The following is a 922,746-nucleotide window of genomic DNA, read 5'->3' on the forward strand; positions in this document are numbered from 1 at the left end:
TTTTAAAATAGCAAGTCCAGAGGTTATTCGTGCTTGGTCACACGGAGAAGTAAAAAAACCTGAAACTATTAATTATAGAACATTAAAGCCTGAAAGAGATGGGCTTTTTTGTGCTAAAATTTTTGGACCTGTTCGTGATTATGAGTGCTTATGCGGTAAGTATAAAAAAATGCGTTTTAAAGGCGTTAAATGCGAAAAATGTGGAGTTGAAGTAACAACTAGCAAGGTAAGAAGAACAAGAATGGGGCATATTGATTTAGTAACCCCAGTTGCACATACTTGGTATTCAAATGCAATTCCTGCAAGAATTAGCACCTTGCTTGATATTTCAACAAAGGATTTAAATAGAGTTTTATATTATGAAGCTTATATTGTTGAAGAGGTTGGAGAAGCTGGTAATACAGTTTATGATGATAATAAAAAATTAGCAAAATATAGTGTTATAAGCGAAGAACAATATCAAAATATAAATGAAAGATATGAAGATACAGGCTTTAAAGCTAGAATGGGTGGAGAAGTAATCCGTGATTTACTAGCTGAACTTGATTTGGTAGAAATGGTAAATGAATTAAAAGAAGCTTGTGAAAATGCTCCAAAATCTAAAAAACCAGCTTTAGTAAAGAAACTAAAAGTAGTTGAAAGCTTTTTAACAAGTAATCAAAATCAAGATGGTAATCGTCCTGAATGGATGATGATAACAGTTTTACCTGTTTTACCGCCTGATTTAAGACCTTTAGTAGCTTTAGATGGTGGAAAATTTGCAGTTTCAGATGTTAATGATTTGTATCGCCGTGTAATAAATAGAAATTCTCGTTTGAAAAGATTGCTTGAGCTTGATGCGCCTGAAATTATTATTAGAAACGAAAAAAGAATGCTACAAGAAGCGGTAGATTCTTTATTTGATAATGCTAAAAAACAAAGCGGTGCAGCAAAAGGTGCAAATAAAAGAACATTAAAATCTTTAACAGAAATTATCAAAGGTAAGCAAGGTCGTTTTAGACAAAACTTACTTGGTAAAAGGGTTGATTTTTCAGGTCGTAGTGTAATTGTTGTTGGACCAAAACTTAGAATGGACCAATGTGGTTTACCAAAACAAATGGCATTAGAATTATTTAAACCACACTTATTAGCTAAACTTGAAGAAAGAGGTTTTGCAACCACAGTAAAACAAGCTAATAAAATGATTGCTGATAAAACAAATGAAGTGTGGGAATGCTTACAAGAGGTTGTAAAAGACCATCCTGTTATGCTAAACCGTGCGCCAACTTTGCATAAGCTATCAATTCAAGCTTTTCATCCAGTTTTAGTAGAAGGCAAAGCAATTCAATTACACCCTCTTGTTTGTGCAGCCTTTAACGCAGACTTTGATGGGGACCAAATGGCAGTGCATGTTCCACTTTCACAAGAAGCAATAGCAGAATGTAAAATCTTAATGTTAAGCTCAATGAATATTTTATTACCAGCTAGTGGAAAGGCTATTACTGTTCCTTCTCAAGATATGGTTTTAGGTATTTATTATCTATCATTAGAGAAAAAAGATGCTAAGGGTGCAAATAAGATTTGTACAGGTGTTGATGAAGTTTTAATAGCAATGCAAACAAATTCTCTTGATATTCACGCAAGTATTAAGACTTTAATTGATGGAAAAATCGTAAAAACAACAGCAGGTAGATTAATTATAAAATCAATTTTACCTTCTTTTGTTCCTGAACATTTATGGAATAAAACACTTAAGAAAAAAGATATCGGCGCCTTAGTTGATTATGTGTATAAAAATGGTGGTTTAGAAGTTAGCGCATCGTTTTTAGATAACTTAAAGAATTTAGGTTTTGAATATGCAACTAAAGCTGGTATTTCAATTTCAATAGCAGATATTATTGTTCCTGATGAAAAATCAATGGATATTGAAGGTGCAAAATCAAAGGTTAGAGATATTCAAAATTCTTACAATCAAGGTTTAATTACCGCTAGTGAAAGATATAATAAAATTATTGATATTTGGAAGAATACAAACAATACACTATCAAAAAATATGATTGAATTAATGAAGAATGATAAGGCGGGATTTAATTCAATTTATATGATGGCAGATAGTGGAGCAAGAGGTTCAACAGGTCAAATTTCACAGCTTGCAGCGATGAGAGGACTTATGGCTAAGCCTGATGGCTCTATTATTGAAACACCAATTACTTCAAACTTTAAAGAAGGTTTGAATGTGCTTGAATACTTTATTTCAACTCACGGAGCAAGAAAGGGTCTTGCAGATACAGCTTTAAAAACAGCTAGTGCAGGATATTTAACAAGAAAATTAATTGATGTTGCGCAAAATGTAAAAATTACAATGCACGATTGTGGCACTCACGAAGGTATTGAAGTTAGTGAAATTAACGCCGATGGTGCAGTGGTTGAGAGCTTGTATGATAGAATTATTGGTCGTGTTTTAGCTGATGATATTATTGACCCAATTAGTAATGAAATTTTATTTACTGAAGGTACTTTAATTGATGAAGAAAAAGCAAAAAGCGTAATTCAAAGCAATATTAAATCAGTTAGCATTAGAACACCAATTACTTGCAAGGCTAAAAAAGGTATTTGCTCTAAGTGTTATGGAATTTCACTTGCTGAAAGCAAATTAGTTAAAGTTGGTGAAGCAGTTGGTATTATATCAGCTCAATCAATCGGTGAACCAGGAACTCAGCTAACGCTTAGAACATTCCACAGTGGTGGTACTGCAACTACTGATATGCAAGATAGACAAATTGAAATTAAACAAGAAGGTTTTATAAGATATTACAATGTGCAAACTTATAAAAATGATGAAGGTAAAAATATAGTTGCTAATCGTAGAAATGCAAGTATTTTACTAGTTGAGCCTAAAATTAAAGCTCCATTTGATGGAGAAATTAGCTATGTATATTCTCACGAAGATGTGATTATTAGCATTAAATCAGGCAAAAAAGAAGCAAAATACACATTACGCCGCCACGATGTTGCAAAAGTTAATGAGCTTGCAGGTGTAAGTGGAAATATTCAAGGAAAATTACATTTACCATACAAAGAAGGTGAAAAAGTAATTGAAAACGAAAGTATAGTTGAAGTAATTAAAGAAGATTACAATATTCCACGCCGTATTCCATACGCAAGTGAATTATTAATTGAAGATGGTGCGCCAATAGCACAAGACATTAAAGCAGGTGCAGTAGGTAAGCTAAATTATTACATACAAAAAAGCGATGGTCTAGAAAAAATTGACAATATTAAAAAAGGACATATTATTAATGAAAAAGGTATGTTTGTGATTATTTCTGATGAGAATAATCGTGAGACAATAAGACATTACATTCCAAGAAAATCTAAAATTGAGTTCGCAAGTAAAGAAAGTGTTGATGATGTAAATACAATTATTATTAGCGATGCAAGTAAAGAAAGCAAGATTTTAGCTCAATGGGACCCATACAATAACCCTATTATCGCTGAATTTGAAGGAAAGGTTAGCTTTGTAGATATTGAAAGCGGCTTAAGTGTTGAGGAGCAAACCGATGAATTAACAGGAAAATCTTCTTTAGTTGTAAATGAATACTTAGCTGCTGGTTTAAAACCTGCTATTGTTTTAACTAAGGCAAATGGAGAAATGATTAGATATCAATTAGAATCTAAAACTGTTATTTATGTAAATGATGGAGATAAGGTTACTCAAGCACAATTATTAGCAAAAACTCCAAAAGCTGCTACAAAGTCAAAGGATATTACAGGTGGTCTTCCAAGAGTTACAGAATTGTTTGAAGTTAGAAAGGTTAAAAATCCTGCAACTTTAGCTGAAGTAGATGGAATTGTAAGAATTTCTAATAGTTCTAAATTAAAGCAAACAATCTTTATTGAAACAGCAAATGGGGATAGTATAGAGCATATCATTGACCGCCATAGCCAAATCCAAGTAAGAGATGGAGAAATGGTTCATGCTGGTGAAAAATTAACTGATGGTGTTGTTACAAGTTCTGATGTTTTAAGAATTTTAGGTGAAAAAGCATTGCATCATTATTTAATTAGTGAAATTCAACAAGTTTATTCAGGACAAGGCGTTGCAATTTCTGATAAACATATTGAAATTATTATTTCACAAATGTTAAGACAAGTAACCATTATTGATAGTGGGGATACTAAGTTTATTGCAGGTGATGTTGTATCACGCCGCCGTTTTGCTGAAGAAAATGAAAATATTATGAAATACGGTGGAGCACCTGCTATTGCTGAACCAAAACTAACTGGTGTTACAAGAGCTTCTGTAAATAGTGATAGTATAATTTCAGCTGCATCTTTCCAAGAAACAACTAAGGTTTTAACAGAAGCAAGTGTTACAGGAAGAATTGATTACTTAGAAGACCTAAAAGAAAATGTTGTTTTAGGTAGAATGATTCCAGTTGGTACAGGCTTATACGCTCGTAAAAATCTAAATATCCGCAAAAACGACTAAATAAAATTCTGCTATTTTTAGCAGAATTTTTATTATTTTTTAACTTTAACGAGTTTTTAATTTTTTATAAAAATTGCTTACATTTTATTTTAAATATAATTACAACTTTTTTACTGCTTATTTATAAAAATTAGGAATAATTTTATCCTATTTTAAAAAAGGAGTTTTTTATGAAAGTAAATTTTAAAGCTAATCCAGTAGAAATTACTGATGCAATTAAGGTTGGCGATAGTGTAAAATCAACCAAAGTAGTAGCAAAAGATTTAAGTGAAGTAGATTTAAATAAAGATGCGATTATTATTTGCTTACCAAGTATTGACACAGGCGTATGCGCAAAAGAAGCAAGAGAATTTAACGAAAGAGCAAATGCTTTAGGAATGCCTATTTATGTTGTAAGTAAAGATTTACCATTTGCAATGGGTAGATTTTGCACTGCTGAAGGTTTAGAAAACATTATTCCAGTAAGTGATTTTAGATATGCTGATTTTGCTAAAAATTACGGCTGTTTAATTACTGAAGGCGCTTTAAATGGCTTACTTGCAAGAGCGGTTTTTGTTCAAAAAGCAGGAAAAATTGTTTATAGCGAAATCTGCAGCGAGATTACAGAATTACCTAACTTTGATGCCTTAGCACAAGCATTATAATTTTAAAAGCCTTTTTAAAAAAGGCTTTTTAGTTTAATTTTATAAAGTAATTAATACATAAACTATTGAAGCAACTATAGTTGGAATGGCATTTCTTTTAGCTAGTTCAATAGGATTAACTTTAGCATATCCAGCACAAATAATAGCAGCACCAGCAATAGGGCTCATACTTCTTCCAAGACCAGCAACAGCAGTAATTGCCGAACCTAAATGCATAGGCTCAATCCCAAAATCATTTGCGTGAATTGTAACTGCTTGATTAAAGCTTAAAGCAGCAGCATCGCCACTTCCAGTAATTAATGCTAAAATAAAAGTACCTGTATTTCCTGCAAAACTAGCTATGTTTGGATTTGCCTTCATTAATTCAATAAGTTCATTAACAAAGCCAATAGCCTTAAGTCCAGCAACAAAGATTAAAGCACAAGTAATAATCCCATAAACATGAGCAAAACCTTCACCCATTCCAGCAAAGAATTTTTTTACAATATCAGCACTTTTTACATTTTTCATACAAACTAAAAAGGCTAAAAAAGAACCAAAAATCATTGCATAAGAGATTTTAATATCAGGCATTTTATTTGAAAAAATTTGTTCATAATAATCTTTTACGCCTTGAATATGGCTAATTATTAAAATAGCAACAGGTATAACAGGAATAATTGCCTTAATAGCATTTACTTTAAAATTCGCATCGTTTGCTAAATCTTGAGCTACATAGCCTTTGTGTTCTTTTAAAAATACAGCAACCAAGCTAAGCAAACTAGCACAAATTAAAGCACTAATTCCAAAATAAATTGCCTCATAATGAATAACATCAATAACGCTACTTTTTGAAACATCAGCAACGATAATTGTTTGTGCATAACCAGGGTTTAAATTCGCACTTCCATAAGTTCCTAAAAACACAGTACAAGCAGAAATAGCAGGATGAACTCCCATTCTCATTAAAAAAGGAATAATAATCGCTCCAACAGCAGCAGAGCAACCACTTGAACTTGTGATAGAAATATTAATAATAGCAGTAATTATAACAGCGCCAAATACAAGCATAGCACCATTTGCAAATTTTAAAACCTTTGAAAGCGCATAAACTAAATGCTTATCGCATTCGGTTAATTTTAAAACATAAGCAAAGCCCATAGAAGCCACAATAGGTTCAATAACTTTTGCATTTTTCATAGCGGTTGAAAAGGCATTAAAAGCATCAAAAGGCTTAAATGCAACAACGCAAAGGAAAAATCCGCAAGAAAATAAAACCATTCTACTTTCATATTTTTTAACTAATAAAACAATCATAGCAATAATTGTAATTAGCCCTAAAATGTTTTGAAATATAGACATAATATATCCTTTTTATTAATAAAATATTTAAAAAATTAAAATTTCTTAATCTTTAATTCTAACTAGAAAAGAATTAAAATGTTAAATATTAAAGCAATAAAGCAGGTAAAAGATAAAATATAAGTTAAATTATTAAATTTGTGTTACAAAAGGTAACTAAAATAGACTTATTAGCCTTTTTTACATTAGATAATATAAAAAAGGCAATAAATTAAGAGAATTTTTGTTTTGATTTATTTATACAGCGATAAATGCTTGATTCTGATAAGTTAAGCAAAGAAGCAATTTGAGTAATTGAACCTTTAATATTAAAAATACCTTTTTCATAGATTTTATCTACTATATCTTGCCTTTGCTTTGGTTTTAAATTCGTAGTTTTAATTTCATTTATACTAAGACCTGTTAGCTCTAAAATAAGTTCGTTTAAATCCAAGCTTAACACTTCTTCATAAGCGTATTCTTCATTAATGCTATCGTTGTTTAAAAGCTGGGCTGCTATGTTTTCAATCCTGCTTTTATCATAATTTATACAAAGCATTCCGCTTAGTTTGTTGTTTTCTTTTATAAAAAAAGTACTGCCTTTTATGTTTTTTCCACTAGCACTTGCTTTATAATTGCTTAAAAAGTCTCTTTCTTCATAAATTTTTTTATTTAGTAATTCTAGGGCGAATCCTGTAATAGGCGAATTAATACTTCTTCCACTGATGTGATTATTTACAATTTCAGCAATACTAACACCATCTTCTGTAATATCGTGCAAAACTATTTCATAATCTTTACCAAGCGCTTGAGCTAAAAAATGAACTAATTTTATATAATCTGCTTTTGTTTGTTTATTCATAATACACCCTTAGTTTTTACTTAAAATCTTATTGTATCACAATAAGATTTTTTATGTAAAAGTTATAATAATCCTTTAGCTGTTTTTAAATATTCATTCATTTCATCATCGGGTACCATATTTCCACCAGTTGCCCAAATTAAATGAATGGCATTTTCATTATTTAACTTTAATTCATCAGCAATGCTTAAAGCCCTTACCCCTGCTAGTGCAGATGGTTCTAGTTTTATATTTTCACTTTGTGCTAAAAGTCCTAAATATCTATACATATTTTCATCGCTTACAGTAAAGCAACCGTCAATAACACGCTCTAAAACTTTCCCAACAAGAGAAGAAGCCCTACCAACCGCAAGTCCATCAGCAGCAGTAATATTATCAAGTCCGATATCAGCAACGCAAATTTGTTCGTGCTTTTTTGTTGCAAGTCCTAAAACCATACAAGGGCTATGCGTTGGTTCAGCAAAAAAGCATTTTACATTATTAGCAAATACGCTTTTTAACCCATAAGCAACCCCGCCAGGACCACCGCCAACTCCGCAAGGAAGATAAACATAAAGTGGTCTATTTTCATTTATTGTTATATCTAAAGCTTCAAATTGAGCTTTTAATCTCTTAGCCGCAACGCTGTATCCTAAAAATAAGTTATGCGAATTTTCATCATCTATAAAATAGCAAAAAGGGTCGTTTTGTGCATTTTTTCTTCCTTGTTCAACCGCTACTCCATAATCGCTATCATAAGTAATTACATTACAACCATGCTCTTTTAGCATTCTTTTTTTCCACTCTTTTGCACAATTACTCATATGTACATCAACCTTAAATCCAAGTTTAGCACTCATAATACCAATTGATAAACCTAAATTCCCTGTTGAACCTACAGCGATTTTGTATTTACTTAAAAAATCTTTATGCTTTATTATTTTTGAATAATCATCGTTTGTATTAAGTAAATTGTTTTGAATTAGTAAATCTTCAGCGTGTTTTAAAACCTCATAAATTCCACCACGAGCCTTTATTGAACCTGATATTGGAAGGTGAGAATCTAATTTTATATATAAATCTTTGTTTATTTTGCACTTGTGTAATTTTTCTAATTCTTGTTTGAAGAAATTCGCACAATGCAAAGGGCTTTCAATGATACCATTTGTAGCATTGGTTGATGGAAAAAGAATTTTAAGCAAGGGCGCAAAGCGATTAAGCCTTGCTCTTGCTTGTTCTATTTGTTCTAGTTTTATAGCAGAATTGTTTAATTCTTCTAATACATTACTTGCTAAATTATCGTTTAGCCAACTTGTTTCTTTCATTGCTTTTAAATCATCAATTAACATCTTTTCTCCTTATAAAATTATTGATAATACATAACTTAAAATTAAACCACAAATACTTGCGATTAAAGTTGCGCCAGTAAAGTATTTAAACATAGCCTTTACACTCATTCCTAAACTTTCTTTTACTAGCCAAAACAAACTATCAGTTACAATAGTACAACCTATAGCCCCACTACCTATTGCAAGGCATAAAACTTCTTTGCTTATATTACTATCTATTTGAAGAACAATTCCAGCCGCACTAATCATAGCAACCGTCGCACTGCCAACACTAGCATGTAAAATAATTGCAATAAGCCAAGCTAAGAATACAGGATTTAGGCTAAGACTTCCTAAAACTTGCTTTAAAGCTTCACCAATTCCTGATGCGATTAAAATCTCATTAAAAGCCCCTCCAGCTCCGATTATTAACAAAATTGATGCAATTTGCGTGAATGAATTAGAGCTAAATTCCATAAGTTCTTGCATAGAGTAACCTTGCTTTAAACCCAAAGTATAATAAGCTACAAAAACACTTATTAATAAAGCAATAATAGGATTACCAATGAATGCAAATACCGCATTATCTTTAAACACTAAGGTCTTAAGCAGCATTAAAACTAAAGGCAAAAGAATGGTAAAATAAGTAAGTGCTGTGCTTGGCATATTTTTTACAGTAGAGTTTTCTTCGTTTTTAATAGCTACTTCATCATCTTGTGAAAAAACAAAAAATTTTAAAAAAAGCACCCCGCCAATAAAAGCACATATCATACCTACAACAATGCTCATTAAAATAACCTTGCCTATATCAGCACCTAAAGTTGCTACAATGCTTGTTGCAGCAGGATGAGGTGGAACCATACAATGAACACTCATTAAAGATGTTGCAAGTGCTACACCTATTTTTATTCTGCTTACGCCTATTTCTTTAGCAACAACCAAAACCAAAGGCACTAATAGTACAAAACCAACTTCAACAAAAACAGGAATTCCTGCTATAAATCCAACTAACATCATAACAACATCAGCCCTTTTTTTGCCAAGTAGATTTAATAATGACAGTGCTATTTTTTCTGCTCCACCGCTAACTTCTAACATTTTTCCTAAAATACTTCCGCAACCTATGATTACTGCTAAAAATCCTAGTGTGCCGCCTACTCCATTTTCAATAATAGAGCCTATTTTTAATAAATCCACTCCTGTAATGAGTGCTACAAAAATACTTGCTAGACTTAAGGATAAAAATGCGTGAATTTTAAGCTTTGCGATACAAAACACAACAAGAACAATAGAGGCTATTAATACCGAAATTAAAGCTAAATTGCTCATATTTTCTCCTTTATTAAAATATCACAATCACGATTATACCCCCCCCCTAGTTGAAAATTTTCTTAAAATAATAAAAAAATTTTATTTTTTTGATAAAAATTTATTAAATTAAGTAAAAAATCGCTAATTTAAGAATAAAAGTGTAAAAAAATTATTATTTAAGAAAATATTAGCAAGAAAAGAATAATTATTCTTTTCTTGAATTTTATTTGTTAGGAGTTTTAAAATTTTTTATATTTTCAATGTTTAAGATTTGCTCTTTGATACTGTTTGATAAAGCTAAATTATTTACATTTGAATAAAATTTTTCTAGTAATTCATCTTTATTTAAAGGATTTTCTGGATTACCTTTGTTTATTTTTACTTCTTTTATAAGTGTTTTTTGATTTTTTAATTTTACGCTAATTTTGCCATAAAAATATTTTGGAAAATATGTAGATTCATATTTTTCGTATTTTATTTTTTTAGCAAAGTCTGCAATTTCTTTTCGCTTTATATTTTCAAAAGATTTTAAATTTAAATAGCCATCAATAAACATTAAACTAAATAAATAAGCAAAAGAAAATTTAACTTCATAATCACTTTTTGGATTGTGTTTTTGCTCTATTGGTTCGCATATAAAAGATATAGGAACGCTATTTACATAGCATATTATTTCTTCTATATCACAAGCTTTAATGCCATCTTCTTTTAACAATTTTGCACAATCAATTAAGCCGTGTGCAAAATGGCAACTTGGGTATGGTTTTATTGATACTTGCATTATCATATAATCTTTGCCTAAGTTTTCATCTAGTTGCTTTTTATTACATTCATTTTCTATACCAAAGGCTCTAAAGATATTATCACGACCTTCAAAAATGCTAACAGGTGCAAAAAGTCCAATTTGTGCATATTTACTTGCTCTAATTCCATTTAAAACTGCATTTGCAATGTGAAGAATTTTAGAATTACTCCCATTGCTTAAAAATTCATTTATTCCACCAGCAAAAGAAGCAGCAAAGCCTAAAGCGTTAATTGTTTGCAAACTATCTAAGTCATTAATAATACAAGCTGCTGTTGTAGCTGCAAAAACTCCTGCTATAGCACTTGTGTGAAAACCTTTTTTATGAAAAGTTCCATTACTAGCAATTCCTATTCTTCCTGCAACCTCCCAACCCATAATAAAGGCTTTTAGAATTTTTTTACCATCATTTGTTTTAGAAAATCCATAACTAAGACAAAGTGGGGTTAAAATAGCACTTGCATGTAAAATAGCTTTAGTTAAAGTATCATCAAAATCAAGCACATGAGAACTCATTGCATTTAGCATAGCTGCATTAATTGGAGTAGCTTTAAAATCACTACCCCAAATGCTTACATTAGCGTTTTCATCTTTAAATGCTTTTATGCTTTTTAAAATAGCATCATTTGTACTACCTGCAATAGCTACCCCAACTGTATCAAGCATTAACTCTTTTGCTCTAGTTATTACACTAGTTGGTATATCTTCATACTTTGTATTTATTACAAAGTCAGCCAATTTTTCACTATAAAGCATAATTAATCCTTTAATATTTCAGCATTTTTTATATTGTCTAAAAAATCTTCTACAAGTAAAGGAGCGTACCCAACATAGCTTGTTGCATCAAGCAAGGCATCTATTGCTTTTTCATCTAAAGTTTCTTTTACTCTACTATCGTTTAATAAAACTTCTTTAAAGCTTTTATTGTTTTCAATACCCTTCATTGCATTTTCATAAACAATCTCGTGAGCGTGTTGTTTTCCAAAATGCTCACTTAATGCAAACATAACTCTTTCTGCTAAAACAAAACCTTGTAAGGTATTTAAATTCTTTAGCATAAAATCTTTTTTAACTTCTAATCCACCTAAGGCTGTTTTCATATTATCTAAAACCACAGAAAGCATTAAAAATATTTCAGGCAAAAGCTTCCACTCCATTTTCCAAACTTGCCCATCTCTTTCATGCTCGTGTCTTTCAATATCGCTTAAGATTGCTATATTTGCTTTTAAAGTATTACTTACAGTTACTGCATTTTCACTTATTGCAGGGTTTCTTTTATGCGGCATTGTACTTGAACCTACTTGACCTTTACCAAAAGGTTCAGCCACTTCATTTATTTCATTGTGAGCTAGTATTAAGATTTGATGAGCAATTTTATTGAATGTAGCATTTATATTTGCTAATACATATCCAAGCTCAATTAATCTATCTCTTGCTGGTTGCCAAGAAATATAAGGCACTTTTAGTCCTAAACTTTCAATCGTTAATCTTTCTACTTCTTTATGCTTATCGCTAAGACTAGCTTTTGTACCGACAGCACCAACTATTAAACCTACATAAAGTCTATTTTCGCATTCAAGTATTCTTTCATAATGTCTATTAAGCTCATCAAGCCAAATAGCAACTTTGTGTCCAAAAGTAATAGGTAGGGCTTGAAGGGCTAATGTTCTTCCCATCATTGCAGTATTTTTGTGTTCTAAGGCTAATTTTTGTAATGATTTTGCTATTATTTTTAAATCACTTTTTACAAGCTGCATTGCTTGTTTAAATTGCAAAATAAAAGCTGTATCCATAATATCTTGAGTTGTTACTCCAAAATGAACAAATTCTCCATATCCGTTTTCGCAAGCTTTTTCTAAAGCTCTTACTGTAGGAACTAAAGGGTGTTTTGTCTTTTTATATTCATTAAAAATAAAATCCATATCCATATATTTATAAAAAGATTTTTTAGCTATTTCATCGGCTGCAGCTTGAGGGATAATATTTAATTTTGCTTGAGCTTTAGCAAGTGCAGCTTCTACATCTAGCCATTTTTGAATTCTATTTTCTTCGCAAAAAACATCACGCATTGCTTTAGTACTCCAAGAATCACCTAATAATCTCATATCAAATACACTAATTGCACTCATCTTTTCTCCTTATTTTATTTTTAAAAATGCTTGTTTTAAATCATCTATTAAGTCATTTACATCTTCAAGACCTATGTGAAATCTTACAAATACTCTACTTTCATCTATTTTTGTTGCAGTTCTTGGTGGTGTTGTAACAGTTGCAAGGCTTTCATAGCCACCCCAACTAGCACCTATTGAAAAATATTTTAAACTATCTACAAAAGCAATGGCTTGTTCTTTTTTAATATTTTCATTAAATTCTATTGTTATCATTCCGTTTGTACCAACAAAATCTCTTTTAAAAATTTCATTATTTTTATGAGTTTTTAGTTTTGGATAAAAAATTGTTTTTATTTCTTGTCTGCTTTGTAAAAATTCTACTATTTTGTCTGCGTTTTCTTCATGATTTTTTAATCTTATTGCTAATGTTCTCATACCTCTTAATACTAAATAGCAATCATCAGGGCTAGTTGTAAGACCTAAGGCTTCTGGTAGCTTATCAAAGTTTTTAAATTCTTTTTCATTTACGATAACACAACCCATAACAACATCAGAATGTCCGCTAAGATATTTTGTAGCAGCGATAACAACTATATCTACCCCAAGTTTTATAGGATTTGATAAATATGCACTTGAGTAAGTGCTATCAATTGCAACAGGGATATTATTTTTATGTGCTATTTGGCATAATTTTGGTATATCTATAATTTCGTATAAAATTGAACCTGGACTTTCGCATAATATAAGCTTAGTATTAGCTTTTATTTTTTCTTCTACATCACTTGCATCAGCTTTTATAAATTCAACTTCAACACCAATTTTATTTAAAAATAAATCGCAAATTGTTCTAACAGGTCCATAAATTCCATCAGTGATTAAAAAATGTGCATCCTTACTTGCATAATTTAAAAGCACCATAGCTAATGCTGCAAGTCCTGTTGGAAAAAGATGAGCTCTATAGCCACCTTCAAGCTCACAAAGTAATTTTTCTAATTCAAAATTAGTTTCGGTACCTCTTGCACCATAGCTTAAAACCCTTTGTGTTTTTCTAAGCTCACGATATTCTTGCCAAGTTTTGTGGTCTTTAAAAAGTATAGTTGAAGCTCTCATAACACTTGGATTTACTGCTTTTACCGCTAAATCCTTACCTCTTCCAAGATGAATAATTTTCGTTTTAGTTTTCATTTTTTCTCCTTTTTAAATATAAATATAAGTACAAATAATATTAACAATACCCGCTACTATCATAGGTATTGCGGTTCTTTTAACAACAGCAAAGGGGCTAACTTTTGCAATTCCTGCGATTGCTAAAATAGCAGGAGCTATTGGACTTGCACATCTTCCAAAGCCTGTCATAATTTGAATAGGTGCTATCATAGTGATAGTTTCTACATTAAAATGTTTTGCTATGTTTGGAATAAGTGGTGCAAAAGAAAAGAATGCTGCATTTCCTGAACCCATTAAAAATGCTGATACAGATAGTAAAACTGATACAAAGATAATAATTGCAAAAACTTCAAAACCAGCACCCTTTGCAAAGTCAATCAAGGTACTAACAAATCCAACAGATAAAAGTCCAGCTGCAAAAACTTGACCACAAACTATAAGACTAACTGTTATTACAAATAAATGCCCCATACCTTTAAAAAATATCATAATTGAATTTAGAGTTTGTACAAGGCTTTTATATCTAATCATTTCAAAAATAATTGCTGTAAATGTTGATATCATCATTGCTACAGGAACATTCATTTTTATGTGACTTCCAACAACTTTTGAAAAACCTAATATTAAAATAAGTGGAATAATTGGCAATATCGCATAGATTTTTGGTGGAATTTTAGCTTTATTGTCGTCGTTTGTAGTTAATTCGTTTTCAATACTTTCTTTATCAAAGCTAAAATTATCTTTTTTATCAAAATATTTAGAAGTAAAATAAATTGCAATAGCAACAGCTATTATAATAGGTATTGTTGTTGGTAGTTGATGATGCACAAAATATGTAGCTGGGTCAATACCTGCTGTATTAGATGCCATTATTACATTTCCACTTCCAGGTCCATGGTCAATATATTGACAAGTTCCAATAACCGTTAAAGCTGATAATTTTGAAACACCTGTCCTTACTAAAATCGGATACATAGTAACCATAAGTAAAAGTCCAAGACCAGCATGAGATGGTATAAAAATTACTAAAAATTGTGTAACAAAATAAGAAATAATTAAAAGCATATATGGAGATTTTACCATACTAAGTGGTTTTTCAAATACCTTAAATAAGGCATAACTTGCACCAACATGTTCCATATAAGCAGAAAAACCAGCAATACACATAAGTGTAAGCCCCAAACCACTCAAAGTAGATGAAAGATTTTTATTAAAAACTTCAAATAAGTTAAAAAGCCAAAAATGTAAATCATTTTTATCGCTTAAAACCTTACTTGTAAAAATAGCATTACTATCATAGATTGTAGATACTAATAATAAAAATAGCCCACTTAATAATAAAGCCATATGTGCGTTAATTTTTTTCATAAGCATAAAGACTAAAAGCACTATTGCAATTAGTGAAAACAGAATGCTAAACATACTTCCTCCTTTTTTAATAAAATTTACTTATTTTTTGCAAAATTTAATAAAAAATTCTTAAAATTAGCTAAATTTAATAAAAAAAATGCAAAAAATGAGAAATTTTCTAATTATTTAATAAAATTTTGTTAATATTTTTTCAAATTTACAAAAAAAGGAGAAAAGATGAATTATCCAAAAGCAATAGGACCATATAGCGTTAGCACTAGTGCAAAAGATTTAGTTTTTGTAAGCGGGCAATTGCCTATTAATCCTAGTACAGGAGACTTTGCGAGTAATGATATTAAAGAATTAACTAAGCAAAGTCTAAAAAATATTGAAGAGATTTTAAAAGAGCAAGGCTTAAGTATGCAAGATGTTGTTAAAACCACAATATTATTAGCTGATATTAATGATTTTGCAAGTGTAAATGAAGTTTATGCTGAATTTTTTAAAGAGCCATTTCCTGCAAGAAGTGCTTATGCTGTTTTAGCCTTGCCAAAAAATGCAAGGATTGAAATAGAAGCAATAGCACTTAAAAAATCTTAAATTAATACATTAATCAAATAAGTATTTAGCGGTATAGCAAAGATATCAATAAGCACCGCACCGCATAAAGGCACTATTAAAAAGGCTTGTTTTGAATACATAGCATATTTATTACAAGCTGTGCTCATATTTGCAACTGCATTAGGAGTAGCACCCAAACCATGCCCCATTAAACCAGCACACATAATAGCACTATCGTAGTTTTTGCCACAAAGCCTAAATACTACAAAAACCGCAAATAAAAGCAAAACTATCACTTGCACAAATAAGCTAATAAACAAAGGCAGTGCAACTACGCTTAGCTCGTTTAGTTTTAAATTCATCATCGCCATTGTTAAAAATATTCCCAAACTAAGTTCGCTTATTGTATCTATTGTGTATTGATTTAACTTAAAAATATTAAAAATATCATTTATATTTCTAATAATTATCGCAATAAGCATAGCGCCAACATAGCTTGGCAACGAGTATCCGCTAATTTGAGTAAATAGCTTACTAACATAAAAACCAAAGCATAAAATAAACAAAATCAAAAACAAGGATTTTAAAAAATCTTGATAACTTGCGATATGAATTTCGTGTTTTAAAGGGTCGGTATCTTTTATGCTTTCATTTGTTTTAATTTCAAGTTTGTGTTTGTTTATTAAATATCTACAAAGAGGTCCGCCTAAAAGTGAACCTGATATTAGCCCAAAGGTTGCAGCTGCGATTGCTATTAATTTTGCATTGTGAAGTGGGCTTAATTGCTCAACCATATTAGAAAAGGCAATAGCATTAGCATGACCACCTTCTAAAGCTACAGCACCGCTTAAAATACCATAAACTTTGTGCATATTAAAAAAGCTCATCATAGATATTCCAATTGCATTTTGCATTAAAGCCATAAACCAGCAGCAAAGAAGATAAATAATAAGTATTTTTCCGCCAACTTTTAGTAATTTAAAGCTACCGCTAAGCCCTACAACGGTAAAAAACACTACCATAAAAGGTGTTTGCAAGCTTGTATCAAAGTTAATTTTTATATCTATAAAACTTAAAAGCCACACAATTATGCTAATTAAAAAGCCGCCTACAACAGGTGCAGGAATGCAGAATTTTTCTAAAAATAAAAGCTTTGTTTTTATTTTCATAGCGAATAATAATGCAGCTATGCTAATTGTTAGTACGCTTAAAGCATCAAAATTCATATTATTTCCTTTCTAAGCAATAAATAGGCTAAAAATGCTGCTAATTTTGCGGTGTGCTTATCAATATCATACTTAGGATTAAACTCACAAACATCAGACATAATTAATTTTTTGCTTTTAAAAATCATATCTAAGGCTTTTAAGGCTTGTTCTAAATTAATTCCAAAAACATTAGGCGCACTTACTGCTGGTGCTATACTTAAAGAAAATACATCAATATCAATACTCAAATAAATAAAATCATTTTTTTCTAAAAAAGCCTTGAGTTTTGTATCAAGCTCGTGCATATTGGTATTTAAGATATACTCTGCTTTCATTTGTTTTATTGTGTTAAATAAAGCTTGTGTATTGGATAATTTATTAACCCCAATACACAAATAATTATATTCGTAATTTTTACTTTTTGCATATTCATAAGCTTTATAAAAAGAATTACCAGAACTATGTAATTTTTGTTTTCTTACATCAAAATGCGCATCAAGATTGATTACTCCTATGCTTTTTTTGTAATCTAACGCTGCTTTTATTGGTGCTAGTGAGCTTTCGTGACCGCCACCTAAAATAACGCAATAATTATCATCTTTTAACAAAGTAAGGCATTTTTTATAAAGAATTTCATCGCCTTGCTCTAAGCTTGAAAAATTATCAATATTAGCAACATCATCAAAGCTAAAATCATCAAAAACAGCAAAATTTGCCATATTTTCTTTGATTATATTAGGAGCTAGTTCGCTACCAGCCCTACCTTTGTTTCTTTGCACCCCTAAGCTAGTGCAAAACGATAACAATTTTACTTTTGAATTTTTATTTAAGCATTTAAATACACGATTATGTATCTTTGCCTTGCCATCATCTCTTCCTTGCCACATTTTTACTCCTTTTTTAAATAATTTAAAATAATTTTATTAATTTGATATTTAAAATATAAAAATTATTTATTTAAAGTGTAGATTTGTAACAAAAGTATTTTTTTGTTTTTAAGTTTAGATTAAAAAAAAAAATAGAATTTTAATATCAAAAAAACAAAAGGAGAGTTTATGCAAGTAAAAAGATATGATGGTTTTTTAATAATTGTGTCTATTTTTTCTGTGTTTTTAGTGCTTTTAGCACTTTTGCTTAATCCTGCAAAATCTTTAGAATTTGCAAATGCTTTATTTTATAAATTAACTCATAGTTTTGGTTCTTTAATTCAATTTTTTGAGTTTATTTGCGTTGTTTTTGTAGCTTATTTAGCTTTCTCAAAAATAGGTAAAATTAGACTAGGCGATGAAAAAAACCAATATTCTAATTTATCTTGGATTTTTATGTTTATTTGTGCTGGTCTTGGCTCGGCTACTATGTATTGGGCTTTTATGGAATGGGCTTATTATTACATTAGCCCAGGTTTAAATATTGCTTCTTTAAGCAAAGATAGTTTAAGGGCTTCAACATCTTTTGTATTTTTTCATTGGGGCATAACACCTTGGGCAGTTTATGCTTTGGCTTCTATTGCTATGTGTTATCATTTTTATATAAATAAAAATAAAAATTTAAAATTATCTAGCCTGATTGCAAGTATATTAAATATAAAAGAAAGTGAATTTTTAAAAAAGCTTATTGATGTTATATTTTTATTTAGCACCTTTGGCGGGCTTATTTTAACCACTACATTATCTATTGTTACAATTAGCGCAGGATTTGCAGGGATTTTTAATATTAGCGATGGTTTTTATTTAAAATTTATTCTTTTAACGCTAATAACTGCTGTTTTTACTATTTCTAGTTTTGTTGGATTATCAAGCGGTATGGCAAAATTAGCTAAAATTTCTTGCATTTTATGTTTTGTTTTTGCATTATTAGTTTTAATTTTAGGAGATAGTATTTTTATAATTAATAATACTATAAATAGCATAGGGATGTTTTTTTCAAATTATGTTCAAATGTCTTTGTTTAATGATATTACTCAAGAAAGTTCTTTTAATTACGATTGGACTGTGTTTTATTGGCTTTATTGGATTACTTACACTCCTGCGGTTAGCATTTTTGTAACTAAAATTTCTAGCGGCAGGACTATTAGGCAGGTTATTTTTGGTTTAGTTTTAGGCGGTTGTGTTGGAACTTGGTTTTTCTTTGGTTGCTTAAGTTCTTATGCTATTGATATTTTTAATAATAACACAGTAAATATTGTAGAATTTTTACAAAATAATCAAGGTGAAGTAGCTGTTCTTGCACTTATAAAAACCTTACCTTTTGGCAATGCTTTTGCTATTTTTTATTTTGTATTAATGATGGTTTTTTTAGCTTCACATATGGACGCTACTGCTTTTACAATTTCTAGCGTTAGTACTAAAATTGATAGCGAAAATCCAAGCAAATATTTAAAAGTATTTTGGTGCATAATGTTAGGTCTTATACCTTTGGCTATGCTTTATATTAATGCTGATTTAAATACTTTAAAGGTGGCAGTTTGTTTAAGTGCTGCTCCTTTTTTAATCATTCTTGCTATTAGTTTTTATGGTTTAATCAAATGGATAAAGGAGATAAAATGAAAATAAGTAAAGTTGAACCTATACACTTAAGAGTAAAAGCTCTTAATGAGCCTTGCGAATGGGGAGAAGATGCTTTTATTTTAAGAATTTACACTGATACGGGATTAGTTGGCGTAGGAGAAAGCGATAGTGCTCCTGCAGTGCTAAAAGCAATGTTCTTACAAGCAGATACTCATAGCTCTTGTTTAGGGCTTAGTAAAATTCTTATAGGTCAAGACCCTAGATATATTAAAAAGATTATGGAAGATTTACTAGAAGGCAGTGCGTATTATGGAATAAGCGGAGCGGCAATTTGTGCTTTAAGTGCTATTAACATTGCTTTGTATGATTTGCTTGGAAAAATATATGGTGTAAATGTAAGTGTTATTTTGGGTGCAAAAAGGCGTGATTATTTAAAGGCTTATGCAACCTTTATTCCAAGCAAAGACTTAAAAGAAAATGAAAAAAAGGCAAAAGAATTAAAAGCAAGTGGTTTTAAGTTAATTAAATTTGGTGGAGCTTCTTTTGGTAGCGATAGCAAAAGCGATAAAGAGATTATAAAATCAATAAGAAATGCTGTTTTAGATGATGTAAAATTAAGCATAGATTTGGTTTCTTTGTGGAGAAATTATTCTTATGCAAAGCAAAGATATGAAGAAATTAAAGAATTTAATATAGAGTGGATAGAAGAACCAGTAGCAGCAACAAACACTCAAGATTATGCTAGATTAAGCGATAATTTAGACTGCAAAATAACTGGCGGAGAGAGTTTTTATACTGAAGATGAGTTTTTAAATTTCATTAAAAAATCAAAGGTTAGTATTGTACAACCTGATATTACAAGGTGCGGTGGTTTTTCTTCTATTCTTGCAATAGAACAAATGGCGTTAAAATATGGTTGTGATTTAGTACCGCACGGATTTTCAACAAGGATTTTATTAGCAGCTACTGCTTGTTTTTTAGCAAGTAGTAAAAATTATGATTTAATTGAATATTCGCAATCAACAAGCCCATTATTTACTGATTTAGTTAGCAATCCTATGCAATATAGCGATGGATATTTAAAGCTAAATGATGGTTTAGGAATAGGCGTTGAGCTTAATGAAGAAGTGATAAAAAAATATAGAATTTAAAATATTATTTTCTCCTAGTGTAAAAATTATGCTAGGAGAACAATTTTACTAAATTTAATTATTTACAGCTTTTAGTTAAAAGCTTTATTGCATAAGTTGCTAAAAATAATCTTATATTTGTAGAATAAAATAACTTATCTTATTTAAATAAGCCTTATTTTTAGTAATAGTAAAGAGCTAGTGGAAAAGAACACCTGCTTGCGTTGATTACTTGGTTGGTAGTAGGGTTATAATATTTGAAGCTACCAAATTAAAATAATTTAAAAACTATAGATTTAACGATAATTCAAAAGCAAAAATAACATTGGCATTTGATAATGATAGTAAAGGTAATGATTTCTTAGAAAAAACTAAAACTATTTTTAATAAATTAGATATTCAAATAGATAAACCAATTTTAAAAGATTTTAACGATGATTTAATTGTAATGAAAATTTTAAATCTAAACAATAATTTTAATTTAGATGATATTAATGATAAATTCAAACAATTCAATAAAAAAATTCAGTATATGTTAGATAAAAAAGATATTATAATGAATGATAGCAAAAATCAATTATTAAAAGATATTAAGAATGATTATAGTATATTAAAGCACATAACACCAAAACTACACTACTATATAAACACAAATGAATTATTTAATAAATACAGCAAAATTATTGAAAATTCAATAAGTAATAATAAAACTTATTAAGAAATTTCAAATCCTAGCATTTGAAAGCATTAAAAAGTTAGAAAAACACACAGCTCTAGTTTTACTACCTATGCGATAAACAACCATAAATAACCTTTATATTTAGTTATTTTAGTTGTATTGTATATTTTAAGTTATTCATTGTATAATTATAAAAATAATTAATTGATAATATTAAGTTATAATAACTCACAATTTCAAATCCTAGCATTTGAAAGCATTAAAAAGTTAGAAAAACACACAGCTCTAGTTTTACTACCTATGCGAAAGGAGATTAAATGTGTAGCAAAGAAGAAAAATTAAAAATAGCTGAAAATATTTTAAAAACTTGTTACTGGGGAAATACCACTATGACCCCTGAATATATTGTTGAAAATATAGAAAATGATAAAGAACTAGGAAGACAATTATTCAGTGCTATTTTTCAAAGCTCTTATGAGATGTATTATAATCTAGGTATTATGAAAGAAGAATGGGTAAAAGAATTTATAATAAATCAAAATCAAAGGCTAGGAACTTATAAAAGAGAATTTTTAGAAGCTAGAATGGACGATTTAATTAAGCATTATGATATTAAGGACGCTGGTATAAGACGACCTATGCCACAATTAATATAAAGGAAAAATTATTGAATAATATACAAGATGAAAGATTTAATAAACTGTATAAAACACAAGATAAAATATTAGATTTAGTAGCAAAAAGTCAGCTTAATTTTTATCTTACAGGTAATTTTAATTATTAAACAATATAAAATGAGATATTAAATAAAAGGGAAAAAATGCAATTTAAAAAAGTAAATAACGATATAGATAATTTTATTGAAAGTGCAACTGGAGAAACTAAAAAATAAGAAATAGAACTAAAAATTTTAAAAAGAAATTGCATATAATGGTCAATGATGAATTATTAGAATTTATAGAGAGTGAAAGGCAAAATACTTGTTCTACAAAAAGCCAATTTATAAAAAATTTCATATTTCAAAAAAACGATTACTTTACAAAAGATGAAAATATTAAAAAAGTTTTTCAAATAGCTATGTCAAATGGTATTTCAATTAGAAGTTTAATTAGAACCAAATTAGGTTTTGATAATAAAGTAGTAGAATTTGAATATTTTAAGGAAAAAGATAAAAAGCATTGTATAACTTTTTATATAAGCGATGAAGAACAAATCAAAATAAATGAGCTTACACAAGCAATTTCAACTTCTACACCTAAATATATTTACTTTAAAATATATTTATATAGAGAAACATATAAATTATTTACATTTGAAGAGCAAATGCAAATTAATCAAGATTTAAAGAAGTATGATTTAAGTTTAGAAGATTATTTAATTGCTAAAATAAATTTTTAAGGGAGTTGTAATGGAAGTGATTGAAACATACGATGAAGTAAAAACCAACGAAAATATTAACAAAGATTATATTGAAATAGGCGTTGGATTAAGTTTAGTAGATAATATTAAGCCATCGGAATATTTTAATGAAGTAGTAAATAATTCTAAAACATATACAGAATTAGAAAATAAAGTAAATCAATACTATAAAGATAAAAAACTCACTCCTAAAGAAACAAGTGAAAAAGAGTGTGATTTGGTATCTATAAACATTGCTAAATATTTAGAAACTAATGGATTTTCTTTATCACCAGCCACATTATTATCAATTCATAAAACTATTTTCAAAAATGCTTTTCCACAATTGCTTGAAAAACAAGTAGGGGTTTTTAGAAAAGTAAATATTTCCAAACTAGAAGATGTTTTAGGTGGTAAAAAAAGCGTAGAATATGCTGATTTTAACGATTTAAAAGCAACTATTGATTATGACTTTAGTATAGAAAAAGAAAAAAAATATAATTTAATGAATAAAGAAGAACAAGTTTTAAATATTGCAAAATTTATTAGTGGTATATGGCAAATTCACCCATTTCGAGAGGGTAATACTAGAACAATCGCAGTTTTTACAATTAAATATTTAAGAAATAAAGGTTTTAACTCAAATAATGATATTTTTAAAACTAATTCAAAGTATTTTAGAGACGCATTAGTGTTGGCAAATTATGAAAGTTTACAGGATAAAATTTATAGAGATTTTTCTTATTTAGAAAGTTTTTTTAATAAATTTATACTTAATAAAAAAATAGAATTAAAGCCTTTACCAAAACCAAAATTAAATAAATCAATTACGATAAAACAAGAGCAAAAATCAACTAAGAATTATGGTTTAAGCAGATAATATTTTAAATTTTTTGTATGATTAATTTTTAAATCATACAAAAATTGTAGCACCACATAAACTAGCAAAATGATTAGATGTTTTATAAGTAAAATTAACTTTGCCGTTTTCTAAGCTAATTTCATCAAAATGATTAGGATTAGTTTTTATTAATTTATTACTATAACTGCATTTTTTTATTGCAGTTTTTATTGTTGGTTTTGATTTAGTAAAAATCATAAATCCATAAGTATATTTTAAAGCCTTTGTGTTATTTTTGCTTAAACTTGCTATATATTGATTTCCAGTAAAAACTCTATAAGTTAATTTTTTAGTATTAAAAAATCTCATCAAATCAAATAAATTTAACAATAACTCATTTTCTTCATTAATTATTTCATTTTGCTTATTTTGATAGCTTATTTTATTATTATCTAAAAATTCAATGATTTCTCTAGGTAATTTTTCATAAACATTACGATTATGAACATCTTTGCATTTTAATTCTTTTCTAAATATGGTAAAATTAGAAAGTTTTTTTCAACAAGCCGCAATGGTATCAAATTGCCCATTGTATTCTTTAAATCCTGAAGTACTAGAAAATGATAAATTTTTAAAATTTTTACATAAACTATAATTTGGCAAAAAGGCTTTTTAGATGAGCCAAAAGCTCATAATAAGTTTGTAATATCTTAATATGAGCTTTGTCTAGTTTAAGGCTTTAAGTATTTTAAAACTAAGCTTATGTAATACTTTGCTGCTAATTCTAAAATATCATCATTATAATCATATTTGCTAGTGTGTAAATTAGCACTATTTGAATTATTTATAAAAGCATAAGCTCCGCTAGTTTTTAGTAAAAATGAAGAAAAATCCTCGCTACCCATCAAATGTTCGTGATTTTGTGTGCATTTATCCTTGCCAAATGCTTCACAAACAACATTAAATGCAAATTCTTGTGCCTTATCGCAATTAACAGTAGCAGGAATGTTTTCTATGCAGTTTAGTTTAATAGTTATTTCATCTTCATCTTGCAAGGTCTTTGCAATTTGCTTTAAACTATCTTGCAAGATTAAAGCATCGTCGTTATTTAAAATTCTTATACTTATTTTGCAACTTGCACTAGAGCTTATTATGTTATAAGCTTTAGAATCGCTGCTTACTCCAACCACGCTTAAAACGCTGTTTTTAAGCTTTATTTCATTAATTTTAGATATGAATTTTGCTAGGCTGTTTATTGGATTTTTGCATAAATTTGGTTGCGATGAATGTCCGCCAACGCCTATAAATTCACATTCGTAAGATAAACATCCAGCCATCATAACGCCCTTTTTTAGAAAAAATAATTCTTTATTATTTGGCATTTGCATACTAGGCATATTGTGGTATCCAAAGATAAAATCAGCATTTAAGTCTTGATAGATTTTAGAATTTACTAAATTTTGCGCTCCACTTAAACCATTTTCATCTACACATTCTTCCGCAGCTTGAAAGATTAAAATCAAAGTCCCATCAAAATTACTTTGAGCTAAATATTTTGCTGCCATTAGCAAAGATGCACTATGCCCATCGTGTCCGCAAGCGTGCATTACATCGCCCTTTGCTGAATATGAAAATGTATTTTCTTCTTTTATTAATAAAGCATCCATATCAGCTCTTAAAGCTATTTTTTTAGTAGAAGTATTTTTTTTCATACTCGCAATTAAGCTAGTGCCAACATTTATAACGCTAAATCCATATTCAATTAGCTTTTCTTTTATAAAAGCACTGGTTTTAAATTCTTTAAAACCAAGCTCTGCATTTTCGTGTAAAAAATGTCTAATTTGAATAAATTCTTTTGTTAAATCTTCTATTTTCATTAATAATAAACCTTATTTTCTTTTAAAAAGGCTCTTAAATCTTCATATTCACTGCTTGTGAAAAATCTATATTTATTTACCTTTAAATTTCCAAGCTCCAATCTACCAAAAGCTACTCTTTTTAAATCAGTTACCTCTAAGCCAAAATGCGCAAAAAACCTTCTAAGTTCTCTATTTTTGCCTTCATTAATTAACACTCTTAGCTTTGTATATCCGCCGCTTGAGCCAAATATTTCATAGTCTAAAAAAGCAGATATTTTCATATTTGTTATCTTGCTTTTTTCGTGTGCGCCCTTTGTTGAGTTTGTAATTTCTAAGCCATTTTGCATAGCTAAAATAACTTCTTTGCTAATTTGACCTTTTAGCTTTAAATAATACTCTCTTTCTAAAGAACTTTGCGCTAAAAAATCAGCTATCACAGGAGAATTTACTAAGATTAAAAGCCCAGTACTAGCATAATCAAGCCTACCTACAAAATTATAATTTTTAAAAGCACTTGGTAAAAAGTTAAAGATAGTTTTTCTATCTCTATCATCAGTGTGTGATACTAATTGACCTTTATCTTTATGATAAATCAAGGCTTCAAAATCCTTTCTTTTGTAAATCCTTTTATTTTTTACAAAAACCTTGTCTTCATCTTCTTTTACTTCGTAAAAATCATCTTTTATGATTTTTTGATTTACCTTTACAAGCCCGTTTGCTATTAGCTCATCAGCCTTTCTTCTTGAATAATCACTATTATGTGAAATAAATTTATTTAATCTCATCACTCATCCAATAATTTTAATAATCCAATAACTTTTTTATTTTCAACAACGCATAAAACGCTTATTTTATTTTCTTTCATCTTTTTAAAAGCATCGTGTGCTAGAGCGTTTTTGTCAATACATTTTGGATTTGTACTTGCATAAAATAAAGCTTTTTTTTCAAAAGAAAAATCTTCTTCTTGCATAGCCCTTCTTAAATCCCCATCGCTAAAAAACCCTACTAATTCATCATTATTGCATAGCACTACACAACCAAAAGAGCATTTACTCATAATCAAAATAGCGTCTTTTATATTTATGCTAGTGGTTGCTAAAGGAAGATTTGTTGTATGCATTAAATCAGCTACTTTTTCATAATATCTTTTACCTAAGCTGCCGCCTGGATGGTTTTTTGCAAAGTCGTTAATTTTAAAATCTTTTAATTTAACAACTAAGGCTAGTAAAGCATCGCTTAAAGCTAGGGTAAGAGTGGTTGAAGAAGTTGGCGCTGGGATATCCTTGATTGCTTCATTGCAATTTGTATTTATGTTTGCTTGGCAAAAGTTTGCTAGTGGGGAATTGTTTTGTGAAATGCTAAAAAGCGCGCATTGTCTATCTTGTAAAAAAGGTATTATTTTTAAAACTTCTTCACTTTTTCCTGAAAAAGATATCAAAATGCAAATATCATTACTATCAATATTTCCCAAATCTCCATGCATTAATTCAGCTGCGTGGATAAAAAAGCTTTTTACCCCGCAACTTGCAAAAGAAGCTGACATTTTTTTGCCAATTATTGCACTTTTACCAACGCCAATAATAATTAAATTACCCTTTATATTTGCAATTTTTGTAGCAATTTTTACAAAATCTTCATCTAATTGCTCACTTGCTTTTAGTATCGCTTGTGCTTCAGCGTAAAGAATTTGTTGTGCTAGTTCTAACATTTTTTATCCTTGTGAAATATTAATTAATAAATATGGATATTTTTTATATTTTTTGAAAAAATATTTTTTTAGCAAGGTTTTTAATGCAGCATCAAGTGCTTTTTTATCATTAAATAAATTCTCTTTGCAATCTGCTAAAAATAACTTAATTGCGTTCGCACAATCATTTGAAAATTCTTGTTGATTTTTTGCTGAAACTAGACCAAAATTGATGATATTGTAATATTTTAGCGTTCTTGCTTGTGAATTTATTGCTAGATTAAGCTGAATAATTCCATGCTCTGCTAGATTTTTTCTTGTATTTAACAAATCATCGTGTATTTGTCTATCTACTTGATTATCTATGTAGGTTTTGCCTGTTTTTACACTTCTTATTTTACGCATTTTATTCCAGCTAATTTCTATTTGGTCACCATTATTTAATAAGTAAATATTTTTTTCATGCACTCCACAAGAAATTGCACTTAATTTGTGTTTTGTAATATGAGAATACTCTCCATGCACAGGTAAAAAATATTTTGGTTTTATTAGTCTTAAAACAAGCATTTGTTCTTGTTGTGCAGCGTGTCCGCTAACATGAATTTCGCTAAATTCTTGATAAGCAACCGCCGCTCCGTGTCTCATTAATAAATCAATTACATTAGAAACACTGGCTTCATTTCCAGGTATTGCCTTTGCGCTTATTATTATTTGGTCGCTTGGTTTTATTTTTACATGCTTGTGTTCGCTAGTAGCCATTCTATAAAGTGCGCTCATATTTTCGCCTTGCGAACCTGTTGTGATAATTAAAATTTCTTCATCAGGTAATTTATCAAGCTCATCAGCCCCAACAAAGATTTTTTTATCAAGTTTTAAATACCCAAGCTCAATAGCGGTAAATAAATTTCTTTCCATTGACCTACCGATAATGCACACTTTGCGGTTGTACTTTAATGCAAAATCAATAGCTTGTGCAATTCTATGAATATTTGAGCTAAAAGTACTCATAATCACTCTGCCTTTGCATTTTGAATAAATTAAATCAAAGGTATTTCCAACCGCACTTTCGCTTTTTGTAACTCCTTCACGATAAGAATTTGTGCTATCGCTTAATAAGCATAAAACGCCTTTTTCTCCATAATAAGCTAAGCGGTGTAAATCACTTGCATAGCCATCAATTGGAGTGTGGTCAATTTTAAAATCTCCTGTGTGAATTATAGTTCCTGCAGGGGTGTTAATAGCTAAAGCACAGCTATCAATAATACTATGAGTAATATGAATAAACTCAATACTAAAAGAGCCTATTTCATAAACTTGTCTTTTAGTTACTGGTCTGAATAATTCGCATTTATCTTTTAAGCCGTGTTCGCTAAATTTATTTGAAATCATTCCAAGTGGCAAGGCGGTTGCATAAATTGGAAAATCAAATTCTTTGTAAAAATACGGCATAGCACCGATATGGTCTTCGTGAGCGTGGGTTATTATTACTGCTTTTATTTTATCTTTTATCTTTCTAATGTATGAAAAATCAGGCACTACAATATCAACTCCGTGTTGATTTGCATCAGGAAAGCTCATTCCAACATCAATAATAATCGCTTCATCTTTATACTCAATAACGCTCATATTACCACCAATAGCACCTAAACCGCCAAGTGGAGTAAAAATTACACTCTCGCTACCTTTTTTATAAAACCAAGGCTCAAGTCTTACTTTGTGTGCAATTTCATTTGCTTTCATACTCTCTTGCAGAGCTTTTTGCCAATCAGCATCGCCTTTTAATTGTGCTGGTAAAATCTTTTTCTTGCGTCTTTTTTTCTTTTTTTGACTTTTTTCTTTTTGTTCGTTTTCTTCTAATATCTCATCTTCGTTTTCAGCATTTTCATAACTTCTTGCTATTTTAATCTCATCCATTTTTTAAACCTTTCTTAAAAATCTCTAAGAATGATTTAGCCGATATTTCGTGAGCTCTTAAGTTTGTGTCTAAATTTAATTGTTTAAATATCTCTTCATAAGCATTTAAGCTTTTTAAAACTTTTTTTCTAGGATTTAAAAAAGCTTGTTTTAAAAACTTGTTAAATTCATCTAAATTAAAATCTATTTGCTTATCTTTTACAAGCTTAATTATACTAGAATTTACCTTTGGCATTGGTTCAAAAGCACTTGGCGCTACATCGCAAACTAAATGCTTTGAGCAAGTAAGCTCAATCAAAACGCTTAATGCACAATAATCATCGCCTAAAAAACGCTGAGCTAATTCTTTTTGTATCATTACAATCATTCCCTTGCAAAAAGGGTCAAAAATTAATTTTGTAATAATGCTAGAACTAACATAATAAGGCAAATTAGCACATACAAAAAAATCTTTATTAATGCTAACTTCTAAAAAATCAGCATTTATTAAATTAAATTTAAAATTACCAAAACGCTCTTTTAAAATAGGTATTAAATCCCTATCAATCTCATAAGCATCAAGGCAAAAACCTTGCTTTAAAATACATTCGGTTAAATCACCTAAGCCAGGCCCAATTTCTACGAGTTGAATATTTTCATCTAGTTTGGGTATGGCTTGGATGATTTGTGCTTTTATAAAATCATCTTTTAAAAAATTTTGTCCGAATTTCTTTTTTGCTACATACATTTTTTTAGTATAAATAATTTAGAATAATATTTGCAAATTTCATTGCAAATATTTTAAACTAACGCCTACATAATAAGCAGCACATAAGTGTAAAATCTCATCATTATAATCATAATTTGCATCGTGCAAATAAGCAGAATTTCCATTATTTATAAAAGCATAAGCTCCTTTTACTTTATCAAGCATAAAAGAAAAATCCTCACTACCCATTAAAGCCAAATGATTTTCATCGCAATTTTCTTCCTTAAATAACTCACAAGCAACGCTAAAGGCTAGTTTTTGTGCTTCATCATCATTTATTGTTGCTTCTGCTATTAGATTAAATTCTAAAGTAATTTTAACCTTTGAGCTTATCTCAATAGCTTTTGCTATATTTTCTAATTGCTCATAAATAATATTTCTATCTTCTTTGCTAAAGGTTCTAATATTTGCTAATAAAAGTGCTTCATCTTGCAAAATATTAAAAGAGCTTTCATTTCCGCAAAGTGCAGCACCAAAAGTTATTACAGCACTATTTTGTGCGGCTATATTTCTTGAGCAAATCATACTTGCTTGAAGAATAAAATTCGCCATCGCTCCCATTACATCACTAGCTTTTTCAGGCGCACTTCCATGCCCGCCAAGTCCTTTTATTGTAATTTTTAAAGAGCTAGCCCCTGCCATCATAGCGCCCTTTTTAAGTAAAAATAATTTATTATCCTTGCTAGGTAGATTGTGATATCCAAAAATATAATCACAGCTAAATCTATCAAATAAGCCATCATTAATCATAGCATTAGCACCGCCTCTGCCTTCTTCTGCTGGTTGAAAGATTAAATTAATTGTACCGTTAAAATCACAATCAGCAAGATATTTTGCAGCAAGTAATAGTGAAGCACTATGCCCATCGTGTCCGCAAGCGTGCATTAAACCTTCGTTTTTGCTTTTATATTCGCATTGATTGTTTTCGTTTATATATAAAGCATCCATATCAGCTCTAAGACTGATTTTTTTATTAGAAGAACCTTTTTTTAAAACCCCAACAACTCCTGTGTTTGCAATTCCTTCATAAACTTCATAGCCAAATTCTTTTAGCTTATCGCTTATTATTCTTGCTGTGTTAAATTCACACATTCCAATTTCAGGATTTTTGTGAATTTCGTGTCTTATTTGAATGAATTCATCTTGCATTGCTTTTAGTTTATTTAGCATTTTTTCCTCCTTGTTTCATTGCTTGAAATTCTTCTTTTAAATACTGTGCTGTATAGCTTGTTTTGTAATATTTTTTTGCTAATTCTTTAGGGCTTCCTAAAGCAATTATTTTTCCGCCGCCTTCTCCACCATTTGGACCCATATCAATTATATAATCGGCATTTTTTATTAAATCTAAATTATGCTCAATAACAAACACGCTATTGCCTAAATCAACTAAATGATGTAAGACTTTTAAAAGTTTTAAAGTATCAGCAAAATGTAAGCCTGTAGTTGGCTCGTCTAGTAAATAAAGAGTGTTTCCTGTATCGTTTTTGCTTAATTCTTTTGCTATTTTTATCCTTTGTGCTTCTCCACCACTTAGGGTTGTTGCATTTTGTCCTAAGCTAATATAATCTAAGCCAACATCCATTAAAGTTTGTAATTTTTGCTTAATTTTAGGTATTTTTTCAAAAAATAAATACGCTTGTTCAACACTCATTGCTAAAACATCAGCTATATTTTTGCCTTTGTAGGTTATTTCTAGGGTTTGATGATTGTATCTTTTACCATTACAAGCATCACAGGTTATTGTAATATCTGGTAAAAAGTGCATTGATATTTTTAATTCTCCATCTCCATTGCACTTTTCACATCTTCCACCAGCAACATTAAATGAAAATCTTCCGATTTTATAACCACGAATTTGCGCTTCGTTTGTTTGAGCAAATAGATTTCTAATTTCATCCATTAAGCCTGTGTAGGTTGCAGGATTGCTGCGTGGAGTTTTGCCTATTGGACTTTGGTCTAAATAAATTACTTTATCTAATTTATCTAAACCCTCATAGTGAATATTATTTAATTTTACTTTTTTAGCGTGGTTTAGATTTAGTTTTGCTATTGGCAATAGGCTTTGTAGCATTAATGAGCTTTTACCGCTACCACTTACTCCTGTTACACAAACTAGATTTCTAAGTGGAAATTCTACGCTTAAATTCTTTAAATTATTAATTGTAATATTGCTAAGTTTTAAAAATTCATCACTTTTTCTTTCTTTATAAATATCTATTTCTTCTTTACGAGTTATGAATTTTGCTGTTGTGCAATTGCTTTTTAATAATTTTTCATACTCACCTGCAAAAACAACCTCTCCGCCATTTACTCCTGCTTTTGGTCCAATTTCTACAATAAAATCAGCATTTTCAATGGTTTTTCTATCGTGTTCAACTACAATTAAAGTATTACCCTTGCTTTGTAAATTTTTTAAGGTATTTATTAATTTGCTTGTATCTTTTTCATGCAAACCAATGCTTGGCTCATCTAATACATAAAGCACTCCGCTAAGTCCGCTACCAATTTGCGAGGCAATGCGAATTCTTTGAGCTTCTCCACCGCTTATTGTTCTTGCATCTCTTCCAAGACTTAAATAGCCTAAGCCAACATCATTTAAAAAATATAATCTTTCACTGATTTCTTTAATTATTGGCAATGATATTTCATAATCTTGTTTGCTTAAATATTTATAATTTTTCAAATCAAAAAACTTACAAATTTGCTCAATAGGAGTGCTAATTACTTGAGCTAGAGTTTTATTATTTACATAAACGCTTAAACTTTGCTCGTTTAATCTAAAACCTTTGCAGCTTGAGCAGGTTTTTTCTGTTATGTAATCGCTAAAATCTTTATCATCTTTTAAAATTTCATAGCTTAATTTTATTGCTCCTTCAAAGGTTTTTTTTATTTTATTTTTTTGCCAAATCATTTCAAATTGATTTGCACTGCCGTATAAAATTAATTTTTGTTCATAATCTTGTAATTCGTTAAATGCTGTACTTGTGCTTATTTTTTCTTTTTCGCAAAAGGCTAAAAGTAATTTATGATAAAAGCTTTTATTATAACCACTCATTGTTCTTATAGCGCCTTCTTCAATGCTTTTGTCATAATTTATTATTTTTTCATTATCTAAACTAAGTTTTATTCCTAAGCCATCGCAGTTTAAACAAGCACCCTTTGGACTATTAAACGAAAAAGAAAGTGGCTCTAATAAATTAAAAGAAATTTTACATTTAAAACAAGCGTTATGTAAAGAATAATGTATGTTTTTTTTACTATCTAATAATTCTAATTCTAATTCTCCAAAACTTATATTTAAAGCCTTTTCTACGCTTTGAGCTAATCTTGATGAATTTTCTTTATTTATTCTTAGCCTATCTATTACTAATTTTATTGTATGTTTTTTTGTTTTTGCTAAATCTATTGGCTCGTCTAATCTTGCTAAAGTACCATTTATTTGTGCGTGAATAAAACCATCGTTTTTGTATTTTTCTAATAAGTCTTTAAAACTTCCTTTTTTTTCTTTTACTAAAGGGGCTAAAATCATTGCTTTTTCTTCGTGTTTTGATATTTCATTAATAATATCTTGTGTGGTCATTTTATTGATTTTTTCACCACATTTATAACAATGTTGAACACCGATTTTAGAATATAATAATCTTAAATAATCATATATTTCAGTAATTGTTCCAACGGTTGAGCGTGGGTTTTTAGAAGTGCTTTTTTGATCAATCGCAATAGCTGGTGTTAGACCTTGGATTTTTTCTACATTTGGTTTATTGAATTTATCTAAAAATTGTCTTGCATAAGCGCTTAGACTTTCTATATATCTTCTTTGCCCTTCTGCATAAAGAGTATCAAAAGCTAGAGTACTTTTGCCGCTGCCGCTTAAGCCTGTAAAGACAATAAGTTTATTTTTTGGTAAGCTTAGATTAATGTTTTTTAAATTATTTTCTGCTGCTTTTGTTATTATAATTTCATCGTTCATTAAAAAACTCCGTGCTGTTTTATAACTTTAATTAATGCAAGTGAAAACATTATTAAATAAAAGCAAATCATAAGTTTTTTTTGTAAAGAATTAGTAGTTTTTAAAAAACAATAATTTCCTATTTTTACACCAAACAAAGAAGCAAAGCCAATAATAGCTCCAGCAGTATAATCAATATAACCGCTATAAGACATTGAAATAAAAGCCGATGTAGCACTAAAAGCCACAAATAAACCACTAATTGCAGCTGCTTTTTTTAATTCAAAGTTACAAAAAGCAATTAAAGCAGGGGTTAAAAGCATAGCTCCACCAATTCCAGCGCTAGTTGCAATAGCTCCTACAAGAAGTCCTAAAATAAAATGTAAGAATTTATTATTGTTTTCTGCTTTATTTGAATTAGTAGGACTAAAATAAAATTTAATAATAGCCCAAGTAAGCATTATTAAAACTAAGTAAGAAATTGCAATATCATTTGCTATTTTCATTACATAACCAATGCTAAAACCACCTATTAATCCACCCAAACAAGGAAAAATACCTTGTTTTATATTTAGTTTTTTATTTTTATAATTTAAGTAAGAATTATAAAAAGCTGAAAAAACCATTTGCATAACAGAAATTCCAACAGCTACCTTAGATGAATAAGGCAAAAGAGTGCTAACAACAGGTACAACCGCAGTTCCGCCACCTATTGCAAATAAACCAGAAATAAAACCAACAAAAATTCCATCAACAGCAAGTACGGTTAAAGTGTATAAATCATAATTTTCTAACATAATTAAACTCCTTTTTTAATATTAATTAACCTTAGCTTAAATAAAACTTTTTATAATCGTAAGAATTTTCAAATTTTTTAAGTATTAATAAAAAGGATAGCTAGTGTTAGATACTATTGATTACTCGGTTAAGCATTTTTTTAAACACATTTTAAGGTCTAAATTAGAAATAACTGATAAGTTAGATGATGCAGTTTATTATGGTTCTAGTATTTGTTTAAGTGATAATGTTAAAGATTTAGAGTGTTATTTAATCTTTAAGCAAGATAGTTTAAAGCAATTAGCTACTAGATTGCTAGGCGATGAAAAAATGGATGAAGATGATTATTGTGATTTATGCAAGGAAGTTGCAAATCAAATCATAGGATATGCAAAAAGATTGTTAGCTGATGCTTATGATGATTATTCAATAAGCGTTCCTGAATATTTAGGAAGGGTTAAAGACTTTAAGCTAGGCTTTAATTACGAATTTTTTTATAAACTAGATGAACATACTTTTTGTGTGGGCATAGTAGAAAAGAAAAAATAAATGCCAACTAGCCTTAACGCAACTTACAATGAATTGCTTGATGTGAGCGTTGATTTTGTCAGCGAATTAGGCACAACGCAGCTTAGCGTTAAGGAATTTTTAGATTTAGATGTAGGTTCTGTAATTGACCTTGAAAAACCAGCAGGCGAAAGCGTTGAATTATATGTAAATAATAGGATTTTTGGTAAGGGCGAAGTTATGGTTTATGAAAGAAATTTAGCTATTCGTATAAATGAAATTTTAAGCTCAAAATCAGTAATCCAATATTTTAAAAAAGAGTTGTAGATGAGAATAGTATTATTTTTATTATTAGCAAGTTGTGTTTATGCTAGTAATCTTATAAATTACAATATTTACAAAAGAGATAATTATGTAGATATTATGCTTAGTTTTGACTCTCCTTATGAAAATAGTGAGCAGATGAGAATTTTAAATTCAAGTGATGCAACTGAAGTTGTTTTAAATGATTTAAAAATAGCAGATAAAAGCTCAATAAATATTAATTTACCTTATGTAAAAGATATTTTATTTTATCAAAAAGATACAAATACAATTATAAATATCACAGGAGATGAAAAAATTAGCATTCAACCTGCAATTACTAAGGATAGATTTGGTTTAAGGGTTAGAATTTTACCTTTAAAAAATAATGCAAATATACAAAATAATCAAATTGTATATGCCGATGATATTCAGGATTTTTCTTATTTAAGATATTTTATTGTTTTATGTGTATTATTGGTAGCCTTAATAGTATTAACATTATTAAAAAGAAAACTTGCTAAAAATAAGCATATTAGTGTTGATAAAGAGTTTAAAATAGAAGATATAAGTTCAAAAGCCTCAAGCTTTTTAAGCTTAAATAAAACTCATTGTGAAATTTTATGTATAAAAAGATTAGACGCTTATAATACCTTTGTTGTTTTAACTTGTGAAAAGAAAAAGTATCATTTAATTATTGGCAATACAAATATTTTATTAAGCTCATCAGCTGCAATAGAAGAACAACAAGATTATGAAAAGTATTTTAATGAAAATAAGCAAAAACTAGAAAGTATGTTGCAAAAAAATGCTTTTAATGAATATAAGCAAAAAGTTGGAAAAATTTAATTAAAGGAATAGTATGAATAAATATAAAAAACAAAAATTTACAGCATTTTTCATCTTTATAGTTGTATTGGTATTGTTTTTGTTTGTATTTTTTTCAAATTCTTTTGAGAGAGAAAAACCAGTAGTAAATATTGCAGATACAATTTATTGGAATACGCTAGGTAAAATTGATTTACAAATAGAAGACAATGTTGCTATTAAAAATATAAAAGTTGAATTTAGTAAAAATGATGAAAAAGAAAAAAATACTTTAATAAATCAAAGCGTAAATACAAAAAGTGCTAATTTAAATTTAGAACTTGCAAAGCCAAAATTTAATGAAAAAATAGAAAAATATGTTTTATATATTAGCGTAAGAGATGCTAGTTTGTGGAATTGGTTTATGGGTAATGAAAGCAAAAAAGTTGTAAATGTTATTATTGATAACAAACGCCCAACTGTTAATGTGCTAGCGAATTCATACAGTATTACTCAAGGTGGTGCTGCTAGTGTTGTTTTTTATGCGCAAGATGATAATTTAGAAGATTTGTACATACAAGCAAATAATCATACTTTTAAGGTTTTTCCATTTTATAAGGAAAATTATTATATTGCTTTAATTGCTTGGGATTTAAAAGATGATGATTATGAAGCAAAAATCATAGCAAGCGATAAAGCAGGAAATATTACAAAAGAACATATAAGATTGTATTTACAAAATAGAAAGTACAGGGTTTCTAATATTAAATTAAACGGTAATTTTATTGATGGAAAAATTGCTGATTTATTTAATATGTACTCAAGTCAGAATTCAGAAAGCAAAGAAGAAATCTTTGATTTTGTTAATTCAACTTTAAGACTTGATAATGAAAAAATAATTCACAAAATTACAAGCAATTTAGATTTGCAAATGATAAGCGATTTTAGCCTAAAACCTTTTGCTCCATTAAGAAATGGTAAAAAAGTAGCTGATTTTGGCGACCATAGATTTTATAGTTTTAATTCAAAAGATATATCGCAAAGTTATCATTTAGGGCTTGATTTAGCAAGTACAAAGATGGCACCTATTAACTTAAGCAATAGTGGCAAAGTAGTTTTTGCTGAAGAAAATGGAATTTATGGTTTAAATTTAATTATTGACCACGGTTTAGGCTTATTTTCTTTATACGGTCATTGCTCTAAAAAAAATGTTGAACTTGGCGATATAGTATCAGCAAATCAAAGTATTGCTAACACAGGTACTTCAGGACTTGCTTTAGGAGACCATTTGCATTTTGGAATGTTAGTACAAGGTATTGAAGTAAGACCAGAAGAATGGATGGATGCAAAATGGATGCGTGATAATGTGTTTAACATTATTAAGAGTGCAAAAGATATAATTAACGGTAAAAAAAGTAAATAGGTAATAAAAAATGTTTCAAACAACGATATTAAATGAAGTAAAAAATATAGGAATTGGCTTACACAAAGGAAGTGCTATTAATATTACGCTTAGCCCACTTGATGCTAATAGCGGGGTCGTGTTTTACAGAAGTGATTTGAATAAATATTATAAAGCAAATTATGAAAATGTAATTAACACTCAAATGGCTACAGTAATTGGAGATAAAGATGGTTTTATATCAACCATAGAGCATTTAATGAGTGCATTACACGCTTATGGGATTGATAATATTTTAATTAGTATTGATGCTAATGAAGTACCTGTTTTTGATGGTTCTTCACTAGCGTTTTGTGATATGCTAGAAAGAGCGCAAATTACTAAGCTTTCAGCAAGAAAACAAGTTTATGTACTTAAAAAGGAAGTAAAAGTAGAAGAAAACGCAAAATTCGCACTTTTATCTGCTACAAATGAACCTAGCTATGATTTCACAATTAATTTTAATCATAAATTAATTGCTAAACAAGATTATAAATTTACATTCAATAAGGTAAATTTTATAAAAGAAATAGCAAGTGCAAGAACTTTTGGATTTTTAAAAGATGTACAAGCCCTTAAATCAAAAGGTTTAGCTTTAGGTGGCTCTTTAGAAAATGCTATTGTTTTAGATGATGATAAAATTCTAAACCCTGAAGGTTTGAGATTTGAAAATGAGTTTGTTCGTCATAAAATTTTAGATGCTATTGGGGATTTATATATGCTAGGAAAACCAGTATTTGCTAATTATAAAGCTTATGCTAGTAGCCATGATTTAAATCATAAGCTTACATTAAAAATGTTAGAAAATCCAAGCTCGTACGAGCTAGTAACACTTGATAGTAATTCTAAAGAATTATTAAAGGCTTTATCATAAAAGTAGTTTTTTTGCCTATGGCAGTGCCTGCAAAAATTGGCATTTATGATAAGGATTTAAAACTAGTTAAAAGTTATGAATTAAATAATTATGTTAGCGTAGAATTAAGCTTGGTAGTTGATGAGATTTTAAAAGAATTTAAAATAGATGAGCTAATTTACGCTAACGGACCAGGCTCATTTATGAGTTTAAAAATCGCTTATGTTTTTTTTAGCACTCTTTCTTTAGTTTTAAATATTCCTTTAAAAGCTACAAGCGCTTTTGCTTTTAGCGAACAAAAATTAATTAAAGCAAATAATAATTTTTGTTTTGCTTTGGATGAAGATGAAAAAATTATTTTAAAAGCAGTTAGTGATTATAAGTGTGATTTACAATTACCAGTAAAATTACAAATAAATTATGAAAGTGATAATTTACCAAATTATTTTATTCCGGCGGTTTAGATGCAAAGTTTAAAAGTTATTTGCCCAGCAACTAGTGCGAATTTAGGTCCAGGTTTTGATTGTTTAGGACTTGCTTTAGATTTACATAATGAAATAGTAATTAAAAAAAGTGCTTATTTTAGTGTAAAAATTAAAGGCGAAGGCGAAGATAAAATTCAGCTAAAAAAGCACAATTTATTCACAAATATTTTTTGTGATTATTATTTTTATTTAAGCAATCAAAAAGATAATTTTTCTTTTGACTTTATCAATAATATCCCACTTTCAAGAGGTTTAGGCTCTTCAAGCTCTGTAATTATTGCTGCTTTAGTAGCTGCTAGTGCTTTTGCAAAAATGCAAATATCAAAATCAAGAATTTTAAGTAAAGCTTTAGAATATGAATCTCACCCTGATAATATCTCTCCAGCACTTTTAGGTGGCTTTGTTTCTTCTTTATTGGTGCAAGATGGAGTAAAATATCTAAAAACAAATATTAGCGATGAAGTAAAAGCAGTAGTTTGTATTCCAGATACGCCAATAAGCACAGAACAAAGCAGAAAAGCTTTAGCAAAAAGTTTAAAATTTAGCGATGCTTGTTTTAACATAGCTCATTCATCTTTGTTAAGTGCTGCGTTTTTTTCAAAAAATTATGAAATGTTAAGATATGCTAGTTTTGATAAACTTCATCAAAAAAATAGAATGAAAAATTTACCAATTTTATTTGAAGTTCAAAAAACAGCTTTAGAAAATAAGGCTTTAATGAGTACTTTAAGCGGCTCTGGTTCTAGTTTTTTTAATCTTTGCTATGCTGATGATGCTGAGTATCTTTTTCAGGCTTTAAGTAATAAATTTACAAATATGAGAGTATTAAAATTAAATTATGATAATTTAGGTGCAAGAATTTGCTAGTTAAAAATATGGTGTATTAAGAAAAAGCAATTAAAATTAATGAATAAAGCAAAACCAATTAGAATGTGTATAGTTTGTAAAAATAGATTTTTTAAAGAAGAGTTACATCGTTTTGCATTAAAAGATAATGAATTATCTTATATTTTTGATAAAGGTAGGACAAATTATATTTGCAATGAGTGTTTAAAAAAAGACAGTAAAGATTTACATAAAAGTTTTTGTAAATTCTATAAAAATAATTTAGATAAAATATCAATTATAAATCAACTAAAAGAAAGGTTTTTAAATGGCAGTAGATAATATAAAAATTAGTGATATAGCAAAAGAAATCGGAATAAGCTCAAAAGAACTTATTGAAAAATTAAAAGAAATAAATATAAATGTAAGCGCTCAAAAAATGGTAAATGCTATATTAGCAAATGTTTTTTATGAATACGCTGCTAGTAATCAATTAAATGATGAGCAACAAAAGGTAATTGATGAATATTTAAAAGCAAATGCTCCAAAAAAGACAAAAAGCACAAAAAGCACCAGCACTAAAGAAAAAAGTACAAAAACTAATACTAAAGAAAAAACTTTAAAAGAAAAAAAAGAAAACACTCCAAAGGTTGAAGAAAAAAAAGAAATGAAAGAAACAGTTCAAATACAAAGCACTCCAGAAGTTACAAAGCAAGAAGAACAAGTAGAAAGCAAAGCACAAGTACAAGAAAGTCTTGCACAAAGCTCTTTAGAAAAAAGAAGAGGTTTAGTGATAATTAAGAAGAAAAATGAGAATAAAAATGCAAACCAAGAGCAAAAAACAGCTCAAAAAGAAAAATCAAAAGAGCCAGTTTCTTTTGCATCAATTTTTGCAAATAGTACAGAAAAATTTGAATTAGAAAAGAAAAAGAAAGCTAAAAAGCAAATTCCAGCAGCAAAAAAAGAAAGCTCATCAAAGATGGACTTTGATACAAATTTTGTTGATTTAGATGATGATGAAGAGAATGCAAACGAATATGTAATGCCTGATTTTAGCGTAGCACAAAGCAAAGAAGAAAGACAAACAAAAAGTCAAAATGCCTTGCGTTCAGCTTTTAACAATCCAATTAATCAATACAATAATCAAAATAACTCAATTTCTCGTGGTAAAAGAAAGAAAAAAGTTTATAAAAAAGAACAAAATAACGAAGAAATCACAAGTATAAAAATCCCAAAAGAAATAAGACTTTATGAATTAGCAGAAAAATTAGGCAAAAAAGATAGCGAGCTTATTTCAAAACTTTTTATGCAAGGAATGATGACTACTAAAAATGACTTTTTAGATGAAGAAACTATTGAAATTTTAGGGCTTGAATTTGGAATTGAAATAAGCTTTTTTGATGAAACTGCAAATTTTGATTATGTGGCAGATTATGAAGAAAATCAAGAAGAATTAAAAGATATTAAAGTGCCTGTTGTAACTATTATGGGGCATGTTGATCACGGTAAAACTTCTTTACTTGATTATATTAGAAATTCTCATGTTGCAAAGGGCGAAGCAGGTGGAATCACCCAGCATGTTGGTGCTTATATGGTAAATAAAGATGGAAAAAATATTACCTTTTTAGATACACCAGGGCATGAAGCCTTTTCTGCTATGCGTGCAAGAGGTGCTAGTGTTACTGATATTGTAATTATTGTTGTAGCTGCTGATGATGGTGTAAAACCACAAACAAAAGAAGCAATTAATCACGCAAAAGCAGCAGGAGTGCCAATTATCATAGCTATTAATAAAATAGACAAAGAAAACGCAAATCCAGATAAGGTAAAAACTCAACTTGCAGAGCTTGATATTATGCCTATTGAATGGGGTGGAGCTTACGAATTTGTAAATATAAGTGCATTAAAAGGTATAGGAATAGATGATTTATTAGATTTAATCTTACTACAAGCAGAAGTTCTTGAGCTTAAGGCAAATAAAAATTCAGCAGCAAAAGCAAGTATTATTGAAAGTTCTTTACAAAAAGGGCGTGGGGTTGTAACCACAGTAATTGTTCAAAATGGTACATTAAGAGTTGGAGATACCGTTGTAGCAGGTATTTCTTATGGACGCATAAAAAGTATGCAAGATAGCAAAGCAAATGCCTTAAAAGAAATTTTACCAGGCGAGTGCGGTGTAATTATGGGTCTTAATGAAATTCCTGATGCAGGAGAGACTTTAATTAGTGTTTCAAGCGATAAGGAAGCAAGAGATTATGCGCAAAAAAGATATGAATATTTACGCCAAAAAGAGCTTAGCAAATCAACTAAGGTTAGCCTAGATGAATTAAGTGCTAAGATTAAAGAAGGAAACTTAAAATCTCTTCCAATTATTTTAAAAGCTGATGTTGGTGGAACCTTAGAAGCTATTAAAGGAAGCCTTGAAAAGTTAAGCAATGATGAAGTAAGAGTGGATATTGTAAATAGTGCAGTAGGCGGAATTACACAAAGCGATATCTCTTTAGCTTTAGCAAGTGGTGGTGTAATTTTAGGCTTTAATATTCGTCCAACTGGTGAGATTAAAGAAAAGGCAAAAGAAGCTAAGGTTGAGATTAAAACTTATAATGTAATTTATAATTTAATTGATGAAATAAAAGCACTTCTAGGTGGTTTAATGAGTCCTGTAATTAGCGAAGAGCAACTTGGTCAAGCGCAAATTAGACAGGTTATTATGGTGCCAAAGGTTGGGCAGATTGCTGGTTGTATGGTTAGTGAAGGCAGTATTGTGCGTGGTGCTAAAATCCGTGTTATTAGAGATGGAATTGTGGTTTTTGAAGGGGAAATAAGCTCTTTAAAACGCTTTAAAGATGATGCTAAAGAGGTTTCAAAAGGCTATGAATGCGGTGTTGGCATTGTAGGTTTTAACGATATGAAAGAAGGCGATTTTATTGAAAGTTACAAAGAAGTAGAAAATAAAGTGAGTTTATAATGGATAAAGCAAATATAAAAAGACTTAGAACTCAAAGTTTATTAAAAGAGCTAGTAGCCAGTGCTTTAAATAATTTTGATGATGAGCTTATTAATTCGCAAATTGTCCTTGATGCAGAGTGTAAAAAAGGCAGATACGATGCCTTTATTTATCTTGATAAACAAGATTATAATAAAGATGAACAGCAAAATATACTTTCAAAACTTCAAAGGGTTTCAAAGGTTATTGAAGCTCAATGCTTAAACGCATTGCAGATGTACCGTTGCCCAAAATTACATTTTAAATTTGATGATACTTATGAAAGAGTAAGTAGATTAGAAACATTATTTAAGCAAATTAATAAAGGATAAAAATGCAACTAGAACAACTAGAACAACTAGCAAAAGAATTAGGGCTTATAATTTATGATGAAGAACTAGTAAGAGAAAACGATAATTTAATTTATAGAATTTATCTTAAAAAAGAAAATGCAGCACTTAGTTTAAAAGATTGCGAGGAATTTAGTAAAATGCTTTCTCCTTTACTTGATTTAGATGAACCAAGTAAGGAAAAATACTTCTTAGAAGTCTCATCAGCAGGTTTAGAAAGAAAACTTAGTAAAGCAAGACATTTTATTTATAGTATAAACGAGCTTGTAAAAATCACCGATGTAAATAATGATAAATATGAAGGTAAATTAATAAATGCTGATGAAAGCCAAATACAAATAGAATACGGCAAAGAAATTCTAACATTTAAACTAGCTGATATTAAAAAAGCAAAAACATATATAAACTGGAAATAAGTTAAAATATTTGCTAGGCTAATAAAGTGCTTGTTTTAGAATAAGTATAGAGATTTATTAATCTTATTTTTATACTTATTTTAAGCTTTTGTAAAAAGTTTTTTAGCTTGTAAGATTATTAAATCTTTTTGTCTTGTTTCAAGATTGTAGTGTGTGATTAATTCTTTTATATAGCAATGTGCAATATTATTTTATACTCTTAGAATAACTTTTATTATTAAAAGTGAAAGTAGCAAACTATAATTAAAAGCAAAAACTTGCAAAGCATAATAGCAAACTAGTTAAATATAATAACACCAATAAAGAAAAAGTTTTTAGCTAAGATTGCTTAGCTTTAATTAATACAATATTTTAATAATTAGCAAAAGTAAGGCTAAAAAGCAGTTTTAAAGCGTATTATTAGAAAATTATCCATAAAAATTCACAAAAAATATAAAAATTAATATTAAGTTTAAAAAAGCCTTGTATATTACAAAACTTTTTTCAAAAAATTTAAAAAAGGTGGGGGTATTTGAGAACTTTAATTATTTTATTGACAGTATTTTTTACTAGTTTAAACGCTAATAGTTTAAAGACAATAGAAAAAACAGGAGATGCTTTGCAATTAGTTTTGCCTTTTTATGCAGTATCATTGGTGCTTTATAATGATGATTTGCAATTAGGTTTAAATCAATTTTTGCTTGGTTTAGTAAGCACACAAGCAGGTGTAGAGATTTTAAAACGCACAATCAAAGAACAAAGACCAAACAAAAGTAATAATCTTTCTTTTCCTAGCGGACACACAACAGCATCTTTTTATGTAGCTAATTTTATACATAAAAGATACAATTTTGCACAAGCGTTTTTACCATATATTTTTGCAAGTTTTGTTGCTTTTTCTCGCATAAGAACTAAAAAACATTATTTTCACGATGCCTTAGCTGGTGCTTTATTTGCTTACACAATTAATAATTTATTCACAAGTAAAAAAATAAAATGCGATGTTTTGATGAATTCAAATAAAATCAAGCTTCAATTTAATGCGAATTTTGATTGAATTTATTTAGAAAGCTTAAAAAAGCTTTCTAAAAATTAATCTTCTAGTTTGTAATTTTCAATTTCATTGAAATTTAAATAACGATAAATTTTTGCTTTATCACTTAATTTTTCATTGCTTAATGCTAGATATTCATCAAGCTTAGGCAATCTTCCTAGCAAGGCACAAACCGCTGCAAGTTCGGCACTTCCTAGATAAACTTTAGCACCAAGACCCATACGATTATCAAAATTTCTTGTTGAGGTTGAAAACACAACCGCATTATCATTAACTCTTGCTTGATTACCCATACATAAAGAACATCCTGGCACTTCTATTCTAGCACCACTAGCACCAAAAATACTGTAATAACCTTCTTTAGTAAGTTGTGCTTTATCCATTTTTGTTGGTGGTGCTATCCATAATCTAGTTTTTAGCATACCTTTACCCTTTAAGATTTCAGCTGCTGCACGGTAATGCCCAATGTTTGTCATACAAGAACCAATGAAAACTTCATCAATATTTTGCGGTCTATTGCTATTTGCTAGGACATCACTTAAAGTAGCAACATCATCAGGGTCGTTCGGGCAAGCTAAAATAGGTTCTTTAATCTCATTTAAATCAATTTCAAAAATATGCTCATAACTTGCATCTTTATCCGCTCTTAAAAGCACAGGATTATTTAACCATTCTTGCATTTTATCACGGCGTCTAATTAAGGTTTGTTTGCTTTCATAACCTGCATCTAGCATTGCATTAATTAGGGCGATATTTGATTTTAGATATTCAGCAACGCTTTCTTCGCTAAGATTTACACAACAAGCCGCAGCTGATCTTTCAGCGCTAGCGTCGCTTAATTCAAAAGCTTGTTCTACTTTTAGACTTTCTAAGCCTTCAATTTCAAGAATTTTTCCAGCAAAAATATTCTTTTTACCTTTTTTATCAACAGTTAATAAACCTTCTTTGATTGCAACTAAAGGAATGGCATTTACTAAATCTCTTAAAGTAATTCCAGCTTGAAGCTCTCCTTTAAAACGCACTAAAATACTTTTTGGAACATTAAGCGGCATAGCACCAGTAACTGCTGCAAAGGCTACTAAACCACTTCCTGCTGGAAAGGCGATTCCAAGTGGAAAACGAGTATGAGAATCCCCGCCTGTACCAACCGTATCAGGTAAAACAAAACGATTAAGCCAAGAGTGAATAACCCCATCGCCAGGTTTTAAACTAACCCCACCACGACTAGACATAAAGCTTGGCAAGGTTGCGTGAGTATTTACATCACTTGGTTTTGGATAAGCAGCAGTATGGCAAAAACTTTGTAAAACAAAATCAGCATTAAAGCCTAAAGAAGCTAATTCTTTTATTTCATCTCTTGTCATTGGTCCTGTTGTATCTTGAGAGCCAACTGTTGAGGTTTGTGGCTCAATATACATTCCAGGTACAACTCCTTCTAAACCACAAGCACGACCTAGCATTTTTTGAGCTAGAGTGTAGCCTTTTTGAGTATTTTCAGGTTGAATTGCCTTTTTAAAGATATCTTCAGCAGGCATTTTTAAAACTTCTCTAGCCTTAGCACAAAGGCTGCGACCAACAATTAATGGAATTCTACCACCTGCTTTTACTTCATCTAAGATTGTGTTAGGACTTAGTTTAAAATCGCTAATTTTTTCTTTATTTTTTATAATACATTCATTTTTAATATCAATTATAAACTCATCGCCCATTTCAAGTTTGCTTACATCAGCAATAATCGGTAAAGCACCACTATCTTGAGCTGTGTTAAAAAAGATTGGAGCTATTGTTTGACCAATCACAATACCACCTGTTTTTTTATTTGCAACTCCATTTATATCAACACCTAAATGCCATTGCACCGAGTTAATAGCAGATTTTCTACTAGAGCCAGTACCAACAACATCTCCAACATAAACAATTTGTTTATTAAGCTTTTTTAACTCTTGAATTTTTTCTAAAGAGCCTTCTTGTCTTCTTACTAGCATTGCTTGAGCGTGTAAAGGAATATCGCTTCTTGTAAATGCTTCACTTGCAGGGCTTAAATCGTCTGTATTTGTTTCTCCATTTACTTTAAAGCAAACGCACTCAATTTCATCAGCTAAATCAGCTCTTTTTTTAAACCATTGTGCGTCAGCCCAACTTTTTAAAACGCTTGTAGCATAAGAATTTCCTTGTTCATGCAATTTTACTATTTTATTAAAGCCATCATGTACAAAAATAATATCTTCTAAGGCTTGAGCGGCTTTACTTGCTAGTTTTTCATTTTCTAAAAGTTGAACTAAAATATTTACATTATATCCACCAAGCATAGTGCTAAGCATTGTAATAGCTTCATCTTTACTTATACAATCACAGGTACTTTTATCATTTAAAATTTTGTGTAAAAATTCGCATTTTACCAAAGCGCTATCATCAACGCCAACGCCAACTCTATTTATTAGCAATTGTTTTAATTCTTCTTTATCCTTTGTGTTTTGTTCTAATTCATCGCAAATTCTTTTTGTTTGCTCTGCATTTAAAACTAAAGGTGGAACACCTAATTTTGCTCTTTGTTCTACTAAAAGTTTGTATTCTTCTAAGAATGCCATTTTTTTTCTCCTTTTGTGTGTTTGCAAAAGTATAAGTAAGCAAAATTGCTTAATAATTAAAATCTTAAGAAAAATGGATTGGGTCTATGTCAATTGTAACGTTTTGTAACATTTTATAATTTAGTGCAAGGCTAGAAAGTAACATTTTGTGCCTTGAGCTGATTAAAAGCTGGTATCTGTATTTGTTTTTTATTTTTTCAATAGCACATTTTCCATAGCCTAAAAGTTCATAATCATCATCTTTTTTACTATCTAAAAGATTTTTCGCTATTGCTTGGCATAAAAGATTTGCACTATTTTCGTCTTTATCTTCTATGATTATTCTTAGCATTCTTGTAAATGGTGGGTATTTCATTCTAAAAGCTGCTTCATCTTCTAAAAATAAATCATAATCATTTAAATAGTTTTTAAAAAATTCTTCTTGTTTTGTTTGAATTAACACCTTTGATTCTTTGCTTCTTCCTGCCCTGCCGCTTACTTGAATTGCTAGTGCTAAAGTGTTTTCTCTTGCTTTAAAATCTGGGTAAAACAAATACTCATCAAGTCCTAAGATAGCACAAAAAGTTACATTTGCATAATCATGCCCTTTTGAAACCATTTGAGTGCCGATTAAAATATCAATTTTATTATCATTAAAATCATTTAAAAGTTGTTTTAATTTACTTGCACTGCTAAGCTCATCGCTATCTAATTTTGCAATTACTGCATTAGAAAATATTTTTTGTAATTCGCTCATAATTTGTGCAGTACCTTGAATTTTACTTTCTAGCATTGTGCTATTGCAGTATTCGCAATTTTGTTTTATTTTTTCTTTATGATTGCAATAATGGCATTTGTAAATATCATTATGCACACTCATAGCAATTGAGCAATTTGGACATAATTTTTTTTGTCCGCAGTCTTTGCATAAAACCTGCCTAAAATTTCCACGCACAGGTAAAAATATTATACTTTGCTCTTTTTTTTCTAAATTTTCTTTTAAATTAGATAGCAGCAAAGGGCTTAAAAGAGTGTTTGAGTTATCATAAACAAATTCTTTTTTGCTTTCTTTAAAAGAGCCTTTTAGCCTAACTTTTGCAATATTTTGATTTATGTAAGAATTAAGAGAAGGCGTAGCACTTCCTAAAACTATTTTAGCCTTTGATATTTTTGCTAAATAAAGGGCTAAATCTTTTGCATTATAGCAAGGGTAAGTGCTTGATTTATAGGAATTATCATGCTCTTCATCTACTATTATTAAGCCAAGATTTGTAAATGGTAAAAACAAAGCCGACCTAGCACCTAAGACTAATTTAACTTCACCGCTTAATAATTGTTTTAGTGATTTTTGTTTATTTGTCTTTGTGATTTTGCTGTGCCAAGTAATAAAATTGAAGTATTTTTGCATTCTTTTTTGCATTTGTGGGGTTAGGCTTATTTCAGGCATTAAAAATAAAACTTGTTTATTTTCTTTTAAACACTCATCTATTAAATGAGTATAAATTTCTGTTTTTCCGCTCCCTGTATCTCCAAAAATTAAAGAAAATTGGTTTTGCTTACAATGTTTTAAAGCATTTTCTTGCTTTGTGCTAAGCTCTGGTAATTCTTTACTTTCATAGATAAATTCTTGTTTTTCATAGCTACTTGCAAAAACAAAATCTTTTAAACATAAAGATATATTTGCTGCGTAATATTTGCTTATGAATTCACATAATTTTTTTTGCTCATCAAATAAGATTTCATTATTTATACAATTAATTTCTTTTGTATTAAAACTTGGTTTATCGCATTTATTTATTACAGCTGCATTTACAAGACCTTGAGATTTTAGCGGAACCAAAACCTTTGTAAATGCTTTTATATCTTCTTTTGAGTGATAACTTAATTTTTCTAAATTGCGATTAATTATTGCAACTTCGTAATAATTCATTAAAGTTTATTTTCACAATCAAAAGAATTATTTATTAGTTTTTTTCTACTTCCTTTTTTATCTGTGCATACTTTGCATTCTACATATTCGCATTTTAATCTTGCTGAATAATCATTGTATGAAAAATAAAAAGTTACATTTGGGTTCATTTCGTATTTAAATAAACTTGTTTTTGCCTTGTCATTTGTGCGGTTTTTTATATTTGTAACATTAATACCTGTAACCCCGCCGTCGCTGATATCGCTTTTTTTCTTATTTTCATACACAGGTGTCCATTTTTTAAAGCCAGTTTCTGATACTAAACCTGCAAAGGTATTTTTACCTTTAATAGGTGTTAATTCAGTCGTAGAGCGGTAATCTCCTTTAAATATATTTTCTGTTAATTTAGTTTGTAAGTATGTATTTACTGAATTAACTTCACTTTGAAGTTTTTTGATATCGCCTTTAAATCTAAAATCAAAAAAAGACACCAAAGCACTAGCAGAAAGCACACCGATTACAACGATTACAACTATAAGCTCTATCATACTTACAGCTTTTTTATTTTTACTATATTTTTTCATCTTTTACCAACATTCTAAAGCAGGATAATCATTTAAATCTTTGCTAGTCCAATCGCTAGGATTAACACATTCAAGCCTACCTTCTTTGTAATTATAAACAAAATAATAAGTTTTAGGTTTTTTCTTGTTTTCTGTAATATACACTATAAAGGCTGTTTGAGAACCAGCTACGCCTGATTTAAAATTTGTATCAAAAATTGCTGCTTGGTCTTTTTCTGGCTTTGTAAATGGTGCAGAGATTTTACCCCAGCCAATATTATTTGTTTTTTTATACCCGTTTGTATCTGCACCGCTTTCAAAAAGATTTGAAAAATATGTAGATTCTTTTCCTGAAAATGGTTCTGTGATTATACAAACATCCTTTGTATTTGTTCTATTAGTACAGTTAAAAATAGGAAAAGTAATAAAACCTGTTTTATACATTTGCTCTTGTCCGTGGGCAAGTAAGGCTGCATTTACCTTAGCTACTTCATCTCTTGCCTTTAGCACTAAGGCATCGCTTCTAGTTAAAAATAGTTTTGGCATTGCAATACCTGCTAAAATACCTAATATAACCAAGACAAAGACAATTTCTATCATAGTAAATGCTTTTTTCATCTCTTCTCCTTTTTACATACCTAAATCACTGCAAGGTAGTTTTTTTGTATCTGCTGAAGTACTATCGCATTTAAATTCCCCAGTATTTGGCTCATACGAAAAAGCATAATATTTATCACTATTATTTTTAGGAAAAAAAACATATTTCTTTGGATCATCCTTATAACTATCCCAACCAACATGCTTACCATTTCTTGGTACAGAAGGCGTTTGTAAGATATTTTCAAATAAAGGCTTACTTCCAGGGCAACCTGTATATGAGCCTACTTTTTTGCAAAGTCTATCAGGATATTTTTTTACACCATTGTCAATATATTCACTAGCAGCGTAAGCTTCTATACCTTTTTTTATTTCTTGGATTGTGTTTAATAATTGAGCTTTTACAGCATCATCTTTGGTTACAAAAAGTTTTGGAGCAGCAACACTTGCTAAAATTCCTATAATTACAATTACAAAAATTAGCTCCATCATAGAATAAGCTTTTTTCATTTTTTCACCTTAATTGTTCTATTATTTTGTTTATATCCTCTTCTAATTTTTGTATTTTATCAGTTAAAAGCTTATTTTCTTCTTTAATTTGCTCATATGAATAAAACAAAGCTAGATAATCTTTTATAAAATCATCAATTTTAATCGTGCTTACATCTTTGCTAATAAGCTCATCAAGTCTAGCTTTGATTTTATAGCTTCTATCGTCGTTTGGTATTTTAGCGCTATATTTTCTAGCGCCTAAAGAAATGTCAATTTGTTTCAAAAACTTGCTCTAATGATTTTTCTATATCTTCTAAAACTAATTGTTTTTCTAAAACTTCATTTTCTAATTTTTCAATTTCTATTTTTTGCTCACTTGCAAGAGCCTTTGCTTGAATTAATTCATTTCTTAAATTTTCGTTTTCTGCTTTAAGATTATTGTATTTTGCTATTAAATCAGCAATTTTTGTACTTAGTGTTGATGTGATTTCGTTCATAATATTTCCTTAGATGTTTAACCTTAATTAAAATTAAAAAAGCACAATTTTAGTAAGTAATAGTAAATATGTTAAGGAAAAAATAATGTTTGAATTAAAAAGCAATTTCACTCCATCGCCAGACCAAGCTCAAGCAATAAAAAAGATTGTTCAAGGTGTTAAAAATAATAAAAAATATCAAACCCTTTTAGGCGTAACAGGAAGTGGAAAAACTTTTACAATGGCAAATGTAATAAAAGAACTTAATATGCCAACTTTAATTATGAGCCACAACAAAAGCTTATGCGCTCAACTCTACAGTGAATTTAAGGGCTTTTTTGCAAATAATCATGTAGAGTATTTTATATCTTATTATGATTATTATCAGCCAGAAGCTTATATCCCAAGAACTGACACCTTTATTGAAAAAGATTCAAGTGTAAATGTAGATTTAGAAAGATTAAGGCTTAGTGCAAGTGCGTCTTTATTATCTTTTGATGATTGTGTTTGTATTGCTTCTGTGTCTGCAAATTACGGACTTGGTAACCCTGCTGAATATATTGGAATGGTGGAATATTTTGAGCTTGGAAAAACATATAATCAAAGAGATTTGTTGCTACATTTAGTAGCAATGGGATACACAAGAAACGATAATTTTTTTGATAGGGGTAATTTTAGAGTAAATGGCGATGTAGTTGATATTTTTCCTGCTTATTTTGAAGATGATGCAATTAGGCTAGAATTTTTTGATGATGAGCTTGAGAGAATGTACTCATTTAATAGTTTTGATGGAAAAAAAATTAAAGAATTTAACAGTTTTACCTTGTACGCTACAAGCCAATTTTTAGTAGCTAAAGATACCTTAAATGAAGCTTGTATAAAAATTGAAAAAGAGCTAGAGCAAAGGTTAAAATTCTTTAACGATAACAATAAATTACTTGAAGCACAGCGTTTAGAACAAAGGGTTGAGTTTGATTTAGAAATGCTAAGAGCTACTGGAATGTGCAAGGGTATTGAAAATTATTCAAGGCATTTAAGCGGCTTAGAAGAAGGGCAAACTCCTTATACGCTTTTTGATTATTATGCTATTAAAAATAAACCATTTTTAGTAATTGTAGATGAAAGCCATGTTAGCTTACCGCAGTTTCGTGGAATGTTTGCAGGAGATAGGGCTAGAAAAGAAGTTTTAGTTGAATATGGTTTTCGCTTACCAAGTGCTTTAGATAATCGTCCTTTAAAATTTGATGAATTTATTGAAAAAAATTGCTTTTTTTTATTTGTATCCGCAACACCTGCGCCGCTTGAATTAGAGCTTAGTAAAGACTGCGTTTATGAGCAAATTATGAGACCTACTGGTTTATTAGACCCAAAAATAGAAGTAATTGATAGTAAAAATCAAATTGAACATTTATACGATGAGATAAAAAAGGTCGTAGCTAAAGATGAAAGAGTTTTGATTACGACTTTAACAAAAAAAATGGCACAAGATTTGCAAAGTTATTATTTAGACTTAGGAATTAAGTGTAAATATATGCATTCTGATATTGACGCTATTGAAAGAAACGAGCTTATTAGGGGTTTAAGAAGTAAAGATTATGATGTTTTAATAGGAATAAATCTTTTAAGAGAAGGGCTTGATTTACCTGAAGTAAGTTTAATTGCTATTTTAGATGCTGATAAAGAAGGTTTTTTACGCTCAAGCACAAGTTTAATCCAAACAGCAGGAAGAGCAGCTAGAAATGTAAATGGCAGGGTTATTTTTTATGCACAAAAAATTACAAAATCAATGCAAGAGACAATAGATATTACAAATATGCGTAGAAAAAAACAAGAAGAATATAATAAAAAGCACAATATTACTCCAAAAAGTGTTGAAAGAAGACTAGAAAATACTTTAAAACAAGAGCAGTATCAAATGCCAAAAAAAGTAGAAAAAATGCCAGCTAAAGAAAGAGCAAAATTAGTTGATGAATTAACAAAAAAAATGAAAGCAGCAGCAAAAGAGCTTGATTTTGAACAAGCAGCTTATTTTAGAGACGAGATAAAAAAATTAAAAAAGATTTAGGATAAAAATGATTTATTTAGTAGGTTTAAAGCAAGATAAAAATATAGCACAAATTGTTGTAAATAAGATATTTTATAATACTTTTAGTGTTGATTTTTCTAAATATAATTCAGTAATTATCACTAGCAAAAATGCCGTAAAAGCATTAGAATTTAATAAAATAAAAATAGCAAAACACATAAAAATTTTTAGCATAGGTTTAAGTACTACAAAGTATTTAAATGAGCTTTCATATAATGTGTTTTATACAGGTTGCAGCGGACATTCAAGCGAATTTAAATATGAAATCTTAGACAAATTAGAAAGTAAGGTTTTATATTTAAAAGCAAAGGAGATTAAATCAAATTTAGATGAGTTTTTGCTTTCAAAAAACATTGATATTGAGATTATTAACGCTTATAAAAATATTGATTGCGAGTGTGAATTTAAGATTAATAAAGATGATATTTTAATTTTTTTAGCACCAAGTAGCGTAAGGTCGTTTTTTTGCAAAAACAAGGCTATAATTGCTGATGAGCAAAGACTTATTTGTATTGGAAGAAGTACAGAAGATGAGCTTAAAAAATACACAAAAAATAAAATTTATATCCCGCAATATCCTAATATTGATGAGTGTATAAAATTAGCAAAGGAAATGAAGTGAAATTATTAGCAATTGCTTTAGAAAATTCAGCAAATGACCATTTAAAACATATTTTAGATGGTTTAAATAATCTTAGTTTATATGGGATTTTTGATAAAAATATAAATGTGCAAAATAAGAATAATTATTGTGATTTTAGCGAATTTAACGCTATGGGTTTTGTGCAAATTCTACCATTAATTTTAAAGGCAAAAAGAGCGATTAAAGATTTATGTAATATTGCTTTAAAAGAAAATATTGATAAGATTTTATTAATTGATAGCCCAGCTTTTAATATCCCTTTTGCAAAGGAGTTAAGAAAGCAGGGCTTTAAAGGAAAAATAATTTATTTTATCTTGCCGCAAGTTTGGGCTTGGAAAGAAGGAAGAATAAAGGTTGTTGAAGCTTTATGCGATGAATTAATAGGCATTTTACCTTTTGAAAAAAATTATTTTAAAAACTCGCATTATTTTGGAAACCCAAGCTTTAATGCTTTAAAATCTTATTTTAAAAATGATGTAAATTCTAAAAAACAAATAGCCTTTTTAGCAGGTTCAAGAAAGAGCGAAATTAAGGCTTTAATGCCTATTTTTAGACAATTAAGAAAAAGATTTAGCGATTATGAATGTATTCTTTGTGTGCCTAGCTTTTTAAAAGATAGCTTAGATTATTATGGCGATATAAGTGAGTTTAAGATTAGTTTTGATACATTAGGTGTTTTAAAAGAATGCGAGTTTGCTTATATTTGTTCAGGTACAGCATCTTTACAGGCTGGTTTAATTGGAACTTGCTTTTGTTTATGTTATAAGGCTAAAATAATAGATTATCTCATTGCAAAAAATCTTGTGAAAATTAAGTACATTGGTTTATGTAATATTATTTTTGATAAAACAAACAATAAAATATTTCACAAAGAATTTATACAAAATTTTGATATTGATGAAATGTATAAAGAATTTATGCAAAGAAATAAAGAAGAATTTTTAGAAAAATCAAAACTTTTAAGAGAGCTTTTAAGCGGAGATTTTTCAAAGCAAATACAGCAAATTATCAAGGAGTGAAAATGCAGATTTTAATGACAAATGCAGGTTATGAAAAATTATACAAAGAGCTTGAGAATTTAAAGATGGTTGAGCGTCCAAATGTTGTAAAAGAAATAGATATCGCAAGGTCTCACGGAGATTTAAAAGAAAACGCTGAATACCACGCAGCAAGAGAAAGACAAAGTTTTATAGAAGGAAAAATAGCAGAATTAAGCGATATTTTAGCAAAGGCACAAATTGTTAATCCTGCAGAATTTAATCATGATAAAGTGCGTTTTGGAAGTACGGTAACCTTGCTTGATTTAGATAGCGATGAAGAAAAAACTTTAAGTGTTGTTGGTGCTTATGAAGGCGATTTAGAAAAGGGTTATATTAGTATAAATTCTCCAATTGCAAAAGCGATGCTAGGTAAAGAAGAAGGCGATGAAATAGAAGTAAATTTACCTAAAGGCAAAGCAAGTTATGAGATTTTAAGTGTAAGTTATAAAGAATTAAAATTTTAATGCTTGAGATAAAAAACGGAGCAATTTTTGTAGCTGATGTGCATTGTATGCCAGAAGATAGCAGCTTTTATGAATTTTTAGACGCAATTTTGTGTGAAAAAATAAAATGCAATCAGCTAATTTTACTAGGAGATATTTTTGCACTTTTAATAGGCAAAATCCCTAAAAGTATTCAAGATAATAAAAAAGTAATTGATAAGATTAACGAACTTGCTAATAAAATAGAGCTTATTTATTTTGCAGGAAATCATGATTTTTATTTAGACAATATTTTTACAAATGTGAAAATATATAAAAGAGAAGTGGTTTTTGCAAGACATAATAATAAAATTTTATGCCTTGCGCACGGAGATATTTTTCTACCAAAATTTACTCAATTTGCACTTAATTTACTTCAAAATAACTTTATTTTAACATTTTTATGCCTTTTAAACACTTTATGTTTTAATTTAATTTATAAAAAGATTTGCAATAGACAAAAGGTAAAAATACTTTATAAAAAGCTAGAAAATTTTAAAGAAATAGTAAGCAAGAGAATGCAAAGCTATAAGGCATTTTTAGAAAAAAATGACCTAAAAATAGATATGATTATTGAAGGGCATTTTCATCAGGGTAAATCTTATAAATTTGATAATGTAGATTATTTTAATTTAGATGCTTTTGCAAACGACCGAAGTTTTTTTATACTAGAATATGCAGAACTTAAAAAGCAATGCTTTAAAAAATAAGGAGTAAAAATGGCTGAAGATAAGATATTAAAAGCTGACTCTAACGAAATGGAGCTTGTAGATTTTCGTATTTATAAGCAAGGTATGAATAAAGTTTATGAAGGGATTTACGGCGTAAATGTTGCTAAGGTAAAAGAAATTATTAAAATCCCAGCATTAACCGAATTACCAGGCGTTCCTGAATATATTGAAGGAGTGTTTGATTTGCGTGGAGTTGTGATACCAGTAATTAATCTTGCAAAATGGATGAATATTATTGAACCAAAGGATATGGTTTTAAAACCAAGAATTATTATTGCTGAATTCTCAAATATTATGATTGGTTTTATTGTTCATGAAGCAAAAAGAATTAGAAGAATAAATGCAAGTGCAATTAGGGGTTCTGATTTTTCTACAAACACTGGCGGTTTTGATAAAAGCCAAATCACAGGAATAGCTAAAATTGAAAACGATGAAGTTTTATTAATTTTAGATTTAGAAAGAATAGTTGAAGAGCTTGGAATTTATTCTCCAAAAATTGATATTGAAGAAAAAGAAATTAAAAAAATGACAGGAACAGCAGTTGTAGTTGACGATAGCTCTACTGCTAGAAAATTAGTTCATGATGCTTTAGCTAAAATGGGATTTAAAGTAATTGAGGCTAAAGATGGAGTTGATGGGCTTAATAAAATGAATGAATTATATGCTTTATATGATAAAGATATCGCATCTCAAGTTAAGGTTATCATAAGCGATGTTGAAATGCCGCAAATGGACGGATTTCATTTTGCTGCAAAATTAAAAGAAGATGGTAGATTTAAAGGAATTCCAATTATATTTAACTCTTCTTTAAGTAATGAATTTTCAGCAGTTAAAAGTAAAGATGTTGGCGGAGACGCATTTTTAACTAAATTTGATGCAAATGTATTTTATAAAGAAGTTTCAAAAATTATTGAATCTTATATTAATAAGTAAGGAGCGAAAATGGAAGATATGCAAGAGATATTAGAAGACTTTTTAGTAGAAGCCTTTGAATTAATTGAACAAATAGACCACGATTTGGTTGAACTTGAAAGTAATCCAGAAGATTTAGAGTTGCTAAACCGCATTTTCCGTGTTGCTCATACCGTAAAGGGTTCATCAAGCTTTTTGAATTTTGATGTTTTAACAAAATTGACACATCATATGGAAGATGTATTAAATAAGGCAAGACACGGCGAATTAGTAATTAGCCCTGATATTATGGATGTAGTTTTAGAATCTATTGATATGATGAAAGATTTATTACATAGCATAAAAGATAATGGCAATGATACAGCTATAAATATGGATATTGAGCCTATTTGTGCAAGACTTACTGCTATTAGCGAAGGTAAAGAAGTTGCTAGTGTTGAAGTTGAAGATAAAAAAGATATTGAGCAAAAAATTGAAGAATTAGTAGCTCAAGATAGCGACGCAAATGATAGTAATGAAGAAGTTGATGTGAATTCTTTAAGTGCTGATGAGGTTGAAGCTGAGATTGAAAGATTATTAAAGCAAAGAAAAGCAGAAGACAAAGCAAGAAGAGAGCAAAAAAAGAACGAAGCTCCAGCAGCACAAAAAGAAAGCACTCCAGCAAGTACCCCAGCAAGCACTCCAGCGCCAAAGGCGGCTAGTGCAAGTTCTGTAAGTGCTAAAAAAGAAAGCAATTCTAAAACTCAAGCTCCAGCAGCACAAGATAAAGGCGCTTCAAATATGGACCAAACAATTCGTGTTGAAGTAAAAAGACTTGATAATTTAATGAATTTAATTGGAGAGCTAGTTTTAGGTAAAAATAGACTTTTAAAGATTTATGATGATGTGGAAGAAAGATATGAAGGTGAAAAATTCATAGAAGAATTAAACCAAGTAGTAAATCAATTAAGTGTAGTTACAACTGATATTCAATTAGCTGTAATGAAGACAAGAATGCAACCTATTGCTAAAGTATTTAACAAATTCCCAAGAGTTGTTAGAGATTTAAGCCGTGAATTAGGCAAGCAAATGGAGCTTGAATTAGAAGGTGAAGAAACAGAATTAGATAAATCAATTGTAGAAGAAATAGGCGACCCTATTATGCATATGATTAGAAATTCTTGCGACCACGGTGTTGAAGATACTCAAACTCGTATTGCCGCAGGTAAGCCAGAAAAAGGAACAGTGCAGTTAAAAGCATACAATGAAGGTAATCATATTGTTATTGAAATTGCTGATGATGGTAAAGGGCTTGACCCTGATGCTTTAAAATCTAAAGCAATTGAAAAAGGTGTAATTACTGAAAGAGAAGCAGATAATATGAGCGATAAAGAAGCTTATACGCTTATTTTTAAACCAGGTTTTTCAACTGCTGCAAAGGTTACAAATGTTAGCGGTCGTGGTGTTGGAATGGATGTTGTTAAAACAAATATTGATAAGCTAAACGGGCTTATTGAAGTTGATAGTGAGCTTGGAAAAGGAACTGTAATTAAGTTAAAAATTCCATTAACTCTAGCAATTATTCAATCACTACTTGTAAAAACTCAAGAAGAATTTTATGCAATCCCACTTGCTAGTGTTCTTGAAACGGTTAGAGTTGCTATTGATGATATTTACACAATTGAAGGTAAAAATGTATTAAGACTTAGAGATGAGGTATTGTCTTTAGTAAGACTTAGCGACTTATTTGGGGTTAAACAAGTATTGGAAAATAGCGACCAAGCTTATGTAGTTGTTGTTGGTGCAGGAGCTAGTAAATTAGGTGTAATTGTTGATACTTTAATAGGTCAAGAAGAAGTAGTTATTAAGTCAATGGGTTATTACTTACAAAATATCACAGGTATTGCGGGTTCTACAATTCGTGGCGATGGTAAGGTTACTTTAATTGTTGATGTTGGCGCTATGATGGATATGGCAAAAGATGTTAAAGTAGATATTAAAGCTAGTGAAAATTCTCAAGAAAAACGCAAGAAAGAAAAGCCAAGCGATTATAATGTGCTTGTGGTTGATGACTCACAAATTGATAGAAATATTATGAAAAAGTCTCTTGAGCCGCTAGGAATTCATACTATTGAAGCTAGTAATGGTGTAGAAGCTTTAGGCATTGTAAAAAGTGGAGAGCATGCAATTGATGCAATGCTAATTGATATTGAAATGCCAAGAATGGATGGATATACCTTAGCAGGAGAAATTAGAAAGTACGCTAAATATAGAAATCTACCACTAATTGCTGTTACAAGTAGAACAAGCAAGAGCGATAGATTAAGAGGTGTTGAAGTTGGAATGACTGAGTATATTACTAAGCCTTATTCTGCTGAATACTTAGAAAGTGTAGTAAGAAAGAATTTAAAATTAGGATAAGAATATGGAAAAGTTAAATCAAGTTTTAAATAGACAACAAGAGCAAGTTCGCTCAAATAATGCAGCAGAAGTAAAAGACGATGCTATAAGACAATTGGTTGGATTTATGATTGATGAAGAAGAGTATGCAATTCCAATTTTAAGCATTCAAGAAATAATTAAACCTATTGAATACACTAGGGTTCCTAGTGTTCCTGATTATGTATTAGGTGTATTTAATATGCGTGGAAATGTAATACCTTTAATAGATTTAGCTAAGCGTTTTGGTTTAGGCAGCTCTAAACATACAGCGCATACTCGTTATATTGTTTTAAAGGGCGAAGAAGGTAATATTGGTTTTGTTATTGATAAATTAACAGAAGCAATTAAAATAAAAGAAAGTAATATAGACCAACCACCTGAAACCTTATTAAAAGAAAAGGGAATGATTGATGGAATTGGTAAGCAAGAAAATAGTATTTTAACTATTTTAAAGGTTGAAGCCTTAATGAAAAGAGATTTTTAATGAAAGCAAAATATAGTATATGGTGTGATTTTATTGAAAACTCTTTTTTAGATAATGAATTTATTCAGCTTTTAAGAGCTGATAAATTCTGTGGTGCAACAAGTAATCCAAGCATTTTTAAAAATGCTATTAGCACGAGCGCTTACTATAAAAATAAAATATCTCAACTAAATATAAAAGATAAAAAAGAATTATTTTTATTCTTAGCTTTAGAAGATATAAAAAAAGCAGCTAAAAAAATGGCATATTTATATAAAAAAGATAATAATGATGGTTTTATTTCTTACGAGTTAGAACCAACTTTATGTGATAATGCAGCTGCTAGCATTGCTCAAGGTTTAAGAATTGCTAATTTGGTAAATATGCCTAATTTAATGATAAAAGTTCCTGCAACAAAGGCTGGTTATGAGGTTATGTATACTCTTGCAGCACACGGAATTAGCATTAATGCTACTTTGATTTTTTCACAAGAACAAGCAAAAGCTTGTAATGATGCTATTTCAAGTGGTATAAAAAAATCTAAAAGCAATAATAAAGGTGTTGTAAGTATTTTTGTAAGCAGGTTAGATGCAGCGTTAAATTATAAATATTCACAAAAAAATCAAATAGGAATTCAAAACGCAATTTACTGTGCAAATAGCGTAAAAGATGAGAATGTAAGAGCTTTATTTGCTTCAACTGGAGTTAAATCTAAAGATTTAAATAAAGATTATTATTTAGAGGAATTAGCCTTTTTAAACACCATAAATACAGCACCGCTTGATGCAATTCTTGCTTATAAAAACAAAAAATCTCCAATTGCTTTAACAAGCGAAGAAAAAGCTAAAGAATTTATTTTTAAAACGCTAAGTATTGAAGAATATAATCAAGCATGTAAAAAATTATTAAATGATGGTTTAGAGCAGTTTAATAAGGCTTATGATGATATATTAAATATTTTATAGGGGTTTTTATGTTAGAAATAGATATTGATAAATTATGCTGGGAATTAAGAGATGAGCTAGATGGTTTTTTAAATTCCTTAATTGACCAAGGTGGTAGTGATTTACACTTAACCTCAGGTGCTACTCCAAAGGCTAGAATTCACGGAGAGATTAATTCAGTCTCAGATAGAGTTTTAAGCAGAGATGATATGGTTGAGCTTTGTAAAGTGCTTACTAGAACAGATTTTAAAAGATTTGTAGAAAATAAAAATATAGACTTTTCGTATGATCCAAAAACAAACAAAGAAGGAACAAAATTTAAATATGCAAGTTCATTCCGTGTGAATTTATTTTTTACAACTCGTGGTCCTAGTGCAGTTTTTAGGGTTATACCTGATAAAATGCCTGATTTTGTTGGATTAAGACTGCCTAGCGTTTTACAAGAGATAGCTGATACTGAATCAAGAGGATTAATCTTAGTTACAGGTCCAACAGGTAGTGGTAAAACCACAACTCTAGCCTCAATGCTAAATTATATAAATCACAAGTTTAAAAGACATATAATTACAATTGAAGACCCTATTGAATTTAAATACGAACCAGCACAATCAATCGTAAATCAAAGAAACATAGGGCAAGATGCTATTAATTTTAGCGATGCTTTAAGGGCAGCACTTAGAGAAGACCCTGATATTATTTTAGTTGGTGAGATGAGAGATTTAGAAACTATTGAAGTTGCTATGCACGCAGCAGAAACAGGACACTTAGTTTTAAGTACTTTGCATACTATTAATGCACAAGAGACAATAAACCGTATTTTAGGTATGTTTCCATCAGAAGAACAAAATAGAATTAGAAGCTCGTTATCAAGTGTTTTAAGAGCAGTTGTTTCTCAAAGATTATGCAGAACCACAGACGGTAAAAGAACAGCCGCAGTAGAAATTCTTAGAGGAAATGAAAGAATTAAAAGAGCAATTTTAGATTATAAAGAAAATACAATAAGTGAAATTTTAAAAGATGGTACAATGAAGATGCAATCTTTTGACCAGCATTTATTTGTTTTATACACAGAAGGTAGAATTAGCGAAGAAGAAGCTTACGATAAAGCAAGTAACCCAAGTGATTTAAAAGTGCAAATTGATGGATATAAATTTGCAAATCAAGATGCAAATGCAAAAGTAAGTAAATTTAGATTGGTTAGCAATAATACAATTGAAGGCTAAAATTAAGTTTTAATTAAAGCAGAAGCGATATAATCATCGCTTTTTATTTTTTGAAAGGATTAATATGTTAGAAGGACAAATTAGACAGAGTATTGGTAGAAAAGCTACTAAGCAAGCAAGACAAGATGGTATGCTAATTGCTAACATTTATGGCAAAGGCACAGAAAACATTCACGCAACTTTTAAAGTAAATGAATTTATCAAAGAAGTTCGTAAAAAAGATGGACTTATTTTCCCTGTAAAAGTTGATGGAAAAGTTTATGAAGTAGTTATCGTTGATTATCAGCACCATCCAGTTACAAGTGCTATTTTGCATGTTGATTTAAAACTTGCATTAAAAGGTGTTGAAAGTTTTTATATGGTTCCTGTAAAAGTAGTAGGAAGTGCTATTGGTTTAAAAAATAAAGGTGTGTTAATTCAATCTAAACGCCGTTTAAAAGTAAAATGTAAAGCAGAAGATTTACCAAATAATTTTGAACTTGATGTTACAAATCTTGATGTTGGTGATGCTTTATTAGTTCGTGATATTAAAGTTAGTGATAAAGTTAAAATTATTGATGCAGGCAGAGTAGCGGTAGTTGGCGTAGAAAAAGCTAGATGATTTTAATAGTCGGACTAGGAAATCCAGGCGAGCGTTATTCAAACACTCGCCATAATATTGGATTTATGTTTCTTGATTTACTTATTAAAGAAAATAATCCAAGCAAGGTTAAACTATCTTGCGATGGAGAATTATACAAAGATTCAAAATATTTATATTTAAAACCACAAACATTTATGAATAATTCAGGTATTAGCGTTGCTAAGGTTGTTGATTTTTATAAGGTTGAAAGAATAATAGTTTGCCACGATGAGATGGATATTGAATTTAACAGAATAAAAATAAAAAAAGCTGGTTCAAGCGGCGGGCATAATGGGCTAAAAAGCATAGACAAACACATCGGCAACGACTACGAAAGACTTCGCATAGGCATAGGCAGACCGCAAAACAAAGAAGAAGTTATTAATTTTGTGCTTGAAGAATTTAATAAAGATGAAAAAGAAAAATTAAAAGACTTTTTAGAACACTGCAAAGAAGTCTTAAAATTCTTATTAAATAATAGCATACAAGAAAGTCAAAATAAATTTCACTAATTATTTTAAATAATAATACAAATACATTTTAATCAAAAACTCAAATTTAAAATTAATTTTTCATAAGAAAATTATAAGTTTGCAAAGCTAGAATAAAAAACATTAATTTTTATAATTAATTTATAAAATTAATATTATTTTAAGTAAAGGAGAGCTAATGAAAATATTAGTTTGTACTAAAATTGTTTATGATGAAGAACAATTGAAGTTTTCACCGTCAAATGGGGGGGGGGTATTAGATACCACAACACCATTAAAAATTTCTAACTTTGATCTTAGTGCGATTGAATGTGCATTAAAGATTAAATCCTTAAAAGCAGATTGCCAAATTATCGGACTTTACATAGGCGATTTGTTAAATTCCAAACTTTCTAAAGACCTTTTAAGCCGTGGTTTAGATGAGTTAATTCATTTAAAAACTCCTTGCAGCGATAGCATTGCAAGTGCAAATATTTTAGCTGATTATATGAATAATATTCAAGCTGATATTATTTTAGCTTCACAGGCTTCTTCTGATTTATTTCAAGGTGTTTTTGCACCATATTTAGCAGCAAAACTAGATTATGCTTATGTAAATGCCGTAAGTGATATAGAAAAAGTAGAAAATACACTTATACTAATGAGTAGCGACGCATTAAATGAGATGAAAATAAGCGTTGCAACTCCTTGCGTTTTATCCATTAATCCTGAAAGTTTTGAAGCAAAAATTCCAGGTATGAAAGCTATCTTAGCCGCTGCAAAAAAACCTGTAAAAGAAGAAAATGTTAAAGAGCAAAATTCTTTAGTAAATTGCATTGCTTTAAATTTACCAAAAGCACAAGATAGAGCAAAACAAATTTTTGATATGAAAAATATTGAAAATTTCAAAGCCGAGCTAGAAAAGTTATTTTAAAAGGAGCATATTATGAAAGTTTTTGTTTTTTCAAATGATATTGATAGCTTAAAAATAGTAAAAAAGATAAGTGAAATTGATGTGCATTTTTGCACAAAGGCAATGAGTACTTGCGCTAAAGAGCAAATCCTTTTGCAAATAGATGAGCAAACAAGTATTTTAGAAAGCGTAAATTACTTAGCAAAAGAGCTATCTTCTTGCCAAAAAGCCTTATTTATAACTTCAAGTTATTTTAAAGATATTGCTGCTTTATTAGCAGGTTATTTAAATGCTGGTGTGGTTTGTGATGTTGTAGAATTTAGCTTAGAAGATAAAGTTAAAACTAAAAATTTAGCTTATGGCGGTGCTTTAGTAAAAGAAAGCCAAATAGAATCTGATTTAGCCTTTATAAGCTTAAGTCCTAATTATATTTTTGATGATTATGAACTTGCTTTAAATGATATAGAAGCAAAAAATATTCAAATTACTAAAAATAAAATTCATATCAACGAACAAAGAAAAAAACAAAGTAACGATGTGGATTTAACCAAAGCAAAACTTATTTTAGCTGTTGGGCGTGGTTTTGCACAAAAACAAGACCTTGATTTAGCTTACCAATACGCAAATAAAATCAATGCACAAATTGCTTGCTCAAGACCAATAGCCGAAACTGAAAAATGGATTGATAAGTCAAGATATGTTGGAATTAGTGGAAATATCACTAGAGCAGATGTTTATATCGCAGTGGGTATTAGCGGACAAGTTCAGCATATGGTAGGTTGCAAAGACGCTAAAAAAATCGTTGTTATCAATAAAGATGAAAAAGCTCCAATCTTTGAACAAGCAGATTTAGCCATTGTTGGAGACTTAAAAGAAGTTTTAGCACAACTCATACAATAAAGGATAAAAGATGATTTATTTTGAAAATGAGGGATTAATTTGCGAATTAAATGATGGAATTTTGCTTTTAAAAATAAATAGAGAAAGCAAGGCAAATGCACTAAATGGCGTTACAAGTTATGCAATGGAAGAAGTTTTAAATAAAGCAGAAAATGATAAAGATGTAAGAGTGATTATCATTACAGGTGCAGGTTCTAAGGCTTTTTGCGCAGGAGAGGATTTAAGTGAGCTTAGCTCTAGTGGAGAATGCGCAACGGTTACTCCGCATGGTTTTGGTGGTATTACTAATCGCCTTAGCAAAAAACCAATCATAGCTGCTGTAAATGGTTTTGCTGTAGGTGGCGGTATGGAAATTGCAATGAGTTGCGATTTAATTGTTGCTGCAGAACATGCAAAATTTGGTTTAACTGAAGTAAAAGTTGGGCTTATTGCATCAACGGGTGGTTTGGTAAGATTAGCAAGAGATATACCTACAAAACTTGCAATGGATATGATGCTAACAGGCCGTGTGATTAAGGCTGATGAAGCTTTAAAACATAATCTTATTAATAAAGTTGTAAGTAGTGAAAATTTGCTTGATGAAGCTTATGAATTAGCAAGAACAATATGCAAAAACGCACCTCTTTCATTGGAATTTTCTAAGATGATTTTCCATAGAGCAAAGCAAATGAGCCTTGAAGACGCAACTGCTTATTGTGATATAGCTTATCGTTTTATAGAAAAGACTGCTGATGGTATTGAAGGTCCTAAGGCCTTTATGGAAAAAAGAGAAGCTAAATGGCAAGGCAAATGAGGTGCTATGATGGAAAATAAACAAAAAAATACGATTGAAGCGAAGGCGTTTTTTCCTTCTTTATTAGTCATTATACTGCTAGGCTATTTAGTAGTTAGAGACCTTGATAGTGCTAATGTTGTAATTAATAATATTTTTAATTATGTAACAAAAAATTGGGGCTTTGTGTTTGAGTGGTATATGGTTGTGATGCTGATTGCTTGGTGCTGGCTTGTTTTTGGTCCTTTAAAGGATAGAAAATTAGGAGATTCTAAGCCTGATTTTAGCACTTTAAATTGGATTTTTATGATGTTTGCAAGTTGTACTAGTGCGGCTATTATTTATTGGGCTGTGCTTGAGGTTTATTATTATGCAACTTCTTTACCTTTTGGTTATGCTCCTATGTCTAAAGAAGCAATGGGAGTGGCTTTATCTTATTCTATGTTTCACTGGGGTCCATTACCGTGGGCATCTTATGCACTTTTAGCGGTAGCTTTTGGTTATTTTATGTTTGTAAAAAAAGCAGATGTAATCCGCCCTAGCGGAATGTTAGCTCCTGCTATTGGCGAGAAACTTTCTAAGGGATTTTTGGGTGCTTTAATAGATAATGTTTATATCGTATCTTTAATCCTTGCAATGGGAACTTCTTTAGGTTTGGCAACTCCTATAGTAACAGAATGTATGCAATATCTTTTTGGTATTGAAAGAACTTTAATGCTTGATATGACTATTATTTCTTGCTGGGTTGTGTTTAATATTATTTGTGTTGTATTTGGGCTTTCAAAAGGGATTAAAATCGCTGCAGATATTAGAACTTATATGATGTTTATTATGATGGCTTATTGTTTTATTTTAGGTTCTAGCGCCTTTATTGTAAATTATTTTACAGATAGCGTAGGTGCTTTTATAAGTCATTTTGCAAGTATGATTTTTTATACAGATAGCATTAGCAATAATGGTTTTCCTCAAGCTTGGACTGTGTTTTATTGGTGCTGGTATATAGTATATGGAATACAAATGAGCATTTTCTTAGCACGCATTAGTAAAGGTAGAACGATAAGACAATTATGTATAGGAATGGTTGTAGGAATTAGTTCTTCTACTTGGTTACTTTGGGGAATTTTAGGTGGCAATACTATGAAACTAATGGTAGATAATGCTTTGGATATTGGAGCTATTATTAATCAATTTGGTGGCCCTAGAGCTATTATTGAAATTTGGTCGCATTTGCCATTTCCTACTGTAGCAATTTTTGGATTTTTTATCTTTTGTTTTATCGCAACAATTACTTTAATCAATGCAAGTTCATATACTTTAGCGATGAGCACTTGCAAGAATGTAAAAGAAGATGAAGAACCGCCTTTACTTATAAGAATTGGTTGGTGCATTTTAGTAGGCGTTGTAGGGGTAACTTTACTTGCTTTAGGAGGATTAAAACCTATACAAACAGCTATTATTGCTGGGGGTTGTCCTTTGTTTATTGTAAATATTTTATTGATAGTTGCATTTATTAAAGATGCCAAAAAAAGACAATGGTTTTAAGGAGTAAAAAATGGATTTTAGATTAAATGAAGAACAAGAGCTTTTTGTAGCTGGAATTAAAGATTATATGAGTTCAAGAAATTGGGAAAGCTATTTTGCAGAATGTGATGAAAAGCACCAATATCCTATAGAATGGGTTAAAGGTTTGGCTGAGCTTGGTGTAGATACTATGCTTTTAGATGAAGAGCATGGCGGTATGGGTGCTAATATGGTAACTCTTACGGCTATTTGGGAAGAACTTGGAAGATTAGGTGGTCCAACTTATGTTTTATATCAACTACCAGGTTTTGGAACTATTTTAAGACATGGTACAAAAGAACAAATTGATAAGGTGTTTGCTTATCGTGGAAGTGGCGAGCAAATGTTTAATTCAGCAATCACTGAACCTAGTGCAGGTAGCGATGTGGGAAGCTTAAAAAGTACCTATGAAAGAAGAAATGGCAAAATTTATCTTAATGGACAGAAATGTTTTATTACAAGTTCTTTACATTGCCCTTATTTAATAGTTATGGCAAAAGATGCAAGTAGTCAAACTCCTGTTTATTCTGAATTTTTTATAGATGTAAAAAATGTAAAGGGAGAAATTAAAATTACTCCTTTAGATAAATTAGGTTTAAGGATGGATAGTTGTTGTGAAATTACTTTTAATGAAGTGCAATTAGAAGAAAAAGACTTTTTTGGAAAAGAAGGAAAAGGTTTTGAAAGGGTAAAAGAAGAATTTGATGCGGAAAGATTTTTAGTAGCAGTGACTAATTATGCAACTGCTTATTGTGCCTTTGAAGATGCTTGCAAATATGCAAATCTTAGAGTGTAGTTTAAAGAAGCTATAGGAAGAACACAGCTTATTCAAGAAAAAATCGCTTTTATGGCAATGAAATTAAATGCTATGAAAAATATGGTTTATGAATGTGCTTGGAAGATGGATAATAATATTGCTAATTCAGGTGATAGTGCAATGTGCAAATATTTTTGTGCCAATGAAGCATTTTATGTTGTAGATACTGCTATACAAATTTTAGGGGGAATTGGAGTTACTGGGCATAGAACTTCAAGATTTTGGAGAGATTTAAGAATAGATAGATTAAGCGGCGGTAGTGATGAGATGCAAATTCTTACATTAGGACGTGCTATTTTAAAACAATACAGATAAAGGAGATAAGATGAATACACCTAAATTTGGACCTTTAAGTGGGGTTAGAGTTGTTTTTAGTGCTATTGAAATTGCAGGACCTTTTTCAGCGCAAACTTTAGCTGAATGGGGAGCTGAGGTGATTTGGATTGAACATAGTAAATATGCAGATACTATAAGAGTACAGCCTAATTATAAAGAATTAAGCAGAAGAAATTTGTATGCACTAAGTTTAAATATTTTTAGCGATGAAGGAAAAGAAGTTTTTTATGAACTTATAAAAACTGCGGACATTTTTATTGAAGCAAGTAAAGGACCTGCCTTTGCTAATAAAGGAATTACAGATGAAATTTTATGGAGTTATAAAAAAGATTTGGTTATAGCACATCTTAGTGGTTTTGGTCAATTTGGCGATAGTTATTATACTAACTTAGCTGCTTATAACACCATAGCTCAAGCATTTTCAGGATATTTGATACAAAATGGAGATATCAATCAGCCTATGCCAGCCTTTCCTTATACGGCTGATTATATGGCAGGGCTTAGTGTTGCTGCAAGTTCTTTAGCAGCTTTACATAAAGCAAAAGAAAGTGGAGTAGGTGAGAGTATTGATGTTTGTATGTATGAGGTTATGCTAAGAGCAGGGCAGTATTATATGATGGATTATTTAAATGGCGGAGAAATGTGCCCAAGAATGATTAAGGGTAAAGACCCGCTTTATGCAGGTTGTGGGCTTTATACTTGCAAAGATGGTTATATAGTATTTGAAGTTGTAGGCGGCTATCAAGTAAAAGAAATTTTTACTGAATTAGGCATAGGAGAATTAATAGGAAGTGATGAATACCCTGAAGGAACACAGCTTATTTCCAGAAAAACCAGCAAAGCAGCCTTATTTGAAGAAAAGCTAGATGAGTATTTTAAAAAATTAAGCGTTAAAGAAGCGCTAGATTATTTAGCAAGTAAGAAAATTGCTGGAGCTAAAGTTCTTGAAGTAAGTGAACTACAAAGCAATCCTCAATACATAGCAAGACAAAGTTTTATTGAGTGGGAAAAAGAAGATGGAACAAAGGTAAAAGGTCCAAATGTAATGCCAAGATTTAAAATAAATCCTGCAAAGGTTTGGAGAGCTATGCCAAAATACGGCAAAGATACAAAGGATATTTTACTTAGCTTAGGACTTAGCGAAGGTAAAATTGAAGAATTAGCAAGCAAACAAATAATTAATTGTGGCTAAAAATGCAAATCGTAAATGAAAATAATCTGGGTGAATTTTTAGAGCGTAAGGCTTTAAAGTGTAAAGAGGCAATCAAACAAAATGCCTCTTTGCTTAATAGGTTTTTAAATTTATGTTTAGTTTTTGATGAGTGCAAAGATGATTTAGATAACGCCCATATTTTAGAATGTTCTAGTTTTAAAGAATTGTTTTTAAAAAAAGCAAAAGAAGAAGATGGTTATTTTAAAATCACTCAAGATATAAAAGCGCTGGATTTTATGCAGCTTAATTTTTTAGTTAATCAGTGTGCGAATTTTTTAAAATCTCAAGGTTTAAAAGCAAATGATAAAGTAGCAAGTTTTTTGCAAAATAGCTTAGAATTTGTGATTTTGTATTTTGCTTGTTTTAAAAGCGGGATTATTTTTGTTCCTGTTAATGCCTGTTATAAAGAAGATGAACTTGCTTACATTTATGAAAAAACAAAATTTAATTACATAGTAGCTGAAGATGAGCTTTTAGCTTATGTAAAATGTGATGTTTTAAAATTAGCAAAATCTTCATTTTTAAAAAGCATTTTAAAACATAAAAAAGATTTTATTATGCCAAAGATTAATCCTTTAGATTTAGCGATGATATTATTTACTTCAGGCACTACTGCTAGGCCTAAGGGTTGTAAAATCACTCATTATAATTTGCTTTTTGCTGGTTATTTTACCTTACATCAAATAGGTTTAAGGCAAAATGAGGTTTTTTTAAGTTCTATGCCTAATTGGCATATTGATTTGCAAGCTACTGCTTTAATGCCTAGTTTAAGAGCAAATGCTTGTTTTGTGCTTTTAAAAAGATTTTCAGCAAGAAGATTTTGGCAGCAAATAGTTTTTTATGAAGCAAATATTAGTGAAGTAGTTCCTAAGATGATAGAGCTTATTAAATTGCAAAATAAATTCGCAAGAGAGAAAAAACACAAGCTTAGATTTTTGCTTTATTTTTTAAATATGAGTAATGAAAAATATTTAGAATTTAAAAAAAGATTTAAGGTGGATTTATTTACAAGCTATGGATTAAGTGAAAGCATTGTTGGTTGCATAGGGGATAATTATTATGAAAAAATGTCTTATCCTGCTATTGGTAAGGTATTTTTTGCTTATGAAGTGATAGTTGCTGATATTAAAGAAAATAAACTTATTCCTTTAAAGGCTAATGAATTAGGCACTATATGTATAAAAGGGCGTTTGGGTTATGAATTGTTTGCTGGGTATTATGAAGATGAGTTAAATACAAAAAATAGTTTTATTGATGGATATTTTATCAGTAATGATATAGGTTATTTTGATGAAAATGCTTTGTTTTATTTCTTTTCTCGCAATAAAGATTTAATTAAAATTAACGGAGAAAATATAAGCTCTTTAGAAATTGAAAATCTGCTTTCTTCTCATAAAAAAATCAATAATGCAAGTGTAATTTGCATAAGCGATGCTTTAGCTTGTGATAAAATCATAGCATTTTTAGAGCTTAAAGATTATCCTTATGAAGAAGAAGTAAATATTTTACAAAAAAATAAAGAGCTAAAACAAATTGAAAAAGAGCTTATTACGCTCAATTTACGCCTAGCGAAATTTAAACAGGTGAGTGAATTTATTTTTTTAAATCATTTGCCTCGTAATTATCTTGGAAAAGTAAGAAAAAATGTTTTAGGAGAAATTTATGGAAGAAACTGATGTAATTGTCGTTGGTGGTGGTATTAGTGGGCTTACTTGTGCTTATGTTTTAGCGCAAGAAGGCTTAAGTGTGGTTTTGCTTGAAAGAGCAGATATTGCAAGTAAAAATGTATCGGGCGGAAGACTTTATGCACACACTTTAAGAGATATTAAAGGTTTGGAAGATTTTGATAGTGCTTGTGAAAGAGTGATTACTTGTGAAAAACTAGGTTTTTTAGATGATAAAAACGCTTTAAGCATTGAAAGTCGTAAAAGTATTGATGAGGATAAATTTGCAAATTCTTATAGTATTATCCAAAGTAAATTTTTAAATTATCTTGCAAATAAATGTGAAGATTTAGGCGTCATGATAGCTAGTAATGTTTTAGTAGATACGCTTTTAATTGAAAATGAAAAGAAAGAAATTCTTTTATCTAGAGATTTAAATAGAACTTTAAATGCAAATGAAAAAGTAGTGGGTATAAAATCAGGTGAAGATGAAATGATGGCTAAAATGGTTGTTTTAGCAGAAGGTGTAAATTCTCTTTTAGCACAAAGTATCAATTTAAATGCAAGTAGTGATAAAGATTGCGGTTTTGTTGGAAAAAATTATGCTTTAGGGATTAAAGAAGTTATAGAGCTTAATGTAAATGAGCGTTTTGCACTTTCTAACAATGAAGGTTTAGCTGCTTTGTTTGCTGGGAGTGCGAGTGATTATCAAATGGGCGGAGGATTTTTATATACAAATGAAAATTCTATTAGCTTAGGTTGTGTTATAGGTTTAGGAACGGATTTTAATAAAGCAAGTTATGAAGTGTTTGAGCAATTTAAAAAACATCCTATGATTAGCGCTTTAATCAAAGATGCAAAAAGCGTAGAATATAGTGCGCACTTGGTTCCTGAAGGCGGATACAATGCTTTGAGTGATTTAGGAGCTAATGGTGTGCTTGTTGTAGGAGATGCGGCTGGATTTTGCATTAATTTAGGCTATACGGTAAGGGGAATGGATCTTTGTATTATGAGTGCAAAATGTGCAGCAAGAGCTATTGCTAAAGCATTTAAGCAAAATTCCAATGCTTTAAATGAGTACAAAAATGAACTTTTTAAACAGGACGCTTTTTTGGATATGAAAGATTTTGCTTCATTTGGAGAATTTTTAGAGCATAATCCTAGAATTTTTAACGAATATCCAAAAGCTTTAAATGAATTATTTATTGATATTTTTAAAGTAGATGGAAAAACTTTGCGTATGAAAAATAAAATAATGAAATTTGTAAAAAAAATCGGCTTTATGAATTTATTAAAAGATGTTTATAAAGGAGGAAAAAGCTTATGAATATAGATGAAAAATTAGCTTTAAATAAATTTAATGTAGATGAAGAAAATGCACATATTATAGTTGATGAAAATTTAGATAAGAATTTAGCTTTAAAATTATGTAAAGTATGTCCTGCAAATCTTTATAAAATGGAAAATGATAAATTAAAATTTGATTATGCAGGTTGTTTGGAGTGTGGAACTTGTAAAATGATTTCTTTTCATTATGGAAAAAGCAAGGATAAAACAAGTAATGCAATGGCAAGCTCAAATAATTGTGGCGCACTGCTAAAACAATGGAAACTTCCTAATGCTAGTTTTGGAATTTTATTTAAGATGAGTTAAAATAAAATTCCTAATCGTTAAGCTTTATTTAAGCTTAACAATGTATTATTTCATCTTTATGTTTTTTAACCATAGAAAGAATAAATCAAATTAACTTAATATATAAGCCATAAACAAAGCTTTATAAAAAGTTTTTAATTTTCTTTATTACTTTTATTATTGTTATTAAATATCGTTATTTTTATTTATTTTTGTTAAAACATTTTTCAACGTCAATCTTTGATATCTAAACAAGTGATCAAGAGCTAGTTACAAAAGCTATTATTTATTTAATAGCATTTCTTTTAAACACTTCATAAAATTATGGAGAGTTTGATCCTGGCTCAGAGTGAACGCTGGCGGCGTGCCTAACACATGCAAGTCGAACGATGAAGTCTAGCTTGCTAGACGGATTAGTGGCGCACGGGTGAGTAATGTATAGCTAACTTGCCCCTTACAAGAGGACAACAGCTAGAAATGGCTGCTAATACTCTATACTCCGCTTTAACATAAGTTAAGGTGGGAAAGTTTTTCGGTAAGGGATAGGGCTATATTGTATCAGCTAGTTGGTAAGGTAATGGCTTACCAAGGCTATGACGCATATCTGGTCTTAGAGGATGATCAGACACACTGGAACTGAGACACGGTCCAGACTCCTACGGGAGGCAGCAGTGGGGAATATTGCTCAATGGGCGAAAGCCTGAAGCAGCAACGCCGCGTGGAGGATGACACTTTTCGGAGCGTAAACTCCTTTTTTACAAGAAGAATACTGACTGTATTGTAAGAATAAGCACCGGCTAACTCCGTGCCAGCAGCCGCGGTAATACGGAGGGTGCAAGCGTTACTCGGAATCACTGGGCGTAAAGGGCGCGTAGGCGGATTATCAAGTCTTTTGTGAAATCTAATGGCTTAACCATTAAACTGCTTAAGAAACTGATAGTCTAGAGTAAGGGAGAGGCAGATGGAATTAGTAGTGTAGGGGTAAAATCCGTAGATATTACTAAGAATGCCAATTGCGAAAGCGATCTGCTAGAACTTAACTGACGCTAAGGCGCGAAAGCGTGGGGAGCAAACAGGATTAGATACCCTGGTAGTCCACGCCCTAAACGATGTATGCTAGTTGTTGGAATGCTAGTCATTTCAGTAATGCAGCTAACGCATTAAGCATACCGCCTGGGGAGTACGGTCGCAAGATTAAAACTCAAAGGAATAGACGGGGACCCGCACAAGCGGTGGAGCATGTGGTTTAATTCGATTCTACGCGAAGAACCTTACCTAGGCTTGATATCTATGGAACCTTTTAGAGATAAGAGGGTGCTAGCTTGCTAGAACCATAAGACAGGTGCTGCACGGCTGTCGTCAGCTCGTGTCGTGAGATGTTGGGTTAAGTCCCGCAACGAGCGCAACCCACGTATTTAGTTGCTAACAGTTTGGCTGAGCACTCTAAATAGACTGCCTTCGCAAGGAGGAGGAAGGTGTGGACGACGTCAAGTCATCATGGCCCTTATGCCTAGGGCTACACACGTGCTACAATGGCATATACAATGAGACGCAATATCGCGAGATGGAGCAAATCTATAAAATATGTCCTAGTTCGGATTGTTCTCTGCAACTCGAGAGCATGAAGCCGGAATCGCTAGTAATCGTAAATCAGCTATGTTACGGTGAATACGTTCCCGGGTCTTGTACTCACCGCCCGTCACACCATGGGAGTTGATTGTGCTTTAAGCCAGAATACTAAAATAGTTACTGTCCACAGCAAAATCAGCGACTGGGGTGAAGTCGTAACAAGGTAACCGTAGGAGAACCTGCGGTTGGATCACCTCCTTTCTAGAGTACAAATACTCTTTCTCACAAAAGAGTATTCATTTATCTCTTGTCCTTGTTTGGATATCAAAGGTTGAAATGTTGATGTTGTTTTAAGAGCTTATTAGATATTTATATCTTTAATGGGCCTATAGCTCAGCTGGTTAGAGTGCACCCCTGATAAGGGTGAGGTCACAAGTTCAAGTCTTGTTAGGCCCACCATTTTTAACTTTGTCTTATTCTCCCATTTTATTTTTATAGTATTTTAAGTGCTTGATTATTATGTATATTATTTTTGTAATAATTTTTTATTTGCTAAAAAATATAAAATATTTTTTTTGTTTGTTAGCTATTAACTTATTTAGTCAATAATTAATTCAATATTTATATAATATTAAAACTAAAGTAAGCATAAAGTAACAAGAATAATGTTAGTTTTTATTTTATTTGTTTTTTAATTTAATAATTAACATTATCTTTTACTATGTTTTTCTCTTTGTATTTTTAAATCTAACATAAATTATGATTGTTATTATGTGCTAATAATATTTGCTAGTATTTTTAATAAATATTCTAGGTTAATATTAGTAGTATATATTTATTAAGAATAAAGGAGAATAAATGTTTAAAAAAATAAGCATATCATTATTATTAATACTAAATATAAATGCAAGTGAAATTGATGATTTAAGCTTAGAATTAAATAAAATTTACAACACTCTTCCTTATATTACAAAAGAAATAAAACAAGACCAAGATGAATTTCTAAAAAGCATTAATAACTGCAAAGATGATAATAATTGCATTAAAACTTTATATGAAACTAGAATAAAAGAACTTAACACTAGTCTTGAAAACTCAAAAACTTATCCTAAAGAGCTAATAGAACATATAAAAACAATTCAAGAAAACTCAACTGAATGTTATAAATATAACTACATGAGATTTGAACATGGAAGATTTACTGATGAGCCAGAAAAATGCAGAAAATTACCAAAGCTAAATAATTTTTGGCAAGATTTTTTTAGATACAAAGATTTAAAATTTAAGCCAAAAATAGTAGATGCTAAGCCTTATTCTAGTAAAGAAGTAAAAGATACTCTTAAATATTGTTGGGACTTAGGTCTTGATAGAAGGGTTTTAAAAGTTATAGGGCGTGATAACATAAATGGTATTGACAATGATGTGGATTATCATTTTATAGAAGTGGATAAGAATGGAGAGCTTTATTTTATAAGTAAAATTAAAGGTAAAAAATATATAGAAAGACATAAAAGCATAACTATAAGTGATGTTCTTTTAGATGGCAAAAACTATCTAGCTCTTTCAGGAGAATATGGAAATATACTATTTATAGAAAAAGATTTTTGTAATTATCCTATGAAAAATAAGGATTTATTAGACCTTTTAAGAAAATCTAATAAAATGAAACTATCAAATAATTTTTATGAAGAAACAAAAGAAACTTTTATTATAGAGTATAAGGGTAGTGATTATATTTTAAAATATAAGAGACATAACAATTATTACAGTATTACTTTTATTGATATTTTAGATATGGTATCTAATATTATTTATCAAAATTATTCAGAAGAAATTGATAGATGTAATAAATTTAAAATTTTTGGTTGTTATATTTAAAAAAGGAGAATAACTAAAAATAAATAAAAACAAATAAAGCTTACAGGCTTACATTACACAGCTAACTAAAAGCTACATAAATTTATAAAAAATAACACAAAAAATAAGTAAAATTTTATTTATATTTAAAATTATCATAAAAAGTAACAAATTATAAAAAATAATAAAGATTTTTAATATTTTTATTTAAATTAATGCTATAATAAGAAAAATAACAAAGGTATGATATGAAAAAAGTATTAAAAATACTAAAAATACTTTTTATAATTTTTATAATAATTGAAATAATGATTGCTATTGGTTCAGTTGTTGTAGGCCCTACTATTGGCAGAGGAAAACCAGAAAAAGATATATTTTGGATGCTTGTTTGCTTTTTTGTGGCAAATGTTTGTATTTATGAATATTTAATTAAAATAATAGTTTTATTTTATAAAGGACTTATACTTTATCCACTAACTTATTTTAAAGTTTTTATAATCATATTTTTTACAATACTTTTCTTTAAATTAAGAAAGAAATTTAATAACAAAATAGCTTTTAAATATAGCATAATTCCTATGATAATAATGTTTATATTAGATATTTCCTTTTTAAGAGTTGTTCCTGATTACTCAAGTAAAACTCATGAAAAAACAGTAACTTTAATTGGTTATAAAAAATATCAGCAAGGCTATTGTTTAGAAGAAGATAGGATATTACCTAAAGATGAGCTTTATAAAAGAGTGGTGATTGATGATTTTACAAAGCAATTAATATTTAAAGATATTGTTTATAAAAACAAATATAATAGTATTGAGAAACACGAGTATATGATACATAAAGATATTAATTTAGATAATTACAAAGATTACTTAAGAAAAAATGCTTATTCTAAAGAATATGTTAATTACGATGAATTAGAATCGGTTGATTACACTAAATATTTAGTAGTTAAAAATAATACAGCTGGATTTACTAAGCCTATTATTTTACCTGTAGGGGGTGTTCGCGTTTCAATTACATTTTATTTAGATTTAGCATTTGAATTTAAAGATAATACATATGGAACCTATAGATTTTATCTTTTTGATGAATTTGATGAGCGTAAAGATAAAGAAAAAGAGTATAAACGTAGGCTTGAAGAGGTTGATAATGAGCTTTTATGGTATGAAAATAATATAAAAAAACAACGTATTTCTTATAATTATAAATTTGATAATTGTGGTTATTCAAACTTTGATCCAGAAAAAGAAGCAATTGAGATTTATAATGGTATTTAAAATTATAAAAAGGAGAAAACATGGCAAATTTTAGATTGGATTTAAATGGTGATTTTACAAGTGAAATATTATCATTATACCTATGGGGACAAAAAAGTTCTAAATAAGTATAAAGTAACAAATTATAAAAGTTCTAATTATTAATCAAATTCTTTTAAAAATTATGATAATTTTAAGTAAGAATTTAAAAATATCACAAAAAGTAACAAATTATAAAAAATAATAAATAATAATAAAGATTTTTAATATTTTTATTTAAATTAATGCTATAATAAGAAAAATAAAGGAGTTTAAATGCTTAAAATTTGGAATGTTGATATTTTTAGTTGTGATTTTAACTTAAGACATTGATTATATTATATAGCACCATATAATTTTATTAAAAAAAGGTTAGATGATATGCAAAGAGATTACGATAAAGAGCCGCTAATTATCAAAGATATTAATACATTTTTTGATTTTTTACCTGCTTTTGTTTGTATAATCATATGTTATATTGCGTATTTACTAACAGATAATCCCAGCTCTTCATTTTATAGAAATGCTTTTATAATTATGCCATTTTTAACACTACCTTACATAAGACCTTTTATAAAATGTAAAAGGGAAATCATAATTACTAAAAATACAATTAGTTATCTAAATAATGGCGAAGTTTTAGAAAGTATTGATTTAAATAGTCCTTTTAAGATATACAAAAGCTTTTCGGTAGCTCATCATAAATCGCAAAAACCCCATGAAGTAATTCAAATTTTATGGCTTTTTCTACTACCTGGCACTATTTTTCAATACTTTATGAATTTTATTCTTAAATTATTTTATTATATATTTGCATTTAAGCTAAAACACTATAAGGTAATGGATTCAGTAATTTTATTGCAAGATGAAAAGATTATAAATATTTTAAGCATTGAAAAATATTATGAACTTGAAAAGTATTTTAAAGATAGCCACAATATCAATATAAAAGAGCTTAAAATTTATTTTGATAAATATGGTTATGTTTATGAAAAAATTGATAATTAAGGAGTTAATGATGACAAAATAAGAATATTTGAATTATATGGATAATTTTAAAAATATTTGGACTGTAATGTAGTTATAATTAAATTCTACATAAATTTATAAAAAATAACACAAAAAATAAGTAAAATTTTATTTATATTTAAAAATATCATAAAAAGTAACAAATTATAAAAAATAATAAAGATTTTTAATATTTTTATTTAAATTAATGCTATAATAAGAAAAATAAACAAAGGAATAAAATGGAATTTTTTCTACTACATGTCGCTGTACTTGTTACACTTTTTATTGCTTTAATTAAACCAAAAGGTTTTAAAAAAAAGCTAATGTGGTTTATCATTTGGTTCTTTGTTTGTTTTGGTGATATATTTATAGGATATGTTGCTTTTTATTATAATGCTTATAAATATGCTAGAAACACATACTTTGAGCCTTTTAAAGGAGATTCATTATACTTAGGTGAGCATAAGGTTTGGTTGTCAGGTGAAAAAGTAAGCAAAATAAGTGAATATTATATTGGAGGATGGCCAAACTCTATATTGCCAGATTTTTATACGAGATTACTTTTAGATAATAAAATAAAATATATTGAATATAAAGAAGTAAGTGAGCATCCTATAAACAATGGAAAATATTTTAGATTATATTCAAGCAATGAAGATGATAAAAACTGTGTAGCATCAAAAGAGTTAAAAACTAGACTGTTTTTTTCGATAAGTTATGTTAAAAACGATGGAACTAAAGGTTTTATTGAATATGATGAATTTTTAGAACTATACAATAAATATTATAAAAAATATTTAGAAAATTATAATAAATATTATGCTTATTGGGATTATTTTTTAGATAAAAATATCTTTCATGAAAAAATTCCTACTGAAATAAAAGAATTAATAACATATTTAATTAAAATTTATAACATGAAAAATAGTAATATAATAGCGTTTATAGATTATTTGCCAAAGTATAAAAGTATAATTGCTGAGCTTGAAGAATTCTACAAAAATAAATGCATAGCAAGAGTTCAAATAGATAAAAATGAAGTATCAAGATATGAATATGTAGAATGCACTAATTCTGATTATGAATATATATGCGATTATCCTGATATAAAGGATAAAGCTTGGGCTAAATTTAAATACTTTGCTTACATAAAAGATAGGAATAATAATAAAAAAATAGCTCAGAGTATATTTACTTATAAAACCGGCAAACCTTTTCTTTTATATAGCACAATAGCTGAAGTTACTGCCCCACCTGAAGTTCTTTATGGTTCTACAAAATTATGCAATAAAAACATAAATGTTGGTGTTTATTCAGATAGCGAATGTCGCAATATATTTATAGAAAATTTTATTAATGATAAGGAGCTAAGAAATGAGTGATTTTTCTAAATTAAAAGCATATAGTGAGATAAAGTTATAAATATATTTAAGTCTTTATTTTAGATTTTATATAATTTATAAAAAATTTAACTTATTATTAAAATTAGCATAAAAAGTAACAAATTATAAAAAATAATAAAGATTTTTAATATTTTTATTTAAATTAATGCTATAATAAGAAAAATAACAAAGGAAAATAAATGTTTAAAAAACTTGGATTATCACTTATGTTAGTTTCATTATTAAGTGCTGGATTATTTGATATATTTCATAAAGATAAAATACCAAAAACTCCCATATATACTTTATTTGATTTAAGCAAAAAAGGATCTAAAATTGAAATACTCTTTAAGCCACAAAGAAAAGATATAGGAGAGCATGTAGGATTTTATGCTTTTTATCCTTTGCGTTTTAAATATGGTGAAGTAGGTAAGGATTTTTATTCAGTTGATTTATACGATAAAAAAACAGAAAGCAATATACGAGATAATCCTTATTATCCACTTGCACTTGATATTAAAATATATGAACTTACTAAAGATGGTGATGAGATATTGGTATTTGATAAAATCGCTACGCCAAATGCAAATACAAATGTAGACAGTCTTAGAACTATGAGTATAAAAAATGAAAAAGTTTTTATGGCGGTAAGATATCTTGGATTTTATTTTATACCTGAGAATAAAACTTATAAAGCAGTCATTACAAATCTAATAGATGATGATAATATAAAGGGTGATTTTACAAAAATTGCAATTACAGTTTATAGAAGAAAAGTTTAATATAAAATGATGCACCCCCCCCCATCATCTTTAACTTTTATTTTTATACAATTATTTAATTTACATTAATTTATTTTACTAATATCATATAAAATATTTAAAAAACATAAAATAAAAATAAAGGTTAAGTAACAATATCTATGCTAAGCATTAAAAAATATAATAATAATTTCATAAATTCATTTCTTATTTATTCTTTTTATACAAAAGATATCAACAAACAAGATATTAATAAACAAGATATCAACAAGCAAGATATTAATACAAAATCTATCAAAAAACTAACTATCAATACAACAAGTATCAATAAAATAAAAAACACAAATATAAGCAAAGTTTTAAACACAAACAAAGGCAAGTATAAAGACTTAAATAAGGTTTTAAATAACAAAGCAAACAACTTCACACATAACAAACAAGCATATACCCTTTTAGAATTAGTTATAGTTATTGTAATAATAGCAATCTTATCAAGTGTTGCATTATCTAAAATACATAGTATTAATAGCTTAGAAGAAAGTGCAAGAGCTTTGATGAATGATATTAAGTATGCACAAATAAATGCTTTAAGTTATGATTTTTATGATGGAGCAAATAATGATGATTATAAGAAAAAATATTTTAGACTTAGGTTTCATTGTATAGCAAATACTTATAATGCAAAATACAAAAAATATATTTGTTCTAAAAATAAAGAAATAGGCTATACAATCTTTGCAGACAAAGCTGGTAAGTCAAGTTCTAATCCTGATAAAAATGAAATAGTAAAAGATTATATAAATAAAAGCTTATTAATAGCAGCTCCTTTTAGTGGAGTTAGTATAGATAAAAGCTTATTTACCCCAAGAGCTAATTTAAGTAAAAGTGCAAATATTATTAAAGCTGCTTTTTATTATTATGATAATAAAGCAAAAATTAAAAAAACTAGTACGATTTATTTTAATGAATTTGGTAATTTATCAAGTAATATATATGATTTTAATAGTATTCAGCACTATTATATAAAACTTTCAAGCAAGGATGATTATATTTGCATAAAGCTTAATTACATAGGTTTTTCTAAAATAGTAGATAAAAGCGAATGTATTAATTTTAATTAAGCTAATTTAGATTGTTTTTAATTTATTTAACACACTGCTTAATCCGTTCTTTAATGTAAAAATACTACTTGCTAAAGAATATAGCTTTTTGCCAAACTAACAATTAAGACTTACAATAATCAATATATTTTAGATAAATAATTTGGTTAGAGAAATTAAAGAAGTGCAGTAAGCAAAAGATAAATAAGAAGAAATTGTGTTTCAAACCATGTTTTGCTAGAATTAGGTTTGAAAGATTGGCATCGTTGGCACCGATTCAGCACTCGAAACGTTTCAAACCATGTTTTGCTAGAATTAGGTTTGAAAGTCTTCTAAAATTGAAGTTTCAAGTAGCTTCATCTCGTTTCAAACCATGTTTTGCTAGAATTAGGTTTGAAAGCAAAATTTGCGATATAATGACGATAATGAACTGAAGTTTCAAACCATGTTTTGCTAGAATTAGGTTTGAAAGCGATAAACCGAATTGTCTGCATCTTTAAATGCTAGGTTTCAAACCATGTTTTGCTAGAATTAGGTTTGAAAGTATGAAGTTGGAAAAAGATGTTTAATTCGTACTACGTTTCAAACCATGTTTTGCTAGAATTAGGTTTGAAAGATCAACGTTAATTAAATATTCGTTATTAACATATGAGTTTCAAACCATGTTTTGCTAGAATTAGGTTTGAAAGCATCCTTTCTTCAAGTGGTTTATCTATTACCACAACGTTTCAAACCATGTTTTGCTAGAATTAGGTTTGAAAGAATTCTTCATTAGAGAAATCAGCATTTAAAGTATTGTTTCAAACCATGTTTTGCTAGAATTAGGTTTGAAAGCGAGCATTCTGACTGTCTTCAAAACCCCAATCTTTGTTTCAAACCATGTTTTGCTAGAATTAGGTTTGAAAGCAGCAAATCGTGGCTGGTGGTGTGCTAGAGCTTGAGTTTCAAACCATGTTTTGCTAGAATTAGGTTTGAAAGGTTTTCTTTTAAAAATTTTGGTAAGCTTTTTTTGTAGTTTCAAACCATGTTTTGCTAGAATTAGGTTTGAAAGTAAGTGCTTACATAACTTTTTGGAAAAATATTTTTAAGTTTCAAACCATGTTTTGCTAGAATTAGGTTTGAAAGCATCCTTTCTTCAAGTGGTTTATCTATTACCACAACGTTTCAAACCATGTTTTGCTAGAATTAGGTTTGAAAGCAAGATTTAATCTTGTTAATTTTTGCAGCGACTTTAGTTTCAAACCATGTTTTGCTAGAATTAGGTTTGAAAGAACAAGGAACATAAGTCTCTTGTAGTTAGCAAATCGTTTCAAACCATGTTTTGCTAGAATTAGGTTTGAAAGAAAGCTATTGGTGGTGGCATTCCTAATCCTATAAAGTTTCAAACCATGTTTTGCTAGAATTAGGTTTGAAAGAGCTATTAATAAACAAATTAATATTAAAAAAGATATGTTTCAAACCATGTTTTGCTAGAATTAGGTTTGAAAGTTCTTTACTTCTAGTTTCGCCAACAATAATTCTGTCGTTTCAAACCATGTTTTGCTAGAATTAGGTTTGAAAGCAATATCAAAGAAGACAAGGCAATGTTTGTTTGTGTGTTTCAAACCATGTTTTGCTAGAATTAGGTTTGAAAGTAGCCAATTATAGAGACTACTTCTTTAGCTGTTTGGTTTCAAACCATGTTTTGCTAGAATTAGGTTTGAAAGATTAAAACTCCGCATTCAAGACCAGCGTGAATGCTTGGTTTCAAACCATGTTTTGCTAGAATTAGGTTTGAAAGAGCTAGATAAACTTGTCTAGCTTGTAAGGATTTGAGCTAACTTAAAGTTTGCTTATTTTTCCACTTTGAAAATTTCGGCAAAAAACAGCCGTTTTGTGGAAAAATAAGAAAAATTTAAGCTTATGGTTAAGAATTTTAGCCTAATATATCAACTCAAACCTAATTCTAGCAAAATATTTAAGAGTTTGAAATCACCACAAGGTTGGTAAAATATCGGGCAACTGGCTTAGCCACCCCGATAAATCTTATTAGTTAATCTTTGCTAAATAAAATTCCATTAAAACATAAATTTAGGAGAAATCATGAAAACTCACATTAGTATAGATATGGGAGCGAAAAATAATGGGGTGTTTTTAGCTCATACAAAAGATGGCAAGATTATAGATAAAACTGCTACGAATTATATCTTTGAACCATCTTCTATAAATTTTTTAAAAAAAGATAGAACCAAGAAAAGACATCAAAGAAGAGGTTTTAAAAGAACAAGACTAGCTAGAAGGCTTTTAGATGAAATAATCAAAAAACTTAAAAAGCAAGATTTAAGTCAAGCTGAATACGAGTTATTATACGGATTGCTTAAAAATCGTGGGTTTAATTATATAAATATAGAATTTGAAAATGATTTGAGTGATGAGAGTTTGGAGATTTTAAACGAAATTGATGCTTATGAGTTTAAAAACTGCGTTAGTAAAAACGATTATGAGTTAAGGCTTTCTGAGATTGCTAATGAATATGACATAGATGAGTTTTGCGAGTTTTTGGCTAAACAAGTAGCGTTGATAACTCAAAAAGATGAAAATGACAAAGATATTTATAAGATAGCTGATAAAAAATCAATTTTACAAATGTTTGAAGCTTTAAGAAATGAAATGCTTAAAAACAATAAGCATAGAGAAAGATACCTAAAAGATATAAAAGAGCTTTGTCAAGGTGTGGAATTTAAAAGCGTAATTTCAAAGCTTAACATAAGCGTTAATGAGTTTGCTAACATTATCGGCAATATTTCAAACTATCAAACAAGGGTTTTAAGAAGGTATTTTAATAATAAATTTGATGATAATTTTGATGATGAAAAGCTAAGACTACAAAGCATAAAAAATATAAATTTTCTTAGCTATCAAGGCAAAACCGAGCTAGAAAATAAACGCATAATGCTAGAAAATCTAAAAAACTCAAGCTATGAATATCTATGCAAAAACGACCCAAAAACAAGCATTCCACCATATGAGAGAATGAATAATAAATCTTTGCAAACTTGTAATGTCTTAATCTTAAAAGATAATCTTAGCAAAAGTCTAAAAACTTGCTTAAAACATATCCTAGAAAATCCAAATTTTTCAAGCCTTACTATGGATGAAAATGGCGTTATCAAAGAATATAATGCACTTGATGAAAATGAATTAAAAGTAGTTTTTCAAAGATTTTTAGATATATCTAAAGGATATTTAGAAGATATTAAGCTTTATCCTAGGGGGTTTTATAAATACGCTAAATATTTTAAAGATACGATATGTTTAAATGATAGCGATTTTGATACCTTACAAGACTTTGCAAACAAATATTATGATGAATTGCTTTTGGCTAAAAAGGGAGTATTGTCAAACAAACTTTTAAAACCTTGTGGCTGCCATACTCCATATAAAAACAATCTTAAACATACTCATCTTAGTATTTTGTGGGCTAAACCTAGTGGATTTAGCGAAGATGATGTAAATACATTCGTAGAGTTTATAAACAATAAAGCAAATAAAATTAAAGGCAATACTACTTTAAAGGGCTTTTTAACTCATCTTAGTAAAACGGCTAAGGCTTATCAAAACGCCTTTTATAAAGCCTTGGAAGATGAAAAGGCGTTGCTAGAAAATAAAACCACAAATGATAAAGAGTTAAAAAAGATTTTAGAGCAATATGAAAAAGCCTACGAGCTAATAACAAGCCAAGAGATATTTAAAAATGTAGCTAAAAGCGATAAGTTAAAAACTATGATAAATCAGCTACTTCAGACTACAAACATAATCTTAGATGATACTAAGGGGTTTAACAAGCTTTGCAAGGAGCATTCATTACAAAGCTTGTTAAGAACAAGTGGCGAGAAAGCTATGTGTTCGGTATTTGGCTCTGATAGCGCAAGGCTTATAAATGGTAAGGTGGAGATGTATATTGATAGGCTTGCTTATGAGATTGTAAAGGATATAGACTTAAGCAAATCAAAAGAACTTCACGTAAATATAGAGCAAAATGCCTTTAATTTTGAAACAGCGGCAGAAAAGCTTAAGCTTACTAAAAGAAAACCAAAAGAGCATTTTGTGATATGCCCTTATAGTGGGGAAAAGCTAAATCTAAATAATGCTGAATATGATCATATCTTACCAAGAAGTAAATGTGAATATAATTCAGAAGCGAATTTAATACCTGTAAAATCATACGAAAATCTTAGGAAAAAAGATGCTTATATGATGTTTGATGCTTTGCATGAAAATTATAAAAACAATCTTTATAAACAATGTAAAGTAAGCAATGAAAAAGAGTTTAAAGCCTTTATAAATGATACTTTAAGCAAAATAAACCCAGATGATTATACAAACTACAAAAACCTAAAATACTATGAGCAAATCGCCTTTAGACACGCACTTTTTATGCCTGATGAGAGCTTTTATACTAAAGCCTTAGAATTATTAAAACAAGATAAATTAAAAACCACAACCAACGGCACTCAAAAACGCCTTGCTAAACTAATAGTTCAAAAGGCACTAGCTAAAAATAAAGATTTAAATATTTATGTAAAATTCGTAGATAGTAGGCTAACAAGTGCTATAAGACATGAGCTAAGCAAGAATTTACCAGAGTTAAAAAAGGAAGAAAAACAGCAAAGTCATAGCCATTGTATAGATGCTAGTGTGGTGTTTTATATAGCAAATGCTGCAAAAGATAGTAAAACTACCATTATAAACGATATATCAAATAAATTTGAGCCAAAATATGATTTTAATGAGATTTATCTACAAGAAAGCATTATGAAAAGCCCAAAAAGTAAGGTATATTTAGAGCTAGAACAAAAAGAAATCTCAAGAAAACAGCTTTTTAAGGATACGATTTATTCGCTTAGATATGAAAAAGCTGAAAGTTTGAGTGATGAGCATGTAAGTATTTTAAAAGAGCTTGATTTATTAATGGAGGTTAAAAAACTTAAATCAGTGAAAGTGCATATAAATACCAAAAAGGTTTTCGATTTAATCTTTGCAAGTTTTAAGGCAAAAGATATAAAAACGCTAGAAAAAATCAAATTTTTGGATAAATTTTTGGTATCAAGTGTGAGAAAAGATATTTTGGATATATTTTTTGATGCTAAAAACAAAGAATTAATCAAGCCAAAAGATAAGGGTGCGAATATAGAAAAATTCTATGAAATCCTAGTAAAAAATGGTGTAAAAGATAAAAGTGAAGTAGAAAAAATCCAAAAACTTTATATAGATAGTTTTTATACAGGCAATCAAAAAAATATAAAAAGAGCTAGAGATAAACGCCGTGTTACATACTCGCTAAGTGTGGCTGGTGGGGCTAATTTTGTAGTGCGTAGAAATACGGGTTATGAGGGTTTAGCAAATGAAAATATCGCTACTAAAAATTATTTTGATAAAGATAAAATAGTGGGTATAAAATATTACACCAAGAATGTTTTACCTTGCAAGATAGAGGATATTATTAAGATTTTATCGCTTAGCGATAACGCTGCTGAGATTTATAAACTTAGCATTACTAAAGACTTACCGCAAAAGATAATTAAACTTGAGTATGAAGTGAGTCAAGCTGATAGGCATACTGTTAAAGTATATTTTGATAAGGTTAAATTAGGCTATGATTTAAATATTTTTAAGGGTGATTTGAGTTTAAAAAACGAAGAATGGGTAAAGTTTTGTAATGAGTGCTTAATAAGCGAATTCGCAGAGTTTTTAGGTAAGCCAAGGGATTATAAAGCTAGTATTATTTGTGATAATTTTAGTGTTTTGGGTTTTAGCTACTCAGCAGATAGGACTTCAAAAGCAAATAGAGAGATTATGAAAGATAATATATGCTAAAACATCTAGTAGTGGATAGCTACGGGGTGTATTTAGGGTTAAAATCAGCAAGATTAATAGTCAAAAAAGATGGAGTTTTATTAAAAGAATACCCACTTAAAAACCTAAAAACCATAAGCATAAAATCTCGTGGAGTAGGGCTAAGTAGTGATTTAGCCTACGCTTGTGGGATGCGTGGAGTTAAGATATTTTTTAACGACTTTAAATCTCATTTAGCCCTACATACTTTGCACGAACATAAAAGCGTAAATGTGATAAAACATCAGATTTTAAGCGAGCAAAACGGAAAAGACCTAGCCTTAGCAAAAGAGCTAATTATAGGTAAAATCAAAAATCAACGCTCTACGATTTTATACTTTTCAAGACATAAAAACCAAGAAAAAGCTAAACTCATCTCAAACAAACTCTCGCTTTTAATAGGAGAACTTAAAAAATTTAAGCTTAGCAAAGATGAGATTTTTGGTATAGAAGGAAGTGCTGCGGCTATGTATTTTAAATATCTTAGCGAGTGTGAACTTTTAGGCGATGAATTTATAAATCGCACGGGCAGATTTGCAGAAGATAATATAAACAAAGCCTTAAACTATGGTTATGCGATACTTCAAAATCACATTTATAAATGCGTGATAAACGCTGGACTTAATCCTTATTTTGGGGTGCTTCATAGCCTAAGAAGTGCTAAACCATCGCTAGTTTTAGATATCATGGAAGAGTATAGAAGCTTTGTAGTAGATAGAAATGTAATCAAATTAAGCAATCGTCTAAAAGGCGATTTTGCCGAGCATAAAAAATTCATAGCACAACAAATCATAAATTCTTTAAGTAAAAAACTAAACTACAATCACTCCAAACTAAGCCTAGAAAGTATTATGCAAAGGCAAGTTTATAAGCTTAGTGGTTTTTTGTGTGGTGCTAATAATTATCATTCTTATGTGTTTAGGTGGTAAATGTATCTTGTAAGTTATGATATTGAAAATACAAAAAATAGAACAAAACTTTTTGAAGAATTAAAAGATTTAGGGCTTTTAAATATCCAAAAATCAGTTTTTTATGGAGAGCTTAGCAAAAGTGAGATAAAGGTGGTAAAGGAACTTTTTAAAAAGCTTTGTGGTGATGAAGACAAGGCGTTTTTATGTAGATGCAAGATAGATTTAAATGATACGCACGGATATAAAAAGGCTGATTTAGAGCAAGTGGAGTTTGATTTTGTATAAATATGTTTGCGGAATTTAAATAGGATTTTTATGGAACTTTTAAAGGCTAGTTTGATTAGGCAGTTTGTTTTTTGTCCTAGGATATTTTATTTTTATAATTTTTGTGATATTACGCCAAAGTATCCTAAACATGTGGATTTTGGTAATGAATTTCATGTAATTCAAGATGAGCTTTTTAAAAGTCGCACATTTGCTAAGTTTGGCTTAAGCGAATATAAAGCCTATAAAAATCAATATTTAGAAGATGATGAGCTTTGTGGGGTTTGCGATATGCTTTTTGTTGGAGAGAACGAAGTGGTGGTGCTGGAGTTTAAACATAGCGATAATCTAAACCTTAGCAATGGGGCAAAAATGCAGCTACTCGCATACGCAAAAATGGCTAGTAAAACTTACGCTAAACCTTGTGTAAGAATGATTTTATGCTCATCAAATCATCTAAAGCATAAGGTTTTTAAGGTTTTTCCAGATGATTTTGCTAGGCTTAATAAGATTATAAAAGATATGAAAAATCTTTTAGATAACGGAGTTTTTCCAAACAGCAGTGCCAGCCTTAACGCTTGTAATCAGTGCGAATTTTTTAATTATTGTGATGATAGGGAGTGAATTTTATTTATAATTAATAACAAAAGAGATTTTTATATTATGCGCTTGTTTTGGTATTTTGTTTTTTATTTTTTTTATTGTTTGTTTTGTTTCTTTCATAAATATTTCATGCGGACATTCGGTTATGTTTATGCTTAAACCATCTTTACTCACAATGAAATTCCCAGCAACTTTTCCTTGAATATTTAGCAATTTTGCTTTTTTAGGATATTTTTTATACTTATTTAAAAGAGCATTAATTTGCATTGCTAATTGCTGATTGTTATTACCATTACTTGCGTTGTTTGTTATATTTTCACCGTTTGTCGGACTAGGCTTTGTAATGTTGTTATTTCCTAAATCTGTTGGTTGTGATTTTGCTTCAGTTTTACTTATATTTTGTACTTTTTTAGTATGTTTTTTTACTATTTTTTTGGGCTTTATTTCTTTTTTAATACCTTCATCTTGAGGTATTTTTTTTACTACTTCTTCTACTATGGGTTCGGGTTTTATAAAGCTAAAATTACCAGCATTCATATTGATTGCATTTTGCTTACTTAATTCTTCTTTTTTATCAAGTTTAATATTTAGCACAGCATAAAGTTGTAAACAAAAAACTATTATAAAAATTATAGTAAATCTCATTTTTCAAGCCTTGTAATAATTGAGTAATTATTTATATTGTTATCTTTTAGTATTTGAATTACTTTTATGAAGTCTTTAAAAAATGTTTCTTCATCGCAGATAATATTAAGCTTTTCATTTTTATTTAAAAGATTTATTAATTCATCAAGTAAAATTGTATTTTCGTTATATTTTAGCTCTCCTAATTTATTTATTATTAAAACATTTGCATCTGTATTTGCTTTAATTTCGCTTTTGCTAATAGGTGGACTTACATCAATGGCTTTGTATTTTACAAAACTTTGTACGCTAAGAGTTATTATTATAATTACTAGCATTACATCAATTAGTGGGATTATATTTAAGGTTGGCTTATTCATTTGCTTTACTTAAAAGATTATTTATTTTTTTATATTTTACATAAAGCTTTGCGTTACATCTATCAAAAATATTAAATAAAACTAATGCAATTATTGCAACCACAAGTCCGCCCGCAGTAGCCTTTAAAGCAGCACTTAATGTACTTATTATTTTTTGAGTATCATCAATATTATTAAATCCCATCATAATGCCAAAAACAGTTCCTAATAAACCAATATATGGGGCATTTTGAGCTATTATTGAAAGAATAATAAGATTTTTACTAGTGCTTAGTTCAAATTCTTCTAAACTTTTATAATTTTCGTATTTAAAAAAACAATAAAAAACAACTCTTTCAAGCATTACAGCAATGCTTAAAGCGTTCATAATAGCTAAAATAGAAAAAACTATAATATCAACCTCGTATTCTAAATGTAATAATTCAAACATTAAAAATTCGCTCCTATTTCAAAATAAAACGCTCTTCCTTGTAAAACACTATATTTTCCTTGAGGCCTTTTTGTGTTAAATACATTTGTTATATCAATACTTGCATAAGTATCAACTTTTTTAATTTTTTGTTCGTATTTAAACTTTAGGTCGTATAAAATGCTAGATTTTTGATGTGTAACTTCATAAGCTTTCATCTTTGTTGTATCGTTTAAAATATAATCATATGAGTTTTCATAATCAAAACCTGCTTCATAATGAATAAAATTTACTAGCGTAAAATTATTGTATTTATGAGTTGTAGCAAGTCTTAAAGTCCAAGGTTTAGAAAAGTTTAATATAGGCTTATTTTCTATTTTTATAACTTTTCCTTCCCACATAATATTTTCTTTATCATATACCCTTCCATTTTTATCAGGCATTGTGCTGCTATCAAGTAAGCTAAAAAGGTCGGTTGTGTAATCTTGTATATTTTTTTTATGTATTGTGTAATTTGCTATTAGGGCAAAATCATTTTTGATACCAAAAATATCAATATTATTTGCATTTGCTAAGGTTAAACTAAAATTATGATTTTTAATTTTGCCAATATTTGCATAATATGTTTTTTCCTTTCCATCAGCTTCAATTATTCCTAATCTTTTTGACTTTGCTGTCATTATTTGCTCTTTTGAATTTCTAAAAACATATTTAAAGTCAAAATTAAAATTAGATATTTTTTGATGATATAAAAACGCTATTTCATCATCATAAGGAGTTTTTAATTTTTTATTACTCATTTTAGCTTCTTTAAAATCCGCTATTAGTTTCCAAGAATCTTGAGCTGTTTTTCTTGTGTATGTTTGATTTGATGAGGAAATCATAGAATTTAAAATATAAGCATAAGGCATTCTTCCATAATATCTTGCATAGCCAAGTTTTATTTTACTATCATCGTTAAATTCATAACTTGCTTTAATTCTAGGGGCTAGATTAAAATTATTATATAAATCATTATAATCAGCTCTAGCACCAAATCTAAAAGTAAAATCATTGTAATTAAACTCATCTTCTAAATAAAAAGCATAATAATTTTGTCTTATTTTATGCAATGTGCCATCATATTTTAGCAAGGTAGATAAAAACTGACCGCTATTATTAAAAGAATTATCCTTTAAACAAGCTTCATCATTAGCTAAACAATCACCCGTTAATTTTGTAGCTCTTGCATAAATTGCAGCACTTGGGTCTATTTGATGTTTAATGCTGGTTTTATCAAATACAAAACCGCTGTTTAAAGTGTTGTTATCAAAAAAATATTTAAAATCAAAATCTAGCGATAGGGTATTTTGCTCCTTATTTACTTTAGTAGTTGAACCTTCTTTTGCTATTTTAGAATTACTCCAATTATTTATATTAGAGCTTTGCCATATTTTCATAATGCTAGTATCAGATTTTCTATTATAATTAAGCTTAGAATAAGATATGTTTGAATCTAATTCAAAGATATCATTTGAGTAAAACAAGTTAATTTTAGAAATTAAATTGTTTTGATTTAATTCATAGTAACCATTTTTATTATCACTTGCATTGTATTGTTCAAAGCTTGGTGCGTAAAAAATGCTAGGTGTTAATATATAATCATTATTAGTTATGTAGTTTAATTTTAATAAAAGATTTTGATTAATATTTTTAATTTTATATGTATTTTTATTAAAAGTATTGCTAGGCTTTGTTTTAATACTTCTTAAATCTGAAAAATTAAATAAAATTCCCAATTTTTCATTAAATTTTCCAGATAAAGCAAAATTGCTATTATATTTTTGCCATGTCTTTGAACTTGTGTTTGATAAGTCGTTTTCATAAGTAGAAATTCTTGCTTGGCAAGATTTATCGCTATAATCACAATCAGGGTATAAGGTTTTAGTTAATTTGCTAGATGTAAAACCAAAATTAATATATCCGCTAAAATCTTTACTAGGATTTTTTGTTTTACTATTAATGATCCCGCCTGTAAAATTACCGTATCTAGCAGGGATAAAACTATCTAAAAGCTCTATATTATCAAGAATATTTGTATTTAAAAAAATCCCTTGTGATGGGGTGCTAAATTGTCCTTTATCATCTAGGGCAGTATTTGAACCAGCTGGGTCAATATCGTTTGTAATACTAATACCATCAAGAGTAAAATTATTTTGATAAAAAAGGCTTCCGTTTATGCTTATGTTATCAGGTTTTATGTTTGCGCCATCAAAGCTTGAATTATTGCTTACATCAAAACTAACATTTGGATTATATTTTAAAATTGAACTTATGTCTTTATTTGCGTTTGTTATATTGTTTAAAAATTCTTTATTGTAAATATTATTTTCAATTATCGGAGTAGAATTTGTATTAAATACTTCAATTTCTCCCACATTAATCTGTGCAAGTAAGTACTTTGATAAGAGAATAAAAATTAAGCTTTTTTTCATTAATACTCCAAAATAATTAATATGATATTATAATGTAATGAAAATTAAAATCACTTTAAAATTAAATAAATATTAATTATTTTTTTTATAAAGTCTTTGCAAATTTTTATCTCTTATGATTATGCTAGATTTTTTGATTTTATTAAAATATGTATCAATTAATACTAATTCAATATTGTTTTCATATTTAAAAATACTAAATTTTTTACAATAATTTGTAAGACAATTAGTATTTTCATCAATATCAAATTCATCGTAATTATCCATATAATAATCTTGCAAAGATATTGAACTCTCTTTTATTAGTGTATATTTTTTTGCAATTTCTTGTTTAAGAATATTGTAATCTTTGTTTATTTCATATTTTATTTGTTTTAAAGTATTGTTTTGAAACATAAGCCATAAAAAATAATTTTCATTTCTTATCACACAGGCAATACTTCTTAAATTTTTATAAGCATTTTCTTCCTTAAACATTTTTTTAAAGATACGACCTTTTTGATTATTTGGTAAGAATAAAGAGCGTAAATTACAGTTGTATGGCTTAGCTTTTGCATATTCGTAATTAAAAAAAGCTTCTACTTCACTACTATTAAATTCATTTATTTTTAAGCCAAAATCATAAGCATTTATGTTCAAAATAAAACATAAAGATAATATTATTTTCTTCATTTTTTTGCCTTTAATCTATCGTAGTTATTACAAGATGTAAATACTCGCAATTTACAAGCTTTTTTATAAAATTCTTTTGCTTTTTGCAGATTTTTTTGCCTTTCATAAATACTTGCACTCATAGCACAAGCGATATTATGATTTAATTTACAAGCTTTTAAAAAATACTTAAAGGCTAAGGATAAATCATTTAAATTGTATTTTTTAAAATAATAAAAATAAGCTAAATGATAACAAGATGCAGCGTAATTGTTGGTACAAGCTAGTTTGTGATATGAAATAATTTGTTGAAAATCACTATTTTGCATATCAAACTGCCACATAGTAGCAAGTTCATAACAAGAAGCGTAAAAGCCTTTTTTGCAAGAATAATCATAATATTTACTAGCTTTTTGAAAATTTTGTTTTGTATTAGCAAGAGCGTATTTGTAAATATTTGCAATATTATAACAACTGTTTAATTTTCCTAATTTACAAGCCTTTTTAGCATATTTTTTTGCCAAGACTGGGTCTTTAAAAACCATCATTGCATTAAAATATGTCAAGCTTAAATTATGGCAAGCTTGAGCATTATTTTTATTGCAAGCAATTTGCAAATATTCTCTTGCTTTTAATAAATTTTCTTCTTTATTGCTATTTTCTAACAGTTGTTTTGCCAATTGCAAACAAACAGAATTTTGTTTATAACAATCCTTAGCTATGTCGTTACTTGCTAATAAATAAACATAAAATAAAAAAAATATTAACTTTTTCATATTTACCACTTTTTTATTTTAAATATTAATAAATAATTATTAATATCATTATAAAAAATAAGGAAATTATTTTGAGAAAAATTATTTTAGTATTTTGTATGTTTTTTGCTTTAATAACTGATGAAATAAATATAGCAAAGATAAGAGAAAATATTTTTAATCTAAGCGATGAAGAATTAATAAAATCAGCAAAGCTATTAAATCTTGTTCCAATTCCTAGCAATAAATATGAGTTAGAAGAGTTAATTAAGAATATTAGTCCTGATTATGAAAAATACCCAACAACAGATAAAAGAATACAATTAGGAAAAAAACTTTTCTTTGACCCAAGACTTTCAAGAAGTGGAATAATATCTTGCAATACCTGCCATAATTTAGCCTTAGGCGGAGTTGATGGAATTGGTGCTAGTACAGGACATAAATGGCAAGCAAATTCATCGCATCTAAATGCTCCAAGCGTTTATAATGCTGTATTTAATGCTAGGCAATTTTGGGATGGTCGTATAAATCATTTAAAAGAACAAGCAAAAGGTCCATTACAAGCTAATGTAGAAATGGCATCTAGTAGTGATGATTTAGTAGCTAAAATTAAAAGCATACCTGAATATGTAGATGAGTTTAAAAAGGCTTATTCAAATGATATAGATATTGATTTTGATTTAATAGCAGCAAGTATTGGTATATTTGAGCGAACTTTAATTACGCCATCAAGCTTTGATGAATTTTTAGAAGGCGATATAAATGCTTTAACGAGTACGCAAAAGCAAGGTTTAAAATTATTTATAAACAAAGGTTGTGTGATGTGCCATAATGGGATAAATATTGGCGGAGCTTTTAGAGGTTTTGGCTTTAATAGATACCAATATGTAAATTATGGAGATTTTAGAGGCAATGAAAACAATAGAGTAAAGGTTCCATCGCTAAGAAATGTAGCAAAAACAGCACCTTATTTTCATAATGGCAGTGTATGGACTTTAGTAGAAGCAGTTGAATCTATGGCTAGAATTCAACTAGCTATTGAATTAAGCGAAGAAGAAATAAAAGACATAATTGCCTTTTTAAAATCACTTAGCGGTAAAATGCCACAGATTGTTTATCCAGAATTACCAGCTTCAAGCGATGAAACAATACGCCCAAGACTTGATTATTAGTTTTAAAAATAAAATTAATAATTAAGCCCAAATTCAAACATTATATTTCTACCCATAGCATAATCGTAAGAAAGTTGATTATTTACTTTGCTCGCATTGATTTTATTTTTTGTATTTAATAAATTTTCAATATTAATATTGCTAAAAAATTCTATATTATTTTTAATTTTATGTTTATATGAAATATTAATATCCCAAGTAAAATAATCATTTAGCTTAATAAGCTCATATTCTTTTATAGCTTCTATTTTATTGTAAGTACTAATTAAGGCTTTTTTGTTAGGTATAAAAGTTAATAAATTAGTAAAATTTAAATCATACTGCATAAGTTTTAAATTGTGCATAAAAACAATCTTGCATTTATCGTAATAATCAATAATAGGCAAGTCTTTTGATAAGATTATTTGATTATTGTATTTTACCTTTGTATTTCTTTGCCTTTCATCGCTTTTATAATCTTTAAAATTGGATTTTTTATTTGTATAACTAGCGCTTAAACTAAAGTCGTTTAGGAGATTTAATAGTTTAATGCTATTTATATTTGCAATATCAAAAGAAAAAATATCAGCCTTACTCTTTCCATAATTTGTATAAACTTTATAATTTGATGTTAGTCTTTCATCATTTAAATCATCTAAAGCTAAACTTTCTTTATCGCTTAATACAACTTGATTTTTTGCAAGTCTTTTTATATATTTAAAAGCTAAATTAATATTATTAATTTGCGCTCTGTAAAAAATACTAAATTCATCATTGTATGGTCGTTTTAAGTCTTTAAAATTATATCTATCCTTTACAAAGCCTGTTGCTTTAAAATCTTCATCTGGAGAATTTCTACTAAAAAATTGAGTGCGTGAGTAGATTGCATCATATAATTTGTATGCAAAAAAACTTTTTCCATAATATCTATTATACCCAGCGCCTAAAAAATTACTTTCATCTTTTAGAATATCAAATTCAGCCACTGTTCTTGGAGCTATGTTGAATTTGTTTATTAAAGCATCATAACTAGCTCTAGCGCCTAGCCTTAAGTTTAATCTTTTATATTTTATTTCATCTTCTAAGTAAAAATCAAAATCATTAGCACTAATGCTTTCTTTAAATATAGGAGTAAAGGTTAGCCCTGCTACATATTGCCCTTTAGCTTTATTGCCTTGCCTGTCAGTTACATCGCCCATTAGGCAAAACATATCATCGCTTTTACAAGTATAATCATTAGCTATAATTTTAGGGTTATAATATTCTCTTAATTCTTTAAGCGCATTATAACTTGCTTTTTTATATTTTATTTGCAAGCCTGCAATAAGATTATGCTCTAAATTTTTTAAAATATAAGCACTTTCAAAATCTAGCTTGTAATTTAATTCTTTTGTACTTTCTTTAATATCAGAATATCCACCTTTACTAGAATATATTCTTGTACCCCAATTTGCAACATCATTTGTAAAAAAAGCAATTTTTATGTTTTTATCAAAATATCTTGCATTTTCTAAAAGACTATAAGATAAACTATGGCTTAATGAAAAATTATCATATTCGCTAAATAACTCAAGATTGCTAATTATACCGCCAAATTTTGCTTTTAGATTAGAATCAATTACCCCTTCTAAAAAACCTGTATAAACGCTAGGAGCATAAATTATGCTAGGTTTTAAAATGTGATTGTCAAAAGCAAGAAAAGCTTTTAATAAAAAATTTTCATTTTTTCTACTTTGATTAGGATAAAAATAATTTTCTTTTAAAACTGTTTTTTTTGTTGGCATTTTTATTTTTGAAATGCTCTTAGAATAATTAAATAAAAATCCATAATTATCATTGATTTTGCTTTCTAAATAGATATTATAATTTTGCTTTACAAAGTTTTTATTAAGATTTTTGCCAAAGGAATTTTCATAATCGTTTTTTTTGTTTTCATCTATTATTATTTTGCTTAAATTACCATCAGTATAGCTTGTAAAAATACTTGCTGCAAATTTTTTACTAGGGTCTTTTAATTGTGCATCAATTACCCCGCCTTCAAAATTACCATATTTTGCACTCACATTACTATCATAAACATCTATGCTTTTTAATAAACTTGTATTAATTGAACTAGCTAAAGAGCCTAGCACTGGAGCTTGCCAAAGAGAAAAAGCATTTATGTTTTTATCTCCTAAAGGATTTATTATATTATCAAAAGAAGCCCCATTAATTAAGAATGAATTTTGATAAAAAGCTGCAGCGTTTATACTAAAATCTTTAGGGCTTATACTTGATACATTTGTGGAGATATTATCATTTAGATTAAAAGAAATATTAGAATTTTGTTTTATGCTTTCATCTATTCTTTGTGTTTTGCTATCTTTAAAATTATATTCTTTTGTACTTAAAAAAGAAGAATTAAAGCTATGATTTAAGTTTGTATCTATAACTTCAATTTCGCCTACATTTAATTCATTAGCTTATAATAACAAAGACATAGCAATAATAATGCTTTTTTTCATATTTAACCTTTATTTAAAAAAAGCTAATTATTACTAAAAAAACTTAAATAAAATTGATAATAACTTTAATTATTCATTTAAATAATCCTTAAGCATTAAAAATGCAGCTATGCTATCTTGTTTGCCATCCTTTTTTTTAGAATTTATGATTTTACTAGCATTAAAGCTTGTAAAACTCTCATCGTGAAAAACAATATTTTCAAATTCCAATAAAGTTGCAAAATGCTTTGCTCTTTTTTGCATTTCATCAAAAGAGCTATAGCCCATAGCAACACCAATTACAACTTTTTGAATTTTGTATGTGTTGATTATTTCTTTGATTTGATTTGCTGCTTGAGTTCTATTTTTTCTTAAAACAGCTTCCTTTGGCATACAAATTCCATTTAAGCAAAGTGCAATGCCAATTCTTTTAAGTCCTAAATCTATTGCTAAAATATTCATAAACTTCTTACTAAAACCCCATCAATTACTACTTTATTTTCAAGCTCATAATCATAAAGTACATCACCAAATTTGTTTAATACTTCATCAATATTAGCACCATTTTTACAAAATTCTAAAAGCTCATCTTGATTTTTTTCTTCATTAAAATATAAATTATATTTATCCTTTATATATTCACAAAAATCATCAATATCATAAATAATTTTTGCCTTATTGTTTTTTATAAGTTCGTTTGTGCCATTGCTTTCACCAACCCTTTGTGCTAAAACAAAAAGTTCTTTGTTTAATTTACTAGCCCAAACAGCACTGTTTAAAGAACCGCTTTTATAATCAGCTTGAGCTATTATTAAAATATCACTTAAGGCTACTACTAAGCGATTTCTAGCTAAAAAATCGTATTTTGTAGGCGAATGATTATTTTCATTTTCGCTTAAAGCTAGTGCCTTTTCGTAAATATTTTTTATTGTTGTTTCATTGGATTTTGGATATATCCTATCAAGTCCATTTGCAAAAATTGCAATGGTATTAGGCATTGCAGCTTGTGCAGCACAAATATCAACTCCAATAGCACCGCCGCTTACAATACACATTCCCATATTGCTTAATTTTTTTGCTAAAAGCAAAACACAATTTTTAGTATAAACGCTCATTTTTCTTGAGCCAACTATGCTTATTTTAGGCATTTTTAATAATTCTAAATTACCTTTGTAATTTATATTTTTAGGTGCTTTTTCAAGCTTTAAAAACTCATCTATAATCATTATAAATATCGCTAATATAAACTAGCCTAACCTTAGAAAAATCATATTCACTTATTACCTTTAAAGAAATATCATGAGGATGAGCAATTGCTATTGCAAAACCTTTTTTTAAAGCAGTTTGCACAGCTAAATCAAGTTGTTTTTTTATATCATCATATTTTAAGGAATTATCTAAAAATACATCTCTGTGAATATAAAATTGATTATTATCTTTTACTAAAGCAGGAGCTTTTGTATTTACACTTGTTCTTGAATCTAAAAAGATTAAATTATATTTTTTTAAGGCCTTAAATAACTTTTGCATTGCAGCTAAATCGCTTGTGAATTTTGAGCCTGTGTGGTTATTTATAAAAAGCAAATTAGAAAAATCTTTTTTAATATTTTTTATTCTTTTTTCTATTGTTTCATATGTGTCACTTGTTTTTAGCGTTAAAAGTTCAGGGCTATTAAATTTAATAGCTTCTAATGGAAGATGGATTAAATATTCTTTAAATTCTTTTGCATAGTCTTTTGTATGCGGGTGATTTTTATCACTTGGAAAAAAACTAGGGTTTAAAATTTTACCATTGTTAATAATATTTTTTATAGCATCACTTTCTTTTTTGCTTGCTACATCATCAATTATTATTGCTAGTTTTACTTTATTTGTGTTAGAAAAAACAGATTTTTCTTTTTTTTCTTCATCATCATTTAAGCAAGTTGGTGCTTGAACTTTACATTCATCATCGCTTTCATAATCTTTATTTTGTGAAAAGATATCGCTAAAGGATTGATTTAGATTTTTAGATTTTTCTTTTGTTTCTTCAAAATGTGTTGGAATTTTTACTTCTTTTTGTACTTTGTTTTGTGTTTTATTTTGTATTAAGTTTTGTGTTAAATTTTGTGTTTTGTTTTCATTCTTTATTATTAAATATCCTAAAGATGCAACGCATAAAATTACAAAAACCATACTTATAAAAAATAGTATGGTTTTTGCTTTATTGTTTTTTTGTGTTTTTTTCTTTTTTGCCATTAGTTTTTATCTTGGTCAATTATTTTATTTGCTTTAATCCAAGGCATCATAGCACGAAGTTTTACACCAGTTTGCTCAATTAAACTAGCTTTAGAAATATTGCGTCTTGCATTCATTTTAGGATAATTTGCACGGCTTTCTAAAATAAAATCTTTAGCAAAAGTGCCATCTTGAATGTCTTTTAATACCTTTTTCATAGCCTTTTTGCTTTCTTCAGTGATTATTTTTTCACCAGTTACATAATCTCCATATTCAGCAGTGTTTGAAATAGAATATCTCATATCAGCAATTCCGCCTTGATACATCAAATCAACAATTAATTTCATCTCATGCAAGCATTCAAAATACGCCATTTCAGGCTCATAACCAGCTTCTACTAAAGTATTAAAACCAGCCTCAATAAGTGCAGTTAATCCACCACATAAAACTGCTTGTTCGCCAAATAAATCAGTTTCAGTTTCATCTTTAAAAGTAGTTTCAATAATAGCAGTGCGTCCGCCACCAATAGCACTCGCATAACTTAATGCTAATTCTTTTGCTATTCCACTTGCATTTTGTGCTACTGCGATTAAATCAGGCACACCGCCACCATTTACAAACTCGTTTCTTACAGTATGACCTGGTGCTTTTGGTGCAATCATTATTACATCTACACCTTTTGGTGCTGCAATTTGTCCGTAATGAACATTAAATCCGTGTGCAAAAGCAATAGCTTTTCCATCGCTAAGATTTTCTTTTATTTCTTCATTAAAAATTTTTGCTTGAAATTCATCAGGTGTCAAAATCATAATTACATCAGCTTTTTTACTAGCATCTGCTACGCTTAAAACTTCAAAACCTTTAGCACGAGCTTTATTAGCTGAAGCACCTTCTCTTAAACCAATCACAACTTTAACACCGCTATCTCTTAAATTTTCTGCATGTGCGTGTCCTTGAGAGCCAAAACCAATTATTGCAACAACTTTTTTTTGAATTAAGCTTAAATCACAATCACGATCGTAATAAACATTAACTGCCATTTTTCTTCCTTTTTATTGAGATTAATTTAAATTATAACTTTTTTGGTTACAATTTTTGAAATATTTCTTAAAAAGGTTAAATAATATGCAAGAATTTATTTTAAACAAGATTAAAATGCTTCCACCTTTAAATGAAAGCACGATTCAAATCCAGCAAATTTGCAATAGTGCAGATGCTTCAATTGATGATTTATCAAAAGTGGTTGAAAAAGACCCTATGCTTACAGCAAATATTTTAAAATCAGCTAATTCTCCTTTATATGGCTTTTCAAGAGAGATTAATAATGTTAAATATGCTGTAAATTTATTTGGTATGACTACCATTAAAGGTTTTGCTTTAAATGCTGCTGTTAAGAATTCTTTTAAAATTGATTTAAGTGCATATAAATTAAATGAGGCAAAATTTTTAGAACTTTCAACTATGCAAAATTCTTTAGCTATAAACTGGCTGGCTAAAGCAGGTGAAAGTATCAAAAACACTATTATTCCAGCTTCGTTTATGCTAGAAATAGGTAAAATAATAATTTCAAGTGAATTAGCAGAAAGAAATATGGTAGCTGAGTTTTTAAGCGGTTTAGAAAATATCCAAAATCCAAGCCAACTACAAGAGTATGAAAGACAAATAATAGGTTTATCTTCATTAGAAGTTGCTGCTTTAGTGTTTGATAAATGGAATTTAGAAATTGATATGATAGATTCAATTAAATATGCGCTTGATTTAGATAATGCTCCAAACGATATAAAACAAAAAGCAAGTGCTTTAAATATAGTTTTAAATTTAGTAAATATATTTAAAGCTTTTGATGAAGAAGAAGTTAATGCTTGTATTAAATTAGCAAATGATGAGAATTTATTTAGCGAAGAATTAAATAAAGCTATAAGCATATTAAATCAAAATGCTTAATTTTTTAGAGAAATTAGAACTTGGAGTTAATTATGATGAATTAAACTCCAAGCAAAAAGAACTTGCAAAAATTTTATTAAAAGAAAAAATAATAAGCGAACACAAAAAAATCCTTTATTTAAATAATTTATTTGTGTGGGGAAAAATAGATTTAACTAAAAATGGCGATGCTTATTTGCTTTCTACTCAGACGAAAAAAGACTTGTTTATAAAGGCAAAAGATTTAAATTCTGCTTTAAATAATGATTTAGTTTTTGTAAAGCAAAAAAATCATTCTAATGCTAGTGTTGTATTGGTTTTAAAAAGACAAAGTGAATTTAGCATTGTACTTACTCAAAAGTTAAAAGGACTTATTTTCGGTAAATGCTTTAATACTGGTTTATTAAGACAGCTAAAAGCAAGTCAAAAAAGTTTAAAGCTTTTACCGGTTGGAACAGTTTTAAGAATAAACAATGAAAATAATGAAATTTTAGAAGTTTTAGGGCATATTAGCGATGATTTAGTTGATGAAAAAATATCAATGGCTTTATTTAATAAATTTGAAGAATTTGATAAAGCTAGTTTAGATGAAGCTAAGGCTTATATATTTGATATTTTACCTAGTTATTATCCAAATAGAAAAGATTTTAGCTCTTTAGCCTTTTGTACAATAGACCCAATTCACGCAAAAGACTATGATGATGCTATTTATTTTGATGAAAAAGAAAATGCTTTATATGTAGCAATTGCTGATGTTAGCGAGTATGTAAGCGCATTTAGTGCTTTAGATAATGAAGCTTTAAGAAGGGGATTTAGTATTTATTTTCCACATAAAAGTATCCCAATGTTACCTAGAATTTTAAGTGAAGGAGCTTGTTCGTTAAATCCAAATGAAAATAAATTAGTTTTAGGCTTTAAAATTATTTTTGATAGTGAATTAAATGTGCAAAGTGAAGAACTTTTTAGTGCGATAATAAATTCAAAAAGAAGATTTAATTATGATGAAGTTGATGAATATTTAAAAAACCCTATTGACTTAAAAGAATGCAATTATATTTATAAATTAAATAAAGTTACAAATAAAATAAGAGCAAAAAGGCTTAAAAATGGTTTTAATTTTGATACAAAAGAGCTTAGATTAGAATTAAATAAAGAGCAAGAAATTATAAATACATATTATGAAAGTTCAACCCCGTCTCATTCATTAATTGAAGAATGTATGCTTTTAGCAAACAAAGCAGCAGCAAAAAGATTGCAAGAAGTAGGTATTTTTAGAAATCACGAAAGTCCAAACTATCAAAAAATAGCAAAAATGTATGAAGAATTGCAAATTATTGGAATTGATTTTAGCCCTACAAATTCCTTGCACGAAAATATAATTAAAATTCAACAATTAGCTGATGAAATAGGGCTTAGAAGTGAAGTAGATAAAATAATAATTCGTTCTTTTAAAAAGGCTTGTTATCAGCATAAAAATTTAGGGCATTTTGCTTTAGGTTTTGAGCTTTATACTCATTTTACTAGTCCTATTAGAAGGTATTCTGATTTAATAGTACATAGATTGCTAAAAAGCGAAAATGAAAAAATGTATAATTATTTATGCGAAGATATTGCAAATAAAGCAAATTCAATTAGTGATTTAGAAAGAAGCGCTCAAAAAGTTGCCCTTGATTTTATTGATAGAAAATTTGCTCGTTTTGCAAATAAGCGTATAGGATATATGTTTAAAGCAATTATTGTAAATGATGAAGATAAAATGAGCATTGCTGTACTTGATGATGAAGTAAAAGGAGCTAGAGTGTTTTTATATAACAATTGCTTTCCTATTTTTTCTAATGTTATTGTGCAAATTATTGAAGTGGATTTAATGAGTGCTAGTATTTTTGCAAAGGTTATAAAAAATGTATGAAAAAGATTTTCCTAGAGTTTTAAATCAAAAAATTGATTATTTTTTTATTTACGGCAGTTGCGAATTAAGCTTATTTTTAAGATTAGAGCAATTAAAAAAGAAATTTTCTTGCGAGCAAAAATTATTTTTAAGTCAAAGTGATTGTTCTTTAAATACTGCTTATGATTTTTTATCTCAAAATTCTATTTTTTCTAATAGTAAATTATTAATAATTGAAAGCACTAAAGCTTTAAGTAGTAAAGATTTAAAAGCATTAATTAGCCTTTGCGATGATGAAAAAAAATTAATTTTTTGCTTAAGAAATATAAAAGCACAAGCAGATATAGAAAAAGTTTTTAATGGTTATTTTTTAAGAGTTTTTGATAAAAAAAATACAAATGAAAGAATGAATATTTTAAATGATTTTTGTGCTTTTTATAATATTAAAGCAAGTTATGAGGCTTTATTATTTTTAGAAAGAAATTATGAATTTGATATTTTTAAGGCAGGTTGCGAACTTTTAAAATACAAGAATTTAAGTTTAAATATAAATGATTTAAAAGAGCAAGTTAGTGAAGATGATTTTATTAATTTTGATGATTTTTTCTTTGCTTTTATTTTTAATGATGAGGTAAATAATTTAATTTATAGCATTGTAAATAGCGAAGACAGCATAGCTTTGTTAAATAAATTATATTCTCAATTTTTAAGATTATTTAGCATTATTGCTTATGTTAAAGAAAACGCAAATATTGATTTTAAGGTATGTTTAGGATATACGCCACCAATTGATGTTTGTAAAAAATTAGAACAAGCAGCAAGAATCATTGATTATAAAACAAAAGATATTTTACTTTTATTACAAGAATGTGAATTAGATTTAAAAAGGCATTCAAGTGATTACTCGCAACAAAAAATGATTTCACAGCTAATAAAATTGCATTTTTTAATAAAAAACTAAGCTTATTAAGATAGTATTTAGTTTTGCTTTTTGCAAAAAAATCCTTGCTTAAATTACAAAGAATTTAGGCTTAATATCCAAAAGGAGAAAATATGAAACATTACGAGGTTTTATTCATCTTAAAGCCAACGCTAACAGATGAAGAAGTAGCAGCAAGAGTTGAGTTTGTAAAGCAAACTTTAGAAAAAAATGGTGCAAAAATTGCTCATACAATGACAATGGGTACTAGAAAATTAGCTTATAAAATTGATAAATATGAGCGTGGAACATATTATGTAATTTATTTTGAAGCACCTACAACATTAATAGCTGAATTAGAGCGTGTTTTAAGAATTACTGAAGATATTATAAGATTTTTAATTGTTAAATACGAAAATAAAAGAGAAGTTAGCGCTTGGGAAAAGCTTGTTAAGGGCGAAAAACCAGGAAAGAAATTTAAAGAAAGAGCTGAAAAAAGCGACAAAGGCGAAAAAGCAAAAGCAGCAGCTCAAAAAGAAGAAGATAGCGAATAATTTAAGGAGTTAGCTATGAATAAAGTTTTTATAATTGGAAGACTTAGCAAAGATGTAGAGCTTAAAGTTATAAATTCAACTGGTTCTGCAGTTGTGAATAATACAATCGCCACAAGCAGATATAGAAGCAATAATGGTGAAAAAATAGAAGAAACTTTATTTATAGATGTTGTTTTTTACTCAAGAATTGCAGAAATTGTAAATCAGTATTTAAGAAAAGGCTCAAAAATTGCTGTAGAAGGCTTTTTGCAGCAACAAACTTGGACTGATCAAAATGGGCAAAATAGAAGTAAGATTCAGATTGTAGTTGAACAGATGGAAATGCTTGATACAAAACAAAATGATTCATCAAATTCTAATTCTTATTATCAGCAAAATAATATGAATGCAAATTATCAAAATCAACAAAATCAATTTGCAACAAACAATTATCAGCAAAATAATAAGTCTTTTAATAATCAAGCACCAAGAGTTCAGGAAAATAACCAATATAATTTATCAAACGCTACTTACACAAAAGATAGCGATGAATTACCATTTTAAAGGATAACCAATGGCAGAAAAAAGAAAATATTCAAGAAAGTATTGCAAATTTACAGAAGCAAAAATTGATTTTATTGATTATAAAGATACATCATTATTAAAACACGCATTATCAGAAAGATTTAAAATAATGCCACGCCGCTTAACAGGTACTAGCAAAAAACACCAAGAAATGGTTGAACTAGCAATCAAAAGAGCTAGAGCAGTAGCATTAATTCCTTATGTATGTGACCGCAAAAACGTAGTTACAAATCCATTTGAAAGTTTATAATATTAGGCTTTAAGCCTAATATTTTTTTATATTTATGAGATTTATATCTTGGAATGTAAATGGGCTAAGAGCAATTAGCCAAAAAGAAAGTTTTATAAGTGATGTAAAATCATTTAATTGTGATTTTTTAGGTATTCAAGAAATTAAAGCAAAAGAAGAGCAATTCCCAAAAATTATTAATGAGTTAGGTTTTAAGCAAATACAAGCAAATTCCGCACAAAGAGCAGGATATTCAGGAGTGATGAGCTTTTTAAATTTTGATTGTATTAGCAATAAAGCTTTATTTTGTGATGATAATGAAGGTAGAGTTTTAGAACACAGTTTTAATGATTGTGTGCTTTTTAATATTTATTTTCCAAATGGTCAAAGTTCTGATGAAAGACTTGATTATAAAATGAAATTTTATGATGATTTTTTACTTTATCTTAAAAAATTACTTGCATTGGATAAAAAAATTATTATATGTGGAGATGTAAATACAGCACACAGAGCAATAGATTTAACCCACCCAAAAGCCAATGAAAAAACTAGCGGTTTTTTGCCTATTGAAAGGGCTTGGATTGATGAGCTTTTAAAGGCAGGTTTTTGTGATAGTTTTAGATATGTTAATGGAGATATTGAAAACAAATACTCGTGGTGGAGTTATAGAGCTAATGCAAGAGTGAAGAATGTCGGTTGGAGAATTGATTACTTTTTTGTTAGTAACAATTTAAAAGATAAAATAAAAGATGCTTTTATTTTAGATAATATTTATGGTTCTGACCATTGTCCGGTCGGCATTGATATTGATTTATGAATGAAAAAATCAAGGAATTTATATTAGCAAATAGGGTTTTAACTTTAGGACTTAATGTTGAAAATAAACCTTATTGTGCTAATTTGTTTTATATTTTTGATGAAGAAGAATTAGCTTTATTATTTATTTCTCATCCAAATTCAAAACACATAAAAGAAAATGACTTTGTTTCAGTTGCTATTTACAGCCTTAATCCAATTAAAGGAATTCAGGCTCAAGCTAGATTAAATATCGCAACTAAAAGACAAAAAAAACTATTTTTATCCAAAGAAAAAAAAGCAAATTTCGCACTAGGTTACGAAATATATTCACTAAGTTTAGATTATATAAAATATACTGATAATACGCTTTTACTAGCAAAAAAGATTGAATTTAAAAGATAAATTAAGTTTTTGCAGCTTTGTTTAATTTTATAGCTTAAATATCTTTAACTTACAATTTGAATGATTGCTATTTTTAGTGTATTTAATTTAATAGTTTAAAAGAAGTAGTAGTAAATATATTAATATATTTTGCTTTAAAATCTTGTCGTATAACTAAATAAAATTTTATTGAAATTAAGCTTTTAAAAACTAAATTATTCTAGCAAGTAGGTGCTTTATAAAATTAAATAAATATTTTATTAGTTGTGTTTGTTTAAATGCTTACTAGTCGTTATTTTATTAAAAAATCAATTTAAAGTGCTATTTTAAAATAGAAATCACATTAGTATTTTTTATTTTATGCTTAATTTTATACTTAATATATTGATTAATATATAAAATATAAATACATAAAAATAAATTTTAGTAGAAAAACTACTAAAATTTGTATTTATAAATTAAAGAACTAAGCAAGTTATTGCTATCAAAAATATTTTGATTTGAACTTTGAGTTTGATAATTTACATTTAATTCTAAAGAATGCTCTTTGTTTATTTTGTAAATTAAAGAGCTATCTACTTGAAAGATAGTGTCCTTTCTTTTGCTTAAAAAAGATAAATTTTCATCTTTATAAATCACCTTGCTAATTAAAGCACTAGCATTAAAATCAAAATTGTTAGATAATATTCTTGAATAAATAAATTCAAAAGAATATTTATTGTAATTAGAATTAATTGAATCTTTTGCTTTTTGCGTATCAAATAAAAGATTAAAATAATATGTATGTTCATTTAAAGATAAAATATTTGCAATAACAAAATTATGCTCATTGTAATTTTCATCTTTTAAGCCAAAAAAATAACCTTTAGCAAAGTCGTAGCTAAGAAGTAAAGAATATAAATCACTTAAATTTTTATAATACATTATATTTAAATCAAAATCTTGATACAAGCTGCTTGATTGTAAAAAATTATATTCATAAGCAAGTCTAAATGAGAAATCTTGTATATTTTTACCAATTCCAAAATTAAATGTACTTGTATTAGGATATGCTTTTTTGAAATAAACTTTATTATTTACACTAAAATCACTAATAAAATACTCATTTTCATATTCTAAATTAAGTTTAGTTATATTACTAAAAGAACCATTTTCTTTTGTATTTTTAAATTGTTGAGCTTCCTTTTTTTCATTGTAAATAGTAATTGTTTTGTCGTTTGAAAATAAAGGGTTATTTTCATAAGTTATTGATGTGCTAAAAGCTAAAGAAAAATTAGAATTTAATTTGTTAATCATATTTTGTAATTGTTGTTTTTGTTCTTGATTAAGATTGTTTAAATGGGCTTTTAGATATTCAATTTCATCATATAAAAATTCATAATTTTGATTTTTAAAATACAAATTAGCTAAATATAATCTTGCTTTAATATTATCTTCGTTTAAAATTAAAACCCTATTAAAAGCAGCCAAAGCCTCATCATCTTTATTTAATTTATCAGCACTAATTGCTAAAACTAGATTTAAATTTTCATCATTACAATCAATCTTGCAAAGCTCTTTAGCTAAATGAAAAGATTGTTCATAATTTCCTTTTTTAAACTCATCATTAAAAGAAAGACTAGCAGCAAATAATACAACAGCATTTAATAAAATTAATATTTTTTTCATTGTTTTCCTTTATTGTTTATATTTTTAGAATAAGGATTATTTGTTTTATATTCTTTGTATTTATCTTTGTTGTAGTTGCCTTTATTATTGCTTTTATATTGATTTTTATAATATTTTTGACCTGCATATTTGCTTTTATTTTCAATACAATAAGGGTTGCCATGGCATTGTTTAGTTATATCAAATTCTAAAAAATTAGCATTATTATATTTTTTATAATTATTTTGCTTGTAGTCATAGTAATTATCTTTTATGTTATTTTTCTTGTACTCAGCCTTTTTATAATCATTTTTTTGAGTAGAATAATTTGTTTTTGAAATAGAGTAATCAGCATTATTGATTTTATTGATATTTAGCATTTTATGCTGCGTAAAGTTGATTTCTTTTCCAGCTTTAATTAAGAACTTATCTTTACCAATTTTAACATCAATAGCGCCTTTTAAACAAGCAACTTTATCGTTTTTAAGATTATTTAAATTACCCATAAAAACCGTTCCACGAATACCAATAGTAGCGGTTTTAGCTTGAAAAATAAATTTATCTCTAGCTATTTTTGAAATTTCTCCTGAAATTACTTGAAAAACACCTGAATTTACTTCTAAATTCACCTTAGAATTTGCACCGTTAATTACATAATCTTTTATATTTAAATTTGTATTTTTACCTAAAGTAATAATTGTGTTATCTATAAAGACAATTTGTGCCTTAGCATTATTTTTTGTGATGATTAAGTCATTTTGCTGTATTTCATCATTAGCTTTAGCTTTAATATCTTTATTATCTCTTTGTATAAAAACATCTCCTTTAATTGCACTAATTTTCCCAATATTTGCAAACAAAGTAAGTGTTAAAACAAATAATAAAACAATCTTTTTCATTTTAAACTCCTTTTTAAAAAAAACTTCATATTCTATTTAAATAACATTTAATATAAACTTAAAATCCTTAATTTATTTTTATAAAAGTGTTACAATTTTTCACATAATAAAAATATTTATAAAAATAATTTGTATATACAAAAAATAATTAATAATTTTTGAATATTCTTAATTAACCACATTTTAAAAAGGAGAGAATATGAAAGAATATTATTTATATATTGATGGTGAATTTGTAAAAGAAAATCGCCCTATGCAAACTGTTTATAATCCAGCAACAAAAGAAGAGATTTCACAAGTTGCAATGGCTAGCAAAGATGACGCAAAAAGAGCAATCCTAGCTGCAAAAAAAGCTCAAAAATCTTGGGAAATGCTACCTGCAATAACAAGGGCGAATTATCTTAAAAAAATAGCAACTTTAATTAGAAGAGATAGGTTGCATTTAGCAGATATTTTACAAGAAGAACAAGGCAAAATACGCTCTTTAGCTGAAGTTGAAATTGACTTTGCAGCCGATTATTTAGATTATATGGCATCATTTGCTAGAACTTATGAAGGTGAGATAATTCAAAGCGATAGAGCAAATGAAAATATTTTTTTATTTAGACAAGCAATAGGCGTTACAACAGGGATTTTACCTTGGAATTTTCCTTTCTTTTTAATAGTTAGAAAATTAGCTCCAGCCTTAGTAACAGGTAATACAATAGTTATTAAACCAAGTTCTTTAACTCCAAATAATGCTTATGAATTTGCAAAATTAGTACATGAAGCTGGCTTGCCTAAGGGGGTGTTTAATTTAGTTGGTGGTAAAGGAAGCGAGATTGGTGATGAATTAGCAAGTAATGAAAATGTAGGAATGGTAAGCGTTACTGGTAGTGTTGAGGCTGGTATTGCTGTTATGAAAGCGGCTAGTAAAAATGTAATTAAGGTTAATTTAGAGCTTGGTGGTAAAGCACCTGCTATTGTTTGTGCTGATGCTAATATGGATTTAGCAATTAATGCAATTAAGGCTAGCAGAATTTGCAATAACGGACAAGTATGTAATTGTGCTGAAAGAGTTTATGTGCATAAATCAAGATATGATGAATTTATTGAAAAAATGGCAAAAGAATTTGAAAAAATCACATTCGGAAATACAAAAAAAGCTAATTTTGATATGGGTCCGCTTATTAATCAAGCAGGTGTGGATAATGCAAATAAAATGTTAAATCAAGCATTAAAAGATGGCGCTAGATTAGAAGTTGGTGGAAAAATCACTGACACAAGCGGATATTTTTACCCAGCTACCTTGCTTTCAAATGTAAAACATGAGCATGAAATTATGCAAAAAGAAATCTTTGCACCAATCTTACCTGTAACATCTTTTGATAGTTTAGATGAAGCGATTGATATGGCAAATGATTGTGAATATGGGCTTACAAGTAGTATTTATACTGAAAATTTAAATCTTGCTATGAGAGCTTGCAAAGAAATTAAGTTTGGAGAAACTTACATAAATAGAGAAAATTTTGAAGCTATGCAAGGTTTTCATGCAGGATTTAGAAAGAGCGGAATAGGTGGAGCTGATGGAAAACACGGGCTTTACGAGTATCTAGCAACCCATGTTGTTTATCTTGACTACAATCAAAAAGCTAAATAAAAAATAACTGCATATTAATTTATGCAGTTAAAAAAATATTTATAAATATAAAATTATAATTTTTCTACTTTTCAGAGTATAAAATAATTTTGTTTTTTATTATTAATATAAAATTTATATTTCTTTAAATGAACTTAAATAAAATATATAAATTTCACTTTTAAAGGTAATATTATGAGACTAACAATTTCTAGGAAATTATTTTTATTAATTTTTGTATTTTTAGTTATTTTATTAATCTACAACCTTGCTTTAATAAATAAAAGTTACAAGACTTATAAAGACACAAAAGCAGTGGAAAATAAAGTAAGTCTTATTGACAAAAATAATGAATTAATTCACTTAGTTCAAGCTGAAAGAGGTATGAGCACAGCTTTAAAATCAGCTCAAGATGTTAAAAATCTTAACGAACACCGCTTAAAAGTAAAAGAATTCGCAAGCGATAGCGAATTGGCAAAAATTGCAGAAATTAGAAAAATAGTAGATTCAAAGCAAAGCGCAAAGCAAATCATTCAAGCTTATACTGATTTTATAGCTTTTAAGTTAAATGAAAACGCTTTAATTTTAGATGATATTAGCTCTTTATTTGCAAAGAATTCCCAAGAACTAAAAACAATTTTAAGCACAAAAGAATATTTTGGGCAATTAAGAGGAACTTTAAATGGAGTTTTTGCAAAAGATGAAGTTGATATACAAACCTTTGCAAGTGTTGTGTATTTGCATAAAAATACTCAAAGCTTAATAAAGCACCTTAAAGATAGTGCCGATATGAAAGGCATTTTAAATAGTAATTCTTATAAAAAATTAGAAGAATATATAAATATTTTTTTAAACAATAATATTAATAATAATTTTAATGTAGATAATAAAGATTTTTTTATAAATGCTAGTGATGTAATAAATCAGTTTAAAACTTATGCAAATAATGAATTATCAATCATTATAAATCTTGCAAAAGAAGAAGAAAGCGCAGCAAAAAATAGTATGTTGATACAAATTATAATTGCTATTTTTGTGCAAGGGATTAATATGCTTTTAGCTTATATTATCACTAAAAATATAGTAAATAATCTTAAAAAAATTGAACTTGGATTAAATAGCTTTTTTGACTTTTTATCTCATAAAACTAAAAATATTGAAGCTATTGTAATTACAAGCAATGATGAGTTTAAAAGTATGGCAGATAAGATAAATAAAACTTGTGAGAGTTTAGAAAAAAACTATATTCAAGATAAAGAAAGCATTAGTGAAATTACTCAAATTAGTATGCAGATTAAATCAGGGAATTTAAATTGCACACTTTATAAAGAGCCAAATAATCCAGGAATTAAAGAATTAAAAAATATTTTAAATCAAATGTTAAGTGAATTACAAAAGCTAGTAGGTAAGGATATAAATAAAATTGAAAATTTACTTTTAGAATATTCAAATATGAATTTTAGCAATAAAATAAATGACGCAAATGGCAAGGTAGAGCATAGTTTAAATAAACTGTGTGATGAAATTAGAAAAATGTTGCTTTCTCAAAGTAAGTTAAGCGATGAGTTAAAAATAAATTCAAACATCTTACAAGATAATATGCAAGAGCTTAAAAAAGGCTCTAAATTAGCTAGAGATAACATAAATCATAGTTCTGATTTAATTAGTAAAATTACTCATTCTATTGAAGAATCAAATACAAAAAGTAAGCAAATTATCTCTCAATCAGAAGAAATAGTAAATATTACAAATATCATTAAAGATATTTCTCAAGATATAGCACTTTTAGCCTTAAATGCTACCATTGAAGCAGCAAGTGCAGGAGAGCATGGAAGGGGGTTTGCTGTTGTGGCTGAAGAAGTGTCTCGTTTAGCTAATAGTACAGAGCAATCACTTAATTTAATTGACGCAAATGTAAAAATGCTTGTAGGGCAGATTTATGATATTGATAAGATTATAAATGAGCAAAATAAGGATATTAACATAATAAATGAGCAAGTAAAAACCATTGATAATCTTAGTCAAAATAATGACTTAATAGCGCAAAATACCGATGAAAGGGCAAATGCGGTTGATAGTTTGGCAAATAATATAACCCAAGACTTAGCAAGAACTAAATTTTAAAAAAAAATGGCAAAAATTTTAGGATTTGATATAGGTATAAGCTCTATTGGCTGGGCGTTTAGCGAAAATGATGAGTTAAAAGATTGCGGAGTTAGGATTTTTACAAAGGCTGAAAATCCTAAAACAGGAGAATCTCTAGCCTTGCCAAGACGCCTTGCAAGAAGTGCTAGAAAACGCCTTGCTAGACGCAAAGCAAGGCTAAATAACTTAAAACATTTAATCGCAAATGAATTTAAGTTAAATTACGAAGATTATCAAAGCTTTGATGAAAGTTTAGCTAAAGCTTATAAAGGCTCTTTAATTAGCCCTTATGAGTTAAGATTTAGAGCTTTAAACGAGCTTTTAAATAAGCAAGATTTTGCAAGAGTGATTTTACATATTGCAAAAAGGCGTGGCTATGATGATATTAAAAATAGTGATGATGAAGAAAAAGGCAAGATTTTAAAAGCTATCAAGCAAAATGAAGAAAAATTAGTAAATTATCAAAGTGTGGGCGAGTATCTTTATAAAGAGTATTTTCAAAAATTCAAAGAAAATTCCAAAGAATTTATAAATGTTAGAAATAAAAAAGAAAGTTATGAACGCTGCATAGCACAAAGCTTTTTAAAAGATGAATTAAAGCTTATTTTTCAAAAACAAAGAGAATTTGGCTTTTCTTTTTCAAAGAAATTTGAAGAAGAAGTGCTTAGCGTAGCATTTTTTAATACTTGTTTTATTGTTTTTACAATAATTTTTCTATATTCTTAATATAGCTTATAAAAGCCCAGCTTTTTTAAATGTTGAATGATATTATTTGCATTTTATTATTTAGCCATCACTTGCTTTACAAATAATATCATAGCTAAAGGCTCTTTTAACCTTAAAAACTCTAACTAGCTTAAGCTTTAAGCAGCTTAATAATCAACTTTATAATTTAGCGTAATTTGCAAGTTCTTTTAACTTTTGTTGCTGCTTAATACCTTGAGCTTTTTTGCTTGTAATTACTTTTTTACATTCAGCGATTAAGGCTTGAAATTCTACTAATTCATCAGCATTTAAGCTTTTTGCGTAGTCGCTATCAAGTTCGTTAATTGCTTGCATTAACTCATCATCATCTTGAGAAGTTAATGCAATTTTTATTTTATTTAGCATTAATGACCTTCAAGGTAAGCAATTACACCTAAAGCTGCTGTAGCACCATCAGCCGCTGCACAAACAACCTGTCTTGAAGCATCAAGTCTTAAATCTCCTGCAGCAAATAAACCAGCTACATTTGTTTTCATTTTTAAATCTACAATTACATTTCCTTGTTCGCTCATTTTGCATAAAAATTCGCCATTTTCTTGCTTTAAAACTTCATTTCTTACATCAAGTCCAACAAAGGTAAAAATACCTGGAATTGCTAAATCTTTAGTGCTTTTATCGTTAAATTCTATTTTAATTCCTGTAACGCCTGAATTATCACCATAAACTTCATCAACTTTTGCATTTAAAATAAGTTCAATATTTTCACATTTTTTTACTCTTTCAACCGTACTTGGTGCAGCACGAAAAGCATCACGACGATGAATTAAATAAACCTTTTTGCATATTTTTGATAAATATAAAGCCTCTTCTAAAGCTGTATCTCCACCACCTAAAACTGCTACTTCTTTGTTTTTATAAAAAAAGCCATCGCAAGTTGCACAAGTGCTAACACCACGACCAAAGAATTCATTCTCCCCTTTAAAACCTGCTTTTTTAGGAGCACTACCAGTGCAAACAATAACGCTTTTTGCTAAAGTGCTTGTATTATCGCTTAATAATATCTCAAACACATCATCTTTTTTGCTTACACGAACAACTTCTTTCATCTCGTGCTTTAAGCCAAAACGCATACATTGCTCACTCCAAGGTGCCATAAAGCTAATTCCATCCATAACTTGAGCTACGCCTGGATAATTTTCCATTTCACTAGAGCTTGTAATTTGTCCGCCTGGCATTGCTTTTTCAAACATAACAACATTTTTTAATCCACCACGAGTTGCGTAAAGTCCTGCGCTAAGACCTGCAGGGCCACCACCAATAATCGCTAAATCTAACATTTTTACTCCTAAATAATAATTTTTATTATTTGATAATAATATCTTTCATAAGTTAATAAAACTATTTTTCATCTTGTGCTTTTTTAATTACATTTAAAATAGTTGAAATTAAACTAAAAGCAAGTGCTGTATAAATATAAGCTTTATCAATATGAACTTCTAAGCCCTCGCAAACAAGCACCGCTCCAACTAAAACTAAAAATAACAATGCAAGAGTTTTAAATTCGTAAAATCTTTCTACCATTCGTCCAACAAAGGCACTAGCAAACATCATAAAAATAACCGCAATTATAACAGCTAAAATCATAATACTAAGCTCATTTGCAATACCAACCGCAGTAATTACGCTATCTAGTGAAAATACAATATCTATTAAAGCAATTTCAATAATTACAACAAAAAAATTCGCACTAGCTTTAAATGTGCTTTGCTCTTCTTCTTTATACATTGCAAATAATTCTTTTATTGATTTTATTACTAAAAATATTCCCCCACCAATTAATACTAAATCTCTTCCGCTAATTTCATTGCTTGCTATGCTAAATAAGGTTGTGGTTAATTTACTAAGCCAGAAAATGCTAAATAATAAAATTATTCTAGTTATCATTGCAAAGGCTAGACCTAAAATTCTTCCTTTGTTTTGTAAGTGTTTTGGTAATTTACTTACTAAGATTGTTAAAAAAATAATATTATCTATACCTAAAACAATTTCAAGCATTAAGAGTGTTACAAAACTTAACCAGCCTTGTGTAGAAAATATCCATTCAAACATAAATTTCCTTTCCTAAGTTAAAATATACATTGTAATAAATTTTATTAAAAAAAGGAGTAAAAATGAGAAAAGAACACGATTTTTTAGGTGAATTAGAAATTGATGATATGTGTTATTATGGTGTGCAAACGCTAAGAGCGGTGCAGAATTTTGATATTTCAGGCAGAAGGTTAAAAGACTTTCCACGCTTTATAATCTCTTTAGCTAAGGTAAAAAAAGCTTGTGCTTTAGCCAATGCAAAATTAGCTTTATTAGATGAAAAAATCAAAGATGCAATTTGTTTTGCTTGTGATGAAATTATTAAGGGCAAATATCACGACCAATTTATAGTAGATATGATTCAAGGTGGTGCAGGAACTAGCACAAATATGAATGCAAATGAAGTTATTGCAAATATTGCTTTAGAATATTTAGGGCATAAAAAAGGAGAATATGAATTTTGTCATCCAAACGACCATGTAAATTTATCTCAAAGCACAAATGATGCTTATCCAACCAGCATTAGAGTAGCATTATTTGAATATTTAAGCGATTTAACTAAGGCGATGGAATATTTACAAGCAGCTTATGAAAGAAAAGCAGAGGAATTTAAAGATGTAATTAAAATGGGAAGAACTCAATTGCAAGACGCAGTGCCAATGACTTTAGGAAGAGAGTTTAAAACCTTTGCCGTAATGATTAGCGAAGATATTAAAAGGGTAAAAAGCGCTAGAGAGCAAATCTTAGCAGTTAATTTAGGTGCAACTGCTATTGGAACAGGGATAAACTCTCATCCTGATTATCCACCTATTGTTGCAAAATATTTACAAGAAATAACAGGCTCTAATTTTACAATAGCAGCCGATTTAATTGAAGCAACGCAAGATACTTCAGCCTTCGTACAAATTAGCGGAGTTTTAAAAAGAGTAGCTACTAAGCTTTCAAAAGTTTGTAATGATTTAAGATTACTTTCAAGCGGTCCAAAATGCGGTTTTAACGAAATAAATCTACCAAAAATGCAGCCTGGTAGCTCAATTATGCCTGGTAAGGTAAATCCTGTTATACCTGAAGTTGTAAATCAGGTTTGTTTTTACATAATTGGAGCTGATGTTAGCGTAACTCTTGCTTGTGAGGGCGGACAATTGCAGTTAAATGTATTTGAACCACTTGCAGCTTATAGTTTAATTCATAGTATCGTAATGCTTGAAAAAGCTATGAAAACTTTAGCTGATAAATGTATTGATGGAATTAGCGCAAACGAGCAAATTTGCAAAGATTTTGTTATGAATTCAATTGGAATTGTAACCGCACTTAATCCTTACATTGGCTATGAAAATAGTGCAAAAATAGCAAAAGAAGCACTAAATACAGGAAAAAGAGTTTATGATTTAGTACTTGAAAGAAAGTTATTAAACAAAGAGCAATTAGATGAAATTCTAAGTCCTGAAAATATGTTAAAACCAACTTTAGGAATAAAAAAATAATTTTTTTTAACGCAATTTTTAAAAAAAAGTTGCGTTTTTTTACTGTTTATTTATTTTTTTTAAATAAATTCGCTTTTCACAATTTTTTCCTTGTGTAATTTTTTAAGCCTAAGAGCTTAGATTTAAATTTTTACACAAGGAGATTTTATGAAAAAATTATTTTTCATTGTTTTAATGTCGCAGGTGCTATTAGCTAAAATACTTGTTCAAGGTGCAATGACAAGTGAAACAAATGTGTTAATAGACGCTTTAAAAGATAAAAAAGAAATAAAAATTGGTAGCTACCTTTTTTATACTGGCAAGATTGGTTCTAGTGAGGTTATAGTTTCAAGAACCTTAGTTGGTATGGTAAATGCTGCTAGTGCAACTACAATAGGAATTTTAAACTTCAAACCTGATATTATTATAAATCAAGGTACAGCAGGTGCTCATAATCAAAAATTAGACACAGGCGATATTGTAATCGGAGAAAAGATTTACAACGCAGGAAGCTACTACACAGAGCAAACAGATAGCAAAAAAGTAACATACAAAACAAGAAAACAAATGCTAAGCCCTACAACCTTACTTACAAAAGATAATGAAGATGATGCTTATAAATATTTTACAAGTGATGAAAAATTAGTAAAAGATGTACTTGAATACTCAAGAGCAACAAAATTTAAAGTTATAAGCGGAGTTATTGCAACTGCTGATGCTTACAATAGAGAAACTGAAGTTATAAAGCATATAAGAAGTGTTTATAATAGCGATGCTGAAGAAATGGAAAGCTCTAGCGTAGCACAGGTTGCAAAGGCTTTTAATATCCCTTATTTAGCGATTAGAATTATCTCAAATGTTGAACCTAAAAAACAAAGTTTTGATGTAAATACTACGGTTGCTTGTCAGGAATTTGTGATTAATTTTATTAAATATTTAGATAATGTAAAATATTTAAAATAGTTACTAGCTAGGCATTTTGCCTAGTTTTTAATTTTAATTAAACATTCTTAGTAAAATCACAAAAAATAAAAAAAGGATAAAGATGAAAAAAATAAGCTTAGCTCACAGCCCTGATGCTGATGATATTTTTATGTATGCGGCTATTAAATATGGCTGGATTAGTAGTGATTTTAAATATGAAAATGATGCAAAAGATATACAAAGTTTAAATCAAGATGCGATTAATAATATTTATGATGTGTGTGCAATTTCCTTTGCTTTGTACCCTAAAATTGCAAGTGAATATGCACTTTTAAGGACGGCAACAAGCTTTGGCAATGGCTATGGACCTAAATTAATTTGCTTAAAAAACAAGCAATTAAAAGAAAATTTTAGTGTTGCTTTAAGCGGAGAGCATACAACAAACGCACTTTTATTTAGACTTGCTTATCCTAAGGCTAAGATTGTTTATATGAATTTTTTAGATATTGAAAATGCAGTTTTAGAGCAAAAGGTAGATGCAGGAGTGCTAATTCACGAAAGTATTTTAAATTATGATGAAAGCTTAGAAGTAAAAAAAGAAATATGGGATATTTGGTGTGAATATTGTTTAAAATATGAAAAAGAAATTTTGCCTTTACCACTTGGTGGAATGGCGATTAGAAGGTCTTTAGTTTTACTTGATGCAATTAAAATTGAAAAAGAATTAATGCAAGCAGTAAAAGTTGCAACGCAAAATAAAAAAAGTTTAAGTGCTATTTTATTAAGCAAAAACGAAGTTAGAGTGAATGAAAAAGATTTAGAAAAATATTTATCTTTATATGCAAACGATGATAGTATTTGCCTAAATGACAAGCAAAAAAGAGCTTTAGATTTATTGTTTAAACTAGCTAATAGCAATGTAAAATGTGAAGAGAATTTATTACCTTTAGAATATGAAGAATTAAGAAATTCTTAAAATTATTTAATTAAATCCATAGGATTTATATGAAAATTCTTTTGTGTTACTTCAAAGGTTAAATCCTGCTTAACCTTGCCTATTATATTGCCTTTTTTTACTACAGAGCCTACTTTTGCAAGTGGGCTAAATTTATCTAAATGCGCATAAATTGTATGAAGTTTATTTGCGTGTTCAACTATTACAACCTTATCAAGCACCGCAGTATCATTAGCAAAGACTACCTTTCCATCAAGCACAACTCTTACATTTGCATTAATATCATTTGAGCGTAAAATAACATTTTCATTAAAAATCTTAAGCTTGTAAATTGGGTCTTCGTATTCGCCGAATTTTTGCTTTAAAGAATAAGATTGCAAAGGAGAAATAGTTTTTGCACCACTATATTTAATAACCTTTGTATCGGTATTTAAAGTTGTTGAGTGTTTTACATTTATACTTTTGTTTGCTACATTTTGCTTTTGTTTGTTTTCTTCAATAATTTTTAATTTTTGCAAAGTTGCTCTTAATTCATCTTGCTGCTTTTGTAGATTGCTTAATCTTTCTTTGTAAATTCTTTCATCTAATTTTTGTTTTGCTACTAATTTTTCTTGCTCATTTTTTAATTTATTTAATTCTTTTTCTTTGTTTTTATAATCTTTAATATTGTTATTTATTTCATTAATTCTTCTTTGTTTGTAGTCTATTTTTTGTGATGTTTTTATATATTCACTTGCTAATAATTTATATTCATCTTTTAAAACCAAAGAAAGATTAAGCAAAATCTCTTTATTTACAATGCTATCAGCGCTTTCAATAAAATCATCAGGGCTAATTAAATCATAAGCATAATCTTTTGAAATTATATCAATAAGTTTATTTTCAAGTTTATTTTGCTCATTTACTAGCTCTTTATTTTGCAAGATGATTATATCTAGCTCGTTATTTTGCGCATTTACTAATTCTTGTAATTCCTTTGTTTTTTTACTTGCTAAATTTACTTGAGAATTAATTTGTTCTAGCTTTTTTTCTCCTTGAATTATTTCATTTGCTAAATCTTCAATTTTTTTAGAAAGCTGCTCTTGCTCTTGTTTTTTTAATTGCAATTGCTTTTCATTTTTACTTATTGAATTTGCATTTAAACATAAGGCAAAAAGCAATAAAATTGCAAATTTTTTCATCTTTTTGCCCTAAACATTACAAATAAAACGCATAAAAAAGAAAAAGCCAAAGAATAAAGACAAATTTGAATTAAACTAAGGCTAAAATCAATCTTTATTAAATCTAATTCTAAAAAATCAAATAAAGCAGTAATAAAAGAAAATTTATAAATATTATCAAATAGTAAAAATAAAATCGCAAAGCAAAATAAATTATCAATAAAAATCATTTTAAGCATTGATGAAGCTTTATAAAAAAAGGAAGCTCCAAAGATATTTAAAATATATATTTTTTCTTTGTAAAAATATAACCAAATGCTAATTTGCTTAGCAATTAAAGCAATTGATAATAAAGTAATCAATACAAAGCTTATAAAACTTATTTTTTCTATGAAAACAAGTAGTTTATAGACTTTTATATGTGTTTTTGAAAAGGTTTGAATTTTTGTAATTTGCTTGATTTTTTCTAGCTGTGTTGTTATGGTTTTTAAATCTTGCTCTGAAATAAATTTGCTGAATTTTAAATTATAAAATCTTGGAAGTCTGTTAAAAAGGTTGTTTAAATTCTTTTCTGAAATATTATTTTTTAATTGCTCTTTTACCTTTTTTAAATCAAGTTCTTCTATTGATTTTATGTATGAAATATTTTTTAAATCATCAATTCCTAGTGCTTTATTGCTTAAAATAATAACGCTATAATCTTTATTTAAAGCTTGAGCATAATTTTCATTAATGCTTTTTACAAAAAATAAACACTCATAACAAAAGCAAACAATAAACAAAGGAAAAATAAAACCAAGATGTAGTTTAAAAGAATTCATTTAAAACTCCATTTTCAATATTAAAATGCCTATAAGCAAAATTAATAGCATTTGGAATGTGGTGAGTTGTTACTAAAACACAAGAATTAAAACTTTTTTTAGCACCTTCAAGCATTTGCCAAATAATATCTGCTGAATGAATATCTAAATTCCCTGTTGGTTCATCGCAAATTATTAGCTTAGGATTATGAATAATAGCCCTTGCAACCGCAATTCTTTGCTGCTCGCCACCGCTTAACTCATAAGGGTATTTTTTTGCTTTATGAGATAATTTTATGTAATCTAAAAGCATATTTGTATGCTTTGTTACTTTAGCATTTGATAAACCAGCTATTTTTAATGGCAAGGCAATATTTTCAAATACTTTTAAATCTGAAATTAATTTATAATCTTGAAAAACAATACCTATACTTCTTCTAAGCTTTAAAAGAGAAATAGGATTAATATTTTTTAGATTTTTATAATTTACAAATAATTCTCCATTAAAATCAATCTCGCCAAACAAACTTTTAATAATAGTTGTTTTACCACTACCGCTTTTTCCTGTTATAAAAATAAATTCGCCTTCTTTTGCATCAAAAGAAGCGTTTTTTATTATTACTTCATTTTTATAAGCAATACTTAGATTTTTTGCGTGTAAAATTACACTATTCATTTAATAATTCCTTTAATTTTTCAAGAGCTTTTATATTTTCATTACTTGCACAAAAATCAAAAAATAAAAAGTTGATTTTATCTTTTACTAAAATATAAGATGAGCTTGGAGAATGAAAAGCCCCATAAGAAATTCTTGCTATTTTAAAAGCATCATCACAATCATAAATTCTATCAAGTTTTACAAAATAATCCTCTGCTTTAAAAAAGCATTTTTTTAGTTTTTTTACACTAAAGTTTAAATCGTATTCTTTTTTATTTACATCATTTGTTTTATCTTCTTTTTTATAAAAGATAAAATCATATATATCCTTGCCCATTTTTTGCCATCTAGCTTCATATTTGCTTACTATAAAAGCTTCTTTGTTTTTTAGCAATACATAATCATCATCGCTAAAAAGCTCTAAGGCATATTTTGTATAATTTAAACTATCGCTTCTTAATTCAAAAAAGGCATTAATTTTTAAAATTCTAAATAATTCTTCTTTAAATTCTTTAGAAATAACCCTTCTGCTAATCGCATCATCCCAAGGTACAGGAAAGTGTAAATAAAGCCCGTTAATACTATTGTTTTTTAATAATTTAAGCACCATTCTTGCATCAAAATCAAGTAATAAAATATTATCTAAATCCTTAGCAAGATTGCTAACTTGAATTAAGCTAGGTTTATGTATTTCAATACCAATAAAAATAGCTTCTTTATTGTTTTGTGCTTGTTTTAAAAGGTGTCTTCCGCTGCCAAAGCCAATTTCAATAAATACATCTTTTTTACAATTATTAATGTAATTTGCAGCAGCTAAAGCACTTGAGAGTATATTATTTGCTAGTTTTTTGTTTTCATTAAAATAAAAGGCTTTGTTTGTAATATCTTCACAAAAATTATTCATAAAAACTTCTAAAGCCTTTTGCATTAATTGCAAATTAGTAATTTTGCTTAATTTATCAATTTTTACTACATATTCATCTTTTTTATTAATTTGCAAAAAAAAGCTCTCATCATTAACTTTAGTAAAGATGAATTTTTTATTTTGCTCATATTTTGTTTGAAAACAAAAGCCAACGCCATCTTTACTAAAAGGCAAAGAAAGTTCTTTTATATTTTTACACTTAAAATTCGGCATTATTTTATCTTTAATTTATCGCTTATATTTGAGCTAATACCATATTCATCAATACCTATTATTTGATAAGTATCGCCTTTTGTATAAGCACTATCAGTAAAATTATTTTGGCTTACATTATTTAAAAATTCTTGAGAATTTTTAAGAATATTAAACTTTTTTACACGGTTATCAGAGGCTTTAAAGCTAATATAAATACTATTATCATTTAAAATATTATAACCTGTAAAAATAGGAGTTTTTGGCTTATCAAGGCTCATACCTGTAACATAAATTCCATCGCTTTTACTCTCAAGTCCATCAACATCAACCATAGTTACATAATAAGTTTTATTATAAGCATCTTTTTCTACTTCGTCTGTGTAATTTGTGTTTTTTGTAGTTGCTAAAAGGCTAAATGGTAAAAATTTAGAATTAGAACTATAAATTTTATAATGTGAAAAATCTTTATAAATAGGCGCATCCCAAGTTAAAATAATTTTTTTAGGCACATTGGTTGTAGCGCTTAAATTAGTAATCATAGGTGGTAAAACCTTGCTTGTAGCTTCTTTAAATTCGCTTAAATCGCTTTTAATTCCATTGTAAGTTTTTGCTATTACTGCGTATTTTGCATACTCGTTTGGTTTTGTATTATCAATGTATTCTGCGCTTAATCTATTATCTACACTTGCTATTTCTTTAAATTTATCAGAATTTGCACTTTGTTTTACTACTATGTAAGAGCTAACCCTTGCATCAGGGTGCGGTCTCCAGATTATTTTTATTTTATTTGGTAAGCCTGAAATTGCTTGTACAAAAGGCACAGGTTCTACCTTTGTGCTTGTTTTTACACTTATTACACTTTCTTTTGATAAGGCTTCTTTTGTGTAAGCAATAAAAGAATAATTATAAATTGTATTAGGCTCTAATTTTGTATGCACATAATGAGTTTTGTATTTATCTTTTATATTAGCAATTAATTTCTTTTCGCTTTCATCATTTTTACTAGCGTAAATTAAAAAGCCTTCAATATTTTCATCATAAAGCGGGTCCCATTCAAAGGCAATTTCTTGCATATCTTTTAATGTTTTTATATTTTTAATTTGAGAAATGCTATCAAGAGTAGGTAAATTTTTTACACCATTTGCTCCACAAGCTGCTAAACTAAATGCTAAAATCCCTAAGCAAGCGTAATGCGTAATCTTTGTCATAAGTCTCCTTTTTAAATTCTTGTAATTTTTCTTTAAAATTTTCATCAAAATTAGCAATAAATTGCATTCTTTTTTTACTTTGCGGATGAGTAAAAGCAATAAAAAATGAATGCAACATTAATCTTTTTTCATTTTGATTTTTTGCATAAAGTGTATCTCCTAAAATATAACGATTAACACTAGCAAGGCTTACTCTAATTTGATGAGTTCTACCGCTTTGCAGTTTTGCAGCTATTAAAGCAGCTTTATTGTTTTTATCTAAATTAATAAAATTAGTTTTTGATAATTTACCGTATTTGTCTATATTTTCTTTATATTTTTTCTTGCATTCTTCAAGGCTTAAAGCTTGCATTTTTAAGCGATTTTTTTCATTTCTTTTTATGTAGCATTCAATGTAATCTTTGTTTATAAAATCATTTGTGATTGCTAAATAAATTCTATCAACTAATCTATTTTTAATTTCATTTGCTAAAAATTCATAAGAACTATTATTTTTTGCAACTATTAAAGCTCCGCTTGTGGCTTTATCTAGCCTATGTACAATACCAGCTCTAAAATTACCATTTATATCGCATAATTTATAATTATTTTGCAATAGCCATTCAACCAAGGAAGCTTCTTTTAAAGAACTTGCTCCGTGGGTTGCTACATTAATTGGCTTATTTACAAGCAAAATATCATCATCTTCGTAAATTATTTCTACATCAAATTTTGCTTCATATTTGTTTTCTTTTTCTTTTGCTTGTATAAATTCATATTCTATTTCATCATCAATATTTAGCTTAAAAGAAGCTTTTACTATTTTAGAATTTACCTTTACTTTTTCATTTTTAATCAAAGTAGCAATTTGATTTCTTGATAAATTTAAGTAAGTTGATAAAAAAACATCAAGTCTTTGTGTGCTAGTAGAAATGATTTTACTCAATATTAACCTTTTTTATAGATATTTTATTTTTATAAGAATTTAGCAAAAGGATGTAAATTGATAAGGTTAGATGGCAAAATTTTTACTCATTTTGATTTTATTTTACCTTTTTTAGTCTTTCCTATAATAGCCTTTTCTTTTTTGCTAATTAATGAAGCAAATGAAATTTTATCTCACAAGCAAATTTTATACATAATTGTTGGATTTTTTGCTTTTTTTATATTTTTTTTATTGCCTATTAGGAAATTTTTGTGGCTTATACCTTTTTTTTATTGGTTTTGCATTTTGCTTTTATTGCTTGTGGATTTAATAGGAACTACAAAATTAGGCGCTCAAAGATGGCTTGAAATACCATTTACACCTTTTACAATACAACCAAGCGAGATTTTTAAACCAGCCTTTTTGCTAATGCTTGCTTATCAAATTAAGCTTAACCCACCGCCAAAAGAAGGTTATGGCTTAAAGATGTTTATCAAGCTTAGTTTTTTTATTTTATTGCCTTTTGTTTTGATAAAAAGTGAGCCAGATTTAGGCTCGGCTTTAATTATTTTAATTGTTGGTTATGCTACTTTATTTTTAATTGGGGTAAATTATAAAATTTGGCTTGGAATTTTTATTTCTTTAGCTATTGCCTTGCCTGTAATTTATGAAAGTTTGCATTCTTATCAAAAAAAGAGAATCAACGATTTTTTAAGCAAGGAGCCAAGCTATCAAGTAAAACAAAGCATAATCGCAATTGGTTCAGGCGGTTTAAATGGCAAAAGCAAAACCCAAGCAACACAAACTCATTTTAAATTTTTACCAATTAGTACTAGCGATTTTATTTTTGCTTATACTATTGAAAGATATGGCTTTTTTGGTGCTTGTGCTTTACTTTTTACATATTTGCTTTTAATTATGCACCTTTTAAGTATAAATCAGAAGTTGAAAAAGGACTTTTTTTCAAGAACCTTTATTTGTGCCTTAGCCTTTTTAATCTTTATTTATGTTGGAGTTAATGTTTCAATGACTATTGGCTTTGCTCCTGTGGTTGGGGTTCCGTTGCCTTTTTTTTCTTACGGTGGTAGCTCTTTTGTTACCTTTATGGTGCTTTTTGGTATTTATGAAAATTTACTTGCTTTTAGATTTGACCCTAACTATAAACTCATAAGAATTAACTTTAATTAAATATTTAAAATATTAAAGATAAATTTTGCTAAATAATAAAATTTATCTTTTGTTATTTTTTTATAAAAAAATAATTTCTTTTAAAAAGTTAGACTTAAGGAATTTATTATTTTAAGGATATTTTTATGAAAAAGAAAATTTTATTATTAACTGCTTTTTCTAGTTTTCTTTTTGCAAGTGGAACAATTTCATTTGGAGAGATAGCAGGACTTAAGGAGCTTTACGGAATTTTTGAGCAATATAATTGTAATAAAAGTGGATATGAACAAAATGGAAAATATTGCTTTAGGGCAATTTATAAAGCTGGAAGTGGAAAAGGTCCAGATGGTTTATTTATGACTTGCTCTGCGAATGAAAAGAATAATGGTTGTAGTAATTTATTAGAAATTACAAATAATATTATAAAAATTAATGGAACGCCACAGCAACAAGCAGGAGCTAGATATGGTGGTTCTAGCGGTATTGTTGGTTATACTCAACAGTATGAACATAATTCATTAAGAATGTTAAAATCAAGTGAAGATATATATTTTAGTATGTCTTTGCTTAGAGATAGATCACAAATTCATGGTTCTTATGTTAATTTAAATCAACAATCTTTAGCAGCAGCAGAACTTGGAAGATGGAATCAATTATGGACTTTGTATGATTACTTTGGTCTTCAACCTTATTATTATAATTATAAAATTAAATCATATGAAAATGATGGACATGATGGTTTTGCTTGGGAAGCACATAGATTTAAATTAACTGATGATTGGAAGAAATATGTAAAAGTAGAAGCTTACATAGAAGATTATCCAGACTCAAACAATTACATTACAAATCCAAAATTTGTTAGTGGGGTAGATTATAAATTTATGAGTATTGAAACTAAAGAGCCAATAAATAATTATTTGCCATATGAGAGAAAATATGCACCTGAAGTAGTCGCTACTAAAAATTATTTAGGTAACTATGTTTGGGATTATCTAACAACAGTTCAAAGAGCAACAGCTAATTTTGCAGTTCAAACAATACCATATTGTAAGCAAAGGGTGCTTTATAAAATTGAAGTAAAAAGAATACAAATTCCAGGTCAGTGGATGGATTATACTATTTTTGATACTTATCCAAATTCAGATAAATGCAAAGTTCTAGGTGATTGGAATTTAAAAAGAGGGCAAAATAATTTTAAGGAAAGTGAAAAAAATGAATACACTTGGTGGGGATTTTTTGATGGAGTTCATACTTGTACAGGTGATACAAGATGGGGATATTGGAACTTGTTCAAAGATGAGCCACACCCACGTAGCGAATTATTTTATTTTTATGTAATACAAGATGCTTGGGAAGGAGATAAAAAATTTGAAAAAGATTGCTTGCCTACCCCTATTGCAAATATTACAAGTGCCTTTGTAAATTCTAAAGGTGGCGGTAGCAACAATACAACATTTTCTTATAAAAACCCAACCGATGCAACAGATATTTATACTTATTTAGATGGAGAAGATGCTTATATTAAAATAGATTTTAATAATGAAGAAAATGTATTTAAGCCAAGCACAAATCCATTTACAAGCGATAACACTCGTTATATTTCTTTAGATATTGCAGAAAGTAGAAAAAATTCAGAAAATCAAGGTGTTTGGAAATATTATGTTCAAAAAGATTGCACGGATTTTAATAATAAAAATTGTAAATATGTTCAATTAGCTTATCAGTATGATTTAAATGATATTAATGTATTTAATAGCGGTTCAAATGGAATTTTATACAAAGATATGTGTAAGTTTGCAAATCAAAAAGTAAAAGAGCAAATAGGAAATAGTGCAAATATTTGTAATCCAGATGACCCTGCTAGACAAAATGAGATTTTCTTTAAATACAACAACGCAATTTTAGAATTTGATAAAATAAGCACAAATGCTAATGATAAAAATAGAAGAGAGTTTAAACTAAGATTTTATCCTTCAATTAATTCAATAGCTAGTACAGGTTTAGAGATAAAGCATTCTCCAATTACAGTTAGACCAAGATATTTTGAAGCTAAGCAAGAAAGTTGTGCAATTGGTCAAAGCTGCACTAAGCCAATTCAAGCAAATATCACAAATGGCACAATTTACGATAATAAGATTTATGCTGATAAATATTTATTAAAGGTAGATTATCCAGGAACTACATATTATTTTAATCTTGCAAAAAATTATAATATTGTAAATGATAGTAATCCTATAGTTTTAAAAAGTAGCAACGATAACAATGATAGTTTTATGCCAATAATTCCTTTTGATAGTGCAAATATTGCTAGTATCGTGTTAAAAGATGCACATATTAAAAAATATTTACAAGATTATTTTAAAAATCCTAGCTATGATTACACAAAACATTGTAGCGATAGTGATGAAGTTTTAACTATGGATAAGGCAAATATAAGAGATAGTGTTACAGGTAAAATAGCTTGCCAAACACCAATGAAAGACTTTATACCTGTTACGCCAAAAGGTGTTGAAAGTGCTATTTCTTATAAAGATAGCATTGATAAAGATGCAAGGGTGAATGTAGTTTTAAATAATATTGACCCTGATAATAAAAATTTTACCTTTGCATACCGCATTTATCCACAATTACAAGCACAAGCAAGTAATTTTAATAAGCAAAATATTGCAAAGTATTACACAGATGATATAAATATTGAAATTACTCCAAGCTTTAGCAGTGGTGTTAGTTTAGATAAATTTGTATTAGAACAAGATACAAATGCTCTAAATAGAGCTTATGCAAATGAGATTAAGCTTGAAAATGGTGTATTTAAAATTAAAGTTAGCAAAGAAGAACTAAATAAATATTTTAAAACAAAGCTAGATGAATTAAATGACAACACTAAAACAACATTTACTTTCTTAAACGAAGCAAGTAATATGAGCTATGATAATGTAAGCAGATATGAAGCTATAGTAAAAAAAGATAAAAGAATAAATTCTTTAATCATCGCAAATGAAAATGCTAATGAAATACCTTTTACATTTTACTATACAAAAAAAGCACCTATTTTTACACTAAATAATGTAAAAATAAAAGTTTTAAAAAATGCTCAACTTGCAAATGATATTGAGCAAACACAAAGTGTTGGAGTAAAATTTGTAAGTGCAAGTCCGTTTTTTAAAGATGTAAAAGTTAGTAAAGGAAGTGATAATGCAAGCATTGATGAAACACATCTTGATATAAAACCAATGCTAAATTACCTTGATAGCGACAAACAATACAAAGAATTTATTTATCAAGCTAAAACTAGTAAAGAAGAAGCTTGGAGTGCAGATTGTGCTAATGCAAATAAAGTTTGTTATAGAAAATTACCAAGCTCAAAACTACCTGGCTATGAAGCTAAGTTTTTAAGTGATTATGGTTTAGATATAACAAGTGGTACAAATGTACTTAAAATTAAAAACACAAAGCAAAAGAATTCAGCTTATATAAAAGATACAATTCACTGCTTTGGCGGGGAATTTAATTGTGATACATCTTTTACAATTGAATTTAAAAATGACTAATTTTTGCAGCTTAAACTGCAAAAATTTTTTTAATAAAAAACAAAAATTTATTAAATTTATTATTAAAAATAATAAAATCTTGCTACAATCAGCTTTTTTAGTTTTTAAAAAAGGATATAAATGCAAGTAGCAAGATATTTAAACTTATTTTTTTTATATTTTTACTTGCGTTCTATTAGCTTTAAAATTAGTAATTTGAGTATTAAACTATGTAATTTTACATACAAAAGCCTTTTTACAGCTTTTTTAAGCTTTAAAAGATTATTTTATTTTTATTGCAAATAAATCTTTTTTAAACAAGCTTAAAAAAAATATAAAAAGGAGTTGATATGAAGAAATTAAATAAAAGCGATGTTAAAACATTAATATTAAGTTCATTAGGCGGAACTTTAGAATTTTATGATTTTATTATTTTTGCAATATTTACTCCTTATTTTACCCATCATTTTTTCCCAAGTAATTTAGATAAAAATGTGCAATTATTAAATTCGTACATTGCATTTGCAGCAGGTTATTTAGCAAGACCGCTTGGAGCAATTATTATGGGGCATTTTAGTGATAAATTTGGTAGAAAAAGAATGTTTTTATTAAGCATTGTTTTAATGGTTGTGCCTACTTTTATTTTTTCAATTATGCCTACTTATAAAGATATTGGATATTTTGCAATTTTAATTTTGCTTATTATAAGATTTACTCAAGGAGTGGCAATTGGAGCAGAGCTTCCTAGTGCTTGGGTTTTTGTGTATGAGCATAGTCCTAAAAATTACAAGGCTAGATTTTTAGCCTTGCTTACTTGCGGGGTTTGTGCTGGAATTTTACTTGGAGCTTTAGCGGCTTTATTTTTACATCTTAATTTTAGCGATGAAGAGATTAAAGATTATGCTTATAGAATTCCTTTTTTCATAGGTGGTATTTTTGGCTTAATTAGTATCTATCTTAGAAAGTTTTTACAAGAAACACCTACCTTTCAAAAAATGAAAGAAAGCAAGCAAATAAGCTCTTTTCCACTAAAAGATGTAATTAAAAATTATAAAGTTGATATTGCTTTGTCTATGATGATTACTTGGGTTTTAGCAGCTTGTGTGCTTGTTTTAGTGATTTTAATGCCAAATTATACTAAAGAACTTTTTTACATAAACTCAATTACAAATTCTTTCGTGCAAATAAGCGGCTGTATTGCTATGATATTTGGTTTATTTAGTACTGGCTATTTTGCAGATAGGTTTAAAGCAGCGTCTGTGTGTAAAATTTATGCTTTTTACTTATTTACATTTAATGTTTTATGCTTTTATGAAATGTATGTTGGTAAGGATTTTGTTTTATTTTGGATTTTTTATTTATGTGCTTGTTTTTTTGCTGGTATTGTTAATTTTGCTTCTATTTTTATGTGTTCGCTTTATAAAGAAAATATTTTAGTCTCTGGTATTAGTTTTTCTTATAATTTATCTTATGCGATATCAGGCTTTATAACCCCTATTGTTGTATTTAAATTGCATAGATTAGCGATTGAAAATGGCGGATTGTTTTTATTATCAAATGGCGTTTATATGTGTTTAATTTCAATTTTAGCCTTTTTTTGTGCTGTATTGTTTGAAAAAATAAAGGAAATAAAATAATTAATATAGCTTATATTTTTGTATTATAAACTATACTTAAGATTATAAAAGCATATATATTTATTAAAATTACATAGATTAAAATAAATAAAATAGTATTTTAAAATATTTTATTCATAATGCGTTATATTTATGCTTTTATTTTCTAGGAGAGTTTTTGTATTTTGTATGCCTAGACTTTGTATTTTTTCTAACTTAGAAAAAAGATTAGCCCTTCCATAAAGTTTTACATCAATACTGCTTAAACCTTTGTCAATTTGCATTTTTAATCTTTGATAATCAGATAAAAAATCAGCAAATTTATCATAAAAAGAGCTTAGCTCTTTCATAATTTCTTCTAAGTTTTTATTACTTTTGTAATTATTCCAGCCTAAATAAATCATTTTTAATCCAATAAATAAAGTGCTTGGACTTACTAAGAATATTTTTTTCTTTTGCGCTTTTAAAAATAAGCTTTTATCGTATGTGCAAGCTTGTTCTAAAAGGCTGTTGTAGGGTACAAATAAAAGCATATATTCATTTGCACCTTTTATAGTTTTTGCATAGTCTTTTTTAGCAAGTTCATCTATTCTAGCCAAGAGATTTTTTACTAATTCTTCTTTAAAATTATTCTCATCTTCGCTAAAAGCAAGAGAAAATTTTGAATCAATCACAACGCATTTTTCAGGCTCAAAATACACAATTGCATCTGGAATTTTTCTTTTATTTTCATCATCAATAAAATGCTCTTGCAAGAAAAATTGCTCGTTTTCAATAAGCCCACTAGCAAGCAAAACTTGCCTTAAGGCTTCTTCTGCAAAATTGCCCCTTATTTTTTTATCTCCTTTTAAAATAGCTGCAAACTCATCAGCCTTTTTACCCAAATTCATACTAGCATCAAACATAGTTTTAAGATTATTTTCTATGTTTTGATTTTGAAGCTTTAGATTTACTTCATAATCATTTAATTTTTTTGCTATTGGCTCAAAAATATCATTTAGTTTTTGATTTGATTTTTCAAGTAAAATTTTTGTATTTGTTTCATAAATTAATTGAGAATTTTTTTCATAATCTTGTTTTAATTTTTCTTCTAAAAAATAAGCTAATTCTTTATAATTTTTTTCTAGCTTGTTTAAATTATTTTCATAATCTTGCTGATTTTTTAAAAGATTTTCCTTAGTGCTTTGCAAATATGCCTTTAAATTTGCATTTTCTTCTTTAATTTGCTCGTAAGTACTTAATTTTTCATTATTTTCTTGAATTTTTAAAGATAGTTCTTCGTTTTTAGCATTTAAAATACTATTTTGCGTGTTTATTTTTAAAAATTTCACAAAAACAATACTTACAGCAAGAAGTAAAAATAAAAGCCCACTAGCTAAAATAATTTCTATCATAATAATTTCATTAATCTTTCATAATCTTCTTTAGTATCAATGCCAAATGACTTTGTGTTTATTTCTAGCATTTTGATTTTTTTACCATTTTCTAAAGCTCTTAATTGCTCTAACTTCTCAATGTTTTCAAGCACTGATGTAAAGCTTACAAACTCTTTTAAAGCCTTGTACGAATAAGCATAAATTCCTAAGTGTAAATATATTAAATTACTTGTGTTATCTCTATTAAAAGGTATGTTTGCTCTAGAAAAATATAAAGCATAATTATCTTTATCAAGCACTACTTTTACTGCATTTGCATCTTTATAATCATTAATTTTACTAAAACAAGATGCCATAAAAAATTCATCTTTATATTTATTTGCAAAGTCTTTAAATAAAAGTAGATTTTGCTTTTCAAAAAGCGGCTCATCAGCTTGTAAATTAATGATTATCTCATCATCATTTAAGCCTAAAATATCTGCTGCTTCTTTTATTCTTTCTGTGCCGCTATTATGCTCTTTTATACTTTTTACACATTTAATATTGTGTTCTTTTGCTAGATTTATTACTTCATCGCTATCAGTTACAATTATTGTTTCATCTACTTTTTTTGCCTGTAAGGCTGTATAAATACACATTGCAATACCATTTATTGGTGCTAGAATTTTATTAGGAAAGCGAGTTGATTTTAATCTTGCTGGTATGATTATCATTTTTATCCTTTTATCCAATTTAAAATTTGTTCTTTTATTTCATTTACCTTAATCTCTTTTGCGTAATTTACATTTGAATTTAAAGCTTCTAAAAGATTATCACTTATTTTGCAATTTTTTTCCTTGCTTAGTTCAAAAAGTGCTTGTTTTTCTTCTTTGTTAATATCTAAAGCTTTGCAAATGCTAGGAGTAAATTTACACCACTGCGCACTAGCACAAAGCAAGGTAAAATCATCATCTAAGGCATTAAGAGTGGTTGCTGTGTGCGGGTCAAACAAATAAACATCGCTATATTTTTTTATGTTTTTTAAACACTCATCATCGCTGCATTTATAAGCAATAAAATGCTCTTTAAGTTTATTTAATTCATCTTTGCTTAATGTAAAATATTTTTTTTCATTTAAATCTTTATATAAACTAGCTGTTCTTTCATCGCCAAAAAAGTAAAAAATCAATCTTTCAAGATTAGAAGATTTTAAAATATCCATAGCAGGGCTTAAAGTGCATTTAAACTCACGCTTTCTTAAATCATAACAACCTGTATTAAAAAAATCATATAAAACACAATTTTCATTGCTAATTATTTTAATTTTATTAATATTAGCTCCCATCATCTTTGCATAAAAAGCAGCTAGAGCGTTGCCAAAATTACCGCTTGGAACTGCTATATTTATTTTATTTTCATATTTAAGCGAAGCATAATAATGATAAATTATTTGATATAAAATCCTACCAAAATTAAGAGAATTTGCAGCACTTAAGTTTAATTTTGCTTCCTTAATACTATTTTTAAAATCAGCGTCATTTAAAAGCTCTTTTAAAGCACTTTGCGCATCATCAAAATTACCATCAATTGCTAAAACTAAAGAATTATTATATTTTATTTTACCCATTTGTGCTTGTTGAACTACACTTGTTTTATTGTGTGGATAAATGCAAATTGTTCTTGCAAGATTATTAAAAGCACTTAAAGTTGCAGGTCCTGTATCTCCGCTTGTTGCACACATAATTAATAAATTATCTTCTAAAGCACTCATAAATCTTGCTAAAGGTGCTAAAGCAAGGTCTTTAAAAGCACGAGTTTTACCTAAAAATAATTCACAAATATGGGCTTTGTCGTTAAGTTTTACAATATTTATTGCTTTTTGATAATCAAATTCTAAATAAGCATCAAGACTATTTTTAAATTCATTTATAAATTCATTACTAAAAGTTTTATAAATTACTAAGGCTAAGTCGTTATAACTTATATTTTTATCTACACTAATCTTTGTTAAAACACTAGGCGAATAAAGTCCGCCATCACTGCTTAATGGGTTTAGCAAGGCTTCTTTTAGCGAAGCTTTTAATTTTGAGTTTTTGCTGCTTACAAACATTTTTTTCCTTTATTTTAAGTTAGATAATTTTGGTATTTTTTAATTAATTTTTCAAGTAATTTTACATTTATAAAAGGATTTTATATATTTTAAAATTTCTTTTTTTACATTTAAACTAAGCTCTAGTTTTTCATCAATTAAAATTGTATTAAAATTAAATTCTTTAATTTTTACATAGTCTTTTTTGCATAGTACAAAGCCTTTTGCCTTGTGTTTTGCTAATAAATCTTCTAACTTGCTCTTACTAAAATAATAATGGTCGCTAAAATAATAATACGCCTTTGCTTTTTTTGCATATTTTTCTAATCTAAAGGGCTTTGCAATAGCACTAATAAATACATAATCGCTAAAATCATCTTCTTTTACAAAAGATGTTCTAAAATAATCTTTATTTTCATATAAATTTAAATTTGCTCTTTTTTGAAAATAAAGCGGCAATCTATATTGCCCACTTGGTAGGGTAAAATTATATTTTGCCCTTTCTTTTGCATTTAGTAAAATATCAAATTTTTTTATGTGAAATTTAGAAAAAGCATCATCTAAAATAACACATTTTGCCCCTAAACTAATAGCCTTTTTAATAGCGTCTTCTCTTTTATTTGCAACGATAACATTTGCCTTTGTAAAATATGCGTGCTCTAAAGCTTCATCAGAGCTTTGAAGATAAGAAGCTAAAATTTCTTTTTTGTATTTTACTAATAAAACTCCTTTGCTTTTTCTTTTATAGCCACGCAATATTATAAAAATATCATCTTTATAAATTGGATATAAAAAATCGCTAAGAGCCTTAGTAAATGGAGTTTTACCGCTACCGCCAACGCTTAAATTTCCAACGCTAATAATAGCAATATCAAAGCTTATTCTTTTTTTTAAACTTGAGTTTAAAATAGAAAGTATCATATATAAAAATGAAAATGGCAAAAGCATAAAAATCAGTATTTTTTGAAAAAAACTTGGTTTAAAAAAGTATCTATCTAAAAAACTCATTTTAATCCTTTATAATTTGTATTTGCATATCTTTTAATTCATTAGATAAAATAATCATTTCTTCATTGCTTAAAGACATTTTTACCTTGATTAAATCGCTAAATTCTTTATCGTAAATTATATTATTTTTATCTAAAATATAAGAGATTTTATTAAATAAATTATAGTTTGTATAAAGACTGTAGTTTTGCCTTTTAATATAACTTTGTAATAAATTTTCATTTTGAGCTTTAATAATAGCTTGATTAACGCTAGTTGAATAAGCCCTAACTAGCCCACCACTACCCAAAAGCGTACCGCCAAAATACCTTACTATATAACAAGCGCAATTTATTAAATTCGCTCCACGCAAAGCATTTAAAGCACTTTGACCGCTAGTTCCTTTAGGTTCTTTATCATCGCTTTGATTTTCAACAATTTGATTAAATTCATTTAAAACCCTTAAAGCATAAACAACATGCACTGCTTTAAAATGTTCTTGCTTTAGCTCGTTTTGTCTTATGCTAGGATTATTTTCATAAATTGGCTCTAAATAGCAAATGAATTTAGAGCCTTTTACTAAATAACTTTCAGTTACTAAAGTATTTATTATAAACATAATTATGAGTTATTCTTTTCTTTTGGCAAGAATAATTCAAGCAAAATAGCACACAAACCACCAGTTGCAATAGCTGATGAGAATAAGGTTTTAAATATGCTTGGAAAATGTTCTAAGATTGCAGGTTGAGTGCTAACGCCTAAACCAAGAGCTAAAGAAATTGCTAAAATCATTAAAGCTCTTTTGTCTAAGGTTGCACGAGAGATTATTTTAATACCTGTTGCTGCTATTGTTCCAAACATTACTAAAATAGCACCGCCTAAAACTGGCTCAGGAATTCTTAATGCAAATTGTGCAACTACAGGAAAAACCCCACAAATAATAAGCATAATGCAAACAATGTAGCCAACATATCTACTAGCAACTCCGCTTAATGCAATTACTGCATTATTTTGACCAAAACAAGAATTAGGAAAGGTGTTAAAAAATCCTGAAACGCAAGAATTAAGCCCGTTAGCAAAAACCCCGCCTCTTAATCTTCTTTCAAAGTCTTTTCCTTGTGTTGGCTGGTTGCTAAGCTCACTTGTAGCGCTAATATCTCCAATAGTTTCAAGAGAAGTAACTATAAAAATAATGGCAAAAGGTAAAATAAGAGAGCTTTCAATGCTAAGCCCATAAAATAAAGGAATTGGATAAATAAATGTTGAGCTTGCATGAACATCGCTTATATCAAATCTTCCTATTAAACTAGCATAAATTATACCTATTAAAATAGCAAAAAATAAGGCACTAACTTTTATAAATGGTTGTTTTAAACTATTTAAAATCACAATAGAAAGTAAAACAATACCGCTTAAGCTAAGATTTTGAATTGACGCAAATTGTAAGTTTTCAGCAATGTTTTTATCCATTGAAGCATAGCCGCCACCTGCACTAACTAAACCTACTGAAATTAGTGTAAGTCCAATTAGCATAACAACAATCCCGCATACTAAATCAGAAATTACCCTTCTTACATATTTTAAACTCATAGAAACAATCATTTCAGCAACAGAACAAAGCATTAAAGTTCCAAAAATTGCTGCTAGAATTTCTTCATCACTTAAATTTTCATTTCTTAAAATAAGTCCGCCTGAAATAATCACAGAAACAAAGTTAAATGAAGTTCCTTGAATACTTAAAAGTCCGCTACCAATTTGAAAATTTTTAATTTTAAAGGTCATCATTTGTATAAAACCAGCAACCCCGCTAGCAAATAAAGACATACTTACAATTCTTGTTATATTCTCATCGCTAAGTCCTATGGCTTTACCAATGATTAAAGATGGCGTAATAACCGCAACAAACATCGCTAATAAATGAACTAATGCCGCAAAAATCGCACGGCTAAATGGTGGTTTATCGTTAAGTCCATAAATCAATTCGTTTTTCATAATTTCCTCTTTTTAATTAAGTCTAAATCAATTAAATATTCAAGTAGCTTTTGTGCTACAAAGTCGTACCCTTTTTTGCTTAAATGTGTGTTTTTTAAGGATAAATCGCTATTAATCCAAGCTTTTTTTCCTCCGTCTTTTTGCATAAGTAAATCAATATCAAAGACATAACAATTAAGCTCTTTTGCTAAATCATAAATAAGTTTTTTTACTACATCAGCACTTTCTCCTTTTTTATAAGATTGATTTTCATACAAGGTTGGTTCAGGGGCTATTAAAAGCACAATTTTTGAATTTTTTGTTTTAAATAAAGATATTATTTTTTTATAATTTTCTAAAAAAGTTTTTTCATTTACATATTTTACTACTCCTTCATTTGTGCCAAATGAAAAAATTAATATTGAATAATCAAGTTTTTGTGCAATTTCTTTTACAAAAGCATCATTTACTCTTAAATAATTATAAACACTAGCTCCATTTATGCCTAAATTATCAATATATTCATTATTATTACTTAAAAATCCGCCTAAGGTGTAAAAGCTTGTAAAATAAATATGTTTTGTATTATTAGATAGTTTTTTTATTTTCCATTGAGAATTTTGCAAATATAATTGCTCAAGTTTTTTTGCTTGAAAAAATAGCTTTATATCAACCAAGCAAGAATTAGTGCAAACTGCGTTAATACCACCAAAAGATAGATTATTTTTTGTATTAATCAAATAAGAAATTTTAAAATTTTTATTATTGTAAGTTGCTAGGTATTGATTGTGCCATTTAGGTAAAATAGGCGGAATAAAACCTAAGGAGCTTATATTTAATTTTTTTCTAAAATAAGCACTCATATAATCACTTGCAAGATGAGAATCGCCTATAAATGCTATTTTTAAATTTTCTTTTTTTTGAGTTGGGCTTGTTTGTACTTTTTTTTCTTTTAGTTCTTTATTTTGTTTTAGTTGTTGTTTTATGCTTGGAATTTTATGTTCTATTATTTTTTTTTCTTCTTGTTTTTGTTGTGTTGTGTTTGGGATTGTTTTTGGAATTTTACTTGAAAAAAAATCATAAGAACAAGAAGAAAAAAAGATTAAAATAATTAAAGTAAATAAAATTCTCATTCAAACTCAACCAAATCAAAAAAGTCTTGAGCTAAAAGCTCGTAACCGCTAGGGGTAAAATGCACACCGTCATTTGAGCGTAATTTTTTGCTTTTTCCATCAATTTTTAAATAATAATCAAAATGAAGTTTTAAAATTGAATTTATTTTTACAAGATTAAGCTCTTTTTCGTTAGCTAGTTTTGTAAAGATATTGTTTAGGGTTTGTACTTTTTGATTTTTATCTTCGTCTTTAAAAATAGGCAGTTCGTACCAAAATATTTTAGCTTGATAATTTTTTGCTATTTTTATTAGTTCTTTGATTCTATTTGTATAAAATTCATTCCAATCGTTTTCTCCGAATTTTAGTGTTTTTTTGTTTATTTTAATATCCCACAAATCATTAATCCCCGCTAAAACTATTATTGTTTTAAAATTATTTTGTTTTAGAATTTTTTCTAAATTATTTGCGTAATCATAATATTTTTTTCTTAAAAGTCCCGTACTTTGTTTTGCAATATTTACACAATTAATTTGCATACTTTTTGCAATTTTGCAGATTTTATCTCCTACACCTTGCATTAAACTATCGCCTATTAAAACCAAGCCATCGTTTTTTAATAAAATTATTTTGTCATTTTTATTTGTACTAAAATTAAAATTAAATTTAAAATCATGCAAATAACATTTTTTAAATTTTATTTGTTTTTCTTCTTTTTGCGCTAAGATTTCATCGTCTTTTTTGAAGTTGTTTTCTAAAAAATTTTTAAATTCATCAAATTTTTTAAAATATAAAGAGTTTAATTCTAGGCTTTTATGATATTTTTGTTCATAATATTCGCTTAATGATTGATTATACAAGCTAATAAAAAAAATAAAAACTATTAAGCTAATAAAAACAAATTCTTTCATTAAAACCCTGCATAAATAAAATTTGGAATGCCATTTGGCATAAAAATAAATACTAATGTTAAAACCAAAATTACAATAATTATTTTAACAAAAATATTAACACTTTTGAAAAACAAGCATAAAAGCGCTAAAAGATTTTTAGAATAAAAATTAAATATTAAATAAGCACAAATTATTAAAAATGTGATTAGTTCTTTATTGCTTACTTTATTATTTAAAAAAAAGCATTCATAATATTGCAAAAACTCATCAAAACTAGCAAAATAAAAAAAGCTCCAAGCCAAACTAATATAAGTAAAAGTTACAAACATTGAAAGTAAAGGAAAAAATCTAAATTTAATACTTGATACAACGCATAAAGCAAAGGCGTGGGCTAAGCCCCAAAATAAAAAATTAATAGTATTTCCATGCCACAAGCCAGATAGTGCAAAGGCAATTATTATATTTAATTTTGTCCTAAAAAAACCACATCTTGAGCCGCCAAGTTTTATATAAATAAAGTCTTTAATAAACAAAGAAAGGCTAATATGCCATCTTCTCCAAAAATCTTGAATGTTAATAGCTTTAAAAGGATTATTAAAATTCTTAGGCAATTTAATACCAAGCATTAAAGCCAAAGCACTTACTAAATTAACATAAGCACTAAAATCACAATAAAGCATAAAAGAATAAAAATAAAAACAAATTATTAAACCCAAAATACTTAAGTTTTCTTTATTTTCTAAGTAAGATAAAAAATAATCTTCAAAAATATTTCTTAAAACAAGCATTTTAACAAGTGCAAAAAGTAATAAAGACAAGATTAAATTAATTTTCATAAAGCGTTTTTTGCTTAAAAATTGCTTGTTAAAATAGCTAAATCTAAATATAGGACCGCTAGTAAAAATAGCAAAAAAACCAAGATATGTAATTAAATTAAAAAGGCTTATTGGATATTGTTTTTTATTATAAATGGCACTAAGATAAGTAAGTGCATTAAAAGTATAAAAAGATAATCCTACAACAAATAAAATTTCAACATTCATATTTAAATGTAATAAAGATAAAAGATAATCAAGGCTATCTTTAATGCTTTCATAATATTTAAAAAAACTTAAAAATAAAAGCAGGGCAAATGATGAACTTGTATAAATATAAACATTATTTCTTGTATAAATTAGCAAAGCTAAAAAATGAGTAAATAGACAAAAAATAATAAAAACACTAAAAACATAAGCTGACAATAAATAAATAAAGCTTAAAGAAAAGACGCAAAGCAAAATATTTTGAATTTTTTCATTTGCTAAATTATAAATTATTACAAAGGGTAAAAAACAAAGAAAAAATTCAATAGAAAGTAAGCTCAATGTGTTTCCTTTATATATTTTTTTATTTCAATGCTTAATTTACTTAAGCCATCTTCATCGTTGTTTAAAAATAGATTATTTGCAATTAAATAATCATAATTATCTAAAAAATTAGTAAAGAAATCTTTATTTAAATCATCTTGATTACACAAATATGCAAGTTTTTTATCAACAAAGAATTTAGCATTAAAATATTGATGATTTTTATAAGCGTATTTATAAGGTACAAACAAAGTTGGTAAAGCATTAGCACAAAGTTCAAAACAAGAACTAGCCCCAGCTCTGCTAATGCAAAAATCAGCCTGTCTTATGTAGTTAATAAGCTCCTTGCTAAAGCCAATTAGCGTTGGTTTAATGCTAAAATTTTCATATAATTTTTCATATTTTTTTAATTCTTTTTCTCCACATTGATGAATTAAATGTATATTTTTTTCAAGCAAATAAGGATAAATTAAATAAGCAAATTCATTTAAAAAACTAGCACCCTGAGAGCCGCCTAGTATTAAAATACATTTAATTTCCTTTCTTTGTCTTTTTAAATCTTTATAAATATTATTAATTGGATAAGCTAAATATTCTTTGCAAAAAGCACAAAAAAATCTTTTACTAAAAGGTTTGCAAATACGATTTGCTAAGCCCATTTTTGAGTTTTGCTCGTGAATTATTAAAGGTTTAAACATAATAATAGCAGCAATACTAGCAGGCAAACTAGAATAACCGCCAACGCTAAAAACACAAGAAATTTTATGTTTTTTAAAAATTTTTATACAAATAAAAATTGCTTGTATTAAAGCTAAAAGACTTTTTATTTTTGTAGAAATTTTAGAATTTACAAAGCCACTTGATTTTAAAAAATAGCAATTATCCCCACTAAAATAATTTTTATCTTGACCATTTACGCTACCAACATAAATATATTTTGTAATCTTTGTGCTAAGTGCTTTTGCAATGGCTAAATGACCACCCGTTCCTCCGCCAGTAATTAAAAGCATTAAGAATTCTCCTTGTAAAAAGATTTTTTATTATTTGTTTTATAAAGTGCTAAAATGATTGTAATTGCAAACACATTTGCAAACATAGAACTTCCCCCATAGCTTAAAAACGGCACCGCAATTCCTTTTAAAGGTATAAAACCTAAAATTCCAAAAATATTCATTAAAAATGAATAAGCAATGCAAAATGTGTATCCTATTATAAACAAAGAGTATTTTTTTTCTTGTACATTTGCAGAAATTTTTATTAAAGATAAAAAAAGCCAAAAATAAATAGCGCAAATAAATAATAAGCCTAAAATTCCTATTTCTTCAGTCATTCCAGCTAAAATAAAGTCAGTATGCACCTCGCTTAAAAATCCAAGCTTAAACACTCCAAGCCCAAGTCCTTCTCCAAAAATCCCGCCATTAAAAAAAGCGTTTAATCCGTGCGTTAGCTGATAGGGCGTGTTTGCGTTATAAATTCTCATTGATTCTTGAAAGCGTTCTGGTAGTAGGGGTAAAATAATATCTTGAATATTTACCCACCAATCTAAGATGCGTTGAATTCTTTTTGTATTTAATAAAATAGCTAATATTACTAATAAAACTCCGCAAGAAGAAATCAATAAAACACTCATAAATGTTCCACCAGCACACAAAGCCATACTTAGTAAAACAACAAGCATTACCACAGCTTGTCCTAAGTCGTTTTGAGTTACATAAATATAAGCAAAGATAATAAAATACAAAAATAAAGATGGGGCAATACGCATAATATCTTGTTTTAAAGATATAGCCTTGCTTCCATATTTTCTTGAATAAGTCCAAGCTAGAATATAAATAAAGCCTATTTTTAAAAATTCCGTAGGTGCAATTGAAATTGATAGTATCCTAAGCCATCTTCTAGCTCCTTTAGTCTCCACCACTAAACTAGCTGGTAAAAAAGGCAATAAAATACAAGCAATAATGCTTATTGTAATGCAAGAAATTAGTAAAAAAATAATCATTCTTTCATTACAAATTTTTAAAAAAGTAAATAAAAATACCAAAGAAACAAAGGCAAAAAGGCTTTGATAGCTTAATAAAGCTAGTGCATCTTTTTGCCCTGTGTATTGAAAAAAACCAAGTGAAAAAACAAAAAGCACACTAAAACTCATAAGTATTAGTATGCTTAAAAATACTTGTTCTTGTATTTTCAAGCTACTGCCTTTTTTCTTTAATTTGTTCTAGTGCTATTATTAATTCATCTAAATTATCGTAAGGAATGTGAATTTTCCAATCTACTTTACTTTCTTTTAAACAAATAGCAAGACTTAAAACATCATCACTTCCTATTCCATAAGGTTCTTTTAGATTTGCAATTGATAAGGTAGCATTTTTGCTATTTTTTAAAATTATAGAATTTAAACGCTCAACTTTCATCGCTTGTAATCCTTTTTAATTTTGCTTGCATTCTTAACCACTCTTTTTGCTCCATAATAGGAAAGCCTCCATAGGTTTTGCTTTCAGTTAGGCTTTTGCTAACCCCACCTCTTGCAGCAATAATACAACCATCTTTTATACTTAAATGCCCACTAGTTGCACTTTGTCCGCCCATAATTACAAAAGAGCCAAGTTTTGATGAACCTGCAAGACCTGTTTGAGAAACAATAATACAATTATTTCCTATTTCACAATTATGCCCTATTTGAACTAAATTATCAATTTTGCTACCGCTTTTAATAAGAGTTTTATCAAAAACAGCCCTATCAATACATACGCAAGAGCCTATTTCTACATTATCTTCAATCTCTACAAAGCCATTGTGATAAATTTTAGTATGACCTTTTATGCTACTTGCATAGCCAAAGCCATCGCTACCTATTACACTATTTGCATGAAAAATGCAGTTATTGCCTATTTTAGTATCGTTATAAATTACTACATTAGGATAGATTATGCACTTATTTCCTATTTTTACATTATCTCCTACAAAGGCTCCGCTCATAATAATACATTCATCGCCAATTACGCTATTTGAGCCTAAATGAACATTAGGCATAATATTGCAGTTTTTACCGACTATGGCATTTTTAGCATTGCTTAATAATTCTTTTGCAAATAATTTGCTAAGTTTTGCGAAGGCTAATTTAGCATCATCAACCACAATAGCTAAACTATTTTTTGGTACATAATCTTTTAATGCTTTATTTACAAGCACTGCAGCTGCTTTTGTGTTTGCTAATTCATCATTATTTTTTAAAGCAAAACTTAATTCTTCGTTACTTGCTAAACTTAAAGAATTAAGCGCCTTAATCGCAATATTTTTTTCACATTCAATTTCTAAATATTCGCAAAGAAATTTTAAATCCTTCATTTAATCTCCATTAATAACACCCCTGACCTTGCAATATCAATAGGGTTAAATCTTTTCATAGTTTTAATAAAATTACTAATTCTTTCATTAGTATCATTTACACAGATTGTAATAAATTCATCATTTGAATGTGCAATATTACCACCATAAGATTTTAATAAAGTATCAAGTCCGCTTAAATTTTCATTAGCGCTAATTTTAATTAAAGCACATTCACGCTCAACAAACTCACAATCTTCTAGCACCTTATAAACAGGAATAAGTTTGTGTAATTGTTTTGTTATTTGTTCAAAAGTTGCATTATCTTCACTTGTGCTTATGTTTATTCTTGAAAATTCAGTATTTACTATAGGAGCAACGGTTAAACTATCAATATTATAACCACGACCTGAAAATAAACCAACAACTCTACTTAAAACCCCATGCTCATTGCTTACTATTATACTTAATACTCTTTTCATTTATCTTCCTTTGTGATTAAGTTGCTTGGTAAAATCATATTATATAAAGCTGCTCCTGCAGGTACCATCGGCAATACATCTTCAAATCTATTTACAATTACATCTAAAACACAAGTGTTTTTACTATCTAAACACTTTTTAAAAGCTTCATCAAATTCTGTTTTTGTGCTAACTCTATAAGCATCACAACCAAAACTTTTTGCTAAGGCTACAAAATCAGGCTGTACATCTTCTAAATCCGTGCTTGAATATCTTTGCTCATAAAATCTAGTTTGCCATTGTCTTACCATACCTAAATAAGAGTTGTTTAAAATTATATTTATTACTTTTTTTCTTTGAGCGATTAAGGTCATTAGTTCTTGCACATTCATTAAAAAAGAACCATCTCCAACAAAATTAATCACAAGCTCATCTTCTTTAGCAAAAGCAACTCCAAGTGCAGCAGGAATAGAATAACCCATCGTACCTAAACCTCCGCTTGTGCTAAGTCTTCTTGGCTCATAAAAAGGATAAAATTGTGCTACCCACATTTGATGCTGACCAACATCAGTAATTATATTTGAATTTTTTGGAGCAAGGGCTGCTGTGCGAGATATTACCCATTGAGGTTTTAAAACTTCTTTGCTATCTTCATAGCTTAATGGATAAAGATTTTCATATCTATTTAAAATTTCATACCACTCATTAAATTCACATTCATTAACTTCCTTTGTTAAATCAGAAATTACTAAGCTAGCATCTCCTACTATTGGATAATCAGCTTTAATAATTTTTGAAATAGAGCAAGGGTCAATATCAATATGAGCTATTTTTGCCATTTTAGCAAATTCACTTGTTTTACCTGTGATTCTATCATCAAATCTAGCGCCTATGCTAATTAATAAATCGCACTCGCTAATTGCCATATTTGCTTTATAGCTTCCGTGCATTCCTGCCATTTTTAGATTTAATTTTTCATCATCTGGTAAAATTCCTAAAGCCATTAATGTGCAAACTGAAGGGATTTTTGCCTTTTTTATAAATTCTTTAATCTCATTTGATGCGTTCATAGCACCACCGCCAATATATAAAAGTGGTTTTTTACTCTCGTTTATGGCTTGAGCTAGTTTTTTTATTTGTTTTAAATGACCTTTGTAAGTTGGTTTATAAGTTTTAAGATTTACTTCGCTTGGATAGTTAAATTCATATTTTAAAGCGGTAATATCTTTAGGAATATCAATATGTACAGGACCTGGGCGACCACTTTTTGCTATATAAAAAGCTTCTTTTATTGTTTTTGCTAAATCTTTTATATCTTTTACTAGGTAGCTATGTTTTACACAGGGTCTACTCATACCAATAGCATCAATTTCTTGAAAAGCATCGGTTCCAATTAAACTTGTAGCAACTTGAGCTGATATTAAAACCATTGGAATACTATCACAATAAGCAGTTGCTAAGCCAGTTAGTGTATTTGTAAAACCAGGTCCGCTTGTAACCAAAGCAACGCCTACCTTAGAACTAGCTCTTGAATAAGCATCAGCCGCATGTGCAGCACTTTGCTCGTGACGAACTAAAATATGTTTAAAATCATTTTGTTTGTAAATTTCATCATAAATATTTAAAGCAGCTCCACCAGGATAACCAAAAACTACTTCAACACCTTCTTCTTTTAACGCCTTGCAGATTATTTTTGCACCACTAATCATATCTTTTCCTTTAAGTTTTTCTTATTAAAACAAGTATTCATTAATAAAAACTTAATTTTAATAAAGTAATTTTATACGCTTAATATTTACTAATAATTTTATTTTTGAAAAAAAAGTAAGAAAGAGTAGAAAAAATCAAAAATATTGAGATAATAGTGTAAATATGAAACTTACTAAGCACTAAAGCAAGTGAAAAATAAAGCATAAAAAATATAAATAAAGCAGGATATAAAAACGATTTTTCATATCTTGAGCTAATTATACTAAAGGATAAAACATATTTAAAGGCACATAAAGGTAACAAACTTAAAATAGAGTAAATTATTAATTCTTTAGATTTTGATGGGTTTTTATAATCTTTCCAGTATTCTAATACATTTTGAATATCTGTATTTTGCTTACTTACTTGTGTATTAAAATCTAAATTAGCAATTTTATTTATATAAAGTGTATTTTGAAAGATATATTGAGTAACATCGTTTAGTTTTAAACTTATACTGTTATCTTGAGCTATTATTTTTGCTGATTTTGCAAAGATTATTTGCTCATCTTCTTCTTTGCTTTTTGCTTTATAGATTGTGATATCTTTGTAAATTCCGTTTTCTTCACTATTTGTTAGATAGATTAAATTACCAATTTTTTGTCCGTAGCCGTGTGTTTTAAGATTTATTTTAGAAAAGGCTTTTTTGTAATCTAAAAAATTATCGTACAAAGAAAAAGAAATAGGAATAAAAATTAAGGTTATTAATAACAAGATAAAGCTAACAATAAAGGATAAATAACAAAAGAATTTAGAAATAATTTTAGGCGAATAACCTAAAGAAAATAACATTATTAGCTCATTTTCCTTGCTTAAATTAAGGCAAGAAATTCCACAAGCAAGTAAAAAAGAAATAGGAAAGGTAAATAAAATTAATTTTACCCCCATTAAAGAATATAATTTAAATAAATCATATAAAGATAATTCAATATATGAAGTAAATTTTGTAATTTGAAACAAAATTATTATTGATGAAATTAAAAATAAAGTTATAAAAATTGACAAAAATGAAGCAGAAAAATGCTTAAATAAATATCTATAAACCATAAAAACCAAGCATCCATTCTGCTAAATTAGGAAAAATATAAATTAAGGCAAAAGCTATGCTTAAAAAAGGAATGAAAGGTAATTCAATATTATTTTTTCCACTAAGTTTTACTACAAAAAACACAGGCAAAGAAATAATAGCCGCTAAAAAAACAGCACAAAAACCATAAGAGATTTTATCTAATATACCCATAATAGCAATAATTTCAATATCTGCTTCGCCCATTACCTGAATACAGTCTTTTTCATCTTTTTTCATATTTATAAAGGCTTCTAGTATTGATTTTAGCAAATAAGCTGCTCCTGCAAAAAACAAGATTTGATTAAATGTTTGCAATGAAAAATTAGCAACAAAAAATAAAAGTAAGGTAAAAACTAAAAGAAGATGCGGTACAGCTAAATATTTAATATCTATTATGCAAAGTGCTAATAATAAAGCAAATGCAATAGCTAAAAGGCAGGTTTTTGCTAAAAAATAAAGATTAATTTCTTCAATATTTTTAAAGCAAAAAAAGAAAATTAAAGCGCAAATAAACTCAATAACAGGGTAAATAAAACTTATTTTTTCTTTACAAAATGCGCATTTTCCACCAAGCATAATCCAACCAAAAATAGGTACATTATGATAAAACTTAAGTTGATTTTTGCATTTTACACAAGCACTTGGCGGGTAAAAAATACTCATTTTATTAGGTAATCTATAAATTAATACATTCAAAAAAGAGCCAAAACAAGCTCCAACAATACAAGCTAGAATTTGAATAAATAAAATTATATCCATTAAACACCGCCAAAAGTTCTTTTTGTATTTAAAAAATCATTAATAATTTGTTCTAATTCTAAAGAAGAAAAATCAGGAAATAAGGTTTTTGTAAAATGAATTTGTGCATAAGCACATTGCCAAAGCATAAAATTTGAAATTCTTGTACAATCTCCCGTTCTAATTAATAAATCTACATCAGTGCTAATATCAAGATTTTTTGTGATATTTTCTTCATTAATTTGTAAATTTTTTTCTTGAATTTTTTTAAAGGTTCTTACTAGTTCATCTTTTGCACCGTAATTTATAGCAAGGTTAAAGTTAATTTTATTTTCATTTTTTGTATATTCGCTAAATTCTAAAATATTATTTTGTAGTTTTTGATTAAGTTTTGTAATATCTCCAAAAACTTTAAAGCATACGCCTTCGTTTTTAAATTTTTCTTTATATTTACTAAGATAATCATCAAATAAGGAAAATATAAAATCTACTTCATTTTTAGGTCTTTGCCAGTTTTCAGTGGAAAAGGCAAATAAGCTTAAATTTTTTACATTAAATTCTAAGCAGCATTTTAAAATATTTTCAACATTATTCGCTCCAGCCTTATGCCCAAAGCTTCTTATTAAACCTTGCTTTTTTGCCCATCTTCCATTGCCATCCATAATTATAGCAATGTGTTTTAATTCATTCATACCTTACCCTTAAACTCAAGTTTAAAAAAATCATCATTAAATTCTGTGAATTGAACATTAGTAAAATCGTTTAAAAAATATTCTTTCACTTTAAAAAAACTAGTTTGTAATAAATTTGTATCAAAAAAAAGGCTTAATTTAGCAAAAACATCATAATAAACAGCAAGACAATTACTTTTTTTTCTATATTCAATTAAAATCGCAGTTTCATTTAAAACGCAAGGTAAATATAAAATATCGTTAAAATAAGCAATTAGCATTAATTTATAACACTCATACTCAGCCTTGCTAGTGCAAGTTAGCAAGCTATTTATTAAAATATTTTTATAGTCTTTACTAAATGCAAGGTCTAAAAGCTTAAAACAATCTATGTTTAAATAAGCAAATTCTTTTACTTTTTGTAGATTTTTAAATAGGCTATCGTTGTAAATTTCAGCTATATAATATGTGTTTAATTCAAGTTTTAAGCTTGATTTTGTGCTTAATTCTTTTTTGTTAATTTGTAATTTATATCTATTAAATAATAGTTTTTCTTTTACATAAAATTTAATAGGTAAAATATCATTAAACATTACTTGCCGCCTTTAAAATCTCTTTTGCAATTATTGTCTTATCTGCCACTATTTTATTAGAAAAATTTTTACCATCATATAAATAAAATTCGCTTTCGTCGTTTCCAAAATAGACATTTTTTCCTAAAATATTTAAACAAAGCAATTTTAAGTTTTTATCAAAAAAGGCATTTTGTGCTTTATTAAATGCGATATTTTCATCGCTTTCAAGTTTAAAAGCTATTTTTTTACCTTTAAAATCATAATTTTTTACTAAATCAAAATTAGCCTTAATTTTAATATTTAATTCATCTTTAAATTCATTTCTATTTAATTTATGCTCTAATTTAATAGGCACAAAATCGCTAACTGCAGCAACCATAAATAAATAATCATAATTTTTATATTCTTGCATTAAATCCCAAAGCTCTTTTGAAGAAGAAAAATTAAGGCTTTTTATCCCATCAAAAGAAAAATTAAAAGAATTTAAAAATACAACATTAGCACCGTAAAAATAAGCTTGTTTTGCTAAAGCACTAGCCATTTTTCCACTTGAATAATTGCTAATACAACGCACTCCATCAATATCTTCTTTACAAGCTCCACCTGTAATTAAAATATTTTTATTTTCAAATTCTTTTATCTTAAATAATTCTTTTTTAGCTGCATTAAAAATACTTTCAACACTGGCTAAAGCCCCAACGCCAACATCTTTACAAGCAAGTTCTTTACAAACAGGATTAATAATAATTGCATTATTTTTTCTTAACTTTTCTAAGCTTTCTTGAGTAGAAAAATGCAAATACATATTTGTGTTTGCAGCTGGAGCAATTATTAATGGTTTGTTTGCTGCAATTAGGGTTTGAATGAATAAATTATCACAAATTCCATTAGCAAGTTTGTTTATGCTATTTACGCTAGCTGGTGCAAAAATGATTAAATCGCAATCTTTACTAAAGGCAATATGGTTTAAATTATTTTGCCAATTTTGATTATTTTCATATAAAACCTCTTCGCACAAAGCTTCAAAACTAATAGGATTTACAAAATCTAATAAGCCCTTACTAAGCAAGGCTTTAACCTTTATGCCTTCTTTTTTAAACATTGAAATTAATTCATAAGATTTATAAAAAGCTATACTAGCACTAATTGCGATTAAAACCTTCATATTTTTTCCTTAAAATTGTTTAAAATTACTAATTATTCTTGCATCTGCTCTTTGTAAAAATAAATCTTTTTCTTGCATTTTACTTGCATCTTTATTGCTAATTGTGCTTCCTGCTGCTATTAGTGTATTTTTTGCAATTTCAATTGGAGCAATTAGGTTTGAATTACTGCCTATAAAACAATCTTCATTAATAACGCTTAAATGCTTTTTAACCCCATCGTAATTACAAATTATAACTCCACAGCCAATATTTACACCGCTTTTTATAACGCAGTCTCCAAGATAGCTTAAATGTCCTGCTTTTACCTTTGTTAAATCAGCATTTTTGCATTCAACGAAATTTCCAATTTTACTTTCTTTAATATCACATTTTGGGCGTATTCTTGCAAGTGGTCCTATGCTTGAGTTTGTAACTATGCTATTTTCAATGCTTGTATTTTCATAAATTACACTTTTAATAATTTTATTTTTTCCTTTAAAAACACAATTTGGATAAATCTCACACTCATCAATAAATTCACTTTTATAACTTATAAAAATACTTTCTTTATTGTGCATAATAATTCCATCTTGTAATAATTTTTCTTTTATCATTTTTTGATGCAAGGCTTGAGCTTGTTCTAAATCTTTTTTAGAATTTATGCCTAAAAATTCATTTTCATCTTTTAACATACTTTTTACTAAAAAACCATCATCAATAGCAAATTTTATAATATCAGTTAAATAATATTCTTTTTGCGCATTGTCATTTTTTAATTTTGGTAGATAATTTTCTAAGATATCTTTTTTAAATTTATAAATTCCGCCATTGCAAAGACTTATATTTTTTTCTTCTTCATTTGCGTCTTTATTTTCAACTATTTTTACTATTTTTTCATCATTAATTACTACTTTTCCATATTCATTTTTTTCATATTTATTAAAAACACTCATTGCAATATCGCAATCAAGCGTACATAATTGTTTTAAAGAATCTAAGCTAACTAATGGCATATCAGCATTTAAAACCAAAACTTCATCATATAAAGCATGATAGTTTTTTAAAGCCCCGCCTGTACCACTAAATTGCATATTTTGAAGTACGATTTTAGTATTTTTAAATTCACTTAATATTTTTTCTTGTATTTTTTCAGCCTGATTAAAAAGCACTACGCTTACATCATCGCTTAGTTTAAAAGCATTTTCTAAAGAATAAAAAATCATCTCCCAATCGCTTATTTTATGAAGTGGTTTTGCTAAAGAACTTTTCATTCTAGTTCCAAATCCTGCTGCTAGTATAACTACGCTTGTCATTTTTATCCTTTTTTTGATATTTTTTTAATTAAATTATTATAAAATAAAGCTAATATTTATTAAAAAAATTCTTTAGGAAAAAAGTGAGAAAAATACTATTTTTATTAATTGCTACTATGATTTTTGCTGCGCCGCTTAGCGTTCCTACGCTTAATTTAAATCTAAGCGCTCCAAATTCAGCTAGCCAACTTGTAACTACTTTAAATGTTGTTATTGTGCTTACTATTTTAGCCCTTGCACCTAGTATTATTTTTGTATGCACTTCTTTTTTAAGGCTTGTTATTGTTTTTTCTTTTTTAAGACAGGCAATGGGTACTCAGGCTATGCCGCCTAATACAATTTTAATTTCTCTTGCTTTAGTACTTACTTTTTTTATTATGCAACCAGCTAGCAAGCAAGCTTATGATAATGCAATAAAGCCTTATATTGATGAAAAAATTTCTTATGAAGAAGCCTTTAATTTAGGTGTAAAGCCTTTTAAAGAATTTATGTTAAGAAACACAAGGCAAAAAGATTTAGCCTTGTTTTATAGATTAAAAAATTTAGAAAATCCTACAAGTGTTGAAGAAATAGAACTTACAACCTTGGTTCCTGCTTTTATGATAAGCGAATTAAAAACCGCATTTGAAATTGGCTTTTTATTATATTTGCCATTTTTAGTAATTGATATGGTAGTATCATCGGTTTTAATGGCAATGGGTATGATGATGTTACCGCCTGTTATGATTTCTTTACCATTTAAAATACTTATTTTTGTGTTGGTAGATGGTTGGAATTTATTAATTGGAAATTTAGTAAAAAGTTTTACATAGGAATAAATATGAAAAAAATATTATTTTATACATTGTTAAGTTTAAGTTTAAATGCTAGTGATTTAAAACAAATGTTAAATTCTTTAAAAGATAGCGAGAATATAAAGGCATTAGATTTAAATTTATTGGCAAAAAATGAAGCAAAAGATGAGGTTTTTTTAAGATATTTACCTAGCCTAGATTTAAATTTAAATGCTTTTAACACTAGTAAAGATAGATTATTAATTGAGCCAAAAAATAATTTAAGTGCTAGTTTTATTATAAATGCACTGTTATATGATGGAAAAAGAAGTGCAAATATTAAGCTTGCAGATAAAAATTATCAATTACAAAAAATAAAAACAGAAAAAGATAAAAACGAAGTAGCATTTAATTTAATTAAACTTTATTATACATACTTAACTCTTGAAAAAAATATAGAATATCAAGAAAAAAATATAGATTATTTAAATGCTGAATTAAATAGATTAAATTCTTTAAAAAACGCAGGTTTAAAAAGTTTTGATGAATTAGCTATTTTTACTGCAAATGTTAGTTTAAAAAAGGCACAGGTTTTAGAATATCAAACAAAAAAAGATGAGGTTTTAAGGATGATACATTTGCTAACTAACTCAACACTAATTCCAAGCGTAGATAGTAAAATTCAGCTTTTACAAGATACAAATAATTCTTTTGATGTGGCAATAAGTGATATTCAAAGCGAATTAGCCTTATTAAATAAAGAGCTAAAAAAGGCAAATTTTTACCCTAGTATTTATTTGCAAGACAATTTAACTTTTGCAAATTCAAAATACGATTATTCAACTTTTTCGCCATACGATAGCATTGCTAAAGCAAAAATTAAAGAAAAAACTGCTAAAAATACAATTTTATTAGGTGTAAAGTTTAATTTATTTTCATTTTTTGCAGACAAAAAAGCTTTAGAATCAGCAAAGGTGCAAAGTTTAGCAGCTAAATTAAAAAATAATTTTGATAAAAAACAAAATAAAACAAATATTGAAAATATAAAAGCACAAATAAATACAAGCAAAGCTTTAATTGATGCAAATCTTGAAAGAGTAAAAGCAAGCGAACTTGCCTTTGAATCTATTAGGCAAAAATATGAAGCAGGGCTTGTATCTTATGTAGAATACTTAAATGCTTTAGAATTAAACGAAGCTGCAAATGCTGCACTAACTTTAAGTGAAAATGATTTAGAAATAAAAAAAGCAAGTTTATTAAATGAAATAGGTGTTGTCTTAGATGAAAGGATAGTAAAATGAGAAAAATCTTATTAATATTAAGTTCTATTTATTTATTTGCAAATGAAATTTATGCTTCATTTGATGTTATCGCTGATAAAAGCTCAAAATTAGCTTTAAGTGCTGGTGGAGTTGTAAGTAAGATTTATGTAGATGTTGCAAGCAAGGTAAAAAAAGGCGATTTGTTATTGGAGCTTGATAGCGATATAGAAGAAATTGCATTAAAACAAGCAAAAAGCGAATATGAATTAGCAAAAATTGGTTTTGAGCATGCTAATAATACTTTAAATAGATATTTGCAAGTAAAAAATGTAATTGATGAGCAAAGCTTAGAAAGCATAAAGGCAAAACAAGAAGAATTTCAAACAAGATTAAATACCGCACAAATTAATATTTTAAGATACGAAACAATGATAAAAAAGAAAAAACTATATGCTCCATTTAGTGGGGTTATTAGTGCAAAATTAGTTGAAGTTGCTGAAGGTGTTGGTGGAGTTATGCAGCCGTTATTTGTGCTTGATTCTTATCCAAAAGTAAAACTTTTATTAAGTTTTGATGAAAAATATAAAGATTTAGTAAAAATAGGAGATAGTTTTTCTTATCAAGTAAATGATAAAAAAATGCAAGGTAAAATTAGTAAAATATATCCTAATATTGATGTGAAAACAAGAAAGGTTTATGCAGAAGTTGATGCACAAGATTTAAGCATTGGCTTATTTGGAGAAGGTTATATAAAGGTGGGTGAATAATGCTTAAAATTGCTATTAATAGACCAATAACAACCTTAATGTGCTTTATTTCAATGTTGCTTTTTGGTTGGATTTCTATTTTTACAATGCCTGTAAATTTATATCCTAGCGTTGATATTCCTTTAATTAAAATTACAACCTATGCTAACGCTGATTTAGAATATGTTGAATCTCAAATTACAAAAAAATTAGAAAACGCAGTTTCAAGTGTTAGTCAAATAGAAAGAATTAATTCAAAAAGTTTTAACAATCTTAGCATTATTGTAGTTCAATTTAAATTAGGCAAAGATTTAGAAGTAGCAGCAAATGATATTAGAGAAAAAATTAGTAAGGTCAAATTAGAATTTAGTCCTAGTGTTGAAAAGGTTTCATCTGATGCAGGGAGTATTTTAAATATTTTTTTACAAAATAAAACAAATAATATAAGTACTTTTATGCAAGAAGTTGATGATGATATAATCCCTGATTTTCAAAGAATTGATGGGGTTGGAGAAGTAAAAAGCATAGGATTTTTAAAAAATGATATAAAGATTGAGCTTGATATTGATTTATTAAATAAATACCATTTAGATGCCCTAGATGTAAGTAAATTAATAAAAATGCAAAATTTTAAAAGCTATTTAGGGGAATTTACAAATAACAAACAAGAAATTACTCTAAAAGGTTATTTTGATGCAAATACAATATCTGAATTAGAGCAAATTAGACTAGCTCCAGGCGTGTTTTTAAAAGATGTTGCACAAATTAGCGAAAGTATTATTAAAAAAGATTCAAGTGCTGTTTTTAACTCTAAAGAAGGAGTTTTGCTTGAGATTAAAAAAGTTCAAAATTATGATACTTTAAAGGCAATTAAAAATGTAGAAAATAAGCTAAATTCAATTAATAATAAATATAAAGATGTTGAATTTAATGTAGTTTATAATAAGGCAAATAATATCACAAAACATATTAAGCAGGTTGTTTTTGATATGATTTTGGGCGTTATTTTAACTGTTATTATAGTATTTTTATTTTTAAGAAATATTAGCGCAACAATAATTGCAAGTATTGCTATACCAACTTCAATTATTTCAAGCTTTTTTTTAATAGATTTATTTGGCTATGATTTAAATAGATTAACCTTAATTGCTCTTACTTTAGCAATAGGGATTTTTGTTGATGATGCTATTGTTGTAATTGAAAATATTAGTAAAAAAATTCATAGTGAAAAAAATCCGCTTTTAGCTTCGTATGCTGGTGCTAAAGAGATTATGTTTTCAGTTTTTAGTATTAGTATTGTTTTGCTTTGTGTGTTTATTCCAATTTCTTACATGAATAGTATTCCAGGTTTGTTTTTTAATACTCTTGGAATGAGTGTTGCTTTTGGGGTTATTATTTCATTTTTAGTATGTATATTTTTAATACCAACTATTAGTGCTAGATTTTTAAATACAAATGAAAGTACTTTTTATAAAAATACAGAGCCTTTTTTTGAAAAATTAGAAGATTCTTATGTAAAAATATTAGATTTTGTATTAAGAAAAAAAGCAATAAGTATTGTTTTTGTATTGATTTTATGTTTTGGTGGATTTTTACTTGCGCCTAAAGTTGGGCTTGATTTTTTACCTATGGAAGATGATAATGAAGTGCAAGTGCTGCTTGAATCACAAAAGGATTTATCGCTAAATCATATGCAAGAACGTTCTTTAAAGGTTTTAGAAGAAATTAAAAAGAATGAAAATGTAGAATTTGCTTACTTGCTAGTAGGATACGATGATGCAAAAGATAGAAAAAAAGCAAAAATTTATGTAAAGCTTAAAAAATTAGAAGATAGAAAAATAAGACAAAATGCCGTAGTAAAAGAGCTAAGACAAACTATAAAAGCACAAGATATGAAAATAAAAGTTTTAGAGCTACCTAAATTTGAGGGTGCTGGGGTTGATGAGCCTGTGCAGTTTGTTTTATTAGGCGATGATATTAAAGATTTAAAAGAAGCAAGTTTAAGAGCGCAAAAGGTTTTAAAAGAGCTTAATGGTGTTGTTGATGTTGGAGATGATGTTGATGCTTTAATGGATGTTTTAGCGATTAATATCAACAAAGAAAAGGCAAGAAAATTAAATGTTAATTTAGTATCTTTAGCGCAGGTTTTACAATCATCTTTTGCAAATGTAAAGGTTGGAAGTATTGATGCTAGTAAGAATTCTCAAGATATTTATTTAAGTTTAAGCGAAAAAACTAATGCGCAAGTCTTAGAAAAAATAAATATAAAAACTCTTGATAATAGTTTTATTACACTTGGTTCTATTGCTGATTTTACACTTATTAAAGATAATTCAAGCATAAATAGGCTTGATAGACAAAAATCAATAAAGGTTACAAGTGGTGTTGATAGACTTTCTTTAGATGCTGTTAAAAAGCATTTAGAATCAAATATTGATTATATTTTAGGCGATAAAGTAAGTTATACTTTTACAGGTTTTATAGATTTATTAAAACAAACAATTATTGGCTTTGGTGTTGTACTTGCATTGGCGTTTTTGCTTATTTATTTAGTTTTAGCAGCGCTTTATGAGAGTTTAATAGTGCCTTTAGTAATTATGCTTACAATGCCACTTGCATTCGCAGGAGCTTGTGTTGGGCTTTATTTAACTTCGCATCCTTTTTCATTATTTGTATTAATTGCATTAATTTTGCTTTTTGGTATGGTTAGTAAAAATGCAATTTTATTAATTGATGTTGCAAATAAATTATGTGATGAAGGAATGCCTTATGAACAAGCTTTAAAAATAGCAGGAAAAAGTAGAATTCGTGCTATTTTAATGACTACAATTGCTATGATTTTTGCTATGCTTCCACTTGCACTTAGCAAAGGTAGTGGCTATGAAGGAAATTCGCCTATGGCAATAGCTATTATTAGCGGTTTAATAAGCTCAACAATTTTAACATTATTTATAATACCAGCTATTTATGGTGCTGTTTATAAAATTGATAGAGCATTAAAAAGAATTTATAAAAGAGAGCTTATATAGCAATATTTTTTGCTATATAAATTCGCAAAAAGGATTGTATGAAAAAAGCTTTTACCCCGATTGAAGTAATTATAGGAATTATTATTTTAGGCATAATTTCAGTTGTTGCTGTGCCTGCTAAAATGATGGAAATATTATTTGCAGTTATTATTTTAGGTATGCTTGCTGCAGTATCAATTCCAAGGTTAAATAAAACAAGAGAAGATGCTATTTTAACTAAGGCTAGTGCTAATATTAAAACCTTAGTTCAAGATGTACAGTCTTATCATAATTTGCATAATGATGATAAAGTAGATATTACAAAAATGAGCAATGTAGGTCTTCGCAAAGAAAATAATATTTATTATTTTGATGTTGAAAAAGAAGATTCTTGCTTAAGCGTTGAACAAAAAGAAGAAAGCTTAAAAATAAAAGCAAAAAAAGTTGATGGAAAAAAAGATAAATTATGCAAAGAATTTTTACAAAGTCAAAATGCCAAAGCCATTTTAGGAGATTTGCTTTGTGAGGATACTTGCAAAGAAGAAAAGAGTGTAGAAATAAACACAAGTGCAAATAAAATAACTTGGTAAAAGCCCTAAAATAAAACAGGGCTTGATAGTTTTAATAAAATGTAAGCTTTTTTAGTTGCCACTCTTCCTTTTGCACTCTTTTCAATATAATTATTTGCTAATAAATAAGGTTCAATCACATCTTCAATAGTTCTTTCATCTTCACTTAAAGTTGCTGCAAGAGTGTTTAAACCAACAGCCTTTTTAGCCTTGCATAAAAAATCAAGATATTTTAAATCAATCTCATCAAGCCCTAATTCATTTACGCCTAAAGCAATTAAAGACTCGTGAGCCCTTTTTTTTGTAATTATTTCTTCATTATTTACAAGAGCAAAATCTCTTACTCTTTTTAATAATCTTAAAGCTATTCTAGGAGTGCTTCTACTTCTTTTTGCAATCTCTAAAGCAGCATCTTCATTACATTTAATATTTAATTTTATAGCAGCTTTATAAATTATTAAAGCAAGTTCTTCGTCTTTATAAAATTCTAAGCGAAAATTAATTCCAAATCTATCTCTTAAAGGCGTTGAAATCCCACCACTTTTAGTTGTTGCTGCTATTAAAGTAAAGCGATTTAAATCAATTTTTACTGTTTGAGCAGCTGGCCCACTACCAATAATAATATCAAGGCGAAAATCTTCCATCGCAGGATACAAAACTTCTTCAATAGCAGGGCTTAGACGGTGAATTTCATCAATAAATAAAATATCCCCTTGCTCAAGATTAGTTAAAATTGCAGCTAAATCCCCACTTTTTTCAATCATTGGTGCTGCAGTTGTTTTTATATTTACGCCCATTTCACTCGCAATAATATTTGCTAAGGTAGTTTTACCAAGCCCAGCAGGTCCAAAAAACAAACAATGATCTAAACTTTCATTCCTTAATTTTGCAGCTTTAATAAAAACTTTTAGATTTTCTTTTATTTTTTCTTGACCTATGTAATCATCAAAATTTAATGGTCTTAAGCCTTGTTCGTAATTTTCATCAGGCTTAAATTGTTCTATTTCTACTAATCTTTGCATTTAAAAACCCTTAATATTTGTAAAACTTTTTTATAATCTTAGATAAAATAAAAAAACGAGTGAGAAATGGACAAAAAATTAGGACTTTTAGAAAAATTAGAATTAGAATTTGAATTTGACTTAGTTGATGATTTTATGACACATTTTGGAATATTTTGTGATGGGCTTGAACCTTTAATTGTATCTTTGCTAAATAAAGATAAATATAAAGAAAATGTAGCTGAATTATTTAGAATGTTTCACAGTATGAAAAGTGCTAGTGGCTTTTTAAAAATTTCTCAATTTGTAAATATTTGTTCAATTGTAGAAGATGTGCTAGATGAAGCTAGGGAATTAAACGGACCTGCTAGTGATGAACTTGTTGATTGGCTGCTTGTAATTTGCGATGAATTTTTTAAATATAAAAGAGACTTTGACAATAACAATTATTATTTAAGTGCTTTAAATACTAAGATAATTCAAGTGCCAATGAGGATTACAAAAGACGATGAATAGTAAATATTTTGTTATTGTACTAATTTGTGCTGTATTTTTTTCTTTAATTTATTTATTTAAACCTTTTTTATTAGTAATTGCGATTGCTATTTTAATGAGTGTTGCAACTGCAAATATCCATAATGCAATTTATTTAAAAATAAAAAGAAAATACTTTACACCTTTTATAATGACAGGGCTTATTTTAATGTTATTTTTTGCACCTTTAGTTTATGCAGGATTTTCTTTTGCAAACGAGTTAAAACAACTTGATATTAATACCTTACAAGCAGGTTTAATGAAGATAAAAAATATGGAATTTAATCTTCCTAATAATTTAAGTTTTATTGAGCCAAAAATAAAAGAATTTTTAAATGAAATTGATATTAACCATTTAGGAAAAGATGTTTTAAATTATGCTTCAAATTTTACAAAAAGCGGGGCAAAATTTATAATTGATTTGATTTTAATTACAATTTTTTACTTTTTTGCAAATTATTATGGCTTAGAATTACTTAATTATTTTCGCAGTTTAATGCCAATTCAAAAAGATGAAGTTGAAAATGTATTAAAAGAAGTCTCAAATGTAATGAGCGTTGTATTTTATTCAGTGATTTTTAATGCAGTTTTTCAAGGAATTTTATTTGGTTGCTTTGTAAGTTTTTATAATTATGATGGTTTATTAATGGGAATTTTATATGCTATTTCTTCATTAATTCCTATTATCGGCGGTGCTTTGCTTTGGTTGCCTGTATCTTTGCTTGAATATTCACAAGGTAATACAACAAATGCTATTGTTATTGCTTTATACACAATAATAATAATCTCAGGTATAGCAGATACTTTAATAAAGCCTTTTATTATAAAATGGATAAATGAAAAATTCTTAAAAACATCAGTAAAAATAAATGAATTATTAATTTTCTTTGCGATGATTGCAGGAATTTCTACTTTTGGATTTTGGGGAGTTATTCTTGGTCCTGCTATTTTGGCTTTATTTTTATCAGTTGTAAAGCTTTATTTACTAATAATTGAACGAGAAGTAAATACAAAAAATAGTTAAAAATATTTATCTTTTATAACTAAAATTGTTCTCATAAAGGATTAGATATGATAAAAATTATTTCAGATATAAAAATTAGTATTGTTTTGTTTTTACTATTTGCCTGTGCTAGTGCTATTGCTACTTTTATTGAAAGCAAATACACAACTCCTAGCGCTTGGGCTTTAGTTTATGGTACTTGGTGGTTTGGTTTAATTCAGTTGTTATTGGGCATAAACTTATTTTTTGCAATTTTTAGATACAAAATGTATGAAAAATTACCTTTATTTTTGTTTCATATAAGTTTTTTATTTATTTTGCTTGGCTCTATTCTTACTAGGTATTACGGCTTTGAAGGAATGCTACATTTAAGACAAAATGATACAAGCAATATAATAACTTCTCAGCAAGCACACTTTATATTAAGTGCTAAAAAAGATGATAAAATTTATAGTAATGATATTTCAAAATACATTAGTTTAGTTGGTTCAAATTCTGTTGATTTAGAGCTTAAAATTGATGAAAAAATAGCTAAATTACATTTAGATAAAATAATTTTAAATGCAAAGGCAAAATATGTTGAAAGCCCTAATGGCAAAGCACTTGTTTATTTAAATATCTCAAGCAATGATTACTCAAGCGCCCTTGCTTTAGAAAAAGGAGATTTTAGAATTTTAGGCAAAAGTGTGCTTAGCAATGATAAAGATATTAATATGAACGGGGTTGATATTTTAAATTTTAAAGATGGTGGATATATTTCAAATACCAAAACATCGGTTTTTGATACCATTACAAAAAGTACAAAAAATATAGAAAAAAATACTTTTTATAAGCTAGAAAATCCAAGCGTTATTACTTACAAAGATTATAAAATCGGTTTTATTAAAGAGTATAAAAGTGCAATTAAAACTTATGAGCAAGGCGATGATAAAAATTATCCAAATGCTTATGAATTTACTCTAAGTTATGATAATGAAAGTACGAAGTTGTATTTGTTTGAAAACGAAAGTGAGATTGTAAAATTAGCAAATCAAAGCTTTTCTTTAGCATATACTCCAAAAGCTTATGAACTACCTTTTTCTTTTACCTTAGATAAATTTGAGCTTGAAAGATACGAAGCATCAAATAGTGCAAAATCTTATGCTAGTTTTGTAAAATTAAATGATGAAAACGAAAGTAAAGAATATAAAATTTTTATGAATAATGTTTTAGACTACAAAGGTTATAGATTTTATCAAAGCTCTTATGATACAGATGAAAAAGGCACATATTTAAGCGTAAATAAAGACCCAGGTAAATTTCCAACATATATTGGTTATTTTTTACTAGGCTTAGGCTTATTTTTAAATATTTTTCATAAAAAATCTCGTTTTATGCAACTTAGAGCAAAATTAATAAAGCTTACATCTTTAGTATTGCTTTTATCTTGTATTAATTTACACTCAAATACTCTTGAAAATCAAATTCAACAAGCAGCAGCAAAGCTTGATAAGGTAAGCTTAGAAGAACACGCTAAAAATCTTTCAACTTTAGCTGTTAGAAAAGAAAACTCAAGGGTAGCTCCATTTGGAACTATGGCTTTAGAGCTTTTAGAAAAAATTCACAAAAGTACAAGTTATAAAAATCAAGATGCAAGTACAACTTTAATAAAAATTATGGGAGATTTTGATAATTTTATAAATGAGAAATTTATTTATTTAAAAGATAAAGATATAAGAAAAATGCTTGGCTTAGAAGATGGTAAATACGCATCTTTTGCTGATTTTTTTAAGGATAGAAAATATGCTTTAAAAGATGAAGTTGATAGAGCTTCAAGGTTAAATCCAAACAAAAGAGGTACATTAGAAAAAGAATTATTAAAAGTAGATGAAAGATTAAATATTTTATATTACGCATCGCTTGGTGGATACTTAACTGCTTTTTTTGATGAAAATAATGCTAAAAATTTATTAGACACAGATGATGTAAAGGCAAAAGCGTATTATGCAGCATTAGTTCAGGCAAATAAAGATGGTAATTATGCTTTAGCTGATAAAATTTTAAAGGAAATTAAACTTTCTCAAAGTAAAAAATATGATGAAAATAAATTTTTATTAGAAATTGAGTTTGATAAGATAGCTCCTTTTACAAAATTAATTCCTTTTTATCTTCTTTGTGGTTTAGCCTTATTATTATTAATTTTTACAAAAATAATAAGAACAAAAGAAATAAACTTAAAGCCAGCATTTAAAACAGTTTATTATTTAAATGTACTTGCTTTTATAATACATACAATATCTTTAGCAATTCGTGGATATATAAGCAATCACGCTCCTTGGTCAAATTCTTATGAAAGTTTGCTTTATATTGCTTGGGCTTTATCTTTAAGTGGAATAATTTTTTCAAAAAGAAGTCCAATATCTTTAAGTTTAACTTCTATTCTTGCTGCTATTGTGCTTTTTGTAGCTCAGCTTAGTTCAATTGACCCGCAAATAGGCAATCTTGCTCCTGTTTTACAAAGTTATTGGCTAACAATACATGTTAGTGTAATTACTGCAAGTTATGGATTTTTAGGGCTTTGTGCCTTACTTGGTTGTTTTGTTTTAATTTTATTTTGTATGTTTGCTAAAGATGAAAAATATAATGAAAAATTAGCAAAAAATATTCAAGAAGCAACTATGATTAATGAAATGGCTATGATTTTAGGCTTATCTTTACTTACTTTAGGAAACTTTTTAGGTGGGGTTTGGGCTAATGAAAGCTGGGGAAGATACTGGGGCTGGGATAGCAAAGAAACTTGGGCTTTAGTATCAATTTTAGTTTATGCAGCCGTAATTCATACAAGATTGGTAAAAGGTATAAATAATCAGTTTTATTTTGCTATTTTTTCAATGTTTGCATATTTAAGCATTGTAATGACTTATTTTGGGGTAAATTATTTTTTAACAGGAATGCACTCTTATGCAGCAGGCAATGCAGCTAGTGTGCCTTTATATGCTTATATTATTGTTGCAATTATGATAGTTTTAAGTATAATTGCAGCAAAAAATAAATCAAAGGCGAAATTATTATGAACCCAATAGTTTTATTATCAATTCTTGCTGCAATTATTGTTGCTTTAATTATTTTTGTAATTTTATTAAAAAGCTTTAAAAGTAATAAAAAAGTTGTTAATACTGAAAAAAAACAAAGCACTATAGCTGATTTAATAAAAGAAGTAAAAGAATGTACAAGCACAAATGAATTAAACAAAATTGTGCTTTACTTTTTGCAAAATTACAGCTTTAGTGCAAAGACTTCAAAGACAATTAACGATGATGCAAAATTAATGCTTGAATTTTTATCAAGCGTATGTGCAAATAATAATTCTGATGCAAAGATGATTTCTTTTTTAAGCACAGAGCTTAGCAAAAAAAATCCAAGTTATGCAAAAGAGATTGATATATATGAAAAAATGGGAATTGCAAAGCGTAAATTTCAATGAATAAATTATATTTTAGATATTTAGCGTCGCTTTATTTAAAGGATTTTTTAATTTTATTATTTGCAATGGTTTTAATGTTTGCTTTTATTGATATTTTAGTAAATCATTCAAAGCTAAATTTTAATTCCAATTTATTTTTACTTTATTTTTTATTTACTTGTTTTAGTGCCATTGCTTATGTTTTACCAATTTGTCAAATTCTTGCTTTTATTTGGATGAAAATAAGCCTTATTAAAAATAATGAACTAATAGCGCTTTATTCTTTAGGGCTTAGTAAAAATCAAATTCTTTTTGCTGCTTTTTTACTTTCTTTTTTTATTAGTCTTATTTCAATATGTGCTAATTTTACTTCTTTTGCTTATGCAGAAAGTTATAAAAATAACATTTTAAAAAATTCTTATGTAGAAAGTAAAAGAGATGATATTTTTTTTAAATATAAAGAGGATTTTTTTTATATTCAAAGATATGAAAATAATCAAATTTTTAATGTAAAAATATTTTCTATGAAAGATGAAAAAATAAAAAAAATAATAAAAGCTCAAAGTGCAGAATTTAAAAATAAAGAATGGAATTTTAAAAATGTAAATGTTATTGAATTTTTAGATGATGCACAGTTAGGAAAACAAGCAATTAAAACAAATAATTATTATGAAAAAATAACCTTAGATAATTTTACTCCAAGCATTTTACAAAATTTTGGAACTTCTAATATATCGTTAAAAGATGCCTATTTTTATTTAAAAAATATAAATAAACAATCAAGTGTAATAAGAGCTAATATTTATAAATTAAGTATATTTTTATTATATGCACCATTTTTAAGTATTATTTTATTTTATTATCTTCCAAGTTTAGCAAGATATGAAGATTTAAGCATAAAAGGTCTTGTTTTAACCTGTGCTAGTTTGCTTATTTATGGTGGATTTTTTTTGTTATTAAGATTAGCAACAAATGATTCTTTAAATCCTGAAATTGCTATCTTAATGCCAGTTATGTTTATTATTGTATATTCGTTAATATTATTTATTAAAAATAAGTGAGTTAAGGAGTGCTTGTGCAAGAGATTATAAAAGATATTAAAACCCCATTTTATTTATACGATTTTGATGCAATTAAAGAAAGATTTTTAAGTATAAAAAATTCTTTAAACGGCGTTAGTTCCAATATTTTTTATGCAGTAAAAGCAAATTCAAATTTATCTTTATTAAAATTTTTAAAAGAACTTGATAGCGGTTTTGATTGCGTTAGCGTAAATGAAATTAAAAGAGCTTTATTAATCGGTGCAAAGCCTTATAAGATTATTTTTAGTGGAGTTGCAAAAAGCAAAGAAGACTTAGAATTTGCTTTACAAGAAAAGATTTTATATATAAATATTGAAAATCAAGCAGAATTAGATTTATTAGAAGAATGCGCTAAGAATTTAAATACAGTTGCAAATATATCAATTCGTGTAAATCCTAATGTAGATGCAAAAACACATCCTTATATTTCTACAGGTCTTAAAGAAAATAAATTTGGCGTTAGTCTTGATGTAGCAAGAAAAATGTATTTAAAAGCACATAAAAGCGAATATTTAAATCCTATTGCTTGTCATTTTCACATAGGCTCAAATTTATTAGATTTAAGCCCTATTATTCAAAGTGCTAAAATAATTAAGGATTTTGTTACTTCGCTAAATAGTGCAGGGCTTAATATTCGCTTTTTTGATATTGGTGGCGGTATTGGAGTAAGCTATTTAAAAGATGAAATTGAACCTAATATTAAAGACTTTTTTAATCAAATAAAAGCTATAGCAAAAGATTATACAATATGCACAGAACCAGGCAGATACATAGTAGCAAATGCTGGATATTTAGTAACAAAAGTTTTATATGAAAAAATCAACGAAAATAAAAGATTTGTAATAGTTGATGCTGCTATGAGTGAGCTAATAAGACCAAGTTTATATAATGCAAAGCACGAAATAATATGCTTTAAAGATGATTTAGCAAATTCTAGCAAGGCTGATGTGGTTGGCGGGGTTTGTGAAAGTGGGGATTTTTTAGCAAAAGATGTCGTGTTACCTAGTTTAAATAGCCAAGATTATTTAATAGTTAAAAGTGCTGGTGCATATGGCTATGTAATGAGTAGCAATTATAATTCAAGAACAAAAATTGCAGAATATGCCATAATTAATGGTAAAATAAAACTTATTAATAAAGCAGAAGATTTTATGCAAATGATAAAAGGCGAAGTGGAGTGCTTATGAGCTTAGAAGATATTAGAAAAGATATTAATCAAATTGATGATGAGATAATTACTTTGCTTAAAAAAAGAATGCAATGTGTTCATAAAGTTGGTTTAATAAAGCAAAATGAAAAAAGCCCAATTTATAGACCAACAAGAGAAATGCAAATAATAAACAGACTAAGTTTGCAAGAAGATGAATTTTTAAAAAAAGAAGCCATTAGCTCTATTTATCAAGAGATTTTTTCAATATCAAGAAATTTAGAAAGACATCAAAGAGTAGCTTTTTTAGGTCCAAGTGGAACTTATACTCATCAAGCAGCTTCATCTTGGTTTGGCAATTTATGCACTTATGTTGAGCTTGCTAGTATTAATGATGTTTTTACTGCTTTAAAAAACGATGAGGTTGATTATTCAGTAGTTCCTATTGAAAATAATACAGAAGGTGTAGTTGGAAATACTTTAGATAATCTTGCTTTACATAAAGATATTTTTATTTTTGCAGAAAAGTATTTAGATATTCATCACTCTTTTGCAAGCAATTGTTATAGTTTAAGCGATATTAAATGTATTTATTCTCATCCACAAGCTTATAATCAGTGTTTGAATTTTATTGCTTCTCATAATTTGCAAAACGCAGAATTCATCGCTACAAAAAGTACTTCTCAAGCAGCATTATTTGCAAGTAAAAATGAAAATTCAGCAGCAATTTGTTCAAAAATAGCTGCAAAATTAGCAAATATTCCTTTAATGTTTGAAAAAATTGAAGATAATTTATCAAATAAAACAAGATTTTTAATCTTAAGTAAGCATAAAGCAGAATATTCTAATAATTCAAAAACATCAATAATTGCAAATACTTCTCATAAGCCAGGTGCTTTGGTAGAACTTTTAAACGAGTTTAAAAATGCAAATATAAATCTTACACAAATTCAATCTCGTCCTTTAAAAACAGATAAATTTGAGTATTCATTTTTTATTGATTTTGATGGACATGAAGATGATTTAGTAGTAAAAAATATAATTAATAAAAAGAACATAAGAATTTTAGGTTCTTATATAAAGTGTGAAGTATGAATTATAAGCAACTTTTACAGGGTATAGGTGCAATTTATGCAAAGCTTGACAAAAAACAAAAGCTAACCATTCTTGCTGCAATTATCGCAACGGTTGCTTTTATAATCTTTTTATTATTTTATAATGCTAAAGATGATAAAACTTATAGCGGATATTCTGTTTTATTTGATGAGCTAAACCCATCAAATGCAGCCAGTGTTTTATCTATTTTAGAAAAAAATCAAGTACATTATATTTTAAAAAACGAAAGCACTATTTTAGTTCCTACAAAAGATGTTTATAAACAAAGATTAGAAGTTGCATCAGCAGGTGTTATTAAAGATAATAAAGTAGGTTTTGAAATTTTTGACAAGCAAGAATTTGGAGCAACTGATGAAGAACAAAAAATAAAATTCAAAAGAGCTCTTGAAGGAGAATTAAGCAGAACAATAAGCGCTCTTAATCCTATTCAAAAAGCAAATGTTTTACTAGCTTTAGCTGAGGATAGTCTTTTTTCTAAAAATAAAAAACCAGCTAGTGCTTCAGTTCAATTAAATCTAAAACAAGGGCAAAAATTAAGCCAAAAGCAAATCACTGGTATTAAAAATCTTGTAGCAAGTGCTTTGATTGATTTAGAGCCTGAAAGAGTTAAAATTACTGACCAAAATGGCGTTATTTTAGGCGATGAAGAGCAAGATTTTGATGTAGATATGATTGCAGCACAAATTCAATATAAAAAACAATATGAAAATAACTTAGAGCAAAATATTACCAATGTTTTAGCCGTTGTTTTAGGTGGATATGATAGGGTTGTAACAAGGGTTAATGTAGATTTTGATTTTGCACAAAAAAATTATCAAAGTGAAGTTTTTGACCCAAATTCAGTAGCTAGAAGTGAAAACAATTTAGAAGAAAAAAAAGAAGGTAGAACGCAAAAAGAAGTAGGCGGAGTACCAGGGGCAATTTCAAATATAGGTCCTGTGCAAGGCATTGATGATTCAAATAATCTTAAAGAACTTTACACAAAAAATCAAAATACTATAAATTATGAAATTTCAAAAACTTTAACCAATGTAAAAGGTCAGTTTGCAACTATAAAAAGAATTAGCACTTCTGTAATTGTAGATGGCAGATACGAGCATGATGAAAACGGCAAGTTAAAATATGTTGCAATATCTAATGAAGAATTAGCAAAACTCTTAACTCAAGTAAAAAATATAGTTGGTTTTAACGAGCAAAGAGGAGATAGCGTAAGCGTTGATAATATTGAGTTTAACAAGGTTGCTACACCTGAGCTACCATCGGCAAAATTAAAAAGCTTCCTAGAGCTTTACATAATGCCATTTATTCCACCTGCAAAATATATCTTTGCTATGTTCTTAATCTTTTTATTTTACAAAAAAATCATTGTACCATTTGCACAAAAAATGCTTGAAGATAAAGCTTTTGAAGAAGAAATTGAACAAGTTGTTAAAAAAGAAGAAGTTATTGAAGAAGATGCTATTGAAAAATATCAACAAACTAGAAAGAAAGTTGAAGAACAACTTGGAATTGATTCAGGCTTTAATGAAGATACCTTACAGCATGATATTTTATTAGAAAAATTAAGAGCTATTAGCACAGAAAGAAGTGAAGAAATCGCTATGTTATTTGCTTCTTTATTGAAAAATGATGCAGAATTTAATCAATCTCAAAAGGATATGCAATGATTAATTTAAACAATGAGCAAAAAGCTGTTTATAATGAGCTTAGTATTTTAGAAAAAATTGCTATTTTTTTAATTCAAATTGGTGAAGAAGCGGCTACTTTAATATTTTCAAATATTCAAGACCCAAATATGATTACAGAAATTACAAAGCATATTACCTATGCAAGGACGGTAGATAAATCCGTTGCAACAGCAGTTTTAGAAGAATTTCACGCCCTGCTTAAATCAAATCAATACATAAAAAATGGTGGTTTAGAATACGCAAAAGAAATTTTATATAGAACTTACGGAGCTGAAGAAGCGGAAAAAATTCTTAGCAAATTAGCAAAATCAATGGATGCAAATCAAGCTTTTTCATATTTAGGCAATATAAAACCACAACAATTAGCAGATTTTATTGTAAATGAATATCCACAAACAATAGCCTTAATCATAGCTCATATGGAGCCAACAAGAGCGGCTGAAACTTTAGAATTTTTTGATGACGAATTAAGAAGCGATGTAATTCACAGAATAGCAAATTTAGGTGATATTAGTCCAAATATTATCAAAAGAGTTTCAGCAGTTTTAGAAAGTAAATTACAAGCTCTTACATCTTATAAAATTGAAGTTGGTGGCCCTCGTGCTGTTGCTGAAGTGCTTAATAGACTTGGTCAAAAATCAAGTAAATCTACAATTAGCTATTTAGAACAAACAAACGAAAAACTAGCATCAACAATCAAAGAACTTATGTTTACTTTTGATGATATTAAAAAGCTTGGAAATAATGCTATTAGAGAGATTTTAAAAGTTGTAGATAAAAAAGATTTACAAGTAGCCTTAAAAGGCAGCGCAGAAGAACTTAAACAAATGTTTTTAGCAAATATGAGCCAAAGAGCAGCAGATTCTTTTAATGAAGAAATGGGCTTTTTAGGTGCTGTTAGGGTTAAAGATGTTGAAGAAGCACAAAGAAAGGTGGTTGAAGTTGTACAAAAACTAAATGAAACAGGTGTAATTCAACTTGGTGAAAGCGATGAGATGATTGAATGATGAAGTCTATTATTAACAATAACAATAAAAATAAAGAGCATTTTATTCAGCCTTATAAGTTTAAAATTCTTAACACTTCAACAAATGAAGAAGAGCCTGTAAAAGAAGAAGAGCATATAGCGCCAGCCGTAAAAGAAGAAGAAAAAGAAGAAAATATTGTTAAAGAAGAGGCTATTGCAAATATTCAAGTAAATAATCAATTAAACGAAGATTTGCTAAAAAAACTAGATGAGTTAAGCGATAATGTAATTAAATTGCAAATGAAACTTGAAAAGCAAGAGCAAGAATTTAATACTCGCCTTTTGCAAGAAATTGAAGTAGCTAAAAAAAATGCTTACGCAGAAGGTTTAAACGCAGGTTTAGAGCAAAACGAAGCAAAACTAAATGAGCTAAGTTTAAATGTAAGCACGAGCGTAAAAAAACTAGATGCAAAGCTTAATGAAATTAGCACTTTTTTAGACAAAACACAGATAGAATTAAACGAAGCAGCATATTTAATTGCAAAAGAAGTCATTAACAAAGAATTAAGCGATAATTCAAGTAAAATAGCCCTAGCTTTTGCTAAAACGCTAATAAAGGATATAAATAAGGATTTAAAAATAAAAATCAGCGTAAATCCAAATGATTATAATTTCTTAAAGCAAGAGCTTTCAAGCAATTTAATTGAAATTCTTTCAGATGATGCAGTAAATAAAGGTTGTTTGGTTTTAAATTCTGATAATTTAAATACTCAAATTAATCTAAAAGATAGGTTAGCACACGCAAGGAGCATAGTTTTAGATGAAAACTCTAATTGAAAATATAAAAAAACTAAACATTGATGAACTTAATAATTTATGCAAATTAATAAGAGAAGAGATAATAAATCAAGTTAGCAAAAATGGCGGACATCTTTCATCTAATTTGGGCGTGGTTGAGCTTAGCGTTGCTATTCATCATTTGTTTGATTTAAAGAAAAATCCTTTAATTTTTGATGTTTCTCATCAAATTTATGCACATAAAATTTTAACAAACAGAAGTCTTGAAAATTTAAGACAATTTAAAGGTATTAGCGGTTTTAGCGAACCAAGCGAAAGTGAGTATGACTTTTTTGTAGCAGGTCATGCAAGTACATCAATTTCTTTAGCAGTAGGTGCTGCAAAGGCTTTTGCTTTACAAAAAAATGATAATTTTCCAATAGCCTTAATCGGCGATGGTTCTATGGGTTGTGGTTTAGCTTACGAAGCTTTAAATGAGCTAGGAGATAAAAAATATCCAAGTATTATTATTTTAAATGATAATAAAATGAGCATAAGCAAGCCTATTGGTGCGGTTTCAAAGTTTTTATCCTGTTCTTTATCTAGCCCTTTTTATCAAAGATTTAAAAAAGGCGTTGAGGGAATGCTTGAATATTTGCCAAATAGTGCAAGATTTGCAGCAAAAAGGTTTGAAGATGGATTTAAGCTATTAACTCCTGCAGGAATGTTTTTTGAAGAAATGGGGCTTGAATATATTGGTCCAATTGATGGGCATAATATTGAAGAATTAATTAAATCTTTAAAACTAGCTTGTAATTTAAAAAAGCCTGTTTTACTTCATGTGCAAACCATTAAAGGTTATGGATACTCGCACTCGCAAAACGATGAAGGAAGTTGGCACGGAGTAAGCCCTTTTGATATTAAAAGTGGCAAGGCGATAAAAAACTCAAATTCTAAAAGCATAACATCAATTTTTAGCGATATTTTGTATGAACTTGCAAGTAAAGATGAAAAAATAGTAGGAGTAAGCGCAGCTATGCCAAGCGGTACGGGAATGGATAAATTAATAAAATTTTATCCTGATAGATTTTTTGATGTTGGTATCGCAGAAGCTCACGCAGTAACTTCAATGGCGGCTATGAGTAAGTGTGGTTTTATGCCAGTGGTTGCTATTTATTCAACCTTTTTACAAAGAGCATATGATAGCTTAATTCACGATGCGGCAATTATGAATTTAAATATGCTTTTTGCAATTGATAGAGCAGGAATTGTTGGTAATGATGGAAAAACTCATCAAGGTGTTTTTGATATTTCTTATCTTTCTTGCATACCAAATTTTAAAATTTGTGCGCCAATAAATGAAAGTAGCCTTAGATTATTGCTTGAATACGCAACAAGCAAGGTTGGATTAATTGCTATTCGCTATGCAAGAGGCGCTTTTATGCTAGATGATAGCTTTAAAGCTAGTTTAAAAAGCCATTATTTAATTAATAATAATTCAGATATTAGCTTTTTATGTTTTGGTCAAGAAGCTTATAAGGCAATTAAATTAAGTGATGAATTTAATGCAAATGTTATTGATTTAGTTTTTGCAAAACCGCTTGATAGAGAATTTTTACTTTCATTAGCAAAAAGCTCTAAAAAGTGGTTTATTTTTTCATCAAGTTTAAAAATTGGCGGATTGTATTCTATAATTAGTGCCTTTTTGCAAGAAGAAAAAATAAATGATATTAAACTTGTAAGCTTTGAGTATGAAGATGAATTTATTACTCACGGAGATAGCAGTGTAGTAGAAGAATCGCTAGGTTTAGATATAAACAGTATTAAAGAAAAAATTAAAAAGGAGCTTAATTGATAATTTGTGCAGGTAATACAGAAAATTATGATTTTGCTAAAAGCGTTGGCGTAGGGAATATTCAAGTAGCTATTAATTTAAGCAAGATTATTTTAGAAAATAAAGTAAAAAGATTAATTTTTGTAGGCTCAATGGGGCTTTATACTAAAGAAAATGAACTTTTTTCAATTTTTGAATTTGATGATGCAAACAATATAGAACTTTCATCTTTAAATAATCAAAGCTACACTCCGCTTAATAGCACAATAAGTTCAAAATTAAACTCAAATAATTTTATTTGTAAGGATTTTTCTTTAGCTAATAAAATGTATGAAAAATATTCTTTTATTGGTGAAAATATGGAAGCTTTTGGCTTTTTTTCTTGTGCAAAATATTTTAATATAAATGCAAAAGCAATTTTAATTGCTACAAATTATTGTGATGAAAACGCACATTCAACTTATTTAAATAATTATAAAAAGGCAAATGAATTACTAGAAAATTATTTAGAAAATAAAGGATATTTGTGAAAGAAATTTTAGATTATTTGCCAGAAGAATACGGCTTAAATCCAAGTTTTAATAATAATCAATTAGCAAAATTTATTTATCAAAAATATATAAATGATTTTGATGAAGCTACAAGTCTTTCAAAGGATTTAAGAGCAAAATTAAAAAAGGAATTTAATCTTATGCCTTTAAAGCTTAAAAATAAACAAATAAGCATTGATAAAAGTATTAAATTCTTATTTGAATTAAATGATAAACACACAGTAGAAAGTGTTTTATTACCTATGAAGCAAGAGCGTGTTGAAAATGGGATTAAAAAAAGCGCAAAATATACAATTTGCATTAGCTCTCAAGTAGGTTGCAAGAGTGGTTGCAGTTTTTGTTTAACAGGAAAAAGTGGGCTTATTAGAAATCTTAGTAGTGCTGAAATTGTTGCACAGGTTTTATTTATAAAAAAATACGCACAAATTCCTTATGAGCATGGAGTAAATATAGTTTTTATGGGAATGGGAGAACCGCTTGATAATTTAAATGCAGTTGCAAAAGCAGTAAAGATACTAGCTCACAATGATACTCTTGCAATTTCTCCAAGAAGACAAACAATCTCAACTAGCGGTCTAGCAAAGCAAATTATTGAGTTAGGCAAAATGAATTTAGGTGTTTTACTTGCCATTTCTTTACATGCTGTAAATGATGAATTAAGAGATAAATTAATGCCTATTAATAAAGCTTACAATATTAAAAGCGTACTTGATGCAATAAGGCAATTTCCTATTGATGCTAGAAAAAGAGTTATGTTTGAATATTTATGCCTTGGCGGTATAAATGATGATATTAGCCACGCTAAAGCCTTAGTAAAATTATTGCACGGAATTAAGGCTAAGATTAATTTAATTTATTTTAACCCACACAAAGGTAGTGAATACAAAAGACCTAGCGAAGAAAGGGTTATTGCATTTAGAGATTACTTACAAGCACACGGACAAAATGCTACTATTAGGCAAAGCAAAGGTCTTGATATAAGCGCTGCTTGTGGGCAATTACAAGATGAGCAAAAAAGATTAGAGGAGGTACAATGAAAGAGGTTGCAAGTTTTTGGTATAGTAAAAATCTAAAATCATCACTGGGGGGGGGTATTTTAGATAAATTAGCATTTAAAAAAAATGTAAATAATTGTGGTTTAAGTAGTTTAGAAATACTTTGTATAAAAAGTTTTATTGATAATAATTTTACCTTTACCTTATATACATACGATAAAAACAATGAATTGTTTAATCGATTACAAAAAGAATTAAAAAATTTTTATGTAAAAGATGCGAATGAAATTGTAGATTTTAGTGAATATTTTGATGATAATCGTGGTGCTGGAGTTGCAGCTTTTAGTGATTATTTTCGTTTTAGAATGATAAATAAAAGTAATGTTGCTTGGGTTGATACTGATATGCTTTGCTTGAAAGAATTTGATTTGAGTGATTATGTTGTAATTACACAAGCAGGTAGTGATGGTCATTTAAGCCCTACAACTTCAATGCTAAAATACCCACAAAATAGTGAATTAGCAAATTATTTAATAGATGAAAGTAAAAAAATAATTGCAGGTAAAAAAATGGTTGAATGGGGAGTTATCGGACCAGTGTTTTTAGCAAGAGCTATAAAAGAACTAAAATTAGAGCATATTTTAAAAGAGCAAGAATATGCTTGTGCTATAAATTGGGCTGATTATCAATATTTTACAAGCGCATCATATATTGATTTTCCACAAAATAGCGTTTGTGCGCACCTTTGGACTGAAATGTGGAAGGGCTTTAGAGGTTTACCAGCAATAAATAAAGATATTAAAGCACCATTTAATAGTATTTATGAAAGATATAAAAGAAAACATAATATTTATGAATTTTTAGAAAAACTTTCGTATAAATTGTAATCTTTGTAGCCAAAAGGCTACAAAAGTTATAAAGAATATCTTGCTACAAAATTTAAGCTCAAATCTTTCTTGATATGTCCGCTTAAACTTTTATCAATATCAAAATTTAATTTTAACTTATCACTTGCTTTATAGCTAGTTGAAAGCGAGATATCAAAAGTGTTTTCTCTATCTAGCTTTATATCAAGTTTATTAATTTTCATAGGAATTAAATCAGTTGTATAAGCAAAACCACCCCTAAATGATAATTTATCATTTACATTCATTCCTGCGAATAAATTTGTTTTAAGTAAAGAACCGTAAATATTCATATTTGAACCTGATTTTGGTGAAACTATGTTTAAATATGGTAAAAGCTCAATACTAGGCTCAATGTAGTAATTATTTATATCATATCTATAACCAAGCTCGGCAATAAAGCTTAATAAAGCTTGTTTGTTATCGCTAGTAAAATTAAAATTAGCCTTAGCACTTAAATCATAAAATAAGCCATTATTTAATAAGCTTGAATAATAAGCTCCTACACCTAAATATCCATCAAAATCACTAATTTTAGAATAATTAATCATAAAACCTAAAAAATTATCTGCATTGCTAGTAGAATTAAGTTTATCATAACCTGCTTGTAAATACACACTATTAAAATTGTTATCATAAACATTGTATCTAGTATAAGATAATCTTGCCCAAGCCCCGCTTGATTTAGCATCGTCTCTTAATTCTCCCATTCTTTTATTTAAATCATTAGAACTTGCTAAAACGCTAAGATAGGTTGAGCCAATTATGTTTGAGCTTAAATATATTTCATTTTTGCTTGGAATTTTAATAGATGATATAAGATTACCTATGTAATCATTTATATTTGCATTCTCACTCGCCCAAGCAGGTAAAGTAGAATTATCTAAAACATAACTTAATGCCTCTTGTAAAACTTTATTACTAGCATTATAAAAAGCTATTAAATTTGCATAATCTTGTGTTGTTAGTTTAGATGGGTCTTCAGGTAATGTTGAATATTTTTTTCTAATTCTGTATTAATTGTATCAAATGAGCTAGAAATTTTGCTAATACGAGCAAGATTATCTAGCGTATCTTGACCTGCTAGCATATGAGTTAAAGATAATTTTGTTGATTTTTCAAGTAAAGATTGCAAAGTTTGCTTTTGCTCTTGTGTAAGATTAGTTTTATTAATATCATTTTTTATTGATTCATTTTCAGCTAATTCATCTTTTAAGATAGAATTATAGTCTTTAATAAAGTTATCATTATTTATTTTAGCTTGTTGCTTATATTGACTTAAGTCTATATAACTACTTTTGGTACTGTTACAATTAACACCTATGGTAGCTAAACATTGTTTATTTATATAATCTTTTAACGCAGCTTCATCGTTTAAAGCATTAATTTCTTTATATGTTCCTGTTTGAAAATTACTGTCTAAAGGGTTTAAATCCACTAAAGTGTAAGCGTAAGAATTTGCTAATAAAAAAGTAGCGATTAAAGAGTGTTTAAGACCCCCCCCAATTTTACAATTTTTTGTCATTTTGTATCCTTTTTGTTAATTTAAAAAGAGCAAATATTAACAAAAAAATTATCTAAATGTAATATTTTTTTATAATTTTTAACTCAATTAGAGCTAAAAATTATTTAAAAAAAGATTTTATTTTTTCAAAAAGTCCGTGCTGCTCTTCGTTTTCACTACTTCCAATTCCAAAAGATGAATTTAATTTTTCTAATAATTGTTTTTGTTCATCGTTTAACTTTTTAGGGAATTTTATACTAAGTTGCACATACTGGTCGCCAATTCTTCCTGTATGTGGGTCTTTTACACCTTCATTTGGTATTTTTATTAATTCTTTATCGCTTATTCCTAAAGGAATTTGTAAATTAGCTTCTCCACGGATTGTAGGCACTTTAATACTAGCTCCCATTGCAGCTTGTGTAAATAAAATTGGCACATCAATATAAATATCATTGTTTTTTCTAATAAATTTTGAATCTTTTTGAACTCTTAATTTTACATACAAATCACTTCTTTGTTTATTTGCTCCAATGTTTCCTTTAGCATTGCAGCGTAAAGTAACTGCATTATCTACACCTTCTGGAATATTAATTTCTATTTCATCTTCTTTTTGAGTATAGCTTAAACCATTGCAAGCCTTGCATTTTTCTTTGATAATCTTGCCTTTACCATTGCAACTTTGACAAGTGCTTTGAATGTTAAAAAAGCCTTGTCTAATAAAGATTTTACCTTTACCTTTGCAGCTTGGGCATTGATTTAGGTTTTTATCTTGAGCACCTGTACCATCGCATTTTTCGCAAAGGCATTTATATGTGTATTTAAATTTCTTTTTGCAGCCAAATACTGCTTCTTTAAATGTTAAATCCAATGTAGCAAACAAATCTTCATTAATCTCATCTTCTTCGCTCATATCATCACCAAAAAACGAAGAAAAAATATCCTCAAAAGAAGAAAAACCACCAAAACCGCCGCCAAATCCACCTTGACTTTTAAGCCCATCTTCACCGTATCTATCATACATTGCTCTTTTATTTTCATCACTTAAAACTTCATAGGCTGCATTTATTTCTTTAAATTTTTCTTCTGTTTCTTTGTTGCCTTGATTTCTATCAGGATGGTATTTTAGTGCCAATTTACGATAAGCTTTTTTTATTTCATCTGCACTAGAATTTTTGCTAACACCTAAAATCTCGTAAAAATCTCGCATTTTTTTCCTTTTGATTAATAATTGTAAATATTTAATAGTTAGAATAATAAAACTTTAATAGATAAAGGTGTAAAAATGATTAATGTAATTATGATTGAAGACGATATTGAGTTTGCTAATTTACTCACTGAGTACTTAGCTAAATTTAACATACAAGTAAAACAATACAGCGACCCTTATTTAGGATTAAGTGCAGGTATAAGCGATTTTGATTGTATGATTTTAGACCTTACTTTACCAGGACTTGATGGGCTTGAAGTTTGTAAAGAAGTTAGAAAAAAATTCGATATTCCAATTATCATTTCAAGTGCAAGAACTGATTTAAGTGATAAGGTTTTAGGTTTAGGCTTGGGGGCTGATGACTATTTACCAAAACCATATGACCCTAAAGAAATGCAAGCTAGAATTACTTCTTTAGTAAGAAGATATAAAAAAACTTTAGCACCGCAAATCGACCCTAACTCTAAGTTCAAAGTAGAGCATGAAAAACACGAAATTTTTTATGATGGACAGCTTTTAACGCTAACACCTGCAGAATATGATATTTTGCACTTTTTGATAAAAAAACACGGCTTTTCAATCTCAAGAGAAGAATTAGCAAATAACTGCAAATCTTTAAGAGAAAAAGACTCTAAGAGTTTAGATGTAATCATAGGAAGATTAAGAGCTAAAATTAATGATAATTCAAGAGAGCCAAAACATATTTTTTCAGTTCGTGGAATTGGCTATAAACTTCTTGGATAATGATTTATACACTACAAAGCAAGTTTTTGTTCTTTTTTGCATTAACTTGCTTACTTGTTGTTGCTTTATTTATAAGCATTGACCAAGTTATAAAAACAAATTCAGAAAACGAAGAATTACAAAGACAATATTTCATCTCGCATAGTGTTGCTAAACTTTATAATTTAGGTTTAGGCAATGAGGTTGATAATTATTTAATTAGTGCTAACTTATATAAAGTTAGTGAAAGTGAAAAAATTTTAAATATTATTAGTAATGCAAGAAATGTTTTTACAAGAATTTTGGATATCGGTTATATAAGATGTTATGAATTAGATGATGTATTTTATTTGCAAATTGATTTAAAAAATAGTGCAGGTGTTGCTATGTATGCAAGTAAATATACACCTAATCTAAACAGGCTTATATTAATTGCTGGTTTATTTATAGCTTTGTTAGTGTTTTTTACCTTTTATTATTTTACATTAAAAGATATTATAAAACCGCTTAAAAAGCTATCAGTTCATATTAAAAATTGGAATGTGGGCAATCATCATATTTTTAAATATACTAAAAATGATGAAATATCAACTGTTATTAAAGAAGTAAATAAATTAACTAGAAACATAAACGAGTTAATTCAATCAAGACAATTTTTTATACGCTCAATTATGCACGAGCTTAAAACCCCTATTGGAAAAGGAAAAATTCTTGTAGCACTTTTTGAAGAAAGCTCTAAAACAAGGCAACTTGATAATATTTTTGATAGATTAAATATGTTGCTTAATGAGTTTAATAAAATTGAGCAAATTTTAACAAAAAACTATACATTAAATATTCAAACTTATAGACTGCATGTTATTTACGAACAAGCTTTAGATATGCTAATGATTGAGCCAGGAGATGCTAGAATTGCAGTAAAAATTAATGCTCAAAAACAAATTGATGTGGATTTAGAATTATTTTCAATGCTTGTTAAAAATCTTTTGGATAATGCTTTAAAATATTCAAGCGATGGCAAGTGCGAATTTGTTGTTGATGAAGATAAAATAAGTGTTATTAATAATGGGGCTGCTTTAAAAGAACCCTTTGAATATTACCTTGGAACCTTTGTAAGGGGTGAAAGCACTAATAATACTCACGGATTTGGTTTAGGGCTTTATTTAATTGATTATATTTGCACATTGCATAATTTTACCTTTGCTTATCATTATGATACAAGGCATCATTTTAAGGTGATTTTTTGAAAGAATTTGAAAAATTATGCAAGAATTTTAATAAAATTCAAGGCGTAGGAAAAAAAACTGCTTTAAAAATGGCTTATCATTTATGTTATGAAAATAAAAATCTTTTAGAAGAATTAGCTCACTCTTTAAAAAGTGCAAGTTCTGCTATTAAAGAATGTGAAATTTGCGGAGCTTTGTGTGAAGATTATTTGTGCGATGAGTGTTTAAATGAAGATTTAGAAAAAAGTGTATGTTTAGTAGAAAGTGCAAAAGATATCTTTTTTTTAAAAGATTGCAATGCCTATGAAGGTAGATATTTTGTTTTTGCAAAGGCTAATGAATATTATTTAAAAAAACTAGAAAATATGATTAATAAATACAATATACAAGAAATAATTATTGCTTATACACCAAGTGTTAGCACCGATACTTTATGCTTTTATTTAGAAAATTATTTTATAAATAAAAATCTAAGTATTAGTAAAATTGCACAAGGAATTCCAAACGGAGTAAAAATTCAAGATATTGACCAAAGTTCATTAAGTAGTGCTATTTTAAATAGAGTAAAATTTACATAAGGGAATAAAATGAAAAGAGTGTTATTTTTAATATTTTTTATTTGTTTTTTTGTAAGAGCAGATATTTTAGAACCAAATCAAGCTTTTATGCCAAGTGTTAATAAAGATGAACAATTTGTGCATATCTCAATAAAATTAGCCGATGATATTTATTTATACAAAGATAGTTTTGCTTTATTTATTAATAATGTTGATGATACAAAGTTTATAGATTTTAAAAAAGCAGAAATTAAAGAAAAGCAAGAAGTGTATTTTAATGAATTTTCTTTTTCTATTCCTTTATTTAAGTTAGAGCAAAACAATTCTATTGTTATTTATTATCAAGGTTGTTCTATGCAGGGTCTATGCTACCAATCTTTAAAAAGTAAATTTAATATTAATAATAGTAAAATAAGCGTTGATTATATAAATAAACAAGCTAACAAAAAAGAAGAAAATTTATATGAAGAAAGTTTAAATTCTAAAAGCTTTTTTATAGTTATTTTTTCATTTTTTCTTGCTGGACTTTTACTTTCTTTAACACCTTGCACACTTCCTATGATTCCAATTTTATCAAGCATACTAGCAAACTTAAGCTCCAAAAGAACCTTATTAGCATCAATAATTTATGTTTTAGGAACTAGCTTAACATATACAATTAGTGGTGTTATTGCAGCCTTGCTTGGTAGTGGTTTGCAAGAAATTTTTCAAAGCAAAATTGTAATTATTATTTTCTCTTTAATTTTTGTTTTATTTGCTGTATCAATGTTTGGTTTTTTTAATATTCAAATGCCAAATTCAATGCAAAATTCACTTTTAAAAATAAATTCTAAGCAAAGTGGTTTTGTTGGTATTTTTATAATGGGTGCTTTAAGTGCTTTGATTGTAGGTCCTTGCGTAGCTGCACCGCTTGCAACTTTACTTATTTATATTGCTAATACTAAAGATGTTTTTTTAGGTGCTAGTGCTTTATTTACGATGAGTATTGCTATGTCTATTCCGCTTATTGTTATTGGTTTTGGTTTTAAATTTTTAAAAAGTGGTGCTTGGATGCAAGTTATTAATAAGATTTTTGCTTTTATTATGCTTGTTATGGCAGTTTATTTTCTTGGGAGAATTCTTAGTGAAGAAATAACAAATATTTTATATGCTCTAATTTGTTTTGCAAGTGTTATTTATTTTGGTCTATTTGATGAGATAAAAAGTAAATTTGCCTTTATTATTAAATATATTTTACTTTTAATCTTTGTTTTTGCTCTATATTTAACTTTTAGTGTTTTTATGGAAAAAAATAATGCAAAAACTTTAGAATTTAAAATAGCAAGTTCTAAAGAAGAAATGCTTTTACAAGATAAAAATTTAATTTATTTTACTGCAGACTGGTGTGAAAATTGCAAGGAGTTAGCAAAAACTACTTTTAAAGATGAAAGAGTAATAAATAAACTTTCTAAAATTAATTTAATCAAAATAGACTTAAGCGATGTAAATGATTTTGAAAAAGAATTAACGCAAAAATATCAAATTTTTGGACCTCCTGTTATGATGATTGTTGATAAAAATATGAATGTAGAAAATAAAATAATAGGCTATGTTGATGCAAATACTTTTTTGAAAAAAATTAATTTTTAAAGCTTAAATTAAACTTATTAGAATAAAATAAGCCCTTTTTATTTTAAGGAGAGTGTATGCAAAGAACTTTATCAATCATAAAGCCTGACGCTGTAAAAAAGAATGTAATTGGTGAAATTTTAAGCAGATTTGAAAAGAATGGATTAAAAATCGTTGCTATGAAATATTTACATTTAAGTAAAGATGACGCAGCAAGATTTTATATTGTTCATAAAGATAGACCATTTTATGGTGAATTAACTGATTTTATGAGCAGTGGCCCTGTTGTTGTAAGTGTTTTAGAAGGCGAAGATGCAGTTGCTAAAAATAGAAAATTAATGGGAGCAACAAATCCAAAAGAAGCTGAAAAAGGCACTATTAGAGCAGATTTTGCTGATAGCATTGATGCAAATGCGGTTCATGGCAGCGATAGCTTAGAAAACGCAAAAATTGAAATTGATTTTTTCTTTAATAAGCTTGAAATAAAATGAAAATATTATTTTCTAAAATTAGCAAAGTTAATTATCCATTTAAACTAGACTTAGATAATATGAGCTTAGTTGGCTTTTTAAAAAGAGAAAACGAGCAAATAGTAAATCTAGAAGCTAAAATGAGTGGTACTTTTATGTATCTTTGTGCTAAATGTGGTTGCGAACTTGAGCTTAATATTGATGAGGATATTAAATTAAGTCTTAGCGATGGCGTTTATAAGGATATAGATAATCAGCTTAGCGATACTATGGAATTTTTCAATTCGGAAATTGATTTGTTAGAAATTTTAGAAAGTGAATTAAATTTATATCTTAGTGATAATTTTTATTGTTTAAATTGTGAAAAGGAGTAAAAAATGGCAGTTCCAAAGAGAAGAGTTAGTAAAACAAGAGCAGCAAAAAGACGCACTCATTATAAAATTGAGCTTGTTAGACCAATTAAGGATAAAGACGGAAACTGGAAATTACCACACCGTGTAAATCCTGTAACTGGCGAATACAACACTAAAGAATAACAATGATTAGAGTTGCTGTTGATGCTATGGGTGGGGATTTTTCCTATCCACCAATTTTACAAGGCTGTATTGATGCTTTAAAAGAAAAGAAAGATTTCTCTATTATCTTAGTTGGTGATGAAGAAGCTTTAAGAAAGGGCATTCCTAGTAATCTTTTAGATAGAATTTCTTTTGTTGATACTAAAGATGTTTTTTTAATGGAAGAAAATTCTACCGATGTTTTAAAAAGAAAAGAAAGCAGCATTTATAAAGCAGTTGAACTTGTAAGAAATAAACAAGCAGATGCAGTTGTATCAGCAGGGCATAGTGGTGCTACTATGAGCCTTGCTACTATTAGATTAGGTAGGGTAAAAGGGGTTGATAGACCAGCTATTGCTACCTTGATGCCATCGGTAACTGGTAGAATTTTAGTTCTTGATGTCGGTGCTAATGTTGATTGTGAGAGTGAAAATTTATTACAATTTGCAATTATGGGAGAAGCATACGCAAAAGAAGTAATGGGCATTAAAGAGCCAAAAATCGGATTGTTATCTAATGGAGAAGAAGATTGTAAAGGCAATAAACTTACAAAAGAAAGTCATAAATTATTAAAAAATATGAAAAATTTTGTAGGCAATATTGAAGGTGGCCATATTTTTAGTGGCGAGTGTGATGTTGTTGTTTGTGATGGTTTTACAGGTAATATTTTGCTAAAAACCGCAGAAGGTACGGTGGGAATTTTTACTAAGTTGTTAAGAAGTGAAATTAGTCAATCAAATTTTGCAAAACTTGGTTATATACTTAGTAAAAAGGCTTTTAAGTCTTTAAAAAGACATCTTGATTATGACCAATACGGCGGAGCTCCATTATTAGGAGTTAATCAATGCACAATAATTTCACATGGAAAAAGTAATGAAATAGCAATAAAAAATGCTATTTTTCAAGCTTTAAAATTTGCTAAGTCAAATATAAATGAGAATATAGAAAATGAAATTAAAAGCATGTATTAAAAGTATTGGTGCTTATTTACCTAAAAATATTGTTTATAATCAGGATTTTGAAACTTTTTTAGATACTAGTGATGAGTGGATTACAAGAAGAACAGGTATTAAACAAAGATTTAAGGCTGATAAAGATGAACAAACAAGTGATTTAGCATATAAAGCAGCTTTAGTTGCTATAAAAAGAGCAAAAATTAATATTGATGATATTGATATGATTATTGTTGCTACTTTAAGTCCTGATTATTTTGCTATGCCATCTACTGCAACCTTAGTTGCTCACAAACTTGGTTTAAAGGTTAGTGCTTTTGATATTAGTGCTGCTTGTTCTGGATTTATTTATATGCTTGAATTAGCAAAATCTTTAGTTGAAAGCGCTAGTAAAAAAAATGTTTTAATAATTGGTGCTGAAAAAATCAGTTCAGTTTTAGATTATAACGACCGTTCAACTTGTGTACTATTTGGCGATGGTGCAGCAGCTTGTGTTATATCTGCTGGTTATGAAAATGAAATTTTAGATGTGCAAACAGCAACTGATGGTGAATATGCAAAATTGCTATTTACAAATAGACCAAAATATAGCAAAGATTGTACTCCAATTAGTCTTAAAATGCAAGGTAATGATGTTTTTAAAGTTGCAGTAAACACTTTAGCAAATGAAGTAAAGCATATTTTAAGTAAAAATAATTTAAGCAAAGATGATATTACACATTTTATTCCACATCAAGCTAATTTAAGAATTATTAATTATGTAAAAGAAAAATTAGAGTTAAAAGATGAGCAATGTTGTGTATGTGTAGATAAATACGGTAATACTTCAGCAGCTTCAATTCCTATTGCTATTAACGAGTTATATGAAAGTAAAAAACTTAAAAAAGGTGATTTAATGTTATTTGATGCCTTTGGTGGTGGCTTTACTTGGGGTAGTGCTTTAGCTTACTTTGATGGCGAATAAATATTTTTTATAAAATTATAAAGCAAAAAGTATTTAATAATTTTAAATTCTAAGTTTTTAACTAATACATTTTTATAAAGTTAAAATGCTATAAGTAACAAATATATTTATATATAAAAGCAGCGTTTTTAAAAAGTGCTTGATTATAAAAGTTGTTTAAAGTTTTATATAATAGTATTTAAAACTCCAATTAAATAAGCCAAAAAGAATATTTCATTGTTGTAAATCTTTCACCTTTTCTTCAAAACTATTATAGCTTTTTCACCACTTGTAACTTCTTTTGTTGCTTTTAAAAGTTCAGGGATTTTGTGTTTAGCTTATTTTCTATTTTTGTTTTTTTTTATTTGATTTTTCATTGTTTTTAAAGTATCAAGCATTATTTTTAGCTGTCTTTTGCTCTTAGTTTTTAATTTTTCTATTTAATCTAACTTATCTTTTTTTAAGCGGATATTGACTTAGCAAAATAGCTTATAACACGATTTTAAGGCTTTTCAATGCAGTTTTAAGCTATTTTCAAGTCTAAAAATAAAGCTTAAATTAAACTTAAACTAGCGTTTAAGGAAAATAAGCTAAAAATGATAAAAATTATTAAAATAAATGTAAAGCTTATATTAAACTTAAATTACTTAAAGCCTTAAAGCTTCACTTTTGCTAATTAATCTTTTTACATTATCAAGCACACGCTCTTTTTTCTTTAAACTGCTTTTTGTTTGTTACTACGATAAAGCTATTTGCAAAATACTTTTATAAATACATAATTATGAAAAAATAAGAATATGTGTTAAGAATTTGCTTTGCTTAAAGGTAAAACAGTTAATTTTTGCTATTATTAAAAATTAAATAAAGGAGAGTTTATGAAAAAGTTATTGACATTATATGTATTAGCTTTAACTTGCAGTGCAGTGGGGATTTATGATGTAGAGCCAACGCTAAATGAAGAGCAAATAAAACTTTATGATGAATGTATCAAAGAAAACAATGCTAAATCTTGTGAGGACTATTTAAGTTATAAAAAATATGATAGTAGTGCTTATTTAAAATTAAAAGAGAGTGCTGAAGTAGCTTTTAAAGGTTGCGATGAATTAAAGAACGCTATATCTTGTGAAATGTTGGCTGGTTATTATGAAGAGGGATTTCCACAAAACAAAACTATCGCAAATGATGAAAAAAAATCATTTGAGTATAATTTAAAAACTTGTGAAATTGATAATAAATATTGCTGGTATGTTGGTAATTATTACGAACGAAAATATATTAAAACTAAAGACAAAAAAGATAAAAAACAAGCTTTAAAATATTATAAAATGGCTTGTGATAATGGGTATAAACTAGATTGTGAAGATTATAAAGAATTAGATAGTTGGTGGAAATAATCCACCAATAAATTTAAAAGCCATAAAGCTTCATGGCTACTTTTGTTTTCTTCCACCAAGCAAGGCAAGCAACAGTGTAAAAAATTGATATTTATAATAAAATTGGAGTTAATTAAAAAATATTAAAGCATATTAATCAACTTAAAAAAACTTTTTATATTAATTTTTATTATTTATTTATAATTTATTAAATTATATTATCATTTTTACTTGAAATTTTATCTTACTTTAATAAAAAAAAGCATAAAATTAATTAAAATTTTTTATTTTATTTTAAGGAGGAATTATGCAAACAAATATTATTAAATTATCAGCGCCTATTTTTACGGCTTTATTTGTACTTGCTTTAGCATTTGCCTTTGCTGATTTTACAATTTTAAGCCTTAAGGCATGGATATTTGTAAGTATTTTTGCAGCTTTGGTTGTAGGTTTAATTTTAGAGCCATTACCGCCTGCTTTTATTGGAGTAATAGCGATTGCGGTTGCTGTTTTGTTTAAAGTTGGTCCTGCAAAATCAGCAGCAGCTGATGCAAATATATCTTCTGCTGCAGCTATTAATTGGGGTTTAACTGGTTTTTCAAATGCTGTTGTTTGGCTTATCTTTGCTTCATTTATGATTGGTATTGGCTACGCAAATAGTGGTCTTGGTAAAAGAATTGCATTGCTTTTAGTAAAAAAATTAGGTAAAAGTACTTTAGGCTTAGGCTATGCTATTGCCTTTGCTGATTTAATTTTAGCTCCATTTATACCATCAAATGCTGCAAGAAGTGGCGGAACTATTTATCCAATTGCAACTAGCATTCCTGCTATGTTTGATTCTTTTCCTGATAAAAACCCTAGAAAAATAGGTTCTTATTTAGCGTGGGTATCTCTTGCTACTACATGTATTTCAAGCTCTATTTTTTTAACAGGTCAAGCGCCAAATCCACTTGCTTTAAACCTTGTTAGCTCTGCTGGGGTGAAGGTTGTAGATTGGATGGGCTGGTTTTTAGCTTTTTTACCTGTAGGAATTATTTTATTTGCAATTACACCTTTGCTTACATATTTTATTTATCCACCTGAAATTAAAGGCTCACCAGAGATTACAAAATGGGCTAGTGATGAGCTTGATAAAATAGGTAAAATTACTACAAAAGAAATAATAATGCTTTGCATATCAATAGCGGCATTAATCTTATGGATAGGTTCAAAGGCTTTTAGTATCAATGCTACAACAACAGCTATCTTGGTAATTATTGCTATGATACTTTGTAAGATTATTTCTTGGCAAGATTTTTTAGCAAATAAACCTGCTTGGAATGTATTAACTTGGTTTGCAACCTTAGTTACAATGGCAGGTGGTTTAAAAAATGTCGGATTTTTAGATTATTTATCTAAAAATACAGAATCTTTATTGGTGCATTTGCAACCTACTTTAGCCTTAATGATTTTATTAGTTGTATTTTGTTTATTAAGGTATTTTTTTGCTTCAGGTACAGCTTATGTTACTGCAGTAGCAGGGGTTTTTGCAACTATGGCTACAAAAATTACTGGTTTTTCTCCTGAATTTACTATGATATTTTTACTAGCTCCAATGGGTATGATAAGTGTTTTAACACCTTATGGAACAGGACATAGTCCAATTTGGTTTGCTAGTGGTTATATTAAAGGTTCTGATTTTTGGCGTTTAGGTGCAATTTTTGGATTAATATATTTTATAATCTATGTGCTTATTGCTTACCCGTATTTAAGTTTTATGCAAAAATATATATTTTAAATTCTCATAATTTTTTATGAGAATTTTAATTTAGCAAACTAAGTTCATCATCGCAAAGTTGTTTATAATTATTACCTTCTTTGCATTTGCTTAAACTTTGTTTTGCTAAATCAATTTTATTTAAAGCTTTATAAATTTTAGCTTGTAAAAATAAAGCTCTTGTATAATCGCCATCATCTAATTTTAATTTTAGTAAGTCTTTTACAATTTCTTCAGCTTTTTTAAATTCATTTTTACTGATTAAGGCATCAAGAGTTATAAATTCTAATTCAGGGCTATAAAGATTTACACCTATTTTATTTTGAATATCTATTGCTTTTTGACCATAAGTTATTATTGATAATGGCATTTTATTTTTATTAAAATAAGCTAAAAATTCATTGTAGATTTCAACAATTTTAAAGTCATTGCTAATTTTTTCTAGCTTTTTTAAATTAAAAATAGCATTATTATAATCATTAAGTCTTAAATAAGATAAACTTAAGGTGCTGTAAATATCAAAATATTCATCTTTATAAATACTCTTTCTGCTTTTTAGCGTTTTGTTTAGTATTTTAATGCTTTCTTTGTATTCTTGTTTTTTAAATAAAATTTGTGCTTGTTTTATACTATAAAAAATATCATCTTCATTAATAAATTCGCTAGCAGCTTTAAAGGCTAAATCGTCTTCATATTTTCTAATCAAACACACAACTAAGCTTTTTTTATTATTCAATTTAGCAAATTCATTAAAATCATAGTCTTTTATTAAATCAAGGGCTATATCGCAATCTTTAGTTTTTAAACTAGAGTCAATTAGTATTTTTAAAGATTTATCAAATAAATCGCTTAAAACATCATTTTCAAGTTTTTTTATTTTTTTATCATAATTTAAAATTTGCGTGTATTCTTTTTCTTTAAAAAGTAATTTTACTTCTTCAAGCAAGGCACGGTCTGATATTTCATTATCATATTTTGCCATTAATAATTTATAATATTCGTGTAATTTAAAACTATCTGTTTCTTTGCTATGAAAATATAATAAATCAATAGCTTCATCAATAACGCTTAAATATTCTCCGTTTGAATAGAGTTTTTTATATTCGTTTAGATATTTTTGCGCTTTATCGTATTCTTTGATTTTACTTAAAGAAAGAGCTAAATTTTTTAAAGATTTTTCATAATATTGGTTTTGGCTATTTGAATTATCAAGCACGAATTCATAAATAACTGCTGCAATATCATAAAGTTTATTATTGTAAAAATCATCAGCTAAGGCTATTGTTTTTTCTTTATCTTCAAGTAAAAAAGGTTTATTTGCATTAAAAACTTTTAATACAAATTCCTTTGCCTCAGCAATTTTTTTATCACTTATATTTATTCTTGCTAAAGCTATTGCGGCTTTACTTGCTAGAGTTGTGCTATTTGAAGTAAAAAGCGTGTTATTGTACAACAGACTAGCTTGTTGTTTTTTATTATGCGCTAATAAATAATCAGCATAATCTAAATTAGCTAATTTTGTGTAATAAGAATTAGGATGTTCATTGTTTAAAATATCTATAAAATATTGTGCGTTTGAGCTTTGCTCTATTTTTAAATAAGTTTTAATTAATAATTGCAAAGTTTCAGGGTAGTTTTCACTGCTTGCAAATTTTTTAGCATAGTCTTTTACATCTTTTATGATTTCATCAGCATAGGTTGAATCTTGATGCAATAATTCTACCATAGCTCTTATTTTATATAAATAAAATTCACTTAAAAAAATACTTTTTCCATATTTATTAATTGCTTGCAAGCTTAAGTCTAATAGCTCTTTATATTTTTTGCTTTCATAAAATTTTTTTAAATCCAAATATGTGCTAATATCAGCATTATCACTAATATTTACAGGATTTTTATCTAAATCTAATCCTCCTACAAAGGGTAAGTTTAAATTAGGATATAAAACATCAAAATCTAAGCCATTTACAGCATTTTTTACCTTGTAATCTGGATAAAAAATAATACTCCAGTATTTTGACTTATCGCTTGTTTTATTTTTTATTTCTTTTTTTAAAAAATCATTTTCATCTAAGGGTAAAATTAGGCTTTGAGTTTTTGGATATATAAAAATATCTAATTTTTCTTTTTTATTTTGAAAGACAATTTTAAACAATTTTAAATCTTGATTAGCTATTAATTTTGCTCTTCCTAAAACGCTGCATTTATAATAAATATTTGTATTATTATCTTGCAAAGTAAGGCAGTTTATATCTTGCTCGTCTTTTATGTGCAAAATATCAATTTGAGTATTATTCTCTTTTCCTGTGTTTAAAAAAACTTCAAAAGCAAAAGAATTTAAAACTAGAAAAAAGAATAATATTTTTTTCATATGTAATTTAATACCAAGCTAGAAATAAAGCTAACGATTATTGAAAACGCTATTAATGCTTTTTGAGTGTTTGTAAAATAAATAAAGTATTTTGTACTTGAATCAGCAAAAATTGCTTTTATAAATTTTAAATAAGCAAAAAGCATAATTAAAGATGAAAGCGCCATACAAAGTGCTATTATGAAATTAAATTTCAAACTCGCATAGATTGCTAAAACTTTTGCAAAAAATACTCCAAATGGTGGAATTGCAGCTAAGTTTAATAATAAAACAACTAAGGCTATAGCATAAAGTGGGTATGCTTTAAAAAAGCCATTTATATCTTCATATTTAGTACTTTTAAAGCTACTTAAAATTAAAAATACAGCCAAATTTACAAAGGCAAAAGAAATAAAATAAAATAAAGCATAATTTAAATACGCCCCTTGATTGCTTATAGTAGCTATTATCAAAGCAAAAGATGAGTGCGAAATAGAACTTAAAACAAGCATTGATTTTGCATCTGTTTGCTTTAAAGACATAAAACTAGCAAAAAGCATTGAAAAAGCTGCAATTATGCAAAATGCAAAAGAATTTTGCGCATTTGCTAATAAAATATTAGCCACAATAATAATCGCACTCTTAGGAGCTACGGAAATAAATCCAGCCAATAAGGTATCGCTTTTTAAATATACATCTTTAAGCCATAAGTGAAAAGGTGCAACAGAAAGTTTAAATAAAATAGTAGCTCCTATCATAGCAAAGGCAATAATTTGCACAGGGCTTGAGAGTTCAATATATTCTATGTTTAAATCAGCACTTGAGTAATAATACATAGCACTTCCAAAAGCAAAAAATGCCGATGAAATCATACCGTAATTAAAATATTTTAAACTTGCTTTAATTGCACTCTTTTTAAAAGCTATTAAAGAATAAAGAGCCAAAGAAGAGCCTTCTAAGCATACAAAAATCATAATTAAATTCTTTGTGCTTACTAAGAAAGAAAAGCAAGTTAGCATAAATAATAATAAAGCATAAAATTCACTTTTGTATTCGTTTTTAATACTTAAAATATAATAAATATTTATACTAGCAATAAGAATTATTGCGTATTGTGATATTTTTGTAAAGCTAAGTAAGTTAAAAAAACTAGTGTTATATTCTTGATTAAATATAAAAATTATATTTAAAACTATTGATAAAATACTTACCGATTTTAAAGCACTTTGTGTAAAAAACTTTGAAAAAAGCAATAAAACACAAGCTGCAAAAGTAGGTAATAAATAAGGTAAAAGTAAGCTAAAATTTAATTCACTACTTATCATCTTTTCTCCTTATATTAATTCTAAAATTAAATTAGGCACAACGCCTAGCAACACGCATAAAAAGCATAAAAAGCCTAGAATGATTTTTTGATATAAATTTGCTTTTAAAATCAATTTATTATCTTGTCCTAAAAAGCATTCTCTAAACATTTTTAACATATAAATTGCACCTAAAACAACAATAAAAGTAGCAATAATTCCATAAATTCTTGCATTTTCAAATAAGCCATAAAGAACCATAAATTCGCCAACAAAATTAATAGTAAGCGGTAAAGAAATTGAACTAAACAATAAAATTCCAAAAACTAAGCTAAGTTTAGGATTTGCAAAGGCTAATCCTTTTAGCTTATCTAATTCATATGTTTTTGTGTTTTTATAGATTATATCAGCAAATAAAAACATAGCTCCACTTACAATAGCGTGTGCTATCATATAAAAAACTGCTCCTGTGATTGCTATTTGATTTAATGAAAAAACTCCAAGACTTAAAATACCAATGTGAGATATTGAGCTTAAAGCACATAATTCTTTATAATTTTTTGCACTTGCTGCTAATAAAGCTGCATAAAGTGCAGAAATTAGACATAAAGATAAAATAATATTATGATATTGAGCGATAACATCAGCAAATAAAGGCACTAAGAATTTTAAAAAGCCAAAGGGAGCCATTTTAAAAGCAACTAACATAACGCTAACAAAATTAGGTGCTTTATCATAGGTTTTAATCGCCCAACTATGCATTGGAAAAATAGGGGCTTTTATTATAAAAGCTAGAAAAAATCCTAAAAATAATAAAGTTTTTTCTTTCATAGTAAATGATGAGGTTGAAAAATAAACCATATTAAAATTCATAATACTTGAATTAAAAGAATTTAAAGCAAGATAAATAATGCTAAGCAACATTAAAATTGAACCTAAAAATGCAAAAATAAAAAATCTTTTTGCTAATACAGCTTGATTGTGCTTTAACATTAAATATAGTAAAGGCAGTAATGATACTTCCCAGAAAATATAAAACAATAAAGCATCATTTGTAAAAAATAAGCCATTCATACAAGAGCTTAAAATCATAGCGCAAATTAAAAAGTCTTTTTTGTAATCATCAAAAAAGCACATTGAAATAAAAAGCATAAAATTAGCAACTAAAGCTAACAATAAAGCAATATTATTTGCATCTAAGATAATGCCAAAATTAATTGTATTTATTAAAGTATAGGCAAACCTTAAATCATTTGAAATAAAAGCATAAATGTTTAAAATAACAATTATTAATGAAAAAATTACAGCATTAATTTTTACACTTTTATCGTTTAAAAAATAAGCAAAAATAGCAAAAAGTAATGGTAAAAAAACTAAATAACTAAGCATACATCACCACCAATATAGATAAAATTAAAAGCACAAAAAAGGCAAATATAAACATTATATGTTGAGTTAAATGCCCATCTTTGCAATCTTTTGAGGATAAAGATAAAATAAATTTTTTAGAATCTTCAAAAATCAAACTATAAAGATTTTCTTCAAATGAACGCATAAAATTAGAGAATTTTAAATAAGGATTTATAAAAATAAGCTCATAAAATGCAGCTATGTAATATTCATTTTCTAAAAGTTTTCTTATTTTACAAGAACATTGTTTTTCTTTTTTTCTAAATTTAAATATAGCAAGTACAATCGCACTAAGCGCAACAAGTAAGGATATTGCTATTAAAAGATAATCACTTTTTAACTCTTGAGCATTTGTAAATGCAAAGAATTTAGTATGGAAAAACCCAGCAATAATAGCCAAAATAACTAAAGGCAGCATAGCAAAAAGTGCTACAAAATTAGCTTCGTGAGCGTGATTTTTATCAGTACTTGGTGCAAAAAATACTAGCATTAATAATCTAAAAGAATAAAAAGCAGTTAAAAAAGCAGTAAAGAGCAATACAGCATATAAAATATAATGCTCTGTATGCATTGAATAATCTAAAATTAAATCCTTGCTAAAAAAACCTGCAAAAGGATAAATACCGCTTAAGGCTAAAGAAGCAATTATCATAAAAATAGCAGTTATTTTCATCTTTTTAAATAAAGCACCCATTTTATGAATATTTAACTCATCATTCATAGCGTGCATTACATTACCAGCACCTAAAAATAATAAAGCCTTAAAAAAAGCATGTGTAATTAAATGAAATAAGGCTATTTTATAAGCTCCTAAACCACAAGCTACAAACATATAACCTAATTGAGATAGGGTAGAAAAGGCAATAATTCTTTTTAAATCACTTGCAACAACAGCCATACTTGCAGCAAAAATAGCAACAAAGGCTCCTAAACAAGCTATAAAATAGCTAACTTGAGTTGTTAAAGTATAAAGCGGCTCTAATCTTATTAGTAAATAAACTCCAGCAGTAACCATAGTTGCAGCATGAATTAGCGCTGAAACAGGTGTAGGGCCTGCCATAGCATTTGCTAACCAAGTATGAAAAGGAAATTGTGCTGATTTTCCCATTGCTCCAACAAATAATAAAGCTGCAATCAAAGTTAATGTATTATCTTCGTTTAATAATTCAATATAAGAAAGCATACTACTTAAGTGGAAAAATGAAAAAGTTTGAAAATTTAAATATATTAAAAATATTCCAAGCAGCATTGCAAAATCGCTTATTCTATTCATAATAAATGCTTCATTTGCTGCTTTTGAATATTTTGTATTTGTATGCCAAAAGCCAATTAATAGCCAAGAGCATAAGCCAACTCCCTCCCAGCCAACAAACATAAATAAGATATTATCACTTAGAACAAGAATTAGCATACAAAATACAAATAAACCTAAAAATGAAAAGAATTTATTAAATTTTTCATCATTTTGCATATAGTAAATACTATAAAAATGCACACAAGTAGCAACTAAACTTACAACACAAATCATTGCTAAGCTTGTACTATCAACATAAATCCCAAAATTAGCATTTATAGTACTAATCCAAGGAGCAAGCACAAAAGCACCTTCAATATTTGCATATAAATACAAAGAAATAAGAGCAAAAACAAAGGATAAAAACAATAAATACGAGCAAAAATATCCTAAAAGCTTATTTTTAGGAGAAAAACTATAAAAAGCAGCTACAAGTGCTGAAAATAAAGGTAAAAATAAGGTATAAATTAAACTCATTTGCTTTCTCCTAAATCAAAATCCAAGCTCTTATCTTGTCTAAATTTAATAACACAAAGACTAAGTCCAACAACGATTTCACAAGCAGCAATAGCCATTATAAAAATTGCAAATATTTGCCCATTTAAGTCATTGTGAATTTTAGAAATACTTACAAAGGCTAAATTAGCAGCATTTAGCATAATTTCAGTGCTAATAAAAAACATTATTAAATTCTGTCTTTTTAAAATCCCAATAATGCCTATTACAAAAAGTATAAATGATAAAATAAGGTAATTATTCATTGTTCTTCCTTTATTTTTTTAGCAACTAAGGCAATAGCACATACTAAAACAATAAGCATAACTAAGGCTATTAATTCAAAGGCTAATAAATATTTTGTAAATAATACAACGCCTATATTTTGAGTATTATTAAAATCGTTATCTATAGGCACGCTAGCGGTTTTATTGCTTATTTTTGGCATACAAAGCATAAAAATTAGCATAAGAATACTTAAAATACTAAGCGTAAAAAAACTTTTTTTATGTTTTAATTTTTCATTTAATTCTTTATTTAAATCAAAAAACATCATTGCAAAACTATAAAGCCCTAAAACAGCTCCGCTATAAACTATAATTTGTGCTGCACCTATAAATTCAGCATCAAGTAAAAAATAATGCGCACTTAAAAGCACCATACCGCAAGCAAGAGAGCTTATAGAATATAAAACATTTTTTGAGCTAATTGCAATTATAAAAAATGCAATTACAAGTACTGCAAAAATATAAAAGCCAATAAGTTCAAACATTTTCTTCTCCTTTAGCTGCTAGTTCAATTTCATAATAATTAGGCGTTTTTTTAACAAAAGCACTAGCATCTTTTCTTAAAGCTCCTGCACCTTCAAATTCTACTTGTTCTTTGAGTTTATCAATTGGAGTAAGAATATCTTTTTTGTGTGCAAAATAAGCTCTTTGCTCACAAGCATTTTCATACTCAACTCCATGTACAATTGCAAGTTCAGGACAAACTTCAGCACAAAAACCACAATAAATACATCTTCCAAGATTAATAGAATAATTACTAACTAATTTTCTTCCATCGCTTCCTAGCTCTGTTTGCATTCTAATGCAATTACTAATGCAAATCTTTTCACATAATCCACAGCCAATACAACGCTCGCTTTCACTTTCTATAAATCTTTGTAATCTATGCACAGCACGATAGCGATTATCTAATTTTATTTTCTCAAAAGGATATTTAATAGTAGCGGTGTTAAACTTAAATGTTTCATTTATTACTGAAAATACCCCTACTAATAATTCGGTATTTAAACATCTTTTAACGCTTTTAATAAATTTTTCATAAGGACTTAAGAGTAGCTTTCTATTTTCATCTACTTTTTTGTATCTTTGCATTTTTTCTCCTTATAAAGCACAAATAGCAGTTATAATTAAATTAATTGCTGCTAAAGGTAATAATATTAAATAACAAGTTCTCATAACTTGGTCAGCTCTTAAGTGCGGATAAGCGCCCCTTGCCCAAAAGTACCAAGAAAAAACAAAGCATATTTTTAAAATCATAGCAATAAAACCTGGTATGAAATAAAAATCATTAAAACCACCCAAGAAAATTAAGCTAATTAAAATTGAGCCTAAAATCATACTTGCATATTCACCGATAAAAAACATACCCCAGCGAAGTCCGCTATATTCAGTACCATAACCAGCAACTAATTCAGCATCATTTTCACTTAAACAAAGTGGAGTTCTATTTGTTTCAATAAAGATTGCTATTGTAAATAATACAAAGGCTATTGGCTGCTTAAATATTAGCCAAGAAAAAATTCCACCTTCTTGATAATTATTTATGTCAATAAAACTCATAGAACCAGTTAGTAAAACAATTGCTAATAAGCAAAGTCCGCTAACGCCTTCATAAGAAATTATAGTTACTAAAGCTCTTGCTCCACCTATTAATGCCCATTTATTATTACTTGCCATACCACCTAAAAAGATTGCGTAAAAACACAAAGATGAACAACCAGCAACATAAAGCACAGCAATGTTAATATCAGCTACAATAGGCTTAATTGTATGACCAAAAAGGCTAAATTCAGGAAAAATAGGAACAGCAGCAAAGGCTAAAAAAGCACAAATAGCAGATATTAAAGGTGCAATTTTAAACACAATACTATTGCTCATATAAGGAATAATATCTTCTTTTGTAAAAAGTTTTATCATATCAGGAACTATTTGTAAAACACCAGCAGGTCCTAGCATATCAGGTCCTAAACGGCGATGAACATAACCTAAAACCTTTCTTTCTAAATAAGTAGCAAAACCAGCTAAGGCTGCAAAAATTGCTATTATTAAAAGACATTTTATTAAGGTAATGATTATAAAAAACAAAGTTTGGCTCATACAATCTCCTTTACATTTAAGCTGCAATAACGATGAGTTTTAAAGAATTTAAAAGGATTGATTTTATCATCGTAAGTTGGTAAATAAGCTGAATTTTCTATGTTTTCATCAAGTACTACTTTTACAATTAGTTCTTCATTTTCATTGCTGATTTTAACCATTGAATTTTCTTTTAAATTATGTTTAGTTAGATAGTTTTTACTTGCGTATAAACATGCACATTCATTAAAAGAGCTTGATTTATTTGTATATTTACTAAAATTAGCAATTGGATTTGCTAAAACAATTACATCATCATTGTTTAATTCAAATTTTTTATATTCTTTTATACTTGCTTGAAAATCAAGATTTTTTACATATTCTTGAGTGTTTAGTAAGTAGCCTCTGTGGTTATTTCCAGCATTGTCATAATAATTGCTTAAATTATCAAAATCTATATTTTTAAAGCCTTTATTTAAAGGTAATTTTTTTGTATATTCAATTGTATATTCAGCATTTAAACCTAAAGCATTTGCTAAGTCATTTAAAAAATAACCATCAAATTTAAGGGCTGCATTCGTAGGCACTAATCTTTTATCATAGTTTGTAAAAGTACCTTCTTGCTGATTTAGCATTGAGCTTAAAAGGTTATTATGCTCATCATTAGAAAAAGAAAAATCTCCCCTTTCATTGTAACCTAAAGTAAATCCATCTTCTTCTTTGCTTAGTTTGCATAACAAGCTAACCCCTAAGGTGTTTGTGCGTGGTGGGATTATAAATACTTTAAAATTTGTGTATTTTTGAACACAAGCACATAAATAAGCGATATAACTAGCGTTTGGATTATAAATACAATCAGCACCAATTATTAAGGTAAAGTTATTTTTTTTGATTAATAAATCTTTTAATTTATCTTCATCAAAATTAATCATTTTTGCTAGGCTTGATTTTTTAATTATTTCGCTTTGAATTTGCTTTACTTCGTTGCCTTGTTCATCTTTTGTTTTTACTTCAACTTCTTTTGTGCATTCTTCATATTCATTTGCTAAATGTGAAAGTTCGCTTGGCAAGTCTTTTGCAAAATATTGTAAAATAAATTCTAAAACCTTAGCCTCATCGCTAAAATTATAATTAACATTAATAAAATTCTTAGATATTTTATCAATTTTCTTATCTTTAATAGGATAAAAATTAAGCCCAGCACCCTTATTCATAACAATAGCATTATTTATATTGTAATATAAAGAAATATGGTCATTTCTTAAAAAAGAACCAAGGCTAATAATAAAATCAGACTTTTTAATATCATTGCTACTTGCGTTATAAAATTCTTTTGCGTGATAGATAAAATTATTTATAAAATTCTGAAAACATAAAGCTTCATTATTTACTAAGTTAAATGAATATTTTTGTCTTAAAAGCTCTAAAATATAAGCTTCTTCGTTTGTTATGTAGCTATTAAATTTTACATTTTTAATCTTGCCATCTTTAAATAAAGATACTAAATGATTAAATTCTTTTTCATCTTTAAACTTGCATTCATTAGCAATATCAAAGGCAAAACGAGCAGCTTTGCTTAATGAAGCAAAATGAAAATCATTTGATACTCTATAAATCATTTTAGAATTATCATTTATGCTTTTTTGCTTTACATCATAATACATTAATTCACAATCGCTACTATGTGGATTGCTAGCAGGTATTTTACTTAATTCCCAAGCGTTTGAGCGATATTGAAAATTTTTGTTAATTAAAGCGCCAGTAGGGCAAACGCTAACGCATTCAGCACATTCTTGACACTGCAAACTTTCTTCATTTTGTGGTGCAATAAGGCTTTTTTGAAACTTAGCCCAAACAGCATTTGCGTCCTTGCTCATTGTTTCTTTAAATTCTTTTGCAGGTGCCTCGCCCCCTCTTGCTACTGTTTTTAACTCGTTATCGCCTATTTTATCCTTGCAAACAGTAATACATCTTTCACAAACAATACATAAACTTGGGTCATACTGCAACATTCCCCAATCTTTATGCCTTCTATCAATATCCTTTATGTAAAAACTTTGAGTATCAACCTTTGCTTTATGTGTGAAATTTTGCAATTCGCATTCGCCGCTCTTATCACAAACTCCACATTGTAAAGGGTGATTAATGCAATAAGTTTGCATAATTGCATTTCTTTCATCCCATAATTCTTTTGTATTTGTAAGTATTTGCATACCTTCTTTTACCTTTGTGTTACAAGCGTATGAGCGTTTTGAATCAACCTCAATCATACACATTCTACACGCTAAAGTAGGTGAGCAATCATTTAAATAACAAATCGCAGGTATGAAAATATCATTTGCTCTAGCAACTTGTAAAACATAATCTCCATCATTTGCATTAACAACCTTGCCATTTATTGTAATTTTCATTAAGCTTCTCCTATCTTAGTAACAACGCAATCACTAAAAGCATAACCTTTTGCTTTTTTACTTAAAGCTATAATCGCACTTAAATTATTATCTATACTAACTTTTGATTTAAATTCTTTATCTTTTGTTTTGACTAAAACTTCATCATTTTCTTTAACAGAACATAATTTTGCAAAAGATGAAGAAATAATAAATTTATCTTCTTCTAAGCATTCATAAATTCTTAAATTATTATTTTCTTGCACTTCTTCATATCTTAATTCGTGCAATTCATTATCAAAAACAAGTTTTAAATCATAATGACTTGCTAATTTTTTTGCTAAAGGGTAAATATTTTTATCAGGATGAGCTAATAAATTTGAGTCTAATAAAAGTACAGTAGCACCTTGAGCCATATGCAAAATTTCTTGAGCTTCTTCTTCGCCTAGGCAAGATTCTGCTGCAAGCTCTGCATTATCAAATTCGCATAAATCACTCATAGAGCATAATAAGGCTAAAACATAAGCTTCATAACCTTGTTCTATTTTATAAAAGCGTTGATTTAGTCTTTCATCTTTTATAGAACCAATATTTATAAATTCTTTATTTGAATAAGTTTGTAAAACTTCTTTACTAGCGTAATTTAAAAAACTAATTATCATTTTTTTTCCTTACACAAATTGTCCAATCGCATTGATTAAATTTTAAAGAATTTAATAATTCACAATTGTTTTCATATACAAAAGAAAAAGATTTTTCAACATTAGAAAAATCTCCAATCTCAAATAAAACAACAAGCACATCATTGCACGCTAAGTTGTCTAAATGTATTTTTAAATCAGCAAAAAAATCTTTGCTTTTTCTAAGGTCAATCCTTTTCATCTATCAATCTCCCCTAAAACAATATTAGTTGAACCCATAATAGCAACAACATCAGCTATATAAGTGCCTACTAACAATTCTTCATAAAATGCACAATGCCAAAAGCTAGGCGTTCTAGCTTTAAGACGATAAGGTCTTGTAGAACCATCACTTTTAATAAAATATCCAAGCTCTCCTTTAGGACTTTCTGTTGGTACATAACAATCTCCTTTTGGAGGGCGAAGACCTTGAGTAATTAAAACAAAATGCTGCATTAAAGAATAGTTTTGAGTTAAAATTTGCTCTTTACTTGCGCTTACAAATTCTTTATCGTTGCATAATAATTCTGGTGAGCTTTCTTTATACATAGGCACTAATTGTCTTAAGATTTTAAGACTTTGGCGAAATTCTTCCATATAACATTTATATCTTGCATAAGAATCACCTGCCTTTGCCACAGGAATTTCAAATTGAACTTCATCGTATAATAAATAAGGTTCTTCTTTTCTAATATCCCATTTAACCCCACTTCCTCTTAGCATTACTCCGCTACAACCCCAATTAAGTGCATTATCAGCGCTTACTACTCCAACGCCTTCTGTTCTAAGACGCCAAATTCTATTATCATCAAGCAAGGTTTCATAGTCTTTTATATCGTTTATAAATTTATCGCAAAATGCAAGTACTTTCGTACAGTAATCATCAGGTAAATCTAAATAACATCCGCCAATTCTCATAGATGAGTGAGTAAGTCTAGCACCACAGTACATCTCAATTAAATCCATTACATATTCACGCTCTCTAAAGCAGTATAAAAATACAGTCATTGCGCCAATATCAAGTGCGTGAGTTGCAAGCCAAAGCAAATGAGATGCTATGCGATTTAGCTCTAAAATCATCATTCTAATAATTTGCGCTCTTCTTGGTATTTTTAAGCCACATAATTTTTCTACACAGGCTACATAAGCATAATTATTTGCACTTGCTGCAACATAATCCATTCTATCAGTGGTTGGAATAAATTCTTGGTAAATCATATTTTCAGCCATTTTTTCCATACCACGGTGCATATAGCCAATCATAGGAGTACATTTTGTAACTTTTTCTCCATCAAGCTCTAAGCATAATCTAAGGTTACCGTGAGAGCTAGGGTGTTGTGGCCCTAGATTTATAATCATTTGAGAACCTTCTTTTTCAAAGGCTATATTTTCATAATATGGTTTTAATTTTGAAGGTATTTGCATTATCTTCTCCCTTCAATAAATTTACTATCATTTCTTTTAATTTTCTTGACAAACATCACGCCTTCTTCTTCTTGATATTCTTGCTTATATGCTATTTCAATTGGTTGAGCGCCATTTGCAACTTCGTGATAAATTCTTCCGAATTTTGTAGTATCTTTATCATCTACAAAAGCTGGGTCTCTGTTTTCTTCTTTTACTACGCTTCTGTATTCTTTTCCAAAAATTCTATCAATCTCATACCATTGTGCGTGTTCATCACCTTGTAAAGGGTATGATTTTTTAAGAGGATGCTCAAACCAATCATCAGGCATTAATAACCTTTTTAAATTTGGATGATTTATAATTTTAATTCCAAGCATATCATAAGCTTCTCTTTCACTCCAGTTAAGCCCCTTATAAACACTAACGCCGCTATTTAAGCATTCATTTATATTGCAAGTTGTTTGTATTTGCAGCCTTAGCTTTTCTTCTAAATTTAATAATAAATATTGAATTAAATAATAACCATCTTTTATATAGTCGCTAACTACCAATTCAGTAAAACTTAAAAAATTTAAATCTTTAGCTAGATTAAGTGCTTTTAAATTATCATCTTTATTTATTTTTATAACTAAAAAATCATTTTCAATAAAGGCTTCATTTATTTGCATTAGAGCTTTAAATTCATTAAGAATTTTTTGAAAATTTGTAGAACTTACTTCGCTTTTTTTAGTCTCAGGAGCATGGTAAAATCTATCTTTATAATAATCTTGTTTTTGAGCGTTTATTTTATCTTTATATTCTCTCATTATATCAACCTTTTAGCAGCTATTTTTTTACTTGCTTTTTGAGTTCTAATTTTCTTTTGTAAAATCATTAGGGCAAATTGAAAAGTCTCAGGGCGTGGAGCACAACCAGGTACATAAATATCTACAGGTATAATTCTATCAACGCCTTGAACTGTTGAATAAGTATTAAACATACCGCCTGTATTAGCGCAAGAACCAACTGAAATAACCCATTTAGGATCAGGCATCATATCATAAAGCCTTCTTGTAAATTCTGCATGTTTTTTACTTAAAGTTCCTGCAACTAACATTACATCGCTATGTCTTGGACTAGCTCTAAAAATAGTACCAAATCTATCAAAATCATATCTTGAACCGCCGCCAGCCATCATTTCAATCGCACAACAGGCAAGTCCGTATGAAAAAGCCCATAAAGAATTACTTCTACCCCAACTTACTAATTTATCAACCGATGTTAAAACAATAGGCATTCCTTTGCTTAATTGATGCTCTGCCATTGTAAAGCTCCTTTTTTAAACGCATAAATAAAACCAACTAATAATAAAATAAAAAAGCACAGCATTTCAATAAGTGCAAATAGCCCTAAATGCTTATACATAAGCGCCCAAGGATACATAAAAATAACTTCTATATCAAACAATATAAAAATAAGTGCAAAAATGAAAAATTGTGAATTTATTTTATTAGCTTGTTTTTGTGGTAAAGGACCACACTCATAAGATGATAAGCCTAATTTTTTTCTATTTTTTGCTGCATAATTATTACCTATTGTTTTTGCTAAAAATACAAGAGCAAAAAACAAAGCAGTAGCTATAACAAGCATTGCAAATACACCAAAATACTGCCCTTCTAATGTAGAATGCGACATTTTTTCTCCTTTCTAAGAAAAGTTTAAAGCTAATAAAATCTAAAGAATTTTATTATGCTAATAAAATTAACTTAATGCTTTTTTAATGCTAAATTATTTGCAAAATTAAATATAGATTAAGTATTTTCTAATAAAATATCACCTTTTTTAAATTTTATTACAGAAAGGATACATCGTGCCTACCATTAATCAATTGGTTAGAAAAGAACGCAAAAAAGTGATTGTAAAATCAAAATCACCAGCGTTAAAAGATTGCCCTCAAAGAAGAGGCGTTTGTACAAGAGTTTATACTACAACTCCTAAAAAACCTAACTCAGCTTTAAGAAAGGTTGCAAAAGTTAGATTAACAACAGGATTTGAAGTTATTAGTTATATTGGTGGTGAAGGACACAACCTGCAAGAGCACAGCATTGTTTTAGTGCGTGGCGGAAGGGTTAAGGACTTACCAGGTGTTAAATATCATATCGTGCGTGGAGCATTAGATACTGCAGGTGTTGCAAAAAGAACAGTTTCTCGTTCTAAATACGGTGCTAAAAGACCAAAACCAGGTCAAGCAGCAGCTCCTACAAAAGGTAAAAAATAATTTTTTATTAAACAGGTGTATTGCTTAGATTTATGCAATGCTATTTGAGTAAATTTTTAATTTGAAGAGGAAAAAATGAGAAGAAGAAGAGCACAAGTTAGAGAAGTTCTAGCTGACCCTATTTATGGTAGTAAAGTGATTACAAAGTTTATAAATTCACTTATGTATGATGGTAAAAAATCAGTAGCAACTCAAATTATGTATGGTGCTATTGATTACATTGGTAATAAAAATAAAGAAGTTAAAGGTATTGATGTTTTTAATGATGCTATTGAAAATGTTAAGCCTGTTTTAGAAATTAAAGCTCGTCGTGTTGGTGGAGCTACTTATCAAGTTCCAGTTGAAGTTCGCCCAGCTAGACAACAAGCTTTAGCAATCCGCTGGATTATTTTAAATGCTAGAAAAAGAAGTGAAAGAACTATGATTGAAAAACTAGCAGGTGAGTTAATGGATGCAGCAAATAGTAAAGGTGCAGCATTCAAGAAAAAAGAAGATACTTATAAAATGGCAGAAGCTAACAAAGCATTTGCACACTATAGATGGTAATAAGGAGATAAAATGTCAAGAAAAACTCCTTTATCTAAAGTTAGAAATATCGGTATTGCAGCGCATATTGATGCTGGTAAAACAACTACATCTGAAAGAATTTTATTCTTTACAGGTGTTTCTCATAAAATTGGTGAAACACACGAAGGTACAGCAACAATGGACTGGATGGCACAAGAGCAAGAGCGTGGTATTACAATTACTTCAGCTGCTACAACTTGCTTTTGGAAAGAACATCAAATTAACTTAATTGACACCCCAGGCCACGTTGATTTTACTATTGAAGTTGAAAGATCAATGCGTGTTTTAGATGGTGCAGTTGCGGTATTTTGTTCTGTTGGTGGGGTTCAACCACAAAGTGAAACAGTTTGGAGACAAGCAAATAAATACGGAGTTCCAAGAATAGTATTTGTAAATAAAATGGATAGAGTTGGAGCAAATTTTTATAATGTTGAAAGTCAAATTAAAAATCGCTTAAAAGCAAACCCTATTCCAATTCAAATTCCAATTGGTGCTGAAGATACATTCCGTGGTGTTGTAGATTTAGTAAAAATGGTTGCTTATGTTTGGGAAGATGATAAAACTCCTACAAACTATACAGAAATAGAAATTCCAGCTGAAGTAATGGAAAAAGCACAAGAATATCGCACAAAATTAGTTGAAGCAGTTGCTGAAACTAGTGAAGAATTAATGGAAAAATACCTAGGCGGAGAAGAATTAAGCATAGAGGAAATTAAAAAGGGTATTAAGGCTGGTTGTTTAGATTTATCTATGATTCCAATGTGCTGCGGTACAGCGTTTAAAAATAAAGGTGTTCAACCTTTACTTGATGCGGTTGTTGATTACTTACCAGCTCCAGACGAAGTTGCTGACATTCGTGGTGAGTATGAAGATGGTAGTGAAATTAGTGTTAAATCAACTGATGATGGTGAATTTGCAGGACTTGCATTTAAAATTATGACAGACCCATTTGTTGGACAACTTACTTTCGTGCGTGTTTATCGTGGTAAGCTTGAAAGCGGTTCTTATGTTTATAATTCAACTAAAGATAAGAAAGAAAGAATTGGTCGTTTATTAAAAATGCACTCTAATAAAAGAGAAGAAATTAAAGAACTTTATGCAGGTGAAATTGGCGCTATAGTTGGGCTTAAAGATACATTAACAGGAGATACACTAGCAAGTGAAGAAGATAAAGTAATTCTTGAAAGAATGGAATTCCCTGACCCAGTTATTTCAGTTGCAGTTGAGCCAAAAACTAAGGCTGACCAAGAAAAAATGGGTATTGCTTTAAATAAACTTGCACAAGAAGACCCAAGCTTTAGAGTTTCAACTGATGAAGAAAGCGGACAAACTATTATTTCAGGTATGGGAGAATTACACCTTGAAATTATTGTTGATAGAATGCTTCGTGAATTTAAAGTTGAAGCAGAAGTAGGTAAGCCGCAAGTTGCATATCGTGAAACTATTAGAAAAGCAGTTGAACAAGAATATAAATATGCAAAACAATCAGGTGGTCGTGGTCAGTACGGACATGTATTCTTACGCCTTGAGCCAATGGAAGCAGGTAGTGGATACGAATTTGTTAATGATATTAAAGGTGGGGTTGTTCCAAAAGAATATATTCCAGCAGTTGATAAAGGTATTCAAGAAGCATTACAAAGCGGTGTTTTAGCTGGTTATCCTGTTGAAGATGTTAAAGTTACACTTTTTGATGGAAGTTACCACGAAGTGGATTCATCTGAAATGGCATTTAAACTTGCTGCATCAATGGGCTTTAAAGAAGGTGCAAGAAAAGCAGGAGCGGTTATACTTGAGCCTATTATGAAGGTTGAAGTTGAAACTCCTGAAGATTATATGGGTGATGTTATTGGTGATTTAAATAAACGCCGTGGTCAGGTAAATAGTATGGATGAGCGTGGCGGAAATAAAATTATTGCAGCATTTTGCCCTTTAGCTGAAATGTTTGGCTATTCAACTGACCTTAGAAGTCAAACTCAAGGTCGTGCAACTTATTCAATGGAATTTGACCATTATAGTGAAGTTCCAAAAAATGTTTCTGAAGAAATTATTAAACAAAGAAATATGTAAAACTTATAGGCAAGAAAATCTTGCCTATACTTTCTAAATAAATAATCTTTTATCTAATATCTTAAAATGTAATTTATAATTTTTAAAATTATTTATTGCTATGTACAAATATAAAAATTGAATAAAAATTAAAACAAAATTTATAGTTAATTTTATAATGAATTTTATTGTGTTAATAAGTATAAAAGCACGCTGCAAATTTTTAGAATTTAATGTACTTATTTAAAAAGAGTTCAAATTAAAAATAAGATATAAATTTGTAATATAAAAATATATAAATTAATAGCACTAAAGTGTTTCAAGCTAGTGTTTAATGGTTTAAAATTATATTAATATCATCTTAAAAATAATTTCAAAATGCTATTAAAGCACAATTATAAAACATCATAAAAAATAAAATAAATTTCATAATTTTAATATACACCTTAGTTTATACAATATTTTAGACTTAAGCATTATCTTAAAATCTTTAATTTTTTGATGGAGGTTAATTATTTTTAGAAAAAGAGTGCTAAGTAAATTTATATAAAGCAGCAAATTACTAAAATAAATAATTGCAAATAGCACATTAATAATATAAATAAAAAAATTTTAATTATTTTTAATTTCAAGTGATAGTGAAATTTTATTTATCTTATTTTTTAAAAAAAAAATATAAATACGCTAAAAATATTGTTAATAAGCATTTTAAGCAAGTTTAAAAGCTTTAAGGCCTTTAAACTTTTATGTGAAATTCTTGTGAAATTTATTTAGAAAATATATGCTCTACGCATTCAAGTGGAGTATTAAATACTAGCACACCTTCATCTTTCATAACATCACTTGGCGCATATTCAAAAAGAGTTACTAAAGCATTTACCCCAGCGTTTTTTGCAGCCTTTGTATCGTTTGTGGTATCGCCTATCATATAAATTTTGTTAAAATCAAATTCTTTTTGTAGCTCTTCTTTACTTAAATAATTCTCACAACGCAAATCATTTAATTTTAATCTTGTTAAGGCCTTTAAAATAGGTTCTGCATTAGGTTTGCATTTGCTAACTTCATCTCCGCCAACAATAACGCTAAAATACTTATCTAAGCCGTAATTTTCTAATATTTTCTTAGAAAAATCATAAGATTTAGTTGTTACTAAACCTATTGTGGCATTATTTTTATGAGCTAACAAAACAGCTTCTTTAGCACCATTTAAAATATGAGTATGACTTACATAAAATTTAGCATAATGCGTTCTATAGGCACTTACGATATTTTTAATATCTTCATCTTTAACTCCAAGTGTGCTAAACATATCTTCGGTTGAAATTCCAATTAATCTTTTTGCTTCTTTGCTATCTACAAAAGAATATCCGTAATCTTTTAAAGCAAGTTCAAGGCTATTTATTATAGCTTGAGTTGAATCAATTAATGTGCCATCTAAATCAAAAAAAATAATCATTTTATCTCCTTTTATAATTTTATTTCTTGTATAAGTTCTGATTTATTTATATTGTTTGAAACTATAATTTTTATCTTATCTCCTACTTTTAAGGAATTATTTAAAGCATATTCACTATAAGGAGTTGCGCCAATGCTAATTAAAATATGCTTTGGTTGATTTTTAAAATAAGGCAATAGCTCTTCTAAAGAGGCTTCATTTTTTTGCTCATTTACATTCTTACAAATCCATTCTAGCAATTCATCAGCATAGCATAAATAATCTTTTACACTCTCTTTACTTCCATATTCGTATTCATTATTATCTTTATATACAAAAGAGCTAATGTTGTATTTTGCTAAATCATCAAAATTTGTAAATTCTATGAAATTTCCACAAGCCTTTGAGCTAGTTGAGAAATTCTTTTTTTTGCTAATAAAATTTTCGTCTATTCTTAAACTAGCATCGTTAAATGCACAAAAATGTGTAACCTTTAATGAAGATAATAAATTGTTTTTATACTCTGCTTCGCATAAAAGCGCTAATTCTGCTTCTGCTTGGAGATTATCTTTATATGTAAGATAAGTGTTATCTACACAAAATCTATTTAAAAAACTATTACAATCTTTTGAATATATTACAAAAATTCCTTTTGGTTTATTTTTATCAACTTTTAAACTTTTAAAAAATTCTTCTTCTTTTGCTTGTTCTAAATGTTTTGCATAATTGCCAACTACGCCTAAAATTAAGCATTCTTTTAAATCAATCATCACAAATCCTTTATAATTTGTGATGATTATAACTAAACTTTGTTTTTTATTTGCTTATTAATTTTATTAATTCTTCATAAACTTTAATTTTTTCAAGCTCTTTATCTAACTCAAGTCCAGCTTTACCTTTTTTGCTAAGTTCTTGTGCGATTTTATTCCCATCATTTACTAGGTCTTTAATTAGATTTGAAATATTGCTTGTAGCGTTATTTACATCAAGCATATTTTTTGAAGTTGCTTTTATGTTATGGTTAATATTTTGAACAGTTTGTTCAACCAACATAACAGCACTTTTTGTTTCTTTTAAAGAACTTTGTGTTTTTTCAGCAAGATTTCTAACCTCATCAGCCACAACAGCAAATCCACGCCCAAATTCTCCAGCTCTAGCTGCTTCAATAGCTGCGTTTAAGGCTAGTAAATTAGTTTGGTCGGCAACATCAGAAATAATTTCAAAAATTCTCGTAAGATTATCAATATTTTTAAGCAGTTGTTCAATATCTTGCTCAACATTCATACTATCGCTACCATCTTGTAAGCTTTTGCTTAAATAATTTGAAAAAGTATTAAAATTATCACCAACCTGACTTAATTTGTTTTGAACTAAAGCAAATTCATTTGTTGCGCCTTGCAGTGTTTGAGATACACTAGAAATAACAGGAATAGATGATTTTAATTGGTTTAACATAGTTGTGTTTATACTATTTAGTAGTTGCATTTGCTTTAATTGCCTTGATAAAAAATATGCAACAAAGGCACTATATCTTTGCACGAAAGTATCTTTAAAATAATCGCTTACTTCTTTTTCACTTTTATAAAAAAAGACTGCTGTTAGTGTTTCATTGATATTAATTCCTAAAAGTTCTCCAAAGGTTGAAAAACCAACAGTAGGAAAAGAATTAAAATAATTCATATTTTGTAAATTATCAATATTGTGTAATCTTCTTAAAATGCAATCATTAAATATTGCTCCTAGTGGTTCTGGTTTGTTTCTTTTAAAGTTTTCATAATCTTTTAATGTGCTTTGTAAAAAGTCAGTTCTTTGAATTAAAATTAATTCTTCAGCACTAGCAACATCGCAATATAAATATATAATTTTATTTGTATAATCAATATTTGCAATCGCTCTTGTGTAAATTTCGTTATTAACTTTAATACCAAAAGAATAATTTTGCATTATTTTTTCAAGATTAGAAATATCACATTTAAAGTGATTGCATAAAGCATCAATAACATTTATTGCTCTATTATTGCTTTCATCTAAAAATTCTTTTATACTTCTTTTTGAAACATCTGCTTGTAAAACAATGAATTTTTTATTTGTAGTATTAAAATTTTGTGATTTAAAAATTCCATAGTGATAATTTTTACTAAGTTTAATATAAACGCTAACTGCACAAGCTTGAACCACTCTTTGATTGTTGTAAATATAGGTATTTTTAAAATCAAGCTTTCCGCCAGCAGAACCACCTACAAATAAGCAAGGAATATTAGCTGCATTATAAACTGCTTGCATAAAAAAGCTCTCACTTGCACTAAGCCCATCAATTAATGTATATGCAATAGTATTTGCAGAAGATATTTTAAATGGAAAATGTATTTTTTTTAATTGCTCTTCAATATAGTTTATTCTTTCATTTACATTGTTTTTATTTAATCCTAAATCTATTGTGCTTACAAAGCAATCTTCAATCATTTTGCTAGAAAAAATCATCATAGCAACTTCATCGCCTTGCTCACTATTTGCATAAAAATGCTTAGTAGCAATGTTGTTATCCATAGAGCATAAAACACCAGCAGAAGAAGCAATTAATAAAACACAATTATTTGGTAGTAAAGATTTTAATTTTGAGCTTAATAAATGTACATCAACATTAGGTTTAGAATAAGCTAAAACAAGTTTTGCATCAATTATTTTATTAAGGTCTTTTAAATTAAAATCTAAAGAAGAAACTTTAGAATACAAGCTTAAAATATCTTGTTTATTATCTATGTTTATATTTTTATCTTTTTTAAAAAACATTTTCACTCCTATTTTAAAAAAGATATAATTTTATTGTGCTTTTTTTTATAAAAACACAATAAAAAATATATAAAAACTAATAATACTTTTTAATAAATTCCAAGAAATTTAAGCCATAAAAGTCCAGCACTTGCAAAGATGATTTGATTTATTAAACTTACAAAAAAACCAACCTTCCACCAAGTTGCAGTAGGAACATATCCAGAACCATACAAAATAGGAGCTTTTGCGTGAGTGTATTGAGTTAGCGAACAAGATAAATGACAAGAAAATGCAAACATAAATGCAGCTGCTAAAGGTGGTACATTTAAAGATATTGCAACCGTTAAAAACACGCTATAAGTTGCTAAAACTTTAGCATTTCCACTAGCAAAAAAGTAGTGAATATAAATAAAAATAGCATTTAAAATAATTAAAATCACACTCCAATGTACCCCAGTTAATGATTCTTTTAAAACAGAACTAATACAAAAACCAAGATAATCAACAAAACCTGTATTTTTTACTTGCGCTGCTAGCATTAATAAGGCTGCAAACCAAATTAATGTATCATAAGCACTGCTTTCTTTTTTTACATCATCCCAGCTTAAAACCTTAGTTAATAATAATATACTAAGCCCTAATAATGCCGTTGTAGTAGCATCTACACCCAAGCTTTTTCCAAAAATCCAAAGTATTAATAAAAAAATCATAGTAGCGCATAAAATTAATTCATCTTTTGTAATTTTTCCTAATTTTATTAATTCTTCTTTTGCATATTGAGAAGCTAGTGGAGTTTTTTTAAGTTCTGGTTTTGCTAACACATATACAACAAAAGGTAATAAAATAAGCCCAATAATAGTTGGAACACTAGCTGCTTTAAACCACTCAAGCCAAGAAATATGATGCCCTGTAATTCCAGCTGCAAGTCCTATTACAACTAAGTTAATACTGCTTGCTGTAACAAACAAATTCGCCGTTAGGTCGTTTGAATTACCAATAAAACTCATAAGATAAGTACCTAATTTTTTAGGGTTATTTTCAGGTGTACTTTCGTATTGTCTTGCTAAAGAATTTGCAATAGGATACACAATACCACCGCATCTTGCTGTGTTTGATGGTGTTCCAGGTGCTATTATTAAATCACTAAACATAAGTCCATAAGCAAGTCCTATTGGGCTTTTTCCAAAGATTTTTATCATATACAAAGCAATTCTTTTGCCAAGTCCTGTTTTTAAAAAGCCTCTAGCTATTAAATAAGCAACAACAATTAACCAAATAGTAGAGTTATTTATATTTGATAAAGCTAATTTTATACTTTCTTTTGAACTTGCAACATTGGTTGGATTTATTAACGCAAATAAGGCAATACTAATAAGCCCAATAGCGCCAATTGGCATAACACCAGCAATAATACAAGCAATAACACTAATAAAAAATACTGCTGTGTGATAAGCTTGAATACTTAAAGTATTTGAACCTTTAACATAATTTGCATCTATTGTTAGCACAGGAAATAAGTATAAAATACTTGCTATTATTAGTATGATGAATAATCTTGTATATTTAATATTCATAATATAGCCCTTATAAAATTACTTTTTGTATAAATAAAGCCTTTCATTAATCTTCTTGCCGTTCTTGTTATTTTTACTTCATTATCTAAAACTTCACATTCAATAATTCCGCTTGGATGAGATATTTTTAAAATATTTGACTCGCAATTTTTTAGATGTTTATAAACTAAAGTATCTTTTAATTTGCTAGCCATTGCAATGCACACTGTGCCAGTAATAGCTATTGCTTGATGGGGCTTTTGCATACTCATCATTCTTATTGCTACATTACTATCGTGTTTTGTTATTAATTGCCCGTTCATATCTAAATAATCATAAGAAAAATCAACTAAGGCTGCTTTTGGTACAGCAGGATTTTTATAAGTTGCTTCTTTGCGGTTTGCTAAGCCTAAAATTTCACTTGCAATTGAGCGTATTTCTTCAATTTTATCTAATTCTTCTTGAGAAATTTCATCATAAAGCATATTTTTTAAGACATCTCTTGCTTGGATAAATACAAGTGCAGCCCCAGCATCAATTATGCTAATTTGTATTTGACCAAATGAAGTTTGTATTGTTTGAATTTGTTTTTTAGTAGGTAATAAACCTTTACCTAATGAGCCTTCAGGGTTTAAAAAAGATATTTCTATTTTACTAGCACTTCCTGGTACGCCTGCTATTTGATGATTTCCTTCTTCATCAAAAAGATTATCTTTGATTTTAAAACGAGACTTAATGTATTTTTTCGTATTTGTATTAAAAATTCTAAGGCAAATATGATTTTCATCGCATTCATCTTTAAAAAGCATTTCATCTTTTATTAAACCGCTATCGTAAGCAAAAGGTCCAACGCAAGATGAGATATTGCCACAATTGCTTTTGTAATCTACTACATTTTTATCAATTGCAACTTGTGCAAAAGTATAATTTATACAATCATCTGCAGCGCTAATTATGGCTACTTTTGAAGTAAGCGAATTTGCTCCACCCATTCCATCAATTTGTTTTGTATATCCGCCCATTGCTTCACATAAAAAATCATCCCATCTTGATTTTTCAGGCAAATCTCTTTCTAAAAAGCATAAGGCCTTTGAAGTACCACCTCTATACACGCTACAATTAAATTCTTTCATATTCTCCTCCTTAAAATATTAAAAAGTTAGCATTTATTATATATTTTATAAATATAAAATTATTGTTATCTTAATAAAAGCTAAGAAAAGTGTTACATTTTTACACATTTTTAAAAAAATCCATTAAAAAACAAGTTATAAAAAGAAAAATCAAATATCATTTTACAAAGAATATAAGGAGTGAAAATGGATATCTTTTTAGCCTTGCTAGGCTTTATTGGTTTAGGACTTATTGTGTATTTGCTTTTAAAAGAATACACAAGCCCTGCATTAGCTTTTATTAGCGTTAGTCTTATTTGTGCTTGTATTTTATTGCTTATGCAAAAACTTGGTTTTAATGTAGGCGAAAGTTTGGGTGTAAAGGGTGGGGAATTTAATTTAAAAATATTAAAAACTCTTATAAAAGATGGGGTAAAAAGCGTTAGCGATACGGCAGCTTTATTTGTTTTTTCAATATTGTTTTTTTCTGTTTTAAATGCGAGTGGTTTTTTTACAAGGATTATTAATTTTTTACTTTCTAAAATGAGTGCAAATGTTTATAAAGTAACAATATTAACAGTTTTTATAGCAAGTTTAGTGCATTTAGATGGAAGTGGAGCGGCCACATTTTTAATTGTAGTTCCTGCATTATTACCTATTTATGAAAGATTAAATATGAAAGCTTCATCTTTATTGTTAATTTGTGCTGCTTCAATGGGTATTATGAATGTTTTGCCATGGGGCGGACCTACGCTAAGAGCAGCAAGTAATATTCAAATGGAAGCAAATACTCTTTATTTTATGCTTTATCCTATTCAAATTATTGGACTTATTTTAGCACTAGCATTAGCAATAATCATTGCAAGGATTGAGATTAAAAGAGGCGCAGGAAATGTTAATTTAGATAATATAAATCTAAGCGTAAAAGAAAGTGAATTTGAAAACAATAAATTCTTTTTTGCAAATATGTTTATTTTATTTTTTGTTATTGGACTTTTAATTAGTGGAGCTTTACCAAGTTATGTGTGTTTTATGGTTGGGCTTTGCATTATTTTACCACTTAATTATCCTAATTTAAAAATAGCAAAAAAAGTTTTAGATTCATCAAGTTCTAGTGCTATTATGATGTATATTACCTTGCTTGGAGCGGGGATTTTAATAGGAATTTTTGAAAAAAGTGGCATTATGAATAAAATGGGCGCTTTAATACTTAATTATCTACCATCTTATATGGGTGCTTACATTCCTATGATGGTTGGTATTTTGGCTGTACCTATGGCGATTATTTTTTGTACAGATTCTTATTTTTATGGCGTAATGCCTATCGTTTTAAGCGTTACAAAGGCTTTTGGTATTGAGCCTAGCGTTATTGCTATAATAATGGTTGTTGCTAGAAATTGTGCTACTTTTATAAGTCCTGTTGTACCTGCAACCTTGCTTGGTTGTGGCTTGGCAAATGTTAGCATTAAAGAGCATATTAAAACTAGCTTTTTTTATATTTGGGGAATTAGTATTATTTGTTTAGTTTTTGCAAAATTTATTAATATAATTTAATTTTATCTCTTTAATAGAGATAAAATTATAAAAGTTCTTTTGCTAATTTAGCAGCAATTGTACTTGCTTTATGATTTTTATATTCTTTAATTATTTGACCTTTTTCATCTATTACAAAGCTGCTTCTAATTAGCCCTTCGTATTCTTTGCCATAATTTTTCTTAATACCCCAAGCGTTAAATTGCTTAGCTACTTCTTTATTGATATCACTTAGTAATATTTGATTTAACTTGTATTCTTCTTTAAATTTTGCTAATTTTTCAACACTATCAGGGCTAATTCCTATTAAAACATAGCCTTTTTTTAAAAATTCATCATAATTTTGGCTTAATTCACAGTTTTGTTTAGTGCAACCTGGTGTAAAAGCTCTTGGATAAAAAAATAAAATTACTTTTTTTCCTAAAAAATCACTTAAATTAATATTAACTCCATCTTGATTTTGCAATGTAAAATCCATTTAAACTCCTAATTTTGATTTGTTTAATGATAATATTTATTGCTTAATCTTTACACTACACACCCTTGAAAAAGTATCATTTTTAAATAAGCTTAATCTTATTATTGAATTATCTTTTGCTATTAAACTATGAGCGATATTTGCTTTTACTCTAATGCAATCAAATTCTTTTAAATTATTTGCTTTATTATCTATTATGAAATCAATTTCACCTTTTAAAACTTGTACTATTATAGGTGCTGGTGCGCTATGTTCTTGCATCATTGAGCCTTTTGGCATTAGAATTTGTATTTCTTTAGAATAAGAATCATTAAAAATTGCTTGAACCTTAAATTCATTAATATCTGCATTAAAACTTGTTACTTCGTATTTATTTTCAAACGACATATTTTCTCCTTTTTTTTATTTTTTCTAAAAAAGAATAATTATTTTTTGATTAAGGTCAAAAATATAAAAAAAATTTAAATTTAAAAAATATTTTAAAAATACTTAAAAAGCAAAAATATAATGAATTAAATAAGTTTAAAGGAAAAATATGTTTAAACAATATTTTTTATTATTTGCAATTATTTTTAATTTACATGCATTATCTTTAATATATCCAACAACGCAAAGTATTGAAGATATAGATATTTCAGAATATTTAGCTAGTGAAAAATTAGTTGGTTTAAGAGGCTATTGGGATGGTGAAAAATTACTTGATTCAAATGGTTTAGCTTATAGCGTTCCAAAAGAATTTATAAAAGATTTTCCACCTTTTGAACTTGATGGTGAGCTTTATTGTCATACTCGTTTTGATAATATTATGAAAGATGTTTATTCTTCTAAATTCAATTGTGTTAAATTGTATGTTTTTGAAGTGCCAAATCAAAAAGGTTCTTTAATTGATAGATTAAAGGTTTTAGATAATTATTTAAAAGAGCATCCAAATGATAATATAGTAATTTTAAAACAAAAGCGTTTTAAAGATAAATCAGCGTTAATGCAATATTACAATGAATTAATTGCTTCTGGCTCAAGGGGTATTATTTTGCACAAGATTGATGAAAATTACACAACAACAATGGGTGATGTAATGATAAAATTAGAACCTGATTATGAAAGTTATTGCATATTATCTAATTATATTTTTGATAAAGATAATAACTTAAAAGCCTATGTATGTAAATTCTTTTTACACAATGCAGTTAGAGGGGTTAGGGGTAAAGAGCAATTTCAACCCTTTAGTGAAAGTGAAAAAAATTATATAAATATTGTTATTGATAATAATATTCCACAAGAATATTTACAAAATCCACCTAGCATAGGTACAAAAATTAGATTTTCTTATAAAAAATTAGATGATAGTGCCTATCCTATTGATAGCAAGTTTTTAAGATTTGAAGCTTTTTATTAATTTAAAAAGCTCATTTTCTTTTTATTTTTTTAAAGAAGGTGGATATTTTTTTACATTTATATTTAAAAAATATTATAGCGATTGCAAGTATTATAAAAAGCCCAGCAATCATAAATGTAATTTCTTTTTGCTTTACATCAAAAATTGTATTAAAAGAATCAACAGCAGGAATAAGAGAAAATATCGTAATTATTATTATTAGCCATTCAAATAATGTGCTATGATTTATTTTATTTTCTTCAATATTAATTTGTGCCATTTTTGCTATGTCTTTAATTTGTTCTTTTAATTCATTTTTAATTTCTTTTACTTTATAAAAAGTTGCAATCATTTCATAAATATCATAAAGTTCGTATCTATTATATTTAACTGGATTATTAAAAAAATGTTTAATTTCAAATTCTAAAACCTTTGTTCTAATTTTTAAATAATCTTTATCTTTATTACAATTTGCAGCTTCGTTTATAAAATTTATACATTTGTTTAAGTAAGTAAGAACTAATAAATAATTAATTAGTATTTTTTTCTTTGTGCTGCAAAAGGAGAAAAGCAATAAATTCCTCTTTTAGAAACGATAAATTCTAAGCTTTGATTAATTAATTTTTGTTCATCTTGTAAATTATCTAATGTATGACTTCCTCTTAAAGCATAAGAAATAGCTAATAAAACATCGTTATGATTTTTTTTATTTAATATTCTTTCTTCGCTAAAAAGCATATAATTATTTTCATATCTTATTGCTTGTTTGTAAGAAAAAATATCCATTATTTTTGTATTTTTTTCAATAATCTCATCTAAAGTTATAATTTTTTCTTCTATTAAATAATAAATATCAATTATTTTTACATAAAAAATGTTTTCATTATTATTTAAAGGATGATAAACATCAATTTCCTTTTCTAAATTACCTAAAAAGTGATAAAGATTTTTTTCATTATTTTTACTTAATAAATCTTTATCATTATGCACTAAATCTATTTTTGATATTTGTTTTATTAAATAATATTTTAATTTATTCATTTTTTTCCTTTATTTAATTATATATTTTTTTTAAAGAAAAATAAAATTTTATTTTTTAAGTATTCTTAATAAAAACTAAATTTATTTAAATAGCTATTATTAAGGTATATTATCTCTTTTTTGTAATAGTTTTTGGAATTAATTTTGCTTAAAATCTTTAATATTTTTATGTATTTAAAAATATTAATTTTCATATAAGGATTGTTTTATGCAACAACAAAGAAGAGACTTTTTAAAGTGGAGTTCTTTATTTGGTGGCTTAGCTTTAAGCCCTGTAAATCTTAGTGCAAATATGCTAAAAACTTCTCCTATTGTAAGCAAATGGGCAGGTTGCAATGTAAATTGCGGTACAAAATGCCCTGTTAAAGTGCATACTCAAGATGGTGTAATTAAGTATGTAAGCACTGATGATGAAGGCGATGATAGTTTTGATAATCGCCAAGCAAGAGCCTGTATTAGAGGGCGTAGCTCAAGATATAAAGTTTATAATGCAAACCGCTTAAAAAGACCACTAAAAAGAGTGGGAAAAAGAGGCGAAGGTAAATTTATGCCTATTTCTTGGGAGCAAGCTTTTGATGAAATTGCTGCTAAAATGAAAGAAGTAAAAGCAAAATACGGCAACGAAGCCTTTTTTATTACATACGCAACAGGTACAACAGGAACAATTATTAATCGTTGCACAAAAGGACCTTGGGCTAGACTTTTAAGCCTTTATGGTGGTTATTTAAATTATCATAATTCTTATTCTACAGCTCAAATTTCAAATGCTATGAATTTTTTCTATGGTGGATCTTTTGCTAGCGATATTGCTACTTTACGCTCGGCAAAATTAGCTATATTTTTTGGAGCAAATCATGTTGAAACTAGAATGGGAGGCGGTGGAGTAGGCTATGCTTATCAAAAAGCCTTAGAAGAAAGTGGGTGCAAAATAATTCACATTGACCCAAGATATAATGATTCTATGATAGGGCATTGCGATGAGTGGATACCTATAGCAGCAGGAACTGACGCTGCTTTAATTGCTGGGCTTATTTATGTGATGATAAAAGAAGATTTGCTTGATAGAGCTTTTATTGATAAATATACCATAGGTTTTAGTGAAAACACTTTGCCACAAGATGCAGCTAAAAACTCAAGCTATGAAAGTTATGTTTTAGGCTTAAGTGATGGGGTAGAAAAAACTCCTGCTTGGGCAAGTAAAATTACAAAAATTCCAGAGCGTCGCATTATTCAACTTGCAAGAGAAATAGCAACAATTAAGCCTTGTTTTATTGAGCAAGGTTGGGGAGTACAAAGGCATTCAAATGGAGAGCAGGGCGCAAGAGCAATAGCAACCCTAGCCTGTGTTACAGCAAATATTGGCATAGAAGGCACAAATACAGGAGCAAGAACAGGCTCAAGTAAAACATATGATATTATGGGAATGCCTTGTGATAATCCTATAAAAGATTCTATTCCTTGTTTTTTATTTACTGATGCTATTTATCGTGGTAAGCAAATGAGTGATATTAGTGATGGGGTGCGTGGTACAACACAATTAAAACAAAATATTAAATTTATTTTCAATACAGCAGGAAATTGTCTTACAAATCAGCATAGCACCATTAAAGAAGTGCATGATATTTTAAGCGATGAAAGTTTGTGTGAGTGTATAGTAGATATTAATGTAACAAGAACTCCATCAAATAATTATGCTGATTATATCTTACCTGATGCAACTATGCTAGAGCAAGAAGATTTTATAAGACCTAGCGCAGGATATTATAGCAATAAGCCTTATATTATTTATTGTCAAAAAGCCATTAATCCAGTTGGCGAAGCAAAACCTATTTATGAAATGTGTCTTGAACTTGCTAAAAGACTTGGCATAGAAAAAGAATTTAGCGAAGGAAGAACGCAAAAAGATTGGTTAAAATACCTTTATGAAGAAAGTATGAAAAAAAATCCACTTTTGCCTAGTTTTGATAAAATGTGCGAAAAAGGACTTGTAAAATTTGAGCCTGTAAAAGCTGCAGTTGCACTAGAAAATTTTATAAAAGACCCTATTAAGTATCCTTTAAAAACTCCTAGTAAAAAGATAGAAATTTATAGTATTGAATTAGCTAAAATGCAAAAAACTTGGAAATTAAAAGAAGGACAACAAATAGTGCCTATTCCTGTTTTTGAAAGTCAAAGAGAAGGTATTTTAGACCCACTAAAACAAAAGTATCCTTTACAATTTTTTGGCTATCACTACAAAGGCAGAACGCATTCTAGCTTTTGGGAAATTCCACAAATTAGAGAAGCTAATCCGCAAGAAATTTGGATAAATACCATAGATGCAGAACAAAGAAATATTAAAACGGGCGATGTGGTGCAAGTAAGAAACGATTTAGGAATAATTCAAGGCATAGCAAAAGTTACTCCAAAAATCATACCAGGTTGTGCAGTAACTCCACAAGGTGCTTGGGCTAAGTTTAAAAATGGTATTGATGTTGGAACTTGTGTAAATTCTTTAGCAAGTTTGCTGCCAACGGCTATTTCTAAAGGAAACGCTCAACATTCTATTTTAGTTGAAATTGCAAAAGTTTAAGGAGAAAAAGATGAAATTAGAAGAAAATTCACAATTTGGCTTTATGCTAGACCAAAGCAAATGCGTAGGTTGTAGGACTTGCTTGCTTTCTTGCAAGGATTATAAAGATATGCCTGTGGGAGTTAATTTTCGCCGTGTGTTTGAAACTGAAGGGGGAAATTGGACAGCTAAAGAAGATGGAAGTTTTGAGCAAAATGTTTTTGCTTATTACACTTCTATATCTTGTAATCATTGTTCTAATCCATCTTGTCTTAAAGCTTGTCCAACTGGTGCAACGATGAAGGTAAAATGGGGCGTAGTGATAGTAGAAGAAAGTATGTGCATAGGCTGCAAGGCTTGTGCTATGGCTTGTCCTTATGGTGCACCACAATTTAATGAAAAAACAGGACATATGAGCAAATGTAATGGGTGTTATGAAAGATTAAAAGAAGGTAAAAATCCAATTTGCGTAGATTCTTGCCCTTTTAGAGCTTTAAAAGCAGGTGATATAGCAAAACTAAGAGAAGAATATGGAAATTTAGCCTCTATCACACCTTTACCTAATGCAAACATAACAAGACCTAATTTATGTATAGTGCCTGAAAAACATAGTTTGCCTTCAGGTAATAAAAGTGCAATTTTTCACCTACCGCAAAATATTCAAGGAGTAAATTATGACATCGTTTAATCATATTTTTAGCGAAATGCCTTTAGTGTTTTTTACAATTTTTGCTCAAGCGGTTGTTGGGCTTAGTTTAGTTTATGCACCTGCGTTTATAAATGGTTATAAAAATAATGCGAATTTAAAATCTTTTGGACTTTGCTTAACTTTAGCAATGTTTGTTGCATTTATACCTTCATTTTTTCATTTAAATGATATTACGCATATTTTTAATGTGCTAAATAGAATGGGTGTTTTTTATGCAAATAATGAATGGCACATAGGCTGGATGAATAATGAAATCTTATTTTTAGGCTTATTTTGTATTTTGTCTTTTTTACTTTATTTTAAAACAAATACTTTTTTATTTTTCTTTGTTTTACTAAGTGGAATTTTAGGACTTTTTTTTATGAGTGGAGCGTATGGTGCTATGCAAGAAAGCGTGCCTACTTGGGATTTTAAAATCACTTTGCTTTATTTTTTTGCTAGTGCTATATTTTTAGGTGCTATTGTTTATTATTGCTTTTTTGAAAATGGCGAACACGAAAGAAAAATGTCTTTTTTTGCAGGACTTATAGGAATAGGGCTTTTAAGCACAGCTATAGTTTTACAAACCTTGCATGTAGGGCAAACTTGGATTATGGGGCTTGTTAATCCTTTTGAACTTTTAAGCGGAGCTTATATTTGGTTTATATCGCTTTCATTTTTCTTTTTAGGGCTTAGTATTGTTACTTGGTATTTGCATAATTATTTGCAAGAAAAATTTAAAAGCAAATTCTTTGCTTATTTTGCTTTATTTAGCGCTTTTTTAGGTGTTTTTATAACAAGAATGCTATTTTATGGCTTAATTAACACTCAAATAATGTTAGGGCAGTTTTAATGAAAAATTTAGCAATAGATATTTTTATTAATTTTTTGCAAAATCCGCCAAAAAATATTTTGTTAAAAAAGCTTAAAAAAGAAGAGTTTTGGCAAAATTGGTTTTTAAAAAATAATACTAAATTGCAATATGCTGCTTTAAAGCTTTTATCATCTTCAAACGAAGATGATAAATTAATAGCGAGTGATTTTACTTCTTTGTTTTTAAGCGATGTTGATTATGTAAAAGCACCGCCTTTTGCTTCTTTTTATCTTGATGAAAATAAAGAAATTTATTCAGATAATTCCGATAAAGTTAAGCAAATTTTTATGCAAAATAACTTTTTTTCTTTTTTAAACGAAGAACCTGCAGATAGCTTGATAAATGAATTATTATTCATTAGCTTTTTAATCAAAAAACAAGATGATATAACTTTGCAAAAATTCTTAAAAGAAGAATTTTTTACTTGGTTTAATATGTGGAGTTTTGATGTTTATAATAAAGCAAAATCTAATTTTTACAAAGCTTTAATAATGCTAATGAAAGATTTTTTTAAAAGAGAAAATAAACCTTGCTTGTTCTAGCAAGGTTTTTAAGCATCTTGTAAAAAAGAATTATTTAAAAATATTTTTAAAAGCATAAAAAATTGAATAATAAATGATAAAAAAAGGCAAATTATAGCAAAGTCATTAATATTTAAATATCGTAATAGCAAAGTTAAAAATAATAATATAAAGGATAAATATGTCCTTTTAAAAAATCTTAAAACTAAGCCATTATGCCTTAAACCTGCTATATTAAAAACCAGTAAAATATTTATGCAAATTGAACTAAGAAAAATAAGGTGCAAACTAGCACTAGTAGTATTTAATCCATAAATTAAGTAAGCAAGTCCTAAAATAAATATGCTTATGTATAAAAATAATACATAATGAGTTTTTAAAAGCTCTTTATGATGAAAATCCTTAAGCCTTGCAAAAATCATAAATGCACTTGCAATATATAAAAATTTTAAATCTATATTGCTAAAAATAACACTAAAAATACTAAGTAAAATCAAAGTAAATACGCTAAGATTTTTATAATAAACATTGGGTATAAAATGATAATCTTTATAATTTTTTTCATCTAAAGCACTTCTTGAGACTGCTATAGAAATTTTAAAATTTATAAGCATAATAGCAGCTGAATTAAGATGAATTAGTGCTTTTAAAAAATCAGTATTTAATGTAAAAAAATAAGCGAATTTTAAAAAGCAAAATCCAAATAAAATTAATATTAAGCTATTAAAATTTTTAGTCTTAAAACACATAAAAGAACAAATAAAACTAAGGCTAAGCCAAAAAATACACATAAAAAACATCGCAAAAAAAGTATTTATAAAATAAGTTAAAGCTGATGTTAAAAATAAAAAAAGTAAAAATATATTTATATTTTTAAGAGTTTTATTAAAACCTAGCCAAGCTGGTAAGGCAGTTAAAATAAAGCCTGTGTATGCAGCACTTAAAGCAATATCAAAAAATAAAAAAATATGATTATTATAAAAATCATCACTAAAAAAATATACAAAAATACCCAAACTAAAAGAAATGCTACATAATAAAAAAAATGATTTCATAGGGATAAAAAATATTTCTTTATTCATAATAAAGCTCAAAATTATTTAAGTATTGTTTATAAAAATCATCATTTCTTTTGCTTTGTGCGGTATCTAATTTGATGATTTTTTTCACGTAAGAGTTTTTACCTAAAAAATATATATAATCAGCTATTTTTAAGGCTTCTAATCTATCGTGAGTTACCATAATTGCACTTTTATTGTTATTTTTTATAAAAGTGATTAAAAAATTAATCAAAAAGTCTTTTAATTCATAATTAATTCCATTAAAAGGCTCATCTAATAATAACAATGTAGGATTGGCTAATATTGCTCTTGCAAAATTAATTCTAGTTTTCATTCCACCGCTAAGCTCATTTGGATATTTTAAAGCGTCGTTTTTGTTTAAATTCAGCAATGAAAGTATTTTATATATTTCTTCATCATTAAGTTTATTATTTGCTAATTTTATATTTTTAAAAGCATTATAAAAAGGTATTAAATTTGCTTCTTGAAAGACATAAGAAATATTTATTTTTTGCATAAAAAATTTATCAAAATAAGCCTTGTTAATTCCTGCAATGGTGTTTAAAATACTAGTTTTTCCACAACCACTTGCCCCAAGTAAAACAATAATTTCTCCTAAATGCACTTTTAAAGAAAAATTATTTACAATATTTATATTTGCAATATCGTAATTTAGCTTATGAATATCTAAGATGAGGGGTTTAAACATTTGTTTTATCCTTGTAAATTATTAGCTCTAAATTTTTAATTATTAAAAACTCAAAAGCTGCTAAAAAAACTACACATATTAATAAATAAGCCAAAACCACATCATTTTCCAAAAAGCTTCTTGCATCGGCTATTTTTGAACCTATGCCGTTATTTGCACCTAATAATTCAGCCATTATTGTAAGCTTGAAAGCATTGCTAATTGAAATTAAACTTGCTGGTAAAAGATGAGCTAGGCTAAAGGGTAAATATAAATTTATAAAAAGTGATTTTTTAGAGAATTTATATATTTTTGCCATATCTTTAAGTCCTTTAGGAATATCATTTAAAGCGTTTAGCGTGCAAGAAAATGTATAAGCATAAGTGCAAATAATCACAACAAAAATTACACTAAAATCACTAAAGCCAAACCAAAATAAGGCTAAAACCACCCAAGCAATAGGCGCAATGCTAAGATTTATTGAAATTATTGGCTTTATAAATAATAAAAAAGTTTTAAATTTATATGAAATTATACCTAAAACAATACCTAAACAAAGACTTATAAAAGAGCCAATAAAAGCTCTTTTTAAGCTAATTATTAAATCAAATTCATCATAGTTTTTAATAATTTCTAAAGCTTTTAATATTACATTTTGTGGATTTGCTAAAATAAAATCGCTTGTGTAATAATTAGCAATTTGCCAAAGGCTTAAAAAAATAAAAAAAACGCCAATGCTAATAAAACTAGAAAAGCAATAATCAAGCATTCTAGTAAAATATGAGCGATTAATGCTTTTATTATTAGTAATTAACATAACTTATCCTAAAAATATATCATCATGCACTTTGCCACCCACTAAGGCAGGATTGTATTCATGGATTATTTTTAAAAATTCTAAAACTTCTTTTTTTACATCTTTTGCATTTTCTACGCATAAATTTGCATTATTAATTGATAATTCAATTGCTTTTTGCGGAGCATTTAATAAATTTGCACCGATTAATGCTGCTTCGCTTTTATTTTGCAAAATCCACTTTAATGATGCTTTTAAATCATTTTCTAAACTTATAAAATACGATTTATTTTCTTCATAAAATTTATGATTTGCTATTATTCCTGCTTGATATATAGACTCATTAAAGCATTCTTTCCATAATTTATCACTTGAAATTCCATCATAAATATTAATTGATTTTAATTTTGCTTTTAGCTTAGCTGCACTTGCCATTGGCTCTGGCAAATAGGCTGCATCAATTTCATTCTTGCTTAAAAATAAGGCTAAGGCTTCGGGTGGAGTATTTGTGTAAATAAAATTAATTTTATTAAAATCAATCCCTAAATGTTTTAATAAAGTTCTTAAGATAATATCAGGCATATCGTTTTTAAAAGGTAAAATTATACTTTTGCCTACTAATTGTTTTAATTCATTTATAGCCTTGTTTTTGCTTATTAATGAAGTTTGCAGTGTGGTTAGAAAATTAACATATCCAACATCAAAACCTTTATTATAAAGCATAGTGCATACATTTGTAGGGCTCATCATTATTTGCATTTTATTACTTGCTACACCTACTCTTAATTCATCAGGGTTTTTCCATACTTTTACACTTGTATCTACTCTATTTAAAGCAGCTTTTGCTATTGTTATGCTTGGAATTGATGGTGCTACAAATATTTTATAATGATTGTTTGCAAATAAATTTGGTGCATTTAAAACACATAATCCTGCTGCACAAATATTTAAAAATTCTCTTCTTTTCATAAAATCTCCTTAAAAACTAGCGTTAAATTTTGCATAAATTGCTCTTGCTGGTGCATTTATATTTAAATATTTAAAAGATTCCACATGATATGGACTTATAAATTCTTGATATTTTTTATTAAGTAGGTTGTTAATTGCAAAAGTTATGCTAAAAGTATCTTTAAATTTGATATTAGAATACAAATCAAGCACCCCAAATCCACCTAGCTTTTTATCAATTCCAAGTCCATTACTTTTTTCAAAATCTCCTCTATTTTGAGAAAACGCATATCTATAAGCAGCACCTATTGTATAAAGCCCATTGCTAAAATAGTTTTTATAATCAATTTTTGCATTTATTTCAAATGGTCTTATTTGATATAAAGCTCTTTTATCGCTTGTGTTTTGTCCGTAATTATAAGTTAATGCGATTTTAGTACCAAAATGATTTAAAAAATTATAATTTAAGCTAAGCTTAGAGCTAAATAAATAAGCATTTACATTTCTTGAAATAACCGCTCCATCGCCTTTATTAGAATTATTAGCTCTTGCTCTATCAAAGATTATTAAATCTTGCACCTTATCAAAACTAATTTTAGCATTTATTAAATAGCCATTTTCAAAAAGTGAATTTAAATAATCTTTATAAGCTTCATTTTTAAAGGCAAAATCTAATTTAATCAAATTATGAATTTCTGGCTTTATAAAAGGATTAGATACATTTATATTAGTTGAAATTGGAGCAAAAATACTTGTAAATCTTTCTAAATTATTAGGCATTCTTGAAAGTCTTTTATAATCAATTAAGGCTTTGTTTAGTCCATCATCATATTCATATCCTATAGCGTAATTTAAAGCATTTTGAGTAATTTTACCATTAAAAGTTTTTGCATAATACATCTGCCATAAATTATTTGAATTAGGAAAAAATGCTGACTTAGCACTAGGATTACTTAATTTAATATCTTGTTTTGTGGTCTTTGCAATATTTTTTGTGTAATTTAATGCAAAATTAATTTTACTAAAATCGCTAATTTTATAATAATTATTTATATAAAAAACATATTCATTTGTCTTTACATCTGGATATTTGTAAGCATTTAAAATATCATTGGCAAATCTTTTTGCAATATGAGTATCGTAAAAATAAGATAATCCTAATTGGGTATGAAAATTATTAAAATCTTTATCATAACTAATATCAGTATTAAAGCTATTTTTATCAACTTGCATTCTCATTTTTTGCATTGCAGTTCTTAATTTATAATTATTAGCCTTTCTTAAAAAATCAATATATTTAAAACTAATATTTAAGGTGTTGCTTAAATCGCTTTGTCCTAATCTATGGCTTAGCATATATATTGTTCTTGTAGTTTTTACAGGGTCCATTTGATAGTGTGCTTGTTTATCATCTTTTATATCATCTTGTAAAAATACAAATTTTGTATCATTTAATTCATTTGGTGTAAAGCCTAAAATTGCAGCTAAATTAAATCTTTTATAAGCAAAATCAATTTTTTTACCACCTGCATCTTTGTATGAATTTGCTTTAGTGTTTGCTATATTAAATATAGAATAATATTTTGCTTCTTTTGTTTTAAACAAAAATGAATTGTAAAAACTATTGTGAAATAAGGCTGTAGTAAAATTATAAGTTTTATTAAGCTCATCATCTAAATAATTTACCCTATTCGTTAAATCATATTGATTTTCTAAATAATATTTATCAAGTGGTTTAATTAGTGGCGGCGGGGAAAATGTTTTTAAGGGATTTATTGTTTCATTTAAAATAACATCTGCCTTTAAACTAGCTATAAATAAGCACAATAATGATAATTTTTTCATAAGTAATCCTCCTTTTTAAATGAAAGCATAACTAATAATCATTTTCAAATTAATGATTCAAATCAATAAAATTTAAATACTTTCTAAAAATATAAAACTTTGATTATTGAATCATTTTTAAAATTTCTTATAAATATCTTAATTTTAACACAAGTCAATTTTTTTCTCCTTTTTAGGATATAAAATATCTTTTTTACATTACAAAGGAGAAATTATGACAAAAGAACAAATTCAAATCATTAAAGATTGTGTACCTATTTTGCAAAAAAATGGAGTAGATTTAAGCAATGAGTTTTATAAAATAATGTTTAATGATTATCCTGAGGTAAAGCCTATGTTTAATATGGAAAAACAAATTTCAGGAGAGCAACCAAAAGCTTTAGCGATGGCGATTTTAATGGCGGCTAAAAATATAGAAAATTTAGAAAATATGAGAAGCTTTGTTGATAAAGTTGCCATAACTCATGTTAATTTAGGGGTTAAAGAAGAGCATTATCCTATAGTTGGAGCTTGCCTTTTAAAGGCTATTAAAAATCTTTTAAATCCTGACGAAGACACTCTTAAAGCTTGGGAAGTTGCTTATAGCAAAATTGCTGAATTTTATATCAATATAGAAAAAAAACTTTATTAATGATATGATAAACCTTTTAAAATAAATACTAAAAGGTTTGTTGTGAAAGAAAGATATTTATTAATTTTACTTATTATTGCTATGTTTTTGTGGGGTAGTTCTTGGCCTAGTTCAAAGATTTTAACTACTTATGCTGATGCTAGTGTGGTAGCGTTTTGGAGATTTTTTTTCGTATTTTTAGGAACACTATTTGTTATTATCGCTTTAAAAATTCCTTTAAAAATAAATAAATCAGCCTTAAAATGGGTTTTAATCGCCGCATTTTTAAATGCACTTTATACCTTTATTTTTTTTATAGCCTTAAGATATGGATTTGCTGGTAAAGGCGGGGTTTTAGTAACTACTATGATTCCTATGTTTTCTTATTTAATTTTTATTGTTGTATTGCTTTTTAGTAAGAATAAATTAAGAGATAAAATTAGCAAATACGAACTTTTAGGATTATTTTTAGGTTTATTATCAGGTCTTTGTTTGCTTAATTTAAATTCCATAGACGAGCTTTTTGGAAGATTTAATATTTTATTTTTATCTTGTGCTTTTATTTGGGCTTTAATTGGTGTTTTTACAAAAAAAGCAGGGAAAATTCATCCTTTAAGCATTAGTTTTTATATAAATCTTATTAGTCTTTTACTTTTTTCTTGGGTGCTTTTTGATGAAAAAAGCCTTTTAGTTTTTACTTATGATTTTAAATTCTGGGCAAATCTTTTAAGCGTAGCCTTTTTATCAACCGTAATTGGAACTAGCATTTATTATTATGCTATTTTTGTTTTAGGCAGCATAAAGGCTAATTCTTTTATATTAATTACACCTGCAAGTGCTTTAATTTGTAGCTATTTTTTACTTAACGAAAAGCCAAATTTTATTACCTTGATTGGTTGTTGTTTGTCTATTTTAGCGATATTTTTTATGAATATTTATTCTAAAAAATAATTATTTTCTTTTATAGTTAATGTGAAGTTCAAATTCTTTCAAACGCTTGTAAATACTTCTTAGCTGGGTTATGCTTGTGTAATTTGTAATAAAAACGCTAAAAGAACTACGAACTTGAGAAAAAGCATTATTAATTTGCATAAGAATTCCTAAGCTAATTATACCTGCAAAAAGACTTGGTGCCATAACTAAAAATGGTATTATTACTATAATTTGCTCAAATAAAATAAGCCAAATGTTAAAATACCCATAATGCAAAAATAACCTTTTGTAGTTTAATTTCAAGCCCGTAAAAAGCTCTAATATGGTTTTAGAATCAGCATAAAGAGTGCGATTATCTTCAGCATAAACTAATTCTTTTCTAAATGCTGCTTCTGCTTTTTGGTTGTTGTATTCAAGATTTGGTAATTTAAAGCCAACAAACCAAGAAATAATAAGTCCGCCAATAGATATAAATAAAGCTACATAAACTAATAAGCCTTTTATATCTTTTAAAAAATAAAAAGAACTTTGGCTATCTTTAAACAAGCTTTGAGTAATGCTGTCGCTTAAATTCCACAAAATAGGAATAAAGGCGATTAAAATCATCAAGGCTTTTATAAAAGATAAGCCTAAGCTTTCTACTAATTTTGAAAAATTATAACAATCTTCTTGAATTCTTTGAGAGCTACCTTCTATATTATCATCTTTATTTTTCCAATATTTTAAATATTCATAAGTCATTGCTTCACGCCATTTAAAAGCATAAACACTAGCAAAATAATTATTTATAGTAGCTATTAAAACATAAGGGATTGCTATAAATAAAAAAACCCATATAAGAAAATAAAAGTCATTAATATCATAAAAAGTTTTTAAGCTTATATTCTTTGTTTGAAAAAAATAATTTATTAAGCTCTGATAATAAAATAAAGAAAATTTATTTATTAAATTTGCGTTGTTTAATTCTTCTTGAGCAATTTTTTGCGCTTGTTCTAATGAAAATTCCACACTTTGATTACTTAAATTTGGCTTTTGCAAAAGGTTGTAAAAATCTTTATACCATTCATTAATAGCTACATTTAAGCTAGTTTGCAAATATAAAAAAAATAATAATAAAAACAAGCCAAAATACGCAAAAACAAAGTATTTTTTATTGCAAAAAAAAGCTTTAAACATTAAAACATAAGCCCTTCTTCTTCAATTTGCTCTAAGGTAATATCAGAATTATTTATTTTAGGTAATAAAGAAGTATTTGTATAATACCAAGTTTTACCATCAATTTGTCTTTTAAAAACCCCATCTGGTATATCAAAGGTGCGTTTTGTATCAGGGTGTAATTTTATGTAATTTTGCATAAAATATTTAAAAGCAGGTACAGCTGTTCTAGCACCACCTTCGTATTTTTTCATAGGCTTATTGTTATCGTTTCCAAACCAAGTTACAACTTGAATTTCAGGACTAAAGCCTACAAACCAAGCATCAATACTTTTATTTGAAGTACCTGTTTTTCCTGCTAATTCAATATCAGCTAACTTAGCTCCACGCCCACTTCCATTATTTACAACATCCATAAGCATATCAATCATCAAAAATGCTTGTTCTGCTTTTACAATCTCTTTAGGGCTTTTATCTGCTATGCTAATTTCATTACCATCTTTATCATAAATATGAGATATTAAATAAATAGGCTGTTTTAAGCCGTAATTTGAAATTATACTATACAATTCTGCATATTCATAAGGGCTAACACCAAAGCTACCAAGCCCAATTGATAGATTTTTAGGCACCGAGTGAAAGCCAAAATCACTAATGCTAGAATGAATTACATTAAGTCCGCAATCAAGCATAAGATTGATAGTAGCTAGGTTTCTGCTTTTTGATAAGGCTTCTTTTAAGGTTATTAAACCGCTAAAATTTTTAGTAATATTACTTGGTTTCCAAATTAGCTTTTCTCCTTTTGCATCAACGGTTTCAAAAACTCTAGCAATATCAGCTATTTTACTAGCTGGAGAATAGCCTAAATCAAGCGCACTAAGATATACAAAAGGTTTAAAGCTTGAACCAAGCTGCCTATTACTCATTGTGGCTCTATTAAATTTAGATGCTTCATAATCAATCCCGCCAACTAAGGCTAATACCTCTCCTGTATGTGGATTAGTTACAACCATAGCACCGTTTATTTGATTTAAATCAATATTAGCATCTCTTTTAACAATTGCATCCCAAGCGAATTTCAAAGCATCTTGTGCAAGTTGCTGGGTGTTTAAATCTATGCTAAGCTCAATTTTATATCCACCTGTTTTTACATCTTCAATGCCTGCATTTTTTAGTTGTCTTATCACTTCATCAACTATGTAAGGTGCTTGATTTTTGCTAAGGCTTTCATCATAAATTACTGGTTTGTAATTTAAGTTTTGTTCATATTCATCTTTGCTAATCCAGCCTAAAGAATACATTCTTTTAATAACAGCATTTGCTCTTGAAAGAGATAAATCCAGTCTTTTTGTTGGGTCGTATGTGCTAGGTGCTTTTGGTAAGCCAACTAAAATTGCCATTTCTTTTAGGTTTAATTCATCTAAATTCTTATGAAAATATCCTTGTGCTGCAGTTTTAATGCCGTAATATCCGTGTCCTAAAAATATTGTATTTAGATATCTTTCTAAGATTTCTTCCTTGCTTAAATTATCTTCTATTTCATAGCTAATTATTGCTTCTTTTAGTTTTCTTTGTAAGCTTTTTTCATTGGTTAAATAAACATTTTTTACTAATTGTTGAGTAAGAGTTGATGCTCCTTCTGCTAAGCGACCTTTTTGAATATCTTTAATTATTGCTCTAAAAATAGCATCAATATTTATTCCTCCGTGTTCAAAAAAGCTTGTATCTTCTATAGCAACTAAGGCTTCAATTAATTTTGGTGGAATTTCATCAAATTTTGCATAAAGTCTATTTTCATCAAAAACATTTGCAATTAAAACTCCATTTCTATCATAGATTTGAGTGCTAAGTTTTACTTTGTAATTATTTATATCTATATCAGTTGAATGAACAAAAAAATATAAAGCAATAAAAGCAACAGCAAGGCTAAGTAAACAAAAGCTTAAAAAATATATTAGCACTCTCATAATAACTCCTTAAATAATCACACTTATAATTAAAGCAAATAAAATTCCAATGCAAGAAACAAGTAAATTCAAAGGAACAAAATAATATAAAATAAGAGTAAGTTTTTCGTTTATAAATAATGTTTCTTTGTTTTTATAACAAGCTAAAAATTGATAATACATATAAGCTAAATTAAGTCCAATAAAAGCATAAAGCAACCATTGTGTAAATGCTAAAGAATGAAAAATAGGATTTTTAACAGCATAATCAAACATAAAAATAGCACTAAGTGCAAGTATTATCATAAGAATAATAATAGAATAAAATTGTATTTTTATATGCTCTAAAACCTTTTTTAAATACTCTTTATTATCTTGCAAATAAAATTTTGCATTTATCCTTAAAGATAAATGCAATCCTACAAAACAAACACCAGCAATTATGTGTATAAAAGGTAAAATAACTTGATTAATTTGCATTAATCTCCTTAGAATTTATTTTAATAAATTCTATTACTTCTTTTATATTTGTATTTTTCAAAGCTCCACTAGAAAAATCATCTCTACCGCCGCCACCGCCGCCAAATTCTTTTCCTAAAAGTTTAATAAAATCATTAGCCTTAATATTGCAGTTTTTAGAGCCAATTACTACTTGGGTTTTATCTTCATTAGAACTTAGTAAAACTATAAAAGAATTATTATGTTTATTTTTAAAATCATCTACGCTGCTTTTTAAATCAAAACCATTAAATTCACTTATGCAAACTTCAACATTATTTATTTTAGAACTTGTTAAATCTTCTTTAGAATTTTTTAAAGCATTTTTTAATTCTTTAATTTCATTTTTTAAATTTGCAAAGCTTTTTACTAAATTATCGCTTTTTAATTCTTGTTTAACTAAATTAAACTCATCAGCTTGATTTTTAAGATATAAATAAGCATATTTGCTAGTAAGTGCTTCTATTCTTCTTACGCCAGAACTTAAAGCACTTTCTTTAGTGATTACAAATAAGCCTATATCAGCACTATTTCTTACATGCGTTCCACCGCAAAGCTCAATACTTTTTCCTAATTTTAAAACTCTTACATTTTCTTTATATTTTGTATCAAATAAAGCCATAGCTCCCATTTGTTTTGCTTGTTCAATTGACATTGTTTTGATATCTGCTTCGTAAGAAGCATAAATCATATCATTTACCATAGTTTGAATTTTTTCTAATTCTTCTTTGTTTAAAACTCTTGTATAGTTAAAATCAAATCTTAAACGGTTGTAATCTACAAAAGAACCAGCTTGAGTTGCAGTAGGTCCTAAAACCTCTCTTAAAGCATAATGCAATAAGTGGGTTGCTGAGTGGTTTTTTGCTATGCTAAATCTTCTTTCTTCATCAATTTTAATTAAAACTTCATCGTTAATCTTAACTTCTTCATTTAGTTGTAAATAAGCTAAATTTAAATCATAAAATTTTTCTACTTCTTTTACTTCAGCTATTTTTTTATTATCTTTAAAAATACTTCCTAAATCATAGTTTTGACCACCGCTTGTAGCATATAAAACACTATTATCAAATAAAACCCAAGCATTATTTTTTGCAGAAGAAATTTGTTTAAAATCATCATCTAAAAGAGCAAGAATTTTAGCTTTACATTCTGTTTTTTCATAGCCAAGAAAATTATTTTCGCCGAATTTTTCAAGCAAAAGTTTAAAATCTCCGCTAACATCTTTATCTCCACTTCCTTTCCAAGAAGCTTTTGCAAGCATTTTTTGCTTATTCATAAGTTCGTTAAATTCATCTTCATTTAAAGATATATTTTTTTCTCTTAGCATATCAATAGTTAAATCAAGTGGAAAACCATAAGTATCATAAAGTTTAAAAGCAACATTAGCGCTAAATACATCCTTTGTATTTTTTAATTCTTCATTAAAAATTACAATTCCTTTTTCAATTGTGCTTAAGAATTTTTCCTCTTCATTAAATAATTGCTCTTTTATAAAGTCTTTTTTTTCATTTAAATAAGTGTAATGTTTGCCCATTAAATCACACACAACATCAACTAATTTATACATAAAAGCTTGTTTAAAACCTAGTAAATATCCGTGTCTTAAAGCTCTTCTTACTATTCTTCTTAATACATAACCTCTACCTTCTTTATCAAAACTAAGACCTTGTGCAAGTAAAAATACACTTGTTCTAATATGATCAGCTATCACTCTAAAACTTGCTCCGCTTTCATAAACATAAGTTTTGTTACAAAGCTTTGAAATTTCATTGATAATTGGCATAAAAAGCGAGCTATCAAAATTGCTAAATTTGCCTTCTTTAATTGCAGTTACTCTTTCAAGCCCCATTCCTGTATCAATACTTGGTTTTGGCAGTGGGCTAAGCACTCCATCAGCACTTCTTTCATATTGCATAAAAACAAGATTCCAGATTTCTAAAAATCTATCTCCATCTCCGCCCATATAATCTTCGCTTGAGTTAAAATGCTCTTGCCCTTGATCATAAAAAATCTCACTACAAGGACCACAAGGACCTGTATCGCCCATTTGCCAGAAGTTATCTTTATCGCCAAATTTGTAAATTCTTTCTTTTTGAATGTGTTTTTGCCATAGATTAAAAGCTTCATCATCATTTTCATGCACGGTTACATAAAGTCTATCTTTAGGTAGTTTTAAAACTTCAGTTACAAATTCCCAAGCATAAGCTATGGCTTGTTCTTTAAAATAATCTCCAAAGCTAAAATTTCCAAGCATTTCAAAAAAGGTATGATGGCGTGCGGTATAGCCAACATTATCTAAGTCATTGTGCTTTCCACCCGCTCTTATGCAGGTTTGACAGCTTGTTTTGCGTGGAGGGTTTGGGATTTGCTCGTTGCCTGTAAAAATACCCTTAAAAGGTACCATTCCTGCGTTTGCAAAAAGTAAAGTAGCATCGCTTGGCACAAGCGGACTTGATGGTGTTACTTCGTGATTTTTTGATGCAAAAAAATCTAAATAAGCTTTTCTAATATCCATTTTTTTTCCTTGAATTTTTTATTAGTTAAATGATAAAAAAAATTTTATAAATATTCAAGGCTTTTTAATCGCCTTGATAATAATTTTTTTCTACTTCATCATCTTCTATTATTGTTGTATTTTGTTTTGCATATTCGCACATTGCATCTCTTAAAAGTTGATATTTTTTGTAACTTAATTGCTCTTTTTCATTTAAATCATCTTTATTTAAAAGCTTGATTTTAAAATAAGTATCATCGCTTTTTGAGTATTTTAAAAAAAATTCTACAAAATCAAAATACTCTTTTTCGCTTTCATATTCAACTATTTCTTCTACATAAATCGTTGGTCCAAAACCTAAGTGATTGTGCTCGTTAAAACCAAAACCAGCTTTATATTCAACCTTATAAATCATTTGTTTGCCTTTGTTCTAAAAATTCTTCATAACTTCCTTGAAAATCAATTAATTTTGAATCTTCAATGCACCAAATACGATTAGCGTAAGAATTAATCAATTCTCTATCGTGGCTAATGCAAATAACTACTCCGCTAAATTCGTACAAGGCCTCGCCAAGTGCAATTATGCTTTCTAAATCTAAATGGTTATTTGGCTCATCAAGTAATAAAAAGTTTGCCCTTTCAAGCATTATTTTACTTAGCATAAGTCTATGTTTTTCTCCACCGCTTAAATCTTTTGCCTTTTTTTCTTGATCAGCCCCGCTAAAAAGCATTCTTCCAAGACATTTTCTAATTTCATCAATATCTTTGTGTTTTTGTGTGATTAAATAATCATATAATTTTGCATCTTCATTTATAATGCTTGAAGTATCTTGTGCAAAATAGCTAAGCTCAATTGTTGCACCTAGTTTTACATCTCCGCTATCTGGCTTAACTTCATTCATTATTATTTTTGCTAATGTACTTTTGCCAACACCACTTGCACCAATAATAGCTATTTTATCGCCCTTATTTACTTTAAGATTTAGATTTTCAAAAAGGCTTTTATCGTATTTTTTACTTATATTATTTAATTCTAAAACCTCATTTCCAATCTCACGATTTGCCCTAAATAAAATAGAAGGGTCACGCCTACTTGAAATCTCAATCTCACTTACATCAAGTTTTGCTAAGTTTTTTGCTCTACTTGTTGCTTGTCTTGCCTTTGAAGCGTTTGCACTAAAACGAGCGATGAATTTTTCAAGCGCTTCTTTTTCTTTTAAGTTTTTAGCTAGGCTTGCTTCTTTTTGTCTTTTAATAAGCGTACTTTGCATATACCAATCATCGTAATTTCCAGCAAATTCACGAATTTGTTTAAAATCAACATCAAGCATTCTTGTGCAAATACTATTTAAGAAAAATCTATCGTGAGAGATAATAACCATTGTTCCTTCGTGGCGTTTAAGTTCATTTTCTAGCCAATTTATTGCTTCTAAATCAAGGTTGTTTGTAGGCTCATCTAAAAATAATACATCAGGTTTTAAAAATAAAACTTGAGCAATTAAAACTTTAAATTTATCAGCATTTTGAATATTTTTCATAAGCTCATCATAATTATTTAATTTTAAAGAGCTAAGAATTTTTTCTATTCTTGTTTCATATTCATAATTTGGGTCTTCTTCAGCACAAATCATCTCAAGTTCGCTTAGTTTATTGTTTATTTCATCAGTATAATCAGTGCAAGTTGCATAAATATTTTCTTTTTCTTTTACAGCATTATAAAGTCTTGCATTTCCCATTAAAACAGCATCTTTTATGCTAAATTCTTCATATTTAAATTGATTTTGTTCTAATACTCCAAATCTAACACCATTTTCAAAACTAACCTCTCCACTAGTTGCTTCAAGCTGTCCTGCTAAGATTTTTAAAAAAGTAGATTTTCCAGCGCCATTTGCACCGATAAGTCCGTATTTTTCGCCCCTTTTTAAACTTAAATTTACATTTTCAAATAAAACACCAGTTGGGTATCTCATTGTGATTTGTTTAATTTCTACCATTTTTTTAATCCTTTTTTGTAATATTATTAAAAATTATATATAAAAGGCAAAAAATTGCAAACATCATTTATAAATGACTTATTAAATTCTTTACCAGTTGCAACATTTATTTTAGAAATACTAGCTTTTATTGCGGCTTTGTATTTTAAAAAATATAAAGAAAGCGTAATAATACTTTTATTTTTTTGCACTAGATTAATAAGCTTATTTACAAACATATATCAATTTCATAATTTTATATCAATTTTTAATCCTTTGTTTTATGTTATCTTAGCTTGTATTAATGTAAAATTAATTAATTATAAATCTTACGCAAGTTTATCTTTGCTAGGTATTTTATATTTTGTTTTAGCTTTTAGCTTGCAAAATAATACCCAGTTTAACATCTTAGCTAGTAAGCCAATATTTTTGCAGCATTATGCTATTACTGATTTGTTTTGCATTATTTTTGTTTTTTTCTTTTTTTATATTCTTTTTGCTTATTTTGTGCAAAAATTTAGTTTTAGTATAGTTTTAGCTTATATTTTTGCTTTTATACAATTTGTATTTTATAAAAAAATTGAAGATTATAATGCAAATTATTTTGAATTTTCTTCTTTAATTTTTATTATTTTTATTGCTTATGAAAGTAAAAAAATGGTTTATTATGATGCTTTAACAGGGGTTTTAAACCGTAGAGCCTTTGATATGCTTGCTACAAAAGAAAATTCTATAATAGCAATTTGCGATATTGATTTTTTTAAAAAGGTTAATGATACTTATGGTCATGATGCTGGAGATTTAGTTTTAAAAGAGGTGGCAAAAGTACTTAAAAAAAATGCACAAGCTTATAGATTTGGTGGGGAAGAATTTATACTTTTATTTTATGATATGAACTATAAAGATTGTATAAATAAGCTAAATGATATAAGATTGCAAGTACAAGCTTTGAAAATTCAAGTAAAAAAGAATATAATTAATGTTACAATAAGTATGGGGGCTTGCCTTGTAAATAATTTCAAAAATGATGCTTTAAAAATAGCTGATGAAAGGCTATATAAAGCAAAACAAAATGGAAGGAATAGGGTAGTATATGAATGATAGTTTAAATAAAAAAATACAAGAAGCAGTATGGAGTAGCGATTTAGATATAGGCTTAGAAGAAGTTGATAGCGAACATAGAATTTTTATGGATTTAATAAAAAAAGCTTATATTTCAATTAACAATAGCTATGTAGAATTTGATAAAAATTTTAAAGAAATAATACAGCATTTATTAATACATTTTAGAAATGAAGAAGCTTTTATGAAGGCTCAAGGAATTTATTCTAAATATATTGAAGAACACCAAGTTATACATTCAGATTTTATTATTCAAATACAAAATTTACAAAGAAATTTCATCAAAGTTAATTCAGATTCAGAGGTAAATTACCAAGTCGCTTTTGCAATTAATGCTATTGATTTTATTAAAGAATGGCTTATTTTTCATATTGTAGGACAAGATAGCGACATAGCAAAGCAAATAGAATTAATACAAGATAAACATATGAGCGCAGAAGAAGCTTATAAAACAATGCAAGAAAGTAAAAATAAAAATGTATCAATCCTAATAAAAACAATTAATTCCTTACTAAAAATCTTAGAAATAAGGAATTCTAAGCTAAATGAAATAGAGCAAGATGTTGAAAATAGACTTAAAAAATCTCAAGAAGAAAACGAAAGAATAATTTCTGATAATAAAATGAAGTCTTTAACAGACCAATTAACAGGTATTTTTAACCGCCGCTACGCAATGGAGCTTTTAGAAGATATTTCAAAAAATGAGAATTTAATTTATTCTATTATTTCTTTTGACCTTGATGGTTTTAAGGGGGTAAATGATACTTATGGGCATGAAGCAGGAGATAAGGTATTAAAGGTATTTTCAAATACAGTTGAAGATTATTTAATAAGAGCAAATTATCGTGGAAAAGACCCAATGTTTCATGAAAATAAAGCGTTTTTTTGCCGTTTTGGTGGCGATGAATTTGCTATTATTTTACCAAATACAAATATTGATGATGCTTTAAAATTAGCAAATGGAATTCACGCAGCAATAAATAACATTACCGTTTATACTGACGCTGGTGTTGTGCTTTGGAAGGGTAAATCATCTTTAGGTGTTGCTTCTAAAAGCTTAGAGCATACAACTTATAATGATGTTATTAAAGAAGCTGATGAATATTTATATGAAGTAAAAAATAGTGGTAAAAATCGTGTTGGCTCAAGAAATACAAAAATGCAGCAAGGGGGGGGGGTGAGCCTATAAAAGCTTAATTTTATTTAGTATATAGGCACAAAAATCATCGCTATCATTTAAGCATTCGCATAAATTATATTTATGTTTGTATTGGTGTTTGTATTCAATAGCAAGTTCAAAGACTGTTTCAGAGCAATCAATACAAAAAGATAAAGGATAAATTAAAACCGATAAGCCTTTTTTATCGTACTGCGTTAAAACATCACTAATGCTAGGCTCTAGCCATTTTACAGGGCCTAGTTTTGATTGGTATGCTAATTCAATATATTTAAAATCATATTTTAATCTTTCTTTTAGTAGTGAAAATTGTTTTAAAATATGCTTTTCATAAGCATCGCCCTTGTTAATAATTTTTTGCGGTAAAGAATGAGCGCTTAATATTAAAACATTTGCCTTAGCTTCTTCTTGTTTTGCTAGAATTTGTTTTATTATTAAATCATTATAATCCATATCATCGTAAAAAACATCAACTATTTTTACCTTTGCTAAAGCTTTATAATGCTTTTTAAAATCATTTAAAGCAGATTTTACGGTAGTTTGAGAATAATGCGGATATAAAGGAAATAAAATTACTTCATCATCATCGCTAAATTGATATTTTGCTAAAACATCTTTTGCAAAAGGCGGAACATAAGTTGATATATAATCAAATAAATATTCGCTTTGCATTTGATTTAATTTATCACATAAAGAGCTTTGAATATCGCTTAATGGGCTTTTTGAGCCAATTTGAATATAATTTTTTTTCATTTGTTTTATTCTTGATTTTCTTATAAAAAATGAAATCATCTTTCTTAAAAAAGTTGATTTTATATCTAAAATATTTTCATCATTAAACATATTTTTTAAAAATAATTCACATTCATCAAGTTTATTTACTCCGCCCATATTTAAAAAATAAACTACCTTCATTCTTCATTCTCCAAGTTTAAAATTGCTTGTGTAATTGCATAACGCATATTGTTTTTTTCTAAAATATTTAAAGAATTTATGATTTTATTATTTTGTATTAATTCTTCTTTAAGTTCGTTTGGATGATTGAAATTACAAAATAATTCATTAAAAATTGTAGAATTTTGTTTTAGTAATTTTAAAGCTAAATCTTTATTTAAACCAGCACTAAAAGCAGCATTTAAAGTAGATTCAAAAACAAAAGAAAGCAAGGCTATGTGATTATTTGTAAAATTTTTTATTTTTTGTAATTCTTCTTCACTTTTAGATCTTATTAAGTTACAGTGAAAATATTTATTAAGCAAGTTATTAAATTCTTCATCATCAAAAGGTGAATAAAAGCTAGTAAAACTCAAATTTTCTTTATTAAAATTTATACTTAAATAATATTTTGCATCAATAATTCTTGCTAAATTTAGCTTATTATTCATACAAATTAACATCTTTGCTTTAGCATTATTTGTTGTTTGCTCTTTTAAAGAATAAATATTTTTTATAAATTCTTCTTCTTTAAAAGATAAAAGTATAACTTTTTCTTCTAGTGTAAAATCTTTTAAGCTAATGCAAGCAAAATTATCAAAATCATTTAAATTATTTGTAACAATTGCATAATCTATGTGCATTTTTTTAAATGAAGAAGCAATATCTTTTGAAACTTCTTCATCTGCTATTATGTATATTTTATTCTGCATTATTTTCCAGCTGTTTTAAAAAGGTAATAATTTTTTCTGTTGGATTGTAAAAAGGGTATTGGCTAGGGTCAAGGATGATTTGAGCCATAGTTTTATTATCGTAATTTAAAATTACAGGAGCTAACATATTAATAGTTGTTTCTTCAATTTTAGAATTTAGCATTAAAATATTGTATATTTCAATATTTGAACTCATAGTTACATCTAAAAGTGCTTTATACGAAATAGGTAAATCAAATTCATAATTTTTGCAAATTACATAAGGATTTAGCATAGTAAAAACAAATTTTTTACCATCTTCGCTTTTTAATTTTGCAAAACCATCTTCTAGTTTTTCAATACTAACCTTGCTTACATCTTCAAAGCCGTAAATTGGGAATTTAACATCAAAAATCATTTTTAATCTCCTTAATAAAGTTAAGAAAATTATATTAATTAATGTTAAATATTAATATCTATAATTTGCTATTTTTAGAAAGGTTTGAATGAAAAAAAATATTATTTTAGCTTTAATTTTTAGCTTTTTTTTAATTTCTTGTGCTGGTAAGAAAGATTTGTTTGATGATTATAACTTAAGTGATAAAGCTTGGCTTGAAAGAATTATTAATAATATTAAAAAAGATAGACTTGATGATGCAGATAATGATTATATATCTTTATATAGCGAGCATATTAATAGTGAGCTTTTAAAAAGCGCAATGCTAATTTTAGCAAATGCACACTCAAACGAAGGAGAGTATTTATTAGCAAATTATTATTTAGATGAATATTTAAAACTGTTTGGCTCTAAACAAAATTACGAATGGATAAAATATTTAAAGATTAAAAATGCTTATTCATCTTTAAAATTACCAAATAGAAATCAGTATTTTTTACTTGATGTAATAAAATTAATCCAAGATTTTAAGTTTGAATATCCAAATTCTCAATACATTTTTCTAATTAGACATTATGAAAGTAAGCTTGAATTAGCAAATTATATTCTAAATAAGGATATTTTAAAATTATATAAAAGAATGGGCTATGAGCAAAGTGTTGAGGTTTATAAACAAAGACTTGAAAATAGTAATTTTAATGATATAAAAGTTATTAAAGGCTATTTGCCTTGGTATAGAAAAATCTTTGAATAAGGAAAAAAATGAGCGTTACAATGGATTTTTGTATTTTTTCTATGAGCGATGATTCTAAAAGTGATGAGATTGCACCAATTATTAAGTATTTAAAAGATAAAAATATTCCTTACAAATTAGGCGCAATGGGAACAAGCGTAGAATGTGATAATTTAAAAAAGGCTTTAAAGATTTTAAATAAAGCAAATAAATTAATTGATAAACAAAGAGTTTATTTAGTGGCAAAATTTGATATTCATAAAAATAGAGAAGATAATTTAACTTACAAGGTTAAAAGTGTAAAAGAAAAGCTTAAAAAATTAGAAAAATAATTTAAGCTTTTTAAATAATTACACTTTTATGTTTTCTTTTTAATATTAATTCTTTTAAGATTATTAGTCCTACACCAATATTTATACACACATCAGCTATATTAAAAACTGCAAAGTTAAAATAATAATGCCAAGCAAAAAAATCAATCACTCCAACATAAAAAAACCTATCAATAATATTAGCCACTCCACCAGAAAAAATAATGCAAAGTGAGTATAAATGCGTATTTAAAATCTTTTTTTCTCTTAGTAAAAATACAAAGGCTATTAATAAAATAGCAATTTGTATATATTTTAGGTATTCATCTAAGAAAGAAAACATTGAAAATGCTACTCCTTTATTAAATACTAAATATAAAGAAAAAAACTCGCATTCCCAAGTAAATCCATTTAAAAAAATATTTTTGCTTATTCTATCAAGTGCAAAAACTAAAATAAATAAAATAATACATATAAAATATTTTTTATTCATTTTTTAACCTAGCTTCAAAAAATTCAATACACTCTTTTTTAGCCTTGATTAATTCCTTTTCATTTTTGCATTCAAGTAAAATTCTTAGTAGTTTTTCAGTACCTGAATATCTAAATAAATAAGATATTTTTCTTGCTTCTAAATCTTTTTTTAATTCATTTATTCCCTTTATTTTTTCTAAAGGAATTTTTTCTTTTATTTCTAAATTACACAATACCTGTGGAAATAATTTTATATCAGCAAAAATTTCACTAGCTTTTTTATTATTTATAAGCATACTTGCAACTTGTAAAGCAGCCACAATTCCATCTCCTGTTTTTGCAAATTCGCTAAAAATAATATGCCCACTTTGTTCAGCACCAAAAATAAAATCATTTTCTTGCATAGCTTTTAAAATATATTTATCTCCAACATCTGTGCTAATGTAATTAATATTATTTTCTTGTAAAAATTCAAGCAAGCCAGCATTAGACATTTTTGTAAGAGCTATGCCTTTTATTTTTTTATATTTATTTAAATGTTTTGCTAAAACACCTATTAAAACATCACCATTAATAATATCTCCTTTTTCATCAACAACCACCAATCTATCAGCATCTCCATCAAAAGCAAAGCCAATATCAGCCCTTAATCTTTTTACTTCTTTAGCTAAAGTATTTGCATGTAAAGCACCGCAATTGTCATTAATATTTACTCCATTTGGCTCACATCCGATACAAAAAACATCAGCTCCAAGCTCATTAAATACAAGTGGCGCAACCTTATAAGCAGCACCATTAGCACAATCAATTACTATTCTAAGATTTTTTAAAGTATGATTTTTTAAAAATGAATTTTTAATATGTACAACATATCTTCCAATAACATCATCAATTCTTTTTGCAAAACCAATGTTTGCATCGGTTGCAAGGGCGGATAATAGCTCTTTTTCATCGTTATATAATTTATTGATTTCTTTTTCTGCTTCTTCACTTAATTTAAGTCCATTTGCATCAAAAACCTTAATCCCATTATCGTAATAAGGATTATGTGAAGCACTAATCATAATTGCAAAATCACATCTTAAATCTTCGCTTAAAAAAGCAACCGCAGGTGTAGGCATAGGTCCTATTTGATAAACATTAAAACCTATTGAATTTAATGCGCTAACAATTGCATTTTCAATCATATAACCACTTTTTCTTGTATCTTTTCCGACTATTACTTTATTAGTATTTGCACTTTTTTTAAAATAAATTCCAATAGCTAAAGCTGATTTTATTACTTTAAAAATATTTAAATCTTCTCCAGCTTTTCCACGAATTCCATCAGTTCCAAAAATCATTTTTAATCCTTAAAAAAATATTTTTTTAAGAATATTTTAACCAAAATAGATTAAAATTATTGCTTTTTATTTTTTACAAAAGGAAGAAAAATGGCAAATCATAAGTCATCTGAAAAAAGAGCAAGACAAACAATTAAAAAGACTATTAGAAATAGATTTTACAAAACAAGATTAAAAAATGTAACTCGTGCAGTGCGTGAAGCTGCTGCTAGTAATGATGCTGCAAAAGCTGCTGAAGCTTTAAAAATAGCTAACAAAAAAATTCACGAAATGGTAAGTCGTGGTGTTCTTAAAAAACAAACCGCTTCAAGAAAGGTAAGCCGCTTAGCACTTTTAGTAAATAAAATTGGTGCATAATTTTTAATGCTTGTAGATAAACTTGAGCCATTTTTAAAACGCTATGAAGAAATTCAAGCGTTTTTAAGTGATATAAATAATAGTAAAGATTTAGAGCAGGTTACAAAGCTTTCTAAAGAACAAAAAAATATTGAAGATATTGTTTATAAAGCAAGAGAGTATAAAGAAGTATTAAAACAAATTCTTGAAAACAAAGAGCTTTTATCAAATAGTGAATTTTCAGAACTCGCAAAAGAAGAATTAAAAGAGTTAGAAAATTTAAAAGAAAAAATTGAAGAAGAAATCAGGATTTTATTATTACCAAAAGACCCAAACGATGATAAAAATATCTTTTTAGAACTCCGTGCAGGTACTGGTGGAGATGAGGCTGCATTATTTGTTGGAGATTTATTTAAAACTTATGTTAGATATGCTGAGAACAAAGGTTTTAAAGTTGAGATTGTAAGTCAAAGCGAAGGCAGTATGGGTGGTTTTAAAGAAATCATTTTGCTTGTAAAGGGTGATAAAGCTTATTCAAGATTAAAATTTGAAGGTGGCACTCACAGAGTTCAAAGAATTCCACAAACAGAATCTCAAGGAAGAGTACATACAAGTGCAATTACTGTTGCTGTTATGCCAGAGGTTGAAGATAGTGATATACAAATTAACCCAAATGATTTAAAAATTGATGTAATGAGAAGTAGTGGTCATGGTGGGCAAAGTGTTAATACTACTGATTCTGCAGTAAGAATTACTCATATTCCTACAGGCTTAGTTGTTGTTAATCAAGATGGCAAGTCTCAACACAAAAATAAAGAAAATGCGTTAAAAGTTTTAAAATCTCGTTTATATGAAATACAAGAAAACGAAAGATTAGCTCAACAAAGAGAACAAAGAAAATCTCAAGTTGGAAGCGGAGATAGAAGTGAGCGTATTAGAACTTATAATTATCCGCAAAATAGAATTAGCGAGCATAGAATTAATTTAACCTTACATAGATTAGATTACATAATGCAAGATGGTTTGTTAGATGAAATAATAGAGCCATTAATCGCACACTATCAAGCACAAAATCTTAGTGAATGTGAGTGATGAAAAAGGCATTTATTCTTATTCTTTTTTTTAGCTTGTTCCTTTGCTTAATATATATTTTTATTGAGCAAGATGGTAAAACTCAAAAAGATATAAAGATAAAAAAAGAAGAAATAATTACAAAAGAGCAGCTAGAAGAAAGAGCTATTGATTTTTTATTAAAATCTCATATGAGCGGTAAGGTTGAATGCCAACAGGGAGAATTTTGTAAATTTAGTAATGTTGTAGCAAATAATTTTTCTTTTGATACTCTTAGTGTAGATAATTATGAAGATATGATGGATTTTTTAAATCTTTTAACTTTTGAATTAAAAGAAAATTTAAAAGATTTAATAGCTACAAAAGAGCTTTCAAGAATTAGCTCAGACCCAATTTTTGATGCTTTAATTAAACAATACCCAGATGATTTTAATAAAAAAGCAGATTTTACATTAAAAATAACTAATTTTAAACCAAATAAAAAATTAGAATTTGATTTTGCTTTTTTATCTTGGTTTGTAAGCGAAAAAACCTATGATTTAATAGTAAAAAATGCAAAGAAAATGGATATTTTCTTAAATTTAAATTATAATATTGAAAATTCTAAAATTTCTCTTTTACAAAGTAATTTTTTATTAAAAGTTAATCTTGCAAAAGAAAGTGTAATAACAATCAATAAACAAAATAAAACAATACTTATTAATATTGAAAATTACAAAAATATAAAACCAATTTTTGAAGAAATAAACCCATTTTTACTTAGTTTTTTTAAGACAAAAAATTCTTCACTAAAACAAAGTATGATGAATTTTTTAAAAATTATAAATAAAACAAATGCATCAAATTTATTAATAAAATCTAGTGATTTACTTGATATAAATTCATATTCTATAAGCGAATTTTAACTATAAAAAAATATAATCTATGCTCTTATAAACTTAAAAGGATTTACTATGGCAAAGATTATGAAAACAATGGACGGCAATGAAGCCGCTGCATACGCTGCGTATGCTTTTACAGAAGTCGCAGGAATTTTCCCAATCACACCAAGCTCACCAATGGCTGATTATACAGATATGTGGGCTGCTGCAGGCAAAAAAAATATTTTTGGAATGCCTGTTAAAATTGTTGAAATGCAAAGTGAAGCAGGTGCTGCAGGAACTGTGCATGGTTCGCTTCAAGCAGGTGCTTTAACTACAACCTACACAGCTTCACAAGGTTTGTTACTTAAAATACCTAATATGTATAAAATTGCAGGTCAAATGTTACCTTGTGTTATTCATGTTGCTGCAAGAGCTATTGCTGCTCAAGCCTTATCAATTTTTGGAGACCATCAAGATGTTTATGCTGCAAGACAAACAGGTTTTGCAATGCTATGTTCAAACAGTGTTCAAGAAGCTATGGATTTAGCTGGTGTTGCTCACTTAAGTGCTATTAAAGGTCGTGTTCCATTTATGCACTTTTTTGATGGTTTTAGAACTTCTCATGAAATTCAAAAAATTGAAGTGATGGATTATGAAGTATTTAAAAACTTAATTGATATGGACGCAGTGCAAGAATTCCGCAATACCTGTTTAAACCCAGAGCATCCAAAAACTCGTGGAACAGCGCAAAATGATGATATATATTTTCAAACAAGAGAATTATCAAATAAATATTATGATGCCCTGCCAGATGTTGTAAATGAATATATGCAAGAGATTTCAAAAGTAACAGGAAGAACTTATAAACCTTTTGTGTATTATGGAGCAAGCGATGCTACTAAGGTTATTGTAGCTATGGGTAGCGTAAATGAGGCTTTAAAAGAAGTTGTTGATTATTTAAATTCTCAAGGCGAAAAAGTAGGGGTTATGATGGTTCATTTATATAGACCATTTAGCTTAAAATACTTCTTTAATGAAATGCCAAAAAGTGTAGAAAAAATCGCAGTTTTAGATAGAACAAAAGAGCCAGGTAGTATAGGCGAACCACTTTATTTAGATATTAAAGCTGCATATTATGGTATGCAAAAGCAACCTTTAATTATTGGTGGTAGATACGGTCTTTCTTCAAAAGATGTTGACCCAGCACAATTAATAGCAGTATTTAAAAACTTAGATTCACAAAATCCAAAATCTCCATTTACAATAGGTATTAATGATGATGTTACTCATCTTAGTTTAGAAGTTGCAGAAAAGATTTCTTTAGGCGATGCTAGTACAAAAGAATGCTTATTTTATGGACTTGGTGCTGATGGAACAGTAGGTGCAAATAAAAATTCAATTAAAATTATCGGTGATAAAACTGAATTTTATGCACAAGCTTATTTTGCTTATGATTCTAAAAAATCAGGTGGATATACAAGAAGCCACTTAAGATTTTCTAAAAAACCGATTACTTCAACTTATTTAGTAAGCACTCCTCACTTTATTGCTTGCAGTGTTGCAGCGTATTTAGATATTTATGATGTTTTAGCAGGAATTAGAAAAGGTGGAACATTCTTACTAAACTCAATTTGGGATGCAAAAACAACTGTAGAAAAAATTCCAAATAAGGTAAAAAAAGTTTTAGCGCAAAAAGAAGTAAAATTTTATATTATTAATGCTACAAAACTAGCAAGAGAAATAGGCTTAGGCAATCGTACTAATACAATTATGCAAAGTGCATTCTTTAAACTTGCAGATATTATTCCTTACGAAGATGCACAAAAATATATGAAAGAATTTGCATATAAAAGCTATATTAAAAAAGGCGAAAAAATCGTTGAAATGAATTATAAGGCTATTGATGTTGGTGCTGATGGTTTAGAACAAATTAGTGTTGATCCTAGCTGGGCTAATTTAAGCGTAGAAGAAAATAAAGCTGATGACAAATATAAAGGCACAGAATTTGTTGAAAAAATCGTAAAACCAATGAATGCTGCAAAGGGCGATGATTTACCAGTTTCAGCATTTTTAGGTTACGAAGATGGAAGTTTTGAACACGGTACAACTACTTTTGAAAAAAGAGGCGTTGGTGTGATGGTTCCAAAATGGATTGAAGAAAATTGTATTCAATGTAATCAATGTGCTTCAGTTTGTCCGCACGCAGTAATTAGACCTTTCTTAATTAATGATGAAGAAATGCAAAATGCACCTGCAGGTGTAAAAGAGCATAGCCTAGATGCAAAAGGCGTAAAAGGCGAAAGCTTGAAATTTAAAATCCAAGTATCATCGCTAGATTGTACAGGTTGTGAGCTTTGTGTAACTGAATGTCCAAGCAAAGAAAAATCACTTGTTATGGTTCCACTTGAAGAAGAACTTGAAAGAGGTGAGCAAGAAAATGCTGATTATTTATTCTATAAAGTTACCTATAAAGACCAATTTATGGCAAAAGATAGCACAAAAGGTGCTCAATTTGCACAACCTTTATTTGAATTCCACGGTGCATGCCCTGGTTGTGGAGAAACTCCATATATTACATTAACAACCCGTATGTTCGGCGAAAATATGATGATTGCAAATGCTACAGGTTGTAGTTCAATTTATGGTGGTTCAGCTCCATCAACTCCATATCGCAAAAACGATAAAGGTCATGGTCCTGCTTGGGGTAATTCATTATTTGAAGACAATGCTGAATTTGGTATGGGTATGAGAGTTGCAACAGAAACTCTTCGCCATAGAATTGAAGATATTATGATTAATACTAAAGACAAAGCGCCTAATGCGATTGCAGGTCTTTATGATTATTGGTTAGCTAATAAGAAAAATACAGATATTACAGCAGATGTAAGAGATAAATTAATACCATTATTAATGCAACATTCAGAGCTTGAAGGTGCTAAAGAAATTCTTGGCTTAAAAAATTTCATTGCTAAAAAATCTCAATGGATTTTTGGTGGCGATGGCTGGGCTTATGATATTGGTTATGGCGGACTTGACCATGTTTTAGCTAGTGGAGAAGATGTAAATGTTTTAGTACTTGATACTGAGGTTTATTCAAATACAGGTGGTCAAAGTTCTAAATCTACAAGAACAGGTGCGGTAGCACAGTTTGCAGCAGCAGGTAAGCCAACACAGAAAAAAGACTTAGGTCAAATTGCTATGACTTATGGCAATATCTTTGTTGCGCAAGTAAATTCAAATGCAAACTACAATCATTTTATAAAAGCTTTAATAGCAGCAGAAGCTTATGATGGACCAAGCTTAATTATTTGCTACAGCCCTTGTATTGCACACGGAATTAAAGGTGGTATGGGTGCTAGTGGTGACCATGCAGAAGTTGCTACAAAGTGTGGATACTGGCCGCTTTACACCTTTGACCCAAGATTAGAAAAAGAAGGCAAAAATCCATTAAAAATCACATCTAAAGAGCCTGATTGGTCTTTATATGAAGAGTTTTTAATGGCAGAAGTTCGCTACAATTCACTTAAAAAGTCTAATCCAAACGAAGCAGCAGCTTTATTTGAATTAAATAAAAAAGATGCTCAAAGAAGATATAGACAATTAAAAAGACTAGCAAACGCTGATTACAGCGATGAAGTAAATTCATAAAACAATTATGGCTATTTTTATAGCCATAATTTTTCCATTTAAGAATAATCCTAATTATTAGCTTTTAACTTAAGTTTAGTAAGTATTAAAAAGTAAGTTATATTTTTAGCAAATAATGTTTTTTAATTTAGTTAATTTCATACACTATCCAAAAGCACAAAAAACATCATTTACAAAGTTGTTTAATTTAAGATTGCATCTAAAGGCTATAAAAAAAGCTTTTTAGTAAAGCTTAATTAGCAAGCTCTTTTTATTTTAGGTAGCAGGGTAGGGGGTAATAAGGTTTTTACTATTTTTGTATAGTTTAAAACCTTATTTATCAATATAATATGCAAATAATTTTTTAACTTTAGTAAATATCACAGCTTAAAATATCATCAAAACTATCTTCTCTTCTAATTAAAAAATCATTTTTATTTTCATCAATTAATATAACCGCACTTCTTGGTCTATTGTTATAAGTCGTTTGAGATTCAATCGTGTAAGCACCAGCATCTAAAAATACTATTAAATCATCAATATTGCTATCTTTTGGTAACAAGAATTCCTTATTTGAATTAGTGCCTATTTTAAACCAATCTCCACCATCGCAAAGCGGACCTGCAAGTCTAAAGCTAGTATCATGCTTTTTAGTAATTTTACTTGCATTATAAACATAGTAAAACCAATCAAAATGCTGAGAATCAGATAAAATAGAATACCCAGCATTAAGAAATTTCCATTCAATTTGTATTGCTTTATCATCTTTTGTTAAAGGATGTAATGTTTTTTGCTTGTAAGCTGCAATTTTGCTAAGTAAAATTCCTGCTGATGAAACTATTTTTCTTCCAGGTTCAATGCAAATTGTAATATCTCCTAATCTTTTTACTTCATTTATAATTGCCTTAGCGTAGTCATTTGCATTAAAGTGTATTTTCATATTTTCTTGCTTTGTTTTAATATTATCTTTTTCATACTTATAAGCTGTGCTAATACCACCGCCTACATTAATAAGTTCAAATTTTATATTTAAAGCATTTTGAATTTTTATACACTCATCAACCAAAACCTTAGCAGCATTTGCAAAAGGTTCTACAATTGGTAATTGGTCGCCTACATGCATATGCAATCCTTTTAGTTTTACATAAGGCATATTTAGCATTCTTTTACACAAAGCAAGTGCTTGTTCTTTATCAACCCCAGCCTTAGCGTGAAAACTTGTATCAAGTTGTTCGTGAGTTCCTTTTGCTTTTACGCTAGGCTCAATTCTTAAAGCAAGATTAGCAACTTTTTTTAACTTAGTACTTATTTGCTCAATTAAATCAAGCTCATATTCGCTATCAACATTTATTAAAAATAAATCATTTTCAATAGCAAATTCAAGCTCTTCTTTGCTTTTTACAACCCCATTAAATATAATTTGTTCAGGCTTAAAACCAATTTTTAAAGCCTTTTTAACTTCATATATTGAGTTTGCTTCAATGTCAATTGAGTTATCTTTAATACATTTTAAAATTCCCATAACCGAACAAGCCTTACTAGCATAAAAAATCCTAGTTTTATGTTCTTTAAAAGCTTGTTTTATTTCATTTATATTATTGCTAATTTCTTCTTTTGAATAAACATAGGCTGGAGAAGGGTATTTATTGCTAAGCTCAACTAAATCTACACCAAAAAAAGCCAAATGTTCATTTACACAAGAAAATCTTCTATCATTGCTTAGTAAATCTTGTCTTAATTCTTCATAATTTGCAATTATTTGCATATTTTTTCCTATTATTTACAACTTGCTATTGCTTCTATTTCAATTCTTGCATTTTTAGGTAAGGCAGCAACAGCAAAGCAAGACCTTGCAGGATAAGGTGCGCTAAAAAACTCAGCATAAGCTTCATTTACACTAGCAAAATCATTAATATCAGCTAACAAAATCGTAGTTTTAATAACATCTTTCATACTTAAACCTTGCTCTTTTAAAATAGCTTCAATATTTCTTAAACTTTGTCTTGTTAATTCTTTAATATCATTACTTGCAAAGTCTCCTGTGCTTGGGTTAATTGGTAATTGCCCACTTACAAAAACTAAATTACAACCTTTAGCGCAAACACTATAAGGTCCTATTGCTTTTGGATAATTCATATTTTCTCCTTTTTTAAAATTTAAGTTAATTGTAAAATAAATTTTTTATATTAGAATGAATAAAAATCACAAAAAGGCATAATTTGAATATATTTTTAATTGCTCTTGGCGGTGCTATTGGTGCAGTGCTTAGATATTTATGTAGTACTTTTTTAAACAAAATTACAAGCATAAATTCCATAATAGTTGGCACTTTGTTTGTTAATGTTTTAGGTTGTTTATTAATTGGACTTTTTTATGCACTTCTAAAACAATTTGAGAGCTTAAGTTCATATCGTTTATTTTTTGTGGTTGGATTTTTAGGTGCATTTACTACATTTTCAAGTATTTCTTATGAAAGTTTAGTATTGCTAAAAACTCAAGGCTTTTTTGCATTTAGTTTAAATATTATTCTTAATTTAATATTTGGACTAAGTGCAACTTACCTTGCATTAAATTATATTAAATAGGAGAAAAAATGGAATTTAAAACAGAAGTAAATCAATTATTAAATTTAATGATTCATTCGCTTTATTCAAATAAAGAAATTTTTTTAAGAGAACTTGTATCTAACGCATCTGATGCTATTGATAAGCTAAATTATTTATATTTAAGTGATGATGCTTACAAAAATCTTAATTTTACACCAGCTATTAACATTTATGTAAATAAAGATGCAAAAACATTAATCATTGAAGATAATGGAATTGGTATGGATAAAGAAGATTTACATAACAATCTAGGTACAATCGCATCAAGTGGAACTAAAAAATTCTTAGAAAATATTAGCGAAGATGCTAAAAAAAATAGTGATTTAATAGGGCAATTTGGTGTTGGATTTTATTCAGCCTTTATGGTTGCAAGTAAAATTGAAGTTTATACAAAAAAAGCTTTAAGCAATGAAGCCTTTTTATGGACAAGCGATGCTAGCGGTTATGAAATTAACTCAACTACAAAAGAAAGTTTTGGAACAAAAATAGTTTTACATTTAAAAGATGAAGAATTTGCAAACGCCTATACAATAGAAAATTTAGTAAGCAAATATTCAAATCATATCTCATATCCAATATTTTTAGAAAAAGAAGTTAGCACAAAAGAAGATGATAAAGAAGTTAAAGAAATAAAATTAGAGCAAATCAACAAAGCAAAAGCTTTATGGCGTGAAAATAAAGCAAGTTTAAAAGAGCAAGATTATTTTAAATTCTATGAAAGCATAAGCTATGATTCAAAAGAACCTTTAACTTATGTACATACAAACAGTGAAGGTAGTTTAAATTATTCAAGTTTATTTTTCATTCCAGCTAGTGCGCCTTTTGATTTATACAGAGTAGATTATGAAAAGCAATGCAAATTATATGTAAAAAGAGTTTTAATCAGCGAAAAAGAAGAACTTTTACCATCTTATTTAAGATTTGTAAAAGGTATAATTGATGTAGAAGATTTACCGCTTAATGTTAGTCGTGAAATTTTGCAAGAAAATACAATTTTAAAGAAAATTAAAGAAGTAAGCACAAAAAAAATTCTTTCTCAAATATCAAAATTAAAAGAAAATGATAAAGAGAAATTTAAAGAATTTTCTAATCTTTTTGGAGCAGTAATAAAAGAAGCCTTGTTTGAGCACAACACAAATAAAGATGAAATTTTATCATTATGTTTATTTAATAATACAAAAAGCGATGAAGCTTTAAGCATAGATGAATTAATAAGCGATGATAATAAAATATATTATTTATTAGGCGAAAACTTATCTTTATTAAAAAATTCTCCTTTGCTTGAAAAATATAAAGATAAAACTGTAATTTTCTTAAGCGATAAAGTAGATGAAATAGTAATGCCAAATGTAACAAAATATAAAGAATACGACCTTATAAATATAAAAGAAACACAATCAGGTATTAAAAGTGATTTAAGCGAAGAAGAGAGTAAGCTAAAAGATAAAATAAAAGAAAGTTTAAAAGATGAGGTAAAAGATGTAAATTATGCCGAATTAGGCAGTAGTTTAAGTGCTTTAAGCTTTGATAAAAATGACCAAGAATATCAAATGGCAAAAATGATGGCTCAGTTTGGTGGGCAAAAATTTAATGCCAAACCTATTTTAGAAATAAATCCAAATCACGAAACTTATCTTGCTTTAAAAGATAAATTTGATGATGAAAAAATCTTTAATGATTTTTGTTTAATTGCTTATGGATTAGCAGCCTTATCTCAAGGTTTATCTTTTGATAAGGTAAGTGAATTTAACAAAGCAATTTTAAGAATGATTAAGTAAAAAACTCATATTTTTTATGTGCAAGGTGTGGCAGGGTTAAAACCTGCTAAAAAACCTTGCATATAAGTATTTAAAATCTTTATTGATAATACTACTTCATTTAACGGGCAAAAATTATTAAGCGGAAACTTCTCAAACAAAGAATTCCAAATCGGTGCATATTCAAACGAAACAGTAAAAGCAAGTATCGGTGCAACAACATCAGATAAAATCGGCTTAACAAGATTTGAAACAGGGCATAATGTAAGAGCAAAAGATATGCCTATTGATGGTAAAATCACACTTACTTTTAAAAACGTTGATGGGATTAACGATGTTACTTTAGAGCCAGTACAAGTTGCAAAGGGTGGTTCTACATTTGCAGGTGGCGGACTTGGTGCTTTAGCTGAAGCTATTAATAAATCAACCGATAAAACAGGTATTAAAGCTTCTGTATCAGCTATAAGTGTATTTGAATCTCCAATTAGAGCAGGTAAAACATCAGATGATTTTTCAATTAATGGTGTAAAAATCGGCTCAATAGAAGTAAAAGACAAAGATGGAAACGGTGCTTTAGTAGCTGCAATTAACGCAGTAACCGACCAAACAGGAGTAGAAGCATCAGTTGATAGCAAAGGTAGATTAGTATTAAACAACCGTGATGGTCGTGGTATTAAGATTACTGATGGTGTTGATAAGAGTTTTGATAAAGATGGTAAAGCCTATACTAAAACTACTTCCGCAGCAGCTGCAGACAAACATTTGTTTTTTACTAATAAAGTAGCAGAAGTTGATGATGGCACAAAAAACACTGGGCAAATTGCTGTAGATTTTTCAAAATCAAATACTTGGGGTGGCGGTGGAGAAGATGCTGATACCAATGGAAGTAATGATGCCAAAGATTCTATTTTAAACAAAAATAATATGTTTGATGATGTTAAAAAAGCATATTATGAGCAAGCTGCTAGACATGCTGCGGATGGTTATGAAAGAGCCAAAAATATCACTATCACAGAAGGTACAGGAATTGATTTATCTAAAATACATGCAAATATACAAGGTGCTTTACATTTAGCAATGGTTGCTGGAGGCAATACAGATGAAACAGCTGGTACAACAACAGCGGCTGGAGATAATGGTAAAGATACCTATAAGCAGTGGGTTGCTGATGCAAATGATGCAATAAAAAAAGTAGCAGGACAAGAAACTTCAAAACATAATAGCCTACAAGATTTAAACGCTGCAATTGATGATGCAGTAAATAAACTTACAAAAGTTATTGATGCGGCTGCAGGTAAAACTATGGCAGATAATGAAGGGGAAAATGGTATTGTCGCATACGCTGCATTAAATTTCTTAAAAGGTTTAAAAGAAGGTTTAAATGAGCCTAATAGAAGTGGTTTAACTGATATTATTGGTTTAACTGATGAAAATAAAACTAATTTTGGAAGATTAAGCCTTAGCTCAAATAACGGAAGAGACATAGTTGTACAAGCAACAACTTCAGCTGTAGATGATAAAGGTAAACCAAAAGAAATTGATGTTACAAGCGCTTTAGGCTTTGATAAAAATGTTGTAGAAAAAACAATATCTTTAAGAGAAACAAACGCAACTATTTCTAAAGAAGACGCAGACGCAATGGGCTTTAACACAGAAGAATGGCAAGCAGGAGAGAGTGGCGACAACCAAAATGGTTACGCTGCAGGTGTAATGACCTTAAAAGGAGCAATGGCAATGATGAACATAGCAGAAAACGCTATTAAAGCACTAGAAGCTGTAAGAAGCGACCTTGGTTCTGTTCAAAACCAATTAGTTTCTACAATCAATAACATTAGCGTAACTCAAGTTAATGTTAAATCAGCAGAAAGCCAAATAAGAGACCTAGACTTTGCTAGTGAAAGTTCTAACTTTAGTAAGCAACAAATCCTAGCTCAAAGTGGTGTTTATGCGTTAAGCCAATCAAATGCAGTTCAACAAAATGTTATGAAGTTGTTACAATAGTAAAAGAATATAATCTTAGCTTAGTAACAAAAGCTTATAATGTTAGCTTAGTAACAAAAGCTTATAATGTTAGCTTAGTAACAAAAGCTTATAATCTTATCTTAGAAGTTAGCCTAAAGCTAACTTCTTTTTGTTTTATTATATCCCCACATCACAACCATCAACAACCCCACGCAACCATTTTTGTTTTTCTAAATTCTTTTAATTTTCTTTTGCTTTTTTTAACTTTATTTACACTGTTTTTAATTCTTTTTAATTTTTTTATTTCTTTTTATTTCTTTTTGTTTCTTTTAACTTTTTCAATTCTTTTTATTTCTTTTCAATTTTTTAGCTTTCTTTTACTTTTTCTAAACTTTTTTCGCTTTCTTATTTACCCCCCCCCAACCAAAAAACAATCAACAACCCTAACTACAAGCTTAAATAAAACTTAATTTAATGTATCTTTAAGCTATTAATTAAAACACAAGATTAATTTTGTAGTATTTAGAGAAGTTAGGAAAGCTCTTTTAATGTCTTTTTATTTTCTTATCTACCCCCACCACCTACCTTCAAGCTATCAACTACAAACTTAAATAAAACTTAATTTAATGTATTTTTAAGTTTGTAGTAAAAAGTACAAGATTAAAATTGTAATATTTATAGAAATTGCAGAAACCACCAATATTTAACCCTACAATATAAAAAAGCATTTTTAAAAACTATCTAATCACTCAAAATATTTATAACCCCAACACCATTTTTATCACAACAAATCATCATTCAACCCTACCAATTTTCAGTCCCACTGCCACCAACAATCAATCCTTACTCTACTTATCAATACTCTAAAATATTTTTACACTATCCAACCACTCAAACTTTACCCCCCCCAAAAAAACAATCAACAACACTAACTACAAGCTTAAATAAAACTGAATTTAATGTATCTTTAAGCTAAATTATCAATTCTTCTTATTTATATTACAATCTAAGTTAAAAAATACTAATTCCCACTAATAAAATAACTAAAGCAACAAAATATAGAAAAACACCCCCTAATAAATATCTAATTTTATTTGTTATCAACCAAGCTAACTATAAAAACCAACTAACTACTACTAACAATATTACTTAATTTTTACAATCAAATTAAGTATTTTTATTTTACATATTCATTAATCCTTAAACTCCCAACTACAAACTTAAATAAAACTTAATTTAATACAATATTAAGTTTATAGTAAAAAAACATAAGATTAAAATTGCATCATTTAGGGAAATTCTTTTAAATTTTTTAGTTTATTTTGCTTTTTTAAATTCTTTTGATTTTCTTTTAGTCTCTTTTGTTTTCTTTTGCTTTTTTAACTTTATTTACACTGTTTTCAATTCTTTTTAATTTCTTTTACTTTTTCTAAACTCTTTTTGCTTTCTTATTTGTCCCCTAACTAAAAATCACTATTCCATCCCCACCACCAAAAAAAACAATCAACAACCCTAACTATAAGCTTAAATAAAACTGAATTTAATGTATTTTTAAGTTTATAGTAAAAATATGTGATTAAAATTACAGCACTATACGAAGATTACGAAGATTACGAAGATTACGAAGATTACGAAGATTACGAAGATTACGAAGATTACGAAGATTACGAAGATTACGAAGATTACGAAGATTACGAAGATTGCAGCTTAAATAAAACTTAATTTAATGTGTTCTTAAGTTTGCAGTAAAAAGCACAAGATTAAATTAGCAGTATTACTAAGGTTTGGAATAGTTGGAATAGTTGTAAGAGTTAGAAAAAAGCAGCTTCAATCAAACCTAACTTAATATATTTATAAGTTTATTATTTGTTATTATGTATTTTTACTAAATGTTATTATCTTTATTTATTTATCTTACTTATTAACACAAAAAAAGCATCTTTAAAAGTACTAAATAATCAACTTTAATTAGTAATCTTAAAGCTTAAAAAAAGCTAAAAAGTTATGTATTAAAATATAAGCTAAAGCTATAAAAGTATTTATACATAATAATTTAAAACCAAGTACTTATTTTAATTTCTTGCACAAAAAGTAAAAAGATAAATTATTTTTTACAAGGAGTTATTATGAAAAAAGGTTTTACAATGATTGAACTAATCTTTGTTATTGTTATTTTAGGTATATTAGCTGCTGTGGCTATTCCTAAGATTAATGCTACTAGAGATGATGCGGAGAAGGTTAAGTCAGCTCAAAATATTGTTACTTTAATTGGGGATTTAGGGTCTTATTATACGGCTCAGGGGGAATTTGCTACTAAGACTGGTGGTACTGATATTGATTTTGCAAAAATGACTAATGTGGCTTTTAGTAGCACCGCTACAGATACTGCACAATTAAAGATTGGCTCAGATAGTGATTGTTTAAAGATTAAGGTTGATTCTGCAAATGGTAAAGTTACTTTTACAGGAAAAACAACTTCACCTAGTAAAGCTTGTGAAGAAACTTTAAAATTATCAACAGTTAAAGCAGCTTTTGGTGGTAATGATTTATCAACTGGTAGTGGTACAGCAACAATCGATTTCGCCGCTTCAAGTGTAAATTTTGATTTCTAATTAATAAAAACAAAACAAAAAGGTAGCCTAAAAACTACCTTTTTACTTACACTTCTCAAACCTTCAAACAAATAAAACAAACAAAGTCAAAATAACAAAACATAACAAAACAAATTTAAAGTATCTTCATTCTATAATAATTTATTTTATTTTTCTTAATCTTTTTTCTTATTTTTTATCTTATTTAAAGCCAATTCTAAAGCTTAAAAAAGCTAAAAAGCTATGTATTAATATAAGCAAAACTATAATAAATTAAATTATCTTTACTACCAAAACATGCAACTACAACTATCAAATAAACAAAACAATTTTAAATCCTTCTAATAAATCCAAGCAAATACAAAAATACTACTAATTAAAAAGCAAATAAATTTAAAAAGATTAAAAAATTAAAAAAAGCTGAAAGAATTTAGAGACAGTAAAAATGAGTAAAAAGGCAAAAAGAAAGTAAAAGATTTTTCCTAATTTTCCTAAATACTACTAATTTAATCTTGTACTTTTTGCTATAAGCTTAAGAATAGATTAAATTAAGTTTTATTTAAGCTGCTAACTTCTTCATTTTATTCATTTTATTCATTTTATTCATTTTATTCATTTTATTCATTTTATTCATTTTATTCATTTTATTCATTTTATTCATTTTCCTAGTACTGTAAATTTATTCTTGTGTTTTAACTATTGTCTTAAAAATACATTAAATTCAGTTTTATTTAAGCTGCACCCTTCCAAATCTTCCAAATCTTCCAAATCTTCCAAATCTTCCAAATCTTCCAAATCTTCCAAATCTTCCAAATCTTCCAAACCTTCCAAACCTTCCAAACCTTCAAATCTTCCAAACCTTCCAAACCTTCCAAACCTTCAAATCTTCCAAACCTTCCAAACCTTCAAATCTTCCAAACCTTCCAAACCTTCCAAACCTTCAAATCTTCCAAACCTTCCAAACCTTCAAATCTTCAAATCTTCGCAATCTTTGTATAGTGCTGTAATTTTAATCGCATATTTTTTACTACAAACTTAAGAATATATTAAATTAAGTTTTATTTAAGTTTATAGTTGGAGTTGTTGATTGTTTTTTGGTGGGGTAAAGTTTGAGTGGTTGGATAGCGTAAAAATATTTTAGGGTATTGATAAGCGGAGTAAGGATTGATGGCTGTGCAGGGTTGAATGATGGTTGGGGGGGGGATGGAATAGTGATTTTTAGTTAGAGAGGCATAAGAAAGCAAAAAGAGTTTAGAAAAAGTAAAAGAAAGTAAAAGAATTGAAAACAGTGTAAATAAAGTTAAAAAAGCAAAATAAACTAAAAAATTTAAAAGAATTTCCATAAATATTGCTAATTTAATCTTGTGTTTTTTTTACTACAAACTTAAGAACACATTAAATTAAGTTTTATTTAAGTGTATAGTTGATAGCTTGAAGGTAGGTTGTGAGTAGTTGTTTTTTTTGGGGGGGGGGTAGAGTAAAGTTTTAGTAATTAGATAGTGTGTAAATATTATTTATAGTGTAAGAATGGTTGGTTTAATTGATAGTATTTTTGTGTTTGTTTGTAGTAAAGGAGAATAGATAATAAAACCAAAAGAAAGTAAAAGAATTAAAAACAGTATAAATAAAGTTAAAAAAGCATAATAAACTAAAAAATTTAAAAGAATTTCCCTAAATGTTGCTAATTTAATCTTATGTTTTTTATATAAACTTAAAAATACATTAAATTAAGTTTTATTTAAGCTTATAGTTTGAGCTTGAAGGTAGGTAGTGGATAGTTGTTTTTTTGGTGGGGTAAAGTTTGAGTGGTTGGATAATTGTGCGGGGATAAAAACTGATTATGAGATGTTGTAAAAAGAAGATTTGTGGGCTAAGCGGAGTAAGGATTGGTAGCTGTGCAGGGTTGAATGATGGTTGGGGGGGGGTGTTGATTGTTTTTTGATGGGGGTGGGGTTAATGAGTTAAGTTGTGTGTTTGTTTTTTTACTTGTTTGAAGGTTTGAGAAGTGTAAGTAAAAAGGTAGTTTTTAGGCTACCTTTTTTTTGTAAAAATAATTATTATTTAGATTTAGTTTTTTATTTAGCTTTTGTAGAAGACACTCCATCAAAATTTATTCCACTTGCAGAGTAATCAATTGTTATTTCATTATTATCATCTAACTGTTTTCCATCAGCAGTATTTCTTAATAATGTAGAAGCTGCTACAATTTTTGAACATAACTTCTTACCACTATTACCACTTGAAGAACCTGAAGAAGTAATTTTAATACTTGAATCGTCAGCTATTTCAAATTTTAAGCAAACTTCATTTTTAATCTTTAAATTACCATTACTATCTAAAGCAACATTTGTTATTTTATGAAAAGGGATATTACTTCCACTTGAATCCCTAAACCCACCTTGAGAAGTATAAAAAGACGCAAAGTCACCCATTAATGTTGCAATATTTTGTGTAGCCTTTACTTGTTCTGCATCATCTCTAGTAGCATTAATCTTAGGAATAGCCACAGCAGCTAATATACCTAAAATAACAATAACAAAGATTAGTTCAATCATTGTAAAACCTTTTTTCATAATAACTCCTTGTAAAAAATAATTTATCTTTTTACTTTTTGTGCAAGAAATTAAAATAAGTACTTGGTTTTAAATTATTATGTATAAATACTTTTATAGCTTTAGCTTATATTTTAATACATAACTTTTTAGCTTTTTTTAAGCTTTAAGATTACTAATTAAAGTTGATTATTTAGTACTTTTAAAGATGCTTTTTTTGTGTTAGTAAGTAAGATAAATAAATAAAGATAATAACATTTAGTAAAAATACATAATAACAAATAATAAACTTATAAATATATTAAGTTAGGTTTGATTGAAGTTGCTTTCTTCTAACTCTTACAACTATTCCAATCATTCCAACTATACCAACTATTCTAACTATTCTAAACCTTCGAACCCTTCCAAATCTTCGTAATACTGCTAATTTAATCTTGTGTTTTTACTGCAAACTTAAAAATACATTAAATTCAGTTTTATTTAAGCTTGTAGTTAGTGTTGTTGATTGTTTTTTTTGGGGGGGGCGTAGATAAGAAAATAAAAAAAATTAAAAAGAATTGAAAAACTAAAAGAAAGCTAAAAGAATTGAAAACAGTGTAAGTAAAACTAAAAAATTGAAAAGAAACAAAAAGAAATAAAAAGAAATAAAAAGAAATAAAAAGAAATAAAAAGAAATAAAAAGAAATAAAAAGAAATAAAAAGAATTGAAAACAGTATAAATAAAGTTAAAAAAGCAAAAGAAAATTAAAAGAGACTAAAAGAAAATCAAATGAATTTAAAAAAGCAAAAGAAAATTAAAAGAATTTAGAAAAACAAAAATGGTTGCATGTGGTTGTTGATGGTTGTGATGTGGGGATATAATAAAACAAAAAGAAGTTAGCTTTAGGCTAACTTCTAAGATAAGATTATAAGCTTTTGTTACTAAGATAACATTATAAGCTTTTGTTACTAAGCTAACATTATCAGCTTTTGTTACTAAGCTAACATTATCAGCTTTTGTTACTAAGCTAAGATTATATTCTTTTACTATTGTAACAACTTCATAACATTTTGTTGAACTGCATTTGATTGGCTTAACGCATAAACACCACTTTGAGCTAGGATTTGTTGCTTACTAAAGTTAGAACTTTCACTAGCAAAGTCTAGGTCTCTTATTTGGCTTTCTGCTGATTTAACATTAACTTGAGTTACGCTAATGTTATTGATTGTAGAAACTAATTGGTTTTGAACAGAACCAAGGTCGCTTCTTACAGCTTCTAGTGCTTTAATAGCGTTTTCTGCTATGTTCATCATTGCCATTGCTCCTTTTAAGGTCATTACACCTGCAGCGTAACCATTTTGGTTGTCGCCACTCTCTCCTGCTTGCCATTCTTCTGTGTTAAAGCCCATTGCGTCTGCGTCTTCTTTAGAAATAGTTGCGTTTGTTTCTCTTAAAGATATTGTTTTTTCTACAACATTTTTATCAAAGCCTAAAGCACTTGTAACATCAATTTCTTTTAATTTTCCATCTGCACCTACAACTGAAGTTGTTGCTTGTACAACTATGTCTCTTCCGTTATTTGAGCTAAGGCTTAATCTTCCAAAATTAGTTTTATTTTCATCAGTTAAACCAATAATATCAGTTAAACCACTTCTATTAGGCTCGTTTATGCTTTCTTTTACACCTTTTAAGAATTGTATAAATGAATGAGCTACCATAGCATCTTCACCTTCAGTAGTTGCCATAGTTTTACCTGCAGCACTATCAACTATTTTTGACATTGCATTTATTGCAGCATCTATTTTAGCATTTGCATCAGCTACGCTAGCATGTTCTGTTTTAACTGCAGCTAAAGCAACTTTAGCTTCTTCTAATATACCACTAGGTTCTGCGCCTCCATTTGGACCAGTAGGTCCTTGTTTAGCATTAGCTAAATTTAATGCACCGATAGCTTTTGCAGCTAAATCTGTTAATGTTACCTTACCATCTTCTGCTACTTTACCTTTAGCTTGATCATAACCATCTTTTGCAATTCTTGCATCTTGTTCATAATGTGCTTTTTGTACATCTTCAAATTTATTATTTTCATTTAAAATTGAACCTTTATTACCATTTCCTGCTGTACCAGTTACTCCATCGCCTTTCCAAGTATCAACTGCACCCAAATCAACTGCTACTTGACCATTACCAAGTTTTGCATTACCTGTATCAGCTGCTTTATTATCACCTTTTGTTGTATATAGTAAATGTTTATCTGCTACACGACCATTTGTTATATCTTTATCACCTGTTTGTTTTGTAACATCTAAATTACTCTTATCAACACCATCAGTAATCTTAATACCACGACCATCACGGTTGTTTAATACTAATCTACCTTTGCTATCAACTGATGCTTCTACTCCTGTTTGGTCTTTAACGGCATTAATTGCAGACCTTAAAGCACCGTTTCCATCTTTGTCTTTTACTTCTATTGAACCTATTGTAACACCGTTGATTGAAAAGCCTTCAAGTGTTGTTCCTGCTTTAATTGGTTGTGCAAAAACTGTTTGAGCTGTTAAAGAAGCTTTAATACCTGTTTTATCGCTAGATTTATTAATAGCTTCAGCTAAAACACCTAAACCATTACCTGCTTTAATATTGTTACCATCAACTATACTTACTGGTTCAAAAGTAAAATCATTAATTCCATCAACATTTTTAAAAGTAACTGTTACTTTATCTCCACCTATTGCTAGGTCGCTTTGGCGTACATTATGTCCTGTTTCAAATCTTGTTAAGCCGATTTTATCTGATGTTGTTGCACCAATACTTGCTTTTACTGTTTCGTTTGAATATGCACCGATTTGGAATTCTTTGTTTGAGAAGTTTCCACTTAATAATTTTTGCCCGTTAAATGAAGTAGTATTATCAATAAAGATTTTAAATACTTATATGCAAGGTTTTTTAGCAGGTTTTAGCCCTGCCACACCTTGCACAATTTTTACAAGGTTTTTTATAAAAAAAGTAAAAATTGGTTATTTTTTATAGTTTTCTACAGCCTTATTCCACATTAATTTGTATTTTCTTTTTAAAAATTCAATTTCTTCTCTAGAAGCTGTCAATTCAGCATTTAAACTCTCAATCACCTTTCTATCAGCGTCGTATAGTTCTTGTACTGAATACAATGCTTCTTTTAAAAAAGCATTTTCGTTTTTTAAGACTTCTAAGGTCTCATCTTTTGCATCTAAAACCTTTTCGTGTAAATTTAAAATTGTACCTATTGTTTTTTCTACAAAATTTCCTGTTATTTGCTGTTGAGATGTTTGAATGGAGTTTGTATTTGGCATTAAAGCAAAAGTTCCTGTACTAGCTTCAATTAAGATTTTATCGTCTTCTTTTTTATGTTTTAATGAGCCTTTTTCTATCATCGTTAAAACCACTTCTTCATCTAAATGAACCAATTTACAGAATTCTTTTAGCTCTAAATAAGTTTGCATCTTAACTCCTTAAAAATACAAATTCACAAAGTTTTACAGGGCTTTTACATAAATTTATATTACCACTGTGTAATTCATTAAATTCTTTGTTTTTTTCATTGATTAGTTTTTTAAATTCTAAAAAATATTTACCATCTTTGCAAAATATTTTACCTATTTCATTGTCACATTGTGGTATTAAAATATCATTTGGGGCAAATATTTCATAACTTTCATTAACTCTTAAAATGCCTTTTGATGCAAAAAATTCTCCATCTTCGCTAATAGCTTGAACTTGCATTGTACCTTGCATTATTGAGGTAATATGGTTTTGAGTATCATCTTTTTCATAAGGTCTATTTATTAAATAGCCATCTGTAAAGCCACGAGATTTTAATGTGTTTAATTCAGCTTCATATTCACTTGGGTTAAAAGTGTTATTTAAAGCATCTTTAAGTGCTTTAGCATAAGTTCTAACAGCACAAGCAACATAATATTCGCTTTTTGTTCTTCCTTCTATTTTAAGTGCAGAAATTGCTTTACTTTGCACTATTTTGTCAATATATTTAGCTAAATTTAAATCTTTTGAATTAAAAATATGAGTTCCACTTTCATTTTCTTCTATACGAAAAAGTGCGTTATTTTCTGGATTTTTAGCATATAATTCATAAGGAAAACGGCAGTCATTAGCACAAGAGCCTAAATTACTTCTTCTACCACTTTGAACCGCTGATATTAAACATCTTCCACTATATGCAAAACACATTGAACCATGCACAAAAGCCTCAAGTTCCACATCGCAATTATTAGCAATATCACAGGCATCTTTTAAACTCAACTCTCTTGCTAAAACTACTCTTTTTGCACCTAATTCTTTATATACCTGCGCATCAGCGTAGTTTAAGACATTTGCTTGAGTACTAACATGGATTGGAATGTTAGGTGCAAATTCTTTTGCTAATTTCATAGCACCTACGCTTGCAATTATTAAAGCATCAGGCTTTAAACGCTCTAGTGTTTTTAAATGTCTTTTTAAGCCATCAAGTTGAGCTGATGTGTGAAAACCATTTACGGTAGCATAAACTTTGACATTTTTTGAATGTGCATAATTTATACCTTCTAAAAAACTTTCTTCATTGAATTCTTTGGCTGAACGAGAACGCAATGAAAATTGAGAAAGCCCTGCATAAACTGCATTTGCACCATAATTAACCGCTATTTTTAATTTTTTTAAATTTCCTGCTGGAGCTACTATTTCTATCATTTTTTTCCTAGTGATGCGATTAAGGCTTCGATATCATCGTTACTTACTAAATCTGCTGTATTATCGCCTTCAATATGAACAGCTGAGCTTACACGCTTTTCATCATCAATTTTACCTTCAAATAAGGAATTCATATATTTTGATAAGGCACGCATAACATTTATAACTCTTTCAATCTTTTGTCTATGTATATCTTGATATTGCATAGCATCCATTGCCATCATAGCTTCATCTTGTCCCATAGCTAAAGCATCGTTTAATTCATCATAATCAGCTTTTAAATTATTTAATTGTTCTAATTCTTCATTAAACCTATTTACATTAGGGAATTTTTCATTTAACAATTTAAATAATTCTTCTAAGTTTGAATGATGTTTTTTTAATTTTTTTACTATAGCTTCTGCATTTGCAAAATAATCCATAATCATTTCTATTTTGCCAAGTAATTCAGTAGCTTTTATTTCGCTATCTCTTGTAACATCATCTAATTGATGAACTACTTTATGGTCTTGAGTTGGCGGTGGCGGCGGCCAAGATTTAGTAGAATCTGGACGGTATGATTTATAGCTTTCATCCAATTCTTCTTCACTTGTTTGTGCTTTTTCTTCTTTTACTTCTTGCTCTTCTTGCACAAGTTCTTCATCATCAAGCCCACCAGCCATTAAAGCATCTAATTCTTCTTGTGTCATATCTCTTCCTAATTATTAAAAAAAAATTGTTAATATCATACATAATCAAATCTAACTTAAGGTAAAAAAATGGCTAAATTCGTAAAAGACTTAAAAGAGTTTTATAGTTTTTGTGAAAAAAATGAGGTTGAATTTGTAGATTTTAGATTTACTTCTTTTGATGGTGCTTGGAATCATCTTACTTATACACTTCATTCTGTTACAAATGAATTGTTAGAAAATGGAATTCCTTTTGATGCAAGCTCATATAAAGGTTGGCAGCCAATTGAAAAAAGCGATATGATTTTAAAACCAGATATCACAACTGCTTTTTTAGACCCATTTACTAGCGATAATACGATAATTGTAATTTGTGATATTTATGATGTTTATAAAAATGATTTTTATGAAAAATGTCCAAGAACAATTGCAAAAAAAGCTCAAGAATTTTTAAAACAAAGTGGCATTGCTGATGAAATTTTTATAGGTGCTGAAAATGAGTTTTTTGTTTTTGATGATGTGAAAATAATTGATTCTATGCATTATGCAATGTATCAAATAGATAGTGAAGAAGGCGAATGGAATGACGCTAAAAACTATGATGATTCATACAATAGCGCTCATCGTCCTAGAAGAAAAGGTGGTTATACTGCAATTATGCCTGTTGATAGTATGCAAGATTTAAGAGCTGAAATGGTACAAGTTTTGCAAAGGGTTGGGCTTGAATGCTTTGTACATCATCACGAAGGAGCGCAAGGGCAAGGCGAAATTGGTGTAAAATTTGATAATTTAGTTCAAGCAGCTGATAATGTGCAAATATATAAATATGTTGTAAAAATGGTTGCGCATTTAAATGGAAAAACAGCTACATTTATGCCAAAACCACTGCATTTAGATAATGGTAGCGGTATGCATGTGCATATGAGCTTATTTAAAGACGGGGTAAATTTATTTTATGATGAAAAAGGCTATTCAAAATTAAGCCAAACAGCAATTCATTTTATAGGCGGAGTATTAAGACACGCTAAAAGTGTAGCAGCATTTTCAAATGCAACAACCAATTCTTACAAAAGGCTAATACCTGGTTTTGAAGCGCCTAGCATTCTTACATACTCATGTCAAAATCGCTCTGCAAGTTGCCGTGTGCCTTATGGAATAGGTAAAAATAGCGCAAGGGTTGAAATGCGTTTTCCTGATTCAAGTTCAAATGTGTATTTATGCTTTGCTAGTTTATTATTAGCTGGTATTGATGGTGTTAAAAATAAACTTTTAGCAGCAGGTCCGATGGATGAAAACTTATTTAAATTAAGTCTTGATGAAATTAGAGAAAAAGGTATTGAGCAAATGCCACATACTTTAAGGTCTGCTTTAGAAAATATGCTAAAAGATAATGCTTATTTAAGACCAATTTTTAGTGAGGTTTGCATTCAAGATTATCAGCGTATGAAATTTAAAAATCAAGTATGGCCGATAGAGCAAAGACCAACTGCTTATGAATTTAAAACTACATATTCGTGCTAAATTTTTAATTTTTTTGATATAATGCATATTTTAGTATTTTTAAAGGAGAATATTTGGACCCCAGTTATACGGCATTAATGCTATTTTTAGCATTGTTTTGTGTATTTTTAAATGCGTTTTTTGTGTTGTCTGAATTTAGTATTGTAAAGGTTAGAAAAAGCAAGTTAGAAGAATTAGCAAATTCTGGTAATTCTTCAGCTAAACTTGCTTTAAATATGTATAATCATTTAGATACATATTTATCAGCAACTCAATTAGGTATTACTTTAAGCTCTCTTGCTTTAGGTTGGCTTGGTGAAAGTTCTGTAGCAACTATTTTAAGTAAATTGCTTTCATCTTTTAATGTTAATCCTGTTGCAATTCATAGCATTAGCGTTGTAATTTCTTTTATTTTTATTACATTAATGCATGTTGTTTTAGGAGAAATCGTTCCAAAAAGTATTGCAATAGCAAAGACAGAAAAGGTTGTTTTAATAATTTCAAGACCACTTTATTATTTTAGAATTTTATTTGCTCCATTTATTATTTCTTTTGATTATTTATCCATTGGAATTTTAAAGATTTTTGGCATTAAAACAAATATAGAAAATGCCCACACAGAAGAAGAAATAAAAATCATAGCAAGCGAAAGTCAAAGAAGCGGTGTGCTTGATGAATTTGAAACAGAAATCATACAAAATGCAGTTGATTTTAGTGATATTGTTGCTAAAGAGATTATGACACCAAGAAGAGATATGATTTGCTTAAATAAAATCTCAAATTATGAAGAAAATTTAAAAATCGTAAAAGAATTTAAACACACTAGATTCCCTTACATAGACGCTAGTAAAGATAATATTTTAGGTATGATTCATATTAGAGATTTGCTTGATAATAGCGACTTAAATTCTTGTGTTAGAAATGTGTTATTTGTACCTGAAAATCTAAGTATTTCAAAAATACTTTTGCAAATGAATAAAGAACAAATTCACACAGCAATCGTAGTTGATGAATATGGCGGTACAGCAGGACTTTTAACTATGGAAGATATTATTGAAGAATTAGTCGGCGAAATAAGCGATGAGCACGATATAAAATCACAAGAAATTAAAAAAATAAGTGATAATGTTTATATAGTAAATGGGCGTTTAGATATTGAAAGTGTTGAAGAATTACTAGGTATTAAATTTGATGATGACTTAGAAGAGCTTACAATTGGGGGGTATGTATTTAATCGCTTGGGTCATATGCCTAGTGAAAAAGAAAGATGCGAAGATGAATTTTGCTACTACGAAGTAAAATCAATGCACGCAAACAGTATAAAACTATTAAAAATTATAAAGAAAGGTTAAAAAATGCAAAAATATAGATTAATAACAAGAAGTGATATGGATGGTTTAGTATGTGCAGTGCTACTAAAGCATATGGATTTAATAAATGATATAAAATTTGTTCATCCAAAGGATATGCAAGATGGAACTATTGAAATTACAAATAACGATATTGTAACAAATTTACCATATTGTGAAAATGCTTATTTAGTATTTGACCATCACGAAAGCGAAAGTATTAGAAATGGTAAAAAAGATAATCACATAATTATCCCAGATGCTCCATCAGCAGCTAGAGTTGTATATGATTATTACACAAAGCAAGGTGTTAAATTTCCTGAAGATTGGCACGATATGATGGTTGCTGTTGATAAAGCAGACAGCGCTCAATTTAATAAAGAAGATGTTTTAAATCCACAAGGTTGGGAATTTTTAAGCTTTTTAATGGATAGTAGAACAGGGCTTGGAAGGTTTCACGATTTTAGAATAAGCAATTATAATTTAATGATGGATTTAATTGATTATTGCAAAAATCATAAAATTGATGAAATTATGAAATTACCTGATGTTGTTGAAAGAAGCGATTTGTATAAAAAATACGAAAAAGAATTTAAAGACCAATTATTAAGATGTTCAAAAGTTTATAAAAACCTAGTTGTACTTGATTTAAGCAAAGAAGAAATAATCTATCCAGGCAATCGTTTTATGATTTATGCGCTTTTCCCGCAATGTAATATCTCAATTCATAAAATATTAGGTTTTAGGGGTCAAAATATGGTTTATGCAACAGGCAAAAGTATATTTGACCGTTCAAGTAAAACAAACATTGGCGAGTTAATGCTTAAATACGGTGGTGGCGGTCACGAAGCAGCAGGCACTTGTCAAGTTTCACACGAAAAAGCAGAAGAAGTACTAAACGAGTTAATCACAAAAATCAATGCAGATGGTTAAAATTTTAGCTAGGCTTATGCTTAGCTAAAATATATTTTTTATTAATCTATAATTATTAGCTACAAAATATTTTAAATTACTTGAAAATTTTATTAAAAAATTAGTTTTGAAGAATGGCTCCGGATGTAGGATTCGAACCTACGACCAAGCGGTTAACAGCCGCCTACTCTACCGCTGAGCTAATCCGGAACTAAGCAGTAAAAAAAAGACTAATTATAATTAATTTTTTTTTCTTTGTCAAGATTTTTTTTACTTTTTTTATAAAAAAACCTTGTAAAAATTGTGCAAGGTGTGGCAGGGCTAAAACCTGCTAAAAAACCTTGCATATAAGTATTTAAAATCTTTATTGATAATACTACTTCATTTAACGGGCAAAAATTATTAAGTGGAAACTTCTCAAACAAAGAATTCCAAATCGGTGCATATTCAAACGAAACAGTAAAAGCAAGTATTGGTGCAACAACATCAGATAAAATCGGCTTAACAAGATTTGAAACAGGACATAATGTACGCCAAAGCGACCTAGCAATAGGTGGAGATAAAGTAACAGTTACTTTTAAAAATGTTGATGGAATTAATGATTTTACTTTTGAACCAGTAAGTATAGTTGATGGTAACAATATTAAAGCAGGTAATGGTTTAGGTGTTTTAGCTGAAGCTATTAATAAATCTAGCGATAAAACAGGTATTAAAGCTTCTTTAACAGCTCAAACAGTTTTTGCACAACCAATTAAAGCAGGAACAACACTTGAAGGCTTTTCAATCAACGGTGTTACAATAGGTTCAATAGAAGTAAAAGACAAAGATGGAAACGGTGCTTTAAGGTCTGCAATTAATGCCGTTAAAGACCAAACAGGAGTAGAAGCATCAGTTGATAGCAAAGGTAGATTAGTATTAAACAACCGTGATGGTCGTGGTATTAAGATTACTGATGGTGTTGATAAGAGTAATTTAGATGTTACAAAACAAACAGGTGATAAAGATATAACAAATGGTCGTGTAGCAGATAAACATTTACTATATACAACAAAAGGTGATAATAAAGCAGCTGATACAGGTAATGCAAAACTTGGTAATGGTCAAGTAGCAGTTGATTTGGGTGCAGTTGATACTTGGAAAGGCGATGGAGTAACTGGTACAGCAGGAAATGGTAATAAAGGTTCAATTTTAAATGAAAATAATAAATTTGAAGATGTACAAAAAGCACATTATGAACAAGATGCAAGAATTGCAAAAGATGGTTATGATCAAGCTAAAGGTAAAGTAGCAGAAGATGGTAAGGTAACATTAACAGATTTAGCTGCAAAAGCTATCGGTGCATTAAATTTAGCTAATGCTAAACAAGGACCTACTGGTCCAAATGGAGGCGCAGAACCTAGTGGTATATTAGAAGAAGCTAAAGTTGCTTTAGCTGCAGTTAAAACAGAACATGCTAGCGTAGCTGATGCAAATGCTAAAATAGATGCTGCAATAAATGCAATGTCAAAAATAGTTGATAGTGCTGCAGGTAAAACTATGGCAACTACTGAAGGTGAAGATGCTATGGTAGCTCATTCATTTATACAATTCTTAAAAGGTGTAAAAGAAAGCATAAACGAGCCTAATAGAAGTGGTTTAACTGATATTATTGGTTTAACTGATGAAAATAAAACTAATTTTGGAAGATTAAGCCTTAGCTCAAATAACGGAAGAGACATAGTTGTACAAGCAACAACTTCAGTTGTAGGTGCAGATGGAAAATTAAAAGAAATTGATGTTACAAGTGCTTTAGGCTTTGATAAAAATGTTGTAGAAAAAACAATATCTTTAAGAGAAACAAACGCAACTATTTCTAAAGAAGACGCAGACGCAATGGGCTTTAACACAGAAGAATGGCAAGCAGGAGAGAGTGGCGACAACCAAAATGGTTACGCTGCAGGTGTAATGACCTTAAAAGGAGCAATGGCAATGATGAACATAGCAGAAAACGCTATTAAAGCACTAGAAGCTGTAAGAAGCGACCTTGGTTCTGTTCAAAACCAATTAGTTTCTACAATCAATAACATTAGCGTAACTCAAGTTAATGTTAAATCAGCAGAAAGCCAAATAAGAGACCTAGACTTTGCTAGTGAAAGTTCTAACTTTAGTAAGCAACAAATCCTAGCTCAAAGTGGTGTTTATGCGTTAAGCCAATCAAATGCAGTTCAACAAAATGTTATGAAGTTGTTACAATAGTAAAAGAATATAATCTTAGCTTAGTAACAAAAGCTGATAATGTTAGCTTAGTAACAAAAGCTGATAATGTTAGCTTAGTAACAAAAGCTTATAATGTTATCTTAGTAACAAAAGCTTATAATCTTATCTTAGAAGTTAGCCTAAAGCTAACTTCTTTTTGTTTTATTATATCCCCACATCACAACCATCAACAACCACATGCAACCATTTTTGTTTTTCTAAATTCTTTTAATTTTCTTTTGCTTTTTTAAATTCATTTGATTTTCTTTTAGTCTCTTTTAATTTTCTTTTGCTTTTTTAACTTTATTTATACTGTTTTCAATTCTTTTTATTTCTTTTTATTTCTTTTTATTTCTTTTTATTTCTTTTTATTTCTTTTTATTTCTTTTTATTTCTTTTTGTTTCTTTTCAATTTTTTAGTTTTACTTACACTGTTTTCAATTCTTTTAGCTTTCTTTTAGTTTTTCAATTCTTTTTAATTTTTTTTATTTTCTTATCTACGCCCCCCCCCAAAAAAAACAATCAACAACACTAACTACAAGCTTAAATAAAACTGAATTTAATGTATTTTTAAGTTTGCAGTAAAAACACAAGATTAAATTAGCAGTATTACGAAGATTTGGAAGGGTTCGAAGGTTTAGAATAGTTAGAATAGTTGGTATAGTTGGAATGATTGGAATAGTTGTAAGAGTTAGAAGAAAGCAACTTCAATCAAACCTAACTTAATATATTTATAAGTTTATTATTTGTTATTATGTATTTTTACTAAATGTTATTATCTTTATTTATTTATCTTACTTACTAACACAAAAAAAGCATCTTTAAAAGTACTAAATAATCAACTTTAATTAGTAATCTTAAAGCTTAAAAAAAGCTAAAAAGTTATGTATTAAAATATAAGCTAAAGCTATAAAAGTATTTATACATAATAATTTAAAACCAAGTACTTATTTTAATTTCTTGCACAAAAAGTAAAAAGATAAATTATTTTTTACAAGGAGTTATTATGAAAAAAGGTTTTACAATGATTGAACTAATCTTTGTTATTGTTATTTTAGGTATATTAGCTGCTGTGGCTATTCCTAAGATTAATGCTACTAGAGATGATGCAGAACAAGTAAAGGCTACACAAAATATTGCAACATTAATGGGTGACTTTGCGTCTTTTTATACTTCTCAAGGTGGGTTTAGGGATTCAAGTGGAAGTAATATCCCTTTTCATAAAATAACAAATGTTGCTTTAGATAGTAATGGTAATTTAAAGATTAAAAATGAAGTTTGCTTAAAATTTGAAATAGCTGACGATTCAAGTATTAAAATTACTTCTTCAGGTTCTTCAAGTGGTAATAGTGGTAAGAAGTTATGTTCAAAAATTGTAGCAGCTTCTACATTATTAAGAAATACTGCTGATGGAAAACAGTTAGATGATAATAATGAAATAACAATTGATTACTCTGCAAGTGGAATAAATTTTGATGGAGTGTCTTCTACAAAAGCTAAATAAAAAACTAAATCTAAATAATAATTATTTTTACAAAAAAAAGGTAGCCTAAAAACTACCTTTTTACTTACACTTCTCAAACCTTCAAACAAGTAAAAAAACAAACACACAACTTAACTCATTAACCCCACCCCCATCAAAAAACAATCAACACCCCCCCCCCAACCATCATTCAACCCTGCACAGCTACCAATCCTTACTCCGCTTAGCCCACAAATCTTCTTTTTACAACATCTCATAATCAGTTTTTATCCCCGCACAATTATCCAACCACTCAAACTTTACCCCACCAAAAAAACAACTATCCACTACCTACCTTCAAGCTCAAACTATAAGCTTAAATAAAACTTAATTTAATGTATTTTTAAGTTTATATAAAAAACATAAGATTAAATTAGCAACATTTAGGGAAATTCTTTTAAATTTTTTAGTTTATTATGCTTTTTTAACTTTATTTATACTGTTTTTAATTCTTTTACTTTCTTTTGGTTTTATTATCTATTCTCCTTTACTACAAACAAACACAAAAATACTATCAATTAAACCAACCATTCTTACACTATAAATAATATTTACACACTATCTAATTACTAAAACTTTACTCTACCCCCCCCCCCAAAAAAAACAACTACTCACAACCTACCTTCAAGCTATCAACTATACACTTAAATAAAACTTAATTTAATGTGTTCTTAAGTTTGTAGTAAAAAAAACACAAGATTAAATTAGCAATATTTATGGAAATTCTTTTAAATTTTTTAGTTTATTTTGCTTTTTTAACTTTATTTACACTGTTTTCAATTCTTTTACTTTCTTTTACTTTTTCTAAACTCTTTTTGCTTTCTTATGCCTCTCTAACTAAAAATCACTATTCCATCCCCCCCCCAACCATCATTCAACCCTGCACAGCCATCAATCCTTACTCCGCTTATCAATACCCTAAAATATTTTTACGCTATCCAACCACTCAAACTTTACCCCACCAAAAAACAATCAACAACTCCAACTATAAACTTAAATAAAACTTAATTTAATATATTCTTAAGTTTGTAGTAAAAAATATGCGATTAAAATTACAGCACTATACAAAGATTGCGAAGATTTGAAGATTTGAAGGTTTGGAAGGTTTGGAAGGTTTGAAGATTTGAAGGTTTGGAAGGTTTGGAAGATTTGAAGGTTTGGAAGGTTTGGAAGATTTGAAGGTTTGGAAGGTTTGGAAGGTTTGGAAGATTTGAAGGTTTGGAAGGTTTGGAAGGTTTGGAAGATTTGGAAGATTTGGAAGATTTGGAAGATTTGGAAGATTTGGAAGATTTGGAAGATTTGGAAGATTTGGAAGGGTGCAGCTTAAATAAAACTGAATTTAATGTATTTTTAAGACAATAGTTAAAACACAAGAATAAATTTACAGTACTAGGAAAATGAATAAAATGAATAAAATGAATAAAATGAATAAAATGAATAAAATGAATAAAATGAATAAAATGAATAAAATGAATAAAATGAAGAAGTTAGCAGCTTAAATAAAACTTAATTTAATCTATTCTTAAGCTTATAGCAAAAAGTACAAGATTAAATTAGTAGTATTTAGGAAAATTAGGAAAAATCTTTTACTTTCTTTTTGCCTTTTTACTCATTTTTACTGTCTCTAAATTCTTTCAGCTTTTTTTAATTTTTTAATCTTTTTAAATTTATTTGCTTTTTAATTAGTAGTATTTTTGTATTTGCTTGGATTTATTAGAAGGATTTAAAATTGTTTTGTTTATTTGATAGTTGTAGTTGCATGTTTTGGTAGTAAAGATAATTTAATTTATTATAGTTTTGCTTATATTAATACATAGCTTTTTAGCTTTTTTAAGCTTTAGAATTGGCTTTAAATAAGATAAAAAATAAGAAAAAAGATTAAGAAAAATAAAATAAATTATTATAGAATGAAGATACTTTAAATTTGTTTTGTTATGTTTTGTTATTTTGACTTTGTTTGTTTTATTTGTTTGAAGGTTTGAGAAGTGTAAGTAAAAAGGTAGTTTTTAGGCTACCTTTTTGTTTTGTTTTTATTAATTAGAAATCAAAATTTACACTTGAAGCGGCGAAATCGATTGTTGCTGTACCACTACCAGTTGATAAATCATTACCACCAAAAGCTGCTTTAACTGTTGATAATTTTAAAGTTTCTTCACAAGCTTTACTAGGTGAAGTTGTTTTTCCTGTAAAAGTAACTTTACCATTTGCAGAATCAACCTTAATCTTTAAACAATCACTATCTGAGCCAATCTTTAATTGTGCAGTATCTGTAGCGGTGCTACTAAAAGCCACATTAGTCATTTTTGCAAAATCAATATCAGTACCACCAGTCTTAGTAGCAAATTCCCCCTGAGCCGTATAATAAGACCCTAAATCCCCAATTAAAGTAACAATATTTTGAGCTGACTTAACCTTCTCCGCATCATCTCTAGTAGCATTAATCTTAGGAATAGCCACAGCAGCTAATATACCTAAAATAACAATAACAAAGATTAGTTCAATCATTGTAAAACCTTTTTTCATAATAACTCCTTGTAAAAAATAATTTATCTTTTTACTTTTTGTGCAAGAAATTAAAATAAGTACTTGGTTTTAAATTATTATGCATAAATACTTTTATAGCTTTAGCTTATATTTTAATACATAACTTTTTAGCTTTTTTTAAGCTTTAAAATTACTAATTAAAGTTGATTATTTAGTACTTTTAAAGATGCTTTTTTGTGTTAGTAAGTAAGATAAATAAATAAAGATAATAACATTTAGTAAAAATACATAATAACAAATAATAAACTTATAAATATATTAAGTTAGGTTTGATTGAAGCTTGTAGTTGATAGCTTGAAGGTAGGTGGTGGGTAGTTGTTTTTTTTGGTGGGGGGGGGTGGGGTATGAAAATAAAAAGAAATAAAAAGAAATAAAAAGAAATAAAAAGAAATAAAAAGAAATAAAAAGAAATAAAAAGAAATAAAAAGAAATAAAAAGAAATAAAAAGAATTGAAAACAGTATAAATAAAGTTAAAAAAGCAAAAGAAAATTAAAAGAGACTAAAAGAAAATCAAATGAATTTAAAAAAGCAAAAGAAAATTAAAAGAATTTAGAAAAACAAAAATGGTTGCATGTGGTTGTTGATGGTTGTGATGTGGGGATATAATAAAACAAAAAGAAGTTAGCTTTAGGCTAACTTCTAAGATAAGATTATAAGCTTTTGTTACTAAGCTAACATTATCAGCTTTTGTTACTAAGCTAAGATTATATTCTTTTACTATTGTAACAACTTCATAACATTTTGTTGAACTGCATTTGATTGGCTTAACGCATAAACACCACTTTGAGCTAGGATTTGTTGCTTACTAAAGTTAGAACTTTCACTAGCAAAGTCTAGGTCTCTTATTTGGCTTTCTGCTGATTTAACATTAACTTGAGTTACGCTAATGTTATTGATTGTAGAAACTAATTGGTTTTGAACAGAACCAAGGTCGCTTCTTACAGCTTCTAGTGCTTTAATAGCGTTTTCTGCTATGTTCATCATTGCCATTGCTCCTTTTAAGGTCATTACACCTGCAGCGTAACCATTTTGGTTGTCGCCACTCTCTCCTGCTTGCCATTCTTCTGTGTTAAAGCCCATTGCGTCTGCGTCTTCTTTAGAAATAGTTGCGTTTGTTTCTCTTAAAGATATTGTTTTTTCTACAACATTTTTATCAAAGCCTAAAGCACTTGTAACATCAATTTCTTTTAATTTTCCATCTGCACCTACAACTGAAGTTGTTGCTTGTACAACTATGTCTCTTCCGTTATTTGAGCTAAGGCTTAATCTTCCAAAATTAGTTTTATTTTCATCAGTTAAACCAATAATATCAGTTAAACCACTTCTATTAGGCTCGTTTATGCTTTCTTTTACACCTTTTAAGAATTGTATAAATGAATGAGCTACCATAGCATCTTCACCTTCAGTAGTTGCCATAGTTTTACCTGCAGCACTATCAACTATTTTTGACATTGCATTTATTGCAGCATCTATTTTAGCATTTGCATCAGCTACGCTAGCATGTTCTGTTTTAACTGCAGCTAAAGCAACTTTAGCTTCTTCTAATATACCACTAGGTTCTGCGTTTTCATTTGGACCAGTAGGTCCTTTTTTAGCATTAGCTAAATTTAATGCACCGATAGCTTTTGCAGCTAAATTTGTTAATGTTACCTTACCATCTTCTGCTACTTTACCTTTAGCTTGATCATAACCATCTTTTGCAATTCTTGCATCTTGTTCATAATGTGCTTTTTGTACATCTTCAAATTTATTATTTTCATTTAAAATTGAACCTTTATTACCATTTCCTGCTGTACCAGTTACTCCATCGCCTTTCCAAGTATCAACTGCACCCAAATCAACTGCTACTTGACCATTACCAAGTTTTGCATTACCTGTATCAGCTGCTTTATTATCACCTTTTGTTGTATATAGTAAATGTTTATCTGCTACACGACCATTTGTTATATCTTTATCACCTGTTTGTTTTGTAACATCTAAATTACTCTTATCAACACCATCAGTAATCTTAATACCACGACCATCACGGTTGTTTAATACTAATCTACCTTTGCTATCAACTGATGCTTCTACTCCTGTTTGGTCTTTAACGGCATTAATTGCAGACCTTAAAGCACCGTTTCCATCTTTGTCTTTTACTTCTATTGAACCTATTGTAACACCGTTGATTGAAAAGCCTTCAAGTGTTGTTCCTGCTTTAATTGGTTGTGCAAAAACTGTTTGAGCTGTTAAAGAAGCTTTAATACCTGTTTTATCGCTAGATTTATTAATAGCTTCAGCTAAAACACCTAAACCATTACCTGCTTTAATATTGTTACCATCAACTATACTTACTGGTTCAAAAGTAAAATCATTAATTCCATCAACATTTTTAAAAGTAACTGTTACTTTATCTCCACCTATTGCTAGGTCGCTTTGGCGTACATTATGTCCTGTTTCAAATCTTGTTAAGCCGATTTTATCTGATGTTGTTGCACCAATACTTGCTTTTACTGTTTCGTTTGAATATGCACCGATTTGGAATTCTTTGTTTGAGAAGTTTCCACTTAATAATTTTTGCCCGTTAAATGAAGTAGTATTATCAATAAAGATTTTAAATACTTATATGCAAGGTTTTTTAGCAGGTTTTAGCCCTGCCACACCTTGCACAATTTTTACAAGGTTTTTTTATAAATTAAAAATAATTATTATCAATTTTCAACTAACTTATAACCTAAATATTTTACATTTTTTATAAGTTCAATACCTAATTTGTCTCTTAGTCTTTTTATAAAAATTCTTACACTTCCATCGCTAACTTCGGAATTTATCCAGCAAAGTTGTTTAATTTGTGTTGTGTTTAAAACCTTTTTTTGTGATAAATATTCTAAAAAAATCAACTCTTTTTGACTTAACTGTATTATTTTACCATTAATTGTAATTGTTGCATTTTGTGTATTTAAAACATTATTAGCGATAATAATTTCACTTATTACATTTGGCTTTAAAGAATTGATAGTTTTTATTAGCTCTTCAGGGATAATTGGTTTTATTAAATATTTGTTTATATTTATGTTAATTGCATTTAGTAATTTATCTCTATCTGAATATGCAGAGATAACAATTATTTTAGTATTATTATTTATTTGTCTTATTTGTTTTGCTAAATCTAAACCATTCATTCTTGGCATTAAAACATCGCATAATACAAAATCAGGGTTATATTTTTTAAAAAGAAGAAGAGCGCTTGCACCATCTGTTGCACTTATAATCTCTTTAAAATAAGGTTTTAAAATATCACTCATTAAATTTAAACTGTCTTTTTCATCTTCTGCAATTAGTAATTTCATTCTTTTTCCTTAATAAAAACTATTTCAAAACAAGCACCATCTTTATGATTATAGCAATTTAGAGTAGCTGAAATTTTATTTAAAATTTGTTTGCAAATAAACAAACCTAATCCAACACCTTTTGATTTATGTTTTGTAGTAAAATACGGGTCAAAGATATCGTTTATAATATTCTCATCAACACCTGTTGCGTTATCAAAAAATGATAATGTTATATTTTGCTTGTTGTTTTTTAGTACTATTTTTAAATATTTATCATTTTTATTACTTTGTTCTAAAGCATCTTTTGCATTATTAATTAAATTTAAAAAAACCTGTATTAGCTCATTAGCATAAGCTTCTATAGATAAATTCAAATTGCATTGTTTTATATCAAATATTAATTTTATATTATTCTTTTTTAAACTTTGGTATGTAATTTGCAAGGCTTTTTTTATTAAAAAAACAACTTTTGTTTTTTCTTTATTTTCTTTAACTTTGATAAAATCATTAAAATCATTTATCGTTTGGGACATATTTAAGATTAATTTTTGTGCTTGTTTGTAATATTTTTTATCATTATTTTGTTGTAATAAAAATAAATTCATTGATAGTTCATTAAGCGGTTGTCGCCATTGATGTGCAATATTTTCAAGCATTTGCCCTAAAATAACTTGTCTATTTTGCATAAAGATTATATTTTGTTGTTTTGCATTTTTTTGAACTTCTTCTTTTACTTTTTTTATTAAATTATTATTTAATGTTTGTAATTTTTTTGTCTGTTTTTGTACTTCTTTGCTTAGATTATTGTTTAATTTTTCTAGTTTATCTTTTGTAATAAATAACTCTGTTACATCATGTCTTATAGCAATAAATTCCATTATTTCATCATTAAAAATTATTGGAATTATAGTTGTTTGAGCCCAAAACGCTTTGCCGTTTTTTGCTTTATTTTTTACTATTCCCTTATGCACTTTTTTACTTAAAATGGTATCCCATAACTTTTTAAAATCACTTTGTGGGGTATCTGGGTGCCTTATTATGTTATGATTTTTTCCTATTAATTCTTCTTTAGTATAGCCACATAATTTACAAAATTCATCATTTACAAATGTTATAATGCCGTTAATATCGGTTTTTGAAACGATATTTGTATTTTCAATAGCCTTTTTGTATTCATCATACATTTTTACTCAACCTTAAAGCAAGATAACAAAAATAAATACCATCAATAACAATCAATGAATAAAAAAAGTTTTGAAGATAACGAATTTTTTCTAAATATTTAGGTAAAAAACTTGTAAAAATCATAGCAGGTAAGGTCGCAAGAGCAAAACTTATTATAATTATAAGTGCTTCATTTATATTTTTAGCTAACATTGTTTTTGCAATAAAAAAATACACTAAACCACAAGGAAAAAGCCCATTAGCACAACCAATAATAACACTTTTTGCTTTAAAACGCATAATGCTATTAAATAAGGAAATTATTTTTGTATATAAAAAATTATTCTCAAAAAAAGCTAGTAATTTACCACGCACAATTAACGCAATACCAATTAGTACACAAAAAATTCCAATTAAAAAATATAAAAGCGATTGTAAAAATACCGAAGTAAAAAAAGAGCCAATACTAAAAGCTATTAAACCTAAGATAACATAAATTAAAATTCTAAAAAAATTATAAACATATATTTGTATTTTATTAGTATTTTTGCTTAATAAAAAAACAACCGCCCCACACATAAAAAAACAATGTGTAAGGCTAAGCAAAAAAGCAAGAACAAAATTTTCTAAAAAGGTGAAAATCATCACCTTAGAGCATCCCTCTACGCTTTAATTCTTCTTCGTAAAGTTTTTCATAAACAAGGTCAAATTCTTCGCTACCAGGCACTAATTTTCTTTTATAATTGCTGATTTTTTCATAAACATCATCTTCTATTTTTTCATAACTTTTCAAATATGAGTTTAAACTAGCAAAAATTACATTCCTAACCTTATTTTCAGATACGCTAAAATTAATCAAATCTTCATCAATCAACTTGTCTAAAATATCGTGAGATAAGGCATTATATCTATCTTCATAATTCATTAAAATACCATACTCATCAGCTAATTTTTTCTTAAGTAGCCAAAACATATTTTTTCTATCAATTTGCATTAAATCAATCTCTGTTTCTTGCTCATTAATAATATCATTTACTTTTTCATCTAATTGCTTTTCTTTTTTAACTAAAGCACTAATTAGCTCAGTAACTAGGGCTTTTATAGGTTCAATTCCATTTACTGCTTTTAAAAATTTTGAATTTACTAAATCAAGTGCAATTTTATTAGAAATATAAGGAATATGTGGTTGTTTAATACGCATTTTCAGTCCTTTTTTTCTTTTAATTATAAATTAGCAAAGATAATAAATTGATTTAAAAAGGACTAAAATATTTTAAAATTAAGTATTTTATTTATAAATATGTAAAAATTTTCTCTGCTCTTTTTCATAAATCTTATAATTTTTAATCTTATCTAGCTCATTTTGCAAAAAAGACCCCTTATAAAATATAAATTCACAGTCTTTTTTACAAATATTTTCGCATAATTTAATAATTATATCAGCCCTAGCAAAAGCCCTAGAAGTAATATAATCAGCCTTTATTAAGCTTTCATCTTCTACCTTCTTTGCACAAATATGTATATTAGGTAACGATAAGTTAATTTTAATTAAATTTAAAAAAGCAGCCTTTTTATAATTTGGCTCAAACAAATAAAACTCACAATCTTTTTTAACAAAGGCTAAAAATACAGCAGGAAACCCAGCCCCAGAGCCAATATCAGCAATCAGCGACCCATCTTTAAAATCAACAAATTCCAAAATACTAATGCTATCATAAGCTTGATTTTTAATATCTTTAAAGCGAGAAATATTATGAACTTTGTTATATTTATTAAACAAATCTTCATAACTTTTTATAAACTCATTCAAAGCATATGCCCCATTTTGCATTCTTTTACTTTCAAATAATTTTTATTAAACTCATTTTCTTTCATAATAATCGGCACCCTTTTTACATCTTTACTAATAGCCTTAAGTTTTTGCGGATTATTCGTAAGCAACGACACTTCCTTAATATTATAATATTCTAAAATAAACTCAACCAAGCTATATTCTCTTTCATCATCTTTAAAACCAAGCTTTAAATTAGCCTCAAGCGTATCAAAGCCCTCATCTTGCAAAGCATAAGCATTAATTTTATTAAATAAACCAATGCCCCTACCTTCTTGCCTTAAATATATCACCATTCCACCATTTTCATTAATATATTTTAAAGCATACTCAAGCTGTTCTCTACAATCACATTTTAACGAGCCAAGCGCATCTCCGGTTAAGCATTCAGAATGAATTCTAATATTCATTTTTTCCTTTATTTCACCTTTTATAATACATAAATGGTCTTTATCTTTATAATTAAACGATTGAATTATAAAATCGCCAAATCTAGTAGGCAATTTTGCTTTTTTTGATACTTTTACTTCCATTTTTTTACTTTCTTTTGATTTAATTTTTATAAAAATTATAAAAGGAGTGGTTTAATGAAAAGGTTTAGACGACTAAGAAAAAACAACATAATAAGACAAATGGTGCAAGAAAACAGGCTAGATATAAACGAGCTAATATACCCGCTTTTTGTAGTAGATAAAGCAAGTTTTAAAAAAGAAATCAGCTCAATGCCAAATGTTTTTCAACTAGGTTTTAAAGAACTGCTTGAAGAATGCCGTGAATGCTTAAAATTAGGTATAAATAAAATCTTACTTTTTGGTGTTTTAGAAGATGATAAAAAAGACGCCTGTGGTAGCGACGCCTACAACGAAAATGGCTTAATCTCTCGTGCAATAAAAGCAATAAAGCAAGAATTCAAAGACGATATTTATCTAATAGCAGATTTATGCTTTTGCGAATACACAAATCACGGACACTGCGGTATTTTAGATGAAAACGGCTATTTAGATAACGACAAATCCTTGCAAATAAGCGTAAAACAAGCCCTAGTAATGGCACAAGCAGGAGTGGATATGATAGCTCCAAGTTCAATGCTAGATGGAATAATTTACACCCTTAGAAAAGCGCTTGATGAAAACTCTTATTACAATATTCCAATTATGGCATATTCAACCAAATTCGCATCAGCCTTCTACGGACCTTTTAGAGAAGTAGCACAATCAACGCCAAAGCAAGGCGACAGAAAAAGCTACCAAATGGATGTAGCAAACTCAAAAGAAGCCTTACTAGAAAGCCTAGAAGATGAAAAGCAAGGCGCTGATATCTTAATGGTAAAACCAGCCTTAGCCTTCTTAGATGTTGTAAAAGATATAAGCAATCATTCAAAACTCCCAATCGCAGTTTATAATGTAAGCGGCGAATACGCAATGCTAAAAAACGCAGCCAAGCAAAATCTAATTGATTATGATAGAATGCTAATTGAAATAATGCTATCTTTTAAAAGAGCTGGTGCAAGCATAATAATCACTTACCACGCAAAAGAATTAGCCTTAATTTTAGGAGCAAAATAATGGATTTTTCAGTCTTATCAAAATTTCAAAAAGCAGGTCCAAGATACACCTCATATCCCACAGCCATAGAGTTTAACACAAATTATACCTATGATGAATATATAAAAGACCTCTCAAGCAACAAAGAGCAAAACCTATCTTTATATTTTCATCTTCCCTTTTGCCGTTCCGCTTGTTATTTTTGTGGCTGCAATGTAATTTACACAGCAAACGAAGACAAAAAAGAAAGATATTTAAAATACCTTTTAAAAGAAATAGATTTAATAAAAGACTTTTTGCCAAACAAAAATATCCTTCAAATGCACTTTGGCGGCGGTACTCCAACCTTTTTTAACGCTAAGCAACTAGAGCTTTTATTAAACAAAATCTCAAAAGAATTTAGCTTTTTAAACGATGCAGAGCTAAGTTGCGAAATAGACCCAAGATTTTTAGTTCAAGAGCAAATGCAAGTTTTTGCAGACTACAAAATAAACAGGATTTCCTTTGGCGTACAAGACTTTGATGAAACAGTGCAAAAGCAAATCCACAGAATCCAACCATACGAAGTAACACAAAAAGCCGTCTTACTAGCTAGAAAATACGGCGTAAAAAGCATAAACACAGACCTAATTTACGGCTTACCATTTCAAAGCGTAAATTCTTTTAACAAAACCCTAGAGCAAATCCTAACCCTAAACCCAGATAGACTTGCAGTATTTAATTACGCTCACGTTCCTTGGATTAAAAAAAATATGAGAAAATTTGATGAAAGCACCATTCCAAACGCCAACATTAAACTAGAAATTCTAAAAAACACAGCAAGTTTTCTAACCCAAAACGGCTACGAAATGATAGGAATGGACCATTTTGCAAAGCCAAGCGATGAGCTATTTAAAGCCCTAAAAGATGGCACCCTTCATCGCAATTTTCAAGGCTACACCACAAAAGGCGGTGCAAAGTTAGTTGGCATAGGGCTTACAAGCATAGGCGAAGGGCTTAATTACTATGCGCAAAATCACAAAGAATTAAGCGAGTATGAAAACGCTATTGATAACAATCTTTTACCTTATCACAAAGGCGTAAAACTAAGCCAAGATGACCTAATAAGAAAATATGTAATAATGCAACTAATGGCAAATTACAAGCTAGATATAAAGCAAACTCAAGAAAAGTTCAATATAAACTTTTGGGACTATTTTAGCCAAGCAAAGCAAGATTTACTCTTATACAAAGACTACATAAATATAAGTGATGAAGCAATCACTATCAATCAAACAGGCACACTTTTAATAAGAAATATCTGTATGAGCTTTGATGCCTATATGAAAAACAAAGTAGGCAAAATATTTTCTAAAACACTCTAAGGAAAAAAAATGTACGAATATCTAAAAAAAATACTTTTTAAACTAGACCCAGAAAACGCCCACGACCTAGCCATAACCCTTTTAAAAAGTCAAAACTACCTAAAATGCTTTGACTTTTCATACAATAACGACAAATTAAAAGTAAGCACACTAGGCATAGATTTTAAAAACCCAATCGGCTTAGCCGCAGGATTTGACAAAAACGCAAATATCCTAAACGCCCTAGCATATTTAGGCTTCGGCTTTATAGAAATAGGTGCTATAACTCCCCTAGCGCAAAGCGGTAATCCAAAACCAAGATTATGGCGTTTAAAAGAAGAGCAATCATTACAAAACGCTTTTGGCTTTAACAACGATGGAGTAAAAGTTGTAAAAAACAGGCTAAGCAAGTACAATTTCAACAAACTTCCACCAATCTTTATAAATGTAGGCAAAAACAAATTCACAAAAAACGAAGATGCAATAAACGACTACGAAAGCGTTATTAAAGAGCTAGACTGCTATGCCGATGCCTTTGTAATCAACATCTCATCGCCAAACACCCCAAACCTACGTAGCCTACAAAACAAAGATTTTATAAACGAGCTTTTCACAAGGCTAACAAACATAAGCAAAAAGCCTATTTTACTAAAACTCTCTCCAGATATGAACATAGATGAAGCAAATCTTCTTATAAGCACCGCAAAGCAAAGCGGAGCAAAAGGGCTGATTTTAACAAACACAAGCACAGACTATTCTTTAAGCCCTAACGCAAAAAATATCGGTGGAATAAGCGGCGCCTTGCTTAAAGAAAAATCCCTAACAATGCTAAAAAATATCCAAAAATACGATGATTTTTGCATTATCTCAAGTGGCGGAATTTCTACAGCCGATGATGTTTATGAAAGGCTAGAACTTGGAGCAAAACTAGTACAAATCTACACATCTTTTATCTACAACGGTCCAAAATCTATTTACAATATAAACAAAAATCTTTGCCAAAAAATCTAAAATTCTATTTTTTTTTAAAATCGTTGCACCATTGCCACGCAACGATTTGCTAATTTTTTTAAAATTTTTTTTCAAAAAACTATAAAAATTTTTTTACCACCACCGATATAGTTTTTGCTGACAAGGATGCCAGCAATTATTTTTTTAAGGAGAAAATTATGGGATTTCGTATTAACACAAATATAGATGCGCTAAGCGCTCACGTTTCAGCTTCTGCAACAAACAGAAACATCACAAGTTCATTAAACAAACTTAACTCAGGTTTAAGAATTAACTCAGCAGCAGATGATGCTTCAGGTCTTGCTATCGCAGACAGCTTAAGAGTACAATCAGAGTCATTAACTCAAGCAATTTCAAACGCAAATGATGCAATCGGTATTATCCAAACAGCTGACAAAGCAATGGATGAGCAAATCAAAATCTTAACAACAATTAAGACAAAAGCAGTTCAAGCAGCTCAAGATGGTCAAACCACAGAGACAAGACGCTCACTTCAAGCAGACATCAGTCGTTTAATGGAAGAACTAGACAATATCGGTAATACTACTTCATTTAACGGGCAAAAATTATTAAGTGGAAACTTCTCAAACAAAGAATTCCAAATCGGTGCATATTCAAACGAAACAGTAAAAGCAAGTATTGGTGCAACAACATCAGATAAAATCGGCTTAACAAGATTTGAAACAGGACATAATGTACGCCAAAGCGACCTAGCAATAGGTGGAGATAAAGTAACAGTTACTTTTAAAAATGTTGATGGAATTAATGATTTTACTTTTGAACCAGTAAGTATAGTTGATGGTAACAATATTAAAGCAGGTAATGGTTTAGGTGTTTTAGCTGAAGCTATTAATAAATCTAGCGATAAAACAGGTATTAAAGCTTCTTTAACAGCTCAAACAGTTTTTGCACAACCAATTAAAGCAGGAACAACACTTGAAGGCTTTTCAATCAACGGTGTTACAATAGGTTCAATAGAAGTAAAAGACAAAGATGGAAACGGTGCTTTAAGGTCTGCAATTAATGCCGTTAAAGACCAAACAGGAGTAGAAGCATCAGTTGATAGCAAAGGTAGATTAGTATTAAACAACCGTGATGGTCGTGGTATTAAGATTACTGATGGTGTTGATAAGAGTTTTGATAAAGATGGTAAAGCCTATACTAAAACTACTTCCGCAGCAGCTGCAGACAAACATTTGTTTTTTACTAATAAAGTAGCAGAAGTTGATGATGGCACAAAAAACACTGGGCAAATTGCTGTAGATTTTTCAAAATCAAATACTTGGGGTGGCGGTGGAGAAGATGCTGATACCAATGGAAAAAATGATGCCAAAGATTCTATTTTAAACAAAAATAATATGTTTGATGATGTTAAAAAAGCATATTATGAGCAAGCTGCTAGACATGCTGCGGATGGTTATGAAAGAGCCAAAAATATCACTATCACAGAAGGTACAGGAATTGATTTATCTAAAATACATGCAAATATACAAGGTGCTTTACATTTAGCAATGGTTGCTGGAGGCAATACAGATGAAACAGCTGGTACAACAACAGCGGCTGGAGATAATGGTAAAGATACCTATAAGCAGTGGGTTGCTGATGCAAATGATGCAATAAAAAAAGTAGCAGGACAAGAAACTTCAAAACATAATAGCCTACAAGATTTAAACGCTGCAATTGATGATGCAGTAAATAAACTTACAAAAGTTATTGATGCGGCTGCAGGTAAAACTATGGCAGATAATGAAGGGGAAAATGGTATTGTCGCATACGCTGCATTAAATTTCTTAAAAGGTTTAAAAGAAGGTTTAAATGAGCCTAATAGAAGTGGTTTAACTGATATTATTGGTTTAACTGATGAAAATAAAACTAATTTTGGAAGATTAAGCCTTAGCTCAAATAACGGAAGAGACATAGTTGTACAAGCAACAACTTCAGCTGTAGATGATAAAGGTAAACCAAAAGAAATTGATGTTACAAGCGCTTTAGGCTTTGATAAAAATGTTGTAGAAAAAACAATATCTTTAAGAGAAACAAACGCAACTATTTCTAAAGAAGACGCAGACGCAATGGGCTTTAACACAGAAGAATGGCAAGCAGGAGAGAGTGGCGACAACCAAAATGGTTACGCTGCAGGTGTAATGACCTTAAAAGGAGCAATGGCAATGATGAACATAGCAGAAAACGCTATTAAAGCACTAGAAGCTGTAAGAAGCGACCTTGGTTCTGTTCAAAACCAATTAGTTTCTACAATCAATAACATTAGCGTAACTCAAGTTAATGTTAAATCAGCAGAAAGCCAAATAAGAGACCTAGACTTTGCTAGTGAAAGTTCTAACTTTAGTAAGCAACAAATCCTAGCTCAAAGTGGTGTTTATGCGTTAAGCCAATCAAATGCAGTTCAACAAAATGTTATGAAGTTGTTACAATAGTAAAAGAATATAATCTTAGCTTAGTAACAAAAGCTTATAATGTTAGCTTAGTAACAAAAGCTTATAATGTTAGCTTAGTAACAAAAGCTTATAATCTTATCTTAGAAGTTAGCCTAAAGCTAACTTCTTTTTGTTTTATTATATCCCCACATCACAACCATCAACAACCCCACGCAACCATTTTTGTTTTTCTAAATTCTTTTAATTTTCTTTTGCTTTTTTTAACTTTATTTACACTGTTTTTAATTCTTTTTAATTTTTTTATTTTTTCAATTCTTTTTAATTTTTTTATTTTCTTATCTGCGCCCCCACAAAAAAACAATCAACAACCCCAACTACAAACTTAAATAAAACTTAATTTAATGTATCTTTAAGCTAATAGTTAAAACACAAGATTAAAATTGTAATATTTATAGAAATTGCAGAAACTACCAATATTTAACCCTACAATATAAAAAAGTATTTTTAAAAACTATCTAATCACTCAAAATATTTATAACCCCAACACCATTTTTATCACAATAAATCATCATTCAATCCTACCAATTTTCAGTCCCACTTCCACCAACAATCAATCCTTACTCTACTTATCAATACCCTAAAATATTTTTACACCGCCCAACCACTCAAACTTTACCCCACAACCAAAAAAACAATCAACAACCCTAACTATAAGCTTAAATAAAACTGAATTTAATGTATCTTTAAGTTTATAGTAAAAAGTACAAGATTAAATTCACAATATTACGAAGGTTTAGAAAGTTTTGAGAATACCCAACTTTACCCACTCCATTTTTTAACAACAAACCATCATTCAACCCTAAAAAACAATCAACAACCCCAACTACAAACTTAAATAAAACTTAATTTAATGCGTTCTTAAGTTTATAGTAAAAAGCACAAGATTAAATTTGCAACATTTAGGGAAATTCTTTTAAATTTTTTAGTTTATTTTGCTTTTTTAAATTCTTTTGATTTTCTTTTAGTCTCTTTTGTTTTCTTTTGCTTTTTTAACTTTATTTACACTGTTTTCAATTCTTTTTAATTTCTTTTACTTTTTCTAAACTCTTTTTGCTTTCTTATTTGTCCCCTAACTAAAAATCACTATTCCATCCCCACCACCAAAAAAAACAATCAACAACCCTAACTATAAGCTTAAATAAAACTGAATTTAATGTATTTTTAAGTTTATAGTAAAAATATGTGATTAAAATTACAGCACTATACGAAGATTACGAAGATTACGAAGATTACGAAGATTACGAAGATTACGAAGATTACGAAGATTACGAAGATTGCAGCTTAAATAAAACTTAATTTAATGTGTTCTTAAGTTTGCAGTAAAAAGCACAAGATTAAATTAGCAGTATTACTAAGGTTTGGAATAGTTGGAATAGTTGGAATAGTTGTAAGAGTTAGAAAAAAGCAACTTCAATCAAACCTAACTTAATATATTTATAAGTTTATTATTTGTTATTATGTATTTTTACTAAATGTTATTATCTTTATTTATTTATCTTACTTACTAACACAAAAAAGCATCTTTAAAAGTACTAAATAATCAACTTTAATTAGTAATTTTAAAGCTTAAAAAAAGCTAAAAAGTTATGTATTAAAATATAAGCTAAAGCTATAAAAGTATTTATACATAATAATTTAAAACCAAGTACTTATTTTAATTTCTTGCACAAAAAGTAAAAAGATAAATTATTTTTTACAAGGAGTTATTATGAAAAAAGGTTTTACAATGATTGAACTAATCTTTGTTATTGTTATTTTAGGTATATTAGCTGCTGTGGCTATTCCTAAGATTAATGCTACTAGAGATGATGCGGAGAAGGTTAAGTCAGCTCAAAATATTGTTACTTTAATTGGGGATTTAGGGTCTTATTATACGGCTCAGGGGGAATTTGCTACTAAGACTGGTGGTACTGATATTGATTTTGCAAAAATGACTAATGTGGCTTTTAGTAGCACCGCTAAAGATACTGCAAAATTAAAAATCGGTAAAGATGATAATTGTTTAACAATTAAGGTTGATTCTGCAAGTGGTAAAGTTACTTTTACAGGTAAAGCTTCTGCAAGTAAAGCATGCACTGAAACTTTAAAATTATCAACAGTAAAAGCAGCATTGGGCGGGAACGATATTATAGGTAAAGATTATATTATTGATTTTGCTGCAACTAGTGTAAATTTAAACTTCTAATAACAAATCCAAAAAAAGGTAGTCTAAAAACTACCTTTTTACTTACACTTCTCAAACCTTCAAACAAGTAAAAAACAAACATACAACTTAACTCATTCACCACCATCAACAACCCCACGCAACCATCAATCAACCCTGCACAGCTACAATCATCCTTACTCCGCTTATCCCACAAATCTTCTTTTTACAACATCTCATCATCAGTTTTTATCCCCGCACAATTATCCAACCACTCAAACTTTACCCCACCAAAAAAAACAACTATCCACTACCTACCTTTAAGCTCAAACTATAAGCTTAAATAAAACTTAATTTAATGTATCTTTAAGTTTATAGTAAAAAGTACAAGATTAAAATTGTAATATTTATAGAAATTGCAGAAACTACCAATATTTAACCCTACAATATAAAAAAGCATTTTTAAAAACTATCTAATCACTCAAAATATTTATAACCCCAACACCATTTTTATTACAACAAATCATCATTCAACCATGCACAGCTACCAATTCTTACTCTACTTATCAATACTCTAAAATATTTTTACACTATCCAACCACTCAAACTTTACCCCCCCCCAAAAAAAACAATCAACAACACTAACTACAAGCTTAAATAAAACTGAATTTAATGTATTTTTAAGTTTGCAGTAAAAACACAAGATTAAATTAGCAGTATTACGAAGATTTGGAAGGGTTCGAAGGTTTAGAATAGTTAGAATAGTTGGTATAGTTGGAATGATTGGAATAGTTGTAAGAGTTAGAAGAAAGCAACTTCAATCAAACCTAACTTAATATATTTATAAGTTTATTATTTGTTATTATGTATTTTTACTAAATGTTATTATCTTTATTTATTTATCTTACTTACTAACACAAAAAAAGCATCTTTAAAAGTACTAAATAATCAACTTTAATTAGTAATCTTAAAGCTTAAAAAAAGCTAAAAAGTTATGTATTAAAATATAAGCTAAAGCTATAAAAGTATTTATACATAATAATTTAAAACCAAGTACTTATTTTAATTTCTTGCACAAAAAGTAAAAAGATAAATTATTTTTTACAAGGAGTTATTATGAAAAAAGGTTTTACAATGATTGAACTAATCTTTGTTATTGTTATTTTAGGTATATTAGCTGCTGTGGCTATTCCTAAGATTAATGCTACTAGAGATGATGCGGAGAAGGTTAAGTCAGCTCAAAATATTGTTACTTTAATTGGGGATTTAGGGTCTTATTATACGGCTCAGGGGAAATTTGCTACTAAGACTGGTGGTACTGATATTGATTTTGCAAAAATGACTAATGTGGCTTTTAGTAGCACCGCTAAAGATACTGCAAAATTAAAAATCGGTAAAGATGATAATTGTTTAACAATTAAGGTTGATTCTGCAAATGGTAAAGTTACTTTTACAGGAAAAACAACTTCACCTAGTAAAGCTTGTGAAGAAACTTTAAAATTATCAACAGTAAAAGCAGCTTTTGGTAATAAAGATTTAACAGATAGTAGCGCAAATACTCACACAATCGACTATTCAGCTTCAGGTGTTAAATTAGATTTCTAATAAAAACAAAAACAAAAAGGTAGCCTAAAAACTACCTTTTTACTTACACTTTTTAAACATTAAAACAAACACACAACTTAGCTCATTACCCCCCCCCCACCCATCATCAACAACCCCACGCAACCATCAATCAACCCTGCACAGCTACAATCATCCTTACTCCGCTTATCCCACAAATCTTCTTTTTACAACATCTCATCATCAGTTTTTATCCCCGCACAATTATCCAACCACTCAAACTTTACCCCACCAAAAAAAACAACTATCCACTACCTACCTTTAAGCTCAAACTATAAGCTTAAATAAAACTTAATTTAATGTATCTTTAAGTTTATAGTAAAAAGTACAAGATTAAAATTGTAATATTTATAGAAATTGCAGAAACTACCAATATTTAACCCTACAATATAAAAAAGCATTTTTAAAAACTATCTAATCACTCAAAATATTTATAACCCCAACACCATTTTTATTACAACAAATCATCATTCAACCATGCACAGCTACCAATTCTTACTCTACTTATCAATACTCTAAAATATTTTTACACTATCCAACCACTCAAACTTTACCCCCCCCCAAAAAAAACAATCAACAACACTAACTACAAGCTTAAATAAAACTGAATTTAATGTATTTTTAAGTTTGCAGTAAAAACACAAGATTAAATTAGCAGTATTACGAAGATTTGGAAGGGTTCGAAGGTTTAGAATAGTTAGAATAGTTGGTATAGTTGGAATGATTGGAATAGTTGTAAGAGTTAGAAGAAAGCAACTTCAATCAAACCTAACTTAATATATTTATAAGTTTATTATTTGTTATTATGTATTTTTACTAAATGTTATTATCTTTATTTATTTATCTTACTTACTAACACAAAAAAAGCATCTTTAAAAGTACTAAATAATCAACTTTAATTAGTAATCTTAAAGCTTAAAAAAAGCTAAAAAGTTATGTATTAAAATATAAGCTAAAGCTATAAAAGTATTTATACATAATAATTTAAAACCAAGTACTTATTTTAATTTCTTGCACAAAAAGTAAAAAGATAAATTATTTTTTACAAGGAGTTATTATGAAAAAAGGTTTTACAATGATTGAACTAATCTTTGTTATTGTTATTTTAGGTATATTAGCTGCTGTGGCTATTCCTAAGATTAATGCTACTAGAGATGATGCGGAGAAGGTTAAGTCAGCTCAAAATATTGTTACTTTAATTGGGGATTTAGGGTCTTATTATACGGCTCAGGGGGAATTTAATGCAGATATTACAAAAATGACTAATGTGGCTTTTAGTAGCACCGCTAAAGATACTGCAAAATTAAAAATCGGTAAAGATGATAATTGTTTAACAATTAAGGTTGATTCTGCAAGTGGTAAAGTTACTTTTACAGGTAAAGCTTCTGCAAGTAAAGCATGCACTGAAACTTTAAAATTATCAACAGTAAAAGCAGCTTTTGGTAATAAAGATTTAACAGATAGTAGCGCAAATACTCACACAATCGACTATTCAGCTTCAGGTGTTAAATTAGATTTCTAATAAAAACAAAAACAAAAAGGTAGCCTAAAAACTACCTTTTTACTTACACTTTTTAAACATTAAAACAAACACACAACTTAGCTCATTACCCCCCCCACCCATCATCAACAACCCCACGCAACCATCAATCAACCCTGCACAGCTACAATCATCCTTACTCCGCTTATCCCACAAATCTTCTTTTTACAACATCTCATCATCAGTTTTTATCCCCGCACAATTATCCAACCACTCAAACTTTACCCCACCAAAAAAAACAACTATCCACTACCTACCTTTAAGCTCAAACTATAAGCTTAAATAAAACTTAATTTAATGTATCTTTAAGTTTATAGTAAAAAGTACAAGATTAAAATTGTAATATTTATAGAAATTGCAGAAACTACCAATATTTAACCCTACAATATAAAAAAGCATTTTTAAAAACTATCTAATCACTCAAAATATTTATAACCCCAACACCATTTTTATTACAACAAATCATCATTCAACCATGCACAGCTACCAATTCTTACTCTACTTATCAATACTCTAAAATATTTTTACACTATCCAACCACTCAAACTTTACCCCCCCCCCAAAAAAAACAATCAACAACACTAACTACAAGCTTAAATAAAACTGAATTTAATGTATTTTTAAGTTTGCAGTAAAAACACAAGATTAAATTAGCAGTATTACGAAGATTTGGAAGGGTTCGAAGGTTTAGAATAGTTAGAATAGTTGGTATAGTTGGAATGATTGGAATAGTTGTAAGAGTTAGAAGAAAGCAACTTCAATCAAACCTAACTTAATATATTTATAAGTTTATTATTTGTTATTATGTATTTTTACTAAATGTTATTATCTTTATTTATTTATCTTACTTATTAACACAAAAAAAGCATCTTTAAAAGTACTAAATAATCAACTTTAATTAGTAATCTTAAAGCTTAAAAAAAGCTAAAAAGTTATGTATTAAAATATAAGCTAAAGCTATAAAAGTATTTATACATAATAATTTAAAACCAAGTACTTATTTTAATTTCTTGCACAAAAAGTAAAAAGATAAATTATTTTTTACAAGGAGTTATTATGAAAAAAGGTTTTACAATGATTGAACTAATCTTTGTTATTGTTATTTTAGGTATATTAGCTGCTGTGGCTATTCCTAAGATTAATGCTACTAGAGATGATGCGGAGAAGGTTAAGTCAGCTCAAAATATTGTTACTTTAATTGGGGATTTAGGGTCTTATTATACGGCTCAGGGGAGTTTTACAGGAAAAAAAATACAAGAATTAACAAATGTTGCTTTAGGTGGTACTGATACAGAAGGAACTATGAAAATCGGTAAAGATGATAATTGTTTAACAATTAAGGTTGATTCTGCAAATGGTAAAGTTACTTTTACAGGTAAAGCTTCTGCAAGTAAAGCATGCACTGAAACTTTACAGTTAGAGACAGTTAAAGCAGCATTGGGCGGGAACGATATTATAGGTAAAGATTATATTATTGATTTTGCTGCAACTAGTGTAAATTTAAACTTCTAATAACAAATCCAAAAAAAGGTAGTCTAAAAACTACCTTTTTACTTACACTTCTCAAACCTTCAAACAAGTAAAAAACAAACATACAACTTAACTCATTCACCACCATCAACAACCCCACGCAACCATCAATCAACCCTGCACAGCTACAATCATCCTTACTCCGCTTATCCCACAAATCTTCTTTTTACAACATATCATCATCAGTTTTTATCCCCGCACAATTATCCAACCACTCAAACTTTACCCCACCAAAAAAAACAACTATCCACTACCTACCTTTAAGCTCAAACTATAAGCTTAAATAAAACTTAATTTAATGTATCTTTAAGTTTATAGTAAAAAGTACAAGATTAAAATTGTAATATTTATAGAAATTGCAGAAACTACCAATATTTAACCCTACAATATAAAAAAGCATTTTTAAAAACTATCTAATCACTCAAAATATTTATAACCCCAACACCATTTTTATTACAACAAATCATCATTCAACCATGCACAGCTACCAATTCTTACTCTACTTATCAATACTCTAAAATATTTTTACACTATCCAACCACTCAAACTTTACCCCCCCCCAAAAAAAACAATCAACAACACTAACTACAAGCTTAAATAAAACTGAATTTAATGTATTTTTAAGTTTGCAGTAAAAACACAAGATTAAATTAGCAGTATTACGAAGATTTGGAAGGGTTCGAAGGTTTAGAATAGTTAGAATAGTTGGTATAGTTGGAATGATTGGAATAGTTGTAAGAGTTAGAAGAAAGCAACTTCAATCAAACCTAACTTAATATATTTATAAGTTTATTATTTGTTATTATGTATTTTTACTAAATGTTATTATCTTTATTTATTTATCTTACTTACTAACACAAAAAAAGCATCTTTAAAAGTACTAAATAATCAACTTTAATTAGTAATCTTAAAGCTTAAAAAAAGCTAAAAAGTTATGTATTAAAATATAAGCTAAAGCTATAAAAGTATTTATACATAATAATTTAAAACCAAGTACTTATTTTAATTTCTTGCACAAAAAGTAAAAAGATAAATTATTTTTTACAAGGAGTTATTATGAAAAAAGGTTTTACAATGATTGAACTAATCTTTGTTATTGTTATTTTAGGTATATTAGCTGCTGTGGCTATTCCTAAGATTAATGCTACTAGAGATGATGCGGAGAAGGTTAAGTCAGCTCAAAATATTGTTACTTTAATTGGGGATTTAGGGTCTTATTATACGGCTCAGGGGAAATTTGCTACTAAGACTGGTGGTACTGATATTGATTTTGCAAAAATGACTAATGTGGCTTTTAGTAGCACCGCTAAAGATACTGCAAAATTAAAAATCGGTAAAGATGATAATTGTTTAACAATTAAGGTTGATTCTGCAAATGGTAAAGTTACTTTTACAGGAAAAACAACTTCACCTAGTAAAGCTTGTGAAGAAACTTTAAAATTATCAACAGTAAAAGCAGCTTTTGGTAATAAAGATTTAACAGATAGTGGCGCAAATACTCACACAATCGACTATTCAGCTTCAGGTGTTAAATTAGATTTCTAATAAAAACAAAAACAAAAAGGTAGCCTAAAAACTACCTTTTTACTTACACTTTTTAAACATTAAAACAAACACACAACTTAGCTCATTACCCCCCCCCTCAACCAAAAAACAATCAACAACTCCAACTACAAGCTTAAATAAAACTGAATTTAATGTATCTTTAAGCTAAATTATCAATTCTTCTTATTTATATTACAATCTAAGTTAAAAAATACTAATTCCCACTAATAAAATAACTAAAGCAACAAAATATAGAAAAACACCCCCTAATAAATATCTAATTTTATTTGTTATCAACCAAGCTAACTATAAAAACCAACTAACTACTACTAACAATATTACTTAATTTTTACAATCAAATTAAGTATTTTTATTTTACATATTCATTAATCCTTAAACTCCCAACTACAAACTTAAATAAAACTTAATTTAATACAATATTAAGTTTATAGTAAAAAAACATAAGATTAAAATTGCATCATTTAGGGAAATTGCAGAAACCGCCAATCATTCAACCCTGAACAACCATCAATCTTTACTCTACTTATCAATACTTTATCTAATACACAAGCAATCATTCTTACACTACATCTCATCAGTTTTTACCACTCCCTATACAATACAACAAATCATCATCTCTCACTCATCAAAATCCCAACCATAAACTTAAATAAAACTTAATTTAATATATTTTTAAGCTAGTAATTAAAGCACAAGATTAAATTAGCAGTATTACGAAGATTTGGAATAGTTGGAAGGGTTGGAAGGGTGCAGCTTAAATAAAACTGAATTTAATGTATTTTTAAGACAATAGTTAAAACACAAGAATAAATTTACAGTACTAGGAAAATGAATAAAATGAATAAAATGAATAAAATGAAGAAAATGAAGAAAATGAAGAAAATGAAGAAAATGAAGAAAATGAAGAAAATGAAGAAAATGAAGAAAATGAAGAAAATGAAGAAAATGAAGAAAATGAAGAAGTTAGCAGCTTAAATAAAACTGAATTTAATTTATTTTTAAACTAATAGTAAAAAGTATGAGATTAATTTTATAGTACTAGAAAGCTAGAGAAGTTAGAGAAGTTGCAGATGTTAGAGAAGTTGCAGATGTTAGAGAAGTTGCAGATGTTAGAGAAGTTGCAGATGTTAGAGAAGATGGCAGCTTAAATAAAACTGAATTTAATGTATTTTTAAGACAATAGTTAAAACACAAGATTAAATTTACAGCACTAGGAAAATAAAAAAAATAAAAAAATATACAAATATATTAGCAAGTATGTGTTTATATGAAATTTTTAAATAAGATTATAAATAATTATATAACAAAATAAATTGAAGTAAAAATTGTGTATTTTCACTTTGTATATTACTTAAATTGTAAAAAATGTATAAAAACTATACATTCTCTACTTCAGGATTAATATTAAGGTCGTTTTTATATAAAGCAATAAGTTCTTTTACTCTTGATGGATTTAAGCAAAATTTATCAGCAATTATTTCTTTTAATATAGCTAAAGTAAATTTACGACTAATTCTTATTGGAGCAATATTTTTATTACCGCCAGCAGTTGGATAAGGTATGCTATCATTATCGTGCTTAGTATTTGACCAAAATAAGCCAATATCTCTACCTTGACCTAAACCATCAGTATAATCAGCTACAACAATTCCTAATTTACCATCATCATATAATAATTCAAAGTCTTTTTGCCATTTTTGGATAAAGTCATTTTTTGTTAAAGTTTTCATATTTTCTCCTTTGTTTTATAACCCAGTATAAACTGGGTTAGTGTTATTTATTAAAAATTAAAATTTACGCTTGAAGCAGCATAATCAATTTCAGCTTTATGATCTGTTTCGGTAACTAAATCTTTCCCTCCAAAAGCTGCTTTAACTGTCTCTAACTGTAAAGTTTCAGTGCATGCTTTACTTGCAGAAGCTTTACCTGTAAAAGTAACTTTACCATTTGCAGAATCAACCTTAATCTTTAAACAATCACTATCTGAGCCAATCTTTAATTGACCTGTTAAACCAGTTACAGTATTTAAAGCCACATTTGTTAACTCATTTAATTTTTTAGCTGATGCAAATTCCCCCTGAGCCGTATAATAAGACCCTAAATCCCCAATTAAAGTAACAATATTTTGAGCTGACTTAACCTTCTCCGCATCATCTCTAGTAGCATTAATCTTAGGAATAGCCACAGCAGCTAATATACCTAAAATAACAATAACAAAGATTAGTTCAATCATTGTAAAACCTTTTTTCATAATAACTCCTTGTAAAAAATAATTTATCTTTTTACTTTTTGTGCAATAAAGTAAAAACGGTGTAATTTTATGATTAAAATCTTAAAATTTTCTTAAATTGAATATTTTTTTTAACTTTTGCTGTTCTGCCCTTGAATAAATATTATGTGAATAAACTTTGCTTAACATTGATATATCTTTATGCCCTAATAACTTTGCTATTAAGGGGAGATTTACATTTTTATTTGTCAATAAACTTGCGTAGGTGTGCCTTGTTGAGTGTAGGGATTTTTGCTTAATATTATGTTTTTTAAGTAACTTTTTAAAAGAATAATAAATTGAATGATAACTTTGTGTGAATGATTTGAATTTTATTTTTTGTAAATGCTCTTTTAAAAGCTCTGGCATATATATTTTACGAGATTGATTATTTTTAGGAGTGCTTATGCCGTAGCGAGTTTTATTTAGGGTTATTAAAATATAATTTTGCTTGTAATTAATGCTAGAATTCGTTAGGGCTAGGATTTCTCCTGCTCTTGCACCTGTGAAAAATGCAAAATATAAAAAGGTTTGAAGTTCGCTTGCGGAAGTTAGTAAAAGGGATTTTATTTGGCTTAGTTTAAAAGTTTTTTTGTTATTTTGGATTGATGGTTTAAGCTTTTTTATGGTTTTTGTGGTTGGGTTTTGACTTATTATATTTAAATCTATTGCTAGGTTAAAGGCGCTTGATGCATAGGAGATGATTTGCTTTATGCTGCTTTGTTTTAAGCCTTTATTTAAAAGAGAATTTAAAAGGGAGTAAAAGTCTAGGTTTGTGTATGTGCTGATGGCTTTATCTTCAAGATAGCTAAAAAGTGTTTTGTGAAGAAAAAATCTTGTGCTTTTGGTGGTTTGCTTGATATGGCTTAGCTTTGTATTTAGCTTGCAAAGTTGTGAAAGCTTTGAGTGTTTAGCGATTTTGCTTGGTTTTGCGATGGCAAAAAATAATTTTTTTATTTTTTTAAATATGTTTAAAAAATAATTTAAAAACATTGTGTCTCCTTTGTGTAAAATTAATTCATACAAATATTATCCTTTATTTGATATATTTTTAGTGCAATTTTAAAAATAAGGAGAAAAAATGTTTAGTTTAAGAACTTTAAAATACGATATTAAAGACTTTTCAGGCTTTTTAAGTGAGGAAACTTTTAATTACCACTATTCAAAACATCATCAAACTTATGTGAATAATTTAAATAATTTAATTAAAGGAAGTGAGTTTGAGGGTAAGGATTTAGTAAGCATAATTAGGGGCTCTAAAGATGGTATTTTCAATAATGCTGCGCAGGTTTATAACCACGATTTTTACTTTGATTGCATTGCACCTAGCAAAGATGTAGGGGCGATGAGCGATGAGCTAAAGGCGGCTATTGAAAGAGATTTTGGCACCTGTGAGAAGTTTAAAGATGAGTTTATAAAAGGTGCTACAGGACTTTTTGGTAGTGGGTGGTTTTGGCTTGTGCTAAACCTTGATAGTAAGAAATTAGAGCTTGTAAAAACACAAAATGCACAAACTCCAATCGTAGAAAATAAGGTGCCTTTGCTTGTGGTTGATGTGTGGGAGCATGCTTATTATGTTGATTATAGAAACGCTAGAGCTGGTTATTTAGAGAAATTTTATGAGCATATTTGTTGGCATTTTGTGTCGGCTTGTTATGAATGGGCGTTAAAAGAAGGTATGAATTCTGTTAGCTTTTATGCTAATGAGTTACATAACAATAAGTAAATATTATATAAAAATGGGTGCTATATTTTACAAATATACGCCCATTTATGAAATATATTTTTCTTTGAAAAATCTGCACTTAATTGGTAAATGCGTTCTTGCTTAGAAAATACACACTTGATTAATAGTAAAAAATCGTTATAAATGTAGTTAAATATTATAAAAAAACCTTGTAAAAATTGTGCAAGGTGTGGCAGGGTTAAAACCTGCTAAAAGACCTTGCATATAAGTATTTAAAATCTTTATTGATAATACTACTTCATTTAACGGGCAAAAATTATTAAGTGGAAACTTCTCAAACAAAGAATTCCAAATCGGTGCATATTCAAACGAAACAGTAAAAGCAAGTATTGGTGCAACAACATCAGATAAAATCGGCTTAACAAGATTTGAAACAGGACATAATGTACGCCAAAGCGACCTAGCAATAGGTGGAGATAAAGTAACAGTTACTTTTAAAAATGTTGATGGAATTAATGATTTTACTTTTGAACCAGTAAGTATAGTTGATGGTAACAATATTAAAGCAGGTAATGGTTTAGGTGTTTTAGCTGAAGCTATTAATAAATCTAGCGATAAAACAGGTATTAAAGCTTCTTTAACAGCTCAAACAGTTTTTGCACAACCAATTAAAGCAGGAACAACACTTGAAGGCTTTTCAATCAACGGTGTTACAATAGGTTCAATAGAAGTAAAAGACAAAGATGGAAACGGTGCTTTAAGGTCTGCAATTAATGCCGTTAAAGACCAAACAGGAGTAGAAGCATCAGTTGATAGCAAAGGTAGATTAGTATTAAACAACCGTGATGGTCGTGGTATTAAGATTACTGATGGTGTTGATAAGAGTAATTTAGATGTTACAAAACAAACAGGTGATAAAGATATAACAGATGGTCGTGTAGCAGATAAACATTTACTATATACAACAAAAGGTGATAATAAAGCAGCTGATACAGGTAATGCAAAACTTGGTAATGGTCAAGTAGCAGTTGATTTGGGTGCAGTTGATACTTGGAAAGGCGATGGAGTAACTGGTACAGCAGGAAATGGTAATAAAGGTTCAATTTTAAATGAAAATAATAAATTTGAAGATGTACAAAAAGCACATTATGAACAAGATGCAAGAATTGCAAAAGATGGTTATGATCAAGCTAAAGGTAAAGTAGCAGAAGATGGTAAGGTAACATTAACAGATTTAGCTGCAAAAGCTATCGGTGCATTAAATTTAGCTAATGCTAAACAAGGACCTACTGGTCCAAATGAAGGCGCAGAACCTAGTGGTATATTAGAAGAAGCTAAAGTTGCTTTAGCTGCAGTTAAAACAGAACATGCTAGCGTAGCTGATGCAAATGCTAAAATAGATGCTGCAATAAATGCAATGTCAAAAATAGTTGATAGTGCTGCAGGTAAAACTATGGCAGATAATGAAGGGGAAAATGGTATTGTCGCATACGCTGCATTAAATTTCTTAAAAGGTTTAAAAGAAGGTTTAAATGAGCCTAATAGAAGTGGTTTAACTGATATTATTGGTTTAACTGATGAAAATAAAACTAATTTTGGAAGATTAAGCCTTAGCTCAAATAACGGAAGAGACATAGTTGTACAAGCAACAACTTCAGTTGTAGGTGCAGATGGAAAATTAAAAGAAATTGATGTTACAAGTGCTTTAGGCTTTGATAAAAATGTTGTAGAAAAAACAATATCTTTAAGAGAAACAAACGCAACTATTTCTAAAGAAGACGCAGACGCAATGGGCTTTAACACAGAAGAATGGCAAGCAGGAGAGAGTGGCGACAACCAAAATGGTTACGCTGCAGGTGTAATGACCTTAAAAGGAGCAATGGCAATGATGAACATAGCAGAAAACGCTATTAAAGCACTAGAAGCTGTAAGAAGCGACCTTGGTTCTGTTCAAAACCAATTAGTTTCTACAATCAATAACATTAGCGTAACTCAAGTTAATGTTAAATCAGCAGAAAGCCAAATAAGAGACCTAGACTTTGCTAGTGAAAGTTCTAACTTTAGTAAGCAACAAATCCTAGCTCAAAGTGGTGTTTATGCGTTAAGCCAATCAAATGCAGTTCAACAAAATGTTATGAAGTTGTTACAATAGTAAAAGAATATAATCTTAGCTTAGTAACAAAAGCTTATAATGTTAGCTTAGTAACAAAAGCTTATAATGTTAGCTTAGTAACAAAAGCTTATAATCTTATCTTAGAAGTTAGCCTAAAGCTAACTTCTTTTTGTTTTATTATATCCCCACATCACAACCATCAACAACCCCACGCAACCATTTTTGTTTTTCTAAATTCTTTTAATTTTCTTTTGCTTTTTTTAACTTTATTTACACTGTTTTTAATTCTTTTTAATTTTTTTATTTCTTTTTATTTCTTTTTGTTTCTTTTAACTTTTTCAATTCTTTTTATTTCTTTTCAATTTTTTAGCTTTCTTTTACTTTTTCTAAACTTTTTTCGCTTTCTTATTTACCCCCCCCCAACCAAAAAACAATCAACAACCCTAACTACAAGCTTAAATAAAACTTAATTTAATGTATCTTTAAGCTATTAATTAAAACACAAGATTAATTTTGTAGTATTTAGAGAAGTTAGGAAAGCTCTTTTAATGTCTTTTTATTTTCTTATCTACCCCCACCACCTACCTTCAAGCTATCAACTACAAACTTAAATAAAACTTAATTTAATGTATTTTTAAGTTTGTAGTAAAAAGTACAAGATTAAAATTGTAATATTTATAGAAATTGCAGAAACCACCAATATTTAACCCTACAATATAAAAAAGCATTTTTAAAAACTATCTAATCACTCAAAATATTTATAACCCCAACACCATTTTTATCACAACAAATCATCATTCAACCCTACCAATTTTCAGTCCCACTGCCACCAACAATCAATCCTTACTCTACTTATCAATACTCTAAAATATTTTTACACTATCCAACCACTCAAACTTTACCCCCCCCCAAAAAAACAATCAACAACACTAACTACAAGCTTAAATAAAACTGAATTTAATGTATCTTTAAGCTAAATTATCAATTCTTCTTATTTATATTACAATCTAAGTTAAAAAATACTAATTCCCACTAATAAAATAACTAAAGCAACAAAATATAGAAAAACACCCCCTAATAAATATCTAATTTTATTTGTTATCAACCAAGCTAACTATAAAAACCAACTAACTACTACTAACAATATTACTTAATTTTTACAATCAAATTAAGTATTTTTATTTTACATATTCATTAATCCTTAAACTCCCAACTACAAACTTAAATAAAACTTAATTTAATACAATATTAAGTTTATAGTAAAAAAACATAAGATTAAAATTGCATCATTTAGGGAAATTCTTTTAAATTTTTTAGTTTATTTTGCTTTTTTAAATTCTTTTGATTTTCTTTTAGTCTCTTTTGTTTTCTTTTGCTTTTTTAACTTTATTTACACTGTTTTCAATTCTTTTTAATTTCTTTTACTTTTTCTAAACTCTTTTTGCTTTCTTATTTGTCCCCTAACTAAAAATCACTATTCCATCCCCACCACCAAAAAAAACAATCAACAACCCTAACTATAAGCTTAAATAAAACTGAATTTAATGTATTTTTAAGTTTATAGTAAAAATATGTGATTAAAATTACAGCACTATACGAAGATTACGAAGATTACGAAGATTACGAAGATTACGAAGATTACGAAGATTACGAAGATTACGAAGATTACGAAGATTACGAAGATTACGAAGATTGCAGCTTAAATAAAACTTAATTTAATGTGTTCTTAAGTTTGCAGTAAAAAGCACAAGATTAAATTAGCAGTATTACTAAGGTTTGGAATAGTTGGAATAGTTGTAAGAGTTAGAAGAAAGCAACTTCAATCAAACCTAACTTAATATATTTATAAGTTTATTATTTGTTATTATGTATTTTTACTAAATGTTATTATCTTTATTTATTTATCTTACTTACTAACACAAAAAAAGCATCTTTAAAAGTACTAAATAATCAACTTTAATTAGTAATCTTAAAGCTTAAAAAAAGCTAAAAAGTTATGTATTAAAATATAAGCTAAAGCTATAAAAGTATTTATACATAATAATTTAAAACCAAGTACTTATTTTAATTTCTTGCACAAAAAGTAAAAAGATAAATTATTTTTTACAAGGAGTTATTATGAAAAAAGGTTTTACAATGATTGAACTAATCTTTGTTATTGTTATTTTAGGTATATTAGCTGCTGTGGCTATTCCTAAGATTAATGCTACTAGAGATGATGCGGAGAAGGTTAAGTCAGCTCAAAATATTGTTACTTTAATTGGGGATTTAGGGTCTTATTATACGGCTCAGGGGGAATTTGCATCAGCTAAAAAATTAAATGAGTTAACAAATGTGGCTTTAAATACTGTAACTGGTTTAACAGGTCAATTAAAGATTGGCTCAGATAGTGATTGTTTAAAGATTAAGGTTGATTCTGCAAATGGTAAAGTTACTTTTACAGGTAAAGCTTCTGCAAGTAAAGCATGCACTGAAACTTTACAGTTAGAGACAGTTAAAGCAGCTTTTGGAGGGAAAGATTTAGTTACCGAAACAGATCATAAAGCTGAAATTGATTATGCTGCTTCAAGCGTAAATTTTAATTTTTAATAAATAACACTAACCCAGTTTATACTGGGTTATAAAACAAAGGAGAAAATATGAAAACTTTAACAAAAAATGACTTTATCCAAAAATGGCAAAAAGACTTTGAATTATTATATGATGATGGTAAATTAGGAATTGTTGTAGCTGATTATACTGATGGTTTAGGTCAAGGTAGAGATATTGGCTTATTTTGGTCAAATACTAAGCACGATAATGATAGCATACCTTATCCAACTGCTGGCGGTAATAAAAATATTGCTCCAATAAGAATTAGTCGTAAATTTACTTTAGCTATATTAAAAGAAATAATTGCTGATAAATTTTGCTTAAATCCATCAAGAGTAAAAGAACTTATTGCTTTATATAAAAACGACCTTAATATTAATCCTGAAGTAGAGAATGTATAGTTTTTATACATTTTTTACAATTTAAGTAATATACAAAGTGAAAATACACAATTTTTACTTCAATTTATTTTGTTATATAATTATTTATAATCTTATTTAAAAATTTCATATAAACACATACTTGCTAATATATTTGTATATTTTTTTATTTTTTTTATTTTCCTAGTGCTGTAAATTTAATCTTGTGTTTTAACTATTGTCTTAAAAATACATTAAATTCAGTTTTATTTAAGCTGCCATCTTCTCTAACATCTGCAACTTCTCTAACATCTGCAACTTCTCTAACATCTGCAACTTCTCTAACATCTGCAACTTCTCTAACTTCTCTAGCTTTCTAGTACTATAAAATTAATCTCATACTTTTTACTATTAGTTTAAAAATAAATTAAATTCAGTTTTATTTAAGCTGCTAACTTCTTCATTTTCTTCATTTTCTTCATTTTCTTCATTTTCTTCATTTTCTTCATTTTCTTCATTTTCTTCATTTTCTTCATTTTCTTCATTTTCTTCATTTTCTTCATTTTATTCATTTTATTCATTTTATTCATTTTCCTAGTACTGTAAATTTATTCTTGTGTTTTAACTATTGTCTTAAAAATACATTAAATTCAGTTTTATTTAAGCTGCACCCTTCCAACCCTTCCAACTATTCCAAATCTTCGTAATACTGCTAATTTAATCTTGTGCTTTAATTACTAGCTTAAAAATATATTAAATTAAGTTTTATTTAAGTTTATGGTTGGGATTTTGATGAGTGAGAGATGATGATTTGTTGTATTGTATAGGGAGTGGTAAAAACTGATGAGATGTAGTGTAAGAATGATTGCTTGTGTATTAGATAAAGTATTGATAAGTAGAGTAAAGATTGATGGTTGTTCAGGGTTGAATGATTGGCGGTTTCTGCAATTTCCCTAAATGATGCAATTTTAATCTTATGTTTTTTTACTATAAACTTAATATTGTATTAAATTAAGTTTTATTTAAGTTTGTAGTTGGGAGTTTAAGGATTAATGAATATGTAAAATAAAAATACTTAATTTGATTGTAAAAATTAAGTAATATTGTTAGTAGTAGTTAGTTGGTTTTTATAGTTAGCTTGGTTGATAACAAATAAAATTAGATATTTATTAGGGGGTGTTTTTCTATATTTTGTTGCTTTAGTTATTTTATTAGTGGGAATTAGTATTTTTTAACTTAGATTGTAATATAAATAAGAAGAATTGATAATTTAGCTTAAAGATACATTAAATTCAGTTTTATTTAAGCTTGTAGTTGGAGTTGTTGATTGTTTTTTGGTTGAGGGGGGGGGTAATGAGCTAAGTTGTGTGTTTGTTTTAATGTTTAAAAAGTGTAAGTAAAAAGGTAGTTTTTAGGCTACCTTTTTGTTTTTGTTTTTATTAGAAATCTAATTTAACACCTGAAGCTGAATAGTCGATTGTGTGAGTATTTGCGCCACTATCTGTTAAATCTTTATTACCAAAAGCTGCTTTTACTGTTGATAATTTTAAAGTTTCTTCACAAGCTTTACTAGGTGAAGTTGTTTTTCCTGTAAAAGTAACTTTACCATTTGCAGAATCAACCTTAATTGTTAAACAATTATCATCTTTACCGATTTTTAATTTTGCAGTATCTTTAGCGGTGCTACTAAAAGCCACATTAGTCATTTTTGCAAAATCAATATCAGTACCACCAGTCTTAGTAGCAAATTTCCCCTGAGCCGTATAATAAGACCCTAAATCCCCAATTAAAGTAACAATATTTTGAGCTGACTTAACCTTCTCCGCATCATCTCTAGTAGCATTAATCTTAGGAATAGCCACAGCAGCTAATATACCTAAAATAACAATAACAAAGATTAGTTCAATCATTGTAAAACCTTTTTTCATAATAACTCCTTGTAAAAAATAATTTATCTTTTTACTTTTTGTGCAAGAAATTAAAATAAGTACTTGGTTTTAAATTATTATGTATAAATACTTTTATAGCTTTAGCTTATATTTTAATACATAACTTTTTAGCTTTTTTTAAGCTTTAAGATTACTAATTAAAGTTGATTATTTAGTACTTTTAAAGATGCTTTTTTTGTGTTAATAAGTAAGATAAATAAATAAAGATAATAACATTTAGTAAAAATACATAATAACAAATAATAAACTTATAAATATATTAAGTTAGGTTTGATTGAAGCTTGTAGTTGATAGCTTGAAGGTAGGTGGTGGGTAGTTGTTTTTTTTTTTTGGGGGGGGGGATATAATAAAACAAAAAGAAGTTAGCTTTAGGCTAACTTCTAAGATAAGATTATAAGCTTTTGTTACTAAGATAACATTATAAGCTTTTGTTACTAAGCTAACATTATCAGCTTTTGTTACTAAGCTAACATTATCAGCTTTTGTTACTAAGCTAAGATTATATTCTTTTACTATTGTAACAACTTCATAACATTTTGTTGAACTGCATTTGATTGGCTTAACGCATAAACACCACTTTGAGCTAGGATTTGTTGCTTACTAAAGTTAGAACTTTCACTAGCAAAGTCTAGGTCTCTTATTTGGCTTTCTGCTGATTTAACATTAACTTGAGTTACGCTAATGTTATTGATTGTAGAAACTAATTGGTTTTGAACAGAACCAAGGTCGCTTCTTACAGCTTCTAGTGCTTTAATAGCGTTTTCTGCTATGTTCATCATTGCCATTGCTCCTTTTAAGGTCATTACACCTGCAGCGTAACCATTTTGGTTGTCGCCACTCTCTCCTGCTTGCCATTCTTCTGTGTTAAAGCCCATTGCGTCTGCGTCTTCTTTAGAAATAGTTGCGTTTGTTTCTCTTAAAGATATTGTTTTTTCTACAACATTTTTATCAAAGCCTAAAGCACTTGTAACATCAATTTCTTTTAATTTTCCATCTGCACCTACAACTGAAGTTGTTGCTTGTACAACTATGTCTCTTCCGTTATTTGAGCTAAGGCTTAATCTTCCAAAATTAGTTTTATTTTCATCAGTTAAACCAATAATATCAGTTAAACCACTTCTATTAGGCTCGTTTATGCTTTCTTTTACACCTTTTAAGAATTGTATAAATGAATGAGCTACCATAGCATCTTCACCTTCAGTAGTTGCCATAGTTTTACCTGCAGCACTATCAACTATTTTTGACATTGCATTTATTGCAGCATCTATTTTAGCATTTGCATCAGCTACGCTAGCATGTTCTGTTTTAACTGCAGCTAAAGCAACTTTAGCTTCTTCTAATATACCACTAGGTTCTGCGCCTTCATTTGGACCAGTAGGTCCTTGTTTAGCATTAGCTAAATTTAATGCACCGATAGCTTTTGCAGCTAAATCTGTTAATGTTACCTTACCATCTTCTGCTACTTTACCTTTAGCTTGATCATAACCATCTTTTGCAATTCTTGCATCTTGTTCATAATGTGCTTTTTGTACATCTTCAAATTTATTATTTTCATTTAAAATTGAACCTTTATTACCATTTCCTGCTGTACCAGTTACTCCATCGCCTTTCCAAGTATCAACTGCACCCAAATCAACTGCTACTTGACCATTACCAAGTTTTGCATTACCTGTATCAGCTGCTTTATTATCACCTTTTGTTGTATATAGTAAATGTTTATCTGCTACACGACCATTTGTTATATCTTTATCACCTGTTTGTTTTGTAACATCTAAATTACTCTTATCAACACCATCAGTAATCTTAATACCACGACCATCACGGTTGTTTAATACTAATCTACCTTTGCTATCAACTGATGCTTCTACTCCTGTTTGGTCTTTAACGGCATTAATTGCAGACCTTAAAGCACCGTTTCCATCTTTGTCTTTTACTTCTATTGAACCTATTGTAACACCGTTGATTGAAAAGCCTTCAAGTGTTGTTCCTGCTTTAATTGGTTGTGCAAAAACTGTTTGAGCTGTTAAAGAAGCTTTAATACCTGTTTTATCGCTAGATTTATTAATAGCTTCAGCTAAAACACCTAAACCATTACCTGCTTTAATATTGTTACCATCAACTATACTTACTGGTTCAAAAGTAAAATCATTAATTCCATCAACATTTTTAAAAGTAACTGTTACTTTATCTCCACCTATTGCTAGGTCGCTTTGGCGTACATTATGTCCTGTTTCAAATCTTGTTAAGCCGATTTTATCTGATGTTGTTGCACCAATACTTGCTTTTACTGTTTCGTTTGAATATGCACCGATTTGGAATTCTTTGTTTGAGAAGTTTCCACTTAATAATTTTTGCCCGTTAAATGAAGTAGTATTATCAATAAAGATTTTAAATACTTATATGCAAGGTTTTTTAGCAGGTTTTAGCCCTGCCACACCTTGCACAATTTTTACAAGGTTTTTTTATAAAAAAAGTAAAACTTATATTTAAATAAAAATAATTTTATAATTTGTTTAGAGAAGTTTATATTTATGCTAGTAAAATGTAATTTGAAGGAGAAAATATGGAATTTTTATTAACACATTATGATTATGTAAAGTGGTTACACTACTTGGCGTTTATTTCTTGGATGGCGGAGCTTTTTTATCTACCTAGATTATTTGTTTATCATGCAGAAAATAATGATAACAAAGATTTTGTAAAAGTTATAAAAATTCAAGAAGATAAATTATTTTATTTCATTGGGCAACCTGCCTTTATAGTTACTTTGCTAACAGGTGCTTTAATGTTATTTTTAAATCCAACTTTGTTTTCTTTAGGTTATATTCATTTAAAGTTACTTAGTGTTGTGTTACTTATAATTTATCATTTTGATAACTTAAGACATCTTAAAAACTTAAAAAATGATAAATCTAATAAAAGCGGTAAATTTTTTAGATTTTATAATGAAGTGCCAACTATAATTATGATTAGTATAATTACTGCAATGATTTTAAGACCATTTTAAAAAAATTTGCAAGCAATTAAGCTTGCAAAATATTAATCACAAAGAACTTTTACTTCTACTCTTCTTGATTTAGCGTAGTCTTTTTTGTCTTTTGTATTTGTTTCGCCACTTGCGATTGATTTTATTTTATTAGCATCAAAACCTGCTTGAACTAGGATATTTTTTACTGCATCTGCACGGCGTTTTGATAATTTTTCATTATATTTTGCATTTCCGCTTGGGTCTGCATAGCCATACACAGAAATGTTATACTCTTGTTAGTTAGCTTTTGAAACTAAGTATTTTAAATTTTCATTATATTTTGGTTCCACATTAGCTTTATTAACCGCAAAATATACATATTCGGTTGGTAAATCATAACATGCTTGTTTGATTTCTTCAACGCTTGGCACTACTTCTTCTTTAACTTCTTGTTTTACTTCTTCTTTAACTTCTTGTTTTACTTCTTCTTGTACAGGAAGAACGCTTTTTTTATTAGTATCAAAGTTAAATACAAAACCTAAAGTACTAATTAAATGATGGTTTGCTCTATTGAATGCTAGTTCATCTCTAACTTCTGCTCTTAAGCCAAAATAATCACTAATTTTATATTTTAATCCAAGACCATAGTGTCCAAAGCCACCATTTTTGTTGCCGTAAAGATTTTTTCCAAAGTTTTCATAACCAGCACCAATTAAACCATATAAATCAAACTTGCTATCGCCTAAAGAAAAAGGTAATAATAAGTTTAAAAATCCACGATGAACATTAAAGCTTGATGATGAGTTTTTAAATTTTGCTTTTGCAAATTCGTAGCCTAATTCTGTTCCTACATATTCATACATTTGTCCGATACGAATTCCGTAATTTGCTTTAGATTTTAAATCTAAATTACCTTCAGGAACAACCCAACCAATTGTAGGTGTGATTTCTAACCCACTAAAATTTTGTGCATATAAAGCACTTGAGCAGCATAAAGCTGCTAGTGCATAACTTAATTTTTTCATAATTCCCCCAAAAAATAAATTAACGTTTAGAAAATTGTGGTTTTCTTCTTGCTTTGCGGCGACCGTATTTTTTACGCTCAACTACACGGCTATCTCTTGTTAATAAGCCTTGTGGTTTTAATAAAGCTCTAAAATCAGCACTCATTGCAGCTAATGCTCTTGAAATACCGTGTCTTAAAGCTTCTGCTTGTGCGTTATAACCACCACCTAAAGTTGTAGCTGTAATATCAACTAATTGCTCTTGCTTTGTTACTAATAAAGGCTGAACAACTTTTAACTTAATAGCTTCGTGTCCGCCTAACCAAGTATTTAAATCACTGCCATTTACTATAATCTTACCACTTCCTGCTTTTACCCATACTTTAGCAATAGCGGTTTTTCTTTTACCTGTTGCGTAAAATTTTTCCATATTATTTTCCTTTTACTTGTGCTGTATGAGGATGCTCGCTACCTGCATAAACTTTTAACTTTTTAAGCATTGCACGACCTAAAGTAGTTTTAGGAAGCATACCACGAACTGCTAATTTGTATAATTTAGCTGGATTTTTTTCTAATAAATCACCGAATTTTTCACTTTTTGTACTTCCAAAATAGCCTGAATGGCGATGATATAGCTTATCTTCAGCTTTATTTGTACCTGTAAAGTCTGCTTTAGATGCGTTGATTATTACAACGAAATCTCCACAATCAACATTTGGTGTATAGCAAGGTTTATGCTTGCCTTTTAAAATTGTTGCAACTTCTGTTAAAAGACGACCAAAACGCTTACCTTCAGCGTCTAGCACAATCCAATCTCTTTTAACTTCTGTTGGCTTTGTAATCTTTGTCATTTTAATACCTTTGCCAATGAATTTAATAAAAGCGGTGATTATATGATTTTTAGCTTAAAATTTACTTAATTTAAGCTAACTTTAATTTTACTCAGTAAAAAATTGCTGAGTAAAATTATACTTTTTTTATTTGAAAATCATTGTTTTCGTAAAAAATAACATAAGAAGAAATAGTAGAATTTGGGTATTGTTTTTTTATAAATTCTTCATAATTTTTTATTTGTTTTTCATATTCTTTTTTAAAGAATGAGCTTTTGTAATCAATTATATTTATTTGTTCGTTGTTAATTGCTAATAAGTCTATTCTACTTACTTTTCCTTGATGAAGGTAATTGCTTTCTTTTATTAAATAGCTATTTTTTATTAGTTGCAAAAAATCTTTATTTAAAAGTAGTTTGTTACATAAGATATTTAATTTATTTTTATCAACTTGAGTAAATTTATTGCATACAATTTCAAAGCATTTATCATAACTATCTTGTGTAAAATCGCTTAATTCACAAAAATAGTGAAAGGCATTTCCAAGCATAATTTCATCTGAGTAAAATTGTTTTGTTGTTATGTTTTGTAGTGGAATGTTGTTTTTAAATTCATATTGTTTTTCTTGTGTTATTTGTTTGTTATTTTCTATTTTATAAGTAAGTAAATCATCGCTTAAAATTTCATCTTCAATTGCTTCATAATTGATATTATTTAAACCTGCACCTTTTTCTAAAATTATACAAAGTGAAGATATTGCCCTTGTGTAAGCGACATAATAAGTATTTATTTCATCTAAAATTTTTGTATTTTCATAAAGTTGAATTTTTTCTAAATAATCTTTTTGATATTTTTTTCTAAGTTCTAAGTTTTCTTTTTTTTCTTTTTTAAAGCCATACCAAGTTGCGTTTTTAAAATCGTATTCAATTTTTAAGCCAGTATCGTGAAGTGCTTTTTTATCAATATGAATACAAATTAAATGTTCAAACTGCAAACCCTTACTTTTGTGTATGGTCATAATGTTTAAACCATTGTTATCTTTATTGCTGGTTTTAGTAGTGTTTTTGTTATAAAGCGTACTTAAAAAATCACTACAATTGCTAATATCATTTAAAAATTCTAAAATGTATTCATCTTTTTGTATATTTAAATGCTCAATAATTTCATTGTATATTTCATAAGCATTTTTTCTTATATCTATTTTGATTTTTTCATAACTTTTATTTAAAACTGATTTAACAAAAAAAGAATATATTTCATCTTCAAAAATACAATATTTAGCAAACTCAATAAGCACTCTAACACTCATTTTTGAGACTAGTAAGGTGCTGTTATTTACATTTGTGTTTATATTGTGTGAGTTTAAAAATTCAGCTATTTCATTTGCATTTTTATTATCTCTTGTAAGAATGCAAATATCTTCTAAATTTACATTATTTTTTAACAAAGAAATAAGCTTTTTATAAGTATCAATTAGATAATCTTCAGTAAATATTTTACTTACCTTTCCTTCTTCGTTGCTTGCTGTAAGTTGAGGATAATATTCATCATAAAGCTTACTAAAAGTATTATTTACAAAGCTTACTATTGCTTTTTTGCTACGATAATTTGTATCAAGATTTTGTAATGTTATATTATATGCTGGATTTTTATAAAATAAATCAAATACTTCTTGTTTAGCACCTCTAAAAGAGTAAATAGATTGTTTTTTATCTCCTACATAAAAAAAACTTTTTTCTTTGTCGTTAATGCCAATGCCTGATACTATTTCTTCTACAATTGGTTTAATAATTTCGTATTGAATTACTGATGTATCTTGAAATTCATCAATTAATAAATGAGATAAATTAGAATTTAATCTAAAATAAAACAATTCTTTTAAATCTTTGTTTTGCAATATTTTATGCACATATAAAGCAACATCGCTAAAGCTTAAAATATTTTCTTCTTTATGAATTTTTTTTGCAATTTGAGTGAATTTGTCAAGATAAGAAAAGCAATGGTTTAATTGTTCTTGCTCTAAGTAAGCATAATAATTTGCAACGCTTTTTGATAATTCGTTATGATAAGTAGCAAAAATTTCATTTTCTAAAGCTTTAAGTAGGTTTTTCTTTGTTGTATCAAGAATAGAGCTTTTTAAAAGTTCGTTTAAAGAATTAATTTCATTTAGCCATTCATCAACTTTTTTATTAATATTGAATAAATATTGTTTAATATTTAAAAAAACTTCATAGGGATTTACAAAAGTAATTTTTGTTATATTTTTTTTACCTGTATAGTTTAAATATAAATTTTCAAGCCAGTTTAAAAAATCATCTAAACTCATATTAAAATTTTTTAAATCTTTTATAAGTTGCACTGCTTCTTGATGATTTAATGAATTTATAAATTCTTTTTTGATATCTAAATAATCAATTAATTCGCTATCTACACTAAGTCCTTCGTAGCTTGCAAATAATCTTAAAATTTTAGAAAAAAAGCTATCAAAGGTATAAATTCTAAGCTCATCTTCTTTAAAATTTTTTAAATATTTGTTGCGTAGTTTGAGAATTTCTTCTTTATTTAGTTTTAACAATTGTTCTAATTGTTTTAATTCGGCTTCTTTATTCTCTAAGTTTAAAAATACATTTGTAATACGCTCTTTCATCTCATTTACAGCTTTTTTTGTGAATGTTAAAGCTACGATGTCGTTTATATTGACGTTATTTAAAACAAGAGCAATGTAACGAACACTTAATGTAAAAGTTTTACCACTTCCTGCACTTGCTAATAAGGCTATGTGTTTCATTTTGCATCCTTTTTGTTTATTATTAAATGATAGTAACCATAGGAATTTTCAGCTTTATTTAAAATAAAACCTTGTTCTTTAATATCATTTATATTTTGAATAATTTCATCTGCTAGTTTTTTAATATTTTTACATTCGTAAATGCTTTGTTTTATATCTTTTAGATAAATAAGGGTGTTGTTTAGCTCAAAATTATCTAAAAGTAGGGTATAAAATGCTAGTTGCTTTTCGTGATTTTTATTTGAGCTTGGTTTTTGTGTGGTTTTATAATCAATTATACTCTCATCGCTAAGTCTATCAATTATACCGTAAGCGTTAATATTGGCGATTTTTGAGTATATTTTTTCTTCACATTTTGCATTTGAGGATTTAGCTTGAATATAGGCTTTTATTTCATCTAAGTTATTGTAAATTAAGGCAAAATCAATAGGGCTTAATAAATCTTTTAATTTATCGCTAAAATCTTTTTTAAGATTAGTAAAATCAGCATTTTCAAAAAAACTATGTACTAATTGCCCAATACTTGCCTTATCATTATTTTCTAAACTTCTTGGTTCGTTTAATTTTTTAATATATTTTAAATAATATTCATAAGGTGAATTTAAATAAGTATTTAATCTTGAAAAGCTAAGCTCATTTTCAAAAAAATTATGATTTTTTATTTCATTTTCATCAATTTGCAATAATTCATCATTTGCTTTTATGTTGCCATTTTTTGCATTTAAAAATGATGATATTAGGTCTTTTGTATTTACTTTTTCTTCTATTAATTTGTAATCTTTTAGCATTCTTGCTGGGCTTTTTTCTTCATTTTCTATGTATAAAACAAAGACTTCTTTGGCGTTAAAAAGCTCTTTGTAATAATGCCTTTGTAAATTTTCTCTATCTTGGTAACTGATTAAACCTGCCTTTGTGCGAACGGTGTTGTTTAAAAACATTTCATTTATACTTCTTTGTGGTATCAAATCATCGTTAAAATCAAGTACAATAGCTACATCAAGCTCTAATCCACGACTTTCTAAAAGCCCTAAAACACTTACATCTCCGCCATTTTTATGAGATATTTTAATATTATTTATATCAAGTAAATTTATAATTTCACTTGCACTTAGCTTAAATTCGTTATTTAAAAGCAAGATATCATTCATTCTATTTTTAAGAATTTCTTTTATTTCATCATCTTGACTAAGGCTTAAAATTTGCTCTTTAAGCTCGTTTAAATCGTTAAAATTCAAGCTTTTTTTCTTGGTTTTTAGTAGTTTTTCTTGAATTTTATTTTTAGATAATTCGTATTCACAATCGTTCATAATTGCATCAATTTTTTGTGCAATTTCATTTGAATGTAGCCCGCTTGCAATGTTTAAATAATTATAAATATCTAGTGCTTTTAAAGGCATTGCTTGTTTTTCATCTGGCAAAATTATTGCTATATTTTTATTGCTGTCATAGTGTTTTGAGACTAAATGAAGTGCGTAAATATATTGATAAAGAGCTGATGAAAATGAAAAAGTTTTTAAAGTATTATTATATTTTATAGCTTGTTTTTGCTCTATTTGCCAAGTTTTATCAAAGCTTAGTGTGTAGGAAAAATTTTCTTCAAAATCAATATTAAATGATTTTGTTAAAATATTTTTATTGTAATTGCTTATGTTTATTATGATTTTAACTTCAAGTAACTTTGATAAATCTTGAAAAAATTCAAGCTCGTATTTTTTTATAAAACCGTTTAGCAAAAAGGATATTTTACTGTATTGTTTTAGTAAAAAATGATTTGGTAAAAGCCTTGTGAGTGTGATTTCATCAACTAAATTAAGCTTGTTTAATTCATCTTTGTAATGTTTTAAGCATTCTTCTAAGATATCTAAATATTCATCAAAAAAACTGTATATATCATTGTTTCTTAAATCATCTATGCTTACTTTTTGAGTAGCTAGTTCGCTAAAAAAAGAAAATAAGTATTCTTTATTTTTTAAAAAGGATAAAAAATCGCTTGAAAAGTTAAGCTTATTATAGTTTTTTGTTTTTGCACAAGCTTTATTCATTGCTATTATTTGCTCTATTTGACTAGCTCTTTTTTTATCGCAAAGTGCGTAATCATTTAAGAATTCTTGAATGCTAATTGTATTTGCAAAAAAGCCTTCTGTTTTTAGATTTTTTATATATTCTTTAATTTGCCTTAAATTAGAAAAAATTAATAATTCTTTTTTATACATAATAATCCTTTAACTAAAGGCTTTAATTTTATTAAATAAAATTAACTTTTACAACTAGCACCTTTTTTAAATACCTCTGCTTAATCATTTTTTAAATCAGGTTTTTTTAAATTATCATTTTTTGATTTTTTAGGCTTTTATCCATTTGCCAAGCATTCCAGCCGCCATCATAAACATAAATATTTTCCCAATCATCAAAAAGTCAGTACTAACTCTTTAGCCAGCACCACAATAAAATGTTAGGAATTTCTCCTGCTGTTTTAATATAATTATAAGCACTTTTGAAGCTATTATAATAAGCATTAGTTTTTGTATTTGTTATTGAGTACTTATAACATTTACATTATCAGCGTTAAAAAATAAACTTTAAAAAATAATAGAAAAAACAATTCCAATAAAAAATGTACTCATTAACTAATGACCTAAATTGAATTTTTATTATTTTAATGCAAAAAAGCAGCCTTATTTATTAGATGAACATTGTTTTTTACAAAATTCAATTTTGTAAAACTTACTCGTATCATCATTTAAGCTTAATTGTAAAAGCAGGTTCCATCTACCTTCTGCAAGCTCTTTTGTATTAAGAATAATTGAATTATTTTTAAGTTCTAAATTTAAGTTTGCATCTTCTTTTTTTGTGTGTGGTCTTGTTAATTTAGCCTTTATTTTTATATCATCATTACTTGTTTTTAGATTTTGTAAAGTTATATTTAAACTATCATCAACTATGTAGGCTTTTTTGTAATTTACCTTTAATTTTGTTGATGGATTTGTTATTTGTAAATTATAATACTTATCAAAATTTGCAGCTTTTTGCTTTAATTCTTCATAATTTCTTTCAACATCTTGATATGGCATAAAAAAGCTCTCATCATTATCAGCAGGATAATCTAGCGACAAATACACTGTATAAATTGCAGCAATTATGTTTAAAATAATTGCACCTATTATTATGTATGGCCATGAGCTTTTTTTCTTCATTTATTTCCTTTTTTTATTTTTTTAAGTATGAATTTTATTAATACTAAAAGCAAAATAAAATAAAATGCAAATCTTAAAATACTAATAAAATTATCATTTGCATCACCAAAAGAATTTTCTAATTTTACCCCTTTAAAATCAGCAATAATATCGCATAGTTGGCTAAAACCATTGATAATAGCAGCATTTATAGTATCGCTACCTTTTGGCTGTGTTAGCAAAGGTAAAATAGTACCTTGAGTTGGTAAAAATCCATATTTAAGATAATAAAAATCACTAACAGAGCTAAAATTAAGTTTTAAGTCACTTTTAACAAGCAATCTTTTATCTTTTAAACTAATGATTATAAAAGCATAATCTTTTTCATCTTTTATTTTATTAAGTAATTCTTGTAAGTTTTCTTTGTCGCTTATTAATAAATCAGCTTTTATTTTTGTTTTTGAATATAATTCATCTTTTAAAATTTGAATTTCATTTAAAACCTTAGTGCTTAAAAGCTCTTGCCCTTGTAAAACAAGAGCAAGAATAAAAATTATTAAGTATCTCATCCAATACCTAAGTGATTTGGAGTAAGAACAGCCCAAGCAGTAACTATGGCTAAAACAATCATACCTATAACTAAGATAGGTTCAAAAATCTTAGAATTCATTTTACATCCTTTCTAAAATCATCTAAAGATTTACTTTCACGCATTTTAACTTGTTCAATATTTTCTAATTTGTAAGGTTTTCTAATTTGTTCTTGTTGAACATTTAAGCCCCAAATTGTAAGCCCTACTAAGATTGATAATAATAATACAGTAGCAATTAACATACCTGTAATGCCGTGAATGCTAAAAACGCTTCTATTTTGATTATCCATTTTTTACTCCTTTGATAAGGTGCTAACATAGCGGCTTAAAGCGTCTATTTGATTAGCACTTAAAGCGTGAATAAAGCTAGGCATTCTTCCTATAACTTTTACACTAGCATCGCTAGGTGCATCTTTTCCGCTTCTTAAAACATTTGCAATAAATTCAGCTTTTCCATATACATTTAAAGCAGGTGCTACATCTTCAATACCTTCAGCATTATCTCCGTGGCATGAAGCACAGTTTTCAGCAAATAATTCTTTGCCTTTTTCATTGCCTTTAACAATAAATTCTGCAATTAATTTTGCATCTTCACCCTCAACTAAACCAGCAGGCATTTCACCATATCCTAAACCAGTTGAACCGTGTTCTAGAGTATTTAAAATTCCATCAACACTGCCCCAAACTGTTAAATCTTGAGCTTTTCCATTAATTCCATCTCCTGTTAAACCGTGACAAGGAGCGCAGTGAAGAGTGAATAATCTTTCTCCCATTTGTATTTTTTTATCATCATCTAAGCTAGAATATTTTGCATCATATTTTGCATTAAATTCTTGAACGCTTTCATTGTATTCACCTATTGATGAATATTTATTTAAAGGGTAACCTATTAAAAAATACCATAAAGCAAATAAAATTAAAAGCACAAACATTAAAGCCCAACCTAGTGGAAGTGGGTTTTTATATTCTCCAATTCCATCCCAAGTGTGTTCTGCAAGTTCTGCATTTGATTTATTTTTTTTCATTTGATTAAAGGCATTACCTGCAACTATAAACACTGTTAATACTATTACAATAGCACCAATTATTGAGAGTAAATTGACATTATCAGACAAATTAAACCAATTCATTTTGCTCTCCTTTCAAGTAATTCAGAATCTAAATCATCATTTAGTGCAAGATTTGCATATTTTTCATAATCTTTTTTTCCACTTTTTTGTGTTTTATAAAGATGAAAAATATAAGCATAAAGCACAATTGTTAAAAAGAAAATAAGGAAAAAATAAAAATGTCCTTGAAGTTGTGCAAATTCATCAAAACTCATTTTATACTCCTTATTTTAAGCTGTTTAAATAAGCTATTAAAGCAACAATTTCTTTTATTTCACAATTACTTGCTGATGGGTCTTTTTTGCAAGGTTCAAACGCAGCTTTAACGCTTGCATCATTCATTGCATCTACTATTGGTGTAGCTTGTTCAACCATCATTTTTAAAGCTTCTTCATAACTGCCTAGCTTTGTTTGTCCTTCTTCATCATAAGGAACATTAAATACTTTTTTTACCGTTAATGCTTCAGCGTAAGCTGTTTGTAAATCTGCATCTTTATTAAATAAATGCGGATAGCTTGGCATAATTGAATTTGGTACAACGCTTGTAGGCAATTTCATATGGTTTTCATGCCAATCTGTAGTTCTATAATTTCCTACACGCATTAAATCAGGACCTGTTCTTTTTGAACCCCATAAAAATGGTCTATCATAAGCATATTCACCACTTTTTGAATATTCACCATATCTATCAGTTTCAGCCTTAAATGGGCGAATTAATTGTGAGTGACAAGCATTACAACTTTCTTTTATATAAACTTGTCTTCCAGCGATTTCTAAAGCAGTGTATGGTTTGCGATTTTCAATAGGTCTTGCATTAGGTGCAAATGCAGGTAAAATTTCAACCAAACCAGCATAAGCAATTACTACAAATACAAAAACTGCAAAAAAGAAAGGATTTTTTTCTAACCAACTAAACATATTTTACCTCCTTAAGCTTGCATTGGAGAAGCTGATTTTGGCTCAACTTCAATACTTCTGTTTGAAGTAATTGACTTATAAATATTGTAAGCGAACATAAAAAATCCGATTAAATATAATAAACCACCAATAGCCTTAATCCAATAATATGGTTTAAGCGCATCTACTGTATCCATAAAGCTATAAAGCAAGGTTCCATTATCATCAACTGCACGCCACATCATACCTTGTGTAATACCTGCAATCCACATTGATGAGAAGTAAAATACAATACCAATTGTTTGAATCCAAAATTGCATTTCCATAATTTTTTTAGAATAAATTTCTTTTTTAAATACTCTTGGAGTCATATGATAAAGTGCTGCCATAGTCATAAATCCTACCCAGCCAAGTGTTCCATCATGAACATGCCCTGGAATCCAGTCTGTAAAGTGTGCTAAAGCATTGATTGATTTTACTGATTGAATTGAGCCTTCAAGAGTTGAGAACATATAAAATGTTGATGCAAAAATCATAAATTTAATCAACGGACTTTCTTTTAATTGGTGCCATTCACCTTTCATTGTTAGCAAGATATTTATTGCTGAACCCCAAGAAGGTAAGATTAATACAACAGAAAATATTGAACCCATTGTTTGCATCCAATCAGGCACAGTTGAGTAAATTAAATGGTGTCCGCCTGCCCATAAATAAATAAACATTAAAGACCAGAATGAAAATAATGATAATTTATAAGAAAAGATTGGCTGACCACTTTCTTTTGGAAGAAAATAATATATTTCTGCAATAATAGCAACAGTAAATACGAAAGCAACAGCATTATGCCCCCACCACCATTGAATTAAAGCATCATTACTTCCTGCATACATTGATACTGAATGTAGCCAAGAACCCATACCTGTAACTAATCTAGTAGGCACTTCCATATTGTTGAATAAATAAAGCATTGCAACACCTAAGAAAGTTGCTATGTAATACCAAATAGAAATGTATAAGCTTTTTTCACGGCGAATTCCAATAAGACCAAAAATTCCCATTCCCCATAATACCCAAATAACTACAACAGCTATATCAAAAGGCCATTCAAGTTCAGCGTATTCTTTTGAGGTTGTAACACCTGCAAATAAGCTTACAACTGCTAATAAAATAGTAATCATAAAGATAACAAAATGTGCTTTACCTAAAAACATTAAGAGTTTTGATTCACGCATAGATACCTTTAAAACTCTTTGTCCTACATAATACCAAGTAGCCCAAATACCTGAAAGCATAAAACCATAAACAACCCCATTTGTATGAAGCGGTCTTAATCTTCCAAACTTTGAATATTCTCCAGCAAAATCGTTAAGGCTTGGTTCAGCTAATTGAAATGCTATTAAAGTCCCAATCCCCATACCGATAATACCAAAGACAATACATGCGAACATAAACCATTTAGCTATGGTGTAATCATAGCTAATGTGCTGTGATGGATTTGCCATTGCCTCTCCTTAAATTAAAATAAAATTGACGGATTAATTATAGACTATAAAAAAATAAATTATCCTTAAAGTTGAAACTTTTTTGTAATTTTTTACAATATTGAGTAAAAAATAGTGTTTTATTTGTAAAAGAATAAATTATTTATTAGATTATTTGTGTAACATTTTTTTAATAAAAATAAGGATGAAAACATGAAAAATATAGTTTTAAAGGTTGTAATTTTACTTGTTTTATTTGCATTTTTTGCTTATAAAGTTTATTTTTCTTTTGATTTTGTAAAACAAATATATAAAAGCAGTGGAATAATATGTTTAGCATTGTTTTTTACAAGTGCTATTTTTAATTATTTTTCGCATTATTGGGCAAAATTTTTAGGTAAAAGTGCTTTTTTGTTTGCTCTTATTCATTTTTTAAATTTTATTATTGTTGATAATCAGTTATTTTTTGCTGATATATATAAAAATCTTTTAAAATATAATAATTTATTAGGTTTTTTTGCTTTTATTATTATGCTATCTTTATTTTATTTAAGTAAAAAATTTGTATTTTTAGCAAAATATGCTTTATTATTAGCAAGTTTGCATTATTATTTTAGTGTAAAAATTCCACAATTTTGGCATTATTTTGCACTTGTTGCAGCTTTAATTTTACTTATTAATTGGAGAAAAAATGATATTCGCAAAAATGGATTATTTAAATAATATACCTTTAAATTATTTTTTAAAATCATCTTCTTTGCCAAGCTATGTAAAAAAAACATTAGATTATAAAAAAGATGTACCTGCAAAATTAAATAAAGCTTTAGAAAGAAGAAAAATTGATGCAGCAATTATATCTAGCATTAAAAGTTCTCATAAAAAATATAAGAATTTAAATATTGGTATTTGTGCTAATAAAAAAGTTTTAAGTGTTTTAGTTGATACAAAAGAACAAAGTTCTTTGGATATAGAAAGTGCTACTTCAAATGCGCTTGCAAAGGTATTAAAGCAAAAAGGTAAAGTTATTATGGGGGATAAGGCATTAAAATATTATTTAGATTCAGAAAATAAAGAACATTTAGTAGATTTATGCCAAGAATGGTATAAAAAAACATCATTGCCTTTTATGTTTGCAAGATTTTCATACACAAAATGCAATAAAAAAACACTATCTTTATTAAAGTTATTTATTAAAAAAAATACTTTTAAAAATCAAAGAGTAAAAATACCAAATTATATTTTAGATTATTATTCAAAAAGCAGGAAAATTCACAAAAAAGATATTAAAAAATATCTAGAACTTATCTATTATAAAATAGGTAAAAAAGAATTAAAAGCCTTTAGATTGTATGAAAAATACAATAAATATTATTCTTAAAAATATTATTAGAGATATTTTTTCTCTTTTTATTTGTAATTAAATTTCACTAATATTTTGTTTCATTTTTAATTTAAATCAAGTGCCTTGCAATGCAAGGTTTTTAAAATTATTCAATTTTTATAAAAGGAGAATGAATGCAAAGAAGAGACTTTTTAAAAAGTACTGCAATAGCTTCTGCTGCTGCGTGTATTAATCCTGCTTTAGCAAGTGCTAAAGAAAACACTCAAGATTGGGTTTGGGATAAAGCAGTTTGTAGATTTTGCGGAACGGGCTGTGGAATTATGGTTGCAACTAAAAATGGTAAAATCGTTGCGACTAAAGGCGACCCTGAAGCACCTGTAAATCGTGGATTAAATTGTATTAAAGGTTATTTTAATGCAAAAATTATGTATGGAGAAGATAGATTAGTAACTCCTTTAATGCGTGTAAATGCTAAAGGCGAGTTTGATAAAAATGGAAAATTTGCACCAATTTCTTGGCAAAGAGCTTTTGATGAAATGCAAAAGCGTATGAAAAAAGCTTTAAAAGAGCAAGGTGTAAATGGTATTGGAATGTTTGCAAGTGGTCAGCATACAATACAAGAAGGTTATGCGGCTGCAAAATTATTTAAAGCTGGTTTTAGAAGTAATAATATTGACCCAAATGCTAGACATTGTATGGCGAGTGCGGTTTTAGGCTTTATGCAAACTTTTGGAATTGATGAGCCTGCAGGTTGCTATGATGATATTGAACTTACTGATACTATTGTATGCTGGGGTTCAAATATGGCAGAAATGCACCCGATTTTATGGAGCAGGGTAAGTGATAGAAAATTATCAAACCCTGAAAAAGTAAAAATAGTAAATCTTTCAACATACAGCACAAGAACAAGTGATATTGCTGATATTGAGATTATTTTTACACCAAATAGCGATTTAGCAATATGGAACTACATAGCAAGAGAGATTGTTTATAATCATCCAGAAGCAATTGATGAAAAATTCATAAAAGAACATTGTGTTTTTGCAACAGGTTTTACTGATATTGGTTATGGTATGAGAAATAATCCTAAACATCCAAGCTTTAGCGATAGTGAAAAAGACACAGTAGAAAAAGAATTAAGTATTACTTTAGATGAAGATGAAGCAAGAGCTTTAAGCTATCTAGGAGTAAAAGCAGGCGATAAATTTGCTATGAAAAATGCAGCTAAAGCGGCATTAAACTGGGAGATTTCATTTAACGAATTTAAAAAAGGTTTAGAGCCTTATACTCTTGATTATGTTTGCAAAGTAGCAAAGGGTAATAAAGATGAAAGCGATGAAGAATTTAAAAAGAAATTACAAGCTTTAGCAAATCTTTATATAGAACAAAATCGCAAAGTTGTTAGTTTTTGGACAATGGGCTTTAATCAACATACTCGTGGTACTTGGGTAAATGAACTTGCTTATACGGTGCATTTTTTACTAGGAAAACAAAGCAAACCAGGTAGCGGTGCGTTTAGTTTAACAGGTCAGCCAAGTGCTTGTGGAACAGCAAGAGAGGTTGGAACTTTTGCACACCGCTTACCAGCTGATATGGTTGTTGCAAATCCTAAGCACAGAGCAAAAGCAGAAAAAATATGGAATTTACCTGCAGGTACAATAAATGGCGTTATGGGTAATCACTTTGTGCAAATGATGAGAAACCTAGAAGACAATAAACAAAAATTTGTATGGGTAATGGTAAATAACCCTTGGCAAAATACTGCAAATGCAAATCACTGGATAAAAGCAGCTAGAAAAAATGATAATTTTATAGTTGTAAGTGATTGCTATCCTGGAATTAGTGCTAAGGTTGCGGATTTAATTTTACCAACAGCTATGATTTATGAAAAATGGGGAGCTTATGGTAATGCTGAAAGAAGAACTCAACATTGGAGACAACAAGTTGTTCCAGTAGGCGAGGCTATGAGTGATACTTGGCAAATGCTAGAACTTGCAAAAAGATTTACATTAAGCGAGGTTTGGGGCGAAGTAAAAATTGATGAAAACACTAAACTTCCAAGTGTATTAGAAGAAGCAAAGAAAATGGGTTATAAAGAAAGTGATACCTTATTTGATGTGTTATTTGCTAATAAAAAATGTCGTGAAATTGATATTGTTTCTGATAGCTCAAAAGATTGGATTAATACCGATGTTAAAGGTGATAACAGAAAAATAAAAGACGGCAGTGGTAATATTTTTAAAGGTTATGGCTTTTTTATTCAAAAATATTTATGGGAAGAATATAGAGAATTTGGTGCAGGTCACGGACACGATTTAGCAAGTTTTGAAACTTATCATAAGGTTAGAGGTTTAAGATGGCCTGTTGTTGATGGTAGAGAAACTCAATGGAGATTTAATACAAAATATGATTTTTACGCTAAAAAAGCAAATCCAAATTCTGATTTTGCATTTTATGGAGATTTTGATAAAAGCATACAAAAAGGTGATTTAAAAGCTCCAGAAGGAGAAGAAAAAACAACCATTACAAATAAGGCAAAAATTTTCTTTAGACCATTTATGAAAGCACCTGAACGCCCAAGTAAGGAATATCCATTCTGGTTATGTACAGGTAGGGTTTTAGAGCATTGGCACAGCGGTACAATGACTATGCGTGTTCCTGAATTGTTTAAAGCAGTTCCTGAGGCAATGTGCTACATTCACCCTGAAGATGCAGCAATGCTTGGTCTAAATCAAAGAGATTTAGTTTGGGTTGAATCACGCCGTGGAAAAGTAAAAGCAAGAATTGATATGCGTGGAAGAAATAAGCCACCTCGTGGTCTTGTTTATGTACCTTGGTTTGATGAGAATGTTTATATAAATAAAGTTACATTAGATGCAACTTGCCCTATATCAAAACAAACTGATTACAAAAAATGTGCAGTAAAATTAACTAAAGCGTAAAAAATGAGAAGAAAGTTCTTAGTAAGCGTTGCAAAACTTGTAGCAATTTTTGCGGGTATTTTTAGTTTTTTGTATCTAAAAAAAGATGAAAATGTAAGCTCTAGTAAAAAAAGGCTTACAACATCATTTTACTTACGCCCGCCAGGAGTGCTAAATGAAAAGCATTTTTTAAGCTCATGTATTCGTTGTGGTGCTTGTGTAAAAGCTTGTCCATACAATACTTTAAAACTTGCTTCATTTAATGACAATGCTTCTAATGGAACACCTATTTTTTATGCAAGTAAAATACCTTGCTATTTGTGCGATACTCTTCCTTGCATAGCAAAATGTCCTAGCGATGCTTTAAGTAAAGATATTTTAAAGCAAGGAATAAAATCAGTAAATATTGGTAGAGCTATTGTTGATGAAAGTTCTTGTGTAGCACATTTTGGAATTCAATGCGATGCTTGTTATCGTGCTTGTCCTTTTTTAGACAAGGCTATTTATTTAGAATATAAAAGAAATGAAAGAACAAACAAACACGCAATGCTTGTGCCAAAGGTAAATTATGATTATTGTGTAGGTTGTGGTATGTGCGAAAGAGCTTGTATTACTAAAATACCTGCAATTAGCGTTTTACCAAGTGATTTTATTTTAGGACAAAGAAATGATAATTATGTTAAAGGCTGGGTAGAAGGCGATGATAGCATTTTAAAAGATGTGAATACTAATAAAAAGTTAGATAAAAATAAGGCTATGGATTATTTAAATGGTGCAGAATTTTAAAATTGGTAAATATTTAATATTAAGAAGAATTACTCAAATAGGCATTCTTTTGCTTTTTACTTTTAAAAGCACGGAATTTATTTTATTTGGTAATTTAAGCTCTTCTGTATTGTTAAATTCAATTAAATTAAGCGACCCGTTTGCTTACTTGCAAATATTTTTAGCATCTTTTACTTTAAATTTTGAATTTTTTCTTTCAGCATTGGTAATATTTTTACTTTATGCTGTGTTTTTAGGAAGGGCTTTTTGTGCTTGGGTTTGCCCTGTGAATTTAATTACTAATTTTGCAGAGCTAATTAGAAGATATTTAAAACCAGCAAAGCTAACTAATTTTAAAGCTAATACTAGATATTTTTTATTATTTAGTTTTTTATTAGCCTCGTTTTTATTTAGTGAGCCAAGTTTTGAAAAGATATCTCATATTGCAATTATTACAAGAGGGATAATTTTTATGCAAAGTTCGGCGATTTTTGTTGGAATTTTGATTTTTTTAGCTGATTTATTTTTGCAAAGAAATTTAGTATGTTCTCATTTATGCCCTTTAGGTGCTTTTTATAGCTTGATAAGTAGATATTCTTTACTTAAGATAACATACAATTTAGATAAATGCACAAAATGTGCAAAATGTATTAATATTTGCCCAGAACCGCAAGTTTTAAACCTAGTAACAAAGTATTCAGGAAAGGTTTTAAACCCTGAGTGTATTAAATGTGCTAGATGTGTTGATGTTTGCGATGATGATGCAATTAATTTTAATTTAATTAATTTTGTGAAAGGAAAAAAATGAAAAAGTTAATACTTAGTTTAAGTGCTTGTTTGTGCTTAAGTGCTGCAAGCGTTAGCGATACTCAAATTGGACTTAGAAAACATTCTTTAGAAGATGAAAAAAGTTTGAATATTAATAATTTTTCATATTCAGATAAAGAACCAGGAGAAGCGCAAAGATTTGAAAGAGCTTACCAAAATGCTCCACCACAAATTCCACATAGTGTTGAAGATTTATTGCCAATTACTCAAGAGCTAAATATGTGTCTTAGCTGTCATGATTTAGGCAAAGATAATGAAAGAAAGGTGCTTGAAGAAAGTGAAGCAACTCCTATTCCAGCATCTCATTATTATGATTTAAGAAATGATAAATCTTTAGCAGAAGTATCACCTTCAAGATACAATTGTGTTCAATGCCACGCACCACAAGCTAATCTTGATCCTGCTGTAAAAAATACTTTTAAACCAGATTTTAAAAATGATTTAGATAAGCACAGGTCAAATCTTTTAGATGTGTTAAATGAAGGTTTATAAGCTTTTTTTTATTTTACTTGCGAATGTTTTATTCGCAAGTGAGCTTTCTTTGGATAAATTACAATATTTGCAATTACCTTGCAATTTAAATGCAATTAGTGATGATTATTTAGCTTGTGATAATGGTTATGTTTTAGATAAAAATGCAAATATTATTAAAGATTTAAAGGAAAAAATTGTTTTTATTGATAATTTTGAAGATAATTTATTAATATTAACTCAAGCCAATGATTATAAAAAACTTTATTTAAATGATAAGGTTGTAAAGCTTTCTAATGCTATAAATTATGCGTATTTAGGTAAAAATGAGATATATTTAAGTTCTTTAGCTAGTGAATTATTTATATTTGATTTTTCGTTAAAGGAGCTTTTTAAGCTGCATTTTTCTAATGCAAGCATAGGAGCAATGGCGATTAATGAAAATAGAAACAAGCTTGTCTTAGGTTTAGAAAGCGGTGCATTAATATTGTTTGATACTTTAGATAAAAGTTACAAAATAAAAGAAGTTCATAAAGATAATATTTACTCGCTCTCATTTAAAAAACATAGAATTTTAAGTTCAAGTACCGATAGAAAAGTGCTTTTAAGCGATGAGAATTTAAATGAGATTAGTAGTTTAACGAGTGATAATTTAATTTATTTTTGTGTGCTTACTGATAAATCTTTTGCTTATTCTTGTGATGTTGAAAATAATATTTGCATTGATGATATAAAAATTAATATAGGAAATTTATATTTAAATTCTTTGTATTTTTATGATAATAAGCTATATTTAAATTCTTATTCAAATAAACTTTATTACAAGGAAATAAAATGATTTCATCTTTAGTAGTTAGTGCAAAGAGTGAATTTAAAGAAGAGATAAAAAATATAAAAAAAGCAAGTTTAGAGCAAGAGCTTGATAATAAATTTATAGTTATTATTGAAGCTTTAAATTTAGATGAAACTTTAAATATTTTTAATCAAATTAAAAAATTAGCAAGTGTAATAGATTTAAATATGGTGTTTTGCGAAGAAGAAGAAAATAATTTAGATTTTAATGCTCAAGAGATTGCAGATAAAGTAAATAATTTACAAGATGCAAAAGATATCGAATATTACGGAAGTATTTATAAAAAATATTAATTTGCCCAAAAAAGGGCAAAAATTAAAATTTATAAGCTAAGCCTAAACCAAATTTAACAGACGAATTAAGACAATTATCATAAGCTAAATACGCATTTGCACTTATATTATTTGCAAATTCATATCCTGTATGAAGCTTTAATTCTATACCATCAGCATTATATGAATTAATAGAGCTTGTATAAAAATTATAAGCTAAACTAAGCCCATAATTAAACTGATTATAAAAAGCAAGGGCATTAGCACCAAGATAAAGATTTAACAAGCTTTTAGAATTGCTAAAATTAAAAATAGATATTTTGTAATTTGCAAGTCCTAATCCAGCTAAGGCATTAATATGTATTTTTGTATTAAATAATTCATTTGTTACTAAGCCATATCCTGCTAAAACTCTTGCTCCTAAAAGCTTTGCATTAATATTAGTTGATATATCTTCTTTTTTATAATAAAGATTAGCACCATACACAAAATCAGCATTATTTTCTTGATAATTTTGCATATTTATATTAAATTCAAAGGCAGAATTTGAGCCAACATAAATACTAGTATCAGCATAATTAAATGCAAAAGCACTTGTGCTAATTGCACAAAGGCTAAGCACAGAAAGAAGGTTTTTTTTCATTTTTATCCTTTTAATTTGTAGTTGTTTTTAAATAAGCTGCAGCACAATCTTTGCTTAATTCTCTTATTTTTAGCATATAATCTTGTCTTTGAGTTACTGAAATAGCCCCTCTTGCATCAAGAGTATTAAATAAATGTGCGCAAAGCATACAAAAATCATAAGCAGGCAAACTAAGCCCTTTATCTAAAATAGCTCTTGCTTCTTTAAAGCTTTCATCAAACATAGCATTTAAACTACTTGCATTTGCTAGTTCAAAATTATATTTTGAATATTCAAATTCTCCTAATTTATGCACATCAGCATAACTTAATCCACCGCCCCATTCAATATCATAAACGCTATTTTTATCTTGCAAATACATAGCAATTCTTTCTAAGCCATAAGTAATTTCAGCGCTTATTAACTCACAAGCAAAACCGCCAACTTGTTGAAAATATGTAAATTGTGTTACTTCCATTCCATCAAGCCATACTTCCCAACCAAGTCCATTTGCTCCAAGAGATGGGCTTTCCCAGTTATCTTCAATAAAGCGAATATCGTGTTTGCTTAAATCAAGCCCTAAAGCCTTTAACGAATTTAAATATAAATCTTGAATATTTAAAGGACTTGGTTTCATTAAAACTTGAAATTGATAATAAGCCCCTAAGCGGTTAGGGTTTTCACCATATCTTCCATCGGTCGGTCTTCTTGATGGTGCTACATAGCAAACATTATGCTCTTTTCTTCCAAGTGATTTTAAAAATGTTTGCGGATGAAATGTTCCTGCACCTGCAGGAAAATCATAAGGTTGAATTAATGCACAACCATTATCGCACCAATATTTTTGTAAATTTAAGATAATTTGCGAGAAAGTCATTTTTATCCTTTTTTTAAAGTCTTTTGCACATTTTAATAAGTCTTTTTTAATTGCTGTTAATTTAAAGGCAGTTTTATGCAAAATGCCTTAGGATTGTTTTTGTAAAAAAGCTCACCTTTATGTGCATTTATTATTTGTTTGCTTAGTGCTAAACCAAGTCCATTACCTTTTAATTTAGTTGTGCTAAAGGCGTTAAAGAGATTTTTTGTATTTGTAATTTCTTTAGCACTATCAAAGACACTAATTAAATAAAAATCTTTATTTTTTTTAGCATTTATTTTTATTTGTCCTTTATTTTCTGCTAATTCATCACAAGCATTGTAAATTAGATTTGATAATACAATTAGCATTAAGGCTTTATCTGCTTTAATCATCACATTTGAAAAATTACAAGAAAATTCTAATTCTTTGTTTTGATTATATGAAAAAAATATTTTAAAACATTCAGCACTTAATTCTTTAGCGTTAAATATACTTGTTGAAAGCTTTAATTCTTTTGTAAATAACAAAATACTAGTTATATTTCTTTCTACTCTTTTAATAGCATCTTTCATTTGTATAACTATATGCTTTTGTTCATAAGATATTTTTGCTGCTAAAACATCAGCTAATAAAGAAATTGAACCTATTGGGTTTCTTATTTCATGGGCTAAAGAAGCTGCAACCTGACCCATACTTACTAGCCTTTCGTTTCTTTTTTCTGTTGTTATATTTGTTGCTAAAATAAGTGTTTTTTGATGATATTTAATACATTTAATTTGATAAAAATCATCATTAAATTCTAATTCGTAATGCTCGTTATTTGTGTTTATTTGTTTAAATAATTCTTCGTTTGCTAAATTATTTTTAAAGACTATTTCATCATTATTTAAAAGCCAAATAGCACTAGGGATAATCTCAATAACTTCATTTAAAATTAGTATTAAATCATCATAAGATTTTCTTAGATTTTTATATTCATTTTCAACGCTATAAGTTTGCTCAATTAAAAGTTGTAAATTATTTAATAAATCTTGTTTGTCGTTAATTTCACTCATAAAAATTCCTTAAAAGAAAAAATATCCTTACATAAAACATTATTATTTTTATTTGCTAATAAATTATTAGAAAAGCCGCTATTTGAAAATAATAAATAATAATCAACCTTTAAATTAAGAAGTTTTGCCTTATTTATTAGCTCATTTAATGTTTTAAGGCATATTTTTTTGCCTTTATATTTTACTTCTCCTAATAAACAAAAATCATCATTATTGTAGTAAATATCGCATTCATAGTCCTTTCCCCAAATACTACTAACATTAAAAATGTTAAATTTATTTTGAGCGTATTCACAAGCTACAAGCTCATAAATAAAGGATAAATATTCGCTAAAATTGTTGATTATTTTATTAAAGGCTCTTTCTTTGTCGTTTAAAATAAGTTTTTCATTAGGTTTTAAAAAATAAAAATAAAATCTAGTGTAATTTGATGTAAAAATAACCTTATTTTGCTGGTAAAATCTTTTATGAATTTTTATTAAATCTTGATTTTTTTCAATTTTTAAAATATTTTTTTTAATTAAATTATGAAAAATTCCTCTTGCTTTAAAACGGGAAATATTTTTATTTATGCTAAATTCTAAGCGAGATTTTTTTGCATATTGGCAAAGTGCTTTTATGTAATCATTGCTAAAGTCATATTCTTTAGGATTGTAATTATTTATTATTTGCTTGATATAAAAATTTATATCATTTAAACTTTTTTCATATTTTTTTTCATCAAATACTGCCCAAAATAAAAAAGCTTCATCTAAATTTAAATGCTTGTTTGCTTTGCAAAAGTCTAAAAATTTTATAATTCATCCTTTGTTTTTGATTTATTTTATTAATAAAAGGTGATTTTATGCAAATACAAGAGCTAAAAAATGATGTTATTTTAGATAAAAATTGCAAATATTTTGATTTTACAGCGAGTGCATTGGCTTTAAATAGCATTGAAAAGCAAATGCAAGAACTTTTAAAATTTTATGCAAATATTCATTCAGATAGTGCAAAACATTCTAAGTTAATGGCAAAAATGTATAAAGAAGCAAAAGATTATCTAAGACAAAGTTTAAAAATCAAAAACGATTATTCAATAATAGCTTGTGGCTTTGGCTCTAGTGCTGCTATTAAAAAATTTCAAGAATTATTAGGAATTTATATTTCACCTGCGGTAAAAGAACAGTATTTTGTAAATATTGATTATGAAAAATTACCACTTGTAATAGTTGGTGCTATGGAGCATCATTCAAATGAGATTAGTTATAGACAAGGTTTATGCAAAACCCATCGCTTAAGTTTAAGAGAGCAAAATAATGACTTGTTTGAATTAGAGCGAATTTGTAAAAGAAATAAGGGTAAAAAAATAATAATAAGCATAAGCGCAGCAAGTAATATAACAGGAATTAGAGCTAACTTAGAAGAAATTAGCAAAATAGCAAAAAAATACAATGCAATCTTAGCGGTTGATGCTAGTGCTTGTATTGCTTATGAAAATATTAATTGTGATTATGATGCGATGTTTTTTTCAGGACATAAAGTTTTAGGTGGGGTTGGAACTTGCGGAATTTTAGTTATTCGTAATAGTTTAATAAAAAACGAAGCTAGTTTTGCAGCAGGTGGAACGGTAAAATATGTTAGTAAAAGCAAAATTGAATTTATTGAAAATAAAGAAGATTTAGAAGAAGGTGGAACTCCTGCTATTACTCAAGTAATAAAACTAGCAAAGGCTTTTAAAATAAGAGATGAAATAAGCTTAAATGTAATTGCAAATAAGGAAAAAGAATTACTAACTTATTTTTTTAGTAAAATAAATCCTTATATTTATAAATATTTTATTGATATTTATGCACAAAATGAAAAAAATCGCATAGCTATAATTTCTTTAAATGTAGCAAATATAAGTCCTTATGTATTAGCAGAATGCTTAAGTAATGATTTTGGTATTGAAAGTAGGGCTGGTTGTGCTTGTGCAGGACCTTATGCGCATGATTTAATGCATTATGTAGATGGGCAAAATTTTTATAATAAACCTGGATTTTTAAGATTATCTTTGCATTATTTGCATGAAAAAGAAGATATTGATTATTTAATTAATGCTTTAATAAGCAGTATTAAAAAAATAAAAGGAGAATAAATGGACTTTTTAACTTCATTAGAAAATATAAAAGAACAAATAAAAGACGACAAAGAAAAAGAAGAGCAAAGAAAAATTATGCAAAAACAAAAGAATTTAGAAGATGAGTTTGCTAACTTTATAAATAATAATTAAATATTTTTATACTATATTTTTAATTTATAATTTTTGTTTTTATTTAAAAATTAATATTATTTTTTAAGCTTAAAATATATTTTTAATCTATAAAAGCAAAAATTATACTACTTTTTTATACTACTTTTTATTAATCAAATTTAACTTAAAATCATTTTTATACTTTAAAAAATAAGGAGAACTTATGAAATTCTTAAAAAAATTATCTACTTCTTTAGTTTTAGCTTCAATGCTTTTAACAAGTGCAAATGCAATTACAGAAGGAGTTGAATACATTACTTTAACTCAAGAAATTCCAAATGCACAAAATAGTGTAATTGAAGTTTGGTCTTATCGTTGCACACATTGTTATGACCACCATAAATTTGGTACTATGACAAAAATTGCTCAAGCTTATCCTGATGCAAAAATGGGATATTTAATTGTACAAAGTATGGGAGATTATGGCGTGCAAGCTGCACATATTTTTGCTTATGCACAAATGCTTGATGAAAAGGCAAATATTTCTTTAAGTGATTCAAACAGTATGTATCATAAGCTTGCTGATGCTTATTTTAAAGCGTATTTTAATAAAAAACAAAGATGGGGTAATGGTGCTGAACCTGATAAATTTTATGCACTTGGTTTAAAAGTGCTTGGAATTACTAAAGCAAATTTAGATGAATTTATAAATTCAAATGAAGGTAAAGCCTTAGTTGAAGCAACATTAATAGCAGACCCAATAAGTAAAAATTTCGGAACACCAGGCTTTGTTGTAAATGGAAAGTATGAAGTAAATGTTGCAAAAATACCATCACCACAGGCTTTAATTGATGTAATTGGAGAATTGTTAAAAAAATAAGGATTAATTATGTTAAAAACAATAAATAGGTGGCAAAACGCTAAATTCTTATGGATTTTAATGATAATTGTAACCGTAGGTTTAACAGCGATTGCACATTATTTTTTTCAAGATTATTTATTTATGGAGCCTTGTGAGCAATGCGTTTATATTAGATTTGCAATGCTTACTATGGCACTTGGTGGAGTAATAGCAATTATTTATCCGCATAATGCAACAAAAATTCTAGCATACAGCCTAGCTTTTTATGGTTGCATTGTTGGTATTGAATTTTGTCTTACTTTAAATCAAATTCATACAGCCGTACATTCTGAAAATCCTTTTGGTGGTGTTGAAGGTTGTAGAGAAATTCCTATTTATCCTTTTGCACTACCTTTGCACGAACTAGCACCTTCTTGGTTTTTACCAACAGGAGAATGCGGACTTGATGCACCTGTAATACCTGAGGATATGTACTCAAGCTTATCAAAATTACAACAAATTTTTGTTGGAAGTGAGCAAAATGATTTTGAAGATGGGCTTTATTCAAATGGTTGGTATTTAATTCCTAGTATGAAGTTTATGAATATGGCAATAGCTTGTTTATTATGTTTTGTTTGTTGCTTAATTGCTTTAGTAATAATGTTTTTAGGCTTTGTTTTTGGTAGTGATTGTAAGTGGGCAAAAATAGGAGGCGGTCTTGTCTTATTACTCGTAATTACACTTTATTTCACAGGCAATATTACTAAACAAAAACACATAGAGCAAATGTCAAACGAAAATACAATTGAGCAAAGACTATAAAGGAGAAAATATGAAAAATCTTATATCTATTATGGCAGCTAGTGTGATTTTTTCACAAGCTGCTTTTGCTATTGGTGGAGCAAGTGGAACAAAATCATACGCAGCACAAGGTAAAATTGGTGCTGTTATTATGAATCCATATAAAGTTGCACCACTTAGTGCAGTTATTTTAAATGGCGGATATGATATTAAAAATGTAAGTGTAAGTGTAAAAGGTAAGCCAAATGGCGGGATTGATATAAATTATAATCCAAGCAATAATTCTATTTTAACTTATGGCGGTATTCCTATTTTTGGGCTTTATGCTGATTATGTAAATAAGGTTGTAGTAAGTTATGAAAGAAGTATTGCAAATTCTAAAAGTGAAAAAATAAGCGAAGAGTATGAAATCTATGCACCGCCAATTTATACTGAAGGCACAGGCACAAACCAACTTGGTGTTTTACCGAAGGCTGTTGTTAGTGTAAAGGCTGATGAGAAGTTTAAAAACAATCTTTATTTAATAAATCATTTAATTAGAGCACCGTTAGCAAATAGCGCACAAGCAGTATGGAATAACCCTGTTGGTGGTGCTATGGAATGGGATTTACAAAGCTATAATTGGATGGTAGATACAAATGGCGATGTTCGCTGGTATTTAAAAAATGATGAAATAAGAAATCCTGATGATATCTATAAAAAAGGTAATATGATGGGCTTTACTCAAGATAAAGATGGAGCTTTATTTTGGGGAATGGGTCAAAGATATATGAAATATGATTTATTAGGAAGAGAGATTTTTAATAAAAGATTACCATCAGCTTATATTGATTTTTCTCATCACATTGAGCATACAAGCAAGGATACTTATTTATTGCGTGTTGCTAGTGCTAATCAAAAAAGAAAAGATAATTCTAATGTAAGAAGCGTAAGAGATGTAATAATTGAAGTTGATAATAATGGCAAGGTTATTGATGAATGGAAATTATATGATATTTTAGACCCTTATAGGGATACAAATTTATTAGTACTTGACCAAGGTGCAGTTTGTCTTAATGTAGATAAAGATAAAGCTGGGCAAACAGTAAATAAAGAAGACTTAGAAGATAAAAATTCTCCATTTGGCGATGTAACAGGCGTTGGAGTTGGTAGAAACTGGGCGCATGTAAATAGTGTAAGTTATGATGATAAAGATGATAGTATTATTATTTCAGTAAGACATCAAAGCGCTATTGTAAAAATAGGTAGAGATAAGAAAATAAAATGGATTTTAGGCGCTCACAAAGGCTGGAGTAAAGAATTTCAAAAATATTTATTACAGCCAGTTGATAGCAAGGGTAAAAAAATAGTTTGTGAAGACGAATACACAAAATGCCCAGGATATGAAAACGATGAAGGTGGATTTGACTTTACTTGGACTCAGCACACTGCTTATTATGTTCCTAGTATGAGTAAAAAGAATGAAATCGTAATAAGTGTATTTGATAATGGCGATACAAGAGGAATGCACCAACCAGCTTTTGCTACAAGCAAATACTCAAGAGCAGTTTTTTATAAAATCAATGAAAAAACAATGAAAGTAGAGCAAATTTGGGAGTATGGTAAGGAGCGTGGTTTTGATTATTATAGTCCTGTAACATCTATTACAGAATATTTTGATAAGACTAAGAGTGTGTTTGTGTATTCAGCCACAGCAGGTCTTGGAAAATATATGCTAAATATAGGAAAAACAGAGCCAATCTTAGATGAAATTGATTATAAAACAAAAAAAGTTTTATTTGAGATGAAGTTTGAAAATATGGGCGGTCAAATAGGTTATAGAGCTTATCCTATTGATGTAAAAAAAGCTTTTGAATAAATTTTATTAAAGGAGGATTATATGAAAAAGTTTATTTCTATTGTTGCAGCTAGTATGATTTTTTCACAGGCTGCTTTTGCTATTGGTGGAGCTAGTGGAGCTAGGATTGATTGGCAAACTCAAGGAAAAATAGGTGCATTAGTGCTTGATGCTTATGGAATTTCGCCTTTAAGTGCGGTTATTTTAAATGGTGGTTATGAATTAAGCGATATTAGTGTAAGTATAGTTCCTAAAAAAGATGGTCAAGAGCTTTCTTATAAAGTTAGCGAAAAAATGGCAAAAACTTATGGAGGAATACCTATTTTTGGTTTATATCCAGCATATTTAAACACCGTTAAAGTAAGTTATACTAAAACAGCAAATAATAAAAGCGAAAAAGTAAAAGATGAGCTTTATAAAATAAGTACTTCAGGTATTAGTATTAAAGCAAGTGGTAATTTACATCAAAGAGGAGTACCTTTTGAGAGTGTAAAGGTATTAAAGGTTGATGATGAATTTAAAAACAGGCTTTATTTAGTAAATAACGCACCAGGAAAAATGCCAGGTATTAGCTCAAAGTCAATTTGGAATAATCCAGCAGGTGGTGCTATGGAATGGGATGAAAATTCAAATGTGTTTATTATAGATACTAAAGGAGAAATTCGTTGGTATTTAAATCATGATAAATTGATGGATTGGGATAATATTTATAAAAGAGGAATTATGATGGGCTTTCATCAAAATGATGATGGTGCTTTAACTTTTGGCTACGGACAAAGATATGCAAAATATGATGTTTTAGGAAGAGAAATTTTTAATAAAAGATTACCAGCTGCTTATATTGATTTTTCACACGCAATGGATAATATGCAAAATGGACATTATCTTTTAAGAGTTGCATCAGCAAATACCTTAAGAGCAGATGGAAAAAATGTAAGAACGGTAAGAGATGTTATAGTTGAGGTTGATAATAACGGCAATGTAGTTGATGAATGGAAATTATATGAAATTTTAGACCCTTATAGAAGCGATATCATTAAAGCACTTGATCAGGGTGCGGTTTGTCTTAATGTTGATGCTGCTAATGCAGGAAAAACTTTAAGCGATGAAGAATTAGCTAAGATGGATTCAAGCGATAAATTTGGAGATATTGCAGGTACTGGAATTGGTAGAAACTGGGCTCATGTAAATAGCGTTGATTATGACCCAAGTGATGATAGTATTATCATTTCTTCAAGACATCAAAGCGCTATTGTAAAAATAGGTAGAGATAAGAAAATAAAATGGATTTTAGGCGCTCACAAAGGTTGGAGCAAAGAATTTCAAAAATATTTATTACAGCCAGTTGATAGCAAGGGTAAAAAAATAGTTTGTGAAGATGGGTACAGTAAATGCCCAGGATATGAAAACGAAGAAGGCGGATTTGACTTTACTTGGACTCAGCACACTGCTTGGAGAATTGATAGCAAATCAAACAAGCGTTATATTTATGTAAGCGTATTTGATAATGGAGATGCAAGAGGAGCTGAACAACCTGCCTTTGCTTCTATGAAGTATTCAAGAGCTGTTATTTATAAAATTGACCAAAAAAATATGAAAGTAGAGCAAATTTGGGAGTACGGTAAGCAAAGAGGTAATGAGTGGTATAGCCCAGTTACATCTTTAACTGAATATCACGCTGATACCAATTCGCTTGTAGTTTATAGTGCTACAGCGGGAATGAGTTTTGATTTAAGTAAAGGTGTTGCGGTAGGAGAACCTAAGCCTGAATTAGATGAATTTAAATGGGGTGCAAAAACACCATCAGTGCAAATTCAATTTAGCGGAGCAGGGCTTGGATATCAAGCTATGCCTTTTGATGTAAATAAGGCTTTTAATCAATAACTTCATTTAAAATTTACAATACCCGTTACATTTTGTAACGGGTGTTAAAAAAAATACTTATTTTTTTATACATCTTCTTATATTTTTTACTATATTTTAATTTTATCCCAACACAAGGAAAAATAGTGAAAGATTTAGATAAAAGTTTTTTAGGGCATCCAAAGGTCTTATTTTCTCTTTCTATGGTAGAAGTTTGGGAGAGATTTTCGTATTATGGAATAAGACCGCTTTTAGTTTTATTTATGAGTTTAAGCATCTTTGAAGGTGGATTTAATATGAGTACGCAGCAAGCTTCTAGCGTTGTTGGAGTATTTGCTGGTATGATTTATATTTTCACTATTCCAGGCGGATATTTAGCGGATAATTTTTTAGGACAAAAAAGAGCGGTTTTGCTCGGCTCTTTATTTATTGCTTTAGGGCATTTATGTATTGCTTTATCTTATTATATTAAGCCTATGTTTTTTGCAGGATTGTGCTTTATTGTAATTGGCTCAGGTTTGTTTAAAACCTGTATTAGTGTTATGGTTGGAATGCTTTATGCAAAAAATGATATTAGAAGGGATAGTGCTTTTACTATTTTTTATTCAGGAATTAATATAGGAGCTTTTTTTGCACCTTTATTAGTTGGTATTGTGCTTGATAATTATGGTTATCATTTAGGCTTTGCAGTTGGTGGTGTAGCAATGCTTATAGCACTTATTATTTTTTATTTTGTAAGTATGAAACATTATGATGAATTTATAAAATATAAAAAATTAGATAATTTTGATAGTTGTAAAATTAGCAATAAAACTATATGTTTTTATATGTTTTTAACTATTGTTATTGTTTTTATCTTTATTGCTTTAGTGCATTTTAAAATAATTAATTTTTCTATTGTTAGTCTTTCTGTAAATCTTGTTAGTATTATTTTGCTTTTTAGTACGCTTTATTTTTTATATTTATTTTTCTTTAAAAAATTAAACAAAGACGAAAAAAAGAATTTAATTTTATTTGTTATTTTATTTTTTGCTGCAGCTTTATTTTGGTCAATTTTTGAGCAAATGGCTACAACGCTTAATTTATTTGCTGATAAATTAGTAGATAAAAAAATATTTTCTTATGAAATTCCTACTTTATTTTTTCAATCACTTGACCCGCTTTATATAATTGTTTTTGCCCCACTTATTAGCTTGTTGTGGATAAAATTAAATAAACATAATTTAAACATATCTTCATTAAGTAAATTCGCACTTGGTTTAATTGGTGCGGCTATTGGTTTTTATATTATGTATTTAGCTGCTAGTAGCATAGTAGAAAATAATGCTAAGGTAAGTTATTGGTATTTAGTAATTAGTATATTATTTTTAGCACTTGGAGAGCTTTGTTTGTCTCCTGTTGGGCTTTCAATAATGAGTAAAATAGCACCTAAAAGTATTAAATCTCAAGTTATGGGATTATGGTTTGTTGCTAGTTCTTTGGGCAATGTTATTGCAGGTTATATTGGTGGTAAGGTTGATACAAATAATGTAAGCCAATTACCTAATTTATTTCTTTATTGTGTTTATGCTTTATTATTTGTAGCTTTTATACTATTTGTAATAAAAAGATTTGTAAAGGAGAGTGAATGAGCGTTTATAAAAAAAGAATTTCTTTAATTCAAAATAGTTTAAATAATTTAGATGGGTATTTGATTTTAAGTGCTGATTGTCATTTAAACGAATACCTGCCAGAGCATTTTAAAATAAGAGAATTTTTAAGTGGTTTTGATGGTTCTTATGCAGTTTTGCTTATTTTAAAGCATAAGGCTTATTTATGGACTGATGGAAGATATTATTTACAAGCTGAAAAGCAGCTTAAAGACAGTGGAATTATTTTGCAAAAACAAAATAAAGAAAACACTTATTTATCCTTTTTAAAAGAGCAAAAAAACTTTGTTTTAGGGATTGATTTTAGGCTTTTAGCAATTAATATAAAAGAAGAATTAGAAAAAATAAATATAAAGCTAGTAGATATTGATTTGATTTCTAATATTTGGGAAAATAGAGCAACTTTACCTAAGCAAAAGGTATTTATTCACGATATAAAATACGCAATAAATTCAACTAAAGAAAAACTTACTTTAATTAAAGAAGCTTTAAAAAATAAAAATTGTACATCTACTTTTATCTCAAGCCTTGATGATATTGCTTATATTCTTAATTTAAGAGGTAGCGATATTGCTTATAACCCTGTATTTTTATCTCATTTATTAATTACAAATGAAAAAAGTATTTTATTTATAGATGAAGATAAAATTAATGAAGAGATAAAAGAGCTTTTATTAAAGGATAATATTTTTATTATGCCTTATGAAAGTGCATTTAATGAATTAAGCTTATTAAGACAAGAAAATATTTTAATTGATAGTGCAAAATGTGTAGCTTATTTTTTAAAAGCCTTTCATTCTAGTGTAAAAATAACTTATAATATAAATATAAGTACTTTATTAAAAGCTTGCAAAAATGATGAGCAAATAAAGCATATTAAGGATGCTATGCTTTTTGATGCTATTGCTTTAAGTAAATTTTATTTTTGGCTTGAAAATGAATATTTAAATAATAATTTTTATGATGAAAACGAACTAAGTGATAAATTAACCCAGTTTAGAGCGCAAAATGATTTATATCTTCAAGATAGTTTTACAAATATAATTGCAATGAATGAAAATGCAGCCTTGCCACATTATAAAGCAAAAGATAATCCTAAAAAAATGCAAAAAAACACACTTTTATTAATTGATTCAGGCGCACAGTATTTAAATGGTACAACTGATATTACAAGGGTTAGTATTTATGGGCAAAGTACAAAAGAGCAAAGAATTGATTACACTTTAGTTTTAAAAGCGCATATTGCAATATCAAGTACAATTTTTCCAAAAGATATCGCCTTGCCTTTGCTAGATAGCATAACAAGAGCGCCTTTGTGGAAAGAAGGTATTGACTTTATGCATGGAACTGGGCATGGGGTTGGATACTGCTTAAATGTGCATGAAGGACCTAATGTGCTTTCGTATTATGCCAATATTAATGAAAATATGAAAGCCAAACTAGGAATGATAAGCTCCATTGAACCAGGGATTTATAGAGTAAATAAATGGGGGATTAGACTTGAGAATTTAGTTTATATCAAAGAGGCTTTTAAAAGTGAGTTTGCGCAATTTTATAAATTTGAAAATCTTACTTTATTTTTCTTTGAAAAAGATTGCATTGAAATATCTTTGTTAAATGAAGCTGAAAAAGAATGGATAAATAATTATCATAAAGAAGTGTTTTTAAAATTGAAAAATCATTTTGAAGATGAAAAAATCTTAAAATGGCTTGAAAAAAAATGTGAAAAGATTTAATTTTATTTAGCTTATCTGTGTAAATTTTACACCTTTTAAAAAAAAATGTGTAAAAAAATACACAGAATTTATTATCTTTATATGATAATAAAAAATATTTTATTTTTAAGGATTAAGATGCAAAAGAATAATTACTTTTCACTTTCTATTTTAACTTCGTTATTTTTTATGATGGGACTTTTAACCGTTTTAAACGATACTTTAATCCCACATTTAAAAGAATTATTTGAATTAACTTATTTTCAATCGTCTTTAATTCAGTTTTGTTTTTTCGGTGCTTATTTTATAACATCTAGTTTTTTTGGTAAATTGATACAAAAAATAGGTTATCAAGCTTCTGTGTCTTTAGGTTTTTTTATTGCTGCTTGTGGGTGTTTATTGTTTTACCCTGCTGCAAAAACTCAAGTTTATACAATCTTTTTAGCAGCTTTATTTGTTTTAGCTAGTGGGGTTGTGCTTTTACAAGTAACGGGAAATCCTTTTGTAACTTTATTATCAAAAAAAGAAGATACCGCAAGAAATCTAGCCTTAGTACAAGCTTTTAATTCTTTAGGAACTACAGTTGGACCTATTATTGGTTTTTATTTGATTTTAGAAAATGCAAATACAATTGATGAGAAAATATGGTCAATTCAACAACCTTATTTAATAATAGCAATATTTTTAATTTTTCTTGCTTTATTTGTAAAATTCGTAGTTAAATTACCTGATACAAGGGTGATTGCAGAAGAAATCAGTCAAACAAATAACGATACAAGAACAAGTGCTTGGCAATATGCTAAATTAAGATTTGGCGCTTTAGGAATTTTTTGTTATGTTGGAGCTGAGGTTGCTATTGGCTCATTTTTAATGCTTTATTTAATGGAAATAGCAAATTACACAAAAAGCGAAGCGGCTCATTATTTATCGTATTATTGGGGTCTTGCTATGTGTGGGCGTTTTGTTGGAGGTGCTCTTTTAAATAAATGCAAAGCTTCAGCCTTACTTGCTATTTGCGCTCTTATGAATGTTTTAGTTATTTTATTAATCGTGTGTGTGAATTTAAATGCTGGTTGTATGATTTTTATAGGATTGTTTAATTCAATTATGTTTCCAACTATTTTTTCACTAGCTACTAAGGATTTAGGACGCAATACTTCTCAAGCAAGTGGAATTATATGTATAGCAATTTTTGGCGGGGCAATTATTCCACCTGTACAAGCTTTGATTATGGATTATTGTGATATGAATTTATCTTATATTGTTCCTGCGCTTTGTTATTTATATATTTTATTCTTTGCAAGAAAGGCAGATAATTTAGATTAAATCCATAGAATTTTTCTATGGATTATATTTTTTTATAATAAGTACAAGAGCTAGAATACTCCTTTTGCAATGATGAATGCGATGGAACCAAATCAGCATGTCCTGCAAAAAACAAACCATTAAAATTAAGCATTTTAGAAAAATTATCCACAAGGCGAAATTTGTATTCTTCGTTAAAATAAATCATCATATTTCTTGAAAGTATAATATCAAACTTACCAAGCTCTAAAAATTCTTTTGAAAATACATTTACAACTTTAAAAGTTGGAGAAAATAAGTGTTTTTTAATTTTATATTCATCATTTTCTTCATCAAAATATTTATTTATTAAATACGAATCAAGATTATACAAAGAGCGTTTTGAATATGTTGCACTTTTTGCCTTTTGTATTATTTGAGTATTAATATCAATTCCTGTTATATTTAAATTAAAAAGCCCTTCTTCACTTGCAAGCATTAAAATAGAATAAACTTCTTCTCCGCTAGAACAAGGAGCTACTAGAATATTTCTTAAGCTAGGATTAAGTTTTATCATATAAATTAATTCTTTTAATTGTTTTAATTCTCTGTAAAAATATGTTTCACAAACGGTTATTAAATCAAATAATTCTTGCTTTAAATTTTGATTAAAATCTATTTGTCTTTCAAGCTCTTTAAAAGATGAAATATTATTTGAACAAGCAAATTTTATTAATTTTGATGAAATGGTATTTTTTTTAACTTCTAAATCAATTCCGCAAATTATTCTAATTTTATTTATTAAAGAATCAAATTCAGCAGCATTATTTATAAATTCAACACTTTTTTCTTCATTATTTGTATTATTTTTATTTTTATTAAACATATTAAACATTAAAAATCCTTTAAAAAAGAGATTAATTCTTTTTGCATATCTTGTATATTTAATTGTGTTAATTGATTATTAAGCTCGTAAGCTCTTTTTGGCATTCCATACACTATACAAGATTCTTCACTTTCCCCAATACATTTTACACCTTTTTTGTATAACTCAAAAAGCCCTTTAGCCCCATCATCACCAATACCAGTTAGCAAAATTGCCATCATTTTATAATCTCTTGCAATTTTACTAGCGCTTAAAAATAATAAATCTACATTAGGCACAAAGGGAAAAGTACCATTGTTAAACGAGGCTCTTAAATTTAGATTTAATTCTGTATTATGTTGGCAAATATATATTTTATCTTCTAAAAAACAAGGGCTATCAAGTAAAACAACCTCGCTTTTACACTCTTTATTTAATTGATTTGCATAACTTGGTAAAAAATTTGCTTGCATATGTTGAGCAATAATTATGCTTGTATTTTTTAATTCTAAATCTTTTATTAAAAATTTAATTTGAGAAGGTCCGCCTGTGCTAGCACCTATTAAAACTACTTTTTTCATAAATATTTCCTTGTAAAATAAAGCCAATAAAAGGCTGCAAATATAAAAATACTCCCCATAAAAATACTAATATTAGCTAAGCTAATTGCAAGGTTGTTAAACAAATAACCAACTAAAATTGTAAGCAATAGACTAAAGGCAACATAGACCATATCAACATAAGCAATTACTCTTCCATAATATTTTTTATCACAAGAATTTTGTATTTGAGTATAAGTATAAGACCATATTGTGCTAGTGCAAAAACCAGCTACAAGCATTCCAACTAGTGATAAATAAAAAGAAAATTGAAAAATCGCCCATATAATAATGCCAAAGCCTTGTGCTAAATATAAATAAAATAAGCTATTTTTATTAGCAATCTTACTTAAAATAAGTGGTCCAATTACTAAAGAACAAGCCCTAAAGGTATTGCTAAGCCCTATTAACAAAGCTACACTTAAGGTTTGTTTTAAAAAATATACCTTATTTAAATACTCATAACTTGCAAGATAGTTAATTATCGCATCGTAAGTTGTAGCGCCTATAACCCCGTGTAATAACATAAGATGGATTATTTTTTTGTTTAACTTAATGTAAGCAATTCCTTGCAACAACATAATATAAGCTTTTTTAAAGCTTAACTTTTTTGTTTCTTTGTTTAGCTTTAAAAAAAATAGCAAATAAAGCGCAATACAAAAAAGAATACAATCTAAAATAAAAGCAGCCTTAATTCCAAAATAATGGCAAAACACTCCAGCAGCAGCCATTCCCGTTGTATATGATACAGCCCAAATTATTGAAAATAATTCGTTTGCTAGTTTTAATTCTTCCTTAGAAAATATATGCGGAATAACACTCATTTCGGTTTGAAAATAAATACTAGCAACGGTTATTCTTACAAAAATTAAGAAAAATAAAAAATAAATATAACTAGCATCCTTTATAAAAAGTAACAAAAATACAGAAATTAATTCTACAATAACCATTGTCATCATCAGTTTTTTAGAATTGAAATTATCAATTAAAATTCCGCTAAAAGGTGCTAATAATATAGGCGGCAAAAAAGCACACATAACACTAGCACTAATTGCCCAATTTTTTACACTTTTTGATGAAAAGTCTCCCCAATCTACTAGGCTAAAATCAAAACCAATAAGCATAGTATAAACACCAACTTGTGAAAACCATGCACCAAAATAAGTTATAAATTGTACTAAAACTAAAATCGCATAATTTTTATTATTTTTTATTAATTTTGCATAGGATTTAAACATTGTTAAATTCCACTAATACCACAGCCATTGCAATACCAGCATCATGTGAAATGCTAAGGCTTGCATTTTTTATATTAAATTCTTTTATTGTTTTATTGCTAAAGCTAATTAGCGGTTGGCCTAAATTATCTTTACTTAGTAAAACATCTTTAAAAGTACAAGTAGGGCTAATGCCTACACCTAAAGCCTTTAAAGCAGCTTCTTTAGCAGCAAAATAACCCGCTAAAGAATTTGCATTTAATTTTAAATGTTGTATTTCTGTAGTTGATAAGATTTTGTTTATAAAGCTATTTTTAATTTTAGAATTTAAAATTTTTTCAATTCTTTTTACATCAACTACATCACAACCAATTTTCATATAATTTTATTCCGAAATAACAAAGTCCGTAAAATAAAGATTTTTAATAAAACCATCATTTAAATTGTTATTGATTTTATTAATTATTTCTTCTTTTAATCTTTCTTTTCCTTTCGTTGTGCTTATTTCTTCTTTACTTTTTGAGCTAAGAATAGCCAAAATAGCATCTTTTATTACAGGTTTTTTCTTGTCAAGCTCCATTGTTAGAGTTGGTACATTTTGTTCTAATTCTAACCTGCATTTAAGGTATTTATTTCCACCATCGCTATTTAGATTAACGGTAAATGATTCTAATGGATACATAACACCAATTTCACTTGCACTTGCATCTTGCTTTTTCTTGTTGTCTTTTTTGTTTTCTTGTTGGCTTACTTCATCAGTTTTTTCATCATCACCGCCTGAAAAAGCAGCATAAATTACTAAACCACCAAGTGCTAAAACAACAACTAATAAAACACTAACTAGTATTAATACTAAGTTTGAACCTTTTGATTTTTTAACTACTTCTTCTTTTTCTTCTGCCATTGATTAACCTTATTAAATAGAATTTAGCTTCATTCTACAAAAGTATATTTAATTAAGGATAATTTTATGATTAAAAAGGTGTTTTTAGGGCTTGTAGTTTTAGTATTGATTATTATTTGTTTTTTTATTTTTTCAAAAGAAGAAAAAGAAGAATTGGTTAAAATTAAGCCAAGCATACAGGATTTAAAAATAAGTGTTGAAGCAGTTGGCAAGGTTTATACTGATTCTTTGGTTGAGGTTGCAACATTAGCAAACGGAGAGATAAAGGATTTTAGAGTAAAACTAGGAGATAAGTTAAAAAAAGGCGATATTATAGCGATTTTAGATGATGAAACAGAAAAAAATCAATTAGCAAGTGAAGAAAGCAAATTAGTAAATTTGCTTGATGAAAAAAATTCAGCAAATGTAAGTTTAGAAGAAGCAAAAAACAAATTTACTTCTCAAGAAACACTTTATAACAAAGGTGCAAGTTCAAAGGATAGCTATTTGAGTGCAAAGAGTAATTATTATGCTGCAATTGCAAAATTAAGCAGTATAGAAGCATCAATCAAGCAAACAAAAGCAAATATAGCAAGTTATAAAAATAATCTTGATTTAACTGTGGTAAAAGCACCAATTGATGGTGTTGTAATTAGTGTTTATGCGTCTTTGGGTCAAACTATTAACTCAAGAACATCATCTCCAACCCTGATTAAAATGGCAAATTTAGATGAATTAAAAGTAAAAATGCAAATTCCACAAAATGATGTAGCAAAATTAAAAGCAGGGCAGGTCGTAGAATACATACCTTTAAGTGATGGAGCGGTAAAAAAAAGTACTTATTTAAGCAGTGTTGATGATGCAGATGTAACCGTGGTTGCAAATTCTAGCACTGATGGAGCTGTGTATTATTATGCTAGATTTGATGCTTACAATGATAAAGACTTAAAAATAGGTATGGATGTGCAAAATACTATAATTATTCAAGATATTAAAGACGCACTTACAATACCTATTAATTACCTTAGCAAGGATAAGGGTGGATATTATGTAAATATAGCTGATTTAAGCGAGCAAGGATATAAAAAAAGTTATGTAAAATTAGGTTTGAGTGATGATTTTAATATACAAATTTTAAGCGGATTAAATAAAGATGATGAAATTGTTTTATTAAACAAGAGTTTAGGTGCAAGCAATGATAAAGTTAAAATGCGTTAATAAATTTTATGGCAGCACGCAGGTTTTAAAAGATATAAATCTTAGTATTAGTGCAGGAGAATTTGTAATTTTACTTGGAAAAAGTGGAAGTGGCAAATCAACCTTACTTAATATGATAGGTTTAATTGATGAGCCAAATAGTGGAGAGTATTATTTTAAAGATAAGAATTTATATAAATTAAATAAAGAAGAAAAATCAGCTTTTAGGTCTATGAATTTTGGTTTTATCTTTCAAAGATACAATTTAATGCCAAGTTCTAGCGTGCTTGATAATGTTATTTTAAGTGCTTTATATGCTAAAAAAAATAAAGAAGAATCTATAAAAAGAGCTAAAGAATTGTTAAATAATTTAGAATTAGCCGAGCATATTAATAAAAAAGCAGCACATTTAAGTGGTGGTCAGCAACAAAGAGTAAGTGTTGCAAGAGCATTGATTAATAAAGCATCTTTTATCTTAGCTGATGAACCAACAGGAGCCTTAGATAGTTTAAACGGTATTAAACTTATGGAAATTTTAAAAGAGTTAAACGAAAAAGAAGGCGTTGGGGTTATTTTAGTTACTCACGATGAAACTTTATGTAAATATGCAAGTCGTGTAATTAAAATGAAAGATGGAAATATAATTAGCGATGAAATTCTTAAAGAAAAAAGCAAAGTAGAATTTAAAAAAACAGAAGAAAAACCAAGTACATTTAAAGATAAATTCATAGCAAGTTCATCATTTTTCTTACAAAATGTAAGCCTTGCTTTAAATAATCTAATAACCCATAAAATGCGTTCATTTTTAACTATGCTTGGTTTAATAATAGCCACTGCTTCAGTAATTAGCACAATAGCCTTAGGAAATGGCGGAAAAGCCGATGTTTTAGCAGAGATAAGCTTTTTAGGTAATAATCAAATTATAGTACATAAAGGTGCAAGAGATGGAGATAGAAACACAGCAAGATTAAGGGATTTAAAGCTTAGCGATTTAGAGCTTATAAAAAAACTTGATTATGTAAAAGATGTTGGTATAGAAAGTTCTTTTCCTGGTGCTTATGTTACTTATAAAGATAAAGAAATTAATGTTGGAGCTACTGGGGTCTTTGCAAATTTTTTAGAAATTAATAATAAACAAATGCTTGAAGGTAGATTTTTTAATGATGATGAAGAAGCACAAGCTAAAAATATTTGTGTTTTATCTCAAAGTGTAAAAGAAACTCTTTTTAAGAATAATGAAGACCCTATAGGAAAGATAATTTATCTAAAAGGCAAACCTTTAAAGGTAATTGGTGTGATTAAAAAAGATAACCAAGATAGAGATTTTGATATAAAAGTATATCTACCAAACAACACCTTATCTAAAAAGTTTGATGGTAGAAGAGATATTAGACAAATAATAGTACTTGTAAAAGATGGAGTAGATAGTACTTTTGCAGAAAGTAATTTAAAACAAGTTTTAGAAGTAAAAAAAGGTGAGAATTCAATAAGAACATTTAACCTAGATGCCATTAAAAAGACTATTGAAAAAACAGCACAAAAGCTAAGCTTATTAATATTTGGTGTTGCCTTTATTGCAATGATTGTTGGTGGAATTGGGGTTATGAATATTATGCTTGTTGTTGTTAAAGAACGAACAAAAGAAATAGGTATTAAATTAGCCATAGGCGCAAGCCCATCGTACATTAGTACAGGCTTTTTAATAGAAGCAGTTGTTTTATGCTCGGTTGCTGCTATTTTAGGAGTATTATTTTCTTTAGCTATTATTTTTACAATAAACAATCTTAATTTTATTGATATTAATATGATGATAGATTATAAGGCTATTTTATTAGGCTTTTTTTCTTCTGTTATTGTTGGCTTGTTTTTTGGATATTTTCCTGCAAAAAGTGCTTCAAAATTAATTCCTGCACAAGCTTTATCTGATGAATAAATACAATTAAACACAAAAGTCTATTTGTTTTAGCAAGTAGGCTTTTTGCCAACTAGTACTTATTGCAAAATCAATTTATAATAAATTATTTTTACAATTATTTTAGCTGCTAAAAAACTAAATACTAATATAAAATAATTTTTACCAGCAGTACTTAAAAGACATTAGAAATTTTGCTAAAAACACAAAGAATAAAAGCACTTAAAAACTCAAATATTTTGTAAAATATTTTAAGCCTATTTAGTATTACGCTATTTATACATAGCCCAACAAAGCACCTAGCCTAAAAAGTGCGTAATGAAAAAATTAGCCTTAGTGTAAAAATATACAATATAATTATAAAACTTTTAAATATTTATAAGAACTATAAAAATGCTTACTTTTATTGATATTAAACTAAAATACTCTTGTAAATAAAGATTAAAAGATGATAAATATTTTTAATATTAACCAAATAAATATGATTTTAACAAGAATAATTTTTTATTAATTTACTATATATTAATTTTAATACATAAAATATCAGGCTTACTTTATAAGAAATTATAAAGTAATGTTTTAGACAAAACACCTTTTAAAGTAGTTAAATTACAATCTAATATTTTTTATCCCCCAAACCCTCTTTGTTTAGATTGTAATTTACTTTTTCATTTTTTTTCATAGTTTTTGATTTAGAAATATATAGGCTAGGAGAACCTAGCCTATTGTAGTATTTTATTTGAAGTTTAGATTTTTGATATTCTCATCAACTTTTTTCATCTCATCAGTTGGTAAAGATGCAGTTGGATAGTGATGGTCTAGCTTAGCAGGAGCATTAGGAATTTTAGCTTCTTTTGTGAATGTAATTTTTACATTAAATGGAGCTAATTCGTTAGCTAAAGTGCTTTGTCCTTCTCTTGCAATTTCTTTACATTGAGAAATAATTCTCATAAATTCTTGCGGAGAATGAAAACCATAAGAGTTTTCACTAAATGCAACATCCCAGCGAATTTGTGCTTTTCTATGTGCGTATAATGATTTATCTAAAGCTTTTGAAATTGCTTCTTCTCTTGCTTTTTCATCTAAGTTTGCAAATTGTGGTAATTTTGCAAGTTCAGCACGAGCAGTTTTAATATCAGCAATTAAAGCTAAAAGATTGTTTTCACATTTTCTTAATTCATAAGCGTGGCGATTTTGAATAAAGGCAATTCTATCTTTTAACACTTGTTCGCTTTGTGGGTGGCAAGTTTTACAAGAAGCATTTATATCAGCATAAGGAGTTAAGATATTGTGATTTGTAACCTTATTTGCCCCATATCTTTTGTAAGGCATATGACAATCAACGCAAGTTACACCACTTCTATAGTGTAATGAGCTTGAGTACATTTCAGCCTCAGGGTGTTGCATTTTAATAATTTTAGCCTTAGTGTCTTTATTTATAAAATCATAAGGGAATTCGCCATTTGCAAATTTTTCATCATAATATTCATCAAAATTTTCAATCTTAAAGGCTTCATCTTTTTTCCACTTAGTCCAAGGGAAGGTTAAAACGCTATCTTTTCCTTCAAAATAGTATTCAACATGGCATTGCATACAAACATAATTTCTCATTTCTTTTCTGCTACCTTTAATACCGTGTTTTGCATCAGCTTCATAACCTCTTAAAACCATCGCATTAACAAAAGCAGGGCGAGTTACTCTTAAGCTCATATCATCAGGGTTATGGCAATCTGCACAAGTTGAACCCATATGAGAGCCGTGAATTCCTTCACCATAAACGCTTTTTACCTTATCCATTACATCAAAATATGGAATAGAATTCATCTTAGTCCAAGCTTCTTTCATCATTTGTCCGTTTTCTTGAACATCAAAAAATCCCATTGCTTTTTTACTTGATTCTACAGGATTATCTAAGAATAGTCCTTGTAATTTAGAGCTTGAATAAATAGCTTTTAAATAACCAGTGTGGCAATTTACACAAGCACCAGGCTGTCCTTTAAAAGCAGGTAAGCCGTGAGAATTTAAGAATTCTTTGTTATTTCTTTTTGTTTCTAATTGGTCTATTTGTGAATAATAGTGCGTTCTTGGTTTGCTATAATCAACCGCAAAAGCATAACCATTCCAAAATGTCGTAGCAGCAGGCCAGCGAATGATTTTACTATATGGTAAAGAACCACCAAATGGAGTTTGTATATACTCATCTTTCATTTGCAAATAGCCATCAAGTTGTGCAGGGAAATTGCGTCCCCATAAAGCAAAATCAGGCTCATCATCGCTTTGAGCAAAAGTTTTTAAAGGTTGTGTTTTACTCTCGCCTTTATGCTCTGCAATATTTGTATTTAGAGCAAAAAGTCCAACCCCACCAAGTGCAGCTATAACACAGGCAGCTACATAAATTGATTTTGACATATTCTATCTCCTTAATTGTGTAAATGTCCTACACTTGTATGACAGTGTAAGCAGTCAAGTTTTTCGCCATTAAAATTAATCGCATTGTGTGCATAATCTTTGTGACAAGTTGCACAATTATTATTTACATCTTCATGCGTCATTTGTGCTGGCTCTAAATTAGGTGGATTACCTCCTACTGTAAAATAATAGCCGTGCTTTAAGCCGTGATAAGCTTTTTTAGTCCAATAGGCAAAAAAGTCATTTTGAGGTAAATGACAATCTACGCAACCTGCATTAGAGCTATGATCACCTTTAAGCCAAGAATCATATACATCAGTCATAATGTGGCATTTTGCACAGGCTTCTGGTTTATGCGTCATCATTAAAAAGCCATCAGCTATTATAAAAGTATAAATTCCACCACCAAAAACAATCCCGAACAGAATACAACAGGCTAATAAAAGTTTGTTTATTGGTTTTTTCATTTATACACCTTGTAAAAAAAAATTAAGCTTTTATTCTACACTTTTAGCCTTAAAAATACTTGATGGTTATTAATTATTTTTTTTAAATTTGTTTTAAGTAATTTATATTTAAAAAACTATAAAATAAGGATTTTATAAAAAAGGATAATTTTAATATTTTTTAACACTATGTAATTATTTTTCTTTTTAGAAGTATTTTCTTATATAAAAATAAAAAATAATTATCAAAAAATATATTTTATCTAAAAAAATCTATTTGAATTTAAATTTGGAACGGCTTTTGCTTTAAAGTGAAAATATTAAACTTTTAGTTAAAGGATAAATTATGATGAGATCACTTTGGGCTGGCGTTACAGGTATTCAAGCCCACCAAATAGCAATGGATACAGAAGGTAACAATATAGCAAATGTTAATACAGTTGGTTTTAAATATTCAAGAGCAAATTTTAGTGATTTGATTTCTCAAACACAAAAGGTAGCAACAGCACCACAAGGAGAGTTAGGCGGTAAAAACCCAATGCAAGTTGGTTTAGGAACGCAAATTAACTCAATTACAAAAATCTTTAAACAAGGTTCTTTGCAAACAACCGATAAGCAAACAGACTTAGCTATTCAAGGAGATGGATTTTTTGTAGTTAGCCCTGATGGTGGTAAAACTTATAAATATACAAGAAGTGGAGACTTTGTGCGTGATGCAAAAGGTAATTTTGTTGATAATAATGGCTACATAGTTCAAGGTTGGTTAAGAGATGAGCTAACAGGAGCAGTAGATACAACAAGTCCTATTAGAAATATAGTTATTAAACCAGGTCTTACAACTCCTGCAAACCCAACTTCTTATGTTTCAATTAAGGCTAACTTAAACTCAGGTAATAGTGTTGGCGATAAAAAAACACCAATTTACCAATTAGATAGCAACCACGATTGGACTGATGTAAATGGTAATGGCATTAAATCAGACGCAGGTGTGCATAAAGAAAACGATACAGCAGTTAATTCTTTTATTACAAATAGCAATAAAGAATTACGCTTAAATGAGCGTGGCGTTGATATGGGTGTTTTATTTAATAAAGCAGGAGAAAGCTTTGGACTTAGAAAGGGTCAAGGTATTTGGGTTAGCTATGCTGAGGCAAAAACAAAGAATTTAACTTTAGGTAACGGTCCAAACGGTCAGCCAACTATTGATAATGATGGAAAATTCAACACTGCAGCTACATTAAATATTGAAATTAACGGCACAAGAGCAAATGCTACTGTAAATACGGTTGGAGAATTAGCAGCAGCAATTAATGCAGTAACTAGTAAAACAGGGGTTCAAGCAAATATAGTAAATGGTAATCAAATCGTTTTAGTAAATTCAAACAAAGATGGCACAACAGCAAGTATGAAAAACATTATTGTAAAGGCTGCTGATGGAGCTGTTGATACTACAGGTATTTTAAGCAACAATGGTATAGACCATAGTGCTGCACAAGGAAATGGTCAAAATGATAACAATAAAAGTATTGAAGTAATCACAGCTTATCAATACACCTACGACCCAAGCCCAGTAAATACCGAGCATAATCTAAATCCAAGCACAGCAAGAGCTTTTAGAACCACAGAAGATTTAAGAGAGGCTATGCAAAAAGATGCAAGATTGTATGTAAATTACGATGGAAGACAAATTACAACCGCAAATTGGGCAACACAAGGCACAAAAAACGATGGAGTGCAAGTAGAAGTAAATGCAAAGGGAGAATTTGTAATTAAAAATCCAAAAGGTGATGCTTTCAATGAAGATGATGGCGATTTAATTGATATGAGTACAGAAGCAATTTATAATCGTGCAGAAAAATTATGGGAAGAACGAAGAAAAGCAGACCCTGATATAGACGGTTTACCACCAGAATTTGGAGAGCAAACAAATGTGGCTTGGAATGAGCTAACTGATGCACAAAAAGCTATGTATATTGAGGCAAGACCTGAATTAACAACACCTGCAAATTCTAATGATAACGAAGACGATTTTAATATGTATTTAAGCATTAGCAATCTTACAAATCCTGCTAATAATATTAACGAAAATGATAAATTTATGAAAACAATGCAAGGTATGCAAGGTGCTTTAACAAGCGGAGAAAGTACTCGCCAAACTCAAGGATTATATTTAAGCGCTCATTCATCAAGTATTGATATTTATGATTCTTTAGGTACAAAACATTCAATCAAATACGATTTTACAAAAATCGGTTATACAGATGATGGGGGTACTGAATGGGGCATAGTTATTCAAGTGCCAGAACCTTGTGAGATAAATATAAGTGGAGAAGGTCCTAAAAATGTTTTAACAGGTTCAATTAGATTTAATTCCGATGGTTCTTTACAAGGTTATAGCCCTAGCTCTATTTCTTTTACAGCAAATAACGGCTCAACCCCTAATCAAAACATAGATTTTAATTTCGGTAATCCAAATGATTTTGATGGAATTACAAGTTATGATAGAGAAAGTAATACAAGTGGTATTTCTCAAGATGGTTTTAGTGGTGGAGATTTAAGCGGTCTTAGAGTTGATGAGAGTGGTACTATAATTGGTTCATTTACAAATGGTCGTTCTTTTGCTTTAGCTCAAGTTGCTATGGCTACATTTACAAATAATGAAGGTTTAGAAGCAGAAGGCGGTAATGTATTTACTCAAACAAGTAATAGTGGAGAGCCAGTAATTGGTGCTGCTACAACGGGTGGTCGTGGTGCTATTCAAGCTAGTAACCTTGAAATGTCTAACGTGGATTTAAGCCGTTCTTTAACTCAATTAATAGTTGTTCAAAGGGGTTATCAAGCAAACTCAAAAACAATCACAACAAGCGACCAAATGCTAAACACCCTTTTACAATTAAAACAATAATTTTTACTTTCCCTTGTAGCTTTACAAGGGAAAAAGTATCTTTAAAGTTACTTAAATTTACAATATCACTTAACTTTACTAAGCTTAGTTGTAAAAGGAATATAATTTAAATTAATGATAAAGCTTGCTTATGATAAAAAAATAAGAAAAATTTTTAAAAGAATGTTTTTATTTTAGAAGATAAAAAAATAATTAAGCGTATTTTTGAAAGATTTTAAGAAATTAAAAACATATAACCCAAAACCACGCTTTTTGTACTAAAGCGTGGAAGTATTTTAAAAACTTGTTAAATGCAAGTTTTCTGGGTTAAAAAAGTTTAGTCTTAAGTTAAAACTAAGCAATACAAGTTTAAAATACTTTTTAAGTTTTTTGAGATTTGCTTTGCTATAGACTTTTTAAAGTTTGTAGTAAAGCTATGAGCAATACTAAAATAATGATTAATTCATACATTTTATACCGCCTTTCTTACCAAAAAACAAAGTAAAAAAATACTTTTTTCACTTTTAGCTTCAGCAAAAGACACTAGGATTTTAGCACTTTTTACCTTAAAATAAATTTAAATTTATATTAAATTAATTGTTTATTAACTTTTATATGATATAGGGCGTGAAAATACTAAAAGGAATTTAAAACTCATTGCTGCAAATAGCTTTAGTTGTGGAAGTTGATTGCTTTTTTCAAGGAATATAATTTAAATTAATGATAAAATTTGCTTATGATAAAAAAATAAGAAAAATTTTTTAAAAGAATGTTTTTATTTTAGAAGATAAAAAATAATTAAGCGTATTTTTGAAAGATTTTAAGAAAATATAAAACTACACGGCGAGTTTTATTATTTTTAAGCTAAAGCTATTAGCAAAATATAACATACTCCCTTGTATTTATGCGCCGAAAGTATGTGATTAATTAAAATACTTATATAAGTAGCAAAGTGTAGCTAAAATAACCCCACATTTAGCGGGGCTATTTATATTAATTTAATAAACCGTGAATTGCTGCAGAGATAGCAACAAGTCCCATTATTAAAATAAAAATATCAAAAGACTTATTTCTATATTTTTTAAACACATCAAATTTATAAATGCAAAATAAAGGCATTAAAAATAATAAAATAGCTAAAATAGGTCCGCCAATTGATTCAATAATGCCAATAACGCTAGGGTTTTTGTAAGCTACATACCAGCTTATTAAAAAGGTAAAAATTGCTGTTATGCTTTTTGCTAGTTTGCCTTGAATTTTACCAGAACTAGCCTTGTATAAAATACCATTTAAACCTTCGCAAGAGCCTAAATAATGCCCTAAAAAGCTTTTACTCATAGCAACAAGTGCAACTATTGGTGCAACATAAGCTAAGAAAGTAGCTGATGGATATACTTTTGAAATATAGGTTAAAATATTTACATTACTTGCTTTTGCGTTTTGAAAATCTTCAGGGCTTAGTGCAAGTGCGCAAGAAAATACAAAAAACATTACAACAACAACCATCATAATAACACTAGCTGAAATTATCTTTTTAGCCTTTGCTTCTGCAAGTTCGTTGTATTCTTTTTTGCAATGGCAAGCTAAAGAAGAAATTATAGGCGAATGATTAAATGCAAAAACCATAATAGGAATTACTAGCCATAATGTTGTATAAAATTTAGGATTTGTAACGCTAGAAAAATCTACATTATAAAATAAAGCAAGATTCCAATGTGGTATTAAAAATAAAGCGATGATTACTAAAATCGCTATAAATGGAAATACTAAAAAGCTCATAACCTTAGTAATAACATCTTCTCCTAAAACCGATACAAGCATTAAAATAAAAACTATTAAAAAAGAAATAACTAAACGCATAGCTTGAATATTTTGAGCATCAAAATGTAATTGATTTATTAAAAACTCAATTAGTGTAGTTGTAAGATTAGCGCTATAAACTAATAAAATAGGCAAAATTGCAAAAAAGTACAGCACAGTTACTAAAAAACCACCAAATTTTCCAAAATAATCTTGTGCTACCATTGTAATATCGTTGTTTGCATTAGGATTGCTTAAAACAAATCTACATAAATTTCTATGTGCTAAATATGTCATAGGATAGGCAAGCAGTAAAATTACAAGCAAAGGTATTAAGCCGTCTAAACCAGCATTAATAGGTAAAAACAACACCCCCGCACCAATAGCTGTTCCAAATAATGATAAAACCCACTTAAAATCAGTGGTGCTTAATTTTACTTTATTCTTCTCATCTTTCATAAAGCTTCCTTAAAATTAAATTAAAATTATATTTTAATATTTTAAAATTAATTTTTTAGTTATCTTAAGGGCTATTTTTTAGATAATTTTTGATTAATTTTTCTTTATATAAAGATTAATTTTTGCTTGTTAAAAGATTTATTTTTTATCTTTTAACATTTCATAAGCCTGATTAATTTGTCTAAATTTTTCTATGCTTTTTTCGTATTCTTCTTTGCTCATATTTTCTACATTTAGCATATCAGGATGGTATTTTTTTGCTAATCTTCTATAAGCTTTTTTAATCTCATCAGCACTTGCATTAGGGCTTAGCTCAAGCACTTTATAAGGGTCAAAATTACTTTCTTTTGTATAAGAATTTCTTTTATTAAATATTGTATCTTTTATATTTTTAAAGAAAAATTCTTGATTAAAAATAATACTAATTTTATGCACAGCATTAAGTTTATTTTCACTTAAACCATCAATACTAATAAAATAAAAAAACATTTGAATGATATTTTGCTTAGCAAAATCGCTCAAAAAGCATTCATCAATGAAATTCTTTGCTACTTCTTCGTAGTTTTGCGGATTTTCTTTAGCCTTGTTAAAAACGCTTTTTAAATGCTCTCTTGTAATTCCATTAAGTCTATTTTTATTTAGCAAATCGCTTACAAAATTAGCCTCATTTTTTGATACAGCCCCATCAAGTTTTGCTAGTTTTGCTAATAAACTTATTATGTATTCTAGTTGATTTATACCGTTATTTGAATATTGTTTTGCGGAATTAAAATATTGTTCATTTAAAACATTATCCATTTTAAACATTTTAAAAAGCCAAATTGCTAAAACGCCAAAAATGCCTAAAAAAGATGCAAATAAGGTAAGAAATAAAGCAAGTAAGAATTTAAAAATTCTAGGTGCAAAAAGTAATAAAATAATTATAGCAATTAATATATACATAAATTTTCCTTCTTTTAAATTATTTAAAATTCTACTAATAAAAGTTTTCTTAGTCGTAACTAATAATTTTTATTATTTAATAAAATTATTTATTAGTAATTTTGTTTTATAATAATTTTGCAAAAGAAATTCAAAATTAAAGGAGAAAAAATGTCAGTAGAAAAACAACTACTTCAATTACAAGCAGACGCTCATGCGTTTTTTTTAAAATTCCATAACTATCACTGGAATGTAAAAGGATTACAATTTTTTGCACTTCACTCATATACTCAAAGTGCGTATGAAAGTATGGCAGATATTTTTGATGATTGTGCAGAAAGATTATTACAATTAGGTTTTAAAGCCCTTGTATGTCCTAAGGCTTTAATGGATTTAGCAAAAGCTCCAAAAACAGATAAAACTTGCTTTGACGCAGTAGAATTAGTTACATTATTAATTGCTGATTATGAATACTTGCTAAAAGAATTTAAAGCATTAAATGAAGCAAGTGAAAAAGAAGGCGATACAACAACAGCAGCTTATGCTCAAGAAAAAATCGCAGAATATGAAAAATCTTTATGGATGTTAAAAAATACAGGCGTTCAAGCTTGCGATATTAAAAAATAATTTTTTACCCCTTTTTTGTAAGAAGGGGTAATACAAATTACACTTAGTAAGAACTTTTCTTACTAATTTTAAACTCTTTTTAAATAATTCTTAAAAAATTTCATTAAAAATATCTATTTTTTTGTAAAATAAAGTTTGCTTTAAGTTTTCTTTTGATAGTATTTAGCTACATTTTTAAATTATGACAAGGAGAACAAAATGAAATTAGTAAAATTATCTCTTGCAGCAGTAGTTGCAGCAGGTTCATTTTCATTTGCAAACGCAGCAGTGTCTTTAGATGATGCTATTAAAAACGTTGATTTATCAGGATTTTTAAGATACAGATATGATATGACACATGATAAAACAGGTGATGTAAAAAATTCAGGTGCAGCTCACAAATATAGAGCAAAAGTTGGCGTAAGCACAGAAATCGCTGACAATTTTAAAGCAGTAGCAGTTATTGATTACAATAATGGTGATAAATCTTATGGTTCAAAAGCTGGTTTAAATGATGAAGCAAGCTTTAACTTAAGAGATGCTTATTTAGCATACACAAATTATGAAACTACATTCACACTAGGTAGAATGGAAATTGGTTCAATCTGGACTGATGACTTGCTAGGAACAGGATTAAAAGTAGTAAATAACAGCATTGAAGGTTTAACTTTAGCTGCTTATATGTTTGATAACTACAATAAAGATGGTGATTTTTCACTTTACAATGTAGTAAATAATAAAAACCTTTATGGTGTAGCTGCTATTGGTAGTATTGATCCTGTATCATACCAAGTATGGGCTGCTTACTTAGCAGCAAAAGGTACATTCTACGCTGTAGATTTAGCATTTGATGGTGGCGAAGATTTAGCAGGATTAAATGCTCAAGTACAAGTAGCAGGAACAAGCTTAAAAGGTAAGCTTAAAGAAAAACATGGTGTAGATAACGGTTTATTCTATGCAGTAAATGTTGGAGCTAATGTAGCTGGTTTTGATGCTAACGTAGGTTACATTGGTTTTGGTAAAAAAGATAAAACAACTTTCACAGCTATTGAAGATAAAGGACAATTTATTGACGCTGGTGAAATCATCATTGATTCTTATTCAGAAACTTTAGCAGGTTCACACTCTTATGAATTCTTAACATTAGGTTATTCATTTGATGATGTAAGAGTAGGACTTGATGCAGTATTTGGACAAGTAAATAAAGCAGGTGCAAAAACTGATGCATTTGAAATTACTCCAAGAGTAGCTTACAAATATAGCGATAAATTAAAATTCTCAGCTTACTACGCTTTTGCTAATGTAAAACCAAAAGGCGGAGAAAAAACTGAAGCAACAAAAGTTAGATTTGAAGCTAAATACTCATTCTAATTTTATGCAAGGCTAAAAGCCTTGCTTTTTAATATAACAATTATTTATTCAAAGAACTTTTTTAATTCACACAAAAATATAATTTAATTTTTACTTTTAATTCTAAATAAAGTATTGAATATAAAAATCTAGTATAGCGTATTTAAAATATCATATTAATTTCAGTTTGTAATATGCTAAGCAAAAGAAGTAGAAAATTACAAATAAAGGCGAAGAAAATTAAATTTGAAGAAGAGCTTGTCAAAGATGTTTTAGAGATAATCACCGTCTATTTTGCTAAACTTGCTTATAATTGGAATTAACTAAATGTCAAGTGTATTATAAACACATCTTAAGTCGGAAAAATTTACCCCCTTACTATTTAGCCAAAAAGCAGATAGATTTTAAGTTTTGTTTTTAATGCAAATTTCACAAATACAACAAAACATATAAAATAACTGTTAGAAATAATCAATCAGTAGGAATTAATTTAGGGATAAAAGAATTTATTGTTTATCTAAAAACTTATAGATAAAAACACCTAAGCCTTTAAATAAGCTAAATAGATTTTTTACTAAAAGAGCTAGATAACTAAGTAAGAAATAACACGCAAAAACCAGAAGTATATTAAAAAGTCTAATAAACTTACACTCTAAAATTGTAAATATTAGGGCTGATTTTACATAAATTATCAAGTGTAATCATAAGAAATTTTAACTACATAAATACTTAAGAAAAAAATCATAAATTAGCTAAATATTTAAGTGATGTAAGTTTTTGTGAATTTAATATATAACTAGAGTATAAAGCAAAATATCATAAAAAAGAAATTTATGGATTGGATAAATTTTATCCTAGCTTTAAAACTTGCTGTATTGCAAATAAATTAGTAGAATTAGCTCAATTAGAATTTACGCTTATGAGCTTTATTATAATGCAAGATTATTTAGCAATAAATCAAATTATAACCAGCAAGATAGAAATAAGAATACAATAGAAATTTTATTTATAGAATTTTATAGGTTTGTATGAACGATATCATTATAAATAATTCATATAAAAACAAAACATTTTTTACTTGCTAAATCTTGGTTAATTTTTATTATATTATATTTATATGATTTTGTCTTAGCATATTTAATGCTTCTTCGTGGTTTTTTAGTGAAGTTGCTCTTGTTAGCTCTTTATGAACATAAATTTCTGTATTGTTTAAAAAGGCTTTTAGTAAAATAGCATTACTTAAGACGCAAATATCTGTGCATATTCCTATTATTTCTATGCTTAAAATCTCTTTTTCTATGCTTTTTAAATAATTAGCAAGTTCTAAGCTACAAAAAGAATTCTTTTCAAATATTTTTGCATTTTCTTTTAAAAGTTCTTTTGGGATTTGCCAAGCTTTTGAGTTTTTAATACAATGAGTAATTGGCAAATGCTTACCTTCATTTGTGTCTAAATAATCATCATAGTGGGTATCTTGAGTATAGATTACCTCCCCATCAAAAGAAAAAATTTTTTGCTTAGCTGCTTGTATTAGGCTTTTTTCTTTATCACAGGCTAAGGCACCATCTAAAAAATCATTTTGTATATCAATTACAATTAATATTTTCTTCATCAATAGCCTTTAGTATATTTTTGCAACTATGCTTTATTATCATATAAACTTCTTCAAAATTACCGCTATACCAAGGGTCTGGCACATTTTTATAACCTAAATTACAATAAGTACAAAAGCTTTGAATTTTATTTTTGTGTTCTTGAAATCTATTTTGAAGAGTATTAAGTATTTCATCATCTAAGGCAAAAATAATATCATGGTATTTAACATCTTCTAAACTTATTTGCCTGCAAATAAAATTATCGCATTTTATATTGTTTTTTATTAAAAGCTCTTTAGTACCTTTGTGCATATCTTCGCCGATGTGATATGCACTTGTAGCAAAAGAATTTATAATGTGCTTATTTGTCATATCTTTCATTACAAATTCAGCCATCGGTGACCTGCAAATATTACCTAAACAAATAAAGGCTATTTTCATAATTCACACGCTTTTTTAAAGCCTAAAAAACAAGCTCTTTTAAAATAACTTTGTGCTTTTTTGCTATCTTGTTTTACATACTCTTTATCAGCACTTAAGCCATTTTTATATAAATATGCTAGTTTTGAACACGAGTAAGCGTCATTTAAATCACAAGCTTTTTTACTATATTCAAAAACTAAATCTAGTTCATTTTTTGCTTGTAAATTATTTGCCAACATTATACAAGCTTCAGCATCATTTAAATCACAAGCTTTTTTTAAATATTCATCTCCTAAACCAAGCATTCCAGCAGCTTTACAAGCTTTTATATTGTTTAAATTGCATTCTTCAATACTTTGTTTATTAAAATTATTCATAAAAGTATTTAATTTATCAATATAATTTTTTACTTCAAGTAAATTTGCACAACCTACTTCATTAGCTAAAGCACAAGAATGTGCAGAAAAATCAATACTTTGAATATTGTTTGTGTATAAGGCTAAATCATTACAAGCGGCTGCGTAATTATTATTACAAGCTTTTATTAATTCATCGCTTTTTATTTCATTATATTCGTTTTTATAAAGCCAAGCATAGTTTAAACAAGCACTATCGCTATTTTTATCACAAGAATCTTTTAGTAGTTTTTCAGCTTTTTTTATATCTTTATTTGTACCTAAACCCAAATAATATAAATTACCAAGAGCTGCACAAGCATCGTTATTGTTTAAATCACAAGCTTGTTTATAATATTTAAAAGCATACTCATAAGAAGCCTTTGTGCCTAAGCCATCTTCGTTCATTTTACCAAGATAATAGCAAGATAAAGCATCATTTTTTAAGCAAGTTTTTTTAAATTCTTTGTAGGCTTTATCGTATTTTGCACTATTAAAAAGCTCAACATTAGCAAAAGTAAAAGTAAGTAAAATAGACATTAATAATATTTTTTTCATTCGTTTTCCCCTAGATTTTTTGAAAATATATCATAATTTTCTTCATAATCTTTTGTTTGTATGTTAAAAAATCCTAATAAAGATGAAAATAAATTATCTTGAGATAAAGAATAATTTAACTTATCTTTATTTATATAATCATAATTTGTCCATAATAAAGCAGGGATATGTTTTTGTTCATCAGGAGCAATAGAGTATGGAAAACCGTGTAAATACAAACCAGCTTCTCCTAAACTTTCTCCGTGGTCGCTTAAATAAAATAAGCTTTTAACATCAGCTTTGCTTTCTTTTAGAAGTTGTATTAATTGATAAATTATGTAATCTGTGTAATAAATTGTGTTATCGTAAGTATTTATTAGTTCTTCTTTGCTGCATTTTTCAAAATCACTTGTTTTGCAAGTTGGTGTAAATTTTTCAAATTCTTTTGGATATCTAAGATAATAGCTTGGTCCATGCGAACCTTGTAAATGTAGTACTATTAAAAGATTTTTTGCTTTATTGTTATTTAAGCTTTCTTTGGCTTTATCAACTAGCCAATAATCATAATCAAGACTTTGTTGCAACTCTTTTAAGCCATTACAAACACCTTTGCAGCCGCCAGAATTATTATCAAACCAATACACATCAATAAAACGGTTTAATACACTTAAAACATTTTCATATCTTTCTTTTTTGCTAAATTCCTCTCTTTTGCTTATTGAAAACATACAAGGCAAAGAAGTTGCAGTTGCAGTACCGCAAGAATAAAAGTTATTAAAAAAGTATGGACTTTCTTGTTTTGTATAAAAATTTGTATCGTTTTTTGTATATTTGCCTAAAGAATAATTTGCCCATCTTGCAGTTTCCCCTACAACTAGAATGAGAATTTTACTTTTATCATCATCTTTTATTAGAGCATCTTCGCTTATTTTTTCTAGCGGTTTTGATGATTGTAGTTTAAAATCTGCAAGCTTATATGCTGCATAAATTTGGTAAAATGGTACATTATAATATCTTATATTGTCATTTGCTCTTAAAAAAGGCAAAATTGCTCTAGAATTTAAGAAAAATATAACACAAACAATGATTAAAGGTAAAATTATATTTAAAATTTTAACACTAAAAGTATTTTTTTTAACTTTGAATGCAAAAAGAAAAATAATAACAAAGATAAAATTTACACTAAAATAAGCAAACATTTTAAACGATAGTAAGTCTTTAATCTCTCTACTATCAGTAGAAATTACATTATTTAGCATATCAAAATCAATTACAACTGAATAATTATTCATAAAATAATTGCTAGAAATTGCAGCCAAGGTTAAAATTATTGTAAAAATTATTCTAGAAATTTTACATACACATAAGATACTAACCGCAGATAAAATAAGAAAAAAGTACATAAATAATAATGCAAAAATGCTTAAATTATCATCTACTTTATTAATTATAAAGCCAAGCATTGTTTCATTTATGCAAAATAAATATAAACTTAGTAAGAAGTTAAATAAAAAAGCACTGATTTTCATTAGTTTAAACTTTAAATTTTATAGTTGGTTCTGATTTGAATTTACTTTCATATCCATTCATTTGTATATTATCTTGTAACATTGTTTCTAATAGATTATCGTAAAATTCTTTTACACTTATTATGTATTTTGCAAATTCTTTATTTTTTGCATTAAGAGTGTTTAAATTAAATCTTAATTGTTTTAATAAATCATTTATTTCATCACTTAATAATTCTTGCAAACTTACATCAGGCTTTGAGTTTGCAAGAGCAAGCAAGGCCTCATCAAGTTCGCTTTTAGCTTGTAAAAAATTAGCTATTAATTCATTTTTTTCTTTATTTTGCTTATCTAGTCTATCTTTTCTAGCTTTTTTTATATCATCAATACCTTCTTGAGTAAGCTCAATTAATTTTAATAAATATGAATTAGCTAATTTTAGTTTATTTTCTATCATACAAGCTCATCTAATAGTGCTTTTGCACAGTTTTTCATATCTAATTTATATTCACCATTTGCTATCTTTTCAGCTATTTGAGCAGCTTTTGGACTTAAAGATGAAGATTTATTTTCGTTATTATCTTTTACACTTTGAGTTTTATTGTTTTGATTATTAATGTTTATGCTTTGTGCATTTACATAAGATGTATTAATCATCATTTTATCTTCCTTAAAAATTATATTTCAAACAATATCGGTAAAAAAATAATTTTTTAAACCCTTTCTTTTAAAAAATTATAAAGCATATTAGAAATTCCTAAACCACCGCTTAAAGACTTACTAATTGCGTCATTATACATAGAATTATAAATATCATCTCCTGCATCTTTTCCAAAAAGAGAATTTGATGTTTTTAAACTTAAATCAAGTACGCTTTTAATCATTAAAGCTTCATATTCATCAGTTTGTTCTTTTAATAATTTATCTTCATTACTTTTAGCTTGGATTTCTTTATTTAAAAAGTTATCAAATTCGTTTTTTGCACTCATATTTGCTAAATTACGATTTATATTGTGAGTACTATTATATGTGTTGTTAAAATTATTAATTTTCATATTATCTCCAATTGTGCATCTATTGCACCTGCTTTTTTTAGATTTTTTATTATTGTTATTAAATCATCTGGTTTAACGCCTAATTTATTTAATGCTCTTGCTATATTTGCAAGAGTTATTTTTTCATTTGTGATTCTTAATTGATTTGTTGCAGTATCTATTACACTACCATCTTTTAAATCAATTTCATTTTCATTTAATTCATAAGGCATTTTAGGCTCTATTTTTATAGTTATATTTCCTTGAGAAATTAAAACAGGCTCTACTTCAACATCAATACCGCTTATTATTGTTCCTGTTTTTTCATTTATTATTATTTTTTTACTTGTGTCAATTTTACCTACATCTAAAGCTAAAATTTGTGCTAAAAAATCAACCGTGCTAAGCTCTTCTGGTCTTTGTAAATATATACTTTTTGAATCTTTAGCAAAGGCTATTTGCATATCAAATTTATCGTTTATTATATTTTGAATTCTACTTGCTAAAGAAAAGTCATTATTTTTTAAACTTAAAGTAAGATTTTCTTGTGAATTAAAATCAAAGCTTACCTCTCTTTCAATACTAGCACCATTTACTATATTTGCACTTGTATTACTAGCACCTTTTGCATTAGCATCCATACTTAAAGCACCTTGTGCTAAAGCATAAATTTCTCCATCAACGCCTTTTAATGCGCTTAAAAGTAAGGTACCGCCTTTTAAGCTTTTAGCGTCTCCTAAACTAGCTACATTTACATCAATTTTATCTCCGCTTTTTGCAAAGGCTGGTATTTTTGCACTTATCATAACAGCTGCTGTATTTTTGCTTTTTATATCTTCAGGATTAATTTTAACATTCATAGAACCAAGCATATTTGCTATACTTTGAATTGTAAATTCACTGCTACTACCATCTCCTGTACCGTTAAGACCAACCACAAGTCCATAGCCAATTAATTCATTATCTCTAACCCCTACAACACTTGCAACATCTTTTAATAAAGTAGCATTTAAAAAAAGTGAAAAAATAAAAAAAGCAGCTATTTTTTTCATAAAATCTCCTAAAGTTTAAAGAATTATAAAGCAAAACTTATTCCAAAGATTTTACATATTTTTTATTAATTTTTAACAAAAATAAGTTAGAATGTAGGCTTTTATTTTAAGATTTTTACTTTTTAAAGGTTAGTTATGCACGATAGTTTATTTTTATTTACGCACTTTATTACACATAATTTAGCTACAGGGTATCTACTGCATTTAGTTTTAGTGTGTTGTATAATTACTTTAATTGCAATTATGGCAACAAGAAATCTGCAATTAGTTCCTCGTGGTATGCAAAATATTATGGAAATGTTTTTAGAGCTTGTAATGTATTTATTAAATGAAAATATTCAAGATAAGGCTAAGGTAAAAAAATATTTACCATTAATTGCAACTCTTGGTTTAATAATTTTAATTAGTAATCTTATTGGTATTATACCTGGTTTTGAAGCACCTACTGCTAGCTTAAATTTAACATTATCTTTAGCTCTTATTGTGTGTTTATATTATCATTATGAAGGTATTCGCTCTCAAGGTTTTGTGAAATATTTTGCACATTTTTGCGGACCTGTTAAAGTAATTGCACCTTTTATGTTTATAATTGAAATTATTTCTCATATTTCTCGTATAATTTCATTATCTTTTCGTCTTTTTGGTAATATTAAAGGTGATGATTTATTCTTAGCAGTTATTTTATCTTTAGTGCCTTATATTGCACCACTTCCACCTTATTTTCTACTAACATTTATGGCATTTTTACAAACCTTTGTATTTATGTTATTAGCTTGTATTTATATTTCAGGTGCTATTGCACTAGAAGAGGAGCATTAATGGAATTTGAAACAGTCATAGGACTTGAGGTACATACTCAATTAAACACAAACACTAAGATTTTTTGCTCTTGTGCAACTAGCTTTGGAGATAGTGCTAATGCTAATACTTGCCCTGTATGTTTAGCTTTACCTGGTGCTTTACCTGTTTTAAATAAAGAAGCTTTACAAAAGGCTATTTATTTTGGAAAGGCAATTAAGGCTAAGTTAAATCAGGTTAGTATTTTTAATCGTAAAAATTATTTTTATCCTGATTTACCAAAGGCTTATCAAATTTCTCAATTTGATGTTGCAATTGTTGAAAATGGCAGCCTTGAAATTGAAGGGGAATTTGGTAAAAAAACAATAGGAATAACAAGGGCGCATTTAGAAGAAGATGCAGGGAAAAATATTCACGAAAATGATTATTCAAAAGTAGATTTAAATCGTGCAGGAACTCCACTTTTAGAAATTGTTAGTGAGCCTGATATTAGAAGTAGCGATGAAGCTGTTGCTTACCTTAAGAAGTTACACTCTATTATTCGCTTTTTAAATATATCTGATGCAAATATGCAAGAAGGTTCTTTTCGCTGTGATGTAAATATTTCTATTCGCCCAAAAGGAGAAGAAAAATTTTACACTAGAGTTGAAATTAAAAACTTAAATTCATTTAAATTTATCCAAAAAGCAATTGAATATGAAAAAGATAGACAAATAGCAGCTTTTAAAGATGGTACTTATGAAAAAGAAGTAGTGCAAGAAACAAGATTATTTGATACAAATAAATTAATTACAAAAGCTATGAGAAGTAAAGAACAAGCAGCTGAATATCGTTATTTTGCTGACCCTGATTTATTACCTGTTTTCGCAAGTGATGAGATGCTTAATGTTAGTATTCCTGAATTAGCCGATGAGAAAATACAAAGGTATATGCAAGAATATTCAATAAAAGAAGATGATGCAAAGGTTTTAGTTAGCTCTTTAGAAATGGCTCAATTTTTTGAATATTTGATTGATAATAAATGTAATCCAAAACTTGCTACAACTTGGTTAAGTGTAGAGCTGATGGGACTTTTAAAAGGAGAATTAAATATCACGAATTCTCCAGTAAGCAAAGAACAACTAGCTGATTTGATTAAGGCAATTGAAAGTGCTGAAATATCAAATAAAGCAGCAAAAGATGTTTTAGCTTATTTATTTGAAAATAAAGTAGAAGTTTCTAAGGCTATTGAGACTTTAGGTTTAAAACAAGTTAGCGATGATGGTGCTATTAATGAAATTATTGTTAAAGTACTTGAGCAAAACAAAGATAAGGTAGAAGAATATAAAGCTGGTAAGGATAAGCTATTTGGCTTTTTTGTAGGTCAGGTTATGAAAGAAGGTAAAGGAGCTTTTAATCCTGCAAAGGTTAATGAGCTTTTAAAGGCAAAACTTTAATGATTGCTATCATAGGTGCTGGTAAATGGGGGCAAGCTATTGCCTATGCTATTGGTAAAAATAATAAAGTAAGCTTATATAGTGCTAGAGAATTTAGTGCTTTTAATGAAGAATGCACACATTTAATTTTTGTTGTGCGTTCTGATAAAACTAGCGAAATTTTAGAAAAATTCTTTAAAAAAAACAATGATAAAACAAAGGTTTTAATAGCCACAAAAGGACTTTATGATGATAAATTTATGCATGAAATCTTTAGTCCTTATTTTAGTAATATTTGTGTTTTAAGCGGACCATCTTTTGCTAGTGAGGTAATGCAAGACTTACCAACAGCTTTGGTAATTAGTTCTAGTAATTTAGAAGTAGCAAAAGAATTTGCAAGTTTTTTTCCTGATAATATTAAAACTTATACGAATGATGATGTTATTGGTGCTGAAATTTGTGGTTCGTATAAAAATGTTTTAGCTATAGCTAGTGGAATTTGCGATGGTTTAAATTTAGGTAATAATGCAAGAGCAGCTTTGATTTCAAGAGGTTTGATTGAAATGGCTAGGTTTGGAGAATTTTTTCAAGCTAAAGAAAATACCTTTTTAGGTCTTAGTGGGGCAGGGGATTTATTTTTAACTGCAAGTAGCACACTTTCAAGAAATTATCGTGCTGGTTTTTTACTAGCTAATAATAAAAGTTTAAGCGATATAAAAGATGAACTAAAAGAAGTTGTAGAAGGCATTAATACAGCTAAATTTATTAGCAAATTATCTGCTAAAAACAATATTTATTGTCCTATTGCTAATGAAATTACTAATATTTTAAATGGCAAAAATATAAAAGAAAGCATACAAGATTTACTTAGAAAATGAAAAAAATATTTTTATTATTAGTTACAATTTATTCTTTATTTTCTTATGATTTAGAAAGTATTAGCAATGCAAGATTAGCAGGGCAAATGATTTTTATTGGAGTAAAAGGCAAAGCGGTAAATGAGTATAGCGTTAAAAAACTAGGTCAAGAAGCTTCGCTTGGAAGACTTGGCGGAGTGGTTTTTAATAAAGATAATTTTACAGATTTTTTGCAAGCAAAAAAATTAGTAGATAGATTTAAACATATCGCCTTAGTTAATCCTTTATTTTTATCCTATGAAGAAAATAATGAAGAAAAACAAGATTTTGCAATTTTAAAAATGCCTAATTTTAATCCATTGATAAATATAAACCAATCAAGATTAGCTTACACAAAACAAGCTTTATTTTTAAATAATCTAGGTCTTAATTTGTATCTTAGCGTTGATTTAAATCTAAACTTAAACAAAGATTTTTATAAGCAAATTATTTATTCTCAAGAATTTGCAAATTCTTTAAAGCAAAATAATATTTTTGTTAGTGTAGCTAATTTTCCAAGTAATTTTGCTGCAAAAGACTTTGTTGTAGAAAGTTACAATATAAATTCTTTAAAACCTTTTTATGATTTTATTCAACTTGATTTGATTGATTTTGTAGAGTTATCTCATTTAAAATTTTTAAACTTTGATAATACTCAAGCGCTTTTTTCTAAAAAAATAATTTCTATTTTAAGAAATGATTTATCTTTTAATAAGGTAATCATAAGTGATGATATTTTAGGTGGTAGCTTAGATGAGGTAGATTTTAAAGATAGGATTATAAAGGCTATTAATGCTGGAGTTGATGTTTTATATTTTTCTATGCCGCAAATTAAATATGGAGATACTGCTACTTATGTTGTTTCAGTAATTACAAAGGCAGTTGATGATGGGCTTATTAGTAGAAAAAGACTTGAGGAGTCTTATCTTAGAATAATTAATTTAAAAGACAAAATAAAATGAAAGAGCTATTAGACAAATTAGCCAATGAAAAAAATAGTTTTTATGCGTTAAACGAGCATCCTGACCCTTTGCAAGTAGCAAAAAAATATCAAAATGATAAGAATTTTTATATTATAGCTTTGCTTTGCGCCTTGTTTGCTTATGGTAATGCTAGGGCTATTGTTAAATTTTTAAATTCTTTTGATTTTTCTTTGCTAGATAAGAACGATTTAGCAAATGTAGATTATGTATATAGATTTCAAAACAAAGAAGATATAAAACAGATATTATTAACTATGCAGAATTTTAAAAACAAGCATTGTTTAAAAGAATTTTGTGAAAATTCTTATAAAAAAAATTATAAAAAAGAAAATGTTTTACTTTATGTTATTTTTGATTTAATTAAAGAAATATATTCTTTAAATGATTATAACTCTAATGGATATTCTTTTTATTTTTCAAAGATTAATAATAGTAGTGCTTATAAAAGATATTGTATGTTTTTTCGCTGGATGGTTAGAAAAGACGAGCTTGATTTTGGCTGTTTTAATCAAATTAGTACTAAGGATTTATTAATTCCACTTGATACTCATACTCATAAAATGGGCTTAAAGCTACAGCTTATTAAAAGCAAACAAGCAAATCAAAAAGCAATGCTAGAATTTAGTAAAAAACTAAAAGAATTTGATAAAAACGACCCTATAAAATATGATTTTGCACTTTATAGAATTTCTCAATTAAAAGATTATCATTTATTGTAAAATAATATAAAGTTAAGCATATTATTAGCTTTATTTTTAGCATTTATATTATTTTGTGCAAGAATTAAAGCTAAAAAATTAGTAATTATTTTGTAAAATAAATTAAGTTTTTAATATAAAGCTATTTTAAAATATAATCTTTTAAAAATCTTAAGATAGAATAAAAGCCAACTAAAGAATATGCACTCAAATAAATAATTAAATAAATATTATCTAACTTTAAGATTGCTTGTAAGACTAAGTAATAAAATCTATGTGAAAATATAAACTAGCTTTAAAAGATATAAATTATCAAATCTTGGATTAAAGCACTTTTGATTATAAATTAGCTTATTAGAATATAAATAAAAGTACTTTATTGGCTAAGATTGCTTGGCTTTGCTTAAAAAGTATAATTAATTTTTTATCTTTAAAAACAGTTTGAAAACTTGTTAAAAGCATATTCAAATATTTTTAATTTAAGTTTTAATTGAAACAAGAAAGTAATTTATTTCTTGCTTAAAATAATAAAATTGTGTTTTAAAATAAAAGCTCTTAAGTTGTTTTTTATTAGTAAAAATCTAATAAGCATAAATATATGCAAATATTTATACTTATTAAAAAAAGTAAAAATTAGCATTTTTTAAAAGCCTAGATTTACTCCGCCGCCTTCTTGGGTTTGATAATTTATATCACGACCTATAGTGTAGCCATTTTCGCTATTACTATTAATTAAAGGTCTACAAATATCTCCTACCTTTACCTTGCCTTCTGTGATTTTTGCATAAGAAAGTTTAGGGCTTGTGCGAGTGATTTCGATACTTGCTGTTTTACTTTCTACTCTTCCTGTATTTTCTTTTGTATAAGCATCTTTTATAGCCTTGCCAAGAGCAAAACATTCATAAACATCACCTTGATTTAAGCTTTGAGAAAATACCACTTCATTATTTTCAACAGCTGCAACCTTTAAAGGATAAATTGCATTTAAAATATCTCCTGAAATGCGGTTTGCAATTTGTTTAAGTGCAGCTTCATTGGCACTAAGGCTATTATCTTTAATATTAACTTTCATGCTTAAAGTATTAGAAAATTTAATTTGTCTTGTAGCAAATAAAAGTACACGATAATCTACGATAACTTCAATTTCAGTTTTGCTTTTTCCTGTTAGATTGCTTGTTTTTTGTTTGCCTTCAAGCTCTGAAATAGTAAATAATAAAATATAATCAGTTGCTAGTACATTTTTAAGTTTATAAACTTCATCACTAGCTGCGTCGCTACTTTTGATTAAGGCTTTTTCCATTTCATAATAGCCGCTAGTTTCACGGTCTAAAACATTAAATTTACGACTTTGCAATAAAGCAGAAATGATTTTTTGTTGTAAAGCTGATCCTATACCACTTTTTGTAGGATCTGGGGTAGAATCAAAAACGCTAATACTTCTTCTATTATCTGTATTTGGAGTTTTATACTTTTTTGTTGTTGTGGTTTTAAAAATCGTTACATTAGCTAGATATTTACCGTTTTCATCTTGTTCAATGCTATTTATTTCATAAGTATCGGCTCTGCCTTTGGTAGCTGTTGAAATTTGTTTATTGTAATTATCTTGTATATTTGAGCCTGAATTATCAGTTGAAACGCTAGTATTAGATTTTTTAATAGAATTAATGCTTACACCATTCATTTTTCCTATGGCTTCTATGATAGCATTGTTTATTGCATCTTCCCTAGTTAAGCCTGTACCTTCACCTGTGCTTGATTTTGTTGAACTTGTACTTATAACTTTTGCATTAAGACTTAGGCTTAAAAATAAGCCTAAAAAAATAATTTTAATTATTTTCATTTTTTGTCCTTAAAAATCATCAATATCATTTATTATATTTGAATTTCTTTGTATGTTAGAAGACTTTTTTACTTCGTTTTTTTGTGTATTTGTTTTAGGCTTTAAGGCTTCGTTTGCATTGGCTAAATTTTCATAAGAATAAAATCTCACAGCACCTACATGTTCAATACCATTTTCGCTTGTATAACTCCATTTTTTAAGAGTGCGAATACCACGGATTTTACCACTTGCACTTGCTTTTATTTTACTATTTACTTTATCAATGATATTTGTTATGTTTTGAGTTTGCACTTGGGTAGAATTATCGTTAAGATTAATGCTTTGTTTGATTATATCTTCGTAACTTTCTCCTGTTGTTCTTTCATCTTTAAGGCTTATGCTTGTATTAATAAATTCAACAATAGCAGCATCAGCCATAGTAAGTGCTGTTTCTTTAGCGCTATCTTCTAAAATATTTGTTTTTTTAGCATTGCTAGAATCTGCTACGTAGCCCCAGTTTCCGTAACTTAAAATAACAGGCGCTCCATTTTCATCATAAATTAAACGAATTCCATATTCATTTAAAAAGCCTTTTTTATCTTTTGGTAAATATTCGCTTATTGCTTTGCCTTTACCTTTAATGTTGCTTTTTCTACTTAATGCCATATCTTTTGCTAATTGGCGAGTTTTATTAGATATAACAGCAATAACACCTACATCATATTCGCCTCTTCTTTGTGTAACTATAGTTTGTACAGGGACAAGTCCGCTCATAGAACCTAGTGCGCTTGTTATAGTTTTGCTAAGAAATTCTTGCTTTAATAAAGTCTTTTTTCTATCTTCACTTAAAGATTTTGTATCTATACCTAAGTCATTTAAGGCTTTATCAAGTTTAGCACCAGCTAATTGAGATAATTTATTTAATATTTGTTTAATTGCGCCACCTTTTGGTAATTCTTCAAATTCCCTTGCATTAGTAGAATTATCTGCTTCGTAGCTTTGAATTTTACTTGTAGCAATTCTTCCAAAAGCGTCTTTTACAAATTCGCTTTGTAGATTAAGCATAGCCTTTTGATAAGCATTTTGTAAAGCTTGTGCAAATTGTGGGTCAGTATCATTTATAATTACAGTACTTTTACCTGTATAAAAGGTTTTTGCATTTTTACTTACACCATATTCTATATCAAATTTATCTGCAAATTCTTCAAAAAAATCTTCAATTGATTTTGGGCTAATATCTTTAGTGCTTGCATTAGACATTTCATTTTGAGTATTTATATCTTGTTGAGAAATTTGTGTGTTTTGTATATCTTGCGCATAAAGCAAACTAGCCACAACTAAAGAGCCAATAAACAATATTTTTTTCATTTTTATCCTTTTAAAAGTTATAAAAAAAGCTCAAGCTAAATGCTTGAGCAGGGTTAAAAAAGTTAAGTTTTACCAAGTAACTGATTTGCTAGAACCTGTTTTATCAATAGTTTGCTCATCTTCCCAATAAACTAAACCTGATGTTAAATCAGTAAGTCTTAGTAAGAAAAAGTATTCAACTTGAGTTTTGCCATTGCTAAGTTTTACATTATCTTGTCTAATTTTACCCGCAAGAGAAAAATCAGGCGATACTAATGTGCCTTTTTTAGCTATGGTTTTTTGATTAAACTCATCATTATCTCTTAGCTCTCTTACATCTTCACTCATACTATCAAGCGCTCCACCTGCAGCAACTGCTGAAGTTAGAATAAATTTACCTGATTTTCTTAAGGCTGTAGTGATTTTTGCAGTTAGTTTTTCAGTATCGATTCTTTGTGGGGTATCATTTACAACTCTACCAATAGCAATAACCTTTCTTGTACCTGCTTTGATATTTGCAAAAGCAGGGTCGCTTAACATACTATTTATCATAGTTTCAGCTGCATTCTCGTAATCTTGTCTATCAAGACCTAAGGTTAAAGCATCACCTTGTTTTACCTGACTTGCTTTGCCATCTGTGTAGCTTGGAGTTGCACAAGAATTTAACATTAAAGCCGTTAAAATACTTAGTCCTAAAAGTTTAGTTTTAATCATTATATTTATCCTTTCTTGTTGTAGTTTTTGAATTTGATTTTATATCTATTTTTACATCTTTTGCTCTTATATCAGCTGCTATTTTTTTAATTACAATTTCATCTTTTGCATTTAGTCTTAAGCTTTGATAATTATCGCTAAGAGCATCTTTTAATACAAAACCATCATTGTCAAGCCAAGTAATTTTATACATAATATCCTTTGTACTTGAACTTTGTAATGTTAATTCAACTTCCAATAAATTGTTATCATTTATGCGTGTTTTCATATTTTTTATTAAAGTGTTATTTTGTTTTAGATTGTTATTTGTATTTGTATTAACATTATTTGAATTATTTGTGCAAGATATTAAAAATAATGTTAAAGTAAATAATAATATTTTTTTCATTTTTATTCTCCTTATCTTTCTATTATGCTAGTATTTAGCGGTAAATATGGGGCAAAAGAACGCAATATTAAAATAACATTTTTATTTTTATTTATTTCTTGTTCAAACAATAAATTATTATTTTCATCATTTACTGTAATAAAGCCCTTGTTATCTAAAACAGCAACACTCACACTTTTAGCTAAACCTCTCCAAGAGCGTACATCTGCATTGTTATTTGCATCGTTTATTAATGCGGTTGCAAAGCTTAACAGGCCAGAGTCTGAATCGTTCTTAGCAACAGCAATATTTATTGTTGTTTTTACTATTGCTCTAGCCAATGCTTTTGTAATCATTTGAGGGCTATTTATTTTAAATTCTGTTGCAATAATATCATCTAAATTAACAAATTCATCAGTTTTTACATTATTTACTAGCAAGTAAGGGTATGAACTTGCATTCTTTTTTAAAGTTTGTAATGCTATGCTTGAAAAAATTATTTTTCCATCAATAGTAAATGGAATAGGTAATTTAAACTCATCTATGCTAAGAGAAAAACCATTTTCATAAAGCACAAAAATATATTTTTTTTCATTTTTAATTTTAAATTTATTTGCATATTCATTAAATATTTTTGCTTGTTTTTTAATACTTAGATTTTTTGGATAAATTACACTTACTTCTTTGAATAAATCAGCAGCCTTTCTATAGTCTTTATCCATAAAGAAAAATATTGATGCAAGGTAGGTTGCATAAGGATTTATAAATTCTTTTGTAGTGTTAAATTCTTTAAATAAAGAATTATATTTTTCTTCTATATCTTTTTTGTTTTCTAGCATATTTTTATCATAATTTTTATCTTCTTTTGCTTTGTCTAAATCAGCACGGTTTTTCTCAATTTCTTTAGCAAAATATTCTTTTGCCTTATCTTGACGCATTAAAGCACGATTAAATTCAACTCTTGCATTTTCATAATCATTTAAACTCATAAAATTTAAAGCCTTATAAGTATTAAGCATAATTCTTTCATATAAAGAACCATCATAATCTAAAATATTATCATCAAAAAATGTAGAACCAATTAAATTAATAGCCTTTTTTCCTGTGCTTTTTAAATCTACATCATATTTATAAGCATTTTCAGCAGCATCAAAAAATACATTACTTAAATTAAAATCGCCACAATTTCTAGCAATCAAACCTACATTTAAACCTGTATAAATTACATCATCATTTTGTTTGATTTTTTTTAAATTATCACTAAAGAATTGCTCATCGCATTTTTTTTCAATTAGAGCTTTTTCATAATTAGCATTTACATTTACATAGTTTGCACAAGAGCTAAAAAATAATGCAAAGATAATAAATGTTAATATTTTACTTTTCATTTTAATCCCTGTTTAAGTTTTTTATAGTTTTTAAATAAGTTTTAATTAATAAAACTTATTTAAATGCAAAGTGGTGCAATAAAAAATGCTAAAGATACTGCAATTACAATTGCTAAAACTCCTGGCAAGAAGAAAGAGTGATTAAATATAAATTTACCAATTCTAGTTGTTCCTGTATCATCCATTTGCACAGCACCAAGCAAGGTTGGATAAGTTGGAAGTACAAAAAGTGCTGAAACCGCTGCAAAACAAGCTACAAGCATATAAGAATCATGCGGATTTGTTGCTGAAATTCCTAAAGCAGTAATGATTACGGGTACAATAGCCTTTGCGGTTGCTGCTTGAGAATACAAAAGCATACTTGCAAAGAAAAAGGCAACTGCTAACATAGCAGGAGCTTGTTTTACCCAATTACCCGCTACTTCTTTAATAGCACTTTCATGTCCTGCAACAAAGGTATTTCCAAGCCACGCCACACCAAAAACACAAACACAAGCTGTCATACCGCTTTTAAATACACTTGTTTCAAGAATTTTACTTGTTTCAACTTTGCAAAGCCAAGTAATCAAAGTTGCTGCGGTAAGTAAAAAGCTCATAATAGCTGCATCTCTTGGAACTATAACAGGGTCAATCCATTTAATATTGCTTGAAATTGCAGTTGCATAAAGCACAACCGCTAAAACAGTAAGTAAGAAAATTCCTACTGAAAGTTTAGCACCTTTTTTATCTTCGCCATGTAAAATAGCCCCTGCATCTTTAACAAGTCCTGCTTTTAAGCGTTCTTGATAAACACTATCTTTGCTTAAATCCATAGGAGTGATTAAACTTATTATAAAAGCTGTAAGCATACAAGCAATAAAGGTAGTGCTAATCCAAATAGCTAATAAGGTTGGATAATTCCATCCAAGTGGTTCTAAAACCCCGCTCATATAAACCACAGCTGCACTCACAGGAGAAGCAGTAATTCCAATTTGCGAAGAAACTACCATTAATGAAAGTGGGACGCTAGGTTTTATGTTTTGAGATTTTGCAACATCAACTACAACAGGCATCAAAGAAAATACTGCGTTTCCTGTACCTGCTAAGATTGTAAGCAACCATCCACAAGCTGGAGAAAGATAGTTTATAAATTTTGGATTTACTCTTAAAATTTTTTCTGTTACCCTTACCATGTAATCAAGCCCGCCAGCTTGTTGCATAGCAGAAATTGCTGCAATAGCTGCAGCAATGATTAAAATAACATCCCAAGGAATATTACCAGGTTTCATACCAAAAACAAGCCCCAAAACTACTACTCCAAGCCCACCTGCATAGCCTATTGCTATGCCACCTAAACGAATTCCAATAAAAATAGCAGACAATAATACTGCAAATTGTAAGATAGTATATAGCATTTTAATACTTCCCCTTTTTTAAATTATCTCTTCATTAAAACAAATTCCAAAACTTTTTGGCTTTGATAATTTTTTAATAGCGTCAATTATAATAAAATTATTTGTACTTTTTTGTATATGTAAAGTTTTTTGTTTGTAAATAAATTCACATTTTTCATCATTAATACTTAAAATTTTAGCAAGAGCTAAAATATAATTTAGCCAAGCGATTGTATTTTCATCTGGAAGTAATTCTTTTAGTTTTAAATTATTAAAATTAAATTTTTTTCCTTTTAATTCTAAAATTGTTGAAACAATGGCTTTTTCTTCGTGCCAAACACAAAAATTTAAAGCACTTAAGGCAAAATAAGCTGAATGCTTGTGCTTTGAGTAATAAGATAAGCGGTTTCCTGCTGCATCAATTTTTGCCGCATAAATTAATAGTTTTTTGTATTTTTCATCTAAATAATTGATTTCTTTTAATTGCTCAAACAATTTAGAGCAATTGTTGGCTAAAGTATTTTTTGAATTTTGTAAAAATCTATCTTGGATTGATTTTAAGCTAGGATTAAAATTTGCTGCAAAGCCTTTATGCCTTGCAAATAAATCTTTTAAAAATACTCCTTCTCTAACTCCAGCACCGCTAGTAATTATTTGTTTTGCATTTATTTTTTTAGCAATTTTTAAGAAAACTAAAGCACCTATTTTTATTGTATCGTGCCTTTCTTTTTTTATTCCTAAGGACGATAGGTCGTTATTATTTGCATTGATTATTTTTTGAATAAAATCTATTTCATTATTTAATTTGTAGCTAAAAGAATGCACTTGGTTTAAGCAATAATTATTTTTTTCCATAATAGCATTTGAGATTGCCCTTAAGCTACCGCCAATTGTAATTAAAGTAGGACTGTTAAAGTCGTTTGGTAGGGTTGAAAGCACATAATCTACATAATTTTCAAGTTTTGAAACTTTGTCTTTATAGCTATCTTTTAATCTTACCGTTCCAATATCTAAAGAAAATGTTTTTATAATTTTATTTTCAGCAATTAAGCAAAGTTCAGCCGAGCCACCGCCTATATCAAGAGCTAGTGCGTTTTGAATTTTTGGTAATAAATTAATAGCTCCAAAACCGCTTAAATAGGCTTCTTCTTCTCCACTGATAATTTTTATATTAAGCTTGATCTTGTCTTTAATAAGCTTTAAAAACTCATTTTTATTACTAGCACTTCTTATTGCTGATGTGCCTATACATTTTATTTTTTTGCATTTATAACTTTTTGCTTGAGTATAAAAATGCTCTAAAATTTGTGCTGCTTTTTGCATTTGTTTGTTTGAAATTGCTAAGTTTTCATCCATACCTTGAGCTAAGCGAAATTTAACCTTTTGTTCGTTTAAAATAAAAAAAGCAAATCTTGATGTTTTTTCATAAATTGCCATTCTAATGCCGTTAGAACCAAGGTCAATGATTGCTGTTCTTGTTGCCATATAATACCTTTTACCTATTTTACATTCATTATTAATTTTGCGATAGCACCTTTGCTATCTTTTCTATTTTCTAAAGAAATTTTTGCTTTTAAAGCGGTTGCTGCTTGTTTGCTTAAGAATAAACCTAAGCCTACTCCATCTTTTTTGCCATATCTTTTAAAAGGTGCAAAATAATCGTTATTTTCATCAACCCCATCGCCGTTATCTAAAACTTCTAAAATAAATTGTTTATCTTCAACATAAGTATTTAAGTAAATTGTAGAATTTGCAGGTGAAAATTTAAAGGCATTTTGTATAAAATTTGATAAAATTTGTATAAAAAGGGTGCTTTGAATTTTCATATTTAATGAGCTAAGCTCGTGTTTGCATTGCAGTTTTTGCCCATTTTTAATACCTAATAAGGCATAGTTTTTGCATTCTTTTTCTATTAATTTAATAATATCAAGCTCTTTGCTTTCTTCAAATTGAGCGCCTTCTTGTCTGCCTATTTTTAGTACGCTAGAAATTATATTATTCATATTATTTACACTATTATTTGTTTGATTTATAGTGTCTTTATAATATTGTATATCCCTATCTTTCATAAGAGTAACATCATTTTTTGTTTTAATTACTGCTAATGGGGTTTTTAATTCGTGTGCTATTCCTATGAATAATTCTTTTTGAGTTAGATTATAATTTTGTATTCTTTTTACAAGATGGTTTATATTAATTATTAGTTCTTTTAGCTCATAAGGATATTCTTTTTGTTCTAAAAGATTTGATACATTATCATCAAATTTTGAAATCTTTAAACTTAAGTGATGAAGATAGGTTGCAAAAATCTTTGATATAAAAAAAGAATAAAAAATTATAAGACTAAGCGCACATAAACCTAAAGCAACAAAGGATAAAAATATAGTATTTAAAAAGTTATAAACTTGAGTTATATCTTCTTTTGCAATAATGTATTTTTCTTTATAAGGATAGATTATGTTTATTATTTTTTTATCTTTTTCTTCTGTGAAAGTAAAAGAAATTTTATTAATATTTTCATCTAAATCAACCAATTTAGCATTATTGTTTTGAATTAAAAGCTCTATTTTTTGTATTAGTCTTTCTTGTTCATTTTGCAATATGTTTATCTTTATGATTTGATATGCAATTATTGAAAAAACTACAATTAGTATCCCGACAGTAGATACTAATTGTAAAAAGAATTTACTTCTTATGCTTTTTTTGGAAAGCAAAATCTATAACCTCTACGTCTGATTGTTTCAATTGTATTGATATTTAGTGGTTTGTCTAATTTTTGTCTTATTTGATTTATTGCTACTTCAATTACATTTGGAGTAACAAGTTCAGGCTCTTCCCAAATTGCATCTAATAACTGCTCTTTTGATACTATCTGGTCAATATGTCTTGCTAAATGCGTTAAAACCTCAAAAGGCTTTCCTTTTAATTCTAATTCTTTGTTTTTATAAACAATTTTTTCTTCATCAGGGTCTATTTCTAAATCACCAATTTTGATTATATTGTTGTTGCCAAATCTAAGTCTAGCACCAATTCTTGCTAATAAGATATCAAAATCAAAAGGCTTTTTAATATAATCATCAGCACCCATTTTTAAAGCTTTAATTTCACTTTCTTTATCGTCTTTTGCTGAAAGTATTATAATGCTTGCTTTGTTATTTCTTTGCTTTAATACATTGATTAAATCAACTCCATCACCATCAGGTAACATCCAATCAGCTAAAACTAAATCATAGTTTCTAATTCCAATTAAGTATTCAGCATCGCTAAAGCTTTCTGAACAATCCACCTGATAACCATATTCCATAAGCCCTTCATTTAGGGTTTTATTGAGAGAAATTTCATCTTCAACTACTAGAATTCTCATTGCTTTATCCTTAAACTAAAATTAAGTTAATATTATCACACTTTAAGCAAATATTCAACTAACTTAAAAAATTTTTAATATTTTTCCTTAAAAAAAACGCTAACCTTTGTGTTTTTAATTATTTGCAGCTTTGTGATTTGTATTTTAATTTTTTTTATATGTTGAAATTTTTCTTTTAAATAAGCAATTAATTTTTTTATTGCTTCTTCAAGAGTATAAAATTTAGATTTTTTTATAAATTTTTTTGCTTTTTTACATAATTTTGCGTAGTCTAAAAATTCATTGGAGCTTGCTTTGATTTTTAGACATATTTTTTGTTTTGTATGCCTTTCAAAGTCAAGCAAACCAATTATACATTTAAACTTAGTTTTTATCTTTATATTACTTTGCATTCGTCTTTTTTAATAAGTCTTATAATATTTGGAATATGTTGGTAAAACACAATAAAAAGTATTATATATAAAGGTGCATGTGAGCCAATTTCAGTTTGTGTATATAAAAATTCAGCACTAAAAACACCTATGCTAAAGCCAATTAATGATGCTAAGCTAGATATTTTAAAGACCTTTCCTATTATAAGCCAGCAAAATAAACCTATTAAAACAGAATAAGGGATTAATAAAAGCAAAGAACCAGCACCGCAAGCAACACCTTTTCCACCATTAAATTTTAAAAAAGCACTATAACAATGCCCAAATACAAGCATAATCGCCATTGCCCAGTAAATATTTGCAGGAACAGCTAGTAATTTAGCAACTAAAATACAAAGCGTACCTTTTAATAAATCACTTAACATAGTTGCAATGGCAAGTTTTTTAGCTAATTTAGGATTATTTTGTTTTACAACTCTTAAGACATTTGTAGCACCAATGCTTTTGCTACCTTCTTTTGTAATATCAACCCTAGCAAATATTTTTGCGTAAATAAGACCAAAAGGTATAGAACCTATTAAATAAGCTGCAAGCAAACAAAGTAAGTTGCTTTTTGTAAAAATATCAATTATAAAAGTTAAAAACGGCATTTGTTAATCTCTTTTGTAAAGTGATAATTTGTCTTTTAATTCTCTTAAGGTTTCTTGTTCTCTTAGAGTTGCAAATTCTTGAATTTTACTTGCATCAGCTTGGTTTGGCAATATTTCAAGACAGTATCTAAAAGCATTTTGATAAACAATTAAAACAACTAATTTAAAATTAAGTTTTAGTTCAACACTTTCATTTGTGCTTGGCATATGCAATACAATTTGTGAGCTTAAAATATCTCCATTTTTAAAACCAATATCTTCATTTGATACAACACCAATACCGCCTTCAGAAATATCAAATAATTTACCATTAACCACTCTTCCATCTTCGTGTTTTAAAGCAATTTTTGTAAATTCATTTGGATGAACTCTTGGATATTTTCTTTTTAAAGCGTGCATAAATGGTTGGGTTTCAAAAGAATTTAAAGTAACTTCGCATTTTACAAAATCAGTTGCTACTATGTTTGCTTTTATATTTTTTTGTAGATATTGATTTGCGATTATATAAGCATTACCTTCTTCTTTCATAGAAAGTATTTGCATTAAATCTAATTTGACTGTAACTTGATTATCTTCTATTTTTATAATATCTCCAAATGTTCTTACAGGAACACCATCAAATAGGTTTAAAAATTCTAATTTTTCGCCAATTTGCTCTATTTTTTTAAAGGTATCAATAAAGTTTTCGTGAATAAAAAAGCCACTATTGCTATTTGCTGAAAATACATTTATTGAGCTAGGAGTTTGTGTTTTATTGTAATGAATGTTGCAAAAAATCCCTGCATATCTTTCTATTGCAAATGATAAATAAGCACCGTATTTAAAATCAAGATTTTTTTGCATTAAATATTTATTAAAATCAATCTGTGCAACAATTAAAGATTCAAAAAAAGTAGCCTTATTAAAATCTTTGTGTTTAATTATTTCTTTTGCTTTTTGTGTATCAAAATCTTTAGTAAGTAGCATATTATATAATTCTTCATATACTTCTATTGCATCATTATCTAAGAATACTCCTGAACATCTACAAGTATCTTCAATATTTGTTAAAAACTTTTTAGAATATTTTTCAAAATAATCAATATGATTTACTAATTCTTCTCTTCCTGTAAAACTCATAACAAAATCCTTTAAAAATAATTTAAGTTTGTTTATTATAGCAAAAAAAGTTTTTTTTATTTTTAATTTTTTTTTAAATTTTAATTAAAGTTATTTAGATATGATTTTTGCTTTTTTAACTCATCTAAGCTTTTTAAACATTTTTCAATGTGCTTAATGAGAACACTTTAAATAAAAGGATTAGATTATGTATGCTATTTTTAAACATAGTGGCAAGCAGTATAAAGTAAGTGTTGGCGATATTTTAAAATTAGATCGCTTTAGTGCTCAAGCAAAGAGTACAGTAGAAGTAAATGAGGTTTTAGCAGTATGTGATAAGGAATTAAAAGTTGGTAGTCCTTATGTTGCTAATGCTAAAGTTGTTTTAGAAGTAATTAATGATGGTAAAGATAAAAAGGTAATTATCTTTAAAAAAAGACGCAGAAAAGATTCTAAATTAAAGCGTGGTTTTAGAAGACAATTTACACGCGTAGTAGTAAAAGATATCAAAGCTTAAGGAGTAAATAATGGCACACAAAAAAGGTCAAGGTTCAACACAGAATAATAGAGATTCTATAGGAAGACGCCTAGGCGTTAAAAAATTCGGTGGGGAGTTCGTTAGAGCAGGTAATATCATAATCCGCCAAAGAGGAACTGCTACTCACGCAGGTAATAATGTTGGTATTGGTAAAGACCACACTATTTTTGCTTTAATTGATGGTTTTGTAAAATTTGAAAGAAAAGATAAAAATAGAAAAAAAGTTTCTGTTTATCCTGCATAATTTTTAGAGCCAATTTTTGGCTCTTTATTCTTAAATCCTTTTTTAGATTTTCACTTTTTATTTTAATATTAAAGTTATAATTTACTTAAAAAATACAAGGTAACGCAATGTTTGTAGATAATGTAAAAATAAAATTAAGTTCTGGTAATGGTGGCGCTGGTGCTAAATCTTTTCGCCGTGAAAAACATGTTCCACTTGGTGGTCCTGATGGTGGAGATGGTGGTAATGGCGGAGATGTAGTTATTGTTTGCGATAATAATTTACATACTTTAGCACATTTTAAAGGTAAAAATCATTTAAAAGCACAAAATGGTGCAGGTGGAGAAGGTAGAAATAAAAATGGAAAAAAAGGAGAAGATTTAGAATTAAAAGTACCAATTGGAACTTTAGTAATTAATGTTGAAAATAACGAAGTTTTATGTGATTTTACTCATATTGGTCAAAAAGAAGTTTTACTAAAGGGCGGTAAGGGAGGTCTTGGAAATAGACATTTTAAAAATTCAATCAATCAAGCACCAACCTACGCTCAACCTGGTATTAAAGGTGAGAGTTTAGAAGTAAAATTAGAATTAAAATTAATAGCTGATGTAGGTTTAGTAGGTTTTCCTAATGTTGGTAAATCAACTTTAATTAGTGTAGTTTCAAATGCAAAACCAGAAATAGCAAACTATGAATTTACAACTTTAACTCCTAAACTTGGTTTGGTTGATGTTGATGAGTTTAATTCTTTTGTAATGGCTGATATTCCTGGTATTATTGAAGGAGCAAGTGATGGAAAAGGCTTGGGGCTTGAGTTTTTAAAGCATATTGAAAGAACAAGTTTTTTACTTTTTGTGCTTGATCCAATAAGAGAATTAAGTTTAAAAGAGCAATTTATTATATTAAGAAAAGAGCTTGAAAAATTCTCAGTTGAGTTATTTAAGCGTAATTATGCAATTATGATTTCTAAAAGCGATAGCGTAAATTTAGGCGATGATTTTGCAGAGCAAATGGCAACAAATATAAAAGATTTAAAAGATTTTTTAAAAGATATTAAAGACAAAGAGAGTTTTTTAATTGAAGTTTCAAGTCTTGAAAAAAAAGGTTTAAAAGAGTTAAAATTTAAACTTTTAGAAGAAATTAAAAAAATAAGGTAAATGTAATAAATTTGGATAAAAAGATGAATTCTAGCTTATTTTTAATGGGGCGTATAAAGGAATTAGCAAACGAGATGATTTTAGAAGAAATATCTAAAAGAGTGGAGTTTGATTTATCCTTTTCTCATGCGGATATTTTAAATTTGCTTTTTACAAATAAAGAATTTTGCATGGTTGAGATTGCGCAAAAAATTCATAGAAGTAAGGCTACGGTTAGCGTTTTAATAGATAAGCTTGAAAGTAATGGATATATTTTAAAAAGACAAAGTTCTAGCGATAATAGAATGTATTTAATAAGAGCAAGTGAAAAAACTATAAAATTAAAAAAACATTTTGAAGAAGTTTCTAAAACAGTTTTTGCTAAGCTTTTTGCTGATTTTTCAAAAGCTCAGGAATTAATGATAGAAGAATTACTTGAAAAAATGTTAAATAATATTTCTAACAATAAGTAGCTTTATTTATTTTTTTATTCTAAAATAGTTTTATATCTAACTATTTAAAGGAGAAAAAATGAATTATCAAATTAAAAGTATGGGTGATTTTGCTTCAATTAAAAGAGCAGATTTAAAAGAGCAATTAGGCTTTACTTCCTGTGAAATAAGTATAAATACTTTAGAGGCTAATAGTAGCGTTCCCTTTGTTCATCATCACAAAGAAAACGAAGAAGTTTATCTTATCCTAGATGGAGAAGGTAAAATAAAGTTAGATAATGAACTAATTAATATTAAAAAAGGAGATGTTTTAAGACTTGCTCCTAGCGTAAAAAGACAAATTTTTGCTACAAGTAAATTAAATTATATTTGTATTCAAGCAAAAGAAAATTCTTTACAAAATTATACTTTTACAGATGGAGTTGTAGAAGAATAAATTTTTTTAAATCTTATAAATATGAAAGATATTTATAAGATTTTTTAAATTATTTTTGTCTAATTACATCAATTACGCTACCATCACGGTATTCAACAACTGCTACTATTTTTTTATTTGATTTTTCAAATTCGCAAACTCCGCAAATATTATTTGCTAGTTTTGCTAAGTCTTTAATATCAATGATTTTTAGCTTTGAGTTTTTTAGAATTTTTGCTAAAGTTTTATCATTTAGCGCAACTCCGTATTCACAAACTAGTGCGTTAATACTTTCTCCTGGAGTTGTGATTGAGTTTATTTTTTCTTTTACGATAGCCTTTCTAGTTCTAATTAAATTAGTAGTAATTATTGCTAGTTTTGCTCCAGCTGCAGCATCGCTATGACCGCCACTTCCACCCATAATATACCCATTTGAGCTTGTAATTACATTGGTGTTAAAATTAGTATCTACTTCGGTTGCCCCTAAAACAACGCAATCAAGCTTATTTACAATAGGAGAGCTTGTGTGAATATTTGCGTATAAGCTTGAACTAACTTCATAATGCTTTTTGTTTTCTCTTAAAGATTTTACAGCTTCTAAATCAAAGTCTTGAACATCAAAAATATTACTAAAATATCCATCATTATATAAATTAACTAAGTATGCAGTTATTCCACCCATAATAAATGAGCCTTTAATGTTCTTTTCTTTCATAATTTCTTTTACATAATGAGCGCTTGCAAGGCTTATTCCACCAGCTCCCGTTTGAAAGGAAAAACCATCTTTTAAAAGCCCGCTTTCATAAATTAAATTAGCTGTTGTTTTAGCAATTTTGAGCTGAATTGGGTCTTTTGTGATATCTGTTGTGCCTGATTTAATGCCATTTGGATCACCTATTTCATCAACCATTAAAACATAATCAATCTTATCTTGAGTAATGCTAGGATTGCTTAGCGGATAAGGGTACATTGTATCACTTACCGCAACGCTAATCTTAGCACAATCAGCATCAGGCATAGCATAGCCAATTGAACCAAAGGCGTTTTTGCCCATTATGCCATTTATATTTCCTGCTTCATCACTTGCACTTGCTGCAATAAACGCTACATCAATTTTTAAATCTCCTGCATAAATAGCTCTAGCACGACCACCATGAGTTCTAAAAATAGCAACTTTTTTAAACAAGCCACGAGTAATCGCATTTGCAACTTCTCCTACACAATAATTTGTATCAATTTGACTTACTATTCCTTTTTTTGCAAAATCTACTATGAAATTATGAACTGGAAATATCGCACTAATTGCTAGTTTTAAATCATTTATACCTAATTCTTCACAAGCTTTTAAAATAATTCTTGTAACCTTATCGCCATTTCTTAGATGATGATGAAATGATATTGTATCACCACTTTTTAAGCCTATTTTTTTGATTAATTCTTGTATACTTGTATAGACTTTATTATCATTTTGCTTTGATAATTTTATTTGCTTTTTTACTGTTTTTTCTTTAGGTTTTAAATTAAAAGCTCCATTAAAAGGTATTACTTCTCCATAATCTTTTATATAATCAATATTCATAAGCTCTTCCTTATAATATTTTTAGCACGATTAACAATCGGTGCATCAATCATTTTGCCATTTAGTGAAATCACTCCACTTTTTTTATTTTCTGCTTTTTTTATAGCCTCTAAAACATTATTAGCCCAAATAATTTCAGCCAAACTTGGATTAAAACAATTATGTATTACATCAATATGTCTTGGACTAATTACCATTTTTCCATCAAAACCTAAGTTTTTAATGTATGTAGTATCTTTTATTAGCCCAGCTTCGTTATTTGTATCTGTGTAAGGAGTATCAATTGCATCAATATTTGCAGCCTTGCATACATTTAATAAATAATTTCTTGCATACTCTATTTCTTTATTATCATCACTTCTTGTTGCACCCATTTGGCTAGTGTAATCTTCTGCTCCAAAACAAAGAGCGCTAACCCCTTTTAAAAAGGCTAATTCTTTAGAATTTAATAAACCAAGTGCTGTTTCTATTAAAAGCAAGATTTTTATTTTTGCTTTTAGGCTTTTTGCATATTTGATTAATTTACTTATTTCTTTTACATCTTCAGCCTTTGGGATTAGTATGCTATCAATTTTAGTTTTTGATAGTGCTAAAATTTCATTTTTTGCATTGTCTAAATTAATTCTAACTATTTTTTCGCATTCGTAATTTAGCATATTTAAAGCATTGCAAACTAAGTTTAAAGCACTATCTTTTTGTGTTAAGCTAACAGCATCTTCAAGGTCAAATATAACTCCATCAGCTCCAAACAAACCTGCATTTTGAATGTTTCCTGCATTATTTCCTGGAATAAATAATAATGTTCTTCTCATTTTTCTAGCCTTTCTAGGGCTGTTTTAAGTCTTGCTAAAATGCAAAAATCTAAAGCTCCTTTATCATTTATCTCTATAAAAACATTTGAATGATTATTGTCTAAACAATAATCATTTATTAATTTTTTAATATGATTTGCATAAGGGTTTTCTTCTTCATTGATAAAAAATATTTCTAACTTTTTGTGTTTTTTTACACTGATTAAACAATCATTTGATTCAGTAGTTCCAACGCTAATCATCTTATACTCCAAAATATGAAAATAAAAATGTAGCTGCAATTACTGTGCAAGCTCCACCAATTCTAGTTGAAATCTGTGCAAAAGGCATAAGCTCCATTCTATTACAAGAGCCTAAAATCGCAACATCTCCAGTCCCGCCAAGCCCTGAATGACAAAGCATAACGCAAGAGCATTCAATCTCAAACATATTTAAAATTCTTGCACAAAAATATCCAGTAAGTACCATTGTTGTAACAACGCTAAAGCAAATTACAATAAAGGCAATATTAATTGCAGCGATTACATCTTTCCAAGGCGTGTAAATAACCCCAACCCCTACTAAAAGAGCCCAAGTTAGGTTTTTGCTTACAAATTGATAAATTAAATTAGCGCCATATTCTAAGCTTTTTGGCATTATGTTTAAAAGCTTTGTAATAGCCGCCATAATAATCATAATAATTGGAGCAGGAATAGCAATTATCATATTTAATAATTTTCCTATTAAAAAATAGCACACTGCAACAAGCAAACCAGCACCCATTAATTTAATATCAAAAGCTAAAGTATCATCGTTTAATAAATTAATATTTTCTTCTTTGCTTTTTACTAAAAGTCCATTTCCACTTAAATATGGCTTTTTTAAAGCTAGATTTTTTAAATATCCTGCATAGGCAATTGCAAATAAGTTTCCTAGCATTGCAGATGGTGCAAGAAGGGCTATTATATTAGTTGAATTAGCATTTGCCAAAATCTCTGAATAAGCAACGCTTAGTGGGATAATTCCTTCACCAACTCCACCACTTAAAATTGGAATTGCTATATAAAATACAGCATATTTTCCACCAAGATTAGTAAATGAGCCTATTAAATAAGCTACTATAATTGCTAAAAAAGTTCCTATAAATAAAGGAATAAACATTTTTAAAAATCCTGCAATTAAAATTGCTCTTTTCATACTAAGAATACTTCCAACTACTAAAATGCTTATATAAAGATATAAAAAATTTGATTGCTTAATAAAAAATGTTATAGCATCTACTGAATTTTGATTTAATAAACCATAATAAAGCATACAAGATGGAACAAAAATGCTTAATATTGCAGGTCCGCCTATGTTTTTTAAAATAGGACTTTTTATGCCAATTTCTCCTAATAATATTCCTAAAATCATAGTAATAGCAAGTCCGCCAAGCATATCTTTAGGAAGTTTTTCAAAATAGCAAGTTAAAAATACAATCAGTGCAAATACACAAAAAGCGTATAAATTAACACCGCCAATACTCCTTTCTTTCATAAAAATCTCCTTAAAATAAAATTACATTTTTATTCTAAGTTCTTTTTAAGGACTGTAAATATTATGAAATTAAAATAAGCATTAAAGTAATTATTTATAAGATTTTATAATAAATTTGCGGTCTTCCTTTTGCTTTATATTCTAGTTTTGATGCTAAAAAATTTGTATTTTCTAAATATTTTAAATATTTTCTAAGAGAAATTCTTGATATTTTTGTTATTTCACTTAGTTTGTTGGTGCTAAAGTATCCATTTATATCTAAAATCGCATTTTTTATTAACTCTAATGTATTTTCATCTATGCCTTTTGGTAGGTCGTAGGTATTGTTTAAAAATATAACTTTATCAATTTTTTCTTGATTTATATCTTGATTTAACAATTCTTTTCTTAATTTATATTGATTTAAAGATATGTGCAGTCTTTGAATTTTAAATGGTTTTAAAATATAATCAATCACTCCTAAATTAAGCGCTTTTTGCAAGCTTAAATTGTCATTTCTTGCAGAAACTATAATTACATCAGTTTTATTAAATTCACTTTTAATTCTTCTTAATAATTCAATTCCATCAATGCTAGGCAGTGTTAAATCTAATAAAATTAAATCAATTTTATGATTTATTAAAGTATCAAAAATTATTTTTTCATCATCGCAAATTTTTACTATATTAAATTCTTTTATACTTAAGACGCAATTTTTATTAATTTCTTGCACCATTAAATCATCTTCAACTATTAAAACATCAATCATTTTCTTCCTTTAAAGTTATAAAAATTGAAAAAACTGTATCTTTGTTATGAGATTTTACACTTATAAAACCATTATTTTTATTTGCAATTTCAGAGCAAATAAATAAACCATAACCTCTATTTTCTCCTTTGCTTGAATAGCCTTTAGTAAATATTTTTTCACAGTCTTTTAACTTATTTGCATTGTCGCTTACTTTTATGCAAAGATATTTTTTATTGTTTTTTATAAAAACCTTTATTTTTTTATTATTAGTATGTTGTAAAGCATCTAGTGCATTGTCTATGGTATTTGATAAAATGCTTATTATGTCATTTTGAAGCAAGACATTATTTATTGGGTTTAAAAAAGAGTTTTTATCTAAAATAATATCTACTTTAAATTCTTTTATGAAATTAAATTTACTTTCTAAAAAGGTTAAGATTATTTTATCTTTTATAAAACATTCTAATGATTTTGTGTTTGTGCTTTGCTTGTAGCTTATTTCTTCTAAATATTTTTTACATTGCTTAATATTATTATTTTCTAAAAGAGCGTTGATTATGTGTAATTTATTTTTAAATTCGTGATGATTTGCGCTTAAAATATCTAAATATTTTTTTGTATTTACTAATTTATTTGCTATTTTCTCTACATCTTTTAAGTTTTTAAAACTAGCTACAACTCCAGCTATTTTACCATCAATAAAATATGGAATTCTATTTGTTAAAATGGTAATATCATTTAATTTTTGTTTTTTATTTATTTGTGCTTTTTTTGTTTTTAAAACTTCACTCATATTTGAATGTGGGATTTTTTCATCAACATTTTTTCCTATTAAATCATCTTCTAATAAGGCAAGTTTAAAAATCTTTTTTGCTTCATCATTTATAAGAGTGATTGTATTTTTATTATCAATTGCAATTATGCCTTCATTTAGTGATTTTAAAATAGCATTTTGTCTTTGCAAAAGAAGTCTAAATTGCTTTGGTTCATAACCTAAGAGTATATTTTTAATATTTTTGTTTAAAAGCACAGATAAAAGCAAAATGAGTAGAATAAAAAATATACTTAAATATAAATTAATTTTATTTTCATTGAATGTTAAAATATCTAAATAATCACTAAAAACCCCTACAATAACAGCTCCTACTATTTTTTCATCTTTATAAATCGGACTAAAGCTTCTAATTGAACGCTTAAGTGAGCCTTTTGCAATTGAGATATAGTGTTTGCCATTTAATGCTTCATCACTATCTTCTCCTTCTACTAATTTTCCTATTAGCTCTTTATTTGGGTGGCTTAGTCTTTTTTTATCTTTATCAATAATTACTATAAAGGCTAGGTCTAGGTCTTTACATAATTTATTTATATTTTCATTTAAATTTTTCTTAGTTAAATTGATATTTTGAGCTAAGGTCTTTGAAATAGCGCTTATTTTATTGCTAATTTCCTTTTCTACTAAATTTCTTGTGTGAATAAAATTAACAATACTTATACTACAAATAATTATAAAAGAAATTAAAAAAAAGCTTAAAGTAATTTTTGTAAATAGTCGCATTTAATAACTTTCATTTTTGTTTTGTTAGAGTAATACTATAAAAGGATAATAAATGATTTTTAAAATTAATTTAAATGATAATAAACAAAAATTGCTTTTAATAGATTTTATAAAGGCTAATTCTTTGGAATTTAGCGATGAAATTGATTTAGCCTTTGTAGTTTTTTATAAAGATAAAATTATTGCTTGTATTTGTAAATTTAAACTAATGATAAAATATGTAATAATTGATAAAGAGCATCAAAAAGAAAATATTTTTTCACTTTTATTAAACACAATGATTACTTATGCAAAAGAGCAAAATATAAATACTTTAAGGCTTTGTACTTGCAAACATAATGCTATAAAATTTCAAAATTTTTCTTTTAGATTATTATGTACTAGCAAAGAGCTTTGTCTTTTAGAATATGGATATAGTTTATTTGATGAATTTATAAATAATATAAGAGCAAAACTTGATACAAATAAAAGCTATACAAGCATAGTAATGAATGCAAATCCTTTTACCTTAGGTCATAAATATTTAATTGATTGTGCTTTAAAACATAATGAAAATCTTATATTATTTATTGTAAGCGAAGATAAATCTTTTTTTACTTTCAAAGAAAGGTTTATGATTGTAAAAGAAAATTTAAAAAAATATAAAAATATTTTAATTTTTCCAAGCGGCGATTATATAATATCAAATGCTACTTTTTCTACTTATTTTTTAAAACAAGATATTAATTTAGCTAAATCTTATTTAGATGCTAAGATTTTTTCAAGCTTAATTGCACCTTGTTTAAACATAAAATCCAGATTTGTAGGAAGTGAGCCAAATTGCAAGGTAACAAATGCTTATAATATGGCTTTAAAAGAATGCTTTAAAGAAGATAATTTGGATTTGTTTGAACTTAGCCGAATTAGTATAAATAATAAAATAATAAGTGCAAGTTTAATAAGAAAATATATTGCTGAAAATAATTTTAATGAAATAAAAAAATATCTAAGCGATACTAGCTTAAAATTGATAAAAAAATGCAAGAACTTTTAAAAATAGTTTTAGACAAAAAAGAAAGAATTTATAAAGCAAGACAAGAATTTAAGAGTGATTTTGCTGTGCTTTGCTTTAGTTTAAATCTTTCTTATTTGTTTATAAAAAACAATAAAAATGAAGTAAAAATTCTTTTTGAATTTGCATTAAATTTATTAAAAGATAATTTTATAATTGATAATATTTATATAAATTATAATGATTTTTTTGCTTTATTTAGTATAAAAGAAGATGCTTTTATTTTAAAAAACAAGGCTATGCTTTTAGAAAATGAGCATAGCTTTTCAAGACTGTTTGATTTTGATGTATATTTTAAAAACAATGTAATTAAAATAAGAAAACAAGCTAGAAAATGCTTTATATGTGATGAATTAGCATTAACTTGTATGCGTAATAACACTCATTCAAAACAAGAAATATATGCAAAAATTGATGAGTTTTTTGATGATTTTTTTGTTTATCTTTCATATAAATATCCTATTAAAAACGACTTTTCAACAAAGGCTTTAAGAGCGCTTTTGTATGAGCTTAGTATAAGTCCAAAACTTGGTTTAGTTGATAGCTTAAGCTCAAATTCTCACAAAGATATGAATTTTTTTACATTTATAGATAGTGCAAGCGAGCTTAAATGGTATTTTGATTGTTTTTATACTTTAGCTTATAAATCTAGTAAAAATGATTTTTCAAGACTTAAAAAGTTAGGAATATTAGCTGAAAATGCAATGTTTAAGGCAACAAAAAATATAAATACTCACAAAGGTGCATTATTTTTATTTGCAATTATGATTTTTGTTTGTGCAAGGTGTAAAAAAGATTTAAACTTTGAAAATATTTCTAAAATTAGTAAAAAATTATGCGCTAATTTATGTAGCAATGAGCTTAATAAAAATCTTAACAGCATAGGTGGAATTTGCTTTAAAAAATATGGAATAAAAGGTATTAGAGATGAGGTAGAGCAGGGCTTTATAAATACTTTTAAAGCTTACAATTTTTATAAAAAGCAAGATGATTTTAAAGAATTAAGAACTCTTTTTTATATTAGCTCAATAATTGATGATACATGCCTTTTAAAACGCTGCAATTACGATATAAATAAATATTATCATATAAAAAATACTTGCAAAAAATTAAGTCTTTTAAAAAGTAAAAATTATGTAAAAATTATAAAAAAACTAAATTATTTTTATGTAAAAGATAATTTAAGCTTTGGCGGGAGTGCTGATATTTTATCACTTGTGTTATTTTTAAAATTCATTAATTTTTAATTTATTTTTGATAAGTATTATAAAATTAGATTTAAAAAAAGGAGAGATTATGTTTAAAAAAATTTTATTAATTACTTTATTTTTATTAACAACTTATGCAAGTGAGCTTACTGATATTTTGGGCAGAAAAGTAAGCGTAAAAGATGATGTTAAAAAGGTTGCTCTTACTTTTTATTTTGAAGAATATTTTAGCGTAACAGGTGATGAGGGAGCTAGTAAAATAGTTGCTTGGTCGCAAAAATATTGGCTTGGTAGAAGACAATCAAGCTGGGATGCTTTTATTAAAAGATTTCCTGAATTAGAAAAGGTAGCTGATATTGGCTATGGACCTAAAAAAACAATATCTTTTGAAAAAATAATTTCTTTAAAACCTGATGTAGTTATCTTTGCTAAGATTGATTATAACTTTGTAAAAAATAATCTAGAAAAGCTAGAAAAGGCAGGCATTGCTTCTGTGTTTATTGATTTTCACGATGAGAATTTGCAAAATCACATTGACAGTATGAGAATTTTAGGAAAAATCTTTAAAAAAGAAGATAAAGTTGAAAAAATAGTAGATTTTTACACAGCAAAATTTAAATTAGTGCAAGATAGACTTGCTGCACAAAAAGATTTAAAAAAACCAAAAGTTTATGCAGAATTTAGCGAAAAGGCTGGAGCTAAACAAATAGGTGTAACTTGGGATGATAAAATGTGGGGAGCTTTTATTACATTAGCAGGTGGGCAAAATATAGCTAGTGGTCTTGTAAAAGGAAATAGTGCGGTATTAAATCCAGAATTAATCATTGCTAAAAATCCTGATGTTATTATTTTTGCAGGTAATTACTTTTTAAATAGTTTTAATAATATTCCTTTAGGCTATGAAATTAGCCAAGATGTAGCAAGAAAAAATTTAAAAGCTTATGAAAATAGAATGGGTTGGAAAAATCTAAATGCGGTAAAAAACAAAAGAATGTATGCTTTATACCACGATTTAAGCCGCCATATTTTTGATTTTGCAGGTATTTTATTTATAGCAAAGGCTATTCATCCTGAACTATTTAGCGATATTGACCCAGAAGCCGAGTTAAAATACTTTTTTGATGAATTTTATCCTGTAAAATTTAGCGGGACTTGGATGGTAAAGTTTTAATGCAAGAGAATTTTTATCAAAAATTAGTTTTTAAAAGACTAAGTGTGCTATTAATTGCACTTTTGTTATTGTTAGTGATTTTTGTAATTGATATTGGGCTTGGACCAGCAAAATATAGCCCATTAGAAATAGCAAATGCAATTTTTTCTACAAATAACGATGATAGTTTGAAGGTGATTTTATTTGAAATTAGAATTCCACAAGCTTTAATGGCAATAGCAGCAGGTGCTTGTCTTGGTTTAAGCGGTGCTGTAATGCAAACTGTTTTAGCAAATGCTTTAGCATCTCCATACACTCTTGGCATAGGTTCGGCTGCTTCTTTTGGAGCAGCTTTGGCTATTGTGTTGTTTGATGCAGCCTTTTTAGCAATATCAGCTTTTGCTTTTTTCTTTTCTACATTAAGTATTTTAGCTATTTATTTTTTAAGCAAAAGAATTTTTTTAGGCGGTCAAACAATAGTGTTAATTGGTATTGTTATGGTGTTTATTTATCAAAGTTTGCAAGCTTTTGTAATTTATTTAGCAAATGAAATTGAAGTTTCTAGCATAGTGTTTTGGACATTTGGCTCTTTAGCAAGAGCTAATTATTTAAATTCTTGCGCTTTATTTGTAGCCTTGTTTTGTGTTTTAGTGCTTGTGATGTTTAAATCTTGGGAGTTAAACGCTTTAATGTTAGGAGATGAAAAGGCTCAAAGTTTAGGCGTACAAACATTTAAGATAAAAATTTTTATGCTTTTATTAGTTTCATTTTTAACAACAATTTGTGTTTGTTTTGTAGGAACGATTGGCTTTGTAGGGCTTGTTGGAGCGCATATTGCAAGATTGATTATTGGAGCTGAACAAAGATTTTATTTATTATTTTCTGCTTTAACTGGTAGTTTGATTTTGCTTATTTCATCATCTCTTAGCAAGAGTGTAATAAGTGGAGTTGTTTTTCCTATTGGAATAATTACTTCTTTAATAGGAGCGGTATTTTTCTTATTTATCCTATTAAATAAGGGGATAAAATGAAGGTTAGTAATTTATCTTTTTCTTATAAAAATAATGAAATTTTAAAAAATATTAATTTTGAAATTCAAAATGGCGAAATACTTATGGTTTTAGGGGTAAATGGCATTGGAAAAAGCACTTTAATGAAATGCCTAGCAGGAGTATTAAAGCACGATGGTAAAGTAGAATTAGACGGTATTAAAAGAACAAAAATAGGCTATATGACACAAAATATTATTCCTAATGATTGTCTTAGTGTATTTGAGTTTATCTTGCTTGGTAGAATAGGCGAGCTTAAATTTAAAGTTAGTAAAGAAGATTTAAAAAGAGTTGAGCATGTTATTTCTCATCTTGGCATAGAAAAGTATGCTGCTAGGAATTTTAATGAATTAAGTGGTGGTCAGCAAAGGCTAGTAATAGTTGCACAAATGCTTGCTAAAGAGCCAAAATTAATGTTTTTAGACGAACCAACTGCTAATCTTGACATTGCTAGAGAAAGTGAAATTATGCAGCTTGTAAAAGAATATTGTAAATATTACAATGTAGCTGCGATTATTAATATGCATAATCTAAATCACGCTTTAAGATATGCTGATAAAATATTATTATTAAAGCAAGATTATTCACATTTTTGCGATGTAAAAGATTTAAAGATACAAATGCTTGAGCATTGTTTTGATGTTGAGTTTGATATTTTTACAAATGAAAAAGGGCAAAGGATTATTTTTGAAAAATTTTAATCTTTGCTTATTTTGATTAAAACTATCTCACTTGGTGCTAATAATCTTGCACTAGCTCCCCAAAAACCAGCACCGCTGCTAACATACATTAAACTATTTTTAATTTTATATAAGCCGTGCAAATAGCCTTGCTCTAATTTTACAAAAAAATTAAATGGAAATATTTGTCCAGCGTGAGTATGCCCAGCTAAAATTAAATCAAAATTGCTTAAATCATATTTTTTAGCAATTTTAGGCTGATGAGAGATTAAAATATTAAATTTATTTTCATCATAACTTAATTTGCTTAAGTCGGGTTTGAATTTTTTAAATTTTTCTCCTATTAAATCGTTTATTCCAGAAATTGTAAAATCATCAAAATGTATGCTTTTATTGTTTAAAATATTTATATTATATTGCTTTAAGCTTTTGTAAATTAAGCTTACATTATGGTAATATTCGTGATTGCCTAAAACATAAAAAGTAGAATATTTTGCCTTTAGCTTGTTTAGTAAATGTAAGTAATCTATCTTTTTAATATTTGTATCAATTAAATCCACTGCAATTACTATTGCATCAGCATTTAAGTCGTTTAATTGCTTTATTATTTTTTCAAAAAAATCTTTATTAAGATTAGCTTTTAGATGAATATCGCTAACTAAGGCTATGTTTAGCTCATTTTTAATTTTAGAATTTTTTATATTTATATGTTTTATTGTTGGTTTATTTATTGCGTTTATGGTGCTTTTGTAAAAAATAGTAAAGCTTAAAAATATTATAAAAATATCAACAAAATCACTAATTTTTGTAAAAAACATCATTATAAAAATTAAAGAAAAATATAAAGGCATAAAGCAAATAAATTCCCAAACTTCAATTATATTTGCTAGATATTGAGTGTAAATTCTTTTTGTAAAAATAAGTAAAAACAATAAAAAAATCAAGAATAAAACACAACAAATTGTAAAATAAATAAAAATATAATTTGCTATTTTGTAGTCTATATTTTTTATAAAAAGAGCAAATAATAAACTACAAATAAGCAAAAAGATATTTTTATATTTGTAAAAAATATCATTAAAAATTACTTTTAAAAATATATTTTGCACACAAAATAAAATAATTAAATAAGAGCTAAATACTAATATAATTTCAATCATATTAGCATTATATCATTTTACTTTAACAGGATAAAGCGAAGGATATTCATAAATCTTCCACTCGTTGTTTTCTTTGTGTAAAATAATATTTTTTGAAAATTTATGTTGCTGAATTTTATAATTTGTTTCAAGTAAAACTATTGCAATTTCATCACTTTTATTTACTCTACTTGTATTAATTTCTAGCACATCATCATTGCCTTTATAATCATAATCAATAAAAAGCATATCTTTTTTACGCTCTTTAAATTTTTTAAAATAATCAACATTATTTTTACTAGCTAGTAATTTTTGCGCTTCATCAACTTTGCCTTCTTCACATAGTTTAATAAAGCTCATTACAACTTCTTCAGGCTCTTGTATTTTTTTTGAACAAGCTATAAAACTTGCAAGTAAAAATATACTTGCAAGTAAGCTTAAAAATAAATTAATCTTTTTTAACTTCATTTTTTATCCTAATAAATAATCTGCATAAGCAAAGATTATTAAAAATAAAAATACCAAACCAGTAAATAGCATTAAAAAGCCTATTACTCTAGCAAGATAAAAATATTTTGCAAAGCTATCATTTTCATTTTTTAATTGCTCTAATTTACCGCTTTGTTTTAATCTTAAATACCAATTGTATCTATCGTGTTTTAACTCACTTTCACTTAACTCTCCACTAAATATTACCATATCCATAGGGAATCTATCTGCTCTAAAATGTGTATTGAAAAAATGCACAGCAAATATAAAGCCAGTAGCAAGTAAGGCTTCATCAGAATGCACTAAATATGCAAGATTTAGCATAAAACCAGGTAGAATTTTAGTCCAAAATACAGGATACCAAAGCACAAGTCCGCTAAAGCCAATTACAAACATACCCCAAAATACTGCTAAATAATCAAATTTTTCCCAATAAGTAAATCTATCAAAATGTGGGCGTTGAGCTTTACCTATAAACCATAAAAAGTGATTTTTAATATCTTTAAAATCTTGCCATCTAGGCATTAAACTATCAGGTCCAAAAAGTTTATTTAAGAAAATTTTAAAGCTCATCTTACCATTTTCATCTTTAATAGCATCTTTATTTTTATAAGCATTATAAATTATTTCTAAAATATGACTTATAAATACAACAATCATAATAAAGGCACTAATGTGATGTATTGCAACTGCAACACTAATTCCACCCATTAAATCAACCATAGATTTAGCCCAAGCTGCGGTGTAGAATTTTTGTGGTAAGCCAGAAAATGATAAACCTAAAAAGCTTGCCGCCATAAAAAAGTGTTGAATTTTATGTAGGGTTGAAAATCTTTTGATTTTTACTTTATCATCATGCATTAGTTTTTTACTTGCTAAAAATTCTTCTTTGTATTTTATTCTTACATAAATTAATTTCATAGACCATAAAAATGTATGCAATCCAAAAAAGGCAAAAACACTAATCACAAGAGTACTCATAAATACATAAGCCCAATATAAAAGCGGGAAATTTTCTTTATCTTTGTGGTCAGCGTGTGCTATAAAATCAGCAAAATTTTCATTAGCACCTTCGTGGCATTTTTCACAGGTTTGAACTCTATTGTCTTTTGATAAAGTTGAATGTGCTTCATTTACTTTTGCAATATTATGTGTGCCATGACAATCATAACAAGCTGCTATTTTTTTACTCTCTTTATCATTCGCTAATAATATCGCCTTTCCGTGAAAGGTTTCATGGTAATGACTTTGCTCTTTTTGGTGGCAGCTACCGCATTTTGCATCAGCTAACTTTTTTACTGCTAAAGATGTTAAAATTTCTTTATCGTGTGTATTGTGGCAGTCGCTACAATTTGGAGTATTTTCTCTTGGATTTTTTTCTTTATTATGTACACTAAGAGCAAATTCTTTTTTAACTTCTTTGTGGCAATCTTTGCAGTTATTATTTACCACATCTTTATCGTTTGCATATTCGTTAATTTCACCTTTTACACCGTGGCAATCTCTACAAGATGGTGTATTTGCAAAGCGTAAATTCTTGTGCAATTCATCAGTAAAGCTTTTTATCTCACTAGCACTTTTCCAAGAACTAATATCATGAGATTTTAAAAGCGGTTTAGAATTTGATTTTTCAACCACTCTTGCTGATAATATCCAACTTTGAATTCCATCAAGCATTACAAAAACATTTTTATAACCTAACTCTTGTGCTTGCATAGCCGCATCGCTACTCGCATAGCACATTCTATTTAAGCAATAAAAAATAAGTGTTGCTTCTTTATTTTCAGGTAATAAACTTTTCCATTCAGGAGTGTTTATAAAAATCGCATTTGGTAAATATCCGTATTCAAGTCTTTCTTGCTTTTCATTTGCATCGTAAATATAAACATCTTTTTTATTTAGTAGCTTTTCAACATCAGCCATTGAAATTGGTACAACTCCATCAACAACAGCAAAAGAGCCTTCAGATGCAAATATATTTAAAGATAAAAATACAGCTATTAAAAATCTAATAATCATTGTTTATCCTTTTTGCAAGGAGAGAAAAATCTCTCCTTAATTTTTACCATCTAGTAATTCTTGTGCTCTTTGTGTGTAAATTAATGCTTCATTTAGTATCTTTAAAGCATATTTTGGACCATGCACTCCATAGCTATTATCTGCTTTTATTTTGTCATAAATTGCTCTTGCTTCTTTTGTTAATAAGATAATATCTGATTTAGTTTTTGCACTTAAATTATCCATTTTTGCTTGGTCTCTGTCTATTTGTCTAATAGCAAGTTCAAGTTTAGCAAAGGCATCTTTTACAGGTATTTGCCATTTTTGTACTTCATCATAAATTTGTTCTTGAGAAGTAAAATGCAATTCTTTTGGCAAGGTTGATTGTACTGCACTGTGGCATCCACTTGCTCCTGGTCCAACTAAATTTATATCTTCAAAAGAAGTTCTTCCGCAGCTCCACATTAAATCAACAAAATACTTACCATCAACTCTTGCAAAGGTCCAACCTTTAACAGTTTTAGGGTCTCTTGGTTTTCCTGCAGGTGGATTTACACTTTTTGCATCTTTATCTACATATATTTTCCAAATATGAGAAGCTCTAACATTATCAAATCCTGCCTTATCAGGGTTTTGGATACTTGCAAAGTTTTCACAACTCATCATATTAGGCATATGGCATCCTGTACAATTATCTTTTGCATGAGGGCCACCATATTTAAACATACTAGCTTGAGTTTCGTGGCAGTCACTACAAGTTTTTTTAAGACCTGCTTTAGTAAATGGGTCTTTCCAGTCATTTGCTGTTACTTCGTGTGGGTCGTGGCAGGTTGCACAACGCATACCTTTATCATAGTGTGCTGAATTGTAAAGTTGTGAGCCTTCAGTACCACAAGCAGGACAAGAAGATTTAAAATAAGTATTAAATGGTTTTCTTGGGTCTATTTTTGCATCTTCGCTATCATAAGCAAATCTTTGGTGGCATCTTTCACAATTACTTGGCATACCAGTTCCTCTTGCACCGTATAAATGTCCACCAGCCCCGTGGCATTCTTCACAAGAAATTCCTTTTGAAATAGTGTGTTTTCTAAGCTCGTCTTTGTTTCCAATTGCAGCTAAAAATTCTTCTTTTGATTTAAAATCAAATTTAAAGCTATGGCAAACTTCACAATAAGCTGATGCTGGTTGAAATAGCATTTTTCCTTTATAAGTTGAACCATAAGAGTTAATACCCCATACGCTTGAAGTTTGAGCGCCAAAATCTTTTAAAGTTGTTGGAAAACCAGGTGAAAATGTAGCTATTTTTTGTGCTACTTCTGGAGTAATAAATTGTGTCCATAATCTTGAAAATTGGTTACCACCAGCAGTTAAAGTACCTGTACCATCAGCAAGTTTTCCATCTACAATATGATAAGTTCCACGCACTAGCCATTTATCAATAAAGCCATATTTTGTTCTAGGGGTTCCTATAATTGCAAAAACATCATCAGCTTCAACACCCTTAGGTAAGATTGTTGCTTCTTTTGTACCATACATTGGTTTTTTCATATCGCCATTTGCTTCTTCAATTTCATCAGGAAAACGCACTACTTTAGCGTGTCTTGAGCGTTGCCAAGCTTCATATTGAGCAGGGTGGCATTCGCCGCATTTTTTAGGACCTACGAATTTATTTGGATAATCTAAAATACTTTCAACACCTAAACGATATGTTATTGCTCCTTGTCTTCCAGTATCTTTTGTAAAATTGATACCACCGCCTTCTTCTATAAATTCTTCTTCACGATTTGATATAGAATAATGTCCATCTAAACGACCTTCTTTTTCGTATTTAAAAATAGGGTGTTTTTGTTTTAAGAATTCTATAAAATCATCTTCTTGCTCTACATAATCATGCAGAGTTCTTGGCTTTACACCATCGTTTTGGAAAGTTTTTACTTCGTTTGCCGTTAAAAGACCAATACAGGCAAAAAGCAATAGTATTTTTTTCATAACAATCTCCTTCTTTGATAAGTTTATGAATAATAATAAAAGTTAAATTAAAACAAACTTAATTTTTTATAAAAAAAAATTATTAGTTTTCATACTTAATTTATCTTATTTTAAATATTGAAAAATACTATCATTTAGCTTAAAATTTTAAAATAAATTTTCTTTATGGAGTTTTTGTTATATTTTTTGCTGTGTTATCTTAGAAAAATAATTATAAATATTAGGTAAATTATTTGCTAGAGCTTAGGGTAAAAGAAAAATAGCTTGAGAAAAAGCCATTATTGATTTTTTCAAGTTGAGAAATAGCTGCATCATAATTTCTTGCTTGAAGATATAATAAAGCTAAAGCAAAACGACTTTCTAAATTCTGTGGATTTTTCACTCTTGAAAGTTCTAATAATGCTATTGCTGAGTTTGGATGGTTTGCACCAATTGCTGCAACACTTGCTAAAAAGAAGGTTTGCGAATCTTGTATTTGATAATCATCTATTAAACTATTATAAATAGTGTAGCTTTCTTCAAATTCATTTGCATAAATATCTAAATAAGCTAATGCTTTTAAAATTCCAACTTCATTGCTTGTTTTTAATAATTCTTTTAGTTTTTCTCTTTCACTTGCTAAAAGTCCTGAAATTTGCATTAATTTTACATAATTTAAGCTTACTATTCTAGCTCCACCAAATAATGCTCTATAATCAAGATTTTTATTTAAAAAATATATTTGTATATCTCTTGCGTATTTTTTTATGTCTTTATTTGTATTTTTTAATGAAAAATACAAAATATTAGCGATTATATCATTATTGCTAATATCATTTAAAACCTTTGCATCATTTACTAAATTGTCTGTATTAAGATTTACAAAATCACAAATTATTTTTAAAATAATATTAAAAGGATTTTTTTCATATTTTGAATTTAAAAAATCTTGCATTTGCACATAATCTTTAGTTTTTACCGCTAAAAGTGCTTTTGTATAAGCTTTATTTTGATTTTTTACATTTTCACTTACATCTTGTTCTAATCTTATATCTTCATCAAGCAAAATATCAGCACAATATAAAGCGTAAATACCTGCTTGAGTGTTATTTGGGTCAAGGTGATAACTTGCTATAAAGTGTTTTTTAGCTAAATCGTATTTATTTAATAAAGCATAGGTTAAAGCTAAATCGTATTGTAAAATACTATGTTGTGGATATTGTTTAACTAAGTCTTGAAAGATTTCTGAAGCCTTTTCAATATTATAATTAAAAGCAAGATTTAATGCTTTTGAAATTTGTATATCTATATTTGAGATTGTATTGCTATCTTGCAAAAATGCATTTGCACTTGAATAATCGTCTAAAAAAATATTAACATTAGCTTTGTTTATAAGTTTCATAGCATTTTTTGCATTAAAAACTAAAAATGGAGAATAATAAAAAATTAAATCATATTGTTGTTGTTTTGAACTTAAGAAATTTTTATCATATAAGCTTTGAGCATAGTCTATATCTGATAATCTTTTATTTATAATTGTTTGAACATAATATTTGTTTTCAAGCAAGTCCTTATTATTTTTAAGTAAATACGCAAACAACTCACTGCTTTCTTTATAATCAGCAACTTTTAAATCAACAAAGGCTAGGCTTAATCTCACCAAATCACTTTCTTTTTTCCTTTCTAGTGCGTTTGTTAAATAAAACTTTGCTTTGTTAAATTCTGCATTTTTTGCATAAAGCAAGCCTAGTGTGAGTGAATTATCATAATTTGATACTTCTTGCAGTTTTGTGATTGCTCTTTTTTCGTCGTTTAAAATTGAATAAATTTTTGCTTGTAGGTAGCTTGAATCATCTTGATACACTTTATTTTTATTTTTACTTAGTGCTTGTAAGGCTTCAGGATAAAAACCTTTATAGTAATTTATAAGCCCTAAGTAATAATAATATAAAGCACTTTCTTGCTCGTTATTTAAATATGAATATGCTAAATCTATATAATAATTAAATTCTTTTTTGTTATTTAAATACAATGCACAAACAGCAGCATTTAGTGCAGCTACGGTATTGTTTTCGTTGTTTTCTAGTGCTTTTTTAAAACTTGTTAAAGCATCTTTATAATTTTCTTGTTTCATTCTTGATACACCAAGATTGTAATTTGAAAAACTTTCATTGTATTTTGCAATATTTTCATAAAGCTTTAAAGCTTCATTTTTATCCCCGCTTTCATATAAAGAATTAGCTTTAGCAATCATAATATCTAGTTTTTTACTTTGAAATTGCTCTATGCTAACGGGACTTTCTTTTATAAGCTGCGTTAAACTTTCTTGTTTATTTTCTGAATTTTTTTTACTTTTTATTATAAAAAAAAGGCTTAAAAGTAATAGTATAAGTACAAATAGCAAGGCTATGATTAAAATTAAATTCTTTTTATTAAAAGGACTTTTTTTAACCTCGCTAAGCTCTGTGCTTTCTTCTTCTATTACTATTACTTTTTCTTCAGCCATTTTTTACATGTACTTTCTTAATACTTCAGGAATTGCTATACTTCCATCTTTTCTTTGATAATTTTCCATAATAGCAACTAAGGTTCTACCAACTGCAAGGCTAGAACCATTTAGAGTATGAGCTAGTTGGTTTTTACCGTTTTCATCTTTATATCTAATCTTTGCTCTTCTTGCTTGAAAATCATAGCAATTACTTACAGAACTTATTTCTCTATATTTGTTTTGACCTGGTAACCACACTTCTAAATCTACAGTTTTACCAGCACTAAAACCTAAATCTCCGCTACAAAGCATAAGATGTCTATGAGCTAAACCTAAAGAAGTTAGCAAATCACTAGCACAATCAAGCATTTCATTAAATACTTTATCGCTATTTTGAGCATCGCTAATACTAACTAGCTCAACTTTTCCAAACTGATGTTGTCTAATTATGCCTTTAGTATCTTTTCCTGCGCTTCCTGCTTCTTTTCTAAAACATGGAGAGTAACAAGTCATTTTAATAGGTAGGTCGTTTTTATTAATAATTTCATCAGCATATAAATTTGTAACGCTCACTTCGCTAGTAGGTATTAAATATAATTCTTCATCTTCAATTTTAAATAAGTCTTCTTTAAATTTAGGTAATTGTCCTGTACCATACATTGTAGTAGTATTTACAATATAAGGTGTATTTACAAATTCAAAGCCTCTTTTTTGATTAAAATCAATCATATAATTATACAAAGCTCTTTCTAATCTAGCACCTTCTCCTCTTAAAGCTACAAAACGGCTTTTTGCTACTTTAACCCCTCTTGTAAAGTCAAGCCAACCAAGATTAACTCCTAAGTCGTAATGGTCTTTTGGACTAAAATCAAATGTAGGTGGTGTTAAAACCTTTTTAATTTCAACATTATCTTCTTCATCTTCTCCAATAGGAACAACATCAGCGATTAAGTTAGGTAAAGAACTAGCTATATTCTCTACTTCTTCTTCTAGCATTCTTACTCTTTCTTGAGCGTTTGTTATATTTTGCTTATTTTCATTTAGGCTATTTTTTAAAGCGCTTGTATCTTCTTTTTTACTAGCTAAAAGTGCAAGCTGCTTAGAATTTGCATTTTGAAAAGCTTGTAATTCTTCAAGTTTTGCTTTTTCTTTTTTACATTCGTTATATTTGTCTAATAAGTTTTTTAAAACACCATCATCAACTTTTTTTGCTTTTAATTTACGATTAAATTCTTCGTAATTTGTTTCAATTAATTTTAAATTAATCATTTTACATCCTTTTAAATATTCATTGCTTGTTTAATTTTATCTAAATTTTGCTTAGCTAGGACTTTAGCTTTATCTTTTCCTATATTTAAAATATCATAAATTTCATTTGTGCTTAATAATCTTTCATATTCAGCTCTAGCTTTTGAAAAATATTCCCAAATAACATCACATAAATATAGTTTAAAATGCCCATAGCCTTCTTTACCACTAGCATATCTTTGCTTTAAACTATTTTGCTCATCTTCGTTTAAAAATAAAGATGCTATTTTAAAAATATTACAATTTTGCCAATCTTTAGGCTCTTCAAGCGGTGTGCTATCACTTGCTATTTTATTAACTTGTTTTTTTAAACTTTTATAATCAGTAAAAATATCAATAGTATTAGAATAGCTTTTGCTCATCTTAGCCCCATCAGTACCTACTATTGTTTGCATATTTTCATCAATTAAAGCTTCAGGAAGGCTAAAAATTTGTCCAAATTCATTATTTATTTTAATAGCAATATCTCTTGCGATTTCAATGTGTTGAATTTGGTCTTTTCCAACTGGAACTTTATTTGCATCAAATAATAAAATATCAGCTGCCATTAAAACAGGGTAAGAAAATAAACTATGATTTGGGCTTATTCCTTTTGCTATTTTATCTTTATATGAATGTGCTCTTTCAAGTAGTCCCATAGGTGTGAAATTAGATAAAATCCAATATAATTCTAAAACTTCTTTAACATCACTTTGTAAGTAAAAAATATTATTTTTATAATCAAGCCCTAAAGATACAAAAGCAGCAGCAGCTTTTTTTATATTTTCTTTTAAAAGATTATTTTTTTTAAGCACCGAAGTCATTGCATGATAATCAGCAATAAACATAATTAAATTATTTTTTTGCTCAAGCATAGGCTTTATTGCACCAAAATAATTTCCAATGTGTAAATCACCACTTGGTTGAATTCCTGTAAAAATTTTCATTATTGCTCCGTTTTTAACTCGTAATTTAAAATTTATGCTTAATATAAGTAAAAAAAATTAATATAAGGATTTAAAATGATTTATGATTTAATAGTAATTGGAGCAGGTCCTGCTGGAATTGCAGCTGCTTTTGAAGCAAAGAAAAATGGTGCAAAGAATGTTTTGTTATTAGAAAAAGCAAAAGAAAATTGCCAAACTTTTAGAGTTTATTATAAAGACGGAAAAAGGGTTGATAAAGTTTATAAAGGCATAGATGTTGCTAATAAAGGTAATTTAAATTTTGTTGATGGAACAAAAGAAAGCACATTAGAATTATTTGATAATGCGATTAAGCAATCAGATTTTGAATACAAAACATCTTGTGAAGTTGAAAAGGTTAAAAAAGAAGCAGATAATTACAAAGTTGTAACTTCAAATGGCGATTTTTTAACCAAATATGTTGTAGTTGCTATTGGTAGAATGGGTAAGCCTAATAAACCAGATTACAAACTTCCATCAAAATTTTCAAAAGTTATTAATTTTAATGCAAATGATGCAAAAGAAAATGAAAAAATCTTAGTAGTAGGCGGTGGAAATTCAGCTGCTGAATACGCTGTTGATTTAAGTTTAAAAGCTGATGTAACAATGTGTTATAGAAAGGCTGAATTTACAAGATTAAACGATATAAATTTACAAAATGTAAAAAATGCTAAAATTAATCTTTTAATGGCTACTGATATTGTTGAAGTTAGCGATAGTTTAGATAAACCAAGTGTAAAATTTACAAATGGTACAACTATGGAATTTGATAGAATAATTTATGGAATTGGTGGTTCAACTCCAGTTGATTTTTTAAATAATTGCTCAATTAATATTGATGATAAAGGCGTGCCTAGCTTTGATGCAAATACAATGCAAACAAATATGCAAGGAATTTTTGTTGCAGGCGATATTGCTTCAAAAAATGGTGAAAGTATTATGATTGCGTTAAATGCTGCTAAAAGTATTGCTGATTTTTGTTTTAAGGCTTAATTTTGATGCTTATTGATAAAGTTAAAGAGTATAAGATTTATTTATTTGTTGCCATAGCTATTTTATTAGCTGTGGTATATTTTTCTATTCCTGCTAAGGCTAGCGAATCAAAAGAAAATATTGTAGCAAGTGTGCAAATTAAGAAAGAAAATAAAGAAGAAAAAACACCTTTAAGTGATTTGGATGCGCAAAATTATAAAATTTTAAATGAAAAAATTATTTATTTAAATAAGCAATTAAATAGCTATAAAAGTTTGCAAAACAATGGAAAAGATGAGCTAGAAAAATTATATTCAGAAAATGAAAAGTTAAAATCACAAAGCGATAGTTTGCTTGAAAAAATTAATGAATTAGAGCATAAAATAAGCAATGAAGAACTTTTAGTTAATAATAAAAATAAAGAATTTTTTGAAGAAGCTATTAATAAATTAAACAACGATTTAGCCGAGTATAAAAGTGAAAATGATTCTTTAAAATTAAGTTTAAATGATAAAGAAAATCAAATAAAAAATTTAAATAATTTAATGCAGACATTAAGCAATCAAAGACAAATGGAAGAATTTGAAAAAGATAATAATAAAAAACAAGTTGAAAATAAAATAAATGAATATGAAGCAAAACTTCAAGCTAGTTTAAAAAATAATAAGGATTTAAATAAAGAAAATGATGTTTTAAAAGAAAGAATAAAAAATCTTTCAAAATTAGAAAATGTTAATGTTGATTTAAATAAAAAAATAAATGAAATTAATTTACAAAATTTAGAATATGTAAAAGAAATTTCCGCTGCTAATAAATTAAATAAAGATTTAAATGATAAATTTAATGCAGATGTAGCAAAACTTAACTTAGAAAATAAAGATTTATCAAATAAATTAAATGAAAGTAAAGCACAGATTGTAAAATTAACTCAAGCAAATGAAAATTTACAAAATAATGCCAATAAAAATGATATTTTATTAAGTCAAAACGAAGGCTTAAAAAATGATTTATTTCAAAGTAAATTAAGCTTAGAAAATTACAAAAACGAGCAGGGTAAAAAAATACAAAAAATTAATGAAGAACACCAAAAAGCACTGTTAAAAATACAAAGTGAATTAAATGCTCTTTCAAAAGATAATAATCAATTAAAAGCTGAAAATTCAAAACTCTTAATTAGTATTAAAAATGCTGAAGTAAAAAATAAAGAACTTGATGAAAAGCTAAATATGCAAAGTAAAAATAATTTAGCAAATAATGATGCTTTAAATAACCAAAACGATAAAATTCAAGAATATTTAAGTCAAATTGATGGGCTTAAAAAAGACATTGAAAAAGAAAAAAATGATAAATTTAATTTAGCAAAACAAATTACAAATCTAAATGAAGAATTATTAAAATATAAAAAAGGTTTAGATACTAATTCAAAAGTTGCTTTACTTCAAGAACAAAATACTAGCCTTCAAAAACAACTTGAAAATTTGCAAAACAATGAATTTAAACTAAATACAACCTCAATTACAAAATACGCTCAAATGCAGTGTGATAACTTGCCTACAGGAAAAGTTAAGCTTGATGATGATTGCGAAAGAAGATTAAAAGACTTTTTAGCAAAATATAAGCAAGATTATATTTATGAGATAACAGCAATTATTAATAATGGTGGGTTTAGAAGTTTAAATGCAGCCCTAGACAATAAACAAATTAGCGAACAAGAAGTAGCTAGACTTACAAAGTTAGCAAATATAGGTTTAGCAAAGGATAGAATAGCCTTAGCTGCTGATTATATTAAAAATAATGTAAAAAATGCAATTATTAGCTCTAATGTTGAACCTGTTTATTCTAAAGATAAAAAAGGCTTTATTTTAAGAGTGTATAAATGATAATTTATCAATATAAAAATGGCTATCGATACAATAGTGATAGCCTTATTTTGTATGATTTTTCAAAACAGTATTTAAAGCGTGGTTATGGGCTTGATATTGGTTGTGGTAGTGGTATTTTAGCCTTACTTTTAAGTCAAAATAATAAGATTAAAATGAATGCCATTGATATTCAAGAGCAAAATACTAATTTAGCTAGTTTTAATTTTAAAAATAATAATTTAAATATACAAAGTTTTACCTCGGATATTAATACTTTTACAAATGCTCAAAAATACGATTTTGCTATTTGTAATCCACCTTTTTACACTAAAGAATTTGCACAAAATGAACATATAAATATTAGCAGACACCATAGTTATATGCGTTTAGATGATTTGTTAAAACATTGCTCAAGATTATTAAAGCCAATGGGGGAATTTTGTTTTTGTTATGATGCAAAAAAACTTGATTATGTTTTTTCTAAAATTAGTTTGAGTTCTTTTAAATGCCTTGCTTTAAAACTTGTATTTTCAAAAACTAATAAGGATGCATATTTAGCACTTTTTTATCTTAAAAAGTCTAGCAAAAGTGATTTAAAAATTTTAAAACCCTTTGTATGCTATGATGAAAACAATCAAGTAAGCAGTGAATTTAAAAGAATTTATGATGAGATAAAGGTAAATAGTTGTGATTTATAATAAAGATTTTTCTTATTCTTTTGATGAAAACAAGTGCAAAGAGTGTGGTGGAAAATGTTGCACAGGAGAGAGCGGGTATATTTTTTTAGATGATATAGAACTTAATAATTTAGCTGAATTTTTTAAAATGCAAAAAGATGAATTTATAAAAAATTACTGTATAAAAATCAAAAATCGCTATTCTTTAAGAGAAAAATTGTATTTAGATGGATATGCTTGTATTTTTTTTAATGAAGATGAAAAAAACTGCGGAATTTATAATTTACGCCCAAAACAGTGTAGAACTTTTCCTTTTTGGGAGTATTTTAAAAAAAATGTTGATGAGGTGAAAAAAGAATGTATAGGTATTTGTTTTTAATTGTATTGGTATTTTCTTCTTTGTTTGCAGATAATTTATCTATTCAAGAAACTAAAGATAAATTAATTTTAGATGCCTTAATTAACGAAGATGATAAAGAAAAGGCTTTTGAATCTTACAAGCAACTTTTTTTACTTACAAATGAACAAGTATATTTAGAAGAAGCTTTAAATTATGCAGTAAATAATGAAAGTTTAAATTTCTTAAAAAATAATGTAGAAAATAAAGATTTGTTAGAGCAAATTGATATTAGATTTTTATTTTTAAATAAAAAATATGATGAATGCTTAAAAAAGGTTGTAGCGTACACAAATAAGAAAGAATCAAGATTGTTTGCTTTTTTTTACATTAGAATATCATTTTTATTAAATAAAGATATTGAAAGTATGAAAAAATATGTAGAAGGATATTTTAAAAAATATAATGATGTTGAAGTAATAACATTTTTTGTTGCCTTTTTAGCTAACGAAGAAAATGTTGATTCAAAAGCTTTACTTGCTTTTGTAAAAAAATATGAAGAAGATATTTATGATAAGCTTTTTTTGCTTAAAGTATATGTTAATTTTTCTGATTTAAAAGTAGCAGAAGAATTAGTAAATAAAATGGAAGATGAATACAAAGACAATAAAGAATTTATTTATGTTAAAAATTGTTTATATTACGAGCTTAGTAAAGAAAAAAAAGATTATAAAAAAGCAGTTGAGTATTTAGACCTTATAAACGATTATGAACAAGATAAAATTGCATACTATAGTAGAATTTTTAAATTAGTTAGTCAGTGTGTAGAAAACAAAGAACTTTCTAGCGCAGCAATGATTTTAGAAAAATATAAAATCCGAAATAGTATTTTAGCAGATATTTATGTAAGCTTAAATGAATTTAGCAAGGCTAGCGAGCTTTATTATGAATTATCTCTTAAATCAGATGATAATAAAATGAATTATTTAGCTTTATCTTATCTTTTTTCTTATTATGATAACAAAGATACTTATAAGGATTATTTTAAACTTGATGAAATTATCGCAAAGGGCGGGGTAAGTGCTGAACTTATAAATAATTATGCTTATTATTTAGTTGATGAAAAAATTGATATTGAGAAAGCTTATAAGTTGATATCTAAAATTATGCAAGATGAGCAAAATCAAAAGAACCCTTATTATTTAGATACTTATGCTTGGGTTTTATATCATAAAAAAGACTGCAAAAAAGCTTATGAAATTATTCAAAAAGCCATATCATTAGATGAAAAATATGCAAATGAAGATGAGGCAAAAGAACATCTTTTAAGGATTGAAAATTGCAAGAATTAGATATGAATACTCTTTTAAAAAGTACTTCTTTTAATATTTTTTATCCTCGTATAATTAATGAAAAAGAAGTAAATTTTTCTTACGATTTAAACGATTTATCTTCACAAGCTTTTATTTCAAAAGATTTTGATGAATTAGGCTATGCAAGAAGATACACAAATAAATATTTATTTTATAAAGCTAACAATCTTACTCAAGAGCTTATTATTAAAGCAAATATTTATGGTTGTGATGGTATTGTTTTAGATAAAATTAAGAATAAAAATCTTTTACAAGCTGCAAAAAATAATGGACTTTATTTAGCTTATATTATTGATACTAATTTTAAGGCTTTAAAAGCTAGTTTATTGGATATTGATATTTGCATTTGCAGTAAAGATATAAATATAAATCATAGTAAAATTAAAGGTATTTTATGAAATATTTAAACGCCCCATGGAGAAAAAAATATCACGAAAGCAAGCAAACAAGTTGCCCTTTTTGTAATGAAAACGACTTATTGGTTAAAGAAGGTAGCTTTTCTAAGATTATTTTAAATAAATATCCTTATAGCCCAGCACATTTTTTAATAATTCCAAAAGAACATAAAAAATTTTTAAACGAGCTTAGCAAAGAATGCCTTATTGAAATGTGGGAATTTACAGCACTTTGTGAAGATTTTTTATTAAATATAATAAAAGCACAAGGAGTTAATGTAGGTATAAATTTAGGTGCGGCAGCAGGTGCAGGAATACAAGAACATTTGCATATTCACGCTCTTGCAAGATGGCATCGTGATACTAATTTTATCACTACAATAGCTAAAACAAGAGTTTTAAGTGATGATAGTGGTGATATTTTGCAAAAGGCAAGAGAATATTTATGCAAGAAATAAGTGCAAGAGATTTTTTACAACAATATAAAACACAAATAACAATTGATGCAAGAAGCCCAAACGAACATAAACACTCAAGAATAAATTCGCTTAATTTATTTGCATTAGATAATTTACAAAGAGAAGAAGTAGGAACTATTTATAAACATAATAAATTTAATGCTAATCTTTTAGGCGCTTCTTTAATTTGTAAAAATACACACAGACATTTAAAATTTATTAAAAAAAATATAAAAGCTTATTCAAAAATTTATATTTATTGTGCTAGAGGCGGTCAAAGAAGTTCTTCAATAGCCCATATTTTAAGCGAAATCGGCTTTGATGTTTATAAATGTAAGGGCGGTTTTAAAGAAATTAGACAAGAAGTTATAAATTATTTAGATAATTTTTGCGATAAAAAATTTGTACTTTTATGTGGTATGAGCGGGGTTGGTAAAAGCAGAATTTTAAGAGAACTTGATAATAATATTGATTTAGAAGCAATGGCACATCATTTAGGTTCAACCTTTGGTCTAAGAAATGCAAAACAGCCAAGCCAAGCACAGTTTGATATAAATTTATATGAAAAATTGCATACTTTTAATAATGAATTAATCTTTTGCGAGGCAGAAAGTAAAAATATTGGGGTTTTAACTCTTAGTAATAACTTTTATGAGCAGATTAATAAGGGTATTAAAATTTTATGCACGGCAAGTGATGAGATAAGAGTAAATAATTGTGTAAATGATTACAAAAATATAAGTAAAGATTTTTTTATGTTATGTTTAAAAAGATTAAATAAATATTTAGGTAATGCAAATTGTATTTACTATGAAAAATTATTTAATAATAAAGATTTTAACACTTTAGCTTATGAATTATTAACTAATTATTATGATAAAGTTTATAAAAAACCAAGCAATATTGATTATGAGCTAAGCCTTGATGATATGAAGAAAGCAAAAGAATTTCTTATGCAAATTTCAACTTTATAATGAAAGGAATAAATGTCTAAAAATATAATTGTATTTGGCAGTATGAATGTTGATTTTTCTATTGCCTGTAGTAAGATGCCAAAAGAAGGCGAGACAGTCTTAGGAGATGATTTATTAATCACTCAAGGTGGTAAGGGTGCAAACCAAGCTTTAGCAGCAGCAAAGCTAGGAGCAAATGTTAAAATGCTTGCTAGTGTTGCAGACGATAATTTTAGCAATTTTTTAATTGATAACTTAAAAAATAATAACATTTGTGTAAAAAACATAATTAAAGCTAAAAATTCTAACAGTTCAATCGCCTTTATTTTAAGGTCAAATAACGATAATAGAATTATTATTAATAAAGGTGCAAATGTTTATATACAAGCAGATGATATTAAAAAAACATTAAATTCTTTAGCTAAAAATAAAGAAATAAAAGAAAATGATATTTTTATTACTCAGCTAGAATGCGATATTAAAGCTAGTTTAGAAGCCTTAAAATATGCTAAAGAATTAAATCTTTATACTATTTTTAACCCTGCACCAGCTTTAAAAATAGATAAGTCTTATTTAAAATATGTTGATTTATTTATTTTAAATCAAAGCGAATGCGAGTTTTATACAAAAGAAAATTTAAATGAAAATAATTTAATAACCAATATTGATAAATTATTATCTTTAGGTATCAAAGAACTTATTTTAACTCTATCAAGCAAGGGTTGTATTTACAAAAAGCAAGGGCAAAAAGAACTTAGATTTTTAGCTAATAAGGTAAAAAGTATTGACACAACAGCAGCAGGTGATTGTTTTATAGGTGCTTTAGCTGCAAGTTTTAGCAAAAATAATGATATAGCAAAATCAATAGAATTTGCAAGCAAGGCCGCAGCGCTTAGCACTTTAAAACTTGGTGCTCAAAGTTCTATTCCTAGTTTAGAAGAAGTAAATAATTTTTTTAAGGAGAATAAATGAGACCAATAATTATTGACACAGACCCAGGTATTGATGATGCTATAGCCATTGCAATTGCAGCTTTTTCTAATGAGCTTGATATAAAGCTAATTAGTACTGTTGCAGGTAATGTTAGTTTAGAAAAAGTTACTCAAAATGCTTTAAAACTACTTGCATTGTTTAAAAAAGATATTCCAGTTGCAATGGGAGCAAAAGCAGCTTTGATTGAAGAATTTGTTGATGCTGCAAATGTTCATGGGCTAAGCGGAATGGATGGTTATGATTTTCCTGAAGCTAAAGAAGAATTATTATTAAAAGAACACGCAGTTATCGCTTTAAGAGATTGTATTTTAAATTCAAAAGAAAAAATAACTTTAGTACCAATTGCACCCTTAACAAATATTGCATTATTATTTACTATCTTTCCTGAAGTAAAGCAAAACATTAAAGAAATAGTTTTAATGGGCGGTTCTTTAAGTCGTGGAAATAAAGGTGTAATGAGTGAATTTAATTTTGCAAGCGATCCTGAAGCAGCAAAAATTGTTTTTAATTCAAAGTTACCAATTGTGATGGCAGGTTTAGATGTTGGCTTAAAAGCACTTGTTATGCCAAGCGATATGCAAGAAATTCAAAATTTTGGTGAAGTTGGAAAAATGGCTTATGCTTTATTTAAAAAATATCGTGGCGGTTCTTTTAATACAGGGCTTAAAATGTATGATAGTTGTGCTATTGCTTATTTACTAAAGCCTGAATTATTTAGCATTAGTGAATGTTTTGTTGATATAGAATTAAATAACGGTCTTACTCGTGGTTGCAGCGTTGTGGATTTGAAAAATTATTTAAACAAACAAGCAAATGCAAAAGTTTGTGTAGATATTAATCAAGATGAATTTCGCAAATGGTTTTTAGCTGCAATGAAAAAATGTATTTAAGGGGTTTTAGTGTCAAATTTTATTATGTATTTTAGTGCTATTGTATCTATTTGTGTTGTATTTTATATGCTTATTAAGAAAATGGATATAAAAATTACTTTATTTTTTATAGGAATTGTTTTAATGTTTATTGCTCTTGCTAGCAATCATCAAATAGCAATTAAGAATTTTTCATCAAGCGGACTTTTAATGCTTGACCCAATTAAGGCAATTAGTGAAAAATTCAGATTTATAATTTCAAATTCAGGTTTTATTATTTTAATTTTAGGCGGTTATGCAGCTTATATGAATCATATTAGGGCAAATGATGCTACTGTGTATTTGCTTTTAAAGCCAATTAAGGCTATAAAATCAGCTTATTTGTTAATTCCAGCTGTATTTTTCATAGGGCATTTTTTATCAATTGTTATTCCTAGTGCTGCTAATTTAGCAATTATTTTACTAGCAACTATTTATCCAATTATGAGAAAGGCAGGACTTTCAGCGCTTAGTGCTGGTGGAGTTATTGCAACTACTGCAACTATTATGCCAACTCCATTAGGCGGAGATAATATAGCCTTAGTTGAACAATTACAAAAAGTAGCACATTTATCGCATTTAAGCGTTAGTGAATATGTGTTTAATTACCACGCAAGAGTTTCAATACCGACTTTAATTTTAATGGCGATAATACATCTTTTTTGGCAAAAGTATTGTGATAAAAAAGCAAATTATAATGAAGTTGTAGAGATAAACGAAGAAGAAAAGAATTTAGATTTTTCTTTATTTACAAAGATTATTTATGCGATATTGCCTTTATTTCCAATATTTTTGCTTGTGGGAATTTATATTTTTAGTGAAAATAAAAATATAAGAGTAGAAATAATAGTATTATTTTCTTTTGTACTTGCTATTATTTGTGAATTAATAAGAAGTAAAAGCATTAAAAAAACACTAGATGATACAAAAGAATTCTTCAAAGGTATGGGAAATGCTATGCCTATTGTTGCTTTATTAGTTGCTGGAACTACCTTTGTTTTGGGCTTGCAATCAATTGGAATAATAGCAGAACTTCAATCAAGTATGACTACTTTACAAGCAAATGGCTTTGGCTTTGTGTTACCACTTGTTTTAGTGGCTTTAAGTGCGGTTATTGTCTTATTAAGCGGTAGTGGTGTTGCTTTATTTTTTGCTATGATACCTTTATTAGTACCGCTTTCAGAAGCTGCAAATATAGATGTTTTAGCACTTTGTATTCCTATGGAATTAACAGGAAATTTATTAAGAGGAGTTTCTCCTGTATCGGCTGTTGTTATGATAGTTGCAGGTACAATCAATAAAGAGCCACTTGAAGTTGTAAAAAGAACAAGTGTGCCTATGATAAGCGGAGTTATTTTTATGTTTTGCTTATCTATGTTTTATTACTTATAAAAATAATAAATAAATTTTATATTATAAAATAACAAAAAGTAAAAATGTTTAGTTTTGTAGCAAAATTTAAAAAAAATTATTTTTTTTTGCACAAAACTGCATTTTTAAGGATAAGATAAAAATTTTTAAAATTAATTTAAGAAAGGATTTTATGAAAGAAACACAGTTTGGTAAAAAAGAGTTTTTTATAATCTCTTTAATGTTATTTTCTATGTTTTTTGGTGCTGGAAACTTTATATTTTCACCTATGGTTGCAAAAGATTCGGGGGAATTTTTTTATTTTACAATATTGTATTTTTGTTTAACCGCAGTTGCTTTACCTGTTTTAGGTGTTGCAGCAGTTGCAAAAGCAGGTACTCTAAAAGAATTAGCAAGTAGAGTAAATCCATTATTTGCTAGTATTTTTGTAATAGTAATTTATGTTTCAATTGGTCCATTACTTGCTATTCCAAGAGCTTCAATTATGCCTTATGAAATTGCTATTGCTCCATTTGTTGATGAAAAATATAATCTTTATACAACTTTAATTTATAGTGCTATTTATTTTATTTTAAATTATTATATTTGCTTAAATCCATCAAAGATGGTAGAAACATTAGGAAAATACCTAACGCCAATCCTTTTAGTATTAATTTTAATTATGTTTATTACAGCTTATTTTAGTGCAGATTTACAGATTGCTAATGCTCAAGGTAAGTATTTAAAACATCCAATCTCTTCAGCCTTCATTGATGGCTATCAAACTATGGATGCACTTGCTGCTTTAGTTTTTGGAATTAGTGTTGTAGCTGCTTTAAAAGGCTATGGGGTACAACACAAAAGTGTATTATCAATATTAACAGTTAAAACAGGCTTATGCGCTGGTGTTATTTTAATGATTGTTTATGTATTTTTGGGTTATTTAGGTTATAAATTTGGTTTAATGTTTAACGACGCTACAAACGGAGCAAGATTACTTTCAAGTATTAGTGATTATTTATTTGGAAAAGCAGGGATTATAATCTTAGGTTTAGCTTGTTTTTTAGCTTGTTTTACAACAACAATAGGTTTAATTGGTTCTGCAGGGGTTTATTTTGAAAGCATAAGCAAAATTAAATATAAGTATTGGATTATGCTTTGGTGTTTTGCAGGATTTTTAGTAGCAAATTTAGGTTTAACTCAAATATTAAAATTTAGCGTTCCTATTTTAATTGCTATTTATCCGATTGCTATTATCTTAATAATATTATCTTTTTTAAATACAATTATTGATGAAAGTAAGATTGTTTATTGTTTTTGTATTTACACTGCTGCTTTTATTGGAATAGTAAATGCTTTAGAAATGAATCAAATTATTATTCCTTTTGTAACAGAATATATAGTTAAATTACCGTTTTATGATGCAATGTTAGGCTGGATAACTCCTAGCGCTGCTGCATTTGTAATTTCTTATTTAATTCACTTTTTTTATAGAGATAAAGCATAAATAGATTGTTTGCGTATTTATTTACGCAAACATTTAATTAATACTATTTTTACCCTTTATGTTACAAACTTTGAAAAATTAGTAGTAAAATTAATAAATTTTTATTTTAAGGAGAAAATATGGACTTTTCTGCTAGATTAAAAGAGCTTGAAAGCTTTGAAAGAAAGGATAATAAAGCTAGTTTATCCTCTATGCTAAAACAAAATGGTTTTACTAGAAGAGATTTTTTAAAATACTCAAGTGCAATGGCAGCAATGCTAGGGCTTAGTTCAACTTTTGCACCAACTATTGCAAAGGCTATTGAATTAGCTGATAGATTGCCAGTAATATGGCTTCATATGGCAGAATGTACAGGCTGTAGCGAGAGTTTGCTTCGCTCTGATGCACCTACTATTGATAGCTTAATTTTTGATTATATTAATCTTGAATACCATGAAACTATTATGGCTGCAAGTGGTTTTCAAGCTGAAAGCAATTTAGAAAATGCTATGAAAAAACACAAAGGAAAATATATTTTAATGGTTGAAGGTGCTATTCCTGCGGGTCAAAGTAGTTTTTATTTAACGCTAGGAGCGCATGCAAAAAAAGGTGAAGAAATAGCAAAGCAAGCCTGTAACAATGCTGCTGCTATTTTTGCTATAGGAGCTTGTTCTTCTTTTGGTGGTATTCAAGCAGCAGCACCAAATCCAACTAATGCAATGCCTTTATCTAAAATTACAAACAAAGCAGTAATTAATGTGCCAGGTTGCCCACCAAGTGAAAAAAATATAGTAGGAAATGTTTTACACTATGTTTTATATGGTACATTACCTGCTTTAGATAATTATAATAGACCAAAATGGGCTTATGAAAATAGAATTCACGATTTATGTGAAAGAAGAGGGCATTTTGATGCAGGAGAATTTGTACAAAGCTTTGGCGACGAAGGTGCTAAAAAAGGATACTGTTTATACAAAGTAGGCTGCAAAGGTCCATATACATTTAATAATTGTTCTAAGTTAAGATTTAACCAACATACAAATTGGCCAATTGGTGCAGGGCATGGCTGCATAGGTTGTTCTGAACCTGATTTTTGGGATAATATGGGGCCTTTTGAAGAACCACTTAAATCTCATTTATTTAAAAGTATAAGCGCTGATGCAACTAGTGATAAAATAGGCATTGGGGTTTTAACTTTAACAGGGCTTACTATTGCAGCTCACGCAGTTATTTCAAGTGTAAAAAAAGACTAATTTAAAGGAAGAATATGCAAAAAATAGTAGTAGATCCAATTACAAGAATAGAAGGACATTTAAGAGTAGAAGTTGTTGTTGATGATAATAATGTTGTAAAAGAAGCATACACAGGCTCAACTTTATGGCGTGGAATTGAGACAATAGTAAAAAATAGAGACCCAAGAGATGTTGGTTTTATGACACAAAGAATTTGTGGCGTTTGTACATATTCACATTATCGTGCAGGTATTGAAGCGGTTGAGAATGCTTTAGGAATAATTCCACCTAAAAATGCAAAATTAGTTAGAACTCTTATGAATGCTGCTTTATATTTACATGATCATTGTGTGCATTTTTATCAATTACACGGCTTAGATTTTGTTGATGTTGTAAGTGCTTTAAGTGCTGATGTTAAAAAGGCTGAAGAAGAAGCACTAAAATGGTGCGATAAACCACTTGCTTGTGGGGTTGGCGATTTACAAGCAGTAAAAGAAAAACTAAAAAACTTTGTTGATAAGGGAGATTTAGGACCTTTTGCAAATGCTTACTGGGGGCATAAAACATATCGCTTTAGCCCAGAACAAAACTTAATTGCATTAAGCCACTATTTAGAATGTTTAAAAATTCAAAGAACAGCAGCACAATTAACAGCTATTTTTGGCGCAAAACAACCTCACCCGCAAAGCTTAACAGTTGGTGGTGTAACTTGCGTTATGGATATTTTAGACCCAAGTAGAATTGGTGAATTTAAAACTAAATTTTTAGAAGTAAGCGATTTTGTACATCGTGCTTATTTAGCTGATATTAAAATGGCTGCTAGTGTTTATAAAAATGAAGCTAGTGTTATGAATGATATTGGTGTTGATAATTTTATGTGTGCTAAGGAATTTTATTTAGGAGATGAGTATTTATTTGAAGGTGGAGTACTTTTAAATGTTTTAAGCAATCCTACTTTAAGTGAAATTGATGAAAGCGCCATAACAGAAGAAGCAACTCATTCTTGGTATAAAAACGATGCTGCTCTTCATCCTTATGATGGCGAACAAGAGCCGCATTATACTGGCTTTAAAGATGAAAAAACTCTTGATGAAAATGCAAAATTAGTAGATACTAAGGTTTTTGATACTGAAGGAAAATACAGTTGGATAAAAGCACCAAGATACAAAGGCTTACCAGTGCAAGTAGGTCCAATTGCTACAATTTTAATAAATTATTTTAAGAAAAATCCAATTGTTGTAAAAGAAGTTGATGCTTTATTAAAAGAGTTAAATATTGAACTAAAAGACCTTTTAAGTACTTTAGGAAGAACAGCAGCAAGAATGATTGAAGCAAAAATTGTTAGTGAAAATGCCTTAAAAGCACTTGATAGCTTGGTTGAAAATTTAAAAGTAGATGACAGTACTTGCGCAGCTTATGTTATTGATAAAAACAAAGAGTATAAAGGTAGATTTATAGGAAACGCACCTCGTGGAATGCTAAGCCATTGGGTTAGAATTAAAGATGGTGTTGTTAGTAATTACCAAGCAGTTGTTCCATCAACTTGGAATGCTTCTCCAAAAGATGCTAAAAAGCAAATGGGTAGCTATGAAGCCTGCATAATAGGTCTTAAGATTGCAGATTTAACAAAGCCACTTGAGATTATTCGTAAAATACATTCATACGACCCTTGCATTGCTTGTGCGGTACATGTTTTTGATAAAAAAGGAAATGAGTTAGGACGTTATAAAGTAGGCGTTTAAGGAGTTTATTATGAAAGAATATGAATTTAGTATTGGGCTTAGATTAGCTCACTGGATTAGGGCTTTTTGTATTTTAGCTTTATGCATTAGCGGTTTTTATATCGCTAGTGTTTTTGTAAGTCCTGAAGTAAATGCAGAACCTACTAATTTTTTACAAGCTAAGTTTCGTTTAGCTCATAATATTGCAGGTTTTATTCTTTTAGCTTGTTTTATTTTTAAAATATATTTATTTTTTATTGATAAACGTTCTAAAAAAGAATTAAGTTCAATTAAAGATGTATGTAATTTAAAAACTTGGATAGAGCAAATAAAATTTTATTTATTTTTAGGCAAACATCCACATTTAAATGGCGTTTATAATCCTTTGCAATTTGTAACGTATTTTGTTTTTTATATACTTATTGCTTTTTTACTATTAACAGGTTTTATTATGTACATTAATGTTTATCATGAAGGTTTTGCTGCTTTTATTACTCCAGTCTTAAAGCCTTTTGAAGAAATGATGGGCGGACTTGCTATGGTTAGAATAATCCATCATATTTTAACTTGGTGTATTATTATTTTTGTATGTGTGCATATTTATATGGCTACTTTTAATGCAGTAAAATCAAAAGATGGTTCAATGGACGCTATTTTTAGCGGATATAAATACAAATGAAAATTCTAGTTCTTGGCATCGGCAATGTTTTAATTGCCGATGAGGGGGCTGGGGTTTATTTTAGCTCTTGGTTTAATAAAAATCTAAAAAATAAAAATCAAAATATAGATTTTTTAGACGGTGGTACAATGGCAATGCACTTAGCACATATCATTGCTAAGTACGATAAGGTTTATGTAGTTGATTGTATTAATGCTGATGATTTAAAAATAGGTGATGTTGTCTTTTTTGATTACAAGGCAATACCAAATAATGTAAATTATCAAGGTAGCGCACATGAACTTGAGATGATGATGACACTTAATTTTATGGATATGCTAGGAGATTTACCGCAATGCTTTATTTTAGGCATAGTACCTACAAGATTAATGCCTATGGAATTTTCTTTAAGTGCTGATGTAAAAAAAGCTTTTTATTTGATGAAAGATACACTATTAAAAGCATTAAAACAAGATTATAAAGATTTAGAATTTGAAGAAAAAGTTAGCATTGATGAAGTAATTTTAGAATACAAAAATTTAGGACGATAATGATTTTTACTTATGAATTTAAAAGCAAATTAGATGATTTTGGACTTTTCTTACAAAGATTATGCGAAAAAGTTAAGATTGATTATAAATTAAATTATGATGCTTTAGTTTTTACTTTAGAATTAGATGCTAAAGAAGAAAAAATTTTAGAATTTAATGAAGAAGTAAAAAAGCTTCCTTATTTTATGTTTTTAGAAGATTTTTCTTTTAATCAAAATAAAGTTATAGAAAATAATTATAAAGCTAAGAATATTTTAAGCTTAAATTTATGTGATGAAATATTTTTAGATTTAAAATTAAAAAAACAAATTTTTAAAGAATGTAAAAAATCAAATTTTTGCATAGTTGCTAATTATGAACTTTTTAAAAAAGCTTTTATTTGCGATAAAAACACTCAAATATTATTAAATTCTTACGAAAAACCCTTTGTAAAATTAGCCCTAAAAAGCCTTTATCAAAAAGCACATAATTTAGATGATTATTTATATGTTTGCTTTGCACCAAGCAAAGAATTGAGTGAGAAATTAAAGAATACTAACGAGCTTTATTTTGTAGAAGATTCAAAAGATTTTTTAATTATTAGCACTTTTGATGATGATTTTTGCATTATAAATAATCCTTATTGTGATGAAAAAATTAAAGCTTATAATATTGATAATTTTATTTTTAATGCGCCAAGTACTTTAGCTGATTTTAAAAAAATGCTTTATACTTTAGAAAATGGAGAAAAGCTATTAAATAATTACGAAAAAGAGTTTAAGCTAAAAGAATTTAAACAAGAAAATAAATTAAACTTACTTGAGTTTATAAATTTTATTTTTGATTTTTTTGAGCTTGATATAAAAAGTATTCCAAATAAATACACTAAGGGTTTAAGAATTGATTTTATTGATGATATTAATTCGCAATTATTACTAGCTAAGACTTTTTCTAGCATAATGAGTTTTAAATTAGCTGGTGCTAAGATGATTGAAATTGGCGTGTTTGAAAGTTTAATTGCATATTTAGGCAAAAAAATTCCAAAAGGAGTTATTTATTCAACTATGTGCGAAAACGCAAGTTTTTTAAGCTACAACGCCTTTTTAAATAAGCATTTAAAGCTTAGTAGATGGCAAAATTATGAGTGTATTAATTAGTATTAAAGGTAGCGTTCAAGGTGTTGGCTTTAGACCTGAAGTTTGCGCACTTGCAAAAGATGAAAAATTAAATGGTTATATTTTAAACGATACCTTAGGTGTTAAATTAGCGCTTGATTGTACAAGACAAAGGGCGATTAGCTTTATAAATCTTCTTAAAAAAAAACTTAAAAAAAATCGTCCTTTAGCAAACATTCAAAGTTATAAAATCACAAATATAAATGAAAAATTTAATGATTTTACAATAAAAAAGGCAGGTAAAAATAAAGAAAATATAGCAGTTATCTTGCCAGATTACGCACCTTGTAAAGATTGCATTAAAGAATTAAACAATAAAAATCTTAAAAGAAGGTTTAATCACGCTTTTATAAATTGCACAAATTGTGGTACAAGATACAGCGTTATAAAAAAAATACCATATGATAGAAAAAATACAAGTATGAAAAAATTTTTAATGTGTAAAGAATGCACAAAAGAATATAATGATATTGATAATAGAAGATTTTATTCTGAAGTAATTGCTTGTAATGATTGCGGAGCAAAACTTAGTGCTGATATCAATAAGGCTATTAAATATCTTAAAGAAGGCAAAATTGTAGCTATTAAAGGAGTTGGCGGATACAATTTGCTTTGTAATGCAGAAAATAATGAAAGCGTAAAAAGATTAAGAATGCTTAAAAATCGTCCTAAAAAGCCACTTGCAATTATGTGTAAAGATATTAAAATGGCAAAAAAATACGCTTATATTTCTAAAGTAGAAGAAAGAATTTTACTTAAACAAAGTAGAAGTATTTTATTATTAAAAAGCCTTAATAAAACAGCTTTTAGTGTACATTTTGATTTTAAAAATATTGGCATTTTTTTGCCTAGTGCGCCTATATTTTATTTATTGTTTAAAGAGCTTGATTTTGCCCTTGTTGCAAGCAGTGCTAATATTAGCTCTGAAATGATTTATTCAAAAAGGGCTGAATTTAAATATTTAAAGGCTGATTTTATACTTTCTCATAATAGAAATATAGTAAATAAAATAGACGATAGCGTAGGGCAAGTAATTCATAATAAATATTTGCATTTGCGTAGTGCTAGAGGTTTTAGACCTTTATTTAAAGAGCATAAAATTAAAAAAGATTTATGTATTTTAGCTTTAGGAATGGAAGAAAAAAACGAATTTTTAATTTATAAAAATGGTCTTTGTATTTTTTCAGCTTACATAGGAGATATAAAAAATCTTAGCGTTTTTAATCATTTTATAAACACGCTTAGTTTTTTTGTAAAAAATTATAAGCTTAAATTTGATTATATTTTAGCTGATTTACACCCACATTTTTTACACACAAATTATTTTAAGAAACTAATTAGCGATAAAAATTATATTTTAGGAGTAAATAAAAATACAAAGCTAATACAAATCTATCATCACGCAGCACACGCAATGAGCTATGTAAAAGATAATATTTTAGCCTTTTGTTTTGATGGGACAGGATATAAAAATAATTCTTATATTAGCGGTTCTGAAATTATTGAAATTAAGCAAAAAGAACTTAAAACAAAATATTGTTTTGATGAGTTTAAATTATTAAATGTAAAAAATAATAAACTTTTAGCTTATTCTATTTTTAAAAAATATAATATTAATTGCGATTTTGAAGAAAAAAATTATGAAATTTTATATAATAACTGCTCATTGCTTACTTCTTCACTCGGAAGAATTTTTGATGCTTTTAGTTTTGTTGTTTTAGCTTTAGAAAAAAATGAATTTGAAGCACATAGTGCAATGATGATTGAGCAATATTATGATAAAAATATAAAAGATGAATATAATTTACTTTATGAAAATGGAAAAATAATTTTTAAAGATATTTTTATATCTTGCTTAAAGGAAGATAAAACTACAGCTTGTTCAAAATTTTTAAACACTATTGTAAGTTTAATTAAAACTTTAAGCATTGATAAAAAAGCTATTTTAAGCGGTGGTATATTTTGTAATAATACAATTATGCACAACTTATTAGAAGATAAAAATTATAAATTTTACTATGAAAAAGATTTAGCTTTAAATGATGCTTGCATTGCCTTAGGACAGCTAAATTATTTTTTATATGAAAAAGAATTTATAGAATAATTTTAAAAAGGAGTAAAAATGAAAGTTATAGTAGAAGCAAAAGCAAAAATTATGCAAGAAAACGAAACTCAAGCAAAGAAAAATCAAGAATTTTTTAAGCAAAATAATATTTTTTGTCTTAATTTTATGAGTTCTCCTGGAAGTGGAAAAACTACTCTTTTAGAAGCTATGATTAAAAAAAATATTTTTAAATTAGCTGTAATTGAAGGGGATTTAGAAACAAATAATGATGCAAATAGAATTATAAAAGCAGGAGCAAAAGCTTATCAAATAAGCACAGGGCAAAGTTGTCATTTAGACGCAATAATGATTAAAAAAGCCTTAGATGAATTTGATGTAAAAGATTGTAATTTAGTTGTAATTGAAAATATAGGAAACCTTGTTTGCCCTGCTTCTTATCTTTTAGGAGAAAATCTTAATGTGGTTTTACTTTCAGCTACTGAAGGTGCTGATAAAGTTGAAAAATACCCTGTAATGTTTAAAAGAGCTGATATTTTAGTTCTTAGTAAAATGGATATAGCGCAGTATTTTGATTTTGATACAAAACATATTTATGAAGAAGCAAAAAAACTTAATCCTAATGTAGTTATTTTTGAACTTTCTGCTAAAGATGATACAAATATAGATAAATTTTGTGCTTATATTAAAGAAAAAATGGAGAATAAATAATGTGTCTTTCAATTCCATCGCAAATAATTAGTATTGATGAAAACAATTACGCAATAGTAGATACTTTAGGGGTAAGAAGAGGTGTTAGTCTTGATTTAGTTAGTGATAGTGTTGAGGTTGGAGATTATGTCTTAATTCATGTTGGTTTTGCAATGCAAAAAATAAATACACAACAAGCTAAAGAAAGTTTAAAAATTTACAAGCAAATTGTAGATGAAATAGGCGAAGAAGAAGTATTTACTCATTTTAGCAAGGAATAAGAATGAATTTAATAAAAGATTATAAAGATGCTAGTATTGTAAAAAAATTAATCTCTTTAGCAAATCAAATAGAGCTTGATAGGGTTTATAATGTAATGGAAATATGCGGCGGACATACACATTCGCTTGTAAAATATGGCTTGATTAATGCTGTAAAAAATATTAATTTTATTCACGGGCCTGGTTGTCCTGTGTGCGTAATGCCAAAGCAAAGGCTTGATGAAGCAGTGTTTTTAGCAAGTATGCCTAATACTATTTTTTGTACTTTAGCTGATTTAATAAAGGTGCCTGCAAGTAATACAAGTCTTGAAAAATTAAGAGCAAATGGTTGTGATATAAAGGCTTTATATTCTCCTTTAGAAGTTTTAAAAATAGCTAGTGAAAATAAGGATAAAAATATAATCTTTTTTGCAATAGGTTTTGAAACTACAGCACCAATGAGTGCGGTTTTATTAGAAAAAATAATACAAAATAATATAAAAAATGTTTTTTTTCATATAAACCATGTAAAAGTTCCCGAGCCAGTTTGTGCCTTGCTTGATGATAAAGAGTGTAATATTGATGGTTTTTTAGCTCCATCTCATGTAAGTGTAATAATAGGAAAAAATGCTTATTTGCCTTTGGCGAAAAAATATAAAAAACCTTTTACAATTAGTGGTTTTGAACCCGTTGATTTAATGCATTCAATTATTAATTTATGTCTTCAATTTAAAGATAAAAGTTATGAAGTTTATAATGAATATTCAAGAATTGTGCAAGATGAAGGTAATATTCAGGCTTTAAATCTTATTAATAAGTATTTTAAATCTTGCGATTTTTTATTTCGTGGAGTAGGTGTTATAAAAGATGGCGGTATGGATTTAAAAGACGAATATGCTAAATATGATGCTAAAAAGGTTTTTGATATTAAGGTTCAAACTAAAGCTGAAAATAAATTATGCAAATGCCCAAGCATTTTAAAAGGTATCGCAAAGCCAAGTGATTGCGAAATTTTTGCAAAGGCTTGTACTCCTGCTCATCCTGTTGGTAGTTGTATGGTAAGTAGTGAAGGAGCTTGTGCTGCTTATTATAAATATATAAAAGCATAAAAGTAGCCAAAAAAGGCTACTTAAAAATTAGTTTTTAAATCTAAGTCTTTATATAAAAATGCTACTTCTTCTTCATAGCCATTAAAAAGTTCTGTGTCTTCTTTAAAAAATGAACCTAGCACTCTATGCCTTGCTTGAGACCATCTTGGATGGGCTACATTAGGATTAACATTAGCATAAAATCCATATTCTTTTGGATTATATTTTTGCCAAGTTGAGATTGGCTGGGTATTTGTAAATTCAATTTTTACAATGCTTTTAATATACTTAAATCCATATTTCCAAGGCACTACTAAGCGAATTGGAGCACCATTTTGAGCTAATAAAGGCTTGTTATATAAATGTGTTGCTAAAATAGTTAGTGGGTGCATTGCTTCATCTAGCCTTAATCCTTCTACATAAGGGTATTCAATCACCCCAAAAGAACTAGCCTGATCAGGAAAAATGCTAGGGTCATAAAGTGAAGTAAATTTTATGTATTTTGCTTCTTTTGTCGGTTTTGCTAAGGCTATTAAATCCTTTAGCATAAAGCCACCCCAAGGTAAATTCATACTCCAAGCCTCAACGCATCTTAATTTATAAACCCTATCTACTCTTTTAAATTGAGATATATCATTTAAAGTCATTGGATTTTCACAAAGTCCGCTAATTTCAATATTAATTGCTCTTTTTTCTAAGTTACTTTTTTTTGCGTATTCTACACAATCACTTTTATTTGTGCTAAATTCATAAAAATTTACATAATTAAAAGCGTATTCGCTATCGCTAGGTACTAATTCTTTTAATTTTAATAATTCTTCTGCTATTGCTTCATTTGCCACTAAAGCACCAGCACCTAATTTTAAAAAATTTCTTCTATTTTTATAAAATTTTTCTTCTGTTATCATAATAATAATCCTTATTGAAATTTTGGACATATATTATAAGCTTTTATTATTTTTCTTTTGTTAAACTGAAAGTAAATTTTTAAAATAAAGGATAGGCTATGTCTATAAAAGCAGATTTTATTTGGCTAGATGGTCAGTTGGTGAAATTTGAAGATGCTAAAGTTCATTTTTTAACTCATTCGTTACATTATGCAAATGCGGTTTTTGAAGGAACTAGAGCTTATTTAGGTGAAAACGGTATGGCAATTTTTAGATTACAAGACCATACAAAAAGATTACTTGAAAGTGCAAAAATCACTGCAATTACTCCAAGTTTTTCTCAAGAAGAATTAGAAAATGCTCAAATTGAATTATTAAGAGCGAATAATTTTAAAAGCAATGTTTATATCCGCCCTTTAATATTCTTAGGCGATGGAATAATGGGAATTTATCATACAAAAGCTCCTGTTAGAGTTGGTATTGCAGCTTGGGAATGGGGTGCTTATTTAGGCGAAGAAGGTCTAAATAAAGGTATAAAAGTATGCTGTTCGTCTTTAATGAGAAATTCTGCTAAGGCTAATTTTAATAAAGCAAAAGCTAGTGCAAATTATTTAAATTCAATGATGGCAAAATATGAAGCAATAAATAGTGGCTATGAAGAAGCTTTAATGATTGATGAAGAAGGTTTTATTGCTGAAGGTACTGGAGAATGCTTTTTTATGGTTAAAAATGGAGTATTAATTAGCCCACCAAATGATTATAGTCTAAAATCAATCACTCAAGATACTGTTTTAAAACTTGCAAAAGATTTAGGCATAGAAGTAAAACGCCAAAGAATTAGTAGAGATGAGGTTTATGTTTGCGATGAAGCATTTTTAGTAGGAACCGCTGCAGAAATAACTCCTGTTAATTCACTTGATAATAGAATTATTGCAGACGGCTTAAGAGGTAAAATGACTAAAAAAATTCAAGACGCTTTCTTTGATGTTGTTTATGGCAAAAATGAAAAATACGCATCAATGCTAACTTATATTTAATTTTTTTGAGAATTTTATGAAAATAAAATTCTCACTTTCTTTTATATTTTACTTTTAAAAACTATTACTAGGTAAAATGAAAATGCTATATGCGAATAATTTTTAAAAGGAGAAATATGCCAGCTGATTTAAATAGTTATTTTAATAAAAATAAAAAAGAAAAGCAGCAAATGAATTTTGATTTCAATTTTAAAGGTTTTGGTAAATTTAACGGACTTGTAATTAGTATTATTATAGTTTTTTTACTTGTAGTTATTACTAGACCTTTTGTGGTTATTAATTCAGGACAAGTAGGGATTAAAGCAACCGCAGGAGAATATAGCCCAATAGCACTTGAGCCTGGTTTTCACTTTTTAATACCTTTTATACAAAAAGTTTTTATAGTTGATACCACTGTAAGACAGATAAATTATGCTAGTGTTGAAGGGGTTGATGAAAGAAGATTTCAAAACACAAGTATTACAAATAAAAAATCAATTGAAGTAGTTGATGCTAGAAATTTACCTGTTTCAATAGATATTACCGTTCAGTATCGCTTAGACCCATTTAATGCACCACAAACAATTGCAGTGTGGGGGCTTGGCTGGGAAGATAAAATTATTGACCCAGTTATTAGAGAGGTTGTAAGGAGTGTAGTTGGAAAATATACAGCAGAAGAATTACCAACAAAAAGAAATGAAATCGCAACTTCAATAGAACTTGATGCTAGAAAAAGTATTGACTCACAAGCAAATAAGCCTGTTAGCTTAGAAAGTGTTAAATTAAGAGGAATTATTTTACCTGCTAAAGTTAAAGAGCAAATTGAAAGAGTGCAAATAGCAAAACAAGAAGCAGAAAGAACAAAATACGAAGTTGAAAGAGCAAATCAAGAAGCGTTAAAGCAAGCAGCTTTAGCAGAAGGGGTTGCAAAAGCAGCTATTATTGAAGCGCAAGGAAGAGCTGATGCTAAGAAAATTGAAGCAGATGCACAAGCTTATGCAAATAAAGAAGTAGCAAAAAGTGTAACAAAAGAATTACTTGAGTTAAAACAAATTGAAACTCAAAAAGAATTCAACGAAGCATTAAAAGTAAATAAAGATGCTAAGATTTTCTTAACGCCTGGCGGTGCTGTGCCTAATATTTGGGTTGATTTAAAAAACGATAAGCAAGTAAGTTCATATAATCGCTAATGAATAATTTAAAAGAATTTATATTTTTTCACTTGCAAAATTTCTACACTCAAGACTGGCTTATTCTTGGGTGTAGTTTTTTAATTTTTATATTTTTTATTTTACTTATTATTTTACTTTTAAGGTTTGCTAGTCTTTGTGTGTTGCTGATTATTATTTGTATTTTTACAGATATAGCCTTTTTTTATTACGCAAAAGATTTAGTAGATAAAAAATACAGAAATAGAGAATTCGTAGTTTTAAAAGACTATAAGATGATGTATTCTGATAATTTATATATTTTGTATAAATTAAGTAATAATTCAAAGCATAATTTTTCTATTTGTAAGTTAAATTATACAATTAACACTCCTAGTAAAAATTATCTTGAAAAAATTAAAAAAATCTTTAAACCTTTTAAAAGTGAAACAATAATAATAAAAGATTTAAAGAAAAATGAATATGTAGAAAAGGAATTAATTATAAAAAATATAAAAATTAATAATTATAAATTAAGCTACAATAGTGTTTGTTATTAAGGGGATAAAATGTATTTTGGGGCTTTGCATATTTTTAGTATTTTTGCTTGTATTGTTCTTTTTGCCTTTGTTGTTTTTTTGTTTTTTTACTTTTTAAAGGATAAAAAATTAATTTATTTATTTTCTTTTTGTTCTTTTATAATCTTTTTTATTCTTTGTTATTCTATTTTGTTGAGTATTGACGCTGCTTTTAAAAAGGTTGCGCTAAAAAATGAAGAAAATTATCTTTCAAGCAGCGATGTTATGTACCTTGCTTATATAAGTAACATAGGAAAATATCCAGTAAAATCTTGCACCCTAACAGTAAGAATAATAAATCAAAAGGTGCAAAAAGTAGATGGAAGTATTTTTGATACTAGCAAAAGTTTTGAATCAAATAGACTTGCAAAGCCAAAAAATTCTTATACTTATGAATATGATTATGATGTTTTAATAAGTCCAAATTCTCAAAGTATAATCAGGGCTAAAATACCTTATCCAAAGCATTTTAGCTCTTATAAACTCAATACTAAAATATCTTGCAAATGATTATTCATCAATATGTTCTTTAAAAGAAGTAAGCTCTTGCATATTGATTTTTGAAAATTGAGTAGGAAGTCTTGTTTGAAAGGGCTTTTTTTCCATTGATAAGGCTATGTAATTTTTCTTTACGCTAGGTGCGCTTAGGCTATAATGAAGCCTTTCAATATCTACTAAATAATCAATAATTTTTGCAATATGAGCGAATAAAATTGAGCTTTTATGCTCTTTTAAAGCTTGGCTAAATTCATTAATAACACAGTTTATCACATCAGCAAATAATTCTTTAGCAAACTCATCTTGATTGTGCTTGCAAAAATAAGCTTGTGCAAAAAACAATACATTAAAACTATCTTCGTTATCGCTTATACTCTTGCTAATACTTGCTTTATTAAATATTTTTATTGTTTTAATTTTTAATTGCCCATTATCCCTACCTTCATCATAAAAAGAAGCATCAAAAGGCACATTAACATAAGAAAAATCATAAAACACAGCATTTTGTTCTTTTTTGTATTCATCAAAACTACAATCTAAAATTGCTTTAAATTCTTCTTTTAAATCTTCTAAGTTATCATAAAAAAATCTTGCTTGTTCAAGAATTATTTTATATTCATCATTATTAGCAAAACTTAAAATTCTAGCTAAAAATTCATAAAAATAAGCCCTAACTTTGTTTAATTGCATTTTTAATCTCCTTAAAATTTTTTAATCTTTGTTTTATGCCATCTTCATATTTAACACTATCATCAACAAAAGAAGCGTGTTTTAACATCATTATTTTTGCCTTACAATCAGCACAGCAGTATAAAGAATATTCTTTTAAATAATCGCTACTAAATTGCAAGGCTAAAATTGATGCAATTTTTTCAATTGATTTTTTTGTAGCAAATTCTTTTTTGCATTCTAAACAGGCAAATAATTCATCTTGCGCTAGTTGTTGATAAGTAAAAAAGCTCTTATTTAATTTCATAATATCATTTTGCATAAAAATTGTATCTTCTTCAGGGCAACTTTGCACGCAATATCCACAAGATGTGCATAATGAAGCGTTAAAAATAATAGAATTTGTTTTCGTATCTGCTTTGATTGCTGATACATTACAAGCTCCAGCACAACTTGCACAAAGAGTACAGCTTTTTTGATTTATATTAATAAGTGCATAATTTTTTGCTTTTATTGTGCCATAATCATTTTCTTTAATCATATCTAGCATTTTTAAAGAAAATAACTCTCTTTTGTTTAAAATAAAATTTGATTGTTTTATATTTGTGCTTGTAAATTCATTAATATTTACTTGTTGCAAGGTATTTAAATCTGTAATTAAACAAATAAAATCTTTATTTTCTATGTTATTTGCTATTTGATTTATTAAAGATATTTTTTCTATTAAAAGTTCGCTTGGGTTTTTAGAATACACAAAGACAGTTTTATTTGATGTATTTACTAAATGTAATAATTTTAACTCATCTAATAAATTAACATTCATAACAAAGGGTAAAAATCCGCTAATATCAGCATCAACACTAAAATCATCAAGCACAAGAATTTGCTCGTTTTCATATAATTTTGATATTTGCCAAAAGCTTTCTTTGTTAAAAGCAGCTAAGCTAAGAGCATTAGTAGGGCAAATATTAACGCATTTTGCACAGCTAATACAATCAATATCATTAATTAATAATTTATTTTCATCCTTAACTATTGCTAAAGTAGGGCAAATTTCAGCACACCAACCACAATGAGAAGTTCTTCTATCTTGTAGCTGACAGGAATTTGCATCAAAAATTATTTTTAAATTGTACTCATAATAGCCTGTATTGTTGTTTAAAAATTCTAATATCTCTTCTTTGCTTAAATTTGTTATGTTTTTTACAGCGTTTATTTTACTTTCGTTTTTACATAAGGCTAAAGAAGCGTTTTTAATTTCACCATCAAAAATAGCATTTAATTCCCCAATAAAGCCATAAAATTCTGCATTGCTAGGTACATTTATACATTTATAGCCTTTGTTTTCTAAAAATAGCTTTAATTCATCATCTTCAAAATTTAAAAAAAGTTCCTTTTTTATTTGAGTGCTTTTTTTAATTTCTTTTGAATAATCATAAGCTAAAGCTCTTGCTTCGTATAATTTTTCAATTTTTTCTAAATTATTTTTTGAGTTTTTTAGGTAAAAATCAATTTCAGGAGCAATTATGTAAGCTCTTGCTTGATTATTATTTGCCACTAAATATAAATGTTTATTATCAACAAAATCAATCACATTGCTATTAAAAGAAAAATTTTCATTTAAGCAAATAAATTCTTTCATTTTTACTTCCTTTTGATAGTATTTTTTAAAAATGTAAGGATAGGTTATGTTACCACAAGTTTCAAAATTGATTAATCATTTTCCAAAAGAACCAGCTTTTTTAGTTAGTGCCTTAGCAAAACAATTGTTAAATGAACTAAGAACTGAAAAAAATATAGCAGACGAACAAACCATAAAACAATTATTAGCAAAAAAGATTAATGAATATAAAAATAAGCAATTTCATACTTTAATAAATGCAACAGGCGTTGTTTTACACACTAATTTAGGTAGAGCATTAAGCTCTAAAAAAGATGCTTTAAAATTAGCAAAATTATTAAGTGAAAATATCAATTTAGAATTCAATGTAAATGATAATTCAAGAGGTAAAAGAGATGAGCTTATAATTTTTTATTTAAAAACTTTATTTAATGCTCAAGATGCCTTAGTAGTAAATAATAATGCTGCTGCAGTTTTTTTAATATTAAATACCTTAGCTAAAGATAAAGCCGTTTTAACTTCTTGTGGAGAATTGGTTGAAATTGGTGGCGGTTTTAGAATTAGCGAGGTTATGAAACAAAGCGGAGCAAATCTAATAACAGTAGGAACAACAAATAAAACAAAGTTAAAAGATTATGAAGAAAGACTTAATGAAGCTAGTATGATTTTAAAAACTCATAAATCTAATTTTTTTATGCAAGGTTTTTGTGAAGAAGTTGATGTTTTAAGTTTAAATAAATTAGCAAAAGATAATGAAAAAATCTTTTATTATGATTTAGGTAGTGGCTATGTAGATAAAATTCATCCTATCTTGCAAGATGAAATGAGTGTTAAAAATCTTATTAAAAACGAAGTTTCTTTGCTTAGTTTTAGTGCAGATAAATTATTTGCATCTACTCAAGCAGGTATAATCTTAGGAGAAAAAAAACTCATTGAACAGTTAAGAAATAGCCATCTTTTAAGAATGTTTAGATTATCAAAAGCTTCTTTAATACTTTTAGAGCTTAGTTTAAAAAGTTATTTAGAAAAAGATTATAAAAATCTTGTTTCTTTACAATTAATTTTAGATGATAAAAATGAAGTTTTAACTAAGGCAAAAGAGCTTTTATCTCTAATAAATATTGGAGAAATAATAGAGCTTAAATCCTTAGTTGGAGCTGGTAGTACGCCTAATAAACTACTTCCTAGTTATGGAATAAAAATTCCTTGTTCTAAGGATAAATATTACAAACTTTTAGAATTAAAAGTAGTTAGTAATTGGCAAAAAGATTGTGTTATTTTAGATTTACGCTCGGTTTTAAAAGAGCAAATTAAAAAAATAGCAAGAATAATTAATATAGTTTTTAAAGGATAAAAATGAAGTTTATTGTAGGTATTTTACTTTTATTTGTAAATTTATATTCTCTTGATTGCACTTATATTTTTGAAGAAAAAAAGCAAGAAATGAATAAAAAAATTCAAGAATTAGACGAAGCAAAACAAGCTTTAGAAAGCTATCAAGCAGCATTTAATGCCTTGCAAGATGAAAAGATTAAAAAAAATGAAAATATATTAGAGCAAATACAAAAAGAAAAAGAAGAAATTTTAAAAACAAAAGAAGAAAATAAAAAAATATTAGAACAAGCGCAAAAATTACAAAATGATATTTTAAAGCTAAAAGAAGATAAAATTTCTCAAAGTTATGCAAAGATGAAAGACGCATCAGCAGCAGAGATTTTAAGCGCATTAGATGAAAATGAAGCAGTAAAAATATTGCTAAGTTTAGAAGCGAAAAAAATAGCTACAATCTTAGCAAAAATGGATGCAAACAAAGCTGCTAGTCTTACTCACTTAATTAAAGAGAAAAAAGAAAATAAAAAAGAAAGCAAAGAAGAAAATAAAGACTAATTTTTAGTCTTTATAAAGATTTAAATTTTCTCCTTTAAAGCCAAGACATTTATATAGTTTTGTGCTATTTTGTTTTCCTTTTAGTTTAATCTCATCAACAAAAACTAATTCATATTTTAAGCTATCTTTTAATGCATTTTTTGTTTCTTCGCTTATTAAAATATTTGCCTTGTAATTTTTACACATACTTTCTATTCTACTTGCAATATTTACACTATCTCCTATGCAAGTATAATCACTTCTTTGTAAGCTGCCCATTTCCCCAACTATGCAAATGCCTGTATTAATACCAATGCCTATATTTATGTAAGGTTTATTTATTAATTCTTTATTTAATTTATCAAGTGCTTTAATCTGCAAAATTGCACTACTTAAAGCAGCATCAGCGTGATAGTCTATAGAATTTGGCGCATTAAAATAAGCCATAATAGCATCGCCTATATATTTATCAATAGTTCCATCATTTTGCAAGATAATATCACTCATTTTTGTCATATACAAATTTAATAAATTAATAAGTTCTTCTGTTTGCATTTGTTCGCTAATGCTTGTAAAATTTCTAATATCACTAAAGAAAATACTAATTTCTTTTTTACTGGTTGAAAACACATTTGCATCAGTATTAATTAAAGCTTCAGCAACATTTTTAGAAACCTTTCTTTCTAGCTTTGATTTGATAAATTCTTTTTGTTTATTTTCTAAAAAGAAATTAATAGTTGTAGCACTAAAATAACAAAGCAAAATAATAAATAATACATCAAAGGTTGTAAGTAAAATATGCTCATAAATTAGTAAATAATAGTGCAAAAACAATATAGTGCAAATTAAGGTCATAATAAGTAAAACTTGAGAAAAAATATTTTTAAAACTCATAAAAACAAGGCTTAAAACAATACAAATAAGCATTTGTAAAAAATTAATTTCATAAGCATAATGTAAGGGTTTTAAGAATGTTTTATTTATCATATTATCAAGTACATTTGCATGGATTTCAACACCAGGTAAGTTTTCATCTAAAGGATTGCTTCTAATATCATTTAATCCTATTGTGCTAGTGCCTATTAAAACAAGCTTATCTTTAAAAAATGATAAATCAATATTTTCATCAATCACATCAATAGCACTTATATATTTATAATTAGGGCTTTTACCGCTAAAATAAATTCCCATTAAAGCTTGTTCATTTAAAGGTATTATTTCATTATTTACTTTTATGTTTATGTAAGAAAATTCATCTTTATAAACGCTAATATCATCAGTATTTAAGTATTTTGCATACATAGCTAACGATAGTGATGGCAATAGTTCTTTAAAAGCACCATCATCATAATAAATAAGCATAAAAGCTTGTCTAATAACGCTATCAAGATAAGAATAAGAATTAACAAAACCACTAGCGTATGAATTCTCACTTAAAATATCAATATTACCTGTGATATTTTTACCTTTTTCTAAAAGAGAAATATCAATATTTTCTGTGCTAATATTTTGATTTGTAACTGGACTTTGAGCCTTTACATCGTCGTTTTTATAATTGCCTAGACTAAGTGCGTAAGCTAAAATACTTGGAGTTTTACTTAAAGAATTTGCAAAAGCTAAATCAGGATTTTTATATCTTTTACAATTTTTAAGCTTTTTTATATTTAAATTATTAAATTGTTTATCACTCATAAAAATACTTATTTCACCTCTATTATCAGGTTCTGCAAAATAAATATCATATCCTATTACTTTAGCTTCTTTTAATTTATCATTTAAACAAGCTAATACATCTCTATCCCAAGGCCATTGCCCTAATGCTTTTAAGCTTTTTTCATCAATATCAATGATTACTATTTTATCATCGCCTTTAGTTTTTTTAATACTATTAGAAAAAAACATATCGTGCAAAATATTATCAAGTCTTGTAAAAACAGGAAGTTCTTTTACACTTAAAATAAAGGCTAAAATTGTTAAAAAAATAGCTAAAATGATAAAAAGTTTTGTTTTTTTGCTTAACAATTTTTAAGCCTTAAGCTTTATGTAAATTTGTAAAATATCAATAGCAGCAGGTGTAATGCCACTTATTTTACTTGCTTCAAATAGATTTTCTGGTTTATTTTTTTGTAATTTTTCAATTACTTCTGCGCTTAGTCCGCTAATATTAAAATTAAAATCTTTTGGAATTTTAATTTCTAATAATTCTTTCATATCTTTTATATTTTGCTCTTGTAATTTTACATAATGAAAATATTTTGCTTCAAGTAAAATTTCATCCAATTCAAACTCGCTTAAAGTACTAAATTGTGGGCATAAAGCTAATAATTTTTGCCTTGTCATACTAGACCTTGCTATTATTTTTTGCAAGCTGGTTGGTTGAGAGATATTTTCTTCTTCAATGCTATTTAATAACTCATTAAATACCTTGCTAGGAACTACATTTGTATTGCATAATTGATTTAAAGCACTTTTAATATTTGCTTGTAAATTTAAATAATATTTATATTCTTCTTCGTTTCTTAAAGCACATTCATAAGCGTATTTATTTAATCTAAAAATAGCATTACTTTCTCTAAGTAATAATCTAAACTCAGCCCTACTAGTAAACATTCTATAAGGTTCATTTGTACCCTTTGTAACCAAATCATCAATTAAAACACCAATATAAGCTTCATCTCTTCTTAAAATTAAAGGCTCTTTATTATCAATAGCTAAGGCTGCATTAATTGAAGCCATAAGTCCTTGTGCTGCTGCTTCTTCATAGCCTGTTGTACCATTTACTTGCCCTGCTAGATATAAATTTTTAATAATTTTGCTTTCAAGGCTATGGAATAAATCTTGTGGGTTAAAAAAATCATACTCAATTGCATAGCCAAAACGAGTAATTTTTGCATTTTCAAAGCCTTTTACACTTCTTATCATATCTTCTTGTACGCTAAAAGGTAGAGAGGTTGAAAAGCCATTTATGTAATATTCGTTTGCCTCTTTTGTTTGAGGTTCTATGAATAGATGATGAGATTCTTTGCTTGCAAAACGATTAATTTTATCTTCAATGCTAGGACAATATCTTGGACCAACACCCTTTATTTGCCCTGTAAAAAGCGGTGCTTTATCAAAATTTGAACGGATTATTGTATGAGTATTTGTATTTGTGTGTGCTATGTAGCAAGGAAGTTGCTTTATGCGTGGTAAGGCTTTTAAATTAAATCCCTTTACACTTTCATCACTTTCTTGAATTTCAAGTAGGCTAAAATTTATGCTTTTTGCATTAATCCTAGGGCAGGTTCCTGTTTTTAATCTTTTACGATTTAAGCCTAAATTTTCAAGATTATCGCCTAATTTACTAGCGCTAATTTCTCCTACTCTTCCGCTTTTAATTTGAGACAAGCCAACATGAATTAAACCGTTTAAAAATGTTCCTGCGCAAAGAATTATTTTTTTAGCATAATAGCTTTTATCAAGCTCGGTTTTAACACCTATTGCAGCATTATCTTTTACTAAAATCTCATCAACTAATTCTTGAGAAATATCTAAATTATCCATATTTAATAAAATATTTTTTGCATTAAGATTGTATTCATCCATATCAATTTGCACTCTAGTGCCTTGAACGGCTGCGCCTTTGCTTTCATTAAGCATTTTAAAATTAATCGCACTAGTATCGGCTAAAATAGGCATTAAACCATTAAATGCCGCTATTTCTTTTACTAAATGCCCCTTTGCCAAACCTCCTATTGCAGGATTACAAGAAGTTGCTGCTATTCTATCAACTAGCATTGTTAAAAGTAGGGTTTTTTTACCCATTCTTGCTGAATTATAAGCTGCTTCAGCCCCAGCATGACCTGCACCAATTACAATAATATCATACATCGTTATCCTTTTTTTTTATAATATTCTAAAGGAAAAAAATGTTTAATGGTTTAATAAAAGAATTTGCTAAAGTAAAAAGTTACTCAAATTACAGTTTATGTTTAAGTGCAAAATATAAGCCAAATATTGGCGATAGCATTGCAATCAATGGTGCTTGTCTTAGTGCAGTAAAAATTAATGATGATGGTTTTTGTGTTGAATTAAGCAGTGAAAGTGCAAAAAAATTAAAAGAATTTAAAATAGGTCAAAGAGTACATCTTGAACCTGCTATTAAGCTTGGAGATAGAATTGATGGGCATTTAATTCAAGGACATATTGATGCAGTTGCAAAGATAGTTGATATTAAAAAAATGCCTAGTGGAAGTGATTTTTACATACAATTACCAAAAGAAATTTTAAAATATGTAGCTAATAAAGGCAGTATTGCAGTTGATGGGGTTAGCCTTACAATAAGTGATATTAATAAAGATATTATAAGGCTTAGCATTATTCCAATTACTTTAAAAGATACTTTATTTAGTGAGTATAAGATTAATGATTTAGTAAATATTGAAAGTGATTTATTAGCAAGATATGCAGCTAGAATACTTGAATTTAAAGAAGATAAATTAAGCTGGAGCGATGTTGATAAAATTACTTATTTGTATTAGGAAGAGTTATGATAGATGAAATTATGCAAAAAGCAAGAGAATTTGATGATGAGTATTTCCAAAATGAGAATTTTTTAAGAATGATTTTATCTAAAGAAAATTCTTTTGAAAATAAAGAAAAAATTCAAGATTTTTTAGAATTTTTAGCAAATAGTAAAAATAAAGCAAGAAAGAGTGGAGAATAAAATGAAAATAGCAATTACTGGAGCAGCAGGTTTTATTGGTTCAAATTTAGCACAAAGTTTATGCAAAGAGCATGAAGTTTTAGCACTAGATAATTTTGATAATACTCAAAGATTTGAAAATGGCAAGAAAAAATATTTTGGTACATTTAAAAATTTGCTTGATTATAACGGGGATTTATATTGTGCTAATTTATTAGATGATGAATTTTATAAAGTTTTAGATGAGTTTAAGCCTGATGTAATTTATCATCTTGCAGCTATTTCTGACACTACTGTTTATAATGAAGAAATAATTTTAAAAAGCAATGTAAATAGCTTTAAAAAGATTATAAATATTGCAAATAAATATGATGCAAAATTGATTTATGCAAGTAGTGCTAGTGTTTATGGAGACGCAAAAAGCCCACAAACAGTAGGTAAAGATGAAAGACCTAAAAATCCTTATGCTTTTTCAAAATTAATGATGGAAAAAATAGCTAATTTGTATTGTAAAAATGCAGTTGGTCTTAGGTATTTTAATGTTTATGGAAAAAACGAAAGCAATAAAGAGCAAACTTCTTCAATGATTTTACAATTTGCTAATCAAATTCTTGATAAAAATGAAGCAAGATTATTTGAAGGTAGCGAAAATATTTTTAGAGATTTTGTTTATATAAAAGATGTTACAAAGGCAAATATTGCTGCTTTAAATGCTAAGGGTGGCGTTTATAATGTTGGCTCATTTAAAGCAAGAAGCTTTTTAGATATCGTGCTTATTTTAGAAAAAGAATTACTTAATTTAGGCTTAATCAAAGATGAGGTTAAAAAGATTTATATTAAAAATCCTTATGAAAAAGCTTATCAATTTTTTACTGAAGCTGCAGCTAATAAGGATTTTAATTATGAAGCTGATTACAGCCTTGAAGAAGGTATAAAAGATTATTTACCATATATTTTAAAGGAGAGATTATGAATAAAATATTGTTGTGTGTAGATAGTATGCAAAATGCGCTTGCTTTATGCAATGCAGCTATATTTTTTGCAAAAAGATATGAAGCTAGTATTACTTTTTTTAATGTTTTAGAAGAAGAAATAATTGTTGATGCTGCCTTTGTTGGAGATTTGGGTTTTGGTGTTAATGCTGCCTTTGTTGAACGCTCTTTAGAACAAAGTGAAGAAAAAAATGCAGAAAACAAAGAATATTCAAACACCTTAGAATTTATTTGTAAAAATCATTGTTTAAAACAAGCAATCAAGCTTGAAAGTTTAAAAGTAAGTGGAGATTTTGTTCAAGAACTACAAGAGCATTCAAAAGATTATAAATTAGTAGTTTTAGGTAAGATGGGCAAAGAAAAAATGGGGCAAAATATAAAAAGCGCTTTAAAGCAGCTTAATACCCCAATTTTTTTATGCCAAGATGAATTTAAGCAAATTAATCATCTTTTATTTGCCTACGATGGTTCAGATTTTTTAGATGAAAACCTAAAAAAAGCCCTAAAAGAGCCAATTTTTTCAAATATCAAAAGAAGCCTACTTACTTTAAACAGTGATAGACAAAAAGCTATTGATAATTTAAATAAAGCAAAAGAACTTTTTAAAGAATTTAATATTGAAATAAAAAGCGATTATTTACTAGAAGAAAATTCGCAAGCTTTATTAGACTATGCTAAGAAAAATAATTGCGATGCAATTGCTATGGGGGCTTATTCAAGTGGGGCTTTAAAGCACTTATTTTTTGGCTCTTTTACTGATGAGATTATTCAAAATTCACATTTAGCTCTACTTATTTTAAAATAATTAATTTTAGTATATTTGTTACAAATCGTTACAAATATACTAAAAAAATAAATATTTTTTTAATTAAAATTCTAAAAATTCTATTTTTTTAAGTAGTATTTAATTTTTATTTTATAGGAGGTCTTTATGAATAAGCGTTTGTATGCTATTTTAAACAAGATTGAATATTATGGAAATAAACTGCCTGATATTACAATTATGTTTTTAATCGCTTTTTTTATTGTTATGGTTTTGTCATTTTTTCTTAGTTTTATAGATTTTTCTTATATTCATCCAGTTAGCAAAGAACAAATTGTTGTAAAAAATATGTTTGCTCCGACTAATTTTGCAGAGCTTATTTCAAGACTTATGATAAATTTTATTAGCTTTCCTGCTTTGGGTTTGGTTTTAGTAGCTACTTTAGGAGTTAGCATTGCAGAAGGTAGTGGATACATTAGAGCAATTTTAATTAAACTTACAAAGATTGTGCCAGATAAACTTGTGGTGCCTGTGGTGATTTTTATTTCTATTATGTGCCATATTGTTTCTGATAGTGCTTATGTGTTTTTAATGCCAATTGCAGCTGCAATGTATTACAGCGCAGGTCGTCATCCAATAGCTGGAATTCTTACTTCTTTTGCTGCTTTAGCTGGTGGATTTAGCGCTTCATATATTCCTAGCGTTGTTGACCCGCTAATGCAAGAATTTACACAAAATGCAGCAAGAACAATAGATGTAAATTACAATGTAAATGTTCTTTGTAATTATTTTTTAAGTATTTTTTCAACCTTTAGCGTTATTGCTGCTTGTTGGTTTGTAAGTGCAAAAATTATTGAACCTTTACTTGAAAAAACTATGCCAATTGATAAAGACGCAAAATTAGTAAATATGCAAACGCAAAGTCTAAATGAAATAGAAAATAAAGCATTTTATAAGGCTACTTTTAGCTTTATTTTAATGGCTGTTTTGTTGTTTGTTGCCTGTTATCCTGATGATTCTGTTATGCGTGCAAAGGATGGCTCTTTAACTTCAGGAAGTAGCAATTTAATGAAGGCTTTAGTTCCGTTAGTATTTTTATTTTTAGCTATTCCTGGTTATGTTTATGGAAAAGCTAGTAAAAGCATAAAAAGCTCAAAAGACCTAAGCACAATGGCAGCAAGTAGTTTAAATACGCTTACAACCTTTATTGTTTTTTGTTTTGTATGCGGTCAGTTTTTATATGTTTTTAATGCTTCAAACATATCAACTCTTTTAGCAATAAGTGGTGCAACTTTATTAAAAGCTATGAATATGCCATCAACTTTAACTATTTTTGGTGTTATCATTTTTACTTCTTTTTTAAATATTTTCGTAACAAGTGCAACATCAAAATGGGCGATTTTATCAGTTGTTTTTGTACCTATGTTAATGCTTTTAGATATAAGCCCAGAGCTAACTCAAGCAGCTTATCGTACAAGCGATAGTGCGGTAAATGTTATGACTCCACTTTTTCCTTTTTATCCATTAGTGATTGGATATTGTCAAAGGTATTACAAAAATACAGGAGTTGGAACCTTAGTTTCATTAATGTTACCTTATGGGATTGGATTATTTGTTGCTTTGGTTGGCTCTTTATTTTTCTTTTGGGCTTTAGGAATTCCTTTAGGTTTTGATACAGGATATGATTACAAAGGAGAATTTTAATGAAAGATATTTTAGTTAATAATTTTTTAAGATATGTAAAGATTTCATCACAAAGCGATGCAAGTAAAAAAACTTTACCAACAAGCAGCGGTCAGCTTGAACTTGCAAAACTTTTAAAAGAAGAGCTAGAAGAACTTAAATTAAGCAATATAAAGCTTGATGAAAACGGCATATTAACTGCTTGTATAAAGGCAGATGAAAGTAAAAAAAGTATAGGATTTGTAGCACACTTAGATACTATTGATGTTGGTTTAAGCCCTAATGTAAATGCACAAATTTTAAAATTTACAGGCGATGATTTAGATTTAGGCAAGGCTATTTTGAAGGTTGAGCAAAGACCTGAAATTAAAAAATATTTAAACGAAGAGATTATTTTTAGCGACGGTAGCAGTGTTTTAGGTGCTGATAACAAAGCTAGTGTAGCGATTTTGATGACACTTGCAAAAGAATTTGCAAAAAATAAAGATATTCCTAATGTCTATTTTGCCTTTGTTCCTGATGAAGAAATAGGGCTTTTAGGTTCAAAAGTGCTTAATTTAGATGATTTTTGCCCTGATTATGCTTATACGATTGATTGTTGTGAGCTTGGAGAGTTAATGTATGAAACCTTTAATGCAGCTAGTGCAAAACTTTTTATTAAAGGAGTTAGTGCTCATCCTATGAATGCTTATAATGTAATGCTTAATCCTAGTATTTTAGCTAGTGAATTTACACTTTTATTTGATAGATTGCAAAGTCCTGAAAATACAAAGGATAAACAAGGATATATTTGGATAAATGAACTTTTTGCAAATCAAAATGAAGCTATTGTAGGATTAAATATTAGAGACCATGATAAGAATTTATTTGAAGAAAAGAAAGAATTTATACGAAAAGCTGTATATTTTATGCAAGAAAAATATAAAAGAGCAGAATTTAAATTAGAAATAAGCGATACATATTCAAATATAAAAGATGCTATGAATGATAAGAACAAAATAGCACTTGATAAACTAAAACAAGCGTTTAAGCTTTGTAATATTGAGCCAAAAATAATTGCAATGCGTGGCGGAACTGATGGAAGTGCGCTTAGTAAAAGAGGGCTTTTTGTGCCAAATTTTTTTACAGGTGCTTATAATTTTCATTCACAATTTGAATTTTTGCCTATTTCATCATTTCTTAAAAGTTATGAAGTTGCAAAAACTCTAATAACAAATTCTTAATATTTTTTTCTTTTTTTTAAAAAAATGATATAATTTGCCTTTTTTTTATTTTAAAAAAGGGTAAGTTATATGAAAAAGCATATTGTTTTATTATTAAGCAATGCCTTTATTTACGCAGGAAGTGTTGATTCAAAGTTTTTTTATCAAGATTATTTAGATTTTGCTAATAACAAAGGAAAATTTCAAGTAAATGATTCTTTTAGTATTTTTTCAATAGATAAAAGCAAAGAAATTAAGATTGAAAAAATGATAGATTTTTCTGTTAATAATAAAAGCGGACTTTTACTTGGTGAATTTGCAAATGTTGGTGGGTCTTATTCTGCAACAGCAGCACATATGATAGGAGATGATTATATTAAAAAAGGCTCTTATTTAGAATTTGGTGGAGTAAGAAATATAGTAATTTCATCTAGTAATAATCTTGCTAATTATTGGGGGCAAGGAAATCATGGAGCATTTAACGATAATTTAAGAGATTTTGTGATTTTAAGAACAAATAAATTAAATATAAACAACGCAGCAAGTTTAATCAATAAAGATTTTTTTGCAAAGGATAGCTCAGCAAGAGAAGGTTATAAATATTTAAATAATGTAAATGAGCTTTTAAAGGACAAAAGATATTCTTTAATTGTCCGTGCTGGAACAGGTTATCAAGGCATTAATAAAGCAAGTGAAAATGAAGAAGTTGCGTTATATACAAAATATTTTACAGGCGGAATTTTAGATTCTCTTAGTGATTTTGTTAGCACTTGGTATGATGGTGAGCTTTATCATAACGCTTATGATAACAAAACTAACTCATATAAAGATTTTAATATAAGTGCAGCAAGTGGAGATAGTGGAAGTGCGCTTTATATTTATGATAATGTAGATAAAAAATATTATTTACTTGCAGTTGCTTCTTATGTTACTAATGGTTGTTATACATCAAATGATAGCTATAAATGCACTGGAACTCATTATTCATTAGTAAATAATGATTTAGTAAATGATTTTATTAATAAAAATACGCAAAAAAGCGATTTAAATTCTTTTACTTTTGAAAATAATCTTTTTAAAGATACGCAAAATAATACTCTTGCAAATAATATAACAAGCAAAGATGCTGCAAGACTTGATGATTTAGCAAAAAGTAAGGATTATTATTTTTCTAAGGATGCAAATCTTACATTAAAGCAAGATTTTGATTTAGGAGCAAGTGCTTTATACTTTGCCGATAATACAAAAAATACAATTAGTGGAAATTATAATTTTATAAATGCAGGAGTGGTGGTTGGAAAAAACTCAAGCCTTGATTATTATGCAAAAACACAGTCTAAGGATGCTTTGGTTAAAATGGGCGAAGGGCTTTTAAATATTAAAAACTCATCTTCTACTGGTAAATTAAGAATAGGTGATGGCAGCGTTGTTTTTGAAAATAATGATAATTTTTACACTTTTGGTTCAATTTATGCAATAAATGGTGCAAATATTAAAATAACAAAGAATACTCAAATAAACCCAACTTATTTATATTTTGCTACAAATGGCGCAAACTTAGATTTAAATGCACAAAAAGTAGATTTTCACGCACTAAATGCAAATGATGAAAAAGCACATATTTATTCAAGTGCAAATACAAGCACTATAAATATTTTACCTTTAACAACTTTAGACACTACTAGATTTTATCATGGTAGTTTTGGAAAAAATCTTGATATAAATATAAAAAGTTCTTATATTTTTGATGGAAATTTTGATGTAAATAATGTTAGCATTGATAATAAAAATGTTAGCTTTCAAGGTAGTTTATTAACTCATAATTACATAAAAAATCTTAAAAATCCTAGTGCTTTAGAAGGACAAAATTATTATATTAATCCAATTGAAAGAAAGGATAATAGCATTAATGAAGATGAGTTTATAAATAGAAATTTCAATATAAATAAACTTAGTTTAAGTAATAATGCCGAACTTAATTTAGCAAGCGATGTTAGCCTAAATGCAAAAGAGATAATTTTGCAAAATTCTAGCTTAAATGCAGGAAAAACAAGCATAGAATTAGATTTAAAGCAAGGAGAAAATATAAGCTCAAGCCAAGCTTGTGGAAGTAAATATACAAAAGATTGTACTTATGATGAATATTATGCTGAATTTAAATATGAAGAAAACAAAAAAGAATTTAAAATAACACCAAAAAATATAAATATTAACTCAAATATTAGCCTTGAAAATTCAAAATTAAATTTTTTAAATACTAATTTTTATGGAAGTATAAAAGATATTAATAATTCTACTTTAGATACTACCAATTCAATTATTAATGCAAATGTCAATGTAGCAAATTTAATCTCAAAAAATAGTATTTTTAATCTTAATTTAGAAAAAAATGAGCAAATAAAAGCAAGCAATAGTGCAAATATTTTAACAACAAAGGTTAATTTTTCTAATATTAATTTTACTTCTACTCTTGATAAAATATTATTAGTTTCTTTAAAAAATGCACAAAATGCTAATGAGAATTTACTTAGTTTTAATGAGATAAAAGAAGCTTTTAGTATTTTAAAACCAAATATTGTTTATGAAAACAAAGATAATGTATCAAATTGGTATTTAGCAAGTATAAAAGATGAAATTTTACCTGAAGAAAAACCAAATCTTCCTGAAACAAAGCCTGAAGAAAAACCAAGCCTTCCAACAGAGCCAAGTATTCCAAATACTCCTAATGAGCCTGATGTGCCAAATATTCCAAACGAGCCAAGTCTTCCTGAAGAAAAACCAAGCCTTCCTGAAACAAAGCCTGAAGAAAAACCAAGTATTCCTGAAGAAAATATCCCTGATACTCCAAGCTTTAAACAGTATTTTACAAGCACTAAAAATACTCCTGCAATTACAAGTGCAAGTAATGCTTTAGATAGTGCTTTTACATCTTTTGTATTAGAGTGGAATAACCTTTTTAAAAGATTAGGCGAAGTGCGTTATTTAAACGAATATGATAATGCCTTGTGGGCAAAATATTATGTTGGAGAAAGTAGATATTTACATTCTTTTAAAACTAATTTTTATGAAATTCAATTAGGTGCTGATAAAAAAGTAAGCTTTAATGATATAGATTTTTTAAGCGGGATAATGCTTTCAAAATCTTATTATAAACTTGATAATAAAGATTATATTAAGGGTAATATTGATGGCTATTCTTTAGGTTTTTATGCTAGTTATTTATTTAATAATGACTTTTTTATTGATGCGGTACTTAAGTATTTTAAATATAAAAACGATTTTTCAATCTTATTAGCAAACAATGATAATAAAATACAACTTTTTGCAAATAATTCTTATGCGAATTTAATTTATAGCTTGGAATTTGGAAAGAGATTTAGCTTTGAAAATTATTATTTAGAGCCAATAATTGAGCTAATAGGTGCAAGGATTGCAAAACAAGAAATTAAAAAAGATAACATAAAAATAACCCAAGAAGCCTTTAATGCTTTAAGCTTAAAATCAGCTCTTTATTTTGCCTTTTTAGATGATAATAAATATTTGCGTTTTGGTAGTGGAATTAATGCTGATTTATTAAATGCAGGTAAAAAAATACTTAAAGATTATCATACACAAAATAACCCTATTGTTTTAAATTCTAAAAAAGATAAAAGATTGTTTATAAACCTTAGTGCAGGTTATAAACTAAGTTTAAAGCAAGTAATTAATTTAGAATTTGAAAAAAGCTTTTTAGGCGATTTAAATACAAATTATAGTTTTAATTTAACTTATCGTTACTCATTTTAATTTATTAAAGATGTAAATTTTACAAAAATTTTACATCTTTTAGAATTTTACTTTTCAAGTCTTTTTTATAATTTTTTCAATTTTTTAAAAAAGGAGAAAAAATGAAAAAGACTTTGTTTTTATTATGCAGCGCTTTTAGTCTATGTGCTAATAATATTAATGCAATTACAAGAGAGAGTGCTTCTGGAACTAGGGCTTCTTTTGTACAAATATTTGATATTACAAAGCAAATTAATAATAAAAAATTAGACAATATTAATCCAAAAATTGCCATTACAAACTCAAGCGGAGTAATGCTTACAAGTGTAATGAATGATATAAATGCAATTGGTTATGTTTCTTACGGAAGTTTAAATAATAAAATAAAGGCTTTAAACATTGATAATATAACTATAAATTATGAAAATATTAAAAATAAAAATTATCAAATAAGCAGGAATTTTAACTTAATTTATAAAGAAGAAAATGCTTTAATTAAAGACTTTTTAGCCTTTTTAAATTCAAACTATGCTTGTAAGATAATTAATGATTTAAAATACATTTGTTTAAACGAAAAAGATTATACAAGTATGAATATTAAAGGTAAATTAACAATTTCAGGCTCAAGCTCAATCTCGCCTTTAATGCAGGTTTTAATAAAAGAGTATGAAAAAATAAACCCTAATGCAAATATTGATTTATTAAGCACTGATTCAACGATGGGATATGTGTCTTTAATGAATAATATTAGCGATATTGCAATGCTTTCAAGAGAACTTAAAACAAGTGAAAAAATAAATAATATAAAGAGTTTTGTTCTTGCAAAAGATGCAATTGCAATCATAGTAAATATAAATAACAAGCTTAATAATATAAGTAAAGATGATGTAAAAAAGATTTATGAAGGCAAGATTACAAAATGGCAAGAAATAAAGTGAGTAAATCAATATATTTTTTAAGTGCAGCGTTTAATTTAATGCTGCTTTTTGTAATATTTTTCTTTTTATTTAAATCTTCATTTGATTTTTTTAGCCAATATGATATTTTTGCTTTTTTGCTTAGTAGTAATTGGTATCCTGAAGAAGAAATTTTTGGAATTTTTGCAATGCTTGTTAATACCTTAGTTACTAGCTTTGTGTCTTTATTTATAGCTGGTATTTTTGGAGTATTGATTGCCTTTTATATTCGTTTTTATGCTGGTAAAAAAATGCAGTCTTTTTTATTTTTTGTATTGTGTTTTTTAAGCTTTATTCCATCTATTTTATATGGTTTTTTTGCATTAAATACAATAAGCCCTTTAATAGCAAAGCTAAGTAATACTTCAGGCAAAGGTTTTTTAAGTGTAGTTATTGTGCTTAGTATTATGATTTTGCCTACTATAAGTTTGCTTACTTATAGTTTTTTAAAAGAACAAAAAAACGATTATTACAAAAGTGCATTAGCCTTAGGGCTTAGCAAAGAAGCAAGTATTTTTGTGGTTTTTAAAGCTAGTTTAAATGGAATTTATAGTGCTTTAATTTTAGCTTATGCAAGAGCTATTGCAGAAGCAATGGCGGTGGTTATGGTTGCAGGAAATCAAGTAATGATTGCTTTAGGGCTTTTTGATGGACTTAGAACTCTTAGTGCGAATATAGTTTTAGAAATGGCTTACGCACAAGATATACACAAGCTTGCACTAAGTGCTTGTGCTTTTATTTTATTTATCTTAGTTTTATTTATTAATTTAATTTTAATTGTGCTTAGGGGTAAAAATGTCTAGTTTTATTTTTAAAATCACTATGAAAATTAGTATTTTTTTAATTATATTTTTATTTTTAAGTATTATTGCTTTTGTATTTTTAAAAGGGGCTTTTTATATTGATTTATCTTATTTTACATTAAATGAGGAAAAAAGCATTTTAATACCATTAATTAATACTTTTAATATTGTTTTTTGTGCTATTTTGCTTTCTAGTATTTTTTCTATTAGTACGGCTATTTTTTTATGTTTTTATGTAAAAGATAATTCTATTTTTAAAAAGATAATCTTACTTTGTGCAAACACTCTTGCTGCTATTCCATCAATAGTTTATGGGCTTTTTGCTTATTTATTTTTTGTGATATTTTTTAATTTTAAAATATCATTTTTATCAGGAATGCTTACTTTAAGCATTATGGCTTTGCCTATTATTTTAGTAAATACTATTGCTGCTATTAAAAGTGTTGAAAGTGATTATATTAAAGCAGCTTATGCTTTAGCATTTAGTAAAAACACAGTTATTTATTTAGTATTAAAAAGGGCAAAAAAGATTATTTTTTCAGGCATTATTTTAGCTACAGCTAAACTTTGCGCTGAAAGTGCTGCTTTAATTTACACCTTTGGTAGCTTAATAAATATTGCAAATATTTTTGAAAGCGGAAGAACTATGGCGGTGCATTTATATGTTTTAGCAAGCGAGGGTTTATTTTTAGAACAAAGCTATGCAAGTGCTTTTGTGCTTTTGCTTTTTATAAGCTTAATATGTATTTTATTTAATTATTTAATAAGGAAAGAAATATGAATATTTTTGAAGTAAAAAATTTACAACTTTTTTATAAAAATTATTTAGCATTAGATAATATTAATATTGATTTACAACAAGGCTTAATACACGCTTTAATTGGACCAAGCGGGTGCGGAAAATCATCTTTTTTAAGCACTTTAAATAAGATGGTTTTATTAAATGATGATGTGTTAATTAATGCACAAATTAAATATAAAAATATAGATATTTATAAAGATTATGATGATACTTTATTAAGAAAAGAAGTGGCATTAATCTTTCAAAAACCTTGTGTTTTTGCTATGAGTGTTTATGATAATATAGCTTATGCTTTAAGGGTTTTTGGTATAAAAAATAAAAGTTTGCTTGATGAATTAGTAATTAATGCTTTAAAAAAAGCAGCTTTATTTGATGAATTAAAAGATAGATTAAAGCAAAATGCTTTACTTTTAAGCGGCGGACAACAACAAAGGCTTTGTATAGCAAGAGCTTTAGCTTGCGAGCCTAGCGTTATTTTATTTGATGAGCCAACTAGTGCGCTTGACCCTATTTCTAGTGCTAAGATTGAAGAATTAATCTTAAAATTAAAAAAAGAAAAAACAATAATTATAGTAACTCACAATATGCAACAAGCAAAAAGAATATCAGATAAAACTGCATTTTTTTTAAATAAACAAATAGTAGAATATGATGATAGTAATATCATATTCAATAATGCAAAGGATATAAGGACTAAAGATTATGTTAATGGAAAATTCGGCTAGAATTTATATTTTAGAAGATGAAAAAAGTGTAAATGAGCTTATAAATTATGCACTTAGTAATATAAATTTAAATGTTTTTAGCTTTTATAATTCTAAAGAGTTATTTAAAGCGTTAAATGAACAAAAGTGCGATATTTTAGTGCTTGATATTATGCTTCCTAATCAAGATGGTTTTAGCGTTTTAAAAGAACTGAAAGAAAATGCTAATACAAAGGATATTGAAGTTATTTTATTATCTGCTTTAGATAGTGAGTTTAATAAGGTAAAAGGTCTTGATTTGGGTGCAAGTGATTACATTACAAAGCCTTTTTCTATGCTTGAGTTTATAGCTAGAATTAAAGGTATTTTAAGAAGGATAAATAAAGATGATGTTCTTGTGTTTAAGAATTTGCACATTGATTTTAAAACAAGACAAGTAATGCTTCATAATGAAGACATTAAACTTACTTTAAAGGAATTTGAGCTTTTAGCCTTGCTTATTAAAAATCCTAAAAAATGTTTTTCTAAAGAAGAGCTTTTAGATTGTATTTGGAAAGAAAATTTTAAAACAAGAACAATAGATATTCATATAAACACATTAAGAGCTAAGTTAAAAGATTATGCAAAATACATAAAAACAATACATTGTGTTGGTTATAGGTTTGATTTAAATGCGTAAAAAAATTTTTTTAGCTATATTTTTTACTAGTTTTAGCTTTATTTTTTTAAGTTTAGTTTTTTTACTTTTTTTATTTGATAAAACCTTGCAAAAACAAGCATTTTATGAGCTTGAAGAAGAATTTGTTTTTGTGGAAAATAATTTAGAAAAAATACTAAAAAAAGAGTTTTTTATCAATAATTATAGAATTACTTTGCTTTTAAATAATGGAGAGGTTGTGTTTGATAATTTTGCAAATTCTTTAGATAATCATTTAAATAGATTTGAAATACAAAATGCTTTAAAAAATGATTATGCAATATCTAGCAGGTTTTCTAATTCTCTTAAAAAAGATAGTTTTTATTTGGCAAAAAAAATTATTTTTAAGCAAAAAGAATTTATTTTAAGACTTTCAAGTGATAAAGAAAATATAAATACTCTTATAAAAAATACAGCTTTATTTTTGCTTATAATATTTATTTTTAGTGTTTGTGTTTGTATTTTGATTGCTAATTTTTTAAGTAAGCAAATTCTAAAACCTTTAAAGAATTTAGATTTAAATAATCCTAGCAAAGATAGAGTGTATAAAGAATTGCACGATTTTATAGACAAAATAGAAGAAAATAATGAAAATACAAAAAGACTAAGAGTTGAATTTACTCATAATGTAACTCACGAGCTTAAAACCCCGCTAACATCAATTATGTTAAGTTCTGAAATGCTTAAAAATAATATGGTAAAAAAAGAAGATGAAAGTAATTTTATAAATCTAATTTACAATCAATCTTGCGCTTTGCTTGTAATGATTGATGAAATTATTAAAATATCTTTTTTAGAACAAAATAAAGATATAAAAAAGTTAAATATTAGAATTGATTTATTGCTTTTAAAAATCATAAAAGACTTAGAATTTAAGCTAAAAGAAAAAAATATAAATATAAAAACAAAACTTATAAAATATTCTTTTTTATGTAATGAAAGCTTGCTTTATACTATGCTTTTTAATCTTATTGAAAATGCTATTAAATACAATAATGACAATGGTATTATTGATATAAAAATGTATGAAAGAAAAGACATTTTATTTTTAAGCATAAAAGATAGCGGAATAGGTATTAAAAAAGAGTTTTTTGATAGAATTTATGAAAGATTTTTTAGAATTTGCAGTAGTAGAAGTAAAGAGATTGAAGGAACTGGTCTTGGTTTATCCATAGTAAAAAAAATAGCAAAAATTCACAAAATTAAAATAAAACTTATAAGTGCTGAAAATGAAGGTAGTGAATTTATTTTAAGATTTAAAAAATTTTAATTTTGCTACTATGATTGCTAAGAAAATAAAGCTAAAAGCAAGAAGACTAATAAAAAGCATCGTTTGATTTAAACCATTAGTAATTAAGCTTATAACAATATAATTTAAAATGGCAAAATAAAAAATAGAAGAAAGAGTGTAAGCTAAAGAAAAATTAATTGTTATTTGACTTTTATAATCAACTTTTAGCAATTTTAATAATAAAATTCCTGTTAAAAACACTCCGCACAAACAGCCAAAAGTAGCCATCATATAAGCAAAATAATCTTCTTTAATTAAATATTTGCACATAAAATATAAAGCACTAGCAGTAAGTATGTATCCAATAATAATCATATACAAAATTGCCTGCCAATAATAAGCTACTATTTTAAATTCCATAGAGCTAATCGCACAAATAATTGCAAATTCGCTAAAAATTGAAGATATTTTTGACTTTATTTGATTATTTATTAAATGAGCTTTTTTTGCTTTTATAATGATTAGCCAAGCAAAAAGCATAATTATCATTGTATAAGCCCAAATAGAAATATTTTTTAAAATAAAAACATCATAAAATTTTATTATTTTTAGTACAAAATATGCAATAAAGCAAATAAATAAAATAAAGATTAGGTGTAGGATAAAAGTGCTTAAATGTATTTTAAGTTTTTCTTCTTTTTCTTCTAAATCGTTAAAACATATTTTGTATTTTTTTGCTATGTTTATAAATAAAATTCCTAATACAATAGCTCCAAGTAAGCCAAAAGTTGCTAATGTAATTGCTACTGATTGAGCTTGTTCATAATAATTTATGTTTAATTGTCTTAAAATACTAGCTAAAACTCCAGCACTTGCATGCCCGCCTGCATAGGCTATGCTAAGTTCTAAACCAAAACTTTTATAAAAATCATAATCAAAAATATATTGACTAAATAAACCAGCTATAAACTGCAACACAGATACAGCACTAATTATAAGAGCTAAAATCAATATATTTTTACTTGTTTTAATTACTAGATTAAATTTTATTCCAAGTGCTGCACAAGCTAATACAGGAATAATTAAAATTGATGGTAAAAATCTATAAAATTCTATATATTCTTGTTTTATTTTGATAATAGCAAAAGAATTGATAAATAAAAATAAAAATCCGCCTATTATACTAGAGTTAATATAGCTATATTTAAAAAATTTTATTTTTTCCTTAATTAAGTAGCCTAGGAATAAAAAAACACACATTAATATAATAGCGTAAAATAAATCAAGAATATTATTCATACTTTTTTAACCTTTAAAGATTTTAAAGTGCAAAATAATATAACAAAAACTTAAAAAAATTATTTTTCTAGTATAAAAACTAGAAAAATAATATATTAAAATTTATTTTTATTGACTTCATTTACAGCATTACTCGCTATTAAATCAACCTCATTTGAGATTTCATTTGTTGTAGCGGCAATTTCTACATTAATATTTGTAAGTTCATCTATTGTGCTTATTGCTTCATTTATTTGAGTGATTGCTTGAGTTTGTTCATTTATGCTTGAGTTCATATTATTAATTGCTTGAATAAGAATATTTACATTTGCTTCAATTTCACTCAAGCTCATTTGTGTATTTTCAGCTAATTTTCTAACTTCATCAGCTACAACAGCAAAACCACGCCCGTGTTCTTTAGCTCTAGCTGCTTCAATAGCAGCATTTAATGCTAATAAATTAATCTGCTCTGCTATATTTTTTATAATAATAATAACATTTTTAATATCTTCTGTATTTTGAATAACTTCACGAGATTGCTGATTAAGTGAATGCATACTAGCGCTCATTTGTTCAATTGCAGCTGCGCTTTCTTGCAAATTATTAGCTTGTTTTATTGCTCCGTCGTTAATTTCTTTTACATTATTTTTTAAGATATTTGATTTATTTTTTAATTCTTGTGCTATTAAAAGATTATCTTTTAGTATTTGTTTAATTTGCTCTCCTAGCATATTGCTAGCTAGCTCTACAGCACCTTTTGCATTTGCTATTTTGCTTGTGAAATTTTTGTTTGAATACTCTTTGAATATTTTTTCTATTGTGTTTATGTCTTTACCTATTTTATTTTCAAGAGTTTGTAGCATAGAATTTAGCACATCTTTTAGTTTTTTTAATTGTGGATTTGCAGGATTTAAGTTAATTCTTACACTTAAATCTCCCATTTCAATTTTTTTAGCATTTTGTAAGGCTTCTTCTAGGGCTTTAAAATCTTGTTTTAAAGCATCTTGTGTAGTGTTTATATTATTATTAATTAGTGTTGCCATTTGAAAAAATTCGTCTTTTGTATTTATGTTTATTTTGCTTGGATTTGTAATTTTGTAATTTAAAAAGGCAAAGAAATCATCTAAAGCCTTATTTATAATTGCAAATGGTTTTAAAAAGTAATTAACAATGAAGGTTAAAAAACTAATAACAATTATTGTAAAAATTAAAAAATATAACAAAGTAGTATTTCTTGCACTGCTTAAAGTATTATTAATTACTTCATTTAAAATTGTTGAACAAATGTGATATTGAGCTAGTGTATTAAATACACAATGTGCATTATAATCTTTGTTATCTTTTGTAAAGGTAAAAAACAAATCATTATTACTTAATGTTATATTATCAAGCCAGCTTGTCTTAGTTAAGTCTTTTTCATCGTTACTTGCTATTACTTTTTTATTCTTGTCAATTATAATTGTGTTGATATGTTCGCTTGATTTAATATTTGTTATTGTATGAGCAAAATCTTTTATAAGTATATTTGCGCCAATTACAGCTTTTAACTTATCGTTAATTATAATTGGAGCATAGATTGTACTAGTTTGTTCTTTTGTGGAAATATCTAAATAAACAGATGATATTCCTGCCTTTTTGCTTAATAAAGCCTCTTTATACCAAGCCCTTGTTCTACCATCAAAATTTTGCAATAATTTAAATGTTTTATCTATTTCAGCTTTATAAGTGTTACCATTATTTAAACCAATAAATATGCCTTTAAAATCAAGAATTTCATTGTTACTTTTAATGATTTCTTGAATTTTTTCTATTGAAAAATCCTTTTCAATTTGAAATTTGTTTGCTATATTTTGTATTTGTTTTATGCGACTTTGTAAATATTCATTTATATACGCATTTTTTAATTTTAATTCTTGTTTTATAGATGAATTATAATCATTTAAAATAATTTTTTTTGTGTTGTTATTTTCAATAAAGGATAAAATAAGTAACAAAATTATTATTAATGAAGCCATTGATAGTGAGATTTTTTGTGCTAATTTCATAAAGTACTCCTTTTTGTTTTTAAATAATGATAAATATTATTATCATAATTGTAACAAAAAATAAAATTTAAGTTAATAAGAAAAAAAATCATAGCTTGAGTTTTAATGAGTATAAAAATATTCAAAATTATTCATTAAATTTATAAAAAGACTGATAAAGCATTAAATTAATTTAATAATTTTTTTAAATATAAAGTATTAAATAAAAATAAAAAGAAAATATTAATTAATAATTTAAAGAAAATTAAAATGCAGCTTATTAGGCTGCATTTATTATTGTTATTCTACTTCAGCATCTTGAGCATTGTCTTTTGCTTTAGCATTATCATCTTTTTTGTAAAGATTTTCTGCTAATTTGTGAGAAATTTCACTTAGTTTTTTCATTTTTTCATCTAGTTCTTCTTTACTTGCATTATCGTTATTTACTGATGAATTTAATTCATTAATTGCATTTTCAATATCACTTTTTGTATTAGCATCAACTTTATCACCTAATTCATTTAAACTTTTTTGAACTTGGTGGATTAATGCTTGTGCTTGATTTTTAGTATCTACAACTTCACGACGCTTTTGGTCTGCTGCTTTATTCGCTTCTGCTTCTTTTACCATTTTTTCAATTTCTTCATCGCTTAATCCGCTTGAGCCTGTAATTTTGATTTCTTGTTGTTTTCCACTAGCTTTATCAACTGCACTAACGGTTAAAATTCCGTTTGCATCAATATCAAAAGTTACTTCAATTTGTGGCACTCCACGAGGTGCTGCTGGAATTCCTTCAAGGTTGAAATTACCAAGAGATTTATTATCACGGCTAAATTCTCTTTCACCTTGTAAAACATTAATTGTAACAGCATTTTGATTGTCTTCTGCGGTAGAGAATGTTTGTTGTTTTTTAGTAGGAATTGTTGCTCCTTTTTCAATAATTTTTGTCATAACTCCACCTAAAGTTTCAATACCAAGGCTAAGCGGTGTTACATCAAGCAATAAAACATCTTTTACATCACCTTTGATGATACCAGCTTGAGTAGCAGCACCCATTGCCACAACTTCATCAGGATTTACACTCTTGTTTAATTCTTTACCAAATACCTTTTTTACCTCTTCTTGAACTAATGGAACACGAGTTGAACCACCAACCATTACTACTTCTTTAATTTCGCTTTTACTAATTCCTGCTTCTTTAATTACTTGGTCAATTTTTTTAATTGTTTCTTGAACTAGGCTATCAATCATAGTTTCAAATTGAGCTCTTGTAATGGTTTTCACCAAGTGTTTTGGACCTGTTGAATCTGCTGTAATGTATGGAATATTTATATCTGTTTGATTTGTACTTGATAGTTCTTTTTTAGCATTTTCAGCTGCTTCTTTTAGTCTTTGTAAAGCCATTTTATCTTGTTTTAAATCCACGCCTTGTTCTTTTTTAAAATCCTCAGCTAAAAAATCAATTAATTTATTATCAAAATCATCTCCACCTAAAAATGCGTTACCGCCAGTTGCTAAAACTTCCACAACTCCATCACCTGTTTCAAGTACGGTAACATCAAATGTACCACCACCTAGATCATAAACTGCGATTTTTTCAGCATTAGCTTTATCTAAACCATAAGCAAGAGCTGCTGCAGTAGGCTCGTTTATAATTCTTAAAACATTAAGTCCTGCTATAGTTCCTGCTTCTTTTGTTGCCTTTCTTTGAGCATCGTTAAAATATGCTGGAACTGTAATTACAGCATCGCTTACTTTTTCTCCTAAAAAGCTTTCAGCATCTTCTTTTAATTTCATAAGAACTTTTGCTGATATTTCTTGTGGTGTGTAAGTTTTTCCTGCAACTTCAATAGCACAAGCACCATTTCTATCTACTATTTTATAAGGTAGGTGTTTTGCTGCTTCTTTTGCATTGTCTTCATTCATCATTAAACCCATAATTCTTTTTATAGAATAAATTGTTTTTTCTGGGTTTGCTACTGCTTGACGTTTTGCACTATCTCCTACTAAAACTTCGCCTTTATCAGTAAATGCTACTATTGAAGGAGTTGTGTTTTTACCTTCTTTATTAGGTATAACTTTTTTTTCTCCTCTTTCAAAAATTGCTACACATGAGTTTGTTGTTCCTAAATCTATTCCTATTGCTTTTGACATTTTTTTCTCCTTAAAATTATTTTGATACGCTTACTTTACAAGCACGAATTGTTCTATCTTTTAACAAATAGCCTTTTGCAAATACAGCTGCAATTTGTTGTGATGGCATTCCTTCAACTTCACTAAACATCATCGCTTCGTGAATTTCAGGATTAAATTCATCACCAATATTTGGATTAATTTCAACTATTGAATGCTTTTTGAGCATATTTTTAAATAAGTCTAATGTTAAACTAATTCCTTCAAGTAATTTTTTACTAAATTCATCATCTGCTTCAAAATTGCTAGCATTTTCTAATGCATCAAGTACTGGTAATAATTCTTTTAAAAAGCCCTCTTGTGCAAATTCCACTGCTGAAAGTTTTTCTTTTTCTAATCTTTTTTTGATATTTTCAAAATCAGCATTAGCTCTTAAAAAACTATCTTTTAAAGCATCAAATTCCTTAGTTTTATTTTCAAGTTCAGCTTTTAAATTAATTATTTCATTTTCATAATTTAAAGCTTCTTCATTAACACATTCATCTTGAATGCATTCATCTTGAACACATTCGTTTGGTTTTAATTTTTCTTCGCTCACATTGCCTCCTTCAAAGAATTTAAAACTTCTTCATAATTGGTATAAATACTACCTGCTAATATTAATTTACATTTTTTATTTAGATAAAAACAATCTAAACTAACTCCCATATTTTCAGGTAAAAATAATTCTGAAAAAACTAAATCATTATTAAAATAATCTAGTAAATTAGAATTTAAAATTGAATTAAAAGAATTTAATTTTACAATATTTGCGAATTTTTTTTCTCCGCATAGATAATAAATACCATCATTTTGCATTTTATTTATTTGTTTTAATTCATAATTTAATGCTAATTTATTTAAAATTATTTTTATACTAGCTAAATTAAGATTTAAAAATTGTGAAAAGAAGTTAAATCTATCTTCACTATAGTCTAAAATAGCTTGCATAGCATTAAAATTTAATAAAATAAATTGCTCGTTGATATTTAATACCTCTTTTAATTCATAATCAAAATTATCAATTAACATTGCAAAAAGCTCATAATCTTTATTAATATTTAATAGTGTATAAGTGTTTTTTAAAGTTATTTCTTTTTGTTTAGAAAAATAGTTTTGCCAATATTGTTGCATAGCTTTTTGTGTAGGAATTCTACCGCCGCTTGCATGTAGTTTGCAAATATAACCTTCTAAATCAAGTCTTTTAAAATAAACTCTAATAGTACTTGCAGGTACATTTAAGTTATCTTGCAAAAGCATTGAACCTATTGGGTTTTGCTCTTCTAAGTATGTTTTAATAATTGACTTTAAAATATATTCACTTTTATTAATCATTATCACTCTTTGTATTAAATTGACAATGTAATTTTATCACTTGAGTTGTTAATTGTCAATTTACCATTTAGTCTATTTCACTAAAGCTATATTTTTATACGATAAATTGTATAATAAAATAATAAAAAAGTATAAAAAATACTAATTTATTAATATATAAAAGGTATAATTGTATTTTTTTAACAAAAAAACTAATTTTTTCTACGTTTAAACGAAAATTAATTTTTATTTTCGTATAATTAGAAAATGTTAGAGACGAATGATATTTTTAATTTATTACATAATGCAATTGAGAGTAAAGAAAATGGTAAAAAAATTTCCTTACAAAAAATGTCACAAAGGCTTGATGTGCCTATGAGAACATATCAAGATTGGCGTTTAGGAAATTCAAAACCACAAGCTGTTATGGCAGTTTTTACTATGTTATGTGAATTAGATGATGATGAATTATTATTTTTGATGTCAAAAATAAAAAAACAATTAAAGGATAAGAATTGATAAGTGATAAAGAGCGTTTAGAATTAGATTTAATCATTGCTAATATTAAATTAAGTAAAAAAGCTATGATAAAAAAATATTTAAAAAAAATATATTCTAAGATACTTATTAATATAAAACATAATAGTGATATTGTTGAAAAAAAAATAAGCTAGTGTGTTTTACACTAATGAAAATAGTTTAAAATCTATAAAGAATTTAATAAATGGTTATATTTTGTAACTATATGATAATTAGCTTAATCCACCGTTTATTATTAATATAACTTATCAAAGAACATAATTTCTTATTAAACTAATAATTAGATACTTAAAACAATTAATATTTTTTTAGATAAATAATTTAGCTAAGAGAATTTAAGAAAGTACAATTAAACAAATTAAGCAAACATAAAATTTAAGCCAATTCATATTTATCTAAAACAAATGATAAATCCAATAAATAAAATAATCTAACTAAACCTAAGCAATTTAACCAAAGCAAATCTAGTCAATTCACTAATCAACTCCCAAAAGTACCCCCCGCCAAAAAAACACCTCCAAAAATAAAACACCATAAAACACTATAAAAATATTTTTTATTTTTTATATATTTAAGTATTTTTTAAGCTTAAAAATGTATTATTTCATCTTTATGTTTTTTAACGATAAAGAAATTAAATAAAAAATCCAATTTTATTAATACTTTAAATGTTATAAAATAAGTTATTTTACATATCAATGTTAAGAGTCACAAGCAAGTAAAACAATTTCATATTCTTGTTAAAGACTTAATCACTTTTAATCTTTATTAATAAGTTTTAAAAGTTTATAACTTTTGCTGACACGATTTTATATATTCTTTTACTAGTATATAAAATAGCAAATGCTTTCCGTCTTGGATTAAGAAAACTTTAGCAAGGAAGTAATGCGTTTTAGAATAAAAAATAACAATAATGCATGCAAATATATTTCTTATGAAAAATATTTAAACATTATATAAAGGTAAGCTATAAAGAGCGAATGGTGGATGCCTTGGCAAATAGAGGCGATGAAAGACGTACTAGACTGCGATAAGCTACGAGGAGCCGTCAAGAGGCTTTGATTCGTAGATTTCTGAATGGGGCAACCCAATATATAGAGATATATATTACCACTAATGGAGCTAACGTAGGGAATTGAAACATCTTAGTACCTACAGGAAAAGAAATCAATAGAGATTACGCTAGTAGCGGCGAGCGAAAGCGTAAGAGGGCAAACCCAGTGCTTGCACTGGGGGTTGTAGGACTGCAATATGGACTTAAAAGAGATAGTAGAATTTGCTGGAAAGCAAAAGCGTAGAGGGTGATACTCCCGTATATGAAATCTTTTTTATACCTAGCAGTATCCTGAGTAGGGCGAGACACGTGAAATCTTGTCTGAAGCTGGGTAGACCACTATCCAACCCTAAATACTACTATTTGACCGATAGTGCACAAGTACCGTGAGGGAAAGGTGAAAAGAACTGAGGTGATCAGAGTGAAATAGAACCTGAAACCATTTGCTTACAATCATTCAGAGCACTATGTAGCAATACAGTGTGATGGACTGCCTTTTGCATAATGAGCCTGCGAGTTGTGGTGTCTGGCAAGGTTAAGCAAACGCGAAGCCGTAGCGAAAGCGAGTTTTAATAGAGCATTAAGTCAGATGCTGCAGACCCGAAACGAAGTGATCTATCCATGAGCAGGTTGAAGCTAGTGTAAGAGCTAGTGGAGGACCCAACCGACGGCCATTGAAACGGCTCCGGATGACTTGTGGATAGGGGTGAAAGGCCAATCAAACTTCGTGATAGCTGGTTCTCTCCGAAATATATTTAGGTATAGCGTTGTGTAGTAGCTATAAGGGGTAGAGCACTGAATGGGCTAGGGCATACACCAATGTACCAAACCCTATCAAACTCCGAATACTTATAGTGTAATCACAGCAGTCAGGCGGCGAGTGATAAAATCCGTCGTCAAGAGGGGAACAACCCAGACTACCAGCTAAGGTCCCTAAATCTTATTTGAGTGGAAAACGATGTGAAGTTACTTTAACAACCAGGAGGTTGGCTTAGAAGCAGCCATCCTTTAAAGAAAGCGTAATAGCTCACTGGTCTAGTGATTTTGCGCGGAAAATATAACGGGGCTAAAATAAGTACCGAAGCTGTAGACTTGCACTTAACTCTAATTATTTAATAAAAAGCTTTACTTTAAAGTCTTATTCTTTAAAATACTAAGAGCTAGAATAAATAAAAAGTACTTAGAGTTAAGTGCAAGTGGTAGGAGAGCGTTCTATATGCGTTGAAGATGTACCGGTAAGGAGCGTTGGAGCGTATAGAAGTGAGCATGCAGGCATGAGTAGCGATAATTAATGTGAGAATCATTAACGCCGTAAACCCAAGGTTTCCTACGCGATGCTCGTCATCGTAGGGTTAGTCGGGTCCTAAGCAAAGTCCGAAAGGGGTATGCGATGGAAAATTGGTTAATATTCCAATACCAACATTATTGTGCGATGGAAGGACGCTTAGGGCTAAGCAAGCTAGCTGATGGAAGTGCTAGTCTAAGGTCGTAGGTGCTTATACAGGAAAATCCGTATAAGAATACACCGAGAACTGATGGGATTTTTGAAGTCTTCGGATGGAAGAAAGATTTGCTGATGCCGTCGAGCCAAGAAAAGTTTCTAAGTTTAGATAATGTTGCCCGTACCGTAAACCGACACAGGTGGGTGGGATGAGTATTCTAAGGCGCGTGGAAGAACTCTCTTTAAGGAACTCTGCAAAATAGCACCGTATCTTCGGTATAAGGTGTGGTTAGCCTTGTATTAGGATTTACTCCGAAAGCAAGGAAACTTACAATAAAGAGTCCCTCCCGACTGTTTACCAAAAACACAGCACTCTGCTAACTCGTAAGAGGATGTATAGGGTGTGACGCCTGCCCGGTGCTCGAAGGTTAATTGATGGGGTTAGCATTAGCGAAGCTCTTGATCGAAGCCCGAGTAAACGGCGGCCGTAACTATAACGGTCCTAAGGTAGCGAAATTCCTTGTCGGTTAAATACCGACCTGCATGAATGGCGTAACGAGATGGGAGCTGTCTCAAAGAGGGATCCAGTGAAATTGTAGTGGAGGTGAAAATTCCTCCTACCCGCGGCAAGACGGAAAGACCCCGTGGACCTTTACTATAGCTTGACACTGCTACTTGGATAAGAATGTGCAGGATAGGTGGGAGGCTTTGAGTAATAGACGCCAGTTTATTATGAGCCACTGTTGAGATACCACTCTTTCTTATTTGGGTAGCTAACTAGTATGAGTTATCCTCATATAGGACAATGTCTGGTGGGTAGTTTGACTGGGGCGGTCGCCTCCCAAAAAATAACGGAGGCTTACAAAGGTTGGTTCAAAACGGTTGGAAATCGTTTGTAGAGTATAAAGGCATAAACCAGCTTAACTGCAAGATAAACACATCAAGCAGAGACGAAAGTCGGTCTTAGTGATCCGGTGGTTCTGTGTGGAAGGGCCATCGCTCAAAGGATAAAAGGTACCCCGGGGATAACAGGCTGATCTCCCCCAAGAGCTCACATCGACGGGGAGGTTTGGCACCTCGATGTCGGCTCATCGCATCCTGGGGCTGGAGCAGGTCCCAAGGGTATGGCTGTTCGCCATTTAAAGCGGTACGCGAGCTGGGTTCAGAACGTCGTGAGACAGTTCGGTCCCTATCTGCCGTGGGCGTAAGAAGATTGAAGAGATTTGACCCTAGTACGAGAGGACCGGGTTGAACAAACCACTGGTGTAGCTGTTGTTCTGCCAAGAGCATCGCAGCGTAGCTAAGTTTGGAAGTGATAAGAGCTGAAAGCATCTAAGCTCGAAGCCAACTCTAAGATGAATCTTCTCTTAAGGTCGCAGCAAGACTAGCTGCTTGATAGGTTGGGTGTGTAAGTGCTGAAAGGCATTTAGCTGACCAATACTAATAGACCGTCCGCTTATCTTTATAAGCATTACTTCCTTGCTAAGGTTTTAATTGACTTGTTTTTTAAACGATAGCGTCGTTGAACTCCTTTGGCAGACACAAAGTCTAGTCTTAGTCGTTCTTTTAGCTCTCCTTTAAAATAACTGCATCACTTTTAGCTTTAAAAAGTTTAGTAAGAAGTTGATTACTTGCTCTTACATTGTTATTTAAGTTTATTACTTGTGAATAGATTTAAATAACAATGTCTGTGATTATACAAATGTGGAAACGCCTTGTCCCATCCCGAACCAAGAAGCTAAGCACATTGTGGGTGATGATACTACGCCTTACTGGCATGGGGAAAGTAACTCGTTGCAGACTTGTTAATATTCTTTTTTTTATTTTTAGACTTTATTATTTATCTACTTTTTATAATCGTTTTTATTTGTTTTTATTGTTAATAGCTTTAATAATTTTATCTTTGTCTTATTGTTTTATTTTTATCTTTATTCCTTGTATAATTTTACTTGTTTTTATTGGATTAAATATCTTGGTTAATTTTATTGTGAAATTACAAAATTATTAAATTATCTTTAGTAATTTTATCTTTGTCTTATTGTTTTATTTTTATCTTTATCATTTTTATTATTTTTATTATTTTTATTATTTTTATTATTTTTATTATTTTTATTATTTTTATTATTTTTATTATTTTTATTATTTTTATTATTTTTATTATTTAAGCTCTTAATTTTTATACTTTATTTATGTTTATTAAAGTGTATAAGAATTTACTTTGTTTTTTATTATTAATAAGCTAAGCTATTAAAGTTTTTAAAGTTATTAAGTATATTAAAAGATATTAAGTACATTAAAAGTATTAAAAGATGAATTATTATGTATTAAAAAGTAGATATTAATAGGACAATATATAAATAGCTCTTTATCAAGTTTAGATTATTTAATGAAAACAAAGACTATTAAATACAAAAATTATAAATAGTCATATTAGCTTAACTTCTTTACTTAATTTAAGGATTAATATAAGGTTTTTTACTTAGCTTAATTATGTGTTTTTATATTTATATGCTAAATGTTTTTGTATGAGATTGTATGAGATTGTATGAGATTGTATGAGATTGTATGAGATTGTATGAGATTGTATGAGATTGTATGAGATTGCTTAAATAAAATTCATATTATTTTAGCTTTTTAATTAAAGGTTAAGATATATATTTTTTATAATCTCTTTTTTTTAAAGATTATAGCACTAAAACTAAATTTTACAAAAGGCTAAACTCTTTTAAAAATTAAAGGAGTATAGAGCGTGAATAATGATGAGTTAATAAAATTCTTAGATGAAAATCCAACCTATAAAGATGAAATCATTAAAAAAACACAATAGCAGTAAGTAAAATCTCATACTAATATAAAAAGCTAATTTATAAAGATAATATAATCAAAAAAGTAAAACTTACAAAATCAAGTACAAAATATAATAAATGATATATATGCAAGTAATAACGAGTATTTAAAGGAAATAATCTTATCGCAAAAGCAAATACCTAGACAAACACCTACATAAATGCTACAAACAAAAAAACAAACAACAAACAAAAACAAACACTACAAATAAAAAAACAAAAGCAAATAATAAATAAAAATAAAGGAGCAAAGTTTAAATAAAAATCCAAAAAACATAGCAAATAAACTTAATATAACAGATGTAATGCTTATTAATAATAAAATAAACAAGCTATTTTTTATCTTTTAGAATTTATATAAAAAAATACTTTTTTTATTACAATAAATTTATAAATTATAAATATAATATAATTTATTTTAAACAAAAGGAAGACAAGATGAAAAAAATATTAAGTATTTTTTGCTTAAGTTACATAACTTTATTTGCTGCAGAATGTAATGTAGAATTAACTAAAATAGATAATCAAATCACAAAGGCTAAATCAGCTAAAAAGATAAATCAAGAAAAGCTTACTTATTTAAATTCTTTAAAAGAAAGAATACAAAGTAATTGTAATAATGGCTTAATAGATAACACAAGTTTAAGACAAATAAAAGAAGAAGAAAAACATTCTTATGAAATGCAAAAGATAACTAAGGCTAAAGATAAACTAAAAGCACAAGAAGCTAAGCTAGAAGAAAAAGAAAGAAAAATAAAGCAAAAGCATCAAGATAATATAAATAAGATTAATGCTAAAAAAGATAAGAAAAAATAAAAGATTAATGCTAAAAAGATAAGAAAAAATAAAAGATTAGTACTAAAAAAGATAAGAAAAATAAATAGTTTTTAGTGTTTTTAATAAGTTTGATTATTAGTCTTTTACGTAAGGAGTAAAGCTATTGCTTATTGATATTTTTTAATAAGCTTGATTATTACATAAGTTAGGGTATTTCACTTTTAATAAAGGTAATAAGCTTGATTGTTGCTAAATTGTTGCTAACAGTTTTACTTGTTACTTTAAGGTTCTTTTAGGTGGTGGTTAGTAGTTTTTATATTAATTAACAAGGGCAGTAGTGTGGGGTTTAAATTGTAACTTCTAAGATTTACTCAAGCCTTTATAAGCTTTGAGTAAAATATTAACTAGCTCTACATAAACTTGCTCTTTATCATCAATGTAATAAGCTTTATATTTTATTGTAGTTTTACTTACTCCATCATTTATAATTACACCTTTTATTTACCTTCAGTTATTTTACTGCTTAATTCATTTGGCATTGTTAGATAAACAAAGTTCAAATTAGCGTTACAATATCTTACTCTATCATCTTCGTTTTTTAGTATTACAAAGCTAGAAAACCCATCTTAACCTTAGTGCTTATTTATTATTTAATAAATCAATTATAGCTTTATTAATACGCAACTTTTATCAATATTGCCAATAATAGTCTTTAAGTTCTTACACTTTAATCATCGTATCTTCTACTTAATCTTAAAATATTTTAATAACACCATATTGATATTGCTTGCATTTTTCTTATAAGCTCTTTTAGTACTATTTCATCATTGCATTTTTATGTATTATCAAAAAATTAAAAGTACCTAAATATGTGCTTAAAACTAAACTATTAATTTTTTCATTTCTACTCCCATTGTTTTTATATATTTTTACAATTGCTTGAGAGATGTTTTTATTATTTAGATTATTATCTAAGATAAATAATTTTAAAAACTCAATTTTAAAATATTATGAGAAAATAACAATCATTGTAAAAGCTATCTTTAAGAAAATGATTTATTTTTGATAATTCACCCTTATTTGTCTGTGCTTTGCCAATTACTACTTTAAAATATTTATCTTTATAACTTTGTTTAAAATGATAGCTTTTGCTATTAATAAAAGAACTTTTTAATTTGCATTTACCACATTTTAAGCTTAATTTATGCTGAATTTAAGCTAAAACAAAGTGAATTTTGCTAATTATTATAATTTAATATTTACATTTGCTACTTTTTTGCTTTTTGTATTTATAAAAGTATTAATAAATAATGCCTTTTAATATTAAAATAATCTTAAAACAAGCAAATGATTAAAAAATTAAAATTCTTAATAGCAAAATAGATATTTAAAGCTTATATTTTTTAATTTCCTTAGCATTTGCTAATATTTGTTTTTATTAAATCTTAAAATATTATTTTACAGATTAATTAAAAATAATTATAATATCTTTTTTATGAGTTATTTTACTTAACATTGTTAAAAATAATGGGTTTAAGAAGATTGCCCCGCTTTAGGGGATTGAAACTAAATAACTTTCTAATAATTGCAATTCACTAATTAGTTTAAGAAGATTGCCCCGCTTTAGGGGATTGAAACTATGGTGTATCGTTTACAACGATACATACTCCATAAGGTTTAAGAAGATTGCCCCGCTTTAGGGGATTGAAACCTCTTGTTTAAGACAACAAAAGCAAATGAACAAATGTTTAAGAAGATTGCCCCGCTTTAGGGGATTGAAACTCATAACCTAAACTATTAAAATAAAAATCAGAGGTTTAAGAAGATTGCCCCGCTTTAGGGGATTGAAACAAAAAATATTTGGAATTCATTTTTTACATTTACGTTTAAGAAGATTGCCCCGCTTTAGGGGATTGAAACACATTGTTCGCTTCGTCGTTCTCCAGCCTTGAAAAGTTTAAGAAGATTGCCCCGCTTTAGGGGATTGAAACTGAAATCTTTTTTAAGACCGATATAGTGACTTGTGTTTAAGAAGATTGCCCCGCTTTAGGGGATTGAAACTTATCTAACACTTTGCTGAAAAGTTCTTGTAAGTTTAAGAAGATTGCCCCGCTTTAGGGGATTGAAACAACATTATTTCTTTTTTTATGAAATCTTTTTTTGTTTAAGAAGATTGCCCCGCTTTAGGGGATTGAAACATTTATATTTAAATCAGCTTTGAAAATATAAGTTTAAGAAGATTGCCCCGCTTTAGGGGATTGAAACGGCATTCGCCACCACAGAAATATATTTGTTTCCGTTTAAGAAGATTGCCCCGCTTTAGGGGATTGAAACTTTGATAAACCTATACCTTTTATCACTTTGTCTACTTGTCTAAGAATATTACCCCGCTTTAGGGGATTGAAACATTCGCCAAATTATTTTCAAAACTTTCATCAGCTTTTGTGCAAGAAAATTACTATTTATTAGATTAGTAAAAAGAAGTAGCAAAAATGATTAAGCTATCTAAATACGAAAACGCAAGTAAAAATGAGATTGCAAAAGTAATTGATAAATATTTTGCTAAACTTAAAGAATAAAAAAATCAAAAAAACACAAAAAGCTATAAAGCAATTACAAAAGTTTTTAATCAAAGCTTGAAAGCTAACAAAACTAAAAATTATAAGTGGCTAAAAGAATATTAAAAGTAATGAATTTATAGAAGCACTAAAAGAAGCTGAAGAATTAAAATAGCTTATTTGCGTGAAGAAGTGCAGTATTTAGAAGTTAAAGAATTTGTTAAGGAAAGTATGAAATGATAAAGCTAATTATTAAAGAACAATAGCATATAAAATAGCTTTAAAAAAATTAGGTAAATATAATAAAAAACCAGCATACAAAATCATTCATTGTTTAGCTAATGCTGAAAGTTTAAAACAAAATGTAATGATATTTAAGAAGATTGCTCTGCATTAAAATAATAAAACCCTATCAAAAAGATATTAAAGTAAGTTAATTTTGTTTATATTAAAGAAGTAGAAAATGTAACAAAAAGTTTTTGATTATTTACAATAAATAGAGTAGCTATAAATATAAAATACTTTATATAAAATCAATAAAACTAGCAAATATTATAATTTTGCTAGTTTGCACTAGTAGAATTTATTGTTTTAAATAGTTTTCAAGCTCTTTTTTTGATAGGTAATGAAAACAAGCAAATAACACTACAGCTGAAATATCTATACTAACAAGCACAGCAAAACCTAAGCCAATAAATAATGACGCTACAACGCTAATTAGATAATAAGCTAAATAAATAGCACTAATAATTTTTCCTGCATAAAAAATAGCAAATTTAACTTTGTGAATTTCTTTCATTTTATCTCCTTTTTAATATTTGTGTGAATATTATTCTTTTTTAGTCCAATAAAATTTTACTCAAAAAAAATATTTAAAAAATTTATTTATAAATATTGTTTTATTTGTTATTTTTTCACTATACAAAATAATGCAGTTGTATTAAATATAAGTTTAATTAAACACAAAAAGTAATTAATATTAAATAATCTTTAAAATGTTGATTTGATAATTTTTGATTTAGCTTAGGTTTTTACAAATAATATTAAAACAAATTTAAAAATGTTGATTTGATAAAATAGCTTTAAGCTGCTAATTCAAGATAATTTTAAATAATTTACAAGATAAAATATTAATTTAACTAGCATTAGCACTAAACATTGAACTTAAAAGCTCGTTATACTGCTTTTCGTTAGCCTTTTTAGTGTTTTTAAGTCTTTTAAAAAATAAATCTAAGGTAGCTTTAGGGTCTATTTTCATACCGATTTCAATTTGTTGTGTATTTATGCCAATATTTGTAAGGCTGAATTTTAGATTATCGCCAAGACTTGTGATATTTAAAAGCTTTTCATTTAGGCTATTTATTGAGTTTTCCGCAGTTTCTTCATCTTTTGCAACTTGCAAAAACGCTGCACTAAGCACTGCACTTTCTTTAGCGTTTAAGCTAAACATCTTAGCATTAGCACTAATTTTGCTCGTTAGATTTGCTATGCTTTTACTGCTTGCATTAAACTTATTGCTAAGTGTAAAAATCTCATCTCCAAAACTCAAAGCATCTTTACTATTTAGCTTAAAATGAGTATTTAAAGTATTTAGCATTCGGCTTGTTTCATCTGTGCTAAATCCTAATGCCATTTGTAATTTAGATGCTGTGCTTAAATAATTTAAGTTAATTTCATATAAAAATAAAGCTTATTATTTAATTTTTGAAGTTATTGCTTGTTGTTTTTTTATAATTTTATAGTTTTTAGAGATTACTTAATAATTGTTTTAAAACACAAGATTTAAATTTAAATATTTTTACAAAAACTTTTCCTATGCAAAGAGCTAAGTCCAAATTTTTGTATTAATTCTTTGTGTAGTTTTGTGCCATATCCTTTGTGTTTATAAAAGCAATATTCATTAATAATATTTTTCATAAATCTATCACGACTAACTTTAGCTAAAATACTTGCAGCCATAACACAAGGATAAATTTCATCAGCATTAATTTGAGTTTTAATACCGCTCTTATAATCTGTGTTACCATCAAATAATAACTCATCATTATAATCTTTAAAATGTTCTTTAAATTCAGTTAATGCTTTTTTGTAAGATAGGCTAATTCCAAGTTCATCAATGGTAAAATTATCAATAAATATAATGTGATAGGTGCTATTTTGAATAATTTCTTCAAATAATTTTTCACGCTTTTTTTCACTTAGTTTTTTACTATCGTTTAAATTATTAATTGCGTTATTTAACTTACAAGCAGCAAGAACCATAGGTCCAGCTAATGCGCCACGCCCAGCTTCATCAATTCCAATCATTATTATCCTTTGTAAGTAGCCATTCATCTAATTTTAGACAAATTATATTTACATTGTCATATTTAAAAGTAAAGTTTTCATTTAAACTAAGTAATAAAATATTAGAAATATTATTTTTTTTTGCTAGAAAAGATAACTTTTTTTGTTTTACACTTATTAAGTCTTTATAAATGAAAGCATCAGCAATTATTGCTATATTTGCATTTGGAATAATAAAGTCAAAATCATCACTAAAAAAAATTTCATCATAACTCATTATTAATTCGTTAGCTATTAAGTTTTCATAAATTTTTTTAAATTCTTTCTTTATTGAAATTGCATTTTTAATTGCAAAATCAGTAAAATATGGTTTTTTTACATTTTTATTTATATGCTTAATCCAATATAAGATAAAATTATTTTCAAATTCTTTTAAGCAAGCAAAAAAATCATTTTTACCAATTTTTATTTGATAATCATTAAAAATTTTTAAGATACTGCACTGATAACCAATATAATCTGCAATTTTACAAAGAATTTGCATTTTACTTAAAGAATAGTGTTGCCTTAAAATATTTTGTATATTTTTATGTGCTTCATAAGGCGTTTTACCAATATTAACAGGATTTTGTCCTAAAAGTAAATATTCTGAAATATGATTATTTTGATTTTGCTTAGAAAAGCTTATAAACTCTTCATAATCAAGATAATTTAATTTTGTACTAATAAAGTTATCTTGTGAAAAATCATTGTTATTTGTAGTAATAAAACATTTTTTTATATTTGTTGGTAGAGAAAAATTTTTATTAGCATTAAAGCAAACTAGATTGTAAATATTATTTTTTTCCACAAATTCATAAATATTTAAATTGCTTAATCTGATATCGCTAAGGTCTAAAAAAACAAAGTCATCTTTAACTAAGTTTAGGCAAAGTGATTTTTTGCCACAAGAAAAAGCACCTTTTATAACGCAAAAATTCGGTAAGGTGTCAATTTTTCTTGCTTTTAAGCCGATTTTACTCGGCTTGTTTTCTAAAAAATAATCATAATTTTGGATTTGCATCTTCAAATTCTTTTGCACTATTTGCATAGCGTTTGAAATTTTCAATAAACATAGATGCAAGTTTATTTCTAGCTTTTATAAATTCAGCTTCATTTTCCCAAGTTTTATTTGGATAAAGTAGTTTTGTATCAACACCTTTTAGTTCTTTTGGCGTTGCAAGATTAAAAACATCAAAATTATAAAATTCGCAATTATTAATGCTGCCATCTAAGATTGCATTTACACAAGCACGAGTGGCTTTAATGCTCATTCTAGCACCAACACCAAAGCCACCACCACTCCAACCTGTATTAACTAAATATACATTTACATTATGTTCTTTTATTTTCTTTCCAAGTAATTCTGCGTAAAGTGTTGGGTTTAAAGGCATAAAAGGTTCTCCAAAGCAAGCTGAAAATGTAGCTATTGGTTCTTTAACGCCTCTTTCAGTCCCTGCAACCTTAGCTGTGTATCCGCTTAAAAAATAATACATTGCTTGTTTATTTGTAAGTTTGCTAACAGGAGGTAAAACACCAAAAGCATCAGCACACAAAAAGATAATATTACTAGGATGTCCTGCTTGTAAAGATTTTTGATGATTTTCTATATGCTCAATCGGGTAACTAACTCTTGTATTTTCAGTCTTTGACGCATCGCAAAAATCAACATCACCGCTGCAAGTAATTACAACATTTTCTAATAAAGCATTGCGACGAATAGCGTTATAAATTTCTGGTTCATTTTCTTCGCTTAAATTTATACATTTTGCATAGCAGCCACCTTCAAAATTAAAAACACCATTTTCATCCCAACCATGCTCATCATCACCGATTAAAGCACGGTTAGCATCAGTGCTAAGTGTTGTTTTACCTGTACCGCTTAAGCCAAAAAATAAGCACACATCATTATTTTTTCCAACATTTGCACTGCAGTGCATTGACATTTTTCCTTGTAATGGTAACCAATAATTCATCATAGAAAAAATACCTTTTTTCATCTCTCCACCATACCAAGTACCCAATATTAATCCTATGTTATTTTCTATATCAAAACCAACAAAAACATCAGAATTTAAATCATGCATTTTGTAAAGTTCATTTTTTAACTTACAAGCGTTAATTATTGTAAAATCTGGTTTAAAATCTTTTAGCTCTTCTTCGCTTGGACGAATAAACATATTTTTCACAAAATGCGCTTGCCAAGCTATTTGAGTAATAAACCTAACTTTTTTTCTTGAAGCAAGTGAAGCACCGCAAAAAACATCCATAACATATAAACTTTTATCATTTAAGAATTCTTTCGCTCTTCTTAAATTATCGTTAAAAATTTCTTTAGTGCAAGCTCTATTAACATTACCCCAAGCAATTTTTTCATTTGACGGATAAGAATTTACAAAATATTTATCTTTTGGACTTCTACCAGTAAAAACACCTGTATCAACCGCAAAGGTGTCGTTTTGACAAACTTCACCTTCGTGGCATTTGATTTCATGCTCTCTTAATTCATCGTAACTTAGATTATAAAAAATCTCTTTTGCCTTAATACCAATACTTTCTAACATAAACACTCCTTTAATTTAACAATTTGCTTAGTGGATAAAAATTGTTAATAAATACTAAAATAATAATGATAGGACAAATATATTTAACAAAGGTAAAATATAAAAAAATTAACCTTTTTTTCATAAATTTTCTTAAAATTTTTATAAAAATTATTTTATTTGCAAAAAATCCTAAAAATATGCTGGTAAAGAAAACCCCAACAGGTAACATAATATTACTTGTTAAAAAGTCTAGTATGTAAAAAACATCAATTTTAATAATATTGCACATACTAAAAATACAAGATAAGCCTAATATAAAAACAATAATTCCAATATATAATATAGACTTATTTCTACCAATTTTTTTTTCAAGATAAAAAGTAAATGGCTCAATCATAGATACAGCACTTGTTATTCCAGCAAAAAATAATGCCAAAAAGAATAAAAAAGCTAAAATGTTACCTATTAAACCAAGTTTTGAAAATAAAACATTTAAACTAACAAAAACCAAAGCCGCATCATTTAGCAAATTTTCATCACTTAAAAAAGCAAAAGCAAAGACAACAACTGCCATTAATAAGCCTATTGTTATATTTAAAAAGATAACTAATAAACTTGCTTTTAATATATTTGTGTCTTCTTGAGAATTTGCAGCATAGGTGCTAATACAACCTATACCAAGACATAAAGTAAATAAGCTAAGTCCTAAAGCATCTAAAATACTTTTAAAATTTAATTTTGAAAAATCAGGATAAAAAATAAATTTTATTGCTTTTACAAAGGCGCCTTCAGATATTGAGTAAAATAGTAAAAAAATCATTATTAAACACAATAAAGGCATTAAAACTACATTAAGCCTTTCTATACCTAAAACTATTCCTTTTTTTACAAAATAAAGTGTGCAAAATAAACAAAATAAAAAACATAAAATATTTATTTTAACATTTGATGAAACAGCATTTTTAAATAATTCTAAAGCTTTATCATTTGTATTTGGCAATGAAAAAGAATAAAATAAATATTGAAAAACCCATGAAAGAATTATCAAATAAAAAGATAAAACAAAAATTCCGCTAAGCATAGCAATAGCACCAAATTTCATATATTTTGGATAAAATTTAGCCGTTTTAAAATAAGAATTTGCTAGATTATCCCTTGTGCTTTTTCCAAGCATCATTTCAGCTAAAAATAGCACCAAACCAATACTTAAACAAAACAAAATAAAGATTAATATAAAAGCGCTTCCGCCGTTTTGACCTACCATTGTAGGAAATTTCCAAGCGTTACCAAGACCGATTGCGCCGCCTGTAAGAGAAAGAATAAATCCTATTTTTGAAAATGTGCTCCTAGTTGAGCCAAAGTAAACTCCTCATAATTTTCTCCTTTTTTAAAAAATAAGAGCGTATAATATAATATTTTTTTGCAAAAAGCAAGAAAAAATCTTACTTTTTGCTAAGAACAATTTTAAGCCATATAAAACCAAGAATGGCACTACAAAAAGATGCCATAACAACGGCTAATCTTGCGCTATCAAACAATAATTGATGCTCTTCAAAAACTAAGGTATTTATAAAAAAGCTCATTGTAAAACCAATACCTGTTAGTATGCACACTCCATATAATTCTGCTAAACTGGCATTTATAATTATATTTAATTTTTTTGCTAGTAAGCAAAAAGCAAATACACCAAATTGCTTACCAAAAAATAAAGCTAAAAATATTCCAAAAAATACAGAATTAAAATTTTCTAAACCTATACCGTTAATTACTACTCCAGCATTAAATAGGGCAAAAATTGGTAATATTAAATACTGAATAAATGGAGTTAATTCGTGCATAATATGTTCTAAAAAATGTTCATCTTCTTTAGATTTTAACGGGATAAAAAATGCACAAAGCATTCCAGCTAAAGTTGTATGCACTCCGCTTTTTAATACACATAGCCAAATAAAGGTTCCAACTAAAATATAAAAGAATTTAATTGTTACATTTAAAAAATTTAACACAAATAATAATACAACTCCAATTCCAGCCAAGCTTAAAGCTAAAATAGACAAATCATTGGTATAAAATAACGCAATTATAACAATAGCAGCTATATCATCAAAAATTGCTAAACTTAATAAAAATGTGTAAAGACTTTTATTAACTTTTTTTCCTAATAAAAGTAATATGCCTAAAGCAAAGGCTGTATCGGTTGCAGTTGGTATTGCAAAACCTAGTTTTCTAATATCATCACTAAAATTAAAAACATAATAAACCAAAGCAGGTACAACAACTCCACCGCAAGCAGCAAATAGTGGTAATAGTGCAGCTTTTATTTCTTTTAATTCTCCGCACATAAATTCTTTTTTTACTTCAAGTCCAACCCAAAAAAAGAAAATTGCCATAAGTCCATCATTAACCCACAATAACATAGGTTTTATTAATTCTAAATCTCCAAAAATAATGCCGAATTTATAATTTACACATAAATTATAAAGTTCGCTTAAAGGCGAGTTGTTGAGACAAATAGCAATAAAGCTTACAAATAGTAACAAAATTGGTGCGAATAGTTCGCTTTTAAAAAATTTAACCATTATTTCTCCGTATTGATAATTATTGTAATATAATAAAAATAGCATTAAAAAATTAATTTTTATTAATATAGGTTATATTTTTTTAGTAAAATAAAATAAAAATATTTTTTTTAAAAAAAACTTGACAAAATAAAAAAAATAACATATAATTTTGCCTTTTTTAAAAATCTACTTAATTCCGGATTAGCTCAGCGGTAGAGTAGGCGGCTGTTAACCGCTTGGTCGTAGGTTCGAATCCTACATCCGGAGCCATTAAGTGCGTCCATAGCTCAGCTGGATAGAGCAACGGCCTTCTAAGCCGTAGGTCAGAGGTTCGAATCCTCTTGGGCGTACCACTTTTTTTGCGGATGTGGTGAAATTGGCAGACACGCCAGACTTAGGATCTGGTGCAGCGATGCGTGAAGGTTCAAGTCCTTTCATCCGCACCACTTTTCTTTAAAGCACAAAAGGTGTACTTTGATAAACATCATAATTTAGCCAATTAGAAAAAATCGTATTCGCACTAGAACGCCAAGTAAATAAAATTTCATTATTTTCATCATAATAATTTTTTGCTTTTTGTGTTTTAGTATTGTTTGCTAAATCTCTTTTATATTCTAAATCTAAAGTATCTTTATCATATTCTAAATGCCCTAAAATAAAAATATCCTTTTTATCACGCAGCAAAGCAACTCCTGCTTCATCACTTTTTAATAAAATTTTTAACTCTTTACAAGCATTAAGCTCTGTTTCATCAATATAAGAATACCTTGAATGCGGCATTTTAATGATTTCATCTGTATTGCTTAAAATTAAATCTTTATTGTGAATTTTATGCGTAAAAACTCCAAAGCATTTTTCGGTCAAATTGTGTTTTTTGATATTATAAAAATGATACAAAGCAGCCATCGCACCCCAACAAATATAAATTGTACTTGTTACGTTATTTTTTAAATATGTAAAAATTTCTTTTAATTCTTCCCAGTATTTTACATCTTCAAATTCCATTTGCTCAACAGGCGCACCAGTAACAATAGCTCCATCAAATCTTTTATTTTTAAAATCATCTAAGCCTTGATAAAATTTTTCAATATGGCTAATAGGCGTATTTTTACCCACATAGCTTTGAGTGCTAAGAAAGCTAAGATTAATTTGCAAAGCAGAATTAGCCAAAAGCGATAAAAGCTGATTTTCAGTTTGAATTTTCGTAGGCATTAAATTAATAATTAAAATTTCAAGTGTTCTAATATCTTGAGTGAAAGCCCTTTTTGTATCCATAACAAAAACGTTTTGCTTTAAAATTTTAAAGGCAGGAATTTCTTTAGGAATAACAAGTGGCATTTATTCTCCTTTTAAAGCTTGAGCTAAATCTGCAATTAAATCATCAGCATCTTCAATTCCTATGCTAAGCCTTAAGCTTGCAGGGCTAATTCCTGCTTTTTTAAGCTCATCTTGACTTAATTGAGAATGAGTTGTGCTTGCAGGATGAATGATTAAAGATTTGCTATCGCCTAAATTTGCAGCTAAAATAAATAATTTTAATCTTTCACATATTCTTTTTGCAGCCTCAAAATTTTTTGCTTCAAAACTCAAAAGCCCACTTGCATTATTATCTTTAAAATATTTTTTAAATAAAGAATTATAGAAATTATCTTTTAAAGCAGGATAATTTACACTAAGTACATTTTCGTTTTTATTTAAAAATTCAGCTACTAAAAGAGCGTTTGGCTATGCTTTTTAATGCGTAAAGATAGCGTTTCAAGTCCTTGTAATAATATCCAAGCACTATTTGCACTTAAACTTGCGCCAGTGTTTCTTAGCCATTCTAAGATAATTCTAATACTAAAATTTGGTAAAGCAAGTTCGCTGTAAATTAAACCGTGATAGCTTTCATCAGGGCTATTAAAAGCTAAATATCTTTCATTGTTTTTTATAAATTCATTTAAATTTTTTCTTTCAATAATCGCTCCGCCTAAGGTACTTCCTTGACCGTTTGTGTATTTGCTAAGGCTATAAATTACAATATCTACTCCATATTCAAAAGGACGCAACAAATAAGGCGTAGCAACAGTATTATCACAAATTGTAATGATTTTATGTTTTTTAGCAATTTTTGTGATTTTTTCTATATCAGCAATTGCTAATTGTGGGTTTGAAAGGCTTTCAAAAAATATTGCTTTTACATTTTTATCAATGAGCTTTTCTAAATTATCTAAATCATCAATATCAAATTCTATTGCATTAATTGCAAAACGCTTTAAAGTATGAGAAATAAGGGTGTTTGAGCCACCGTAAATTTTATTTGAATATAAAATACAATCTCCTGCTTGAGCGCAATTTAATAATGCGTAAAAAAGAGCAGCACTTCCACTAGCAACGCAAACTGCAAATTCTCCGCCTTCAATCTTGCTTAAGCGTCTTTGTAAAATATCAACAGTTGGATTGGTAAGTCTTGAATAAATATTTCCTAATTCTTCTAAGGCAAACCTTGCAGCAGCTTGATTTAAACTTTCAAAACTGTAAGCTGTGTTTTGATAAATAGGCACACTAATTGTTCTTTGTAAATCATAATCATAACCAAAATGTAGGGCTAGGGTTTCTTGTTTCATTATTCTTCCTTTAATATTATATTTTTGTATTGGGTAAATTTATAAAATAATAAGAGATTAAGCACGCATAAAAGCGTGCATTAGTGAAGAATAATTTAAAAAGAAGCTAATTAAAACAATATTAATATGTCTCATAATTGCTCCTTTTTTGAAATTTTGTTTTAGTTTATCGTATTTTTTTAAATTTTATTCAATTTTTTTGAATAAATATGAACAAAAAATGCACATAAAATACATAAAATACAAGAGCTTAATAAAATATACAAACCAGCATTCCAGCCAAAAACTTCTACCATTTTACCAATTAACATAGTTCCTAATGCAGCACCAACCACATAAGACATAAAACCTCTAAGCCCAACGCAAGAACCAACTGCAAAAGAAGGTACTACTTCCATAGTTTGTACAGAGCATAAAAATTGAGGTACATAAATTAAGCAACCAGTCATAGCAGCATAAAAAATAACTAAATTTAAATTATTGCTTGTAAAATAACCTAAAATCATAAAAAATATTATTATCATAGCGATTATTGCAGGTGGCATTCTAGCCCCTTTAAATATTTTATCAGACAAGTATCCTGCAAATAAGGTTGAAGGAATTGCAGCCCATTCAAAGAATAAAAATGCTGTGTGCATTTGACCCTTTGTAAAACCTTTTGCTTCAAGCAAATAAATAGGTAACCAACTAATTACTCCAAATCTAACTAAATATACAAAGGTATCCATAAGTGCAACACCCCAAGCGCCAGGATTTTTAATTACATAAGATTTAAAAATTTCTAGTGAAGATAAATCGCTTTTTGCTTTTTGTGTGCTTAAAACATCTTCATAGCCACGCATTGCATTTATTTCTTTTATGCTTGGTAAGCCTTCGTTTTCAGGAGAGCCTTTTATAGCATAAAGTACATATAAACTAATTAAAATAGCTAAAACAGCTGGTACATAACAATGTGATATTTGCCAATATTTTTCGTTTAAATCAGCCACTGTTATTCCTAAAACGGGGCTTAAAACAAAAACAGATTTTGAAATTATAGGAGATACAATTCCACCTCCTAAGTTATGAGAAATATTCCAAATTGCAGTATATATTCCTCTTTCTTTTTTAGGATACCAATTTGCTAAGGTGATAAATGAGGGTCCAACACCCATACCCTGAAATACTCCAAGCATTATTACACAAGCAATATAAGCATGAAGTGAATTACAAAAGCCTAAAATAATATTTATTAAAGCACATAAAATAAGTCCTAAAGCCATATATCTTTTAGGGTCAGCCTTATCGCTTAAAGCACTCATAAGCCCTTTGCTAACTCCATAAGCAATTAGCATTGAGCCTGTTATTAGACCAATTTCTGCTTTGCTAACTTCTAATTGATTTTGTATTAGTGGAGTTGATAAGTTTATATTATTTCTAACTAAATAATAACCCATATAACCTACAAAGGCACCACTTAAAGACAAAGTTCTATATGATTTGTAAGTTTGTAAAACTTTATCTTCAGGAATTTTAATATCTTTTTTTGTTGGTTTTAAAAAATTTAACATTTTTTTCCTTTCTTTAAATTTTCTTAATTTTTATATTTAATTTTTAAATTAAGCTTAAAAAATACTATTTTTATTGAAAAATATTTTCATTATTTTATTATTAAAATAATAATAAATTTTTTATAAATTTATATTATTAAAAGTAAAATATGCTACAAATATTTTAAGGAGAATATATGCTAATATTTATAGTTTTTTGTATTTTTGCGTCAATATTTTTAGGTTATAAATTTAAGATTAATATAGGTTTATTCGCTCTAGCATTTTCGTATATCATTGCTTGTTTTGGAATGAATTTAAGCGTTAAAGAGCTACTTAATATGTGGCCACTTTCAATATTTTTTGTAATTTTAAGCGTTTGTATGTTTTATAACATTGCTAGTGCGAATTTAACTTTGGAAAAATTAGCAAATTTAATTTTAATAAAATTTCAAAACCATCAACGATTTTTACCCTTTGTAATTTATTTTATTGCTAGTTTAATTGCTGCTTTGGGTGCTGGATTTTACAGTGTATTAGCTTTTATGGCACCGCTTAGCTTTGTTTTATGCGATAAATTAAAATTAAACAAATTAATATGTGCTATGGCTATTAATTATGGAGCTCTTAGTGGGGCAAATTTTGTAAGTTCTCAAAGTGGAATTATTTTTAGAAATTTAATGCAAGATGCAGGTTTAAGTCAAAATGAAGCCTTTATAAACGCTTTTTGGATTTTTTTTGCTAGTTTTATTTTACCTATTTTTGTACTTGGAATTTATACATTATTTGCAAAAACACAGAGCGTAAAAATAACTTTACACTTAAACAATATAAGTTTTGATTTTAAGCAAAAAATAACTTTAATTCTTATGGGCTTACTGATTTTTATAATATTATTATTTCCGATTTTAAACATCATTTTTCAAGATAATAAAACAATCGCATTTTTAAATAAAAAAATTGATATTGCTTTTATTTGTATAATTTTTGTAATCATTGCTTTAATGCTTAATTTAGCAGAGCAAAATAAGATTATAAATCTTATTCCTTGGCAAACTCTTTTAATGATTGTTGGTGTTGGAATGCTTATTTCTTTAGCTATAAAAGCAGGAATGACAAATGAATTAAAAAGCTTTGTATCAAATAATATTAATAAAAATTTTATACCTTTAATTATGATGATTATTGCGGCTTTTATGTCTTTATTTTCTTCTACTTTAGGAGTAGTTGCACCAGCTCTTTTTGTGCTTGTGCCTGATATAGCTAGTGCTAGCGGGGTTAATGCTTGTATTATTTTTGTTTGTATAATAATTGGTGCACAAGCTAGTGCTATAAGCCCATTTTCTTCAGGCGGCTCACTAATTTTAGGTTCAATTAAGCAAGAACAAAAGGATTTAATGCTAAAAGAGTTAATGTTTAAAGCAGTTCCAATAGGTTTTTTTGCAGCCTTTATTTTGTGTTTTGTATTAACTTTATTTATTTAAGGAGATGTTATGAAAATAGATAGCCACGCTCATATTTTTAATGCCAATGAAAGTTATGTTTTAAATGCTAGATATATTCCAAACTATACAATTAGTATTGAGCAATACAAAGAAGTTTTAAAGCGTAATTCTTTTAGCAAGGCTGTTTTAATTCAGCCTAGTTTTTTAGGCGATAACAATGAGCTTTTAATTAAAAATTTAAATAATGATATAAAGGGTGTAATAGTTTGCAAGCAAGATGATATTAAAAAATATATAAAAAATAAAAATATTTGTGGGCTAAGGTTTAACCTAATCAATGAAGATAAAAAAATTGATTTTAGTAAAGAGTTTTTAAATATTGTAAAAGACAATAATTTGCATATTGAATTACATCAAAATGCAAAATTTTTAGAGCAAAATATAAATTCTTTAGCAAATGCTGATGTAAAAATAGTAATTGACCATTTAGCAAGGGCTAGTAGTATTAGTGAGCTTGAATTTTTAAAAAAATATAAAAATTGCAAAATATATTTTAAAATTAGTGGCTTTTATAGAAATGGTGATTTAGAATTTAATAAAAAATTATATATGAAACTAAAAGAGATTTTTAGCATTAATAATTTCGTATTTGGAAGTGATTATCCGCATACAAATTATGAAAATCAATGCTCATTTACAAAGCTTTATAATGAATTTTTGCAGATTATTGACGAGAGCGAGTTTGTATTTTATAAAAATGCAAAAGAATTATTTTTATTTTAAGAGGTTTATTTGATGAAAAAAAATATAGTTTTTATGGGGACTCCAAGTTATGCTGTTAGAATTTTAGAAGAATTGCTAAATGATAATTTTAATATTTTAGCAATTTTTACTCAAGCTGATAAGGCTGTAGGAAGAAAGCAGATTTTAACTCCTAGTAAGGTTAAAGAATTTGCTATTAATAATAATTTAGAAGATAAGGTTCATACTCCAAAAAGTTTAAAGGGCGAAGAAATAAGCAATTTTATAAGTAGTTTAAAGCCTGATTATATTGTTGTTGCTGCTTATGGAAAAATATTGCCAAAAAGTATTTTAGATATAGCACCTTGCATTAATTTACATGCATCACTTTTGCCAAAATATCGTGGTGCTAGCCCTATTCAAAGTGCAATTTTAAATCAAGAAAAAGAAAGCGGAGTATGTACTATGCTTATGGATGTTGGACTTGATACTGGTGATGTGCTTGAATGTGTTAAGGCTAATATTGAGAATAAAAATAGTAAAGAAGTGTTTGAGCTTTTTTCTAATTTAGCTGCTAATTTATGCGTAAAAACTTTAAATAATTTTGAACAAATACAAGCGCAAAAGCAAGATGAAAGTAAAGCAAGTCATTGTGTAAAACTAAAAAAAGAAGATGGTTTGCTTAATTTAGATGATGCAAGAAGTGTTTATGCAAAATATTTAGCTTTTTATGAGTGGCCAGAAGTTTTTTTAGAAAATAATATAAAATTAAAAGAAATAAAATTAGTTGATACAAGTAGCAAAAATAAGGAAAAAGGTGTTATTAGTAAGATTAATAAAAATAGCTTTATTTTAACTTGTTTAATTGGTAGCATAGAGGTTTTTAGATTACAAGCTGCTGGTAAAAAAGAGCTTGATGCTAAGAGCTTTTTAAACGGTGCAAGATTAAAGCAAGGAGATAAACTTGTTTGATTTTGCACTTTGTAAGCAAATAAGCTCAACTCAATTAAGACTTATTGATAAGGTAAAAGAAGGTTTTAATAAAAAAAATTTTGCCTTAGCTAGTATTAATCAAAACGCAGGTATTGGGACAAATTCTCGTATTTGGCTAGGTGAAAAAAACGATATGTATAATAACCTTGATAGCTTTAAAAATGAAGAATTTTCTGATTTAGATTTTATTTATTATGGGGATTATAAAAGATTTAACGAAAAAATTTATACTAATTTATATATATCATTTTTTTGTGATTTTATTCCTAGTGATTTAGCTTTGCAAAGTATAAGTATTTATTATGCTAGTATTTTAAAATATGTTTTAAAAGCATTTAATTCAAAATTATTTGTAAAATGGCCAAATGATTTGTACTTAAATAATAAAAAAATTGGTGGTGTTTTATGTAATAAAATTAATGATAAAATCATTTGCGGCATAGGTTTAAACATAGTTTCATCTCCAAAAGAAAATGATATTTTAGATAAAAAAATTTCTTTAGAAATTTTAATTAAAGCTTTTTTGGATACACTAAGTTCTAAATTATCTTGGGAAGAAATTTTTAAAGAGTATAAACAAGATTTTGAGTTGAGTCGTCATTTTTATTTTAAGTATAACGATGAGGTATTATCTTTAGAAAATGCTAAACTTTATAAAGATGGCTCTATTTTAGTTGATGATAAAAGGATATATAGTTTAAGATGAGTGAAATAATTACAATAGCTAATCAAAAAGGTGGAGTTGGCAAAACCACTACGGCAGTTAATCTAGCAGCTTCTTTAGCAGTGGCTGAAAAGCGTGTTTTATTAATTGATTTAGACCCTCAAGCAAATGCTACAACTGGCTTTGGTTTTAAAAGAAGTGATTATGAATTTAATATTTATCACGCATTAATTGGCAAAAAAAACATTAGTGAAATTATTTTAAAAACACAGTTACAAAGCCTTGATTTAGCACCATCAAATATTAACCTAATCGCTATTGAGCAGTTAAATGTTAATAGTAATGAGTCTAAGACCATATTTTTAAAATGTATAAATGAAATAAAAAATAATTATGATTTTATAATTATTGATACACCTCCAACTATGGGAAACATAACTACAAATGCTTTAGTAGCAAGCACAAGCGTGATTGTGCCAATACAGTGTCAATATTATGCTTTAGAGGGTTTAACTATGATTTTAAACACCATTAAAGTTATTAAAAAAAGTATCAATCCTAATTTAAAAATTAGAGGATTTTTACCAACTATGTATAATGCGCAAACTAATTTGGCAAAAGAAGTACTTGAAGACTTAAAAAGACATTGTGGCAATAATTTATTTAAATTAGATGAAGAAATTATTTTAATACCTCAAAATATTAAATTAGCAGAAAGCCCAAGTTTTGGAAAACCTGTGATTTTATATGATATAAAATCTGTTGGTAGTGTAGCCTATCAAAATCTAGCACACGCTTTAATAGGATAAAAAATGGCAAAAAAATCATTAGGCATAGATTTAGGCGCTTTATTAGACGACAATGTAAGCGATTTGTATGAAAATCAACTTGAAGATTTATTAAGCACTTCAAGTGAAGAGATTGTAAAAAATATTTCTTTAGATGATATATCAGCAAATCCTTATCAGCCAAGAAAACATTTTGATGAAGCAAGTATAATTGAACTTGCAAATTCTATAAAAAATCATGGATTAATTCAGCCTATTATTTTAGTTGATGCCGATGAGCTTTGCAAAAAAGCTAAAGAAAATAATCAAAATATCACAAAAACAAGTAAATATTTTTTAGTAGCTGGTGAAAGAAGATTTAGAGCCTTTAAATATTTAAAAGAAAATAAAATTAAGGCAATAGTAGCAAATATAAATGCACAAAATTCAAGAGAATTAGCTTTGATTGAAAATATTCAAAGACAAGACTTAAATCCAATAGAACTAGCTTTAGCTTATAAAGAAATTCTTGATGAAAAAAATATTACTCAAGAGCAATTAGCACAAAGTATTCAAAAAAGTAGAGCAAACATTGCAAACACTTTAAGATTGCTAAATTTAAGTAAGCAAACTCAAGATTTAATAATAGAAGGAAAAATTAGTGCAGGTCATGCTAAGGTTATTGCTGGGCAAATTGAAGATGAGCATACTCTTGTACAAACAATAATTGGGCAAAAATTAAATGTAAGAGATTGTGAAAAATTAGCACAAAAAATAAAAAATAAACAAGCAGATTTAAAAATTGATTACGCAAGTGAAAGTCTTAAAACTAACTTAAAAAAATTAAAATTAAAATATAATTTAAATAAAAATAAGTTAATTTTTGATTTATCAGATGAAAATACTAAAAAATTTATTGAAAAAGTATTTAATAATTAAAAATTTAAAAGCACTTATTAAGTGTATTTTGCTATATTAATACTTTTTAAGGAGTAATTATGTTTGATGATTTTAGTCTGGAAATGATGGCTATTAGCATTGGGGTATTTTTAATTATGATTATTGTGTTGCAGTATATTTTATACAAACCATTAACCGATTTTATGGAAAAAAGAGATGAATTAATTCAATCTAACGAGGATAAAATCAAGCAGGTTAGTAATGATGCTCAAAACAATGAAATATTAATTAATAAAATATATACAGATGCTAAAAATACTATGCAGAGTATTAGGCAAGAACAAATTACAAAGTCTAATGAAGAAGCAAAAGAACTGATTTTAAATGCTACAAAGCAATTAGATGATGAGATTAATTTGTTTAAAAAGAACCTAGAAGAGCAAAAAGTAGAATTTAAAAAACAACTACTTGCGAATTCTAATTCTTATGCAGCTATTTTGCAAAGTTTTGTTAAAAGTATTTAAGGAGTAAAGTTGAGAAAAATTTTATTGGTTTTTATGAGTATGTGTTTATTTGCATCAGAAGACGCTAATAATTATGATATAGTACCAAGAGCAATTAACTTTGTTATTTTTATTGCAATTGCTTATTATTTAGGTGCAAATTTTATTAAACATCTATATTCTTCAAGAATATCTAAAATTAAAGATAAGCTAGAAAGTATTCAAAATGAATTAGAAAAATCTAGCGCTAAAAAAAATGAAGTAATGCGTTTAGTAAATGTTGCGCACGAAGAAGCTAATGCTTTAATTCAAGATGCAAAAGAACAAGCCTTAGTTTTACATGAGCAAATTATTGCAAATGCACATAAAGATATAGAAATATTAAAAAATCGTTACAACGAACAAAAAGAATTTTTAATAAAAAGTGCAAAAGAAGAAGTTGTAAATGAGATTATTGAAGATATTTTAAATAAAGAAATTAATTTAAAACAAAGCGAAATATTAGATATAATCACTAAGAAGGTTGGATAATGATAAAGTATGCTAAAGAAATAATTAGTAGAAATGATAGAGAATTATTTATTGAGAATTTATCTGTTTTAAATGAACTTTATAAAGACAAAAAAATTACAGAACTTTTGTTTAATCCAATAGTAAATAAAGATAAAAAATTAGAATTTATGCTGAGTTTTTGCAAAAATAATTCTAAAGAATTTACTAACTTTTTAAAATTATTGATGTTAAATAAAAGAATTTCTTATATTCCAAATATTTATACAGAAGTGCTTAAATTAAAAGCTTTAGAGGAAAATAAATTTTTAGCAAAAATTATGTTAAAAAATGATATTGATGAAGATAAAAAAATACAAATCCAAAATAAATTATCACAATATTTTAAAGTTAATATTGTTTTAGAAACAATAATTACAAACAGTGATGAGGTTTCAATTTATATTGAGGATTTAGGCTATGAAATAAGATTTTCAAATAATATGTTAAAAGACAAATTAAAAGAATATATATTAAAAGCAATTTAAGGAGTAATAGTGAGTTTTAATGCTAATGAAATAAGTTCAATAATCAAAGAAAGAATAGATAACTTTGATTTAAATCTTGAAATTGAAGAAACTGGCAAGGTGATTTCAGTTGCTGATGGTGTTGCTAATGTTTTTGGGCTTAAAAACATTATGGCAGGTGAAATGGTTGAATTTGAAAATAATGTAAAAGGTATGGCTTTAAACCTTGAAGAAAGCAGCGTTGGTATTGTTGTTTTAGGAAATTGTGAAGATATTAAAGAAGGTTCAAGTGTTAAAAGATTAAAACAATTATTAAAAGTACCAGTTGGAGAAGAACTTGTTGGTAGAGTTGTTAATGCTTTAGGTGAACCTATTGATGGTAAAGGTGCTATTAATACTAGCAAAACTGCCTTTGTTGAAGAAAAAGCAAAAGGTATTATGGCTAGAAAAAGCGTTCATGAGCCTTTACAAACAGGTATCAAGGCTATTGATGCTTTAGTTCCAATTGGTCGTGGTCAAAGAGAGCTTATTATTGGAGATAGGCAAACAGGTAAAACTACAGTTGCTATTGATACAATTATTAATCAAAAAGGTCAAGGTGTAACTTGTATATATGTTGCTATAGGTCAAAAACAAAGCACAATAGCACAGGTTGTAAAAAAACTTGAAGAACACGGAGCTATGGAATATACAATTATAGTTAGCGCTAGCGCTAGTTCGCCTGCTGCATTACAATATTTAGCACCATACACAGGTGTAACTATGGGAGAATTTTTCAGAGATAATGCAAAACATGCTTTAATTGTTTATGATGATTTAAGCAAGCACGCAGTAGCTTATCGTGAAATGTCTTTGATTTTACGCCGCCCACCAGGTCGTGAAGCTTATCCTGGAGATGTTTTTTATCTTCATTCAAGATTACTTGAAAGAGCTAGTAAGTTAAATGATGAATTAGGTGCTGGTTCTTTAACTGCATTACCAATCATTGAAACACAAGCAGGTGATGTTTCAGCCTATATTCCAACCAATGTTATTTCAATTACAGATGGGCAGATTTTCTTAGAAACTGATTTATTCAACTCAGGAATTCGTCCTGCAATTAACGTTGGTTTATCAGTATCTCGTGTTGGTGGTGCTGCACAAATTAAGGCTACAAAGCAGGTTTCAGGTACATTAAGACTTGACCTTGCACAATATAGAGAATTACAAGCTTTTGCACAATTTGCTAGTGATTTAGATGAAGCAAGTAGAAAACAACTTGAGCGTGGTCAAAGAATGGTAGAAGTTTTAAAACAAGCTCCTTATTCACCTTTAGCAATTGAAAAACAAGTTTTATTAATTTTTGCTGGTACTAAAGGATTTTTAGATGATTTAGCAGTATCTGCGATTTCTAAATTTGAACAAGAATTGTATCCATTCGTAGAAGTTAAAGCACCTGAGATTTTTGAGCAAATTAGAAGTAAAAAAGCAATTGATAAAGAATTAGAAGAAAAAATTATTAAAGTTTTAAATGAGTTTAAAACAACACAAGCGTAGGTTTTAAAATGGCAAATTTAAAAGAGATAAAAAGAAAAATTAAAAGTGTGCATAACACTCAAAAAACAACTAATGCTATGAAGTTAGTTTCTACTGCTAAATTAAAAAAAGCAGAAGAACTAGCAAAGCAATCAAGAGTGTATGCAAACAAGGTTGAAGCTGTTATGCAAGAAATTGCATACAAGCTTAATCAGTTTGACTTAGCTAAAGAAAGTCGTTTTTTTACAAAGCTTGATAAGGTTGCTACTGTAGATATTATTTTTGTTACATCTGATAAGGGTTTATGTGGTGGATTTAATATTAAAACCTTAAAGGAAGTAATTAGGCTCGTTAATGAATATAAAAGTAAAGGTAGTAATGTTAGATTAAGAGCTATTGGTAAAGTAGGTTATGAATTTTGTAAATTTCAAAAAATGGATATCTTAGAAAAATATATAGGGATTAGCTCAAACCCTGATTACGATAAGGCAAAAAATATTATAAATCCAGCCATTGTGGATTTTACAAATGGAATAACTGATGAAATTATATTGGTTCATAATGGATATAAAAATATGATTTCACAAGAATTATTTACTCAAAATTTATTACCTGTTTCTTACGAGCAAAATTATGAGAATTTAAATTCTTTATTGGAAATTGAACCAGAAGAAACAGAGGTTATAGAAGAATTATTAAAAAGATACATAGAATACAGTATGTATTATGCTTTAATAGACTCTTTAGCAGCAGAGCATAGCGCAAGAATGCAGGCTATGGATAATGCAACTAATAATGCAAAAGAAAGAGTAAGACAATTAAATTTAGCTTACAATAAAGCAAGACAAGAAAATATTACAACTGAACTAATTGAGATAATTAGTGGTGTTGAATCAATGAAAGGTTAGGAGTATAAATGAAAGGATATATATCACAAGTTTTAGGTCCTGTTGTTGATGTTGATTTTAATGGTTACTTACCAAAAATTAATGAAGCAATAGAAGTTAATTACGAAATTGAAGGCAAAAAAGCTCGTTTGATTTTAGAAGTAGCAGCACACTTAGGAGATAATAGGGTAAGAACTATTGCTATGGATATGACAGATGGTTTAACAAGAGGTGTTGAAGCAAATGCTCTAGGTGCTCCTATTAGCGTTCCCGTTGGTGAAAAAGTTTTAGGAAGAATTTTCAATGTTACTGGAGATTTAATAGATGAAGGTGAAGAAATAGCATTTGATACAAAATGGGCTATTCATAGACAAGCACCAAAATTTGAAGACCAAAGTACAAAAAGTGAAATTTTTGAAACAGGAATTAAAGTTGTAGATTTACTTGCTCCTTATGCAAAAGGTGGTAAAGTAGGTCTTTTTGGTGGTGCAGGTGTTGGTAAGACTGTTATTATTATGGAGCTTATTCACAATGTTGCATTTAAACATAGCGGTTATTCAGTATTTGCAGGTGTGGGCGAGAGAACTCGTGAAGGAAATGACCTTTATAATGAAATGAAAGAAAGCAATGTTTTAGACAAAGTTGCTCTATGCTATGGTCAAATGAATGAACCACCAGGGGCAAGAAATCGTATTGCTTTAACAGGTTTAACAATGGCTGAATATTTTAGAGATGAAATGGGTCTTGATGTACTTATGTTTATTGATAATATCTTTAGATTTTCACAATCAGGTTCTGAAATGTCAGCACTTTTAGGAAGAATTCCATCAGCTGTTGGTTATCAACCAACCCTAGCAAGTGAAATGGGTAAATTCCAAGAAAGAATTACTTCAACTAAAAAAGGCTCAATTACTTCAGTTCAAGCTGTTTATGTTCCAGCTGATGACTTAACCGACCCAGCTCCAGCGACTGTTTTTGCTCACTTAGATGCTACAACGGTTTTAAATAGAGCTATTGCTGAAAAGGGTATTTATCCTGCAGTTGACCCACTTGACTCAACTTCAAGAATGCTTGATCCAAATATCATTGGAGAAGAACATTATAAAGTTGCTCGTGGTGTTCAATCAGTTCTTCAAAAATACAAAGATTTACAAGATATCATCGCTATTTTAGGTATGGATGAGCTTAGCGAAGAGGATAAACTTGTAGTTGAAAGAGCAAGAAAGATTGAAAAATTCTTATCACAACCATTTTTCGTTGCAGAAGTTTTCACAGGCAGTCCAGGAAAATATATAAGCCTTGAAGATACAATAGCAGGCTTTAAAGGAATTTTAGAAGGTAAATATGACCATTTACCAGAAAATGCTTTTTATATGGTTGGAGATATCAAAGAAGCTGAAGAAAAGGCTGAAAAGTTAAAGGCTTAAGATGAATAAATTAAAGTTAGAAATTGTTACACCTAGTGGAGAAATTTTTAATGATTTTATAAAATCAGTCTTGTTGCCAGGAAAAGAAGGTGAATTTGGTGTTTTACCAAATCACGCTTCTTTAATTGCTTTGTTACAAGCTGGTATTATTAAAGTTGAAAACACTAATGGTAAAAGTGAATTAATAGCTATTGATTCAGGGCATGCTAAAGTTGATGAGAATGAAATTATAGTTTTAGCTCAAGGTGCTGTTTATTTAGGTGGAGATGAAAATTCAATTAGCAAACAAAAAATTGAAGCAGCAAAAGAGCTATTAAAATCAGCTAGTGCAAATTCAAGTGCTTTAGCTGCTACTTTAGGTAATTTGGATTCAAAATGATAGCTTTTTTAAAAGAATTTGATATAGCAACTATGGTTGCTATATTTGTATTAATTTTTTATATGATTATTTCTTTAGCTATTTTTTTATATAAAATTGTTAATTTAAATTCTTTTTTTTCTTGTGAGGCAAAGGCTTTAAATTCTCTTGTAAAAAATAAAGAATTAAGTTTTGATGCTTACTTAAAACCTTGTGAAGATTCAAAAAGTAAATTGCAAGTTTATAAAAATACAGCTACTAGAAAATTAAGTGAAGGACTTACTTGGCTTGGTATAATAGCTACGACATCGCCATTTATTGGTTTATTTGGAACAGTGGTATCTATATATATAACTTTAACTAATTTAACTTCAACTAATGATATCAGCAAAATTGCTAATCCTATAGGTCATGCTTTAATAGCGACGGCAGCAGGAATTATTTGTGCAGTTTTAGCATATACTTTTCATTTATTAGTTAAAAGAAAAATTTTTGATTGTATGAATGTTATTGATAGTCAGGTAAAGATTTTAGAAGATGAATGATAATGATTTTTTAAACTCAACTCCAGAGTTGAATATAACTCCTTTAGTTGATGTTATGCTTGTTTTATTGGTTATTTTTATGCTTATTTTCCCTAGTATTAGATATGATGAAAATATTAATATTCCAGACGGTTCTAAACAAAACCCAACAAAGGCGTTAAAAGGAGATATTTTTGTAAGCATTAGTAATAATGAAATTACTATAAATTCAACAAAATATAATTTTAATAGTTTTTTTGATAATTTTATTTTAAATATTAACAAGTTTGATAAAAGCAAGGTTGTTTATATTTCAGGTGATAAAAATATTAGTTATGAAAAACTAATGCAAGTATTAAGTGTATTTGCTAAATCAGGATTTACAAAAATTTCTTTACAGACAAAATGATGAGTAAAATACAAGCATTTTTTCTTTCTTGTTTGATATATTTTTGTATTTTATTTGCTTTTTTTGTCTTTTTAAATAATGCAAAAAAAGAAATAAAAAATATACAATATGGCAATTTTGAGATTAGCATTATTACTCAAGATTTTTCTACAAATTCTAATGCAAAAAAAGCTACAGAAGATAAAAAACAACTCGATTCGCAAATAAGTACAAATACAAATAATACCCAAGAAGAAAAAAAAGAACAAATACAAAATAAGAATAACGATGTAAGTTCATTATTTGATAGTTTAAATACAAATAAACCAGTAGTGCAAAATAAAAATGTAGAAAATAATATTGCAAAAAAAACTGTAGATGTAAGTAAAGTAAGTAGTATTTTAAATAGTATAAAGTCAAATAAAGATTCAAATCAAGAAAAAACAAGCACAAAGATTAAAGGCGTTTATGATGAGTATTTAAGTGCTATAAATATTTATCTTACTAGTATTTGGAATTTAATATTGGCAAATTCCCCTTTAATTGATGATAAAAATAGTATTAAATTAAATTATTATATTGATGAAGAAGGTTATATTAGTATTGAAGATATAAATAAAACATCAGATGATATTTTTTACCAATGTGTAAGAGAATTTATAAAAAAAATTAATAATGATAAAAAAAATTTAGGCATACCACCTTTATCAAAACCTTATAAAGGTATAATAAGATTAAGTAAAAAATTAGTTGTTAAGGAGATTTTATGAAAAAATTTTTACTTGTGTTTTTATTAAATTCTTTTTTATTTGCTGATTTAATTATGGATGTGGTTGGTGAGCAAGAGGTTTTACCTAAAATCCAAATTTTAACCAATACTCAAGCAAATGCCGAATTTGATAATATATTAAGAAACGATGTTTTAGTAAGTGCAATTTTTGATATTAGCACCGACAGTAATGCGGATTATTTTTTATATTATTCTTTAAAAGATAGTGATGATAAATACGATTTAGAGCTAACTTTAAAAGATGCAAAATTGCAAACTAAATATTATACAAAATTAAAATATCCAAAGGATATGTATGCTTTTTTATCTCATAAAGCAATATCAAATATGGTAAAAGAGCTTAATTTAACAAATGTTGATTGGATGAATAAAAAAATTCTATTAACAAGAAAGGTAGCTGCAAAGCAAAGTCAAATAGTGTTAGCTGATTACACGTTGTCTTATCAAAAAGTTATTTTACAAGGCGGTTTGAATTTATTTGCAAAATGGGCTGATGATGAAGAAAAAGCATTTTATTACAGTGATTATTCGCAAGATGAGCTAAAAATTTATAAATATAATATAGCAAATAATACAAAAAATTTAATAGTTAGTGGCAATGGAATGCTTGCTTTAAGTGATGTTAAAGCCGATAAAGCTTTAATTACTATGACAAACAGCGACCAGCCTGATGTATTTTTATTTGATTTGAATACAAAAAATGCAAAAAGACTAACTTCTTATAAAGGAATTGATGTTGGGGCTAAATTTATTGGAGATAATTCATTTGTGTTTATAAGCGACCGTAGTTCATATCCAAATATATATATGCAAGCTTTAAATTCAAATAATGCATCACAATTAGTTTATCATGGAAAAAACAATTCAGCTTTTGATGTTTTTAATGAATATGTAGTTTATTCAAGTAGAGAAAGCGAAGGAGATTTTAATTTATATTTAATGAGTGTTAATAACCAATTTGTAAGACAATTAACATTAAATGGTAGAAATATTTTCCCTATTTTTAGCAAAGATGGCGAAACTATTATGTTTATAAAGTTATTAGGCAATCAAAGTTCTTTAGGAATTTTAAGACTTAAAGAGAATAAAGTATTTCATTTTCCACTAAAAATTGGAAAAATTTCTACTTTAGATTGGTAAAAACTTATATTTTTTAATTTTTTATTGTATAATAATTTGTTTATTTTATTTTGAAAGGTTTAAGATGAAAAAAATCGTTTATGCAGCTGCATTAGCAGCACTATTTGTAGGTTGCTCTCAAAAAGCACCAGTTGAAGCTCCAAAGTCAATTGACCAACAAGCAACAGTAAATGTTGATGTAAAAGAAGATGTTGATTCAAAAATCCAAAGAATTAATTCTTCATTAGCAAGAATTTATTTTGATTTTGACAAGTATGATATTCGTTCAGATATGTATTCAGCAGTTTCAAGCAATGCTAATATTTTAAAAGATGATGCTAAAGAATTTAATGTATTAGTTGAAGGTAACTGCGATGAGTGGGGTAGTGAAGAGTATAACCAAGCTTTAGGTTTAAAAAGAGCAAAAGCTGTTAAAGATGCTTTAGAATCTCAAGGCGTTTATGGTTCAAGAATTGTTTTAAAGAGCAATGGAGAAAACAATCCAGTTTGTACAGATAAAACAAAGGCTTGCGATGCTCAAAACAGAAGAGCAGAATTAAAAGTTCAATTTTAATTAAATGCTAAAAAAAATATTTTTTGCAGGGATTTTTATTCCTGCTTTATCTTTTGCTAATCAGCAATCAGCTTTTGAAGCTGGTAATTTAAATTCAGAAAATCCCTACGGATTAACTGATACTGAAAAGGCATTATTGGATAATAAAAAAAAGGTTGATACCTTAAAACAAGATTATACAGGTGTTGATTTTAAAACAAATAAAGCATTAGAGCAGATTGAAGGTTTGCAAGGCATAGTAGATGATATATCTACAAAAACTTACAATCAAAATAATAAAATACTACAAATTGAAAATACTGTTAATACAAATAATATAAATATTAATACTCAAATTGAAAGTATAAACAAAGAATTAGCAAGTCAAAAGATAGCTATAGCTCAGCTAAAAAAAGCAATAAATGAGCTTGTGAAGTTAATACAAAATGCTAATGAAAATATTAATGATAATAAAAAAGAAATTGAGCAACAAGAAAGTAAAAAAACTCCTAATCAGCAAATGAATGAAGCGATTGAACTTTTTCAAGCTAAAAAATATGACCCAGCAAAGTCAATTTTTTATAGTTTAGCTCAAATGAGACATAAACCTGCTTTAAGTAATTTTTATTTAGGGCAAATAGCTTTTGAAAAAAAAGAATACAATGATGCGGTTTATTTTTATAAAAACAGTGTTAATTTATATAAAGCACAAGGCGTAAAAGCAAACAATATGCCTGAAATTTTATTCAAAACTGCTAAAAGTTTAGAATATTTAGGTCAAAAGGAAAACGCTCAAGTTTTTTATGAAGCTTTAAAGCAAGAATTTCCAAATTCTAAAGAAGCAAAAAGCGTTAAATTTTAAAGAAAGGACATAAAATGGCAATAGAAAAAGATAAAGTTGTTAGCTTAAATTTTATTTTAAGAGATGCAAAAACAAATGAAGTTTTAGAAGATAATTCAGATTTTAACCCAATTTCATTTTTATTGGGTCGTGGTCAAATATTAGAAAGTTTAGAAGAAGAAATCGCAAAACTAAATGAAGGCGATGAAAGTGATATCTTAATTACTAGCGATAAAGCTTGGAAATCTTATGATGATAGTTTAATCCAAGAATTACCAAAAGAGCAATTTGCAGGAATTGACTTAAATGTTGGTATGGAATTATTTGGAGAAAACGAAGATGGTTCTAGTGTTCGTGTTGTAGTAAAAGAAATTAAAAATGATAGTGTTGTTATTGATTATAACCATCCTTATGCAGGAAAAGATTTATTATTTACAATAAATATTAAAGAAGTTCGTGATGCAAGCGAAGAAGAGCTTGCAAGTGGAGCTGCTATGCAAGCAGGTGGTTGCGGTTGCGGCGGTCACGGACACGGACACGATCACGGACACGGCGGTGGTTGTTGCGGCGGACACGGTGGCGGTGGTTGCGGTTGCCATGATGAAGAAGAAGAGCACCATCATCATCATCATCACGGACACGGCGGCTGAGGACGCTAATTTTAGGGCTAAGGTTTAGCCAAATATTTTCAAGGATATCTTTATCCTTGATTTAAATTAGTATTAATAAATACTTCGTTTAATTTGTTATATTTATTTATAGTAATTTAAAATTATGAAAAGGAATATTTATGAATTATGCTTTTATATATGCAGGTCAAGGCTCGCAAAAAGCTTTTATGGCAAAGGATTTATTTGATAATTTTGATTTTATAAAAACTATGTTTAAAGAAGCAAGTGATTTTTGCAAAATAGATTTTAACAACTTAATTTTTAGTGAAAATTCAAAACTAAATGAAAGTGAATTTACTCAACCAGCAATAGTTTTAAGCTCAATTGCACACTATGAGGTTTTAAAATATTTACTAGCTCAAGAAGGCATTAAGATTAGAGAAGAAAATAATGAAGATAAATTTATTTGTAAAAAAAACACAGCTTCTTTAGGACATTCTTTAGGCGAATTTAGTGCTTTGGTTGCAAATGGTGCAATTTCTTTAAATGAAGCTTTGAAATTGGTTAATCTAAGAGGCAAATTTATGCAAGAATGTGTAAGTAGCAACAACCCTGCTTCTATGATGGTTATTTTAGGTTTAGATGATGCTAAAGTAGAAGAGCTTTGTGCTAAGGCGCAAAAAAATAATAAGCATATTTATGCAGCAAATTATAATTGCGATGGACAGATTGTTGTTGCTGGTTTAAAGGCTGATTTAGAAGAATATCAAGAAGAATTTAAAACCTTAGGTGCAAAAAGAGCAATGTTACTTAATATGAGTGTAGCAAGTCATTGTGTATTAATACAAAGTGCTGCTATAAAATTAAGTGAATTTTTAAATTTTAAAGATAGTTTTATACCTGTTGTTTCAAATGCAACAAATAAAAAATATTCAAGCAATATTGAGGCTAAAACAATGCTGCAAGAACAATTAATTAAACCTGTTTTATATAAGCAAAATATAAAAGTACTTGAAGATGAAGTTGATGGTTTTATAGAATTTTCAAGCAATATTTTATGTGGTTTAAATAAAAAAATTAGTACAAAAGAGAGCATAAGCTTAGCTAATTTAGAACAAATTAAAGATTTTGTAAAAGTAATAAAGGAAAAATTATGATAGTAGCAATTTTAGGTGCAATGCGTGAAGAGATTGAGCCAATCTTAGAAAGATTTCAATATACAAGTGTTGAATACGCAAATAACACATTTTATTTAATTGATTATGCTCAAGGAAAAATGGTGGTTGCTTATTCAAAGATTGGTAAAGTAAATTCTGCAATTACAGCTAGTGTTATGATAGAGCATTTTAAGGCTGATTATTTGATTTTTACTGGAGTTGCAGGTTCGCTCAATGCTGATTTAAAAATAGGGGATTTATTACTTGCTACTTCTTTAGTTCAACACGATGTTGATATTTGTGCTTTTGGGCATAAAGCTGGTTTTATTCCTGAAACAAGTCATTATATAAAAACTAATGAAGATTTAAACAAAATAGCATTAAAATCAGCAAAAGACTTAAAGCTTAGTGTAAAAGAAGGAATTATTGCTACTTCAGACCAATTTATCTGCTCAAGTGATAAAAAAGAATGGATTAAAAACACCTTTAATGCTGATGCTTGTGAGATGGAAGGGGCTAGTGTTGCCTTAGTTTGCGAAGCTTTTAAAATTCCTTGTGTTATTTTAAGAGCTATTAGTGATGAAGCTGGTAAAGAAGCAGAAATTAGTTTTGATACATTTTTAAAAATTGCAGCAACAAATAGTGCTAATTTAGCATTAAAAATTTGTGAAAATTTAAAAAAAAAACTTTAAGCAAGAGATTAATTAAAGAAGTTGCTAGAGCGTGCGAAAAATATTCTTTAGTTGAAGAAAACGATAGAATTTTAATTGCTTTAAGCGGTGGAAAAGATAGCATTACAATGTTGCAGCTTTTATTACATATGCAAAGAGCAGTTGCATTTGATTTTCATATTGAAGCAGCTACTTTAAGCTATGGAATGGGAGAAGATTATAAATATTTAAGTAATTTTTGTACTTTAAATGGAATAAAACATCATATTATTGACTCAAATATATTTGAAATTTCTAATGATAAAATTCGTCGCAACTCATCATTTTGTTCATTTTTTTCAAGAATGAGAAGGGGGTATTTATACACCTTTGCTTTAGAAAATAAGTTTAATAAATTAGCATTAGGTCATCATTTAGATGATGCTATTGAGAGCTTTTTTATGAATTTTACTTACAATGGTAAATTAAGAACCCTAGCACCAAAATTTGTAAGTGAAAAAGGAATTTGTGTTATTAGACCGCTTATTTTTGTAAGAGAAAGAATGTTAAAAGAAAGTGCTTTGGCAAATGAAATTAAGGTTATTGGCGATGAAGCTTGTCCTGCTATGAGATTTGATGTTAAAATGCCACATGCAAGGTATGAAACAAAGCAATTATTAAACAGCCTTGAAGTTAAAAATCCTAAATTATTTAAGAATATTGAAAATGCTTTTTCAAATATAGATTTGGATACTTTTTTTCAATGCAAGGAATAATTCTTAATACTAAAACAATTAATTTTAAAGATTTGATTGTGAGCATTTTAACTAAGGATTCTTATTTAAAATGCTATAGATTTTATGGAGTAAAGCATTCTATTGTTAGTATTGGAAATTATATTGATTTTGAACTTAGTAAAAGAGCTATGTTTTTGCCTATTTTGCATTCTACAATGCAATATTATTGTAAATGGCAAAATGACTATTTAAAATTAAAATATTGGATAGATTATTGTGCGTTTTTGCACAGGATTTTACAACAAAATGGAAGTTGTGATGAGATTTATTTCAAACAAAGTCTTAGCTTGATGACTAAATTAAATTCACAAGATGCAAAAAGAGCTATTTTAGATAGCATAATTAGTATTTTAGATTATGAGGGAATGTTGCAAAGGGAGTATTTTTGCTCTTTATGTGAAAAAGAGCTTACAAATTATGTAAGTCTTGATGAAAACTATATGCTTTATTGTAGCTCTTGTAAAAAAGATAAATTAATTAATTTTGACAAGGTTAAAAAATTATTTTTACTTAAAAGTTCAGCTTTTTTTAGCGATGAAGAAATAGATGATTTTTTAGAGCTTTTAAATGTGTAAATTATTCTAATATTATGCGTTACTTGCTTTATAATTTATATTTTATACAACTTATAAAGGGGATTATTTGCTAAAGTTATGAAGTAAAATAAGCATTATAAAACAAGTTTTGAAAAATTAAAAAATTTATTTCAAAAAACATTAATCTTTAGTATTTTTAAACTTGCCTTTTTTTTAAAAATACTATTACTAAGGAACAACTTATTACAATATAAACTTTTAAAATAAAGCTCATACTTTTAAAACAATTTATTTTTATAAGATTTTGCTATATACTCATTAAACATTTCATCGTTTTTCTCGCTTTCAAGCCTTTCTTCAATACTAGGCTCTACGCTATTAAACCCATCTATACAGTTTTAATAAATAAAATCTATCATATCTTTTATTTTCTTTGTTTCGTAGTATTTAATCAGTCTTTCTTTAAACTCGCTGATTAGTTCTACAGGGATATTTATCAAACCTGCTCCGTTACTAATTAAAACCTTATTAGCACACAAAATTGCTGTTCTTTTATTACCATCGTTAAATATTTGTCTTCTCATTAAATACAACATTAATGTTATTGCTCTTTGTGTAGTGTTTGTTATTTTTTCTATCTCTTTTAATTCTTCTATAATTTCTTCTTTATATGGCATTTTAGGTATCCAAGTTGTTCTGCTGATAGTAACACCAAATTGCCTTATATAACCTGATTGGTGAATTAAATTAGAACCTGTTGTTTTATTTATTTTACAAATATAAGCAAAATCAACATTAGGGTAATCAATAGTATCAAAAAGAAAATTTCAAGCGTGTTTAAGGTTATTTATAGTTACAATATCATCTACTTTTAGGTTACTCACACTTGCTTCATTAAAAATTGCATAAATTTGTGGAAAGGTTACGGAGATGCCTTCAAGTCTAGCACCTTTGTAAATATTGTCTATAATGTTTCTTTTTGCTAAAAATATATTTTCTTCTAAGCTCATTGAAAATTTATATAGTCGTTAATCTCTTTTTTTTAATTTATATAATTGATGAAATTATATTAAAAAAATTATTTTATATAAAAATAATAAGCATAAAAAATAAAATAGATTTTTACTTAAAAAAATTAAGTAAAAATCTTAAGTTTAAATTAAATATAACCTTGGTCAATCATAGCATCAGCAACTTTTCTAAATCCAGCAATATTTGCTCCTGCAAGCAAATTATGCTCAAAGCCAAATTCTTTTGCTGTATCAGAAGTTCTTAAATAAATATCCTTCATAATTTTGTGTAATTTTTCATCTACTTCATCAAAAGTCCAAGAAGTCATATTTGCATTTTGTTGCATTTCCAAAGCACTTGTTGCTACGCCACCAGCATTTGCAGCCTTAGCAGGCGCATAAAGAATTTTATTTTCTAAAATATATTTTTGTGCATCAAGAGTACAAGGCATATTTGCACCTTCGGCAATTAATTTACAACCATTTTTATGTAAATTCTTTGCATCTTCAAGGCTTAATTCATTTTGTGTTGCACTAGGAAAAGCGTAATCGCAAGGAACACTCCAAATTCCATTTGTACCTTTTTCATAATTTACTTTTGAAACAAAAACCGCACCTTTTTTACGAGCAGCATAATCACTTACTCTTAATCTTAAATTTTCTTTAATATCTTTTAAGAGTGCTAAATCTATTCCATCTTTGTCATAAACATAACCATCGCTATCGCTTACTGCTACTACTTTTGCACCTAATTGTTGTAGTTTTTCAATGGTATAAATTGCTACATTTCCGCTACCTGAAACTACGCATATTCTATTATGAAAATCCATACCTTTTTCTCTTAATAATTCTTCTGAAAAATATACTGTTCCATATCCTGTAGCTTCTTTTCTTGCTAATGAACCACCCCAAGTGATTTTTTTACCAGTTAAAGTTCCATCAAATTTTGATGTGATTTTTTTATAAGCTCCAAACATATATCCAATTTCTCTAGCACCAACACCAATATCTCCTGCAGGAACATCGGTTGAGTAGCCAATATGCTTACTAAGCTCACTCATAAACGCTTGGCAAAATCTCATAATTTCAGCATCGCTTTTTCCTTTAGGGTCAAAGTTTGCACCACCTTTACCACCGCCTATATAAAGTCCTGTTAATGAGTTTTTAAATATTTGTTCAAAGGCTAAAAATTTTAAAATATCTAAATTTACTGATGGATGAAATCTAAGACCGCCTTTATAAGGTCCTAAAGCACTTGAAAACTGCACACGATAACCAAAATGTGTTTGTGCTTTACCTTTATCATCAATATAAACTACTCTAAAAATAATAGTTCTTTCAGGCATAACAAGGCGTTCTAAAACCGAATGTTTTTCATAGGTTTTATTAACTTCTAAAAGCGGTGTAACTGATTTTAAAACCTCTGTTGCACATTGTAAAAAAATCGGTTGTCTTGAAGAATATTTTTTAATAAGCTCAAGTGTATCATTTACATAAGATTTTGCACTCATTTTCTCTCCTTTTTGTATTTAAAAAAATAAGAAAAATTATAAAAAAAAATCCTTAAAAAATTTTGATAAAAAATTAATTTTTTTTTATAATTTTTACTTAAGAAAATTATCATAGAATTTGCGTTTTTTATTTTAAGCTAAGTTTTAGCTATACAAGGGAATATTATGGATAAATTGTTAAATTCTACTTTTTATAAAAAGTATTTATCTTCTTTTTATAACAATTCAGCTGCTGTTATGATTTTATCATTATTTTGTGTTTTATATTTTGCTATTTTTGGTGGAGTTTTTGCTGTTACTGGTGAATTTACACGAATTGGCGGAGAAATTTTAGAGCTTTTTGGTATGGATTTAAGCTCGTATTCTTATTATCAAAAGCAAAATTTAAATGGAACTATTTTAACTAGAGTTGATGGAGTTATGATTATAGGAATGTGTTTTGGTTGTTTGATGGCTGCTGCTTTTTCTAATAAAATAGCCTTTAGAAAAATAGCTTCAAAAACTAGATTTTTTCAAGCATTAATCGGCGGAATTTTAGCAGGTTTTGGAGCTAGATTAGCTTGGGGCTGTAATTTAGCAAATTTTTTTACAGGTTTGCCGTATTTTTCACTACATACTTGGGTTTTTGCTATTTTTATGTGTCTTGGTGTTTATGCTGCAATTTTACTTGTAAAACTACCTATTTTTGCACCAAAAGCTAAAATGATAAAGGTAAGCTCAGCAAGTTTAAAAATTGATGAAAATAGACAAAAAAAGAGCTTTATTTTTGCTTGTATTTTAAGCTTTATTTTTGCACTTGTTTTTATTTTATTTTTGCTTTTTGCTGTAAAGGTTAATTTAGCTATTGCATTATTATTTGGAGCTATTTTTGGCTGGCTTATTCAAAAAGGGCAAATCTGCTTTACATCTTGTTTTAGAGATTTATTTTTGTTTAAAAGAGCTAATTTTGCTATTGCTTTATTTTTTTCTATGTTTATTGCTAGTTTTTTTGTATATGCCTTGCTTAATAATGGCTTAAATGTAAAGGTTTTAGAAATATCAATAGGGCTTTGTGTGGGTGCTTTTTTATTTGGTTTTGGTATCGTTTTTGCTGGTGGTTGTGAGTGCGGATTTTTTTATAGAATGCTTGAAGGTCAAAGTCATTTTTTTGTAGTTGGTGTAGGAAATATTTTAGGCACAATGTTAATAGCTTTAAATTATGATAAATTACCAAAATGGTTTTTAAATGGAGAAAAAATTAAGCTTAGCGGAGCTAATTCTTTATTAATAGAAAGTGCTTTGTTTTTAATTAGTATTTGTTTAATTTACTTATATTCAAGGAGAAAAAATGTCTAAAAAAGTAGATTATTTATTAGATTGCACTGGCGAGCCTTGCCCTTTTCCTGCTATTGCAACAAAACAAGCAATTAAGAATTTAAAAGCAAAAGAAGTTTTAGAAGTAATAAGCGATTGTCCGCAAAGTATTAATTCAATTCCTAAAGATATGAGTAATTTAGGTTTTAATTGCGAAGTTAATCAAAGTGGTCCAATTTTAGCTTTTTATATTTGGAAGGATTAAAAAATATAGCCTTATTTAGAATTTTTTGTTAAAAAGAAAAAAAGGAAAATTTATGGTAAATATAATAAAAGTAAATGCAATTTTTGATTTTTCTACAAAAGATTTTTATAAAAAGGATTTAGTGCTTGTTTTTGATGAGAAAATTATTGAAATAAGCACTTTTAATAAGGCTATTAGCAAATATAAAAATGCAAAGATTTTAGATTATAATGAATATAATTTATGTCCTGTTTTTTGCAATATTCATTCTCATTTAGAATTTTGTACTTCTTTACTTGATTATGGAGATTTTATACTTTGGCTTAAGAGTATTATTAAAAATCGTAGTCAAATCAACAAAGAAGAATTAAATAAAAATATAAAAGAAAATCTTTTAATTATGTTAAAAAGCGGAGTTGGTTATTTAGGTGAGATTTCAAGTTTTGCTGCACAGTTAGAAGAATTAGAAAAATCTCCAATAAAGGCTATTATTTTTCATGAAATTTTAGGGGCAAATAAAGAAGTAGCAAATAAAAATATTGATTTTTTCTTGCAAAGATTTTATACAAAAACAAAGCATAAAAATTCTATTTCTTTACATAGCCCTTACTCTGCTTGTGATGAAATTTACGATTTTGCTTTATCTTTTGCTAAAAAGAATGATTTATTGATTTCTACTCATTATTTAGAAAGTAAATATGAAAAAGCTTATTTAAATCATAAAAAAAATGCACTTTATAAATATTTAAATTCAAATTTTAAAGCTAGTGTTTTAAATAGAGAATTTTTAAAGGGTTTTAAAGATTTAAGAGCTTTATTTACGCATTGTAATTATGTGAATGATTTTTCTTGTTTTAATGAAAATCATTATATAACTCACTGCCTACGCTCAAATACTTATTTAAATTCACGATTATTTAATATACAACAAGCTTTAAAGGATAAAATTACTCTTTCATTAGGAACAGATGGGCTTAGTTCTAATGATAGTTTGAATTTTTTTGATGAATTAAGGGCTAATTTATTAATACACGGGCAAAAAATGCCTTTAAAAGATTTAGCTTATGAATTATTTAAAGCAGCGTGTTTTAATCTTTCGCCTTTATTTTTAGATGGTTTAAAAGCATTAAGTATTAATGCAAAAGCAGATTTTATCTTGCTTAAAAATTATAATTACGATAAAGAACAAATATTAATTCAAACTATTTTAAGAACAAAAGAAGTAAAAAATATATTTTTAGATGGGAAAAAAATTATATGAAAAACATTGTTGTAGCTTTAAGTGGTGGAGTTGATAGTTCTTATACTGCTTATACTTTAAAAAATTTAGGTTTTAATGTAAGCGGAGTGTATATGAAATTACATAATAGAGAAAACTATCATGATAAAAATATTGAAAATGTAAAAAGGGTTGCAGATTTTTTAGGGATTGAAGCTGATGTTTTAGATTTTAGCGATAAATTTAATGAAGCAGTTTTTACACCTTTTATTAATACTTATAAAAGTGGTAAAACTCCAAATCCCTGTGCTTTGTGTAATAGATATATTAAGCTTGGAGCTTTGTTAGATTATGCAAAAAGCAAAAATGCAATGCTTGCAAGCGGTCATTATGCACAAATTGAAAATAATATGTTAAAAAAAGCGCTTGATTTAAGTAAGGACCAAACTTATTTTTTAGCAAATGTTGATAAGCAAAGTTTAAATAGTGTTATTTTTCCTTTAGGTAATAAATATAAAAAAGATATAAAAGAACAAGCTTTAAAAATACCGCAATTAAAAGCAATAAGTGAGCAAAAAGAAAGTAGCGAAATATGTTTTGTAAGCACTACTTATACTGATATTTTAAAAGATTATGTAAAGGTAAATAATCCTGGTGTTGTAAAAGATGTGGATGGAAAAATTGTAGGAAAGCATGATGGGTATATGCACTATACAATAGGTAAAAGAAGAGGTTTTAGTGTAAATGGAGCGCACGAAGCGCATTTTGTTTTAAAAATTGATGCTGAAAAAAACGAATTAATAGTTGGAAAAAAGCAAGATTTAGAAGTAAGCGAATTTAAATTAGAAAATATAAATTCCTTTGTTGATTTTAACGATAGTATAGAATGCGAAGTAAAAATAAGATACAACACAACAGCGGTAAAATGTAGATTGTATAAAGATAAAAGTGTAAAATTAGAACAAAAGGTTTTTGCCTTAGCAGCTGGGCAATTAGCGGTATTTTATCAAGGAGATTTTGTAGTAGCAAGTGGTTTTATAAAGGAGTAAATATGAAAAGACAAATGGTGTTTAACAGAGAACTTTCTTGGCTTAGATTTAATTCTAGGGTGCTTGAGCAATGCAGTAAAAAAATGCCTATTTTAGATAGATTGAGATTTATATCAATTTATTGTACTAATTTAGATGAGTTTTATATGATTAGAGTAGCAGGGCTTAAGCAACTTTTTGCTTCAGGTGTTGTAGTACAAGATGAAATGCCACCATTAGAGCAATTAAACGCCATTAGAGAATATTTGCATAATGAAAAAGAACTACTAGAAAAGTATTATTTTGAGATTTTAAAAGAGCTAAATGAAAACTCAATTTATATTAAAAATTACGATGAGCTAAGTAGGAATTTAAAAGGTAAGGCTAAAGAGTATTTTTTTAGTACTATTATGCCTGTAATTGTACCTATTGCAGTGGATTCTACTCATCCTTTTCCGCCGCTTAATAATCTTTCTTTTTCACTAGCTGTGAAGTTAAAAAGTGATGATGATAAACATTCTCGTTTTGCAATGGTTAGAATTCCTAGAGTTTTACCACGCTTTTTTGAGGCTGATAATGGGGTGTTTGTACCGATTGAAAGCATAGTAAAAGAACACGCTGAAGATATTTTTCCTGGTTATAAATTAGAATTATGCACTGCTTTTAGAGTTACAAGAAATGCTGATATTGTAATTGAAGAAGAAGAAGCTGATGATTTTATGATGTTGCTAGAGCAAGGTTTAAAGCTTAGAAGAAAAGGAGCTTATGTAAGAATACAAATTGAAAATGGCGCTGATATTGAGTTAAAAGATTTTTTAAGTAGTCATTTAAAGGTCTTTAATAAAGATATTTATGAGTATAAAACATTATTATCTCTATCAAGCATAATGCAAATTGTAAATCACAAACAATTAAGCCATTTATGTGCACCTTCTTATGTGCCAAAAATACTACCTCCTTTTGATGAAAATGTAAATATTTTTGATGTTATTGAAAAGCAAGATATTCTTTGTTATCAACCTTACGAAAGCTTTGACCCAGTTGCATCTTTTATAAAAGAAGCTGCTAAAGATACAAAGACAATTTCAATTAGAATGACGCTTTATAGACTAGAAAAAAATTCTCAAATAATAAAAGCCTTAATGGACGCAGCAAATGATGGAAAACAAGTAACCGTGATGGTTGAGCTTAAGGCAAGATTTGACGAAGAAAATAATTTATATTGGGCAAAAGAATTAGAAAACGCAGGAGCTCATGTTGTTTATGGTATTGCAGGTTTTAAAGTGCATGCAAAAATTACTCAAATTATTAGACAAATGGACGATGGCACTTTGAAATTTTATGCACATCTTGGAACTGGAAATTATAATTCCGTTAGTGCAAAGGTTTATACAGATATTAGCTTTTTTACCAGCAATAAAGATATTGCAAATACTGATATTACAGCTTTTTTTAACATTCTTACAGGATATTGTAAAAACAAAAGATTAAAAACCTTAGCAATGAGTCCATTTCAAATAAAAGAACAAATTTTAAGAATGATAAAAACAGAAAGCTTAGCAGGAAAAAAAGGTGAAATAATTATGAAAATGAATTCATTAGTTGATACAGATATTATTAAAGCCTTGTACGAAGCTTCTAATAAAGGTGTTAGCATTAATTTAATTGTTCGTGGAATTTGCTGCTTAAGACCAAATGTAAAAGGTTTTAGTGAAAATATTAGAGTTATTAGCATTGTTGGTAAATATCTTGAACATGCTAGAATTTTTTATTTTAAACACGCAAACCCACAATACTTTATAAGTAGTGCTGATATGATGCCAAGAAATTTAGAAAGAAGATTAGAGCTAATGACACCAATATTTAATGAGAGTTTAAGTGCGAAATTAGCAGAAATTTTAAGATTGCAATTAAGTGATAATCAACTTGCTTATATTTTAAATGAAGATGGCGTTTATAAAAAGATTGAAAATGATGAAAAAGCAGTGGATTCTCAAGCAATTTTTGAAAATTATATAAGCGGTATTTATAAAAGCTACAAAAAAGGTAGAGATAAAGCAAAAGCAGACCAAATGGCGCAAAAATTCTTTAGAGAAAATTGATGTATTGTGATTTATTTTATTTATAATGCTTAATTTTAGGAGATAAAATGAAAGCAAAATATTCTTTTTTTAAAAATACATCATACGCATTAGCAGGTCTAAAAAGAGCTTGGCAAGAAAGTGCTTTTAGAATAGAATTTTGCATAATCTTGCCTTTAGTGCTTTTTGCTTTTTTTTATGATTTTAATTTTTATGATAGATTGTTTTTAATATCAGTTTTAATATTGATTTTAATTGTTGAGTGTATAAATACCGCTATTGAATGTGCTATTGACCTGATTACAAAAGATTATGCTTTGCTTGCAAAATATGCTAAAGACCTTGCTTCTGCTGGAGTTTTTTTTAGCATTGTGTTAGCTGTTTTTGTATGGGTAATGATATTAAGTAAGGAATTTTTATGAAAGTTAGTCAAATTTATGAATATTTAAATTCAATAAGCCCTTTTGACACTCAAGAAGATTGGGATAATTCAGGCTTATTAGTAAGCAATGATGATACTTGTAAAAAAATATATTTAAGCTTAGATTTAGATTTAGATTTACTTGAAAGCTTAGAAGATGATAGTCTTATAATCACACACCATCCTTTAATTTTTAAAGGCTTAAGAAAAATTGATAATTCTTATGTTTCTAATGCAATAAAAGCTTTAATTAAAAAAAATTGTGCATTAATTGCTATGCATACAAATTATGATTTATCACATTTAAATACTTATTTTATTGAAGAAATTTTAGGAAAAAAAATTGTTTTAAAGGAAGGTTTTTTAGCTTATTTTAAAAATGATTTTCAAAGCATTGAAGACTTAGCTGATTTTTTAAAGCAAAGATTAAAAGTAAAAAATATAAATATAAGTTATGCAAGAAAAAATATACAAAGCGAGTTAATAGCTGTTTGCACTGGTAGTGGAGTTTCACTAGCAAAGAACTTAAAATCTAATATTTTTCTAACAGGAGATATTAAATATCACGATGCCTTTATTTTAAGTGAGGAAAATATTAATTTAATTGATATTAAGCACTATAATAGTGAAGAGTGTTTTGCTAAAAGCTTAGCGCTTTTATTGCAAAAATTACCAAAGGAAATTATAATAAAAGTTTCTAAAAATCCATTTTCAAATTATTAAGGAATAACTTATGAATAAACATTTAAGCCAACTTGTAGAATTAGTAAAAATAGATAGTAAAATTGATAGTTTTTTACCTGAAATTGAAAAGGCTAAAAAAAATTCAGAACAAATTAAACACGATTTAGAACATTCTAAAAAAATAATAGAAAAGATAAAAACAAGTATTAAAGAAATAAACGAAAGTAAAGTAAAAACAGACAATCAAATAGCAAAATTTAGCGCTAAACTTGAAGAAAACGCAAAAAAAATTGCAAGCGTAAAAACAGAAAAAGAATCTAGCGCACTTAGATTAGAAGATGAAATTGCAAGAGAGCAACTTGATAGTTTAAATAGCGATATTGAAAGATTTGAAAAACAACAAGCAAGCAAAAAAGATGAAATAAAAGAAGTAGAAGCAAAAATTAAAAGCTTAGAAACAGATTTTAGCAAGGCTCAACTTGAAGAAGAAGAAAAGCTAAATGAAATAGAAAAACAAAGAAGTGTGATTTATACAGAAAAAGAAAATCTAACTTCAAACATTGATAAAAAAGTTTTAGGCTTTTATGAAAAAATTAGAAAATGGGCAAGAAATAGTGCAGTTGTTCCTGTAAAAAAACAAGCTTGTTATGGTTGTTTTATGCAATTAAATTCTAAAGTATTTTCACAAGTTGTAAAGGGCGATGAGATTATTAACTGCCCACATTGTGGAAGAATTTTATACTATGAAGCATAAAAGCTTTGTATGTATTTTATTTATATTTTATTAAATATTTTTCTTTACTTTTTATGCTTAATTGCTTTGCCTTTTTTAAGCTTAAAAAGTAAGTACAATAAATTTTATTTAAAATTATTTCCACTTAAGTTAGCAAAAAAGGCTGATATTCATTTTCATTACGCATCTTTTGGAGAAATTAACGCTTTAAGTCCTTTAATTAAAGAGCTAAAAAAACAAGGTTATACGGTATTATTAACTTGTGCTAGCAAAACAGGCTATGAAGCAGGAAAAAAAATTGATGATAATTGCTTTTTTTTGCCTTTTGAAATTTTATTATTCTTTTGGCTTAAAAAAGCAAAAAAACTTGTAGTTTTTGAAGCAGAACTTTGGCTTATTTTAAGTAGAATTTATAAAAATTCTTGTATTTTATTAAATGCAAGAATTAGCAAAAAAAGTTTTAGAAAATACTATAGATTCAAATTTTTATATGAAAAAATTTTTGAAAATTATACAATGATTTATGCGCAAAGCAACAGCGATGCAAGAAGGTTAAAAAAACTAGGCGCAAAAAATATTAGTGTTTTTACAAATATAAAAATTATTAATCCTATTAAGTTAAAAGAAAAATTGAAAAAAAATAAAGAACTTATAATAATAGCAAGTACTCATAAGGGTGAAGAAGAAATTATTTTAAATAAACTAGATAAGGGATTTTTAAAAAACAAAGCTTTAATAATTGCCCCAAGACATCCAGAGCGTTTTAAACAAGTATATGAATTAATAAAAGATTATGCTAAGAAAAATAATTTAAGCTTTTCTTCTTTTAGTGTAAATAAAGAAGCTTATTTAGAAAAAGATATTTTTTTACTTGATGTTTTAGGTAAATTAGTTGATTTTTACGCAATTAGTGATTATGTAATTTTAGGTGGTTCTTATATTGATAATATTGGTGGACATAATTTTTATGAAGCAGCATATTTTAACAATAAAATTATTAGTGGAAATTATATTTTTAATCAAATTCAAATGTTAAAATATATAAAAAATATAAAAATTAGTGATGATATTGATTTTTCTGATGTAAAAAATGCTTTTATAAAAAGCGATTTTACTTTTGTTGATTTAGTAAATATTGTAAAGGGATAAAATGAAACAAGAAAAAGCTTATAAAATTTTAGCAAAACAAGAAAATATTTCAAACAATGCCGCAAAAGAATTAATTGATTCGGGCTTGGTAATGTATGCAGGAAAAAGGCTAGAAATAGCAAGAGGGTTAATGCCAATAAATGCTACTTTAAAGTTAGCAAAGATTGAAGTGCAAAAGATTTTTGAAGATGAAAATATCTTAGCTATAAATAAACCAATTGGAATTCAAAGCGATATGATAAAAAATAATTATATTTTATTAAATCGTTTAGATAAGGATACAAGCGGTATTGTATTATTTGCAAAAAACGAAGAATTTTACAAAAAAGCCATAGAAGAATACAAAGCATTAAGAGTAAAAAAACTATATTTAGCAATAGTAAGCGGCAAAGTAATTGATGAGATGATTATTGATGATAATATTCTTAGCATTAAAAACAAACAAGCTTTTAGTAAGTTAAGTAATTCTAAAAATTCAAAAGAAGCTTATACAAAGGTGTCTCCGCTTTTGATTGAAGGTAAAAAAAGTTTAGTAAAGGTGCAAATTTTAACAGGAAGAACTCATCAAATAAGAGTGCATTTAAATTCTAAAAATTATGGAATTTTAGGAGATGTAAAATATAGCCGCATCCCATCAAATAGACTTATGCTGCATTGTGCTAGAACTAGTATTTTAAATTACGATTTTAAAAGTGCTATGCCAAATGATTTTTTAAAAGAATTTAATTTAAATGGACTTAATTTAGATTTTATAATTTAATTAGCCAAAAAGGCTAATTATTTTTAAATAAGCTACTATGATTTATAAGCAAATTAGACTTTTTTAAATAAATATATGCTGCATTGAAATATTTTTAGTAAAATGTTTCAATCTAATGTTTATCATAGCCTTTTGGGTATGGTTTTAAAATAGCATTTGAAAGTTTTATTCCAATATCGCTAGTTAGTTTTAAATCTTTTGTAAGTATTTGTCGTTCAGCTATAATGCCATTATCAAGCACAATCACCTCATCGCAAAATAGTTTTACAAGACGCAAATCGTGAGTTATAACTATATATGAAAACTCATTTTGCAAAGACTTAAACATTTTTAAAATCTCAGCTGCCACAACAACATCAAGGCTAGAAGTTGCCTCATCTAAGATTATAATTTTTGGTTTTAAAGCCATAGCTCTTGCTATGCTTAAGCGTTGAAGCATTCCACCACTTAGCATTGAGCATTTTTTATAAAGAATGCTTTCATCTAAACATACCCTTTTAAAAAGCTCTTTTATTTTTTCATCTATCTTTTTATTATTAAAACCAGCATTTACCATAGGCTCGCTTATAGCGTCATACACGCTAAAATCAGGGTTAAATGAAGCACGGGAATCTTGAAAAACAATTTGAATATCTTGTTTTTTACCATCAAATACAACTTCTCCGCTATCCATCTTATAAATCCCTGCAATAATCTTTGCTAAGGTGCTTTTTCCGCTTCCACTAATCCCTAAAACACCAAGACTTTTTCCACTTTTTAAGCTAATGCTTATATTATTTAAGACCTTTTGTTGCTTTTTAGAAAACAAAGCACCACTTTTATAAGAAAAACAAATATTTTTTAATTCAAGCATTAAATTCTCCATACAAAGCAAGATGAGCTTTAATAAGATTTGATGATAAAGAAGTTTTTGGATTTAAAAACAATTTTAAACAATCATTTTGCTCAATAATCTTGCCTTCTTCTATGATATAAACATAATCAGCAAGCCTAGCTACAACACCAAAATCATGAGTAATTAATAAAATTCCCATATTTTTTTCCTGCTTTAATTTTTCTAAAATATCAAGCACTGCAGCTTGAGATAACAAATCTAAATCACTTGTAGGTTCATCAGCTATAATAAAACTTGCATTGCTTAAAAGCGCTATTGCTATCATAACCCTTTGAAGCATTCCACCGCTACATTCATGAGGGTACAAACTAAGGATGTTTTCTTCTAAACCTACGCTATTAAATACATTTTTAATTCTTTCAATATCTTTTTTTAGTCCCCAAGCTTGCAAACTCTCATAAACACAATTTCTTATACTAAAAAGCGGATTAAAAGCTGTGCGTGGGTTTTGCATAATAAAAGCTAATTTATTTTTTAAAGCCTCGCCACTTTTTAAACTAATATTCCCGCTTAATTTAAGATTATTTGCTAAATATCCCATAATTGTAGTAGCTAATAAGCTTTTACCACTTCCGCTTGAGCCAAGCAAGGCTATGATTTTACCTGATGAAACTTTTATATTAATTTCATCAAGCAATTTAATATCACCATAATTTACATTTAAATCTTTTACAATTATTTCATCCATGTGCATCTTCTTTAATATTATTATCAAATTTATCTCTTAAGATATCTCCTAAGATGTTAAAAGCAACGATTACAACGAGCATAGCAATACCAGGATAAAGCACAAGCTCATAATGAGTTAAAATATAATCTTTTGTATCTGCTATCATTATTCCCCACTCGCTTTGCGGTGCTTTTACACCAAGTCCAAGTAAGCTAAGACCTGAAATGTGAAGCATTATATGCCCTATATCAAGGCTTGATAAAACCAAAAGTTGCATTAATATTGGTTTTGCAAAATGTTTTTTAAAAATCCAAAAATTACTAGAACCACAAAGCTTACTAACAAGAACATATTCTGTGTTTTTTAGTTTTAAAACAATACTTCTAATAATCCTTGCATACCAAGCCCAATGTGTCATAGCTATGGCAATGATTACATTAACAAGCCCAGTTCCTAAAATTCCCACAAAAAATAAAGCCAAAACAATAGTAGGAAAACACATAAAAACATCACAAATTCTCATTAGCAAATTATCTAATTTAGCATTTCCAAAACCAGCTATAAAACCAACAATAGTCCCAAGAACTATAATTAAAACAATCGTTGCAAATGTAGATAAAATAGATATTTTAGCTCCAGCTAAAATTCTTGAGAAAATATCTCTTCCTAAATGGTCAGTTCCAAAAATATTTAAAGCACTATTTTGTGCAAATTTATTTGCTAAATCAATTTCATTTGGGTCATAGGGTGTAAAATAAGAGCCAAAAACTGCCACAAACACGATAAAAAAGCATAAAGCGTAAATAAAATACTCAAAATATTTCTTATTCATATTTAATCCTAGGGTCTATTATTACATAAACAATATCTGTAATTAAATTAATCAAAATAAAAACAAAGCACATCATTAAAATAAAAGCTTGAATAACAGGGTAATCACTATTATAAATAGCCCCAACAGCATATCTTCCAACACCAGGATATGCAAAGATATTTTCAATTACCAATGCTCCACCAAAAAGCTCTCCAATATGCATTCCAAATGCTGTTATAAGTGGTAGCAACGAGTTTGTTAAGATATGTTTTATATAAATTTTACTTTTGCTAACTCTACGCATTTTTGCATAAGTTATATATCTTTCATTAGAAGATTCTAAAAAATTTACCCTTATAAATCTAGCATTGATTGCTATTGACATAAAAGATATCGCAAGTGCAGGCATAATTATATGGCTAAATCCGCCTATGCCAAATGGTGGCAACCACCCAAGTTTAACAGAAAAGAAAAGTATAAACAAAAGTCCAAGCCAAAAGTTAGGTGTGCTTACCCCTAAAAACGAAAACGCTCTTACAAAATAATCAAAAAATCTATTTTTATAAATTGCTGAAAGTATCCCAAAAGGAAATGATATAGCAAGTGTTAGCAAAAACGCAAAAGAGGTAAGTTTTAAAGTGTTTATAAGATATTCAAACAAGTCAGGGCCAATCGCTCTATTTGTAAAATAAGAATATCCAAAATCAAATCTTAATGCACCACTAATCCACTTAATATACTGAGAATAAATACTTTCATTAAGCCCTAGCATTATTCTAGCATTATTAATAGCTTCATCAGTTGGTGCTATGCCGCTTACATATAAGTAATTTAAAACCGCATCAGTTCCATTTAATCTAAGCAATAAAAAAATAAAAATAGATGCTAAAAATAAACACAAAATTGCATACAAAATACGCTTAATTATAAATTTAGCCATCTTATTTCTCAAACTCTATATCATCAAAAGGAATAGCGTATTTTAAAATACTACTTTTATATCCTTTTATTTTTGGACTTGCAACACCTTTGTTTGTAGTATAAACAATAGGTATATAAACTGCTTCATCATGAAGTATTGTTAAAATCTCTTTTGCAAGTTTTATTTTTTCTTCATTGTCCATAGTTTGAGCAATTTTTTCTATATTGCTATCAATTAAAGCTTTTTGTTTAAGACCTTTTTGAGCCATATAATCAGCATGAGATGGAGCAATCATAGAAGCCATAAAAATTTCAGGCTCATACGGAGCTCCCCAAGTTTCATTAAAGGTCATATCAAATTCGCCTGTTCTTTGGCGTTTATAAAATATAGTGCTTTCATCTGCATTTAAAATAAGATTAATTCCAATTTGTCTAAGTTGCGACTGCATAACCTCAGCTATTGCTTTATGCTCTGCATTAGTTCCAATAAATGATAATCTTATTTCAAGTGGCTTATTATCTTTATAAAGCATTTTGTCTTTTCCTAGTTTATAGCCATTATCAATTAGCATTTTTTGAGCTTTTTTTGGATTATATTCATATGCTTTTCTATCAATTTTCCCATTTGGCACATTTTCAGGATAGAAAAAATCAGCTCTTTTTTGAGTTCCATAAAATACATATTTACTAATAGCATCTTTATCAATAGCCATATTTAAAGCTTTTCTAAGCTTTATATCTTTAGTAACATTTGCACCTGTATTTAAAGCAATTAAAACCGTACTAAGTGGTTCTGAAATAATTGTTTTAAATTCTGTATCTTTAAAATTTACAAAATCTTCTAAACCAATAGCTCCCATACCATAAACATAATCAATTTCGCCTGTTTTAAGAGCTATAACTCTAGTACTAGGATCAGGAATTACCTTGCATAAAATATCATCTACCTTAGCTTTTTCTCCCCAATAATTTTCATTTTTCTTAAATTTATCATAAACTCCAAGCTTTGTATCAACAAAAATCCATTTACCTGTTCCAATAGCAGCTTTTATACCGTCTTTTGTATTGCCATCAATCATAGCACTTGGAGCTATAAATCTAAATGGTCTTATAAGGCTAAGCTCTCTAAGTGTTGGCTCATAAATATGCTTTAAGTGAATTTTTACAGTGTAATCATCAACCACTTCAAGTCTATCAAAGGCTCTTACAAGTGCGAAAGAAATATGCCTTTGTTTATTTGCAAAAATAGCATCAAAATTTGCTTTTACAGCATTTGCGTTAAAGTCTTCGCCATTTGAAAACTTCACGCCTTTTCTTAAATAAAATGTATAAACTAAGCCATCTTTGCTAATATCCCAAGAAGTAGCAAGTGCGGGTATGATTTTGTTATCTTCTGAATAAGCTACAAAACCTTCATATACCATATTTTGAGCAAACATTTCATTAGGAGAATATAAATGTGGATTTAATTCTCCTACATTTTTTTGTGTTGCAAATTTTAATTCGCTTGCATTTAATAATGCAAATATTAAATTTAATAAAACCAAAACTTTTTTCATTTTTTAACCTTTATATTTTCAAATGGCACTCTATAGCCAATAATACTTCCTTTTACATCATCAAATTTTGAACTTACAATACCTTTATTTGTGTTAAATACAATAGGTATATAAATTGCTTCATCATGCAGTATTTCTAATACTTCTTTTACTAATTTTGCTTTTTCTTTGCTATTTGTAGATGAACTAATTTTATCAATATTGCTATCAATTAATGCTTTTTCTTTAATTCCACTTTGAGCTACAAAATCTGCGTGTGCTGGCACTTTAAATGAAGCCATAAAAATTTCAGGTTCATACGGAGCTCCCCAAGTAGAATGAAAAATCATATCAAATTCAGCTGTTTTTTGACGCTTATAAAAAGTACTCATCTCATCAGCGTGAAGAGTTAATTTAATACCTGTTTTTTTAAGTTGAGCTTGAATAACTTCTGCTATTGCTTTTTGTTCTGCATCGCTTCCTATGTAAAATAAATTTAATTCAAGTATTTTTCCATCTTTTTCAAAGATTTTATTTTTATTTAATTTATACCCGCTATCGCTTAATAATTTTTGAGCTTGTTTTATATTAAAATCATAAGGCTTTTTATTTATCTTAGCATTTGGTACATCATCAGGATAGAAAAAATCCGCCTTAGGTTGAGTTTTATAATAAACATATTTACTAATAGCATCTTTATCAATAGCCATATTTAAAGCTATTCTTACATTTTTATCTTTTGTAAAACCTGAACTTGAATTTAATGCGATTAAAGTTGTATTTATTGGTTTTGTTACAATTATTTTAAAATTTTTATCGTATTTAAAGTCTTCAAAAGAATCCAAACTTACAGTTGAGTTAAGATATGATGGATTTCCATAGACATAATCAACTTCTCCTGTTTTTAAAGCTATTACTCTAGTATTTGCATCAGGAATTACCTTGCATAATATTTCATCTAAAAATGGCTTTTTGCCCCAATAATTTTCATTTCTTACAAATCTATCAAATTCACCAAGTTTTGTATCAACAAAAACCCACTTACCTGTGCCAATAGCATTTGTGTTATTTTGCAATGAGCTTAAAGACTGAAATCTATAAGGTCTTACAAGGCTTAATTCTCTTAAAGTTGGTTCGTAGCTATGGCTTAAATATATTTTTACAGTATAATCATTAACTATTTTAACTTCTTTTAAAGCATTCATAAAAGCTGACCAACTATGTGTATTTTTATCTTTTAAAAGTGCATCAAAATTAGCTTTTACAACATTTGCGTTAAAGTCTTCGCCATTTGAAAACTTCACACCTTTTCTTAAATAAAATGTATAAACTAAGCCATCTTTGCTAATATCCCAAGAAGTAGCAAGTGCGGGTATAATTTTACTATCCTCGGAAAAATCAACCAAACCTTCAAAAACCATATCCTGAGCGAACATTTCCCCACTATATCTATGTGGATTTAAATCTCCTACATTGTTTGGTATTGCATATTTTAATTCATAAGAATTTAATGTGAATAAAAAAATAGTAAATAAAAAAATAATTTTTTTCATACAAACTCCTTAAAAATAATAAATAGTTATTATTTTATTATCTTATCGTTTTTTTTTTTTTTGTTAAACAAAAATAAAAAAAATAATTTTTTTCATACAAACTCCTAAAAAATAATAATAGTTATTATTTTATATAGTTATTTTTAAATTTAGCTAAAAACAAATAAATAATAACCTTAGCATATAAAAAAGATTAAATATATACTTTTTTTTAATAAAATCAAATATCTAAATTTAAAAGGAGCAATTATGAAAGTTTTACTTATAAAAGATGTAAAAGGCTTAGGCAAGGCTGGAGAGGTAAAAGAAGTAAAAGATGGATATGGGCAAAATTTTTTAATAGGAAAGGGTTTTGCAAAGCTTGCTAGTACAGAAGTTTTAAGAAAACACGCAAGTGATTTAAAGAAAAAAGAAGAACAAAATAGATATGAACTTGAACTTATGAATAAATTAAAAGAAAGTTTAAGCGATAAAACAGTAATTGTTAAAAAGCAAATTGGAGCTAATGGACATTTATTTGGCGGAGTTACAAAAGATGAAATTTCAAATGCTTTAAAAGAACAGTTTCATTTAGAAGTTGATAAAAAATGTATTCAAGAACTAAATGCAAAAGAACTTGGAATTTTTAATGTTACAGCAAAGCTTGGTCATGGAATTAATGCTGAATTTAAAATTGAAATAAAGGCGCTTTAATGTTTTGTGCTACAACTATTTTAGCTTACAAAGGAAAAGATGCTTCTGTTATAGGTGGTGATGGACAAGTTACTTTTGGAAATGCTGTTTTAAAATCAAATGCAGTAAAGCTTAGAAAATTGTACGATGGTAAAATTCTAGCTGGTTTTGCAGGAAGTACAGCTGATGCTTTTACATTATTTGATATGTTTGAAAAAATGCTTGAAAATAAAAAAGGTGATTTAGAAAGAGCTGTAATTGATTTTTCTAAAGAATGGAGAAAAGATAAATATTTAAGAAAACTTGAAGCGATGATGATAGTTTTAAATAGAAAGCATATATTTTTATTAAGTGGTACAGGAGATGTTGTGGTACCACAAGATGAGTGTATTTGTGCTATTGGAAGTGGTGGAATGTATGCTTTAAGTGCTGCAAGAGCTTTACACGCACATGCAAATTTAGATGAATTAAGCCTAGTAAAAGAAAGCTTAAAAATTGCTGGAGAAATATGTATTTATACTAATACAAATATTACAACTTATGAATTGAGGGATTAAAATGCAAATGTTACCAAAGGATATTGTTAGTTTTTTAGATGAATATATTATCGGTCAAAATAAGGCAAAAAAACAAATAGCTATTGCCTTAAGAAACCGTTATAGAAGATTGCAACTTGATAGTGCTATGCAAGATGATATTATGCCAAAAAATATTCTTATGATTGGTAGTACTGGGGTTGGAAAAACAGAAATCGCTAGAAGAATAGCAAAATTAATGGGCTTGCCTTTTGTAAAAGTAGAAGCTAGTAAATATACTGAAGTTGGCTTTGTTGGTCGTGATGTAGAAAGTATGGTAAGGGACTTAGCGAATGCAGCATTAACTTTAGTTAAAAATGAACATTTAGAAAAAAATAAAGCAAGATTACAAGACGTGGTTGAAAGTAAGATTTTAGAAAAACTATTACCACCTTTACCAAAAGGTGTTAGCGAAGAAAAACAAGTTGAATTTGAAAGCAGTCTTGAAAAAATGAAAGAGCGTTTAAGAGCAGGTGAATTTGATGAAAAAATGATTGAAATTCAAGTAACACAGCGTTCTTTTGAACAAAATGCTAACCTACCACCTGAATTAGCAGGAATGCAAGAAATGGTAAAAGTAATTGGAATTGCTGATAAAAAAGTAAAAAAAGAAGTAAAAATTAAAGATGCAAAAAAAATTTTAGAAAATGAATTAATGGACAGTATCTTAGATAATGAGAGTATAAAAGATGAAGCTGCAAGAAGAATGCAAGATGAAGGTATAATCTTTATAGATGAGATTGATAAGGTAGCTGTTAGTTCATCAAATTCAAATCGCCAAGACCCAAGCAAAGAAGGTGTGCAAAGAGATTTATTACCTATTGTTGAAGGTAGTGTTGTTAATACAAAACTAGGAAATGTAAAAACTGACCATATTTTATTTATAGCAGCAGGCGCTTTTCATCTTAGCAAACCAAGCGATTTAATACCTGAATTACAAGGTCGTTTCCCAATTAGAGTTGAGCTTGATAGTTTAGGCGCTGATGAATTAAAACTTATTTTAACCACTCCAAAAAATTCTTTATTAAAGCAATATACAGCTTTATTAAGTACAGAAGGTGTTAAACTTGAATTTAGTGATGAAGCGGTTAATAAAATAGCACAAATCGCTGCTTTAGCAAATGAAAAAATGGAAGATATAGGCGCTAGAAGATTGCACACTGTAATTGAAAAATTACTTGAAGATATTTCTTTTGAATGTGAAAAATATGAAAATAAAGAATGCTTAGTTGATGAAGCTTTAGTTGAAGAAAAACTAGGCAAAATAGTAGAAAATAACGATATAGCAAGATACATTTTATGATAAAAAGTGGTTTTGTTAGTGTAATTGGTCGTACCAATTCAGGAAAAAGTTCTTTGATTAATGCTTTATTAGGCGAAGAACTTTGCTTTATTTCAAGAAAAGAAAATGCAACTCGCCGTAAAATGAATGTAATCATTATGCACGGCGATAATCAAGTAATTTTAGTAGATACTCCAGGTTTACATGAAAGTAATAAAACTTTTAATCAACTTCTAATTGAAGCGGCAAAAAAAAGTATTAATGAATGTGATTTAATTTTATTTGTAATGAGCGTAAAAGATGATTTTAGCGAATATGAAAAATTTTTATCATTAAATCCAAAAGTAGAGCATATAGTAGTTTTAAATAAAATTGATTTAGTAAAAGATGAATATTTGTTAAAAAAGTTAGCTGAATTTAATTTTAATGCTAAAATTATTCCTTTTACAAATAAAAATAATTTTTATAAAAAAATATTACTTGATGAGATTTGTAAATATCTACCAGTTCATCCACATTTTTTTGATGCTGAACATACTACCGATAAAACTTTAAAAGAAGTAGCAGCGGAGTTAATTTTAGAAAGCATTTATGATAATCTTAGCGATGAAGTACCATATTTTTGTGAAGTTGTTGTGCAAAAAGTTATAGAAAAAGATAATGAAACAACTTTTTTTGCAGATATTATCACGGATACAAATTCTCATAAAGCAATGCTAATTGGTAAAGAAGCTAACACTATTAAAAGAATTGGTATAAAGGCAAGAAAGCGTTTGCAAGACTTGCTGGGAATAAAAATTAATGTAAAATTACTTGTCAAACAAAAAAAACATTGGTATAATGATGAGATTTTTTTAAAACAAATCAAGTTAAGTAATTAAAAAAAGGGTATTGTAAATGTCTAGAAAAAATAACAAAAGAGATATTATTGCTTATGATATAAATTCAAATAAGCTTTATAGACTTGCTAACAATATATTAAATGAAATTACTATTAAGGATAAGACCAAAACCGCTTATAATATTTCTTATATGCCAGGTTTAGAGGTTAAGTATTCTTCTGTTGATGTGTCAAACGAGTCTGATGAAGATGAAATCAATGTTATTACAAATAAGATTTATGAATCATTAGGCTTAGATATTGATAAGGATTATAATATAACTTATGGTATTTCAAATGCAAGTATGGGGGTGAATACAATTTATAATGTATTCGTTGTTGATAATGAAAAAATAGCAGAAACATTTGATGAGGTTGCAAAAAAGATAAATTATATTGATTATCTTGATATGGAGCCTTTGCTTTATAAAACATATTATTCAAATCAAATACTAGACAGTATGGGATTGCAAATGTTTATATATCTACATAAAACTTATGCAACACTTACTTTTTATAAAGATGGTGAATTAATTTACTATCGTGTTTTGAATAAATTAAGTATTGATATGCTTCATGCTGCTTACTGCAATGATTTAAGCGAAAGAATTAGTGAAAGAATTTTTATTGACGATTTAAATAGATATGGATTTGACCATATTGAAGAAGCAAAAAAGATTTCTTTAAATAAAGTTTTAGCTGATGCGTTTAAACTACTTGTAAGTAATATAAGTTTTGGAATTAAAACACTATCTTTAGCAGATATGGGTATTAGTAGAGTTATAGTTGGGACTGATATTGGTTTAAGTGATAATTTTTTAAGAAAAATAGAAACTATGTTTTCTTGCTTTAGAAGCATAGACCCAGATGAGCTTATAGATAGATTGCTTGAAAATAATACAGAAATTAATAGCAACACATTAAGAGTAAATCAATTTTTAAATATTCACAAGTTTAAATATGACCTATTTAAAAATACTAAGGAATTTATTCCAAATATAAAAGCACAAGAAAATACACTAGAAAATGTTGAGCATGAATTAAATATCAATCCTTTTGTTTTAATGAGCTTTTTAAAGGCACAAGAACAATTAAAAGAGCCTATGCCAACTTTTAATATCTCAACATATCTTAGACCTTTACCGCTATTAAAAAGAAGATCAGGTCAGCTTATTTTAACCGCAGTGCTTGCTTTATTGCTTGCTATTTTGTACCCTATCTTTAACTATTCTTATGGGTATTATTTATCGTTCAAGAGTGATACTTTAAGTCAGCAATTACCTAGTGTAAAAGAAACTCACGATAAGTTAAGTCAGCAAATAAGTGGTCTTAAATCTCAAATAGATTCGCTTAATCAAAATATAAATCAAAGCAAACAACGCTATAGCTATATTGCTAACTTATTAGATGAAATTTACAATAAAAAGCAACATTATTATGCAAGAGCAAAAATGGTAAAAGATTTAACAGGCTTTTTAAATGTTAGTAATGTAAAGATAACTACACTAGAAGCTAATGCGAACACGATTGAATTAGGTTTAAAAGGTGGAAACATAGAAGTAGCTAATTTTTTAAATTCTATTTCTTCTGTTGATAAGTACTCAATTGATTCTAAAGATATAAATATTCAAAATATTATAAATCCTGATGGAAGTAGTGAGTATGTAAGTAAAGTTGTTATAAGGGTTGTAAAATGAATAAGGGTGTAAATTATTTAGATAAGATTGATGATTATTTTTCATTAAAACCAAACAATGTTTTTTATGCTTGTGCAGTGTTATTGTTTGTAGCTGTTTTTTATTTAGTTTATGATTATACTTATGAAGATTCAGAAGTATATGTAAATGAAATTGTTGAAAAAACTAATGAAATGACTAAAACTATTGAAAGCTTGCAAGCTTTTATTGATGATAATAATAGTAGGGCTGCAGTGCCTAATATGCAAAAAAGATTGCAAGATTTAAGAAAAGAAGAGAAGACTATAAACGATGATACAGCTTTTTTTGATAATAAATTAAAAGAAATATCTCCTTTATTGTTTAATCAAAAAAATTGGTCAAAATTTATTACAAAAATTAATTCTCAAGCTATGAAAAATAATTTAATTATTGGCGATATACAAAGTAGATTAAATGATGCTCATAGCAGAAAAGTTGAAGAAATTTTCAATATTTCTTTTAGCATTAAAGGTAAATTTCAAGATATTTTAAGATTTATTAATTCATTAGAAGAATCAGAAGATATTGTAGATATTACAAGCATAAAGATGTATTCTAATAAAAAATATCTTAATCTAGAAAACAATCAAAATAATAATCAAAATAATAATCAAAATAATAACTCAAATAATGTAGAAGAAGATGATGGCAGTATTAAAACTGAATTAAAAATTTCAATTTGGGGGATTAAGTACTAATGAAAAATATATTTTTAATGATTTTATTAACAATAAATGTGCTTGCTATTGACAAAGAAGCTATAGAGCAAAAGATTAAAGCTTTATCAGATGCAAGAGTGATTTTAAACAGTAGTGATATTGATATGTTAAATAATCCATTTTATCAAGTTGTTACGAATAAATCTCAGCAAAATACAGAACCAGTACTTACTTTTACATTATCAGCTATAGTTGAAAAAAGAGCTAAAATTAACAATAAGTGGTATGAGGTTAATGAAGAAATTGATGGAAGTAACGGCTATAAAGTTGTTTCAATAAAAAATGATATTGTTGGAATATCAAATTCTAATAATTATAAAGAATTAAATTTAAAGGATTTTCAAAATGTTCAAATCAATTAATAAAAAACTTTTCTTATCTATTTGTTTAGTTGGTTCTTTAGCTGCAAATTCTTATGCAGCAAGTTGTTCAAAAAGAGCTTTTGATATTAAGGTAAAAGAAGAAACATCAGCAAATGAGATTATCAATCAATTATCAAATATCTGTTCATTTAGCGTAGTGTATAAAGACTCTTATGCAAAGACTGCTTTAACACAAAAGCAAAATGGTATTAATATGAAAAAGATGCACCTTAAAGATATTTTTGATTTCTTAATTAAAGAACAAGGTTTAACTTATGAATTTGAAAATAATATTTTAAGAGTTGTTGGATTAGAAACTAAAACTTTTAAATTAGATTATATTACTTCAATTCGTGAAGGTAGCGCTATTACAAAGGCTAATGTTGATTCATCTTCAAGTTCATCATCTTCAAGTTCATCATCTTCAAGTTCATCATCTTCAAGTTCATCATCTGATGATGATAATATAATTAAAACATCAGAAAAGTTTGATTTTTGGAAGGATATAGGTAAAGAAATTATTGATATTATGCAAAATTCAGGTAAGGGTACTCCAGTGATTGCACCTACTATTAACTCAAATGCAGGTTTAATTACAGTTACTTCAAATGAGGCTACTCTTGATAAAATTCAAGCATATTTAAATAGAGTTGAAGAATCTCTTAAAAAACAAGTTATTATTGATGTATCTATTATTGAGGTTAGCTTAGACAAATCTCATAAAACAGGTGTTGATTGGTCTAAATTTAATTTAGGTTTTGATACTACAAATTCTCAGGATGCAAAGGACGCAGGTATTATTAACGATGCTTCAAATATTTTATTTGGTAAGCTAATTACAGGTACAGGTATTAGAAATGAAAGTTTAGCAGACCAAGGAGTAAAATCATCTTTTGAAGGTAGATTATCTTTTAACTTAACAGGTATGCTTAATTTCTTAAAACAAAGCGGAGATGCTAAGGTTGTTTCTAGTCCAAAAATTGCAACTTTAAATAACCAACAAGCTTTAATAACAGTTGGAGATACAATTAATTATAAATTAAAAAGCTCTTCAACAAGTTCAAGTGGTGATAGCACATCGCAAAGTGAAGAAATGCAATCGATTTTTGTGGGTATTTTATTGAATATTTTACCTGAAATATCAGACGATAATAAAATTATGCTAAGAATTAATCCAAGTATTTCATCACTTAGAAATGCAGAAGATGGTAATTCAACTTCAAATGCAGATAGAACAATAGCTCCTGATACAAAACAAAAGAAAATATCAACAGTTGTTCAGGTAAGAGATGGTGAATCTATAGTTTTAGGTGGCTTGATTAATGAAGTTGATGGTTATACTAAAAATGGTATTCCAGTATTACAAGACATTCCATTACTTGGAAAGTTATTTGGTTCAACTGCTAAAACAAAAAATAAGAGCGAATTAGTGTTTGTAATTACTCCGCATATTGTTGATTTTAGTAAAAATAAAGAAGATATTAAAAATTCTTTAGAAGATTTAGGTTATACACTTGCGCTTGATTATAAAGATGAGCTTAAGCCAAATGCAACTAAAGACGAGATATTAAAAAAGTAATATGAGTAATAAATATACTTATGCAAAGGAGCTATTTATTGATAATTTAGCTTCTTTTAATTTTATAAACTTAGATAAATCTAAGATTACTTATCATAGAATAATTAGTGCTTTGTCAAAACCATTAAAGCTTATTTTATTTTATGGAAAACCAGGTAGTGGAAAGACTTTTATACTTACCAAAGTTGAAAATGATTTAAAAAAACAAGATAAAAAAATAATTTTCTTTCCACAACCTTTTTATTCTGAGAAAGAATTTTTTTCAACCTTATTTTATGAAATAAATAAGGAAGAAAAAGAAATACTATCTTATGAATCTTTTTTAAAAAACTACAAAGAGCTTTTAGTTGTTAGCGAAGAAGAAGCAAAAAAAGAACCATTTTTAATAATGCTAGATGAAGCTCAACTTTATCCGCAGATTTTAATTGAGAAAATTAGATTATTAGCTGATACAAAATTGTTTAGATTTTTATTTACAGTGCATAAAACAAGTGTAGGGGAAGAAGATGTATTAGCACAAGAGCATTTTACAACTCGTATTTGGGAAAGCATTGAGCTAGTTGAATCTACACAAAGTGAAGTTATAACTTATATTGAAAAAAAGCTTGATAGTTTAAGTGATAAATTAGGGAATAATTTTTTTGTAAAAAAAGATTATGATTTTATCTATAAGCTAACTAAAGGAAACTTAAGAACTGTAAATTTATTACTTTATAAGGCTTTTGAAATATACGAATTTTATGAGCAAGAAAAATCAAGTGAATTTGCAAATGCTAACATTAATGAAAAGGTTCTTACAATGTCAGCTATTTCACAAAGGCTTATAAATGCTTAATATGTACGAAATTATTGAATTAGAAAGCAAGTATTTAGAATATACTAAAAAAAATAAAAAAAAGAAGAATTTTTTATATTTAAGTATCGGTTTTTGTAGTATTTTAGTTGTTTTATTTGTGCTTATTTTTATTAACTTTTTTTTCAATCAAAGCAATCAACAAAGTCAAGTAGCTTCTACAAATAAAGCTATTATTCAAGATGAAGTAACAAAAAGTATTGTTTTAAAAGAAAAAGAAAAAATTCTACAAAGTAAAATTTCAAATTTAAATTCAAAAAAAGCTAATGAAAATTTAAATAATAGTATAGCAAAGGTTGAAGAAAAGCAACAAAATAATATACAAGAAATAGAAAGTAAAAAAAGTCAATCTTTAGAAGAAAACGCAATATTTAAAAAAGATGATATTGTAAATAACCTAGCAAATAATTTACCAACATTTGAAATAAAATCAATTGGTGTAAAAAATAGTACTATTGAGAAAAATAAAAAAGATATTAGCAACAATAATTCTTCAAATAAACAAAATGTATTAAAACAAATACAAGCGCCTAAAGAAGTATTTGTAAATTCAAATATGCAAATTGTACAAAGTGAGCAAGAAGATAAAGAAGAAGAGCTAAATCCTAATATAATAATAACAGATTCTCAAAGTAAAACTAAGCTAAAAACAAATAAAAATAGTGATATTAAAGAATTACAAAGTAATTATAATGAAACAGGTAGTATTTATTTTGCGATTGAGCTTAGCAAACAATATTATTTAATGGCTGATTATTCTAATGCTAGAAAATGGTCTATTATTGCTAATCAAAAAGATAAAGCAAATGAAGAAACTTGGATTTTATTTGCAAAAGCTAGTTATAAATTAGGGCAAAAAGAACAGGCTTTAAATGCTTTAACAAATTATAATAAAGATGTAAATTCTACAAAGGTAAATAAATTAATTGAGCAAATTAAAGGAAATACATTATGAGATATTTTTTAATATTTACTTTTTTATTTTTGCAATTAAATGCACTTGATATTGATAAATTAGAAGATTATATCATTAAAGAACAATATGCAAAAGTATGTAATAACAATATTTACAATATTGCAATGAAAAATCAAGACGATGGTTTATTAAATTTATATGCTATAGCTTGCTTAAGGTCTGATTTTATTAATAAATTAGCCCCTGTTATTATTACAATGAGAAAGAGTAAAGAAGCAAGAGATAATGCAATTTATTATTCAACTATTTTATATAAAAAGAAATTATTATATTCAGCAATAGTTGATGGAGTTGATATAAGTGCTATTAAATTGCCAAAGTGTGATTATGTATTATCAGACATTTACGATGATTATGTAAGTGGTAATTATGAAAAAAAAGGCGATAATTATTATTTTAAAAAAGATGGTAAGTATAAGTATTTAGTTAATACTAAATATGATTTACCTTATGTTAAGTTAATAGTTAATGTATTAGGCGATAATCTAAATATTATTGAAAAGAAAGAGTACTGGTGAAATGAAAATAGAAGCTTTAAGTATATTAATAGGCAGAAGAGTGCCACAAATTAAAGAAAATCTTTTAGCAATTGAAGATTTAAATGAAAGATTGGAATTTATTAAATCTAATGTAGATGAAGAAGCTTTAAATTGGGCTTTATTTGAAATGTACAAAGAAGAAAACATAAGTTTAGATGAAATAAGTGCCAATTTTAATATAAGTGATAACGATTTTTTAAAGGCTTTAGCTGCAAGGCTAAAATTTGATTTTATTGATTTGGATAATGTTGATGTAGATTATAGAATAATAGAAAAACTACAATACAATATGCTAAAAAATACAGGTATTATTCCTTTTAAAGAAGATGAAATTAATGTTTATATTGCTTATTTAAGACCATTTTCTTTTGATGACCAAGAGCAAGCACAGCATTTATTTAATCGTAAGCTAGTTAAAAATTTTGTTGCAAACCCAGCACAAATTGAAAGAATTTTAAGAAAAATAGAGCAAAATGAAACAATTAAAGATTTAGTTGCAGAAATTAGAAGAGAGTTAAACTCAGACCCAACTTTAGCTAATGATGCTGATAATAATTCTTCAGGTATTTTAAAATTAATTGAAACAATTCTTAGAACTTGTATTGTAAGCCGTGTTAGTGATATTCATATTGAACCAACTGAAGTTAATTGTGTTGTGCGTGGTCGTATAGATGGTATGCTTGCAGAAATTTTTATTTTTGATAAAGATATTTACCCGCCTATGGTTTCTCGTATGAAACTTTTATCAAATATGGATATTGCAGAGCGTAGAAAACCGCAAGATGGTCGTTTTTCAGCTACAGTAAATAATGTTGAATACGATTTTCGTATCTCAACTCTACCAATTATTAATGGCGAAAGTATAGTTTTAAGGATTTTAGATAAGTCAAAAGTTGTTATTTCGCTTGATAAATTAGGTATGCACCCTGTTAATTTAGAGCGTTTTAAAGCAGCAATGCATGCTCCTTATGGAATTATCCTTGTAACTGGTCCAACTGGTTCTGGTAAAACAACTACACTTTATGCAGCCTTAAATGATATGAAAAGTGTTGAAACAAAGATTATTACTGTTGAAGACCCAGTTGAGTACCAACTTAACTTAATACAACAAGTGCATGTTAATGAAAAAGCAGGTCTTACATTTGCTGCGGCACTTAGGTCTATTCTTCGTCAAGACCCTGATATTATCATGATTGGGGAGATTAGAGATGCTGAAACCTTAAGAATAGCAATTCAAGCAGCATTAACAGGACACTTAGTGTTTTCAACCCTGCATACAAACGATGCAGTTTCTGCAGTTACTAGGATTGCTGATATGGGGGTTGAGCCTTATATGATTAGTGGTGCATTAACAGCTATTGAAGCACAAAGACTTATTAGAAAATTATGCCCAAATTGTAAAAAACCTGCAGTTTTATCAAAAGACTTTTTAGAAAAAATTGAAAAATACACAAAAGAAGTAGAGAATTTCCAATTTTACAAACCAGTAGGTTGTCATAAATGTTCTCAAACAGGTTACGCAGGGCGTGAGATGATTAGTGAAATTTTACCAATAAGCGATAGATTATCTTCTATGGTTGCAGCAGGGGCTAGTAAAGATGAAATTAGAACAGTTGCTTATGAAGAAGGATTTGTTGATATGTACCATGATGGTATTGTAAGAGCTGCTCGTGGAATTACGAGTATTGATGAAGTATTAAGAGTTGCTAAAGAATAATAAGGATTTATTATGAAAAAATTTAATGTTGAGTATATGAATCAAGGGCAAAAGAAAGTAGTTACTTTTACAGCCCAAACTAAAGCAGGAGCTGTTGAACTTGCAAGACAAAGAAATATAGGAAAAATTGTTAAAACAAGTGAGGTTCAAACCAAGTTTGATTTTAATGCTTATGTTAGTAATTTTAAGCCTAGCAAAATGTTTGCACCTAAGTTGAAATTACCTGATTTAATCGCTTCAATAGCGCAGTTAAGTGTTATGGCTGGTGCTGGTATTTCAATCCATGATAGTGTAAGAGAGGTTGCAAATTCTACTCAAAATAAAAGATTAAAAGAGATATTTACAAAATGTTATGAGGACTTAAACTCTGGTCTTTCTTTGTCTTTATCTTTAGAAGTTTATAGAAAAGAATTAGGCGATATTGTTTTAGCTATGATTAAATTGGGAGAAAGTACGGGTAATTTAGGCGATAGTTTAAAAAAGCTTGCATCAATGTTGCAAGAACTTTATGATAATAACCTAAAATTTAAAAAAGCAATGAGATACCCACAAGTAGTTGTTACAGCAATTGCTATTGCCTTTACAATACTTATGCTTTATGTTGTGCCGAAATTTAAAGAAATTTTTGAACAATTGGGTGCAAATTTACCTTTAGCAACTAGAGCGCTTTTATTTATTGAAAGTGCGCTTAGAAATTACGGACTTTATATGCTTTTAGCCTTAGTTGTAATTATTATTGGTGGTAAAAAAATGTATGTAAATAATAGACATTTTAAAGACCAAGTTGATAAATATGTTTTAAAAATATATTTAATTGGTAAGGTAGTAAGATACGCTTCAATGTCAAGATTTAATTTAATTTTTACAGAGCTTGTAAGAAGTGGTATTCCAATTGCTGATGCACTTGATACTTCACTAAGAACTATTACAAATACAACTATGAAAGCAAGATTAAATGCCACTAAAATTGCTATTTCAAGAGGTATGAGTTTAACAGAAGCTTTTAAAGAAACAAATTTATATGAAAATATGCTTATTCAAATGATTAAAGCAGGTGAGGCCAGCGGTCAGCTTGATGCTATGTTAGAAAAAGTAACAGATTATTACAAAGAAAGATTTAACACCATCATTGATAATATGTCAAGTTACATTGAGCCAATTTTAATGCTTTTTATTGCTGCTATGGTTTTATTCTTAGCGCTTGGAATTTTCTTACCGATGTGGGATTTAGGAAGTGCTGCTAGAGCTTAATTATTAATTTTTATTATCTATACTTTTTTCTTTAATAACCAAAACAAGGAGATTAAGTGAAAAAAGTATTGTTATCTTTTGCTTGTTCTATTTATATTTTTGCAATTAATATTCAAGATGCCCCAAAGGCAAATAGAGTTGATGCTTCTAATAATCAAGTGATTTTATCTTATAATAATTCTATTAAAAAGGCTAGACAAAGTGTAGTTAATATAACCGCTACATATAAATCACAAGGTAGTAGTAAGTATTTTGAAGAGATTTTAGATGACCCGTTTTTTAAACATTTCTTTTCTATACCAAATAAAGAAAATCAAATAAATGAAATGGATAAAAAAATCGGTTCAGGAGTAATAATTAGTAAAGATGGCTATATAATTACAAATAGTCATGTGGTTTTGGATGCTACAAAAATACAGGTTTTAATAGATTCAAATGAAGTGCCAGCAAAATTAATAGGAGCCGACCCAAAAAGCGATATTGCAATCATTAAGGTTGATATGAAAGATTTAAATGCAATTGCGTTTGCTGATTCAAATGAAGTTTTAGAAGGTGATGTTGTTTTTGCTATTGGAAACCCTTTTGGAGTGGGTGAAACCATCACTCAAGGTATTGTTTCAGCTTTGAATAAAAATAATATTGGCTTAAATGATTATGAAAATTTTATTCAAACCGATGCTGCAATTAATCCTGGTAATTCAGGCGGAGCTTTAGTAGATAGTAGAGGAGCTTTAATCGGTATAAATTCAGCTATTATTACAAGAGGTGGTGGAGCGAATGGAATTGGCTTTGCAATACCTTCAAATATGGCAAAACAAATAGCTAATGAGCTTATTAATAATGGAAAAATTGAAAGAGGATATTTAGGTGTTTATTTAGCACAATTAAACCAAGATTTAAAAAAGACATACAATTCTCAAAAAGGAGCTTTAGTTACGCAAATTGACCCAAATTCAGCAGCTGATATCGCAGGTCTTAAAAGAGGAGATTTGATTATTAAAGTTAATGATAAAGAAGTTAGTAATGTTATGGATTTAAAAAATCACATTGGCTCTTGCAAACCTAATGATAAAATAATCATAGAATTTGAAAGAGATAAAAAAATATTAAAAAAAGAAATTGTATTAAAAAGTGATTCAAAGGAAAATAATTTATCTTATGATGAACTTGGTTTAGAATTAGAAAACTTGAACATTAAAGCAGCACAAAAATTAAATGTTGGAGAAAATGGTGTTCTTGTAAAAAATGTAAAAAAAGATTCTAAAGCACAAAAAGCAGGAATTATGATAATGGATGTTATTGTAGGGGTTGAAGATAGTGATGTAAATAATTTAGAAGAATTTTACGAGCAAATGCAAAAAAATAAAAATAAAGAATACATTAAAATATGGGTAAAAAGAAACGGCATAACAAATGTATTTGTATTAAAATAAGGAGTAAAAAATGATTAATATTTTAATGATTGAAGATGATTTAGAATTAGCAGAAATTTTAAGCGAGTACCTAACTCAATATGATATGAAAGTAGATATCGCTGATGAGCCTTATATTGGTTTATCAAAATTAAATTTAAAAAAATATGATTTAATAATTTTAGATTTATCACTACCAGGAATGGATGGACTTGAAGTTTGCAAAGAAATTCGTAAAAAACATACAAGCCCGATTATTATTTCATCAGCTCGTCATGATATAAACGACAAGGTTGAAGCTTTAGAAATTGGAGCGGATGATTATTTACCAAAACCATACGACCCAAAAGAGTTAAAAGCAAGAATAATATCTCATTTACGCAGATTTGAACAAATTCAAATTAGTGCAAGTGAGCATTCAAATAAAACTTTAGAATATGATGAATTTAAACACGCAATTTTTTATAAAGGAAAAGAGCTTGTTTTAACTAATGCTGAATTTGATATTTTAAGCTATCTAATAAAAAAAGAAGGTGGCGTGGTAAGCCGTGAAGAATTAATTTATAATTGTTCATCAATAAATGAAGAAAGCTCTAATAAAAGCATTGATGTTATTATTTCAAGAATACGCCAAAAAATTAGCGATGATAGTAAAACACCAACTCATATTCACGCAATTAGAGGTATAGGATATAAGCTAACTCAATGAAATCAAGTATTTTTTATGTAATTACTTTTATTTTTGCCTTAGCATCAATTACTATAGCTGTTGCATTTATATGGCTAATTAATTTTGATAAGATTAATTATTCAAGTGAATTGAATGCTAAGTACGCTTATTTAGCTAATTTAAAGCTTCAGGAGTTATATTCAAATAATAAAGGTGAGTTTGAATACAAAAGTAGCAAATATAAATTAAAAGAAATTACAGGAAAAGAAAAAGAAGAAATTATTAAAAATTCTTTAGTTTTAGATGAAGATAATAATTATATAGGCTCGGGTAAAATCTTAAATTATAAAAATGATAATTATTTGTATATTAGATATTTAGATAAGGATTTTTTATATAAAGATGGAGATTATAATTTTTATCGTTACATAAGCATTCAGCTTATTTTATCCTTTGTTATTTTAGTATTGCTTGTGTGTTATATTTTCGTAATTACAAGATTAAGACCGCTTGGTAAATTAAAAAGACAAATTACAAAATTTGCTAATAATGATTTAGAAAATATAGAAAATATAAGTACAGGAAATGATGAGATTTCACAAGTGTCCGATGCTTTTTATCAAGCAATTTGTAAAATTAAAGATATGAATAGCTCAAGGCAGTTTTTTTTAAGAAATATTATGCACGAACTCAAAACACCAATTACAAAAGGTAGAATAACAGCAGAGATGCTAGAAGATACCAAATTCAAACAAAGACTAATCGGTGTTTTTGATAGAATGGTTATTTTAATTGACGAATTTGCAGCAATAGAGCAAATAACAAGCAGAGTAGAAAAAAATAAAAAAAGAGTTTTAATTTCTCATATTTTTGATGAGGCAAAATCTATGTTGCTTTTAGAAATAGATAATGTGCATATTATTTTAGAAAATAATTTTTTAGTTCAAGTTGATTTTAAATTATTTACAACGGCAGTAAAAAATCTTTTAGATAATGCCTTAAAATATTCAATTGATAACACTGTAAGAGTTGTAATTTGCGCTAGTTGTATTAGGTTTTACAATAAAGGAGAAAAGCTTGATAAAAGCTTACAATATTATACAGAGCCTTTTACTCAAGGTAATAGAAATATAAATTCTTTTGGTTTAGGGCTTTATGTTGTAAAAACAATTTTAGAAGAACATAAATTAGGTTTAGAATATTCATACGAGCAAGGCTTTAATATTTTTTCTATTACAAAATTAGAAAATATTGCTGTAATTTAAATTAATATTAATATTTTTTTTATATAATCTCGCCTTTTATTTCACACACACTATCCTAAATTGTTGCATTTTAATGCTGAAGGTGTGGAGGTAAAACAATTTTTTTAAGGAGAAACCTATGGTTACAATGAGAGATTTATTAGAATGTGGTGTGCATTTTGGGCATCAAACAAGACGCTGGAATCCAAAAATGAAAAAATTTATTTTTGGTGAAAGAAAAGGTATTTATGTAATTGATTTACAAAAAACAATTAGATATTTTAGATATACATATAATGTAGTTCGTGATGCAGCTGCTGAAGGTAAAACAATTTTATTTGTTGGTACAAAAAAACAAGCAAGTGCAACTTTAAAAGAATATGCAGAAAAATGTGGAATGCCATATGTAAATCACAGATGGTTAGGCGGTATGATGACAAATTTTGATACTATTCGCCAATCAATTAGAAAACTAGAAGTTATTGAAAGCATGCAAGAAGATGGAAGCATTAACTTATTAACTAAAAAAGAAGCTCTAATGCTAAATCGTAAAAAAGAAAAATTATTAGATTATTTAGGCGGAATTAGACATTTAAAAACTCGCCCAGATATGATTTTTGTTATTGATACAGTTAAAGAAAAAATTGCAGTTGCTGAAGCTAATCGTTTAAAAATCCCAGTTGTTGCACCAATTGATACAAACTGCGATCCTGATGTAATTGATTACCCAATTCCAGGAAATGATGATGCTATTCGTTCAGTACAACTTTTCTGCCAAGAAATGGCTGAAGCGATTAACGAAGGTAAGGCTTTAAGAGAGCAAGACGGAGAAATTCCAGCAAGTAAAGAAGAAGAAATTACTGAAGATGAAAAGCAAGATGTGCTTGAAGAAGCTATGAAAGAAGGAGAGGAATAATGGCTGAAATTACTGCTGCAATGGTAAAAGAACTGCGTGAAAGTACAGGCGCAGGAATGATGGATTGTAAAAATGCTTTAAGTGAATGCAATGGTGATATGCAAAAAGCAGTTGAATATCTAAGAGAAAAAGGTTTAGGTAAGGCTGCTAAAAAAGCTGATAGACTTGCAGCTGAAGGCTTAGTTGGAGTTTATGTTAGTGAAAATGCAGCATCTTTAGTTGAAATAAATTCAGAAACAGACTTTGTTGCAAAAAATGATAAATTTATTGAATTAGTAAATACAAGCGTAAAACACATACAAGCAAGTAAAGTTAGCAGTGTAGAAGATTTACAAAATAGTAATATTGATGGTATGAAATATGAAGATTATTTAAAAAACCAAATCGCAACTATTGGAGAAAATTTAGTAGTTCGTCGTTTTGCAACTTTAAATGCAGCTAATAATGAAGCTTTAAATGGTTATATACATACAAATGGTCGTGTTGGTGTAATTATTAAAGCTAAATTTAACAATGCAGCAAATAAAGAAAAAGTTGAAGAATTCTTAAAACATCTTTGTATGCATATTGCTGCTATGAAACCTAGTGTTTTATCATATAAAGACTTAGATAAAGATTTTGTAGAAGCAGAATATAGAGCTTTATGTGCTGAGCTTGAAAAGGAAAACGAAGAATTAGTTCGCTTGAAAAAACCTTTACACAAGATTCCAGCATTTGCAAGTAGATTACAAATTACAGATGATATTTTAAAAAATGCTCGTGAAAATATTGAAAATGAATTAAAAGCACAAAACAAACCAGAAAAAATTTGGGATAAAATTATTCCAGGTCAAATGGCAAGATTTATTTCAGATAATTCAATCTTAGATAGCAGACTTACACTTATGGGACAATTTTATGTAATGGATGATAAAAAAACAGTTGAAGAAGTTATAGCTGATAAATCAAAAGAAATGAATGATGAAATTGTAATTGAGTCATTTACAAGATATGAAGTAGGCGAAGGCCTAGAGAAAAAAGCCGATGATTTTGCAGCAGAAGTTGCAGCTCAAATAGGTAAATAATGTTAAAATTGCAAGGTATTACCCATAGCTTTGATACCTTGCTTTTTAATAATTTTAATTGTGAATTCAAAGAAGGTACAAGTACAGCAATAGTTGGTAAAAGCGGTAGCGGAAAGAGTACCTTACTACACATTGCATCAAGTTTATTAAAACCACAATCAGGACAAGTTCTTTACAAAGGTAATGACCTTTATGCTTTAAGTGAAGATGAAAGATTAAAAATAAGAAGAAATGAATTTGGTATTATCTTTCAACAGCATTATCTTTTTAAAGGTTTTAGCGCCTATGAAAATATAGAACTAGCAAGTATTTTAAGTAAAGAGAAAATAGATTTTGATATTTTAAAATTTTTAAATATTGAACATGTTCTTAATAAAAAAACGCATTTACTAAGCGGTGGTGAGCAGCAAAGAGTGAGTATTGCCAGAGTTTTATGTAAAAAACCAAAGCTTATTTTTGCAGATGAACCAAGTGGAAATTTAGACCCAAAAAATGCAAAAAATGCCATAAAATTATTATGTGATTATACAAAAAATAACAATAGTGCTTTATTTTTAATTACTCACGATATGGAACTTGCTTTAATGTGTGATTTTAGGATAGAAATTGGCTAAGATAGTTTTTTTAAGCGGTGCTGGTCTTAGCGCTCCATCAGGTCTTAGTACTTTTAGAGATAATAATGGGCTTTGGGATGAGTATGATTTAGATGTGGTTTGTAATTATCAAACTTGGAAGAAAAATTTTTCTATAGTGCATGAATTTTACAATAAAAGAAGAATGCAGTTAAAAGAAGTAAAAGTAAATAAAATGCATGAAAAAATTGCAGAAATATCACAAAAATATGAAGTGCTTAATTTTACTCAAAATGTTGATGATTTGCTTGAGCGTGCAGGGTGTAAGAATGTAATTCATTTGCACGGAGAATTATTAAAACTTCATTGTACTAATTGTGATTATAAAATTAATTTTACTTTAGATGATGATTTAGAATTTAAAATTGCAAAATGCCCTAAATGTAATGATAATTTTATAAAACCTAGCATTGTATTTTTTGGAGAAATTGCACCGCTTTATGATATGTTATATACTGAGTTTGCTAATTTACAAAAAGATGATTTAGTGTTTATTATAGGTACAAGTGGAGCTGTTATAAATATTAATTATTTATTAAGATATAGCAGAGCAAAGGCGATTTTGATTAACCTTGAAAAAAATCAATATATTGATGAAAGTTTATTTGATAAAATAATTTACAAATCCTGCGATGAATGTGTTGATGAAATAGAGCAAATAATAAAACAATGGAAATCTTAAATTTTTATAATGAGCATAATGTAGTTATTTTTGTTTTGTTATTAACTAGATTAAGTGCTTTATTTTTATTCTTTCCTTTTTATTCGCACGCACAAATTCCTGTTGTTATAAAATCATCTTTAGTTTTAATTTTTACATTTTATTTTTTTCCATTAGCGCATTCAAACGAAGCAAGTTATAATAATTTAATTTTTGCAATTTTAAGCGAATTTTTAATGGGTTTTATAGTTGGTTTATGTTTGCAGCTTAGTTTTACTATTTTGCAAATGGCAGGCGAACATATGTCTTTTATTATGGGTTTTTCTATGGCTAGCGTGCTTGACCCTAGTACAGGAACGCAAACTCCAATTATAGGGCAGGTAATAAGTTTTTTAGCCTTATTATTATTTTTAGCATACGATGGGCATCATTTGTGCTTAATTTTAATATCAAAGAGCATAAATTCCATTGATTTAGGTGCTTTTTATTTAGATGATAAATGGTATTTGTATATAATGCAAAGAGTAAAAGATATTTATTTAATAGGTCTTAGCTTAGCCTTTCCTATTGTTGCTATGTCTGTGCTTTGCGACTTTGTTTTTGGTTTGCTTATGAAGACAATGCCGCAATTTAATTTATTGGTAGTTGGCTATCCTATAAAAATTACTATTTCTTTTACAATTTTAATTGTAATTTTAGGCACTATTTTGTATTATTTCAAAGAATTAGTGCTAAAAAATTTTTATTATTTAGATTTATTAGTAAATAAGGTTTAATATATGTTATATGGAGTTTTATAATGAGAGTAATTTTAATAAATAATAACCCTATTATTTCAAGATTAGTTGAACGCAGTATGCAAAAATTAAATTATGCCTTTGTAGAATACGATAACACTAGTTCTTTAGAAGAGTGTGATTTGATTATTATTGATAGCAGTGTTGAAGTTAGTGTTGATGAATGTAAAAATTTTGCAAAAGAATTACTATTTATTATTGATAAAAACACAAGTATTGATGGTTATAAATATATTTTTAAACCATTTTTGCCTACTGATTTTGTAAGTTTAGTACAAGATATGTTAGAACCAAAAGAAGAAACAGATAATAAAGCAGCTCAAGAAGATATTAAAGAAGAAATTACTAATCTTGATGAAAGTAATGAAGAACTAAATATTGATGAATTAAGCGAAGAAAATTTAAATACTGATTTTGAGAATTTAGAAGAAATTACAAATCTTGATGAAATAAACGAAGATGAACAATTACAAGAAGAAATTACTAATCTTGATGAAAGTAATGAAGAACTAAATATTGATGAATTAAGCGAAGAAAATTTAAATACTGATTTTGAGAATTTAGAAGAAATTACTAATCTTGATGAAATAAACGAAGATGAACAATTACAAGAAGAAATTACTAATCTTGATGAAATAAACGAAGATGAACAATTACAAGAAGAAATTACTAATCTTGATGAAAGTAATGAAGAGCTAAATATTGATGAATTAAGCGAAGAAAATTTAAATACTGATTTTGAGAATTTAGAAGAAATTACTAATCTTGATGAAATAAACGAAGATGAACAATTACAAGAAGAAATTACTAATCTTGATGAAATAAACGAAGATGAACAATTACAAGAAGAAATTACTAATCTTGATGAAAGTAATGAAGAGCTAAATATTGATGAATTAAGCGAAGAAAATTTAAATACTGATTTTGAGAATTTAGAAGAAATTACTAATCTTGATGAAATAAACGAAGATGAACAATTACAAGAAGAAATTACAAATCTTGATGAAATAAACGAAGATGAACAAGTACAAGAAGAAATTACTAATCTTGATGAAATAAACGAAGATGAACAAGTACAAGAAGAAAATAATCAAGATAAGCTAGATATCTTAGATAAAGAACTTGATTTTAATAACATTCCTGATAGTTTTGAAGAGCTCAGTAAGGATTTTGAAGATATTCTTAACGAGCAAGACAGTAATGAAGATAAAAAAGAAGAAAGCATAGAAGAAACTATAGAAGAAAATATAGAAGAGAGTATAGAAGAAAAAGCCGAAGAAGATTTTTCAATAAATAATTTAGATGAAGAGAATGATTTATTATTAGATGAAGAGAATGATTTATTATTAAATGAAGAAGAAAATAATTTAGAAGAATTGCAAGAGTTAAGCAATGTAGATGAATTGGTACAAAAAGAAGATGTAAAAGAGTTAAATATGGCTGATAATTTTGAAGATATTAAAGAAAGAGATATAAAAATAGCTTTAGGCGAAGAAGTTGAAGAAGAAGTTGAAGAAATATCACAAGAAGATACACAATCAAGCAGTAACTTAGCAAATGAATGCGTAAGAATAACAAGAGGGGATTTTGCTGATGATTTAGAAGAAAGTAATACAAGTAATCATATTGATTTATCAGTAGATGAAAGTAGTGAGCTTGATGAAGTAAGTAAAAATGTAACTTCAGCAGTAAATGAAGCTATTGTTAATAGTACAAAAAACAATAAAAACCGCATAAAAGATATAAATATATCAATAAATATTAGTTTTAAGGATTAAGAAAGTAGTAATTAATGGCAGGAATTTTATTAATAAGTGGACCAAGTGGAGCAGGAAAAAGTACTTTGTTAGAGAAGTTAGCAAGCGAATTTGATGATTTTTATTTTTCTATTTCATCAACAACAAGAAAGATTAGAGCAGGTGAAAAAGAAGGTGTAAATTATTATTATTTAAGCCAAGAAGAATTTGAAAATGGTATAAAAAATGATGAATTTTTAGAATATGCAAATGTACATGGAAATTATTATGGCACCCCAGTAAAACCAATTTACGATGCTTTAACTAACGGAAAAAATGTAATTTTAGATATAGATGTGCAAGGTTTTAGAATAGTAAAAGATAAATTAGGAAAAGATTTTTTATCGGTATTTATAACACCACAAAGTGAAAAAGTATTAAAAGAAAGATTATATAATCGTGGTACAGAAAACGAAGAGGTTATCGCTAAAAGACTGCATAATGCAACAGCTGAAGTACAAGCGATAGGTAGGTATGATTTTTTCATTATTAATGATGATTTAGATAAAGCCTACGAACAATTAAAATTGCTTTATAAAGCAGCAAGTTTAAAAGTGTTAAACTCAAATATTAAAGAATTTATATCAAATTGGAAAAAAGGAGAATAATATGGGTTTTGGAAGTATGAGCCATTGGATTGTTATTTTAATTATTGTTATACTTTTATTTGGTGCAAAAAAATTGCCAGAATTAGCAAAGGGTGTTGGAAAAAGTATTAAGACTTTTAAAAAAGAAATGGCAGATGATGCTGATATAAAAACTATTACTCAAGATGAAAAAAGCGAGCAGAAAATAGAAGAAATAAGCGAGAAAAAAGCATAATGTTAAAGGCTATAGCTAAGGATTATATAAGTAAGGTTTTATCAATTGATATTGAGCTTGAAAGCCCTAAAAATAGAGCATTAGCTCATTTTGCTTTGCCTTGTTTTACTTTTGCAAAAGAGCAAAAAAAGGCTCCAAATATAATTGCACAGGAATTTGCTAGTAAGTTTGATAATTTAAATGATGTTTTTAGCAGCGTGCAAGCTGTAAATGCTTATGTTAATTTTAAATTCTCAGCAAATTTTTTAAATGATTTAGTGAAAAAAAGCATAGAAAATCCTAAAGATTTTGCTAAAGCAAATGATAAAAATGAAAGTTTTTTATTAGAATATGTTAGTGCAAACCCAACAGGACCTTTACATATAGGACATGCAAGAGGTGCTATTTATGGAGATAGTTTAAAAAGAGTTGCAAGGCATTTAGGCTATAAATTTGATACTGAATATTATGTAAATGATGCAGGTAAGCAAATTGATTTATTAAAAGAAAGTGTAATTTTAGCTATTAAAGATTATGTTTTAAAAGAGGAAGTAAGTTATCCTGAAGTATTTTATGGCGGAGAATATATGCAAGAATTAGCACAACTTGCTTATGAAAAATTTGCAGATAATTACCTTAATGCTGATTTGGCTAATTTTGCAAAAGATGAGATTTTAAAAGAAATCAAACAGACTTTAGCAAATGCAGGAATAGTTATTGATACTTATGTAAATGAAAGCTCTTATTATAAAAAATTACCAGAGGTTTTAGAAAAATTAAAAGTTTTAAATATGACTTATGAAAAAGACAATAAGTTATTTTTAGCATCAACAAAATTTGATGATGATTTAGATAGGGTTATAATCAAAGAAGATAAAAAAGGCACTTATTTAGCTGCTGATATTGTTTATCACGATGATAAATTAAGTCGTGGTTATGATAAAGTTATTAACATTTGGGGTGCTGACCATCATGGATACATAGCAAGAGTTAGTGCTGCTATGCAGGCTTTAGGACATAAAAAAGATTCTTTAGAAGTTATTCTTGCTCAAATGGTTAATTTATTAAAAGATGGTGTGCCTTACAAAATGAGTAAAAGAAAGGGTAATGTTATTTTATTTTCTGATGTTTTAGAATTTATAGGAAAGGATGCATTAAGATATATTTTTATTTCAAAAAGATGTGATAGCCCTTTAGAATTTGATTTAAATGATTTAAATAAACAAGATAGTTCAAATCCGATTTTTTATATCAATTATGCACACGCTAGAATACATCAACTTTTTGCTAAAGCAAATAAAAGTTTTTTAGATGTTAAAGATATTGATTTATCAAGATTAAAAGATGAAAATGCTTATGATTTATTGTTTGAAGCTTTAAGTTTGCAAGATGTTTTAGAAGATGCTTTTAATAGTAGAACTTTAAGTAAAATTTGTGATTATTTAAAACAACTTGCAGCAAATTTTCATAAACTTTATAATGAAACAAGAGTTGTTGGTAGTGAATTTGAAAATGAGTATTTAAAGATATATGCACAAATTGCAATTAGTATTAAAAGTGCTTTTTCTCTGCTTGGCATAGAGGCTTTAAATAAGATGGAAAATAAATAACTGGTTTAATAAATGAGTAATATAAAAAAAATTTATAAGAGTAAAAAGGTAGAAAGCTATGTTGTTTTAGTAGTTTTAGCGTTTTGTTCTTATGCTATTGCTGAACTATCAATGTTTAAAACATTAGGTATTTCTGCTTTAATTATCGCTGTTGTTTTAGGTGCTGTTGTTGGTAATTTTGCCTATCATAATGTTTCTTTATTAAAGAAAACAGGAGCCTTAGCAGTTTGTACTAAACAGGTGCTAAGGCTTGGGATTATTTTATATGGTTTTAGAATATCTTTGCAAGATATACAAGGCGTTGGTTTAAACGGGGTAGCTTTAGCAGCCTTTATTGTATTTTCAACATTTTTTTTAGGATTACTTTTAGGTAAGATATTAAAAATAGATTTTTTACAATCAGCACTTATTGCAAGCGGTTCGGCTATTTGCGGAGCAGCAGCTGTTTTAGCTAGTGAGAGTGTGCTTAAAGCTGGTTCAAGTAAGGTGGCGGTTGCTGTTTGTACTGTGGTTGTTTTTGGCAGTATTGGAATGTTTTTATTTCCTTTATTAAATAATATTTTTAATATGCCAAGTTATTATTTTGGTTATTTTATAGGTGCTAGTTTGCATGAGGTTGCGCATGTTGTTGGAGCTGGTTTTAGCATAGGAAGTGATGGAGCTAATACTAGTATTGTTATTAAAATGATTAGAGTTTTAATGCTTGTACCATTTTTAATAATGCTTTCTTTTTGTTTTCAAAAATCAGACTCAAATACTTCTTTAATTAAGCAAATTCCTTGGTTTGCAATAATGTTTTTAGTGGTTGTATTTATTTCTTCTACACCTTTATTAAATACAAGTTTTTCGTTAAATTTTATTAAGCCAAATATTGAGATATTAGATACATTTTTATTATCATTGAGTATGGTTGCTTTAGGAGTAAATATTAGAAAAGATATGCTCTCTCAGGCTGGTTTTAAACCCTTTTTAATGGCTATTATTTTAATGTTATGGTTGATAATAGCATCGTTTTTATATATTAAATTTTTTATTATTTAGGAAGACAATGTTTGCAGAATGGAATGAAACAAAATTTATTTTAGTGTCTTTGCCACACAAATATAGTGATTGGAATAAGTATTTAGAAGATATTACTCTTTCGTATTATAACTTTGTAAAAACTCTAGCAGAGTATGTAAAAGTAGTTTTAATACATCATTCAAGCACTGATATAAGTGAGTTTAAAAAGATTAAAAATTGTGAGTTTTTTTGTTTTGATACTAATGATACTTGGATTAGGGATTATGGTGCTATTAGTACAAAAAATGCTTATTTAGATTTTAAATTTAATGCTTGGGGAGACAAGTTTAAAAGCGAACTTGATAATTCTTTTAATAAAGAATTCTTTTCAAAATATTTTAAAAAAGATTTAAAAAGTGTTGATTTTATTCTTGAAGGCGGCAGTATTGATACTAATGAAGAATATTTGCTGACTACTTCGAAATGTCTTTTAAACGATAATCGCAATAAAAAATCTCGTTATGAAATAGAGCAAGTTTTAAAGCAAAATCTAAATATAAAAGAAGTAATATGGCTTGAACATGGAGAAATAAAAGGCGATGATACTGATTGCCATATTGATACTTTAGCAAGATTTATTAATAAAGATACTATTGTTTATAGTGCTTGTGAAGATGAAAATGATATAAATTATTTAGAGCTTAAAAAAATGGAAGAAGAGCTTAAAAAACTTCCTTTTAAATTAATTGCCTTAAATATCCCAAAAGCAAAGTATTATGAAGGTAGAAGACTAGGTTGTACTTATGTAAATTTTGTTTATGCAAACGATGCTATTATTATGCCAAGTTATGATGATGAAAACGATGAAATTAATCTTAATAAACTACAACTAGCCTTGCCAGATAAAAAAATAATAGCCTTAAATTCATTAAATTTTGTGCGTGAAAATGGCTCTTTACACTGTTCGTGTATGAATATTTTTTAAGGAGAATAGATGTTAAAAGTAGGTTTAATCTCACAAGCTTATAGTTCTGATATGAAAGCACATACAAGCAAAAAAATATCACAATTAAAAGCTGATTTAATAGTATTACAAGAATTACACCAAAGTGCTTATTTTTGTCAGGTTGAAAATGTAAATAATTTTGATTTAGCAAATGATTTTGATAAAGATTGTGAGTACTGGAGTAAGATTGCAAAAGAAAATAATGTAGTTTTAGTTACATCTTTATTTGAAAAAAGAGCTTGTGGGCTTTATCACAATAGTGCGGTTGTATTTGAAAAAGATGGCTCAATCGCAGGAAAATATCGCAAAATGCATATTCCTGATGACCCACATTTTTATGAAAAATTTTATTTTACACCTGGTGATTTAGGTTTTAATCCTATTAAAACTAGTGTTGGTTCTTTAGGTGTTTTAGTTTGTTGGGACCAGTGGTTTTGTGAAGCAGCTAGAATTATGGCTTTAAAAGGTGCTGATATTTTAATTTATCCAACGGCAATTGGTTGGCTTTATGAAAATAAATTAAGCGATAATGAAGAAATCAAACAAGCACAGCTAAATGCTTGGTTAAGCGTACAAAGAGCACACGCAATTAGTAATGGTTTGCCTGTTGTTGGAGTAAATCGTGTTGGTTTTGAGAGTGTAAAATTAAGTGGAAATTCAAGCATTTTACAAGATGAAAAAATACAAAATAATGCAAAAAATGATGATTTAGATAATGGAATTTTATTTTGGGGAAATTCTTTTGTTTATGATGCACAAGGAAAAGAACTTTTTAAGAGCAATGAAGATGATGAAGTATGTGCTTGTGTTGATGTTGATTTAGAGCATTCAAAAGAAGTTAGAACTTGGTGGCCTTTTTTAAGAGATAGAAGAATTGAGCATTATTCTGATTTATTAAAATTATATTGTGATTAAGGAGTTAATATGAAAGATAGTAACAATACACCATTACAAGCAGGAGATAATGTAACTATAATTAAAGATTTAAAGGTAAAAGGAGCTTCAAATCCTTTAAAAAGAGGAACCCTTGTAAAGAATATTAAAGAAGGTAAAAGTGAAAATGAACTAGAAGCAAAAATACCTGGCTTTGGTGTTATAGTTATTAAAACTGAATTTGTAAAAAAAGCTTAATTTTTAAGATAAAAGTCTTATTTTTAAGACTTTTTAATTTTAAATTCTTATTTTTTAGATTTTTATATTTTTAAAAAATATTTAAAAAAAAATTATTTAGAAATTATATAATTTTTTTCCTTAGCGTATTTTAAAGCTTATTTTATTTTCAATCATTTTTTTAAGGAGATATGTATGAAGAATAATCTATCATCATATTATTTGCCAACACAAATGCCTATGTTTGCTGGTTCTCCTGGTTTTCCAAACATTTCTAATGCTAAGAAAAGATTGTATTTTATTGCTTGGCTTATTATTGGAACTTGTGCTGGAGTATTAGCTAACTTTATCCCTGCAAACACAGCCGCATTTGCATCATTTTTACATTTAAATTCTATGCAAAGTGCATTATTAGTTGGGATATATTTTATGTTTAGCACTTGGGCTTCTTTACTGCTTTTTAAACTAAGGCAGCATTTTGGAGTGCAGTTTTTTGTAAAATTTGTTATATTTTTTTTAAGTATTAGCGTTTTAATGCGTATTTTTTTAGAAGATAGTTTTGCTAATGAGCTTGTTATTAGAGCTATTTATGGTTTTGTATGCACATCTTTAAGTGTTATTAGTATTTTTTATGCAGGGCAGTTTTTGCCAAGGGAAAAAAGAATGCTAATGCTTTTGCTAGGTTTGGGCTTAATTCAGCTTGGCTTACCATTAGATAGGCTTATTAGCTCTTATTTGATTTCTGATTTTGATTTAACTTATATTTTTATTTTGGAATTAGTACTTAGTATTTTGTGTATTTTTATGCTTAAAATTACTTCTTTGCCACCTAGTTTTATGGCTTACGAATTGCATTTGAAAAATCTTTTTACATTAATTATTTTTGCTTTATCTTGTATGTGTTTTACCTTAGCTTTATCGCTTATAAATACTATTTGGTGGGATAATGAGCTTGTTTTTAAACTCTTTAGTTTGGCTTTATTTTTCTTAGCATTGTTTATTTTTTTAGAATTCATAAAAAAAGAACCTATGGTAAATGTGAAATTTTTAAGCAAGGTTGATATTATTAAAATTATTATTTTAGCAGCTTGTATGAGGATTTTTTTAGCAGAACAAAATATTAGCACTAGCGGTTTTTTTATAAATACGCTTTCTTATTCTGATTATCAATTAAGATTTTTATATTTATATATTTTCTTAGGTTCATTAAGCGGATTTATTGCTTCGTATTATACTTTAAAGGGTTTTAATAGGTTTTCTTTGCTAGTTTTTATTTCTTTTTTAATTTTAAGTCTTGCTTCATTTTTGTGTGCAAATTTAAACCCATATTCAAAGCCTAGTGATGTTTATTTAGGGCAATTTTTAATATCTTTTGCAGGAATATATTTTATGACCCCGCTTTTAATTGATGGAATTATTAAGGCTATGGCAAGGGGAGTTACTTATTTAGTATCTTTTTCTTGTATTTTTTCCTTTGCGCAAAATATCTTTGGCTTGCTTGGTTCATCTTTTGTAAATTATTTTTTAATTTATAAAAGTAAAATTATTTCAAGCAATATAATTACAAATTCAAGTAATTTTAATCAAGATTACATAAATAAATTTGCAAATGCAAATGCTTATAATGAAATGTTTTTAATTATTAGCGTATTTTCTTTTTTGGTTTTTTTGTTTTTATTTTTAGAATGGTTATTTTTTAAGCTTAAAAAGAAAAATCCAAATGCAAGAGAATTGCAAATAATTATGCAAAAAGTACAAAAAAGAGTAGTAGAAGAACAAAAATTATTAGGAGAAAAGAATGAAAAAATATAATTTATTAGTAATATTAGTTTTAGTTGCATTTATTGCGCTTAGCATTATATTTGTGCTTTTTTCTTTTGATGTTTTAGAAGTTAAAAAAATTAGTACGCAAAATGCTTATGTAAAATCAAATAGCGTTGATATTTACTCAGCCTTAAATGAAAAAATTGTAAAAATAAATGTTAAAGATTTTCAAAAAGTAAAAAAAGATGAACTTTTATTTGTGCTTGATTGCAGCGATTATCTTGAAAAACAAAATATAGCAGAAGCAAAAATGAATATAAAAAATGAAAGCTTAAATAAAATTGCACAAGATAAAAAGTCAATGCAAATACAAATTCAAGAAAAAGAAATTAATTACAAAGTGCAACAATCAGTGTTTAATAATGTTAAAAATGAGTATGAAAGAGAAAGTAATTTATTTATAAAAGGCGCTATATCAAAACAGCAATTTGATAATCAAGAATTATTGTATGAAAAAGCAAAACTATCTTTAGAGCAAGCAAAACTTGCTTTAGAACAAAGCAAGATTGATTTTGAAAGTTTTATTTTAAGTGAAAATATTGCAAAGCAAGAATTTTTAAGCGCAAGAGCTGAATTTGAAATTAGTAAAAATTTAAGTTCAAAATGTGAGATAAAAGCACCTTTTGATGGTACTTTAGGAGAAATAAATTTAAGCATTGGAGATTATGCAAATAAAAAATTCTCAAGAATAATTAGCGATGAAAAATATATTATTGCAAATATCAAAGAAACAAATATAAGCAATTTAAAAGTAGGACAAGAAGTTAGCTTTAGTGTAGATAGTTTAAAAGGTCTTCATTTTAGTGGTGTTATAGCTGATATTGCACCAGCTACAGGCAGTGCATTTTCTGATACTAAAATAGACAATTCAATAGGAAATTTTATAAAAATAACTCAAAGAATTCCAGTAAAAATTAATATTACATCAAAGGATACCACTTTATTAAAATCAGGAATGAGTGTTAATGTAAAAGCCAATAAATCTTAGCTATTAGCTAAGATTGGCTGCATTGTAATATGCCCTATATTAAATTTTTCTAAAAGCTCTTTTGAAAGTTCTTTGTAAAGCTCGTTAAATTCAGCAATGCTTGTTATATTTACTTTTATATGTAAAGTTGCAACAAACATCTTATTTGTAATTTCTATAATATGCAAATCAATCACATCTTGTACTTGCTCGTGAGATAAAATCAGTTCTTTAATGCTTTTTACATCTACAGGAGAGCTTTCAAGTAAGATATTTACACTTTGTTTTAATAATTTTATTGCCCATCTTAAAAGTAAAAAAGAAAGTATTAAAGCCAAAATTGTATCAATATAATAAATCTTAGTAAAATACACAATCACTCCGCCAATAATAACAACCAAAGAACCAAGCAAATCGCTCATCATATGCAAAAATGCCGATTTCATATTAACATTATCTAAATTAGCTCCTTTAAACATCATAAAAGCATTAATAGCATTAACAAAAAAGCCCATAATTGCAACAATAATCATAGCCTTTACATCAATATTTTCAGGGTTAAAGAGCTTGTAAATACCTTCATAAATAATAAAAAGTGCAGATAAAATAATAGTTAAAGCATTGATAAAAGCTACTAAAACCTCAAGACGAAAATAGCCAAAAGTCTTTTGCTCATCTTGAAATTTTTGCGTTGCGATAATAGCTAAAAAACTAAGCCCTAATGCAAAAACATCAGAAAACATATGTAAAGTATCACTTAAAAGCGCTAAAGAATTTGAAAGAATTGAATAAATAAATTGCACAAGCATCATCAAAAAAGTCATCGTTAAAGAGATTTTTAAAATCTTTTTATCCATACTCCTTGCATCTGCGTGATGATGGTGTTCGTGATGATGTTCGTGAGTATGCTCGTGATGGTGTTCGTGATGATGACAGCTATGTTTATTAGCTAATAAAGGCTGATGTGATAAAAAACTATGCATTTTTCTTCCTTTTTTCTTTTTATATTATAAATGATAATTAAATAAATGATAATAATTTTTATGATTATACTAATTTTAGCCTTTTACCATATATAAATATTTATGCCCGTGAAATTCTTTGTATTTATTAAAAACAAAGCCTAAATTTTCATAAAGTTTTTTAGCTTTGTGATTATTTTCTTCTACAATAAGGCTAAGTTTTTTATTATCTTTTTTTGCAAGATTGTAAGCATAGAGTATAAGTTTTGTTGCAATGCCCTTGCCTCTAGCACTAGGGCAAACACCTATGCTATCAATATAATAATCATTTTCGCATTCTTTTAAAATAGCAGCTTTTTTGCGTTTTTTTGCATTTTCATTTAAGGCTTTATCTAAAAAATCAGCCTTAGCTCCATCGTAAAGACAAAGTGCTGCTAGTATTTGATTTTCTTCTTCATAAACAAAGATATTTTCATAACTTAAGCGATTATTTTTTTTAAGAAAAAAATCACTTAAAAGCTCTAAAGCTTCGCTTTCATTATCAGCAGCGCTAAGATTTAAAATAAATTCATTCATAGCAAGAGCTAATAAGCTAATAACTATTTTTACATCTTCTTTTCTTGCTTTTCGTATCATTTTTATCCTTTTTATTATTATAAATAAAGATTACTATATTTTTATATGTATTTATTATTAGTTATTATTTTTATTTTTTTATATAATTATTATTTTATTATTATTTAATATATAAATTCAAAATATTTATAAATAAAATATTTACTTAAATTCATTTAGTTAATATAAAATAACACTTTTACATCAAATTAATTAAAGGATTGTTAATGTTAAGAAAGTTTTGCTTAGCTATTAGCTGTTTAACTAGCTTGTTTGCTAGTGGTACTTGGTCTTTTGGTGAGATAGCTGGTTTAAGAGAGCTTTACGGAGTTAGTGGTGATCGTATGCGTGGCGTTTTTGCTATAAATTGGAAATCTGATTGGAATGTAACTGCTTTTCCAAATTACTACCCAAATCCTACAGGAGCTTTAAGAACTAATCTTATGGAATATAAAATAAATGGTCTAGAATTAAGAAACCCACATATTGGCGGTGCTGCAGGTATTGTTGGTATAAGTGATTATGCTATGAAAAATTCTCATCACGCTGATAATATAAATTATGATGAAGATATATTTTTTACTATGACGCTAGGAAGAGATAGAATTCAGCGTAATGAAAATGGTACTTTAAAAATGCAGTATGAATCAACCTTTGGTCAAGGAACAGTTGGCCCTGAAATATCAAGGCAATGCCGTGCTTTAGGTAGGCTTTATAATTATTTTGGTTTAGAGCCTTATGCAAAGCTTGAAAATGGTGAAGGGGATTTAGGTTGTACTAGTATTTATAGATTTAATTTAACTAATGATTGGAAAGAATATGTACATGTTGAAGCCTTTGTAGAATTGGGGCATTTTTCTAATAATTTTGTAAAATCTGATGTGGTTAAATTTAGCAAAGATGATAGTGCTTTAAAAGATAGTAAAACTTATGGATTTAAAAATTACAAGCACCCAAATTCTAAAGCGGAAATGAGAAAATACAATGAAGTTGATAGGATTTCTCCTGAACTTTATACATATTTTACTACAGATGCTTTTTCAACTCTTGATAGAGCGCAAGCTTCTTTTTATGTAAAAACATTGCACAAATGTAAGCAAAGGGTTTTATACAAAATAGAAGTAAAAAGAATTAGCATTCCTGGTAGCAATAGAGATTATACTATTTTTGATTCTTATCCTAGTGCAGGTAAGCAAAGATGTGAAAAAGCTTGGTATGATTTTACTTGTACTGGAGAAAAATCAGACTACGGTAACGGCAATGACCAAAGTGATTATTGTGCTAGTAAAAAATACCTAAATAAATACAAGGTAGATAAAGAACAAACTTGGTGGGACTTAACTAAATCTTGTTTTGATATGGATGGAAAATATTGCGATGAAAGAAAACAAGCTTGCAATTGTGTAAGGGCAACTTGTACTGGAGATACTTTAAGCTGGGTAAATGATTCTTTAGTTTATGATAATCATCCATTTGATGCTTATGTAATTCCTGATTATAGACACGGAAGAAGTGAATTATTTTACTTTTATGTACTGCAAGATAGAAAAATAGGTGGCGATGATTGCTTACCAAGCCCTGAAACTATGATTACAAGTAGCTTTATTAGCGAAAGCCCAAGAGATAATCAAAATGTAAATTATACATACGGTGCAAAAGAAGATGATAAAATTGAAGATATTTATACCTATGTTGATGATGGTAAAGATAACAAAGATATATATTTAAAAATATATGCAAACAAGGGTGGGAGCAAAACTTTTAAAACAAGCAAAGACCCATTTACAGTAAAAAATGAAAGTTATTTTTCAATAGATATGGGAGAAAATGCAAATTACAATTATTACATTCAAAAAGATTGTACAGATTTTAAAGATAAAGATTGTAAGTATGTTGATGCTACAAAATCTAGTGAATATAATCCTAGTTTGCAATCAACTCAAGGCTTAACTTATAAACAAATATGCAAAATGGCACAAAAATCTTATGGTTTAAAAGAAGGAAGCAGCGAGGCTTTATCGCTTTGCGACCCTGATGATGCAAGTAGAATTTATGAGATATTTTTTAAATACAATAATGCAATTTTACATATTCCTGATTTAAAATTACCTACAGAAAAAAATAAAAGAGTGGTTGATGAAGATTTTAATAGAAGGAATTTTAAAATACGCTTTTATCGTTCATATAAATATGTAAATACTCAAGCAGATGAAATAAAGCATAGACCAATTACCATAAGACCAGCAAGTTATGAAGCAAATGCTTCTGTTTGTGAAGTCTTTAATACTAGTAATTGTGGCGGTAAAGAAAGTAAAAAGCTACAAACAACTATATATGATAATGGAAACTACTATGTAAGTGCATTTAAATATAGAGTACTAGATAGCAGCTCTAAAACACCGTATTATTTTGACGCAAATGCTGATGATGTAGCGGTTAGCTTTGAAAATCCTATTATTGTTGATTATAGATTTTCTTTTGTAACTCAAAATGCGGTAATTCCTTTTGTAAGTGCAAATTCTGCAGCTTTAGCAATAAAAGATGACCATATTAAAAAATATCTTCTTGATAATAATTACGAAGATGCGAATGCAAGTTGTATAGACAATGATGATTATTTAGCCGTATCTTTAGATAAAGATAATATTACAAAAGCAAATACAAGAACAAAGGCGAATAATTATAAATTATATTTTGTCAAACTCCTATGAGTAATATTTTAAATTTTAAATATTCTAATGTTAAATATGATTTAAATCAGCCTAAAGATAATGTTGATAAGAATGCAAAGGTTAATGTAGTAATTATTAGCAATATAAAAAAAGATGATACAAGTAAATATAATGATTATAGATTACACCCAAAAATAAAAATAAGTACTAATAATAACAATGTTGTTAAGTATTTTAATAAAGATTTAAAAGCAAAATTAACCTTGAATTTTAATAAAAACATTGATTATTCTAAACTAAAAGTTGTTTCAAATAGCAATAATGATTTTAGTGAAGATATGGGCGCAGGTGTAAAAACTGAATTTTCAATTGCAAAATATATTGTAAATGCAAGTGAAATTGAGACTAAGGCAGGAGATGATGCTAACTCGGTTGTGGTTTTATTTAAGTTAAGTGCTAATGATTTAAATAAGCCTTATGATAATATGTTAAATGACATTGCAAAAGATAAAACAACATATTATTTAATAAATCACAATGAATTAAAACCTTATGCAAGAATAGAAAAATATGCAAATGTTATTAGTTTAGAGGATTTTATTCCTTATGCAGCAGCTAATGAAAATTCTTATGAAATTCCATTAGCAATAAATTACAAAGAAACTCAAGCAAAGCCATTTATTTTAGAAAATGCTAAATTAGAACTTTTTAATGAAGATGGCAGTGAAGTGAAATTTGATAATGTTGCTTTAGAAAGTTCAAAAAATATTACCTTAAATACAATGTTTGCACAAGCAACACCTGTTTTTAAAGACCAAAAATCGTTAGGAAATACTATTTTTGTGCAAACAGGCGATGTAAAATTAAGATGGCTTGATGGTGTTTATAAAGATTTTTTATATATTATAAACAACGATAAGGATTTTAACTTTGTAAGTTACGCTAAGTGCATTGGTGCTAAAAATATGGTAGCTACACCTTGCTTTAGAGTTGTAAATGGAGAATATCCAGGTTTATCTTATGATACAGAGTTTATTTCTGATTATGGTATGAAAATAACAAAATGCAAAAGCTTAGCAGGAAGTAATTGTGTAAAGGCTAGCAAGGGTGATAATTTAGAAGGTATAAAGCTAGAGCTTGTAAATTCTAATACAAAAGATGCTGCTTATGTAAAAGATACAGTACATTGCTATGGCGGCGAGTATAATTGTAATACTAATTTTACAATTGAAAGAATTAAAAACTAACAATTATTAAAAGAAAGTTATTATTATGACTTTCTTTTAATTAATAAAATTAAAAAGGCTTATTTTGAAAACAGTAATAATAGCAGGCAACGCTCCAAGTTTAAAAAATATAGATTATGCTAAATTACCAAAAGAATATGATGTTTTTAGATGTAATCAATTTTATTTTGAAGAAAAATATTATTTAGGTAAAAATATAAAGGCGGCGTTTTTTAACCCCTTTGTATTTTTTGAACAATATTATACCTGTTATCATTTAAAGCAAAGACAAGAATATAATATTGAAAATATATTTTGCACCTTATTTAATTTGATTAATATTGAAAATGAGCATTTTATAAATAATTTTTATTCTTGTTTTCCTGATGCGATAAATGCTTATGATTATTTTAAAAAACTAAAGAATTTTGATGCTTTTTGCAAATTTAACGAACTTTATTTAAACAATAGAATAACACAGGGGATTTATATGTGTGCTATTGCTATTGCTTTAGGATATAGTGAAATTTATCTAGCAGGAATTGACTTATATGCAAATGGGGGGGGGTATGCTTTTAATACAAAAAAAGATAATTTATTAAAACTCGCTCCTAGTTTTAATGATGAAAATTCTTTATATCTATCTCATAATGCTAATTTTGATATTTTAGCTTTAGAATTTTTAAAAAAAGAATATAATGTTAATTTTTATTCTATATGTAATGACAGTCCTATTAACGATTTTGTAATAAAAGCTAGTGTTAATAATAATAGTTTTAATTTAGAAAACAAAAAAGAAGCTTATATAAATGATATTATTTTGCCAAGTAAAGAAGCTTATGATAATTTTTATGTGATATTAAAGAAAAATAAAGAAGAAGTCGTAAGTAATATTAAGTTAAAAGATAATATTTATTACAAAATATTTAATGATTTTTTTAGATTACCAAGCGATATTAAGCACTACATAAAAAGCAAGAAAATTAAGTAAATAAAAAGCTTGTTTTTTATATACTTCTTTGCTTAAAGGAGTTTTGATATGAAAAATCATATTTACTATTTTGGACTAGCTTATGCCTAAAATATCAATAATTATGCCAACTTTTAATGTAGAAAAATATATAGCAAGAGCTATAAAAAGCTGCATTAATCAGACTTTTAAAGATATAGAAATAATAATAGTAGATGACTTAGTAAGTGATAATAGTATAAACATAGCTAAAGAATATGCCAAAAAAGATGAAAGAATAAAAATAATTCATAATGAAAAAAACTTAGGCACCTTTGCAGCAAGAAATGCTGGAGTAAAAGCCGCTGGGGGGGGGTATTTACTATTTTTAGATCCTGATGATTATTTAGAGCTTGATATTTGTAAAATCGCCTTAGAAAATATTTGTGATTGTAATTTGTTATCTTTTTCTTATGTAAAAATTGATAATAATAATTACGAAATATTTTCAGCTAAATGGAAAGATTATAATTCTTATTTAAAACTTATAAAAAAGAAAAAATTTACACCTTGGAATTTATGCAATTTAATTGTAAAAAAAGATTTTTATATACAAAAAATAAACTCTTTTAGCAGTGAAAGATTACTATTAGCTGAAGATATGCTTGTGTTTTCATTTTTAGTTGATTGCAAGATGAAGGCAATTGAATATGTAGGTTATTATTATGTGATTAATTCAAATTCAATTACTTGCCTTAATAAAATAGAAGATAATCTTAAGCAGTATGAAAAAATTTTAGAGCTTATTAATAATTCTAATATTGAGCAAAAAATTAAAAAATACTATTCTTATTTTCTAAATAACTCAATTTTAGATTGTAAATATAAGCTAAATTTAATAAATATAATACATTATAAGCTAGTTAAATTTGTATTTTATTTACAAAAAAAATTAAGATTTTAAATTAGCAAAATTAAAGAGTTTGTATTTATTTAAAATCTCTTCTTCATTTAGCATTCTTTCATCAATCTTTGTACCTAAAAGCTCTTTATGCCTTTCTTTAAATTCATCTAGGCTAAGCCAAGTATCATCTTTTTGTATTTGTCTTGATTTTTTTATAAATGGAAAATGTAAATTAGTTAATTCGCTTGAGAAGATGCGTTTATCCTTTAAACGCAAAATTTCATAAGAATAAATATTTTCATACTTATCTTTATCGCTAGGATTAATTTCTGTCCAATTACCAACATTACTAAGCATTGCTTCTTCCCATTCTAAGTTATTGTTTTTTATAAGCCAGTGATCAAGCACATCAATGTAATAATTAGGCACCACATAAACTTTATTTTCATAAACAGCCACATTTAGCCTTGCAATACTTACAAGGTCGTTATCTTTTTTAGCTAAATAAAAAGAAGAAAAAAGCTTTTTAGCATCATAAATATGATCTACATCAATCTTAACAAGCCACTGCCCTTTAGGAATAAAAGAAGCCGCCCAGTTATAATAAGAATAAAGTTTGTTTTCTTCATTTTTAGGGTTTTGTATTTGTACATTGTAAGGATATTTTTTAGGAATAAAGCTTGGATATTGTTTGCAAAATTCTAAGATTATTTCTTCGCTTTTATCATCACAATCGTTGTAGGCTATAATGCCCCTTTGAATGGCAGGTAAAATACTTTCAAGCGACGCTCTTAGCGTAATATCTTCGTTTTTAACCCTAATATACGCCCAAGGATTTAAGGCTGAATTTTCATTTTTAGCCTTTTTATCATAATCAAAATATCCTTTATGCCCCCCCCCATAGATATTTTTATTAATATTTATAAAATATTCGTTACTTAAGTCTTTTATAAAATTATGTACATATTTTGGTAGATATTTATTAACTTCATCGCAAGTGATTTGAATAGAGAAAATTTTTTCTCTAACTTTTCTTCTTATTTTTTTTGAAGGTATAAAACAACAAAAAAATTTAACAATATAAGTTTTCAATTTTAATCCTAAGATATTTTTATAAAAATTATATCTTGTTTATTTTAAATAAATAATATATAGAGGAAAAAAATGCCTAAAATATCAATAATTATGCCAATTTTTAATGTAGAAAAATATATAGCAAGAGCTATAAAAGCTGTAAAGATATAGAAATAATAATAGTATAAACATAGCTAAAGAATATGCCAAAAAAGATGAAAGAATAAAAATAATTCATAATGAAAAAACTTAGGCACCTTTGCAGCAAGAAATGCCGTAATAAAAGCCACTAGGGTATATATTTAACAGTATTTATAAAATATTTTTTAATAAAATTAGACAAAAATTATTTAAATTTAGATTAAAGATAATTGAGTTTCAAAGATTTTTTTATTTAAAGTTATAAATTAATACTTATAAAATATAATTTTCTTATTTTTGAAAGGAAAATAATGCAAACTGAAATTTCAAGTTTTTGGTACACCCCTAAAGGTTATAAAGGTGTAGGTTTAATGGAAATTCTTACTATTAAATCTTGGCTTGATAATGGCTATAAATTTTATTTATACACTTATAATTTAGATGATAAAATTTTTTTAAAATTACAAGAATTATTTAGCAATTTTATACTAAAAGATGCAAATGAGATTGTGCCTTTTAGCGAATATTTTAGCGACGATAGAGGAGCTGGGGTGGCTGGTTTTTCTGATTATTTTAGATATATATTACTGTATAAAAAAGATGCTCTTTGGGTGGATTTGGATATGGTGTGTTTAAAATATTTTAACTATGATGAAAAAGGATATATTTTTTCAAAAGAAATTGATGATAATCCTAATATTTCAAGAGTAACAACTTCTTTATTAAAAGTACCAAAACAAAGTGCTTTTGCAAAACTGCTTATTGATGAAGCAAAAAAGATTATTGCTGATAAAAAAATCATTCCTTGGGGAATAATAGGACCTAATTTTTTAGCGCAATTAGTAAAAGAAAATAAATTAGAAGATTATGCAATTGATTATAAAGAAAGCTGCCAAATTCCTTGGTACAAAGCAGCTGATTTTGTAAAAAATAATATAAGTTTTGATGAAAATAGATTATGTTTACACTTATTTTCTGAAATGTGGAGAACAAATAATATAAACAAAAACTGTTTTTATAAACACGGTATTTATGCTGATTTGTTAAAAAAACATAATATAAAAGAGTTTTTAAAAAAACTAGATTATAAAATAAGTTTTTACGATAAAAATTATATTTTTATATCTTTATTAATTAATATAAAAAATAAAATTAGATTTTATTTTCGTCATCCAAAAAAGATTTTTAGGATTAATAATGAGTAAAGTATCTATCATAATCCCAATTTATAATGTAGAAAAATATTTAGATGAATGCTTAAAAAGTGTTATAAATCAAAGTTATAAAGATTTAGATATTATCTTAGTAGATGATGGAAGTAGCGATAATAGCTTAAATATTGCTAAAGAATATGCTAAAAAAGATGAAAGAATTTTCCTTATTACAAAAGAAAACGGTGGTTTAAGTTCAGCAAGAAATGCTGGTTTAGAATTTATAAAAGGCACTAAATTAAGAGAATTTTTTGAAAATGAAAGTAATATTACAAGCTATGAAAATATAAATACTTTTAATACAGCTTCTAAGGAGCTTGCAAAAGAAGATATTAATAAAAATTTTACAAAGCTTAGTAAAAATATAATCCAAACAAAGCTTAAAAATCTTAATGATTTTATCATTCAGGATTTGCCTGATAATATAATTCACTTTTTAGATTCTGATGATTATTTAGAGCTTGATTGCATTGAAAAATGCGTAAATGAGATAGAAGAAAGTAATGCAGATATTTGTGTGCATAATATTAAAGAATTTCTTGAGCAAGAACAAGCTTTTAGACAAAAAGCAGAATGTGATATTTATTTACATTGTAAATACACTAAAAATATCAGTGGAGTTGAATTTTTTAAAAAAAATGATATTTGTGAGTTTTATTTTGCTTGGCAAGGAGCTTTTAGAGCAAAGTTATTAAATGCTTACAAACTTCGTTTTACTTATGCTATTTATCATGAAGACCACGATTTTGGAACTATTTTATTTTTAAATGCTAAAAAGATAACTTGCATTAAAGAAGAGTTATTAATTTATAGAATTAGAGCTAATTCTATAATAAAAAGCGAAAAAGAAAAAATAATTCCAAAAATTATGCCTTTTTATTTAGAGCCTTTAAGACATTATTTTGATGATTATTCTAAACTAAGAGCTTATTTTAAAGCTTATTGTATGTGTGTAATTGGGCTTAATATTTATCGTTTTTGCAAAGAAGCTAAGTTTATAGATGAAAAACTACAAAATACTTTATTTTTGTATTATATTAATTACTACCTTGAGCGATACTATCCTTTAGATTATTTAAACATAAAAACTTTATTTGCCTTAGTAGGCATTAATTTGAAGTTTTTTAGACTTAAACTAATGTTAAGATTTTATTTTCGTCATCCAAAAAAGCTTTTTAGGAAAAAAAATGCCTAAAATATCAATAATTATGCCAACTTTTAATGTAGAAAAATATATAGCAAGAGCTATAAAAAGCTGCATTAATCAGACTTTTAAAGATATAGAAATAATAATAGTAGATGACTTAGTAAGTGATAATAGTATAAACATAGCTAAAGAATATGCCAAAAAAGATGAAAGAATAAAAATAATTCATAATGAAAAAAACTTAGGCACCTTTGCAGCAAGAAATGCTGGAGTAAAAGCCGCTGGGGGGGGGTATTTACTATTTTTAGATCCTGATGATTATTTAGAGCTTAATGCTTGCGAACTTGTTATAAATGAAATTCAAGATTATGATTTGCTATGTTTTAATGCGATTATTATAAATAATGAAGATAAAAATTATAAAAAAAATTATGATAATGCAATTTTTAATTTAAGAGATTTTTGTTCTTTTTTAGACAATAAAAACCTTGCATTATTTGTATGTAATAAAATTTATAAAAAAAGCCTTTTAATAGATAAAATAAAGGAGATTGATTTTAAAGAAAGATTGATATATGCAGAAGACCATTTGTTTAATGCTTTTTATTTATCCCAATGCAAAAAAATAAAATGTATAGATAATTTTTTATATAATTATTACCAGCACTCGCAGAGTATAACAAATAATTTTGCTAATAATCACAAAAATATTTTTTTACAATTAGATTTATTGTTATTAAAATTACAAAGCATTTTAATAGATGATTATGTAAAAGAATTTATATTAAAAAGAACAAAAAAATTATATTATAATATCTCTTTAGAACTTTATTTATTAGACATAAAAAATAAATATAATTTAATTGATAAAAAATATTTTTTTCTTAGATTTTTATATAGATTAAAAATGAGTATAAAGAAAAAAATTTTTAGTTTAAAATATAAAAAAGGAAAAACTAATAATGCAAACTGAAATTTCAAGTTTTTGGTACACCCCTAAAGGTTATAAAGGTGTAGGTTTAATGGAAATTCTTACTATTAAATCTTGGCTTGATAATGGCTATAAATTTTATTTATACACTTATAATTTAGATGATAAAATTTTTTTAAAATTACAAGAATTATTTAGCAATTTTATACTAAAAGATGCAAATGAGATTGTGCCTTTTAGCGAATATTTTAGCGACGATAGAGGAGCTGGGGTGGCTAGTTTTTCTGATTATTTTAGATATATATTACTGTATAAAAAAGATGCTCTTTGGGTGGATTTGGATATGGTGTGTTTAAAATATTTTAACTATGATGAAAAAGGATATATTTTTTCAAAAGAGCTAGATAATAATACAAAAGAATCTAGAATTACTAATTCTTTGCTTAAAATTCCAAAAAAAAGTGCTTTTGCAAAACTGCTTATTGATGAAGCAAAAAAGATTATTGCTGATAAAAAAATCATTCCTTGGGGAATAATAGGACCTAATTTTTTAGCGCAATTAGTAAAAGAAAATAAATTAGAAGATTATGCAATTGATTATAAAGAAAGCTGCCAAGTGCCTTATTATGAAGTTTTTAATTTTATTAATAAAGATAAAAATATTGATGAAAATAGATTATGTTTGCACTTATTTTCTGAAATGTGGAAAAAAGAGTATTTAAACAAAAATTATTTTTATAAAAGTGGTATTTATGCTAGTCTTTTACAAAAACATAATATTAAGAATTTAAGTATTGAATTAGGCTTTAAAAATAGTTTTTTTGATATGTTTTATACAAGAATGCTATTTATAAAATATTATCTTCGCTGCTTAAAGAGAAAAATAAAAAAGAAATAAAAGATTTTGGAGTGTTTATGAAGGTTTTTGTTATCAATTTAGCGCAAGCAGAAGAAAGAAGAAATTATATTAGCAATTTGTGTCAAAAATATGAACTTGATTATGAAATTATCCAAGCAGTAGAAGGAAAGGCTATAAGCAAACAAGAATATTTAAATATAGTTGATTATGACAAAATGATACAATTTCATAAAAGAGAATTAGGGCTTGGAGAGCTTGGTTGTTCTTTATCTCATAAAAAATGTTATGAGAAAATATTAGAAGAAAATTTAAAATATGCTGTTATTTTAGAAGACGATGCGTATTTTGATGAAAATTTGCTTGAATTTTTACAATATCTTAATGAATTTCCTAAGGATTTAGAACTTTTATTATTAGGTCATCAAAGACAGGTTTATAATGATGATGGTTTTAGGATAGAAAGTCCTTACTCAAGAAGATTTGCAAAAAAAATCTTAAATTATAAAATTCGTCGTTTGATAGCTAGAGGCAATGGTACTTATGGCTATTTTATAAGTAAAAACGGAGCTTTAAAACTACTTTCTCATTTAGAAAAAATTTATTTACCAATAGATGCTCTTACTTGTAATGAAAAAGTTTTAAACACTTATGCTTTATTTCCTGTACTTATTCATACTCACGAAAATTTTATGCTTGAAAGTTCGACTCAAGATGATAAAAAATTTCTTAAAAAGAAAAGTAAAATAAGTAAGTATATGAAAAAAATTCATATTTTTATAAAATATTTTTTACCTAGCTTAAAAAAGCTTGAGCCTTATGAAAATACTAATTATTAATAAGAATTTTAGCAAAGGAAATTTATTAGTATTAAACTTTAACACTAATTTGTTTTTAAGTTTTTGCAGCTTATATAAAAGATTTATAATACAAGATGAAAGCTTAAGATAAAAAAAATTGTAAAAATAACAAAAAAACTAAGTTAAGCAAAGTATATAACTTGAAATTTGTAAGTGTTAATGGTCTTTTTAGATAAAAGTTTTGAAATCTTATTTAAATTTTAAAGATTTACTTTTTAACACCGTATGGATACTTATTAGTTTATTAAAAATAAAAATTAAAATTAGATCATGCAAAATTAATTCAATATTATTTTTCTTATGTAACAAATTCAAGAAAAAAATACGCAAAAACAAATAATATCTAAAATTTATAAACTCACAAATGCTTGATAGAAATTCACAATAAAAGAATAAAGTAAAATTAAATTTCAGATTTAATATATTTCCAAAAAGTATATTGAGCATAAAGCTTTGCAATGATAAAACCTTTTTTACCTTCTAAAAAGCCCAATTTAATAAAATACAGCTTAAAAAAAGTCCAATAAGGATTTATTAAAGCCTTTAAAAGATTGTTTTTTTTAGGATTTAGGCTTGAATATTTGTTTTGTTTATCTATGAATTGCTCAATATTTTCATAAGCATAATGTAAAAAATGATGCTTTAATTTTCCTATTTTTTCTTGGCAAATTATAGCTTCATGTACTTCTCTATCATCAAATTTAGCATAATTTTTGTTAAAAAGCCTTATGTTGTAATCAGGATAAAGCCCCATTCTTTTAATAGCTTTACCAAAGAAAAAATTTAATCTTGCTACTTTGTAAGCTTTATATTCTGCTTTAATTAAAGTATTTTTAATTTCTTCTTCAAGCTCTTTTGTAATAATCTCATCACTATCAAGAACAAAAACCCATTCGTTTTTAGCTTGATTTACCCCAAATTGTTTTTGTTTTCCAAATCCAAGCCAAGCTTGATGAAAAAGTTTTACATTTTTAAAAGTACTAGCTATTTTTATGCTATTATCTTTACTACCGCTATCAACTACTATAACTTCATCGGCAAAAGCAGCACTTTGTAAAACTTCTTTTAAATATTTTTCGCTGTTAAATGTAAGAATTATTATTGAAATATTCATAATATTTACTTCCTTTATTGCAAAAGCTCTTTAACTATTTTAAAGATATCATTTTCATCAATATTTGTTATACAAAAATCATTTTTGTCTAGTCTTTTTGCATTGTTTATTTGTATATTTGCATCTATTGTTTTATTTATCTTAGTTGTAAGTGCGTTTCTCTTACTTGGAGTTGCTCCAAATATTGTAATTGAAGCTATATTTTGAGCAAAGGCTAAATGTGTTGTGCCGCTATCGTTTCCTATAATTAAATTCATAGTATTGCTAAGCTGTATTAAATCTTGTAAAGATAGCTTGTCTAAAATATACATTCTTTTGCTTTGAATATTTGAGCAGATATATTGTGCATTTTGCCTTTCATCTTCACTACCCCAAGCAAAAAATATATTTATTTTTTCATAAGTGCTTAAGATTAGTTTGCATAATTTTAAAATTTTTTCTTTTGGATAATTTTTATTTGCTTGGCTAGAGCCAGTATAAAATAAAATATTTTTTTCGTTTAATTTTAGATATTCTAATTTTTTATTATCAAAAATAGCTTCTTTTTGATAAATTAAAGTGAAATCTAAATTAAGATTTAAAGCAAAATTCATAAGCGAAAAATATCTTTTAAATACATTTTCATCATAAGAACAATTTAGTTTATGTTTATAAAAAATACTTGCAAAATCTTCTTTTAGGCTATTTTTATCAAAACCAAAATTATTTTTTGAAAGCATTTTACTAACGAAGGCAGATTTAATTAAGCCTTGAAAGTCAATTACTAAATCATAATTATTTTTTTTAGCATTTTTTAATATATTAAAACATTCTTTGTATTTTTTATCTTTTAAGGGCAGTGCATAAAGATTATCTATGTAATGATGTTTTTCTAAGATATTTTTAAATCTTACATCAACAAACCAGTCAATACTAGCATTATTTACATATTTTTTTATAAACTGCAGCACCACAGCAGTTTGAATAATATCGCCTAGTGCTGAAAGTCTAATAATAGCAATCTTCATAAAAGCCCTTAAAATAAAGGCTTTTTACGCTTTAGGCGTAATCATTTTGCTAGGAACGACAAATTTATCAAAATCCTCTTCACTAACTAAACCAAGCTCCATAGCACTTTGTTTTAATGATAAACCTTTTTTGTGTGCATTTTTTGCAACCTTTGCAGCGTTTTCATAACCAATATGTGGATTTAAAGCTGTTACAAGCATTAATGAATTATTTAAGTTATGCTCAATTCTTTCTTTATTAGCTTCTATTCCAACTGCACAATGAATATCAAAACTAATCATTGCATCAGCAAGCAATCTTAAACTTTGTAAAAAATTATAAATAATTACAGGTTTAAATACATTTAATTCAAAATTACCTTGAGATGCAGCTATTTTAATAGCGCTATCATTTCCAAAAACTTGCACACAAACCATAGTTAAAGCTTCGCATTGAGTAGGATTTACCTTGCCTGGCATAATTGAGCTACCTGGTTCATTTTCTGGGATATTTATCTCTGCAAGACCGCATCTAGGACCTGATGCTAACCATCTAATATCATTTGCAATTTTCATTAAATTTGCTGCTAATGCACTTAAAGCACCGTGTAAAAAGCATAAAGCATCATGGCTTGTTAAACCGTGGAATTTATTTGGGCTAGAAACAAAGCTTGTATTTAGCATTGAGCTTAGTTTTTCGCTAACTCTTTGCCCTAATTCAGGATGAGCGTTAATTCCAGTACCAACAGCAGTTCCACCTATTGTAAGCTCTCTTGTGCTATTTAAAGCTAATTTTATATGATTTAATGAGCTTTCAAGCATATAAGCGTAGCCTGAAAATTCTTGACCTAAGGTAAGCGGAGTTGCATCTTGTAAATGCGTTCTACCTATTTTAATAATTTGCATAAATTCATTTGCTTTTTTTTCTAAGGTATTTTTAAGTTGTGTTAGTGCAGGAATTAGGGTTTTTTCTACTTCTAGCACAGCAACTATGTGCATTGCAGTTGGAAAGGTATCATTTGAGCTTTGAGACATATTTACATCATCATTAGGATGTACTACTTTTTCTTTTGTAAAATCTTTATTGCTTAGTTTAGTTGCAAGATTAGCAATAACTTCATTCACATTCATATTTGATTGAGTGCCAGAGCCTGTTTGCCAAATTGCAAGTGGAAATTCATCATCATATTTATGAGTTAAAATTTCATCGCAGGCTTTTACAATAGCATCTTTTTTCTCATCGCTTAATTTTTTTAAATCATTATTTACTAAAGCAAGCGCCTTTTTTAAATATACAAAAGAATGTATTAATTCAACTGGCATTTTTTCAGTGCCGATTTTAAAATTCTCAAAACTTCTTTGAGTTTGTGCTGCCCACAATTTGTCTGCAGGAACTTTTACTTCGCCCATTGTGTCGTGTTCTATACGATAATTCATTTTATTCTCCTTTATAAGATTTAATTAGATTAAATACACAATTAGTTATTTTTTCAATACTTTTAATCTCACATCTTTCATAAATACTATGTGGATTAAGTATATTTGGACCAATGCTTGCGCATTTTAATTTAGGATTTTTTTGCATTAAAACTCCGCATTCAAGACCAGCGTGAATGCTTGTCATTTTTGCATTAGGTACAAATTCTTGCAAATGCTTTAACACATCTTTTGTAAAATCATTTGCTATTGGCTGCCAAGGCTCATCTTTGCTTAGAAGTTTAACTTCGTAATTTAAAAAATGTGCCTTTGTTTTATAAAAAATTTCATCTAATTCTTTATCATCTTCGCTTCTTGCAAATATTTCTATATGAAATTCATCGCCTTCTTGCTTTACTATAGCTAGATTAACGCTTGTTTTTACTATTTGTAACTCTTGATTGTAAGATAAAACACCTTGTTTAAAACTAGCAAGTTTTGCTAAAAAATCATCATCAAAACATTTATAATCTTTATATTCAAGCTTGTTAATTATAAAATTTTCATTTGAATGCAATTCTTCATCACAATAAAATAAAGCTTTTGCATTTACACTAATGCTATTTGTTCTTTCTCCACCATTAAATGAGATTAATCTTGCATTGTGTTTAAATAAAAATAAGGCTAAATCGCTAATAGCACTAGGTATGTTTTTTATGATATCAATGCCGCTATGTCCGCCCTTATAACCCTTTGTTTGTATTTCATAAAGGAATTTTTTCTTTTCTTTATTTTCTTTAACTTTGCAGCTAACTTTTAGCATTAAAGATGCTGCACAGCCTATTATTACATAGTTTTCATTTTCGCTATCAATATTTAAAAGATTTGTAGAGCTAATATCTAAATTTAAATTGTTTGCTCCAAGTAATCCTACTTCTTCATTTGCAGTAAATAAACATTCTATATTATTAAATTTGTTTAATGCTTCAAGCATAATACAAAGTCCAATACCGTTATCAGCCCCTAAGGTTGAATTATCAGCCTTAATAAAACCATCTTCATTAATTATTTTAATATCAGGTGCATTGCCAACGCAAACCATATCATAATGGCTTTGCAAGCATAAATTAGGCTTTCCTTTTTTGCATAAAATATTTTCAGCCTCATCGCATAAAACTTCACAACCTTGTTCTTTTGCATAATTTATTATGTAGTCTTTTAATTTTTGCGCTTCAAAAGAACAGTGTGGGATTTTTGTGATATTTTCAAAATGCTTTAAAACTTGCATTTTATCTCCTTTTTTATTGTTTTCTTAGCTTATAATTACTTTTTAAACACTTGTAAAAAATTTGTATAAAAAATAATTTTTTGTTACTTTTTGATACAAATTTTATATTTTTATGTAAATTTTATATCTAAATCAAAACCGCTTAATGCTTTTAGTTGTGTTTGATTATTGCTTAAAAGAGAAAAGCTTTTTACTCCTAAGTATTTTAAAATTTGAGCGCCTATGCCATAGTTTTTATCATCGCTTTTTTCGCCTTGCATTAAGATTAAAATCCCACCATTTTTGCAAAGTTCATTTATTGCATTTATGCTATCTTCAAATTTAATTGCATCTTGAGAACTTTTATAAAATTTAACCAAAGAATTTTTATATTTACCATCAAAGATAAAAACAAAATGACTTCTATTTAAAAAATCACTAAATTCTAATTTTAAAACCGCCTTATCTAGTATATTTGTATTTTCTTTACTTACAAGATTTATTAAAGTTTGAGTTTTTAGTCTAAATTTAATTAAATCTTCTATTGTTACTAATTTTATATTGTGTTTTTCTCCGAATTTAATTAAATCATCTTGTCTTGCCATTGTGCCATCTTCATTCATAATTTCACAAATAACACAAGCAGGGGTTAGATTTGCTAATTTACACATATCCACAGTACCTTCAGTATGTCCAGTGCGAACTAAAACACCACCATCTTTTGCAATAAGAGGATTAATATGACCAGGTCTTACAAAATCACTCTCACTGGCATTTTTATCAGCAAAAATTTTAATAGTATCACACCTTTCTTGTGCGCTAACACCAGTAGTTGCGGTCTTTGCATCAACAGTTATTGTAAATGCAGTTTCGTGATTTGAAGTATTTTTTGGAACCATCAAAGGTAGGTTAAACTTATTTGTAAGATTGCTATCAAGTGCAACGCATACAACGCCTCTTGCCTTTGAAAGAGTAAAATTTATTTTTTCTGCAGTGCAAAATTGTGCTGCAAAGATTAAGTCTCCTTCGTTTTCTCTATCAGGGGCATCAAGCATAATTAGCATTTGACCATTTTGTAATTGTTTTATACCTTCTTCTATACTTATAAATGACATTTGTTTTCCTTGAATATTTTTTAAGTATTATTTTCAAGCTAAATTAATACTTAAAAAATAAAGAGCAAAAAATGCTCTTTATATTATTTATAATTTTTAATTGCAGCGTGTAAGATAGCGCTTGCTTCTTGTTTATCTTTGTATTCTTTTACCTTTACCCACTTGTTTGGTTCAAGCATTTTGTAAGTTTCAAAGAAATTTTTAATTTTATCAAGCTTGTGTTTTGCTAAATCATCAAGACTATTTATATTATCATAGCTTGGGTCAAGCTTGCTAACAGGCACAGCTAGTAATTTTTCATCCATTCCGCTTTCATCTTCCATAATTAAAACTCCGATTAAACGGCATTTAATCACACTACCAGCTACTAATGGATACTCGTTTAATACAAGTACATCAACAGGATCCCCGTCATCAGCTAAAGTATTTGGCACAAAACCATAATTTGCAGGGTAGAACATAGCAGAATACATTACTCTATCAACAAATAAAGCACCACTTTGTTTATCTACTTCATATTTTACATTTGAGCCATAAGGTATTTCTATTACAACATTTAAAGCATTTTCATCGCCACATTTAATCTTACTTAAATCCATTTTCTCTCCTATTTTATATAATGTTCTCTTATATATTTATATATTTTTTCAATTGCATCTTGAAGCATTACTTTAGCATCACCTCCAAAGGCACCACCAGTTAATTTAGCATTTACTTCAAAACTTTGCACTTCATTGTTATTGCTATCAATTAAAGCAACTTTAATAATAGCACTTGCCGTTCCTGCTCCAAATGGCCCTGCCATATATCTAGCAAAACGGTCGCCTTCATCATAGTCTAAAATCGCACAAGATATTTTTAAATCTTTACCTAAAATATTTTGTTGTCTTAGCTTGTCATTTAAGCCTTTTTCTAAATACTCACCGAAATTTTCTTTTTTGCAATCTGCATAAGCGCTTAAATAATCTCTTTTTGTTTCATTGTAATTTACCTTAGTTATGTTTGCACTAGAAAAATTACATCCTGTAAGTAATACCCCCCCCATAGCCATCGCTACGATTAATTTTGTTGTTTTCATTTTGTCTCCTTATTAAAAATTAAATTCTATTTTTTATTTCTCTATTCATATCGGCTACTATTTGCTCTATTGTTCTTTCGCCGTTTATTTTAATATGTAGATTTTTTTCTTTATAAAAAGTTGTGATTTGCTCTAGTGGTTCTGTATAAACCTTCATTCTATTATTAAATACTTCTTCGTTATCATCAGCTCCTCTAGCTCTGCCTAAAACTCTTTCTTTAGCAGTATTTTCTCCTACATAAACTTCAATAACTGCTGCTAATTTTACTAAATTTTGTTTTTTTAGCTCTTCATCTAAAGCTTTCATTTGCTCTACACTTCTTGGGTAGCCATCAATTAAAATAACATCATTTTCGCATTTTGCTATAGCACTTAAAATAGTATTAACAACTATTTTTAATGGAACTAAATTCCCTTTAGAAATAAGTGCATCAATTTCTTTTCCAAGCTCACTACCACTTGCTACTTCTTCTCTTAGCAAATCTCCTGTTGAGTAGTGTGTGTAGTTTTCTTCTTTTGCAATAATGCTTGCATCGGTGGTTTTACCACTTCCTGGAGCACCGATTATTAAAAATAATTTTTTCATATTTTTCCTTTCAAAAAATGTTAATTTTAACTAAAAAGTTAAATCTAAAGATAATTTTTTTAATTCTTTTTGTAAAAAGATTTGAAATTCTTTTAATCTTTCTTTACTTTTTGCTTCTAATCTTGTTATTAAATAAGGGCTTGTATTGCTTGCTCTTAGCAAGATAAAACCATCATCATAATTAATTCTAACTCCATCAATAAGAATAATACTAGCATTAAGATTAAGACTGTTTATATTATTTATAAAATCTTGCATTAGTTTAAATTTATTATTTTCATCTACTTTTATTTTTATTTCATCGCTCTTAAATGATTTAGGTAAATTATCTAAAAGTTCGTTGAAATTTGGGTTTTTGTTATAAATCCTTAAAATTCTAAGCATTGCATAAATTGCATCATCGTAGCCAAAATAAATATCGTTAAAGAAAATATGTCCGCTAAGTTCGGCTGCTAGATTAAAATTATGCTCTTTTATTGCTTTTTTTATATTTGAATGCCCAGTTTTACACATTTTGCACTCACCAAGCTTATTTATTTCATCATATATAATTTTTGAGCATTTAACCTCGCATAAAATCTTAGGATTTTGCATATTTTTAGCAAAAATATAGCAAAGTTCATCACCTTTTATAATTTTATCTTTTAATAAGCACACAACCCTATCAGCATCGCCATCAAATGCAAAGGCTATGCTTGAATTATCCTTTTGCATTTGTGTTTTTAGCATTTGTAGATTTTCTTCTTCAGTTGGGTCAGGTTCGTGAGTTTTAAATTCTCCATCAAATTCATCTAAAATGCAAGTATTTTTAATATTTAATCTATTTAAAATTTCTTTTGCAACATATGAAGCTGCACCATTTGCTAAATCACAACTTATATTAAAATTAAGATTTTTTAAATCTTTGAATTCTTCTTGTAAAAATTGCAAATACTCTTCTTTAGCATCTAAAAATTCATATTCAACATCTTCAATTTTATTATCAAAATTATCCATTTGAGCTTTTACTTCATTATAAATATTAGCAAGCTCATCTCCAAAAAAACTTTCTTTATTGATTGTGATTTTAAAGCCGTTGTATTCTTTTGGATTATGCGATGCGCTTATTATTATATTTGCATCAATATTGCATTTATAAGTGCTAAAATATCCAACAGGAGTCGGAACAAGCCCTAGTGAATAAACCTTTATTTTGCTTTTATTTAAGCCATAAATTAAGGCATTATGCAAGATATTATTAGATAATCTTGCATCATAGCCAACACTTACGCTTTTTGCATTTTTACTAAGCATAATTTTACCTAAAACATAGCCTAAAGCCTTTGTAAATTGCGCAGTTATTTCACTAGCATAAATGCCTCTTATATCGTATTCTCTAAAAATATGTTTCATCTTTTCTCCTTTATTTGCATGTATTTTTTATAAATTCTTTTAGCTCTTCACTATTTATTGAACTTTTTAATTCTAAGATTAAAATTTCATCAATATTTATGGAGTATTTTTTAGCTAAATATTTTATTAATGTTTTTTTAAAATTTGCTTTACCAAGCTCTGTAAATAAATCCTCATAAAAATAACTTGCTATAACACTATTTAAAGAATCTAGCAAGTAAGAATTTTTTTCATTTAAGTCATCAGCAATAAATTCTAAGCTTAATTTTATTTGTTTTAGTGAATTATCTTTTGAATAAACATCGCTTATAAAATCACTTATTTTAACACTATTAGCATATAAATTACAAAATAATAATAAAAAAATTATAAGTTTTTTCATTCAACATAACCTTTTAAAGTAGAATAAAAATCATCCACTGCCTTATTGGCCTTTGCCTTTGTTTTTAGCATTAAAGCAAAGAAATTATATGAACTGTTAAAAGAAATTTTAAATGTATTTGGATTTTTAGCCCTTGAAAAAGCTACATATAATTGACCTTTTGCAAAAATATTATCGCATTTACATAAAAGCTTTTCAATGCTCATTCCTTGTGATTTGTGTATGGTGATTGCATAAGCTAATTTTAAAGCATAAGCTTTTATTATTGCATCTGCTTCAATATTGCTTGTGTTGTACTCTTCGTAATATTCAAAAGTAGTTTTTTCTACACTAAAAATAAGATTATTTGATTTTACACAAATTACTTCTTGCTCTTCATTATAAGATATGATTTCTCCTTGCATTCCGTTGTAAAAACCGTGTGCATTGTAGGTAAAAATCACTTTTGCTCCTATTTTAAATTCAAAATCTTCTTCAATAGGCAAGGTTTTAATCCATTGTTCAATTTTATTGCTTGGAGAAAATTTATTTTTAATTATGTCTATTTTTGCCTTGTAGCTTTTTGCTTCTATCTTTGCAAGTTTATTTTGATTTATAAATTTTGCTTCTTTATTGGTACCGCAAATTATTGTATAATCATCAAATTCATTAGAATTTAAATCTTGGTCTGTAATGTAGTTGTAAAAATAATCAACACAACAATCATCAACATTAGCAAGGCGGATTTTTAATAAATTTTTATAAAATTCTTCATCATTCATTCTATGTTGTTTATTTAAAATTACAGAATAAAAATCAAATTCCTTCCAAAATTGTGATAAAAAAGCATATTTTCCATCGCTTAATACTGGTTCTAATTGATAAAAATCTCCTACTACTAATAATTTGATATTGTAATTTTGAATTCTATGATGAATCATATCAAATAAATCAGCACTTACCATTGATATTTCATCAATTAAAACCACATCAATATTTTTTAGAATTTTGTTTAATTCAAGCAAGTCTTCTTTGCTAGTTTTAAGTTCTGATATGTTTTTTGCTATTTTGAATTTAAAAAATTTATGTATTGTTAGTGCTTTAATGTTTATTGCTGCTAGAGCAGTACTTGCTAATGGTATGATTTTTAATTCTTTATTTTCTAAGATTTTTTTGATGGTGTAGGATTTACCAACCCCAGCACCACCTGTTAAAAAAACATTTCTTCCTTCTTTTAGTTTTTGTATTATTAAACTTGCATTATCTTTCATTACAAAATCTTAAAATTATAATTTTTAAGCGTTAGCTCATTTAACCTATCTCTTAATTCTTCATAACTTCTTCCATCGTATGGATAATATGCTATAATTTGAGTTTTCTTTTCATTTAAAAAATCATTAATTTCATTTAAAAGTGTTTCAGTATTTGAAGAATCAGTTCCTGATAATAATAAAATAACGCCCCTTTCAAAGGTGAAATAACAATCAGTATTTCTTAACATTTCCCCAATTGTTTTTTGATGCTCAATATTGTGCGTATTTACATAAGCTAGACAAAACTCAAAATTATCATTTTGTAAATGTCTTTTAATATTTGCTATAAAAAAATTCATAGCAACTTGAAAATGTTCTTTGTTAAAAGCTTTCATTACTCGTTCCTTAAAGTAGTTAAAATATCTATTTTACTAGCTTTATAAGCAGGATAAAGTGCTGATAAAAATACTATTAAAATAGAGCCAAACACAATGCTAAGAAAATCAAAAATACTTAAATCAATCGGTAGCTTTGATGTTCCATAAACATCAGCTGGAAGTGTTATTATATCAAAGCTATTTAAAATAAACATAGAACAAAAACCTAACAATATCCCAAAAATTATTCCACAAAAACCTATAAAAAAGCCTAGCATAAAAAATGAATTTCTTACTTCTTTTTTACTTGCGCCTAAGGCTAAAAGTAGGGCGATTTCATTTTTTCTATTTAAAACTATCATAAATAAAGAACTTATGATATTTAAGCTTGCAATGATTATTATCATTAATAAAATAAAAAATAAGGCTTTTTTTTCTAATTCAAGTGCGTTTAAAAAGTTACCATTTTGTTCCCACCAGCCTATTATAAAATAATCATCTTTGTATTTTTCTTTTAGTATTTTAATATCGTCTTGAGCGTTTTTTGAATAAAGATGAATTCCTGTGTAGTTTTGGTTTTTAAGCACTTTTTTTAAATCATTAATATCAACATAAGCATAAGATTCATCATAAGCCTTTAAACCAGATGAAAAAGAGCTTTGATAATTAAATCTTTTTATGGTTGGGCTAAAGGCTAAGGCGTTAGGACTTAGATTAGTAAAAATTAAATTAATTTTAAAATCATCAATTAAAAAGCCAGAACCTAAAATAATAGGAAAACTTTCTTGAATATTTGTATTTTTATAAGCTTTGTTAAAAATTTCATTTATCTTTGCTTCTTGTTTAAAATCAACTCCGAAAATCACAGCTGCTTGAAGAGAATTTGCACTTTTAATTACTGCTTGAGATTGGATAAAAGGAGAGATTAAATAAGTTTTTTGCAGCTCTTGAATTAATTTTTCATTAATTATTTTATTTTTTGAATAAATAGAAATTGGGTAATTCATAACTAATAATTTATCTAAAAAATTTTTATTCATACCATTCATAACAGCCATAGATACAATAAGAACGCAAACTCCTAAAGCAACACCAATAAAAGCAAGTAGCTTTGTAATCATAATAAAAGGCATTGATTTATCAAAGCGTAAATATTTAAAGAGTAAATATTTAATCATAAATGTTTTTTTATCACTTCAATTAATTGTGGTTGGGTTGCATCTTTTATAATCAAGTCTGCAAAATCAACATTTCTTTTTATGCTATCAGGGCTAAAAATTATTATAAAGGTATTTGGTTCTTTAAGTTTTATATTATTTAAAACATTTTTTATATTATCAAAATCATATAAAATTGATAAATACCCAACAATAATTATTTTATAATTATTTTTTACTTCTTCTAAAAAAGCACTAATGCTATTTACTTTCGCACAAATACTTGCACTTTTATTTACAATGTGTAATAAGTGTGAGCTTTGAATATCATTATCTAAAAATATCAAAACATCATTTTTAATATTTTCTTTATTTGCTTTTATTGTTTTATCTTTTAAAATATTATCTAATAAATTTTTTAGCATTAATCTATCAAAAGGTCTTTTTAGGTAGTTATCATTATTTTTATTTCCTAAAATAATATAATTTTCCTTTGCATTAGTTAGCATACTTTCATCAACAATCACACAATCATAAGTACTAAAATCAGTCGCATTAGAGCAAATAAAAGATTTTATATTATATTGATTTAAATAATTGCTTAAAATAAAATTCTCTAAAGAATCGTTATTTAAAATAGCAACTTTTGCATTATCAAATTGCAAGCCTTCATCTTGAGCATAATCATTGTAGTGAGTTTTATAATAATGAGTATATTTGCATAATTCCGCTAGTGTTTGAATGTATGAGCTATTGTATTGCTTGATTAAACTTGCAATTTCAGTAGTATTGTTAGGGTTTAAAAAAGAAAGTACTTTATCAATATTTTTAAGAGTAAAAATAACTTTAAAAAATTCATTATTTAAGTATTGATTGTGCGTGTGGGTTGATATATTTTTTTGTTTTATTTTTTGAATTTCTTCTATTAGTGCTTTGTAATTTTCAATTTTTGTTGGTTGGATAGTGTTTATATTTAGTGTTTTTAACAAATCATATAAAACTTCATTTTCTAAATTCATTTTGCGTTTTTTTATAAAATAAGCAAAAAAAGCAAAAATATTTATTAGCAAAATAAGTGCTAAAACTATTAATACAGGAATATTTTGCGTATTAATATAATCCATATAATAAGCAAAGTAAGAAACAAAAATTATAAAAATAAGATTTAAAACACTAACAATCACAAAAATCCTTTTTTTCTTTGTATTATCTTTTTTAAGATTTAACATTTGTTAAATTAAATATTTTATCAGCCACACTTTTATTGCTTACTTTTTTTATTTCATCATAGCTTGCTTTATAAATTGCTTCATAAGTACCAAAATATCTAAGTAGCTTATTTATACTAGCAGAGCTTATATTTAGCTGTTCTAGCTTGCTTGATTGCATTGCTTTTTTTGTTCTTTGTTTTTTATGCGTTGAGATTGCAAAACGATGTGCTTCATCTCTTAATTTTTGAAAAAATAATAAAATTTCATCGTTTGCTTTTAAAATATATTCTTTATCTTTGTAATATAATTTATCTTTAGCATTACCTTTTGCTCTATGTGCTAGGTGGTTTATTTTTTCTTTTGCAATTGCTATAACTTCAATATTTAAGCCATTTTCTTCTAGTAAAGAATTAGCTAAATCAAGCAAGGCTTTGCCTCCATCAATTAGCCATAAATCAGGTGCGTTTATCTTATCAAAAGATAAAATTCTCCTACTTAACACCTCTTTCATTTGTTCATAATCGTTGTTAGCATTTAGATTGTAGGTTCTATATAATTCTTTTTGAAATTCTTCACTCATTGCATCATAGCTTATCATAGCACCAATGCAGCTATCAGCTTGAAAGTGAGAATTATCAAAAGCTTCAATCTTAGCACAAAGACTAGAAAGATTAAATAAATTTTGTATTTTTAGTAATATTTCTTCGTTTTTATTTTCTTTTAAATTAAACTGAGCATTTTTGATTGCTAAATCAAGTAATTTCTTTTTTTGTCCTATTTTTACTGAATGTATATTTACACTTTTTTTTGCCTTATTACTTAGATATTCTTTTAGAATTTCTATATTATCAATATCATCTTGAATTATTATTTCATTTATATCAATACTATCTTTATAAGTTAGCATAATAAGCTGGGTTAGAAATTCATTAGCATTAAAATATTTTGTAGCTATTTTTTTATTTATAACGCTTATTAATTTACCGCCTTTTATAATAAATCTTACATAAGAGCAAAAATTTTCATTATTAGCATAGGCAAAAAGGTCAAAATCTATATCCTTTGCTAAATCTGTTTGAATATCTAAGGTTATATTATTAATACCCTTTATAATATCTCTTATACTTGCTGCTTGTTCATATTCTTCATTTTCTGCATAAAAAGACATTTTTTCATTTAAAGCGGTTAATAAAATACTTGGTTTTAAAATAGCCTTAATTACTTGCTCTAATTGTTTATTATATTCGTCTTTTACATCAAATTCGCAAGGTGCTAAACATTTTTTTAAATCATAAAACAAACATCTACTTTTACAAGATTTTTTTTGTCTAATTTGAAACAATAAATATATAGCCTTTAAAAGTTCGTTTGCCCCCTTTGCAAAAGGACCATAATATTTAATTTTGCTATTGTTTATAATTCTTCTACTTAAAAGAACTTGCGGAAATTCTTCATTGTAGTCAATGTATAAATATGGATATGTCTTATCATCTCTTAATAAGATATTATATTTTGGTTTTAGTTGTTTTATTAAAGAATTTTCAAGTATTAAAGCATCTAACTCGCTTTTAGTTTGAGTAAATTTTATATTAGTTGTTTGCTCTAATAATATCTTAATTCTTTGCGAATTTTTAGGATTTGGAGCAAGTTTTGGCGTAAAGGTAAAATAAGAACGCACTCTTTTTTTTAAATTTTTAGCCTTACCAACATAAAGCAATTTTGCATTGTCAAAATACATATAAATTCCTGCAGAATCAGGCAATGTTTTAATAGTTTTTAATAAGCTCTCTTGCATAAATATTTCTCTTTTTTATATTTTTTTTAATTTTATCAACTAAAAGTGCGTGTTCTGATTTTGTAGCTATGTTTTTAAATTCACCTTCGCTTTTAATAGGACTTATTATCACTTGATGGCTAATTTTATCATAGCTTTTTTTTAGTGTTAATGAAGTTTGAATTATAAGCTCTTCATCGCTAATTTCTTTTATATATTTATCTTGTCCATATTTTTTATATATTTTAAGCACTTGTAATATTTGCTTTTTATTAGAATCTAATTTTAGTTGCTGTGTTATTGCAGGGTGTTTTGTTCTAATTCTTAAAATTTTTTTATTATTTTTAAAAAAAATATCACAAACAACACCACTTTGAGTTAATAATGATTTAATATCAATAGGCATAATCTTGATTAAATCTTGCAAACGCTGATTAAATTTTAAAAATAGGAATTTTTTATTATGCTCACAAAGAATATTTGTAATATTTTTAATTTCTTTAAATTTCATTTTTTTTTAATACTTTCTACAATAATTTTTACATCTTGTGGATACAAAACAGACCCAAGCTTTTATAATACAGAGCAAAAGCAAACACAACAAATACCATTTATTGATAATAATTTAAGTGATTTAAAGGAGAACTAATGCAGCTTACTTTTACTTGGGCAGGGATTGCTTGTTTAATAATATTCATTATTGGATATTATTTTATTGCAGCTGAAGATAAGTACCATTTAAATAAGACAAAACCAGCTATTTTTATCGGTACGCTAATGTTTATAATCTTAGGTGCTTATTTATTTTTAAATAATCAAGATTTAAAGCTATTAGAAGAAGAGGTAAAGTCTTTAATTGAAGAAATAGCAGAAATAATATTTTTCTTAATGGTTGCTATGACTTATATTGAAGCATTAATAGAAAGAAATGTGTTTAATGCTTTAAAATATAAATTAGTAAGTAAAGGTTATACCTATCGTAAATTATTTTGGCTTACAGGGCTTTTAGCGTTTTTTATTTCTCCGGTTGCAGACAATCTAACAACGGCTTTAATACTTTCAACAGTGCTTTTAACGATTGATAATAAAACTCCAAATTTTTTAGTTCCAGGTGCAATAAATATAGTAGTAGCAGCTAATGCAGGTGGTGCTTTTTCTCCTTTTGGAGATATTACAACTCTTATGGTATGGACGGCTAATAAAAGCCCATTTATAGACTTTTTTGCATTATTCCCTGCAGCTTTTTTAGGTTGGCTTGTAAATGCTTATTTATTAAGTCGTTTTGTGCCTAATATAGCTCCTAGTTTTGATGCAAGCAAGCAAAAAGAAGAAAAAATTTATGAAGGTGGAAAATTAGTAATATTTTTAGGAATTTTTACAATTTTTTGTGCTGTAATAATGCATTCTTTATTTGAATTACCAGCTATGTGGGGTATGATTTTTGGCTTATCTTTACTTAGTTTATGGACATATTTTTATAATAGAAAAAAAGGAAAAAAAGATATAAATGTGTTTTTTTATATGAGTAAAATAGAAATGGATACATTATTATTTTTCTTTGGAATTTTAGCTGCGGTTGGGGCTTTACATTTTGCAGGTTGGTTAAATTATGCTGCAAAATTATACGATATTGCAGGTGCTAGTGTAAGCAATATTGGGGTAGGCTTTTTAAGTGCTATTGTTGATAATGTGCCTGTTATGAGTGCTGTTTTAAAGGCTAATCCTAATATGAATATGGATGAATGGTTGCTTGTAACATTAACTGCAGGAATAGGTGGCTCATTAATATCATTTGGTTCTGCAGCAGGAGTTGGAGTAATGGGAAAAATGCGTGGAATTTACACTTTTAGCTCACATATGAAATATGCTTGGACAATTTTAGTTGGTTATATTATATCCGTTATTGTTTGGTGGTTACAATTTGAATATTTTGATTTTTATTGAAAGGATTTAATTTTATGGAAAAAGCCGATATTTTAGTGCTTGACTTTGGCTCTCAATATACACAGCTTATCGCAAGACGCTTAAGAGAGCAAGGCGTTTATGCTCTTATTTTACCATTTAATATAAGTGCAAAAGAGATTAAAAATTATGATGCAAAGGGGATTATTTTAAGTGGTGGTCCTGCAAGCGTTTATGCAAACGACGCTTATTTTTGTGATAAAGAAATATTTAATTTAGGTTTGCCTATTTTAGGAATTTGTTATGGTATGCAGCTAATTGCTCATCATTTTGGAGCTAGTGTTGTTGCAGCTTCGCATAAAGAATATGGAAAAGCAAAAATTAATGTTAAATACGATTGTGCTTTATTTAATAATTTACCTAAATCTCAAGTTGTTTGGATGAGCCATTCTGATAGAGTTGAGAATTTACCAGAAGGTTTTATAACAACAGCAATTAGCGAAAATAGCCCATTTTGTGCCATTGCAAACGAAGAAAAAAAGATTTATGCACTACAATTTCATCCAGAAGTTCAACATAGTGAGTTTGGAAAAAATATCTTAAAGAATTTTGCAAAATTTGCTTGCAATTGTGAAAGTGTATGGAATATGGGTTCTTTTGCAAAAACTCAAATCGCAAAAATTAAAGAACAAGTAGGAGATAAAAAGGTTTTATGTGCTATTAGCGGTGGAGTTGATAGCTCTGTGGTAGCTGCTTTACTTGCTAGCTCTATTAAAGAGCAAACTATTTTAGTCTTTGTTGATACAGGATTATTAAGAAAGAATGAAAAAGAGCAAGTAGAAAATGCTTTAAAATTAAAATTTGGTATAGAATTAAATACGATTGATGCAAGAGAAATCTTTTTAACTAAGTTAAAAGGTGTAATTGACCCTGAACAAAAAAGAAAGATTATTGGTAATACTTTCATAGAAATCTTTGAAGAATTTGCAAAAAAACAAAGTGGTGTTGAGTTTTTAGCACAAGGAACTTTATATACTGACATTATTGAAAGTAGTGTAGCAGGAAGTTCTAAGACAATTAAATCTCATCATAATGTTGGCGGTTTGCCTGAAAAAATGAATTTAAAATTAGTTGAACCTTTAAAAGAAATTTTTAAAGATGAGGTAAGATTATTAGGTCTTGAACTTGGACTTAGTAAAGATTTAGTGTATCGTCATCCATTCCCTGGTCCAGGACTTGCGATTAGAATTATGGGCGAAGTAAATGAAGAAAGCTTAAATATCTTAAAAGAAGCGGATGATATCTTTATTCAAGAACTTAAAGCAAATGGATATTATGATAAAACTTGGCAAGCATTTTGTGTATTATTAAATGTAAAAAGCGTTGGAGTTATGGGAGATAATAGAACTTACGATAATGCAATCGCTCTTCGTGCTGTTGATGCTAGTGATGGTATGACAGCAACATTTTCACACTTGCCTTATGAATTGCTTGAAAATGTAAGCCGCAGAATAATAAATGAAGTACAAGGTATTAACCGTGTGGTTTATGATATTTCAAGTAAGCCACCTGCAACTATTGAATGGGAGTAATATTTTAAAGAATGGTTAAAATACCATTCTTTATTTTTGGAGATTAAAAATGGCATTTGATTTTAAGAAAGCTTATAAAGAATTCTATCAAGCAAAAAAAATACAAATTTTAAATATCCCACCTATAAATTATGTAGCCGTTCGTGGTAAAGGCGACCCAAATGAGCCTAACGGAGCTTATCAAAAAGCAATTTCTAAGTTATATGCTATATCTTATACGCTTAAAATGAGCTACAAGAGTGATTATAAAATTAAAAACTTTTTTGAATATGTTGTTCCTCCACTTGAAGGATTTTGGTGGCAAGATAATTTAAGTGATGTTGATTATTCTAAAAAGTATGAGTTTAATTTTATTAGCCTTATTAGATTGCCAGATTTTATAAGCGAAGATGATTTTAAGTGGGCTGTTAAAACTGCGTCGCAAAAGAAAAAGATTGATTGTTCATTGGTGGAGTTTTTAAATATCAATGAAGGGCTTTGCGTTCAAACGATGCACATTGGTTCATACGATGAAGAGCCGCAAACAATTTTAAAGATGAAAGAATTTACTAATATTAATGGCTATGAGTTTGATGTAAATAATGTTAGAAAACACCATGAAATTTATTTAAGCGACCCTAGAAAAGTAGCAAAAGAAAAGCTAAAAACAATTATTAGAATTCCTATAAAAGCTAAATGATTTTAAATCAGTAAATTTCTAGGAATTTTTTATTTTATTTGAATATTTTGTAAAAAATGTAAAGATAATAAGTAAAAAAATAAAAATATATTTGTATGTTATACTCTAAAAATTATAAAACTTATTCTAACAATTTTTACTTAGTTATGAATTTTTAGCTTTATTGCAGCCTTAATTTTTAGATAAATTACAAACAATAGAATATTTATGCTAAATAATATTATTTTATAAACACTTTATAAAACTTTTAAAAGAATTTTAAAAGCTAAAGAATGCTCTTTTAAAATACTCAATAATACATCATAATATTTTAAAATTTCACTTTCTAAATTAATGTTTTATTCGTGAAGGCATTTTACTTTATGTTGTGTTAGCTTCTTTTATTTCATCTTGCTTGGTTAAAAGATAGTGTTTTTAGGAAGTGTTTAAAATGTAAATAGCCTTGATTAAAACACAAATCTTTAGAAAGTATCATAATTTAAACATTATTTTAAATATTTGCTTTTGTATTTTCAAAAAAACATATATTATCATTTAAGTTTTTTAACTTAGAGGCATTTATAAAATAACTTAAATTAATATCTAAAATTTTTGTAATGAAAGGCAAAATATGTTTTAAGCTTTTAAAAATAGCTAAAAACAAAATCTAAAAGTAATTTTACCAATAACTAGTACTCTTATTTTTAAATTTATTTGTAAATTTAGATATTTATAAGAAGTTGGTGTTTAATGCAAGTTTTAAACCTTAGTAAGAAAAGTTTAAGAACATTAAATAAAGCAAAGAAAATTAACTAAAAATAACATAAGTAAAATAAAGCTAGATTTAAACAAATAAGATTTTTTAAAAATAGCAAAAAGTTTATAATTTGAAAAATAGCTTTTAACTACTTCATTTATTTAAAATAATATTATTAAGATTAATGTTTTATTTTTGAGTGATTTTGGTAAAAGTTTTTAAGCCTTTAATTATATTTAAGTTTAACATCTACAAAGCTAAGCTATATTTATTGATTTTGATTTATGTAAATAATTAATTTGCAAAATAAATTAGCCAATTTATAATTTTATTGAGGTGAAGTTTGGCTAAATGTTTTTAATTTTTCTTTTAAAATATTGCAAAATTCATCAATATTTTTAGTGTAATCTTTTAAAATATCACTTTGCTTTTTTCCCCACATACATTCAGGATAAAAGCCATCATCACTAAATCTAGCCATTATATGCCAGTGTGCTTGTGTTAAGTAGTTTGCAAATGAAGCGTGATTAATCTTAGTAGGTTTAAAAAAATCAATCATTTCTTTTTCAATAAAAATAGCAAGATTAAAAATATGCTTGCTTACTTGTATATTATCGCTAAGTTCTTTTTGTTTTTCTTTTGCATAAATAATTAGCCAAGGAATATTAGAATCATTAAGTTTAATATAGCAAAAATTATCTTCATAAATATTCATTATTTTCCTTTAATAAGTATTAAGCAAAAAGCTTAATACTTGTGGTGTTTTATACTTCGTAATCCCAAAAGAATTCAATCCATTCTTTTGCTTCTTTTATATAAAAATCAGGTTGAATAATAGCTGTTTTTTTATTAAAAATTACAGCCATTTTTACTTCTAGTGATGGATAAAGTCTTTTTATTTCCTTACTTATTGCATCAAGACTTTCTCCGCTATCAACGATATCATCAATTAATAAAACTTTTTTGTGTTTGCTTAAATCTGGGATATTGCTTATTAAAATTGTATCAAGCTTTGTTTGCCCATCATAATGAATACTATTTAAACTATAAGCAGCACGGCTTTTTAAAGCAGTTGCTAAAGCGTGAGTTAGTGTTAATCCACCTCTTGCAATGCCTACGAAAGCATCAGGGTTAAATTCTTCTTTGATTTTTTTTGCAAATGGCAAAATATCATCGTTAAATTCACTAAAAGTATATTTATACATATTTTTCCTTTAATTTTAAAATTTAATAAATTGTAATAAAAACACAGCAAGGCAAATTATAGTAATTACAATTATACCTTTGTTTAATTTGTCAAATTCTTTGCGTAAAAGTCTTACTAATACATAAGAAATAAAACCAAAAGCAATACCAGTTGTAATAGAATATGTAAATGGCATCATAATTACAACAAAAAATGTTGCAACACAGTTTGCAGGGTCTTTAAAATCTACTCTGCTAACTTCCATAAACATTAAAATACCAACCATAATTAAAATAGGGTATATTGCATTTGCAGGTATAGCTTTAAAAAATGGAACAAAGAAAATACATAAGCAAAATAATAAAGCCACAAAAATACTTGTAAGCCCAGTTCTACCACCAGCTTCAATACCAGCAGTACTCTCAACAAAGGCAGTAGCAGTGCTAGTACCAATAACAGCTCCAACGCAAGTTCCAGCAGCATCAGCTATCATTGTTTTACCTAGTTTTTTATCTCCTTCTTTTTCTTCGCTTTTATTTTCAAATAAATTCCCACGAAGACCAGCACCGGTAATAGTACCAATGCTATCAAATAATTGAGTTACAAAAAGTGTCATAATAGCAGGTAAAATAGCAATTTTTAATGCAGCAAATATATCTAGTTTTGCAAAAATACTCATTAAACCATGCTCACTTGAAAAATCAGGTAGAGCTATAAAATTTTCAGGTAATTTAGCATCGTTAATTCCAAAAGCCCAAGCAATCACAGAGCCTATTAAAACTGCTAAAATAAAACCAGCACGCACATTCCAAGCCCAAAAGCAAACTATTAAAAACAATACAAATAAAGCAAATTGAACATTTGCATCAGCAAAATTTCCAATTTTTATCAATGTTACAGGGTCAGCTTGAATAATATGCGCTTGATTCATACCCATAAATGCTAAAAAACAACCAATACCAGCAGAAATTGCCTTCCTAAAATCTTCAGGTATGCTTTTTAGTATAAAAACACGAAAATTCGTAAAAGATAATACTAAAAAGATGAAACCACTAATAAATACAGCACCCAAAGCAGTTGGCCAAGGAATGTTTTGTCCTAAGCACATTGAATATGTGAAAAATACATTAAGCCCCATACCAGTACTCATAGCAATCGGAGTATTGGCAAATAAGCCAACCATAGCAGTTGTAATAATGGTTACAAGTGTTGTAGCAATAATTAATGCATCATAGCTCATTCCAGTAGCGCTTAAAATGCTTGCGTTAGTTGGAACGATATAAAGCATTGATAAAAAAATCGCCATTGCGGCGTTAAACTCGGTTTTTACATTTGTTTTGTTTTCTTTTAATTTAAAAAAATCCATAAATTTCCTTTAAAACATCAATCCCGCTTAAAGCAACTAAAAACTAAAAAATCAAATGCCAAATAATATTTATTTTTAAACCATATATTTTCCTTGTGTTGAGATGAATTAATATTCTTTAATTTCATTGTATAAGCTATCTCTTTCAATTGCTCTTAAATTAGAGCTTTTAATATTTTCAACAAAATCATTTAAGCTTAAGCCATTTTTAGATGCTGCTCCACCAGCACTTTGAATGCTTTCTTTTTCTATTGTTCCATCTAAATCGTTTGCTCCATATTCTTGAGCAACCATAGCAAGATTTAATCCTAATGTCGCCCAATAAGCTTTAATATTTGCAACATTATCTAAAATTATTCTAGCTATTGCTATTGTTTTTAAAATTTCCACACTTCCAAGTGGTGCTAAATTTTTTAAAAAAGAATTATCTTTTTGCCAAAGAAGAGGTATAAAAGCATTAAATCCACCACTAATATCTTGTTGTTTTCTAATTCTTAGCATATGTTCAATTCTGTGTTCTTGTTTTTCAATATGCCCAAAAAGCATTGTGGCGTTAGATTTTTTTCCTTTTTTATGCCAAAGTCCGTGAATGTGTAGCCATTCATCACTTTTAACCTTATCTTTGCAAAGTTTATTTCTAATTTCTTCATTAAAAATTTCAGCCCCACCACCAGGCATAGAATCAACTTTATATTCAAGCATTTTATCAATTACAGCGTTAAAATCTCCGTTAAAATATGTTTTTGCAATAAAATTAATTTCTGCTGCAGTCATTGCTTTTATATGTATTTGTGGGTATTTATCTTTAATCTTTTTAAAAATTTCAAAATACCATTGCCAACCACCTTTTTTATTGTGAGCTGAAACAATGTGAATTTCTTTTGTACCATTTTTTACAGTATTATCAACAATTTGCATAATTTCTTCATGTGTTAAATGATAAGGGTTAGGATTAAATTTATTAGCGCTAAAAGCACAAAATGCACAAGAATCAACGCACATATTAGTTGGATTTATATGGCGGTTACAATTAAAATAAACCTTATTTGAGTGTAATTTTTGTCTAATTTTATTTGCGTAAAAACCTAAAGTATGTAAATCTAAATCGTATAATTTATAACAATCTTCATCACTTAGGCGTTCATTGTTGTTTAATTTTTCTAACATCTTTCTTCCTTAAAGTGTGCAATTATATTTACATTTTTGTAACAAATTGTAAAACAAAAAATATAAATTAATTTTAAGATATCAATAAAATATTTTTTTTAAACTTTGTTTAAAAATTGCTAGTATATTTTAATTTTATTTATTTTAATAAAAAGGTTTATAATGTGCGGAATAGTAGGATATTTAGGAAATAAAGAAAAAAAAGAAATAATATTAAATGGTTTAAAAGAGTTAGAATATAGAGGTTATGATAGTGCAGGAATGGCAATTTTATGCAATGACGAATTAAAATTTTATAAAAAAGCAGGAAAATTGCAAAATCTAAGTGATTTTATGAATGATTTAAGTTTTAAAGAGCTTGGCGTTGCAATAGGTCATACAAGATGGGCAACTCACGGCAAACCAGATGATATCAATTCGCATCCACATTATGGCGAATTTTCTTGTGTTATTCATAATGGTATTATAGAAAATTATAAAGAATTAAAAGAAGAATTAAAAAATGTTAATTTTAATAGCCAAACAGATACAGAAGTAATAGTTCATCTATTTGAAGAATATACAAAAAAATTTGATGTTTATACAGCCTTTAGTGAGGTTGTAAAAAAATTACAAGGAGCTTATGCTATTTTATTAATTACAAAAAAAGCTAAAAATACTATATTTTTTGCAAAAAATAATGCACCTTTAATAATCGCTAAAGGGGATAACGATAAAGAATTTTATCTTGCTTCTTGTGATGCACCTTTAGTTGGAATTAGTAAAGAAGTAGCCTATTTAAACGATGGTGATTACGGTTATATCAGTGAAGATAAAATTACTTTATTAAATGGAAAAATTGAATTTAAACAGCTTTCATCAGATAGACAAAGCGCACAAAAAGATGGTTTTTCTACCTTTATGGAAAAAGAAATTTATGAGCAAGCTCAAATAGTAAAAAATGTGATTTTAGGAAGAATTAAAAATGATAAAATATGTTTTGATGAATTAAGCAGCTTGGAAAATAATTTTTCAAAAATCATTATTTGTGCGTGTGGTACTAGCTATCACGCTGCTTTAGCTAGTGCTTATTTATTTGAAAGAGAAGCAAAGATTGAAGTTAGAATTGAAATTGCTAGTGAATTTAGATACAAAGATGCTTATTTAGATAAAAATGCCTTATTTATTTGTATATCTCAAAGTGGGGAAACAGCTGATACTCTTGAAGCTTTAAAGATTGCTAAAGAAAATAATCTTAAAACCTTAGCCTTATGCAATGTTGATAATTCTAGCATTGCAAGACTTGCTGATTATTGTGTTTTAATTCGTGCTGGTATTGAAAAAAGCGTAGCAAGTACGAAGGCTTTTTGTGCTCAAATGGTTAATTTATGGCTTTTATCTTTATATTTTAATAAAAATGAAAAAAGAGCTTTAAAAGACGAAATTTTTGTTTTAAAAAATCTTGATTTAAGTGTAAATAAAACTCAACACGAAAAAATAAAAAGACTTAGTAAAAGATATTTACATGGGCATGGGTTTTTCTTTATTTCAAGAGATATTTTTTATCCACTAGCTCTTGAAGCTTCACTAAAATTAAAAGAAATTTCATATTTACACGCAGAAGGCTATGCAGCAGGAGAGATGAAACACGGACCAATCGCTTTAGCTGATAGCGAATTATTTTGTGTTGCATTTATGCCAAAAAATATGCTTTATGAAAAAACAAAGAGTAATGTTTTAGAATTAAGCGCTAGGGATGCAAATATTTTAGTTATTTCACCTATTGAATTTGATATGGCAGATGATTTCATAAAAACAAAAGATTGCAATCATTATATGATTGAATTTTTTGAAATGATGGTAATTATGCAGCTTTTTGCATTAGAAATTGCAAATAAAGTGGGTGCAAATGTAGATATGCCAAGAAATTTAGCAAAAAGTGTTACTGTTGAGTAAAATTGTAACAAAATAAAAAAATAAATTCTTTTTTAATTTTTATTTAATAAATTAAGTCTTATATTAAAAAATATTTATTAAAAAGGAGAAAATATGAAAAAGAATTTACTCGTTTTGTGCCTAGCAAGCACCTGTTTATTTGCAATTCAACCGCAAGTAAATAAAATTAAAAGTCAAACAGGTATTAAGCCTTTAGAAGTTGATTGGTTTGTGCCAGAGGCGATTGAGGATGATGGGTATATTGATGAAAGTAAATTACCAAAAGATTCAAAATATATTCAAGCAGTTGTTTATGGTAACAAAATTATGAATGAAACAGCTTATATTATAGGACCACAAGCAAAAGATGAAAAAATGCGTTATGCAGGAAATAATCTTTCTTGTAGTTCTTGCCATGCAAAAGGCGGAACTATTCCATACGAAGCAGGTTATGTTGGAATACATGCAAGATTTCCACAATATTTAGCAAGGGGCGATGTTGTCGCTACTATTGAAAATAGAATTAATGGTTGTATGGAGCGTAGTATGAACGGTAAGCCTTTACCGATTAATTCTAAAGAAATGAAGGCTATGGTTACTTATTTTCACTTTTTATCTCAAGGAGTGCCAGTTGGAGCAAATGTTAAAGGGCAGGGCTTGGGTAAAGTTGCAACACTAACAAGAAAAGCAGATATCAATAAAGGTAAGGTAATTTATGAAGAGCAATGTGTTGCTTGTCATGGAGAAAATGGAGAAGGCTTAAAAAATGATGAGCAAAAAGGTGGATATTATATTTATCCTGCATTATGGGGAAATGATAGCTACAATACAGGTGCTGGGATGTATCGCTTAATAAAAGCAGCTCAATATATAAAACATAATATGCCAAAAGATGCAGCAAATTTAAGCGATGAAGAAGCGTATGATGTAGCAGCTTACATTAATTCTCAACCTCGTCCAATCAAAAAAGATAGACAAAAAGATTTTCCAGATAGAAGAACAAAACCGCTTGATATGGATGTAGGGCCTTATGATGATGATTTTAGCACAGACCAACACAGATACGGACCTTATGATATTATGAAAAATGTTAGTAAAGAGCCTATTGTAAAATAAAGAAAATCCTACTTTTTAGTAGGATTTTATTGCTTTGAAACATATTTTTTTTATACTATTTGTAATTTATTGTAAGGATTTGTTTTGAGCAATATTAATAAATTAAAAGAAATTATCAATATAAAAGATGTAATAAGTAATTATATTCAAGTTATTAGCAAAGGTCATAATAGTGTTTGTGTATGCCCTTTTCATGCTGATAAAAACCCTAGTATGCAAATTAGCGAAGAAAAAGGATTATTTCATTGTTTTGGCTGCGGTGCTAGTGGAGATGCTTTTAGCTTTGTGCAAAAATATAAAAATGTAGATTTTTTAGAAGCTTTAAAAGAAATTGCTGCTATGTATAATTTTAATCTTGATATGAATAAAAATACCCCTAGAATTCAAAATGAAGCCTTAGTAGTTTTAAACGAATATTATGTAAATGAGCTTAATGTAAGAACTCAAATGCTAAATTATTTAACTTCTCGTAAAATTAATAGAGATTTAAGGGTTAAATTTTGTTTAGGTTATGCACCAAGCACTAAAGACACAAAAAGAATTTTACAAAAAGCAAATATAAGCGAAGAACAAGCTTTTAAACAAGGGGTTTTAAAAAAATCAGAACATGGTTATTTTGCGTCTTTTATTGAAAGAATAACCTTTCCAATTTATGATGCAAACGGTGTTTTAATAGCATTTGGAGCAAGGACGCTAAATGCAGACAATCCTGCAAAATATGTAAATTCTCCTGCTTCAAAATTATTTAATAAAAAAGAAATCTTTTACGCTTATCATCTTGCAAAAAGTAGTATAAATAAAGAAAAAAAGATAATAATTTGCGAAGGATATATGGATGTAATTAGCTTACACGCAGCAGGATTTACTTATGCTGTAGCGGTTTTAGGTACAGCGCTTACAGCTTATCATTTAAGATTAATTAAAAAAGATTGCTTTGTTCAGCTTTGCTTTGATAAAGATAACGCAGGGCAAAATGCTGCTTTTAAATCAGCATTATTATTTACTCAAAATAATTATAACGGCGAGGTAATTACCTTAAAAGAGTTTAAAGACCCAGCAGAATTTGTTGAAAATGATAAAATCCTATCTTTGCATAAAGAGTTTAAAACAGGGCAAAATTTAATTAGTTTTTGTATTGAATATATTTTTAAAAATTCTTTAAAACTTGCATCAATGCAAGATTTTGCCTTAATGAAATTTGAACCATTTGCTATAAAAGAAGCTTATGCTTTAGTGCTAGATTACACAAAAAAATTAGAACCTTATTTAGCAAGCGAGCATTTAAGTATGTTTTGTAAAAAATATAATTTAAATTATGAATTGTTAAATAACATAAAAATTCCAAAAGTACTTGCAAAAGCAAATACAAAGTTAAGTTCAGTTGAAGCTTGTGTTTTGTATTTTTTAGCAATTTCAAAAACAGATTTAAATGAATTAATTATAAAGGATAATTTCACTCAAAAAAATTTAATTGAGAAAATATGCAATTTAGAATTTTCAGACCCTATGCTTTTAGATTTTGTAAATAATGCACATTATAGTTGGAAAATTAATGATATGTGTGCTTTTTTATGTAATTTAGCAGTTTTATATAAAAATAATAGCGACCTAGTAAAACAAATATTATTTAAAGAATTTATAAATGCTTTAAACATCAATACAAGCATAATTTACAGTAAAGAAAAATTATTTACTGCTTATAAAATATTTTTAGATATTTTGCATTTTTCAAATAGCTATGAAGATGAAAAAAATATAATAAGAATGCAAATAAAAAAATTAGGAGAAGATAAATAATGAAAGCCTTAGCCTTATTTAGTGGCGGACTTGATAGTATGCTTTCTATTGCAACTATCGTAAAGCAAAATATAGAAGTAGAAGCCTTATTTTTTTACACAGGTTTTGGACCTAGCAATTTTGAATTATTAGAAAAAAGAGCAAAAATGGCTGGAGCTAGTTTTAGTGTAGTAGATATTACAAATTCATATTTGCAAGAAGTGCTTTTTAATCCAAAATACGGTTATGGCAAGGCTATAAATCCTTGTATTGATTGCCATGCTTTTATGTTTAAGTGTGCTTTGATGATGCTTAAAGAAAAAAATGCTTCTTTTGTGATAAGCGGAGAAGTTTTAGGGCAAAGACCAATGAGTCAAAGAAGCAGTGCTTTAAAGAGTGTAAAGAATTTAAGTGGAGATGAAAATAATCTTATTTTAAGACCACTTAGCGCTAAATTACTTGAAGAGAGCATACCAGAAAGCAAAGGCTGGGTTGATAGAAACAAATTATTAGATTTTAGCGGTAGAAGTAGAACAAGGCAAATGCAACTTGCAAAAGAGTATGGCTTTAACGATTATGAAAGCCCTGCAGGTGGGTGTTTATTAACCTTACAAGCTTACAAAAATAAAATTCTTGATTTTAATAAATACGATAGCTTAAAAGCAAGTGATATTGCTATGCTTAAACTAGGTAGGCATTTAAGATTGCCTAATGGAGCTAAGATGGTTATTTCTCGTAATGAAGAAGAAGGTAATAAAATGCTTGAAGCAAAAAAAGATACTAATTTAATAGAAATTTTTACAAATAAATTAGGAGCTATTTCTTTGCTTAGTAAAGATGCTTGCAAGGAAGATATTTTACTTGCTTGTTCTTTAGCCTTAGCATATTCAAAAAATACTGATATAGAAAATGAGTGTTTGTTTAACGAACAAAAATATATTTGCAAAGCAGCAAATAAAGAAGAAGCTAGTAAATATTTTATAGTTTAAGAAAAATTGGAACACATTTTGCTATTTTATTCTTATAAAATATTTTTTTAGGAAGTAAAATGCAAAATGGTTATTATCAAGCAACCGCAGGTATGGTTACACAGCTTAATCGTTTAAATGTAATTTCAAACAATTTAGCAAATTTAAATACAGCTGGTTTTAAAAGTGATGATGTTGTAATTGCTGATTATAAACGCTTATTTGAAGAGCATATGAAGCAAACTCCAATAAAAGATAACACAAAAGATGCAGCAAAATACATAAATCAAACCCTAACTCGTATGCCAAATATTGATATTACTTATTCTGATTTTTCACAAGGCGCTTTAAAATATACAAATAATTCATTAGATTTAGCATTACAAAAAAGTGATTTGTTTTTTATGGTTCAAGCTAGTGATGGCAGTGTGAAATTTACTAAAAATGGTTCTTTTTCTATTGATGATGAAGGTTTTTTAGTTACAAAAAACGGAGAAAGAATTTTATCAAATTCTTATTTTGATGACCCAGCAAATTCAGCAATTGCAATTGATGATAATGCCTTAATTACAGTTGATAGTAATGGAAATATTTATCAAGACGGACAATTAGCTAATTCTTTATTTATCGCAAAGGTAGATGATGTTAGAGCCTTAAGAAAGGTTGGAGATAATTTATATAAATTAGATGATTTAACCACAATGCAAAATACAAATGAATCAAATAGTGTAAGAAGCGGATATTTAGAAATGAGTAATGTAAATGCAGTTACTCAAATGAGTGAATTAATTGAAACTCATCGTTTAGTAGAAGCGTATCAAAAGGTTATGACATCTCATATGGATGATTTAAATCAAGAAGCAATTAATAAATTAGCAAGTACAAAATAATAGGAGTAAATAATGTTAAGAAGTCTTTATACAGCAGCAACAGGAATGATAGCACAGCAAACTCAAATAGATACAACATCTCATAATATTGCCAATGTTAATACAATGGGATATAAAAAAAATAGGGCAGAATTTGCTGATTTAATGTATCAAGTAATGGACTATGCAGGAACAAGCACAAGTACAACCACAAAAAGCCCAACAGGTATAGAAGTTGGTTTAGGTGCAAGACCAAATGCAATTACAAAAATATTTACTCAAGGTTATTTTAAAGAAACAGGCAATGATTTAGATATGGTTATTGCAGGTAATGGTTTTTTTCAAGTTCAGCTTCCTGATGGAACAACAGCTTATACTAGAAATGGAGCTTTTAAGCTAGATAGTGATGGGGCTATTGTAAATAGTGATGGATATAGGCTTTTACCAGAAATGAATGTACCAGAAGATGCGCTTAGTATTTCAGTTGGTGTTGATGGAACGGTAAGCGTTATTCAAGCAGGAAATACAGAAGCAACTCAAATAGGTCAAATTGAATTAGTAAATTTTATAAACCCTAGTGGCTTACACGCTTTAGGAGATAATAACTTTTTAGAAACAGGCTCAAGTGGAGCTCCTATTGCAGGAGTTGCAGGGCAAAATGGTTTAGGGCAAATTAAACAGCATTTTGTTGAGATGAGTAATGTTCAATTAGTTGAAGAAATGACAGATTTAATCACAGGTCAGCGTGCTTATGAGGCAAATTCAAAGGCGATTACAACAAGTGATGAAATGTTAAGCATTGTAAATGGGTTAAAACGCTAATGAAAAAAATTATATTTATTTTTAGCTCTTGCCTTGCTTTGATTATGATTGCAAGGTGTGCTTTAGCTTATGATTTAGATTATCCAGGAGATAGCATTCCACTTAGTGAGCAAGAAAATTGGAGCGACCCAACTGTACCTGATGATTTATTAGGCGTAAAACAAAGATTAGAAGAATTACAAAAACAACTAAATATTAATGAAGAAAATATGCAAAAAGCACCAATAGAGCAAAAAAAACAAAATAATTCTAATATTAATAATACAAATAAAAAGGGTGTTTTTGAAATTAATGTTTATGATGAAAAAGGCAGAGCTATAAAAGAAAATAAAGAAAAAAATCCTAAGCAAGAAAAAAAAGAAAAAGAAGAAAAACAAAATAAAGCTTTTGAAATAAAAATTTACTAGTTTAAATACTAGTAAATTTCATAAAATTAAATTATTAATTAATTTTTAATGTGAAGTTTAAATTCAATTTTTTTATTTATAATCCCTAATTTTTAAGCAAAAAATAAAAAAAAGGGAAAATATGCAAGAATTTTTTAAATTTAAAGAATTAAATACAAATTATAAAACAGAAATAATAGGTGGTCTTACAACCTTTGTTACTATGGCTTATGTTTTAGCAGTTGTGCCTAAAATGCTTACTAATGCTGGTTTTGATATACATACAGCCTTAGTTTTAGTTAGTATTAGCATAATTATTAGTACTCTTGCTATGGGTATTTTTACAAACCGTCCTTTTGCAATAGCGCCTGGTCTTGGGTCGGTTGCAGTTGCGGTATCTATGGTGAGCGAAAATTCTTTTAGTACTGGAGTTATGGCAGGGGCTATTTTTTTAAGTGGGATTATTTTTATGCTTGTAACTTTTTTAGGTTTAAGACAGCTTTTAATTAATGCAATTCCACCTGCTTTAAAATATGCAATAAGTGCTAGTGTTGGTTTATATATTGCTTTTATTGGCGCTAGAAGTGCTGGACTTATTGTAGCGGGCAAAAAATCTTTAGTTTGGGGAGATTTAGCGAGTAAGGGAGTGTTAGTTTGTGTTTTTGGTTTTATAATCTTACTTATTTTGCAAGCAAAAAAAGTGCCTGCAAGTATAATAATTAGCATTATTTTATCTACTATTTTATCTATTTTAATAGGTCATAGTCAAATGCCAAGTTCATTTTTTGCTTTACCGATGAATCCAATTAGTGCTATTTCACAAAGAATATCTGAATTTGATTTTTTAAATTCTTTATCTTTTAGCATTATTCCTTTTGTTATTGCACTTTTTATTCCTGATTTTTTTAGCACCTTTGGGACAATTTTAGGTGTTGGAACTAAGGCAGGATTTTTTGACAAAAATGCAAATATGCAAGGTATTGATAAATGTTTTAAAATTGATGCAAGTGCTACTGCTGCAGCTGGAGTTGTTGGGGTGCCTTGTTTATGTACTTATCTTGAAAGTAGTGCAGGGGTGGTTGCTGGGGCAAGAAGCGGCTTTTCAATGCTTGTTGTTAGTTTTTGTTTTTTACTTGCTATGTTTTTTACACCTTTAGCTATTATGGTGCCAAGTGCTGCTAGTGCACCTGCTATTATTTATATTGGCATTTGTATGTTTATGGGTATTAATAAGATAAATAATGATGATTTTACAGAGATGTTTCCTGTTTTTGTTTGCGTTGTTTTTACTATTCTTGCTAGTAATATTGCTAATGGAATTTGTGTTGCAATACCTGTTTATGTATTGCTTAAAATTGCTAAAAAAGATTTTTCTTTTTCACCACTTTTATATGTGATGTGTTTTATTAGTTTTATGTATTTTTATACATTGATAGCAAGATAAAATTAAAAAATAATTAATTTTACTTTAATTTTATTTTAAATATAATGTAGCATTTTAAAAAAAGGATAAGAATGAAGAAGGTTTTTTATTCAAAAATTGCTTTATTGTTTTTAAGCACTTATTTATATGCAGCAAGTTGTGTTAATGGAAATCCTGTTAAAGGCGGAACTGATGATTATTTATCAGGAACTTGTGCTTTTGGAGAATTTATAGATATTAAAGAAGTTGCAGGCTATAAAAATGGGCAGATTAATTTAATTTATGATGTTTCAGCTTGGAATTCTTCTAAGGCTATGAATAATGTTTGGGGTGGTATTATTCCTTATAATAATTTAGATATAAGAAATATTATAAAAGACAATAGAGAGTATGACGATATTTGGCTTAATAATAAAAAATATATACAAAAAGGTGGTATAGGATATATACAAACAAGCAACGATATAATTTCATCAGGTCTAATTGGTAAAAAATTAGCTATTGCTAATGATGAAGATATTTTATTTTCTTTAATTCCTTATAGGGATAGGTCACAGCCAAGAAATGAATTTCATTGTACAGGCGACAAGTCAAAAAAATGTATGATGGTGGATAAGTGGGACGTTTCAAATATTTATTATCAAACCGCTAAGGTTACTCCTGTTGTAGGAGTGATAGGAGAAACTGGTGGAATTGCAACAGCTTTTGGACTTTATCCTTATGCTTTAGAATTTAAAAATAAATGGGATTCTCCAACCAAAAGAGCCTATAAGTTAATAGATGCTATTCATGATAGTGCAATTAGTGTTTATGTGCAAACTTCTAGTGGTAGATATGTAAGTTTAAACAAAACACTAATAGATAATAATGGAAATACTATTTTACCTTATGATTACACAAACAATCATACTTATGATACCATTAGAATGCTTGATACTAGAAATAAGGTTGCGGATATTCCATACAATAATGCTTACTATTTTGGCTATATAAGAAATGAAGTAAATAGTGTTTCTCATCCACATGAAATTATTATCCCATCATTATTCGCACTTGAAAATTCGAGAACACTTTTAAATTATGGTGTTAGAACATTTAAAAAATGTAAGCAAAATTTACTTTATAAAATACAAATTCACTCAGCAAAAATAAATGGAAAATATGGACAATATAATATTTATAACGATGGACATGCACATGATAGTTTTAAAGCACAAACATTATATTTACCAACAAATTGTACTAATGGTGATAAATCAGATGGCAGTCCTACAGGTTGTGGTACTTATGAATTTGCTATTAATAGTGAATCAGAACCAGCAATCTTTTTCGTATTACAAGATGGTTCAAAAGATGCTGATGCAATTGATTGCTTATCAGCTCCAAATGTAAAAATAAACACAGCTTGGATAGATAATAACTCAACTGATAATTTTAAATTTGGCAAAGAAAACACATCAGCAGGTAAGGGTGTTTATACTATTTTAAATGGTGATACTACTTATGTTCGTTTAGATTTTTCTTCTTTAAACAATAATGATGAAACCAATGAGCTTGATAAGGTTTTAGACCCTAATGATACATTCAGTGAAAGAGAAGCAAGATATATTTCTATTGATGTTGGTAATATAAAAAGCAATCAAGAAATGCAAGAGCATTGTAAACGATATGGAATTTCTTGTGATAATAACACTACATATTTTACTTATTCTTATGCACAAGCACCAAATGGTACTTTAGCAAATTATGATTTAGGAGCTTATATTGGTGATGAAGAAATTGCTAAAGGTTTACACGGTTATACATATAAGGCGATGTGTGAGTATGTAAATAGAAAAAATAAAGGCAAAGATGGTTATACACCTTGTAACAGCGAACAACATTCAAATGAGATTTTTTATAAATATACAGATGCTACAATAAGATTTAATGCTTTAACTACAGCAGAAAGCGATTTAGCAAGAAGAGAATTTAAAATTAAATTTTATAGAGATATTAATAATCTTGCTGATGGTGGGAAGATAATTAAGCATATTCCAATTACTGTTAGACCAAAAAGTATGAATATAAAAGACATTCACTCTTGTGCTATTTTTACAAATTGTTTTCCAAACGAAAATATTGGCTCTCAAACAGAACAATTATCAAGCAATAATACAATTTATCATGATGGTGTGAGTTATGTTTTTGTAATCGGTGAATATAAATTAAAAGTCTTTGATAGCAAGGGTAATCCTTATTATTTTAACATAGCTCAAGGCTCAAAAAATGCTAATGCGATTTCTTATCCAAATAATACAAGAAATATTCCAGCAACAGGCCGTTCTCATAATTTAACTATCATTAATCCTTTTGCTACAACCAATGCTAATGTTATTGTTAAAGAAGAGCATATTAGAAAATTTTTAGATGAATTTAAAGCTAAAAATAATGAATTTAAAGATTATAAATATACTGATTCTTGCATTGATAATAACGAGTATGTAGATAAAATTACAGCAAATACAGCAATAGAGCATAAAATTTATTGTCAAACTCCGCTAGAAAGAGAAATAAGCCCAAAAATAACAGGTGTTACAAATAAATTTATTATTAAAGATAATATTGATAAAGATGCAAGAGCTAATGTATTTATTACAAGTAATCCTGAAGAATTTAAGTATAGAATTTATCCTCAAATACAAAGCTTAGCAGCAAATGATATTAATGTTTCAAGATATTTTCCAAAAGCATTAAATATTGAGTTAAAATTAAATTTTAACGATAGTGTTAAAGATGAGAATAAATTAAATTTAGATTTTGATAACGAAACTTTTATTGGAAACGAATATAGAGCATTTAGCACATCAAGCAAGGTAGAAAAAAATAATTTTTCTTTTAATGTAGAGCTTGATAGCGAAGCATTAAATCAAAATTATGATACAGCTTTAAAAGAAGCTAGTGATATTTGTAAAGATGACTGCACTACAAGTTGGTTAATAGATAAAACAACAAATAAAAAATATGCTCATATTGAAAAAAATAAAGCTATTACAGAAGAGCTTAGATATAACGCAAGATTGGCTCAAGCAAATGATAATGCAGTTGAAATTCCACTTGCATTAACTTATACAAAAAAGCAAAATGCGCTTAGGTTAGATTCGCTAGATTTTATAATTGATGAAACAAAGAATAATAATTCAAGTTTTACATCAACAAAAATTAAAGAAAACATTCCTGTTAATACTCTTTTTGTTAGCGCAGTTGCAATGTTTAAAGATAAAAAAGCTGATACAGGTGCAAAAAAAGCAAATATGAATACAAATGATGTGTGGTTGCATTATATTGATAAGGGCGGTATATTTAGACCTTTTGCCTACTTAAAGACTGATAATAAAAGTGATGATTGGAAAATAACTAAAGCAGAACTTGATAATAAAAAGCAGGTTGATTGCGATGATAATACGCCTTGTTATAGAATTTTAAATTCTAGTAATGAGGTTCCAGGACTTGAAGATAAAATTAAATATAGTTCAGATTATCAATCTAGTGTTAAATTATTAAAAGTTGGCGCAAAGGTTAGCGGCTTGGAGATTGAGCTAAATAACGATATGAAAAAATTACAATATGTAAAAGATACAATTCACTGCTATGGTGGTTTATTTAACTGCGATTCAAGATGGACTGTTGAATTTGTAAAATAAGTTTAGAGCATTAAAGCTTTAGGCTTATTTTTTAGCTTAAATATAAATTATATTTAAGCTAATTTATTTATTCTTAACTTTAAAAGTAAAATAATAATTCATTCTTTATTGTTTAACTAAACAAAGATTTTTTGTAACTTAAAGCCAATTTATAAATCAAATTTATATTTTTGTGTATTTTATTAGTGTATTTATTCTTAAGAATAATAGTGTTTTTTAAATCTTTAATTTTGATTATTTAAATTCTTGCATTTGTTTTAAAACCTATCATTTATAATCTTTAAAAGGTTAAATTAATTTCTATTTTAAAAATATTTTTTTAAGTAAATTAAGTTTTTTTACTGTAAAAAGATAAAAATTTAAAACTAGCAAATCGTTGTAAATTAGAAGAAAGGATTTATATTAGCTATTGTATAAAGACAAATAATTTTATTTAAGTATGTAAAAATGAAGTTATTTTAAATGTACTTTATAAATAAAGCACATTTAAATATATCTTATTTATTTTTTAGCAAATCAATACTTATTTTTGTATTATGCAAATTAAGATTTAAGAAAAATTCGCATATTTTTGCAAATTCTTTAAATTTTAACTTTGAATTATCAATTTTAATATCAGCGTTTTTTTCATATAAAGCTAATCTTTTATTATAAAGTTTTTTTGCTTTGTCATCAAAAAGTGGTCTTTTGCCATTATTTTTTACTCTTTTTTTAATTATAAAAAATGGCAAGTAAATATAAACTACAAAGCCCATTGTTTTTATATTTTCTAAGTTAGCAAAGCCACCACCACAAGAAATAATCAAATTGTTTTTTAAGCTTAATTCATCTTTTAACTCACATTCAAGTTTTCTAAAATATTCTTCTCCATAAGTTGCAAAGATATCTTTAATACTCATTTGCATTCTTTCTTCAATCAAAATATCAGTATCAACAAGTTGTCTTTTAAAAATCTTTGCTAATTTTCTAGCTATTGTGCTTTTACCACAACCCATAAAACCTATTAAAACTATATTTTTATTCATTTTTCATTCATTAATTCAGCTATTAAGAATGCTAATTCTAAAGCTTGGTCAGCATTTAATCTTGGGTCGCATTGAGTTTCATAGCGTTTTTGTAAATCAGTACTTTTAATATTTACACTACCGCCAAGACATTCAGTAACATTTTGTCCTGTCATTTCAAAATGCACCCCACCTGGAATGATATTATTTACTTTTGCAATATGCCAAAAGCTTTTTACTTCTTGTAAAATATCATCAAATTTTCTTGTTTTGTACCCATCAATGCTTTGTGTATTACCGTGCATTGGGTCTATGCTATAAACTAGATTTAAGCCTTCTTTTGATAAATCTTTTAAGATATGTTCTAAATTAGAAATTTTATTTGCGCCCATTCTAAAGATTATATTTAATCTTCCTGCTTCATTGTTTGGATTTAACACTTCGCATAATTTTAAAATATCACTAGAATTTGCATTTGCACCAATTTTTACTCCAATAGGATTGCAAACCCTGCTTAGCATTTGCACATGAGCATCATTTACATTTCTTGTTCTTTCTCCAATCCAAAGCATATGAGCGCTGCAGTTGTAATAATTATCGCTTAAACTATCCTTTCTTGTAAGAGCTGTTTCATAAGGCAATAATAAAGCTTCGTGGCTTGTATAAATTTTAGTTTCGTGTAATCTTGAATCATTTTTAGAACTAATGCCATAACTTTCAAAAAATTTAATAGCTTCATTTACTTTATGGCATAAACTTTCATATTTGCTATCAATATCATCTCTTCTAACAAAACCAAGATTTAATTTGTTAATTAAAGCTAAATCAGCAAGACCGCCAACACTAAAGGCTCTTAAAAGATTAAGCGTTGCTGCACTTTGCAAATAAGCTTTTAGCATTCTTTTTGCATCAGCCTTTCTTGCAAAGTCGTTAAATTCACAGGAATTTATAATATCTCCACGATAGCTAGGTAATTTTATATTATTTTTTTCTTCATAATCGCTTGAGCGAGGTTTTGCAAATTGCCCTGCCATTCTTGCAATTTTTACAACTTGCTTTCCACTGCCAAAACTTAAAACAAGTGCCATTTGTAAAAATAGCTTAAACATATCTCTTATATTATTTGCGTTAAAATCATTAAAGCTTTCAGCACAATCTCCACCTTGTAATAAAAAAGCTTCGCCTTTGCAAACTTTAGCTAAATCTTTTTTAAGTTCATTTGCTTCCATTGCAAAAATTAGTGGTGGATATGAGCTTAATTCTTTTATAACTTCTTGTAATTCTTCTTTGTTTTCATATTCTGGCTGTTGCGCAGCATTGTACTTAGTATAATCAAAAAACATTTTCACTCCTTTTTTAGTTGAATAATAATAATAAAATACTAATATTCGTTATAAAAATTTATTTTTTAAAGGTTTTTAAAGTGCATATTTTATTAGCTGCTTTTGTTTTTGCTTTTTGGGGCTTAGTGCCTATTTATTACAAACAACTTTCTTTGGTAAGTGCTGAGGTGGTTATGGCGCATCGTATTATTTGGTCTGTTGTTTTGCTTGGAATTTTTTTATTTACAATTAAAAAATTAAGCCTAGCTTTAAAAGAACTAAAATCATTTAAAATGATGTTTATTTTATTTATATGCGGAGCTTTAATTAGTGCTGATTGGGGACTTTATATTTATATGATAGAATCTAATTTAATCTTAGAAACATCGCTAGGATATTTTATAGCACCTTTAATTGGTATTGTATTTTCAAGAATTTTTTTAAAAGAAAAGATGAGTTTTTTAGCTTGTATTAGTGTTTTATTAGTAGCAATAGCTTGTTTTATTGAAATTCTTTATTTTAAAAAGCTTCCTATTTTATCGGTAACTTTAGCCTTGTTAGTTAATTTTTATACTTTAATTAGAAAAAAAGTTTTTGTTAGTGCTATTTATGGATTTTTTTTAGAAACATTATTAATTTGTCCTTTTGCTATTGCATTTTTATTGTTTTTACCTAGTGCTAATAGACATTTTTCTTTTGATTATACTTTTATTTTACTTATTTTAAGTGGTTTGGTAACGCTGCTGCCTATGTTAGGATTTAATTATGCTACAAATAAATTAAAATTATCTTTACTTTCTTATTTGCAATATATTTGCCCGATAATTTCTTTTTTAGTTGCTATTTTTATATACAATGAAAGTTTAGAATTTCATAAAATAATTTCATTTTCAATAATATTAATAGCTGTTGTGCTAAGTATAATTGATAGTTTAAGGGGTAAAAATAATGAATAGTGAAACTACTTTTTACATATTTGCTACAATAGTTGTAGTTTTGATATTTTTTAATATTTTAAAAAAAGTTTTTGCCGAGCTTGATAGAGCAAATTCTTTTAAGACGCAAGATAATGTTGAAGACAAAAATTCTACCTTAACTAGGCTAGAAGTAATAGCAAAGCAAAATGAGCAAGCCTTAGGCTTTGTAAATGAATTAAAAGAATTATTTAATTTTTACATACAAGAATTTAATAATAAAGAAAAAGCTAATGCTTTATTTAGTGTTTTATGTACATTTGAAAACAAAGACAGTGCAGAAATAACTGAAAAACTAGGCGAACTTTTAGAAGAATTTGAAGAAGAAATAAGAAAGAATTTAAGTGAAGAAAAAGCAATTGAATTTAAAGAAAAAGCATATCAAAAATATCAGGAATATTTTCAATGAGAGAATTTTTAATTAATAAATTATTTAAGTTTTCAAATGAGCCAATTAAATTTTTAGATTTAATTGAAGCAAATGCCTTATTTAATGAAGGAATGTTAATTGACCCTGCAAAATTACATTTTAAGTTTAAGAATTTTAATACTTATTTTATTTATTTTTGCCTTTGTTTTTGCGTTTTAATGCCGCTTTTAGCTTTAAGTCATTTTATTTTTGAAAAGATTGATTTTCATATTAGCATTTTATCTAGTGTGTTTGTAACTTCTGCTGTGTTCATTTGTTTTGATATTTTTAAAATAAATATAAGAAAAGTCGCATCAAAAAGACAAATTCTTTGTGCTTGGAAAATACATTTTGCTTATTTTGAATACGAAAAATATAATTTAAAAGTAAATGAGATTTATTCAAAAGCAAAACAGCTTCAAATTCCAAACTCAAAATTAGAGCAATTTATTTTAGAAAATCTTGTAAAGGAGAGTGTATGAAAATAATTAGATTTATGCACGAAAATAAGTGTTTTTATGGAAAATTAAATGAAGATTTAAGCATTGATAGGATTTTAATTAATGATTATTTAGAGCTTTTTTCAGATTTTAAGTGCGAAAAAACTAAGTTTAGTTTAAATGATGTTAAGCTTTTAAGCCCTATTGATGCACCTAAACAAGATGTAATTTGCTTAGGAATTAATTATTTAGAACACGCAAAAGAAAGTTATAAATTCAAAGGCATTGATTTTGATGGGCAAAGGCAAGATGCGGTGTATTTTGCAAAAAGAGTAAATGAATTTAAAAATCCTAATGATGAATTAGTATTAAATGGACTTAAGCTTGATTATGAATGTGAATTAGCTTTGATTTTAAAAAAAGATGCTTATAAAATTAGTGCTAATTTTGATGATTATATTTTTGGTTATACGATTTTAAATGATGTTAGCGAAAGAGCTATTCAAAATAAACACAAACAATGGTATATGGGAAAAAGCTTAGAAAATTCTTGCCCTTTTGGACCTTTTATAAATACAGATTTAACTATAAAACAAGCAAGTAATTTAGAAATTAAATGTTATGTAAATGATGAATTAAGGCAAAATTCAAATACAAATTTATTAATTTTTGATATTGAATATATCTTAAAAGAATTAAGCTCATACACAAAATTAAAAGCAGGAACGATAATTAGTACAGGAACTCCAAGCGGAGTTGCAATGGGCTTTACTCCGCCAAAATTCTTAAAATCACAAGATAAGATTGAATGCAAAATAGAGAATTTAGGTTCTTTAATTAATTATATAAAGGTAGAAAATGAATGCAGCATTAATTAGTAAAAAAATTAATACAAATTACATAAAAGACGCTTTTAGTGTTCATAAAGATTGGCAAAATCCTTACGCACCTAAAGGGCTTTTAAAACGCATTAGCAAAGAACAAGCATTAGATTTATTAAAAAATGAAAGCTTAGCAAAATTAGGAGAACTTGCCTTTGAAGCTAAATTAAAACTACACCCAGAAAAAATTACAAGCTTTGTTGTTGATAGAAATATAAATTACACTAATGTTTGCTTAGTTGATTGTAAATTTTGTGCTTTTTACCGCCATGCAAAAGATAGTGATTCTTATGTTTTAAGCTTTGAAGAAATAGGAAAAAAAATAGAAGAATTAATAGCAATAGGCGGAACTCAGATATTATTTCAAGGTGGAGTGCATCCTAAACTTGATATTACTTGGTATGAAGAATTACTTAGTTATATTAGCACTAATTATCCAAGTATTACAATTCATGGTTTTAGCGCAGTAGAGATTTATTACATTGCTAAAATTAGTAAAATTAGCACTCAAGAAGTTTTGCAAAGAATGAGTGCAAAGGGGCTTTATTCTATTCCAGGAGCTGGTGCTGAAATATTAAGCGATAGGGTAAGAGATATAGTTGCACCAAGTAAATGTGATAGCAAAACTTGGATAGATATTCATAGACAAGCACATAATTTAGGCTTACTTTCATCGGCTACAATGATGTTTGGACATATTGAAAGTGATGAAGAAATTATTGAGCATTTAGATTTATTAAGAAAGTTACAAGATGAAACAGGCGGATTTAGAGCCTTCATTTTATGGAGCTTTCAAGGAAAAAATACAAAATTAAAAGAGCAAAGACCAGATATCTTACACGCATCAAGTAATAGATATTTAAGATTATTAGCTATTGCAAGATTGTATCTTGATAACTTTGCAAATATTCAAAGCTCTTGGGTTACTCAAGGCTCTTATGTAGGGCAATTAGCATTAAAATTTGGAGCAAATGACCTTGGTTCAACAATGATGGAAGAAAATGTAGTTGCTGCTGCAGGAGCAAAGTTTAGAATGAATGAAGAGCAAATGATACATTTAATAAAAGACATAGGCGAAAAAGCAGTAAAAAGAGATACAGCTTACAATATTTTGGAAGAATTTTATGAGTAATTTTTATTATTTAGAAAATAAGCAAAATGATTTATGTTATATTAGTTTAAATTATGCTTTAGCAGGTAGAATTTATGCAAATGAAAATGCTATTTATGCTCAATATTTATACAATGAAGGCTTAAGCGATAGTTTTTTAAAAAAGTTACAAATTAGGGCTATTGAAATGTATGCTGATATTGGCTTTTTTGACTTTGGTATTAATATGCTTTGTTTAAAAAAGGAGCTTGATTATGCCTTAAAAGCGTTAGAAGAAAGTTTAAATAATTTAAATTATGATAATTTAGATTTAGTTGCTTTTAAAATAAAATCAGATTTTGCCTTAGAAAACGATAATAATAATTCATTATCAGCTATGAATTTAATGCAAAATTATTTTAAAAATGGTTTTAAAAATGGTTATTTTGCTGATTATCAAAATTATAAGCTAAATGATATAAAAAATTATTTTGATAGTTTAAAAACTAAGCCTTTAAGAATAGTAGCTAGTGCGAATTTAAATGCAGTGCAAGAAGAAAAATTAAAGAATTTAAGTAAAGAAATTAGTTTTGATTATGAAAAATTAGAAATTAATGCAAGTTTTGATTATGGCTTAAATAAGGATATTTCTCAAAGTTTTATTACCTTTGTTTGCCCTTTAATAATGCATACTTTAAAAGACAGTGCTTGTGCTAAGATTTTAAGTTTTATTTTAGGCGGTGGTTTTGGCTCTTTACTTATGGAAGAAATTAGAGTAAAAAAAGGTCTAGCCTATAGTGTTTATGCGCATACTCTTTCTTATAAAAACAACCATACTTTAAAAGGTGCAGTTCAAACAAAAAATGAGAGTAAAGAAGAAGTAAAAAAAATAATTTTAGATATCTTAAATAATAATGAATTAATTACAAAAGAGCATTTTTTAAAAGCCAAAGAATATATTATTGGAAGCGAAGTTTTACAGTATCAAACAATAGCAAAACGCCATACAATAGCACAAAGTGAGATTTTTTCAAATAAAAAGCTTTCATACAACAAAGAGCTTTTAGAATGTATTAAAAATACTGATTTTGATGATTTTAAAGAAAATATTAAAAAACAAGATTTAAGTAAAGTTTGTTTTTTTACAGTTGGTAAAAATGGATGAAATATTAGCTCAGCTATCTTGTAAAAATATTGTTGATTTAGCACTTTTAATGCCTAAAAGGATTGAGAATTTAAATTTCGCATCAACATATACTTTAAATGCAAATAATTGTGCCTTAGTTGAGATTTTAGAGCAAAAATTTGCCTTTAATAAACTTTATTGCAATTGTTATTGTAAAAACTGGGATTTACCATGCCAAATAACTATTTTTAACGCAAAACCCTTTCACAAGGCATTATTTGCAAAAGGCAAGGAAGTTATTGTTTATTCAAAGGTAAGTGAATATGCAGGAATAGCCCAATTTATAAATCCAAAAATTTTAAAAAATAGCGGAAATATTAATTTTATTTACTCAATTAAGGGCGTAAAAGATGAGGTAATTACAAAGGCAAAAAAAGAATTTATAAATGAAAATATCTTAAAAGAATATAAAATTCCAAAAAGATATATTGATATTTTACTTGCTATGTGTGATGAAGAAAGTGCTTTAAAATATTTTGAAAGTGAAGAATTAAAACATTGTTTAAAATATGTAGAATTGCTTGTTCATTTGCAAGAATTAAGCAAGGTTTATCAAAATAAAAATTTAAATGAGAAAATCAAAACTCAAAATATTGATTCTTGGATAAAAACTTTACCATTTAAACCAACTAACGACCAAATAAATGCAATAAATGATATAAAGCAAGACCTAGCAAAAACAAGCACAAAAACAAGAATAGTAATGGGCGATGTTGGTTCTGGAAAAAGTTTAGTAATGTTTGCAGCAGCTTTAATGTGCTATCCAAAAAAAGTTTTACTTATGGCTCCAACTTCAATACTAGCTACTCAACTTTACAATGAGGCTAAAAGGTTATTGCCAGGTTATGTAAAAATTATGCTTTTGCAAAAAAGCCCCAGTAAAAGTATGATAAAACAAGCATTGGAGTGTAATTTTATTATAGGAACTCATTCTTTGCTTTATCAAGATTTTGATGATATTGCCCTTGTTATGGTTGATGAGCAACAAAGATTTAGCACAAAACAAAGAGAAAAATTAAGTAAGGCAAATTATGAAAATATTCAACCGCATTACATTGAATTTAGTGCAACTCCTATTCCAAGAACAACAGCTTTAATTCATAAAAATATCTTTTCTTATTCTTTTATAAAACAAATGCCTTTTAAAAAAGACATTCAAACAATCTTAATGAATGTAAAAGATAGTAATAATTTATTTTTACATATGGATGAAGAGATTAAAAAAAATAATCAAATAATTATAGTCTATCCACTTATTGAAGAAAGCAAAAATAGTATTTATAAACCACTTGAGAGCGTGCAAGAATTTTATATTAATAGATTTAGCAATGTTTATTCAACGCACGGAAAAGATAAAAATAAAGAAGAAATTATGAAAGAATTTTCTCAAAATGGCTCTGTGCTGCTTAGTACAACTATAGTTGAGGTTGGTATTTCTTTACCAAGACTTAGCATTATTGTAATAGTTGCACCTGAAAGATACGGGCTTTCAACCCTGCACCAGTTAAGGGGTAGGATAGGAAGAAATGGGGTTAAATCATATTGTTACTTACTTAGCAAAAATGAATTTTCTAATAGGCTTTGTGAATTTGCTAATACTCTTGATGGTTTTGAGATTGCACAAATTGATTTAAAAAATAGAAAAAGCGGAGATTTAATAGAAGGGCAAAATCAACACGGAGAACAGTTTAAGTATTTTGATGAATATAGCGATAGAGCGATAATTGAAGAAGTTTTAGCTAATAAATTATAATAAAAAAATATAAAAATATGCAGCTTTAATAATATTTATAAAGGTGATTATAAAAAATAAAAAAATTTTTATAAGGAGTAATAAGTATACGGGTTTTATATATTATAAAAGGAGACTAAAAATAAAAAATCAAGCTTCGTTGTAACATTTTTTAGTAATGATTTAGAAAGCTTTGCATATTTAAGTATAAAAACACTAATTATTAATGCTACAAGGATAATTCCTATACCTTATAAAAAATCAAGTGAATTATTTTTTTCATATTCATTATGAATTAGAATTATTTATAATGGCTTAAAAAATCTTGGTTTTAAACTATTTATGAGCTAAAACATACAAAAATAAATTCTAGAATTTATTTTTGTAATTTTAAAGGCATAATTAATCTATAAAAGCAATTAAAAAGATTTATTATCTATATTTGTCATAAAATCAGTATAAAATTTAGGTAGCTTTTCTAAACTATTACAATTTTTAACATTGAAGTTATTGCTAAAACACTACTAGCATCAGAATCTAACTCTTGATTAAACTTTTCACACCCTGAAAACATAGTTTGCATTAATTACATTTTTTATATCAAAATTGCAAGTTTTATTAAATTTCTTGCAAGCTCTAAACATAAACGATATATCAACAACATTAGAAGTATCAAAACTAAGACTTTCATTAAAATCTTTACAATCCATAAACATACTACTCATACTAACAACATTTTTTGTATTCTATTCATTTATATCCTTATAATCTTTCTACATACCATAAAAAAGCATATTCATATTTTTTATAAAGTAGTATCAATGTCGCCTAGATGAATACTCTTGCCAACTACAAGCTATTTTAACTCGGCTTTTGTAGTTGGTTTATATTTTTTCATCTTTTATCCTTGAAATTTTTTGTAGTTATATCATAAGCAGGTGCCTGAACTTGTCCATATAAAAATATTTTGAAAAATATTTGGAATTTATATCCGTAATTTCGTTTTCAATTTGCTCTTGGAATTTTTACTTTCATTCTCGTAAAATTATCTAAATTAGATTAAAAATACACGAAATAAATTCTATCTCGTGTATTTTTAGCATTAGTTATTTTTTACTTGCTCTTGTGAATTAAAAAAAGAATCTTTTAAGACTCCTAACATTGCATTTTGGTGTTTTTCAATTTGGGTTTTTTGCCAAATTTTGTTATTTAAGATGTTGCCTTTATCATCTTTTTGATATTCTTCATTTTTATATATATCTAAAAGTTTTAAGCTAATTACTAAGCCTTTTTTTAAGTAACTATCAAATTGTGATTGTTTCTCATTAAACGGCTTATTGCTAAATCCTGAATTTTCTCCATCAGTTATCAAAACTAGATTTCCAAAATTATCCAACACTTCTTGATTTTCTTCTTGCTTAGCCAAACCACTTACATCATTTTGCGCTAAAACATGTTCAACTGAATTAACATACCTAAAACGATATTTTTCAATATCATCTTTATGTTTTTTCTTAAAATTTTCATCAGTTAATAAGTAATATTCCAAGCGATAAAACCAATAATGTAGGGTATTTGTGCCTTTGTTTAAAAAATTAAAGCAATTATCTTTTAATTCATAGTTTTTATTTTCATTTTTAAAATTATCTGTAATATCTAATAATGAGTTTGTGCTATCCTCTTCCAATGATTTATAAGCCAAAGCTGTATCAAGATTTTTTAGATAATTTTTAAGTTCTTCTGCTTTATTTTGCAATGTTCCTAAATAAGTTTTACTTTCTAAAATTCGTTTTTTACAAAATTCTAAATAGTGCGTTAAAAAGTGGTGGTAGTTGGTGTTATCTCCACGCCTTGCTACTCTTAGATAGTTTTGGATTAGTTTTAATTCAGTAGTATTATCAACTTCATGCCAATCATCGTTTTTGTTACTATTCTTACTAAATCTATTCCATAACTTATACACATTTTCATCATCATCAGCTTTTCTTTTTATCACAAAGGTATCAAAGATTATTCTATATTCTTTTAAAGCTTCTATGATTTTTTTTACTTGTTCTGCGTTCAAATTATCATTTAATTTATCCCAAGTATTTTCAAGGAATTTATCTTTTTTTATTGATATTTGTGTTCCTTCTTTGAAAATTTTTTCAGACGATTTTGATAAAATCTTAAAAACATGTAAAATAAAAGTTGGAAAATCAATAATACTCTCAAACTCGGCTCGTTCTTTTTTCTTATCTTCTTTTTTACTTATTTTATGCCCTTGAATTATTTTTTCAATTTTTTGGCTCTCACCTATCATGTTGTTGTTCTCACTATTATTTACAAAACCAAAATCTGAAAAATAATTCATCTGCGAACATTCATCAAATATCCTAGCGTATTCTGTAACTTCGCTTTTATCATTATCGCTTATTAGCTTTAATAACCTTGCCTTTAAAATATCTGTGCCATTAAGCTGAACGCCTGTATTATTCATCCTTACGAAATATTTATTTAGCTCTACTTGATCGCCTAAAATCACTAGATTGAACCTAACATTAGTAAAGATAAAATTGCAAAAACTTTTTAGCTCATTATCTTCAAAATACTCATCAAAATAATCAAAAGCTAATTTGATATTTGTATTTGTTCTGTCAAAATCATAATTCCAAATGGCATTTTCATCATCTTCTCTAATAGGCATACGGATTCTGCATTTATGGTTATTAGAGTTTTTATCCTCACTATTTACAAAAGCAAATTTATAAGCTTTTTCAAATTCTCCTTTTGCTTCTTGCATTTTGTTATTTTTAAAGCACATATACACACATAAGAAAAATATCGTGCTAAGTCTTTGTTGCCCATCTACAAGCTCAAAATTATCTTCGTTGTTAGCCACTACAACATTTCCTATAAAATGAGTTTTGCTATTATCATTTATACAATTCTTAAAATCATCTAAAAGAATTTTTATCTGTTCTTTATCCCAAGTATAAAGCCTTTGATAAGGTGGAATTATAAATATTTTATTAAATTCACTCTCTAAAATATCGCCCAATTTACAAATCTGTGAAATTGTTTTAATTTGCTCCATTTTGTTCTCCTAAAAAATGACCTAAAATTCCGTATTTTTTAAATTCTTCATTTAAATAATCTTTACATAGCTCTTTATAGTCTCCACGCTTTCCACCATCGATTGGATTTTTTGCAATCTCAATTTGCTCATACAAATAACATTCCCTAGCTATTTCATCTAATATCTCGTAAATTCTGCTCTCATAATTATTTAAAAATATAGTTTTTATGATTTTTTCACTACTACCCATAGTGCTTTCCCATCGCACACTTTGATAGGTAAGTCTATTTGCATAAATAATCCTTGTAGCAAATCTCATCATCTTATCAAAATTACCACTCTTAAACCTATCCATAAATACCACCATACACATACATAAGGCTTTTTGTAAATACCCTGTCCCATCTAAATGATTTAGCTTTTGATAAAAATCTGTTTGCCTTATAATTTTCAGTATTTCATAAAATTTTCTAAAATAATCAAAAAACTCAACCCCATTTGCAAAATCGCTAATAATTCCATAATCACACGAACTTTGTCCTAATAAATTCTCTTTACAAAACTCATCAAATATCAAATCATCACTCCGCCATTTAGTTCTTTCGTGCTCTTGTTTTATGATTTTTCTAGTAAAATTTAGTATTTTATTTAAAAAATCATTAATATTGTATTTATCGGCATTTATAACGCTCTCAAAATATCTAGCATTAGCATTTTGCAAATCTTTATGACGCTCTTGCATGGCTTGTAAATGAAAGGCTTTTATAAGGTCATAATTTTCTATCTTTTTGCCTTTTGAGTTAGTGTTATCAAAAAAGATAAAAGCATCATCGGCATTTGTTGTAGCTACTATTATAAATTGAGTTTTTTCTAGCTTTTCTAAAAATTTACTAGCCTTATCTTCATTGCTCAGATAGTTTTTAATATACTCGTAATTAGTCTTGATATTATCTTGAGAAATTTTATGAAAAAAGCTTACATCTTTTAAATAGTTATTATATTTTTCTAAAAGTTCTTTTAAATTATTATGGTTGTTTAAAGAAGCCATTAAAATAAGCTTAATTGTAGTTAGTCTTTGCTGTCCGTCTATTACTTCATAAATTGTTTTGCCATCATCTGCTTTATTTTCAGTTTTATGCAAAATAATAGAGCCTAACAAGGCTCCATCTTTAGTATTTTCAATATCTTTTAAAAGCATTCTTGTTTGCTTTATCTCCCATACATAAGGGCGTTGATAATCAGGTATGCTAAGCTCTAATTCACTCGCTAAAGCACTAAAACTTGCGACATTAGAACTTACTGGATTTTCATCACTTAAATCAAATTTAATCTCATTCATCTTTACTCCTTACTAATCGCTATTATCTTTAAACCACTTTTAGGATTATAATGGGTATTGTAATACATTTTATCATCTTGCAACCTTTCTTGGAATTCTAAGAGTTCAAACATTCCCAAATCATCGTTATGTATGATATGTAATATCGTTTGGGTGCTAAAGCCTTGTATCTCATCAAAACTCTTATATATCCTAACCTTTCCACCATCTTTACATACCTTACAAATCTCATCTAAAAGGCTTATGATTTCATTTGTTGGTTGGCATTCTTCTTCAATAGTCATTTCATCTTTTATGCTTTCTACTAGCTCTCGTGCAGTATTGTAACCTATGCCTAATTTTTTATATATACACTATACTAGATATTTGCTTATAAAGTACTTTTGCTTTTTCTATCATTACTTTTAGCTCTAGTTTCATAGCTTATACTATAAGTTTTTTTAACCTCTAAAACCTTAGCCAAGATATAAAATGTAGTTAGCCTTTGTCGTGCATCTAACACTTCGTATTTATTATCGCCCTTATTTGCTAATATGATAGGTTGCATATAATAACAATTGCTACCTTTTAAGCTTTTGCTAAAAAACTCACTTAAATCATCTAGCGATGTCTTAGCCTCAAGCTCTTTTCATCTATGTCCACGCTGATAGTTTGGGATATAAAAGTTATATTTGTTTTTTAAAAGTCTTTTATAATTTTTTAATTTGCTTATTTTTTCTTTTAATTATTTTGAGAATTTTATTTGTATTTTTTAAATATAAAAAAGCTCCGCAAAAGCAGAGCTTTAATTTTACTCGCCTAGTGCCTTTTTAGCATAAGCAATGCCTAAATCATAAGCTTTAGCATTTGCATCACGAGTTTTTGCAGGAACATGGCTTAACATAACTTCTTTTACATCATTAACATCCATACATTTACTCATATAAACAGCAATTGCAAGTGCTACAACTGATTGAGTAGCAACATTACCAACTTCATCTTTAGCAATACTAATAATAGGTATTTCAAAGATACGATATTTTTTATAATCTTCTTCACTAGGTGTTACAAGATTTGGTTCAACAACAATTATACCGCCATCGCACACCCCATCTTTAAAACCTTTATAACCTTTTTGTGCAGTTGAAAGCATAAAGCTAATTTCACCTTCAACCGCATAAGGAAATAAAATTTCGCTATCATCTAAAATAATATCAACCTTAGTTGGACCACCACGCACTTGTGAGGTATAAGTAGAAGCTTTTATAGCATAACCGCCTTTTTCAATCCAAGCAGCAGCTAAAATTTCTCCAGCGGTAATTACGCCTTGTCCGCCTTCTCCACCAAATCTTAATTGATGTTTCATTTTACACCTCCTAAAGATTGTAAATTTACCATTCTATTTTCTTGTGCTGCACGGCGAACTTCTTCGTAAGCTTTGCAGTATTCTGGCTTTGTTTTATCTTCGTGTAAAATTCCAAGCGGGAATTTATCTTGCTTTTCTTCATCGCTAAGTGTTTCAAATTTTGCTTTATCAACTACTCTATTTTGAATCCATTCTAGAGTTTGAACAGCTTCTCCCATTTTGTTTTTTCTACCTAGATTAATATGACAATTGCTAAAGCAATCAACAAAAGCATAACCTTCATGCTGCATAGCCTTATAAATCATATTTTCTAATTTTACTGCATCAATTACATTTCCTCTAGCTATAAATGTAGCTCCAGCACCTTTTATTAACTCACAAGCGTCAAAATTTGGGTCAATATTTCCATATTGTGCTGTTACTGTATAAAAACCTTTTGGAGTTGTTGGCGAAGTTTGTGAATTTGTAAGACCATAAATAAAGTTATTAATCATAATATGAGTTAAATCAATATTGCGTCTTGCAGCGTGTATAAAATGGTTTCCGCCAATTGCAGTTGTATCGCCATCTCCAGTTACAACTATTACATGTTTTGTAGGATTTGCTAATTTTACACCAGTTGCATAAGCTAAAGCACGACCGTGAGTTGTATGAACTGTATTGCAATTTACATAAGAACTCATTCTACCACTACAGCCAATACCGCTAATTAAACATACATCATCCATATTCCAACCCATTTTTGCAATAGCACGGATAATACATTTTAATACAACACCATCACCACATCCCCAGCACCATTGAGTAGGCATTTTATCTACTCTTAGATATTCATCATAATTAAAAGCCATCTTAAAAATTCTCCTTTACTTTAGCTACTAACTCACTTGGAGTTATTGGTCTTCCGTTAGCTCTGTGTAAGCTAGCAAAATCATCTCTTTTACTTACTCTTTGAATTTCTTCTAAATATTGTCCCATATTTAATTCACTTACTAATACTTTTTTAAATTTAGCACATACTTCTTTTATCTTAGTTTCATTTACAGGATATAAAGTTATTGGTCTAAATAAGCCTACTTTAATACCTTCATTTCTAAGTCTAGAAATTGCTTCTTTAGCAGCACGAGAAACGCTACCATAAGCAATAATGCAAATATCAGCATCATCAAGCATATATTCTTCATATAAAGATATTTCATCTACTTTATTTTTTATTTTTCCAATTAAACGACGCATATTATAATCAACTATTTTACCATCTTCAGTAGGAAAGCCAATATCTCCATGATGAAGTCCAGTTATGTGATATCTATAACCTTTAAAGAATGGATTTAATGTCGCAGGTTCGTTTATATCAGCTTTGTAAGGTTTATAATCTTTAGCATCTCCTGTAAATTCACGACGAGGTTCTATTTTTAAATCTTTTATTTCAGGTAAAACAGCCTTACCATTCATATGCCCAACAGTTTCATCCATTAATAAAAACACAGGAGTTGAATATTTATTAGCATAATTAAAAGCAGTAACTGTTAAATTATAACTTTCTTCAAGACTTGCAGGGGCAATAGCAATACTTGCCATATCTCCATGTGAAGGGCTTTTTGCTTGAAATAAATCACCTTGTGCTACACGAGTTGGAAGACCAGTTGAAGGACCACCTCTCATAACATTTACAATAACAAGTGGAATTTCTGCAATGTATCCTAAACCAATTTGTTCTGCCTTTAGTGAAATTCCAGGACCACTACTTGCAGTCATTGCCTTTGCACCACTCATTGCAGCACCAAGTGCAACACTAATACCGCTTATTTCATCTTCCATTTGAATAAAAGTTCCACCAGCCTTTGGTAATAGATGGCTTAACTCGTGAGCTATCTCACTACTAGGTGTAATAGGATAACCACCAAAAAATGTACAGCCACAATCAACTGCAGCCTGTGCTATTAGCATATTTCCTGTTGATATTACTTCTCTCATCGCAAATCCTTTAATTTATTTTTTGAAAATTATTAGCTTTAATTTTTTGTGCTAAAGCTTTAGATTCTTCGCTTAATTTAGCAAACTTAAATTCTTTTGGATTTGCCACAAAAATAGCAAAATCAGGGCAATGTAATTCACAATCTCTACAACCAATGCAATATTCAGGATGAATTACTTCTATCATTTTTCCTAGCACTGCATGCGGCTCATCACGCATTGCAATAGCACCACTTGGGCAGTAACTTACGCATAAATTACAGGCCTTACATCTTTTCTCATCTACCCAAACTCCAACATCTGTTCTCATTTGCATTTTGTTTTCCTTTCTTTAAATTTAGGCTTTTATAAACCTAAATTTGTGTTTATTTAAGTAATTTTTTAATTTCGTTTCCAATATCAGCTGGAGAATCTACAACATAAATTCCATAGCTTTTTAAAGCTTCTTTTTTAGCTGCAGCACTCTCATCAGCACTTCCAACGATAGCACCTGCATGTCCCATTCTTTTGCCTTTAGGAGCGGTTGCACCAGCAATAAATGCCACAACAGGTTTTTTAATATTTTCTTTAATAAATTTAGCCGCTTCTACTTCTAAACTACCGCCAATTTCTCCTATCATTACGATAGCTTTTGTGTCATTGTCTTTTTCAAATTCTGCTAATAATTCTTTATAAGCAAGACCGATAATAGGGTCTCCACCAATACCAACAGCAGTGGTAATTCCATACCCTGCTAAAACAACTTGATTTGCTGCTTCATAAGTTAAAGTACCGCTTTTTGAAATTACTCCTACATTACCTTTTTTAAAGATAAAACCAGGCATAATTCCTAATTTACATTCTTCGGCTGTAATAATTCCAGGGCAGTTTGGACCAATAATTTTCATACCTTTTTTATTTGCATATTGCTTAGCAAACATCATATCTTTTACAGGAGTATGCTCTGTGATTACAACTGCAAGTTTAATCCCTGCATCAGCAGCTTCAATGATACTATCTCCAACTGCAAAAGGTGGAACAAAAATCAAACTCGTATCAGCACCAATTTTATTAACTGCATCTTTTACAGTATCAAATACAGGTCTATCAAGATGGGTTGTACCACCTTTAAAAGGAGTAACACCGCCAACTATATTTGTGCCATAAGCAATACATTGTTCAGCGTGAAAAGTCGCTTCTTTACCTGTAAAACCTTGAACTATTACTTTTGTATTTTTATTTACTAATATACTCATCGCTACTCCTTATTTAACCAAACTTTTTACAAGTCTTGCACCATCAGCAAAATCACTTGCTGCGTGGATATTTTTAATACCTGAATTATCTAAAATTTCTTTTGCTTCTTTTGCATTGGTTCCATCAAGTCTTACAACAACAGGAATATCAACTTTAGTTGTTTTAGTTGCTTCTAAAACCCCATTTGCAATTCTATCGCAGCGAACAATACCACCAAAGATATTAATAAAAATAACTTTTACATTTTTATCTCTTAAAATAATTTCAAAAGCTTTAGCAACAGTTTCAGCACTTGCTCCACCACCAACATCTAAGAAGTTTGCAGGTTTGCAGCCGCTATAATTAATAATATCCATAGTTGCCATCGCTAAACCAGCACCATTTACCATACAAGCTACATCGCCATCAAGTTTTACATAACTTAAACCATAATTACTTGCTTCAAGCTCTGCTGGATTTTCTTCTGTTTCATCTTTTAATTCTGCAATATCATGATTTCTATATAAAGAACTATCATCAAAACTCATTTTTGCATCAAGCGCATAAAAATCGCCTTCTTTTGTTCTAATTAAAGGATTTATTTCAACTAAATTTGCATCTTTTGCTAAATAAAGTTTATAAAGTTTGTCTATAAAAGAAATAAGTTTTTTAGCTTCATCTTTGTTTAAGCCTAATTTGTTTGCTACTTCAACTCCGTGAAACATTTTAAAACCAACTGCTGGGTCAATATTTACCTTAGCAATTTTTTCAGGATTTTTTGCTGCAACTTCTTCAATACTCATACCGCCTTCACTTGAAGCAATAATTGTAATTTGCTCTTGCATTCTATTAAAAAGCAATGCTAAATAATATTCTTTTTCAATATTTGCACCACTTTCAATATATAATTTTCTAACTAATTTTCCTTCAGGCCCTGTTTGATGAGTTACTAGATTCATTCCTAGAATTTTACTTGCATAATCTTTTACTTCATCTAAATTCTTAGCAATTTTAACACCGCCGCCAAGACCACGACCACCTGCGTGAATTTGAGCTTTTACAGCCCAAACATTCCCGCCTAATTCTTTAGCGTTATTTACCGCTTCTTCTACACTAAAAGCTACCTTACCTTTTAAGGTTGGTACACCAAATTTAGCAAAGATTTCTTTTGCTTGATACTCGTGTATATTCATTTGCTCTCCTTAATAAAATTAATAATATCATTTAAAGTCTTGCTAGGACGCATAATCTCTTGTGCTTTTTGTCCTAAAACATAATATCCGCCTAAATCAACTTTTTTACCTTCTTCTTGCATAAATTCATTAAAAATTGTATCTACATTTTTATTTAATTTATCAGCAACTTCTTTAAAAAAGCTTTGTAATTGCATATCTTGATTTTGCTTTGCTAATGCATTTGCTAAATATAGTGCAAAATAAAAATGACTTGTTCTATTATCATTTTCTTTTGCCTTTCTGCTTGGTGCTTTATTTTCTTCTAAATAATTTGAAATTGCTTCATCAAAAGCTTGTGCTAATACATTTGCTTTTTGGTTTTTATTATGAATATATTCATATTCAAGTGAGCTTTGAAGAGCTAAAAATTCGCCCAAACTATCCCAGCGTAAATGGTTTTCTTCTATTACTTGCTCTACTTGTTTTGGCGCTGAACCACCAGCTCCTGTTTCAAACATAGCTCCACCATTTAGCATAGGAACTATTGAAAGCATTTTTGCACTTGTTCCAAGTTCTAAAATAGGGAATAAATCAGTTAAATAATCTCTTAAAACATTACCAGTAGCACTTATGCAGTTTTTTCCACTTCTAATTATTCTTAAACTTTCTTTGCAAGCATCGTAAGGCTTTAGAATTTTAAATTTATTTGCTAATTCAGCCTTAATGATATCAATCATAATTTTATTGCTAGGGCGTTTTTCATCTAGCCAAAAAATTACTTCTTCCTTGCTTTGTTCAAATCTTTGTTCTGCTAATTTTATCCAGTTTTTAATTGCATCCATTTTTGCAAGATTTATTCTATAAATATCGCCTTTTTTAACTTCATGACGCATAATTTCTTTACCATCAAGCTCTATTACATAGTTTGCATCTTTGTTTGCTATGAAGGTTTTATCATGTGAGCCATATTCTTGAGCTTTTTTAGCCATTAAACCAACATTGCTAACTGAACCTATTTTGCTTGGGTTTAAGGTGCCATTTTGTCTTAAATCATCAATTACAGCTTCGTAAATAGTAGCATAAGTTTTATCAGGAATTACGGCATTTGTATCTTTTTCTTTTCCTTCTTTATCCCATAATTTTGCACCGTTTTTAAGCATTGCAGGCATAGAAGCATCAACGATAACATCGCTTGGAACATGAAGATTTGTAATACCTTTATCTGAATTTACCATTGAAATTGGTGTTTTTTCTAAAATTTCGTTGTACTTTTTTAAAATTTCATCTTTTTTATTTGAGTTTTCAATTTTACTTAAAAGCTCACTTAAACCATTATTTGGATTGATTTGTAATTTTTCAAATTCATCTTTAAATTCAGTAAATAATTCTTTAAAAAATACCTTTAAAGCGTGTGCAAATAATACAGGGTCGCTTATTTTCATCATAGTTGCTTTTAAATGTAATGAAAATAAAATATCTTCTTCTTTGCAAATTTTAATTTGCTCATCGTAAAATTTATCAAGTTTTTCTACATTCATAAAAGTTGCATCTAAAATTTCATCTTTAGAAACTGCAAAACTTTTTAATTCATTTTTTTCTTGATTTACAACTTCATAGAGTTTTATTGTACCATCGTTTGGAATTAAAACTGCTTTTTCATTGTCAAAGAAATCTCCATCATTCATGTAAGAAACTCTTGTTTTTGAATCTTTGCTAAATTCTTTTACTTTATAAGGATTTGCTTTTGCATATTCTTTTACTGCATTTGTACTTCTTCTATCTGAATTTCCTTGTCTTAATACAGGATTAACTGCAGAGCCTAAAACTTTTGCATAATTTTCTTTAATTTGCTCTTCTTCAGCATTGCTTGGATTATCAGGATAATTTGGAACATTAAAACCCTTTTCTTGCAATTCTTTAATAGCAGCTTTAAGTTGTGGGATTGAAGCTGATATGTTTGGGGTTTTTATTAGATTTGTTCCATCTTTTTTTACTAGTTCTCCTAATTTTGCTAAAGCATCCTCTACCTTTTGCTCTTCTTTTAAATAAGAATTTTGAGCAGCTAAAATTCTTGCAGCTAGTGAAATATCACTAACATCAATTTTAATATTTGCCTTACTTAAAAATGCTTGTGCAATAGGCAAAAAACTAAGTGTTGCCAACGCAGGTGATTCATCTGTGAATGTGTAAATAATACCCACTTTGTCTCCTTTAGGTATGAAATTTACAGAGATTATCAAAGCAAATAGTTACACAAAAGTTAATAACAAAATTTAAGATTAATTTAATTTTTGTTTGTTAATTTCTTTTTGATGTTCGCTTAAAGTCTTGCTAAATTTATGTTTTTGTGTTTTTTTATCTCTTACAAAATATAAAAATTCACTCTTTGCAGGTGCTATTGCAGCCAGTATTGCATCATCAGAAGTGTTACAAATCGCAACACTTGGCAAATTTTTATTTTTATAAGAATTAAATTCGCTATTGTCTTCTCTTATCATTTGAGCTGTAATTTTTGTATGCGAATTTAACCCATAATTTAGCATTCCATCCATTTGCAAATACATATTTTTATTTAATCTATTATAAATTACGCTTGCAACTATTGGCATTTCGTCTTTATTTGCTGCTTCTTTTTGAATAATACTTGCAACAATTATAAATCTATAAAATTTTTTTTCATTATATTCGCCAAAGATTTTTTTTGCTATTTTTTCATAATGTTTGTTTGCATAGGCTAAAAGATAGTTAATGAATAACTTTTCATCAATACCTAAAGGAATAGAATAGGTTTGTGGTATAAAAACCCCGTTTGTATATTTGCTTTGAGCGTTTAATTCTTCTAAAAGTTTTTCATAACTTAGATTTAACTTTGTTGCTACTATATTTTTTAAAAAATACTCGCTTGTTTCTCCTGGAATTAAGGTAATATTTACTAAGGCTGCTTTATTGCTTGTAAATTCTTTTAAAGCTTCGTATCTACTTAATTTTATAGCACTCATATTTATCCAACCACTTTGAGCTTTGCCAAAAAAAAGTAATAAATATTGGTCTAATTTTGAAAATTGCACTTTAGATTTATTTAAGCTGTTTATAATTTGTAAATTAGAGCCTTTAGGGATATATACAACTGATTGTAAATATACAGGCTGATTTAAATATATAAAAATGGTAAAGAAAATGATAAAAAAAACTTCAAAAATAATTGATATACTCATAAAGATATTTTTAATATTCATAGCTTTGTTTATAACCTTTTTATTTGTATTAGTAAATGGTATAAAAATTTCTCATTTTAGCTTATATAATATCACTTTTGATAATTTATTTGTTAAACTAGATAAAAAACTAACCATCAACGCTGAAAAAATTACAATATTAACCAATCAAAAACAACAAGAGCAAAATGAGGAATTTAATAATAAAAAAGTAGAACAGATATTTTTGGATATTAAAAACTATAAGGCTTTATTTTTATTTTTTGAACAAATTAATATAAAAAACTTAGAGCTTGATAATAACGCCTTAAGTATTATGTATAATAAAGAAAGGTTAAAAATAAATTCAAGTTATTTTTCTTTAGATTTAAATATTGATTTAAATAAAAATGAAGTTTATGCTAGTATTAATCAATTTAATTTTAAAGATTTTGTAATTAGTGGAAAATTATTTTATGCTGATACTATTTCTTTTCAAGGTACTATTAGTAATAAAAGTAAAAATATTCAAGCAAATTTTGACATTGAACTTATAAAGAATAAAAGTGTTATAAAAATAAGCAAGGCTTTTATTAAAAATCAAGATGAATTATATGAATATTTAAAGGATTATATAAGTCCTACAATTAAAGAATGGGCCTTTGTTAGAAGTAGATTTAGTGAAGCTATTTTTAGTGCTGAATTTATATTAATTAATAATAATATTAACAGTAGCAAGGTAGTTGGTAATTTTGTTGAAGTTGTAGAAAGCTATCATGATAAAGCTCCAAAAGCTTATGCTAAAAATATGGAATTTTCATATATAAATAATAAATTAGAATTAAAAGCAAAAGATGTAATAGATAGCGAAAAAAATAATGTTAAAGAATTTAAATTAGTAATTGATGAAATAGGGTATTCGCCTACAAATATTGATATTTTAGTAGAAAATATACTTTTTACAAAAAGCATATATCCTATTATAAATGCTTATGGAGTTGAACTTAATTTAGAGCAACTTAGTGGTAGTACTAATGCTAAAATCGCTATTGTTTTAGACCACGGAGCAAAAATAAATATTGATGTTGATTTAAATGGAAAAATGCAATTTAAAAATATAGTTTTTGATGCAAATAATGTAAAAATAAATATTGATAATAATTATACAAAAATAAATGGAGATTTTACATACGAAAATATTGCAAGTAAAAATACGAGTATTATTGCAGATAATCACACAAAATTAGTACAAATAAAAAGCAAGGAATTAAATATAAATTATGATAAATATTTTTATTTTAATCAAGAAGCGAATTTTAATTTTGATTTAAATACACAAATTCTTGATTTTAAAGAACTAGGAATAAAAATAGATTTTAATAATAAAATTTATTTTGAAAGTGATTTAAATAATATTTTAGCTTATTCAAAACTTTTCCAAAAATATAAATTTAATGGCGGAAAGATTATTTTTAATTCTAATTATGATGATATTAAAATTTCAATTATAAATTCAGATTTTTTTATGAATTTATACGAGTATGAAGATTTTTCAAATATTGCTAAAAATCAAGTAAAAGATTATATTTTAAATAGAGCAAAAGCTTATAAAAACGATGATTTTTATATTAATATTAAAGCAAAAGATATAAGCTTAAATACAAAAAGTCAGAAAATAAAAATACTTACTGAAAACAATGAACAAAAGTTATATATAAAAGATTTGCTTTATAATTATGTTGAAGATACAAATAATGATAGCGGCGAAGACTTTAACATTTTTGCAAAGCGATTTGCCATTGTTTATGATGAATATTTATTTGAATTTCAAAAATTGCATCTAGTAAAAAAATTAGAAGATATTTATTTATTAGCTAATGTAGGAAGCGAAGATAGTATTTATTTAAACAAAAATAAAGATTCTTTTAATTTTCATATTTTTCATTTAAAAGCTGATGATTTAAATAAAATAGCAAGAACTAAGATTTTAACAGGTGGAGAACTTGCCCTTACTGCTAGTGGGAAAAATTTTAATGATTATAGCGGGGTAATAAATATTATTGAATCTTCAATAGCAAATACTAAATTTTATGATTCTTTAATAGCATTTTTTGATGGAATTTCTTCAGCTGTCAAATTAAAAAGTCAGCGAAGAAATAAAGATGGTTTAAAGGTTAAGCTAGCTTCAGCTGATTTTCTTAAACAAAATACAACAATTAAGCTAAATAATATAAACATAAATGGTTATAAATTTGATGCCTTAGGCAGTGGAAATATTGATTTTATCAATAATAATATTGATATTTTTTTAAATATTTACACTTTAAAAGATACTAATTCTCTTTTATCACAAATTCCATTAGTAAAGCAGATAGTTTTAGGCGATAGCAAGTCTCGCTTAGCAACGGGTTTAAAAATTTATGGAAAATTAGATGATATTAAATTCTCAAATACCTTAGCGCAAGATATTATTACAGCACCAGTAAATTTAATAAAAAATATTTTTATGTTACCAGTAAATATTTTTAAATAAATTTTAAATTTATCATTCCTTTAAGTTATTTTTAAAGTAATTATTTTTATAATAATCACTTTCAATTTTAATTTAAAGGATATAAAATGAAATTTTCAAAGATTGCATTTTTAGGTTTATTTGTTGCTAGTTCGGCTTTTGCTCATCAATTTTTTCCTATGAAGACTGATAATGGATATAAGGTTGGTTTTTGGGCGGATGACCATTGGGGTCAATATCAGCCTGATAGAGTTTTTGGCATTAGTGCTAAGGATTCAAAAGGAAAAAATTTAAAAGCAGGTTATGATTATCAAAACAATACTATTTTTATAGAAGGAAATCCTTCAGTAGCTAGTTTAAATTATGATTTTGGTTATTATACTTTTACAAAAAATGGTAAGCATTATGCACAAATTCGTTCTGATTTAACTGATGTTGGGGGTGCAAATGAAGTAACTCAAACAAGAAAAATTTACAAAATGGGTAAAAGTATTTTTGCTTGGGATGAGGCAGCTAAAAAACCTTTAGGATTAAAATTTGAAATTATTCCTTTACAAAATCCATTAGTTTTAAAAGAAGGAGATAAGCTAAAAGTTCAAGTGCTTCTTGATTCAAAACCTGTAAGCGGAGTTGAATTTGAAGACCAAAATGATGATATTGATGGTGTTGTAACAGATTCAAAAGGTATAGCAACCTTAACATTAACTAAAGCAAAAGATGGTTTACAAATTATTGCAGCAGGAATTAAATTGCCTTATAATTTAGACAGATACGGCGATACTTTACAGCTTACCGCTACTTTAAGTTTTAAATCAAAATAAAATTCTAGGCTATTTTTAGCCTAGATTGATATTAATTTATTTTTTTATGTTTTAATTAAGCTTTAGATAAATTTTTAAAGGAAGTTTAGATGATTAAAACTTGTATATTTCCTGCTGCAGGGTATGGAACTAGATTTTTACCAGCTACAAAAACCTTACCAAAAGAAATGCTACCTATTTTAAATAAACCACTTATTCATTATGGATTAGACGAAGCTATTAGTGCAGGTATGACAAATATTGGTATTGTAAGCGGAAGAACTAAAAGAGCTTTAGAAGATTATTTTGATATTTCTTACGAGATTGAAGATGCGATTGCAGGCAGTTCTAAAGAAGAATTATTAAACGATGTTAGAGAACAGATGAAAGTATGCGAATTTATGTTTGTAAGACAGCGTAAAATGAATGGTTTAGGAGATGCAATTCATTGTGCTAAAAACATAGTAAATAATGAAGCTTTTGGAGTTATTTTAGCAGATGATTTGTGTGTGAATGATAAAAAAAGTGTAATGCAACAAATGGCGGAAGTTTATGAAAAATATAAATGTAGCGTAGTTGCATTAATGCAGGTTGAAAAAGAAGATGTAAATAAATATGGTATTATTGAAGGAGATAAAATTGAAGATAATATTTATCAAATAACAAATATGGTTGAAAAACCAGAGCCAAAAGATGCAAAATCTAATTTAGCAATTATTGGTAGATATATTTTAACTCCTGACATCTTTGAAAAAATAGAAAATACTAGTGCGGGTAAGGGTGGAGAAATACAAATTACAGATGCTTTAAATAAACAAGCAAAATTAGGAAAATGTGTAGGTTTAGTTTTTGATGGTTTGAGATTTGATTGTGGTAATGTTAAAGGTTTTTTTGAAGCAACAAAGTATTTTTACAATAAATTATATACATAATTTTAAGTTAAACACATCTTGTTAATTTTATTTAATACTAAGTTTAATTGAATATTTTAAATTGATTTTTAAAGCAAGATATATTAAGAATAATATTTTTATAAATTTTATTAGTGCTTAAGCTTATAATTTTAAGCTTAAGACTTTAATTTACAAGAATAATTTTAAAACATTCTTTTGCAATCTTGCACTTTTTTATTTGAATTTTTATATTTAATAAAGATACAAGATTAATTTTTTAGTTATTTTGTTACAAATATTGATATTTATTAAGCAAATGCTTTTTTATTATTTTTAAATAAAATAATTATCTTTTAAATTACTGAAAATATATTTTTATTTATTTTTCTTTTTTTCTTGTAATTTATTTAATAATTCTTCTTGTTCTTTTATTTTTTCTTGTAATTTATTTATGTTTTCTTCTTTCATATTTTTATGAACCATAAGAAGTAAAACAACCAAAGTTGGTAAAAAAGCAGCTATATTGCTAGCATTAATCCCGTTTTTATAAGGGTCAATGCTAATATACAAACATAAAAATAAAAAGAAAGATACATCAACCATATTTAAAAATTTAAAACTTTTTTTATTATTCATTTTAACTCCTTAAAAATATATTAACTAAATATAATTGTTTTTAGGTAAAAAATTTTCATACTATAAATAAATATAATTAGAAAAATTAAAATAAAGGAAGTTTAATGAATATAAAAAGATTTTTTACAAATATTTTTTCTTTTAATGATAAAAATACTTCTATTGATTTAGTTGATATTATAAATAATCCTGCTAATATTTATCATAATACAAGTTTAAACCCACTATATGAAGTAAGAAAAAATAATTACACAAATACTAATATTAACGCAGTAAGTAATACTATAGGTGCTAATTTTAATTCAGATTTTGATGATTTAAATACAAATAATGATTATTCTTTAAATTATAACGATACTTTCAGTGATGATAATTTCTAAGTCTAAAAATAATCTTAATTAAAAAAACAACCCAGCCTAAGCACTTATTGCCTAAGCTAGGTTTTTAGAATTTAAAATCAAGTTCTAAATTCATTTAGCTTTTTGTTAAGATTTTCAGTCATTTCACTTAAATGGTTTGCAGCTCCTGCTATTTCTTCAACGCTTCTTGCGTTTTCATTTGTAATTGTGTTCATATTATTTACACCATCTAAGATTAAGCTCATATCTTTACTTGTGTTAATATAATCACTTACAGTTCCTTCGCTTATCTTAACAGCTTCGCTCATTATCTTACCCATTTCATTGATTGTGTTTTGAGTATTTGATGCAACGCTTGTTAGATTGCTAATTTCTTTAGAATTATTACTCATTTGCTCACTTGCATCTTTAATACCTTGAACAATTACGCTAATAGTTGCATTAATTTCACTTAAGCTTTTTTGTGTTCTTTCTGCAAGACTTCTTACTTCATCAGCCACAACTGCAAAGCCACGACCATGTTCTCCTGCACGAGCTGCTTCAATAGCTGCATTTAAAGCTAATAAATTAGTCTGATCAGCCACATCATTAATAATTTCTAAAATAGATTTTACATTATCAGCATCACGGCTAAGTTGTTCTATCTTACTTGCTAATTCACTTTCAGTTGAAGCACTGTGATTGATTTGATTTGTAAGTTGGTTAATAGCATTGTTTGCTTCAATGATATATTTAGAAGCGTTTTGTAATTCTTCTTTACCTTTTTGAGCTTGTTTTACGCCTACATCAAGATTGCCCTTAGTATTTGCTCCTTTGCTTGCTACTTCATTAATAGTAATTGAGCCTTCTTCAGCACGCTTTCCTGTTTGCATAGAAGTATGGCTTAATTCATTTGCAATTGATGCGTTTTCATTTGAGATATCTTTTGCTTGTGCTATTAATACTCTTACTTTTTCTAAGAATTCATTAATTGCCATTGAAGCTTGTGCTATTTCATCTTTGCCTTTTACTTCTAGTTTTTTGGTTAAATCCCCATCTCCGCTGCTTAGTTCAATTGATTTGTTTGTAAGTGCGTTTAGTGGGTTTGAAACTTGCTTGATTACAAAGATAATCATAGCTATTAGGATTATTATTGAAAGGATTATTGCTGAAGATATAAATAATATATTTGAGCTTTCAATTGTATCTAATGTTTCTTTTGATAGTTCTTCTATATGCTGCAATGTAGCATTCATATCAATAGTGCAACCATAAATTAAATCAAAATTATCATCTTTTTTTGTAAAAGTTATGATATTTCTAGTTTTTTTAGCAATATCATCAAAAAAACTAACTTCTGTAAAGCTAGTATCATCTTTTGCGTTATCTATAAATTTTTGCATATAGCTTTCATTTTTATCATCTTTTGCTGAAAGATAATTTTTACCAACTTTTTCTGGTTGATAGTGTACAATGTAATCACCTTTAGAATTTATTGCAAAAAATCTAATTGTTGGATTATGTAGATTTACATTTCTTAAATATTCTACAATGCTTTCATAGGCATCTTCTTTACTATCACCGCTTTTTACAAAGTCTTTATATAAAGCTTGTGAAAAAGTATAAAAACCTAAAACAACACTTTTTGCAGTTGATTTAGCATCATCTTGCGCCATTGTGCTAATAGTATTGTGTGATATATAGCTTATCTTTTTTAATCCTGAATTTGAAATTAAAACAAGACACAAAGATAAGATAAATAAACCAATTAAAATACAAAGCGATAGCTTGTTTGAAATTTTCATTATATCTCCTTAGTTTTTGCTTGATTAAATCACAAATAATAGTAAATATCTACTTAAAAATAACTTAAAATTTATGCAAACAAATACAAGATTGATGTTAATAAAAAGCCTATTACACCGATTAATGTTTCAAGTATTGTCCAAGTTTTTAAAGTTGTTTTTTCATCTAAATTAAACAAACCTTTTACAAGCCAAAAACCAGAATCATTAAAGTGCGAACAGACAACACTACCACTAGCGATTGCTAATACTATACACACATTTTGCAATTCACTTAATTCAAGCGATAAAACAGTAGGTGCGATTAAACTTGCTGTAGTTGTAAGAGCAACAGTTGCTGAACCTTGAGCAATACGAATACAAGCAGCTATTAAAAATGATGCTAATAAAATAGGAATAGATAATTCGTTTAATTTATCAGCTAAAGCTTGTCCAATTCCAGAGTATTTTAGTATAGAGCCAAACATACCACCAGCACCAGTAACTAAAACTACTGAGCAGATAGCAGGTAGGCTTTTTTCACATAAGTTTTCTAATTTTTTTGCACCAAAATCTTTATAAAAAATGACAATACATAAAATTAGTGTAATCAATAATGCTATTTGAGTTTGACCTATTAAAAGTAAAATATTTAAAAATTCGTTTGCTTGTACAATTTTTAATTTTATTAAGCTAGAAATTGTTGCATTTATAAAAATTAAAATCACAGGAGTTAATAATATGCAAGTAATTGTAAAAAATTTAGGTTTAATATTTAAATGTTCTTCATCGCTAAATAATGTAGGAATTTGAATATTAAATTTTGCTCCAACTATTGTTCCAAACAAATATGAAGAAAAATACCAAGTAATTAAAGCAATGATTAATCCAACTATAACAACATAACCTATGTTTGCTCCAATTAATTGGGCTGCAGCTACAGGACCTGGGTGTGGTGGCAGATAAATATGCATAACAGAAAAAGCACCAATGCTAGGAAGTGCATAAACTAATAAATTTGCTTTTAATTTTTTTGCAATGCTTATAATTATTGGTAACATAACAATAAGCCCTGCATCAAAAAATATAGGAAAGGCGAATATTAAAGAAGCTACGCCTAAAGCAAGTGGAGCTTTATCTTCTCCAAATTTATTGATTAAGGTATTTGCTAAGACTAAAGCACCACCTGAGCTTTCAATAATCTTACCTATCATAGCGCCTAAACCAACTAATAATGCTACTGAAGCAAGAGTATTACCAAAACCACTAAGAATAATTTCTAAGATTTTATCTGTTGGAATTCTTGTTGCAAATGCTGTAAATAAACTAACAATTATTAATGAAATAAAAGAATGAATTTTAAATTTCATTATTAAAATTAATAAAATAATAACAGCAATTAAAGCTATTGATAATAAATAAAAAGTACTTGCCATATTTTCTCCTTTATTGCATAATACAATTTTTAAAATTAATTTAAAATAAATTTTAGGAATTATTAATGAAAGAATATTGTATTGTAGTAATGGGTGTTTGTGGCAGTGGAAAAAGCACGATATCAAAGCTTTTAGCACAAAATATTGGTAGTAATTTTATTGATGCTGATGATTTGCATCCTAGAGCAAATATTGAAAAAATGCAAAATGCAATTGCATTAAACGATGATGATAGAATGCCTTGGCTAGAAAGAATTAATGATGTTTTTTATTCTATTCAAAGAAGGCATACTTCTATGGTAATTGCCTGTTCTGCTTTAAAGAAAAAATATAGAGATTATATTCGTTCATCGTGTAAAAATGTAATCTTTGTGCATTTGTATGGAGATATAGATTTGATAAAACAAAGAATGAGTAAAAGAAGTGGTCATTATATGAAAGAAAATATGATTCAATCTCAATTTGATACTTTAGAATTTCCTAAAGACGAAGATAGGGTTATAAATATTGAAATTTCAGCACCAATTGGAGAAATTCTTGATAAAGCTTTAATTGAGATTGAAAAAATTAATTAACCCTTTTTGGTTAGTATTTTCAATTCAATTTTTTTTAGGAATTTATAATTTATGAATAAAAAGTCAATATGTTTATCTTTATTATGTTTTAATTTATTTGCTACGGATATTATTAAAGAGGTAGAATTTAATGGGCTTATGCACCTTTCTAGCGAACAAGCTTTAAGTAATAGTGGTATAAAAATCGGTGATGAAGTTGATGAAAATAATATAAATAATGCTGTAAAAAAATTATTTTCTTATGGTTTTTTTGACAACATTAGTGTAAAATTTAGTGATTCAAAGTTGATTTTTGATGTTTTAGAAAAGCCATTTATAGCAAAAATAGATATAAAAGGTGTCCCGTCAAACGACAAAAAGCAAATTCAAAATCTAATAAATATTAAAAAAGGTCAAGCTTACGATGAAAAAAATATAGAAGAAGCTAAAGAAAGAATTTCTTTGTATTATCAATCAAGAAGCTTTTATGATACAGTGATTGAGGTTGATAATAAAAAGCTTGAAAATAACGCCTTAGTTTTAGAATTTAATATAAATAGAGGTGAAAAAATAGTAATTAATAAAATCAATTTAGTTGGTGCAAAAAAATTAAAATATTCTAACTTTGAACCTGTAATTGCTAATAAAGAAAAAGAATTTTTAGGTTGGTTTTGGGGCTTTAATGATGGGGAATTAAAGACTTTAGAATTAATAAACGACCCACTAAGAATAAAAGAAGAATATTTAAAAAAAGGTTATTTAGACGCACAGGTTTCAAATGCTTTTTTGCTTGCTAGTATGCAAAATTATACAGCACAATTAAGTTATTATATTAAAGAAGGTAATAGATATAAAATTGATGATATTAAAATAAATAACCCTTTAAAAGAAGTAAAAATTGATATTTCAGATTTAAAAAGTACTAAGGGTAAATATGTAAATTCTGAAAAAGTAAGAATAGATATTGAATATATTAAAAAGATATATCAAGACTTAGGTTATGCTTTTGCACAGGTTGAGCCTAAATTTAATAAAAATGATGATGCGCAAACTTTATCTTTGGTTTTTGATATTGAGCTTGGTAACAAATATAAAATAAAAAATGTTATTATAAGTGGAAATGATAAGTCTTTAGATAAAATAATTAGAAGAGAACTTTATTTAACAGAAGGTATGCAGTTTAATAAAACAGACTTAGATGATAGTGTAATTTCTCTTAAAAAAACAGGTTATTTTGAAAATGTAAATATAACACCAAGCGCTGTAAGTTCAAATGAGCTTGATTTATTAGTAGAAGTAAAAGAGCAATCAACAGGCTCAATATCAGGCGGGATAGGATATAGCACTTCTGATGGATTTTTAGTAAATGCTAGTGTTAGTGATAGAAATATTTTAGGTTCTGGACTTTATGGTGGTATTAATCTTGAGCGTAGTAACAAAGAATTAACAGGAAGAATTTTCTTAAAAAACCCTAGAATTTTTGATAGTAGATTTGCTTTAGGTGGTAGTTTATATAGCTACACTCACGATTGGCTTTCGTATGAAGAAAAAAGTAAGGGTTTTGATTTAGATTTAAGTAGAGATATTACAAGACATTTAGGTGCTGGTATTGCATATAATTTAGAGCAAACTTCTTTAAAATTATATGAGAATGTTTTTTTACCTGAAGAAACAGAAGGAAGAAAATTATATTCAACAATAACACCATATATTTACTATGATAGCACTGATGATTATTATTTACCTAGAAGAGGTATTTTTGCAAAATTAGCTTTTTCATATACAGGTCTTGGCGGAGATGCAAAATATCAAAGATTAAGCACAGATTTTAAAGCTTTTTATGGCTTTTTAGATAATTATGATATTGATGTTATTTTAAGATATAGAGCTTCATTTAAGAAATTATTTAATACAAAAGAAGTTCCAATAAACTCAAGATTATATTTAGGCGGAGTAAGCAGTATTAGAGGTTATGAAAGCAGTACAGTAAGCCCTAAGGGCAGGTATAGTTGCTCATCTGGTCTTTGTACTTATGATAGTGGCGGTAATATAAGTTTTAATAATAGTGTTGAGATTAATTTTCCTATTAGTGATAAACTAAAGCTTAGAGCATCGATTTTTTATGATTTTGGTATGATAGGTAAAAAGAATTTAAGTGAGATTAAAAGGCAAAGTACAGGTATAAGTCTTGATTGGAATACGCCTTTAGGGCCGCTTAATTTCATATTCTCTAAGCCAATTAAGAAAAAAGCAGGCGATGAAACAAATGTATTTGAATTTAGTATCGGAAGTCAATTTTAAGGAGTAAAAAATGAGTTTTGCTGACATATTTAAAATTAGAAAAACACAAAGCAAACCAAATGAAGCACCAAACCATTGGGTAAAATGTGATAATTGTCATTCACTTATGTATTATAAAGAAGTTACAGTTTGTTTTAATGTATGCCCTAAATGTGGTTTGCATATGAAACTTAGTCCGCAAGAAAGAATAAATATGCTTGTTGATGAAGGTAGTTTTGTAGAATTTGATAATAATTTAAGAGCAAATGACCCACTTAAATTTGTTGATTCTAAAAGCTACAAAAAGCGTTTAAGCGAAAGTGAAGAAAAAACAGGAAGATATTCAGCAATTATTAGTGGAGAGTGTAAAATAAACGGAATAGGCGCACAATTATGTGTATTTGATTTTTCTTTTATGGGTGGCTCTTTAGGTTCTGTTGAAGGTGAAAAGATTAATCGTGCCGTGCAAAGAGCGATTATGAAAAAAGAAGGTTTAATAATAATTAGTGCAAGTGGTGGAGCTAGAATGCAAGAAAGTACATATTCTTTAATGCAAATGGCAAAAACATCAGCAGCTTTAAAACTTTTAGCGCAAGAAAGATTACCTTATATTTCTTTACTTACAAATCCTACTTTTGGTGGAGTAAGTGCTTCTTTTGCTTGGCTTGGTGATTTAGTTATTGCTGAACCTATGGCGCAAATTGGATTTGCTGGGGCTAGGGTTATTAAGCAAACTATTGGTGCTGAATTACCAGAAGGCTTTCAAAGTGCTGAATTTTTACTTGAACACGGGTTATTAGATGCAATAGTAAAAAGAAGTGAGCAAAAAGATTTTATAGCTAATTTCTTAGAATATTTTAAATGAAAATAAATATTTTTTATATTCAAAAGGATAAAAATAAAAGTGAGTTGGAAAAGAAGTATGAAAAACTTCTTTTAACACTTGTAGCTTTTTCGTCAAATAATTGTTTTAATAAAAAAATCGCTAATGCACAAAGTCAAAATGAAAAAATAGCGCAAAGTGAATATGAAAACATTTATTTACAATCAAGCAAAAAATCTTTTAGCATAGCACTTAGCGAAGAAGCTAAAGAGCTTAATAGTTTTGAATTTGCAAAATTATTAAGCGATAAACAAGAGTGTAGTTTTTTTATTGGCGGTGCTTATGGCCTTAGTGATAGTTTTAAAGATAAATGTGATGTTTGCATAAGTTTAAGTAAGCTTACAACTACTCACGAATTAGCTAGAATTTTTTTGCTAGAACAAATTTATCGTGCTTTGTGTATAAATAGCAATCACCCATATCATAAATAAAGGAGAATTATGAAAACAAAACAATTTATTGTTTATTCTTGTATGTATTTAATCATTGTTGTAGCTTGTTTATTTTTATTTTTTCATAGTACTTTTACTGATGTTATAAGTATAAATATAGATTTGTATTTTTATTCTAAAGAACTATCTTATCCTATTGCTGCATTTGTTTTAGCACCTCAGATTGTGTTTATTATGCTTGTAATTATTTTTACTTTTTTTGCAAACTTAACAGATGGCTTTGAAAAAAGAAGGTTAAAAAAAGATAGTGAAAAATTTGAACTTTTAATGCAAGATTTATTGTTAAATAAAGAAAGTAAAATTAATTTTTCAACAAATATTTTTAAAGAAAATGCTAGAAAATTAAAAAAAGTTTTTTTACAACAAAATGATTTAAGTAGCGATAAAATAAGTGAAATTCTAGCAACAATAGCAAATATCAAGCAAGGTAAAGTAGTTGATTTAAAAGTTTATAAACTAGCAAAGAATAATCCACTTTATGTAAGCAATCAAATAAATGTTGTAAATAGTGATTTAAATTATGCTAATAATTACTTAAGAGCTAAAAATGAAATTGATGATGAAATAACATTAGCAGCTTATAAAAATGTAATTTTGCACGATACTTACGCAAGCATTAAACAATTAAGAATTCAAAAAAGCGCTGAAGATATTTTAAATATCATTCAAAGATTTGCTAATGATGATATTAAGCTTAGTAATGCAGAATTTGAAGTTTTAATCAATAATACTAATTTAAGTAGCGATGATTATTTAAAGATTGCTAAACAAAGTATAAATTTAATTGAGCCAGAAAGTATAAAGGCTATATTTTTTAAACTTTATAATGATAATGATAAGCTTAAAAGAGCTTATTTTTACATACTTGCTAAATTATCATTATACGAGGAATTAAGAGAAAAATTGCATTATGAAGATGAGTGCGAAGATTTTAAAATTTTAGTATTTTTAAAGGATAATAATAAAAAGTATGAAGTGGATAGAATCATTTACTAATCCATTGTTTTTAGCTCCAATGGCGGGTTTTAGCGACCTTGCTTTTAGGAGCGTGGTTAAGAAATTTGGTTGTGATGTTACTACATCTGAAATGATAAGCTCAAATGCTTTAGTGTATGAATGTAAAAAGACACTTACAATGCTTAAAAAATCAGAGAGCGAAAAACCTTTTGTAGTACAAATTGCAGGTAGCGATGAAGAAATTATTAAAAAAGCAGTTTTGCTTATTAATGAGCTTGATTATGTTGATGGGATTGATTTAAACTGTGGCTGTCCTGTTAATAAAGTTATAAAACAAAATGCAGGTTCAGCACTTTTAAACGATTTAGAAAAGTTAAAAAAAATTCTATCAGCAATTAAAGAAAATAACAAAAAAGCAAGTACAAGTATAAAAATCAGAATAGGTTTTAATAAAGATGAAATTGAAACTATTATTCCTGTTTTAAATGATTTTGAGCTTGATTATATAAGTATTCACGCAAGAACTAGAAAGGATTTATACAATAATAATTTAAATTATAATGCGATAAAAAAAGCAAAAGAATTATCAAATACAAAAATAATTGCAAATGGAAATATAAATTACGATAACCACAAGCAAATACTTGAAATTACAAAAGCAGATGGACTTATGATTGGTCGTGCTTGTATCGGTGAGCCGTGGATTTTTTCACAAATTAAACAAAATAAAAAAGATGTTAGTAAAAAAGAAATTATTTTATATCATTTTGAAAAAATGCGTGAAATCTATAATGATAAAGCAAGTTCTATTTTTAGAAAACATTTGCATGAGTATTCAAAAGCAATGCCAAACGCTAGTGAATTTAGAAATGCAATAAATAAAATAAGTGATGAAAAAGTAATGATAAATAAAATTAGTGAGTTTTTTAATGAATAAGTTAAAACTAGATTTAGACGATTATTTAGAAGAATTTTATTCTTTTTTTTCAAGAGACGCACAATTATTCTTGCAAGGAGATAGCTCTTTGCATTATAAAAGAATAAATGAATTATGCGAGTTAGATTTAAAATATCCTAAAAAAACAAAACTTTTAAATACAGCGATTTTGCATCTTGAAAAAAAAGGAATTTTACACCTTGAAGAGCTTGCTGAATTTGTAAAAATTATTTCTTATATTAAATATTTAAAATCAAGTTGTGTTAGTTTTGAATTAAAAAAATATTTTGATAAATTTGTCATTGCTAAAGAAGTTGAAGATATTTTAAAATATTTTAAAGACGATGAATTTAACAGCGAATGCGATGAAAGATTACTTAATATTGATGAAAAAATAAAACAACTAAATCAAGATATTAATCAGCAATTAAGATTGCTTATGCAAAGTAAAAATTTAAGTGAATATTTAGTTGATACTCAAATTCATTACATTAATAATCAAGAATGCTTATTGTTAAGAGGTGGTTTTGCTAAATTCTTAAAAGCAAGCATTATTGCAAGAAGCAGTGGCGGTGGATTTTATGTTGTGCCTTTGGAAATTGATAATTTAAAAAAGGGTATTAAAAGATTGCAAGAACAAGAAGATGAAATTAAATATGAATATGCTTGCAAATTCTCTACAATTTTGAGTAAATTTACGCTATTTTTAAGGTTTATTGACAAGGAGTATTCTTTAATTGATGGATATTTAGCAAGGGTATTTTTTGCTAAGAGTAAGGATTTAGAATTTATTGAATGTAAAAATGATAAAAAAATTAAAATATCATCATTTTATCATCCTGCAATTAAAAATGCAAAGCCAATTAGTGTAGATTTTTCTAAGCAGGTTTTAATTATTACTGGAGTTAATGCTGGTGGAAAATCTATGCTTTTAAAAAGTATTATGAGTGCATCGTTTTTAGCAAAATATTTAATTCCTATGAAAATTGATACTCATAATTCTAGTATTAGTTCTTTTAAAAGCTATGAAAGCATTATTGAAGACCCACAAAATTCTAAAAACGATATATCAACTTTTGCTGGTAGAATGCAATCTTTTGCTGCTTTATTTTCTCAAAAAGATTATCTTTTAGGCATTGATGAGATTGAGTTAGGAACAGATTTTGAAGAAGCTTCAAATTTATTTTATGTTTTAATAAATGAATTAAAAAAGAATGCAAAAATAATAATTACAACCCATCATAAAAGACTAGCTGCTATGCTTGCAAGTTGTGATGATGTAGAATTATTAGCTGCTTTATATGATATTAAAGAGCAAAGACCAAAATATGAATTTTTAGAAGGAATTATAGGTAAATCTTATGCTTATGAAAGTGCTTTAAGGTATAAGATTTCTCCAAATATTGTAAATGAAGCTAGAAAGCTACAAAGCGAAAATGAAAATAATTTAAATGATTTATTAAATAAAAATCTTGAACTAGATGCAAAATTAAAATTTAAATTAACACAAACAAAGAAAAAGGAAGAAAAATTACAAAGCATTTTAGATAGGTTAAAAGACAAGGAAGAAAAACTGCAAAATGATTATTTAAAAAGAAAAAAAGAGCTTGAAAATGAATATTTTTTAGCTATTAATGCTGCTAAAAAGACTTTAGACTTTTCTTCTTTAAAAGATAAACAAAGGCAAATTAATAAAGCAAACGAGCTTAAAAATAATATAAAAGAAGAAAAAATAAAATCTAAAGAATATAAAATAGGAGATTATGTAAAGTATGAAAATATAGAAGGTAAAATAATTGCAATTAATAAAAATATTGCAAGTGTTGAAAATGATTTTTTAACATTAAAGATTGATTTAAACAAATTAAGCCATCATACAAAAAGTCCAAGTAAAAAAGAAAGCACAGTTAAATATGAAAGAGCGGTTAAAAATGCTAGTGTAAAATTAGATTTGCACGGGTTAAGAAGTGAAGAAGCTATTGAGCAGCTTGATAAGTTTATAAGCGATGCTTTAATCAGCGGATTTGATGAAGTTATGGTGTATCACGGTATTGGTACAGGTAAATTAGCTTATGCTGTTAAAGAGTTTTTAAAATCTCATAAAAGCATAAAGTCTTTTAGCGACGCACCAGCAAATATGGGTGGTTTTGGTGCAAAAATTATTAAATTATAGGTGAAATTATGGAAGCAAAAAAGTTTAATAATATAAAAAATATTTTACTATCCTTGATAGTTGTTATTGTTTTATTAAATATATATTTATTTTTTGGTGCAAAGAATTCAATTAGAATTTTTTCTGAAAGTTTTTTTTACTCTCTTGAAAATAGATATAATCAAGCAAATCTTAGCAATGAAATAGAGCTTAGTACTTTTAAGCTTAGTGATGGTAAAGTAAAAATTATAAATGGTCAAAACCCAGATTTAAATGAACAAGAAATGACAATTCTTAAGAAAAATAAAGAATTATTTGATTATTTAAAACTTGATGCGCATTTATTTCAAATAAAATTTTATAAATTAAGAGATAATGAAATTTATGCAGGTTTTAGTACGCAAATTCATCTTAGCGATTCAAGACTTTATCAAATATATATTCCTTTAATTTTAAATATAATATTTTTTATACTTATTTTTATTTTATATAAACAAAAACAAGAATTAGAAGAGCTTTATTCAAAAACATTAAATACCTTTAATAAAAAAATGCAAAAGCTAGAATCTGAAGCAAATGTTGATAATATAACAGGTTTAAAAAACAAACATTGTTTAGAAAAAAATATTTCATCTATGCAAAATCCAAAATTAATTTTAATTAAGATTGATGAAATTAGAAAAATAAGCGATTATTTTTCAGAAGATACGCTAATTAGCTTAATTAAACAAATTACAATCTTATTTAATGAATACGCTAAGGAAAATAACTTATTGCTATTTAAAACAGAACTTGATGTTTATGCTTTTATTGAAGATAACGACCAAGATGAGCAAAGATATGAGGAATTAATAGCAGAACTAATGCAACTTGTAAAAACAAAGGATATAAGCATTGAGTATAATAGCAGTATAATTTCAATGGTTTTAACAACGACAATAGGTCTTAGTTTAGAAAAAGAAAACATAATTCAAAAAGCCTACATAGCATTAAAAAGAGCAGAAAAAGATAATAAAAATTTTGTTTCATATTCTCAATTTTTAATGGAAGAACAATCGTATATTGAAGAGTTAAACACAGCAAAATTAATACAAAGTGCAATTAGCGGAGATAATATTTTTACATTTTATCAGCCGATTTTTGATAGCAATAAAAATATTACCAAATATGAATCTTTAGTTAGAATTATCAATAAAACAAGTGAAGGTACGCAAATTATTACTCCAGGTATGTTTTTAGCTACTTCAATTAAAACAAAGCAATATGAAATAATTGAGGAATTTATTATAAATAAGGTTATTAAAAGTCTTGAAGAAAACCCAAATATTAGCTTAAGCGTAAATCTTGCAGGTAGAGATATGAAAGATGTCGCTAAAAATAACAAAATTATAAATTTATTAAGAAGAACCAAGGTAGCAGATAGGCTGGTAATTGAAGTTTTAGAAGATGAAAATATAGCAAACGATAAAAAGATTATGGAATTTTTATTAAAGGCAAGGGCTTTAGGCTGTAAGATTGCTATTGATGATTTTGGTAGTGGTTTTTCTAATTTTGCTTATGTTTTAGAATTAATGCCTGATTATATTAAAATTGATGGAAGCATTATTAAAGATATTATTGATAATGAAAAATCAGTGCAGATTGTAAAAACCATAGTTTTATTTACAAAAAGTTTAGGCATTAAAACAGTTGCAGAATTTGTTAGTAGTGAAGAAATATTTAATAAATGTTTAGAGCTCGGAGTGGATGAATTTCAGGGCTTTTATTTAGGAAAACCAAGTCCTTCTTTTAGCGAAGAAGAAATTGATTTAGAATATTATAATTTTAAGGAAAATAATGCTTAAAGACTTATTTTTACGCTTATTAAGTGAAGAGAGCGTTACTCCAAATGCAGCAAATTGTTTAAAAATTGCACAAGAATTTCTTAGTGATTTTAATGTTCAGTATTTTAATAAAAATGATGTTAGTAATTTGCTTTTAAGCAAGGAAGTAAATTCTAGTGGTGTGCATTTAGCCTTTTGTGGGCATATTGATGTTGTGCCAGCAGGAAACGGTTGGGAATATGATGCTTTTAAGCCTACTATAAAAGATGATTTAATAATAGCAAGAGGTACTCAAGATATGAAAAGCGGAGTAGCTGCATTTTTGTGCGCTATTAAAGAATGTAAAGATTTTAGCAAGGATATAAGAAAAATAAGTGTTATTTTAACCTCTGATGAAGAAGGCGATGCTATTTATGGAACAAAATATGTTTTAGAAAATATAAAAGATATGCCAGATATTGCAATAGTTGCCGAGCCAACTAGTGAAAATGTTTTTGCTGATACAATTAAAGTTGGAAGAAGGGGAAGCATACACGCTTACATTAAAATAAAAGGCACTCAAGGGCATGCAGCATATCCTAGTAAATGTATAAATCCTGTGCATTTAGGAGCTAGTTTTTTAGAAAAAATTGCAGCATATGATTTAGATAAGGGTAATGAATTTTTTGAACCTAGCAAGATTGTTGTATTAAATCTTAGTGCTGGAATAGGGGCGCAAAATGTTACTCCTAGTGAATTTAATATTCATTGCAATGTAAGAAATTCTACTCTTAGTACAAAGCAGGATTTTGAAAATTATTTATTAAAACACTTAAAGGGTCTTGATTATGAATTAAAAATAACTCAAGGTTCAATACCTTTTTTTACTGATACTAATAATTCTTTGATTAAAAATTTAGTAAAAAGTGTAGAAAAAGTCGCAAATATAAAAGCAGCTTTAAATACAAAGGGTGGAACAAGCGATGCTAGATTTTTAGCTCAATACGGTGTAAAAGTGTGTGAATTAGGAGTAATAAATAATAAAATTCACGCAGCAAATGAAAGTGTTAATTTTAAAGAAGTGCTTGAACTTAAAAATATTTTTTTAGATTTTTTAAGGAGTTATAAAAATGATTGAAAGCGAAATTGAGCTTGTTAAAAAAGAACTAGCTATTGATTTAGGAAGAGGGGATTTATTTTCTAAATTAGAGCTTTTTGATGATGTAATTAGTGTTGATATAAAGAGTAAAAGTGATGGAATTTTTGCAGGAGAGAAGTATTTTAAATATATTTGTAATATGTATAATATTAAATATGAACTTTTTGTAAAAGATAAAGATACTATTAAAAAAGGACAAAAATTAGCAAATCTTAAAGCTAATAAATCAGTAATTTTAAAAACAGAAAGAAGTATTTTAAATTTTATTCAACACGCAAGTGGGATTGCAAGCAAAACGCACAATATGATGTCTTTAATTAAAGATTATAATGTAGTTTTATTAGATACTAGAAAAACAAGACCAGGCTTAAGGGTGCTAGAAAAATATGCAGTTCGTTGCGGCGGAGCTAGTAACCATAGAATGGGTCTTGATGATTGCATTATGCTAAAAGATACTCATTTTTTAGGGGTGAGTAATTGGCAAGAATATGTAAAAGAGCTTAGAAAAAAAATACCATTTTATACACCAATTGAAATTGAATGTGATACTATTGATGAAGTAAAAAAAGCACTTGAATGTGATATAAATGCTATTTTACTTGATAATATGGATTATGAAACTTGCAAAAATGCAGTTTTATTAAGAAATGAAAAAGCAAGGCATATTAAATTAGAAGCTAGTGGAAATATTAATGAAAATAACATAATTTTTTATGCTAAAACAGGAGTTGATGCTATATCTAGTGGTTGCATTATTTATGATGCAATTTGGCTTGATTTTTCAATGAGACCTAGCAATGGCTGATGATGCAGAAAAAACCGAAGAACCCACCGACAAAAAAATAGAAGACGCCAGAAAAGAAGGTAATGTTGCTAAAAGCCAAGATGTAGCAGCTTTGATAACTCTTTGCGTTGCTTTTGGAGCGATTTTATTGTTCTTGGGTTTTTTTAAAGAAAGAATTACATCTTTATATATTTATTATCAAAGTTTTATCGGGCAGGAACTAGATATAAAACTTTTGTATAAAATTTCTATAAAAACCTTATTAGAAATGTGTTTTATGATTTTACCAATTGCTTTAGCAGTAGCAATTAGCGGTATTATTGCTAATGTATTGCAATTTGGATTTAATTTTACCTTAAAGCCAATAATGCCTAATTTTGGGAAATTAAACCCAATAAAGGGGATTAAAAATATTATTTCTATGAAAAAACTTATTGAGCTTGTTAAGATTGTTTTAAAAGTATCTGTGGTTTTTGCTATTGTTGGATTTTTTATTTATAGTTTTTTACCAGAATTAAAGCATATTAGTATTTTACCATTATTTAAACAACTAGCTTGGATAAAAGACAAGTTTATAATTTTATTTGCTGCTGTGATTATTTCTTTTTTAGTATTTGCTATTTTTGATTTTTTTATTGTGCGTTTTCAATATTTTAAAGGGCTTAGAATGAGTAAGCAAGAAATTAAAGATGAATACAAGCAAATGGAAGGAGACCCAAAAATAAAGGCAAAAATTAGACAATTGCAAATGCAAGCAGCAAAAAATCGTATGATGAGCGATGTGCCGAACGCTGATGTTGTAATTACTAATCCTACGCACTATTCCATAGCAATTGCTTACGATTCATCAAAGCATGATGCACCTATTATTTTAGCAAAAGGTGTTGATAATATTGCCTTTAAAATTAGACAAATAGCACAAGAGCATAATATACCTATTTATGAAGATAGGCAATTAGCAAGAGCCTTATATAAAGAGTGCGAGTTAGGAGATTTAGTTCCTAGAACGCTGTGGAGTGCTGTTGCACAAGTATTTAAATTTATTTTAGAACAAAGGAATAAAAAATGATTAAAATAAAAGAAGCTAATGTAAATGATGTATCAATAATTTTAGATTTTATAAAAGATTTAGCCGAATATGAAAATATGAGCCATTTAGTAAGTGCTAATGAAGATTTATTAAGAAAAAATATTTTTGAAAACAAATATGCTAAAGTTTTGCTTGCTTATTATGACAATAAAATAGCTGCTATGGCATTGTATTTTTATAATTTTTCTACTTTTTTAGCAAAGGGCGGAATTTATTTAGAAGATTTGTTTGTAAAAAAGGAATTTAGAAATAAAAAAATCGCTAGTCATTTATTTAGACGCTTAGCACAAATTGCAGTAGAAAATGACTTAGCAAGGATTGATTTTGTATGCTTAAAAGATAATGATTTAGCACTTAATTATTATGATAGAATTGGTGCAAAAATACAAGATGAATGGCATTTGCTTAGGTTAAATAGCGATGATATTTTAAAGCTTAGTAAAAAAGAATTTTAACTAAAATTCTTTTAAAGCTTGATTTTATTTTCTTGCTTTGCAATCACTTTGCAGTATTAATTTAATTTTGTGCGTTTTGTGAGAATTATATTTATGCTTTTTATAGATATTTTATACTTCTAAAAGCTGTTTAAAATACTAATATATAAAGTTTTAAGCGTTTTTTCAAATCAAGTATTTTAAAAAATAGCGATATTTTGAGTGCAATATATACATTATTATTTAAAGTTCTGCCTTAGTTCTGCCTTAGTTGTGCCTTAGTTGTGCTTGAGTTGTGCCTTAGTTGTGCCTTAGTTGTGCTTGAGTTGTGCTTGAGTTGTGCTTGAGTTGTGCTTGAGTTGTGCCTTAGTTCTGCCTTAGTTGTGCCTTAGTTGTGCTTGAGTTGTGCCTTAGTTGTGCCTTAGTTGTGCCTTAGTTGTGCTTGAGTTGTGCTTGAGTTGTGCTTGAGTTGTGCCTTAGTTGTGCCTTAGTTGTGCTTGAGTTGTGCTTGAGTTGTGCTTGAGTTGTGCTTGAGTTGTGCCTTAGTTGTGCCTTAGTTGTGCTTGAGTTGTGCTTGAGTTGTGCTTGAGTTGTGCTTGAGTTGTGCTTGAGTTGTGCTTAGTTGTGCTTGAGTTGTGCTTGAGTTGTGCTTGAGTTGTGCTTGAGTTGTGCTTGAGTTGTGCTTGAGTTGTGCTTGAGTTGTGCTTGAGTTGTGCTTGAGTTGTGCTTGAGTTGTGCTTGAGTTGTGCTTGAGTTGTGCTTGAGTTGTGCTTGAGTTGTGCTTGAGTTGTGCTTGAGTTGTGCTTGAGTTGTGCTTGAGTTGTGCTTGAGTTGTGCTTGAGTTGTGCTTGAGTTGTGCTTGAGTTGTGCTTGAGTTGTGCTTGAGTTGTGCTTGAGTTGTGCTTGAGTTGTGCTTGAGTTGTGCTTGAGTTGTGCTTGAGTTGTGCTTGAGTTGTGCTTGAGTTGTGCTTGAGTTGTGCTTGAGTTGTGCTTGAGTTGTGCTTGAGTTGTGCTTGAGTTGTGCTTGAGTGGCTGAAACTTAAAATAAAATAAAATTAAGTTATTTCTAAGTTTAGTTTTTGGAATTTAGCTTTTAGTATTGAAAATCACTTTATTATTTTTAAGTAAAATTTATACTTTTTATTACTTGTATTTTATTAGTATTTTCTTGCTTTATGGTTGTTTTTAGCTTACAAATACTTGCAGTAATACAAATAGTTTTTGTTTCAATACAGCTTTAATAAATTATTTTTAATATGATTTTATCTTAAATATAAGCTTTAATAGAATTTTTTACACTTTAAAGTTTAAGATTTAAAACAAATAAAAAGTTTTAAAAAAATTAAGCTTTGTTTTAGACTATTTTTTATAGCAAGTAAAATTCTATAAGTTAAAATATTAATTTAACATAAAATTAATTTTTATAGACTTTAAGAAAGTCAAATATAGATGTAGATGAAATATTTTTAGTTAAAAGCTATGCTTAAACTAAGCTTGTTTGTGGCAATTTAATAATTCACAAGCAAGAATTTAATATTTTTTAAAATACTTAAAACAAGTATGAAATTAGAGCTTGCAAAAGATTTTTAAATAATAAAACATAAGACTATAAAATAATATTATAAAAAAATTTTAATATTTTTTAAAAATAGAATAAAAGAATAAAAATTTTAATTATGTTAGTAATTTTCGTATTTGTGTAATTATTTTAATATTAAAAGTAGAATTTTTAATTAAAAATAAATAACTCCAAAGGAATTATTTATTTTCACAAGATATCCCTAAAACTTTGCAGTATTCGCAATAAACACAGCTTACTGACCTTTTTGCACATACTAAAGGAATATTTCTTTTTTTTGCTTGAGATTTAATTTTTTTCATAGTATTGTGGTTTAAAAAACTAGTTAGCATTACAACACAATTTGTATCTTGAGGAATGCTTTGACGATTAACTCTATTTTCATTTCTAGCATCCCAATGTGTAATACTTTTTGCACCTAAATTATGCAACACAGCTTTTATAGGGGTAATTTCATCAGCGCCTATTACTAAAACTGACATAAGTTTCTCCTTGTAAAAAATTTGTTAATATTTTACACTTAGAAACTTAAATAAAACTGATAATAATTATTACTATGTAAAAAATCTATAAATTTTAATAAAATAAATAATTAGTAAATTTTTTATAAAAATTAAAGTATTTTTTATAAAAAGTGTAAAAAAGTAACATTATTTACAAATTAGAGCTGGTTTTTCTTGTAAAAATGCTAAAATTCCACCTTCTAAATTCTTTACATTTACCCCATCGCTAAGTAGAATTTGCGTTAAATATTCACTTCTACCCCCACTTCTACACATTAGTAATATCTCTTTATTATCTTCTTTAAAGGATAAAAGTTTATCTTTTATATAAGCTAAATCTAAATTACTAAAATCTAATGCTAAAAGTTTTGAATTTTTTACATAAAATTCATTTATTTCTGCTTGTGTTCTAATATCAACTAGGGTAAAATTATTTTCATTGTAATCTTTTATACTAACATTGTAACTCATATTTGTCCTTTATTGTGTAAATTTGTAACAAGATTTGATTTTTATTGTATTTTATTTTAAATAATCTTTGATTTTTTGCCTTAGATTTTTAAAATAAAATAAATTTTAACACACAAAGGAAACAATATGAAAACTTCTATCTATAAAAGTTTAGTATTTTGGGTAATTATAGGTCTCATTTTAGGTGTAATTGTTGGTGCTTGTAATCCTATTAAAATTGGTGCGATAGATAATTTAGCAATATGGTCTAAAGTATTTATTGATATTTTTATTAAGGCATTAAAATTACTTATTGGACCTATTATTTTTGTAATGATTATTTTAGGAATTCTTGGTTTAGGTGATATTAAAAAAGTAGGCTCAATTGGTCTTAAAGCAGTGATTTATTTTGAAGTTGTAAGCACCTTAGCTCTTGCGATAGGTATTTTTATGGCAAGGGTTTTACAGCCTGGAGCTGGACTTAATCTTGACCCTACAAGTTTAGATGCAAAAAGTGTTGAAAAATATGTAAGCGCTGCAAGTTCTGATAGTGCTTCATTTTTAGGAGTATTAAAATCTGCTATTCCTAGTGATATTTTAAGCCCATTTACTGAAGGTAAAACACTGCAAGTTTTATTTATAGCTTTAATAACAGCTTTTATAGTTGTGACTTTAAAAGAAGATGATAGAAATTACATTAAAAGAGCCTTAGAAGTTTTACAAGCTTTTGTGTTTAAAATCTTAACTATTGTAATGTATTTTAGCCCGCTTGCAACATTTGGTGCAATGGCATTTTTGGTGCAAAAATACGGAATTTCTTCTTTGCAAAATATGGTTTATTTATTAGTTGTAATGCTTATTTCTTGCTTAGTTTTTATTTTTGGAATTTTAGGATTAATTTGTTTTTTTGCTAAAATTAATATTTTTAAATTTATGCGTTTTATTGCTAAGGAGCTTTTAATTGTATTTACAACTTCTTCAAGTGAAAGTGCTTTACTACCATTAATGAAAAAACTTGAAAAAGCAGGAGTTGATAAGGCCTGTGTTGGACTTGTATTGCCTACTGGTTATAGTTTTAATCTTGATTGTACTAATATATATTTAGCTTTATGTGTAATCTTTTTAGCACAAGCTTTTAATATTGATTTATCTTTGTGGCAAGAAATTACTATTTTACTTATATTAATGGTTACTTCAAAAGGTGCAGTAGGGGTTACTGGCAGCGGTTTTATAGTTTTAGCAGGAACGCTATCTTCGTTAGGTAATGATTTAATTCCAGTTGCTACTGTATCTATTTTATTAGGAGTTGATAAGTTTATGAGTGAAATGAGAGCTTGTGGAAATTTATGTGGCAATTCAGTAGCTTGTGTTATTGTTGCTGTATGGAATAAGCAAATTGATATGGATAAATTTAGATACGCCCTAGATCACCCAAATGAATATAGGATACAAGATTAATGAAAAGATTATTTTTACTATTTAGTGCAATGTTTTTATACGCTAATTCTCCAGCTAATGAAGCTTTAGAATTAGCTAAGGTTGATGATTTTCTTAAGTCTTTAAACAAATGTTCAAATTATGATTACAAAGCTTGTAGTAATTTAGAAAATTATACTTTTAATTTAGAATCAAAAATTATAAATTCTTATATGCAAACATTGTGCGATAGTAAAAATAAAGCAGCTTGTTATTTTATTAGTGCTTCAAAAGCCGATGCAAAGAGCGATTTATTTTCTTTATGTAAGGATAATTTTCATTTAGCTTGTACTAGTGTTGTAATTAGATATTCTAAAGATATAAACGACGCTTTATCAGTATTAAATGCTCAATGTTTAAGCGATAAAAATTACCATTCTTGTTATGAAAGTGCTAAAATTTATAGTAGTATTTTAGATTCGGAAAATACAATAAAATATTCAAGTAAATCTTGTGTTAAAAATTCTTTTGCAGCTTGTAGATTGCAAGCACAAGCTTTAGAACAAGCAAATAAAGATAAAGATTCTTTAAGGCTTTATGATAAAACTTGCTCTAAAAAAGATTTTTATTCTTGCATAAAACTTTTTAATTTTTACAAAGCACAAAATAATACTAAATATATGGTGAAATATTTAAAAGAAGCTTGTAATATAAAAGATTTTCAAGCTTGTTCGTTATTAAAATAGGGTAGGTGTCTGAGTGGCTAAAAGAGCACGCCTGGAACGCGTGTAAGGCAAAAACCTTCGTGGGTTCAAATCCCACTCTACCCGCCAAAGGAAAAATATGAAAGATATAATAAGTATTTATGAATTTTTAAAAAATAATCATATACAAATTCTAAGCACTAGCATAGATAATACTCCTATTTCAAGACCAATTGCGAGTGCTTTATTGTATGAAGAAAAAATATTTTACTGTATGAATAAAGACAAAAAAATGTATGAGCAGTTAAAAATAAATTCTAAAATTAGCATTTGTGTTTGTGCTAGTGATTTTTCTTGGATAAGAATTAATGCAGATGCAATTTTTAGCGATGATTTAAGGGTTAAGCAAGAATATATTAATCAAGGTAGAACAAGGTTTAAAAACGCAAATGATGATAATTTTGCTGTGTTTTATTTAAAAAATATAAAGGCTCAAATTCATAAAAAAGCCGAAGTTGTAAATATTAATTCATAACCTTTTAAAGGTTATGAGTTTTATTTTTGAGCATTTCTCCACTCATTTAGTATTTTTAATTCATCTTCATTTAACATAGAAGAAAAAGCACTAAAACCGCTTAAGCTAAAACATTCACAATTATTTTTTGCAAAATTTTCTTTTGCTTGATTTAATTCATAAGAAAAAATACTAAATATTTTATCTACATTAAGTCCGTGGGCTCTAGCTGCTAACAGTGCATTTATACTTGATTGTCCACTTGAGATTAAATCTTCAATAATAACGCATTTTTGACCTAATTCAAATACCCCTTCAATCATTTTAGCTCTACCATGAGTTTTATTTTTGCTTAGAATATAAACAAGAGGTTTATTTAAAATCTGTGCAACCCAAGCACCGTGAGCAATAGCACCAGTAGCAGTTGCAGCGATTATTTCACAATCAGGTGCTTTTTGCATTATTAATTTTGCTAATTCGTTTGCTATAAATGTTCTTTGAGTTGGGTATGAAATTAATACTCTATTATCGCAATATATCGGACTTTTAATTCCACTTGAATAAGTGAAAAATTCTTTAGTATTAATAAAAATAGCACCACAATCTTTTAAAACCTTTACAACTTCATTTCTAACATCACTCATATTCTTCTCCTTTTATACAATTAAAATAAGCCCTAATTGGGTCTTTTGAATTTGTTATCATTCTACCAGCTACAATATAATCTATATTGTTTTCTTTAGCAAATTTTGGACTAGCAACCCTTTCTTGGTCGTTACTTTCTTGATTTTTAAATCTTATACCAGGGCAAAGTGCTTTTAGCTTAGTATCTTTTAGCAAATGTGCTTCATAAGCACTGCAAACAACTCCGTCAAAATTTGCTTTATTTAAAATATTTATTCTTTGTTTAACGCTTTCTTGCATATTAGTTTTTAGCATTAAATCATTTTTTAAATCATCTTCATTTAAGCTTGTAAGAATGCTAATTCCAAATAATTCACATTTACTGTTTAATTCTTCTTTTGCTTTTCTTGCAGCCTTAAGCGAATTTAAACCAGCAAAAGAATGTATGCTTAAAATATCAATATTTTTTTGCATTAGGCTTAAAGATGCGTTGTAGATTGTGTTTGGAATATCAATTAATTTTAAATCTAAAAAGATTTTATACTCTTGTAAGTATTTTAATATTTCATCACCTGCTGTATAATAAAGCCACATTCCAACCTTAAAATAAGGTTTTTCATACTCTAAGTTATTTTCTTTAGCATAGTTTTGTAATTTTTCATTTTGAAATTTTATAAGAAAATTTTTTACTTCATCTACGCTTTTAAAATCTAATGCTACAATTGTTTTCATATTTCTGCCTTAAATTTATTATAATTTTTTGATTTTAGCTGAGATAAATTTATCATTACTAAAAAAGAGATTATATATAAAGAGCTTAAAAAACACATAACAAAATAAACACTATTGTATTTATCAAGTATAGCTCCGATTACAAAAGGGCTCATACCACCTATTGCTCTACCTACATTTACTATTATGTTGTTTGCACTTGCACTAACGCTTTTATCGTATAAAATATTTACTAAAGCTCCATATCCAGCAAACATACCATTGCTAAAAAATCCTATTATAAAACCAATTAAAATTAATTGATTGTAGTTTTGAATTAATGTAAATAAAAATACACAAACACTTGAACCAATTAAAAATATAGAAAAGGAAATTCTAGCTCCAAACTTATCAAAAAACTTACCAAAAACCCACATTCCAATACTCATACCAAGAATAGTGCTAATCATCCAATAAGAAGCATTTGCGTTAGATAAATCTAAAGTCTTTTTAGCAATAGTTGGAAGCCAATTCATAAGTCCAAAATATCCAGCTATTTGAATACTTGACATAATGCAAAGACAAATACTTAAAAGAATTTTACCTTTAAAAGCACTTTTGTAATTAATTTTCATTATTTGTTCGTTGCTTTCTTCTTTTAAACTAAACCTAATCCAAACAGCTAGTAAAACAGGGATAATTCCTATTAAAAATAAATATCTCCAACCATAATCTAGTAATAAAGCAGCTAAAATAGCAGCCAAAGCAACCCCAACTTGCCCAAAAATAGCAATTATGCTAGATAGTTTTCCCATATTTTCTTTTTTAAATTCACAGGCTAATAAACCCATTCCAACACCATATTCTCCGCCAGCTCCAAGCCCTGCTAAAACACGAAAAAATACAAGCCAAAAATATGTATTTGCATAATAAATAAAAGCAGTTCCAATTGCAAATAAAATTATAGAATATGAAAAAATCTTAATTTTACCATAGCGATCAGCTAAAAAACCAAAGAATAAACCGCCAACTAACATAGCAATATTTGTAGCCGATGAAATAAACCCAGCTTCTTTACCGCTTAGGGAAAATTCGTTAATAATTGAGCTTAAAGCATAAGCAATAAACATAATATCCATCATCTCAAGACACATACCAAGTGCGCTTGAAAGAAGAATTTTCTTTTGTCTTTTTGTGTAATTGAAAAACATTTTTTACCTTTAAAAAAAATAATTTTTAGAAAAGTAAAAGGCCTTAAGTTTTCTAATTTTTTGTTTGAGTTTTTTAAGCACAAACTCTTAATTTTATTCTTTTTGATTTAATAAATTAGTAAATAAAGTAATTTTTTTAAAAAAATTTATAAAAATAATTAAAAAAAAGATAATTAAATATAAATATTAATAAAACTAGCCCAAAAAAGGGCTAGAAATTAATAAAAGCCTAGAATTTTCCACCAAACTAAACCAACGAGGCAAATTACAACAATATCAACAACACTCACAACAAAGCCGACCGCCCACCATCTATTCATACTTACATAGCCATTACCAAATATTACAGGCGCAGTTCCAGTTGCATAATGAGTTAATGCCATCATAATATTACCAGCGGCTGCAAGCATAAAAGCATAAAGCATTGGTGGTGCTCCTAATGCTAAACCAGTACTATAAAATACAAAAAACATTGCTGAAATGTGCGCAGTTGTACTTGCGAAAAAATAATGTGAATATAAAAATGCAAGCATAAAAAATATCATAACCGTTGTGGTGCTAAAATTTGAAGCTATGTCTTTTAATAAAATTCCAAGATAGCTAGTAATTCCTACCTTATCAAGCATAGTTGCAAGCATAATTAAAGCACTAAACCAAATTAAAGTATCCCAAGCGCTTTTTTGCTCTAATAGTTCTTGGTATTTTAAAACTCCAGTTAATAAAGCAGTTGCCAAACCAAGAGCAGCCACAGTAGCAGGGTCAACCTTTAAAACACTAACAGTAGTTAAAAAGCCTAGTAAATGTGCTAATTTTAAAATTAAAGACATACCACCAGCCCATAAAAATAAACAGCCAATAAAAATTGAAAGCATAATTTTTTCATCTTTTGAAAATGCCCCCATTTTTTGTAGTTCTTCTTTAGCAATTTTTGTTGCATCAGGAGTTTTTGTAAGCTCTGGTTTGCTTATAAAATAAATTACTAAAGGCATTAAAAGCATAGCGCAAATGCAAGGAATAAACATTCCTAAAGCCCACTGACCCCAAGTTATGCTTATTTGCATATTTGTTGCTTTTGCTATTAAATCAACTACTAATGGATTTGGTGCAGTTGCAGTAATAAACATAGCCGATGAGATAGGATTTGATTGATAATTTACTAAATTTAAATAAGTACCTACTTTATTTTGAGTGTTATTTGCAGGGTCTGAACCTAGTGCTTTTGAAATTGATTGTACTATAGGGTTGATTATAGCCCCACCTCTTGCAGTATTAGAAGGAGTAATTGGTGCTAAAATAACTTCACTAAGTGCTATTGAATAGCCGATTCCTAAAGTATTTTTGCCAAAAATAGATAAAAAATAAAAGGCTAGTCTTTTTCCTAAACCTGTTTTAATAATCCCTCTTGCAAGTAAAACAGAGATTACAATTAACCAAATTAAAGAATTTGAAAATGCACTTAAAGCTTGATTTATCGCTATTTTGCTTCTACTTGCAGCAGCCACATCAGCACCAACGCTAATTGTTGTAAATGCAACAAAGGCAATAGCAATAAGTGAAACTGCACCAAGTGGCATTACTTTTAAAATGATACATAAAATTGTTGCAATAAAAGCACCTAAATAAATAAAGGCTAATCTAGCATCTTCTAAAGCTAAGCTTTGTAGTTGTGTTAATTCGTAGTTTGGATGAGCTTTTTGCAATAGTTGTAATTTTAAATCAATTAAGCCTTGCGGTAAGGGTAAAAAGCAAAAGGCTAAGGATATTAAAATACAAAGTGCAGCCAAAGGAATTTTGTCTTTTTGCATATTTTCTCCTTAAAATAAAATAATTAATTTATTTTAATTAAAAAATGTAAGAAATTAGACTTTATTAATTAAATTTTTTAAAATTAAGTAAAGTCTTAAAAATTATGAATATAAGTGTAAATGCTCGTTATCTTCTATGCTAATTAATTTTACATCGCTTATGTTATTTTCATAACTAATATTCTTTGAATTTGAAGTGTTGTTATCAAAAAGCATTTTTAATTTTTAAGACTAGTAAAGTCTTAAAAATTATGAATATTGGTGTAAATGCTCGTTATCTTCTATGCTAATTAATTTTACATCGCTTATGTTATTTTCATAACTAATATTCTTTGAATTTGAAGTGTTATTATCAAAAAGCATTTTTAATTTTTAAGACTAGTAAAGTCTTAAAAATTATGAATATTGGTGTAAATGCTCGTTATCTTCTATGCTAATTAATTTTACATCGCTTATGTTATTTTCATAACTAATATTCTTTGAATTTGAAGTGTTATTATCAAAAAGCATTTTTTCTATATCTAAAATATCATTTTTGTTTAAAAGTTTTTCAAAATCATTCAAAATACTTGCTTTAGCATTTAAGCTAATACTAAATTCATAAGAACTTATTTTACCATCGTTAAAACTAGCGTAAATAGTATATTTATGACCTTTTTCTAATTCGTTTGCAAAGTTATAAATATTAAATTGAGCATCTTTTGAATTTTTAATGAATTCTTCATTGTTTATTTGAATTATTTTGTTTTCAGTATTATCAAAAATGCTAAAATCATTTACTTTTCCATAGAATTTAAAAGTAGGACTACTATTTTTTAATTCGTAATTTTCTAAAATACTTTCATCTGCTAGGCTTATTTTGTTTTCGTTATCTGAAATATTTATTATATTATTTATAAAATTTTTACTTAAATTAAGATTATACACGAAATTATTCTCATAAACTATACTTATTTTATAATTTTGAGTGTTATCTAAAATATCTTTGCTGTTTATATTTAAATGCCAAATGTCATTATCTTTTACAAAACTTGCCTTAATAAAATCTTGCTCTTGTAAATAAATATTTGTAATTTTACCAGCCTTATTTGCATTAAATGCGAATTTTATATTCTCCTCTTGTTTTATTAAACTAAAATTATCTTTTGTAAAAAATTCCTCTGCATTTAAGTTAATATTTGTTGCTTTGTAATTAATATCACTAGGGGTATCAACCTTGTTTCTAATAGGATAATCAATGCTAAATTTTTGTTCGTAATTGCTATTATCCTTATAATTAACACTTATTATATATTCTCCTTTGTGTAAAGGATTAAAATTATCAATTGAATAAATACCACCAGCTTTATTTTCATTACTTCTTACAAAGCTTAAATCATCAATATTTAAATCAATTTTTTTACCATTAATTATTTCATAAATTTTAAAACTATTTATCTCTTTTTCAAATTTAAATTTAGGGCTTGTATCTTGAATATTTATTCCAACAGGACTTAATAATCCATCTTTAGCATCTTCAAAAACAATATTATTCATTATGCTATTTTTATGTTCAAAAATATCACTAACTTTGTAATAAATAATCTTATTGCTTTGCGTATCATAAAGCTTTAAATAATCATTATAATTTGTGTAATCAAGCTCTAATCTAAAATTATTTGTTTTATTAACTTGTAATTTGTTTAAGAATTTTTCATCACATAAATATAGTTCAATGTTATCTTTTAAAACTCCATCTATAATTAAATTCCTTCCACTTTCATCACTAAATTCGTGTATTTGTTTAAAATCTATTCTTAAATCATTTTGATTTTTATTAAATACTAATTGATGATTTTCTACTTCATCAATATTTATAGCTTCACTATAATTTATTTCGCTACTTATTTTATTTGCATTTAAATTAGTTAATTCCGTCCAATCACTTGCAATTATTTTATCGCCTACTTTTTCGTTATAAACAATTTTTATTTTATAATTGTGCTCGTCTTTTAGATTTAACAAAATTGTATTTTTATTAAAAGTACCATTTTTAGAAAAATCATTTTTGCCCAAAGAATAAATATATTCTTTACCAGTTTCATCTTTTATTATTACAGAGCAGTTATTTGCAGGAATTTTATTTGATATTATATTTACTTGTAGGTAACTAGAATCATTTGTTTTTACACAAGATTCTACAAAGGCTTTTAAATACTTATCATTTGGGTTGCTTGAGTATGTTTTGCTTACATTTTCATCAGAATAAAAGGCTTTATAAATCTCGTTGTCGCTTAAGAAATTATCATTTACTTTAACATTATCTGTGCTAAAATTTTTTTCATAAAAACTACCATCTTTAAAAGCTACTTGCACTTTATATTCGTTATTTGGCATTAAATTTTTACTTAATTCAAATATGAATTTATTATCTTGAATTGTAGAACTTTGATTGTAAAAATAATCATTTATAAATTTATTATTTGTTACATCAAATAATAATATGCTTTTTACTTCTTTGTCAAATACAAAACTAGGGCTTAAATCACTTGTTTTATCTGTAATTTTGTTTGTAATTAATATGCCATTACTTTCAAAAATATATTCTGAGCTTTTATCTATGATTGGGTTTTCGTTATTTTCTTTGTTATCGTTTGCATTATTATCGTCTTGTTTATTATTGTTATCTTTATTGTTTTCTATGTTTTCACTACTTTCATTACTTTCAGTGTTTCCAGTGTTTTCACTATTTCCATTATTTTCACTACTTTCATTACTTTCCGTATTTTCACTGCTTTCAGTGTTTTGTAATCCATCTTCTTTATTGATATCATTTATTGCATTAATAAAAGTACTTAATTTAGCATAATTTAGTTTTATATCTTGTTGCTCATTATGCTTTTGTGTATTTAATATATTTGTTATTTTTTCTACATCAGCATTTACTTTTAATTGCTCTTTTTCTATATTAGAATAAGTATTTTTATTTAAAAAAAGCGAAGTAGCAACGCTATTTTCACCAGCATTAGTTGCTTCTAGGTAATCATTATTTAATAAATTTTTTATTTTTTCATCAATAAAAACCTCATTTAAAATTTTATCATCAATCTTTACTTTATTTTCACCACCAATATGTATTGTTGTTCCATTTTTTAAAAAAACATCAAGACCAGAATTTGTATCAGTTGTTGTTATAATATCTCCTAGATTTATTAAATCATTTTCTTGTAGAATTTTTTCTTTATTATTACTAAGGCAAAGAACCTTTCCTGTAATATTTTTTGCAATTGCAATAGATATCATTTATACCCCTAATTTTTTGATTTTTATAAATTATAATAAAAGAAAATGTATTTAATTTCACTTTGGTGCAAAAAATATTTTTTTTCTTACTCAAAACTTGCAAATTAGTAGTATTATTCGCTGCATTATTTTCAAGGGAGAAAAAATGAAAGAGCAATTTTTTTATTTATTATCTGCTTATTTAGCAGGTGTTAGATGAGACTTGTTGATATTATTATTATGAATTTAATTGGAATTTTTTCATTAAGACAAATTCCTTATGTTGCTTCTTATGGTGCAGCTTCAATTATTTTATGGTTTATTGCTGCTTTTTGCTTTTTTATACCTTTAGCTTTAGTGTGTGGAGAGCTTGGTTCAAAATATAGTAAAAGTGGTGGAATTTTTTTGTGGATAAATAAGGCTTTTGGCGTTAAAATTGCGTATTTTTGCCTTATTTGTTATTTACTTTCTTGTCTTGCTTATTTTCCAACTTTGCTTTATTTTGCAGCAAACTCTTTAGTTTATGTTTTGCATATTAAAGAAAAAAGTTTGTTTATTGGTTGTTTTAGTATTTTTTCATTTTGCCTTTTAACTTATATTAATTTTAAAGGAATTGCTTTTACGCAATTTATAAATAAAATTTTTGTGTTTTTAGGAATTGTGGTTGCTTTTAGTGTTTTGATTGCTGTTTGTTTTGTTTATTATTTTAAAGGCTTTAGTATGCAAAGTGATTACTCAAAAGGATATTTGCCAAGTTTTGACTTAGATACAATTTCTTTTGCATCTTCAATGATGTTTGCCTTTGCTGGACTTGAGCTTAGTGGTATGATTATTTCTAAAATAAAAAATCCACAAAAAACATATCCTAAAGCTATTTTAATTTCAGCTTTTTTAATAGTTGCTATTTATATTTGTGGAACTTTTTGTGTAAATTATATTTTTCCTGCAAAACAAACTAATATTTTAGATGGGATTTTACAAGCCTTAGATTTTGCAGGTGATTTAATAGGGGTTAATTATCTACCGCAAATTATGGCCATTTGCTTATTTTTTGGCACCTTAGGTCAGATTAATTCTTGGCTAATTGCACCAATTTATATGCTAGCAACTGCTTCAAAAGAAGGAATTATAAATATATATGAAGCAAAATTACACCCAAAATACAATACGCCTTATAGAGCTTTATTTACTCAAGCTGTAATTGTAAGTATTTTATGCCTTTCTTGTTTTTTTGTAAGTAATATACAAAACATATATTGGACTTTAAGTGCTTTTACAACTGTGTGTTATTTTTTACCATATATTGCTATGTTTTTAGCATATTTAAAACTAAAAAAGGAGCAAAAAGATAATAATGATGAAGGCTTTGAATTAAAAAATAAATTCATAAGTATTTTTGTTGCTTTAATTGGCTTTAGCTCTGTTGTTTTTGCTCTTGTTTTAAGTTTTATTGCACCAGAAGGTACAAATAAGTTAATTCATTTTTTACAAATTTTAAGCGCACCAATAATTGCTATTTTAATAGTATCATTTACATTCAAGCAAAATTGTAAAAACAAGGAGAGTAGATGAAAAATTTCTTAAAAGGATTGTCTTTAGGGATATTACTATTAGTATTTTTCCTTTTTGGTTTAGTTAGCACTAAGGCGATTGAGTATTTTACAAAGGATAATTCAAGTAGCATTGAAAGCGAAATTGAAGTTTTAAAAGAAATAGAATTTGATTTATTTAGTGCAAAAATTAAAATAAGTGAAAGTGCTTTTTTAAGTAAAGATAAAGATTATAACGATAAAGAAAAGATTGAAGATATTTTTTCTAATATTTCAGCATTGTTAAAAGAAAGCAAAATATGTTATGGTGGAAGTTATGAATTAAACCCTAATTATTCATATAAAGATGGTTTAAGAAGTAAAGAAGGTTATAAAATAAACTCAATTATTTCTTGTACTTTTGCAAAAAATGACCTAGAAAAGTATAGAAATTTATTAAATAATTTAGACGAACTTGCAAATAAAGATAATTTAATTGTAATAAATTCTCCGCTTCTTGAGCCAAATTTATCAGCAGCTAAAATTAAAGAAAGTGAAGAAATATTAAATCAAATGTTAAAGGAAAAATTGGATGAAAAGCTTGTGTTTTATTCAGAATTTAGCAAAAAAACTTGTAAATTTGCAAAAATTAGTATTTTTTCTGATTTAAATATTAACAATACTCCTGTTATGCTTTTAAAGGCTAGCGCAGATGTAAATGCTCAACCAGCATTAAAATCAATGAGTAAAAAAATGCAAGCGCAATTTGTGTTAAAATGTATATAGATTAAAGTCTTTTGTTATTAATTGAAATTAAATATACTAATTTTTTTGTAAATTTATTAGAAAGGATTGTTTATGTCTAGTAGAAGAAGCTTTATGGGTTTTGCCTTAGGAGCTACCGCAGCAGTTGGCGGTGTTTTTACGCTAGTGGGTATGAAAAAAACTTGGGATCCACTTCCTAGCGTAAAAGCAGCGGGCTTTACTACTGTTGATTTATCGGTGCTTAGTGAGGGCGAGTTAAGAACTGTTGAATGGAGAAAAAAACCTATTTTTATTCTTAAAAAAACAGAACAAATGGGACAAAGCCCAACTGATATAGTTGCTGATGGTAGTAGATATACGGTTGTAATTGGTCTTTGTACGCATTTAGGTTGTATTCCTGCATTTCATAAGGATGAACAAAAATTTGTTTGTGCCTGTCATGGGGGTCAGTTTGATATAAATGGTAAAAATATTTCAGGGCCACCACCAAGACCTTTAGAAATTCCTCCGTTTGCGGTTGATGGTACTAAGTTGGTTTTAGGTGAAGAAGGACCTGAATATAAGAAAATGATTGAAAAGGCGTAGTTATGGCAGAGTTTAAAAAAGCAGATGGTATAGTTGATTGGTTAGATCAGCGTCTTGCGGTTAAGAGTTTTATGAAGGTTATGATGACACAATATTGGATTCCAAAAAAGATTAACTTTTTATGGGCAATGGGTGTTATCTTACTTACTATGTTTGCAATTTTATTTATTACTGGCTTATTGCTTGTGATGTATTATAAGCCTGATGTTGCTTTAGCCTTTGATAGTGTAAATAAAACTATTATGCAAGAAGTTGAGTATGGTTGGTTGTGGCGTCATATGCACGGTGTTGCTGCATCGGTTGTATTTTTAGTAATGTATATTCATATGTTTACAGGAATTTATTATGGCTCTTATAAAAGAGGGCGTGAAATGATATGGATTAGCGGTATGCTATTATTTGTATTATTTTCTGCTGAGGCTTTTAGTGGTTATATGCTTCCTTGGGGGCAAATGAGCTATTGGGCTGCTATGGTTATTACTAATCTTTTTGGTGGAATTCCTTTTATTGGACCTGAATTAGTTGAATGGATTAGAGGTGATTATGCTGTTGGTGATGCTACATTAAATAGATTTTTTATGTTGCATGTTTGTTTATTGCCAATAGTTGTTATTGCAGTTATTGCTTTTCACTTTTATTCTTTAAGATTTCCACATGTAAATAATGAAATTTCTGAAGAATTAGACTTTGATTTAGAAGCAGAAAAATACTTAGCAGGACAGAAAAAAGAATCAAAAGTAATTGCTTTTTGGCCTGATTTTTTATGCAAAGATATTTTTTATATTTGCTTATTTATGATTTTTTATTTTTATTTAGTATGTTTTCATTACGATTTTGCTATGGACCCAATCAATTTTGACCCAGCAAACGCATTAAAAACACCACCGCATATTTATCCAGAATGGTACTTTTTATGGAGTTATGAAATTTTAAGAGGTTTTTCTTATGAAATCGGACTTGCTTGTTTTGGTATTGCACAGGTTATTTTCTTTGTGTTACCTTTCTTAGATAGGTCAGATGTAGTTGCACCTGCACACAAAAGAGGTGCTTTTATGGTATGGTTTTGGGTTTTATTGCTTGATATGATAATTCTTACTATTTATGGTAAATTACCACCTGTTGGTATAAATAATAATATTGCAACTATTGCATCTGTATTATTTTTATTATTATTAATTGTAATTTTACCTGTTATAACAATTATGGAAAGAAAGGCTAAAAAATGAGAGAATTTAAAATATTTTTAGTCCTAGTTATTTTTACTGGTATAGTTTATTGGGGTGTTGAGCCTTATGCACATTCGCAAATGAATGAGCATACAAGTGCTGTTAATTTTGATTTTAAAGCAGAAGATATTAATCAAGCTAAAGTTGAACTAGAAAAAGCAATGAATAGTGATAAAACTGGTGCTGAAAAAGAAAAAGATATTGAATTTGCAAAAATGCAATTAAAAGATTATGAACAACTTTGGGCTAATGTTGATAAAATTGCTAGCTTAAAAGCTGATGTAAGCAATGGAAAAGAAGCTTTTGAATTAAATTGTGCAAGTTGCCATAGAGCTAGTTTTGATGGTTTTAACGATGCTGATGATTCTATTTCAGCTTATGGTATAATTTATCCTGATTTAAGTACTGCTGGTGCTATTTATGATGATAAGTTTTTAATGGCTATTAGCTTAAATCCTGCTTTAGCTATGAAAAATCACAAAAAATACAACGAGCAAAATCCGCATCCTATGCTAACAGCATTTTTAGAAGAAGATGGAAGTATTAGCGAAGAAAATGCTCAAAGTGTTGCTGATATTGTTGCTTATTTAAAGAGTATAGGCAATAAAGCACTTTTAAGTGAGCAAGAAAAACTTGCTAAAGAAATAAATGCAAGTAAAATGAGCGACGAAGATAAGCAAAAAGCAATTGAGTTATCTAAACATAGATTAGTGTTTGAACACGCATGTGCTAGATGCCATGATGTAAAATATGATAAATTATTTGCAAAAATTAACGCTAATGATTTAGCTGCTTATATGGGTTCAATTCCACCAGATTTATCAATGGTAATTCGTGCAAAAGGTGAAGAGTATTTAAATAAATTCTTAAATGATACTCAAAAACAATTAGCAGGAACTGCTATGCCAAGAGTTGGTTTAAATGCACATTCTCAAGAAGAAGTAATTTCGTATTTAAGTGCAGTTGGAGATAGTAAAAAGGCTGAAAGAGAATCTCTTGGTATAAAAATTATGATTTATTTTGCTGTAATGGCTGTTTTAGCATTCTTGTGGAAAAAAGCAATCTGGAAAGATTTACATTAAAATTTTTTTAACGGAACTTTAATATAGTTCCGTTTTTACTCATTTTTATATTTTTTTTCTTTTTTTTCTTCTCATATAAATAAAAATATGCAATAATTTTTATTATATTTTACTTTAAGGATAATGTATGAAAGAAAATGTTTATGAATTATCTATTCTAACAGCAAGGATAACTAGCGATTATTCTCGTATCGAACTTAATTTTTATGGGACATTTTTATGTATGCTAATTGTTCTATTAGTGGGTAGGGTTGTTACTAGAAAAGTTAATTTTTTAAATCACTATGATATTCCTGAACCTGTTACTGGTGGTATAATTTTTGCCTTTATTTTTTTCATTTTAAACTTTTTTTATGGAATTATTTTTAGTTTTACAAATGCTATAAAAGACCCTTTGTTATTAATTTTTTACTCAACTATTGGTCTTAGTGCTGATTTTAATAGTATTAAAAAGGGTGGTAAGTTACTATATTTATTTGCAATAAGTGTTTTTGGGCTTTTATTTGTACAAAATGCTGTTGGTGTTGGTATAATGAAAATGCTTGGAGAAAATCCGCTTATTGGTCTTTTAGGCGGTTCTATTACCTTAAGTGGTGGTCATGGAACTGGAGCTGCTTGGGGTGATACTTTTGCTAAACCTCCTTATTTTTTTGAACAAGCAACTGATATTGCTATTGCATGTGCAACTTATGGCTTAATTGCTGGTGGTGTTATCGGTGGTCCTATGGCACATTACTTAATTAAAAAATTTAATTTAAAAGCAAATGATGAAAATGAAAATGAAGTAAAAAATGAAACTTTTGAATCTCCACAAAAGGTGAGATTAATTACTAGCGATAGTTTTATTACGAGTTTAATTTTAATTTCTATTAGTCTTGCCGTTGGTGTTAGCATTGAAGCAATTACCCATAATACCCCAATCGCAATGCCAACCTTTGTTTGGTGCTTATTTACAGGTATTTTTATAAGAAATACTTTTGGAAAAAAAGGGGTTTATACAGTTTTTGATAGAGAAATTGGCGTTATTGGTAATGTTGCTTTATCTTTATTTTTATCAATGGCTATTATGAGTTTAAATATTGTAGATTTAGTAAAATTAGCAGTTCCAATTACTATTTTATTAGTTATTCAAACAATAGTAATTATAATTTATGTAAGATATGTAACCTTTGTTCTTTGCGGGAAAAACTACGATTCAGCTTGTTTAGTTGCAGGGCATTGTGGTTTTGGAATGGGTGCAACGCCAACGGCTATTGCTAATCTTCAAGTAGTAACAAACCATTTTGGAATGAGCCATATCGCCTTTATTTTAGTTCCAATTATGGGTGGTTTTTTAGTAGATATTGCAAATGCCTTTACAATTAAATCCTTTCTTAGTTTATTCTTTTTATTTTTTTAATATTTTAGCCTATTTTAGGCTAAAATTTCTTTTTTGTTATCTTCTTATTATATTATTTGCTTACACTAAAAGTGTAATTTATATTCTAGGAGAAAAGAATGAAAAAGTTTATGTTGGGCTGTGTTTTGGCAGCTTCTTTATTTGCTGATACTGTTATAAGTCCTGATGCTTTACCACAAGCTGCTAAAGATTTTGTAAAAACACATTTTTCAAATGCAACAATTGCTTATGCTGAAAAAGATTGGACTTCTTTTGATGTTAAATTAAGCACAGGTGCAAAACTTGAATTTACATCAAGTGGAAAAATAAAAGAAATTGATACAAAATACAGCGAATTCCCTGATAGTATTTTACCAGATATTTTAGCTAAAGCTAAAGCTTCTCAAGCTAATGCTAAGTTAAGAAAATTAGAAAAAAATATAAACGGATATGAGTTAAAATTCACAAATGGAATGGAAGTTTATATTAACGAAAAAGGTGATGTAATAGCTACTAAATTTGATGATTAATATTGTGCTAGTTTTTAAAAAACTAGCATTAAAACAATTCTTCTTTGTGATTTACACTAAATTTTGCTTCTAAATGTTCTAGCAAATCTTGTGCATTATCAGAATCTAAAGGAAAATTTACTATACAAATTTTATTATCTCCATCAACAAATTTACTAAAATCATTTATTAAAGCATAGGCGTGTTCGTAAGGCGTACCTGATAGTAATATAACTATGCCATTTTTTGTAGCAAAGACTAAATCAGTATTTCTTAAAGCATTTTTTATACTTGCTGCACAAGAAATATTTTTTGTTTTAATAAAGGCAAGGCAAAATTCAAAACCATCATTTCTAAAATATCTTTTAATATTAGAAATAAAAAATACTAAAACATTGTTTATATCTTCCTTTGTATAAATTTTCATCTTAACCTCAAAAAATAAATTTCTAAAATTATACTTAATATTTATAAAAATTTAATATTTTATTTGCAAATATATACTTAAACTTAAAATTAAATTTACTAGTAAAATAATTTTACTAGTAAAAAGTATTATTTTTCAATAAATTCTTTAATTTTCTTAAAACATTCTTCTTTATTTTCTAAAGATATTTGTAAGCTTTCTTTGCTTTTTCTATCTTTCAGTTCTATTAAATTTTCTTGAATTTTCTTACCTATTATGATTGCACTTGGAATTCCTATTAATTCATAGTCGTTTATTTTTACCCCAAATCTTTCATTTCTATCATCAAATAAAACATTTATATTATTTTTTTTCAAATAAGCATATATTTCATTTGCTATATTCATTTGTTCTTCGTTTTTTACATCAGAAAGTATTATATAAGTATCAAAAGGACTTAAGCTTTTATCCCAGCATAAACCAAATTCATCATTTTTACATTCAGCTAGCACGGCTAATAATCTGCTTATACCAACTCCATAGCAACCCATAATAAAAGCTTGAGCCTTGCCATTTTCATCAAGATAAGTAGCGTTCATAGCTTTAGAATATTTATCACCAAGTTTAAAAATATGCCCAACTTCAATGCCTTTTACAAAATCAAGCTCGCTAGAGCAATTAGGGCATTTATCTCCTTGTTTTACTAAGCTTAAATCTTTAAATCTTTCATCTAAAAAATTAGTTATTTTTACACCAACTAGGTGATAATCTACTTCATTTGCTCCACAAATTAAATTATCTTCATTTTTTAATTCTTCATCAATAAAGAATTTTATATCTAAATTAAATGGTCCTATAAAACCAGCACATAAAGAATTATTAAGCAAATCTTCATCATTTGCATCAACTATCTCAATAGCATTAGCAGCATTTTTAGCTTTTACTTCGTTTAATTCATCGTTTCCTCTTATAAAATATACTATTAATTCTTCTTTATCTTTATAAATTGCTTTTTTAACAACAGCTTTAATTAAATTATGCTTTTCGCACTTAAAGAAATTTGCTAAATCATCTATGCTTTTAATATTCGGTGTTTTAAATTTACTTAAATTAGCTTCTATTTTGTTTTCATAGTTTATTTTTTGTCTTTTTGCAGCTTCAACATTAGCACAATATCCACATTTACATATTGCTAAATCATCTTCTCCGCTAGGTGCAATAACCATAAATTCTTTACTACCACTTCCACCAATAGCACCGCTATCAGCATCAACTATTGCATAATTTAGTTTTAAATCATCTAAGATTTTACAATAAGCATTTTGTACTTTTAAAAATTCTTCATCTAAACTCTCATAGCTTGAATGAAAACTATAAGCATCTTTCATTATAAACTCACGACCTCTAAGCAAACCAAATCTAGGTCTTGCCTCGTCTCTAAACTTGCTTTGAATTTGAAATAAATTAATAGGTAATTGTTTATAACTTGTGATTTTTCCACGAACTAGTGCCACAATTGCTTCTTCTGCTGTTGGGCTTAAGATAAAATCATTATCTTTTCTATCTTTAAATCTTAATAATTCCTTGCCAAAAACAAAGCTTCTACCACTTTCATCCCAATAAGATAATGGGCATACAAAACTAAGATTTAAATAATTTGCATCAATTTCTTGCATTCTTTTTATTACAATGTTTTTAATTTTTTCTATCATTGTATTTGCTAAAGGTAGATAATTATAAAGACCAGAACCAAGTTGCTCAATATAACCTGCACGAGACAATAAAATATGTGATGTAAGTTGAGCATCTTTTGGTGCATTTTTGCTTGTTGGAGCGTAGAATTTAGTGAATTTCATCGTTTTGCCTTTCTAAAAATAAATAATTTATGCTTTCTATATCATATAAATGTTCATCGTAGTTTTTAATTTTAATTGTAAGTTCGTGTAAATAAGCATTCATAACTTGTTTTGCAAATTTATATACTTCTTCTTCGTTTGAATTTTTAATATAACCTTTTTTAATAGCCTTTTTTAATTCATTTTCTATACATACATTTGCCTTTAAACGCATAGATTTTATTATTGGGGTTATTTTTGTTTTGCTTTGAGTGTTATAAAATTCATAAACCATATTTGCAATTATTGAATATGCAATTTTTGCTTGCTCATCTTTAAAGCTCATATTTTTTTTCACGATTTCATTTAAATCATCAACGCTAAAAACTTCAATATTATGATAAGTGCTTATATTAATATCTCTTGGAATTGCAATATCAAAGTAAAATCTTTTATAATCTTTTTGAATAATCATTTCATCATTAATAATTGCTTCGTTTGAGCTTGTAGCACTAAAAATAATTTTAAAGTCATTTAAAAAATTTTTTAAATCTTTATAATCAAGATAATTTACTTTTAATTCTTGAGCTAGATTTTTTGCATTTTGTAAGGTTCTTGAACAAATAAAAAGATTATTGCTATGATTTAACAAATGTTTTGCTGCAAGATTAATCATTTGCCCACTACCAATTAATAAAATCTTTTCATTTTTAATATCTATACATTCTTTTGCTTTATTTACTGCGACCGAGCTTACTGAAACAGGATTTTTAGAAATTTGGGTTTGATTTCTAACTAAAGCAGCACATTTAAAGGCATAGTTGATAACATTTTCAAGATTGCTAATATCGTTTTGATAATTTTTAGCTAATAAAAGAGCGTTTTTTAATTGTCCTACTATTTGTGTTTCTCCTATTACAAGGCTATCAAGAGAACTTGCAACGCTAAAAAGATGGTGTAAAAAACCACTATCTTCATAAATATCAGGTAAATTTTTAATCAAGCTTTCATCTATTTTGCAAATTAAACACAGGCATTTTATTATATAATCGTTTATTCCTATAAAATCATTTACATAGCACATAATTTCTATTCTATTGCAGGTGCTAAGTATAACACATTCATTAATTTTATTATTTGCTAAGATTAATTTTAAGCATTCGCTCGTTCTTATATCGCTATTAAATGCTAGTTTTTCTCTAATATCAATGCTAGTGTTTTTATGCGTATATGAAATGCTAAAAAAATTCATTAAAATTCCCTAAAAATCATTTTTTTAACAATATCTTGCAAATCAGGATTATCAACACATTTTAAAGCTTTTTCTCCATATTCTTGTGCGATTTTAATGCTTTTATTTATAATATCATATTTTGCAAATTGTTCTTTTATCCAACTTTGCTCTTCTTTATTTAAAGTTTGTGCAAAATATGCTCTTAATCTTTTTTTATCTTCATCTTTTAAAGCTCTATCAAGCATAATGTATGGAAGTGTAACCTTACCTTCTTTATAATCATTTAAATTTGGTTTTCCTAAAGTAGCTTCATCTTGAGTTATATCTAAAATATCATCAACTATTTGAAAAGCAATTCCAAGATTTTTGCCAAATTCTTTATAATTTAAAGCATCTTTTTTATCAACCAATAAAGCGGCTGCATAAGCACTTGCTTCAATTAATGAAGAAGTTTTTTTATAAATCATTTCATAATATTTATTTTCATCTTCATTAAAACTTTCTCCTAATTCAACATCAAGTAATTCCCCACTACTAAGCAAGGCAACTGCTAAACCTACACAAGCTGAAATCTCTTGCTTAAAAGAAGTAAGATTGTAAAAGGCGATTGAATACAAAATATCTCCTAGCATAATTGCAGTTTTATCTCCATAAATTGCATTTATACTAGGTGTATTTCTTCTAGTTAAGGCTTCATCAATAACATCATCGTGCATTAAAGAAGCTAGGTGAATGCACTCAATTACCGCACATAATTTATAAGCTTCGTCGCTTGGCTGTGCTATTTTTAAGATTAATTTAGACCTTAGTCTTTTACCTTGATTAACATTTTTTAAGTATTCAAAGATACTTTTATGTTTTAAATCTTTAACAAATTCATTCATATAAAAATCAATTTTATCCATCATTTTCCTTTTTTATTAAAATCTACTTCAAGTAAAGAGTTTTCATCATAAATTCTTGCAATTATTTTAGCCTTATTATCCTTAAAATCAGCAAATTGTAAAAAAACTTCTGCTGTATTTAGATTATAATTATTATATGATTTTGTAATTTCATCTTTTATATAATCTAATCTCCTTCTAAGACTTATTACATACTGCTTTGTAAAACCATTAAATTTTGTAAATAATATTAAATTATTTTTATCATACAAAGTCCAAGAAAAATAATAAGGTATAAATTTTTCCTTGCCGCGAATATTTATATAAAAATAATCCCACTCATCTTTTTTTAAATTAAATTCTTTTTGAGCAGAAAAATTAGGCGCACTAGCAAATAAAAAAGTATTTAAAAATAAAATAATTAAAAATTTATAATATTGTTTGGACATTCTTTGTGATAAACTCCACTCGCATCATAAAATTCATTGCAATCTTCATAATATTTTAGCCTAATACCATTTTCGCTAGCACAAGCCGTAAAAAAAATAAATATAAAAGTAAAAATTATACATTTAGGCATTTTTAAATATCCTTGAAAAAATCTTCATTATTTCTTCGCTTTCACTTCTTTTATGCTTATTTCTTTTTCTAAATTTATATGGGTTTTCAGGATTATTTTCTATCCATAAACCAACTTTTTGCCTTCTTGCATTTTGCTCTAATGCTTGATATTTTTTTGTATAATGAGTATAAGCCCAAGCACAACCACTTTTAACCATATAAGCGTTAATGTCTTCGTTATTTAAATACACAATAGCAATTTGTCTTTTGTAAGTATCAACACCTTTTTTTTCTAAACTAACAAATTTTCCTAGAATTTTTTGTTTTAAAACATTTGTACAAAATTTCCCAAAATTTTGTTTGCTTTCAGGAGCATCTATGCCATAAAATCTAATCTTTAGTTTCTTTTTTCCATCAAGAACATTTATTGTATCGCCATCGCTTACCTTAACAACCTTGTATTCTTTTGCGTAAAGACTTGTAAGTAAAATAAAAATTAAAAAAAACTGTTTCATTATTTTGCCTGAACTATTTTTTGTAAAAATGAGTAATTTTCTTTTATATTTTCATTATTTTTGATGCTATTTGCTAAAGAATTTAGCTCTTTTTCAAAATCATCAAATAAATAATTTGCATAAGAACCTGGATTAGGATTTATTTCGTTTAAAAAAATCTCATTATCTTTTATAAAAAAATCACATCTAATTAAAGCACCTTTAAAAAGCGGCATATAAATTTTACTAAAGGCGTCTTTTAATTTATTTTGTATTTCTTCGCTTAGTTTTACTTCTTGAATTTCTTTTTGTTTAAATACTAAATATTTTTGTGAAAAATCTAAATGCCCATTTTTTTTAGGCTCTTCAAATTTAGAAAAAACAATTTTTTCTCCATCAAAATAGCCAGCTAAATTAATCTCTTGTATATTTTCAAAATAAGGCTCTGCTATTATTTTATCATCATATTCTTTAGCGCTATCAAGTGCATAAGCAAATTCACTTGAATTATTTGCAATCGCAATACCTATGCTTGAACCAAGATTAGCAGGTTTTAAAATAAGTGGAAATTCTAAACCTTGGGTGCTAGTTGGATTTAGATAATATTTTAAGCTTTTAACTCCAACTTCATTTGCATATAATTTTGTTAGGTGTTTATCTATGCTAATAGAACTTGCATTAATTCTAGGGCCAATATATTTTATATTAAAAAAATCAAGCAAGGCAGCCATAGTTCCATCTTCACCTATTTTTCCATGAATTGTATTGATAATTAAATCAATATCAATTTTATTTTGTGAAAATAGACTTTTTTCATAAAAACCACCATTGCTAATATAAATTCTTTTTTGTTTTTTAAAGTCTTTTTTTGCAAAAAATTGTGCATTCATATTTTTTTTATCAATAAGATAAAAATTATGTTCAAAATCAACATAAATAAATTTTACATCTTCTAATATATTTGAAAGAGTAATAGCACTTACTATGCTAATTTCGTGTTCGTATGAATTTGCTCCAAAGATTATTGCTTTTTTCATTTTTTTCCTTTAACTTAATTTTTTTAATGCGTTTTTTACAAGTTCGCCAACATTATCTCCATTTACATCTTTTAAAGCTTTTTGTACATTATCGTTTTTAAAACCTAAGGCTAAAAGAGCTTGTGCTGCTTCATAAAGTGCATTGCTTTGAGTGCTAAATCCTAATTTTAAAACCTTGTCTTTTAATTCTAAAATAAGCCTTTGAGCTGTTTTTGCACCTATGCCAGGAGCCTTTATTATTATACTTATATTTTCATTACTAATTGCCCTGCATAGCTCCTCAACACTTAAATTTGATAATAATGCAAGAGCGGTGCTAGGACCTATGCCGTTTATTTTAATTAATTCTTCAAAAAAAATTCTTTCATTATCATCTAAAAAACCATATAATTTATTAGAATCTTCTTTGATAATTTGTGTTATAAAAAGTGCTATTTCATCATTTAAAGCAATTTTACTTGAGCTTTGTAAGCTAGTGTTTATAGCATAACCAATTCCATTATTTTTTACTATTAAATAAGTTGGGCTTTTTTTAATTACTTTACCTTCAATATAAGCTATCATCTTCACTTCCTTGATTGTTTTCTATTTTTACTATTTTTATTGACTTTTCTTCATCATCAATTGATGGGTCTTTTTCTAATTTAATACAATAAATTTTTTCATCTTTGCTGGTATTATAACTTAATTCAATTTTAGGCTGGGTTAATTTAAATCTTATTTCATTTAAATTTGCCCAAGTATTTAGGTTTATAACCCTAGCATCAAAAACCTTATCTTGTAAAATTGCAAATTCATCTAAAATATATTTTTTCTTTTCATTAGCATCGTTAAATTGCTCTTTTAAATCATTGTATTCTTGAGATATGTTTTGAAATTCTTTTAATTTATTAAAAAAAGCTGCAGGAATAGGGGTGTTGCTTTCTTGCATTTGCGCTATTCTTTGTTTAATTTGAATAATGCTTTCTTTGTTTGAATTTATTATTGCTAATTTGCTTTGAATTAGTTTTGGTAGATTTTTTAATAAATCATTATTTTCTTTTAATTTTTCTGCATTTTGAGTTAGGCTTTTTGCTATTATTGGAGATGAATTTGCTGTAATTAAAAATTTATTATTTTCTCCTATACAATTTGTAATTACAGCTAAGTCGCTGATTTCAAACATTGTGTTAGTTGTAAGAGTTTGCACATAAACTTTATTTGCAATTACTTTTCCGCCAAGACATTGATTAATTCTTACAATTTTACCTTCAACTACTCCATTTTCTAATCTTTCAATAAAAATTTCATCACCTTTGCAATAACCACGATGAGAGTTAATGCTTATTTTTTTAGCAAAAATTTTACTTTTTGAATGAGTTTGTGCGCCTATTGTTACATCTTGAGCATTAATTGTTGAATGCTGAGCTACACAACCTTTTACATTTACAATACTAGCTTCAATGCTTAAATTAGGTCCAATAGCATCTTTTAAATAATCAGCTTCAAATACATTCAATGTTACATCTTTATTAACTCCTGCTTCTATTGAGCCTGTTGTTTTAAAAGTTATTTTTTCAATATCAATACTATCTTTTATATCATAAGTATTATTACTAAAATACACATAGCCATTTGCATTAGCATAATATTTAATGCTTTTATCATTTTCCATTTGAGAAATATTTTCACTAATTTTAAAATCAGGTTCATTTTTTAAATTTGAACGCTTTGCTTTTATGCTTTCGCATTTTAGATTTTTACCATCTTTTGCTTCTATGCTTTTTACAAATTCAATAATCAAATCTCCGCCATTAACCGCACTAACAAAGCCCCTTTTTGAATAATCAATATTTTCTTGATTTTCTTTCTTTTCTTTATAATAAAGTTTTAATTCTGGGTCGTTTGAATCGATTGCATCAACTCCTAAAGCTAAAATTATATTTTTTTCTTCTATTTTTTCATCTTTAAAATCTTTTATCATTTGCATTAAAATAGCATTTGTTTTCTTTTGTCTTAAGCCTAAATAAAGCCCTGAATTTATAAATTTTTTATTTATAGCATTTTGTATATATTTTAAAGCAACATCATCTAATAAATCATAATCAAAGCAAAAAGCTTTAAAATTAGCTACAATTTTTGTCAAAGAAGAATTTGCAGCTATTTTAAAATCAACTAAGGATTGAGTTTTATTAACTATATTTATTTCATAATTTTGCACTATTTTAAAATCTTGCAAAAATAAAGCATCATCTAAAAATTCGCTAACTTCATCGCCTTCATAATGCTTACTTTTATCTTTGCTAAAAACGATATCGGTTGAATAGCTTACGATTTCATAATCTAAACTATCAGGATTTTTATCGTGCTTTTGAGCATATTTTTTTATTTCTTCTAATGGTTTAGTTGTAATTAATCTCAATTTTATTCCTAGTTGCTTATTTTCTTTTTTTATTTAAAATATTAGATTAAAAAAGAAAATACAAATTAAAGAATAATGATGAATTTAAAAATAATAAAAAAATATTTAAGTAATTTATTTGGAATACTTTTTTCAAGGATTAGTGGTTTTTTAAGGGATTTATGCTTAGCAAATTATTTAGGAGCAGGGTATTTTTCTGATTTATTTTTTGTTATGATTAGACTACCTAGCATTTTTAGAGCGCTTTTTACTGAAGGTGTTTTTAATCAATCCTTTTTACCAAATTTAGCAGCTTCGCAAAAAAAGGGTGCATTTTGCATACAAATTCTTTGTATATTTTGTACTTTTTTAGCGATTTTATGTCTTATTATTAGTGTTTTTTCAAAGTTTTTTATATCTTTGATTTTTTTTGGTTTTGATGATAATTTTATAAAAGAAGCAGCCAGTTTAAATGCTATTAATATTTGGTATTTACTACTTATTTTTATCGCTTGTTTTTTTGCTTCTTTGCTTAATTATTCTAATAGATTTTTTATAAGTAGCATTAGCGCATCTTTTTTTAATCTTGCTTGTGTTTTTGCTTTAATTTATGCTAAAGAATATGATAAGTTAGAAAAATTGTATTTTGTAAGTTATTTTATAATTTGCAGTTCTTTTGTGCAAATTATTTTATTGCTTCTTGCATTAAAATCAAATAAAATTTTAAAAGCAATGTTTTTATCTTTTAGAAAAAAATCTAAAATATCTTTAAAAAATTTTTTTAAGAATTTCTTTTCTTCTTTACTCGGTGCAAGTTCAACGCAAATTAATTCTTTAGTAGAAATCTCATTAGCAAGTACTTTAGTTAGCGCAAGTATTTCTTATATGAATTATGCAACAAGAATTTATCAACTCCCACTAGCCTTAATCGCAATTGCATTTACTCAAGTATTTTTCCCAACCCTAATAAGACTTATTAAAGCAAATGAAAAAGAGCAAATGCTAAATAGTATGAGTATGATTTTTCATTTAATGTTATTTTTATTACTTTTTGCTTGTCTTGGTGGCTTTATTTTATCAGAAGAAATAATTAAGCTTTTATTTTTTCGTGGTGCTTTTACATATTTAAATGTGCTTGAATGCGCTAAGGTGCTTAGAATTTATATTTTATGTATAGTGCCACTTGGCTTATCAAGATTATTTTTAGCTTATATTAATGCAAATTATTTACATTCTTATGCAGCAAAAATTGCTTTAATTTCTTGTGTTATTTGCATAATATCTTCTTTAACTCTTATTAAATTTTTTGGTGTTTTAGCTTTTTGTATTAGTGCTAATATTAGTGCTTGGTTTATATTTTTTGCTTATTTAAAGTGTTTTAAAATTAGTAATTTTGTTGCTATTTTAAAACTTAAATATTGTTTAATAATATTTTTAAGTGCAATTATTTTTAGCTTTGCGCTTATTTATCTTAAAGGATTTATAAATGCTTTTATTTGATAGTGTGAAAAAAGAAAAAATTGAATTTAATGAAGATACTGTAAATATTTATGTTTGCGGTCCAACAGTTTATGATGATGCGCATTTAGGACACGCAAGAAGTAGTATTAGCTTTGATTTATTAAGAAGGGTTTTATTAGCAAATAATAAAAAAGTATGCTTTGCAAAAAACTACACTGATATTGATGATAAAATACTTTTAAAAATGCAAAATGAAAACAAAAGTTTAAAAGAAATTACAGAATTTTACATAAAAAGCTATGAAGAAGATATGCAAGCTTTAAATATTTTAAAACCTGATTTTAGCCCAAAAGCTACTGATTATATTGCTAAAATGATTGAATTTATTACTTGCTTGCTAGAAAAAAATTATGCGTATACTTTAGACGATGGTATTTATCTTGATACAAGCAAGGATAGTAAATATTTATCATTAAGCAAAAAAGCTCAAGATGATACAAAAACAAGACTAGATAGTATTGTAAATAAAAAGAATGCTAGTGATTTTGTATTGTGGAAGTTTGATGAGAAATACTATAAAGCTAATTTTGGTACAGGAAGACCTGGTTGGCATACTGAATGTGTGTGTATGATTTTAGATATTTTTACAAAATTGCATATTCATTGCGGTGGTGCGGATTTGTTTTTTCCACATCATGAAAACGAGGCTTGTCAATGTAGATTAAATCAAAATACAGAACTAGCAGATATATGGCTACATAATGGTTTTGTAAATATAAACAATACGAAAATGAGTAAAAGTTTAAACAATAGCTTTTTTGTAAAAGATGCCTTAAAAGAAATTAATGCAGAAGTGCTTAGATTTTATTTGCAAAGTATTTATTACAGAGCTGATTTTAATTATAATTTTATTGATTTAAAGGCTAGTAAAAAGCGCCTTGATAAAATTTATAGAGTAAAAAAATTACTTAATTTAGATGAGATTAAAGATGATTTTAATATTAAGTCTTCTTTAAAAGATGAGCTTTTAAGCGCTTTAAATGATGATTTAAATATTTCTTTAGCTCTTGCTTGTGTTGATGAATGGATAAATAAGGTAAATTCTAATCCAAAAAATGAAGAATTTATAAATGATTTTATTGCTTTAAGTTCAATTTTAGGCATTGCAAAATTAAACCCTAAAGCATATTTTCAAGATTGCAGCAAAGAGCTTAAAGATGAAATTATTGATTTAATTAATAAAAGAACTAATGCAAAGGCAAATAAAGATTATAAACTTGCTGATGAGATAAGAGAAAAATTAAGTAAAATGGGGGTTAGTTTGCAAGATAATAAAGATGGTGTTGAGTGGGAGCTTGTATGAACGAAAATATAAATTTATGGTATGTTTTAAAAAGATTTAAGCATTATTATAAAGATTATAAATTATCTTTTTTTATTGCTATAGTTGGTATGCTTTTAGCTGGTAGTGCTACGGCTGCTAGTGCTAAGATTATTGAACCTATTTTAAATAAAATATTTTTAGAAAAAGATACTTCCTTGCTTTATATTTTACCTGCTGGTGTTATTTTGATTTATTTTTTAAAGAATTTTGGACTTTATTTGCAAACTACTAGAATGAGTTTTATTGGTATTGATATGATTAATAGATTAAGAATTTTAATAGTATCAAAAGTAGTGCATATGGATATGGAGTTTTTTTCTAAGCATTCAAGTGGAGAATTAATATCAAGGTCGCTTAATGATTTAGGCAGTGTAAAGTCTATTTTAACTGATTTTTTACCAAATATGATAAGAGAATTAATAACTACTATAGGTTTATTGGCTGTTGTCTTTTATCAAAGTTTAACCTTAGCATTTTTTGCCTTTGTTGTTTTACCTGCTGCTATTTTTCCTATTAGATATTTTGTTAAAAAATTAAGAGTTTTAGGCACAAAAAACCAGCAATCTTATGCTATTTTAACTTCAAATTTAAGTGAAATATTTTCAAATATTGAACTTATTAAATCTTTTAATTCCGAAAAATACGAAATAAATAAATTTAAAAATAATAGCGATGAGGTTAGCAAATTATCTTATAAAGCAACAAGATTTGATGCTTTAACTTCTCCGATAATGGAAACCTTTGGCTCTATTGGTGTTGCTACTGTTATTATTGTTGGTGGAAATGAGGTTATAAATGGAAATATGCTTCCAGGAAATTTCTTTTCATTTTTAACTGCTTTGTTTATGGTTTATACTCCTGTAAGAAGAATATCAAGTCTTTATTCGCAACTTCAAGTAAATCTTAGTGCTAGTGCTAGAACTTTTTATTTGCTTGATTTACAATCAAAAATTCAAAGCGGCGATAAAACAATTGATGAAGAAATAAAAAAATTAAGCTTTAGTAATGTTTGTATGTCTTATAAAGAAAATAAACTTGCTCTTGATGATATAAATATTGATTTTATTAAAGGGCAAACTACTGCAATAGTTGGTAAAAGTGGTAGCGGAAAAAGTACTTTGGTTAATTTAATTTTAAAATTTTATAATCCAAGTGCTGGAGATATTACAGTAAATAGCATTAATTACAAGGATTTAGATAATTCATCATTGATGAAAGAAATTGCAATTGTTAGTCAAAATATTTATTTATTTGCTGATAGTATTGCAAATAATATAGCTTATGCTAGTGAATTTGATGAATTAAGAGTAATTGATGCTTTAAAAATGGCAAATGCTTATGAATTTGTAAGTGCAATGAGTGAAGGAATTTACACTAAGCTTAGTGAAAAAGGAAACAATTTAAGCGGAGGGCAAAAGCAAAGACTAGCTCTAGCAAGAGCTTTTTATAAAAATCCACAAATTATTATTTTTGATGAGGCAACTTCAGCGCTTGATAATGAAAGCCAAAATTTAATCTCAAGTAGCTTAATGCAAATTAAAAAAGATAAGATTATAATCTTAATTGCACATAGATTAAATTCAATTGCAAGTGCTGATAAAATACTGGTTTTACATAATTCAAAAGTCGTTGGCTATGGCAATGAAGAGGATTTAAAAGATAATCGTTATTATTTAAAATTAAAAGAAGAATTTAAAAAAGAAAGTAAAAAATGAAATATAAAAATTTAAAATTAGAAAATGGCTTAACTATTTACGCTATTGATTTTGAAGATTCTTCAAATGTAGCAAGTGTAAATGTTTTTTACAAGGTTGGTTCTAAAGATGAATACATGCCAAAAAGCGGTATAGCTCATTTTTTAGAGCATTTATCTTTTAAAAGTACAAAAAAACATAAAGCAGGTGAATTTGATGCTATTTTAAAAAGTTTTGGTGCTAGTAATAATGCTTGTACATCTTTTGATTACACGCAATATTACGCACTTAGCAAAAGTGATAAAATTGAAAAAATCTTATCACTTTATGCTGATATGATGGATTTATTAGAGTTTAAAGAAGAAGAATTTTATTCTGAAAGAGATGTAATTTGTGAAGAAGAAAGATTAAGGGTAAAAAATGACCCCTTTGGTAAAGCGTATTTTACTCTGTACAATAATGCTTTTATAAATCATCCTTATCACTGGACGCCAATTGGTTTTAGTGATGATATTGCAAATTTAAGCATAGAAGATGTAAGGCAGTTTTATAATACTTTTTATGCTCCAAATAATGCTTATGTAGTTATTTGTGGAGATATTGATATAGATTATTGTTTAAAAATAACAAAGGAATTATTTAAAGACAAAAAAAGTAAAGAAATTCCTACAAAAAATGTAGATACTTCATATTCAAATTATTCAAAAAAAATAGAACTTGATTACAAAGAAAGTAATACAAATATACTTTTACAAGGCTATAAACTGCCTTCAATTAATAGTAAAGATGTAATTTATATGAGCGCTTTAGCTACTTTTTTAAATATGCCAAAAATGTCTAAAATTCAAAATGATTTGCTTGATAAAAAAAGAATTTTTAGCGAGATTGAGTTTTACTCAAGTTTAAATAAATTTGATAATTTATTTATTGTAATTGCTTGTAACCAAGAAGCAATTAAAGAAAAAGATACAGAGCTTTTATATAAATACTTAAAAAATATTAAGTTGAATAAAAATGATATTTTATGTATAAATAATCATTTTAATTTAAAAATTAATGAAGTTAAAAGCAATTGTTCGTCTTTTGCAAAACATTTTGGAATGTATTTGTGTTTAGATAGATTAGATATTTTTGAAGAATTTTTAAGTTCTTTTTGTTATGATTTAGCTTATTTTAATGATATTATTTCAAAATATTTTGTTGATAATAATTTAACACAAGTACTTTTAAGGAGGCAAGATGAAAAATGAAATTGTTGGTGCAATGACTGCTTTAATTACACCGTTTAAAAATGATAAAATTGATGAGCAAAGTTATGAAAAACTTATCAAAAGACAAATTGCCAATGGAATTGACGCAGTTGTTCCTGTTGGAACTACAGGAGAAAGCTCAACTTTAACTCACGATGAACATAGAAGATGTATTGAAATTGCGGTTAGTGTTTGTAAAAATACAAATACAAAGGTTTTAGCAGGTGCAGGCTCAAATGCTACTCACGAAGCAGTTTCTTTAGCGAAATTCGCACAAGAGTGCGGAGCTGATGGGATTTTAAGCATTACTCCATATTATAATAAACCTATGCAAAGTGGTTTGTTTAAACACTATGAAGCGATTTCTAATGCTATTTCAATCCCTGTTTTGCTTTATAATGTTCCTGGCAGAACTGGTTGTGAGATTGCAAGTAACACCATAATTGAGTTATTTAGAAAATGTAAAAATATTTATGGTGTAAAAGAAGCAAGTGGAAATATTGATAAATGTGTAGATTTGTTAGCAAATGAACCAAGGCTTAGATTAATTAGCGGAGAAGATAGTATAAATTATCCTATTTTAAGTAACGGTGGAAGCGGGGTAATTAGCGTTACTTCAAATCTTTTACCAAATGAAATTGCTAATTTAACACACGAAGCGTTAAAAGAAAATTATAAAAATGCGAAATCTATTAACGATAAACTTTATAATATAAATAAAATTCTTTTTTGTGAAAGCAACCCAATTCCAATTAAAGCAGCGATGTTTATTGCAGGACTTATTCCTAATCTTGAATATCGTTTGCCTTTAGAAGCGCCTAGCAAAGAGAATTTAAAAAAGATTGAAGAAGTTATGAAAAATTATGATATAAAAGGATTTTAATGCAAGAAATTAATTTTAAAGACAAGGTTTTAGTAATTAGTGGTGGAACTCGTGGTATCGGCAAGGCAATTGTTTACGAATTTGCAAAAGCTGGCTGTAATGTTGCTTTTACATATAATTCAAACGAAGAAATAGCAAATGAAATTGTAAAAGATTTAGAGCAAAATTATAATGTTAAAGCAAGATGTTATGCTTTTAATATTTTAGAGCCTGAAACTTATGCTGAATTGTTTGAAAAGATTGATGCTGATTTTGATAGGGTGGATTTTTTCATCTCTAATGCTATTATTACAGGTCGTGCAGTAGTTGGTGGTTATACTAAATTTATGAAACTTAAGCCAAGAGGTATTAATAATATTTTTACCGCTACTGTAAATGCCTTTGTTTGTGGTGCTCAACAAGCTGCAAAAAGAATGGAAAAAGTAGGCGGTGGAAGCATTATTTCAATTTCAAGCACAGGCAATTTAGTACATATTGAAAACTATGCAGGACACGGAACAGCAAAAGCAGCAGTAGAAGCTATGGCAAGATATGCGGCTACTGAATTAGGTCATTTAAATATTAGAGTAAATGTTGTAAGTGGTGGTTCAATTGATACTGATGCTCTAAAAGCATTTACAAATTATGAAGAAGTAAGAGATAAAACAAAGGCTTTAAGTCCATTAAATCGTATGGGCGAAGCTCAAGATTTAGCAGGTGCGTGTTTGTTTTTATGCTGCGATAAGGCAAGTTGGGTAACTGGTCATACCTTTATTGTTGATGGTGGAACTACATTTAAATAATGAATTTACCTAATTTTTTAGCTTTAATTAGAATTATTTTAGCTCCAATCTTATTTGTATTAGTTACTAATATAAATAAGATTAATATTGATTATAATTGGCATATTTCTTGGCTTAATTATTATGCTGCACTTATTTTTACAATAGCTAGTATTACTGATTTTTTTGATGGTTACATAGCAAGAATGTGGAATCAAAAAACACTTTTAGGAGAAATTCTTGACCCTTTAGCTGATAAAATGCTAACTTTAGCAGCCTTTTTAGGATTAATGCTTTTAGGAAGAGTTGAGGCTATTTTAGTTTATTTTATCTTAGTTCGTGAATTTTTTATAACAGGTTTAAGAGTAATGATAGTTGCAGATGGATTAAAGGTTGCTGCTAGTATGAGCGGTAAAATAAAAACAACATTCCAAATGCTTGCAATAGGCTTTTTGCTAATGGATTGGTGGGGAGCAAACTATTTGTTTTATTTATGCTTTTTCTTTACTATTTACTCTGGAATTGAATATGTTATATCTTATGCAAGGGTGTTAAAATGCTCTCGTTAGTTGCTACTTTAGTTGTTTTATCTTTATGTTTTGCTTATTGGGGTGTGCATTTTTTAGCTACTATTTTAGTTCTTTCTTTTTTGATTTTTTTTCATGAATTAGGGCATTTTTTAGCAGCAAAATACTTTAAAGTAAGAGTTTTAACTTTTAGTATTGGCTTTGGAAAAGAAATATTTTCAAAAGAATACAAAGGCACAAAGTATCAAATTAGCTCAATTTTTTTAGGTGGTTATGTAAAAATGAAAGGGCAAGATGATAGCAACCCCGCTTGTAAAAATTACGATAGTGATAGTTACAGTGTTTTACACCCATTTAAAAAAATTATTATACTTTTTGCAGGACCGTTTTTTAATTTTATACTAGCTTTTTTTTGCTATTTAATAATTGCACACTTAGGTCAAAAGCAATTAGCTGCTGTTATTGGAGCAAAAAGTGATTTTGCTAGTGAAAAATTGCTAGTAAATGACAAAATTGTAAGTATAAATTCGCAAAAAATTACTTCTTGGTTTGATATCTCGCCTTTACTTAAAGAAAATAATGAAGTAGTACTTGTAAGAGATGGTAAAGAGCTTGTTTTAAATGTAAAAGCACAGTACAAAGATGCTTATAATGAATTTGGTCAAAAAATAAAAAAATATGTTTTAGGAATTTCTCCTAGTAATGAGATTGTTGAAGTTTATTATAGAGGTTTTAACTCTTTTTCTTACGCATTTAATGAATGTATTAATGCTTCAACATTAATTTTTAAAGGTATTTACAAATTAATATCAATGCAAATCTCGCCTGATAATTTAAGCGGAGTTATAACGATGGGCGATATTACAACAAAGGCTTCTGAGCTTGGTTTGAGTACTTTGCTGTTAATAGCTGCATTGATTTCTATTAATCTTGGTATTATGAATTTATTACCAATACCTGTTTTAGATGGCGGGCATATTATTTTTAATTTTTATGAATTAATCTTTAAAAAAGAAGTTAATGAAAAGACTTTTGAATATTTAAGTTATATAGGAATGGCTTTTTTATTAAGTTTAATGCTATTTGCAACTTATAATGATGTAAAAAGGATATTTTTACCTAATTTATGGTAATTATAAAATATCCTTTTGAAATTTAAGCAAATAGCTTAATATTTCTTCTTTTTTACTGTTTTTATTTACTTTAATTTCTTTTACAATACTAGTTTTATTATTTACATTTGCCAAGATTAAAATTCTATTTGCAAGACTTAAAGCATCGTTAATATCGTGAGTGATAAAAATTGCATTTTTAATATAATGTTTTAAAATTCTATGTAAAAATATTTTATTTATACTATCTAAAGCACTAAAAGGTTCATCTAATAAATAAAGATCTGCTTGTTGTATTATTGCTCTTATTAATGCTATTTTTTGTCTTTGACCACCGCTTAATTGATATGTGTAATAATCTTTGTATTCAAGCATTTTAAATTCTTTTAATAAAAAAATAGCCTTTTTATAAGCATTTTTTTTATCTTCTTTAGCTATTAAAAGTGGTAAGGCAATATTTTCTAATACAGTTTTATGAGCAAATAACAAATCTTTTTGCTGCATATAGGCTAATTTTATATTTTCTTTATAAAAGCTAATTTCTTCTTTATTATTCATTATTTGATTTAGCAAGGTGCTTTTTCCTATACCGCTGCTTCCTATTATTGCTAGGTATTCGTTTTCTTCTAGGTTAAGATTGATATCGTTTAAAATTTGCTTATTCTTATATGAAAAATTTAAATTTTTTATTTTTAAAATACTCATTTTAAATACTCGTTTGTAAAACCTACATTTAAAGGTATTTTATTTTTTAAAATCTCTTTTTTATTTAACCAAGAATAAAATTCATTCCATCTATTTGCATCAATAAAGCCCCATTCTTCAGGTTTATCAGCAAATTGTTTTGATAGATAAATAAGAGAATTAAGTATAAATTCTTTGTTTTTTGCAAGATTTGGAGCATATTTAATCAAGATTTTTGCACTTTCTTGTGGATTTTTCATAGCAAAAATATAACCTTTTTTAATTGCTTGTAAAACCTTTTTTGCTAGTTCTTTATTTTCTTTTAACCAATCGTTATTTGCGATTATGATTGGCGAGTAATAATCAAGCTCTTTTATGTAATCTTTAAGATAAAAAAAGTTATATTCTAGCTTTAATGTTTTAGCCAATACTCCATCCCAAGCATAATAAACCCAGCAAAAATCAAAAATATTATTTTTTAATGAACTTATTGAATTTGAATCTTGGTTTGGTACAAAATTTACATCTTTTATAAGATTTTCTTTAAAAATCTCTTTTATCATTGCTTGTTCAACTGGGTCATTCCAGCTACCATATTTTTTTCCTTGCATTTTATCAATACTGTTAATGTCTTTTGTGCTTAAAATCCCACTTGTATTATGTTTAATAATTGCAGCAACAGCACTAATGTTTGCTCCTTTAGCTAATTTTGCAGCAAGGCTTTCTTGAAAATAAATTCCAAATTGAACTTTTTTGTGTATTACCATATCGCTTGTACTATCTTCAAGTGCAGATAAGATATTAAGCTTTATATTATTTTCTTTAAAATAACCCTTTTCAAGGGCTACAAATAAACCAATATGGTTTGTATTAATAGTATAATCAAGCATAAAATCTACTTCTTTTTCGTTTTTATTTGAACAAGAAAATAAGAAAAATAATGTAAATAATAAAATTATCTTTTCCATTTTATAACCTTTTTTTCTAATAGTGTTATTAAATAAATACTAAGCATTGATAGTAAAGATATTAGTATAATAACTACATACATAGCACTATAATCAAATAGCTTTTTATATTGAATTAATAGCACTCCAAGCCCTTTAAATCCTCCAAGCCATTCGGCACTTATTGCGCTTAAATAAGCATAAGAAACGCTGATTTTTAAAGCTGCAAAAAAATAAGGTAAAGAATGGGCAAAAAGATAGTGTTTTAATATTTGATATTTGCTTGCCTTTAGTGATTTTAAATAAATTATATAATCTATATCGCTATTTTTATATGCTTGTAAAAGATTAATTAAAATAGGAAAAAGTGTGCTTAAAACAATTAGCACAATTTTTGGTGCTAAACCATAACCTAAATATAAAATTAATAAAGGTGCAAGTGCGATACTGGGTGTATTTTGAGTAAAAAGTAATATAGGATAAACAATATTGTAAAGAAATTTTATTTTATACATAAAATAAGATAAAAAAACAGCAAGTATAATTGCAATTAATAAAGAAAAAAAGCTTATAAAAAAAGTGTGTTTTAAATTAGACATTAAAGTATCAAATTCATTAGTAAAACTCAAAACAATTTCAGCAAGTGATGGAAATAAAAACTGTGGAAGCATATTAAAATAACTTAGCATTTGCCAAGTAAAAATTATAAAAAGCCAAAACAATACAGCATAAATCTTATCTTTCATATCAAGTCCCTACGTTAGCATTATCTATATCAGGTATGGTCGAATTTTATTCCTCTCAGGCTTTTGCATAAAATGCTTTTGCCTCCCATTTGATAATTTTGCAGTATAAGTAAAATTAGTAAATGTTTTTCTTATAATATTAATCTTAACTAGAATGAAAAAAGTTAATAAGTGTTATTGATAATTTTTAAAATTTGTTATATAAAAATGATAATTTTTATGATAATAGCTATTTTTTCAAATAAAAATTTTATGGAAAAATCATATTTTAAACGATTTTTTTTAAAAAAAAATATATTTTTTTTAAAAAAATACAAAAAAAGTCTTTTAATTAAATGAAAATTTTATTAGAATGCGACATTGTATTTAATACAAAAACACAAGGAGATAACTTGAACACTTCAAAAACTAAAAAATTTACAAGCATCACCCTTAGTTTAGCGTTAATAAACGCTTTGTTTATCAATAATCTTGCAGCAGCAGATTTAAGAATAAGAAATATTAACAACATTAAAACAGATGTTAATATGGCAAAATCAGAAAACTTAACAGATGTTATTAATATCAACAAAGCTAATGGCAATGGAATTTCTCACAATGTTTTTAGCAATTTTGATATTTATGATGGTGTAATTTTTAACAACTCATTAAAAGATGGTAATTCGGTTACTGGAGGTTTTGTTCAAAAAAATCCTAATTTAAGCACAAGTGCAAATACTATTATAAATGAAATTACAAGCAAAAGTGCAAGTAATATAAGCGGTGCCTTAGAAATCTTTGGAAATAAAGCAAATTTAATCATCGCAAATGAAAATGGGCTTAATGTAAATAATGCTTCATTTATTAATACAAAAGGCGTTAGCTTAAGTACAGGGCTTTTTAATAATGCAAATATCAATGTAAATTCAAATGCGGCGATTAATCTAAGCAATGATATTAAAGTAGATGGGGATTATTTTAATGTAATTGCAAGAAGTATGCAAGTTGCTGCAAATATAAAACACTTTGATGATAACAAAATTTTAAATAATATTAATTTAATAGCAGGAAACAACGAAGTAAGCCTTAGCGATATGGCAAATCCAAAAATAACAGCAACAAAGCAAAAAGAAAAAAGCGATGCGGAATTTGCTATTGATGCTAAGCTAGTTGGCTCTATGTATGCAAATAATATTAATTTTATAAGCACTGAAGAAGGACTTGGGGTAAGACACCAAGGTGTGATTAAAAGTGCTAAAGATGTTATGATTAAAGCAAATGCAAAAGTGCAAACAAATATAATTGATGCAGCAAATCAGGCAAATATTGATGCAAATAGCATTGAAAGTAATATTTTAAATGCAAAAAATATAAAATTAAATGCTAAAGATGATATTACAAATTATGGTTTAATCCTTGCAGATGATGTAAAAATTAATGCAAATGATTATATTAACTCAAATGAAGTAAAAGCAAAAGATGTTAATGAAGTAAAGTTAGCAGCGGATAATATAAGCATAAATACAAAAAATAATTTTATTAATAAGGCAAATATTAACTCTACTCAAAATATCAACATTAACACTAAGAATTTTGACAATAAAGCAAATATCAGCGCAAATGAAAATGTAAATATTAATCTAAACGATAATAGCTTTAAAAATTCAGGCAAAATTACAAGCCAAAACAATATTAATTTAAATGCGCTTTCTTCAAATTTAGATATTAATGACAATAACGCTTATGCAAAAAATTCATTAAATATCAATGCAAAGCAAGACTTAAATATTAATTCTAAGCTTGAAAATCCATACAATATAAGCTTAGTTGCTAAAAATATCAATATAAATAATCTTTTAGCAAGTAATAAAACCTTAAGCTTGGTTGCAAGTAATGCAATTTACAATAAAGCTTATATTTTTGCTAATGATAGCTTAGATTTTAGTGCTTTTAGTGTAAAAAATGATGGTACTTTTGATAGTGCAAAAGATATATTTATTAGAACAAATATTTTAAATAACAATGCTTATATTTTTGCTGAAAATAACTTAAATATAAACGCAAGTGTTATTAGCAATAACGCAAGTTTGACAGGAGATATTACTAAAAAATATCAAATGATAAATGGAACAGGCTGGGTAAATTACGGAGATACAGCATTTAAAAGATGGAAAATGCAAACAGGAGTTTATGTTCCAGTATTTAATAACTCTTTAGGCGCAAACCAAGCTTTAATGCAAGCAAAAAATATTTATATCAATAACGATACAAAAGAAATTGGCTTATTAAACAATAGCGGAAAAATCATTGCAAATAATGATTTAAAAATCTATGCTGATATAAATAACATAACTTTAAATAAAGAAATAGGCATTAAAGAAATTTTAGAGCAAATTAAAGTTAATGGTTTTTATGCTTATGAATATTTAGGTTCTTGGAATACAAACTGGACTGATTATTTTAAAAATGGTATTAGTCTTTATGATGCTTTAGTATATTTTGCAAGCAACAAAGCAAAAAATCACCAAAGAGGTTCAGCTTGGAATGCTTTAAAAGATGTTGCTTCAAAAAATAAAGCATTAGATGAGTATTTTAAACTATTATTTGGCAATGATTATGCTTATACAAGTTATGTTCCAAGCTTTAACAAGTGGAATTTAAATGCAAAGGTAGTATTTAATGCTAAAGATGCAGCTTTAATTAGCGCAAACAATGCGAATTTGGTTTCAAATGTAAATAATCAAGGTTTAAATAAAGATTTAAAAGATAGCTTTAAAATGATTAATTCAACGCTAAATCAAGCAATCAATGATAAGGCTTTAATTTTAAAATCTTTACCTAAGAATTTTGATATTTTTAAAGCAGGTAGTTCTAAAGATGGAATTAATTATGAATACAAAAGTGATGAGAATTTAATCAATGCAAATAATTATTATGGCTTTGCAAATATTGCAAAAGATTTAAATGCTAAAGATGTATTGCTTTTAGGCGATGCTTATTTTGATTACAGACTTATTAATTCTATGCTAAGTAATTCTTTGGGTTTTTCTTTAGATAATAATGAAATTAAAGCTCTTATTGATAATGGTGTAGAATATTTTAAAAATAATGATTTAAAAATAGGTGAAAGTTTAAATAAAAGCAGTATTGATAATTTAGATAAAGATATGATTGTTTATGTAAATGTAAGATACAAAAACAAAGAAGTTTTAGCTCCAATGCTTTACTTATCAAAACAAAGTCTAGCTAAAGTTAAAGCAAACAATCAGCTTTCAAGTATTTTAGCTAAAAATGAAGTAAATATTAATACAAATGAACTTCACTTTGCTTTTTCATCTTTAAATGCTGATAAAGTAAATATTAGTACAAATGAAGCTAATTTAAATAGTGCAAAAATTAATGCTAATAAAGATGTAAATATTAATGCGCAAAATGTAAATCTTACTTCAAACAAAAGTGTTGATAATACATTTAATTTAGAAAATAAAGCTGAAATTAATGCAAATAATATAAACATTGAAAGCGATAAAAATATAGAGCTTAGCAATGCGAATTTAAATGCAAAAAATGATATTAATTTAACTTCAAATAATGAAAGTGTTAATATTAAAAATGATGTTATTGATAATTCAAAATTTACTCTTAAAGAAGGTTTGGAAAACACAATTTCTTTTAGTAAAAATGAAGAAATTTTAAGCTCTAATTTAAATGCAAACAATATTAACATTAACGCAAATAAAAATGTTGATATTACAGCTTCAAATGTAAAGGCTAAAGATAATATAAATGTAAATGCTAATGATATTAATGTAAGTAGTGCAAACGCAAGTTCAAATGCAAATTTATCTGTTTATTTTTCAGGTCAAAAAGAAGGTCAAATGGCAGAAGATACTTACACTAATATAGAAGTTAATAAAAGCAATGCCGTATCAAGCAATTTAAATGCAAATAATATAATTTTAAATGCAAATAATAATGCAAAAATTGTAGCTTCAAATATTAATGCAGAAAATAATGCAAAAATTACTGCAGAAAATGTAAATATTGCAAATGCAAACAATACAAGCTCTAGCAAAGAAAGCCTTAGCAGTATGCAAGTTTTAGGCTACAAGCAAAGCCACACAAATACTGAAGAAAGCTTAGTTGCTAGCTCAAATATTAAAGCAGGTAATCTTGAAATTAATGCAAATGATAACTTTAGTTTAAAAGGTTCAAATATTGACGCTAAAGAAAGTAGTATTAATGCAAATAGCGCTGATTTTATTGCAGCAAGCAATTCTTATAAACAAACAAAAGATTACATAGGAATTGGAGTTTTTGCTAATGCTGGTTTAGAATTAGCACAAAAAGGCGTAAATGCTTCTTATAGCTTTAATAAAGATGTAAATCAAAGTGGGCTAACTACAGCAGCAAATAGTATAACAAGTTCAAACTTGTATTCAAATACCTTTGCAAATGTTGATGTAGGTTTAGAATTTGCAAACACAAAATCAAGTGAAGAGAAAAATTATTACACCCACAATAAGTTAAATGTTGATAATTTAAATATTAATGCTAAAAATAATCTTGATATAGGCTCAATGAATATTGAAGCTAAAAAAGATGTAAATATAAGTGCAGCTGATATTAATAGCACGGTTTATACTGATACAAGCTCTAAAGAGCAAAGCGGTTCTAGCATTTTCTTAAGACAAAGAGTAAAAGCAACTAGTGCAATTGCTTCAGCAATCAATCAAGCAGCGCAAAATGTTTATGCAGAACAAGCAAATAAAGGTGTAAATGGTGCAATTGCAGCAGCTCAAGCTGTGGCAAATAGTATTAATATTGCTACTAATAAATTAGCAGGAATAACTTCTATGCAAAGTGTTGGAATTTCACATTCAAATAGTGAAAGTAAAAATACAAGCGATAATATAAATAAAATTAATGCTAATAATATAAATATCACTAGCACAAAAGGAGATATTACGCTTAATGGTTATGAACTTGCTGCAAATGATAGTGTTAAAATTAACGCTAAAAAAGACTTTAATCTTAATGCGGTAAAAAATACAGAAGATAGCAAATCATCAAATTTCACCTTACTTGCAAGTGTAACTGAAAATGTGGGTATTGATGTTAAAAACGGTGCTTCATTATCAGGCGGACTTGATGGATATGCTGAAGGTTCGTATAAAAGTACTCAAGCTACAAATTATAAAAATTCAAGCATTAATGCAAAAAATAATTTTACGCTTACAACAGGCAATGATGCAAATTTAGATGGAGCAAATATTAGCGCAAAAAGTGCTGATTTAAATGTAGCAAATGATTTAAATATAAATTCTAAGGTTGATACTCTTAAATCTAATTCTTATTTTGCAATGCTTGATGCAAGTGCTTCTGCAGGGCTTTCTAGTTCACACATTGTTGCAGGAGATGCTTCAGGCGGTATTGGATTTGGTTATGCAAAAACCGATAATAAAGAAGTTAAAAATCAAAGTTCAATCAGCGTAAGAGACGAGCTTAATGCTAATATTAATAAAGATTTAAATCTAAATGCAGCAGTTTTAAACTCAAATACTCAAGAAGGTAAAATAAATATAGCAGGTAAGCTAAATAATAACGATTTAGATTTATACAAAAAAAGCGATGGTGCTAAGGTTATTATTAATGCTGGACAAGATGGAAGCTTTGGTGGCACAATACAAATTAATGACCACATTGAAAGTGATACAAAATTAAATTCAGCAATCAATGTAAAAACTAATACCAATACAGATATTAGCACAAATACACACAATACTAGCACTACAACTGATAAATCTTGGGCTGGTGGAAGTATTAATTTAAATACAGCTATTTCAAAAGTAAAAGATGGAATTTCAAAACTTAAGGATGGCTATAACGCATTAACAGGTAAAACAGGAAGCTATGATGTTAGCAAAGAAATTCCTGTTCATATTAATGAAGAAACAAATGACACTAGATTATGAGAAAAACACTTATTTTATTTATTCTTGCTGGGCTTTTAAATGCTCAGCAAGATAATATGTTTGATATATTAAATAAACAAGAGCAAAGATATTTAATAAAGCAAGAAATAAATGAATTAAAAAATAAAAAAATAATAAAAGAAGAAGTTTTAAAACAAGAGCAAATCAAAGAAGATAAGGTCTTTTTCTTTAAAAAAACCTTTGCTATTAATGAAGATTCTTTGGCTAAGGATTTAAATAAATATTTAAAAAAATACGATAATTCCTTTTTAACTTATAATTTAATTTTTGAACTTATCAAAGACGCAAATAATTATATTATTAAAAAAGGTTTTAGCAATTCAATAGTTGATATTGCTGAATTTTCAAATCAAGAGCTAAAACTCGTTATTCGTTATGCTTACATAAATGATATTTATTTAAATGAAAAAAAATATCCCCTACAAATTAAACTTGCAAGTCCTTTAGCTAAAAATGATATTTTTAATATTTATGATTTTGATACAGCAATAGAAAATCTAAAAAACGGCACAAAGGAATTTTCTTCAAGTATAAAAGCAAGTTCTAAAGATGGATATTCAGATATTTTTATTACAAGAAAGATTAAAAAACTTGCCTTTATTGCTTCTTTAGACAATAGTGCAGATAAAAATACAGGAGAATATAAAGCAAATACTCATTTAATTATCAACAACCCCTTTAATTTAAACGATACTTTAAGGTTTTCCTTTATAAAAACTTTGCTTAAAAAAAGCAGCGACAAAGCAAATTTATATGTTGCAGGTTATAATATTGCTTTGCAAAATTATAAATTATCTTATTCTTTGCAATATAGCGATAATAAAAATATGCTTAATGATGATTTAGCAAATAAAAGCAAAAGTTTAAAACACAAAATTTCTCTTTCAAGAATTATTTATAGAAATAATATTGACAAGCTTTCAGCCTATGTTGATTTAAATTTAAAAGACAATACAAATAAAATTAACGATATTAAACTTGAATTGTCAAGCAAAAAATACAGTAATATAGCAACAGGAATAAATTATTCAAGCATAATTTTTAATGGTTATTTGTTTTTTAATTTAGAGTATCAAAAAGGCTTAGCAATATTTGGTGCTAAAAAAGATTATGATAGTTTATATACAAGCTTGTTTAATAAAATAAATACAAATATTTCTTACCAAAAAAACTATTTTTTAAGTGAAAATAATTCACTTTCTTTTGAATCAAATTTTTATGCGAGTTATTCTAAGGATTCTTTGCTTAATGCTGATAAAATGCTAGTGGGCGATGAATACAGTGTGCGTGGTTTTAAGCAAAGTCAGGCTGCTTGGGATTTAGGTTTTTATCACAATAACACCGTTTATCTTAATTCAAATTATTTATTTAACAATTTCTTACCCTTTCTTGGTTTAGATTATGCTTATGGAAGAGATTATTATTTAGACAATAACGATTTTTTAGTAGGTTTAGCCTTTGGTTTTAAATACAGTATTAAAAATTTTAGTTTTGATTTAACTATGTCAAAAGCCTTGCATAAATCTTACAATATGCCAAAAGAAAATATGCCTATTTATCTTAAATTCTCTGCTAATTTATAACTCATTTTAAACAATATTATTGTATAAACAAATATTTATTATTTATTAGGAGTTATTTTGAATAAAAAATTAAATTTTTCTATTTTAAAAACAGAGGCCTTAGCAGGGCTTGTTGTTGGTTTTGCTATTATACCAGAAGCTATTGCTTTTAGTTTAATAGCTGGTGTTAGCCCGCAGGTTGGAATTTATGCTAGTATTTGTATTTTGCTTGTTAATTCAATTGCTGGTGGAAGAAGGGCTTTGATTTCTGCTGCTACTGGAGCTATGGCTTTAGTTATGGTTACTTTGGTAAAAAATTACGGTATTGATTATTTGCTATTAGCAGGTATCTTAGCAGGACTAATACAAATTCTTTTTGCTTTTTTTAAAATAGCTAAATTAATGAGTTACATCCCACGCTCTGTTATGATAGCCTTTGTAAATGCCTTAGCTATTTTGATTTTTGCTGCACAGCTTGATGAGATAAGATTATTTAATTTAAACGCACTTATTGTTTTTATTGTTGCTTTAGCTATTATTTACTTATTTCCTTTAGTGCCAAAGATTGGCAAAATACTTCCTAGCTCTTTACTTGCCATTGTTCTTTTAACTATTTTAAGTATTTGTTTTGATTTTGATGTAAGAAGTATAAAAGATTTAGGAGAATTGCCAAGCTCTTTGCCTAGTTTTTTACTACCTAATGTGTCTTTAAATCTTGAAACTTTAAAAATAATATTCCCTTATTCATTAAGTTTAGCAATTGTTGGAATTGTTGAAAGTTTAATGACTTCAAGTGTATTAGATGAGATTACAGCAAGTAAAAGCAATAAAAATCGTGAATGTATAGGGCAGGGCATTTCAAATATTGTTGCAAATTTATTTGGTGGAATGGCAGGTTGTGGAATGATAGGGCAATCAATTATAAATGTAAAATCTGGCGCTAGAACTAGAATTTCCACTTTTTTAGCTGGTTTTTATTTATGTTTAATTATTTTATTTTTTGCTGATTTTGTAAATGAAATTCCTATGGCAGTTTTAGTAGCAATTATGACTATGGTTTCAATAGGAACCTTTGATTTTTCTAGTATTAAAAAACTAAAAAGTAATCCTTTTAGTTATAATTTTGTTATGTTATCTTCAATGTTTATTACATTGTATTCGCATAATCTTGCTTTAGGCGTTGTAACGGGAGTTATTTTAGAAGCATTATTTTTTGTAAATAAACTTTCTTCTTTTTTATATTGTAAAAAAATTATTAACAATGATATAATAACTTATGAGTTTTCAGGTCAAATATTTTTTAAAAGCACTGAAAAACTTTATAGCGAGTTTGATTTTGTAAATATTTATAAAAGCGTTATTATTGATGTTAGCAAGGCTCATATTTGGGATTTAAGTGCTATTTATAACCTTGATAAAATTATTTTAAAATTAAGACAAAATGGTAGCAAGGTACAATTGCTTGGTTTAAACGAAGCAAGTGCTAGTATGCTAGATAAATTTAGTGTAATTAATAATGAAAAAGAAAGTAAAAAATTATTAGGAGGTCATTGATGGAAAAAGAAATTTTAGTTTGTATTGACAACGAGCAAAACATAGAAAAAATATGCAACAATGCTATTTATTGTGCTAAAAAATTAAATACAAATCTTAGTTTTTTACACGCTTTAGAAGGGCTTAGTGTAGATAAAAATGATTTTTCAGCTACTTTACAAGCAAATGATATTGATAAAATTTTAAAAGAATTTTATGAAAAGGAAATTTCTTATGCTGAAGAAAAAATTAGTATTAATAAAGATTTATTAGCAAAATGCCAAGAAATTTGTGAAAAACAAGGAGTAAAAAGTAATACTTTGTATTTAAAAGCAGATTTAAAAGAAAGTATTTTAAAACTTGAAAAAGACTATAAGTTATTAATTTTAGGTCATTTTAACGAAAATGATAAAAGCAAACATTTATTAAGAATATTAAAGGCTACAAATATTGCTATTATGCTTGCTGGAAATAAAACAAATGATATTAAAAAGGTGCTGATTGCTTATAATGGTGATGAAAAATTTATCATAGCCTTAAAAAAATATTTAAATACCAATTTATTTAAAAATTTACAAATTGAACTAGCTTATATTGGGCATAATTTAGATATGCTAAATAATGGTAGAAAATTATTTTTAGAGCATAATATTAGCGTTGGCGTTAAAGAACTTAAAGATGTGCAAGAATTTTTAAATTATTCAAATAATTTTGATGCTATTTTTATGGGTGCTTATAGAGATTTTATTTTTAGGAATTTATTTAGCACTGCAATTAGCAAGGAGATTATCACTAATTATAAAAAATCAATTTTTATTTTAAAATAATTATTGTAAAAGAATAATCTCTTTTTTATTTTGTTTTATGAGTTTATCTTTTTGCATATTCTTTAAAAGGCGAGAGATAAGCTCTCTTGAACTACCCAAATGCAAAGCAATTTCTTCATGCGAAAGGCTAATTATTTTATTTTTAGCCTTTGCTTTTAAAAACTCATTTAATCTTACACTAAGCGGAGTAAAAAGGGCTTGTTTTAAAATATTTACCAAAGCATTAAAACGCATAGCCATAAGCTTTAAAACATAATCATAACTTTTAGGATATTTATCTTTTAACATAGTAAAAAGCTCTTTTGCTATTATTTCGCATTCTTGACTACTTTGAATAAAAATATTATAAGCAATTTTTTCAAAAACACAATCTTGGCACATCATACAAGCATCATCTTTATTTAATTCAAAAATAGTAATCTCTTTAGCCGTATTTGACATAATAAAGGCCCTAAAATTTCCACTTAAAACAATCACAAAGCCCAAACATTCATCTGCTAAGACATTTACATCTTTAGGAAGCTTTTTAAAATATGCTTGTTGTATTATTAAATTTAAATCTTCTTGATTTAAGTTATAATCTTTAAAAAAATGCTAATAATTTTTTTACCCATAAAAACTCCTAAAAATTCTTAAGTAATTTTATTACTTAAATAAAAAGAAGTTTAAGAATTATTATAGCCTTGCTTATTTTTGCTGCGGGAATTTATTATTCATCATTTTTTGCATTAATAGGGCTTATTCTATTGCTTACGAGGATATTTAAAGTTTGTCCTATTAGGGTTTTAACAGGCAAACAAGCTTGCCCGCTAGGAGTTTGCCCTATATCAAAAAAGAAAAATTAATCTTTTAAAGCTTCATTAGCAGCATCAAGGGCGTGAATAAGGCTTGTATCAAAAATCTTGATATTTGTATCGTTTTTGGATATTAATAAACCAATTTCAGTACAAGCTAAAAGCACTCCCTTTGCCCCTTTTTCTTGTAGTTTTTTTATAATATTTAAATATTTTTCTTTAGAATCTTGTTTGATTTCACCCTTGCAAAGCTCATTAAAAATAATATCATTAACGATTTTTATATCTTCATCGCTAGGAATAATAACGCTAATATTTTCTTCAATAAGCACTTTTTTATAAAAATCCTGAGTCATTGTGTATTTAGTACCCAATAAACCAATTTTTTGTATGTTTTCTTGTTTTAAAGCCTTAGCAGAACTTTTTGCAATATGCAAAATAGGGATATTTATGTTTTGTTGAATTTCATTAAAAACCTTATGCATAGTATTAGTTGCAATTATTATAAAACTAGCCCCTGCAAGTTCTAATTTTTTAGCACATTGAGTTAAAATTTGTGCAGCTTCTTGCCATTTATCTTGGCTTTGTAAATTTTCTATTTCTTCAAAATTAACACTATAAAGTAAAATTTTTGCAGAATTTAAAGATTTTAATTTATCATTTATAGCTTGATTTATTGTTTTATAATAAGTAATAGTGCTTTCAAAACTCATTCCGCCTATAATACCAATAGTTTTCATTATCTTCCTTAATCTATTTTCCAATCTATGGTAATTTTACCAACTTTTTTTAAAAATTCATTAGCTTTTGAAAAATGCTTACAAGCTAAAAATCCTGTTCTAGCTAAAGGGCTTGGGTGGGCTGCTTTTAAAATCAAATGCTTAGTATTATCAATCAAAATCTCCTTGCTTTTTGCGTAATTTCCCCAAAGCATAAAAACAAGCCCTGATTTTTCATTGCTTAATTTATGTATTATAGCATCACTAAATTCTTGCCAACCCCACGAACTATGGCTAGCTGCTTTATTTGCTTCAACACTAAGAATAGAATTTAAAAGCAAAACTCCTTGTTTTGCCCAAGGGCTTAAATCTCCGCTTTTTGCTGGAGTGATGTTTAAATCATTTTGTAATTCTTTAAAAATATTCTTAAGACTTGGTGGGATTTTTACATTTTTTGGAACCGAAAAACTAAGCCCCATTGCTTGATTTTCTTGATGATAAGGGTCTTGTCCTAGGATAATAATTTTAATTTCTTTTAAAGGACATAAATTAAAAGCATTAAAAATTAAATCCTTTGGCGGATAGATAATTTTGCCTTCTTTTAATGCTTTTTCATAGTGTTTTTTTATATTTATAAAATATTCTTTTTTAAATTCATCTTGTAAAAACTCTTGCCAATCATCATTTAGTTTTATAATCATATATTATCCTTTTTCAAATAATATCTAAAAAAGTTTTAAAAGGAGTGAGAATGAAAAATATACTAATTCCATTTGCAAATGGCAATGAGGATATAGAGCTAATAAGTATTGTTGATATTTTAACAAGGGCAAAAAATGGTGGTGCAAAACTCAATATTATTTGTGCAGCTTTAAACGATAGCTTAGAAGTAAAGCTTGATAGCGGACTTGTTGTAAAAGCACATACAACGCTTAATCAAGTAGATTTTTCAACTCTTGATGGTATTGTTTTAGCGGGTGGTTTTGATGGAATGAATAATCTTAAAAATGATGAAAGAATTATAAATATCATTAAAGATTTAAATTCAAAGAAAAAACTCGTAGCAGCGCTTTGTGCATCGCCTATGGTGTTAGATAAAGCAGGTGTTATTAAGGGTGATTTTACTTGTTATCCAGGTTGTCAAAATGGCATTAACGCAAATCATAAAAGCAATAAATTTGTAGTGGTAAATGAAAACGTAATTACAGGAATTGGCCCTATTGCATCAAGCTTTTTTGCTTTAACTATTTTAAAAGAGCTTGGTTTTAAAGAAGCTTATGAAGGTGTAAAAGAAGGTTTTTTAATTAATCATTTTAATATCGAGTTTTAATGATTTATCTTGCACAAACTGATACTACAGCAGGTTTTTTAAGTAAGGATTTAAAAAAAATAAACGCTTTAAAAAATAGAGATGAAAATCAACCTTGCTTAATAACCACTGCTAAATTTAGCGAATTAAAAACTCTTGCTAGAATTCCAAATGCTTTTAAAAACTATGTAAGAAGGGCAAAAAAAACTACCTTTATTTATGCAAATAAAAAGGCTATTCGTGTTGTAAGAGATTGTAAGCATGCAGAATTTTTAAGAGAGAATGGATATTTTTATTCTTCATCAGCAAATAAGCACGGATGTAAATTTGATGAAAAGTGGGCAAGAAGTGTTGCTGATATTATTGTAGATGAGAATTTTTTTGAAAGCAGTCCTTCAAGTATAAAAAAATTCTCAAAAAAAAGAATGTTTAAGATTCGCTAAACTTACTCGCTAAGTAGATTTATAAAAAAATTTTCTTTTTCTAAATAATTATTGTGATGTATTTTTAACCTTTGATAATTTTCATTAGGCATAAAAATTTTATTGAAGATATCAGAGCTTAATTTTTGCAAAAAAGAATACGCCAAGTATTGTTCAAATAAGTTTATTTTATTATTTTTATCATTATTAAAGAAATTAACACAATTTTTTGCTGATTTTATAGCTAATATTAATCTTTTTTCCTTTTTTTCTTTTATATTTATTTTATTCATAGCATTTAAGATATTTAAATATGAAGAATATATGTTTTCATCACATTTTCTATAAGAAATTGTGCTTAATTTATCAAATTCTTCTTGAGCTTTTTTTAAATCTTTTTTGTTGTAATTAAGTATTGCATTGTGGCAATATAATAAAATTTTCTTTTTTAAAATTAAAGAATAATATACACAATTTTGCGCATTATTTTTACAGTGTTGTAAATATTCATTTTCATATTTTAATAAGTCTTTTAAGTTATCAATATTATTTATACAAGCTTGGATTATATTGTTTTTACAGTATTTTTCATTGATATCTTTAATTAAAGTTGGATTAAAATAAGCTTTAATTGCTTGTAATTTATACTCGTTTTCTAAGTTATTTATTTGAGCTGAGTACAGCAAGGTAGTAGCAAGGTAAAATAATATAAATTTTCTTAACATAGCCTCTCCTTTATGCTTTAATTTAAATTTAATTAATAATATTAAATATTAAATTAATATATTTTATAATAGCTTTGTAATTATTTGTAAGAAAGTTTAAAATAATATTCTAATTTTTAAAAAAAGTAAAAATCACAAAGAGTGATTTTTACAATCAAGACATAAATAACCTAAAATCAAGTTTTTCGTGTGCAAACATAGCAATATCTAGCTCATGATGTGTGCTAAATAATCTATAATCACAATTATTTAAACTAAAGGAATTATTTTTTAAAGAATTATCAGCTATTTGCTTAGCCTTTAATGCACACTTTTTTGCTAAATCTATGTTTTTATAAAGCAATTCGCTTGATTTTCTATAAGATAGTGGTATAGCACGAGTTGCATTTTGTGTAAGAGTTTTTATACAAGCATAAGCATAACTTTCAACTTTATCATCAGCTAAAACGCTAAAAGCAATAGCAGGATGAGTATAGTTGTCGTTATCGCAGATTTTAAAATACCATTTTGCTAAGTCATTATGCATAAATTCAGTATTTTTCAAAGTTGCCCTTGCCATATTTATTGCACCAGTTCTTGATTCAAAACTTGCTATTGAAGCATTTGCAATTCTTGCTAGTTTTAAAAGGCTAAGTCTTTTTTCTTTTAATTTGCAAGCAAGTATATATACAGCAGCATCAGCAGGGGCAAAAACATCAAGCATATAACTTTCTAGCCATACTTGATAACTTTGCTCATTTTTTATCTTACCCCAAGAAATATAGCTTTCAAGACCAAAGCTATGTGAGTATGCACCATTAGCAAAGGTGCTATCAAATAAAAATTGCCCTAACATTAGTGGTGATGACTCGCATGTTTTAAAGCGTGGCGTAACACTTTTGAAGTTCTTTCGTACTCAACCTTATTTTCATCTAGCCATTGTGCAATTAAATAATCATCTTCAACTATCATCATACCATCTTCAAATACAGCTGGAGTATGTCTATTTCCAATAGAGTGAGCAACAAAACCCATTTGCATCATATCCTTAGCTTTAATCACAATAACATTTTGTGGTAGGCAATCTACCACAAAAATTCTTGTATCATCTTCTGCTAATACATCACCATTATGAAAATGACCACCATCTAGACTAACGCCTATTTCAATTCCACTATCACTTTTTAATCTAAGTATATGTTTTAATCTATCATCAGGCGATACTTTTACTTTATCTATGCTTTTGCCTTTTGTATCATAGTCTTTTATATTGCCTAGTATGGTTTTAACTATCATTTTTTCTCCTAGAATAAGTAATATCTTTGTGCTAATGGTAATTCATTTAATGGTTCGCTATAAGCTTCTTTACCATCAACTGTAACCACATAAGTTTGTGGGTCTACTTCAATTTTAGGAGTAGCATTATTTAGCTTCATATCAGATTTTTTAGCACTTGCTGCACCTTTAATAGCTAGAACTTGTTTTTTAATACCATATTCTTTAGCTACATTTGCATCAACTGCCATTTTGCACATAAAGCTATAGCAAGTTTCGTGTAATGCTACACCATAAGCACCGAACATATTTCTATGCATTACTGGTTGTGGGGTAGGGATTGATGCGTTGCTATCGCCCATTACTGAATGTAAGCAAAATCCACCTTTGATAATCATTTTTGGTTTTGTTCCAAATGTTTTTGGGTCCCATAAAACTAGGTCAGCAATTTTACCAACTTCAACGCTACCAATATATTCACTAACACCTGCAGCTATTGCTGGGTTGATTGTATATTTTGCTACATAGCGTTTAATACGATTATTATCATCGTGTTCTGCATCACCTTCTAAAACACCTCTTTGCATTTTCATTTTATGAGCTGTTTGCCAAGTTCTACTTACAACTTCGCCAATTCTTCCCATAGCTTGAGAGTCAGAACTCATAATAGAAATTACACCCATATCGTGTAATACGTCTTCAGCACCTATTGTTTCTTTTCTAATACGGCTATCAGCAAAAGCAACGTCTTCTTTAACATTTTTGCTTAAGTGGTGGCATACCATTAGCATATCTAAATGCTCTTCAATAGTATTTACTGTAAATGGCATAGTTGGGTTAGTTGATGCTGGTAAAATATTTGGTTCGCCTGCTAGTTTGATAATATCAGGAGCGTGTCCTCCACCTGCACCTTCTGTGTGGAAAGTATGGATTGTTCTACCTGCAATAGCAGCTTTTGTATCTTCAACGCAACCATATTCGTTTAGTGTATCAGTGTGAATTCCAACAGAAACATCAGCAATTTCAGCAGCTTTTAAAGCATTGTCAATCGCACTCTTAGTTGTTCCCCAGTCTTCGTGGATTTTAAGACCAGCAGCACCAGCTCTTAATTGCTCAAGGTTAGCTTCAACATTTGAACCATGTCCTTTTGCGTATAAACCGATATTAATTGGTAAATCATCAGTTCCTTGTAACATTCTTTTAATATTAAAAATTCCTGGTGTGCAAGTAGTAGCTTTTGAACCATCGTTTGGACCAGTACCACCACCAAATAATGTTGTAATACCGTTACTTAAAGCTTCATCAACTTGTTCAGGGTTAATAAAGTGAATATGTGTATCAACACCACCTGCAGTAACAATCATACCTTCACCAGCAAGAGCTTCAGTACCAACACCTGTAACAAAGTCAATATCATCAGTAATATCAGGGTTACCACCTTTACCAATAGCGTGGATTTTACCATTTTTAATACCAATATCAGCTTTGTAAATTCCTGTATAGTCAATAATAAGAGCGTTAGTAATAACTAAATCAACTACATCTTTATCTAGTAAGCGTGAGTTTTGTCCCATGCCATCACGAAGTGTTTTACCACCACCAAATTTACATTCTTCACCATATTTAGTGTAATCTTTTTCAACTTTAGCAAAAAGGTTTGTATCTGCTAGTCTTATACTGTCCCCTGTTGTAGGACCAAAATGTGATGCATATTCTGCTCTAGTAATTTTAAACATAGCTTCTCCTTATAATTTTCCATTAATTTTGCAGTTTTGTCCCCATACTTCACGAGCACCTGCTAAATCAATTAATTTAACCGTTTTCTTTACACCTGGTTCAAAACGAACTGCAGTACCGCTTATGATATCTAAGCGTTTTCCACGAGCTTTTTCTCTATCAAAAACTAAAAGTGCATTTGTTTCATAAAAATGAAAGTGAGAGCCAACTTGAACAGGTCTATCACCACTGTTTGTAACTTCTAATTCTATTGCTTCACGACCTTCGTTGCAAACGATATCGCCTTGTGCATAAATAATTTCACCAAGTTTCATAATTAACTCCTTAATTTATTGGATTATGGATGGTAACTAGTTTTGTTCCATCTTTAAATGTTGCTTCTACTTGAACTTCATTAACTACATCAGCAACACCTTCCATTACTTGGTCTTTGCGTATAACATTTTTACCTTCGTTCATTAAATCGCTTACGCTTTTACCTTCTCTAGCACCTTCTAAAACATAATCACTAATAATTGCGATTGCTTCAGGACAATTTAATTTTACTCCACGCTCTAAACGTTTGCGTGCTACAACTGCTGCATAGCTTAACAAGAGTTTTTCTTGTTCTTTTTTTGTTAAAGTCATATTTGCTCCTTTAATAAAATGATTAAATTTGTATTTTTTGTTTTAAAATTATTATTATCTAGTAATGACGACATTCATATCAACTCCTTGTAAGAATTTAAGTTTTATTTCATTTATATGTTTTAATGCAATATCATTATCTTTAGCTAATATACGCACGATTTGATTATCGTTTATTGTACTTGTATGCATAATAATCTCATCATTATGTAAAGATTCTATTTGTATATTTGCTCTTATTATGATGGTGTAAAAATATTCATAAGAGTAAAGTGAAAGTAGGTTTGTTTTATCTTCGTATGAAAAAACATCATTTAATGCTAGTTTGTTATTTATATAAAGTCTAAAAAGCATACTTGCTTTAAAATCTCCATTTGCATAACCTAAATACCCACCATCTAAATAAAATAATTTAGAATTTTCTTGTGCAAAAACACAAGCTTTACTTTTAAAATCAGAATTTTTATAAAAAATATTTGCATCATTATGAAAAACTAAAACAGAATTATCATCTACTTTAATTTCTGTATTTAAAGTAGAAGCTCCTTTGTATATTTTTTGATTTGACTGAGATTGTAAAGTAGCCTTTGTATTTTCAACTTCAAAACATTGAAAATAATTATCTCCACCAACCAAACCACCGCCTAAAGTGCTTAAATACGCAAAAAACTCATTATGCTTATTTTGCGAACAGTCTTCACCAAACTTAATAGGTAATTCAAGTAATCTTTGCATACCTTTTTGGTAGTGCTTAACTAAATGAGCATTTTGTAGTTTTATGTGTAAAACGCTCATTACAAGCCCTTAAGTAAGCAGTTTTTTTCTATCCACTCAATTACTTTATCTAAACCTTCATCTTTTTTAAGATTTGTAAAGAAAAATTCTTTATCTTTTCTAAATTGCTTAGTATCGCTTTCCATTACACTAAGATTTGCCCCAACATAAGGCGCTAAGTCCGTTTTATTAATAACAAATAAATCAGATTTAATCATACCAGCACCTGCTTTACGAGGAATTTTTTCACCTTGTGCAACATCAATTACATAAATACTAAAATCAACTAAATCAGGGCTAAATGTTGCAGCTAGGTTATCTCCGCCACTTTCTAAAAATAATAAATCAAGATTAAATTTTTTTTCTAATTCATTTAACGCAGCTTCATTCATTGAAGCATCTTCTCTAATTGCTGTGTGTGGACATCCGCCTGTTTCAACTCCTATAATACGCTCGGTTGCTAAAACGCTATTTTTAGCTAAAAACAAAGCATCTTCTTTTGTATAAATATCGTTTGTAACTACGCCTATTTCATATTTAGAACTCATAGCACGAACCAATCTTTCAATTAAAAGAGTTTTTCCTGCTCCAACAGGACCGCCAACGCCTATTCTTACTGGTTTTTTCATTTTATATTTCCTAAAATAAATTTTTAATAAATGTTATTTAAGTTTATGTGATATTAGCTTAAATTTTACTTAAAAAAATTAAATAATTTTTTAAACAACTAAATAACGTGATAAAAGATATTCATTTTCAATAAACAAAGCATTAATAAGTAAAAAAATAAATATTTAATCAATATCTATTAAAAAGTTTATTTACCAGTTATATAGATATTTAAAAAAATTTTAAAAAAATTATTTTTTATAAATTTTTTAATAAAAAAAAAAAAAACAGAATTTTTTAAGAATATTTTAATGTTAATCATCTATGATTGCTAATTTATTTACAAAATAAATAGAAATATTTATCATTTATTAAGGAGTTTGTATGAACAACAATGACTTAAGAGGTAACGCTACGGCAATGACCTATGTCATATTCTTAGTGGGAATTTTATTCCTATCATTTACTGCACCTTGGCAAAAGTTATCTAACTTTGACCCTGCTACTGGTGCGTTTATGCGTTGTTTAATTGGAACAGTTTGCCTTATTCCATTTGCAATTATGGAAGCTAAGAAAATTGGCAAATTAACCAAAAAAGGTGTTATGCTATCTATTTTAGCTGGACTTGTTTTAGGTATCGACTTTACTGCGTGGAACTACTCAATTTATTTTGTTGGTTCAGGTATTGCTTCAATTTTATTAAATATTCAAGTAATTATGTTACCTGCACTAGCTTTCATTACAGATAGAGAAAGAATTCCATTTAGTTACTATTTTATTGCACCTATTATGTTAGCTGGTGTTATCTTAGCTGGTGGTGCTTTAGAAAATGGTATTGTTGATCCAAATGGTCCTCAAACAGTATTTGGTTTTGGAATTATGGCAGTTGGAACAGTTTGTGGTCTTACTTCAGGTTTTTGCTATGGTATATATTTATTCGCAAGTAGAAGAGCGGGTAGAATTGGTAATGGACAAGTGGTTCAACCGATTTTAATATCAAGTGCTGCACAATTAGTTGCTCCTACAATTTGGGCTTTCTTAATCACAGGAAATGGCTTTATATTTGACCAAGGTGTTATGGTTGATACTGCTTTAGGAATTAAAGCAATGCACTTAGACCAAGGTTCTATGGAAGCTCTAACAAGCGTATTTGCTAATGTTGCTGTTGGTGATGCTATTACTGCAACAAACTGGATGTGGATGATTGTTTTAGGTACAGCTGGACAAGCTGCTGCTTGGACATTTGCACAACACGGTTCAGTAAAATTAAACCCAACTTTAGGTGCTGGTTTATTAATCTTAAGCCCAATTGCAACTGTTGCACTTATTGGACCACTTATGTTTGGCGAAAGTTCATCTTTACTACAAAAAGTAGGGGTTATTATTGCTTTATTAGCTGTTGCTTACCAAAACGGACTTGTAACTGCTTTATTAAACAAACTAAAAGGTAAATAATTTATATATTTGGCTCTAATATTTAGAGCCAAATCTTTTAAAAAAACTTAAAAATTCTTTTTAATATAAAAAATATCTTATTTTCTAAGTGCATACTTTTTATAATTCCATAAAATTTTATGGAGGAATTATGAAAAAGTTTTTATTTTTGTCTTTTGTTGTAATATCATATCTTAATGCTAAAAATATTAGCGAATATAAAATTGGTGATGAGTTAAGCGATAAAGAGGGCGTTTTATATTTTAAAGAGTTATCTAAAAGAGCTAAACAAGAATGGCCTAAGAAGGTGCTAAGTATTGATGATATTCCTAACACAGAAGAAGGAGAATTAATACGCTATGGCATAGAACTTTTAACTAATACAGAAAAACTTTTAGGACCATATAGTAAATTAAAAATGACAAGCAATGAAGTAAATTGTATATCTTGCCATATGGACAATGATGCTAATGGCTTGCCAGGTACAAAAAAGTATGTTATTCCATTTTTAAATGTTATAAATAATTATCCAAAACTTGATATTGAAACTATGAAAATTATATCTTTAGAAGATAGAATTCGTGGAATGAGTGGTAGTGATGCAAAAAGATTTCCTGATGATTCTAAACAAATGAAAGCAATTATTGCTTATTTTAAATGGTTAAAAGAAAGTTATGGAATTAAAGATGGAGTAGGGCTTGAGGGAGATTTTTTTGCTAAGATGAATTTTGCTAATCGCCCTGCAGACCCTGTGCGTGGTAAAGAACTTTTTAAGGAATATTGTGTTGTTTGCCATCAAGAAGATGGGCGTGGGGTAAAAAATGATAATTATGAGCAAGGAGAAGGGCATTTATATCCATCTTTACTTATTTATCCTGATGGTGGTCATATGTCTATGATACCTTTTTTAGCAAGATTTTTAAAATCATCTATGCCTTTTGGCGCAAGTGCTGATAATCCTATATTAAGTGATGATGAAGCACTTGATATAGCAGCTTATGTAAATACAGGATTTTTAAGGCTACCTATATTAACAACCGAAAATCGTGCAGGGCTTGATACAGCGTACAGTAAATCGCCATCGTTAAAACCTGAATATTTTGCATCGCCACAACAAATTCTTGACCCGCAAGAATATATAAAAGTAAAGTATGGCCCTTGGAAAAATCCTAATTATTTTGCAGGTGAATAACATTTATTTACCTCAAAATTAATATAAATCAATATTATTAAGCCTTTTTAAAGGTTGCGTATGAGTGTATATAACATTGCTTGGTTTTATGTATTAATTGGTGGTTTAGTTGAATGCGTGTGGGTAAGTGGATTAAAACATTCAAGTGAATTATGGCATTATGCTTTGACAGTTATTGGAATTTGTATTTCTTTTACTTGTATGATAAAGGCTTGTAAAAAGATAGAAGTAAGCATTGCTTATAGTGTATTTGTTGGAATTGGCACAGCAGGAGTTGTTTTAGCAGAAATTTTTATTTTTAATGAAACTTTTTCTTTCTTAAAGGTATTTTTTGTATTTTTATTACTTTTTGCGGTAATTGGTTTAAAGCTTAGCACAAAGGAAGCTTAATGTCTTGGATTTTTTTACTTATCGCAGGTATATTTGAAATTGTTGGTGTATTTATTATGAAAAAATATACACAAAGTAATAACATAAAGTATTTGTTGTTACTTATGCTTTGTTTTGCTTGTTCGTTTGCTATGCTTAGCCTTAGTATGAAAGAAATTGCTATGAGCATTGCTTATGCAATTTGGACAGGTATTGGTGCTGGAGGCGGAGTTTTAGTCGCAATTATATTCTTTAAAGAAAGCAAAAACTTTTTAAAACTCTTTTTTATTTTTATAATTTTATTTTCAAGTATTGCTTTAAAATTACTTATTTAGGAAAAATAATGCAAATTTATGTAAGTGGAATACATACTGATGTAGGAAAAACACATTTTAGTGCAGCTTTTTGTGCGAATTTTAACTATGATTATTTTAAACTCATTCAAGCAGGAAGTCCAACAGATAGCGAGTTGATTGCAAAATTTAGCCCAAAAACAAAGATTTTTAAAGAAGGTATTTTTTTACAAACCCCAGCTTCTCCTCATCTTGGAAAAATCAAAGAAAAACTTGATTATAAAGCCTTAGATATTATTTTACCAAAAAGCAAGAACCTGCTTATTGAGCTTGCGGGTGGGCTTTTTTCTCCTATGGATGAAAATTACACTATGATTGATTTTATGGCTTTAAATAAAAGAGCAAGTATTTTAGTAGCAAAATACTATCTTGGAAGTATTAATCATATTTTACTTAGCATTGAAGCTTTAAAGCAAAGAAATATCAATATTTTAGCCCTTGTGATGATGGGTAAAAAAGATATCTTACAAGATGATTTTATAAAAAATTATGCAAAAATTCCTATAATTAATCTTGATTTTTTTGATGAAAATAGCATTTTAAATGAAGATTTTAAAGAGCAAATGCAAAGAATTTTGTAAGTTTGCATACAATTAATCTATTGTATGCAAAATATGGTCATTTAAGTTTGTATAATATTCGTTATCTTGTAAAGTTTGCACACTTTTAAACATTCTTTCCCAACGAAAATTATAATCATCATCCCAACTAAGATACACAAACCAAGGCTTACCTTCAATATATTTATAATCAACAGAACCCCAAAAGCGACTATCGTTTGAATGGTCTCTATTATCTCCCATCATAAAATATTTTTCACTAGGTACTTTGTAATAATAAATAGGTAGATTATTATCTATCCCTGATATTTTAGGCAATAAAACCATAGGAGATTTAGAGCTATTAACAGCCATAAAAAGCTCTTTATCAAAATCAATTTCGCCATTATTTAGTTGTCTATTTTTTTGGTCATAGCTTATACCAGGAAATTTATAAGGTTCTTTTACAAAAAGTCTATTATTTAACATAACTAAATCTTCTTTTGCATAATTGTTTTTCATATATTCATCGCCTTCTTTCATTCTTACATAAAGAGTTTTATCGTTAAATATGATTTCATCATCTCCTAATGCAACGCATCTTTTTACAAAATGAATTTTATTATTATAAGGAAAGCGAAAAACTACTATATCGCCTCTTTTTGGACCATCAGAGCTTATTAAATGCCCATTTTTATTAAAATCAGGCAGAAGTGGGATTTCTAAGAAAGGAATATGTGGAATTGGAATTCCGTATGAAAATTTTTTTACAAATAAATGGTCGCCTATTAAAAGTGTTCTCATCATAGAACCGCTTGGTATTGTAAATGCTTGTGCTATAAAAGCCATAAACAATAATACAAATATTATTGTCCCAGTCCAAGAATTATAAAATTTTATAAATTTTTGAAATTTAGTCATTGTTTTTTTCCTTATATGATTTTAAAGTATTAAACATCAAAGCAGCAATTGTCATAGGTCCTACGCCGCCAGGAACAGGGCTAATTGCTTTAATTTTATTAGCTACTTTTTCATAATTTATATCACCACTAATTAATTTATTGTTTTCTTTTTTGCAAATTCCAACATCAATTGCAATAGCATTTTCATTAAAAAAACTATCATCTAGCAAGTGTAAAACCCCAGTAGCGCTTATTATTATATCAGCATTTAAAGTATAATCTTTTAAATTCTTTGTTAATTTATGACAAATGCTAACACTAGCACCTTTATTTAAAAGCATTGCTGCTAGCGGTCTACCCACTATAATACTATCGTTTATAATACAAATATTTTTAGCTTTTACTTCAATATTATAATGCTCAAGTAGCATCATTATGCCTAAAGGTGTTGCAGGGTAAAAATAAGGAGTATCATTAGAAAGCAACAAGCCAAGATTAGTGGGACTAAAGCCATCTACATCTTTTTTAGCACTGATTTTTTTAATAATTTTTTTTGTATCAATATGTGCTGGTAAGGGTAGTTGTACTAAAATTCCATTAACTTCATCGTTAGAATTTAATTCATCAATTAGTTTTAATAAATCCTCTTCTTTGTAGTTTTTATCTAGCTTATAATCAATACTTTTTATATCCACTTCATTGCAAGTTTTTATTTTTTTATTAACATAAACACTGCTTGCATAATCATCTCCTACTAAAATTACAGCCAAGCAAGGCTTGTTTTTTAAAGTTTTTATTTCTAGTGATATATTATTTAAAATATTTTTGCTTAATTTTTTTCCATCTAATATCAATTCTTAACCTTTATAAAAATAAAAAGTGTATTATATTTTTAAAAAACAACGGATAATCAAATGAAATATATTTTAATATTTTTTTGCTTTTATTTATTTGCTGATACTGATTTTTTAAGCAAAGAAGAATATCAATTAAGTTTATATAAAAATCCAAGAGGTATTGGTTGTGATAAATGCCACGGTTTAGATGGAAGTGAGCAGGTTTTTTCAAGTTATATAGAAAATAAAGTAAAAAAAGAAGTTGTTATTCCAAGTATAAAAGATATTTCATATAATAGATTTTATGATACTCTTACAAAAAAAAATAAGAGCAAATTAATGCCAAATTATTATTTAACAGATAATGAGATAAAAAATTTATATTTATATTTACAAAAAAGGATAAAAAATGACGAATAAACAAGCATTCAAAGAAGCACAAGAACTAATAGCAGGTGGGGTTAATTCTCCTGTGAGAGCTTTTAAAAGCGTTGGCAGTGAGCCGATTTTTATACAAAAAGCAAAAGATGCTTATGTGTATGATATCGAGGGTAAAAAATATTTAGACTTTGTTCAAAGCTATGGCCCTTGTATTTTTGGTCATGCTGATAATGATATTACAAATGCAATTTATGAAGCAGCAAAAAATGGTACAAGTTATGGTGCGCCAACTCTTTTAGAAAGTGAGTTAGCAAGTATGATAATTGATATTTATCCAATAGAGCAAATTCGTTTTGTAAATAGTGGCACTGAAGCAACTATGAGTGCTATTAGACTTGCTCGTGCATTTAGCAAGCGTGATGGACTTATTAAATTTGATGGTTGCTATCACGGACACGCTGATATGCTGCTTGTAAATGCTGGTAGCGGTTTAGCTACTTTTAATACACCTAGCTCAAGCGGTGTTAGTAAAAATGCGGTAAAAGATACTTACACAGCAGTTTATAACGATATAAATAGTGTAAAAGAGCAAATTAATTTAGCAAGAAAAAATAACAGCGATATAGGTGTAATCATCATTGAACCAATTGCAGGAAATATGGGTTTTATTCCTGCTAAAAAAGAATTTTTACAGGATTTAAGAAAATTATGTGATGAAGAAAAAATTGTCTTAATTTTTGATGAGGTTATGAGTGGTTTTAGGGCTGCTTATGGTGGAGCTTGCGAAATTTATGATATTAAACCTGATATGATTTGTTTTGGAAAGGTTATTGGTGGTGGCTTACCTGTTGGTGCTTATGCTGCTAGCAAAGAAATTATGCAGTTATTAAGTCCAATAGGCAGCGTATATCAAGCTGGTACTTTAAGTGGAAATCCTTTGGCAATGTCAGCTGGTATTGCTACTTTTAAAAAGTTAAAAAAGCAAGATTATAAAACACTAGCTGCAGTGGCTAAAGAATTATGTGATTTTATGAATGAATATGCTAAAGAAAATAATATTAGCCTATGCGCTAAAAATATTGGCTCAATGTTTGGCTTTTTCTTTTTAGATGAATATCCAAATAATTATGACGAGGCTAAAAAAAGTGATACAAATAAATTTGCAAGATTTCATAAAAAAATGCTTGAAAATGGAATTAATTTAGCACCTTCAACCTACGAAACAGCCTTTGTTTGCCTTAGTATGAAAGAAGAACAAATTAAGGAATTTAAAGAAGCATTTAAAAAGGCTATTTGTGAATAATAAAAAAGATAAAGATTTAAATATTTTTGTGCTTTTTCTTAAAGAATCTAGCTTAGGAATTAGTATTGTAGTTGCTATTTTATTAGGAATAGGGCTAGGAATGCTTTTAGCAAAAATTCACAAAGCATTATTTATTGTAGGAGTATTTTTTGGGCTTTGTGCTGCAGGGCTTAATATTTATAGAGCTTATAAAGATATTACGAAGGATTAAAATAATCCTTCATTGTTTTCATCAACCTTCGGTATAAAAAGCTTTAAGCCACCAAGCATATGAAAATGTAAATGAAATACTTCTTGTCCAGCATCAGCACCATTATTTGTAAGTAGCTTATAACCGCTTTTATCTAAGCCAAGTTTTACCGCAACTTCTTGAATAAAAGTTGTCATCTTTGCCATTGTTTGCGCATCAACTTCTTGAAAATTAGTAAATCTTTTTTTAGGGATTATTAAAATATGAACAGGAGCTTTTGGATTAATATCGTGAAAAGCTAAAAATTCTTCATTTTCTAAAACCTTATTTGATGGTAAAATACCAGCAACAATTTTTTCAAAAACATTTAAATTACTCATTTTTATTCCTTTTTGTTTTCAATTTGTAAAAAATTTACATTAAAATTGTTAAAAATCAAACAAAAAGGTTATAAATTGGAAGATTTATTAAAAAGTATAGAGTTATGTAAAAATACAGATGAGCTTGAAAAGCTAAAAGTATTTGTATTTGGAAAAAAAGGTGCAATTACTGCAGAATTTGCTAAATTAAAAGATTTAGAAGGTGATGAAAAAAAAGAAAAAGCTAAAATTTTAAATGAATTTAAAGAAAAATTCAATTTAGAATTTGATGCAAAATTTGCAGAGCTTAAAGAAAAAGAAATCAAAGAAGCGGAATTAAAAGACGCTTTTAATTTTACTTATTTTGATTTAAACGCTACTAAGGGTGCTTTTCATCCTATTATGAGTACTATGGATAAGATAATTGATTATTTTACAAGAATGAATTTTAGTCTTGAAGAAGGTCCTATTATTGAAGATGATTTTCATAATTTTGAAGCTTTAAATCTTCCAAAATTTCACCCAGCTAGAGATATGCAAGATACTTTTTATTTTGCAAATTCATTATTGCTTAGAACTCAAACTAGTCCAGTTCAAATAAGAACAATGCAAAATACAAAGCCACCTATTAGAATGATAGCGCCTGGTGCTGTTTTTAGAAGAGATTTTGATATGACGCACACACCAATGTTTCATCAAATTGAAATGCTTGTTGTAGAGCCAAATAATAATGTATCTTTTGCTAATTTAAAATCAATTTTAGAAGAATTTTTAAAATATATGTTTGGTGATGTTAAAGTACGCTTTCGTCCTAGTTTTTTTCCTTTTACAGAACCTAGTGCTGAGGTAGATATTTCTTGTGTGTTTTGTAATTGCAAAGGTTGTAGAGTTTGTAAAAATACAGGTTATATTGAAGTTATGGGCTGTGGTATGGTGCATCCTGCTGTATTTAATAATGTTGGTTATAAAAATTGCAGTGGTTATGCTTTTGGACTTGGGGTTGAAAGATTTGCAATGTTAATACATAAAATACCTGATTTAAGGTCTTTATTTGAAGGCGATAAAAGATTATTGGAGCAGTTTAAATGATAATAAGTAGAAATTGGTTAAATGAATTTATAGATTTAAAAGAAATTAGCACTGATGAGCTTGTAAAAACCCTTAATTCTATAGGTTTAGAGGTTGATAGTGTTAAAAAAATTACAGTTCCAAAAGATGTTGTTGTCGCAAAGGTTTTAAGTAAAGAAAAGCACCCTGATGCTGATAAATTAAGTATTTGTATGCTTGATATTGGAACAGAAAGCTTACAAGTTGTTTGCGGTGCAAAAAATGTTGCTGAAGGAGAGTTTGTAGCATTAAGCAAAATAGGTGCTTGTGTTAATGATATGCTTATAAAACAATCAAAGTTAAGAGGTGTTGATAGTTATGGAATGATTTGTTCATCAACAGAACTTGGCTTGGCTAAAATTAATGATGGTATAATGATTTTAGATGATAGTATAGGTGAGCTTGTTTTAGGAAAACAATTATGTGAATATGAAATTTTTAATGATGAATTAATAGAAATAGAGCTTACTCCAAATCGTGGAGACTGCTTAAGTATCAACGGTATCGCAAGAGACTTAAGTGCAGCTTTAGAAATAAATTTAAAAGAAAAGCTTGTATTTAAAGATGGAGAAAAAACAGAAGGGATAAAAAGAATTTTAAATGTGCATTTTGATGGCGAGGTAAATTCACATTTTAATATAAAGGCATTTGAGCTTGAAGAAGAAATAAATCCATCGTTTAAAATATTATTTAGACTAGCTTGCGTTGATGCTTTAAAAGATAATTCTATACTTAATTTATTAGAATATGCAATACACGCTAGTGGGGTTGTGATTAATGCTTATGATTTTGCTAAAATTTCAAAAAATGATGAACAAACAACAAAAATAAGCGTAATAAAAAAAGAAAATGATGAATGCGCTATTTTAACCGAAGATAAAAAAGAAATAGGTGTTGCTGGTATTTATCAAAATAAAGATTTTACTATTAGTAACGAAAGTAAAAAAATTCTAATTGTGGCTAGTCATACAAATCCTAATATTATTGCAAATTCATATAAAAAATATAAAGATTGTGATATTTACAGAAGTTTTAGGGGTAGTGAGCCAGATTTAAATATAGGTGTTGATTATTTATTTAATATTTTACAAAATATACCTAAGCTTAAATTATATGGTTCATCTTGTCAAAATAATTTTGCTAAGGAAAAAATCTCAATTAGTTTTAATTTAAGTGAAATTAATAATAAAATAGGGCATATTTTTGAAAGAAACTATGTAGCTGATTTATTAAAAAGATTAAATTATGAATTAAATAGTGCTGAAGATAATATTTTTGTTAAAGTTCCATATTATCGTCATGATATTAAAAATAGTGCAGATATTAGCGAAGAAATTGTAAGAATTTTTGGTATTGATAATGTAAAGGCAAAAGCTTTAACTTACACAGAAAGCAATAAAACAAATAATACCTATTTAGCTTATAAAAAAGCATTAGCTTTAAGACAAAATGCGGTTAATTGTGGTTATTTTGAAAGTGTTTCTTATGTATTTGAAAGTAAAGAATTTTTAGATAAATTAAATATGCCATATATTAAAAATGAAATAATTAATCCAATATCAAATGAATTTAACACATTGCGTTCTAGTGTTGTAAGTAGTTTAATTAAACAAGCGATTTTTAATTTTAATAATGCTTATAAGGGTATAAAATTATTTGAGTTAGGCATAGCAGTTGATGAAAATTCAAAAGAAAATAAATATTTTGCCTTAATTAATTCAGGTTTATATCAAAGTGCAAATCTTAAAAATAATGCAAAAGGGCTTTTAATAGACTTTTTTACATTTTTACAAGATTTAAAAAATATCTTAGGTGATTTTGAATTAAGAACTAGCACTAATTTTTTATTAAGCGAAGCAGAAAGATGTGATATTTATAAAAACGGTAAAAATATTGGTTTTGCAGGAAGATTGAACGCAACTTTATGCGATGAATTTAAATTGCCAAGAACTTATGTGGCACAAATTAATGTAAACGAATATACAAAAGAACATATTGAAGCTAAAGCTTATTCTAAATTCCCAGGAACAAGTAGAGATTTAAGTATTTTAGTGCCTAAAAATTATGATTATAATATTTTAAAGAATTTCTTATTATCTTTAAAAATCAATAATTTAAAAGAATTTAAAATTATTGATTTATACAAAGATTCTAGCTTGGGAGAATTTGAAAGTTTAAGCATTAATTTTGAGTTTATTTCTTTTAATGGTGCTTTAAAAAATGAAGATATTAATAACGAAATGAATTTAATTATTGAAAAACTTCAAGAATTAGGATTAAAATTAAGATGAAAATTAAATTAGATAATAAAGCCTTTAATGTTAGCTTAGAAAATATTGCAGCGGATAAATCAATATCTCATCGTTGTGCTATTTTTTCTTTACTTTGTAAAGAAAGTTCTTATGTTAAAAATTATCTTTTTGCACAAGATTGTATGCATACTTTAGAGATTATCAAGCAACTTGGAGCAGTTGTTGAGAATGAAAATGGGGTATTAAAAATAACCCCACCTAAGCAAATAAAAATTCCAGATTCTATTTTAGAATGCGGTAATTCAGGTACGCTAATGCGTCTTATGATAGGTTTTTTATCTTGTATTGATGGTGTTTTTGTTTTAAGTGGAGATAAGTATTTAAATGCAAGACCTATGAAAAGAGTAAGTGCATTATTAAATAAACTTGGAGCTAATATTTATGGAAGAGATGATGCTAACTTAGCTCCATTATTTATAAAAGGCTCTAAATTAGATTATTTTGAGTACGATAATGTTTTAAAATCTGCTCAAGTAAAAAGTGCTTTAATATTAGCAGCATTATTTTCTAAAGGTTGTATTATTAATGAAGATGAAAAAACAAGAGACCATAGTGAAAATTTATTAAAATTAATGCAAGCACCAATTAAGATTGATGGTAATAAAATTATTGTAGAAGCTTTAAATGATAAAAAACTAAAAGCATTTAATGTAACAGTTCCAAACGACCCATCATCAGCATTTTTCTACGCAGTTTTGTGTGCTATTAGTAAAGATAGTACTTTAGTTTTAAAAAATATGCTTTTAAATAAAACTAGGATTGAAGCGTATAAGGTATTAGAGAAAATGGGTGCTAATATAAAATATGAACTTTGCGAAGAAGGAGCTGAACAAATAGGCACAATAACAATAAAAAGCGCTCCGTTAAAAGCGGTTTGTGTTGATGAGAATATATCTTGGTTAATAGATGAAATTCCTGCTTTATCAATTGCATTTGCCTATGCAAAAGGAACAAGTATTGTAAAAAATGCAAAAGAATTAAGAGTTAAAGAAAGTGATAGGATTAAAGCTATTTTATATAATTTAAATTCCTTAGGTTTTGAAACTAATGAATTTGAAGATGGCTTTAGTGTTATTGGTTTTTCAAGTACAAAAAAAGAAAGTCTTATTAATACTTTTGGCGACCATAGAATTGCTATGAGTTTTTCTTTGCTTGCAAGAGATTTTGATATAAAAATTGATGATGTTGAGTGTGTAAAAAGTTCTTTTGTAAATTTTTATGATATATTAAAAGAATTTGGAGCAAAATATGCAGATTAAACTAGCTAGTAGTTATGGTTTTTGTTTTGGAGTAAAAAGAGCAATTAAACAAGCAGAAAAAACAAAAGATGCAGCTACTATTGGACCTTTAATTCACAATAATGATGAAATTAAAAGATTAAAAAGTGATTTTAATGTAAGTACACTTGAAAATATTTCAGAATTAAGCAATGAATCAAAGGCTATTATTAGAACTCACGGTATTACAAAAAGTGATTTAGAACTTTTAAAAAAAAGTAATAGGCAAATAATTGATGCAACTTGCCCTTTTGTAAAAAAACCACAAGAAATTGTTGAAAAAATGAGTAATGAAGGCTATGAAATAGTGATTTTTGGAGATAAAAATCATCCTGAAGTAAAAAGTGTGCGTTCTTATGCAAGTACAAATACTTATGTAGTTTTAGATGAAGAAGAATTAAAAGATGTGCTTATTAAAAATAAAGTCGTTTTAGTTTCACAAACAACTAAAAAAGTAGAGAATTTTATGAAAATTGCAAATTATTTAATTGCAAATGTAAAAGAAGTGCGTATTTTTAATACTATTTGCGACGCAACTTTTAAAAATCAAGAAGCAGTTAGACAGCTATCAAAAGAAAGCGATGTAATGATAATCATCGGTGGAAAAAGCAGCTCAAATACAAAACAACTTTATGTTATTGCTAAAGAAAATTGCAATGATAGTTATTTAATTGAAAATGAAAGCGAGATTGATTATTCTTGGTTTAATAACAAAACTTTATGCGGTATTAGTGCTGGTGCTAGTACTCCAAATTGGATTATAGAAAAAGTTATTGAAAAAATTAAAAAAAATATTACAAATTAATGCTTTTGTAATTTTTTTTTACTATCATCATAGGACAAATCACTAATATTTGTTTAATTTTAATTAAAAGGACCAAAATGGCGAAGGTAAATGGAGCAGAGCAAATGGAAGATTTTGCAAAATTGCTAGAAGAATTTGATAATGGAGGAGATGAAAATACTTCTATAATTGATGGAATTATTGTAGATATTGTAAATGATGAGGTTTTAGTTGATATTAAAGATAAAACTGAAGGTGTTTTAAATATTGATGAGATTACAAAAGACAATAAATTAATTTTTAATAAAGGCGATAGTATTAAAGTTGCTATTATTGGAAGCAGTGCAGGTAGAAAAAGACTATCTTACAAAAAAGCAATAAGAAAAGAAAAAACATTAAATTTTATTGCACAATATGATGAGAACACTGATTATCCTGCTTTTGAAGTAAGGTGTATTTCTTCAAATTCTAATGGATTTAATGTTATTGATGCAAATGAAGTTGAATATTTTTTACCAAAATCACAAAATATTACAAAAGATAGAAATTTAAATGGTAAAAAATTTAAAGTTAAAATTCTAAAAGTTAATTCAGATAACGTAATTGTTTCAAGAAAAAAAGTTAGCGATGAAGAAAGAAAACGCAAAAAAGAATTAATTGATTCAATAATTAATGGCGAACAAATTAAAGATGGTGTAGTAAGAAAAATCACTAGTTACGGTATGTTTGTTGATATTGGCGGAATTGATGGTTTAGTACATTATAGTGAAATCTCTTACAAAGGACCAGTAAATCCTAGCTCTTTATATAAAGAAGGAGATAGTGTTAAAGTTAAAATTGTAAATTACGATGAAAATAAAAAACATATTTCTTTATCTATAAAATCTGCTTTAAATGACCCTTGGGAAGAAATTAAAGACAATCTTGAAGTAGGAGATGTATTAAAAGTTGTAGTTTCAAATATTGAAAATTACGGAGCTTTTGTAGATTTAGGTAATGATATTGAAGGCTTTTTACATATTAGTGAAATTTCTTGGGATAAGAATATAAAAAATCCTAAAGAATATTTAAAAGAAGGTCAAGAAATTGAAGTTGAAGTAATTGAAATTGACTTTGAGCAAAGAAGATTAAGGGTATCATTAAGAACACTTTTACCAAAACCATTTGATGAATTTACTACTAATTTTAATGAAGGTGATGTGGTTGAAGGTGTTGTTAGCACTATAACTAACTTTGGTGCTTTTGTAAAAATTGGTAATATTGATGGCTTGTTGCATAATGATGATATTAGCTGGGAAAGAGCTGTTAGTGCTAAAGATAGTTTTAAAGTTGGCGATAGTCTTAAAGTTAAAATTAGAAAAATTGACCCAATAAACAGCAAAATCTCTTTAAGCATTAAACACTTAGAAGAAAGCCCTGTAAGTTTATATTTAAAAGAGCATAAAATAGGAGATATTGTTGAAGGTAAGGTAAGTGATATTAAAGATTTTGGTATCTTTGTAAGCTTAAGCGATAATGTTGATGGTTTTATAAAAAAAGAAGATTTAAGCGATACAGATGTTCAAGTAGGTGATAGCATAAAAGCTGCTTTAGTTAATGCTAAAAATGGTAAAATTCGCCTTAGTGTTAAAAGAATGGATATTCTTAAAACAAGAGAAGATTTAGATAAAATTAATTCTAATGATAAAATTACTATAGGTGATATTATTAAAGACCAACTGAACTAATAAAATATTATGAAAAAAAATATTTTATTTTCAGTATTTATTGGCATTTTATTTTTACTTATAATTATTTTAATGTTTGTTGGCAAGAGCGATTTAAGCCAGCAAACATTTACTTTTGATGATACAAATTTTTTTAATCAAAGTGAAAGCCAGAATAAAAAAAATACAAGTTGGTACAATACAACAAAAAATAATTCTAAAAAAGATTATTCAATTTTTGCAAATGAATTATATATGCACTTTGATTTAAAAAATTCTGATGATTTAGAAAAAAAGAAATTCTATCAAATTTTAATAGATAGAAATGACCCTTATTCTTTATTTTGTGTAAAACAAAATATTGACTCTTTAAAACTTAAATTTTTTTTATTAAATGCAAAAAATAATACTCAAATTTTTGTAGATTCTAGTGATATTTCTATTATTTATGTTTTAATAGAAAATTTAAAAGCGCAAAATATAAAATCAAGTTTTAAAGAAATATGGCTTTAGGAAGATAAATGAAAAAAATATTATTAGTAGATACATTTAATTTATTATTTCGCTCTTATTATAGTTTAAGCAATTTAAAAAACGCCAAATCTTTTCCAACAGGAATGATTTATGGCTTGGTAAATTTTATTGATAAATTAAGATTAGATAAAGATATTAGCAATGTGGTTTTTGCCTTAGAAAGCAACACCCCAACTTTTAGAAAACTTTTATTGCAAGAATATAAAGAAAATAGAAAAGAGTTAGATGAGGCATTAAGAGTGCAAATTCAGCCTTGTTTAGATATTTTGCAAAAGCTTGGTTTTTGTTGTGCTAGGATTGACGGCTTTGAGGCCGATGATGTTATTGCTAGTGTTTGCAAATATTCTCTTAGCAATAATTGTAAGGTTGAGATTTATTCTACTGATAAAGATTTATATCAATTATTAGTTAGCGATGATGTTTTAATGATAGGCAAAAACAATGAAAGTATAAAAGCAGCAGAATGTATTGAAAAATTTGGAGTAAAACCAGAGCAAATAGTTGATTATTTAGCTTTAGTTGGCGATAGTGCTGATAATTTTAAAGGAGTTAGCGGGGTTGGTCCTGCTGCTGCAAAAAGATTGCTTAATGAATTTAAAAGTTTAGATGGAATTTATTCTAATTTAAATGTTGTAGGTACAAAAGGTCTTATTACAAAACTAAGCAATGATAAAGATAGTGCTTATTTATCGCAAAAATTAGCAAAGCTAAAAGATGATTTAGATGTGAAAGATTTTTTTGAAAATTCTAAAAAACCTGAAGGTAATTTTTTAGTAAAAATTATTGATGAACTTGAAGAATATCAATTGTTTAAACATTTTAAAATTGCAAATGAGGCTTTAAAATCTCAAGATAAAATAGTTACGGCAAATAATGCAAATACAATAAATAATACAGATTATCCTATAAAAAATGCACTTTTATTGAACAATGATGAAAAGTTATTAGAAACTATAAACAATATTAAAGATGAGCTAATTGGTTTTGATACTGAAACTGATGGCTTGCAAAGCGATTGTAAAATTATTGGATTTTCTTTTTGTTATTTAAATAATTCTTTTTATGTTCCGATTAATCATAAAAACACTCAAAATATTTCACTAGCAGCAGCTAAAGAAGCTATTGCAAAGCTTTTTGAAAAAACTATTATAGGTCATAATTTAAAATTTGATTTTAAAGTAATAAAAAATAATTTTTCTATAAATTATCCTGCAAAGTATTATGATACTATGATTTTAGCTTGGTTGTTTAATCCTGAACAAAAACTAAGCTTAGATTATTTAAGTATGCAACTTTTTAATTATTCAACAACAGAATTTGAAAGTTTAGTTTCAAAAAATGAAAGCTTTGCTGATGTTGATATTAATGCAGCTTTGTCTTATGCTAGCGATGATGCTTATTTAACTTTAAGGATTTTTAACACCTTAAAAAATAAGATTGGTGTTGAACTTTTTAAGCAGTTTGAAAACGAATGCGAATTTATAAAAATTCTTATTTTAATGGAAGAAAATGGCATATATTTAAAAAAAGAAAAATTGTTATCTTTAGAAAATGAATTAAAAAAAGAACTAGAAGAATTGCAAAAGCATATTTTTAATATCGCAAAAAAAGAATTTAATCTTAATTCTCCAAAACAATTAGCACAAGTACTTTTTGAAGATTTAGGCATTGAAAGAGTAGCTAAAGATTCCACAAATGAAGCAGTATTAAATAAAATAAAACATCCAATAGCAGAATATCTAATTAATTATAGAAAATCGGTAAAAATTCTAAATACCTATGTAAAACCATTATTAGAATTGAATGTAAATAATTTAGATATTTATAATATTAAAACTAATTTTTTACAATGTGTAACAGCCACAGGAAGATTAGCTTCAAATAATCCAAATTTGCAAAATATTCCAGCAAGGGGTAAATGGGCTAAGGAATTAAAATCAGCCTTTATTGCAAAAGATGGATATAGTTTTTTAAGTCTTGATTATTCTCAAATTGAACTTAGAATGCTTGCACATTTTAGTAAAGATTACGCTTTATTAGATGCTTTTGCAAACAACGAAGATATTCACAAAAAAACAGCAATGCAAATTTTTTCTTATGTTGATGATGAAAAAAGAGCCTTTGCTAAAAGTATTAATTTTGGATTAATTTATGGAATGGGAGCTAAAAGATTAAGTGTAGAACTTGGCATTAGCTATTCGCAGGCAGCAGAGTATATAGAAAAATATTTTCAAGCCTTTCCTAGTGTTAAAGATTTTTTTGCTAGGGTAAAAAATGATGCTAAACAAAAAGGCTACATTCAAACCTTATTAAATAGAAAAAGATTTTTTACTTATGCAAATAGCGTTAGAGAAAATAACGCCTTTGATAGAGAAAGTGTAAATAGTATATTGCAAGGTTCAGCAGCGGATTTGATTAAATTTGCAATGATTAAGATTTATCCTTTATTAAATGATGATAAAAGATTATTATTGCAAATTCACGATGAGTTGATTTTTGAAGTAAAAGATGAGTTAATCCAAGATTTTTCTCAACAAATACAAAATATTATGCAAACTTGTATTAAACTTAATGTAGAATTAAAAACTAGTTTAAGTATAGCAAAGGATTGGGCGAATTTAAAATAAAGGAGTAAGTAATGCTAAGCTTGTTTAATTGGGGGAGAGAATATGAAACAAATTTAGAAAATGTTGATGCACAGCATTTTTATTTAGTAAATTTAATTAATGATATTATTGCTAAAAGTAGCGAAAAAACATTAAGTAAAATAGAATTAAATGAAGCTTTTGAAGGTATTTTAGAATATACAAATTATCATTTTTCTGAAGAAGAAAAATTAATGAAAGAAAAAAAGATTTATGATGATTTTTATAAAGAACATAAAAACAATCATAAGTTATTCATAGAGCAGGTAAAGCAATTTTATGCAGAAATTGGTGACAATGTTAGCTCAAACGCTCTTCAAAATTTGGTGGAATTTTTAATTTCTTGGCTTGGTTTTCATATACTTGGTCAAGATAAGATGATGGCAAAACAAATTGAACTTATTGATAAAGGTTTTGATGCACAAAGCGCTTATTATGAAGTTGCAAATTCTCAAAGTTCTCAAACTAGTCCATTAATAAAAGCTTTAAATGGCTTGTTAAATGTAGTGATTAAACGCAATAACGAGCTTTTAGAGTTAAAAAGAAATCTAGAGTTAAAAGTGCAAGAAAGAACAAGAGAATTATCAGAAAGTAACGATAAATTACAAGTTTTAGCCTTAAGCGATTCTCTTACAAAAATCGCAAATAGAAGGCAATTGTTTAATATAATGAAAATTATTTTAAAAGAAGCACAAACTCATAATTTTGTTACAAGCGGCGTTATGATTGATTTAGATAATTTTAAAGAAGTTAATGATAATTTTGGTCATGATATGGGCGATAAAGTCTTAATTGAATTTACAAATTTAATTAAAGAAAGTATAAGAACAGACGATATATTTGCTAGGCTAGGTGGAGATGAATTTTTTATTTTGCTTCCAAATACAGATTCAAAAGGTGCCTTTGTGCTAATGCAAAATATTTTAAATAAGATAATTAAAATGCGTGTTAGAGTTGGCGATGGAGAAAATGATTTTTGGAAATCTAGTGCAAGTATGGGAATAGCTACTATTTATGCGGATAATATAAAAGATGAAAATACTTTTATAAAGATGACTGATATAGCAGTTTATGAAGCTAAAAAAAGTGGTAAAAAATGTATTAAGATTTATAAAGATTAGATATTATTTAAAAAATTATTACTAAGGATAGAAATTGGATTTAACAACGATATTAGGTATGGTTCTTGCTATTACTTCTATTTCAGTAGGAGATATTTTAGAAGGCGGTAACCCTTTACATATTATTCACTTATCATCAGTTTTAATTGTTTTGCCTACGGCATTTTTTTCAGCTATGACTTCAACTAATAAGCACTTTGTAAAAGGTGCAATAAAGGAATTAAAGATTGTTTTTAAAGGTAGCGGAGTTCATATGCCGCATAGGATTGCACAGATTGTAGAATTTGCAATGATTGCAAGAAAAGATGGTCTTTTAGCTCTAGAAAGCAAGGTTGCTGAAATTGACAACGAGTATTTTAAAGGCGCTTTAATGATGCTTGTTGATGGTAAAGAAATTGAAGAAATTAAAGAAAGTATGGAATTACAAATAGAACTAAGCGAAGAATACTATCAAGAATGTTCAGAATTTTTTATTCGTGTTGGTGAAAGCTGCCCAACATTTGGTCTTGTTGGTGCGGTGTGTGGTCTTATGCTAGCTTTGCAATTACTTGATGACCCACAAGCTATGGCACAAGGTATTGCTGGTGCTTTTACAGCGACGGTTACTGGTATTTTTGGTGCTTATGCTTGTTTTGGTCCTTGGGGTAATAAAATAAAGGGAAATTCTCACGATATAGTTTTAGAGCAAAAAATGATTTTAGAAGGTGTTGTTGGCATTGCTCAAGGTGCAAATCCAAGAGATTTAGAAGCAAAGTTATTTTTATTCTTGCCTAAAGGTGAGAAGGTTAAATCTCAATTTGGTGAATAAAAATGGCTAAAAAGAAAAAATGCCCACCAAAACCGCCTTGTGAAAAATGGGCGGTTCCTTTAGCGGATTTCTTTTCATTATTGCTTGCATTATTTATTGCACTTTATGCTATTGCATCTGTTAATACAGATAAAGCAAAAGCTTTAACAAAAGAATTTGTTAAGATTTTTGATTTTCCAAGCACACAGGTTATGGATAAGCAAAGCAAAGATAGTAGCAAATACAAACAACAAAATGCTAGTGAGAATACTTCAAATAATACTCAAAGTATTAATCAGCAAGAAAGTATGGAAAAGCTAAAAGCCTTGCTTGACCAAAAAGAAAATCAATTTTATATGGAACTTCCTTCTATGATACTTTTTGCTAAAGGTTCAACTCAAGTTACAAATAGCGATGATTTGCTTTATTTAAAAAGAATAAAAATGATTTTACAAACTTTAGGAGAAGGCGTAAAACTTGAAATTCGTGGCTTTAGCGATAGTGATGATAGTTATTTAGCAAGTTTTGATTTAGCAACACAAAGAGCTAGAAATGTATTAGAATTATTAATAAAAAATGGTGTAAATCCAAGTAAATTAAGTATAAAAAGCCTTGGTTCAAATGACCCAAGATTTAGTAATGATAGCACTCAGGCTATAAAAAATAATAGGGTTGAATTGTTTTTTAGAACAGATGTAAATGATATTAAATCACAAAAAACAATTTTAGATGCAATAGGAAATATGAATTAAAATAGTGTAAAAAAAATTTATTTTTTTATTTTTTTTTAAGTTTAAAAGTATAGAATACGCTCTTTTAATTCAGTTCGGATTCATAGCTCAGTTGGTTAGAGCAACCGGCTCATAACCGGTTGGTCCCAGGTTCGAGTCCTGGTGAATCCACCACTTCTTATAAAAAGGGGTTGAGATGCAACCTAAATCAGATAAATCAGTTTTATTTAATATTTGTTATATTGAAGCCTTTGAAAGATTTGCTTATCTTGGCTTTAGCATTGTTTTTACCTTATATTTAATTGATGTTTTTCATATCAACAAAGGAATTGCAGGTACATATAGCGCTGCTTTTGGAGCTAGTATATATTTGTTTGGTATGATTGGCGCTTATTTAGGCAATTTTTTTCTAGGTTCTAAAAGATGTGTGTTTTATGGCTTATTGTTTTTATATTCTGGATATTTATTTTTATTGCTAGAAGAAGTATCTTATACAATAATAGCTTTAATGTTTTTATTGCTTGGTAGCTCGTTAATAAAAACAAATATTACAGCACTATTAGCAAAATATTATAGTATAAATACCCAATACGCCTTTAGTCTTTTTTATGTTTTTGTAAATATTGGCTGCTTTTTAGGTGTTTTACTAATAGGCTATATATCTCAAGTTTTATCTTATTTGTTTGCTTTTATATTAGCTGCAATTTCAATGCTAATTTGTATTTTAATTTATTTTAAAGCAGATAAAAACTTAGATAATGAAGAATTAAGCTTCGCATTTATAAAAGATTATAAAACATATATTTTGTTGGCTTTTATTGCATTTGCATGTACATTTGACATTTTTATTATTTCACAAATAATTAGTGTTTTAGCAATTTGTACTCCTATTTTTATTTATATTGGTATTTATAAAAAAAGTGAAAATAAAGCAAATTATAAAAAATTTGCAATTTTATGCCTTTGTGCTATATTTTTCTTTATGCTAATATTTCAGTGCTTTAACACATTAAGCATACTAAGCAGAGATAAAATCGATGCAAATTATTTTAATATTCAAATTCCAAGTACAACTTATATTTCGGCAATGTTTTTTACAGGTATTATTTTTGGTGGATTTTTTTCTAATCTTGTAAAAAAATATAATATTAATAATTATATTTTAATTTCTTTAAGTATGATGGTTGCAGCTTTTGTTTTTATTTTTATTGCATTTTTGAGCAAACAAAATAGTATAAATCCAATAATATTTTTAATTATCTATATGCTTCTTGGTATGGGTAATGTTGTTTTTGGGGCAATAGGATTAGATTTAAGTACAAAATTAAGCGATGAAAAATATAAAACAAGCTCATTAGGTTTATGGTTTTTATGTTCTGCTGCAGCACAAGGTATTGAAGGCATTATAGTTAAGTATTATGATAAATTTTCTAGTGAAGTTTATTTTGGCACTCAAGGTTTTTTTGTTTTCTTATGTGCTGTTATAATATTAGTATTTTCTAAAAAACTAAGTAAAGGATATAAATGTTAAATAATTTATTAGTATTTGATTATGAAGATGTGCAGCTAATTCCTGCAAAATGTATTGTAAATTCTAGGGCTGAATGCGATACAAGTGTTTGTTTAGGTAAAAGAAAATTTAAATTACCAGTTGTACCTGCAAATATGCAAACTATTATTGATGAAAAACTTGCAAAAGAATTAGCTAGTAAAGATTATTTTTATATTATGCACAGATTTAACCCAGATAGCAGAAAAAACTTTATTGCTGATATGAAAAATTCAAATCTATTTTCATCAATTTCAGTTGGTGTAAAAGAAGACGAATACGAATTTATTTTAGAATTATCAAAAGAAAAATTACTTCCTGATTATATAACAATTGATATAGCACACGGACATAGCGATAATGTAATAAAAATGATTAAACATATAAAAAAACATTTAAAAAATTCTTTTGTAATAGCAGGAAATGTAGGAACTCCAAATGCAGTAAGAGATTTAGAAAATGCAGGAGCTGATGCAACTAAGGTTGGTATTGGTCCAGGTAAGGTTTGTATTACAAAGCTTAAAACAGGTTTTGGTACAGGTGGATGGCAATTAGCAGCTTTAAGATGGTGCGCAAAAAGTGCAAAAAAACCAATTATTGCTGATGGTGGCATTAGAAATCATGGCGATGTTGCAAAAAGTATTCGTTTTGGAGCGAGTTTTGTGATGATTGGCTCTTTATTTAGTGGGCATTCTCAAAGCCCAGGAGAATGTATAGAAGTAGATGGCAAATTAATGAAAGAATATTATGGCTCAGCAAGCGAATTTCAAAAGGGTGAGAAAAAAAATGTAGAGGGTAAAAAAATGTATGTGCCTTTTAGAGGGGATATTTTTGAAACCTTATCTCATATGCAACAAGACTTGCAAAGTTCAATTTCTTATGCAGGTGGAAATAAATTAAGTGATATTTGCAAGGTTGATTATGTAGTAGTTAAAAATTCAATTTTTAATGGCGATAGCATTTAAAAAAATTATGTAATATAAAAACAAGGAGTTTAAATATGAAATTTACAGGAAAAAATGTATTAATTACAGGTGCAAGTAAGGGAATTGGTGCTCAAATAGCTAGAACATTAGCGGAATTTGGTTTAAAGGTATGGATAAATTATCGTTCAAAGCCAGAATTAGCAGAAGCTTTAATGCAAGAAATAAATAATAACGGTGGTAAAGCAGCTATTATTTGTTTTGATGCTAGTGATGAAAATGCTTTTGCTCAAGCAATAAAGTCTATTGTAGATAGCGATGGAGAATTAAGCTATTTGGTAAATAATGCAGGCATAACTAAAGATAAACTTGTGTTGCGTATGAGTACTCAAGATTTTAATGATGTTATAAATGCAAATTTAAATTCAGCTTTTATTGGTTGCAAAGAAGCATTTAAAGTTATGAGTAAGCAAAGATTTGGAAGTGTTGTAAATATTAGTTCAATTATTGGTGAAATAGGCAATGCTGGTCAAGTAAATTATGCAGCAAGCAAGGGTGCAATTATTGCAATGAGCAAATCATTTGCAAAAGAAGCAGCAAGTAGAAATGTAAGATATAATTCAATTACACCAGGCTTTATTGCAAGCGATATGACAGATGTTTTAAGTGATGAAATAAAGCAAACTTATTATAAATCAATTCCACTAGCAAGATTTGGTGATGCAAAAGAAGTTGCAAATGCAGTTGCATTCTTATTAAGTGATTATTCTAGCTATATTACAGGAGAAGTTTTAAAAGTAAATGGTGGATTGTTTATGTAAATTATGTTGATTTATTAACAATTTTTTGTAAATATTACCATCTATTTTAATTTTTTAAGGAGTAAATTATGTATTTTGACAGCGTAAAAAAATTAATCGCTAAAGAACTTGGAGTTGAAGAAGAAAGCATTAAGCCAGAATCAAAAATTAGTGAAGATTTAGGTGCTGATTCTTTAGATGTTGTTGAGTTAATTTTAGGAATTGAAGAAGAATTTCAAATTAGCATTCCTGATGAAGATGCACAAAAAATTTCAACAGTACAAGATATTGTAGATTATATAAAAGAACACAAATAAGAATAAAAGGATAGATATTGAAAAGAGTAGTAGTAACTGGCATTGGAATGATAAATGCATTAGGGCTTGACAAGGAAAGTTCATTTAAGGCGATTTGTGATGGAGTTAGTGGTGTTGGTAAAATTACTCTTTTTGATACCAGTGATTTTAGTGTGCAAATTGCAGCAGAAGTTAAAAATTTTGACCCACTAAGTGTTTTAAGCGTAAAAGAAGTTAAAAAAACTGATAGATTTATTCAACTTGGTTTAGCAGCTGCTAAAGAAGCAATTAACGATGCAAAATTTAATGAACTTACAGAAGAAGAAAAAGAAAATTTTGGTATTGTTAGCGCAGCAGGTATAGGTGGATTGCCTAATATAGAAAAAAATTCAAATGTTTGTCTACAAAAGGGTGCTAGCAAAATATCACCTTTTTTTATACCATCAGCTTTGGTTAATATGTTAGGTGGTTTTACTTCAATTGAGTATGGCTTAAAGGGTCCTAATTTATCTTGTGTTACAGCTTGCGCAGCAGGAACTCACGCCTTAGGAGAAGCTTATAAAACTATAGTTTGCGAACAGGCTAATAGAATGCTTGTAATAGGTGCAGAGTCGGCTATTTGCCCAGTTGGAATAGGTGGTTTTGCCGCTATGAAGGCTTTATCAACTAAAAATGATAATCCAGAATTAGCATCTAGTCCTTTTGACGCTAGTAGAGATGGTTTTGTTATGGGAGAAGGTGCAGCAGCTTTAGTTTTAGAAGACTATGAAAGTGCTAAACAAAGAAACGCAACTATTTATGCAGAGTTAATCGGTTTTGGAGAAAGTGCTGATGCTCATCATATTACTTCTCCTAGCTTAGATGGACCATTAAGAGCTATGAAAAAAGCTTTAGATATGGCTAAAAAAACTAATCCTGATATTAAAATTGACTATATTAACGCACACGGAACATCAACTCCAGCAAATGATAAGAATGAAACAGCGGCAGTAAAAGAGCTATTTAAAGATAATATTCCTCTAATGAGTTCTACAAAAGGTCAAATCGGGCATTGCTTAGGTGCAGCTGGTGCTATTGAAGCTGTTATTTCAATTATGGCAATGAGAGATGGCATAATTCCACCTACTATTAATTTAAGAAATCAAGATGCAGATTGTGATTTAGATTATGTTGCTAATTCTGCAAGAAAGCAAGAGATTAACACGGTTATGAGTAATTCTTTTGGCTTTGGTGGAACTAACGGTAGTGTTATTTTTAAAAGGATTTAATTATGGCTGCATATTTAGATTTTGAAAAAAATATCAAGCAGCTTGATGAAGATATCGTAAATGCTAATATTAAAGGCGATACCGATGCTGTTAATATTTTAAAAAAGAATTTAGATAAGGAGCTAGTTAAAACATATAAAAATTTAAGTGATTTTCAAAAGTTGCAACTAGCAAGACATCCTGATAGACCTTATGCCTTAGATTATGTTAGACTTATTTTGCAAAATTCTTATGAATTACATGGAGATAGAGCTTTTAGAGACGACCCTGCTATAGTGTGTTTTGCAGGATATATTGCAGATAAAAAAGTAATGCTAATAGGTGAGCAAAAAGGTAGAGGTACAAAGTATAAGTTACATAGAAATTTTGGTATGCCACATCCTGAAGGTTATCGTAAGGTTTTAAGATTTGCTAAATTAGCAGAAAAATTTCAAATACCTGTTGTGTTTTTGGTTGATACCCCTGGTGCTTATCCTGGTATTGGTGCTGAAGAGCGTGGGCAAAGCGAAGCTATTGCTAAGAATTTATATGAATTAAGTAATTTAAAAACTATTACAATCTCAATTGTTATTGGAGAAGGTGGTAGTGGTGGTGCATTGGCTTTAGGTGTAGCAGATAAATTAGCTATGCTAAAAAATTCTGTTTTTTCTGTTATATCTCCTGAAGGTTGCGCAGCTATTTTATGGAATGACCCTAGTAAAAGCGAAGCGGCAACGAAGGCTATGAAGATTAGTGCTGATGATTTATTAGAACAAAGATTAATTGATGATATTATTGAAGAAGGTATTGCTCATAGAAATAAAGAAGTAGCAGCAAGCAATATTCAAAATTATATTCTTTCTAAAATTGATGAACTGTCAAAATATGATGTAAATGAATTAGTTGCATTAAGAATGCAAAAAATCTTAAAATTAGGCTCTTATGACGAAAAATAAATGCTATAAAACGCATTTATTTTTTATATTTGTTTATATTATTTTAAGCATCAAGGAGAGAAAATGAAGCTTTTGCACGAAGATTTTGCAAGTAAAATGGATATTTTAAAAGAACATTTTGCAGGATTTTTTGATAAAAATAATAATTTTGATTTAGAAAAATTTAAAAACGAAATCCTTTCTAACGGGGGGGGGGTTAAGGAAAATTATAGTTTAAATTTTGTAGGTAAAAAATACGCAAAAAGCCTAGAAAGTACAAAAATCTCAAGCTATCTTAAACAAAATGGCACATTTAACGAAAACTTAAAACAAAACATACTCATAAAAGGCGATAATTTAGAAGTCTTAAAACACCTACAAAATAGTTATTATAAAAAAATCAAAATGATTTATATTGACCCGCCTTACAATACTGCTCATGGAGATTTTATTTATAATGATACTAGAACTTATGATTTAGACAAACTTGTAAAAATGGGAATTAGCGAAGATGAGGCAAAAAGAGTGCTAGAATTTAGCACTAGAAATTCAAGCTCGCATTCAGCTTGGCTTAGCTTTATGTACCCAAGACTTTCTCTTGCTAGAAAGCTTTTAAAAGATGATGGGGTGATATTTATTTCCATTGATGATAACGAAGCAGCACAACTAAAACTGCTTTGTGATGAAATTTTTGGCGAAGAGAATTTTATTGAAACTTTTTTGTGGAATAAAACACAAACTCCACCTTCGGCTTCATATAAAACTAGAAAAACCCATGAATACATATTGTGTTATCAAAAAATTAAGAATAATTCTAAGTTCGTTTCAAGAATTACAAGTGGTGGTGATGCTCCATTATGGAATGAAACAAATAGTGAAAGAATTTTAACTTTTCCTGCTAATTATGTTGTTACAACCTTAAAAGATGGTTTATATAAAAAAGGTTTAAAAGATAATATTGAGTTACTAGATGATGTTTTGGTAAAAAATCAAAAGATATGTAATGAGTTTAGATTACGTGGGCACTTCAGATGGAAACAAGATAGTTTGAATGATGAAATTCGCAATAATGTCTATTTGATAATAAAAAGTGAAAAATTTTCTATTAGATATTGTAGGGATGGTGATAGAATTGTATTACCAACAAATGAAATTTCTAAAAAAGATAACGTTGGAACCAATGAAAATGCAAGTGAAGAATTGAAAACAATATTTTCTAATACTAAATTGTTTTCATTTAATAAACCTGTTAGTTTAATAAAATATTTAGTATCTTTGTGTTGTAATCTAAAACAAGACGACATTATTTTAGACTTTTTTGCAGGAAGTGGGACTACAGGGCATGCGGTTATGCAATTAAATGCCGAAGATGGCGGAAATAGAAAGTTTATTTTAGTGCAACTTGATGAAAAAATAGATGAAAAAAAGAGCAAAATAGCTTATGATTTTGTAAAAAACGAACTTAAATGTGAGCCAACAATCTATGAAATCACCAAAGAAAGACTGCTAAGAGCAGCAAAGAAAATTAGTCATGATTATGCTAATGCTAGTAATTTAGATTTTAGCGAATATGAAATAGTAGCCAAAGATGAAAAAGAGCTAGAAAAACTTGAAAAATTAGAGCTAAGCTTAAGCGATAATCTTTTTAGCGATTTTGATATAAATAAAATCAACGAAATCCTAACTAGCTACAAACTAGCCGATGGTATAGCCTTAGATGCAGCATTTAAAATCATAGCATTTAACGAATACAAAGCTTATTATTTAAATAAAAATCTTTATTTAGTTTATCCAAATTTTAATGCTGAATGCACAAAGCTTTTAATGCAAAATTTACAAAATAAAGACTTAATTTGTGAGCGTGTAATCTTATATAACGCTAGTTTTACAAGCAGTGAGCATAAAACATTAAAAGATGCCCTAAATCAAATAGGAATTAAATTGCAAGTGAGATTTTAAGATGAGTAATTTTAATTTTACAAATGATTTAATACATCAAAATAAAGCAGTTGAAAGTGTTTTAGAGCTTTTTAGCACAAATGATTTAAAAGCAAATGTAAAAAGGGTGCAAGAAAATAATAATATCAAAAATCAAAATTTTAAAGATGATAATATTTATGATATTTGTATGCAAACAGGCACAGGTAAAACCTACACATACACAAAAACTATGTTTATGCTAAATAATGCTTATAATTATGATAGTTTTATCGTACTCGTGCCAACCTTAGCGATAAAATCAGGTACTAAAAACTTTTTTGAGCTTTCACGCCAACATTTTATTGATGAGTTTGGCAAAAGCCTAAGTTTTTATGAAGTTAAAAGCGAAAAATCAAATAAAAAAGGACAAATGCCACAAAGCATAAAAGATTTTTGCAAACACGATGATAAAAATTCTATAAGAGTGCTTTTAATTAATGCTGGTATGCTTAATTCTGATACTTTTAAAAATGATTATGAAAGCAATCTTTTTGATGAGTTTTTTAATATTTTTGATGCCTTAGCACATACAAAAAGTGTTTTAATCATAGATGAGCCGCATAAATTTGCTAAAGAAAATAGCACTTGGCAAAATATTTTAAAGCTTAAAGCAAGATTTATTTTAAGATACGGAGCTACTTTTAAAGAGTACTCAAACTTGCTTTATAATCTTACCCCACTTCAAGCTTTTAATGATAATTTAGTAAAGGGTGTAAGAGCCTTTGTACAGGATTTTAAAATAGGGCAAAAAGCTTATATAAAATTAAAAGATTTAAATAAAAATGAGCCTATTTTTTGTGATGATAAAAACAATCAATTTAGTTTAAAAAAGGGGCAGAATTTTTCTTGTTTTTATGATTTTTTGAATGAGCTTTTTGTAGAAGATTTTAACACAAAAAGAGTGCTTTTATCAAACGGAGTTGAGCTTAGTAAAAATGATAAATTTAATCCTTTTAGCTTTAATGATGATTTGGCTAAGCAAATGATTAATGCTTGTTTAAATGAACATTTTAAACTTGAAAAAGACTTTTTAAGCAAAAAGGTAAAAATAAAACCCTTAAGCTTGTTTTTCATAGATGATATTAGCTCTTATCGTGGAGAAAATGCAAGGCTAAAAGAGTATTTTGAAAAGGCTTTAAAGGCTAAAATAGAAGAAGAGTTAAAACATTGTGATGAAGGCTTTTATAAAGAATATTTAAAAAAATCTTTAGAAGATATTAGTCTTACACACGGGGGATATTTTTCTAAAGATAATAGTGATAAAGATGAAAAAATCGAGCAAGAAATCAATGAAATTTTACACGATAAAATAAAACTTTTAAGTTTGGATAATATAAGGAGATTTATTTTTTGTAAATGGACACTTAAAGAAGGTTGGGATAATCCAAATGTTTTTAATATTTGCAAATTAAGAAATAGTGCAAGTGAAATTAGCAAACTTCAAGAAGTTGGCCGTGGGCTTAGACTGCCTGTTGATGAGCATAAAAATAGGCTAAATGATGATGGGTTTTATTTAAATTATTTTGTTGATGCTAGTGAGAGTGATTTTATAAAAAAATTAATAAGCGAAATTGAAATTCAAGAAAATGAAAACGAACTGAAGCTAGGAGATATTTTAGATGAAAAATTTTATAAGCTAATTTTAAGCGAATATAATTTAAATGAAGATATTATTTATGATGAACTTTTCAAATGCGAAGCGATAAATAAAAGAAGTGTAATTATAAATATAGAAAAACTACAAGAAAAATATCCCTTAGCTTTTAATAAAAATCATCTTAAAAAAGACAAGGTAAAAAATGCTAAAGATAAGGAAAAAAAGGTAAAAATAAAAAAGCACTTATATAAAGATATTAAAATTTTATGGGAAGAGATTAATAAAAAAGTATTTTTAAAATACAGTGCAAATGAAGATGTATTTTTAGCAAATTTTAAAAATTTTTTAAAAGAATATCAAGAGAATTTGCAAGAAAATAAAAGCTATTTAACAAGCACGAGCATAAGCGTAAAAGAAGGAAAAATACAAGCAAAAACTAGTGTAGAAAATAATTATTGCACTATTAAAATGCTAAATTATAAAGAGTTTTTATTAAATCTTAGCGCTAAACTTGGACTTAATGCAAATACCTTGCATAAAGCATTTTATGAGCTTTTAAAAGAAGAAAGTTTTAATGTAAATGAGTATTTAAACGAGCTTAGCTTAAATCAGCTTTGCAAGGAGTTTAATTTATATCTTTTAAATAATTCAAACAAGATTTTTACAATATCTTATGAAGAGTTTTCAAGCACCATCCACCCAACAAAAATAACGGATAATAAAGGTAGTATTTTAGATGAAATAAAGGCTAGTGATGTAGGCGTTTTAAGCGATAAAGAAGCTAGCAATGAAAGCTTTTTATATGAAGAAATTTTTTACGATAGTAATATTGAAAGTGAAAATATTAAGGCAAATATTAAAGAAGTTTGCGTTTATATGAAAATACCTAAAAACTCGCTTAAAATCCCTGTTGCTGGTGGTTTTACATATTCGCCTGATTTTGCATATGTGCTAAAAGATAATCTTGGTAAGGTGCATTATTTTGTGCTTGAGAGTAAGGGTGTTGATAGTAAATTAAATTTAAGAAATGATGAAAATGAAAAGATTAATCACGCAGCAAGTCTTTTTAAAGGGCTTAAAATTAGCTTTATTAAACAATTAAAAAATAATGAAATTAAAAAAATAGTTCAACAAGTGCTAGATGCTTAGATATCTAGCATTAATATTTTTGTGTAAAAACAACGCAATTAAAATAAATATAATTTTTATACTAATATTAAGTAAGTAATTATATTTTGATTTTCATTTAGAAATTTTTCAACCCCGTAATCTTTTTGCTCGCAACTTGTAACAAAAATTTTTTTTATAATTTTATTTTTTAATTTATTTTCATTATTTTTTATATAAAGTTCGCAATCTCCTATAAATTTTCTTAACAATTCTTGTTTTGGTGGATTTTTATAGCATTTGCATTGTACTAGACTTACTTCATTGTTTTTATAAGCTATTAAATCAATACCGCCATCTTTTTTTCCTAGTAAATAACCGTTTGGATATACTTTATAATCCATACTTTCAAAGTGCTTTTTAATTTTTAATTCGTAATCTTGACCTTTTTTAAAAGAATTTTCTTTATTTTTTAAATAGTTTTTATAATTATCTTTTTGTTTTTTTATTTTATATTTTAAAATATTATTTTCTGTATTGAGCTTTTCAATTGTTTTGTTTAATTTTATAATTTGTGCGTTATTTTTTTTATATTTTGATTGCATAATAAGAATAATTATTAATAAAATAATAGTTATTATAAACAAGATCTTTTTCCTTTAAATATTTTAAAAAGATTTTACTTGATTTTGCTAAATTATAGAATATTTGGTTGCGAAAGGTGGATTTGAACCACCGACCTTCGGGTTATGAGCCCGACGAGCTAACCACTGCTCTATTTCGCGATAGAAAAAAGTGGATGGGGTAAAGGGATTCGAACCCCTGAATGACAGGACCAAAACCTGTTGCCTTACCGCTTGGCGATACCCCAACAAAAATAAAGAAAGCATTATATATTTTTTTTAAATACTTGTCAAGAGATTTTTTTATTTTTTTTTGAAAAATTATGTATTTTGTATATTTTTGCAACAAAAATTAAAAAAATTATTGATTTTTGTATAAAATTAATGTACTTAGCTATTATGGAAAAAATATAAAAAAAGGTAAAGCATTATGAAAAAGTTAATTGCTAGTAGAATAGGAGCTTTTTATTATGATGATGGCAAAGTAAGTCCATTTGAATTTGATGAAAAAGCAAGCCATATGATAAATTCATATCCTAGTAGGATAAATAGTGCTAGTAGAATTAAATATCCTATGATTAGAAAATCTTTTTTAGCCAATAAAGATAAAAGCTTAAGAGGAAAGGATGAATTTATAAGAGTTTCTTGGCAAGAAGCAATAAATATAATTCATGAAGAAATAATTAAAGCAAAAGGACATATTTATGCAGAAAGCTACGAGTGGGGAGGAATAGGGCAAGTTAGCTGGGGTAGAATGTGTGTGCAAAGATTAATGAGAGTTTTAGGTGGAGCTATTTTTGAGGAAAATGATTATTCAACAGGTGCAGCTTTAGCTATGATGCCTTATGTGTTTTCTTCAAAAGTTGTTTATGAAAGACCAACTGATTTAAAAGCAATTTGCAATAATGCTGAACTTGTTTTATTTATTGGGGCTAATCCTTTAGTAACTAATTTAATATCTCACGATGTACCACTACATGAGCATTATAAATATTATGAAATCTTAAAAAATAAAAATAATATTTTTATTGATGTATATGCAAACGAAAGTTCAAAATTTTTAAATGCAAAAAATATTATCATTAATCCAAATACTGATAGTGCTTTACTTATATCAATTTGTACTTTTTTATATGAAAACAATTTGTACAATAAAGAATTTATAAAAAAATATTGCACTGGTTTTGATGAATTTAAGGATTATTTTTTAGGAAATAATGATGGGGTAAAAAAAGATTTTGCTTGGGCTAGTGAAATTTGCAAAATAGAGCAATCTGTTATAAAAAATCTTGCTTTACAATTGGCAAATAAAAAATCAATTTTAATTTTAGGTAGATCAATCCAAAGGCAAGCAAATGGAGAATTTAACTATCTAGCAGCAATAAGTTTAGCTGCGATGCTAGGACATATTGGTAAAGATGGGCTTGGTATTGAGTTTAATTTAATAAGTGGTTGTAAGGGTGAAAGCGTAAAAAATGTTAAGAAAATTAAGGATTTAAATTCTATCTTTCCAAAAATCACTTCTAATGATATTTTTATTCCTACTTCAAGATTACAAGAAGCTTTGTTAAATCCCAATAAAGCTATTAAATATAAAGAAGAAGAAATAATCTTACCTGATATTAAACTTTTAATAAATGCAAGTTCATCTTTTTTTACACATCAGCCAAATACAAATAAAAGTATTAAAGCTTATACTAAAGCAGACTGCATAATATGCTTAGAGCCTTTTTTTACTTATGATGCTAAAATGAGTGATATTATTTTGCCTGTTGCTCTTGAAGGAGAAAGAGAAGATATTGCAATATCATCAAATAAAGAAATAATTTTTGCTCTAAAAAAGATAAAAGATGATTTTTATGAAGCAAAAAGTGATTTTCAAATATGTAAGATGATAGCAAAAAGTTTTAATAAATCTTATGAGTTTTGTAAAGACTTAGATGAGCTTGATATTGTAGAATTAATTTATGATGATTTAAAAAATGAATACAAAAAAGATAACATTTATTTGCCTAATTTTAATGAATTTTATGAAAAATCTTTTGTAAAAATTCCATCTTTAAAAGAGCAAGAAAGTTATACAAGATTTAAAGATTTAAAAAATATAAATCTTGCAAACGAAAAAATAAGTAAAATGGGTTTAAATGCTTATGCGCATTATAAAAAAGCAGATGAATTTTGCAATAACTATCCTTATTTTTTAGTAAGTCCGCACTCAAAATATAGATTACATTCTCAGCTTGATAATAGTGATATTGCTTTTAAGATTAACAATAAAGAGCCTGTGTATTTAAATTCTAAATTAGCTAAAAAACATAAGATAAAAAATAACGATATTGTTAAAATATTTAATCATCGTGGAGCAGTTTTATGCGGAGTTGTTATTGATGAAAGCGTAAAGGATAATGTTTTAATTCTTCATCAAGGTGCTTGGTTTATGCCAGATGAAAATGGAATTTGTCAAAACGGGAATGCTAATGTATTAACATCATCTAAAATAAGCTCTATTATTTCTTGTTCAAATATAGCACATACTTGCAAGGTTGATTTATCTTTATTTAAAAGTGCTGAATAAATAAACTAAGAATATAAAATGTTATATTCTTAGTATTTTAATTTTGTTATTTATAATATTAGTTAAATTAATTTACTAACATCACATTCATAAATATAATTTAAAATATTGTTATCTATTTTATTTAATTTTTCTATTTGTGAATTTTTTAATAAATATATATCGCAATTAAGATATAAAGCGTGTTTAATATTATGTGTGCTAAAAAAAATTATTTTATTTAAAGAAGTAAAAAAGTCTAATAAAAATTTAGTATTTGCAAGATCTAAAGCAGCAAAAGGCTCATCTAAGATTAAAATTTTACTATCATTGCAAAGTAGGGCAATTATACTTATTAGTTGTTGTTGTCCGCCGCTAAGTTCATTAAAATAAGAATTTCTTAGGTGAAAGAGTTTAAATTTTTTTAAAATATTGTTAATTTTTATAATATCTTCTTGTTTTGCTTTTGCAAAATAATTATTTAAATTACAAGAGAACAAACAAAATTCAAAAACCGTTAATTTTATTGATAATTCAATATTTTGCGGCAAATATGAAAGCTCTTTTGCAAGTTCTTTAATGCTCATTTTTTGAATATCATTATTATTTATATATATTTGTGCATTATTTTTAATATTATTTGTAATACAATTAAATAATGTGCTTTTTCCAGCACCATTTAAGGCTATCAAGGCTGAGTTTTTTGTGATTTCTAAATTAATATTATTTAAGATTTGTTTATTTTTATAAGAAAAATTAAGGTTTTTTATCTTTAACATTTTTTCTCTTTTATTAATATAAAAATTAAAATAACTACACCAATTATAGATGTAAAAACACCAATTGGTAATTCAACATCACTTATTGCTCTTGCAAAATCATCAATTATTATTAAATAAATTCCACCGTATATAAAACTATAAAATAATAATTTTGAGTAATTATAAACACCAAAAAATCTTACAAAATGTGCAATTATAACCCCAACAAAGGCTATAATTCCACACAAACAAACAGCACAAGCACTAAGTAAAGTGCATAAAAAAATAACTAAAATTCTTAATTTTTTATTATCGCTTGCAAAGCTTTTTGCAAAATTATCATTTACGCAAAGAATATTTATCTTAAATCTTAAAAGAAATAAAAAAACTAGCGAAAAAATATATAAAGGTAAAATTAATATTATATCTTCAAATCTTACAGCGCTAAATGAGCCAAGTAGCCAAAATACAATTTGTGGTAATTTTAAAAAAGGGTCAGCTATAAATTTAATCAAAGCAATTAAAGATTGAAAAAATGCAGCAATTAAAATCCCTGCTAGGATTATTGAATTTTTATCCTTTACAAAAATACAAAACAGTAGTGATATTAAAGCGCTTAACACTGCAAATATTTGAGTAAAAATACTTGGAAGTGATAATAATATAGCAACGCTAGCACCAAAACAAGCCGCACTATTTAAACCTAAGGTGTATGATGAAGCCATATTATTAGCAAAAATTCCTTGAAAAATTGCACCACAAAGACTTAATGCGCCTCCTACTAAAAAGGCAGCTATTATTCTTATTAGTCTTAATTTTATAAAAATCATAAAAGCTAAATAATCATTTTCATTTAGTATATTTTTATTAAAAATTGCATAAATAAATTTTAAATTTTGTGTTATGTTTATATCGTAGTTACCTATGCTAAGTGATATTAGAGCAACAAATAATAATAAAATAACACTAATTAATTTCATCATTAAAATCTAGCCCGTAAAAATGTTTATAAAAATATTCTATTCTCTTTTTTAATAAATCTTTACTAATTAAATCAGGATAAAATTTATATGCTAAATAAAGTTCTCCAAGTGCTATTGAATCTGTATTAGGATTTCCCCATTGTTTTGTATAATAAGGTAATAATAGCACTTTGTTATTTTTTACCGCATTTAACACCTTGTATTGTTCATCATTTGTTATTTTTATATATTCATTTTTATATCTATCTGAAACCAAAATTACATCTGGGTTTATTTTTGCTAAAAGTTCAAAACTATAAGTTTTATATCCTTGAAAATATTTTGCTGCTGTATTTATCGCTTTTGCATTTTCTAAAGCAACACCCACATATTTATCATTTCCATAAGTTTTATTATTTTCATTAGCAACAAAAACTCTTAGTTTTGTTTTAACATTTTTTAATTTTTCATTTAAAATTCTTCTTGATTCTTTGCAAAAATCAATTAATTCTTTAGCAACATCTTCTTTAGCTACTAAATTAGCTAAGATATTAATAGCATCATATAAACCATTCGTATAAGCTAAATTTGCGTTTTTTAATACAGGTTCTTGTGGATTTTCTTGTTTGCCTTCTAATCTAAGTGAGATAACAGCGGTTTTAATACCTAGTTCTTCTAAAAGTTGCAGCTGCTTTAAATTAGCTTGTGAGGCTGCTATTACGATATCTGGTTTTAGTTTTATAATCTCTTCTAAATTGTAATTTTGTAAATCACCAGGCTTAGGAAGTTTATCAATATTAGGATACATCATTTTAATATAATCTCCTAAATCTGATAAAATATTTTTTTCAGTAGCAATAACCTTATCTTGAGACTTTAATTGAGCTAAAATATCTAAGCTATGATGCTGCATAACAACTATTTTTTTTACTGGCACTTCTATGCTAACTTCTCTACCAATTTGGTCAGTAAAAGTAAAATTTTTTGCTTGCAAGGAAGTAATTATTAAAAGTAAAAGTAATAATTCTTTCATTAAAAATCCTTTTTATATATTATTTTATATAATATAATACATTAATTATTATTAATATAATAATTTATTATAAAATAATTTATATAAAAAAATTCAAACAATACCAAATCCTTTATAATTAAAGATGAAAGCAGCAAAACAATATAATATTTTTCTTATAAATAAATATATAAAATAATATTTGACTTATACTGAAATTTAGAATAATATTTTAATATTAATTTTTTAATTTAAGAAATAATTAAGAAATTAATACTTTAAAATCTTAACTTAAAGGGGTTTTTATGAATAAAGAAAGTTTTAATAGGCGAGATTTTTTAAAATCTAGCACTATTGGAGTAGGTGTTCTTGCAGCTAGTTCAAGCCCTGTGTCTATTATGGCTAAAGAATTAAAAAAAGATTCTACAAAAAATTCACTTCCAGCAATTGATGTTTTAGTTATTGGTTCTGGCGGTGCTGGGCTTAGAGCAGCTGTTGCTGTTAGAAAAAAATATCCAAATTTAAGCGTTGTTGTAGTAAATAAAGGTATGCCATCACGCAATGCAACCTGTATGGCTGAAGGCGGAATTAACGGTGTTATAGACTTTGAAAACGGAGATTCAAATAAACTTCACGCTTACGATACTGTTAAAGGTAGCGATTTTTTAGGTGATCAGGATGCTATTATTAAATTTGCTAAAAAAGCTACAGAAGCAATACACGAGCTTGATTATGCTGGAATGCCTTTTAATAGACAAAAAGATAAAAGCGTAGCAAGGCGTTTTGCCGGTGGTGCAAAATACGAACGCTGCAATTATGCTGCTGATAAAACAGGTTCAATAATGATGCACACCTGTCTTGATGAGGCTATTACTTATGGAGTACAATTTTTGCTAGATCATTATTTGCTTGATATTGCAACTAATGAAGGCGAATGCGAAGGGGTTGTGCTTTTAAATATACAAAATGGAAAGGTCTTGCCTGTTTTAGCAAAATCAGTGATTTTAGCTACAGGTGGTTACACTCGTGTATTTTATAATCGTACTTCAACTCCGTTTAATGCAAGTGGAGATGGAATAGCAGCCGCACTTAGAGCAGGACTTGCTTTTAAAGACCCTGAAATGTTGCAGTTTCACCCAACAGGGGTTAGAAATGGTGGCGCATTAATTACCGAAGCAGCAAGAGGGCTTGGTGGAAAATTAATCAACAACAAAGGCGAACGCTTTATGAGTAAATATTCAACTCGCTTAGAACTTGCTCCAAGGGATATAGTTTCACGCTCAATAGAAACTGAAATTCGTCTTGGAAATGGTTTTAGCAAAGGAATGGATGCTTATGTGCTTTTAGATGTTACACACTTAGGCGAAGAAAAAATTATGAATGAATTGCCGCAAATTCGCCATGTTGGATTGTTGTTTGAAGGTATGGATTTAGTTAAAGAGCCAATTAAAATCCGCCCAACGGCTCATTATTCTATGGGTGGAATTGAAATTGCAAAATTTGATGATATGAGTACTCATTTAGCTGGTCTTTACGCAGCTGGAGAGACTAGTTGTGCTTCTATTCACGGTGCAAATCGTTTAGGTGGAAATAGTTTAGCTGATGCTGCAGTTACTGGAAAACTTGCAGGCGAAGGCGCAGGAGAATATGCAAGTAAAAAGAAAAACTTTTCTTCTGGAAAACACGCAAAAGAACTTGCTAAACAATGGAGAGCAAAAATAAAAGATATTACAAACTCTTCTTCAAATACTAGCGAATTTTATGATTTAAGAGAAGAATTTGGGCAATACAACTGGGATAATATGGGTATTTTTAGAACAGGAGAGAAATTACAAAAACATATAAAAATACTAGATGATATTTGGGCTAAATATAATAATATAAAAATCGCAAATCCTAATATGTTTTACAATACTGCTTTAATTGAATACTTAGAATTTGGAAATCTCATACTTTTAGCAAGATGTGCTTGTTTGGCTGCGTTAAATAGAAAAGAAAGTCGTGGAGCGCATACTAGAGAAGATTATCCAAAAAGAGATGATGTGAATTTCTTAAAGCATAGCTTGGTTACTTTAAAAGATGATAAGTTGCATATTGCTTATAAAGATGTTGTTATTACTGAATTTGCAGTTGAAGAGAGGAAATACTAATGAAAATTATAATTGATAGATTTGATGGGGTAAAAAAATATATTCAAGCATATATTTTAGATATAAATGAAGTAAAAGGTAAAACACTTTTAGCCTTATTGCAGCACATAAAACGCACTCAAGATATTTCTTTAAATTTCACATCAGCCTGTCGTATGGCAATTTGCGGTGCTTGTGGTGTAAGAGTAAATGGGCATTCTTATCTTGCTTGTGATACAAAAATGGATGACTTACTTGCTGAATATGATTATCCTGATACATTTAGAATTTCTCCTTTAGCAAATTTTAAAGTGCTTTCTGATTTGGTTGTAGATTGGGAGCCAAGTATTGAAAATTTAAGAAAAGTAAAGCCAACTATTACAGCTAAAGATGAATTTTCTGAAAAAAACGGCTGCACTCAAACACAAGAAGAAGTTGATACTATTAAAAAACAATGGGATTGTATTTTATGCGGTTGTTGTGCAAGTGAATGTAATAAGCTTGAAGCTGATTCAAGCGATTATATGCAACCATTTGTATATACTCACGCATTTCGTGCTGCTTATGATTCACGCTCAAAAGATTCTTTAAAGCACTTAAAACCTGCTATTAATAATGGGCTTTGGAATTGTGTGCATTGTCAAGAATGTGCTGACCGTTGTCCTAAAGGAATTAGCGCTGCTGATGATATTTCAAATTTGCGTGTATTAGCTATGAAAAAAGGCTTAAAAAAAGGTACAGGACCAGCTCATGCTGAAGCCTTTTTATTAGACTTAGAAAATACAGGAAGGCTAAATGAGATTTATTTAGCATTACGCTCTGAAGGTGTTTTAGCAAATACTACTAAAATAGATATAGCTTACAATCTAATGAAGGCTGGAAAAATGAATCCATTACATATTTTTGGAGATGACAAAATTGAAGGTCATGAAGATTTAATTAAAATGATTAAAGCAGCAAGAGCTGCAAACAAGGAGTGATTATGCAAGAAAAAAATTTTGCTTTTTTCCCTGGCTGTGTTTTAAGCCAAGCAGCTAAAGAATCAAAAATGTCGCTAGAAGCAATTGCACCTATTTTAGGTTTAAAACTGCATGAAATTAAGGGCTGGAGCTGCTGTGGGGCTTCTCAAGCTCAAGATGTTGACCCTATTGCAACATTAGTAGCAAATGCAAGAAATATAGCACTTAGCGAAGCTATGAATATGCCTATGCTAACAACCTGTAGTACCTGTATGCTAACTCTTACTCGTGCAAAAGATTCCTTAGACAAAGGTGCTAAAAATCGTATAAATGAATTTTTAGCAAAAGGAAATATGAAATATCAAGGAAGTAATGAAATTACAAGTCTTTTATGGGTGCTTTATGAAAATTTAGATACTTTAAAATCAAAAGTTATTAAACCGCTTTCAAATTTAAATGTGGCTTTATTTTATGGTTGCCATAGCATTCGCCCTGAAAAAGCATACAATAAAAAAGAAAGCTCAACAAATCCAAAAAGCTTTGAAGCAGTAGTTAGTGCATTAGGTGCAAATATAGTACCTTTTGAAAAACGCCTTGATTGCTGTGGTTTTCACGCAAGCTATCCAGCTGAAAAATCGGTTAAAAAAATGTCATCGCAAATCGTAGGAAATGCTGATAAAAATGGGGCCGATTGTCTTGTAACACCTTGTCCACTTTGTCAAATGCAGCTTGATATTTATCAAGAACGCTACCAGGATGCTATGAAATCTAAAATTAGAAAGCCAATTATTCATCTTTCACAATTAGTTGGTTTAGCATTAGGTCTTGGAAATAAAGAATTAGGCTTAGATTTAAATATAATTGATGCTACAAAATTAATATAATTTAGGGGTTTAACTCCCCTAAATTCTTTGCCATTTTTATAAATTCTAATTCCAAACTAGAAAGCTTTTTATCTGCTTTATAAACAATAGCTATTGTTTTATTTAAGGTATTATTACCTATATCAAATAGTTTTATTTTATCTTTTTGGTCTTTTTTAATTAATTCGCTTATAGTAAAAGTTGCTCCAACCCCGCTTGCAACTAGAGAATTTGCAATATCAAAACTTTCTGTTTCACACAAAATATTAGGTGTAAATCCTAATTTATTAAATATAAAATCAAGCTCTATTCTGCTTCTTTGTGTATTTCTTGGTAGAATGAATTTTTCATTTTTTAATTCTGAAATTGAAATTTTAGGTAAATTTTGATTTTTATATTTTAAGGATAGTTCATGCAGTGATGGTAGGGCTAAAAAGATATTAGAGCTTTTAATAAGTTCATATTTTAAATTTTTAGTTTCAAGCGGCAAGATTAAAACTCCAAGATTTATTTCATCATCATAAATCATTTGTTTTATTTTTAATGTTGATGAAATTTGTAAAATTTTAATATCAGCATCGCCAAAACGCTTGCAAAATTGCGGTAAAAGAGTAGGTAACATATTATAAGCATTTTGTGAAAGTGCTATGCGAATTTGACCACTTTTTGCTCTATTTAAAGCTAAAATTTCGTTGTCTAATTCCGTTATCATATCATTAATTAAACTTGCTTTTTTTAAATACAACTTGCCACTTTCTGTTAAAGATATTGGATTTGTACTTCTATTAAAAAGTGTTGTTTTTAATTCTTTTTCTAAGGCAAAAATACTTTGTGATAATGACGGTTGAGGTATTTTAAGCTCGTTTGCCGCCTTTGTAAAACTTTGCAATTTTGCTATTTTTAAAAATAATTGCATATGTCTAAAATTCATTTTTAATCCTATTAACTTTTATAAAGTCTAACAAAAATTGATTTTTACTTAATAATTTTATAAATTCTAATAATGAAGAAATTAAGATTTTTTATTTTAAAATAATAAGAAAAATTATTAATTTAAGCCATTAAGGCTTAAATTATTTTAGTTACTAGCACCTTTTAATTGTTTGCCGTATTTTGGGAATTTTAATTTTTTAATAGCGGTGCTTTCAATTTGTCTTACTCTTTCTCTAGTGATTCCAAGTTCAGCTCCAATTTCTTCTAAGGTTCTATCGCTTTCATCTTCGGTTAAGCCAAAGCGTAGTTTGATTACCGTTCTTTCTCTTTCGTTTAATAAATCAAGCACTTGTTCAATTTGCTTTTTTAAATCTTCTTTTAAAATACTATCTAATGGACTAACGCTTAATCTATCTTCAACGCTATCACCAAACTTACCATCATCATCGCTACCAACAGGAGCATCAAGACTTACAGGCTCTTTTGCTATTTTCATAACCTGCTTAACCTTATCAACGCTCATTCCAATTTCTTGCGCTACTTCTTCTATGCTTGGCTCTTTGCCTGTTTCTTGTATTCTTCTTTTATTAAATTTATTTATTTTATTGATTGTATCAATCATATGAATTGGAATTCTAATTGTTCTTGCTTGATCAGCCACCGCACGGCTAATTGCTTGTCTAATCCACCAAGTTGCATAGGTTGAAAATTTATATCCACGCTTATATTCAAATTTATCAACTGCCTTCATAAGACCAATATTTCCCTCTTGAATTAAGTCTAAGAATGCTAAACCACGATTAGTGTAGCGTTTTGCAATACTTACAACTAATCTTAAATTTGACCTAGCCATTTTTCCTTTTGCCTCGTCGCTTATATTTTTTCCACGCTTAATTTGTTCTAAAATTTCTTTTAATTTTTCTTTATCCATATCAAAAGAATTTTCACTAGCTTCTTTAGTTTGGAATAATTTTTTAATTTCCATATAAGTACTAACCATAGTATTTTCTAATGCTAGTTCGGTTATTTCTTCTTTGCTTAGTTTTGTTATGTCTTTTAGAATTTTTTTATGTCTTTTTTTAAGCTCATCGCTAAACATTGGAAGTCTATATTCTAATCTTTTTAATTCTTTTTCAAAATCAGTATCGCTTTTTAAAACTGCTTCCATAGATTTTACAATCTCATTAATTAGCTTTGAAGTTGGACCTAAAGCCATTAATTTTTCTTTTAAAATATTCTTTTTAAAAGCAATATTTAATTTATTTGTAAGCTCATCTTTGCTTAATTCGGTTTTTGAAGATGATTTAAGCCATTCTTTTTTTGCCTTTTCAAGCTCTTTAAAACTTTCAATAACCTTTGTTGTTCTTTTATCTTCTTTTAAAGATTTGCTTGGTTTTTTAGTGTTTTCTTCTTCGTCTAAATCTAAATCCTCGTCTAAATCTTCATCTAAATCGCTTTCTTCTTCATCTTCTTCGTTGTCAAAATTTTTAAATAATTCTTTTACTCTTCTTTCTCTATTAATAAGAGCGTCTTTGTAGTCTAAAATAAAATCAATTAAGTAAGGTACAGAGCAAAAAGCATCAATTATAATATCTTCTCCTAGCTCTATTCTTTTGCTTATTTCTACTTCTTCATCTTTGTTTAATAAATCAATTTGTCCCATTTCTCTTAAATACATTCTTACAGGACTTTCACTTCTGCTTAATTCGCCTAAATCGTAGTCTTTCATTAAGTCATTGTTATCAGTTTCGCTTTCTCTAAGCTGTGCTCTTTCTTTTGCTCTTTGTTGTGCTTCTTTTATATTTTTCATTTTAGCAATTTCAGCCGAGCTAAGTAGATTTACATTATAATCTTTTACATAATTTTTTATATTTTTAACACAAGTTGCACTAGGAGCTTTTTTAAGATATTTAACAATCATTTCATAAGTTAAATAATCATCCTGATTGCTCTTAAATAATTCTTTTAAAACAGTATCTTCAGTATTCGCCATTTAAAAATCCTTGATTATAGAAGTAATCTATTATAATAGCTTATTTTACTTAATAAAGAATTTTTATAAATATCTATTTAATACTATTTCTATTGGTGCGTTGTTTTCTTCTTCGTCGTTAAAAGAATTTCTTTTAGTATTTTGATTGTGTTGCCTTTGTTGTTGTTCTTGTTCTTTTTTATCGCCAAAATTCATATTAATTCCTGTAAAACCCATATTTACCATACTATTTTTAAATTCTTGCTGGTTTTGAATGAATAAATTAAGAGTATTTTGATTTTGTGAATTTAAATTAATATGTAAATTATTGCCCCTTGCAATCATAGTTACATTAATTTCTCCAAGTTCTTTTGGGTTAAGATTAATATCTACTTTATGAATTGGTGCTTTAAATTTAGCTAATTCATCTTTAAAATCTTGAGCAAAGGTATTTATGGTGCTTTTAATTTGCTCTTTATCTAATTTTATATTATTTATAATTAAATTATCATTTTTTAAAATACTTGCTTTGCTCTCTATATTTTCTACTGTGCTTTCATCACTTTTGCTTTCTTGAGTATTTAAAAGAAAAGTTGTGTTTTTGTTTTCTTGAGTGTTTAAATTTTCTTCGTTTTCTTTTGTAATATTTTGCATTTTTATATTAATTTCATTTTTTTCATTATTTTGTTTTACTTGATTTTGAATATTTTGTGTATGAGTTTGTGTGTTTGCTGTTTGATTTTTTACTTCTTTATTTTCTTTAATATCTTTAATGTCTTTATTTTCTTTTATTTCTTTATTTTCTTCTTTATTAATGTTTTTATTTTCATTTATAAGTTCAAATAATTTTCCTTGCTTTAAATTTTGTGTATTTTGTTTATTTGCAATAATGTTTTCTTCTTGTGTTTTTTCATTTGGAATTTTACTTTTTTCTTGAATAATATTTTTAACCTGCTCATTAATATTATTTACATTTTTTGCAAAAAATGATTGTTGGGCTAAGATAGGGAATTTATTATTTAAAATATTTTCATTATATTCTTGATTTTTTATTATTTCATAACTTATATTTTTAATATTTAGTTTATTTTCTTTTGCAAGATTATATAATTCATTTAGGTTTTTGCAGTCTTTAAAATCACTTATTTTATTTTGTTTTATTATATCTTTAAAAGAGCTAAATTCCGTTAAAGATACATCCTTTGTATTTTGCTTTAAAAGGCTAATAAATTGCAAGGTTTCAGTAAAGCTAATATCAGATAATAAGGTATTTGTATTTTCTTTAAACAATTCTTCTTTAATATCTTCAAGTAATTCTTCTTTGCCTATTTTTAATCTATCTGGCAATTTTTCATTTAATTCTTTTGCGTTATCTACTATTTTTTGAATTTTATTTGCTTTTACATCTTTATTTGATAATAATTGAGAAAGAATATTTGAGTTTTCTTGTTTTTTTTGAGAATTCAAAATTAAATTACTATTGGTAATTAGAGTATTTAGTTTTATATCGTTTATAGTTTTTTCATTTTTAGCTATTTTTGTATTATTTAAAGTATTTGTTGTAATTAAGCTTAAAGGAGTGCTTGTTTTTATATTTTTACTATTTGCTAAAATTGAGCTTAATTCTTTGCTAAAAGAACTATCCTTGCCTAGTTTAAATAAAAAATTCATCTTATTTTTTGCTTGAACAACAGCTTTTTTATCTAAAATTACTTCTTGCATAAATACACCTTAAATTAAATATTAATATAAATATATAGCAATTTTTATTCCAAAATTAGTTAAAAGTAATTAACTAAAATTTATTACACTTTTCGTCTATAAAATCAAGGAGAAATAGTTTGGAAATTAGAAATATAGCAGTTATTGCACACGTTGACCACGGTAAAACTACAATGGTTGATCAGCTTTTAAGGCAATCAGGAACATTTAATGAGCGTGACCAAATAGATGAACGCGTAATGGATAGTAATGATATTGAAAAAGAAAGAGGTATTACAATTCTTTCAAAAAATACAGCTATTAATTACAAGGGCACAAGAATTAACATTATTGACACTCCAGGCCACGCTGATTTTGGTGGAGAAGTAGAGCGTGTTTTAAAAATGATTGATGGGGTTTTACTTATTGTTGATGCCCAAGAAGGTGTTATGCCGCAAACAAAATTCGTGGTAAAAAAAGCACTAGCTTTAGGGCTATGTCCTATTGTTGTTGTAAATAAAATTGATAAACCAGCAGCAGAGCCTGATAGAGTTGTTGATGAGGTATTTGATTTATTTGCTGCTTTAGGCGCAAACGATAAACAATTAGATTTTCCTATAATTTATGCAATAGGTAAAGAAGGTGTTGCAAAAAATGAAATAGATGATGATAATAAAGATATGCAACCATTGTTTGACAAAATCATAAGCCATGTGCCAGCTCCAAGCGGAGATATTAAAAATCCACTTCAACTACAAGTATTTACACTTGGTTATGATAACTTTGTTGGTAAAATAGGTATTGCTAGAATTTTTAATGGTGAAATTAAGAAAAATCAAAATGTAATGCTTGCAAAGGCTGATGGAAGTAAGATTAATGGAAGAATTAGTAAATTAATCGGCTTTTTAGGTTTAGAAAAAATGGATATAGAACAAGCTAGTGTTGGAGATATTGTTGCTATTGCAGGTTTTGATGCTTTAGATGTTGGAGACAGTGTTGTTGACCCATCAAATCCTATGCCGCTTGACCCTTTATTTATTGAAGAACCTACTTTAAGTGTTGTATTTAGTGTAAATGATGGACCACTAGCAGGAACAGAAGGTAAGCATGTTACTAGCAATAAAATCGCTGAAAGATTAGAAAGCGAGATGAAAACAAATATTGCAATGCGTTATGAAAACATAGGCGAAGGTAAATTTAAAGTTAGCGGTAGGGGCGAATTGCAAATTACAATTTTAGCAGAAAATATGAGAAGAGAAGGTTTTGAATTTTGTCTTGGAAGACCTGAAGTTATTGTTAGGGTTGAAAATGGCGTAAAAACAGAACCATTTGAAAGCTTAGTAATTGATGTGCCTGATGAATTTAGTGGTGCAGTTATTGAAAAACTAGGAAGAAGAAGAGCAGAAATGACCTCAATGACCCCAACAGGAGATGGGCAAACAAGATTAGAATTTGAAATCCCTGCTAGAGGGCTTATTGGTTTTAGGTCTCAATTTTTAACTGATACTAAGGGCGAAGGAGTAATGAACCATAGCTTTTTAGAATTTAGACCATATTCAGGCAGTGTTGAACGCCGTCAAAATGGTGCTTTAGTTAGTATGGAAAATGGTGTAGCACTTGCTTATTCTTTATGGAATCTACAAGATAGAGGTGTATTATTTATTGAACCACAAGCTAAAACTTATATTGGTATGATAATAGGTGAGCATTCACGCCCAAATGATTTAGATGTAAATCCTATTAAAGGCAAGAATTTAACCAATGTTCGTGCTAGTGGTAGCGATGATGCTATTAAATTAGTACCACCAAGAAAATTAAATCTTGAAAGAGCAATGGAGTGGATAGAAGAAGATGAGCTTGTAGAAGTTACTCCACTTACAATTAGAATTCGCAAAAGATATCTTGACCCAACTCAAAGAAGAAGAATGGAAAAAAATAAATCATAATCTAATAGGCTTTTTAAAAAGCCTATTTTTTATGTTTAGCGTTATTTATTAAAACAGAGCTGCTAAGTTTTAATTTATTTATTGTTAAGCTTAAAATAAACTTTAAATTAATTTAAAATTTTTATAGGTAAAATATAAAGTAATAAACTTCTTATTTAGAATAATTTTAGACTTAAAATTATACTTAATTATTTTTTGATATTAAAAATTTATATAAAGTATCTTGTCTTTTACCAATTTGCTCTAAAAAATATTTAATTTTGCTATCAGTGGATAAAAATTTATCACTAACATCTTCATAAAAGTAAAAAGGCAAATCATCACTAGCCTTTCTTAGCATTTCAAATCTAGTAATTAAGATTTTTATATCAGTATCAAGCTTTAAATCTACTTTTGAATGTTTATTATATATGTAATCATTTAAGTTAATACATAAATTATTAATTTCTATAATAGCTTCAAAGATTAAAGAATTTTTATTTTTACTTTCATCTAATAAATTTCTTAGTTTTTTTATGCTTAAAAGTACTGAATTTTCAGCTTCAAAATATTTACTCCTATTTATTATTGAGGTTAAAAAATTTTGTATATTTTTTGTTGTTTCTTGTATTGTTGGTTTTATATCATTTTCACTTTTAATAGGCCAAATATAAGAAAAAACATACACAATCACAAAGGCAGCAATAAAATCAGCTAATCTAAATAATATCAATCTTTCAAAATCAAGCCCTAAATAAGCAAAAAATATAACTAAATTAAACATAATTAAAACTGTAGATAAAAAATAAGGAAAGTGCTTAAAATAAATACAAGCAAAATAAGATATAAATAAAATAAATTCTAAAATATGTTTATTCGCAGTTAGATTAAAAATTAATAAAAAGCCTAAAGCAAAACCAAGCATAGAAGCATAAATTGTACTTTTGTTTATTATTGCAGTTGAGTTTATGCTTTCTTTAAAAAGAGTAAAAACCCCCATTGCAATCCAAATTCCATGGTCAATTTTAAAAAAAATAGCTAAAAACATTGAAAAAGAAGTAGCCAACGCAACTTTAAATGAAAAGCGAAAATATTTATTTTTTAAATTAAAATTATCTTTTAAAGCTTTAAAACTGATTTTAGTTGAATTTTCTTTAAATTCAAGTTTTTTCATACCACCAAGCTTAAACATATTAAATTTATAATACAAGACATCTAAGCATTCGCATAAAATTGGAAAGGTATTTAAATCTTTAAATCTTGTAAAATTAATGGTTTTTAGATTTACAGTTTTATCTAAAAAAATATTTTTTAATTCATTTAGATTAAAAATTATTTCTTCTTGAATGTTTGAAATATATTTATTGTGTTGGTTTTTTCTAAAATAAAGTCTTAAAGAAAGCAGGGTAAAAGCAATTTCTTCGCATTTTAAAAGGTAAAAAACAGCCATTTCTTGATTTTTAATTAAGCTTGTATCTTTAATATTTGCACTTTTACTTGCAAAAAGTTTTTTTATTTCATCAACCCTGCTTACAAAAATACTTTGCCAGTGATTGTAATTATCGTTTGTGATATTTTCACTCATATAAATAAGATTATTTAAAAGCATTAAAAAACTTCTTCTAGTATAAGAACCATAAGTGTATAAAGTAAAAGTTCTAAATGCTATTGCAATTACTGAGCCGTGCAAAATAGCTAAAGCGCTTTGAGTAGGATAAAAAGTGTTTAAACTAGCACTAATCATCATCGCCATTACCAATAAAGTTATATAAATTCCTATTTTTTGCAAATCAGAATTAAAAGCTGCAATAAAATTTACAATAAACACCCAAATAAAACAAGGTATAAAAACATATAATTTTATATCAATTAAAAATGGTATCAATAAAGCACAAAGAGCGCTAATAATTGCAAAAATACTTAAAATTATTATTTTTTGCATATTTTTTGCATTAAAAGTATTCATATAAAAAATAAAAACACAAGCAAAAAGACTAAAAATTATCACCTTAGAATCAAGCATTAAGTAAGCACTAAGCATACAAATTAATAAAGCAATCGCAGCCTTAATTGAATAAAGCAAAGCAAAATTGCTAGGGTCGTACATATGAAAAAAAGCCTGTAGATTATTCTTTAATTGTCTAAAATCATTTTTATTTATCATAATTCACTTCAAAATAGTTAGTAATTTTATTTTTAAATTGTAATGCTTCTATTTTTCTTTTTAATTCTTTGTTTTCTTCATTTAAGATATTTTTTTTGCTAACAAGCTCGCTATATTCTTTTGAACCTTGATAAATCATATATCTAACAAAAATAAAAGAACCAAACAAAAACACAAAAAAAACACACAAGATAAAATATTTTAGCACAAAGCTAAAATCAAGTCCATAATCTTCATCTTGAAAAAATAATTCTTCTTTTTCTTTAGAATTTAAACTAGTATTATTCATTTTATATAAAACACCCTTAATTTTGCACAACTTGAGCGAGAATTGCTTTTTATTTCTTCCTTGCTAGGAATTATAGGTTTTTTTGTGATAATTTTGCCTAAAGCATTGTTATTTGAGCATTCACACCTAATTGCATATTCAGGACAAATGCAATTTAAGCTCCATTTTTTAAAATATTCTTTTACAATTTTATCTTCTAAAGAATGAAAGCTTATTATTAAAACATAGCAATTTTGTAATTTTTCTAAAGATTTTAAAAAGTTTTTTAAAACATCTAATTCTTTATTAACTTCAATTCTTATTGCTTGAAAAACTAATGTTTTTAAACTAACACTTCTTGAATTTAACTTAGCATCTCCTATTATGTTACTAAGCTCAAGTGCTGAATTTATAGGTCTTTTAGTGATTATATTTTTTGCTATATCACTTGCTAACTTTTCGTTAAATTCTGCATAGTTTATTAAAATATTTGTTAGTTCTTTTAAAGAATAGTTATTAACAACATAAAAAGCATCAAGTTCTTGATTTTTATTCATTCTCATATCTAATTTTGAAGAAGTAAAAGAAAAACCCCTTTCATCATAATCAAGTTGCACACTTGAAACGCCAATATCTGCTAATATAGCACGAGTGTTTTTTACTTCATCTTCACTTAAATAATTAATGATATTTTCATAATTTGTATGAAAAATTTTAAACCTATTTTCGTATTCACTCAAATTTTTTTTAGAATTTAAAATAGCAAATTCATCTTGGTCGCAAGCTATTAATTTAAGAGCGTTATTTTGTTCTAAAATAGCTTTAGAATGCCCTGCATAACCCAAAGTAGCATCAATAAAAATTCCAGAATTTATATTTTTAAATATTTCTAAAACTTCATTTTTTAAAACAGGTATATGCATTTTTATCCTTTAAATTGCTATTTTTATAATGCTTATCATACTAAAATATTATTATATTGTAAAAAATAATTCTAAAAATAATTTTTCATTAATGCTTGTTAGTTAGTATTTTCAAATACTTAAAATACTTAAAAATAGGATAAAAATGATTACTTGGATGCAGCGTCATAAAAAATATTTAGTTGTTACTATTTGGATTAGTGTAATTGGCTTTGTTGGTGCAGGTTTTGCTGGTTGGGGTAGTGTTGATTTTAATTTCAACAGGGGTAATAATGTTGCTAAAGTAGGGAATTTATATATCTCAAATAAAGAATTTAATTCACAATATGCGCAAATATTTGCCTTGCACAATCAGTTAAGCAACGGAACATTAACTAATGAAGATGCAATTAATCTTGGTTTAAATAAACAAGCTTTGTATGAGCTAATTAGAAGTAAATTGCTATTAAATTATGCCTTAGATTTAGGTTTTAGAGTTAGCGAAGAAGAGGTTTTAGCAAAGATTGCAAATACTCAAGAATTTTATATTGATGGAAAATTTGATAAAAATAGATATGTTTCATTGTTAAAGCAAATTGGTCTAAGTCCAAAAGATTATGAAGAGAGTGTAAAAAACGATATTTTACTTTCAAAATTATTTTTTACAATTCAAAATAAAACAATAAATAACATAAATCCATTTACATCAGAATATATAGTAGATAATGTAAAGTTAAAAAGTATTAAACTAAATGAAAAAATAAATATTACAGAACAGCAAATGCAAGATTATTGGCAAGAGCATAGACACGATTATTTAAGTGAAAAAAGTTATGATATTTCTATATTTAGCATAGCTGCAAGCAAGAAATACGATGATGATAGCTTAAAAGAATTTTGGCAAGAAAATAAACAAAATTATACAAATGATGACGGTAGTTTAAAAGAGTTTAAAGATATTAAAGAACAGCTAAATACAGACCTAGCTTTAAAAAATTTAGAACTTGATGCGAAAAAAATATATGTGGATTTAAAAAATAATAAAAAAGATTTTCAATATAAAAGCAATATAAAAGAAGATGATGATAGTGAAGGCTTTTTAGAATATGTTTCTCAGCTTAAAGTTAATGAAATTGTATTTCCATTTTTAAAAGACAATAAATACTATATTTTAAGACTAGACGCAATCAATGAGCCAAAAGAATTAAGTTTTAATGAAGCAAAAAGCGAAGTTCAAAGCGATTTACTAAACCAAATTAAAGAACAAAAATTAGAAGATTTAGCAAAAAATGCTTTAAATTCCGATATTAAAAATCCTGATTTTTCTGGAGAAATTTCATTAGGTAGCGATAATAAAACAAAATTTAGCGATTCAGAATATTTAGCAATCGTAAATGATATTTATTCAAAAGATGTAAAAAAATCTTATATAGTATTTGAAGATAAAGCAGTTATTTATGAAATAGTTTCTCAAAAACTATTAGATGAAAGCAAGTTACAAGCAAGTAAAAGTAGCTTAGAAAATATAGTTTTTAAAAAAGAATTTAGTGCATTAATAAATGAATTATTATCGCAATTAAGTAAAAAATATCAAACCATTGAGTATGTAAAGGTTGATTAATGAATATTTTAGCAGTTGATTTAGGTTCAAATGAAATTAAGGTAGCAATCAGTTCTTTTGATGGTGTTAATATTGAAATTATAAAAATTGCTAGTGTAAAATCTTGCGGCATTAAATCAGGCAAAATTACTAGCATAGAAGATGCAAGTGATGCTGTTAAACAGGCTATTGCAAAGGCGAAGGAAAAATTAAGCATTAAGATAGATAAATTTGTAATTTCAGTTAGTAATGCATACACAGAATCTTTTTATGGAAATTCAGAATTAATGCTTGAAAAAGGTGCGCAAATAAGCATTAACGATATTACAAGAGCACTTGAAAACGCAAAAAGTACAGCAAATCTTCCAAAAGATTATACCGCTATTCATGTTTTACCTTATAAATTTAGGGTAAATAACAACGATACAGTTGATGACCCGCTTGGAATGTGTGCATCAAAAATTCAGCTTGAAGCAAATGTTATAGCGATAAATATTGATGATTTAAACAATATTAAACGCATTTTAGAACTAGCTCAAATTAGTAATTATGAACTAGTTTCATCTATTTATGCAAATTGCCTTTATTGTTTAGGTAAAAATGATTTAGAAAATGGAGTTTTAATTATTGATGGTGGTGCTTTAGTTTGCGATATTGGAATTTATTCTAAAAATTCTTTAGTTTTAAGCACTGCTATTCCTATTGGCTCTATGCATGTTTCAAAGGATGTTGCTAGTTTATTAAATTCAAATCTTGATTCGGCTGATAAAATAAAAACACAGATTACAAAGTATGATAAAGATGCTATTTTAGAATACACCCCTGATTCAACTTGTGTAGTAGAAAGAACTTCAGTAGAAGTTGTAAAAAAATGTATTGATATGAGAATAAAAGAAAGCTTAGATTTAATTGCAGCCGCAGTTCAAAAGCAAATTTATAAACTTTTTACAGACAAGCAAGAAGAAAGTATATGTGCTTATTCAAGTGTATTATTTACTGGCGGCTATTTTAAAATTTATGATATTAGCGAGATGGCTTATCCAATCTTTGGTAATAAACCAATTAGAACAAAGATTGCAAAAAATAAGGTTTTTTTAGATATAAATTCAAACGATGAAGACGCTAACAAAATTTTTACAAACCCTGAATTTACTTGTATTTTAGGTTTGCTTATGTATGCAAATGGTTTGCATACTAACTACGAGTTAGCACTAGGCGATAAGATTAAAATAAAACATAAAGCAAAGGATTATAATACAATAAAACCTTTTGCTAACAATATTGAAAAAAATGTTAGCGAAAACACTGAAAAAAAATCTAACACTGCCGATATAGCTACTAACAAACAAGAACTTATAAATGAGATGCGTTTAGAAGTAGTGCAAAAAGAGCATAGTGATGGCGGATTTTTTAAAACTACATGGAATAAATTTATAGGTTTCCTTGAGAAATTTTTTTAACTATAAGGTGATTAGGAGTGAATATGCAAAATTATAATTTTGAAGTAAGTGAAAATACATTAGATTGTGGAGCAAAGATAAAAGTAATAGGCGTAGGCGGTTGCGGTGGCAATATGATTAACCATTTAATTAATACATACGAACTATCTCAAAGGGTTGATATTGTTGCAGCAAACACAGATGCGCAAGATATTTATAAATCAAAAGCACAAAATAAAATTCAACTCGGTATTAAAGAGACAAATGGTCGTGGAGCTGGAGCTAAGCCTGAAGTTGGTAGAAAATCAGCTGAAGAATCAATAGAGCAAATAAGACAAACTCTAGAAGGGGTTGAGCTTTTATTATTAGTTTCTGGTTTAGGCGGTGGTACTGGTACTGGTGCTGCACCTGTGATTGCTAATTTGGCAAAAAGTATGGGAATTTTAGTTGTATCCGTGGTTACTATGCCTTTTAAATACGAAGGTGGAAAAAAACTTGCATTAGCAAAAGAAGGCTTAAAAGAACTTAAAAAAGAAAGCGATGCTATCATTGAAATTCACAATCAAAAATTATTAGAAATTACTTCAAAAACAGCTAAAATGCACGAAGCTATGGCTATGGTTGATAATATTTTAGTTAGAGCTATTAGTGGTATTATTACAATCTTACTTACAAAAAGTGATATTAATGTTGATTTTGCTGATGTTAAAACTGTTATGGAATATAGAGGCACTGCTTTAATGAGTTATGGTAAAGGTAACGGGGAAAATGGTATAAGTGATGCTTATAGAAATGCTATTGAAACCCCACTTTTAGGCGAGTTAAATTCAAGCCTTTCTGGTGCAAAAGGTTTAATAGTATTTGTTAAACACGGTGTTGATATTGCCTTTCATGCAGCAATGGAAACTTTAGAAGAAATATCTTCTTCAGCTTCAAGCGATGTTATGTTTATACCTGGTGTAACTTGCGATGAAAGTTTAGCTCCTGATGAAGTTGAGATGATTATAATTGCAACAGGTTTTGATGAAAGCCGTGCAGAAGAAGCACAAAGACAAGAAGAGCTTAAAAAGAAAGAAGAAGAAAGTAGAATTCAATTAGAGCAATTAAATGCTATTAATGCAAACAAAAGAGTAAGTAATGGCTATGATATTAGTAAAAAAACTATTGATATTAATAGCTTTGATTTTGAAACTCCAACCTACAAAAGAATGGGCTTAGATTAAGATTTATCCTGCTCTTGCAGGATTTTTCTAAGTCTTTAATTGTTATCTAAATATTATTTTACAAAAGTTTATATAGTTTGTACGCAAAAAGCTGATTTTTAATTTTATAAGTTTATTTTTGCTAATTTTTTACAAAAAATACTTAAAACTCAAATCTTTTATTTAAAAACCATTTATCGTTATAACAAAAACTATTTCTAAAGGCTAGTTAAAATATAAAATTTTAAAAGCATTTAAGTGTAAAAGCTAAGCTTACTTTAACAAATAAACTTTTTACTAGCTAGTATAAAAAATAAGTTTTTTTGATTTTATGTATTTTTTTATTTTTTTAGCTTAGTAAAAATCAATCAAGCCAAAAAGTCTTTTTTAGACAATATTTTTAAAAAAAATATCTTAAAGCTAATATCTTTTTAAAGATGAAAAACTACTATTTATTTTATTGTTTAAATAATATGTTATTAAATACTGTGTTTTTGCTTTTTGTAGTTAAAGTTATTAATCTTGTATTTTTATTTATCTTATAAATTTTAGCTCTGATAAAATATATAAACTTATATAAAGTATGTAAGTGATATCAGTGTGATTGAAAGCTTTATGCGATCTTATTTGAGCTTGATTTTTGTAAAATGTAAGTGCTTTATAAAGTGTATAAAATAAGAGTTTTTGCTTTACAAATTGTAAAATGCTTTTAAATAATCTTTACAACATGCTTTACAAAAGCCTATTTAATCGGTTTTAAAATCCTTTTAAAATCTTTTTCAATAAATATAAGTATAAAAAATTGCGGGGGGACATTTGGGGGGGGGCAAAATAACCTACATTAGCTTTTTATACTAATACATTTACAATACTAACAATAAAAACAAGCAATATTAGCCAAGTACTATAAAATAAATCCACAATAAGTTATCTTTGCAATTATTTTAATTTATCTAAGCAATGAAAATAAAGGCTTAAAACTCACAAATTAAAGCTTTAAGCCCTTACAAGATAGCTTAGCTTATAATCTCAAACGCCTTAGTAAAACAAGCATTACTAACATCAACAAGCCCCTTATCGCTTAGTTTATAAAAAGGACTGCAAACTAAATTAAGCGTACCAAAACTCATAATCTCGTTATAATGCTCATATCCAAGCTGCTTAAAGGCCTCTCTTACTTTTTTTAGTTTCAAAGCCGTATTTTCTACATTATCACTGCTTAAAATCCCTGCAATTTCAAGTTCTAGCAAGGCCAGTACTTTTCCATCAAGCACAGCCACAATCCCGCCACCGCACTTTTTAAGAGTATTATAAGCTATTTTCATATCTTCTTTATTTTTTCCTAAAACAAATAAATTATGGCTATCGTGCATCCAAGTTGAAGCAATTGCACCTTTTTTAATGCAATTTCCATTAAATAAAGCCCTAGCATACGAGTTTTTTCCATATCTATTAAAGCACACTCCTAGTAGATTTTCAGTATTTAATATACCGTTTTCCGTATGTAATACTTCTTCTTTCATTTTTATTTGAGTGGTATTATCGCTTACTAATAAAACCTTAGCTAAAATTTGTTTAGCATCAAAGCTTAAAGTAAAAATCTCATCTAAATTATATTCAGCCAAATCAAGACTATTTTTAAATTCATCGCTAAAATTATCCTTAAAATGCTCTTTTCTTTCAACTCTTTTACCGTTTTTATAAACGCAATTAATCTTAAATTCGTTCACATCATCAAAGATTACAATATCAGCCTTTTTACCAACGCTAAGCTCACCCCTATCGCTTAATTTCATTCTCCTTGCAGGAGTTGTACTTGCACAATATAAAGTATTTTCTACACCAAAACCCTTTTTGATTGCCTGTTTTAAGACATAATCTAAATGCCCCTTTTCATATAATTCATCGCACATCACATCATCGGTTACAAAACAAGTATTTTCATATAAATTATGCTTTTTAATGTAGTTAAAATTTTCTTCTTTTAGCATTTTTCCTTGCAGTTCTATAAACATTCCTAGTAAATATCTATGCTCTAATTCTTCTAAATTATGCTCGGTGTGATCAGCATTTATGCCAAGATATATAAACTTAGCCAAATCAATATCCTTTAGTCTAGGACAATGCCCTTCTATTACATAAAAGGGGTCTTTTTCTTTTAAGAATTTTAAAAATTTGCTTATTTCAAGATTATTATCATCTTTTATTATTTGCGTGTAGTTCATAATCTCTCCAACACAAAGTGCATTTTTTTCTTCATACATTTTTATCATTTCTTCGCAGTTTATGTTAGCGCCATTTCCTTCTAAATATTCATTAGTGCTTGGCACAGAGCTAGGAATTGCAAAAAATACATCGCATTCAGTATCGTTTTTAATCATAGCCTTAATTCCTTTTAAGCCAAAGACATTTGCAATCTCGTGCGGTTCAGCAACTATGCTTGTAACCCCATTTGCTAAAATATGATTACAAAAATAATTCGTACTAAGCATAGAGCTTTCAATATGCATATGAATATCAATAAATCCAGCACTAGCTTTCTTCCCATCAAAATCAATCTCATCACACTCAATATTAAGTGGCTTATTAAAATAATCAATGTAATAAATTAAATCATCTTTAATATAAATATCTGCTTTTATAAATTTTTTATAAGTTGAATTAAATACTTCTAAATTTTTTAATTTAATCATTTTTTACCTTTTTGTCTTTTTTTTAATTATAAAATTTTATTATTAATTGCTAATTTTTAAAAAATTTGTTACTTTCTTATTTATTTTTAAGTTTATTTTTGTTATAAAACGCAGATAATAAAATTTATCAATTGGGGGGGGGTAATTAATGATTACTTCAAACAATTTAAAACCTATATTTATTTCTATTATTTGTGCTACAGTGCTTGCTAGCTCGGCAAATGCAGCTTGGAGTGGCGGTGGTTGCAACAGTGATGATTGCAATATAACTTCTAAGGTAACAAATAAAGTTTCAGCAACAAGTGGAGATAATTTAAACTTAACAATTAGTGAAAATGGTTCAGTAAATGTAGCTGATGCTATTAATATTCAAAATAATGTTAAGGTAAATAAAATTGAAAATAATGGCACAATAACTTCTACTAATGGAAATGCAATTAGAGTTGTGCAAGGTGGAACAACTAATATAGATACGATTATTAATAATAAAGATATTAATGCAAAACAAATAGCATATATTGGGATTTGGAGTCCAAACGATAGTTCAAAAATTAATATAAATTCATTTATAAACAACGGTACTTTTACAGCAAGTGCTAATGCTATAACTATAGAGAATAAAGGTAACAATTCTGATATAAGTATTAATTCAATTAAAAACAATACTAATGCAAAAGTTTCAGCTGTTAATAATGTTTTTAATGCTACTATAGGTAAGGTTAAAATTCAGGATTTTTACAATGATGGTGAATTAAAATCCAGCAAAGGAGCAGTTGCAAGTTTTCAGGACGACACTACTATTACTAAATTTACAAATGACACAAATGGAGTTATTAGTGGCTCAAAAAATAGTGCAGCTATTACTTTTGGTGCAAGTGATAAAGCAAGAAAGACAACTAGCATAGAAGAATTCACAAACAACGGCAGTATTAAAGATTCAAAATTTGGTGTTACGCTTTGGGGTGCTAGTGCTTCTAATTCTAAAATAAGTAATTTTACAAACAATGGCTCAATAAGTACTACAAACGATAGTTTGTATATTTCAAATGCTAGTATTGATAATTTTGTAAATAGCGAAAATGCAACTATTAGTTCAAATACAATTGGAGTAAGCATTGTAGGAGAAGGAAATACCGATATAAATGTAAAAAAATTTACAAATAAAGGCAAAATTTTAACACAAAATGACAATGCTATAAATATTCAAGCTTCAAATAATTACACAGGAAATTTTACAATAGGAGATATTGTAAATGATGGAGAAATAGATGGAGCTAGAGGGGCTTATATTGGCTTGTGGCACGGTAAAGGAAAGCTAAATATAAATTCTATTGTAAATAATGGAAGCATTAATGCAAAAAAATCAGAAGGCTTATCTATTCAAGGCAAAGGCGAAGAAGTTAGCATAAGTAAAATTGAAAATAATGGAAAAATACAAGCTGAAAATACTGGAATTAAGCTTTTTGATAAAATCAAAGTTAGTGAATTGGTAAATAATGCTGATATTAATTCTAATAAGGGTGCTGCTGTAAGCTTATCTTCTAATAGCTATGTTACTACCTTTATAAACAATAAAAATATTTCTAGTACAAACTATCAAGGCTTAAATGTTTCTGGTTCTAAGGTAGATAAAATAATAAATTATGCAAATATACTTGGCGGTGGAGGAGAAGGCGGCAACCCACCTTGGGGTAAAAATGGTATGGTGTTTAGTACTTCTAGCATTGGTAGCATTGATAATTATGGTACTGTTTATGGTGCTTATGGAATGACATTTTTATCTGTTTTTGTTGATAGTATTCGTAATTATGGCACAATAGAGGCTACAAAAACTAGTGGTACTGGTTCTGCAATTATGTTTACACCTTGGGCTGAATATCCTGATTATTATGAAGCAAAAGAAGTAATAAATTATGGAAAGATAATTTCTGCAAATGATGGGATTTCTTTTGAACCAAATACTCGTATAGGAAAGATAGATAATAATGGCTTAATTGAGGTTAAAAATAATGCTATTACGGATTATAACGAGTCTTCAGCTAAGAAAATAAGCACTGAAATAAAGGAAATTAATTTAAATAGCGGTAGCACAATTAAGGCTGGTAATAATGGTATTAATTTTACTGGCGATAGAGATATAAGCTTGGGTTCAATTAATGTTAAAGAAAATGCGAATTTACTTGCTGAAGAAGGTAATGGCATTAATTTTGGTAAAATAGATGATAATAGGGTAAAAAGCCTAGAAGAATTAAACATACAAGGTCTTGTACAAGGAAATGTAGGTATTTATAACGCAGGAAATATTGGTGGAGAAAATTCTACAACAGCAATTAATATTGATGGTGGTAGTGTAGTTAGCACAGCTAGTGATAATGCTAATGCTATTGTTAATGCTGGTAATATAAAAAATGATATAAGCCTAAGTAATAATGCTACTTTAGTGGGTAATTTTATAAATACCGCTAATTCAAGCATTGAAGGAAATATTAATATTGATAATTCTAAGCTTGATGGCTCTTTAGTGTTTAGCGATAGTGCTAAAATTCAAGGAGATATAAGCTTAAATAATAATTCAAGCATTAGCAAAGATTTTATTACAAGCGGTAATTCAAGCATAAATGGTAGAATAGATATAAATAATTCAAGCTTAGATAATATCATAAGTGCAGGTTCATCTACAATTAACGGTAAAATAAATGTTACAAATAATTCAAAAATAAATAATATTAATTTTGAAAATGACGCTATTTTAAGGGGAGATATTAGCGTAAATGAAGGCTCAAAACTTACTAGCATAAGCACAAATAATAATTCAAGCATAGATGGAGATATAAAAATTTCAAGCAATGCAAAGCTTGATAAAATTATAAATAAATCTACAAATAAAAATGCAATTAATGGCTCTATTATTAATAAACAAAACAATGCCTTAGAAATTGTAAATGATAATAATTCAAGCATAAATGGCGGTATTGTAAATGAAGGCTCATCAGTAATTAGCATTACAAATAAAGGGCATATTGGCAAAAACGATGATGGCTTTAATGTAAGCAATAACAAAAATGGAAGCATTGTTATTAAAGATTGGCAAGTAAATGCAGATAGCAGCGGTAAGCTAGAAAGCATAAATATAGGTGGTAATACAAATAAGGTTTATGTAGATAAGATTACGGTAAATCAAAGCGGTATGGATATTACAAAGCTTGATAATCTTTCACAAGTTATTAATGGGGTTGATATTTCAAAAATAGGTAGCATTCAAACAGCAGGAAGCGATTTAGAGCTAACAATAAATCCAATCACAAACAAGCTTCAAGCAAAGCCAGAAGTAGTAAAAACAATAGCAAGTGCTCAAGTGCAAAGCCTAGTAGAAACTACTTCAAAAAGAACAACTTTTGCAAATAGTTTAATGAGTAATATTATGCAAGATTACACTATGCCAACAAACATAAATACTCAAAGAATTTCATTAAAAGATTTAGAGAATTTACGCTTTGCAAGTGCAGGAAATATTGTAAGTGATGTTAGTTATGATTATTTAATGCGTTATGTTGGTGCTGATAGTGCCTTTTTAAATCAAATGAAATTAGATTATATTAGCAATAAAAAAAGAAATTCTATTTTTATTTTGCCTTATCATTCATATCAATATGTTGATTTAGGTGCGCAAGGCGTAAGCAAGGGTCATACAACAGGTGTTATTGCAGGATATTCAAGAGCTAGTACTTATGGGATTTTTGGTGTGTATGCTGGGTATGAAGATGTAAGAATGAGTACAGGCTATTATGAAGTAAATAATATTGCTTATTATGCTGGTTTAAAATACTATAATGATATTTATTCATTAAGCGATAATTCTTCGCTTTATGTAAAAACACATGCAAAATTTGCATATTTAAATAACAGTCTTGTTAAATACATTGCAGCAAATACTGCTAAGGCTAATCCTACAAGTTATACTTATGGTTTGAGTGCTGATTTAGGAATAAATTATGAATATAAAAAACATAGTTTTTCTCCTGAAATCGGTTTAGATTACGAAGGTTCATATACTAAAGCTTATAGTATGGTTGGTAAAGCTGCACTTAAGGTAGAAGATTATTTATCAAGCTCGTTAAATTTATTTAGCATCAAAACGGCTGCAACTTGGTATGCGCAATGGTTACCGACTTTAAAAACAACTATTTCTGTAGGTGCAAAAGCTCGTTTAAATGACAACATTAAAACTAGTGTAAATTTTGGAGAAGGCGTTGTGTCTAAAAATTATTCAATTAATAAATACAGTGCATTTACGAGTGCTTCTCTTATATTACCGACAACTGATTCATTTACCTTGTCATTAAATTATAACGGTAATTTTGCTAAAAAAGAGCAAACTCATACAGCATATTTACAAGCAAGTTTTAATTGGTAACAAAAGCCCTTTTTTGGGCTTTTTTATTATTTTATAAAATAAATAAAGCTATTAAAAAGCACTTATTTATATTCTAAAATAGGGCTAAATATAAGCTTTTAATTAATGTAATAATAACTCACATAATTTAGTGTAAATTAACAAAGATTATTAGAGTTTATTATTTTAAATCTTGTAATTTACATAGTTTTAGGCTTGCTAAAAAATAATTTTAAACCTAATAAATTATTTTTCTTATTAAAAAATAATTTATTTTTTGCTTTATTATTTTTTAGTTTTTTTATATAAAATTGTTTCAAGCGGATTGTTTTTATTGCTTAGATTTTTAGTGGGGACTAGTTTATCTTAAACCTTAAATAATCCGCAATAAATGTTTTTAAAATATGAAAGATATGAATAGAAGAAAATTGGTAAGGAAATCTTACCAATTTAATAAATTACTTTTTCTTTTTGCAAGCTGATTTTTTGCAGTCTTTTTTAGCTGCTGCTACGCTTTCTTTTAAAACGCTGCTAACTTTGAATTTAACAACATTTGTTTCAGGAACTTGAATAGTTTTACCTGTGCTTGGTACTCTTGCAACTCTTGCTGCTCTTGTAGTTGTACTAAATGTACCAAAACCATTAAAGCTAATTGATTCACCTTTTTCTAATACTGATGAAAGTACTTCAAAAACTGAATTAACAGCAACACCTGCGTCTTTTTTTGTCATTTCTGCTTTTTCAGCAACTAATGAAACGAAATCTGCTTTAGTCATAAAAACTCCTTAAAATTAAATAAATAGCTTATATTTTACACAAAAAATATCAATATATGCAAGTAAAATTATCTTTTTTTACAAAAATTTTATGTAAAAATAGCACTTTTATGAATTTTTTGTGTAAAAATAGCAAAATTCAAGGATAAAATTAGAATTTTTCTTTTATTTCATTTAGAGTTTTAACATCTAAGAGTATTTGTTCTTTTAATTTTTCTAGCTGATTAAAGCTTTTATTTTCTCTTAGGTAATATAAAAATTCAATATTGCAATTTGAAAAATCATTTGTTTTTATTTCATCTAAAATATGGCATTCTAAGGCGCTTTTTAAATCGGTTGAGCGTTTGCCTAAAAAAACAGCACTTTTATATACTGTGTTTGTAATGTATAAATTCGCAAGATAAACCCCATCTTTTGGTAAAAAATATTCATCATAATCAAAATTAATTGTAGCTAGTAAAAACTTAGAGCCTAAACCTTGACCTTTAATTTGTTTTAAAGCATAAAGAGTGTAGTTTCTACCTAAAAGCTTTTTGCTAAGATTTAATTGTGCTTTTTGTAATAGCTCTTTTATTAAAGTTGTATGTACGCTTAGATTGTCAATTTTAAATTCATTCACGATATGGCATTTTAATTTAGAATATTCTTCTAATTTATAGACATTTGAACTAGCATTTATGCCAAAACAAAAATCATATCCAGCCACAAAATATTCTAAGTTGCTAAAAGAAGCTAGTAGTTTTTGTACAAAATCTTTGCCATCAAGATTGCAAACTTCGTTTAATTTTATAAAAAAAACTTTCTTTTTTGCTATTTTTTCTTTCATAAAATTAGGCACTAATTGTTTAATATTGTCTTTGTAGATGATAAGCAAAGCACCTTTGCTACATAATTTATTTATTAATTCAAAATGTGCTAAATGCAAAGCATCAAAACAGCCAATTGCAAGGCTTTTAATCTCTTTTAGCTCTTTTTCATCTGCTAAGCAAAAATCATTTTTTAAAAGCGAAAAAATATTCATAATTACCTTCCTTACCGCTTAAAAGCGATTTTTGTTTTGCAATATTTATAAGTGCTAATTGAGAGTAAAATTTCTCAAAATCACAAAGGGCTTTTTGTATGTCTTTTTCATTTTTTATAACGCCATTTTTGCTGCGTTTTATGCTTTTGTCTAGCTCAAATTGAGGTTTAAAAAGTATGATTAAATACTCTAAAAACAAGTCTTTTAAATGTTCTAAAATCTTTTTAACAGAAATAAAGCTTACATCACACACTACAATTTGTGCTTTTTGCGTATAGTTTTTAATGTCGGTATTTTCAAAAAGCATAATTCTTTTATCTTTTATTAAACTTTCGTGTAATTGCTTTGTGCCAACATCAACACAGCTAACACTCTTTGCCCCGTTTAAAAGCAAAATTTGTGTAAATCCACCAGTGCTAGAGCCAACATCAAGGCAGCTTTTATCCTTAATATCAATAGGAAAAAATTCTAAAAAACCTTTTAATTTATAAGCAGCTCTTGATACATAAAAATCTTGCAAAAGGCTTACTTTATCATCTTCTTTTACATTATCATTTGGCTTTTTTAATAAATCATTTATTAAAACCATTTCATTTTTTAATAATTCTTGTGCTTTATTTCTACTAATATTAAGTTTATTTGCTACTAATAAATCAGCTCTCAAAGTGCTTCAAACTCGCTTTCATTTATGATTTTAATATTTAGTTGTTTTGCTTTATCTAATTTGCTCCCTGCATTTTGTCCGCACAGTAGATAAGTGGTTTTTTTGCTAACGCTTGAGCTTATTTTGCCACCATTTTCTAAAATGATATTTTCATAAAAAGTTCTTTCTTTGCTAAGAGTGCCTGTTATTACAAAGCTTTGATTTGAGAATTTTAAACTGCTATTTTCATCAATTTTAACATTTAAAATCTCGTAAAGTGTGTTTATTAGCTCTATGTTTATTTTAATAAATTCCACAACGCTACTTGCCATCGCTTCGCCAAAGCCATCTAATTTTATATAATCATCATAAGATTTATTTATCCATTCATTTTTAAATTCACTCGCTATTTTATAAGCCGCTACTTCGCCTATATGCTCAATGCCTAAGGAATTTATAAAGCTTGATAATTTTACATCTTTTGCCTTGTTTATTGAGTTTAAAATATTGCTTATTTTTTTATCGGCAAAACCCGCTAAAGCAAAAAAAGAATTTTCATCTAAGCTAAAAATATCTAAAAGAGATTTTATTTTGCCTTCGTTAAACAAAAGTGTAATTATACTTTCGCCTAAACCATCAATATTTAAGCATTTTTTAGAAGTAAAATAAATTATTTGATTGAGTAATTTTGCCTTGCAATTTAAATTAACACATTTAAGCAATGCGCCTTCATCGTGCAAACTTTCATTGCAAGATGGGCAGTGTTGTGGTTTTAAGATTGGCTTTTGAGTGTTATCTCTTCTTTGTTTATAAACACTGGTTAGCTTTGGTATTACATCTCCACTTCTAATTATGCTAACGCTATCATTTAGCATTAAATCAAGTCTTTTAATTTCATCAAAATTATGCAAGGTAACAAAACGCACATTAACTCCATCAATATTTACGCTTTGTACTTCTCCAACAGGTGTTATAACCCCAGTCCTTCCTACTTGAAAGCTAACATTTATTAATTTTGTAATTTGCTCGTAAGGGCTAAATTTATAAGCAGCCATAAATTTTGGAAATTTGCTTGTAAATTCAGTACATTTACTTAAATCATTTAGCCTTAAAACAAAGCCATCAAGCATCATTTTTTTACTATCTCTTAAATTTTGTAATTTTAAATATTCAGCTTGCAATTCACTAGCTTTTACAACTTTGCAAAAATCATCTTTTAAAAAGCCTAAACTTCTTATAAAGTCCATACACTCTTTATGGGTTTTAAATGAAAGCTCATTTACTCCTATGCCGTGTGGATAAAATTGCAAATTTCTTTCTTTAATAAGTGAGCTATCTTTAAGCCTTAAAGAACCGCTTGCAGCGTTGCGTGGGTTTGAAAAAAGACTTTCATTGTTTTGTAATTTTATTTCGTTTAATTTTAAAAAATCTTCCTTATAAATTACAATTTCTCCACGAATTTCAATTTTTTTATCGTAATTAATATTTTTAGGAATACTTGCAATTTGCATAGCATTTAATGTAACATCATCTCCTATCTCGCCATCTCCACGAGTTGCAGCTACTATTAATTTACCGTTTTCGTAAAGTAAATTCAAACTAGCCCCATCAAACTTAGGCTCAATAAAAAATTCTTCATCTTCGGCGTTATTTTTTTTAATCCAAGCTTTTAATTCATTTTCATCAAAAACATCTTCCATTGAATACATCTTGCTTAAATGTTTTACTTTATTAAAGCCATCGTTTATTTTGTCTAATTTTAACGGTAGCACATTTAAAGTAGGTGAGTTTTTAGCTATTTTATCTGGATTGTTTTTTTCAAATTCTTTGATTTTTTTCATAAGTTCATCATACTCAGCATCACTTGCTAAAGGAGTTTCATCTAAATAATATGCTTTTGCCCAAGTATTTGCTAATTCAATATTTTTTAAATATTCATTCATATTTGCTCTACCTTCTTTATATAATTTATTAATTCATTTTGTTCTTTTACATTATGCACTCTTATATAATCAGCTTTGCAAATGGCGTGCAGATACAAAGAAACATTTGTGTTCTTATTTATAAAACCTTTATTTGAAGCAGCTAATAAAAGTTCTTTATTTAAACTTTTAAAATGTTCTAAATATTTTACTAAAACCAAATTTTCAAATTCATTTTTGCCAAAACCAATTCCAACATCAATAATACACTTAGAATTAATTTCTTCTAGCTTTTTTTTAAAAAAATCAAATACATAATTTAAATAAGCAAATTTATCATCAAAATGTATATTGCTTAATTCTTCATTATTTAAATAAGCATTTATGTAATTATTTTGAGAGTGCATTAAAATATAAGTAGCATCGTATTCTTTACAAAGATTGCTTAAATTTGTGTTAGCACTAATATCATTGATTATTTTAAATCCGTTATCAAGAGCAGTTTTTGCAATTTCATAAACAAAGGTATCTATGCTTAAAATACATTTTTCATAAAGTTTTTCAGACTTTATGAGTTTAAAAATATCTTTTAATCTTGCCATTTCAGTTTCTTGCCCTTGGTATTTGCTTTTTGGTCTTGAAGACATAGCGCCAATATCTAAAATACAAGCATTGTTTTCAAGCATTTCGTAGGCTTTGTCTAAAAAATTATTTTTACTTGTGCGTGAATTTTCATACAAACTATCATCGTTTATATTTAAAATTCCCATTATTTTTGGGAAAGTTTCTTGTATTTTTATTGTGCTTAAAAAATTTGCAAGTTTTTTTAGATGAAAATCTTGTAATTTTAATCTTTGCTGAAGTTGCCCGATTTGTTTTTGATTTATGTTTAAAATACAATTTACTTTTTTTGTGGTGTTTATTATGCTTTCTTCATCATTTAATAAATTTGCACCGATTGCAATACATTCTTGCTTTAAAATATTAGCAGCAATTGAGCTTAAATTTTTTATATAAATATTTGTGTGTTTTGCCTTTTGAAAATAATTGTTCTTTGCAAAATTATGTGCATTTATTTTTTGCAAATCTTTATAATCACATAGAAAAAAATCAGCTTCTTTCATACATAATTCCCAATAATAAAGAGCAAATTATTGCTTTTGGATTTGAATTAAGCAAGGCAAGTTCATAGGCTGTATAAAATTCATCAAGCATTTTTTCGCTTAAATGGATTTTTTGTTTAATACACTCTTTAAAAAGTGCGCTAATAAAATCTAATAAATCTTCTTTGCTAACATCAAATTCTGCTATTTGACAAAGGCTTAGTTTTTTAAGATTAATATTTATTTGATAATCGTTGCGTTTTTTAGAAATTAATGTTGTAATTAGCCTTGATTTTATGGTCGGTAGTAAAAGATTTTTTGAACTAACTAAAATATGAAAAAAAACATTAAAAGGTGGCTCTTCAAGTAATTTTAGCATATAATTTTGTGCTATTACTGAATAATGCTTATAGTGCAAGATGAATAAAACTGCTTTTTCTTCTTTTACATAGGCTTTTTGCATTATTTTTTGAGCGTCGCTTAATAAAAATTCATCAGCACTAAAGGTATAAACAATGCAATTTTTATTTTCTTCTTTATATTCGCTAAAGTCTTGCAAAATAATAATTTTACTATTCAAATATTTACCTTATTAAACACTATAGCATCAAGACAAGCATTTATTAAGTTTGCTAAAGAAATTAATTTTATATCAAGGTTTTCATCTTTAGAATTTAAATAAAATGCGTTGCTGTATTCTTCATCAAAGATAAATAAAATGCTATCGTTTTTATTTTTTGCTATTTTTGCTAATTTGTCGTTATCTTTTCCAAAATAAATATAAGTATGCCCATTTTGAAAACTTAAAGAAAATAAATCATTGATTAAATCTTCATTGCTAGTTGCCGAATAAAAATCTCTTAAAGAAAAAATAGGCAATAAAGGGCGATTATTTTTGCTTGAATTTAGCAAATTGGTTAGATAGTGTAAATACCACTCTCTTTCCTTATCGCATAAAATTATTATAGCTCTTGCATCTAGCAAGTATTTTAATCTTTTTAGCAATTCGCTTAATTCAAGACTTTTTTGGTCAAGCCAACTATAATCATAGCGTTTTGACCTTATGTAGTTTCTAATAAAATTATTAAATTCTTGCATTTTACTTGTCTAAATTATATGTTTTATGTAAAGTTCTTACAGCAAGTTCGGCATATTTACTAGCAACAATTAATGATATTTTTATCTCACTTGTAGAAATCATTTGAATATTTATTCCTTCATTTGCTAAAGCAAGAAAGGCACTACTAGCAACACCAGCATGAGTTTTCATACCAACTCCAACTACAGAAACTTTTACAATCTCGCTATCGCTTTCTATTAAAGCGTTTGCTCCTAGTAATTCTCTCATTGCATCTAAAGCTTGATTTAATGAGCTTTGAGGAACGGTAAAACCTATATTTGTAGTACCATCTCTTCCTACATTTTGAATAATCATATCAACATTAATTTCATTTTTTGCTAGGGTTGTAAAGACTTTAGCTGCTATGCCAGGTTTATCTTCTACTTGTCTTAAAGTAATTCTTGCTTGATTTTTATCTAATGCTATTCCACTAACTAATGCTTGTTCCATTTTTTCCTCACTTGTAATAATTGTTCCTTCATTTTCATTAAAGCTACTTCTAGTAACTAATTTTACATTTAATTTTTTTGCTAATTCTACACTTCTATTTTGAAGAACCTTTGCACCTAAACTAGCAAGTTCTAACATTTCTTCATAAGAAATTTTATCTAATTTTTTTGCTTTTGGTTCTATTCTTGGGTCTGTTGTATAAACCCCATCAACATCAGTGTAAATTTCACACAAATCAGCATTTAAAGCACCAGCAAAAGCAACAGCACTTAAATCGCTCCCACCTCTGCCTAAGGTTGTTTCAAAACCATTTTCATCAGCCCCTTGAAAACCTGCTATGATTACTATTTTGCCTTTTTGTAATTCTTGCTTTACTCTTGAATTATCAATGCTAATAATTTTAGCATTTGTATAATCACTGCTTGTTAGCATTAAGGCATCTTTACCGCTTAAAGATACCGCATCATAGCCTTTTGAAATAAGCGCTATTGCAAGTAAAGCAGCACTTTCTTTTTCTCCACAATTTAATAACTTATCCATTTCTAATTTGCTTGGATTATCTGAATAATATTGCGCTCTTTCAATAAGCTCATTTGTTCTTCCGCTCATTGCTGAAACTATTACAACTAAATCTTTATAAAGTTGTTTTGATTTTATTATTCTATTTGCTACATTTTCAATTCTTTCTAAATTGCCTACACTTGTTCCGCCGTATTTTTGAACTACAATCATCCTAGGTATCCTTCTTTTTCAAAATATTGTAACACTTTTTTATAAATTGTTTTTTTAAAATGATTTATATATTTATCAATTTCTTTAAAATCAACAAATTTAAATTCTACAAACTCAGGTTCAAGAGTTTGTAAATTAATTTCATTTAAATTATTAATTTTTACTAAAAAATATTTTTGTGTTTGTCCATCAAAATCATATTTTTTCTTAATTGCTTCACTTGGGAATTCATAACTTAACCATTCAGGATATTCAGCGATTATGCTTATGTTATTGCTTCCTATTTCTTCTTTTAATTCTCTTTTTAATGCTTGTTTTAGGCTTTCATTATCATCAATTCCGCCTTGTGGAAATTGCCAAATATCCATATCAATTCTTTTACCTAAAAATATCTTGCAATCATACGGATAGCTAGGAGATAATATAATAGCAGCTACATTTTTTCTATATTTTTTCATACCCTTAAACCTATTTTTTAACTTATTTTGATACTATCAAATTAAAATAAATTTTAAGCAATATTTGACGATATAGTTTTTAAATTTTTATTTAAGGAGTAAAAATGCAAATTCAAGCTAGTAATGTAACAATGAGTTTTAATGCTCAAGGAAAGATTGACAGTAAAGAAAAAGCTCAAGAATTTATAAAAGATAGCTTTAAAAAAGCAGGTATTGAAGTAAATGAAAAAGACTTAAATAATATAACTGGTAAAGATATTTCAAATATGTTTTTTGCTCAAAGTTTACAAATAAGTGTAACACAAATTAGCATTCAAGGTAGTCTTGGCGAGTTATCAGCTCACAAGGGTGATATTAGTGAATTTTTAAATAATTTTAAAAATTTAACTACTTCTAATCTTGGTTTTAATCCATCAAAACTTGATGCAAATAAGGCTAAAGAGCTTATTAGTGAAGATGGCTACTGGGGTGCAAAACAAACTGCACAAAGAATTTCTGATTTTGTTTTAAATGCTGCAGGAGATGACCCTAAAAAACTACAAGAAGGCAGAAGAGGTATTTTAAATGGCTTTAATGAGGCTAAGGGCTTGTTGGGTAAAAATTTCCAAGGTGGTTTAAGTGATTTAGCAAATAATACAATAGAACAAGCTATAAAAGCTATAGATGAAAAACTGCAAAAACTTGGCGAAAATTTATTAAATGTAAATGCTTAATTTATGAGAATTTACATTCACATTCCTTTTTGCGAGAGCAAATGTGCTTATTGTGCATTTGCTTCTTTTACAAATTTAAAAAAAATTGATGATTATTTTGATGCGCTTAAAAAAGATTTATTAAGGTTTTTACCTTTAAAAAAAAGTATAAAAAGTATTTATTTTGGTGGTGGAACGCCTAGTGTTGTTTTAGCACAAAAATATGAAGATATTTTTGCTTGTTTAAAAGAATATTTTCATAAAAATATAGAAATTAGCATAGAAGCAAATCCAAATTCTTTTAGTCTTGAATGGATTAAAAGTATGAAAAAATTAGGAGTTAATAGACTTTCTTTTGGAGCGCAAAGTTTTGATGAAAAAAAATTAAAATTTTTAAATAGAATTCATAGCAAAGATGAAGTTTTAAAAGCCATAAATATTGCTAAAAATGAAATAGAAAATTATAGCATTGATATAATTTATGGAACTTATTTAGATGATAAAACAATGCTTGATTATGAATTAGAAAATATTGATAAATTAAAATTAAATCACCTAAGTGCTTATACTTTGATATTAGAAGAAAATACAAGTTTTTATAATAAAGATGAATATTTACAAAAAGATGATGAACTTAATGTTTATTTTTATAATAGCTTGCACAAAATTGGTTTAAAAGCTTATGAAGTAAGTAATTTTGCAAGAAGTAAAAAATATATTTGCAAGCATAATTTAGCCTATTGGCAAAAAAAAGATTATATAGGAATAGGGCTTTCTAGTGTTGGGTCTAAGGCTAATAAAAGGTATTATGCTAGTAGTAATTTTAGTGAATATGTAAAAAATCCTTGTAAAAGGCAAATAGAACTTTTAAGTAAAGAAGATATTAGATTAGAAAAGATTTTTTTATCTTTACGCTCTTGCGTTGGACTTAATGTTAAAGAAATTTCACAAAAGAAAATAAAAGAATTATTAGAAGAAAATAAAATTACTTTAAAATCAAATAAAATATACAATAACAACTTTTTAATAAGTGATGAAATTGCCTTATATTTAGAGTAATTTTTATCTTTTATTTTAAAAAATATTTAAACTAATGATTTAAAATGATTTGATAAATTCAAAAGAAATTTGTTATAAAGAAGTTAATATGAGTTTTATGGAAATTATTATTATTGCTATTGTTGCAGTGCTTGTTTTAGGACCTGATAAATTGCCAAGCACAATGTTAGAACTTGCTAAGTTAATTAAGGCGGTAAAAAAACAAATTAATGATGCAAAAACAAGTATAGAAAATGAAATAAATATAAGTGAATTAAAAGACGAGGCAAGAAGATACAAAGAAGAAATAACAAAGGCAAATGATAGCATTAGAAAAAAATTAAGTTTTGAAGAATTTGATGAAATAAAAAATTCTATAAATGATTTTGAGAAAGAAGCAAGAGCAAGTGTAGAAAATACTCTTGATACTATTGCAAATGATGATAATTTAAGCAAAAGAGAGCAATTTAAGCAAAAAGTAATAGAAGAAGAAAATAAAAAGGAAAGCAATGTTTGAAGATTTAAAACCACATTTAATAGAGCTTAGAAAAAGGCTATTTATAAGTGTTTTAGCAATTATTGTTTGCTTTTTTGTATGTTTTTCTTTTTGGAAGATTATTTTAGAATTTATTTGTATTCCTTTAAATAATGTTTTACCTCAGGGTTCAAAAATTATATTTACAAAAATACAAGAACCTTTTTTTACAGCAATGAAGGTTGCACTTTTTGCAGGTTTTTTACTTGCTTTACCTATTGTTTTTTGGCAGTTTTGGCGTTTTGTTGAGCCTGGACTTTATGAAAATGAAAAAAAGCTTGTAATACCCTTTGTTTTAAGTGCTACTTGTATGTTTTTATTAGGTGCTGCTTTTTGTTATTATTTTGTTACACCTATTGCTTTTGGGTTTTTAGTAAATTTTAGTGAAGGTGCCTTTGAGGCTTTGCCTAGCATTGCTGAATATGTAAGCTTTTTTACCAAGCTTGTATTAGCCTTTGGCGTTGGATATGAATTACCTGTTGTTATATTTTTTCTTGCAAAGCTTGGCTTGGTTGATGATAAAATGCTAATGAATAACTTAAGGGTGGCTATTTTAATAATATTTATTTTTGCAGCTATTATGACCCCGCCTGATGTTTTTTCTCAATTTTTAATGGCAATTCCTTTGATTGGACTATATTTAGCTTCTATTTTAATTGCTAAAAAGGTAAATCCTGCAGCCAAAGATGAAGAAGATAGCGAAAGTGATGACGATGAATAAAGAAGATGAGTTATTAAATTCTTATGATTATTTTTTACCACCAGAATTAATAGCGCAATATCCAAGCAAGATTGCAAGTGATGCAAGATTGCTAGTTTATGATAGAAAGAAAAATGCAGTTATTCACGATTATTTTTATAATCTTGCAAAATTTTTACCGCAATGTGCAATTATTTTTAATGATACAAAGGTGTTTAAAGCTAGAATTTTTGGTAATAAAAAAAGTGGGGCAAAAATTGAACTTTTTATAAACAAGATTTTAGCTAATGATGAATTTTTAGTGCAAATTAGAGGTAAAGTAAGGCTTGATGATGAGCTTTGTTTTGATGAAGATATTAAAGCAAAGGTAAAACAAATTTATGATGATGGTAAAAAAATTGTTTGTTTTTTTAAAAATGATAGAAAGTTAAATACAAAAGAGCTTTTAGAATTCTTAGAAAAAATAGGGCATATTCCTTTACCGCCTTATATGAAAAGAGCTGATACTAAAGAAGATGAAAACACATATCAAAGCATTTTTGCTAAAAATATAGGAGCGGTTGCTGCGCCTACTGCTTCATTACACTTTGATAAAAGATTGCTTGATAGTTTAAATGAATACAAAAAAGCTTTTATTACCTTGCATGTTGGAGCAGGTACCTTTGCTGGAGTTGAGTGTGATAATATAAAAGAGCATAAAATGCATAGTGAGTATTATTCTTTGAGCAAAGAAGCAATTAGTATTATTAACTCAAATACTCCTATTTTAGGTGTTGGTACAACTGTTACAAGAACAATTGAATTTTATGCTAGAAATAAAAAAGAATATGGAGAATGTGATTTATTTTTAAATCCTTTTAATAAACCTATTAGGCAAGAATATTTGCTTACTAATTTTCATTTACCAAAATCAACTTTAATTATGCTTGTGGCTGCTTTTATTGGCAGGGAGCAAACCTTAAAACTTTATGATATTGCTATTAAAGAAAAATATAAATTTTATTCTTATGGCGATGGAATGCTTATTATTTAGGAGAAGAACTTGAAGAAGATATTATTAATTATTTTTTTGATTAATTATGTTTTTGCAAATGAAGATGCAGAATTAGAAAAAAGTCAATTAATCTTTGCTATTTTGCTTTGTTTTATTTTCTTGCTTAGTGCTTATTTGCTTACCTTAAAACGCAAATTTAAGTATAGAAAGAATAACGTAAAAGAAGATACAATTACTTTAAAAAATTATGAATATATCAATAAAACTAATTTAACCTTTGATATGCAAGAAGTCTTTTTGTATTTTTTTAAAACAATAAATAATATAGTTAGTGCAAATAATAATATTGTTGTATTTAGTCAAAAAATGTTTGATGTTGATAAGAATAATAAAATTATTAATACTCATAGAAGTTTTTTTGGCGATTATTCAGTGCTTATTAATGCTTTGTTATATTCAATTACCATTTTAAATACTTTTTTTAAAAATGAAGTTTTTGTCGTTAAATTAAGGGTTGCTCCGTCTGAATATGAAGAATATATGTTATTTTTTGATATATATTTAGCAAGGCATGATGACGAAGAAAGTAATGTTTTATTTAATTCATTAAACGAGTATTATAAAAGTTCAAAAATAAACCCAGCTTTAAATCAAGAAATTTTTGAAAAGATGGAATTATTAAAAATTGAATCAAGTAAAAAAGACTATTATATAGGTATTAAAAATTCAAGCAACAGTATGAAAAATATGCTTTCAATTAATATGTCTTTTCAAGCAAAAGAACAAGATTATTTATTTCATTTAAACACAGATGAAAGTTTAGATGCCTTGCTTGTTTGCCCAAATAGTGAGATTTCTAAAATTATTGAAGATAATTTATTAGAATTTAATATAAAAAGCATTGTAAATAAATCATATACAAATTTATTAGAGATTTTAGAAGATGGCGTAAAATGCCCTTTTAGAGCGGTATTTATTAATGCTGATATATTTAATCATTTTAAAGATGAAGAAATAGAAAAATTAATAAAAGCACAAAAAAATAATATTTTTAAAATATTTGTTATTTTAAACAATGCGAATATCCCAACTAATGTTTATAAGGTTATAAATGAAGTTGAGTTTTTAGCCTTGCCATATACTATTGATAATATAAGAGCGGTTGTTAATTCTATTTATGAAATAGCAAGTGTTTATAAAAATCAGTAATTATTGATTGAATTTTCAATAATTGCTTTATATTTGTTAAGGCAAGATAATATTTGCTCTTGTATTTTTTCATTATAATGAAATTTTAAAATAGTTACACTTAGGGCTGCTATTATTTTATTTGCCTTGCATATTGCTACTGCAATACAGGCAAAATCTTCATCAAATTCGCCGATTTCATAAGTAAAATTAAGCTTTTTTAATTCTTTCATATTTTTAATAAAATCGTCAATATTTGAAATTGTCTTTTCAGTATTTTTAACAAAGTCTGTATTTAAGATATTTTTAATTTCACTTTCACTGCTATTAAGCAATAAAGCCTTGCCTAAGGCGGTTGCGTATAAATTTGCACTATCTCCTATGGTTGTTTTTAAAATAATTTTTGAATTACCATTGCACTTATGTAAATAATAAACCTTATTGTTTTTTAAAATTCCAAGCTGAACGCTTTGTTTTAATTCTTGAGCTATTTTATTCATATTGCTTTTTATGATTTCAAAATCGCTATTTATTGATAAATTAATATTTAAAATATAATTTTTATTGTCTAATTTTAAATATTCTAATTTTAATAAAGTTTGCAAAATAGGGTGCAAGGTGCCAACACTTATTTTGCTTAATAAAGAAATATTTGTAATATTTAAACCGTCTTTATGCTCTTGTAAAAGCTCTAGAATTTTTATAACTCTTAAGGTAGGTTTATGTAGCACCTTGTACTCCTTTTAATCTAAATGATAAAGTTCTTGCATATCAATCCATTTGCATCCTGCGTATCCTAGCGAAATTTGGCAAGGGTCGGTTAATGCCCACCATTTACGAGTATTCTCATCTGCTGCCATTTTTGCCATATCAGCTTCATAATCTGTTCCAATATATTCAAAATATGCAAATAAATATTCTCCAAAATTATAAATTGAATAATTGCGAATATTGCATTCTTTAATCATCTCATTTACACCTTTTAAAGGATTTGCGTGCAGTCTTTTGTATTCTTCTAGTTTTTCAGGAATTACCTTTATTATTTGTCCGTATCTTTTCATAATTTCTCCTTATAAATTCTTTTTGCATTTAAATAAAAAATCTTTTCTTTTAAGGCATCGTTTTTAAAATAATTACTAATTTGCTTTATCCATTGACTTGGTTTTAACTCGCTTACTGGGTAATTTGAGCCAAAGCAAATTCTATCTTCTCCAAAAATATTAAAAGCCATTTCAAGCAATTTTGAATAATCTTGCCCTAAGATAAAATCATCTTGAGCTGATAATTTCATATAAACTTGCTCGTTTTTTGCAATTTGTTTTAGGCTATCAATCTCATTAAAATTTTTAATATTTGCAAAATGATTAAAAATTATTCCACTTTTAAATTCTTTTGCTATTTTGCAAAAATTATTTAATTCTTTTTCATTTATGCAAACTTCAAAAAGCAGCTTATTTTCATTTACCAACTTTATAGTTTTTTTAAAATCGCTGCTTAAGCAATAGCCACTATTTTTTGTGTGTAAAACTTCTCTAAAACTATTACCGCCAACAGTTGCAAGGCATAAAGCAAGTAATTTTTTATGTTTAAAATTAAGCATTTTAAGACTTTCAAGCTCTATATTATCTGCATTTATTTCAACATAAATTCCACCCAAAAAATCATAATCTTGAAATTCTTTTAAATAATCATCAAAGCTAAAGTTTTTTTGTAATCTTGCAGGTGAATTTAAAATCCACCTAGCATCATTTTTATCCCAAATATGAAAATGCGTATCTATAATCATTTTTTTGTCCATAAAAAGCTATAAAGTGCAACATATAAAAAGCAAGGAACTAAGGCTAAAAATCCTGCTCCCGTGCCATAAGTATCGTTTATAGCACCCATAATTGTAGGCATTATCGCACCCCCGCAAATACTCATTACTAAAATTGAACCACCAAGTTTTACTTGATTTAAAGCTAAATCTTTTGTAGCAAGAGCAAAAATAGTTGGAAAGCTAATGCTCATAAAGAAAAATACTAAAATTAAAGCATAAACGCTAATCATACCATCAGCAAAATATAAATATACACATAAGCAAACATTTATTAAAGAATAAAGACCTAAAATATTTTCAGCCTTTATTATTTTCATAATTGGAGTTGTAAGAATTCTTCCTATCATAAATGCAACAAGTGCAGCCGAGAAAAAATATGCGGATTCTTTATCGCTTAAAGCAGTGTCGCCTAAATTTGCTGTGTGTTCTACTGCATAATTTATAAAAAACGCTCCTGCTCCAACTTGAGCTGCAACATATAAAAATTGAGCTAAAACTCCTAAATTAAAATGTTTATGTTTAAACACATCGCTTGATTTTGAGTTATCATAAAATTCATTTTCGCCGTTAACTTCATTGCCTTCTGGAATTTTATTAAAAACAAAGGCAAGTAAAATTAAAAATACTACTAAAGCAATACCTACATAAACCATTTGCACATTAAACATATTATCAAGCAAGGCTTGTTCTTTTTCAGCCGCACTTGCATTTTCTCCGCTGTGTGTAATTGATAAAAACAAGCTACCGCCAATAATAGGTCCAACAAATTGCCCAAAACCATTGAAGCTTTGAGCGGCATTTATTCTAAATGAAGAATTTTTTTCATCTCCAAGTTTTGTCATATAAGGGTTTGCATTAGTTTCAAGCGTTCCAAGTCCACAAGCAAGAACAAAAAATGCAAATAAAAACATAGAAAAACTAGCCATATTAGTTGCAGGAATTATAAGCAAACAACCAATTGCATAAAGTGCAAGTCCTGTAATAATACCTATTTTGTAAGAAAATCTTGAAGCGATAAAACCAGCTGGAAGTGCCATTACAAAATAAGCACCAAAATACGCCATTTGCAAATAACCACTGTTTTGTTGAGTAATTCCTAGATGGTTTTGAAAATTTTTATTCATTACATCAACAAGCCCATAACTAACACCCCACAAGAAAAATAAAGATGTTACTAAGCCTATTGCAATTTTTACATTTTTATTCATTTTTTCTCCTTTAGTTTTCCCAATTTAAAGCTCTATCAAGATGGATATACCCACCATCAGGGGTTAAAATTTGTCCTGTTGTATGTGATGCTCTTGGGCTTATTGTAAATACAGCAGTATCTGCGATTTCTTCGCAAGTTGTAAAGCGATGCCCTAGCGGAATAAATTGTGCAATTTTTTTATATTGTTCTTGCGGATTTTCAAAATTCTTAATCCATTTTTCATAAAGTGGAGTCCAAACCTCAGCAGGGCAAATGCAATTTACACGGACATTATCAGGTGCAAAAGCGCAAGCTAATTCTCTTGTCATTGCTATTTGAGCGCCTTTTGCACTTGCGTATGCTGTAGTTCTTCCTTGCCCTGTGATACCTGTTTTGCTTGAAATATTTAAAATACTTCCTTGCTCTTTTTTAATGTAAGGAAGGCAGCATTTTGTCATTTCATAATAATGAAATAAATTATTTTCATAGCTTTTTATAAGTTCTTGTGTGCTTGTATTTTCAATATGAAGATTATCATTCATTCCTGCATTATTAACAAGGGCGTAAATTGAATTATATTTATTTGCAATTTGTTCTACAACCGTGCTAATTTCTTGCCATTTTGATAAATCTAATTGATAAAAACCATAATTTGGACAAAGTGCTTTTAATTTGTTTTCAAATTCGCTATCAAGTTTAGAGCGAGACACTATAACAGGAATTGCTCCTTCATTAGCCAAACACATACTAATTGCAGCACCAATTCCTTTACCACCACCTGTAACAACTACAACTTTTCCTTTTAATCCTAAATCCATAATTTTCTCCTTATTTAATATTTTTATAAGATATTTTTAAGTGTATTAACATAAGCACTCCTAAGAATGCAACTAAACATAAGAGTATTAAGCCTGAATAAGTATTGTTAAAATATTCTTCTGCTAAAGTTTTAATATTAGGTGCCACAAAGCCACCAAGATTTCCTAAAGCTCCAATTAATGCAATACCAGCAGCTGCAGCACTTCCTTTTAAGACTTGAGTTGGTAAATTCCAAAAAATAGGCTGTATGGCGATAAATCCAATAGCTGCCATTGAAATTAATATTATAAAAAGCACTAAAGAATTTAGTAATACTGATAAAAACATACAAATAACAGCAAGGCTTAATAAAGCTATGCTAAAGCTAGTCCAAGCCCTTAATTTATCAGCATAATTTGTAATAATAGGCAAAGCAATCAATACAGCAAGCCAAGGAATAGCACTTATAAAACCAACCTTAATTCCAACATTGGTTCCTAAAAAATAAGCAATTTGTGTTGGTAAATAAAATAAAACTCCATAAACGCTAAGCTGTATTGTAAAATACACTAATACAAATTTCCATACAAGTGCTGATGATAAAGCTTTGCTAACGCTTTTTTCTTCTTTTTTATTTTCTTCTTTGGCTAATTCTTCAAGCAGCATTTGCTTTTCCTCTTTATTTAAGTATTTAGCATCTTCAATCTTGCTAGCAAGTTTAAAAAAAGCATAAATTCCTACAATTACAGTAGCAGCACCCTGAATAATAAAAACCCATTGCCAATTTTTAAAATAAAAAGTAGGGGCATAATCTAAAATTGCTCCTGTAATAACCCCACCTAACATAAGTGCTAAAGGTGCTCCTAGTTGATAAAAACCATAAGCTTTAGCTCTAAATTTTGTTGGAAAAAAATAACTAAGATACAAAATTACACCAGGGCTAAATCCTGCCTCGCTAAGCCCTAATAAAAATCTTAAAATATAAAAGCTTGTCTCATCTTTTATAAAAATCATAGCCATACAAACAAGACCCCAAGTTATCATAATCCTACTAAGCCAAATTTTTGCTCCAAGCTTATGTAAAAGTAAATTAGATGGAAGTTCAAAAATAGCATAACCTATAAAAAACACCCCAGCCCCTAAAGCATAAGCACTCTTGCTAATACCAGCATCAATTTCAATATAGTCTTTTACATAAGATATATTTGCTCTATCAAGCATTGCTAGGCAAAACATTAAAAGTATTAAAGGCATAATATTTTTATAATTTTTATTTATAATTTTTTGCACAAATCCTCCTTGTTATGCCTTTAGCAAGTTGTTGCAAGTCGCCACACGCTAAAATCATTTTGTTTATTAATTTCTGCTTTTGTTAATTTGCCTTCGCTTATTTGTTTAATTAACTCTATTAGCTCATCTTTAATGTCTTCTTTTGATTTATTGCCATCTATAATTTCACCTGCGTTTAAATCAATTACGTCTGCCATATTTTTTGCACAAAAATTATTTGTACTTAGTTTAATTGTTGGAGTAATAGGGCTTCCTGTTGGAGTTCCACGACCTGTTGTAAATACAACTATATTTGCTCCACCTGCTACCATCGCACTAAGCTGCTCTATATCATTTCCTGGAGTATCCATAAATGTAAGACCTTTTTTTGTAACTGGCATTGCATAATCAATTACATCTACAACCTTGCTAGTTCCTGCTTTATAAACACAACCAAGGCTTTTTTCTTCAATACTTGTTAAGCCACCTGCAATATTTCCTGGACTTGGATTTGCACCACGAATATCAGAACCACTATTTTTAACATTTTCTTCAAAGCCGTATATTTTTTCATAGATTTTTTGCTTAACTTCATCATTAATCGCACGCCTAGCTAGTATATTTTCAGCTCCTATTAGCTCAGTTGTTTCAGCTAAGATTACTGCTCCATTATTTGCTACTACATAATCACTTAGACAACCTAGTGATGGATTTGCACTAAGTCCGCTATAAGCATCACTTCCGCCACATTCAGTTCCTAAAACAATATCGCTAAAATCCCCATCGCTTAATTTGCAATTGCTAGCATTTTCTAGCATTTGTTTAACTATTTTTATGCCTTCATTAGTTGTGTTTGTAATGCCGCCTAGCTCTTGAATATTAATCGCTCTTACATCTTTATAAGGTGTTAGACTAAGACTTAATTCTTTTACTGAATTTGAGCTAATACTCTCACAGCCAAGACCAACAATAAGTGCTGCATAAACATTAGGATTTGAACAATTTCCAGCAATAAGCATCCTTGTTTGTTCTGCATCAAAATCAAGTTGGCTACATCCGTGCTGGTGAGTTACATATACAGCCTCTGGACACGCACGAGCTATATTTTCTACAACCTTATTAGCACATACAACGCTTGGAATTATTAAGACTTTATTTCTTAAGCCAAACTTACCATCTTCTCTTCTATAGCCTTTTAAGATTATCTTTTCTTGCTTTACATATTCATCTTTTTGCTCTTTATTTTTTGCATTTTCATAGCTTAATTTTAGAGCATCTTTAAGCATTGAGTTATTGCAATTATCTCCTCTGCCACGAACTCCTTGTGTATTGTGAGTATGCACCCATTCGCCTTCTTTAATATCACTAGCAGCTGCTCCTATTACTTCACCATATTTAATTACAAATTCGTCTTTTTTAATATCTTTTAAAGCAAATTTATGTCCGCTTTTAATATCGTTTTGTAAGACTACGCCGTTAAATTCTTCTTTGCATTTTAAATCACTAATGGCGGTTGCTACATTGTCAATTTTATTTACGATTAAAAATTTATTTTTCATAATACGCCTTCAATTTTTTTTACCAATTCTTTTGCATAGTCAAATTTATTAGATAGGGCTTGTTGTGTTTCTTCGCTTAATGGATGAATGCTTGTGTTTGCAAAAGCAAAGCCACGAACTTTAAGCAAAAGTGCAAAACCCATAGGAAAAGATAAACTCATTCCAAATCTAATTGCAGGAAGTAGGGCTTTTTGAATACTTATTGCTCTTTCATAATTTTTTTCATTATATGCTTTATAAATCGCACTCATTGCATCAGGAAAAACACATCCTGCACTTGTCATTGAGCCTTTTGCACCCATCATTAATGCTCCAAAATAATGCTCTTCACGACCAACAAATACATCAAAATCGCTCGGCACAACATCTAAAATATGATTTAGTAACAATGCATCTCCACTACTATCTTTCATACCTACAATATTTGGTAATTTGCTTAATTTTTCAATTAGATTTAAACTCATTGCAGGCGCAAAAAGTGGAATATTGTAAATATAAATTGGAAGTTTTACCTTAGCTTGCAAGTCTTTTACATAAGCATAAAGGGTATCATCGTTAAACTTATAATAATACGGCATCATAAGTAAAAGCGCATCAGCACCTTTAGAATAAGCTTCATTTGCAAGGTCTAGACTTTCTTGGTAGATACAACTTCCTATTCCGCAAATAACAGGCACTTTTTTATTAGCTGCTTTAATGCTAAGCTCTAGCATTTTTATTTTCATCTCATAAGGCATTGCTTGAGAATCTCCTGCACTTCCGTTGCAAAATAAGCCATTAAGCCCATTTGCAATACCCCATTCACATAGCCTTAAAAATTCAGCCTCATTTATACTTTTATCATCTTTATACGGAGTGTATAAAGCTGGTAAAGTTCCTTTAAGTATTTGCATTTTTTCTCCTTTTTTTTGTATTTACAAAAAAATATAAATATTTATTTGTATTAACAAAAATATAAGATAAAAAATGTAAATATATGCAGAAAAAAATAATTTTTTTAATAAACTATTACTTTTTGTAACAATTTATTAAAAAAAGATAAAAAATAATATTAATATAATCTATTTGAAGAGATTGAAAAGTCAAGTAATTCTTGAGTAGTTTTTGTTTTAAAAGCAAGTTTATTAATACAAAAAATAAGCACCATTGCACAAGCTAAAGCATCGCTTAATGCACGATGATGAATTGAGCTTATGTTTAGCATTTCTTTTAGACTATTTAAGCCATATTTTTCTAATTTTATACATCTTCTTGATAGCATAATAGTGCATAATTTTTGATTTAGCAAAGGAGCGTTTAAGTATTTTATGCTTTCTTTTGCTAAAAATGAATAATCAAAATTAACATTGTGTGCTACAAAAACACTATTTTCAATAAATTTTCTAAATTTATACAAAGCTTCTTCAATTTGTGGGGCGTTTTCAAGCATTTTTGTGTTGATGCCTGTAAGTTCAGTTATTTCACTTGGTACATTGTCGTTATAAATTAGAGTGCTAAATTCGTCAATAATTTTATTATTTTTTATTTTTACTGCAGCTATTTCTATAATTTCTCCACTTTTGCAAGAACCTGTAGTTTCAATATCAACCGCACAAAAAACCTGCTGTTTTAGGCTTTTTGTTCTTGAATTTAAAAATAAATCATTGTTTTTGTTAATTTCACAATCAAGCCCTAGTTCATTTATCATAAAAATATCAAAAGGTAGATGAAAAATATGCTCTAATTCATTATTAAACGAATTAAAATTATGTGTTTTTTTAGTGTATTTATCTAGTAGGCGATTATATTTTTCTAGTTTTAGTTTTACTTCTTCATAATTATTCATTAAAAATTCATCTTTAAAGAATTAATTGCTGTTTTATAATCATTTGAACTAAAAATATAATTTCCTGCTACTAAAATATCAGCTCCTGCTTGTTCTAAATTAGCAGCATTTAAGCCATTTATTCCACCATCTACTTCAATAAAAATCTTATAGTTATTTTCATCAATTTTTTTTCTAAGTTCAGTAATTTTTTTTAGACTAGAATTTATAAAAGACTGCCCGCCAAAACCAGGATTTACAGACATAATCAAAACCATATCAATTTCGCTTAAAATATATTCAATATTGCTTAAATCTTGATGCGGGTTTAAAACTATTGATGGGCTAACTCCGTGTTTTTTTATATATTCAATTAATCTTAGTGGATGTTTGCAAGAATCAATATGAAAACTAAGAAACTTTGGCTTAAATTCTAAGAATAAATCAATCATTTTATCAACTTCATTTACCATTAAATGAATATCAAGCGGAATTTTTGCACACTGCTTTATTGCTTTTATTGTACAAGTTCCTATGCTTAAATTTGGCACATAATGCCCATCCATAACATCAATATGTAATAAATCAGCTCCTGCTTCTTCAACTTTTTTAATATCATTTGCTAAATCTAAAAAATTAGCAGATAATAAACTAGGTGCAACATACATAAATAAATTCCTTAATAAGAAAATAAAAGAAATTTTTATAATATCTTTAAAAGTTAAAAAAAAAATTAAGTTTTTTATAGTATGATATAAATTTTTTATTAAATTACAAAGGAAAAAAGATGTCAAAATTTTGTCAAATAAGCGGAAAAGGCCCTATGGTGGGAAATAATGTAAGCCACGCTAACAACAAGACTAAAAGAAGATTTTTACCAAATTTAAGAACAATTAGAGTTGATTTAGGCGATGGAACTACAAGAAAAATTCGTGTTGCAGCTTCTACTTTAAGAACATTAAGAAAGAAAAGAGCAAACTAATAATTTTAAAGTTTAACAAATGAGCTTTTTAAAAAAGCTAAGAATTTTTTTTACAAATACTGATAATAAGCCTAAAGTTGATTTAAGTGTTGAGTTATATACGCAGTTAAAGCCATTTAGGTTTCCACTCATAGCAGTTGTGGTTATGATGCTTGTGGGTGCTTTAGGCTATATGGTAACTAGTGATTTTTCTTTAATTGATGGTATTTATCAAGCTGGTATGACCTTTACTACTTTAGGTTATACAGAAGTAGCGCATATTAGCACCGCAGGAAGATTTTTTACTATTGCTTATGTATTGATGGCGTATGTTACCTTTATGTTTTGTGCTGGTTTGGTTATTGAAATACTAAAAAAAGGTGAATTAGTTAGAATTTTAAAGGAAAGAAAAATGCTTTACAGGATTGCAAGATTAAAAAATCATTTTGTAATTTGCTACCACAATGAATTTACAAAAGAGTTAGCAAAACAATTTAAAGAAAGCTACACACCTTTTGTGATTGTTGATAATAAAGAAGATTTTCTTGAGGTTGCAGAACAAGAAAAATACCCTTATTTTATAAAATGCGCTCCGCATACTGAACTTGCATTTTTAAAAACTTGTCTTGCAAGTGCAAAAGGAGTTATTACTTTAAGTCAAAATTCAGCGGATAATATTGCAATTATTGCTAGTGTTCGTTTATATGAAAAAGAAATAAAAAGAATTAGCCCTTATTCAATAATAACAATCGCAGATACCAATGATAGCGCCGAAAGACTAAAAAAATTAGGTGCAAATACGGTTATTTTAGCTACTAAAATTGCTGCACAAAGGCTAAGTGCAGTTAGCTTAAGACCAGATATGGAAAATTTATTAGAGCAATATTTATATAAAAAAGATAAAAGTATTGATATTGAAGAAATAAAAGTGCCTGATGAAAGCTGGATAAGATTTAGAAGATTAAAAGATGTTCAATTAAGAAATTTAGCAAATGTAAGCATTGTTGGAATTAAAGATATTAATAATAATTTTTTACCTATGCCAAAAGGAGACGCAGTTATTTCTACAGGTGCAAAACTACTAGTAATAGGCACACCTGAAAGCATTACAGAAGTAAAAAAAATAGTAAAAAATAAGCAAGAGCCAGAATATTTTGAAAATAAAAATTAATTATTTATAATAATTAGTTAAAATTCATTACAATTTTAATTATTTTAAAAAAGGAGTTTATATGTTAAGAGAACATAGAGAGTTAATAAGTAAGCTAAAAGGCAATGATGCACATTTTGATAAATTGTTCGAAGCGCATAATGAATTAGACCATAAAATTAAAGATGCTGAAGAAGGTAGAATTCACCTTGATGATTTAGAAGTTTCAAAAATGAAAAAAGAAAAACTTAGATTAAAAGATGAATTAAATGAATATTTAACAAGTAAAAGTAAATAAATAAAAGGAGATACTAATGTTTGGCAAGAAAGAAAATACCTTTCATATTCAACAACTAGAAGAAGAAAATAATACTTTAAAGAATGAAAATGCTGAATTAAAACACAGGATTGAAATGTTAGAAAGAGAATTAAAAGAAAGCAATTCTTGCTCTACAACTAGTAATAAATTATCATTATTTGAAATTATGACAAATGGTGCTAGAGATAGTGTTGGTTTTGTTCAAAAAGATATGGAAGGCAATTTAAAATATGCTGAAAATATTGAAGAATTAGCGCATAATTGCATTGATATTATTTCTGAATTGAAAAAAGTTAGTTCTGGAATTATTAATTCATTAAATAATATTACTGAATCTTCATCAAAGTCAAGGGATACAGCGCATAATTTACATAGAAGCGTTGATGAGATTACAAATGTTATTAATTTAATCAAGGATGTGTCTGACCAAACAAACTTATTGGCTTTAAATGCAGCTATTGAAGCAGCTCGTGCAGGAGAGCATGGTCGTGGCTTTGCGGTTGTTGCTGATGAAGTTAGAAAATTAGCAGAAAAAACTCAAAAAGCAACTGCTGAAGTTGAAATGAATATAAATTTATTAAAACAAAATGCTAATGAGATGTTTACTCAAAGCGAACAAGTTGAGCAAATTTCGCAAGATTCAAACGCACATGTAAATGAATTTACTTATAAATTTGATGAACTTAGTGAAATTTCTAATAAAGTTGCAATTAGTGGAACAGCAATTAAAAGCGAAGTATTTACCTCTTTAGTGAAACTTGACCATATTTTATTTAAAATCAATGGTTATAACAAAGTTATGAATGATAATTTAGAAAAAATGAGCGACCATTTAAGTTGTCGTTTAGGTAAATGGTATAATACAGATGGTAGAGAGTTGTTTGGTAGAAATGCTCTATATTCTAAAATTGAGACCCCGCACAAGCAAGTGCATGAGTATATCAATAACGCTCTTGAAAAGTGTGCTAATAATGGAATTAATACAAATCATCGCGAGATTATGGAGCTATTTAAAGAAGCTGAAAAATCAAGTATGGAACTATTCAATATTTTTAGAAATCTTTTAGCTGAACATAATAAGTAATTTATAAGCTGTTGAGTAATTCTCAACAGCTTTTATTAATTAATCTTTGAAAATATTTTAATTCATTCTTAAAATAGAACTTGCTAATATTTTTTTATCGCTATCATTTTTTTAATATAAATCGCAGTTAGAAAATGCTAATTTTATAAATTATTAAAAGAGATATTAACTTATTATTAAAAATATCATAAAAAGTAACAAATTATAAAAAATAATAAAGATTTTTAATATTTTTATTTAAATTAATGCTATAATAAGAAAAATAAACAAAGGAATAAAATGGAATTTTTTCTACTACATGTCGCTGTACTTGTTACACTTTTTATTGCTTTAATTAAACCAAAAGGTTTTAAAAAAAAGCTAATGTGGTTTATCATTTGGTTCTTTGTTTGTTTTGGTGATATATTTATAGGATATGTTGCTTTTTATTATAATGCTTATAAATATGCTAGAAACACATACTTTGAGCCTTTTAAAGGAGATTCATTATACTTAGGTGAGCATAAGGTTTGGTTGTCAGGTGAAAAAGTAAGCAAAATAAGTGAATATTATATTGGAGGATGGCCAAACTCTATATTGCCAGATTTTTATACGAGATTACTTTTAGATAATAAAATAAAATATATTGAATATAAAGAAGTAAGTGAGCATCCTATAAACAATGGAAAATATTTTAGATTATATTCAAGCAATGAAGATGATAAAAACTGTGTAGCATCAAAAGAGTTAAAAACTAGACTGTTTTTTTCGATAAGTTATGTTAAAAACGATGGAACTAAAGGTTTTATTGAATATGATGAATTTTTAGAACTGTACAATAAATATTATAAAAAATATTTAGAAAATTATAATAAATATTATGCTTATTGGGATTATTTTTTAGATAACAATATCTTTCATGAAAAAATTCCTACTGAAATAAAAGAATTAATAACATATTTAATACAAAAACATAATATGCCATTAGATAGAGTACGATATTTAATTAAAACAATGAAAATAGATTATATAAGGATGATAACAAAATTTGAAGAATTCTACAAAAATAAATGCATAGCAAGAGTTCAAATAGATAAAAATGAAGTATCAAGATATGAATATGTAGAATGCACTAATTCTGATTATGAATATATATGCGATTATCCTGATATAAAGGATAAAGCTTGGGCTAAATTTAAATACTTTGCTTACATAAAAGATAGGAATAATAATAAAAAAATAGCTCAGAGTATATTTACTTATAAAACCGGCAAACCTTTTCTTTTATATAGCACAATAGCTGAAGTTACTGCCCCACCTGAAGTTCTTTATGGTTCTACAAAATTATGCAATAAAAACATAAATGTTGGTGTTTATTCAGATAGCGAATGTCGCAATATATTTATAGAAAATTTTATTAATGATAAGGAGCTAAGAAATGAGTGATTTTTCTAAATTAAAAGCATATAGTGAGATAAAGTTATAAATATATTTAAGTCTTTATTTTAGATTTTATATAATTTATAAAAAATTTAACTTATTATTAAAATTAGCATAAAAAGTAACAAATTATAAAAAATAATAAAGATTTTTAATATTTTTATTTAAATTAATGCTATAATAAGAAAAATAACAAAGGTATGATATGAAAAAAGTATTAAAAATACTAAAAATACTTTTTATAATTTTTATAATAATTGAAATAATGATTGCTATTGGTTCAGTTGTTGTAGGCCCTACTATTGGCAGAGGAAAACCAGAAAAAGATATATTTTGGATGCTTGTTTGCTTTTTTGTGGCAAATGTTTGTATTTATGAATATTTAATTAAAATAATAGTTTTATTTTATAAAGGACTTATACTTTATCCACTAACTTATTTTAAAGTTTTTATAATCATATTTTTTATAATACTTTTCTTTAAATTAAGAAAGAAATTTAATAACAAAATAGCTTTTAAATATAGCATAATTCCTATGATAATAATGTTTATATTAGATATTTCCTTTTTAAGAGTTGTTCCTGATTACTCAAGTAAAACTCATGAAAAAACAGTAACTTTAATTGGTTATAAAAAATATCAGCAAGGCTATTGTTTAGAAGAAGATAGGATATTACCTAAAGATGAGCTTTATAAAAGAGTGGTGATTGATGATTTTACAAAGTTATTAGTATGTCAAGATAATCTTTATAAAATGATTTATAATAGCATTACAAGTCATAAATACGAGATACATAAAGATATTAATCTAGATAATTACAAAGATTACTTAAGAAAAAATGTTTATTCTAAAGAATATGTTAATTATAAAGAATTAGAACCGGTTGATTACACTAAATATTTAGTAGTTAAAAATAATACAGCTGGATTTACTAAGCCTATTATTTTACCTGTAGGGGGTGTTCGCGTTTCAATTACATTTTATTTAGATTTAGCATTTGAATTTAAAGATAATACATATGGAACCTATAGATTTTATCTTTTTGATGAATTTGATGAGCGTGAAGATAAAGAAAAAGAGTATAAACGTAGGCTTGAAGAGGTTGATAATGAGCTTTTATGGTATGAAAATAATATAAAAAAACAACGTATTTCTTATAATTATAAATTTGATAATTGTGGTTATTCAAACTTTGATCCAGAAAAAGAAGCAATCGATTAATAAAAATTATAAAAAGGAGAAAACATGGCAAATTTTAGATTGGATTTAAATGGTGATTTTACAAGTGAAATATTATCATTATACCTATGGGGACAAAAAAGTTCTAAATAAGTATAAAGTAACAAATTATAAAAGTTCTAATTATTAATCAAATTCTTTTAAAAATTATGATAATTTTAAGTAAGAATTTAAAAATATCACAAAAAGTAACAAATTATAAAAAATAATAAATAATAATAAAGATTTTTAATATTTTTATTTAAATTAATGCTATAATAAGAAAAATAACAAAGGTATGATATGAAAAAAGTATTAAAAATACTAAAAATACTTTTTATAATTTTTATAATAATTGAAATAATGATTGCTATTGGTTCAGTTGTTGTAGGCCCTACTATTGGCAGAGGAAAACCAGAAAAAGATATATTTTGGATGCTTGTTTGCTTTTTTGTGGCAAATGTTTGTATTTATGAATATTTAATTAAAATAATAGTTTTATTTTATAAAGGACTTATACTTTATCCACTAACTTATTTTAAAGTTTTTATAATCATATTTTTTACAATACTTTTCTTTAAATTAAGAAAGAAATTTAATAACAAAATAGCTTTTAAATATAGCATAATTCCTATGATAATAATGTTTATATTAGATATTTCCTTTTTAAGAGTTGTTCCTGATTACTCAAGTAAAACTCATGAAAAAACAGTAACTTTAATTGGTTATAAAAAATATCAGCAAGGCTATTGTTTAGAAGAAGATAGGATACTACCTAAAGATGAGCTTTATAAAAGAGTAGTGATTGATGATTTTACAAAGTTATTAGTATGTCAAGATAATCTTTATAAAATGATTTATAATAGCATTACAAGTCATAAATACGAGATACATAAAGATATTAATCTAGATAATTACAAAGATTACTTAAGAAAAAATGTTTATTCTAAAGAATATGTTAATTATAAAGAATTAGAACCGGTTGATTACACTAAATATTTAGTAGTTAAAAATAATACAGCTGGATTTACTAAGCCTATTATTTTACTTGGATGGGGTGCTTCTGTTTCAATTACAGTTTATACGGATATAGCCTTTGAATTTAAAGATAATACATATAGAACCTATAGCTTTTATCTTATTGATAAATTTGATGAGCGTGAAGATAAAGAAAAAGAGTATAAATATAGACTTAGAGTTTTTAATCATCAGCTTTTATCATACGAAGCTGATATAAAGGAAAAACGTAGTTATATACGCAAATTTGATAATTGTGGTTATTCAAACTTTGATCCAGAAAAAGAAGCAATTGAGATTTATAATGGTATTTAAAATTATAAAAAGGAGAAAACATGGCAAATTTTAGATTAGATTTAAATGGTGATTTTACAAGCGAAATATTATCATTATACTTATGGGGACAAAAAGCTCTAAATAAATATAAAGTTACAAATTATAAAAGTTCTAATTATTAATCAAATTCTTTTAAAAATTATGATAATTTTAAGTAAGAATTTAAAAATATCACAAAAAGTAACAAATTATAAAAAATAATAAAGATTTTTAATATTTTTATTTAAATTAATGCTATAATATTAAAAATAACAAAGGTATGGTATGAAAAAAACATTAGAAATCTTAAAAATACTTTTTATAATTTTTATAATAATTGAATTACACATTGCTGTTGTTTCAGTTTTAGTTGGTGTTATTTCTGGTATTGGTTCAGAATTCAATATATTTGGCGCAATTCTTTTTTGCTTTTTTGTAGCCAATGGTTTTATTTGTGAAATTTTAAGTCAAATAATAGTTTTATTTTATAAAGGACTTATACTTTATCCACTAACTTATTTTAAAGTTTTTATAATCATATTTTTTACAATACTTTTCTTTAAATTAAGAAAGAAATTTAATAACAAAATAGCTTTTAAATATAGCATAATTCCTATGATAATAATGTTTATATTAGATATTTACTTTTTAAGAGTTGTTCCTGATTACTCAAGTAAAACTCATGAAAAAACAGTAACTCTAATTGGTTATAAAAAATATCAGCAAGGCTATTGTTTAGAAGAAGATAGGATACTACCTAAAGATGAGCTTTATAAAAGAGTGGTAATTGATCACTTTATAAAACAACAAGAATACAAAAAGATATATATGAAAATACACTATAATGAAACTTGTGAGTGTGGATACTATATACATAAAGATATTAATTTAGATAATTACAAAGATTACTTAAGAAAAAATGCTTATTCTAAAGAATATGTTAATTATAAAGAATTAGAACCGGTTGATTACACTAAATATTTAGTAGTTAAAAATAATATAGCAGGATTTACTAAGCCTATTATTCTTGTGAGTGATAGTTTAATTCCAATTGCATTTTATACGGACATAGCCTTTGAATTTAAAGATAATACATATAGAACCTATAGTTTTTATTTTCTTGATAAATTTGATGAACATGAAGATAAAGAAAAAGAATATAAACGTAGGCTTGAAGAATTTGATTATAGGCTTTTATTATACGAAGCTGATATAAAGGAAAAAAGTAGTTATAGACGTAAATTTGATAATTGTGGTTATTCAAACTTTGATCCAGAAAAAGAAGCAATTGAATTTTACAATAGTATTTAAAATTATAAAAAGGAGAAAACATGGCAAATTTTAGATTAGATTTAAATGATGATTTTACAAGTGAAATATTATCATTGTATTTATGGGGACAAAAAAGAGCTCCTAGCAAATATGAGATAGCAAGTAGTAAATGGATAGGTAGAAAAGCAGAAAGCATTACCGCTATAGTAAGTGGAGAGCAGTTTTTAAATAAAGCAGGTGATTTTGTAAATGCTAAGGATTTTAAACTATTTGATGTATTTTTTAGTGGAAAGATGAGAGATGGTAAAAAATTAAACATAAACAATATTAAGTCTAAAGTAGAGATTAATAGTGAAGAGCTTATTTTAAATCACGATCAATTTGTAGAATTGTTTTATAAAGACACACAACAAGAAGAAGATGCAAAAGATGCAATTAGCCCAGTAAGCTTATATAGCAGAAATATATATGGTGAAAACTTTGCAAAACTTGCCTTTATGTTTGGAACTATAAGTGTTGGTTTAGATACTGAAAATATAAGATATGTATTAGATAAAGATTTAAACCCAATAAGAGTTGAGAATGTAAGCTATATAGTAAAAGATGAATGGGAAGATAGAGAAAATAATGATATTAAAAAAGAAAATTTTGATTTTGATGGCGGAGAAGGAAGTGGTATTGTCAATGGAATTTTAAAACAAGTTGCTGACCCATCAAATATAGGTAAAAAGGTTATAATAAAATTTGATGGAACACCTACATTAAAAGCTGGAACTATAAATAAAAAAGATTTTAATAATTTAGATAATTTAGATAATAAAAAACATCCAAACATTGGTTCATGTGATATGTTCATAAATGAAGATAAATATTTGTGTGAAGTTAATTTAGAAATACAGCTATACTTTGATAAGTATCATAAATTTTATGAAGAATATAAGCGTATTAGAGGGACTGGTGTTATTAATTTTAGAGCAGAAGATAATAGATTAGTAATTTTTGGAACTGAGAATAGTGATACTTTAAAAGGAACAAAGGCTAAAAATTTTGATTTTACAAATACTATACCACTTTTAAACCACTACAAACAAGATATTAAAAATGGTATAGTTTATGTAGGTGGCGATGGAGCTGATAATATATTAGGAACTGAATATAATGACATATTATATGCAAGTGATAGCAGCTTATATGATGATAACTCTAATAATATTTTAAATGGAGGTGAGGGTGAAGATGTTCTTTATGGAAGTAATGGTGATGATGTATTAATAGGAAATCAAAAAATATATTTTAATATATCTTTTGAAGAAAAAGATAAAGATATATTAATCGGTGGCAACGGCTTTGATACCTACTATGCAGGAGATAAAGATGAGATAATAGATAGTGACGGAAAAGGTCAAGTGATATTTAATGGCTCTACATTAGAAGGTGGCTCTTATGATGAAGATAAAAAAGCATATGTAGATGCAAAAGATACAAGTATTACATATGAGCTTAAAGACAATAATGATTTAATAGTAAGAAAAGATAACAGCAGTATAACTATAAGTAATTTTAATAAAAATGAAGATGGTTTTTTAAACATTAATTTAAAAGATAAGCCTGGTAAAGAAGTAGCTATAATAATAGATACAACAGGTTCTATGGGAGATGATATAGCAACCTGCAAAGCAAATGCAAAGATTATTGCTAGTAATATTTTTAAAGAAAATTTTTATTCTAAAATATCAATAGTTACTTATAATGATAATGATATAAAAACAATAGGAACATATACAAATTATCAAAGCTTCTTAAGCGGAATAAATAGTGTTAATTTGCAATATGGCGGCACAGAATACACAATGGCAGCTATCTTAGAAGGAATGAGTAATTTTAGTCCAAACAATCATCTAAGCAAAGAAGTATATGTAATGACAGATGAGAGCGGAGATGACAATCATAGAAGAGATGAAGTACAAAGAATGGCTAAAAACCTTTCAGTAGGCTTTAGAAGTATTAATAATACTAATAAATACGAAGATACTTCAGTAAAAATTAATTTTATTGCTATTCGTGATGAGTTTGAGCATTTTAAAGAATTAGCTATTAGCACTAATGGAATGTATTTTACTTCAAATTCAAGCGAAGAACTTAGTGATGCTTTATTTGAATTAAGCAATATAGGAACCTCAAGTAATGATGTAATAGAAGGTAATGATAAGGATAATAATCTTAATGGCTTTGGTGGAGATGATACATTAATAGGTAAAGCAGGAAGTGATACTTATACATTTATAGGAAATAATTTTGGTAATGATACAATAATAGAAAGCAATTTAAATAATATTGATAATAATAAAATCATTTTTAAAAATCTAAGTTATAAAGATGTAAGATTTAAAAAAGACTTTAACAGCTTAAAAATCATTCTTAATAAAGATAATAGCGTAACAATAAAAGATTTTTATAATACCAATAATGAAAGTAAAATTAGTAGTATAAGCTTTAGTGATGTTACATTAGATGAACTAGCTATTAAAAGAAGTGCTAGTATGCAAACAAATAAAGATGAAATAGTATTTTTAAAAGAAAAAGATTTTACTTTTTTAAATTTTGCTACATCAACATTTGTAGTAGCTCATCAAGACAACGCAAGCAATATAAGCACATCTTATAAAGATGATGTAATAATAGGAAGTAATAAAAACGATGTTATATCAAGTAAATTAGGAAATGATACCTTAATAGGTGGTAAAGGAGATGATAAGCTATATGGTGGATTTGGAAATGATATATATGTTTATAAAAAAGGCGATGGAAATGATTTAATATATGATGATGGTGGAGAGGATGCTTTAAAATTACAAGATTTAAAAGCGGATGAAATATTTTTCATAAAAGATAATAAGGATTTATTAATTAAGTTTAAAGAAGATAACGCAAATAGCATAAGAGTAAAAGACCACTTTGCTTGGAAGTTTGGTTACCATAATCAAATAAATACAATTGAACTTGATGATAACAAATTTATAAACTCAAAAACCATAGATAAACTAATAGAACAAACAAATGCCTTTGCAAAAGATAATGGCATAAATATGCAAAATATAAACAATATAAATGATGAAAGACTAAATCAAATCTATATGAACGCTTGGAATTAAATCGCTTACCCTAAATTAACTTAGGGTAATTATTATTTATAAAAAATTTAATTAGGTAAATTATGTTAAAAATATTTAAAAAATTTGATGATGATACACACGAATTTAAACCACTTTTAGTAGAGTTAGAAGATAGACCGCAAAATCCATTAGGTAAAAGCATTTTATATATAGTTTTATTTATAATTGTATTTAGTGTTGCTTGGTTGATTTTTGCTAAGGTTGATATTGTTGTTAGTGCTAATGGAAAGGTTGTTCCTGATGGTGAAATAAAAATTTTAAAACCATTAGAAAGTGGAGTTATTCATAAAATTTTAGTAAAAGAAGGCGATAAAATTAAGGCAAACGAACCTTTAATATTGGTTGACCCTAGTGTTTCAAAGGTTAATTTACAAAGTAAAAAAGAAAATCTAATAAGCCTTGAAGATAGTGTAAAAAGATTAAATGCTTTATGTACTCAAAGTAAATTAGAAGATAATATTAGTACAATTGAATATAATTTATACAAAAATCAGTTAAATTCTTTTATGCAAAGCGTAGAAGTTTATGAATTTAAAATAAAGCAAACAAAGAATTTAATACAAGCAAATAATGAAGAATTAAAAAGATTAGAAAATGAATATAAATTTAACAATGACAAAACACAAAGATTATATAAAGTAAGAGATATTATCGCATATAAAGATTATGAGAATTTGTTAAAAACTAATAATGATTTAAAACATCAAATACTAATTAATAAAAATAAAGACTTAGAGTTAAATAACAAATTAAAAGAATTGGTTAAAGAATTGGCTAGTTTTAAAGCTGAATTTGTTGCTAAGAATTATGATGAGCTTTTGAAAATAAAAAATGAAATTGCTTTATTAAAGGCTGAAATAAATGCAATAGAAGTACAAAGTTTAAGGCAAGTTATTGTTTCTCCAGTTGATGGTTATGTTGGCAAACTTTATGTACATACTGAAGGTAGTTCAGTATTAAGTAATGAAGAGTTAATTTCAATAATACCTATTGATAAACCATTAATAATTAAGGCTAATGTATTAAACCAAGATATAGGTTATTTAAAAAAAGAGCAGAAAGTGGCTATTAAAATAAGCACATTTAATTTTCAAAAATACGGTAAATTAGATGGAATTTTAATCCATATTGCAAACGATGCTATAAAGGATGAAAAGCTAGGAGAAATTTTTGAAATCAAGGTAAAACCTTTAAAAAACTATCTTTTAGTAGATGGAGAAATTAAAGAGATTGAACCAGGTATGCAGGTGGTTGCTGAAGTTAAGGTTGGCTATAGAAGAGTGATTGAATTTTTCATTTATCCTATTATTAAATATCTTGATGAAGGACTTAGCGTTAGATGAAGAAAATTTTATTTTTGTTATTTTATAAGAGCTTGTTTTGTCAAGATTTTTATTATTTATTAGATTACACTTTAAAAAAATCACAAATTATAAATATGGCAAAGATTGATATTCAAAGTGCAATATTTAATTATGATTTTTATAAATCATATTTGTATCCTGAAGTTTATATTAGTGCTGATTATAAATTTTCTAACACAAAAAGCAATGAATATAAAAATGAATTATTCAACGAATATAACAACCACCAAAACACAGTTTCTGTGATATTAAAGTATGATATTTTTAAATTTGGAAGTGATTATTACAAAATGCAATCAAGCAAGGAAAATATAAAATCACTAACATACACAAAATGCAAACAAGAATTAAAAATATCTTTAGAATTATTAGATTATTATAAACAAGCCTTACTTATTAAAAATAGAATAAATATTTATAAAAAACTTAAATTAGCTTATGAAGCTTTATATAACTATTCTATAAGATTAAATGAAATAGGGGAGATTGATAAGCTTGATGTTAATTCATATTTTTTAGAATTAAACAATATGCAAGCACAATTAATTAAATTTGAATTTGATTTAAATGATATTTTACTTTATATTTCATATTTGTCTAGTTTATCTGTTGATGATGTTGAAAATTTTAGCAATATTGATGAAGAGCTTATAACTTTTTTATCATTTGAAAAAAGCAATCAGTATTTTGAAATACAATCAAAAATTAAAGAAAATGAATATATTTTAAAGTCTTTAAAAAGTCAAAAATATCCTACTTTTACTTTGTATGCAAGATATGATTTTTATGATAAAAGTAAATATTATTACGAACATTTTATAAATTCAAGTACAAAACACGGTTATATTGTAGGCTTAAATTTTACTTATTATATTTATGATGCAAAGAAGCTTGATTCGCAAATACAATTAAAAAAATTGGAGATTAAAAAAAAGTAACGAAGAGCTTTCTTTGGCAAGGTTAGAATATAACAAACAAATAAATGAGTTGATTTTTTTTATTAAAAATAAAGATAAAATTCTTTCAACACTTGAGCTTATAGATAAAGAAAGCAAAATCGCTAGTGAATATGTAAATAAACTAAATTCTAGTGGTGAAAAAACAAAAATTGATGTTTTAAATATGAGCGTTGATAACTTAAAAAAATTACTTGATTTAAATGAATATATAATAAATATTAATGCAAATAAAATTAAAATTAAATTAATAAATACACAAAATAAATTATGTTAGTAAAGGATTATAATGCAAACAGCTTTAGGTAGTTTATCAATATGTGCAAATTTTGCAAATATTTATATTGATATTAATGCTCTTTGTAAAAAGTACGCACTAGATGATAAAGAGCCAAATATTTATGAATTAGCTAAAATTGCTAAAGATAATGATTTTAAGGTAAAAATTAAGAAATTAAATTTACAAAATTTACATATTTATAAAGCTCCGTTTATTTTTCAAAAAGATGATTTTACTTATTTTGTTGTTTTAAAACTTGATAACAGCAATAAAAAAGCACTAATTTTTGAAGGTGGAAAAGAAGCAAAAGAGATTAGCTATGAAGAATTAGAAAAATTATCAAAGAATAAGATATTAATTTTAGCTCATAAATTATTAAATGATGGTGTTAAATTTGGGTTTTCGTGGTTTTATAAGAGAATGTTAAGCTTTAAAAGTATTGTCTTACAGATATTGTTAGCTAGTTTTGTTATGCAATTATTTGGTTTGGTTACTCCTTTATTTACTCAAGTTATTCTTGATAAAGTTTTGCTACATCACAGTATTAGTACACTTAATGTTATTGCTTTTGCTTTTTTAAGTGTTATTATTTTTGAAACTTTGTTAAGTCTTAGTAGAAATTATATTTTTGCACATACAACTACAAAAATTGATGCAAAATTAGGCAGTGAGTTATTTACACATTTGTTATTGTTACCTATGGTGTATTTTGAGAATAGAAAAGTAGGTAACATAGCAGCTAGAATAAGAGAACTTGATAATATAAGAGATTTCATAGCCAATAAATCAGTAAGCGTGATTTTAGATTTATTATTTAGTATTGTATTTATTTTAATGATGCTTTTATATAGCATTAAATTAACTTTTGTTTCATTAATATTTGTAATATGTATAGCTTTAATTTATTTTTTTATAACACCTATTTTAAGAGCAAGGCTTGAAGATAAATTCCAAATGGGAGCAGCGTCTAATTCATATTTAGTAGAAAGTATTACAGGAATGCAAACTATAAAATCCCTATCAATAGAAGGAAGTATGAGAAAATACTGGGAAGATTATCTAGCTAAATATTTAAAATCATCATTTAATTTGAGTAATTTAAGTAATGTTGCTAGTGCTTTTGCCAGTGCTTTACAAAAGCTTATGACTTTAGCGATTTTGTATTTTGGAGTAGCGTTGGTTATTGATGGTAGTTTGAGTGTAGGGCAGTTAATTGCTTTTCAAATGTTTGCTAATCAATTTAGTGCTCCTATTATGCGACTTGCAAGCTTGTGGAATGAATTACAACAAGCTATTTTAAGTGTAGATAGATTAGGCGATATTTTAAATACACCACAAGAGCAAAGCACCAATAAGCCTATATCATTAAATCAAGTATCAGGGAATATTAAATTTGATAATGTAAGTTTTAAATATAGTCCAAATTCTAATTATATTTTAAATAATTTAAGCTTTAATTTACAAGCAAATAAAAGCATAGGCATAGTAGGCAGAAGTGGTAGTGGTAAAAGCACTATAACAAAATTAATAGAAAGACTTTATATACCAAATGATGGTGCTATTTATATAGATGGAATAGACTTAAGACATTTAAATCCTTATGTTTTAAGGAGTAATTTAGGTGTAGTTTTGCAAGAAAATTATTTATTTAGCGGTAGTATTAAAGAAAATATATCTTTATCAAAGCCAAGCGCATCAATGCAAGAAATAATAAATGTATGCAAAATAGCAGGAGCGCATGAATTTATAAGCGAACTTAGTGCAGGTTATGATACTTTAGTGGGAGAAAGAGGTTCTGCATTAAGTGGTGGTCAAAGACAAAGAATAGCAATAGCAAGAGCCTTGCTGCATAATCCAAGAGTTTTAATATTTGATGAAGCTACTTCAGCGCTTGATTATGAAAGCGAAAAAATCATTACATCAAATCTATCATTAATTAAGCAAAATAAAACCTTTATAATAATAGCACATAGATTAAGCACGGTTAAAGATTGTGATGAGATATTAGTCCTTGATAAAGGCAATTTGGTTGAGTGTGGAAACCACGCAAAATTAATGGAGCTTAATGGATACTACGCACACTTATACAAACAGCAAAATTTATAAATACTAAAATCATAAATAGTTTAATAAATATTATTTATTTTTTTAAAAGAATTTTTTAAATTAAATTAAAAACATTTTTAATATTATTTATTATAAAAAGTAACATATATTAATAATTATTTTTAAATTTTATAAATTTTTATTCTTTGTTTGGTATAATTAATTTTATTTTTAAAGGTAGGATATGAACGAGTTTTTAATATATCTAGCATATTTTTTAGATAATTTACACGATTTAGCTGGTGGAATTATTAGTATTTTAATTCCTATACCATATGCAAGTTTTATTACTTATCCTATTGTTTTTACCCTTACATTTTTTATAGGATTAAAGCTATATCCTAGATTTATAATAGCTTTATATATTTTATTTTTATATTTGGTTATAAGAGCTGGACTTATTAATCAAGGTATCGGTGCGGGATTTACAATTTTACAACTAATACTACCTGTTGTATTTTCATTATTAATTTGGTGGTTTTATAAGTTAATAATGAAACAAAATCAAAAATTTATTAAAGGTATCTTTTATTTTTTCTCATTTTTAATGATTGCTTTTCACGGAATATTATTAATAAGTCATTTTAATTTACAGCAAACTCCAAGACACGAAGTAACAGAACTTAAAAAACCAAATACCTTATTATTAAGCACAATTAAAAAGCAAAACTATACGATAGATGGAAAGTTTTTTAAAAGTGTAAATTTAATAGTTGATAAAGAAGTGCAATTATATGAAGATTATAAAAAATTTGAAAAAAGTTTTGAAGAAGAAGCTTCAAAATTACCAACTAGACTTAGTAAAGATAAGCTAATAAATTATGATATTTATGGTTATTTTGTGGATTGTAGTTACGCAAAATCATATATGTCTTTTAGAGGACTAAAAATCCCAGAACATCCTGATTTTGATAGAATTTCTAATTCTTTTGCTAGGATATTTGTTGATAATTATTATCTTAAATTAGGTAATTACGATAATAATAGAGGTAGTTGCTCTAATGATGTTTATAAAAATTATTTAAATAAATTAAAAGGAGAATTAAAATGAAAACAAGTTATAATGAATTGTTAAAATATGCAAAGGTTTCAGATGCTGTTTATGGTGATACAAAAATAACGAATGGTAAAATTGAGATCAATACAGAAACTTGTGATAATAAAAGTAGTTGTGTTTTTGTGAATAACAATTATGAAATAATTGCTGCTGATACTAGTCACAATATTAGTGGCGCTCAAGCTATGTTGTTTAAAGATGGTAAAAGTGGAGAATATGTTTTATCTATTAGGGGAACAGAATTTGGTAAAGAATTTTTTGATGATGCAATTAAAGCCGATGGTAGAATACTAACCGGACAAGTTCCTATGGGACAATTTATGTATATTGTTAATTTCATAGAAAAAGAAGTAAAGCCTATAGTTAAAGATGCACCTATTGTTATTACAGGTCATTCGCTTGGTGGAACATTAGCAGAGTTAGTAGGTAAAGCAAATAATGGTTTAAATATAAAACAAGTCATAAGTTATAATTCACCAAGTGCTAACAAATTATCCTTGCCAATGATAAGCTCTACAACAGATGGTAGTAAGGATATTGTTGAAATGTATTTTTTAAAAGATGATGTTGCTGTCATTAGAAAAACTACTGCAGAACTTAATTCAAATTTTACATATGAGGATATACCTATAGATGATAAAAATATGGCTATTTGGCTAGGAAATATATTAAAAAATCAACCAAATAGAGATAATTTTCTAGCAATTAGAGCAAATGATGTGATTAGTCCTATAGCTAATTTATGGGATTATGAAAGAATTGGAGAATTAATAGAAATTCCTGGAATTAGCCATAGTATAGTTGATGTTATTGATACTTTAAAAACTTTAGCAGAAATTGAAAATGGCTTAAAAGAAAAAGGATATTCACAAGATGAAATTAATAATAATTTATCACATTTATCAAATAAAACAACAAATTATTTAATGCATAATTTTTATGTTGATTTTATGGTTTATTTATATAAAATGAAAATTATTTCAAATTTACATAATATGTATGCAAAGCCATTAACCTACGACCCGCTAGTGCTTGATTTAAACAATAACGGCAGAATAGATACAATAACTCTTAATAATTCTAAAGCATTCTTTGACCATAACAATGATAATATAGCTTATAAATCATCTTGGATTAGTAAAGATGATGGATTATTAGTATTAGATAAAAACAATAATAATCTAATAGATAATGGCAATGAATTATTTGGAAATTTTACCGAAATAAATCTAAATTATAAAGATACAAATCAAAAGCTTGATAATGATAATATTATAACTCAAACTAAAGAAAGCTTAACTAAACTAAAACCAATACAACTTAAATCTGCTTAAACAATAATTCAACTTCTAAAATATTTTTAATATTATTTATTACAAAAAATAATATATATTAATAATTATTTTTAAATTTTATAAATTTTTGATTATTATTTTAGTATTAGTTATACTATTAATTTAAGGAGTATTAGATGGTTTTTTACAAAAAATGTGAGATTTGCAGTAGTAAAATTTCAAAATTAAATTCTTATATTTTTAATGAAGAATTTGATATATATACATTAAAATGTGAAAGCTGCGGTGCCAATTATCAATTAAGAGAAAGATTTTTTAGTGGTATTTTTAGTGATATTACTGGTATATTATATTTTATTCTTTGTTTTGGTGCTGGATTTTATTATGCTAATAAAATAAGTAGTAACACAACAATTCAAGTGTTGTTTATTATTTTTGTTTTTATTGTTTTGTTTATTATTATTGATTTTATTGAAGAATTAATTATTAGATTTATTACTGGAAAATATATCTTAATAAAAGAAAAAAAAGAAGTAAAACCTGAATTAAATTTAGTTAAACAGATAAGAATACGTATAAAAAATATAATACAAAGGAATAGATATGAAAAATAACATGATAAATGATTTTGCTGAAGGTTTTTGTTAATATACTTATTAAAGCTCCATTTCAATTTGGCATGTTTATTGGCAATATTTCAGGATTGGCAGGTAAAGAGCAACAAGAAAAAGCTCAATTGGAATATAATTTAGCTAAAAAAACATTATCAACGATTTATGAAATTTTAGTTTATAATGAATGTGGATGCAGGGAAATTTTATTGACAGAAGTAGGTAGTATGTTTTTAAATAGCGTTAAAGAAAGACCAACCTATTTTATTGGTTCTTTAGCCGCTGGTTTTATTGGAGGAATTGAAAAATATAAAAGTGTAATTGAAAAATTAGCAATTAAAACAAATAAATTTATAATAACCCCTACCGGTAAGGGTATTATGGCATTTCAAGAATTACAAAATATAATAAATGAAAAATCAAAAGATATTAAAATTGATTTAGATACAAATAAGAATGAGTTTCATTTTATAAATAATCTAAATGATGCTAAAACAAAAATAGAAATTCATTCTCATTCTCAAACAAATACTAAACTCTACGACCCACTAGTCCTAGACCTAAACAACAACGGCAGAATAGATACAATAACTCTTAATAATTCTAAAGCATTCTTTGACCATAACAATGATAATATAGCCTATAAATCATCTTGGATTAGTAAAGATGATGGATTATTAGTATTAGATAAAAACAATAATAATCTAATAGATGATGGCAATGAATTATTTGGAAATTTTACCGAAATTCCAAGTAGTGATTTTAAAACTTTAGATACTAATAATAATCAAACCTTAAATCACACTCAAGCTAAATTTGCTATAAACGGCTTTGAGGCTTTAAAACTTTTAGATAGCAATGAAGATGGAGTAATTGATATAAACGATAAAGAGTTTAACAATCTTAAAATTTGGCAAGACTTAAACGAAGATGGTATAACACAAACAAATGAGCTAAAAACATTAAAAGATTTAAACATAACTAGTATAAATCTAAATTATAAAGATACAAATCAAAAGCTTGATAATGATAATACCATCACTCAAACAGCTAGTTTTATTAAGGATAATAAAGAAAGTTTATTAGCTGATATTAATTTTAGCGTTAGTAGTATAGAAAGGGTATTTAAAGATAAGATAGAATATTCAGAAGATGATTTAAATCTAGCAAATCTTAAAGGCTATGGAGTATTAAGAGATTTAAGAGATGCTGCTTGTTTAGATGAAGAATTAAAAGCAATACTTAAAGATTATTCATCAGCACATAGCAAAGAAGAGCAATTAAACAAGCTTGATAAACTAATCTATGCTTGGGCTAATACTAACAAAGCTTTAAACAAAGATTTCAACCTATCTAAAACCAAAGAATTTAATAGCAATAACCCTAATAATAACACTGATAATGTAAGGGATTTATGGCTTACGCCATCACAAGCTAGAGAATACGCTAATTTTACAATTAGCGAAAGTTTAAAAAATGAGTTTAATGAGCTTAAACAAAGAATATCAATTATTAATTCATTTTTAGGTATCAATAATCAAGATTTTTATATAGCTAGTTTAAACGAATTTAATGAACTTAAAAATAGTTTTAATAATACTTATAATAGTCTAAGAACTTATGTTTATAAAGGATTATTATTTCAAACAAGACTAAAAGAATATTATAATGAAATAAGTATTACTAGCTATGAAAACAATGGCTCTTACGAGCTTAAATTAGATTTTTCTAAAAGTATAGAGAAATTTAAGGCTATTAATGAAATAAATCCTAAAAAAGCTTTTGTTGATTTAGCTGAGTTTATAACAAGCTTTAAAGATATAAATTCTTTAAATGATTGTGTAATATTGCTAGGTGGTTTTATAAAAACAATTGATAGTAATACTTTAAGCGATTATTTAAAACTTTTAGATGAAGATACTATCAATGCACTATCAACTCAAACAGGAACAAGTGGTAATGATACATTAGTAGGGACAAATTTATTAAACGGCAAGGATGTTTTATATGGACTTGATGGTGATGATACTTTAATCGGTGGAATTGGAGATGATACTTTAGTGGGTGGCAATGGTAATGATACTTATGTTTATGGTAAAGATTTCGGGCATGATATTATCATAAACTATAAATCAAATCTAAATGATAAAGATATCATTAAATTTAACGATGCAAGTATAAATGCTGATAATTTAAAATATGTAAGAAATTATAATGATTTAATGCTAATTAAAGATGATAATAATAGTATTAGAGTTAAAGACTTTTTTGCATATGAAGACTTAAGAAATACTATTGATGAAATCAAATTCGCTAATAATACAAGTATAAATAAGGATGAAATAATTAATAGAGTTTATACACCTACGAATGGTGATGATAACTTTACAATGTTTTTTACAAATAAAGATTATGTGATAACTATGCTAGATGGAAACGACACCATAATTACACATAACGGAGATGATGTTATTGATGGTGGAGATGGAGATGATATTATAAGAAGTGGAGCAGGAAATGATATCATAAACGGTGGTAATGGTAATGATGATATTTATGCAGGAGATGGTGATGATATTATAATAGGCGGAGCAGGAGATGATATCTTGCAAGGCGGTATGGGGAATGATAAATATATTTATAAAGGAGTTTGGGGACATGACACTATAATTAATCTTAGAAATGATAATGCTTATGATGAAATAATCCTAGATGTTAGCTCATCATTTGTAAAAATCACTAGAGATAATGATGATTTAATAATAAACAAGCTAAAAAGTGCTGGTTGGTTTAAAAAAGTAGTTGATGATAGTTCATCTATAAAAGTGGTAGATTTTTTCAAAAAAGATTATGATATATCTGCTTTAGTGTTAAAAGATAAGACTTTAAGCGCTGATGATTTAAGACAAATGGTGTTAACTCCTACTTGGGGCAATGATACTTTAATAGGAAGCGAATATAGCGATAAAATATATGGCTTATTTGGTAACGATACTATAATTGGCGGTAAAGCAGATGATTATTTAAATGGTGGTGCTGGAAATGATACTTATATTTTTAATAGAGGCGATGGTAATGATTATATAAAAGATGCTTTAGGATATGATACTATTAAATTTAACGATGTTAGCTTTAGTGAAGTTGTGTTAAAAAAAGATGTAGATAACCTAATCATTAAATATAACAATAATAAAGATAGTGTTACTGTATTAGGTAATTTTACAATAGGGTTTAATAAGATTGAAAAATTTGTTTTTAGTGATAAAACTTTATGCTATGATGATTTTATAAATACAGCTAAAAAAGAGTTACCAAGTTATGAGGATTTAGTAGATAAAGTAACTAAACCTGATTTATCATCTTATTTAGAAAATGTAGAAAAACTAATCCAAGATACAAACGCTTTTGCACCTAATTCATCAGGATTCATTTCATATACAGATGATAAAAATAATTCTATTCAAGTATATTTATAATCTAAATCCAAATTCTTAAAGAATTTGGATTAGAAATTCGGAATTGAAAAAAGGTATATATTTAGAGGTGCTTTCATAAGAAAGCTAGTAAAAAAAATCACTCACAAAAAAATAAAAAAAGCTAAAAAAAACTTCAAAAATGCTTATCTTGTTTCATAAAAAAAATTCATAAAAAAATTAGTTGGCAAGTTAAAAACTTGCCTTGTATTTTTAAATTAAAAAAGGCAAATAATGAATATTGATGTTTGTTTGTATATTGCTATGGTTTTAATGTGTTTTTTTAGTGCCATTTTGACCTATAAAGACTATAAAGAAGCCTTAGCTAGTGGCGATGAAAGAAAGATTAATAAAGACAAAAAAGATTTAAAAAAAGCAATGGCTATATTTTTTGTAGCGATAGTTTGTTTTATTTTAGGAGTTTTTGTTTTTTGATAGGTGCTTGGTGAGAGCTAGAAAATTGATGTAATGATTATGTATTTATTAAGTGGCTTAGGTTGTTTTTATGCAGCTTTTAGATGTCGTAAGGATAAGATAGATTTTTTAGTTTTGCTTGTATTTGCGATACTGTTTATCGCTACAGAAATTAAAGAAATATTAGCTGCTTATTGATTAGTTTTGAACTAGCGAGGAATGCTCGGTGGTTGCTTATTTTGTAATTCTCCCCTTTGTTTTAATGTTTTTTAAAAATCACAAAGGGGAGAGTGTTGTCTAAAAATTAAAGGTTTTTTATGAAGGTAGAAGAAATGATTAATAAATTAGAGATATTAAAAAATGCCTATGGAGATTAATATGCAAAAATTTATTATTTTAGTTCTTTATTACATAGCAACTTCTATGTATAAAAAATATACAGAAGTACTAGCTAGTAGTGATATTAGAGAAAGAATTAATAAAACTAATAAAAAACTATTTTTTACGAAGTATTACCCATCATCTTAGGAATATTATGTATTTATGTATATATGAAGTTAAAGGAAAAATTATGAGAGTAGAGGAATTGATAAAAAAATTAAAAGCATTACAAGATATGCACGGAAACTACAAGGTGTTTTTAAAAGAAAACGAGTTTGATATAAAAATAGTAGAAGATGCTTTTTACGAAGAAGCGTTAATGCTTGATGATACAAAAAATAAAAAGCATAGATATTTTTTGATTAGTTAAGGATGAGTGATGAATTATGAATTAGATTGTCTTGTGACAGAGAGGGAAGGTATATTTAAGTTTTTAATTGATTTAGAAGGTAAGAGCTTTATTCAAGCACTTGATTTTATAGAAGATAGAGTGTTAGCTTATGCAATAAAAAATGAACTAGGACGCTATATAGATAATGAAAGTGTTTTTGAAATTATTAAAAGAAAATTTTTAAGTCTAGAGCAAGAGCAACAAAAAAATGTGATTAACATTGTCTTGGAACGGGCAAAAACAGAGCTTATACCGCATAAGAAAAAAATAATCTTGCTTAGTAAAAGCGAGATAAAAAAAGCACTAGAATTAGCTTATGAATTAAAAAAGCTATATCTTAATAACAAAGTTAAGCTAGAGCTTTTAAAAGAACAAAAAATTTATTTAAAGTCCTTAACGAAAGACTTAGAAAAAGATTTAATTGAAAGTAAAATATTTAACTTAGAGCTTGTAATAGATGCTAAAACAACAACGCTTTTTTGTAGAATGCTTGGTTTTTTTGATAGCTGCCATACTACTAAAAAAGAAATTTATGAGTTCGTCTTGAAAAAGATAGACGAGCTAAATAAAAAACAAAATTATTTTGAGTTTGAGTTTAGTCAGGATGAAGAAGTTTAAAAGGAGAATAATATGGAGCTTAAAGAATTTATAAAACAACTTAAAGCCGAGGAAGGGGCGAGTATTGTTTTAAAAGAAAAGGAGATATTAAATGTTAGTAAATGAAAAAATAAAAGAGGCAAATAGATTATTTCAAAAATTAAAACAAGCAGGATTTGAAAGCCCTTTTTTTAGGTACATCAATAAGGTGGAAAACCATTTGATAATAAGACCGCTATATAAAAAAATAGCAGAATTAATAGGCATAGAATTGCTAAGTAATAATGATACAGAACTAAGCTATTATAAACTTGCAAAAGAAGAACAAAAAAAAGTCTTTGAAGAATTGTTAAAGTATTTTAAATCTACTTATATTGATTTTAAAAAAGAAAAAATCAAGCTAATAAGTAAGAAAGATTTAAAAAAGCTATTAAGCTATAGCAGAAAAATAACAGATTTGTATGAAAAAAAAGACTACGAAGTGAAATTGTTAAAAACAGGAAGTACTGTAGAAGAATTTAAAAATAAAGAATTAGTTAATATATTATTTTATGACTACACAACGATTTATTTTAAAGAGAGTTCTAAACAAGAACTGAAATTCTTTTGCGAAGAAGAATATATAACGAAGGAAAAAAGAAAAAATGAAAGTACTTATAAATTTATTTTAAGAGCAGTAGAAGAAATAAATCAAGAAATACCTTTTTTTATCTTTGTTTGGGACGGTGAAGAATGAAACACGAAGAAGAAGAAAAAGACTTAAACCCAAGTGCAAAAGAGCTTATTATAATGTGCTTAATTTTATCTTTAGTATATTGGTTTTTTGGCTAAAAAAATAAGAAATTAAAAAAGGATAAAAGATGAATTTTATAAACAATTTTGAACAAAAACAGAATATGTTAAAACTTCAAAGCGATATAAATAGCGTAAAATCGCTTTTGAAAAATGAAACAAATCAAATCAATATAAAAATTAATAGTCTAGAAAAAAAACTAGATGAGATAATAACAATTTTAAAATCAAAGGAAAAACAATGAAAGTTTTAAGAGAAATTTTTTATGCTAAGCAAGACATCTTGCAAAAGCATAAGGACAGAAAAAGACAATTACTAAAAGCAGTTTCAGTTTTAAATGCTGAAATAGAAAAAATAGAAGAAATAATTAATATAAAAGAAAAGCTAAAAAAAGAAAGTCAAAATAAAGAATTAATAAAATCATTAATAAATAATGATTTAGAAGAGCTAAAATTATTTATATTGCATTCAAAACGCAATTTTGAATATAAAAACAAGAAACAAGCAAGAAATTTTAAATATATTTTAAATAAAGAAGATTTTTCTAACTTAGAATTATTACTTAAATTTTAATTCCATTCTCTTTTTAACAAATAAAGTCAAATAACAAATTTACATAATTATTTAAAAAAAGGATAAAAGATGTATGTAGATTATATTGATTTTGGAGATAAAGAAGTAGTAAGAGTATATCAAAATAATAAATTACGGATAGATTTTGTTTTCCCATTTATTAGTAAAGATGAAATCATAGACGATTTTGGAAAAATCGTTTCTTATAAGAGCAAGGCAATTGATTTTTATAAAAAAGTTAAAAAACAAAATGATATAGAACAAATGAAAGCTTTATATCAAAAATATATTTTGTAAAATTTTTTGTATTTTTTTACAAAAAATTTTTATAAAAGGAGAGAAAGTGAAAAAAGAAATTGGCGTTAAAGATATTGCCTTATATATTGAATTGTTGAATAACGCAAAAATAAAAATAAAAAATAAGGATTATGTAAATTTACACTGCTTAATTGTAAATTTATGGATAATCTACAATAAAAAAGAGTACTTAAAAAAATACTCTTTTTATTTTAAGTTTGAAGCTGCTCTAAAAATAATAGCAAAAACAAATTCTAAGCTATTGCAAGTACCAGCAGGAAAAGAAAAAACAATTTTAACAAAAAAAATCATTGCAACCATTAAAATTGCAATAGAGCTATTAGAGTTTGAGAGAAAATGCTTAACTGATTTTAAGGACACAAAATATGAGTAGTAGTGAAAAAGAAAAATTGTTTGCGATACTCATTTGTGAAATGAAAATGCAAAAAAAAGCAATTTTGCATAGCGAGTTTTATACAGTTATGCAAAATAAAATTTTTAATAAAAAAAAGTGCCAATTTATTAATGAAAATGAAATTAGCTTTTTAGAACTAGCAAGATTATTTTTAGCATTAAATTCTCGTGCTAGTTACACTCAAGCTTTAAATATAGCAATTCAAACTATAAGCTATGAATACAAAGAGCAAAGATTGCTAATTCATAAAATAATTAAACTAGCACAAGAAAGCAATTATTTTAATGAAGAAGAAATTATAAAACTAACTTTAAGAGCTAAGCCAAAATGTGACTTGCTATTAAGAAAGGAAAATAAAAAATGAATAATGAAGAAGTTGTTTTAAATGCGTGCATACAAATACAGCACGCTTTCATTCAAGTTAGACAAATGATAAATGAAAAAGCTTTTTCAAACACCAATAATAAAGAGATTTTTACCCTACTTGGTAAAATCATAGATGATGGCAAAAGCATAGATTTAGCTACGCTAATTTTATATGCTGAAAATGAAAAAAAAGACTTTGTGATAAACCATATCTTAAACATTGTAAGTAAGGAGCCAAGTTTTAACTATTTAGATTTTGCTAAGAGGATTAATATTGATGAATGCTTAAAAGCTCAACAGGCTTTAGCATTGAAGTTATTAGATGCTAGTAAAAATGGAAATTTAATAAATTATGATGATATTATAAATAGCATTAAAGTGCCGCGCAAACAAATATACAAAAGCGCTTCACAGTTATACAAAGAAATGAAAGAGGAAATCATAAATATTAAACATTACAAAAGCGGTATATCCGTAGTAGATAATGCTTTAAAGGGTGGTTTTCAAACAGGTTCCTTTGTTTTAGTGAGCGGTGAGCCTGAAGCAGGCAAGTCTATGTTTGCTTTACAAGTGATTGAAAACATCGCTAATCAAAAAATTAAAGCGGCATATTTTTGCTTTGAATTTTTAGCAAGAGACTATATAAAACTAAAAATGAATATTGATGATAATATGAGATATCTAACACCATTTTATGAAAAGGAAAATTTCCAAAATCTTACTGTAATAAGTGATGATTATGGATTGAATGAAGTAGCGAATAAAATTAGAGACTTATCAAGTCTTGGGACTAAATTCTTCTTGATTGATAGTCAAATGAGAATAGAGAACAAAGAAGGCAGAAGCCTAGAAGAAGAAGAAAGCAGAAAATTTAGCACCTTAGCTAAACTAGCACACTCGCTAGATATTTGTATAATTTTAATAGTACAGACTAATAAAACAGACACGCAAACTCCATCAGGGACAAAAAAAGGGGCTCACGAAGCTAATGTAATAATTCGCATAGAAACAGAAAAAACAAATGGGATAATAAAGCCAACAGAACGCTATATTATCATTCAAAAGAATAAGCAAAGTGGTACTCACGATAAGTACCACGTGGAGTTTAATCCCATATCTTGTCAATTTGGCAACAGGATAATAAATAATAAAATTACTCAGGAGATTTTATGAAATTAAATGAGCTAAAGGATATTGTTAATTTAACAGATATTGCAGATGCTTTAGGCTGCAAGATTGAAAAAATTGGAGCAAGGCTTTGGATACCTTGCCCCTTTCATAGTGATAAAAATCCAAGCTTTTTATTAAATGAAAAGTTTGGCTATTGTTTTACCTGCAAAGAAAGTGCAGACGCTTTTAAACTAACAATGAAGGTTAGACAATGTGAATTTATTGAAGCAGCTACTTTTATAGCTGATTATTACAATGTAACATTAGATAAAAAAGATGAACACTCAAGTGAGCGTAGAGTTAGCTTACAAGAGCGTTTAGATGAAGCGTTAATCAGTTATCAAAACGCACTTAATGATGAGTGTAAAGAGTATTTAGCAAAACGGGGCATAAATGAAGAGTCTATAAGAAATTTTAGGCTAGGTTATGGAATAAGTTACGTAAAAAAAGAAGACGAATTAAAATTACATTTATTTAATGAGCGTCTTACCATTCCAATTTTTAATAATAAAAAATTAGTTGGCTTTGGTGGTAGAAGCCTTGAAAAAAATCCAAAAATAAAATATATCAATTCGCCCGAGAGTGAAATTTTTCATAAGTCTAATTTACTTTTTGGCTTTGATAATTATCATATCAAAAAGCAAAATTGCGTAATAATCGTAGAGGGCTATTTTGATGTAATACTAGCTCATCAATATGGATATAAAAATGTAGTTGCGACCTTAGGCACTGCATTAAATGATTTTCATATAAAAAAATTAAGCAAAATAACAAATAACATTTATTTTTTATTTGATAATGATAATGCTGGATTACAAACTAGCTTAAAAGCCGCAAGAACTTATATAAATAATGAGTTTTGCAAAATTGGAGTAATTGATTTTAAAGGCTATAAAGATTTAGGAGAATTGCTCTTAAAAGATAGCGAAAGCTTAAAACGCATAAAAACAAAAGAATTAGCATTGTTTTTATGCGAAAACGAAATGCTAAATTATAAAGAAGGAAATAATAATATACAAGTTATTAATAATATTGTAAGTATTTTAAACTTACTAAATTCTAATTACCTAAAAAGCTATTTTAGGACTAAAATATGCGAAATTTATAATTTAGATATAAGTTATTTTAGTCTTAGTGTAAAAAACGAGCAACCTATAATCGCTCCTAATATGGAGCAAAAAAGCCAGATAGAGGCAAGTATTTTAATTAAATGCCTAGAGAGTAAAAAAAATTTACAATATGTAAAAACTTATTTGGAAGAAAAAAATTTTATAGATTTTTATGATATTGCAAAAAAAATATTTGAAAATATTGCCTTAGATGAAAATGAAATTAATCTCATTAAAATCTATGCAAATGATAATATCAACTTAATGCATTGTGTTGCTTACAAAATAAGACACTATGCTTTATATATGATAAGCCAAGTATCAAAAGATGATAAAATAAATAATCTTGCAAAAGCTCAAAAAATAAAGGAGTTACAAGAAAATTTATCAAAAATAAACCAAAAGGCGGGGCTAAATGCTAGATAATAATTATAATATCATAAATGCAGAACTCATTAAAAGAGAACTTGCAAAAAAAAATCTAGTGGATTTTATGCGATATAAGTTTGAAAAATACTACAACGCTACTTTTAATGATAATTGGCATTATGACTATATCGCAGAGCATTTGGAAAGTTGTTTAAAAGGAGATATTACAAGATTAATTATCAATGAACCGCCTAGCTATGGAAAAACAGAACAAATCGTAAAGTGTTTTATGCCTTATGCGTGGATTAATCATCCACACCTAAAGTTTATATATACAACCTATGGTGGAGATTTAACGAAGGAGAACGCGCAAACCACAAGAGATTTTATAAAAAGTAAGGCTTATATTAATTTGGGAATTAATTTTAAGCTAATAAATGATGAAATTTATAATTTTTCAAACGACAAAGGCGGTAGGGTGTTTAGCACTACGGTTGGAAGTGCTGTAACAGGCATACATTGCAATGGGCTAATAATTGATGACCCGTTAAAAGCCATTGAAAGCTTTAGCAAAGCTGCTAAGGATAAAGTAGAAGATTATTACAAAGGCTCACTACTTTCAAGATTACTTGATAGCAAAAGCTTTGTAATAATTATTATGCAAAGACTTGCGACCGATGATTTGGTCGGACGCCTTGAAGACACTGGCTTTACTAAAATATGTTTAAAAGCTATAAATGAGAAAAAAGAATATTATTATTTTAACAATGAGCTTTATTATGAAAGAGAGGCTAACGAGCCTTTATTTGCTACAAAGCACGATTTAGCCACACTTGAGCGAATTAAGACAGAAATGGGAGAGCTAGAATTTTCTACCCAAATGCTTCAAGAACCCTATGTAAGCGAAGTAGGGTTTTTTGAAAAAGAAAAGCTCTCTTTTATAAATGATTATGAGATACCTAGCCAAAATGATTATATTATAATAGATAGTGCAGAAAGCACAAGTAAAACGGCTGATGATAGAGCGATAGTGGCAAGTGGCATAAGCATAAATGAAGATAATCAAACGCTTTTAATAGTTAAAGATATTCTTCACGGCAAGTGGGAGCTAGAAGACTTTTGCGAAAACGCAATTACTATGATGTTACGCTATCCAAATGCACCTGTTTTTATAGAACTTGCAGGCGGTGGAATAACCTTTCACAGAGAATTATTAAAATACATTAACAAAAAAAACACCGAGTTTAGAAGAGATGGTAAAGCTATTTTAACAAATATCGTGCAAGGCTTTAAACCGATTATAAAAGAAAGTAAAAATCATCAAATTCAAGCTTTAGCACCATTATACAACACAGGCTTTTTAAAGTTTAAACACACTTGTTTAAACAAAGAACAAGCTATAAAAGAATTACTAGCATTTGACCCAGCTAAGAAAAATAATACAGATAATGTAATTGACTGTATTGCAAAAATGCTAATTTTAGATGGAGTTTATCCACTAGACAACAATAATTCAAAAAATACCTTGAGCAATATAAGCTTTAGGTTTAAAAAAGGAGGATGGAGAATATGAGTAAAAAAGAGTTAAAAATACAAGCAAGGACATATTATGAAACGCATTTATGCAGCGTAAAAGATGTAGCAAAAGAGTTTAATATAAATGAAAAAACTCTTTATCATTGGATAAAGAGTGAAAATTGGCAACAAGGTAGCATAAGTGTAAATTTAGATAAAAATGAATTGGTTCAAGGTGCAATAATGAGCCAAATAGACGCAGCAAAAGAAAATGTAAAGAATGAATTAAAAGCACAATTTAATAACAAAAAATGTTTATTTGATGAAAGTATTATTGATACTACAAGCGATGAGATATTATTAACTGCTATGAGTTCAAAGATGATAGATAAAACATTAGTTGAATATATGTATATGAGTAAAGCAAGTGCAGTGAAGTTATATAAACACGCAACTAGCCCAAAGGAACAAAAAGAAGTAATAAATGCACTCTCAGCTGCTGCGAGTATAGCTGAGAGTGTTAAAAAGAGCATTCACGGAAAAGATGTTCCAAGTATTGCGTTGCAAATAAATAATAACAATGTTTTAAGTTCTGAAAACTTAGCTGAGCTTAGTAGCGATGAGCTTAGAAGGATGCTAAATGAAATTAAGAAGCCCTAGATTTTATTTAGATACAAAACTTTTAAATGAATTAAAAATTGCAGCTAATTATTACAAAGTTAGCCCGTCTTTTTTATGCGAATTAGCAATTGAATTTTACAAAGGAAAAAGATATGAAAAAAAACTGCAAGCAAGGATATGTCTTTTATCTACAAAAAAACACAATAAGAAAAATAAAAAATATTGCAAAAAACAAAAAAACTTCACAAAGCAAAGCCTTAGAGGAGTTATTAAAGAGTTATTTAGATGAATTAGCTAAGAATGATATTTATTTAGCTAATTCATTAAAAAAATTATGGCACTAAAATAAAATTCATCTTTTGCTACTCTTTTTTAAAAATTTTAAAAAGGAGAGCAAATGCAAGGACAAATACAAAACGCCGAAGCAACTCAAGAAAAGGCTACAGGCGAAAATAATACACCTAGCACTAAAGAGCAGATTATGGCTTTAGAGCAAGAAATTGCAGAAAGTAGAACCGCAATTGATAAAGATTTTGCGAAAAAATTTGCTTCAAGCATTAGTGAAGAACAACAACAGCTAATGTTTAATGATTTAGCTGCTTTTTTAGAAAGCTACGAACAAGCAAAGCTAGAAAATTTAAAAACACAACTAGAGCCTAAAATCACAAAACACAATGAACTTAAAGCAAAACTAGAAAATGAAGGAATAGAAAGCAAGGTAAAAGAAGCAAAAGAAAAGCTTTTGGCAAAATATCCAAAGGCAAATCCTGATGAAGTAATAAATTATCTACAAGAAGATTTAAGCCCAAAACAACTAAGAGAGATAGACAAATTAGACCCAAGTGATGTGCTGATAAGGGTCTATGAATTAATGCCACAAAGTAAGGGTAAAGAATTACCTCAAGAGCTAAACGACCTACACGATGATGGTCGTCTAGACAACGAAGAAAACGAATTTATGAATAGGAGATAAAAATGAATATAGATAGAATTAAAAATTGGGCAGCCGAGCCATTAGTTGCAGTTGAAATTGCAAAAGAAATAGAGCGTGAATATGTAAAACAAAATCGTTTCCTAGCCTTAGCTGGAACAGGAAACGATAGGGCTATTAGATTAAAAACTATTAAAGACCTATCACCTTTTAGGGCTAGAATGAGAGCTGCTTTGCGTGGCAAGGGTGTGCTTGGAAACACTAACATTGATACAAACTTGGATAAAAGAAATTATTTTACAACAGAGATTAGACCATTTGAGATAGGTAACGGACTTGTATCAAATAACCTAACCTATGAAAAGACACAAGATATTGATTTTATCAAAGAATGCACGGAAGAATTACCTGAATGGTTAGGGCGTGAAACTTATAAATATATAATTACTTCATTGACCCACGATTTAACGAATGTTTGCGTTGCAGACGCTACAAATGGTTTTAAAAAGCATAATAAAGGTACAAGTGTAGAAAAAGCTTGTAAAGAATGCACTAAAGGCGATGTATTAAAAGTATCTACAATTAGACACGCTATTAAAATGGCGAAAAACGGAGATAGATTTAATGGAGAGCCAACATTTGCTATCCCACCACTGGCAATTAGAAGCACTACTAAGCAAGGTATAGAAATAACGCAAGAACAATACGCATTATTTATATCAAGCACACAAGCAGAACAATTAAAAGCCGACTCTGAATGGAAGGAGTTGCAAAAGAAAAATATAGATGGAGAATTAAATCCATTATTTACAGGACTCATAGGCGTAATTGATAATTGCGTGGTGGTTGAACTTCCTGAGTGGAACTTAAGTGTTGATGGTGGAATAATTACAAGTGATTTTAGCGAAAGCGAGTTTAAGCATTATGTAACTAGAACTTTAGGTGGTGTAAAAGAGTTTAAATCAAATGCTATGTATAAAGGCAAAGATACTGAAACTTGCATAGGTTTTTTAATTGGTGCAGGTGCATTGCAATACGCTGCAAGTAATGATACAAAAATCGTAATTGAAAGAAAGGATTACGACAGAAAAGTCGGCGTTGCTATTACAAAGCTACTCGGAGTTGCAAAATCAAGATTTGAAAATACTAATTACGAAGATGATTTAATGAATGCTTATAATGATTTAGATTATGGCGTTATTGGAATAATTTCAAGTAAGGAGTAAGAATATGAGAGTTTATAGCAAAATACAAGCAGTAATTAAAAAGATTGAAACAAAAGAATTAGTAAATGACAAAATATATTTAGGATGTTTTCCAAAAGACTATTTTATAAAATCAATAAAAGCGATTACAACACAAGCAAGTGAAGCTACAACATCGGCTAAAATAGTTGATGGTGATAATAAGGATGTGTTATGTGATATTGATTTAGCAACAAAAGACACTATTAAAGAAATAGGTCTTTATCAGTATCAAACAAATAATATAAAAGACCTTTATTTAGAGCTTAGCAAAGGCAAACCTACTAAAGGCGAAGTTATTATTTATTATGAAATGATAGCACCAAGCACACAGATGGTAGAGTTTTCATAAAATGATAAAAGCAAAACATTTTATAGGCCTGATTTTGAATCAATTAGTTGCTAAAGATGAGAGCAATTATGATGAAGATAAAATATTGTTTTATTTAAATATGTCTTTGAAAGTTCTTGTTAGCGAACTTGATTTAAATATAAAAACTATTGAATGTGAGCTAATTAAAGGGGTTCAATACCCCTTTCCTTCAGATTTAGTAAAATTATTAGCAGTTAAAAATGATAATGAAAACATAAATATATATTCGTATGAATATTATGCGAATAAAAAAATAAATGAAAAAGCAGTTATTTTAAGTGCTAATGAGTTTTTTTCAACATTTAATTTCAAAGCTAAGATAAGCTATTCTTATTTTAAAGAAGTATTATTAAGTGATACTTTTATAAATGTGCCTATAGTATGCGAAAAGGCACTTTACTATCATACGCTTATGTTAGCTAAAGAAATGCTACTAAGCACAGGCAAAAGCTTAGAACAAGCTGAACTTTTTAAGCAAAAGTACGAGTACGAATTAATTAAATGTAAAAACTTATTAAACAATAAACATAGATTATTAAAAACGAGGTACAAGAATGTATGAAACTGATATTTTTATAAAACGCTTTAAGGCTATAGAAAAAGCTATTAGCGAAAGTAAGCTCATAGAATTGGGCAAGAAAGCATTCTTAGAAGAAATTGCAGCTGATGAGTTAGGCGAAGCAGAAAAAGCACAAGCTGCTGCGAACTTCTTAAGTCAAATGATGTCTAATGCCTTAAGTATCACTGCAGAAAGTGCTTTAAGAGTGGGTATATCTTATGAAGAAGAAAAGGCAAAAAAAGAGGCTACATTTCATCAAAATGAATTAATGAAAGAGCAAATTTCTAAGTTGTCCTTAGAAAAACAACTCACAAAAGCGCAGGTTGATTTAACCAACCTACAAGAAGATATAGAAAAAAATAAATTAAAAATAACGCTTTTGGATGTTGAGAGCAAACTTAAACAGGTTGAACTGTTAAAAGTTCAAATATTTAGTGAAATAGAAAAGATAAAAACACTAAATAAAACTGCTGATGATAATTTAAAAATCAAAGTAGGAGAATTATTAATTCAATTTATGCAAATTGCCTTAAGCAAAGATTGGGTAAAATTAGAAGGTAAAAACGGTGCAAGTTTATACACTTATATCTTAAACAGTATTCAAGACATTTTAAATAAAAGCAAAAATATAGCTCTTGATACGAATAAATTCAATAGTATAATTGAGCAAACTTTAAAAGCAAATGTTAATATTAATAATTCTTCAAAAACTAATAAAAGTGATAGCTACAATGTATTAATAAGCAATTACAACCCTAGCTTGAATGAACAAGTAAACATAATAGCATTCAGTTCTGATAGTGATTTAACCCCAAAAATATTTATTGATAATAAATTAATCTTTATTGGTTTTGCAACTAGCTTTATTGCTAGTGAAAAAAAAGAATATGTTGTAAAAGTAGAATTTACAACAAATATCGTAAAAGAATATAAGTTAAATGTTATATCGTAAAAGGTTTTTACAGTGGGTTTTGGTTCTGTTTTTAGGTCAATAAAAAAAGCAGTTAAAGAAGTTACCCATGCTGTTACAAAAACTTTTACTGCACCACTTAAGTGGGCGGGTAAAGCTTTTAGATGGGTAGGTAAAAAAATAGGCGGCGATGTCGGTAAAATTATTAGCGGAATTGGAGATGTTGGTGTAGGTTTAAGTAATTACATAAATTTCTATGCCGAAAAAGTCGTCTCAGACGTCTTAGATGGAAATTTAAAAGGATTGGGTAGAGATATTTTAGAAGTAGGCTCTACCGCAGTTATTTTTATTGCTGCTGCTTATACAGGGCAATGGTGGATGATTGCCTCTGCTATTACTTATGCTGATATGAAATTTGGCTCTGGGAATATAATAGCAAAACCCGCAGTAAATATAGTTACTGGGTTTTTAGCTGATTCTGGCATTGTAAAAAATGCAAGAGAATACAGAGATGAAGCTTATATTGCTCTTGGCATTGTCGCAGGAATGGTTGCAGGTTTTGGTGCAGGTGCTTACATAGGCGCGTTAGGTTTTTCTTCTAATATTGTAAGTGCATACAACGCATTAAATGCTTTATATTCAGGTTATCTTGGATATAAATCTTATAGAGATTATAAAGAATTAAAAGAGAATTTAAATAATAGTTTAAGAGAGTTAGAAAACTATTATTTGCAATTAGAACAAGAAAAAAAAGCGGCAAATGATTTATTTTTAAATCAAGCACTTAATTTTTCTTTGTACGAATGGTTTGCCGGCGGCGAGAATTATAATATGTATAGCATCGGTAATAGTGGGTATGATTACTTAAACACTAAAAATCCGTGGTTTGTAATATTAAATGAAAGTGAAGAAAAAGCTAAGAATTATGAAGATTTAAAGCCTTATCTATCTTATAAGTCTTTAAATGTTTATGATGATTTTTTTGAAAAAACCTTAAAAATTGACAATGTTTTTGGAGTTGCTAGTGTAAAAAAAATTTCCAATCAAGATATGTATTTAAATATAGCAAATGAGTACAATCTTTTAGTGGATAAATTTCATAGAATAGAAGACAATAAAGACCAATTCATAAAAAGCAGAATAAACGAACATAGAAAAAACAAAAAAATGTTATCTGCATTTATGGAAGCTATAAAAGACTATGGCGAATTAACAGTGCCTATAGAAAAATCACTTACATTAAAAGAAAAGGAGTTAAAATATTATGAACGATACCTACACTGATTTTACAAAAAAATTTTTTGGCTCAAAAATGCCAAAAACAACTAATAATTATCAATTTGATAATTTTTATGATAGTCTTGGATATTCTCCAATCGGGGATAATAATAATTCTTTATTTGGTATAAATAATTTAAGCAATCAAGCTAATCTTAAGAATAACAATTTAAGCAATCAAGCTAATGCTAACAGTGGTTTTTTTGGCTCAAAAGCATTTTCTAATGCTATTGGTGCAGTTGGTGCAGTTGGTGGGCTAATTGGAGGTGTTGGCACCTTCCTAGCAGCAAGAGAGCAAAAAAAATATAATAAAAAAATTTTAGCTTTAGAAGAACAACAAAGAAATAGAATAATGGCAAGAGAAGATAGCAACAATAAAGCATTAAATGATGGATTAAATGATTTTTTTAACAAACAAAAAAAATAATTTATAGCACTAAATAAAATTTGCATTTTTGCTACATTTTAGCTAAGGAGCAAAAATGCAAAGAGAAGTAGTAACTAAAGCCAAAAAATTAAAACTAAAAAATCCTTTTTTTAAAGAAACTATCAATGTAGAAAATAACCTTGTTAAGTTAAGGGTTGATGAGTTTTACACTGATGAGTTTAACAATGTATATTATTGCTACGACGGTAATGGTACATTTACAACTTTTGATAATTACATAAATATTCCTTTATTTAATATAAATTCTTTAGATTTTTTCTTAGTAGATAAAGAACTACTAAAAGAGAACTCTTCTTACTTGCTCCTTTTTAACGATGAAATAGATGATAAATACAAAAAAGACTTGGAAGAATTTTTGCTAGAAAGGATAAATAATGACAAATAATCCAACAAGTTTAAGCGAAATGTTAAAAAGTATTGTTATAGGATATGATGAGATTAAAAACATACATAATCAAAGTATGTTGATAGAAAAAAATATATTATCAGTGCAAATTACACTAGAAAACGAGCTAAAAACAAGTGCAAGTTACAATGAAAGAACTAAGCTTAATTTAGATGATATAAACGAAAAATTAGCTAACGCAAGAGTGTTTTTTGATGAGATAGAACAAAATCAAGCCGAAGTAAAAGCACTATTTAAAAGCATTAATAATATAGCAGCAAAAGAAGCAGCACTTATAAAAAATGTAGATAGTAAAATCTCAAATTATACTGAGCTAAATACTAAAAATACCGAATTATTAGCCGAGATTAACGCTATTAAAGAAGCTGTAATTTTAGCTACTAAAGCATATAAAAATGATTGCGATTTAGCTCTAAAAGGGCTTACGCAAAGCTTAGCAAGAGCAAATACACTAAATGAGAGCTTAGCAAGTAAGCAAATAGAACTAAACAATACTTTAGAAAGTATTGAAGCTGCTAAAACAAGATGTTTGCAGATAGCAAACGAAATTAAAGAAATGAGAAAAAGAAGCCAGTGTTTAATGTCTAAGGCTGAAGAGATTTTCAATAAAGCTACTTGGTTTGAAAATACACTTAATGAATACATTGCTAAGATGCAAACACTAGAAAATAATTATAATCTAGCATTTACTAAAAACGAAGAACTAGAACTAAAGATAAGAAACAACATTGCTACACTTGATAAGATGCTAATCGCTCTCAATGGCAGAAGTATTGAAGAAGTACTAGCAGCATTAAAAACAACTAATAACACCTTAAAAATTGCAATCAATACAAAAGCCGAAATTGATACAATCAAGGCTAATTTAGAAGCTCTCTTAACAGAGCAAAACGCAAAGCTTGATAATTATTATACAAAGCTTGAAAGCGATGAATTACTAAGCTTAGCAAATAATGAGATTGAAAAGCTACAAACAAACAAGGCTAATAAGTTAGAGCTTGAGCCACTAAAAACAGATATTTTAAATCTAGCTAATACTAAAGCAAATAATTTAGATTTAGAGCCACTAAAAACAGATATTTTAAATCTAGCTAATACTAAAGCAAATAATTTAGATTTAGAGCCACTAAAAACAGATATTTTAAATCTAGCTAATACTAAAGCAAATAATACGGATTTAGAGCAATACTATCTAAATTCTAAAGGCGAAGAATTGAACGATAGACTTATAAAAACCGAAGCATATTGCAATGATTTAAATGATAAGAAAGCTAGTAAAGATGATTTAAGTGCTTATTACACAAAAAAAGAAAATAATAATTTATTAAATACAAAGGCAGAAATTAGCCAAACACCAATTCTAGCTAATGCTAGAATTGTAAAAACTGTTGGTGTTAATGGAGACTTTACTGATTTAAATTCGGCATTCAAATACGCAGCTAAATTAAGCGCTACTTGTGCTGGTGATTGGCAAGATTATTACTTACAATTAAATTTAGTAAGTGATATAACTATTGTAAGACAAACAAACTATTGCAATCCAAATTGTACCATTATTATAAATGGAAAAAAAGCCAATGGAAAACATACTATAAATTATGACTGTAAGGCTTGGGGAAATGGAACTGAAGAGATAATACCTATAAATATTATAAAATCAAATGTAATTATAAGAGATGTAATTTTTAAATCACACCTTGCAACAACAAAAAAAATAAATTTATTGCATAGTTGTCAAAATTCATATATAGAAATAACAAATTGTGATTTTTTAGGTAATCAAATTGCCTATCGCGCCCTTAAAACTTATCATTCTCATATAAGAATACTTAGTTCAAGTTTTGATGGTTTTTTATGGGAAGCTATCTTATTTAATGGAGTAAGCTCAGCAATGTGTTGGAATACTAGTTATAGTAATTGTACTAACAATTGCATATACCTTCAAGAAGGTTCAAATTGTGAAATAAGCAATATCAGCTTGAGTAAAAATAATCCTGCTCGTTTTATCTATCTTAATAGAGGCTCTTATGCTAGTCTTAATGGAACTATAAATCTTAATCAGTGTGCTGTTTCAAATGTTATAGCAAATAAACCCAGCTCGAAAGGGCTTTTGTTATATGGAGCAAGTACGACTACTCCATATAAAAAGATAGGTAGTAAAGGAGGTCTTGGTGATTGGACACTTGCACCTGTAGAGATTAACAAGCCTATTTTCCTAACTCATCAAATGGCAGGTGAGCGGAATACTTATATTAACTTTTATGTCAAATCAGGCTCTGATGATTATAGAATTAATTTATCAAGACAAAGACCTGATAGATACTGTTTAGGTGCTACAGCTGATGCTGGTCCTTGTGCCGTAATAATACCGACCGCAACAAGTGTAATTATAAACATCTCAAGAAATGATGATATGGTTTTTGCGTACCAATAATAAAAAAAATAAAGAAAGGATAAAAATGAAAATTTTTGTTTTAGAGCTTGATGGCGAATATGTAATTTTAAACACTACTTGTGAAGAAGAAATTAAAAGAATGCAAGAATTAAACGCTTATGAATTAAACAAAAACGAAATGCTGCAATTTAGCGGAGTAGAGCATTTAGTTAGCAATGCAAGTTGCAAGGTAAGTAAAATAGATGGTAAATTTTCTTTTGATTTTCATATTGATAAAAATGAAATATTAAATGAAAAGAAACAAACGCTCTTAATACTTTTAGAGCGTAAAAAACAAGAGATTGAAAACGCTGATATTTTGTATAAAGATAAATATTATCAAGCGGATAATAAAGCAAAAGAATTACTTACTCAAAGCTTGGTTATTTTTTCTAGCGTTGGTACAGTGCCTGAAAACTTTGTTTGGAAAAGCAGTGATAATTCACTTAATGCTTTTAGTCTAGATGATTTAAAAGCATTATCGTTACTAATCGCACAAAGAACGCAAGAATTTACATCTAAATATTGGGCTTACAAAGAACAAATTAAAAACGCTAACACTGTTGATGAGCTTCAAGAAATGGAGTTTATCTTATGAAAAGGGTGATAATAAAACCTATATGCAAAGACAAGTTTGAATTAGTACAAGAATACATTTACCAAAGCAAAAAAGGGAGTATTTGTGTGCCGAGTGGTTATAAAACAAATGGTGCAAATATTCCACGTTTTTTATGGAGTTTTTATCCGCCTAACTCACCAGAGTATTTAAGTGCAGTAATCATCCACGATTATTTGTGCGATATTGCAAGAAAGAAAAAAAGCTATGTATTTTATAAAGAAGCCGATAAGGTCTTTTATGAAGCTCTTTTAGAGCTTGAGGTAAGTAAAAGCAAAGCAAAGATTTTTTATTTTGCTTGCAGTTTTTTTCATTGGATAAAAAAATGTTTAAAAATTATCCAATAAGTTATTACCTTATAGCAATTTTACTTGTGTTGTTGCTTTATAGTAACAATGAAATAAAGCTATTAAAAAACGAAAATAAAAATCTTGCATTAATTAATGAAAATAATGCAATAACAATAAAAAAGCTTGAAGATGAAATTAAAAAACAAGAAAAAATCAATAATGATTTAAATGTTTTTAAGCAAAAGCAAAGCGAACAAAAAAATATAAATGTAAAAAGGATTACAAATGATAAAAATGCGAAAAATACTCTTGATACCTATTTTATTGATGTTTTTTGCGGGTTGCAGTCCGCAAAAAAAAATAATATATGTAAAGCAGTTAATTCCAAAGCAACTAACTGATGTAAAAAGCGTTGAATACGCAAAATACAGTATGCAAACTAATGCTGATTTTGCACTTTTTATTTTAGATTTAAACGAAGCTTATACAGAGTGCGTGTATAAAATAAATTTAATTAGGAATGAGTATGGAAAGTGATATATTACATTTAGTATCAATAGTGCAAAGCTTTGAAAAATTTGGCATTGTTGGTATTTTAGGCTTTTTACTTTTAATTAGGGAATATCAATTCTTTAAAACCAATAAATCGCAAATTGTCAATAATGAAAGACAAATTGCATTGATTGATAAACTCAAAGAAGAAATACAAGTTAATAATGATACGGATAAAGATATCGTTTTAATTTTACAAGAAATTAAAATAAATTTGGAAAAAAACAACGAGGTAAATTCGCAAAGTCTTTCTTTTGTCAAAGACACTTGCGTAGGCGTAAAGGTACGCATTGATAAGATAGATGATAAATTAAATAATTTAGAAAAAATTATTATTTCAAATAAATAAGGATAAAAAATGATAAAAATTAAATTAAATAGATATAAGCTCAACTCACACGGAAGATTTGGTGCGTTTAGCTTGTATGATGATGATAAATTAATATATAAATGCAATTCACTTGAAAAATTGATTGTAGGAACTAAAGCAGGTTGTGATATGGCAATTCCTGTTGGTGTGTATGAATGCGATTTACATTATAGCCCAAGTAAAAAAAACGGCTCAAAAAAATATCCAAATAATTTATTAATTAGAGTAAGCAATATAAATGTAGGCAAAGAACGCTACATTTTAATACATATCGGAAATACTTTAGGTGATACGTCTGGTTGTATTCTGCTTGGCGTAGTAGATAAAGACTATACAGGAGTATATAACTCCACAAAAACTACTCAAGAGTTTTACGATAATCTTTATGATTTATGCAAAAAGTATGATTATGAGCTAAAACAAGGGCAAGTGGTGGCAACGCTAGAAATTACTAGCGAACTTGAAGATGAATTAGTATGTATTTAAAAAGGAGAATATTATGGGACAATATGTAGATAGCTCTTTATTACAATTAGCTAACCCTGCTAATTATAAAAACGAATGGCAGGCAATCGGAGATAGCTTTCAAAAAATGTATAGCGATTATGTAAGAAATCGCTTAAGTCAAAATGAAATAGATTTAAGTGATTTGAGACTAGGGTACGAAAGAGCTACCCAAGATGATAAAATAAGAGCTTTTAAGCTTGGCACGGAGAACCTAGCAAATCAAGTAGAAAAAGGTGCGATTGATTTAGATATAGCTAAACAAACAAAAGATGATAAAATCGCACAAGAGCAAATAAAAACTGCAAACAACAAAGAAGCTCTAAAACAAAATCAAACTACATCTTATTTTATGCCTAAAAAGTATCAAGCAGATATTAATCAAACAAATGCAGGTGCTAGTAATTTATGGGCGAATGCAAGACACACTAATCAAACAGCTATGATGGAATATGATAATTATATAATGGATAAAGCTTTTAAAGGCGTTAGAGGTGATTTAAATGAGTTAAATATAATGAGAAGCGATTTTTCTAGTATGAATACATTAGAAAGAAATAATGTTTATTTAAAAATGTTAGATGATGAAATTAACAATTCAACCGATAAAAAAACTAAAAACGAATTATTATTTAAAAAAAGAATAGCTAATCAATATTTTAGTAAATCAGCTAAATTAGATACACAAAATTTACAACACATTAATTTGCAAGGACAATTACTTGGAGATAAATCTTATTCCAATCAAAAACAACTAAAAGAAGCAGAGATTTATGATACACAAAATCAAATAAGTAAAATTACAAATTTAATAAGTCAAAAAAAACAAGAATTAGAAAAAACAAATCTAACACCTAACCAAGTCAAAACAATACACAATCATATTAAAGCACTTGAATATAACTTACAAAAACAACAAGAAAAACTGCTAATGTTAGAGAATACCCCTATTGGTAATTTTAATGTAAAAAATATAAAATCTAATATAGGTTTTGATACTTCAAAATTAAGTGCTGTAGAAAAAAATCTTTTTCAAGATGTAGAAGAAAATTTATCTAATGCAGCAGGATTAATAAAAGATATTGAAGAGTTACAGCAATGGATAAAAAAAACAAATGTAAATGGAGGTAAGGTTTCTTATTATGGTAGTTATATATTTGGTAAAGGTAATGCTTATGAATTTAGAAAAAAGATGGATTTATTAAAATCAAATCTTTTTAGTGATAGAGGAAAAAAACTTAGATTGCCTGTTGATTATTTAAATAAAGCACTTGATGACACTAGCGAATTTTGGCTAAGTATAGAAAATGTAAATAATCAATTAAACAATATCAAAACTATGCTTATTAATTCACAAACAAATGAATTAAATAGAGCTAAAGAGTTAAACTTTAATATGTATGATTATTTAAGTAATGCTTATAAAGTTTCAAATAAACAAGAAAATAAAATTATCAAAGATTATAAAAAATAGACTTTATAGTTAATCTATAAAGTCTTTTGTTAGAAAAAATATTATAGCCATAAATACAAGTGTAATAGCAAAAGCTTTTGCTATTTTATACAATTCTTTATTACTTTCCTTATTTTTTATTAAAATATCAGTACTTATCTTTGTATAAAGGTATTTATTTTTATTAAACATAGGAACTAATTTTTCATAAGTTCCTATGTTTTGATGTAAAAAATGTTTATACTCTTCATCATATTTCGCTCTACTTGTTTCATCGCTAAGAGTAGCATAAGCTTTAAAAAATAATTCGCCTTTTTCGTTAAGAACTGTACCATATTTATTAATCAACATTTCCTTTTTATTCTCATAAGCATTTATAATTTCATCTAAATTAGCTGTCTTACTAACAGCTAACAGTTCGTAATAATTAGGCATTATTGTATTAGTATCTTCTTCTTTTATTGTTTTTTTACATTCTTCTTGTTTTTTTTCTTTATGTGTAAAACTTTTTATAATTGGAATAAAGAACAAAGCACAACCTAAACCTATAAGATAGTGCATTTTAACACCAGAGTTATAAAAAAAAGCGTACATAGCAAAACAAAGAGAAGCATTAATAAAACCTACAAATATACTAGGAAATAATTTATAACTAGGATTTGTTAGTTCATTAAAATAAAAAACAGGAACACCTATAATAAAGATAAATAAATAAAAAAAAGCTCCGATTATAATTTCAAAAAAACCTGGTATAAAAAGAATTAACAAAAGTAAAATCCACATACAAATTCCTTTTTAATAACATTATAAATTAATTTTTATTAAAAAGATTTTAAGTAAAAATATTTTTATTTTGGAAATTATAATAATTAAAAATAATCAATTCCCTTCACTCTACAAGTTACACAACCATTAATGTCTTTAAAACTTTTATTGTGATAATCACTCATAGCTATTAAAATATTATCCATAGTTTTTACATCAATAGCAAAAATAGCAGCTAATAGTCCTGATATACCTGTGTTTTTAAATTTGATATATTTTTTAGCAAGTTCATCAATTTCACTATATCGTGAGATTAACTCTCTACATATTTTTTCTTTAATGAAAGTGATTTCTTGTCTTTTATCTGAGCTTGTTATTTCCTTAGATTTTTCTTGCATAAAATCCTTAATAATCTTAAATTGAGTGCTATTCATTATTAGCCTTTAAACAAGCTTTTGCATATTCAACAATATCAAATTCATCAGACAATATATATTCTTCATCAATAGCTCCAAAAATATTGAATGATGGGTCCAATCTATCTAATATGGCTTGTCTTACTGCTATTGTTATATAATAAATATCTTCTAGCTTTTTGTATAATTCTTTATCATCTTTTAGTATTTCTAAATTGTTTTTCATATTATATATATTTGCATTCAATAAATTAATAAATTGGTTAGCTCTTATTTTTTCTTTTTCATTAGGAGCAATATCATTTGTAGAAACTACATAAAAAGTTAGTTTTCCTGATTCAATAGCAATATCAGAAAGTTTATATAATTCTTCTAGCTCTTTTACATATGAGCTATCTTTTTCTATATAAAAAATTGTACTTATTTTTTCCAATATCATTTCTTTTAAATCACTAAATATATTAAAATTTGGATTTAGTGCATAAGTAGGTGCATAGCCCATAATAACTCCTTTCATAAAATTAAAATTGATTATTTAAAAATGCAGTTTTAAAAGAACTTTATAAAAAATTTTGCAAATTATACATAAAATGATTAACTTTTCAATAAAATTTATAGCACCAATTAACTTTTAGCAAATAGTTATTCTAAAAATAAAAAGGATGATAAATGTTAAAAGTTGCAGGGTTTTTTGCAGGTGCTGGCGGTATAGAATTAGCTTTTAAAGAAGCAGGATTTAATATAATTTATGCGAATGAAATAAATCCACAAGCTGCTAAAATATACGAAGCAAACTTTTTTAAGCATAAAGTTGATGTTAAAGATATAAAAGATGTAAGCGATGTTCCTGATTGTGATATTATCGTGGGTGGTTTTCCTTGTCAAAGCTTTAGCCTTGCAGGTAAAAAGCTTGGATTTAGTGATAAGGTTAATGGTTCTTGCTTTTTTGAATTAGCTAGAATAATAAAGCTTAAAAATCCAAAGGCTTTTATGCTTGAAAATGTAAAAGGTTTAGTAAATCACGATAAGGGTAAAACGCTAGATATTATTAAGAATACTTTAAAAGAATTGGGCTATCACTTACATATAAATATTTATAATGCAAAGGAATACGCAAACATTCCGCAAAATAGAGAAAGAATATTTATCATTGGCTTTAAAGATGAAAAGGCTTATAAACAATATAAGTCTTTAAAAAAAATACCTTTAACTAAAAGTATTAAAGATTTCGTAGATTTTTCTGCTTTAGTGGATGAAAAATATTATAAAGATGAAACTTATGTAAAATATGAACTAATAAAAGATATAAAAAAAGATAAAATCTATACGATATCTTTTAAAGATGTTAGATGTAGCGTTGATGACGTTTGTCCTTGCTTGCTTGCGAGTGTGGGTAAAGGTGGTGGAAAAACGCCTTTTATAAAAACAAGCGATGAAAAAATTAGAGTATTAACTCCACAAGAATGCTTTAAACTACAAGGCTATCCAAGTGATTTTATCTACCCGCAAGATGTATCTAAAACACAGCTTTATGTAGCTGCAGGAAATAGCGTAGTAGTGCCGCTTGTAAAAGCAATTGCATTAAGCATAAAAGAAGCTTTAGAATATTAATTTTTTATAAGTTCTAAAACTTGTTTTATTATTTTTGGGTGCAAGTTTTTGCCGCTATGAAAAGGCAAAACCATTCTTAAATTGTCTTTATAATATATCTTATGACTACCTTTTTGTCTATCAAAAATAAAGCCATTTTTTAAAAGCAATTTCTCACATTCTTTAGCGGTTAAAATTGGCAATTCAGGCATAATTACCAACTTGCAAAGGTACTATTGAAATAAAAGCATTTAAAAGTTTTAATCTTTCTTCATTACTTAAACTCTCTAAATATAATTCTGTCGCTTCTTTTATGTTTTTTAATGCTTCTTCGTAAGTATCGCCTTGTGAAACACATCCTTTTAGGTTTGGTACATAAGCATAATATCCGTTTTCATCTTTTTCTATAATTGCATTCATTCTTACTCCTTTTTTAAAATTATAGCACTAAAACTAAATTTTACAAAAGGCTAAACTCTTTTAAAAATTAAAGGAGTGTAGAGCGTGAATAATGATGAGTTAATAAAATTCTTAGATGAAAATCCAACCTATAAAGATGAAATAATTAAAAAAGCAAAAAATCAAAACTTACAAAATCAAGTAGAAAATATAATAAATGATATGGATACAAGCAATAACGAGTATTTAAAGAATATAATCCCATCGCAAGAAAAAATCCCGCAAGAAAAAATACAAGAGCCAACAACACCTACGCAAATACCTACACAAGAAAGCAATTCACAAGCACAAATAGGACTAAAAGAAAAAGATGTATTGCCGAACAATGATAGTGTTAAGGGGGTTAATAATTATGATGAATATTACAACAAGCTATCAGAAAAATACAATATAAGTATAGGTGATTTAAGAAATCTACATAAAGAAAACGATTATAAGGATTTAGAAAAAATACCTGGCTTATTAGATAATGTAGTTTTAGAGCAAGGAAAAAATGATTTTAAGCCTATAAAAGAAGTTTTATTTAGTGAAGTGGGAAGAGTAAGACAATCAACAAATAATCAAGAATTTTATGGGCTTAACCAAAATGAAACTAAAAAAATTTTAAATAATTTATCATCTAATTATGAAGTTGATGAGAGTGAAGTAATACAACTATACAACAATTATGTAGAAAAAAAAGTTTTAAACGAGCAAAAATATTTAGGTGTTAAGGATTTTTTAAAAGAACAAAACAATATAGATGAAGATGAAATTCAAGATATTAGGGCAAAAACTGATTTAGTAGTTCAAGAAACATTTAAGGATTTTGTAAATATTGGCAATGCTTTTTTAAATGATGATAAGTCTAGCATAAATGAATTAAACGAAAAAAAAGAAAAATCTATACAAATGCTATCGCAACATTTACAAGATAATTATGGCTATTCGGTAGTGCAGTTTGAAAATGGAGAATATGGAGTAAGAAACTTAATAACAGGTAAAATAACGCAGATGGATATTGATGCTGGGTTTTGGAAAAAAACTAATGCTAATAAGTATGAGATTTTGGGTTCAATCGGCGGTGCTTTTGCAGGTGCTCATCTTGGTGGTGGAGTTGGTCTTTATGCAGTAGCAAATGCAGCTGCATTAGCAGGTGCTAATTTAGATTTAAATAGTGCATTGAATTATTTAAATATTAATATGAGTTCAGCTGAACGCATTTGGCATTTAAGCAATACCTTAGCTGCTAATCTAACTTTAGACTTAGCAACAATGGGTGCGGGTAAAGGATTAAAAGTTGTATCAAAAAAAGTTATACTGGGTGCGGGTAAAGGATTAAAAGTTGTATCAAAAAAAGTTATACCTAGTAGTGCTTTATTTACTAAGGCAAAAAAGTTTGTTGGTGGTAGAGCTATCGGTTCAGCAAAAACATACGCAAAAGATTTACAAATAGATGATGATGTGTATGAAGTATTGCTTAATGCTAATGAAAAATATAAATTTGCTGATTTAAGCAATTTACAACACAATCAAAAAACAAGAGAAAGAATGGCTGATGTAGTACTTACAAATACTTTAGGTAGAATTGGAAAAAGAGAAATCACACAAGAGCAAAAAGAAATTCTATTAAAAGCATTAATAAGTGAGCAAGGCGTAGATAATTTAATTGAAGCAGTACAAAAAAATATAAGCTATGCACCGCTTTTAGAAAAAAATATTATAGGAGCGCACACAAGAGCTCTTCATAATTTTTTAGGGCAAATAAAAGATAGTACTAGTGAAGAAGAAATAAGCAAGATAATTTTTAATAATATTAACGAGATTAAAAACAACTATACAAAAGTTTATGAAAAAATAAAGAAAATTGATAAAAATGAAAATCATAAAGTTGATATAAAAGAATTTTCAAAGCTATTAAATAATTTTTTAGAAAGCGATACAAATATAGCACACTTAACAAGTAAGCAAAAACAAAAAAAGTTTTTTAGGGGATTTGAAAATATCGTTTTTGATGATAAGCATAATTTAAAAAGTTTTAATGCTAATGAATTAATAGAAATTAGAAAAGAACTTTATAATTATTATTATTCAAATACAAATAAAGGTGCTTTAAAAAAAGATTATAAAGCTTTAAAAGATATTTTAGATAGTAAAATATATGATTATTTAGAAAAGCTTGAAACAAGTGGACACAAAGAATTAGCAAAAGAATTTAAAGCAGTAAATGATGATTATCACTTTTATAAATCAGTATTATTAGATGATACCATAGGTTTAAAAAAGACAATAAATGATGAAGTGCTAGATAATAATGCTTTTTTAAATGCTTATGAAAACTTATTAAAAAATGATATAAGAGATAAAAGTGGAGTAAATTATTTTCATAATTTTATATCAAAACTAAGTGATGAGCAAAGAGCAAAGATTGAATTTGCGATAATTGAACGCAATTTAAGTAAGAATGTTTTTACGCAAAGACTTAGCGAAGTGCAAAGTTATGCGTATGATAAAATAGCAGATAGTTTAAAAGGTTATAACTTTTTATCGCAAACTAGCAAAGACGCAGTAGAACTAATTGATGTTTATTCAAAGTTTTTTGCAAATGATATAAAGATATTAAAAGCAATTAGTAAAGATGCTACAGAACAATTATCGCAAGGTATTAGCCAAAATCCTAAACATAGATTTTTTACTATGCTAAGTAATTTATTTATGCAATCTATGAAAAAATATATGTTTTGGACTGACGCAGGAAAAAAGGCTGCGTTTCAATATCATATCTTACAAGGCATTAAACATTCTAAAAGCATAAATGATTTTAACGAATATTTAAAAACGAGCTATAATTTAGCAAAAGATAGCAAATTAGCTTATTCAAACATTTTAAAAGAAATGGTTGATGATACAGAAAAAATGTTGGATATAAAAGAAGAAATCATAAAAGAAAGCACAAAAGGAAGACTAAAAAAAGCAAAAGAAAAAAAAATAAACTTAGATAATGTTAATCACAATTCAGATAAAGTTGATTTAATAAATGCAGGTTTTACTAAAGAAGAAGCTAGTAAAATGACCCTAAAACCGTTTGATGAATTAGGTGCTTTGGGTTCAAATAATGAAATATTTAAAATGGATTTTAAGAAATTTATAAATAAAATAAATGATAATGAAGAAGAATTTTACAAAAGGAGATATTTATTAGATGAAAGAACAAATTCAACAAGTGTTAAATTCAGTGCAGATGATAGATTTAACGAATTATCGCAAGTTAATGGCGTTAAAAGAGATGATATTATCACTACCGAAGGAAGAACAGCAGAGCCTAACAGTGGAACTTTGGGGGATACAAGAAAAGAGCCTTTTAAAACAGATACTAGAATACGAGAAAATACAGATGAGCGATTGGCAAATACAGTATCTAAGCAGTTACCTGATACCGACTTGGCTAGATTATCAGAGCAACGAAATGCTAATAGCGTTAATGCAACAAAAGCTATGGATGATACTAGATACGATAACGCAGAATTGGCAAGTGATAACAGAGGAGATTTATCCACCGCAACAAACACAAGAGCAGCAAAATCGCAGAAGAATGGTAATGAGCGATTTAGAGCGACTACTGATACTAATAGACTTGAACGAGATAGAAGAGTACGACAACAATATGCAAGAAGCCAAAAGAATATTATCTACAGCGTTAAGCTAGAAAAAGAAGAAATAATAAATCATCTAGCTAACAAAAAAGCTAAGCAGAAAATAACAAAAGATTTAAGCGATGAAAATACATTAAACGAAAGCATAAAAGAAGCAAAAGAGCAAAGGACTTTAAGCGAAGTTGCTAAAAATTATGATGGTGGTATTAATAAAGCAAATATTAATACAAATATACAAAGCTTAAAATTATTAAAAGAGCTTGAAGACACAAATAGACTTGCTAATGAAGAAGAGCAAAGATTGTTAGCTTCTTTTAGTGGATTTGGCAAAGACGCACAAAAAGTATTTAGCGAAGATAGTAAATATCTAAAAGAATTAAAAGAGTTTTTAGATGATAGCGAGATAGAAGAGCTTAAAAGAGCTACGCTAGATGCGTATTTTACCCCTACTGCAATTGTAAATAATATGTATGAGATAATGAAAAAACAAGGCTTAAATAAGGGTGATTTAATCCTTGAGCCTAGCGTCGGATTAGGTGCATTCGTTAGGGGAAAAAGTGAATATAGCTTTAATCTAGTAGAATTAAATCCACTCATCGCAAAATTTACAAAACAACTTTATCCATCATCAAAATTAATAAATGATGATTATATAAAAACTACTGCTAAGGCTAATTTTATCTTAGCAAATCCACCCTATGGCAATATAAAGACCTTTTATAAAAACGAAGAGCTAAATATACATAATGCTTTTGTTAAAAAAATGATTGATGATTTAAACGATGGTGGAACGCTAGGTATGATAATAACTCATTCATTCGTTGATAATATGGATAATGCTATGAAAGAGTTTTTATACAAAAATGCTGATTTTGTTACGATGATGAAAGTGCCAAATAAAGCTTTTAAAGACACCGAAGTAAATACTGATATTATTTTTCTAAAAAAAGGCACAGGACAAAATATAGATGATATGCTAAATAATTTTTATGAAAAATACCCACAAAACTTACTAGGTGCAAGTAAAAGCCAAAAAACAAATCAATATGGTAAGCTTGAAGACTATTTTAGTGGTGGTGCATTAGACAAAGCTTATGCAAATGATGGTATAAAAATTAATTTAGATGATGTTAAAATCTATGAATATGAAAAAAATCCTATCATAAATAAAGAATTAGACCAACCACTACTAAAAGCTAGAGAATACTATAATAAAAACGCCGATGAAGTAAGAAGTGGCGAAGTGTATGTAAAGGATAATAAAGTATATTTTAATGATAGCGAAATAAAGCTAAATGAACTTGATAAAACAAGAAAAAGTGCTTATAAAAAATTTATTGAACTTTATCCGCAAATAAAAGCTTTAAGAACTACATTAAATTCTTTAAGAGAAGCAGAGTTAAGCGACGCTAAATTAGATACTATAAATCTACTTAGAACTAAACTAAATCACGATTATGATGTTTTAGCAAAAAAGCTAAAAAATGATAATATATTTAACTCTCACGCACTTAAATACGGACTTGAAAACGACGCTTATGCTTATGAGCTAAAAGCATTAATTAGCTATGATGAAAAAACAAAAAAATACTATAAAAACGACATTTTTCACAAAAGAGTGTTTAATCCAATAAGAGCAGAAAGTAAGCCTGAAACAATAGTAGATGCTTTTTATTATAATCAAAATAAAAATTATGCTTTTTCTTCAAAAAGCTTAAGCGAGTTGCTAGATAATAAATTTAGTGCAAACGAGATTGAAAAAGAGCTTTTAGATAAAGAATTAATTCTTAAAAATCACAAAGGCGAATTAATAGACACAAATGAATTATTAAGTGGTGATTTGTTAGAAAAAATAGCAGATTTTAAAAACGCTAAAACATTAGATGAATATCAAGCAAAAACACTTGAAAAACTAGAAAATGCTTTGCCTGAAAGAATTAAAATAGATGATATTAGCTTTTCTATGAACTCAAATATAATAAAAGAAAAATATATAAAAGACTTTTTTAGCGATACTTATAAAGCTAATATAAAAGAAATTATAAAAGAGCCAAATACGAGTAAGATTGATATAATTTTTAGTGAGCTTGGAGAACACAAGCTTTTTGTAGATGATTTATATAAAACTTATGATATTAGCGATTTTGCTGATATTATTTTAAATAATAAACAAGTAATAGCACAAAAATACATAAATAAAGAGCTAGTAGTTAGCGATACAGGAACACAGGCCTTAAAAGGGATAATAAGCGATATTAAGCTGAAGTTTGATAGCTACATAAGAAGTAATTATGCAAATGAAATTGAAGAAAGCGTATATAAGCTAAATGCTAAGATAAATAAATCTTATGAAAACTCACATATTAGCATAGCTGGAATGAATGCTGATATTAGTTTGTACGAGCATCAAAAAAGTGCAGTAGCACGTGTGCTTGATAATAAAGCAACTTTTATTGCTCACGAAATGGGCTTAGGTAAAACTATGAGTATTGCAAGTAGTGTAATGAAGCTAAAAGAAGTTGGCAAAGCAAATAGGAGTATGATAATAACTCCAAAAGCAGTGGTAGGGCAATTTGCTAATGAGTTTAAGTTTTTGTATCCAAATAGCAAAATCTTAATGATAGATAAGTTTGATAAAGCAAATCGCTTAAGAACTCTTAATATGATGAAATATAATGATTTTGATGTATGTATCATAAGTCACGATAATTTTAAAAATATAAAAATCAATGCTGAATATGAAGCTAGTTTTATAAGAAATGAAATACAAGAGCTAAAAGATACAATTGAGCGAATTAAAAAAAGAGATAATGAAAACATAAATATAAAGAACTTGCAGTTAAGAATGGAAAATGCCGAAGCTAAGCTAAAAAATAGACTTGAAATCGCAAATAATGAAAAAGATAATGTATTTTTTGATGATTTAGGCATAGATGCACTTTTTGTAGATGAAGCACATAAGTTTAAGAATATGAGCTTTTATTCAAGTTTTAAAAACTTAAAAGGACTAGGTAGCGAAAAAGCAAGTGATATAGCTTATGATATGTATATAAAAACTAGCTTTTTAAGAGATAATGATAAAAATATCGTTTTTGCAACAGGAACGCCACTAAGTAACAGCATAACAGAACTTTACTCATATATGAGAATGCTAAAACCTGAATTGCTTGGCGAATACAATATACATTCGCTAGATGATTTTGTAAATACTTTTGCTAAAGTTGAAACTGTGCTAGAACCTAACGCAAAAAATGAGCTAGTAGAAGCAACTAGAATAACTGATATTGTAAATATAAAAACTCTTAAAAATATGCTTTTTAACGTAATGGATTATGTGAGCAATAAAGAATTAAAAGAGTTTTGGCAAGAAAGAGCTAAAAACGGTGATTTGATAGCTCACGATAAGCTAAGACGCTTAGCACCTAATATTGAGCATATAGAGGTGGCAATAGAGCCAACAAGCGAACATAAAGCTAGAAATAGATTATATGCTAGTTTTTATAATGACTTACAAAACGGCAAAGACCACGCACTTGCAGGATTAGAACATTATAAAAAAATGTATGAAGAAAATAGACTTAATGAAAAATATGAAGGTAAATTTTCAAGCGATAAAGTGTATGTGAGAAAACTTGCTGCTAATGGAGAATTAAACGCAGCAAGGATGAATGATAGTATTGATATAAGAATTAATGGTGGAACGCTAGATGATGAAAATTCTAAAATCAATACAGCAGTAAAAAATATAATAAATACTGCTAAAGAGTGGCAAAAAGATAAGGGAACTCAAATAGTATTTTTAGATAAATCAAATGCTATGCAAGATGAGATAAGACAAAAACTAATAAAAAGCAGTGAGTTTAAAGAAAGCGAGATTATAAATATTAGAGATTTTGACAAAATCACAAATGAAAACAAAAGAAATGAAGAAATAGCAAAAGCTTTACAAAAAATGCAAGATGGAGAAGTCCGTGTCCTAATAGGCAGTAGACAAAAACTTGGTGCTGGAGTGAATGTGCAAAAGCGTATAGTAGCATTACACAATATAGACGCTCCGTGGAACGCGGCTGATTATATGCAAGCGTTAGGTAGAGCTGAAAGACAAGGAAATGAACTAAATCAAATCTATGATAATTTTAGTGTAAAAAGCTATAACTATGTACTTAAAGAAAGTTTTGACGCTAAAGTTTATGATATATTAAAACATAAACAAAATATATCAAGAACCTTTTTTACAAAAGATAGCAATTTAAATAGTGCTGAAAACTTTGCAGGAGATATACCATTTGAAACAATGTCAAACCTTGCTAATGGAAATGAATTAGCAACTAAAATGCACGAGCTGATGAAACAAAGAGCTACTCTATTAGAAAATAAAGCTGCAATTGAAGCTGCAAATACTAATAACGAGCAAATGCTAAGCAAAAATCAAGCACTTTTTAGCAAGGCAAACAAAACGCAAAAACTAATAAAAAGCCTTGATGTTAAAGAAGACGAGAATGTATTAATTGGTAGTAAAGAATATCCTAAAAATAGTGATACAAATAAGCTTATAAAAGAGCATTTAAGGAGCAATCAACATTCGCACGATTTTTTATTAAGTTACGATGGAGTAAATATAAATTATCAAAGAAAAAGCTTTAATAAATATGAGCTTTTTATATATGATAAAATCGATAGAGTTGATACAAGATTTGATTTAGTAAAAGAGTTTAGCTTAGATGATAATACAAATATACTGCAAAGATTAAAAAATAGTTTTGCTAAGTTTGATGATATAGTAAAAGAGCAAGGAGAAATGAAATACAATGCACTTAAAAAAATCAACGAAGCAAAAGAATATAAAGTGCAAGTATTTAATGATGATGAAAAAATTACAAAGCTAAACAATGAAATCGCAGAGCTTAAAGCAGAAATTGAAAGACAAGTAAAAGCAGCAAAAGAACAAGCGTTTAATGAGTCTGCAAAAGAAGAAGTTAAGTCTAAATTAAGCGATGATTTAAAGTGATTATGTAAAAAATAATGCTAGAGATTATTTATACTCTAGCATAGCATTTATTTTCCTAATTCTAGCTTTTTGTTTGAAATATTTTGCAGAGCGCCTACGAAAAAATAAAATAAGAGATAAAAAAAGACTTGAATATTTAAAAATATAAGATATAATTATTTTGTTTAAATGCAAGTTTTGCAACTTTGATTGCAAAATCATTTAAAAGGACAAGTAAAAAAAGGGTTCTGTGATTTAATCACACCCCTTTTCATATAAAATTTATTGTAATTCTTGCAATAGATACTCATATAAAATCTCTGTACCTTGCAAAATGATAAATTCTTTTGCTTCTTTTATTTGCTCTAATGTATCATTCTTTAAAGTATTTTTAATTTTTTCTTCTAAATCATATAAAAGTTCATCAATGATTTTATTATCTATATTATGCTCTTTAGTCCAGCAAAAATCTTCATAAAGACTTGTTTCATCTCTATTTATATCATATCTGTAATAAAAATCTTCATAGATAACTATTTCATCTCCTGAATTAAAAGCTTCATCTCTAAAAGTATCTTTTGCTCTTTCTTTAAGTAATTTTTTCGTTTCATCATCTAAATAAGCTATGTCTAAAAAATCATCTGCACTATCAAAATCTGCATAAGTATATTTAGCGTATAGATTTAAGACTAACTTTTCGTTTTGTATTGAAAATTTTGGATAATCAATGTCTATAAGCTCTATATAATCTTTTTTATATTTGCACTTTAATTCATCTTCTATAGCACTGTCGTCTATAGTTTTTGATGAATAATCATCATCTAATAACTTGTTTAAGATGTCTTTTGCATCTTGTATATTTTTGTCTAGTATTTGTTGCTCTGCTATATCTGTAAGATATAAGTTTTCGTTCAAATCTTCAAAAACTATTTCTAATTTATCTTCATAGTTCAAACTATTTTTAAAATATTTTGAATATTTGTTTTTATAAAAATAATAGCTAGTATTTATTTCTTCATTTATAAGCTCAAACAAGATTTCATCTTCTCTATTTGCATTATCTTCTTTGTATCTTGCTAAAACTAAACGATTATATTCATCATCATTGATTATTAAATCGGTTGGATGAAAAGTTTTTTTATCTTTTAAATACTCTGTTACTTTTTGTTCTACTGACTTTAATGTAATTTTTTTCATTTTTCACTCCTTAAAAATTAATATAATTGTATTTTTTAAAATTAATTTTTTGTTTTTTTGCTTTGTTTTGGTGGTTGATGAGTTTTTTTAAAATCTCATCATTTTTTAACAATTCTAAAAATATTAAATAATTCATATTATCTCCTTCTTGAATGAATAAGTAAGTTTTTTAGTAGCGCTATTAGCACTTTCGTATCTAATTAGCGTTGCTGTATTTTTCATATCATCTATAATTAGATTTGATAAATTCTCTTTATTAATTAAATCTGAATGTAAAATTTCTTCTTTTAGCTCTTTTGTATAAGCTAGATTTATCAATTCATCAATTTTTATTTTGTCTTCTTCTACAATTAAGCTTTTTGTTGTGTCGTTTAAAAAACTTATTATGATTTTTTCTTTTTTCTTTGACTCTTTATAATCTTTGATTATTTCTTTTACTTGCGTTTTAAGACTAACTAATTCTTGTGCTTGTTCGTTTGAAAGCTCTAAAAAAAGCTCATTATTTTTAAAATAATTTATAACTGTATCTGCGATATTTATTTGCATAGTTCTTTTTAAAAAATTAAAACTTTGTTTAAAAAGTTTTTGAATTGATGATGCTTTTACAATATATTTAGTTAAAAAATCTTTAAATTCATCATCGCTTAAACTAGAAAATTCACTTAAAACTAATTCATAATAAGTCTTTTTTAGCTCTTCATTTTTATTTAAAATAATTTTTTTGTATTTTTGTGTGTCGCTTAAAATATCTTTTAAAGATAGATTTTGTTTTAATTTAAATCTTTCTTTATTGTAAGCATAGATTTCTATGCTATTTGATGTAAAGCACTCTAAAAGCTTTTCATTATAATTTTGATTTGCTTTAAAATTTTTTAATACTGAATTAAAATGATTATTAATTTTTGATGATTTTTTATAATGCTCATTTGTACTTATTAATCGCTCTTTTTCTGCTTTTATATATTGTTTTAAAAAATCAAAATCATATTTTAGCTTTTCACATAAATATCTAAAGCCTAAACAACTGTTATTTAAGATGAAGTCCTTGTATTTTATTTGTATTTTACTTGAAAACGCTTGCATATACATTGCATTCTTTTGTAGTAATTCTTGTATTAAATCATCATTTAATGTTAGTTTAATATTTAATTTAAAAAGCTTTTTGTGTAATTCTTCATTTTTAAATATCTGCTCGCTTAAATTAATATCAACTATCTCGTATTTATCTAGCTTTGTATTCTGCAACTGCAAAGGTGAAAGCTCATTAATGCTTTCATCTTTTACAAGGGTGATAATTTCATCTAAATTCATATTTTTTATGATTTCTTGATTTTTGTATTTTTTTAAGATTTCTTGTGAATTCATTCTTTTCTCCTTTTCATTGTAAATATTACAAAATATTTTGTAATTTATCCAAAATTGAGTGAATAGTAACGCATTAAACTTAAAATAAACTTAAATTACTAAATTTTTTACAAAAAATATTGTAAATTTAACAAAGATATGCTAAAATGCTCTCTTAATTAAAAAAAAGGAGAAAAAAATGAGCGGAAAAGAATTTAATGAAAGAATAAAAAAACTAGGCTTAAGTGTAAGCGAGTTTGCAGAACTTACAGGACTTACAAAAGACGCTGTTTATGCTTGGAGTAGAAACAGTAAAACAACGCCTGATTGGGTAAAATCTTGGCTAGATAATTATGAAAAAGCACTACTTTTAGAAAATATAAAAAATGCTTTTTCACAAGCGTTTTTAATAGATAAAAAATAATTTCTAAAAGTTTTTGAATGTGTATTTAAAGAATAAAAGAAAAAATCTTAAAAAGCTATCAATTATTTGTGTTAATTGATAGCAAATATTTTTAATTATACAAAGCGTAAGTATCTGTAAAAATAATTTTTTCTACACTGCAACCAACTCTCCTTTTTAAATCATCACAAAATTACAACATAATAAACTTAAAATAAACTTAAATTATTAAATTTTTTACAAAAAGTATTGTAAATATAACAAATATATGCTAAAATTAATATTGTTAAAAAATGTTATTTTTTTATAGCTTTCTTAAAATCTTTCAAAAATACGCTTAAAATCAAAAATCTTTATACAGAACATACTTAGATACTACTTTTTTATTTAAAACGATTTTTGATATGTTTTTGTTAATTTAAAAGCATAATTTTTAAAACTCGCCGCCCCATTTTTTTTAAGATTTTATTTTTTTTAAGCTTTTTAGCATTAAAAATAAGAACTTTTGCAAATTTTTGCAAGGTTTTTAGACAATTGTCTATATTTTTTTAAAAAATTCTAATTTTTTCTAAAAATATTTTTTTGTTTTTTTACTGATTTTTTTTGCTTGTTTTATATTGAAAACTTTTTTCAAAAAAAATATTTTTTAGCACATTTAGCACAAATTGCAACGCAAAACTTTTTTTAACATTGCTAAAACTACTATTATGTAGATAAATTAACGATTATGTACTGATTTTTAACACAAATTCGGATTTGCAAAAATGAAATTTTTTCACAAAAAAAATACAAATTAAAGCACAAACAAGAAAAATTGCAGAAGTGAAAAATCATAAAATTACAGAGGGCTACTTTGCCCATCGTAATCATTACCCCTAGCTATGCAAATAATCAATTCTTTTAAAAATTAGTTAATTTGCTTTAAAGCCAACTAATCATAAAAACAAAAATATTTTTTAAGTGGGGCGACTTGAATTTATTTTGTGTATTTTTGGGGCGATTTATGGCACTAAAATAAGTTTTTAGTTTTGGTTAATCTTTTGAAAAAGATTAAAAGGCTTAAAATGAACCTAAATAAACTCAAAAAAATGTTTAAAGAAGCAAAAGAACTAAAATACGCTGAGCGTAAAGAATACGAACAAAGCTGCGAGTATTATCACAATAATCAACTCAGCGATGAAGTCTTAGCAATTCTTAAAGAAAGAGGACAGCCACCGCAAAGCGAAAATATATTTGCAATGCTTGTAAATAAAGTACTTGGATATAAAAATCAAGAGCAATTAGATATCCAAGTATTGCCTACGCAAGAGCATAACAAGGACCTAGCGATTTTGCTTAGTAATATTTTAGAGAGCCTATTTGATTATGAATGGCAAAAAGAGAGTAAGAAACTATTCCTAGATTTAGCAAATGGGGTGGCAATAGCCAAGATATGGTGCGTGGCTAGTAAAACTACGAATAAATGGGGCGAACCCAACAAAGAATTACACATAAAACGCATTGACCCAAAATGCTTTTATATAGACCCTTATAGCAAAGGGTATGCTGCAAAAGATAGCAGATATTTTCATCATATACAACTAATTAGCCTTGATGAGGCTAAAAAGTTTTTTAAAGGAAAAATTACTCCTAGCTGTGTGATAACCAACAGCTACGGAAGCGAGTTTATCCGTGTGGTGGAAACTTGGTATAAAGAAAACGACGCTTGGCATAGGGTCTTTTGGAATAATGAAACGATTTTTAAAAGTGAAAAAAATGTGTTGAGTTTTAATAAAACGCCTTATGTGGTGCAAAAGTTTAACATAGATGAGAAAAATAACTTTTATGGCTTTTTAAGAACTCTTAAACCTGTATTAGACTTTATAAACTATGCAGAGAATAGAATGGCAAATATGCTAAATAGCACAAAGATTTTTTATGAAAAAAGTGCAGTGGATAATCCTGAAGAGTTTGAGCGTGGGGCTAGTATGGATAATGTGATTTTACCTGTGCGTGATGGAGCATTATCAGGTAATAAAATCCGTGTAGATAATCAAGCACAAGAAATTAGCCAAATAGCTGCAAAAGTGAATGAAAAGAGAAATACGGCTCAGTTTCTCGTAGGATTTAATAGCGAGATGTTAGGTTTTACAAATGCTCGTGTGAGCACAGAAACCGTAATGCAAAGAAATAAAGCAGGTGTAATTAGTCTTGAACTTTATATGCAAAGCACGATAGCATTGCAAAAAAATATGGCAAGAATGATGTTAGACTATATACAGCATTATTTTGATACCGAGCAAGTATTTAGACTTGTGGATAAAGAAAATTATGAAATGTACTATCAGACAATAAATGAAGTAGTGCAAGAAAATGGTGTGGCAATTTATGAAAACGGAAAGCCTAAAATAAATAATGCCATATCCTTTGATAGATATGATATTCAACTAAGCACTAGAACAGATACAGACGCAAGCGAATTAAAATTCGCCACTTGGGGCGAAATCTTAAAAACCATTGCAACAATAGACCTGCAACTAGTCTATAAGTTGATACCAATGATGTTCAGCGATGCATCAAATGCAACTTATAGAAAAGTTGCAAATATTATGCAAGAGCATATAGAGCAAATGCAACAAAATCCAAAACAAGACCCTAACGCTAACTTTAATCAAGCTATGCAGCAGTTGATGTTGGAAGAAAAACAAGCTGATATAAATGTCAAAAAATCAAAAACAGCAGAGAACGTGGCAAAAAGCCAATATCACCTTAAAAAAACAGACAATCAAGGGGAGCGAAACGACCTTTAAAAAAATTCGCTCCTAAATCATATTTTTTAAGTTTTTTTTAAGCAAAACTTACTATTTTATTTATAGTTAAATTTAATAAATTTATACAAAAAAAATAAATAAAAAAAAATAAAAAAAATATTTTTATTTTTTCTAAATTACTACTACTACAGCATTTAAGCATTTTTCAAATTACAATTAAGGTAATCTTAAGGTATTTTTTTATAATTTTATTATTTTTTTTAATTGCTTATTTGCTTTATTGCCTAGCATTTTAACACTTTATAAAAAATTATTTAAGCTGAATTTTATTTTTTTAGTATTTTTTAAGTTTAAAACTTTATAATGCTTTTTATGTAAATTTAATTCATATAAGATGAATTAAAAGTTCTTTGACATATCATTGTTAAAAAAGAGGAGAAAATATTTTTTATGTGAGCTGATTTTATTTTTTTTAAAAACAAAAGGATAAAAGATGCAAAAAAGCGACTATATTCGTTTATCAGAAAAAATAAACAATGCCGAAAAACTTTTAATGTTAGAAGCGTTTTATCAAATCGGCAGCAAAAAAAAGACATTTGACTTTGCCTATATTGAAAAGCTTATTGGTGTTAAAAAAATAAGTACTTTAAAATACTTGAAACATCTAGAAAACCTAGAATTTGTTGAAAAGGTAAATTCTAGTGAAAGCGATGTTAGTTTTTATTTAATACAAAAACACGATTTAACACTAGAAAAAATCAAAGAAACTGCTAATTTTAGTTTTGAGCTATTTCTTGATTTTATAGATTACAAGAAACGCTTATTAAAAAAACACAACAAAAAAAGAGCTTTTGAAGATACGCAATTTGTAAAAACCGCAAAAGCTTTAAACGATTTAAAGGATTATGATTTAGCAAATGCAACTATGGAGCTAACAATGGAGCGTGGTTGGCTTGGGTTATTTCCTGAACAAGCTAAAAAACAACTAATGCAAAAAAGAAGAGCTGCAAATTTTAATAATTTGCAAAATATAAGTATTAGTGAGTTAATTAAAGCACCTGATAATACAATAGTTAAAGACGGCGTTAAATACACAGCTATTTTAACAGCAAATGGTTGGGAGATAAGCAAATGTGTAGCGAGTTAAAAGAATTATTAGATACTGCAATTATTCGTGCAGGATTATGCAGACAAGAGGTGCTAAGGCTTGAAAAAGCATTAAAAAATGTTTGCTATGTAGATGAGTTTATAGATAATATTTATAGTGATAGCGATGAAGTTGTTAGTTATAATATAAAAGCATACTCATATGTCTATTTCTTGCACTATCTTAAAAAAGACAGCGAAAAAGCAAAACTTTTTAAAGCAGAAGATATGTTTAAAAATGAAAAATTACTAAGCAGTAGTGAAAAAAACTTAATAGCATTTGCAAAAAATTGCTATACAAACAAGACTGAACAAATTATGTTCGTTTCTCAATATCTTTAAAAAAGGAGAAACGATGAAAATTGTAAGCAGAAACAATAAGCTATATATTCATTATATAAATAATGAAAATAAGCTAATTCGCTTTAGCACTAAACTTAGTGCAAATAAGAGCAATTTAACTTATGTAAAGGCAAATATCTTTAAGTTAATAAAGGATTATGAGCTTGATTTGAAACTTTCAAAGGAAAGCTTTGAAGGGTATGCTTTAAAATTTTTAAAGCACAATGAGGTTGGTAAAAAAGATATTACTAATAAAAATAATAAAAGAATATTTAAAAACCACATCTCCCCATACTTTAAAACTTTAAAAGACCTAAATTATAAAAATGTGCAAAGCTTTATTTCTAAGCTAAATGAAAACAACAGCCTATGTGCTGAGTTTAAAAAAGATATAGCAAATAGGTTGAAAGCTTTATGTACTGAAGCAATTGAAAGCGAAAGCATAAAAACTTTTGCTTTTCCAAAAACAAATTTTAAAGATAATAAAGTTAAACTAAATATCAGCGACAAAGTTTTAACCATTGAAGAGCTAAGAAATTTAATTGAAAGCTGCAAAGATGATTTTTTGAAGCAGGTAATAATTATTAAGTGCTTTACGGGTATTAGAAATAGTGAGTTAATAGCACTCACTTGGGATTGTATTGATTATGAAAATGAGAAAATCACAATCAAATACAATATTTCAGATGGCAAAATCACCACAACCAAAACAAACAGAGTGAGGGTGATTGATATGCTCCCTCAAGTCAAAACAGCTTTGCAAGAGATAGAAAACAATCATAAGCACAACGATACTTATGTTTTATCAAGTGCTAAAAATAAAACACGCTACACAAATAGTAGCGCATTGGTAAAACGCTTTAAAGATTATTTAAAAGCTAATGATTTTAAAGAATTAAAATTTTATTGGACGCGACATATTTTCGCAACTCTATGTCTAAGCAAAAATATTCCTATCGATTGGATATCATCTACTTTAGGGCACCATAAAATTAATACGACATTAACATACTATGCAACATACATTGAAGACAAAGAAAAGATAGACGCAATTAAAAATGAGTTTAAAACGATATGCTAGAGTTTTAAGAAAATTGTGTCAAATTGTGCTAAATTGTGTTTTTTAATCTTATTTGCCTAGTTAGTAGGTAAATAAACATTTTAATTTTAGCACAATTTTAAATTTAAAAAAAAATTAACTCTCTTTTTTTTCAATATTTCCGAGTTTGCTTAGAATTTGGATTAGAAATTTTAAATTAAATTAAAAATATTTTTAATATTATTTATTACAAAAAATAACATAATTTTAATAATTATTTTAAATTTTATAAATTTTTATTGTTTGTTTGGTATAATTAACTTTATTTTTATATAGCTAAAAATTATTATGGTGAAGGTAAAAAGCTCTTGCCAGATGATAGTATTGAAGATGTTATGTGGTGGGTTTTGTATTATAAACGCATGTACGGCTTAACTAATAAAACACAAGATTATATTATGTTAGACAAGCTAAGCTACGATGATTATCAAGAAATCTATGAAATGATAAAAAGAGTGCCTTATGGCAATATTTATATGATATAGATATTATGACAGAATATAGACTATCTAATATGCTTGGTTTGGTTATGCTATATACAAATTATACATCAAATAGAGCTTATGAATATTATATAAAAGATTATGATAAAGCAAGTGAAATTTATGAGCTTTTAAATGTAGCTTTTAATAAATACTATACATATCAAGCAGAGAAAAAATTGAATTACGCACTATATTTAGATGTCATGATAGATCTTTTAAGCATTTCGGCATTTAAATATTATAGTAAAAACAATTACTACGATGGAACTTCAAAAATAGATGTTACTAATATACCTTTACCTGATTATATTTGTAATGCTACAGATACAATAAAAATTAATGAATATTTTAAAAAAGCTATTTTATTTACAGACGAAAGTAAGTTATTTATAAGGAGTATATATAAAGGCTCTGTTAATTATTTACATGCTTTACATAAATATTGCCCAGAAGATAAGGAAATAAGATATAGAATGCTTAATGTTATTGTTAATAAATTTCAACCAATGTATAAAAAAGGAGAATTAAATGATAGATAAAGAAAAGAAAGTTATAGCAGATTTTTTATATGATTCTATAAAAGAATCATCTGAAGTATTAAAAGATACTAATGATTCAATGAGAATTGTTAATAAATGTTCTAATCATTACGAAAAATTGAAACAATATATTAGCACTTATGTATATCTTAATACTATTCTAATAATATTTTTTAAGATAATAAACTTAATAACAATTGAAACATTTTCACTTTTATATAATGAATTATTTATTTTTTTTACGCTTTTTGCTTTCTTTGTAATGTTTTTCAAATTTTTTCTTAGCATTAAAAGAAATCTTTTCAATAAATAAATGTCCATCAAGATGGTCATTTTCATGTTGAATAGCTACTGCAAGTAGCCCGTTAGCTTCTAATGTTTTTTTGTTGTTAAATCTATCGTAATACTCAACCTTTATGCTATCATACCTAGTTACTTCTTCAAAAAAACCAGGCACGCTAAGACAACCTTCTTCATAAATTTGCTTGGCATCGCCAATAGGGGTTATAACAGGATTAATAAACTCAATTAAATCTTTTTTATCTTGAATCGATTCTTCGTTTAAAAGATTAATAATAAAAATTCTTTTATTTACTCCAACTTGAATTGCTGCAAGGCCAATACCATTAGATGCAATCATGGTATCATACATATCATCTAAAAATTTTCTTAAATCATCGTCAATTACACTAACCTCATTGCATTTTTGAAATAAAATAGGATTAGGGTAGGTTAGTATATCTAATTTCATTCGCTATCTTCCACAACTGCAAAATATTCACTATCTTTACCAGTGCTTGATAATATATTAATAGCTTTTGCAAACTGTTCATCTAAATTACCATCTTTTAAAGCACATACACTCATTTCAATATCCATATTAATTTCTTTTTCATCTATAAAAAATGTAGTATTATAAAATAAATCACTAATTCTTTCACAAGCTTTTTTAGCACTTACAATATCAGTATGTTTCATTTCCATAATAAAAATTCCATCACCATAATGTGCAACAACATCACTTCTTCTTGAAGTTTTTAGTAGGAGCTTTGCTGCATTTCTCATAAGTAAAGTTTTATCTTTTTGTAATTGAATACTTTCTAATAAATTTTCCTTGATTCTTAAAAATAATAAAGATACGGAATAACCATATTTATTTATATCATCTAAATCTTTTTTTACACTTTTTAATAAATAGCGTTTATTAAATACGCCAAATTTATCATCAAATTCGCTTTGCTCATCAACTCTTTTATAAATAGTTGTTATTTCTTCATAGCCTTGTTTTATACTATTTAATTGAGCATCTAAGGCTACTGTTAATTTATTTATATCATTATCAAGCGTTTTTAAAACACTCTGAACAGCTAATGAACTATTTGATATTTTTAAATCTTGAGTTTTATTTTTAATCAAAGTTTTTATGGTAACAATATTTTTATAAATCATCGATATTGTACCAACAAGCTGTTTAATACTGCTAAATGTTAATTTTATGTCTTGTTCTATGTTTGCTATTTTATTATTTTGATCATCTTTTTCAAACGACATCATTTCATTAACACGCTTTTTAAATGCCATAGCTTTTGTTTCTAATAATTTTTCAAAATATATTGAATAATTATTAGGTGTAGGTGCTACATTATCATCAATTAACTGTTTTACAACCTGCTGCGCAAATTTCTCAAATTCTCCTCCCCCAAGTTTTTGAATTTTTACACCCTCAGCATTTAAATCTAATTCTTCACTCAAGACTTCTTTCCTATTATTTAAAACTTTTTTCTAATATTTTATCAATTAAACCATATTTTAAAGCTTCTTGCGAACTCATAAAATTATCTCTTTCAGTATCTTTTTCAATAGTTTTTAGAGATTTACCTGTGTTTTTTGCTAGAGTTTGATTTAATAAAAGCTTTAATCTCAATATTTCTTTGGTATGTATTTCAATATCAGTTGCCTGTCCTCTTGCTCCACCTAAAGGTTGATGAATCATAATTCTAGCATTTGGTAGAGCAAACCTTTTACCCTTAGTACCGCTACTTAGCAAAAATGCGCCCATTGAAGCAGCTTGACCTATGCAAATAGTGCTAATATCTGGCTTAATGTAATTCATTGTATCATATATGCTAAGACCACTAGTTACTACACCACCTGGACTATTTATGTATAAATATATATCTTTGCTAGCATCTTGCGCTTCTAAAAAAAGTAATTGAGCAACAATTGATGAAGCAACTTCATCATTAATTTCGCCACTTAAAAGGACAATTCTGTCCTTTAAAAGTCTTGAATATATATCATAGCTTCTTTCACCCTTGCTTGTTTTTTCAATTACATATGGGATATAGCTCATTTATCTTTTCCTAAAAAAATATCAGCAAATAGTTTTTCTTCTAATAAACTCATTCTAATAGCTGGTATTGTGCCATTTTGTTGATAATTTTCCATAAGTTTTTTAGGTTCAACACCATAACGCATAGCTTCAAAGTAAATAGCCTGTGCTACTTCTTGGTCATTTACAATTACATTTCTTAATCTTGCTAATTCATCTACAATAAAGGTTAGTTTTACGCTTTTTGCAGCTTCAACTTCAAATTCTTTTCTTTTTTCTTCAAGTTTTTTATCGTCTTTTAGTTCTTCTAATTGCTCTTTTGTAAATGTTCTTGCTGCTTGATTTAATTGTAAATTTGTTTCTTGCTCTAAAATATTTTGAGGAAGCTCAAAATCATATTTTTCTAGCATTTTGTCTATAAATTCTATTTTTAATTTTTCGTCAATTAGCTTAAATTTCGCCTCATTTTGCATTTGTTCTTTAATTTTTTCGTCTAATAATTCTTCGCTAACTTTTTCTTCATTTGGTAAAAGTTTTTTTAGAAGTTCTTCATTTATTTCAGGTATTTTTTTACCATGAATTTCATGTAATTTTATTTTAAATACAACTTCCTTGCCTGCTAAATTTGCTGCTTGATAATTTTCTGGGAAAGTTACATTAATATCTTTTTCTTCGCCAACTTTCATATCAATCATAGAATCTTCAAAACCTGGAATGAATTGATTTGAACCGATTTCTAACATATAGTCGTTTGCTTTTCCACCTTCAAATGCAACACCATCTAAAAAGCCTTCAAAGTCAAATTTAGCATAATCACCTTTTTTTAGGATTTGTTTTTTTGTTTTTTCTAAAGGAGCGTATTGCTTTAACATTGCTTCTTTTCTTGCTTTTAAGTCTTTATCTTTTATTTCTTCTACTTTAACTTCTGGGATTAATTTTTCATAACCATCTAAATTAATAGTTGGTCTAAAGCTTATTAAAAATTCAACTTCAATTCCATTATCATTTCTATTAAATTTTTTAAATACAGGTTCGCCTATTAAATCTTTTTCATCTTTGCCTATTTCTTTAATAGCTTCTTTGTAAGCAATACCGATTAATTCTTGTTCTGAATCTTTAGTTAAAGAATCTTTATATCTATCAAGAACAACATTTAAAGGAACTTTACCTTTTCTAAAACCTTTTATCTCAATATTTTTACTAGCTTTTACAGCAATTTCTTTAATTTTTTCATCTATAGATGCTTTTTCAATTACTCCACTTGCTGTGTAATTGATTGAATTAATTTGTTTTGTTGAAAGTTTCATTAAACTACCTTTTGTAAAATATTTCACATAATTTTTAACAAATAAAATTAATAAATGGCAAAATTAGGAAAATTAATGCAAAAAATTATTGAAAATTTATTAGAAAAAATAGGCGAAAATCCGCAAAGAGAAGGGCTAATTAAAACTCCAAAAAGAGTTAGTGATGCGTATGAATTCTTATGCAGTGGATACAAAATGAATGCTGATGAAATTTTAAATCAAGCCTTATTTAAAACAGATAATAGTGAAATGGTCTTAGTTAAAGATATTGACTTTTTTTCATTATGTGAGCATCATTTGTTACCTTTTTTTGGAGTTGTGCATATTGCCTACATTCCAAATGGAACTGTAGTTGGTCTTTCAAAGTTACCTCGTTTGGTAGAAGTTTTTTCAAGAAGATTGCAAATACAAGAGCAATTATGTGAGCAAATTAGTTCTGCTTTATTTGATATTTTAAAACCTAAAGGCGTTGCTGTTACGATACAAGCACAACATATGTGTATGCAAATGCGTGGTGTTCAAAAAGTTGGTTCAAAAACAATAACTTCATCTTTAAAAGGAATATTTTTAAGCGATGAAAGAACTAGAAAGGAATTTTACTCTTTAATTAAATGAATTTAGAAAAATTAAAATCAAATATAAAAAATATTCCTTTATCAAAAAATTTTGGTTATATATATAAAATAAGCTCAATAAGTATTGAAATTAAAGGTATTAGCACTAGTGTTGGAGATTTAATAAGACTTGAAAATAGTGAAAAAACAGCCTATGCAATGGTTGTAAAGGTTGAAGAATATTCAAGTTTTTTAAGCCCTTTTGATTTTGTAGAAGGTTTTAAAATTGGAGATAAAGCTTATATTGAAGAAGCAAATATGCAAATACCTTGCTCTATGCAGTTGCTTGGAAGGGTGGTTGATCCTTTTATGAGACCAAAAGATGGTAAAGAAAAAATAACTCCAGATAAAATGATGCCAATTTTAAGAGCACCAATCGATGCTTTAAAAAGAGGTCTTATAAGCAAACCTTTTCCTGTGGGTATAAAAAGCATTGATGGCTTACTAACTTGTGGAGTAGGGCAAAAATTAGGTATTTTTGCTGGTTCGGGGGTTGGTAAATCAACACTTATGGGTATGATAGTTAAAAACGCCCCAACAGCAGTAAAAGTTGTTGCATTAATAGGTGAGCGTGGAAGAGAAATTCCTGAATTTATTCATAAAAATTTGGGCGGAAATATGGATGATACGGTTATGATTGTGGCAACCAGCGATGATAGTGCTTTAATGCGTAAATATGGGGCATTTTGCGCTATGAGTGTTGCAGAATATTTTAAAGAACAAGGAATGGATGTGCTTTTTATTATGGATAGCGTTACTCGTTTTGCTATGGCTCAAAGAGAAATCGGACTTGCTCTTGGTGAGCCACCTACTGCTAAAGGCTATCCGCCAAGTGTTTTTAACCTGTTACCACAACTAATGGAGCGAGCTGGTAAAGAAGAGGGAAAGGGGACTATAACTGCTTTTTTTACAGTGCTTGTAGATGGTGATGATATGAGTGACCCTATTGCTGATCAAAGTCGTTCAATTTTAGATGGGCATATAGTATTAGATAGAAAACTTACTGATTTTGGAATATATCCACCTATAAATATCCAAAATTCAGCAAGTAGGGTTATGGGAGATGTAGTTACAGCTGAACACAAAGCTAATGCAGCTAAGTTTAAAAGACTTAATTCTGTTTTAAAAGAAAATGAAACATTAATAAGAATAGGTGCTTATGTAAAAGGTAGTGATAAAGAGCTTGATTTAGCAATTAGCAAAAAAGATTATATGAATGATTTTTTAAGACAGGGCAATGAAGATAGCTTTAGTTTTGAAGAAGTTTTAGAGCTTTTAGATAAAATCAATTAAATGCTTATTTTAATACGGGAAAAATACTTAATTTAGTTTTATAAAGTTGTTAATTTTATAAATTATAAAATCAAAAAAAAAGCACAAAAACAGATAATATTGATATAACTTATAAACAATTATCCGATGTAATAGCACTTTTTGCAAGCGATAATGTACCTACAAAAAGTTATGAGTTGCAAGATAAATATCCAAACCAAGCAAATTCCCCAAAGATTTTAAGCGATGATGATAATAAAGAATACCAACAATTGCTTCAAAACGCTAAAAATACTTTAAAAGTAGGTTTAAACGATGAAGGTAAATTGCAAATTATTGACAAAGCAAGTACAAATACTCCAATTGATATTGCAATTTATGATAAAAATGCTATGAGCGAAAATGAATTTGATTTTGGAACTGATGCTGATGGTAATAAAATAAGCACAGGGGTAAAAAAAGGAAATATTTTCAATTTTAATACAAATTCAAGCTTGATTGTAGATGAAAATCATGTTGATATTATAAAAGATTTACAAACTATGATTGACGCAGTTAGAAACGGTAATTATAGAGCAGATAATAATAATCTTAATTATTTATTTAAGTATACAAAAAATACGCATTAATAAAATTAATATTAAACCCTATTTTAAAAAGAATAGTAATAAAAGACTATTCTTTTTTATTTTTATTCATCGTTTTTACTTAGCGTAGAAGCTATATTAGCAGCTAATTTTAGTTTTTCATTATCAAAATGAGTATAAATTCTTGAAGTGTTTAAAGAAGCATGTCCTAAAGCTTCTTGAACTAAAACTAGGTCTTTTTCTTTTTTGTAAAGTAGGGTAGCAAAACTATGCCTTAACATATGTGCTCCATTTTTTTCTTTTCGTATTCCTGCTTTTATTAAAAGATTTTCAATGAGTCTAGAAATATAAGCTTGAGTGAGTAATTTATTGTTTTTGCTTGTAAAAATATACTCATCTTTTGTTTTGTTTATATTTAATAAATGTTTTTCAATACTATTTTTATTTAATAAAACTATTCTATGTTTGTTACCTTTACCTTTAATTCTAATACAATAAATATCATTTTCTATATAAATATCTTTAGGTTTTAATCTTAACATCTCACTAACTCTAATTCCTGTAAATAAAATAATTTTTATTGCTAACTTATTTCTATCAGAAAAATTTTTATATTCAAATTCCTCTAAGGTTTGTAAAAACAACTTCATTTGCTCTTCGTTCATATATTCTGGCAATTTTGTATTTGTATAGCTAGAAACTCCACCCCACCTTTTTAATTCAATATTATACGAATATGAATTTTCATTTTCATCTTCGTTTTGCTTGCTTATAAAGTTAAAAAAATTAATTAAACACATTCTATAATTTTTTTTACTAGCATCACTTAAACCAGAAGTTATTATGTTTAAAATTTCAGACACTAATTCTTCGTCAATTTGCCTTAAAGAATAAAGTTTATAAGTAATTATTATTTTATAAAATTTTTCTAAAGGTAAAAAATAGGTATTTATGCCGATAAGTCCAATATTTCTTGCTTGTTTGCTTAGCTGCTTAATTTTTTTTAAATTTAACTCATTATTAGATAGCTCCTGATTAATTAAAGTAAATGTATCTTTATCATCAACTAAAGAATTTGATAAAGAATTTATCTTATATTTTATAAATTTCTTAATCCAAAACAATAATGATAAAGAAAAATTATCTTCACAATCTAGTGGATATTTCATATATTAACCCTTTTTTACAAATAATTTTTTGTAAAAAAATACATAAAATTATTTGTATTATTTTTTGTAAAAAAATATGTAATTTTTTTTTTGTAAAAAATATTGGAAAATTATATAAAAATTTAGTAATATATAAAAAATATAATTTATTAAAAAGGAAACAAATGGCATCTTATTCAATGGGTGATTTAAAAAAAGGTTTAAAGATTGAGATTGAAGGAGTTCCATATAAAATTGTGGAATATCAACATGTAAAGCCAGGTAAAGGACCAGCTTTTGTTAGAATTAAAATTAAGTCTTTTGTTAATGGTAAAGTTTTAGAAAAAACATTCCACGCAGGTGATAAGTGTGAAGCCCCTAATTTAGTTGAAAAGCAAATGCAATATTTATATGATGATGGTGAATTTTGCCAATTTATGGACACTGAAAGCTATGAGCAAGTTGCAATTAGTGAAGAAGATGTTGGAGAGAGTAAAAAATGGATGATTGATGGAATGGGGGTTAGTGTTTTATTCCACAATGGTAAAGCAATTGGGGTTGAAGTGCCGCAAGTTGTTGAATTAAAAATTGTTGAAACTCAACCAAATTTTAAAGGCGACACACAAGGTTCAAATAAAAAACCAGCAACTTTAGAAAGCGGAGCAGTTGTGCAAATACCTTTCCATGTTTTAGAAGGTGAAGTTATTAGAGTAGATACTGTTCGTGGCGAATACATTGAAAGAGCAAATAAATAATGCAAGAAAAAGCACTAAGAATTAAATACATTAGAACGCTTGAAAGGTGTTCTAAGCGTTTTGCTAGTGCTTTAAAAAATTCTAATTTTAATGAAGAATTGTTTGTTGTTTGTAGAGAACAAAATATAAAATTGTTAGAAAAATGTGAAAAAATTTTTTTAGATTCTACTTATTCAAAGGAATTAGAAAAATTTGTAAACGACTGTTGTTATAAAAACTATGCTTTTAATGAATTGATCGCAAAATATAATTTTTTAGAAAAATTAAAAAATGCAAATCAATATAAAAAAGAAAAGCATAAATTAAAAATTTACGAGTATTAAAAATGATAAATTTAGATTATGATATTTTTGAATCAAGTCCTATGGAAAAATTATTAGATATTTTGCAAAATGCTCCAAAAAGTACAATAGAAAGGGCTATGCAAAGACTGTTTATTGAGCATATTGCTATGCTAGAATTATTAGAAAAGCAAGAAATTAGTGAAGATAAAATAAAAGAATATATTTTTAATAATGAAAATTCCCTTTTAGAGCAAGTTCCAAATATGTGTATTGATTTAGGTGCAAAAGTTTTAGGTCAGGAAGGTTAATGAAGAAAATATATTTTAATGAAGCAGTTGAAATATATGATGATTCTTTAAATATGCAAGAAGTATATTCTAAAGCCAAAGAACTTGTACCTTGGAGAAAGGGTCCATTTAAGATTAATGATTTATTTATAGATAGTGAGTGGCGTAGTAATATTAAATTTGATTTATTAAAAGAGCATTTTAAGGATTTATTAAAAGATAAAATTGTAGCTGATATTGGCTGTAATAATGGTTATTATATGTTTAAAATGCTTGAATATGGTGCAAAAAAGATTATAGGCTTTGACCCAAGTGAGCATTGTTATAAACAATTTTGTTTTTTAAATTCTTTAATTAATAGTGATATTGTGTTTGAAAGATTAGGGGTAGAGAATTTAATAAATTACAAACATCGTTTTGATGTGATTTTTTGTTTAGGTGTTTTATATCACAGAAGTGACCCAATAAATACTTTAAAACAATTAAAACAAAGTTTAAACCCTAGCGGTGTATTATTTTTAGATACTATTTATGTTGAAAGTGATGAAGAAATTGCTTTGTGCCCAAAAAATTCTTATGCGAAAATGAGTAATGTTTATTTCTTGCCAAGTATTAAGGCCTTGCAAAATTGGTGCGAAAGGGCAAAATTTAAAAATTTTACAATATTATCAAAAAAATCAACCGATACTGATGAGCAAAGAAAAACAGAGTGGATAAATTCTCATTCTTTAGAAGACTTTTTAAGCAAAGATGGGCAAAAAACTATAGAAGGCTATGAAAGCCCAAAAAGAATTTATGTTAAATTGGAAATATAAAAATGCAAGAAGAAAAAGTAGAAAATCAAGTTATAGATGAATTAGTACCAAAATCAAAAATTTTAGCTTGTCCGCAAATTAATCCAAATTTAGTTGGAAATATAACTAGTATTAGTGAAAATAAAGCTAGTATGAGTTTTATGATTAGCAATGAGTTTATAACTGATAGTTTAGGCTTGGCACATAGCGGATTTATCTACAGTGCAGCTGCTTATTTAGCTCAAGTTGCAATTAATAATGCTAATACTTGTATTTTAAGTTCTAAAAGCTCGTTTTTTACACCTTGTAAGGTTGGGGAAGAATTATTTTTTGAAGCTAGTGCAAAGTTTGATAATGCTAAAAAAAGAGAAGTTTTTGTTGAAGCTTTTACTAGAGAAATTAAAGTTTTTGAAGCGCATTTTTATATTTTGGTTACAGATGAGCATATTTTGAAAATGCAGCAAAGCGAATTAAGTAAATATCAAAATAAAAAGAGTTCTAAGTAAAATAAAAATTTTAAATTTAGTAATTTTAAGCAATACAAATATTAGCAAAACATAGCGGATTTATCTACAATACAGGTGCTTATAATACTAAAAAATAAAATTTTGAAAATTGCAGTTTTCAATACTAAAAAATATAAAATTTTTATTCAATTATTTGATTAAACCTAATTAAACCTAGCTTAATTAAAATTTGTTAATTTTAAGTCATCAAATTGAAATCCCATTTTTTTCATTTATTACTTCAATTAATCTTATTAATTCTAAGATTTTATACATTTTAATTCAATGTAAATTAAAGGCATTATCTTTAAAATAATTGAACTTAAAAACTTGATGATGTCTAAATACTAAACAGTTTTTATGATTATAATCATCTTCTACAATTTGAAAGTTATGGTCGTTTTTGTAAATATATAGTATTTATATATTAACAGCTAGTTTGGGCTTAAACTTGTAATACATTAATAATTAAGCTTTTTTTTAGATTTGAAAATAACATAAAACTGCGTTAAAAGCCCTTTAAATTGCTGGATTTATAAAATTTTTTAAGACTTAATTTTTCAACATTATTTGTAGCCTTAAGTAAAAGCAAAATCTTGCATAATAACCTTTCTTGTTTTATAATTAGAGTATGAAAACAACCTGTTTAAAAAGAATAAAACAACTATTATCAGAGCTTTGGCTAGTTAGTAAACTTGCTTTTTTTATATCTATAATACTATCAGCATTTTTATCGCTTTTTATAGATGCAACTACTTATGAAATAGCTAAGCAAATAAGCCCTTTATTTATATTGTTTTTAAATGTTTTTAGCATAGTTGTTCGCTTTACAAAGTGCTAATTTCTCTTTTTAAAAGTTCTTTAATTTTTTCTTCTTGAAGTTGAAAAATATCTTCTTTAGACTTACAATTCGAATAATCAATATTTATTTTATCTTCAAAAATTCCAAGCTTAATCGCCCTATTTTTAATATTATTATTTAATCCTATAAAAGATTTAATTGGAATTTTTAATGCCAACTTACACAAAGTATAATCATTACTCACTAAAAACTCTTCTTTGATTATTTTTGAAGATAGTTTTTTGTAATTATTAAAAATATCAATATTAAAAAAGTATTTTGTGTAAAATAAAAACAAGGCAGCTCTTTTTTCTTGACAAACAAGATTTTTATTCTTTTTTATAGTTTGTAAAATTTTAAAGAAGTTTTTTTTATCAATATTACAATGAAAAACCTTGTTTAATTTTTCAATTTTATACAGGTAATACAGTCCAATTTCTGGATAAGTTGAATTAAAAATTTTCATAATTTCTAAATCAATTCTCATCTTACTTAAATATGAAATATCCATTTTTTTCATATAATTAATATCATTTTTAGAAATTTTAAGTTTAAATCTGGCAATAAAAGCACAAGCTCTAAGTACTCTTAGCGCATCTTCACTAAAAGTATCATAATTTAATATGCGTAAATATTGATTTTTACAGTCATTAATTCCACCGTAAAAATCTAAATACTGCTTCGTAAAAATATTTTGCAAAATAGCATTCATTGTAAAATCTCTTCTTTTGCAAGCAATTTTTTCATCTTGTTCAATACTTACACTAAAATCTCTATGTTTGTTACCTATTTTATTTTCTTTTCTAGCTAGAGCTATATCATAATTTTTATATTTATAAACAAAAAAATCTTTTCCAACGCCATTTGCGCCCAGCTCCTTTGCAAGTTTATGAAAATCATCTAAACTCAAATCATACAACTCAATATCAAAATCATTACTAGAAAAATTATCGTTTTTTAAAAAATGACTTCTTGTAAAACCACCTACAAAATATGCTCTATTTGTATATTTTAATATGCTTTTAAATAAAAATTCATCATTCTTTATCAAGTTGTTCATCTATATGTGCTAGTAAAAATTGAATAAATTCTATTGTTAAATCAAGTCTTTTATTTAAATCATTTTCATTATCGGCATTTTTCAAGGCTTCAAATAGTACTAAAATTCTTTCTTTTATTTTATTTAAATAAAGCTTATCTACTGTTTTTAAAACACTTTGTGTAGTTGATTTTTCTTGAAATTCTTCTTTTTTTTCTTCAATAAAATCTTTTTGACCTTGCATAAGAAAGTTATTACTTTCTTCTAATCTTTCTTCTTTTAATCTTTCTTCTTTTAATCTTTCTTCTTTTAACTCTTCTTCTTGCACCATCTTTAACGCAAGTTTTGAAATATCATCTATATTCATATATTTATAAGCCACCTTTTAAATTCATTTTCTTCTTGCTCACTTTGCATATTTACAAAAAAATCATACATATAATTATTCAATTCTAAGCTACGAATTTTAGCACCACTTAATCTCAAAATAGCATCTTTTGCTGCTTGATTATTTTTGTCTTTTAACAAAATATTTTTGTAAATTTCCAAGGCTTCATCTTTTAAGCCTTGTTGTTCATAAATTTTTGCTTCAGTTATTGTACGCATAATTTTGCTATTAAATCTCCCATTTCTTTAGTATTTAATTTGTGTTTTACAAAACTCATATCAGCACATCCATAACCATCTTTAATTACTCTAGCTACTGCATTTTCAATCTTTAAAGCATTGTCTTCATCGTTTAAAGAATATCTAAGCATTAAAGCAGCGCTTAAAATTGTAGCTATTGGGTTTGCAATAAATTTACCTGCAATATCAGGTGCTGAACCATGTATTGGCTCATAAAGCCCTACTTTTCCACCTATTGACGCACTTGCTAATAAACCAATAGAACCAACAACCATACTTGCTTCATCGCTTAAAATATCTCCAAATAAATTTTCTGTTAATATTACATCAAACTGTCTTGGATTTTTTATAAGTTGCATTGCAGCGTTATCAACATACATAAAGCTAAGCTCTACGCTAGGATATTCTTTTGAAAGCTCAGAGCAAAGCTCTCTCCAAAGAGCTGAAGTTTCTAAAACATTTGCCTTATCTACCATACAAAGCCTTTTTCTTCTTTTTAATGCACATTCAAAAGCGATTTTTGCAATTCTATAAATCTCTTCTTTTGTGTATTTCATTGTATTGCAAGCTTCGTTTTCGTTTTTGTATCTTGGTTGTGAAAAATAAATTCCACCCGTTAGCTCCCTAACTACTAATAAATCTACATCTTTTACTATTTCATCTTTTAACGAGCTTAATGCCAATAAATCATTATAAACCTTAGCTGGGCGTAAATTTGCAAAAACACCTAACGAGCTTCTAAGCTTTAATAAAGCACTTTCTGGTCTTTTTTCTCTTGCTAAATTATCCCACTTTTCTCCACCAATGGCTCCAAATAAAACAGCATCAGAGCTTAAAGCACAATCAAGCGTTGCTTGTGGTAAGCATTCTCCAACCGTATCAATAGCAATTCCACCCATTAAACATTCATTAAATTCTAAATCATTTCTTACTACTTTTAAAACCTTTAAAGCCTCATCAATAATTTCAGGCCCAATGCCATCGCCCTTAATTACACATATTTTTTTCATTTAATCTCCTTGCTTGCATATTCTATTAAACCACCTGCTTTTAATAATTCTTGCATAAATTCAGGTATTGGGCTAAAATTATATTTTTCTTTTTTGCTAATATTTTTTATTTCGCCTTTATTTAAATCAATTTCAATTTCATCATTTTCATCAATCTTATCGCAATCAGCACATTCTAATATTAAAAGCCCAGTATTAAAGGCATTGCGATAGAAAATTCTTGCAAAAGATTTTGCAATAACACATTTAATATTAGCAGCTTTTAATGCTATTGGTGCATGCTCTCTGCTAGAGCCACAGCCAAAATTTTCTCCTGCTACAATGCAATCATTTTCTTTTATTTCATTAAAAAAACCAGTCCTTGCATCTTCCATTACATATTTTGCTAAAATTTTTTCATCGCTTGTATTTAAATATCTTGCGGCAATTATTAAATCTGTATCAATATTATCAGCAAATTTAAAAACTCTCATTATCTCTCCTTATTAAAATTTATAATTTAATCCAAGCATTATTGAATAAATACTATAACGCTTTGATAATTCTGTATTAAACAAAGTATTTATGCTGCTATTGTCACTAATTTTATAATTAATATTTAAATCTGATTTAAACTTAGTTTTTGGACTTCTTCTTTCTTTAATAAGAATACTTGCAGATTCAAGATTTACAAAATTAGCTGATAAAATCTTTTTAGGACTAAAATCTCTACTTAAGGCAAAATTTAAATTAAAGTAAAAATCATCTATTTTAAACTCATTTTCTAAGCCAAGTTGAGTGCTAAAATGGTTGTAATTAAATTTATTTACATTTAAAGCATATAAAGAATTATTATCTTCGCTAAAAGAATTATTAAAAGAATAAATATAATTTAGCGATAAGAAAGGTTTAAATAAAATAAAATTAAATTCATAAGTAAGATAAGGTTTTAAATTTAAAGCTAAAAAATTATTTGAAAATTCTGAATATAAATTATCTAATTTTACTAGTCTATTTACTTCGTTATTAACATTAAAATATGCGATTTTTGATTCTAAATTAAATAAATCATTGTTAAAATCAAAGCCTAAAATAAAACCTAAACTTATTGCTTTATTTGTAAAGTTATAATTTTTATTTTCAATATCTGCGTAATTTAGCATAAATTTAGCAAAATAATCAAAATAATAAGAATCTTTATATGAGATACTTAAAGTGCTTGAGTTTTCTTTATATGAATTTAAATTAGCATATTGAAAGCTTTGTTTTACATTAAAACCATAGGTATTTACATTATCATTAAATAAAAAATTAACTCTAGCAAGATTTAAATAATAATTACCAGCAAAAGATTTCGCAAAAAGATTATTACTAAATGCTTTTAAGTCATCATTATTTGTATTTACAATATCATTTGCTAAAACCACTGCTTTATTTGCATCTTGCATACCTAATAAATAATCTTTATTATTGTATTTTGCCTCATTTGGTATTTCTTGCGCTTTTGAATTTTCATAAGCAAAAAATTCATTAACGCTTTTAAAAATACTTTCATAGTTTCTTCTTGCAAGCTCATCAATACTTGCAAGTTGCTCTGTGTTTTTTAAGCTAATATTTAATAATATTTTATTTTTTAAATATGAAACTTTATTTATTTTTAAAAAAGCACTTTGTATGGAGTCAATTTTTTTAAATTTACCTTGAATATTTCCTGCATTTAAAATTGTTTCATCATAGTTTGAACCCTTTGGTACATATTTATAAGCTAGTCCAACTAAGCTGTAATTTCCATCTAATTTAGCAGTATTTTTTACATTTAATATATTTCCTAAATTAGCATAAATATGGCTATTTTCTCCTAAATATAAATTATCAAGGCTTAAATTTTCATTTATTAAAATATTATTATTATAAAGGTCTTTTACGCTAGCATTACTAGCTCTTAAAATAGAATTATTTTCAAAACTAGCATTATTTTTATTCTTTAACCACAATACACCTTGATTTATGTAGCTTTTTTGATTAAAACTATTTTGAGCGCTTAAAATTAATGTTCCTTCTCCGTTTTTAACAAGATTAGAGCTTGAATTTATACTATTTGAAAAATCACTAAAGGTATTTGTATCTACATTAGCAACAAAACTTTTTGTAAGATTTGCAGGCCCATTTAATGCTTTTGCAGCGTTTAAAACGCCTTGACCAAAATATTCTTTTTCTTTTGCATCGCTTGAATAAACCTTATAAGCAGTAGAAAATAAAATATCTTTTATATTTTCATTACTAAGCCAAGGATATTTTTTATAAAGTAATGCTGCTGTGCTTAATATTGCTGGAGTGCTAAAGCTTGTACCACTATTGTTATTTATAGTAAATGGCGCACTAAGGCAATCAGCATAACTTTGCTTGCAAGAATTTCCTTTTGGATTAAGATAGATTTTTTTACCATTATCAATAACCCAATAATTAGTAGTTTTATTTAAAAAAGATTTTTCATAACCTAAGGCTATTATCCAACCCTTTCTTAAATCGCTATTAAGCGGTAATGCGTGAGCGGCTATAGGAGAATTATCATAAATATTGCCAGCAGCACTAACAACTAAGGCATTTTGATAAATTACGCTAGGAATATACATTCCTGTATTAACCTCTGTTTTATCAATGTAGGCATTTGGAGCAAAGGATTGATTAAAAAATCTTACACCTTTGTTTGAAAGTGCGTCAATACTAGGCATCATATTTGCATTTCCGCTAGTATTTTGCAAGCCGTCTGCTAAAATATTTGCAAAAGAAACATTAGGGGCTAGTAAGCTTGCTGTACTTGCTACTAATTCTCCATGATTTAAATATTTTTTTTCTTTTGTATCGTATAAAACACTATTTTTATATGCACTTTGAGTAAAGTTATTATCATTTAATCTATAAGAAAGCGAATGAAAAATATTATTATTTTTATCTTTATATGAATAGCTTTGATTTATTAAGGCGTTTTTCATGCCAGAATCAATAACTGCAATTACAACACCTTTTGCATCTAAACCTTGATTGTAATCTTTTTTAAAGCTTAAATTATCATAATATGTACTTTTTGTATTTGTTTTTTCTACATAACTTTGAGTACTATGTAAATTATTTGCTAAAGAAAAATTAGTATTTATAAGTCTTTTTTTTCTAATTTGCGTAGATTGTTTTGCGCTACTTGATTGATTGTTAGCTCCAGCACCGCCACAAGAAACTAGCATAAATGTTAATAAGCTTAAAGATATTATTTTTTTCATCGCTAAACCTTAAAAATGATTTCTTTTAAAATATAAAATATTATTGTAGCAGTAATTATACTAAAATAAGATTTTTTAAATAAAATTTGAATAATTAAAGCACTAAAACCAGCTATAATGTATGATAGACTTGATAATTTTGCATATTCTAAATCTTTATATAAATAAAAAACTAAAACAACCATTATTAAAAGTGGCATATGTTTTTGTAAAAATTCTAAATTTTCATTATTTTTATTAAATAAAAAATAAGCAAGTAGTTTTATAACAATAGCGCTAACTCCCGCCATAAATAATATATTCATCGTATAAGACATAGTTTCTTTCCAATTAATAAAATAATTAAAGCTGAAAAAATACAACTTAAAATCATTAAATCTTTATCAATAAAAATTAAGCCTAAAAAAGATATTACAATAGCTATTAAAAAGACTAATTTTTCTTTATTTTTTATATATAATTCATAAGCTAAAACTATAAATAACGCATTTAAGCTAAAGCTTAAAGCACTGTAATCTGATTTTAAAACACTAGCTAATAAATAGCCTAAAACACAGCCGCTAATCCAATATAAGTGATTAAAAAATAAAATTAATAAGGCTATTTGCTTTGAATATTGTTTTGAGCCTAAAATTGCAAAACTTTCATCAGTAAGTGCAAAAATTGCATAGAATTTTATAAAACCCATAGTTTTAAAATAATTTAAAGTACCTAAAACATAAAAAAAATGCCTTGTATTGATTAAAATACAAGCTAAAAGAATTTCAAAAATTCCTGCATTATTTGCAAGTAAATTTAATAATAAAAATTGTAAAGAACCAGAAAACACAAAAACAGCAGAAAATAAAACTTCAATAAAGCTAAAAGAATTAGAATAAGCTAAAATTCCAAAAGCTATTCCCATTACCACATAGGCTATTAAAACGCCAAAAGTATCAATTAATGCTATTTTAATATTTTTTATCATTGTTTATTTTGCGTATATATTCATCAATTTTTTCTTGATTAATTTTTTTGTTTTGACTGCTTTTTTCAAAAAGAATTTGCTTTGCATTTGCATCTTCTTTTTGAAAATAAGCATAATCAATCCCAAATAAAATTGCAATAAAAATAATTAAAGGTATTAAAAAAATCATTCAACCTCCATTTTGTTGTTTGAGTATATTTTTAGATTAAAAATAGCATTTATTTTTCCATCTTTTTCATACATATTTATTGGAAAATCAAGTTTTATAACATTTTTATAATTTTTTAACTCTAAAATAAAATCATAAAAAACTGTAGGGCTCGTGATTTTAGAACTCACATTTAGATTATAGTTTAAATATTCTTGTTTTTCATTTTCAATTTTTTCTATACTAACTTCATCAAAAAATTCTTTTGAAAATCTTATAAAATCTTCTTCATTAAATTTATTTTCAAATTTATCAAAATACATTTTATTATTTGATAGCAAGGTGTTTAAATCGTTGCTCAATTTATCTTGTTGTTGCTGTAATTGTAGTGTTTTTTGCTCTAAAATAGCGTTATTTTTCTTTGTTTTTTTGATATTGTTTGTGCTTGGAATTATCATTAATGCTATTAAAATAAAAGCACTAAATAATATTAAACATACCCAAAGAATCAATTTTGTAAAACTATAATTATTTAAACTATTGTCTTTATTCATTTAAATTCTCATCACTTAAATTTACACTTACGAAATTATACCAGCCATTAGGTTTTTGCACAAAATTTGTGGTTGATGCGTTAAAAATACTTTTTAATGGCGCATAAAATAAAGTATTAAATAATTCTTTAGTTGGCGTATCCCCTTTTATAACAACTTCATTTTTATCCATTCTTACCTCGCTTAGTGTGATATTATCAGGAACTAAATCAAATAAGTTTTTTATATTTTGTTGCATAATTTCATTGTTTGCTATGCTGTCTTTTATTAAAAATAATTGTTTGTTTTTTAAATTAATATCTTCTCTTAATTGAGTGATTTTTTCTTGAATTTGAATACTTTGCTGATTATAATCGCTTTCTAAATTTTTGTAATAAATATTTTTATAAAACAAATAAATATTAAAAAAAGAAATAAATGCCACAAAAGATAAAAAAACAATCAAGCATAACTTATTAAATTTATTTAATATGGGCTTTAAATTTGGTGTTTTTAAACTATAAATCATATTTAATTCCTAAATCCATAATAGACATATAAAGTATTTGCTCAAAAATATTTATATTGTAAGAATTGATTTTTATCATTAAATCATCTTCCATTAAACTAATTAAAGACTTACTTATTTTATCTTGCTCAAATAAATTAATTTGAGTTATAAACTCACCATTATAAGCATTATTTGTGTAAAATTCTTGCACTGCTGATTTTACATAATCTAAAACGCTTAAATCTAATTTGACATTATCACTTGATGAATTATTATCTTCTTCTAATTGAATTTGCAATTGTTCATCTACTTTTTCTAATTGGTCAAAATCAATTTCTAAATCAATACTATCTTCAACCATCATACTATCATCAATAATATTATCATTTTGAATATCTATAACTTGATTTTTTAATTCAAAATATCCACCAAAAAGAATTTTAGAATCTTTACTAATAATAACACAAATAAAAGCTTCATATCTTAATATATTTAAACAAGCTTGATTTGTATTAAAAATATTTCTATCCTTTAGTAATTTTAACAAAATTACAAAAGGAGAATAAATTAAATCAATTTGTAAATCATCTAAAATACAATTTGATTTTTGTAATTCACTTATTGCAACATATAAATAGCAATCTTGTAAATTTTTTAAATACACGCTTGAGCTATCAATTCCAAATTTTGATAAATTATTTTTACTAACACTAGGTAAAACCCCCTGCCCTATGCTACTAAAAAATAAACTAACATAAGCAAAATAATTCATATTGATTAATGTATTTAAATAATCTTTTAGGTTTTTTATATCATCTTTATTAAATTCTTTAAAAAATTTTCTTTTTTGTTTTTTGTTTTTAAATTCATAAGCATAAACTACATAAGAAGCTTCTTTTATAGCGATGATTATATAAGTCGTAGATAAAAATGAACGCAAAAAATCACGCATAAAAACCTTCCTTATTTAATTCTTTGTCTAAAATATCAAAATTGTTTAATATATCGTTTAACGCATTTTCTTCTTTTAATTTTATAGGTTTTGAAATTATAAAGGCAATTTTAGAAAATGGCTTTGCTAAAATCATTTTATCCCAGCTTTTTGCTTGATAAAATCTATTTGCAGAATTACTCATCAAAACAACATTTAGATTTTTTTTAACAGCTAATTTGTATGAACCTAGCGAAACACTATGATAAGGACCTCTTGGACCATCAGGAGTTATATAAACATCGTTTCCTGATTTTATAATTTCTTGAATTTGTTTTAGGGCTTTAATTGGCTCATCATAAGTGCTACCTCTAACAGCTTTAATATTAAAAAACTCCATAACACTAGCTATCAATTCGCCATCTTTATGATTACTTATTAATACATAAGGTGTTTTTTTATAACCATTTTTCTTTAAAAAATGAAATATAAAAGCCATCATAGCTAATTTTCCATGCCAAAACAATACAACACAAGGTTCGCTAGGTAAATATTTTTGCCCAAAATACTTTTTTTTACAAGTTAAAAATAGCATTTTTAGTATTATAAAAATTAAAAATGCTAATAATTTAATCTTGAATTTCGCCATAAAGAGTTGTCCTTGATGTTTTGTTTATCTTTACTTTTTTAAAACAACCTAATAATTCTTCACTACCATTTACATTAATTAAAAAATTGTTATCACTTCTACCTACTATTTGATTATTTTCTTTTAATTCTTCAAAAAATACTTCAAAAACTTTACCATCTTGCTTTTTACTAATTTTATCAAGAATGCTATTATATAAATCTTGCAAGGTTTTTAACCTTTTTGATGCAGTAAGTTCATCAATTTGATTAGGCATACTTGCTGCTAAAGTAAGCGGTCTTTTTGAATACTTAAATGAAAAAATTTGCTCAAATTCTAATTCTTTCATCACTTCTAAAGTTTCATTAAAATCCTCATCGCTTTCTCCAGGAAAAGCAACAATAATATCAGTAGAAATGCTAACATCGCTACACATTTTTCTAAGCTTTAAAGCTCTATTTAAAAACCATTCTTTTGTATATCCTCTTTTCATAGCTTTTAAAATTTGTGTTGAACCGCTTTGTAATGGCATATGCATACTCTTACAGATTACAGGATTAGATGTAAAAGTTTCTAAAAACTTATCATCCATGTGCAATGGATGCGGACTTGTAAATCTAATTCTTTTTAATCCAGATATTAAACTAAGTTCATTTAATAAATCAGAAAAATCCATTTTTCTATGCTCTTTAGAAAATCTTTTTCCATAATTATTAACATTTTGTCCTAGCAAAAATACCTCTTTAGCACCACTTAAAACCGCCTTAGTTACTTCATTTTTAATAATTTCAAATGGAATGCTAAGTTCATCTCCACGAGTATGTGGCACAATACAATAAGCACATTTTTTATCACAACCTGCCATAATATTTATGTATGATTTATAAATACTATTTCTAAATTCAGCAAAAGCAAATTCACTTTCGTCGTGATTAATATCATTACTTATAAATTTAGGTGTTTTAATTGCTTGAGTAATTTTACTTACATTTCTAGCGCCTAAAACAAAATCAACTTGAGGTGCCTTTTTAAAAATTTCACTACCTAAGTGTGAAGCCGTACAACCGCAAACGCCAATCTTAGCACCTTCTTTTTTATTTTTTACAAAACCGCCTACTTCACTAAATAATTTATGTACAGGTTTTTCTCTAACAGAACAAGTGTTTATTAAAATTAAATCCGCCTCAGCTTCGTTATTAGTAAGCTCATAGCCTTCTTTTTGCGTAAGTTCAGCTATCATTCTTTCGCTATCTCTTACATTCATAGCGCAGCCTAGGGTTTGTATAAATAATTTTTTACTCAAAGTGTATGAACCTCGTAAATATATTCATCTTCTAAAAGACCATATTTAACAGTATTTACATACACTTTTTTGTCTTTTAATTTATCAACCAATTTTGAAATTTCTTCTTTTGTGTTTGAACAATCTAAAAATATAACCCTATCAGTATTTAAAATTTCTAATGCTTCTTCAATATTTATTTCTTTTGCTTTTGATTGCAAAGTTTGTTTTGCTAATTTTAATTTCATCTTAAAAACCTTTTTAATAAAATAAAATTTGAATAATACCAAATTTCTGCTTTTATTAAACTTATTAAAAGTTAATTTTTGTAAAATAATTTTATTCTACAAAAAATAAAGGTAAAAAATTGGAAAGAATTATTGACATAATTGAATCAATTGCTAATGAAAAATCATTGCCTATTGATGAAGTAAAGCAAAAAGTTATTGAGGCTGTAATTAACACAGCTAAAAGATTATTTGGTGAAAATAAAAATTTTAGTGTTGATGTTAAAAAAAGTCTTAGTGTGTATCAAAATTTAATTGTTGTTGCTGATAATGATGAATTAGCAAGCGATGAAGATAAATATATTAGTTTAAGCAAGGCTAGAAAAGAATCAAGCGATGTTGAAATATCTGATGTTTTAAACTATGAAATTTCATTTTTAAATTTAGATAGAACAGCTATTAATTGGCTTTATAAAGAATTAGAAGAAAATATTCAAAGATTGCTTGAAGAAAAGCTATTTGAAAAATACCAAGCTATGATAGATAAAATGATTTTTGGTAGTGTTGTTTTTATTGATGATGATGAAAACACCTTCATTGAATTTGATGAAATTAGAGCAGTTTTACCAAGAAGATACAGAATTAAAGGTGAAAAATTTAAAATAGGTGATGTTTTAAAAGCTGTGATAAAGAGTGTTAGAGTTGATAAAAAACAAGGATTAAGATTAGAAATATCAAGAACATCTCCAAAATTTTTAAACGCCTTGCTTGCTTTAGAAGTTCCTGAGATTAAAGATGGTGCTATTGAGATTGTAAATAGCGCTAGAATTCCAGGAGAAAGAGCTAAGGTTTTATTAAGAGCAAATAGTACAAGTGTTGATGCAGTTGGTGCTTGTGTTGGCTCTAAAGGTGTTAGAATTAATGCAATTTCAAAAGAATTAAATGGAGAAAATATTGATTGTATTGAATATTCAAATGAAGCTGCTTTAGTTGTTTCAAGAGCTTTAGCTCCAGCAATAATTAATTCTGTTAATATTCAAGATGATATTGCTCATGTACATATTAACACCGAGCAAAGAAATAAGGCTATTGGAAAACAAGGAATTAATATTAGATTATGCAGTATGATAACAGGTTTGCAAATTCAGCTTAATGAAAATAAAAATGAAGAAAATGGCATAAGTGCTGAAGAAGCAAAAGCGAATTTAGAAAATTTATTTAAGAATATATGATGATTGATTTAAGTAAAAACGAAAATACTAGTTACAAACTAGACATAAGTGGGATTTTTAAGCAAATAGATTCAAATAGGTACTCTTTTTTAAAAAATTATCTTTTAAATGAAAAATTAGCGCAATTTTACAATCTAAGTGAAGATAACTTTTTGTTAGGGGTTGGTTCAGGAGAATGTATTTGCCTTTGTTTTTTATATTTTAAAACTTTAGCACAAGAATTAAATAAAGAATTTCAAATTATTAGCACTAGCCCTACTTTTGAAGTTGTTTTAGATTATGCTAAAGCTATGAATATAGATATTAAAAGAATTAATTTTGATGAAAATTTTTCTTTAGATATTAAAAAAATTAGAGCAGATAAAAATAAACTTAATTTAATTTATATTACAAATCCAAACAATCCAAGCGCTTATGTTTTATCAAAAGATGAAGTTGATTACTTAGCAAGCTTGGTAAATGATGAATGTTATTTACTTTTAGATGAAGCTTATGCTGAATTTGTTGAAGATTTTTATACATTGGATTTTGCAAAAAGTGATTATATTATTCATACAAGAACATTTTCAAAGATTTTTTCACTAGCTGCGTTAAGAATTGGTTACATAATTGCAAGTAAAAATTTTATAAAAAACATAAGCAAATTTTATAATCCTGATAAAATAAATTCTTTAGCGCTATTTTCAGCTATTTATGCCTTAGAACAAAAAGATTTTATAAAAGAAGCAAGAAAACAAATTAGTAAAAATCGTGATATTTTAATAAGCGAATTAAAAAGATTACAAATTCCTTATATTGATTCTAAAACTAATTTTTTACTTCATAAAATTAAAAGTTTAAAATATAATGAATTTATGCTTAGTAAGGGCATATTAACTGGAAATAACTTTTTTAATTACAACAGAGTTAGCATTGGAAATGAAGAAGAAATAAAAATTTTTATAAAAGCCTTAAACGAAGCGAAAAAGCTAGATTTAGTATAAAAGCCTTTTTGTAATTTAAAAAGGCCAAGCTCCTTCAACAGCCTTTGTCCCCCAATTTTTCTTGGTTGCTTTATCAAGCTCACCTTGAGTAGAATAAAGAATTTTTGCATCAGCAATATATTTGCTTTCAATAGTGTTTTGACCGCTAATATCATAAGGTCTTATAACTCCGCTTATTTGTACTATTTGCTTTTCGCCATTTATTAAAATTTGTTTTTTTCCTTCAATAAAATAATTGCCATTTTCTAATACTTTAATTATTCTTGCACTTATTGTTGTTTGAAAATTATCATTTCTACTTGCTTGTCCGCTACCGCTAAAATCACTGCCACCTTGAGTTTTAAAAGACATATCAGTATTTTTATTTATAGAAGCTAATAAACCTCCAAAAACACCAGCATTTAAGTTTGAATTTGTACTTTTACTTGTGCTTTTTGAAGCTTTTGAGCTTTGAATTGTATCTTCTTTAATAATAATTGTAACAATATCATTTACATTCATAGCCTTATTATCTCCAAAAATTGGATTACTGCCCTTGCCAAATAAAGAGCCAGGGTTGCTAATATCTGCTTTAGCTTTAGGTTCTAATTGCTCAACATAAACTGGAGCTTTCATATCTATACTTGGCTCTGTATATGAACAAGCACAAAATGCTAATAGGCTAAGTGTAAAAATACTTTTTTTCATTAAAAAACCTTTAATTAAATTTTTTTATACTTTATGCAAAAATTATCAACAAGGAGTTAAAATGTTTTACTACATTAGAAACGACAAAGATGGCTTAAATGAAGCCTATGAATTTATAAAAACATTAAAAAATGATTATGAAGATTTAGCTATTTTTCAGCCTAGTGCTTGTGCTTTAGGTTGCGATAGATTAGCTGAATACGAAAGTAAATTAGGTGTTAAAACTTATTATCTATTTAAAGATGATGAAGCTTGTAAAGCATATTTAGAAGATGAAAATGAATTTTTTAAAAAAATAATTTTAAAGCATCAAGAATTGCTACAAGAACATAAGCATATTTTTGTTATGAATTTTAATGCTTTTGGTGTTATTGATGCGCTTTTAGTTAATTTGCAAATTAGCAAACACTTAAATCTAAATGTGCTTACAAATTCAACAACAATTAGTCAGTATGCACAAAAAATTAATATAAAAACACAAAGTTTAAGTGAATATAAAAATTTAAAAGAAAGTAACTTTTTAACTCCAATTGCTTTTAAAATTAAGCTTGAAAATCTTGCAAAAAAAGATATAAAAACAATAGTTTTACCAGAAGGTGATGATGATAGAATTTTACTTGCTGCTAGCAAACTTTTAGAAAGTAAGGCTGTTAAGTTAATAATTTTAGGCAACAATCAAGAAATAGCAAAAAAAGCAAGCGAATTAGATATTAATTTAGATGACATAAGAACAATCAATCCAGGAAATTCTCAATACGATGAAGAATTTGCAAATGCACTTTATGAAGCAAGAAAAGCAAAAGGATTAGAGTTGCAAAAAGCAAAAGAGTTAATTAAAGATAGAAATTATTTTGGTACTATGCTTGTTCATTTAGGTTATGCTGATGCAATGGTAAGCGGTGCTGCTTGTACTACTGCTGATACTATTCGCCCTGCTTTACAAATTGTAAAAACAAAGCCTAATGTAAGCTCTGTTAGTGGCGGATTTTTTATGTGTTTAGAAGATAGGGTATTATATTTTGCTGATTGTGCAGTTACACCTAATCCAAGTCCAGAGAATTTAGCTCAAATAGCAAAAATTAGTGCTGATACTGCTCAAAATTTTGGTTTTAAAGCAAATGTGGCTATGCTTTCATATTCAAGTGCAAATAGTGGTAGTGGTCCAAGCGTTGATGCTACAAAACAAGCTTGTGAATTAGCTAAGGCTATTGATGGTTTAAATGTTGATGGTCCAATGCAATTTGATTGTGCAGTAGATTTAAAAACAGCAAAATCAAAAATGCCAGATAGTAAAGTAGCAGCAAATGCAAATGTTTTTATCTTTCCTGATTTAAACGCTGCAAATATTTGCTATAAAGCCGTGCAAAGATGTGCGAACGCTGTTGCGATTGGCCCTATTTTGCAAGGTTTAAATAAACCAATTAACGATTTAAGTCGTGGTTGTTTAGTTGAAGATATTATAAATACATGCTTAATTAGCGCAATTCAAGCTCAATAAAATGAAAGGAAAAAAATGAAAAAAATATTAGTTTTAAACTCGGGTTCAAGCTCTTTAAAGTTTCAGTTGTTTTTAGATGAAGAAAGTGTTGCTAGTGGTTTGGTTGAACAAATTGGCGAGAAAATTTCAAATGCGCAATTAAAATTCGCAGATAAAAAAATAGAAAAAAAAGAAGAATTAAAAAATCATGAAGAAGCTCTTAAAATAGTATCTTTAATGCTAAAAGAAGCAGGATTTTTAAATGAATTTAGCGAACTTAATGCTGTTGGACATCGTGTTGTTCATGGTGGAGAAGATTTTATAAAAGCAACCAAAATTGATAATTCTAATATAGAAAAACTAGAATCAATAAGCTCTTTAGCACCTTTGCATAATCCAGCAAATATTGCAGGTATTAAAACAATCTTAAATCTAGCTCCAAATGTAATTAATGTTGCTGTTTTTGATACAGCATTTCATCAAACTATGCCTGAATATGCTTATCGCTATGCAATTGCTGATGAGTTTTATACAAAAGACAGCATTAGAAGATACGGCTTTCACGGAACCTCTCACGAATATGTAAGTCAAAAGGCTGCAGAATTTTTAGGTGTAAAACAATTAAATGCAATTAGCGCTCATCTTGGAAATGGTGCTAGTATTAGTGCTATTAAAGATGGTAAATGCGTTGATACTTCTATGGGTCTTACTCCACTTGAGGGATTAATTATGGGAACTAGATGTGGCGATATTGATGGTGGTGCTTTATTTTTTATGGCAAGAAAGCATAATTTAAGCATTGATGAGCTAGATAAAATCTGCAATAAAAAAAGCGGTATGTTAGCTTTATGCGGTGCTAATGATATGAGAGATATTGAAGATAATATGCAAAAAGGCGATGAAAAATCAAAATTAGCATTTGAAATGTTTTGCTATCGCATAACAAAATACATAGGTTCTTATTTAGCAGTAACTCCTGCTAGTGCGTTAATTTTTACTGCTGGTATAGGAGAAAATGATAATTTAGTTAGAGAAAAAGTATGCGAAAATCTTTCTCACTTAGGTTTTGAAATTGATAAAGAAAAAAATAATATTCGCTCAAAAGAAATTAGAAACATAGCAACAAGCAACTCTAAATACGCAATTTTAGTTATTCCAACAAACGAAGAATTAAGCATTGCAAAGCAAACAATGGCATTTTGCTAAAACAATTTAAGCTCGCAAAGAGCTTAAATATTTAATTAGCATAAAAAGTATTTTTTAGACTTGTTATGTTTTTTAAATAATTTATATTATTTAAGTATTATGCTTAAATAAGTTATTTTTCTTTATTTTTTTAATTGTTTTTTACATCAAATCTGCGTTTATATATACAAGCTAAGCAACTTTCATTTTGTACTATTGGGTAATTAAAATCACAAAAATATGTACTAATTAATATTGGTATTTGTTTATTTCCCCAACTATTTGGTCTAAAAGAAAGCACTTGAGCATCTTTACAATTTGGTTCAATATCAGAAAAAACGCTATCATCTATAACGCAAACTTCGTTTTTATATTCATTTGAACAAGCACAAAAAAATAATGCTAAAGTAATTAAAGTTAATATATTCTTTTTCATTCTTTATCCTTTTTTTATGTAATAAATTTTTAATTAAAATTTTTGATTTATTAATTCTTTATATAGATTACAAGCTTTTTCTATACCTAATTTACAAGATTTTGCGTAATATTGCTTTGCTAATTCAATATCAAAATCTACACCAAGTCCACTATTGTGCAGTAATCCAACATTTAAGCAGCCATTAGCGTTATTGTTATCACAAGCTAATTTATAAAGATTTTTTGCTTTAATATAGTCTTTTTCTACACCAAAACCATTAAAATACATATTACCTAAATTTGAGCAAGCGCCAAATTCACCACCATTACAAGCTTTATTTAAAAAATATGCTGCTTTATTGTAATCTTTTACATTATCATCATAAATACTATATAAATTTCCTAAATTAGAACAACCTTTTATATCTCCTTTATTGCAAGTATGTGTAAAATATTCTATTGCCTTAGGGTAATTTACATTCATCATAATACCTTCTGCATATAAAATACCTAGATTATTGCAAGCAGTATCCGAACCACCATTACAAGCTTTTTCGTAGAGTTCTTTTGCCTTATTAATATCTTGTTTTACACCAAGTTTATTTTGATATAAGTAGCCTAAATCATTACAAGCTGCAGCATAATCATTATTACAAGCCTTAGTGTAATATTCTTTTGCCTTAGCATAATCTTGCATTCCTTTTGCATTAAAATATAAAATTCCTAAATTATTGCAAGCAATGGTGTGATTTTTATCACAAGCCTTAGTAAGATATTCTTTTGATTTATTATAATCTTTTTTTACCCCAAGTGCTTCATAATATAAAATTCCTAAATTAGCACAAGCATTAATATGATTATTTTTACAAGCTTTAAGCCACACATTTTTTGCTTTTAAATAGTTTTTCTTCTCAGCATACGAAACTCCTAAATCAACACAAGCTCCATAATTGCCCTTGTTACATTTTTTCTCTAAGTCATTTGCTGCTACAAAACTAAGACTTACAGCCATCAAGCATAATGTTTTTTTCATACTAGATCCTTTATCTTAAAATAAAGTTGTAGTATATTTATTTATTGTCCAGTAATGCGTTACTCAAAAAAAATTAAATACTAATTGTATTTTGTGGGCTATTGTCAAATTGAATTTGTCTAAATCTTGATTTTGCTGCATCAAATTCTAAAAACATTTGCTTTAAATCTCCAGAACGATTTTTTGCAATATCTAAGGTGATTTTTCTTGATGATGAGCTTTGTTCGGAATTTTCTTCTTTGCTTTGAGTTTCATATAAAAACATTATCGCATCAGCATCTTGTTCAATGCTACCACTTTCTCTAATATCAGATAAAAATAGTTTTTTATCCGTTCTTGAATCAACACCTCTATTTACCTGAGAAAGTGCTAAAATAGGAATTTTTAGCTCTAAGGCAAGCAGTTTTAAACCTCTTGAAATCTCACTTACTTGAATATGTCTTGGAGCATTTACATTCAAAGAAGTCATTAATTGAATATAATCAATAATACATAAAGAAATTTGCGGATTTTCTTCTTTTAACCTTCTTAAACTTGAGCGTAAAATTTCAATATTTAGCTCTCCTCTATCAAAGGTAAAAAATGTTTTTGAGCTTAAATAATTTGCACTTTCTTGCAGCTCAACTTGTTGAATATCATCAAGCTGAGCTGTAATAATATCTTGTAGTAAAATTGAACTATGTGAAGAAATAAGCTTTGTCATAATTTTATAAGCTTCCGTTTCTAAACTATAAAAAACCACTCCACAATCTTTTTTAAGGGCATTTAGAGCAAGATTTAATGCAAAAGTTGTTTTTCCAACACCTGGTCTTGCTGCAAGTATTATTAACTCCCCTGCTTTAAAGCCCTTTGTAAGCCTATTTAACTCGCTAAAACCAGTATCAACCCCTATTATATTTTTATCAATTAAGCTTGATACTCTTGCTAATTCTTCATAAAATTCACTAATTGCAACACTGGCTGATTTTAAACTAGTATTTGAAACTCCTGATAAGATATTATAAATTCTAGCGCTCAAGGAATTTGTAAATTCAACCGTATTTTGAGTATTTGCTAATTCTCCTAAAGTTGTGCTTAAGAGTGCGTTTAATTGGTCTTTAATACTTAAATCTTTTAGAGTTTTGCAGTAATCTAGGACATTAATCATACTGTTTTTGATTTCAAATTCATTCCAAAAATCGTCTTTAATATCTAAAAAATTAAGTTTTAGTTGTTTTAAATCTGTATTTTCGCCTAATCTTCTTTTATTTTTTAAAAAAGTAAAAATTCTTGCATTTAAACTAAGGGCAAAATCGCTTTCTTTTAAAATAGAAGCTGCAGTATCAATGTGTTCATTGTTATAAACACAAGCTAATAAAATACTTTGTTCTAGTTCAATATCACTGAATTTACTCATTTATTCTCCCATAAAGCAGCTTCAATCTTTACTTCTTCTAAAAATCTATCTACTAATTTATCGTATTTGCATTTTGCAACAATTTCTCCACGCTTAATAACCAAGCCTTCATTTTTACCAAAAGCAATAGCAACATCAGCCCCCTTTGCTTCGCCTAAAGCATTTACCGCACAGCCCATTACGCTGATATTTAACGGAGCTTTAATATCTTTTGTTTTCTCTTCAACAATTTTTATTGCACTTAATAAATCGCTTTGAATTCTTCCACAGGTTGGGCAAGATATTATATTAACACCGCTTTTTTGCACCCCGCTATCTTGTAAAATTGCCTTTGCTACTTTTATTTCTTCGCAAAGTTCTCCTGTCATTGAAACTCTTAAAGTATCTCCAATTCCATTTAATAATAAATTCCCTAAAGCAATTGAAGATTTTATAGTGCTATGAAATTTTGTCCCTGCTTCTGTTACCCCTAAATGAAACGGATATTCGCATAAATTTCTTAATTTTGTGTAAGCTTCGATTGTGCTTTGAACATCTGAAGTTTTTATACTAATTTTAATTTCTGTATAATCTAAGTCCTCTAATAATTTAATATTATATAAAGCACTTTGAATTAAAGCTTCAACGCTTCTTCCGTGCTTGATTTCAAACTGCTTTTCTAAACTACCGTGATTTACTCCAATTCTTATTGGAATTTTTCTTTGTTTGCAAGCATCAACAACAGCTTTTATATTTTCTTTTCCGCCTATATTTCCAGGGTTAATTCTAATACCATCAATAAATTCAGCACAATAAAGAGCTAAATTGTGATTAAAATGAATATCAACAATCAAAGGCAAAGGGCTTTGCTCTTTAATTTGCCTTAAAGCCCTTGCATCTTTTATATCCAAACAAGCAAGTCTTACAATATCAGCTCCAGCGAATTTAAGCTGCATAAGTTGTTCTAAACAACCTTGAATATCTTGCGTTTTTGTAAATAACATTGATTGCACGCTAATTGGTGCATCGCCACCTATTTTTACACCGCCAACACTTATTTGTTTGGTTTTAAATCTTTTATATTCGCTCATTTTATTCCATATTTATCACATAAATCTTTAAATTCTTGAGTGTTTTTAAACTCAGCTAAAGCTTGGTTTAGTTTGCTTAATAATTCTTGATTTTTACCTTTATTAACAGCAAATTGCATACCCTCTTCTTCGTTTGCGACACTAGCAAATTCTACTAAATTTTCATTCTTTTTTATAAATTCACTTGCTACTAAAGCATCAAGTGCAACTGCATCGAGTTTGTTGTTATTTAGCATTAAGATTAAAGCTATTGGGTCTTGATTAGATACAATTTTTGCACCTAATTTTTTTGCATCAAATTCTTGAATTGTGCCTAGCTGAACGCCTACTTTTTTATCTTTTATTTCATCAATACTACTTAAAGAACTTTCTTTATTTTTTATATATGAAGTCTTTGCAAGATAGTAAGTATCACTAAAATCAACACTTTTTTTTCTTTGCTCATTAGAAGTCATTCCAGAAGCAATAACATCAATCTTACCAGCCTTTAAAGCAGGAATTAAGGCATCGAAACTTAAAGTGCTAAAACTTATTTTAATATTTTGCATTTTTGCTAAAGCACTTATTAATTCAACATCAAAACCACTTAGCTTGCCATCAACAATCATATCAAAAGGTGGATAATCAGGAGATATGCCAACCTTATACACTTTTTCATCAGCACAAGCACTCAAAATAAATACAAATAAAGCTAAAAATATTTTTTTCATCATAATCCTTTTTTAAAAAATTATACTAAATTAGCATAAGCTAATCAACTAATTTTAAACCTCCTTTCCCCCTAAATTAATGATTTAATACCTTATTTAAAAATTCATTTAATCTTTCATCTTTATTGTTTTTAAATATATTTTCTGGGCTATCATCAATGCTAATAACCCCGCTATGCATAAAAAATATTCTATTAGCTACATTTTTAGCAAAACCCATTTCGTGAGTTACTAAAATCATTGTTACATCGCTTTCTTTGGCTATTTCTTTTATTAGATTTAATACCTCTCCAACCATCTCAGGGTCAAGTGCGCTTGTAGGTTCATCAAATAAAATAACTTCAGGCTTCATCATAAGACTTCTTGCTATTGCAATTCTTTGCTTTTGTCCTCCGCTTAATTTATGAGGATAAAAATTTTCTTTATCAGCTAAACCAACCTTTTTTAGTAGTTCTTTTGCATAAGAAATAGCTTCTTCTTTATTCATTAAAGAAAGTTTTACTGGTGCTAAAATAAGATTTTCTAAAACATTTTTATTTGCAAATAAATTAAAATGCTGAAAAACCATTGAAACTTTTTGTCTTAAAATATTGATATCACATTTTTTATCTAGGATATTTTGATTGTTTATAATAATACTTCCTGAGCTTGGTTCTTCTAGTCTGTTTAAACATCTTAAAAAAGTGCTTTTTCCACCACCACTTGGACCAATAATAGCTATAATATCACCTTTTTTAATATCAACACTAATATTTTTTAATACTTCTAAATCTTCGTAATTTTTGCATAAATTTTTTATTTTAATCATTTTTTTTCAACCTTGCTTCAAGTATTCTTACACAAACAGTAAATATTTTTACACTAGCATAATACACAACACCAGCAAAAATATAAGGTTTAGGGTCGTATAAAATTCCTTGAAAAATTTTACTTTGAAATGTAAGGTCAATAACGCTAATAAAAGAAACAACGGAAGTTTCTTTAAATAAAGAAATAAATTCATTAGCTAAAGCAGGAATAATATTTTTTAATGCTTGTGGAAAAATAATCATTCTCATAGCTTGTAAATTACTAAGTCCCATTGCTCTTGCTGCTTCCATTTGCCCCTTATCAACACTTTGAATTCCGCTTCTAATTATTTCGGTTACATAGGCAGTTGAGTTTAAACCAATAGCAATAATTGCAACATACAAAGCATTGTCTATATTCATAATTCCTTGTTCTGTAAAAATATAAAAAGCAAAAATCATTAATAATAATACAATAGGAATACCTCTTATAAAATCCAAGTATTCATTTATGAGTGCTGTTAAAATATTATTTTTCAAACATAATAAAAAAGCTAAAATAAAACCACCAGCAAGACCAATCACAAGCCCACTAGAAGTTAGCAATAAGGTTGTTCCATAGCTTTTTAAATAATCAAGATTTTCTTGCTTGCTAAGCTCAAATGGATAAAAATAATTTGTAATTAAAATTACAATTGCCAATGGAATTAGCGTTTTAATAGCATAAACAATAACTTTTTCTGTTTTCAATATTTTTCCTTTTATTAAATTGCAATTTTTTTAATTTTTTCAATAATTTCATCATTTACTAATAGTTTTTTTGTTCTATAAACATTTACACAAGACTGCGAATAAAGCTCTAAAATTATTTCTTTTTTTGCTTCTTCATAGCTAATATTATGTATCATTTCTCCCATTAGCTTTATTGCTTCAGGCTCTAAGTTTAAAATGTCAATTTTAATAACTTCGCACTCAAAAGCTTTTTCATCGCTTAAAAATTCCTGTGCTTTTTTCTCATAAATATTGTTAAAATAAACAAGGTTTAATTCATTTAAATCGCCTTTTGCTGGGCTTAAATTTGTTTCATAATCAACCTTAATTATTTTGTTTAAAAATAAAACCTCTTGCGAGTTTTCTTTTTTAAGACTTATTGAAAAAGCGTATAGGGTATCATCTTTTCCTTGTTTTTGCTTAAAATCACTAATAATTTTTTCATTAAAACATAATATTTTTGTACTTGCTGTGCTATCGCTTATTTTAATACTTGCATATTCTTTTTGTTTTTTACTTAGTCTAATTTCTACTCCATCAATAATCCCAAGCATACAAATTTCGTATTCTCCATCTTCTAAACTTGGAATTTGAGAAGCTTTAAAATGCTTAATTTTATTTAAAATCTCATTATAAATTTCTAATTTTTTATTATTTGATTTTGATTTTGCCTTTTGGCAAATTATTAAATTAAGCTCATTTTTATCTTCACTTGCATTTATTAAATTTTCTTCTTTAACTTCTAAAAATTGATTTAAAAATAAGGTTACTTGAGAATTATCTTTTTTTAAAGATACACCAAAGGCGTATAATTTAATATGTTTACTTTCATTATGTTTAAAGGTTGAGTGTAGTTGCTCAATAATATCTTCATTAAAGCAAAGCATTTTTAAGTTTCCATTAAAGTCTAAAACCTTTAAATCAGCATAAGCTCTGCCGCTTTTACTCATTTTAAAATCAACCTCTTCAACTGCACCAAGAATACAAGCATTATATTCTGCATCATCTAAATTAGCAATTTGAGAGCTTTTTAAATGTTGTATTTGTTTAATTAGATTTTTGTACTCATCAAGTGGATGCGTGCCTAAATAAACACCTAAAAATTCTTTATCATATTGAGCTATTTCTTGCTGAGTAAATTCATCTTGAGCGCTAAGATCAACATTACAAACATAAGCACTTTCAAAGGCTGCAAAAAGACTATCTTGTAGTTTTTTTTCTTGTTCTTTTTTTGTCTTAATTTGATTTAAAGTACTATCAATGGCATTAATTATTGTTTTTCTACCAATATTAAAACAAGAAAAGCAACCACTGTAAGCAAGAGATTCTAAAGTTTTTTTATTTAATATTGCATAATCAGCTCTATTTATAAAATCATTATAATCTTTAAACTCGGTATCTGCTCTACTTTGCACAAGGGCTTCAATAACAGGAATTCCTACTCCTTTAACACTACCAAGACCATAAATAATAGCTACTTTTTCATCTCTATTTACAACGCTAAATTCTCTTGAGCTTTCATTTATATTTGGCGGAAGTAATTCTATGCCTAATCTATCAAGTTCATCTTTGTATCTTTCTATTTTAGTTGTATTTCCTTCTTCACTAGTTAAAAGCGCAGCCATAAACTCAGCTTCATAATATGTTTTTAAATAAGCAGTTTGAAAAGCAATTAAAGCATAAGCAGCAGAGTGAGATTTATTAAAACCATATTCAGCAAATTTTAAAATTAATTCCCACAAATCATCTGCTTTTTTTTCATCAAAGCCTTGTTTTTTAGCACCTTCTAAGTACTGACCTTTTAGCTTAATCATTTCTTCAAGTTTTTTCTTACCCATTGCACGGCGAACTAAATCAGCTCCCCCTAAGCTAAATCCACCTATTGTTTGTACTATTTGCATAACTTGCTCTTGATATACAATAACCCCATAAGTTGGTTCTAAAATCGGTATTAATTCATTAAAAGCATAGCTTGCTGGCTTTCTTCCGTGTTTTATATCAATAAAATCATCAACCATTCCACTATCAAGCGGACCTGGGCGATACAGTGCTAAAACCGCAATTAAGTCTTCAAATCTACTAGGTTTTAATCTAGCATTTAAATCCTGCATTCCCGAACTTTCAATTTGAAAAATTCCAAGAGTGTTTCCTGTTTGAATTAAATCATAAACTTTTTTATCATTTACATCAATTTTATTCCAATCAATATCAATATTGTGCCTTTTTTTTATTAGCTTAATGGCATTATCAATTACCGTTAGTGTTTTTAAGCCTAAGAAGTCAAATTTAATTAAATCAACATCTTCAAGATAGTCTTTAGCATATTGAGTTACTAAGGCATCTGATTTTGTTTGTTTAAATAAAGGTACTTTTTTCCATAATTCTTCATTAGAAATTACAACTCCAGCAGCGTGCATTCCAGCATTTCTATTTAAACCTTCAAGTGCTAAAGCGTATTCCCAAATTCTAGTACCAATTTTGCTTTGCCCTCTTACATCATCAGGATGGCAAACTATATTTTTGTATTCTGCTTTATTGTCTAAATCACTTATAAATTCTTTTATTTCAGGGTTTTTATCATAAGCATCTTTTAGCTTTATATTTAATTCATCAGGGATTAATTTTGCTAAATAATCAGCATCTTTTATTTTTAAATCACAAACCCTTGCAACATCTCTAATAACACCTTTTGCTAATAATTTACCAAAGGTAATAACCTGCGCAACATTGTATCTACCGTATTTTTCTACAACATAATCAATAACCTCAGCTCTTCTATCTTGACAAAAATCCACATCAATATCTGGCATTGAAACACGCTCTGGATTTAAAAATCTTTCAAAAAGTAAATTATAAGGAAGCGGGTCAAGGTCGGTAATCTCAAGTGAATAAGCCACTAAACTTCCAGCAGCAGAACCCCTTCCAGGCCCAACAGGAATAGATTTATTTTTTGCAGCCTTAATAAAATCACAAACAATTAGCATATAACCACTAAATTTCATAGATTTTATAATATCTATTTCCATTTTTAATCTTTGATGATATTCTTCGTGTTTGCTTTCATCAATGTGTTTTAATCTTTTATTTAAACCATCTTTACACATAAATTCAAATAAAACATCATCGTTTTCAAAAGAAAATTCTTCATTGCTTGGCAATTTTAAATTAAAATTTTGAGCATACTCAAGTGCGAATTTAAAATTAGGCGGAGTTGGATTACCTAATTTTAATTCTAAATTACATTTATCAACTATTTCTTGCGTATTGGCTACTACTTCAGGAACATCTAAAAATAACTCTTGCATTTCTTCAGGACTTTTTAAATAGATTTCAGCCATTGTGTGCCTTAAACCAGCCTTTTTATTCGCTTGCTCGCTAAGCGGGTCTATGCCAATTATGTCTCCTGTATTTATAGCCATAAAAATATTTTGAGCTTGTGCTCTATCTTTGTAAGTGTAATGCGAATCGTTTGTAGCTATTACTTTTATGTTTAATTCTTTTCCTAGTTTTAATATTTGTTTATCAATATTTAATTGAGATTTAATACCCATTCTCATAATTTCAAGATAAAAATCATCTTTAAAAACTTCTTTATACCATAATGCTGCTTTTTTTGCACCTTCATAGCCTTTAGCACCAAAATCAGCGTTAGTTTTTCCATTCCATCTTACTTCTTTATCATTTAAATGCCAATTAATCTCTCCTGCTAAACAAGCAGATGAGCAAACTATTCCTTCGCTATGTTCTTGTAATAATTTTTTATTAATTCTTGGGCGTCTATAAAAACCTTTAATATAAGCTTGAGAAGCAAGATACATTAAATTCTCGTAGCCTTTTTGATTTTTTGCAAATAAGCATAAATGCCATCTATGATTTGTTTGTGTATTTTCAATATCTTCTTCTTCGTGCAAATAACCTTCCATACCAATAATTGGTTTTATGCCATTTGCTTTCATAGTTTTATAAAAATCAATAGCACCAAACATATTTCCATGGTCAGTAATAGCACAAGATTTAAAACCTAATTCTTTTAATCTTGCTGCTAGTTCTTTAATCTTATTTGCTCCATCAAGCAAGGAATATTCAGTATGTAAATGTAAATGCGTAAAATCCATAATAAATACCTTGAAAAATAATTTTTTTTAATAATAACAAGCAGTAATTAATGTATAAAATTTTTTGCATTAAATCTAAATTGTTATATTATCTAATCTCAAATTTTTATATTAAGGAAAAATATGTTATTTACAAGAGCAAGTGAATACGCTTTACTTAGCTTAATTTATATTGCAAAGCAAAAAAGTCCAATTGATGTTGATACTTTAGCCAATGAACTAAATATCCCACGCTCATTTTTAGCAAAAATTTTGCAGAATTTAGCAAAAGATGGTTTGTTAAAATCTTTTAAAGGAATTAAGGGTGGTTTTATTTTATCAAAAGAGGCAAAAGATATTAATGTCAAAGAAATAATTATTTCAGCTGAAAAAAAAGAACCCTTAGTTTTTGAATGTGCATCAACTTGCGGATGCCCCAATAATAAAGATGAAGATTGTAAAATCTTTCCTATGATTACAAAACTACAAGATAAAATTAATAATTTTTTAGAAGATATTAGCCTAGAACAAATTATAAATGAAAATTAATCAATTTTTAAGGGTTTAAAAAATGGCAAAGAATAAATTAGTTGATTTTGTTTTTCCATTTTTAGCACCTATTATTAAGTTTAAAAGTCTAAGTATGGTACTTTTAGTAGTTGCTATTTTAGCAATTATTATTGTGCCTTTACCTAGTGCAATTTTAGACTTTTGCTTAGCGCTTAGTATTTGCATATCGGTATTGATGATACTTATTTCAATGTATATTGCAAAACCTACTGATTTAACAACCTTTCCAACATTAATTTTATTAATTACTCTTTTTCGTTTAAGTTTAAATATAGCAACAACAAGAATGATTTTAAGCAAAGGACACGAAGGCCCTAGTGCTGTAAGTGATATAATTGCTTCTTTTGGTGAATTTGTTGTTGGAGGTAATTTTGTAATTGGTGTTGTTGTTTTTTGTATTTTAGTTTTAATTAATTTTATGGTTGTAACAAAGGGTTCAACTCGTGTTAGTGAGGTACAAGCAAGATTTACTCTTGATGCTATGCCAGGAAAGCAAATGGCAATTGATGCAGATTTAAATGCAGGATTAATCACAGAAGAACAAGCAAGGGTAAGAAGACAAGAAATTATCTCAGAAGCTAATTTTTATGGAGCAATGGATGGTTCGTCTAAATTCATAAAAGGTGATGCAGTTGCAGGGATTATAATTACTATTGTAAATATTATTGGTGGTTTGTTAATTGGAATGTTTCAGCATGATTTAGATATAAACACAGCTGCAAATCATTACACAATTTTAACAATCGGAGATGGCTTAGTTTCACAAATACCAGGTTTAATAACATCAACAGCAACCGCTATTATTATCACTCGTGCTTCAAAAGAAGAAAAGAATTTTGCCGAAGGGGCATTAGAGCAATTATTGGGCGATTATAAAACACTTTTAATAGTTGGTTTTATTATTTTTATTTTTGCGCTTGTTCCTGGTTTACCACATCTTTCATTGGGTTTTATGGCTTTAGTTTTTCTTGCAATTGGGTATTTGATGATGAATGTTGATAAAGAAAGACAAGATTCAAAAGTAAAAAATAAAACTCAAGGCGCTCCAGCAGGTACTAGTGCTCCAGCAGCTGATGGTACACAAAGTGCACAAAGACCACAAAAATCAGAAGAACAAATTGCAAAAGAAGAAGAAGAAAAAATAAATAACATTTTAAAGCAAGAAATTTTAGAATTAGAGCTTGGCTATTCTTTAATCAAGATTGCTGAAAGTGATTTGGTTGAAAGAATTCGCTCAATGCGTAAAACAATAGCAAGTACTTTAGGTTTTTTAATGCCTAAGATTAGATTATGCGATAATCTTTCAATAGACCAAAATGAATATATTTTTAAATTAAAAGGCAATAGTATCGCTAAAGATAAAGTTTATCCTGATAAATTTTTAGCTATTGATAATGGTTTTGATGAAACTGATGAAATTGATGGCATTGAAGTTATTGAACCTGCTTTTGGAAGCAAGGCTGTTTGGATAGAGCAAAATCAAAAAAATCAAGCTACTATTAGTGGTTATGTAGTTGTGCATCCTGCTGCAGTAATTAGCACTCATATGAGTGAGCTTGTAAAACAATATGCAAGTGAATTGCTGACAATGCAAGAAGTAAATAATTTATTAAATAAGATGAAGCAAGAGCAAGGTGTATTAGTAGATGAATGTTTAAAAGTAGCTAGTATTAGCTTAATTCAAAATGTTTTAAAAGAATTATTAGCAGAGCAAATCCCTATTAAAGATATGATTTCTATTTTAGAAAGCATATTAAATCTTGCTGCTATAACAAAAGATGTTGATATAATTACAGACCATACAAGAGCAGCACTTAGTAGAACAATTACTAATATGTACTTAGACGAAAATAATGTTTTGCAATTTTATACCTTTGATATTGCTTTAAATAAAAGATTATTAGAATTATTAACCACAAAAAATAATCAAAGCACTTTAGCTATTAATTTAGAACAAACTAATACTTTATATAATGCAATAAAGTCCAAACTAGAAGAGCATTTATCAAGTAGAGCAAATGCTTTTGTAATAGTTGTTGAGCCAAGTTTAAGAAGAGTTATAAAACAAATATGCCTTAAATTTGGTTTGAAAAAGGTTGTTATTTTAGCCTTTAGTGAGCTTGCAACTAATGTTGAGTTTGATAGTTTAGGCAGTATTTCAGCACAAATTTAGGAGAATAAATGAAATTATACCACTTAAGCCATACTGATTTAGATGGTTATTCTTGTCAGTATGTAACAAGATTTTATTTTAAAGATTATGAATTTTTTAATTCAAATTACGGAAAAGAAATTGAAGAAAAATTTGATTTAATAATAGATAAAATTAAGCAAAATCCAGAACAAAAGGCGATGATATTAATTACTGATTTAAATCCAATTGAAAGCGTATGCGAAAAATTTGATTTAAAAGTAAAAGAATTTAACAATGTAAAATTACTTTTATTAGACCATCATCAAACAGGATTAGATTGTATGCAAAAATACCCTTGGTATTTTTTAGACAGTAAAAGATGTGCTACTAAAATTACATATGATTTTTTCTCAAATATTTTTTATAAAGATGAAAAATTAAGCAAATTAGTTGATATTGTTAATGCTATTGATATTTGGCTTAGTGATAGTGAATATTTTGAACTTGCAAAAAGTTTAATGCAATTAGTCTCAAGTGCAAAAGAGCTAAATAGAACCCTTTTTAGCAAAGAACAAAATGAATATATTATGTTTTTAATTGAAAAAGCACAAGATTATTTTGAATATGAAGATGCAAATATTAAACTTGAAGATAATATTCATTTTATAAAAAAAGATTTTTTTAAACAAGAAAAAAATAATACCTTGTGTAATTTAATTAGTGCAAAAATAGTAAAACTTCTTGAAACAAACAAAGACGAATACACTATTTTTTATAAAGATAAAAAAGGTTTATTAGCTTATGATATTGGAAATGTAAGTGTAATAGGAAATGATTTTTTAGTAAAAAATCCTGATTATGATTTTTTCTTAGAAATTAATCCTGGAAAAAAGGTTTCACTAAGAGCTAATAATAAAATTGATGTGAGTGAGTTTGCTAAAATTGCTTTTAATGGTGGTGGGCATGCAAATGCTAGTGGAGGAGTACTTTTAACTTATAAAGATAGTAGTATTTATTCAAAAATTAAAGAACAAGTTAAAACACATTTGGAGAAATTTAATGAAAAATGATGAAAATTTAAACGAAGAATTGATGTATGAATTAGCTTTAATACATAAAGCAATGCTTTTTTATGCTGGGGTTAAAAAAGATTGTTTAGAAAAGGCTGCTTTTGCTTATATGGATTTAATTGATGAGATTGATTGTGAAGATGATTTTGAAGCAGTATTAAAAACAGTAAAAAAACTAAAAGAAAAGCACCCTGAATTCTTTTAAAACAAATGTTACTTACAATACTCTACATAATCGGTATCGCAAGTGAGGGAATGAGCGCTGCACTTGCTGCAGGAAGATATAAAATGGATTTATTTGGAGTGATGTTTATAGCTTTAGTTACGGCAATTGGTGGCGGTTCTTTAAGAGATGTATTATTAGGTCATTATCCGCTAACTTGGGTAAAGCACCCTGAATATGTGATTTTAATATGCTGCTTTGCCCTACTTGCAACAAAAATTCCAAAATTAGTAAAAAGGCTTGATAAGGTATTTTTAAGTCTTGATGCTATTGGATTGGTTGTCTTTAGCATTTTAGGAGCACAAATTGCAATTGAAATGAAACTAGGTTTTATTATCGCTCTTTGTGCTGCTGTAATTACAGGAGTTAGTGGTGGAATTTTAAGAGATATTTTATGCAATAAAATTCCCCTTGTTTTTCAAAAAGAAGTTTATGCAGGAATTAGTATTATCGTTGCAATTTTATACTACATACTTTCTTATATTTTGGAAATAAATAATCAATTTTGTGTAATTTTTACCCTTTTTATTGGAGTAAGTTTAAGATTGCTTGCTATTAAATATAAGTGGTCCTTGCCTGTTTTTTCATATAGATAATTTATTTTTTAATTTAATTAGTTACAAAAAGTAACATTAAAGAAAAATAAAAAATAAAATCTAATTTTTTTCCTTAAAAATTAATTTTTATGCAATATGCTTAGGATTAATTTTTTTAAAAGGAGCAAGTGATGAAAAAAATCATTTGGGTTTTAGTATCCATTGTAGCTGCCTTTTGTATGGGTGTAATAGCCTTAAACAAAGGAGAAAGTATAAATGCTGCTTGGATTGTAATAGCTAGTATTTGTATTTACACGCTTGGCTATAGATTTTATGCTTTATTTATTGAGCAAAAATTATGTTCTATTGATGCAAATAGAATAACTCCTGCTGTAGCAATTAATGATGGAAAAGACTTTGTACCAACAAATAAATATGTTTTATTTGGACACCATTTTGCAGCTATTGCTGGAGCTGGACCTTTAGTTGGACCTATTTTAGCAGCGCAAATGGGCTATTTACCTAGCGTACTTTGGATTTTAATTGGTGGTGTTTTTGTTGGAGCAACACACGATTTTGTTGTACTTTTTGTCTCAAGCAGAAGAGGAGCAAAAAGTTTAGGTGAAATGATAAAAGATGAAATGGGTAGTGTTGTTGGCAGTATTTCAATGCTTGGAGTGTTTTTAATTATGCTTATTATAATTGCAATTTTAGCAATGGTTGTTGTAAAAGCATTAGCACATTCTCCTTGGGGTACTTTTACGATATTTTGTACAATTCCTATTGCAATTTTTATGGGAATTTATATGAGATATTTAAGACCAGCAAATGTTTTAGAAGCATCAATTATTGGCTTTGTATTATTGCTTTTAGCTCTTTATTTTGGTAAGGATATTGCACAAAACCCTAGCCTAGCAAGATATTTTGATTTTAGCGTTTTAGAACTTAGTTTTATTATGATGGCTTATGGAATTATTGCTTCAATATTGCCTGTTTGGTTTTTACTTGCACCAAGAGATTATCTATCAACATTTTTAAAAATTGGTGTAATTGTAGCTATGGCTTTATGTGTTATTTTTGCCTTACCTGATATTAAAATGGCAAAAATTACACATTTTATTGATGGTACAGGTCCTGTTTTTGCTGGAGGACTTTTTCCATTTTTATTTATAAATATTGCTTGTGGAGCAATTTCAGGTTTTCACGCATTAATTTCAAGCGGAACAAGCCCTAAAATGCTTGAAAGTGAAAAAGAAGCAAAAATGGTAGGCTACGGCTCAATGTTAATGGAAAGTGCTGTAGCTATTATGGCATTAATTGCTGCTTGTATCTTAGAGCCTGGTATTTATTTTGCAATAAATAGTGCCCCTGCAATAATTGGTAATAGTGTTGAAAGTGCAGCTAGTATTATTTCATCTTGGGGTTTTAGCATTTCTCCTAGTGATATAAATGCTTTAGCAAAGGATATTGGTGAAAATACAATTTTAAGTAGAACGGGTGGTGCGCCTACCTTTGCTATTGGTTTATCTTTGATAATTCATGAAATAATTGGTGGAAAAGAAATGATGGCATTTTGGTATCATTTTGCAATTTTATTTGAAGCCTTATTTATTTTAACTGCTGTTGATGCTGGTACTAGAACTTGTCGTTTTATGGTACAAGATATGCTTGGTAATGTTTATAAACCTTTAGCAAATACAGCAAATTTTGCAGCAAATTTATTTGCTACATTGCTTTGCGTTGCTGGCTGGGGCTGGTTTTTGTACGGAGGTGCTATTGACCCTCTTGGTGGAATTTATTCACTTTGGTCTTTATTTGGAGTAAGTAATCAATTATTAGCAGTAATTGCAATGTTTTTATGTGCAAGTGTTTTTGTAAAAATGAATAAAAGAAAATATATTTTAGCAATCATTTTACCTGCTTTATTTGTAATATCAACCACCTTTAGTGCAGGAGTTGCAAAAATTTTGCCAATGAGTGATGATAAAATTGCAAATTCAATTTCTCATGTTGCGACTGCACAAATAAATTATGCAAAAGCAAATAATCTTAAAGATAAAATTGTTGATGAAAAAAGCAAAAAAGAATACGATAAGGCAATTCAAGTTGCAAATTCAAATGTAATTAACGCTATTTTAACGGTGTTTTTCTTGCTTGTAACTATTATTGTTGGAATAAAATTCTGCGTAATTTTAAGACAAAGTTACAAAGGAAGTTTTGACATTCCACTAAAAGAAGTTATTTATGAAAAAGCAGCTTCGTGATTTTTTCTATGCTCTTTTAAATGCTCCTAATTATCCTTTATATTTGGAGCATTTTAAAAAACACCATCCAAACAAAGAGCCTTTGAGTAAAAAAGAATTTTATCTTGAACATATAAATAAAAAAAACATAAAATGCTGATAAGACAAAGTAAGCAGTTGCTTAGTACAAAAAGCCCTTTTTAAGGGCTAATTAAAATTTATGCTTAAATAAAAGTAAAGAATTTGCAACTACAATCAAAGAAGACATGCTCATTAAAAAAGCACACAAAGCTGGATTTAAATGTAAAGAAAAAGAACTAAGCAAACCACTAGCTAAAATTAAGCCAAAAAAATTATAAAAAAATGAGAAAATAAGATTTTCTTTAATTTTTCTATTTGACTTTTTAAATAAAGAAAAAATATTTTTTATATTCTCAAGATTTTTTTCAATCAAAATAACATCACTTTTACTTTTAGCAACTGCACTTGCTTCATTAAAAGATACTGAAAAATCTGCATTTACAATACTTAAAATATCATTTGCTCCATCTCCAACATATAAAACTTTTTCATTAAGTTCTTTTATAATTTGTGCTTTTTGCTCTGCACTTAGTCTGTAATAAAACTCATTTATATTTAATTCTTTTGCGCATTGCTCTACCCTTGTTTTACTATCGCCGCTTAAAATGATTATTCTTTTATTTTGCTTTTTTAAAAAGCTAATTAATTCTTTTGCATCCTTGCTTAATTTATTTTCTAAAAAGATTTTTCCAACTTCTTTATCGTTTATAAAGCAAGTAAGTTCATTTTCGCTTGGGATAATTTTTACATCATAGTCTTTATTTTTAAAAGATAAGATGTTATCTTTAAGCTCTATTTGTCCGTCAATTTGCATTAAATTCGTACATGAGTTTGCTATGCTTTTTGCTATTGGGTGATTTATTAAACTTTCAACACTAGCAATAATTTTAAAATCATCATCGCTTAAATTATGTTTAATACTTTGAATATTACTTGTAAGTGTGCCAGTTTTATCAAAAGCAAAGGTGTTAATATTATAAAATTCACTTAAAATTTCTGGATTTTTTAATATAATTTTATTTTTAAAACAAATATTAACACTAATTGCTACAACCATTGGTACACAAAGTCCTAAAGCACAAGGGCAAGATATTAAAAACACACTGCTTGTATAAAAAAATGCCGTATTTAAATCACTTAAATAATACCAAATACTAAAACAAAAAGCAGCAATTACACTTATAATTAATACAAATTTTGAAGCAATTTTATCTGTTAAATTTAGTAATTTTATTTTTTGATTCATAGCTTTTTGCGCTTCATCTTTTAATTTTTGCAAGGAGCTATCATAATAATTTGAACTAGCTTTGATTATTATTTGCTCATTTAAATTAATACTACCTTGATAAAGTTTATCGCCTTGTTTTTTTACAATGATTTTACTTTCTCCGCTTAATACACTTTCATCTAAATAGGCTATTTTGCTTTCTAAAATTCCATCAATTTTAATTTCTTCTTGAGCTTTTATTATTATTTCATCGCCTATTTTTACATCTTGTGCTTTGATTTTTGTATTATTTTTAAGCAAAATAAAAGCTTCATCTTTGTAATTTAAATTTTTATTTGCTTTATTTTTTGCAAATTCTTCAATAAATTTTCCAAAACTTACAATAAAAATTGTAAAAGAACTCTCAAAAAAATAAGTATGAGAAATAGAAAAAAATGAATAAATATAATTTATACCAACTCCAAGACTAACAAGCAAATCCATTCCAAAAGATTTTTTAAAAAAAGCTTTATAAAAAAATGAACTAGCGCTAAAAAACACAGCAAAAGAACAAGCAATGCTAGTTAATAAAAAATCATTATTAAAATAACAAAAAATACTAGCAAATAAAGCCACTAACATTTTTTCTAATTTATAATTTTTTTTGTTTTTTATATTTTTATCTAAAATGCTAAAACCTAAGTTTTTAATTATGAATTCTAATTTTTCTAAAGAAAAATCATCATCAACCATAAATATTGCATCTTTGCTAATTACATTAATATTTGCTTGTATAACTCCATTTTTAAGACATTCGTTTTTAATTTTATTTGCACAATTAATACAATTCATTCCATCAATTTTTAGTCTAACTTCTTTCATAAAGCCTCCTTTTGTATTCTATGTAATAAATCTTTTTGATTTTTATCTAAAACAAGTTTTATTTTTTCATTAAAAAGTTGATTTTTAAAATCATTTTGCATTAGATATAAAATATATTCTTTTACCTTTAAAAAATCATTATAATTTTGTTTTAATCTAAGCTTTGATTCATAAATTCCATCTTCACTAAACTCATATTGATAAATGATTTTTTTAGATGTTTTAATTGTTTTTGCTAAATTAAAAGCACAAAAACAAAGTAAAAAATCTTCAAAATAGCACAAATGTTCATTAATTTTTAAATATTTTAAAGCATTAAACAAAAGCTCTTTTTTAAATAATTTTGCCCAAACCGACCAGCAAAAATGCCTTTGTTTTAGTAAAAATAATAAATGCTCATCTTTTTTAAAAAAAGCATTTTCGTAAGAATAAAATTCTTTAGTCTTAACCCTATGCACAAAGGCGTTAAAACATACAATATCAGCTTCGTTTATACTATTTTTTAAATGTAAAAAAGCATCTTTTAAAAAATAATCATCAGGGTCTAAAAAACAAATAAAATCATTTTTAGCATTAAGTAGCCCATAATTTCTACTTGCAAAAGTACCTTTGTTTTCTTTATTTTTAATAATTTTTATTCTTTTATCTTTAAATTCATTTAGAATTTGCAGTGATAAATCGCAACTATTATCATCAATTACAATTATTTCATAATCGCTAAAAGATTGATTTAAGCAGCTTAAAATTGCTCTTTTTATATATTGCTGCTTATTAAATAAGGGGATAATTACGCTAAACATTATCTTTAAAAGCTTTATCTAGCGTTCTTTTGCTAACTTCATTTTTAATATTATGAAAATTAAGCCATTCTTTAATTAAGTTATCGTTTTGAGTTATTAAAAGGTTATTATCAATGTGTAAAAAATACTTTTTTAAAGCTAAAAAATGCCCTACTTTTGCAGCCTCACTAATATCTTTTGGAAAAATTAAAAGTAATTCTTGCAAAGGAAATTTTACTAAAATATTTTTTTCTTTATTGCTAATAATATCGTGGTTTTTTAGGCTGCTTTGCAATGAAATTTCAATTTCTTTTCCACTTATGCAAAGAGCCTTAAAATTTTTTTTGTTTAAATTAAATTCATCAAGCAGTAAAATATCATCAATCTTACTAAAAGCACTTTCATCAAAATTGCCAATAATATCAGTAAAAAGCATTTTAAATCCTTCTAAAATCAGTTGGAACTGGGCTTATTAATTCGGTGTTTAAATTAGCAAATTCAGCTCTTTTGTATTTAAGCACAGCAGCTCTTGCTATCATTAAAGCATTATCAGAGCAGTATTTTAAAGGTGCAAGTTTTAAAGAAAAATTATATTTATTGCACAAAAGCTCAATTTCTTTTCTAAGAGCTAAATTAGCACTAGCCCCACCAACAATTCCAAGCATTTTACATTCGCTATCTTTCATAAAAAGTTCTATTTTATCACAAATATGATTAATAGCAGTTGCTTGAAAAGAAGCACAAATATCATTTTTGCTAAAATCATTTAAAGCTAATCTAACTTGATTTTTTAAGCCAGAAAAAGAATACTCAAGCCTTGTTTTATCTTTTAAAGGGGTTGTAAAATTGCAAATATTTTTACCCTTTTTTGCTAATTCTTCAACTATTGGACCACCAGGATATGATAAATCAAGCATTTTTGCAACCTTATCAAAACTTTCTCCAAAACTATCATCATTTGTTTTTGCAAGAATTTGTATTTCATAATTTTTATTTATTTTTAATATTTGAGTATGCCCACCGCTTACTAATAAGCATAAAAAATTATTTTGAATATCTTCATTTAAAAACAAAGAACAAATATGCCCTACTAAATGATTTACAGTAATTAAAGGCAATTTAAGGCTTAAAGCAAGTGCTTTTGCCATAGCAACACCACTTTGTAGCGAAACACTAAGACCAGGCTCATTTGTAACCGCTATTGCCTTTAAATTAGGAAAGTACTGCTTAGTTTGTTTTAAAATATTTGGTAAGGCGATTGTGTGTAATCTACTTGCAAGTTCAGGCACTACTCCACCAAATGCACTATGCTCGTTTTGAGAAATTTTTTCATAAAAAACTTCTTTTAAATCTTTAGTATCAATTATTGCTATTGATGAATCATCGCAAGAGCTTTCAATTGCTAAAATCATTTTTATCCTTTAAATATAACTTACGCTTTTTAAATACAAACCACCAGCATTTGCTAAAGTTCTTGAATGTGTTTTGATATTTAAAAGTTGTTGCTTAAAATCTTCTAAACTTAGTTTATTTTCATTAATTTTTAGTAAAAAATCAACAATTAGTCTAATCTGACCCCTTAAAAAACCATTAGCAAAAAAATTAATTACAGTATAGTCTTTATAATTATATATCCTGCATTTATACATTTTTCTTATTTTATTTTTTTTGTCATTACTTAGGCTAAATGATGAAAAATCATACTCATTTTGCAATATATTTAAAGCTTGTTTTAGCAATTTTATATTAATTTTTTTGTCATAATAACAAAGATATTTTTTATTAAAAGCATTAAAATTATTTGAGATTATATATCTATAAGCCCTTGTTTTTACATCAAATCTAACTTCAAAATTAGAGCTTACTTCTTTAATGCTTTTAATGTAAATTCCATCAAGAATTTTATTTAATTTATTTTTTGCAAAAGTCAAATTAAGCTTATAAACACTCTTAATGCAAGCAACATTGCATAAAGCATGCACACCTTTATCCGTTCTTGAAGCAAATAAAGCCTCGCTAAAAACTCCTATGGTTTTTAAAGCTTCATTAAATCTATTTTGAACACAGTTTAAATTAGGCTGCTTTGCAGAACCAAAAAACATCGAACCATCATAAGAAAATATAATTTTGTAACAAAAAATCAATTTTTTTACCTTTTTTTACCTAAAAATCGCAAAAATTATTATAGAATGCAAACTTTATCAAAAATTTTTAAAAAAAGGCAAACATTTTGAATACTACATTTTCTAAAATCGGTTTTATTTTAGCAGTTGCAGGTTCAGCAGTTGGGCTTGGAAATGCTTGGAAATTCCCAACAATGGTTGGGCAAAATGGTGGTGGTGCTTTTATAATGCTTTTTATTGCACTTACTTTAGCGGTTGGCTTTGTAATATTTTTATGTGAATTATATATTGGTAAAAAATCACAACTTGACCCAGTAGGCGCTTATTATAAACTTGCATCAAAAAATAAAAAACTATGGAGCTTAGTTGGCTTTACAATGATTGGAGCGCTTTTAATAGTAAGTTTTTATAGTGTTATTATTGGTTGGATAGTTTATTATATTTATTTTTCAATAAAAACTTTATTTTCTTTTGCCTCTTTTAATACTGATATTAAACAAAATGAGCTTATTTTTAATAATTTATTATCAAATGATTTAACTAGTGTTATTATTTGCTTTAGTATAGTGTTTTTTATGTCTTTTTACATCGTAAGTAAAGGAGTAAAAAATGGTATTGAAAAAATGAATGTTTTTATGATGCCAGCTTTATTTATTTTACTTTTATTAATGCTTATTTATTCTATGAATATTGATGGTTTTTTTAAAGCTTGTGAATTTTTATTTTACCCTGATTTTTCAAAATTAAATGAAAATTCAATTTTAAATGCACTTGGACTTGCTTGTTTTTCACTTAGCATTGGTGCAGGAAGTATAATTACATATTCAGCATCATTGCCTAAAAAAACAAATTTCATAAGCTCAACTTTATATATTGTTTTTATTAATCTTTTAGTTGGGCTTATGATGGGGCTTATTGTTTTTTCTTTTATTTTTGAATTTGGTGCAAATTCAAACGAACAAGGCGCTGGTTTAATCTTTATTTCCCTTACAAGCTTATTTGCAAAACTTGGAATTTTAGGTTCAATCTTAGCAATTTTATTTTTTATAGCATTATTTTTTGCAGGAATTACAAGTGCGGTTTCTATGATTGAGCCTTTTTGCTTTTTTTTAATAAACCGCTTTTCTTTTTCAAGAAAAAAAGCCTTAATTTTAATAGGATTTATTGTTTATTTTTTAGGAATTTGCTGTATTTTACAAGGAAGAATTTTTGATATTTTAGATTACATTAGCTCAAATATTATTATGCCGTTTGGAGCATTTTTTGCCACAATTTTTGTTGGATATTTTATAAAAAAAGAAGATTTATATGCTGAGTTTTCTCCATATTTAAAAAAATCTTTATTTGAACTTTGGTATTTTTTTGCAAGAGTTATAGCACCACTTGCTGTAATTATTATTGCTTTTTTTAATTTTTATAAAGGATAAAAAATGAAAGAACATTTTTCAAAAATAGGCTTTGTTTTAGCAATGGCAGGTTCAGCAGTTGGGCTTGGAAATGCTTGGAAATTCCCAACGATGGTTGGACAAAACGGCGGTAGTGCTTTTATTTTACTTTATTTACTTCTTACTATTTTAGTTGCATTTATGGTTTTTTTAGCTGAACTTAGCATTGGAAGATTAAGCAGAAAAGATTCAGTAAATGCCTTTTATTTGCTTGCAAATAATAATAAAAAAGCTTGGTCGTTTGCGGGTTTTTTTATGATAGGTGCAATTTTAATTGTGTGTTTTTATAGTGTTGTAATTGGTTGGATTGTTTATTATATTTATAAAAGTTTTTTTACCTTGCCACAAAATATTAATGAAAGTGCTGCTTTATTCAGTAATTTATTACAAGCAGATATATTTTCACAAATCATTTGTTTTAGTATTGTTTTTATTTTTATTTTTTTAATTGTAAATAAGGGCATTAAAAACGGTATTGAAAAAATGAATGTTTTTATGATGCCAGCTTTATTTATTTTACTTTTATTGATGCTTATTTATTCTTTTAGCTTTGATGGTTTTTTAAAAGCTTGTGAATTTTTATTTTACCCTGATTTTTCAAAATTAAATGAAAATTCAATTTTAAATGCGCTTGGGCTTAGCTTTTTTTCAATGTCTATTGGAGTTTGTGCTGTTTTAACCTACGCTGCTTCGCTTCCTGATAAAATAAATGTAATTAAATCAACCTTATCAATAATTTTAATTAATGTATTAATAGGAATTATGATGGGGCTTATTATTTTTACCTTTGTTTTTGAATTTGGTGCTGATAGCTCTAGTAGTGGTCCTGGACTTATTTTTGTTTCGCTTACAAATTTATTTTCAAAACTTGGAATTTTAGGAAATATTTTAGCTTTTGCCTTTTTTGTTTCTTTATTTTTCGCTGGTGTTACTAGTGCGGTTTCTATGATTGAGCCATTTTGCTTTTATTTAATTAATCGCTTTAATATAAAAAGAAGTTTAGCTTTATTTTACATTGGAATCTTTGTTTATATAATTGGAATTTTATGTATTTTAAGCTCTGCTGTTAAAACAAATTACAATTTTAATATTTTTTCTTACGATTTATTTTCTTTACTTGATTTTTTAACAAGCAATATTTTAATGCCACTTAGTGCAATTATTATTTGTATTTTCGTTGCTTTTTGTATTAATCAAGAAAAATTAAAAAACTTTTTTATACCTTATATGGGGCATACATTTTTCTTAATTTGGATTAACTTTTTAAGATTTATATGCCCTATTGCTATTGCTATTATTGCAATTTCTAATTTTATATGAGTTTGTATATTTTTATAAACTCATTATAAAATTCTTTAAAGCGTTTTTGCTTAATTGCTTCTTGAATATCCTTCATTAATGTTAAATAATAATGTAAATTATGCAAAGATGCTAAGCGAAAAAATGTAATTTCTTTTGCTTTAAATAAGTGATGTAAATATGCTCTTGAATAATTTTTACAAGTATAACAAGAGCAATTATTATCAATTGCATTTTCGTCATCTTTCATACTTGCTGCTTTTATATTTAACTTTCCAAAGCTTGTAAATAAGGTTGCGTTTCTTGCATTTCTTGTTGGCATAACACAATCAAACATATCCACACCATTTTTTACGCCTACAACTAAATCAAGCGGTGTTCCAACTCCCATTAAATATCTTGGTCTATCTTTTGGCATTAAAGGACAAAGATTTTCTAAGGTTTCATACATTAAAATGTTTTCTTCTCCAACGCTAAGTCCTCCAATAGCAAGACCATCAAATTTGTGCTTATTTTCACAAGATAAAATTCCCTCAAGGCACTCTTTTCTATAATTTTTATCAGTTGCACCCTGCACTATTGCAAAGATGTTTTGCTCTCTTTTTTGTGCCTTAATTTTTTGTTTAAAATCACTTTTATAAAGCTCGTAAGAATATTTTTTTAATAAGGCATCTTCATCAATATTTAAAAATTCATCTTTCATTTTCAAAGACTCCTTTGCCCATAAAATTGTTCTTTTTAAAGAAGCCTTTATTCTTTCTTCGCTAGCTGGTAAAGCACATAAATCATCAAGCACCATACAAATATCACTATTTAATAAATATTGAGTTTTAAGTACCGAAAAAGGAGTGAATTTGTGTTTTGAGCCGTCAATATGACTTTTAAAAATAATCCCATCTTCTTCGTGTTTTGTATTTGAATTTAAAGAAAAAGCTTGAAAACCGCCGCTATCTGTTAAAAAAGATAAATCATATTTTGTGTAATTATGCAAACCACCAAATTCTGCTATTAAATTAGCGCCTGGTCTTAAATAAGTATGATATGTGTTTGCAAGGATTATTTTTGCTCCAAGACTTTCTTTCATATCAATAGCATCAAGGGCTTTTACACAAGCTTGAGTACCAACTGGCATAAAGCAAGGTGTGCTAAAAGTGCTATGTGCTGTAGTTATTTGAGCGCATCTTGCATTTTCATCTGTAAATTGTAACTTAAATTCCATTATAATTCTTCCTTTAATTTTGGAGTAAATATGAAAAAAATACTAATATTAGCACAAAAAAGCATAGCAAATGATTTTTTAAACGAAATTGATAATTTAAAAGATAAAAAAGAATACATTTTAATTTCTCAAGATGAGTTTAATTTAAAATCAAATTTTACTTATAAAAAGCTTGACCCAACAAATATAGCAAGAATAAAACCACTTTTAATAAATGAAAATATTGAACAAGCGTATATTTTATTAGAAGATGAAGAAGAAATAAGATTAGCTTATGATGGAGTAAGAAGTATATTTTTGCATTTGCATATAATTTTATGTTCTAGTTTAGATTATTATGCAAACGATTCTTTTTGCACATTAATTCAACCAAATAAAATGCTTTGCAACCACTTAATAGACCTTTTACCAAATGTTCCTATGATTGCAAGATACATTGGGCTTGCAAAAGGCGAAATTATGCAAGTTAGAGTACCAGATGGCTCAATTTACGCAAATAAGCACATAAGCTCAATTTCTCAAGAATTTTATAAAATTGCACTAATTTATAGAAATAATGAATATATTTTACCAAGCGCAAACACTCAAATACTACAAAATGATAAATTACTTTTAGTTGGTGATCCTAATTTTTTAAATCTTGTTTTTAGCCGTATTAAAGGACAAGTTGGGCAGTTTCCAAGCCCTTATGCGGATATGATTTGTTGTATTATTGATATGAATTTAAAAGAAGATGAAGTTATAAAATTAATTAATACAAGTTTATTGCTGCACGCAAAAAGTAATTCTAGTAATTTATTATTTTATGTATTAAATCCTACTTTAAATAAAGCATTAGATAAATTAAATAACCTTAATACATCTTCAATTAAGGTTAAATTCTTTTATGAAAAAACAAGCTTAAAAAATATTGTTATGGATTTTACAAATAATTATTCAGGTATTTTTGTCTTAAATAAAGATATGTTTTATAAAAATATGACTTTATTTTATAAAAGTGCTTTACCTATTTTAAAAATTGGTAAAAAAGATTTTTCTCAATTAAAACAAATAGCTTGTATTTCTAGCGGAAGTTTAGGGGTGGAAAATTTAAGCTCTGTTATTTTAGATTTTTCTTTATTATTTTCTTTAGAAGCAAGTATTTTTTATTTTGACCAGCAAAGAATGCCAAGCAAGAATTTAATTGAACATATTAACACTCAATCAAGTTTTTTTAATGCCAAATTAGATTTAATTGAGTTTAAGAATTTAAATCCGATTTTTCATTTTAAAAACAATTTAGATATTTTACAATGTTTAGGTTTTGATAAAAGTATGCTAAAAAATAGTACATTCAAATATTTTAAAAATGATTTTTCAAAGCTACATAAAAGCTTAGAAGATAATTACCAGTTATATATTCCTTATTTTTAACTTGTTTTTTTTAAAAAAATTTAATATGATTATGCAAATTTTTTACTTAAGGATAACAAAATGAATAAAAATATTTTATTTTCTACTCTTTGCGCTGCATTTTTATTTAGCACCTTCGCAAACGCACAAGAAGTTGCTAACGGTGCTAACGATGAAAACGGCGTAGTTAATGAAGAAACAAATGTAGATGAAAATGCTTGGAATTCAATCGCAGCTACAAATGAATTAAGAAATAAGTATAAAAATAAAATAAATAAGGCAAATGCTGCTCTTTCACAAAACATAATAGCTATTGAATTGGAAAAAAACAATATGACTAAGCGTTTAGGTGAAATTAGAAATCTAAATGGGCAAACAGGCTACTGGGCTAGAGCATACGGTGGTTTAGCTAAATACGAAAATTATAAAGATAGATATGCAGCAATTCAAATTGGTGCTGACAAAAGCCCTGATAATGAAAGATTTTATGGATTTTTACTTGGATATTTACACCAAAAAACTACTCAAAGTCTCAGCTCTGATAGTTTTTCAGCTGGATTTTATTATTCAAGATTATTTAATAGTGGAGTTTTTGTTGATATGGTTGCAAAATATATTCGTACAACAACTAAACTTAGCAATGACCCTACTTTAGAAGTAGATAATTTAAAATTTTCTTCAAATAGCTTTTTATCATCATTTGAGCTTGGATATAGATACGAACAAAGTGAAAATTTCTACATAGAACCTAGCGCTGAAGTTATTTTAGGCTATGCAGGGGAAAATAATATTAATACAAACAATGTAAGACTGCACTCAGATAGTTATGCTATTTTTGATTTAAAACCACAGCTTTTCTTTGGAAACAAAATAAATGAAGATTTTTCTTTTAGATTAGGCGGCGGAGCTTACTTTTCTTTAGCAAATAACAAAACCCTAATTGGCTTAAATAATAAAATTGATAATGTAGATACAAAAATAAAATCAAACTCAAGATATTTTACTAGCGCTCAAATAGCTTACAATGATGGAAATGATGGTAGATGGAGTTTTGAATTTGAAAAAGGTTTTAGTGGAAAAACTATTAAGCAAGATTACGGAGTAAATCTAAATTATAGACTTACATTTAATTAATAAAGAAAAGGATAAAAATTGGAGCTTATATTAGATTATTATAGGAATCCAATTTTTAGTATTATTTTACTTTTTTGTGTTGTTATTATAATTTCTATTTGGTTTATGGTTTTTACTGCTATAAAAGACAATAGAGTTTCAAAAAACATAGAAAAGTATATTAGTACTTTTGATGAAAATAGCGATTATTTATTAAGCTTATCTCAAGAAAAAATTGAAGACATAATAAATAGTTATTTTAAAGCTAATATGTTTTTTGAGTGTAAGAATTTAATAATTTACAATATAAAAAATCATATTAGTAAAAAATATAACTATCTTTACACTCTTGCTTACTGCAATACAAAACTAGGTTTAATTAATGAGGCAAAAGACAATCTTTTAGAATTATTACAAATTGTAGCAAGAGATGAAAAGGCCTTAAGATTACTTGCTTATATATACTACAAATTAAATGATTTAGATAAGACAAAAGAGGTGTTTAAATGTTTAAATGAATTATGCAATGTTGAAAATGAGCTTATTTTTTTAAATAAAAATAAAGATATTAACAAAGATAACACATTTAATATTAAAATAAACAACGAAGAAATTGCGAATTATAGCATTGAATATGTATGTAAAAAATGCTCTTGTACGCATATTTTTTATACTGAATTTTGCTCAAATTGTTTTAATTGTGCTTGTTTGGAACAAAATATAAGGATAAAGCTATGAAAAAGGTAACGATTTACACAGATGGAAGCTGTTTGGATAATCCTGGAATTGGAGCTTGGGCTTACATTGTTATTGATGAGAATGGTAAAATCAATAAAGAAGTTAAAGCCTATGCTCAAACAACTAATAATATTATGGAACTTAGTGCTTGTATTTATGCTATAAAAAGTTTAAAGCAAGCCTGTGATATAAAAATATTTTCAGATAGTAAGTATGTTGTTGATGGTGTTAATAAGTGGTTGCAAAATTGGATTAAAAGCGATTTTAAAGGTAAAAAAAATGTGCAATTGTGGAAAGAATACCTTGAATGCTCAAAAAATCATAAGATAAGTATTTCTTGGGTAAAAGCTCATAATGGTGATGAATATAATGAACTTTGCGATAAATTAGCAAATGACTGCGCTAAAGAACTTGCAAATAAATTAAATAAAGACAATATAAGCATTAAAGAAGATAGGATTTATGCTGAGATTGAAGAAAAACTTGGCTATAGTTTTAAAAATCAAAATTTATTGCAAAGAGCATTAACACATAAAAGTTTTAACAAAGATAACAATGAAAGATTGGAATTTTTAGGTGATGCTGTGCTTGATTTAGTTGTAGCAAATACCTTGTATGTAGATTTTTTACACTACAGCGAAGGAGACTTAAGCAAATTAAGAGCAGCCTTAGTTAATGAAAAATCTTTAGCAAAAATTGCACAATATTTAAATTTGGGTAAATATTTAAACCTATCAAACTCAGAAGTAAATAATGGTGGAAGACAAAAACCAAGCTTGTTATCAAATGCTTTTGAGGCGATTTTGGGTGCAATTTATCTTGAAAGTGGTTACGAAAAAGCACAAAACATTGCAGAAAAAATAATAAATAAAATTTACCCTAATATTGATATTGACATAATAAAAGATTATAAAACAAAGTTGCAAGAAATTACCCAAGCAAAACTTGCTAAAACACCTGAATATAAAGTTTTATCATCAAACGGGCCAGACCACAAAAAAGAATTTACAATAGGATTGTTTTTAAACGATGAATTAATAGCTCAAGCAGTTGGTAAAAGCAAAAAAGAAGCTGAACAAATAGCAGCAAAAATAACATTAAAGAAGTTTGAAGATGAATAGTTTTGGAAGACATTTAAAATTTACAAGTTTTGGAGAAAGTCACGGCAAGGCAATAGGAGTAGTTATAGATAATTACCCTTCAGGTATAAAAATTGATTATGAATATATAAATTTTTTATTAAAACAAAGACAGGGTGGAAGTGCATTTAGCACACCAAGAAAAGAAGAAGAAAAAATAAATATAATAAGCGGAGTGTTTAATGATATTAGCACAGGTGCTCCAATTTGTGTAATGGTTGAAAATACAAATATAAAAAGCAAAGACTACGACAAAATTCTAAGACCATCTCATGCTGATATATCTTATTTTGCGAAATATGAAATTTATGATTATCTTGGTGGCGGTAGAAGCTCTGCTAGAGAAAGTCTTGCAAGGGTGATTGCTGGTGCTTTTGCTGATTTTATTTTAAAAGAAGTTAATATTAGAACTTACGCAAGTTTATGTGCAGTTGGAAAAATTAGTGTTGATGGCTTTGCTTTTAGCGAAGAAGAATACATAAATGCTCAAAAAAGACAAATAAATGCTCTAAACCACGATATTATGTGTGAAGCTTTTAAAGATGAAATTTTAAAAGCAAAAGCAAATAATGACAGCATTGGTAGCATTGTTAGTGTTGGTGCATTTGGTGTAATGGCAGGTCTTGGAGAACCTTTATATGATAAGCTTGATGCAAGAATTGCTAGTGCTTTTATGGGCTTTAATGCAGTTAAGGCAGTAGAAATCGGACTTGGTAGCAAAATAAGCACCTTAAATGCTAGTTATGCTAATGAAAAATTTGAAAAAATATATAATGAAAAAATTATTAAGCAAAAAAGTTCTATTTTTAATAATAACAAAAATAGCAATTTCATAAGTTTTAGCAAAATTGATAAAAATAAGAATTTATATTTAAAAACTCGCAATAATTTTAGTGGTGGTATAAACGGTGGTATTAGTAATGGCGAAACAATTTATGTTAAAAGCTATTTTAAACCTACTCCATCAATATTTAAAGAACAAAATGTTTTTGATTTTGATTTAAAATTAAAAAAACACAGCCTAGTTGGAAGACACGACCCTTGTGTAGGAGTTAGAGCTTGTGTGGTTTTAAAAGCGATGATGAGTTTTATTTTAGCTGATTATCTTTTATTAAATACAAGTGCTAAAATATCAAATATTAAAAAAATTTACAAAGGAGAATAAATGCCGATAATTAATGTAAAATTAGCAAGCCCTATGCCATCAAATGAAAAATGTGAAGAAATTATTTCTGATTTAACAAAATATTTTGAAGAAAAATTAGGCAAAAAAAGAGAAAGAATAGTAGTGTGCTTAGAAGAAGTAAATCCAAACCATATTGGTTTTGCAGGAAATAGTGTAGAAAAAATAAAGCAAAACGAATTTTTGCATGCCTACAAAGAATGAGCTTTGGAATGAAAAATCCTTAGATTATCCTAGATATTCTAAGGATTTAACATATTTGCAAAAAGAACTTTTAAACAATTTAAAAGACATTGATTTTGCGAATAAAACTCTATTAGATATTGGTTGTGCTAATGGTGTTTTTACCCTGCACTTAGCAAAAAAAGTAAAAGAAATTTGTGCTATTGATATAGCTAGTAATATGCTTGATATTTTATCTTGCGATGCACAAAAAAATAAAATCACAAATATAAAAACTGAATGTATTAACTTTAAGGATTTTAATACAAAAAATCATTTTGATATAGCACTTTTAACCCTTTGCCCTGCTTTAGAAAATGATGAAGATTTTTTAAAATTTTTAAATATTGCAGATACAAAGATATATTTTAATTTTGCAAGCAAAAGAAAAAATTCCTTTTTAGATGTTATTTTTAAAGAATTTAACACAGAATGTAAAGCTTATAATGAAAGTGATATTGAGGTGTTTTTATTAAAAAATAATCTTAAATTCAAAAAAAATATTATTTATGAAAATAGACAAGTGATTAAAAGTAAAAATGAATGTATAAAAAATGCTCTTTGGCATTTAAAAATGAATGGAATTTTTGTAAAGCAAATAGAAGTTGAAAATATTATAAATAAATATTTTAAAAATGAAAAAATCATTCAAAATATTAACACAAGTTTTAAATTATTAATAATAGATTAAGTAATAATAAATATCATTAATAAAAATTCCAAAAGGAGATTAAAATGAAATTTTTAAAAATTTTATTATTTATTTTTCTTTCTACTAATTTATTTGCAAAAATAGTTGAAGTTGAAGATGTTTTGGGTAATAAAGTACAAATAAATACACCTGTAAAAAAAATGGTTTTAGGTTTTTATTATACTGATTATTTAGCTGTTGGCGGAAAAGATGCTTTTAAAAATGTTATTGGTTTTTCAAGAGCAGTTTGGGAAAGTTGGAGTCCTATTAGCTGGAATATGTATTTAGAAAAAATGCCTGAATTAGACAAAATTAGCGATTTTGGAGAAGTTGAAGCTGGTAGTGTTGCAGTTGAAAAAATACTTGCATTAGAACCTGAAGTACTTGTGTTAGGATTGTGGCAATATGAAGCTATTAAGGACACTTTAGCACCAATCAAAGAAGCTAATATTCCTATTATTGTTGTAGATTATCATAAAGGCGATTTGAAAAATCACGAATTAAGCACAAAAATTTTTGGAATTTTAAGCTCTAATGAAGCAAGAGCTAATGAAATTTGGCAAGACTATATTAAAAGAGTAAATCTAATTCAAGAAAGAACAAAAAATATTAAAGAAAAAGCAAAAGTTTTCATTGAATATGGAATAAATGGTCCAAAAGATAATGGTGCAACTTATTCACATTATATGTGGGGTGCTTTAATTGATAAAGCAAACGCACAAAGTATTGCAGATGGTCTTGTTAAAACTTGGGGTCCAATTAACCCTGAAAGCGTTTTGTTAAAAGACCCTGATGTAATTATTATAGCAGGAAGAGAAAGCGAGCTTACAAAGAATAATTATTCAATGGTAATGGGTAATAAAATAAAAAAAGATGAAGCAAACAAAAGATTACAAGGTTTTAAAAATCGTGCTGGTTGGGATGAGCTTAAAGCTATTAAAAATGGTAGTTTGTATGGCGGTTATCACAGTATGTTAAGAACATTAAGCGATGTTTTTATGCTTGAATTTATTGCAAAAGCTGCTTATCCTGATTTATTTAGTGATATTGACCCGCTTAATGATTATTTAGAATTTAATAAAAAATATCTACCAATAGTTCCTGATGGTACTTTTATGTTTAAGGCATATTAATGGATATTAAAAAAGAACAATTTACTCAATATGTAAAGGTTCAAAAAAGAAGAATTACAATAATTCTTCTTAGTATTGTACTTTGCTTTGCATTTTTTTTATTAGATATCGCAACTGGTCCTGCTTTATTAAATATTAGCGATGTATTAAAGGCCTTATTGTCAAAAATTATTAGTGTTGATATTAAAAGCTCTTATGTTTCAATTGTGTATTCTATTAGATTACCAAGTGCTTTAATGGCACTTGCAACTGGTGCTGCTCTTGGACTTGGAGGTGCTTTAATGCAAACTATTTTAAACAACCATTTAGCAAGCCCTTACACCTTAGGGTTAAGCGCAGCAGCTGGGCTTGGTGCATCAATTGTTTTAGCCTTTGAACTTAGTGGAATTTTTGCATTAATTGGTGTTAGTGCAGGTGCTTTTATAATGAGTTTAATTAGCTCTAGTATTTTATTTTTCTTTGCAATGAATCAAAGGTTTAATACAGAAAGTTTAGTTTTAATTGGAATTGCATTGTTATTTTTATTTCAATCTTGTTTATCTTTAGTGCAGTTTTTAGTAAGCCCTGAAACTTCTCAGCAAATATTATTTTGGTTATTTGGTTCTTTACAAAAAGCAAGTTATACAAAAATATTAATTGTCTTTATTGCAACTATAATTTGTTTTATTTGGATG

General features: G+C 27.6%; 857 protein-coding genes, 9 tRNA genes, 3 rRNA genes, 20 pseudogenes, 2 CRISPR repeat arrays and 1 riboswitch (2 of these 892 running past the window's edge). Of the genes and pseudogenes, 507 read left to right on the plus strand and 382 right to left on the minus strand.

The window, feature by feature from the left end:
• On the plus strand, positions 1–4,471 hold the 3' portion of the coding sequence (gene rpoC / locus CCANL266_RS00280; protein WP_172229706.1) for a DNA-directed RNA polymerase subunit beta'. 68 nt of this gene lie to the left of the window's left edge; the window shows 4,471 of its 4,539 coding nt (coding positions 69–4,539); its start codon lies off the left edge, out of view; the stop codon is at positions 4,469–4,471.
• Positions 4,472–4,641: 170 nt separating this feature from the next.
• Complete coding sequence (gene tpx, locus CCANL266_RS00285) at positions 4,642–5,115, plus strand: thiol peroxidase (protein WP_172229709.1); 474 nt, start codon at positions 4,642–4,644, stop codon at positions 5,113–5,115.
• 39 nt (positions 5,116–5,154) lie between these two features.
• Here tpx and dcuC (CCANL266_RS00290) read toward each other — a convergent pair whose 3' ends face one another.
• The 8 genes from dcuC (CCANL266_RS00290) to dcuC (CCANL266_RS00325) form a co-directional block, all read right to left on the minus strand.
• Positions 5,155–6,456, minus strand: a complete 1,302-nt coding sequence (gene dcuC, locus CCANL266_RS00290) for a C4-dicarboxylate transporter DcuC (protein ID WP_172229714.1) — start codon at positions 6,454–6,456, stop codon at positions 5,155–5,157.
• 211 nt (positions 6,457–6,667) lie between these two features.
• Entirely contained in the window at positions 6,668–7,297 is a 630-nt protein-coding gene (locus CCANL266_RS00295; RefSeq protein ID WP_172229717.1) for a helix-turn-helix transcriptional regulator, read from the minus strand.
• A gap of 62 nt (positions 7,298–7,359) precedes the next feature.
• Entirely contained in the window at positions 7,360–8,625 is a 1,266-nt protein-coding gene (locus tag CCANL266_RS00300; protein ID WP_172229720.1) for a D-serine ammonia-lyase, read from the minus strand.
• Between the two features lie 9 nt (positions 8,626–8,634).
• Positions 8,635–9,933: a GntT/GntP/DsdX family permease gene (locus tag CCANL266_RS00305; protein ID WP_172229723.1), complete on the minus strand. Its 1,299-nt coding sequence runs from the start codon at positions 9,931–9,933 to the stop codon at positions 8,635–8,637.
• Between the two features lie 205 nt (positions 9,934–10,138).
• Positions 10,139–11,473 carry an MmgE/PrpD family protein gene (locus tag CCANL266_RS00310; RefSeq protein ID WP_172229765.1) on the minus strand — a complete coding sequence of 445 codons (1,335 nt, stop codon included), beginning with the start codon at positions 11,471–11,473 and terminating at the stop codon, positions 10,139–10,141.
• A gap of 2 nt (positions 11,474–11,475) precedes the next feature.
• Complete coding sequence (gene purB, locus CCANL266_RS00315) at positions 11,476–12,846, minus strand: adenylosuccinate lyase (protein WP_172229768.1); 1,371 nt, start codon at positions 12,844–12,846, stop codon at positions 11,476–11,478.
• 9 nt (positions 12,847–12,855) lie between these two features.
• On the minus strand, positions 12,856–14,013 hold the full coding sequence (locus tag CCANL266_RS00320) for a trans-sulfuration enzyme family protein (protein ID WP_172229771.1): 1,158 nt from the start codon (positions 14,011–14,013) through the stop codon (positions 12,856–12,858).
• 12 nt (positions 14,014–14,025) lie between these two features.
• Positions 14,026–15,417, minus strand: a complete 1,392-nt coding sequence (gene dcuC / locus CCANL266_RS00325) for a C4-dicarboxylate transporter DcuC (RefSeq protein ID WP_172229774.1) — start codon at positions 15,415–15,417, stop codon at positions 14,026–14,028.
• A gap of 165 nt (positions 15,418–15,582) precedes the next feature.
• Between dcuC (CCANL266_RS00325) and CCANL266_RS00330 the strand changes: the two genes are divergently transcribed.
• Positions 15,583–15,945 (plus strand): RidA family protein, encoded by a 363-nt coding sequence (locus CCANL266_RS00330; RefSeq protein ID WP_172229777.1) that lies wholly within the window; start codon positions 15,583–15,585, stop codon positions 15,943–15,945.
• On the opposite strand, the gene gltS (CCANL266_RS00335) is transcribed toward CCANL266_RS00330, so the two are convergent.
• Both gltS (CCANL266_RS00335) and CCANL266_RS00340 read right to left on the minus strand, forming a co-directional pair.
• Positions 15,942–17,132: a sodium/glutamate symporter gene (gene gltS, locus CCANL266_RS00335; protein WP_172229780.1), complete on the minus strand. Its 1,191-nt coding sequence runs from the start codon at positions 17,130–17,132 to the stop codon at positions 15,942–15,944. The two genes, CCANL266_RS00330 and gltS (CCANL266_RS00335), sit on opposite strands and share 4 nt — an antisense overlap.
• Positions 17,129–18,001: a formimidoylglutamase gene (locus CCANL266_RS00340; RefSeq protein WP_172229783.1), complete on the minus strand. Its 873-nt coding sequence runs from the start codon at positions 17,999–18,001 to the stop codon at positions 17,129–17,131. Before CCANL266_RS00340 ends, gltS (CCANL266_RS00335) begins: the two co-directional genes overlap by 4 nt.
• Positions 18,002–18,169: 168 nt before the next feature.
• On the opposite strand from CCANL266_RS00340, the gene CCANL266_RS00345 reads away from it, so the two are divergent.
• The 6 genes from CCANL266_RS00345 (at position 18,170) to CCANL266_RS00370 (ending at position 23,708) form a co-directional block, all read left to right on the plus strand.
• Positions 18,170–19,660, plus strand: a complete 1,491-nt coding sequence (locus CCANL266_RS00345; RefSeq protein WP_172229786.1) for a BCCT family transporter — start codon at positions 18,170–18,172, stop codon at positions 19,658–19,660.
• Positions 19,657–20,772 (plus strand): mandelate racemase/muconate lactonizing enzyme family protein, encoded by a 1,116-nt coding sequence (locus tag CCANL266_RS00350; protein WP_172229789.1) that lies wholly within the window; start codon positions 19,657–19,659, stop codon positions 20,770–20,772. Before CCANL266_RS00345 ends, CCANL266_RS00350 begins: the two co-directional genes overlap by 4 nt.
• 304 nt (positions 20,773–21,076) lie before the next feature.
• Positions 21,077–21,469, plus strand: coding sequence for a hypothetical protein (locus CCANL266_RS00355; protein WP_172229792.1), 393 nt, complete (start codon positions 21,077–21,079; stop codon positions 21,467–21,469).
• Between the two features lie 278 nt (positions 21,470–21,747).
• Positions 21,748–22,086, plus strand: a complete 339-nt coding sequence (locus tag CCANL266_RS00360) for a hypothetical protein (protein WP_224315981.1) — start codon at positions 21,748–21,750, stop codon at positions 22,084–22,086.
• Positions 22,087–22,360: 274 nt separating this feature from the next.
• Positions 22,361–22,828: a hypothetical protein gene (locus tag CCANL266_RS00365; RefSeq protein ID WP_172229795.1), complete on the plus strand. Its 468-nt coding sequence runs from the start codon at positions 22,361–22,363 to the stop codon at positions 22,826–22,828.
• Positions 22,829–22,838: 10 nt separating this feature from the next.
• Complete coding sequence (locus CCANL266_RS00370) at positions 22,839–23,708, plus strand: Fic family protein (RefSeq protein ID WP_224315979.1); 870 nt, start codon at positions 22,839–22,841, stop codon at positions 23,706–23,708.
• Between the two features lie 33 nt (positions 23,709–23,741).
• Here CCANL266_RS00370 and CCANL266_RS00375 read toward each other — a convergent pair whose 3' ends face one another.
• The 9 genes from CCANL266_RS00375 to CCANL266_RS00415 form a co-directional block, all read right to left on the minus strand.
• Complete coding sequence (locus CCANL266_RS00375) at positions 23,742–24,059, minus strand: hypothetical protein (protein WP_172229798.1); 318 nt, start codon at positions 24,057–24,059, stop codon at positions 23,742–23,744.
• A gap of 341 nt (positions 24,060–24,400) precedes the next feature.
• Positions 24,401–25,546 carry a M20 metallopeptidase family protein gene (locus CCANL266_RS00380; protein WP_172229801.1) on the minus strand — a complete coding sequence of 382 codons (1,146 nt, stop codon included), beginning with the start codon at positions 25,544–25,546 and terminating at the stop codon, positions 24,401–24,403.
• On the minus strand, positions 25,546–26,313 hold the full coding sequence (locus CCANL266_RS00385; protein ID WP_172229804.1) for a pseudouridine synthase: 768 nt from the start codon (positions 26,311–26,313) through the stop codon (positions 25,546–25,548). The genes CCANL266_RS00380 and CCANL266_RS00385 overlap by 1 nt, the downstream gene beginning before the upstream one ends.
• Positions 26,313–27,236, minus strand: coding sequence for a KpsF/GutQ family sugar-phosphate isomerase (locus CCANL266_RS00390; protein ID WP_172229807.1), 924 nt, complete (start codon positions 27,234–27,236; stop codon positions 26,313–26,315). The genes CCANL266_RS00385 and CCANL266_RS00390 overlap by 1 nt, the downstream gene beginning before the upstream one ends.
• Before the next feature lie 3 nt (positions 27,237–27,239).
• Complete coding sequence (locus tag CCANL266_RS00395) at positions 27,240–29,129, minus strand: ribonuclease J (protein ID WP_172229810.1); 1,890 nt, start codon at positions 29,127–29,129, stop codon at positions 27,240–27,242.
• On the minus strand, positions 29,122–29,856 hold the full coding sequence (gene rsmA, locus CCANL266_RS00400) for a 16S rRNA (adenine(1518)-N(6)/adenine(1519)-N(6))-dimethyltransferase RsmA (RefSeq protein WP_172229813.1): 735 nt from the start codon (positions 29,854–29,856) through the stop codon (positions 29,122–29,124). The genes CCANL266_RS00395 and rsmA overlap by 8 nt, the downstream gene beginning before the upstream one ends.
• Positions 29,857–29,895: 39 nt before the next feature.
• On the minus strand, positions 29,896–31,047 hold the full coding sequence (locus CCANL266_RS00405) for an amidohydrolase (RefSeq protein WP_172229816.1): 1,152 nt from the start codon (positions 31,045–31,047) through the stop codon (positions 29,896–29,898).
• Positions 31,037–33,847: an excinuclease ABC subunit UvrA gene (gene uvrA, locus CCANL266_RS00410; RefSeq protein WP_172229819.1), complete on the minus strand. Its 2,811-nt coding sequence runs from the start codon at positions 33,845–33,847 to the stop codon at positions 31,037–31,039. The genes CCANL266_RS00405 and uvrA overlap by 11 nt, the downstream gene beginning before the upstream one ends.
• Complete coding sequence (locus CCANL266_RS00415; protein ID WP_172229822.1) at positions 33,847–34,623, minus strand: sulfite exporter TauE/SafE family protein; 777 nt, start codon at positions 34,621–34,623, stop codon at positions 33,847–33,849. Before CCANL266_RS00415 ends, uvrA begins: the two co-directional genes overlap by 1 nt.
• A gap of 103 nt (positions 34,624–34,726) precedes the next feature.
• On the opposite strand from CCANL266_RS00415, the gene CCANL266_RS00420 reads away from it, so the two are divergent.
• From CCANL266_RS00420 to CCANL266_RS00475, 12 genes are all read left to right on the plus strand, one after another.
• A complete protein-coding gene (locus tag CCANL266_RS00420) occupies positions 34,727–35,152 on the plus strand; it encodes a chemotaxis protein CheX (RefSeq protein ID WP_172229825.1) in 426 nt (141 codons plus the stop codon).
• On the plus strand, positions 35,153–35,437 hold the full coding sequence (gene fliN, locus CCANL266_RS00425; protein WP_172229828.1) for a flagellar motor switch protein FliN: 285 nt from the start codon (positions 35,153–35,155) through the stop codon (positions 35,435–35,437). It abuts the gene before it with no gap.
• Positions 35,438–36,262 (plus strand): hypothetical protein, encoded by an 825-nt coding sequence (locus tag CCANL266_RS00430; protein WP_172229831.1) that lies wholly within the window; start codon positions 35,438–35,440, stop codon positions 36,260–36,262.
• Positions 36,263–36,275: 13 nt separating this feature from the next.
• Entirely contained in the window at positions 36,276–37,643 is a 1,368-nt protein-coding gene (gene pgp6 / locus CCANL266_RS00435) for a peptidoglycan metallopeptidase Pgp6 (RefSeq protein WP_172229834.1), read from the plus strand.
• Between the two features lie 10 nt (positions 37,644–37,653).
• Positions 37,654–38,535, plus strand: coding sequence for a UDP-3-O-acyl-N-acetylglucosamine deacetylase (lpxC, locus tag CCANL266_RS00440; RefSeq protein WP_172229837.1), 882 nt, complete (start codon positions 37,654–37,656; stop codon positions 38,533–38,535).
• A gap of 17 nt (positions 38,536–38,552) precedes the next feature.
• Positions 38,553–38,978, plus strand: coding sequence for a tRNA threonylcarbamoyladenosine biosynthesis protein TsaB (locus CCANL266_RS00445; protein WP_172229840.1), 426 nt, complete (start codon positions 38,553–38,555; stop codon positions 38,976–38,978).
• A complete protein-coding gene (gene thrB, locus CCANL266_RS00450; RefSeq protein WP_172229843.1) occupies positions 38,979–39,866 on the plus strand; it encodes a homoserine kinase in 888 nt (295 codons plus the stop codon).
• Positions 39,867–39,905: 39 nt separating this feature from the next.
• Complete coding sequence (locus CCANL266_RS00455) at positions 39,906–40,166, plus strand: DUF448 domain-containing protein (protein WP_172229846.1); 261 nt, start codon at positions 39,906–39,908, stop codon at positions 40,164–40,166.
• On the plus strand, positions 40,153–42,792 hold the full coding sequence (gene infB / locus CCANL266_RS00460; protein ID WP_172229849.1) for a translation initiation factor IF-2: 2,640 nt from the start codon (positions 40,153–40,155) through the stop codon (positions 42,790–42,792). Before CCANL266_RS00455 ends, infB begins: the two co-directional genes overlap by 14 nt.
• Positions 42,792–43,142, plus strand: a complete 351-nt coding sequence (rbfA, locus tag CCANL266_RS00465) for a 30S ribosome-binding factor RbfA (RefSeq protein WP_172229852.1) — start codon at positions 42,792–42,794, stop codon at positions 43,140–43,142. Before infB ends, rbfA begins: the two co-directional genes overlap by 1 nt.
• Positions 43,143–43,144: 2 nt before the next feature.
• Entirely contained in the window at positions 43,145–43,576 is a 432-nt protein-coding gene (locus CCANL266_RS00470) for an LSm family protein (protein ID WP_172229855.1), read from the plus strand.
• A gap of 511 nt (positions 43,577–44,087) precedes the next feature.
• Positions 44,088–44,612, plus strand: a complete 525-nt coding sequence (locus CCANL266_RS00475; protein ID WP_172229858.1) for a phosphatase PAP2 family protein — start codon at positions 44,088–44,090, stop codon at positions 44,610–44,612.
• A gap of 35 nt (positions 44,613–44,647) precedes the next feature.
• On the opposite strand, the gene CCANL266_RS00480 is transcribed toward CCANL266_RS00475, so the two are convergent.
• The 7 genes from CCANL266_RS00480 to CCANL266_RS00510 all read right to left on the minus strand — a co-directional run bounded on the left by CCANL266_RS00480 (position 44,648) and on the right by CCANL266_RS00510 (position 51,234).
• A complete protein-coding gene (locus tag CCANL266_RS00480) occupies positions 44,648–47,197 on the minus strand; it encodes a bifunctional aconitate hydratase 2/2-methylisocitrate dehydratase (RefSeq protein ID WP_172229861.1) in 2,550 nt (849 codons plus the stop codon).
• Positions 47,198–47,261: 64 nt separating this feature from the next.
• The gene (locus CCANL266_RS00485) at positions 47,262–49,106 is read right to left on the minus strand and encodes a primosomal protein N' (protein ID WP_172229865.1); all 1,845 of its coding nucleotides are present in this window, start codon (positions 49,104–49,106) and stop codon (positions 47,262–47,264) included.
• Positions 49,106–49,669 (minus strand): prepilin-type N-terminal cleavage/methylation domain-containing protein, encoded by a 564-nt coding sequence (locus CCANL266_RS00490; RefSeq protein WP_172229868.1) that lies wholly within the window; start codon positions 49,667–49,669, stop codon positions 49,106–49,108. Before CCANL266_RS00490 ends, CCANL266_RS00485 begins: the two co-directional genes overlap by 1 nt.
• Positions 49,670–49,672: 3 nt before the next feature.
• Positions 49,673–50,266, minus strand: coding sequence for a type II secretion system protein (locus tag CCANL266_RS00495; protein WP_172229871.1), 594 nt, complete (start codon positions 50,264–50,266; stop codon positions 49,673–49,675).
• A gap of 12 nt (positions 50,267–50,278) precedes the next feature.
• Positions 50,279–50,755 carry a type II secretion system protein gene (locus tag CCANL266_RS00500; protein WP_172229874.1) on the minus strand — a complete coding sequence of 159 codons (477 nt, stop codon included), beginning with the start codon at positions 50,753–50,755 and terminating at the stop codon, positions 50,279–50,281.
• A gap of 4 nt (positions 50,756–50,759) precedes the next feature.
• Positions 50,760–51,020 carry a hypothetical protein gene (locus CCANL266_RS00505; RefSeq protein ID WP_172229877.1) on the minus strand — a complete coding sequence of 87 codons (261 nt, stop codon included), beginning with the start codon at positions 51,018–51,020 and terminating at the stop codon, positions 50,760–50,762.
• Positions 51,007–51,234 carry a hypothetical protein gene (locus CCANL266_RS00510; protein ID WP_172229880.1) on the minus strand — a complete coding sequence of 76 codons (228 nt, stop codon included), beginning with the start codon at positions 51,232–51,234 and terminating at the stop codon, positions 51,007–51,009. Before CCANL266_RS00510 ends, CCANL266_RS00505 begins: the two co-directional genes overlap by 14 nt.
• Before the next feature lie 85 nt (positions 51,235–51,319).
• On the opposite strand from CCANL266_RS00510, the gene uvrB reads away from it, so the two are divergent.
• The 34 genes from uvrB to cas4 all read left to right on the plus strand — a co-directional run bounded on the left by uvrB (position 51,320) and on the right by cas4 (position 89,708).
• Complete coding sequence (uvrB, locus tag CCANL266_RS00515) at positions 51,320–53,278, plus strand: excinuclease ABC subunit UvrB (protein ID WP_172229883.1); 1,959 nt, start codon at positions 51,320–51,322, stop codon at positions 53,276–53,278.
• 7 nt (positions 53,279–53,285) lie between these two features.
• Positions 53,286–53,921 carry a uroporphyrinogen-III synthase gene (locus CCANL266_RS00520; protein ID WP_172229886.1) on the plus strand — a complete coding sequence of 212 codons (636 nt, stop codon included), beginning with the start codon at positions 53,286–53,288 and terminating at the stop codon, positions 53,919–53,921.
• Positions 53,918–54,961: a glycosyltransferase family protein gene (locus CCANL266_RS00525; RefSeq protein WP_172229889.1), complete on the plus strand. Its 1,044-nt coding sequence runs from the start codon at positions 53,918–53,920 to the stop codon at positions 54,959–54,961. The genes CCANL266_RS00520 and CCANL266_RS00525 overlap by 4 nt, the downstream gene beginning before the upstream one ends.
• Before the next feature lie 2 nt (positions 54,962–54,963).
• Complete coding sequence (gene greA, locus CCANL266_RS00530) at positions 54,964–55,446, plus strand: transcription elongation factor GreA (RefSeq protein ID WP_224315973.1); 483 nt, start codon at positions 54,964–54,966, stop codon at positions 55,444–55,446.
• Positions 55,446–56,174: a UDP-2,3-diacylglucosamine diphosphatase gene (locus CCANL266_RS00535; RefSeq protein ID WP_172229892.1), complete on the plus strand. Its 729-nt coding sequence runs from the start codon at positions 55,446–55,448 to the stop codon at positions 56,172–56,174. Before greA ends, CCANL266_RS00535 begins: the two co-directional genes overlap by 1 nt.
• A gap of 9 nt (positions 56,175–56,183) precedes the next feature.
• Complete coding sequence (locus tag CCANL266_RS00540; protein WP_172229895.1) at positions 56,184–57,128, plus strand: chemotaxis protein; 945 nt, start codon at positions 56,184–56,186, stop codon at positions 57,126–57,128.
• A 9-nt stretch (positions 57,129–57,137) separates the two neighbouring features.
• On the plus strand, positions 57,138–59,507 hold the full coding sequence (locus CCANL266_RS00545; RefSeq protein WP_172229898.1) for a hybrid sensor histidine kinase/response regulator: 2,370 nt from the start codon (positions 57,138–57,140) through the stop codon (positions 59,505–59,507).
• A gap of 4 nt (positions 59,508–59,511) precedes the next feature.
• Entirely contained in the window at positions 59,512–60,012 is a 501-nt protein-coding gene (locus CCANL266_RS00550) for a chemotaxis protein CheW (RefSeq protein ID WP_172229901.1), read from the plus strand.
• Positions 60,012–60,956, plus strand: coding sequence for a transaldolase (locus tag CCANL266_RS00555; RefSeq protein WP_172229904.1), 945 nt, complete (start codon positions 60,012–60,014; stop codon positions 60,954–60,956). Before CCANL266_RS00550 ends, CCANL266_RS00555 begins: the two co-directional genes overlap by 1 nt.
• Positions 60,957–60,964: 8 nt before the next feature.
• The gene (locus tag CCANL266_RS00560; protein ID WP_172229907.1) at positions 60,965–62,158 is read left to right on the plus strand and encodes a type IV pilus twitching motility protein PilT; all 1,194 of its coding nucleotides are present in this window, start codon (positions 60,965–60,967) and stop codon (positions 62,156–62,158) included.
• Between the two features lie 64 nt (positions 62,159–62,222).
• Entirely contained in the window at positions 62,223–62,759 is a 537-nt protein-coding gene (locus CCANL266_RS00565) for a 50S ribosomal protein L25/general stress protein Ctc (protein ID WP_172229910.1), read from the plus strand.
• Entirely contained in the window at positions 62,756–63,292 is a 537-nt protein-coding gene (pth, locus tag CCANL266_RS00570; RefSeq protein ID WP_172229913.1) for an aminoacyl-tRNA hydrolase, read from the plus strand. The genes CCANL266_RS00565 and pth overlap by 4 nt, the downstream gene beginning before the upstream one ends.
• A 157-nt stretch (positions 63,293–63,449) precedes the next feature.
• On the plus strand, positions 63,450–64,184 hold the full coding sequence (locus CCANL266_RS00575; protein WP_172229916.1) for an adenine nucleotide alpha hydrolase family protein: 735 nt from the start codon (positions 63,450–63,452) through the stop codon (positions 64,182–64,184).
• Positions 64,185–64,196: 12 nt separating this feature from the next.
• Positions 64,197–65,063, plus strand: a complete 867-nt coding sequence (locus CCANL266_RS00580) for an electron transfer flavoprotein subunit alpha/FixB family protein (protein ID WP_172229919.1) — start codon at positions 64,197–64,199, stop codon at positions 65,061–65,063.
• Between the two features lie 10 nt (positions 65,064–65,073).
• The gene (locus CCANL266_RS00585; RefSeq protein ID WP_126213574.1) at positions 65,074–65,856 is read left to right on the plus strand and encodes an enoyl-CoA hydratase-related protein; all 783 of its coding nucleotides are present in this window, start codon (positions 65,074–65,076) and stop codon (positions 65,854–65,856) included.
• A gap of 9 nt (positions 65,857–65,865) precedes the next feature.
• Positions 65,866–67,377: an L-carnitine/gamma-butyrobetaine antiporter gene (gene caiT, locus CCANL266_RS00590; protein ID WP_216657294.1), complete on the plus strand. Its 1,512-nt coding sequence runs from the start codon at positions 65,866–65,868 to the stop codon at positions 67,375–67,377.
• A 10-nt stretch (positions 67,378–67,387) separates the two neighbouring features.
• On the plus strand, positions 67,388–68,191 hold the full coding sequence (locus CCANL266_RS00595) for an acyl-CoA dehydrogenase family protein (protein ID WP_216657295.1): 804 nt from the start codon (positions 67,388–67,390) through the stop codon (positions 68,189–68,191).
• Between the two features lie 12 nt (positions 68,192–68,203).
• Positions 68,204–68,527 carry an acyl-CoA dehydrogenase family protein gene (locus CCANL266_RS09410; RefSeq protein WP_280525488.1) on the plus strand — a complete coding sequence of 108 codons (324 nt, stop codon included), beginning with the start codon at positions 68,204–68,206 and terminating at the stop codon, positions 68,525–68,527.
• 10 nt (positions 68,528–68,537) lie between these two features.
• Entirely contained in the window at positions 68,538–69,740 is a 1,203-nt protein-coding gene (gene caiB, locus CCANL266_RS00600) for an L-carnitine CoA-transferase (protein ID WP_172229925.1), read from the plus strand.
• A 2-nt stretch (positions 69,741–69,742) separates the two neighbouring features.
• A complete protein-coding gene (locus tag CCANL266_RS00605; RefSeq protein WP_172229928.1) occupies positions 69,743–71,437 on the plus strand; it encodes an AMP-binding protein in 1,695 nt (564 codons plus the stop codon).
• Complete coding sequence (locus CCANL266_RS00610) at positions 71,424–72,752, plus strand: FAD-dependent oxidoreductase (protein WP_172229931.1); 1,329 nt, start codon at positions 71,424–71,426, stop codon at positions 72,750–72,752. The genes CCANL266_RS00605 and CCANL266_RS00610 overlap by 14 nt, the downstream gene beginning before the upstream one ends.
• Entirely contained in the window at positions 72,749–73,078 is a 330-nt protein-coding gene (locus tag CCANL266_RS00615; protein WP_070314832.1) for a ferredoxin family protein, read from the plus strand. The genes CCANL266_RS00610 and CCANL266_RS00615 overlap by 4 nt, the downstream gene beginning before the upstream one ends.
• Before the next feature lie 300 nt (positions 73,079–73,378).
• Positions 73,379–74,887, plus strand: a 16S ribosomal RNA gene (locus CCANL266_RS00620).
• A gap of 121 nt (positions 74,888–75,008) precedes the next feature.
• Positions 75,009–75,085 (plus strand) — tRNA-Ile (locus tag CCANL266_RS00625).
• A 399-nt stretch (positions 75,086–75,484) separates the two neighbouring features.
• Positions 75,485–76,504 carry a lysozyme inhibitor LprI family protein gene (locus CCANL266_RS00630; RefSeq protein ID WP_172229934.1) on the plus strand — a complete coding sequence of 340 codons (1,020 nt, stop codon included), beginning with the start codon at positions 75,485–75,487 and terminating at the stop codon, positions 76,502–76,504.
• Positions 76,505–76,731: 227 nt separating this feature from the next.
• Positions 76,732–77,763, plus strand: coding sequence for a hypothetical protein (locus CCANL266_RS00635; protein ID WP_172229937.1), 1,032 nt, complete (start codon positions 76,732–76,734; stop codon positions 77,761–77,763).
• A 399-nt stretch (positions 77,764–78,162) separates the two neighbouring features.
• On the plus strand, positions 78,163–78,789 hold the full coding sequence (locus CCANL266_RS00640) for a hypothetical protein (RefSeq protein ID WP_172229940.1): 627 nt from the start codon (positions 78,163–78,165) through the stop codon (positions 78,787–78,789).
• Positions 78,790–79,115: 326 nt separating this feature from the next.
• Positions 79,116–80,174, plus strand: coding sequence for a hypothetical protein (locus CCANL266_RS00645; RefSeq protein ID WP_172229943.1), 1,059 nt, complete (start codon positions 79,116–79,118; stop codon positions 80,172–80,174).
• Positions 80,175–80,374: 200 nt separating this feature from the next.
• Entirely contained in the window at positions 80,375–80,956 is a 582-nt protein-coding gene (locus CCANL266_RS00650) for a hypothetical protein (protein ID WP_172229946.1), read from the plus strand.
• A 140-nt stretch (positions 80,957–81,096) separates the two neighbouring features.
• Positions 81,097–82,056, plus strand: a complete 960-nt coding sequence (locus CCANL266_RS00655) for a prepilin-type N-terminal cleavage/methylation domain-containing protein (RefSeq protein WP_172229949.1) — start codon at positions 81,097–81,099, stop codon at positions 82,054–82,056.
• Positions 82,057–82,254: 198 nt separating this feature from the next.
• Positions 82,255–83,815: direct repeats of the CRISPR family, unit length 37 nt; unit sequence GTTTCAAACCATGTTTTGCTAGAATTAGGTTTGAAAG.
• A 302-nt stretch (positions 83,816–84,117) separates the two neighbouring features.
• Positions 84,118–87,891: an HNH endonuclease domain-containing protein gene (locus tag CCANL266_RS00660; RefSeq protein WP_172229952.1), complete on the plus strand. Its 3,774-nt coding sequence runs from the start codon at positions 84,118–84,120 to the stop codon at positions 87,889–87,891.
• Positions 87,885–88,838 carry a CRISPR-associated endonuclease Cas1 gene (gene cas1, locus CCANL266_RS00665; protein ID WP_172229955.1) on the plus strand — a complete coding sequence of 318 codons (954 nt, stop codon included), beginning with the start codon at positions 87,885–87,887 and terminating at the stop codon, positions 88,836–88,838. Before CCANL266_RS00660 ends, cas1 begins: the two co-directional genes overlap by 7 nt.
• Positions 88,839–89,105 (plus strand): CRISPR-associated endonuclease Cas2, encoded by a 267-nt coding sequence (gene cas2 / locus CCANL266_RS00670; protein WP_172229958.1) that lies wholly within the window; start codon positions 88,839–88,841, stop codon positions 89,103–89,105.
• A gap of 30 nt (positions 89,106–89,135) precedes the next feature.
• On the plus strand, positions 89,136–89,708 hold the full coding sequence (gene cas4 / locus CCANL266_RS00675) for a CRISPR-associated protein Cas4 (protein WP_172229961.1): 573 nt from the start codon (positions 89,136–89,138) through the stop codon (positions 89,706–89,708).
• A gap of 3 nt (positions 89,709–89,711) precedes the next feature.
• On the opposite strand, the gene CCANL266_RS00680 is transcribed toward cas4, so the two are convergent.
• From CCANL266_RS00680 to CCANL266_RS00705, 6 genes are all read right to left on the minus strand, one after another.
• Positions 89,712–90,332, minus strand: a complete 621-nt coding sequence (locus CCANL266_RS00680) for an energy transducer TonB (protein WP_172229964.1) — start codon at positions 90,330–90,332, stop codon at positions 89,712–89,714.
• Positions 90,329–90,691 (minus strand): ExbD/TolR family protein, encoded by a 363-nt coding sequence (locus CCANL266_RS00685; RefSeq protein WP_172229967.1) that lies wholly within the window; start codon positions 90,689–90,691, stop codon positions 90,329–90,331. The genes CCANL266_RS00680 and CCANL266_RS00685 overlap by 4 nt, the downstream gene beginning before the upstream one ends.
• Positions 90,684–91,121, minus strand: coding sequence for a MotA/TolQ/ExbB proton channel family protein (locus tag CCANL266_RS00690; RefSeq protein WP_172229970.1), 438 nt, complete (start codon positions 91,119–91,121; stop codon positions 90,684–90,686). Before CCANL266_RS00690 ends, CCANL266_RS00685 begins: the two co-directional genes overlap by 8 nt.
• On the minus strand, positions 91,121–93,574 hold the full coding sequence (locus CCANL266_RS00695; protein WP_172229973.1) for a TonB-dependent receptor plug domain-containing protein: 2,454 nt from the start codon (positions 93,572–93,574) through the stop codon (positions 91,121–91,123). Before CCANL266_RS00695 ends, CCANL266_RS00690 begins: the two co-directional genes overlap by 1 nt.
• A 72-nt stretch (positions 93,575–93,646) precedes the next feature.
• Positions 93,647–94,246 carry a hypothetical protein gene (locus CCANL266_RS00700; protein ID WP_172229976.1) on the minus strand — a complete coding sequence of 200 codons (600 nt, stop codon included), beginning with the start codon at positions 94,244–94,246 and terminating at the stop codon, positions 93,647–93,649.
• Positions 94,243–95,001 carry a tetratricopeptide repeat protein gene (locus CCANL266_RS00705; RefSeq protein WP_172229979.1) on the minus strand — a complete coding sequence of 253 codons (759 nt, stop codon included), beginning with the start codon at positions 94,999–95,001 and terminating at the stop codon, positions 94,243–94,245. Before CCANL266_RS00705 ends, CCANL266_RS00700 begins: the two co-directional genes overlap by 4 nt.
• Positions 95,002–95,099: 98 nt before the next feature.
• On the opposite strand from CCANL266_RS00705, the gene CCANL266_RS00710 reads away from it, so the two are divergent.
• Entirely contained in the window at positions 95,100–96,152 is a 1,053-nt protein-coding gene (locus CCANL266_RS00710) for a cytochrome-c peroxidase (RefSeq protein WP_172234331.1), read from the plus strand.
• Positions 96,153–96,166: 14 nt separating this feature from the next.
• Here CCANL266_RS00710 and CCANL266_RS00715 read toward each other — a convergent pair whose 3' ends face one another.
• From CCANL266_RS00715 to ilvC, 5 genes are all read right to left on the minus strand, one after another.
• Positions 96,167–98,263: a TonB-dependent receptor gene (locus tag CCANL266_RS00715; protein WP_172229982.1), complete on the minus strand. Its 2,097-nt coding sequence runs from the start codon at positions 98,261–98,263 to the stop codon at positions 96,167–96,169.
• Between the two features lie 441 nt (positions 98,264–98,704).
• On the minus strand, positions 98,705–99,076 hold the full coding sequence (gene ruvX, locus CCANL266_RS00720; RefSeq protein WP_172229985.1) for a Holliday junction resolvase RuvX: 372 nt from the start codon (positions 99,074–99,076) through the stop codon (positions 98,705–98,707).
• Positions 99,073–99,840: a DNA-processing protein DprA gene (locus CCANL266_RS00725; protein WP_172229988.1), complete on the minus strand. Its 768-nt coding sequence runs from the start codon at positions 99,838–99,840 to the stop codon at positions 99,073–99,075. The genes ruvX and CCANL266_RS00725 overlap by 4 nt, the downstream gene beginning before the upstream one ends.
• Entirely contained in the window at positions 99,827–100,852 is a 1,026-nt protein-coding gene (locus CCANL266_RS00730; protein WP_172229991.1) for a divergent polysaccharide deacetylase family protein, read from the minus strand. The genes CCANL266_RS00725 and CCANL266_RS00730 overlap by 14 nt, the downstream gene beginning before the upstream one ends.
• Positions 100,852–101,871: a ketol-acid reductoisomerase gene (ilvC, locus tag CCANL266_RS00735; RefSeq protein ID WP_172229994.1), complete on the minus strand. Its 1,020-nt coding sequence runs from the start codon at positions 101,869–101,871 to the stop codon at positions 100,852–100,854. Before ilvC ends, CCANL266_RS00730 begins: the two co-directional genes overlap by 1 nt.
• A gap of 85 nt (positions 101,872–101,956) precedes the next feature.
• Between ilvC and CCANL266_RS00740 the strand changes: the two genes are divergently transcribed.
• The 8 genes from CCANL266_RS00740 (at position 101,957) to CCANL266_RS00775 (ending at position 108,108) form a co-directional block, all read left to right on the plus strand.
• Positions 101,957–102,775, plus strand: coding sequence for an HDOD domain-containing protein (locus CCANL266_RS00740; protein ID WP_172229997.1), 819 nt, complete (start codon positions 101,957–101,959; stop codon positions 102,773–102,775).
• Entirely contained in the window at positions 102,768–104,663 is a 1,896-nt protein-coding gene (locus tag CCANL266_RS00745) for an RNB domain-containing ribonuclease (RefSeq protein ID WP_172230000.1), read from the plus strand. Before CCANL266_RS00740 ends, CCANL266_RS00745 begins: the two co-directional genes overlap by 8 nt.
• Entirely contained in the window at positions 104,656–105,603 is a 948-nt protein-coding gene (locus tag CCANL266_RS00750; RefSeq protein ID WP_172230003.1) for a hypothetical protein, read from the plus strand. Before CCANL266_RS00745 ends, CCANL266_RS00750 begins: the two co-directional genes overlap by 8 nt.
• A gap of 92 nt (positions 105,604–105,695) precedes the next feature.
• Positions 105,696–106,115 carry a 30S ribosomal protein S6 gene (gene rpsF / locus CCANL266_RS00755; protein WP_172230006.1) on the plus strand — a complete coding sequence of 140 codons (420 nt, stop codon included), beginning with the start codon at positions 105,696–105,698 and terminating at the stop codon, positions 106,113–106,115.
• A 15-nt stretch (positions 106,116–106,130) separates the two neighbouring features.
• Positions 106,131–106,658 carry a single-stranded DNA-binding protein gene (locus CCANL266_RS00760; protein ID WP_172230009.1) on the plus strand — a complete coding sequence of 176 codons (528 nt, stop codon included), beginning with the start codon at positions 106,131–106,133 and terminating at the stop codon, positions 106,656–106,658.
• A 10-nt stretch (positions 106,659–106,668) separates the two neighbouring features.
• The gene (gene rpsR, locus CCANL266_RS00765; protein ID WP_172230012.1) at positions 106,669–106,929 is read left to right on the plus strand and encodes a 30S ribosomal protein S18; all 261 of its coding nucleotides are present in this window, start codon (positions 106,669–106,671) and stop codon (positions 106,927–106,929) included.
• Between the two features lie 34 nt (positions 106,930–106,963).
• On the plus strand, positions 106,964–107,725 hold the full coding sequence (locus CCANL266_RS00770; protein WP_172230015.1) for an exodeoxyribonuclease III: 762 nt from the start codon (positions 106,964–106,966) through the stop codon (positions 107,723–107,725).
• Positions 107,722–108,108, plus strand: coding sequence for a hypothetical protein (locus tag CCANL266_RS00775; protein ID WP_172230018.1), 387 nt, complete (start codon positions 107,722–107,724; stop codon positions 108,106–108,108). The genes CCANL266_RS00770 and CCANL266_RS00775 overlap by 4 nt, the downstream gene beginning before the upstream one ends.
• A 417-nt stretch (positions 108,109–108,525) precedes the next feature.
• On the opposite strand, the gene CCANL266_RS00780 is transcribed toward CCANL266_RS00775, so the two are convergent.
• Positions 108,526–109,755 carry a tetratricopeptide repeat protein gene (locus CCANL266_RS00780; RefSeq protein WP_172230021.1) on the minus strand — a complete coding sequence of 410 codons (1,230 nt, stop codon included), beginning with the start codon at positions 109,753–109,755 and terminating at the stop codon, positions 108,526–108,528.
• Complete coding sequence (locus CCANL266_RS00785; protein ID WP_172230024.1) at positions 109,752–110,633, minus strand: FecR family protein; 882 nt, start codon at positions 110,631–110,633, stop codon at positions 109,752–109,754. Before CCANL266_RS00785 ends, CCANL266_RS00780 begins: the two co-directional genes overlap by 4 nt.
• Before the next feature lie 199 nt (positions 110,634–110,832).
• Here CCANL266_RS00785 and aldA point away from each other — a divergent pair, with 199 nt between their 5' ends.
• From aldA to cas9, 3 genes and pseudogenes are all read left to right on the plus strand, one after another.
• A complete protein-coding gene (aldA, locus tag CCANL266_RS00790; RefSeq protein ID WP_172230027.1) occupies positions 110,833–112,272 on the plus strand; it encodes an aldehyde dehydrogenase in 1,440 nt (479 codons plus the stop codon).
• A gap of 174 nt (positions 112,273–112,446) precedes the next feature.
• Positions 112,447–114,375, plus strand: coding sequence for a methyl-accepting chemotaxis protein (locus CCANL266_RS00795; RefSeq protein WP_172230030.1), 1,929 nt, complete (start codon positions 112,447–112,449; stop codon positions 114,373–114,375).
• 6 nt (positions 114,376–114,381) lie between these two features.
• A pseudogene (cas9, locus tag CCANL266_RS00800) lies at positions 114,382–115,077 on the plus strand (type II CRISPR RNA-guided endonuclease Cas9); the annotation flags it as partial.
• A gap of 204 nt (positions 115,078–115,281) precedes the next feature.
• Here cas9 and CCANL266_RS00805 read toward each other — a convergent pair.
• The 3 genes from CCANL266_RS00805 to CCANL266_RS00815 form a co-directional block, all read right to left on the minus strand.
• Positions 115,282–115,506 carry a hypothetical protein gene (locus CCANL266_RS00805; protein ID WP_172230033.1) on the minus strand — a complete coding sequence of 75 codons (225 nt, stop codon included), beginning with the start codon at positions 115,504–115,506 and terminating at the stop codon, positions 115,282–115,284.
• Complete coding sequence (trxB, locus tag CCANL266_RS00810) at positions 115,506–116,438, minus strand: thioredoxin-disulfide reductase (RefSeq protein WP_172230036.1); 933 nt, start codon at positions 116,436–116,438, stop codon at positions 115,506–115,508. The genes CCANL266_RS00805 and trxB overlap by 1 nt, the downstream gene beginning before the upstream one ends.
• Positions 116,439–116,499: 61 nt before the next feature.
• Positions 116,500–117,210, minus strand: a complete 711-nt coding sequence (locus CCANL266_RS00815; protein ID WP_172230039.1) for a TerC family protein — start codon at positions 117,208–117,210, stop codon at positions 116,500–116,502.
• Between the two features lie 62 nt (positions 117,211–117,272).
• On the opposite strand from CCANL266_RS00815, the gene aspA reads away from it, so the two are divergent.
• From aspA to CCANL266_RS00830, 3 genes are all read left to right on the plus strand, one after another.
• Complete coding sequence (gene aspA / locus CCANL266_RS00820; protein WP_172230042.1) at positions 117,273–118,673, plus strand: aspartate ammonia-lyase; 1,401 nt, start codon at positions 117,273–117,275, stop codon at positions 118,671–118,673.
• 147 nt (positions 118,674–118,820) lie between these two features.
• On the plus strand, positions 118,821–119,615 hold the full coding sequence (locus tag CCANL266_RS00825; RefSeq protein ID WP_172230045.1) for a 5'-methylthioadenosine/S-adenosylhomocysteine nucleosidase: 795 nt from the start codon (positions 118,821–118,823) through the stop codon (positions 119,613–119,615).
• 82 nt (positions 119,616–119,697) lie between these two features.
• On the plus strand, positions 119,698–120,552 hold the full coding sequence (locus CCANL266_RS00830) for a menaquinone biosynthesis family protein (RefSeq protein ID WP_172230048.1): 855 nt from the start codon (positions 119,698–119,700) through the stop codon (positions 120,550–120,552).
• Positions 120,553–120,554: 2 nt separating this feature from the next.
• On the opposite strand, the gene CCANL266_RS00835 is transcribed toward CCANL266_RS00830, so the two are convergent.
• Genes CCANL266_RS00835 through CCANL266_RS00860 form a run of 6 tightly spaced genes read right to left on the minus strand, consistent with a single transcriptional unit; the run spans position 120,555 to position 126,402 of the window.
• Positions 120,555–121,712: a murein hydrolase activator EnvC family protein gene (locus CCANL266_RS00835; protein WP_172230051.1), complete on the minus strand. Its 1,158-nt coding sequence runs from the start codon at positions 121,710–121,712 to the stop codon at positions 120,555–120,557.
• Positions 121,709–122,512, minus strand: coding sequence for a hypothetical protein (locus tag CCANL266_RS00840; protein WP_172230055.1), 804 nt, complete (start codon positions 122,510–122,512; stop codon positions 121,709–121,711). Before CCANL266_RS00840 ends, CCANL266_RS00835 begins: the two co-directional genes overlap by 4 nt.
• A complete protein-coding gene (locus CCANL266_RS00845; RefSeq protein WP_172230058.1) occupies positions 122,499–123,167 on the minus strand; it encodes a cell division ATP-binding protein FtsE in 669 nt (222 codons plus the stop codon). Before CCANL266_RS00845 ends, CCANL266_RS00840 begins: the two co-directional genes overlap by 14 nt.
• On the minus strand, positions 123,160–124,287 hold the full coding sequence (trmB, locus tag CCANL266_RS00850) for a tRNA (guanosine(46)-N7)-methyltransferase TrmB (protein ID WP_172230061.1): 1,128 nt from the start codon (positions 124,285–124,287) through the stop codon (positions 123,160–123,162). The genes CCANL266_RS00845 and trmB overlap by 8 nt, the downstream gene beginning before the upstream one ends.
• Entirely contained in the window at positions 124,287–125,477 is a 1,191-nt protein-coding gene (locus CCANL266_RS00855) for a fibronectin type III domain-containing protein (RefSeq protein ID WP_172230064.1), read from the minus strand. Before CCANL266_RS00855 ends, trmB begins: the two co-directional genes overlap by 1 nt.
• Positions 125,431–126,402 (minus strand): RluA family pseudouridine synthase, encoded by a 972-nt coding sequence (locus tag CCANL266_RS00860; RefSeq protein ID WP_172230067.1) that lies wholly within the window; start codon positions 126,400–126,402, stop codon positions 125,431–125,433. The genes CCANL266_RS00855 and CCANL266_RS00860 overlap by 47 nt, the downstream gene beginning before the upstream one ends.
• A gap of 57 nt (positions 126,403–126,459) precedes the next feature.
• Between CCANL266_RS00860 and CCANL266_RS00865 the strand changes: the two genes are divergently transcribed.
• From CCANL266_RS00865 to CCANL266_RS00875, 3 genes are all read left to right on the plus strand, one after another.
• On the plus strand, positions 126,460–127,569 hold the full coding sequence (locus CCANL266_RS00865) for an FtsW/RodA/SpoVE family cell cycle protein (RefSeq protein ID WP_172230070.1): 1,110 nt from the start codon (positions 126,460–126,462) through the stop codon (positions 127,567–127,569).
• 125 nt (positions 127,570–127,694) lie between these two features.
• Positions 127,695–131,099 carry a hypothetical protein gene (locus tag CCANL266_RS00870; RefSeq protein WP_172230073.1) on the plus strand — a complete coding sequence of 1,135 codons (3,405 nt, stop codon included), beginning with the start codon at positions 127,695–127,697 and terminating at the stop codon, positions 131,097–131,099.
• Between the two features lie 329 nt (positions 131,100–131,428).
• Positions 131,429–132,715 (plus strand): MFS transporter, encoded by a 1,287-nt coding sequence (locus CCANL266_RS00875; protein ID WP_172230076.1) that lies wholly within the window; start codon positions 131,429–131,431, stop codon positions 132,713–132,715.
• A 110-nt stretch (positions 132,716–132,825) separates the two neighbouring features.
• Here CCANL266_RS00875 and CCANL266_RS00880 read toward each other — a convergent pair whose 3' ends face one another.
• The 21 genes from CCANL266_RS00880 to glmU all read right to left on the minus strand — a co-directional run bounded on the left by CCANL266_RS00880 (position 132,826) and on the right by glmU (position 153,495).
• A complete protein-coding gene (locus tag CCANL266_RS00880) occupies positions 132,826–134,088 on the minus strand; it encodes a DNA recombination protein RmuC (RefSeq protein ID WP_172230078.1) in 1,263 nt (420 codons plus the stop codon).
• Positions 134,085–134,783, minus strand: coding sequence for a 3-deoxy-manno-octulosonate cytidylyltransferase (gene kdsB / locus CCANL266_RS00885; RefSeq protein ID WP_172230080.1), 699 nt, complete (start codon positions 134,781–134,783; stop codon positions 134,085–134,087). The genes CCANL266_RS00880 and kdsB overlap by 4 nt, the downstream gene beginning before the upstream one ends.
• Before the next feature lie 2 nt (positions 134,784–134,785).
• The gene (gene thrC / locus CCANL266_RS00890) at positions 134,786–136,159 is read right to left on the minus strand and encodes a threonine synthase (protein ID WP_172230082.1); all 1,374 of its coding nucleotides are present in this window, start codon (positions 136,157–136,159) and stop codon (positions 134,786–134,788) included.
• A 51-nt stretch (positions 136,160–136,210) separates the two neighbouring features.
• Positions 136,211–137,146 carry a tetraacyldisaccharide 4'-kinase gene (locus tag CCANL266_RS00895; RefSeq protein ID WP_172230084.1) on the minus strand — a complete coding sequence of 312 codons (936 nt, stop codon included), beginning with the start codon at positions 137,144–137,146 and terminating at the stop codon, positions 136,211–136,213.
• A 1-nt stretch (position 137,147) separates the two neighbouring features.
• Positions 137,148–137,744 (minus strand): YigZ family protein, encoded by a 597-nt coding sequence (locus CCANL266_RS00900; protein WP_172230086.1) that lies wholly within the window; start codon positions 137,742–137,744, stop codon positions 137,148–137,150.
• Positions 137,745–137,746: 2 nt separating this feature from the next.
• The gene (locus CCANL266_RS00905) at positions 137,747–139,117 is read right to left on the minus strand and encodes a uracil-xanthine permease family protein (protein WP_172230088.1); all 1,371 of its coding nucleotides are present in this window, start codon (positions 139,115–139,117) and stop codon (positions 137,747–137,749) included.
• Complete coding sequence (locus CCANL266_RS00910) at positions 139,114–140,229, minus strand: GDSL-type esterase/lipase family protein (protein WP_172230090.1); 1,116 nt, start codon at positions 140,227–140,229, stop codon at positions 139,114–139,116. Before CCANL266_RS00910 ends, CCANL266_RS00905 begins: the two co-directional genes overlap by 4 nt.
• The gene (locus tag CCANL266_RS00915) at positions 140,226–141,119 is read right to left on the minus strand and encodes a DUF459 domain-containing protein (RefSeq protein ID WP_172230093.1); all 894 of its coding nucleotides are present in this window, start codon (positions 141,117–141,119) and stop codon (positions 140,226–140,228) included. Before CCANL266_RS00915 ends, CCANL266_RS00910 begins: the two co-directional genes overlap by 4 nt.
• Positions 141,119–142,465, minus strand: coding sequence for an MBOAT family protein (locus CCANL266_RS00920; protein WP_172230096.1), 1,347 nt, complete (start codon positions 142,463–142,465; stop codon positions 141,119–141,121). The genes CCANL266_RS00915 and CCANL266_RS00920 overlap by 1 nt, the downstream gene beginning before the upstream one ends.
• Positions 142,462–143,457: a UDP-N-acetylglucosamine--N-acetylmuramyl-(pentapeptide) pyrophosphoryl-undecaprenol N-acetylglucosamine transferase gene (locus tag CCANL266_RS00925; protein ID WP_172230099.1), complete on the minus strand. Its 996-nt coding sequence runs from the start codon at positions 143,455–143,457 to the stop codon at positions 142,462–142,464. Before CCANL266_RS00925 ends, CCANL266_RS00920 begins: the two co-directional genes overlap by 4 nt.
• Positions 143,457–144,638 (minus strand): FtsW/RodA/SpoVE family cell cycle protein, encoded by a 1,182-nt coding sequence (locus CCANL266_RS00930; protein WP_172230102.1) that lies wholly within the window; start codon positions 144,636–144,638, stop codon positions 143,457–143,459. The genes CCANL266_RS00925 and CCANL266_RS00930 overlap by 1 nt, the downstream gene beginning before the upstream one ends.
• Position 144,639: 1 nt before the next feature.
• Positions 144,640–144,861: a hypothetical protein gene (locus tag CCANL266_RS00935; protein WP_172230105.1), complete on the minus strand. Its 222-nt coding sequence runs from the start codon at positions 144,859–144,861 to the stop codon at positions 144,640–144,642.
• Positions 144,851–145,795: a UDP-3-O-(3-hydroxymyristoyl)glucosamine N-acyltransferase gene (gene lpxD, locus CCANL266_RS00940; RefSeq protein WP_172230108.1), complete on the minus strand. Its 945-nt coding sequence runs from the start codon at positions 145,793–145,795 to the stop codon at positions 144,851–144,853. The genes CCANL266_RS00935 and lpxD overlap by 11 nt, the downstream gene beginning before the upstream one ends.
• Entirely contained in the window at positions 145,792–146,256 is a 465-nt protein-coding gene (gene ilvN, locus CCANL266_RS00945; protein ID WP_172230111.1) for an acetolactate synthase small subunit, read from the minus strand. The genes lpxD and ilvN overlap by 4 nt, the downstream gene beginning before the upstream one ends.
• The gene (locus tag CCANL266_RS00950; RefSeq protein WP_172230114.1) at positions 146,253–147,944 is read right to left on the minus strand and encodes an acetolactate synthase large subunit; all 1,692 of its coding nucleotides are present in this window, start codon (positions 147,942–147,944) and stop codon (positions 146,253–146,255) included. The genes ilvN and CCANL266_RS00950 overlap by 4 nt, the downstream gene beginning before the upstream one ends.
• 79 nt (positions 147,945–148,023) lie before the next feature.
• Positions 148,024–149,031, minus strand: coding sequence for an LptF/LptG family permease (locus CCANL266_RS00955; RefSeq protein WP_172230117.1), 1,008 nt, complete (start codon positions 149,029–149,031; stop codon positions 148,024–148,026).
• Positions 149,021–149,812, minus strand: coding sequence for a prepilin peptidase (locus tag CCANL266_RS00960; RefSeq protein WP_172230120.1), 792 nt, complete (start codon positions 149,810–149,812; stop codon positions 149,021–149,023). Before CCANL266_RS00960 ends, CCANL266_RS00955 begins: the two co-directional genes overlap by 11 nt.
• Complete coding sequence (gene uppS, locus CCANL266_RS00965; RefSeq protein ID WP_172230123.1) at positions 149,812–150,483, minus strand: polyprenyl diphosphate synthase; 672 nt, start codon at positions 150,481–150,483, stop codon at positions 149,812–149,814. Before uppS ends, CCANL266_RS00960 begins: the two co-directional genes overlap by 1 nt.
• On the minus strand, positions 150,480–151,055 hold the full coding sequence (locus CCANL266_RS00970) for a hypothetical protein (RefSeq protein ID WP_172230126.1): 576 nt from the start codon (positions 151,053–151,055) through the stop codon (positions 150,480–150,482). Before CCANL266_RS00970 ends, uppS begins: the two co-directional genes overlap by 4 nt.
• A complete protein-coding gene (coaBC, locus tag CCANL266_RS00975; protein ID WP_172230129.1) occupies positions 151,048–152,202 on the minus strand; it encodes a bifunctional phosphopantothenoylcysteine decarboxylase/phosphopantothenate--cysteine ligase CoaBC in 1,155 nt (384 codons plus the stop codon). Before coaBC ends, CCANL266_RS00970 begins: the two co-directional genes overlap by 8 nt.
• A gap of 9 nt (positions 152,203–152,211) precedes the next feature.
• The gene (glmU, locus tag CCANL266_RS00980) at positions 152,212–153,495 is read right to left on the minus strand and encodes a bifunctional UDP-N-acetylglucosamine diphosphorylase/glucosamine-1-phosphate N-acetyltransferase GlmU (protein ID WP_172230131.1); all 1,284 of its coding nucleotides are present in this window, start codon (positions 153,493–153,495) and stop codon (positions 152,212–152,214) included.
• An 83-nt stretch (positions 153,496–153,578) separates the two neighbouring features.
• Between glmU and fliP the strand changes: the two genes are divergently transcribed.
• From fliP to CCANL266_RS01005, 5 genes are read left to right on the plus strand one after another with little or no spacing between them, the layout of a single operon-like run.
• Complete coding sequence (gene fliP / locus CCANL266_RS00985) at positions 153,579–154,307, plus strand: flagellar type III secretion system pore protein FliP (protein ID WP_396021581.1); 729 nt, start codon at positions 153,579–153,581, stop codon at positions 154,305–154,307.
• Between the two features lie 8 nt (positions 154,308–154,315).
• Positions 154,316–155,569 (plus strand): TolC family protein, encoded by a 1,254-nt coding sequence (locus tag CCANL266_RS00990; protein WP_172230134.1) that lies wholly within the window; start codon positions 154,316–154,318, stop codon positions 155,567–155,569.
• Positions 155,566–156,297: an efflux RND transporter periplasmic adaptor subunit gene (locus tag CCANL266_RS00995; RefSeq protein WP_172230137.1), complete on the plus strand. Its 732-nt coding sequence runs from the start codon at positions 155,566–155,568 to the stop codon at positions 156,295–156,297. The genes CCANL266_RS00990 and CCANL266_RS00995 overlap by 4 nt, the downstream gene beginning before the upstream one ends.
• On the plus strand, positions 156,297–159,305 hold the full coding sequence (locus tag CCANL266_RS01000) for an efflux RND transporter permease subunit (protein ID WP_172230140.1): 3,009 nt from the start codon (positions 156,297–156,299) through the stop codon (positions 159,303–159,305). Before CCANL266_RS00995 ends, CCANL266_RS01000 begins: the two co-directional genes overlap by 1 nt.
• A gap of 38 nt (positions 159,306–159,343) precedes the next feature.
• Complete coding sequence (locus tag CCANL266_RS01005; RefSeq protein ID WP_172230143.1) at positions 159,344–159,874, plus strand: type II secretion system protein; 531 nt, start codon at positions 159,344–159,346, stop codon at positions 159,872–159,874.
• 5 nt (positions 159,875–159,879) lie between these two features.
• On the opposite strand, the gene ruvB is transcribed toward CCANL266_RS01005, so the two are convergent.
• Positions 159,880–160,875: a Holliday junction branch migration DNA helicase RuvB gene (gene ruvB / locus CCANL266_RS01010; protein WP_172230146.1), complete on the minus strand. Its 996-nt coding sequence runs from the start codon at positions 160,873–160,875 to the stop codon at positions 159,880–159,882.
• 66 nt (positions 160,876–160,941) lie between these two features.
• Here ruvB and CCANL266_RS01015 point away from each other — a divergent pair, with 66 nt between their 5' ends.
• Genes CCANL266_RS01015 through CCANL266_RS09415 form a run of 14 tightly spaced genes read left to right on the plus strand, consistent with a single transcriptional unit; the run spans position 160,942 to position 176,877 of the window.
• Positions 160,942–161,370 carry an Hpt domain-containing protein gene (locus tag CCANL266_RS01015; protein WP_172230149.1) on the plus strand — a complete coding sequence of 143 codons (429 nt, stop codon included), beginning with the start codon at positions 160,942–160,944 and terminating at the stop codon, positions 161,368–161,370.
• Positions 161,363–162,412 carry an AI-2E family transporter gene (locus CCANL266_RS01020; protein WP_172230152.1) on the plus strand — a complete coding sequence of 350 codons (1,050 nt, stop codon included), beginning with the start codon at positions 161,363–161,365 and terminating at the stop codon, positions 162,410–162,412. The genes CCANL266_RS01015 and CCANL266_RS01020 overlap by 8 nt, the downstream gene beginning before the upstream one ends.
• A gap of 47 nt (positions 162,413–162,459) precedes the next feature.
• Positions 162,460–165,444: a cytochrome c biogenesis protein CcsA gene (locus CCANL266_RS01025; protein WP_172230155.1), complete on the plus strand. Its 2,985-nt coding sequence runs from the start codon at positions 162,460–162,462 to the stop codon at positions 165,442–165,444.
• On the plus strand, positions 165,441–165,854 hold the full coding sequence (locus CCANL266_RS01030; protein WP_172230158.1) for a hypothetical protein: 414 nt from the start codon (positions 165,441–165,443) through the stop codon (positions 165,852–165,854). The genes CCANL266_RS01025 and CCANL266_RS01030 overlap by 4 nt, the downstream gene beginning before the upstream one ends.
• Positions 165,851–166,894: an LptF/LptG family permease gene (locus CCANL266_RS01035; protein WP_172230161.1), complete on the plus strand. Its 1,044-nt coding sequence runs from the start codon at positions 165,851–165,853 to the stop codon at positions 166,892–166,894. Before CCANL266_RS01030 ends, CCANL266_RS01035 begins: the two co-directional genes overlap by 4 nt.
• Before the next feature lie 8 nt (positions 166,895–166,902).
• The gene (lysA, locus tag CCANL266_RS01040; RefSeq protein WP_172230163.1) at positions 166,903–168,102 is read left to right on the plus strand and encodes a diaminopimelate decarboxylase; all 1,200 of its coding nucleotides are present in this window, start codon (positions 166,903–166,905) and stop codon (positions 168,100–168,102) included.
• Positions 168,099–169,157: a prephenate dehydratase gene (gene pheA, locus CCANL266_RS01045; protein ID WP_172230165.1), complete on the plus strand. Its 1,059-nt coding sequence runs from the start codon at positions 168,099–168,101 to the stop codon at positions 169,155–169,157. Before lysA ends, pheA begins: the two co-directional genes overlap by 4 nt.
• Positions 169,154–170,845, plus strand: a complete 1,692-nt coding sequence (fliF, locus tag CCANL266_RS01050; RefSeq protein ID WP_172230167.1) for a flagellar basal-body MS-ring/collar protein FliF — start codon at positions 169,154–169,156, stop codon at positions 170,843–170,845. Before pheA ends, fliF begins: the two co-directional genes overlap by 4 nt.
• Positions 170,842–171,873 carry a flagellar motor switch protein FliG gene (gene fliG, locus CCANL266_RS01055; RefSeq protein WP_172230169.1) on the plus strand — a complete coding sequence of 344 codons (1,032 nt, stop codon included), beginning with the start codon at positions 170,842–170,844 and terminating at the stop codon, positions 171,871–171,873. The genes fliF and fliG overlap by 4 nt, the downstream gene beginning before the upstream one ends.
• Complete coding sequence (locus tag CCANL266_RS01060; protein WP_172230171.1) at positions 171,873–172,670, plus strand: FliH/SctL family protein; 798 nt, start codon at positions 171,873–171,875, stop codon at positions 172,668–172,670. The genes fliG and CCANL266_RS01060 overlap by 1 nt, the downstream gene beginning before the upstream one ends.
• Complete coding sequence (dxs, locus tag CCANL266_RS01065) at positions 172,654–174,465, plus strand: 1-deoxy-D-xylulose-5-phosphate synthase (RefSeq protein WP_172230173.1); 1,812 nt, start codon at positions 172,654–172,656, stop codon at positions 174,463–174,465. Before CCANL266_RS01060 ends, dxs begins: the two co-directional genes overlap by 17 nt.
• The gene (locus CCANL266_RS01070; RefSeq protein ID WP_172230175.1) at positions 174,462–174,974 is read left to right on the plus strand and encodes a purine-nucleoside phosphorylase; all 513 of its coding nucleotides are present in this window, start codon (positions 174,462–174,464) and stop codon (positions 174,972–174,974) included. The genes dxs and CCANL266_RS01070 overlap by 4 nt, the downstream gene beginning before the upstream one ends.
• Positions 174,971–176,032 carry a dual-specificity RNA methyltransferase RlmN gene (rlmN, locus tag CCANL266_RS01075; RefSeq protein WP_172230177.1) on the plus strand — a complete coding sequence of 354 codons (1,062 nt, stop codon included), beginning with the start codon at positions 174,971–174,973 and terminating at the stop codon, positions 176,030–176,032. Before CCANL266_RS01070 ends, rlmN begins: the two co-directional genes overlap by 4 nt.
• Positions 176,029–176,877: a hypothetical protein gene (locus CCANL266_RS09415; protein WP_216657297.1), complete on the plus strand. Its 849-nt coding sequence runs from the start codon at positions 176,029–176,031 to the stop codon at positions 176,875–176,877. Before rlmN ends, CCANL266_RS09415 begins: the two co-directional genes overlap by 4 nt.
• A gap of 26 nt (positions 176,878–176,903) precedes the next feature.
• Here the strand turns inward: CCANL266_RS09415 and CCANL266_RS01085 are convergent, their stop codons facing one another.
• The 3 genes from CCANL266_RS01085 to dnaJ form a co-directional block, all read right to left on the minus strand.
• Positions 176,904–177,905: an autotransporter outer membrane beta-barrel domain-containing protein gene (locus CCANL266_RS01085; RefSeq protein WP_172234335.1), complete on the minus strand. Its 1,002-nt coding sequence runs from the start codon at positions 177,903–177,905 to the stop codon at positions 176,904–176,906.
• A complete protein-coding gene (locus CCANL266_RS01090) occupies positions 177,860–178,420 on the minus strand; it encodes a hypothetical protein (protein WP_172230179.1) in 561 nt (186 codons plus the stop codon). The genes CCANL266_RS01085 and CCANL266_RS01090 overlap by 46 nt, the downstream gene beginning before the upstream one ends.
• A gap of 100 nt (positions 178,421–178,520) precedes the next feature.
• Complete coding sequence (gene dnaJ / locus CCANL266_RS01095; RefSeq protein ID WP_172230181.1) at positions 178,521–179,606, minus strand: molecular chaperone DnaJ; 1,086 nt, start codon at positions 179,604–179,606, stop codon at positions 178,521–178,523.
• Positions 179,607–179,681: 75 nt separating this feature from the next.
• On the opposite strand from dnaJ, the gene CCANL266_RS01100 reads away from it, so the two are divergent.
• The 11 genes from CCANL266_RS01100 (at position 179,682) to CCANL266_RS01150 (ending at position 189,790) form a co-directional block, all read left to right on the plus strand.
• Positions 179,682–180,350 carry a response regulator transcription factor gene (locus CCANL266_RS01100; protein WP_172230183.1) on the plus strand — a complete coding sequence of 223 codons (669 nt, stop codon included), beginning with the start codon at positions 179,682–179,684 and terminating at the stop codon, positions 180,348–180,350.
• Positions 180,350–181,576 carry an ArsS family sensor histidine kinase gene (locus CCANL266_RS01105; protein WP_172230185.1) on the plus strand — a complete coding sequence of 409 codons (1,227 nt, stop codon included), beginning with the start codon at positions 180,350–180,352 and terminating at the stop codon, positions 181,574–181,576. The genes CCANL266_RS01100 and CCANL266_RS01105 overlap by 1 nt, the downstream gene beginning before the upstream one ends.
• Complete coding sequence (locus CCANL266_RS01110; RefSeq protein ID WP_172230187.1) at positions 181,573–182,133, plus strand: recombination protein RecR; 561 nt, start codon at positions 181,573–181,575, stop codon at positions 182,131–182,133. Before CCANL266_RS01105 ends, CCANL266_RS01110 begins: the two co-directional genes overlap by 4 nt.
• Positions 182,134–182,142: 9 nt before the next feature.
• Entirely contained in the window at positions 182,143–183,741 is a 1,599-nt protein-coding gene (gene dsbD / locus CCANL266_RS01115) for a protein-disulfide reductase DsbD (RefSeq protein WP_172230190.1), read from the plus strand.
• 56 nt (positions 183,742–183,797) lie between these two features.
• Positions 183,798–184,211: a nucleoside-diphosphate kinase gene (gene ndk / locus CCANL266_RS01120; protein ID WP_172230192.1), complete on the plus strand. Its 414-nt coding sequence runs from the start codon at positions 183,798–183,800 to the stop codon at positions 184,209–184,211.
• A complete protein-coding gene (locus CCANL266_RS01125; RefSeq protein WP_172230194.1) occupies positions 184,208–184,564 on the plus strand; it encodes a hypothetical protein in 357 nt (118 codons plus the stop codon). The genes ndk and CCANL266_RS01125 overlap by 4 nt, the downstream gene beginning before the upstream one ends.
• Before the next feature lie 3 nt (positions 184,565–184,567).
• Complete coding sequence (rpmF, locus tag CCANL266_RS01130; protein ID WP_172230196.1) at positions 184,568–184,726, plus strand: 50S ribosomal protein L32; 159 nt, start codon at positions 184,568–184,570, stop codon at positions 184,724–184,726.
• A 2-nt stretch (positions 184,727–184,728) separates the two neighbouring features.
• A complete protein-coding gene (gene plsX, locus CCANL266_RS01135; RefSeq protein WP_172230198.1) occupies positions 184,729–185,715 on the plus strand; it encodes a phosphate acyltransferase PlsX in 987 nt (328 codons plus the stop codon).
• Positions 185,693–186,661: a beta-ketoacyl-ACP synthase III gene (locus tag CCANL266_RS01140; RefSeq protein WP_172230201.1), complete on the plus strand. Its 969-nt coding sequence runs from the start codon at positions 185,693–185,695 to the stop codon at positions 186,659–186,661. Before plsX ends, CCANL266_RS01140 begins: the two co-directional genes overlap by 23 nt.
• Positions 186,662–187,515: 854 nt before the next feature.
• Positions 187,516–188,034, plus strand: coding sequence for a hypothetical protein (locus CCANL266_RS01145; RefSeq protein ID WP_172230203.1), 519 nt, complete (start codon positions 187,516–187,518; stop codon positions 188,032–188,034).
• A 286-nt stretch (positions 188,035–188,320) separates the two neighbouring features.
• Positions 188,321–189,790, plus strand: coding sequence for a DASS family sodium-coupled anion symporter (locus CCANL266_RS01150; RefSeq protein ID WP_172230205.1), 1,470 nt, complete (start codon positions 188,321–188,323; stop codon positions 189,788–189,790).
• Positions 189,791–189,815: 25 nt separating this feature from the next.
• On the opposite strand, the gene CCANL266_RS01155 is transcribed toward CCANL266_RS01150, so the two are convergent.
• The 15 genes from CCANL266_RS01155 to CCANL266_RS01225 are packed head-to-tail and all read right to left on the minus strand — an operon-like array spanning position 189,816 to position 205,136.
• On the minus strand, positions 189,816–192,140 hold the full coding sequence (locus tag CCANL266_RS01155) for a tetratricopeptide repeat protein (protein WP_172230207.1): 2,325 nt from the start codon (positions 192,138–192,140) through the stop codon (positions 189,816–189,818).
• A complete protein-coding gene (locus tag CCANL266_RS01160) occupies positions 192,137–193,444 on the minus strand; it encodes an NADH-quinone oxidoreductase subunit N (protein WP_172230209.1) in 1,308 nt (435 codons plus the stop codon). Before CCANL266_RS01160 ends, CCANL266_RS01155 begins: the two co-directional genes overlap by 4 nt.
• 9 nt (positions 193,445–193,453) lie before the next feature.
• Positions 193,454–194,812, minus strand: a complete 1,359-nt coding sequence (locus CCANL266_RS01165; protein ID WP_172230211.1) for a complex I subunit 4 family protein — start codon at positions 194,810–194,812, stop codon at positions 193,454–193,456.
• Positions 194,805–196,604: an NADH-quinone oxidoreductase subunit L gene (nuoL, locus tag CCANL266_RS01170; protein WP_172230214.1), complete on the minus strand. Its 1,800-nt coding sequence runs from the start codon at positions 196,602–196,604 to the stop codon at positions 194,805–194,807. Before nuoL ends, CCANL266_RS01165 begins: the two co-directional genes overlap by 8 nt.
• The gene (nuoK, locus tag CCANL266_RS01175; protein ID WP_172230217.1) at positions 196,601–196,888 is read right to left on the minus strand and encodes an NADH-quinone oxidoreductase subunit NuoK; all 288 of its coding nucleotides are present in this window, start codon (positions 196,886–196,888) and stop codon (positions 196,601–196,603) included. The genes nuoL and nuoK overlap by 4 nt, the downstream gene beginning before the upstream one ends.
• Entirely contained in the window at positions 196,885–197,394 is a 510-nt protein-coding gene (locus tag CCANL266_RS01180; RefSeq protein WP_172230220.1) for an NADH-quinone oxidoreductase subunit J, read from the minus strand. Before CCANL266_RS01180 ends, nuoK begins: the two co-directional genes overlap by 4 nt.
• Positions 197,387–198,001, minus strand: coding sequence for an NADH-quinone oxidoreductase subunit NuoI (gene nuoI / locus CCANL266_RS01185; protein ID WP_172230223.1), 615 nt, complete (start codon positions 197,999–198,001; stop codon positions 197,387–197,389). Before nuoI ends, CCANL266_RS01180 begins: the two co-directional genes overlap by 8 nt.
• Positions 198,002–198,010: 9 nt before the next feature.
• A complete protein-coding gene (gene nuoH, locus CCANL266_RS01190; protein WP_172230226.1) occupies positions 198,011–199,006 on the minus strand; it encodes an NADH-quinone oxidoreductase subunit NuoH in 996 nt (331 codons plus the stop codon).
• Positions 199,003–201,396 carry an NADH-quinone oxidoreductase subunit G gene (locus CCANL266_RS01195; protein WP_172230229.1) on the minus strand — a complete coding sequence of 798 codons (2,394 nt, stop codon included), beginning with the start codon at positions 201,394–201,396 and terminating at the stop codon, positions 199,003–199,005. The genes nuoH and CCANL266_RS01195 overlap by 4 nt, the downstream gene beginning before the upstream one ends.
• On the minus strand, positions 201,396–202,037 hold the full coding sequence (locus tag CCANL266_RS01200) for a hypothetical protein (protein ID WP_172230232.1): 642 nt from the start codon (positions 202,035–202,037) through the stop codon (positions 201,396–201,398). The genes CCANL266_RS01195 and CCANL266_RS01200 overlap by 1 nt, the downstream gene beginning before the upstream one ends.
• Positions 202,027–202,257 (minus strand): NADH-ubiquinone oxidoreductase subunit E family protein, encoded by a 231-nt coding sequence (locus tag CCANL266_RS01205; protein WP_172230235.1) that lies wholly within the window; start codon positions 202,255–202,257, stop codon positions 202,027–202,029. Before CCANL266_RS01205 ends, CCANL266_RS01200 begins: the two co-directional genes overlap by 11 nt.
• Positions 202,254–203,480, minus strand: coding sequence for an NADH dehydrogenase (quinone) subunit D (nuoD, locus tag CCANL266_RS01210; protein ID WP_172230238.1), 1,227 nt, complete (start codon positions 203,478–203,480; stop codon positions 202,254–202,256). The genes CCANL266_RS01205 and nuoD overlap by 4 nt, the downstream gene beginning before the upstream one ends.
• A complete protein-coding gene (locus CCANL266_RS01215) occupies positions 203,480–204,268 on the minus strand; it encodes an NADH-quinone oxidoreductase subunit C (protein ID WP_172230241.1) in 789 nt (262 codons plus the stop codon). The genes nuoD and CCANL266_RS01215 overlap by 1 nt, the downstream gene beginning before the upstream one ends.
• Positions 204,268–204,765, minus strand: coding sequence for a NuoB/complex I 20 kDa subunit family protein (locus CCANL266_RS01220; RefSeq protein ID WP_172230244.1), 498 nt, complete (start codon positions 204,763–204,765; stop codon positions 204,268–204,270). Before CCANL266_RS01220 ends, CCANL266_RS01215 begins: the two co-directional genes overlap by 1 nt.
• The gene (locus CCANL266_RS01225) at positions 204,747–205,136 is read right to left on the minus strand and encodes an NAD(P)H-quinone oxidoreductase subunit 3 (protein WP_172230247.1); all 390 of its coding nucleotides are present in this window, start codon (positions 205,134–205,136) and stop codon (positions 204,747–204,749) included. Before CCANL266_RS01225 ends, CCANL266_RS01220 begins: the two co-directional genes overlap by 19 nt.
• Positions 205,137–205,311: 175 nt before the next feature.
• Here CCANL266_RS01225 and rpsL point away from each other — a divergent pair, with 175 nt between their 5' ends.
• The 3 genes from rpsL to fusA all read left to right on the plus strand — a co-directional run bounded on the left by rpsL (position 205,312) and on the right by fusA (position 208,353).
• Positions 205,312–205,719 carry a 30S ribosomal protein S12 gene (gene rpsL, locus CCANL266_RS01230; RefSeq protein WP_172230251.1) on the plus strand — a complete coding sequence of 136 codons (408 nt, stop codon included), beginning with the start codon at positions 205,312–205,314 and terminating at the stop codon, positions 205,717–205,719.
• 75 nt (positions 205,720–205,794) lie between these two features.
• The gene (gene rpsG / locus CCANL266_RS01235) at positions 205,795–206,265 is read left to right on the plus strand and encodes a 30S ribosomal protein S7 (RefSeq protein WP_172230254.1); all 471 of its coding nucleotides are present in this window, start codon (positions 205,795–205,797) and stop codon (positions 206,263–206,265) included.
• A 12-nt stretch (positions 206,266–206,277) separates the two neighbouring features.
• Positions 206,278–208,353, plus strand: a complete 2,076-nt coding sequence (gene fusA / locus CCANL266_RS01240) for an elongation factor G (RefSeq protein ID WP_172230257.1) — start codon at positions 206,278–206,280, stop codon at positions 208,351–208,353.
• Positions 208,354–209,098: 745 nt separating this feature from the next.
• On the opposite strand, the gene CCANL266_RS01245 is transcribed toward fusA, so the two are convergent.
• From CCANL266_RS01245 to CCANL266_RS01265, 5 genes are all read right to left on the minus strand, one after another.
• Entirely contained in the window at positions 209,099–209,788 is a 690-nt protein-coding gene (locus CCANL266_RS01245; protein ID WP_172230260.1) for an HAD family hydrolase, read from the minus strand.
• Positions 209,789–209,799: 11 nt separating this feature from the next.
• A complete protein-coding gene (locus CCANL266_RS01250) occupies positions 209,800–210,537 on the minus strand; it encodes a DUF5718 family protein (protein ID WP_172230263.1) in 738 nt (245 codons plus the stop codon).
• A gap of 46 nt (positions 210,538–210,583) precedes the next feature.
• Positions 210,584–212,557, minus strand: a complete 1,974-nt coding sequence (locus CCANL266_RS09640) for a methyl-accepting chemotaxis protein (protein WP_172230266.1) — start codon at positions 212,555–212,557, stop codon at positions 210,584–210,586.
• A gap of 89 nt (positions 212,558–212,646) precedes the next feature.
• The gene (locus CCANL266_RS01260) at positions 212,647–214,113 is read right to left on the minus strand and encodes a DASS family sodium-coupled anion symporter (RefSeq protein WP_172230269.1); all 1,467 of its coding nucleotides are present in this window, start codon (positions 214,111–214,113) and stop codon (positions 212,647–212,649) included.
• Complete coding sequence (locus CCANL266_RS01265) at positions 214,110–215,225, minus strand: PrpF domain-containing protein (RefSeq protein ID WP_172230271.1); 1,116 nt, start codon at positions 215,223–215,225, stop codon at positions 214,110–214,112. Before CCANL266_RS01265 ends, CCANL266_RS01260 begins: the two co-directional genes overlap by 4 nt.
• A 186-nt stretch (positions 215,226–215,411) precedes the next feature.
• Here CCANL266_RS01265 and CCANL266_RS01270 point away from each other — a divergent pair, with 186 nt between their 5' ends.
• A complete protein-coding gene (locus tag CCANL266_RS01270) occupies positions 215,412–216,758 on the plus strand; it encodes an SLC13 family permease (RefSeq protein ID WP_172230273.1) in 1,347 nt (448 codons plus the stop codon).
• Positions 216,759–216,783: 25 nt separating this feature from the next.
• Here CCANL266_RS01270 and bcp read toward each other — a convergent pair whose 3' ends face one another.
• Both bcp and CCANL266_RS01280 read right to left on the minus strand, forming a co-directional pair.
• Positions 216,784–217,215: a thioredoxin-dependent thiol peroxidase gene (gene bcp, locus CCANL266_RS01275; protein ID WP_172230275.1), complete on the minus strand. Its 432-nt coding sequence runs from the start codon at positions 217,213–217,215 to the stop codon at positions 216,784–216,786.
• Between the two features lie 36 nt (positions 217,216–217,251).
• Positions 217,252–217,602 carry a cupin domain-containing protein gene (locus CCANL266_RS01280; protein ID WP_224316142.1) on the minus strand — a complete coding sequence of 117 codons (351 nt, stop codon included), beginning with the start codon at positions 217,600–217,602 and terminating at the stop codon, positions 217,252–217,254.
• A 148-nt stretch (positions 217,603–217,750) separates the two neighbouring features.
• On the opposite strand from CCANL266_RS01280, the gene CCANL266_RS01285 reads away from it, so the two are divergent.
• Positions 217,751–218,611 carry a hypothetical protein gene (locus tag CCANL266_RS01285; RefSeq protein ID WP_172230277.1) on the plus strand — a complete coding sequence of 287 codons (861 nt, stop codon included), beginning with the start codon at positions 217,751–217,753 and terminating at the stop codon, positions 218,609–218,611.
• A gap of 10 nt (positions 218,612–218,621) precedes the next feature.
• Here CCANL266_RS01285 and CCANL266_RS01290 read toward each other — a convergent pair whose 3' ends face one another.
• On the minus strand, positions 218,622–219,164 hold the full coding sequence (locus CCANL266_RS01290) for a hypothetical protein (protein WP_172230279.1): 543 nt from the start codon (positions 219,162–219,164) through the stop codon (positions 218,622–218,624).
• The gene (locus CCANL266_RS01295) at positions 219,125–219,631 is read right to left on the minus strand and encodes a hypothetical protein (RefSeq protein ID WP_172230281.1); all 507 of its coding nucleotides are present in this window, start codon (positions 219,629–219,631) and stop codon (positions 219,125–219,127) included. Before CCANL266_RS01295 ends, CCANL266_RS01290 begins: the two co-directional genes overlap by 40 nt.
• Before the next feature lie 208 nt (positions 219,632–219,839).
• Between CCANL266_RS01295 and CCANL266_RS01300 the strand changes: the two genes are divergently transcribed.
• Genes CCANL266_RS01300 through CCANL266_RS01315 form a run of 4 tightly spaced genes read left to right on the plus strand, consistent with a single transcriptional unit; the run spans position 219,840 to position 224,286 of the window.
• Positions 219,840–222,203 (plus strand): DMSO/selenate family reductase complex A subunit, encoded by a 2,364-nt coding sequence (locus tag CCANL266_RS01300; RefSeq protein WP_172230283.1) that lies wholly within the window; start codon positions 219,840–219,842, stop codon positions 222,201–222,203.
• Between the two features lie 10 nt (positions 222,204–222,213).
• Entirely contained in the window at positions 222,214–222,870 is a 657-nt protein-coding gene (locus tag CCANL266_RS01305; RefSeq protein ID WP_172230286.1) for a DMSO/selenate family reductase complex B subunit, read from the plus strand.
• A complete protein-coding gene (locus CCANL266_RS01310; RefSeq protein WP_172230289.1) occupies positions 222,857–223,723 on the plus strand; it encodes a dimethyl sulfoxide reductase anchor subunit family protein in 867 nt (288 codons plus the stop codon). The genes CCANL266_RS01305 and CCANL266_RS01310 overlap by 14 nt, the downstream gene beginning before the upstream one ends.
• The gene (locus CCANL266_RS01315; RefSeq protein WP_172230292.1) at positions 223,723–224,286 is read left to right on the plus strand and encodes a TorD/DmsD family molecular chaperone; all 564 of its coding nucleotides are present in this window, start codon (positions 223,723–223,725) and stop codon (positions 224,284–224,286) included. The genes CCANL266_RS01310 and CCANL266_RS01315 overlap by 1 nt, the downstream gene beginning before the upstream one ends.
• Positions 224,287–224,294: 8 nt before the next feature.
• On the opposite strand, the gene CCANL266_RS01320 is transcribed toward CCANL266_RS01315, so the two are convergent.
• The 5 genes from CCANL266_RS01320 to CCANL266_RS01340 are packed head-to-tail and all read right to left on the minus strand — an operon-like array spanning position 224,295 to position 229,603.
• Complete coding sequence (locus CCANL266_RS01320; RefSeq protein WP_172230295.1) at positions 224,295–225,347, minus strand: NnrS family protein; 1,053 nt, start codon at positions 225,345–225,347, stop codon at positions 224,295–224,297.
• Positions 225,340–226,035, minus strand: a complete 696-nt coding sequence (locus CCANL266_RS01325) for an ATP-binding cassette domain-containing protein (RefSeq protein WP_172230298.1) — start codon at positions 226,033–226,035, stop codon at positions 225,340–225,342. Before CCANL266_RS01325 ends, CCANL266_RS01320 begins: the two co-directional genes overlap by 8 nt.
• Entirely contained in the window at positions 226,028–226,831 is an 804-nt protein-coding gene (locus CCANL266_RS01330; protein ID WP_172230301.1) for an ABC transporter permease, read from the minus strand. Before CCANL266_RS01330 ends, CCANL266_RS01325 begins: the two co-directional genes overlap by 8 nt.
• A 3-nt stretch (positions 226,832–226,834) precedes the next feature.
• A complete protein-coding gene (locus tag CCANL266_RS01335) occupies positions 226,835–227,779 on the minus strand; it encodes an ABC transporter substrate-binding protein (protein ID WP_172230304.1) in 945 nt (314 codons plus the stop codon).
• Positions 227,780–227,788: 9 nt separating this feature from the next.
• Positions 227,789–229,603 carry a TonB-dependent receptor domain-containing protein gene (locus CCANL266_RS01340; protein ID WP_172230307.1) on the minus strand — a complete coding sequence of 605 codons (1,815 nt, stop codon included), beginning with the start codon at positions 229,601–229,603 and terminating at the stop codon, positions 227,789–227,791.
• A gap of 214 nt (positions 229,604–229,817) precedes the next feature.
• Between CCANL266_RS01340 and cgb the strand changes: the two genes are divergently transcribed.
• Both cgb and CCANL266_RS01350 read left to right on the plus strand, forming a co-directional pair.
• Positions 229,818–230,234, plus strand: a complete 417-nt coding sequence (cgb, locus tag CCANL266_RS01345) for a single-domain globin Cgb (RefSeq protein ID WP_172230310.1) — start codon at positions 229,818–229,820, stop codon at positions 230,232–230,234.
• 42 nt (positions 230,235–230,276) lie between these two features.
• The gene (locus CCANL266_RS01350; RefSeq protein ID WP_172230313.1) at positions 230,277–231,164 is read left to right on the plus strand and encodes a DMT family transporter; all 888 of its coding nucleotides are present in this window, start codon (positions 230,277–230,279) and stop codon (positions 231,162–231,164) included.
• Here the strand turns inward: CCANL266_RS01350 and CCANL266_RS01355 are convergent, their stop codons facing one another.
• The 6 genes from CCANL266_RS01355 to CCANL266_RS01380 form a co-directional block, all read right to left on the minus strand.
• Positions 231,165–232,322: a putative transporter gene (locus CCANL266_RS01355; protein ID WP_172230316.1), complete on the minus strand. Its 1,158-nt coding sequence runs from the start codon at positions 232,320–232,322 to the stop codon at positions 231,165–231,167.
• Positions 232,322–234,268, minus strand: coding sequence for a transglycosylase domain-containing protein (locus tag CCANL266_RS01360; RefSeq protein ID WP_172230319.1), 1,947 nt, complete (start codon positions 234,266–234,268; stop codon positions 232,322–232,324). The genes CCANL266_RS01355 and CCANL266_RS01360 overlap by 1 nt, the downstream gene beginning before the upstream one ends.
• Before the next feature lie 9 nt (positions 234,269–234,277).
• Positions 234,278–234,727, minus strand: coding sequence for a hypothetical protein (locus CCANL266_RS01365; RefSeq protein WP_172230322.1), 450 nt, complete (start codon positions 234,725–234,727; stop codon positions 234,278–234,280).
• Entirely contained in the window at positions 234,717–237,260 is a 2,544-nt protein-coding gene (alaS, locus tag CCANL266_RS01370) for an alanine--tRNA ligase (protein WP_172230325.1), read from the minus strand. Before alaS ends, CCANL266_RS01365 begins: the two co-directional genes overlap by 11 nt.
• Before the next feature lie 64 nt (positions 237,261–237,324).
• A complete protein-coding gene (locus CCANL266_RS01375) occupies positions 237,325–237,654 on the minus strand; it encodes a hypothetical protein (RefSeq protein ID WP_172230328.1) in 330 nt (109 codons plus the stop codon).
• Positions 237,644–239,233, minus strand: a complete 1,590-nt coding sequence (locus CCANL266_RS01380; protein WP_172230331.1) for an ABC-F family ATP-binding cassette domain-containing protein — start codon at positions 239,231–239,233, stop codon at positions 237,644–237,646. Before CCANL266_RS01380 ends, CCANL266_RS01375 begins: the two co-directional genes overlap by 11 nt.
• A gap of 54 nt (positions 239,234–239,287) precedes the next feature.
• On the opposite strand from CCANL266_RS01380, the gene CCANL266_RS01385 reads away from it, so the two are divergent.
• Together CCANL266_RS01385 and CCANL266_RS01390 are read left to right on the plus strand one after the other, a co-directional pair.
• Positions 239,288–240,313, plus strand: coding sequence for a GGDEF domain-containing protein (locus tag CCANL266_RS01385; RefSeq protein ID WP_172230334.1), 1,026 nt, complete (start codon positions 239,288–239,290; stop codon positions 240,311–240,313).
• Positions 240,306–241,523: a diguanylate cyclase gene (locus CCANL266_RS01390; protein WP_172230337.1), complete on the plus strand. Its 1,218-nt coding sequence runs from the start codon at positions 240,306–240,308 to the stop codon at positions 241,521–241,523. The genes CCANL266_RS01385 and CCANL266_RS01390 overlap by 8 nt, the downstream gene beginning before the upstream one ends.
• Here CCANL266_RS01390 and hemH read toward each other — a convergent pair.
• The 3 genes from hemH to fliW are packed head-to-tail and all read right to left on the minus strand — an operon-like array spanning position 241,518 to position 243,554.
• Complete coding sequence (gene hemH, locus CCANL266_RS01395) at positions 241,518–242,426, minus strand: ferrochelatase (protein WP_172230340.1); 909 nt, start codon at positions 242,424–242,426, stop codon at positions 241,518–241,520. The genes CCANL266_RS01390 and hemH overlap by 6 nt on opposite strands.
• Positions 242,423–243,157 (minus strand): hypothetical protein, encoded by a 735-nt coding sequence (locus tag CCANL266_RS01400; protein ID WP_172230343.1) that lies wholly within the window; start codon positions 243,155–243,157, stop codon positions 242,423–242,425. Before CCANL266_RS01400 ends, hemH begins: the two co-directional genes overlap by 4 nt.
• Positions 243,147–243,554, minus strand: a complete 408-nt coding sequence (gene fliW, locus CCANL266_RS01405) for a flagellar assembly protein FliW (RefSeq protein WP_172230357.1) — start codon at positions 243,552–243,554, stop codon at positions 243,147–243,149. Before fliW ends, CCANL266_RS01400 begins: the two co-directional genes overlap by 11 nt.
• Before the next feature lie 88 nt (positions 243,555–243,642).
• Between fliW and bamD the strand changes: the two genes are divergently transcribed.
• Positions 243,643–244,287 (plus strand): outer membrane protein assembly factor BamD, encoded by a 645-nt coding sequence (bamD, locus tag CCANL266_RS01410; protein ID WP_172230359.1) that lies wholly within the window; start codon positions 243,643–243,645, stop codon positions 244,285–244,287.
• Between the two features lie 8 nt (positions 244,288–244,295).
• Positions 244,296–244,598, plus strand: a complete 303-nt coding sequence (locus CCANL266_RS01415) for a thiamine-binding protein (protein ID WP_172230361.1) — start codon at positions 244,296–244,298, stop codon at positions 244,596–244,598.
• A gap of 10 nt (positions 244,599–244,608) precedes the next feature.
• Here the strand turns inward: CCANL266_RS01415 and lspA are convergent, their stop codons facing one another.
• Both lspA and glmM read right to left on the minus strand, forming a co-directional pair.
• Positions 244,609–245,070 (minus strand): signal peptidase II, encoded by a 462-nt coding sequence (gene lspA, locus CCANL266_RS01420; RefSeq protein WP_172230363.1) that lies wholly within the window; start codon positions 245,068–245,070, stop codon positions 244,609–244,611.
• Positions 245,063–246,394, minus strand: a complete 1,332-nt coding sequence (gene glmM / locus CCANL266_RS01425; protein ID WP_172230365.1) for a phosphoglucosamine mutase — start codon at positions 246,392–246,394, stop codon at positions 245,063–245,065. The genes lspA and glmM overlap by 8 nt, the downstream gene beginning before the upstream one ends.
• A gap of 90 nt (positions 246,395–246,484) precedes the next feature.
• Between glmM and rpsT the strand changes: the two genes are divergently transcribed.
• From rpsT to nifJ, 4 genes are read left to right on the plus strand one after another with little or no spacing between them, the layout of a single operon-like run.
• The gene (gene rpsT, locus CCANL266_RS01430; RefSeq protein ID WP_172230367.1) at positions 246,485–246,751 is read left to right on the plus strand and encodes a 30S ribosomal protein S20; all 267 of its coding nucleotides are present in this window, start codon (positions 246,485–246,487) and stop codon (positions 246,749–246,751) included.
• A 6-nt stretch (positions 246,752–246,757) separates the two neighbouring features.
• The gene (gene prfA / locus CCANL266_RS01435) at positions 246,758–247,822 is read left to right on the plus strand and encodes a peptide chain release factor 1 (RefSeq protein ID WP_172230369.1); all 1,065 of its coding nucleotides are present in this window, start codon (positions 246,758–246,760) and stop codon (positions 247,820–247,822) included.
• A complete protein-coding gene (locus tag CCANL266_RS01440; protein ID WP_172230371.1) occupies positions 247,822–248,706 on the plus strand; it encodes a hypothetical protein in 885 nt (294 codons plus the stop codon). The genes prfA and CCANL266_RS01440 overlap by 1 nt, the downstream gene beginning before the upstream one ends.
• A 48-nt stretch (positions 248,707–248,754) precedes the next feature.
• Positions 248,755–252,312, plus strand: coding sequence for a pyruvate:ferredoxin (flavodoxin) oxidoreductase (gene nifJ, locus CCANL266_RS01445; protein ID WP_172230373.1), 3,558 nt, complete (start codon positions 248,755–248,757; stop codon positions 252,310–252,312).
• A 349-nt stretch (positions 252,313–252,661) separates the two neighbouring features.
• Here the strand turns inward: nifJ and dokD are convergent, their stop codons facing one another.
• Both dokD and CCANL266_RS01455 read right to left on the minus strand, forming a co-directional pair.
• Positions 252,662–254,056, minus strand: coding sequence for an ornithine/lysine decarboxylase DokD (gene dokD / locus CCANL266_RS01450; protein WP_172230375.1), 1,395 nt, complete (start codon positions 254,054–254,056; stop codon positions 252,662–252,664).
• Between the two features lie 11 nt (positions 254,057–254,067).
• Positions 254,068–254,427, minus strand: coding sequence for a RidA family protein (locus CCANL266_RS01455; protein ID WP_172230377.1), 360 nt, complete (start codon positions 254,425–254,427; stop codon positions 254,068–254,070).
• A gap of 83 nt (positions 254,428–254,510) precedes the next feature.
• Between CCANL266_RS01455 and crcB the strand changes: the two genes are divergently transcribed.
• A complete protein-coding gene (gene crcB, locus CCANL266_RS01460; RefSeq protein WP_172230379.1) occupies positions 254,511–254,876 on the plus strand; it encodes a fluoride efflux transporter CrcB in 366 nt (121 codons plus the stop codon).
• An 8-nt stretch (positions 254,877–254,884) separates the two neighbouring features.
• Positions 254,885–256,675 (plus strand): molecular chaperone HtpG, encoded by a 1,791-nt coding sequence (gene htpG, locus CCANL266_RS01465; protein WP_172230381.1) that lies wholly within the window; start codon positions 254,885–254,887, stop codon positions 256,673–256,675.
• A 14-nt stretch (positions 256,676–256,689) separates the two neighbouring features.
• Here htpG and CCANL266_RS09460 read toward each other — a convergent pair whose 3' ends face one another.
• Positions 256,690–256,956 carry a hypothetical protein gene (locus CCANL266_RS09460; protein ID WP_224331548.1) on the minus strand — a complete coding sequence of 89 codons (267 nt, stop codon included), beginning with the start codon at positions 256,954–256,956 and terminating at the stop codon, positions 256,690–256,692.
• Here CCANL266_RS09460 and CCANL266_RS09465 point away from each other — a divergent pair.
• The 3 genes from CCANL266_RS09465 (at position 256,934) to CCANL266_RS01485 (ending at position 261,228) form a co-directional block, all read left to right on the plus strand.
• Positions 256,934–258,655 (plus strand): flagellin, encoded by a 1,722-nt coding sequence (locus tag CCANL266_RS09465; protein ID WP_244948138.1) that lies wholly within the window; start codon positions 256,934–256,936, stop codon positions 258,653–258,655. The genes CCANL266_RS09460 and CCANL266_RS09465 overlap by 23 nt on opposite strands.
• Before the next feature lie 1,533 nt (positions 258,656–260,188).
• Complete coding sequence (locus CCANL266_RS01480; RefSeq protein WP_172230383.1) at positions 260,189–260,338, plus strand: hypothetical protein; 150 nt, start codon at positions 260,189–260,191, stop codon at positions 260,336–260,338.
• 404 nt (positions 260,339–260,742) lie between these two features.
• The gene (locus CCANL266_RS01485; protein WP_172230385.1) at positions 260,743–261,228 is read left to right on the plus strand and encodes a prepilin-type N-terminal cleavage/methylation domain-containing protein; all 486 of its coding nucleotides are present in this window, start codon (positions 260,743–260,745) and stop codon (positions 261,226–261,228) included.
• Between the two features lie 675 nt (positions 261,229–261,903).
• Here CCANL266_RS01485 and CCANL266_RS01490 read toward each other — a convergent pair.
• The 4 genes and pseudogenes from CCANL266_RS01490 to CCANL266_RS09720 form a co-directional block, all read right to left on the minus strand.
• Complete coding sequence (locus CCANL266_RS01490; protein WP_172230387.1) at positions 261,904–262,047, minus strand: hypothetical protein; 144 nt, start codon at positions 262,045–262,047, stop codon at positions 261,904–261,906.
• A gap of 1,235 nt (positions 262,048–263,282) precedes the next feature.
• Positions 263,283–263,780 carry a type II secretion system protein gene (locus CCANL266_RS09470; protein ID WP_244948139.1) on the minus strand — a complete coding sequence of 166 codons (498 nt, stop codon included), beginning with the start codon at positions 263,778–263,780 and terminating at the stop codon, positions 263,283–263,285.
• 1,005 nt (positions 263,781–264,785) lie between these two features.
• Positions 264,786–265,085, minus strand: a pseudogene (locus CCANL266_RS09475) (flagellin); the annotation flags it as partial.
• A 1,071-nt stretch (positions 265,086–266,156) separates the two neighbouring features.
• Positions 266,157–266,471 (minus strand): annotated as a pseudogene (locus CCANL266_RS09720) (flagellin hook IN motif-containing protein); the annotation flags it as partial.
• On the opposite strand from CCANL266_RS09720, the gene CCANL266_RS09725 reads away from it, so the two are divergent.
• Positions 266,380–266,769 carry a hypothetical protein gene (locus tag CCANL266_RS09725; protein WP_342354094.1) on the plus strand — a complete coding sequence of 130 codons (390 nt, stop codon included), beginning with the start codon at positions 266,380–266,382 and terminating at the stop codon, positions 266,767–266,769. The pseudogene CCANL266_RS09720 and the gene CCANL266_RS09725 sit on opposite strands and share 92 nt — an antisense overlap.
• Here the strand turns inward: CCANL266_RS09725 and CCANL266_RS01515 are convergent.
• The 3 genes from CCANL266_RS01515 to CCANL266_RS01525 are packed head-to-tail and all read right to left on the minus strand — an operon-like array spanning position 266,757 to position 269,150.
• Positions 266,757–267,218 carry a DUF3972 domain-containing protein gene (locus CCANL266_RS01515; protein ID WP_172230391.1) on the minus strand — a complete coding sequence of 154 codons (462 nt, stop codon included), beginning with the start codon at positions 267,216–267,218 and terminating at the stop codon, positions 266,757–266,759. The two genes, CCANL266_RS09725 and CCANL266_RS01515, sit on opposite strands and share 13 nt — an antisense overlap.
• A 1-nt stretch (position 267,219) precedes the next feature.
• Complete coding sequence (locus CCANL266_RS01520; RefSeq protein ID WP_172230393.1) at positions 267,220–268,461, minus strand: peptidase U32 family protein; 1,242 nt, start codon at positions 268,459–268,461, stop codon at positions 267,220–267,222.
• Positions 268,458–269,150, minus strand: a complete 693-nt coding sequence (locus CCANL266_RS01525) for a chemotaxis protein (protein ID WP_172230395.1) — start codon at positions 269,148–269,150, stop codon at positions 268,458–268,460. The genes CCANL266_RS01520 and CCANL266_RS01525 overlap by 4 nt, the downstream gene beginning before the upstream one ends.
• 69 nt (positions 269,151–269,219) lie before the next feature.
• On the opposite strand from CCANL266_RS01525, the gene glnA reads away from it, so the two are divergent.
• The 3 genes from glnA to CCANL266_RS01540 all read left to right on the plus strand — a co-directional run bounded on the left by glnA (position 269,220) and on the right by CCANL266_RS01540 (position 272,911).
• Positions 269,220–270,650 carry a type I glutamate--ammonia ligase gene (gene glnA / locus CCANL266_RS01530; protein ID WP_172230398.1) on the plus strand — a complete coding sequence of 477 codons (1,431 nt, stop codon included), beginning with the start codon at positions 269,220–269,222 and terminating at the stop codon, positions 270,648–270,650.
• Between the two features lie 77 nt (positions 270,651–270,727).
• Positions 270,728–271,981, plus strand: coding sequence for a hemolysin family protein (locus CCANL266_RS01535; protein WP_172234343.1), 1,254 nt, complete (start codon positions 270,728–270,730; stop codon positions 271,979–271,981).
• 3 nt (positions 271,982–271,984) lie between these two features.
• Entirely contained in the window at positions 271,985–272,911 is a 927-nt protein-coding gene (locus CCANL266_RS01540) for a DHH family phosphoesterase (RefSeq protein ID WP_172230401.1), read from the plus strand.
• A 114-nt stretch (positions 272,912–273,025) separates the two neighbouring features.
• Here CCANL266_RS01540 and CCANL266_RS01545 read toward each other — a convergent pair.
• Both CCANL266_RS01545 and CCANL266_RS09730 read right to left on the minus strand, forming a co-directional pair.
• Positions 273,026–273,100: transfer RNA gene (locus CCANL266_RS01545), tRNA-Asn, on the minus strand.
• Positions 273,101–273,120: 20 nt separating this feature from the next.
• Positions 273,121–273,531 carry a hypothetical protein gene (locus CCANL266_RS09730; RefSeq protein ID WP_342354095.1) on the minus strand — a complete coding sequence of 137 codons (411 nt, stop codon included), beginning with the start codon at positions 273,529–273,531 and terminating at the stop codon, positions 273,121–273,123.
• Here CCANL266_RS09730 and CCANL266_RS09735 point away from each other — a divergent pair.
• The 4 genes and pseudogenes from CCANL266_RS09735 to CCANL266_RS01570 form a co-directional block, all read left to right on the plus strand.
• A pseudogene (locus CCANL266_RS09735) lies at positions 273,515–273,754 on the plus strand (flagellin hook IN motif-containing protein); the annotation flags it as partial. The gene CCANL266_RS09730 and the pseudogene CCANL266_RS09735 overlap by 17 nt on opposite strands.
• A gap of 1,071 nt (positions 273,755–274,825) precedes the next feature.
• Positions 274,826–275,125, plus strand: a pseudogene (locus CCANL266_RS09480) (flagellin); the annotation flags it as partial.
• A gap of 1,006 nt (positions 275,126–276,131) precedes the next feature.
• Complete coding sequence (locus CCANL266_RS09485; protein ID WP_244948139.1) at positions 276,132–276,629, plus strand: type II secretion system protein; 498 nt, start codon at positions 276,132–276,134, stop codon at positions 276,627–276,629.
• Positions 276,630–277,865: 1,236 nt separating this feature from the next.
• Complete coding sequence (locus CCANL266_RS01570) at positions 277,866–278,009, plus strand: hypothetical protein (RefSeq protein ID WP_172230387.1); 144 nt, start codon at positions 277,866–277,868, stop codon at positions 278,007–278,009.
• 675 nt (positions 278,010–278,684) lie between these two features.
• On the opposite strand, the gene CCANL266_RS01575 is transcribed toward CCANL266_RS01570, so the two are convergent.
• From CCANL266_RS01575 to CCANL266_RS09755, 3 genes and pseudogenes are all read right to left on the minus strand, one after another.
• Complete coding sequence (locus CCANL266_RS01575) at positions 278,685–279,170, minus strand: prepilin-type N-terminal cleavage/methylation domain-containing protein (protein ID WP_172230385.1); 486 nt, start codon at positions 279,168–279,170, stop codon at positions 278,685–278,687.
• 739 nt (positions 279,171–279,909) lie between these two features.
• Positions 279,910–280,209, minus strand: a pseudogene (locus tag CCANL266_RS09490) (flagellin); the annotation flags it as partial.
• 1,071 nt (positions 280,210–281,280) lie between these two features.
• Positions 281,281–281,595: pseudogene (locus CCANL266_RS09755) on the minus strand (flagellin hook IN motif-containing protein); the annotation flags it as partial.
• Between CCANL266_RS09755 and CCANL266_RS09760 the strand changes: the two are divergent.
• The gene (locus tag CCANL266_RS09760; RefSeq protein WP_425321179.1) at positions 281,504–281,929 is read left to right on the plus strand and encodes a hypothetical protein; all 426 of its coding nucleotides are present in this window, start codon (positions 281,504–281,506) and stop codon (positions 281,927–281,929) included. The pseudogene CCANL266_RS09755 and the gene CCANL266_RS09760 sit on opposite strands and share 92 nt — an antisense overlap.
• Here CCANL266_RS09760 and CCANL266_RS01590 read toward each other — a convergent pair.
• The 6 genes from CCANL266_RS01590 to ribA all read right to left on the minus strand — a co-directional run bounded on the left by CCANL266_RS01590 (position 281,883) and on the right by ribA (position 286,031).
• Positions 281,883–282,521, minus strand: coding sequence for a response regulator transcription factor (locus CCANL266_RS01590; RefSeq protein ID WP_172230404.1), 639 nt, complete (start codon positions 282,519–282,521; stop codon positions 281,883–281,885). The genes CCANL266_RS09760 and CCANL266_RS01590 overlap by 47 nt on opposite strands.
• On the minus strand, positions 282,518–283,687 hold the full coding sequence (locus tag CCANL266_RS01595; RefSeq protein WP_172230406.1) for a PAS domain-containing sensor histidine kinase: 1,170 nt from the start codon (positions 283,685–283,687) through the stop codon (positions 282,518–282,520). The genes CCANL266_RS01590 and CCANL266_RS01595 overlap by 4 nt, the downstream gene beginning before the upstream one ends.
• Positions 283,680–284,312 (minus strand): sulfite exporter TauE/SafE family protein, encoded by a 633-nt coding sequence (locus CCANL266_RS01600; RefSeq protein WP_172230409.1) that lies wholly within the window; start codon positions 284,310–284,312, stop codon positions 283,680–283,682. Before CCANL266_RS01600 ends, CCANL266_RS01595 begins: the two co-directional genes overlap by 8 nt.
• Positions 284,313–284,316: 4 nt before the next feature.
• Positions 284,317–284,868, minus strand: a complete 552-nt coding sequence (locus tag CCANL266_RS01605) for a DUF507 family protein (RefSeq protein WP_172230412.1) — start codon at positions 284,866–284,868, stop codon at positions 284,317–284,319.
• Positions 284,869–284,955: 87 nt separating this feature from the next.
• Positions 284,956–285,498 carry a 16S rRNA (guanine(527)-N(7))-methyltransferase RsmG gene (gene rsmG / locus CCANL266_RS01610; protein WP_172230415.1) on the minus strand — a complete coding sequence of 181 codons (543 nt, stop codon included), beginning with the start codon at positions 285,496–285,498 and terminating at the stop codon, positions 284,956–284,958.
• Positions 285,474–286,031: a GTP cyclohydrolase II gene (ribA, locus tag CCANL266_RS01615; RefSeq protein ID WP_172230418.1), complete on the minus strand. Its 558-nt coding sequence runs from the start codon at positions 286,029–286,031 to the stop codon at positions 285,474–285,476. The genes rsmG and ribA overlap by 25 nt, the downstream gene beginning before the upstream one ends.
• Before the next feature lie 54 nt (positions 286,032–286,085).
• On the opposite strand from ribA, the gene hemB reads away from it, so the two are divergent.
• From hemB to CCANL266_RS01665, 9 genes are all read left to right on the plus strand, one after another.
• A complete protein-coding gene (gene hemB / locus CCANL266_RS01620; RefSeq protein WP_172230421.1) occupies positions 286,086–287,063 on the plus strand; it encodes a porphobilinogen synthase in 978 nt (325 codons plus the stop codon).
• A complete protein-coding gene (gene hemN, locus CCANL266_RS01625; protein ID WP_396021594.1) occupies positions 287,060–288,406 on the plus strand; it encodes an oxygen-independent coproporphyrinogen III oxidase in 1,347 nt (448 codons plus the stop codon). Before hemB ends, hemN begins: the two co-directional genes overlap by 4 nt.
• A 9-nt stretch (positions 288,407–288,415) precedes the next feature.
• On the plus strand, positions 288,416–289,396 hold the full coding sequence (locus CCANL266_RS01630; protein WP_172230427.1) for a quinone-dependent dihydroorotate dehydrogenase: 981 nt from the start codon (positions 288,416–288,418) through the stop codon (positions 289,394–289,396).
• Between the two features lie 158 nt (positions 289,397–289,554).
• Positions 289,555–291,831 (plus strand): flagellin N-terminal helical domain-containing protein, encoded by a 2,277-nt coding sequence (locus CCANL266_RS09495; RefSeq protein ID WP_244948140.1) that lies wholly within the window; start codon positions 289,555–289,557, stop codon positions 291,829–291,831.
• 1,729 nt (positions 291,832–293,560) lie between these two features.
• Positions 293,561–294,037: a type II secretion system protein gene (locus CCANL266_RS01645; protein WP_172230430.1), complete on the plus strand. Its 477-nt coding sequence runs from the start codon at positions 293,561–293,563 to the stop codon at positions 294,035–294,037.
• A gap of 1,074 nt (positions 294,038–295,111) precedes the next feature.
• Complete coding sequence (locus CCANL266_RS01650; RefSeq protein ID WP_172230433.1) at positions 295,112–295,600, plus strand: type II secretion system protein; 489 nt, start codon at positions 295,112–295,114, stop codon at positions 295,598–295,600.
• 1,075 nt (positions 295,601–296,675) lie between these two features.
• Complete coding sequence (locus CCANL266_RS01655; RefSeq protein ID WP_172230436.1) at positions 296,676–297,140, plus strand: type II secretion system protein; 465 nt, start codon at positions 296,676–296,678, stop codon at positions 297,138–297,140.
• Between the two features lie 1,074 nt (positions 297,141–298,214).
• Positions 298,215–298,670: a type II secretion system protein gene (locus tag CCANL266_RS01660; RefSeq protein WP_172230439.1), complete on the plus strand. Its 456-nt coding sequence runs from the start codon at positions 298,215–298,217 to the stop codon at positions 298,668–298,670.
• A 1,074-nt stretch (positions 298,671–299,744) separates the two neighbouring features.
• On the plus strand, positions 299,745–300,233 hold the full coding sequence (locus tag CCANL266_RS01665) for a type II secretion system protein (RefSeq protein WP_172230442.1): 489 nt from the start codon (positions 299,745–299,747) through the stop codon (positions 300,231–300,233).
• Positions 300,234–301,630: 1,397 nt separating this feature from the next.
• Here CCANL266_RS01665 and CCANL266_RS01675 read toward each other — a convergent pair.
• The 3 genes from CCANL266_RS01675 to CCANL266_RS01685 all read right to left on the minus strand — a co-directional run bounded on the left by CCANL266_RS01675 (position 301,631) and on the right by CCANL266_RS01685 (position 303,516).
• On the minus strand, positions 301,631–301,984 hold the full coding sequence (locus CCANL266_RS01675) for a hypothetical protein (protein WP_172230448.1): 354 nt from the start codon (positions 301,982–301,984) through the stop codon (positions 301,631–301,633).
• Between the two features lie 50 nt (positions 301,985–302,034).
• Positions 302,035–302,505, minus strand: a complete 471-nt coding sequence (locus CCANL266_RS01680; RefSeq protein ID WP_172230451.1) for a type II secretion system protein — start codon at positions 302,503–302,505, stop codon at positions 302,035–302,037.
• Between the two features lie 81 nt (positions 302,506–302,586).
• Positions 302,587–303,516 carry a site-specific integrase gene (locus tag CCANL266_RS01685; protein WP_172230454.1) on the minus strand — a complete coding sequence of 310 codons (930 nt, stop codon included), beginning with the start codon at positions 303,514–303,516 and terminating at the stop codon, positions 302,587–302,589.
• An 88-nt stretch (positions 303,517–303,604) separates the two neighbouring features.
• On the opposite strand from CCANL266_RS01685, the gene CCANL266_RS01690 reads away from it, so the two are divergent.
• Positions 303,605–304,249, plus strand: coding sequence for a superoxide dismutase (locus CCANL266_RS01690; protein WP_172230457.1), 645 nt, complete (start codon positions 303,605–303,607; stop codon positions 304,247–304,249).
• A 150-nt stretch (positions 304,250–304,399) separates the two neighbouring features.
• Here the strand turns inward: CCANL266_RS01690 and CCANL266_RS09765 are convergent, their stop codons facing one another.
• Complete coding sequence (locus CCANL266_RS09765) at positions 304,400–304,768, minus strand: hypothetical protein (protein WP_425321180.1); 369 nt, start codon at positions 304,766–304,768, stop codon at positions 304,400–304,402.
• Between CCANL266_RS09765 and CCANL266_RS09770 the strand changes: the two are divergent.
• The 5 genes and pseudogenes from CCANL266_RS09770 to CCANL266_RS01715 form a co-directional block, all read left to right on the plus strand.
• Positions 304,752–304,991, plus strand: a pseudogene (locus CCANL266_RS09770) (flagellin hook IN motif-containing protein); the annotation flags it as partial. The gene CCANL266_RS09765 and the pseudogene CCANL266_RS09770 sit on opposite strands and share 17 nt — an antisense overlap.
• Positions 304,992–306,062: 1,071 nt before the next feature.
• A pseudogene (locus tag CCANL266_RS09500) lies at positions 306,063–306,362 on the plus strand (flagellin); the annotation flags it as partial.
• Positions 306,363–307,896: 1,534 nt separating this feature from the next.
• Complete coding sequence (locus CCANL266_RS01705; RefSeq protein WP_172230460.1) at positions 307,897–308,037, plus strand: hypothetical protein; 141 nt, start codon at positions 307,897–307,899, stop codon at positions 308,035–308,037.
• 404 nt (positions 308,038–308,441) lie between these two features.
• Positions 308,442–308,912, plus strand: coding sequence for a type II secretion system protein (locus CCANL266_RS01710; protein ID WP_172230451.1), 471 nt, complete (start codon positions 308,442–308,444; stop codon positions 308,910–308,912).
• A gap of 50 nt (positions 308,913–308,962) precedes the next feature.
• Entirely contained in the window at positions 308,963–309,316 is a 354-nt protein-coding gene (locus CCANL266_RS01715) for a hypothetical protein (RefSeq protein ID WP_172230448.1), read from the plus strand.
• A gap of 1,397 nt (positions 309,317–310,713) precedes the next feature.
• Here the strand turns inward: CCANL266_RS01715 and CCANL266_RS01725 are convergent.
• From CCANL266_RS01725 to CCANL266_RS09775, 3 genes and pseudogenes are all read right to left on the minus strand, one after another.
• Positions 310,714–311,202, minus strand: a complete 489-nt coding sequence (locus tag CCANL266_RS01725) for a type II secretion system protein (RefSeq protein ID WP_172230442.1) — start codon at positions 311,200–311,202, stop codon at positions 310,714–310,716.
• A 533-nt stretch (positions 311,203–311,735) separates the two neighbouring features.
• Positions 311,736–312,035 (minus strand): annotated as a pseudogene (locus tag CCANL266_RS09505) (flagellin); the annotation flags it as partial.
• A gap of 1,071 nt (positions 312,036–313,106) precedes the next feature.
• A pseudogene (locus CCANL266_RS09775) lies at positions 313,107–313,421 on the minus strand (flagellin hook IN motif-containing protein); the annotation flags it as partial.
• Between CCANL266_RS09775 and CCANL266_RS09780 the strand changes: the two are divergent.
• Together CCANL266_RS09780 and hemJ are read left to right on the plus strand one after the other, a co-directional pair.
• The gene (locus CCANL266_RS09780; protein WP_425321181.1) at positions 313,330–313,713 is read left to right on the plus strand and encodes a hypothetical protein; all 384 of its coding nucleotides are present in this window, start codon (positions 313,330–313,332) and stop codon (positions 313,711–313,713) included. The pseudogene CCANL266_RS09775 and the gene CCANL266_RS09780 overlap by 92 nt on opposite strands.
• Positions 313,714–313,786: 73 nt before the next feature.
• Positions 313,787–314,230 (plus strand): protoporphyrinogen oxidase HemJ, encoded by a 444-nt coding sequence (hemJ, locus tag CCANL266_RS01740; RefSeq protein ID WP_172230463.1) that lies wholly within the window; start codon positions 313,787–313,789, stop codon positions 314,228–314,230.
• Between the two features lie 32 nt (positions 314,231–314,262).
• On the opposite strand, the gene CCANL266_RS01745 is transcribed toward hemJ, so the two are convergent.
• The 13 genes from CCANL266_RS01745 to ccoN form a co-directional block, all read right to left on the minus strand.
• Entirely contained in the window at positions 314,263–314,475 is a 213-nt protein-coding gene (locus CCANL266_RS01745; RefSeq protein ID WP_342354096.1) for an OmpA family protein, read from the minus strand.
• Positions 314,476–314,487: 12 nt separating this feature from the next.
• Positions 314,488–315,216 carry an outer membrane beta-barrel protein gene (locus tag CCANL266_RS01750; protein ID WP_172230469.1) on the minus strand — a complete coding sequence of 243 codons (729 nt, stop codon included), beginning with the start codon at positions 315,214–315,216 and terminating at the stop codon, positions 314,488–314,490.
• Between the two features lie 19 nt (positions 315,217–315,235).
• Positions 315,236–315,625 (minus strand): 30S ribosomal protein S9, encoded by a 390-nt coding sequence (gene rpsI, locus CCANL266_RS01755; protein WP_172230472.1) that lies wholly within the window; start codon positions 315,623–315,625, stop codon positions 315,236–315,238.
• 1 nt (position 315,626) lies between these two features.
• Positions 315,627–316,046, minus strand: a complete 420-nt coding sequence (gene rplM / locus CCANL266_RS01760; protein WP_172230475.1) for a 50S ribosomal protein L13 — start codon at positions 316,044–316,046, stop codon at positions 315,627–315,629.
• A 115-nt stretch (positions 316,047–316,161) separates the two neighbouring features.
• Positions 316,162–318,813: a UvrD-helicase domain-containing protein gene (locus tag CCANL266_RS01765; protein WP_172230478.1), complete on the minus strand. Its 2,652-nt coding sequence runs from the start codon at positions 318,811–318,813 to the stop codon at positions 316,162–316,164.
• Positions 318,810–321,026, minus strand: a complete 2,217-nt coding sequence (locus CCANL266_RS01770; protein ID WP_172230481.1) for a PD-(D/E)XK nuclease family protein — start codon at positions 321,024–321,026, stop codon at positions 318,810–318,812. The genes CCANL266_RS01765 and CCANL266_RS01770 overlap by 4 nt, the downstream gene beginning before the upstream one ends.
• A gap of 462 nt (positions 321,027–321,488) precedes the next feature.
• A complete protein-coding gene (locus tag CCANL266_RS01775; RefSeq protein ID WP_172230484.1) occupies positions 321,489–322,007 on the minus strand; it encodes a FixH family protein in 519 nt (172 codons plus the stop codon).
• Positions 322,004–322,555, minus strand: coding sequence for a hypothetical protein (locus CCANL266_RS01780; protein WP_172230487.1), 552 nt, complete (start codon positions 322,553–322,555; stop codon positions 322,004–322,006). The genes CCANL266_RS01775 and CCANL266_RS01780 overlap by 4 nt, the downstream gene beginning before the upstream one ends.
• A 97-nt stretch (positions 322,556–322,652) precedes the next feature.
• On the minus strand, positions 322,653–322,868 hold the full coding sequence (locus CCANL266_RS01785) for a DUF4006 family protein (protein WP_172230490.1): 216 nt from the start codon (positions 322,866–322,868) through the stop codon (positions 322,653–322,655).
• 3 nt (positions 322,869–322,871) lie between these two features.
• Positions 322,872–323,708, minus strand: coding sequence for a c-type cytochrome (locus CCANL266_RS01790; protein ID WP_172230492.1), 837 nt, complete (start codon positions 323,706–323,708; stop codon positions 322,872–322,874).
• Positions 323,705–323,902 (minus strand): cytochrome c oxidase, cbb3-type, CcoQ subunit, encoded by a 198-nt coding sequence (locus CCANL266_RS01795; protein ID WP_172230495.1) that lies wholly within the window; start codon positions 323,900–323,902, stop codon positions 323,705–323,707. Before CCANL266_RS01795 ends, CCANL266_RS01790 begins: the two co-directional genes overlap by 4 nt.
• 10 nt (positions 323,903–323,912) lie before the next feature.
• Positions 323,913–324,605: a cytochrome-c oxidase, cbb3-type subunit II gene (gene ccoO / locus CCANL266_RS01800; RefSeq protein WP_172230498.1), complete on the minus strand. Its 693-nt coding sequence runs from the start codon at positions 324,603–324,605 to the stop codon at positions 323,913–323,915.
• A gap of 11 nt (positions 324,606–324,616) precedes the next feature.
• Complete coding sequence (gene ccoN, locus CCANL266_RS01805; RefSeq protein WP_172230501.1) at positions 324,617–326,086, minus strand: cytochrome-c oxidase, cbb3-type subunit I; 1,470 nt, start codon at positions 326,084–326,086, stop codon at positions 324,617–324,619.
• Positions 326,087–326,278: 192 nt separating this feature from the next.
• Between ccoN and CCANL266_RS01810 the strand changes: the two genes are divergently transcribed.
• The 8 genes from CCANL266_RS01810 (at position 326,279) to CCANL266_RS01845 (ending at position 333,538) form a co-directional block, all read left to right on the plus strand.
• A complete protein-coding gene (locus CCANL266_RS01810; RefSeq protein WP_172230504.1) occupies positions 326,279–326,788 on the plus strand; it encodes a cytochrome b family protein in 510 nt (169 codons plus the stop codon).
• Positions 326,757–327,443, plus strand: coding sequence for an MqnA/MqnD/SBP family protein (locus tag CCANL266_RS01815; RefSeq protein ID WP_172230507.1), 687 nt, complete (start codon positions 326,757–326,759; stop codon positions 327,441–327,443). Before CCANL266_RS01810 ends, CCANL266_RS01815 begins: the two co-directional genes overlap by 32 nt.
• Before the next feature lie 137 nt (positions 327,444–327,580).
• Positions 327,581–330,349 carry a periplasmic nitrate reductase subunit alpha gene (gene napA / locus CCANL266_RS01820; RefSeq protein ID WP_172230510.1) on the plus strand — a complete coding sequence of 923 codons (2,769 nt, stop codon included), beginning with the start codon at positions 327,581–327,583 and terminating at the stop codon, positions 330,347–330,349.
• 3 nt (positions 330,350–330,352) lie between these two features.
• Complete coding sequence (napG, locus tag CCANL266_RS01825; protein ID WP_172230513.1) at positions 330,353–331,114, plus strand: ferredoxin-type protein NapG; 762 nt, start codon at positions 330,353–330,355, stop codon at positions 331,112–331,114.
• Entirely contained in the window at positions 331,098–331,901 is an 804-nt protein-coding gene (gene napH / locus CCANL266_RS01830; RefSeq protein ID WP_172230516.1) for a quinol dehydrogenase ferredoxin subunit NapH, read from the plus strand. Before napG ends, napH begins: the two co-directional genes overlap by 17 nt.
• Positions 331,898–332,413: a nitrate reductase cytochrome c-type subunit gene (locus tag CCANL266_RS01835; RefSeq protein WP_172230519.1), complete on the plus strand. Its 516-nt coding sequence runs from the start codon at positions 331,898–331,900 to the stop codon at positions 332,411–332,413. The genes napH and CCANL266_RS01835 overlap by 4 nt, the downstream gene beginning before the upstream one ends.
• A complete protein-coding gene (locus tag CCANL266_RS01840) occupies positions 332,400–333,230 on the plus strand; it encodes a WD40 repeat domain-containing protein (protein WP_172230522.1) in 831 nt (276 codons plus the stop codon). The genes CCANL266_RS01835 and CCANL266_RS01840 overlap by 14 nt, the downstream gene beginning before the upstream one ends.
• The gene (locus tag CCANL266_RS01845; RefSeq protein WP_172230525.1) at positions 333,227–333,538 is read left to right on the plus strand and encodes a chaperone NapD; all 312 of its coding nucleotides are present in this window, start codon (positions 333,227–333,229) and stop codon (positions 333,536–333,538) included. Before CCANL266_RS01840 ends, CCANL266_RS01845 begins: the two co-directional genes overlap by 4 nt.
• 22 nt (positions 333,539–333,560) lie before the next feature.
• Here the strand turns inward: CCANL266_RS01845 and CCANL266_RS01850 are convergent, their stop codons facing one another.
• From CCANL266_RS01850 to CCANL266_RS09785, 4 genes are read right to left on the minus strand one after another with little or no spacing between them, the layout of a single operon-like run.
• The gene (locus tag CCANL266_RS01850) at positions 333,561–334,160 is read right to left on the minus strand and encodes a hypothetical protein (RefSeq protein WP_172230528.1); all 600 of its coding nucleotides are present in this window, start codon (positions 334,158–334,160) and stop codon (positions 333,561–333,563) included.
• Positions 334,161–334,170: 10 nt separating this feature from the next.
• Entirely contained in the window at positions 334,171–335,016 is an 846-nt protein-coding gene (gene glyQ, locus CCANL266_RS01855) for a glycine--tRNA ligase subunit alpha (protein WP_172230531.1), read from the minus strand.
• Between the two features lie 56 nt (positions 335,017–335,072).
• Positions 335,073–336,053, minus strand: coding sequence for a sensor histidine kinase (locus tag CCANL266_RS01860; protein WP_172230534.1), 981 nt, complete (start codon positions 336,051–336,053; stop codon positions 335,073–335,075).
• Positions 336,050–336,853, minus strand: coding sequence for a DUF234 domain-containing protein (locus tag CCANL266_RS09785; RefSeq protein ID WP_172234347.1), 804 nt, complete (start codon positions 336,851–336,853; stop codon positions 336,050–336,052). The genes CCANL266_RS01860 and CCANL266_RS09785 overlap by 4 nt, the downstream gene beginning before the upstream one ends.
• A gap of 44 nt (positions 336,854–336,897) precedes the next feature.
• On the opposite strand from CCANL266_RS09785, the gene CCANL266_RS01870 reads away from it, so the two are divergent.
• From CCANL266_RS01870 to CCANL266_RS01905, 9 genes are all read left to right on the plus strand, one after another.
• Positions 336,898–338,172, plus strand: a complete 1,275-nt coding sequence (locus CCANL266_RS01870; protein ID WP_172230537.1) for an aminotransferase class V-fold PLP-dependent enzyme — start codon at positions 336,898–336,900, stop codon at positions 338,170–338,172.
• Complete coding sequence (locus tag CCANL266_RS09645) at positions 338,173–338,307, plus strand: hypothetical protein (protein WP_263449548.1); 135 nt, start codon at positions 338,173–338,175, stop codon at positions 338,305–338,307.
• Between the two features lie 184 nt (positions 338,308–338,491).
• Positions 338,492–339,148, plus strand: coding sequence for a thiol:disulfide interchange protein DsbA/DsbL (locus CCANL266_RS09420; protein WP_216657298.1), 657 nt, complete (start codon positions 338,492–338,494; stop codon positions 339,146–339,148).
• Between the two features lie 9 nt (positions 339,149–339,157).
• The gene (gene dsbI / locus CCANL266_RS01880; protein ID WP_172230540.1) at positions 339,158–339,931 is read left to right on the plus strand and encodes a protein-disulfide oxidoreductase DsbI; all 774 of its coding nucleotides are present in this window, start codon (positions 339,158–339,160) and stop codon (positions 339,929–339,931) included.
• A gap of 10 nt (positions 339,932–339,941) precedes the next feature.
• Entirely contained in the window at positions 339,942–341,768 is a 1,827-nt protein-coding gene (locus CCANL266_RS01885) for an aryl-sulfate sulfotransferase (protein WP_172230543.1), read from the plus strand.
• 21 nt (positions 341,769–341,789) lie between these two features.
• Complete coding sequence (locus tag CCANL266_RS01890; protein WP_172230546.1) at positions 341,790–343,631, plus strand: aryl-sulfate sulfotransferase; 1,842 nt, start codon at positions 341,790–341,792, stop codon at positions 343,629–343,631.
• 125 nt (positions 343,632–343,756) lie between these two features.
• Complete coding sequence (locus CCANL266_RS01895; protein ID WP_224315930.1) at positions 343,757–345,241, plus strand: peptide MFS transporter; 1,485 nt, start codon at positions 343,757–343,759, stop codon at positions 345,239–345,241.
• The gene (locus CCANL266_RS01900; RefSeq protein WP_172230549.1) at positions 345,238–346,995 is read left to right on the plus strand and encodes an aminopeptidase P family protein; all 1,758 of its coding nucleotides are present in this window, start codon (positions 345,238–345,240) and stop codon (positions 346,993–346,995) included. Before CCANL266_RS01895 ends, CCANL266_RS01900 begins: the two co-directional genes overlap by 4 nt.
• A gap of 117 nt (positions 346,996–347,112) precedes the next feature.
• Entirely contained in the window at positions 347,113–348,300 is a 1,188-nt protein-coding gene (locus tag CCANL266_RS01905; protein WP_172230552.1) for a sugar MFS transporter, read from the plus strand.
• Positions 348,301–348,322: 22 nt separating this feature from the next.
• Here CCANL266_RS01905 and CCANL266_RS01910 read toward each other — a convergent pair whose 3' ends face one another.
• The 5 genes from CCANL266_RS01910 to fliL are packed head-to-tail and all read right to left on the minus strand — an operon-like array spanning position 348,323 to position 351,843.
• Positions 348,323–349,153 (minus strand): CheR family methyltransferase, encoded by an 831-nt coding sequence (locus CCANL266_RS01910; protein ID WP_172230555.1) that lies wholly within the window; start codon positions 349,151–349,153, stop codon positions 348,323–348,325.
• Complete coding sequence (locus CCANL266_RS01915) at positions 349,153–349,704, minus strand: CheB methylesterase domain-containing protein (protein WP_172230558.1); 552 nt, start codon at positions 349,702–349,704, stop codon at positions 349,153–349,155. Before CCANL266_RS01915 ends, CCANL266_RS01910 begins: the two co-directional genes overlap by 1 nt.
• Positions 349,701–350,960 carry an MFS transporter gene (locus tag CCANL266_RS01920; RefSeq protein WP_172230561.1) on the minus strand — a complete coding sequence of 420 codons (1,260 nt, stop codon included), beginning with the start codon at positions 350,958–350,960 and terminating at the stop codon, positions 349,701–349,703. The genes CCANL266_RS01915 and CCANL266_RS01920 overlap by 4 nt, the downstream gene beginning before the upstream one ends.
• Positions 350,953–351,318 carry a holo-ACP synthase gene (acpS, locus tag CCANL266_RS01925; protein WP_172230564.1) on the minus strand — a complete coding sequence of 122 codons (366 nt, stop codon included), beginning with the start codon at positions 351,316–351,318 and terminating at the stop codon, positions 350,953–350,955. The genes CCANL266_RS01920 and acpS overlap by 8 nt, the downstream gene beginning before the upstream one ends.
• 6 nt (positions 351,319–351,324) lie before the next feature.
• Positions 351,325–351,843 carry a flagellar basal body-associated protein FliL gene (gene fliL / locus CCANL266_RS01930; RefSeq protein WP_172230567.1) on the minus strand — a complete coding sequence of 173 codons (519 nt, stop codon included), beginning with the start codon at positions 351,841–351,843 and terminating at the stop codon, positions 351,325–351,327.
• Positions 351,844–351,909: 66 nt separating this feature from the next.
• Between fliL and CCANL266_RS01935 the strand changes: the two genes are divergently transcribed.
• The gene (locus tag CCANL266_RS01935; protein ID WP_172230570.1) at positions 351,910–353,040 is read left to right on the plus strand and encodes an efflux RND transporter periplasmic adaptor subunit; all 1,131 of its coding nucleotides are present in this window, start codon (positions 351,910–351,912) and stop codon (positions 353,038–353,040) included.
• Positions 353,018–354,952, plus strand: a complete 1,935-nt coding sequence (locus tag CCANL266_RS01940; RefSeq protein WP_172230573.1) for an ABC transporter permease — start codon at positions 353,018–353,020, stop codon at positions 354,950–354,952. The genes CCANL266_RS01935 and CCANL266_RS01940 overlap by 23 nt, the downstream gene beginning before the upstream one ends.
• Positions 354,953–355,666: 714 nt before the next feature.
• On the opposite strand, the gene CCANL266_RS01945 is transcribed toward CCANL266_RS01940, so the two are convergent.
• Positions 355,667–357,340 (minus strand): ammonia-forming cytochrome c nitrite reductase subunit c552, encoded by a 1,674-nt coding sequence (locus CCANL266_RS01945; RefSeq protein ID WP_172230576.1) that lies wholly within the window; start codon positions 357,338–357,340, stop codon positions 355,667–355,669.
• Between the two features lie 11 nt (positions 357,341–357,351).
• Entirely contained in the window at positions 357,352–357,807 is a 456-nt protein-coding gene (locus CCANL266_RS01950) for a NapC/NirT family cytochrome c (protein WP_172230579.1), read from the minus strand.
• Between the two features lie 325 nt (positions 357,808–358,132).
• On the opposite strand from CCANL266_RS01950, the gene flgE reads away from it, so the two are divergent.
• Positions 358,133–360,691, plus strand: coding sequence for a flagellar hook protein FlgE (gene flgE, locus CCANL266_RS01955; RefSeq protein WP_172230582.1), 2,559 nt, complete (start codon positions 358,133–358,135; stop codon positions 360,689–360,691).
• Positions 360,692–361,663: 972 nt separating this feature from the next.
• Here the strand turns inward: flgE and CCANL266_RS01960 are convergent.
• Both CCANL266_RS01960 and CCANL266_RS09650 read right to left on the minus strand, forming a co-directional pair.
• Entirely contained in the window at positions 361,664–362,929 is a 1,266-nt protein-coding gene (locus CCANL266_RS01960) for an SLC5/6 family protein (protein ID WP_172230585.1), read from the minus strand.
• Positions 362,930–363,067: 138 nt separating this feature from the next.
• Positions 363,068–363,871 (minus strand): J domain-containing protein, encoded by an 804-nt coding sequence (locus CCANL266_RS09650; protein ID WP_172230588.1) that lies wholly within the window; start codon positions 363,869–363,871, stop codon positions 363,068–363,070.
• Between the two features lie 150 nt (positions 363,872–364,021).
• Between CCANL266_RS09650 and CCANL266_RS01970 the strand changes: the two genes are divergently transcribed.
• The 3 genes from CCANL266_RS01970 to CCANL266_RS09525 all read left to right on the plus strand — a co-directional run bounded on the left by CCANL266_RS01970 (position 364,022) and on the right by CCANL266_RS09525 (position 366,803).
• Positions 364,022–364,477 (plus strand): Dps family protein, encoded by a 456-nt coding sequence (locus tag CCANL266_RS01970; protein WP_172230591.1) that lies wholly within the window; start codon positions 364,022–364,024, stop codon positions 364,475–364,477.
• A 198-nt stretch (positions 364,478–364,675) separates the two neighbouring features.
• Positions 364,676–365,827: a major outer membrane protein gene (locus tag CCANL266_RS01975; protein ID WP_172230594.1), complete on the plus strand. Its 1,152-nt coding sequence runs from the start codon at positions 364,676–364,678 to the stop codon at positions 365,825–365,827.
• An 817-nt stretch (positions 365,828–366,644) separates the two neighbouring features.
• A complete protein-coding gene (locus tag CCANL266_RS09525; protein WP_224315925.1) occupies positions 366,645–366,803 on the plus strand; it encodes a hypothetical protein in 159 nt (52 codons plus the stop codon).
• A gap of 105 nt (positions 366,804–366,908) precedes the next feature.
• Here the strand turns inward: CCANL266_RS09525 and CCANL266_RS01985 are convergent, their stop codons facing one another.
• The 8 genes from CCANL266_RS01985 to CCANL266_RS02020 all read right to left on the minus strand — a co-directional run bounded on the left by CCANL266_RS01985 (position 366,909) and on the right by CCANL266_RS02020 (position 372,350).
• On the minus strand, positions 366,909–367,418 hold the full coding sequence (locus tag CCANL266_RS01985; RefSeq protein WP_172230597.1) for a cysteine hydrolase family protein: 510 nt from the start codon (positions 367,416–367,418) through the stop codon (positions 366,909–366,911).
• On the minus strand, positions 367,393–367,842 hold the full coding sequence (locus CCANL266_RS01990; protein WP_172230600.1) for a low molecular weight protein-tyrosine-phosphatase: 450 nt from the start codon (positions 367,840–367,842) through the stop codon (positions 367,393–367,395). The genes CCANL266_RS01985 and CCANL266_RS01990 overlap by 26 nt, the downstream gene beginning before the upstream one ends.
• Complete coding sequence (locus CCANL266_RS01995; RefSeq protein ID WP_172230603.1) at positions 367,839–368,777, minus strand: tetratricopeptide repeat protein; 939 nt, start codon at positions 368,775–368,777, stop codon at positions 367,839–367,841. Before CCANL266_RS01995 ends, CCANL266_RS01990 begins: the two co-directional genes overlap by 4 nt.
• A complete protein-coding gene (locus tag CCANL266_RS02000; RefSeq protein WP_172230606.1) occupies positions 368,774–370,285 on the minus strand; it encodes a phosphoethanolamine transferase in 1,512 nt (503 codons plus the stop codon). The genes CCANL266_RS01995 and CCANL266_RS02000 overlap by 4 nt, the downstream gene beginning before the upstream one ends.
• Before the next feature lie 4 nt (positions 370,286–370,289).
• Positions 370,290–370,721: a flagellar protein FlgN gene (locus tag CCANL266_RS02005; RefSeq protein ID WP_172230609.1), complete on the minus strand. Its 432-nt coding sequence runs from the start codon at positions 370,719–370,721 to the stop codon at positions 370,290–370,292.
• On the minus strand, positions 370,718–370,924 hold the full coding sequence (locus tag CCANL266_RS02010; protein ID WP_172230612.1) for a flagellar biosynthesis anti-sigma factor FlgM: 207 nt from the start codon (positions 370,922–370,924) through the stop codon (positions 370,718–370,720). Before CCANL266_RS02010 ends, CCANL266_RS02005 begins: the two co-directional genes overlap by 4 nt.
• 53 nt (positions 370,925–370,977) lie before the next feature.
• Positions 370,978–371,253, minus strand: a complete 276-nt coding sequence (locus CCANL266_RS02015; protein WP_396021578.1) for a rod-binding protein — start codon at positions 371,251–371,253, stop codon at positions 370,978–370,980.
• 62 nt (positions 371,254–371,315) lie between these two features.
• Positions 371,316–372,350 (minus strand): flagellar basal body P-ring protein FlgI, encoded by a 1,035-nt coding sequence (locus tag CCANL266_RS02020; protein ID WP_172230618.1) that lies wholly within the window; start codon positions 372,348–372,350, stop codon positions 371,316–371,318.
• Positions 372,351–372,485: 135 nt separating this feature from the next.
• On the opposite strand from CCANL266_RS02020, the gene CCANL266_RS02025 reads away from it, so the two are divergent.
• From CCANL266_RS02025 to CCANL266_RS02045, 5 genes are read left to right on the plus strand one after another with little or no spacing between them, the layout of a single operon-like run.
• Entirely contained in the window at positions 372,486–373,169 is a 684-nt protein-coding gene (locus tag CCANL266_RS02025; RefSeq protein ID WP_172230621.1) for a F0F1 ATP synthase subunit A, read from the plus strand.
• Positions 373,169–374,584, plus strand: coding sequence for an Asp-tRNA(Asn)/Glu-tRNA(Gln) amidotransferase subunit GatB (gatB, locus tag CCANL266_RS02030; protein WP_172230623.1), 1,416 nt, complete (start codon positions 373,169–373,171; stop codon positions 374,582–374,584). Before CCANL266_RS02025 ends, gatB begins: the two co-directional genes overlap by 1 nt.
• Positions 374,584–375,441, plus strand: a complete 858-nt coding sequence (locus CCANL266_RS02035) for an NAD(P)H-dependent glycerol-3-phosphate dehydrogenase (protein WP_172230626.1) — start codon at positions 374,584–374,586, stop codon at positions 375,439–375,441. The genes gatB and CCANL266_RS02035 overlap by 1 nt, the downstream gene beginning before the upstream one ends.
• Positions 375,438–376,421, plus strand: a complete 984-nt coding sequence (locus tag CCANL266_RS02040) for a glycoside hydrolase family 3 N-terminal domain-containing protein (RefSeq protein ID WP_172230629.1) — start codon at positions 375,438–375,440, stop codon at positions 376,419–376,421. Before CCANL266_RS02035 ends, CCANL266_RS02040 begins: the two co-directional genes overlap by 4 nt.
• A complete protein-coding gene (locus CCANL266_RS02045) occupies positions 376,418–377,161 on the plus strand; it encodes a TIGR02757 family protein (RefSeq protein ID WP_172230632.1) in 744 nt (247 codons plus the stop codon). The genes CCANL266_RS02040 and CCANL266_RS02045 overlap by 4 nt, the downstream gene beginning before the upstream one ends.
• A 622-nt stretch (positions 377,162–377,783) precedes the next feature.
• Here CCANL266_RS02045 and CCANL266_RS02050 read toward each other — a convergent pair.
• The 12 genes from CCANL266_RS02050 to CCANL266_RS02105 form a co-directional block, all read right to left on the minus strand.
• The gene (locus CCANL266_RS02050; protein ID WP_172230635.1) at positions 377,784–378,980 is read right to left on the minus strand and encodes a CsgG/HfaB family protein; all 1,197 of its coding nucleotides are present in this window, start codon (positions 378,978–378,980) and stop codon (positions 377,784–377,786) included.
• Between the two features lie 9 nt (positions 378,981–378,989).
• Entirely contained in the window at positions 378,990–380,327 is a 1,338-nt protein-coding gene (locus CCANL266_RS02055; protein ID WP_172230638.1) for a DUF6844 domain-containing protein, read from the minus strand.
• Positions 380,328–380,396: 69 nt separating this feature from the next.
• A complete protein-coding gene (lpoB, locus tag CCANL266_RS02060; RefSeq protein WP_172230641.1) occupies positions 380,397–381,020 on the minus strand; it encodes a penicillin-binding protein activator LpoB in 624 nt (207 codons plus the stop codon).
• On the minus strand, positions 381,013–381,408 hold the full coding sequence (locus CCANL266_RS02065) for a YcfL family putative periplasmic lipoprotein (RefSeq protein WP_172230644.1): 396 nt from the start codon (positions 381,406–381,408) through the stop codon (positions 381,013–381,015). The genes lpoB and CCANL266_RS02065 overlap by 8 nt, the downstream gene beginning before the upstream one ends.
• An 11-nt stretch (positions 381,409–381,419) precedes the next feature.
• Positions 381,420–382,781, minus strand: a complete 1,362-nt coding sequence (locus tag CCANL266_RS02070; protein ID WP_172234351.1) for a COG3014 family protein — start codon at positions 382,779–382,781, stop codon at positions 381,420–381,422.
• A gap of 53 nt (positions 382,782–382,834) precedes the next feature.
• Positions 382,835–384,169 carry an anaerobic C4-dicarboxylate transporter gene (locus tag CCANL266_RS02075; protein ID WP_172230647.1) on the minus strand — a complete coding sequence of 445 codons (1,335 nt, stop codon included), beginning with the start codon at positions 384,167–384,169 and terminating at the stop codon, positions 382,835–382,837.
• 18 nt (positions 384,170–384,187) lie between these two features.
• Positions 384,188–385,633, minus strand: coding sequence for a Ppx/GppA phosphatase family protein (locus CCANL266_RS02080; protein WP_172230650.1), 1,446 nt, complete (start codon positions 385,631–385,633; stop codon positions 384,188–384,190).
• Between the two features lie 14 nt (positions 385,634–385,647).
• Positions 385,648–386,748, minus strand: coding sequence for a sensor histidine kinase (locus tag CCANL266_RS02085; protein WP_172230653.1), 1,101 nt, complete (start codon positions 386,746–386,748; stop codon positions 385,648–385,650).
• Between the two features lie 92 nt (positions 386,749–386,840).
• Complete coding sequence (gene hsrA / locus CCANL266_RS02090; protein WP_172230656.1) at positions 386,841–387,512, minus strand: homeostatic response regulator transcription factor HsrA; 672 nt, start codon at positions 387,510–387,512, stop codon at positions 386,841–386,843.
• Between the two features lie 74 nt (positions 387,513–387,586).
• Entirely contained in the window at positions 387,587–387,904 is a 318-nt protein-coding gene (locus tag CCANL266_RS02095; protein ID WP_172230659.1) for a dihydroneopterin aldolase, read from the minus strand.
• A complete protein-coding gene (gene plsY / locus CCANL266_RS02100; protein ID WP_172230662.1) occupies positions 387,889–388,533 on the minus strand; it encodes a glycerol-3-phosphate 1-O-acyltransferase PlsY in 645 nt (214 codons plus the stop codon). Before plsY ends, CCANL266_RS02095 begins: the two co-directional genes overlap by 16 nt.
• Before the next feature lie 3 nt (positions 388,534–388,536).
• Positions 388,537–389,652 carry a PilZ domain-containing protein gene (locus CCANL266_RS02105; protein WP_172230665.1) on the minus strand — a complete coding sequence of 372 codons (1,116 nt, stop codon included), beginning with the start codon at positions 389,650–389,652 and terminating at the stop codon, positions 388,537–388,539.
• A gap of 187 nt (positions 389,653–389,839) precedes the next feature.
• Between CCANL266_RS02105 and rplU the strand changes: the two genes are divergently transcribed.
• The 5 genes from rplU to CCANL266_RS02130 all read left to right on the plus strand — a co-directional run bounded on the left by rplU (position 389,840) and on the right by CCANL266_RS02130 (position 392,416).
• Complete coding sequence (rplU, locus tag CCANL266_RS02110) at positions 389,840–390,148, plus strand: 50S ribosomal protein L21 (RefSeq protein WP_172230667.1); 309 nt, start codon at positions 389,840–389,842, stop codon at positions 390,146–390,148.
• A gap of 10 nt (positions 390,149–390,158) precedes the next feature.
• Entirely contained in the window at positions 390,159–390,413 is a 255-nt protein-coding gene (gene rpmA / locus CCANL266_RS02115; protein ID WP_039649045.1) for a 50S ribosomal protein L27, read from the plus strand.
• Positions 390,414–390,520: 107 nt separating this feature from the next.
• The gene (gene obgE / locus CCANL266_RS02120; protein ID WP_172230670.1) at positions 390,521–391,549 is read left to right on the plus strand and encodes a GTPase ObgE; all 1,029 of its coding nucleotides are present in this window, start codon (positions 390,521–390,523) and stop codon (positions 391,547–391,549) included.
• A 23-nt stretch (positions 391,550–391,572) separates the two neighbouring features.
• Entirely contained in the window at positions 391,573–392,001 is a 429-nt protein-coding gene (locus tag CCANL266_RS02125) for a MarR family winged helix-turn-helix transcriptional regulator (RefSeq protein ID WP_172230673.1), read from the plus strand.
• A gap of 58 nt (positions 392,002–392,059) precedes the next feature.
• Positions 392,060–392,416 carry a cupin domain-containing protein gene (locus CCANL266_RS02130; protein WP_216657299.1) on the plus strand — a complete coding sequence of 119 codons (357 nt, stop codon included), beginning with the start codon at positions 392,060–392,062 and terminating at the stop codon, positions 392,414–392,416.
• 49 nt (positions 392,417–392,465) lie between these two features.
• On the opposite strand, the gene citF is transcribed toward CCANL266_RS02130, so the two are convergent.
• The 6 genes from citF to CCANL266_RS02160 form a co-directional block, all read right to left on the minus strand.
• Positions 392,466–393,974, minus strand: coding sequence for a citrate lyase subunit alpha (gene citF / locus CCANL266_RS02135; protein ID WP_172230676.1), 1,509 nt, complete (start codon positions 393,972–393,974; stop codon positions 392,466–392,468).
• A complete protein-coding gene (locus CCANL266_RS02140) occupies positions 393,971–394,786 on the minus strand; it encodes an HpcH/HpaI aldolase/citrate lyase family protein (protein WP_172230679.1) in 816 nt (271 codons plus the stop codon). The genes citF and CCANL266_RS02140 overlap by 4 nt, the downstream gene beginning before the upstream one ends.
• Positions 394,783–395,028 carry a citrate lyase acyl carrier protein gene (locus CCANL266_RS02145; protein ID WP_172230682.1) on the minus strand — a complete coding sequence of 82 codons (246 nt, stop codon included), beginning with the start codon at positions 395,026–395,028 and terminating at the stop codon, positions 394,783–394,785. The genes CCANL266_RS02140 and CCANL266_RS02145 overlap by 4 nt, the downstream gene beginning before the upstream one ends.
• Position 395,029: 1 nt before the next feature.
• The gene (locus CCANL266_RS02150) at positions 395,030–396,301 is read right to left on the minus strand and encodes a 2-hydroxycarboxylate transporter family protein (RefSeq protein ID WP_172230685.1); all 1,272 of its coding nucleotides are present in this window, start codon (positions 396,299–396,301) and stop codon (positions 395,030–395,032) included.
• A gap of 94 nt (positions 396,302–396,395) precedes the next feature.
• The gene (locus tag CCANL266_RS02155) at positions 396,396–397,049 is read right to left on the minus strand and encodes a response regulator (RefSeq protein ID WP_172230688.1); all 654 of its coding nucleotides are present in this window, start codon (positions 397,047–397,049) and stop codon (positions 396,396–396,398) included.
• Complete coding sequence (locus CCANL266_RS02160; protein ID WP_172230691.1) at positions 397,042–398,586, minus strand: GHKL domain-containing protein; 1,545 nt, start codon at positions 398,584–398,586, stop codon at positions 397,042–397,044. The genes CCANL266_RS02155 and CCANL266_RS02160 overlap by 8 nt, the downstream gene beginning before the upstream one ends.
• Before the next feature lie 52 nt (positions 398,587–398,638).
• Between CCANL266_RS02160 and CCANL266_RS02165 the strand changes: the two genes are divergently transcribed.
• The 5 genes from CCANL266_RS02165 to CCANL266_RS02185 are packed head-to-tail and all read left to right on the plus strand — an operon-like array spanning position 398,639 to position 403,745.
• Positions 398,639–399,619 carry a GNAT family N-acetyltransferase gene (locus CCANL266_RS02165; protein WP_172230694.1) on the plus strand — a complete coding sequence of 327 codons (981 nt, stop codon included), beginning with the start codon at positions 398,639–398,641 and terminating at the stop codon, positions 399,617–399,619.
• Positions 399,604–400,884 carry a triphosphoribosyl-dephospho-CoA synthase gene (locus tag CCANL266_RS02170; RefSeq protein ID WP_172230697.1) on the plus strand — a complete coding sequence of 427 codons (1,281 nt, stop codon included), beginning with the start codon at positions 399,604–399,606 and terminating at the stop codon, positions 400,882–400,884. The genes CCANL266_RS02165 and CCANL266_RS02170 overlap by 16 nt, the downstream gene beginning before the upstream one ends.
• Positions 400,885–400,933: 49 nt before the next feature.
• Positions 400,934–402,016: an ABC transporter substrate-binding protein gene (locus tag CCANL266_RS02175; RefSeq protein ID WP_172230700.1), complete on the plus strand. Its 1,083-nt coding sequence runs from the start codon at positions 400,934–400,936 to the stop codon at positions 402,014–402,016.
• A complete protein-coding gene (locus CCANL266_RS02180; protein WP_172230703.1) occupies positions 402,016–403,026 on the plus strand; it encodes a FecCD family ABC transporter permease in 1,011 nt (336 codons plus the stop codon). The genes CCANL266_RS02175 and CCANL266_RS02180 overlap by 1 nt, the downstream gene beginning before the upstream one ends.
• The gene (locus CCANL266_RS02185; RefSeq protein WP_172230706.1) at positions 403,023–403,745 is read left to right on the plus strand and encodes an ABC transporter ATP-binding protein; all 723 of its coding nucleotides are present in this window, start codon (positions 403,023–403,025) and stop codon (positions 403,743–403,745) included. The genes CCANL266_RS02180 and CCANL266_RS02185 overlap by 4 nt, the downstream gene beginning before the upstream one ends.
• On the opposite strand, the gene CCANL266_RS02190 is transcribed toward CCANL266_RS02185, so the two are convergent.
• The 7 genes from CCANL266_RS02190 to trpS form a co-directional block, all read right to left on the minus strand.
• On the minus strand, positions 403,742–404,884 hold the full coding sequence (locus tag CCANL266_RS02190; protein ID WP_172230709.1) for a metallophosphoesterase: 1,143 nt from the start codon (positions 404,882–404,884) through the stop codon (positions 403,742–403,744). The genes CCANL266_RS02185 and CCANL266_RS02190 overlap by 4 nt on opposite strands.
• Before the next feature lie 12 nt (positions 404,885–404,896).
• Entirely contained in the window at positions 404,897–405,331 is a 435-nt protein-coding gene (locus CCANL266_RS02195) for a DUF4878 domain-containing protein (RefSeq protein WP_172230712.1), read from the minus strand.
• A gap of 3 nt (positions 405,332–405,334) precedes the next feature.
• A complete protein-coding gene (locus CCANL266_RS02200) occupies positions 405,335–407,371 on the minus strand; it encodes a rhodanese-like domain-containing protein (protein WP_172230715.1) in 2,037 nt (678 codons plus the stop codon).
• A 36-nt stretch (positions 407,372–407,407) separates the two neighbouring features.
• A complete protein-coding gene (locus CCANL266_RS02205; protein WP_172230718.1) occupies positions 407,408–409,339 on the minus strand; it encodes an ammonia-forming cytochrome c nitrite reductase subunit c552 in 1,932 nt (643 codons plus the stop codon).
• A 229-nt stretch (positions 409,340–409,568) separates the two neighbouring features.
• Positions 409,569–411,824 carry a tetratricopeptide repeat protein gene (locus CCANL266_RS02210; RefSeq protein ID WP_172230721.1) on the minus strand — a complete coding sequence of 752 codons (2,256 nt, stop codon included), beginning with the start codon at positions 411,822–411,824 and terminating at the stop codon, positions 409,569–409,571.
• A 3-nt stretch (positions 411,825–411,827) separates the two neighbouring features.
• On the minus strand, positions 411,828–413,075 hold the full coding sequence (gene serS / locus CCANL266_RS02215; protein ID WP_172230724.1) for a serine--tRNA ligase: 1,248 nt from the start codon (positions 413,073–413,075) through the stop codon (positions 411,828–411,830).
• An 11-nt stretch (positions 413,076–413,086) separates the two neighbouring features.
• Positions 413,087–414,040 carry a tryptophan--tRNA ligase gene (gene trpS / locus CCANL266_RS02220; RefSeq protein WP_172230727.1) on the minus strand — a complete coding sequence of 318 codons (954 nt, stop codon included), beginning with the start codon at positions 414,038–414,040 and terminating at the stop codon, positions 413,087–413,089.
• Positions 414,041–414,115: 75 nt separating this feature from the next.
• On the opposite strand from trpS, the gene CCANL266_RS02225 reads away from it, so the two are divergent.
• The 21 genes from CCANL266_RS02225 (at position 414,116) to hypD (ending at position 435,259) form a co-directional block, all read left to right on the plus strand.
• Entirely contained in the window at positions 414,116–415,051 is a 936-nt protein-coding gene (locus tag CCANL266_RS02225) for an NAD(P)-binding domain-containing protein (RefSeq protein ID WP_172230730.1), read from the plus strand.
• A 5-nt stretch (positions 415,052–415,056) separates the two neighbouring features.
• Complete coding sequence (locus CCANL266_RS02230; protein WP_172230733.1) at positions 415,057–416,910, plus strand: coiled-coil domain-containing protein; 1,854 nt, start codon at positions 415,057–415,059, stop codon at positions 416,908–416,910.
• Positions 416,907–417,590, plus strand: a complete 684-nt coding sequence (locus tag CCANL266_RS02235) for a tRNA1(Val) (adenine(37)-N6)-methyltransferase (protein ID WP_172230736.1) — start codon at positions 416,907–416,909, stop codon at positions 417,588–417,590. Before CCANL266_RS02230 ends, CCANL266_RS02235 begins: the two co-directional genes overlap by 4 nt.
• Entirely contained in the window at positions 417,580–417,948 is a 369-nt protein-coding gene (locus tag CCANL266_RS02240; RefSeq protein WP_172230739.1) for a YkgJ family cysteine cluster protein, read from the plus strand. Before CCANL266_RS02235 ends, CCANL266_RS02240 begins: the two co-directional genes overlap by 11 nt.
• Positions 417,927–419,258: a tetratricopeptide repeat protein gene (locus CCANL266_RS02245; RefSeq protein WP_172230742.1), complete on the plus strand. Its 1,332-nt coding sequence runs from the start codon at positions 417,927–417,929 to the stop codon at positions 419,256–419,258. The genes CCANL266_RS02240 and CCANL266_RS02245 overlap by 22 nt, the downstream gene beginning before the upstream one ends.
• A complete protein-coding gene (locus tag CCANL266_RS02250) occupies positions 419,246–419,677 on the plus strand; it encodes a hypothetical protein (RefSeq protein ID WP_172230745.1) in 432 nt (143 codons plus the stop codon). Before CCANL266_RS02245 ends, CCANL266_RS02250 begins: the two co-directional genes overlap by 13 nt.
• Complete coding sequence (locus tag CCANL266_RS02255; RefSeq protein ID WP_172230748.1) at positions 419,674–420,132, plus strand: HIT family protein; 459 nt, start codon at positions 419,674–419,676, stop codon at positions 420,130–420,132. The genes CCANL266_RS02250 and CCANL266_RS02255 overlap by 4 nt, the downstream gene beginning before the upstream one ends.
• Positions 420,120–421,106, plus strand: coding sequence for a tRNA 2-selenouridine(34) synthase MnmH (gene mnmH / locus CCANL266_RS02260; protein WP_172230751.1), 987 nt, complete (start codon positions 420,120–420,122; stop codon positions 421,104–421,106). Before CCANL266_RS02255 ends, mnmH begins: the two co-directional genes overlap by 13 nt.
• Before the next feature lie 12 nt (positions 421,107–421,118).
• The gene (locus tag CCANL266_RS02265) at positions 421,119–422,057 is read left to right on the plus strand and encodes a ribokinase (RefSeq protein ID WP_172230754.1); all 939 of its coding nucleotides are present in this window, start codon (positions 421,119–421,121) and stop codon (positions 422,055–422,057) included.
• Positions 422,054–422,968, plus strand: a complete 915-nt coding sequence (gene rihC / locus CCANL266_RS02270; RefSeq protein ID WP_172230757.1) for a ribonucleoside hydrolase RihC — start codon at positions 422,054–422,056, stop codon at positions 422,966–422,968. The genes CCANL266_RS02265 and rihC overlap by 4 nt, the downstream gene beginning before the upstream one ends.
• Before the next feature lie 9 nt (positions 422,969–422,977).
• Positions 422,978–424,378: a C4-dicarboxylate transporter DcuC gene (gene dcuC / locus CCANL266_RS02275; RefSeq protein WP_172230760.1), complete on the plus strand. Its 1,401-nt coding sequence runs from the start codon at positions 422,978–422,980 to the stop codon at positions 424,376–424,378.
• 151 nt (positions 424,379–424,529) lie between these two features.
• Positions 424,530–425,843 carry a branched-chain amino acid transport system II carrier protein gene (gene brnQ / locus CCANL266_RS02280; RefSeq protein ID WP_172230763.1) on the plus strand — a complete coding sequence of 438 codons (1,314 nt, stop codon included), beginning with the start codon at positions 424,530–424,532 and terminating at the stop codon, positions 425,841–425,843.
• A 119-nt stretch (positions 425,844–425,962) separates the two neighbouring features.
• The gene (locus CCANL266_RS02285; RefSeq protein WP_172230766.1) at positions 425,963–427,075 is read left to right on the plus strand and encodes a hydrogenase small subunit; all 1,113 of its coding nucleotides are present in this window, start codon (positions 425,963–425,965) and stop codon (positions 427,073–427,075) included.
• Positions 427,076–427,089: 14 nt separating this feature from the next.
• Positions 427,090–428,796: a nickel-dependent hydrogenase large subunit gene (locus CCANL266_RS02290; protein ID WP_172230769.1), complete on the plus strand. Its 1,707-nt coding sequence runs from the start codon at positions 427,090–427,092 to the stop codon at positions 428,794–428,796.
• Positions 428,797–428,806: 10 nt separating this feature from the next.
• A complete protein-coding gene (gene cybH / locus CCANL266_RS02295; protein ID WP_172230772.1) occupies positions 428,807–429,454 on the plus strand; it encodes a Ni/Fe-hydrogenase, b-type cytochrome subunit in 648 nt (215 codons plus the stop codon).
• Positions 429,451–429,984, plus strand: a complete 534-nt coding sequence (locus CCANL266_RS02300) for a hydrogenase maturation protease (RefSeq protein WP_172230775.1) — start codon at positions 429,451–429,453, stop codon at positions 429,982–429,984. The genes cybH and CCANL266_RS02300 overlap by 4 nt, the downstream gene beginning before the upstream one ends.
• Positions 429,984–431,120, plus strand: a complete 1,137-nt coding sequence (locus CCANL266_RS02305) for a hypothetical protein (protein ID WP_172230778.1) — start codon at positions 429,984–429,986, stop codon at positions 431,118–431,120. The genes CCANL266_RS02300 and CCANL266_RS02305 overlap by 1 nt, the downstream gene beginning before the upstream one ends.
• Positions 431,104–433,242 (plus strand): carbamoyltransferase HypF, encoded by a 2,139-nt coding sequence (gene hypF, locus CCANL266_RS02310; RefSeq protein WP_172230781.1) that lies wholly within the window; start codon positions 431,104–431,106, stop codon positions 433,240–433,242. The genes CCANL266_RS02305 and hypF overlap by 17 nt, the downstream gene beginning before the upstream one ends.
• A gap of 18 nt (positions 433,243–433,260) precedes the next feature.
• Complete coding sequence (hypB, locus tag CCANL266_RS02315) at positions 433,261–433,911, plus strand: hydrogenase nickel incorporation protein HypB (RefSeq protein WP_172230784.1); 651 nt, start codon at positions 433,261–433,263, stop codon at positions 433,909–433,911.
• The gene (locus CCANL266_RS02320; protein ID WP_172230787.1) at positions 433,911–434,171 is read left to right on the plus strand and encodes a HypC/HybG/HupF family hydrogenase formation chaperone; all 261 of its coding nucleotides are present in this window, start codon (positions 433,911–433,913) and stop codon (positions 434,169–434,171) included. The genes hypB and CCANL266_RS02320 overlap by 1 nt, the downstream gene beginning before the upstream one ends.
• 2 nt (positions 434,172–434,173) lie before the next feature.
• A complete protein-coding gene (hypD, locus tag CCANL266_RS02325; RefSeq protein WP_172230789.1) occupies positions 434,174–435,259 on the plus strand; it encodes a hydrogenase formation protein HypD in 1,086 nt (361 codons plus the stop codon).
• Positions 435,260–435,279: 20 nt separating this feature from the next.
• Here the strand turns inward: hypD and msrP are convergent, their stop codons facing one another.
• Positions 435,280–436,149 (minus strand): protein-methionine-sulfoxide reductase catalytic subunit MsrP, encoded by an 870-nt coding sequence (msrP, locus tag CCANL266_RS02330; RefSeq protein WP_172234355.1) that lies wholly within the window; start codon positions 436,147–436,149, stop codon positions 435,280–435,282.
• A gap of 95 nt (positions 436,150–436,244) precedes the next feature.
• On the opposite strand from msrP, the gene ilvE reads away from it, so the two are divergent.
• From ilvE to CCANL266_RS02350, 4 genes are all read left to right on the plus strand, one after another.
• Positions 436,245–437,162 (plus strand): branched-chain-amino-acid transaminase, encoded by a 918-nt coding sequence (gene ilvE, locus CCANL266_RS02335; RefSeq protein ID WP_172230792.1) that lies wholly within the window; start codon positions 436,245–436,247, stop codon positions 437,160–437,162.
• A 116-nt stretch (positions 437,163–437,278) separates the two neighbouring features.
• Positions 437,279–438,331, plus strand: coding sequence for a prohibitin family protein (locus CCANL266_RS02340; RefSeq protein ID WP_172230795.1), 1,053 nt, complete (start codon positions 437,279–437,281; stop codon positions 438,329–438,331).
• Positions 438,331–438,849 (plus strand): DUF2393 family protein, encoded by a 519-nt coding sequence (locus CCANL266_RS02345; RefSeq protein WP_172230798.1) that lies wholly within the window; start codon positions 438,331–438,333, stop codon positions 438,847–438,849. The genes CCANL266_RS02340 and CCANL266_RS02345 overlap by 1 nt, the downstream gene beginning before the upstream one ends.
• 9 nt (positions 438,850–438,858) lie before the next feature.
• Entirely contained in the window at positions 438,859–439,377 is a 519-nt protein-coding gene (locus CCANL266_RS02350) for a DUF2393 family protein (RefSeq protein WP_172230801.1), read from the plus strand.
• Here CCANL266_RS02350 and CCANL266_RS02355 read toward each other — a convergent pair whose 3' ends face one another.
• Positions 439,378–440,055 carry a hypothetical protein gene (locus tag CCANL266_RS02355; RefSeq protein ID WP_172230804.1) on the minus strand — a complete coding sequence of 226 codons (678 nt, stop codon included), beginning with the start codon at positions 440,053–440,055 and terminating at the stop codon, positions 439,378–439,380.
• Positions 440,036–441,676 (minus strand): 4Fe-4S binding protein, encoded by a 1,641-nt coding sequence (locus CCANL266_RS02360; protein ID WP_172230807.1) that lies wholly within the window; start codon positions 441,674–441,676, stop codon positions 440,036–440,038. The genes CCANL266_RS02355 and CCANL266_RS02360 overlap by 20 nt, the downstream gene beginning before the upstream one ends.
• A 46-nt stretch (positions 441,677–441,722) precedes the next feature.
• Between CCANL266_RS02360 and selA the strand changes: the two genes are divergently transcribed.
• Both selA and CCANL266_RS02370 read left to right on the plus strand, forming a co-directional pair.
• A complete protein-coding gene (gene selA, locus CCANL266_RS02365) occupies positions 441,723–443,009 on the plus strand; it encodes an L-seryl-tRNA(Sec) selenium transferase (protein ID WP_172230810.1) in 1,287 nt (428 codons plus the stop codon).
• 2 nt (positions 443,010–443,011) lie between these two features.
• Complete coding sequence (locus CCANL266_RS02370; protein WP_172230813.1) at positions 443,012–443,542, plus strand: MotE family protein; 531 nt, start codon at positions 443,012–443,014, stop codon at positions 443,540–443,542.
• Positions 443,543–443,545: 3 nt separating this feature from the next.
• Here the strand turns inward: CCANL266_RS02370 and CCANL266_RS02375 are convergent, their stop codons facing one another.
• Positions 443,546–445,543 (minus strand): CHASE2 domain-containing protein, encoded by a 1,998-nt coding sequence (locus CCANL266_RS02375; RefSeq protein WP_172230816.1) that lies wholly within the window; start codon positions 445,541–445,543, stop codon positions 443,546–443,548.
• A 3-nt stretch (positions 445,544–445,546) separates the two neighbouring features.
• Complete coding sequence (mnmG, locus tag CCANL266_RS02380) at positions 445,547–447,391, minus strand: tRNA uridine-5-carboxymethylaminomethyl(34) synthesis enzyme MnmG (protein ID WP_172230819.1); 1,845 nt, start codon at positions 447,389–447,391, stop codon at positions 445,547–445,549.
• A 38-nt stretch (positions 447,392–447,429) separates the two neighbouring features.
• Here mnmG and CCANL266_RS02385 point away from each other — a divergent pair, with 38 nt between their 5' ends.
• The 13 genes from CCANL266_RS02385 (at position 447,430) to CCANL266_RS02445 (ending at position 461,842) form a co-directional block, all read left to right on the plus strand.
• Complete coding sequence (locus CCANL266_RS02385; RefSeq protein WP_172230822.1) at positions 447,430–448,041, plus strand: riboflavin synthase; 612 nt, start codon at positions 447,430–447,432, stop codon at positions 448,039–448,041.
• 8 nt (positions 448,042–448,049) lie between these two features.
• Entirely contained in the window at positions 448,050–448,226 is a 177-nt protein-coding gene (locus tag CCANL266_RS02390) for a hypothetical protein (protein WP_172230825.1), read from the plus strand.
• Position 448,227: 1 nt separating this feature from the next.
• Positions 448,228–449,178: an NAD-dependent epimerase/dehydratase family protein gene (locus CCANL266_RS02395; protein ID WP_172230828.1), complete on the plus strand. Its 951-nt coding sequence runs from the start codon at positions 448,228–448,230 to the stop codon at positions 449,176–449,178.
• Positions 449,175–450,002: a universal stress protein gene (locus CCANL266_RS02400; protein WP_172230831.1), complete on the plus strand. Its 828-nt coding sequence runs from the start codon at positions 449,175–449,177 to the stop codon at positions 450,000–450,002. Before CCANL266_RS02395 ends, CCANL266_RS02400 begins: the two co-directional genes overlap by 4 nt.
• 126 nt (positions 450,003–450,128) lie before the next feature.
• The gene (locus CCANL266_RS02405; protein WP_172230834.1) at positions 450,129–451,664 is read left to right on the plus strand and encodes an AbgT family transporter; all 1,536 of its coding nucleotides are present in this window, start codon (positions 450,129–450,131) and stop codon (positions 451,662–451,664) included.
• Positions 451,664–452,866 carry a peptidase T gene (gene pepT, locus CCANL266_RS02410; RefSeq protein WP_172230837.1) on the plus strand — a complete coding sequence of 401 codons (1,203 nt, stop codon included), beginning with the start codon at positions 451,664–451,666 and terminating at the stop codon, positions 452,864–452,866. The genes CCANL266_RS02405 and pepT overlap by 1 nt, the downstream gene beginning before the upstream one ends.
• Before the next feature lie 69 nt (positions 452,867–452,935).
• Entirely contained in the window at positions 452,936–456,631 is a 3,696-nt protein-coding gene (locus CCANL266_RS02415; protein ID WP_172230840.1) for an autotransporter outer membrane beta-barrel domain-containing protein, read from the plus strand.
• A gap of 101 nt (positions 456,632–456,732) precedes the next feature.
• Positions 456,733–457,548 (plus strand): substrate-binding domain-containing protein, encoded by an 816-nt coding sequence (locus CCANL266_RS02420; protein WP_172230843.1) that lies wholly within the window; start codon positions 456,733–456,735, stop codon positions 457,546–457,548.
• Complete coding sequence (locus CCANL266_RS02425; RefSeq protein WP_172230846.1) at positions 457,530–458,369, plus strand: PstC family ABC transporter permease; 840 nt, start codon at positions 457,530–457,532, stop codon at positions 458,367–458,369. The genes CCANL266_RS02420 and CCANL266_RS02425 overlap by 19 nt, the downstream gene beginning before the upstream one ends.
• Complete coding sequence (locus CCANL266_RS02430; RefSeq protein WP_172230849.1) at positions 458,362–459,150, plus strand: PstA family ABC transporter permease; 789 nt, start codon at positions 458,362–458,364, stop codon at positions 459,148–459,150. Before CCANL266_RS02425 ends, CCANL266_RS02430 begins: the two co-directional genes overlap by 8 nt.
• Entirely contained in the window at positions 459,147–459,896 is a 750-nt protein-coding gene (locus CCANL266_RS02435) for a phosphate ABC transporter ATP-binding protein (protein WP_172230852.1), read from the plus strand. Before CCANL266_RS02430 ends, CCANL266_RS02435 begins: the two co-directional genes overlap by 4 nt.
• The gene (locus tag CCANL266_RS02440; protein WP_172230855.1) at positions 459,880–460,554 is read left to right on the plus strand and encodes a response regulator transcription factor; all 675 of its coding nucleotides are present in this window, start codon (positions 459,880–459,882) and stop codon (positions 460,552–460,554) included. Before CCANL266_RS02435 ends, CCANL266_RS02440 begins: the two co-directional genes overlap by 17 nt.
• Entirely contained in the window at positions 460,547–461,842 is a 1,296-nt protein-coding gene (locus CCANL266_RS02445) for a sensor histidine kinase (protein ID WP_172230858.1), read from the plus strand. Before CCANL266_RS02440 ends, CCANL266_RS02445 begins: the two co-directional genes overlap by 8 nt.
• On the opposite strand, the gene CCANL266_RS02450 is transcribed toward CCANL266_RS02445, so the two are convergent.
• The 6 genes and pseudogenes from CCANL266_RS02450 to CCANL266_RS02470 form a co-directional block, all read right to left on the minus strand.
• Positions 461,822–463,102, minus strand: a complete 1,281-nt coding sequence (locus CCANL266_RS02450) for a sodium/glutamate symporter (protein ID WP_172230861.1) — start codon at positions 463,100–463,102, stop codon at positions 461,822–461,824. The two genes, CCANL266_RS02445 and CCANL266_RS02450, sit on opposite strands and share 21 nt — an antisense overlap.
• Positions 463,103–463,197: 95 nt before the next feature.
• On the minus strand, positions 463,198–464,124 hold the full coding sequence (locus tag CCANL266_RS09790) for a methyl-accepting chemotaxis protein (protein ID WP_396021605.1): 927 nt from the start codon (positions 464,122–464,124) through the stop codon (positions 463,198–463,200).
• A gap of 366 nt (positions 464,125–464,490) precedes the next feature.
• Positions 464,491–465,126 (minus strand): annotated as a pseudogene (locus CCANL266_RS09795) (cache domain-containing protein); the annotation flags it as partial.
• Between the two features lie 279 nt (positions 465,127–465,405).
• A complete protein-coding gene (gene dnaK / locus CCANL266_RS02460; protein WP_172230867.1) occupies positions 465,406–467,259 on the minus strand; it encodes a molecular chaperone DnaK in 1,854 nt (617 codons plus the stop codon).
• Between the two features lie 16 nt (positions 467,260–467,275).
• The gene (locus CCANL266_RS02465; RefSeq protein ID WP_224315908.1) at positions 467,276–467,836 is read right to left on the minus strand and encodes a nucleotide exchange factor GrpE; all 561 of its coding nucleotides are present in this window, start codon (positions 467,834–467,836) and stop codon (positions 467,276–467,278) included.
• Positions 467,833–468,612, minus strand: coding sequence for a hypothetical protein (locus tag CCANL266_RS02470; RefSeq protein WP_172230870.1), 780 nt, complete (start codon positions 468,610–468,612; stop codon positions 467,833–467,835). Before CCANL266_RS02470 ends, CCANL266_RS02465 begins: the two co-directional genes overlap by 4 nt.
• A 246-nt stretch (positions 468,613–468,858) precedes the next feature.
• On the opposite strand from CCANL266_RS02470, the gene CCANL266_RS02475 reads away from it, so the two are divergent.
• The 5 genes from CCANL266_RS02475 (at position 468,859) to CCANL266_RS02495 (ending at position 475,288) form a co-directional block, all read left to right on the plus strand.
• Entirely contained in the window at positions 468,859–469,110 is a 252-nt protein-coding gene (locus CCANL266_RS02475; protein ID WP_172230873.1) for an XRE family transcriptional regulator, read from the plus strand.
• Positions 469,107–469,265 (plus strand): hypothetical protein, encoded by a 159-nt coding sequence (locus CCANL266_RS02480; RefSeq protein WP_172230876.1) that lies wholly within the window; start codon positions 469,107–469,109, stop codon positions 469,263–469,265. The genes CCANL266_RS02475 and CCANL266_RS02480 overlap by 4 nt, the downstream gene beginning before the upstream one ends.
• A gap of 826 nt (positions 469,266–470,091) precedes the next feature.
• Positions 470,092–473,090, plus strand: a 23S ribosomal RNA gene (locus CCANL266_RS02485).
• Between the two features lie 222 nt (positions 473,091–473,312).
• A 5S ribosomal RNA gene (gene rrf, locus CCANL266_RS02490) occupies positions 473,313–473,429 on the plus strand.
• A 1,481-nt stretch (positions 473,430–474,910) separates the two neighbouring features.
• The gene (locus CCANL266_RS02495; RefSeq protein WP_172230878.1) at positions 474,911–475,288 is read left to right on the plus strand and encodes a hypothetical protein; all 378 of its coding nucleotides are present in this window, start codon (positions 474,911–474,913) and stop codon (positions 475,286–475,288) included.
• Between the two features lie 1,492 nt (positions 475,289–476,780).
• Positions 476,781–477,656: a CRISPR direct-repeat array (repeat unit 36 nt; unit sequence GTTTAAGAAGATTGCCCCGCTTTAGGGGATTGAAAC).
• A gap of 734 nt (positions 477,657–478,390) precedes the next feature.
• Here the strand turns inward: CCANL266_RS02495 and CCANL266_RS02500 are convergent.
• From CCANL266_RS02500 to nhaA, 7 genes are all read right to left on the minus strand, one after another.
• The gene (locus CCANL266_RS02500; RefSeq protein WP_172230880.1) at positions 478,391–478,606 is read right to left on the minus strand and encodes a hypothetical protein; all 216 of its coding nucleotides are present in this window, start codon (positions 478,604–478,606) and stop codon (positions 478,391–478,393) included.
• A 336-nt stretch (positions 478,607–478,942) separates the two neighbouring features.
• Positions 478,943–479,479, minus strand: a complete 537-nt coding sequence (locus CCANL266_RS02505) for a phage tail tape measure protein (RefSeq protein ID WP_224316035.1) — start codon at positions 479,477–479,479, stop codon at positions 478,943–478,945.
• A gap of 116 nt (positions 479,480–479,595) precedes the next feature.
• Entirely contained in the window at positions 479,596–480,141 is a 546-nt protein-coding gene (locus tag CCANL266_RS02510) for a ribonuclease HII (RefSeq protein WP_172230884.1), read from the minus strand.
• On the minus strand, positions 480,101–481,156 hold the full coding sequence (locus CCANL266_RS02515; protein ID WP_172230886.1) for an ATP-binding protein: 1,056 nt from the start codon (positions 481,154–481,156) through the stop codon (positions 480,101–480,103). Before CCANL266_RS02515 ends, CCANL266_RS02510 begins: the two co-directional genes overlap by 41 nt.
• The gene (gene pckA / locus CCANL266_RS02520) at positions 481,137–482,702 is read right to left on the minus strand and encodes a phosphoenolpyruvate carboxykinase (ATP) (RefSeq protein WP_224316025.1); all 1,566 of its coding nucleotides are present in this window, start codon (positions 482,700–482,702) and stop codon (positions 481,137–481,139) included. Before pckA ends, CCANL266_RS02515 begins: the two co-directional genes overlap by 20 nt.
• 4 nt (positions 482,703–482,706) lie before the next feature.
• Positions 482,707–484,008 carry a sodium-dependent transporter gene (locus tag CCANL266_RS02525; protein ID WP_172234359.1) on the minus strand — a complete coding sequence of 434 codons (1,302 nt, stop codon included), beginning with the start codon at positions 484,006–484,008 and terminating at the stop codon, positions 482,707–482,709.
• 112 nt (positions 484,009–484,120) lie between these two features.
• Complete coding sequence (nhaA, locus tag CCANL266_RS02530; RefSeq protein WP_172230890.1) at positions 484,121–485,257, minus strand: Na+/H+ antiporter NhaA; 1,137 nt, start codon at positions 485,255–485,257, stop codon at positions 484,121–484,123.
• A 177-nt stretch (positions 485,258–485,434) separates the two neighbouring features.
• Here nhaA and CCANL266_RS02535 point away from each other — a divergent pair.
• From CCANL266_RS02535 to CCANL266_RS02545, 3 genes are all read left to right on the plus strand, one after another.
• A tRNA-Asn gene (locus CCANL266_RS02535) sits at positions 485,435–485,509 on the plus strand.
• A 6-nt stretch (positions 485,510–485,515) separates the two neighbouring features.
• A tRNA-Arg gene (locus tag CCANL266_RS02540) sits at positions 485,516–485,592 on the plus strand.
• A gap of 8 nt (positions 485,593–485,600) precedes the next feature.
• Positions 485,601–485,685: transfer RNA gene (locus CCANL266_RS02545), tRNA-Leu, on the plus strand.
• A gap of 7 nt (positions 485,686–485,692) precedes the next feature.
• Here CCANL266_RS02545 and CCANL266_RS02550 read toward each other — a convergent pair.
• The 3 genes and pseudogenes from CCANL266_RS02550 to CCANL266_RS02560 all read right to left on the minus strand — a co-directional run bounded on the left by CCANL266_RS02550 (position 485,693) and on the right by CCANL266_RS02560 (position 489,395).
• On the minus strand, positions 485,693–486,577 hold the full coding sequence (locus CCANL266_RS02550) for a homoserine O-succinyltransferase (RefSeq protein WP_172230892.1): 885 nt from the start codon (positions 486,575–486,577) through the stop codon (positions 485,693–485,695).
• A pseudogene (locus CCANL266_RS02555) lies at positions 486,578–487,845 on the minus strand (O-acetylhomoserine aminocarboxypropyltransferase/cysteine synthase family protein). It lies immediately after the preceding gene.
• Positions 487,846–488,024: 179 nt separating this feature from the next.
• Positions 488,025–489,395 carry an MFS transporter gene (locus CCANL266_RS02560; protein ID WP_172230895.1) on the minus strand — a complete coding sequence of 457 codons (1,371 nt, stop codon included), beginning with the start codon at positions 489,393–489,395 and terminating at the stop codon, positions 488,025–488,027.
• A 176-nt stretch (positions 489,396–489,571) separates the two neighbouring features.
• On the opposite strand from CCANL266_RS02560, the gene CCANL266_RS02565 reads away from it, so the two are divergent.
• The 24 genes from CCANL266_RS02565 to recO all read left to right on the plus strand — a co-directional run bounded on the left by CCANL266_RS02565 (position 489,572) and on the right by recO (position 508,595).
• Positions 489,572–490,858, plus strand: a complete 1,287-nt coding sequence (locus CCANL266_RS02565) for an SLC13 family permease (protein WP_172230898.1) — start codon at positions 489,572–489,574, stop codon at positions 490,856–490,858.
• Between the two features lie 9 nt (positions 490,859–490,867).
• The gene (locus CCANL266_RS02570; protein WP_172230901.1) at positions 490,868–491,602 is read left to right on the plus strand and encodes an amidohydrolase family protein; all 735 of its coding nucleotides are present in this window, start codon (positions 490,868–490,870) and stop codon (positions 491,600–491,602) included.
• Between the two features lie 12 nt (positions 491,603–491,614).
• Positions 491,615–492,532, plus strand: coding sequence for a methionyl-tRNA formyltransferase (fmt, locus tag CCANL266_RS02575; protein ID WP_172230904.1), 918 nt, complete (start codon positions 491,615–491,617; stop codon positions 492,530–492,532).
• A complete protein-coding gene (locus CCANL266_RS02580; protein WP_172230907.1) occupies positions 492,525–493,259 on the plus strand; it encodes a biotin--[acetyl-CoA-carboxylase] ligase in 735 nt (244 codons plus the stop codon). The genes fmt and CCANL266_RS02580 overlap by 8 nt, the downstream gene beginning before the upstream one ends.
• Positions 493,256–494,026, plus strand: coding sequence for a ParA family protein (locus CCANL266_RS02585; RefSeq protein WP_172230910.1), 771 nt, complete (start codon positions 493,256–493,258; stop codon positions 494,024–494,026). Before CCANL266_RS02580 ends, CCANL266_RS02585 begins: the two co-directional genes overlap by 4 nt.
• 3 nt (positions 494,027–494,029) lie before the next feature.
• Positions 494,030–494,923 (plus strand): ParB/RepB/Spo0J family partition protein, encoded by an 894-nt coding sequence (locus CCANL266_RS02590; RefSeq protein WP_172230913.1) that lies wholly within the window; start codon positions 494,030–494,032, stop codon positions 494,921–494,923.
• A gap of 59 nt (positions 494,924–494,982) precedes the next feature.
• A complete protein-coding gene (locus CCANL266_RS02595; RefSeq protein WP_172230916.1) occupies positions 494,983–495,408 on the plus strand; it encodes an ATP synthase subunit B family protein in 426 nt (141 codons plus the stop codon).
• Positions 495,409–495,417: 9 nt separating this feature from the next.
• Positions 495,418–495,918: a F0F1 ATP synthase subunit B family protein gene (locus CCANL266_RS02600; RefSeq protein WP_172230919.1), complete on the plus strand. Its 501-nt coding sequence runs from the start codon at positions 495,418–495,420 to the stop codon at positions 495,916–495,918.
• A complete protein-coding gene (locus CCANL266_RS02605; RefSeq protein WP_172230922.1) occupies positions 495,918–496,424 on the plus strand; it encodes a F0F1 ATP synthase subunit delta in 507 nt (168 codons plus the stop codon). The genes CCANL266_RS02600 and CCANL266_RS02605 overlap by 1 nt, the downstream gene beginning before the upstream one ends.
• 9 nt (positions 496,425–496,433) lie before the next feature.
• Positions 496,434–497,939 (plus strand): F0F1 ATP synthase subunit alpha, encoded by a 1,506-nt coding sequence (gene atpA / locus CCANL266_RS02610; protein WP_172230925.1) that lies wholly within the window; start codon positions 496,434–496,436, stop codon positions 497,937–497,939.
• An 8-nt stretch (positions 497,940–497,947) separates the two neighbouring features.
• The gene (gene atpG, locus CCANL266_RS02615) at positions 497,948–498,826 is read left to right on the plus strand and encodes an ATP synthase F1 subunit gamma (protein WP_172230928.1); all 879 of its coding nucleotides are present in this window, start codon (positions 497,948–497,950) and stop codon (positions 498,824–498,826) included.
• An 8-nt stretch (positions 498,827–498,834) separates the two neighbouring features.
• Positions 498,835–500,232: a F0F1 ATP synthase subunit beta gene (atpD, locus tag CCANL266_RS02620; protein ID WP_172230931.1), complete on the plus strand. Its 1,398-nt coding sequence runs from the start codon at positions 498,835–498,837 to the stop codon at positions 500,230–500,232.
• Position 500,233: 1 nt separating this feature from the next.
• On the plus strand, positions 500,234–500,611 hold the full coding sequence (gene atpC, locus CCANL266_RS02625) for an ATP synthase F1 subunit epsilon (protein WP_172230934.1): 378 nt from the start codon (positions 500,234–500,236) through the stop codon (positions 500,609–500,611).
• Positions 500,608–501,135, plus strand: coding sequence for a MotA/TolQ/ExbB proton channel family protein (locus CCANL266_RS02630; RefSeq protein WP_172230937.1), 528 nt, complete (start codon positions 500,608–500,610; stop codon positions 501,133–501,135). Before atpC ends, CCANL266_RS02630 begins: the two co-directional genes overlap by 4 nt.
• A complete protein-coding gene (locus tag CCANL266_RS02635) occupies positions 501,128–501,523 on the plus strand; it encodes a biopolymer transporter ExbD (RefSeq protein ID WP_172230941.1) in 396 nt (131 codons plus the stop codon). The genes CCANL266_RS02630 and CCANL266_RS02635 overlap by 8 nt, the downstream gene beginning before the upstream one ends.
• Positions 501,520–502,272, plus strand: a complete 753-nt coding sequence (locus CCANL266_RS02640; RefSeq protein WP_172230945.1) for a hypothetical protein — start codon at positions 501,520–501,522, stop codon at positions 502,270–502,272. Before CCANL266_RS02635 ends, CCANL266_RS02640 begins: the two co-directional genes overlap by 4 nt.
• Positions 502,269–503,432 carry a PD40 domain-containing protein gene (locus CCANL266_RS02645; protein ID WP_172230948.1) on the plus strand — a complete coding sequence of 388 codons (1,164 nt, stop codon included), beginning with the start codon at positions 502,269–502,271 and terminating at the stop codon, positions 503,430–503,432. Before CCANL266_RS02640 ends, CCANL266_RS02645 begins: the two co-directional genes overlap by 4 nt.
• A gap of 64 nt (positions 503,433–503,496) precedes the next feature.
• Positions 503,497–503,985, plus strand: a complete 489-nt coding sequence (locus CCANL266_RS02650; protein ID WP_172230951.1) for an OmpA family protein — start codon at positions 503,497–503,499, stop codon at positions 503,983–503,985.
• Between the two features lie 4 nt (positions 503,986–503,989).
• Complete coding sequence (locus CCANL266_RS02655) at positions 503,990–504,826, plus strand: tetratricopeptide repeat protein (protein ID WP_172230954.1); 837 nt, start codon at positions 503,990–503,992, stop codon at positions 504,824–504,826.
• 14 nt (positions 504,827–504,840) lie between these two features.
• Positions 504,841–505,455: an FKBP-type peptidyl-prolyl cis-trans isomerase gene (locus CCANL266_RS02660; RefSeq protein ID WP_172230957.1), complete on the plus strand. Its 615-nt coding sequence runs from the start codon at positions 504,841–504,843 to the stop codon at positions 505,453–505,455.
• Between the two features lie 140 nt (positions 505,456–505,595).
• Positions 505,596–506,573, plus strand: a complete 978-nt coding sequence (locus CCANL266_RS02665; RefSeq protein ID WP_172230960.1) for an ACP S-malonyltransferase — start codon at positions 505,596–505,598, stop codon at positions 506,571–506,573.
• Positions 506,570–507,265: a 5'-methylthioadenosine/adenosylhomocysteine nucleosidase gene (locus CCANL266_RS02670; protein ID WP_224316029.1), complete on the plus strand. Its 696-nt coding sequence runs from the start codon at positions 506,570–506,572 to the stop codon at positions 507,263–507,265. Before CCANL266_RS02665 ends, CCANL266_RS02670 begins: the two co-directional genes overlap by 4 nt.
• A gap of 11 nt (positions 507,266–507,276) precedes the next feature.
• Entirely contained in the window at positions 507,277–507,999 is a 723-nt protein-coding gene (locus CCANL266_RS02675) for a tRNA 2-thiocytidine biosynthesis TtcA family protein (RefSeq protein ID WP_172234363.1), read from the plus strand.
• Positions 507,987–508,595 carry a recombination protein RecO gene (gene recO / locus CCANL266_RS02680; RefSeq protein WP_172230963.1) on the plus strand — a complete coding sequence of 203 codons (609 nt, stop codon included), beginning with the start codon at positions 507,987–507,989 and terminating at the stop codon, positions 508,593–508,595. The genes CCANL266_RS02675 and recO overlap by 13 nt, the downstream gene beginning before the upstream one ends.
• Before the next feature lie 359 nt (positions 508,596–508,954).
• Here recO and CCANL266_RS02685 read toward each other — a convergent pair whose 3' ends face one another.
• From CCANL266_RS02685 to gdhA, 3 genes are all read right to left on the minus strand, one after another.
• Positions 508,955–509,365, minus strand: coding sequence for a Fic family protein (locus CCANL266_RS02685; protein ID WP_216657307.1), 411 nt, complete (start codon positions 509,363–509,365; stop codon positions 508,955–508,957).
• An 18-nt stretch (positions 509,366–509,383) separates the two neighbouring features.
• Positions 509,384–509,566 (minus strand): hypothetical protein, encoded by a 183-nt coding sequence (locus tag CCANL266_RS09425; RefSeq protein WP_216657300.1) that lies wholly within the window; start codon positions 509,564–509,566, stop codon positions 509,384–509,386.
• A 149-nt stretch (positions 509,567–509,715) separates the two neighbouring features.
• Entirely contained in the window at positions 509,716–511,077 is a 1,362-nt protein-coding gene (gdhA, locus tag CCANL266_RS02690) for an NADP-specific glutamate dehydrogenase (RefSeq protein ID WP_172230966.1), read from the minus strand.
• A 165-nt stretch (positions 511,078–511,242) separates the two neighbouring features.
• On the opposite strand from gdhA, the gene yedE reads away from it, so the two are divergent.
• Genes yedE through CCANL266_RS02740 form a run of 10 tightly spaced genes read left to right on the plus strand, consistent with a single transcriptional unit; the run spans position 511,243 to position 520,689 of the window.
• Positions 511,243–512,412 (plus strand): selenium metabolism membrane protein YedE/FdhT, encoded by a 1,170-nt coding sequence (gene yedE / locus CCANL266_RS02695; protein WP_172230969.1) that lies wholly within the window; start codon positions 511,243–511,245, stop codon positions 512,410–512,412.
• The gene (gene yedF / locus CCANL266_RS02700) at positions 512,405–512,635 is read left to right on the plus strand and encodes a sulfurtransferase-like selenium metabolism protein YedF (RefSeq protein WP_172230972.1); all 231 of its coding nucleotides are present in this window, start codon (positions 512,405–512,407) and stop codon (positions 512,633–512,635) included. Before yedE ends, yedF begins: the two co-directional genes overlap by 8 nt.
• A 52-nt stretch (positions 512,636–512,687) precedes the next feature.
• Complete coding sequence (gene mqnF, locus CCANL266_RS02705) at positions 512,688–513,875, plus strand: aminofutalosine deaminase family hydrolase (protein WP_172230975.1); 1,188 nt, start codon at positions 512,688–512,690, stop codon at positions 513,873–513,875.
• Positions 513,872–514,882, plus strand: coding sequence for a tRNA 2-thiouridine(34) synthase MnmA (mnmA, locus tag CCANL266_RS02710; protein ID WP_172230978.1), 1,011 nt, complete (start codon positions 513,872–513,874; stop codon positions 514,880–514,882). Before mqnF ends, mnmA begins: the two co-directional genes overlap by 4 nt.
• A gap of 2 nt (positions 514,883–514,884) precedes the next feature.
• The gene (locus CCANL266_RS02715) at positions 514,885–516,963 is read left to right on the plus strand and encodes an RNA degradosome polyphosphate kinase (protein WP_172230981.1); all 2,079 of its coding nucleotides are present in this window, start codon (positions 514,885–514,887) and stop codon (positions 516,961–516,963) included.
• Between the two features lie 47 nt (positions 516,964–517,010).
• Positions 517,011–517,364: a diacylglycerol kinase gene (locus CCANL266_RS02720; RefSeq protein WP_172230984.1), complete on the plus strand. Its 354-nt coding sequence runs from the start codon at positions 517,011–517,013 to the stop codon at positions 517,362–517,364.
• On the plus strand, positions 517,361–518,086 hold the full coding sequence (locus CCANL266_RS02725) for a Nif3-like dinuclear metal center hexameric protein (protein WP_172230987.1): 726 nt from the start codon (positions 517,361–517,363) through the stop codon (positions 518,084–518,086). Before CCANL266_RS02720 ends, CCANL266_RS02725 begins: the two co-directional genes overlap by 4 nt.
• A gap of 10 nt (positions 518,087–518,096) precedes the next feature.
• Entirely contained in the window at positions 518,097–518,801 is a 705-nt protein-coding gene (locus CCANL266_RS02730) for a zinc ribbon domain-containing protein (RefSeq protein WP_172230990.1), read from the plus strand.
• Positions 518,802–518,810: 9 nt separating this feature from the next.
• The gene (locus tag CCANL266_RS02735; protein WP_172230993.1) at positions 518,811–519,929 is read left to right on the plus strand and encodes a glycosyltransferase N-terminal domain-containing protein; all 1,119 of its coding nucleotides are present in this window, start codon (positions 518,811–518,813) and stop codon (positions 519,927–519,929) included.
• Position 519,930: 1 nt separating this feature from the next.
• Positions 519,931–520,689 carry a pseudouridine synthase family protein gene (locus tag CCANL266_RS02740; protein WP_172230996.1) on the plus strand — a complete coding sequence of 253 codons (759 nt, stop codon included), beginning with the start codon at positions 519,931–519,933 and terminating at the stop codon, positions 520,687–520,689.
• A gap of 112 nt (positions 520,690–520,801) precedes the next feature.
• Here CCANL266_RS02740 and CCANL266_RS02745 read toward each other — a convergent pair whose 3' ends face one another.
• The 6 genes from CCANL266_RS02745 to nikA (CCANL266_RS02770) are packed head-to-tail and all read right to left on the minus strand — an operon-like array spanning position 520,802 to position 527,080.
• Positions 520,802–521,542: an ABC transporter ATP-binding protein gene (locus CCANL266_RS02745; protein ID WP_172230999.1), complete on the minus strand. Its 741-nt coding sequence runs from the start codon at positions 521,540–521,542 to the stop codon at positions 520,802–520,804.
• Positions 521,535–522,272 (minus strand): ABC transporter ATP-binding protein, encoded by a 738-nt coding sequence (locus CCANL266_RS02750; RefSeq protein WP_172231002.1) that lies wholly within the window; start codon positions 522,270–522,272, stop codon positions 521,535–521,537. The genes CCANL266_RS02745 and CCANL266_RS02750 overlap by 8 nt, the downstream gene beginning before the upstream one ends.
• Positions 522,265–523,086: a nickel ABC transporter permease subunit NikC gene (nikC, locus tag CCANL266_RS02755; RefSeq protein WP_172231005.1), complete on the minus strand. Its 822-nt coding sequence runs from the start codon at positions 523,084–523,086 to the stop codon at positions 522,265–522,267. The genes CCANL266_RS02750 and nikC overlap by 8 nt, the downstream gene beginning before the upstream one ends.
• The gene (locus CCANL266_RS02760) at positions 523,079–524,008 is read right to left on the minus strand and encodes an ABC transporter permease subunit (RefSeq protein ID WP_172231008.1); all 930 of its coding nucleotides are present in this window, start codon (positions 524,006–524,008) and stop codon (positions 523,079–523,081) included. The genes nikC and CCANL266_RS02760 overlap by 8 nt, the downstream gene beginning before the upstream one ends.
• A 1-nt stretch (position 524,009) precedes the next feature.
• Entirely contained in the window at positions 524,010–525,548 is a 1,539-nt protein-coding gene (gene nikA, locus CCANL266_RS02765) for a nickel ABC transporter substrate-binding protein (protein WP_172231011.1), read from the minus strand.
• The gene (nikA, locus tag CCANL266_RS02770; RefSeq protein ID WP_172231014.1) at positions 525,545–527,080 is read right to left on the minus strand and encodes a nickel ABC transporter substrate-binding protein; all 1,536 of its coding nucleotides are present in this window, start codon (positions 527,078–527,080) and stop codon (positions 525,545–525,547) included. Before nikA (CCANL266_RS02770) ends, nikA (CCANL266_RS02765) begins: the two co-directional genes overlap by 4 nt.
• Positions 527,081–527,329: 249 nt before the next feature.
• Here nikA (CCANL266_RS02770) and rplI point away from each other — a divergent pair, with 249 nt between their 5' ends.
• From rplI to CCANL266_RS02925, 31 genes are all read left to right on the plus strand, one after another.
• Positions 527,330–527,773: a 50S ribosomal protein L9 gene (gene rplI, locus CCANL266_RS02775; protein WP_172231017.1), complete on the plus strand. Its 444-nt coding sequence runs from the start codon at positions 527,330–527,332 to the stop codon at positions 527,771–527,773.
• Entirely contained in the window at positions 527,773–528,309 is a 537-nt protein-coding gene (hslV, locus tag CCANL266_RS02780) for an ATP-dependent protease subunit HslV (protein WP_172231020.1), read from the plus strand. Before rplI ends, hslV begins: the two co-directional genes overlap by 1 nt.
• 1 nt (position 528,310) lies before the next feature.
• The gene (gene hslU / locus CCANL266_RS02785) at positions 528,311–529,630 is read left to right on the plus strand and encodes an ATP-dependent protease ATPase subunit HslU (RefSeq protein ID WP_172231023.1); all 1,320 of its coding nucleotides are present in this window, start codon (positions 528,311–528,313) and stop codon (positions 529,628–529,630) included.
• Positions 529,630–530,490: a GTPase Era gene (gene era / locus CCANL266_RS02790; RefSeq protein ID WP_172234365.1), complete on the plus strand. Its 861-nt coding sequence runs from the start codon at positions 529,630–529,632 to the stop codon at positions 530,488–530,490. Before hslU ends, era begins: the two co-directional genes overlap by 1 nt.
• Positions 530,491–530,506: 16 nt before the next feature.
• A complete protein-coding gene (locus tag CCANL266_RS02795; protein ID WP_172231026.1) occupies positions 530,507–532,186 on the plus strand; it encodes a hypothetical protein in 1,680 nt (559 codons plus the stop codon).
• On the plus strand, positions 532,183–532,905 hold the full coding sequence (gene pilO / locus CCANL266_RS02800) for a type 4a pilus biogenesis protein PilO (RefSeq protein ID WP_172231029.1): 723 nt from the start codon (positions 532,183–532,185) through the stop codon (positions 532,903–532,905). Before CCANL266_RS02795 ends, pilO begins: the two co-directional genes overlap by 4 nt.
• Positions 532,905–533,288: a stage V sporulation protein S gene (locus tag CCANL266_RS02805; protein ID WP_172231032.1), complete on the plus strand. Its 384-nt coding sequence runs from the start codon at positions 532,905–532,907 to the stop codon at positions 533,286–533,288. Before pilO ends, CCANL266_RS02805 begins: the two co-directional genes overlap by 1 nt.
• Entirely contained in the window at positions 533,272–534,867 is a 1,596-nt protein-coding gene (gene mshL / locus CCANL266_RS02810; RefSeq protein WP_172231035.1) for a pilus (MSHA type) biogenesis protein MshL, read from the plus strand. The genes CCANL266_RS02805 and mshL overlap by 17 nt, the downstream gene beginning before the upstream one ends.
• A gap of 1 nt (position 534,868) precedes the next feature.
• Positions 534,869–535,702: an ATP-binding protein gene (locus CCANL266_RS02815; protein ID WP_172231038.1), complete on the plus strand. Its 834-nt coding sequence runs from the start codon at positions 534,869–534,871 to the stop codon at positions 535,700–535,702.
• Positions 535,695–536,675 (plus strand): hypothetical protein, encoded by a 981-nt coding sequence (locus CCANL266_RS02820; protein WP_172231041.1) that lies wholly within the window; start codon positions 535,695–535,697, stop codon positions 536,673–536,675. The genes CCANL266_RS02815 and CCANL266_RS02820 overlap by 8 nt, the downstream gene beginning before the upstream one ends.
• Entirely contained in the window at positions 536,672–537,214 is a 543-nt protein-coding gene (locus tag CCANL266_RS02825) for a hypothetical protein (protein WP_172231044.1), read from the plus strand. Before CCANL266_RS02820 ends, CCANL266_RS02825 begins: the two co-directional genes overlap by 4 nt.
• Position 537,215: 1 nt before the next feature.
• Entirely contained in the window at positions 537,216–538,952 is a 1,737-nt protein-coding gene (locus tag CCANL266_RS02830; RefSeq protein WP_172231047.1) for a GspE/PulE family protein, read from the plus strand.
• A 12-nt stretch (positions 538,953–538,964) separates the two neighbouring features.
• Positions 538,965–540,203, plus strand: a complete 1,239-nt coding sequence (locus tag CCANL266_RS02835; protein WP_172231050.1) for a type II secretion system F family protein — start codon at positions 538,965–538,967, stop codon at positions 540,201–540,203.
• A 56-nt stretch (positions 540,204–540,259) separates the two neighbouring features.
• Positions 540,260–541,636: a Do family serine endopeptidase gene (locus CCANL266_RS02840; protein WP_172231053.1), complete on the plus strand. Its 1,377-nt coding sequence runs from the start codon at positions 540,260–540,262 to the stop codon at positions 541,634–541,636.
• Between the two features lie 10 nt (positions 541,637–541,646).
• Positions 541,647–542,324, plus strand: a complete 678-nt coding sequence (locus tag CCANL266_RS02845) for a response regulator transcription factor (protein WP_172231056.1) — start codon at positions 541,647–541,649, stop codon at positions 542,322–542,324.
• Entirely contained in the window at positions 542,321–543,550 is a 1,230-nt protein-coding gene (locus tag CCANL266_RS02850) for an ArsS family sensor histidine kinase (protein WP_172231059.1), read from the plus strand. The genes CCANL266_RS02845 and CCANL266_RS02850 overlap by 4 nt, the downstream gene beginning before the upstream one ends.
• A 118-nt stretch (positions 543,551–543,668) precedes the next feature.
• A complete protein-coding gene (gene rpsB, locus CCANL266_RS02855; protein WP_172231062.1) occupies positions 543,669–544,445 on the plus strand; it encodes a 30S ribosomal protein S2 in 777 nt (258 codons plus the stop codon).
• Positions 544,445–545,509 (plus strand): translation elongation factor Ts, encoded by a 1,065-nt coding sequence (gene tsf / locus CCANL266_RS02860; protein WP_172231065.1) that lies wholly within the window; start codon positions 544,445–544,447, stop codon positions 545,507–545,509. Before rpsB ends, tsf begins: the two co-directional genes overlap by 1 nt.
• Positions 545,509–546,123 (plus strand): ABC transporter ATP-binding protein, encoded by a 615-nt coding sequence (locus tag CCANL266_RS02865; protein ID WP_172231068.1) that lies wholly within the window; start codon positions 545,509–545,511, stop codon positions 546,121–546,123. The genes tsf and CCANL266_RS02865 overlap by 1 nt, the downstream gene beginning before the upstream one ends.
• The gene (locus CCANL266_RS02870; RefSeq protein ID WP_172231071.1) at positions 546,116–546,823 is read left to right on the plus strand and encodes a Sir2 family NAD-dependent protein deacetylase; all 708 of its coding nucleotides are present in this window, start codon (positions 546,116–546,118) and stop codon (positions 546,821–546,823) included. The genes CCANL266_RS02865 and CCANL266_RS02870 overlap by 8 nt, the downstream gene beginning before the upstream one ends.
• Positions 546,811–547,578 (plus strand): flagellar biosynthetic protein FliR, encoded by a 768-nt coding sequence (gene fliR / locus CCANL266_RS02875; protein WP_172231074.1) that lies wholly within the window; start codon positions 546,811–546,813, stop codon positions 547,576–547,578. The genes CCANL266_RS02870 and fliR overlap by 13 nt, the downstream gene beginning before the upstream one ends.
• 23 nt (positions 547,579–547,601) lie before the next feature.
• Positions 547,602–549,377 carry a hypothetical protein gene (locus CCANL266_RS02880; RefSeq protein ID WP_172231077.1) on the plus strand — a complete coding sequence of 592 codons (1,776 nt, stop codon included), beginning with the start codon at positions 547,602–547,604 and terminating at the stop codon, positions 549,375–549,377.
• 14 nt (positions 549,378–549,391) lie between these two features.
• Positions 549,392–550,003, plus strand: coding sequence for a guanylate kinase (gmk, locus tag CCANL266_RS02885; protein WP_172231080.1), 612 nt, complete (start codon positions 549,392–549,394; stop codon positions 550,001–550,003).
• A gap of 1 nt (position 550,004) precedes the next feature.
• A complete protein-coding gene (gene tatA, locus CCANL266_RS02890) occupies positions 550,005–550,217 on the plus strand; it encodes a twin-arginine translocase TatA/TatE family subunit (protein ID WP_172231083.1) in 213 nt (70 codons plus the stop codon).
• Positions 550,217–551,806: an arginine--tRNA ligase gene (argS, locus tag CCANL266_RS02895; protein WP_172231086.1), complete on the plus strand. Its 1,590-nt coding sequence runs from the start codon at positions 550,217–550,219 to the stop codon at positions 551,804–551,806. Before tatA ends, argS begins: the two co-directional genes overlap by 1 nt.
• Positions 551,807–551,818: 12 nt before the next feature.
• Positions 551,819–552,847 (plus strand): YeiH family protein, encoded by a 1,029-nt coding sequence (locus CCANL266_RS02900; RefSeq protein ID WP_172231089.1) that lies wholly within the window; start codon positions 551,819–551,821, stop codon positions 552,845–552,847.
• Between the two features lie 7 nt (positions 552,848–552,854).
• Positions 552,855–553,793 (plus strand): agmatine deiminase family protein, encoded by a 939-nt coding sequence (locus CCANL266_RS02905; RefSeq protein WP_172231092.1) that lies wholly within the window; start codon positions 552,855–552,857, stop codon positions 553,791–553,793.
• Positions 553,794–553,802: 9 nt separating this feature from the next.
• Positions 553,803–554,729: a carbon-nitrogen hydrolase gene (locus tag CCANL266_RS02910; protein ID WP_172231095.1), complete on the plus strand. Its 927-nt coding sequence runs from the start codon at positions 553,803–553,805 to the stop codon at positions 554,727–554,729.
• A gap of 9 nt (positions 554,730–554,738) precedes the next feature.
• Positions 554,739–554,945 (plus strand): alkylphosphonate utilization protein, encoded by a 207-nt coding sequence (locus CCANL266_RS02915; RefSeq protein ID WP_172231098.1) that lies wholly within the window; start codon positions 554,739–554,741, stop codon positions 554,943–554,945.
• Positions 554,946–555,119: 174 nt separating this feature from the next.
• On the plus strand, positions 555,120–556,736 hold the full coding sequence (locus tag CCANL266_RS02920; RefSeq protein WP_172231101.1) for an MFS transporter: 1,617 nt from the start codon (positions 555,120–555,122) through the stop codon (positions 556,734–556,736).
• Positions 556,723–557,736, plus strand: coding sequence for an HlyD family secretion protein (locus tag CCANL266_RS02925; RefSeq protein ID WP_172231103.1), 1,014 nt, complete (start codon positions 556,723–556,725; stop codon positions 557,734–557,736). Before CCANL266_RS02920 ends, CCANL266_RS02925 begins: the two co-directional genes overlap by 14 nt.
• Here the strand turns inward: CCANL266_RS02925 and CCANL266_RS02930 are convergent.
• Positions 557,733–558,698 (minus strand): cation diffusion facilitator family transporter, encoded by a 966-nt coding sequence (locus CCANL266_RS02930; protein ID WP_172231106.1) that lies wholly within the window; start codon positions 558,696–558,698, stop codon positions 557,733–557,735. The two genes, CCANL266_RS02925 and CCANL266_RS02930, sit on opposite strands and share 4 nt — an antisense overlap.
• 75 nt (positions 558,699–558,773) lie before the next feature.
• Positions 558,774–559,313 carry a GNAT family N-acetyltransferase gene (locus CCANL266_RS02935; RefSeq protein ID WP_172231109.1) on the minus strand — a complete coding sequence of 180 codons (540 nt, stop codon included), beginning with the start codon at positions 559,311–559,313 and terminating at the stop codon, positions 558,774–558,776.
• Positions 559,314–559,519: 206 nt separating this feature from the next.
• Here CCANL266_RS02935 and CCANL266_RS02940 point away from each other — a divergent pair, with 206 nt between their 5' ends.
• The 4 genes from CCANL266_RS02940 (at position 559,520) to CCANL266_RS02955 (ending at position 565,103) form a co-directional block, all read left to right on the plus strand.
• Entirely contained in the window at positions 559,520–562,003 is a 2,484-nt protein-coding gene (locus CCANL266_RS02940; RefSeq protein WP_172231111.1) for a hypothetical protein, read from the plus strand.
• Positions 562,000–563,211 carry a hypothetical protein gene (locus tag CCANL266_RS02945; RefSeq protein ID WP_172231113.1) on the plus strand — a complete coding sequence of 404 codons (1,212 nt, stop codon included), beginning with the start codon at positions 562,000–562,002 and terminating at the stop codon, positions 563,209–563,211. The genes CCANL266_RS02940 and CCANL266_RS02945 overlap by 4 nt, the downstream gene beginning before the upstream one ends.
• Positions 563,212–563,275: 64 nt before the next feature.
• Positions 563,276–564,181 carry an alpha-2,3-sialyltransferase gene (locus CCANL266_RS02950; protein ID WP_172231115.1) on the plus strand — a complete coding sequence of 302 codons (906 nt, stop codon included), beginning with the start codon at positions 563,276–563,278 and terminating at the stop codon, positions 564,179–564,181.
• 82 nt (positions 564,182–564,263) lie between these two features.
• Positions 564,264–565,103, plus strand: coding sequence for a glycosyltransferase family 2 protein (locus CCANL266_RS02955; protein WP_172231117.1), 840 nt, complete (start codon positions 564,264–564,266; stop codon positions 565,101–565,103).
• Here the strand turns inward: CCANL266_RS02955 and CCANL266_RS02960 are convergent.
• Complete coding sequence (locus CCANL266_RS02960) at positions 565,092–566,135, minus strand: beta-1,4-N-acetylgalactosaminyltransferase (RefSeq protein WP_244948142.1); 1,044 nt, start codon at positions 566,133–566,135, stop codon at positions 565,092–565,094. The genes CCANL266_RS02955 and CCANL266_RS02960 overlap by 12 nt on opposite strands.
• Before the next feature lie 434 nt (positions 566,136–566,569).
• Between CCANL266_RS02960 and CCANL266_RS02965 the strand changes: the two genes are divergently transcribed.
• The 5 genes from CCANL266_RS02965 to CCANL266_RS02985 are packed head-to-tail and all read left to right on the plus strand — an operon-like array spanning position 566,570 to position 571,242.
• A complete protein-coding gene (locus tag CCANL266_RS02965) occupies positions 566,570–567,463 on the plus strand; it encodes a glycosyltransferase family 32 protein (RefSeq protein WP_172231119.1) in 894 nt (297 codons plus the stop codon).
• The gene (locus CCANL266_RS02970) at positions 567,456–568,664 is read left to right on the plus strand and encodes a glycosyltransferase family 2 protein (protein WP_172231121.1); all 1,209 of its coding nucleotides are present in this window, start codon (positions 567,456–567,458) and stop codon (positions 568,662–568,664) included. The genes CCANL266_RS02965 and CCANL266_RS02970 overlap by 8 nt, the downstream gene beginning before the upstream one ends.
• Positions 568,657–569,589, plus strand: coding sequence for a glycosyltransferase family 2 protein (locus tag CCANL266_RS02975; RefSeq protein WP_172231123.1), 933 nt, complete (start codon positions 568,657–568,659; stop codon positions 569,587–569,589). Before CCANL266_RS02970 ends, CCANL266_RS02975 begins: the two co-directional genes overlap by 8 nt.
• Positions 569,579–570,445 carry a glycosyltransferase family 32 protein gene (locus CCANL266_RS02980; protein WP_172231125.1) on the plus strand — a complete coding sequence of 289 codons (867 nt, stop codon included), beginning with the start codon at positions 569,579–569,581 and terminating at the stop codon, positions 570,443–570,445. Before CCANL266_RS02975 ends, CCANL266_RS02980 begins: the two co-directional genes overlap by 11 nt.
• A gap of 17 nt (positions 570,446–570,462) precedes the next feature.
• Positions 570,463–571,242: a glycosyltransferase family 25 protein gene (locus CCANL266_RS02985; RefSeq protein WP_172231128.1), complete on the plus strand. Its 780-nt coding sequence runs from the start codon at positions 570,463–570,465 to the stop codon at positions 571,240–571,242.
• A 424-nt stretch (positions 571,243–571,666) separates the two neighbouring features.
• On the opposite strand, the gene CCANL266_RS02990 is transcribed toward CCANL266_RS02985, so the two are convergent.
• The 16 genes from CCANL266_RS02990 to CCANL266_RS03065 form a co-directional block, all read right to left on the minus strand.
• Complete coding sequence (locus tag CCANL266_RS02990) at positions 571,667–572,377, minus strand: glycosyltransferase family 2 protein (protein ID WP_172231131.1); 711 nt, start codon at positions 572,375–572,377, stop codon at positions 571,667–571,669.
• 14 nt (positions 572,378–572,391) lie between these two features.
• Positions 572,392–573,384: a lipopolysaccharide heptosyltransferase I gene (gene waaC, locus CCANL266_RS02995; protein WP_172231134.1), complete on the minus strand. Its 993-nt coding sequence runs from the start codon at positions 573,382–573,384 to the stop codon at positions 572,392–572,394.
• Positions 573,385–573,408: 24 nt separating this feature from the next.
• On the minus strand, positions 573,409–574,800 hold the full coding sequence (gene fumC, locus CCANL266_RS03000; RefSeq protein WP_172231137.1) for a class II fumarate hydratase: 1,392 nt from the start codon (positions 574,798–574,800) through the stop codon (positions 573,409–573,411).
• A gap of 1 nt (position 574,801) precedes the next feature.
• Positions 574,802–576,067 (minus strand): M20/M25/M40 family metallo-hydrolase, encoded by a 1,266-nt coding sequence (locus CCANL266_RS03005; protein ID WP_172231140.1) that lies wholly within the window; start codon positions 576,065–576,067, stop codon positions 574,802–574,804.
• Positions 576,068–576,177: 110 nt separating this feature from the next.
• Entirely contained in the window at positions 576,178–577,161 is a 984-nt protein-coding gene (locus CCANL266_RS03010; protein ID WP_172231143.1) for a bifunctional 3,4-dihydroxy-2-butanone 4-phosphate synthase/GTP cyclohydrolase II, read from the minus strand.
• A gap of 83 nt (positions 577,162–577,244) precedes the next feature.
• Positions 577,245–577,760, minus strand: coding sequence for an inorganic diphosphatase (ppa, locus tag CCANL266_RS03015; RefSeq protein ID WP_172231146.1), 516 nt, complete (start codon positions 577,758–577,760; stop codon positions 577,245–577,247).
• 8 nt (positions 577,761–577,768) lie between these two features.
• On the minus strand, positions 577,769–578,239 hold the full coding sequence (locus CCANL266_RS03020) for a DUF4410 domain-containing protein (protein ID WP_172231149.1): 471 nt from the start codon (positions 578,237–578,239) through the stop codon (positions 577,769–577,771).
• Positions 578,240–578,258: 19 nt separating this feature from the next.
• Complete coding sequence (locus tag CCANL266_RS03025; protein ID WP_172231152.1) at positions 578,259–578,825, minus strand: adenylate kinase; 567 nt, start codon at positions 578,823–578,825, stop codon at positions 578,259–578,261.
• A gap of 30 nt (positions 578,826–578,855) precedes the next feature.
• A complete protein-coding gene (locus tag CCANL266_RS03030) occupies positions 578,856–580,217 on the minus strand; it encodes a phosphomannomutase/phosphoglucomutase (RefSeq protein ID WP_172231154.1) in 1,362 nt (453 codons plus the stop codon).
• Between the two features lie 10 nt (positions 580,218–580,227).
• On the minus strand, positions 580,228–580,599 hold the full coding sequence (locus tag CCANL266_RS03035) for a hypothetical protein (RefSeq protein ID WP_172231157.1): 372 nt from the start codon (positions 580,597–580,599) through the stop codon (positions 580,228–580,230).
• Positions 580,596–581,849, minus strand: a complete 1,254-nt coding sequence (locus tag CCANL266_RS03040; RefSeq protein WP_172231160.1) for an ATP-dependent DNA helicase — start codon at positions 581,847–581,849, stop codon at positions 580,596–580,598. Before CCANL266_RS03040 ends, CCANL266_RS03035 begins: the two co-directional genes overlap by 4 nt.
• Positions 581,849–582,226 (minus strand): hypothetical protein, encoded by a 378-nt coding sequence (locus CCANL266_RS03045; RefSeq protein ID WP_172231163.1) that lies wholly within the window; start codon positions 582,224–582,226, stop codon positions 581,849–581,851. The genes CCANL266_RS03040 and CCANL266_RS03045 overlap by 1 nt, the downstream gene beginning before the upstream one ends.
• Positions 582,226–583,386, minus strand: a complete 1,161-nt coding sequence (locus CCANL266_RS03050) for an ABC transporter permease (protein WP_172231166.1) — start codon at positions 583,384–583,386, stop codon at positions 582,226–582,228. The genes CCANL266_RS03045 and CCANL266_RS03050 overlap by 1 nt, the downstream gene beginning before the upstream one ends.
• Positions 583,383–584,594: a hypothetical protein gene (locus tag CCANL266_RS03055; protein ID WP_172231169.1), complete on the minus strand. Its 1,212-nt coding sequence runs from the start codon at positions 584,592–584,594 to the stop codon at positions 583,383–583,385. The genes CCANL266_RS03050 and CCANL266_RS03055 overlap by 4 nt, the downstream gene beginning before the upstream one ends.
• Positions 584,581–586,371 carry an excinuclease ABC subunit UvrC gene (gene uvrC, locus CCANL266_RS03060; protein ID WP_172231172.1) on the minus strand — a complete coding sequence of 597 codons (1,791 nt, stop codon included), beginning with the start codon at positions 586,369–586,371 and terminating at the stop codon, positions 584,581–584,583. Before uvrC ends, CCANL266_RS03055 begins: the two co-directional genes overlap by 14 nt.
• Positions 586,343–586,861, minus strand: coding sequence for a hypothetical protein (locus tag CCANL266_RS03065; RefSeq protein WP_172231175.1), 519 nt, complete (start codon positions 586,859–586,861; stop codon positions 586,343–586,345). Before CCANL266_RS03065 ends, uvrC begins: the two co-directional genes overlap by 29 nt.
• A gap of 137 nt (positions 586,862–586,998) precedes the next feature.
• Here CCANL266_RS03065 and nhaD point away from each other — a divergent pair, with 137 nt between their 5' ends.
• From nhaD to CCANL266_RS03080, 3 genes are read left to right on the plus strand one after another with little or no spacing between them, the layout of a single operon-like run.
• Positions 586,999–588,294 carry a sodium:proton antiporter NhaD gene (gene nhaD / locus CCANL266_RS03070; RefSeq protein WP_172231178.1) on the plus strand — a complete coding sequence of 432 codons (1,296 nt, stop codon included), beginning with the start codon at positions 586,999–587,001 and terminating at the stop codon, positions 588,292–588,294.
• 14 nt (positions 588,295–588,308) lie between these two features.
• Positions 588,309–589,844 (plus strand): glutamine-hydrolyzing GMP synthase, encoded by a 1,536-nt coding sequence (guaA, locus tag CCANL266_RS03075; RefSeq protein WP_172231181.1) that lies wholly within the window; start codon positions 588,309–588,311, stop codon positions 589,842–589,844.
• Positions 589,845–589,893: 49 nt separating this feature from the next.
• Positions 589,894–590,523, plus strand: a complete 630-nt coding sequence (locus CCANL266_RS03080; protein WP_172231184.1) for a GyrI-like domain-containing protein — start codon at positions 589,894–589,896, stop codon at positions 590,521–590,523.
• 1,064 nt (positions 590,524–591,587) lie between these two features.
• On the opposite strand, the gene CCANL266_RS03085 is transcribed toward CCANL266_RS03080, so the two are convergent.
• The 4 genes from CCANL266_RS03085 to mqnE form a co-directional block, all read right to left on the minus strand.
• Positions 591,588–591,974 carry an HIT family protein gene (locus tag CCANL266_RS03085; protein WP_216657301.1) on the minus strand — a complete coding sequence of 129 codons (387 nt, stop codon included), beginning with the start codon at positions 591,972–591,974 and terminating at the stop codon, positions 591,588–591,590.
• 49 nt (positions 591,975–592,023) lie between these two features.
• Complete coding sequence (locus CCANL266_RS03090; RefSeq protein WP_172231187.1) at positions 592,024–592,464, minus strand: phosphoribosyltransferase; 441 nt, start codon at positions 592,462–592,464, stop codon at positions 592,024–592,026.
• Between the two features lie 15 nt (positions 592,465–592,479).
• Complete coding sequence (locus CCANL266_RS03095) at positions 592,480–593,811, minus strand: NCS2 family permease (protein WP_172231190.1); 1,332 nt, start codon at positions 593,809–593,811, stop codon at positions 592,480–592,482.
• Positions 593,812–593,919: 108 nt separating this feature from the next.
• Positions 593,920–594,978, minus strand: coding sequence for an aminofutalosine synthase MqnE (gene mqnE / locus CCANL266_RS03100; protein WP_172231193.1), 1,059 nt, complete (start codon positions 594,976–594,978; stop codon positions 593,920–593,922).
• Between the two features lie 162 nt (positions 594,979–595,140).
• On the opposite strand from mqnE, the gene glmS reads away from it, so the two are divergent.
• The 9 genes from glmS to CCANL266_RS03145 all read left to right on the plus strand — a co-directional run bounded on the left by glmS (position 595,141) and on the right by CCANL266_RS03145 (position 607,935).
• Positions 595,141–596,913, plus strand: coding sequence for a glutamine--fructose-6-phosphate transaminase (isomerizing) (gene glmS, locus CCANL266_RS03105; RefSeq protein ID WP_172231196.1), 1,773 nt, complete (start codon positions 595,141–595,143; stop codon positions 596,911–596,913).
• Positions 596,914–597,006: 93 nt separating this feature from the next.
• A complete protein-coding gene (locus CCANL266_RS03110) occupies positions 597,007–598,008 on the plus strand; it encodes a c-type cytochrome (RefSeq protein ID WP_172231199.1) in 1,002 nt (333 codons plus the stop codon).
• A gap of 84 nt (positions 598,009–598,092) precedes the next feature.
• A complete protein-coding gene (gene dnaG, locus CCANL266_RS03115) occupies positions 598,093–599,805 on the plus strand; it encodes a DNA primase (protein ID WP_172231202.1) in 1,713 nt (570 codons plus the stop codon).
• Entirely contained in the window at positions 599,805–600,773 is a 969-nt protein-coding gene (locus CCANL266_RS03120; RefSeq protein WP_172231205.1) for an ATP-binding protein, read from the plus strand. The genes dnaG and CCANL266_RS03120 overlap by 1 nt, the downstream gene beginning before the upstream one ends.
• A gap of 59 nt (positions 600,774–600,832) precedes the next feature.
• Positions 600,833–601,642: a flagellar hook-basal body protein gene (locus tag CCANL266_RS03125; RefSeq protein ID WP_172231208.1), complete on the plus strand. Its 810-nt coding sequence runs from the start codon at positions 600,833–600,835 to the stop codon at positions 601,640–601,642.
• A 12-nt stretch (positions 601,643–601,654) separates the two neighbouring features.
• Positions 601,655–602,443 carry a flagellar basal-body rod protein FlgG gene (flgG, locus tag CCANL266_RS03130; RefSeq protein ID WP_172231211.1) on the plus strand — a complete coding sequence of 263 codons (789 nt, stop codon included), beginning with the start codon at positions 601,655–601,657 and terminating at the stop codon, positions 602,441–602,443.
• On the plus strand, positions 602,443–602,850 hold the full coding sequence (locus CCANL266_RS03135; RefSeq protein ID WP_172231214.1) for a hypothetical protein: 408 nt from the start codon (positions 602,443–602,445) through the stop codon (positions 602,848–602,850). Before flgG ends, CCANL266_RS03135 begins: the two co-directional genes overlap by 1 nt.
• 121 nt (positions 602,851–602,971) lie before the next feature.
• A complete protein-coding gene (locus tag CCANL266_RS03140) occupies positions 602,972–604,273 on the plus strand; it encodes an NCS2 family permease (RefSeq protein ID WP_172231217.1) in 1,302 nt (433 codons plus the stop codon).
• 71 nt (positions 604,274–604,344) lie between these two features.
• Positions 604,345–607,935 carry a hypothetical protein gene (locus CCANL266_RS03145; RefSeq protein WP_172231220.1) on the plus strand — a complete coding sequence of 1,197 codons (3,591 nt, stop codon included), beginning with the start codon at positions 604,345–604,347 and terminating at the stop codon, positions 607,933–607,935.
• A gap of 497 nt (positions 607,936–608,432) precedes the next feature.
• Here CCANL266_RS03145 and CCANL266_RS03150 read toward each other — a convergent pair whose 3' ends face one another.
• Positions 608,433–608,960 (minus strand): shikimate kinase, encoded by a 528-nt coding sequence (locus CCANL266_RS03150; protein WP_172231223.1) that lies wholly within the window; start codon positions 608,958–608,960, stop codon positions 608,433–608,435.
• On the minus strand, positions 608,957–610,282 hold the full coding sequence (locus tag CCANL266_RS03155) for a 3-deoxy-7-phosphoheptulonate synthase class II (protein WP_172231228.1): 1,326 nt from the start codon (positions 610,280–610,282) through the stop codon (positions 608,957–608,959). The genes CCANL266_RS03150 and CCANL266_RS03155 overlap by 4 nt, the downstream gene beginning before the upstream one ends.
• An 80-nt stretch (positions 610,283–610,362) precedes the next feature.
• On the opposite strand from CCANL266_RS03155, the gene rarD reads away from it, so the two are divergent.
• Genes rarD through recG form a run of 7 tightly spaced genes read left to right on the plus strand, consistent with a single transcriptional unit; the run spans position 610,363 to position 616,994 of the window.
• Positions 610,363–611,217 carry an EamA family transporter RarD gene (gene rarD / locus CCANL266_RS03160; protein WP_172231231.1) on the plus strand — a complete coding sequence of 285 codons (855 nt, stop codon included), beginning with the start codon at positions 610,363–610,365 and terminating at the stop codon, positions 611,215–611,217.
• Positions 611,210–611,644 (plus strand): hypothetical protein, encoded by a 435-nt coding sequence (locus CCANL266_RS03165; protein ID WP_172231234.1) that lies wholly within the window; start codon positions 611,210–611,212, stop codon positions 611,642–611,644. Before rarD ends, CCANL266_RS03165 begins: the two co-directional genes overlap by 8 nt.
• Positions 611,641–612,126, plus strand: coding sequence for a hypothetical protein (locus tag CCANL266_RS03170; protein WP_172231237.1), 486 nt, complete (start codon positions 611,641–611,643; stop codon positions 612,124–612,126). Before CCANL266_RS03165 ends, CCANL266_RS03170 begins: the two co-directional genes overlap by 4 nt.
• Complete coding sequence (locus CCANL266_RS03175; protein WP_172231240.1) at positions 612,123–612,962, plus strand: fumarylacetoacetate hydrolase family protein; 840 nt, start codon at positions 612,123–612,125, stop codon at positions 612,960–612,962. The genes CCANL266_RS03170 and CCANL266_RS03175 overlap by 4 nt, the downstream gene beginning before the upstream one ends.
• Positions 612,943–614,097, plus strand: a complete 1,155-nt coding sequence (locus tag CCANL266_RS03180; RefSeq protein WP_172231243.1) for a dehypoxanthine futalosine cyclase — start codon at positions 612,943–612,945, stop codon at positions 614,095–614,097. The genes CCANL266_RS03175 and CCANL266_RS03180 overlap by 20 nt, the downstream gene beginning before the upstream one ends.
• Positions 614,090–615,220, plus strand: a complete 1,131-nt coding sequence (locus CCANL266_RS03185; protein WP_172231246.1) for a M16 family metallopeptidase — start codon at positions 614,090–614,092, stop codon at positions 615,218–615,220. The genes CCANL266_RS03180 and CCANL266_RS03185 overlap by 8 nt, the downstream gene beginning before the upstream one ends.
• The gene (gene recG, locus CCANL266_RS03190; protein WP_172231249.1) at positions 615,213–616,994 is read left to right on the plus strand and encodes an ATP-dependent DNA helicase RecG; all 1,782 of its coding nucleotides are present in this window, start codon (positions 615,213–615,215) and stop codon (positions 616,992–616,994) included. Before CCANL266_RS03185 ends, recG begins: the two co-directional genes overlap by 8 nt.
• Before the next feature lie 536 nt (positions 616,995–617,530).
• Here the strand turns inward: recG and CCANL266_RS03195 are convergent.
• From CCANL266_RS03195 to mltG, 13 genes and pseudogenes are all read right to left on the minus strand, one after another.
• Positions 617,531–617,707 (minus strand): annotated as a pseudogene (locus CCANL266_RS03195) (BspA family leucine-rich repeat surface protein); the annotation flags it as partial.
• A 368-nt stretch (positions 617,708–618,075) separates the two neighbouring features.
• On the minus strand, positions 618,076–620,049 hold the full coding sequence (locus CCANL266_RS03200; RefSeq protein ID WP_172231255.1) for a DUF262 domain-containing protein: 1,974 nt from the start codon (positions 620,047–620,049) through the stop codon (positions 618,076–618,078).
• Entirely contained in the window at positions 620,036–621,370 is a 1,335-nt protein-coding gene (locus CCANL266_RS03205) for a DUF262 domain-containing protein (RefSeq protein ID WP_172231258.1), read from the minus strand. Before CCANL266_RS03205 ends, CCANL266_RS03200 begins: the two co-directional genes overlap by 14 nt.
• A gap of 2 nt (positions 621,371–621,372) precedes the next feature.
• Positions 621,373–621,654, minus strand: coding sequence for a hypothetical protein (locus tag CCANL266_RS03210; RefSeq protein ID WP_172231261.1), 282 nt, complete (start codon positions 621,652–621,654; stop codon positions 621,373–621,375).
• A gap of 86 nt (positions 621,655–621,740) precedes the next feature.
• Positions 621,741–621,959: pseudogene (locus tag CCANL266_RS03215) on the minus strand (DUF262 domain-containing protein); the annotation flags it as partial.
• Between the two features lie 201 nt (positions 621,960–622,160).
• Positions 622,161–622,715 (minus strand): 2-oxoglutarate:acceptor oxidoreductase subunit OorC, encoded by a 555-nt coding sequence (locus tag CCANL266_RS03220; RefSeq protein WP_172231264.1) that lies wholly within the window; start codon positions 622,713–622,715, stop codon positions 622,161–622,163.
• Positions 622,712–623,566, minus strand: coding sequence for a 2-oxoglutarate ferredoxin oxidoreductase subunit beta (locus CCANL266_RS03225; protein ID WP_172231267.1), 855 nt, complete (start codon positions 623,564–623,566; stop codon positions 622,712–622,714). The genes CCANL266_RS03220 and CCANL266_RS03225 overlap by 4 nt, the downstream gene beginning before the upstream one ends.
• Position 623,567: 1 nt before the next feature.
• Complete coding sequence (locus tag CCANL266_RS03230; RefSeq protein ID WP_172231270.1) at positions 623,568–624,692, minus strand: 2-oxoglutarate synthase subunit alpha; 1,125 nt, start codon at positions 624,690–624,692, stop codon at positions 623,568–623,570.
• A 10-nt stretch (positions 624,693–624,702) separates the two neighbouring features.
• Positions 624,703–625,008, minus strand: a complete 306-nt coding sequence (locus CCANL266_RS03235; protein ID WP_172231273.1) for a 4Fe-4S binding protein — start codon at positions 625,006–625,008, stop codon at positions 624,703–624,705.
• 49 nt (positions 625,009–625,057) lie between these two features.
• On the minus strand, positions 625,058–625,927 hold the full coding sequence (sucD, locus tag CCANL266_RS03240; RefSeq protein ID WP_172231276.1) for a succinate--CoA ligase subunit alpha: 870 nt from the start codon (positions 625,925–625,927) through the stop codon (positions 625,058–625,060).
• 9 nt (positions 625,928–625,936) lie between these two features.
• Complete coding sequence (gene sucC, locus CCANL266_RS03245; RefSeq protein WP_172231279.1) at positions 625,937–627,100, minus strand: ADP-forming succinate--CoA ligase subunit beta; 1,164 nt, start codon at positions 627,098–627,100, stop codon at positions 625,937–625,939.
• Positions 627,097–629,283 carry an NADP-dependent isocitrate dehydrogenase gene (locus CCANL266_RS03250; RefSeq protein ID WP_172231282.1) on the minus strand — a complete coding sequence of 729 codons (2,187 nt, stop codon included), beginning with the start codon at positions 629,281–629,283 and terminating at the stop codon, positions 627,097–627,099. The genes sucC and CCANL266_RS03250 overlap by 4 nt, the downstream gene beginning before the upstream one ends.
• Before the next feature lie 78 nt (positions 629,284–629,361).
• Entirely contained in the window at positions 629,362–630,318 is a 957-nt protein-coding gene (gene mltG / locus CCANL266_RS03255) for an endolytic transglycosylase MltG (RefSeq protein ID WP_172231285.1), read from the minus strand.
• On the opposite strand from mltG, the gene CCANL266_RS03260 reads away from it, so the two are divergent.
• The 3 genes from CCANL266_RS03260 to galU all read left to right on the plus strand — a co-directional run bounded on the left by CCANL266_RS03260 (position 630,260) and on the right by galU (position 634,520).
• A complete protein-coding gene (locus CCANL266_RS03260) occupies positions 630,260–632,809 on the plus strand; it encodes an AsmA-like C-terminal domain-containing protein (protein WP_216657302.1) in 2,550 nt (849 codons plus the stop codon). The two genes, mltG and CCANL266_RS03260, sit on opposite strands and share 59 nt — an antisense overlap.
• Positions 632,810–632,895: 86 nt before the next feature.
• Positions 632,896–633,609: a DUF4198 domain-containing protein gene (locus CCANL266_RS03265; protein WP_172231291.1), complete on the plus strand. Its 714-nt coding sequence runs from the start codon at positions 632,896–632,898 to the stop codon at positions 633,607–633,609.
• Positions 633,610–633,698: 89 nt separating this feature from the next.
• Entirely contained in the window at positions 633,699–634,520 is an 822-nt protein-coding gene (galU, locus tag CCANL266_RS03270) for a UTP--glucose-1-phosphate uridylyltransferase GalU (protein WP_172231294.1), read from the plus strand.
• Positions 634,521–634,856: 336 nt separating this feature from the next.
• Here galU and CCANL266_RS03275 read toward each other — a convergent pair whose 3' ends face one another.
• Positions 634,857–635,117 (minus strand): hypothetical protein, encoded by a 261-nt coding sequence (locus CCANL266_RS03275; protein WP_172231297.1) that lies wholly within the window; start codon positions 635,115–635,117, stop codon positions 634,857–634,859.
• A gap of 104 nt (positions 635,118–635,221) precedes the next feature.
• On the opposite strand from CCANL266_RS03275, the gene CCANL266_RS03280 reads away from it, so the two are divergent.
• Positions 635,222–635,497, plus strand: a complete 276-nt coding sequence (locus tag CCANL266_RS03280) for a hypothetical protein (protein WP_172231300.1) — start codon at positions 635,222–635,224, stop codon at positions 635,495–635,497.
• Between the two features lie 77 nt (positions 635,498–635,574).
• Here CCANL266_RS03280 and CCANL266_RS09800 read toward each other — a convergent pair.
• The 3 genes and pseudogenes from CCANL266_RS09800 to CCANL266_RS03290 all read right to left on the minus strand — a co-directional run.
• A pseudogene (locus tag CCANL266_RS09800) lies at positions 635,575–636,078 on the minus strand (methyl-accepting chemotaxis protein); the annotation flags it as partial.
• A gap of 402 nt (positions 636,079–636,480) precedes the next feature.
• Positions 636,481–637,260 (minus strand): annotated as a pseudogene (locus tag CCANL266_RS09805) (cache domain-containing protein); the annotation flags it as partial.
• 71 nt (positions 637,261–637,331) lie between these two features.
• Complete coding sequence (locus CCANL266_RS03290) at positions 637,332–638,675, minus strand: GntP family permease (RefSeq protein ID WP_172231306.1); 1,344 nt, start codon at positions 638,673–638,675, stop codon at positions 637,332–637,334.
• 65 nt (positions 638,676–638,740) lie between these two features.
• On the opposite strand from CCANL266_RS03290, the gene CCANL266_RS03295 reads away from it, so the two are divergent.
• The 12 genes from CCANL266_RS03295 to CCANL266_RS03350 are packed head-to-tail and all read left to right on the plus strand — an operon-like array spanning position 638,741 to position 652,180.
• The gene (locus tag CCANL266_RS03295) at positions 638,741–639,250 is read left to right on the plus strand and encodes a gluconokinase (protein ID WP_172231309.1); all 510 of its coding nucleotides are present in this window, start codon (positions 638,741–638,743) and stop codon (positions 639,248–639,250) included.
• Between the two features lie 51 nt (positions 639,251–639,301).
• Entirely contained in the window at positions 639,302–641,530 is a 2,229-nt protein-coding gene (bamA, locus tag CCANL266_RS03300; RefSeq protein ID WP_172231312.1) for an outer membrane protein assembly factor BamA, read from the plus strand.
• Between the two features lie 10 nt (positions 641,531–641,540).
• The gene (gene accD / locus CCANL266_RS03305; protein WP_172231315.1) at positions 641,541–642,374 is read left to right on the plus strand and encodes an acetyl-CoA carboxylase, carboxyltransferase subunit beta; all 834 of its coding nucleotides are present in this window, start codon (positions 641,541–641,543) and stop codon (positions 642,372–642,374) included.
• Complete coding sequence (locus tag CCANL266_RS03310) at positions 642,371–642,823, plus strand: 23S rRNA (pseudouridine(1915)-N(3))-methyltransferase RlmH (protein WP_172231318.1); 453 nt, start codon at positions 642,371–642,373, stop codon at positions 642,821–642,823. Before accD ends, CCANL266_RS03310 begins: the two co-directional genes overlap by 4 nt.
• A gap of 9 nt (positions 642,824–642,832) precedes the next feature.
• Complete coding sequence (locus CCANL266_RS03315) at positions 642,833–643,840, plus strand: hypothetical protein (RefSeq protein ID WP_172231321.1); 1,008 nt, start codon at positions 642,833–642,835, stop codon at positions 643,838–643,840.
• Complete coding sequence (locus CCANL266_RS03320) at positions 643,815–644,738, plus strand: tRNA dihydrouridine synthase (protein ID WP_172231324.1); 924 nt, start codon at positions 643,815–643,817, stop codon at positions 644,736–644,738. Before CCANL266_RS03315 ends, CCANL266_RS03320 begins: the two co-directional genes overlap by 26 nt.
• Positions 644,731–646,911, plus strand: a complete 2,181-nt coding sequence (locus CCANL266_RS03325) for an endonuclease MutS2 (RefSeq protein ID WP_172231327.1) — start codon at positions 644,731–644,733, stop codon at positions 646,909–646,911. The genes CCANL266_RS03320 and CCANL266_RS03325 overlap by 8 nt, the downstream gene beginning before the upstream one ends.
• 8 nt (positions 646,912–646,919) lie before the next feature.
• Positions 646,920–648,734: an EAL domain-containing protein gene (locus CCANL266_RS03330; protein WP_172231330.1), complete on the plus strand. Its 1,815-nt coding sequence runs from the start codon at positions 646,920–646,922 to the stop codon at positions 648,732–648,734.
• A complete protein-coding gene (dapE, locus tag CCANL266_RS03335; RefSeq protein ID WP_172231333.1) occupies positions 648,727–649,830 on the plus strand; it encodes a succinyl-diaminopimelate desuccinylase in 1,104 nt (367 codons plus the stop codon). Before CCANL266_RS03330 ends, dapE begins: the two co-directional genes overlap by 8 nt.
• Positions 649,823–650,656 carry a carboxylating nicotinate-nucleotide diphosphorylase gene (nadC, locus tag CCANL266_RS03340; protein WP_172231336.1) on the plus strand — a complete coding sequence of 278 codons (834 nt, stop codon included), beginning with the start codon at positions 649,823–649,825 and terminating at the stop codon, positions 650,654–650,656. The genes dapE and nadC overlap by 8 nt, the downstream gene beginning before the upstream one ends.
• Complete coding sequence (gene flhB / locus CCANL266_RS03345; RefSeq protein ID WP_172231339.1) at positions 650,649–651,704, plus strand: flagellar biosynthesis protein FlhB; 1,056 nt, start codon at positions 650,649–650,651, stop codon at positions 651,702–651,704. Before nadC ends, flhB begins: the two co-directional genes overlap by 8 nt.
• Positions 651,701–652,180: a GNAT family N-acetyltransferase gene (locus CCANL266_RS03350; RefSeq protein ID WP_172231342.1), complete on the plus strand. Its 480-nt coding sequence runs from the start codon at positions 651,701–651,703 to the stop codon at positions 652,178–652,180. Before flhB ends, CCANL266_RS03350 begins: the two co-directional genes overlap by 4 nt.
• Before the next feature lie 1,737 nt (positions 652,181–653,917).
• Here CCANL266_RS03350 and CCANL266_RS03355 read toward each other — a convergent pair.
• Together CCANL266_RS03355 and CCANL266_RS03360 are read right to left on the minus strand one after the other, a co-directional pair.
• Entirely contained in the window at positions 653,918–654,220 is a 303-nt protein-coding gene (locus CCANL266_RS03355) for a DUF2325 domain-containing protein (RefSeq protein WP_172231345.1), read from the minus strand.
• 168 nt (positions 654,221–654,388) lie between these two features.
• The gene (locus CCANL266_RS03360) at positions 654,389–654,712 is read right to left on the minus strand and encodes a rhodanese-like domain-containing protein (protein ID WP_172231347.1); all 324 of its coding nucleotides are present in this window, start codon (positions 654,710–654,712) and stop codon (positions 654,389–654,391) included.
• Between the two features lie 126 nt (positions 654,713–654,838).
• Between CCANL266_RS03360 and CCANL266_RS03365 the strand changes: the two genes are divergently transcribed.
• The 4 genes from CCANL266_RS03365 (at position 654,839) to CCANL266_RS03380 (ending at position 657,346) form a co-directional block, all read left to right on the plus strand.
• Positions 654,839–656,149 carry a cation:dicarboxylate symporter family transporter gene (locus tag CCANL266_RS03365; protein WP_172231350.1) on the plus strand — a complete coding sequence of 437 codons (1,311 nt, stop codon included), beginning with the start codon at positions 654,839–654,841 and terminating at the stop codon, positions 656,147–656,149.
• Positions 656,149–656,853, plus strand: coding sequence for a hypothetical protein (locus CCANL266_RS03370; RefSeq protein ID WP_172231353.1), 705 nt, complete (start codon positions 656,149–656,151; stop codon positions 656,851–656,853). The genes CCANL266_RS03365 and CCANL266_RS03370 overlap by 1 nt, the downstream gene beginning before the upstream one ends.
• Positions 656,853–656,940, plus strand: a tRNA-Ser gene (locus CCANL266_RS03375). Before CCANL266_RS03370 ends, CCANL266_RS03375 begins: the two co-directional genes overlap by 1 nt.
• A 10-nt stretch (positions 656,941–656,950) precedes the next feature.
• On the plus strand, positions 656,951–657,346 hold the full coding sequence (locus CCANL266_RS03380; RefSeq protein ID WP_172231356.1) for a pyridoxamine 5'-phosphate oxidase family protein: 396 nt from the start codon (positions 656,951–656,953) through the stop codon (positions 657,344–657,346).
• A gap of 20 nt (positions 657,347–657,366) precedes the next feature.
• Here CCANL266_RS03380 and pyrE read toward each other — a convergent pair whose 3' ends face one another.
• From pyrE to CCANL266_RS03405, 5 genes are all read right to left on the minus strand, one after another.
• Positions 657,367–657,969 carry an orotate phosphoribosyltransferase gene (pyrE, locus tag CCANL266_RS03385; protein ID WP_172231359.1) on the minus strand — a complete coding sequence of 201 codons (603 nt, stop codon included), beginning with the start codon at positions 657,967–657,969 and terminating at the stop codon, positions 657,367–657,369.
• Positions 657,962–658,681: an orotidine-5'-phosphate decarboxylase gene (pyrF, locus tag CCANL266_RS03390; protein WP_172231362.1), complete on the minus strand. Its 720-nt coding sequence runs from the start codon at positions 658,679–658,681 to the stop codon at positions 657,962–657,964. Before pyrF ends, pyrE begins: the two co-directional genes overlap by 8 nt.
• Complete coding sequence (locus CCANL266_RS03395; protein WP_172231365.1) at positions 658,678–659,871, minus strand: MFS transporter; 1,194 nt, start codon at positions 659,869–659,871, stop codon at positions 658,678–658,680. The genes pyrF and CCANL266_RS03395 overlap by 4 nt, the downstream gene beginning before the upstream one ends.
• Before the next feature lie 218 nt (positions 659,872–660,089).
• Positions 660,090–661,676 carry a DASS family sodium-coupled anion symporter gene (locus CCANL266_RS03400; protein ID WP_172231369.1) on the minus strand — a complete coding sequence of 529 codons (1,587 nt, stop codon included), beginning with the start codon at positions 661,674–661,676 and terminating at the stop codon, positions 660,090–660,092.
• A gap of 396 nt (positions 661,677–662,072) precedes the next feature.
• Positions 662,073–664,958, minus strand: a complete 2,886-nt coding sequence (locus tag CCANL266_RS03405) for a hypothetical protein (RefSeq protein WP_172231372.1) — start codon at positions 664,956–664,958, stop codon at positions 662,073–662,075.
• Positions 664,959–665,153: 195 nt separating this feature from the next.
• On the opposite strand from CCANL266_RS03405, the gene CCANL266_RS03410 reads away from it, so the two are divergent.
• The 7 genes from CCANL266_RS03410 to CCANL266_RS03440 all read left to right on the plus strand — a co-directional run bounded on the left by CCANL266_RS03410 (position 665,154) and on the right by CCANL266_RS03440 (position 672,032).
• Entirely contained in the window at positions 665,154–666,509 is a 1,356-nt protein-coding gene (locus CCANL266_RS03410; protein ID WP_172231375.1) for an APC family permease, read from the plus strand.
• Positions 666,506–667,252 (plus strand): hypothetical protein, encoded by a 747-nt coding sequence (locus CCANL266_RS03415; protein ID WP_172231378.1) that lies wholly within the window; start codon positions 666,506–666,508, stop codon positions 667,250–667,252. The genes CCANL266_RS03410 and CCANL266_RS03415 overlap by 4 nt, the downstream gene beginning before the upstream one ends.
• A 72-nt stretch (positions 667,253–667,324) precedes the next feature.
• Positions 667,325–667,816 (plus strand): Rieske 2Fe-2S domain-containing protein, encoded by a 492-nt coding sequence (locus CCANL266_RS03420; protein WP_224315945.1) that lies wholly within the window; start codon positions 667,325–667,327, stop codon positions 667,814–667,816.
• A gap of 2 nt (positions 667,817–667,818) precedes the next feature.
• Positions 667,819–669,042, plus strand: coding sequence for a cytochrome b (locus CCANL266_RS03425; RefSeq protein ID WP_172231381.1), 1,224 nt, complete (start codon positions 667,819–667,821; stop codon positions 669,040–669,042).
• Positions 669,039–670,124, plus strand: a complete 1,086-nt coding sequence (locus tag CCANL266_RS03430) for a c-type cytochrome (RefSeq protein WP_172231384.1) — start codon at positions 669,039–669,041, stop codon at positions 670,122–670,124. The genes CCANL266_RS03425 and CCANL266_RS03430 overlap by 4 nt, the downstream gene beginning before the upstream one ends.
• 127 nt (positions 670,125–670,251) lie before the next feature.
• Entirely contained in the window at positions 670,252–671,523 is a 1,272-nt protein-coding gene (gene gltS / locus CCANL266_RS03435; RefSeq protein WP_172231387.1) for a sodium/glutamate symporter, read from the plus strand.
• Between the two features lie 98 nt (positions 671,524–671,621).
• Entirely contained in the window at positions 671,622–672,032 is a 411-nt protein-coding gene (locus tag CCANL266_RS03440; protein ID WP_172231390.1) for a PepSY-like domain-containing protein, read from the plus strand.
• Positions 672,033–672,060: 28 nt separating this feature from the next.
• Here the strand turns inward: CCANL266_RS03440 and CCANL266_RS03445 are convergent, their stop codons facing one another.
• From CCANL266_RS03445 to CCANL266_RS03490, 10 genes are all read right to left on the minus strand, one after another.
• The gene (locus CCANL266_RS03445) at positions 672,061–672,438 is read right to left on the minus strand and encodes a hypothetical protein (protein ID WP_172231393.1); all 378 of its coding nucleotides are present in this window, start codon (positions 672,436–672,438) and stop codon (positions 672,061–672,063) included.
• A gap of 128 nt (positions 672,439–672,566) precedes the next feature.
• Positions 672,567–674,273 carry a proline--tRNA ligase gene (locus CCANL266_RS03450; protein WP_172231396.1) on the minus strand — a complete coding sequence of 569 codons (1,707 nt, stop codon included), beginning with the start codon at positions 674,271–674,273 and terminating at the stop codon, positions 672,567–672,569.
• Positions 674,260–675,504: a glutamyl-tRNA reductase gene (hemA, locus tag CCANL266_RS03455; RefSeq protein WP_172231399.1), complete on the minus strand. Its 1,245-nt coding sequence runs from the start codon at positions 675,502–675,504 to the stop codon at positions 674,260–674,262. The genes CCANL266_RS03450 and hemA overlap by 14 nt, the downstream gene beginning before the upstream one ends.
• Positions 675,504–676,391: a polyprenyl synthetase family protein gene (locus CCANL266_RS03460; protein ID WP_172231402.1), complete on the minus strand. Its 888-nt coding sequence runs from the start codon at positions 676,389–676,391 to the stop codon at positions 675,504–675,506. Before CCANL266_RS03460 ends, hemA begins: the two co-directional genes overlap by 1 nt.
• Positions 676,391–676,819 carry a hypothetical protein gene (locus tag CCANL266_RS03465; RefSeq protein WP_172231404.1) on the minus strand — a complete coding sequence of 143 codons (429 nt, stop codon included), beginning with the start codon at positions 676,817–676,819 and terminating at the stop codon, positions 676,391–676,393. Before CCANL266_RS03465 ends, CCANL266_RS03460 begins: the two co-directional genes overlap by 1 nt.
• A complete protein-coding gene (locus CCANL266_RS03470) occupies positions 676,792–676,950 on the minus strand; it encodes a hypothetical protein (protein WP_172231407.1) in 159 nt (52 codons plus the stop codon). Before CCANL266_RS03470 ends, CCANL266_RS03465 begins: the two co-directional genes overlap by 28 nt.
• Positions 676,943–677,446 (minus strand): thermonuclease family protein, encoded by a 504-nt coding sequence (locus CCANL266_RS03475; RefSeq protein ID WP_172231410.1) that lies wholly within the window; start codon positions 677,444–677,446, stop codon positions 676,943–676,945. Before CCANL266_RS03475 ends, CCANL266_RS03470 begins: the two co-directional genes overlap by 8 nt.
• Positions 677,446–678,462, minus strand: coding sequence for a D-alanine--D-alanine ligase (locus CCANL266_RS03480; RefSeq protein ID WP_172231413.1), 1,017 nt, complete (start codon positions 678,460–678,462; stop codon positions 677,446–677,448). The genes CCANL266_RS03475 and CCANL266_RS03480 overlap by 1 nt, the downstream gene beginning before the upstream one ends.
• A gap of 9 nt (positions 678,463–678,471) precedes the next feature.
• Complete coding sequence (gene ruvA / locus CCANL266_RS03485) at positions 678,472–679,026, minus strand: Holliday junction branch migration protein RuvA (RefSeq protein ID WP_172231416.1); 555 nt, start codon at positions 679,024–679,026, stop codon at positions 678,472–678,474.
• Complete coding sequence (locus CCANL266_RS03490) at positions 679,010–680,863, minus strand: flagellar assembly protein A (RefSeq protein WP_172231419.1); 1,854 nt, start codon at positions 680,861–680,863, stop codon at positions 679,010–679,012. The genes ruvA and CCANL266_RS03490 overlap by 17 nt, the downstream gene beginning before the upstream one ends.
• A 78-nt stretch (positions 680,864–680,941) precedes the next feature.
• On the opposite strand from CCANL266_RS03490, the gene murJ reads away from it, so the two are divergent.
• From murJ to rseP, 8 genes are read left to right on the plus strand one after another with little or no spacing between them, the layout of a single operon-like run.
• Positions 680,942–682,342 carry a murein biosynthesis integral membrane protein MurJ gene (murJ, locus tag CCANL266_RS03495; protein WP_172231422.1) on the plus strand — a complete coding sequence of 467 codons (1,401 nt, stop codon included), beginning with the start codon at positions 680,942–680,944 and terminating at the stop codon, positions 682,340–682,342.
• Positions 682,329–683,666, plus strand: coding sequence for a cysteine--tRNA ligase (gene cysS / locus CCANL266_RS03500; protein WP_172231425.1), 1,338 nt, complete (start codon positions 682,329–682,331; stop codon positions 683,664–683,666). Before murJ ends, cysS begins: the two co-directional genes overlap by 14 nt.
• Positions 683,663–685,402 carry an ABC transporter ATP-binding protein gene (locus CCANL266_RS03505; protein WP_172231428.1) on the plus strand — a complete coding sequence of 580 codons (1,740 nt, stop codon included), beginning with the start codon at positions 683,663–683,665 and terminating at the stop codon, positions 685,400–685,402. Before cysS ends, CCANL266_RS03505 begins: the two co-directional genes overlap by 4 nt.
• A complete protein-coding gene (locus tag CCANL266_RS03510) occupies positions 685,399–686,631 on the plus strand; it encodes a M16 family metallopeptidase (RefSeq protein ID WP_172231431.1) in 1,233 nt (410 codons plus the stop codon). Before CCANL266_RS03505 ends, CCANL266_RS03510 begins: the two co-directional genes overlap by 4 nt.
• The gene (gene dapA / locus CCANL266_RS03515) at positions 686,621–687,514 is read left to right on the plus strand and encodes a 4-hydroxy-tetrahydrodipicolinate synthase (protein WP_172231434.1); all 894 of its coding nucleotides are present in this window, start codon (positions 686,621–686,623) and stop codon (positions 687,512–687,514) included. The genes CCANL266_RS03510 and dapA overlap by 11 nt, the downstream gene beginning before the upstream one ends.
• Entirely contained in the window at positions 687,514–688,296 is a 783-nt protein-coding gene (locus CCANL266_RS03520; RefSeq protein WP_172231437.1) for an enoyl-ACP reductase, read from the plus strand. Before dapA ends, CCANL266_RS03520 begins: the two co-directional genes overlap by 1 nt.
• Entirely contained in the window at positions 688,296–688,844 is a 549-nt protein-coding gene (pgsA, locus tag CCANL266_RS03525) for a CDP-diacylglycerol--glycerol-3-phosphate 3-phosphatidyltransferase (protein WP_172231440.1), read from the plus strand. Before CCANL266_RS03520 ends, pgsA begins: the two co-directional genes overlap by 1 nt.
• Positions 688,832–689,935, plus strand: a complete 1,104-nt coding sequence (gene rseP / locus CCANL266_RS03530; RefSeq protein WP_172231443.1) for an RIP metalloprotease RseP — start codon at positions 688,832–688,834, stop codon at positions 689,933–689,935. Before pgsA ends, rseP begins: the two co-directional genes overlap by 13 nt.
• Here the strand turns inward: rseP and CCANL266_RS03535 are convergent, their stop codons facing one another.
• The 3 genes from CCANL266_RS03535 to CCANL266_RS03545 form a co-directional block, all read right to left on the minus strand.
• Positions 689,936–690,619 carry an ATP-binding cassette domain-containing protein gene (locus tag CCANL266_RS03535; protein ID WP_172231446.1) on the minus strand — a complete coding sequence of 228 codons (684 nt, stop codon included), beginning with the start codon at positions 690,617–690,619 and terminating at the stop codon, positions 689,936–689,938.
• The gene (locus CCANL266_RS03540; protein WP_172231449.1) at positions 690,616–691,566 is read right to left on the minus strand and encodes an ABC transporter substrate-binding protein; all 951 of its coding nucleotides are present in this window, start codon (positions 691,564–691,566) and stop codon (positions 690,616–690,618) included. The genes CCANL266_RS03535 and CCANL266_RS03540 overlap by 4 nt, the downstream gene beginning before the upstream one ends.
• A complete protein-coding gene (locus CCANL266_RS03545) occupies positions 691,554–692,291 on the minus strand; it encodes an ABC transporter permease (RefSeq protein ID WP_172231452.1) in 738 nt (245 codons plus the stop codon). Before CCANL266_RS03545 ends, CCANL266_RS03540 begins: the two co-directional genes overlap by 13 nt.
• Positions 692,280–692,390, minus strand: a riboswitch (TPP riboswitch). It overlaps the preceding gene by 12 nt.
• A 236-nt stretch (positions 692,391–692,626) precedes the next feature.
• On the opposite strand from CCANL266_RS03545, the gene CCANL266_RS03550 reads away from it, so the two are divergent.
• The 4 genes from CCANL266_RS03550 to CCANL266_RS03565 are packed head-to-tail and all read left to right on the plus strand — an operon-like array spanning position 692,627 to position 702,188.
• Positions 692,627–698,245, plus strand: coding sequence for a two-partner secretion domain-containing protein (locus tag CCANL266_RS03550; RefSeq protein ID WP_172231455.1), 5,619 nt, complete (start codon positions 692,627–692,629; stop codon positions 698,243–698,245).
• Positions 698,242–699,849 (plus strand): ShlB/FhaC/HecB family hemolysin secretion/activation protein, encoded by a 1,608-nt coding sequence (locus tag CCANL266_RS03555; protein WP_224315949.1) that lies wholly within the window; start codon positions 698,242–698,244, stop codon positions 699,847–699,849. Before CCANL266_RS03550 ends, CCANL266_RS03555 begins: the two co-directional genes overlap by 4 nt.
• A 57-nt stretch (positions 699,850–699,906) precedes the next feature.
• On the plus strand, positions 699,907–701,382 hold the full coding sequence (locus CCANL266_RS03560) for a SulP family inorganic anion transporter (RefSeq protein WP_244948143.1): 1,476 nt from the start codon (positions 699,907–699,909) through the stop codon (positions 701,380–701,382).
• A complete protein-coding gene (locus CCANL266_RS03565) occupies positions 701,382–702,188 on the plus strand; it encodes a universal stress protein (RefSeq protein WP_172231458.1) in 807 nt (268 codons plus the stop codon). The genes CCANL266_RS03560 and CCANL266_RS03565 overlap by 1 nt, the downstream gene beginning before the upstream one ends.
• Here CCANL266_RS03565 and CCANL266_RS03570 read toward each other — a convergent pair whose 3' ends face one another.
• Positions 702,189–702,629, minus strand: a complete 441-nt coding sequence (locus CCANL266_RS03570) for a Crp/Fnr family transcriptional regulator (RefSeq protein ID WP_224315950.1) — start codon at positions 702,627–702,629, stop codon at positions 702,189–702,191.
• 212 nt (positions 702,630–702,841) lie between these two features.
• Here CCANL266_RS03570 and CCANL266_RS09535 point away from each other — a divergent pair, with 212 nt between their 5' ends.
• Positions 702,842–703,033 (plus strand): YgaP family membrane protein, encoded by a 192-nt coding sequence (locus CCANL266_RS09535; protein WP_224315956.1) that lies wholly within the window; start codon positions 702,842–702,844, stop codon positions 703,031–703,033.
• Here the strand turns inward: CCANL266_RS09535 and CCANL266_RS03575 are convergent.
• Both CCANL266_RS03575 and ung read right to left on the minus strand, forming a co-directional pair.
• Positions 703,030–703,722 (minus strand): aspartate/glutamate racemase family protein, encoded by a 693-nt coding sequence (locus tag CCANL266_RS03575; protein WP_172231461.1) that lies wholly within the window; start codon positions 703,720–703,722, stop codon positions 703,030–703,032. The two genes, CCANL266_RS09535 and CCANL266_RS03575, sit on opposite strands and share 4 nt — an antisense overlap.
• Positions 703,723–703,730: 8 nt before the next feature.
• Entirely contained in the window at positions 703,731–704,402 is a 672-nt protein-coding gene (gene ung, locus CCANL266_RS03580) for a uracil-DNA glycosylase (protein WP_172231464.1), read from the minus strand.
• A 50-nt stretch (positions 704,403–704,452) separates the two neighbouring features.
• Here ung and CCANL266_RS03585 point away from each other — a divergent pair, with 50 nt between their 5' ends.
• Together CCANL266_RS03585 and CCANL266_RS03590 are read left to right on the plus strand one after the other, a co-directional pair.
• Positions 704,453–705,031, plus strand: coding sequence for a DJ-1 family glyoxalase III (locus CCANL266_RS03585; RefSeq protein WP_172231467.1), 579 nt, complete (start codon positions 704,453–704,455; stop codon positions 705,029–705,031).
• A complete protein-coding gene (locus tag CCANL266_RS03590; RefSeq protein ID WP_172231470.1) occupies positions 705,031–705,453 on the plus strand; it encodes a Sua5 YciO YrdC YwlC family protein in 423 nt (140 codons plus the stop codon). The genes CCANL266_RS03585 and CCANL266_RS03590 overlap by 1 nt, the downstream gene beginning before the upstream one ends.
• A gap of 2 nt (positions 705,454–705,455) precedes the next feature.
• On the opposite strand, the gene CCANL266_RS03595 is transcribed toward CCANL266_RS03590, so the two are convergent.
• From CCANL266_RS03595 to ureG, 8 genes are all read right to left on the minus strand, one after another.
• Positions 705,456–706,157, minus strand: coding sequence for a hypothetical protein (locus CCANL266_RS03595; protein WP_172231473.1), 702 nt, complete (start codon positions 706,155–706,157; stop codon positions 705,456–705,458).
• Between the two features lie 154 nt (positions 706,158–706,311).
• The gene (locus tag CCANL266_RS03600) at positions 706,312–706,992 is read right to left on the minus strand and encodes an urease accessory protein UreF (RefSeq protein ID WP_172231476.1); all 681 of its coding nucleotides are present in this window, start codon (positions 706,990–706,992) and stop codon (positions 706,312–706,314) included.
• Positions 706,992–707,432: an urease accessory protein UreE gene (locus CCANL266_RS03605; RefSeq protein WP_172231479.1), complete on the minus strand. Its 441-nt coding sequence runs from the start codon at positions 707,430–707,432 to the stop codon at positions 706,992–706,994. The genes CCANL266_RS03600 and CCANL266_RS03605 overlap by 1 nt, the downstream gene beginning before the upstream one ends.
• Before the next feature lie 8 nt (positions 707,433–707,440).
• Positions 707,441–709,147 (minus strand): urease subunit alpha, encoded by a 1,707-nt coding sequence (ureC, locus tag CCANL266_RS03610; RefSeq protein WP_172231482.1) that lies wholly within the window; start codon positions 709,145–709,147, stop codon positions 707,441–707,443.
• Between the two features lie 9 nt (positions 709,148–709,156).
• The gene (gene ureB / locus CCANL266_RS03615; protein ID WP_172231485.1) at positions 709,157–709,462 is read right to left on the minus strand and encodes an urease subunit beta; all 306 of its coding nucleotides are present in this window, start codon (positions 709,460–709,462) and stop codon (positions 709,157–709,159) included.
• 10 nt (positions 709,463–709,472) lie between these two features.
• On the minus strand, positions 709,473–709,775 hold the full coding sequence (locus CCANL266_RS03620) for an urease subunit gamma (protein ID WP_172231488.1): 303 nt from the start codon (positions 709,773–709,775) through the stop codon (positions 709,473–709,475).
• Positions 709,776–709,829: 54 nt separating this feature from the next.
• Positions 709,830–710,570: an urease accessory protein UreD gene (locus CCANL266_RS03625; protein ID WP_172231491.1), complete on the minus strand. Its 741-nt coding sequence runs from the start codon at positions 710,568–710,570 to the stop codon at positions 709,830–709,832.
• Complete coding sequence (ureG, locus tag CCANL266_RS03630; protein ID WP_172231494.1) at positions 710,570–711,178, minus strand: urease accessory protein UreG; 609 nt, start codon at positions 711,176–711,178, stop codon at positions 710,570–710,572. The genes CCANL266_RS03625 and ureG overlap by 1 nt, the downstream gene beginning before the upstream one ends.
• Before the next feature lie 364 nt (positions 711,179–711,542).
• On the opposite strand from ureG, the gene CCANL266_RS03635 reads away from it, so the two are divergent.
• From CCANL266_RS03635 to CCANL266_RS03655, 5 genes are all read left to right on the plus strand, one after another.
• A complete protein-coding gene (locus tag CCANL266_RS03635) occupies positions 711,543–712,613 on the plus strand; it encodes a DMT family transporter (protein WP_172231497.1) in 1,071 nt (356 codons plus the stop codon).
• A gap of 130 nt (positions 712,614–712,743) precedes the next feature.
• A complete protein-coding gene (locus tag CCANL266_RS03640; protein ID WP_172231500.1) occupies positions 712,744–713,784 on the plus strand; it encodes a c-type cytochrome in 1,041 nt (346 codons plus the stop codon).
• Between the two features lie 60 nt (positions 713,785–713,844).
• A complete protein-coding gene (locus CCANL266_RS03645; RefSeq protein WP_172231503.1) occupies positions 713,845–714,174 on the plus strand; it encodes a DMT family transporter in 330 nt (109 codons plus the stop codon).
• On the plus strand, positions 714,174–714,488 hold the full coding sequence (locus CCANL266_RS03650) for a DMT family transporter (protein WP_172231506.1): 315 nt from the start codon (positions 714,174–714,176) through the stop codon (positions 714,486–714,488). The genes CCANL266_RS03645 and CCANL266_RS03650 overlap by 1 nt, the downstream gene beginning before the upstream one ends.
• 8 nt (positions 714,489–714,496) lie before the next feature.
• On the plus strand, positions 714,497–715,087 hold the full coding sequence (locus tag CCANL266_RS03655; protein WP_172231509.1) for a dethiobiotin synthase: 591 nt from the start codon (positions 714,497–714,499) through the stop codon (positions 715,085–715,087).
• Between the two features lie 12 nt (positions 715,088–715,099).
• On the opposite strand, the gene lepB is transcribed toward CCANL266_RS03655, so the two are convergent.
• Together lepB and CCANL266_RS03665 are read right to left on the minus strand one after the other, a co-directional pair.
• Positions 715,100–715,966 carry a signal peptidase I gene (gene lepB, locus CCANL266_RS03660; protein WP_172231512.1) on the minus strand — a complete coding sequence of 289 codons (867 nt, stop codon included), beginning with the start codon at positions 715,964–715,966 and terminating at the stop codon, positions 715,100–715,102.
• On the minus strand, positions 715,959–716,801 hold the full coding sequence (locus tag CCANL266_RS03665) for a bifunctional 5,10-methylenetetrahydrofolate dehydrogenase/5,10-methenyltetrahydrofolate cyclohydrolase (RefSeq protein WP_172231515.1): 843 nt from the start codon (positions 716,799–716,801) through the stop codon (positions 715,959–715,961). Before CCANL266_RS03665 ends, lepB begins: the two co-directional genes overlap by 8 nt.
• Before the next feature lie 60 nt (positions 716,802–716,861).
• On the opposite strand from CCANL266_RS03665, the gene CCANL266_RS03670 reads away from it, so the two are divergent.
• The 3 genes from CCANL266_RS03670 to CCANL266_RS03680 are packed head-to-tail and all read left to right on the plus strand — an operon-like array spanning position 716,862 to position 718,678.
• Positions 716,862–717,203, plus strand: a complete 342-nt coding sequence (locus CCANL266_RS03670) for a c-type cytochrome (RefSeq protein WP_172231517.1) — start codon at positions 716,862–716,864, stop codon at positions 717,201–717,203.
• Positions 717,193–718,467 carry a glutamate-1-semialdehyde 2,1-aminomutase gene (gene hemL, locus CCANL266_RS03675; RefSeq protein ID WP_172231520.1) on the plus strand — a complete coding sequence of 425 codons (1,275 nt, stop codon included), beginning with the start codon at positions 717,193–717,195 and terminating at the stop codon, positions 718,465–718,467. Before CCANL266_RS03670 ends, hemL begins: the two co-directional genes overlap by 11 nt.
• Positions 718,460–718,678 (plus strand): AtpZ/AtpI family protein, encoded by a 219-nt coding sequence (locus tag CCANL266_RS03680; RefSeq protein ID WP_172231523.1) that lies wholly within the window; start codon positions 718,460–718,462, stop codon positions 718,676–718,678. Before hemL ends, CCANL266_RS03680 begins: the two co-directional genes overlap by 8 nt.
• On the opposite strand, the gene CCANL266_RS03685 is transcribed toward CCANL266_RS03680, so the two are convergent.
• On the minus strand, positions 718,675–719,037 hold the full coding sequence (locus tag CCANL266_RS03685; protein ID WP_172231526.1) for a histidine triad nucleotide-binding protein: 363 nt from the start codon (positions 719,035–719,037) through the stop codon (positions 718,675–718,677). The genes CCANL266_RS03680 and CCANL266_RS03685 overlap by 4 nt on opposite strands.
• Before the next feature lie 75 nt (positions 719,038–719,112).
• Between CCANL266_RS03685 and CCANL266_RS03690 the strand changes: the two genes are divergently transcribed.
• From CCANL266_RS03690 to CCANL266_RS03780, 20 genes and pseudogenes are all read left to right on the plus strand, one after another.
• Complete coding sequence (locus CCANL266_RS03690) at positions 719,113–720,105, plus strand: phenylalanine--tRNA ligase subunit alpha (RefSeq protein WP_172231529.1); 993 nt, start codon at positions 719,113–719,115, stop codon at positions 720,103–720,105.
• Positions 720,102–722,414, plus strand: coding sequence for a phenylalanine--tRNA ligase subunit beta (gene pheT / locus CCANL266_RS03695; RefSeq protein WP_172231532.1), 2,313 nt, complete (start codon positions 720,102–720,104; stop codon positions 722,412–722,414). Before CCANL266_RS03690 ends, pheT begins: the two co-directional genes overlap by 4 nt.
• Positions 722,411–723,694 carry a 3-phosphoshikimate 1-carboxyvinyltransferase gene (gene aroA, locus CCANL266_RS03700; RefSeq protein ID WP_172231535.1) on the plus strand — a complete coding sequence of 428 codons (1,284 nt, stop codon included), beginning with the start codon at positions 722,411–722,413 and terminating at the stop codon, positions 723,692–723,694. Before pheT ends, aroA begins: the two co-directional genes overlap by 4 nt.
• Entirely contained in the window at positions 723,684–724,517 is an 834-nt protein-coding gene (locus tag CCANL266_RS03705; RefSeq protein WP_172231538.1) for a 4-hydroxy-3-methylbut-2-enyl diphosphate reductase, read from the plus strand. The genes aroA and CCANL266_RS03705 overlap by 11 nt, the downstream gene beginning before the upstream one ends.
• Before the next feature lie 77 nt (positions 724,518–724,594).
• Positions 724,595–726,223: a 30S ribosomal protein S1 gene (locus CCANL266_RS03710; protein WP_172231541.1), complete on the plus strand. Its 1,629-nt coding sequence runs from the start codon at positions 724,595–724,597 to the stop codon at positions 726,221–726,223.
• A gap of 9 nt (positions 726,224–726,232) precedes the next feature.
• Entirely contained in the window at positions 726,233–726,715 is a 483-nt protein-coding gene (locus tag CCANL266_RS03715) for a hypothetical protein (RefSeq protein ID WP_172231544.1), read from the plus strand.
• An 8-nt stretch (positions 726,716–726,723) separates the two neighbouring features.
• Positions 726,724–729,363, plus strand: a complete 2,640-nt coding sequence (gene polA / locus CCANL266_RS03720) for a DNA polymerase I (RefSeq protein WP_172231547.1) — start codon at positions 726,724–726,726, stop codon at positions 729,361–729,363.
• Between the two features lie 11 nt (positions 729,364–729,374).
• A complete protein-coding gene (locus CCANL266_RS03725) occupies positions 729,375–730,502 on the plus strand; it encodes a GGDEF domain-containing protein (RefSeq protein ID WP_172231550.1) in 1,128 nt (375 codons plus the stop codon).
• A gap of 34 nt (positions 730,503–730,536) precedes the next feature.
• Positions 730,537–731,310: a flagellar motor stator protein MotA gene (gene motA, locus CCANL266_RS03730; protein WP_172231553.1), complete on the plus strand. Its 774-nt coding sequence runs from the start codon at positions 730,537–730,539 to the stop codon at positions 731,308–731,310.
• A 2-nt stretch (positions 731,311–731,312) separates the two neighbouring features.
• Complete coding sequence (gene motB / locus CCANL266_RS03735) at positions 731,313–732,041, plus strand: flagellar motor protein MotB (RefSeq protein ID WP_172231556.1); 729 nt, start codon at positions 731,313–731,315, stop codon at positions 732,039–732,041.
• 76 nt (positions 732,042–732,117) lie between these two features.
• A tRNA-Ile gene (locus CCANL266_RS03740) sits at positions 732,118–732,194 on the plus strand.
• Positions 732,195–732,216: 22 nt separating this feature from the next.
• Positions 732,217–733,551, plus strand: coding sequence for an oligopeptide:H+ symporter (locus tag CCANL266_RS03745; protein WP_172231559.1), 1,335 nt, complete (start codon positions 732,217–732,219; stop codon positions 733,549–733,551).
• Complete coding sequence (gene guaC / locus CCANL266_RS03750; RefSeq protein WP_172231562.1) at positions 733,545–734,534, plus strand: GMP reductase; 990 nt, start codon at positions 733,545–733,547, stop codon at positions 734,532–734,534. Before CCANL266_RS03745 ends, guaC begins: the two co-directional genes overlap by 7 nt.
• Before the next feature lie 35 nt (positions 734,535–734,569).
• Entirely contained in the window at positions 734,570–735,313 is a 744-nt protein-coding gene (gene fabG, locus CCANL266_RS03755; protein WP_172231565.1) for a 3-oxoacyl-ACP reductase FabG, read from the plus strand.
• 65 nt (positions 735,314–735,378) lie between these two features.
• Entirely contained in the window at positions 735,379–735,609 is a 231-nt protein-coding gene (acpP, locus tag CCANL266_RS03760; RefSeq protein WP_280525482.1) for an acyl carrier protein, read from the plus strand.
• A 17-nt stretch (positions 735,610–735,626) separates the two neighbouring features.
• Positions 735,627–736,856: a beta-ketoacyl-ACP synthase II gene (locus CCANL266_RS03765; protein WP_172231571.1), complete on the plus strand. Its 1,230-nt coding sequence runs from the start codon at positions 735,627–735,629 to the stop codon at positions 736,854–736,856.
• A 2-nt stretch (positions 736,857–736,858) separates the two neighbouring features.
• Positions 736,859–737,791 carry an acetyl-CoA carboxylase carboxyl transferase subunit alpha gene (gene accA, locus CCANL266_RS03770; protein ID WP_172231574.1) on the plus strand — a complete coding sequence of 311 codons (933 nt, stop codon included), beginning with the start codon at positions 736,859–736,861 and terminating at the stop codon, positions 737,789–737,791.
• A 315-nt stretch (positions 737,792–738,106) separates the two neighbouring features.
• A pseudogene (locus tag CCANL266_RS03775) lies at positions 738,107–739,141 on the plus strand (site-specific DNA-methyltransferase); the annotation flags it as partial.
• Positions 739,121–739,729: a hypothetical protein gene (locus tag CCANL266_RS09540; protein ID WP_224315958.1), complete on the plus strand. Its 609-nt coding sequence runs from the start codon at positions 739,121–739,123 to the stop codon at positions 739,727–739,729. The pseudogene CCANL266_RS03775 and the gene CCANL266_RS09540, both read left to right, overlap by 21 nt.
• Before the next feature lies 1 nt (position 739,730).
• Positions 739,731–742,496, plus strand: a complete 2,766-nt coding sequence (locus tag CCANL266_RS03780; protein WP_172231580.1) for a type III restriction-modification system endonuclease — start codon at positions 739,731–739,733, stop codon at positions 742,494–742,496.
• Between the two features lie 56 nt (positions 742,497–742,552).
• Here the strand turns inward: CCANL266_RS03780 and CCANL266_RS03785 are convergent, their stop codons facing one another.
• From CCANL266_RS03785 to CCANL266_RS03795, 3 genes are all read right to left on the minus strand, one after another.
• Positions 742,553–743,101, minus strand: coding sequence for a restriction endonuclease (locus tag CCANL266_RS03785; RefSeq protein ID WP_224315952.1), 549 nt, complete (start codon positions 743,099–743,101; stop codon positions 742,553–742,555).
• A 62-nt stretch (positions 743,102–743,163) separates the two neighbouring features.
• A tRNA-Met gene (locus tag CCANL266_RS03790) sits at positions 743,164–743,239 on the minus strand.
• Between the two features lie 11 nt (positions 743,240–743,250).
• A tRNA-Gln gene (locus CCANL266_RS03795) sits at positions 743,251–743,325 on the minus strand.
• A 182-nt stretch (positions 743,326–743,507) separates the two neighbouring features.
• Here CCANL266_RS03795 and CCANL266_RS03800 point away from each other — a divergent pair.
• Positions 743,508–745,652 (plus strand): molybdopterin-dependent oxidoreductase, encoded by a 2,145-nt coding sequence (locus CCANL266_RS03800; RefSeq protein WP_172231583.1) that lies wholly within the window; start codon positions 743,508–743,510, stop codon positions 745,650–745,652.
• 62 nt (positions 745,653–745,714) lie between these two features.
• Here CCANL266_RS03800 and CCANL266_RS03805 read toward each other — a convergent pair whose 3' ends face one another.
• From CCANL266_RS03805 to CCANL266_RS03815, 3 genes are read right to left on the minus strand one after another with little or no spacing between them, the layout of a single operon-like run.
• Positions 745,715–746,410, minus strand: coding sequence for an ABC transporter ATP-binding protein (locus tag CCANL266_RS03805; protein ID WP_172231586.1), 696 nt, complete (start codon positions 746,408–746,410; stop codon positions 745,715–745,717).
• Positions 746,404–747,375 (minus strand): FecCD family ABC transporter permease, encoded by a 972-nt coding sequence (locus CCANL266_RS03810; protein WP_172231589.1) that lies wholly within the window; start codon positions 747,373–747,375, stop codon positions 746,404–746,406. Before CCANL266_RS03810 ends, CCANL266_RS03805 begins: the two co-directional genes overlap by 7 nt.
• Positions 747,359–748,387, minus strand: a complete 1,029-nt coding sequence (locus tag CCANL266_RS03815) for an ABC transporter substrate-binding protein (RefSeq protein ID WP_172231592.1) — start codon at positions 748,385–748,387, stop codon at positions 747,359–747,361. The genes CCANL266_RS03810 and CCANL266_RS03815 overlap by 17 nt, the downstream gene beginning before the upstream one ends.
• A 284-nt stretch (positions 748,388–748,671) precedes the next feature.
• On the opposite strand from CCANL266_RS03815, the gene sdhA reads away from it, so the two are divergent.
• The 3 genes from sdhA to sdhE are packed head-to-tail and all read left to right on the plus strand — an operon-like array spanning position 748,672 to position 752,338.
• A complete protein-coding gene (sdhA, locus tag CCANL266_RS03820; RefSeq protein WP_172231595.1) occupies positions 748,672–750,516 on the plus strand; it encodes an 8-methylmenaquinol:fumarate reductase flavoprotein subunit in 1,845 nt (614 codons plus the stop codon).
• Positions 750,516–751,475, plus strand: coding sequence for an 8-methylmenaquinol:fumarate reductase iron-sulfur subunit (gene sdhB, locus CCANL266_RS03825; RefSeq protein WP_172231598.1), 960 nt, complete (start codon positions 750,516–750,518; stop codon positions 751,473–751,475). Before sdhA ends, sdhB begins: the two co-directional genes overlap by 1 nt.
• Positions 751,476–751,477: 2 nt before the next feature.
• Positions 751,478–752,338, plus strand: coding sequence for an 8-methylmenaquinol:fumarate reductase membrane anchor subunit (gene sdhE / locus CCANL266_RS03830; RefSeq protein WP_172231601.1), 861 nt, complete (start codon positions 751,478–751,480; stop codon positions 752,336–752,338).
• Between the two features lies 1 nt (position 752,339).
• Here sdhE and CCANL266_RS03835 read toward each other — a convergent pair whose 3' ends face one another.
• From CCANL266_RS03835 to fliK, 3 genes are all read right to left on the minus strand, one after another.
• On the minus strand, positions 752,340–753,248 hold the full coding sequence (locus tag CCANL266_RS03835; protein WP_172231604.1) for a LysR family transcriptional regulator: 909 nt from the start codon (positions 753,246–753,248) through the stop codon (positions 752,340–752,342).
• Between the two features lie 147 nt (positions 753,249–753,395).
• The gene (gene rpoD, locus CCANL266_RS03840; RefSeq protein WP_172231607.1) at positions 753,396–755,243 is read right to left on the minus strand and encodes an RNA polymerase sigma factor RpoD; all 1,848 of its coding nucleotides are present in this window, start codon (positions 755,241–755,243) and stop codon (positions 753,396–753,398) included.
• Positions 755,244–755,306: 63 nt separating this feature from the next.
• Positions 755,307–756,944 (minus strand): flagellar hook-length control protein FliK, encoded by a 1,638-nt coding sequence (gene fliK, locus CCANL266_RS03845; protein WP_172231610.1) that lies wholly within the window; start codon positions 756,942–756,944, stop codon positions 755,307–755,309.
• 119 nt (positions 756,945–757,063) lie between these two features.
• On the opposite strand from fliK, the gene typA reads away from it, so the two are divergent.
• On the plus strand, positions 757,064–758,869 hold the full coding sequence (gene typA / locus CCANL266_RS03850; RefSeq protein WP_172231613.1) for a translational GTPase TypA: 1,806 nt from the start codon (positions 757,064–757,066) through the stop codon (positions 758,867–758,869).
• Positions 758,870–759,053: 184 nt separating this feature from the next.
• On the opposite strand, the gene CCANL266_RS03855 is transcribed toward typA, so the two are convergent.
• The 3 genes from CCANL266_RS03855 to rsmH are packed head-to-tail and all read right to left on the minus strand — an operon-like array spanning position 759,054 to position 762,203.
• Positions 759,054–761,012, minus strand: coding sequence for an FUSC family protein (locus tag CCANL266_RS03855; protein ID WP_172231616.1), 1,959 nt, complete (start codon positions 761,010–761,012; stop codon positions 759,054–759,056).
• On the minus strand, positions 761,002–761,301 hold the full coding sequence (locus tag CCANL266_RS03860) for a hypothetical protein (protein WP_172231619.1): 300 nt from the start codon (positions 761,299–761,301) through the stop codon (positions 761,002–761,004). Before CCANL266_RS03860 ends, CCANL266_RS03855 begins: the two co-directional genes overlap by 11 nt.
• Positions 761,298–762,203, minus strand: a complete 906-nt coding sequence (gene rsmH / locus CCANL266_RS03865; protein WP_172231622.1) for a 16S rRNA (cytosine(1402)-N(4))-methyltransferase RsmH — start codon at positions 762,201–762,203, stop codon at positions 761,298–761,300. Before rsmH ends, CCANL266_RS03860 begins: the two co-directional genes overlap by 4 nt.
• A 145-nt stretch (positions 762,204–762,348) precedes the next feature.
• On the opposite strand from rsmH, the gene CCANL266_RS03870 reads away from it, so the two are divergent.
• The 3 genes from CCANL266_RS03870 to ftsZ are packed head-to-tail and all read left to right on the plus strand — an operon-like array spanning position 762,349 to position 766,444.
• Positions 762,349–763,803 carry a peptidylprolyl isomerase gene (locus tag CCANL266_RS03870; RefSeq protein WP_172231625.1) on the plus strand — a complete coding sequence of 485 codons (1,455 nt, stop codon included), beginning with the start codon at positions 762,349–762,351 and terminating at the stop codon, positions 763,801–763,803.
• On the plus strand, positions 763,803–765,242 hold the full coding sequence (gene ftsA / locus CCANL266_RS03875; protein ID WP_172231628.1) for a cell division protein FtsA: 1,440 nt from the start codon (positions 763,803–763,805) through the stop codon (positions 765,240–765,242). The genes CCANL266_RS03870 and ftsA overlap by 1 nt, the downstream gene beginning before the upstream one ends.
• 23 nt (positions 765,243–765,265) lie before the next feature.
• The gene (gene ftsZ, locus CCANL266_RS03880; protein WP_172231631.1) at positions 765,266–766,444 is read left to right on the plus strand and encodes a cell division protein FtsZ; all 1,179 of its coding nucleotides are present in this window, start codon (positions 765,266–765,268) and stop codon (positions 766,442–766,444) included.
• A gap of 995 nt (positions 766,445–767,439) precedes the next feature.
• Here the strand turns inward: ftsZ and CCANL266_RS03885 are convergent.
• A complete protein-coding gene (locus CCANL266_RS03885; protein WP_172231634.1) occupies positions 767,440–769,116 on the minus strand; it encodes an adenine deaminase C-terminal domain-containing protein in 1,677 nt (558 codons plus the stop codon).
• Positions 769,117–769,264: 148 nt separating this feature from the next.
• Here CCANL266_RS03885 and CCANL266_RS03890 point away from each other — a divergent pair, with 148 nt between their 5' ends.
• A complete protein-coding gene (locus tag CCANL266_RS03890; protein WP_172231637.1) occupies positions 769,265–773,530 on the plus strand; it encodes an autotransporter outer membrane beta-barrel domain-containing protein in 4,266 nt (1,421 codons plus the stop codon).
• A 437-nt stretch (positions 773,531–773,967) separates the two neighbouring features.
• Here CCANL266_RS03890 and CCANL266_RS03895 read toward each other — a convergent pair whose 3' ends face one another.
• The 9 genes from CCANL266_RS03895 to CCANL266_RS03935 form a co-directional block, all read right to left on the minus strand.
• Positions 773,968–774,285 (minus strand): HU family DNA-binding protein, encoded by a 318-nt coding sequence (locus CCANL266_RS03895; RefSeq protein WP_172231640.1) that lies wholly within the window; start codon positions 774,283–774,285, stop codon positions 773,968–773,970.
• Positions 774,286–774,436: 151 nt separating this feature from the next.
• Positions 774,437–775,306 carry a riboflavin kinase gene (locus tag CCANL266_RS03900; RefSeq protein ID WP_172231643.1) on the minus strand — a complete coding sequence of 290 codons (870 nt, stop codon included), beginning with the start codon at positions 775,304–775,306 and terminating at the stop codon, positions 774,437–774,439.
• Positions 775,278–775,970: a 23S rRNA (cytidine-2'-O)-methyltransferase TlyA gene (tlyA, locus tag CCANL266_RS03905; RefSeq protein WP_172231646.1), complete on the minus strand. Its 693-nt coding sequence runs from the start codon at positions 775,968–775,970 to the stop codon at positions 775,278–775,280. Before tlyA ends, CCANL266_RS03900 begins: the two co-directional genes overlap by 29 nt.
• A complete protein-coding gene (gene ligA / locus CCANL266_RS03910; RefSeq protein ID WP_172231649.1) occupies positions 775,967–777,892 on the minus strand; it encodes an NAD-dependent DNA ligase LigA in 1,926 nt (641 codons plus the stop codon). The genes tlyA and ligA overlap by 4 nt, the downstream gene beginning before the upstream one ends.
• Complete coding sequence (folP, locus tag CCANL266_RS03915; protein ID WP_172231652.1) at positions 777,889–778,995, minus strand: dihydropteroate synthase; 1,107 nt, start codon at positions 778,993–778,995, stop codon at positions 777,889–777,891. Before folP ends, ligA begins: the two co-directional genes overlap by 4 nt.
• A complete protein-coding gene (locus tag CCANL266_RS03920; RefSeq protein ID WP_172231655.1) occupies positions 778,982–779,554 on the minus strand; it encodes a DNA polymerase III subunit delta' in 573 nt (190 codons plus the stop codon). The genes folP and CCANL266_RS03920 overlap by 14 nt, the downstream gene beginning before the upstream one ends.
• The gene (locus tag CCANL266_RS03925; RefSeq protein WP_172231658.1) at positions 779,551–780,072 is read right to left on the minus strand and encodes a HobA family DNA replication regulator; all 522 of its coding nucleotides are present in this window, start codon (positions 780,070–780,072) and stop codon (positions 779,551–779,553) included. The genes CCANL266_RS03920 and CCANL266_RS03925 overlap by 4 nt, the downstream gene beginning before the upstream one ends.
• A 1-nt stretch (position 780,073) precedes the next feature.
• Complete coding sequence (locus CCANL266_RS03930) at positions 780,074–781,276, minus strand: aspartate kinase (protein ID WP_172231661.1); 1,203 nt, start codon at positions 781,274–781,276, stop codon at positions 780,074–780,076.
• Positions 781,273–781,734 (minus strand): RNA pyrophosphohydrolase, encoded by a 462-nt coding sequence (locus CCANL266_RS03935; protein WP_172231664.1) that lies wholly within the window; start codon positions 781,732–781,734, stop codon positions 781,273–781,275. Before CCANL266_RS03935 ends, CCANL266_RS03930 begins: the two co-directional genes overlap by 4 nt.
• 104 nt (positions 781,735–781,838) lie before the next feature.
• Here CCANL266_RS03935 and CCANL266_RS03940 point away from each other — a divergent pair, with 104 nt between their 5' ends.
• The 6 genes from CCANL266_RS03940 to CCANL266_RS03965 are packed head-to-tail and all read left to right on the plus strand — an operon-like array spanning position 781,839 to position 786,902.
• On the plus strand, positions 781,839–782,447 hold the full coding sequence (locus CCANL266_RS03940; protein WP_172231667.1) for a hypothetical protein: 609 nt from the start codon (positions 781,839–781,841) through the stop codon (positions 782,445–782,447).
• A gap of 3 nt (positions 782,448–782,450) precedes the next feature.
• Positions 782,451–783,485 carry a radical SAM family heme chaperone HemW gene (hemW, locus tag CCANL266_RS03945; protein ID WP_172231670.1) on the plus strand — a complete coding sequence of 345 codons (1,035 nt, stop codon included), beginning with the start codon at positions 782,451–782,453 and terminating at the stop codon, positions 783,483–783,485.
• A gap of 49 nt (positions 783,486–783,534) precedes the next feature.
• Positions 783,535–783,981, plus strand: a complete 447-nt coding sequence (gene tatB / locus CCANL266_RS09740; RefSeq protein ID WP_425321183.1) for a Sec-independent protein translocase protein TatB — start codon at positions 783,535–783,537, stop codon at positions 783,979–783,981.
• Entirely contained in the window at positions 783,974–784,720 is a 747-nt protein-coding gene (tatC, locus tag CCANL266_RS03955; protein WP_172231673.1) for a twin-arginine translocase subunit TatC, read from the plus strand. Before tatB ends, tatC begins: the two co-directional genes overlap by 8 nt.
• Positions 784,713–785,732 carry a tRNA preQ1(34) S-adenosylmethionine ribosyltransferase-isomerase QueA gene (queA, locus tag CCANL266_RS03960; RefSeq protein WP_172234379.1) on the plus strand — a complete coding sequence of 340 codons (1,020 nt, stop codon included), beginning with the start codon at positions 784,713–784,715 and terminating at the stop codon, positions 785,730–785,732. The genes tatC and queA overlap by 8 nt, the downstream gene beginning before the upstream one ends.
• Before the next feature lie 9 nt (positions 785,733–785,741).
• Entirely contained in the window at positions 785,742–786,902 is a 1,161-nt protein-coding gene (locus CCANL266_RS03965) for a hypothetical protein (RefSeq protein ID WP_172231676.1), read from the plus strand.
• Here CCANL266_RS03965 and CCANL266_RS03970 read toward each other — a convergent pair.
• From CCANL266_RS03970 to rpe, 11 genes and pseudogenes are all read right to left on the minus strand, one after another.
• Complete coding sequence (locus CCANL266_RS03970) at positions 786,896–787,612, minus strand: IclR family transcriptional regulator (RefSeq protein WP_172231679.1); 717 nt, start codon at positions 787,610–787,612, stop codon at positions 786,896–786,898. The genes CCANL266_RS03965 and CCANL266_RS03970 overlap by 7 nt on opposite strands.
• A 12-nt stretch (positions 787,613–787,624) precedes the next feature.
• Positions 787,625–787,942, minus strand: coding sequence for an L-rhamnose mutarotase (locus CCANL266_RS03975; protein ID WP_172231682.1), 318 nt, complete (start codon positions 787,940–787,942; stop codon positions 787,625–787,627).
• Positions 787,939–788,667, minus strand: a complete 729-nt coding sequence (locus tag CCANL266_RS03980) for an amidohydrolase family protein (RefSeq protein WP_172231685.1) — start codon at positions 788,665–788,667, stop codon at positions 787,939–787,941. The genes CCANL266_RS03975 and CCANL266_RS03980 overlap by 4 nt, the downstream gene beginning before the upstream one ends.
• The gene (gene fucP / locus CCANL266_RS03985) at positions 788,664–789,908 is read right to left on the minus strand and encodes an L-fucose:H+ symporter permease (protein WP_172231688.1); all 1,245 of its coding nucleotides are present in this window, start codon (positions 789,906–789,908) and stop codon (positions 788,664–788,666) included. The genes CCANL266_RS03980 and fucP overlap by 4 nt, the downstream gene beginning before the upstream one ends.
• A 10-nt stretch (positions 789,909–789,918) precedes the next feature.
• The gene (locus CCANL266_RS03990; RefSeq protein WP_172231691.1) at positions 789,919–790,707 is read right to left on the minus strand and encodes an SDR family oxidoreductase; all 789 of its coding nucleotides are present in this window, start codon (positions 790,705–790,707) and stop codon (positions 789,919–789,921) included.
• A gap of 10 nt (positions 790,708–790,717) precedes the next feature.
• Entirely contained in the window at positions 790,718–791,941 is a 1,224-nt protein-coding gene (locus CCANL266_RS03995; protein WP_172234381.1) for an MFS transporter, read from the minus strand.
• Positions 791,942–791,997: 56 nt separating this feature from the next.
• Positions 791,998–793,161, minus strand: a complete 1,164-nt coding sequence (locus tag CCANL266_RS04000) for a UxaA family hydrolase (RefSeq protein ID WP_224315962.1) — start codon at positions 793,159–793,161, stop codon at positions 791,998–792,000.
• Positions 793,162–793,257: 96 nt separating this feature from the next.
• Positions 793,258–793,515: pseudogene (locus CCANL266_RS09550) on the minus strand (UxaA family hydrolase); the annotation flags it as partial.
• Positions 793,512–794,408: a dihydrodipicolinate synthase family protein gene (locus tag CCANL266_RS04005; RefSeq protein WP_172231697.1), complete on the minus strand. Its 897-nt coding sequence runs from the start codon at positions 794,406–794,408 to the stop codon at positions 793,512–793,514. The gene CCANL266_RS04005 and the pseudogene CCANL266_RS09550, both read right to left, overlap by 4 nt.
• A 158-nt stretch (positions 794,409–794,566) precedes the next feature.
• Positions 794,567–795,340: a 3'-5' exonuclease gene (locus tag CCANL266_RS04010; RefSeq protein ID WP_172231700.1), complete on the minus strand. Its 774-nt coding sequence runs from the start codon at positions 795,338–795,340 to the stop codon at positions 794,567–794,569.
• The gene (rpe, locus tag CCANL266_RS04015) at positions 795,340–795,987 is read right to left on the minus strand and encodes a ribulose-phosphate 3-epimerase (protein WP_172231703.1); all 648 of its coding nucleotides are present in this window, start codon (positions 795,985–795,987) and stop codon (positions 795,340–795,342) included. Before rpe ends, CCANL266_RS04010 begins: the two co-directional genes overlap by 1 nt.
• Before the next feature lie 119 nt (positions 795,988–796,106).
• Here rpe and rpmB point away from each other — a divergent pair, with 119 nt between their 5' ends.
• From rpmB to CCANL266_RS04255, 49 genes are all read left to right on the plus strand, one after another.
• A complete protein-coding gene (gene rpmB / locus CCANL266_RS04020) occupies positions 796,107–796,301 on the plus strand; it encodes a 50S ribosomal protein L28 (protein WP_172231706.1) in 195 nt (64 codons plus the stop codon).
• A gap of 19 nt (positions 796,302–796,320) precedes the next feature.
• A complete protein-coding gene (locus CCANL266_RS04025; protein ID WP_172231709.1) occupies positions 796,321–797,451 on the plus strand; it encodes a potassium channel family protein in 1,131 nt (376 codons plus the stop codon).
• 61 nt (positions 797,452–797,512) lie between these two features.
• Positions 797,513–797,728, plus strand: a complete 216-nt coding sequence (locus tag CCANL266_RS04030; protein WP_172231712.1) for an HP1242/YdcH family protein — start codon at positions 797,513–797,515, stop codon at positions 797,726–797,728.
• 16 nt (positions 797,729–797,744) lie between these two features.
• A complete protein-coding gene (locus tag CCANL266_RS09655; protein ID WP_172231715.1) occupies positions 797,745–798,833 on the plus strand; it encodes a methyl-accepting chemotaxis protein in 1,089 nt (362 codons plus the stop codon).
• A gap of 363 nt (positions 798,834–799,196) precedes the next feature.
• Positions 799,197–800,258, plus strand: coding sequence for a hypothetical protein (locus CCANL266_RS04040; RefSeq protein ID WP_172231718.1), 1,062 nt, complete (start codon positions 799,197–799,199; stop codon positions 800,256–800,258).
• Between the two features lie 199 nt (positions 800,259–800,457).
• Positions 800,458–801,474 carry a hypothetical protein gene (locus tag CCANL266_RS04045; RefSeq protein WP_172231721.1) on the plus strand — a complete coding sequence of 339 codons (1,017 nt, stop codon included), beginning with the start codon at positions 800,458–800,460 and terminating at the stop codon, positions 801,472–801,474.
• A gap of 300 nt (positions 801,475–801,774) precedes the next feature.
• A complete protein-coding gene (locus tag CCANL266_RS04050; RefSeq protein ID WP_172231725.1) occupies positions 801,775–802,803 on the plus strand; it encodes a hypothetical protein in 1,029 nt (342 codons plus the stop codon).
• A gap of 20 nt (positions 802,804–802,823) precedes the next feature.
• The gene (locus tag CCANL266_RS09660; RefSeq protein WP_263450553.1) at positions 802,824–802,946 is read left to right on the plus strand and encodes a hypothetical protein; all 123 of its coding nucleotides are present in this window, start codon (positions 802,824–802,826) and stop codon (positions 802,944–802,946) included.
• A gap of 142 nt (positions 802,947–803,088) precedes the next feature.
• Positions 803,089–804,114: a hypothetical protein gene (locus CCANL266_RS04055; protein ID WP_172231728.1), complete on the plus strand. Its 1,026-nt coding sequence runs from the start codon at positions 803,089–803,091 to the stop codon at positions 804,112–804,114.
• 20 nt (positions 804,115–804,134) lie between these two features.
• A complete protein-coding gene (locus CCANL266_RS04060) occupies positions 804,135–807,227 on the plus strand; it encodes a VWA domain-containing protein (RefSeq protein ID WP_172231731.1) in 3,093 nt (1,030 codons plus the stop codon).
• A gap of 62 nt (positions 807,228–807,289) precedes the next feature.
• Positions 807,290–808,591 (plus strand): HlyD family type I secretion periplasmic adaptor subunit, encoded by a 1,302-nt coding sequence (locus CCANL266_RS04065; RefSeq protein WP_172231734.1) that lies wholly within the window; start codon positions 807,290–807,292, stop codon positions 808,589–808,591.
• The gene (locus tag CCANL266_RS04070) at positions 808,588–809,550 is read left to right on the plus strand and encodes a TolC family protein (RefSeq protein ID WP_172231737.1); all 963 of its coding nucleotides are present in this window, start codon (positions 808,588–808,590) and stop codon (positions 809,548–809,550) included. Before CCANL266_RS04065 ends, CCANL266_RS04070 begins: the two co-directional genes overlap by 4 nt.
• 13 nt (positions 809,551–809,563) lie before the next feature.
• Complete coding sequence (locus CCANL266_RS04075; protein ID WP_172231740.1) at positions 809,564–809,845, plus strand: hypothetical protein; 282 nt, start codon at positions 809,564–809,566, stop codon at positions 809,843–809,845.
• Positions 809,846–809,857: 12 nt separating this feature from the next.
• On the plus strand, positions 809,858–811,954 hold the full coding sequence (locus CCANL266_RS04080) for a peptidase domain-containing ABC transporter (RefSeq protein ID WP_172231743.1): 2,097 nt from the start codon (positions 809,858–809,860) through the stop codon (positions 811,952–811,954).
• Positions 811,955–812,138: 184 nt separating this feature from the next.
• Positions 812,139–813,005, plus strand: coding sequence for a hypothetical protein (locus CCANL266_RS04085; RefSeq protein WP_172231746.1), 867 nt, complete (start codon positions 812,139–812,141; stop codon positions 813,003–813,005).
• A complete protein-coding gene (locus CCANL266_RS04090) occupies positions 813,002–814,345 on the plus strand; it encodes a lipase family protein (protein WP_172231749.1) in 1,344 nt (447 codons plus the stop codon). Before CCANL266_RS04085 ends, CCANL266_RS04090 begins: the two co-directional genes overlap by 4 nt.
• A 137-nt stretch (positions 814,346–814,482) precedes the next feature.
• Positions 814,483–814,920 carry a hypothetical protein gene (locus CCANL266_RS04095; protein ID WP_172231752.1) on the plus strand — a complete coding sequence of 146 codons (438 nt, stop codon included), beginning with the start codon at positions 814,483–814,485 and terminating at the stop codon, positions 814,918–814,920.
• Between the two features lie 8 nt (positions 814,921–814,928).
• Positions 814,929–818,393, plus strand: a complete 3,465-nt coding sequence (locus CCANL266_RS04100) for a calcium-binding protein (protein ID WP_216657303.1) — start codon at positions 814,929–814,931, stop codon at positions 818,391–818,393.
• Between the two features lie 231 nt (positions 818,394–818,624).
• On the plus strand, positions 818,625–818,825 hold the full coding sequence (locus tag CCANL266_RS04105; protein WP_172231758.1) for a hypothetical protein: 201 nt from the start codon (positions 818,625–818,627) through the stop codon (positions 818,823–818,825).
• Between the two features lie 33 nt (positions 818,826–818,858).
• Positions 818,859–819,002 (plus strand): hypothetical protein, encoded by a 144-nt coding sequence (locus CCANL266_RS04110; protein WP_172231761.1) that lies wholly within the window; start codon positions 818,859–818,861, stop codon positions 819,000–819,002.
• A 180-nt stretch (positions 819,003–819,182) separates the two neighbouring features.
• The gene (locus CCANL266_RS04115; RefSeq protein ID WP_172231764.1) at positions 819,183–819,332 is read left to right on the plus strand and encodes a hypothetical protein; all 150 of its coding nucleotides are present in this window, start codon (positions 819,183–819,185) and stop codon (positions 819,330–819,332) included.
• Between the two features lie 43 nt (positions 819,333–819,375).
• On the plus strand, positions 819,376–819,555 hold the full coding sequence (locus tag CCANL266_RS04120; RefSeq protein WP_172231767.1) for a hypothetical protein: 180 nt from the start codon (positions 819,376–819,378) through the stop codon (positions 819,553–819,555).
• Between the two features lie 9 nt (positions 819,556–819,564).
• Complete coding sequence (locus CCANL266_RS04125; protein WP_172231770.1) at positions 819,565–820,194, plus strand: hypothetical protein; 630 nt, start codon at positions 819,565–819,567, stop codon at positions 820,192–820,194.
• Between the two features lie 91 nt (positions 820,195–820,285).
• The gene (locus CCANL266_RS04130) at positions 820,286–820,909 is read left to right on the plus strand and encodes a hypothetical protein (protein WP_172231773.1); all 624 of its coding nucleotides are present in this window, start codon (positions 820,286–820,288) and stop codon (positions 820,907–820,909) included.
• Positions 820,910–821,033: 124 nt separating this feature from the next.
• Positions 821,034–821,210: a hypothetical protein gene (locus CCANL266_RS04135; protein WP_172231776.1), complete on the plus strand. Its 177-nt coding sequence runs from the start codon at positions 821,034–821,036 to the stop codon at positions 821,208–821,210.
• Positions 821,207–821,539 carry a hypothetical protein gene (locus CCANL266_RS04140; protein WP_172231779.1) on the plus strand — a complete coding sequence of 111 codons (333 nt, stop codon included), beginning with the start codon at positions 821,207–821,209 and terminating at the stop codon, positions 821,537–821,539. Before CCANL266_RS04135 ends, CCANL266_RS04140 begins: the two co-directional genes overlap by 4 nt.
• 69 nt (positions 821,540–821,608) lie before the next feature.
• Positions 821,609–821,836, plus strand: a complete 228-nt coding sequence (locus tag CCANL266_RS04145) for a hypothetical protein (protein ID WP_172231782.1) — start codon at positions 821,609–821,611, stop codon at positions 821,834–821,836.
• Between the two features lie 46 nt (positions 821,837–821,882).
• Complete coding sequence (locus tag CCANL266_RS04150; protein WP_172231785.1) at positions 821,883–822,230, plus strand: hypothetical protein; 348 nt, start codon at positions 821,883–821,885, stop codon at positions 822,228–822,230.
• On the plus strand, positions 822,223–822,615 hold the full coding sequence (locus CCANL266_RS04155; RefSeq protein WP_172231788.1) for a hypothetical protein: 393 nt from the start codon (positions 822,223–822,225) through the stop codon (positions 822,613–822,615). The genes CCANL266_RS04150 and CCANL266_RS04155 overlap by 8 nt, the downstream gene beginning before the upstream one ends.
• Positions 822,612–823,790, plus strand: a complete 1,179-nt coding sequence (locus CCANL266_RS04160) for a DnaB-like helicase C-terminal domain-containing protein (RefSeq protein ID WP_172231791.1) — start codon at positions 822,612–822,614, stop codon at positions 823,788–823,790. Before CCANL266_RS04155 ends, CCANL266_RS04160 begins: the two co-directional genes overlap by 4 nt.
• Positions 823,787–825,322 carry a toprim domain-containing protein gene (locus CCANL266_RS04165; protein WP_172231794.1) on the plus strand — a complete coding sequence of 512 codons (1,536 nt, stop codon included), beginning with the start codon at positions 823,787–823,789 and terminating at the stop codon, positions 825,320–825,322. The genes CCANL266_RS04160 and CCANL266_RS04165 overlap by 4 nt, the downstream gene beginning before the upstream one ends.
• On the plus strand, positions 825,312–826,838 hold the full coding sequence (locus CCANL266_RS04170) for a hypothetical protein (protein ID WP_172231797.1): 1,527 nt from the start codon (positions 825,312–825,314) through the stop codon (positions 826,836–826,838). Before CCANL266_RS04165 ends, CCANL266_RS04170 begins: the two co-directional genes overlap by 11 nt.
• On the plus strand, positions 826,835–827,440 hold the full coding sequence (locus CCANL266_RS04175; protein ID WP_172231800.1) for a helix-turn-helix domain-containing protein: 606 nt from the start codon (positions 826,835–826,837) through the stop codon (positions 827,438–827,440). The genes CCANL266_RS04170 and CCANL266_RS04175 overlap by 4 nt, the downstream gene beginning before the upstream one ends.
• A complete protein-coding gene (locus tag CCANL266_RS04180; RefSeq protein WP_172231803.1) occupies positions 827,421–827,690 on the plus strand; it encodes a hypothetical protein in 270 nt (89 codons plus the stop codon). The genes CCANL266_RS04175 and CCANL266_RS04180 overlap by 20 nt, the downstream gene beginning before the upstream one ends.
• 108 nt (positions 827,691–827,798) lie before the next feature.
• Complete coding sequence (locus CCANL266_RS04185; RefSeq protein ID WP_172231806.1) at positions 827,799–828,374, plus strand: hypothetical protein; 576 nt, start codon at positions 827,799–827,801, stop codon at positions 828,372–828,374.
• Positions 828,375–828,376: 2 nt separating this feature from the next.
• Positions 828,377–829,558 carry a phage capsid family protein gene (locus CCANL266_RS04190; RefSeq protein WP_172231809.1) on the plus strand — a complete coding sequence of 394 codons (1,182 nt, stop codon included), beginning with the start codon at positions 828,377–828,379 and terminating at the stop codon, positions 829,556–829,558.
• A gap of 4 nt (positions 829,559–829,562) precedes the next feature.
• On the plus strand, positions 829,563–829,928 hold the full coding sequence (locus tag CCANL266_RS04195; protein ID WP_172231812.1) for a hypothetical protein: 366 nt from the start codon (positions 829,563–829,565) through the stop codon (positions 829,926–829,928).
• Position 829,929: 1 nt separating this feature from the next.
• Positions 829,930–830,511, plus strand: coding sequence for a hypothetical protein (locus tag CCANL266_RS04200; protein WP_172231815.1), 582 nt, complete (start codon positions 829,930–829,932; stop codon positions 830,509–830,511).
• Positions 830,504–831,460: a hypothetical protein gene (locus CCANL266_RS04205; RefSeq protein ID WP_172231818.1), complete on the plus strand. Its 957-nt coding sequence runs from the start codon at positions 830,504–830,506 to the stop codon at positions 831,458–831,460. The genes CCANL266_RS04200 and CCANL266_RS04205 overlap by 8 nt, the downstream gene beginning before the upstream one ends.
• A gap of 12 nt (positions 831,461–831,472) precedes the next feature.
• On the plus strand, positions 831,473–832,702 hold the full coding sequence (locus CCANL266_RS04210) for a hypothetical protein (RefSeq protein ID WP_172231821.1): 1,230 nt from the start codon (positions 831,473–831,475) through the stop codon (positions 832,700–832,702).
• Positions 832,683–833,123, plus strand: coding sequence for a hypothetical protein (locus CCANL266_RS04215; protein ID WP_172231824.1), 441 nt, complete (start codon positions 832,683–832,685; stop codon positions 833,121–833,123). Before CCANL266_RS04210 ends, CCANL266_RS04215 begins: the two co-directional genes overlap by 20 nt.
• Before the next feature lie 55 nt (positions 833,124–833,178).
• The gene (locus CCANL266_RS04220) at positions 833,179–833,529 is read left to right on the plus strand and encodes a hypothetical protein (RefSeq protein ID WP_172231827.1); all 351 of its coding nucleotides are present in this window, start codon (positions 833,179–833,181) and stop codon (positions 833,527–833,529) included.
• Positions 833,519–835,984: a coiled-coil domain-containing protein gene (locus CCANL266_RS04225; protein WP_172231830.1), complete on the plus strand. Its 2,466-nt coding sequence runs from the start codon at positions 833,519–833,521 to the stop codon at positions 835,982–835,984. Before CCANL266_RS04220 ends, CCANL266_RS04225 begins: the two co-directional genes overlap by 11 nt.
• Positions 835,985–836,009: 25 nt before the next feature.
• Complete coding sequence (locus CCANL266_RS04230; protein ID WP_172231833.1) at positions 836,010–836,582, plus strand: DUF4376 domain-containing protein; 573 nt, start codon at positions 836,010–836,012, stop codon at positions 836,580–836,582.
• A complete protein-coding gene (locus tag CCANL266_RS04235) occupies positions 836,579–836,947 on the plus strand; it encodes a DUF1353 domain-containing protein (RefSeq protein ID WP_172231836.1) in 369 nt (122 codons plus the stop codon). Before CCANL266_RS04230 ends, CCANL266_RS04235 begins: the two co-directional genes overlap by 4 nt.
• Positions 836,926–837,291 (plus strand): hypothetical protein, encoded by a 366-nt coding sequence (locus tag CCANL266_RS04240; protein ID WP_172231839.1) that lies wholly within the window; start codon positions 836,926–836,928, stop codon positions 837,289–837,291. Before CCANL266_RS04235 ends, CCANL266_RS04240 begins: the two co-directional genes overlap by 22 nt.
• A 125-nt stretch (positions 837,292–837,416) precedes the next feature.
• Positions 837,417–837,791, plus strand: a complete 375-nt coding sequence (locus CCANL266_RS04245) for a hypothetical protein (protein ID WP_172231842.1) — start codon at positions 837,417–837,419, stop codon at positions 837,789–837,791.
• Between the two features lie 9 nt (positions 837,792–837,800).
• Complete coding sequence (locus CCANL266_RS04250; RefSeq protein ID WP_172231845.1) at positions 837,801–838,298, plus strand: DUF5675 family protein; 498 nt, start codon at positions 837,801–837,803, stop codon at positions 838,296–838,298.
• A gap of 13 nt (positions 838,299–838,311) precedes the next feature.
• Positions 838,312–839,790, plus strand: a complete 1,479-nt coding sequence (locus tag CCANL266_RS04255; RefSeq protein WP_172231848.1) for a hypothetical protein — start codon at positions 838,312–838,314, stop codon at positions 839,788–839,790.
• 9 nt (positions 839,791–839,799) lie between these two features.
• Here CCANL266_RS04255 and CCANL266_RS04260 read toward each other — a convergent pair whose 3' ends face one another.
• The 3 genes from CCANL266_RS04260 to CCANL266_RS04270 all read right to left on the minus strand — a co-directional run bounded on the left by CCANL266_RS04260 (position 839,800) and on the right by CCANL266_RS04270 (position 841,467).
• Entirely contained in the window at positions 839,800–840,552 is a 753-nt protein-coding gene (locus CCANL266_RS04260; RefSeq protein WP_172231851.1) for a hypothetical protein, read from the minus strand.
• Positions 840,553–840,638: 86 nt separating this feature from the next.
• Positions 840,639–840,968: a hypothetical protein gene (locus CCANL266_RS04265; RefSeq protein WP_172231854.1), complete on the minus strand. Its 330-nt coding sequence runs from the start codon at positions 840,966–840,968 to the stop codon at positions 840,639–840,641.
• Entirely contained in the window at positions 840,961–841,467 is a 507-nt protein-coding gene (locus CCANL266_RS04270; RefSeq protein WP_172231857.1) for a hypothetical protein, read from the minus strand. The genes CCANL266_RS04265 and CCANL266_RS04270 overlap by 8 nt, the downstream gene beginning before the upstream one ends.
• Before the next feature lie 152 nt (positions 841,468–841,619).
• On the opposite strand from CCANL266_RS04270, the gene dcm reads away from it, so the two are divergent.
• Complete coding sequence (gene dcm, locus CCANL266_RS04275; protein ID WP_172231860.1) at positions 841,620–842,561, plus strand: DNA (cytosine-5-)-methyltransferase; 942 nt, start codon at positions 841,620–841,622, stop codon at positions 842,559–842,561.
• On the opposite strand, the gene CCANL266_RS04280 is transcribed toward dcm, so the two are convergent.
• Together CCANL266_RS04280 and CCANL266_RS04285 are read right to left on the minus strand one after the other, a co-directional pair.
• Positions 842,558–842,752: a type II toxin-antitoxin system HicA family toxin gene (locus CCANL266_RS04280; RefSeq protein WP_172231863.1), complete on the minus strand. Its 195-nt coding sequence runs from the start codon at positions 842,750–842,752 to the stop codon at positions 842,558–842,560. The two genes, dcm and CCANL266_RS04280, sit on opposite strands and share 4 nt — an antisense overlap.
• Positions 842,745–842,960, minus strand: coding sequence for a type II toxin-antitoxin system HicB family antitoxin (locus CCANL266_RS04285; protein WP_172231866.1), 216 nt, complete (start codon positions 842,958–842,960; stop codon positions 842,745–842,747). The genes CCANL266_RS04280 and CCANL266_RS04285 overlap by 8 nt, the downstream gene beginning before the upstream one ends.
• 84 nt (positions 842,961–843,044) lie before the next feature.
• On the opposite strand from CCANL266_RS04285, the gene CCANL266_RS04290 reads away from it, so the two are divergent.
• Positions 843,045–851,639, plus strand: coding sequence for an SNF2-related protein (locus CCANL266_RS04290; RefSeq protein WP_172231869.1), 8,595 nt, complete (start codon positions 843,045–843,047; stop codon positions 851,637–851,639).
• A 261-nt stretch (positions 851,640–851,900) separates the two neighbouring features.
• Here the strand turns inward: CCANL266_RS04290 and CCANL266_RS04295 are convergent, their stop codons facing one another.
• From CCANL266_RS04295 to CCANL266_RS04300, 3 genes are read right to left on the minus strand one after another with little or no spacing between them, the layout of a single operon-like run.
• The gene (locus tag CCANL266_RS04295) at positions 851,901–852,815 is read right to left on the minus strand and encodes a hypothetical protein (protein ID WP_172231872.1); all 915 of its coding nucleotides are present in this window, start codon (positions 852,813–852,815) and stop codon (positions 851,901–851,903) included.
• Positions 852,816–852,825: 10 nt separating this feature from the next.
• Positions 852,826–852,951, minus strand: coding sequence for a hypothetical protein (locus tag CCANL266_RS09665; RefSeq protein ID WP_263450552.1), 126 nt, complete (start codon positions 852,949–852,951; stop codon positions 852,826–852,828).
• Positions 852,948–854,180: a hypothetical protein gene (locus CCANL266_RS04300; protein WP_172231875.1), complete on the minus strand. Its 1,233-nt coding sequence runs from the start codon at positions 854,178–854,180 to the stop codon at positions 852,948–852,950. The genes CCANL266_RS09665 and CCANL266_RS04300 overlap by 4 nt, the downstream gene beginning before the upstream one ends.
• Positions 854,181–854,358: 178 nt before the next feature.
• Between CCANL266_RS04300 and CCANL266_RS04305 the strand changes: the two genes are divergently transcribed.
• From CCANL266_RS04305 to CCANL266_RS04335, 7 genes are all read left to right on the plus strand, one after another.
• Entirely contained in the window at positions 854,359–854,583 is a 225-nt protein-coding gene (locus tag CCANL266_RS04305; protein WP_172231878.1) for a helix-turn-helix domain-containing protein, read from the plus strand.
• A gap of 1,067 nt (positions 854,584–855,650) precedes the next feature.
• The gene (locus CCANL266_RS04310) at positions 855,651–857,351 is read left to right on the plus strand and encodes a portal protein (RefSeq protein WP_172231880.1); all 1,701 of its coding nucleotides are present in this window, start codon (positions 855,651–855,653) and stop codon (positions 857,349–857,351) included.
• 454 nt (positions 857,352–857,805) lie between these two features.
• Positions 857,806–858,459, plus strand: coding sequence for a hypothetical protein (locus CCANL266_RS04315; protein ID WP_172231883.1), 654 nt, complete (start codon positions 857,806–857,808; stop codon positions 858,457–858,459).
• Entirely contained in the window at positions 858,444–858,800 is a 357-nt protein-coding gene (locus tag CCANL266_RS04320; protein ID WP_172231886.1) for a hypothetical protein, read from the plus strand. Before CCANL266_RS04315 ends, CCANL266_RS04320 begins: the two co-directional genes overlap by 16 nt.
• 13 nt (positions 858,801–858,813) lie before the next feature.
• A complete protein-coding gene (locus CCANL266_RS04325) occupies positions 858,814–859,881 on the plus strand; it encodes a tyrosine-type recombinase/integrase (protein WP_172231889.1) in 1,068 nt (355 codons plus the stop codon).
• 326 nt (positions 859,882–860,207) lie between these two features.
• Positions 860,208–860,384: a hypothetical protein gene (locus tag CCANL266_RS04330; RefSeq protein ID WP_172231892.1), complete on the plus strand. Its 177-nt coding sequence runs from the start codon at positions 860,208–860,210 to the stop codon at positions 860,382–860,384.
• A 5-nt stretch (positions 860,385–860,389) separates the two neighbouring features.
• Entirely contained in the window at positions 860,390–860,923 is a 534-nt protein-coding gene (locus CCANL266_RS04335; RefSeq protein WP_172231895.1) for a hypothetical protein, read from the plus strand.
• 226 nt (positions 860,924–861,149) lie between these two features.
• Here the strand turns inward: CCANL266_RS04335 and def are convergent, their stop codons facing one another.
• The 4 genes from def to tig are packed head-to-tail and all read right to left on the minus strand — an operon-like array spanning position 861,150 to position 864,562.
• A complete protein-coding gene (gene def, locus CCANL266_RS04340; protein ID WP_172231898.1) occupies positions 861,150–861,674 on the minus strand; it encodes a peptide deformylase in 525 nt (174 codons plus the stop codon).
• Positions 861,671–862,675: a GGDEF domain-containing protein gene (locus CCANL266_RS04345; protein WP_172231901.1), complete on the minus strand. Its 1,005-nt coding sequence runs from the start codon at positions 862,673–862,675 to the stop codon at positions 861,671–861,673. The genes def and CCANL266_RS04345 overlap by 4 nt, the downstream gene beginning before the upstream one ends.
• Positions 862,676–862,688: 13 nt before the next feature.
• Positions 862,689–863,276 carry an ATP-dependent Clp endopeptidase proteolytic subunit ClpP gene (clpP, locus tag CCANL266_RS04350; RefSeq protein WP_172231904.1) on the minus strand — a complete coding sequence of 196 codons (588 nt, stop codon included), beginning with the start codon at positions 863,274–863,276 and terminating at the stop codon, positions 862,689–862,691.
• Positions 863,273–864,562 (minus strand): trigger factor, encoded by a 1,290-nt coding sequence (gene tig / locus CCANL266_RS04355; protein WP_172231907.1) that lies wholly within the window; start codon positions 864,560–864,562, stop codon positions 863,273–863,275. Before tig ends, clpP begins: the two co-directional genes overlap by 4 nt.
• Positions 864,563–864,637: 75 nt before the next feature.
• On the opposite strand from tig, the gene folE reads away from it, so the two are divergent.
• The 3 genes from folE (at position 864,638) to CCANL266_RS04370 (ending at position 867,077) form a co-directional block, all read left to right on the plus strand.
• A complete protein-coding gene (folE, locus tag CCANL266_RS04360) occupies positions 864,638–865,177 on the plus strand; it encodes a GTP cyclohydrolase I FolE (RefSeq protein ID WP_224316256.1) in 540 nt (179 codons plus the stop codon).
• Positions 865,174–866,469: a flagellar protein export ATPase FliI gene (gene fliI, locus CCANL266_RS04365; protein WP_172231913.1), complete on the plus strand. Its 1,296-nt coding sequence runs from the start codon at positions 865,174–865,176 to the stop codon at positions 866,467–866,469. The genes folE and fliI overlap by 4 nt, the downstream gene beginning before the upstream one ends.
• Positions 866,470–866,645: 176 nt before the next feature.
• Complete coding sequence (locus tag CCANL266_RS04370) at positions 866,646–867,077, plus strand: hypothetical protein (protein WP_172231916.1); 432 nt, start codon at positions 866,646–866,648, stop codon at positions 867,075–867,077.
• Between the two features lie 62 nt (positions 867,078–867,139).
• On the opposite strand, the gene CCANL266_RS04375 is transcribed toward CCANL266_RS04370, so the two are convergent.
• Positions 867,140–868,204: a tyrosine-type recombinase/integrase gene (locus tag CCANL266_RS04375; RefSeq protein ID WP_172231919.1), complete on the minus strand. Its 1,065-nt coding sequence runs from the start codon at positions 868,202–868,204 to the stop codon at positions 867,140–867,142.
• Between the two features lie 164 nt (positions 868,205–868,368).
• On the opposite strand from CCANL266_RS04375, the gene efp reads away from it, so the two are divergent.
• The 6 genes from efp to CCANL266_RS04405 all read left to right on the plus strand — a co-directional run bounded on the left by efp (position 868,369) and on the right by CCANL266_RS04405 (position 871,650).
• Positions 868,369–868,938 carry an elongation factor P gene (efp, locus tag CCANL266_RS04380; protein ID WP_172231922.1) on the plus strand — a complete coding sequence of 190 codons (570 nt, stop codon included), beginning with the start codon at positions 868,369–868,371 and terminating at the stop codon, positions 868,936–868,938.
• On the plus strand, positions 868,938–869,261 hold the full coding sequence (locus tag CCANL266_RS04385; protein WP_172231925.1) for a hypothetical protein: 324 nt from the start codon (positions 868,938–868,940) through the stop codon (positions 869,259–869,261). Before efp ends, CCANL266_RS04385 begins: the two co-directional genes overlap by 1 nt.
• Positions 869,262–869,263: 2 nt before the next feature.
• Positions 869,264–869,530: a DUF2018 family protein gene (locus CCANL266_RS04390; protein WP_172231928.1), complete on the plus strand. Its 267-nt coding sequence runs from the start codon at positions 869,264–869,266 to the stop codon at positions 869,528–869,530.
• Entirely contained in the window at positions 869,530–870,324 is a 795-nt protein-coding gene (cmoB, locus tag CCANL266_RS04395) for a tRNA 5-methoxyuridine(34)/uridine 5-oxyacetic acid(34) synthase CmoB (protein WP_172231931.1), read from the plus strand. The genes CCANL266_RS04390 and cmoB overlap by 1 nt, the downstream gene beginning before the upstream one ends.
• Positions 870,325–870,326: 2 nt before the next feature.
• A complete protein-coding gene (locus CCANL266_RS04400; RefSeq protein WP_172231934.1) occupies positions 870,327–870,809 on the plus strand; it encodes a hypothetical protein in 483 nt (160 codons plus the stop codon).
• A 631-nt stretch (positions 870,810–871,440) separates the two neighbouring features.
• The gene (locus CCANL266_RS04405; RefSeq protein ID WP_172231937.1) at positions 871,441–871,650 is read left to right on the plus strand and encodes a hypothetical protein; all 210 of its coding nucleotides are present in this window, start codon (positions 871,441–871,443) and stop codon (positions 871,648–871,650) included.
• Here the strand turns inward: CCANL266_RS04405 and CCANL266_RS04410 are convergent.
• The 15 genes from CCANL266_RS04410 to CCANL266_RS04480 are packed head-to-tail and all read right to left on the minus strand — an operon-like array spanning position 871,637 to position 882,828.
• Positions 871,637–872,710, minus strand: a complete 1,074-nt coding sequence (locus CCANL266_RS04410) for a CCA tRNA nucleotidyltransferase (RefSeq protein WP_172231940.1) — start codon at positions 872,708–872,710, stop codon at positions 871,637–871,639. The two genes, CCANL266_RS04405 and CCANL266_RS04410, sit on opposite strands and share 14 nt — an antisense overlap.
• The gene (locus tag CCANL266_RS04415; protein WP_216657304.1) at positions 872,688–873,056 is read right to left on the minus strand and encodes a CiaD-like domain-containing protein; all 369 of its coding nucleotides are present in this window, start codon (positions 873,054–873,056) and stop codon (positions 872,688–872,690) included. The genes CCANL266_RS04410 and CCANL266_RS04415 overlap by 23 nt, the downstream gene beginning before the upstream one ends.
• Positions 873,053–873,298: a hypothetical protein gene (locus CCANL266_RS04420; protein WP_224315905.1), complete on the minus strand. Its 246-nt coding sequence runs from the start codon at positions 873,296–873,298 to the stop codon at positions 873,053–873,055. The genes CCANL266_RS04415 and CCANL266_RS04420 overlap by 4 nt, the downstream gene beginning before the upstream one ends.
• Entirely contained in the window at positions 873,283–874,326 is a 1,044-nt protein-coding gene (leuB, locus tag CCANL266_RS04425; protein ID WP_172231949.1) for a 3-isopropylmalate dehydrogenase, read from the minus strand. Before leuB ends, CCANL266_RS04420 begins: the two co-directional genes overlap by 16 nt.
• Entirely contained in the window at positions 874,323–874,799 is a 477-nt protein-coding gene (locus CCANL266_RS04430) for a 3-isopropylmalate dehydratase small subunit (RefSeq protein ID WP_172231951.1), read from the minus strand. The genes leuB and CCANL266_RS04430 overlap by 4 nt, the downstream gene beginning before the upstream one ends.
• Positions 874,800–874,811: 12 nt before the next feature.
• Positions 874,812–877,580 carry a S8 family serine peptidase gene (locus tag CCANL266_RS04435; RefSeq protein WP_172231954.1) on the minus strand — a complete coding sequence of 923 codons (2,769 nt, stop codon included), beginning with the start codon at positions 877,578–877,580 and terminating at the stop codon, positions 874,812–874,814.
• A 2-nt stretch (positions 877,581–877,582) separates the two neighbouring features.
• On the minus strand, positions 877,583–877,885 hold the full coding sequence (locus tag CCANL266_RS04440; protein ID WP_172231957.1) for an AzlD domain-containing protein: 303 nt from the start codon (positions 877,883–877,885) through the stop codon (positions 877,583–877,585).
• Complete coding sequence (locus CCANL266_RS04445) at positions 877,882–878,547, minus strand: AzlC family ABC transporter permease (RefSeq protein ID WP_172231960.1); 666 nt, start codon at positions 878,545–878,547, stop codon at positions 877,882–877,884. The genes CCANL266_RS04440 and CCANL266_RS04445 overlap by 4 nt, the downstream gene beginning before the upstream one ends.
• On the minus strand, positions 878,531–878,716 hold the full coding sequence (locus tag CCANL266_RS04450) for a hypothetical protein (RefSeq protein ID WP_172229567.1): 186 nt from the start codon (positions 878,714–878,716) through the stop codon (positions 878,531–878,533). Before CCANL266_RS04450 ends, CCANL266_RS04445 begins: the two co-directional genes overlap by 17 nt.
• On the minus strand, positions 878,713–879,249 hold the full coding sequence (locus CCANL266_RS04455) for a hypothetical protein (protein WP_172231963.1): 537 nt from the start codon (positions 879,247–879,249) through the stop codon (positions 878,713–878,715). Before CCANL266_RS04455 ends, CCANL266_RS04450 begins: the two co-directional genes overlap by 4 nt.
• Positions 879,242–879,757 (minus strand): hypothetical protein, encoded by a 516-nt coding sequence (locus tag CCANL266_RS04460; RefSeq protein WP_172231966.1) that lies wholly within the window; start codon positions 879,755–879,757, stop codon positions 879,242–879,244. The genes CCANL266_RS04455 and CCANL266_RS04460 overlap by 8 nt, the downstream gene beginning before the upstream one ends.
• On the minus strand, positions 879,747–880,691 hold the full coding sequence (locus CCANL266_RS04465; protein WP_172231969.1) for a hypothetical protein: 945 nt from the start codon (positions 880,689–880,691) through the stop codon (positions 879,747–879,749). Before CCANL266_RS04465 ends, CCANL266_RS04460 begins: the two co-directional genes overlap by 11 nt.
• The gene (locus CCANL266_RS04470) at positions 880,684–881,319 is read right to left on the minus strand and encodes a lysophospholipid acyltransferase family protein (RefSeq protein WP_172231972.1); all 636 of its coding nucleotides are present in this window, start codon (positions 881,317–881,319) and stop codon (positions 880,684–880,686) included. Before CCANL266_RS04470 ends, CCANL266_RS04465 begins: the two co-directional genes overlap by 8 nt.
• Positions 881,300–882,601, minus strand: coding sequence for a tRNA (N6-isopentenyl adenosine(37)-C2)-methylthiotransferase MiaB (gene miaB, locus CCANL266_RS04475; protein WP_172231975.1), 1,302 nt, complete (start codon positions 882,599–882,601; stop codon positions 881,300–881,302). The genes CCANL266_RS04470 and miaB overlap by 20 nt, the downstream gene beginning before the upstream one ends.
• Positions 882,598–882,828 carry an HP0268 family nuclease gene (locus tag CCANL266_RS04480; RefSeq protein WP_172231978.1) on the minus strand — a complete coding sequence of 77 codons (231 nt, stop codon included), beginning with the start codon at positions 882,826–882,828 and terminating at the stop codon, positions 882,598–882,600. The genes miaB and CCANL266_RS04480 overlap by 4 nt, the downstream gene beginning before the upstream one ends.
• 119 nt (positions 882,829–882,947) lie before the next feature.
• Between CCANL266_RS04480 and nusA the strand changes: the two genes are divergently transcribed.
• Complete coding sequence (nusA, locus tag CCANL266_RS04485; RefSeq protein WP_172231981.1) at positions 882,948–884,039, plus strand: transcription termination factor NusA; 1,092 nt, start codon at positions 882,948–882,950, stop codon at positions 884,037–884,039.
• Positions 884,036–885,022 carry a pyridoxal phosphate-dependent aminotransferase gene (locus CCANL266_RS04490; RefSeq protein WP_172231984.1) on the plus strand — a complete coding sequence of 329 codons (987 nt, stop codon included), beginning with the start codon at positions 884,036–884,038 and terminating at the stop codon, positions 885,020–885,022. Before nusA ends, CCANL266_RS04490 begins: the two co-directional genes overlap by 4 nt.
• A 15-nt stretch (positions 885,023–885,037) precedes the next feature.
• Here CCANL266_RS04490 and flgH read toward each other — a convergent pair whose 3' ends face one another.
• Positions 885,038–885,709 carry a flagellar basal body L-ring protein FlgH gene (gene flgH / locus CCANL266_RS04495; RefSeq protein ID WP_172231987.1) on the minus strand — a complete coding sequence of 224 codons (672 nt, stop codon included), beginning with the start codon at positions 885,707–885,709 and terminating at the stop codon, positions 885,038–885,040.
• A 61-nt stretch (positions 885,710–885,770) separates the two neighbouring features.
• Here flgH and pta point away from each other — a divergent pair, with 61 nt between their 5' ends.
• Both pta and CCANL266_RS04505 read left to right on the plus strand, forming a co-directional pair.
• Complete coding sequence (pta, locus tag CCANL266_RS04500; RefSeq protein ID WP_172231990.1) at positions 885,771–887,207, plus strand: phosphate acetyltransferase; 1,437 nt, start codon at positions 885,771–885,773, stop codon at positions 887,205–887,207.
• A 15-nt stretch (positions 887,208–887,222) separates the two neighbouring features.
• Positions 887,223–888,392 carry an acetate kinase gene (locus CCANL266_RS04505; protein ID WP_172231993.1) on the plus strand — a complete coding sequence of 390 codons (1,170 nt, stop codon included), beginning with the start codon at positions 887,223–887,225 and terminating at the stop codon, positions 888,390–888,392.
• Between the two features lie 130 nt (positions 888,393–888,522).
• Here CCANL266_RS04505 and CCANL266_RS04510 read toward each other — a convergent pair whose 3' ends face one another.
• The 8 genes from CCANL266_RS04510 to dnaE form a co-directional block, all read right to left on the minus strand.
• Positions 888,523–888,807, minus strand: a complete 285-nt coding sequence (locus tag CCANL266_RS04510) for a hypothetical protein (RefSeq protein WP_172231996.1) — start codon at positions 888,805–888,807, stop codon at positions 888,523–888,525.
• A gap of 33 nt (positions 888,808–888,840) precedes the next feature.
• The gene (locus CCANL266_RS04515) at positions 888,841–889,821 is read right to left on the minus strand and encodes a tetratricopeptide repeat protein (RefSeq protein WP_172231999.1); all 981 of its coding nucleotides are present in this window, start codon (positions 889,819–889,821) and stop codon (positions 888,841–888,843) included.
• Between the two features lie 73 nt (positions 889,822–889,894).
• Positions 889,895–891,217, minus strand: coding sequence for a DnaB-like helicase C-terminal domain-containing protein (locus CCANL266_RS04520; RefSeq protein ID WP_172232002.1), 1,323 nt, complete (start codon positions 891,215–891,217; stop codon positions 889,895–889,897).
• A complete protein-coding gene (gene ispG, locus CCANL266_RS04525; RefSeq protein ID WP_172232005.1) occupies positions 891,214–892,287 on the minus strand; it encodes a flavodoxin-dependent (E)-4-hydroxy-3-methylbut-2-enyl-diphosphate synthase in 1,074 nt (357 codons plus the stop codon). Before ispG ends, CCANL266_RS04520 begins: the two co-directional genes overlap by 4 nt.
• Entirely contained in the window at positions 892,284–892,997 is a 714-nt protein-coding gene (locus CCANL266_RS04530; protein WP_172232008.1) for a transporter substrate-binding domain-containing protein, read from the minus strand. The genes ispG and CCANL266_RS04530 overlap by 4 nt, the downstream gene beginning before the upstream one ends.
• A 76-nt stretch (positions 892,998–893,073) precedes the next feature.
• Complete coding sequence (locus CCANL266_RS04535) at positions 893,074–893,805, minus strand: amino acid ABC transporter ATP-binding protein (protein WP_172232011.1); 732 nt, start codon at positions 893,803–893,805, stop codon at positions 893,074–893,076.
• Positions 893,798–894,535, minus strand: coding sequence for an amino acid ABC transporter permease (locus CCANL266_RS04540; RefSeq protein WP_396021575.1), 738 nt, complete (start codon positions 894,533–894,535; stop codon positions 893,798–893,800). The genes CCANL266_RS04535 and CCANL266_RS04540 overlap by 8 nt, the downstream gene beginning before the upstream one ends.
• A 14-nt stretch (positions 894,536–894,549) precedes the next feature.
• Entirely contained in the window at positions 894,550–898,674 is a 4,125-nt protein-coding gene (gene dnaE / locus CCANL266_RS04545; protein ID WP_172234385.1) for a DNA polymerase III subunit alpha, read from the minus strand.
• Between the two features lie 120 nt (positions 898,675–898,794).
• Here dnaE and CCANL266_RS04550 point away from each other — a divergent pair, with 120 nt between their 5' ends.
• From CCANL266_RS04550 to CCANL266_RS04580, 7 genes are all read left to right on the plus strand, one after another.
• Positions 898,795–899,199: an Rrf2 family transcriptional regulator gene (locus CCANL266_RS04550; RefSeq protein ID WP_172232014.1), complete on the plus strand. Its 405-nt coding sequence runs from the start codon at positions 898,795–898,797 to the stop codon at positions 899,197–899,199.
• A 22-nt stretch (positions 899,200–899,221) separates the two neighbouring features.
• Positions 899,222–901,393 (plus strand): flagellar biosynthesis protein FlhA, encoded by a 2,172-nt coding sequence (flhA, locus tag CCANL266_RS04555; protein WP_172232017.1) that lies wholly within the window; start codon positions 899,222–899,224, stop codon positions 901,391–901,393.
• Between the two features lie 8 nt (positions 901,394–901,401).
• A complete protein-coding gene (locus CCANL266_RS04560) occupies positions 901,402–902,424 on the plus strand; it encodes a DHH family phosphoesterase (RefSeq protein ID WP_172232020.1) in 1,023 nt (340 codons plus the stop codon).
• Complete coding sequence (locus tag CCANL266_RS04565) at positions 902,414–902,629, plus strand: hypothetical protein (protein ID WP_172232023.1); 216 nt, start codon at positions 902,414–902,416, stop codon at positions 902,627–902,629. Before CCANL266_RS04560 ends, CCANL266_RS04565 begins: the two co-directional genes overlap by 11 nt.
• Before the next feature lie 5 nt (positions 902,630–902,634).
• A complete protein-coding gene (locus CCANL266_RS04570) occupies positions 902,635–903,243 on the plus strand; it encodes a trimeric intracellular cation channel family protein (protein WP_172232026.1) in 609 nt (202 codons plus the stop codon).
• A 131-nt stretch (positions 903,244–903,374) separates the two neighbouring features.
• Positions 903,375–905,447, plus strand: coding sequence for a carbon starvation CstA family protein (locus CCANL266_RS04575; RefSeq protein WP_172232029.1), 2,073 nt, complete (start codon positions 903,375–903,377; stop codon positions 905,445–905,447).
• Positions 905,428–905,586, plus strand: a complete 159-nt coding sequence (locus CCANL266_RS04580) for a CstA-like transporter-associated (seleno)protein (RefSeq protein ID WP_172232032.1) — start codon at positions 905,428–905,430, stop codon at positions 905,584–905,586. Before CCANL266_RS04575 ends, CCANL266_RS04580 begins: the two co-directional genes overlap by 20 nt.
• Before the next feature lie 51 nt (positions 905,587–905,637).
• Here the strand turns inward: CCANL266_RS04580 and CCANL266_RS04585 are convergent, their stop codons facing one another.
• The 5 genes from CCANL266_RS04585 to truA are packed head-to-tail and all read right to left on the minus strand — an operon-like array spanning position 905,638 to position 910,519.
• Complete coding sequence (locus CCANL266_RS04585; protein WP_172232035.1) at positions 905,638–907,596, minus strand: heavy metal translocating P-type ATPase; 1,959 nt, start codon at positions 907,594–907,596, stop codon at positions 905,638–905,640.
• On the minus strand, positions 907,593–908,396 hold the full coding sequence (locus CCANL266_RS04590) for a glycosyltransferase family 2 protein (RefSeq protein ID WP_172232038.1): 804 nt from the start codon (positions 908,394–908,396) through the stop codon (positions 907,593–907,595). The genes CCANL266_RS04585 and CCANL266_RS04590 overlap by 4 nt, the downstream gene beginning before the upstream one ends.
• The gene (locus tag CCANL266_RS04595) at positions 908,389–908,811 is read right to left on the minus strand and encodes a hypothetical protein (RefSeq protein WP_172232041.1); all 423 of its coding nucleotides are present in this window, start codon (positions 908,809–908,811) and stop codon (positions 908,389–908,391) included. Before CCANL266_RS04595 ends, CCANL266_RS04590 begins: the two co-directional genes overlap by 8 nt.
• 1 nt (position 908,812) lies before the next feature.
• Positions 908,813–909,787, minus strand: coding sequence for a tRNA (adenosine(37)-N6)-threonylcarbamoyltransferase complex transferase subunit TsaD (gene tsaD / locus CCANL266_RS04600; RefSeq protein ID WP_172232044.1), 975 nt, complete (start codon positions 909,785–909,787; stop codon positions 908,813–908,815).
• Positions 909,788–909,796: 9 nt separating this feature from the next.
• Positions 909,797–910,519: a tRNA pseudouridine(38-40) synthase TruA gene (gene truA / locus CCANL266_RS04605; RefSeq protein ID WP_172232047.1), complete on the minus strand. Its 723-nt coding sequence runs from the start codon at positions 910,517–910,519 to the stop codon at positions 909,797–909,799.
• 86 nt (positions 910,520–910,605) lie between these two features.
• On the opposite strand from truA, the gene CCANL266_RS04610 reads away from it, so the two are divergent.
• Both CCANL266_RS04610 and CCANL266_RS04615 read left to right on the plus strand, forming a co-directional pair.
• Positions 910,606–911,925 carry a sodium-dependent transporter gene (locus CCANL266_RS04610; protein WP_172232050.1) on the plus strand — a complete coding sequence of 440 codons (1,320 nt, stop codon included), beginning with the start codon at positions 910,606–910,608 and terminating at the stop codon, positions 911,923–911,925.
• 3 nt (positions 911,926–911,928) lie between these two features.
• Positions 911,929–913,263, plus strand: a complete 1,335-nt coding sequence (locus CCANL266_RS04615) for a sodium-dependent transporter (RefSeq protein ID WP_172232053.1) — start codon at positions 911,929–911,931, stop codon at positions 913,261–913,263.
• Here the strand turns inward: CCANL266_RS04615 and CCANL266_RS04620 are convergent.
• Positions 913,256–914,461: a tRNA guanosine(34) transglycosylase Tgt gene (locus CCANL266_RS04620; protein ID WP_172232056.1), complete on the minus strand. Its 1,206-nt coding sequence runs from the start codon at positions 914,459–914,461 to the stop codon at positions 913,256–913,258. The two genes, CCANL266_RS04615 and CCANL266_RS04620, sit on opposite strands and share 8 nt — an antisense overlap.
• A gap of 30 nt (positions 914,462–914,491) precedes the next feature.
• On the opposite strand from CCANL266_RS04620, the gene CCANL266_RS04625 reads away from it, so the two are divergent.
• The 10 genes and pseudogenes from CCANL266_RS04625 to CCANL266_RS04670 form a co-directional block, all read left to right on the plus strand.
• Positions 914,492–915,874 carry a TrkA C-terminal domain-containing protein gene (locus tag CCANL266_RS04625; protein WP_172232059.1) on the plus strand — a complete coding sequence of 461 codons (1,383 nt, stop codon included), beginning with the start codon at positions 914,492–914,494 and terminating at the stop codon, positions 915,872–915,874.
• Positions 915,875–915,934: 60 nt separating this feature from the next.
• Positions 915,935–916,987 carry an autotransporter outer membrane beta-barrel domain-containing protein gene (locus tag CCANL266_RS04630; RefSeq protein WP_172232062.1) on the plus strand — a complete coding sequence of 351 codons (1,053 nt, stop codon included), beginning with the start codon at positions 915,935–915,937 and terminating at the stop codon, positions 916,985–916,987.
• Between the two features lie 18 nt (positions 916,988–917,005).
• Positions 917,006–917,704 (plus strand): tetratricopeptide repeat protein, encoded by a 699-nt coding sequence (locus CCANL266_RS04635; protein WP_172232066.1) that lies wholly within the window; start codon positions 917,006–917,008, stop codon positions 917,702–917,704.
• Positions 917,701–918,093 (plus strand): annotated as a pseudogene (locus tag CCANL266_RS09565) (RNase H family protein); the annotation flags it as partial. The gene CCANL266_RS04635 and the pseudogene CCANL266_RS09565, both read left to right, overlap by 4 nt.
• Before the next feature lie 69 nt (positions 918,094–918,162).
• Positions 918,163–918,825 carry a ribonuclease III gene (gene rnc, locus CCANL266_RS09570; protein ID WP_172234387.1) on the plus strand — a complete coding sequence of 221 codons (663 nt, stop codon included), beginning with the start codon at positions 918,163–918,165 and terminating at the stop codon, positions 918,823–918,825.
• Complete coding sequence (gene aroC / locus CCANL266_RS04650; protein ID WP_172232069.1) at positions 918,818–920,008, plus strand: chorismate synthase; 1,191 nt, start codon at positions 918,818–918,820, stop codon at positions 920,006–920,008. Before rnc ends, aroC begins: the two co-directional genes overlap by 8 nt.
• The gene (locus CCANL266_RS04655; protein ID WP_172232072.1) at positions 920,009–920,230 is read left to right on the plus strand and encodes a tautomerase family protein; all 222 of its coding nucleotides are present in this window, start codon (positions 920,009–920,011) and stop codon (positions 920,228–920,230) included. It begins immediately after the preceding gene.
• The gene (locus tag CCANL266_RS04660; protein WP_172232075.1) at positions 920,214–920,939 is read left to right on the plus strand and encodes a class I SAM-dependent methyltransferase; all 726 of its coding nucleotides are present in this window, start codon (positions 920,214–920,216) and stop codon (positions 920,937–920,939) included. Before CCANL266_RS04655 ends, CCANL266_RS04660 begins: the two co-directional genes overlap by 17 nt.
• Before the next feature lie 44 nt (positions 920,940–920,983).
• Positions 920,984–922,072, plus strand: a complete 1,089-nt coding sequence (locus CCANL266_RS04665) for an ABC transporter substrate-binding protein (protein ID WP_172232078.1) — start codon at positions 920,984–920,986, stop codon at positions 922,070–922,072.
• Positions 922,072–922,746: the 5' portion of a FecCD family ABC transporter permease gene (locus CCANL266_RS04670; protein ID WP_172232081.1), read on the plus strand. 378 nt of this gene lie beyond the right edge of the window; 675 of the gene's 1,053 nt are visible here — the first part of the coding sequence; the start codon lies at positions 922,072–922,074; the stop codon falls past the right edge of the window. Before CCANL266_RS04665 ends, CCANL266_RS04670 begins: the two co-directional genes overlap by 1 nt.

Source organism: Campylobacter canadensis, assembly GCF_013177655.1.
GTDB classification, from domain to species: Bacteria; Campylobacterota; Campylobacteria; order Campylobacterales; family Campylobacteraceae; genus Campylobacter_E; species Campylobacter_E canadensis.

Excerpts from the sequence above, each read along its gene's own strand:
- tpx (WP_172229709.1), top strand. The coding sequence starts at position 4,642 with ATGAAAGTAAATTTTAAAGCTAATCCAGTAGAAATTACTGATGCAATT.
- dcuC (WP_172229714.1), bottom strand. The coding sequence starts at position 6,456 with ATGTCTATATTTCAAAACATTTTAGGGCTAATTACAATTATTGCTATG.
- CCANL266_RS00295 (WP_172229717.1), bottom strand. The coding sequence starts at position 7,297 with ATGAATAAACAAACAAAAGCAGATTATATAAAATTAGTTCATTTTTTA.
- CCANL266_RS00300 (WP_172229720.1), bottom strand. The coding sequence starts at position 8,625 with ATGTTAATTGATGATTTAAAAGCAATGAAAGAAACAAGTTGGCTAAAC.
- CCANL266_RS00305 (WP_172229723.1), bottom strand. The coding sequence starts at position 9,933 with ATGAGCAATTTAGCTTTAATTTCGGTATTAATAGCCTCTATTGTTCTT.
- CCANL266_RS00310 (WP_172229765.1), bottom strand. The coding sequence starts at position 11,473 with ATGCTTTATAGTGAAAAATTGGCTGACTTTGTAATAAATACAAAGTAT.
- purB (WP_172229768.1), bottom strand. The coding sequence starts at position 12,846 with ATGAGTGCAATTAGTGTATTTGATATGAGATTATTAGGTGATTCTTGG.
- CCANL266_RS00320 (WP_172229771.1), bottom strand. The coding sequence starts at position 14,013 with ATGAAAACTAAAACGAAAATTATTCATCTTGGAAGAGGTAAGGATTTA.
- dcuC (WP_172229774.1), bottom strand. The coding sequence starts at position 15,417 with ATGTTTAGCATTCTGTTTTCACTAATTGCAATAGTGCTTTTAGTCTTT.
- CCANL266_RS00330 (WP_172229777.1), top strand. The coding sequence starts at position 15,583 with ATGAATTATCCAAAAGCAATAGGACCATATAGCGTTAGCACTAGTGCA.
- gltS (WP_172229780.1), bottom strand. The coding sequence starts at position 17,132 with ATGAATTTTGATGCTTTAAGCGTACTAACAATTAGCATAGCTGCATTA.
- CCANL266_RS00340 (WP_172229783.1), bottom strand. The coding sequence starts at position 18,001 with ATGTGGCAAGGAAGAGATGATGGCAAGGCAAAGATACATAATCGTGTA.
- CCANL266_RS00345 (WP_172229786.1), top strand. The coding sequence starts at position 18,170 with ATGCAAGTAAAAAGATATGATGGTTTTTTAATAATTGTGTCTATTTTT.
- CCANL266_RS00350 (WP_172229789.1), top strand. The coding sequence starts at position 19,657 with ATGAAAATAAGTAAAGTTGAACCTATACACTTAAGAGTAAAAGCTCTT.
- CCANL266_RS00360 (WP_224315981.1), top strand. The coding sequence starts at position 21,748 with ATGTGTAGCAAAGAAGAAAAATTAAAAATAGCTGAAAATATTTTAAAA.
- CCANL266_RS00365 (WP_172229795.1), top strand. The coding sequence starts at position 22,361 with ATGGTCAATGATGAATTATTAGAATTTATAGAGAGTGAAAGGCAAAAT.
- CCANL266_RS00370 (WP_224315979.1), top strand. The coding sequence starts at position 22,839 with ATGGAAGTGATTGAAACATACGATGAAGTAAAAACCAACGAAAATATT.
- CCANL266_RS00380 (WP_172229801.1), bottom strand. The coding sequence starts at position 25,546 with ATGAAAATAGAAGATTTAACAAAAGAATTTATTCAAATTAGACATTTT.
- CCANL266_RS00385 (WP_172229804.1), bottom strand. The coding sequence starts at position 26,313 with ATGAGATTAAATAAATTTATTTCACATAATAGTGATTATTCAAGAAGA.
- CCANL266_RS00390 (WP_172229807.1), bottom strand. The coding sequence starts at position 27,236 with ATGTTAGAACTAGCACAACAAATTCTTTACGCTGAAGCACAAGCGATA.
- CCANL266_RS00395 (WP_172229810.1), bottom strand. The coding sequence starts at position 29,129 with ATGGATGAGATTAAAATAGCAAGAAGTTATGAAAATGCTGAAAACGAA.
- rsmA (WP_172229813.1), bottom strand. The coding sequence starts at position 29,856 with ATGTATGTAGCAAAAAAGAAATTCGGACAAAATTTTTTAAAAGATGAT.
- CCANL266_RS00405 (WP_172229816.1), bottom strand. The coding sequence starts at position 31,047 with ATGCTAAATAAACTAAAAGCAATGCAAGATGAATTCATTCAAATAAGA.
- uvrA (WP_172229819.1), bottom strand. The coding sequence starts at position 33,847 with ATGAACGATGAAATTATAATAACAAAAGCAGCAGAAAATAATTTAAAA.
- CCANL266_RS00415 (WP_172229822.1), bottom strand. The coding sequence starts at position 34,623 with ATGTTAGAAAATTATGATTTATACACTTTAACCGTACTTGCTGTTGAT.
- fliN (WP_172229828.1), top strand. The coding sequence starts at position 35,153 with ATGCCAACTAGCCTTAACGCAACTTACAATGAATTGCTTGATGTGAGC.
- CCANL266_RS00430 (WP_172229831.1), top strand. The coding sequence starts at position 35,438 with ATGAGAATAGTATTATTTTTATTATTAGCAAGTTGTGTTTATGCTAGT.
- pgp6 (WP_172229834.1), top strand. The coding sequence starts at position 36,276 with ATGAATAAATATAAAAAACAAAAATTTACAGCATTTTTCATCTTTATA.
- lpxC (WP_172229837.1), top strand. The coding sequence starts at position 37,654 with ATGTTTCAAACAACGATATTAAATGAAGTAAAAAATATAGGAATTGGC.
- CCANL266_RS00445 (WP_172229840.1), top strand. The coding sequence starts at position 38,553 with ATGGCAGTGCCTGCAAAAATTGGCATTTATGATAAGGATTTAAAACTA.
- thrB (WP_172229843.1), top strand. The coding sequence starts at position 38,979 with ATGCAAAGTTTAAAAGTTATTTGCCCAGCAACTAGTGCGAATTTAGGT.
- CCANL266_RS00455 (WP_172229846.1), top strand. The coding sequence starts at position 39,906 with ATGAATAAAGCAAAACCAATTAGAATGTGTATAGTTTGTAAAAATAGA.
- infB (WP_172229849.1), top strand. The coding sequence starts at position 40,153 with ATGGCAGTAGATAATATAAAAATTAGTGATATAGCAAAAGAAATCGGA.
- rbfA (WP_172229852.1), top strand. The coding sequence starts at position 42,792 with ATGGATAAAGCAAATATAAAAAGACTTAGAACTCAAAGTTTATTAAAA.
- CCANL266_RS00470 (WP_172229855.1), top strand. The coding sequence starts at position 43,145 with ATGCAACTAGAACAACTAGAACAACTAGCAAAAGAATTAGGGCTTATA.
- CCANL266_RS00480 (WP_172229861.1), bottom strand. The coding sequence starts at position 47,197 with ATGGCATTCTTAGAAGAATACAAACTTTTAGTAGAACAAAGAGCAAAA.
- CCANL266_RS00485 (WP_172229865.1), bottom strand. The coding sequence starts at position 49,106 with ATGAATTATTACGAAGTTGCAATAATTAATCGCAATTTAGAAAAATTA.
- CCANL266_RS00490 (WP_172229868.1), bottom strand. The coding sequence starts at position 49,669 with ATGAAAAAATATAGTAAAAATAAAAAAGCTGTAAGTATGATAGAGCTT.
- CCANL266_RS00495 (WP_172229871.1), bottom strand. The coding sequence starts at position 50,266 with ATGAAAAAAGCATTTACTATGATAGAAATTGTCTTTGTCTTGGTTATA.
- CCANL266_RS00500 (WP_172229874.1), bottom strand. The coding sequence starts at position 50,755 with ATGAAAAAAGCTTATTCTATGATGGAGCTAATTTTTGTAATTGTAATT.
- CCANL266_RS00510 (WP_172229880.1), bottom strand. The coding sequence starts at position 51,234 with ATGAACGAAATCACATCAACACTAAGTACAAAAATTGCTGATTTAATA.
- uvrB (WP_172229883.1), top strand. The coding sequence starts at position 51,320 with ATGTTTGAATTAAAAAGCAATTTCACTCCATCGCCAGACCAAGCTCAA.
- CCANL266_RS00520 (WP_172229886.1), top strand. The coding sequence starts at position 53,286 with ATGATTTATTTAGTAGGTTTAAAGCAAGATAAAAATATAGCACAAATT.
- greA (WP_224315973.1), top strand. The coding sequence starts at position 54,964 with ATGCAGATTTTAATGACAAATGCAGGTTATGAAAAATTATACAAAGAG.
- CCANL266_RS00535 (WP_172229892.1), top strand. The coding sequence starts at position 55,446 with ATGCTTGAGATAAAAAACGGAGCAATTTTTGTAGCTGATGTGCATTGT.
- CCANL266_RS00540 (WP_172229895.1), top strand. The coding sequence starts at position 56,184 with ATGGCTGAAGATAAGATATTAAAAGCTGACTCTAACGAAATGGAGCTT.
- CCANL266_RS00545 (WP_172229898.1), top strand. The coding sequence starts at position 57,138 with ATGGAAGATATGCAAGAGATATTAGAAGACTTTTTAGTAGAAGCCTTT.
- CCANL266_RS00550 (WP_172229901.1), top strand. The coding sequence starts at position 59,512 with ATGGAAAAGTTAAATCAAGTTTTAAATAGACAACAAGAGCAAGTTCGC.
- CCANL266_RS00555 (WP_172229904.1), top strand. The coding sequence starts at position 60,012 with ATGAAAGCAAAATATAGTATATGGTGTGATTTTATTGAAAACTCTTTT.
- CCANL266_RS00560 (WP_172229907.1), top strand. The coding sequence starts at position 60,965 with ATGTTAGAAATAGATATTGATAAATTATGCTGGGAATTAAGAGATGAG.
- CCANL266_RS00565 (WP_172229910.1), top strand. The coding sequence starts at position 62,223 with ATGTTAGAAGGACAAATTAGACAGAGTATTGGTAGAAAAGCTACTAAG.
- pth (WP_172229913.1), top strand. The coding sequence starts at position 62,756 with ATGATTTTAATAGTCGGACTAGGAAATCCAGGCGAGCGTTATTCAAAC.
- CCANL266_RS00575 (WP_172229916.1), top strand. The coding sequence starts at position 63,450 with ATGAAAATATTAGTTTGTACTAAAATTGTTTATGATGAAGAACAATTG.
- CCANL266_RS00580 (WP_172229919.1), top strand. The coding sequence starts at position 64,197 with ATGAAAGTTTTTGTTTTTTCAAATGATATTGATAGCTTAAAAATAGTA.
- CCANL266_RS00585 (WP_126213574.1), top strand. The coding sequence starts at position 65,074 with ATGATTTATTTTGAAAATGAGGGATTAATTTGCGAATTAAATGATGGA.
- caiT (WP_216657294.1), top strand. The coding sequence starts at position 65,866 with ATGGAAAATAAACAAAAAAATACGATTGAAGCGAAGGCGTTTTTTCCT.
- CCANL266_RS00595 (WP_216657295.1), top strand. The coding sequence starts at position 67,388 with ATGGATTTTAGATTAAATGAAGAACAAGAGCTTTTTGTAGCTGGAATT.
- caiB (WP_172229925.1), top strand. The coding sequence starts at position 68,538 with ATGAATACACCTAAATTTGGACCTTTAAGTGGGGTTAGAGTTGTTTTT.
- CCANL266_RS00605 (WP_172229928.1), top strand. The coding sequence starts at position 69,743 with ATGCAAATCGTAAATGAAAATAATCTGGGTGAATTTTTAGAGCGTAAG.
- CCANL266_RS00610 (WP_172229931.1), top strand. The coding sequence starts at position 71,424 with ATGGAAGAAACTGATGTAATTGTCGTTGGTGGTGGTATTAGTGGGCTT.
- CCANL266_RS00615 (WP_070314832.1), top strand. The coding sequence starts at position 72,749 with ATGAATATAGATGAAAAATTAGCTTTAAATAAATTTAATGTAGATGAA.
- CCANL266_RS00630 (WP_172229934.1), top strand. The coding sequence starts at position 75,485 with ATGTTTAAAAAAATAAGCATATCATTATTATTAATACTAAATATAAAT.
- CCANL266_RS00635 (WP_172229937.1), top strand. The coding sequence starts at position 76,732 with ATGAAAAAAGTATTAAAAATACTAAAAATACTTTTTATAATTTTTATA.
- CCANL266_RS00640 (WP_172229940.1), top strand. The coding sequence starts at position 78,163 with ATGCAAAGAGATTACGATAAAGAGCCGCTAATTATCAAAGATATTAAT.
- CCANL266_RS00645 (WP_172229943.1), top strand. The coding sequence starts at position 79,116 with ATGTGGTTTATCATTTGGTTCTTTGTTTGTTTTGGTGATATATTTATA.
- CCANL266_RS00650 (WP_172229946.1), top strand. The coding sequence starts at position 80,375 with ATGTTTAAAAAACTTGGATTATCACTTATGTTAGTTTCATTATTAAGT.
- CCANL266_RS00655 (WP_172229949.1), top strand. The coding sequence starts at position 81,097 with ATGCTAAGCATTAAAAAATATAATAATAATTTCATAAATTCATTTCTT.
- CCANL266_RS00660 (WP_172229952.1), top strand. The coding sequence starts at position 84,118 with ATGAAAACTCACATTAGTATAGATATGGGAGCGAAAAATAATGGGGTG.
- cas1 (WP_172229955.1), top strand. The coding sequence starts at position 87,885 with ATGCTAAAACATCTAGTAGTGGATAGCTACGGGGTGTATTTAGGGTTA.
- cas2 (WP_172229958.1), top strand. The coding sequence starts at position 88,839 with ATGTATCTTGTAAGTTATGATATTGAAAATACAAAAAATAGAACAAAA.
- cas4 (WP_172229961.1), top strand. The coding sequence starts at position 89,136 with ATGGAACTTTTAAAGGCTAGTTTGATTAGGCAGTTTGTTTTTTGTCCT.
- CCANL266_RS00680 (WP_172229964.1), bottom strand. The coding sequence starts at position 90,332 with ATGAGATTTACTATAATTTTTATAATAGTTTTTTGTTTACAACTTTAT.
- CCANL266_RS00685 (WP_172229967.1), bottom strand. The coding sequence starts at position 90,691 with ATGAATAAGCCAACCTTAAATATAATCCCACTAATTGATGTAATGCTA.
- CCANL266_RS00690 (WP_172229970.1), bottom strand. The coding sequence starts at position 91,121 with ATGTTTGAATTATTACATTTAGAATACGAGGTTGATATTATAGTTTTT.
- CCANL266_RS00695 (WP_172229973.1), bottom strand. The coding sequence starts at position 93,574 with ATGAAAAAAAGCTTAATTTTTATTCTCTTATCAAAGTACTTACTTGCA.
- CCANL266_RS00700 (WP_172229976.1), bottom strand. The coding sequence starts at position 94,246 with ATGAAGAAAATAATATTATCTTTATGTTTTATTTTGAACATAAATGCT.
- CCANL266_RS00705 (WP_172229979.1), bottom strand. The coding sequence starts at position 95,001 with ATGAAAAAGTTAATATTTTTTTTATTTTATGTTTATTTATTAGCAAGT.
- CCANL266_RS00710 (WP_172234331.1), top strand. The coding sequence starts at position 95,100 with ATGTTTTTTGCTTTAATAACTGATGAAATAAATATAGCAAAGATAAGA.
- ruvX (WP_172229985.1), bottom strand. The coding sequence starts at position 99,076 with ATGAATATTTTAGCAATAGATTTAGGACTTAAAAGAATTGGCATTGCA.
- CCANL266_RS00725 (WP_172229988.1), bottom strand. The coding sequence starts at position 99,840 with ATGATTATAGATGAGTTTTTAAAGCTTGAAAAAGCACCTAAAAATATA.
- CCANL266_RS00730 (WP_172229991.1), bottom strand. The coding sequence starts at position 100,852 with ATGGCAAAAAAGAAAAAAACACAAAAAAACAATAAAGCAAAAACCATA.
- ilvC (WP_172229994.1), bottom strand. The coding sequence starts at position 101,871 with ATGGCAGTTAATGTTTATTACGATCGTGATTGTGATTTAAGCTTAATT.
- CCANL266_RS00740 (WP_172229997.1), top strand. The coding sequence starts at position 101,957 with ATGCAAGAATTTATTTTAAACAAGATTAAAATGCTTCCACCTTTAAAT.
- CCANL266_RS00745 (WP_172230000.1), top strand. The coding sequence starts at position 102,768 with ATGCTTAATTTTTTAGAGAAATTAGAACTTGGAGTTAATTATGATGAA.
- CCANL266_RS00750 (WP_172230003.1), top strand. The coding sequence starts at position 104,656 with ATGTATGAAAAAGATTTTCCTAGAGTTTTAAATCAAAAAATTGATTAT.
- rpsF (WP_172230006.1), top strand. The coding sequence starts at position 105,696 with ATGAAACATTACGAGGTTTTATTCATCTTAAAGCCAACGCTAACAGAT.
- CCANL266_RS00760 (WP_172230009.1), top strand. The coding sequence starts at position 106,131 with ATGAATAAAGTTTTTATAATTGGAAGACTTAGCAAAGATGTAGAGCTT.
- rpsR (WP_172230012.1), top strand. The coding sequence starts at position 106,669 with ATGGCAGAAAAAAGAAAATATTCAAGAAAGTATTGCAAATTTACAGAA.
- CCANL266_RS00770 (WP_172230015.1), top strand. The coding sequence starts at position 106,964 with ATGAGATTTATATCTTGGAATGTAAATGGGCTAAGAGCAATTAGCCAA.
- CCANL266_RS00775 (WP_172230018.1), top strand. The coding sequence starts at position 107,722 with ATGAATGAAAAAATCAAGGAATTTATATTAGCAAATAGGGTTTTAACT.
- CCANL266_RS00780 (WP_172230021.1), bottom strand. The coding sequence starts at position 109,755 with ATGAAAAAAATATTAATTTTATTAAATGCTGTTGTATTATTTGCTGCT.
- CCANL266_RS00785 (WP_172230024.1), bottom strand. The coding sequence starts at position 110,633 with ATGAAAAAGATTGTTTTATTATTTGTTTTAACACTTACTTTGTTTGCA.
- aldA (WP_172230027.1), top strand. The coding sequence starts at position 110,833 with ATGAAAGAATATTATTTATATATTGATGGTGAATTTGTAAAAGAAAAT.
- CCANL266_RS00795 (WP_172230030.1), top strand. The coding sequence starts at position 112,447 with ATGAGACTAACAATTTCTAGGAAATTATTTTTATTAATTTTTGTATTT.
- CCANL266_RS00805 (WP_172230033.1), bottom strand. The coding sequence starts at position 115,506 with ATGCTAAATAAAATAAAAATTGCATTAACTTCTCAAGATGATGATGAG.
- trxB (WP_172230036.1), bottom strand. The coding sequence starts at position 116,438 with ATGTTAGATTTAGCGATTATTGGTGGTGGCCCTGCAGGTCTTAGCGCA.
- CCANL266_RS00815 (WP_172230039.1), bottom strand. The coding sequence starts at position 117,210 with ATGTTTGAATGGATATTTTCTACACAAGGCTGGTTAAGTTTTGTAACA.
- aspA (WP_172230042.1), top strand. The coding sequence starts at position 117,273 with ATGAGAAAAGAACACGATTTTTTAGGTGAATTAGAAATTGATGATATG.
- CCANL266_RS00825 (WP_172230045.1), top strand. The coding sequence starts at position 118,821 with ATGAAAAAATTATTTTTCATTGTTTTAATGTCGCAGGTGCTATTAGCT.
- CCANL266_RS00830 (WP_172230048.1), top strand. The coding sequence starts at position 119,698 with ATGAAAAAAATAAGCTTAGCTCACAGCCCTGATGCTGATGATATTTTT.
- CCANL266_RS00835 (WP_172230051.1), bottom strand. The coding sequence starts at position 121,712 with ATGAAAAAATTTGCAATTTTATTGCTTTTTGCCTTATGTTTAAATGCA.
- CCANL266_RS00840 (WP_172230055.1), bottom strand. The coding sequence starts at position 122,512 with ATGAATTCTTTTAAACTACATCTTGGTTTTATTTTTCCTTTGTTTATT.
- CCANL266_RS00845 (WP_172230058.1), bottom strand. The coding sequence starts at position 123,167 with ATGAATAGTGTAATTTTACACGCAAAAAATCTAAGTATTGCTTATAAA.
- trmB (WP_172230061.1), bottom strand. The coding sequence starts at position 124,287 with ATGCCGAATTTTAAGTGTAAAAATATAAAAGAACTTTCTTTGCCTTTT.
- CCANL266_RS00855 (WP_172230064.1), bottom strand. The coding sequence starts at position 125,477 with ATGACAAAGATTACGCATTACGCTTGCTTAGGGATTTTAGCATTTAGT.
- CCANL266_RS00870 (WP_172230073.1), top strand. The coding sequence starts at position 127,695 with ATGAAAAAGAAAATTTTATTATTAACTGCTTTTTCTAGTTTTCTTTTT.
- CCANL266_RS00875 (WP_172230076.1), top strand. The coding sequence starts at position 131,429 with ATGAAGAAATTAAATAAAAGCGATGTTAAAACATTAATATTAAGTTCA.
- CCANL266_RS00880 (WP_172230078.1), bottom strand. The coding sequence starts at position 134,088 with ATGATAGAAATTATTTTAGCTAGTGGGCTTTTATTTTTACTTCTTGCT.
- kdsB (WP_172230080.1), bottom strand. The coding sequence starts at position 134,783 with ATGATAATCATACCAGCAAGATTAAAATCAACTCGCTTTCCTAATAAA.
- thrC (WP_172230082.1), bottom strand. The coding sequence starts at position 136,159 with ATGTTTGTAAGCAGCAAAAACTCAAAATTAAAAGCTTCGCTAAAAGAA.
- CCANL266_RS00895 (WP_172230084.1), bottom strand. The coding sequence starts at position 137,146 with ATGAGTTTTTTAGATAGATACTTTTTTAAACCAAGTTTTTTTCAAAAA.
- CCANL266_RS00900 (WP_172230086.1), bottom strand. The coding sequence starts at position 137,744 with ATGTTTATAATAAATACTTTAGTAACTGAAAGTTATTTAGTAAAAGGC.
- CCANL266_RS00905 (WP_172230088.1), bottom strand. The coding sequence starts at position 139,117 with ATGAAAAACGAATTGATTTATGGACTTAACGATAAACCACCATTTAGC.
- CCANL266_RS00910 (WP_172230090.1), bottom strand. The coding sequence starts at position 140,229 with ATGAGAATTTTATTTACTTTAATTATTTTAATCTTTTTTTCTTCTTGT.
- CCANL266_RS00915 (WP_172230093.1), bottom strand. The coding sequence starts at position 141,119 with ATGAAAGAATTTGTTTTTATTAGCTTAATAGTTTTTATTTTTTTTATT.
- CCANL266_RS00925 (WP_172230099.1), bottom strand. The coding sequence starts at position 143,457 with ATGCTTTTAATTACTGGCGGAGGAACGGGTGGTCATTTAGCCATTGCA.
- CCANL266_RS00935 (WP_172230105.1), bottom strand. The coding sequence starts at position 144,861 with ATGAAAGTTGAGCGTTTAAATTCTATAATTTTAAAAAATAGCAAAAAT.
- lpxD (WP_172230108.1), bottom strand. The coding sequence starts at position 145,795 with ATGAAGGATTTAAAATTTCTTTGCGAATATTTAGAAATTGAATGTGAA.
- ilvN (WP_172230111.1), bottom strand. The coding sequence starts at position 146,256 with ATGAAAAGAGTATTAAGTATAATAGTAAGCAATGAGCATGGGGTTTTA.
- CCANL266_RS00950 (WP_172230114.1), bottom strand. The coding sequence starts at position 147,944 with ATGATTAGTGGTGCAAAAATAATCTGCAAGGCGTTAAAAGAAGAAGGT.
- CCANL266_RS00955 (WP_172230117.1), bottom strand. The coding sequence starts at position 149,031 with ATGGTTTATAGATATTTATTTAAGCATTTTTCTGCTTCATTTTTGTCA.
- CCANL266_RS00960 (WP_172230120.1), bottom strand. The coding sequence starts at position 149,812 with ATGGATATAATTTTATTTATTCAAATTCTAGCTTGTATTGTTGGAGCT.
- uppS (WP_172230123.1), bottom strand. The coding sequence starts at position 150,483 with ATGAATGAATTAAAACACATTGCTATAATTATGGATGGCAATGGAAGA.
- CCANL266_RS00970 (WP_172230126.1), bottom strand. The coding sequence starts at position 151,055 with ATGTTTAATGATATTTTACCTATTAAATTTTATGTAAAAGAAAAACTA.
- coaBC (WP_172230129.1), bottom strand. The coding sequence starts at position 152,202 with ATGAAGGTTTTAATCGCAATTAGTGCTAGTATAGCTTTTTATAAATCT.
- glmU (WP_172230131.1), bottom strand. The coding sequence starts at position 153,495 with ATGACAAGCGTAGTTATACTAGCAGCAGGATTTGGAACTAGAATGAAA.
- CCANL266_RS00990 (WP_172230134.1), top strand. The coding sequence starts at position 154,316 with ATGAAAAAAATATTATTTTATACATTGTTAAGTTTAAGTTTAAATGCT.
- CCANL266_RS00995 (WP_172230137.1), top strand. The coding sequence starts at position 155,566 with ATGAGAAAAATCTTATTAATATTAAGTTCTATTTATTTATTTGCAAAT.
- CCANL266_RS01000 (WP_172230140.1), top strand. The coding sequence starts at position 156,297 with ATGCTTAAAATTGCTATTAATAGACCAATAACAACCTTAATGTGCTTT.
- CCANL266_RS01005 (WP_172230143.1), top strand. The coding sequence starts at position 159,344 with ATGAAAAAAGCTTTTACCCCGATTGAAGTAATTATAGGAATTATTATT.
- ruvB (WP_172230146.1), bottom strand. The coding sequence starts at position 160,875 with ATGCAAAGATTAGTAGAAATAGAACAATTTAAGCCTGATGAAAATTAC.
- CCANL266_RS01015 (WP_172230149.1), top strand. The coding sequence starts at position 160,942 with ATGGACAAAAAATTAGGACTTTTAGAAAAATTAGAATTAGAATTTGAA.
- CCANL266_RS01020 (WP_172230152.1), top strand. The coding sequence starts at position 161,363 with ATGAATAGTAAATATTTTGTTATTGTACTAATTTGTGCTGTATTTTTT.
- CCANL266_RS01025 (WP_172230155.1), top strand. The coding sequence starts at position 162,460 with ATGATAAAAATTATTTCAGATATAAAAATTAGTATTGTTTTGTTTTTA.
- CCANL266_RS01030 (WP_172230158.1), top strand. The coding sequence starts at position 165,441 with ATGAACCCAATAGTTTTATTATCAATTCTTGCTGCAATTATTGTTGCT.
- CCANL266_RS01035 (WP_172230161.1), top strand. The coding sequence starts at position 165,851 with ATGAATAAATTATATTTTAGATATTTAGCGTCGCTTTATTTAAAGGAT.
- pheA (WP_172230165.1), top strand. The coding sequence starts at position 168,099 with ATGAGCTTAGAAGATATTAGAAAAGATATTAATCAAATTGATGATGAG.
- fliF (WP_172230167.1), top strand. The coding sequence starts at position 169,154 with ATGAATTATAAGCAACTTTTACAGGGTATAGGTGCAATTTATGCAAAG.
- fliG (WP_172230169.1), top strand. The coding sequence starts at position 170,842 with ATGATTAATTTAAACAATGAGCAAAAAGCTGTTTATAATGAGCTTAGT.
- CCANL266_RS01060 (WP_172230171.1), top strand. The coding sequence starts at position 171,873 with ATGAAGTCTATTATTAACAATAACAATAAAAATAAAGAGCATTTTATT.
- dxs (WP_172230173.1), top strand. The coding sequence starts at position 172,654 with ATGAAAACTCTAATTGAAAATATAAAAAAACTAAACATTGATGAACTT.
- CCANL266_RS09415 (WP_216657297.1), top strand. The coding sequence starts at position 176,029 with ATGAAAGAGGTTGCAAGTTTTTGGTATAGTAAAAATCTAAAATCATCA.
- CCANL266_RS01090 (WP_172230179.1), bottom strand. The coding sequence starts at position 178,420 with ATGACAAAAAATTGTAAAATTGGGGGGGGTCTTAAACACTCTTTAATC.
- dnaJ (WP_172230181.1), bottom strand. The coding sequence starts at position 179,606 with ATGCGAGATTTTTACGAGATTTTAGGTGTTAGCAAAAATTCTAGTGCA.
- CCANL266_RS01100 (WP_172230183.1), top strand. The coding sequence starts at position 179,682 with ATGATTAATGTAATTATGATTGAAGACGATATTGAGTTTGCTAATTTA.
- CCANL266_RS01105 (WP_172230185.1), top strand. The coding sequence starts at position 180,350 with ATGATTTATACACTACAAAGCAAGTTTTTGTTCTTTTTTGCATTAACT.
- dsbD (WP_172230190.1), top strand. The coding sequence starts at position 182,143 with ATGAAAAGAGTGTTATTTTTAATATTTTTTATTTGTTTTTTTGTAAGA.
- ndk (WP_172230192.1), top strand. The coding sequence starts at position 183,798 with ATGCAAAGAACTTTATCAATCATAAAGCCTGACGCTGTAAAAAAGAAT.
- CCANL266_RS01125 (WP_172230194.1), top strand. The coding sequence starts at position 184,208 with ATGAAAATATTATTTTCTAAAATTAGCAAAGTTAATTATCCATTTAAA.
- rpmF (WP_172230196.1), top strand. The coding sequence starts at position 184,568 with ATGGCAGTTCCAAAGAGAAGAGTTAGTAAAACAAGAGCAGCAAAAAGA.
- plsX (WP_172230198.1), top strand. The coding sequence starts at position 184,729 with ATGATTAGAGTTGCTGTTGATGCTATGGGTGGGGATTTTTCCTATCCA.
- CCANL266_RS01140 (WP_172230201.1), top strand. The coding sequence starts at position 185,693 with ATGAAATTAAAAGCATGTATTAAAAGTATTGGTGCTTATTTACCTAAA.
- CCANL266_RS01145 (WP_172230203.1), top strand. The coding sequence starts at position 187,516 with ATGAAAAAGTTATTGACATTATATGTATTAGCTTTAACTTGCAGTGCA.
- CCANL266_RS01150 (WP_172230205.1), top strand. The coding sequence starts at position 188,321 with ATGCAAACAAATATTATTAAATTATCAGCGCCTATTTTTACGGCTTTA.
- CCANL266_RS01155 (WP_172230207.1), bottom strand. The coding sequence starts at position 192,140 with ATGAAAAAAATATTATTCTTTTTTCTAGTTTTAAATTCTTTTGCTTTT.
- CCANL266_RS01160 (WP_172230209.1), bottom strand. The coding sequence starts at position 193,444 with ATGATAAGTAGTGAATTAAATTTTAGCTTACTTTTACCTTATTTATTA.
- CCANL266_RS01165 (WP_172230211.1), bottom strand. The coding sequence starts at position 194,812 with ATGCTTAGTTATTTAGTTTTTTTACCATTACTTTTTGCTATTTTTGCT.
- nuoL (WP_172230214.1), bottom strand. The coding sequence starts at position 196,604 with ATGAGTTTAATTTATACCTTATTTTTACCTTTATTTTCAGCACTTGTA.
- nuoK (WP_172230217.1), bottom strand. The coding sequence starts at position 196,888 with ATGAATAATTACCTTATTTTATCATTTATACTTTTTGTAATAGGCATT.
- CCANL266_RS01180 (WP_172230220.1), bottom strand. The coding sequence starts at position 197,394 with ATGTTTGAACTTATTGGCTTTTATATTTTTGCAGTACTTGTAATTGCA.
- nuoI (WP_172230223.1), bottom strand. The coding sequence starts at position 198,001 with ATGCAAAGATACAAAAAAGTAGATGAAAATAGAAAGCTACTCTTAAGT.
- nuoH (WP_172230226.1), bottom strand. The coding sequence starts at position 199,006 with ATGAGCCAAACTTTGTTTTTTATAATCATTACCTTAATAAAATGTCTT.
- CCANL266_RS01195 (WP_172230229.1), bottom strand. The coding sequence starts at position 201,396 with ATGAAAATTACAATAAATGGCAAGGTTGTTAATGCAAATGATGGAGAT.
- CCANL266_RS01200 (WP_172230232.1), bottom strand. The coding sequence starts at position 202,037 with ATGATAATTAGTTTTTTAAATTACGCTAGTAAAGAAGTTTTACAAACT.
- CCANL266_RS01205 (WP_172230235.1), bottom strand. The coding sequence starts at position 202,257 with ATGAAAAGGATTGACCTTAGAAAAAGCAAAGATTTTTTTGCTGATTTA.
- nuoD (WP_172230238.1), bottom strand. The coding sequence starts at position 203,480 with ATGCAAATACCTTCAAAATTAAAACCATATTATGAAAATATAGCCTTT.
- CCANL266_RS01215 (WP_172230241.1), bottom strand. The coding sequence starts at position 204,268 with ATGAGAGAATATAAAGATAAAATAAACGCTCAAAAACAAGATTATTAT.
- CCANL266_RS01220 (WP_172230244.1), bottom strand. The coding sequence starts at position 204,765 with ATGGCAGAGCATCAATTAAGCAAAGGAATGCCTATTGTTTTAACATCG.
- CCANL266_RS01225 (WP_172230247.1), bottom strand. The coding sequence starts at position 205,136 with ATGTCGCATTCTACATTAGAAGGGCAGTATTTTGGTGTATTTGCAATG.
- rpsG (WP_172230254.1), top strand. The coding sequence starts at position 205,795 with ATGAGAAGAAGAAGAGCACAAGTTAGAGAAGTTCTAGCTGACCCTATT.
- fusA (WP_172230257.1), top strand. The coding sequence starts at position 206,278 with ATGTCAAGAAAAACTCCTTTATCTAAAGTTAGAAATATCGGTATTGCA.
- CCANL266_RS01245 (WP_172230260.1), bottom strand. The coding sequence starts at position 209,788 with ATGATTATTTTTTTTGATTTAGATGGCACATTAATTGATTCAACTCAA.
- CCANL266_RS01250 (WP_172230263.1), bottom strand. The coding sequence starts at position 210,537 with ATGATTGATTTAAAAGAATGCTTAATTTTAGGCGTAGTTGGCAATTAT.
- CCANL266_RS09640 (WP_172230266.1), bottom strand. The coding sequence starts at position 212,557 with ATGTTTTTTAAAAAAGATAAAAATATAAACATAGATAATAAACAAGAT.
- CCANL266_RS01260 (WP_172230269.1), bottom strand. The coding sequence starts at position 214,113 with ATGAATATTAAATATACAAGATTATTCATCATACTAATAATAGCAAGT.
- CCANL266_RS01265 (WP_172230271.1), bottom strand. The coding sequence starts at position 215,225 with ATGAAAGAATTTAATTGTAGCGTGTATAGAGGTGGTACTTCAAAGGCC.
- CCANL266_RS01270 (WP_172230273.1), top strand. The coding sequence starts at position 215,412 with ATGGATATCTTTTTAGCCTTGCTAGGCTTTATTGGTTTAGGACTTATT.
- bcp (WP_172230275.1), bottom strand. The coding sequence starts at position 217,215 with ATGGATTTTACATTGCAAAATCAAGATGGAGTTAATATTAATTTAAGT.
- CCANL266_RS01280 (WP_224316142.1), bottom strand. The coding sequence starts at position 217,602 with ATGTCGTTTGAAAATAAATACGAAGTAACAAGTTTTAATGCAGATATT.
- CCANL266_RS01285 (WP_172230277.1), top strand. The coding sequence starts at position 217,751 with ATGTTTAAACAATATTTTTTATTATTTGCAATTATTTTTAATTTACAT.
- CCANL266_RS01295 (WP_172230281.1), bottom strand. The coding sequence starts at position 219,631 with ATGAATAAATTAAAATATTATTTAATAAAACAAATATCAAAAATAGAT.
- CCANL266_RS01300 (WP_172230283.1), top strand. The coding sequence starts at position 219,840 with ATGCAACAACAAAGAAGAGACTTTTTAAAGTGGAGTTCTTTATTTGGT.
- CCANL266_RS01305 (WP_172230286.1), top strand. The coding sequence starts at position 222,214 with ATGAAATTAGAAGAAAATTCACAATTTGGCTTTATGCTAGACCAAAGC.
- CCANL266_RS01310 (WP_172230289.1), top strand. The coding sequence starts at position 222,857 with ATGACATCGTTTAATCATATTTTTAGCGAAATGCCTTTAGTGTTTTTT.
- CCANL266_RS01315 (WP_172230292.1), top strand. The coding sequence starts at position 223,723 with ATGAAAAATTTAGCAATAGATATTTTTATTAATTTTTTGCAAAATCCG.
- CCANL266_RS01320 (WP_172230295.1), bottom strand. The coding sequence starts at position 225,347 with ATGAATAAAGAAATATTTTTTATCCCTATGAAATCATTTTTTTTATTA.
- CCANL266_RS01325 (WP_172230298.1), bottom strand. The coding sequence starts at position 226,035 with ATGTTTAAACCCCTCATCTTAGATATTCATAAGCTAAATTACGATATT.
- CCANL266_RS01330 (WP_172230301.1), bottom strand. The coding sequence starts at position 226,831 with ATGTTAATTACTAATAATAAAAGCATTAATCGCTCATATTTTACTAGA.
- CCANL266_RS01335 (WP_172230304.1), bottom strand. The coding sequence starts at position 227,779 with ATGAAAAGAAGAGAATTTTTAAATATTTGTGCAGCAGGATTATGTGTT.
- CCANL266_RS01340 (WP_172230307.1), bottom strand. The coding sequence starts at position 229,603 with ATGAAAAAATTATCATTATTGTGCTTATTTATAGCTAGTTTAAAGGCA.
- cgb (WP_172230310.1), top strand. The coding sequence starts at position 229,818 with ATGACAAAAGAACAAATTCAAATCATTAAAGATTGTGTACCTATTTTG.
- CCANL266_RS01355 (WP_172230316.1), bottom strand. The coding sequence starts at position 232,322 with ATGTTTAAAGCTTTTTTTTGCAATAAAAAATACTTTGTTTTTGCGTAT.
- CCANL266_RS01360 (WP_172230319.1), bottom strand. The coding sequence starts at position 234,268 with ATGAGAGTGCTAATATATTTTTTAAGCTTTTGTTTACTTAGCCTTGCT.
- CCANL266_RS01365 (WP_172230322.1), bottom strand. The coding sequence starts at position 234,727 with ATGCAAATTAATCAAGTTATTTTACCTTTTATACACATAATTGCTGGT.
- alaS (WP_172230325.1), bottom strand. The coding sequence starts at position 237,260 with ATGGATATTAGAAAAGCTTATTTAGATTTTTTTGCATCAAAAAATCAC.
- CCANL266_RS01375 (WP_172230328.1), bottom strand. The coding sequence starts at position 237,654 with ATGATTTATAAGGTTGAATATAAAGCTGGTTTTGGTTTTAACGAGCAC.
- CCANL266_RS01380 (WP_172230331.1), bottom strand. The coding sequence starts at position 239,233 with ATGGTAGAAATTAAACAAATCACAATGAGATACCCAACTGGTGTTTTA.
- CCANL266_RS01390 (WP_172230337.1), top strand. The coding sequence starts at position 240,306 with ATGAATGATAGTTTAAATAAAAAAATACAAGAAGCAGTATGGAGTAGC.
- hemH (WP_172230340.1), bottom strand. The coding sequence starts at position 242,426 with ATGAAGGTAGTTTATTTTTTAAATATGGGCGGAGTAAATAAACTTGAT.
- CCANL266_RS01400 (WP_172230343.1), bottom strand. The coding sequence starts at position 243,157 with ATGCAGAATAAAATATACATAATAGCAGATGAAGAAGTTTCAAAAGAT.
- fliW (WP_172230357.1), bottom strand. The coding sequence starts at position 243,554 with ATGATTTTTGATGTTAAATTCCCAATTTACGGCTTTGAAGATGTAAGC.
- bamD (WP_172230359.1), top strand. The coding sequence starts at position 243,643 with ATGAAAAAAAATATTATTTTAGCTTTAATTTTTAGCTTTTTTTTAATT.
- CCANL266_RS01415 (WP_172230361.1), top strand. The coding sequence starts at position 244,296 with ATGAGCGTTACAATGGATTTTTGTATTTTTTCTATGAGCGATGATTCT.
- lspA (WP_172230363.1), bottom strand. The coding sequence starts at position 245,070 with ATGAATAAAAAATATTTTATATGTATTATTTTATTTATTTTAGTTTTT.
- glmM (WP_172230365.1), bottom strand. The coding sequence starts at position 246,394 with ATGATTTTTGGAACTGATGGAATTCGTGGAAAAGCTGGAGAAGATTTA.
- rpsT (WP_172230367.1), top strand. The coding sequence starts at position 246,485 with ATGGCAAATCATAAGTCATCTGAAAAAAGAGCAAGACAAACAATTAAA.
- prfA (WP_172230369.1), top strand. The coding sequence starts at position 246,758 with ATGCTTGTAGATAAACTTGAGCCATTTTTAAAACGCTATGAAGAAATT.
- CCANL266_RS01440 (WP_172230371.1), top strand. The coding sequence starts at position 247,822 with ATGAAAAAGGCATTTATTCTTATTCTTTTTTTTAGCTTGTTCCTTTGC.
- nifJ (WP_172230373.1), top strand. The coding sequence starts at position 248,755 with ATGGCAAAGATTATGAAAACAATGGACGGCAATGAAGCCGCTGCATAC.
- dokD (WP_172230375.1), bottom strand. The coding sequence starts at position 254,056 with ATGCAAATAATTGCAAATTATGAAGAATTAAGACAAGATTTACTAAGC.
- CCANL266_RS01455 (WP_172230377.1), bottom strand. The coding sequence starts at position 254,427 with ATGAATTATCCAAAAGCAATAGGACCTTATAGTGTTTGCGCTAAAGGT.
- htpG (WP_172230381.1), top strand. The coding sequence starts at position 254,885 with ATGGAATTTAAAACAGAAGTAAATCAATTATTAAATTTAATGATTCAT.
- CCANL266_RS09465 (WP_244948138.1), top strand. The coding sequence starts at position 256,934 with ATGCCTATTGATGGTAAAATCACACTTACTTTTAAAAACGTTGATGGG.
- CCANL266_RS01485 (WP_172230385.1), top strand. The coding sequence starts at position 260,743 with ATGAAAAAAGGTTTTACAATGATTGAACTAATCTTTGTTATTGTTATT.
- CCANL266_RS09470 (WP_244948139.1), bottom strand. The coding sequence starts at position 263,780 with ATGAAAAAAGGTTTTACAATGATTGAACTAATCTTTGTTATTGTTATT.
- CCANL266_RS01515 (WP_172230391.1), bottom strand. The coding sequence starts at position 267,218 with ATGCAAACTTATTTAGAGCTAAAAGAATTCTGTAAATTGGTTCATTTA.
- CCANL266_RS01520 (WP_172230393.1), bottom strand. The coding sequence starts at position 268,461 with ATGATAGAAATAGTAGCTCCAGCAGGAAATTTAAAAAAATTAAAAATA.
- CCANL266_RS01525 (WP_172230395.1), bottom strand. The coding sequence starts at position 269,150 with ATGACACAAGAAGAATTAGATGCTTTAATGGCTGGTGGGCTTGATGAT.
- glnA (WP_172230398.1), top strand. The coding sequence starts at position 269,220 with ATGGCTAAATTCGTAAAAGACTTAAAAGAGTTTTATAGTTTTTGTGAA.
- CCANL266_RS01535 (WP_172234343.1), top strand. The coding sequence starts at position 270,728 with ATGCTATTTTTAGCATTGTTTTGTGTATTTTTAAATGCGTTTTTTGTG.
- CCANL266_RS01540 (WP_172230401.1), top strand. The coding sequence starts at position 271,985 with ATGCAAAAATATAGATTAATAACAAGAAGTGATATGGATGGTTTAGTA.
- CCANL266_RS09485 (WP_244948139.1), top strand. The coding sequence starts at position 276,132 with ATGAAAAAAGGTTTTACAATGATTGAACTAATCTTTGTTATTGTTATT.
- CCANL266_RS01575 (WP_172230385.1), bottom strand. The coding sequence starts at position 279,170 with ATGAAAAAAGGTTTTACAATGATTGAACTAATCTTTGTTATTGTTATT.
- CCANL266_RS01590 (WP_172230404.1), bottom strand. The coding sequence starts at position 282,521 with ATGAAATTACTAATTGCAGAAGATGAAAAAGACAGTTTAAATTTAATG.
- CCANL266_RS01595 (WP_172230406.1), bottom strand. The coding sequence starts at position 283,687 with ATGTATGATGAATACAAAAAGGCTATTGAAAATACAAATATCGTTTCA.
- CCANL266_RS01600 (WP_172230409.1), bottom strand. The coding sequence starts at position 284,312 with ATGATTTTCACCTTTTTAGAAAATTTTGTTCTTGCTTTTTTGCTTAGC.
- CCANL266_RS01605 (WP_172230412.1), bottom strand. The coding sequence starts at position 284,868 with ATGCGTATTAAACAACCACATATTCCTTATATTTCTAATAAAATTGCA.
- rsmG (WP_172230415.1), bottom strand. The coding sequence starts at position 285,498 with ATGCAAAATGGGGCATATGCTTTGAATGAGTTTATAAAAAGTTATGAA.
- ribA (WP_172230418.1), bottom strand. The coding sequence starts at position 286,031 with ATGGAAGTAAAAGTATCAAAAAAAGCAAAATTGCCTACTAGATTTGGC.
- hemB (WP_172230421.1), top strand. The coding sequence starts at position 286,086 with ATGAAAAGGTTTAGACGACTAAGAAAAAACAACATAATAAGACAAATG.
- CCANL266_RS01630 (WP_172230427.1), top strand. The coding sequence starts at position 288,416 with ATGTACGAATATCTAAAAAAAATACTTTTTAAACTAGACCCAGAAAAC.
- CCANL266_RS09495 (WP_244948140.1), top strand. The coding sequence starts at position 289,555 with ATGGGATTTCGTATTAACACAAATATAGATGCGCTAAGCGCTCACGTT.
- CCANL266_RS01645 (WP_172230430.1), top strand. The coding sequence starts at position 293,561 with ATGAAAAAAGGTTTTACAATGATTGAACTAATCTTTGTTATTGTTATT.
- CCANL266_RS01650 (WP_172230433.1), top strand. The coding sequence starts at position 295,112 with ATGAAAAAAGGTTTTACAATGATTGAACTAATCTTTGTTATTGTTATT.
- CCANL266_RS01655 (WP_172230436.1), top strand. The coding sequence starts at position 296,676 with ATGAAAAAAGGTTTTACAATGATTGAACTAATCTTTGTTATTGTTATT.
- CCANL266_RS01660 (WP_172230439.1), top strand. The coding sequence starts at position 298,215 with ATGAAAAAAGGTTTTACAATGATTGAACTAATCTTTGTTATTGTTATT.
- CCANL266_RS01665 (WP_172230442.1), top strand. The coding sequence starts at position 299,745 with ATGAAAAAAGGTTTTACAATGATTGAACTAATCTTTGTTATTGTTATT.
- CCANL266_RS01675 (WP_172230448.1), bottom strand. The coding sequence starts at position 301,984 with ATGAAAACTTTAACAAAAAATGACTTTATCCAAAAATGGCAAAAAGAC.
- CCANL266_RS01680 (WP_172230451.1), bottom strand. The coding sequence starts at position 302,505 with ATGAAAAAAGGTTTTACAATGATTGAACTAATCTTTGTTATTGTTATT.
- CCANL266_RS01685 (WP_172230454.1), bottom strand. The coding sequence starts at position 303,516 with ATGTTTTTAAATTATTTTTTAAACATATTTAAAAAAATAAAAAAATTA.
- CCANL266_RS01690 (WP_172230457.1), top strand. The coding sequence starts at position 303,605 with ATGTTTAGTTTAAGAACTTTAAAATACGATATTAAAGACTTTTCAGGC.
- CCANL266_RS01710 (WP_172230451.1), top strand. The coding sequence starts at position 308,442 with ATGAAAAAAGGTTTTACAATGATTGAACTAATCTTTGTTATTGTTATT.
- CCANL266_RS01715 (WP_172230448.1), top strand. The coding sequence starts at position 308,963 with ATGAAAACTTTAACAAAAAATGACTTTATCCAAAAATGGCAAAAAGAC.
- CCANL266_RS01725 (WP_172230442.1), bottom strand. The coding sequence starts at position 311,202 with ATGAAAAAAGGTTTTACAATGATTGAACTAATCTTTGTTATTGTTATT.
- hemJ (WP_172230463.1), top strand. The coding sequence starts at position 313,787 with ATGGAATTTTTATTAACACATTATGATTATGTAAAGTGGTTACACTAC.
- CCANL266_RS01750 (WP_172230469.1), bottom strand. The coding sequence starts at position 315,216 with ATGAAAAAATTAAGTTATGCACTAGCAGCTTTATGCTGCTCAAGTGCT.
- rpsI (WP_172230472.1), bottom strand. The coding sequence starts at position 315,625 with ATGGAAAAATTTTACGCAACAGGTAAAAGAAAAACCGCTATTGCTAAA.
- rplM (WP_172230475.1), bottom strand. The coding sequence starts at position 316,046 with ATGACAAAGATTACAAAGCCAACAGAAGTTAAAAGAGATTGGATTGTG.
- CCANL266_RS01765 (WP_172230478.1), bottom strand. The coding sequence starts at position 318,813 with ATGAAACACATAGCCTTATTAGCAAGTGCAGGAAGTGGTAAAACTTTT.
- CCANL266_RS01770 (WP_172230481.1), bottom strand. The coding sequence starts at position 321,026 with ATGTATAAAAAAGAATTATTAATTTTTTCTAATTTAAGGCAAATTAAA.
- CCANL266_RS01775 (WP_172230484.1), bottom strand. The coding sequence starts at position 322,007 with ATGAAGAAAAAAAGCTCATGGCCATACATAATAATAGGTGCAATTATT.
- CCANL266_RS01780 (WP_172230487.1), bottom strand. The coding sequence starts at position 322,555 with ATGAGATACTTAATAATTTTTATTCTTGCTCTTGTTTTACAAGGGCAA.
- CCANL266_RS01785 (WP_172230490.1), bottom strand. The coding sequence starts at position 322,868 with ATGGATAATCAAAATAGAAGCGTTTTTAGCATTCACGGCATTACAGGT.
- CCANL266_RS01790 (WP_172230492.1), bottom strand. The coding sequence starts at position 323,708 with ATGAATTGGTTTAATTTGTCTGATAATGTCAATTTACTCTCAATAATT.
- CCANL266_RS01795 (WP_172230495.1), bottom strand. The coding sequence starts at position 323,902 with ATGAGTTTTGATGAATTTGCACAACTTCAAGGACATTTTTATTTTTTC.
- ccoO (WP_172230498.1), bottom strand. The coding sequence starts at position 324,605 with ATGTTTAGTTGGTTAGAAAAAAATCCTTTCTTTTTTGCAGTTTTTGTA.
- ccoN (WP_172230501.1), bottom strand. The coding sequence starts at position 326,086 with ATGGCAAATCCATCACAGCACATTAGCTATGATTACACCATAGCTAAA.
- CCANL266_RS01810 (WP_172230504.1), top strand. The coding sequence starts at position 326,279 with ATGAAAAATATAGTTTTAAAGGTTGTAATTTTACTTGTTTTATTTGCA.
- CCANL266_RS01815 (WP_172230507.1), top strand. The coding sequence starts at position 326,757 with ATGATATTCGCAAAAATGGATTATTTAAATAATATACCTTTAAATTAT.
- napA (WP_172230510.1), top strand. The coding sequence starts at position 327,581 with ATGCAAAGAAGAGACTTTTTAAAAAGTACTGCAATAGCTTCTGCTGCT.
- napG (WP_172230513.1), top strand. The coding sequence starts at position 330,353 with ATGAGAAGAAAGTTCTTAGTAAGCGTTGCAAAACTTGTAGCAATTTTT.
- napH (WP_172230516.1), top strand. The coding sequence starts at position 331,098 with ATGGTGCAGAATTTTAAAATTGGTAAATATTTAATATTAAGAAGAATT.
- CCANL266_RS01835 (WP_172230519.1), top strand. The coding sequence starts at position 331,898 with ATGAAAAAGTTAATACTTAGTTTAAGTGCTTGTTTGTGCTTAAGTGCT.
- CCANL266_RS01840 (WP_172230522.1), top strand. The coding sequence starts at position 332,400 with ATGAAGGTTTATAAGCTTTTTTTTATTTTACTTGCGAATGTTTTATTC.
- CCANL266_RS01845 (WP_172230525.1), top strand. The coding sequence starts at position 333,227 with ATGATTTCATCTTTAGTAGTTAGTGCAAAGAGTGAATTTAAAGAAGAG.
- CCANL266_RS01850 (WP_172230528.1), bottom strand. The coding sequence starts at position 334,160 with ATGAAAAAAAACCTTCTTTCTGTGCTTAGCCTTTGTGCAATTAGCACA.
- glyQ (WP_172230531.1), bottom strand. The coding sequence starts at position 335,016 with ATGACTTTCTCGCAAATTATCTTAAATTTACAAAAATATTGGTGCGAT.
- CCANL266_RS01860 (WP_172230534.1), bottom strand. The coding sequence starts at position 336,053 with ATGAGTGAAATTAACGACAAACAAGATTTATTAAATAATTTACAACTT.
- CCANL266_RS01870 (WP_172230537.1), top strand. The coding sequence starts at position 336,898 with ATGCAAATACAAGAGCTAAAAAATGATGTTATTTTAGATAAAAATTGC.
- CCANL266_RS09645 (WP_263449548.1), top strand. The coding sequence starts at position 338,173 with ATGGACTTTTTAACTTCATTAGAAAATATAAAAGAACAAATAAAAGAC.
- CCANL266_RS09420 (WP_216657298.1), top strand. The coding sequence starts at position 338,492 with ATGAAATTCTTAAAAAAATTATCTACTTCTTTAGTTTTAGCTTCAATG.
- dsbI (WP_172230540.1), top strand. The coding sequence starts at position 339,158 with ATGTTAAAAACAATAAATAGGTGGCAAAACGCTAAATTCTTATGGATT.
- CCANL266_RS01885 (WP_172230543.1), top strand. The coding sequence starts at position 339,942 with ATGAAAAATCTTATATCTATTATGGCAGCTAGTGTGATTTTTTCACAA.
- CCANL266_RS01890 (WP_172230546.1), top strand. The coding sequence starts at position 341,790 with ATGAAAAAGTTTATTTCTATTGTTGCAGCTAGTATGATTTTTTCACAG.
- CCANL266_RS01900 (WP_172230549.1), top strand. The coding sequence starts at position 345,238 with ATGAGCGTTTATAAAAAAAGAATTTCTTTAATTCAAAATAGTTTAAAT.
- CCANL266_RS01905 (WP_172230552.1), top strand. The coding sequence starts at position 347,113 with ATGCAAAAGAATAATTACTTTTCACTTTCTATTTTAACTTCGTTATTT.
- CCANL266_RS01910 (WP_172230555.1), bottom strand. The coding sequence starts at position 349,153 with ATGTTTAATATGTTTAATAAAAATAAAAATAATACAAATAATGAAGAA.
- CCANL266_RS01915 (WP_172230558.1), bottom strand. The coding sequence starts at position 349,704 with ATGAAAAAAGTAGTTTTAATAGGTGCTAGCACAGGCGGACCTTCTCAA.
- CCANL266_RS01920 (WP_172230561.1), bottom strand. The coding sequence starts at position 350,960 with ATGTTTAAATCCTATGCAAAATTAATAAAAAATAATAAAAATTATGCG.
- acpS (WP_172230564.1), bottom strand. The coding sequence starts at position 351,318 with ATGAAAATTGGTTGTGATGTAGTTGATGTAAAAAGAATTGAAAAAATT.
- fliL (WP_172230567.1), bottom strand. The coding sequence starts at position 351,843 with ATGGCAGAAGAAAAAGAAGAAGTAGTTAAAAAATCAAAAGGTTCAAAC.
- CCANL266_RS01935 (WP_172230570.1), top strand. The coding sequence starts at position 351,910 with ATGATTAAAAAGGTGTTTTTAGGGCTTGTAGTTTTAGTATTGATTATT.
- CCANL266_RS01940 (WP_172230573.1), top strand. The coding sequence starts at position 353,018 with ATGATAAAGTTAAAATGCGTTAATAAATTTTATGGCAGCACGCAGGTT.
- CCANL266_RS01945 (WP_172230576.1), bottom strand. The coding sequence starts at position 357,340 with ATGTCAAAATCAATTTATGTAGCTGCCTGTGTTATAGCTGCACTTGGT.
- CCANL266_RS01950 (WP_172230579.1), bottom strand. The coding sequence starts at position 357,807 with ATGAAAAAACCAATAAACAAACTTTTATTAGCCTGTTGTATTCTGTTC.
- flgE (WP_172230582.1), top strand. The coding sequence starts at position 358,133 with ATGATGAGATCACTTTGGGCTGGCGTTACAGGTATTCAAGCCCACCAA.
- CCANL266_RS01960 (WP_172230585.1), bottom strand. The coding sequence starts at position 362,929 with ATGAAAGATGAGAAGAATAAAGTAAAATTAAGCACCACTGATTTTAAG.
- CCANL266_RS09650 (WP_172230588.1), bottom strand. The coding sequence starts at position 363,871 with ATGTATATATTAATTGCTATAATTATTTTATTACTTTTTGCACCTAGA.
- CCANL266_RS01970 (WP_172230591.1), top strand. The coding sequence starts at position 364,022 with ATGTCAGTAGAAAAACAACTACTTCAATTACAAGCAGACGCTCATGCG.
- CCANL266_RS01975 (WP_172230594.1), top strand. The coding sequence starts at position 364,676 with ATGAAATTAGTAAAATTATCTCTTGCAGCAGTAGTTGCAGCAGGTTCA.
- CCANL266_RS01985 (WP_172230597.1), bottom strand. The coding sequence starts at position 367,418 with ATGAAGAAAATATTAATTGTAATTGATATACAAAATGATTTTTTAGAT.
- CCANL266_RS01990 (WP_172230600.1), bottom strand. The coding sequence starts at position 367,842 with ATGAAAATAGCCTTTATTTGTTTAGGTAATATTTGCAGGTCACCGATG.
- CCANL266_RS01995 (WP_172230603.1), bottom strand. The coding sequence starts at position 368,777 with ATGAAAAAAATATTATTAATGTCTATTTTACTTACTTTTACTTTTGCT.
- CCANL266_RS02000 (WP_172230606.1), bottom strand. The coding sequence starts at position 370,285 with ATGAAAATCAGTGCTTTTTTATTTAACTTCTTACTAAGTTTATATTTA.
- CCANL266_RS02005 (WP_172230609.1), bottom strand. The coding sequence starts at position 370,721 with ATGATAGAAAATAAACTAAAATTAGCTAATTCATATTTATTAAAATTA.
- CCANL266_RS02010 (WP_172230612.1), bottom strand. The coding sequence starts at position 370,924 with ATGATGATTAATACATCTTATGTAAATGCACAAAGCATAAACATTAAT.
- CCANL266_RS02015 (WP_396021578.1), bottom strand. The coding sequence starts at position 371,253 with ATGAGTGCAAAAAACGAATTTGATAACTTTTTAAATAAAGAAATCCAA.
- CCANL266_RS02020 (WP_172230618.1), bottom strand. The coding sequence starts at position 372,350 with ATGAAAAAAATAGCTGCTTTTTTTATTTTTTCACTTTTTTTAAATGCT.
- CCANL266_RS02025 (WP_172230621.1), top strand. The coding sequence starts at position 372,486 with ATGCACGATAGTTTATTTTTATTTACGCACTTTATTACACATAATTTA.
- gatB (WP_172230623.1), top strand. The coding sequence starts at position 373,169 with ATGGAATTTGAAACAGTCATAGGACTTGAGGTACATACTCAATTAAAC.
- CCANL266_RS02035 (WP_172230626.1), top strand. The coding sequence starts at position 374,584 with ATGATTGCTATCATAGGTGCTGGTAAATGGGGGCAAGCTATTGCCTAT.
- CCANL266_RS02040 (WP_172230629.1), top strand. The coding sequence starts at position 375,438 with ATGAAAAAAATATTTTTATTATTAGTTACAATTTATTCTTTATTTTCT.
- CCANL266_RS02045 (WP_172230632.1), top strand. The coding sequence starts at position 376,418 with ATGAAAGAGCTATTAGACAAATTAGCCAATGAAAAAAATAGTTTTTAT.
- CCANL266_RS02050 (WP_172230635.1), bottom strand. The coding sequence starts at position 378,980 with ATGAAAATAATTAAAATTATTTTTTTAGGCTTATTTTTAAGCCTAAGT.
- CCANL266_RS02055 (WP_172230638.1), bottom strand. The coding sequence starts at position 380,327 with ATGAAAAAAATATTGTTTATTGGCTCTTTAGTTGTGGCTAGTTTGCTT.
- lpoB (WP_172230641.1), bottom strand. The coding sequence starts at position 381,020 with ATGATTAAAACTAAACTTTTAGGACTAAGTATTTTAACGGCTTTAATG.
- CCANL266_RS02065 (WP_172230644.1), bottom strand. The coding sequence starts at position 381,408 with ATGAAAAAAATATTATTATTTACTTTAACATTATTTTTAATATCTTGC.
- CCANL266_RS02075 (WP_172230647.1), bottom strand. The coding sequence starts at position 384,169 with ATGCTATATACTATCTTACAATTTGCAGTATTATTGTCTGCTATTTTT.
- CCANL266_RS02080 (WP_172230650.1), bottom strand. The coding sequence starts at position 385,633 with ATGGCAACAAGAACAGCAATCATTGACCTTGGTTCTAACGGCATTAGA.
- hsrA (WP_172230656.1), bottom strand. The coding sequence starts at position 387,512 with ATGAGAATTCTAGTAGTTGAAGATGAAATTTCTCTCAATAAAACCCTA.
- CCANL266_RS02095 (WP_172230659.1), bottom strand. The coding sequence starts at position 387,904 with ATGCAAAGTAATATAAAGATAAAAACTAAGTTTAAATGTATAATTGGT.
- plsY (WP_172230662.1), bottom strand. The coding sequence starts at position 388,533 with ATGCCGTTTTTAACTTTTATAATTGATATTTTTACAAAAAGCAACTTA.
- CCANL266_RS02105 (WP_172230665.1), bottom strand. The coding sequence starts at position 389,652 with ATGAGTTTTACAGGAAGAGAAGAATTAGTAAATCATATTGATTATTTT.
- rplU (WP_172230667.1), top strand. The coding sequence starts at position 389,840 with ATGTATGCTATTTTTAAACATAGTGGCAAGCAGTATAAAGTAAGTGTT.
- rpmA (WP_039649045.1), top strand. The coding sequence starts at position 390,159 with ATGGCACACAAAAAAGGTCAAGGTTCAACACAGAATAATAGAGATTCT.
- obgE (WP_172230670.1), top strand. The coding sequence starts at position 390,521 with ATGTTTGTAGATAATGTAAAAATAAAATTAAGTTCTGGTAATGGTGGC.
- CCANL266_RS02125 (WP_172230673.1), top strand. The coding sequence starts at position 391,573 with ATGAATTCTAGCTTATTTTTAATGGGGCGTATAAAGGAATTAGCAAAC.
- CCANL266_RS02130 (WP_216657299.1), top strand. The coding sequence starts at position 392,060 with ATGAATTATCAAATTAAAAGTATGGGTGATTTTGCTTCAATTAAAAGA.
- citF (WP_172230676.1), bottom strand. The coding sequence starts at position 393,974 with ATGAATATTGATTATATAAAAGATTATGGAGAAGTAATACCTTTTAAT.
- CCANL266_RS02140 (WP_172230679.1), bottom strand. The coding sequence starts at position 394,786 with ATGAGAAGAACATTATTATTTATTCCAGGAAATAATGCAGGAAACATT.
- CCANL266_RS02145 (WP_172230682.1), bottom strand. The coding sequence starts at position 395,028 with ATGATTAGCGTTGGAACTACTGAATCAAATGATTGTTTAATCAGTGTA.
- CCANL266_RS02150 (WP_172230685.1), bottom strand. The coding sequence starts at position 396,301 with ATGAAAGAAAGGAGTATTGGCGGTGTTAATTTATACGCTTTTTGTGTA.
- CCANL266_RS02155 (WP_172230688.1), bottom strand. The coding sequence starts at position 397,049 with ATGATTGATGTTTTAATAGTTGAAGATGATTTAATGGTGCAAGAAATT.
- CCANL266_RS02160 (WP_172230691.1), bottom strand. The coding sequence starts at position 398,586 with ATGCGACTATTTACAAAAATTACTTTAAGCTTTTTTTTAATTTCTTTT.
- CCANL266_RS02165 (WP_172230694.1), top strand. The coding sequence starts at position 398,639 with ATGATTTTTAAAATTAATTTAAATGATAATAAACAAAAATTGCTTTTA.
- CCANL266_RS02170 (WP_172230697.1), top strand. The coding sequence starts at position 399,604 with ATGCAAGAACTTTTAAAAATAGTTTTAGACAAAAAAGAAAGAATTTAT.
- CCANL266_RS02175 (WP_172230700.1), top strand. The coding sequence starts at position 400,934 with ATGTTTAAAAAAATTTTATTAATTACTTTATTTTTATTAACAACTTAT.
- CCANL266_RS02180 (WP_172230703.1), top strand. The coding sequence starts at position 402,016 with ATGCAAGAGAATTTTTATCAAAAATTAGTTTTTAAAAGACTAAGTGTG.
- CCANL266_RS02185 (WP_172230706.1), top strand. The coding sequence starts at position 403,023 with ATGAAGGTTAGTAATTTATCTTTTTCTTATAAAAATAATGAAATTTTA.
- CCANL266_RS02190 (WP_172230709.1), bottom strand. The coding sequence starts at position 404,884 with ATGATTGAAATTATATTAGTATTTAGCTCTTATTTAATTATTTTATTT.
- CCANL266_RS02195 (WP_172230712.1), bottom strand. The coding sequence starts at position 405,331 with ATGAAGTTAAAAAAGATTAATTTATTTTTAAGCTTACTTGCAAGTATA.
- CCANL266_RS02200 (WP_172230715.1), bottom strand. The coding sequence starts at position 407,371 with ATGATTATTAGATTTTTAATAGCTGTATTTTTATCTTTAAATATATTT.
- CCANL266_RS02205 (WP_172230718.1), bottom strand. The coding sequence starts at position 409,339 with ATGAAAAAAATACTATTGCTTTTTGCCTGTATTGGTCTTTTAACGGCA.
- CCANL266_RS02210 (WP_172230721.1), bottom strand. The coding sequence starts at position 411,824 with ATGGCTGAAGAAAAAGTAATAGTAATAGAAGAAGAAAGCACAGAGCTT.
- serS (WP_172230724.1), bottom strand. The coding sequence starts at position 413,075 with ATGATTAATTTAAAATTAATTGAAACAAATTACGAAGAATTTAATCGT.
- trpS (WP_172230727.1), bottom strand. The coding sequence starts at position 414,040 with ATGAAAATTTTTACAGGAATTCAACCAAGTGGTGATTTACACATTGGA.
- CCANL266_RS02225 (WP_172230730.1), top strand. The coding sequence starts at position 414,116 with ATGATTTATGATTTAATAGTAATTGGAGCAGGTCCTGCTGGAATTGCA.
- CCANL266_RS02230 (WP_172230733.1), top strand. The coding sequence starts at position 415,057 with ATGCTTATTGATAAAGTTAAAGAGTATAAGATTTATTTATTTGTTGCC.
- CCANL266_RS02235 (WP_172230736.1), top strand. The coding sequence starts at position 416,907 with ATGATAATTTATCAATATAAAAATGGCTATCGATACAATAGTGATAGC.
- CCANL266_RS02245 (WP_172230742.1), top strand. The coding sequence starts at position 417,927 with ATGTATAGGTATTTGTTTTTAATTGTATTGGTATTTTCTTCTTTGTTT.
- CCANL266_RS02255 (WP_172230748.1), top strand. The coding sequence starts at position 419,674 with ATGAAATATTTAAACGCCCCATGGAGAAAAAAATATCACGAAAGCAAG.
- mnmH (WP_172230751.1), top strand. The coding sequence starts at position 420,120 with ATGCAAGAAATAAGTGCAAGAGATTTTTTACAACAATATAAAACACAA.
- CCANL266_RS02265 (WP_172230754.1), top strand. The coding sequence starts at position 421,119 with ATGTCTAAAAATATAATTGTATTTGGCAGTATGAATGTTGATTTTTCT.
- rihC (WP_172230757.1), top strand. The coding sequence starts at position 422,054 with ATGAGACCAATAATTATTGACACAGACCCAGGTATTGATGATGCTATA.
- brnQ (WP_172230763.1), top strand. The coding sequence starts at position 424,530 with ATGAAAGAAACACAGTTTGGTAAAAAAGAGTTTTTTATAATCTCTTTA.
- CCANL266_RS02285 (WP_172230766.1), top strand. The coding sequence starts at position 425,963 with ATGGACTTTTCTGCTAGATTAAAAGAGCTTGAAAGCTTTGAAAGAAAG.
- CCANL266_RS02290 (WP_172230769.1), top strand. The coding sequence starts at position 427,090 with ATGCAAAAAATAGTAGTAGATCCAATTACAAGAATAGAAGGACATTTA.
- cybH (WP_172230772.1), top strand. The coding sequence starts at position 428,807 with ATGAAAGAATATGAATTTAGTATTGGGCTTAGATTAGCTCACTGGATT.
- CCANL266_RS02300 (WP_172230775.1), top strand. The coding sequence starts at position 429,451 with ATGAAAATTCTAGTTCTTGGCATCGGCAATGTTTTAATTGCCGATGAG.
- CCANL266_RS02305 (WP_172230778.1), top strand. The coding sequence starts at position 429,984 with ATGATTTTTACTTATGAATTTAAAAGCAAATTAGATGATTTTGGACTT.
- hypF (WP_172230781.1), top strand. The coding sequence starts at position 431,104 with ATGAGTGTATTAATTAGTATTAAAGGTAGCGTTCAAGGTGTTGGCTTT.
- hypB (WP_172230784.1), top strand. The coding sequence starts at position 433,261 with ATGAAAGTTATAGTAGAAGCAAAAGCAAAAATTATGCAAGAAAACGAA.
- CCANL266_RS02320 (WP_172230787.1), top strand. The coding sequence starts at position 433,911 with ATGTGTCTTTCAATTCCATCGCAAATAATTAGTATTGATGAAAACAAT.
- hypD (WP_172230789.1), top strand. The coding sequence starts at position 434,174 with ATGAATTTAATAAAAGATTATAAAGATGCTAGTATTGTAAAAAAATTA.
- ilvE (WP_172230792.1), top strand. The coding sequence starts at position 436,245 with ATGTCTATAAAAGCAGATTTTATTTGGCTAGATGGTCAGTTGGTGAAA.
- CCANL266_RS02340 (WP_172230795.1), top strand. The coding sequence starts at position 437,279 with ATGCCAGCTGATTTAAATAGTTATTTTAATAAAAATAAAAAAGAAAAG.
- CCANL266_RS02345 (WP_172230798.1), top strand. The coding sequence starts at position 438,331 with ATGAATAATTTAAAAGAATTTATATTTTTTCACTTGCAAAATTTCTAC.
- CCANL266_RS02350 (WP_172230801.1), top strand. The coding sequence starts at position 438,859 with ATGTATTTTGGGGCTTTGCATATTTTTAGTATTTTTGCTTGTATTGTT.
- CCANL266_RS02355 (WP_172230804.1), bottom strand. The coding sequence starts at position 440,055 with ATGCAATTAAACAAAGTTAGGGCTTATTTTTATGAATTTTTAGCTAGA.
- CCANL266_RS02360 (WP_172230807.1), bottom strand. The coding sequence starts at position 441,676 with ATGAAAGAATTTATTTGCTTAAATGAAAATTTTTCTTTTAATAGCAAT.
- selA (WP_172230810.1), top strand. The coding sequence starts at position 441,723 with ATGTTACCACAAGTTTCAAAATTGATTAATCATTTTCCAAAAGAACCA.
- CCANL266_RS02370 (WP_172230813.1), top strand. The coding sequence starts at position 443,012 with ATGAAGTTTATTGTAGGTATTTTACTTTTATTTGTAAATTTATATTCT.
- mnmG (WP_172230819.1), bottom strand. The coding sequence starts at position 447,391 with ATGTATGATATTATTGTAATTGGTGCAGGTCATGCTGGGGCTGAAGCA.
- CCANL266_RS02385 (WP_172230822.1), top strand. The coding sequence starts at position 447,430 with ATGTTTAATGGTTTAATAAAAGAATTTGCTAAAGTAAAAAGTTACTCA.
- CCANL266_RS02390 (WP_172230825.1), top strand. The coding sequence starts at position 448,050 with ATGATAGATGAAATTATGCAAAAAGCAAGAGAATTTGATGATGAGTAT.
- CCANL266_RS02395 (WP_172230828.1), top strand. The coding sequence starts at position 448,228 with ATGAAAATAGCAATTACTGGAGCAGCAGGTTTTATTGGTTCAAATTTA.
- CCANL266_RS02400 (WP_172230831.1), top strand. The coding sequence starts at position 449,175 with ATGAATAAAATATTGTTGTGTGTAGATAGTATGCAAAATGCGCTTGCT.
- CCANL266_RS02405 (WP_172230834.1), top strand. The coding sequence starts at position 450,129 with ATGAATAAGCGTTTGTATGCTATTTTAAACAAGATTGAATATTATGGA.
- pepT (WP_172230837.1), top strand. The coding sequence starts at position 451,664 with ATGAAAGATATTTTAGTTAATAATTTTTTAAGATATGTAAAGATTTCA.
- CCANL266_RS02415 (WP_172230840.1), top strand. The coding sequence starts at position 452,936 with ATGAAAAAGCATATTGTTTTATTATTAAGCAATGCCTTTATTTACGCA.
- CCANL266_RS02420 (WP_172230843.1), top strand. The coding sequence starts at position 456,733 with ATGAAAAAGACTTTGTTTTTATTATGCAGCGCTTTTAGTCTATGTGCT.
- CCANL266_RS02425 (WP_172230846.1), top strand. The coding sequence starts at position 457,530 with ATGGCAAGAAATAAAGTGAGTAAATCAATATATTTTTTAAGTGCAGCG.
- CCANL266_RS02430 (WP_172230849.1), top strand. The coding sequence starts at position 458,362 with ATGTCTAGTTTTATTTTTAAAATCACTATGAAAATTAGTATTTTTTTA.
- CCANL266_RS02435 (WP_172230852.1), top strand. The coding sequence starts at position 459,147 with ATGAATATTTTTGAAGTAAAAAATTTACAACTTTTTTATAAAAATTAT.
- CCANL266_RS02440 (WP_172230855.1), top strand. The coding sequence starts at position 459,880 with ATGGAAAATTCGGCTAGAATTTATATTTTAGAAGATGAAAAAAGTGTA.
- CCANL266_RS02445 (WP_172230858.1), top strand. The coding sequence starts at position 460,547 with ATGCGTAAAAAAATTTTTTTAGCTATATTTTTTACTAGTTTTAGCTTT.
- CCANL266_RS02450 (WP_172230861.1), bottom strand. The coding sequence starts at position 463,102 with ATGAATAATATTCTTGATTTATTTTACGCTATTATATTAATGTGTGTT.
- CCANL266_RS09790 (WP_396021605.1), bottom strand. The coding sequence starts at position 464,124 with ATGGCAACACTAATTAATAATAATATAAACACTACACAAGATGCTTTA.
- dnaK (WP_172230867.1), bottom strand. The coding sequence starts at position 467,259 with ATGTCAAAAGCAATAGGAATAGATTTAGGAACAACAAACTCATGTGTA.
- CCANL266_RS02470 (WP_172230870.1), bottom strand. The coding sequence starts at position 468,612 with ATGATTAATAAAAGTGAATATATTTTAAAGTCAATTATTAAAACATAC.
- CCANL266_RS02475 (WP_172230873.1), top strand. The coding sequence starts at position 468,859 with ATGTTAGAGACGAATGATATTTTTAATTTATTACATAATGCAATTGAG.
- CCANL266_RS02495 (WP_172230878.1), top strand. The coding sequence starts at position 474,911 with ATGAAAAAAATATTAAGTATTTTTTGCTTAAGTTACATAACTTTATTT.
- CCANL266_RS02500 (WP_172230880.1), bottom strand. The coding sequence starts at position 478,606 with ATGAAAGAAATTCACAAAGTTAAATTTGCTATTTTTTATGCAGGAAAA.
- CCANL266_RS02510 (WP_172230884.1), bottom strand. The coding sequence starts at position 480,141 with ATGAATGGCTACTTACAAAGGATAATAATGATTGGAATTGATGAAGCT.
- CCANL266_RS02515 (WP_172230886.1), bottom strand. The coding sequence starts at position 481,156 with ATGCAAATCCAAAATTATGATTATTTTTTAGAAAACAAGCCGAGTAAA.
- nhaA (WP_172230890.1), bottom strand. The coding sequence starts at position 485,257 with ATGGTTAAATTTTTTAAAAGCGAACTATTCGCACCAATTTTGTTACTA.
- CCANL266_RS02550 (WP_172230892.1), bottom strand. The coding sequence starts at position 486,577 with ATGCCACTTGTTATTCCTAAAGAAATTCCTGCCTTTAAAATTTTAAAG.
- CCANL266_RS02560 (WP_172230895.1), bottom strand. The coding sequence starts at position 489,395 with ATGTTAAATTTTTTAAAACCAACAAAAAAAGATATTAAAATTCCTGAA.
- CCANL266_RS02565 (WP_172230898.1), top strand. The coding sequence starts at position 489,572 with ATGCTAATATTTATAGTTTTTTGTATTTTTGCGTCAATATTTTTAGGT.
- CCANL266_RS02570 (WP_172230901.1), top strand. The coding sequence starts at position 490,868 with ATGAAAATAGATAGCCACGCTCATATTTTTAATGCCAATGAAAGTTAT.
- fmt (WP_172230904.1), top strand. The coding sequence starts at position 491,615 with ATGAAAAAAAATATAGTTTTTATGGGGACTCCAAGTTATGCTGTTAGA.
- CCANL266_RS02585 (WP_172230910.1), top strand. The coding sequence starts at position 493,256 with ATGAGTGAAATAATTACAATAGCTAATCAAAAAGGTGGAGTTGGCAAA.
- CCANL266_RS02590 (WP_172230913.1), top strand. The coding sequence starts at position 494,030 with ATGGCAAAAAAATCATTAGGCATAGATTTAGGCGCTTTATTAGACGAC.
- CCANL266_RS02595 (WP_172230916.1), top strand. The coding sequence starts at position 494,983 with ATGTTTGATGATTTTAGTCTGGAAATGATGGCTATTAGCATTGGGGTA.
- CCANL266_RS02605 (WP_172230922.1), top strand. The coding sequence starts at position 495,918 with ATGATAAAGTATGCTAAAGAAATAATTAGTAGAAATGATAGAGAATTA.
- atpG (WP_172230928.1), top strand. The coding sequence starts at position 497,948 with ATGGCAAATTTAAAAGAGATAAAAAGAAAAATTAAAAGTGTGCATAAC.
- atpD (WP_172230931.1), top strand. The coding sequence starts at position 498,835 with ATGAAAGGATATATATCACAAGTTTTAGGTCCTGTTGTTGATGTTGAT.
- atpC (WP_172230934.1), top strand. The coding sequence starts at position 500,234 with ATGAATAAATTAAAGTTAGAAATTGTTACACCTAGTGGAGAAATTTTT.
- CCANL266_RS02630 (WP_172230937.1), top strand. The coding sequence starts at position 500,608 with ATGATAGCTTTTTTAAAAGAATTTGATATAGCAACTATGGTTGCTATA.
- CCANL266_RS02635 (WP_172230941.1), top strand. The coding sequence starts at position 501,128 with ATGAATGATAATGATTTTTTAAACTCAACTCCAGAGTTGAATATAACT.
- CCANL266_RS02640 (WP_172230945.1), top strand. The coding sequence starts at position 501,520 with ATGATGAGTAAAATACAAGCATTTTTTCTTTCTTGTTTGATATATTTT.
- CCANL266_RS02645 (WP_172230948.1), top strand. The coding sequence starts at position 502,269 with ATGAAAAAATTTTTACTTGTGTTTTTATTAAATTCTTTTTTATTTGCT.
- CCANL266_RS02650 (WP_172230951.1), top strand. The coding sequence starts at position 503,497 with ATGAAAAAAATCGTTTATGCAGCTGCATTAGCAGCACTATTTGTAGGT.
- CCANL266_RS02655 (WP_172230954.1), top strand. The coding sequence starts at position 503,990 with ATGCTAAAAAAAATATTTTTTGCAGGGATTTTTATTCCTGCTTTATCT.
- CCANL266_RS02660 (WP_172230957.1), top strand. The coding sequence starts at position 504,841 with ATGGCAATAGAAAAAGATAAAGTTGTTAGCTTAAATTTTATTTTAAGA.
- CCANL266_RS02665 (WP_172230960.1), top strand. The coding sequence starts at position 505,596 with ATGAATTATGCTTTTATATATGCAGGTCAAGGCTCGCAAAAAGCTTTT.
- CCANL266_RS02670 (WP_224316029.1), top strand. The coding sequence starts at position 506,570 with ATGATAGTAGCAATTTTAGGTGCAATGCGTGAAGAGATTGAGCCAATC.
- recO (WP_172230963.1), top strand. The coding sequence starts at position 507,987 with ATGCAAGGAATAATTCTTAATACTAAAACAATTAATTTTAAAGATTTG.
- CCANL266_RS09425 (WP_216657300.1), bottom strand. The coding sequence starts at position 509,566 with ATGAGCTTAGAAGAAAATATATTTTTAGCAAAAAGAAACATTATAGAC.
- gdhA (WP_172230966.1), bottom strand. The coding sequence starts at position 511,077 with ATGAGTGCAAAATCTTATGTAAATGATACACTTGAGCTTATTAAAAAA.
- yedE (WP_172230969.1), top strand. The coding sequence starts at position 511,243 with ATGGATAAATTGTTAAATTCTACTTTTTATAAAAAGTATTTATCTTCT.
- yedF (WP_172230972.1), top strand. The coding sequence starts at position 512,405 with ATGTCTAAAAAAGTAGATTATTTATTAGATTGCACTGGCGAGCCTTGC.
- mqnF (WP_172230975.1), top strand. The coding sequence starts at position 512,688 with ATGGTAAATATAATAAAAGTAAATGCAATTTTTGATTTTTCTACAAAA.
- mnmA (WP_172230978.1), top strand. The coding sequence starts at position 513,872 with ATGAAAAACATTGTTGTAGCTTTAAGTGGTGGAGTTGATAGTTCTTAT.
- CCANL266_RS02715 (WP_172230981.1), top strand. The coding sequence starts at position 514,885 with ATGAAAAGACAAATGGTGTTTAACAGAGAACTTTCTTGGCTTAGATTT.
- CCANL266_RS02720 (WP_172230984.1), top strand. The coding sequence starts at position 517,011 with ATGAAAGCAAAATATTCTTTTTTTAAAAATACATCATACGCATTAGCA.
- CCANL266_RS02725 (WP_172230987.1), top strand. The coding sequence starts at position 517,361 with ATGAAAGTTAGTCAAATTTATGAATATTTAAATTCAATAAGCCCTTTT.
- CCANL266_RS02730 (WP_172230990.1), top strand. The coding sequence starts at position 518,097 with ATGAATAAACATTTAAGCCAACTTGTAGAATTAGTAAAAATAGATAGT.
- CCANL266_RS02735 (WP_172230993.1), top strand. The coding sequence starts at position 518,811 with ATGTATTTTATTTATATTTTATTAAATATTTTTCTTTACTTTTTATGC.
- CCANL266_RS02740 (WP_172230996.1), top strand. The coding sequence starts at position 519,931 with ATGAAACAAGAAAAAGCTTATAAAATTTTAGCAAAACAAGAAAATATT.
- CCANL266_RS02745 (WP_172230999.1), bottom strand. The coding sequence starts at position 521,542 with ATGCTTGAATTAAAAAATATTTGTTTTTCTTATAAAAGTGGTGCTTTG.
- CCANL266_RS02750 (WP_172231002.1), bottom strand. The coding sequence starts at position 522,272 with ATGGATGAAATAATTGTAAAAGATTTAAATGTAAATTATGGTGATATT.
- nikC (WP_172231005.1), bottom strand. The coding sequence starts at position 523,086 with ATGAATAAGAAATATTTTGAGTATTTTATTTACGCTTTATGCTTTTTT.
- CCANL266_RS02760 (WP_172231008.1), bottom strand. The coding sequence starts at position 524,008 with ATGGCTAAATTTATAATTAAGCGTATTTTGTATGCAATTTTGTGTTTA.
- nikA (WP_172231011.1), bottom strand. The coding sequence starts at position 525,548 with ATGAAAAAAGTTTTGGTTTTATTAAATTTAATATTTGCATTATTAAAT.
- nikA (WP_172231014.1), bottom strand. The coding sequence starts at position 527,080 with ATGAAAAAAATTATTTTTTTATTTACTATTTTTTTATTCACATTAAAT.
- rplI (WP_172231017.1), top strand. The coding sequence starts at position 527,330 with ATGAAAGTTTTACTTATAAAAGATGTAAAAGGCTTAGGCAAGGCTGGA.
- hslV (WP_172231020.1), top strand. The coding sequence starts at position 527,773 with ATGTTTTGTGCTACAACTATTTTAGCTTACAAAGGAAAAGATGCTTCT.
- hslU (WP_172231023.1), top strand. The coding sequence starts at position 528,311 with ATGCAAATGTTACCAAAGGATATTGTTAGTTTTTTAGATGAATATATT.
- CCANL266_RS02795 (WP_172231026.1), top strand. The coding sequence starts at position 530,507 with ATGTCTAGAAAAAATAACAAAAGAGATATTATTGCTTATGATATAAAT.
- pilO (WP_172231029.1), top strand. The coding sequence starts at position 532,183 with ATGAATAAGGGTGTAAATTATTTAGATAAGATTGATGATTATTTTTCA.
- CCANL266_RS02805 (WP_172231032.1), top strand. The coding sequence starts at position 532,905 with ATGAAAAATATATTTTTAATGATTTTATTAACAATAAATGTGCTTGCT.
- mshL (WP_172231035.1), top strand. The coding sequence starts at position 533,272 with ATGTTCAAATCAATTAATAAAAAACTTTTCTTATCTATTTGTTTAGTT.
- CCANL266_RS02815 (WP_172231038.1), top strand. The coding sequence starts at position 534,869 with ATGAGTAATAAATATACTTATGCAAAGGAGCTATTTATTGATAATTTA.
- CCANL266_RS02820 (WP_172231041.1), top strand. The coding sequence starts at position 535,695 with ATGCTTAATATGTACGAAATTATTGAATTAGAAAGCAAGTATTTAGAA.
- CCANL266_RS02825 (WP_172231044.1), top strand. The coding sequence starts at position 536,672 with ATGAGATATTTTTTAATATTTACTTTTTTATTTTTGCAATTAAATGCA.
- CCANL266_RS02830 (WP_172231047.1), top strand. The coding sequence starts at position 537,216 with ATGAAAATAGAAGCTTTAAGTATATTAATAGGCAGAAGAGTGCCACAA.
- CCANL266_RS02835 (WP_172231050.1), top strand. The coding sequence starts at position 538,965 with ATGAAAAAATTTAATGTTGAGTATATGAATCAAGGGCAAAAGAAAGTA.
- CCANL266_RS02845 (WP_172231056.1), top strand. The coding sequence starts at position 541,647 with ATGATTAATATTTTAATGATTGAAGATGATTTAGAATTAGCAGAAATT.
- CCANL266_RS02850 (WP_172231059.1), top strand. The coding sequence starts at position 542,321 with ATGAAATCAAGTATTTTTTATGTAATTACTTTTATTTTTGCCTTAGCA.
- rpsB (WP_172231062.1), top strand. The coding sequence starts at position 543,669 with ATGGTTACAATGAGAGATTTATTAGAATGTGGTGTGCATTTTGGGCAT.
- tsf (WP_172231065.1), top strand. The coding sequence starts at position 544,445 with ATGGCTGAAATTACTGCTGCAATGGTAAAAGAACTGCGTGAAAGTACA.
- CCANL266_RS02865 (WP_172231068.1), top strand. The coding sequence starts at position 545,509 with ATGTTAAAATTGCAAGGTATTACCCATAGCTTTGATACCTTGCTTTTT.
- fliR (WP_172231074.1), top strand. The coding sequence starts at position 546,811 with ATGGAAATCTTAAATTTTTATAATGAGCATAATGTAGTTATTTTTGTT.
- CCANL266_RS02880 (WP_172231077.1), top strand. The coding sequence starts at position 547,602 with ATGAGAGTAATTTTAATAAATAATAACCCTATTATTTCAAGATTAGTT.
- gmk (WP_172231080.1), top strand. The coding sequence starts at position 549,392 with ATGGCAGGAATTTTATTAATAAGTGGACCAAGTGGAGCAGGAAAAAGT.
- tatA (WP_172231083.1), top strand. The coding sequence starts at position 550,005 with ATGGGTTTTGGAAGTATGAGCCATTGGATTGTTATTTTAATTATTGTT.
- argS (WP_172231086.1), top strand. The coding sequence starts at position 550,217 with ATGTTAAAGGCTATAGCTAAGGATTATATAAGTAAGGTTTTATCAATT.
- CCANL266_RS02900 (WP_172231089.1), top strand. The coding sequence starts at position 551,819 with ATGAGTAATATAAAAAAAATTTATAAGAGTAAAAAGGTAGAAAGCTAT.
- CCANL266_RS02905 (WP_172231092.1), top strand. The coding sequence starts at position 552,855 with ATGTTTGCAGAATGGAATGAAACAAAATTTATTTTAGTGTCTTTGCCA.
- CCANL266_RS02910 (WP_172231095.1), top strand. The coding sequence starts at position 553,803 with ATGTTAAAAGTAGGTTTAATCTCACAAGCTTATAGTTCTGATATGAAA.
- CCANL266_RS02915 (WP_172231098.1), top strand. The coding sequence starts at position 554,739 with ATGAAAGATAGTAACAATACACCATTACAAGCAGGAGATAATGTAACT.
- CCANL266_RS02920 (WP_172231101.1), top strand. The coding sequence starts at position 555,120 with ATGAAGAATAATCTATCATCATATTATTTGCCAACACAAATGCCTATG.
- CCANL266_RS02925 (WP_172231103.1), top strand. The coding sequence starts at position 556,723 with ATGAAAAAATATAATTTATTAGTAATATTAGTTTTAGTTGCATTTATT.
- CCANL266_RS02930 (WP_172231106.1), bottom strand. The coding sequence starts at position 558,698 with ATGCATAGTTTTTTATCACATCAGCCTTTATTAGCTAATAAACATAGC.
- CCANL266_RS02935 (WP_172231109.1), bottom strand. The coding sequence starts at position 559,313 with ATGATACGAAAAGCAAGAAAAGAAGATGTAAAAATAGTTATTAGCTTA.
- CCANL266_RS02940 (WP_172231111.1), top strand. The coding sequence starts at position 559,520 with ATGTTAAGAAAGTTTTGCTTAGCTATTAGCTGTTTAACTAGCTTGTTT.
- CCANL266_RS02945 (WP_172231113.1), top strand. The coding sequence starts at position 562,000 with ATGAGTAATATTTTAAATTTTAAATATTCTAATGTTAAATATGATTTA.
- CCANL266_RS02955 (WP_172231117.1), top strand. The coding sequence starts at position 564,264 with ATGCCTAAAATATCAATAATTATGCCAACTTTTAATGTAGAAAAATAT.
- CCANL266_RS02965 (WP_172231119.1), top strand. The coding sequence starts at position 566,570 with ATGCAAACTGAAATTTCAAGTTTTTGGTACACCCCTAAAGGTTATAAA.
- CCANL266_RS02970 (WP_172231121.1), top strand. The coding sequence starts at position 567,456 with ATGAGTAAAGTATCTATCATAATCCCAATTTATAATGTAGAAAAATAT.
- CCANL266_RS02975 (WP_172231123.1), top strand. The coding sequence starts at position 568,657 with ATGCCTAAAATATCAATAATTATGCCAACTTTTAATGTAGAAAAATAT.
- CCANL266_RS02980 (WP_172231125.1), top strand. The coding sequence starts at position 569,579 with ATGCAAACTGAAATTTCAAGTTTTTGGTACACCCCTAAAGGTTATAAA.
- CCANL266_RS02985 (WP_172231128.1), top strand. The coding sequence starts at position 570,463 with ATGAAGGTTTTTGTTATCAATTTAGCGCAAGCAGAAGAAAGAAGAAAT.
- CCANL266_RS02990 (WP_172231131.1), bottom strand. The coding sequence starts at position 572,377 with ATGAATATTTCAATAATAATTCTTACATTTAACAGCGAAAAATATTTA.
- waaC (WP_172231134.1), bottom strand. The coding sequence starts at position 573,384 with ATGAAGATTGCTATTATTAGACTTTCAGCACTAGGCGATATTATTCAA.
- fumC (WP_172231137.1), bottom strand. The coding sequence starts at position 574,800 with ATGAATTATCGTATAGAACACGACACAATGGGCGAAGTAAAAGTTCCT.
- CCANL266_RS03005 (WP_172231140.1), bottom strand. The coding sequence starts at position 576,067 with ATGCAAGTTTTAAAGCATTTTGAAAATATCACAAAAATCCCACACTGT.
- CCANL266_RS03010 (WP_172231143.1), bottom strand. The coding sequence starts at position 577,161 with ATGTCATTTATAAGTATAGAAGAAGGTATAAAACAATTACAAAATGGT.
- ppa (WP_172231146.1), bottom strand. The coding sequence starts at position 577,760 with ATGGATTTAAGTAAGATTAAATGTGGCGATGAAAATGCTTTAAATGTT.
- CCANL266_RS03020 (WP_172231149.1), bottom strand. The coding sequence starts at position 578,239 with ATGAAAACAACAAAATTAATCGTAGCGATGGCTATGGGGGGGGTATTA.
- CCANL266_RS03025 (WP_172231152.1), bottom strand. The coding sequence starts at position 578,825 with ATGAAAAAATTATTTTTAATAATCGGTGCTCCAGGAAGTGGTAAAACC.
- CCANL266_RS03030 (WP_172231154.1), bottom strand. The coding sequence starts at position 580,217 with ATGAAACATATTTTTAGAGAATACGATATAAGAGGCATTTATGCTAGT.
- CCANL266_RS03035 (WP_172231157.1), bottom strand. The coding sequence starts at position 580,599 with ATGAAAAAACTTATAATTTTTTTATTATTATTTTGTAATTTATATGCT.
- CCANL266_RS03040 (WP_172231160.1), bottom strand. The coding sequence starts at position 581,849 with ATGAAAGATAATGCAAGTTTAATAATACAAAAACTAAAAGAAGGAAGA.
- CCANL266_RS03045 (WP_172231163.1), bottom strand. The coding sequence starts at position 582,226 with ATGAAAGCTTTTAACAAAGAACATTTTCAAGTTGCTATGAATTTTTTT.
- CCANL266_RS03050 (WP_172231166.1), bottom strand. The coding sequence starts at position 583,386 with ATGATTAAATATTTACTCTTTAAATATTTACGCTTTGATAAATCAATG.
- CCANL266_RS03055 (WP_172231169.1), bottom strand. The coding sequence starts at position 584,594 with ATGTTAAATCTTAAAAAAGATAATACAAAGAAAAAAAGGATTTTTGTG.
- uvrC (WP_172231172.1), bottom strand. The coding sequence starts at position 586,371 with ATGCAAGAGAGCTTATTAAAAACTATTAAAACATTGCCTGATTCTGCA.
- CCANL266_RS03065 (WP_172231175.1), bottom strand. The coding sequence starts at position 586,861 with ATGAAATTTAAAGAAATTAAAAATATTACAAATATTCTTTGTGAGCAT.
- nhaD (WP_172231178.1), top strand. The coding sequence starts at position 586,999 with ATGCAGCTTACTTTTACTTGGGCAGGGATTGCTTGTTTAATAATATTC.
- guaA (WP_172231181.1), top strand. The coding sequence starts at position 588,309 with ATGGAAAAAGCCGATATTTTAGTGCTTGACTTTGGCTCTCAATATACA.
- CCANL266_RS03080 (WP_172231184.1), top strand. The coding sequence starts at position 589,894 with ATGGCATTTGATTTTAAGAAAGCTTATAAAGAATTCTATCAAGCAAAA.
- CCANL266_RS03085 (WP_216657301.1), bottom strand. The coding sequence starts at position 591,974 with ATGAATATTTATGAAGATAATTTTTGCTATATTAAACTTAATGATTCT.
- CCANL266_RS03090 (WP_172231187.1), bottom strand. The coding sequence starts at position 592,464 with ATGTATAAATATACTTTTAGTGAATTTAACGATGATATTTTGCCATTT.
- CCANL266_RS03095 (WP_172231190.1), bottom strand. The coding sequence starts at position 593,811 with ATGGATTTTTTTAAATTAAAAGAAAACAAAACAAATGTAAAAACCGAG.
- mqnE (WP_172231193.1), bottom strand. The coding sequence starts at position 594,978 with ATGTTAGAAAAATTAAACAACAATGAACGCCTAAGTGATGAAGATTGT.
- glmS (WP_172231196.1), top strand. The coding sequence starts at position 595,141 with ATGTGCGGAATAGTAGGATATTTAGGAAATAAAGAAAAAAAAGAAATA.
- CCANL266_RS03110 (WP_172231199.1), top strand. The coding sequence starts at position 597,007 with ATGAAAAAGAATTTACTCGTTTTGTGCCTAGCAAGCACCTGTTTATTT.
- CCANL266_RS03120 (WP_172231205.1), top strand. The coding sequence starts at position 599,805 with ATGAAAGCCTTAGCCTTATTTAGTGGCGGACTTGATAGTATGCTTTCT.
- CCANL266_RS03125 (WP_172231208.1), top strand. The coding sequence starts at position 600,833 with ATGCAAAATGGTTATTATCAAGCAACCGCAGGTATGGTTACACAGCTT.
- flgG (WP_172231211.1), top strand. The coding sequence starts at position 601,655 with ATGTTAAGAAGTCTTTATACAGCAGCAACAGGAATGATAGCACAGCAA.
- CCANL266_RS03135 (WP_172231214.1), top strand. The coding sequence starts at position 602,443 with ATGAAAAAAATTATATTTATTTTTAGCTCTTGCCTTGCTTTGATTATG.
- CCANL266_RS03140 (WP_172231217.1), top strand. The coding sequence starts at position 602,972 with ATGCAAGAATTTTTTAAATTTAAAGAATTAAATACAAATTATAAAACA.
- CCANL266_RS03145 (WP_172231220.1), top strand. The coding sequence starts at position 604,345 with ATGAAGAAGGTTTTTTATTCAAAAATTGCTTTATTGTTTTTAAGCACT.
- CCANL266_RS03150 (WP_172231223.1), bottom strand. The coding sequence starts at position 608,960 with ATGAATAAAAATATAGTTTTAATAGGTTTTATGGGTTGTGGTAAAAGC.
- CCANL266_RS03155 (WP_172231228.1), bottom strand. The coding sequence starts at position 610,282 with ATGTTTTTTGATTATACTAAGTACAATGCTGCGCAACAGCCAGAATAT.
- CCANL266_RS03165 (WP_172231234.1), top strand. The coding sequence starts at position 611,210 with ATGAATAGTGAAACTACTTTTTACATATTTGCTACAATAGTTGTAGTT.
- CCANL266_RS03170 (WP_172231237.1), top strand. The coding sequence starts at position 611,641 with ATGAGAGAATTTTTAATTAATAAATTATTTAAGTTTTCAAATGAGCCA.
- CCANL266_RS03175 (WP_172231240.1), top strand. The coding sequence starts at position 612,123 with ATGAAAATAATTAGATTTATGCACGAAAATAAGTGTTTTTATGGAAAA.
- CCANL266_RS03180 (WP_172231243.1), top strand. The coding sequence starts at position 612,943 with ATGAATGCAGCATTAATTAGTAAAAAAATTAATACAAATTACATAAAA.
- CCANL266_RS03185 (WP_172231246.1), top strand. The coding sequence starts at position 614,090 with ATGAGTAATTTTTATTATTTAGAAAATAAGCAAAATGATTTATGTTAT.
- recG (WP_172231249.1), top strand. The coding sequence starts at position 615,213 with ATGGATGAAATATTAGCTCAGCTATCTTGTAAAAATATTGTTGATTTA.
- CCANL266_RS03200 (WP_172231255.1), bottom strand. The coding sequence starts at position 620,049 with ATGGAGCAAATTAAAACAATTTCACAGATTTGTAAATTGGGCGATATT.
- CCANL266_RS03205 (WP_172231258.1), bottom strand. The coding sequence starts at position 621,370 with ATGAATGAGATTAAATTTGATTTAAGTGATGAAAATCCAGTAAGTTCT.
- CCANL266_RS03210 (WP_172231261.1), bottom strand. The coding sequence starts at position 621,654 with ATGACTATTGAAGAAGAATGCCAACCAACAAATGAAATCATAAGCCTT.
- CCANL266_RS03220 (WP_172231264.1), bottom strand. The coding sequence starts at position 622,715 with ATGAAACATCAATTAAGATTTGGTGGAGAAGGCGGACAAGGCGTAATT.
- CCANL266_RS03225 (WP_172231267.1), bottom strand. The coding sequence starts at position 623,566 with ATGGCTTTTAATTATGATGAATATCTAAGAGTAGATAAAATGCCTACT.
- CCANL266_RS03230 (WP_172231270.1), bottom strand. The coding sequence starts at position 624,692 with ATGAGAGAAGTAATATCAACAGGAAATATGCTAATAGCACAGGCTGCA.
- CCANL266_RS03235 (WP_172231273.1), bottom strand. The coding sequence starts at position 625,008 with ATGCAAATGAGAACAGATGTTGGAGTTTGGGTAGATGAGAAAAGATGT.
- sucD (WP_172231276.1), bottom strand. The coding sequence starts at position 625,927 with ATGAGTATATTAGTAAATAAAAATACAAAAGTAATAGTTCAAGGTTTT.
- sucC (WP_172231279.1), bottom strand. The coding sequence starts at position 627,100 with ATGAATATACACGAGTATCAAGCAAAAGAAATCTTTGCTAAATTTGGT.
- CCANL266_RS03260 (WP_216657302.1), top strand. The coding sequence starts at position 630,260 with ATGATAAAAAAAACTTCAAAAATAATTGATATACTCATAAAGATATTT.
- mltG (WP_172231285.1), bottom strand. The coding sequence starts at position 630,318 with ATGAATATTAAAAATATCTTTATGAGTATATCAATTATTTTTGAAGTT.
- CCANL266_RS03265 (WP_172231291.1), top strand. The coding sequence starts at position 632,896 with ATGAAATTTTCAAAGATTGCATTTTTAGGTTTATTTGTTGCTAGTTCG.
- galU (WP_172231294.1), top strand. The coding sequence starts at position 633,699 with ATGATTAAAACTTGTATATTTCCTGCTGCAGGGTATGGAACTAGATTT.
- CCANL266_RS03275 (WP_172231297.1), bottom strand. The coding sequence starts at position 635,117 with ATGAATAATAAAAAAAGTTTTAAATTTTTAAATATGGTTGATGTATCT.
- CCANL266_RS03280 (WP_172231300.1), top strand. The coding sequence starts at position 635,222 with ATGAATATAAAAAGATTTTTTACAAATATTTTTTCTTTTAATGATAAA.
- CCANL266_RS03290 (WP_172231306.1), bottom strand. The coding sequence starts at position 638,675 with ATGGCAAGTACTTTTTATTTATTATCAATAGCTTTAATTGCTGTTATT.
- CCANL266_RS03295 (WP_172231309.1), top strand. The coding sequence starts at position 638,741 with ATGAAAGAATATTGTATTGTAGTAATGGGTGTTTGTGGCAGTGGAAAA.
- bamA (WP_172231312.1), top strand. The coding sequence starts at position 639,302 with ATGAATAAAAAGTCAATATGTTTATCTTTATTATGTTTTAATTTATTT.
- accD (WP_172231315.1), top strand. The coding sequence starts at position 641,541 with ATGAGTTTTGCTGACATATTTAAAATTAGAAAAACACAAAGCAAACCA.
- CCANL266_RS03310 (WP_172231318.1), top strand. The coding sequence starts at position 642,371 with ATGAAAATAAATATTTTTTATATTCAAAAGGATAAAAATAAAAGTGAG.
- CCANL266_RS03315 (WP_172231321.1), top strand. The coding sequence starts at position 642,833 with ATGAAAACAAAACAATTTATTGTTTATTCTTGTATGTATTTAATCATT.
- CCANL266_RS03320 (WP_172231324.1), top strand. The coding sequence starts at position 643,815 with ATGAAGTGGATAGAATCATTTACTAATCCATTGTTTTTAGCTCCAATG.
- CCANL266_RS03325 (WP_172231327.1), top strand. The coding sequence starts at position 644,731 with ATGAATAAGTTAAAACTAGATTTAGACGATTATTTAGAAGAATTTTAT.
- CCANL266_RS03330 (WP_172231330.1), top strand. The coding sequence starts at position 646,920 with ATGGAAGCAAAAAAGTTTAATAATATAAAAAATATTTTACTATCCTTG.
- dapE (WP_172231333.1), top strand. The coding sequence starts at position 648,727 with ATGCTTAAAGACTTATTTTTACGCTTATTAAGTGAAGAGAGCGTTACT.
- nadC (WP_172231336.1), top strand. The coding sequence starts at position 649,823 with ATGATTGAAAGCGAAATTGAGCTTGTTAAAAAAGAACTAGCTATTGAT.
- flhB (WP_172231339.1), top strand. The coding sequence starts at position 650,649 with ATGGCTGATGATGCAGAAAAAACCGAAGAACCCACCGACAAAAAAATA.
- CCANL266_RS03350 (WP_172231342.1), top strand. The coding sequence starts at position 651,701 with ATGATTAAAATAAAAGAAGCTAATGTAAATGATGTATCAATAATTTTA.
- CCANL266_RS03355 (WP_172231345.1), bottom strand. The coding sequence starts at position 654,220 with ATGTCAGTTTTAGTAATAGGCGCTGATGAAATTACCCCTATAAAAGCT.
- CCANL266_RS03360 (WP_172231347.1), bottom strand. The coding sequence starts at position 654,712 with ATGAGTTACAATGTTAGTATAAAAGATTACAATGAAAATAATTTTACC.
- CCANL266_RS03365 (WP_172231350.1), top strand. The coding sequence starts at position 654,839 with ATGAAAACTTCTATCTATAAAAGTTTAGTATTTTGGGTAATTATAGGT.
- CCANL266_RS03370 (WP_172231353.1), top strand. The coding sequence starts at position 656,149 with ATGAAAAGATTATTTTTACTATTTAGTGCAATGTTTTTATACGCTAAT.
- CCANL266_RS03380 (WP_172231356.1), top strand. The coding sequence starts at position 656,951 with ATGAAAGATATAATAAGTATTTATGAATTTTTAAAAAATAATCATATA.
- pyrE (WP_172231359.1), bottom strand. The coding sequence starts at position 657,969 with ATGAGTGATGTTAGAAATGAAGTTGTAAAGGTTTTAAAAGATTGTGGT.
- pyrF (WP_172231362.1), bottom strand. The coding sequence starts at position 658,681 with ATGAAAACAATTGTAGCATTAGATTTTAAAAGCGTAGATGAAGTAAAA.
- CCANL266_RS03395 (WP_172231365.1), bottom strand. The coding sequence starts at position 659,871 with ATGTTTTTCAATTACACAAAAAGACAAAAGAAAATTCTTCTTTCAAGC.
- CCANL266_RS03400 (WP_172231369.1), bottom strand. The coding sequence starts at position 661,676 with ATGCAAAAAGACAAAATTCCTTTGGCTGCACTTTGTATTTTAATATCC.
- CCANL266_RS03405 (WP_172231372.1), bottom strand. The coding sequence starts at position 664,958 with ATGATATCTATTGCAATTGCAAAAAATATTACAGGAAAGGTTCTTTGC.
- CCANL266_RS03410 (WP_172231375.1), top strand. The coding sequence starts at position 665,154 with ATGAGACTTGTTGATATTATTATTATGAATTTAATTGGAATTTTTTCA.
- CCANL266_RS03415 (WP_172231378.1), top strand. The coding sequence starts at position 666,506 with ATGAAAAATTTCTTAAAAGGATTGTCTTTAGGGATATTACTATTAGTA.
- CCANL266_RS03420 (WP_224315945.1), top strand. The coding sequence starts at position 667,325 with ATGTCTAGTAGAAGAAGCTTTATGGGTTTTGCCTTAGGAGCTACCGCA.
- CCANL266_RS03425 (WP_172231381.1), top strand. The coding sequence starts at position 667,819 with ATGGCAGAGTTTAAAAAAGCAGATGGTATAGTTGATTGGTTAGATCAG.
- CCANL266_RS03430 (WP_172231384.1), top strand. The coding sequence starts at position 669,039 with ATGAGAGAATTTAAAATATTTTTAGTCCTAGTTATTTTTACTGGTATA.
- gltS (WP_172231387.1), top strand. The coding sequence starts at position 670,252 with ATGAAAGAAAATGTTTATGAATTATCTATTCTAACAGCAAGGATAACT.
- CCANL266_RS03440 (WP_172231390.1), top strand. The coding sequence starts at position 671,622 with ATGAAAAAGTTTATGTTGGGCTGTGTTTTGGCAGCTTCTTTATTTGCT.
- CCANL266_RS03445 (WP_172231393.1), bottom strand. The coding sequence starts at position 672,438 with ATGAAAATTTATACAAAGGAAGATATAAACAATGTTTTAGTATTTTTT.
- CCANL266_RS03450 (WP_172231396.1), bottom strand. The coding sequence starts at position 674,273 with ATGAAATTCACTAAATTCTACGCTCCAACAAGCAAAAATGCACCAAAA.
- hemA (WP_172231399.1), bottom strand. The coding sequence starts at position 675,504 with ATGAATTTTTTTAGCATTTCATATACGCATAAAAACACTAGCATTGAT.
- CCANL266_RS03460 (WP_172231402.1), bottom strand. The coding sequence starts at position 676,391 with ATGGATAAAATTGATTTTTATATGAATGAATTTGTTAAAGATTTAAAA.
- CCANL266_RS03465 (WP_172231404.1), bottom strand. The coding sequence starts at position 676,819 with ATGTCCAAACAATATTATAAATTTTTAATTATTTTATTTTTAAATACT.
- CCANL266_RS03470 (WP_172231407.1), bottom strand. The coding sequence starts at position 676,950 with ATGCCTAAATGTATAATTTTTACTTTTATATTTATTTTTTTTACGGCT.
- CCANL266_RS03475 (WP_172231410.1), bottom strand. The coding sequence starts at position 677,446 with ATGAAACAGTTTTTTTTAATTTTTATTTTACTTACAAGTCTTTACGCA.
- CCANL266_RS03480 (WP_172231413.1), bottom strand. The coding sequence starts at position 678,462 with ATGAAAAAAGCAATAATCTTTGGAGCAAATTCATACGAACACGAAATT.
- ruvA (WP_172231416.1), bottom strand. The coding sequence starts at position 679,026 with ATGATAGCTTATATTGAAGGTAAAGTAATTAAAAAAAGCCCAACTTAT.
- murJ (WP_172231422.1), top strand. The coding sequence starts at position 680,942 with ATGAATTTAAAAATAATAAAAAAATATTTAAGTAATTTATTTGGAATA.
- cysS (WP_172231425.1), top strand. The coding sequence starts at position 682,329 with ATGCTTTTATTTGATAGTGTGAAAAAAGAAAAAATTGAATTTAATGAA.
- CCANL266_RS03505 (WP_172231428.1), top strand. The coding sequence starts at position 683,663 with ATGAACGAAAATATAAATTTATGGTATGTTTTAAAAAGATTTAAGCAT.
- CCANL266_RS03510 (WP_172231431.1), top strand. The coding sequence starts at position 685,399 with ATGAAATATAAAAATTTAAAATTAGAAAATGGCTTAACTATTTACGCT.
- dapA (WP_172231434.1), top strand. The coding sequence starts at position 686,621 with ATGAAAAATGAAATTGTTGGTGCAATGACTGCTTTAATTACACCGTTT.
- CCANL266_RS03520 (WP_172231437.1), top strand. The coding sequence starts at position 687,514 with ATGCAAGAAATTAATTTTAAAGACAAGGTTTTAGTAATTAGTGGTGGA.
- pgsA (WP_172231440.1), top strand. The coding sequence starts at position 688,296 with ATGAATTTACCTAATTTTTTAGCTTTAATTAGAATTATTTTAGCTCCA.
- rseP (WP_172231443.1), top strand. The coding sequence starts at position 688,832 with ATGCTCTCGTTAGTTGCTACTTTAGTTGTTTTATCTTTATGTTTTGCT.
- CCANL266_RS03535 (WP_172231446.1), bottom strand. The coding sequence starts at position 690,619 with ATGAGTATTTTAAAAATAAAAAATTTAAATTTTTCATATAAGAATAAG.
- CCANL266_RS03540 (WP_172231449.1), bottom strand. The coding sequence starts at position 691,566 with ATGGAAAAGATAATTTTATTATTTACATTATTTTTCTTATTTTCTTGT.
- CCANL266_RS03545 (WP_172231452.1), bottom strand. The coding sequence starts at position 692,291 with ATGAAAGATAAGATTTATGCTGTATTGTTTTGGCTTTTTATAATTTTT.
- CCANL266_RS03550 (WP_172231455.1), top strand. The coding sequence starts at position 692,627 with ATGAAAATTTTATTAGAATGCGACATTGTATTTAATACAAAAACACAA.
- CCANL266_RS03555 (WP_224315949.1), top strand. The coding sequence starts at position 698,242 with ATGAGAAAAACACTTATTTTATTTATTCTTGCTGGGCTTTTAAATGCT.
- CCANL266_RS03565 (WP_172231458.1), top strand. The coding sequence starts at position 701,382 with ATGGAAAAAGAAATTTTAGTTTGTATTGACAACGAGCAAAACATAGAA.
- CCANL266_RS03570 (WP_224315950.1), bottom strand. The coding sequence starts at position 702,629 with ATGTCAAATACGGCTAAAGAGATTACTATTTTTGAATTAAATAAAGAT.
- CCANL266_RS03575 (WP_172231461.1), bottom strand. The coding sequence starts at position 703,722 with ATGAAAACTATTGGTATTATAGGCGGAATGAGTTTTGAAAGCACTATT.
- ung (WP_172231464.1), bottom strand. The coding sequence starts at position 704,402 with ATGATTATAAAACTAAATGATGATTGGCAAGAGTTTTTACAAGATGAA.
- CCANL266_RS03585 (WP_172231467.1), top strand. The coding sequence starts at position 704,453 with ATGAAAAATATACTAATTCCATTTGCAAATGGCAATGAGGATATAGAG.
- CCANL266_RS03590 (WP_172231470.1), top strand. The coding sequence starts at position 705,031 with ATGATTTATCTTGCACAAACTGATACTACAGCAGGTTTTTTAAGTAAG.
- CCANL266_RS03595 (WP_172231473.1), bottom strand. The coding sequence starts at position 706,157 with ATGTTAAGAAAATTTATATTATTTTACCTTGCTACTACCTTGCTGTAC.
- CCANL266_RS03600 (WP_172231476.1), bottom strand. The coding sequence starts at position 706,992 with ATGTTAGGGCAATTTTTATTTGATAGCACCTTTGCTAATGGTGCATAC.
- CCANL266_RS03605 (WP_172231479.1), bottom strand. The coding sequence starts at position 707,432 with ATGATAGTTAAAACCATACTAGGCAATATAAAAGACTATGATACAAAA.
- ureC (WP_172231482.1), bottom strand. The coding sequence starts at position 709,147 with ATGTTTAAAATTACTAGAGCAGAATATGCATCACATTTTGGTCCTACA.
- ureB (WP_172231485.1), bottom strand. The coding sequence starts at position 709,462 with ATGAAACTTGGTGAAATTATTTATGCACAAGGCGATATCGTTTGCAAC.
- CCANL266_RS03620 (WP_172231488.1), bottom strand. The coding sequence starts at position 709,775 with ATGACTTTAACAAAAAAAGAACAAGAAAAACTCTTGTTAAGCTATGCA.
- CCANL266_RS03625 (WP_172231491.1), bottom strand. The coding sequence starts at position 710,570 with ATGAGCGTTTTACACATAAAACTACAAAATGCTCATTTAGTTAAGCAC.
- ureG (WP_172231494.1), bottom strand. The coding sequence starts at position 711,178 with ATGAAAAAACCAGTAAGAATAGGCGTTGGCGGTCCTGTTGGAGCAGGA.
- CCANL266_RS03635 (WP_172231497.1), top strand. The coding sequence starts at position 711,543 with ATGAACAACAATGACTTAAGAGGTAACGCTACGGCAATGACCTATGTC.
- CCANL266_RS03640 (WP_172231500.1), top strand. The coding sequence starts at position 712,744 with ATGAAAAAGTTTTTATTTTTGTCTTTTGTTGTAATATCATATCTTAAT.
- CCANL266_RS03645 (WP_172231503.1), top strand. The coding sequence starts at position 713,845 with ATGAGTGTATATAACATTGCTTGGTTTTATGTATTAATTGGTGGTTTA.
- CCANL266_RS03650 (WP_172231506.1), top strand. The coding sequence starts at position 714,174 with ATGTCTTGGATTTTTTTACTTATCGCAGGTATATTTGAAATTGTTGGT.
- CCANL266_RS03655 (WP_172231509.1), top strand. The coding sequence starts at position 714,497 with ATGCAAATTTATGTAAGTGGAATACATACTGATGTAGGAAAAACACAT.
- lepB (WP_172231512.1), bottom strand. The coding sequence starts at position 715,966 with ATGACTAAATTTCAAAAATTTATAAAATTTTATAATTCTTGGACTGGG.
- CCANL266_RS03670 (WP_172231517.1), top strand. The coding sequence starts at position 716,862 with ATGAAATATATTTTAATATTTTTTTGCTTTTATTTATTTGCTGATACT.
- hemL (WP_172231520.1), top strand. The coding sequence starts at position 717,193 with ATGACGAATAAACAAGCATTCAAAGAAGCACAAGAACTAATAGCAGGT.
- CCANL266_RS03685 (WP_172231526.1), bottom strand. The coding sequence starts at position 719,037 with ATGAGTAATTTAAATGTTTTTGAAAAAATTGTTGCTGGTATTTTACCA.
- pheT (WP_172231532.1), top strand. The coding sequence starts at position 720,102 with ATGATAATAAGTAGAAATTGGTTAAATGAATTTATAGATTTAAAAGAA.
- aroA (WP_172231535.1), top strand. The coding sequence starts at position 722,411 with ATGAAAATTAAATTAGATAATAAAGCCTTTAATGTTAGCTTAGAAAAT.
- CCANL266_RS03705 (WP_172231538.1), top strand. The coding sequence starts at position 723,684 with ATGCAGATTAAACTAGCTAGTAGTTATGGTTTTTGTTTTGGAGTAAAA.
- CCANL266_RS03710 (WP_172231541.1), top strand. The coding sequence starts at position 724,595 with ATGGCGAAGGTAAATGGAGCAGAGCAAATGGAAGATTTTGCAAAATTG.
- CCANL266_RS03715 (WP_172231544.1), top strand. The coding sequence starts at position 726,233 with ATGAAAAAAAATATTTTATTTTCAGTATTTATTGGCATTTTATTTTTA.
- polA (WP_172231547.1), top strand. The coding sequence starts at position 726,724 with ATGAAAAAAATATTATTAGTAGATACATTTAATTTATTATTTCGCTCT.
- CCANL266_RS03725 (WP_172231550.1), top strand. The coding sequence starts at position 729,375 with ATGCTAAGCTTGTTTAATTGGGGGAGAGAATATGAAACAAATTTAGAA.
- motB (WP_172231556.1), top strand. The coding sequence starts at position 731,313 with ATGGCTAAAAAGAAAAAATGCCCACCAAAACCGCCTTGTGAAAAATGG.
- CCANL266_RS03745 (WP_172231559.1), top strand. The coding sequence starts at position 732,217 with ATGCAACCTAAATCAGATAAATCAGTTTTATTTAATATTTGTTATATT.
- guaC (WP_172231562.1), top strand. The coding sequence starts at position 733,545 with ATGTTAAATAATTTATTAGTATTTGATTATGAAGATGTGCAGCTAATT.
- fabG (WP_172231565.1), top strand. The coding sequence starts at position 734,570 with ATGAAATTTACAGGAAAAAATGTATTAATTACAGGTGCAAGTAAGGGA.
- accA (WP_172231574.1), top strand. The coding sequence starts at position 736,859 with ATGGCTGCATATTTAGATTTTGAAAAAAATATCAAGCAGCTTGATGAA.
- CCANL266_RS09540 (WP_224315958.1), top strand. The coding sequence starts at position 739,121 with ATGCAATTAAATGCCGAAGATGGCGGAAATAGAAAGTTTATTTTAGTG.
- CCANL266_RS03780 (WP_172231580.1), top strand. The coding sequence starts at position 739,731 with ATGAGTAATTTTAATTTTACAAATGATTTAATACATCAAAATAAAGCA.
- CCANL266_RS03800 (WP_172231583.1), top strand. The coding sequence starts at position 743,508 with ATGAAAAAGTTAATTGCTAGTAGAATAGGAGCTTTTTATTATGATGAT.
- CCANL266_RS03805 (WP_172231586.1), bottom strand. The coding sequence starts at position 746,410 with ATGTTAAAGATAAAAAACCTTAATTTTTCTTATAAAAATAAACAAATC.
- CCANL266_RS03810 (WP_172231589.1), bottom strand. The coding sequence starts at position 747,375 with ATGATGAAATTAATTAGTGTTATTTTATTATTATTTGTTGCTCTAATA.
- CCANL266_RS03815 (WP_172231592.1), bottom strand. The coding sequence starts at position 748,387 with ATGAAAGAATTATTACTTTTACTTTTAATAATTACTTCCTTGCAAGCA.
- sdhA (WP_172231595.1), top strand. The coding sequence starts at position 748,672 with ATGAATAAAGAAAGTTTTAATAGGCGAGATTTTTTAAAATCTAGCACT.
- sdhB (WP_172231598.1), top strand. The coding sequence starts at position 750,516 with ATGAAAATTATAATTGATAGATTTGATGGGGTAAAAAAATATATTCAA.
- sdhE (WP_172231601.1), top strand. The coding sequence starts at position 751,478 with ATGCAAGAAAAAAATTTTGCTTTTTTCCCTGGCTGTGTTTTAAGCCAA.
- CCANL266_RS03835 (WP_172231604.1), bottom strand. The coding sequence starts at position 753,248 with ATGAATTTTAGACATATGCAATTATTTTTAAAAATAGCAAAATTGCAA.
- rpoD (WP_172231607.1), bottom strand. The coding sequence starts at position 755,243 with ATGGCGAATACTGAAGATACTGTTTTAAAAGAATTATTTAAGAGCAAT.
- fliK (WP_172231610.1), bottom strand. The coding sequence starts at position 756,944 with ATGCAAGAAGTAATTTTAGATAAAAAAGCTGTTGTTCAAGCAAAAAAT.
- CCANL266_RS03855 (WP_172231616.1), bottom strand. The coding sequence starts at position 761,012 with ATGATAAATAAAAATGATTTTAGACAATTAAAGAATAATCTACAGGCT.
- CCANL266_RS03860 (WP_172231619.1), bottom strand. The coding sequence starts at position 761,301 with ATGAATAATACTAGTTTAAATTCTAAAGAAAAAGAAGAATTATTTTTT.
- rsmH (WP_172231622.1), bottom strand. The coding sequence starts at position 762,203 with ATGCATATACCTGTTTTAAAAAATGAAGTTTTAGAAATATTTAAAAAT.
- CCANL266_RS03870 (WP_172231625.1), top strand. The coding sequence starts at position 762,349 with ATGATTACTTGGATGCAGCGTCATAAAAAATATTTAGTTGTTACTATT.
- ftsA (WP_172231628.1), top strand. The coding sequence starts at position 763,803 with ATGAATATTTTAGCAGTTGATTTAGGTTCAAATGAAATTAAGGTAGCA.
- ftsZ (WP_172231631.1), top strand. The coding sequence starts at position 765,266 with ATGCAAAATTATAATTTTGAAGTAAGTGAAAATACATTAGATTGTGGA.
- CCANL266_RS03885 (WP_172231634.1), bottom strand. The coding sequence starts at position 769,116 with ATGATTAAATTAAAAAATTTAGAAGTATTTAATTCAACTTATAAAAAA.
- CCANL266_RS03890 (WP_172231637.1), top strand. The coding sequence starts at position 769,265 with ATGATTACTTCAAACAATTTAAAACCTATATTTATTTCTATTATTTGT.
- CCANL266_RS03895 (WP_172231640.1), bottom strand. The coding sequence starts at position 774,285 with ATGACTAAAGCAGATTTCGTTTCATTAGTTGCTGAAAAAGCAGAAATG.
- CCANL266_RS03900 (WP_172231643.1), bottom strand. The coding sequence starts at position 775,306 with ATGAATATTTTTTCGCTTTTAAAAAATGATTTTTGCTTAGCAGATGAA.
- ligA (WP_172231649.1), bottom strand. The coding sequence starts at position 777,892 with ATGAATGAATATTTAAAAAATATTGAATTAGCAAATACTTGGGCAAAA.
- folP (WP_172231652.1), bottom strand. The coding sequence starts at position 778,995 with ATGAAAGAAGCTGATTTTTTTCTATGTGATTATAAAGATTTGCAAAAA.
- CCANL266_RS03925 (WP_172231658.1), bottom strand. The coding sequence starts at position 780,072 with ATGCAAGAATTTAATAATTTTATTAGAAACTACATAAGGTCAAAACGC.
- CCANL266_RS03930 (WP_172231661.1), bottom strand. The coding sequence starts at position 781,276 with ATGATTGTAGTTCAAAAATACGGCGGAACAAGTGTAGGCAATTTAGAA.
- CCANL266_RS03935 (WP_172231664.1), bottom strand. The coding sequence starts at position 781,734 with ATGAAAAAATATAGAAAAAATGTAGCTGCTATTATATTATCTCCTAGC.
- CCANL266_RS03940 (WP_172231667.1), top strand. The coding sequence starts at position 781,839 with ATGCAAATTCAAGCTAGTAATGTAACAATGAGTTTTAATGCTCAAGGA.
- hemW (WP_172231670.1), top strand. The coding sequence starts at position 782,451 with ATGAGAATTTACATTCACATTCCTTTTTGCGAGAGCAAATGTGCTTAT.
- tatC (WP_172231673.1), top strand. The coding sequence starts at position 783,974 with ATGTTTGAAGATTTAAAACCACATTTAATAGAGCTTAGAAAAAGGCTA.
- queA (WP_172234379.1), top strand. The coding sequence starts at position 784,713 with ATGAATAAAGAAGATGAGTTATTAAATTCTTATGATTATTTTTTACCA.
- CCANL266_RS03975 (WP_172231682.1), bottom strand. The coding sequence starts at position 787,942 with ATGAAAAGATACGGACAAATAATAAAGGTAATTCCTGAAAAACTAGAA.
- CCANL266_RS03980 (WP_172231685.1), bottom strand. The coding sequence starts at position 788,667 with ATGATTATAGATACGCATTTTCATATTTGGGATAAAAATGATGCTAGG.
- fucP (WP_172231688.1), bottom strand. The coding sequence starts at position 789,908 with ATGAATAAAAATGTAAAAATTGCAATAGGCTTAGTAACATCTTTATTT.
- CCANL266_RS03990 (WP_172231691.1), bottom strand. The coding sequence starts at position 790,707 with ATGGATTTAGGATTAAAAGGAAAAGTTGTAGTTGTTACAGGTGGTGGT.
- CCANL266_RS03995 (WP_172234381.1), bottom strand. The coding sequence starts at position 791,941 with ATGCCTTTAATACTTTTAATGTTTTGCCTAGCAATGCTTGATAGAGCA.
- CCANL266_RS04005 (WP_172231697.1), bottom strand. The coding sequence starts at position 794,408 with ATGCAAATACTTAAAGGAACTTTACCAGCTTTATACACTCCGTATAAA.
- CCANL266_RS04010 (WP_172231700.1), bottom strand. The coding sequence starts at position 795,340 with ATGAATAATTATGAAGAAGTAAAACTAAAACTAGAAAAATATAATCGC.
- rpe (WP_172231703.1), bottom strand. The coding sequence starts at position 795,987 with ATGTATGTTGCACCTAGTTTATTATCTGCTAATTTTTTAGATTTAGCA.
- rpmB (WP_172231706.1), top strand. The coding sequence starts at position 796,107 with ATGTCAAAATTTTGTCAAATAAGCGGAAAAGGCCCTATGGTGGGAAAT.
- CCANL266_RS04025 (WP_172231709.1), top strand. The coding sequence starts at position 796,321 with ATGAGCTTTTTAAAAAAGCTAAGAATTTTTTTTACAAATACTGATAAT.
- CCANL266_RS04030 (WP_172231712.1), top strand. The coding sequence starts at position 797,513 with ATGTTAAGAGAACATAGAGAGTTAATAAGTAAGCTAAAAGGCAATGAT.
- CCANL266_RS09655 (WP_172231715.1), top strand. The coding sequence starts at position 797,745 with ATGTTTGGCAAGAAAGAAAATACCTTTCATATTCAACAACTAGAAGAA.
- CCANL266_RS04040 (WP_172231718.1), top strand. The coding sequence starts at position 799,197 with ATGTGGTTTATCATTTGGTTCTTTGTTTGTTTTGGTGATATATTTATA.
- CCANL266_RS04045 (WP_172231721.1), top strand. The coding sequence starts at position 800,458 with ATGAAAAAAGTATTAAAAATACTAAAAATACTTTTTATAATTTTTATA.
- CCANL266_RS04050 (WP_172231725.1), top strand. The coding sequence starts at position 801,775 with ATGAAAAAAGTATTAAAAATACTAAAAATACTTTTTATAATTTTTATA.
- CCANL266_RS09660 (WP_263450553.1), top strand. The coding sequence starts at position 802,824 with ATGGCAAATTTTAGATTAGATTTAAATGGTGATTTTACAAGCGAAATA.
- CCANL266_RS04055 (WP_172231728.1), top strand. The coding sequence starts at position 803,089 with ATGAAAAAAACATTAGAAATCTTAAAAATACTTTTTATAATTTTTATA.
- CCANL266_RS04060 (WP_172231731.1), top strand. The coding sequence starts at position 804,135 with ATGGCAAATTTTAGATTAGATTTAAATGATGATTTTACAAGTGAAATA.
- CCANL266_RS04065 (WP_172231734.1), top strand. The coding sequence starts at position 807,290 with ATGTTAAAAATATTTAAAAAATTTGATGATGATACACACGAATTTAAA.
- CCANL266_RS04070 (WP_172231737.1), top strand. The coding sequence starts at position 808,588 with ATGAAGAAAATTTTATTTTTGTTATTTTATAAGAGCTTGTTTTGTCAA.
- CCANL266_RS04080 (WP_172231743.1), top strand. The coding sequence starts at position 809,858 with ATGCAAACAGCTTTAGGTAGTTTATCAATATGTGCAAATTTTGCAAAT.
- CCANL266_RS04085 (WP_172231746.1), top strand. The coding sequence starts at position 812,139 with ATGAACGAGTTTTTAATATATCTAGCATATTTTTTAGATAATTTACAC.
- CCANL266_RS04090 (WP_172231749.1), top strand. The coding sequence starts at position 813,002 with ATGAAAACAAGTTATAATGAATTGTTAAAATATGCAAAGGTTTCAGAT.
- CCANL266_RS04095 (WP_172231752.1), top strand. The coding sequence starts at position 814,483 with ATGGTTTTTTACAAAAAATGTGAGATTTGCAGTAGTAAAATTTCAAAA.
- CCANL266_RS04100 (WP_216657303.1), top strand. The coding sequence starts at position 814,929 with ATGATTTTGCTGAAGGTTTTTGTTAATATACTTATTAAAGCTCCATTT.
- CCANL266_RS04105 (WP_172231758.1), top strand. The coding sequence starts at position 818,625 with ATGAATATTGATGTTTGTTTGTATATTGCTATGGTTTTAATGTGTTTT.
- CCANL266_RS04110 (WP_172231761.1), top strand. The coding sequence starts at position 818,859 with ATGATTATGTATTTATTAAGTGGCTTAGGTTGTTTTTATGCAGCTTTT.
- CCANL266_RS04115 (WP_172231764.1), top strand. The coding sequence starts at position 819,183 with ATGCAAAAATTTATTATTTTAGTTCTTTATTACATAGCAACTTCTATG.
- CCANL266_RS04120 (WP_172231767.1), top strand. The coding sequence starts at position 819,376 with ATGAGAGTAGAGGAATTGATAAAAAAATTAAAAGCATTACAAGATATG.
- CCANL266_RS04125 (WP_172231770.1), top strand. The coding sequence starts at position 819,565 with ATGAATTATGAATTAGATTGTCTTGTGACAGAGAGGGAAGGTATATTT.
- CCANL266_RS04130 (WP_172231773.1), top strand. The coding sequence starts at position 820,286 with ATGTTAGTAAATGAAAAAATAAAAGAGGCAAATAGATTATTTCAAAAA.
- CCANL266_RS04135 (WP_172231776.1), top strand. The coding sequence starts at position 821,034 with ATGAATTTTATAAACAATTTTGAACAAAAACAGAATATGTTAAAACTT.
- CCANL266_RS04140 (WP_172231779.1), top strand. The coding sequence starts at position 821,207 with ATGAAAGTTTTAAGAGAAATTTTTTATGCTAAGCAAGACATCTTGCAA.
- CCANL266_RS04145 (WP_172231782.1), top strand. The coding sequence starts at position 821,609 with ATGTATGTAGATTATATTGATTTTGGAGATAAAGAAGTAGTAAGAGTA.
- CCANL266_RS04155 (WP_172231788.1), top strand. The coding sequence starts at position 822,223 with ATGAGTAGTAGTGAAAAAGAAAAATTGTTTGCGATACTCATTTGTGAA.
- CCANL266_RS04160 (WP_172231791.1), top strand. The coding sequence starts at position 822,612 with ATGAATAATGAAGAAGTTGTTTTAAATGCGTGCATACAAATACAGCAC.
- CCANL266_RS04165 (WP_172231794.1), top strand. The coding sequence starts at position 823,787 with ATGAAATTAAATGAGCTAAAGGATATTGTTAATTTAACAGATATTGCA.
- CCANL266_RS04170 (WP_172231797.1), top strand. The coding sequence starts at position 825,312 with ATGCTAGATAATAATTATAATATCATAAATGCAGAACTCATTAAAAGA.
- CCANL266_RS04175 (WP_172231800.1), top strand. The coding sequence starts at position 826,835 with ATGAGTAAAAAAGAGTTAAAAATACAAGCAAGGACATATTATGAAACG.
- CCANL266_RS04180 (WP_172231803.1), top strand. The coding sequence starts at position 827,421 with ATGAAATTAAGAAGCCCTAGATTTTATTTAGATACAAAACTTTTAAAT.
- CCANL266_RS04185 (WP_172231806.1), top strand. The coding sequence starts at position 827,799 with ATGCAAGGACAAATACAAAACGCCGAAGCAACTCAAGAAAAGGCTACA.
- CCANL266_RS04190 (WP_172231809.1), top strand. The coding sequence starts at position 828,377 with ATGAATATAGATAGAATTAAAAATTGGGCAGCCGAGCCATTAGTTGCA.
- CCANL266_RS04195 (WP_172231812.1), top strand. The coding sequence starts at position 829,563 with ATGAGAGTTTATAGCAAAATACAAGCAGTAATTAAAAAGATTGAAACA.
- CCANL266_RS04200 (WP_172231815.1), top strand. The coding sequence starts at position 829,930 with ATGATAAAAGCAAAACATTTTATAGGCCTGATTTTGAATCAATTAGTT.
- CCANL266_RS04205 (WP_172231818.1), top strand. The coding sequence starts at position 830,504 with ATGTATGAAACTGATATTTTTATAAAACGCTTTAAGGCTATAGAAAAA.
- CCANL266_RS04215 (WP_172231824.1), top strand. The coding sequence starts at position 832,683 with ATGAACGATACCTACACTGATTTTACAAAAAAATTTTTTGGCTCAAAA.
- CCANL266_RS04220 (WP_172231827.1), top strand. The coding sequence starts at position 833,179 with ATGCAAAGAGAAGTAGTAACTAAAGCCAAAAAATTAAAACTAAAAAAT.
- CCANL266_RS04225 (WP_172231830.1), top strand. The coding sequence starts at position 833,519 with ATGACAAATAATCCAACAAGTTTAAGCGAAATGTTAAAAAGTATTGTT.
- CCANL266_RS04230 (WP_172231833.1), top strand. The coding sequence starts at position 836,010 with ATGAAAATTTTTGTTTTAGAGCTTGATGGCGAATATGTAATTTTAAAC.
- CCANL266_RS04235 (WP_172231836.1), top strand. The coding sequence starts at position 836,579 with ATGAAAAGGGTGATAATAAAACCTATATGCAAAGACAAGTTTGAATTA.
- CCANL266_RS04240 (WP_172231839.1), top strand. The coding sequence starts at position 836,926 with ATGTTTAAAAATTATCCAATAAGTTATTACCTTATAGCAATTTTACTT.
- CCANL266_RS04245 (WP_172231842.1), top strand. The coding sequence starts at position 837,417 with ATGGAAAGTGATATATTACATTTAGTATCAATAGTGCAAAGCTTTGAA.
- CCANL266_RS04250 (WP_172231845.1), top strand. The coding sequence starts at position 837,801 with ATGATAAAAATTAAATTAAATAGATATAAGCTCAACTCACACGGAAGA.
- CCANL266_RS04255 (WP_172231848.1), top strand. The coding sequence starts at position 838,312 with ATGGGACAATATGTAGATAGCTCTTTATTACAATTAGCTAACCCTGCT.
- CCANL266_RS04260 (WP_172231851.1), bottom strand. The coding sequence starts at position 840,552 with ATGTGGATTTTACTTTTGTTAATTCTTTTTATACCAGGTTTTTTTGAA.
- CCANL266_RS04265 (WP_172231854.1), bottom strand. The coding sequence starts at position 840,968 with ATGAATAGCACTCAATTTAAGATTATTAAGGATTTTATGCAAGAAAAA.
- CCANL266_RS04270 (WP_172231857.1), bottom strand. The coding sequence starts at position 841,467 with ATGAAAGGAGTTATTATGGGCTATGCACCTACTTATGCACTAAATCCA.
- dcm (WP_172231860.1), top strand. The coding sequence starts at position 841,620 with ATGTTAAAAGTTGCAGGGTTTTTTGCAGGTGCTGGCGGTATAGAATTA.
- CCANL266_RS04280 (WP_172231863.1), bottom strand. The coding sequence starts at position 842,752 with ATGCCTGAATTGCCAATTTTAACCGCTAAAGAATGTGAGAAATTGCTT.
- CCANL266_RS04285 (WP_172231866.1), bottom strand. The coding sequence starts at position 842,960 with ATGAATGCAATTATAGAAAAAGATGAAAACGGATATTATGCTTATGTA.
- CCANL266_RS04295 (WP_172231872.1), bottom strand. The coding sequence starts at position 852,815 with ATGAAAAAAATTACATTAAAGTCAGTAGAACAAAAAGTAACAGAGTAT.
- CCANL266_RS09665 (WP_263450552.1), bottom strand. The coding sequence starts at position 852,951 with ATGAATTATTTAATATTTTTAGAATTGTTAAAAAATGATGAGATTTTA.
- CCANL266_RS04300 (WP_172231875.1), bottom strand. The coding sequence starts at position 854,180 with ATGAATTCACAAGAAATCTTAAAAAAATACAAAAATCAAGAAATCATA.
- CCANL266_RS04305 (WP_172231878.1), top strand. The coding sequence starts at position 854,359 with ATGAGCGGAAAAGAATTTAATGAAAGAATAAAAAAACTAGGCTTAAGT.
- CCANL266_RS04310 (WP_172231880.1), top strand. The coding sequence starts at position 855,651 with ATGTTTAAAGAAGCAAAAGAACTAAAATACGCTGAGCGTAAAGAATAC.
- CCANL266_RS04315 (WP_172231883.1), top strand. The coding sequence starts at position 857,806 with ATGCAAAAAAGCGACTATATTCGTTTATCAGAAAAAATAAACAATGCC.
- CCANL266_RS04320 (WP_172231886.1), top strand. The coding sequence starts at position 858,444 with ATGTGTAGCGAGTTAAAAGAATTATTAGATACTGCAATTATTCGTGCA.
- CCANL266_RS04325 (WP_172231889.1), top strand. The coding sequence starts at position 858,814 with ATGAAAATTGTAAGCAGAAACAATAAGCTATATATTCATTATATAAAT.
- CCANL266_RS04335 (WP_172231895.1), top strand. The coding sequence starts at position 860,390 with ATGACAGAATATAGACTATCTAATATGCTTGGTTTGGTTATGCTATAT.
- def (WP_172231898.1), bottom strand. The coding sequence starts at position 861,674 with ATGAAATTAGATATACTAACCTACCCTAATCCTATTTTATTTCAAAAA.
- clpP (WP_172231904.1), bottom strand. The coding sequence starts at position 863,276 with ATGAGCTATATCCCATATGTAATTGAAAAAACAAGCAAGGGTGAAAGA.
- tig (WP_172231907.1), bottom strand. The coding sequence starts at position 864,562 with ATGAAACTTTCAACAAAACAAATTAATTCAATCAATTACACAGCAAGT.
- folE (WP_224316256.1), top strand. The coding sequence starts at position 864,638 with ATGCAAAAAATTATTGAAAATTTATTAGAAAAAATAGGCGAAAATCCG.
- fliI (WP_172231913.1), top strand. The coding sequence starts at position 865,174 with ATGAATTTAGAAAAATTAAAATCAAATATAAAAAATATTCCTTTATCA.
- CCANL266_RS04375 (WP_172231919.1), bottom strand. The coding sequence starts at position 868,204 with ATGAAATATCCACTAGATTGTGAAGATAATTTTTCTTTATCATTATTG.
- efp (WP_172231922.1), top strand. The coding sequence starts at position 868,369 with ATGGCATCTTATTCAATGGGTGATTTAAAAAAAGGTTTAAAGATTGAG.
- CCANL266_RS04385 (WP_172231925.1), top strand. The coding sequence starts at position 868,938 with ATGCAAGAAAAAGCACTAAGAATTAAATACATTAGAACGCTTGAAAGG.
- CCANL266_RS04390 (WP_172231928.1), top strand. The coding sequence starts at position 869,264 with ATGATAAATTTAGATTATGATATTTTTGAATCAAGTCCTATGGAAAAA.
- cmoB (WP_172231931.1), top strand. The coding sequence starts at position 869,530 with ATGAAGAAAATATATTTTAATGAAGCAGTTGAAATATATGATGATTCT.
- CCANL266_RS04400 (WP_172231934.1), top strand. The coding sequence starts at position 870,327 with ATGCAAGAAGAAAAAGTAGAAAATCAAGTTATAGATGAATTAGTACCA.
- CCANL266_RS04405 (WP_172231937.1), top strand. The coding sequence starts at position 871,441 with ATGAAAACAACCTGTTTAAAAAGAATAAAACAACTATTATCAGAGCTT.
- CCANL266_RS04410 (WP_172231940.1), bottom strand. The coding sequence starts at position 872,710 with ATGAACAACTTGATAAAGAATGATGAATTTTTATTTAAAAGCATATTA.
- CCANL266_RS04415 (WP_216657304.1), bottom strand. The coding sequence starts at position 873,056 with ATGAATATAGATGATATTTCAAAACTTGCGTTAAAGATGGTGCAAGAA.
- leuB (WP_172231949.1), bottom strand. The coding sequence starts at position 874,326 with ATGAAAAAAATATGTGTAATTAAGGGCGATGGCATTGGGCCTGAAATT.
- CCANL266_RS04430 (WP_172231951.1), bottom strand. The coding sequence starts at position 874,799 with ATGAGAGTTTTTAAATTTGCTGATAATATTGATACAGATTTAATAATT.
- CCANL266_RS04435 (WP_172231954.1), bottom strand. The coding sequence starts at position 877,580 with ATGAAAAAAATAATATCTTTAAGCTTATTAACATTTATGCTAGTTTCT.
- CCANL266_RS04440 (WP_172231957.1), bottom strand. The coding sequence starts at position 877,885 with ATGAATATATTATTTATGGCGGGAGTTAGCGCTATTGTTATAAAACTA.
- CCANL266_RS04445 (WP_172231960.1), bottom strand. The coding sequence starts at position 878,547 with ATGATAAAAAATATTAAAATAGCATTAATTGATACTTTTGGCGTTTTA.
- CCANL266_RS04450 (WP_172229567.1), bottom strand. The coding sequence starts at position 878,716 with ATGATTTTTTTAATACCTTTAATTATTTTTATTGCAATTTTATTTGGG.
- CCANL266_RS04455 (WP_172231963.1), bottom strand. The coding sequence starts at position 879,249 with ATGAATAAAGACAATAGTTTAAATAATTATAGTTTTACAAAATTGATT.
- CCANL266_RS04460 (WP_172231966.1), bottom strand. The coding sequence starts at position 879,757 with ATGATTTATAGTTTAAAAACACCAAATTTAAAGCCCATATTAAATAAA.
- CCANL266_RS04465 (WP_172231969.1), bottom strand. The coding sequence starts at position 880,691 with ATGCGTGATTTTTTGCGTTCATTTTTATCTACGACTTATATAATCATC.
- CCANL266_RS04470 (WP_172231972.1), bottom strand. The coding sequence starts at position 881,319 with ATGGCGAAATTCAAGATTAAATTATTAGCATTTTTAATTTTTATAATA.
- CCANL266_RS04480 (WP_172231978.1), bottom strand. The coding sequence starts at position 882,828 with ATGAAATTAAAATTAGCAAAACAAACTTTGCAATCAAAAGCAAAAGAA.
- CCANL266_RS04490 (WP_172231984.1), top strand. The coding sequence starts at position 884,036 with ATGATGATTGATTTAAGTAAAAACGAAAATACTAGTTACAAACTAGAC.
- flgH (WP_172231987.1), bottom strand. The coding sequence starts at position 885,709 with ATGAAAAAAAGTATTTTTACACTTAGCCTATTAGCATTTTGTGCTTGT.
- pta (WP_172231990.1), top strand. The coding sequence starts at position 885,771 with ATGTTTTACTACATTAGAAACGACAAAGATGGCTTAAATGAAGCCTAT.
- CCANL266_RS04505 (WP_172231993.1), top strand. The coding sequence starts at position 887,223 with ATGAAAAAAATATTAGTTTTAAACTCGGGTTCAAGCTCTTTAAAGTTT.
- CCANL266_RS04510 (WP_172231996.1), bottom strand. The coding sequence starts at position 888,807 with ATGAAAAAGAATATATTAACTTTAATTACTTTAGCATTATTTTTTTGT.
- CCANL266_RS04515 (WP_172231999.1), bottom strand. The coding sequence starts at position 889,821 with ATGAAAAAAACATTATGCTTGATGGCTGTAAGTCTTAGTTTTGTAGCA.
- CCANL266_RS04520 (WP_172232002.1), bottom strand. The coding sequence starts at position 891,217 with ATGAGTAAATTCAGTGATATTGAACTAGAACAAAGTATTTTATTAGCT.
- ispG (WP_172232005.1), bottom strand. The coding sequence starts at position 892,287 with ATGAGCGAATATAAAAGATTTAAAACCAAACAAATAAGTGTTGGCGGT.
- CCANL266_RS04530 (WP_172232008.1), bottom strand. The coding sequence starts at position 892,997 with ATGAAAAAAATATTTTTAGCTTTATTTGTATTTATTTTGAGTGCTTGT.
- CCANL266_RS04535 (WP_172232011.1), bottom strand. The coding sequence starts at position 893,805 with ATGATTAAAATAAAAAATTTATGCAAAAATTACGAAGATTTAGAAGTA.
- CCANL266_RS04550 (WP_172232014.1), top strand. The coding sequence starts at position 898,795 with ATGTTATTTACAAGAGCAAGTGAATACGCTTTACTTAGCTTAATTTAT.
- flhA (WP_172232017.1), top strand. The coding sequence starts at position 899,222 with ATGGCAAAGAATAAATTAGTTGATTTTGTTTTTCCATTTTTAGCACCT.
- CCANL266_RS04560 (WP_172232020.1), top strand. The coding sequence starts at position 901,402 with ATGAAATTATACCACTTAAGCCATACTGATTTAGATGGTTATTCTTGT.
- CCANL266_RS04565 (WP_172232023.1), top strand. The coding sequence starts at position 902,414 with ATGAAAAATGATGAAAATTTAAACGAAGAATTGATGTATGAATTAGCT.
- CCANL266_RS04570 (WP_172232026.1), top strand. The coding sequence starts at position 902,635 with ATGTTACTTACAATACTCTACATAATCGGTATCGCAAGTGAGGGAATG.
- CCANL266_RS04575 (WP_172232029.1), top strand. The coding sequence starts at position 903,375 with ATGAAAAAAATCATTTGGGTTTTAGTATCCATTGTAGCTGCCTTTTGT.
- CCANL266_RS04580 (WP_172232032.1), top strand. The coding sequence starts at position 905,428 with ATGAAAAAGCAGCTTCGTGATTTTTTCTATGCTCTTTTAAATGCTCCT.
- CCANL266_RS04585 (WP_172232035.1), bottom strand. The coding sequence starts at position 907,596 with ATGAAAGAAGTTAGACTAAAAATTGATGGAATGAATTGTATTAATTGT.
- CCANL266_RS04590 (WP_172232038.1), bottom strand. The coding sequence starts at position 908,396 with ATGTTTAGCGTAATTATCCCCTTATTTAATAAGCAGCAATATATAAAA.
- CCANL266_RS04595 (WP_172232041.1), bottom strand. The coding sequence starts at position 908,811 with ATGCTTTTTACTGATATTATTGGCAATTTTGATGAAAGTGCTTTTAGT.
- tsaD (WP_172232044.1), bottom strand. The coding sequence starts at position 909,787 with ATGATTTTAGCAATTGAAAGCTCTTGCGATGATTCATCAATAGCAATA.
- CCANL266_RS04615 (WP_172232053.1), top strand. The coding sequence starts at position 911,929 with ATGAAAGAACATTTTTCAAAAATAGGCTTTGTTTTAGCAATGGCAGGT.
- CCANL266_RS04620 (WP_172232056.1), bottom strand. The coding sequence starts at position 914,461 with ATGGAATTTAAGTTACAATTTACAGATGAAAATGCAAGATGCGCTCAA.
- CCANL266_RS04625 (WP_172232059.1), top strand. The coding sequence starts at position 914,492 with ATGAAAAAAATACTAATATTAGCACAAAAAAGCATAGCAAATGATTTT.
- CCANL266_RS04630 (WP_172232062.1), top strand. The coding sequence starts at position 915,935 with ATGAATAAAAATATTTTATTTTCTACTCTTTGCGCTGCATTTTTATTT.
- aroC (WP_172232069.1), top strand. The coding sequence starts at position 918,818 with ATGAATAGTTTTGGAAGACATTTAAAATTTACAAGTTTTGGAGAAAGT.
- CCANL266_RS04655 (WP_172232072.1), top strand. The coding sequence starts at position 920,009 with ATGCCGATAATTAATGTAAAATTAGCAAGCCCTATGCCATCAAATGAA.
- CCANL266_RS04660 (WP_172232075.1), top strand. The coding sequence starts at position 920,214 with ATGCCTACAAAGAATGAGCTTTGGAATGAAAAATCCTTAGATTATCCT.
- CCANL266_RS04665 (WP_172232078.1), top strand. The coding sequence starts at position 920,984 with ATGAAATTTTTAAAAATTTTATTATTTATTTTTCTTTCTACTAATTTA.